Below are 880,743 nucleotides of genomic sequence, written 5' to 3'. Positions count from 1 at the left end.
GAATCTCGCTGAGGCCGGGATGGAAGGTCTTCAGTGCAGCCGCGCCGAAAACATCGAGCTGCTCGGAATGATGATGTCCAGGGGACGCGGGGCCAAGAATGCGTCGAAAGGCGGCCCGCCACGAGATCCCCGAACTGGGAACTATCTGCCCGATCCCCAAGCTGTCGGACCGCACACGACACTGGGTACTCGCCAAGGCAGAAATGGCGACTACACCCAAGGAGCTACCTTCGACAAGGATGGAAACTTCATGGGGCGTACAGACGTCACCAATCACGGGCGCGGAGATCACACGGATCCTCATTGGCATCCTGCCACCGGACCAAATTCAGTTGGTTCCGCTGTACCCCTTCCTTAGGAGTTGCGCATGGATTGGAAAGCAATCACCGAGTCTGAGTTGAACAAAGTCTTGCAGCACGCAAGGGAAGAGCTGGATTCGGACAGCAGGCGAACGTTTGATCAGGTGGCGGTAAAGCCATACCTTGTTGCGTGCCGCCGCCCTCGTGCAGAAAAGACGGAGGGTGTATTTGTTGTGGCTCGCTTAGGAGCCAAGGTGGTCGTCTTCGATGACGTCGAGGACGAATTTGGAGTTGCCTCGATGCAAGACGGCTCTGACGTGCTTGGTGCTTGGAACCTGTTTCCAGAGCTGGCTGCTGCACTGCGCGATCTTGTTGCGTAGCTAGCAGCATTGATCCATCTCTGAAGAGAAGACCAACCCCAACCCGCCCACGGCGGGTTAGCCGCTGAGTGTGGAGCGACGGCAAGCAAGGCACGATCGGCTACGACAGCTACGGGCACGTCTCAAGCTACACGCTGGGCGACCCGAATGGGGCGGGCACGGCCGCAGGGGTGCTCAGAGCGCTCGCGCGCGATGCGGCGGGGCGCATCACCGGCTACACGCACACCAACAACGCCGTGAGCCAAGCCGCGCTGGATCAGGGCTTCGCCTACGACAGCCTGGATCGCCTGACCAGCCACACGCTGAGCAGCACCAGCTATGCTTACAGCTACGATGCCACGGGCAACCGCACGAGCAAGATCGTGGGCGGCACGACCTACACCAATACCGTCGATCCCGCGAGCAACAAGCTCACGCAGGTGCAAGATGTGACCGGAACGGCCAGCGTCGCCTACGACAGCGCGGGCAACGTGACGGGCGACGGTGCCAACACTTACGGCTACAGCGACCGCGGGCGCATGACGAGTGCGACCACGCCCAGCGGCAGCGTCAGCTTCGCCTACAACGGGCTGGAGCAGCGCGCGAGCAAGACCAGCACCGCCGGAGCGAGCTATTACGTGTACGACGAGCAAGGGCAGCTGCTGGGCGAGTACGACGCGACCGGCAGCCCGGTGTACGAGACGATCTACCTGGGCAGCACGCCCGTCGGGGCGATCAAGCAAATCGGCACGGCCCAAAACGGCAACATCGCCGTCGCGATCTACAACGTGTATGCCGACCAGATCGACACGCCGCGCATCATCACCCAGCAGGATCACCAGATCGTGTGGAGGTGGGATACGGCGGAGGCCTTCGGCGCAACGGCGCCCGATCAGAACCCGAACAGCCTTGGAAGCTTCGCGTACAACCCGCGATTCCCAGGACAGGTGTTTGATCAGGAGACCGGGCTCAACCAGAACACGAACCGCGAATACGACGCGAGAACTGGTCGCTACAAACAAAGCGATCCCATCGGACTCGCTGGTGGGATCAACACCTTCGCCTATGTCGACGGCAATCCGCTGAGCCTAGTTGATCCCGAAGGACTCTCCGGACGAGGGGAGAGAGGAGCTACAGGCGGCGTAGGTGGCAAGAACACGGACAACCCATACAAGCACTGCCGTGAGCTGTCGCCGTCCGACCCTCGCTTTGTTGAGTGCAGACACCACCAGTCCGGAAAGTGGATACGCAAGCCGCGGCCGCCGGAGATGCCTTACCCGGGGGACAAGAAGGCTACTTCCTCGACCATTTGTGATCAGAGCTGTAAGGAGACGATCTTCGTGGTCGGAGTCGGTGCTGTGTGTGCAACGGTATGCTTGTTGCAACCTGAGCTTTGCATCCCCGCGATGGCGGCAGGCGCCGCTGCTGCAAGGTGAATCATGATGAAAGATATTCTCGATTTGGACGAGGTTTTCTTCGAGGCGAACCGGCTCATGGAAGCTGGCGACAACCGTCACGCCTTTCAGTTATTCCTACGTGCGGCCAAGCTTGGACATGCACACGCGCAGCACAACGTCGCTCTGATGTATGAGCTCGGGTCAGGGACAAAGAAGGACGTGGATGCCGCCCGAGATTGGTATCTCCGGTCGTGGCGTCGAAATCCCCAACGAGGGACGGCAGAAAACCTGGCTTCCTTGTACGAAGAGCTTGGGAACCGGCGGCGTGCCAACTTCTGGCTTGCTAGAGCCAAGTAAGCCAATGTGACTGCCTGTAGTGCTCCTGGCTGTCAGCGCCCCTGCTGTTGCGCGAGCATCACCTCGATCACTTCCATCACGGCGCGCTGCCTGGGCTCAGATAGCGCGCTGATTCTCTCCAGGTGCTGCGGGGTCTTGGGCGGCTGCCCGCGCTTGCGGGCAGCCGCTGAGGGCTACTCGCCGATCAATTCCTCAATGCTCACGCCCAAGGTGCACCACAAGTAAAGAGACTTTCTCGTCCGGAACCAGTCGCGAATTTTCGGCATCGGCAACTGAGTGCCAGGATGTGAAGTGCGATCTCTCATCAAGTCGTTCGAAAGGAAAGGTTCATCGGTATTCTGACGCTGGGTATCCATCTCGCCAAGAAGGTGTTTGCCTCGCGTGGCCGTCGACGCGGGCGGCAAAGGCTCAACTCCAGAAACGGCCAAGCATCTGGCGGAGCGCCGTGCCATGTGGTACTCCGTCCGTTCTGCCGTGTTTTTGGCCTTGAGATTCGGGGGCGGTTCAGGAGGCCCGATAGACGGGCCGCGGTCGGAAGGAAGATTGGATGTAGGCACCGGCCGTAGTAGGGCAGGGACTTTCAAGATATTTCAACAACTTAGCGTCACAGTACGGGATTCCTACGGACTTGCACTTCTGATTTTGCGGCGAGTTCCATGCCGTGCCCAAAATCCTGAGGCTCATAAGGCGTCTTTAGCGCTTCGGACGTCCAGTCGTCATTCACCAATTCAATCGGGACATTTGCTCCCTGCTTGAAGAACTTGCGAAGCAGCTTGCGTTGCCCATTGCAAATGCTTCTCAGCCGATTGATTTCGTCCTGATAAAAATTCGAGACTCGGTTCACGTAGGTCACCCGCTCGACCATCTGACGCATTTCCTTTCTGATCTCCGCAAGGTATTCGGCAGCCTCTTCTCGGTCCTCGGCAGTGATTTCGCCGCAACACATGGCCGTGTGGCGGTCCGTCAAGCGCTCGCACTCCTCCCGGAGCGTCGCAAGTGAATCCCGCAGTTTGAAGTTCTCCGTCTTGAGCGCCTCGTTCTCGGCAACTGTTTGAGCCAATTCCATATTGGCGGACGTGGGTGGGCTTTTTGCCCGTGCTGGTCGGTGAAGCTCACCATCCTTCGGGCGAGGACCGGCCTTCGGACCTGAGTTCGCGAGCAGCGCAGCGGCTTGTTGCATTTCGGGAAGCCGGGCGATGCGATCCGCTGCGGCCACGTCGATGGAAGCGTTTTCCATGGCTCGCTTGACTTCCGGTAAAGCGTTTCGCTCCACGCGCTTTATCCGGCTCACTGTTGAAGTGCTCACGCCTGCGACTGCGGCAATCTTGGCCGTCGTAAGTAAGTCTGTCTGCGAGACACCCTTACGCGGACGATGAGGCGGAGCGAGTTGGTCGCCCAAAAGGCGAACAATGATTGCCGCGCGCGCAGCGGGCGTCATGCTTCGCCTGGTGTGCTTTGCCACCGCAAAAGCTACTGCCTCGTCCCAAGTGCCGTGGAATGTGGTCGTCGGAATATCCATTCCCAACTCGCGGGCTGCACGCACGCGCTGCCATCCGTCCAGCACCTGGCCCTCATAAAGAACCGGAGCGTCGATGATCCCCTGGTCTTCAATTCGATTCTTAAGCTCCCGGAACTCCTCCGCCGTGCAGTCACCAAAGGCTTCCGAGATCCGATGACGTGTGAATTCGCTCACGACTTAACTCCTCTTATCAGTTCCGATTGACTCCTCCACTGATGCGGCTCGCCACTGCTTGCGCTTACCCGCGCGGCCTTCTGCAGGCGCCAGACTGCCTGCCCTTGGGAGGCGGCCCTCGCCAGAGGTCGCAAGCTGCTCGATCAAGGCAGCCATCCCATGAACCCCCGGCGGTTGCGCCGCCGGACCTTCACCTGGCCCCCACATCCCCAGATGGCGTCCGACGAGTTCCAGGGCTCGGAGTTGGTCCTTGATCAGCACTTCCGCCCCCCACCGGGTGACCCGCACACCATCGAAGAGAGCTGCTGCACCCGCGGAGAGCGTTGTGGTATCCGAGAACGCGGGAACCGGCTTGCCGGCGCCAAAGCATTCGCGACACGCCGGGTTCGGTGTGGGTGCCGGCGTAGCGCCCGAATAGCAGAAATCGCACGCGTGAATGTGCACCGTGACAAGCTCGCGCACGTCGGCCGTAGCGATCCGCCATAGGCGCACGAGGACATCGTCCGCAGTAATTCGAAGCCGCTGCGCGCGATCGTGCTGAAGCCGACGGATCAGGATCACGACCCGCCTTCTGCGCAGCAAGCGGCTTGCCTGCACCGCCGCGCTTTGCCGGGTGATGCCGGGTCGCACCTTCAGCATCGCTTCGGTGCCATTGAGCGTGGTGAGGTATTCAGCCGCGAATTCGGCCTCGTGCGCAGTCACCGTTTCGTCATTTGCCAGCATGGTTTGCTCCCGGACGTTGCCGCCTATACGTCAAGCGCCCACCTTGGATCGGAAGGCCGAGGTCGTTTTCGGTGAAGAACTTCTCGAGATACTCTTCGCGATCGAGGTCCTTGGAAAAGTACCAAGCCAGCCGCTGTGCTGACTCACTTGGGTTGTCTACGCGCCGGATGTGAACGGTGCCGCCAGGGCTCACCGAACTCCAGCGGGCCGCAATCACGCGAACATAGTTCGCGGCAGCAAGCGGATGCACCCAGACCAAGGTATGTGCGTGCGGGTGATGCGAATTGGGGCCGCGCTCAAAGACCCCCCTGATCCCAATGAGCTCTGAGGTTGGGCGACCTCGAAAGGTGCTGCCTTTGAAGATCCGCTGAAAGACGTGGAACATGGTCCGCTCGTACCGGCTTCGACATTCACGCGTGGAGATGACTAGGTGAGAATTGAAGGTGGTCCAAAACAGTGGCCGAGAGTCGATGGAAAGCATGTCGGCCACGTGTGAGGCGACGAACTGTTGATGAGGCTTGAATCGAAGCACGGTTGAATCCTTAGGGCAAAGCGTCGCCAAAAGGCCTTCCTGTCGGCCCAGTCCAAGGGCATGTCAACGGCAGCATCCCCAGCTACCGAACCCTCTAGCGAACGCTGTATTGACCGATCACTTGGGATTGCGGGTGGCGCGCTCCATCGCTAAGCGCCAGTCGCTGGCGGCTTCCGCGCTTATGAGTACTCGTCTACCGAGCTTCATCCGGCGCGGGCCGCGACCTGCCTTTTCGAGCTCGTACAGCAGGGTACGGCTGATGTGGTGCGCCTTACAAAATTGGGAGATGGAATAGGCGGCGTCGATGGGTGGAACGCTGCCGCTGGTTGTGGGCATAGAAATCTCCTGGGCTCAATCAGAACCGGCCAAAACGGGCCGGGGCTTGAGCGCCAGGTTTCGACGTCCTCCCGCGGGGTCGGGAGAGCTGCTGCTGCAGCGACGTCTACGTCAGGGCTGCGACACTAAGCTAGAGCCCCCGAGGGTCTAGCCAGAACCGCCACTTGTTCCTTGCGGTTCGCTGGGCGATGTCCAATTATGCGGTCACGCGCGCAGGTTCGGCGGTTGCTGCCCGCAAATGTTGCTCACCGCCCACGTTCACCTCATCATTAGCATTGATGCGACTCAAAAGCGCGATTCGGTCCAGTGCTGCGGCGGCAATTTCGCTTCGAAGATGACCGTAGTGCGCCTCGATCATTGCGACACTTGTCCCAGAAATTTGAGCGACGGTGAGCAGATCGAGTCCGTGGTGAACTAGATCCGTAATCACCGAGTGCCTTAGCGTGTACGCCGTGGTTCCCTCAGGCAGACCCGCGCGCCGCGCGGCATCCTTCACGGGCTGCTTCCAGGAGTCTTTGTCCCAAGGCCTACCGTTCTCACGAACGAACAGAGGCTCTTCGCGGCTGCGCTGCGCGCAGGCATCAGCGAAAAAGCGAGCTACTCGATCTCCGAGCTTCAGTTTGCGATCTTGGCCGTGTTTGTCCTTTCCAATTTTGAGAACGTTCAATTTGGCGTCGAAGGAGCCGACAGCCAGGGCGGCAAGCGCGCCAGGTCGGAGGGGGAGGGCGGCCAACCCGCGTAAGAAGGCGGCCAGATCAGGTTGAGAGTTCGAGACAAGCAACTGCCGCTGAATGCGGTCCAAATACAGCTCGCGCCGGCGGCCGGCATTCTGAAACGGCTTGAGCGTCTCTCGCCAAGCGGCATTGCTGCCTATTTGGCCTTCGGCAAGGGCAAAGTTGAGTGCCGCTTTCAGCGCAGCCATGTCTCTGTTGACCGTGTCTCTCGAGCGCTCAATTTGTTCACCTTCAGAATTCTTGCGAACGGGCGTTGCGGCCAGACGGTGACGAAACTCACGGCAGTCCTCGCGAGTCAACTTTGCCAACTCAATGTCTGCGATCGGCGAGCCGACTACCCATCGGCGATAACGGGCGGCGATGTCGGCAGCCGCTTTGGGCCCTTTCTCCGAATCAATGTGCAATTCATATTGGTGACAGGCAGCCGCAACTGTCATGCGTAGGGACTTGTTCGAAAGCCCCTGGAGTGACGACGCCCATGCATGCACTGAAGCGACCGCGCGATCAAAGCGCTCATGTGCTGGCCAATCTTCCTGCGTGCCCAAAGAACTGAAGAGCTGACCACGCACGGAGTCCCGTAGACGGGCAATCCATGTCCCGGGAGAGTCGACGGACATCTTGCGATATCCGACATACGTGCCTTTCGCTAGCCGATGCCAATACGGCTCCCGCCTCATCGGCAAGCGCGAACGGGAGGAGACGGTGTCGATCTTGTGAGCCATGATGTACGAACAGAGTACGGAAGATTCTGCCGTACTTTCGCGAGCATGTGCGGACAACATTTCGGATTTCTATAGGAGAACTGTGTTCGCCAAAGTTCGTGAAAATTCAGAATCCTGCCTTCACACGGCAGGGGTCACATGTTCGATCCATGTATCACCCACCAGACAACAGCGAAAGAAGCCGGCCCCGCGCCGGCTTCGTCGTTTCCGCATACGCGATTCCCGAGCCCCGTTGCCATGTGCGCTGGGCCACAATCACTGCATGGACCGAATGATCCGCGTCGTGCCCGGCTCGACGCCGCTCGTGCTCGACTCGCCGCACAGCGGCGTCGATTACCCGGAAGACTTCTGCCATGCCTGCGACATGCAGGCGCTGCGGCCTGCCGAGGACACGCACGTCGAGAAACTGTATGACTTCGCGCCCTCCGTGGGCATCGCCTGGATCGAGGCATTGTTCCCGCGCTCGTACCTCGACGCGAACCGCGACATCACGGAGATCGACGAGGCGATGCTCGACGCGCCCTGGCCCGGTGAGCTCGCGAGCGAGCCGAAGGTGCTCGCGAAGGTCCGCCTGGGCAAAGGCCTGATCTGGCGCTGCACCGACGACGGCGTGCCGATCTATTCGCGCTCGCTCACCGTGGATGAAGTGCGCTCGCGGATCGATCGATGCTGGCGGCCGTATCACGCGGCCGTGGCCCAGGCGATCGAGGACGCGCATCGCCGCCACGGTTACAGCATCCACATCAACTGCCATTCGATGCCCGCCATCGCCGGGCAGTATTCGACGGATTTCCCCGGGCTCGCGCACGCGGACTTCGTGATCGGCGACCGCGACGCGACCACCGCCTCGCCCGCCCTGTCGCGCAAGGTGTGCGCGCACCTCGAGAGCCTGGGCTACAAGGTTTCGTACAACCACCCGTACAAGGGGGTGGAACTGGTGCGACGCTACGGCGATCCGGCGCACGATCGCCACAGCATCCAGATCGAGATCAACCGCAAGCTGTACATGGACGAGGCGACGCTCGAACTCACGCCGGCCCACGTGCAGCTGAAAGCCAGCTTGCGCTCGCTCGCGCAAATGCTGCTGGCCACGGATCCGCGCCGGCTGTAGATGGAACGCGTCGAAGCCATCGTCATCGGTGCAGGCGCGGTGGGGCTCGCGGCCGCGCGGGCGCTGGCGCAGGCCGGACACGAGACGATCGTCTGCGAGGCGCAGACCGCCATAGGCCAGGGCGTCAGCTCGCGCAACAGCGAAGTGATCCACGCCGGCCTGTACTACACGCCCGGGTCGCTCAAGGCGCGGCTGTGCGTGCGCGGCAAGGAACTGCTGTATGCGCTCTGCGCGAGCCACGGCGTGCCGCATCGGCATTGCGGCAAGTTGGTCGTCGCGGGCAGCGAGACCGAGGCCGGTGCGCTGAAAGGACTCGCGGCACGCGCGGCGGCGAACGGCGTGCCGGTCGAATGGCTCGACGAAGCGCGGGCCACGGCCCTGGAACCGGCGCTGCGATGCGTCGCGGCGCTTTCGTCGCCGACCACCGGGATCGTGGACAGCCATTCCTTCATGCTCGCGCTGCAGGGAGATCTCGAGAAGGCCGGCGGCTTCGTCGCACTGGGCTCTGCTGTCGAGTCGGCCGTGGTCGGACGTGCCGGTGAGCCGCACGTCGTGTGCATGCGCGACGGCACCGAGATCGAGACCGCAATTCTCGTGAATTCCGCGTCACTGCATGCCTGCGCACTGGCGCGCCGCTTCGAAGGCCTCGATGCAGCGACGGTCCCGCGCGAGCATTTCGCCAAGGGCAATTACTACTCGCTTGCCGGCAAGGCGCCGTTCACGCGCCTGATCTATCCGGCACCGGCCGACGCCTGGCTGGGCGTGCATCTCACGCTCGATCTCGGCGGGCAGGCGAAGTTCGGGCCGGACCTCGAATGGCTGGATGTGCGTGATCCGGATGCCCTCGACTATGCGGTCGATCCCAGGCGCGCCGACGGCTTCTATGCCGAGGTGCGGCGGTATTGGCCAGGCTTGCCCGACGGCGCGCTGCAACCCAGCTACAGCGGCGTGCGGCCGAAGATTTATGGACCGGGGGAAGCCGCGCCGGACTTTCGCATCGACGGGCCTGCACTGCACGGCGTGCGCGGGCTGGTGAACCTGTTCGGGATCGAATCGCCGGGCCTGACGAGCGCGCTCGCGATCGGGGAAGAAGTCGTTCGCCTCACGGGCGGCGTTCGCGCTTGAGAGCGCGCGCGGCCTCGTTCACGAGGTCCGGTCCGCGATAGATCAGACCCGTGTAGATCTGCACCAGGTCCGCACCGGCCTGCAGCTTGGACACCGCGTCGGCGCCGCTCATCACGCCGCCGACCCCGATGATGGGAAAGCCCGCGCCAAGCTGCACGCGCAGCAGGCGGATCACGCGGTTGCTGGCCTCCAGCACCGGCGCGCCGCTCAGGCCACCGGCTTCCTCCGCGTGCGGCAGCCCCTTCACGGCCTCGCGGCTGATCGTCGTGTTGGTCGCGATCACGCCGTCCATGCCGTGGCGCTTCAGCGTCGCGGCAATGACGCCGACCTGGGCCTCGTCGAGATCAGGCGCGATCTTCACGAAGATGGGCACGCGCCGGCCGTGCTGCTGCGCGAGTTGCTCGCGCTTCGCCGCGATGGCACCCAGCAGCCCATCGAGCGCCTCGTCCGATTGAAGCGACCGCAGGTTCGCCGTGTTGGGGCTGGAGATGTTCACCGTCACGTAGTCGGCGTGCGGATAGACACCTTCGAGGCCGGTCAGGTAGTCGCTCGTCGCGTTCTCGATCGGCGTGGCCGCGTTCTTGCCGATATTGAGGCCCAGGATGCGTCCCTTGCTGCGGAACGTGGAGCGTTTGACGTTCGCGATGAAGGCATCGAGCCCGTCGTTGTTGAAGCCGAGCCGGTTGATCAGCGCATTCGCCTGCGGCAGGCGGAACATGCGCGGCTTCGGGTTGCCGGGTTGCGGCCTGGGCGTGACGGTGCCGACCTCGACGAAGCCGAAGCCCATGGCGCCCAGGCCGTCGATGCAACGTGCGTTCTTGTCGAGGCCCGCGGCCAGCCCCACGCGATTCGGGAAGGTGATGCCCGCGAGCGTCACCGCATCGTCGACGAACGAATTGCAGTACGCCCACTTGAGCGGCGTGGCCTGCACGAGCGCCAGCGATTCCATCGTGAGCTCGTGGGCTGTTTCGGGATCGAGGCCGAAGAGGAAGGGGCGGGCGAGCGAGTAGGGGAGCAGTGACATGGATAATTGATCATATGACACAGGACGAACTCAAAGCGCTGGTCGGCCAGGCCGCCTTGCAATACGTCGTGCCCGGCGAGATCGTCGGCGTGGGCACGGGCTCGACGGTCAACAAGTTCATCGACGCGCTGGCCACGATGAAGGACCGCATCAAGGGTGCCGTGTCCAGTTCCGTCGCATCCACGGAGCGCCTGCGCGCGATCGGTGTGCCGGTGTTCGATGCGAACGAGGTCGGTGAGCTGGCCGTCTACATCGACGGCGCCGACGAGATCGACCACCGCGGTCACATGATCAAGGGCGGCGGCGCTGCGCTCACGCGCGAGAAGATCGTCGCCGCGCAATCGAAGCGCTTCGTGTGCATCGCCGACGAAAGCAAGCTGGTCGACGTGCTGGGAAATTTCCCGGTGCCGGTCGAGGTGATCCCGATGGCGGCGCAACGCATCGCACGCCAGTTCGCGGCCATGGGCGGATCGGCCAGATTGCGCGTGAAGGACGGCGCGCCGCTCGTCACCGACAACGGCCAGCAGATCCTGGACGTGAGCGGCCTCGCGATCGGCGATCCGCTCGCTTTCGAATCCGAGGTGAACCAGTGGCCGGGCGTGGTCACGGTGGGCGTGTTCGCGCACCAGAAGGCCGCCGTCTGCCTGCTCGGCACGGCAGACGGCGTGAAGACGCTGGCGTTCTGAGCGTTAGAACTGGATGCCGGCGGGGTTCTGGGCCGCGGCCTCGGCGGGCGGCGCGGTGCGAGCTGCCGGTTGGCGGGCCTGCTGCGCGGGCGCGGCGGTAGCGGGACCGGGCTGATCCAGCGCCACCAGAGGCGTAGCCGGTGCGGGCACGTAGGAGGCGGGCAGCCGCGACGTCTTCGGATATCCCGCCGCATCGAGGAACTGCGACCACTCGGCGTCGGAAAATCCCTTGAGTTGCTGCGCGCCGATCGTGAGCACCGGCACGTTGGGGGCGCCTGTCAAACGCACCAGGGCCTCACCGTCTTCCTTGCTCGCCACGGACTTCTCCGAGAACGGGATGCCGCGCGTGACCAGCAAGCTGCGACCCTGGGCGCACGTGGTGCAACCGGGCGACGTGTAGATCGTCACGGGATAACGCGCGGCGGCCTGGCGCAGTTCGAATGGCAGGCCCGCGAGCCCCGAGCCGCCCGTCGACACCGGCGCCACCTGCGCGGCGCTGGCCTTGGTGCCCGCATCCAGCGGCGGCTTGTCCGAAAACGTCACGCGCCCGTCCGGGCCGACGGTCTTGTAAATCTGTTGCGCGCTCGCATCGCCTGAGGCGAAAACGGCCGCAGCCACGAGGGCAAAGGCGCCAGTGGCGGCGAATGGGCGGGCCAGCAACATCGGTGTCGTCCTCTCCAGTTCTGCAGTGTCGGTGTCAGGCCATTCCCTGGTGTCGCAAGAGCGCGTCCAGTGTGGGCTCGCGTCCGCGGAAGGCCTTGAACGATTCCATCGCGGGCCGGCTGCCGCCGGATTCGAGGATCGCCTGCCGGTATTTTCTCCCGGTCGCGACACTTGGCAAGCCATTTTCATCGGCGGTCTCTTCGAAAGCCGCATACGCATCGGCGCTCAGGACCTCGGCCCACTTGTAGCTGTAATACCCGGCGGCGTATCCGCCCGCGAAGATGTGACTGAATGTGTGCGCGGTGCGGCTGAAAGGCGGCGGCTGGATCACCGCGACTTCCGCGCGAACCTTCGCGAGGAGCTCCATGAAGTCGCCCTGCGGATCGTGCTCGGTGTGCAGCAGCATGTCGAACAGCGCGAACTCGATCTGGCGCAGCGTCGACAGGCCGCTCTGGAAGTTCTTGGCCGCGAGCATCTTGTCGAACAGCTCGCGCGGCAGCGGCTCCCCGGTGTCCACGTGCGCGGTCATGTGACGCAGCACGCTCCACTCCCAGCAGAAGTTCTCCATGAACTGGCTGGGGAGTTCCACCGCATCCCACTCGACGCCGCTGATGCCGGACACGTCGCGTTCGTTGACGCGCGTGAGCATGTGGTGCAGGCCGTGGCCCGATTCGTGGAACAGCGTGATCACGTCGTCGTGCGTGAGCAGCGGAGGCCTGCCTCCCGCACCTTCGGCGAAGTTGCACACGAGGTGCGCGACGGGTGTCTGGACCCTGCCGGTGTCGGGCCGCAGCCAGCGTGCGCGCACGTCGTCCATCCACGCGCCACCGCGCTTGCCGGTGCGCGCAGCCGGGTCGAGATAGAACTGGCCGACCAGCTCGCCGCCGCGTTCGATCCGGTAGAACTCGACGTTCGGGTCCCAGGCCGGCGCGGAGTCGCGACGGATCGTCACCTCGAACAGCGTCTCGATGATCTTGAACAGGCCCGCCAGCACCTTGGGCGCGGTGAAGTACTGCTTCACCTCCTGCTCGCTGAATGCGTAACGGTCCTCCTTCAGCTTCTCGCCGATGTACGTCCAGTCCCAGGCTTGCGGGTCGTTCAGGCCCAGCTTCTGCGCGGCGAACGAGCGCATGTCGGCGATGTCCTTTTCACCGAAGGGACGCGCACGCTTGGCCAGGTCACGCAGGAACGCGATCACCTGCGCGGGCGAATCGGCCATCTTCGGCACCAGCGAGACCTCGCCGAAGTTGCGGTAGCCCAGGAGCTTCGCCTCCTCCTGGCGCAGCGCGAGGATCTCGCGGATCAGCGCCGTGTTGTCGAACCTGGGGTCGCCCTGGTCGCTGGCACGCGTGACGTAGGCGCGGTACATGCGCTCGCGCAAGGCGCGGTCGTGCGCGAACTGCATGACCGGGAAGTAGCAGGGCATCTTCAGCGTGAGCTTGCAACCTTCCTTGCCCTCGGCCTGCGCCGCGGCGCGAGCGGTCTGCACCACGTCGTCGGGTACGCCGGCCAATTCCTTCTCGCTCGCGTAATACGCGAAGGCGTCGGTCGCGTCGAGGGCGTTCTCGCTGAACTTCTGCTGCAGCTCGGCCTGGCGTTCCTGGATCCTGGCGAAGCGTTCCTTGGCCTGCCCCTGCAGCTCCGCGCCACCCAGCACGAAGTTGCGGATCGCGTTCTTCAGGGCCTGCTGCTGCTCCGCGTTCAGGGCGCGTGCATCGATCGCCTTGTACTTCGCATAGAGACGCTCGTCCGAGCCCAGTCGCGTCCAGAAATCGGTGACCTTGGGCAGCGCCTCGTTGTACGCGGCACGCAGCTCGGGCGTGTCGGCAACGGCATTCAGGTGGCTCACCACGCCCCAGGCCCGGCCCAGCCTTTCCGTGGCCACGTCGAGCACGCGCGCGATCTCGTTCCAGGAGTTGGGGAAGTCCGTTGCCGTGACGGTCTCGAGCGCGGTCTCCGCCCGCGCCAGCAGCTCGTCAACGGCCGGGGAAACGTGCTCGGGACGGACCTGGTCCCAGTGCGGGAGGTCGTTGAAATCGAGGAGGGGATTGGTCATGGGCGAAATTCTCGCCCAGGCATCAAGCCAGCGTGCGCTCTGCGGCTTCGATGGTGTTGACGAGCAGCATGGCGCGCGTCATGGGGCCGACGCCCCCCGGCACGGGCGTGATCCACCCCGCGACCTCCTTCACGCCGTCGAAATCGACATCGCCGCAGAGCTTGCCTTCGTCGTTGCGGTTCATGCCGACGTCGATCACCACCGCGCCGGGCCTGACCATGTCGGCCGTGAGCACGTTGCGCTTGCCGACGGCTGCGACGATCACGTCGGCCATCAGCGTGTGGGCTTTCAGGTCCTTCGTGCGGCTGTGGCAGACCGTGACGGTGGCGTCCTGCGCCAGCAGCATCAGCGCGATGGGCTTGCCGACGATATTGCTGCGCCCGATCACGACGGCGTTCCTGCCCTTGAGGTCATAGCCGATCGATTCGAGCATCTTCATGCAGCCGTAAGGCGTGCACGGGCGGAAACCGGGCCGGCCGACCATCAGTGCGCCGGCGCTCGCGACGTGGAAGCCGTCGACATCCTTGGCGGGCGAGATGGCTTCGATGACCTTCTGGGCGTCCATGTGCTTGGGGATCGGCAGCTGCACCAGGATGCCGTGCACCTTCGGGTCCTCGTTGAGCGCGTGGATGCGCGCGAGCAGGGCCGCTTCCGTCATCGTGGCGGGATAACGCTCCAGCGTCGCCGACAGGCCCGTGTCGGTACTGTCGTTGACCTTGTGCTTCGTGTAGACCTGGCTCGCCGGGTCCTCCCCGACCAGGATGATCGAGAGGTGCGGCTGCACGCCCCGGGCCTTCAGGGCCTGCGTGCGGCCGGCGACCTCGGCGCGGATCTTCCTGGCAAGCGCGTTGCCGTCTATGAGTTGCGCCGTCATCGTCAGGAGGTCTTGGGCGCGTTCTGCCCGAGCGCGATCTTCAGCAGGTCGGCCACGGTGTTCGCGTTGAGCTTTTCCATGATGTTGGCGCGGTGCGCCTCCACCGTCTTGATGCTGATGCCCAGGTCGTCGGCGATCTGCTTGTTCAGCCGGCCCGCGACGATGCGCTCGAGCACCTGCGCTTCACGGCTCGTGAGCTTGGACAGCAGCGCGTCGCGGCTGGCGGCGCTCTGGTATTCGGCGAAAGCGCCCCGCGCGTGTTCGAGCATGCGCTCGACCAGGCTCACCAGCTCTTCTTCCTTGAAGGGCTTCTGGATGAAATCCATGGCGCCCTTCTTCATCGTGTTCACGGCCATCGGCACGTCGCCATGGCCGGTGATGAAGACGATGGGCAGCGGCGACTTGCGCTCGATCAGGCGGTCCTGCAGCTCCAGGCCCGTCATGCCGCCCATGCGGATATCGACGATCAGGCACGCGACCTCGCGCGGGTCGTAGCGGGCGAGGAAGGATTCGGCGGAGTCGAAGCAGCGAACGCGGTAGTCCTTGCCCTCCAGCAGCCACTGCAGCGAGTCGCGGACGGCCTCGTCGTCGTCGACCACGTACACCGTGCCCTTCTTGGGAATCAAGCTCATACCGTCACCCCGGCGTCCTTCTTGGCTATCGTATTTGTAGCGCCGGACACAGGAATCCAGAAGGAGAAACGGCACCCGGCGACTTCGGTGCCATTGTAGATGTTCTCCGCCTGCATCCTGCCCTGGTGCGACTCCACGATGGTGCGGCACAGGTTCAGGCCGATGCCCATGCCCTCGGCCTTGGTGGAGAAGAAGGCTTCGTACAGGCGGTCCATGACCTCGGGCGCGAGGCCCTGGCCCGAATCGACCACCGAGAACTCGACCACCGGCTGGTCGTCGACCTGCCTGGGGATCACGCGAACTTCCACGCTGCGGCGCGACACCGGGCGCTTGGCGTTGTCGATCGATTCCGCGGCGTTCTTCATCAGGTTCACCAGCACCTGCTCGATCAGGATCGGGTCCACCATCAGCTGCGGCAGGCGCGCGGCGACGTAGTGCGACAGGCGCACGTTGCGGCGGCGCAGCTCGATCTCCGCGAGTTCCACCGCTTCGCTGACCATCTGTGCGACGTCGGAGATGGAGCGGTTCGGCTCGCTGCGTTTCACGAACGAGCGGATGCGCTGGATGATCTGGCCCGCGCGCTGCGCCTGGCGGGCCGTCTTCTCCAGTGCGGCCAGCAGGTCGTCCTGGTTGATCTGCCCGCCCTTGATGCGCGAGACGAGGCCATTGCAGTAGTTGTTGATCGCCGTGAGCGGCTGGTTCAACTCGTGCGCGACGCTCGAGGCCATCTCGCCCATCGTGATCAGGCGGCTCGAGGCCTGCGCGCGCTCGGCCTGCGCCGCGGCCTGTTCCTCGGCGTGGCGGCGCGGCGTGATGTCGGTGGCGATCACCATCTGCGCGAGGCGCCCGTCCACCCAGTTCAGGTAGCGCGAACGGACCTCGATCCACTTGCCCAGTTCGCTCACGAAGATCTCGGCATTCTCGGAGCGCGCGGTCGTCAGCGCGCCCGTGGGCAGGCCGACGAAGGAATCGACCTCGTCCTGCGCTTCGCCGCGCGGATGCTCGGGCACGCCGGCCTGGGCGACCATCTGCAGGTGGCCGCCCGTATGCGTGCCGAACCACTGCCGGTACAGCTTGTTCGCGAACAGCAGCTCCTCGCTGCCCAGCGGCGCGACCGAGACCGAGGCGTCGAGCGCTTCCAGCACCGTGGTGAACCGCTCGTACGACGCCGACAGCTGTTCGCGGATGCGGTTCGGCTCGGTGATGTCGGTCATCGACGTCATCCAGCCGCTCTGGTGGCCCTTGGCGTCCACCAGCGGCGAGACGTACAGGCGCGCGTCGAAGAGGCTGCCTTCCTTGCGCTTCACGCGCACCTGGATGCCCCCCGGGCCGGCGCGGCCGTGGATCTCGTCGTCCAGCCGGGCGGCCAGCAACTCACGGTCCTCTTCGGGCCAGTACGGGAAGGGCGGCGTGCGGCCGACGAGCTCGCCTTCGCTCCAGCCTGTCATCTGGCAGAACGCGGCGTTGACGTAGGTGATGCGGCCTTGCATGTCGAGCGCCCGCATGCCCGTGAGCATCGAGTTCTCCATCGCGCGGCGGAAGTTGGTTTCCGCGATCAGCGCCTGCTGCGCCTGCATGCGCCGGCGCGTGTGGCGCCAGTTCGCGATCAGCATCCAGGCAGTCATCGCCGAGAGCACGCCCACCAGCCAGAAGAGCCCACTGCCGATCACGCCCAGCGACGCGCGATAGGCCTGGGCCCGGATGACCAGGCCATTGCCCACCGGCGAGACCGGCACCTCGTATTCGATGTTGTGCGGCGCCCAGGGCAACCATTGCGTGGCGGGATGGCGCGGCGGCACGGAGGTTCCGGCAATCAGGCGGCCTTTGCCATCGAGCAGGGCGACGGCGTACTTGGCGGAAATCTCGGTCGGCGCGCCATGGCGCAGCAACCCGTCGATCGAGTATTCGGCCAGGATCACGCCGGTAAATCGCGCCTTGCCCGAAAGTGGGATATGGAGCTGCAGCATCCCGTAGCTGTCGTTGCCGACGGCCGGTTGCGAATACACCGGCTGCTGCAGGTCACGCGCGAGGCCGTACATGCTCTCGGTTTCGCCGGCCTTGAGCACATCGCCGGCGATTCGCAACTGCGCCTGCGAGACGCTGGGCGCGGCGTAGCTGGCGATGATGCGGCGCCGGTCGTCGATCCAGGTGACCGCCTGCAGCTCGGGGTGCTGCACCACCAGCGATTCGGCGCGGCTCATGAATTCCTCGGGGTCGACCTCCTTGTTGGAGATGTCGCGCGCGAGGCGCATCAGCTGCTCCTGCCGCTCGAGCAGTCGCAGGCGCACGCCTTGCTGCGCGTATTCGACATCGCGCTTGACGGCTTCCTGTTCGCGGTCCACTTCCTCGAGCCGCAGGTACCAGAAGGCGACGATGATGGCCGCGAGGAACAGGAGCACGGCCGCAACGGGCGCGAGCATCGCGAAGCGGTCCTGGCGCGCGGGGGTCTGGCGCCGCCACCAGTGGCGCCACCACTTTGGCGCTGCCGCCTCGGGCGGCTCGGCGACGGTAACGGGGTCTTGCATGCAGCTCCGAGTGTAGGCGCTCGGCCCTTCCTGCTCCTAACGCGCGGATGATGCTGCGGCGGACCTGCATCGATGCCAGTTCACATCGTGAAACGCGCACGCATGATTTGAAATGTCCCGACATCTGTGCGACACTCGCGTCGCGACGGGACAGCGCCCGCGTACTAAATTGCACGAATCAGACAAGGAGACAAGCCCATGTCAGCCCAGCCCGAGAACGTCTTCGGTCCCGCCGCCAACGACGAGGATTCACAGGAAACACGGGAGTGGCTCGATGCGCTCTCGGCCGTCATCCAGGCCGAAGGCCGCGAGCGAGGGCACTTCCTGATCGAGCAATTGCTGGAAGAGGCGCGCCAGCACGGCATCGACATGCCGTTCTCCGCGACCACGGGTTACGTCAACACGATCGAGCCGCAGGACGAGGAGCGCTGCCCGGGCAACCTCGAGATCGAGGAGCGCCTGCGCGCCTACATGCGCTGGAACGCGATGGCGATGGTGGTCCGCTCCAACCGCCTGCATCCCGAGGACGGCGGCGACCTCGGCGGCCACATCAGCTCGTTCGCGTCCCTGGCCACCATGCTGGGCTCGGGCTTCAACCATTTCTGGCACGCCGAGAGCGAGAACCACGGCGGCGACTGCATCTACTTCCAGGGCCACAGCGCGCCCGGCATCTACGCCCGTGCCTTCCTCGAAGGCCGCCTCACGGAAGAACAGCTGCTCAACTTCCGCCAGGAAGTGGACGGCAAGGGCCTGCCGAGCTACCCGCACCCGAAGCTCATGCCCGAGTTCTGGCAGTTTCCGACCGTGTCGATGGGCCTGGGCCCGCTGATGGGCATCTACCAGGCGCGGTTCCTGAAGTACCTGCACGCGCGCGGCATCGCCAACACCGAGAACCGCAAAGTGTGGGTGTTCTGCGGCGACGGCGAGATGGACGAAGTGGAATCGCTCGGCGCGATCGGTGTCGCTGCCCGCGAGAAGCTGGACAACCTGATCTTCGTCATCAACTGCAACCTGCAGCGCCTGGACGGCCCGGTGCGCGGCAACGGCAAGATCATCCAGGAGCTCGAAGGCGAATTCCGCGGCGCCGGCTGGAACGTCATCAAGCTGATCTGGGGCAGCTACTGGGACCCGCTGCTCGCGCGCGACAAGGAAGGGATCCTGCGCAAGGTGATGATGGACGTCGTCGACGGCGACTACCAGGCCATGAAGGCCAACGACGGCGCCTACGTCCGCCAGCATTTCTTCGGCCGCCACCCGAAGTTGCTGGAGATGGTCGCGAAGATGGGCGACGAGGACATCTGGCGCCTGCAGCGCGGCGGCCACGACCCGCAGAAGGTCTACGCGGCCTATTACAAGGCGGTGAACACCAAGGGGCAGCCGACGGTGCTGCTGGTGAAGACCGTGAAGGGCTTCGGCATGGGCAAGGCGGGCGAGGGCAGGAACATCGCCCACCAGGCCAAGAAGCTGACCGACGACGACATCCGCACCTTCCGGGACCGCTTCAACATCCCGATCCCGGACGAGAAGCTGGCGGAGTTGCCGTACTACAAGCCGGAAGAGCACACGCCGGAAATGAAGTACCTGCACGAGCGGCGCCAGGCGCTGGGCGGGTACCTGCCGCATCGCCGCACGAAGGCCGACGAGCAGCTGAAGGTGCCGGGCCTCGACGCCTTCAAGGCCGTCACCGACCCGACCGCGGAAGGCCGCGAGATCTCGACGACGCAGGCTTACGTGCGCTTCCTCACGCAACTGCTGCGCGACAAGGAAGTCGGCCCGCGCGTGGTGCCCATCCTCGTCGACGAGGCGCGCACCTTCGGCATGGAGGGCCTGTTCCGCCAGATCGGCATCTACAACCCCGAAGGCCAGAAGTACACGCCGCAGGACCGCGACCAGGTCTCCTACTACAAGGAAGATGTGTCGGGCCAGATCCTGCAGGAAGGCATCAACGAAGCGGGCGGCATGTCGAGCTGGATCGCCGCGGCCACGTCGTACTCGACGAGCAACCGCATCATGATCCCGTTCTACATCTACTACTCGATGTTCGGCCTGCAGCGCGTGGGCGACCTGTGCTGGGCCGCGGGCGACATGCAGGCGCGCGGCTTCCTGCTGGGCGGCACCTCGGGCCGCACGACGCTGAACGGCGAAGGCCTGCAGCACGAGGACGGCCACAGCCAGATCCTCGCGGGCACGATCCCCAATTGCGTGAGCTACGACCCAACCTTTGCCCACGAGGTCGCGGTGATCATGCAGCGCGGCCTGTACCGCATGGTCGAGAAGCAGGACAACGTCTTCTACTACCTCACGCTGCTGAACGAGAACTACCCGATGCCGGGCCTGATCCCCGGCACCGAGGAGCAGATCATCAAGGGCATGTACCTGTGCAAGGAGGGGCCGAAGCTCACACCGCGCGTCCAGCTGCTCGGCAGCGGCTCGATCCTGCGCGAATCGCTGGCTGCGCAGGTGCTGCTCGAGAAGGACTGGGGCGTCGCTGCCAACGTGTGGAGCTGCCCGAGCTTCAACGAACTCGCGCGCGACGGGCTCGATGCCGAGCGTTGGAACATGTTGCACCCGGGCGAGAAGGCGCGCGTGCCGTTCGTCGCGCAGCAGCTGGAGAAGCACACCGGCCCGGTCGTTGCGTCGACCGACTACATCAAGGCCTTCGCCGAGCAGATCCGCGCCTTCATCCCGAAGGGCCGCAGCTACAAGGTGCTGGGCACGGACGGCTTCGGTCGCAGCGACTTCCGCACCAAGCTGCGCGAGCACTTCGAGGTGAACCGCCACTACATCGTCGTTGCCGCGCTCAAGGCGCTGAGCGAAGAGGGCACCGTGCCCGCAGCCAAGGTCGTCGAAGCCATCAAGAAGTACGGCGTGAAGACGGACAAGATCAATCCGCTGTACGCTTGACGGCCCACTGACCGGAGAACAACAACATGGCACTGGTTGAGGTGAAAGTCCCCGACATCGGGGACTTCAAGGACGTGGCCGTCATCGAACTGCTCGTCAAGCCCGGGGACACCGTCAAGCCCGAGCAATCGCTCGTCACGGTGGAAAGCGACAAGGCATCGATGGAGATTCCTTCCACTGCCGGCGGCGTGGTGAAGGAGATGAAGATCAAGCTGGGGGACAAGGTTTCCCAAGGCAGCGTGCTGCTGACACTGGAGAGCGAAGGGGCGGCTGCGCCGGCTCCCGCGCCCGCAGCGAAAGCGCTGGCACCGGCACCGGCACCGCAAGCGGCGGCCCCTGCACCTGCTCCTGCCGCCACTGGTCGTATCGAGATCAAGGTGCCGGACATCGGCGACTTCAAGGATGTCGCGGTGATCGAAGTGCTCGTGAAGCCTGGCGACACGGTGAAGAACGAGCAGTCGCTGATCACCGTGGAAAGCGACAAGGCGTCGATGGAGATTCCTTCGTCCGCCGCGGGCGTTCTGAAGGAACTGAAGGTCAAGGTCGGCGACAAGGTGAACCAGGGGGATGTCATCGCGCTGCTCGAAGGCAGCGCGACGACCTCACCTGCGGTGGCAATGGGCCCCCCCCCACCCCAACCCTCCCCCGCCAGGGGGGAGGGCTCCGCGCCCGGATCAACGCATACGGAGCGCACGCTGCCCACCGCCGCATTGCCCCCTCACGAACCCACTGCGCCGACCGGCAGCCTGCCGCACGCCTCGCCGTCCGTGCGCAAGTTCGCGCGCGAACTCGGGGTGCCGCTGGAGGAAGTGAAGGGCACGGGACCCAAGGGCCGCATCACGCAGGAAGACGTCCAGAATTTCACCAAGGCCGTGATGAAGGGCGAGGTCACGCCCAAAGCCGCCGCGGGAAAGGGCGGCGCTGCCGGTGGCGAGGCGCTCGGCCTGCTGCCGTGGCCGAAGGTCGATTTCGCGAAGTTCGGGCCGATCGAGCGCCGCGACCTGCTGCGCATCAAGAAGATCTCGGGCGCGAACATCCATCGCAACTGGGTGATGATCCCGCACGTCACGAACCATGACGACGCCGACATCACCGACCTCGAGGCGTTCCGCGTCCAGTTGAACAAGGAGAACGAGAAGTCCGGCATCAAGATCACGATGCTCGGCTTCCTGATCAAGGCCTGCGTGGCGGCGCTGAAGAAGTTCCCCGATTTCAATTCGTCGCTCGACGGCGACCAGCTGGTCCTCAAGAACTACTGGAACATCGGCTTCGCGGCCGACACGCCCAACGGCCTCGTCGTCCCGGTGCTCAAGGACGCCGACAAGAAGGGCATCCTCGCCATCAGCCAGGAGATGGGCGAACTCGCGAAGAAGGCACGCGACGGCAAGCTCAGCCCGTCCGACATGCAGGGGGCGACCTTCACGATCTCATCCTTGGGCGGCATCGGCGGGACGTACTTCACGCCGATCATCAACGCGCCCGAGGTCGCGATCCTCGGCGTCTCCAAGAGCCAGATGCGGCCCGTGTGGGATGGCAAGCAGTTCGTGCCGCGACTCATCCTTCCGCTGTCGCTCGCGTGGGATCACCGCGTCATCGACGGCGCGGCCGCTGCGCGGTTCAACAGTTACCTGGGCGCTATATTGGCGGATTTCCGCCGCACGATGCTCTGAGGAACGCGCCGCGTTCCCACGCGCGGCGAACCGGAGACACAAGAAGAATGACAACCGTTGTGGTGGTGAGAAAAGCCGGGCAGATCGCGATCGCAGCCGACACGCTCGTCACTTTCGGCGACACGCGTCTGGCGAACCGCTTCGAGGACAACACCAAGATCTTCAAGGTCGACACGGATTGCGGCCCGACCTACCTGGGCATGGCCGGCACCGTCGCGCACTTCCCGGTGCTGCGCAAGGCGATCGGGTCGATGCCGCGCGAGATCCTCAAGCTCGGGAACAAGGACGACGTGTTCGACACGTTCACCAAGCTGCATCCGTACCTGAAGGACAACTTCTTCCTGCAGACGAAGGAAGAGGACAGCGACCCGTACGAGTCCAGCCAGTTCAGCGTCGTCATCGCCAACTGCACCGGCATCTACGGCCTGTACAGCTACCGCGAAGTGTTCGAGTTCAAGGAGTTCTGGGGCATCGGTTCCGGGCGCAGCTTTGCGCTCGGCGCGATGCACGCCGCCTACGGCAAGGCGAAGACGGCGCGCGAAGTGGCGGAAGCAGGGATTGCCGCCGGCTGCGAGTTCGACCGCAATTCGGCCGGCCCGGCCGATGTCTTCACGGTCAAGATGAGGGAAACCAACAAATGAGCCTGGTCGAAGCGAAGGTGCCGGACATCGGCGATTTCAAGGATGTCGCGGTCATCGAGTTGCTGGTCAAGCCGGGCGACACCGTGAAGGTGGACCAGTCGCTGGTCACGGTGGAAAGCGACAAGGCATCGATGGAGATTCCCTCGACCGTCGCCGGGGTCGTGAAGGACCTGAAGGTCAAGCTCGGGGACAAGGTGAGCGAGGGATCGGTCCTCGCGGTTCTCGAAAGCGCCGGGGCCGCGGCTTCCGCGCCTGCAGCGCCGGCTGCGGCAGCTGTCGCGCCGGCACCGAAAGCCGCGCCGGCTCCCGCGCCCGTCGTTTCCGCGCCGTCCGGCGAATACGACTGCGACGTGCTGGTCCTGGGCGCCGGCCCCGGCGGCTACTCCGCCGCCTTCCGTTCCGCCGACCTCGGCATGAAGACCGTCCTCGTCGAGCGCTACGCGACCCTGGGCGGCGTGTGCCTGAACGTCGGGTGCATCCCCTCGAAGGCGCTGCTGCACGTGGCGGCGGTGATGGACGAAGTGAGCCACTTCGAATCGCTCGGCGTTTCGTTCGGCAAGCCCCAGGTCGACCTCGACAAGCTGCGCGCGCACAAGAACAAGGTCGTGGGCAAGTTGACCGGCGGCCTGAGCGCGATGGCGAAGATGCGCAAGGTCACCACGGTGCGCGGCGTCGGCAAGTTCCTCGATCCGCATCGCATCGAAGTCGAGGAGACGAGCGGCGACGGCAAGGACACCACCGGCAAGAAGCAGGTGATCTCCTTCCGCAACTGCATCATTGCCGCCGGCTCGCAGTCGGTGCAACTGCCTTTCATGCCGAAGGACGAGCGCATCGTCGATTCCACCGGCGCGCTGGACCTCAAGAAGGTTCCCAAGCGCATGCTGATCCTCGGCGGCGGCATCATCGGCCTGGAAATGGGCACCGTGTATTCGACGCTTGGCGCGCGGCTCGATGTCGTCGAGATGCTCGACGGGCTCATGCAGGGCGCGGACCGCGACCTCGTGCGCGTGTGGCAGAAGATGAACACGCCGCGCTTCGACAACGTCATGCTCAAGACGAAGACCGTCGGCGCCGAAGCGACGAAGGACGGCATCCTCGTCAAGTTCGAGGGCGAACAGGCCCCGAAAGAGCCGCAGGTCTACGACCTCGTGCTGCAGGCCGTGGGCCGCAGCCCGAACGGCAGGAAGATCGGCGCCGAGAACGCCGGCGTGAACGTCACGGATCGCGGCTTCATCCCGGTGGACATCCAGATGCGCACGAACGTGCCGCACATCTTCGCGATCGGCGACATCGTCGGCCAGCCCATGCTGGCGCACAAGGCGGTGCACGAGGCGCATGTCGCGGCGGAAGCGGCATTCGGCGAGAAGTCCACGTTCGATGCCCGCGTGATCCCGAGCGTCGCCTTCACCGATCCCGAGATCGCGTGGGTGGGCCTGACCGAAGACCAGGCCAAGGCGCAGAACATCGCGATCAAGAAGGGCCACTTCCCGTGGACCGCTTCGGGCCGTGCCATCGCGAACGCGCGCGACGAAGGCTTCACCAAGCTGCTGTTCGACGCGCAGACGCACCGCATCCTCGGCGGCGGCATCGTCGGCACGCACGCGGGCGACATGATCGGCGAGATCGCGCTGGCGGTGGAGATGGGGGCCGACGAGGTCGACATCGGCAAGACGATCCATCCGCACCCGACGCTGGGCGAAAGCATCGGCATGGCCGCGGAGATCGCGCACGGCACGTGCACCGACGTGCCGCCGCAGCGGAAATAGCGCTTATTGCTGCTGCAGCTCTGCCGCGACGGGCTGCGACGTGACCACGCGCCGTGCACCGTCGAAGCGGCGAGCCCAATAGCTCTTCTGCATGTCCTCGACGCGCACCTGCGCGCCGGGCTTGGGCGAGTGGATGAACTTGCCGTCGCCGACATAGATGCCCACATGGCTGAACGCGCGCCTCATCGTGTTGAAGAACACGAGATCGCCGGGCTGCAGCTCCTGCTTGTCGATGGGCAGGGTCGCGGCCGCCTGGTCCTTGGCCAGGCGCGGCAGCACCAGGCCGATGGTGCGCTCGTACATGGAGCGGACGAACCCGCTACAGTCGAAACCCGTGTCAGCGTCGTTGCCGCCGCGGCGGTACGGCACCCCGAGAAAGCCCATGGCAGTCATCACGAGCTCAGACGTGCGGTCCGCGACCGAAACGCGCACCTGCTCGATGTGTCCGAGCAGGCCCTTGTCCGAGATCAAGCGGCTCATGTCGTCCTCGGGCGGCGCCGGGGGCGGCGCCGCACAGGCCGCCGTGCAGGCGACCAGGAGAGCGCAGCCGAGCCATTTGAACATGGGGCGGAGAATAGTCGGGCTCGAGCTTAGGAGTCAAGTGAAGTGTCGCTTGTAAGCCAATGATTCCACTAGTGAAGATCCAATCAGGCATGGGCTTCGTTGGGCTGCGGCTCGCCGTGTTCGCCTTGGGACTGGCAAGCGCCGCTTCCGTCGCTGCCCAGGCCTTGCACGCGCAACAGGTGGCGGCGGGCCTGAACCACCCCTGGGCCGTGGCCTTCTTGCCGGGCGGCAACTTCCTCGTGACCGAGCGCGTCGGGCGCATGCGTGTGATCGATGCCGGCGGCAAGGTCGGCGAGCCGATCGCAGGCGTGCCCGAGGTCGTCACGGGTGGACAGGCGGGCCTGTTCGATGTCGTCACCGATTCCGGATTCGCCGGCAACCGCACCATCTACTTCTGCTTTGCCGAGGCCGGCCAGGGCGGCAACGGCACGGCGCTGGCGAAGGCCAGGTTGTCCGAAGACGCGAAGCGGCTCGAAGACCTGAAGGTGATCTTTCGCCAGAAGCCGAAAGTCGCAAGCCAGTTGCACTTCGGCTGCCGCATCGTCGAGGCGCGCGACGGCAACCTGTTCCTCACGCTGGGCGAACGTTTCTGGCGGCGCAACCAGGCGCAGCAACTGGACAACCACCTCGGCAAGATCGTGCGCCTGACGAAAGATGGTGCACCCGCGCCCGGCAATCCGTTCGCCGGCAAGGCCGGCGCGTTGCCGGAGATCTGGTCGTATGGCCATCGCAACCCGCAGGGCCTGGCGCTGGCGCCGGACGGCACGCTGTGGGAAAACGAGCACGGCCCGCAAGGCGGCGACGAAGTCAACGTGCCGCAAGCGGGACGCAATTACGGCTGGCCCGTGATCACCTACGGCGAGGAATACGGCGGCGGGCCCGTCGGCGAAGGCCTGAAGCAGAAGGAAGGCATGGAGCAGCCGCTGCATCACTGGACGCCTTCGATCGCGCCCTCGGGCATGGCCTTCGTGACGAGCGACCGCTACGGCGCGGCGATGAAGGGCAACCTGTTCGTCGGCTCGCTGAAGTTCAACTACCTCAGCCGTCTGGAGATCGCCGAGGGCAAGGTGACGCGCGAGTCGCGCGCGCTCGACATGGGCGAGCGCGTGCGCGACGTGCGGCAGGGGCCGGACGGCTTCCTTTACCTGCTCACCGACGAGTCGAACGGCAAGCTGGTTCGCGTCGTTCCCTGAGGCTGGTGGGGAGCACAATCCGGCCATGCTGCTCGATGCCGACGATTGCCAGCTGGTGCTGGTCGACTACCAGGTGCGGCTGATGCCCGCCATTCACGAAGGCGGCGAGGTGCTGCGCAACGCGGTGCGCCTGGGGAAGATGGCGAGGATGTTCGAAGTGCCTGCCTGGGGCACTGAGCACAACCCCGATGGCCTGGGGCCGAACGTTCCCGAGGTGCGCGAGCTGTGCAGCAAGACCCTTCAGAAGATGTACTTCAGCGGCTGCGCCGAAAGCCTCCTCGATCTTCTGCGGCCGCCCGTGAAGCAGGGCGGCAATGCCCGCAGCCTGCCCAAGCACCTGCAGAAGCCGCAGTCCCAGGCAGCGCCCGGCCGCGGCAGTGTCGTGATCGCGGGCTGCGAGACCCATGTGTGCCTGATGCAGACCGCGCTCGACCTGCTGGACGAGGAGTTCGAGGTGTACGTGGTGACGGACGCCTGTGGTTCGCGTACCGAGCGCAATCGCGATGCCGCCTTCGACCGGCTGGCCGGTGCGGGCTGCGAGCTCGTGACAACCGAAATGGTGGCTTTCGAATGGCTGCGGACGGCCGAGCATCCGGCGTTCCAGGACGTGCTGCACCTGATCAAGTGATCGCATGCCGGGAGGAGACGACATGACGCGCTACGAGGACTTCCACCGGCGTTCGATCGAGCGCCCCGACGAGTTCTGGGCCGAGCAGGCGGGCCTCGTCGACTGGCACGTGCCGCCTCAACGCATCTGCGACGACAGCCGGCCGCCCTTCACGCGCTGGTTCGTGGGTGGGAAGACCAACCTCTGCCACAACGCGGTCGACCGGCACCTGAAGGACCGCGCCGACCAGACCGCGCTGATTTACGTCTCGACCGAAACGGACACCGAGCGCACCTACACCTTCCGTGAACTGCATGCGAATGTGCAGCGCGCGGCGGCGGCCTTGAAGGCGCTGGGCGTGGGCAAGGGCGACCGCGTGCTGATCTACATGCCGATGGTCGCCGAGGCCGCGTTCGCGATGCTGGCCTGCGCGCGCATCGGCGCGATCCACTCCGTGGTGTTCGGTGGGTTCGCGTCGGTGTCGCTGGCGTCACGCATCGAGGACGCCACGCCCAGAGTCATCGTCAGCGCCGACGGCGGCTCGCGCGCCGGCAAGGCGATGGCGTACAAGCCGCTGCTCGATGAAGCCATCCGCCTTTCGAAGCACAAGCCGCAAGCGGTGCTGCTCGTGGACCGTGGGCTCGCGCCGATGGAACGGGTGACCGGCCGCGACCACGACTGGGCCGACGCGATGAAGCGGGCGGAGGGCAAGAACGTGGAATGCGAGTGGCTGGATGCGACCGACACCAGCTACATCCTTTACACGAGCGGCACGACGGGACGGCCGAAAGGCGTGCAGCGCGATGTCGGCGGCTATGCGGTGGCGCTCGCGGCGAGCATGAAGCACATCTTCCTCGGCGAGCCGGGCGAGACCTATTTCTCCACCAGCGACATCGGCTGGGTGGTGGGCCACAGCTACATCATCTACGGGCCGCTGATCGCCGGGATGGCGACCATCATGTACGAAGGCCTGCCGATCCGGCCCGACGCGGGCATCTGGTGGAGCCTGGTCGAGAAGTACAAGGTGACGGGCATGTTCAGCGCGCCGACGGCCGTGCGCGTGCTGAAGAAGCAGGACCCTGCGTGGTTGAAGAAATGCGATCTTTCGAGCCTGAAGGCGCTGTTCCTCGCGGGCGAGCCGCTGGACGAGCCGACCGCGAAATGGATCGCCGACGGGCTCGGGCGGCCCGTCATCGACAACTACTGGCAGACCGAAAGCGGCTGGCCGATCCTCACCATCGCGAACGGCGTGGAGAAGCGGCCGAGCAAGTTCGGCAGCCCCGGCCTGGCGGTGTACGGCTACGACGTGAAGCTGGTGCACGAGCAGACTGGCGAGGAACTGCAGGGCCCCGACCAGAAAGGTGTGGTCGTGATCGAAGGGCCGACGCCGCCCGGCTTCATGCAGACCGTGTGGGGCGACGACCACCGCTACGTCGAGACCTACTGGAAGACCATCCCCGGCAAGCTCCTGTACAGCACCTTCGACTGGGGCATCCGCGACGAGGACGGCTACTACTACATCCTGGGCCGCACGGACGACGTCATCAACGTGGCCGGCCACCGGCTCGGCACTCGCGAGATCGAGGAAAGCATCTCCAGCCACCCCAACGTCGCCGAGGTGGCGGTGGTCGGCGTCGCGGACGCGCTCAAAGGCCAGGTCGCGATGGCTTTCGCCGTCCCGCGCGACGCCTCGGCCATTGTCGACATGGCCGGGCGAATGAAGCTGGAAGGGGAGATCATGAAGGTGGTCGACGGGCAACTGGGTGCCGTCGCCCGGCCTGCCCGCGTGCATTTCGTCAACCTGCTGCCCAAGACCCGCAGCGGGAAGCTCCTGCGCCGCGCCATCCAGGCCGTGGCCGAAGGGCGCGATCCGGGCGACCTCACGACCATCGAGGACCCGACGGCGCTCCAGCAGATCAAGGCACTCGTCGCCGCCAGGTAAGTAGTTCGCGCAAAGCACCCGTCAGGTTTCGGTGGCACAATCGCCCGGCAACCTCGGCCCTTCCTGCCACAGTCGCATCCGCCAACCGGTTCAGCCGTGACGCGGAAGGTTTTCCCAACCAGCTCGAGCTCCCTGCAGGGGAGCGGAAAGTAGCGAAACATGAGTGAGACGAGCTCCGTCTATACGGCGTTCCAAGGCAACTCCTATCTCTTCGGCGGCAATGCGCCCTATGTCGAGGAGATGTACGAAAACTACCTGGCCAACCCGACCAGTGTCCCCGACACCTGGCGCCAGTATTTCGACGCTCTCCAGCACGTCCCCGCTGTCGACGGCAGCAATGCGAAGGACGTGCCGCACATGCCGGTCATCAACGCGTTCGCGGAGCGCGCGAAGGCAGGCGGGACCCAGGTCGTCGTCGCCGCCGGGGCGGATCCGGAACTGGCCCGCAAGCGCACGGCCGTCCAGCAGCTGATCGCGGCCTACCGCAACGTCGGCTGCCGCTGGGCCGACCTGGACCCGCTCAAGCGCACCGAGCGCGAGAACATCCCGGAACTCGAAGCCTCGTTCTACGGCTTCTCCGATGCCGACCAGGAAGCGGTGTTCAACACCAGCAACACCTTCTTCGGCAAGGACAGCATGTCGCTGCGCGAGCTGATCAATGCCCTGCGCGAGACGTACTGCGGCACGATCGGCGCCGAGTACATGTACATCAGCGACCAGACGCGCAAGCGCTGGTGGCAGCAGAAGCTCGAAGCGATCCGCAGCAAACCGAACTTCACGGTCGAGAAGAAGAAGCACATCCTCGACCGTCTCACGGCCGCCGAGGGCCTCGAGCGATTCCTGCACACCAAGTACGTCGGCCAGAAGCGCTTCTCGCTGGAAGGCGGCGAGAGCTTCATCGCCTCGATGGACGAACTGATCCAGGACGCCGGCAAGCAGGGCGTGCAGGAGATCGTGATCGGCATGGCCCACCGTGGGCGCCTGAACGTGCTCGTGAACACGCTGGGCAAGATGCCGGCCGACCTGTTCGCCGAGTTCGAACACACGGCGAAGGAAGACCTGCCGGCCGGCGACGTCAAGTACCACCAGGGCTTCAGCTCGGACGTGACCACGCCCGGCGGCCCGGTCCACCTGTCGCTGGCCTTCAACCCCTCGCACCTCGAGATCGTGAACCCGGTGGTCGAAGGCTCGGTGCGCGCCCGCATGGACCGCCGTGCCGACCCCAAGGGCAAACAGGTGCTGCCCGTGCTGGTGCACGGCGACGCCGCCTTCGCCGGCCAGGGTGTCGTGATGGAGACGCTGGCCCTGGCCGAAACGCGCGGCTACTTCACCGGCGGCACGGTGCACATCGTGATCAACAACCAGATCGGTTTCACGACCTCGGACCCGCGCGACAGCCGCTCGACGCTGTACTGCACCGACGTCGTCAAGATGATCGAGGCACCGGTGCTGCACGTGAACGGTGACGATCCGGAAGCCGTGGTGCTGGCGACGCAGCTCGCTCTCGAGTACCGCATGGAGTTCGCGAAGGATGTCGTTGTCGACATCATCTGCTTCCGCAAGCTGGGCCACAACGAGCAGGACACGCCGGCGCTCACCCAGCCGCTGATGTACAAGAAGATCGCCCAGCACCCGGGCACGCGCAAGCTGTACGCCGACAAGCTCGCGGCGCAAGGCATGGGCGAGTCGCTGGGCGACGACATGGTCAAGGCCTACCGTGCCGCCATGGACGCGGGCAAGCACACGGTCGACCCGGTGCTGACCAACTTCAAGAGCAAGTACGCGGTGGACTGGAGCCCGTACCTGAACAAGAAGTGGACCGACAACGCCGACACGGCGATCCCGCTGGCCGAATGGAAGCGCCTCGCGGAGCGCATCACGACGGTCCCGGCGAACTTCACGGTGCACCCGCTGGTGAAGAAGGTGCTGGACGACCGCGCCGCCATGGGACGGGGCGAAATCAACGTGGACTGGGGCATGGGCGAGCACATGGCGTTCGCCTCGCTGGTGGCCAGCGGCTACCCCGTGCGCCTGTCGGGCGAGGACGTCGGTCGCGGCACGTTCACGCACCGCCATTCGGTGCTGCACGACCAGAACCGCGAGAAGTGGGACGTCGGCACGTACATCCCGCTGCAGAACGTCGCCGAGAACCAGGCGCCGTACACGGTCATCGATTCCATCCTGTCCGAAGAGGCGGTGCTCGGCTTCGAGTACGGCTACGCATCGAACGACCCGCACACGCTGGTGATCTGGGAGGCGCAGTTCGGCGATTTCGCCAACGGCGCACAGGTGGTGATCGACCAGTTCATCGCCTCGGGCGAGGTGAAGTGGGGCCGCGTCAACGGCATCACGCTGATGCTGCCGCACGGCTACGAAGGCCAGGGCCCGGAGCACAGCTCGGCGCGCCTGGAGCGCTTCATGCAGCTGTCGGCCGACACCAACATGCAGGTCGTGCAGCCGACGACGGCCAGCCAGATCTTCCATGTGCTGCGCCGCCAGATGGTCCGCTCGCTCAGGAAGCCCCTGGTCATCATGACGCCCAAGTCGCTGCTGCGCCACAAGGACGCGACCTCGCCGCTGTCCGAGTTCACCAAGGGTGGGTTCCAGACCGTCATTCCCGAGCACAAGGACCTCAAGGCCGACAAGGTCAAGCGCATCCTCGTGTGCTCGGGCAAGGTGTATTACGACCTCGCGAAGAAGCGCGACGAGAAGGGGGACGACAGCGTCGCGATCCTGCGCGTCGAGCAGCTCTATCCGTTCCCGCACAAGGTGTTCGCCGCCGAGCTGAAGAAGTACCCGAACGCGAACGAGGTCGTGTGGTGCCAGGACGAGCCGCAGAACCAGGGCGCCTGGTTCTTCATCCAGCACAACATCCACGAGAACCTGGCGGAGGGGCAGAAGCTCGGTTATGCGGGCCGTCCCGCATCGGCTTCGCCGGCCGTCGGCTATGCACACCTGCATCAGGACCAGCAGAAGGCCCTGGTGGATGCCGCGTTCGGCAAGCTCAAAGGCTTCGTGCTGACCAAGTGAACCAACAAGAATCCAGGAAAAACAAATGTCTCTCGTCGATGTGAAAGTGCCGCAGCTGTCGGAGTCTGTGGCGGAAGCAACGCTGCTCCAGTGGAAGAAGAAACCGGGCGAAGCGGTCGCCCAGGATGAAATCCTGATCGAGATCGAGACCGACAAGGTCGTGCTCGAAGTGCCCGCGCCGGCCGCCGGCGTGCTGGCCGAGATCGTGGCGGGCGACGGCGCGACCGTCACCGCCGACCAGCTGATCGCGAAGATCGACACCGAAGGCAAGGCCACGACGGCCGCGCCCGCGGCGAAACCTGCGGCGGCCGCACCCGTTGCCCCGCCTGCGCAAGCCGCCGCTCCCGCCGGTGCCGCCAAGGGCGACATCGCCATGCCGGCCGCCGCGAAAATGATGGCCGACAACCAGATGGCACCGGGTTCCGTGCCGGGCACCGGCCGCGACGGCCGCGTGACCAAGGGCGATGTGATCGGTGCGCTGGGCGGCGGCGCGAAGCCGGCAGTGGCGCCCGTTGCCGCGCCCACCGGCGCGCCGAAGGCGGCTCTGCCGCAAGTGTCCGCACCCGTGCCTGCGCCGGACCTGGGCAGCCGCCCCGAGCAGCGCGTGCCGATGACGCGCCTGCGTGCGCGCGTGGCCGAGCGCCTGTTGCAGTCGCAGGCCACCAACGCCATCCTCACGACGTTCAACGAAGTGAACATGGCGCCGGTGATGGAGATGCGCAAGAAGTTCCAGGAGAAGTTCGAGAAGGAGCACGGCGTCAAGCTCGGTTTCATGTCGTTCTTCGTGAAGGCCGCCGTGCACGCGCTCAAGAAGTACCCGGTGATCAACGCGAGCGTGGACGGCAACGACATCGTCTATCACGGCTACTTCGACATCGGCATCGCGGTGGGCTCGCCGCGCGGCCTGGTGGTGCCCATCCTGCGCAATGCCGACCAGATGTCCTTCGCCGACATCGAGAAGAAGATCGCCGAGTTCGGCGCGAAGGCCAGGGACGGCAAGCTGGGCATCGAGGAGATGACCGGCGGCACGTTCTCGATTTCCAACGGCGGCGTGTTCGGCTCGATGCTGTCCACGCCGATCATCAACCCGCCGCAGTCGGCGATCCTGGGCGTGCACGCGACCAAGGACCGCGCGGTGGTGGAGAACGGCCAGATCGTGATCCGTCCGATGAACTACCTGGCCATGAGCTACGACCACCGCATCATCGACGGTCGCGAAGCCGTGCTGGGTCTGGTGGCGATGAAGGAAGCGCTGGAAGACCCGGCGCGCCTGCTCTTCGACATCTGAGGAGCGGCACATGGCAAAGCAATTTGACGTCGTCGTCATCGGCGGCGGTCCCGGCGGCTACGTCGCCGCGATCCGCGCGGCGCAGCTCGGTTTCAGCACCGCCTGCATCGACGAGTGGAAGAACAAGGACGGCAAGCCGGCCCTGGGCGGCACCTGCACGAACGTGGGCTGCATCCCGTCCAAGGCGCTGCTGCAGTCGTCGGAGCACTTCGAGCATGCGGGCAGGCATTTCGCCGACCATGGCATCGAGGTGAAAGGCCTGGGGCTGGATCTCGCGAAGATGCTCGGCCGCAAGGACACCGTCGTGAAGCAGAACAACGACGGCATCCAGTTCCTCTTCAAGAAGAACAAGGTCACCTTCTTCCATGGTCGCGGCTCGTTCGTGAAGGCGGGCGAGGGCGGCTACGAGATCAAGGCGGGCGACGAGACCATCACCGCGAAGCACGTGATCGTCGCCACGGGCTCGAACCCGCGCGCGCTGCCGGGTGCACCGTTCGACGAGGACAAGATCCTCTCCAACGACGGCGCGCTGCGCATCCCGTCGGTGCCGAAGAAGCTGGGCCTGATCGGCTCGGGCGTGATCGGCCTGGAGATGGGCTCGGTGTGGCGCCGCCTCGGTGCCGAAGTCACCGTGCTCGAAGCGCTGCCGACGTTCCTCGGCGCCGTCGACGAACAGATCGCCAAGGAAGCGAAGAAGGCCTTCGACAAGCAGGGCCTGAAGATCGAGCTGGGCGTGAAGGTGGTCGAGGTCAAGCACAACGCGCAGGGCGTGGCGGTGTCCTACACGTCGGCAACCGGCGAATCGAAGATCCTCGAAGTGGACCGGCTGATCGTCTCAATCGGTCGCGTGCCGAACACGACGGGTCTGAGCCCCGAAGCCGTGGGCTTGAAGCTCGACGAGCGTGGCGCCATCCTCGTGGACGACGAGTGCCGCACGAACCTGCCGAACGTCTGGGCGATCGGCGACGTGGTGCGCGGCCCGATGCTCGCGCACAAGGCGGAGGAAGAAGGTGTGGCCGTGGCCGAGCGCATCGCCGGCCAGCAGGGGCACGTGAACTTCAACACCATCCCGTGGGTGATCTACACCAGCCCCGAGATCGCGTGGGTGGGACAGACCGAACAGCAGCTCAAGGCTGCGGGCGTGAAGTACCGCGCCGGCACGTTCCCGTTCATGGCGAACGGCCGCGCGCGCGCGCTGGGCGACACGACCGGCATGGTGAAGTTCCTCGCAGACGCTGCGACGGACGAGATCCTGGGCGTTCACATCGTCGGCCCGATGGCCAGCGAGCTGATTTCCGAAGCCGTCGTCGCGATGGAATTCCGCGCCTCGAGCGAGGACATCGCCCGGATCTGCCACGCGCACCCGTCGCTGTCGGAAGCCACGAAGGAAGCGGCGCTGGCGGTCGACAAGCGCACCTTGAACTTCTAAGCCGGTGCGAGAGCACGTGCCCTCGGTTCGTGAAGTCTACGAAGCCGAGCTGGCCGCGCGCGGCTACGCCAGCGACGCGGCGCAGCTGCGCGCGATCGATGCGCTGGACCGCTGCGCCCGCGAATGGGGCGAGTTCAAGGAGCAGCGCTCCAACGTCTTCAAGAAGCTGATCAACCGGCCCGAGATCCCGCGCGGGGTGTACATGTACGGCGGCGTGGGGCGGGGCAAGAGCTTTCTGATGGACTGCTTCTTCATCGCCGTGCCCATAGTGCGCAAGACGCGATTGCACTTCCACGAGTTCATGCGCGAGGTGCACCGGCAGCTGGCGGAACTGCAGGGCACCGTGAACCCGCTGGACGAACTGGGCGAGCGCATCGCCAAGCGCTACCGGCTGGTCTGCTTCGACGAATTCCACGTCGCCGACATCACCGACGCGATGATCCTGCATCGCCTGCTGGACGCGTTGTTCGACAACGGCGTGGGGTTCGTCACCACGTCGAATTTCAGGCCGGACGACTTGTACCCCAACGGCCTGCACCGGGACCGCATCCTGCCCGCCATCGCGCTCCTCAACGAGAAGCTCGAGGTGGTCAATGTGGACAACGGCGTCGACTACCGCGCGCGCACGATGGAGCACGTGAAGCTGTATCACACGCCGCTGGGGCCGCAAGCCGATGCCGAGATGAACGAGGCTTTCACGCGCCTGGCGGAATCGCACGACGAGGATCCGGTGCTGCACATCGAGGCCCGGGAGATCCGTGCGCGCCGCATGGCGGGCGGTGTCGTGTGGTTCGACTTCCAGACGCTGTGCGGCGGCCCGCGCTCGCAGAACGATTACCTGGAGATCGCGACGCAATTCCACACGGTGCTGCTGTCGGACGTGCCGCAGATGCCCCCGCGCATGGCGTCCGAAGCGCGGCGCTTCACCTGGCTGGTCGATGTGCTCTACGATCGTCGGGTGAAACTGATCATGTCGGCTGCCGTGCCGCCCGAGGCGTTGTATGCGGAAGGGCCGCTGGCCCATGAATTCCCGCGCACGGTCTCGCGCCTGAACGAAATGCAGTCGGCCGAGTTCCTGGCGCTGCCACACCGGATGGTGGATACGTCCCTCACATGAAACGCTTGCCGGCTCTACTTGCCCTGCTCGCGTGCATCGCGCACGCGCAGCAGCCACCCGATGACGCGACGGTGGAGGCCGAGCGCATGCGGCTGCGCGCCGAGCGCGAAAAGGCCGAGGCGGTCTACAAGGCCGAGGAAAAGGCCTGCTACGGAAAATTCGCCGTGAACGATTGCATCGCCAAGGCACGGTCCAAGCGCCGGGAGGTGGTGAGCGACTTGCGGCGTCAGGAGGTCGCGCTCAATGACGCCGAGCGCAAGCGCAAGGCGGCGGAGCGCCAGCGCTCGATCGAGGAGCGGAACAGCGCGCCGCGCTCGGCGGCGAGCCAGCCGTCCGAGGCGGACAGGCAACTGCGCGCGAACGAGCGTGCCGCGGCGCGGGCGGCGCAGGCCGCGAGCGCGCCTGCCAAGGCGGCCGAGCGCGAGCAGCACGTGAAGCAGCGGCAGGCCGAGATCAAGGCATCCGCGCAGCGCCGGGCCGATGATGCGGCGAAGGCCGCGAAGGAGCGCGAGAAGCGCGAGGCCGACGCGAAGGAGCGCGAGCAGAAGATGAATCAGCGCCAGGCCGACCGCAAGAAGGCGCCGGCGAGTTCGCTGGCGGACCCGCCCTGAGCGGAGCCCGCCCGCCTTAATCCTCGAGCGGCTCGAGCTTGACGATCGCGAGCGACATGTTGTCGCCGCCGCCGTGCCCGCGCGAGCGGGCCTTCTCGATCAGGAACTCGCTGGCTTCGCGCGGCGACAGCGACGAGAGCACGGAACCCAGCTCGTTCGGGCTGAAGTAGTGCCAGATGCCGTCGCTGCAGGCGATCAGCACGTCGCCGGGGCGAAGCTGCGGCACGAAATGGTGGTCGGCCGGCGGATCTTCCTCGGCGCCGAGGCACCCCATCAGAATGTTCGATTGCGGGTGCACGTTGGCTTCTTCCTCGGTCAGCTCGCCGCGGTCGACCAGGGTCTGCACGTAGGAATGGTCCATCGTTCGCTTGACCAGCTTGCCGCTGTGGAAGTGGTAGATCCGCGAGTCGCCGGCGTGGATCCAGTGGCAGTCGCCCCCCGGGTTGATGATGAAGGCCGCGATCGTGCTGTGCGGCTCCTGCTCGGAGGAGATCGCCGTGAGCTTGATGACGATGTGGGCCTCCTGCACCATCTGTTTGAGCACCGCGCCCGCATCGTCGTGGTCGGGCGAGTAGCGCTCGAACAGCTGCCTGGCCGTGAGCATCACCTGGTCCGACGCCTTGCGCCCGCCGCTGCGGCCGCCCATGCCGTCCGCGACGACGGCGAGCACGCAGCCCGGCACGCGCGGATGGGACACGATCGCGACCTGGTCCTGCTGGTACTCCCGGTCTCCCTTGTGGATTCCTGTCGAGGCGGTGAGGCGGTAACCCTTGGTGGCCATGCTGCTGCTGGTTGATGGCGCTCCCGGAAGGGAAAGCGCTCGTACAAGACAATCGAACGAAGTATTATGAGCTTAGCCGATGAGGCCCCACATTGGAATCGAACCTGCATTCGCCCGAGAGGCGGCTGATCGAGTTGCGCATGGAGCACGCCGACCTCGACGCGCTCATCGACCGGGCGAGCCTCGATTCGCCGGTCGACGAGCTGATGATGCGGCGGCTGAAGAAGCGCCGGCTTGCATTGCGCGACGAGATCGCCAAGCTCGAACTCGAACTGGACCCGAAGGAACCCGCCTGAAATGAGCCTGGACAACCCGGTGCGCGAAGCCTTCGCGCCGGGCGGGGTGCTTTCGCGCGCCGCCGAGCATTTCCGCCCCCGTGCCGGCCAGACCGAGATGGCGCTCGCGGTCGCGCGGGCGATCGACAGCGGCGGTGCGCTGGTGGTCGAGGCGGGGACGGGCGTGGGAAAGACTTTCTCGTACCTCGTGCCGGCGTTGCTTTCCGGCGAACGGGTGCTGCTCTCCACGGCCACCAAGACCCTGCAGGACCAGTTGTATGGCCGCGACCTGCCGCGGCTGGTCGAAGCGCTGGGCCTGCCGGTCCGTACTGCGCTGCTCAAGGGTCGCGCCAGCTACCTGTGCCTGCACCGCATGGAAATCGCGCGCCGGGATGGCAGCACCGTGGACCGTGCGGCCATGCGTTCGCTCGCGAAGATCGAGGAGTGGGCCAGGTTCACGCGCACGGGCGACCTTGCGGAGCTGCCGGGCCTGGACGAACGCTCGCCACTGATTCCCCTGGTCACGTCCACGCGCGAGAACTGCCTGGGCGCGCAATGCCCCAAATTCCGCCAGTGCCACGTGAACCAGGCCCGCAAGGAGGCGCTGGCGGCCGACGTCGTCGTCATCAACCACCACTTGTTCTTCGCTGACCTGGCGGTGCGCGAATCGGGCATGGCCGAACTGCTGCCGACGGTGCGAGTGGCCATCTTCGACGAGGCGCACCAGTTGAACGAGACGGGCGTGCAGTTCCTGGGCGCCCAGCTCACGACGGGGCAGCTGCTCGATTTCGCCCGCGACATCCTCGCGGCGGGCCTGCAGTTCGCACGCGGACTCGTGGATTGGCAAGCCGTGGTCTCGGGTCTGGAGCGCGCCGCGCGCGATTTGAGGCTGACGGTGGGCCGCACGGCGCCGGGCGCGCGGCTTCGCTGGGTCGGTGAGGCGCCGGAGGGCGTTCGCCCCGCCGCCTGGGCCGAGTCGCTATTGCAGGTGCGCGACGCGCTGGCGCAGGCGTTCGAGTCGCTGTCCACCGTCTCGGAGATCGCTCCCGATTTCGAGCGCCTGATCGAGCGCGCCGGGGAGCTGTCGCGACGCATCGAGCGGTTCACGGCGCCCTGCGACGCGGATGCCGTGCGCTGGGTGGACGCCGGCACGCAGCTGCGGCTGGTGCAATCGCCGCTGGACATCGCGCAGGCGGTGCGCGACAAGTTGCTGCGTGAAGGCCAGGCGGATGCGTCCACGCGCACCTGGGTGTTCACGTCGGCGACGCTGGGCGACGACGAGCGCCTCACGTGGTTCACCGAACCCTGCGGCCTCTCGCAAGCCGAGGTGCTGCGCGTGGGCAGCCCGTTCGACTATGCCGCGCAGGCTGCGCTGTACGTGCCGCGCGAGCTGCCCCGGCCCAACGATCCGGCGCACAGCGCCGCGGTCGCGAAGCTCGCGGCGGAAGGCGCCCTGCGCCTGGGCGGCCGCACCATGGTGCTGACCACCACGTTGCGTGCGCTGCGCGCGATCGGGGACGAGCTGCAGGCGCGCTTCGGGCCGTCGGGCGAACTGGAAATCCTCGTGCAGGGGCAGTGGCCCAAGCGCCGCCTGATCGAGCGCTTTCGCGAAGGCAACGCGCAGGGTCGGCCCGGCTGCGTGCTGGTCGCCTCCGCCTCCTTCTGGGAAGGTGTCGACGTGCCCGGCGAGGCGCTGCAACTCGTCGTGATCGACAAGCTGCCGTTCCCGCCGCCCAACGATCCGCTGGTCGAAGCGCGCTCCCAACGGCTCGAGGCCCAGGGCCGCAACGCGTTCAACGAATACTTCGTGGCCGAAGCCGCGGTGGCGCTCAAGCAGGGCGCAGGGCGCCTGATCCGGCGCGAGTCCGACCAGGGCGTGCTCGCGGTGTGCGATACCCGGCTGGCGACGATGGGCTACGGGCGGAGGCTGCTTGCGGCGCTACCGCCGATGCGAAAACTGGATTCGCGCGAGGACTGGCTGGAGGCGCTGGAGGCGCTGGAGGCGCTCACCAGAACTTCCACCACGGCTCCTGCGCGCCCTTGAAGCCACGCGTGAGGTACTCGCTCTGGGGATAGGTCTTCTCCAGGATCCGGCGGGAGTCGGCCGCGAGCTGCGGCATGCCCAGCTGCTCGTAGGAACGCATGAGGATGAACAGGGCCTCCTCGACCGCGGGCACTTCCTGGTAATCGGTGACCGCGCTCTGCGCGCGGTTGATTGCCGCCACATAGGCGCCCCGGTTGTAGTAGTAGCGCGCCACGTGCACCTCGTAGGCGGCCAGCGAATTCACGATGTAGCGCATGCGCAGGCGCGCATCGGCCGAGTATTTGGAATCCGGGAACCGGGTGACCAGTTCCTTGAAGGATTCGAACGACTCCTTGGCGGCCTTCTGGTCGCGCTCGGACAGGTCCTGGCGCGTGATGAACGAGAGCGGCCCCAGGTTGTCGTTGAAGTTCACGAGGCCCTTCAGGTACAGCGCGTAATCGAGCGCCGGGCTGGCAGGGTGCTGCTTGACGAAGCGGTCGAGGGTGACCAGTGCCGCGGCCTGCTCGCCCGTCTTGTATTGCGCGTAGGCCTTCTCCAGCTGCGCCTGCTGGGCCAGCGGCGTGCCGGCCGCCCGGCCTTCGAGCTTCTCCAGCAGCGGGATCGCCCGCTCGTAGCTGCCCGAGGAGATCTCTTCGCGGGCATCGGCGTAGATCTTGTTCGGGCTGGCGTTCGCGTCCTTGTCCTCGCTCGAGAACAGCGAAGAGCAGCCCGCGAGGGCCAGTGCGAGCACGAGCAGGGGGACCGCCGATAATTTGGCACGGGACATTCGCTGGCAACTTTCTTGAATCAGGGCGAAATCATTATATTGGCCGACCCTCTCGAGGACGCGGAAGGGGACGCGCGCGAGGCCGAACAGCGCGCGTTCACCATCGAGGCGCGTCACCACGGCGCTCGCCTCGACCGGGCCCTGGCTGCTCTAGTGCCCGAGTTCTCGCGCAGCTACCTGCAGCAGCTGGTCGAGGCCGGCGCCGTGACGATCGGCGGCGTGGCCGTGATGCGTCCCTCGCACAAGGTCAAGGCGGGCGACAGCGGTTCGGTCGAACTGCGGCCCACGCCGCAAAGCCAGGCGTTCAAGGCCGAGCCGGTGCCGCTGGACGTGGTGCACGAGGACGAAGACATCCTCGTCGTCAACAAGCCCGCCGGGCTCGTCGTGCATCCGGCCGCCGGGAACTGGAGCGGCACGCTGCTCAATGGCCTGCTTGCGCGCGATGCGAAGGCTGCCGCGCTGCCGCGTGCGGGCATCGTGCACCGCCTGGACAAGGACACCAGCGGCCTGATGGTGGTCGCCCGCACGCGGGTGGCCATGGAGGCCCTGGTGCGGGCCATCGCCGCGCGCGAGGTCTCGCGCCAGTACCTGGCGCTCGCGCACCGCGAATGGCAAGGCGCGGCCACGCGCCACGTGGATGCGCCGATCGGCCGCGACCCGCGCAACCGCCTGCGCATGGGCGTGGTGGAAGGCGGCAAGCCTGCCTCGACCACGTTCGACCTGCTGGAGAACGGCGACAACGGATGCTGGGTGCGCGCGACGCTGCACACCGGGCGCACGCACCAGATCCGGGTGCACATGGCGCACATCGGCCATCCGCTGGTGGCGGACACGCTGTATGGCGGTGCGCCCGCGGCCGGCCTCGAGCGGCAGGCCCTGCACGCGTACCGGCTCGCGTTCGAACACCCGGTCACTGCCGTGCCGCTGGAATTCCGCGCACCGCTTCCTGCTGACCTGCGCGGCGCCTTGCAGGCCTGGGGCCTGCGTTACAATGAATCCGAAGGCTGGAAAGCCACGCCCCCTCCCGTGCGGGGCAAGCGCCGCGGAACGTGATGTTCACGCGAGGCGCGAAGAACCAAAGAGAACCTACGACAGCCCCTGTTCAGCCGCCCGAAAAGGCGTCTTTTCCTGGAACGGCAACAAGCATGAATACGACGGATGCCAAGCGCGTCCTCGAAACCGCGTTGATCTGCTCGCAGCAGCCGCTGGCGCTGCGCGAGATGCGCGTCCTGTTCAACGACGAGCTCGGCGCCGACACGCTCAAGGCGCTGCTCGCCCAATTGCAGGACGACTGGGCCCAGCGCGGGGTCGAGCTGGTGCAGGTCGCGAGCGGCTGGCGCTTCCAGAGCCGGCCGCAGATGCGCGAATACCTCGACCGCCTCCACCCGGAGAAGCCGCCGAAGTACACGCGCGCGGTGCTCGAGACACTCGCGATCATCGCGTACCGACAGCCGGTCACGCGCGGCGACATGGAAGAGATTCGCGGCGTGACCATCAACACGCAGATCCTCAAGCAGCTCGAGGACCGCGGCTGGATCGAGGCGATCGGCCACCGCGAGGCACCGGGCCGCCCGGCCCTCTACGCGACCACGAAGCAGTTCCTCGACGACCTCGGCATCGAATCGCTCGACCAGCTGCCGATGCTCGAAAGCCCCGCGCAGCAGGCCGAGCTGATGGCCTCGCTCGCGCCCTCCGATGAATCGGTGCAACCGGAGCTCGCGATCGAGGGCCCGGCGGATGCCGAACCCAGCAACGGTCCTGAAACGGCGCTCACCTCCGATGAATGAATCCCTGCCCAGCGCGGCCTCCGTGCCCGTGAGCGACGAAGACCCGTCGAAGGACGTGTCGAGCGAGGCGCCCATGCCCGAGGAAGCGGCGTTTGCCGCTGCCGAAGCCGAGGAGGGCGGCGAGAGCGACGACGAACGCGAGGAGGATGGCGAGGAGGATGGCGAGGAGGATCGCGAAGACGGCGACGGGGACCGCCCGCGCCAGCGAGGTCCCAGGCCCGCTGCCGAACCGGCGCCGCCGCCCGTGAGCTTCGAGGATGTCGTTTCCGGCGAATTCGACCAGCAGGCCGATGCAGCCGAAGCGGCGCCGCCGAAGCGCGTGCTGGCGCCGCAGCCCGAAACGCCGAAGTTGCACAAGGTGCTGGCCCAGGCTGGCCTGGGCTCGCGGCTGGAGATGGAGCAGCTGATCATGGAAGGGCGCATCTCGGTCAACAACGAGCCCGCCCACATCGGCCAGCGCATCCAGTTCGGCGACCAGATCAAGGTCAACGGCAAGCCGATCCGCGTGCGCATCGCGCCGCCGCCGGCCCGCGTGATCGCCTACCACAAGCCCACCGGCGAGGTCGTCACGCACGACGACCCGCAGAACCGCCCCACGGTGTTCCGCAAGCTGCCCAAGCTGCCGCAAGGCAAGTGGCAATCGGTCGGGCGCCTGGACCTGAACACCGAGGGCCTGTTGCTCTTCACGAACTCGGGCGAGCTCGCGAACAAGCTCATGCACCCGCGCTTCGGCCTGGAGCGTGAGTACGCGGTGCGCGTGCTGGGTGCGCTTTCCAACGAAGAGAAACAGCGCCTGCTCGATGGCATCGAACTGGACGACGGCAAGGCCCAGTTCAACACGATCGAGGACGGCGGCGGCGAAGGTGCGAACACCTGGTACCGCGTGACGATCTCCGAGGGCCGCAACCGCGAGGTGCGGCGCCTGTTCGAGGCGCTCGGCCATGCCGTGAGCCGCCTCATCCGCATCCGGTACGGCCGCGTCATGCTGCCGCGCGGCCTGAAGCGCGGCGCGTGGATGGAACTCGATGAGCGCGACATCCGCGCACTGATGCAGGCCGTCGGCGGCGACAACGGCCCGCGCGGCGAAAGGCCATCCGAGGGCGAAGGCGGCGGATCGCGCCGGCGGCGCCGCGGTGGCGGTGGGCGTGGCGGCAATAACAACGGCCAGATGCGCGGCCAGGGCCAGCCGGGCCCAGGGCAGGGCCAGCAGCGCCGCAAAGGCGGCGGCGATCGCGGCGACCGGCCCGCAGGCGGGCAGCCCGATCCGATGAAGACCTCCTTCGGCTACATCGGCGCGGACAGCTTCACCCGCCAGCGGCAAGGGCAGGGCGGCGGCGGGCAAGGGCCCGGCCGTGGCCGGGGCGGCAAGCGCGGTGGCGGCGGCCGCAGCCGCTGAGCCACGCCCGCTGAAGCAAAGTCACGCCCGCAGGCTAAAATTGCGGGCTTTGCCGAACTTTTGCGCTCGGCGATACCCTAAAAACTTCAGCTCAGGAAAACCAGAAATGGCTCTCGAACGCACCCTCTCCATCATCAAGCCCGACGCCGTGGCCAAGAACGTGATCGGCCAGATCTACGCGCGCTTCGAAGCCGCCGGGCTGAAGGTCATCGCCGCGAAGATGGCCCACCTGTCGCGCCGCGAGGCCGAGCAGTTCTACGCCGTGCACAAGGAGCGTCCCTTCTTCAAGGACCTCGTGGAGTTCATGATCTCCGGCCCGGTGATGATCCAGGTGCTCGAGGGCGAGGGCGCCATCCTGAAGAACCGCGACCTGATGGGCGCGACGGACCCGAAGAAGGCCGCCGCCGGCACCATCCGCGCCGATTTCGCCGACAGCATCGATGCCAACGCGGTGCACGGCTCCGACGCGCCCGAAACCGCCGCCGTGGAAGTCTCGTTCTTCTTCCCGGGCATGAGCATCTACTCGCGCTAAGCGCCTTCCCATGAAATGACGGCCAACCTCCTCGACTTCGACCTCGAAGGTCTGGCCGCGTTCTGCGAACGCCTGGGCGAAAAGCGTTTCCGGGCGACGCAGCTCTTTCGCTGGATCCACCAGCGTGGCGCGAAGGACTTCGGCGAGATGACGGATCTCGCGAAGTCCCTGCGCGAAAAGCTCTCCACCACGGCGCGCATCGAAGGCCTGCCCGTCATCACGCAGCAGGAATCGGCGGACGGCACGATCAAGTGGCTGTTCGACGTCGGCGCCGGCGACGCCGTCGAGGCAGTGTTCATTCCCGAGGACGACCGCGGCACGCTGTGCGTGTCGTCGCAGGCGGGCTGCGCCGTCGGCTGCCGATTCTGCTCGACCGGCCACCAGGGCTTCTCGCGCAACCTCACCACCGGCGAGATCGTGGCGCAGCTGTGGTTCGCCGAGCATTTCCTGCGCAAGCGCCTGGGAACGTCCGAGCGCGTGATCTCCAATGTCGTGATGATGGGCATGGGCGAGCCGCTCCAGAACTACGCGGCGCTGGTGCCGGCGCTGCGCACGATGCTCGACGACCACGGCTACGGCCTGTCGCGGCGCCGCGTGACGGTGTCGACCTCCGGCATGACCCGCATCATGGACCGCCTGGGCGAGGATTGCCCGGTGGCGCTCGCCGTCTCGCTGCACGCGCCGAACGACGCGCTGCGCGACGAACTGGTGCCGCTCAATCGCAAGCACCCGCTGGACGACCTGATGGAGACGTGCAAGCGTTACCTGAAGGTCGCCCCGCGCGACTTCATCACCTTCGAATACTGCATGCTCGATGGCGTGAACGACCAGCCGGAACACGCGCGCGAGCTGGTGGAGCTGGTGCGGCGCTGGGACGTGAGCTGCAAGTTCAACCTGATCCCCTTCAACCCTTTCCCGCAATCGGGGCTGACGCGTTCTCCCCACAGACAGGTGCTCGCGTTCGCGAAAATCCTGGGCGATGCTGGTATCGTCACCACTGTGCGCAAGACGAGGGGCGACGACATCGACGCGGCGTGCGGACAGCTCGCCGGCGACGTGAAGGACCGCACCAACGTGGGCGAACGCATCGCCCGCCAGCGCACCGTGATGCTGAAACCGGTGCCGGCTGCGGCGGCCGCGAAGGAGACATGAGCATGGCTTGGAGGGTCGCTGGGCACGCTCTCGCGTTGCGCGGGCTGGCGTTGGGGGCGGTTGCGGGCGCATTGGCGCTGGCACTGGGCGGATGCGCGTCGCCGCCATCATCGGAGACGAACGCCAGCGCGGGCATCGTCACGCCTTCGGACGAATCGGGGACGCGCCGCCGCGCGCGCATCCGGCTCGAGCTCGCCTCGGGCTATTTCGAGGAGGGCAAGACCGAGGTCGCCCTGGACGAGGTCAAGCAGGCGATCGCGATCGACCCGTCCTCCCCGGACGGCTACGATTTGCGCGGCCTGATCTACATGCGCCTGAACGACGACCGTGCGGCCGAAGAGAGCTTTCGCCGCGCGATCGCGCTCAGCCCGCGCGATGCGAACCCGCACCACAACCTGGGCTGGCTGTTGTGCCAGGAGGCGCGCTATCCCGACGCCCAGGCGGAGTTCGACGCCGCCATGGCAAACCCGGCTTACAGCGGGCGCGCGAAGACGTTCCTCGCCCAGGGCGTGTGCCAGGCCCGCGCCGGCAACACGGCGGAAGCGGAAAAGAGCCTCGCGCGTGCCTACGAGCTCGACCCTTCCAACCCCATTACGGGCTACAACCTCGCGAACCTGTTGTACCGCCGCGGTGACAACACGCGCGCGCAGTTCTACATCCGCCGCATCAACAACAGCGAACTCGCGAACGCCGAATCGCTGTGGCTCGGCATCAAGGTGGAACGGCGCCTGAACGACATGGTGGCGTTGCGCCAGCTCGGCGACGTGCTGAGGAAGCGCTTCTCCGGCACGCGCCAGGCCACCGCGTACGAGCGGGGAGCCTTCGATGAGTGAGGTGGCGGAGACCGCGGCCCCGGTGGTGGGCGCCAGCCCGGGGACGCTGCTGCGGCGGGCCCGTGAAGCAGCCGGCCTGCACGTGGCCGCGCTCGCCGTGTCGCTGAAGGTGCCGGTACGGAAGCTCGAGGCCCTGGAGGAAGATCGCCACGAGGAGATGGGCGACGCCGTCTTCATTCGCGCCCTGGCATCCAGCGTGTGCCGCACGCTCAATATGGATCCGCAGCCGGTGCTGGATGGCCTGCCGCAATCGGCAGTGCCGCGCCTGCTCACCGGCAACGAAGGGCTCAATGCCCCGTTCCGCGCGTCCAGCGACAGCTCGCCGCCGGCCTGGCGGGAGGCATTGCGCCAGCCGGTGCCGCTCACCGTCATCGCGCTGCTGCTCGGTGCCTTGGTGATCTACCTGCTGCCGAACCTGCCCAGCCTGCAGGGCCAGCAGGACAAGGTGGCGGCCGTCGCGGCTGCGCCCGTCCCGGCTCCCGTTGCGGCGGCCGTCGCGCCCGCGCCCGAACCAGCGGCGCCGGCGGCAAGCGAGCCCGCGCCGGCACCCCTTGCGGTCGCGCCGTCGGCAGCGGCGCCCGCCCAGGCGCCCGAGGCGGCACCTGCCATCGCGGCAGCCCCGGCGAACGGCATCGTCGTGATCCGCACGAAAGGGGAGTCCTGGATCGAGGTGGTCGACGCCAAGGGCGCCGCCGCCTTGCGCAAGCTGATGGCGCCGGGCGAGAGCGCCGGCGCTTCCGGTGCGCTGCCGCTCACGGTCACCATCGGCCGCGTCGACATGACCGAAGTGGAAGTGCGCGGCAAGAAGTTCGACATGCGCCCCGTGTCCAAGGACAACGTGGCGCGCTTTCAGGTGAAGTAAAGAAAGACATGGAACCCTGCCTGCCCATCGCGGCGGCATCCCCGCTGCCCCGCAAGTCCCGCCAGGCCCGTGCCGTCTGGGGCTCGCGCGTCGTCACCATCGGCGGCGACGCGCCCGTGCGCGTGCAGTCGATGACCAACACCGACACGCAGGACGCCATCGCCACGGCCATCCAGTGCAAGGAACTCGCCGTCGCCGGATCGGAGCTCGTGCGCATCACGGTGAACACGCCCGAAGCCGCGCAGCAGGTGCCCTACATCCGCGAGCAGCTCGATCGCATGGGGATCGACGTGCCGCTGGTCGGCGATTTCCACTACAACGGCCACCGGCTGCTGACCGAGTTTCCCGATTGCGCGCAGGCGCTCTCGAAGTACCGCATCAATCCCGGCAACGTCGGCAAGGGCGACAAGCGCGACCGGCAGTTCGGCCAGATGATCGAGGCGGCGATGAAGTACGGCAAATGCGTGCGCATCGGCGTCAACTGGGGCAGCCTGGACCAGGAACTGCTCGCATCGCTGATGGACGAGAACGCCAGGCGCGCCGAGCCGTGGGATGCGAAGCAGGTGATGTACGAGGCGCTCGTCACGTCCGCCATCGAATCGGCCAGGCGCGCCGAGGCAATGGGCATGAATGGCGACCAGATCATCCTGTCGTGCAAGGTGAGCGGGGTGCAGGACCTGATCTCCGTCTACCGCGAGCTCGCGAAGCGCTGCGATTACGCGCTGCACCTGGGCCTGACCGAAGCCGGCATGGGCACCAAGGGCACCGTCGCGTCCAGCGTGGCGCTCGGCATCCTGCTGCAGGAAGGGATCGGTGACACGATCCGTGTCTCGCTCACGCCCCAGCCGGGCGAGGCGCGTACGCAGGAGGTGGTGATCGCCTCGGAAATCCTGCAGGCGCTGGGCCTGCGCAGCTTCGTGCCCAGCGTCACGGCATGCCCCGGCTGCGGCCGGACGACCAGCACCACGTTCCAGGAACTCGCCAAGCAGATCGACGACTTCCTGCGGGCGCAGATGCCGGTGTGGCGCGCGAAGTACCCGGGGGTCGAGAAGATGAAGGTCGCCGTCATGGGCTGCATCGTCAACGGCCCCGGCGAAAGCAAGCATGCGGACATCGGCATCAGCCTGCCGGGGACCGGCGAGGCGCCGGCCGCACCGGTCTTCATCGACGGCCAGAAGGCGATGACCTTGCGCGGCGAGAACATCGCACGCGAATTCCACGAGATCGTCGAGAACTACATCGAGAAGCGGTTCGGCTCGAAGATCGCCGAACACGCCTGATCCAGAAGAACAACATGGCCGAGAAACTGAGTGCCGTCAAAGGCATGAACGACATCCTGCCCGCGAGCGTGCCGCGCAAGGAAGTCCTGCCGCGCAACACGACGTGGCTCTGGTTCGAGGAAGTGGTGTGCCGCGTGATGGCGCGCTACGGCTACCAGTACATCGTCACGCCGGTGGTCGAGCCCACGCAATTGTTCGTGCGCGGGCTGGGCGAGGTCACGGACATCGTCGAGAAGGAGATGTATTCCTTCACCGATTCGATGAACGGCGACAAGCTCACGCTGCGGCCGGAAGCGACCGCGGGCATCGTGCGCGCCGTGGTCGAGCACAACGCCCTGTACAACGGCCCGCTGCGCATCTGGACGACGGGCCCGATGTTCCGCCATGAGCGCCCGCAGAAGGGACGCTACCGGCAATTCCACCAGCTCGATGTCGAGGCGCTGGGTTTCGCGGGCGCCGAGGTCGATGCGGAACTGATCCTCATGGGCCGGGCGATGTGGCGCGAACTGGGCCTCGTCGCCGGTGAGCACTACCGGCTCGAGATCAACACGCTGGGTGAACCCGAGGAGCGGCGCGCGCACCGCGAGGCGCTCATCGCGTATTTCGAGAAGAACGCCGCGCTGCTCGATGCCGAGGCGAAGAACCGCCTGCATACCAATCCCCTGCGCATTCTCGATACCAAGAACCCGGCGATGCAGGAGCTGGTGGAGTCGGCGCCGAAGCTGATCGACTTCCTCGGCCAGGAATCGCGAGCGCACTTCGACGCCGTGTGCCGGATGCTGGACGCGGCGGGCCAACCCTACCGCGTGAACGCGCGTCTCGTGCGCGGGATGGACTATTACACCCGCACCGTGTTCGAGTGGGTGACGGACCAGCTCGGCTCGCAAGGCACGATCTGCGCGGGCGGACGGTACGACGGGCTCATCGGGGAGATGGGCGGCAAGCCGGCGCCGGCGATCGGCTTCGGCCTGGGCATCGAGAGGTTGCTGCTGCTGCTCGAAGGCCTGGGCCTGAACGGCCCCGATCCCGCGCCGGCTGCGTACTGCGTGCTCGGCTCGGACGAAGCCGCCATCCAGGCGCTGCCGGTGGTCGAGGCGCTGCGTGCCCAAGGCGTGGCCGTCGTGATGCACGGCGGCGGCGGCTCGTTCAAGTCCCAGCTGAAGAAGGCCGACGCGAGCGGCGCCCGCTACGCGCTGATCTTCGGCGACAACGAACTGGCGCAGGGGCAGGTCACGCTCAAGGCCCTGCGTGACGGCACCGGCGCCCAGGTGCAGCGGCCGCTGGCGGCCGTGGCGGACTGGGCGGCCGAGCTCGCGCGCTAAGTCAATACAATCCCGCTTTGGCCGCCGACCGCGCGGCCCACAAGAAGATCACACGATGGCCAATCATCTCGACCTCGAGGAACAGGAACAGCTTGCCGAGCTCAAGCACTTCTGGAACGAGTGGGGCAACCTCATCACCTGGGTGCTGATCGCCGTTTTCGGCGCGATCGCGGCGTTCAACGGCTGGAACTACTGGCAGCGCACGCAGGCGGCGCAGGCCGCGGCGCTCTTCGAGGAGATCGATCGTGCGGCCGCCGCCAACGAGGGCGCGCGGGTCGAACGCGCGTTCGCCGACATCAAGGAGAAGTTCCCGCGCACCGCGTTCGCGCACCAGGCCGGACTGCTGATGGCGCGTGTCATGGAAGACAAGGGCAACAAGGACGCGGCGAAGGCGGCGCTCTCCTGGGTGGCGGAACAGGCCTCCGACGAGGGCTACCAGGCCGTCGCGCGGCTGCGGCTAGCGGCATTGTTCGTGGACGCGAAGCAATACGACGAGGCGCTCAAGCAGCTGGCCGCCGGTTACCCGCCCGAATTCGAGGCGCTCGCCGCCGACCGGCGCGGCGACATCTACAACCTGCAGGGCAAGAAGCCCGAGGCCCGGGCCGAATACCTCAAGGCGTGGAAAGGCCTGGGCGAGGACAGCGACTACCGCCAGCTCGTGGCAGTGAAGCTGACCTCGCTGGGCGTCGACGTGCGCGAGCTCGCGCCTGCACCGGCCAACGCCGCTTCCGGAGCCGCCAAGTCATGACGTTCGCCGTCCTCCGGGCTGCGGCCCGTCCCCTCGTCCTTGGGCTCGCGGCGCTTGCGCTCACGGGTTGTTCCATCCTCCCGAGCTGGTTGGGCGGCACGGAGAAGGTGAAGCCGGCCGAACTCACGCCGAACCCCGCCACCATGGCCGTGCGCCAGGCCTGGAGCGCGCGTGTCGGCCGGGTGGACCTGCCGTTGTCCGTCAACGTGCAGGGCGGGGCCGTGACGCTCGCCAGCAGCGACGGCACCGTCGTTTCGCTCGATGCGGCCAGCGGCCGCGAGCTGTGGCGCGCGAGTGCCGGCGGGCCCGTTGCGGCTGGCGTCGGCAGCGACGGCAAGGTCAGCGCCGTGGTCACGCGCGACAACGACCTGGTCGCGTTCGAAGGCGCGAAGGAGATCTGGCGCCAGCGCCTGACGGTGGGCAGCTACACGGCGCCTTTCGTCGCGGGCGCACGCGTCTTCGTGCTGCATGCGGACCGCTCGGTCGCGGCATTCGACGGCAGTACCGGCCGCAAGCTGTGGACCTACACGCGGCCGTCCTCGAGCGACGCGCTGGTGCTGCGCCACCCGGGCGTCATGCTCGCCGTCGGCGATACCCTGGTCGTCGGGCAGGCGGGCCGCCTGGCCGGTCTGAATCCGCTGACCGGCTCGCCCCGCTGGGAAGCACCGATCGCGACCGCCCGGGGCATCAACGACGTCGAGCGGCTGGTGGATCTCGTCGGCACGGTGAGCCGCGTGGGCAGCGTGATCTGCGCGCGTGCGTTCCAGGCCGCGGTGGGCTGCGTCGACGCGGGCCGCGCCGCCGTGCTGTGGACGAAAACAGCCAATGGCGCCGAAGGCGTCAGTGGCGACGACGCGCTGGTGTTCGGCAGCGAAGCCAACGGTAACATGGTGGCCTGGAAGCGCGACAGCGGCGATCGCGCCTGGACCACGGACCTGCTGTTGCATCGCCGCTTGACGGCGCCGCTCGCCCTCGGGCGCGCCGTGGTGGTGGGCGACGGTTTCGGCTACGTGCACCTGCTCGCGCGCGAGGACGGCAAGCTCCTCAACCGCCTCGCCACGGACGGCTCCGCCATCGCGGCCGCGCCGGTGCTGGCCGCCAACACCCTCGTGGTCGTGACGAAGGACGGCGGCGTCTTCGGGTTCGTTCCGCAATAAGCGTCACGAGGCAGCCATGAAGCCGGTCATGGCCCTCGTCGGCCGCCCCAACGTCGGCAAGTCGACGCTCTTCAACCGGCTCACGAAGTCGCGCGACGCGATCGTCGCGGATTTCGCCGGCCTCACGCGCGACCGCCATTACGGCAACGCGAAGCAGGGCCGCTACGAGTTCATCGTGATCGACACCGGCGGCTTCGAGCCGACGGCCGAGAGCGGCATCTACATGGAGATGGCCAAGCAGACGCGGCAGGCCGTCGCCGAGGCGGATGTCGTCGTCTTCGTGGTCGACGCGCGAGAGGGCCTCTCGGCGCAGGACCACGACATCGCCAAGTACCTGCGCAAGCTGGGCAAGCCCACGGTGCTCGCGGCCAACAAGGCCGAGGGCATGACCGAAGGCGTGCAGCTCACCGAGTTCTACGAGCTGGGCCTGGGCGAAGTGAATCCGGTCTCGGCGGCGCACGGGCAGGGCATCCGCAGCCTGGTCGAGACCGCGTTCGAACCGCTGAACCTCCCCGAGGAGGGCGAAGAGGAAGAAGCGCGCGAGCCTGGCGTCATCAAGCTCGCAGTCGCCGGCCGGCCGAACGTCGGCAAGTCGACGCTGATCAACACGTGGCTCGGCGAGGAGCGCCTCGTCGCCTTCGACCTGCCGGGCACGACGCGCGACGCGATCTCGGTGCCCTTCGAGCGCAACGGCCAGAAGTTCGAGCTGATCGACACGGCGGGCCTGCGCCGCAAGGGCAAGGTGTTCGAGGCCATCGAGAAGTTCTCGGTCGTGAAGACCTTGCAGGCGATCGAGTCGGCCAACGTCGTGCTGCTGCTGCTCGATGCGACGCAGGGCGTCACCGACCAGGACGCGCACATCGCCGGCTACATCCTCGAGAGCGGCCGCGCCGTGGTGCTGGCCGTCAACAAGTGGGACGCGGTGGACGACTACCAGCGCGAGCAGGTGCAGCGCCAGATCGAGACGCGCCTGGCTTTCCTGAAGTTCGCGCCGCTGCATTTCATCTCGGCCATCAAGCGCCAGGGCCTGGGGCCGGTGTGGAAGGCCATCGCCGACGCCTACCGCTCGGCCATGGTGAAGATGCCCACCCCGGTGCTCACGCGCCTGCTGCTGGAAGCCGTGCAGTTCCAGCAGCCCAAGCGCTCGGGCATGTTCCGCCCCAAGCTGCGCTACGCGCACCAGGGCGGGATGAACCCGCCCGTGATCGTGATCCACGGCAACTCGCTCGAGCACGTGACCGATGCGTACAAGCGCTTCCTGGAAGGGCGCTTCCGCAAGGAATTCAACCTGACCGGCACGCCGCTGCGCGTCGAGATGAAGACCTCGAAGAACCCGTACGCGGAAAAGGAAGGCTCCTGAGCCTTGAAATGGCCCGGTGCAGCGCCAGATAAGCCCGGAGCCTACTTGCGGCGCCCTGTTGCTGTGGTAAGGTGCAGTTTCCAACAACCAGATTCCCACTGCGGAACACGGAGAATATCGTGAGCAACAAAGGGCAGCTTCTACAAGACCCCTTCCTGAACACATTGCGCCGCGAGCATGTGCCCGTCTCGATCTACCTGGTCAACGGCATCAAGCTTCAGGGACAGATCGAATCCTTCGACCAGTACGTCGTGCTCCTGCGCAATACCGTGACGCAGATGGTCTACAAGCACGCCATTTCCACCATCGTCCCCGGCCGGGCCGTCAACTTCCAGGCGGCCGAGAACCAGGAAGCCGGGGCAAGCTGAAGCAGCCCGCTGACTGCGGGCTCACCCGTATTGCCCGTTGAGTTCCCCTACACCTGACCGCCCCTCCGCGCCCGCGATCCTCGTGGGCGTGGATTTGGGCTTGCCCCATTTCGACGCCGAGCTCGACGAGCTCGGCCAGCTCGCGCTCACGGCCGGCCTGGAGCCGGTGGCGCGCGTCACCTGCAAACGCAAGGCCCCGGACGCCAAGCTGTTCATCGGGAGCGGCAAGGCCGACGAGATCAAGCAACTCGCCGAAGAACTCGGCGCGTCGGAGATCCTGTTCGACCAGTCCCTGAGTCCCGGCCAGCAGCGCAATCTCGAGCGGCACCTGGACCGGCCGGTGAACGACCGCACCTTGCTCATCCTGGAAATCTTCGGCCAGCGCGCGCGCAGCCACGAGGGCAAGTTGCAGGTCGAGCTGGCGCGGTTGCAGTATGTCAGCACCCGGCTGGTCCGCCGCTGGTCCCACCTGGAGCGCCAGACGGGCGGTGCGGGTGTGCGCGGCGGCCCGGGCGAAAAGCAGATCGAACTGGACCGGCGGATGATCGGCGACGCCATCAAGCGCACGCGCGAGCGGCTGGAGAAGGTGAAGAAGCAGCGCAACACCCAGCGCCGCCAGCGCGAGCGGCGGGGTGCGTTCGGCATCTCGCTCGTGGGCTACACCAACGCGGGCAAGTCGACGCTGTTCAATGCGCTCGTGAAAGCCCGCGCGTATGCGGCCAACCAGCTGTTCGCCACCCTCGACACGACCACGCGCCAGCTCTTCCTCGCCGATGAGGACTACGAAGCCGGCGTCGCCCCGGGCCGCACCGTGTCGCTGTCCGATACGGTGGGCTTCATCCGCGACCTGCCGCACGGCCTGATCGACGCCTTCCAGGCCACGTTGCACGAGGCCGCGGATGCGGACCTGCTCTTGCACGTGGTGGACGCGGCCAACCCGAACTACCCGGAGCAGATGGACGAAGTGCAGCGCGTGCTGCACGAGATCGGCGCCGCGGACGTGCGGCAGGTCGTCGTCTTCAACAAGGTCGACGCGCTCGAGAGCGGGCAGCGGCCGCGCGTCGCAAGCGACCTGTTCGAGGTCGAAGGACAGCGCATGCCGCGCGTCTTCGTGAGCGCCCAGACCGGGGAGGGGCTGGCCGAATTGCGGCGCGTGCTCGCCCGCGAGGTGTTGCGCCGCGATGCCGCCGAAAGCAGCGAAAGCCCGGAATTGCACGAAACGGCGGCCTGATTGGGCACAATCCCGTTCGGAACAAGAAGAGAACGCACCGAATGAACCTCCATCTTCCCCGCCTGCTCGGGTCGCGGATCAAACGCCGGGCGGCGGGCATGTTCAACCTGAACGACCCGCGATGGGGACGTGGCGAGGACGGCAACAACAAGGACGGCGGAAAGCGCCCGGACGACAACCGCGGGCCGAACCAGGGCCCGCCGGACCTCGACGAACTCTGGCGCGATTTCAATCGCAAGCTGGGGGGGCTGTTCGGCGGCCGCCGTCGCGGAGGCGGCGATTTCGGCGGGGGCGGCGGCAACTTCCAGCCCGACATGAAGAGCGCCGGCATCGGCGCCGGGCTCATTCTGGCGGTGATCGTGCTGATCTGGCTCGGCACGGGCTTCTTCATCGTGCAGGAGGGCCAGCAGGCCGTGATCACGCAGTTCGGCCGCTACAAGGCCACGGTCGGCGCGGGCTTCAACTGGCGCCTGCCGTACCCGATCCAGCGTCACGAGACGGTGTACGTCTCGCAGATCCGCTCGGTCGACATCGGCCGCGACAGCGTGGTCAAGGCCACGGGCCTGAAGGACTCGGCGATGCTCACGATGGACGAGAACATCGTCGAGATCAAGTTCGCCGTGCAGTACCGCCTGAAGGATGCGCGCGCCTGGCTGTTCGAGAGCAGGAAGCCTGAAGAAGCCGTGGTGCAGGCGGCGGAGTCGGCAGCGCGCGAGGTCATGGGCAAGATGAAGATGGACTCGGCCCTGGCGGAGGAGCGCGACCAGATCGCGCCGCGCATCCGCACGCTGATGCAGTCCATCCTCGACCGCTACAACATCGGCGTCGAGGTCGTGGGCATCAACCTGCAGCAGGGCGGCGTGCGCCCGCCCGAGCAGGTGCAGGCCGCCTTCGACGACGTGCTCAAGGCCGGCCAGGAGCGCGAGCGCGCCAAGAACGAGGCGCAGGCCTACGCGAACGACGTGATCCCGCGCGCGGTCGGCGCGGCATCGCGCCTCACGCAGGAATCCGAAGGCTACAAGGCGCGCATCACCGCGCAGGCGCAAGGCGATGCACAACGCTTCAAGTCGCTGCTGGCCGAATACCAGCGCGCTCCGCAGGTGACGCGGGACCGCCTCTACATCGATGCGATGCGCGAGATCTACGGGAACGTGACCAAGGTGCTGGTCGAATCGCGCCAGGGCTCGAACCTGCTTTACCTGCCGCTGGACAAGATCATGCAGCAGGTCGCGCAGGGCGGCGCCGCGGCGGTGCCGTCGGCCGAATCCGCCGCGTCGTCCTCGCCGCCGTCCGCGGCCACGCCGTCGTCGGCGGATGCGCGCAGCCGCGACAACTCCCGCACGCGCGAGCGCGAAAGCCGCTGAAGGGAGAACAAGAACATGAACAGGATCGGATTCATCGTTTCCTCCGCGCTGGTGCTGCTGGCGCTCCTGAGCTCCATGCTCTTCGTGGTGGACCAGCGCCAGTTCGGCGTGGTGTACGCGCTCGGCGAAATCAAGGAAGTCATCACAGAACCGGGGCTCAACTTCAAGCTGCCGCCGCCGTTCCAGAACGTCACCTACATCGACAAGCGCCTGCTGACGCTGGAAAGCCCCGACACCGAGCCCATGCTCACGCTGGAGAAGCAGCGCATGGTGATCGACTGGTTCGTGCGCTGGCGCATCACCGACCCGCGCGCCTACATCCGCAACGTGGGCCTGGACGAAGCGACCGGCGCGAACCAGCTCAATCGCGTGATCCGCAACGCCTTCCAGGAAGAGATCAACCGCTACACCGTGCGCGAGCTGCTCTCGTCCAAGCGCGAACAACTGATGGCCGACGTGAAAAAGGAAGTGCTCGAGCAGGTGAAGGGCGCGAGGCCCTGGGGCATCGACGTGGTGGACGTGCGCATCACGCGCGCCGACTACGTCGAGGCGATCACCGAATCGGTCTACCGCCGCATGGAAGCCGAGCGCAAGCGCGTGGCCAACGAGCTGCGCTCCACCGGCGCCGCCGAGGGCGAGAAGATCCGCGCCGACGCCGACCGCCAGCGCGAGGTGACGGTGGCCAACGCCTATCGCGACGCGCAGAAGATCAAGGGCGAGGGCGACGCGCAGGCCGCGTCCATCTACGCCGAGGCCTTCGGCCGCGACCCGCAGTTCGCGCAGTTCTACCGCAGCCTCGAGGCCTACAAGGCGAGCTTCAACAAGAAGGGCGACCTCGTGGTCGTCGATCCTTCGAGTTCGGAGTTCTTCAAAGCCTTTCGCGGCAGCGGCGCCGCGGCGCCCGCGCCCACCCGGAAGTAAGCGGCCTTGAACTGGGACGCGCTCTGGGCGGCGCTCGCGCTCGTGCTGGTGATCGAGGGTCTGTTCCCCTTCATGTCACCCGGTGCCTGGCGGCGCACATTCATGCGCCTGCTGGAGATGCAGGACGGCCAGTTGCGCTTCTTCGGCCTGTGCAGCATGCTCCTCGGGCTCATCCTTTTCTGGGCCGTCTCCTGAGGGGCCGCGCCGGGCACGGCGCGTACAATACGTTTTTTAACAGCGCCCGCAAACCATGTCCGCCTGGGTCCTGCCGGATCACATCGCCGATGTCCTTCCGTCCGAGGCGCGGCACATCGAGGAGCTGAGGCGGCAGCTGCTCGATACGGCGCGCGGCTACGGCTACGAGCTCGTGATGCCGCCGCTGCTGGAGCACCTCGAATCGCTCCTCACCGGTACGGGCGAGGCGCTCGATCTCCAGACCTTCAAGCTCGTCGACCAGCTCTCCGGCCGCATGATGGGCCTGCGCGCGGACACGACGCCGCAGGTGGCCCGCATCGATGCGCACCTGCTCAATCGCCAGGGCGTCGCGCGCCTGTGTTATTGCGGCCCCGTGCTGCACACGCGGCCCGACCGGCCGCACGCCACGCGCGAGCCGCTGCAGTTCGGCGCCGAGATCTACGGCCACGCGGGCCTCGAGGCGGACCTCGAGGCGCTGTTGCTTGCATTGGACTGCCTGCGGGCCACGCGCGTGAGCGACCTCACGGTGGACATGGCCGACGTGCGCATCGTGCGCTCGCTGCTGGCCGGCGTGCCGGTCGATGCGGGCGTGATCGCGCGCGTGCACGCGGCGCTCGCGGCCAAGGACGCGAGCGAGCTGGCGTCGCTCACGAAGAATTTCCCGGCTCCTGCGCGCGAGGGCCTTGCAGCACTGCTGTCGCTGTACGGCGATGTGAAGGTGCTGGAGGAAGCGCGCACCGCGCTTCCCATCTCGACGATGCTGAACGAGGCGCTGGACCAGCTCAAGTGGCTCGCGCGTCACGTCGACGGCGCCAGAGTCGCGTTCGACCTGGCCGACCTGCGCGGCTACGCCTACTACAGCGGCGCGCGGTTCTTCATCTACACGCCCGGCGTGAGCGATGCGCTGGTGCGCGGCGGCCGCTACGACGAGGTCGGAGCGGTGTTCGGGCGCAACCGCCCGGCCGTCGGCTTCAGCCTCGACGTGAAGGAGCTCGCGGGCGTCGCGAGGAAGCCGCCGCTCAAGGCCGCGATCCGCGCGCACTGGCTCGACGACAGCGCGGATGCCGCGCCGCTGCGCGAAGCCATCGCCGTCCTGCGCGCGCAGGGCGAGACCGTGGTCTGCGTGCTGCCCGGCCACGAAAGCGAAGTCGACGAATTCCAATGCGATCGCGAACTGGTGCGCGAAGGCGGCCAGTGGCGCGTCAAACCCACCTGATTTCAATCTTTTCCGGACAAGCCTCAGATGACGAAGACGAGTGGCCGCAACGTGGTCGTGGTCGGCACCCAGTGGGGTGACGAAGGCAAGGGCAAGCTGGTCGACTGGCTGACCGAGATGGCGCAGGGCGTGGTGCGTTTCCACGGCGGCCACAATGCCGGTCACACGCTGGTGATCAACGGCGTGAAGACGGCGCTGCACCTGATCCCCAGCGGCATCATGCGCCCGGGCGTGAAGTGCTACATCGGCAACGGCGTCGTGCTGTCGCCGTCCAAGCTGCTCGAGGAAATGGAAGGCCTTGAGAAGATCGGCGTCGAGGTGCGCGGGCGCCTGCGCATCAGCGAGGCCTGCCCGCTCATCCTGCCGTTCCATTCGGCGCTCGACCTCGCGCGCGAAGCGCGCCGCGAGCAGGGCGGCACCGAGAAGATCGGCACCACCGGCCGCGGCATCGGCCCCGCGTACGAAGACAAGATCGCCCGCCGTGCCCTGCGCGTTCAGGACCTGAAGTACCCGCAGCGCTTCGCCGACAAGCTGAAGGAACTGCTCGACCTGCAGAACTTCATGCTCACGAAGTACCTCAATGCGCAGGCCGTCGATTACCGGCAGGTGCTCGACGAGGCGCTGCGCCAGGGCGAGGAGATCAAGCCGATGATGGCCGACGTCTCGCGCGAGCTGAACGAGGCCCACCGCCACGGCGACAACCTGCTGTTCGAAGGAGCGCAAGGCACGCTGCTGGACGTGGACCACGGCACCTACCCCTACGTCACGTCGAGCAACTGCGTCGCGGGCAACGCGGCGGCCGGCGCGGGCGTCGGCCCCGGCATGCTGCACTACATCCTGGGCATCACCAAGGCGTATTGCACGCGCGTCGGCGGCGGTCCGTTCCCCACGGAACTCGATTGGGAGACGCCCGGCACCGTGGGCTACCACCTCTCGACGGTCGGCGCGGAGAAGGGCGTGACGACCGGGCGCTCGCGCCGCTGCGGCTGGTTCGACGCGGCCCTGCTCAAGCGCAGCGCGCAGGTGAACGGCCTGTCGGGCCTGTGCATCACCAAGCTGGACGTGCTCGACGGGCTCAAGGAGCTGCAGCTGTGCACCGGCTACGAGCTCGATGGCGAGCACACCGACATCCTGCCGCTGGGGGCCGACGAGATCGCGCGCTGCAAGCCGGTCTACGAGACGATGGAAGGCTGGAGCGAAAGCACCGTGGGCGTGACGCAGTACGACAAGCTGCCCGTCAATGCGCGTTTGTACCTGCAGCGCATCGAGCAGGTGACGGGCGTGCCTGTCGATATCATCTCGACCAGCCCCGACCGCGACCACACGATCATGATGCGCCACCCCTACCTGGCCGACTGAGGAGACGAGCATGTTGACCGAGGACGGCAAGCACCTCTACGTGAGCTACGACGAGTACCACAACCTGATCGAGAAGCTCGCGATCAAGGTGTACCAGTCGGGCTGGCAATTCGACACCATCCTGTGCCTCGCGCGCGGCGGCATGCGCCCCGGCGACATCCTCTCGCGCATCTTCGACAAGCCGCTCGCGATCATGTCGACGAGCTCCTACCGCGCCGAGGCCGGCAAGGTCCAGGGCCACCTGGACATCGCGCGCTACATCACCACGCCCAAGGGCGAGATCGCGGGCAAGGTGCTGCTGGTGGACGACCTCGCCGATTCCGGCGTGACGCTGCACGCGGTGGTCGAGATGCTGCGCAGCAACTACAAGCCGATCACCGAGCTGCGCAGCGCCGTGATCTGGACCAAGGGCCTGAGCAAGTTCCAGCCCGATTACTCCGTTGAACTGCTGCCCACGAACCCGTGGATCCACCAGCCGTTCGAGGCGTACGACGCCATGCGGCCGCAGCAGCTGCTCGAAAAATGGAAAGTGTGATTGGGTGACAGAATCGGGGAATGGCCAAGTCCATCACCGATCTCATTCATCATCCCTACCAGCCGCCCGCGGGCTTCTCCGCGCCGCAGCCGGCGGTCCATAAAGCGTCGACGGTCATCTTCAAGGACGTGGCCGCGTTGCGGGCGCGGGACTGGCGCAGCAAGTCCGGCTACACCTACGGCCTGCATGGCACGCCCACGACGTTCACGCTCGAGGAGCGCATCGCGACGCTCGAAGGGGGCAAGCACTGCGTCCTGTTCCCGAGCGGCCTCGCGGCCCTGGCGAACGTCGGCCTGGCGCTGCTGTCCTCGGGAGACGAGGTCCTGATCCCGTCCAATGTGTACGGGCCGAACAGGGCCTTGTGCGAAGGCGACTTCACCCGTTGGGGCATCACCCACCAGGTCTACGACGCGATGGACGCCAAGGACCTCGAGCGGCGCATCGGCCCGAAGACCAGACTGGTCTGGCTCGAAGCGCCCGGGTCCGTTTCGATGGAATTCCCGCCCATCGACGAGCAGGCGCGCATCTGCCGCGCTCGTGGCGTCGTCGCCGCGTTGGACAACACGTGGGCCGGCGGCGTCGCGCTGAACGGGTTCGAGCTCGGTTGCGACATCGTGGTCCACGCGCTCACGAAATACCCGAGCGGCGGCGGCGACGTGCTGATGGGGGCGGTGGTCACGCGCGACGACGCCCTGCACGAGAAGATGATGCTCGAGCACATGCGCATGGGGTTCGGCGTCGGCGCCAACGACGCCGAAGCGATCCTGCGGTCCCTTCCAAGCCTGCCCGTGCGCTACGCGGCACACGACAAGGCGGCGCGCGAACTGGCGGGCTGGTTGCAGGGGCGCGGCGAGATCGCGCGGCTGCTCCATCCGGCGTTTGCCGGCTCGCCGGGCCACGAGCACTGGCGGCGCCTGGCGGGCGGCCATGCGGCGGGCCTGTTTTCGGTCGTCTTTCACGAGCGCTACCTGGCCCCGCAGGTCGACCGGTTCTGCGACGCGCTGAAGCTGTTCAAGCTGGGCTATTCCTGGGGCGGGCCGGTGAGCCTGGTCGTGCCGTACGACATGAACCTGATCCGCATCCCGGGCGCCTGGCCGCACAAGGGCGTGCTGGTGCGCTTCTCGATCGGGCTGGAAGACGTGGAGGACCTGCGCGCGGATCTCGGGCAGGCCTTGCGTGCGATGACGTGACGGGGGGAAAGGGATGAACAAGCGCGACTTCCTCGCGGCCGCTGCGGCCGGCGTGACACTGCCGATGGGTGCAAGCGCACAACCCGGCAAGGTCCTGCACGGGCCGGCCCTGCTCACGGTGACGGGGGAGATCACGAAAACCAACCGTGGCCCCCTGGACCGCGTGCTCGACCAGATGATGGCCAAGCAGAAGCTCGCGTTCGACAAGGCGCATGCGTTCGATTTCGCGGCGCTGGCCGGGATGCCCACGGTGGCGATCCGGCCCACGCTCGAATACGACAGCAAGCATCACGTGCTGCGCGGCCCTCTGCTTTCGACGGTGCTCGACGCCTGCGGCGCCACGGGCTCGAAGCTGGCGATGCGCGCCGTCGACGGCTACGCGCCCGCGATCCCGATCGAGGACGCGCACAAGTACCGCTTCATCGTGGCGACGCACCTCGACGGCCGGCCCATGCCGCTGGGCGGGCTGGGCCCCTTGTGGGCGATCTACGACGCCGACAAGTTCCCGGAGATGGCCGCCAAGCCCGTGGACCAGCGCTTCGGGAACTGCCCCTGGGGGCTGTACCACATCGAGGTGCAGGTCTAGCCGAGCAACTCGCGCGCCGCGCGCGCCATCGATTCGGGCGAGCGGTCCGCCAGCACGACGGGCCGCGCCATGCCGAAGTGCTTGAAGTTGCGGCGGATCGATGCGGCATAGCCCGGGTCGTAGTGCTTGACCAGCAGCTCGCGCACCACCGGCTCGATCTCGCCGGCCCGCACCTTCGCCTGCCATTCATCGATGACGGCCTTGCCGCGCAATTCGGTGAGCGCGGCCAGGCGCTCGCAGAACAGCCCGGGGTCGCGCACGAAGAACTCGTAGTCCTCCATCAGCAGCGCGACGCGCTCGTCCTCGGGCAGCTGCAGGTCGATGCACTTGCCCGCACGCATGCGCTCGATCAGGGCCTCGGGCACCGCCACGTTGCCGACCTTCTTGCTCTCGCTCTCGACGAACACCGGATGGGCGGGACTGAAGCGGCGCAGCTGGTCCCAGACCAGCGTGTCGAACCCCTTCTGCGAAGGCTGCGGCACGCCGGGAATGATGCCGAGTACCGAGCTGCGATGGTTCGCCAGGCCTTCCAGGTCCAGCACCTGCGCGCCGGCCTCGCGCAGCGCGTGCAGCAGGCGCGTCTTGCCCGAGCCGGTCGGGCCGCACACGACATGCCAGTCGAACCTTGCGGCCAGCTTGGGCATCTGCGCCACCACGGCGGCGCGAAAGGCCTTGTAGCCGCCTTCGATGACATGGGTGCGGAAGCCGATCTGGTCCAGCACCAGGGCGAGGGAGCCGCTGCGTTTGCCGCCGCGCCAGCAGTAGGCGAGCGGCTTCCAGTCGCGCGGCTTGTCCAGCACGTTCATCTCCACATGGCGCGCGATGTTCGCGGCCACCAGCGCCGCGCCGCGCTTCTTCGCCTCGAACGGGCTCACCTGCTTGTAGCTCGTGCCGATGGCCTTGCGCTGCTCGTTGTCCAGCGACGGCCAGTTCACCGCGCCCGGCAGGTGGTCCTCCGCATATTCGTCCTCGCTGCGCGCGTCGATCACGGCATCGAACGAATCGAGCCGCGCAATGGCGTCTTCGGCGCTGATCGACTGCACACTCATTTCAGCAGCTTCCGCAGTTCGGGCCAGACGTTGTCGAGCATGCGAGGATGCGCCTCGGCTTTGGGGTGGATGCGATCGGCCTGGAAGATCCGATCGTCGGAACCGTCGCCCAGGCCCGCGAAGATCGTCGGCACGTACGGCACCTTGTGCGCCTTCGCCACCTTCGGGTAGAGCGCCATGAAGCGCTTCGTGTAATCCGCGCCGTAATTCGCCGGCATCTCCACGCCCACCAGCAGCACACGGGACCCGGCCTTCTGCGCGTCTTCGACCATGCGTGCGAGGTTTGCCTCGGTCATCGCCAAAGGCAGGCCGCGCAGCGCGTCGTTGCCCCCGAGCTCGATGACGACGACGTCGGGCTTGTGACGGGCCAGCAGGGCGGGCAGGCGCGATCGCCCGCCCGAGGTCGTGTCGCCGCTGATGCTGGCGTTGACGACCTGGGCCGGGAGCTCCTGCGCCGCGAGGCGCTTTTCGAGCAGGGCCACCCAGCCCTCGCCGCGTTTCAGGCCATACTCGGCGCTGAGCGAGTCGCCGATCACGAGGATCTTGCGGGCCGGCGCAGCCCAGGACAGTGCATAACTGCCGGCTAACACCCCGGCGATAAAGTGGCGGCGCCGCCAAGAACCATACGACATGTCCGATCCCATCATTTCAGTCGAGCACGTGCACAAGTCCGTCACGGACTCGACCGGCACACTGGCTATTTTGCGCGATATCCATTTCAGCCTGGCCGCGCGCGAGACGGTGGCGATCGTGGGCGCTTCCGGCTCGGGCAAGAGCACGCTGCTGTCCATCGTCGCCGGCCTGGACACGCCCACGCAGGGGTCCGTGCGGCTGGCGGGTGCGGAACTCTTCGCGCTCGACGAAGACGAACGGGCCGCGCTGCGTGCACGTGAGATCGGCTTCGTCTTCCAGAGTTTCCAGCTGCTGGGCAACCTCACGGCCCTGGAGAACGTGATGCTTCCGCTGGAACTGGCGGGCCGGCGCGATGCGCGCAAGGCCGCGGGCGAGATGATGAAGCGCGTGGGATTGGGCGAGCGGCTTGGCCACTATCCGAAGACGCTCTCGGGCGGCGAGCAGCAGCGCGTGGCGCTGGCGCGGGCCTTCGTGGTCGAGCCGGCGGTGCTGCTCGCCGACGAGCCCACCGGCAGCCTCGATTTCGCGACCGGCGAGACGGTGATGCAGCTGATGTTCGACCTCAATCGGGAACACGGCACGACGCTGGTACTGGTCACGCACGACCGGGCCATCGCCGACCGTTGCGAGCGGCGCCTCACGATCGAAGCGGGCAGCATCGCCGGCGACGACCGCGCAACGGGATAATCCGCCATGGCTTCACAAAGGGTGCTGTTCGGGTTCCATGCGGTCGGGGTGCGCCTGAGGACAGCGCCGGGCTCGGTGATCGAGGTCTACGCCGACCCGGCGCGCAAGGACGCGCGGATGCGCCAGTTCCTCGCGCGTGCGCGGGAGGCCGGCGTGCGCATCATCGAGGCGGACTCCCTGCGCATCGCGAAGCTGGCGGGCAGCCACGGCCACCAGGGCGTCGCCGCGCGTGTGGAGCCGCTGAAGCAGACGCATTCGCTCGACGACCTGCTGGACGGCCTCCCGGGACCGGCGTTGCTGCTGGTGCTGGACGGCGTCACCGATCCGCACAACCTCGGCGCCTGCCTGCGCGTGGCCGACGGGGCGGGCGCGCACGCAGTGATCGCGCCCAAGGACCACGCGGTGGGCATCAATGCCACGGTCGCGAAGGTCGCCAGCGGTGCGGCCGAGACGATGCCGTACTTCATGGTGACCAACCTCGCGCGAACGCTCGGCGAGCTGAAGGAGCGCAACATCTGGTGCGTCGGCACGAGCGACGACGCGCCGAAGACGCTCTACCAGGCGGACCTCAAGGGCCCTGTCGCCCTCGTGCTCGGCGCGGAAGGCGCGGGGATGCGGCAGTTGACCCGCAAGACCTGCGACGAGCTCGTGAGCATCCCGATGCACGGTGCGGTGGAGAGCCTGAACGTGTCGGTGGCCAGCGGTGTCTGTCTTTACGAGGCGTCGAGGCAGCGGTCGTGACCGACGCGGCTACAGCCATCCCATCCACCCGATGACGGCGCCCGCCCCGAGCAGCCACAGCAGGTGGATCTTCGTGCGCCATACGAGGAGCGCGGAGACGATGGCGATCGCCCAGACCGGCCAGTCGCGCCGGGCGTCGTAGCCGCTGCCGGTCGCGAGGATCCAGCCGGTCGCCACGAGCAGCGCGACGACGATGGGCGCCATGCCTTGCTTGAAGGCGCGCACGGCCCGCAGGTCGCGGTTCTCGTGGCCCCAGCGTGCCGCAAGGTAGGTGAGGGTGGTGCTGGGAATGAGCGAGCCCAGCATCGTGACGGCGAGGCCCAGGAAGGCCAGCGGGATGCCGCCGGCGTTCAGACCCACGTTCCATCCGAGCAGCGCGATGAACAGCACGTTGGGGCCGGGCGCGGCCTGCGCGATGGCGATGGAGGCGCTGAACTGCGGGTCCGTGAGCCAGGCCTTCTCGTCGACGATGAAGCGGTGCATGTCGGGCGCCGTGGTGATCGCGCCACCCACGGCGAGCAGCGACAGCTCGAGGTAATGGACGAACAGCGACAACCAGTCACCCGCCGTCATCGTGATGCTCATGCCTTCACTCCGATGCGCTGCCAGGTGATCACGCACGAGAGGCCGCCCAGCCCCACCAGCACCCACAGCAGCGGCCAGCGCAGCACGGCGATGCCGATGAAGGTGGCGATGCCGAACGCGCCGACCAGCGCGATGCCCAAGGGATGGCGGCGCAGGGCGCCCATCAGCTTCAGCCCGGTCGCCGTGATCAGGCCGGCCGCGACCGCGCCCATGCCGCGCAGCGCGCTCGCGACGTGGGGGTTGGCGCCGACGTGCGCGTAAACGAGCGCGAGGGCAAGAACGACGAGCAGCGGCAGGGTCAGCATGGCCGCCACCGCGACCAGCGCGCCGCGCAGCCCGAACCAGCGGTCGCCGATCATCATCGACAGGTTCACGACGTTGGGCCCCGGCATGATCTGCGCCACCGCCCAGTCTTCGACGAACTCCTCGGGCGTCATCCACTTGCGCCGCTCCACCATCTCGCGCTGCACGATCGCCAGCACGCCCCCGAACCCTTGCAGGGCGATGGAGGTGAGCGCGATGAAGAGTTCGGTGAGCGAGGCGGGCCGGCGGCGGCCCGCCGTTTCGGCCGCTACGGATGGCGCCGCGGACAGGTCGGTCATGTGCCGATTATCGGTGCGCCCCGTGTTCGCCGCGTGTGGCTAACCACAATCCCGCAGCGATCAGCGCGAGGTCGATAGTTTCAGCTCCCAGGTCTCGCTGGTGAGGTGCTGTCCGAAAGCGTCGTTCGGCTCGGCCCTGATCATGCGGAAGCCCCGCGATTCGTAGATGCCCCGCGCGGCGAGCAGGTGGCTTTGCGTCCACAGCACCATCTTGCGATACCCCTTGGCGCGAGCGAAGGCGATGCATTCGTCGGTGAGGCGCGCTCCCAGGCCGAGCCCGCGCGCTTGCGGCGCGAGGAGCAAGAGGCGCAGTTTCGCGACGGTCGCCGACTGGCGCACGAGGAAGATCGAGCCGGCGCGCTCGCCATCCACCTCGGCGATCCAGGCTCGTTCCCATCGCGGATCGAAATCCTCGACGAACTTCGCGACGATGCCGGCGACCAGGCCCTCGAATTCCACCGTGTAGCCCCATTCGCGCGCGTAGAGCTCGCCGTGCTGCTGCACGACCCAGCCGAAGTCGCCCGGTTGCGGGTCGCGCAGGATCACCGTGCGCCGGTCCTTGGCGGGCGGGTCCAGCAGGCCGTGCGCCGTACCCAGGGCGGCGATCAGCCGGTCGCGCGCGGCCGGCGAGAGCGGGGCGAGCAGGGCGGCCGCCTCGTCGCGCGACTTCTGCTGCAGCGGGGCGAACACGTCGTGGCCGGCTGGCGTGAGCTTGAGCAGGCTCTGGCGCGCGTCGGCCGGCGACGGAACGCGGGCGAGCCAGCCCTGGCTCTCGAACCGACGCAGGATGCGGCTGAGATAGCCGGCGTCGAGCTGGAGGTCGCGCGCCAGTTCGGAAGCGGTGGGCTGGTCGCGGTGCGCGAGCTCGTACAGCACGCGCACTTCGGTCAGCGAGAACTCGCTGCCCAGGTAGGGGTCCAGCACCCCGACGCGGCTGGTGTAGAAGCGGTTGAAGCCGCGCAGCGCCTCGACGTGCGCGGGGGAGACGGCAGTGCTCATGCCTGACATCGTCAGGCAATTACTTGCCGGAGTCAAGAATCAGGCGCTAGACGGTCATGCCGCCCGAAACCTCCAGCACCGCGCCGTTGACGTAGCTGGCCTCGTCGCTGGCCAGGAAGCAGTACGCGTTGGCGATTTCCTCGGGCGTGCCCAGGCGGTGCAGCGGCACGCGGTGCTTCATGTCGTCGAGCACCTTCTCGGGAATGGTGTCGAGGATGTGCGTCATCACGAAACCCGGCGCGATGGCGTTGACCCGCACGCCCTTGGGGCCGAGCTCGCGGCTCCATGTCTTGGTGAAGCCGATGACGCCGAACTTGGTCGCGGCGTAGTTCGTCTGGCCGAAGTTGCCGTACAGGCCAACGACGGAGCTGGCGTTGAGGATGACGCCGCAGCCGCGTTCGACCATAGGGCGGCTCACGGCCTGCGCGCAATGGAACACGCCGCGCAGGTTGACGTCGATGACGGCATCGAACTGCTCGATCGACATCTTCTGCAGGCGCGCGTCCTTCGTGATGCCGGCGTTGTTCACCAGCACGTCGATGCGCCCGAAGCGCTCCAGCGTGCCGTGCGTCGCGGCATCGACCATCGTGCGGTTCGTGACGTCCACGACCCAGCCTTCGGCCCGCGCGCCGGCTTCGCGGCACTGGCGCACGGCTTCCTCGATGCCCGACGGCATGAGGTCCCAGACGGCGACGATCGCGCCTTCGCGAGCGAACTTGATGGCGGTCGCGAGGCCGATGCCTTGCGCGCCGCCCGTGACGATGCAGACCTTGTCCTTCAGGCGATGGTTTGTCATGGGGAGATCACGGCTGAGCTGGAAAGCCGGAACCTTACCAGAGCTCAGCCGTCGAGCGCCCGCCAGTCCGTCTCGCGTTGCGAGAGGCGCTGCGTGATCGTCTCGAGGGTCTTCGGGTGCAGCGCCAGCTCGTGGTGGCCCGCCGCGGGCACGACCACGTTTTCCGAGGTGAGCGACTCGGCATCCTGCGCAAGTTCCCAGTGCACGGCCTCGTCGCTGGTGGTGTAGATGGACGTGCAGGGCACGGGCGGCCGCTGGCGCATGCGGCTGATCGCGGCTTGGTCCACACCCGCGCCGGGCTGGACCAGTGCGCGCAGCATGGCGCAGCTGCCGGCCGGGTCGACGATGCGCACCGGGGTGCCGATCGTGATCACGCGCCGCACGAGTGGCGAGGTGCGCTTGGCGACTTCGCGCGCATAAATGCCCGACAGCCCGCAGCCCAGCAGCGTCACGCCGCGACACTCCGTCTCGAAGACGTCGATCACCCGCTCCTCGATGCGGCCCAGCAGCGGCGACAGGCCGTGGTGAGGGCCGTGGTCGGTCCCGAGGCCCCAGTCGTGCGGTGCGAAACCCACCTCGCGCAGCAGGCGGCGCAGGGCGGATGTCGTTTCGGGCCCGCCGCCGAACTCCGGCATGACCAGCACCGGTTGCCCGTCTCCCAGGTAGATGCGGTGCGAGCCGTAGCGGCGGCTCGGCTGCGCACCGCGCAGCAGCGGCAACCACGAATCCAGCGCGACGGCCGGCGAAAAGAAGGACGGTCGGCCGGCGTGCGGCATCGGGCATTCCATGCGTGACAGCAATGCACGGATGCTAGGGAGCCGCGCGTGGCCCAGCCGTAGGAAAAAGCCGAGTCAGTGTTACGGCTCAGTAACGTGGCTGATGAGCAATGATCGCTTCCTTCGCGCGCGGCGTGATGGCGAAACCCGGGCCGTACCGGTCGGCGAGCTGCGAGGCACGCTCGCAGAACTTGTCGATCCCGGTGCCGTAGATGAACTGCATCGCGCCGCCCGTCCATCCCGGGAAGCCGATCCCGAAGATCGAACCGATGTTCGCGTCGTGCACCGTGGTGAGCACGCCTTCGGCGAGGCAGCGCGCCGTTTCCACCGATTGGCGATAGAGCAGGCGGTCCCTGAGGTCCTGCATGTCCCAGGCCGCGCCGGGCTTCTCGAACAAGGTCTTGAGGTCGGGCCAAAGGAACTTCTTTTCGCCCTTTTCCTGCGGGTACTCGTAGAAGCCGGCGCCGGCCGCCCGGCCGTTGCGGTCGAACTCCTTGACCATGCGTTCGACCAGCAGCTCACCGGGCGTGGCGATGTAGGTCCGGCCCTCGGCCCGGTAGTCGGCGCGCGTCTGGTCCAGCACGTGCACGGACAGGGACAGCGCCGTCTCGTCGAGCACCGCGAGCGGTCCGACCGGCATGCCGGCGAGGATGCCCGCGCGTTCCACCACCGCGGCCGGGATGCCTTCGCCGACCATCGCCGCACCTTCCATCACGAAGGTGCCGAACACGCGCGATGTGAAGAAGCCGCGCGAGTCGTTCACGACGATCGGGATCTTGCCGATCGCCTGCACGTAATCGAAGGCACGCGCCACGGTCTCGTCATCCGTCTCCTTGCCGCGGATGATCTCGACGAGCTTCATCTTGTCCACGGGGCTGAAGAAATGGATGCCGACGAACTTCCTAGGGTCGCGGCTCGCCCTGGCGAGGCCCGAGATCGGCAGCGTCGACGTGTTGCTGGCGAAGAACCCGCCGGGAGCGAGCTGCGGTTCCGCTTCGCGCGTCACCTGCGCCTTGAGCTCGCGGTTCTCGAACACGGCCTCGATCACGAGGTCGCAGCCCTGCAGGTCGGAAGCCGATGCGGTCGGCGTGATGCGCGCGAGCAGTTCGGCCTGCTCGTGCGGGCTCATGCGGCCCTTCTCGACGCGCGGCTGCGTGACCTTGACGCTGTAGGCCTTGCCGTGCTCCGCCTTGTCCAGGCTCACGTCCTTCAGCACCGTAGCGACGCCGCGGCTCGCCTGCGCGTAAGCGATGCCCGCTCCCATCATTCCCGCGCCGAGAATGCCGACCTTCCTCGGTGTGTAGCGCGGCACATCCTTCGGCCTCGAGCGCTTCGCCTTGATCGCGTTCATGTCGAAGAAGAACGTGTTGATCATGTTCTTCGCGACCGGGCTCACCATCAACCGCGCGAGGTAGCGCGATTCGATGCGCGTGGCCGTGTCGTAATCGACCTGCGCGCCTTCGACCATCGCCGCCAGCGCGTACTCGGGTGCCGGGTACAGGCCCCGCGTCTTCTGCCGCAGCATCGCGGGCGCGACGCTCAACATGCCAGCGACCTCCGGGCTGGACGGCGTGCCGCCGGGCATGCGGTAGTTCTTGTCGTCCCAGGGATGGTGCGCCGGCGCGGCGCCGCCGGCGTGCTTCTCGATCCACGCGAGTCCCGCAGCCCGCAGCGAGGCCGCATCGGGCACGAGTTCATGGACCAGCTCGAGCTCCAGTCCCTCGCGCGGCGAGAACAGCTTGCTCTCGACGATGTACGGGTTCGCGCCCATGAGGCCGAGCAGTCGCGTCATCTTCGTGATGCCGGTGCCGCCGGGAATCAGCCCCAGCGTCACCTCGGGCAAGCCGAACTGGGTCTTCGCGTCGTCGACCGCCACGCGGTAATGGCCGACGAGCGCGACTTCCCAGCCGCCACCGAGCGCCGAACCATTGAGCAGGCTCACCACGGGCTTGCCCAGCGTCTCCAGCGTGCGGAAGTTCTTCTTGATGCGTTCGATCTCCTGGAACACGCGCGGCGCGTCTTCCGGTGTCATGCGCATCACGCCCTTGAGGTCGGCGCCGGCGAAGAACGTGCTCTTGGCTGAAGCCAGCAGGATGCCGCGGATCGCCTCCTTGTCCTTGACCACTTGCGCGGTGACCTCGGCCAGGTCGTCCTGCCATGGCAGGCACATGGTGTTGACCGGCGAGCCTTCCTCGTCGAAGGTGATCGTGGCGATGCCGTTTTCGAGTGCGTACTGGATCGTCTTCACGCGTCAGGTCCTCTCGACGATCGTCGCGATGCCCATGCCGCCGCCGACGCACAGCGTCGCCATGCCCCAGCGCAGCTTGCGGCGGTGCAGTTCGTCGACCAGGGTGTTCAGGATCATGGCGCCGGTCGCTCCGAGCGGGTGGCCCATCGCGATCGCGCCGCCGTTGACGTTCACCTTCTCGTGCGGCACGCCCATCTCCTTCATGAACCGCATGGGCACGGCGGCAAAGGCCTCGTTGACTTCGAAGAGGTCGATCTGGTCGATCGTCATGCCGGCTTTCGCGAGCGCCTTGCGTGCCGCGGGCATCGGGCCCGTGAGCATGATGGTCGGGTCCGCACCCGAAAGCGCCGCCGCGACGATGCGCGCCCGCGGCTTGAAACCGTGCGCCTTGCCGGCTTCCTCGCTGCCGATCAGCACGGCGGCCGCGCCGTCGACGATGCCCGACGAGTTGCCGGCGTGATGCACGTGGTGGATGCGCTCGACCTGCGGATAGCGGCTGATCGCAACGTCGTCGAACCCCATCGCGCCGAGCTGCTCGAAGGCGGGCTTGAGCGAGGCGAGGCCTTCCATCGTCGTGTGCGGCTTGATGAATTCATCCTGCGCCAGGATGGACTGGCCGAGGAAGTCCTTCACCGGCACGACCGAGCCGGCGAAGAAGCCGCCCTCACGCGCTTTCGCCGCGCGCTTCTGCGACTCCAGCGCGAACGCATCGACCTCCTCGCGCGTGAAACCCTCCAGCGTGGCGATCAGGTCGGCGCCTATGCCTTGCGGCACGAAGGCCGTCGCGGTGTTCGTCTCCGGGTCCTGCGACCAGGCGCCGCCGTCCGAGCCGATCGGCACGCGGCTCATGCTTTCCACGCCACCGGCGACGACCAGGTCTTCCCAGCCCGAGCGCACCTTCTGCGCCGCGATGTTCACGGCCTCCAGCCCCGAAGCGCAGAAGCGATTGAGCTGCACGCCGGCGCAGCGCCAGTCCCAGCCGGCCTTCAGCGCCGCGACCTTCGCGATCACCGAGCCCTGTTCGCCGACGGGCGAGACGACGCCCATCACGACATCGTCGACCTGCGCCGTGTCGAAATCGTTGCGGCGCTGCAGCTCGCCCAGCACGCCGGCGAGCAGGTCGACCGGCTTGACCTCGTGCAGGCTGCCGTCCTTCTTGCCCTTGCCCCGCGGTGTGCGGATGGCGTCGTAGACGAAAGCTTCCATGCGATTCTCCTGAAAGGCTGCTGGCAGTATATTCATTCAACCAAGCACGCGCTTTGTGAAAATCATCATGATCGAACGCACCCTGTTTTCGCCCGACCACGAGACCTTCCGCGACGCCTTCCGGCGCTTCGTGGAGAAGGAGATCGCCCCGCACCACGAGGCCTGGGAAGAGCAGGGCTACGTGGATCGCGACCTGTGGCGCAAGGCCGGCGCGAACGGGTTCCTGTGCATGACCATGCCCGAGGAATGGGGCGGGTCGGGCGCGGACAAGCTGTACTCCGTCGCGCAAATGGAGGAGCTCGCGCGGGGCAATTACACCGGGGTCGGCTTCGGCCTGCACAGCGAGATCGTCGCGCCCTATATCCTGCATTACGGCAGCGAGGAGCAGAAGAAGCGCTGGTTGCCGAAGCTCGCCAGCGGCGAGATGGTCGGCGCGATCGCGATGAGCGAGCCCGCGGCGGGCAGCGACCTGCAAGGCGTGAAGACCACGGCCGTGAAGCAGCCCGACGGCAGCTATGTCGTCAATGGCAGCAAGACCTTCATCACCAACGGCTGGCATGCCGACCTGGTGATCGTCGTTGCGAAGACCGACCCGGCCGCGGGCGCGAAGGGAACCAGCCTGATCGTCGTCGAGCGCGGCATGAAGGGCTTCGAGAAGGGCAAGCGGCTGAAGAAGGTGGGCCTGAAGGCGCAGGATACGTCCGAGCTGTTCTTCGACGACGTGCGCGTGCCCGCGGAGAACCTGCTGGGCGGCGAGAACCGCGGCTTCATCTGCCTGATGGAGCAGCTGCCGTGGGAGCGCATGCAGATCGCCGTCACGGCCGTCGCGAGCGCGCAAGCGGCGATCGAGTGGACCCTGCAATACACGAAGGACCGCAAGGTGTTCGGCCAGGCGGTCGCTTCGTTCCAGAACACGCGCTACACGCTCGCCGAGCTGCAGACCGAGGTGCAGATCGGCCGCGTGTTCGTCGACAAATGCCTGGAGCTGGTCTGCGCGGGGAAGCTGGACACGGCCACGGCCAGCATGGCGAAGTACTGGACCACCGACCTGCAATGCAAGGTGATGGACGAGTGCGTGCAGCTGCACGGCGGCTACGGATACATGTGGGAGTACCCGGTCGCCCGCGCCTATGCCGATGCGCGCGTGCAGCGCATCTACGGCGGCACGAACGAGATCATGAAAGAGGTGATCACCCGCGCGATGGGCATCGGCGGGCGGTGATCAGCCCCGATAGCCTTCCGGCGGCCGGCTGGAGGTCGGGAACGGCGTGCGCCGCTGGTTGCGCTGGTCGTACAGCTTCTTCGCGAGGCCGGAGGCCAGGGCGAGCAGGATGAGCTTCTTCCACATGGGGTGCTCCTGTCTCCATTTCGATCCACTGCACACAACATAGGTCGCGGTCGCACCCGGCTCTGGCGGTCGCGCGCGCTTGCGGGCGTCGGCGTCTGCTTACGCGCCGCGCACTTGACAGAGGGAGGCGCGTCGATATACTGAACCGACGGGTTAACTGATAGGAGGGCCCCGATGAGGTATCGCGGCAGTTGCCACTGCGGCAGGATGGCGTTCGAAGTGGACGGCGAGATCGATTCGGTGATGGCCTGCAACTGCAGCATGTGCCAGCGCAAGGGTTCGCTGCTGTGGTTCGTGCCGAAGACGCAGTTCGAGCTGAAGACGCCGGACGATGCCGCGTCCACCTACCTGTTCAACAAGCACTTCATCAGGCATCGCTTCTGCGCGAACTGCGGCATCCATCCCTTCGCCGAGGCGATCCATCCGAAGACCGACGTGCCCATGGCGGCGATCAATGTCCGCTGCCTCGAGGACATCGATCTCGACAAATTGCAGGTCACGCATTTCGATGGCCGAGCCCTTTGACCCAAGGAGAACCACGATGGACCCCGTAGTGCATTTCGAGTTTCCCTATGACGACCGCGAGCGCATCGCGAAGTTCTACAGCACCGTTTTCGGGTGGGAGCTGAAGGTGCTGGGCGAGGACATGGGCAATTACGTGCTCGCCACCACGGCCCGGCCCGGCGAGCGCGTCGGCCACGAGGCGGCCTATGGCGCGATCGGCGGCGGCTTCTACCCGCGCAACAAGGACTGGCCGGCGCAGTACCCGTCCGTCGTCATCGCCGTGCAGGACATCAAGGCCTCGATGAAGAAGGTCAAGGACGCCGGCGGCGAGGTGCTCGGCGAGCCGATGACCATCCCCGGGGTCGGCGACTACGTCTCCTTCTTCGACACGGAAAAGAACCGCGTGAGCCTGCTGCAGCCCTTGCCGATGGGCCAGGGGTGAACGGGACGCTCGACCGCGTCTTCGGGGCGCTGTCGGACGCCACCCGGCGCGGCATCGTCGAGCGGCTGCTGCACGGGCCGGCCAGCGTATCGGAGCTCGCGCAGCCGCACGGCATGTCGCTGCCCGGCTTCATGAAGCACCTGCGCGTGCTGGAAGAAGCGGGACTGGTGCTGCGGCAGAAGGAAGGCCGCGTGGTGCAGTGCGAACTCGCGGCCGAACCCATGCAGGAGGCCGCCATGTGGCTCGCGCACTACGAAAGGTTCTGGAACAAGCGTCTCGACGCCCTCGGGCGTTTCCTCTATCACCAGGAGCAGGTCGATCCATGGCCCGAACCGGCGACACGCCCGTCCTCGAAATCGAACGTAGCTACGACGCGCCGCCCGAAAGGGTCTGGCAAGCCTGGACCGACCCGCGGGCGCTGAGCCGCTGGTTCGGACCGGGCGACGAAGGCTCCGTCACGCAGGCCGACCTGGACGTGCGTCCCGGCGGGCGCTACACGATCGCCTTCCGCACGCCGGACGGCGAGGAGCACCGCGTTTCGGGCACCTACGAGGAGGTCGCCGAGCCGGCGAAGCTTTCGTTCTCGTGGGCGTGGCAGTCCACGCCGCACCGCGTTTCGCTCGTCTGCCTGCGCTTCGAAGCCGAAGGCGCCGGCACGCTGATGTCGTTGCGGCACGAGCGCTTCTTCGACCCGGCCGCGCGCGACAACCACATGCGCGGCTGGACGGCGACACTGCTGAAGCTCGATGCCTTCATGGCGAATGGCTGAGCTGACACCGTTGGCAACCATTGATGCGCTTGTAATCGAGGTGGCAACAACTGCCTGTGGCACCCTTCCGGTGTCCTTCCTGAGCAGTTGTACCCATGAATCTCATCGTCGCCTCCCGGCATGAAGCTCCCCTGATGCGGTTCGTGGTGGAAGGTCCCTGGGGCAGTGGCGACGCGCTCAAGCTGGCGTACTACATCAAGGCGGCGATCTCGCGCGCCCGGGAAGACCATGTTCTGGTCGACCTGAGGAACGTGAAGACGCCGCCCGATGCCCACGGCAAGTTCCTCATTTGCGACCGCCTGCGCCGCGCCATGTACCCGCACGTGCGCATCGGGCTGGTGAGCCCGCCCGAACTCCTCGAACCCGAAGCGTTGCCCGAGGGCCTGCATTGCGCCCACGTGGCTGTGTTCCGCGCGGAACACGAGGCGCTGCACTGGCTGCAGCTCGCCTGACGAAATCGGCTGGCTAGACCGCCCGGTTCAGGTCGACGGGCAGGCCCGCCTTCCTCATCTCGCGCGCGAGCAGCAGGCGCCACAAGCCCTCGTCGTCGAGCGGCACGTGCACGCAGCCGGCCAGCGCGGCGGGCGGCTCGCCGCCCAGCAGGACGATGCGCGAGCGCCCCATCAGTGCCAGCATGAAGCCGATCGCCAGCAGCATCGATTCGTCGAGGTCTTTCGGCGCGACGACGATCGCATAACCTGCATTGCGCGCCGCGTCGAGCCGCTCGATCGACGGCGTATCGATGACCGCGGGTTGCATGCCGAGCTGATCCAGGAGTTCGGCCGCATGACCGCCGGCATCCCCGCTGCCGAGGACGAGCACCGTCCGGTTTGCGGCGGCGGCAGGGGTGGGGGCGAGGGCGGGGGCAGTCGCGTTCATCGGCGTGGGCGTGGGTGTAGGTGTGGGTTTGGGCGTGGACTTGGGAGCCGACGTCGGTGCGGGCGTCGGCGCAGGCGTGGGTGTTGCAGTTGGCTTCGGTGCCGATGTTGGTTTCGGCGTCGGGGCGGGCGTGGGCGCCGGGGTCGGCTTGGGCGTCGGGGCCGCAGTAGGCGCCGGGGTCGCACTAGGCGCCGGGGTCGGAGCCGGTGTGGATACGGGAGTGGGGGCTGGGGTTGCAGCGGGCGCGGCCGAAGCCCCCTTCATCGCAGCCCTCATCGCGCCGATCGCCGCGTCGAGTGCATGGGTGGCATTCGCAAGTCCCGTCTTCACCCCCTCGCGGAACTCGTCGATGGAGTAGTGGTCGCCGAAGGTCGTGTCCAGCCCGCCGTCGAGTCGCCCCAGCGCGTATTCCTTGTAGTCGGGGCTGCCCGTGCCGACCATTTCCGAAAGCAATGTATTGACGCGTCGCTGGAAGATATCCAGGCGCTCATCCGAGCGGCTCGTGAGGCTCTGCAGGTCGAAGCCGCGCATTTCCTTGACGGTGCGCTCGAGCCGGGAGATTCCGGACTCCAGCGTCGCGCGGTCGAGGCTGGCGAAGGTGTTTTTCGGGTTGGATTTGCCGTTGGACATGCGGTGCCGAGTATGCCCGCACAGCCACGAGCTGAACAAGGAGCCCGGCAGGACAAAAAGAAACCCCCGGTGTTTGAAGCCGGGGGTGAAGAGCCGGGGGAAGAAACTTGAAGAAAACCCGGCCACCTGATTGGAGCGCATTGTGCGCGCGCGGTTCCACACTGTGAATCAGGCGTTTTCCCATGATTGGGCGTTGTCCTACACGGGCGCGCAATCACGGTCCGGATACTTCGCCGACGGCGTAGCAGAGCAGTAGCGGCCGATCGAGGAGACACCATGGAACGCATCAGCGGCCCGTACAACGGGTTCTACATCGCGAGCTACGCGGGCGAATCCGGCGGCCCCGACCCGAGCTTCTTCGCCTACGCGAAGATCTGCCGGGGCAAGCCCGAGAACTACTGGGACGCGCACTGCTGCGCGAAGATCCCGGGCGAAACCCTGCATCCCACTGCCCAGGCCGCGATCGCCGAGGCCGAGAAGCGGGCGCGCGAACACACGGGGCGCCTGGCACCCTTCACGTTCGCCAACCCGCCGCGAAACCAGCATTACGGCTGAGCTTGCTGCGCCGCATGGCGTGAATATCTCACGCGAGCCGCGTACAGATGACTTGCGCAAAGCCTTGCACTAGCCGGAACTTCCGGCCCTCTGTAGGATTCAACTGACAAGAGGCCATCAGGCCCGGCGCGTTGTTTCCGTCGGCACCAGCAGAACAACACACGGCCGCGGCCACGCCGGACCTCGAGCTTCCCCTTTTTTCGATTTGTTCGCGCACCTGTGCCGGGTGCGTGCCATGCGTTCGCGCCAGGAAAAGAAACGACCATGTCGGATTTGTCCGCGACACCCCAATCTCCCACCGAAGCCGCGCCCGCGGCCGAAGAAACCCGCACGCTCTGGATGACCGTGAAGAAGAAGGCCGCGCGCCTCGCGGACTGGTTCGCGATCCAGCCCGTTGCCGTGAAGAGTCTCGTGATCGCCGCCTTGATGCTCATCCCGGTCACGGCGACGTACTCGCTTTCGCTGATGCAAAAGCAGGCCGCCATCGCCGAACAGGTGAAGGTGATGGGCGCGGAGACGATGACCGATGCCGCCGCCGCGATCAACCCGAAGTTGCCGATCGTGTTCGGCACGGGCTCGGTGCTGGGCTTCCTCGATGCGAATCCCGCCGAGCGCATCACGGTGATCTACAAGCCGCTGATGTGGAACGTGTCCGAGCGCATCGTGATCGTCGAATCGAACGGCAAGCAGTACGCCTACTACCCGAGCGACATGGAGACGAAGATCTTCGCCGACCGCGCCGTGAACGCGAAGTGGGGCTCGAAGCTCGCCTTCGTGCCGCGCGCGGACCTCGACAAGCAAAGCCTCGACGTGCTCGAGCGCCTCGACCAGCGCTTCGGCGGCGCGCGCCCGCAATCGGAGAAGGACGGCTGGAAGGCCGGCGTTTCCGGCGTGCTCTCGGCCACGCTCACGCTGGGCCTGATCGGCTTCCTGTTCTTCCAGCTGAAGGGACAGTTCAAGTCGCTCAAGTTCCTCGAGCCGCACCAGGTGCAAGGCTCGATCGAGGACCTCGTGGGCATGGACGACATCAAGTCCGAAGTGGCGCAGATCAAGGACCAGTACCAGCGCCGCGGCACCTACGCGGAGTACGGCATCAACAAGCCGTTCAACGTGATGTTCAGCGGCCCGGCCGGCACCGGCAAGACCAAGCTCGCGAGCTATCTCGCCAAGGAGCTGGGCCTGCCGATCCTGTTCCACTCGGCCGCGAACCTGGAGACGGGTTACGTCGCCGGCGGCTCGAACACCCTCTCGCGCATCGTGAACATGGCCAAGCGCCGCAAGCGCTGCATCGTGTTCCTCGACGAGGCGCAGGACCTGTTCATGAAGCGCGGCGGCCACCGCAAGTTCGACGACGACACGCAGAACATGCTGCTCGCCATCCTGGACGGCGTGCGCACGAAGAACGACGCCGAGATCATCTGGATCGTCGCGTCCAACTTCAACAGCGAGCAGATCCAGATGGACGAGGCCATGCTGCGCCGCTTCCAGATGAAGGTGGATTTCCGCCTGCCGAACAAGGAAGAGCGCCTGGCGATCATCGAGCACTACCTCGCGCAACGCGCCGACAAGGTCGCCGCCGACCTCGACCTGCGCCACCTCGTGGAAGTGACCGAGGGCCGCAGCCCGGCGGACCTGGAGACCATCGTCAACCAGGCCGGCATCAGCGCCGTGCAGGTCGGCGACATGATCGGCACCGAGACGCTGATGAAGGCCGCCGAGCGCGTGCTGGTGGGCAACGTCAACGAAAACACCACGAAGGAGCGTGAGCGCGACCGCCGCATCATCGCGATCCACGAGTGGGGCCACTTCCTGGTGGACTTCGAGACCGAGCGCAAGGCGGCGGGCGGCGACTGGGAGGCGATCCAGGCGAGCATGAAGACCATCAAGATCTCGCTCAAGGCGAATCCGCGCAACAACGCGCTGGGCTTCGTGTTCCACAAGCAGGGCGCGAACCTGCTCAAGACCAAGGCCGACATCGAGCACGACGTGCGCGTGCTGCTGGGGGGCATGGCCAACGAGGAGCTGTTCTTCGGCGAGGAAGGCACGACCAACGGCGCGCACAACGACATCACGCGCGTCACGAAGCTGCTGCACCATGCCGTCGCGGAGATGGGCATGTACCGCAAGACGCGCCTGAACTTCGGCGCGCTGTCCGACAGCGGCAACGGCAAGAGCCTGGACGAGGAGACGCGCAGCATCATGGAGATGCAGAGCGAGCGCCTCTACGGCGAGACGAAGGCCGTGCTGGCGCGCCTGAAGCCGCTCACCGAGCACCTGGCCGGCAAGCTCATGGACAAGGGTGAGATGAGCCTGAAGGAAGCGCTCTTCGAGATCCGCAGTTTCGAGGCCGCCTGCTACGAGTTCTCCAATCGCGCCGGTCTGGCGAGCGCCAGCAGCTGACGCCTACACGGCGGCCCCCGCTTGTCGGACGGCTGATCCGTCGCTTGTCCTGCCGATCCATGGATGGCCCCAGCCCTAAGCTGGGGCCATCTTCATCTGGAGAGTGGGATGTTCGATGACCCAGCGGTGCTCCAGGGCACCGGCAACGAGCCCCAGGTCAGCCTGGAACACGATTGGCAACGGCGCAACTGGGCGAGGTGGCTCGGCTGCAGCGAGGAAGAACTGAGGCTCGCTGTCGAGACCATGGGCCCGGACCCGGACAACGTGCGCCGGTTCCTGCGCCAGCTGCACTGAGGCCTTTACTTCTTCTTCGCCGGCGCGGCGGGCGCCGCGGCACCGCTGCCCTGGGCAGGCAGGCCCAGGCGCTTGCTGACCTGCTGTTCGAGCGCATTCACCTTGGGTTCGACCTGCGGCCGCGTGTCGGCAACCAGCTTCTCGCCCAGCGCCTGCTGCATCGCCGGCACCGTGGCCTGGTACTTCACCAGGGCCGGGTTCTCGAGTGACGCGGCGATCTGCTTGAGCTCGTCCTCGGAGAATTTCTCCTCCAGCACGGCGCCGATCGTCGACGGCGAGAGGTCGACGGCCCGCTTCTGGACGATCGGCGAGGCGTCGTCGAAGTACTTCTGCGCATCGGACTGGATGTCCCGGGCCATGGCTTCCTGCTTGTCCTTGGGCACGCGCGCAAGGACGATCTGCATGGCGCTGTTCATGATCTCGACCGCCGGCCGTTCGACCATGCCGCGCGCCAGCGCTTCGATGGCCGGCTGCTGCGCCTTCAGGATGCGCGCCACGAGCTCCTTCTTCGCAGGCGAAGAAGCGGGCGCGGGCGCGGCCGAGGTCTGGGCCTGGGCAGCGAAAGCCGCCAGGAGCGAAAGGGAGATGAGGGATTTTCTGATCATGAGGCATCTTAACTGCCCGGAAGACCTCCCTCGGCGGGGGCTGCCCTCAGCCCGAGTGCGGTCGCTTGCCCGGGCGCTTCTTGCTGCGCGTGTGCGAGCCGCGCTCCAGGCTTTTCTTCTGCCCGCCGCCCTGGCGTTTCACGGCCAGGCCGTTGCTGGTCTTGGGGGCCGGAGTCCGCTTGCGGTCGGCTTCGGTGACGATCTTGTTGCCCATGTGGCTGGTCCTTGGCTGATTGGAAAACCCCGCATTGTCTCATCATGGGCACTGCGCGGCCCCGGCCTGCATCGTGCACGCGCCGTGCGGGCCCACGAGCAGCGGTCCCACCTGGTTCAATCGCCGCCCCTCGCTGTCCCAGCAGCCGCCCGGATCGCATGTCGTCACCACGGCCGGACGGGGAATGGCCACGGGCGGGCGGGGCGGTTCGGCGACGATCGCAGGCGCCCCGTCGATCACCGGCGGCGGAACGACGATCACGGACGGCGCAACGACGTGCACCGGCACGGGCTGCGCCTGTACGCAGCCCGCAACGGCAAGGAGCAGGACGGCCAGTGATCGTTGCATGCGGTTTGGAGTGCGCTCGGCAGGCAGGGGTTCTCGCGCCATCGTCCGACAGCCCTCATCCGTGCCGGCGCTTACGCTGCCTTCATGTCCCGTCGCCAAGACACCAGCCCGACGCGCGCCAAGCGCGGTGAGGCGCCGACGTCCTCCGTGCCGGCACGCAGCGACATCGGCGAGAACAGCGCGAGCGAATTGATCGAGGCGCCGCAGCGCAAGAACCGTGACCCGCTGGACGCGCATGATTTCGCGGACGGTGGGGGCAGCGGCGGCGCCGAGCGGTTCAGCCGCACGCGCACCAAATCCCGCCGGGTGCGCTGATCAGCCCTTGTCGCCGTCCCGGTCGCCGTCCTTCTCGCGCTTGGGCTCGTCCGACCGCGGCTCGTTGGTGCTGCGATCCCTCCGCACTCGACTGTCGTCGGCGCGCCCGCGATCCGTATCGTCCTCGCCCGTCGACTCGGGCAGGCCGTTGAGCTTCCCGTCGGGATCATTGGCGGCTTCGGTGGGAAAGCGGATGGGCATCATGGGCGACCTCCCTGACTCGGCCCACCATACGACGTGCCCGCCTCCTCTGCTGTAGGACGGAGCCTCCAATCCTGCGCATGATCGCTGGGTGCGCGGGAGAATCGCTGCCATGAAGATCGCGACCTTCAACGTCAACGGCATCAAGACGCGCCTGCCGAACCTGCTGGCGTGGCTCGAGCGCGAGCAGCCCGACGTCGCGTGCCTGCAGGAGCTCAAGGCGCTGGACGATTCGTTCCCACGCAAGGAGCTGCTGGATGCGGGCTACCACGCCCTGTGGCGCGGCCAGCGCTCGTGGAACGGCGTCGCGATCCTCACGCGCGGCGACCCGGCGATGGAGATCCGGCGCGAACTGCCCGGCGACCCCGGCGACGACCACAGCCGCTACATCGAGGCGGCGGTGAACGGCATCGTGATCGTGTCGCTGTACCTGCCGAACGGAAACCCGCAGCCCGGCCCCAAGTTCGACTACAAGCTCGCGTGGTTCGAGCGGCTGATCCAGCACGCGAAGCAGCTGTACGAATCGAGCCATCCGGTGGTGATGGCGGGCGACTACAACGTCGTGCCCACGGATTTCGACATCTACAACCCCCGCTCGTGGCGCAAGGACGCCCTGCTGCAGCCGCAAACCCGCGAATGCTGGCAGCGCCTGCTCGCGCAAGGCTGGACCGACGCGATCCGCCAGCTCAATCCGGACAAGCCGGTCTTCACGTTCTGGGACTACTTTCGCGATCACTGGCAACGCGATGCGGGCCTGCGCATCGACCACCTGCTGCTGTCGCGCGAGCTCGCACCGTGCCTGGTCGATGCAGGCGTGGATCGCTGGGTGCGCGGCGAGGCGAAGGCCAGCGACCACGCGCCGACCTGGGTGACGCTCGACGTCTCGAAGCTTGCGGCAAGGAAGAGATAGAGTCCCGCGCCATGGGATACGAACTGCACTACTGGCCCACCATCCAGGGCCGCGGCGAATTCGTGCGGCTGGCGCTCGAGGCGGCAGCCGCCGATTACGTCGACGTCGCGCGCGAGCCGGGCGGCATGCGCGAGATGAACGCGTACCTCGACGGCAAGGACGTGCAGCGGCCGCCGTTCGCTTGTCCTTTCCTCGTGGACGGCAGGCGGGTGATCGGCCAGACCGCGCTGATCCTGCACTACCTCGGGCCGAAGCTGGGACTGGTGGGCGCGAGCGAAGCGGATCGCCTCTGGACGCACCAGATCCAGCTCACGATGTCCGACTTCATCCTCGAAGTGCACGACGTGCACCATCCCGTGGGCACCAGCCTGTATTACGAGGACCAGAAGGCCGAATCGCTGCGGCGCGCGAGGGAGTTCCGCAGCGAACGGCTGCCGAAGTTCATGCGCTGGTTCGAGGCGATCCTCGAGCGCAACCCGAAGAACGGGGGCGCGAAGATGCCGCACCTGGTCGGCGCCAAACTGAGTTACGCGGACCTGTCGCTGTTCCAGATCGTCGAAGGCTTGCGCTACGCGTTCCCCAAGGCGAGCGCGAAGGCCCTGAAGAAGGCGCCGCTCGTCGTCGCGGTGCGCGACGGCGTTGCCGCGAACAAGCGCGTCGCGGCGTATCTTGCGAGCGGGCGCCGCATCGCCTTCAACACGCAGGGAATCTTCCGGTTCTATCCCGAGCTGGATGGATGATGCGGCCGGCCCGGGTCAGTAGCCGACCGTGAACCGCTCGCGGCCGTGCGCCGGTTTCTCCAGCTCGTCGACGAAGGCGACCGCGTAGTCCTGCACGGAGATGCGGCTGTTGCCCTGGGCGTCCTTGAGCAACTGGTCGCCACCGAGACGGAATTTGCCCGTGCGCTCGCCAGGGGCGATCACGGCGCTGGGACTGAGCATGACCCAGTTGAGGCCGCGTTCCTCGCGCAGCAGCTTCAGCGCCTGTCGCGCGCCCTCGGCCGAGCCCTTGTAGGCGGCCGGGAACGTGGGCGTGTCGAGCAACTGCACGCCAGGCGCCACCTCCAGGCTGCCGGCGCCGCCGACCACGAGCAGGCGCGGCACGCCGGCCTGCTTGGTGGCCTCGATGACCGATCGGATGCCCTTGAGGTAATAGCCCTCGACATCCGCCTGCGCATGGCCGCTGAAGGCGCTCATGACGGCTTCGTGGCCGCGCAGCTTCGCAGCCAGGGCGGCGGTGTCCAGCACGTCGGCGGCCAGCGGAGTGAGATTCGCCGCGGCGGGCAGTTTCTCGGGACGCGAAACGAGGGCCGTGACGCGGTGGCCGCGCGCCAGCAGTTCCTCGCGCAGCGCCGAGCCGATGAAGCCGCTGGCGCCGATCAGGGCGATGTTCATGGGGTGTCCTTTCGTTACTGCCGCCACTGTGCCCGGCGCGCTTGCCGCGATCAACGCCAACAATCACAATTCATTGTTTCGAATTCAGGGACAATCATGGCGACCGGCTCCGCCGACCTCAATGCCTTGCTCGTCTTCGCGGCCGTCGCGGAGCAGGGCGGCTTCACCGCCGCGGCCGAGCAGCTCGGCATGGCCAAGGCGAAAGTGAGTCTCGTCATCGCTCGCCTGGAGGCGCAGATCGGGCACACGCTGTTCGCCCGCACCACGCGACGTGTCGCGCTCACGTCGACGGGCCGGGCGCTGTACGACGAGTGCGTGCCCTCCTTGCGGTCTGTGCAGGAAGTGCTCTCGCAGTTCGCCGGCGCGCAGGCGCTGGCCGGCACGCTGCGCATCGCCGCACCGCTGGAGTACGCGGCACAGACCGCATCCGCCGTGGTCGCGGCGTTCGCGGCCGCCCATCCTGCCGTGCAGGTGGACCTGCGCACCAGCGACCGGGTCGTGGACATGCTGCAGGAGGGCATCGACGTGTCGCTGCGACTCGGCTGGCTGCGCGATTCGAGCCTGCGCGCAGTGCGCCTGGGGGAGTTCGAGCAGTACCTCGTCGCATCGCCCGCGTACCTCGCGCGCACCCCTCGCATCGCGCGGCCGGAGGACCTCGCGGCCCACGACTGGATCGCGCTCTCGCTGCTGCAGACGCCGCTCACCTGGAAATTCACGTCGGCGTGCGGGCAGGCCCGCACCGTGCGCATGACGGCGCGGCTGCGCACGGACTCCGCCGCGGCCCTGCGCGGCCTGCTCGAGGCGGGTGCCGGTGTCTCGGCGCTGGACGAATTCAGCGCTGCCCCGGCGCTGCGAAGCGGCTCGCTCGTGCGCTTGCTGCCGCAGTGGCAGCTGCGGCGCGGCGGCATCCACGCGGTGTTCCCGCCGGGGCGCTTCGTGCCGGCGAAGTCGCGCGCCTTCGTCGATTTTTGCAAGGGCTGGATCACTAGCCGCTGAAGCCGCCCTGGTCGAGGAACGCCTGTTCCTCGGACGTCGTGGTCCGGCCGAGGAGGGGGTTGCGGTGCGGGAAGCGCCCGAAGCGGGCGATGATGTCGCGGTGGAGCACGGCCCAGCGCTGCGAGTCGGGTCCGATGCGGCCCGCGAGTTCGACGCCCCGGTCCTGGTCGGCGAGGCTTTCCGAATGCATGAAGGGCAAATAGAAGAACTGCCTCAGGCCGGGATCGACCTGCTCGTCGAAACCTGAATCCACGGCGGCGCGCGCCACCTCGCGCGCCTTCGGATCGGTCGCGAACATGCGCGCCGTTCCGCGGAAAGCGTTGCGCGGAAACTGGTCGAGCAGGATGCACAAGGCGAGCGCGCCTTCGGCGCTTGCAGCCCAGCCGTCGAGGTCATCTCGCGACGCGGCTTCGTGCGCGCCGAGGAAGCGGTCGCCGAACGCGCGATCGAACGCGTCGTCCTTGCGGAACCAGCGCGACGGCCCGGCCTCCTTCCAGAAGGCCAGGACGTCGTGGGGATGGATGTCGGGGAAGGCGGGCACGCGCGGATTGTGCATGCCCGCGCATCAACCCGTCAGCGGTTGCGGCTCTGATCCGTGCTGGAGCTGCCCGACCCTGACCCTTGCTGCTGCTGGTCCTGGCGCTGCTGCTGGTTGCCCTGTTCCTGCTGCCTTTGCTGGCTGTCCTGTTCCTGCTGGCGCTGGCCTTGGCCGCCCTGCTGGTTGCTGCCCGGCTGGTTGCCGGCCTGCGGGTTGTGGCCCTGCTGGCTGCTGTCCTGCCGGCGCATCGCGTTGTCCTGTTCCTGCTGCTTGCGCTGTTGTTCGCGGTTCATGTCGTCTTGCTGGGCCATGGTGATCTCCTTACGACGACCCGCGAACTGCCGCGGGCCTTCAGCCACTTTGGGGTGGGGCGCGCGGACGTGCTGTAGTCCCGTGCCGCGTTTCATGGTTCACCCTGAGCGGGTTCCGGCTTTCGCGCAGGGTTATCCCAGTCGTCCGATCACACTCATCGTGCCCTGGGGTGCGGGCGGCGGCACGGACGCGACGGCGCGCATCATCGGCACGCTGCTCGAGAAGGAACTGGGTCAGCCGGTGAACGTCGTGAACCGCACGGGCGGCAGCGGCGTCGTGGGTCATGCGGCGATCGCCTCCGCGCCGCCCGACGGCTACACGATCGGCATGGCGACGGTGGAAATCTCGATGATGCACTGGCAGGGCCTCACCGAGCTCAACGGCGCGTCGTACACGCCGATCGGCCTGGTGAACGCGGACCCCGCCGGCATCCAGGTGCGCGCGGATGCGCCGTACAAGACGGTGCAGGACCTGCTCGCGGCGATCAAGGCGAACCCCGGCAAGTTCAAGGCCTCCGGCACGGGCCAGGGCGGCATCTGGCATCTCGCGATCGCAGGCCTGCTGCGTGACCAGAAGATCGACCCGGCCTCCGTGCCCTGGGTGCCGAGCAACGGCGCCGCGCCCGGCCTGCAGGACATGGTGGCCGGCGGTGTCGAGATCGTCCCGTGCTCGCTGCCGGAAGCGCGTTCGCTGATCGACGCGGGCAAGGTGAAGAGCCTGGCGATCATGGCGGACAAGCGTGCCACGCTGTACCCGCAGGTGCCGACGCTGAAGGCGGCGATCGGAAGCGACTGGACCATGGCGGCATGGCGCGGCATCGTCGCGCCCAAGGGCATCCCGAACGATGCGCGCGACAAGCTCGTCGCCGCCATCCGCAAGATCGCCGGGAGCAAGGAGTACACCGATTTCATGGCCAGCCGCGGCTTCGGCGTGATCTACGCCGGACCCGACGACTTCGCGAAATTCATGGCGAAGTCCGACGCCGATCTCGGCGCGACGATGAAGGCCGTGGGCATCGCGAAGTGAAACTCAACGACGCAGTATTCGGGCTGCTGCTGGCGGCCCTCGGCGGCCTCGTGCTGTTCGCGGTGCAGGGCTTCCCCAGGATCCCGGGCCAGCCGGTGGGGCCGGCCCTGTTTCCGGGCCTCATCGCTTGCGGGCTGTGCCTCAGCGGTGTCATCCTCATCGTGCGCGGCTGGCGCGAACGCGCCGAGCAGCCCTGGCTGCAGTGGGACGACTGGGTGAACTCGCCGCGGCACATCGCGGCGTTCGCCATCCTGGCGGGCGGCGTGGTGCTGTACATCGCCGCCTCCGACAGGATCGGCTTCATCCCGACGGCGGTGATCATCCTCTCGTCGCTGTTCGTCGTGCTGCGCGTCCCGCCGACGCGTGCGGTCGTCATCGCGGTGATCGCCGCGCTGGCCGTGCATTTCGCGTTCTACAAGCTGTTGCGCGTGCCCTTGCCCTGGGGCCTGCTCACGCCGATCGCCTGGTGAGAAAGGACTGACCATGTGGCATGCAGTCGGCCAGGCGTTCGCCATGGTCTTCGAGCCGTACACGGTGATGGTGATGATCTTCGCCTCGCTGTTCGGCCTCTTCGTCGGCGCGGTGCCGGGCCTCACGGCCACGATGGCCACCGCGCTGCTGGTTCCGGTGACCTTCTTCATGGCGCCCATCCCGGCCATCGCAGCCATCGTCACGGCGACGGCGATGGCGATCTTCTCGGGCGACATCCCCGGTTGCCTGCTGCGCATCCCGGGCACACCGGCGTCGGCCGCATACACCGACGAAGCCTTCGCGATGACGCGCAAAGGGCAGGCGGAGCTGGCGCTCGGCGCGGGCCTGGTGTTCTCCGCGGTCGGCGGCCTGTTCGGCACGGCGGTGCTGATCGTAGCCGCGCCGGTGCTGGCGGAGTTCGCGCTGAACTTCAGCTCGTTCGAGTACTTCTGGCTCGTTCTGCTGGGACTCACCTGCGCCGTGTTCATCACATCGAACGAGCCGCTCAAGGGCGTGGTCACGCTGCTGCTGGGCCTGCTGGTCGCCTGCGTCGGCCTCGGCAACCCGGCGGGTTACCCGCGCTTCACCTTCGGCAACGCGGAGATGACGGGCGGCATCGGCATGATCGCGATGATGATCGGGATGTTCGCGATCTCGGAGATCATCCGCTTCGTCGTCGACACGAGCCCGCCGGCGGAACTGGTCGTCGAGAAGGTCGGCAACGTCTTCAAGGGCCAGTGGGAGCTCGCCAAGAAGTACCCGAAGCAGATCATTCGTGGCAGCGCGCTCGGGACGCTGGTGGGCGCCTTGCCCGGCGCAGGTGCGGACATCGCGGCCTGGATGTCCTATGCGATGAGCAAGAAGTTCTCGAAGGAGCCGCAGAAATTCGGCACCGGGCACGTCGAAGGCATCGTGGAATCGGGCAGCGCCAACAACAGCGCGCTTGCGGGCGCGTGGATTCCTGCGCTGGTGTTCGGCATCCCGGGCGATTCGATCACGGCCATCGTGATCGGCGTGCTGTACATGAAGAACATGAACCCGGGGCCGACGCTCTTCACGACCAACCCGCAGAACATCTATGCGGTGTTCCTGCTGTTCATCGTCGCCAACCTCATCATGTTGCCTCTGGGCGTGCTGTGCATCAAGGTCGCCAAGCGCATCCTGCACGTGCCGCGCGAGATCCTGATGCCGATCATCCTGCTGTTCTGCATCGTCGGCACCTTCGCGATCAACAACACGGTGTTCGAGGTGGGCGTGATGCTGGTCGCGGGCCTGGTGGCCTATGTGCTGGAAGCGAACCGCTTCCCGATCGCGCCTGCCATCCTCGGCGTGGGGCTGGGCGGCATGCTGGAGGAGAACTTCATCACCTCGATGATCAAGAGCAACGGCAGCCTGGGCGCGTTCTTCTCGCGGCCGATCGCCCTGGGGCTGGCCGCGCTCACGATCGTCGTGTGGTTCGCGCCTGTCGTCATGCGGGCCGTGCGCGGGCCGCGCGCAGGAGCGGCGGCGGCGTGACTTCGCGATTCGATGCTTCGCGACTGCAGGCTTTCGCGCAGCAGCTGCTCGAGGCGGCGCAACTGCCGCACGACAAGGCGGGCGACGTGGCCGCGATCCTGGTCGAAGGCGACCTCATGGGCCACACCACGCATGGCCTGCAGCTGCTTGCGCCCTACCTGAACGAACTCGAAGCCGGGACCATGACGCGCGAGGGCGACCCGCGGGTGATCGCCGACAGGCCGGCCGCGCTCACCTGGGACGGCCGGCGCCTGCCCGGGCCGTGGCTCGTGCTGCGAGCGATGGAAGAGGGCGCGAAGCGTGCGCGCCGGTACGGCACCGGCACGGTGGTGATCCGCCGCAGCCATCACATCGCGTGCCTGGCGGCCTACCTCGAACGCGCAGCCCGCGACGGCTTCGTGATGCTGCTCGCGTGCTCGGACCCGAACTCCGCGAGCGTCGCACCCTTCGGCGGGCTCGATCCGGTGTTCACGCCGAATCCGCTCGCCGCTGGCATTCCGACCGGCGCCGATCCGGTGCTGGTGGACATCTCGACTTCCGCCACGACCAACGGCCTCACGGCGCGCCTGCACCGCGAAGGCGGCAAATTGCCGGCGCCGTGGCTGATCGATGGCAAAGGGCGGCCGAGCGACGACCCGGCGGTGCTGTTCAAGGAGCCGAAAGGCACGATCCTGCCGCTGGGCGGGATGGATTCCGGGCACAAAGGCTACGGGCTGTCGCTGCTGGTCGAGGCGCTCACCGGTGGCCTGGCGGGCCACGGCCGCGCGGATGCGAGGGAGGGCTGGGGCGCGACCGTGTTCATCCAGATGATGGCCACGAGCGCGTTTGCAGGGTCGGATGCTTTCGAGCGGCAGATCGGCGAGGTCGCCCGGCGTTGCCATGCCTCGCGTCCGGCGCGAGCGGGTGAGGCCGTGCGCCTGCCGGGCGAGCGCGGCATGGCGCTGGCCCGCGAGCAACGCGAGCGCGGCGTGGTGCTGCACGCGTCGATCATGCCGGCGCTGGAGCCTTGGGCGAAGAAGCTGGGCGTCGAATTGCCGCCGATTGTCACCCCGGCGTAGGCCGGGGTCGTTGGCATCATCACCCGCGCGACCGATCTATCGCCAGCGACCCCGGCCTGCGCCGGGGTGACAAGTCAAGGGCGCCTGGCGTTCATTTCCCGGATCATCGCTCGCGCCTCGTCGCCTTCCGGGATCGGCTTCCCGCTGTCGCGCCACTGCACCGCGGCCTTGAAGCCTTCGGCCTGCGCATACCGGCGAAACCACAGGCCTTCCGGGTTGTGCCGGGTGATGCCGTCGAACACGGTGGCCATCTGCTGGCTCTGCTCGAGGCCCATCGCGAGCATCACCTGGTTGACGACCAGCTTGTGCATCGCGAGCTGCCCACGCGGCACGCCGGCGATGCGGGACGCCAGCTTCATCGTCGCCTCCTCGAGCTGCGCGAGCGGCACCGCTTCGTTGGCCAGGCCCCATTCGGCGGCCGTGCGGCCGTCGATCGTGTCGCCGGTGAACATCAGCTGCTTCGCGCGCGTGGGCCCGAGCCGATAGGTCCACATCGCGGTGGTCGGGCAGCCCCACACGCGCGTGGGCATGTAGCCGATGCGCGCGTCCTCGGCCATCACGAGCAGGTCGCAGCACAGCGCGATGTCGCTGCCGCCGGCGACCGCGTGGCCGTGCACCTTCGCGATCGTCGGCTTGCCGCTTCGCCACAGGCTCATGAAGTCCTCCGTGTTGCGCTTCATGAAGGCGTAGTCCTCCATCGGGTCCCACGGGTGGCGCTCCTGCTGGCAGGGATGGTCGATTTCGCCTTCCCCGAACTGGGTGAGGTCGTAACCACCGCAAAAGCCCTTGCCCGCGCCTTCGACGAGGATGACATGCACTTCCGGGTCGGCATTGGCCCATTCGACGGCCGCGCGCAGTTCGCGCGGCGTGTCGTCGTTGATCGCGTTGAGCAGCTCGGGCCGGTCCAGCAGCAGGCGGGCGATGCGCGGATTGGAAGCGTCCTTGTCGATGCGCAAGGTGGTGTAGCCGGGCATGGAAATCTCCTGATGAGGCGATGACGGAGCAAGACTACACCGCCGCGCTGCGGCTGCCTGCATCCGCCTGCCAGGGCGCGCTCCACCATGGATCCGCGATCATCGAAAAAGGGGCACGCATGAGCAGCACCAGCATCGGCCGCGGACCCGGCAGCGGCGGCAACGAGAACCACGACGGCGATCCCACGAAGACGACGCTGGGCGAGACCGTGGGCCAGGAGCGGCCCTCGGGCAACGACATCCTGGACGACGCCGCGCTCGACGTTCCTGCTGGGGTGCCGGGTGCTCCGCCGAAACCCGGCATCGAGAAGGGCAAGGAGGCCTATCCCGACGGGCCGAATGTCGAAGCCAGCCCGTGGGAGCTCGACGCTGCGCGCGGCAACACCCGCAAGCCCTGATTTATTCCGGCGCCGCGCTGGGGATTGCCCCCTTGCACTCGCGTTCGTGGCGGTGGCCACAATGGCACTCCCATGGTCACCAACAAGGAGAACCTGCCATGAATCGCCAGACATTCGTTCGTTCCACGCTCGCGACCATCGCCATCTTCGGCATCGCGGGCTGTGCGCACCAGGGCGGCGGCATGGGCGGCATGATGATGGGCACGCCTTCGAACGTGCAGGTCTACACCGCCACGCTGTCGTCCGCCGAGGAGGTGCCGCCCGCCGCCAATAGCCAGGGCAAGGGCACGGCCGAAGTTCGCGTCGACCCCAGCACCAACGAGCTGACGTGGAAGGTCTCGTACAGCGGGCTCACGGGACCGGCGACGATGGGCCATATCCACGGCCCGGCCGCCAAGGGCCAGAACGCGGGTGTGGTGGTGCCGTTCGCGGGCGTGGCCAACGCCAATGCGGCCGAAGGCAAGGCGAAGCTCACGCAGGCGCAGTACGGCGACCTCGCCGCGGGCCTGTACTACGTGAACATCCACACGGCCCAGTACCCCGGCGGCGAGATCCGCGGGCAGCTGATGCGCAAGCCCTGAGGCAATACCCCTGCGAGGGGCTCTCGGGGAGGCGCAAACGTAGAATGCGCGGTTCCCCCGAGAGTCCATGAACGCCCCCGTCGACGTTTCCCTTTTCGCCCGCGCAGCGAAGCCGCTCACCAGCTACCGCAAGTACTGGGCGAGCCGCTTCGGCACGGCCGGTTTCCTGCCGATGAGCCGGCGGGAAATGGACAAGCTCGGCTGGGACAGCTGCGACGTCATCATCGTCACGGGCGACGCCTACGTGGACCACCCGAGCTTCGGCATGGCCGTGATCGGCCGCACGCTCGAGGCGCAGGGTTTCCGGGTGGGGATCATCGCGCAGCCCGATTGGCAGAGTGCCGACCCGTTCAAGGCGCTCGGCAAACCGAACCTGTTCTTCGGCGTCACGGCCGGCAACATGGATTCGATGATCAACCGCTACACGGCCGACCGCAAGATCCGCAGCGACGACGCGTACACGCCCGGCGACGCCGGCGGCAAGCGGCCCGATCGCGCGTCCATCGTGTATTCGCAGCGCTGCCGCGAGGCTTACCCGGAGGTGCCGATCGTGCTGGGCGGGATCGAGCCGAGCCTGCGCCGCATCGCGCACTACGACTACTGGTCGGACAAGGTGCGCCGCTCGCTGCTGGTCGATGCCAAGGGCGACATCCTGCTGTATGGCAATGCCGAACGTGCGATCGTGGAGATCGCCCACCGGCTCGGCGCGAAGCAGAAGGTCCATGAGATCACCGACGTGCGCGGCACGGCCTTCATCCGTCGCGAGACGCCCGAAGGCTGGATGGAGATCGACTCCACCGAGGTCGACCAGCCCGGACGCGTCGAGGATCACGTCAATCCCTACGTGACGATCTCCGACAGGAGCTGCGCGACGGGTGAAGGCGCGCAGCCGGTCCAGCTGATCGACAACCGCAAGCGCCTCAATCGCGACCGCACCGTCATCCGCCTGCCGTCGTACGAGCAGGTGAAGTCCGATGCCGTGCTCTATGCGCACGCCAACCGCGTGCTGCACCTGGAGACCAACCCCGGCAATGCGCGCGCGCTGGTGCAGGCGCATGGCGATCGCGACGTGTGGCTCACGCCGCCGCCGATTCCGCTGACGACGGCGGAGATGGACCATGTGTTCGGGCTGCCGTATGCGCGCGCGCCGCACCCGAGCTATGGCGACGCGAAGATCCCCGCGTGGGAGATGATCCGCTTCTCGGTCAACATCATGCGCGGCTGCTTCGGCGGCTGCACCTTCTGCTCGATCACCGAGCACGAAGGCCGCATCATCCAGAGCCGCAGCGAAGACTCGGTCATCCACGAGATCGAGGAGATCCGCGACAAGGTGCCGGGGTTCACCGGCGTCATCTCCGACCTGGGCGGCCCGACCGCCAACATGTACCGCATCGGCTGCAAGTCGCCCGAGATCGAGGCGGCGTGCCGCAAGCCGTCCTGCGTGTACCCGGGCATCTGCCCGAACCTGAACACCGATCATTCGGCGCTGGTGAAGATGTACCGCCGAGCGCGGGAGCTCAAGGGCATCAAGAAGATCCTGATCGGCTCGGGCCTGCGCTACGACCTCGCCGTGGAGTCGCCCGAGTACGTGAAGGAGCTCGTGCAGCACCACGTCGGCGGGTACCTCAAGATCGCGCCCGAGCACACGGAGCAGGGGCCGTTGTCGAAGATGATGAAGCCGGGCATCGGCACCTACGACCGGTTCAAGGCGATGTTCGAGAAGTACAGCGCCGAGGCGGGCAAGAAGCAGTATCTGGTCCCGTACTTCATCGCCGCGCACCCGGGCACGAGCGACGAGGACATGATGAACCTGGCGCTGTGGCTGAAGAAGAACGGCTTCCGCGCCGACCAGGTGCAGACCTTCTACCCCAGCCCGATGGCCACGGCAACAGCGATGTACCACACGGGCCGCAACACGCTGCGCAAGGTGCATCGCCAGCTGAACCCGGAAGACGGTGTCGACATCGTGCGCGGCGAGCGCCGGCGTCGCCTGCACAAGGCCTTCCTGCGCTACCACGACCCGAACAACTGGCCGGTGCTGCGCGAAGCGTTGAAGGCCATGGGCCGGGCCGACCTGATCGGCAACGGCAAGCACCACCTGGTGCCGTCTTTCCAGCCGGTCACCGGCGGAGGCTACGCCAGCCCCCGGCGCAAGAACTCCACGCCCAGGAAGGGCACGTTGCTCACGCAGCACACGGGCCTGCCGCCGCGCAAGTTGCGCTGACGCAGGGACGCGCGTAGGCTCACGCGCATGCTCAAACGGCTGCTGGTCTTCGTCTTCGGCCTCGCGTCGTACGTGTTCTTTGCCGCGGTCGTCCTGTGGGGCGTGGTTTTCGTCGGCGACCTGGGGTTCCTGAAGTCGATCAACTCCGGCGCGATGCCCGAGCCCTGGCCGCGGGCCGCTCTCTTCGATGCCGGCCTGATCCTCCTTTTCGGACTGCAGCACAGCGTGATGGCACGCGCGCCGTTCAAGGCCCGGCTCACACGCTGGCTGCCGGTAGCGGCCGAGCGCAGCTTCTACGTGCTCGCATCGAGCATCGCGCTCGCGGCCGTCTTCTCCCTGTGGCAGCCGGTGCCGATTGCGCTCTGGAATTTCAACGGCGGCTGGCAGCGATCGGTCCTGGTCGGCCTGTTCTGGCTCGGCTGGGCGATGGTGCTGGCATCGACGTTCCTCATCGACCACTTCGACCTGTTCGGCCTCAGGCAAGTCTGGTTGTTCCTGCGCGGCCGGCCGTACGAGCCGGTGCCTTTCAGGGAAGCCTGGGTGTACCGCCACGTGCGCCATCCGCTGATGGCCAGCTTCCTGGTGGCCTTCTGGGCGACGCCATTGATGACCATCGGCCACTTGGTCTTCGCGATCGGCATGACGGCGTACATCCTCGCCGGAATCCGGTTCGAGGAGCGCGATCTCACGAATGCCTACGGCTTGCCATACGCCGACTACCGCAAGCGCGTGTCCATGCTGCTGCCGTGGCGCACGCGCGCGCGACACTGACGTATGCTGGTGGGGACTGGGGGTTTCCTCATGCGCAGACTTCTCGTTGCCGCCGCACTGGCCTTGTCCCTCGTGCCCGCCGCGCAAGCCCAGGTGAGCGTCAGCATCGGCATCAACGTGCCCGCCTATCCGCAGCTGGTGCCCATCCCGGGCTACCCCGTCTACTGGGACCCGCGCGCGCCGGCCAACTACTTCTTCTACGACGGCCTGTACTGGGTTTTCATCGACGACAACTGGTATGCCAGCGAGTGGTACGACGGCCCGTGGCGGCTGGTGCTGCCCGAATACGTGCCCGTGTACGTGCTGCGCATCCCGGTGCGGTACTACCGGCATCCGCCGCCTTATTTCCGCCAGTGGGCCGGCAACGCGCCTCCGCATTGGGGCGAGCACTGGGGTCCGCAATGGGAACGCCAGCGCGGTGGATGGAACCACTGGGACCGCCATGCGGTGCCCGCACCGGCGCCGCTGCCGCAGTACCAGCGGCAGTACCGGGGTGATCGCTACCCGCGCGCGATCGAGCAGCAGCAGTCGATCCGCCAGAACCACTACGGCTACCAGCCGCGCGAACCGGTGGGTCGCCCGCAGCATCCACCCCCGCCCGCGACCGGACAGGCTGAGCCGCACGGGCGCGGGCCGGAGCACAGGGAAGGGCGCCGCGGCGGTGAACGCGAGGAGCGCGGCGAGCGCGGCGAACACGACAGGGGCCGCTAGCGGCTTCAGGCCGCGCTGCCTTCCTGTTCGGCATCGCTGCTGCGCCCGGCAATCTGCGCGAGCAGCGCTTCGACGGACTCCAGGCCTGCGGGCTTGGTGAGGTGGTGGTCGAAGCCGGCGTTGCGCGATCGCGCGCGGTCTTCCTGGGCGCCCCAGCCGGTGAGCGCGACCAGCACGGCGTTGCGCGTGGCGGCATGGCCGCGCATTTCGCGGGCAACCTCGTAGCCGTCCTTGCCGGGCATGCCGATGTCGAGGAAGACGACATTGGGCTGGAACTCCGCGGCCACGCGCATGGCGGTGCCGCCGTCGTGCGCGATGCGGACGTGGTGGCCTTCGATCTCGAGCAGCGCCGCCAGGCTCTCGGCCGCGTCCACGTTGTCGTCCACCACGAGCACACGGAACGGGCAGGGCTTGTCGCCCTCGAGGGAACGCGGAGGGGCCTCGTCGGCCGCAGGCCAGGGCATCTGCGCGAGCGGCAGCCTCACGGCAAAGGTGCTGCCCCGGCCCACGCCTTCGCTGCGTGCCTCGACGGTGCCGCCATGCAGCTCCACCAGTCGCTTCACGAGGGCCAGGCCGATGCCGAGCCCGCCTTGCGCCCGATGCACGTTGCGCCCCACCTGCGTGAACATCTCGAACACCTTGGACAGTTCCTCCTGCGGGATGCCCATCCCGCTGTCCCTGACGCGGATCACGGCCTGGCCATCCTCCTCGACGGCGGACAGTTCGATGCGCCCGCCGTGGGGTGTGTACTTGGCGGCGTTGTTGAGGAGGTTGCTCACGATCTGCGCGAGCCGCGTGGCGTCCCCGAACACCACCAGCGGGTGATCGGGCAGGCGCACGTCCAGGGTGTGGTTGGCGGCGCTGATCTGCGGTGCGCTGGTTTCCACCGCGCCGGCCAGCACGGGCGAGAGCTCGAGGCGCTCGCGCCGCAATTCCACCTTGTTGCTGGAAATGCGCGCGATGTCCAGCAGGTCGTCGACCAGGTGCACCAGGTGACGCAGCTGACGATCCATCATTTCGCGCGCCTTCTCGCGCGTGTGGTCGTCGCCCGCCAGGCGCAACAGATGCAGGCCGTTGCTGATCGGGGCGAGCGGGTTGCGCAGCTCGTGCGCCAGGGTCGCGAGGAACTCGGTCTTGCGACGGTCGCTCTCGCGCAGATCTTCCTCCGCACGCTTGCGGTCCGTCACGTCGGCGATCGTGCCCAGCACGCGCCCCGGCCCGTCGTCCGTCCCCTGCACGCGCATGCCGGTGAATTCGATCCAGCGCTCCGCGCCATCGCTCACACGGCGCACGCGTCCCTCGATGCGCAGGCGGCCATCGCCCGGCGGCTTCTCGTACATCGCGTCGATGAACCGTGGCGCATCGTCGGGGTGGATGTGGGTGTTGACGAAGGCGCCGGCCTTGATCGGCGCGGTTTCGTGCGGCAGGCCGAAGATCTCGTACACGCGTTCGCTCTCGAACGTCACGCTGTCGTCCGACAGGTCCCACACCCAGATGCCCAGGCCCGCGGCATCGGTCGCGATCCGCACGCGCTGTTCGCTCTCGCGCAGGCGCTCACGGCTTTCGCGCAGCAGCGCCGCCTCGTGCGACGCCGACATGTCGTGCAGCGACACTACCGCGCCCAGCATGCCGCCGGTCTCGTCGCGCAGGGCCTGGCCGCTCGCGGTCACGGGGCGGGGCTGCGCACCGGCCACGCGGATCACAAGGTCCGCCTGGTCCACGTGTTCGCCATTGAGCGCACGCTGCAGCGGCATCTCGTGCCGCTCCATGCGGCGCCCGTCGGCATGGTCGAACACGGCGACTTCCGGCCAGTTCTCGGTCGGCAGCCCGGTGGCGGCCAGGCCGAAGAAATCGCGCGCGGCCCGGTTCACCAGCGTGAGCCGGCCCTCGGCATCGCAGGCGACGATCGCGTCCTCCACGGCCTCCAGCACGGCGGAGAGGAACACGCGGTCCTGCACGGCCTGCCGCTCGGCATCGTGCAGCTCGCACCGGCTGCGGTGCAGCTCGATGAAGAAGCGCAGCTTCGACAGCAGCGGCGCCGTGCGGAACGGCTTGACCAGGAAGTCCACGGCGCCCAGCGAGTACGCCTCGGTGGCCCACAGCTCCGAGGCGTCGGCGGTGATGAACAGGATCGGCGTCTCGCGCGATCGCTTTTGCGCGCGGATCAGCCGCGCGGTCTCGATGCCGTCCATGCCCGGCATGTGCAGGTCCAGCAGCACCGCGGCGAAATCGCGGTCGCGCAACTGCCGCATCGCTTCCTCGCCGGAGCTGGCGCGCGCGACCGGTTCGCCCAATCCCTGCAGGACGGCCTCCATCGCCAGCAGGTTCGCGGGCTCATCGTCCACCAGCAGGATCGGCGCCTCGGGGCAGTTGTCCACGCCCGAAAGCTAGTCTCGTCGGGCGCATCCGTGCGTCGGAAAAGGCCGCGACACAACATAATCGGACCATGACCCGACTCAGCCATGGATGAGGCCGCCGCGCGGCGCGTCCTGCTCGCGCGGGCGATCGAGGCCACCGACAGCGAAGGGCGGCTGATCGCGCCGGCGGAAAGCGACCAGGTCGACCTGCGCGTGCGGCAGGACGCGCTGCATGCGCCCGCCGGCGCGAGCCTCGGTGCGGAAGAGTTCATCCACCTGCGGGCGCAACGGGTACTCGCCGCGGTGGGAGTGCACCACCCGTGGCTGGCCGCGCTGCAGGAGCCGCGCCCCTGGCAGTCCTGGCTCGAATGGCTGGTCCCGCTGGCTGCCCTGGTGACGGGCGTGGCCACGGACGCGATCGGCAACCCGCATCGCGTGGACCTGGTGTCCTTGCCGCTGCTGGGCATCGTCGCCTGGAACCTCGCGATGTACCTCATCCTGTTCGCCAGCGCGGTCTGGCCGCGCCGCAAGGGAGGACGCAGCTGGGTGGCGCACGTCGGCCGCTGGAGCGCCGGCGTGCCGGGTTTGCGCCGCCGCGAAGGCGACGCCGCGATGCAGGCGGCCGTGCGCTTCCACCTGGACTGGTTCAAGGCTTCGCAGTCCCTGCACATCGAGCGCGTCAAGCGCGTGCTGCACCTGTCGGCCGCGGGCTGGGCGTTGGGCGTCATCCTCTCCCTGGTCGTGCGCGGGCTCGTGGTCGAGTACCGCGTCGGCTGGGAGAGCACGTTCCTGGGGCCGGCACAGGTCTACGCGATCCTGAACGTGCTGCGCCTGCCCGCGTTGCTGGTCCTGCCGGTCGACACCTTCACCGTGGTCGACGTGGCCCAGATGCGCTTCAGCGACGGAGGCGGCGCGCCGGTGGGTGCGCCGTGGGTATGGATGTACGTGGGCCTGCTCGTCTCCGTGGTGATCCTGCCGCGGCTCCTTCTCGCGACGTTTGCGGCATGGCGCGAGTCGCGCCTGGCGCGCGCCTTCCGGATCGACCTGCACGAGCCGTATTTCGCACGCGTGGTGGCCATGCTGTCGTCCACGCGTGTCCAGCTCGGGCTGCTCGCCCACCGGGCTGACGACCGCCAACGGCTGTTGCGAGCGATCGCGCCCGATCGCGACATCCTGCCCGTGCTGGTGAGCTCGCCGGCCGGCGACGTGATGACGCTGGTCGATGTGCCGCTGGTCGAAGCGCCGGCCCAGGACGCGCCGCCACCGCAAGAACGCGGCTGGCTGATGCGCGTGCGTTCGGCTTTGCGTCTCGCCGGCCGCGACGACGGGCCTGCCGTTCACCCGGCCCTGGCACGGGCACGCGAGGAGTGCGATGTCATCGTGCACCTGGCGGGCCAGCCGGGCGACGACGAACGCGCGCGTGCGCTCCTGCGCTGGCTGGGCAAGCCCGCCGTCGAGATCGACATGGGCGCGGGCAGCGGCCTCGCCTTCGAGAAGTTCGGGCGCTGCTGGGCGCAGGACCGCGTGTTCCTCGCAGCCATCGCCGATGCCCTGCCGGCCGAGCGGCGCAGCGGCTTCGAGCACGTCGTGCGTGCATGGAACGCGGTGAACGACGAGCGGCTGCACCGATCCATGGTGGCGATTGCCGATCACCTGCTGTTCGCCGCGCGCCAGACGGAGGAGGTGCTGGCGGGCACGCTGTCCGTGAGGAGCCTGATGCCCGCCGAACGCGAATCGCAAGCCAACGCGCGGCAGGCGGCCATGGAGCGGCTCGTCAGGCAGCTGGAGCAATCCGCATCGTCGACGGCCGCGCAGCTGCGGCGCATCCACGTCATGGACGAAGTGACCGCCGATGCGCTCGAGCACCGGCTGGAGGAGCGCTTCGTCGTGCAGCAACCGGTCGATGCGCCGCAGGCCGGCATGGCGGGCGCGGCCACCGGTGCAGCCATGGGTGCCTCGGTGGACTTGCTCGCCGGCGGGCTCACGCTTGGCGCTGCCGCCGCATTGGGCGCGCTCGTCGGCGGCGGCGCCGCTTTCATCGCGGCGGCGTGGCGCAATCGCGCTTCGCCCACCGGCGCCACCATCGTGCAACTGAGCGACGACATGCTCGAAGCCCTGCTGGAGGCCGCGCTGCTGCGCTACATCGCCGTGGCGCACTGGGCACGCGGGCAGCCGGAGGTCGATGCGCGCTGGAAGCCGGAGGTGACGTCCCGCGTGCAGGCGGAGCGCCCGATTCTGGGCGGCTACTGGAATGCCGCGCGCACGCAAGGCCCCGAACGCCTCGTGCAGCCGCTGGCTCGCGAACTGGAACGGATGGCCAGGGCTGTACTCATGCACATGTACCCCGAAAGGTAGCTGTGCAACGGGGCTGTACGCCGACAGCAGAGCAGGGCCTTGTCCTACAGGGAACAAGGCAGAGCATGGGCCAGCATGGCGGCTCGTTCAACAGGAGCCTCGACCATGCAGGACAACAGCCTCAACGCCGCCACGACCACCGAATCGACGACCTCTTCCGTCACCCCGACCGAGCGCCGCCTGCGCGGCTTCGCGGCCATGTCGCCCGAGAAGAAGCGCGAGATCGCCAGCATGGGTGGCCGGGCCGCGCACGCATGCGGTCGGGCCCACCAGTTCAGCAGCGAAGAAGCGCGCGCCGCGGGCAAGAAGCGCCATCAGCGCAGCAGCGACCGCCCGACGAGCTGAGCGGGTCAGGGCTGCGCGCGGGCTGCCATCGCCCGCGCGAGCCAGGTTCCCGCGACGGCAAGCACGAACGCGGGTACCGCGAGCAGCGGTGCGAATCCCAGCCTGTCGAGCGCGAAGCCCGACAGGCTGACGCCCAGCGCCTGGCCGACGAACAGGCAGAAGGCGAACAGCGCCACGGCGGTGCCGCGCGCCGGTGCCGGCGCCATCTGCGTCGCGTGCGTCTGCAAGGTGTTGTGGTACAGGTAGGTGCCGAAGCCGAGCAGCAACGCGAGCGGCCCGGCCGTGATCCACCACGGTGACAGCCACAGGCCCAGGAAAGCGATCCCCATCAGCACGCCGCCCGCGAGCACCATGCGGCGCTCCCCGAAGCCGCGCACGATCTGCCTGGCGGTCATCGCATACACCAGCCCGCCCACCGCGTAAAGCGCGATCAGCGCCGAGGCGGCCGAGAGCGACAGTGAATGCCGGACGTGCAGGAAGGCGGGCAGGTAGGTCATCGGCCCGAGCAGGAATGCGCCTTCGAGCGCCACCGACACCAGCACCACCCGCGCCCAAGGCACCGCGAGGACGGAGCGCAATTGCGAAACGAAGGCCAGGCGTGCCGTCGGATTCATCGCGGCCCTGGTCGTGGGCACGTTCGCCGCGAACAGGACGGCAACGATCGCATACCCGGCGGCCAGCGTGCCGAATGCACCGCGCCAGCCCCAGGCCGAATCCGCGAAGAGGCCGCCCGCCAGCTGGCCGGCCATCATTCCCGACAGCAGCCCCGTGAGCAGGCGCGCGAGGGTGGCCTGGCGCTCCTCGTAGGGCACCATGTCCCCGATCAGCGCCATCGAGAGCGGAATGACGCCGGCGGCCGCCATGCCCCACAGGATGCGCAAGGCGACCAGCGCGTCGAACCCCGGCGCGAGCAGGCAGGCCAGCGCGCCCGCGGCGCAACCGGCCAGGGCGAGGTTCACCAGCCGCGCCTTGCCGTAACGATCGCCCAGCGGCCCGAACACGAGCTGCATGAGGCCGTAGGCGATGGAAAAACTGATGATGACGCGGCCGGCCATGCCGGCAGTGATGTCGAAGTCGCGCGCGAGCCGCGGCAGCAGCGAATCGCAGATGCGCAGCGCGGCGCCGCTGAAGAACGCGCCGCAGGACAGCAGCAGGACGGTGCGCCCCGGCCGGGGCGTGGCAGCGGTGTCGGAGATCAAGCACCGGATTGTGAACGCACATGAAAAAGGGCCGCACGGCGCGGCCCTTTCACGGCGCGGCGATGGAGCTCAAGGCTTCTTCGTGACGTCCTTGGCGGCTTCCTCGAGGTCGCCCGCCTTCTTCTGCACCTTGCCTTCCATCTCGCGCGCGCTGCCCTTGGCTTCCTGTTCGGCGCTGTCCACGGCGCGGCCGGTGCGCTTTTGCACCTCGCCCGCGGCTTCCTTCAGTTTGCCTTTCACCTGGTCCTTGTTCATGGTCATTCTCCTTTCACATGGTATGGGGCTCAGCGGCTCGGCGTCGTCGTGCTGCTCGAAGGCGGCGGGGTGCCGTACGAGGAGCTGCCGGTCGTGCCGGTCGTGCCCGTGGTGGATGAAGTCGCGCCCTGCGTGGATCCCGAGACGCTCCCCGAGGTTCCGGTGGCGGAGCCGCTCGCACCCATCCCGGTGCTGCTGGTGCTGCTGCCCGGTGTGGTCGTCGTGGTGGCGCTCGCGCTGGGCGTCGTCACCGTCGTCGTGTTGGCGCGGCCCGAGGTGCGGGTCGTGGAGGTCGACTCGCAGCCTGCGGCGAGCGCGGCCGCGGCGGCCAGGGCGAGGAGGGAGAGTGCGCGTGGTGTCATGGGACTTCCTTGTTCAAATGCGTGAGAACCCATGATGGGTCGTGCCGGCAGCGCCAGTTGTAGGAACGCGCGGATGCGAGCCACGCGGCAGCGTCCGACGAACCGGCCGAGGCTCAAGGGCCGGCCGGGCCCAGGGCGTTGCGCAGCTTCACGACCCCGGGCATGTACAGCAGCTGCGTGAGCAGTGCATCGCGCTCTTCGGGCGGCAGCTGCCCCGCCAGGCGAACGACCCCGTTCTCGACGGACACCTGCACCGCATCCGGCTGGCTCACCAGTTCCCCGATGCGCGCCTGCACGCGCCTGAGCACGATGTCGTCACTGATCGGCCCCGGCCCGGGACGCAGGCGCTCGATCGCCCAGGCAGCCAGGCACGTCATCGCGGCCCCGAGCGCGAATGCACCCGCCACGCCGAGCCACGGAAGCGCGGCCGTTCGCTGCTGCAGCATCATGGTCATGCGGCTTTCTTGCGTGTGCGGGTCGGCTTGACGGCGCTGCTGGTCGAAGCACGCGCCCCCGTCTTGTGTGCGGCCGCCTTGCGCGGCTTCGCTTCCTCGTCGTTCGCCGCCCTGCGACGGACTGGCTTCGCGGGCGCTTCCTCTTCGGCCGCCGCGGCGCCCTTGCGCAGGCTCTTTCGCAGCAGCTCGGTGAGGTCGATGATGTCCGCGCTGGGCCGGGTCTCTTCGCCTTCCAGCGGCTTCACCACGTATTCGCCCTGGCCGGCCTTCACCTTCTCGTCGACCAGCTGCTGCAGCTTGTCGCGGAACTCGTCGTGGAACTGCTCGGGCCTGAAGTCGTCCTCCAGTTCCGTGACGAGCTGTTCGGCCATCTTCAGTTCCCTGTCTGTGACCTTGGTGTCGGCCTCGGGCAGCGGCAGGCCCGCGGTGTCGCGCACTTCATCCGCCCAGCGCAGGAGTTCGAGCACGAGCCCGTCCTCGCCGGGAATCAGGGCCGCCAGGTGCTGGCGCGTGGAGATCACTACCTTCGCGATGCCGATGCGGCCGGTGCGCTTCATCGTCTCCAGCAACAGCCTGTACGGCTTGCCGCCCTTGGCCGCGGGCGCGACGTAGTACGGCTTGTTGTAGTAGGGCGTGGGGATCTGCGCGCCGTCGACGAACGCCTCGATCTCGATGGTCTGCGTCGATTTCGGCAGTGCCGCCTTGATCTCGTCCGGCGAGATCACCACGAACTGGTCCTTCTCGTACTCGAAGCCCTTGACGATCTCCTCCTTCTGCATCGACTCGCCGGTGGATTTGTTCACCTGCTTGTTGCCGACGGGGTTCATCGTGCGCTTGTCCAGCAGGTTGAACTTCATGCGGTGTTCGGCCGTGGCCGAATGCAGCGTGACGGGAATGTGGACCAGGCCGAAACTGATCGCGCCTTTCCACAGCGTGCGGGAGCTGGTGGGTGCCATGGCCCGAATGGTTCACCCTCGCAGGGCGCGCTGGTGTAGGACATGGCTGCATGCCGCTGTGCGCGCCCGATCACGGCATGAAGCGGCTGCGCTGATCCGTGGGATCGCTTGGCCGGACGCGGCTTTCGGGGATCGTCGTCGTTGGCCGACAGGGCCGGCTCGCGGCGCGCGCAAACTGTCCCCATGAGGAGAGCCGCCCCATGACGACCGATCCCGACAAGCAACCACCCGATTACGTCATGGTTCCCGTGGCGACCCGCGATTTCATCCTGCAGGCGCTGCGCTCGACGACGCAGGAGCTGTCGAAGACGCACCGGCTGCGCGCGACATCCGCCATCCTGGTGGAAGAAGGCGTGAAGCTCACGAAGTCGAACTCGTTCCAGATCGACCACCGCGATCACCTGCTGATCATGCAGCTCGCGCAGGAGATGCTGCGCGACCGCTAGCGCTGGTCAATCGATCAGCTTGTTCTTGAGCGCGTAGTAGGTCAGGTCGCTGTTGGACTGCAGCCCCATCTTCTCCATGAGGCGCGTGCGATAGGTGCTCACGGTCTTCACGGACAGCGACAGCGCCTGCGCGATCTCGCCGGCCGTCTCGCCCTTGGCGAGCTTGAGGAACACCTGGAACTCGCGTTCGGACAGCAGGTCGTGGGCGGCCGTGCCCTCCTTGCGATTGAGCTGCTGCGCGATAAGTTCAGCCACCGAGGGCGAGATGTACCGGCGCCCGAGTGCGATGGTGCGGATCGCGTTGACGATCTCCATCGGTTCGCATTCCTTGTTCAGGTAGCCGCTCGCGCCCTGGCGTATGAGGTTGACGGCGTATTGCTCCTCCGGATAACCGGACAGGATGAGGATGCCGACGTCCGGCGCCTTCGCGCGGATCATGGCGAGTGCGTCGATGCCGCTCTGGCCGGGCATCGACAGGTCCATGATGAGGACGTCGATCTCGGTGTTGCGCACGAGGTCGATCGCCTCGCGCCCGCTGGCCGCCTCCCCGACGACGCGCAGGTCGACCATCTCGGACAGGAACTGCTTGAGTCCGGCGCGGACGATGGCGTGGTCGTCGACGATCGCTACCTTGACAATGGAATCGTTCATGGTGATGAAGTGCAAACCTCAGCAAACATGAAGTTTGCGCTGCAATCCATCACATGAGGGCGCCGCCGGCGTTTTCCAGCCCAAGTTTCGGCTTTGTCCTACAGGATGGGGACCGGTCGAACCTGTCCTTCGGCTGAAGTTCAGTGCGTCGGCGCGGCGGCGGTGGCCGCGCCATTGAGCGTCGCCTCGAATGCGCGTTGCAGCGATTCGAGCGTCGGTTCGGACGCGCCTTCGATCACCGCCTCGCCGGCGCTGCTCACCATGTCGGCCTGCAGTTTCATCGCGGCACTCGCGAGCTGGTTCCAGTAGGTCGTGGCTTCCTGCAGGTTGAAGCGCACCAGGTCCGCCTGCAGCGCGACGAGGTCGCTGAAGTCGCAGGGCTCGCGCAACCTTTCGGCCGCTTCCTCGTGATGTTGCGTCGCACGCTGCGCTGCTTCCTGCTGCAGGCGCCGCAGCTCCTGCGAGCCGCGGAACAGCGCCGTGGCCGAATGCGTCATGAGCGCGAGCTGGCGGCGGGGCAGGTCGGCCCAGGCGGCCAGCGGGTTGAGCGGGGTCGAAGAGGAGGAGCTGCGAGCGGCGCCTGTGCGCGGGGAGGATCGGGTCGACATCGTTGGGGTCTCCTTCAGTGGTGCGAACGACCTTACCAGTGCCGCCGGCGCGTTCGACCTCAGCCGATGAACGTTGAGCGCCTTACTTCCGGCTACGTGCCCGCACGCATCGTGTGCAACGGGATGTCGTGCTGTTTCGCGATCGCGTCGAGGCCGTCGCACGTCTGCGATGCGAAATAGCGTGCGACCGCATCGTGCGTCGCCGGCTCGAACATCACGTGGCGGCTGGATCCGGCCACTCCAGCCTGCGCGCACAGCGCTGTGGCGAAGTGGGGTTCGAGCGCGGCAACCGCCACGCGCCCATCCTTGCAGGCATACACGCGATAGCCCGCGTGGCCACCTCCCACCGCGCCGGACGGACTCGTCAGTCCCCAGCGGCGCGGCAAGCCGATGTAGGCCGCCGCCTCGGAGAGCGCGACCTCGAAATACAGGCCGCGTGGCGTTTCGCCCGCGCCTGCGTAGCGCGCATTCAGGTGCAGCGCGGCCTGCAGCACGGCTTCGCTGGCCATGAGCGAGCCGCCCATGTCGGCATACAGCGTGGCGGGCAACTCGAGGCCCGGCACCAGGCCATTCTGGGCGAGATAGGTGAGGTCGTGACCCGGCTCCTCCGCGCCTTCGCCTGGCGCACCGACGATCGCCACCTGGCAGAGCATCGGGTGTCGCGAGTGCAGCTCCTTCCAGGTCGACCCGAGTTTCGCGAGCGCGGAAGGGCGGAAGGACGTGAGCAGCACGTCGGTCTTCTCCAGCTCCTTGTGGAGCAGCGCCTGTCCGGCTTCGGACTTCAGGTCCGCCGCCAGGACCTTCACGCCTTCATGAAGGTTGGCGTAAGTCGTGGGGTTGTATTGCCCCATCGGATCGCCCGCCGGCGGTTCGATCTTCACGCAGGTCGCGCCCATGCGTCGGCAGCGCATCAGGGCCGCAGGGCCGGGCAGGTTGAGCGCGAGGCTGAGGATGCGAAAGCCCGCCAGGGGCTGGTGCGGCGTCGTCATGCGCCAAGACTAGCAGAGCTGAAGCGTCCGCGTCCTACAGTCCCGAGAGCCGAAGCTCAACAGAATCGGTGCCCATGAGGAAGCTCCTCGTGACTTGGGTGCTCGCATTCGCAACGGCGGGCGCGGCGGCCGATGAAGACCCGAAGGACTATCGCCTGCCGGCCCTCGAAATCGTCGGGTTCGACCTCCTCGTCAACCGCGTGAACCGTTGCTGCGGCAGCCAGCGCGAGGACTACGCCGTGACGCTGGAGTCGATCCGTCGCAACCTGCGCAGCAAGTGGGTGGTGGACGACGACCCGTTCCGGACCAACCAGTTGGGCCATCCGTACCAAGGCTCGATGTATCACGGATTCGCGCGCTCGGCCGGATTGAGCTACTGGGAAGCGGCTGGCTATACCTTCGCGGGCAGCGCGGCGTGGGAGATCGCGGGCGAGCGCACGCCGCCGTCGCGCAACGACCAGGTGTCGACCGGCGTCGGTGGGACATTCCTGGGCGAAGCGCTCTTTCGCATGGCCAACCTGCTGCTCGAAACGGGCGGTGGCCTGCCGCCGTTCTGGCGCGAAACCGTGGCAACCTTCGTCTCGCCTTCCCAGGCGTTCAACCGGCACGTGATGCACGTGCCGAACAGCATCTTCTCGAGCAATGGCGCAGCCTATTACGGCCAGCTGCAAGTCGGATTCATGGGCGCGACTCAAAACGCGCCGGGGACATCCGCCGCCGCGACGCGCAACGAGCTGCAAGCCGATTTTTCGCTCGACTACGGCATGCCCGGCAAGAAGGACTATGAATACCGACGGCCATTCGATCATTTCGCGTTCCGCGCCACGTTCTCGAGCGCGAACGGTTTCGAGAATGTGCTCACGCGCGGGCTGTTGGCCGGCCGCAGCTACGGCATCGGCAGGGATTACCGGGGCGTCTGGGGACTGTACGGCAGCTACGACTACATCTCGCCGCAGACGTTCCGCATCTCCAGCACGGCGCTGTCGCTCGGCACGACCGGGGAATGGCACGTGGGCAAACACGTCGAAGTGCAGGGCAGCGTGCTGGCCGGGTTCGGCTACGCCGCAGTCAGCACGTTGCGTGGTCCCGCCAGCGATCGCGATTACCGCTACGGGGTCGCACCACAGGCGCTCGCGTCGTTCCACGTCATCTTCGACGACCGGTCCGCGCTCGACCTCACGCTACGCGAGTATTACGTGAGCCGTGTCGGTGGCTTGGCGCGCGGCGGTCACGACAACATCGTGCGCGCAGACCTCTCATACACCTGGCGCATCGAGAAGCACCACGCCGTCACCGTGAAATATCTGTGGAACCATCGCGAGGCGCGCTACCCGGACCTGGGCGATCGCCCGCAGACGCGCGGCACGATCGGGATCTTCTATACGCGCCTGGGTGGTGACCACTTTGGCCGGGTGGACTGGAAGTGAGCCGCTACAGCGGCAGGCCCACGTAGTTCTCCGCCAGCGCCGTGGACGCCGCGCGCGAGTGCACCAGGTAATCCAGCTCCGCTTCCTGCACGCGCTGGTCGAAGCCGCTCTGGTCGGGGAAGCGGTGGAGCAGGTTCGTCATCGACCAGGAGAAGCGCTCGGCCTTCCATATGCGGCGCAACGCGCGCCCGGAGTAATGGTCGATGCCGGCGTTGCTGCGCTCGCGGAAATGCTCGATGAAGGCGCTGGAGAGGTATTTCACGTCCGAGGCGGCGAGGTTCAGGCCTTTCGCACCCGTCGGCGGCACGATATGGCCGGCATCGCCGGCGAGGAACAGGCGGCCGAAGCGCAGCGGCTCGGCGACGAAGCTGCGCAAGGGCGCGATGCTCTTTTCGATCGACGGGCCCGTTTCGATCCTGGCCGCGAGTTCCGGGTCGATGCGGCGACGCAGTTCGTCCCAGAAGCGCTCGTCGCTCCATTCCTCCACCTTGTCGGTGAGCGGGCATTGCACGTAGTAGCGGCTGCGCGTGAGGCTGCGCATGGAACACAGGGCGAAGCCGCGGTCGCTGTTGGCGTAGACGATGGCATGCGGCGAGACCGGCGGCACGTCCGCCAGCAGCCCGAGCCAGCCGAAGGGATAGACCTTCTCGTATTCGTGGATGGCCGAGCGCGGGACGCTGGCGCGGCACACGCCATGGAAGCCGTCGCAGCCGGCGATGAAATCGCAATCGATGGTGTGCAGCTGGCCGTCCTTGCGGTACTGGACCTGCGGGCGATCGGTATCGAACCCCGACACGGTCACGTCGTGCGCCTCGTAGACCGTCGGCAGGCCTTCGCCGCGGCGCGCGTCCATCAGGTCGTGCGTGAGCTCGGTCTGCCCGTACGCGGTCACCACCTTGCCGCCGGTGAGGCCGTGCACGTCTATCGGGTGGCGCAGGCCGTCGAACGCGAGCTCGATCGCGTGGTGCACGACGCCTTCGCGGTGCATGCGGGCGCCCACGCCCGCTTCGTCCATCAGGTCCACGGTGACCTGCTCGAGGATGCCGGCGCGGATGCGGGCGAGCACGTAGTCGGCGCTCTGGCGTTCCACGATGACGTTGGCGATGCCGGCCTTGTGCAGCAGCTGGCCGAGAAGAAGGCCGGCCGGGCCGGCGCCGACGATGGCGACTTGCGTGCGCATGGTTTGTCTCCTGATCGGCCCAGCATAAGTGCGCGCGGACGCGTCGGCGAGGACCCGGCCCGGCCTTTGTGCGATCATTGCGCAAGGCGCGCGATGATCGCGCAAGCATGCACATGATCGCGAAGGCGGATTTCATCGAGGGTATGGCCAAGGGCCTGGCCGTGCTGGAGAGCTTCGACACCGAGCGGCAACGGCTGAACGCGACGCTGGCGGCCCAGCGCGCCGGGATCACGCGGGCCGCGGCGCGGCGGCACCTGCTGACGCTGGCGCACCTGGGCTACCTGGAGACCGACGGCAGCTACTTCTGGCTCGCCCCGAAGGTGCTGCGCCTGTCCGGCAGCTATCTCGCTTCCGCGCGGCTGCCACGCGTCGTGCAGCCCACGCTCAACAGGCTCACCGCCCAGACCGGCGAGTCGTTCTCGGTGGTCGTTCTGGAGGGGGAGTGGGTCGTGATCGTCGCGCGCAGCGGCATCACGCGCATGCTCGCGTACGGCCTGCACCTGGGCGCGCGCCTGCCGGCCCACGCGACCTCGACCGGCCGTGTGCTGCTGGCCGCGAAGTCGCGCGCGGAGTTCAACGCCTGGATGAAGGGCCGGGAGCTGCCGAGGCTGACGGGCCATACCGTGGTCGATCCGAAGAAGTTCCGCGCCGTGGTCGACGAGGTGCGCAGCCGCGACTGGGCCTATGCCTGCGAGGAGCATGAACTGGGCGTGCACGCACTGGCCGTGCCGCTGCGCAACATGCAGGGGCAGACCGTGGCGGCGCTCAACGTGGTCGCGCCGCCGCAGCGGCTCGGCGCCAAGGCCATGGAATCGGCGCTGCTGCCGGCCCTGCTCGACGCCGCGCGGGAACTGCGGCCTCTGCTTTAGGCAGGCAGGAGCTCTTCTATATGCGCGTGGCGCATGAACTTACAAGAACACGGTCGTTGGGTTTCCGCGCACCCATCGCCACAATCACGCTTTCTGCAGAATGGGGAGCCGCGCGTGCCTGAAAGCGCAGCCGTTTCCCAAGGACATTCCATGAACCTCCGCATCAAGACCCTCATCGCCGGAGTCGCGCTGGCTGCCAGCGGGCTCGCTTCGGCGCAGCAGACGCTGTTGAACGTTTCGTACGACGTCGCGCGCGAGTTCTACAAGGACATCAACGCCGCGTTCGTGCCGTACTACAAGAAGCAGACCGGCAAGGACGTGAAGGTCGAGCAGTCGCACGCCGGCTCGAGCGCGCAGGCGCGTGCCGTGGCCGACGGCCTGGACGCCGACGTCGTGACGATGAACACGACCACCGACATCGAGTTCCTCGCGGACCGCGGCGTCGTCGCCAAGGACTGGGCCAAGCGCTTCCCGGACAACGCCGCGCCGACCACCTCGACGATGTTGTTCCTGGTGCGCAACGGCAACCCGAAGGGCATCAAGGACTGGGACGACCTGGTCAAGCCGGGCGTGCAGGTCGTGGTGGTGAACCCCAAGACCGGCGGCAACGGCCGCTACGCCTACCTCGCCGCCTGGGGCTACATCCGCAAGAAGGGCGGCACCGACGCGCAGGCGGCGGAGTTCGTGCAGAAGCTTTACAAGAACGTGCCGGTGCTCGCGCGCGGCGGGCGCGATGCCACCACGGCGTTCCTGCAGCGGAACATCGGCGACGTGCTGATCACGTTCGAATCGGAAGTCGAATCGGTCAACCGCGAATTCGGCAGCGACAAGGTCGACGTCGTGTATCCCTCGATCAGCATCGTCGCCGAGAATCCGGTGGCGGTGGTCGAGCGCACCGTCGCCAAAAAGGGCACGGCGGACCTCGCGAAGGCCTACCTGAACTTCCTCTACACGCCGGAAGCGCAGGAGATCGCCGCCAGGCACTACATCCGCCCGCGCAACGAGGCGGTCCTCAAGAAGTACAGCGACAAGTTCAAGCCGATCAAGCTGTTCACCGTTCACGAGCTGTTCGGCTCGCTGAGCGAGGCGCAGAAGGTGCACTTCAACGACGGCGGACAGTTCGACAAGCTGTACACCGTCAAATAATGGCAGGCGCCGCGCTTTCCGCGCCGATGCCGGCGTTGCCGGCGCCTTCGCGCGGCGGCAGCAAGAAGGTCCTGCCGGGCTTCAACCTCACGCTTGGGTACACGCTGCTGTACCTGAGCCTGATCGTGCTCATCCCGCTCTCGGCGCTGGTTTTCAGGTCGCTGTCCCTCACGGCCGACCAGTTCTGGGCAGCCATCAGCTCGCCGCGTGTGCTGGCGTCCTACCGGCTGACCTTCGGCGCGTCGTTCATCGCCGCGATCGTCAACGTGTTCTTCGGCCTGCTGGTGGCCTGGGTGCTGGTGCGCTACGACTTTTTCGGCAAGCGCATCGTCGACGCGCTGGTCGACCTGCCGTTCGCGCTGCCCACGGCGGTGGCAGGCATCTCGCTCACGGCGCTGCTGGCCGGCAACGGCTGGGTCGGGCAGTACCTGGAGCCGCTGGGCATCAAGCTGGCGTTCAATCCCAAGGGCGTGGTGATCGCGCTGATCTTCATCGGCATGCCCTTCGTCGTGCGCACGGTGCAGCCGGTGCTGGAAGATACCGAGCGCGAGCTGGAAGAGGCCGCGATGTCTCTGGGCGCGACGCGCTGGCAGACCTTCTACAAGGTGATCTTTCCCTCGATCGCGCCCGCGCTGCTGACGGGTTTCGCGATGGCGTTCGCCCGTGCGATCGGCGAGTACGGGTCCGTGATCTTCATCGCCGGCAACATGCCGATGGTCTCGGAGATCACGCCGCTGATCATCATCGGCAAGCTGGAGCAGTACGACTACGCGGGCGCCACGGCCGTGGCCGTGGTGATGCTGGTGCTGTCCTTCGTGCTGCTGCTGGTCATCAACGCGTTGCAGGTCTGGCAGCGCAAGCGTTCGGGAGCGCTGTGATGGACGTGACGAAGAAGCGCGTCGTCGCGACCGAATCGCCTTGGGTGCGCTGGACGCTCACGGGCATCGCCCTCGCTTTCCTGCTGCTGTTCCTGGTGCTGCCGCTGGCGGCCGTGTTCACGGAGGCGCTGCGCAAAGGCGTGAGCGCGTACCTGGACGCGCTGAAGGAGCCCGACGCCTGGTCGGCCATCCGCCTCACGCTGATCACGGCCGCCATCGCGGTGCCGCTCAACCTGGTCTTCGGCATCGCGGCGGCGTGGTGCATCGCCAAGTACGACTTCCGCGGCAAGGCTTTCCTCACCACGCTGGTGGACCTGCCGTTCTCGGTGTCGCCGGTGGTCGCCGGCCTGATCTACGTGCTGATCTTCGGCGCGCAAGGCTGGCTCGGGCCGTGGCTGGGGGCGCACGACGTCAAGATCATCTTCGCCGTGCCGGGCATCGTGCTGGCGACGATCTTCGTCACGTTCCCGTTCATCGCCCGCGAGCTGATCCCGCTGATGCAGGCGCAGGGCAACGAGGAGGAGCAAGCCGCGATCGTGCTGGGCGCGAACGGCTGGCAGACCTTCTGGCACGTGACGCTGCCCAACATCAAGTGGGGCCTGATCTACGGCGTGATCCTGTGCAACGCGCGCGCCATGGGCGAGTTCGGCGCCGTGTCGGTCGTTTCGGGCCACATCCGCGGCCAGACCAACACCATGCCGCTGCACGTGGAGATCCTCTATAACGAATACCAGTCGGTGGCCGCGTTCTCGGTCGCCTCGCTGCTCGCGCTGCTGGCGCTGGTGACGCTGGTGATCAAGTCGGTCGCCGAATGGCGGCATGAGCGCGAGATGCGGGCGGCGGCGGAACTGCCGCCGGAGCGTCCCGCGCTGAAGGAAGCCCTATGAGCATCGAAATCCGCAACGTCAGCAAGCGCTTCGGCGAGTTCCACGCGCTGCGCGACGTCTCGCTCGACATCGAATCCGGCGAGCTGATCGCGCTGCTCGGTCCCTCGGGCTGCGGCAAGACCACGCTGCTGCGCATCATCGCGGGCCTGGAAGCGGCCGACGCCGGCACCATCCTCTTTTCCGGCGAGGACACGACCGACGTGCACGTGCGCGAGCGCGGCGTGGGCTTCGTGTTCCAGCATTACGCGCTGTTCCGCCACATGACGGTGTTCGAGAACGTCGCCTTCGGCCTGCGCGTGAAGCCGCGCAAGGAGCGCCCGAGCGAGGCGCAGGTCAGGCAGAAGGTGATGGACCTGCTCAAACTGGTGCAGCTCGACTGGCTGGCCGACCGCTTCCCGGCGCAGCTGTCGGGCGGGCAGCGCCAGCGGATCGCGCTCGCCCGGGCACTGGCGGTGGAGCCGAAGGTGCTGCTGCTGGACGAGCCCTTCGGGGCGCTCGACGCCAAGGTGCGCAAGGAACTGCGCCGCTGGCTGCGCCGCCTGCACGACGAGCTGCACGTCACCAGCATCTTCGTCACGCACGACCAGGAGGAGGCGCTCGAAGTCGCCGACCGCGTGGTGCTGATGAACGCCGGCAAGATCGAGCAGATCGGCTCGCCCCAGGAGGTCTGGGACCATCCGGCCAGCCCCTTCGTCTACGGGTTCCTGGGCGACGTGAACCTGTTCCACGGCCGCGCGCACGAAGGCGAGGTGCACCTCGAAGGCCTGCAGATCGAATCGCCCGAGCACGCGAACGCGCAGAACGCCAAGGCGCGCGCCTATGTGCGGCCGCACGACTTCGACGTCCAGCGCTATTCGCCGGGCGAGGGCGTCGATGCGGAAGGCCGCCCGCGCGGGATCGTGGTCCAATTGACCCGCGCGATCGTCGTCGGGCCCATCGCCCGGATGGAACTTGTGCCCGCCGACGAGACCCAAGCGGGAGGCGATAACATCATCGAAGCGCAGATTCCCGCGCAGCAATTCCGGGACATGGGGTTCCGGGAAGGCGAGACGCTCGTCGTGACGCCCCGGCGCGCACGCGTGTTCGTCGAGAGCAACGGTTGACGGGAAGCGCGGGCAGGAGGCTTTTCGTGGTCCAGTGGTTCGACAATGCGCCGCGGCGCGTGCTGGCGTTGATCGCGGCGATTTGCGTAGGCATGCTGGCCTTCGGCCTGTACCTGCAGCACGTGGTCGGCCTGGAGCCGTGCCCGATGTGCATCGTGCAGCGCTACGCGATGATCATCGTGGCCGTGATCGCCGCCGTGACGGCGTTCATCAGGAGCCGGGCCGCGACGGTGGCCGGCAGCGCGCTGGTGCTGCTGTTCGCGGGCTTCGGCGCCTTCGTCGCCGCCCGGCAAAGCTGGCTGCAGTGGAACCCGCCGGAGGTCGCCTCCTGCGGGCGCGACTTCTACGGGATGATCGAGAACTTCCCGCTGCGCCGTGCGATTCCCATGATCTTCAAGGGCAGCGGCGACTGCACGAAGGTCGACTGGACGTTCCTGGGCCTGTCGATCGCGAACTGGTCGTTCGTGTGGTTCGTGATCTTCGCGCTCGTGGCGCTGGCGCTGATCGTGCGGCAGCTGCGCCAGCCGGTGGCGCGCCCTTCATACGCCTGAGGGATAGGTTTCCGCTTCCTTCGCGTGCCGCTCGTCGCGATCGAGCGGCTGCAAGGCATGGGTCTCGTCGATGTGGATCAGCGCGTCGAACTGCTCGGCGAGCGTGGTGTGGAAGTAGTGGCTCAGGCGCTCGGTTTCGGGCCGGTAGATGACGCCGATCGCCCGCTGGATGCGCCGCTGCATCGCGAGCGGCCGCAGCGTGTCGTTGCCGCGCAGCACGAGCAGGGCGCGCTCGGCGTCGCAGCGGTGGAAGATGTCCTCCCAGCTCTCGTCCAAGCCTTCGCGCACGCGCTTGCGGCGGTGCGGCCCGTCCCAGTCGTCGGCCGCAGTCACCCAGCCGCGGTGCGTCGAGAAGCCCACCAGCACCGCATCCGCGCCATAGCGTTCGCGGGCGAGCTGGCCGACGTTCCATTCGCCCATGTCGCCCATCTCGGTGGCGCTCGCGTCGCCCAGGTGGGAGTTGTGCGCCCACACGGCCATCCGCGGCGGCGTGCCGCCATCCGCGGTGAGGTGCCGGTCGAGTGCCTGCAGTGTCTCGGCCATGTGGCTGTCGCGCAAATTCCATGAGGACACGCGCCCGCGGAACATCGTCCGGTAGTACTCCTCGGCATTGCGCACGAGCCGCGCGTTCTGCTGCGCGTAGAACATCTCGTCGCGCTCCAGGCCCTGGGTGGTGGACATCTGCGCGGACCGGTGGTTCATCTCGCGCAATTGCTGTACCACCTCGTCCTCGCAGGAGGGGCTGACGCCGTAGGACGCGCCGTAGCCGTAGGCCTGGCTGTCGCCGCGCGCGTGGTCGAAACAGGCGTAGCGCGCGCGGGCGCGGCGCGCCTCTTCCGGGTCGTGCTCGTCGAGGTACTTGAGCACGGCCTCGATCGAGGTGAACAGGCTGTACAGGTCCAGGCCGTAGAAGCCGGCCTGCCGCTGGCGGGGGCGGCCTGCGTTGAATTCGCGCAGCCACTCGATGAAATCGCGAACTTCGGTGTTGCGCCACATCCAGGAAGGGAAACGCTGGAAGCCGGCCAGGGCTTCGCTCGCGTCGCGGTCCTGGGAGACGCCGCGCACATAGCGGTTGACGCGCCAGGCATCCGGCCAGTCGGCCTCCACCGCCACGGCCGTGAAGCCTTCCTCGGCGATGAGGCGCTGCGTGATGCGGATGCGCTCGCGGTAGAACTCCTGCGTGCCGTGCGACGCTTCCCCGAGCAGGGCGAAGCGCAACTTGCCGATCAGCTGCAGGACGAGGTCGTGGTCGTGCTCGTTGCCGGGCAGGTGATGCAGGTGCGGCCGCAGCTCGTGCACGAACCGCTCGCTGTCGTCTATCTTGGTCTGCCAGATCGCCATACTGCTTGCTCCTGGCCGTGCATGCGTCAATGCGCGGGATGCTCGTGTTCGAGCCGTGCAGCTTCGAGCAGCTGCTTCACTTCGTCGTCCGTGGATTGCGGGAAGTCGCGGTACCAGAGGCCCACCGCGTGGAAGGGCACGGGCATTTCAGCGCAGACCACCTCGTCGGCTTCGGACTGCAGCTGGTCGCAGGTTTCCGGCGCGCCCACCGGCACGGCGACGATCAGCCGCCCGGGTCCCCGCTTGCGGATCGCCGCCACGGCCGCGCGCATCGTCGCGCCGGTGGCCAGGCCGTCATCGACGACGATCACGGTGCGCCCCGCGATCGCCACCGGCGGGCGCGATCCGCGGTACAGGCGCTCGCGCCGTCCCAGTTCCGCCTGCTCGCGCGCGACCGCCGCATCGACCTCGCGCTGGGTCACGCCGCTGCCCGGCAGGATGTTCATGACGCGCACGCCGCCGCTGGCGATCGCGCCCATCGCGTATTCCTCGTGGCCCGGGTAACCGAGCTTGCGCACGATGAAGACGTCGAGTTCGGCGTGCAAGGCGCGCGCCACCTCGAAGCCCACGGCCACGCCACCGCGCGGCAGTGCCAGCACCAGCAGGTCCTCATGGCCTTGCAGGTGCGCCAGGTGCTCGGCCAGCACCCGGCCGGCTTCCTGCCGGTCGGCGAAACGCCGGTCGCCCCAGATCATGACGCACCCTCGTGCAAGGTGGCGAAATGCGCCGAGAACCATTGCGCGGCCGCCTCGGAGACCTGTTCGAGCGCGCCGCGCTCCTCGAACAGGTGCGTGGCACCCGGCACGACGAGGAACTCCTTCTCGCACTGCAGGCGTTCGTAGGAATCCTGGTTCAGCTCGATCACGCCGTAATCTGCGCCGCCGACGATCAGCAGTGTCGGTGCCTTCACCGCGGCGAGCGCCGCCGCGCCGGCGAGGTCGGGCCGGCCACCGCGCGAGACGACCGCCGCGATGCGCTCGCCCAGGCGCGCGGCGGCGATCAGCGCCGCGGCGCTGCCGGTGCTCGCGCCGAAATACCCGATCGGCGCACGGCGCAGATCATCGCGCGACTGGAGCCACATCGTCGCGTCCTGCATGCGGCGCGTGAGCAGCGGGATGTCGAAGCGGTGCTCGCGGGTGTGGATGTCGCGCTGCTCTTCTTCGGCCGTGAGCAGGTCGAACAACAAGGTCGCCATGCCGGCACGCTGCAGGTGCTGCGCGACGCGGCGGTTGCGCGAGCTGTGCCGCCCGCTGCCGCTGCCGTGGGCGAACAGCACGATGCCGCTGCTGTCGGCTGGAATGGCGAGGTCGCCGTACAGCCACGCATCACCCGAAGGGATGCGCACTTCGCGAGGGATGGGTGCAGCGCTTTCCATGACGCCTCCAACGTAGGGCGCATCGTCCAAACCGTATGTCGGACGGCGCGCCTTTTGTTGTAGGAGCCTTCGGGGCGGGTTTCAAGCCCCGGCTGGCGGGCCCTTGAGCTCGATCATGTTCCCCTCGGGATCGCGCAGGTACAGCGATGGGCCTTCGCCTTCGGCACCGACGCGCGAGCCGGATTCGCCGGGCGTGATGCCATGGGTGATCAGGTGGGCTCGCAGGGCCGCCTCGTCATAAGGATCGATGCGCAGGCACAAGTGATCGAGGTTGCGGCCCTCCGTGCCAGGTGCCGCGCCGCCGGCCCGGCCGAGCTTGCCGGCTATCGTGACCAGGTCGATCAGCGACGAACCCGCACGCAGCTGGTACAGCCCCAGCTCTTCCTGGCGACGCTCCATCGTGCAGCCCAGCACGTCCTGGTAGAAGCCCAGCATCTTCTGCAGGTCGGTGACGCGCAGGACGATGTGGTCGAGGTCCAGGATGCGAAACGGTGCGGTCATGCCGTCAGCTTAGCTTCTTGACGAAGACCATGCTGCGGCGATCCCAGTTGTATTTGCGCTTGCGCGCCTCCGGCAGCCACTCGGGGTCGACCTGCACGAAACCGCGCTTGAGGAACCAGTGCATCGTGCGCGTGGTGAGCACGAAGATGCTGTCCAGGCCCATGGCCCTGGCGCGCTGCTCGACGCGCTTGAGGATCTTCTCGCCGTCACCCTGGCCCTGGCTTTGCGGTGACACGGTGAGTGCGGCCATCTCGCCCGTCTTCGCCTCGGGGTAGGGGTAGAGCGCCGCGCAGGCGAAGATCACGCCGTCGTGCTCGATGATCGTGTAGTTGGAGATGTCGCGCTCGATCTCGGTGCGCCCGCGCTTGACCAGCGTGCCGTCCTTCTCGAAAGGTTCGATCAGCTGCAGGATGCCGCCCACGTCGTCGGCCGTGGCCTCGCGCAGGCTTTCGAGCTTCTCGTCCACCACCATCGTGCCGATGCCGTCGTGCACATACACCTCGAGCAGGATCGAGCCGTCCACCGCGAACGGGATGATGTGGCTGCGGTCCACGCCGGCCTTGCACGCCTTCACGCAATGCTGCAGGTAGAAGGCGGTGTCGGTCGGCTGCTGGGCGCCGGGCAGCGAGGCGAGCAGTTGTTCCGCGGCCGCGAGGGGCAGCTCGGTGTCGATCGGGTTGTCGTCCGATTCCGGCTCCAGCGGCTTCACCCGGATGCCGGGGACCTCGGTCAGGAACACCAATTTGTCCGCCTGAAGCGCGATGGCTACGCTGGTGGCGACTTCCTCCATCGTGAGGTTGAAGGCCTCGCCGGTCGGGGAAAAACCGAAGGGGGAGATCAGCACCATCGCGCCGAAGTCGAGCGTGCGGGTGATGCCGCCCACGTCCACCTTGCGCACCAGGCCCGAGTGCTGGAAATCGACGCCGTCGACGATGCCGACCGGCCGCGCCGTGAGGAAGTTGCCGGAGATCACGCGGACGGTGGACCCGGCCATGGGCGTGTTCGGCAGGCCCATGCTGAAGGCCGCTTCGATCTCGTAGCGCAGCTGGCCGGCGGCTTCCTGCGCCGAGTCGAGCGCCACTTCGTCGGTGATGCGCATGCCGTGCGAATACTTCGCCGCGTGGCCCTTGGCCTTGAGCTGCTCGTTCACCTGCGGGCGGAAGCCGTGCACCAGCACCACCTTCACGCCCATGCTCTGGATCAGCGCGAGGTCCTGCGCGATGTTCTGCAGCTTTCCGGCGGCGACCGCCTCGCCGGCGACACCGACCACGAAGGTCTTGCCGCGGTGCATGTGGATGTAGGGCGCGACCGAGCGGAACCACGGCACGAAGGTGAAATTGAAGACGGCGGACATCGGGCGTGGTGTCGGTGTGGATGGCTGGCGGGAAAGTGTACGGTATGAGTGACAAAATCGAGGGTTTTCGCGCCATCCCCTTGCCCGACTTTCGCATCACCTTTCCCGAGCAGCTTCCCGTCAGCGCGAAACGCGACGAGATCCAGGCGGCCATCGCGGCCCACCAGGTCGTCATCGTCTGCGGCGAAACCGGCTCGGGCAAGACCACGCAACTGCCCAAGATCGCGCTCGCGATGGGCCGCGGCACGGCGAATGACCCGCAGGGCCGCGGCAAGCTGATCGGCCACACGCAGCCGCGACGGATCGCGGCTTCCAGCGTCGCCAAGCGCATCGCCGAAGAATTGCAGACGCCCCTGGGCGAGGTGGTCGGGTACAAGGTGCGCTTCCAGGACCGCCTCTCGCGCGGAGCCTCGGTGAAACTGATGACGGACGGCATCCTGCTCGCGGAAACGCAGACCGATCCGCTGCTGCAGGCGTACGACACGATCATCATCGACGAGGCCCACGAGCGCAGCCTCAACATCGATTTCCTGCTTGGCTACCTGCGCGAGATCCTGGCGCGCCGGCCGGACCTGAAGGTCATCGTGACGTCGGCGACGATCGATGCCGAGCGCTTCGCCCAGCATTTCGCATCCGCCAAGGGGCCGGCGCCGGTGATCTACGTCTCGGGCCGCATGTTCCCGGTGGAGCAGCGCTGGCGGCCCTTCGAGGAATCGCGCGAGTACGGCCTGAACGAGGCGATCGCCGACGGCGTCGATGAACTCTGGCAGGGAAGGGAAGGGGGCGACATCCTCGTCTTCCTGCCCGGCGAGCGCGAGATCCGAGAGACGGCGGACCACCTGCGCAAGCACCTGTCGCACAGCCCGATCACGCGCGACACCGAGGTGATCCCGCTGTTCGCGCGCCTGTCGCAGCAGGAGCAGGACCGCGTATTCGAACCCCATGGCGGGCGCCGCATCGTGCTCGCCACCAACGTCGCCGAGACCTCGCTCACCGTGCCGGGCATCCGCTTCGTGATCGACGCCGGCACGGCCCGTGTGAAGCGCTACAGTTTCAGGAGCAAGGTCGAACAGCTGCTGGTCGAGCCGGTCAGCCAGGCGGCGGCCAACCAGCGAGCCGGCCGCTGCGGGCGGGTGGCCAACGGCATCTGCATCCGGCTGTACGACGAAAAGGACTTCGCGGGCCGCCCGCGGTTCACCGATCCGGAAATCCTGCGCTCGTCCCTCGCGGGCGTGATCCTGCGGATGAAGTCGTTGCACCTGGGTGGGGTGGAAGACTTCCCGTTCATCGATCCGCCCTCGCGCCGCGCGATCGCCGACGGCTACCAGCTGCTGAACGAGCTGGGCGCGGTCGACGATGCGAACGAGCTGACGGCGATGGGCGCCGAGCTGGCGAAGCTGCCGCTCGACCCGCGCGTCGCCCGCATGATCGTGGAGGCGCGCGAACTCGGGGCGCTCGACGAGGTGCTGGTGATCGCCTCGGCCCTGTCGGTGCAGGACGTGCGCGACCGACCGATGGAGCTTCAGACCCAGGCCGACCAGCAGCACGCGAAGTTCGACGACGAGAAGAGCGAGTTCTCCGGCTACCTGAAGCTGTGGCAGTGGCTCGACGAAGCGCGGGGAGGCCACGGGAAGGACCACAAGCTGTCGAATCGGCAATTCGAGCAGCTGCTGCGCCAGAACTTCATCAACGTGCGGCGCCTGCGCGAATGGCGCGACATCCATTCGCAGCTGCACACCGTCGTGGCGGAGCACAAGTGGCGGATCAACACCACGCCGGCGAGCTACGAGAACCTGCACAAGGCGATGCTCGCCGGCCTGCTGGGCAACATCGGCTACAAGCTGGACGAGGAGCCGGGCACGCGTCCCGGCGACACGCCTTACCTGGGCGCGCGCGGCATCAAGTTCTTCCCGCACCCCGGCGCGCACCTGAAGAAGCGGCCCGGCCGCTGGATCGTCTGCGCGGAACTGGTGGAGACCACGCGCCTGTTCGGCCGCGGCATCGCCAACATCGAGCCCGCGTGGATCGAGCAGGTCGCGGGCCACCTGCTGAAGAAGCAGCTGCTCGACCCGCACTGGGAAAAGAAGGCCGCGGAGGTGATGTCCTTCGAGCGCGCGACCCTGTACGGCCTCGTCATCTACTCGGGACGGCGCGTGCCGTTCGCGCGGGTCGACATGCAGGGCGCGCGCGAGATCTTCATCCGCGAAGGGCTGGTCGCGGGCCAGTGGGAAACGAAATTGCCGTTTCTCGTCGCCAACCAGAAACTGGTGAAGCAGGTCGAGGAGCTGGAACACAAGTCGCGGCGGCAGGACGTGCTGGTCGACGAGGAACTGATCTACGCGTTCTACGACCAGTTCATTCCTCACGACGTCTACAGCGGCGCGAGCTTCGAGCGCTGGTACCGCGAGGCGAGCCGCGGCAACCCGCAACTGCTGAGGCTCACGCGCGAGGAGCTGATGCGGCACGAGGCTGCGGGCATCACGACCGACGCGTTCCCGCGCACGGTGAAACTGGGCGGCGTCGACTGCGCGGCGGCGTACCTGCACGAACCGGGCGATCCGCGCGATGGGTTGACCGTCACGGTGCCCTTGTTCGTGCTGAACCAGGTCAGCGAAGAGCGCGCCGAATGGCTGGTGCCGGGCATGCTGAAGGACAAGGTGCAGGCGCTGCTGAAAAGCCTGCCGCAGAAACCGCGTTCACGCTTCGTGCCGCTGCCCGAGTCCGCGACGCGCATCGCGGCCCGTCTGTCGCAGCCCGAGGAGTTCGGCGACGGCTCGCTCACCGATGCGCTGCTGAAAGTCGTGCGCGCCGAAACGAGCCTGGACGTGAAGCGCGCCGACTTCAAGCTGGACATGCTCCCGCCGCACCTGTTCATGAATTTCCGCGTGGTGGACGAGCATGGTCGCCAGCTGGGGATCGGGCGCAACCTCGGGGCATTGAAGGCGGAATTGGGGGCGAAGGCGCGGGGGGCGTTCCAGGCGCTGGCGGGGATGAAGGTCGTCGTCGCAAAAGATGAGCCCGCCACGCAGCAGAACAAGGCGGTGAGCCAGCGAAGCGAACCGCGCTCGCAGGCCGCCGACCAGCGCTTCACCTCGTGGTCTTTCGGCGAGCTCCCCGAGCTCATGGAAATCCGCAAGGGCGGAACCAGCCTCGTCGGCTTTCCCGCCCTGGTCGACCAGAAGGACGCCGTCACGATCGAAGTCTTCGACGAGCCCGAAGTCGCGGCGGCGAAGCACCGCGCGGGCCTGCGGCGCCTGTTCGCGCTGCAGCTGAAGGACGCGCTCAAATACCTAGAGAAGAACATTCCCGACCTGCAGCGCATGGCCGTGGCCTTCATGCCGCTGGGCACGCAGGAGGAACTGCGCGAGCAGATCATCGATGTTGCACTCGACCGCGCGTTCATGCTCGAGCCGCTGCCCGCCAACGATGCCGGCTTCAAACGGAGGCTGGAAGAAGGGCGGGCGCGGCTGACGCTGATTGCCAATGAAGTGGCGCGGCTTGCGGCCACGATCCTCGTGGAATACCAGACGGCCTTGCGCAAGGTGAAGGACACCAAGGGCCACCCGGATGCGACGGCCGACGTCACGCAGCAACTGCAGCGCCTCATGCCCAAGCGATTCCTGGCCCTGACGCCGTGGACGCAGTTGCAGCACTTCCCGCGCTACCTGAGGGCGACGGTGCTGCGATTGGACAAGGCGCGCAGCGACCCGGCGCGCGACGCTTCACGGATGGCGGAGGCGAGGGCCGAGGAGCAGCGCTACTGGCGTCTCGTCGCTGAACGAAAGGGCGCCGTCGATGGGCGGATGCAGGAGTTCCGCTGGATGCTCGAGGAGTTGCGGGTGAGCCTGTTCGCCCAGGAATTGCGCACGCCCCAGCCCGTCAGCGCCAAGCGCCTCCAGAAGGCGTGGGGCCAGCTGACAAGCTGACGCGCCGCGGCCTTCAGAGCCGTCCCATCAGCAGCAGGATCAGCACGATCAGCAGCACCAGGCCCAGCCCGCCTGATGGTGCGTAACCCCAGTTGCGGCTGTAGCCCCACGTGGGCAGGGCTCCGAGCAGCAGCAGGACGAGGACGATCAGCAGCAGCATCGACATGGACATGGTTTTCTCCTTCCGCGGCGCGGTGGAGCCCATCGTGGCACTTGCCCCTGCCCGGGCACGACAGCGCACGCCTGAGTTCGCGGTCAGGCCGCTCCTACCGGCCTGTGGGAGAACCCAAGTTTGCGCACGGCAACTTTGTTCTTCGGTACAAGCCTGAACGCGGCAAGGCGAGCGTCGTGCTCTACTGATTTCATGGACCGCCGCAGTTTCATCGAGTGCACTGCGGGTGCGGCCTGCCTGTCCTGGACGACTGTTGCGATCGCGGCGGATGCGAAAGCGCGCGAATACCAGCCCGCACTGCTGGTGGACGAGCGTGGAGATCCGCTCAAGGCCTCAACGCTGCAGCCGCTGACCAACTACGTCTTCCATTACCCGTATCAGGCGACCCCGGTGTTCCTGCTCGACCTGGGCAGGCCCGCCGCGCCGCGGATGCTCAGCACCCGGGATCGTGATCCGTACGAATGGCCGGGCGGCGTGGGCCCGCGGCGCAGCGTCGTCGCGTACTCCGCGATCTGCGCGCACAAACTGGTCTATCCCACGAAGGATGTGAGCTTCATCAGCTTCCGCAAGACGCGCGCGCAAAAGGGCGTGCAGGACGAATTGATCCACTGCTGCGCCGAGCACAGCCAGTACGACCCGGCGCGCGGCGCCCAGGTGATGTCGGGCCCGGCGCCGCAACCGCTCGCGGCGATCCTGCTGGCCTATGACGTGATGCAGGACACGCTGACCGCGCACGGAACCGTGGGCGGCGAGCTGTTCGACGAGTTTTTCCGCAAATACGACTTCAGGCTCGGGCTCGACGTGGGCCCGAAGGCGCACGAGCCGGTGCGGCAGGCCGTGGTGACCGAGCTCACGCGCTTCTGCAAGAACCCGATCAATTGCTGACCGGCGTCAGAGCTTCGCCAGCCGGTCCAACGCCGTGTGCAGGGTGTCTTCCTTCTTGGCGTAGCAGAAGCGCACCACGCGCTGGTCGAAGCCGTTGCCGTAGAACGCCGACAGCGGGATCGCCGCGACGCCGATCTCGCTCGTGAGCCATTTGCAGAATTCCTCTTCGCGCAGGTCGCTCACGGCGGAGATGTCGACGCACTGGAAATAGCTGCCTTCGCTGGGCAGCAACGTGAATCGGGTGCGCCTGAGGCCCTCGCGGAACAGGTCGCGCTTGCGCTGGTAGAACGCGGGCAACTGCAGGTACGGTTGCGGGTCCGCCATGTAGGCGGCCAGCCCGTGCTGCACCGGCGTGTTCACCGTGAACACGTTGAACTGGTGGACCTTGCGGAATTCGGCGGTGAGCGGTGCGGGCGCGGCGACGTAGCCGACCTTCCACCCCGTCACGTGGTAGGTCTTGCCGAAGCTCGAGACGATGAATGCGCGCGCCGCCAGGCCCGGGAAGCGCGCCGCGCTCTGGTGCTCCTGGCCGTCGTAGACCATGTGCTCGTACACCTCGTCGCTGATCAGGAGCACGTCGGTCGGCGCGAGGATCTCCTCCAGTTGGCGCATCTCGTCCGCCGTCCACACCGTGGCGCTCGGGTTGTGCGGGCTGTTCACCAGGATGGCGCGTGTGCGCCGCGTGATGGCGCCCGCGATCTTGCCGAAGTCCGGCCGGAAGGTGCCCGGCGTGAGCGGCACGCGCACCACCGTGCCGCCGGCCAGCTCGATGTTCGGCACGTAGCTGTCGTAACAGGGCTCCAGCACGATCACCTCGTCACCCGGACGCACCACGGCGAGGATCGCCGTGATGATCGCCTGCGTCGCACCGGCCGTGATCGTGACCTCGTCGACCGGGTCGTAGCTGTGGCCGTACATCGACTCGATCTTGGCGGCCACCGCCGCACGCAAGGCCGGGATGCCGGCCATCGGCGGGTACTGGTTCAGGCCCTTCGTCATCGCTTCCGTCACGGCCTGCACCAGGCGCGGGTCGCAATCGAAGTCGGGGAAGCCTTGCCCGAGGTTCACCGCGCCTTTTTCGGCGGCGAGCGCGGACATGACGGTGAAGATCGTCGTGCCCACTGCGGGCAACTTGGTTTCCACGGAAGGCGTGCGGACGGCTTGCACGGTGTTAGAGCTCATAGTCCTGGTGCTGGCCGCTCATGGCCTTGGCGATGAGGTTGCGGTCGAGCCGATCGGAGATGAGCTCGGCGAACTTGAAGACGAAGTTGCGCAGGTACGCGCCCCGCTTGAAGGCGACCCGCGAGACGTTCTGCCCGAATATGGCACCCAGCGGTCGCGTGGCCAGGTCGGTGTTGTTGTCCTGGTCGCGCACGGACATTTCGGCCACGATGCCGATGCCCAGGCCCAGGCGCACGTAGGTCTTGATCACGTCCGAGTCGATCGCTTCCAGCGCGATGCGCGGCTCGAGCTTCTTATGCGCGAACGCGTTGTCGATCCGGGTGCGGCCGGTGAACGAAGGATGGTAGGTGATGATCGGCTCGGCCGCGATGTCCTCGATGGTGATGCGTTCCTTTTTCGCCAGCGGGTGCGTGTGCGGCATCACGAGCACGTGCTGCCACTCGTAGCAGGGCAGCGTGATGAGCTCCTGGTAATCCGACAGCGACTCGGTCGCGATGCCGATCTCGGCGACTTCATCGATCAGGTAGCGCGCCACCTGGTCGGGCGAGCCCTGGTGCAGCGTGACGTTCACCTTGGGATAGGCCTCGCGCAGCTTGGCGACCGGCACCGGAAGCACGTAGCGCGCCTGCGTGTGCGTGGTGGCAATCGACAGCGTTCCGCTGTCCTGGGCGCTGAACTGTTCGCCGATGCGCTTGAGGTTGCCGACCTCGCGCATGATGAGTTCGATGCTGCGGATGACGTGCTGCCCCGGCTCGGTGACGCGCTTCAGGCGCTTGCCATGCCGCGCGAAGATTTCCACGCCCAGCTCTTCCTCCAGCTCGATGATGGCCTTCGAGACGCCCGGCTGGGAGGTGTGCAGGGCTTTGGCCGCTTCCGTGAGATTGAGATTGCGCCGGACCGCCTCCTGCACGAATCGGAACTGGTGAAGGTTCATGCCGAATTTCTTCTAAGGAAGAGATTCATTATGCACGAGCAAACCCGGCCCGCCGCCGAAGAAGGGCTTATTCCAGGGCGATCGCCGCGATCAGATCCAGCACGCGTGGGTTTTCGCCCACGGTGGGCGCCAGCTCGAACTGGACCGTGGGATGCGTGTGCCGGCAGGCCTCCACGAGGCGCGGCAGGTCTTCGCGTGCATGGCGTCCCGCGCCGAGGAACATGGGCACGATACGGATCGCATCCGCGCCCGCCTCCACCAGCTCGCGCGCGGCGTCCGGCAGGTCGGGCGCTTCGAGTTCGAGGAAGGCGCAGCGCACTTGCACCGGTGCCACTCGCGCCCGGATGCGCTGGGCCACCGCTTCCATCGGCTCGCGCCATTGCGGGTCGCGCGAGCCATGGCCGAAGAGGATGACGGCCTTCATCTTCGCAACACGAGCCAGCCGAACGCACCCAGCGAGAAGCAGGTGTAGATCAGCCCCGGCGCGGCCGCCGTGAGCCAGGGCCGCCAGTTCTGGATGTTGCCGATGTAGCCGAACACGTTGTTCAGCAGGAAGAAGCTGATGCCGATCAGCACGCCGAGGAACACGAAGGTGGTGATGCTGCCCGAGCGGAAATGCAGGTAGGCGAAGGGCAGCGCGAGCACCACCATCACCATGCAGGACAGGGGATAGAACACCTTGCGCCAGAACTCGATTTCGTAGCGCTGCGAGGTCTGGCCGTTCGCCTCCAGGTGCTGGATGTACTGGAACAGGTCCAGCGTGCCCATGCGGTCGGGTTTGAGCAGCGCGACGGACACCATCTCCTGCGTGATCTCGGTCGGCCAGCGGTAGGTGGCGAACTTCACCGTGTCCACCTTGGTCTCCGCGCCCTGTGTCGCGATCTCGCTGCGCTCGGCGTCCTGCAGCAGCCACGCGCTGTCGTCTTCGAAGCGGCCGCGCCGCGCCTGGGTGATCGACACCATGTAGCCGCGCGCATCCGATTCGAAGATGCGGATGGACTGCATGTCGCCCTCGGGCGTGAGCGCGCCGACGTTGACGTTGTACGTGTGGAACGACTGCCGCTCCTTCAGCCACGCGCCGGTCTGGCCGACGCTGATGCGGCCTTCGAGCCGTGCCTTGAGCAGTGTGCCCGCACGGTCGGCCATCGGCGAGAGGTAATCGCCGGCGGCGAACGTGAGCACGGTGAAGACCGAGCCCAGGATCAACAGCGTCCGCATGGCCCGCCAGGGCCCGAGTCCGCTCGTGCGCAGGATGGTGTATTCGGAGCTTTGCGCGAGGCGGGCCATGACGAAGATCGTGCCGATCAGCACCGCGATCGGCAGCAGCTCGTACAGGTGGCTGGGCACCATCAGCGCCACGTACGCGAGCGCCTGCGTGAGCCGGTACGTGCTGGAGCCGCGGCCCACGTTGGGCAGTTCGTCGACGAAATCGAAGAAGAAGAACAGGGCGAGGAAGCCGACGGTCACGAAAACGACCGCGGCGAGCACCTCGCGGTAGATCAGGCGGCGGATCGTCCTCACGGGGCGGCTTTCCCGTTCAGGCGGGCGAAGCTCCAGTTGTTGTGCTGCTTCGCGAGCCAGAAGCCGGCCAGCAGCAGCACGCCGCCGTGCAGCGCCACGATGAACGCGGCGAGGCCCACGCGCCCGGTGGTCACCCAGCTCTGCCCGATATTCAACAGGTTGTAGTACACGACGAACGCGAAGAGCGCGAAGACGAGGTGCCCGCTGCGTCCTGCGCGCGGGTTCACGTTGGAGACGATCACGGCGATCACGATGAAGTTGAACGCCGCAAGCGCCAGGCCCAGGCGCCAGCCGAGTTCACCCAGGTTCACCCGGGTCGGGTCGGCAATCAATGCGAAGGTCGATTTCGCCTTGGCCGGCGCGTTGTCGCGCGACGCGAGCTCGCTGCCGCCGATGCGGGCCGCGTACTCGTCGAATTCGCTGATGCGCACCTCCTTCGGCCCGGTCGTGGGCCTCTCGACGCGCTGCCCGGTGCCCAGCACCAGGAACTGGTTGGGGCCGATCGGGACCACGTTGCCGGTTTTGGCCGCCGTGACGGTCTCGCGGCCGTGCTCGTTGGTCGCGATGAAGATGTTCTTGCCCGACTTGTTGTCGGGCGTGTCCTTGTCGAGGAAGAACACGCGTGTGCCGCTCGCCGATTCCTGGAACTGGCCCGGCGCGACGCGTTCGAGGTCGCCGCGCGCGCCATAACGATCCTTCAGGTCCTGCGTCTGGGCGTTGGCCCAGGGCCAGACCACGAGGGCGAGCAGGGCAACGACCAGCAGGATCGGCCACGCGAACCGGAAGAGCGGCCCGAGGAAGGACGACAGGCCGCGGCCCGCGCTGAACCAGATGACTGTCTCGCTGTCGCGGTACATGCGCGAGAGCGTGCCGACGATCGCGATGAAGAGGGACAGCGTGAGCAGCAGCGGCATGTAGCCGATCACGGCGTACCCCATGACCATCAGGATGTCCTCGGGATTCACGGTGCCCTTGGACGCGAGGCTGAGCGTGCGCACCAGCGTCATCGTCATCACGATGGTCACCAGCACCACGAGCGTCGCGCCGAAACTGCGGGCGAGTTCGCGGCGCAAAGACGAATGGAATAACATCGCGCGGTCGAGACAAACCGAAAAAGAGAAGCGAGGATTATGGACTTCCAGCTCAAGACCCTGGATGCGGCAGGCGCGGCGCGCGAGAAGTGCGACGCACTGGTGCTCGTGGTGACCGAAGCATTCCAGCCCGGCAAGGACCCGCTGTCCAGGCTCGCCGCCGACGCGCTCAAGGCCGGCGACTTCGAGGCCAAGCCCGGCAAGAGCCTGCAGGCCTACAAGCCGGCGGGCATCGGCGCCGCGCGGGTGATCCTCGCCGGCGCCGGCGACGGCAGCGCCCGCCGCGTGCACTCGGCGGTGGCCGGCGCCGTGGGCTCTCTGCGCTCGTCGCCCGCGGTCAAGCGGCTCGTGGTGGTCCTGCCGCAGGATGCGAGCGAGGACATGGTGCGGGCGGCGGTGGCAGGCACGGCGGAGTCCAGCTACGTGTATGTCGCCACGAAGACCAAGCCCGAGGGCCGCGAGATCGAGCGCGTGACCGTCGGCGTCGCGGATGCCGGCCGGCTGCAAGGCGCTTTCAACGCGGCCAAGGCCGCGGCAGCCGGTATCGAGTTCACTCGCGAGCTGGCGAACCTGCCGCCGAACCACGCAACGCCCACGCGCCTGGGCGAAGAGGCGAAGAAGCTCGCCAAGACCCACGGCTTCGGCTGCGAGGTGCTCGGCCCGAAGGAGATCGCGAAGCTCGGCATGGGGGCTTTCATGGCGGTGGCGCAGGGCTCGGAGCAGCCCGCGCGCTTCATCGTGCTCGAACACAAGGGCGGCGCCTCGGGTGAAGCGCCCATCGTGCTGGTCGGCAAGGGCATCACCTTCGACAGCGGCGGCATCTCTATCAAGCCTTCGCAGGACATGGACGAGATGAAGTTCGACATGGGCGGCGCGGCCAGCGTGCTCGGCACCTTCCGCGCGATCGGCGAGCTCAAGCCCCGCATGAACGTGGTCGGGCTCATCGCCGCGTGCGAGAACCTGCCCGACGGCCGCGCGGTGAAACCGGGCGACGTCGTGAAGACGATGAACGGCCAGACCGTGGAAATCCTCAACACCGATGCGGAAGGGCGCCTGGTGCTGTGCGATGCGCTGGCTTACGCCGAGCGCTACAAGCCGGGTGCGGTCGTCGACATCGCCACGCTCACGGGCGCATGCGTGGTGGCGCTCGGCAATTTCCGCAGCGGCCTGTTCGCGACGGACGAGGGCCTGGCGCAGGAGCTGCAGGCCGCCGGCGACGCCGCGCTGGACCTGTGCTGGCGCATGCCGCTGGACGACGAATACGCCGAGGGCCTGAAGACCCACTTCGCGGATGTCGCGAACGTCGGGGGCCGCGCCGGTGGCGCGATCACCGCAGCGAAGTTCCTGCAGCGCTTCGCGTCCAAGTACCCCTGGGCGCACCTGGACATCGCCGGCACCGCCTGGAAGAGCGGGCCGCAGAAGGGCGCGACGGGACGGCCCGTCGGCCTGCTGTACCAGTTCCTGCTCTCGCGGCAGGGCGAAAGTGCGCCGGCGAAGAAGAAGGCCGCGCCCAGGCGCGCGAAGGCCTGAGAGGAGCGCGTGACCGGCGTCGAGTTCCACTTCAACGCGCCCGACAAGATGGGCTATGCCTGCCGCTTGCTGCGCAAGGCGGCGCTCAAGGGCGCGAAAGTGGCGGTGACGGGCGAGCACGGCTTCCTGCGCGAGCTCGATGCCGTGCTCTGGACCTTCGAGGCGCTGGAATTCGTGCCGCATTGCTTCGCCTCCGCTTCGGCTGCCATGCTCGCGGCCACACCGATCGTGCTTTGTCCCGCGCTTCGCGAGGCGCCGCATCACGAGGTCGCCGTCAATCTCGGTGCACAGGTGCCGGAAGGCTTCGAGCGGTTCGAGCGCCTGATCGAGGTGGTGACGGTGCACGAGGAAGACCGCGCGCACGCGCGCCAGCGCTGGCAGCACTACAAGAGCCGCGGCTATGAGCTCAAGCGTATCGACCTCGAATTGAAGGAGGCCTGATGTCCCCCGCCCGCACCCCACCCAGGTTCGTCCCCACCCTCACCGAAGTGGTCCGCAGCGGTGCCGCGGCGCGCGGCGAGCCCGGCGCCGACCAGGAACAGCTCGTGATGCGCGTGATGCAGCGCGTGGACATGACACTGGAGCGGCGCTTGCGCGAGACGATCGCGGCCACGGTGCTGGAACACACGCGCACGCTCGGCCCCGTGCTGCGCGAGGAAATCGAACTGGTGGTGCGCGAAGCCGTGTCCCAGGCCATCGTCGACGAAATTGCCGCAAATCAAAAGACGCGCAAGTGACGGGTGCGGGTATTCCCGCTCATCGCAAGGCGGCGCCTAGACGTTTCCCTATCGCCCGGGTGCGGAATTTGCGTTATCGTTCGCGCCCGTTGAATCCACCAGATTCTTCAACCTTATTCCCTACCTGGAGGTTCTCCCCATGAAACTGAAATACAAGCTGACCGTCGCAGCGGCGATCGCCGCGGTTGCAGGCTTCGCGTCCGCGCAGGAAGTCGTCAAGATCGGCCATGTCGCTCCCATGTCGGGCCCGCAGGCCCACTACGGCAAGGACAACGACAACGGCGTTCGCATGGCCATCGAGGACCTCAATGCCAAGGGCGTCACCATCGGGGGCAAGAAGGTCAAGCTCGAAGTGCAGACCGAAGACGATGCCGCCGACCCGAAGCAGGGAACGGCCGCGGCCCAGAAGCTGTGCGATGCGAAGGTCGCCGGCGTGGTCGGCCACCTCAACTCCGGCACGACGATCCCCGCGTCCAAGGTCTACCACGATTGCGGCATCCCCCACATCACCGGCGCGGCAACCAACCCGGCGCTGACCAAGCCCGGCTACGACACCACGTACCGCATCATCGCGAACGACAACGCGCTGGGCGCCGCGCTCGCGCTCTACGCCGCCGACAAGCTGAAGCTGAAGAAAGTCGCCGTCATCGACGACCGTACGGCCTATGGCCAGGGCGTTGCCGAGATCTTCGCGAAGACGGCCAAGTCCAAGGGCATGGAGGTCGTGGACCAGCAGTTCACGAACGACAAGGCCACCGACTTCATGGCGATCCTCACCGCCATCAAGTCGAAGAACCCCGATGCGATCTTCTACGGCGGCATGGACGCGCAGGGCGGCCCCATGCTGCGCCAGATGGAGCAGCTGGGCATGACGAAGGTCAAGTTCTTCGGCGGCGACGGCATCTGCACGAACGAGATCATCAAGCTCGCGGGCGGTGCGAAGACGCTGGAAAACACGATCTGCGCGGAAGGCGGCGCCTCGCTCGCGAAAATGCCTGGCGGCACCGAGTGGAAGAAGCGCTACGACGCCAAGTTCCCCGGCCAGTTCCAGATCTACAGCCCCTACACCTACGACGCGACGTTCGTGCTGGTGGACGCGATGCAGCGCGCCGGCTCCACGGACCCGAAGAAGTACATCCCCGAGCTGAAGAAGGCCAACTTCAAGGGCGTGACGTCGACGATCCAGTTCGAGCCGAACGGCGAGCTGAAGAACGCCGCCACGACGCTCTACACATACAAGGACGGCAAGAAGGCCCCCCTGGAGTGATCTCCAGCTCCTATCAAAAAGCCGCCTTCGGGCGGCTTTTTGTTTGCATCGCTCACATTGCGTTTCCGTAGCGGAGCGATATGCGGCGTAGGCACCCCGCTGCTGTTCTCGTAGGTGCCGTCCTACAGCCCGCGCCAGTACTGGCTTTGCGGACCATGGCATTTTTTCCGCAGTTGTAGCTAGCCTGTGATGCCGGTAATCTGGCGCAGTTTGTTGCCGAGTTCAGGCAGGCTCATCTATTGGGAGAAAGCATGGAAGTACTGGCGAAGCTACCGACGGTGGACCAGCAAAGCGCGGAGCTCAGGCAGGTGCTGAAGGCACTTGGCGCGTTCCGGCGGGGCGAAACCGGCGTGACGCTGCCGTCGGAGTGGGACGGGATCTACGGAAAGATCGCGGGCGAATTCAATGAACTGGTCGCGCAGACGGCGCGCACCTCGAACCGGCTGCAAGGGCTCGACCCGGCCAGCCGCAGCGTGGCCAAGGCGACCAAACGCGTGCCGGACGACAAGCTCACGGGATTCTGGCAGGAAGACGTCGCGGCGGTGAACAACATCCTCGACCACTGCGAGACGCTCGCGTCCAACACCCGCACCTTGCTGGGCGGGCTCACCGACCTGAAGAAGGGCCGGCCCGACGCGCAACTGCCGCAGGACTGGACGGGCGTGTTCGGCAAGGTCGCCGACGCCTTCAACGACGTGGTCGCCGAAAACCTTCGCATGTCGCACGAACTGGCCCGCCTGTCGCGCGTCGTGGGCAAGGAGGGCAAGCTGAAGGAACGCGCCGTCGTGCCGAACGCGACGGGGTTCTGGCGCGACAGCGCCGACTCGATCAACTCGCTGATCTCCGACCTGGTGCATCCGACCTCGGAAGTGGCGCGCGTGATCGGTGCCGTGGCACAGGGTGACCTGACCAAGTCGATGGCGCTCGAGGCCGACGGCCGGCCGCTGGAAGGCGAGTTCCTGCGCACCGCCATGATCATCAACAAGATGGTGCAGCAGCTGGGCACCTTCTCCGCCGAAGTGACGCGGGTGGCGCGCGAGGTGGGCACCGAGGGCAAGCTCGGCGGCCAGGCGGACGTTCAAGGCGTGGCCGGCACGTGGAAAGACCTGACGGACTCCGTGAACTTCATGGCGTCCAACCTCACGGCGCAGGTGCGCAACATCGCGGACGTGACCAAGGCCGTGGCGGCGGGTGACCTCTCCAAGAAGATCACGGTGGACGTGAAGGGCGAGATCCTGGAGCTGAAGAACACCATCAACACCATGGTGGACCAGCTCTCCTCGTTCGCCTCGGAAGTGACGCGGGTGGCGCGCGAAGTGGGTACCGAAGGCAAGCTGGGTGGCCAGGCCGACGTGCAGGGCGTGGCCGGCACGTGGAAGGACCTGACGGACAACGTGAACTTCATGGCCGGCAACCTGACGGCCCAGGTGCGCAACATCGCGGACGTGACGACGGCCGTGGCCGCCGGTGACCTCTCCAAGAAGATCACGGTGAACGTGAAGGGCGAGATCCTGGAGCTGAAGAACACCATCAACACCATGGTGGACCAGCTGCGATCGTTCGCCTCGGAAGTGACGCGGGTGGCGCGCGAGGTGGGCACCGAAGGCAAGCTGGGCGGCCAGGCCGACGTGCAGGGTGTGGCCGGCACGTGGAAGGACCTCACCGACTCGGTGAATTCGATGGCCGGCAACCTCACCTCGCAGGTGCGGAACATCGCGGACGTGACGAAGGCCGTGGCCACGGGTGACCTCTCCAAGAAGATCACGGTGGACGTGAAGGGCGAGATCCTGGAGCTGAAGAACACCATCAACACCATGGTGGACCAGCTGCGGTCGTTCGCCTCGGAAGTGACGCGGGTGGCGCGCGAAGTGGGTACCGAAGGCAAGCTGGGCGGCCAGGCCGAGGTGCAGGGCGTGGCCGGCACGTGGAAGGACCTGACGGACAACGTGAACTTCATGGCCGGCAACCTGACGGGCCAGGTGCGCGGCATTGCCAAGGTGGTGACCGCGGTGGCCAACGGCGACCTGAAGCAGAAGCTGACGGTGGAAGCCAAGGGCGAGATCGCCGCGCTGGCGGAAACGATCAACTCGATGACCGACACGCTCGCGACCTTCGCCGACCAGGTGACGACGGTGGCGCGGGAAGTGGGCGTCGAAGGCAAATTGGGCGGCCAGGCCAAGGTGCCGGGCGCGGCGGGTACGTGGAAGGGCCTCACGGAAAACGTGAACCAGCTCGCGGCGAACCTCACGACGCAGGTGCGCGCGATTGCCGAAGTGGCGACGGCCGTGACGCAGGGTGACCTGACGCGGTCGATCACGGTGGAAGCGCTGGGCGAAGTGGCCGCGCTGAAGGACACCATCAACGAGATGATCCGCAACCTGCGCGACACCACGCATGTGAACACCGAGCAGGACTGGCTGAAGACCAACCTCGCGAAGTTCTCGCGGATGCTGCAGGGCCAGAAGGACCTCGTGGCGGTGGGTCACCTGATCCTGTCGGAACTCGCCCCCGTAGTCGGCGCGCAGCAGGCGGAGTTCTACGTGCTGCGCTACACGCACGACGAGCCGAAGCTGCGCCTGATGGCGAGCTACGCCTCCGACGGACATCGCGCCTACGGCAAGGAGCTCGACATGGGGCAGGGGCTCGTGGGCCAATGCGCCTTCGACAAGAAGAAGATCGTGCTGACCTCCAGCATCCCCGACGCGCTCAAGATCGCGTCCGGGTTGACGGAAGTGCCGCCGCTCAACGTGCTGGTGATGCCCATCATCTTCGAGGGCCAGGTGCGCGGCGTGGTGGAACTCGCCTCCGTGCAGATCTTCAACCCGACGCACCAGGCGTTCCTCGACCAGCTGATGGAATCGATCGGCATCGTGATCAACACGATCGAGGCCAACATGCGGACCGAGGACCTGCTGGCGCAGTCGCAGTCGCTGGCGCAGGAACTCCAGAGCCGCCAGCAGGAGCTGCAGCAGACCAACCTGGAGCTGCAGGAGAAGGCGCGCCTGCTGGTCCACCAGAACCAGGAGGTGGAGCGCAAGAACCAGGAAGTCGAACAGGCCCGCCAGGAACTCGAGAACAAGGCCAAGCAGCTGGCCCTCACGTCCAAGTACAAGTCCGAGTTCCTCGCGAACATGTCGCACGAGCTGCGCACGCCGCTGAACTCGCTGTTGATCCTGTCCGACCAGCTGTCGAAGAACCCGGAAGGCAACCTCACGAGCAAGCAGGTGGAGTTCGCCAAGACGATCCACTCGTCGGGCAACGACCTGCTGATGCTGATCAACGACATCCTGGACCTGTCGAAGATCGAGTCGGGCACCGTGGTCGTGGACGTGAACGAGCTGCGCCTGTCGGACCTGCAGCTGTACGTGGAGCGCACGTTCCGCCACGTCGCCGAAGCGAAGGGCGTGGACTTCATGGTCCACACCGGCCTGAACCTGCCGACCTCGATGGTCACGGACGTGAAGCGCCTGCAGCAGATCCTGAAGAACCTGCTGTCCAACGCCTTCAAGTTCACGCACCAGGGCCGCGTGACGCTCACGATCGAGGAGGTGTTCTCGGGGTGGTCGCAGGACAATGAGGAACTGGGCCGGGCCCAGCAGGTGATCGCGTTCTCGGTCGAGGACACCGGCATCGGCATCTCGAGCGACAAGCAGCAGATCATCTTCGAGGCCTTCCAGCAGGCCGACGGCTCGACCAGCCGAAAGTACGGCGGCACGGGCCTGGGCCTGGCGATCTCGCGCGAGCTCTCGAAGCTGCTCGGCGGCGAGATCCGGCTGTCGTCGGCGCCCGGGCAGGGGTCGATCTTCACGCTGTACCTGCCGCTGGTCTACACGGGCACCCGTGGCCAGCGCCGCGGGACGGTATCGATGGACGCCACCATCCCCGGCACCCCGAAGCGCATCCCGCCGCGGCCCGAACCCCAGCCGCAGGTGCAGGATGCCGTCGTCGTCGCCGAGGAGAGCGTGATCCTCAAGAACGAGGCCGGCGACGACCGCGATGTCATCGCCCAGGGCGACCTCGTGCTGCTGATCGTCGAAAACGACCTGGCCTTCGCGAAGTTCCTGCTGGATTCGGCGCGGGCCAAGGGTTTCAAGGGCCTGGTGACGCCCGTCGGCGCCGGTGCCCTGACGCTGGCCACGCAGTACAAGCCGGCGGCGATCACGCTCGACATGTACCTGCCGGACATGGAAGGCTGGCGTGTGCTGGATCGCCTCAAGCAGGACATGACCGCACGGCATGTGCCCGTGTGCGTGATTTCCACCGACGACTCCAGGGACCGGGCCTTCCGCTCCGGTGCGGTCGCGTTCGTCGAAAAGCCCATCCAGAGCAAGGAAGTGCTGGACACGATGCTCGACAAGCTGCACGCCTACATCGCGCGCGGCCAGAAGAAGGTGCTTGTCGCGCTCAAGGACACGGCGGCGCGGCGCGAGTTCATGTCACAGATCGAGGACGAGCAGTTCTCGATCGTGGTGGCCAGGAGCGCGGAGAAGCTCAACGAGGCGCTCGAGGAGGGCCGGTTCGACGCCGTCGTGCTCGAGGGCGGCTTCCCGGGCGTGGAGCCGCGCGAGTTGCGCAAGCTCGTGGCGGCCCAGGGGGAGCTCGGGCCCGTGCCCCTGATGCTCTACCACGGCGGCAAGGACACCGGCAAGGTCGCCTGGCACTCCGACGAGACGATCACCGTGCACGAATCGCACTCCGTCGCGAAGCTGTTCGACGACACGCTGCTCGCGCTGCACCACAACCTCGCCAGGCTGCCCGAAGCGAAGCGCGCCGTGATCAACGGGCTGCACGAGTCGACCAAGCCGCTGCACGGCAAGCGGGTGCTCATCGTGGACGACGACATGCGTAACATCTTCGCACTGGCCACGGTGCTGGAAGAGCACGGCATGGACATCGTCTGGTCCGACAATGGCCGTGACGCGATCCAGCGCGTCGCCACCGACCCGCAGATCAGGGTGGTCCTGATGGACATCATGATGCCGGAGATGGACGGCATGGCCACGATGAAGGAAATCCGCAAGTTGCCACAAGGCAAGAACCTGCCGATGATCGCCGTCACGGCCAAGGCCATGAAGGGCGACCGCGAGAAATGCATCGAGGCGGGCGCCTGGGATTACCTGTCCAAACCGGTGAACACGCCGGACCTGCTCACGGTGCTGCGTGCATGGTTGCATCAATGACCAAGTCGCCAGCGGCCAACGCGCCGCCTCCGTCGCCCACGCACGACCGGGTCAGCATCCTGGTCGTCGACGACTTGCCGGAGAAGCATTTCGTCTTCCGCACGATCCTGGAGGACCTCGGGCTGGACATCGTCAGCGCCAGCTCGGGCAAGGAGGCGCTCGCGCGCGTGCTCGAGCAGGAGTTCGCGGTCATCCTGCTGGACGTCAACATGCCGGACATCGACGGCCTGGAGACCGCCAGCCTGATCCGCCAGTACAAGAAGTCGGCGCAGACGCCGATCGTGTTCATCACGGCCTACGTCGACGAGGAGCAGGCCGCGCGCGGCTACGCGCTGGGCGCCGTCGACTACATTCCGTCGCCCGTGGTGCCGGACGTGCTGCGTTCCAAGGTGCGCGTGTTCGTCGAGCTTTACCGCATGAACCGCCAGCTGCAGCTGCAGGCGGCGGCGCGCGAGCAGCTCGCCCGGTCCGAGGCGGCGCGCGCCGCCGCCGAAGAGGCGATCCATCGTGCCGACTACCTCTCCGAGGCGGGCCAGCAGCTGTCGCGATCGCTGAACATCGAAGACACGATCGCGGCCCTGTTCGATGTCGCCGTGCCGATGCTCGGCGACCGCGCGGTGCTGGTTCTGACCGGCCCCGACGGCAGCGTTGGCCGTACGGAGTCGTATCCCAGGCAGAGCGGCAAGGGCTATGAAGACTTGCCGGAGAGCCTGCGCCATGCGCTCCGGCGCGTCATGAGCGGGCGCCACTTCGAGCTGTGGCGGCACCGGGACGAAGCCGCGGCGCTGTGCCCCCTGCTGGGCGGGGGACAGTTGCGCGGCGTGCTGCTGCTGTTCACCGATTCCGACCGCATGGATCCATCGCGGCAGGCGCTCGCGAAGGAGGTGGTGAGCCGCGCCTCCATCGCCATGGAGAACGCCCGCCTGTACACGGCCGTGCAGGAGGCCGACCGGCGCAAGAACGAGTTCCTCGCGATGCTCGCGCACGAACTGCGCAACCCGCTCGCGCCGATCCGCAATGCGGTGCACATCATGCAGGGCGAAGATGTGGCGGCGAACACGATGACCTGGGCGCGCGACGTGATCGGGCGCCAGGCCGACCACATGGCGCGCCTGATCGACGACCTGCTGGACGTCTCGCGCATCGTGCAGGGCAAGGTCACGGTCAAGCCGGAGAAGCTGAGCCTGGCCGCGATCGTCGAGCGCTCGGTCGAGGCCAGTGCGCCGCGCACGCAGGCCCGCGAGCAGAAGATCGTGGTCCAGCTGCCGCCGGAGCCGGTCGAGGTGCAAGGCGACGTGGTGCGCCTCGCGCAGGTGCTGTCGAACGTGATCAACAACGCGTCGAAGTTCTCCGGCCCGAACACGACGATCCGCATCGCGGCCGCGTACGCCAACGGCGAAGTTCGCATTGCGGTGCAGGACGAAGGCGCCGGCATCTCGGCGGACTTCCTGCCCCACATCTTCGACCTGTTCGCGCAAGGCGACCAGTCGCTGGACCGTTCGCAGGGCGGCCTGGGCATCGGGCTCACGCTCGTCAAGCACCTCGTCGAACTGCACGGCGGCCGGGTGACGGCCTTCAGCGAGGGCCCGGGCAAGGGCACCGAGATCGTCGTGCACCTGCCGGCGCAGCTGGCCTCGCGCACTCCTGCTGCGCCGCCCGCACCCGCGGCGGCTCGAGCCGCCGCGCCCGCGCGAGCGAACGCACCGGCCCGCATCCTCGTGGTGGACGACCTCGCGGCGTCGGCCGAAACGCTCATGATGCTGCTGGAGATGGAGGGCTTCGACGTCAAGACGGCGCACGACGGCATGTCGGCGCTGAAGATCGCGGAGGACTTCCAGCCCGATGTCGTCCTGCTCGACATCGGACTGCCGGGCATGAACGGGTTCGAGGTCGCGAACCGCCTGCGCAGCCAGCCGCAATCCCGCGACGCCTTGCTGATCGCGTTGACCGGCTACGGTGAAGCGGAGAGCCGCTCCAAGTCCGTGCAGGCCGGCTTCGATTTCCACATGGTCAAGCCGGCGGACGTGAACCAGCTGCTTGCGATGCTGGCCGACCCGCGCAATGCGCGCCGGGTCGAGGCGGCCTGAAGCAAAAGCCCGCCATGAGGCGGGCTTCGTGCAAACAGTGGCGGAGAGGGCGGGATTCGAACCCGCGGTGGGCTATTAACCCACACACGCTTTCCAGGCGTGCGACTTAAACCGCTCATCCACCTCTCCGCGAGCCTGCCATTGTAGCAGCCGGGTCCTCGAGGACACTGCTCATGCGCACCGGCTCCACGCCTGCGGCGCGCGCGAGTCCACCGAAGCCGTCCCCCTCGAACACCGCGTATTCGTCCACCCGTGCCTGCGCGATCTCGTCGCCGGGCACAATGCCGGTCGCAACATGGCACATCAGCAAGTCACCGTCGCGCGCTTCATGGAGCCACTGCGCGAGCAGGGCGCGGAAACGCTCCGGTCCACCGCGGAAATCGTAGACGCCGAGCAGGCTGCGGTTCTGCGGGATCCCGTGTTCGCGCGCCAGCCGCTCCAGCGCGCGATTGCCCATCGCCTCGATGACGCGGCCCTTGAAACGCCAGCGCCCCGCGCCGCGCGTGCGGCGCAGCCACGGCAGGCTCGTGCCGCCGTAGCGGCGAACGAGCTCATCGACCAGCAGGTCGCGCACGACCGGGAACTGGTGGACATGCTGGTGGCCGTCGACGTGCGAGGGTGCGCGGCCCATCGTGGCTTCGAAGGCATCGAGCTGCGCCCGGATTTCGGACTGCACGGCGCTCCGATCGACACGGCGAAGCAGGCTGTCGCGCATCCAGGCGCCCACCGGCTGCCGCAGGCTGCCCTGGATGGGATATTCGACGAGGTCCAGGTGCAATCCAGCATCGACGCGCCCGGCGTCGAACTGTTCCTTCAGCCGCACCGCGTCGTATTGCCACGCGGGTGCGCCGACCATGCAGCTCGTCGCGGTGACCCGGCCCTTGGCGACGAGCGAGAGGATCGCTTCGTCCACCGCGGGGTGCAGGCCGTAGTCGTCGATGCAGATCGCGATGCGCTTCATGTCAACGCTGGGGCGGCGCGATGATCCGCCGCATCGCCTGGTTCGTGATCGTGGGCTGCATGGCGGCCGCCGTGCACCTCGGGACAGTGGTGGCCATGGTGTCGGGCTTCGGCTGGCAGCCGCTGGTCGCGAACGTCGTCGCATGGCTGGCCGCCTTCTGCGTGTCCTTCAGCGGCCACTGGCACCTGACGTTTCCGCGCTCGGGCGCGCCGCTCGCGCGCGCGGCGACGCGCTTCTTCCTCATCTCGCTGGCCGGCTTCATCGTCAATGAAACGATGTATGCGGTCCTGCTGCACCTGACCGGCACGCGGTGGTACGCGGTCGTGCTGTTCTTCGTGCTGCTCGCGGTCGCCGCCATCACTTACGTCCTGAGCTCGCGCTGGGCGTTCCGCGGCACAGGTCCGCTCTGACGGGCGACGCGCCGTCGACGCGCCAGAGGGCCAGCTTGCGGTTGGACGCGACCCGCTCGGCCTGCGCGAGCCAGCCATACTTGGCGGGTGCCTCGAGGTCGCCGACCAGCCAGCTCGTGCCGGAAGCGCAAACGCGCGCAGGCAGCTGTCCGGCGGAGATCAGCCAGTCCTGCGACGGCGCGAACACGGCGGCATCGGCGAGTTCCTTGCGCCAGTTGTCGCGCTTGGCGACCTCCTGGGGCGACCAGTCGGCCACGACGAGCACGGGCCGGCGCAGGCGGGCCTCGAAGGGGATCGCGAAGCGGTACTCCTCGAGCGCGATCACGGTATCGGACGGCTGCATCCGTTCGCGCAGCACCTGGCCGAGTTCGGCCTGCGAGCGGTCGGCCTTGATGTCGATCGCGGCCGCGCCGATCAGGCAGATCGCGACCGCGCCGATCGCGGATGCGCGCCACAGCTTGGGGCGGCGGCCACCGTGCGCTTCCGCCGCCAGGAAAAGCATGGGCGTCACGGCGGGGAAGATGTAGCCGACCAGCTTCGAGTGCGGCAGGGAGAAGAACAGCGTGATCGCGGCGATCCAGACGAGCATCAGCCGTCGCAGGACCGCTTCCCGGGAGGGACCCCGCCAGCAGGACTTGCGCGCTTCGACCATCCACGGGGACCACGGGAGCGTCAGCAGGACCAGCACGGCCGGGTAGAACCAGAACGGCTGCGGATTGTTGAACGTCGTCTGCGAAAAGCGCTGGAAGTGCTGCACGACGAAGAAGTAGTGCGCGAAGCCTTCGAAGCGGCCCTGCATCGCGACGAACCACGGCGCGGCGATGGCGGCGAACAGCACGATGCCCGGCAGCCAGAGCAGCCGCAGCATCGCCATCCAGCGCCGCTCCCATGCGAGCCAGAGGAACAGCACCATGCCGGGCAGCACGAGGCCGATCAGTCCCTTGGCGAGCACGCCCAGTGCGCACAGCGCGTAGGCGAGCAGCAGGGCCGGCTTTCGGCCGGCGCCATCCGGGTCGAGCAAGGCCGCATGCGCGAAGGCCAGGATCGTGGCCGTGATGCAGCCGCCCACGAGCATGTCCAGGTTCGCATACTGCGCGCCGAAGTAGAACAGCGGCGCCGTGACCAGCACGAGCAGCGATGAGCGCGCGAGCTCGCTGCTCGACCACCGTCGCACGAACAGGAACAGCGAGCCCGCGGCGAGGCACGCGCCGGTCAAGGGGGCGATGCGGGCGGCCAGCAGGGTGGAGTCGGTGACCGAAAGCGCCGCGGCTGTCAGCCAGTAGAAGAGGGGCGGCTTGTGGAAGTACGGCAGCCCGTCCAGCGTGGGCACCAGCCAGTCGCCCGAGCGGATCATTTCCCAGGCGACGCCCACGTAGCGGCCTTCGTCCGGCAAGGCGAGAGGCCGCAGCCAGGCGGTGGCCGCCAGCCACACGAACGCCAGCAGGAGCAGGGCGCGGTCGCGTCCGGCGGTGGAGGCGCGATCGCTCACGAGGCCGCGTCGTCCCGCAGGCCGCGGCCGAGTTCGCGCCGGACCACGTACACGGGACGCTGCTTCACTTCCTCGAAGATGCGGCCGATGTATTCGCCGATGATCCCGGTGAACAGCATCTGCATGCCGAAGAAGAACATCATGGTGACGACGATGGTGGTCCAGCCGGAGACCTTGTTGCCGTTCAGGAGGTAGTCGACGACGATGTAGGCGCCGTACGCGAAACCCAGGAGCGCCATCAGCCCGCCGACCACGCTCACGATGCGCAGTGGCCAGGTGGTGAAGGAGGTCAGGCCGTCGAGCGACAGGCTCACGAGGCGGCGCATGCTGAAATGGGTGCGTCCGTGTACGCGCGCCTCGGGCACATAGGGCAGCGCGACGGCCTTGAAGCCGATCCACGCATAGAGCCCTTTCATGAAGCGCCGCCGTTCGGGCAACATCAGCAAGGCATCCACGGCCGAGCGATCCATCAGCCGGAAGTCGCCGGCGCCCGCGGGCACCTGGAAGCGGTCGACCGCATTGATCAACCGGTAGAACAGGTTGGTGCCGGTGCGCTTGACGAACGATTCGTCCGACCGGTCCTCGCGCACGGCATACACGACGTCGGCGCCCTCGCGCCAGCAGGCGAGCATCTTGCCGATCAGCTCCGGCGGGTGCTGCAGGTCGGCATCGAGGATCGCCACGATCCCGCCGCGTGCCGCCTCGAGGCCGGCCGTGATCGCTGCTTCCTTGCCGAAGTTGCGCGACAGCTGCAGCAGCCGGAAGCCCTCCTGGCGTGCCCACGCGGCCCCGATGGCCGGGGTGGCATCGGTGCTGCCGTCATCGACCAGCAGGACTTCCCAGTCGACCCCCAATGCCGGCAGCAGGTCGCGCAGGCGGGGCAGCAGCAGCTCGAGGTTCTTCGCCTCGTTCTTGCAGGGAATGATGCACGACAGCCCGGCGCCCGCGGAGCGCACAGGCGCGGCGGCCACTTCGCGGGGCGGTACGACACGGGTATCCATCACCGGATTTTCGGTCATGCGGACGGCGACTGGGTCATTGGCGGAATCGGCATGGCTGAGGCACAAGTGGATGCCATTGGCCCGGCATCGCCTGAGGCGATCCGCCGGAGCGTGGAATCCGCCATGCACCCCTCCTTGGGTTTGTCACGCGCGACAGCATACACTTCGCGCCTGTTTCGCCGTTCCCCGAAAGGCCCCCACCGATGAAGTTCCGTTTCCCCATCGTCATCATCGACGAGGACTACCGCTCCGAGAACACCTCGGGCCTGGGGATCCGCGCGCTGGCGCAGGCGATCGAGGCCGAGGGCATGGAGGTGCTCGGCGTCACCAGCTACGGCGACCTGGCGCAGTTCGCGCAGCAGCAAAGCCGCGCCAGCGCCTTCATCCTGTCGATCGACGACGAGGAGTTCACGCCGGGGCCGGACCTGGACCCCGCCGTGCTGAACCTGCGCAACTTCATCGACGAGGTCCGCCGCAAGAACGCCGAAGTGCCGATCTACGTGTACGGCGAGACCAAGACCAGCCGCCACCTGCCCAACGAGGTGCTGCGCGAGCTGCACGGCTTCATCCACATGTACGAGGACACGCCGGAGTTCATGGCGCGCCACATCATCCGGGAGGCGAAGTCGTACCTGGAAAGCATCCAGCCGCCGTTCTTCAAGGCGCTGCTCGACTACGCGGAAGACGGCTCGTACTCCTGGCACTGCCCGGGCCACTCGGGCGGGGTCGCGTTCCTCAAGAGCCCGATCGGCCAGATGTTCCACCAGTTCTTCGGCGAGAACATGTTGCGCGCGGACGTGTGCAACGCCGTCGATGAACTCGGGCAACTGCTCGATCACACCGGGCCGGTGGCGGCGAGCGAGCGCAACGCGGCACGCATCTTCAACGCCGACCATTGCTTCTTCGTCACCAACGGCACGTCGACGTCGAACAAGATGGTGTGGCACCACGAGGTGGCGCCGGGCGACGTGGTGGTGGTCGACCGCAACTGCCACAAGTCCATCCTGCACTCGATCATCATGACAGGGGCCATCCCCGTGTTCCTGAAGCCGACGCGCAACCACTTCGGCATCATCGGGCCGATCCCGCAGTCGGAGTTCTCGCCCGAATCGATCAAGGCCAAGATGCGGGCCAACCCGCTGCTCAAGGGCGTCGACCCCGACAGCGTCAAGCCGCGCATCCTGACGCTCACGCAGTCCACTTACGACGGTGTGCTGTACAACACCGAGCAGATCAAGGGCATGCTCGACGGCTATGTCGAGGCGCTGCACTTCGACGAGGCCTGGCTGCCGCACGCGGCCTTCCACCCGTTCTACGGCAACTTCCACGCGATGGGCCGCAAGCGCGCGCGCCCGCAGAAGTCGCTGGTCTATGCCACGCAGTCGATCCACAAGCTGCTGGCCGGCATCAGCCAAGCGAGCCACGTGCTCGTGCAGGACGCCGCCGAGAACAAGCTGGACCGCCACCTGTTCAACGAGGCGTTCATGATGCACACCTCGACCAGCCCGCAGTACTCGATCATCGCGAGCTGCGACGTGGCCGCGTCGATGATGGAGCCGCCCGGCGGCACGGCGCTGGTGGAAGAGAGCATCCTGGAAGCGCTGGACTTCCGCCGGGCCATGCGCAAGGTGGACGAGGACTACGGCAAGGACTGGTGGTTCAAGGTCTGGGGCCCGGACAAGCTGGCGGACGAGGGCATAGGCCGCGCCGACGACTGGATCATCAAGGGCGAGGCGCGCACGGCCAAGTGGCACGGTTTCGGCAACCTGGCCGAGGGCTTCAACATGCTGGACCCGATCAAGTCCACCATCGTCACGCCCGGCCTGGACCTGAACGGCAAGTTCGCCAAGACCGGCATCCCGGCGTCGATCGTCACGCGCTTCCTGGCCGAGCACGGGATCATCGTGGAGAAGACGGGCCTGTACTCGTTCTTCATCATGTTCACCATCGGCATCACCAAGGGCCGGTGGAACACGCTGCTGACGGCGCTGCAGCAGTTCAAGGACGACTACGCGCGCAACCAGCCGATGTGGCGGATCCTGCCGGAGTTCTGCCAGCAGTTCCCGCGCTACGAGCGCATGGGCCTCGCCGACCTGTGCCAGCATGTGCACGAGATGTACGCCAAGTACGACATCGCGCGCCTGACGACCGACATGTACCTGTCGGACCTGACGCCGGCGATGAAGCCCAGCGACGCGTTCGCCCGCATCGCGCACCGGGAAACCGAGCGCGTGGAAATCGACGAGCTCGAAGGCCGCATCACCACGTCGCTGGTCACGCCGTATCCGCCGGGCATCCCGCTGCTGATCCCGGGCGAGGTCTTCAACAGGAAGATCGTGGACTACCTGAAGTTCTCGCGCGAGTTCAACTCGAACTGCCCGGGTTTCGAGACCGACATCCATGGGCTGGTCGAGGAGACCGGCGAGGACGGCCGAACCCGCTACTTCGCGGACTGCGTGAAGGGCTGACCGGCGCGGTTCATCCGGCGATCCCGCATTTCGTCGCACGTTCCTGCGGTTCGTCGCATCCCGCTCGCGGCGGCCGCGGGCGGTCCCTACAGTCCGTCTCCAGCAGGCCAACCCCTGGCCTGAAACGGAGAAACGACATGAAGACGACCGACGCCCCCTCCCTGCTGTCCACCGGGACGCGCGTGGCTGCGGCCCTGGCGGTCGTCGGCTTCGTGGCCGCCGCATGGGTTGGCTCGGAGCACGAAAGCCGGCACGCGGTGCAGGCCGCTTCGGTGGCCCTGTCCACGACCTATGTCACGCTGCCGAGCGTCGTGATCGTCGCCAAGCGCGAACGCGCGGATGCGACGCCCCTGGCGGCGTCGGCCTCGGCGCGTGCCGCGCGCATGGCACTCTGAGGCGGAGCAGGGGCGGGCAGGGGCAGGAATAATCGCGCATGGACAAGGACAACCACGTCGCCTCCTCCCCGCCGAAGCGCGCCTTCATCGACTGGCTGCTGCGCGTGAACGCCCAAGTGAGCGCCTGGGCGGCATCGATGACATGGTGGCGCCTGACCTTGCTGTTCATCCTCCTGATCGCTGCGGGCAGCATCCTGTCCGACCAGCTGCACCTGCATCACGACAAGGTCAAGATCGTCCGCAAGGCCTCGGGCGACGGCGTGGATGTGACGATCGGCGGCGCCGAGGGCGTTCGAATCCACCGCCGTCGGTCCACGCCGACCGTTCCAGCCCTTCCCGGCGCTTCCGAAGCCGCACGCGGCGCCGAGGTTGCGCCGGCGCCGCCGGGAACCCCCGATCAGGACGAGGACGACGAGGACGTGCCGCAGGTCGTCACGCGGACGGCCTTCACGCTGCCGGGCTTCATCGGCGACCTCGGTTCGGCCCTGATGGTGATCGTCATCGCCTACCTGGTGGCGGCGAAGATCATCGTGCGCAAGGTCGCGCAGGCCGACGCGAAGGTGAAGACCGCCCAGCACGCGGCCGAGCATGAGGCGATGGAGCGCCAGCTGGTGCAGGCCCGGCTGCAGGTGCTGCAGGCGCAGGTGGAGCCGCACTTCCTCTTCAACACGCTGGCGGCAATCGACTACCTGATCGAGACCGACCCCCAGCGCGCGAGCCAGATGCAGAAGGCCCTGATCACCTACCTGCGCGGCGCGCTGCCGCAGATGCGCCAGGAATCATCCACGCTCGGCCGCGAGCTGCGCCTGATCCGCTCCTTCCTCGACCTGATCAAGATGCGCATGGAGGACCGGCTCGACGTGGAGTTCAACGTGCCCGAAGGCGCGGAAACGGCCGAATTCCCGCCCATGATGCTGCAGTCGGTCGTCGAGAACGCGATCAAGCACGGCATCGAGCCCAAGCCGGAAGGCGGCAAGGTGTCGGTCGCGGCCCGGATCCAGAACGGGCAGCTCTGGGTCGAGGTGAAGGACACGGGCGTCGGCATCCGCAATACCGAAACGCTCGAGAGCCCGACTTCCGGCACGGGCCTGGGCCTGCAGAACATCCGCGAGCGGCTGGCGATGCTCTATCCCGGCAAGAGCCGCCTCATCCTCCGGTCCGACGACACCGAGGGCACGACCGTCAAGATCGTCGTGCCGTACCAGGTGGGCCCGGAGACGGCCGCGAACTTCGACGGCCTGCAGGAGAAGGCCGCATGAACACGGTTGCACGTCCCCTCAAGGCGGTGATCGCCGACGACGAGCGCCTGCTGCGCGAGCAGCTCAAGGCGCGCCTGGCCACGGTCTGGCCCGAACTGGAGGTCGTGGGCGAGGCTCGCGACGGCAACGACGCGCTGGCGATCGCGGAGGACCTGCGGCCGGACGTGATGTTCCTCGACATCCGCATGCCGGGCATGACCGGCATCGAGGCCGCGCGCGAGATCCTGGCGCTGCCCGACTGGTGCGGCGAGATCGTGTTCGTCACGGCCTATGACGAGTACGCGATCGAGGCTTTCGAGCAGGGCGCGATCGACTACCTGCTCAAGCCGGTCGAGCCGGAGCGCCTGGCGCAGACGGCTCAGCGCGTGAAGGCGCGGCTGGCGGCGCGCTCGACGCCACCACCGCCGCAGGACGAAGCGGCGCTCGATGCGCTGATGGCCCGGCTCGCGAAGCTCCAGCAGGGACTGACGACGCCCAAGGGCGTTCAGCCGCTGCGCTGGATCCAGGCGGCCACGGGCAACACGACGAAACTGATCGACGTGAAGGACGTGCTGTTCTTCAAGTCGGACGAAAAGTACACGCGGGTGCAGACCCGCGACCAGGAGGCGTTCATCCGCACCCCGATCCGCGAACTGCTGCCGCAACTCGATGCGCAGCAGTTCTGGCAGATCCACCGGTCGGCGATCGTCAACCTGGCAGCGATTGCGGCAGTGACGCGTGACGACACCGGTCGCCAGCGCGTTCACATCCAAGGGCACGCCGAGGTGCTGGAGGTCAGCCGCAGCTTCGCCCACCTGTTCCGTGCGTCCTGACCGGGGGCTGGAACAGGTGGGCCTCTTTTTGCCTTAGCTGCTTTCCGCGAGCGCCACGGCGGACTGGCTGAAGCCGCCGTCGACGTACGTGATTTCCGAGGTCACGCCCGCCGCCAGGTCGCTCAGCAGGAATGCCGCCACATTCCCGACGTCCTCGATCGTGACATTGCGGCGCAGCGGCGCGGCATTAGCGACGACGCCCAGCAGCTTGCCGAAATCCTTGATGCCGCTGGCGGCCAGCGTCTTGATCGGCCCGGCGCTGATGCCGTTGACGCGCATCGAGCGGCCGTCGGGCAATTTGCCCACCGCCTCGGCGAGGTAGCGCACCGAAGCTTCGAGCGACGCCTTGGCCAGGCCCATGGTGTTGTAGTTGGGCACCGAGCGGATCGCGCCCAGGTACGTGAGCGTGAGCAGGGCCGACTTGTCGTTGAGGAAGGGCAGCGCGGCCTTCGCCATCGCGGGGAAGCTGTAGGCGCTGATGTCGTGCGCGATGCGGAAGTTCTCGCGCGAGAGCCCGTCGAGGAAGCTTCCCGCGATCGCCTCGCGGGGCGCGAAGCCGATGCTGTGCACGAAGCCGTCGAACCTGGGCCATGTTGCCGACAGATCCTTGAACAGCTTCTCGATCTGCGCGTCGTCGCCGACGTCGCAGTCGAACACGAGCTTCGATCCGAACTCGGCAGCGAATTCGGTGATGCGGTCCTTGAAGCGCTCGCCGACATAGCTGAACGCGAGTTCCGCTCCTTGTTCGCGGCAGCACTTGGCGATGCCGTAGGCGATGGAACGGTTGGAGAGCACGCCCGTGATGAGCAATTTTTTTCCGGCGAGGAATCCCATGGAAAGTCCGGTTGAGTTGCAAAACTGCCCAGAATTCTAAGCATGCGAGGTTTGGCCATCGTTCTCGCTGCATCGATAGGCGCGGCGGCATGGGCCGCACCCGGCTATTCGGTGTGGGGCACGTTCAAGTATGCGCCTGGTTTCGACCACTTCGACTACGTGAACCCGAACGCGCCCAAGGGCGGCGAATTGCGGCTGGTGCCCAGCTCGCGCGTCAGTAATTTCGACAAGTACAACCCGTTCACGCTGAAGGGCCGCGAGCCTTCCTTCCTGGGCGACCTGCTGTTCGAGTCGCTGCTGACGGGGGCCATGGACGAAGTCGGCGTGGCGTACGGCCTGCTGGCGGACGACGTCGAGGTCGCGCCCGACCGCCTGTCAGCCACGTTCCGCATCCGGCGCGAAGCGCGCTTCCACAACGGCGACCCGGTGCTCGCGGCCGACGTGAAGCACAGCTACGAGACGCTCATCTCGAAATACGCGGCGCCCAGCTACGCGACGCTGCTGGTGGACGTGGCGGGCTGCGATGTCATCGACGACCGCACCGTGCGCTTTCGCTTCAAGAAGCCTGATCGCCAGCTGCCGCTCACCGTCGGCGGCCTGCCGGTGTTCAGCCGCAAATGGGGCGCCGGCAAGCCCTTCGACCAGGTGGTGCTCGATGTCCCGATCGCGAGCGGCCCGTACCGGATCGGCCCGATGAACTTCGGCCGCGACATCACCTACCTGCGCGACCCGAACTACTGGGCGCGCGACCTGCCGGTGCGTCGCGGGCAGAACAACTTCGATCGCATCACGGTGAAGATCTATCGCGACAACACGGCGCAGCTCGAAGCCCTGAAAGCAGGCGAGTTCGACGTGATGCAGTTCTTTTCCGCGGGCGACTGGTCGCGGCGTCTCACGGGCCCGCGCTTCGATCGCGGCGAGCTGGTCAAGCGCGTCTTCCTGCATCGCCGCCCCGACGGCTACCAGAGCTACTTCGTGAACCTGCGCCTGCCGAAATTCCAGGACCGGCGCGTGCGCATGGCGCTGGAGCTCGCGCTGGACTACGAGTGGATGAACCGCATGCTGTTCCGCGGCGCGTACACCCGCATCAAGGGCGTGTTCGGCAACACGGACTGCGAGGCGAACGGCATGCCCTCGCGCGAGGAGCTGGCCCTGCTCGAGCCGCATCGCGGCCAGTTGCCGGCCGAAGTCTTCGGGCCGATGGCGGTGCCGCCGCGCACCGACGACGGCCAGTCGTTGCGCGACAACCTGAGGAAGGCGCGCGACCTGTTGGCCCAGGCGGGCTGGACCTATCGCGACGGCGCCCTGCGCAACGCCAGGGGCGAGCCTTTCACCATCGAGCTGCTGGACACCACCGAAGGCCGGACCGAAACGATCACCGCGGCGTGGGCACGGGCGCTCGAAAAACTCGGTATCGGGCTGCACTACCGGGTCGTGGACTGGGCGCTGTACCAGGAGCGGCTGGACACGCACCAGTTCGAGATGGTGCAGATCGCGTACCCCGGCACTCACTTTCCGGGCACGGAGTACCTGGACCTGTTCGGCAGCAAGGCGGCCGACGTGGAGGGCTCGGGCAATGTGCCCGGCTTCAAGAACCCGGCGATCGACGACCTGCTCGTGCGGATGACGACAGCCGAGAGCCGCGACGAGTTCCTCACGGCCTGCCGGGCGCTGGACCGCGTCATCGCCCACGAGCACTACATGATCCCGGGCTGGGCCAGCCGGCAGACGCGCATGGTCTACAACGCCTGGCGCGTCGTCGTGCCGCCGGTGATCCCGCAGTACCCGCCCGAAGGCGTGGCCTACATGGATTGGCCGATCACGGTGTGGTGGGCGCGCCTGCCGCCGGTGACCGCCAAGTGACGTGACATGACCGCGTACATCCTCAAGCGCATCCTCCTCATGCTGCCGACGCTGTTCGGCGTGATCCTGATCACGTTCATCGTCACGCAGTTCGTGCCCGGCGGGCCCGTCGAGCAGTTCATCGCTGAAGCGCGGCGCGCGCAGCGGGGCGGCGAGGGCGGCGCCTATCGGGGCGGCCAGGGCGTGGACCCGAAGAAGATCGAGGAGATCAAGAAGCTCTATGGCTTCGACAAGCCGCCCACCGAGCGCTTCGCCAGGATGCTCGGCCAGTTCGCGCGTTTCGACCTCGGCCGCAGCTTCTTCCAGAACAAGGATGTGTGGGAGCTGATCAGGGAAAAGCTGCCGGTCTCGATCAGCCTGGGCCTGTGGACCTTCTTCATCAGCTATCTGATAGCGGTGCCGCTCGGGGTCGCCAAGGCGGTGCGGGCGGGCTCGCGGTTCGACCTCGTCACCACGCTGGCGATCCTCGTCGGCTACGCGATCCCCGGTTTCGTGCTCGGCATCGCGCTGCTCGTGATCTTCGGCGGGCAATTGCAGTGGTTCCCGCTGCGCGGACTCATCTCGAGCAACTGGGAAGAATTGAGCTGGCCGGCGCGCATCACGGACTACCTGTGGCACATCACGCTGCCCGTCACCGCGATGGTGCTGGGCAGCTTCGCCGTGACGGCGATGCTCACCAAGAACTCGATGCTCGAGGAGATCCGCAAGCAATATGTGCTGACGGCTCGCGCGAAGGGCCTACCCGAGCGCCGCGTGCTGTGGAAGCACGTGTTCCGCAACGCGCTGATCCCGATCGTGACGGGCTTTCCGGCCGCATTCATCGGCGCGTTCTTCACCGGCTCGCTCCTGATCGAAACGCTGTTTTCGCTGGACGGACTCGGCCTGCTCAGTTACGAAAGCGTGATCCGGCGCGACTACCCCGTGGTGATGGGCACGCTGTTCTTCTTCACCTTGATCGGCCTGGTCACCAAGCTGATCAGCGACCTCTGCTACGTCTGGGTGGACCCGCGTGTCAAGTTCGATTGAAGCCAGCCAGAGCCCGGGTGCGCGAGCGTGGCGGCGCTTTCGCCGGCACAGGCTCGGGTACTGGAGCCTGGTCGTCTTCTGCGCGCTGGTGTTCCTGAGCCTCTTTGCCGAAGTGCTGTCCAACGACCGGCCGCTGCTCGTGCGCTTCAACGGCCAGCTCTATTTCCCGATGGTGCGCGACTACCCGGAGAAGACGTTCGGCGGCGATTTCGAAACGGCGACCGACTACCTCGACCCGTTCATCCGCGGGAAGCTCTACGCCGGCGGCAACTGGGCGCTCTACGCGCCGAACCCCTACGGCCCCAACACGCTCAATTATTTTGCGACGCTGCCGAACCCCGCGCCGCCCTCGGCCGACAACCTGCTGGGCACCGACGAGCGCGGGCGCGACATGCTCGCCGTGCTGCTCTACGCCTTCCGACTCAACGTGCTTTTCGGCCTGGTGCTGATGGCGATAGGCGTGGTCATCGGCGTGATCACGGGCGCGATCCAGGGCTATTTCGGCGGCAAGACCGACCTGGCGTTCCAGCGCTTCATCGAGATCTGGTCCTCGATGCCGGAGCTGTACCTGCTCATCATCTTCAGTGCGATCTTCGCGCCCAGCGTCGCGCTGCTGGTCATCCTGCTGAGCCTGTTCGGCTGGATGGGCCTGTCGGACTACGTGCGGGCCGAGTTCCTGCGCAACCGGCAGATGGATTACGTGCGCGCCGCGCGTGCGCTGGGCGTGGGCAACCGCCGGATCATGTGGCGGCACATCCTGCCGAACAGCATGACCCCCGTGGTGACCTTCCTGCCGTTTCGCATGAGCGCGGCCATCCTGGCGTTGACCTCGCTCGATTTCCTCGGGCTGGGGGTGCCGCCGGGCACGCCGTCACTGGGAGAACTGCTGAGCCAAGGCAAAGGCAACATCGACGCCTGGTGGATTTCGATCGAGACCTTCGCCGTGCTCGTGATCACCTTGCTGCTGCTCACGTTCATGGGCGACGCGCTGCGCGACGCGCTCGATCCGCGAAAGGCGGACGAATGAGGCCCTTGCTCGACGTCACCGGCCTGCGCGTCACCTTCGGCGACAAGGAAGTCGTGCACGGCATCGACTTCCATCTCGGGCGTGGCGAGAAGCTGGCGCTGGTCGGCGAGTCCGGTTCGGGCAAGACCGTGAGCGCGCTGAGCTTGCTGGGGCTGGTGCCCGACGCGCAGGTGAACGGCAGCGCCCTCCTGGCAGGTGGAGACGGCCAGCCCGGGCGCGACCTGCTGCAACTGCCCGAGCGCGAGCTGCTGGCCGTGCGTGGCCGTGAGATCGCGATGATCTTCCAGGAGCCGATGACGGCGCTCAATCCGCTCTACACCGTGGGCGACCAGGTGGCCGAGGTCTTGCGGTTCAAGCAGGGCCTCACGACACGCGAGGCCTGGCAGTCGGCGATCGAGGCATTGCGCGCGACGGGCATTCCCGAGCCGGAGCGCCGCGCCAACGCCTATCCGCACCAGCTGTCGGGGGGCCAGCGGCAACGCGCCATGATCGCCATGGCGCTCGCCGGCCGGCCGCGCCTGTTGCTGGCCGACGAACCCACCACGGCGCTGGACGTCACCTTGCGTGGCCAGATCCTGGAATTGCTCGCGCACGTGCAGCGGCAGAACGGCATGTCGGTGCTGGTCATCACCCACGACCTGAACCTCGTGCGCAAGTTCGCCGACCGCGTCGCCGTGATGGAGAACGGCTACATCGTGGAACACGGCGCCGTGGCCGACATCTTCTCCAGGCCGCAGCATCCGTACACGCGCAAGCTCATCGACAGCCGCCCGGAGCGCGATGTGGTCGAAGGTTCGTCCGCTGCGCCGCCGGTCATGCAGGCGCAAGGCCTGCAGGTGAGTTACCCCGTGGCCCTGCCGGGCATCCGCGGCTGGTTCAAGCGCGGGCGATTCGCCGCAGTCAGGGACGCGCGTTTCTCGATCGCGCCGGGCCGCACGCTCGGTGTCGTGGGCGAATCGGGCTCGGGCAAGTCGACGCTGGCACTGGCCGCCCTGGGCTTGCTGCCACACGCCGGTGAACTCGACGTGGTGGGCAGCCGCTGGGGGCCGGATGCAGCCGCCAACCAGGCGATCCGGCGCGTCGTGCAGGTCGTGTTCCAGGACCCGTTCTCGTCGCTGTCGCCTCGCATGACCGTGGAGGAGATCGTCGGCGAGGGGCTCCTCGTCCACGAGCCGTCGCTCGATGCGGTGGGGCGGCGCCAACGGGTGATCCAGGCCCTGGCCGATGTGGGCTTGGCCGAAGCGCAGTTCCCGGGCCTGTTGTACCGCTATCCCCACGAATTCTCCGGCGGGCAGCGGCAGCGGATTGCGGTCGCGCGGGCGCTGATCGTGCATCCCCGGTTGCTCGTGCTCGACGAGCCCACCAGCGCGCTGGACGTGACCATCCAGAAGCAGGTCTTGAAATTGCTTCAGCGGCTCCAACGTGAAAAGGGCCTGAGCTTCCTGCTCATCACACATGACGTCGAAGTCATCCGTGCCATGGCGCACGATGTGGTCGTCATGAAGGACGGCCAGATCGTGGAATCGGGGACGGTGAAAGCTGTGCTGGATTCCCCTCGCGCCGAGTACACGCGGACCCTGGTCGCCGCAGCGAGCTGAAGAGGCGCCCAGGAGGGTTTCGCCGCCCAAGCCCGTTGCAAATCAATGGGTTGCGGGGTACAATACTTGCTTCACGACCAGGACGGGCGGAACCAACCGCCCGTTTTTTATGGCCGATCGGTTTTAGGGAATTGAAGAAGCAGTGGCTCTGCACCAAGTCGTCGAGCAGACCGTGACCGGGCTCGGTTACGAGCTTGTGGAGATCGAAAGATCCTCCGGCGGGCTGCTGCGCGTGACGATCGACCTGCCGTGGCGCAAAGATGCGACGGCCGGGCAGTTCGTGACGGTCGAGGATTGCGAGAAAGTCACGCGCCAGCTGCAGTATGTGCTGGAAGTGGAGGGCATCGAGTACCAGCGGCTGGAAGTGTCCTCGCCCGGCATCGACCGGCCGCTGCGCAACGAAAGCGACTTCGAGCGCTTTGCCGGCGAGATGGTGGACATCACGCTGAAGGCGCCCGTCGGTGCGGCGGCGAACGGCCAGGTGGCTGCGAACCGCAAGAAGTTTCGCGGCACGCTGGAGCGAGCCGGCGACCGGTGGCAGGTGGTGTGGAGCGACGCGCCGGCGGAAAAGCCGGGCCGCAAGGTCTCGAAGAAGAGGGAGCCTGCCCCGCTGCAGGCATTGGGTTTTACGCTGGACGAGCTGAAGGAAGCGCGACTGGCGTCGATAGTCGATTTCAAGGGCCGCAAGCCCCGTGCGCAAGGAGAGTAGTGACATGAACCGCGAACTGTTGATGCTGGTGGAAGCCATTTCGCGCGAGAAGAACGTCGAACGCGACGTCGTGTTCGGCGCGGTGGAGTCCGCTCTCGCGCAGGCCACCAAGAAGCTGTACCCCGGCGAGGTGGACATCCGCGTCGCGATCGACCGCGACACCGGCAACTACGAGACCTTCCGCCGCTGGCTGGTCGTGCCCGACGAGCAGGGCCTGGAGAATCCCGACGCCGAGGAGCTCCTGATGGACGCCCGCGAACGCGTGGATGAAGTCGACGTCGGCGACCACATCGAGGAGCCGGTCGATTCCGTGCCGATCGGGCGCATCGGCGCGATGGCCGCCAAGCAGGTGATCCTGCAGAAGATCCGCGACGCCGAGCGCGAGATGCTGCTGAACGACTTCATGTCGCGCGGCGACAAGATCTTCGTCGGCACCGTCAAGCGCATGGACAAGGGCGACATCATCGTCGAGAGCGGCCGCGTCGAAGGGCGCCTGCGCCGCAGCGAGATGATCCCCAAGGAGAACCTGCGCAACGGCGACCGCGTCCGCGCCATGATCATGGAAGTGGACCTGACGCTGCGCGGCGCGCCCATCATCCTCTCGCGCGCGGCGCCGGAGTTCATGATCGAGCTGTTCCGCCAGGAAGTCCCCGAGATCGAGCAGGGCCTGCTCGAGATCAAGAGCTGCGCCCGCGACCCCGGCTCGCGCGCCAAGATCGCCGTGCTGTCGCACGACAAGCGGGTTGATCCGATCGGCACCTGTGTCGGCGTGCGCGGCTCGCGCGTGAACGCGGTGACCAACGAGCTCGCCGGCGAGCGCGTGGACATCGTCCTGTGGTCCGAGGACCCGGCCCAGTTCGTGATCGGTGCGCTGGCGCCGGCGAACGTCTCGTCGATCGTGGTCGATGAAGAAAAGCACGCGATGGACGTGGTGGTCGACGAAGAGAACCTCGCGATCGCCATCGGCCGCGGCGGCCAGAACGTGCGCCTCGCCTCCGAGCTCACGGGCTGGAAGATCAACATCATGGACGCGAACGAATCGGCGCAGAAGCAGGCCGAGGAGACCTCGACCACGCGCCAGCTGTTCATGGAGAAGCTCGACGTGGACGAGGAGATCGCCGACATCCTGATCTCCGAAGGCTTCACCAACCTCGAGGAAGTCGCCTACGTTCCGATCCAGGAGATGCTGGAGATCGAGTCCTTCGACGAGGACACGGTGAACGAGCTGCGCTCGCGCGCCAAGGATGCGCTCCTCACGATGGAGATCGCCCGCGAAGAGAGCGTCGAGGAAGTCTCGCAGGACCTGCGCGACCTCGAGGGCCTCACGCCGCAACTCATTGCCAAGCTCGCCGACGCCGGCGTGCACACCCGCGACGACCTGGCCGACCTGGCCGTCGATGAATTGACCGATATCACGGGCCAGTCCGCGGACGAGGCCCGAGCCCTGATCATGAAGGCGCGCGAGCACTGGTTCTCCGGTGCGGCGGCGACCCATGAGTGATGGGAGGCAACAGAACACATGTCCAGTACCACCGTCGCTGAGTTCGCTGCAGAACTCAAGAAATCACCCGACACGCTGCTCGAGCAGCTGAAAAGCGCGGGCGTGACCAAATCGGCCCCGTCCGACTCGCTCTCGGAAACCGACAAGCAGAAGCTGCTCGGCTACCTGAAGGCGAGCCACGGCACCGCGGGCGGCGCGGAACGCAAGAAGATCACGCTCACCAAGAAGTCCACGAGCGAGATCAAGCAGGCGGATTCCAGCGGCAAGGCCCGCACCATCCAGGTCGAAGTGCGCAAGAAGCGAACCTTCGTCAAGCGCGAAGAGGGTGGCGACACCGCCGTGATCGAGGCGCCCGAGCAGGAAGCGGCGGCGCCTGCCGCGCCGCGCGTGGACGAGGCCGAACTGGCCCGCCGCGAGGAAGAAGCGCGTCGGCAGGCCGAGCTGATCCGCCGCCAGGAAGAAGATCTCGCGGAAAAGCGCCGCCAGCGCGAAGAGCAGGAAAAGCGCGAGCGCGAAGCGGCCGAACAGGCAGCGGCCGCCGAGCGGGCGAGCGCCGCGGCGAAGAAGGCGCAGGAAGCGCCGAGCGAGCGGGCAGCCGCGACCAAGGAAGCCGATGAAGCGGCGGCGACGGCGCGAGCGAGTGCCGCAGCCGAGGCGCGCTCGAAGGCGGACACCGAATCCAAGGCGCGCGCCGCGGAGGAAGCCGCGCGCGCGAACGATCTGGCCGAGCGCCGCAAGAAGGCCGAAGCCGAAGCGGCAGCGATCCGCTCGATGATGTCCACGCCCAAGAAGGTGCTCGTGGCGAAGAAGCCCGAGGAACCGAAGCCGGCGGCCAAGCCGGGCGAGATCGTGGCCAAACCGGCAGCCAAGGGCACGCTTCACAAGCCCGCCGTGACGACCAGGCCGGGCGCCGGCGCGCCCGCGGCGCCCGGCACGGGCAAGGAAGTCAAGTCGGCCAAGCTGTCGTCCAGCTGGGCGGGCGATCCGGCCAAGAAGAAGGCGATCCCCACGCGTGGCGACACGAGTGGCGGCGTCGGCCGCAATTCCTGGCGGGGCGGCCCGCGTGGCCGTCGCGGCGATCGCGGCGACCATCGCGAAGAGCAGGTGTCCACGCCGGTCGAGGCGCGCGTGATCGAGGTGCACGTGCCGGAGACGATCACGGTCGCCGAGCTCGCGCACAAGATGGCCGTCAAGGCGTCCGAGGTCATCAAGCAGTTGATGAAGCTCGGCCAGATGGTGACCATCAACCAGCCGCTGGACCAGGACACGGCCATGATCGTGGTCGAGGAAATGGGCCACAAGGCCGTCACGGCGGCCCTGGACGACCCGGAAGCGTTCACGCAGGAAGAGACCGGCGCCGAAGCCGAGGCCCTGCCGCGCGCCCCGGTGGTCACCGTCATGGGCCACGTCGACCACGGCAAGACCTCGCTGCTGGACTACATCCGTCGCACGAAGGTGGCGGCGGGCGAGGCCGGCGGCATCACGCAGCATATCGGCGCCTACCACGTCGACACGCCCAAGGGCTCGATCACGTTCCTCGACACTCCGGGTCACGAAGCCTTCACGGCGATGCGTGCCCGCGGCGCGCAGGCCACGGACATCGTTATCCTGGTGGTCGCGGCCGACGACGGCGTCATGCCGCAGACGAAGGAAGCCGTGAAGCACGCGAAGGCGGCGGGCGTTCCCATCGTCGTCGCCGTGAACAAGATCGACAAGCCCGATGCCAACCCGGAGCGCGTGAAGCAGGAGCTGGTGGCCGAGGAAGTCGTGCCCGAGGAATACGGCGGTGAATCGCCTTTCGTGAGCGTTTCGGCGCGCACGGGCCAGGGCGTCGAGGACCTGCTCGAGCAGGTGCTGCTGCAAGCCGAAGTGCTGGAACTCAAGGCGCCGCAGGACGCGATGGCCAAGGGCCTCGTGATCGAAGCGCAGCTGGACAAGGGCCGCGGCCCGGTCGCGACGGTGCTGGTGCAGTCCGGCACGCTGAAGACCGGCGACGTGGTGCTCGCGGGCCAGACCTATGGCCGCGTGCGCGCCATGCTGGACGAGGACGGCAAGACCATCAAGGATGCGGGTCCGTCGATGCCGGTGGAGATCCAGGGTCTCACGGAAGTGCCGCAAGCGGGCGACGAGTTCATGGTCCTCTCCGACGAGCGCCGGGCGCGCGAGATCGCGACCTACCGCGCCGGCAAGTTCCGCAACACGAAGCTCGCCAAGCAGCAGGCCGCCAAGCTGGAGAACATGTTCACGGACATGACCGCCGGCGAAGTGAAGATGCTGCCGATCATCGTGAAGGCGGACGTGCAGGGCTCGCAGGAGGCGCTGGCGCAGTCGCTGCTCAAGCTGTCGACCGACGAGGTCAAGGTGCAGCTGGTGTACGCGGCCGTGGGCGGCATTTCCGAGTCGGACATCAACCTCGCGATCGCGTCCAAGGCCGTCGTGATCGGCTTCAACGTGCGCGCCGACGCCGGCGCCCGCAAGCTGGCCGAGAACAACGGCATCGACCTGCGCTACTACAACATCATCTACGACGCCGTGGATGAACTGAAAGCGGCGATGTCGGGCATGCTCGCGCCCGAAAAGCGCGAGGAAGTCATCGGCGCCGCCGAGATCCGCACGGTGTTCGTCGCGTCGAAGATCGGCACGGTCGCCGGCTGCATGGTCACGTCGGGCCTGGTCACGCGCAGCGCGCATTTCCGCCTGTTGCGCAACAACGTGGTGATCTACACCGGCGAGCTCGAGTCGCTCAAGCGCATGAAGGACGACGTACGCGAAGTCAAGGAAGGCTTCGAGTGCGGTATCAAGCTCAAGGGCTACAACGACATCAAGGAAGGCGACCAGCTCGAATTCTTCGAGGTCAAGGAAGTGGCCCGCACGCTCTGAGCCATGCCGAAGAAGTCCACCAAGCCGAATCGAGCCTTCCAGGTCGCGGACCAGATCCAGCGCGACCTGGCGGAGCTCATTCGCGAGGTGAAGGACCCGCGGCTCGGCATGGTGACGATCAACTCCGTCGAGGTGACGCCCGACTATGCGCATGCGAAGATCTTCTTCAGCGTGCTCGTGGGCGACCCGCTGGAATGCGACGAGGCGCTGAACCACGCCGCCGGCTTCCTGCGCAACGGCCTTTTCAAGCGCCTGCACATCCACACCGTGCCGACGCTGCATTTCGTCTTCGACCGCACGACCGAGCGCGCCGCCGACATGAACGCGCTGATCGCGCGTGCCGTCGCTTCCCGTTCCAAGGACGAAGAGAAGTAGCGATGAGCGCACCACGAGCACGGGTCGTGAGGCGCCCCGTGCATGGGGTGCTTCTCCTCGACAAACCCCTCGGCCTCTCGAGCAACCAGGCGTTGCAGAAGGCCAAGTGGCTGCTGCGCGCCGAGAAGGCGGGCCACACGGGCACGCTCGATCCGCTGGCTACGGGCGTCCTGCCGTTGTGCTTCGGTGCCGCGACCAAGTTCGGGCAATTGCAGCTCGAGGCGGACAAGACGTACGAGGCGAGCCTGCGACTGGGCGTGACGACGGCGACCGGCGACGCGGAAGGCGAAGTGATCGCCACGCGGCCGGTTCCGGCGATCGCGCCGGCGATGCTCGAGGAAGTCGCGCGCCGCTTCACGGGCCCGATCCGCCAGGTGCCGCCCATGCACAGTGCGCTGAAGAAGGACGGCAAGGCCCTCTACGAATACGCGCGGGCCGGCGAGGAAGTGCAGCGCGAGGCACGCGACGTGACGATCCGCTCCCTGGCGCTCACGCCGGTGGATGCCGACACGCTCAAGCTCGTGGCTACCGTGAGCAAAGGCACTTACATCCGCACGCTCGGCGAAGATATCGGGGAGGCGCTCGGTTGTGGCGCCCATCTGGCATCGCTGCGACGCACGGCGTCGGGCAGCATCACGGTCGACCAGTGCCTGGGCTTGCCGGCGCTCGAGGCGATGAGCGAAGACGAGCGGCTGAAACAGGTGAAGCCGGTGGCCTCGCTGCTCGACGGCCACACGCCCGTCACGCTCGACGAAGAGAATGCCGGCCGGTTCCTGTCCGGCCTGCGCCGGCGCGGTGACTGGGCCGACGACGAACGCGTCGCGGTGTACGCGGCGCAGGCCCATTCATTGCTCGGCACGGCCCATGTCAAGGCCGGCGAACTGATCCCGGGGCGGCTGCTGAGCCCCATCGAAATCCAGCAGATCCTGCAAGACGCATCATGAATCCTCACCAAATCCGAAACATCGCGATCATCGCGCACGTCGACCACGGCAAGACCACCATGGTCGACCAGCTGCTTCGCCAGTCCGGCACCTTCGCCGACCACGAAAAGGTCGTCGACACCGTGATGGACAACAACGCCATCGAGCGCGAGCGCGGCATCACCATCCTGGCCAAGAACTGCGCCGTGAGCTGGAAGGGCACGCACATCAACATCGTCGACACGCCCGGCCACGCCGACTTCGGTGGCGAGGTGGAGCGGGCGCTGTCCATGGTGGACGGCGTGCTGCTGCTGATCGACGCGCAGGAAGGCCCGATGCCGCAGACGCGCTTCGTCACCAAGAAGGCGCTGGCCCTGGGCCTGCGGCCGATCGTGGTGGTGAACAAGGTCGACAAGCCGGGCGCGAACCCGGACAAGGTGATCAACGAAGCCTTCGACCTGTTCGACAAGCTGGGCGCGACCGACGAACAGCTCGATTTCCCGGTGGTGTACGCCTCCGGCATCAACGGCTGGTCGTCTCTTGAAGAAGGCGCCGCGGGCGAGCAGTGGGGCCCGGACATGTCGGCCCTGTTCGACACGATCCTGAAGCACGTGCCGGAGCACCAGGGCGATCCCGGGGCGCCGCTGCAGCTGCAGATCTCCGCGCTGGACTATTCCAGCTTCGTCGGCCGCATCGGCGTCGGCCGCATCAACCAGGGCACGATCCGCCCGGCGATGGACGTGCTGGTGATGGAAGGACCGGATGGCAAGCAGGTGAAGGGGCGCGTCAACCAGGTCCTGACCTTCGAAGGCCTGGACCGCGTGCAGGTCAAGGAAGCCGGTCCCGGCGACATCGTGCTGATCAACGGCATCGAGGAAGTCGGCATCGGCGTGACGGTGACCGACCCGGCCAACCCGTCGCCGCTGCCGATGCTGAAGGTGGACGAGCCGACGCTCACGATGAATTTCTGCGTCAACACGTCGCCGCTCGCCGGCCGCGAGGGCAAGTACGTCACCAGCCGGCAGATCTGGGACCGCCTGCAGAAGGAGCTGCAGTCGAACGTTGCGCTGCGGGTGCGCGACACCGACGAAGAGGGCGTGTTCGAAGTGATGGGGCGCGGCGAACTGCACCTCACCATCCTGGTCGAGAACATGCGCCGTGAAGGCTACGAGCTCGCGGTGTCCAAGCCGCGCGTCGTGTTCAAGGAGATCGACGGCGTGAAGTGCGAGCCGATCGAGCTCGTGACGGCCGACGTCGAGGAGCAGCACCAGGGTGGCGTGATGCAGGCGCTGGGCGAGCGCAAGGGCGAACTGGTGAACATGGAGCCGGACGGCCGCGGACGCGTGCGCCTCGAGTACCGCATCCCGGCGCGCGGCCTGATCGGCTTCTCGAACGAGTTCCTGAACCTCACCCGCGGCTCGGGCCTGATCTCGAACATCTTCGACGGCTGGGAGCCGCACAAGGGCGACATCGCCGGCCGCAAGAACGGCGTGCTGATCTCCATGGACGACGGCGAGATCTTCACCTACGCCCTCGGCAAGCTGGACGACCGGGGCCGCATGTTCGTGAAGCCGAACGACCCGGTGTACGAAGGCATGATCGTCGGCATCCACAACCGCGACAACGACCTGGTGGTCAACGCCACGCGCACGAAGCAGCTGACCAACTTCCGCGTGTCCGGCAAGGAGGACGCGATCAAGGTGACGCCGCCGATCGAGCTGACGCTGGAATACGGCGTGGAGTTCATCGAGGACGACGAGCTCGTGGAGATCACGCCCAAGTCGATCCGGCTGCGCAAGCGCTTCCTGAAGGAGCACGAGCGCAAGCGCGCGTCCCGCGAGATGGCCACGGCATGAGGCTCAGGCACGGCCAGGCGGTCGTGCTGATGGTCGCGGTGACCCTGATGTGGTCGATCGCGGGGGTGATCACGCGCCACCTGGAGCACGCGCGCAGCTTCGAGGTCACGTTCTGGCGCAGCTTCTTCACGGTGCTGTCGCTGCTCGTGATCCTGCCGTTCTTCCAGGGCCGCGATGTCTTCGCGAAGATCCGCCGTGGTGGCTGGCCGCTATGGCTGTCCGGCCTCTGCTGGAGCGTGATGTTCACCGCGTTCATGGTGGCGCTCACGCTGACCAGCGTGGCGAACGTGCTGGTCACGATGGCCGCCGGCCCGTTTCTCACGGCCGTGATCGCGCGAGTCTTCATCGGCCATCGCATCCCGCGGCGGACGGCGTTCGCGATCCTGCTCGCCGCAGGCGGCATCGGCTACATGTATGGCACGCAAGTCGGCGGCGGCGGATTCGCGGGGACGTTGGTGGCGATGTTCGTCCCGATCGCGGCGGGCGTGAACTGGACCATCTCGCAACGCTCCCACGCGCAAGGCCATGACGTGGACCTCGTCCCGGCGGTGCTGGTGGGTGCGGCGATCTCTTCCATCGCGACGCTGCCGCTCGCGATGCCGTTCCACGCTTCGGGGCACGACATCGCCCTGCTGGCGCTGCTGGGCCTCGTGCAGCTCGCGATCCCCTGCGCACTGTCGGTCATCTGTGCGCGCGTGCTGAAGGCGCCCGAGATTTCCCTGCTGGGCCTGCTCGAAGTGATTTTCGGCATCATGCTGGCATGGTGGGGCGCGGGCGAAGTGCCCACGCCGACCGTACTGACCGGCGGCGCCCTGGTGGTAGGCGCGCTGATGTTCAACGAACTGGTGGGATGGAGGCAGCGCGCATGAGCGACGATGTCATCGTGGAAATAGAAGGCCGCGCGGCCCTGATCACGCTCAACCGGCCGAAGTCGCTCAACGCACTGACACTCGAGATGATCCGCCAGGTCACGGCCGTCCTGCTGGCCTGTCGCGATGCCGAGGCGATCGAGTTCGTCGCCGTGCGCGGCATGGGCAAGGATGGCCCGTTCGGCACGCTCTCGGCAGGCGGTGATATCCGCTTTTTCCACGAGGCGGCTCTCGCCGGCCGGCCCGAGCTCGAGGACTTCTTCACCGAGGAATACGCGCTCAACCACCTGGTGAACACTTTCCCGAAGCCTTATGCCGTGTTCATGGACGGCGTGGTCATGGGGGGCGGCATGGGCATCTCGGGGCACGCCCGCAGTGGCGCCACGATGCGCATCGCGACCGAGCGCACGAAGATGGCGATGCCGGAGACGAACATCGGCCTGTTCCCCGATGTCGGTGGCGGCTATTTCCTGTCCCGCACGCCGGGGCACATCGGCGAATATCTCGCGCTGACCGGGCGCGCCTTCAACGGCGCCGACGCGCTCTATGCGGGCCTGGCCGATGCCGTCGTGCCGTCCAGCGGGCTCGCTTTGCTGTGGGATTCGATTTCGGGGCAGGGCGCGCTGGCGTCGGCCTCGGGAACCGTGTCGCAGGAATCCAGCCTGGCCCGGGACGAGGACGCGATCGAGCGCTTCTTCGGCCTGGCTGGCGTCCCGGAGATCATCCATGCGCTCGAAGCGGACAGCTCGCCGTTCGCGCAGGAGAACGCGGCGCTCCTGCGCCAGCGCTCGCCTTTGATGCTGCACGTGACCTTCGAGCAGTTGCGCCGCGCGCGGTCGATGTCGCTGGCGGACGAATTGCGCATGGAGCGGGGGATCATGCGCCACTGCTTCCACCGGCGACCGGGCGCCGCGAGCGAAGTCGTGGAGGGCATCCGCGCGCTCGCGATCGACAAGGACCAGCGCCCGCGCTGGAACCCGCAGCGCATCGAGGACGTGACGCCCGAGATGGTGCAGGTCTTCTTCGAGCCGCCCTGGCCGCCCCACGCGCACCCGCTCAGGGATCTCGCCTAGGACTCGAGCTGCTTGTAGACGGCCTGGGCGAGTTCCAGCAGCGCCGCACGCGGCAGTTGGCCGGACAGCGCGCAGCCGAACCCCTGGTCGACCCAGTAGAAGCCGGGCACGGGGCCATCGTCGAGGAAGTGGAACGCCGTTTCCTTCGTGTTGAACTTGCCGCCTTCCTTCACGGCGCCGAAGTACAGCGTCAGGCGCTGGCCGGCGGCGTTCTGGTACATGAACTGCGCGCGGGCGCCGTCCTCACCGGGCAGAAGGCGCCCGCCCAACAGCTCGTAGCCCTGCGCGCGAAGGTCCGGGACCTTCAACGGACGGCCCAGGCGCTTGGACAGCCATTGCACCAGGTGCTCCTGTTGCGCGGCGGTGACTTCGACCGGATGCCGCACTTCGGGCTGGTAGACGGCGTAAGCCATGGCGGCCTGCCTGGCGAACTGGTGCGCGCTCGCCCCCGGGAGCCCGGCAGCGAACTGGATGTTGGCCAGCCAGCCGGCGCCGAAAGCGAGCAGCACCGAAGCGGCCATGCCGGCCCAACGCGTCCACTGCATCGCCGAATCCCGCAGCGCCTGCGCGCGCTCGGCTGCACCAGCCAGCGTGGCGGGCGTCTCGGGGTCGGTCGCCGCGAAGGTGCGGCGCAGGGCGTCACGTTGCGCGGTCCAGGCGTCGACCGTCGCCTGCAGTTGCGGGTCCGCCGCCACCCGGGCGCGCAGTTCCGCGGCTTCCGGGGCAGGCAGGCGACCGTCGACGAGCGCGTGCAGATCGTCCTCGCCGATCCTGCCCGGTCCGCTTTGTCGGGTGTTCATCCGGTTCTCCATCACTTCATCCGGCGCAGCTGCGGCTGCCCGGGCACGGCGCGGCTCATGCCTTCCGCGCCGTCCATCAGCTCGCGCAGCCGCGAACGCGCGCGCGACAGCCGCGACATCACGGTGCCGAGCGGAATGCCCAGGACTTTCGCAGCCTCGCCGTAGCTCATGTCCTCCAGCGTGACCAGCAGCAGGACGGCGCGCTGGTCTTCGGGAAGGCGCTGCAGGCAGCGGGTGAGGTCCAGCGCCACGTCCCTGCCGCCGTCCGGTGCGGGCAACTCGGACTGGATGTCGTCCAGCGGCATCGCGCCCGAAGTGGGTTGTACCCGGCGCCGCTGGTTGAGGTACAGGTTGTGCATCAGCGTGAACAGCCAGGCGCGCAGGTCCGTGCCCGCGAGCCAGAGCTGCCATTTCACGCAGGCGCGCTCCAGCGTGTCCTGCACGAGGTCGTCGGCCGCCCAGGCGTCGCCCGTGAGGGCGCGCGCGTAGCGCCGCAGGCCGGGCAACTGTTCGACGACGAGGCTGCGGTCCATGGGTGCCATTCCAGTCCTTACCTTGACGAACACCGCGGGCCGGCGGTTTATTCCGTCAGCGGTGGCGGTTCTTCATGGCGCGCTCCACTTCGCGCCTGCCTTCGCGGTCGCGGATCGTGTCGCGCTTGTCGTGTTCGGCCTTGCCCTTGGCCAGGGCGACCTCGCACTTCACCTTGCCGCCCTTCCAGTGCAGGTTCAGGGGAACCAGCGTATAGCCCTTTTGCTCGACTTTGCCGATCAGGCGGCGGATCTCGTCCTTGTGCATCAGGAGCTTGCGGATGCGGGTCGCGTCGGGATTGACGTGGGTCGAGGCGGTCTTCAGCGGGTTGATCTGCAGCCCGATCACATACAGCTCGCCGTCCTTGATCACGACGTAGCCGTCGGTCAGCTGGGCCTTGCCCTCGCGCAGGGCCTTGACTTCCCAGCCCTGCAGCACCACGCCCGCCTCGTACCGCTCCTCGAAGAAGTAGTTGTAGGCCGCCTTCTTGTTCTCGGCGATGCGGGCGGGGCTCTCGTTCTTGTTCGACATGGGCTGACAAATGGGGACGCGACAGCGTCACTACAATGCCGCCGGGATTCTCCATGAAAACCGTCCACAAGTCCGTCCTGATCTGGTACAGCGCGGAGGAAATGTTCAGCCTGGTCACCGACGTGGCGAGCTATCCCGAGTTCCTGCCCTGGTGCGACCGTGCGCGCGTCCTCTCGGTCGACGAGCAGGGCATGGACGCCGAGGTCGGCATCGCCTTCGGCGGCATCCACCAGAAATTCCGCACCCGCAACGAGCACGTGCCGGGCCGCGAAGTGCGTATCAAGCTGGTCGAAGGCCCGTTCTCGCACCTGGAAGGCGACTGGAAATTCATCCCGCTGGGCGGGCCCGACCAGCGCGCCTGCAAGGTCGAACTGGACATGCAGTACGGGTTCGAAAGCGTGGCACTCGCCACGCTGGTCGGCCCCGTGTTCGACAAGATCGCCGGCAGCCTGGTCGACGCCTTCGTCAAGCGTGCCGAGGAAGTCTATGGCTGACGGCACCGTGCGCGTGAGCGTGCTGTTCTCGCCGGCGTCGCGCGAGGTGCGCGAATGGCAGCTCGAAATGCCTGGAGGCAGCACGGTCGCCGATGCGATCGCCGCCAGCCCGCTGCGCACGGAGTTCCCGGCGCTCGACCCCGGTGCGCTGACGTTCGGTGTCTGGGGAAAGAAGGCCCAGCCCGGGCAGCTGCTGCGCGAACGCGACCGGGTGGAGGTCTATCGCCCGCTGCTGGTGGACCCGAAAGTCGCGCGCCGCGAGAGGTTTCGCCGGCAGGGCGCGCGGGCTGCGGGCCTGTTCGCGCGCAAAAGATAAAGGCTCAGGCCTTGCAGTCGCGGGCGATCACCGCGTCGAGGCGCTTCGTTTCCGCTGCACGCGCGTTGTCGTCCATGATCTCGCGCTCGCCCTTGTCGTTGACGGTGGACAGGCGGATGCCCGAGTCGATCGTCGCCTTCGAACGCTTGGCACGATCGCAGTTCTCGGCGCGGGCCCTGGCCATTTCATCTTCCTGGGCCTTCTTCTTCGCGGCTTCGGCGTCGGCGACCTGCTTCTTCTTTTCCTCGAGTTCCTTGTCCTTGCCACTCACCTTGGGCACCGGTGCAGCCGCGGCAGCGGCTGGGGCGGCCGGTTCCGGGTTCGCGACGAAGGTGCCCGCCGGGCGCTTGACGATCTTGTTCGCGGGCACGTCGGCCGGAGGCGGCTGGTCGCTGAACACCTTGTGGCCGGACTTGTCGATCCATTGCCATTGCGCGAACGCGGCCGGTGCGGCCAGGCATGCGAGAACGAGCAGGCTGGTGCGAAGCGTCTTCATGCGGCCAGTGTAGCTCTGCGCTTTGCGCCGGCAGCGTCCGCGTGGCGAAACTGTGCCAAGTACGCCACGGTGCAGGGCTTTCGGGCCGCGCGCGCGGGCGGCCAAAAGGCCACGAGTACAATCCGTTTTTTGGAGCTTTGACATGCGCCTTCTCGGAAAAGCGCTCACCTTCGACGACGTGTTGCTGGTGCCGGCGTTCTCCCAGGTCCTGCCCAAGGACACGTCCCTCGCGACCCGCCTCTCCAGAAACATCACCCTGAACCTGCCGCTGGTGTCCGCTGCCATGGACACCGTGACGGAGGCGCGGCTGGCGATCGCGATCGCACAGGAAGGTGGCATCGGCATCGTCCACAAGAACCTCACGCCCAAGCAGCAGGCGGCCGAGGTCGCCCGCGTGAAGCGCTACGAGTCGGGCGTCCTGCGCGACCCGGTGGTGATCACCCCGACGCACACGGTTCGCCAGGTCCTGGACCTGTCCGAGCAGCTGGGGATTTCCGGGTTCCCGGTCGTGGACGGCGGCAGGGTGGCCGGAATCGTGACCGGGCGCGACCTGCGCTTCGAGACGCGTTACGACGTGCCGGTCTCGCAGATCATGACGCCGCGCGAGAAGCTCGTGACGGTGCGCGAAGGCACCAGTCCCGCCGAGGCGAAGGCGCTGTTGAACAAGCACAAGCTGGAACGCCTGCTCGTGATCAACGACGAGTTCGAGCTCAAGGGCCTGATCACCGTCAAGGACATCACCAAGCAGACCAGTTTCCCGAACGCCGCGCGCGATGGGTCCGGCCGCTTGCGTGTCGGCGCCGCGGTCGGCGTCGGCGAAGGCACCGAGGAGCGGGTCGAGGCGCTGGTGAAAGCCGGCGTCGACGCGATCGTGGTCGATACCGCCCATGGCCACAGCAAGGGCGTGATCGAGCGCGTGCGCTGGGTCAAGCAGAACTACCCGCACGTGGACGTGATCGGCGGCAACATCGCGACCGGCGGGGCGGCGCGCGCGCTGGTCGAGGCGGGCGCGGATGCCGTGAAGGTCGGCATCGGCCCCGGCTCGATCTGCACGACCCGCATCGTCGCCGGCGTCGGCGTGCCGCAGATCACGGCCATCGACAACGTCGCCACGGCGCTGCAAGGCAGCGGCGTGCCGCTCATCGCCGACGGGGGCGTGCGCTTCTCCGGCGATATCGCCAAGGCCATTGCAGCCGGCGCCAGCACCGTGATGATGGGCGGCATGTTCGCCGGCACCGAGGAAGCGCCCGGCGAGATCGTCCTGTACCAGGGCCGCAGCTACAAGAGCTACCGCGGCATGGGTTCGATCGGTGCGATGCAGCAGGGCAGCGCCGACCGCTATTTCCAGGAAGCGACCACCGGCAACCCCAACGCCGACAAGCTCGTGCCGGAAGGCATCGAAGGCCGGGTGCCCTACAAGGGCTCGCTGGTGACGATCGTCTACCAGCTCGCGGGCGGCGTGCGCGCGGCCATGGGCTACTGCGGCTGCGCTTCGATCGAGGAGATGCGCAGCAAGGCGGAATTCGTGGAGATCACGGCCGCGGGCATGCGCGAAAGCCACGTTCACGACGTGCAGATCACCAAGGAAGCGCCCAACTACCGGGCCGACTGATGTTTACCCCCACGCTTCTCACTTCGTGTAGTGCGCTGCCCCCCGAGGGGGCCTCAGCCTCCTTCGGGCGGCCGTGCGGAGGCTGACATGCAACACGACAAGATCCTGATCCTGGACTTCGGGTCGCAGGTCACGCAGCTCATTGCGAGGCGCGTGCGCGAGGCGCATGTCTATTGCGAAGTGCATCCCTGCGACGTGGGCGACGACTGGGTGCGCAGCTTCGCGGCGGACGGGCACCTGAAGGGCGTGATCCTCTCGGGCAGCCACGCCAGCGTCTACGAGGAGACGACCGACAAGGCGCCTGAGGCCGTCTTCGGGCTGGGCGTGCCTGTGCTGGGCATCTGCTACGGCATGCAGACCATGGCGCACCAGCTGGGCGGCAAGGTCGAGGGCGGGCACAAGCGCGAGTTCGGCTTCGCCGCCGTGCGCGCCCGTGGCCACACGAAACTGTTCGACGGCATCCAGGACTACGCCACGCCGGAAGGCCACGGCATGCTCAACGTGTGGATGTCGCATGGCGACAAGGTCGTCGAAATGCCGCCCGGCTTCAAGCTGATGGCATCCACCGAGAGCTGCCCGATCGCCGGCATGGCGGACGAGGAACGCAATTTCTACGCCGTGCAGTTCCACCCGGAGGTCACGCACACCCAGCAGGGCCGGGCGATCCTCGAGCGCTTCGTGCTGCGCATCAGCGGTGCGAAGCCGGATTGGGTCATGCGCGACCACATCGGGGAAGCCGTTGCAAGGATTCGCGAGCAGGTCGGCAGCGAGGAAGTGATCCTCGGCCTGTCAGGCGGCGTGGATTCGTCCGTCGCCGCTGCCTTGATCCATCGCGCCATCGGCGACCAGCTCACCTGCGTGTTCGTCGATCATGGCCTGCTGCGCCTGAACGAAGGCGATATGGTGATGGACATGTTCGCCGGCAAGCTGCACGCCAAGGTCGTGCGCGTCGATGCGAGCGAGCTGTTCCTGGGCAAGCTGGCCGGCGTGTCCGACCCCGAAGCCAAACGCAAGATCATCGGCCGCGAGTTCGTCGAGGTGTTCAAGGCCGAGGCGGCGAAGATCAAGCAGACGCATTCGCGCACGGTCGCGTGGCTGGCGCAGGGCACGATCTATCCGGACGTGATCGAATCGGGCGGCGCCAAGAGCAAGAAGGCCGTCACGATCAAGAGCCACCACAACGTCGGCGGCTTGCCGGAAGAACTCGGGCTCAAATTGCTCGAACCGCTGCGCGACCTGTTCAAGGACGAAGTCCGCGAGCTCGGCGTCGCACTCGGCCTGCCGCCCGAGATGGTGTACCGCCATCCGTTCCCCGGCCCTGGCCTGGGGGTGCGCATCCTGGGCGAAGTGAAGAAGGAGTACGCGGACCTGCTGCGGCGGGCCGACGCGATCTTCATCGAGGAGCTTCGCAACTTCATCGACCCCACCACCGGCAAGAGCTGGTACGACCTCACGAGCCAGGCCTTCACGGTGTTCCTGCCGGTCAAGAGCGTGGGCGTGATGGGCGACGGCCGCACCTACGATTACGTCGTCGCGCTGCGGGCCGTGCAGACCAGCGACTTCATGACGGCCGACTGGGCCGAGCTGCCGTATTCGCTGCTGAAGAAGGTCTCGAGCCGCATCATCAACGAAGTGCGCGGCATCAATCGCGTCACCTACGACGTGAGCAGCAAGCCGCCGGCCACGATCGAGTGGGAATAAGCCCGGGATGTACCTGCCGCCGCACTTCAGATCCGAAGATCCCGCGATCGCGGCGGAGCTGATGCGGCAGTACCCGCTGGCCACGCTGATCTCGACAGACGACGAAGGCTTTCCCTTCGTCACGCACCTGCCGCTGCATCTGGAAAGCAAGGGCGAGCAGTTCGTGCTCTGGGGGCATTGCGCCAGGCCGAACGCGCATTGGCGCTACCTGCAGGCCCGGCCGAAGGCGCTGGCCGTGTTCAACGGGCCGCATGGCTACCAGACGCCGAAGATCTATCCGGATCTGCAGCGCGTTCCGAGCTGGAATTACCTCGCGGTCCATTGCATCGTCGAAGCGCGCCTGGTCGAAGACAACGCCGGCAAGGACGCCCTGCTCAAAAGTCTGATCGGCGACCACGAACCGGCTTACGCGCAGCAGTGGAACGGGCTCGGCGAGGACTACCAGCACAAGATGATGGCCGGTATCGTCGGCTTCGAATTGCGCGTGACCTCGTGGCAGTGCAAACTCAAGTTGAACCAGCACCGCAAGGAATCGCATGCCGCCATGCGGCAGGTGTACGCCTCGGGAAACGAAGGCGAACGCGAGCTGGCGCAATGGATGGACCGGCTCGGTCTCGGAGGATGACATGCGGATGGTGTTCAGCGTTCTGGGCCTGCTGGTCGTCGTGGCGATCGTGGGAGTCCTGGCGAAGAAGCAACTGACCTCGGCGCCCCGGGTTGCGGGTGAGTCGAGCGCCGGCGTCATCGAGCCGACCGGCACGCCGAAGCAGCAGGTCGATCAGGTGAAGCAGTCGGTGGACGCCTTGATGCAGCAGCCGCGACCGAGCACCGACGACGCCAAGTGAACGACGCTGCCTTCATGGCGCTCGCGCTGGAACAGGCGCGGGAAGCCGCGGCGGCGGGCGAGGTGCCCGTGGGCGCCGTGATCGTCCGGGACGGCGAGGTGATCGCGACGGGGCGCAATTCGCCCGTGGGTGACAGCGACCCGACGTCGCACGCCGAGATCGTCGCCTTGCGCGCGGCGGCCCGGGCCGTCGGCAACTACCGCCTCGATGGCTGCACGCTCTATGTCACGCTCGAGCCCTGCGCGATGTGCGTCGGTGCGATGCTGCATGCGCGCATAGCCCGTGTCGTCTTCGGCGCGCGCGACCCGAAGACCGGCGCAGCCGGGTCCATCGTCGATCTTTTCTCGCAGCGGCAGCTCAATCACCGCACGACGGTGGAAAGCGGTGTGCTGCAAGAGGAATGCGGCGCGCTGCTGGCCGGCTTTTTCAAGGATCGGCGCATGGAAGACCGCGCCCGGGGCCAGCCGCTTCGCGACGACGCCGTCCGCACGCCCGAAGACCGCTTCGCGAACCTGCCCGGTTACCCGTGGGCACCGCGCTACATCAGCGACTTGCCGGCGCTCGCGGGCTTGCGCATGCACTACCTGGACGAAGGCCCGGTGGACGCTCCGCTCACCTGGCTGTGCCTGCACGGCAACCCCGGGTGGAGTTACCTCTATCGCAAGATGATCCCGGTGTTCGTGGGGGCAGGGCACCGCGTGGTCGCGCCCGACCTGGTCGGCTTCGGCAAGAGCGACAAGCCGAAGAAGGACAGCTTCCACACGTTCAGCTGGCACCGGCAGGTGCTGCTGGAATTCGTCGACCGGCTCGACCTGCGCCGCATCGTGCTCGTCGTGCAGGATTGGGGGGGCCTGCTCGGGCTGACGCTGCCGATGGCCGCGCCGGATCGTTACCGCGGATTGCTCGTGATGAACACCGTGCTCGGCACAGGCGACGCGCCGCTGCCGCCGGGTTTTCTCGCCTGGCGCGAGATGTGCCGCACGAAGCCGGACTTCGATGTCGCACGACTGTTCGCGCGCGGCAACCCGCACATGAGCGCCGTGGAATGCGAGGCCTACAACGCGCCTTTTCCCGATCGCGGGCACCGCGCCGCCTTGCGGGCCTTCCCGCCCATGGTGCCGGACCGGCCGGATGCCGACGGCGCCGCGATCTCGCGCGAGGCCCGCGAGTTCTGGCGCACCCGCTGGAACAGCCGCACGTTCATGGCGATCGGCGCACAGGACCCGGTGCTCGGCGAGCCCGTGATGCGCGCGTTGCGTGCGGACATCCGCCATTGCCCGGAGCCGATGGTGCTGCCGAACGCCGGCCACTTCGTGCAGGAGCACGGCGAAGGGATCGCCCGTGCCGCGGTGGGATACTTCCTGCCGTGAAGAAACGCATCTACATCTTTTCCCCTTCCAGCGCCGTTCCCGACAAGGCCGTGATCCGCCGCGGTGCCAAGCGCCTCGCCTCACTCGGCTACGAGGTGGAACTCGACGAGGCGGTGTTCGCGCGCGACATGCGCTTCGCCGGCGACGACGACACGCGGCTGGCCGCGATCCATCGAGCCGCGGACAGCGGCGCCGACATCGCGCTCATCTCGCGCGGCGGCTACGGCCTCACGCGCCTCTTGCCGCGCGTGCGCTACAAGCAGGTCGCGAAGGCCATCGACCGCGGCATGAAGTTCGTCGGCCACAGCGACTTCACGGCTTTCCAGCTCGCCGTCCTCGCGCAGACCGGTCGTGTCACCTGGCAAGGGCCCGCGCTGGGCGAGGATTTCGGCTGCGACGGCGAACCGGACGAGATCATGCAGGCCTGCTTCGACGACCTGGCGAGCGGGCAGGGCGAGGGCACCGGCTGGCAGCTGCCGCGCGCCGAAGCGCGCGAGCGTGCCTTCGAGACGAAGGGCGAGTTGTGGGGCGGCAATCTCGCCATGATCGCGGCGCTGGCGGGCACGCCCTGGCTGCCGCAGGCCAAGGGCGGCATCCTGTACCTCGAGGACATCGGCGAGCATCCGTATCGCGTCGAGCGCATGCTCACGCAGCTGGCCTACGCCGGTGTCCTGCAGCGCCAGAAGGCCATCCTGTTCGGCCAGTTCACCAACTACCGGCTGGCGCCGAACGACCGGGGCTTCAAGCTGCAGACCGTGATCGAGTGGATGCGCACGCAGGTCAAGGCGCCGGTGTTCACGGGCCTGCCCTTCGGCCATGTGCCGACGAAGGTTGCGCTTCCGGTCGGCGCGCAGGTTCACCTGGCCGTGGAAGGCCGCGATGCATTCGTGTTGTGGGGGCACCGGCACTGAAAGCCGGCGCGAGCCATGCGCGATTCAGCCGATCAGCGGGCTTGGGCGCGAAGTCATGGCGCCGGGCAGCAGGCCGCGGAACTGCGCCGTAATGGCCGCGATCTTCTGGCGCGCCATCACTTCACCATGCATGGACGCCAGCGCGGCCATCAGGTCACCGCGCAGGTACCACAAGGCCTGGACGTCGCCCGCGTAGCGGACACGGCGCGTGACGTGCGGAAAATGGCGCGAACCCGGGTCACCGAGGGCGTCCAGCATGGCTTCACGGATGTCTTCCGTGCCTTCTTCCAGCACGGATTCGGACGGGTTCGCGTTGCCGAGCAGGCCGTAAATGCTCCGTAGATTCGGTTTGAGCCAACGCATGGCTGAAGGCACTCGGGATGCGTGATGGGGATGCAAAGTTATTCGGAGTCTGTGAAAACCGCAAGGCGAAAACGTGACAAAGTTGACGGAAAACGACAGTTAGGTCGACCCTTTCGTAACCATCCGCAAATCCCATGAGCCGAACCCTTTACCACTGCCGGCAGGCCCGGTCGTTTCGCGTGCTCTGGATGCTCGAGGAACTCGGGCTCGCCTACGAATTGCACATGCTGCCGTTTCCGCCGCGCGAATTCGCGCGCGAGTACCTCGCCATCAATCCGCTGGGGACGATCCCGTTCTACGTCGAAGGGGATGCGCGCATGACCGAGTCGAGCATGATCTGCCATTACCTCGCCTCGCGGCAGCAAAGCCCGAAGATGTGGATCGCGCCGGATGAACCCGGGCACGCCGCGTACCTGAATTTCGTGAGCTACGGCGAGGCGACACTGACCTTTCCGCTGGCGATCCATTTGCGCTACACGCGGCTGGAGCCCCAAGAGCGGCGGCAGGCGCAGGCGGCCGAGGACTACAAGCGATTCTTCGTGGGCCGGCTGAAACTCATCGAGCCGGTGCTGGAGTCGAACGAGTGGCTGTGCGGCGATCGCTTTACCGCAGCCGACATCTCCGTCGGTTACGCTTTGCGGCTCGCCAGCACGCTGCGCCTGGCCGACGCGTTCAAGCCGCAGGTGAAAGCGTACCTGGGCCGGCTCGAGCGACGCGCAGGTTTCGTGCGCGCACTGGCGGCCGAGGGCAGCACCCAGGACGACGGCCCCGTGCCGATGAATTGACGAAAGAGCCGATGAACGACGAACGGGCAGGGCGCTACCAGGAGCCCAACGAGGATTTTCCGCACGCCACGCGGCTGGACGACGTCCGCATCCGCGAGGTCCGGCCGCTGATCTCGGCGGCGCTGCTGCAGTACGAGCTGCCGGCCGACGAGGCGACCCAGGCTTTCGTCGAGGAAATGCGCCGCGAGGTGGCTGCGGTCGTGCACGGCACGGACCCGCGGTTGCTCGTCGTGGTCGGTCCGTGCTCGATCCACGACCGCGAGCAGGCGCTGGAATACGCCCGTCGGTTGCGGGCGCTGGCGAATGAACTCGAGCAGGACCTGCTGCTCGTCATGCGCGTGTATTTCGAGAAGCCGCGCACCACCGTGGGCTGGAAAGGCTACATCAACGACCCGCGCCTGGACGGAAGCTTCCGCATCAACGAAGGGCTGCGCCGCGCGCGCGAGGTGCTGCTCGAGATCGCGAAGCTGCGCCTGCCGGCCGGCACCGAATTCCTCGACCTGCTCAGCCCGCAGTACATCGCGGACCTGGTGAGCTGGGGCGCCATCGGCGCGCGCACGACCGAAAGTCCCAGCCACCGTCAGCTCGCGTCCGGCCTGAGCTGCCCGATCGGCTTCAAGAACGGCACGGACGGCAGCGTGCAGGTTGCCGCCGACGCGCTGGTCGCCTGCCGCTCGCCGCATGCCTTCATGGGCATGACGAAGATGGGGCAGGTGGCCATTTTCGAGACGGCTGGCAACGACGACTGCCACGTGATCCTGCGCGGCGGCACGCGCGGACCCAATTACTCGCCCGCGGACATCGAGGCCGCGTGCGGCGCCCTGGCGAAATCGGGCGTGCTGCAGCGCGTGATGGTCGACTGCTCCCACGCGAACTCGCGCAAGGACTACACGAGGCAGGTCGAGGTGGCCCGTTCGCTCTCCGGCGAGATTGCAGCGGGCGACAAGCGAATCCTCGGCATCATGATCGAGAGCCACCTGCGCGCGGGACGGCAGGAGCTGAAGCCGGGCGTGCCGCTGGAACCGGGGGTGTCGATCACCGACGGGTGCATCGGCTGGGAGCAGACCGAGGCCGTGCTGCGGGACCTGGCGAAAGCGGCGAGGGCGCGTCGCACCTGAAGAATCAATGGCCGTGGTTCAAGGGGCTGGGCCGGGAGCGAAGTCCCGCCGGCAGCGCCTCCCGCACGGATGCCGAGATGGTTTCGAGCCGGTGGCGTGCATCGGCTTCGCCGTACATCGGCGCGAGCAGGGCCATCATGTCGCTGCGCATGAACCAGAGCGATTGCAACGTGGCCGCGCAGCGGATCCGCAAGGCGAGGCGGGCGGCCCGCTCGCCCGGCAGGCCTTGGGCGATGTCCAGCATCTGGCGGCGAAACCGTTCCGTGACCGCCGCGTCCGGCTCGTCGTGGTCGAGCTTCTGCGGTGAGCTCGTGATGGACGTGACCCTTTCGAACATCTTCGAGAGCAGCGTCATTCGGATTCCTTCCATGCCGCCGGCGCCGCGGTCGCGCGGAGTTCGACGATTTCGGTGACGGGGAGTCCGGCCAGTCGCCGGGGCAGGTTGCCGGGCCGCGCGAAGTCGCGCAGCCGCGTGAAAGTCATCAGGCGTGCAGGAACACCGTCAGGCTGACCGGCGCCGGGGACCCCATGGACGACGCGCCGGCGGATGTCTTCCGGCAGGCGGCCGATCAGGCTGCGGGTCACCAGCAGTGAACCGCGCCGGGCGTAGCGCGCCATTTCCTGCGCGTCGTCCAGCGTTTCGCCCACCACCTGTACATCGTCCTGGGGTGACGTGCTGACCCAGGACTCCCCCTCGCACAGCCCGGCGTTGGCCAGGACGTCCAGGTCCCAATTGCGGCGCAACTTCCAGCGGGCGCTGACCTCGCGCACGGCTTCCCGGACGGCCTCGGCGGCCTCGAGCGCGCTCCACAGGTGATGGCCTTGCGGCCGGGGCAGGAAGCGGCAGACGAACCGGTGCGGCGCCACGCGCATGACCTGGCCGTTTCGGCCGGCCACGATGCGCCGGATCTCGCCGGACACCTCGTTCGTGAGCGCGAAATAGTCGTGGACAGACAGCGCGACCCACAGCGTGTCCGCGTCGTGGAGGGACACGGCCAGCACGGCGACGACCATCATCTGCGGCGAGTCGACCCGCACGCTCGCGAGCTGCGGGGCGGGCGCGCCGGGCACCGCGATCACGGCCGCCGGCGGCTCGATGCTCTCCGCCGCGGCGGGTTCGACGGGCGGCTTTTCTCCGAAGAACTGCAGGATCCGGCCCAGGCTCCAACCCTCCCGCTTCAGCCGCTGGATGGTCTCGATCCGCTCGATCGTGTCGTCCGGGAAATAGCCGATGCGCGGCGCGCCGCCATCCTGCGGCCCGGGCGGCAACACCTCCGGCCGGGCGACCAGGCCCGCCGAGATGTAGTTGTTGAGCGTTGCCCGCGAGATGCCGGTGCGCTCGAGGATTTCCTTGCTGCTGAGCATTGTCCAACCAACTGTCCAAATAAGGTGGACAGTGAATTGGACAGATAGTTAGACAGTTTGGACAGACTGTCAAGCTTGGACGGGTCCAGCGTCTCGGGCCGGCAACACTCTTGGCGGCGTAACAGGTCCGACAAGGTATGCGCATCACGCCCGCAGTGCGCCGCACGGGGCGATGCTGGGGGACGGGCTGAGATCCGAAAAAAGGAGCTCCAGATGGTCAAGACGGAACTGACGCTGCCCCAACTCGCGCTGCTGGTGGGCACGCGCGGAATGCTCGGGCTGGGAATTGGTCTGCTGGTTGGCCAGAAGCTCAGCGCCGAAAGACGCAGGGGCGTGGGATGGGCGTTGGCGACGGTCGGCGTGCTCAGCACGATCCCGCTGGCGTGGATGGTCTACAAGGGGCACCAGCGCGCCGAGGCTGGAACGGGCGTGGAGCAGTCCTGAGTGTTGTTCAGGCCTGGCGGCAGCAGCGGCTGCTTGATGTGGTCGATTTTATATTTGACATAATATACATCGTATAAAGTCATGAACCGACCGAGATCCGACCCAGGTTACATGAAGAAGCCCCGACAAGCTGTTGTCAACGCTTGGATTTCTCCTGCCACGCCTTCATGCCGGCCGTCAGCAGCTCGGCCGCATCTCGCCGGCTTCCGCGGTACGCAAAGTCCAGTGCCGTGAGGCCCAGCTGGTTCTTCAGCGTCGGATCGGCGCCGGACTCGAGCAGCAGTTTCACGGCCGCCGGCGTGCCGTACATGGCCGCCATCATCAGCGGCGTCGATCCGTTCGGCGACTCGGCATCGATATAGGCGTTCTCGTCCAGCAGCATCTGGATGATGGTGACCTGGCCTGTCGTGGCCGCGTAATGCAGCGGCGTCCATCCGGTCTTGTTCACGTCGGCACCGCGCGCCACAAGCTTGCGTGCGATTTCCGCATGACCGCGCAGACACGCCATCATCAATGGGCTCTCGTCCTGCGGCGTGCGCGTTTCGACGTTCGTCTTCGGCCAGTCGACCAGCGCCTGCGCGGCCTTCAGGGATCCTTGCCGCAACGCCAGGTAGAGCCCATCGAGCTTTTCCGGGCTGGGCGTGTTGGGGTCGAAACCGCGTTGGAGCAGCGCGCGTATGGTGGCCGGATCGTCACGCTCGATCGCGGTAAAAAAGTCGTCGTAGGAGCCCGCCTGGACGGAGGAAAATCCAATGGCGACAAAGCACAAGACGAGATACTTGAACCAGTTTCTCATCATGCGCCGACCCTGAAAAGTCGCTCGAAATTGCGGCTCGTGACCTCTCCAATCTCCTCGAGGGACACCTTCTTGATCTCGGCGACCTGCCTGGCGACGTACGGAACGTACGAGGGATTGTTGGTCTTGCCCCGGAATGGCACCGGCGCGAGGTAAGGGCTGTCGGTCTCGATCAGCAGGCGGTCCATCGGGACGAAGGCGGCGACGTCGCGCAGGTCCTGGGCATTCTTGAAGGTCAGGATGCCCGAAAAGGAAATGTGGAACCCGAGGTCCAGCGCCGCCCGTGCGACTTCGGCCGTCTCGGTGAAGCAATGAAAGACGCCGCCCGCCGCCTGACTGGAGCCCTCTTCGCCCTCTTCCTTCAGGATCGCGATCGTGTCGGCCGAAGCCGCGCGGGTGTGGATCACCAGGGGCTTGCGAACCTGCTGCGCGGCGCGGATGTGCGTGCGGAAGCGGTTGCGCTGCCACTCCATGTCGGCGATGGTCCGGCCGCCCTTGCGTTCGTCCATCTGGTAGTAATCCAGGCCTGTTTCGCCAATGGCGATCACGCGCGGCAATTGCGACCGGCGCACCAGGTCGTCAATAGAGGGTTCGGTGACGCCTTCGTTGTCCGGGTGGACGCCTACGCTGGCCCAGAAGTTGTCGTAGGCCATCGCCAGCGCGTGGACCGCGTCGAATTCCTCCAGTGTGGTGCAGATGCACAGGGCGCGGTCGACCTGCGCCTGCGCCATGGCTTGCCGGATTTGCGGCAGCTCCTCGAGCAGTTCGGGGAAAGAGAGGTGGCAATGCGAATCGACGAACATCCGTCGATGCTAACGCCAGCTCCTAGATGGTCTGCGTCGGCCGTTCCGAAGCGAGGTGCCCGCCCAGGATCTCCTCGATCTTGATCTTGAGGAGCTTGGACTTCTCGTCGGCCGGGAAGCGCACGCCGACGCCCTGGGTCCGGTTGGCGGCCGCCCGTGCCGGCGTGACCCACGCGACCTTTCCCGCGACCGGGTAGCGCTGCGGATCGTCGGGCAGCGACAACAGGACGTAGACGTCGTCGCCGAGCTTGTAGTCGCGCGTGGTCGGGATGAACACGCCGCCGTCCGCGAACAGCGGGACGTAGGCGGCATACAGCGCGGCCTTTTCCTTGATGGCCAGCTGGATGACGCTCGGACGGGCTGCGGAATGAGGAGGGGCGGTGCTCATGCGTGGGCTTTCTGGCGCGAGTGTAGGGCCGACCTGCCCTGGCTCACAAGCGCTTCCAGCAACAGGCCCGCGTTATAGGGGTGCTCGACCGTGCGGAATGTCCGCGCAAGGTCGCGTGACCACGCGGCGAGCGCCTCGTAGCCGGGCGGCTGCGGCAAGTCTGCCGGACTGAAGAAGCGCGGCGCGGCCCCGGCCTGCACGGCCATGAGGTCGTGGCAGAGCTTGAGCAGGCCATCGACCAGGCGCGCGGGCGTCCAGTCGGCGACGACGCCGACATCGCCCCGAGCCACGGCCCTCGGCAGCGCGGCCCAATTCCCGGCAGCCACGCCAGCCCGCGAAAGCGAGAGTGCGTCTTCGGGCCGCCCGCCCGCCGCTCGCAGCAACGCATTCACGTCCGCCGCGGGCACCCCTTGCTGCGCAAGCCACGCCGCGGCCTCCGATTCCTTGGGCCAAGCCATCGTGTGGCCCAGGCAGCGGCTGCGGATCGTGGGCAGCAGCTGGTGCGCGGCCTCCGTCGCCAGCACGAAACGGACATCACCCGGCGGCTCCTCGAGTGTCTTGAGCAGGGCGTTGGCCGTGATCGGGTTCATCCGCTCGGCCGGGTAGACCAGTACCGCCTTGCCTCGCCCTCGCCCGCTGGTGCGCTGCGCGAACTCGATCGCATCGCGCATCGCGTCCACGCGGATCTCGCGGCTGGGCTTGCGCTTCTTGTCGTCGATGTCCGACTGCGCCTTTTCGCCCAGCGGCCATCCGAGCTCGATCATGTCCGTCTCGGGCATCAGCACGAACAGGTCGGCATGCGTGCGCACGTCGATCGCATGGCAGCTTTCGCACTGACCGCAGGCACCATCGGGCGTCGGCGATCCGCACAGCCATGTCCGCACCAGTTCGAGGGCGAGCGGGTATTGGCCCAGGCCGGAAGGCCCTTGCAACAGCCAGGCGTGGCCGCGCTGCTGCAGCAGCTGGCGCAATTGCGCCGCGAGCCAGGGCGCGATGCCGCTCATGCGAGCCAGCCCTTCGCTCGCACGGCGGCCAGCACATCGCGCCAGACGCCCGCGCGCGGCTGGTCGCCGGCTATGCGCGCAAAGCGCTTCGCGTCGCCTCGGGCGCGCCGGTCGTAACCCGCCGCCACCCGCGCGAAGAACTCCGCGGGCTGCGATTCGAACTTGTCGGGCACGCGCGCTCCGGCCAGGCGCTGCGCGGCTATGTGAGGATCGAGTTCGAAAAGCAAGGTCAGGTCCGGTTCGCGCAGTTGCCCATCCGGCCCTGCCTGCACCCAGATTTCGAGTTGGCGCAGCACGTCCCAATCGAAGCCGCGTCCGCCGCCCTGGTAAGCGAAGGTCGCGTCGGTGAAGCGGTCGCACAGGACGACCTCGCCGCGGGCCAGCGCGGGCTCGATCACCTGCTTCAGGTGATCGCGGCGCGCGGCGAACATGACGAGCGCCTCGGTCAACGGGTCCATCGGGTCGTTGAGCGCCAGCGAGCGCAGCTTCTCGGCCAGCGGCGTGCCGCCCGGCTCGCGCGTGACGGTGACCGCCCTGCCCTGCGCCCGGAAAGCGTCGGCCAGCGCCTGCACATGGCTCGACTTGCCGGCGCCGTCGATCCCTTCGAAGCTGATGAAAAGACCCGCCGTCATTGGATCTTGCGCTGGTACTTGTTGACGGCGCGATTGTGCTCGCCCAGGCTGCCGCTGAAATGGCTGCTGCCGTCCCCGCGCGCGACGAAATAGAGTGCGTCGCTCTCGGCCGGCTGCACCGCCGCGAGCAGCGAAGCCTTGCCCGGCATCGCGATCGGCGTCGGCGGCAGGCCGACACGCGTGTAGGTGTTCCAGGGCGTGTCGGCCTGCAGGTCGCGCTTGTGGAGGTTGCCGTCGAACGCCGTGCCCATGCCGTAGATCACCGTCGGGTCCGTCTGCAGCAGCATGCCGGCCCGCAGGCGGTTGTTGAAGACGGCCGACACCAGCGGCCGGTCAGCGGCCTTGCCGGTTTCCTTCTCGACGATGCTCGCCAGGATCAGCGCCTCTTCGGGTGTCTTGACCGCCGCGCGCGCCGTGCGCTGTTCCCACGCGGCCGCAAGCCGCTTGTCCATCGCGCGCAATGCACGGCGCAGCACGGCCACGTCGCTGGAGCCTTTGGCGTAGGTGTACGTATCCGGGAAAAAGCGCCCTTCCGGGTGCTGGCCGGCGCGACCGAGCAGGCTCATGAGCGCCTCGTCGCTCAGGTCCTTGGTGTCGGGCTTGAGGGTTTCCTCCTTGGCCAGTGCGGCGCGCACCTGCCGGAAGTTCCAGCCTTCGACCAGCGTGACGGCGCGCAGGGATTCCTCGCCGCGCGCGAGTTTGGACAGCAGGCGCAGCGGCGTGATGCCCCCCTCGAGCTCGTAACTGCCGGCCTTGATCGCACGGCCTTGCCCCGACAGGCGGAACCAGGCATAGAGCAGGTGCGGATTCACGTCCACGCCGGCGTCGTGCACGGCCTGCGCCACGCCGCGCGGCAAGGTACCGGGCTCGATCGAGAGGTCCAGCGGCGCCGAGGGCAGCCGCAGTGGCTGGTGAACCCACCAATAGCCCCATGCCGCCGCGGCCCCGGCAGCCAGTACGAACAAGAACAAGACTGTCGAGAAAAATCGGCGCACCAGCTGGCCCCACGAACCCTGATGGATTGATCGGGTGATGATAATTCAGCGATGACCATTGCCTTGAACGGAGCGGCGGCGCTTGCGCACCTGGGCGTGATCGCCGTCGAAGGAGAAGACGCGGCGAGCTTCCTGCAGGGCCAGCTCACGCAGGATTTCGCATTGCTGGGCCAGGACGAGGCGCGCCTGGCCGCCTATTGCACGGCCAAGGGCCGCGTGCTGGCGAGTTTCGTCGGCATCAAGCCCACGTCCACGCAAATCCTGCTCGTCACGAGCCGCGACGTCCTGGCGCCCACGCTCAAGCGCCTGTCGATGTACGTGCTGCGGGCCAAGGCCAAATTGCGCGATGCCTCGACGGAGTTCGATCTCTGGGGGCTCGTGGGTGAGGCGGCGCACGATGCGGCGACGGAACCCTGGAAAGTTGTGAGACAAGGTGGATCGGCACTGGTCACGCTCTATTCCGCGGACGGCAGCCCGCGCGCGCTGCGTATCGCACCTGCGGGCGCCGACCGACCGGCGGGTCCCACGCTCGACCCTGAGCTGTGGCAGTGGAGTGAGGTGCGCAGCGGCGTCGCCACCGTCACGGCGCCCATCGTTGAAGCGCTCGTGCCGCAGATGCTCAATTACGAGTCGGTCGGCGGCGTGAATTTCAAGAAGGGCTGCTACCCCGGCCAGGAAGTCGTCGCGCGCAGCCAGTTCCGCGGCACGCTCAAGCGCCGCGCGTACCTTGCACATTGCGATCAGGCCTTGAGTGCGGGACAGGAGCTGTTCCACGAGTCCGACGCCGAACAGCCCTGCGGCATCGTCGCGCAGGCGGCACGCGCCCCGGGCGGCGGCTGGGACGCGATCGTGTCGATACAGATCGTGTCGGCGCAAGGCGGGAAGATCACGGCGTCGTCGGCACAAGGCGCGCCGGTCACCGTGTCGCCGGCTCCCTACCCCTTGCTGGCGGACGTCTGATCGGGCGCCGAAGTCGGCTCGATGAGGGAACGCAGGGAAGGCGGCACGCGTTCCCATACCGCGGCGCGCTGCGCGGGCGGGACCAGCGCCAGTGCTCGCGCATACGCTCCCGCTGCCCTGGCCGGCTCATGCATGTCGCGATCGAGCATCTCCGCCAGCTGGAACCAGCCTGGCGCGCGTTGCACGTCCCAGTTCGCCAGCCGCGTGCGCATCGCCTGTTCCGCCGTGGCGTAGTCGCCGTTGCGACGGGCCAGCACGAACACCGCATTGGCCATGTCGAAGTCGATCACGCCTTGCGCCATCGCCTGCCGGCCGACCTCCAGTGCCTTCGCTTCCTGGCCCGTACGGGCGTAAAGCAACACTTGCGCCGAGAGCACCGAGCGCCCGTTCGGCTGCAGGCGCTTGGCGCGCTCGAGGTACTCGGCCGCCTTCCTGGGCTCCCCGATCGCCAGGTAACCGCGCGTCACGTTCGTCAGGATCGCGACGATATTCGGCCGCGAGGACAGGACGCTTTCCCAGATCCAGATCGCATCGGGCCAGTCGCCCCAGCGCGCGAGCTCGTCGGCCGCGGTGGGCGTGATCTTGCGGTAATGCGGATTGATGCGGATGCCTTCGCGCAACAGCGCGAGCATTTCGGACTTGGCGGCGTCCCAGCGCGGGTTCTGCGGATCGCCCGTCCCGGCAATCGTGATGGCGATGCGCGATGCGCGCACGAGTCTGGACTCGGCCCGCACGGCCAGCACGCTGATGTGCCAGGCGAGCCCGATCGCCGCGATCACCGCGGCCGATGCCGCCAGCGACCACGCAGGCTGCCAGCCGAATTCGCCTGCGACCCGCCGCTGCACCGGTGAGAGCCGCAGGTCCGAGGCTGCCAGGGCGCCGAGACAGAGGGCGAACATCGCGCCCGTCGTGGCCAGCCGCCACGCGAAGCCCACGTTGCTCACGATCAGCAGCGCGAGCAGGCTGGTGAGCAGGATCGCGCGCCAGGCCGCTTCGTCTGCATCGTCCTGCTTCCACGTGCGCCACGCCGCCTGCACGAGCCAGGCGAACAGGCCGGCGAGGAACGCCCAGCCGACGAACCCGTATTCGGCCACGAGCTGCAGGAACTCGTTGTGGGCGTAGAAATCGTTTTCGAGCAGCGCGCCTTCCGCCTGGTACCGCGGGATCTCGCTTTCCCACGCGCCGGCACCGACGCCGGCCACCGGATGGGCGGCGATCATGCGCCCGGTCGCACCCCACATCACCTTTCGCATGGAGAGCGACGCATCGCCGGGCGTGATCGCCGCCGTGCGCTTGAACGCGCGTTCCAGCGCCGTCAAGCCATGCGCCTCGGCGGCGAGCTCGGCGTCACCGGTCGGCACCATGCCCAGGCCCCCAACCGTGCCCACGAGGATCGCGACGCTCAGCGCCGTGGTCGCCGCCGGCCAGCCGAACACTGCGAGCCGCGAGCGGCAGCGCCAGGCAATGAGCGGGAACAGCACCAGCAACTGCAGCCACAAAGCGGCCAGGGCACCGCGCGTACCCGTCATGCAGAGCGCGAGGATCACCAGTCCGCCGATGAAGGACAGCAGCGCGACCGCGCCGACCTTGCGGGCGCGCGCGAGCAACCACGCGATGAAGGGCACGGCGCACACCGCGAACTCGGCGAAGAAGTTGCGGTTGACGAAGGTCGAGGCCGGATGGGGCCCTTGGGGAAAGAGGCTGAATGCGAAGAAGAACTGCAGCACGGCCCACAGGGACGCCACCGCGGCGCCGCCTGCGATGCCCCATGCCAGCAGCGGCAGGCGCTCGCGATCGAGCGTGTTCAGCCCCAGTCCCATCAGGAGCGCGAAAAGGAACCAGCGGATCGCCTCGACGCCGGCCAGGTAGGTGTGCGACCAGGCCATGCTGCCGAGCGCGTATGCCATCAGCAGCAGCGGCAACGCCAATCCGGCGTGCCAGCGCAGCGTCACGGTTTCCCGCCGCCGCGACCAGAAAAACACCAGGGCCGCCGACAGCGCGAAGAACGCGACGAGCGCGGATTTCAGCGTGTCCTGCAGCACCTCCTCGACCGGCACGCCCGCGGCCGGAACGAGGAACATCATCAGCGCGAGGATGGCGGCAACCACGCTCATCCGTTCACGAGCGATCGGGTCATCTCGATGTGCGCAATGCCGGCTTCCTCGAACTCGTCGCCGCGCGCGGTGAAGCCCAGGCCCCGGTAGAACGCTTCGGCCGTGCGCTGCGCGTGCAGCACGATCTCGCGGTCGCCGCGCCGTCGCGCAGCCTCCATCAGCGCCTCCATCACGCGCCGGCCCACGCCGGACCCGCGCAGCACCTTGTTCACGGCGACCCGGCCGATCTTCGCGCTGCCGTCGTGCGAGGGAAGCAGCCGCCCCGTTGCGATGCCCTGCCCGATGCGGTTGAACACCACCGCGTGCACGGCGGTCCCGTCCGCCTCGTCCCACTCCATCTCGAGCGGGACGCGCTGTTCATCGACGAACACCTCGGTGCGGATGCGCTGCGCCGCGTCGCGCAGCTCCTTCCACGAGCCCACGCGGGTTTCGAGCACGTCCTCGCCCGCTTCGTAGCTCGTGAGCAGCTCGCGCAGCGGCCCCGGCACCGGTTGGGACTTCTGTGTCGCCGGATCGGCGAAGACGTACACCAGCTCGCAGGTGATCAGCAGTTCGCCATCGCGGAAGATCGCGCCGGTGAACGCCATCGAGGAATTGCCAATGCGCCCGCACTTCAGGGCGATCTCGAGCCGGTCGTCCATGCGCGCCGACGCGTTGAACTCCACCGTCGCCTTCTTCACGTACAGGTCACCGCCCAACTGGTGCATCGCTTCCTCGTACGGCAGGCCGATCGCGCGCCAGTAATCGGCGACCGCGGTATCGAAATACATCAGGTAGTGGGCATTGAAGACGATCTTCTGCATGTCCACTTCCGCCCAGCGCACGCGCAGGCGATGGAAGAACCGGAAATCGCTACGTTTCATGGGATGTGTCGAATGCGTGGGCGAGCGCGCGGGCCGCGTCCTCGTGGGCCTGCCGCGCCTCGCGCAGTGCCCGGCCCATCTTGATGAATTCGTGCGTCACGCCGCGATAGATCTCCAGATCCACCGGCACGCCCGCCAGCCGCAGTTTATCCGCGTAGGCGATGCCGTCGTCGACCAGCGGGTCCATCTCCGCCAGGCCGAACCAGGCGGGCGCCACACCTTCGACATCCGGCGCGTTGAGCGGGGCGAATCGCCAGTCGCCGCGCTGCTCGCGCGGAATGAACTGCTCGAAGAACCAGTCGATGTGCGCCTTCTCCAGCACGAGTCCTTCGCCGAACTTCCTGTGCGACGGCGCCTCGTCGTCCTGCGCGACCCCCGGATAGAACAGCAGTTGCAATGCGATTGGAATCCGCTCGTCGCGCGCCATGATCGCGCCGGCGGCCGCCAGCGTGCCGCCGGCGCTGTCGCCGCCCAGGGCCAGCCGCTTCGTGTCGACACCCAATTCGTCGCCATGACCTGCGACCCAGCGCACCGCGTCCCAGGCGTCGTCGAACGCGACGGGAAACCTGTGTTCGGGCGCCATCCGGTAATCGACGGAGATCACGGCACAGGGCGACAGGCGGCTGAGCTCGCGGCACAGGATGTCGTGCGAGGCGATGCTGCCGATCGTGAAGCCGCCGCCGTGGAAATAGACCAGCAGCGGATACCGCTCGTGGCTGGGCGCGTACAGGCGCGCCGCAATAGCGTGCCCGTCACGAGCGGGGATCGTGAAATCCTCGACCCGCGCCAGCTCGGCCTTGGGCACCTCCAGCACGCCCGCGCCTTTCTCGTAAGCGGCCTTCGCATCCGCGGCCGACAACGTGTACATGGGCGCATACGCGGCCCGGTGCATGCGCTCGAGCACCGATCGCATCGCGGGCGTGAGTTGGGGGTACTGCGGAAGAAAATCGGAAGCCATCGCGCTACAGTGGTGCATCGTAAACGAGTGCACGCCATGGCCTTCATCTACTACGTCACCCAGATCCAGTTGGACTTCGGCGCCGTCAAGCTGCTCAAGCAGGAATGCGAGCGCATCGGCATCACGCGGCCGCTGATCGTCACCGATCCGGGCGTGAAAGCGGCGGGCGTGCTGCAGAAGGCGATCGATGCCCTGCCCGGCCTGCCCGTGGCGGTGTTCGACCAGACGCCGTCGAACCCGACCGAAGCGGCTGTCCGAGCGGCCGTGGAGGTCTACCAGGCGAACAAATGCGACGGCCTGATCGCGGTGGGCGGCGGCTCGGCGATCGATTGCGCGAAAGGCGTGGCGATCGCGGCCACGCACGAAGGCCCGCTGACGCGCTACGCCACGATCGAAGGCGGCTCCGGCCTGATCACCGACAGGGCCGCACCCGTCATCGCGGTGCCGACCACCAGCGGCACGGGCAGCGAGGTGGCGCGCGGCGCGATCATCATCGTCGACGACCACCGCAAGCTCGGTTTCCATTCGTGGAACATCGTTCCCAAGGCGGCGATCTGCGACCCGGAGCTCACCTTCGGTCTGCCGCCCAAGCTCACGGCCGCCACCGGCATGGACGCCATCGCGCACTGCATGGAGACCTTCATGTCGGCCGCGATCAACCCGCCCGCCGACGGCATCGGCCTCGACGGGCTGGAGCGCGGCTGGGCCAACATCGAGCGCGCGACGAAGAACGGCCAGGATCGTGAGGCGCGCTTCAACCTGATGAGCGCCTCGATGGAAGGCGCGATGGCCTTCCAGAAAGGCCTGGGCTGCGTGCACTCCCTGAGCCACAGCCTGGGCGGCGTCGATCCGCGCCTGCACCACGGCACGCTGAACGCGATGTTCCTGCCGGCCGTGGTGCGCTTCAACGCACAGGCCGAATCCGTGAAGAAGGATCGCCGCCTGGAGCGCATGGCCCACGCGATGGGCCTGAAGTCAGGGGGCGAGATTCCCGAGGCGATCAGGGACATGAACGCCCGCCTGGACCTTCCGTCGGGCCTGGCGGCGATGGGCGTGCAGCGCGAGTGGTTCGACAAGATCATCGACGGCGCCATGGCCGACCACTGCCACAAGACCAACCCGCGCCTGGCGACGCGCGAGGACTACCGGCAGATGCTCGAGGAGTCGATGTAAGTCAGAGCGGCTCGACCCGCGACAGGTCGGGTTTCTCGAGCCATTGCGCGAATTCGTCCGCAAGCTGCGCGCTGGCGGACACGGCCGTCGTCCATGCCGTCATGCGTGCCTTGTGGTCCGTGCCGTAGTGCGGGAAGTCGGCGCGATCCGGCAGTTTGGCATTGGGCAGCCGGCTCACCCAGTCGCGATCCGGCGCCAGCACGATGGTGTTGTCCAGGAAATGCGTCGCGCCATGCCGCCACTTCAAACCCTTGTCCAGCCAGCCGGGCACCACGCTCCGCTGGAAATGCGGATAGAGCACGATCGGTCCTGATCCCGCCCGGTCGTAGTTCAGGTGAAGGTGGTAATCCGTGATGCCGCCGTCCCAGTACGCGCCCGGTGGTGCACCCGGGATGTCGTGGATCGCCTTGAGCACGAACGGGATGGAGCAGCTTGCCTGCAGCGCCGGCTGGAAATTCGCTTCGGTGAGCGCCACCTGGCGCGTGCGGTAGTCGCTGGTCGCGAACGGCAGTCCGGGTGACGTCGAGAAGACGACGCGTTCGAGCCAGGCACCCATCACGCGCCGATGCACGGCGTTGGAAAGGAAGGCGCCGAAGTAGCCGAGCGGCGTCGCCACTTTGTGTTCGCGACCGAGCACGTGACGCCCGCGCGACGTGACGACATGCAAGGTGAAGCGCGGGTTCGTCAGCACCTCGTGCACGCGCCCGCCGTAGAACGACTGAAGGCTCTCACCGAACCGCTCGCTCACGTGCTGCGGCAGCGGCGACTTGCGCCCCGGTGGCAGCTCGTAGTCCTGCACGATGTAGTCGCGCTCGAGCCGGCTGAAGGCCGCGATCGGCTCCTTCAGGCACGCGGTGGCCATGCGCCACGCGCCGATCGACGCGCCCACGAGGTGCACGCGTTGCGTCGAACGCGCCAGCCACTCGCCGAAGATGAAGCGGTCCAGCGGGCCGAGGATCAGGCCCTTGGGCCCACCCGCGGCGCCGGGGATGATGCCGACGTCGGCTGGACCGAGGCCGTGTTGCTCGATGTGCCGCCGCACCCGCGGTCCTGCATAGATGCACAAAGCTCGCATTCGCCCGGGCTTATCTGAAGGCGATCACCAACGCGCCCAGGGCCGCCGCAAGGTACGCCAGTGCCCAACCCAGCGCACGCAGGTTGCGACGCCGCGGCTTGCGCGCGGCAGGCTCGCCCCTGCGGTCGGCCAGCAAGCGCCGCAAGCCGGCGGACGAGTCGAACTGCAGCGCGGGCGCCAACCCCCCGGGCTCCGCGGACGCCTCGGAGGCTTGCGCCTCAACCGCAGCCATGGGCGCAGTCGCCGCGTAGGGATCGGCCGGCGCTCGGCTTCGCGCGGCGGCCGGCGCCCGCGCCACTGCCACGCGGCACTGCGCGAGGTCGCGCGCCATCTCGGCCGCGTCCTGGTAGCGGGCGTCCGCGTCCTTGTGCATGGCGCGCGCCACCACCTGCTCCAGCGGCACGGGGACACCCGGGCGCAAGCGGCCGGGCGGAGGTGGCGCCGAATGCACGATCGCATTGAGGATCTGGCCCAGGTCGGCGCCGCCGAAAGCCGGTGCGCCCGCGAGCATTTCGTACAGCACCGAACCCAGCGAGAAGATGTCGCTGCGGTGGTCCACCGGCTTACCGCCCACCTGCTCGGGCGACATGTACTTGGGCGAGCCCATCATGGTGCCGCTTTGCGTGCGCACCTCGGAGGACTTCATGCGCGCGATGCCGAAGTCCATGATCTTCGCCTGGCTCTGGCCCACCAGCATGATGTTGCCCGGCTTGATGTCGCGGTGGACCACGCCGCTCGCATGCGCCACGGCCAGCGCCGATGCGACCTGGTGCGCGATCTCCACGGCCTCGTCCAGCGGCAGCGCCCCCTGCTGCAGGCGGTCGCGCAGCTCGGCGCCTTGCAGCAGCTCCATGGCGATGTACAGCCAGTCGCCTTCGCGGCCGATGTCGTGGACGGTGATGATGCCGGGATGACTCAGCCCCGCGGCGGCCTTGGCCTCCTGGCGAAAGCGCGCCTCCAGGTGCTGCCGCTCCTGCTCGTCGTCCGGCAGCAGCAGGGTCTTCACCGCCACCTGGCGTTGCAGCGACTCGTCATCGCACAGGTACACCACGCCCATGGCGCCACGGCCCAGTTCGCTGAGCACGCGGTAGCGTCCGAGGTGACTGAAGGGGGGCGGGCGGACGGCCATGCGGGTCACCAGAACTTGAAGCGATCGAGCAAGCCGGGCCGGCGCCGCACGGGCTGCGGCGCGGTGAACACGTGCCGCAACTGCATTTCCTCGCCGGGCTCCAGCTGCACGTCCATCAGCAGCGGCTTGAAGCGGCCGTTGCGCACCTCGATCGTGTGTGGTCCCGCCGGCACCGACAGGCGCACAAGCGGTGGGGCGCTGCCCTTGGGCTCGCCATCCACGAACACTTCTCCCGTGGGCCGGACGTCCAGCACGATCACCGCCGGACGGCGCGCCTGCGCGAAATGCTCACGCCCGATGCGTCCGGCCCAGCCCGCGCCCAGCAGCGCGAGCACGCCCCCGGCGGCCAGCAGGTTGCGCCGGCCAGCGCGGCGGCGTGCGGGCTCGGGATCGAACACATAGAGGGCATGCGGCCGCAGGCGTTCGTCCACCTGCTCGCCCGCGGGCTGGAGCTGCTGCGCCAGCTGCGCCGCCTGCAGTGCCAGCGCCTCGCGAAATGCCTGCGACGCGACGATGGGACGACCGGCCGTGAATCCCGCGAGCGCCGCCGCGGTCTCGATGCCGTCGCCCATGACCCGCACGCCCGTTTCGTCCTGCAGGGCGCGCACCGGTCCGTGGTGCAGGGCGATCCCCAACTGCCCGTCGGCCCCGCGCGCGGCAAGTTCGGCACCGGCCAGGGCCACCGCCGGCTCCACCTCACCCACAATGGCCAAGCCGTCGGGCGCTTCGAGCACCACGCGGTGCTCCTCGTCCCAGGCGGGAAGCAGCGCCTCCACCGCGGCGGCCAGGCTCTCGCGACGGGTCTTCTGCGTGCTCGGAAGGTCGTCGGCGAACCCGCGCATCCGCAGGAACAGCACACTGGCCGACACCGGCTGCAAATCGGCGCCGGCCGTCATCCGCGCGAAAGGGTCACCACCATGGCCGTATTGTGCGGCCTGTGCGCCGCTACTTGCGCAGGCCCTGCAATTTGGCGAAAGCTCCCTGCATCGCAGTGCCCATCGCGGGGTTGGCTGTTGCGCGCTGGCCGCGTCCCGCGCCTTCGTACCGGTTCTCGCGCGGGCCGCCCTGCCGTGGCGCGTCGCCCAGCTTCATCGTGAGCGAGATGCGCTTGCGCGTGGCGTCGACCTCGAGCACCTTCACCTTCACGATGTCGCCGGTCTTCACGATCTCGCGCGCGTCGTTGACGAACTTGTGCGCGAGCTGGCTCACGTGCACGAGGCCGTCCTGGTGCACGCCGATGTCCACGAACGCGCCGAACGCCGCGACGTTGCTCACCGTGCCTTCCAGCACCATGCCTTCGCGCAGGTCGGCGATGTCTTCCACGCCCTCGTTGAAACGCGCCACCTTGAAGTCGGGCCGCGGATCGCGCCCGGGCTTCTCCAGTTCGGTGAGGATGTCCTTCACCGTGATCACGCCGAACTTCTCGTTGGCGTACAGCTCGGGCTTGAGCGTCTTGAGCATCTCGGCGCGGCCCATCAGCTCGTTCACCGGCTTGCCCGTGGCCGCGAGCATCTTCTCGACCACGGGGTAGGTTTCCGGGTGCACGCCCGTCATGTCCAGCGGATTCTCGCCGCCGCGGATGCGCAGGAAGCCGGCGCTCTGCTCGAAGGTCTTCGCGCCCAGCCCGCTCACGTCCAGCAGCTGCTGGCGGCTGCGGAAAGCACCGTTCGCCTCACGCCAGCGCACCACCGCCTTGGCCACGCTGGATGAAAGGCCCGACACGCGCGCCAGCAGCGGCACGCTCGCCGTGTTGAGGTCCACGCCGACGGAGTTCACGCAATCTTCGACCACCGCGTCGAGCATGCGCGCGAGCTCGCTCTGGTTCACGTCATGCTGATACTGCCCGACGCCGATGGCCTTCGGTTCGATTTTCACGAGTTCGGCCAGCGGGTCCTGCAGGCGGCGCGCGATGCTGGCCGCGCCACGCAGGCTCACGTCCACATCCGGCAACTCCTGCGTCGCGTACTCGCTCGCCGAATAGACCGACGCGCCCGCCTCGCTGACGACCACGCGCTGGAGCTGGGGCAAATCGTTCGCGAGCCGCTTCATCAGGTCGGCCGCCAGCTTGTCGGTCTCGCGGCTGGCGGTGCCGTTGCCGATCGCGATCAGCGATACGCCGTGCTTGCGGCACAGCAAGCCCAGCTGGTGCAATGAGCCTTCCCAGTCGCGGCGCGGCTCGTGCGGGTAGACGGTGGCCGTGTCGACGAGTTTGCCGGTCGCGTCGACCACGGCCACTTTCACGCCCGTGCGGATGCCGGGATCGAGGCCCATCACGACGCGCGGCCCCGCCGGCGCGGCGAGCAGCAGGTCGCGCAGGTTGTCGGCAAAGACCTTGATCGCGACCTTCTCGGCGTCCTCGCGCAGGCGGGCGAACAGGTCGCGCTCGGTCGACAGCGACAGCTTCACGCGCCAGGTCCAGGCGACGCACTTGCGGATCAGGTCGTCGGCGGGGCGGCCTTGATGGCTCCAGCCCAGGTGGAGCGCAATCCTGCCCTCGGCGATCGACGGCTTGCCCGGCTCCGGCTCGACCGGCAATGCGAGCTTCGCGTCGAGCATTTCCAGCTGGCGGCCGCGGAACACCGCGAGCGCGCGGTGCGAGGGCACGCGCCCGATCGGCTCGTCGTAGTCGAAGTAGTCGCGGAACTTGGCAACGTCGGGGTTGTTCTCGTCCTTGCCCGGCGCCAGCTTCGAGCGCAAGAGGCCTTCGGCCCACAGCCACTCGCGCAGCTGCTGCACCAGCACCGGGTCTTCGGCCCAGCGCTCGGACAGGATGTCTCGCACGCCGTCGAGCACCGCGGCCACGGTGGTGAAGTCCTCGCCGCCCTCGCCCTTCTCCGCTTTGACGAAGGCCTGGGCCTCCTGCGCGGGGTCGAGCCCCGGGTCGGCAAAGAGCTTGTCCGCGAGCGGCTCGAGGCCCGCTTCCCGCGCGATCTGTCCCTTGGTGCGCCGCTTGGGCTTGTACGGCAGGTACAAGTCCTCGAGCTCCTGCTTGGTCGGCGCCGCCTCGATCGCGGCGCGCAGTTCGGGGGTGAGCTTGCCTTGCTCCTCGATGCTCTTGAGGATGGCCTCGCGCCGGTCCTCAAGTTCGCGCAGGTAGGAAAGCCGCGTCTCCAGCTCGCGCAGCTGCGCGTCGTCGAGGCCGCCGGTCGCCTCCTTGCGGTAGCGGGCGACGAAAGGCACCGTGGCGCCCCCGTCGAGTAGATCCACCGCGGCGCGCACCTGCTCTTCGCGCACGCGCAGTTCGGCAGCGATCTGCCGGATGATTTTCTGCATGTCGTATTCGGTTACTGCTGGGCCTCTCGGGGCCGGGGACGCGCGAGTTTGCCACAGGCGCCCACAGCGGGATTCGCCACTCGCTGACACCTGCGCTTGACAACGATGCCAACATTCGGGAACCAACCGATGCAGGAGAAATCCATGCGTGGACGAATCGTTTTCATCGTGGTTGCGGCACTCGTCGTCGCAGCCATCGCGGCGCTCAACTGGCCGGAATTCACGCGCGCCGAGCCGCTGAGTTTCGGGATCATGACGGCCACGCTGCCGCTGGGCCTCGTCATGCTCACCTTGATGGCCATCGTGCTGGCCGTTTTCCTGGTCAGCAGCGCGATCCAGGAGTCACGCTACCTGCTGGACCATCGCCGTCATTCGCGGGCCTTGCAGCAGCAACGCGAATTGGCGGAGAAGGCCGAATCGTCGCGCTTCACCGATCTGCGACAGCACCTGGATTCGCATTTGCGCGACGTGCGCCAGCGCGACCAGGTCGTGTCGACGGAACTGGAGAAGCGGCTGATGCAGAACCAGGGCGAGATGCGCGCCCACCTGGACCGGATGCACCAGGCCGTGTTGGCCCGCCTGTCGGAGATCGAAGCGCGCTTGCCGGCGACACGCGTCGTCGAGCAGGCCGAGCCCGCCCGGGAGAACATCCCGCCGCGCGACCGCGTGCCGCTGTAAGGCGCGCTCCAGTGGCGCGACCAACGGCGAGAACACGCCGAAGGAGCGCCCCATGCGACCCACCCTCATCACCGCCGCCTGCGCGGCCCTGGCCAGCGCAGGCGCCCTCGCGGCGCCGGACGCCGTGTGCCAAGCGCGCTCGCCCGCCACGCTGACGCCCGTGGTCGAGTTGTACACGTCCGAAGGTTGCAGTTCGTGCCCGCCCGCGGACAAGTGGCTATCGACCCTGAAGGAGGAAGCGGCCCAGGGCCGTCTCGTCGCGCAGGCGTTCCATGTCGGCTACTGGGACTACATCGGCTGGGTCGATCGCTTCGCGAACCCGGCGTACACACAGCGCCAGAAACAGGTGGCAGCCTGGAACCGCCAGAGCGGCATCTACACGCCGCAGATCGTGCGCAACGGGCAGGACTGGCACGGCGAGACAGCGACGGGTGCGGCCGAGCCCGCGCGGGCCACGATCGAGTTGCGCAGGACGGCGGGTGACGCGTTCACCGCGACCGTCACGCCGGCTGACGGCGTCGCCAACTGGGCGGCATACTGGACGGTCACGGAGCACGGCCACAGCAGCAAGGTCAGGACAGGCGAGAACGCAGGCGAGTTCCTCCGGCACGACTTCGTGGTGCGCCAGTACGTGCCCGCGGGCGACTATCGCGGCGTGTCATCGCTCTCGCTGCGTGCCATCGCCGCCCAGCCCGATCATCCGCGCCAGGTGAACCTGGTCGTGTTCGATCCGAAGAACGGACGCACGCTGCAGTCGCTCAGCTTAAGTTGCACTTAAGAACTCGGCCGCTACACTGCCGCGCATGAACGCATTACGTGCGCTCGCGCGCCGCGTTTTCATCGCGATCTTCGCGCTGCTCCTGCTGTTCGAGGAATGGGGATGGGAGCCGCTGGCCGCCTTGCTGGCGCGGCTTGCGAAGCTGCCCTTGTTCGCGTGGCTCGAACGACAGATCGGCGCGTTACCGCCTTATGCGGCACTGGCGACGTTCCTGGTGCCGGCGCTGATGCTGCTGCCGGTGAAGGTCGCGGCCTTGTACCTGGTCGCGCACGGGCAAGGCTGGTTGGGCTTGGCCGTGTTGCTGGCCGCGAAAGTTGCCGGCACGGCCGTCCTCGCCCGCCTCTTCACGCTGACGCAGCCGACCCTGATGCGGTTGGCGTGGTTCGCCCTCTGGTACCCGCGCTGGAAGGCATGGAAGGACCGCATCATGGAAGAAGTGCGCCGCACGCCCGCATGGCAGGCCGCGCGCCGCGTCAAGGCCTCGGTCGCCGAGCAGTGGGCGCAGTTCATGCGCGGGTCGAACTAGTCGAACAGCCCCGGCTGCCCACCCAGCTGCGCGCGTTCGATCTCCAGCATCTTCAGTTTGGTCGCGACGCCCCCGTTCGCCGAGAACCCTGTGCCGCTGTTGCCGGCGCCCAGCACGCGATGGCACGGCACGATGGGCGCGAACGGGTTGTGGCCGAGTGCTTGTCCGACGGCGCGCGCGGCGCCGGGCTCCCCGAGGCGCTGCGCGATGTCGCCATATGTCAGCGTGCGGCCCGGCGGGATCGCGCGGGTGATTTCGTAGACGCGCTGATTGAACTGTGGCTCGCCCTCCCAGGCCAGCGGCACATCGGCGAGGTCATCGTGCGCACCTTCGAGCAGCGCCTGCACGCGCCCGATCACGCGCGCGACCCACTCGGGCGGCGCCGCCTCTTCGGCCGTGGGATGGCGATGGCGCAAACGACCCAGCGTGCCGACCCGATCGCCTTCGGGCAGTTGCGCGCTGGCGACCGCATCGGCCGTCCACGCGATGCCGCACGGCCCGATCGCCGTGTCGAAGACGCAGAAGCCGACGGCGTCCATCGCGATGTCAGGCCGCTTCGGCCTTTCGCAGCACGTAGCCGATACGCGGGAAGTGCACGTGCAGGCGGCCGACGCGTGCGTCCTCGCGCTCCAGCGTGTAATGCGTGCGCGTGGCGGCGAGCAGCGTTCCCTCGGTCGGCTCGGTGCCGAAGGTTTCGGGCGTGATCGTCACGCGCGTGCCGAGTGGTATGCCGTGGTCGTCCTGGAACGCGCTGTCCACCAGCAGCTTCTCGGCCACCGGCGCGGGTTCGGCCAGTTCGGCGACCTTGATCGCGTCCGCCGCATCGAACTTCTCCATCACGCCATGGCCAATAGCCTCCATGCGGTCCATCCATTCGCCCACGGCCGGCGTCGCGGCCAGGATGTCGGCCAGCGGCGGCACCTGGTGGCGCGTGTACCAGAGCGAGTGATAGGTCGAGAAATCCGCGATGCAGGGATCCAGGCCGAACAGGTAATCGTGCTCTTCGACCATGTGCGCGATACGGCGCAGGTACGAGCGGTAGGCCGAGGTCGCGTCGCCCGGCCGCAGCCGCACCATGTTCGACGACATCGCCTTGCGGTCCTCGCCGAAAGCCTTCAGCGCCTCGGGCGATGCCTTGGCGAACACGTGCTGCGCGCCGCGCGGCTGCAGGCTGTACGCCATCGCTGCCCAGAACAGTGAGCTGTCGGCCCATTGCGCGAAGATGCGCGACACGCCTTTCAGGTGCGGTGGGTACAGCGCGGGCTCGGGCTGGATGTGCTCGAGTACATCGGCAATCAGTGCCGTGTCGCAATAGATGTCGGCACCGACCTGCAGGAACGGCGTGCGCCGGTAGCCCCCCGTGAGCGCGACGACGTCGGGCTTGGGCATGATCGCCGGCACGATGACCGAATGCCAGACGAGCTTCTTGTAGCCCATCACGAGGCGGATCTTTTCCGAGAACGGGGAGCTGGCGTAGTGATGCAGGATGAGTTGGTGCTGCATGGGGTCCCTTTGGCTGGCCTCAGCGGGGTCGGGCACGCTCGATGATCGCATCGAAATCGGTCTTGCCGGCGAGCGTACCGAAAGCGTGGCCCCAATTGCCGGCCAGCCGTGAATCGCAGAAAGCCGCGAACACGGGTGAGGGCGCAGACTGGTACAGCAGCGCTGATTCGAGGACGAGCGCGACATCCTGCGCCAGCCGCCGTGCTTCCATCTCCGTGGCCATCTCCTCCACGCGTGTCGGCAGCGCAGCCGTCATGCGGTCGAGCGCCGGGTGCGCGCCTTTCGCCGGCGCGAGCTCCTGGGCCAGCGCGGCGGCGGCATCGCTCTTGCGCAGCGCTCGCAGCAGGTCCAGCGCCATGATGTTGCCGGCGCCTTCCCAGATCGAGTTCAGCGGCATCTCGCGGTAGATGCGCGCCATCACGCCTTCGCCGCCCTCTTCCACATAGCCGTTGCCGCCCAGGCACTCCATCGCTTCCTGCGCGAAATGGCTGCCACGCTTGCAGATCCAGAACTTGGCCACGGGGGTGAGCAGGCGCGCCATGGCCGCTTCGTGCGGATCGTCCCGATGATCGAAGGCGCGGGCGAGCCGGATCGCGAGCGCGGTGGACGCTTCGGATTCCAGCGCCAGGTCGGCCAGCACGTTGCGCATCAGGGGCTGGTCGACCAGCTTCTTGCCGAAGGCGGCGCGCTGCGCCGTGTGGTCGAGCGCGATAGCCAGCGCCTGCCGCATCAGCCCGCTGGTGCCCAGGGCGCAATCCAGCCGCGTCATGGTGCCCATCTCGAGGATCTGCGGCACGCCGCGGCCCTCATCGCCGACCAGCCAGGCCGTCGCTTCGTCGAACTCGACTTCGGAGCTCGCATTGGCCTTGTTGCCCAATTTGTCCTTGAGGCGCTGGATGCGGATGGCGTTGACGGATCCGTCGGGCAGCACGCGCGGCAGGAAGAAGCACGAGAGACCCGCCGGCGCCTGTGCGAGCACCAGGAAGGCGTCGCACATCGGCGCCGACATGAACCACTTGTGCCCGGTGATGCGGAAGCGCTGTCCCCAATCGTCGCTGCCATCGGGCTCGGCCCGGGTCGTGTTCGCGCGCACGTCGGAGCCGCCCTGCTTCTCCGTCATACCCATGCCCATGGTGACACCGGCCTTGTCGCGCCACGGCTTCAATGCCGGGTCGTAGCTGCGGCTCGCGAGCTTGGGCGCCCAGTCCTTGAAGATCGCGGGGTTTCCACGCAGCGCGGGCGTGACGGCGTAGGTCATCGAGATCGGGCACAGCACCGACGGCTCGAGTTCGGTGAACAGCATGAAACCCGCTGCTCGCAGCACGTGCGAATCGCCGGCATCGTGCAAGCCCGCCCCGATCGCTGCCGACATCAGCGCGTGGTAGCCCGGATGGAACTCGACCGAGTCGAGGCGCCGGCCGTAGCGGTCGTGCGAATGCAGTTGTGGCGTGGAGACGTTCGCCAGGCGCGCATGCGTTTGCATCTCGCGCGTGCCGAGGAGTCGGCCGAGTTGCCCAAGCGGCGTCGTATCGAGCTCAGGCGCGTTGAACTTCAGCGCATCCTGCAGCGCGCGGTTGCTCTCGAACAAGTTGTAGTCCACCAGCGGCTGCGGCTGGTTGAAGACCTCGTGCGTCGCGTGCATGGCAAAACTCCTTGCGCCGCGGCCTGGCGCCTAGACCAGTTTGACGAGCTGCTTGCCGAAGTTGCGGCCCTTGAGCAAGCCGAGGAACGCCTCCGGCGCCGATTCGATGCCCTGCGCGATCGATTCGCGTGGGCGGAACTTGCCGCTGCCCACCAGCTGGCCCAGCTCCGTCAACGCCTGCGGCCAGACGTCCATGTGTTCGCTGACGATGAAGCCTTCGAGCCGCATGCGGTTCGTCAGCAGCATCTGCGGGTACGACATGGGCACGGGCTTGCCGTCGTAGCCGGCGATCAGGCCGCACAGCGCGATGCGGCTGAACGCATTCATGCGCAGCATCACGGCATCCATGGTGATGCCGCCGACGTTCTCGAAATACCCGTCGATCCCGTCGGGCGCGGCTTCCTTGATCGCCGCCGACATGGCACCAGCGTCCTTGTACTGCTTGTAATCGATGCAGGCGTCGAAGCCGATGTCATGGGTCGCGTACTTGCACTTGTCCGCGCCGCCCGCGATGCCGATCACCCGGCAGCCGCGTGACTTGGCGAGCGCGCCGAACGCACTGCCCACCGCGCCCGCCGCTGCGCTCACCGCGAGCGTCTGGCCGGCTTTGGGCTCGATGATCTTCACCAGGCCGTACCACGCCGTCACGCCCGGCATCCCCACGGCGCCGAGGTAGTGCGAGAGCGGCACGTGCGTCGTGTCGACCTTGCGCAGCGCGCCGGGCTGCTCGGCGCTGGCCACGCTCCATTCCTGCCAGCCGCCCATGCCCACGACCTTGTCGCCGGGCTGGTACTTGGGCGAGCGGCTCTCGACCACTTCGCCCACGGTGCCGCCCTGCATCACCTGCCCGAGCGGCTGCGGCGCCGCGTAGCTCTTCGCGTCGTTCATGCGGCCGCGCATGTACGGGTCGAGGCTGAGGTAGTGGTTGCGCACGAGCACCTGGCCGTCCTGCAGCGCGGGGGTTTCCGTGGTCACGAGCTTGAAATTCGATGCGCTGGCTTCGCCCTGCGGGCGGTTGTCCAGGAGGATCTGCTTGTTCTGCGGCATGGCGAACCTCAGTCGGTGGAGACGGTGTTGAGGGCGTTGGTGCTCTTCGCGCCGGTGGGCAGGCGCTTGACGTACTTGAAGGTGCCGGTGGCATGCGCGCACGGCTTGCCTTCGGCGTCGTAGAGGGTGGCCTCGGTGAAAGCCATGGTCGCCGTCCGGTGCATCAGCCGTCCCTTGCCCGACAGCTTGCCGCGCGAGGCCTGCATGAAGGTGGTCTTCATCTCGATCGTCACCACGCCCATGTCGCTGTCCACGCTGCGCGCCGCGGCGGCCATGGTCACGTCCAGCAGCGTCATGCAGACGCCGCCGTGCACGACGCTGAAGGAGTTCAGGTGCTCGGGTTTCGGATCGAGGTCGATCTGCGAATTGCCGTCCTCGAACTTCTTCAGCTCGAAGCCGAGGTGTTCGACGAAGGGGATCCTGACGCCGAAATTCATGTATCTAGCCTCCCGTGATGACGCTCACGCCGCCGTCCACGGCGAGCCATTGTCCTGTGATGTGCTTGCCGGCATCGGACGCGTACAGCAGCGCGATGCCCTTCAGGTCCTCGTCGTCGCCCAGGCGCCTGAGCGGCGCGTGTTCGGCCAGCTTGTCCTCGCCCAGTCGCTCCAGGGTGCCCTTGGTCATCTTGCTCGGGAAGAACCCGGGGCAGATCGCGTTGACGTTGATGTTGTACCTGCCCCATTCGCCCGCGAGGGCCTGCGTGAACGTGATCACGGCGCCTTTCGACGTGTTGTAGGCCAGCGTCTGCATCTCGGGCGGGTTGCCGCCCAGGCCCGCGATGGACGCGACGTTGATGATGCGTCCCTTCCTGCGCGGGATCATCGAGCGCTTGGCCAGGTGCTGCGACAGGATGAAATAGCCGCGCACGTTGAGGTTCATCACCTTGTCCCAGGCCTCCACGGGATGGTCTTCGGCCGGCGCACCCCAGGCCGCGCCCGCGTTGTTCACGAGGATGTCCACGTCGCCCATGCGCTCGAGCGTCTCGTCGGCCAGGCGCCGGATGTCTTCCTCCTTCGCGCAGTCCGCCGCGATCCAGCGTGCATCGATGCCCGCCGACTGCAGTTCGGCCACCGCTTCCTCGAGCTCGCCTTCCTTGCGGGCCGACAGCATGACCTTCGCGCCCGCTTCGCCGAGCGCATGCGCGATCTGCAGGCCGAGGCCGCGCGAGCCGCCGGTGACGAGCGCCGTACGGCCCTTCAGGTCGAACAGTTGCTGGATGGTGCGAACGGTCATGGCTCTTCTCGGGAAGCGTTCGGCGATTGTGCGCCGGATGGTGGAGTTTCGGTGAGGCGCGAGCGAACGATGATCAGCACGATGCCCGCGGCCACAGCGATGCCGCCGAGGACGCCCAGCGACCAGCCGGCGATGACGTGCACTTCGCCCGAGACGATGCCCAGCACGACGGCCAGCAGGCCCGCATAGATCGCGATCCAGGCGAGGCGCTCGACCCAGGCCAGGGTCCTCGCGGAGGCCATCAGAACGCCTCCTCCGGGACCTGGGCGCATGTCGGGTCGCGCGAAGCGACGACCTTGAGCCACGCGTCGATCTTCGGCAGCTCGTAGTGGAAGAAGTAGCGCGTCGCGGCCAGGCGGCCGATGCGCGCCACTTCAGAGGTGTTCGCGGGAATGGCCAGCGCCACATCGAGCCAGGTCCACGCGATGACCGTGTGGCCGAACGCCTGCATGTACGGCACGGCATTCGCGAGCGCGTCGGCCGGATCGCCGGTCGCCCATGCGGCCTTCGTCGCGGCGCCGACCTGCTGCAAGGCCTTGCCCAGCGCATTGCCGTACTCGGCGAGATCCGGACGCTGCATCGCCCGTTCGATGGTGGCGTTGATGCGCTGGGCCACGAGCTGCAGCCCGCGCCCGCCTTCCATCGTCACCTTGCGGCCCAGCAGGTCCGTGGCCTGGATGCCGTGCGTGCCCTCGTGGATCATGTTGAGGCGCTGGTCGCGCCAGTACTGCTCCACCGGAAAATCGCGCGTGTAGCCGTAGCCACCGTGGATCTGGATGGCCAGCGAGTTCGCTTCGAGGCAGAACTCCGACGGCCAGCTCTTGGCGATCGGCGTCAACACCTCGAGCAGCAGCCGCGCCTCGTCCGCCCCTTCCGGCGTGCCGGTGTGCTGTTCGTCGACGAGGCGCGCGCAGTACAGCATCAGCGCGAGCGCGCCTTCGCCATACGACTTCTGCGCGAGCAGCATGCGCTTGACGTCGGCGTGCTCGATGATGCGCACCTGCGGCTGCGCGGCATCCTTGCCTGCCGGTCCCACGGGCCGGCCCTGAGGCCGGTTCTTCGCGTAGTCGAGCGAGGCGTAATAGCCCGCGAGGCCCAGCGCCGTCGCCGCCATACCGATGGCGATCCGCGCCTCGTTCATCATGTGGAACATGCAGCGCAGGCCTTCGCCCGGACGTCCCACCAGGTAACCGATCGCACCGGCCTGGCCGCGCACCGGGAACTTGCCCTCGCCGAAATTGAGTAGCGTGTTGGTCGTGCCGCGCCAGCCGAGCTTGTGGTTCAGGCCCGCGAGTGCGATGTCGTTGCGCTCGCCGGTGAGCTGCCCTTCGGTGTCGACCAGCTTCTTCGGCACGATGAAGAGCGAAATGCCCCTCGTGCCAGGCACCAATTTGCCGTCCGGCCCGGGTATCTTCGCCAGCACCAGATGGACGATGTTCTCGGTGAGCTCGTGTTCGCCCGCCGAGATCCACATCTTGTTGCCCTTGAGCCGGTAGCGCGGACCCAGCGGATCGCCCTCGAAATCATCGCCGTCGGGCACGGCACGGGTGGCGATGTCGGACAGCGAGGAGCCGGCCTGCGGCTCGGACAGGCACATGGTGCCCGCCCAGCGGCCGCTGAACTCGTTGAGCGCGAAGACCCGCTTCTGCAGCTCGGTGCCGTGCGCCAGCAGCAGGTTCGCATTGCCGCTGGTGAGCATGCCCCCGGAGATGCTGGCGGAAGCCACCGTGAACAGCGCATTGGCCGGCGCCTCGATCGTGTACGGCAGCTGCATGCCGCCGATCTCGTAGTCCTGCGCCGCGCCCAGCATGCCCGAGCCGACGTACGCCTCCCACGCCTCGTGCGAGGCGCGCGGCAGGATCACCTTGTCGCCGTCGAAGCGCGGCTCGTCGGTATCCACCAGCCGATTGAACGGTGCGAACTTCGCGCGCGCGATGCGCTCGCAGGTGTCGAGCACCGCGTCGAAGGTCTCGCGCGAATGGTCCGCAAACCGCGCGCGCGAGTTCAGCTCGTCGGCATGCAGCCAGTCGTAGAGGAGGAAGTCGAGCGTGGAGCGAAGGCTCATCAGAGGACTTCGAAGACCCCCGCCGCACCCATGCCGCCCCCGATGCACATCGTGACGACCACCTTCTTCGCGCCACGGCGCTTGCCCTCGATCAGCGCATGGCCCGTGAGGCGCTGGCCCGACACACCGTAGGGGTGGCCCACGGCGATCGCGCCGCCGTTGACGTTCAGGCGATCGCCCGGAATGCCCAGGCGATCGCGGCAGTAGATCACCTGCACGGCGAAGGCTTCGTTCAGCTCCCACAGGTCGATGTCGCTGACCTTCAGGCCGAGCTTGTTCAGCACCTTCGGCACGGCGAAGACGGGGCCGATGCCCATCTCGTCGGGCTCGCAGCCCGCGACGGCAAAGCCGAGGAAGCGGCCCAGGGGCTTCAGGCCCTTGCGGCTCGCGTACTCCTCGCTGACGACCACGCAGGCACCCGCACCGTCGGAAAACTGGCTGGCATTGCCGGCCGAGATCACGCCGCCGGGCAGCGCCGGCTTGATGCCGCTGATGCCTTCCTTGGTCGTGCCCTCGCGCAGGCCCTCGTCCTTGGTCGCCGTCACTTCCTTGGTGATCAGGCCCATCACCGCGTCGGCCACGCCGGCCTTGACGGTGATCGGGACGATCTCGTCGTTGAACTTGCCTTCGGCCTGCGCCTTGCACGCCTTCTGCTGGCTCGCGGCGCCGTATTCGTCCATCGCGTCGCGGCTGATGTTGTAGCGCTTGGCCACCTGCTCCGCCGTCTGCAGCATCGACCAGTAGATCTCGGGCTTCTTCGCGACCAGCGACGGATCCTGCAGCATGTGGTGGTTCATCTCCTGCTGCACGCACGAGATGCTCTCCACGCCGCCGGCCACGTACACGTCGCCCTCACCCGCGATCACGCGCTGCGAGGCCATCGCGATGGTCTGCAGGCCCGAGGAGCAGAAGCGGTTCACCGTGGCGCCCGAGACGGTGATCGGCAGGTCGGCCATCAGCGCGATCTGGCGCGCGATGTTGGCGCCCGTCGCGCCCTCGGGGTTCGCGCAGCCCATGAGCACGTCCTCGATCTCGGCCGGATCCACGCCGGCACGCTGCACGGCGTGCTTGACGACGTGGCCGCCCAGCGTCGCGCCGTGCGTCATGTTGAAGGCGCCCTTCCAGCTCTTGGCGAGCGGCGTGCGGGCGGTGGAAACGATCACAGCTTTGGTCATGTCGGGCTCCGTGTTCAGTTAAAGGTCTTGCCTTCGGCCGCGAGGCGCGCCAGCAGCGGCGCGGGCTCCCAGAACTGCGCGTCGTCGCGCGGGTTCTTCTGGAAGCGCTTCATCGCCTGCGCGACGTTGAAGAGGCCCACCTGGTCGGCGTAGAGCATCGGGCCGCCCCGGAAGATCGGGAAGCCGTAGCCGGTGATGTAGACGATGTCGATGTCGCTCGCCTTCGACGCGATGCCATCCTCGAGGATGTGCGCGCCTTCGTTGACCAGCGCGAACACCAGGCGCTGCACGATCTCCTCGTCGCTGATCTTGCGCGGTGCTATGCCGAGTTCCTTGCGGTGCGCGGCGATCATGTCCTCGACCAGCTTCGACGGAATCGCGTCGCGCTTGCCTTCCTGGTAGTCGTACCAGCCCGCGCCGGTCTTCTGGCCGAAGCGGCCCAGCTCGCAGAGCTTGTCGGCGGTCTTGCTGTACTTCATGTCCGGCCGTTCGGCGGCGCGGCGCTTGCGGATCGCCCAGCCGATGTCGTTGCCCGCCAGGTCGCCCATGCGGAACGGCCCCATGGCGAAGCCGAACTTCTCGATCGCCTTGTCCACCTGCTGCGGCGTCGCGCCTTCATCCAGCAGGAAGCCGGCCTGGCGGCTGTACTGCTCGATCATGCGGTTGCCGATGAAGCCGTCGCACACGCCGGACACCACAGCGGTCTTCTTGATCTTCTTGGCGATCGCCATCACGGTCGCCAGCACGTCCTTGGCGGTCTTCTCGCCGCGCACGACTTCCAGCAGCTTCATCACGTTGGCCGGGCTGAAGAAGTGCATGCCGACCACGTCCTGCGGGCGCTTGGTGAACGCGGCGATCTTGTTCACGTCCAGCGTCGAGGTGTTCGATGCGAGGATCGCGCCGGGCTTGGCAACGGAGTCCAGCGTCTCGAACACCTTCTGCTTGACGCCCATTTCCTCGAACACGGCCTCGATGATGAGGTCCGCGCTGGCCAGGTCCTTGTAGTCGAGCGTGGTCTTCAGCAAGGCCATGCGCTGCTCGTACTTGTCCTGCTTGAGCTTGCCCTTCTTGACCTGGCCTTCGTAGTTCTTGCGGATCGTCGCGATGCCGCGGTCCAGCGCCTCCTGCTTCGTCTCGAGGATGGTCACCGGGATGCCGGCGTTCAGGAAGTTCATCGTGATGCCGCCACCCATGGTGCCCGCGCCGATCACGCCCACCGTCTTGATCTCGCGCTTGGGCGTGTCTTCCGGCACGTCGGGGATCTTGCTGGCGGCGCGCTCGGCCATGAACAGGTGGCGCAGCGCCCGCGACTCGGGCGTGAACATCAGGTTGGTGAAGATCTCGCGCTCGGCCGCCATGCCTTGGTCGAACTTCATCTTCGTGGCGTTCTCGACGGCATCCACGCACTTGGCGGGTGCGGGCAGGTTCTTCGCCATGCCCTTGACCATGTTCCGAGCGAACTGGAAATACGCGTCGCCCATCGGGTGCTTGCACGGCAGGTTGCGCACCAGCGGGAACGGGCCCGGCCCCGCGACGGAGCGCGCGAACGCGAGCGCTTCTTCGGCCAGCGTCTCGGCCGACTGCGCCATCTTGTCGAACAGCTTCTGGCCGGGCAGCTTGGCCAGCATCTCGCTGGGCACCGGCTCGCCACTGACGATCATGTTGAGCGCCGGCTCGACACCGAGCACCCGGGGCAGGCGCTGCGTGCCGCCCGCGCCGGGAATCAGGCCCAGTTTCACTTCGGGCAGCGCCACATTGCAGCCGGGCGCGGCGATGCGGTAGTGGGCACCGAGCGCGAGCTCGAGGCCACCACCCATGCAGACCGAGTGCACGGCCGCCACCACCGGCTTGGCCGAGTTCTCGACGGCGAGGATCACCGACAGCAGGTTGGGCTCCATCGTCGCCTTGGGCGAGCCGAACTCCTTGATGTCCGCGCCGCCGGAGAACGCCTTGCCGGCGCCGGTGATGACGATCGCCTTCACCGCGGGGTCGGCGTTGGCCTTGTCGAGCCCTTGCGTGATGCCGATGCGTGTCGCGTGCCCCAGCCCGTTCACGGGCGGGTTGTTCATCGTGATGACGGCGACGTCGCCCTGGACTTTGTATTCAGCGGTCATACCGGGTTCCTTGGTGGAAGAGAAGAAAAGTACGGTCGTTCGATTTTGATTTTAGAGGGGAGATATTGCGCCTCGAAGCGCACCTTGTCACGACAGGGACAAGTCAGACTTCCAGCCACTCCTTGCGGATGTAGGCGTCGGCGCGCAGCGAATCGGGCGTGCCCTCGAACACGATGCTGCCGTGGCCCATGACCAGCGCGCGGTCCGAAATGTGCATGGCGATCGTGAGCTTCTGCTCGATGAGCAGCACCGAGATGCCGCGCTCCTTGAGCTTCATCAGGTACTCGCCCACCAGCTCGACGATCTTCGGCGCGAGGCCTTCGGTCGGCTCGTCGATGATGATGAGCTCCGGATCGCCCATCAAGGTGCGGCACAGCGTGAGCATCTGCTGCTCGCCGCCGGAGAGCACGCCGGCCTCCGTGTGCTGGCGCTCCTTCAGGCGCGGGAACATCTCGTACATGTCGTCGAAGGACCAGCGACCCTTCTGCCGGGCGCTCTTCTGGCCGAGCATCAGGTTCTGGTGCACCGTGAGCTTCGGGAAGATGTCGCGGTTCTCGGGCACATACCCCAGGCCCAGGTGGGCGATCTCGTACGGCTTGCGTCCCAGCGTGTGCTGGCCCTTCCAGTCGATGATGCCGGTGCATTCGACCATGCCCATGATCGCCTTGGCCGTCGTCGAGCGGCCCGAACCGTTGCGACCGAGCAGCGCGACGATCTCACCCTGCCCCACATGGAAGTGCACGCCATGCAGCACGTGGCTCTTGCCGTAGAAGGCGTGGAGGTTTTCGATCTTCAGCATCAGTGCGCTCCCGCCTGGGCTTCGGCGACCGAGGAGCCCAGGTAGGCCTCTTGCACCTTCTGGTTCGCGCGCACCTTCTCGGGCGTGTCGAAGGCGATGATCTCGCCGTACACGACCACCGCGATCTTGTCGGCCAGCCCGAACACCACGCCCATGTCGTGCTCCACCGTCAACAGCGTCTTGCCGACCGTGACTTCCTTGATCAATTCGATGAAGCGCCGGGTTTCGCTCTTGCTCATGCCCGCCGTCGGTTCGTCCAGCAGGATCACGTTGGCGCCGCCGGCGATGGTGACGCCGACCTCCAGCGCGCGCTGCTCGGCATACGTGAGGTTCACGGCCATCACGTCGCGCTTGCGATCGAGATGGATCATCTCCAGCAGCTGCTCCGCGCGCTCGTTGGCGTCATCCAGGTCCGCGAGGAACTTCAGGAACGTGTACTTGTAGCCCAGGCTCCAGAGCACGCCGCAGCGCAGGTTCTCGAACACCGTCAGCCGCGGGAAGATGTTGGTGATCTGGAAGCTGCGCGACAGGCCCAGCCGGTTGATCTCGAACGGCTTCTTGCCGTCGATGCGGTGGCCGTTCAGCAGCACCTCGCCGCTCGTGGGCGCGAAACGCCCGGAAATCAGGTTGAACAGCGTGGATTTGCCGGCGCCGTTCGGCCCGATCACCGCGACGCGTTCACCCTGCTTCACCGCGAGGTTGCAGCCGCGGATGATTTCCGTGCGGCCGAAGCTCTTGCGCAGGTCCTTGAGTTCGAGTGCGTATTGGGAGCTCACAGGCTTTCCCTCCGCTTCATCTCTTTCTCGATGAACTCCTGGATCTCGCCCCACTGCCGCTTGAAATGGCGGCGCACGACCTCGAACAGCCCGAGGCCGGTGAGCATCACGAAGGCGCAGCCGAACCAGCTGCCCGCGCTGTGCGCGTCGAGCCTGGTGCCGAGGTACGTGAGCTCGGGCCCGAGCGCCGCGTTCAGCTTCAAGTGGTACACCATCTCGATCATCCCCGCCGCGCCGAGCAGCACGATGAGCGCCGTTACGCCGAGCGCGAGGTAGCTCACCGCGAGCTCCTTCAGGCGCCCGAACGAGGCGACGCGCAGGTTCATCATGATCAGGCTGGCGATGCCGCCGGGCGCGTACATCACCATGAAAAGGAACACGAGGCCCAGGTACAGCAGCCACGCCTTCGTCAACTCGGACAGCAGCACGAAGGCCAGCACCATCAGGATGCCGCCGATGATCGGGCCGAAGAAGAAGGTCGCGCCGCCGAGGAACGTGAACAGCAGGTACGCGCCGGACCGGTAGCCGCTCACGACTTCCGACGTGACGATCTCGAAGTTCAGCGCCGCCAGCCCGCCCGAGATGCCGGCGAAGAAGGCCGCGATGATGAACGCGATGTAGCGCACCTTGCGCGTGTCGTAGCCCACGAACTCCACCCGCTCGGGGTTGTCGCGCACCGCGTTGAGCATGCGTCCGAGCGGCGTGCGCGTGAACGCGAACATGAGGCCGGTGCAGACGAAGGTGTAGACCGCGATCAGGTAATAGAGCTGGATCTGCGGCCCGAACGTGATGCCGAAGGGCTTGGGCCCGACGACGCGGTTGCTCGAGATGCCGCCCTCGCCGCCGAAGAACTCGGGGAACATCAGCGACATCGCGAACACCAGCTCGCCGATGCCCAGCGTGATCATGGCGAACGGCGTCGCCGCCTTCTTGGTCGTCACGTAGCCGAACAGCACCGCGAAGAATGCACCGGCGACACCGCCGATCAGCGGGATCAGGCTGACGGGGATCGGCCACTGGCCCTTGCCCACGAGGTTCAGGATGTGGATCGCGATGAACGCGCCCATGCCCGAATAGACGGCGTGGCCGAAGGAGAGCATGCCGCCCTGCCCGAGCAGCATGTTGTACGAGAGGCAGACGATGATGGCGATGCCCATCTGCGACAGCATGGTGTGCGACAGGCTGCTGGTGAAGACCATGGGCGCGATCGCGAGGATCAGCGCGAAGCCGCCCCACACCAGCCAGCGCCCGATGTTGATCGGCTTGAATTCGTAGTACGGCGTGTGGGCCGCGTGCCGGGCGCGCATGGCGGGCTTCACGGGTTGGGGAACGGCACTCATCGGGTCAGCCCTCCCGCGTGCCGAGCAGGCCCTTGGGCCGGAACACGAGCATCAGCACGAGGAACACGAAAGGCAGGATGGGTGCGACCTGGCTGATCTTCAGCTTCCACAGTGCATAGCCGAAGGTGTCGGGCGTGACGTTCAGGCCGATGCTGGAGAGCGCGCCCATGATCGATGCGTCGACACCCACCGCGAAGGTCTGCACCACGCCGATCAGGAGCGACGCGACGAATGCGCCCGCCAGCGAACCCATCCCGCCGACCACCACCACCACGAAGATCACCGGCCCCACGGCGCCGGCCATGCCGGGCTCGGTGACGAAGGCGTTGCCGCCGATTACTCCCGCCAGGCCGGCGAGCGCCGCGCCGCCGCCGAACACCAGCATGAACACGCGCGGCACGTTGTGGCCGAGCGCCTCCACCGTCTCCGGATGCGTGAGCGCCGCCTGGATCACGAGCCCGATGCGCGTGCGCGTGAGCAGCAGCCAGATCGCGACCAGCATCAGCAGCGCGACGAACATCATGAAGCCGCGGTAGATCGGGAACTGCGTGCCGTACAGCGTGAAGAGCGGCCCGGAGAGTTCGGCCGGCACGCGGTAGTCGACCGAGCTCGTGCCCCAGATCAATTGCACCATCTCCAGGATGATGAACGACAGGCCGAAGGTGATCAGCAGTTCGGCGACGTGGCCGAACTTGTGCACGCGGCGCAGGCAGTAGCGCTCGAACAGCGCGCCCAGCACGCCCACGAGCAGCGGCGCGATCACCAGCGCTGTCCAGTAGCCGGCCAGCTGCGACACCGTGTACGCGAAGAACGCGCCGAGCATGTAGAAGCTCGCATGCGCGAAATTGAGGACGCCCATCATGCTGAAGATCAGCGTGAGGCCGGAACTCAGCATGAACAGCAGCAGCCCGTAGCTGATGCCGTTCAAAAGCGAGATGGTGAAGAACTCCATGCGGTCAAACGTTATCGGTGGAATCCATTAGACGACTGCGAATGGGCAAAGAAAAGCCGGGCGGCTCTCGCGGCCCGGCTCTTCTTGAGGATCAGCTCGATGCGCCGGGCCGCTTCATCTGGCAGCTGGTCGGCGTGCTCGACACATACGGGTCGAGCTGCTTGATCGGCGCGAAGGTGTACGCGGTGTGTTCCACCTTGTACTCGCCCGGCTTCGCCTTCTGCCACTTCGTGATGAACATCGACTGCTGCAGCTGGTGGTCGGACGCGCGCATCGTCGCGTCGCCGGCGAAGCTCTTGACCGACAGGCCTTCCATGGCCTTCGCGACCTTCACGGGGTCGGTGGTCTTCGCCTTGGCCATCGCGGCGCCCAGCAGCTTGATGCCGTTGTAGGTCGCAAAGGTGTAGTAATCGTCATTGAACTTCTTGTTGAAGTCCGCGGCGATCTGGCCCAGCTCGCCCGTGTGCAGGGAATGGCCGTACGCGACGACATACACCTCGCTGTCGCCGCCCGCGGCCAGCGCCGTCGGCGTGCCGGTGACGCCCGCATAGTAGGTGTACATCGGGATCTTCAGGCCCGCGTCGTTCAGCGCCTTCACCAGCAGCGTGAGGTCCTGGCCCCAGTTGCCGGTGACGATGGTGTCGGCACCCGAAGCCTTGATCTTGGCGACATAGGGCGCGAAGTCCTTCACCTGGCCGATCGGGTGCAGTTCGTCGCCGACGATCTGGATGTCCGGGCGCTTGCGCTGGATGTCTTCCTTGAAGTACTTGGCGACCTGCTGCCCGTGCGAGTAGTTCTGGCCGATGATGTAGACCTTCTTGATCTTCGGCTGGTCCTTCATGAAGGAGGTCAGCGCCTCCATCTTCATCGTCGTGTCGGCATCGAGCCGGAAGTGCCAGAAGTTGCACTTCTCGTTCGTGAGCGCCGGGTCCACCGCCGCGTAATTGAGGTACACGATCTCCTTGCCCGGGTTGCGCTCGTTGTACTTGTCCACGGCGTCGGAAATGGCCAGGGCGGCGCCCGAACCGTTGCCCTGCGTGACGTAGCGGAAGCCCTGGTCGATCGCGGCCTTCAGCGTGTTCAGGCTTTCCTGCGGCGAACCCTTGTTGTCGAAGCCCACCACCTCGAACTTCACGCCGGCCGGGTTGTTCTTGCCCGAGAAGCGGTCGGCGACGAACTGCCAACTCTTGAGCTGGTTCTGCCCCACGTTGGCGAACGGGCCGGAGAGCGGGTCCATGAACGCGATCTTCACCGTCTGGCCGGCCGTTTCTTTCGGCGGCGCGGCCTGCTGCGCGTGGGCGCTGACGGCGCAGGAGAGGAGGACGGCAAACGTGACTTGGCTGATCGCTGTTTTCATGATGTCTCCATGTGAATCCGACAGGCGCAGGGTACTTGTTTTGTGCAGTGCAGCGGTCAGGGAATGCCCGTAAGAACGGGCGTCCCTATCACGCAGGCGACATCAGGTGCCCGGCAGCTTGTAGTCCTTCAGCATCTCGCGCAGTTTCGTCTTGAGCATCTTTCCCGTCGCGCCGAGCGGGATCGCATCGACGAACACCACGTCATCGGGGATCTGCCACTTCGCCGTCTTGCCTTCGTAGAAGCGCAGGAGCTCTTCCTTGCTCACTTCCGCGCCGGGCTTCTTCACCACCACGACGATCGGGCGCTCGTCCCACTTCGGGTGCTTCACGCCGATGCAGGCGGCCATCGCGACGGCCGGATGGGCCACGGCGATGTTCTCGACGTCGATCGAGCTGATCCATTCGCCGCCGGACTTGATGACGTCCTTGCTGCGGTCGGTGATCTGCATGTAGCCGTCGGCGTCGATGGTGGCGACGTCGCCCGTGGGGAACCAGCCCTTGACGAGCGGATCGCCCCCTTCGCCCTTGAAGTACTCGCGGATGACCCACGGGCCCTTGACGTACAGGTCGCCCGAAGTCCGGCCGTCCCACGGCAGCTCCTCGCCGTCGCCGTTCACGATCTTCATGTCGATCGCGTAGATCGCGCGGCCCTGCTTGAGCCGGATGTTCATCTGCTCATCCGGCGACATCGTCAGGTGCTTGTTCTTCAGCGTGCACAGCGTGCCGAGCGGGCTCATCTCCGTCATGCCCCAGGCGTGCAGCACCTCGACGCCGTAGTCCTCGCGGAACGCGTCGATCATGGCCGGCGGGCAGGCCGAGCCGCCGATCACCGTGCGCTTCAAGGTGGAGAACCGCAGGCCGTTCTGCTTCATGTGCGTGAGCAGCATCTGCCACACGGTCGGCACGCCCGCCGAATACGTGACGCGCTCCGATTCCATCAGCTCGTAAACCGACTTGCCGTCGAGCTGCGCTCCCGGGAACACCAGCTTGGCGCCGGCGAGCGCCGCGGAATACGGGATGCCCCAGGCATTGACGTGGAACATGGGCACGACCGGCAGGATGGCGTCGCGCGCCGAGATGCACATCACGTCGGGCAAAGCGGCGGCGTAGGCGTGCAGGATCGTGGAGCGGTGGCTGTACAGCGCCGCCTTCGGGTTGCCGGTGGTGCCGCTGGTGTAGCACATGCTCGAGGCCGAGTTCTCGTCGAACGAGGGCCACTCGTACGTGGTGGGCTGGCCGCCGATCCAGTCCTCGTACGCGACCAGGTTCGCGATGCCCGTCTCCTTCGGCAGCCGGGCGCCGTCGCACAGCGCGACGAACTTCCTGATGGTCGAGGTCTTCGCGTGGATCGCCTGGACGATCGGCAGGAACGTGAGGTCGAAGCACAGCACCTGGTCCTCCGCGTGATTCGCGATCCACGCGATCTGCTCCGGGTGCAACCTCGGGTTGATCGTGTGCAGGACGCGTCCGGAGCCGCTCACGCCGAAGTACAGCTCCAGGTGGCGGTAGCCGTTCCAGGCCAGCGTGGCGACGCGGTCGGAAAAGAGCAGGTTCGACGCATCCAGCGCGTTCGCCACCTGCCTGGCGCGCAGCGCGACGTCGCGCCAGGTGTAGCGGTGGATGTCGCCCTCGATGCGGCGCGACACGATCTCGGCGTCGCCGTGGTGGCGGCTCGCGAAATCGATCAGCGAGGAAATCAGGAGCGGTTGTTGTTGCATCAGGCCCAGCATGGCTTTGTCTCCGGTTTCGTATCTGGCGAATCGTAATGCTGCGAGTCTGCGCGAAGCGCGCCCCTGGGGGCAAGACTTGTCGGTCAGCGGACAATGGCGGCCATGAACATCGCAGACGTCTCGCGGCCCGCCGTGCGCTTCATGCTTGCCCAGCCGTGGATGGCCGGGCTGCCCGAAGACATGCGGCGGCGCGTGGTCGAAAGCGCCTACACCCTGGCGGGCGGCAAAGGCGATTCGATCCTGCGCGCCGGCGAACCGGTCAAGGGCTGGTACGCCGTGCTGCATGGCCTCGTGAAGCTCCAGACCCAATCGGCCGAGGGGCGCCGGCAGGCCTTCCTCGGGATCCCTGCGGGCGAGTGGTTCGGCGAGGGTTCGGTCCTGAAGGACGAGCCGCGGCGCTACGACGTGATCGCCCTGCGCGAGAGCGAACTGCTTTGCCTGCCGCGCGCGGAGTTCGGGCAGTTGCGCGCGAGCAGCATCGGCTTCTGCAATGCGCTGATCGAGCACTTGAACCTTCGCCTGGGCCAGGCGATGGCCATCATCGAGACCGCGCGGCTGCGTTCGCCCCACCAGCGCATCGCCATGTACCTCGGCCCGCAGCTGTGGCGCGGCTCGCGCCGAATGAGCCTGTCGCAGGAAGAACTGGGCATCCTCGCCGGGCTTTCGCGCCAGACCGTCAACGCCGTCTTGAAGGACTTCGAGCGCCGCAAACTGGTGTCGGTGGAATTCGGCCGCGTGGACATCGTCGACGAGGCCGGCCTGCAGGCCGTGCTGGCAGACTAGCCGCGTACGGCGCGGGGTCGCTCCCGAAGCACGCTTGCGCCGAGCCCACGAAAGGAATTGAATCTCTTCATGGCCGATGTCCCCAGCCATTCGTCCGCCTTCATCCGGAGCGTGGTGTCGCTGTTTGCCTCGCAGGCCGTGGATGCCGGGGACCTGCTGCGCGAAGCCGGCATCGATGCCGATCGCCTGACGCACGTGCACGAACGTTTCGCGCTGCCCGAGGTGAACCGCCTGTGGGCCCTGGCCGTGGCCCGCACGGGCCAGCCCACGCTGGGCCTGGACCGCGCGCTGGTCCGCCGCCACATCCACTTCAACATCGCGGAGCAGGCGATGTGGTCCAGCCCCGACCTCGCCTCGGGCCTGACGGTGCTCTCGCAATACCTGCGCCTGATTGCCGATGCATCCACTTTCTCGCTGGTGTCCGAGCGCGGCGACCGCTGGCTGGTGCTCGAATACGGCGCGGACGGCACCGGTCCGCGCCAGAGCGTGGAGTTCGCGATGTTCGCGACGCTGTTGCTGTGCCAGCGCGTCACTCGGCATGAATTGCGGCCGCTGGTGGTGGAGTTCGTCTTCCCCGAGCCAGCCGACCTGCACCCGTACCGGATGGCTTTCCATTGCCCGCTTCGCTTCGGGCAGGCGGCCAACCGCATGCGCCTGTCGCGCGAGGACCTCGCCCTGCCGGTGATGGCCGAAGGTGAGTCGCTCTTCGCGATCCAGGACCAGGTGATCGAGGCGCGGCTGGCGCGCTCGGCCCGCGGGGTCACGGGCTACCGGGCAGCCGAGGAGATCATCCGCCACCTGCACCTGGGCGAGCCCCGGCGCGAGGACCTTGCCCGCCGCCTGGGCCTCACGGACCAGGCCTTCGACAAGCGCCTGCGCTCGGAGAGCAACCTGACGTTCGAGCAGTTGCTCGACGGCGTGCGGCGTGAACTCGCGGAGCGGTACCTCAGGCAGCCGGGCTACACGCCGGCCCAGGTCACCAGCCTGCTCGGATGGGAAGCGCCCGCGCAGCTGACCGCGGCGTGCAAGCGCTGGTTCGGCCTGAACGCGGCCGACTTCAAGCAGGCCGGAAATAGAGCGTGACGCGGGCGCCCTCGCCCGGCGCCGAATCGATCGCGATCGCACCGCCGATCGACTGCATCACGCGGTGGCAGAACATCAGCCCCATGCCGCTGCCCCCGGACGGGCCCTTGGTCGTGACGGGCTCGCGCGTGAGCCTGGCCAGCACCTCGGGCGCAATGCCCGGTCCGTTGTCGGTGAAGCGCACCCACGGCCGCTTCGTCGCCTCCTGCTCGCGGCCGACTTCGACCAGCAGGCGCGATTCGGGCCGGCCGCGCATCGCCTGCATCGCGTTCTTCGCGAGCGTGCACAGCACGAGGTAGAGCAGGTCGCGCCGCCCAGGCAAGCTGAAATCCTCGTGGACCTGGCTCGCGACCTGCGAGCGCTCGTGGTCCTCGAAGGGGAATTCGTCGAGCAGCGCGGACACGAGCGACGCCGCGCTGACCGATTGAGGCATCGAGCCCGGATAGGCGTCGCGCGCCGACTGCACGAAGGTGGAGACGAGCGACTGGCAGTAGAGGGCGCGGCGCTCGGCACGCTCCAGCGCGGCGAGCAGCTCGCCGGTGCTGTCCTCGCTGAAACGCGCGGCGCCGGCCGGCTCGCCCGGCGCCGGCGGCTGGTAGCGGGACGCGACGAGGCTCACGCAGCCGCGCACGGTGGCCAGCGGCGTGTTCAGCTCGTGCGCGAGGAAGCCGAGCGTCTCGCGCAGTGCTGCGACGCGGTTCTCGTTCACCGCCCGCTCGATCGCCTGGGCGCGGTGCAAGGACGTCGCTTCGCGCAGCGCCTCGCGCACCACTTGTTCGTCCAGCGGCTTTTCGAGGATGCGCAGCACCCTGCCCTGGTTCACCGCAGCGATCGCGACGTCCTTCTCGGCATAGGCCGTCGCGAGCAGCCGCACGATGTGGCGATGGTCGCGCTGCACGGCGCGCAGCAGTTTCATGCCGTCGCGCTCGGGCATGCGGTAATCGGTGACCAGCACCGCGAACTCCTGGCCCCGCCCGGCCAGCAGCTCGAGCGCCTCGGCGGCGCTGGCGGCTGTGACCACCTTGAATTCCTCGCCGAAAACGCGCGCGAACCATTTGCGCGACGGCACCTCGTCGTCCACGAACAGCACGGCCTCGGCGGCCGGGGAAGGCAGGAACATCGGCATCAGGGGTTGTCTTGCGCGATGCTCGCCGATGCGGCGTAGGCTTTCAAGGCCTTGTCGGTGTCGGCCGCGAGCGCCGCGATCTGCCCGGTCCAGCCGCCCTGCGGTGGCCAGGAGCGGCTTTCGACCATGGGCACGTAGATGCGCCGCACGGCCTGGTACAGCGCCTGCGCCCCCGCCTCGCCGCTCATGCCGAGCAGCGAATGCAAGGCGTCCAGACATCCCTGGATGTCCTGCTGCGCGGCGTGCCGCTGGAGCTTGCCCACCAGCCCGGCGATCTCGGGCAGGTAGTCGTCCAGCAGTTCATCCAGCATGCCGATCCGCCGATAGCTTTCGAGCCGGTCGGTATTGAGCAGCAGGTCGGCCGGACCGGCGGCGACCGGGCTGAAGGTGGGCTTGAGCGGGCCGCCCGGGGCCTTCGCGCCCAGCACCAGGTCGTGCAGACGCTGGTACAGCACCGTGGCCTCGACCGGCTTGGTGATGAAATCCATCATCCCCGCCGCCTGCGCGGCCCTCACGGTGGTCTCGTCGGAATGCGCCGTGAGCGCCACGATGGGCACGGCACCATTGGGCGGGCCGAGCGCACGGATGGCGCGGGTCGTCTCGAGACCGTCCATGCCCGGCATGGCGATGTCCATCAGGACGGCATCCCAGCGTCCGCCATCGTTCAGGTGCTCGAGGACCGACCGGCCGTTGTCGGCTTCGACGACCACCGCGCCCGCATGCCGCAGGTAGGCCGCCACGGCCCGGCGATTCTGCGGGCTGTCGTCGGCCAGGAGCACGCGCCGACCGGCCAGCAAGGCCGGGCGGGCTCGCTCGCCCGCGCGACGCAGGGCCTCGACGATCGCGTGCATCAGCTGGGCCTGCGTGCACGGCTTCGACACGAAGGCATCCATGCCGGCCTTGCGCGTCTTCACGGCCGCCACGTGTGCCGGCTCGCTCGTGTAGGCGACCACCGCGACGTCGCGGTTCAGGCCGATCTCCTTCGCGCGCAACTGTTCGGCTACGGCATAGCCATCGATCACGGGCATGTGCAGGTCCAGCAACACGACGTCGTAACGCTGGCGCGCGAGCGCATCCAGCGCGCGCCGGCCATCGGCGGCCTGGTCGGTTTCGATCCCCATGGCCTGCAGCTTGTGACGTGTGGTCAACCGCAAGGCCGCATCGTCGTCGACGATGAGGACACGCTTGCCGGCCAAGGCGGCCCGGGCGCCCACCAGGGTTTCCTCGCGCAATCGGCGGCTGTCTTCGGGTGTCGCGGCCGGGAAGCGGAGCGTGAATCGCGTGTACTGCCCGACGACGGACTGGCATTCGATGTCGCCACCGAAAGCCCGCATGACGCGGCGGCAGTACGACAGCCCCAGCCCCGTGCCGCCCGATTTGCCCGTCGAAACGAAGGGCTGGAACAGGCGCCGCAGCACGTCCGGCGCAATCCCCGGGCCGTTGTCGCCCACGATCACTTCGCCATTCGCGACCGTGATCGTGACCGACGACTGCGGATAGGCCGGCAGGTAGTACAGCGCGTTCTTCAGCAGGTTGAAGACCACGAACAGGTAGGCCGTCTCGTCGCCGAGGAAGGCGAAATCCTCCACCACGTCCAGGTGCACCCTGTGGGCCTCCTCCGTGGACTGGAACGCGTATTCCTGCAGCGCCTTGCGTGTCGCGTCCGCGGCGGACAGCATGGAAAAACCGGTCGTGTCCATCGGCTTCGCGCCGACTTCGTCCAGCGTCATCGCGATCACCTGCAACCCGCGTTTGACGGCGAGCTCGCTTTCGGCGAGCTCGCGATAAAGGGCCTCTGTTTGCGCCGGTCCCACCACTTGCGCACTGCCCAGGGTCGTCGGCGCAGGCAGGGCGCCGTGCATCTTCTCCAGCGCGTGCTTGATCCGGGCGAGCGGATTGCGCATCTCGTGGGCAATCGAGCCGGCCAGGGCATTGGCCAGCCGCTGCTTTTCACGGTCGATCTGCTTGTCGGACAGCTTGGACACGGTCCCGACGATGACGATCACCAGGTAGGCGGGGGTCTGCAGCAGCAGGTCGCGCGGCCAGGACGAGCCTGGGTGCAGCGAGAAATGCAGCAGCGACGCTGCGCCTATGCCGATCACGAGCATCGCGATCAGGTTGCGCCAGTCCGCGAGCAGCAGGACGAACGTGAGGGCGAGGAAGCAGTTCGATATCGAGGCCATGCCGCCATGCCGCTCCAGGGACATGAAGACGTTGAAGAACGGCAGGCTGAAGATGAGGACCCCGTACGAGTACGGCAGGTAGTATTTGCGAACGGGCTCGGGCCAGCGCTTGCGCAGCGCCAGCATGACCATCATGGCGATGATGGCCAGGCGCATGCCGAGGTCGTCGAACACGTCGGGATTGGGCTTCGTGAACCGGATCACGTAGAACGCGGCGTAGATCACCGCGCCGATCGCGCCGAAATACTGGAGCAGCGGGCGCTCGTGGTCGTGGTACGCCGCGTAGGACCGGAACAGGTTCTTGATGGCCGTTCGCATTCGCAACACCGCTCGTCAGTTGCTCGTGGCCTGCGGCTGCGGCGCAGAAGTCCGAAGCATGTCGGGCACCGTCCCGTGCATCAGGCAATAGGTTTCAGCGCCGTCGTCGGCGCGTCCGCCCGAAGCCGTCCGGGACAGCACGGTGGCCCCGAATCGGCGATACAGCCGGGCCAGCATCGGTGTACAGCACGCGAAGACGTTCTCGGCGGCCGTGTGTCGCGACAGCTGCTGCACACCGAGAAAGACGCACTGCCTGACCAGCTCGGGGCTGCTGCGGTACCCGGGATCGAGGACGAGGCGCCCGAACTCCCAGGCCCGGTACGTCAGATTCGGATCGGTCTCGGCCATCAATCCATCCAGCGGGCTGACACCTTGGCCGAGAGGCAGCAGCCTCAATGTCCCGACCGTGCGGCCGCGCCAATCGATGGCTGCGACGATGCCGGTCTCATCCCTTTTTTTTCGAGCGATGCAAATCCGGGATCGGCCAGCACTTCGGCCGGCAGTGGGATCTGCTTGCGCAAGGTCATGATTTCCGCGATTTCCGTGGCAGTCCTCAACGGGCGGAGCCAGAGCTCCTGCACCGGGACTTCCTGGCGGACGGGCGACAGTCCCAACGAGCCGGCGTCCACACGGACGGACGGCAATGCCTCTCCGATCTGCATGATCTTCTCCCTGAACCACTTCCATTCCCTGCGGCGGCTGGTGCGCCGCTCGAGCGGCGATTATGTGCCTGAGCCGCCGGCCCAGCAATAGCGGTCATCGGAAGTGCAGCGATGCCCCCTCGCAACGCCCGGCGGCACGCCGGGCGGACAATAGGGACATGAGTGCAGTCCTCGACACACCCGCCCTCGAGCTCGGGCTCGCCTGGCGCCACAGCTTCGCGGTGCTGGGGCCGGCGTTCCATACCGAACTGCCTCCGCAGCCCTTGCCCGATGCGTACCTGGTCGCCCTGAACACCCCGCTCGCGCGCGAGCTGGGCCTGGACCCGGCGCTGCTGGTCTCGCCCGCAGGCGTGGACGCCTTCACCGGCAACCTGCCGATCGCCGGCAGCAAGCCCCTGGCCAGCGTCTACAGCGGCCACCAGTTCGGGGTCTGGGCCGGGCAGCTGGGTGACGGGCGGGCGATCCTGCTGGGCGAAGTGATCGCGCCGGCCGGCGCGCAGGAGCTGCAGCTGAAGGGTTCCGGGCGGACGCCCTACTCCCGCATGGGCGACGGCCGCGCCGTGTTGCGATCCAGCATCCGGGAATTCCTCGGGTCCGAGGCGATGCACGGCCTGGGCATCCCGACGACGCGCGCGCTGATGGTCACCGGCTCCGATGCCCCCGTGCGCCGGGAGGAAATCGAGACCGCTGCAGTGGTCACGCGGGTGTCGCCGTCGTTCGTGCGCTTCGGCCATTTCGAGCACTTCTCGGCGCGCGGCCAGCTCGACGAATTGCGCAAGCTGGCCGACTACGTCATCGACCGCTTCTACCCGGAGAGCCGCACGACGGAGAAATTCGCGGGCAACGCCTATGCCGCCTTCCTCGAGCAGGTGAGCGAGCGCACGGCCGCCATGGTGGCGCACTGGCAGGCCGTCGGCTTCTGCCACGGCGTGATGAACACCGACAACATGAGCATCCTGGGCCTGACCATCGACTACGGACCGTTCCAGTTCCTCGATGCGTTCGAACCGGGGCACATCTGCAACCACAGCGACGAACAGGGGCGCTATGCGTACAACCGCCAGCCGAACGTCGCCTACTGGAACCTGTTCTGCCTCGGCCAGGCGCTCTTGCCGCTGATCGAAGACCAGGAACTCGCCCTGGCGGCGCTCGAGTCGTACAAGACCGTGTTCCCGCGCGAGCTGGAAGCGCGCATGCGCGCCAAGCTCGGGCTGGCCGGGGCGCGCGACGGGGACCGCGAGTTGATCGAAGGCATCCTTCAGCTCATGGCCGCGGACAAGGTGGATTACACGATCTTCTGGCGGCGCCTGTCGCGCCATGTCGCTGGCGAGCCGGGCGAGATCGTGCGCGACCTCTTTCTCGACCGTGAAAGATTCGACGCATGGCTCCGACAATATGAAGCACGCCTCGGAAACGACCGCGAGGCGGCTGGCCTGGCAATGCCGCGAACCAACCCCAAGTACGTGCTGCGCAACCACCTGGGCGAGCTCGCCATCCGGCAGGCGAAACTGAAGGACTTTTCCGAGGTCGAAGCGCTGCTGGCCCTGGTCCGCTCCCCGTTCGACGAGCATCCGGCGCACGAGGGCAAGGCCGGCTTCCCGCCCGACTGGGCGCAACACATCGAGATCAGCTGCTCCTCATGAAAGACGATTTCCCGATCAAGAAAAGTGCCGAGGAATGGAAGGCCATCCTCGCCGCCAAGGGCGCCGAGCCCGGCGCCTTCCAGGTCACCCGGCAGGCCGCGACCGAACGCCCGTTCACCGGGAAATACGAGCGCGTGTGGGCGGACGGCAGCTACCACTGCATCAGCTGCGGGAACAAACTGTTCGATTCGAGCACCAAGTTCGATGCGCACTGCGGCTGGCCGAGCTTCGACAAGGCGGTGCCGGGCGCGATCAAGGAGATCCGCGACACCAGCCACGGCATGGTCCGCACCGAGACCGTATGTGCACAATGCGGAGCGCACCTCGGCCACGTGTTCGACGACGGCCCGACCGACACCGGCCTGCGCTACTGCATGAACTCCGCCTCGCTGGACTTCCATCCGGACAAATGATCCCGCCTCGATGAAACTGCTGCTCGACTTCTTTCCCATCATCCTGTTCTTCGCGGCGTTCAAGTTCGCGGGCATCTATGTGGCCACCGGCGTCGCGATCGGGGCGACCATCCTGCAGATCGCGTGGTTGCGGCACTCGACCGGCAAGGTCGAGCCCATGCAATGGGTGAGCCTGGCCGTGATCGTCCTTTTCGGCGGCGCGACGATCGCGCTGCACAACGACACCTTCATCAAGTGGAAGCCCACGGTGCTCTACTGGCTGATGGGCGGCGCGCTCGCCGCGGGACAGCTGTTCTTCCGCAGGAACCTGCTGAAGTCGCTGATGGGCTCCCAGATGGAGCTGCCGGACGACGTCTGGCGCGTGACCAACTGGAGCTGGGTCGTGTTCTTCGCCGCCATGGGCGTGGCCAACCTGTGGGTGGCGTTCAACTTCGAGACGGACACCTGGGTGAACTTCAAGCTGTTCGGCGGCATGGGGCTCATGCTCCTGTTCATCCTCGGCCAGGCCGTGTACCTCGGCCGTCACATGAAAGCCGACGAAGTGGAAGCACGCGACTGACATGGCCACCGGCATCACCGCCGACGCGCTGCGCGCGCGGCTGCAGCAATCGCTGGCACCCAGCGAGCTCGAAGTGCTGGACGAAAGCTGGCAGCACGAGGGCCACGCCGGCGCGGACGGCACGGGCTTCGGCACCCATTTCCGCGTGCGGATCGCCTCGCCGAAATTCGCCGGCCTGAGCAAGGTGGCCCAGCATCGCCTTGTGTATGATGCGCTGCGCGATTTCACCGCGCGCGGCCTGCACGCGCTGGCGATCGAGACCATTTGACCTTCCCCGTGATCCTGTAGGGACCTCCTCATGAAGCACTTCCTCCTGTCCGCCGTTGCGGCAGCCACGCTGGCCGTCGCCCTGCCCGTGTCGGCGCAGAACCTCGCGATCGTCAACGGCAAGCCCGTTCCCAAGTCCCGCATGGACGCCCTGACGACGCAGCTCGCGCGCTCCGGCCGGCCGGTCAGCCCCGAGATGGAAGACCAGCTGAAGCAGGAAGTGATCGCGCGCGAGATCTTCATGCAGGAAGCGCAGAAGCGCGGCCTCGACGGCACCGACGATTACAAGGCGCAGCTGGAGCTCGCGCGCCAGACCATCCTGATCCGGGAACTGTTCGCGGACTACCAGAAGAAGAACCCGGTGAGCGACGCCGAAGTGCAAGCCGAGTACGACAAGTTCGTCGCGGCCAACGGCGGCAAGGAATACCACGCGCGCCACATCCTGGTGGAGAACGAGGCCGACGCGAAGCAGATCATCGCCGATGTGAAGAAGGGCAAGAAGTTCGAGGACATCGCCAAGGCGAAGTCCAAGGACCCGGGATCGGCCCCGAACGGCGGCGACCTCGAATGGGCGACGGCGGCGAGCTACGTCCCCGAGTTCTCGCAAGCCATGGTCAAGCTCGGCAAGGGCCAGATGACGCAGGAGCCGGTCAAGTCGCAGTTCGGCTGGCACGTGATCCGCGTCGACGACATCCGCGAGGCGCAGCTGCCCAAGCTCGAGGAAGTGAAGCCGCAGATCGCGCAGCAGCTGCAGCAGCAGAAGCTCGGCAAGTTCCAGGAAGAACTGCGCGGCAAGGCGAAGGTCGAATAACCTTCAGAGCGCCTTCAGCGCCGTGAGGGCACCGATCATCACCGGTTGGTGCACCATGTACCAGGTCAGGCTCCAGCGCCCCATCCACGCGAGGGGCGCTGTTGCTTTGGGCATTCGCATGGCAATGCGTTCGCGGTGTTTCGCCAGCAGCCACTGGCCTGCCGCCATGCCCCACCACATCACCCCCAGCCACGGAATCAGCGGCACGTAGTCCTCCGTGATCGGCTTGCGGCTCACGAGGCCGAGCCAGTTCCACGTACGGTCATTGAGGACGTCCAGCGCGGGCCATTGGCTGATGGCCGCCGCCGCGCCCCACTTCGCCGCGATCGCCAACGCGCCGGCGATCCACAGCCAGCGTCCCCAGCCGGCCGTCGCGCGCGTCACGATCAGCATCACGGCAATGCCGTGCAGCACACCGAAGTAGATGAAGCTGCGCGGGAACATCCAGTACGAGCCGATCGTCACCAGCAGCGCGCAGCCGGCGACCTGCGCCCATCGTTTCCAGAATCGCGTCCAGCTCTGCGCCTGCGCGACAGCCACGGCCTGGCCCAGCCCGGCGCAGAAGAGGAACAGGCTCACGATCGCCGTCCTCTGGCCGGTCCAGAACGGGTCGTCGTAGAAGTTCTGCCGGATCCAGCCGAAGTGGTTGAGGTCGAACGAAAAATGGAAGACCGTCATCCACACGATCGCGACGCCCCGCAGGACGTCGATCGAATCGTGGCGCTCGCGGGTCAACCGATCCACTTGCGCGCGTTGCGCCACAGGCGCATCCACGGGCTGAACTCGCTCCTGTCGCCGCTGGTCCACGACATCTGGACGTTGCGGAACACGCGCTCGGGGTGCGGCATGATCGCCGTGAAGCGGCCATCGGCCGTCGTTACGCTGCACAGGCCGCCCGGGCTGCCGTTCGGGTTGAACGGGTACACCTCCGTCGGCTGGCCATGGTTGTCGACGAAACGCGCGGACGCGATGACCTTGGCCTTGTCGCCGCGGTGGGCGAAGTTCGCGTAGCCCTCGCCGTGCGCCACCGCGATCGGCATCCGGCTGCCGGCCATGCCCTTGAAGAAGAGGCTCGGCGAATCGAGCACTTCCACCATCGCCAGCCGCGCCTCGTAGCGCTCGCTGCGGTTGGTCGTGAAGCGCGGCCAGGCTTGCGCGCCGGGGATGATGTCCGCGAGCTCCGCGAGCATCTGGCAGCCGTTGCACACGCCGAGCGCGAAGGTGTCCCGCCGGTCGAAGAAGGCCTGGAACTGCCCGGCGAGCTGCGGGTTGAACGTGATGCTGCGCGCCCAGCCGATGCCTGCGCCCAGCGTGTCGCCGTAACTGAAGCCTCCGCACGCGACGAAGCCCTTGAAGTCCGCGAGCCTGGCGCGACCCGATTGCAGGTCCGTCATGTGGACGTCGTACGCGTCGAAGCCGGCCTCGGTGAACGTGTACGCCATCTCCACGTGCGAGTTCACGCCCTGCTCGCGCAGGATCGCGACCTTCGGGCGCGCGAGGTTGAGGAACGGCGCGGCGACGTTCTCCTTCGGGTCGAACGTGAGCGACACGTGCAGGCCGGGGTCGGCCGGATCGCCCGCTGCCGCGTGCTCGCTGTCCGCGCCCGCGGGGTTGTCGCGCTCGCGGCAGATCTTCCAGCTCACGCTGTCCCACACCTGCTGGAGGTCGACCAGCTTCGCGCTGAAGACAGCCTTGGTGTCGCGCCAGACGGCGATCTCGCCTTTGCCCAGGTCGATCGGCGAGGACGCGGGCCGCGTCTTGCCGACGAAGTGGCTCCACTTCGCCAGGCCATGGTCGCGCAGCACCTGCATGACCTCATTGCGGACGTCGGTCGGCACCTGCAGCACGACCCCGAGCTCCTCGTCGAAGAGCGCCTTGAGCGTCAGCTCCTCGCGCCGCGCGCTGACCTGCGAGGCCCAGTTCTTCGCGTCGCCGTATTCGGCACGGCTGTCGTTGATGCCGTCGCCCTCGGTGACCAGCAGGTCCACATTCAGCGCGACGCCGACATGGCCGGCGAAAGCCATCTCGCATGCCGCGGCAAAGAGGCCGCCGTCGCTGCGGTCGTGGTAGGCGAGGATGCGGCCCTGCGAACGCAGCTGGTTCACCGCCTTCACCAGGTTCACGAGATCCTGCGGATCGTCGAGATCGGGCACCTCGTCCCCGGTCTGGCCCAGGGACTGCGCCAGGATGCTGCCGGCCATGCGGTGCTTGCCCTTGCCGAGATCGACCAGCACCAGTGTCGTGTCGCCTTCGGCCTGAAGCTGGGGCGTCAGCGTGCCGCGCACGTCCTGAAGCGTCGCGAAGGCCGACACGATCAGGCTCACCGGCGAGGTGACCTTCTGGCCGTCCCACTGCGTCCGCATCGACAAGCTGTCCTTGCCGACGGGAATCGAGATGCCCAGGGCCGGGCACAGCTCCATGCCGACCGCGCGCACGGTCTCGTACAGCGCCGCGTCCTCGCCCGCCTCGCCGCAGGCGGCCATCCAATTCGCGGACAGCTTCACGCGCGACAGCTCGATGGGAGCAGCCAGCAGGTTCGTGATCGCCTCCGCCACCGCCATGCGGCCGGACGCGGGTGCGTCGATCGCGGCGATCGGCGTGCGCTCGCCCATGCTCATCGCCTCGCCGGCGAAGCCCTTGTAGTCGGCCAGGGTCACGGCGCAATCGGCCACCGGCACCTGCCAGGGCCCGACCATCTGGTCGCGGTGCGTGAGGCCGCCCACGGTGCGGTCGCCGATGGTCACGAGAAAGCGCTTGGACGCGACGGTCGGGTGCGAGAGCACCTTGATCGCAGCATCCTGCAGGCTCACGCCCGTCAAATCCAGCGGCTTGAATTCACGCTTGACCGACTCCACGTCGCGATGCATCTTGGGCGGTTTGCCAAGCAGCACGTCCATCGGCATGTCGACGGGCGCCTTGCTGCCCTCGTCAGCGACGACGAGCCGCCGCTCCTGCGTCGCGACGCCCACCACGGCGAACGGGCAGCGCTCGCGCTCGCAGAAAGCGCGGAATTGCTCCAGCGATTCGGGCGCGATCGCCAGCACGTAACGTTCCTGGCTTTCGTTGCACCAGATTTCCTTGGGCGCGAGGCCGGACTCCTCGACGGGAACCTTGCGCAGGTCGAAGCGCGCACCGCGCCCGGCGTCGTTCGTGATTTCGGGGAACGCGTTGGACAGGCCGCCTGCGCCGACGTCGTGGATCGCGAGGATGGGGTTCTGCTCGCCCAGCGCCCAGCAATGGTTGATGACTTCCTGCGCGCGCCGCTCGATCTCGGGGTTGCCCCGCTGCACGGAGTCGAAATCCAGGTCGGCCGCATTGACGCCCGTGGCCATCGAGCTGGCCGCGCCACCGCCCATGCCGATGCGCATGCCGGGGCCGCCGAGCTGGATCAGGAGCGTGCCGGCCGGGAACTCGATCTTCTTCGCGAGCTTCGCGTCGATGGAACCCAGGCCGCCCGCGATCATGATCGGCTTGTGGTAGCCGCGTTTCACGCCGCCGGCTTCCTGCTCGTATTCGCGGAAGTAGCCCAGCAGGTTGGGCCGGCCGAATTCGTTGTTGAAGGCCGCGCCGCCGAGCGGCCCTTCGATCATGATCTGCAAGGGCGAAGCGATGTGCTCGGGCTTGCCGCCCTTCTCGTCCGACCAGCCGCCCCACAGTTTCGATACCGTGAAGCCCGTCAGGCCCGCCTTGGGCCTGGAGCCGCGGCCGGTTGCGCCCTCGTCGCGGATCTCGCCGCCGGCGCCGGTCGACGCGCCCGGGAAAGGCGAGATCGCCGTCGGGTGGTTGTGCGTCTCCACCTTCATCAGCATGTGGTGCAGCGCATCCTGCTTGCCATACAGCGCATCGCCCGGCGCCGGCACGAAGTGCTCGACGCGCGTGCCCTCGACGATGGAGGCGTTGTCCGAGTATGCGACTACCGTGTATTGCGGCGCCTGCTGGTGCGTGTAGCGGATCATCGAGAACATGCTGCGTTCCTGCGGCACGCCGTCGATGGAGAAGCTGGCGTTGAAGATCTTGTGGCGGCAATGCTCGCTGTTGGCCTGCGCGAACATCATCAGCTCGACGTCGGTCGGGTTGCGGCCCAGGCCCTTGAACGCCTCCACCAGGTAGTCGATCTCGTCGTCGGCCAGCGCCAGGCCGAACTGCACGTTCGCTTTCTCCAGCGCCGCGCGGCCGCCCGCGATGACGTCGACGTATTGCATCGGTGCCGGCGGCAGCTCGGTGAACAGTGCATGCGCCTTGTCGCGCGACAGCATCGCGCTTTCGGTCATGCGGTCGTGCAGCGGCGCCGCCATCGCGCGCAGCTGCGCGGGCTCGATCGCCCCCTTGGCGCCGATCCGGAATTCCGTGATCCGCTCGATGCGCCGCACGGGCAGGCCGCAGTTGTGCGCGATGTCGGTTGCCTTGGAAGCCCAGGGCGACACCGTGCCGAAGCGGGGCGTGACGACGATCAATGCCCCATTCGCGGGCGCGGCCGGCTCGCCGTAGGTCAGCAGCGCGCCGATGCGCTCGCGCTCGGCGCCGTCCAGCGGATGGTCGGTCGCCACCAGGTGCACGAAGCGCGCCGACAGCTCTGTCACTTTCGGGTGCAGGGCCTGCAGGCGCGGCAGGAGCTGCTGGATACGGAAGCCGCTGAGGGCATTGCCGCCCTCGAATTCGGTGATGTGCAGGGTCACGGGTGATGCCTGATTCGTCTCGGGGGCCTGGGCGCGGCCGGGTCGCTGACTGGGGCCCGTGCGCAAGTTGACATTGTACCTGCGCAGCCATTTCGCCTCTGGGATAATCCACAGCATGGGAATCACGTACAAGGACGCCGAGGGCATCCAGGGCATGCGCACGGCGGGGCGCCTCGCCGCCGAGGTGCTGGACTACCTCACGCCCCACATCAAGCCGGGCATCACCACCCAGGAGATCGACCGGCTGGCGGCGGAGTGCATGAAGAAGCAGGGCACGACCTCGGCCACGCTGGGCTACCAGCCCTCGGGCTACCCGCCCTACCCGGCGTCGCTGTGCACGTCCGTGAACCACGTCGTCTGCCACGGCATTCCCAACGGCAAGCCGCTCAAGAAGGGCGACATCGTCAACGTCGACGTCACCGTGATCAAGGACGGCTGGTTCGGCGACACCAGCCGCATGTTCATGGTCGGCGAGGTCTCAATCGCGGCCAAGCGCCTGGTGAACGTCACCTACGAGGCGATGTGGCACGGCATCGCGATGGTCAAGCCCGGCATCCGCCTGGGCGATATCGGCTGGGCCATCCAGAAATTCGCCGAAGGCCAGGGCTTCTCGGTCGTGCGCGAGTTCTGCGGTCATGGCATCGGTCGCAACTTCCACGAAGAGCCGCAGGTGCTGCACTACGGCAAGCCCGGCACGCTGGAAGAACTCAAGCCCGGGATGACTTTCACGATCGAGCCCATGATCAACGCGGGCCGCAAGGAAGTGAAGGAGCTCGGCAACGACGGCTGGACCATCGTCACCAAGGACCATTCGCTGTCCGCACAGTGGGAGCACACGGTGCTCGTCACCGAAACCGGCTACGAGGTCATGACGCTCTCGGCGGGCAGTCCGCCCCCGCCGGCGTTCGTCAAGGCATGATGCCTCTGGGGCTTGCCCCGGATCCGGCTGCGCACGACGTGCAGGCCTTGCGCGACGATTACCGCGCGCGCAAGGCGGCGGTGCTGGAAACACTGCAGGCCCAGGGCTCGTCCACCCGCGGGATCGCCAAGCTGTTGCACAGGCTGGCGCGCGAAGCCGACGTCACACTGCAAAAGCTCTGGGCGGCAGCGTCGTTCCCCGATGCTTTCGCGCTGGTCGCCGTGGGCGGCTACGGTCGCGGCGAGCTGTTCCCGCATTCGGACGTCGACGTGCTCGTGCTCATGCCCGACGGCACGTCGGCCGACCACAACGAGGCGCTCAGGCAGCGGGTCGAGAGTTTCATCGGCAACTGCTGGGACGCGGGCCTGGAAATCGGTTCCAGCGTTCGCACGGTGGCCGAATGCGTGGCGCAGGCCGAAGCCGACGTCACGGTGCAGACCTCGCTGCTGGAGTCGCGCGCGATCGCCGGCGACCCGCAGCTCCACGCGGAGTTCGTCGAGCGCTTCGAAGCCACGATCGACCCCAAGGCTTTCTTCGTCGCCAAGACGCTGGAGATGCGCCAGCGACACACGAAGTTCGAGAACACGCCGTACTCGCTCGAGCCGAACTGCAAGGAATCCCCCGGCGGGCTGCGCGATTTGCAGGTGATTCTGTGGGTCGCCAAGGCGGCCGGCCTGGGTTGCAGCTGGGACGAGCTTGCGCGCAACGGCATCGCCACCCGTTTCGAGGCGCAGCAGATCAAGCGCAACGAGGCGCTGCTGGGCCTCATACGCGCGCGCCTGCACGTGATCTCGAAGCGCCGCGAGGACCGGTTGGTGTTCGACCTGCAGACCGCCGTCGCGGAATCGTTCGGCTACCGCAACGAGGTCGCGGACAACGGCCGCATCGTCGCGCGCGCGAGCGAGATGCTGATGAAGCGCTTCTACTGGGCGGCAAAGGCGGTGACCCAGCTGAACCAGATCCTGCTGCTGAACATCGAGGAGCGCATCAGCCCGAGCGGCCAGGAGCCGCAGCCGATCAACGAGCGCTTCTTCAACAAGGCCGGGATGATCGAGGTCGCGGCGGACGACCTGTACCTGAAACAGCCGCACGCGATTCTCGAGACCTTCCTGCTGTACCAGACGACGGTCGGCGCCAAAGGCTTGTCGGCCCGCACGCTGCGCGCGCTCTACAACGCGCGCAACGTGATGGACGCGAAATTCCGCAACGACCCGGCGAACCACGCGACCTTCCGCGCGATGCTGATGCAGCCGGAAGGCATCACGCATGCCATGCGGCTGATGAACCAGACGTCGGTGCTCGGGCGCTACCTCTGGGTGTTCCGCCGCATCGTGGGCCAGATGCAGCACGACCTGTTCCATGTCTATACGGTGGACCAGCACATCCTGATGGTGCTGCGGAACATGCGGCGCTTCTTCATCCCCGAGCATGCGCACGAGTACCCGTTCTGCTCGCAGCTCGCCGCCGGTTGGGACAAGCCCTACATCCTGTACATCGCCGCCCTCTTCCACGACATCGCCAAGGGGCGCGGTGGCGACCACTCGCAGCTGGGGGCGCGCGAGGTCCGCACCTTCTGCCGCCAGCACCAGATCGACAAGGAAGACGCCAGGCTGGTGGAGTTCCTGGTGCGCGAGCACCTGACGATGAGCCATGTGGCGCAGAAGGAGGACCTGGGCAACCCGGAGGTGATCAAGGCCTTCGCCAAGCGCGTGAAGAACGAGCGCAACGTGACGGCCTTGTACCTGCTCACCGTGGCGGACATCCGCGGCACCAGCCCGCGCGTGTGGAACGCATGGAAAGGCAAATTGCTCGAGGACCTGTACCGCTACACGGTGCGGGCGCTGGGCGGCCGCGCACCGGACGCGCATGCCGACGTGGAGGCGCGCAAGCGCGAGGCGCTGGTGCAGCTGCAGCTGTACGCGCTGCCTTTCGAGGGCCACAAGAAATTGTGGGAGACGCTGGACGTCGGCTACTTCATGCGCCATGACGCGAGCGACATCGTGTGGCACACGCGGCACCTGGCGCGCCACGTCGGCCAGGCCAAGGCCATCGTGCGCGCGCGCATGTCGCCGGTGGGCGAAGGCCTGCAGGTGCTCGTGTACACGCCCGACCAGCCGGACCTGTTCGCGCGAATCTGCGGCTACTTCGACCAGGCGGGCTTCTCGATCCTGGACGCGAAGATCCACACGGCCAACAACGGCTACGCGCTCGACACCTTCCAGGTCGTGAGTTCGCTGCTGCCGGAACACAACCGGGAGCTGATCAGCATGGTGGAGTCCGAGCTGCAGCACACGATCGAGAACGCGGGCCCGTTGCCGTCGCCCAGCCGGGGACGGGTGTCGCGCCGCGTGAAGAGTTTCCCGATCGCGCCGCGCGTGCAGCTCGCGCCGGACGAGAAGGCGCAGAAGTGGCTGCTGTCGGTCTCGGCCAGCGACCGCGCCGGGCTGCTCTATTCGATCGCGCGCGTGCTGGCCAGGCACCACATCAACCTGCAGCTCGCGAAGATCTCCACACTGGGCGAGCGCGTGGAAGACACCTTCCTGGTCGACGGGCCCGAGCTGCAGCACAACCGCAAGCAGATCGAGATCGAGACCGAGCTGCTGGAAGCGCTGGGCGAGAGCTAGCTCATTCGTCCTGCGAAGCGTCGAGGCCCGGAAACAGCACGTCGGTGAAACCGAACCTGGTGAAGTCGCGCACGCGCATCGGGTAGAGCTTGCCGACCAGGTGGTCGCACTCGTGCTGCACGACGCGCGCGTGGAAGCCTTCGGCCCTGCGGTCGATCGGCTTGCCGCAGGGATCGAAGCCCGTGTAGCGGATCGCCTTCCAGCGCGGCACCACAGCGCGCAGGCCGGGCACCGAGAGGCAGCCTTCCCAGCCCTCTTCTTCCTCGTCGGACAAGGGCGTGATCTGCGGGTTGAGCAGCACCGTGCGCGGCACGATCGGCGCATCGGGGTAGCGCGGGTTCGGCGCGTCGGAGCCAAAGATCACGAGCTGCAGGTCCACACCGATCTGCGGCGCGGCCAGCCCCGCGCCGTTGGCGGCGGCCATCGTCTCGAACATGTCGGCCACGAGCCGGTGGAGTTCCGGTGTGTCGAACCGGGCGACGGGCTGGGCGATGCGCAGCAGGCGCTCATCGCCCATCTTGAGGATCGGGTGTACGGCCATGGGTGAATCGTACAGGGCTGATCGCGCGGATGGCCTAGGAAAGCAGCGCCCTCAGGCCCGCCTCGTCGAGCACCGGCACACCGAGTTCCTGCGCCTTGTCGAGCTTGCTGCCGGCTTCCGCGCCGGCGATGACGTAGTCGGTCTTCCTGCTCACCGAGCCCGCGACCTTCGCGCCCGCCGCTTCGAGCATGTCTTTCGCCTCGTCGCGCGAGAGCGTCGGCAGCGTGCCCGTCAGGACGATGGTCTTGCCCGCCAACGGCTTCGGTTCGCGCGCCGCCGGCTCGCCCTCTTCCCATGTGACGCCGCAGGCGCGCAACTGCTCGACGACCTCGCGGTTGTGCGGCTGCTGGAAGAACTTGTGGATGCTCTCGGCCACCACCGGGCCGACGTCCGGCACCTCGAGCAGCTGCTCGACGCTGGCGTCCATGATGGAATCCAGCTGGCCGAAATGGCGCGCCAGGTCCTTCGCCGTCGCTTCACCGACGTGCCGGATGCCCAGCCCGTAGAGGAATCGCGGCAGCGTCGTGTGCTTGGACCTCTCCAGGTTCGCGAGCAGGTTCTGCGCGGACTTCTCGCCCATGCGCTCGAGCTCCACCAGGCCGCGCAGGCCGAGCCGGTACAGGTCGGGCAAGGTCTTGATCACGTCGGCTTCGACCATCTGGTCCACGAGCTTTTCGCCCAGGCCCTCGATGTCCATCGCCCGGCGCTGCGCGAAATGCAGGATCGCCTGCTTGCGCTGCGCGCCACAGAACAGGCCGCCGGTGCACCGGTAGTCCGCCTCGCCCTCTTCCCGCACGGCTTCCGAGCCGCATACCGGGCAACGCCTGGGCATGGTGAACTGCTTGGCCTCGTGCTGGCGCTTGTCCGGAACGACGGCCACGACCTCCGGGATGACGTCGCCCGCGCGGCGGACGATCACCGTGTCGCCCACGCGCACGTCCTTGCGACGCGCTTCATCCTCGTTGTGCAATGTCGCATTGGTCACCGTCACGCCGCCGACGAACACCGGCTCCAGGCGCGCAACCGGCGTGAGCTTGCCGGTGCGGCCGACGTAGACGTCGATGGCGACCACCTTCGTCACCTGCTCCTGCGCCGGGAACTTGTGCGCCACCGCCCAGCGCGGCTCGCGGCTGACGAATCCCAGGCGACGCTGCAGCTCGATGCTGTTGACCTTGTAGACCACGCCGTCGATGTCGAAGGGCAGGCCGTCACGCTCGTTGCCCACGCCTTGATGGTAGGCCACGAGTTCCTCGGGGCCGGTGCACACCTGCGTTCGGTCATTGACCGGGAAGCCCCACGCCCGCATGGCGAGCAGGGATTCGAACTGCGTCCCGAATCCGGGGGATGGCGTGACCTCGCCGAAGCCATACGCAAAAAAGCTCAGGGGACGCTGGCGCGCGATGCCCGGGTCGAGCTGGCGCACGGCGCCCGCCGCGGCGTTGCGCGGATTCACGAAGGTCTTCTCGTTCTTCGCGCCCCTGGCAATCTTCTCGCGCTGCGCCTCGTTCATGCGCTCGAAGTCGTCGCGCCGCATGTAGACCTCGCCGCGCACCTCGAGCACCGGCGGCGCATCGGACGGCAGCCGCAAGGGGATCTGCCCGATCGTGCGGATGTTGTGCGTCACGTCCTCGCCCACCTCGCCGTCGCCGCGCGTGGCCGCCTGCACCAGCACCCCGTGCTCGTAACGCAGGTTGATGGCGAGACCGTCGAATTTCAGCTCGGCGACGTATTCGATGGGCGGATCGTCGTCCTCCAGGCCCAGCTCGCGCCGCACCCGGCCATCGAAGTTGCGGGCACCGCTGGCTTCGATGTCGGTCTCGGTGCGGATCGACAGCATCGGCAACTTGTGCCGCACCTTGGCGAAGCCCTCCAGCGCCTTGCCGCCCACGCGCTGCGTCGGCGAATCGGGCGTGCGCAGTTCGGGGTACTGCTCCTCGATCTCCTGCAGCTCGCGGAACAGCCTGTCGTACTCGGCGTCCGGGATCTCCGGCTCGTCGAGCACGTAGTAGCGGTGGGCGTGGTGATGCAGCAGCTCGCGCAAGGCGGCGGCGCGCTCCTCGATCTTCGGCGTGGCCATGGCTAGGAGAATAGCCGCCGCGCCTGCGGGGAACCGGCAGCAAGGTCGCGCGCCTCGAGCACGTCGTAGAGCTGCTCGAGGTGCGAGCCGATCACGTCCAGCCCTTCCGCGCGGATCACGTCGCCCTTGTCATCGGTGATCACGCCTTCCATGCCCGCGGCGAGCGCGATCGCCGCGTCGCGCATGCGCACGAACGGCTGCTCGCCGCGATGCACCTGCGGCACGTCCAGGCTCAATGCCAGTTCGCGCAGCGCGGATTGCGCGGGGTCCTCGGCCAGCGCCGCCTGCGTGTCGAACGAGAGGACGAGCACGGGGGGCGTGCCCGGCGTGCTGGCGGGCAGCACGAGCCGGCCGGGAATCACGCCGGGCACGAAGCCGAGCCGGGCCGCGCTTTGCTGCACATAGCCCGGGCTCCAGGCGGCGTTCTTGGCACGCAAGGTGAAGCCGAGCTGGGCGTCGTGTTCGCCCGCAAACTGGTCAAGCTCCTTGGCCCGGGTGACTTCGGCGCGCATGTCCGGGAAGTCCGGCGAGCCGTTCACGGCATCGGCGAACTGCTGGGCCTTCATCACGAATTCGGAGAACTCGATCTCGTTGAGGTGTCCGGTGCGGTTGGCGAGCTGCACGCCGGCCTGGAACGCGACGTAGCGCTGGCCGGCGCGCGGCGGCTCCCATTGCTGCGTGGACTCGTTCAGGCCTTCGATGGCGAACGGCTTGCTGCCGGCGCGGCGCGTCGGTGGCATCGCGGCGATGGCCGCCTCGCCGGAAACGAGGCCGTCCACGGCGATCGGCGCGATCGCATCGATCAGCGCGTCGAGCGGCGGCTTGCGCTCCACCGGCGGCAATACCGGCTCCGTATCGGAAAACACCGGCTCGCGGGGCATCGTCGGTTCGATCGGCTGCGTGGCGACGGTCGGTGCATCGGGCTGGCGCGGCGAGTTGCGGCGCGATACCCAGGTGTTGTAGGCCACGAGCGAGGCGAGCACGAGGCCGCCGAGTACCGCGACACCAAGGGTGAAACCGCTCATGCCGCTTCGGCCATGGAAACGGCGGATTCCATGTCCACCGCCACGATCCGCGAGACGCCCTGCTCCTGCATCGTGACACCGATGAGCTGCTCGGCCATCTCCATGGCGATCTTGTTGTGCGAGATGAAGAGGAACTGCGTTTCCTTCGCCATGCTGCTCACGAGCTTCGCGTAACGCTCCGTGTTGGCGTCATCCAGCGGCGCGTCGACCTCGTCCAGCAGGCAGAACGGCGCCGGGTTCAGCTGGAAAATCGCGAACACCAGCGCGATGGCCGTCAGCGCCTTCTCGCCGCCCGAGAGCAGGTGGATGGTCTGGTTCTTCTTGCCGGGCGGCTGGGCCATGACCTGCACGCCCGAGTCGAGGATCTCGTCGCCCGTCATCACGAGCTTGGCGTCGCCGCCGCCGAAGAGCTCCGGGAACATGCGGCCGAAGTGCTCGTTGACGGTGTTGAAGGTGGCGCCCAGCAGCTCGCGCGTCTCGCCGTCGATCTTCCTGATCGCGTCTTCCAGCGTCGTGATCGCCTCGTTCAGGTCCGCCGACTGCGCATCGAGGAACTGCTTGCGTTCGCGCGAGGTCGTGAGCTCGTCCAGCGCGGCGAGGTTCACCGCACCCAGCGCCGCGATGTCGCGGTGCAGCCGGTCGATGTCGCCCTGCAGTCCCGCAAGGCGCACCTTGCCTTCTTCGATCGACTTCGCGACGGCTTCGAGATCCGCCTGCGCATCGGTGAGCAGCTGCGAGTACTGCTCGAAGCCCAGGCGGGCGGCCTGTTCCTTCAGCTGGAAATCGGTGATGCGCTGGCGCAGTGGATCGAGCTCGCGCTCCAGCTGCAGGCGGCGCTCGTCGCTCGCGCGCAGTTTGGTCGTGAGGTCGTCGTACTCGCTGCGCTTGGCGCCCAGCGCCTGTTCGCGTTCCAGTTTCAGGGCCAGTGCGGTCTGCAGCCCTGCCTGCGCCGCGGCATCGGTCAGGCGCAGGAGCTCTTCCTTCGCCCGCGATTCTTCGTCGGCGATCGAGCGCACCTGCTGGTCCGCCGTCTCGATGGCGCGCTGCAATTCGGCCTTTCGCGCCTCGACCGAGCGCTGCGCGAACTGCGCTTCCTGCGCCTCGCGCTCCAGGCTGCGGTGCTTCTCCCGCGCCTCGGCCAGCTTGCGCTCGGCCTCGATCACCCGCTCGTCGAGTTGCGCATGCCGCTCCTGGCTGTCGGCCAGCTGCATGTCGAGTTCTTCGAATTTCGCTTCGGCGGTGACGCGGCGTTCCTGCAGCTGTTCGAGCTGCGCATCGACTTCGGCGAGGTCGCCGGCGATCTGCTCGCTGCGCGCGCGCGTCTGTTCGGCGAGTTGCGTCAGGCGCACCACCTCGACCTGCAGCTCGTGCGATTTCGCCTGTGTCTCCGCGGCATCGCGGCGCGCCGTGACGAGACGCTGCGATGCATCGCTGTACGCCGCCTCGGCGCGGACCAGCGCTCCGCGCGCCTCTTCCGCGATCAGCGCCTGGGCCCGCAGTTGCTTCTCCAGGTTCTCGATCTCCTGCGCGCGCGCGAGCAGGCCGGCCTGCTCGGAGTCCTGCGCATAGAAGCTGACGCTGTGGCGCGTGACGGCATGGCCGCTCTTGACGTAGATGACTTCGCCGGCGCCGAGCTTGTCGCGCGCGACGAGCGCATCTTCGAACGAAGGCGCCGTGTAGCAACCGTGCAGCCAATCCGTGAGCAACGCCTTCTGCCCCGCGTCGTTCAGGCGCAGCAGGTCCGAAAGGCGCGGCAAGGCCGACGAGCCTTCCGGCGCCCCGGCCTGCGGCGGCGAATAGAACGCGAGCTTGGCGGGCGGCGCGTCGTTGCCGAAGGCGCGCACCATGTCCAATCGTGACACTTCGAGCGCGCCAAGCCGCTCTCTCAGAGCGGCTTCCAGTGCATTCTCCCAGCCCTGCTCGATGTGGATGCGGCTCCACAGGCCTTGCAGGTTTTCGAGGCCATGCTTGGCGAGCCAGGGACGCAGCTTGCCGTCGGTCCTGACTTTTTCCTGCAGCGCCTTGAGCGCTTCCATGCGGGCGGACAGGTCGGCCTGCTTGTGGCTTTCGCTGTTGACGGCCGACTGCTTCCCGCGCCGGTCTTCGTCCAGTTGCGGCACCTGCTCCTGCAATTCGTGCAGGCGCGCATCGGCTGTCTCCGCCGATTCCTTGGCCGCGGCCAGCTGCTGTTGCAGGTTCGCGAGGCGCACCTCGTCGGGCGCCGCCAGCGCGTTCCTGTCCGCGACCAGCCGCTCGCGCCGCTGCGTGAGCTGGCGCGACTGCTCCTCGATATTGCGCTGGTCGGCGGCCAGCACCTGGATCTGCTGCTGGACCTGGGCGACGTTGCCGCGCTGTTCGCTGGCCTTCGCCTGCGCCTGGCGCAGCGCGTCCTCGAGCTCCGGCAGGTGCTGGTCGTGCTCCTCCAGCTGCGCGGCCAGCAGTGCCGCCTTTTCCTCGGCGTCGACCTGCTGCGCGGCAAGCGTTTCGATCTCGCCGGCGGCTTCTTCCTTGCGCGAGCCCCACTGCGTGGTCTGTTCCTTCAGCTGCACCAGGCGCTGTTCGACGCGCTGGCGGCCTTCCACCACGAAGCGGATCTCCGCCTCCAGCCGGCCGACTTCGGCGCTCGCCTCGTACAGTGCGCCCTGCGCCTGGTTCACCTGGTCGCCGGCGGCGTAATGCGCCTGGCGGATCGTCTCGAGGTCGCTTTCGATCCGGCGCAGGTCGGCGACGCGCGATTCGAGGTCGTTCACGGCCTTCTCGGCGTCGGCCTTGATCCTGGCCTGGTCGGTCTCGCTCTCGGCGCGCTTGAGGAACCAGAGCTGGTGCTGCTTGAGCGTGGCGTCGGCCTGCAGCGCGTTGTACTGCTGCGCGACTTCGGCCTGCTTCTCCAGCTTGTCGAGGTTGGAATTCAGCTCCCGCAGGATGTCCTCGACGCGCGTCAGGTTCTCGCGCGTGTCCTGCAGCCGGTTCTCGGTTTCGCGGCGACGCTCCTTGTACTTGGAAACGCCCGCGGCTTCCTCGAGGAACAGGCGCAGCTCCTCGGGTTTGGATTCGATGATCCGGCTGATCGTCCCCTGGCCGATGATGGCGTAGGCGCGCGGGCCCAGGCCGGTGCCGAGGAACACGTCCTGCACGTCGCGGCGGCGCACCGGCTGGTTGTTGATGTAATAGCTGGACGTGCCGTCGCGCGTCAGCACGCGCTTGACGGCGATCTCGGTGAACTGCGACCACTGGCCGCCCGCGCGGTGGTCGGCGTTGTCGAACACCAGCTCCACGGACGAGCGCGAGGCGGGCTTGCGCGTGGTCGTGCCGTTGAAGATCACGTCCTGCATCGATTCGCCGCGCAATTCGCTCGCGCGCGATTCGCCCAGCACCCAGCGCACGGCGTCCATGATGTTGGACTTGCCGCAGCCATTGGGCCCCACCACACCGACCAGCTGGCCGGGCAACAGGAAGTTGGTGGGTTCGGCGAAGGACTTGAATCCGGAAAGCTTGATCGAGGTAAGACGCATCGCCCTTGAAATCTCTTCTGCCGGACCCCTCGTCCGGGTTGCCGGTGATGATAGCGCCCTGCGGCAGGGCTTCCGCCTACAGAAACGTTCGGAAATGCTGCATTCCGGGGGCCGGCCGGTCGGGTCAAAACTGCCCTCATGGGCGGGAAGATACGGATTGGCGTCTCCGGCTGGCGATACCCGCCCTGGCGCGGGAATTTCTACCCGAAGGGGCTTGCGCAGTCACGCGAGTTGCATTACGCAGCGCGCGTCTTCAGCACGATCGAGCTCAATGGCTCGTTCTATTCGCTGCAATGGCCTTCCAGCTACGCGCAATGGGCCGAGGAAACGCCCGAGGGCTTCGTCTTCGCCATCAAGGGCAGCCGCTACATCACGCACATGCTGAAGCTGCGCGGCATCGAGGCGGCGCTGGCGAACTTCTTCGCCTCGGGTCTCTTCGAGCTGGGCGACAAGCTCGGCCCGATCCTGTGGCAGTTCCCGCCCACGATGCGCTTCGATCCGGAAACGTTCGAGAATTTCCTGTCGATCCTGCCGCGCACGACGGGAGAGGCGCTGTGGATTGCCTGCGCCCACGACGAGCGCCCGAAGGGCCGCGTGTGCCTGCAGCCGCTGGACGACTTTCCCATGCGGCATGCCGTCGAAGTGCGGCACGCGAGTTTCGAGACGCCCGGCTTCGCGGCGATGCTGCGACGTCACAACGTCGCTTTCGTCGTCGCCGACACCCCGAACCCCTGGCCCCGCTTCGAGGGCATCACGGCCGATTTCAGCTACATGCGCCTGCACGGCTCGACCGAGCTCTACAACAGCCGCTATACGCCGGAAGAACTCGCCCGCTGGGCCGCGCTGATGCGCAGCTGGGCCCGATCGGGTGACGTCTATTGCTACTTCGACAACACCGACAAGTTGCACGCGCCCGACAATGCGCAGGAGCTCATGGAGATGCTGGGATTGCCCGTGCCGTGGCAGCCAGCCGGGGGTGCATCAGCCGGAACCAGAGCGGCGGGATCGCCGCAAGAAGCAGGCAGCCTGCATAGCCCGTAGGCAGTTGCGGCCCCGGCAGCGGCGCGAGCTGGGCGCCGGGCTTCCACGCGTGGACATGGTGGTCGGAATGGCGCTGCAAATTGGCCAGCAGGGAATTGGACATCACGTGGTCCGCGTTCCACGCATGCTCGACCCCGAAGGGCTCGCGCTGGCCGTTGAACAGTTTGCGCCGCTCCAGGCCGTAATGCTCGATGTAGTTCACCGTTTCCAGAAGCCAGACGGCGAAGGCGGACTGGCCGATCCAGAACACCAGCGCCTTCCACTGGCCGAACGCCGCCAACGCCGCGACGAACGACAGGTTGAAGGCCCAGGCCCAGAGCAGGCGGCGTCGGCCGAGCTGCCACGCATGCACCGTGCTGCCGATCACGGTGCGCGGCAGGAAGCGCCACAGGCTCTCGCCGAAGCGCGCGGTGGCCGGATCGTCGTGCGTGGCCGCGCGCACGTGGTGGCCGCGGTAATGCTCGATCATGAACTGCGGATAGTTCACGCTCGTCATCAGGACCCAGGCGAGCACCCGGTCGGCCTTGGCGCGGCTGTGGCCCAGTTCGTGCGCGAAGGTGATGCCTTGCGCGCCGGTCAGGAAGCCCGCGCCGTAGGCGAAACCGAGCACGATCGCCCAGTCGCTGTGTGCAGTGATGGACAGCCCGACGACCAGCATCAGAAGCTGCAAGGGCACGTACAGGCGCAGGATCCATGCGAGGAAGGTGGCCGACCCGCCCGGCGGCGGCGACCGGTCGGCGCCCGGCCAGAAGCCGTCCACCAGAGCGACGGCGAGCCAGATGAGGAATGCGCCCGCCGCCGCCTGCTGCGGATGGACCACCATGTTGAAAACCAGTCCCGCCGGCAGCAGCCAGCCGGCGAGGAAGCGCAGGTCGGAAGCCCGGAAACCGTTGTCCATGCCCCATTGAACGCAGCCAGGCAGGCCCCGTCAATGGGCGGCCCGATAATCGGTGCATGAATCCCCTGCTCGACAGACTGCAGCCCTATCCTTTCGAGCGGCTGCGGCAGCTTTTCGCGGGCACCACGCCCAATGCCAAGTACCGGCCGATCAGCCTGGGCATCGGCGAGCCCAGGCATCCCACGCCCCAGTTCATCAGGGACGCCCTCATCGCCGGCCTGGACGGCCTGGCGCATTACCCGATCACGGCCGGCGAGTCGCATCTGCGCGATGCCTTCCGCCGCTGGCTGATGACGCGTTACGGCCTGGCGGTGGACGCCAACACGCAGATGCTGCCCGTGAACGGCTCGCGCGAGGCGCTGTTCGCGTTCGCGCAGACGGTGCTCGATGCCGGCAGGAAGGGGGTCGTGGTCGTGCCCAACCCGTTCTACCAGATCTACGAAGGCGCGGCGCTCCTGGGCGGCGCCGAGGCGTTCTACGCCCCCGCCGATCCGCAACGCAACTACGCGGTGAACTGGGACGCGGTGCCGGCCGAGGTCTGGGTGCGCACGCAACTGATCTTCGTCTGCTCGCCCGGCAACCCGACGGGTGCGGTGATGCCGCTGTCCGAATGGAAGAAGCTGTTCGAGTTGTCCGACCGCTACGGTTTCGTGATCGCCTCGGACGAGTGTTACAGCGAGATCTACTTCGGCGACGAGGCGCCCCTCGGGGGCCTGGAGGCGGCACACAAGCTGGGCCGCAGCGACTTCCGCCGGCTCGTGTCCTTCACGAGCCTCTCGAAGCGCAGCAACGTGCCCGGCATGCGCAGCGGCTTCGTGGCGGGCGATTCCGCCTACATCAGGAAATTCCTGCTGTATCGCACCTACCACGGCAGCGCGATGAGCCCGGCGATCCAGCGCGCCAGCACCGCGGCGTGGGAAGACGAGAAGCACGTCGCCGAGAACCGGCAGCTTTATCGTGCCAAGTTCGCGCAAGTCACGCCGATGCTGGCCGAAGTGCTCGATGTCAAATTGCCCGATGCCGGGTTCTATCTGTGGGCCGGTGTGCCGGGAAGCGACACCGAATTCGCCCGCGAGCTGTACGCCCAATACAATGTGACGGTCCTGCCGGGCAGCTATCTCGCCCGCGAAACGGAAGGCATCAATCCCGGTGCCGGCCGCGTGCGCATGGCCCTCGTCGCCGACACGGCGGAATGCGTGGAAGCCGCGCAGCGCATCGTCGAATTCGTGAAGTCCAAGAAATGACCCAGCAACTCCAGCAAATCATCGATACCGCGTGGGAAAACCGCGCCCAGATCTCCACCGCCTCCGCCCCCAAGGAAGTGGTCGACGCCGTGGAGCACGTCATCGCGGAGTTGAACAAGGGCAAGCTGCGCGTCGCCACCCGTCAAGGCGTGGGCCAGTGGACGGTGCACCAGTGGATCAAGAAGGCCGTGCTGCTGTCGTTCCGCCTGCGCGACAACGAAGTGGTGCGCGCCGGTGACCTGGGCTTCTACGACAAGGTGCCGACCAAGTTCGCCCACCTTTCGCCCGAAGAGATGGCCGCCACCGGGGTGCGCGTGGTGCCGCCCGCTGTCGCGCGCCGCGGCAGCTACATCGCCCGGGGCGCGATCCTGATGCCCTCCTACGTCAACATCGGCGCCTACGTGGACGAAGGCACGATGGTCGACACCTGGGCCACCGTCGGCTCCTGCGCGCAGATCGGCAAGGGCGTGCACCTGTCGGGCGGCGTGGGCATCGGCGGCGTGCTGGAGCCGGTGCAGGCCGGCCCGACGATCATCGAGGACAACTGTTTCATCGGCGCCCGCTCGGAGATCGTCGAGGGCGTGATCGTCGAGGAGAACTCGGTGATCTCGATGGGCGTGTACATCGGCCAGAGCACCAAGATCTACGACCGTGCCACCGGCACCGTGACCTATGGCCGCGTCCCGGCCGGCTCGGTGGTGGTCTCCGGGAACCTCCCGAGCGCGGACGGCAAGTACAGCCTGTACTGTGCGGTGATCGTCAAACGCGTGGATGCGGGAACGCGTGCGAAGACCAGCCTGAACGATTTGCTGCGGGACTGAAACGAGCTGGGGACGGAAGGAGCGGTATGAGCACGATGGAGAAGATCCTCCGGCTGATGGGGGAAAAGAAGGCGTCGGACGTGTACCTGTCGGCGCACGCGCCGGCGCTGATCAAGATCAACGGGCAGTGCCTGCCGATCAACAACCAGCTCCTGCCGCCCGATGCGCCCAAGGCGCTGCTCGCGGAGGTGCTGCCGCCCCGGCGCATCCAGGAACTCGAGGACACGGGCGAGCTGAACATGGCCCAGGCGATCGACGGCGTGGGCAACTTCCGCTTCTCGGCGATGCGCCAGCGCGGCACCTATGCCGCGGTGATCCGCTTCATCACCACCGAGATCCCGCCGCTGGAAAGCCTGGCGGTGCCCATGATCCTGGGTGACCTGATCATGGAAAAGCGCGGCCTGCTGCTGATGGTGGGCGCCACCGGCGCCGGCAAGAGCACCACGCTCGCGTCCATGATGGATTTCCGCAACGAGCGCGTCTCCGGCCACATCCTGACGATCGAGGACCCGGTCGAATTCCTGTTCAAGAACAAGAAGTCGGTCGTCAACCAGCGCGAGGTCGGCACCGACACGCAGTCCATGCAGATGGCGCTGAAGAACGCCCTGCGCCAGGCGCCCGACGTGATCCTGGTCGGCGAAATCCGCGACCGCGAGACCATGTCCGCCGCGATCGCCTATGCGCAGTCAGGTCACCTGTGCCTGGCGACCATGCACGCCAACAACAGCTACCAGGCGCTGAACCGGATCCTGTCGTTCTACCCCGTGGAAGTGCGCTCGACCATGCTGGGCGACCTGGCGGCCGCGATGAAGGCGATCGTCTCGCAGCGCCTGCTGCGCACGGTGCACGGCGGCCGCGCGCCGGCGGTGGAGGTCATGCTCAACACGAAGCTCGTCGCCGAGCTGATCGAAAAGGGCGACTTCTCGGGCGTCAAGGAAGCGATGGAAAAGTCGATGGCCGAAGGCTCGCAGACCTTCGAGCAGGACATCGCGCGCCTGATCATCGAAGGTATCGTGGACAGGAAGGAAGGCCTGGCCTACGCCGACTCACCGACCAACCTGCAATGGCGCCTGCAGAACGACTTCGCGGGCAAGGATGCCGAGCGGGTCGAGGAAGGCGCGTCCGAGGAAGACCTGCAGGACGAGCCCTCCTTCACCGAAATCACGTTGGACATCAAACATTGACGCGTGCGCTGCACCTCACCGAACAGCTCATCTCGCGGCGTTCCGTCACGCCGCAGGATGACGGCTGCCAGGAGATCCTCGCCGCGCGCCTGAGGCCGCTGGGCTTCGCCTGCGAAACCATCGCGAGCGGCCCGCCGGAATTCCGAGTCACGAACCTGTGGGCCAGGCGCCCCGGCAAGTCACCCCGTACCCTGGTGTTCGCCGGCCACACGGATGTCGTGCCCACGGGCCCGCTCGAGCAGTGGACCAGCGACCCGTTCACACCCTCCCACCGCGATGGCCTGCTCTACGGGCGCGGCGCGGCCGACATGAAGACCTCGATCGCGGCTTTCGTCGTCGCGGTCGAGGAGTTCCTGGCGGCCCATCCCGATCCGCAGGTCTCGCTGGCCCTGCTCATCACCAGCGACGAGGAAGGCCCGAGCGTCGACGGCACCGTCGTCGTTTGCGAGAAGCTGAAGGAACGCAAGGAGCGGCTCGACTGGTGCATCGTCGGCGAGCCGACTTCGGTGGAAAAGCTCGGCGACATGATCAAGAACGGCCGCCGCGGCTCGCTTTCCGCCAGGCTCACCGTCAAGGGCGTGCAAGGCCACATCGCCTACCCGCAGCTCGCGAAGAACCCGGTCCACCTGGCGGTGCCGGCCTTGACCGAGCTGGCAGCGATCGAATGGGACCGCGGCAACGAGTTTTTCCCGCCCACCAGCTGGCAGATGAGCAACATCCACGGCGGTACGGGCGCAACGAACGTGATTCCGGGCAGCGTGGTGATCGACTTCAACTTCCGCTATTCGACGCAGTCCACCCCCGAGGGCCTGCAGAAGCGCGTCCATGAAGTGCTGGACAAGCACGGCCTCGATTACGACATCGCCTGGGTACTGGGCGGCCTGCCCTTCCTTACCACCCCGGGCGAGCTGGTCGGGGCGATCCAGCGGGGCATTCGCGCGGAAACGGGCGTGGAGACCGAGCTCTCGACCACGGGGGGCACCAGCGACGGCCGCTTCATCTCGCGCATCTGCCCGCAGGTGATCGAGTTCGGCCCGGTCAACGCGAGCATCCACAAGATCGACGAACACGTGCGCGTGGCGGACATCGAGCCGCTGAAGAACATCTACCGGCGGACGATCGAAAACCTCGACTCCCAGGCGACATGACGGTGATCGAACTGGTCGAGGCGAGCGCCGCCCGGCTCGCCGGCGCTGGCGTGGCATTCGGCCACGGCACGACGAACGCGTTCGACGAGGCGGCCTGGTTGGTGCTGTGGCAGCTCGGCATGCCCCTGGACGACCTCGACGGCGTCGCCGCGATGGCCGTTTCGCCGCAACAGCAGGCCACGGTGGAAGAGCTCGTCACGGAGCGGATCGCCACCCGCAAGCCTGCGGCCTATCTCACGCGCGAAGCCTGGCTGCAAGGCGTGCCTTTCTATGTCGACGAGCGTGCGATCGTGCCGCGCAGCTTCATCGCCGAGCTGATCGCCGATGGGACCATCGATGCGTGGTTGTCCGACGAGACGAAGCGCGTGCTCGACCTGTGCACCGGCAACGGCAGCCTGGCGGTGCTCGCGGCCATGGCGTATCCGGACATCGACGTGGACGCGGCGGACATTTCGCGCGATGCGCTGGAGGTCGCGAAGGTCAACGTCGACAGGCGCCAGCTGGCCGGCCGCGTGCGGCTGGTCGAATCCGATGGACTGAGGTCCGTCGCGGGACCGTACGACCTGATCCTGTGCAACCCGCCGTACGTCAACGCGCAGAGCATGGCGCAGCTGCCCGATGAGTTTCGGGCCGAGCCGCGGCTCGCCTTGGCCGGTGGCGCGGACGGCATGGATTTCATCCGCCAGCTCCTGCGCGACGCGCCCGCGCACCTGAGCGAGCACGGCGTGCTGGTGCTGGAGATCGGCAACGAGCGCGAAAATTTCGAGCGCGCATTCCCGAAGCTGGAATGTGTCTGGCTGGAGACGAGCGCGGGCGAGGACCAGGTCCTGCTGCTGACGCGCGACAAACTGTGATCACCCTCAAGAACCTGACCTTGCGCCGCGGCGTCAAGGTCCTCCTGGACAACGTCTCGCTCGTGATCAACCCGGGCGAGAAAGTCGGCCTGGTCGGCCGCAACGGCGCGGGCAAGTCCAGCCTGTTCCGCCTGGTCGACGGCACGCTGCACGAGGACAGCGGGGACTTCTCGATGCCATCCCAGTGGCGCCTGGCGCAGGTCGCCCAGGACATGCCCGACACGCAGGAGTCGGCCACCGATTTCGTGCTGGCAGGCGACACGCGCCTGATGGAACTGCGCGCGGCACTCGCCCGGGCCGAGGAGAGCGGCGACGGCATGGCCATCGCGCACGCGCATTCGGACCTCGCCGATGCGGGCGAACACGACGCGGCGCCGCGCGCCCAATCGCTGATCCTGGGCCTGGGCTTCAAGGTGGCGGAACTCGACAACCCGGTGAACAGCTTCTCGGGCGGCTGGCGCATGCGGCTGCAGCTGGCGCGGGCCCTGATGTGCCCCTCGGACCTGCTGCTGCTGGACGAGCCGACCAACCACCTGGACCTCGATGCACTGGTGTGGCTGGAGTCGTGGCTGAAGAAATACGCGGGCACGCTGATCGTCATCAGCCACGACCGCGAATTCCTCGATGCCGTCACCGGCGTCACGGTGCACATCGAGCGCCAGCAGCTCACGCGTTACGGCGGCAACTACAGCGCGTTCGAAACGCTGCGCGCGCAGCAGATCGCCCTGCAGCAGGCCTCGTTCGAAAAGCAGCAGGAAAAGATCGCGCACCTGCAGAAGTTCATCGACCGCTTCAAGGCCAAGGCGACCAAGGCCAAGCAGGCGCAGAGCCGCGTGAAGGCGCTCGAGCGCATGGAGAAGATCGCGCCGGTGCTGGCCGACGCGGAATTCACCTTCGAGTTCAAGGAGCCGGCCAACCTGCCGAACCCGATGCTCGCGATCGCCGACGGCGAGTTCGGCTACGCGGACAGGGTGGTGCTGCGCAACGTCAACCGCAGCGTGCTCGCCGGCCAGCGCATCGGCATCCTCGGCGCGAACGGCCAGGGCAAGTCGACGCTGGTGAAGTCGATCGCGCGCGACATTTCGGCGCTGGGCGGCACGATCACGGAAGGCAAGGGCCTGACCATCGGCTACTTCGCCCAGCAGGAGCTCGACGTGCTGCGTCCGCAGGACACGCCGCTCGAGCACATGACGCAGCTCGCGCGCGAGCTCGCCGACGGCGGCAATGCGGCGCGCGAGCAGGAGTTGCGCAATTTCCTCGGCACCTTCAATTTCACGGGTGACATGGTGAAGCAGGCCGTCGGCACCATGAGCGGCGGCGAGAAGGCCCGCCTGGTGCTGGCGATGATGGTGTGGCAGCGCCCCAACCTGCTGCTGCTCGATGAGCCGACCAACCACCTGGACCTGGCCACGCGCGAGGCGCTGGCCATGGCCCTGAACGAGTTCGAAGGCACGGTGATGCTGGTCAGCCATGATCGCGCGTTGCTTCGCGCGGTGTGCGACGAGTTCTGGCTGGTGGCGCGCGGCGCCGTGCAGCCCTTCGATGGCGACCTGGACGACTACCAGCAGTTCCTGCTCGACGAAGCGAAGCGCCAGCGCGAACAGGCGAAGCAGGCAGCCGCCCCGGCCCCCACGCCGGTGCCGCCGCGCAAACCCGACCTGTCGCGCGCGAAACCGCTCAAGCGCGAGCTCGAGCAGTCGGAAAGGCGCATGGCCGAGCTGAACACCCAGCGCGAGAACCTCGAGGCCCGCCTCGTGACCCTCAGCGCACCGGCCGAGCTGGCCGAAGCCGGCCGCCTGCTGAAGGGCGTGAACGACGAGTTGCACACGCTGGAAGAACGCTGGCTCGAACTGCACGAAGAGCTCGATAAGATGGCGTGAAGCCGTCATGCCCACCGCCCTGCAACTCGCCGAAGGCGACACCGCGCTGCTCGAGGCGGTGCGCCGCTGCCGCAGGCTGTTGAACCGGCGGGCGCTCGTCGCCGCGGCCGCGAGCACGGTGCCGGTGCCGGGCCTGGACTGGGCCATCGACGCGGCGCTGATGTCGCGCCTGATCCCGGCGATCAACCAGGAGTTCGGGTTGACGCCGCAGCAGATCGAGCAACTGCCGCAGGTCCAGCGTGAACAGGTGCAGAAGGCGCTGGCCGTGGTCGGCTCGCTGGTCGTCGGGCGCTTCGTCACGCGCGACCTGGTCGTGCGCATGGCGCAGGCAGTGGGCAAACGCCTGACGGTCCAGCAAGCCGCGAAGTACGTGCCGATCGCAGGCCAGGCGGTGTCGGCAGTGCTGGGCTACAGCGCCGTGCGCTACCTCGGTGAGGAACACATCAAGGATTGCGTGCGCGTGGCGCGCGAGGCGCAGCTCACGGTGCCTCGGCCGCGGAGGGCACTTCTTCCGGATAGAACATCTGCCCGTCGGCGGACATGAACGCCTGCAGCACGCGCGCGTTTGCACCGCGCGCCGCCGGCAACTGACCGACCCGCAGCCAGCGACGCACCTGCCAGGCCGGCACGCGCGCCTGGGAGCGCGTGAGCAGCGTGCGCTGCCCGCCGGTCTCCACCAGCTCGATCACGGCATCGGCATCCTGCCAGGCCCGGCGATCGACCAGGGCTTCTCGCGGATCCGTCTTCTTCACGGTCATGCGCGCGATGATTCCATGCACGCGCGCGAGATCGCCGGAGCGAGCTTCGACTCTTCGTGTGGGGGGCGCGCTAACGCGAAAGTCAGACTGGGCGCAGCGCCCCTACGCGGTTGTTCTGCGCCGTCCTACGGCGGCGGCTTACCAGCCGCGATCAAAGCGCGTGCGCCAGACGCCCCGCTGCGGCACCTGCATGGCAACCGTGGGCTCGGGAGCATCGAAAGCGTTCGCGCCCCCGTCGGCGCCGGGCAGCTCCCAGGCGCCGATCACCGAGCCGTCCGTGCGCATCAGGAGGCCGCCCCCGAGCTCGGTGAACTCCGTGTTGGGGCGCGTCCATGTCCAGGAAACCAGCAGCAAGCCCGCCAAGACCAGTGCGGTCCAACGGATGTCCATGGTGTTCCTCCCTCCCCCCGCTTGGTGCGAGTAGTTGGGCGATTGTCCGCCCGGCCCCACCCGACGCAAGAGGCTGGACGCTATCGCGCTGCGCGTGTCCATATCAATGCCGGAGGCAGCTGGCGTAGGAACGCGTCCACTGGCGCCTGCAGCGCTTGTCCTACATTGGATCGGGGCATGGAAGGTGTTCGTCCTTGCACATTCCAAGGAGAGCACGATGTCGAGACTGCATCTGTTATCCAGCCTGTTCGCGAGCGCCCTCGCGCTCCTCACGCCGGCCTGCGGCGGAGGCGGCGACGGAGGCTCCATGAGCAGTGCTCCGGCGCCCGGGCCCGCGACACCCGCTGAGAACCCCGCTTCCGCTCCAGCTCCAGCTCCGGCTCCAGCGCCTACTCCGGCTCCGGCCCCAGCGCCCGCTCCCGCCTACTGATGTGCGCCAAAAACGAAGGCCCGCTCTCTTGTCGATGGCGGGCCCATGGGTGAACGCGGAAGGACTGGTAGGACGTACAAGATTCGAACTTGTGACCAACGGATTAAAAGTCCGCTGCTCTACCAACTGAGCTAACGTCCCGCCTTCTGCCGCTGCTGCACGCATTGCGCGTGCAGCAAAGCCCGCAATTATATCGTCTTGCTGAACCGTTTTCGGGACGCGATGCGGTCGAGCAGCCAACCGGCCGCGCATTGGCCGAAAGTCGCCGTCACGCTCACGACGGACCCGTAGCCGTGGCAATTGAGCGAACCGTCCCCCTCGATGTTGCACGACGGGTCCGGCGGCGCCACGGCCTCGCGGCTGAAAACACAGTCGACGCCGATGCGTTTGCCCTCGCGTGGCGCGCCATGGAACTTGCGCAGGCGCTGGCGCACCTGGGCGAGCAGCGGGTCGTGCGTGGTGCTCGCGAGGTCATCCACCTCCACCTGGTGCGCGAGCCGCTTGCCGCCGGCCGCCCCGCAGGCGATGAACAGCGTCTTCGTGTGCAGCGCCCAGGCGGCCATCGCCAGCTTGGCTTTCACCTGGTCGCAGGCATCGATCACCGCCGTGACGCCCGCGGGCAGCAGCTGCGGCCAGTTGTCGGGGCCGGCGAACTCGTCCACGGCGTGCACGACGCAGCCCGGGTTGATGCGGGCGATGCGCTCGCGCATGGCCTCGACCTTGGCTTGCCCGAGCGTGATGTCCAGCGCGTGGACTTGCCGGTTGATGTTCGATTCGGCCACATGGTCGAGGTCGACCAGCGTGATTTCGCCGACGGCGCTGCGCGCCAGCGCTTCCGCCGCCCAGGAGCCCACGCCGCCGACGCCGACCACCGCGACGTGCGCCGCGCGGATGGCCGCTGCCCCGTCGATGCCGTACAGGCGCTCGAGCCCGCCGAAGCGGCGTTTCAGGTCGGCGGATTCGTCGAGGTGGGTCACCCCGCGATTGTCACTGCAGTCGTCACCGCAGCCGCTGCAGCCTTTCCTTCGCCGCCACCGCCGCCTCGGACTGCGGATAAGTCTTCGCGAGCTGGTCCAGCGTGCGGCGCGCGCCGGCGTTGTCCTTGAGCTCGATCTGGCAATTGGCGATCGACAGCAGCGCCTCGGGCGCGCGTGCGTGGTCGGGGGCGGAGTTCAGCAGCTCGCGGAAATTCGCGATCGCCCCGCGGTAGTCGCGGTTGGCGTACTGCGCATTGCCCAGCCAGAACAGCGCCGTCGGCCGGAAGCCGCTTTGCGGGTAGCGCTTGATGAAATCGGCGAACTGGGCCTGCGCGCCCGGGAAGTCGCCCTTGCGGAAGGTGGCGAGCGCCGCCTCGTAGGTGTTCGATTCCTGCGGATCGGCGATGAACTCCTTGCCGTCCACCGTGACCTTGGACGGCTCGAACTTGCGCAGCCGTTCGTCCACCCCCTGCGCGATGTCCTTCTGGCGCCGCTGCAGGTCCGCCACATCGCGCGTGAGCTGCTCGTTGGCGCCGTTCAGGCGTGCGATCTCCTGGCGCAGCGCCTCGATCTGCTGCTGCAGTTCGAGCAGGCTGCGGCGGATGTCCGCCGTCGACTGGTCGAGCTGCCGCTGCTGGTCTTGCCGCTGCATTTCCAGCCGCTGGCGCAGGTCGAGGATGGCCTTGCGCGCGTCTTCGTCCTCGAACAGCGCGGCCGATGCGCCGCCGGACGCCGCGAGTGCCAACGCCGCGAACGCGGCCGCGGCCAGGGCGCGGGCGGAAAGGAAGCGGGGCATGCGCGCTTCCATCAGCGGTACACGATCTCGGCGCGGCGGTTCTTGGCCCACGCTTCCTCGTTGCTGGCGGGATCGACCGGCTTTTCCTTGCCGAAGCTCACGGCTTCGACCTGGTTGTCCTGCACGCCCAGCAGCTTGAGGGCGTTGCGCACGGCCTCGGCACGGCGCTGGCCGAGCGCCAGGTTGTATTCGCGGCTGCCGCGCTCGTCGGTGTGGCCCTCGATGAAGATGTGGCGGCCCGGATTGGACTTCAGGAAGCGCGCATGGCCGTCGATGATGGACTGGTACTCCGGCTTGATCGCGTTGCTGTCGAAGTCGAAGTAGATGATGCGCGCCACGTTGCGCGGGCCCTGCGCGGTGGCCTGGTCCGCACCCGCGGTCACGGGCGCCACCTGGCTCTGCGGAGCCGGCTGCTGCCCGGTGGGCTGGGCGGCCTTGTTTTCCACCGGCACGTCGTTCAGCGGGGTGCTGGAACAACCCGCGAGCGCGGCGGCGGCCACCAGCAGGGCGGCGAGACTGTTCTTGATCATTCGGAAACTCCTTGTGGGACGATACATTTGTGCAATTCTATTTCTGGAACGGGCCCCAGTCCGGCTCGCGGATGTCGCCACCCTGCCCGGCCAGTCGCGCCTTGATCTTGCCATCCAGCGTGGTGGTCATGAGCGCCTCGCGCCCCCCCTGCCGCGTGGCGTAGACGATCATGCGGCTGTTGGGCGCGAACGACGGGCTCTCGTCGGCCGTGGTGTCGGTGATGGACGTGGCCGTCCCGCCGGCCAGGTCCATCACGTGGAGCTTGAACTGCCCGTTGATGCGCGACACGAAAGCGAGCCAGCGCCCGTCGTGGCTCACGGCCGGCGACACGTTGTAAGTGCCGGTAAACGTCACCCGCTCGGGGCTGCCGCCGCCGGCGGGCATGCGATAGATCTGCGGCGCGCCGCCCCGGTCGCTGGTGAAGTAGATGTACTTGCCGTCCGGCGAGTAGGCCGGCTCGGTGTCGATGCCCTGGGACTGCGTCAGGCGCCGCGGCTCGCCGCCATCGGCGGAGATCGTGTAGAGCTGCGAGCCGCCATCACGGCTGAGCGTCACCGCAAGCGACCTTCCGTCCGGCGACCACGCCGGCGCGCTGTTGCTGCCGCGGAAGTTGGCGATCAGCCGGCGCCGGCCGCTGGCGACGTCGTGCACGTACACGACCGGCTTGCGCGATTCGAACGAGACGTACGCGACCTGCCCGCCGTTGGGCGACCAAGCCGGCGAAATGATGGGCTCGTTGCTGGCCAGCGCCGACTGCGCGTTCTCGCCGTCGGAATCGGCGATCCACAGGTTGTAGCGGTTGCCGGCCTTCGTGACGTACGCGATGCGCGTGGCGAAGACGCCCTTGTCGCCCGTGAGTTTCTCGTAGATGTAGTCCGCGATGCGGTGCGCCGCCAGGCGCAGGTCGCCGGCGGCGACCGCATGGCTTTGTCCGCCGAGGTCCTGGCCCTTCACCACGTCCCACAGGCGGAAGCGCACGTCCCAGCGGCCGTCCGCCAGGCGGGAGATGCTGCCGACGGCCAGCGAATCGGCGCTGCGCTGGCGCCACGGTGCCAGGTCCGGGCGGCTGGTTTCGTCGAGGTTCGCACCGCTGCCGTCCACCACGCGGAACTGCCCACTGCGCTCGAGGTCCGCCTGCACGATGGCGGCGATCTTCTGCGGCGCCTGGTCCTGGCCGCGGAACGGGGCGATCGCGATGGGAACCTGGGTGAGGCCGACCCCGGTGACTTCGACACGGAACTGAGCGATTGCAGGTGCGACCGCGAGGCCGCCGACCAGCGCCGCGAACGATCGTCGGCGCCACAGCTGAGTTTCTTGCATAGGGCTTAGTCTTTGTGGATGTGAAAAAGTTGCGCGAAGCTACAATGCCGCACCTCCCAGCGGGGACATTGGCGCCTCCTCGCGCACACTGATGAGCAAGCTCTCCGTCTACATTATTGCGTACAACGAAGTCGAGAAAGTCGCCGCCACGATCGAGGGCGTGCGAGGCTGGGCGGACGAGATTGTGCTGGTCGATTCCTGGAGCACGGATGGCACGCAGGAGGTCGCCGCGAAGCTCGGCGCGCGTGTCGTCCAGGTGAAGTTCGAAGGCTTCGGCAAGCTGCGCAACGCCGCCATCGAGGCCTGCAGCCACAAGTGGATCTTCAGCCTCGATGCCGACGAGCGCTGCACGCCCGAGGTCCAGCGCGAGATCAGTGCGATCATCGCCGACCCGAACAGCGCGGACGCCTATCTCGTGCCGCGACGCAACTGGTTCATGGGCCGCTGGGTGCGCCACTCGGGGTGGTATCCCAACTACCGCCAGCCGCAGCTCTTCCGTGCGGGCCGCATGCACTACGACGACAAGCCGGTGCACGAGGGCTACGTGCTCGCGGACCCGTCGCGTCCGCTCGGCAAGCTGAAATCGGCGATCTGGCAGTTCCCGTTCAAGGACATGGGCGAGGTCATGCACAAGGCCAATCGCTATTCCACGCTGAGCGCGCAGCGGGTGCTGGACCGCGGGCGCACGTCGATGGGCGCGGCGTTCGCCCACGGCTGGTGGGCGTTCGTGAAGCACTACGTCTTCAAGCTGGGCGTCCTGGACGGGTGGGCGGGTTTCGTGATCGCCTTCGCCTATTTCGAGCAGACCTTCTACCGGTACGTGAAGGCCGTCGAAATCCAGAATGCCGCCCAATGGAAGGTACCGCCCGGCTCCTAGGCCCAGGCGATGCTTCCTTCCTGCGTGCGGCCGTGCATGCTCATGCCGTACTTCGCGAGTTCCCCATCGCGCCACGCCCGCAGCTGCCGGTTTCGCGCCGCCTTGTCCAGCTTGCGCTGCAGCCACGATTTGCGCAGCAGCCGGTAGTTGTAGCGATAGCCCAGACCGTCCTTCGCGGCAAGTCCCCGCTCCTGCTTCATCGCGGTCTGCGTGATCGATCCGAAGTGATGCAGCCACGAGGCACCCGTCGTGCCCCCGGTGATGCGGCTTTTCTCCATCTCGTGGAAGAACAGCGTGTCCTCGTAGCCCAGCAGCTTCGGCACGGGCTGGAAGTAGCCGATATCGAGCCACACCGACTTGTGCACGGCGAGGCACACGGCATGGCACCAGCCCACGCGCACCGCATCGCGCATCGTGCGGCTCGCGCGATCGGCCAAGGCATCGAAGTCGTAATCGAGCGGTCCTTCCACCAGCGACGGCGAGATGACGCGCAGTCCGTGCCGCTGCGCCGCGCCGATGAGGTTCTCGACCCAGTTCGCGCTGACCAGCACATCGTTGTTCATGATGATGGTCCACTCCGCCTGCAGCGCGAGTGCGCCCTGGTTCCATGCGACGCCGCAGCCCAGGTTCTCCTGGTTGTAGATGCGCCCGCCCAGCGGCAGCGTGTAGAGGTATTCGCGCGTGGCGTCCTTCGAGCCGTTGTCGACGACCACCACCCGGTCCAAGGGCGTCCCATGCCGCACCATGCTCTCGACGCATTGCCGCGTGTAATCGAGCTGGCCGTAGCAGGCGAAGGTGATGGCGTAGTCGGTCTTGTTCATGACGTGCGAGCGAGTGCGGCTCCGCAAAAAATGGCGGTCATCACCGCGTAGAAGCTGGCGGCGAACTTCAGGTCCACCACCTCCGTGGAAAGGCTGCTCACCACGAGACAGGTGCAGTACGCCAGGCCCATCAGGGCGTCCTTTCCCTCACCGGCCCGACTGCGCCGGACGCTGCGTGCGCACACCAGTAGCGGCACCAGCATCAGCGCCGCCGTCGCAAGCAACCCGCCAGCTCCGGTACGCACCGCATTGCTCACCACCTGGTTGTGGAAGCCGGACTTGAACGCCATCGCCGCGGCGTGCGGGGTCGCGTAGGGGAATGCATCGATCGGCACGGATGACATGTGGGACGTGTCTCCAAGGCCGGCCCAGGGATGCAGGACGAACAGGTCGGCCGCCATGCGCAGGAAAGTGATGCGGTACCCCACCGACGTCTCGTGCGTCAGGACACCGTTCCACGGGTAGTGCGCAAACTCGTTCACCGCCAGGTCGACGCGTTCGGCCACCACCGGGCTGAACTTGTACGCAAGCACCGGCAGCAGCACTGCGGCCACGATCGCCGCGGCAGTCCCGAGGCGATGGCTCCTGCCCCAGTGGTGGTACGCCCAGATGCCGATCACGATGGGCACGGCGGCCCAGCCCGTGCGCGATCCGGATTCGACCGAGAGGTAGAACCCCAGCGCGACGCCGAGCAGCTTCAGCAGCACGCCCCAACGTCCAGCCCCGCGCCAGTCGCGCGGTGAAATGGACGTCAGGCACATCAGGGCGAAGGCGATGCTGAAATACCCGAACACCAGCGGATCGACCTGATGGGTCGTGACCCGGGTGACATCGGGCGTGTACCACTTGCGGTCATAGCCGACCAGCTGGATGTCGGCGAACACGAGGATCAGCGCGGCCGGCAGCACCCACTGCATCACCCGCGCCACCGGCCAGCCGGAACGCAGCACGAGCAGGAAGATCGGGATGGCGATCAGGAAGCGCGATGGCGCATCGAACTGGCCGGCATAGCCGTCGCCCCGCAAGGCCGCGGCAATCGCCACGGACACGATCGGGGCAATGTAAGCGAGCAGCAGCGCCTGTACCCAACGACGATCCGAGCGTCCCGGCGTCGTGGCCGGCAGGTCGCTTCGGGCCAGGGCCAGAACGCTCAGCACTCCCCCCAGGAACAGCACGGCGTTGGCCCAACCGTGAAAGGTCAGCACCAGCAGCGGGGCGCTGCACACCAGCAGGCCCGTGACCGAAACAAGGGGCACGCTGCGTGTTTTCGTGGCGACGCCACCGTCCGTTTCGCACTCTTCGTTCAGAGACGACATCGATATATGTGTGAGCGGCGCGGACGCCGGGCCCCGGCGGCGGGCGCCCGGCCGATTCATTGGATAATAGGCTGCTGCATGCAGACCGCCTCGCCTATTGTGCCTGACGCCTCCGGTGCCACTGCGAACGCCCCGGCACCCGAGGCTCCCGCGGGGCTCGTCGAGCGCCTCAAGCGTTTCTTTCCTTACATCAGCCACGTCCACCGCTACTGGATCGTGGTGCTGCTGGCGACCGCCGTCGCCGCCGCCACCGAGCCCGTGGCGCCGGGGCTGCTCAAGCCCCTGCTCGATCAGGGCTTCCAGTCCCGCGACCTGGACCTGTGGACGATCCCCGCAGCGCTGCTGCTGCTGTTCACGGTGCGCGGCGCGGCCGGCTTCATCGCGGACATCACGCTCGCGAAGATCGCCAACGAGGGCATGCTCAGGCTGCGCCGGGCGCTCTTCGCGCGCATGCTCGACGTGCGGCTGGATGTCCTGCGCAAGGAGTCCGCGAGTTCGCTGGCCAACAGCATCGTGCACGACGTGCAGAACGCGATCACGCAGCTCGTGAACGCGCTCACCGGCGTCGTGAAGGACGGCCTGGCGCTGGTCGCCCTGCTCGCGTACCTGCTGTACATCAACTGGGCGCTCACGCTGATCGTCGGCTTTCTCGCGCCCGCCGTGGCCTGGGTGATGCGCACGGCGTCGCGCCGCCTGCACCGCCTCGCCAAGAGCAGCCAGTCGGCGACGGTGGAGCTCGCGTACGCCGTCGAAGAGAACATGCTGGCCAACCGGGTGGTGCGCCTGCACGGTGCACAGGAGGCGCAGGCCAGCCGCTTCGAGAAGCTGAGCGTGGGGCTGCGGCGGCTCGCCATGAAGTCGGCCGTCGCCCAGGCCGCCATCACGCCGCTGATGCACCTCGTCGCGGCCCTGGCGCTGTCGACCGTGATCTGCATCGCGCTCTGGCAAAGCGGCAGCGGCATGACCGTGGGTACCTTCGCGTCGTTCGTCAGCGCGCTGCTGATGCTGATCGCGCCCGTGAAGCGGTTGTCGGAAGCCACCAGCCCGATCACGCGCTCGCTCGCGCTGCTGGAGCGCTCGTTCGACCTGGTCGAGAACACGCCGCCCGAGCGCGGCGGCGACTATGACGCCGGCCGTGCGACGGGCCGCATCGAATTCCGACGGGTCGAAGTGCGCTATCCCGAAGCCCGCGCGCTCGCGCTCGACGACTTGTCCCTCGATGTGCGGGCCGGGGAAACCGTGGCGCTGGTCGGCCCTTCGGGCTCGGGCAAGACGACGCTCGTCAACCTGCTTCCGCGATTCGTCGAACCCACCGGCGGCCAGGTGCTGCTCGAAGGGCATGCCCTCGCCGAATGGTCCCTGCCCGCGCTGCGCCGGCAGATCGCGATGGTGAGCCAGGAGGTCGTGATGTTCAACGACAGCCTCGCCGTCAACATCGCGCTGGGCGAGGACGTCGACCGCGAACGCGTGCTGCGCGCCCTGGAGGCGGCCAACCTCGGCGACCTGGTCGCATCGCTGCCGCAGGGCATCGACACCAACGTGGGCCACAACGCGGCCGCCCTGTCCGGCGGCCAGCGCCAGCGCCTGGCCATCGCGCGTGCGCTGTACAAGGACGCGCCGGTGCTGATCCTCGACGAGGCGACATCGGCCCTGGACAACGAATCCGAACGGCTCGTGCAGGACGCACTGCGCAAGCTGATGACAGGCCGCACGACGCTGGTCATCGCGCACCGGCTCTCCACCATCGAACACGCGGACCGCATCGCCGTGCTCGACCAGGGCCGGCTCGCGGAATGCGGATCGCACGCCGAGCTCATCGCCCGCGGCGGGCTTTATGCGCGCCTGCACGCGCTGGGCACGGCGGGCGGGGTCGTGCCGTGACACCGGATGCCGTCCGCTCGGTCCTGGTGGTCGTCACTCGCCAGATCGGCGACGTGCTGCTCACCACACCGCTGATCCGCGCCGCGAGGCAGCGCTGGCCGCAAGCGACGATCGATGTGCTCGGCTTCGCGGGCACGTTGGGCATGTTGCGCGGCAACCCGGACGTTCATGAGCTGATCGAGACGCCGCCACGCCTGGGATGGGCCGGCGGATGGCGGCTGGCCAGGAAACTGTGGCGCCGTTATGACCTCGCGCTGGTCGCCGACGTGGGCGACCGGGGGCACATCATCGGCACCGTGGCCGCGCGCCAGCGGGCGGGCATCGTCCCCCAGCGCAACGGCAGCAACTGGTGGAAGAAGTCGCTGCTGTCGCATGTGGTCACGGCCGCCGGCGACCTCGGGGACGTGCACGTGGTCCGGGAAAAGCTCATGCTGCTCGATCCGTGGCTCACGCAGTCGCCCGTGCCACTCGCGCAGGTCGTGCCGCCCCCGGCTGCGCCGCTGCCCGAAGTGCTTCGCTCGCGCATCGAGGACGGTTACGTCGTCGTGCACGCACCGTCGATGTGGCGCTACAAGGAATGGCCGGCCGCGCATTTCCGCGCGCTCATCTCCCACTTGGCCGAAGCCGGTCGGCAGGTCGTCCTCACCGGCGGCCCGTCGCAGCAGGATCGCGAGCTGGTCGCTTCACTCGTGGATGCCGCGGCGCCGGGTCGCGCCATCGATGCCGGCGTGCTGGACTTCCGGCAGCTGGTCACGCTGATCCGCGAAGCGGCGCTCTACATCGGGCCCGACACCTCGATCTCGCACCTGGCCGCGGCCGTCGGCGTGCCCATGATCGCGATCTTCGGGCCGACCAATCCGCAGCGCTGGGCGCCGTGGTCCGCGCCCGCGGCGGGGGAAGCGCCCGTGCGCTTCGTGCGCCGCAGCCTGCAGCAGACCACCGGCACGGTCACCTTGATGCAGGACGACCGGGCCTGTGTGCCCTGCGGAAGGGCCGGGTGCGAGGACCATCGCATGAGCCGCACCGATTGCCTGCCCTCGATCACGCCGGAGCGCGTCGCGGCGCGCGCCCTCGAGATGCTCCGGCAATCCCGGGCCTAGAGCAGCACGATGTCGTACTGCTCCTGAGCCATCGCGCTTTCGCTTTGCAGCGAAATGGGCTTGCCGATGAAGTCCGACAGTCCGGCCAGGTGCGCGCTCTCCTCGTCGAGGTACAGCTCGATCACCTTGGGATTCGCAACGATGCGATATTCGCGCGGGTCGAACTGGCGCGCTTCGCGCAGGATCTCACGCAGGATGTCGTAGGCCACGGTGCGGGCGGTCTTCACGATGCCTTTGCCCTGGCACGCCGCGCAGGGCTCGCAGAGCATGTGGGCCAGCGATTCGCGGGTGCGCTTGCGCGTCATCTCGACGAGGCCGAGGTTCGAGAACCCGCCGGCCATGGTCTTCACCCGGTCGCGCGCGAGCTGCTTGCGGAATTCGGCGAGCACGGCGCCGCGATGATCCTCGCGCTGCATGTCGATGAAGTCGACGATGATGATGCCGCCCAGGTTGCGCAGGCGCAGCTGCCGCGCGATCGCCTGCGCCGCCTCCAGGTTGGTCTTGAAGATCGTGTCGTCGAAGTTGCGCGCACCCACGAAGCCGCCCGTGTTGACGTCGATGGTCGTGAGCGCCTCGGTCTGGTCGACGATCAGGTAGCCGCCGGACTTCAGCTCCACGCGCCGGCCCAGCGCCTTCGCGATCTCGTCGTCGATCGAATACAGGTCGAAGATCGGCCGCTCGCCCTTGTACAGCTGCAGCTTCTCGGCGGCCTTGGGCATGAACTCGCGACCGAAAGCCTGCAGCATCGCGAACTGCTCGCGCGAATCGATGCGGATGGTCTGCGTCTCGTCGGTGACCAGGTCGCGCAGCACGCGCTGCAACAGGTTCAGGTCCTGGTGCAACAGCGACGCCGGCGGCAATTTGGTCGCCGCCTCGCGGATGCGCGCCCAGGTCTTGCGCAGGTAGGCGATGTCGTCGGCGAGCTCGGCGTCCGACGCGTCCTCCGCGTTCGTGCGCAGGATGAAGCCGCCGCCCTCCTTGCCCACCAGCGCCTGCAAGCGCGAACGCAGCGCGTCACGCTGCTCCGGCGGGATCTTCTGCGAGACGCCCACATGGTCGTCCTGCGGCAGGAACACGAGCAGGCGGCCGGCGATGCTGATCTGCGTGGACAGGCGCGCGCCCTTGGTGCCGATCGGGTCCTTGATCACCTGCACCATGATCGCCTGGCCCTCGAACACCTGGCGCTCGATCGGCACCTGCGGCTGGTTGCGCACGAACCCGGGCGGCTCGCCCTCGGCCTGGCGATGCCACACGTCCGCCACGTGCAGGAAGGCCGCACGCTCCAGGCCGATGTCGATGAACGCCGACTGCATGCCGGGCAGCACGCGCGCAACCTTGCCGAGGTAGACGTTCCCGACCAGCCCGCGCTCGAGCGTGCGCTCGACGTGCAGCTCCTGAACCGCGCCGCTTTCGATGACGGCCACGCGCGTTTCCTGCGGCGACCAGTTGATCAGGATGTCCTGCTGCATCTACGCAATCACCTTCAGTTGGCGCAGCAGGTTGGCGGTTTCGAACATCGGAAGCCCCATGATGCCCGAATAGCTGCCGCTGATGTGCGAAATATACGCCGCGGCCTGCCCTTGCACCGCATAGGCGCCGGCCTTTCCCAACGGCTCGCCACTGGCCACGTAGGCGCGGATCTGCGCCGGTGTCATCGCAGCGAAGGTCACGCGAGAGTCGCTCACCGCCGCGATGCGCCTGCGACCCGAGTGAATCGCGACCGCCGTCAGCACGCGATGTGTGGCGCCCGCCAGCTCGCGCAGCATGCGCGCCGCGTCGCGCTCGTGGGCAGGCTTGCCATAGATCTTGCGGCCGAGGGCGACGGTGGTGTCGGAGCACAGCACCGGCGCCGGCGCAAGGCCTCGGCGCTTCATGCGTGCGATGGCGGCATCGAGCTTCAAAGCGGTCACACGCTGAACGTAGCGCATAGGGGCTTCGCCAGGCAGCACCGCTTCCAGCGCTTCGGTGTCTTCACCTGGATCGGGAAGGAGCAATTCGTGTTCGACGCCGAGCATGTCGAGGAGTTGCCGACGGCGTGGAGATTGGGATGCGAGATAGATCACGCGCCGCATTGTCACCCCAGCCATGAGCGGCTTGCGGGCGGGTCCACGGACCCACCAACGGTGCGGCCGCGCTATTCGCGGTGGTACGGATGGTTCGCATTGATCGACCACGCCCGGTACAACTGCTCCACCAGCAATACGCGCACCATCGCATGCGGCAGCGTGAGGTCGGACAGGCGAATGCGTTCGTGCGCCGCGCGCTTGAAATCGGGGTCGAGCCCGTCGGGACCGCCGATCACCAGCGCCACATCGCGGCTTTCGAGCTGCCAGCCCTTGAGCCTTTGCGCGAGAGCCACCGTGGTGAGCGCCGTCCCGCGCTCGTCCAGTGCGACGATGTGCGCGCCCTTGGGAATGGCCGCCTCGATCCGCTGGCGCTCGGCCGCGTAGATCGCTTCCACCGTCTTCGAGGCACGCGGCTCGGTCTTCACCGCCTTGAGCTCGACGCGCAGCTCGGGCGGGAACCGCTTGGCGTAATCGTCCCACGCCACCTGCGCCCAGTCCGGCACGCGCTGGCCGACTGCGACGACGACGACCTTCATCCGCGCCGCTTGGGCGCTGCCGTGCTCTTCTTCGCCGCCGCCTTCCTGGCGGGCGCCTTCTTCGCAGTTGCCGATTTCGCAGTGGCCGATTTCGCAGTGGCCTTGGCGGGAGCCTTCTTCGCCGGCGCCTTCTTGGCCGCGGTCTTCAGGGCCGCCTTCTTCGCCGCCGTGTTCGCACGCTTGGCCGGCGCAGGCTTCGTCGCCGGGCCGTTACCTTGCGGCATGGCGGGCTTGGGCGCGCCGAACTTCAGCCCCACCGGCTTCTCGCCCCAGATCTCTTCGAGGTGGTAATACTGCCGGATCGCGGGCTGCATGATGTGCGCGACGGCCGCTCCGCAGTCCACGATGATCCATTCCCCGTTGTCTTCGCCCTCGACGCGCGGCTTGGGAAAACCCGCTTCACGCACCGAATCGCGCACGCTCGCGGCCAGCGCCTTGGTCTGGCGATTGGAGGTGCCCGAGGCCACGATCACCCGCTCGAACAGCGGCGACAGATGCTCCGTGTTGAAAACCGCGATGTCCTGCGCCTTCACGTCCTCCAGGCCATCGACGATGGCACGCTGCAGGCGTTGGGTATCTTTCTTGACGGCGGCGGTTTCCTGGGTCATCAGTGGCTTCGGTAAAGATGGTGGGAGGCAATATAGCCTGCAACGGCGCGGGGAACCAGCGAGGATACGTCCTCGCCGCGCGAGACCCGCTGGCGGATTTCGGTCGCGCTCTCGGGCATATGGGGCAGCTGGAGCATGACGACAGTGGCTTGCGGCAATTGCGGCTGGGCGGGGGCGGATCCACGGTGCGCGACGCACAGCGTGGCCAGGCGAACGATCTCCGCCCACTCGTGCCAGGTGGTGAACGCACGCGCCTGGTCTTCGCCCATCACGAGGAACAGTTGCGCATCGCGGTGTTCGCGCCGCAGCTCGCGCAGCGTGTCGATCGTGTACGTGGGGCCGGCGCGGCGGATCTCGCGGTCGTCGACGACAGCCTTGGGCAGTGCTTCGAAAGCGAGCCTGGCCATCGCCAGCCGGTGTTCGGGCGCAGTGAGGGTTTCGCTGCGATGCCACGCATGCCCTGTGGGCAGGACATGCAGCTCATCAAGACCCAATTGCCCGACCGCCGCGCGGGCCAGCGCCACGTGTGCATTGTGCGGCGGGTCGAACGCGCCGCCGTAGATGCCCAGCTTCAAATCCAGTCCCTTCGCACCAGGTACTTCGCAGTCAGCTCGGCTTCGCGCGAGCCGGCCTGCGGCTGCGCGTCGTAGGCCCAGCTCGCCAGCGGCGGCATCGACAGCAGGATCGATTCGGTGCGGCCGCCCGATTGCAGGCCGAAATGCGTGCCGCGGTCCCACACCAGGTTGAACTCGACGTAGCGCCCGCGCCGATAGAGCTGGAAACCGCGCTCACGCTCGCCATACGGCGTGTCCTTGCGGCGACGCAGGATCGGCAGGTAGGCGTCGAGGAAGGCGTCGCCCACCGATCGCATCAGCGCGAAGCCGTTCTTGAAGCCGCCCTCCGCGAAATCGTCGAAGAAGATGCCGCCGACACCGCGCTGCTCGTTGCGGTGCTTCAGGAAGAAATACTCGTCGCACCAGGTCTTGAAGCGCGGGTACTTGTCGGCGCCGAACGGCTCGACCGCGCGCTTGCACACCGAGTGGAAATGCACCGCGTCTTCCTCGAAGCCGTAGCAAGGCGTCAGGTCCATGCCGCCGCCGAACCAGTACACGGCCTCGCCCTCTTTCGGCTGCGCGCGCAGGGACCGCACATTCATGTGCACCGTCGGCGCGTAGGGGTTGCGCGGATGGAAGACCAGCGACACGCCCATCGCTTCGAACGAGGAACCTGCGAGTTCGGGCCGATGCTGCGTGGCCGAGGCCGGCAGGCGCGGACCGGTGACGTGCGAGAAGCCGCAACCCGCACGCTCGAACACCGGCCCGCCTTCGGCGATCATGGTGATGCCGTCGCCTTGCAGCAGCTCGCCCGGGTCCTTTCGCCAGGCGTCCTCCGTGAAGGGGTGCCCGTCGATCTCCGCGCAGGCATCGACGATGCGGCGCTGCAGGCCGACCAGGTACTCGCGGACTTGCTCGGCCGGTTCCATCGCGATCAGCTGCGCACCGCCCGGTGGCCGATGTCGCGGCGGTACTGCGCGCCGTCGAAGTGGATGCCTTGCGCGATCCGGTAGGCGTGCTGCTGCGCCGCCTTCACCGTGTCGGCAAGCACCGTGACGCACAGCACGCGCCCGCCGCTCGTCACGGTGTCGGCGCCCTGTTGCGCCGTCCCCGCGTGGAACACCATCGCCTCTTCGCTGGCCTTGGGCAGTCCGGTGATCCTGTCGCCCTTGCGCGGATTCAGCGGATAGCCCGCCGCTGCCATCACGACGCCGAGCGCCGTGCGGTGGTCCCACTGCAGCTCCACCTTGTCGAGCCCGCCCGAGGTCGCCGCCATCATCACGTCGTAGAAGTCGGACTTCAGCCGCATCATGATCGGCTGCGTCTCGGGATCGCCCATGCGGCAGTTGAATTCCAGCGTCTTCGGGTGCCCGTCGCGGCCGATCATCAAGCCCGCGTAGAGGAAGCCCGTGTACGGGATGCCGTCCTTTTCCATGCCGCGGATGGTCGGCATGATGATCTCGCGCATCGCGCGCGCATGGATCGCGGGCGTGACCACCGGCGCGGGCGAATACGCGCCCATGCCACCGGTGTTCGGCCCCTGGTCGTTGTCGAGCAGCCGCTTGTGGTCCTGCGAGGTCGCCATCGCCACGACGTTCCTGCCGTCGCACATCACGATGAAGCTGGCTTCCTCGCCCTGCAGGAACTCCTCGATCACCACACGGGCCCCGCCCTCGTTGTGCGACACGCCCAGCTTGTTGTCCAGCAGCATGAAGTCGATCGCCTCATGCGCTTCGGCCGTGGTCATGGCGACCACGACGCCCTTGCCCGCCGCGAGGCCGTCGGCCTTGATCACGATCGGCGCACCCTTGCGATCGACGTATTGGTGCGCCTGCGCCGGGTCGGAGAAGGTCTCGTATTCGGCCGTCGGGATGCCATGGCGCTTCATGAAGGCCTTGCTGAAGGCCTTCGAGCTTTCGAGCTGCGCCGCGGCCTGGGTCGGCCCGAACACGCGCAAGCCGTGCGCGCGGAATTCGTCCACCACGCCCGCCGCCAACGGCCCCTCGGGACCGACGACGGTCAGCGCGATCTTGTTCTTCAGCGCCCAGTCGCGCAGGGCCGGGATGTCGCTGATCGGCACGTTCTCCAGCCGCGGATCGAGCGCCGTGCCGCCGTTGCCCGGCGCGACGTACACCGCCTGCACCTTGGGCGACTGCGCGAGTTTCCATGCGAGCGCGTGTTCGCGCCCGCCACCGCCGATGACGAGGACTTTCATTCGTTGATTTCGGCGTTGTGGTAGACCTCTTGCACGTCGTCGAGGTCTTCGATCACGTCCAGCAGCTTCTGCATGCGTTGCGCGTCTTCGCCGGAGAGTTCCACCGTGTTCTCGGCGCGCATGGTGACTTCCGCGATCTCGGGCTTCAGCCCCGCGGTTTCGAGCGCGCCCTTCACCTTCTCGAAATCGGCCGGCGCGGTGATGACCTCGATCGAGCCGTCCTCGCCGGCGATCACGTCTTCCGCGCCCGCATCCAGCGCGATCTCCATGACCATGTCCTCGCTGGTGCCGGGCGCGAGGATCAACTGGCCGACGTTCTTGAACTGGAAGGCCACCGAGCCTTCCGTGCCGAGATTGCCGCCGTGCTTGGAGAAAGCATGGCGCACTTCGGCCACCGTGCGGACCTTGTTGTCCGTCATCGTGTCCACCAGGATGGCCGCACCCCCGATGCCGTAGCCCTCGTAGCGGATCTCCTCGTAGTTCACGCCCTCGAGGTTGCCGGTTGCCTTGTCGATGTTGCGCTTGATCGTGTCGGCGGGCATGTTGGCCGCCTTGGCCTTGTCCACCGCCAGCCTCAGCCGGGGGTTGGCCGACAGGTCGCCCCCGCCCTGGCGGGCCGCGACCATGATCTCGCGAATGCAACGCGTCCAGATCTTCCCGCGCTTCTCATCCTGGCGCCCCTTGCGGTGCTGGATGTTCGCCCATTTGCTGTGTCCGGCCACTTGTGCCCTCTTGTTCTCTTGCGTTGGTATATTGGATCACCCGATTCTACGTTTCAGCCATGGCCGACCCGATCCTCATTGCCAAGAACGAGCACACGCAGTGCGAGCTGCTGCCCGCGCTGGCCAACCGGCACGGGCTGATCACCGGCGCCACCGGTACCGGCAAGACCGTGACGCTGCAGTCGATGGCCGAGAACTTCTCGAAGATCGGTGTGCCGGTCTTCATGGCCGACGTCAAAGGCGACCTGACCGGCATCAGCCAGACCGGCAGGATCGGCGAGAAGCTCGCCGGGCTGCTGAAAGAGCGCCAGCTGCCCCCACCGGAACCCTTCGCGGCCCCGGCGACGCTATGGGACGTCTTCGGCGAGCAGGGCCACCCCGTGCGCGCGACGGTGTCCGACATGGGCCCGCTGCTGCTGGGCCGCATGCTATCGCTCAACGAGACACAGGCCGGCGTGCTGAACCTGGTCTTCAAGATCGCCGACGACAACGGCCTGCTGCTGCTCGACCTGAAGGACCTGCGCGCGATGCTGCAGTACGCCGGCGACAACGCGGCGAATTTCCGGACGCAGTACGGCAACATCAGCGCCGCCAGCATCGGCATCATCCAGCGCGGCCTGCTGCAGATCGAATCGCAGGGCGGCGACAAGTTCTTCGGCGAGCCCATGCTCAACATCGAGGACTTCCTGCAGACCGACGAGAAGGGCCGCGGCGTCGTCAACATCCTCACGGCCGACAAGCTGCTGGACTCGCCGCGCCTGTACGCGACCTTCCTGCTGTGGATGCTTTCGGAGCTGTTCGAGCAACTGCCCGAGATCGGCGACCCGGACAAGCCCAAGCTGGTGTTCTTCTTCGACGAGGCGCACCTGCTCTTCGACGAGGCGCCCAAGGTGCTCATCGAGCGTATCGAGCTGGTCGTGCGGCTGGTGCGCTCCAAGGGCGTCGGCGTGTACTTCGTGACGCAGAACCCGCTGGACATTCCCGATTCGGTGCTCGCCCAGCTGGGCAACCGTGTGCAGCATGCGCTGCGGGCCTACACCCCGCGCGACCAGAAGGCGGTGAAGGCCACGGCCGAGACGATGCGGCAAAAGCCCGGGCTCGATATCGAGAAGGCGATCACCGAACTGGCCGTCGGTGAAGCGCTCGTGAGCCTGCTGGACGAGAAAGGCCGGCCCAGCATCACGGAGCGTGCCTTCGTCATCCCGCCGGGCAGCCAGATCGGGCCGATCACGCCCGATCAGCGCCAGGCCCTGATCGCGAATTCGCCGGTCGCGGGCGTGTACGAGAAAACCGTGGATCGCGAATCGGCCTACGAGAAGCTCAAGGGCCGCGCCGAAACGGCCACGCCGACGACCAGCGCGCCGGTGCCGCCCCTGCCGACGCCGGCCGGCGCACCCGCGGCTTCCGGCGGCGGTGGCCTGCTCGACGGGCTGGGCAAGGCGATCTTCGGCAACACCGGGCCACGCGGCGGGCACCACGAAGGCCTGGCCGAATCGATGGCCCGCTCGGCCGTGCGTACCGTCGGCAGCGCCGTCGGGCGCGAGATCATCCGAGGCGTGCTGGGCGGGATCCTGGGCAGCAAGAGCCGGTAGCGATCCAGTGACTTTTTGCGAACTGGGCACGACAACGGACGTGCCGCGCCAGGCGTTCTGCTGGCATGGACTATCACGTCTACATGATGGCCGGTGGCCGCAACGCCAGCCTGTACGTCGGAGTGACCGGCGACCTGGTCCGGCGTGTGTGGCTGCACAAGCACCACGGCGTGCCCGGGTTCACCTGCCCGCATGCGGTGAATCGCCTGGTCTGGTTCGAATCGTCCTCGGACATCCACGCGGCGGTGGCGCGCGACAAGCAGTTGAAGCACTGGAAGCGCGAGTTGAAGATCGTCCTCATCGAGAGGATGAACCCCTACTGGCGCGACCTGTACGAAGACCTGCTGGAACCCTCGTTCCCCGGACGCACGCCGTCCTCGATCCAGCGCGTGTAGAAATCGATCTTCGCGTCGATCAGCAGCAGCGCGCGTTGCCATAGCGCGATCGAGTCCTCGACGCGCCGGCGATGCGCCCGCAGGATGTCACGGGTCTGTTCGAGCGAGGCGGCCCCGCGCTGCGCAGACGCCGTGTAACGGCGCAGCTCGGCGACCGACATGCCCGAGGCACGCAGGCGCTCCATCAGCTCCAGCCACTCGACATGCCGGTTGCTGTAGATGCGGTGCGTGCCCATGCGCGGCACGGGTGGCAGCAGCCCCTGCCGCTCGTACCAGCGGATCGTGTGCACGCTGCGCCCGGTGCGCGCCGCGAGCTCGCCGATGCGGATCTTCAGGGGTGCCTTGGCTGCCATGTCGATCAGCGCGTGTACCAGACGGCCTGGACGTGCTGCGTGTCCATGTACTCGCGCGCCGCGGCGATCCTGCCATCCCGCACGGTCATCAGCACATGGTATTCCTGCTCGTACACGCGGCCGCTGCGCAGCTCGCCGCGGGATGTCGCCTCGACGGCGACCCGGTCGCCCTCGGCCACCGTGCCCTTGACCTGCATGCGCAAAGGCCCGGTCATCGCCTCGCCCATCCTGCGGAAGATGTCGGCCATCTCGGCCTTGCTGTGCGCTCGGCCCGCAGTGGCGTTGCTGCCGGGCTTGCCGGCCAGCCAGTAGCGGCAGTCGTCGGCCATGAGGTCCAGGGCACCCTGGGTGTCGCCCATGTCATGGCGGCGGAAGAACTCGATCGCCACGCGGCGATTCTCTTCGATGCTCATTCGGATGCTTTCTCGATGCACGGGGACGGCCCCCGCATGCCGGATTCAAAACCCTCGAGTGAACTCTAGGTCAAGCCCCGGGCCCGGATCATGCCGCGTTGGCGCTTTGAACACAGCTGAGCGGCCCTGCGATAAAGTGAACCTCATGTCCTCCACTTCGCCGCCGCCGCGCCACATCCGCCTGACGTCGCACGACGCTTCCTTCGGTGCGCCGCTCATCCGTTGGGGCGCGGCGACGCCGCTCGAGCGTGGGCCGGTCGTGGGCACGACCACCAACCGCGCGCACCGCAACGTCATCGGCACGCACAGCGGGTCGTACAGCGTGTACCGGGCGCTGGCCGTCGCGGCGGGCGCGCTCAAGCGCGACCACAAGGCGGACCTGACCAACACCGCGCCGACCGACGTGATCGGTCCGTACCCGCAGTGGACGGACCCCGGCCGCATCGTGAGTCTCGACCCCTGGGGCGCGATGGTGGCCGACGCTTTCGCCGATCAGATCGCCGCCGGCTACGACATCCGCCCGACCATCGCCGTGACCAAGGCGCACGTGATCCTGCCCGAGGTGATCGAGGCCGTGCAGAAGGGCCGCCTGAAGGCCGACAACAGGTTCCTGCTGCCGCAAGGCGCCGCCCTCGTCACGAAGGCGGCGATCGAGCCGGTGTGGTGGCTGCCCGGCGTGGCCGAGCGTTTCGGCTGCAGCGAATCGGACCTGCGCCGCGTGCTGTTCGAGGAAACCGGCGGCATGTACCCCGAACTGGTCACGCGCAGCGACCTCGAGGTGTTCCTGCCGCCGATCGGCGGGCAGACGATCTACATCTTCGGCAACCCGCGCGACCTGGCCAACCCCGATGTCGAACTCACCGCCCGCGTGCACGACGAGTGCAACGGCTCGGACGTCTTCGGCTCGGACATCTGCACCTGCCGGCCTTACCTCACGCACGCGATCGAGGAGTGCATCCGCGGTGCCCAGCGCGGCGGCGTGGGCCTGATCGCCTATTCGCGCAAGGAAGGACGCGCGCTCGGCGAAGTCACCAAGTTCCTGGTCTACAACGCGCGCAAGCGCCAGGTGGGTGGCGACACGGCCGACCAGTACTTCGCGCGGACCGAATGCGTCGCGGGCGTCCAGGACATGCGCTTCCAGGAGCTGATGCCCGACGTGCTGCACTGGCTGGGCGTGAAGAAGATCCACCGCCTCGTCTCGATGAGCAACATGAAGTTCGACGCGATCGTCAAGTCCGGCATCGAGATCGGCGAACGGGTGAACATCCCCGACGAGCTGATCCCGGCGGACGCGCAGGTGGAGATCGACGCCAAGATCGCCGCGGGCTATTTCACGCGCGGGGCCGTTCCCGCGGCGGACGAACTGAAAAAGGCCAAGGGCCGGGGACTCTGAACCGTCAACAACGAAGCGGGAGAGCACATGGGTACACACCTCGGCTCGGACCAGGAAGCGGCCGCAGCCGCAGCCGCCGAACTGCGCACCACCGTCGCGATCCGCGAGCGCGCGAACCAGCTGCTGCAGCGCGCCCGCAGTGGCGAATCGGCATGGTTCATCGTCGACGAGGGATTCAAGCAGACCGCGGCCGACGAGGTCGTGAAGGCCACGCGCCAGCGCTACCCCCGCGGCCACATCCCTATCCACAGCCGATGGCGCCACTTCGAGGCGGGCGGTGTCGACCGGCATGCGCTGCTCGACAAGCAGATCGGCAACGTCAAGCCCGCGGAGAAGGCGCACATCCTGATCGACCTGGCGATCGTCAGCGTGCTGCTCGACGCTGGTGCCGGCCCCGACTGGAAATACACCGAAGCGTCCACCGGCAAGACCTTCACGCGGTCGGAAGGCCTGGCGCTGGCGAGCTATCACGCATTCACGGGCGGGCTGTTCTCCAGCGACGGGAACCACCTGCTGCAAGCCGATTCGGAAGGCCTGCGCGCGCTCGTCACCGAAGACCTTGCCGAAGCCTTCCAGGTGACCGACGCCAATCCGCTGGTCGGCCTGGAAGACCGCGCCATCCTGCTGCGGCGCCTGGGCGAAGTCATCGCCGAGCAACCCGAAGTCTTTGGCGACGAGGTCCAGCGACCGGGCGGGATGTTCGACATGCTGGTCTCGCCATTGGGTCCGGAGGCGCCGCCGCACACGGCGGACATCGCGGCGCACGACATCCTGTCGCAGCTGCTGATCTCGCTGTCGGCGATCTGGCCGGCCAGCAACTACATCGGATCAGTGCCGCTGGGCGACTGCTGGCGCCATCGCGCCGTGCGCGGCGAAGGCCTGACGGATGGCTGGGTGCCCTTCCACAAACTGTCGCAGTGGATGACGTACTCGCTGCTCGAGCCTTTCGAGTGGTGCGGCGTGAAGGTGCGCGACGCGCACCTGCTCACCGCCCTGCCCGAGTACCGCAACGGCGGCCTCCTGCTCGATTCCGGATTACTGCGGCTGCGTGACGAGGCGGCCGCGCGCCAGCCGTGGCAGGTCGGCGACGAGATCATCGTCGAGTGGCGGGCTTTGACCGTGGCGCTGATGGACGAAGTCGCCGATGCCGTGCGCCGGCAGCTGGACATGGACGAGCGCCGGCTGCCGCTGGCCAAAGTGCTCGAAGGCGGTTCGTGGGCCGCGGGGCGCACCCTGGCGCAGCGCCATCGCGGCGGGTTGCCGCCGCTGACGGTGATTTCGGACGGGACGGTGTTTTAATTCGCGCATGAACAACGTCCACGTCATCGACCATCCGCTGGTGCAGCACAAGCTGACGCTGATGCGGAACAAGGAAGCGTCGACCAACAGCTTCCGGCGCCTGTTGAACGAGCTGGCGTCGCTGATGACGTACGAGGTCACGCGCGACATGCCGATGCAGGAGGTGGAGGTCGAGACGCCGCTCGAGAAGATGAAGTCCAAGGTGATCGACGGCAAGAAGCTGGTCTTCGTCTCGATCCTGCGCGCCGGCACCGGCATCCTGGACGGCATGCTCTCCGTCGTGCCGGGCGCGCGCGTCGGCCACATCGGCCTGTACCGCGACCCGAAGACCCTCATGGCGGTGGAGTACTACTTCAAGATGCCGCAAGCCATGCACGACCGCGACGTGATCGTGGTGGACCCGATGCTCGCCACGGGCAATTCCGCCATCGCCGCCGTGGACCGCCTGAAGGAACTCAACCCGAAGTCGATCAAGTTCGTGTGCCTGCTCACCTGCCCCGAGGGCATCGCCGCGATGCAGGGCGCGCACCCGGACGTGCCGATCTACACGGCGGCGATCGACCGCCAGCTCAATGACCACGGCTACATCCTGCCGGGCCTGGGCGACGCGGGCGACCGGATCTTCGGGACGAAGTGAAGCCTTGTTGAGCTGCGGTGCTTGCTAGCATCGCCCGATGACCGACGCCCAGCAGCTGTTCGATGCGGCGATCCTCTTCACCGACCTGCGCCGCTCCGCCGAGCTGATCACGAGCACGAGCGCGCAGGACTACTTCCGCATCCTCAACGTGTCGCTGTCCGCGCAGAGCAAGGTCGTGCGCGACCGGCGCGGGCGTGTGCTGAAGTACGTCGGCGACGGGCTGATGGCCGTCTTCCGCGGGCCGGATCGCGCGCAGCGTGCCCTGGCCTGCGCATGCGAGCTGGCGCACCCGGCCATGCACGCGGCCGCTTCGTTCGGCATCGGCCTGGCCGACGGCCCGGTGCTGGGCGGCATGGTGGGCGACGCGCTGGACGACGTCGAACTGCGCCAGTACGAAGTGATCGGGGTGCCGGTGCACCTGGCCGCTCGCCTGTGTGCGCGCGCCGCCGCGGGCGAAGCCCTGGCCACGCGTCGCATCGCGCAGGCGTCCGGCCTCGCGCTGCCGATGCGTGATGTGGGCGCGGTGAAAGTGCGAGGCTTCACCGACACAGTAGACTGCGTCTCGATATGCGGCGCACCTTCCTCGGCCTGATCTTCGCCTTCCAGATCCTGCTTGCCGGTTGTGCGGGCGTTCCCGGCGGCGACACGCCGCGCATCGCGGTGATCTCCGCCTTCCCGGCCGAACTCGCGCTGCTCGAGGCGAAGGTGGCCGGCGCGCGCAGGCAATCGGTCAACGGTGTCGAGTTCACCACCGGCACGCTGGAGGGCAGGCCGGTCGTGCTGTTCCTCTCCGGCATCAGCATGGTGAACGCGTCCATGAGCACACAGCTCGCGCTCGACCGCTTCCGCGTGACCCACATCGTGTTCACCGGCATCGCGGGCGGCGTCAATCCGCAACTGCAGATCGGCGATGTCGTCGTCGCGCAGCGCTGGGCCGAGTACCTGGAGGCGCTGTTCGCCCGCGAAGTCGCACCGGGCAAGTACCAGCCGCCCGGCCATCAAGGCGATGTCAGCCTACCGAACTTCGGGATGATCCACCCGCGCCCCGTGGGCGTGCGCTCGGCCGGGCACACGCAGGAAGAAAAGAAGATGTGGTTCGAGGCCGACGCGGCACTCCTGGACATTGCACGGCGGGCCGCCACGAAGGTGCAACTGGAGCGCTGCGACAAGGACAACGTGTGCCTGGTGCGCCAGCCACGCATCATCGTGGGCGGCAATGGCGTGTCGGGCCAGGCCTTCGTCGACAACGCCGCCTTCCGCGAGTACACCTTCAAGACCTTCGACGCCAGCGTGCTCGACATGGAGACCGCGGCCGTCGCGCACGTGGCCTATGCCAACGGCGTGCCGTTCATCGCCTTCCGCTCGCTCAGCGACCTCGCCGGCGGCGGCGAGGGCGAGAACCAGATCAAGACCTTCTTCAAGGTCGCGGCCGACAACTCGGCCCGGGTGGTGCTGGCGTTTCTCGCGGGCTGGAGGTAATCAGCCCTTTGCCTGCGACACCAGCACCGGCTTGTCCCGGTACAGCTGCGGCATCGTCGCCTTGAGGTTCGCGATCTTCGGCAAATCGAACGCCGAGATGTACGGCGAATCGGGGTGGAGCGTCGCGTAGTCCTGGTGATACGCCTCGGCGGGGTAGAAGCCCTTCAGCGGCGCGACTTGCGTGACGATCTTCCGGGGGTACACCTTCGCGGCCTCGAGCTGCGCGATGTACTTCTCGGTCACATCCTTCTGCTGGGGCGTCGAATAGAAGACCGCCGAGCGGTACTGCGGGCCGGAATCGGGCCCCTGGCGGTTGTACTGCGTCGGATCGTGCGCGACGGAGAAGAAGACCTGCAGCAGCTTGCCGTACGACACCTGCCTGGGATCGTAGGTCACCTGCACCGATTCCGCGTGGCCCGTCAGGCCCGAGCCGACCACTTCGTATTGCGCCGTGGCCTTGTCACCGCCGGCATAACCGGAGACGGCGTTGATCACGCCCTTGGTGTGCTGGAAAACGCCCTGGACGCCCCAGAAGCAGCCGCCCGCGAAGACCGCCGTTTCGGTCGGTGCTGTGCTCGTGATGTCCTGCGCGGGCGCCGGCAGCGGCACGGCCTTTTCGGCGGCGAAGGCGGCGCCGCAAGCGGCGATCGCGACGAGGGCTGCGGCGAAATGGCTTTTCTTCATGTCTTGGCTCCGTCGGGGATGAACTTGAGGGCCAGCCCGTTCATGCAGTAGCGCAGGCCGGTCGGCTTGGGACCGTCGTCGAACACATGCCCCAGGTGGCCGCCGCAGCGGTGGCACAGCACTTCCACCCGCCGCATGCCGAAGCTGGTGTCGGCCACCTCGTCGACCGCGTCCTTGGCGAGCGGCTCGTAGAAACTGGGCCAGCCCGTGCCGCTCTCGAACTTGGCCTTCGCGGAGAACAGCGGCAGCCCGCAGCCGGCGCAGACGAAGGTGCCCGCGCGTTTTTCGTTGTTCAGGGGGCTGCTGAACGGACGTTCGGTGCCGGCCTGGCGAAGCACGTTGAACTGCTCCGGCGTGAGCAGCTTCCTCCAGTCGGCCTCGCTGTGACTGACCTCGTAAGTGCGTGCGGCTTGCGCGGGCGCACTCGTGAACAGCGCCCGCAGCCCCGCCAGCGCGGCAGCGCCAGCACCCAGGCGGAAGAAGGCATTCCTGCGGCTCATCATGGTGTTTCCAGTTCCTTTGGCGTGTTGGTGGGTCGCAGGTCGTCCATGGTTCCTTACATCGTATGCTCGCACCCATGCAAGGTCGCGCCACTTCTTCACCCGCCGTCGCATACGTCTCCAATGCAGACAGCCGCGACATCACCGTCCTGAAGCTCGACCGTGATGCGGGCACGGTCCAGGCCATACAGACCGTCGAAGTGGGCGGGGCCGTGATGCCGCTGGCGCTCAGCCCGGACCAGCGCTTTCTCTACGCTTCATTGCGCTCCGAGCCCTTCAGCGTCGCCGGCTTCTCGATCGATGCCAAGACCGGCGCGTTGACGCGCATCGGCACGGCTCCTTTGCCCGACAGCATGGCCTACGTCATGACGGACCGCACCGGGCGCTGGCTGTTCGCAGCTTCATACGGCGGCAACAAGATCAGCGTGAGCCCGATCGGAACCGACGGTGTCGTCGGCGACGCTGCGGCGATCCTGCCCACGGGCAAGAACGCACACGCGGCGGTCATCGACCCAGCCAATCGCAACCTGTACGTCACCAACCTGGGCAGCGACCAGGTGCTGCAGTACCGCTTCGATGCGGCGAGCGGCCAGCTCACGCCGAACGATCCGCCGGCCCTGAAGACCCGCGCCGGCGCCGGTCCACGGCACATCGTGCTGCATCCGGACGGCAAGCACGCGTACCTGTTGCACGAGTTGGATGCGACGGTGGACCTGCTGGCCATCGATCCCCGGCGCGGCACGCTGGGCTTCGTGAGAACCTGGTCCACCCTGCCCGCCGGCTTCAGCGGCAAGGCCTGGGGCGCGGACCTGCACCTCACGCCTGACGGGCGGCATCTGTACACGAGCGAGCGCAACTCGAACACCCTGGCGATCTGGAAGGTGGAGGCCCCGACGGGCGAGCTCACGCTGGTCGGCCACCAGCCGACGGAAACGCAGCCGCGCGGCTTCCAGGTCGATTCGACCGGCACCTGGCTGCTCGCCGTCGGACAAACGTCGCATCGACTCACGGCGTACAGGATCGACCCGGCCAGCGGCAAGCTCACGCCGCAAGCGACATTGCCCATGGGCAGGAACCCGAACTGGGTCGAGGTCGTCGATTTGAAGTGACGCCTCAGCAAGGCGCTGCGCGCCAGGCCCCGGGCGCCACGCCGGTCTCGCGCTTGAAGGCCTTGCTGAAGGCGGCCTCCGACTCGTAGCCGACCTGCGCGGCGACCTGGCCGAGCGAGAGGCGCTGCTGCCGGAGCAACTGCGCCGCCTTCACCATCCGCCAGCGCGTGAGGTATTCCAGTGGCGCCTGGCCCACGCGCTGGCGGAAACGCAAGGCGAAGGCCGAACGCGAGAGCTTCGCGGCCGACGCCAGCGCATCGACCGTCCACGGCCTGGCCATGTCCTGGTGCATGGCACGCAAGGCGGCGCCCAGTCGCGCATCCGCCAAGGCGCCGAGCCAGCCGGCTTCGTCCTGGCCCGAGGCGGCGACATGCGCGCGCACCGCCTGCACGAAGAGAATGTCCGCGAGCCGGCTCACGACCAGGCCCGATCCCAGGCCGGGCTGCAAGGTTTCCATCGCAAGCAGTTGCAGCGTTCCCTGCAAGGCCGCAGAACGCGGTGCGTCCATCCTCGCGTGCAACAGCGGCGGCAACAGGTCGACCAGCGGCCGCGCCGCCGCGGGATCGAACTGGAACCAGCCGCACAGGATGATGGCGGGCTCGCCCGTGCCGCCGAGTTCCACCACGCCGCCGATCCTGTCGCGCACCACGGCCCAGCAGCTCACCGTGGGCGTGAGGGGCGCATCGCGCAGCACGTAGGGTGTGCCGTGGGCCAGGACGAAACAATCGCCTTCGGCGAGCTCGGTCCGGCCGCCTTCCATTTCGAGCAGGCAGCGGCCGTGCACGACGAGCCCGAACCGCGCCGCCTGCCCCGCCGCCAACGACAGTCCCCATGGCGCGCGCGCCTCGATGCGCGCATACAGCGCATCGCGCACGCGCATGGCAGCGAACACATCGTCGAGCGGATCCATGGCATTCCTTGCAGTCGTGGACGAACGGACATGAATCGTGGCGCAGCGCGCATTCACCGTGCTGTCAGCAGGCCGAAGAATCGTACGCATGAACCACCCCGTCCTCACTCCCACGCATTACCTGCGACGTCATTGCCGCACGTCACCTTCCCTTCGAGACTTCACGCCATGAGATCCGCGCCTTTGACCTCCGCTTCGTTGTCCGCGGCGGCTGCCCCGCCTGCCCACGGACACTGGACCCTGCTCGTGATGCTCAGCGGCACCTTCATGGTGGTGCTGGACTTCTTCATCGTGAACGTGGCCCTGCCTTCGCTGCAGCACGACCTGCACGCGAGTGCAGGCACCTTGCAGCTCGTAGTCGCCGCCTACGGCATCGCGACGGCCGCGGGGCTGGTCACGGGTGGGCGCCTGGGCGACATCTTCGGACGCCGGCGCATGTTCATGCTGGGCATGCTGCTGTTCGCCATCGCCTCGCTCCTGTGCGGCATCGCGCCCGGCGGCGAAGTGCTGGTGGCGGCACGCGTACTGCAGGGCCTGGCCGGGGCTCTGATGCAGCCGCAGGTGCTCGCGATGCTCGGGCTGGTGTACACGGGCGAGCGCCGCGCCCGGGCCTTCGCTGCCTACGGACTCGCCTTGGGCCTGGGTGCCGCCCTCGGACAACTCATCGGCGGCGTGCTGATCCACATCGACCTCGCGGGCCTCGGCTGGCGTTCGTGCTTCCTGATCAACTTGCCCGTCGCCGCAATCGCGCTGCTGGCCGCGCCGCGAGTGATCCCGCCGCTGGCCGGCACCGGCCACAGCCGGCTCGACCCGCTGGGCATGCTGCTGGTGGCGCTGGCGTGCGTCGCAGTCGTCCTGCCGCTGGTGTACGGACGCGAGCAAGGCTGGCCGGCCTGGAGCATCGCGGTGCTCGTCGCCGCACCGCTGCTGTTCGCGACCTTCGCCGCGCAGCAGAAACGCCTCGCGGCCCGCGGCGGCGACCCGCTGGTCGCACCGTCGCTGCTCGCGCATGGCCGCTTCGTCGCGGGCCTGGCCGTGTCGCTGGTCTTCTATGCCGGCAATGCGTCACTGTACTTCGTGCTGGCCTTGTACCTGCAGCAGCACCTGGGCCTGGCCGCGCTGCCCTCCGGCCTCGTGTTCACGGCCATGGCCGCGGGGTTCTTCATCTCGTCGATGGCCGCGCCGCGGCTGGCGAAACGATTCAGGGGTGCTCCAATCGCGCGTGGCGCCCTGTTGCTCGCCCTCGGCCACGCGCTGCAGCTCGCGAACGTCATGTGGGTCGAGGAACGGCATGTCCTCGTGGCGATGGTCCCGCTGCTGTTCATGCAAGGGCTCGGCCTGGGCGTGGTCATGGCGCCGCTGGTGTCCGCGGTCCTGGAAGGCCTGCCGCCGCAGCACGCGGGCGTCGCGGCGGGCGTGGTGGCGACGGTGCAGCAGGCCTCCAACGCGATCGGCGTGGCGCTGATCGGGCTGGTGTTCTACTCGCACGGGTTCGCGGGGGCGCTGGTGTACCTCGCGGGGTCGGCGCTGCTCGTGGCGGTGCTGTGGCGTCAGCGACCCCGGCCTGTGCCGCCCGGGTGACAATGCGCTGATGCTCGACCTCCTCATCAAGAACTGCGTCCTGCCCGATGGCCGCACCGACATGTCGGTTGCCGTGCAGGCCGGCAGGATCGTCGAAGTGGCGCTCGGCCTGGTCGCGCCGGCGGCGCAGGTGGTCGACGCAGGCGGCTATCTGCTGTCGCCGCCCTTCTGCGATCCGCACTTCCACATGGATTCGGTGCTCACGTACGGCACGCCGCGCGTGAACGAAAGCGGCACGCTGCTCGAGGGCATCCGGCTGTGGGGCGAACTCAAGCCTTCGCTGACGCAGGAGAACGTCATCGAACGCGCGATGCGGTATTGCGAGATGGCCGTCGCCAAAGGGCTGCTGGCGATCCGCAGCCACGTCGATACGAGCGATGCGCGCCTGCTCGCCGTCGAAGCGCTGCTGGAGGTGAAGCGCCGCGTCGCGCCCTACATCGACCTGCAACTGGTCGCCTTCCCGCAGGACGGCGCGCTGCGCTCGCCCGGCGGCGTCGACAACCTCAGGCGCGCCCTCGCGATGGGCGTGGACGTCGTCGGCGGCATCCCGCATTTCGAGCGGACGATGGCTGAAGGCGCGGCCAGCGTGAAGCTGCTGTGCGAGATCGCGGCGCAGCAAGGCAAGCTGGTCGACATGCATTGCGACGAATCGGATGACCCCATGTCGCGCCATATCGAGGCGCTGGCCTTCGAGGCCCGGCGCCTCGGCCTGCAAGGCCGCGTGACGGGCAGCCACGTCACCTCCATGCACAGCATGGACAACTACTACGTGAGCAAATTGATCCCGCTGATCGCGGAAAGCGGTGTGTCCGTCATTGCCAATCCGCTGATCAACATCACGCTGCAAGGCCGCCACGACACCTACCCGAAGCGCCGCGGCATGACGCGCGTGCCGGAGCTGATGCAAGCCGGCGTGACGGTCGCCTTCGGCCACGACTGCGTGATGGACCCGTGGTACGCCATGGGCTCGGGCGACATGCTCGACGTCGCTCACATGGGGCTGCACGTGGCGCAGATGACCAGCCAGCCCGGCATCCGTGCGTGCTTCGACGCGGTGACGGCCAACGCGGCGGCGATCATGCACCTGTCCGGCTGGGGCCTCGAGCCCGGGTGCGACGCCAGCTTCGTGCTGCTGCAGGCGCGCGACGTGGTCGAGGCGATCCGCCTCCGCGCGAACCGGCTGCGGGTCTACAAACGCGGAGCGCTGCTGGCCGAGACGGCGCCCGTCGAGCCGCGGCTCCATCTCACTCGCCCGTGACCTTGCGTCCGGGCAACAAGCTTGGCGAGCCCAACCGTCGCACTGACGCCAAAGTGACAGGGGTTTCCACTCTTGGCCCCGGGGTCGCCCGCGCGACATAACGCAGGCCATGCCTGCAGCGTTGCTCGAAGTCTCCGACGTCACGGTCCGGTTCGGCGGCATCACGGCGCTCGACCGCGTGTCCTTCGCCGTCATGCCCAGCACGATCGCCGGCCTGATCGGTCCCAACGGCGCCGGCAAGACCACCCTCTTCAACTGCCTCTCGCGCCTGTACCAGTTCAGCGACGGGCGCATCCTGTTCGAGGGCCAGCCGCTCACCAAATTCGCCCCGCATCGCATCGCGGCGCTCGGCATAGGCCGAACGTTCCAGAACCTCGCGCTCTTCCGCACGATGAGCGTGCTGGACAACGTGATGATCGGCGGCCACTGCCGCACGAAAAGCGGGTTCCTGTCCAATGCCTTGCGGCTGCCCTGGGTGCGGCGCGAAGAGAACGAGCTGCGTCAGCGGGCGGCCGAAGCCATCCGCCTGCTCGACCTGGAAGAGGTCGCGCACCGGCCCGTGTCGGACCTGCCCTTCGGCACGCAGAAGCGGGTCGAACTGGCGCGGGCGCTGATGAGCCAGCCGAAGTTGCTGCTGCTCGATGAGCCGGCGGCGGGCCTCAACCATGAAGAGGTCGACGCGCTGCGCCAGTTGCTGCGCCGCATCCAGTCGGAACTGAAGCTCACCATCCTGCTGGTCGAGCACCACATGAACCTCGTGATGCGCGTGTCGGACCAGGTGGTCGCTCTGGACTTCGGCCGCAAGATCGCCGACGGCACGCCGGCGCAGGTGCAGGTCAATCCGGAAGTGGTGAAGGCCTACCTGGGGGTGGAGGCATGACCCCGATCCTGCAGGTGCGCGGCCTGCACGCGCAGTACGGCCCGACGCGCGTGCTGCACGGCATCGAGTTCGAGGTGCAGCAAGGTGGCATCACCACCATCCTCGGCGCCAACGGCGCCGGCAAGACCACCACCTTGCGCGCGATGTGCAACATGGTCCGCACGCAAGGCGAGATCCTGCTGGCCGGCGAGCGCATCGACGGCAAGGCGACCGAGGACATCGTGCGGCGCGGGGTCGCGCACGTGCCCGACGGGCGCGGCACCTTCATGCACCTCAGCGTCGAAGAGAACCTGCGCATGGGCGCCTACACGCGCCGCGACAAGGCGCAGGTGCAGCAGGACTACGAGCGCATCTACACCTATTTCCCGCGCCTGCGCGAGCGGCGCAAGCAGCAGGCCGGCACCTTGTCGGGCGGCGAGCAGCAGATGCTGGCCGTTTCGCGCGCGCTGATGCTGCGCCCGCGCCTGCTGCTGCTGGACGAGCCCTCGTTCGGCCTCGCACCGCTGATCGTGCGCGAGCTGTTCGACATCCTGGGCGAGATCAACAAGGCCGAAGGCACGAGCGTGCTGCTGGTGGAGCAGAACGCCGCGCTTGCGCTGCGCCTGGCCGACCACGCCTACCTGCTCGAAACCGGCCGCGTCGTCATTTCGGGCAAGGCCGACGACATCGCCAACGACGAAGCGGTGCGCCGCTCCTACCTGGGCTACTGAGAACCACGATGGACCTGCTGCTCCACCAGATCCTCTCCGGCCTTGCTACCGGCGGCATCTACGCGAGCGTCGCGCTGGCGCTCGTGATGATCTACCAGGCCACGCACCTCGTGAACTTCGCGCAGGGCGAGATCGCGATGTTCGCCACCTACATCTGCTGGTCGCTGATCGAAGCGGGCGTGCCGTACTGGGGTGCGTTCTTCCTCACCATCGTCATCGCTTTCGTGGGCGGCGTATTGATCCAGCGCGTGATCATGCGGCCCGTGCAGAACGCGCCGGTGCTCTCGGTGGTGATCGTCTTCATCGGCCTTCTGGTCATCTTCAACAGCGTCGCGGGCTGGATCTACAGCTACACGATCAAGCCCTTCCCCAGTCCCTTCCCCGACAAGGCGCTGTTCGACAACACCTACATCGGCCCGCACGAGCTCGGCTCGATCTGCGTGACGCTCGTGGTGCTGGGACTGGTGTTCGCGTTCTTCCGGTTCACGCCGCTCGGGCTGGCCATGCGCGCGGCAGCGCAGAACCCGGTGTCGAGCCGGCTGGTGGGCGTGCGCGTGGGCTGGATGCTCGCGCTCGGCTGGGGCCTCGCGGCGGCCATCGGCGCCGTGGCCGGCATGATGGTCGCCCCCATCGTGTTCCTCGAGCCGAACATGATGGGCGGCATCCTGCTCTACGCCTTCGCCGGCGCCCTGCTGGGCGGCATCGACAGTCCCGGCGGCGCGGTGGTCGGCGGCTTCCTGGTCGGCGTGATCGAGAACGTGGTCGGCGTGTACCTCGGCACGGAACTGAAACTGAGCGTCGCACTGGTGATCATCGTGACGGTGCTGGTGCTCAAACCCTCGGGCCTGTTCGGCCGCATGCAGGTGGCGCGCGTATGAGGAGCATGGACGTCAGGCGCAAACTCAGCGCGCAGCAGGTCGCCGGGCTGCTGGTGCTGTTCGCCATCGCCTGCATCCTGCCGTTCGTGCTGGGCAACTACACGGTGTTCCAGCTCACGATGGCGATGGCGTACGCGATCGCCCTGCTCGGGCTGAACATGCTCACCGGCTACAACGGGCAGATCTCGCTGGGCCACGGCGCCTTCTTCGCCATCGGCGCGTACACCGCGGCGATCCTGATGGACAAGGCCAACTGGCCGTACTGGGCGACGATCCCCGTCGCGGGCGTCGTGTGCCTCGTGGCGGGCTTCCTCTTCGGCCTGCCGGCACTGCGGCTCGAAGGTCTGTACCTCGCGCTCGCCACCTTCGCGCTGGGCGTGGCCATGCCGCAGATCCTGAAGTACAAGGGCTTCGAGCACTGGACCGGCGGATCGATGGGCGTGGTGATCGTCAAGCCCGACCCGCCCGAAGGCATTCCGCTCAACCAGGACCAGTGGCTCTATTTCTTCACGCTGTTCTGGGTGATCGTGCTGTTCGTCGCCGGCTGGAACCTGCTGCGCGGACGCGTGGGCCGCGCGCTCGTGGCGATCCGCGACCAGCCGATCGCCGCGCAAGCGATGGGCGTGAACACTGCCCTATACAAGTCGCTGACCTTCGGCGTCTCGGCGCTCTATACGGGCATCGCCGGCGCGCTGGCCGCCATCGGCGTGCAGTTCGCCTCGCCCGATTCGTTCAGCGTGTTCCTGTCGCTCACGCTGCTGGTGGGCGTCGTCGTGGGCGGGCTCGCTTCGATCTCGGGCGCGTTCTACGGCGCCCTCTTCATCCAGTTCATCCCGAACGTCGCCGACCAGATCTCCAAGGCCGCGCCCTGGGCGATCTATGGCGTGTTCCTCATCGGATTCATGTACCTGATGCCCTCGGGCGTGGCCGGCCTCATCGCCATGCTGCGCCGGCGCTTCGCCGCGGGGACAACGAGGACGGCCGCGCCCGCACAAGAAGGACGCGACGATGTGCAACTGCCACTGACTGGAAAGGAAGCAGGATGAAAACGACTCGACGCAAGACCCTGGCGATCGGCGCAGCGGCCGTGGCCGCGCCTTACCTGAACACGGTGTTCGCGCAGGCGAAGAAGGAAGTGAAGCTCGGGCAGACCATGCCCTATAGCGGGCCCGCCTCCGCCTACGGCACGATCGGCAAGTTGCACCAGGCGTTCTTCAAGAAGGTCAACGCCGAGGGCGGCGTGAACGGCGCGATGGTGAACCTGATCTCGCTGGACGACGGCTACAGCCCGCCCAAGACGGTGGAGCAGGTGCGCCGCCTGGTCGAGCAGGACAACGTGGACGCCCTCTTCCAGACGCTGGGCACGCCCAGCAACACGGCCATCCACAAGTACGTGAACGCGAAGAAGGTGCCGCACCTGTTCGTGGCGACCGGTGCGACGAAGTGGAACGACCCGAAGAATTACCCCTGGACCTTCGGCTTCAACCTGAGCTACCAGACCGAAGGCGAGATCTACGCCAAGTACATCCTGAAGAACCGGCCGAACGCCAAGATTGCGATCCTCTACCAGAACGACGACTACGGCAAGGACGTGCTCGCCGGCGTGGAGAACGTGATCAAGGGCGACAAGGCGAAGATGATCGTCGCCAAGGCCACCTACGAGGTGACGGATCCGACGGTGGATTCGCAGATCCTCACGCTCAAGGCCAGCGGCGCCGACACCTTCATCAACATCACCACGCCCAAGTTCGCCGCGCAGGCGATCCGCCGCGTGTACGACTCGGGCTGGAAGCCGCCGCTGAACATCGTGAACAACGTCGGTGCCTCCGTCGGCAGCGTGCTCACGCCCGCCGGCCTGGACAAGAGCGTGGACCTGATCACGGTGCAGTACTACAAGGATGAATCCGACCCGACGTGGAAGGACGACCCGGCCATGCTCGAATGGCGCGCGTTCATGGGCAAGCACTACACCGAAGGCAATCCGCTCGATGCGAGCAACATCTACGGCTACATCACCGCCAACCTGATGCTGCAGACGCTGAAGCAGTGCAACGGCAACTACAGCCGCGACAACATCAGGAAGCAGGCCGAGAGCATCAAGAACTGGAAGCACGGCCTGCTGCTGCCCGGCATCGTGGTCAACACCTCGCCCACCGACCACGCACCGATCGAGCAGGCGCAGCTGTCGAAGTTCGACGGCAAGAAATGGGTGCTGTTCGGCGAGGTGCTGGGCGGCGGAGCCGGCTAGTCACTTCTGGGGGCGCAGCCGGGGTGGGCGAGGCGTACGATCGCCTCGCCCGCGTGACTGCACGCACCCCCAGGAGATCGTCATGAGCCTGCCCACCCGCCGTACCCTCCTTCGCGCTTCGGCGCTCCTCCCGCTCGCGGGATTGGCCTGGGCCGGCACCACCCGCGCGCAGGGCCAGCGCAACCGGCTCGTCATCCAGGTCACCGACAACGACCCGGCGCGCTGGAACCTGGTGCTGAACAACACGAGGAACGCGCAGGCCGACGTGGGCGGCGCGGCCAACATCGACCTCGAGATCGTCGCCTATGGCCCGGGCATCAACATGCTCAAGCACGATTCCCCCGTCGGCCCGCAGGTCGCCGAACTGGTGAAGTCCGGCGTGAAGGTGGTGGGCTGCGAGAACACCATGAAGGCGTTCAAGCTGTCGAAGGACGAGATGCTGCCGACGATCGGCTACGTGCCGGCCGGCATCACCGAGCTGATGAAGAAGCAGCAGGAAGGCTGGTCGTACGTGCGCCCGTGAGGACCGACGTCACCCCGGCGCAGGCCGGGGTCGCTGGCCTCAACGGCCCTTCAGCCTCTCGTTCGCCTTCTGCGCCCACACTTCCAGCGCCTCCAGCAAATCAGCCTGGCTGAACGAGCAACTATCGCCGTCGAACAGCGCACTGGATTCCATCCGATCCGCGATGTTGGCGAGGACCTCTCCGAATTTCGGCGGCAGTGCGGCGGGCAGGATGAGCCCTCGCAAGCGCCGTGCGAGCGTGCCCATGTCGAGCGTGCCCGCCCGCGCGGCCTGTAGGTCGCGCTGCAGCGTTTCGAACTTCATGGGGGCGAATGGTGCATGAAAAAGCAGCTTCCTCGGCTCGCACGCACTCGGGGAATTCCCCACCTAGCATTTCGCAGACAATCGCCCGTTCACCACGCCAAGGCTTCTCATGTTCATCGGTCACTTCGGCCTCGGCTTCGCTGCCAGGCGTGTCGCGCCGAAAGTCTCGCTAGGCACCGCCTTCCTCGCCGCGCAATGGGTGGACCTGGTGTGGCCCACCATGCTCCTGCTCGGATGGGAGACGGTGCGCATCCAGCCCGGGGCCACGGCCGTGACGCCGCTGGTGTTCGAGCGTTACCCGCTCACGCACAGCCTGGTCGCGGCGGCGCTCTGGGGCGTGCTGCTGGCCGTGTTCTACGGATTCACCCGCAAGAACCTGCGCGGCGCGATCGTCGTCGGCGCACTGGTGGTGAGCCATTGGTTGCTCGACGCGATCGTGCATGTGCCCGACCTGCCGATCACGCCCGGCGGCTCGACCCTGGTCGGACTGGGACTGTGGCAATCGAGGGATGCGACACTGGCGGTGGAGGTGCCGATCTTCGCGATCGGCGTGTGGCTCTATGCGCAGGCCACGTGGGCGATGCTGGACAAGGTCGGGCGATGGGCGCTGGTCGGCCTCGTGGCGTTTCTCGCGATCGTCCACATCGCCAACCTGTTCGGCGAGCCGCCGCCGAACGTGACGGCACTGGCCTGGATAGGGCAGGCGCAGTGGCTGCTCGTACTGTGGGCTTACTGGGTGGATTCGCGCCGTTCGCGCCAGACCTGCTGATCTTCGGCGCGCAACTTGGAAAACACGCCGCGGCGACCATAATCCGCTTCGCGGCCGGACCGGCCGACGGGAGGCGCATATGGGCGGGTTCCGGCTTTTCCTCAGTGCAATCGCGGTCGCGCTCACGGCCTGCGCCTCCTCGCCCGGTCCCGCATCTTCCGCCGCCGTGCAGCGCCTGTACGCGATCGACTGCGGCGAAAACCGCACGCAGGACCTGTCGATCTGGACCACGCCCCAGGACAAGGGCAAGCCGTACGCCTTCTCGAATAACTGCTACCTGGTGCGGCATGCCCAGGGCTGGTTCCTGTGGGACAGCGGGCACCCGGATGCTTACGCCAGCATCCCGGAGGGCGTGCCCAACCAGCGGCGCACGTCGGTGGCGGTGTTGCGCAAGCCGCTCACCCAATCGCTGCGCGAGATCGGCGTCGCGCCCGCCGACATTCGCTACTTCGCCATGTCGCACATGCACGCCGACCACACCGGCAATGCGAACCTGTTTGCGCACGCGACCATCTACATGCAGTCGGCCGAGTACGACGCGGCCTTCGGCCCGGAGCCGCAGAAGTACGCGTTCAATCCCCGAACGTACGATCAGCTTCGCAACGCCGAGGTGGTGAAGCTGAAGGGCGACCACGACGTGTTCGGCGACGGCTCCGTGGTCATCAAGTCCACGCCCGGCCATACGCCGGGCCACCAGTCGCTCTTCGTGCGCCTGCCCAGGAGCGCGCCCGTCCTGCTCGGCGGCGATTTCGTGCACCTGGAAGCCAACTGGGAGGCCATGCGCGCGCCGCCGATCAACTTCGACCGCGAACAGAGCGTTCGCACGATGAAGGAGATGGAGGCTTTCCTGAAGCAGACCGGCGCGCGGCTATGGATCAACCACGACGCGGAACAGTCGCGCACGATCGCCAAGGAGCCGCAGTACATCGAGTAAGGACGGCCTAGCGCGCCGCCGCTTGCCGCAGCGCCAGCACCGCGCACCCCGGGCTCGTCAACACCGGGCAAGCCAGCTCCTGCTGCACGAGCGGCGCCGCGGCAGCCATCGAGAACTGCGCCAGCATGACGCCGTCGCAGTCCTTCAGCCGGGCGGCGGCCTGCGCGATCTTGAGGTCGTGGTCTTCGCTGCGCCCGGCCGCCAGGTCGGCCATGGCGCCGGGAACGAAGACGGTGCGCAGTTCCACCTCCTTGTCGCGCGCGTGGGCCATGGCCTCGATCTCCTCGGACATGGAGACCAGCGACGGCCGGAATGTCGCGAGCAGCGCGAGCCTGCGGCCCAGGCCCAGCCCCTGCTCGAACATCGCCTCGTTCGGCTTGAGCGTCGGGATCTCCACCGCCCGGCCCGCCGCCTCGATCGCCGGGCCGAAGGCGGAACAGGTGAACAGGATCGCCTCCGCGCCGGTGCCCTTCGCATAGGTCGCGAGGGCGATGAAGCGATCGATCATCGCCTCGGTCAGCTCGCCATCGCGCTCCCGGTCGCGCGAGAGGGAATCATCCAGCAGGTGCATCCGTTCCGCCTCGGGCCAATGCCGCTCGAACGCGGCATCGATCGGGTCGATGGACAGGCGGGTGGCGTGGATCAGGGCAATGCGCATCGAGCTATTCTCTCTCTGGCACTGGACTTGCATCCCTCCCCGCCATGAAAATCGGCCACAACATGACCATCGCCCCTCGCCGCTCCTTCGTGCAGTCGCTGGCCGCTCTCGCCCTGGCCGGCGCCCTGCTCCCCGCCTCCGCCCAGTCGCCCACGCCGATCAAGTTCCAGCTGGACTGGCGCTTCGAAGGCCCCGCGGCGCTGTTCCTCACGCCGGCCGCCAAGGGCTACTTCAAGGCCGCGGGCCTGGACGTGACGATCGACGCCGGTAGTGGCTCGGGCACCGCCGTGACGCGCGTGGCTTCGGGCAGCTACGACATCGGCTTTGCGGACATGGCAGCACTGATGGAGTTCCACGCGAACAACCCCGACGCGCCGAACAAGCCCGTGGCCGTGATGATGGTCTACAACAACACGCCGGCCTCGGTGATGGCGCTGAAGAAATCCGGCATCGCCAGGCCCGCGGACCTGGCGGGCAGGAAAATGGGTGCGCCGGTGTTCGACGCCGGCCGCCGCGCGTTCCCGATCTTCCAGAAGGCCAACGGCATCGGGGCGGTCAACTGGACGACGATGGACCCGCCGCTGCGCGAGACCATGCTCGCCCGTGGCGACGTCGACGCGATCACGGGCTTCACCTTCACTTCGCTGCTCAACCTCGAAGCACGCGGCGTGAAGTCTTCGGACATCGTCGTGCTGCCCTATGCCGACAACGGCGTGAAGCTGTACGGCAATGCCGTGATCGTCTCGCCGAAGTTGATTCGCGAGAACCCGGCCGCCATCAGGGCGTTCCTGGCGGCCTTCACCAAGGGCATGCGCGACGTGCTCGCCAATCCGGCCGCCGCGATCGAGGACGTGAAGGCGCGCGACGGCATCATCAACACGCAGCTGGAAACGCGGCGCCTGAAGCTCGCGATCGACACCGTGATCAACAGCCCCGACGCGCGCGCCGAAGGCTTCGGGCAGGTCAACCCCGGGCGCCTGTCGCTGATGGCGTCGCAGGTGTCGGACGCCTTCGGCACCAGGACGCGCGTCAACCCCGACCTGGTCTGGAACGGCTCGTTCCTGCCCCCGAAGGCCGAACTCGCCTCCGTGCTGCCGAAGAAGTGATGGCGCAGGCGGAAAGCGCCTTCGTCGAGTTTCGCGACGTCTGGCTGGCCTACGACGAGGAACTGCGGGCCCAAGGCCGCTTCGCCGTTGAAGCGATCGGACTCACACTGGCGCGCGGCGAGTTCGCGGCCATCGTCGGGCCCTCCGGCTGCGGCAAGTCCACTTTCATGAAGCTCGCGACGGGCCTCAAGCCCGCGACGCGCGGCGAGGTGCTGGTGGACGGCCGCGCGGTGAACGGGCCGCTCAAGATCTCGGGCATGGCGTTCCAGGCACCGTCGCTGCTGCCGTGGCGCACGACATTGGACAACGTGCTGCTGCCGCTGGAGATCGTCGAGCCCTACCGCAGCGACTTCAAGCGCAAGCGGGCCGAGTACGTGCAGCGCGCGCTGGACCTGCTGGCGAAGGTCGGCCTGGCCGGCCATGCGGACAGCTATCCCTGGCAGCTCTCCGGCGGCATGCAGCAGCGCGCCAGCATCTGCCGCGCGCTGATCCACGAGCCGCAGCTGTTGCTGCTCGACGAGCCCTTCGGCGCGCTGGACGCGTTCACGCGCGAGGAGCTGTGGTGCATCCTGCGCGACCTGCACGCCGAGAAGCGCTTCAACGTGATCCTGGTGACGCACGACCTGCGCGAATCGGTGTTCCTCGCCGACACGGTTTACACGATGAGCCGCGGGCCCGGCCGCATCGTCGCGCGCAAGTCCATCGACCTGCCGCGTCCGCGCGACCTGGAGATCGCCTACACGCGCGAGTTCACCGACGTCGTGCACGAGCTGCGCGCGCAGATCGGCGCGCAGCGCGGCGAGCGGGTGCCGGCATGAAGGCGCGCGGTCTCGAACGTTGGTCGCCCTGGTTGCTGCTCGCCGGCGTGCTCGTCATCTGGCAGGTGCTGTGCTGGGCGCTGCAGGTGTCGGAGTTCATCCTGCCCTCGCCGCTGCGCATCGCGCAGCAACTGGTGGAATTCCGCGGGCCCATCGCGATGCACGCCTGGCGCACATGGTGGGTCACGATGGCGGGCTTCGGCCTCGCGATCGTCGTGGGCGTGCTGCTCGGCATGTTCATCGGCAGCTCGCGCCTGGCCTATGCGGCGGTGTACCCGGCGATGACGGCGTTCAACGCACTGCCCAAGGCGGCCTTCGTGCCGCTGCTGGTGGTGTGGTTCGGCATCGGCGCGGGCCCGGCGATCCTCACCGCCTTCCTCATCTCGTTCTTCCCGATCATGGTGAACATCGCGACCGGCCTCGCGACGCTGGAGCCCGAGCTGGAAGACGTGCTGCGCGTTCTGGGCGCCACGCGCTGGGACGTGCTGCGCAAGATCGGCTTCCCGCGCGCGCTGCCGTATTTCCACGCATCGCTGAAGGTCGCGATCACGCTGGCCTTCGTCGGCACCACCGTGTCGGAGATGACGGCGTCGAACGAAGGCATCGGCTACCTGCTCGTTTCGGCCGGCTCCGCCATGCAGATGGGCCTGGCCTTCGCCGGCCTGGTGGTGGTCGGCGCGATGGCCATGGCGATGTACGAGCTGTTCAGCGTGCTCGAGCGTCACACGACGGCCTGGGCCCATCGCACCTCGCCGCCCGCCTGACAGTCAGTACGCCACGCGCTGCCGTTGGGATCCGGCTGGCTGAGCGCTGCGGCTGCCAGCTCGGCCGCGGGGTCTGCTCCTTCGTTGCAGTCTTCCACGACCAACGAAGCGGCCCCATATCGACATGCGTCAGGCACAGGCGTACGCTGCGTCCCTCAACACACCCGAGGAGCTCATCCATGAATGCTGTCGTCAATCCGAACAAGGCGCTCTGGGAAAAGGGCGACTTCACCCGCATCGCGGCATCGATGCGCGAGAGCGGTGAAGCGCTCGTGCGGGACATCGGCATCCGCGCGGGCCTGTCCGTGCTGGACCTCGGTTGCGGCGACGGCACCACCGCCCTGCCCGCCGCGCGCCTGGGTGCGCAGGTGCTCGGCGTGGACATCGCCAGCAACCTCGTGGCCGCCGGCAACCGGCGCGCGAAGGAGGCGAACCTGCCGAACCTCAAGTTCCAGGAGGGCGACGCCTGCAACCTGGGCATGATCGAGAACAAGACGTTCGACCGCGTCGTGAGCATCTTCGGCGCGATGTTCGCGCCCAAGCCGGTCGAGGTGGCGAAGGAGATGGTGCGAGTGACCAAGCGCGGCGGGGCGATCACGATGGGCAACTGGATCCCGGGCGACCCGACGCTGGTCGCGCAGATCCTGAAGATCAGCGCGGCGTACACGCCGCCTCCTCCCGAGGGATTCGTCAGCCCGATGACTTGGGGCGTGGAAGCGAACGTCGTCGAGCGCTTCGGTGCCGCGGGCGTCGCGCCGCAGGATGTCGCGTGCCGCAAGGACGTCTATACCTTCCGCTTCGACGGCACGCCGGCGGAGTACGTCGAGACCTTCCGCCGCTTCTACGGCCCGACGATGAACGCCTTCGACGCCGCCGCGAAGAACGGCAAGGAAGACGGCCTGCGTCGTGAACTGGAGGCGCTGTTCACTGCGCAGAACCAGAGCACGACGGCCGGCAAGACGGTGATCCCCGCGAACTTCCTGCGGGTGACGGTGACGGTGCGCTAGCTCAGAGGAACGTGCCGCCGCTGGCTTCGAGGCGCTGCGCAGTGATCCAATGCGCAGCCTCCGAGCAGAGGAAGGCGACCACCGGGCCGATGTCGTCCGCCTGGCCGACGCGGCCCAGTGCCGTGTTGCTCGCGATCAGCTGAACCATCTGCGGGTTCTGGGCGAAGCGCTCCTTGTTGAAGTCGGTGTCGATCGCGCCGGGCGCGACGGCGTTCACGCGGATGCGGCGCTCACCGAGCTCCTTGGCCCAGTACTTGGCGAGCTGTTCGATCGCGCCTTTCATCGCCGCGTACGGACCGTAGCCGGGAATCGCGAAGCGCGTGAGGCCGGTGGACACCAGCACGATGCCGCCGCCGTCCGCGATCTGCGGCAGCAGCGCCTGCGTCAGGAAATAGACGCCCTTGAAGTGGATGTTCGCGAGCTCGTCGAAGAACTGCTCGCTCGTCGCTCCCAGCGTCGCGTGGCCACCGATGCCGGCGTTGTTGACGAGGAAGTCGATCTGCTTGCGCTTCCACTTCCCTTCCAGCACGTCGGCCACGCGCAGCGCGAAGGCCGCGAACGATGCCACGTCGCCGACGTCCAGCTGAAGCGCTGCAGCCTGGCGGCCGAGCGCCTCGATCTCCTGACGCACCGCCGCGGCCTCGTCCGCGCGGCTCTTGTACGTGAGGATCACGTCGTGGCCGGCGCGTGCCAGCTGCAGCGCCATGTTGCGGCCCAGCCCGCGGCTGCCGCCGGTGACGAGGGCGATCCTGTGCGTTTCCATCTGCATTCCTTTCGTGTGTGAGTCCACGAATGGTCGGCGGAATCGCTCGCCGGATAAATGCTCGCCAATTGGTAGGATTGTTCAAATACGGACAACAAAGCGCAAAAATGGATCGCATCGACGCCATGCGCCTCTTCACGCGCATCGTGGACCTGGGCAGCTTCACCGCGGCGGCCGAGGACATGAACCTGCCCCGCGCCACCGCGACCTACACGCTGCAGCAGCTCGAGCGGCGGCTCGGCGTGCGCCTGCTGCACCGCACGACGCGCCACGTGAGCCCGACGCTCGACGGGCAGGCGTATTACGAACGATGCCAGCGCGTGATCGCGGAAGTGGAAGAGGCCGAATCCTTCCTTGGCGAAGCAGCCGCCAGCCCGAAAGGCAAGTTACGCGTGGACCTGCAATCGACCGTGGCGTCGATGTACCTGTTCCCGCACCTGGGGGAATTCTGCCGGCGCTACCCCGGCATCGAATTCGAGATCGGCACGGGCGATCGCCTGGTCGATCTCGTGCGCGAGGGCGTCGATTGCGTGGTGCGTGGCGGCGAACCGCGCGACTCGGGGCTCGTGGCCCGCCGCATTGCGGCCGTGGCGCAGGTGACTTGCGCGAGCCGCGAATACATCGAGGAACGCGGCCGGCCGCGCAACCTCGAGCAGTTCCGCCAGCACGACGCGGTGAACTTCTTTTCCACGGCCACCGGCAAGCGCGCGCCTTTCGAGTTCGTCGTCGGCGGCAAGGTGCAGGCGATGCAGCTCAAGGGCCGGGTTTCAGTGACGAGCGTCGAGGCCTACACCGCCTGCTGCCTGCAGGGCCTGGGGTTCATCCAGGCGCCGCGCTATCACCTGCAAAAGCACCTCGACGCCGGCAAGCTGGTCGAAGTGCTGCCCCGGTCCGCACCCCCGCCGATGCCGATTTCGGTGATGTACCCGCACCACCGGCAGCTTGCGCCGCGGGTGCGGGTGTTCCTCGACTGGGTCGTCGAGCGGCTTGCACCCCTGTCAGTCGACCTTCGCGCCTGACACCTGGACGACCTTCGCCCATTTCTCGGTTTCCATGCGATGCATCGCCCAGAACTGCTCGGGCGTGCCCGGAATGGGCACGCCGCCCAGGTCGGCCAGGCGCGCCTTCAACGCGGGATCGGCAAGACCAGCGTTGATTTCCTTGTTCAGGCGCGCGATCGCGTAGGCGGGCGTGCCCTTGGGCGCGGACACGCCGAACCATGCGCTGGCTTCGTAGCCGGGAACGACTTCGGCGATCGCGGGCACATCCGGCAGCGCGGGCGAGCGCTGCGCGCTGGTCACGCCCAGCGGCTTCACGCTCTTCGCCTTGATGTGGCCCATCATCGACGGCATGTTGTCGAAGATCACGTCCACCTGGCCGCCCAGCAGGTCCTGCGTGGCGGGGCCCGCGCCCTTGTACGGGATGTGCTTCATGTCCACGCCGGCCATGGTCTTGAACAGCTCGCCGGAAAGATGCACCGACGTGCCCGTGCCGGACGAAGCCATGTTCACCTTGCCCGGGTTCTTCTTCGCATACTCGATGAATTCCTGGACCGTGTTCGCCGGGAAGTCCTTGCGCACGGTCATCACGTTCGGCACGCGGATGATGCCGCCCACGGGCGCCATGTCGTTCAGGAAGTTGAACGTGAGGTTCGTGTACAGCGACGCGTTGATCGCGTTGGCCGGGTTCACGAGGAAGATCGTGTAGCCATCTGGCGGCGACTTGATCGCGTAGTCGGTTCCGATGTTGTTGCCGCCACCGGCCTTGTTCTCGACGATCACCTGCTGGCCCAGGCGCTGGGTGAGCCACTGCGCCATCAGCCGCGCGAGCAGGTCCGTGGTGCCGCCCGGCGGGTACGGCACGACCCACTTGATGGGCCTGTTGGGATACTCCGCCTCGCCCTGCGCGAAAGCGAGGAAGGTACTGCACAGCAGCGCGATGCCCAGTACCACTTTTTGCAGCAGCCGCATGGTGTCTCCTTGGAAGTGACGCCGCAGGCTACCGACGCGTGCTGGACGGCGTCAACGGGTGTGCGCCCTAGGTAAAAACCACATGACCGCACTCAGGGCTCTCTCTGATGACGCTCGCCGCTGCTGCGTGATTGAATGGCTGTCGTTGCAACAACAAGTCGTCAAGGAGACCTGCCCCATGAAACGTCGCTCCCTCATCACCGCCGGCGCGGCCGCCGCCGCATTGGGCGTTGCCGGCGTGAAGGCCCAACAGCCGATCGTGGTCAAGTTCAGCCACGTGGTCGCCGAGCACACCCCCAAGGGCAAGGGCTCGCTCAAGTTCAAGGAGCTCGCCGAAGAGAGGACCAAGGGCCGCGTCAAGGTCGAGGTCTATCCCAACAGCTCGCTGTTCAAGGACGGCGAGGAGATGGACGCACTGCAGCTCGGCTCCGTGCAGCTGCTCGCTCCTTCGCTCGCGAAGTTCGGGCCCCTGGGCGTGCGCGAGTTCGAGGTGTTCGACCTGCCGTACATCTTCGACAACTACGCGGAGCTGCACAAGGTGACCGAGGGCCCCGTCGGCGCCAAGCTGTTCAGCAAGCTCGAAAGCAAGGGCGTGCAAGGCCTGGCGTACTGGGACAACGGCCTGAAGGTGATGAGCGCCAACAAGTCGATCCGCGTGCCGGCCGACTACAAGGGCCTGAAGATGCGCATCCAGTCGTCCAAGGTGCTGGGCGACCAGATGAAGGCGCTGGGCGCGATCCCGCAGGTGATGGCGTTCTCCGAGGTGTACCAGGCGCTGCAGACCGGCGTGGTGGACGGCACGGAGAACACGCCTTCCAACGTCTACACGCAGAAGATGCACGAGGTGCAGAAGTTCATCGCGCTCACCGACCACGGCTACATCGGCTACGCGGTGATCGCCAACAAGAAGTTCTGGGACGGCCTGCCCGCCGATGTGCGCAAGACGCTCGACGGCGCGATGAAGGACGCGACGAAGTACGCGAACGACATCGCCGCCAAGGAGAACGAGGATGCGCTCGAAGCGATCAAGAAGAGCGGCAGGAGCCAGATGCTCACACTGACGGCCGACGAGAAGGCGCAGCTGAAAAAGGCGCTGCTCGTGGTGCACAAGGAGAACGAGTCGCGCATCGGCAAGGAAACGATCCAGGCCGTGTACCAGGCCACCGGCTTCAAGGCCTGACGCGCGATGGGCCGCTTGCTCGATCATCTGGAGGAGTGGCTCATCGCAGCCCTGATGGGTGCGGCCACGCTGCTGATCTTCTTCGCCGTCGTCCACCGCTACTCGGCCGGGATTCCGGTTCCGGCCGTGCAGGACGTGCTGCTGAAGATCGACCTGTCGTGGGCGCAGGAGCTGTGCATCTACATGTTCGTGTGGATGGCGAAGTTCGGCGCCGCCTACGGCGTGCGCACGGGCATCCACGTGGGCGTGGACGTGTTGATCAACCGCCTGCCGCCCGGCCTGCACAAGGCCTATGTCCTGGTCGGCATGGCCGCGGGCGCGCTCTTCACGGGCATCGTGGGCACGCTGGGTGCCACCTTCACCTGGGACATGGCCCACACCAGCAACACGACGCCGGACCTCGAATTGCCCAAGTGGATCGTCTACCTGTGCATCCCGCTGGGGTCGTACCTGATGTGCTTCCGCTTCCTGCAGGTCGCGTGGTATTTCGCGCGTACTGGCGAGCTGCCGCGCCATGACGTGACTCACGTCGAAGGCGTCCCGCCTGCCGATGTGGTCGAAGGCATGCCGGACAACCTGCATCCGCTGCCCGCGTCGCCGGGAGCGCGGACATGAGCACGGCAGCCGTTCCCCTGCGCGCCGATGCGCCGCGCTGGCCCTCGCTGATTCCGCCGGTCATCCTGCTCGCGCCGTTCCTGCTGCGGCTGGCGGGCGCGCCCGTGAACAACGCGTGGATCATCTTCGCGCTGCTGATCGGGCTGATGCTCACCGGCATGCCGATCTCGATCTCGCTCGGCCTTACCGTGCTCACGTACCTGTTCACGATGACGACGGTACCGATCGAATCGGTGGCCCTGAAGCTGTTCACCGGCATCGAGAAGTTCGAGATCATGGCGATCCCGTTCTTCATCCTCGCCGGCAACTTCCTCACGCACGGCGGCGTCGCGCGAAGGATGATCAACTTCGCCTCCTCCATGGTCGGGCACTGGCATGGCGGGCTCGCGCTCGCCGGCGTGATGGCGTGCGCGCTCTTCGCGGCGGTGTCGGGCTCGTCGCCCGCAACCGTGGTCGCCATCGGCTCGATCATCCTGCCCGCGATGGTCAAGCAGGGATTCCCCAAGCGCTTCGGCGCCGGCGTGATCACCACGTCGGGCGCGCTGGGGATCCTGATCCCGCCGTCGATCGTGATGGTGATGTACGCGGTGGCGACCAACACCTCGGTCGGCGCCCTCTTCATCGCCGGCATCATTCCCGGCCTCGTGCTGGCCGTCATGCTGGGCGTGGTGACGTGGTGGCGCGCGCGCCGCTTCAACTACCCGCGCCAGCCGGTGGCCTCGTGGGACGAGCGCTTCACCGCCTTTCGCAAGGCGATCTGGGGTTTGCTGCTGATCGTGGTCGTGATCGGCGGCATCTACACCGGCATCTTCACGCCGACCGAAGCGGCGGCGATGAGCGCGGTGTACGCCTTCTTCATCGCCGTGTTCGTGTACCGGGACCTGGGCTTGAAACAGGTGCCCAAGGTGCTGCTCGACAGCGCGAACATGTCGGCGATGCTGCTGTACATCATCACCAATGCGGTGATGTTCAGCTACCTGATGACGTCGGAGAACATCCCGCAGGCCCTGGCCGCATGGATGATCGACAAGCACCTGGGTGCCGTGGGCTTCCTGCTGTTCGTCAACATCATCCTGCTGCTCGCGGGCAACGTGATGGAGCCGTCGTCGATCGTGCTGATCATGGCGCCCATCCTGTTCCCCGTCGCGATGAAGCTGGGCATCGACCCGGTGCACTTCGGCATCATGATGACGGTGAACATGGAGGTCGGCATGTGCCACCCGCCGGTGGGGCTGAATCTCTACGTCGCCTCGGGGATAGCGAAGATGGGCATCACCGACCTGACCATCGCCGTGTGGCCGTGGCTCGCGACGATGCTGGTGTTCCTGCTGATGGTGACCTACTGGCCGGACCTGTCGATCTGGCTGCCGAAGGTGCTGGGGATGATGTAGGGCGCGGCTAGCGGCCCTTCCGCCAGGCCTCGTAGCGCTTGCGGTTCTCCTCGTTGGGCGGGTACAGCCCCGGCAGCTTCGCGCCCTGCTCCACCTCGGACATGATCCAGTTCTCGAGATGTTCCTGCTCGGTGGCGGCGGCGATCACGTCGTCGAGCAGCGCGGCCGGGATCAGCACGGCGCCGTCCTGGTCGACCACGACGACATCGTTCGGGAATACCGCGACGCCGCCGCAATCGATCGGCTCCTGCCAGCCGACGAAAGTGAGGCCCGCCACCGAGGGCGGCGCGGCCGTGCCCTGGCACCACACGTTCAGGCCCGTGCCGAGCACGCCCTGCACGTCGCGCACGACACCGTCCGTCACCAGCGCGGCGACGCCCTTCTTCACCATGCGCGCGCACAGGATGTCGCCGAAGATGCCGGCGTCGGTCGTGCGCATCGCGCCGACCACCGCGACGCAGCCGGCCGGCATGGCCTCGATCGCGGCGCGCGTGGAAATCGGCGAGCCCCACGACGCCGGCGTGGCGAGATCCTCGCGCGCGGGCACGAAGCGCAGCGTGAAGGCGCGGCCCGCCACCCGCGGCTGGCCGGGCTTGAGCGGCATCGTGCCGCGCATCCAGACGTTGCGCAGGCCCTTCTTGAGGAGCACGGTGGTGATGGTGCCGGTGGAGACAGCGAGCAATGCGTCGATCCTGGCTTGCTCGAGCGGGAGCGGTTCGGTGTTCGTCATGGGTGGTGCAACTCCTGAGCGGCCAGTATAGGCAGGCGTGCACAATGCGCAGCCATGCGAACCTTTCTCTATCTTCTGTCCCTCGCCGCCCTCCTCGCCGGCTGCGCCACGGCGCCGCGCGCACCCGTCACCACGCCGAGCGGCCTCGTGTACCAGTCACTCAGGGAAGGAACGGGCACGCCGCCCAGCGCCACCGACGTCGTGCGGGTGCATTACCGCGGCACCTTGCTGGACGGTCGCGAGTTCGACAGTTCGTACGCGCACAAGGAGCCGGCCGAGTTCCCTCTCAATCGCGTGATCAGGTGCTGGACCGAAGGCCTGCAGATGATGAAGCCAGGCGGCAAGGCCAGGCTCACCTGCCCGCCGCAGATCGCTTACGGCGAGAAGGGCGCGGGCGGCGTGATCCCGCCCAATGCCACCTTGAACTTCGAAGTCGAGCTGCTCGACGTCACGCGCTGACCGTCCGGCACCCACGCGGGCGCTGCCCTGCGGCGGGCCTCACCGCGGCTTGAACAATCGCTCAGGCCGGCTATTCTTCTCTGCGCATCGCGTGAGGAGACCGCCATGTCCTGGCAAATTTCCGGTCAGTACGCCGAAACCTGCAACTGCACGCAGCTCTGCCCCTGCATCACCAGCAATCTCGCGGCGACGCCCACCGAAGGCGACTGCAAGGCGGCGCTGGGCCTGCGCATCGACAAGGGCAGCAAGGACGGTGTGCCGCTCGACGGAATCAGCTTCCTGGTGCTGCTGCAATCGAAAGGACCGATGGGCTCGGGCGACATGACCGTGGGCCTGGTCGTGGACTCGTCGGCATCGCAGGAGCAAGTCGATGCGATCACGGCGATCGCGAGCGGCGCGGCGGGCGGGCCCATGGCCATGATGGCGCCGCTGGTCGGCAAGTTCGCGGGCGTGGAGCGCGCCAAGGTCTCCATCACGCAGGATGGCAACCAGTGGTTCGTGCGCGGCGGCGATTTCGTCGACCAGGTGTGCGACGCGATGCTCAACATGGACGGGCGGCCGATCGCTATCGACGATGTCTCGCACCCGGTCAATTCACGGCTGTCGCTGGCGAAGGCGAAACGCAGCCACATGCACGCGTTCGGCATCGACTGGGACGACGACACCGGCACGCGCAACGGCCATTTCGCGCCGTTCGCCTGGTCGGGCTGATTCCGGCTACTTCTTCGGTTCGATCAGCTTCACCAGCGCCCACAGCGCCTGGTTGGCGGGCGTCTTGATGCCCAGCGCCTTGCCGCGCTGGACGATGTAGCCGTTCAGGTAATCGATCTCGGTCGGCTTGCCGCGCATGATGTCCTGCGCGGTCGAGGCGTATTGCTGCGGGATCGTCTCGTAGATGCGGCGCACGGCGGCATCGACGTCGCCCGGAATCGTCACTCCCTCCGCCTCCGCGATCGCGAGGCACCCGTCGATGACGTCGCGCATCACGTCCTGGATGCCGACGCCGGGCACGGTTTCGCCGTACGGCTTGCGCGCGATCGCGGAGATCGCGTTGTACGCGCAGTTCAGGATCAGCTTGAGCCACAACGCGCCGCGCACGTTCGGCGAAACCTCGGTCGGCACGCCCGCTTCGACGAAGGTCCGGGCCAAGCCCGGGATCTTGCGCACGGGATCGATCACCAGCTCGCCCCGGCCGTGGTGCTTGAGATGACCGGGGCCTGCAACCTCGGCACCGACATAGACGACCGCCGCGGCGACCTCGGGCTGGGCCAGGATACGCCGCAGCCGCACGTCGTTGTCCACGCCGTTCTGCAGGCACAGCACCACGCTTTCCTTTCCGACGAAGGCTTTGATCTGCTCGCCGGCGCTTTCCGTGTCGGTGGACTTCACGCAGAAGAGCACGAGCTGTGCGCCCATTACGGCGGCCGGGTCGCTGCTCGCCCGCACGCGCACCCGCTCGTCGAAGGTCTTCGTATCCATGCGCAGGCCGTCGCGCCCGATCGCCTCGACGTGCTGGGGTCGCGCAACGAGCGTCACGTCATGGCCGGCGCGCGCGAGCATGCCGCCGAAATACATGCCGACGGCGCCGGCGCCCATGACCGCGACCTTGATCACACTGGCGTCCACACGCCGTCGTCGCGACGGCAAGCGGTTTCGTTCACCCGCCTCCAGCCCTGCGGCGTTTGCTCCTCGAAGGTGTAGTTGCGGCATTGACGACCGCCCCGCCCGGCGCTCACCTGCCCCGGAACCACCGCATATTGCTGCGGGCCGGAAGCCCATTGCACGCGCTGGCCGGCCGGGGCGAACTCCAGCACCTGGCCCACGCAGGCCTGGTCGCCGGCGTCGATGCGGCGGCCGATCTCGCCGCCGATCAGCACCCCACCCACCGCGCCGCCGACGGTCGCCAGCGCGCGGCCATTGCCATGGCCGATCTGGTTGCCCAGCAGGCCCCCCAGCAGGCCGCCGAGCACGCGCCCGACGGTCTGGCTCTCGCAGCGCATCACTCCCGTGCTGGGGACGGCCGGAGCGGCCTGGTACACGGGCGCCCCCTGCTGGACGACCATCCACGGCGGGTACACCACGGCCGGTGCAGGCTGCACGACCACCGGCGCGGGCTGCACCACCACGGGTTGCGCCCGGCACTTGCGCTTTTCCTCGTATTCGCCGTGCTTCCACTTGCGCTCGACCTTGCAGTTGCCCTCGTAGAACGTCTCCTTGTGCTTGTGGTGATGCCGAGGACCGTCGTCGTCATCATCGTCATCGGCGCGCGCGGGATGGATCGCGACGACGGCCAGCAGGAGGGCGAGCAGGTAGATCGACGGGTGTTTCTTCATGGGCGGCAAAGGTGGCTTCGAAGTTTCGACAACGTCGATCATCCACGCGGTTCACTGCTCAGCCAAGTGCCGGACGATCTGTTACATCCAGGGCGCGCCCGGTGTGTACGTCACAATGCGCCGTCATGAACTACTGGCTGATGAAATCCGAGCCCGACGAAGTGTCGGTGGACGACGCAATAGCGGCGCCCAAGTCGACGGTCGCCTGGACCGGTGTGCGCAACTACCAGGCGCGCAACTACATGCGCGACCAGATGCGCGTGGGCGACGGCGTGCTGTTCTATCACTCGAGCTGTCCCGAGCCGGGCATCGTCGGCATCGGCCGCGTGGCATCGGCGCCCTACCCCGACCCGACGCAGTTCGACAAGAAGTCCGATTACTACGACCCCAAGTCGAAGAAGGAAGAACCGCGCTGGATGCTGGTGGACGTGCAGGTGACGAAGAAGATCCCGTTGATCTCGCTGGCCGAGCTGCGCGAGCGGCCCGAGCTGGCGGACATGATCGTGCTCAAACGCGGCAACCGCCTGTCGATCACGCCGGTCGAGCCGAAGCACTGGAGGGCCATCGTCGGCAAGGCATGACTGTTGCTTGGACGGGGTGCATCCATCTGCGCCAAGGAGCAACGCATGAACCGCAACGACGTCACCGAAAAGATCATCGCCGCGAAGGTCTCGCGCGGCCTGACGTGGGCCGGCGTGGCCGGGAAGATCGGCCGGTCCAAGGAGTGGACGACAGCGCTGTGCCTGGGCCAGATGACGGCCACCGACGAGCAGGCCCAGGCGCTCGGCGAGATCTTCGGCCTGAGCGGCGAGGAAACGAAGTGGCTCAAGGTGGTGCCGTACAAGGGGTCGCTGCCGACGGTCGTGCCGGCCGACCCTCTGATCTACCGCTGGTACGAGATCGTCAGCGTGTACGGCACGACCATCAAGGAGCTGATCCACGAGGAGTTCGGCGACGGCATCATGAGCGCGATCGACTTCTCGATGGACATCACGCGCGAGCCCGACCCGAAGGGCGACCGCGTGAACGTCGTGCTCTCGGGCAAGTTCCTGCCCTACAAAACGTACTGACGGCTACGACTTCGCGATCACGCCGCACGCCACACGCGCGCCGGAATTGCCCGCGGGCTGCGTCTTGAAATCGTCCGGGTCGCGGTGCACGACCAGGCCGCGGCCCACCACGTCGTTCGCGCCGCCGCTGCCCACCGAAATCGAATCGGCTTCGTAGCTGATCTTCGCCACGCCCGATGCATCCGCGGCGAGCGGCGGCAGGTCGCCAGCGTGGTGCGGCTGCCGGTGCGCGTCGCCGTGCGGTTTGCCGTCCGGATTGAAGTGCCCGCCGGCACTGGCCGCATCGGGTGCGGAGCAGTCGCCCTTGTCGTGGACGTGGAAGCCGTGCTGCGCACCCGGCTTCAGCCCGCGCACTTCGCCGCTGACCAGCACCTTGCCGCCATGCTGCACGAATTGCACGGAGCCGCTGGCCGTGTTGCCGGCGGTGGGCTGCAGCGTCGCGATGGCACGCGGTCCCGGAGGCTGCATCGAGGCACATCCCGTGAGGGCGAGGAAGGCAGCGAGTGCGGCGAGTCGGTGCATGACAGTCTCCTTTTCGGGGACTGTAACGCGCCCAAAGAAAAGCCGCCCGAAGGCGGCTCTCGTGGATCGCGACAGGCTCACTGGCCGTCGGTCGAGATCTCTTCCGGCTCCGGCCTGGATTTGCCTTCCTTCTTCGGCAAGGGCTGGATATCCAGCAGCACCTCGTCCTTGTCGTCCAGGTCGACCGTGAGGCGTCCGCCTTCGGTCAGCTTGCCGAACAGCAGCTCGTCGGCCAAGGCACGGCGGATCGTGTCCTGGATCAGGCGCTGCATCGGGCGCGCGCCCATCAGCGGATCGAAGCCCTTCTTCGCCAGGTACTTGCGCAGCTTGTCGGTGAAGGTGACTTCCACCTTCTTCTCGGCCAGCTGCTGCTCGAGCTGGAGCAGGAACTTGTCGACCACGCGCAGGATGACCTGCTCGTCCAGCGCCTTGAAGCTCACGATCGCGTCCAGGCGGTTGCGGAACTCCGGCGTGAACAGGCGCTTGATGTCGGCCATCTCGTCGCCCGACTCGCGGGCGTTCGTGAAGCCGATCGTGGCCTTGTTCAGCGACTCGGCCCCCGCGTTCGTCGTCATGATGATGATGACGTTGCGGAAGTCCGCCTTGCGGCCGTTGTTGTCCGTCAGCGTGCCGTGATCCATCACCTGCAGCAGCACGTTGAAGATGTCCGGGTGCGCCTTCTCGATCTCGTCGAGCAGCAGCACGCAGTGCGGCTTTTTCGTGATGGCTTCGGTGAGCAGGCCCCCCTGGTCGAACCCGACGTAGCCCGGAGGCGCGCCGATCAGGCGCGACACCGCATGGCGCTCCATGTACTCGGACATGTCGAAGCGGATCAGGTCCACGCCCATGATGTAGGCGAGCTGCTTGGCCGCCTCGGTCTTGCCCACGCCCGTGGGGCCCGAGAACAGGAAGGAGCCGATCGGCTTGTCGCCCTTGCCCAGGCCCGAGCGCGCCATCTTCACGGAAGCGGCGAGCACTTCGAGCGCCTTGTCCTGGCCGAACACGACGGACTTGAGGTCGCGCTCGAGGTTGGCCAGCTTGCCGCGGTCGTCGTTCGAGACGTTGGCTGGCGGGATGCGCGCGATCTTCGCCACGATCTCCTCGACCTCGGTCTTGGAAATCGTCTTCTTGCGCTTGTTCACCGGCAGGATGCGCTGCGCCGCGCCGGCCTCGTCGATCACGTCGATCGCCTTGTCGGGCAGGTGCCTGTCGTTGATGTACTTCGCGCTCAGCTCGGCAGCCGCCTGCAACGCATTGGCGGCGTACTTGACGCTGTGGTGCTCCTCGAAGCGGCTCTTCAGGCCCTTGAGGATCTCGATCGTCTCGGCCACGCTGGGCTCGACCACGTCCACCTTCTGGAAGCGGCGGGACAGGGCCGCGTCCTTCTCGAAGATGCCGCGGTACTCGGTGAAGGTCGTCGCGCCGATGCACTTCAGCGAACCCTGGGACAGCGCCGGCTTGAGCAGGTTGCTCGCGTCCAGCGTGCCACCCGACGCCGCGCCGGCGCCGATCAGCGTGTGGATCTCGTCGATGAACAGCACCGCGTTGGGCTTGTCCTTCAGCGACTTGAGCACGCCCTTCAGGCGCTGTTCGAAATCGCCGCGGTACTTGGTGCCCGCCAGCAGCGCGCCCATGTCGAGGGAGTACACGGTGGATTCCGCGAGGATCTCCGGCACTTCCTTCTGCACGATGCGCCAGGCCAGGCCTTCGGCGATCGCCGTCTTGCCCACGCCGGCTTCGCCCACCAGCAGCGGGTTGTTCTTGCGGCGGCGGCACAGGATCTGGATCACGCGCTCGACCTCGTACTCGCGGCCGATCAGCGGGTCGATCTTGCCGTCCTTCGCGGCCTGGTTCAGGTTCTGCGTGAATTGCTCCAGGGGCGAGGCCTTCTCGCTCTTCTCGCCGCCCTCGCCTTCCTCGCCACTGGAGGATTCGCCGCTCTTGGCGGGCTCGGGCGGATCGCTCTTCTTGATGCCGTGCGCGATGAAGTTCACCACGTCCAGGCGGGTGACGCCCTGCTGGTGCAGGTAGTAGACAGCGTGCGAGTCCTTCTCGCCGAAGATGGCCACGAGCACGTTGGCGCCCGTCACTTCCTTCTTGCCGTTGCCCGTGCTCTGCACGTGCATGATCGCGCGCTGGATCACGCGCTGGAACCCCAGCGTGGGTTGCGTGTCGACGTCGTCGGTGCCGGCGACCTGCGGCGTGTTGTCCTTGATGAAGTTGGACAGCGACTTGCGCAGATCGTCGATGTTGGCCGAGCATGCGCGCAGCACTTCCGCCGCGCTGGGATTGTCCAGCAGCGCCAGCAGCAGATGCTCCACGGTGATGAATTCGTGGCGCTGTTGCCGCGCTTCCACGAACGCCATGTGGAGGCTGACTTCCAATTCCTGGGCAATCATCTCAATTCCTTTTGCCTTGCTGCTTCAATGAATACTGTAGATCGGTTCGACTGCCGTTTATTCAACCGGTTCACTCACACATTGCAGGGGATGCCCGGCTTGACGCGCGGCTTCCTGCACCTGCTCCACCTTCGTCGAGGCGATGTCACGTGAATACACGCCGCAAATCCCCTTTCCGTCGAGGTGGATCTTCAGCATGATCTGCGTGGCCGTCTCCCTGTCCTTGTTGAAGAACTCCTGGATCACCACCACGACGAATTCCATGGGGGTGTAGTCGTCATTGAGCATGACGACCTGGTACATCTGCGGGGGTTTGGTTCGCTGCAGCTGGCGCTCGACCACCACCGAGTCGCCGTCGTCCTGCTTCGGCCGGGTGACCGGCGCGACAGGCGCGGGGGAAGGGGGTTTCGTTGCCATGAAATTCATTCTAGCCAGCGCCGTTTCGCACCGCAGCCTGCAAGTGAATTGGTGGCGCCACCGCGACATTCAAGCGAGCAGCCCGGCCTGCTCGAGGCCAGGCACGGCCCCGTGCCCGCCATCCGGGAAAAAGCCGTGAATCCTGCCGCACACGAAGAAACTTTAGTTTGTGAAAACATTGACAGAAGTGCCACAAGGCGTGACACTTCGCACGGTAAGAGGGTCTGCTCGAGGAAGAAGAAGATGGCGACTGGCACCGTGAAATGGTTCAACGACGCGAAGGGGTTCGGCTTCATCGAGCCGGACGGCGGCGGCGCGGACGTTTTCGCACACTTTTCCGCCATCGCCATGGAAGGTTTCAAGACGCTCAAGCAGGGCTCGCGCGTCACCTTCGACATCACGGAAGGCCCCAAGGGCCAGCTCGCGCAGAACATCCATGCCGAGCCCGGCAGCGCCGACATCAAGCCCATCTCCACCCAGCCCGGCGGCCATGACCGCCAGCCGCGCCACTCCAAGGTCCGCGCGCCCCAGTTCCACGCCTCGGGACATGGGGACCTGATCCAGAAGTAGGCTGCCCCGCGCCATAGAAAAAGCCGCCCGAAGGCGGCTTTTTTGTGCTCCGGCGCAGCCGGCGATCACATGTTGTCGATCATCACCTGGCCGAAGCCCGAGCAGCTGACCTGGGTCGCGCCGTCCATCAGGCGCGCGAAGTCGTAGGTGACCTTCTTGGAGAGGATCGCCTTCTCGAGCGAGCTGATGATCAGGTCCGCCGCCTTCGTCCAGCCCATGTGGCGCAGCATCATCTCGGCCGAAAGGATTTCGGAACCGGGGTTCACATAGTCCTTGCCGGCGTACTTGGGCGCGGTGCCGTGCGTGGCCTCGAACATCGCGACCGAGTCGCTCATGTTCGCGCCGGGGGCGATGCCGATGCCGCCCACCTGCGCCGCCAAGGCGTCGGAGATGTAGTCGCCGTTCAGGTTCAGCGTGGCGACCACGCTGTACTCGGCGGGACGCAGAAGGATCTGCTGCAGGAAGGCGTCGGCGATCGAGTCCTTCACCACGATGTCCTTGCCGGTCTTCGGGTTCTTGAACTTGCACCACGGGCCGCCGTCGATCAGCTGCGCGCCGAACTCCTTCTGCGCCAGGCCGTAGGCCCAGTCACGGAAGCCGCCTTCCGTGTATTTCATGATGTTGCCCTTGTGCACGATGGTGACGCTGGGCTTGTCGTTGTCGATCGCGTACTGGATCGCCTTGCGCACCAGGCGCTCGGTGCCTTCGCGCGACACGGGCTTGATGCCGATGCCCGACGTGCCCGGGAAGCGGATCTTCTTGACGCCCATCTCGTCGATCAGGAACTTGATGACCTTCTTCGCCTTGTCGCTCTCGGCTTCCCACTCGATGCCGGCGTAGATGTCTTCCGAGTTCTCGCGGAAGATCACCATGTTGGTCTTCTCCGGCTCCTTCAGCGGCGAGGGCACGCCGGCGAAGTACTGGATCGGGCGCAGGCAGACGTAGAGGTCCAGCTCCTGGCGCAGCGCGACGTTCAGCGAGCGGATGCCGCCGCCGACCGGCGTCGTGAGCGGGCCCTTGATCGAGACGACGTAGTCGCGCACGGCGTGCAGCGTCTCCTCGGGCAGCCACACGTCGGGGCCGTACACCTTGGTCGACTTCTCGCCGGCGTAGACCTCCATCCAGTGGATCTTCTTCTTGCCGCCATAGGCCTTGGCCACCGCGGCATCGACCACTTTCAGCATCACCGGGGTGATGTCCACGCCGGTGCCGTCGCCCTCGATGAAGGGGATGATCGGCTGGTCAGGCACGTTGCAGGAAAAGTCGGCGTTGACGGTGATCTTCTGGCCCTGCGAAGGGACCTTGATGTGCTGGTACATGGGGGAAACGTCTCCGGGGAGTGGCTGCATGCGGGTAAACCAGAGGATTCTAGCGCGTGTCAACCAATGGGCTGGCTTGTGCGTTGGCGGGAGGTTGCCCGGAGCCGGGCAACGATTTTCGAAAAACCAAACCTTTCCTGAAGGACAAGAAACATGAACAAGCTCCTCGCCGCCCTCTTCGCCACGCTGTTCGCCGGCGCCGTGTTCGCGCAAGCCGCCGCCCCGGCCCCCGCCGCCTCTGGCGCGAAGGCCGAAGCGAAGACGGAAGCCAAGGCCGAGAAGAAGGCCGCCAAGGCCGACGCGAAAGCCGAGAAGAAGGAAGCCAAGGCCGACAAGAAGGAAGCCAAGGCCAAGGCCGAAGTGAAGGCCGTGAAGGCCGACGCGAAGGCCGACGCGAAGGCCGAGAAGAAGGAAGCCAAGGCCGAAGCCAAGGCCGACGCCGCTTCCGCCAAGAAGTAATCGGGTCCGCCCGAACCGGAACGCCGCGCCGTGTGCGCGGCGTTTTTGTTTCGGGGCGGCTCGTGCGTGTCAACCGCCGCGCCGGGCTTGCCGTTGTGGTTTCACCTTCGGAAAAGCCGGAGGGGTTTTTCGAAAAATCATCTGCCACCTGAAAGGACTCAGAAATGAACAAGCTGCTCGCGACCCTCATCGCTTCCGTCTTCGCCGTGTCCACGGCCTTCGCCGCTGACGCGCCGGCCGCCGCCGCCTCCGCCGCCAAGCCCGCCGCCACCGCCGACGCCGGCATGAAGAGCGAAGCCAAGGCCGAGAAGAAGACCACCAAGAAGACCAAGAAGGCCTCCAAGAAGAAGGCTGACAAGGCCGCCGCGGCCGCTGCCCCCGCTTCCGCCGCCAAGTAATCGGCTCCTGCCGAAAGCTTCGATGCCCGCCTCGCGCGGGCATTTTCGTTTGCGTCCTCAGGTGACAATCAGCGCATGAAGTCCCTCGCCTCCGCCCTCGCTTCGCTGGCATTCGTCGCCAGCTTCGCGGCCGCCGCCCAGGAGCAGCCGCAACTCGACCTGCCGCGCGTGCAGCTCGCCGCCGGCATGCACCGTATCGATGCACAGGTCGCCGCCACGTACGACCAGCGCATGACCGGGCTCATGTTCCGCAAGGAAATGCCGCAGCACGAAGGCATGCTGTTCGTCTTCGAGCAGCCTTCGGTGCAGTGCTTCTGGATGAAGAACACGCTGCTGCCGCTCACGGCCGCCTTCGTCGCGGAGGACGGCACGATCGTGAACCTCGCCGACATGAAGCCGCAGACCGAGGATTCACACTGCTCGGCGCAGCCCGTGCGCTTCGTGCTGGAGATGAACCAGGGCTGGTTCGCCAAGAAGGGGATCAAGGCCGGCGCCAAACTCTCCGGCGCGCCGTTCCAGAAATGAGAAAAGCCGCCCGCAGGCGGCTTTTCGGTCAGGCGCTGTCGCTCAACCGAAATTCTTCTGCGCGAAGTCCCAGTTCGCGAGCTTGTCGAGGAAGGTCTCGACGAACTTCTGGCGCAGGTTGCGGTAATCGATGTAGTACGCGTGCTCCCACACGTCCACGGTGAGGATCGCCTTGTCGGCGGTGGTGAGCGGCGTGCCGGCGGCGCCCGTGTTCACGATGTCGACGCTGCCGTCCGGCTTCTTCACCAGCCAGGTCCAGCCCGAGCCGAAGTTGCCCACCGCGGACTTCACGAAGGCGTCGCGGAAGCCCGAGTAGCTGCCCCACTTCTTGTTGATCGCCTCGGCCAGCGCGCCCTTGGGCTCGCCGCCGCCCTGCGGCTTCATGCAGTTCCAGAAGAAGGTGTGGTTCCAGATCTGCGCGGAGTTGTTGTAGATGCCGCCGGAGGATTTCTTGATGATCTCCTCGAGCGCCATGTTCTCGAATTCGGTGCCCACCTGCAGCTTGTTCAGGTTGTCCACGTAGGCCTTGTGATGCTTGCCGTGGTGATACTCCAGCGTCTCGCGCGAGTAATGCGGCGCCAGCGCGTCGATCGGGTACGGCAGCGGCGGCAGGGTGTGTTCCATGGTGTTCCTCTTCGGTTGTTGGTCTATGGATTTGCCGATTCTATGAGCTGTATGTTCCGGGCGCGCGCACGGTGAGAGCAACCTCGCCGTCGGCGAGGGTGGCGGTGAGCGGCTGGCCCGGATGAGTTCGCGCGGCGCTGGTCACGGGTGCGCCCTGCTCGTCGCGCAGCAACGCGTACCCGCGCTGGAGCACCAGTTTCGGGTCGAGCAGCTCCAGCCGCATGCCGGCTCGCTCGAGCGCATGCGTGCCCTTGTCGAGGCGGGCGCGCAGTGCATCCGACACCTGCTGCTGGGTGAGCGCGAAGCCGCCCCGCTCGCGCTCGAGCCGTGCATGCATCGCGTAATGCAGCCGGTGCGCCGCGCGGCCGAGCCGCACCTGCTGAGACCCGAGGCGCGCCAGCGGGCGACCGATCCGCGCGGCCGCCTGGTCGAGCCGCTGCTGTGCGAAATCGAGCCGCCGCTGCACCGTCCGATGCAATCTCTCGCGCTCGCCGAGCAGCTCGTCGAGCCAGTCCCGGCGCGAACGGGCGGCGAGTTCGGCCGCGGCCGTCGGCGTCGGCGCGCGCACGTCGGCGCAGAAGTCGGCGATGGTGAAATCGGTTTCGTGGCCGACACCGCAAACGAGGGGCACGGGGCTGCGGGCGATCGTGCGGGCGAGGCGTTCGTCGTTGAATGCCCACAGGTCCTCGATCGAGCCGCCGCCGCGCACGAGCAGGATGACGTCGATCTCGCCCCTGGCTGCGCGCGCATAGAGCCGCTCGAGCGCTTCGATGAGCTCGCCGGGTGCCCCGCTGCCCTGCACCGCCGCCGGCGCAAACACGACCGGCACGTGGCAGGCGCGGCGCCGCAGTGCGGTCACCACGTCGTGAAGCGCCGCGGCCTGGGGCGACGTGACCAGGCCGATGCCGTGCGGCATGGCCGGCACATCCCGCTTGCGCGCTTCGTCGAACAGGCCTTCGGCTTCGAGCTTCGCCTTGAGCCGCATGAACTGTTCGAACAGGGTCCCCTGCCCGGCGCGCCGCATGGTCTCGACGACCAGTTGCAGGTCGCCGCGCGCCTCGTACACGCCCAGCCGACCCCAGGCTTCGACCATCTCGCCTTCACGCGGCATGAAATCCATCAGGCCCGCCGCGCGGCGGAACATCGCGCAGCGGATCTGGCCCTGCGCGTCTTTCAGGCAGAAGTACAGGTGCCCGCTGGCCGGCCGCGACAGGCCCGAAATCTCGCCGCGGACCGCGACAGGATTGAATCTCGCCTCCAGGGCATCGGCAACGGCGCGGCATAGCGCGCCCACCGGCCAGATTCGCGGCGCCAGGGCTGGCGGTGTGGTGTCGGACATCAGGAAACGGGGGGCTGGACGCCCGATCGGGCGTCTCGTTTAGTCCACAGATGCGGGGACAGGAAGCAAAGGATACAAAGTGCCTCGGAAAACGCTGATTTTGTCGAGCAAGGCCTTGATTTCATTCAGGATTTTCCTGCTCAATTTGTCATCGATCTGTCACCGTGAAGCAATGGCGCGGGTTTGCGCGTGGGGCAGGCCGGCTTCTCAACAAAGTTGTCCACAACTTCTGTGGGCCAACTCCTACGATGTGTGCTTTGCCTTCCTACAGTGCGCCGTTCGTACACGATAATCGGCCCGCACTTCAGCAGTACTCGTCAGGCGGAGACCCCTTGCTTTCGATCATACAAGCCGCAGGCTGGCCGATCTGGCCGCTCGTTGCCTGCTCCATCCTTGCACTTGCGCTCATCGTCGAGCGCTTCCTCAGCCTCAAGACCGCCAAGATCGTCCCGCCGAAATTGCTGGACGAAGCCCTCGCCGCGTCGCGCAGTTCCGTGCCCACACCGGACGTGGTCAAGCAGCTCGAGCGGAACTCGGCGCTGGGCGAGGTGCTGGCCAGCGGTTTTCGCGCGCTCAACACCGACCCGCGCTGCACCGAGGTGGACCTGCGCGCCAGCATGGAGGCCACCGGCCGGGCGGTGGCGCACCGGCTCGAGCGTTACCTGAGCTCGCTCGCCACGATCGCCTCGGCCGCGCCGCTGCTCGGCCTGCTGGGCACCGTGATCGGCATGATCGAGATCTTCGGCTCCCAGGCGCCCGGCGGCGCCACGGGCGGCAACCCGGCGCAGCTCGCGCACGGCATCTCGGTGGCGCTCTACAACACCGCCTTCGGCCTGATCGTCGCGATTCCGTCGCTGATCTTCTGGCGCTATTTCCGCGTCCGGGTGGACGACTACCTGCTCACGCTGGAACTCGCGGCCGAGCGCTTCGCGCGCCACCTCGCGACATTGAGGGGCCGATGAACTTCCGTCCGCGTCCGAAGGAAGAACCGGAGATCAACCTGATCCCGTTCATCGACGTGCTGCTGGTGATCCTCATCTTCCTGATGCTCACCACGACCTACAGCAAGTTCACCGAGCTGCAACTGAAGCTGCCGGTCGCGGATACCGACGCGCAACGCGACTACCCGAAGGAGATCATCGTTTCGGTGACGAGCGATGGCCGCTACACGATCAAGGGCATGCCGGTGGCCGGTCGCAATGTGGACGCGGTCGCGCAGGCATTCGGCAGCTTGCAGCCGCAAAAGGACAGCGTGGTCATCATCACGGCCGACGCCGCAGCGCCCCACCAGTCCGTGATCACGGTGATGGAGGCCGCGCGCCGCGTGGGCCTGAACCAGATCACCTTCGCCACGCAGAACTCGGCGGCCGCCGGGGCGCACTGAATGGGTCAGGCGCTGCAGCGCGCCTGGCTGGAACGCGGCGCATTGGCTTGCGCGCTCTGGCCGCTCTCGTTGGCCTTCGGGCTCGTCGTCGCACTGCGGCGCGCCGCTTACCGCCTGGGCCTCTTCAGGAGCGAACGCGCCGGTGTGCCCGTGATCGTCGTCGGCAACGTCATCGCCGGCGGGTCGGGCAAGACGCCCATCGTGCGCGCGGTCGTCGAGCACCTGAAGTCGCAAGGCCTGCATGTGGGCATCGTCTCGCGCGGCCATGGCAGGCGCACGAGCGATTGCCGCGAGGTCCGACCGGAGAGCGACGCCGCCGACGTGGGTGATGAGCCGCTGCTGCTCGCGCGCGCCTGCGGCGTGCCGGCGTTCGTGGCGCGCAAGCGCATCGAGGCCGCGCGTGCGTTGCTGCGCGCGTACCCCGACACCCAGGTCATCGTGAGCGACGACGGCCTGCAGCACTACGCGATGGCGCGCGACATCGAGGTCTGCGTGTTCGACGAGCGTGGCGTGGGCAATGGCTGGCTGCTGCCCGCGGGCCCGCTGCGGGAGCCGTGGCCGCGCGCCGTCGACTTCGTGCTGCCGCCGGAGAAGGTGGAACGAAGCCTCGCGTCCGAGGCGATCCGGGCCGACGGCACGCGCGTGCCGCTCGCCGGATTGAAAGGCCGCCCGCTGACGGCCATCGCCGCGATTGCCAAGCCACAGGCCTTCTTCGACATGCTGCGGCAGCGGGGTCTGGTGCCGGCCCTGACGATGGCCCTTCCCGATCACGACAGCTTCGCCTCGCTCCCGGCGATCGAGGGCGAGATCGTCTGCACCGAGAAGGACGCGGTGAAGCTGTGGCGAACGCGCCCCGATGCCTGGGCCGTGCCGCTGCAGGTCGGCATCGACCCGGCGTTCTGGACAGCGTTCGACGCAAAGCTATCATCGCCCGATGGACCACAAACTGCTTGAGCTGCTCGTGTGCCCGGTGACGAAGGGGCACCTCGATTTCAATCGTGAGCGGCAGGAGCTGATCTCGCGCAGCGCGCGCCTGGCCTACCCGATCCGCGACGGCATCCCGATCCTGTTGGAGCAGGAAGCGCGCACGCTCAGCGACGATGAGCTCGAGCGGCTGCCCCCGCGCACGCCGCTGGTCTGATGGGCTTCACCGTCCTCATCCCCGCGCGGCTGGCGTCCACGCGGCTGCCCAACAAGCCGCTCGCGGACATCGCCGGGCGGCCGATGATCGTGCGTGTCGCGCAAAGGGCGGCGCAGTCACGGGCGCAGCGCGTCGTGGTCGCGGCGGACGATGCATCGATCGTCGACGCCTGCCGCGCGCACGGCATCGAATCCGTGCTCACGCGCACCGACCATGTCTCCGGCAGCGACCGGCTGGCCGAAGCCTGCGAGATCACCGGGCTCGACGGCGATGACGCCGTGGTCAACGTGCAAGGCGACGAGCCGCTGATCGACCCGGGCTTGATCGACTCCGTTGCCACGCTGCTCGACGCGAAGCGCGAAGCCGCCATGAGCACGGCGGCCCACGCGATCGACAACGTCGCTGACCTCACGAACACCAATGTCGTGAAGGTCGTGCTCGATGCGAACGGGCTCGCGCTGTACTTCAGCCGCGCGACGATTCCCTGGTCGCGCGACGCGTTCGCCGGCGGCATCAGCGCGCTGCCCCCACAGCCTCTGCTGCGCCATATCGGCATCTACGGCTACCGCGCGGCGTTCCTGCGCGGCTTTCCCCGGATGCCGCAAGCGCCGATCGAATCGGCCGAGGCGCTGGAGCAGTTGCGCGCGCTCTGGCATGGCCACCGGATCGCGGTGCATGTGACCGAATCCGCACCGGGAGTTGGCGTCGACACCCCCGAAGATCTGGAGCGGGTGCGTCACCTCTTTGGAGCGCACCAAACGTAAGCGCGCGCCAAGGCACGCGTGCTATCCTCGGGCGCGAAAGAGGGAACCATGAGACTGATCTTGTTGGGCGCACCGGGCGCCGGCAAAGGCACGCAGGCCACGTTCATCTGCCAGAAATTCGGCATCCCGCAAATCTCGACGGGTGACATGCTGCGCGCGGCCGTGAAGGCCGGCACCCCGCTCGGCCTCGCGGCGAAGAAGGTCATGGACTCGGGCGCGCTGGTCAGCGACGACATCATCATCGGCCTGGTGAAGGAGCGCATCGCCCAGCCCGATTGCGCCAAGGGTTTCCTCTTCGACGGTTTCCCGCGCACCATTCCGCAGGCCGAGGCCATGAAGCAGGCCGGCGTGAAGCTCGATTACGTGCTCGAGATCGACGTGCCGTTCGAGGCGATCATCGAGCGCATGAGTGGCCGCCGTTCGCACCCGGGCTCGGGCCGCACCTACCACGTCAAGTTCAACCCGCCGAAGGTCGCCGGCGTGGACGACGTGACCGGCGAGCCGCTGGTGCAGCGCGAGGACGACAAGGAAGAGACCGTGCGCAAGCGCCTGCAGGTGTATGCCGACCAGACGCGCCCGCTCGTCGACTACTACGCCAACTGGGCCAAGGCCGACCCGGCCAACGCGCCCAAGTACCGCGCCATCAGCGGCATGGGCACGGTGGAAGAGATCACGCAGCGCGTGTTCCGCGCGCTCTCCGCCTAAAGCAGTTCCAGGATCAGCCGGATCCTCGCCTTCACCGGCGGGAGATTCGTCGACGGCAACTCGTCGCCCGCCTGAGGGATGATCCCGCCCTCGGCGCAGCGGCTCGCGCGCAGCACCTTCACGCCTTTCGCCCGGGCGTCGAGCAATGCAGGCATCAGTTCGCGATGGACCGTGCCGTTGCCGGTCGCGGCGACCACGAGGCCCTTCACGCCCGCGGCGACCAGCGCGTTCACGGTATCGGCCGATGCACCAGCGTGGCTGGTGACGATCTCGACGCGCGGCCATTGCTTCGCGGCGGCGACGCGGGCGAGCCGTGACGCATCGCCGCCCGCAGGCCAGGCACGCGCGAGCCGAAGCGTCCCCTCTTCCACGTAGCCCACGGCACCCGCATCGCCCGAGCTGAACGGATCGAGCCGGAAGTGGTGCACCTTCGCGATGTCGCGCGCATCGTGGATGCGGCCGGCGCACACCGCGACGACCCCGCGTGCACCCGGGTGCGACGCCACCGCGACCGCGTCGACGATGTTCTGCGGGCCGTCCGGCGACAGCGCCGTGGCCGGCCGCATCGCGCAGGTGATCACGACCGGCTTGTCCGGGTGCAGCACTTCCTGCAGGAAGAAGGCGGTCTCCTCTAGCGTGTCGGTGCCGTGCGTGACGACGATCCCGGCGACCTCCCCCTGCGCCAGCCAATGGGCGCAGCGCAGCGCGAGTTCGCGCCAGATGGCAAAGGTCATGTCCTTGCTGTCGACCTGCGCCACCTGCTCGCTCTCGATCGGCGCTCCGGCCAGGGACGGAATCGCCGCGACCAACTGCGCCACACCGATCTGCGCGGCGGTGTAGCCGACGTTGTCAGCGGGTGACGAGGAGGTACCGGCGAGCGTGCCGCCGGTGCCCAGTACCACGATTTTTGTTTGCCGCACTTGCACTTTTCACGAAAGCTGGTTAAAAATACAGTTACTGGATATCGAAACAGGAGCACCCTGTGATTGACCAACCCAAGCTCACTGCCCGCCAGCAGCAGATTCTGGACCTGATCCAGAGCACCATCGCACGCACCGGTGCGCCGCCCACGCGCGCCGAGATCGCGTCGGAACTCGGCTTCAAGTCGGCCAACGCGGCGGAGGAGCACCTGCAGGCGCTCGCTCGCAAGGGTGTCATCGAGCTCGTATCCGGCACCTCGCGCGGCATCCGGTTGCAAAGCGACGCACTCAAGGCGATCAACGAAAGCCGCACCAAACAGTGGGCGCTGCCCGGGCTTTCCCAGCTGTCGCTTCCGCTCGTGGGCCGCGTCGCCGCCGGGTCGCCCATCCTCGCGCAGGAACATATCGACCAGACCTACTACGTCGAGAGCACGCTGTTCCAGCGCCGGCCGGATTACCTGCTCAAGGTGCGCGGCATGTCCATGCGCGACGCCGGCATCATGGACGGCGATCTGCTCGCCGTTCAGGCCACCAAGGATGCGAAGAACGGGCAGATCGTGGTGGCGCGCCTGGGCGATGAAGTCACCGTCAAGCGCTTCCGTCGCAACAAACACCTGATCGAGCTGCACGCGGAGAACCCGGACTATCCGACCATCGTGGTGGAGCCGGGCGAGCCGTTCGAGATCGAGGGCCTGGCCGTGGGCCTGATCCGCAACACCATGCTGATGTAACACGTTTCGCCCGGCGCGCCGCAGGTGGCAGGCGTATCGTCCCGCGAGCGGGACTACCCTGCGGCAGCGCCGGTCCCCACCCAATCCTGCCGTGTCAGTGCTCCAAGGAGTCTCACATGGCCATCGCAGTGCTTTCCTTTTTCCGTTCGCTGTTGCCCCGCAAGGCGGGCGTGCCCACGATGCAGTCGCTGCGCCCCGGCGCAACGGCGCATCCGGGCCGTCCGTCTTGCGGCTCCTTTTCGAGGAGGCCGCTGCGGGTCGTGCGCTCGACCAACCGGATCGTGATCAGCGGCCGCATGGCCGACGTGTGCGCGGAGCTGGACCGGCTTGCGGCCCTGGAAGCAGCGGCGAGCTGAATCAGCCCTTGCGCGCGCCGGCCAGGTAATCGGTCTTGCCCAGGTCCACACCGTTGTGACGCAGGATCGCGTACGCCGTCGTCACATGGAAGAACAGGTTGGGCAGCGCGTGAAAGCGCAGGTAGTCCTGGGCCTTCATCTGGCGCGAGGTCTCGCGGCCGGTGGGGATGGTGAGTTCCTTGTCTTCCGTGCCATCGAGCTTCTCCGGCGCAATGGTGGCGAGGAAATCCAGCGTCTTCTGGATGCGAGCCTTGAGGTCCGCGAAGCTCGCCTCGTTGTCCTCGAACTTGGGCCATTCCACGCCGGCAATGCGCGCCGCACAGATCTTGGCAGAGTCGCAGGCAATCTGCACCTGCTTCGTGAAGGGCAGCATGTCCGGTGCCAGCCGGTAGGTCAGGAGGTTGGCCGGGTCGAACTTCTTCGCCTCGGCGTGCGCCGCCGCCTTGTCCAGGATGTGGGACAGGTTCGCCAGCATGTGCTTGAAAACCGGCAGGCTGGCTGCGGACATCGACATCGTCATTTTGTGAACCTCTTGTTACTGATGAGAAAGCGCGAACTTTAAGTCGGCCGCAGATTTCCTGCTCCGGACGGCCTTTGGCCACAAGGCACAATCCGGGGCATGAATATCGTGATCCTCGACGATTACCAGGACGCGGTGCGCAAGCTGAAGTGCGCCTCCAAGCTCGAAGAGTACCCGGCCAAGGTCTACACCAACACGGTGAAGGGCATCGGCCAGCTGTCGGTGAGGCTGCGCGATGCCGACGTGATCGTACTCATTCGCGAGCGCACCCACATCTCGCGCCAGCTGCTCGACAAGCTCCCGCGCCTGCGCCTGATCGCGCAGACCGGGCGCGTCGGTGCGCACATCGACGTGCAAGCCTGTACCGAGAAGGGGATTGCCGTGGCCGAGGGCGTGGGTTCGCCGGTCGCGCCGGCCGAACTGACCTGGGCACTCATCATGGCGGCGATGCGGCGCCTGCCCCAGTACATCGGCAACCTGAAGCACGGCGCGTGGCAGCAGTCGGGCTTGAAGTCCGCGTCGATGCCGCCCAACTTCGGCCTGGGCCTGGTGCTGCGCGGGCGCACGCTGGGCATCTGGGGCTACGGCAAGATCGGTCAGCTGGTCGCCGGCTACGGCAAGGCCTTCGGCATGCGCGTGCTGGTGTGGGGCAGCCAGGCTTCGCGCGCCCGGGCCGAGAGTGACGGCCTGCAGGCGGCCACGTCGCGCGAAGAGCTGTTCCAGGAAAGCGACGTGCTGTCGCTGCACCTGCGCATGTCCGACGAGACCGCCGGCATCGTCACGCTCGAGGACCTCGGGCGCATGAAGCCGACCTCGCTCATCGTGAACACCTCGCGCGCCGAACTGATCGAGCCCGAAGCGCTGATCGCCGGCCTGAACCGTGGGCGTCCCGGCATGGCGGCGATCGACGTGTTCGAGAGCGAACCGATCCTGCAGGGCCACGCGCTGCTGCGCCTGGAGAACTGCATCTGCACGCCGCACATCGGCTATGTCGAGCTGGACAGCTATGAGCTTTACTTCGGTGCTGCTTTCGACAATGTGGTCAACTTCATTCGCGGTACCCCCACGAACATCGTGAACCCCGGCGCACTGCAAGTGCGCCGATAGCGTGGCGCGGGCGGTCCGCTGACCGGAGGAACGCCCTTGTCATCTGCCAATCCCGCGGCCGCCGCCGCAGCGCCGGCCCGCCTGCCCGCCGTCCTGTGGCCGCTCCTGTTCGGCAACTTCGTCATCGGCAGCGGCGTGATGGTCGTGCCCGGCACGCTCAACGAGATCAGCGGAGGCCTGGGGATTTCGGTCGCGAGCGCCGGCCAGCTCATCTCCGCCGCGGCCTTGCTCATGTGCCTGGGTGCGCCGCTCTTCGCGGCCGTGGTCGCGGGCTGGGACCGACGTCGCCTGCTCGCCCTGTCGATGGTGTGGTTCGCCCTGCTTCACTTCGCGTGCGCGGCGGCGCCGAGTTTCGCGATGCTGATGGTGTTGCGCGTACTCGCCGTGATCTCGCCCGCCATCTTCACTCCCCAGGCGGCCGCCTGCGTCGGCCTGCTCGTCCCCGCGGAACAACGCGGCCGCGCCATCACCTTCGTCTTCCTCGGCTGGTCCGTCGCCTCGGTGCTGGGCATGCCGATCGGCGCGTTCGTCGGCGGCACGATGGGCTGGCGCAGCGCGTTCGCCATGATCGGCATGGCCAGCCTCGCGAGCGCGCTGTGGGTATGGCGCAGCATGCCCGACGGCGTGAAGCCGCCGGCCCTGTCGCGTGCAGCCTGGGCGGAAACATTCCGCTCGCCCGCGCTGATGCTGTGCATCCTGGTCACCGTGCTGTACGCCGCCGGGCAGTTCGTGCTGTTCTCGTACCTGGCGCCTTACTACAAGCAGAAGATCGGCATCACCCCGACCGAACTGAGCCTGCTCTTCATGTGGTTCGGCGTGTTCGGTTTCATCGGCAACATGCTGATGTCGCGCTACATCGACCGCCTCGGTGCATCGCGTGCGGTCATGATCGGCATCGCCGCGATGGCGTCGAGCCTGCTGGTGTGGCCGCTCGGCACGACGATGGCGCTCGCCGGCGTGGTCGTGATCCCGTGGGCGCTGGGCTGCTTCTCCTCGAACTCGGCGCAGCAGGCGCGGCTCGTCGGCATAGCGCCGGCCCTGGCTTCCGCATCCGTCGCGCTCAACAGCTCGGCGATGTACGCCGGCCAGGCGATAGGCGCAGCCACCGGCGGCTGGCTGATCGCGCGCGACAGCATGGACTGGCTGCATTGGGCCGGCTTCGCGGGCCTGGTGCTCGCGATGGGCGTGAGCGCCTGGGCGACGACCTTCTCACGCGGCCGATAATGGCCGCATGAACGACCGTCTTTCGCGTCGCAGCCTGCTCGCCCTGCCCGCGCTCGCAGGGCTCGCTGCTTTCGCGCAGCCGGCCGTCGTGCGCACGCGTGTCGAGACGCCTCTGGGCGACTTCGTCATCCAGGTCGATCCGCGCGTCGCGCCGGTGACCGTGGCCAACTACCTGCGCTACGTGGACGCCGGCCATCTGGACAAGGCGCGGGTCTACCGCATCGTCACGCTGGCGAACCAGTCGCCCGAGACGGTTCACAAGATCGAGGTCGTGCAATGGGGCCTGGACATCCAGGACGATGCCGACGCGGTCTTCCCGCCCATCGCGCACGAGACCACGCAGCAGACGGGGCTGCGCCATCGCGACGGCACGGTGTCGATGGCGCGCGGCGCGCCGGGCACGGCGAGCAGCGAATTCTTCATCTGCATCGGCGACCAGCCCGAGCTCGACTTCGGCGGCCACCGCAATCCTGACGGCCAGGGCTTCGCCGCGTTCGGGCAGGTGGTGCAAGGCATGGACGTCGTGCGCGCCCTCCATGGGAAGGCGCAGGCCCAGCAGCGCATCGAGCCGCCGGTGCCGATCCGGCGCGTGCGGCGCGTGGCCTCGCCATAATCGCCGCATGACCCCCGTATTCCCGACAGTCGGCGTCGTCGGCGCCGGAGCCATGGGCCGCGGCATCGCCCAGATCGCCGCGCAGGCCGGCAGCACCGTGCGCCTGTACGACACCCAGCCCCAGGCCGTGGAGAAGGCCCGCGCGGACGTCTCTTCCCAATGGGCGCGCCTGCAGGAAAAGGGCCGCATGGACGAAGCTGCCGGGCGCGCCTGCAACGAGCGGCTGCGGCCCGCGTCGTCGCTTTCCGAACTCGCCGATTGCGACCTCGTGGTCGAAGCCGTCGTCGAACGGCTCGACGTGAAGAAGTCGCTGTTCGCGGAACTCGAAGGCATCGTCCGCGATTCCGCCGTGCTGGCGACCAACACCTCGTCCCTTTCGGTGACGGCGATTGCGGCCGGCGCGAAGCGGCCGCAGCGCATTGCCGGCTATCACTTCTTCAACCCCGTACCGCTGATGAAGGTGGTCGAGGTGATCGCGGGCCTGAAGACGGATGGCGACACCTGTTCGCGCCTCACGGCCTATGCGCGCGAGATGGGCCACACGCCCGTGCAGGCGCAGGACACGCCCGGCTTCATCGTGAACCACGCGGGACGCGGCTACGGCACCGAAGCGCTGCGCCTCGTCAGCGAAGGCGTCGCCGATTTCGCGACGGTGGACCGCATCCTGCGGGACCAGGTCGGCTTCAAGCTCGGGCCTTTCGAGCTGTTCGACCTCACGGCGCTGGACGTCTCGCACCCCGTCATGGAGTCGATCTACCACCAGTATTACGAGGAGGCGCGCTACCGCCCCAGCGTGATCACGGCGCAGCGCGTCGCAGGCGGCGTGGTCGGCCGCAAGTCCGGCGAAGGCTTCTACCGGTATGTCGAGGGCAAGGCGCAGATGCCGCCCGAGCCGCCGGTACCGAAAGTGGACGAGATCCCGCCGGTGTGGGTGTCGACGCGCGCCGCCCGCCGCGCCGAGCTGTACCAATTGCTCAAGGACCTGGGCGCGAAGATCGAGACAGGCCAGTCGCCGTCGATGAACGCGCTGACGCTCGTCGCGCCGCTGGGTTTCGATGTCACCACCGTCGCCGTCGTCGAGCGGCTCGACCCCGCGCGCACCGTCGGCATCGACATGCTGGTCGAGGACACCGCGACGAAGCGGCGCGTGCTCGCGACCAACCCCGCCACGCGCGCGGACATGCGCGACGCGGCGCATGCCCTGTTCGCGCGCGACGGCAAGGCCGTCAGCGTAATCCGCGATTCGGGCGGCTTCGTGACGCAGCGCGTCGTCGCGAACATCGTCAACATCGCCTCGGACATCTGCCAGCAGCGCATCTGCAGCCCGAAGGACCTCGAGACCGCCGTCACGCTCGGGCTGGGCTACCCGCTCGGGCCGCTCGCCATGGGCGACCGCTGGGGCCCGACCAACATCCTCGAGGTGCTGTTCAACATGCAGACGGTGTACGGCGATCCACGCTATCGCCCCAGCCCCTGGCTGCGCCGCCGCGGCGCGATCGGGCTGTCGCTGTTGCACGAGGAAGAATGACCATGCCGGCCGAACTCAAGAGCACCAGCCAGGGCCGCACCATGGTCCTCACGATCTCGAATCCCGAGCACCGCAACGCGCTCGGGCCCGAGATGTACGCCGCGGGCGTGGAGGCCCTGAACGTCGCCGAGACCAATCCGGACGTGCGCAGCGTCGTGATCACCGGCGAAGGCTCGATCTTCTGCGCGGGCGGCAACCTGCAGCGCCTGCAGGCCAATCGCCAGCAACCGGCCCAGGTGCAGGCGGACAGCATCGAGGCGCTGCACAGCTGGATCGAGGCGATCCGCACCTTTCCCAAGCCGGTGATCGCCGCGGTGGAAGGTCCGGCCGCAGGTGCGGGCTTCTCGCTCTGCCTGGCCTGCGATTTCATCGTCGCGGCCGACAACGCCGTGTTCGTGATGGCGTACAGCAATGTGGGCCTCTCTCCCGACGGTGGCGGCACCTGGCAGCTGTCGCGGATGCTGCCGCAGCAGCTCGCGAGCGAGTTGCTGATGGCCGGCGAGCGCATTGGCGCCCAGCGCCTGCATGAGCTGGGAATCGTCAACAGCGTCACGCCCGCGGGCGGCGCGCTCGCGCAAGCCCTTGCTCTGGCCGGGAAGCTGAACGAGCGCGCCCCCAACGTGCTCGCCAGCATCAAGGAACTGGTGAGCGAAGCGGGCGAGACCAGCCTCAACCGCCAGCTCGCCGCCGAGCGCGACCATTTCGTGCGCAACCTGCACCACCCGAACGGCGGCATCGGGATCGCGGCCTTCCTCGCGAAGCAGCGGCCCGAGTTCGAATAGCGCTGTCGCTGTTACGCAGGGGACATCCCCTGTTGTTTCGCGCGCGTCGCTGACGCGACAATGGGGCGAGCCACAGTCACCGAGCAGACAGACCATGGACGAGCCCATTCTTACCATCGAGGAACGAGAGGCGATCAACAACGGTCGCTGGTTCTCCTCCCTTTCACCATCGCTGCGTCACGACATCCTGAGATGCGCCTACGTCAAACGCTACAAGGACGGCGAGCTGATCACGGCGCGCGGCGACGCGGCCGACGCGTGGAGCGCCGTGGCCAAGGGCGCGGCGCGGGTGAGCTCCACGTCGATCACCGGCAAGCAGGTGACGCTGACCTACGTCGAACCGGGAGTGTGGTTCGGGGATATCGCGATCTTCGACGGGGACCGCCGGACGCACGACGCCTTCGCGCATGGCGACACGACCTTGCTGAGCGTCTCGCGCGCGGATTTCAAGAAAATCCTGTCGCAGCATGTGGAACTGTACGAAGCGCTGCTGCGGCTGCAGGCGCGGCGCCTGCGCCAGATGTTCGGCCTGATCGAGGACCTGAACACGTTGCCATTGCGTGCGCGCCTGGCCAAGCAGCTCGTGCACCTGGTGCGCAGCTACGGCGTGCCATCGCTCGCGGACGGCAGCGAGATGCGCATCGGGCTGCAGCTCGCACAGGAGGAGCTGGCGCAGCTGCTGGGTGCCTCGCGCCAGCGCGTGAACCAGGAATTAAAGCAGATGGAGCGCGAGGATGTGATCCGCATCGAGCCGGGCGGGCTCGTCGTGCGCAACCGCGACGCGCTGATGCGCATCATCGAAGCCGACAACAACTAGAACAACAAGACATGAGCCAATTCGACCATTTCGTCGGCACGCGCCCGGTGTCCGACAAGCACAGTTTCGACGCCGCCGCCCTCTCCGCCTGGCTGGAGAAGAACCTCGACGGCTTTCAGGGCCCGCTCACGGTGTCCATGTTCAAGGGCGGCCAATCGAACCCGACCTACAAGCTCGACACGCCCGCGCGCAGCTACGTGATGCGCGCCAAGCCGGGCCCGGTCGCGAAGCTGCTGCCGTCCGCGCACGCGATCGAGCGCGAGTTCGCCGTCATGCGTGGCCTCGCCGGCACCGACGTTCCCGTGCCGCACATGTACTGCCTGTGCGAGGACGAATCGGTGATCGGCCGCGCGTTCTACGTGATGGAGTTCATGCAGGGCCGCGTGCTGTGGGACCAGTCGCTGCCGGACATGACGAAGGCGCAGCGCGGCGAGATCTACGACGAGATGAACCGCGTCATTGCCGCGCTGCACACCGTGAAGTTCGCCGAGCGGGGCTTGGCGAACTACGGCAAGCCGGGCAATTACTTCGATCGCCAGATCGGCCGCTGGAGCAAGCAGTACAAGATGTCCGCCGATGGCGCGGGGCCGATGTCGCAGCCGATTCCCGAGATGGAACAGCTCGTCGAGTGGTTGCCCGCGCACATCCCGGCGGCCGCGCGCGACGAGAGCAAGGTCTCCATCGTGCACGGCGACTATCGCCTGGACAACCTGATGTTCCACCCCACCGAGCCGCGCATCATCGCGGTGCTCGACTGGGAGCTGTCCACGCTCGGGCACCCGCTGGCGGACTTCAGCTACCACTGCATGGCCTGGCACATCCCGCACGGCTCGTTCCGCGGCATCGGCGGCCTGGACCATGCGGCGCTGGGCATCCCCGGCGAGGACGAGTACATCCGCCGCTACTGCGAGCGCACGGGCCTCACGACACCCGAGGCACTGGCTGCGGACTGGAATTTCTACATGGCCTACAACCTGTTCCGCATCGCCGCGATCCTGCAGGGCATCGCGAAGCGGGTGGAGGCCGGCACGGCGTCGAGCGCACAAGCGGCGGATTCGGGCGCCAGCGCGCGCCCGATGGCGCAACTCGCATGGCAGTTCGCCCAAAAGGCGGACTGAAGGCAAACATCATCCGAAGAAGGAAACACGATGGACTTCGACTACTCCCCCAAGACCAAGGAACTCCAGGCGAGGCTGCTGAAGTTCATGGACGACCACATCTACCCCGCCGAGGCGGAGTACGAAGCCGAGCTCGCGGCCAACACGGCGGCGGGCAAGCGCTGGTCGGCCCTTCAGACGATCGAGAAGCTCAAGCCGAAGGCGCGCGACGCGGGCCTGTGGAACCTGTTCCTGCCGGTCGACACGGCCGAAGCCTCGGGCTACAAGGGTGCGGGCCTCACGAACTCCGAGTACGCGCCGCTGGCCGAGATCATGGGCCGCGTGCAATGGGCCAGCGAGGTCTTCAACTGCTCGGCGCCCGACACCGGCAACATGGAGACGATCGCCCGTTACGGCTCCGACGAGATCAAGGCGAAGTGGCTCAAGCCCCTGTTGAACGGCGAGATCCGCTCGGCCTTCGCGATGACGGAGCCCGAAGTCGCCTCGTCGGACGCGACCAACATCTGCACGCGTATCGAGCGCCAGGGCAACGAGTACGTCATCAACGGCCACAAGTGGTGGATCTCCGGCGCGGCCGATCCGCGCTGCAAGGTGTTCATCACGATGGGCAAGACCGATCCGGAGGCGCCCAGGCATTCGCAGCAGAGCATGGTCGTCGTGCCCGCCGACGCTCCCGGCATCCGCATCGTGCGTCCGCTCACGGTATTCGGCTATGACGACGCGCCGCACGGCCACGTCGAGATGTACTTCGAGAACGTGCGCGTGCCGGTCAACAACATCCTGCTCGGCGAGGGCCGCGGCTTCGAGATCGCCCAGGGGCGGCTCGGCCCCGGACGCATCCACCACTGCATGCGCCTGATCGGCCTCGCGGAGCGTGCCCTCGAGCTGATGTGCAGGCGGGCGCTGTCGCGCGTGGCGTTCGGCAAGACGATCGCGCAGCAGACGGTGACGCAGGAACGCATCGCCGAGGCCCGCTGCCGCATCGACATGGCGCGCCTGCTCACGCTGAAGGCCGCCTGGATGATGGACGTCGCCGGCAACAAGGTCGCCAAGACCGAGATCGCGATGATCAAGGTGGTCGCCCCCAACATGGCGCTGCAGGTGATCGACTGGGCGATGCAGGTCCATGGCGGCGGCGGTGTGAGCGGCGATTTCCCGCTGGCCTCGTCGTGGGCAGGCGCGCGCACGCTGCGCTTCGCCGACGGCCCCGACGAAGTGCACCGCAATGCGATCGCCAAGTGGGAGATGGGCAAGTACGGCGCTTACGGCCGGGACGCCGCCGTGCCGGTCACGCGCGGCGCCTGATCTTCAGTTCTTCCTGAACGCGGAGAGCGCACTCTCCGCGGCGATCTTGAAGATGTGGGCCGCGTGCTGCAGCGTCGCCAGGTCGGCCGGCGTGTATTCCATGCGCAGGTAGGCCTTGCCATTGAGCAGCAGCACCATGAAAGGCACTTGCGGCGAGGGGCCGGGCGCGGGCCAATCCATCATGAGGCGGGCGAACTGCGGGTCGAGCCAGGCCAGCGCCGACGCGCGGTTGTCGGTGAGCACGGAAAGCCGTTGCCAGAAAGGGGCCGGCAGGCTGTCCCAGCCCACTTCGTCGAACATGGCGAGCCAGCGCATCTCTTCCGGCATCCTCGAATCGACCGAGGTCTGCAGCTCGTTCGTGTACATCTCGTAGGCACGCGTTTCCAGCGCTTCCTTCAGCGGCCGGTTCATCACCAGCACGGCCACCGATTCGTCGATGCCCAGCTCGGCCCGGGCGCGCACTTCCTCGCCGAAGATGTAGTTGCGCGACGGCCGCCCGAGCTGCAGGCGCCAGGGCCGGCCACCCACCTTGCCTTCGAGCGCGATGTTCTGGCCGGCGTCGTCGACCGAGAAGCCGAAGCCCTGCGTGGCAGCCCATTCCGACATCGGGCCATGCGCGATCTGCGAAGGCGGCGCCTCCGATTTGGCTTCCTTCCCCAAGGCCCTTTTGATGCGCTCGAACATGTCTCCCGCCCGATTCGCCTAAAGTGCGCATTATCTGCCCGAATACCAGGAAGGTCATCCATGATCGACGTCTACACCTGGGCCACCCCCAATGGCCACAAGGTCCACATCATGCTGGAGGAATGCGGCCTGCCGTACGCCGTTCACCCGGTGAACATCGGCGCGGGCGACCAGTTCAGGCCCGAGTTCCTCGCGATCAGCCCGAACAACAAGATCCCGGCCATCGTCGATTCCGACGGCCCCGAGGGCCGGGCGATCTCGCTGTTCGAATCCGGGGCGATCCTGGTGTATCTCGCCTCCAAGACCGGCAAATTCCTGCCGAAGCCGGATCGCAAGAAATTCGAGGTGCTCGAGTGGCTGATGTTCCAGATGGGCGGCGTCGGGCCGATGCTCGGGCAGACGCACCATTTCCGCCTCTACGCGCCCGAGAAACTCCCCTACGCGATCGACCGCTACACCAACGAGGCGAAGCGCCTGTACGGCGTGATCGACAAGCGCCTGTCGCGCAGCGAGTGGCTCGGATGCGACGAATATTCGATCGCCGACATCGCCACCTTCCCGTGGCTGCGCAACTGGAGGAACCAGGGCATCGTGCTGGAGGACTACCCGCACCTGAAGGCGTGGTTCGAGCGGATCGAGGCACGCCCCGCCGTGCAGCGCGGCGTGCAGGTGCTGGCCGACCAGCGCCGCCAGCTCACCGACGACAAGGCCCGCGACATCCTGTTCGGCAAGACGCAGTACGAGCGGCGTTGATCGGGCCCTCCGACAGGCCCTAGAATTTTGGCGGTGACGAAGGGGACCGCCGCCGTGAGCAAATCCGAGATCGAGGCACGTTCGGCGTTCCGCCAGCGGCTGCGCCAGTTCGAGCGTTTCGGCGAGGACGTCGCGCGCGACCACGGCATCACCTTCTCGCAATACCTGATCCTGCTGCACGTCAAGGGCATGCCCGAACGCGCCTGGGCACTGGTCGGCGAGCTCGCCGAGAAGATGCTGCTGGAACACCACAGCGTGGTCGGGCTGGTCTCGCGCTGCGAGGTCGCGGGCCTGGTCAAGCGAAAGCGCAGCAAGGAGGACGGCCGCCAGGTCGAGGTCCACCTGACGGCCAAGGGCGAGCGGGCGCTTCAGGCGATCGTCCGCGCCCAGTCCGATGAGCTCAAGGGGCTGCTCACGTATCTCACGGCCGCAGCGCGCCACGCCGCACGCGCCTAGTGGCAACATCGGCCATTCCATGGCCGAATCCCGCGCAGCCGTCTACGGCGCGATCGCCGCGAACGTCGCCATCGCCACGACGAAGTTCGTCGTCGCAGGACTGACGGGCAGTTCCGCGATGCTCTCCGAAGCGATCCACTCCGTGGTCGATACCGGCAACGACGTCCTGCTGCTGGTCGGCATGGCGCGCAGCCAGCTGCCGGCGACGGCGGAACATCCCTTCGGCCACGGCAAGGAGCTGTACTTCTGGAGCCTCATCGTCGGCGTCCTGATCTTCGGCGTCGGCGGCGGGATCTCCTTCTACGAAGGTGTGCTGCACGTGCTGGATGGACCGCCGCTCTCGGACCCGTTCTGGAATTACGTCGTGCTTGCCGCCGCCGCGGTGTTCGAGGGCGCGAGCCTGCTGGTGGGCTGGCGCCAGTTCGCGCGCGAGCGCGGCAGGACACCGTTCTGGCGTGCGCTGCGCACCAGCAAGGACCCGACGACGTTCACCGTCGTCGCGGAGGACTCGGCGGCGCTCGCGGGTCTGGCCATTGCCGCGTTCGGGATCTTCTTCAGCCACGAGCTGGACCTGCCGGAGCTCGATGGCGTCGCGTCCATGCTGATCGGCGTCTTGCTCGCCTCCGTCGCCACACTCCTGATCCGGGAATCGCGCGGCCTGCTGGTGGGCGAAGGCATCAAGCCCGAGACGGCGAAGGCGATCCAAGGGTTGCTCCAGCGCGAAGCCGGTGTGACCGAAGTGGGACCGGTGCTCTCCATGTACATCGGGCCCGAGGAGGCGCTGGTGGCGGTGGAAGTGCGCTTCGCGCCCGAAACGCCGACGGCGGATGCCGCCGAAGCCGTGCGCCGCGCCCAGAACGCCATCCGCGGACGCTTCCCGAAGCTGAAACGGATCTACATCGACGTCCCGCAGGAGCCTGCCCAGTAGAATGGCAGCATGTCGGAGCGTAGCGCAGTCTGGTAGCGCATCTGGTTTGGGACCAGAGGGTCGTAGGTTCGAATCCTATCGCTCCGACCAATGGCCTTTCCTTTCGACCTGCCCGTAGCTCAGTTGGATAGAGCAACAGCCTTCTAAGCTGTGGGTCGGGGGTTCGATTCCCTCCGGGCAGGCCAATGCCCAGCGGCCCTACACTCGCGGGCATGGTGCGCCTCCTCATCCTTGCCGCCAGCGCGCTGGTTCTTCCGCTTTCGCTCCTGCTCTTTGCCCAATGGCCGCTGCGCGACCTCGTACAGGCCGGATCGCGGGAAGCGAACGACGCGGCGCAGGTGATCTTCGCGATCTACATGGCCGTGGCCGTCACGGCCGCCAGCGCCGGCGGGATGCACCTGGCCGCGTATCACGCACCGGACGAACACGCCCAGCCGCGCGGCTGGCGGGCCTGGGCGGTGTTCGCCTGCACGGCGCCATGGGCCGCGTATGTGCTGTGGACGTCCGCGGGCAGCGTCTGGCAGTCGATGATGCAACTGGAACGCTTCGGCGAAACACTCTCGCCCGGCTATTTCCTCATTCGCATGGCGCTGTGGCTGCTGGCCGCCCTCGTGCTGGTGCACGCCATTGCGTCCGTGACGCGCCGGCGCGCATGAACGCGTTCGGCCTTTGGATGCTGGTGGGCCTGGCCGTGCTGGTCGTGGCCACTGGCCTGCCGGTCTGGGCGCTCCTGATCGGTGTCGCCTGGGTCAGCGCGCTTGCCGGATGGTTCACAGGCTTCGTGGACGCGTCGGTGCTCACGGCCGTCGGCCCGCGCATCATCAACCTGCTCGAACACGACCTGCTGCAGGCGTTGCCGCTCTATGTGTTCGTCGGCGTGTTGCTCGAACGTCTGGCGGTCGCCGATGCGCTGTTCGCCTCGGGCGAGCGGCTGTTCCGGGCCAGCGGCGCCGGAGCGCCGCTCAGCGCACTTGCGGTGGGCACGCTGGTCGCGCCGATGAACGGTTCGGTCGCCTCCAGTTCATCGCTGCTCTCGCGCCTGGTCGCGCCGCGGCTGAAGCACCGCCCCGCGCCGGGCGCGATGGCGCTGATCAGCGTGGCGGCGACGATCGGCGTGGTGGTGCCGCCGTCGCTGGTGCTGATCCTGCTGGGCGACGCGATGATGCGCGCGCACACGGAAGCAAGCCACCTGCCCGGCTTCGTGCTGACGGGCCGGATCGTCAACACACAGGACGTGCTGCATGCGGCGCTGCCGCCGGCAGCCGTCGTGCTGGGGCTTTGGGCCTTCGCCGCATGGCTGCAGAGCCGTGGGGCGCCACGGGAACCGCAGCGACCGCTGAAGGCCCGCGAACTCATGTTGGCGATCGCGACGACGGGGGCGATCCTGTTCCTGCTCGGAGGCGTGTTCCTCGGCCGCCTGTTCGCCGTCGAAGCGGCTGCGGCGGGTGGCTGCGTGCTCGCGGCGGGCGCGGTCATCACGCGCTCGCTCGATGCGAAGCAATGGAAGGCGGTGCTGGAAGACACCCTGGCACTCAGTGGCGCGCTCTTCGCGCTGCTGGTCGGGGCGACCACTTTCAGCCTGGTGTTCCGGCTGTTCGGCACGGACCGCTGGCTCGCCGACACCGTGCTGGCGTCGCCCTTTCCCGCCGACGTGACGGCCGCGCTCGTCCTGCTGCTGGTCGCCCTGTGCGCCTGCGCGCTCGATGCCTTCGAGATGATCTTCGTGGTGATCCCCATCGTCGCGCCGCCATTGATCCTGCAGTTGGGCGACGCGCAGCAGGTCGCGGTCCTGCTGCTGTTCGTGCTTCAACTGGGGTTCCTGATCCCGCCGCTGGGCTATGCGGTGCTGATGACGCGCGCGCGGTCGGGCCTGGGCCGGGTCGGCAACACGGCGCTGCTCAAGGCGCTCGCCCCCTTCCTGGCCGCACAGCTCGCGGTCGGCGCGATGGTTTTTGCCTGGCCACGCCTCACCCACCTGCTCGATGCGGACGTGCCCGTCAGCAGCACGCCTGGGGCATCCGACGCGGATATCGTGAAGCAGATGGAGGACATGGCGCGCCAGCCGGACGAAGCCGCCAGCGCGCCCGAAAACAAGCCCTGATCAGAGCTTCACGTATTCGTATTCGACCGGCTGGGCATTGATGCCGCGATCCGGCGGTGCGATCCAGCCGGCGATCTTGCCGGGTTCGGTCACACGCTGCATCAGGCTCTTGACGAAGCGGATGTCCGCCTCGCTCGGGATCCACTCGTGCTTCTTCGCGTCGAATTCGGCCTGCGGGATCGGCTGGCCCTCGGGCGTCGTCGGGATGCCGGCCCAGACGCCGACCTCGCGGCGGAAACGCGTGGAGGGCAGCTTCAGCTCGAAGTTCACGCCGGCGCGCTTGATCATCATGTTCCAGCGCGTCACGCCGACGTTGCAGTCCTTGACGTATTCCAGGCGCGTGACCTCGTTCATGCCGTTGCGCACGCTGACCGTCTCGTCCTTCACGCCGCCCCGGCCGTCCGGCACCTGGATCGTCATCTGCGAGTCGGCCTCGACGTGGTCCGCGAACTTCGCCTCGTCGGGCCGGCCCTTGATGCCGTTGCTGAAGTAGTTCGCCGCGTTCGACGACGCTTCGGAGCCGAACAGGTCGAGCGAGTCGGTGAACCAGTAGTTGAGGAACCGCTGGATCGTCGGCAGGTCGATCGCGCCGGCGTTGCGGATCGCCGTCACGTCGTCGGTGTCGAGCTCCTTCATCACTTCCAGCGTGCGCCTGATGACGCGGCCCACGCCCGTCTCGCCGACGAACATGTGGTGCGCTTCTTCCGTCAGCATGAAGCGCGTGGTGCGCGCCAGCGGGTCGAACGCGCTCTCGGCGAAGGACTTGAGCTGGAACTTGCCGTCGCGGTCCGTGAAGTACGTGAACATGAAGAACGACAGCCAGTTGTCCATGGGCTCGTTGAACGTGCCCAGGATGCGCGGCTTGTTGGGGTCGCCCGAATGGCGCTCGAGCAGTTCTTCCGCCTCCTCGCGGCCATCGCGGCCGAAATGCGCGTGCAAGAGGTACACCATCGCCCAGAGGTGACGGCCCTCTTCCACGTTCACCTGGAACAGGTTGCGTAGGTCGTACAGCGACGGCGCGGTATGGCCGAGCAGCCGTTGCTGCTCCACCGACGCGGGCTCGGTATCGCCCTGCGTGACGATCAGGCGGCGGAAGGTCGAGCGGAACTCGCCCGGCACCTCCTGCCACACGTCCTGGCCCATGAAGTCACCGAAGCCGATTTTGCGGCCTTCGTCCTTGTCGGCCAGGAAGATGCCCCAGCGGTACTCGGGCATCGGCGTGTAGCCGTAGCTCGCCCAGCCCTGCGCATCGACGCCCACGGCCGTGCGCAGGTACACCTGGTTCGCCTTGAAGTCGCTCGGGCCCATTTCGTCCCACCAGTTCAGGAACGCGGGCTGCCACTTTTCGAGCGCGCGCTGCAGCTGGCGGTTGTCCGCCAGGTCGACGTTGTTGGGGATGAGGGCTTGCAGATCGATCGTTGACATGATTCAGACTCGCTTCCAGTCGAACCTGGCCTTCTTGCCGGTTCCGAACAGTTTGAGTGCGCCCTCCTCGCCGACGGCGTTGGGGCGGATGAAGATCCAGTTCTGCCATGCGGACAGGCGGCCGAAGACGCGCGTCTCCATGGTTTCACGGCCCGGGAAGCGCAGCGACGCTTCCATGCCGGTGAGCGCATCGGGCGAGAGCGAGGCGCGCTCTTCCAGCATGATGCGGATCTCCTCGTCCCAGTCGAGGTCGTCGGGCGTGAGCGTCACGAGGCCCAGCGCCAGCGCCTGGTCGGCACGCAGCGGGCTGTCCTTCAGGCCATGCAGTTGCTCGACGGTCTGGGCGTCCTCGTTGAAGCGCGTCGCAAGGCGCGTGAGGCCGTTCACCTCGGGGTAGCGGCCGAAGTTCGCGGGCGACAGGCGCAGCGCCGGCGCGGCGTCGGGCGAATCGGGCAGGTCCAGCATGTAGATGCGGTCGCAAGCCAGGGCCAGTTCGTAGAACGTGCCGGCGAAGCACGAGCCTTCATCGACCAGCGCGATGAGCGAGCGGCTCGTCACGTCCAGGCGCGCCAGCGTGCGGCGCAGCAGGGCTATGGTTTCGCGCACCAGCCAGTGGCCCTTGTGCAGGTCGAGCACGGCGTCCATCTGCATGACGCGGTTGGCATCGCCGCGGGTCTTGATCACCCAGGTGCCGATCTCGAGTTCGTTGGTGCGCAGGTTCAGGATCAGGTCGTCCAGCTCGCGCGCGAAACGCAGCGGCCACCAGAACGCGCCGGCTTTCTCGATCGCCTCGGGCGCCCCCTCGACGGGCGAGCCCGGCGCATTGACGGTGATGGTGGCGACGCGGGCCTCGCGATCGATCTGCGCGTCCACCGTGCTGTAGTGGTAGCCCTCGTCGTCGATCGCGGCCCGTACGGGCGTGAGCTCGATGCCCTTGCCCGGGCCGTTGCGCCGGGACTGCGTACGCAGCGCGGCGATCTCCGATTCCACCAGCTGCGCGAACTGCTGCGGCTTGGCGCAGGCGTCGATCAGCTTCCAGTCCTTCGCCCGGTCGGCCCGCACGCCTTCGCTGGTCGTGCAGAAGATGTCGGCGAGGTCGCGGCGAACCTTGCGCTTGTCGGTCACGCGCGTGAGGCCACCGGTGCCGGGCAGCACGCCGAGCAGCGGCACCTCGGGCAGGCTCACCGTGGACGATCGGTCGTCGACCATCGCGACGCGGTCGCACGCGAGCGCCAGCTCGTAACCACCGCCGGCGCAGGCGCCCGTCACGGCCGCGAGCGACTTGAGGCCTTCGTGGCGCGAGGAGTCTTCGAGGCCATTGCGCGTCTCGTTGGTGAATTTGCAGAAATTCACCTTCCACGCGTGCGAGGACAGGCCCAGCATGTAGATGTTCGCGCCCGAACACCAGATGCGCTCCTTCGCGCTCTCGAACACCACCACCTTCACGGCCGGATGCTCGAAACGGATGCGGTTGAGCGCGTCGTGCAGCTCGATGTCGACGCCGAGGTCGTAGGAGTTCAGCTTGAGCTTGTAGCCGGGCTTGATGCCGCCGTCCTCGTCGATGTCCAGCTTGAGCCGCGCGACGTCGCCGTCGACCGCCAGCTTCCAGTGCCGGTAGGTGGAGGGATGGGTGGAGAAGTTCACCAGCTCGCGGTCGCCCTGCTTGAACAGCAGGGGTTCGGTCACGGCGTTCATTTCAATGGGCTCCTTTCGCGGCGGGCACGGCCCGCTCGAGGTCTTTCAGCGATTGCTTGACGGTGCGCGACGCCGTGTCCACCACGGCGTCGGCGCGCGCATACAGGGCTTCGCGGCTGGCGAGGATGCGGCGCAGGTCCTCCAGCGCTTCCTTCGTCGCGCCGCGCGTGGAGTCGAACGGCCGCATGTCGCCTTGCGCGACCACGCGGCTCATGTGCTCCTCGGGGCTCGCCTTGATCCATACGCAGTAGAAGCGGCTTTGCAGCAGGTCGAAGGTCTCGCGCTCGCTCACGATGCTGCCGCCAGTGGTCATCACCACGCCGTCGGCATGATCCTCGGCGATGCGGAACAGCGCACGCCGCTCGTAACGGCGATAGCCCGCCTGCCCGTGCAGCAGCAGGATCTCGTTCATGCTGGTGCCGGCCTCGCGTTCGATTTCGCGGTCGAGTTCGACGAAGGGCACGCCGCGCTCCTGCGCGAGCTGCGCGCCCAGCGTCGATTTGCCCGCGCCGCGCAAGCCGATCAGCGCGATGCGCTTCTCGCGCCCATGGTCGGTGCCCAGGCCGAACTGGTTCGCCACCAGCTCGTAGGCCGAATCGAGCTGGGCGTCGTCCAGGTGCGAGAGCAGCCCTTGCACGCGTGCCAGCGCCGGCCGCGGTGCGTCCTGCAGCAATTCGATGATGGTGATATTCAGCGCGCGGGCGGCGGCTTCCAGCGAATTGATGGAAACGTTGCCCTTGCCGCTCTCGACGTCGGCCAGGAAGCGCTCCGACAAGCCCGAGTCGGCGGCCAGCTGCTTGCGGGTCATACCGCGCCGGGCCCGCCAAGCCCGCACCCGGGCACCCAGCTCGGCGAGCGTGGCCCGGTTCTCCTGTTCAGTCATGACTTGCATGGGAGCAACTGTTTTCTGAAGAAAATTTGCGCTGGATCAAGATTGCAGTATACTGCCTGTTATCGGAACGTCAAGCAGTTTAGTGCATCTGGAGAAATTTGATGAAGCTCAAGATCCTCGTCGGCACGATGACCAACACGGCCGAGTACGTGGCGCAGGCGATCCAGATGGATTGCGCCGACCTGGTGGAGGACATCGAGATCACCATGATGGACGGCCTGGACATCAACGTGTTCGATGAAGATGCGCTATACCTCATCTGCACGTCCACCTACGGATCGGGCGACGTCCCTGACAACGCGCGGGCCCTGTACGACTCCCTGGACGCCAATCCCAAGTACCTCGGCAACGTGAAGTACGGTGTGATCGCGCTGGGCGACCGGACCTACCAGCAGACCTTCGCCTTCGGTGGCCGCAAGTTCGACGAGCGCCTGCAGGGCCTGGGCGCGCAGCGCATCGGCGACCTGTTCATCCACGACGCGAGCGCCGGCACCATGCCGGAAGAGCTGGGCACCGCGTGGTGCCGCGAATGGCTACCGGTGGCGATCGCTGCGATGGCGAAGCAGCCGGCATAAAAGAAGAGAAGCGCCACCTTCGGCAACGCGCGAAACGAGGAGACAGACATGCATTTGAGCCGCGCCGATCACAGCACCCGCCCGCCGCGCGTGGAGATCCCGCGCGACTACAACGCCGCCCATGACCTGCTCGCGCGCAACGCCGCACGCCCCGACAAGGTGGCCTTCATCGACGGCGCGACCGGCGCCCCGCTCACCTATGGCGAGCTGACCGAGCGGGTGCACCGCTTCGCCAACGCGCTGCGCGCGCGCGGCGTCGCGCCCGAGTCGCGCGTGATGATGGCGATGCTCGACACGCTCGAGTGGCCCGTGGTCTTCCTCGGATGCATCCTCGCCGGCGTCGTGCCGGTCGCGGTCAACACACTGCTCACGACGAAGGACTTCGAGTTCATGCTGCGCGATTCGCGGGCGCGGGTGCTCTTCGTTTCCAAGCCGCTGGTGCCCGCGTTCGAGCCGCTGGTCGGCGAGGTCGGCACGCTGCGCTCCATGGTGATCGCCGGTGAGACGGGGCCCAATTCCGTCGAAGCGATGGTGCAGTCCGGCAGCCGCGAATGGAATGTCGCGGGCACGAGTTGCGACGACCCGTGCTTCTGGCTGTATTCCAGCGGCTCGACCGGCACGCCCAAAGGCACGGTGCACCTGCACTCGCACTTGATCCAGACGGCGGAGCTCTATGGCCGCGGCGTGCTGGGCATCCGCGAGAACGACGTCGTGTACTCGGCGGCCAAGTTGTTCTTCGCCTATGGCCTGGGCAACGCCCTTACCTTTCCCATGAGCGTCGGGGCGACCGCCGTGCTGCTGCCCGCGCGGCCGACACCGGGCGATGTGTTCAACGTCCTCAGGAAATACCAGCCGACGATCTTCTACGGCGTGCCCACGCTCTACGCCGCCTTGCTCGGCGATGCGAGCCGTCCGAAGAAAAGCGAATTGAAGCTGCGCGTGTGCACCAGCGCCGGCGAGGCGCTGCCCGCGGAAATCGGCAAGCGCTGGACGGCCGAGTACGGCTGCGAAATCCTCGACGGCATCGGCTCGACCGAGATGCTGCACATCTTCCTGTCGAACCGGCCCGGTGAAGTGCGCTATGGCACCACCGGCAAGCCCGTGCCGGGGTACGAGCTGCGCATCGTGGGGGACGACGGCCGCGAGTGCGGGCCGGGCGAGATCGGCGAACTGCAGATCAACGGCCCGAGCGCCGCGATCATGTACTGGAACAACCGCGCGAAGACCAAGGCCACCTTCGCCGGGGAATGGACGCGCAGCGGCGACAAGTACACCGTGGACCCGGACGGCTACTACACCTACGGCGGGCGCAGCGACGACATGCTCAAGGTCGGCGGCATCTACGTCTCGCCGTTCGAGGTTGAAGCGTGCCTCATGACGCACCCCGCGGTCTTCGAAGCGGCGGTGATCGGCGCGAAGGACACGGACGACCTGGTGAAGCCCAAGGCCTTCGTCGTGCTCAAGCCCGGCCAGGCCGCCTCCGCCCAGGACCTGCAGCTGCACGTGAAGAACGCGCTCGCGCCGTACAAGTACCCGCGCTGGGTGGAGTTCGTGCCGGAGCTGCCCAAGACAGCGACGGGAAAGATCCAGCGCTTCAAGCTGCGCGCCGCGAACGCGTGAGCGGCGTAGGGAAAGTCATGTAGCGCGAACAGCGCGCTTCGGCTAAAAATGCTTTAAGCCTAAACAATCTGAAAAAGGAGACTCCATGACCACCCGCCGCCTCGTCCTCACCCGCAGCGCCGCCGTCGTCGGGGCCGCGTCCGCGGGCCTGCTCCTTCCCGGGATCGTCCGCGCGCAATCGAACAAGGTGCGCGTCGGCTTCATGCTCCCCTACACGGGCACGTATGCGCAGCTGGGCGTCGCGATCGAGAACGGCGTGCGCATGGCGATCGCCGAAAAGGGCGGCAAGCTCGGCGGCCGCGAGATCGAGTGGTTCAAGGTGGACGACCAGTCCGAACCCGCCAAGGGCGTGGAAAACGCCAACGTGCTCGTGCAGCGCGACAAGGTGGACGTGCTGATCGGCACCGTCCACTCGGGCGTGCAGATGGGCATCCAGAAGGTCGTGCGCGACAGCGGCACGCTGTGCATCATCCCCAACGCCGGTGTGCACGCGGCTACCCGTGCCCTGTGCGCACCGAATGTGTTCCGCACCTCGTTCACCAACTCGCAGCCGACGCTGGCCCTGGGCAAGCCCATGATGGACAAGGGCCTGAAGAAGGCCGTGTGGATCACGTGGAAGTACGCGGCCGGCGACGAGGCCTTCGAGGGTTTCCGCGACAGCTACACCAAGGCCGGTGGCACCATCGTCAAGGAGCTGGGCCTGCCCTTCCCCAACGTGGAGTTCCAGGCGCTGCTCACCGAGATCGCGTCGCTCAAGCCCGATGCCGTGGCCTGCTTCTTCGCCGGCGGCGGTGCGGCCAAGTTCATCCGCGATTACGCCGCGGCTGGCCTGAAGGACAAGATCCCGTTGTGGGGCTCGGGCTTCCTCACCGAAGGGGTGCTCGATGCGGCCGGCCCTGCCGCCGAAGGCATCATGACCACGATGCACTACAGCGATTCGCTGGACACGCCGCGCAACAGGCAGTTCCGCCTCGATTACGCCAAGGCTTTCAAGCTGCAGCCCGACGTCTACGCCGTGCAGGGCTACGACAGCGGCCAGCTCCTGGTGCAAGGCGCGGCCGCCGTGAAGGGCGACCTGGCGAACAAGCAGGCACTGTACAAGGCGATGGAATCGGCCGTGATCGACAGCCCGCGCGGCAAGTGGACCATGAGCAAGGCCCACAACCCGGTGCAGGACATCTACCTGCGCCGCGTCGAGAAGGGCGAGAACAAGGTGGTCGGCGTCGCCGCCAAGGCGCTGGCCGATTCCGGCGCGGGCTGCAAGATGGCCTGATTCGACTGCCGCGATGACAATGGGAGGTGACGGCCTCCCATTTTTTTGCCCGATGACGCTCTCGACCTACCTGCTCTACCTGCTCGCCGTGACGCTGTTGATCGTCACGCCCGGTCCCACCATGCTCATGACGCTCACCAACTCGGTGAACCATGGGCCGTGGCGCGCGCTCGCCTCGCTCGCCGGCGCTCTCGCCGCGAACTTCGCGATCATGATGCTGTCCGCGCTCGGCCTGGGCGCTGTGCTGGCCGCGTCCGAAGCGGCGTTCACCGCGCTCAAGGTGATAGGCGCGGCCTACCTGACCTGGCTGGGCGTGCGCACGTTCCGCAACGGCGGCGGGCTGCAGCTCGGCGCCGATGCCGCGCCGCGCGGGCGGTCGCTCTTCATGCAGGGCGTGCTGGTGGGCGCGAGCAACCCGAAGTCGCTCCTTTTCTTCACGGCGTTCTTCCCGCAGTTCATCGACCCGGCCGCGGCCTTCGCGCCGCAGTTCGCCGCGCTGTCGCTCACGTTCGCATTCGGTGATTTCCTGATCCTGGGCCTGGCCGCGTTCGGTGTCGGGCGCGTGGCGCCCTGGCTGCGGCGGGCGCATGTCGTGCGCTGGATCAATCGCGTGTGCGGCGGCCTGTTCGCGACGCTCGGCGGCCTGCTGCTCCTCGCCCGCCGCCACGCGTGATGGACGTCGCCAACTTCCTGATCCAGCTGCTCAACAGCGTGCAGTATGGGCTGCTGCTGTTCATGCTCGCGGCCGGCCTGACGCTGATCTTCGGCATCATGGGCGTCGTCAACCTCGCGCACGGCAGCTTCTACATGCTGGGCGCGTACCTCGCGTGGTCGCTGGCGAGCCTGTCGGGCAGCTTCACCGTCGCGGTGATCGGCGGTGCGATCCTGTCGGTGATCTTCGGCCTGGTGCTCGAACGCATCCTGTTCCGCCATTTCTACGACCGTGACCACCTCGACCAGGTGCTGCTCACGTTCGGCCTGATCTACATCTTCGAGGAGGTGCGCTCGCTCCTGTGGGGCGACGACGTGCACGGCGTGACCATTCCCTCGCTGCTGTCCGCGTCGGTGCCGCTCACGGAAAACCTCTCCTACCCCGTTTACCGGCTGTTCATGTCGGGCGTGTGCATCGCGCTCGCGCTGGGCCTGTATTTCCTCATCTCGAAGACGCGCCTGGGCATGAAGATCCGCGCCGGCGCGTTCAATCGCGACATGGCCGAGGCGCTGGGCGTGAACATCAGGTTGATCCACGCCTTCGTGTTCGCGATGGGCGTGGCGCTCGCGACCGTCGCCGGCATGATCGCCTCGCCCATTTCCAGCGTCTACCCGAACATGGGCTCGCAGGTGCTGATCATGTGCTTCGTCGTGGTCGTGATCGGCGGCATCGGCTCGGTGCGCGGGGCGCTGATCTCCGCGCTGCTGGTGGGCTTCGTCGACACCTTCGGCAAGGTGCTGCTGCCGCAGGTGGCGGGCATGCTGGTCTACATGCTGATGGCGGCCGTGCTGCTGTGGCGACCCGAGGGCCTCTTCAAGCAATGAGCACGAAGGCCAATCTCGAGAGCTTGCCGCGCACGTTGCAGGTCGTGCTGGCCGTGGGCTTCCTCGCGCTGGCGGTATTCCCATTGGTCGGCAGCGACTTCTACGCGCAGATGGTCGCCCGCATGATGATCCTGGGCATCTTCGCGATGAGCCTGGACCTGCTGCTCGGCGTCACCGGCCTGGTCTCGCTGGGGCATGCCGCCTTCTTCGGCCTGGCCGGCTACGCCCTCGCCTTTCTCACCCCCCAAGGCGAGCCCGTGAGCCTGTGGTGGACGCTGCCCGCAGCCGTCGGTGCATCGGCGCTGGCGGCGCTGGTGATCGGCTTCTTCGTCGTGCGCACCAGGGGGATCTACTTCATCATGGTGACGATGGCCTTCGCGCAGATGGTCTATTACCTGTTCTTCGACAACAAGGTGCTGGGCGGCTCGGACGGCATCTACGTGAACTTCAAGCCCGACGCGAAGCTGTTCGACCTGGAGAACAAGCGGGTCTTCTACTACTTCACGCTGTCCATGCTGCTGGCGGTGTACGTGTTCCTGCGGCGATTGCTGTTCAGCCCGTTCGGCCGCACGCTCGCGGGCATCCGCGTGAACGAGCACCGCATGCGCGCGATCGGCTACGGCACTTTCGGCTACAAGCTGGCCGCCTTCACGCTCGCCGGGGCGCTGGCGGGCCTGGCCGGTTACCTGTGGGCCGCGCAGACCGGCTACGTGAACCCGGAGCTGATGGGTTTCCACACCAGCGCGCACGCGATCATGATGGTCATCCTCGGCGGCATGGGCAATTTCGCCGGCGCGATCGTCGGCGCGTTCGCCTTCGAATGGCTGCTGCACGTCTTCCAGGACCTCCCCGCCATCGGCGGCTTCCAGACGGGCAAGCACTGGCAATTGTGGATGGGCCTGTTCATCGTGCTGGTCGTGACTTTCGCGTCGCGCGGGTTGATGGGCGCGGCCGCGCGCGTCATCGCGGGCAAGGACAGGCGCCATGAGTGACGCGCTTCTTGCCGCGACGAAACTGACCAAGCGCTTCGGGGGCCTGGCCGCGGTGAACGACGTCTCGCTCGAGCTGCACCAGGGGCGCCTGCACGCGGTGATCGGGCCCAACGGCGCGGGCAAGTCGACGCTGACCAACCTGCTCGCGGGCGACCTGCCGCCCACGAGCGGGCGCGTGCTGCTCGCGGGCCAGGACGTCACCTCGTGGAGCCCGGAGCGTATCGCGCGTGCGGGTCTCGGCCGCAGCTACCAGAAGACCAACATCTTCCTGCCCTTCACCGTCTGGGAAAACGTGCGGCTCGCCGCGCAGTCGCGCAAGCCCCACGCGGCGCGGTGGTTGAACCTCGCGACGGCTTTCGGCGAGACGAACGAGCGGGCCGAGCGCGCCCTGGAGCTCGCCGGCCTCGCCGAGCGGCGCGGCGCCATCGCGGGCGCGATCAGCCACGGCGAACAACGGCAACTGGAAATCGCGATGACGCTCGCCACCGGGCCGCGCGTGCTGCTGCTCGACGAGCCGCTCGCGGGCATGGGCACGATGGAAGCCGAACGCATGGTGCAATTGCTGCTGAAGATCAAGCCCGACCACGCCATGATGCTGGTGGAGCACGACATGGATGCCGTCTTTGCGCTCGCGGACCAGCTCACGGTGATGGTCAACGGTCAAGTGATCGCCACCGGCACGCCGCCGCAGATCCGCGCCGATGCGAACGTGCAGGCGGCGTATCTGGGGGAGGAGCACGCATGAACGAGCTTCTCATCGACGCCACGGGCCTGAACACCTACTACGGCCAGAGCCATATCCTGCGCGGCATCGACTTCCGCGTCGCGCGCGGCGAGACGGTCGGCCTCATGGGGCGCAACGGCATGGGCAAGAGCACATTGCTCAAGACCCTCATGGGTCTCGTGAAGCCGCGCGCGGGCACCGTGCGCATCGCCGGCCGTGACATGACTTCGCGCGCGCCCTACGAGATCGCGCAACTGGGCATTGCCTACGTGCCCGAGGGCCGCGGCATTTTCGGCAACCTCTCCGTCGAGGAGAACCTCAGGATGGCGGCGCGCCCGGGCACGCGCGGACAGCGCGACTGGACCTACGAGCGCGTGCTGACCACCTTCCCGCGCCTGAAGGAGCGCCTCGGTCACGGCGGCCAGCAGCTCTCGGGCGGCGAACAGCAGATGCTCACGATCGGCCGCGCGCTGATGACGAACCCCGACGTGCTCATCCTCGATGAAGCCACGGAAGGCCTGGCGCCCCTGATTGCGCGCGAGATCTGGCGCATCTGCGCGCTCATCCGTGAAAGCGGCATCTCGAGCGTGATCGTCGACAAGAACTGGAAGCACGTCACCGAGGTCACCGACCGCAACGTGATCCTCGTCAAGGGCGAAGTCGTGTTCGCCGGAACGTCCAGCGAGCTGCGCGCCCAGCCGCGGCTGCTCGAGCAGTACCTGGGCGTCTAGTGCCCTGCGCTGACGCGCGCGTCGGCGCACTCTCTTTCCGTCTGTAGGCGGCGGACTACGTCGCATCGCCATCGCTTCCTGCATGGCCGCGCAGGAGCGCCAACCAGAATTCGTCGCTCGGGCTCGGGCGGCATGATCAACTCCAATTCCAACACGACCACGACAACCCACGGCGGCGCCGGGACCTGGCGCGGTGCGCACCACCACCGCCAGTTCGAGGTGATGGGCGCGCACGCGGTCGACCGCGGCACCCACTTCACCGTCTGGGCGCCCAACGCCCGCTTCGTCGGCGTGATCGGCACCTTCAACGGCTGGAACTGCCAGCCGTTGCACCGCCTCGACGACGGCAGCGGCCGCTGGATGGGCTTCTTCGAGAACGCGCGCCACGGCGACTACTACAAGTTCCGCATCCAGGGCATCGAGGGCGACTGGTTCGACAAGGCGGACCCGTACGCCTTCCGCGCCGAGCACCCGCCTGGCACGGCCTCGCAGATCTGGGACCTGTCGCACCACTGGGGCGACCGCGAATGGATGGCCCGGCGCGGCCGGCTGCAATCGCATCGCGCGCCGATCTCGATCTACGAAGTCCACCTCGGCTCGTGGCAGCGCCAGGAGGACGGGCGGTTCCTGAACTACCGCGACATCGCGGTGCGCCTCGCGACGCACTGCCACAACATGGGCTTCACGCATGTGGAACTGCTGCCCGTGTCCGAGCATCCGTTCTACGGGTCGTGGGGCTACCAGACCACCGGCTACTACGCGCCTACGGCACGCTATGGCACGCCGCAGGACCTGATGACGCTGGTGGACACATTGCACCAGGGCGGCATCGGGGTGATCTTCGACTGGGTCGGCTCGCACTTCCCCTCGGACCCGCATGCGCTGGCGCGCTTCGACGGCACGGCCCTGTACGAGCACGAGGATCCGCGCCAGGGCTTCCATCCGCAGTGGAACAGCCTGATCTTCAACTACGGCCGCTACGAGGTGCGCGATTTCCTCATCAGCAACGCGCTCTTCTGGCTGGAGAAGTACCACTTCGACGGCCTGCGCGTCGATGCGGTCGCCTCGATGCTGTACCTCGATTTCGCGCGCGGCCCGGGCGAATGGATCCCCAACCAGTACGGCGGCAACCAGAACCTCGAAGCAGTGAGCTTCCTGCAGGACCTGAACGCGGCCGTGTACGCGCAGTTCCCCGACATCCACATGATCGCCGAGGAGTCCACGGCATGGCCCGGCGTGTCGCGGCCCGTCCACCACGGGGGGCTGGGCTTCGGCATGAAGTGGAACATGGGCTGGATGAACGACACGCTGCGCTACGTATCCCGCCCGCACTTCTTCCGCCGCTGGCACGGCGACGACGTGCGCTTCTCGGCCGTGTACGCGTTCTCCGAGAACTACGTGCTGCCGCTGTCGCACGACGAAGTGGTTCACGGAAAGGGCAGCCTGCTGGCACGCCAGCCCGGCGACGAGTGGCAGCGGTTCGCGGGCCTGCGCAACCTGTACGGGTACATGTGGACGCACCCGGGCAAGAAGCTGCTTTTCATGGGCAGCGAGTTCGCGCAGCCCGACGAGTGGCATCACGAGCGCACGCTCGACTGGCACCTGTGGGCGCGGCCTTATCACGCGGGCACCGCGCGCTGGGTGGCCGATCTCAACGCGGCCTACCGCCGCATCGCGGCGCTTCACGTGCACGACTTCGAAGGCGTCGGGTTCGATTGGCTGCCGCTGGAGCATTACGACCCGACGATCCTGTGCTTCGTGCGCCGGGCCGAGGTGAATCAGCCGCTTGCCATTGCCATCGTCAACATGACGCCACAGCCACGCTACGGCCTGCGGCTGGGCGTGCCGCACCCCGGCCACTGGTACGAGGTCCTGAACAGCGACGCAGCCGTCTACGGCGGCAGCGGTGTCGGCAACCTCGGCCGCGCCGTCGCGTCGAACGCTCCCCTGCACGGCCAGGCGGCAACGCTGGAGTTCACCTTGCCGCCGCTGGCCATGGTCCTCTTTTCCGACGAACCCTACGACCTGAACTCACCTCTTACCGGAGTCGCCGATGCCCGCCACTAGAAACGTCCTGGCTTTCGTCATGGCCGGCGGTGAAGGCTCGCGCCTGCATCCCCTCACCGCCAACCGATGCAAGCCGGCCGTTCCCTTCAACGGCAAGCATCGCATCGTCGATTTCGTGCTTTCCAACCTGGTGAACTCCGAGATCTATTCGACCTACCTGCTGGTGCAGTACAAGTCGCAGTCGCTGATCGAGCACATCAGGCACACCTGGGCGATGGCGCGCTTCATGCCGCAGCACTTCATCACGGTGGTGCCGCCGCAGATGCGCAACGGCCGGGAGTGGTTCCAGGGCACGGCCGACGCTGTCTACCAGAACATCCACCTGATCGAGAGTTTCAAGCCCGACATCGTGGCGGTGTTCGGCGCCGACCACATCTACCGCATGGACGTCCGGCAGATGCTCGACTTCCACGAGAAGTGCGGTGCACACGCCACGGTGGCGACACTGCCCGTGCCGATCGAACAATGCGACCAGTTCGGCATCGTCGAGACCGACGACCGGCACCGCATCGTGGATTTCAAGGAGAAGCCGCGCAGCGCCCGGCCCATGCCGGGCCGCCCGTCGCACGCGCTGGCCTCGATGGGCAATTACATCTTCGACGCCGACGTGCTGCTCGAGCAGCTGCATCGCATGCATGAGCAGCACACCAGTGACTTCGGCAAGCACATCCTGCCGGGCATGGTGAAGTCGCACAAGCTGGTCGCCTACGATTTCCACAGGAACGTGATCCCCGGCGTGCAGCCTCATGAAGAGCCGGGCTACTGGCGCGACGTCGGGACCATCGATGCCTACTTCGAGGCGCATTTCGACACGCTGGGCGCCGCGCCCCGCTTCCGGATCACGAACCGCCAGTGGCCCATCTATGCCAGTCCGGACGAGGCCGAATCGGCCCAGATCGAGAACGGCGTGATCCACCGCTCCGTGGTCGGCAGCGGTAGCATCGTGGACGGGGCGACGCTCGACCACGCGATGCTCAGGCGCTCGGTGACGGTCGAGAGCGCGGCCCGGCTGGAGCACTGCATCATCATGGAACGTTCCCGCATAGGCACCGGCGCGCAGGTCCGCCGCGCCATCATCGACCAGGACAACGACGTGCCGCCCGGTGTGCGCATCGGCTTCGAGGAGGATGAGGACCGGCGACGCTTCCACGTGACCGAAAGCGGCATCGTCGTCGTACCCGCCGGCTACTTCCCGCCGCGCAGCGGGTTGTCGCGCCCGACGAGGCCCGCGGCCTCCGGCAAGGAACCGAATCCCGGCCCCCTGGAGGTGCTTGCATGACGGCACGCGCCGTCGCCAAGCATCACGCTGTCCGCCGCAAGACTCCCGCCGACTCCGCGGCACCGCACCGCTGCGAACGCGGCCGTCCCTGGCCGCTCGGTGCGACGCTCGAACCCGGTGGGGTGAATTTCGCGATCCACTCGAGCGCCGCCGACCAGGTCGAACTGTGCCTGTTCGATGCGGGCGGTGCACGCGAGATCGAACGCATTCCCCTGCCCTGCCGCACCGACGACGTGTGGCACGGCTTCGTGCCGGGGGTCGCAGCCGGTACGAAGTACGGCTTGCGTGTGCACGGCCGCTACGAGCCCGACCTGGGCATGCGCTGCAACCCGAACAAGCTGCTGCTCGATCCGTACGCGCGAGCCATCGACCGGCCGCTGCACGGCGCACCCTGGCAGTACGCCTACAGGCTCGGCGGGCCGGACCGCGACCTGAAGATCGACACGGTCGACAACGCGCCGCTCGCGGCCAAGTGCGTGGTGTTCGACCCGGCGTTCGACTGGGAGGGCGACACGCCGCCGGGCGTTGCGCTCGAGGACACCGTCATCTACGAAACGCACGTGCGCGGATTCACGATGCAGATGCGCGAGCTGCCGCAGGAGCAGCGCGGCACCTTCGCGGGCATCGGGTCCGGAGCGGCGATCGCACATTTCCGCAGGCTCGGCGTGACGGCGATCGAGCTGTTGCCGGTCCACGCGTTCAACGACGAGCGGCGCCTGATGGACATGGGCCTGGCGAACTACTGGGGCTACAACACCGTCGCCTACTTCGCGCCCGAGCCGCGCTATTGCCTGGGCGGCGATGTCAACGACTTCCGCCGCATGGTCAAGGCGCTGCACGCCGCCGGGCTGGAAGTCATCATCGACGTGGTCTACAACCACACCTGCGAAGGCAACCACCTCGGCCCGACGCTGTGCTTCAAGGGCATCGACAACGCCTCGTATTACCGCCTCGCGCCGGACCGCCGCCACATGATGGACTACACGGGGACGGGCAACACGCTGGACGCGAGCCACCCGGCGACGCTGCGCCTCGTCATGGACAGCCTGCGCTACTGGGTGGAAGAGATGCACGTGGACGGCTTCCGGTTCGACCTCGCCCCCGCGATCGCACGCAACGGCGCCGGCGCGTTCGACCACCGATCGCCGCTTCTCTCGGCCGTGGCGCAGGACCCGGTGCTCAAGCGCGTGAAGCTGATCGCGGAGCCCTGGGACGTCGGGCCGGGCGGCTACCAGGTCGGGGGCTTTCCGCCCGGCTGGTCGGAGTGGAACGGCCGCTACCGCGACACGGTGCGCGACTTCTGGCGCGGCGCCGACGGCTCGGTGCCCGACTTCGCCGCGCGCCTGTGCGGATCGGCCGACATCTACGGGCCGAGCCGCCGGTCGCCCTCGGCCAGCATCAACCTCGTGACCGTGCACGACGGCTTCACGCTGCACGACCTCGTCTCCTACAACGAGAAGCACAACGAATCGAACGCCGAGGACAACCAGGACGGCGAAAGCCACAATCGCAGCTGGAACTGCGGGTTCGAAGGGCCGACCGAGAAGATCGACATCGTCCAGCTGCGCGAAAGGCAGAAGCGCAACTTCCTCGCGACGCTGTTCGTCTCGCGCGGCGTGCCGCTGCTGCTGGGCGGTGACGAGATGAGCCGCACGCAATGCGGCAACAACAATGCCTACTGCCAGGACAACCCGATCAGCTGGTTCGACTGGCGGCCCGAGCGCGCGTCCGACCCGCTGATCCGGTTCGTCCGCGCGCTCGTCGACCTGCGGCGCGAACTGCCCGTGTTGCGCGCGAACCGCTGGTTCACCGGCGAGGAGGACGAGGAAGGCCGGCGCGACATCGGCTGGTTCAGCGTATGGGGCCTGCCCATGACGCCCGAGGAGTGGACCGACCCGAAGGTGCGCGTGATCGCGGCGCTGATCGATGGCCGGTTCGTGCCCGAGGGCAAGCCGTGCGACAGCGTGCTGCTGCTCTTCAACGCGTCCGGCGAGCCGGTGTCGTTCACGCTGCCGCAGACGCCCGTCGCCGCGGGCCGATGGCGCGTGCGCGTCGATACCGCGGAAGACGCGTCGCTCGGGGATTCGCGCACCGTCGAGGGAGAACAAAAGTACGAGCTCGCGGCGCACGCGATGGCCATACTCACGCAACGAGTGGAAGGTGCAGGCGATGCGATGCCGGCATGACATGCCTGTCGGCGCGGTGCTGAACGCGCAGGGTGGCGTCGACTTCCGCCTGTGGGGGCCCGCCGCGCAGCAGGCCGAGGTCGCGACGTATGCCGGGCCCGGCGCGAAGCCGCAGTTCCATCCCGCCGAGTGCGACGCGCAAGGGTGGTGGGAATGCCATGTGGACGAAGCGGCGGCCGGCACGCTGTACCACTGGCGTATCGACGGCGAGCTGCTGGTGCCGGATCCGGCGTCGCGCCAGAACCCGCACGGCGTGCACGAGCCGAGCGCGGTGGTCGATCCGCTGCAATTCGACTGGGACGACTGGCGCGGCCGGCCGTGGAACGAGGTGGTGCTGTACGAGCTGCATGTCGGCGCCTTCACGCGCGAAGGCACGTTCATGGCGGCCTGCGACAAGCTCGAGTCGCTGGCCAAGCTGGGCATCACCGCGATCGAGCTCATGCCCGTGGCGGACTTCCCCGGTCGCTTCGGTTGGGGCTACGACGGCGTCCTGCCGTTCGCGCCGCACGCGGCCTACGGCACACCCGACGAGCTCAAGCACTTGGTCAAGGAAGCGCATCGCCACGGCCTCATGGTGTTCCTCGACGTGGTCTACAACCACTTCGGCCCCTCGGGCAATTACCTCGGCCGCTACGCACCTCAATTCTTTTCGGAAACGCACGCGAGCCCGTGGGGCGCGGCCATCAATTTCGATGGACCGGGCAGCCGCACGGTGCGCGACTTCTTCGTCCACAACGCGGTGTACTGGGTGCAGGAGTACCGCATGGACGGCCTGCGGCTCGATGCCGTGCACGCGATCGTCGACAAGGGCCGGCCGCACGTGCTCGAGGAGATTTCGCGCGCGGTGCGCGAGGCCGCCGCCGGCCGGCACGTGCACCTGGTGCTCGAGAACGAGAACAACGACTACCCGCGCCTGGCTGCCGCACCCGAGCCGGGCCGCTACGACGCGCAGTGGAACGACGATTTCCACCATGTCCTGCACGTGGCGCTCACGGGCGAGACGCAACGCTACTACCGCGACTACGGCAAGGAGCCGCTCAACCTGCTCGCGCGCTGTCTTTCGCATGGCATGTTGTTCGAGCCGTCGCCACGGGGCGAAGGCGGTGCGCGCAAGCACCCGAAGGAAGCGCCGGCGCAGCCGCTGGGCGCGCTCGTGAATTTCGCGCAGAACCACGACCAGACCGGCAACCGGCCATTCGGCGAGCGGCTGCGCGAACTGGTGCCGCCGGGCGCGGCACCGCTCGCGACGCTGCTGGCGCTGCTCACGCCCGCGGTCCCGATGCTGTTCTTCGGCGAAGAGTTCGGCGCGACCACGCCGTGGCTTTATTTCGCGGACTGGGAGGGCGACCTGCGCGATGCCGTGCGCGAGGGGCGCAAGCGCGAATTCGGCGAAGCGGTGCAGGCGCCGGACCCTTGCGATGAGAAGACGTTCGAGGCCAGCCGGCCCGACGATGCGCAACGCGAGAGCGAGGAAGGCCGGCGCTGGCTCGAGCTGGTGGAACGCGCGCTGCACGTGCGGCGCACGCATCTTGCACCGAGGCACGACCTGCTCGCGCACGGCCGGCACACCGCGCACCGCGTGGGCGACACCGGCATACAGGTGTGCTGGCGTTACGAGGATGGGCAAGCCATCGTCCTGCAACTGAATCTCGGACCGCAGCCCCTGCCCCTGCCGACGCGCATCGACGAGCTCACGGCGGGCGAGCAAATCTTCGCCCACGACTGGCCGGCCGACCTGACCGAATGGCCGGCCTGGGCCGCCCGCTGGACGATGGGCCCTCTCGCATGAGCGCCGTCTCGCGCGAGCTCGCCGAACTCGCCGAGCGCTGCGGCGTCGCGCTGCAGTACAGCAGCTTCTGGGGCGAGGACAAGCCGGTCGGCGAGGGCGTGATCCGGCGCGCGCTCGCGGCGATGGGCGTGTCGCCCGAGCAGCCGCTTCTCGCGCCCGCCAACGGATTTCCACCGGTGCGCGTGGCCGCCGAAGGTGCGCCACTGCGCATCGAGTGGCGCGGCACGCCCGCGGCCCGCACATGGCAGCTCACGCCCGCGGATGGTGCCCGGGGGGCGCGCCCGCACCATGGCGAAGTTTCGTCGCTGGGCGACGACCACACCATCGAGTTGCCTGCGGGACTGGAGCGTGGGTATTGGCACCTCACCGTGGGCGAGGCGAACGACCCGCACTGCCTCGTCATCGTCGCACCCGCCCGCTGCTGGATCCCGCCCGCCCTCGAAGCGGGCGAACGCTGGTGGGGTTGCACCGTGCAGCTCTACGCACTGCGCTCGTCGCACGACTGGGGTATCGGCGATTTCGGCGACCTGCGCCGGCTGGTGGAAATCGCCTCGCGACAGGGTGCGTCGTTCGTCGGGCTGAGCCCGTTGCACGCCCTCTTCCCGCACCGGCCCGAGGTGGCGAGTCCCTACAGCCCGTCGAGCCGCAACGCGCTGAACCCGATCTACCTGGACGTGCAACTGCTTGTCGACCAAAGCGGCTCGCGGGAAGCGGCCGCGCACGTGAACTCGGACGCATTCCAGGAAAGGCTTCTTTCGCTTCGCGGCACCGAGCTGGTCGATTACCCGGGCGTGGCGGCCGCGAAGGAAGAAGTGCTGCAGATGCTGTGGCGACACTTCGAACGGCAGGAGATCGCCCACAAGACGGCGCGCGCGGCGCACTTCGAGGCGTTCACGAAGGAGCGCGAGCAGACGCTGGGGCGCCACGCGCTCTTCGAAGCCTTGCAAGCCCACTTCTTCGAGCAGGACGCGAACACCTGGGGCTGGCCTGCGTGGCCGCGACAGTACCGCGACATCGACGCCGAGTGCGTCCAGGACTTCGCGCGCGAGCACGCCTCCGAAGTGCGATTCCGCTTCTGGCTGCAATGGCTTGCCGAATCTCAGCTCGAGAACGTGCAGCGCTACGCTCGCACGCGCGGCATGGGGCTGGGGCTGTATTGCGATCTCGCCGTGGGCGCGAACGAAGGTGGCGCCGAAACCTGGGTGCAGCCGCATCTGTACGCGCTCGGCATGCACGTCGGCGCGCCGCCCGACCCGCTCAACGCGCTCGGACAGGACTGGGGCCTGCCGCCGGTCAACCCGGTCGCGCTCCAGCGCGCGCGCTTCGGCCCCTGGATCGAGACGCTGCGCGCGAACATGCGGCACGCGGGCGCTCTGCGGCTCGACCACGTGATGGCGCTGATGCGGCTGTTCTGGACCGAAGGCGGCGAAGGCACCTACGTGCGCTACCCGCTCGACGAGCTGCTCGCGATCCTCGCGCTGGAAAGCCACCGCCACCAATGCATGGTGATCGGCGAGGACCTCGGGAACGTCGCACCCCGGATGCGCGAGGCGATGGCGCAGCAATCGCTGCTGTCGTACCGCCCGCTGCTGTTCGAGCGCAACGAGGACGGCGCGTTCAAGCAGCCTTCTCGATGGCACGCCCAGGCGCTGGCCGTCGTCAGCACACACGACCTGCCGACCCTGCGCGGCTTCTGGCTGGGCGAGGACATGCAGGTGCTGGCCCGATTGAACCTCTACCCGAACGAGGGGGCGCGCGAACAGCATGTCGTCGAGCGCGCACAGGACCGTGCCCGCCTGCTGCTCGCACTGGAACGCGAGGGCCTGTTGCCCCCCGGCGCTTCGGTGCAGCCGAGCTCAGTGCCCGACGCGACGCCCGCGTTCGTCGATGCGGTCTATGCGTACCTCGCGCGCACGCCCTGCTGGCTGGTCGGCGTGCAACTGGAGGACGTCACGGGACAACTGCTGCAGGTGAACGTGCCCGGCACGACCGAGGACCGCTTTCCCAACTGGCGGCGCAAGCTCACGATGACGGTGGACGAGCTGGCCAGCGACACGCGCTTCGCTTCGCTGGCTTCGGTGCTGCGCGCGCAGCGCAGCGGCCCGGCGCCGACCGAATCGGCCAGCGTGGAATTGCCGCCCCTCTCGACGGCGCGCATCCCGGTCGCGAGCTACCGCGTGCAGTTCCACAAGGACTGCAACTTCGACGACGTCACGCGCGCGATTCCCTACCTGCACGCGCTGGGCATCAGCCACCTCTACAGCAGCCCTTACCTGCGCGCGCGCCCGGGCAGCACGCACGGGTACGACATCGTCGACCACAACGCGCTCAACCCAGAGGTGGGCGACGCGCGCGCGTATGACCGGATGTGCGAGCAGTTGCGCAGCCACGGCATGAGCCAGATCCTGGACGTGGTGCCCAACCACATGGGCGTGCTCGAAGCCGACAACGCCTGGTGGCTCGACGTGCTGGAGAACGGGCCCGCGTCCGCGCACGCGCAGACCTTCGACATCGAATGGCACCCACTTTCGCCCGAGACCACGGGGCGCGTGCTGCTGCCGGTGCTGGGCGACCATTACGGCCGCATCCTGGAAGCGGGCGAGCTGCAACTGAAGTTCGACGCCCATGCCGGCGAGTTCTCGCTGCATTACTGGGAGCAGCGCTTCCCGATCGACCCGGCTCATTACCCCGACATCTTCGACGTGCTGCCACCGCCCGCCGCACGCACCGAGGCCGAGGCCGACAGCCATGCCGTCGTCGCGTCGGTCCTCGCCTCCTTCGGCCGCCTGCCGGGCCGCGATGCGCACGACGAGAGCGAGAAGCGCGCACGCTCGCGCGACGCCGCCGTCTTCAAGCAGACGCTCGCGCGCCTGGCGCGGCGGCACGAGTGGCTTCCCGAATGGATCCATGCCTGCCTGAAGCAGCTCAATGGGCAGGTCGGCGACGCCGCGAGCTTCGACAGGCTCGACGGCCTGGTTTCACGGCAGGCGTGGCGCCTGACGAACTGGCGCGTGGCGAGCGACGACGTGAATTACCGGCGCTTCTTCGACGTCAACACGCTCGCCGGGCTGCGCATGGAGCAGCTGTCCGTGTTCGAGGCGACGCACCGGCTCGTTTTGCGCTGGCTGCGCAACGGCCAGCTCGCGGGCCTGCGCATCGACCACCCGGACGGCCTCTCGGACCCGCAGCAATACTTCGAGCGCCTGCAATGCCATTACGCACGCGAAGCCACCGCGATCGGCCACGAGCCGCGCGCGCTGTACCTCGTCGTGGAGAAGATCCTGGCCGAGCACGAAATGCTGCCCGATGCGTGGCCCGTCCATGGCGACACGGGCTATCGCTTCTCGGGACTGGTGAATGGGCTCTTCGTCGATTCGCGGCGCGAGGGGGAAGTCGATCGGCTCTATCGCTCGTTCACCGGCGAGGCGCAAAGCTTCGACGAGATCGTCTACCGCTGCAAGAAGATCATCATCTACACGGCGCTGTTCTCCGAGCTGCGCTGGCTGGCGACGGCCATCCACCAGATCACGCGCGCCAACCGCCGCACCTGCGACTTCACCCGGCCGCGCCTGCGCGTCGCGCTGGCGGAAACGGCGGCGGCCTTCCCGGTGTACCGAACCTATTTGCGCGCGGGCGAGCCGCCGAGTGCCAACGACCGGCAACACATCGACTGGGCGGTGGCTGCCGCCAAGCGACGCCTGGGCGGCGCCGAGGCCGCGGTGCTCGATCACTTGCGCGACGTGCTGCTCGGCGAGGGCGAAGCCGTGCATGCTGATCCACGACTGCGCTCGCGCTTCATCGCCCGCTGGCAGCAGTTCACCGCGCCCGTGATGGCCAAGGCGGTGGAGGACACGGCCTTCTATCGTTACGTGCGGCTGCTCTCGCTCAACGAGGTGGGCAGCGACCCGCGCACCTTCGGGATCTCGCCCGCCGCTTTCCATGCGGCCAACCAGGTTCGCCTGCGGTTTCGCCCGCACTCGATGCTCGCGACATCCACGCACGACAGCAAACGCGCCGAGGACTTGCGCGCGCGCTTGAACGTTCTCGCCGAGGACCCGGACCTGTGGGACGAAAGCCTGCAGCGCTTCCATCACCGGGCCGAGCGCTACGTCACGCAGACCGACGCCGGACCGGCGCCGACGCGCACCGACATGTGGCTGCTGTTCCAGACGCTCGTCGGCGTGTGGCCCGCGCAACCGCCGACCGACGGTGAGCGAGACGCGCTGCGTCATCGCGTGCAGGCCTACATGCTCAAGGCGATCCGCGAAGCCAAGCTGAACACGAGCTGGACCAGCCCCGTGCCCGCCTATGAGGACGCGATGGAGCGCTTCGTCGATGCGCTGCTTCGGCCCGGCCAGCCCAATCCCTTCGTCGACGAGCTCGACCGCATGACGGCGCGGCTCGCTCCCTTCGGCTTTGGCAACAGCCTCGCGCAGGTCGCGCTCAAGTTCACCGTGCCGGGCGTGCCCGACCTGTACCAGGGCAGCGAGCAGTGGACGTTCAGCCTGGTCGACCCGGACAACCGCCGGCCGGTCGATTTCGGCCAGCTCGCGGCGCAGCTCGAAGGATTGCGCAGGCTGGCCGAGGACGGCGTGCCGAGCGCAGCGCAGTGGCACGAGCTGTGGCGCGGCGCCGCCGACGGACGCATCAAGCAGCTCGTCACCTGGCGGCTGCTCCAGTTGCGCGGCGCCCTGCACAAGCTGTTCCAGCACGGCGGTTACCTGCCGCTCGCGCCACGCGGGGAAGCAGCCGACCATGCGATTGCCTTCGCGCGGCACCATGAAGGCGACGTCATCGCCGTGATCGCCGCGCGATGCACCTACACGCTGTGCGGCGGCGACGAGGCGTGCTGGTCACCGTCCCTGTGGCGCGACACGCAAGTCGACCTCGAGGCCGAGGCGGTGTCGCGCATCCCGCGCTGGCGCAACTGGCTCACGGGCGAGGAGATCGAGGTGCCGCGCACGGGCGAAGCCTCGCTTTCCCTGGAGCGCGTGTTCGCGCAGGCACACGGCCTGCCCTTCGCCGTGCTGCACGGGAGAGCGCCATGAAGATCCTGTTCGTCACCCCCGAATGCGCACCTTGGGTGAAGACTGGCGGGCTCGGCGACGTGAGCGGCGCATTGCCACCCGCGCTGTCGCGCCTGGGCCATTCGGTGCGCGTGCTGATGCCCGCGTACACCGGGATGAAAGTGGAAGGCGATGTCACCGAAACCGTGGACCTGCCGGCGGACGGCCGCTGGCCCGCGGCGCAATTGATGACCGTGGAGACCCCTGCGATCACGCTGGTGCTGCTCGCCTGCCCGGCGCTGTACGACCGGCCGGGCGGCCCGTACGTCACGCCGGAAGGCCACGACCACCACGACAACGCGTTCCGTTTCGGCTTCCTCGCGCACGTGGCGGCCCGCGTCGGCATGCCGATGTCCCCGCTGCACGGCTGGCAGGCCGATGTCGTGCACGCCAACGACTGGCCCTGCGGCCTCGCACCCCTGTATCTCGCCGATTGGCGCGTGTCGCTGCCGCAGCACCAGCGCGCCGCCAGCGTCATCACGATCCACAATATCGCCTTCCAGGGCATCTTTCCGATGCAGTTCGCGGACGTGCTCGGTGTGCCATGGCATTGGCGCGGCATCGACGGCGTGGAGTTCTGGGGCCAGCTGTCGATGTTGAAGGCCGCGCTGCAGTTCGCGGACGCGATCACCACCGTCAGCCCGAGCTACGCCCGGGAGATTCGTACCGAGGCGTTCGGCGCAGGTCTCGAAGGTGTGCTGCAGGCCCAGGCGCACAAGCTCACGGGCATCCTCAATGGAATCGACACGCAGGCGTGGAACCCGCAGGCCGACGCGCACCTCGAGCATCCCTACGGCGCCCCCGACCTGTGGAACAAGCACGCGAACAAGCTCGCCTTGCAGGACCGCTGCGGGGTGGCCGTGGGCGAACGCGCGATGCTGTTCGGCGTGGTGAGCCGCCTCACTTCGCAGAAAGGGATCGATCTCGTGCTCGGCGCCATCGAGACGATCGTCGCGCGCGGCGGGCAGCTCGTCGTGCTCGGGCAAGGCGAGCCGGCCTTGCACGACCGCTTGCGCGCCGCCGCGCAACGGCACCCACAGGCCGTGGCGGTGCGCTTCGGCTTCGACGAGGCGCTGGCGCATCGCATCGAAGCGGGCATCGACTGCTTCCTGATGCCGTCGCGCTTCGAGCCTTGCGGCCTGAACCAGATGTACAGCCAGGCCTACGGCACGCCGCCGATCGTCGCGCCGGTCGGTGGGCTCAGGGACTCCGTGATCGATGTCGACGCCGACCCGGTGAACGGCAGCGGGTTCGTCATGGACTCCTGCGACGCCGCGGGACTGGCCAACGCGCTGGACCGCGCATTCGACGCGTACTCCGATCCCGCGATCTGGGAACGCATCCAGCGCAACGGGATGGCGCGCAAGTTCGGCTGGGAGGAAAGCGCGGCGCGATATGTCGAAGTGTACGAACGCGCATTGGCCACAGCGCGTCGCTGACGCGTCACGTCGGGCAGCCGATCCCCTCGCCCGTCACGTTCTCGCCGAGGAAGTCGAGGAAGCGCCGGATCGCCGGCACCAGGCCGCGCCGCGACGGGAACACGGCGTGGATGATCGCGGTCGGCGGCGCCCAGCCGGGCAACACTTCCTCCATGCGCCCTTCCCGGATGTCGCGGTGGCACAGGTAGTCCGGCAGCACGCACATGCCGGTGCCCTCGATGACGAGATGCCGCAGCGTGACCAGGTCGTCGGCCGTGACGCAGGGCTTGTGCTGCACCGTGAACTCGCGGCCGTGCGGACCTTTCAGCTGCCAGCTGGCGCGCCCGTCGGCGGCCGACATCGCCACGCTCGGGAGCCGCCCGATGTCCTCGGGATGCTGCGGCCGGCCTTCGCGGGCCAGCAGCTGCGGGTTCGCCACGAGCAGCGCGTTGGTCGGCGAGAGCTTCTTCACGATCAGGCTGCCGCTGTCGTCCACCGTGGCCCGCACGCGCAGCGCGACGTCGACGCCTTCCTGCACGAGGTCGATCACGCGGTTGGTCACGATCATGTCGAGGCGCACGTGCGGATGGTCGGCCAGGAACTTCGGCAGGATCGGCCCCACCGTCGTCTGGGCCAGCGTCGTCGGGCAGGTGACGCGGATGGTCCCGCGCGGCTCGTTCTGCACGAGTGCCACCGCCTCTTCCCCCGCCTCGGCCTCTTCGCGCATCGCCACGGCATGGCGGTGGTACAGCTCGCCCGCTTCGGTCAGCGACAGCTTGCGCGTGGTCCGCTGCAATAGCCGCACGCCCAGGCGCTGCTCCAGCTCGGCCACGCGGCGCGACAGCTTCGACTTCGGGATGCCGAGTTCACGCCCGGCAGCGGCGAAGCCGCCGCGGTCCACCACCTCGGCGAAGTAGTACATATCGTTGAGATCTTGCATGGATTGTCCTGCCAGTCGGGACAATGTATTGCGAAATCGCCGTCTTATCAATTCATCGGCCCATGCCCACAATCATTACCAAGCCAATCGGCTCCTGAACACTGATTGAAAGGTCTGAAATGAAACTGCTCCACATCGATTCCAGCCCGCTCGGCGGCAGCTCCGTCTCCCGTGAACTCACGCAGCGCATCGTCGCGCAGTGGCGTGCGACCCACCCCCACACCAAGGTCGAGCACCTCGACCTGGCCCTGGAGGCGCCCACCCACCTGAACGCCGACTCGCTGGGATTCCGGATGGGCGTGAACGCCGAGGGCCTGTCGGACGTGCAGCGCAAGGAGAACGAGCTCTCCGAGAAGCTGGTGAGCCAGTTCCTCGCCGCCGACGTGGTCGTCGTGGGCGCGCCCATGTACAACTTCTCGGTCCCGAGCCAGCTCAAGGCCTGGATCGACCGTGTGGCGCAAGCGGGCCGCACCTTCAAGTACACCGAGAAGGGCCCGGTGGGCCTCGCGGGCGGCAAGGTCGTGATCGTCGCGTCGACGCGCGGCGGCATGTACTCGACCAACCCCGCGTTGGCGGCGCTGGACCACCAGGAGAGCTACCTGAAGACGGTGTTCGGCTTCTTCGGCGTCACCGACGTCCGCTTCGTGCGCGCCGAAGGCGTGGCTATGGGCGAGGAAGCGAAGAAGAAGGCCTTCGACCTCGCGGACGTGGAGATCAAGATCGCCGTGAACGAAGCGGCGAACCAAGGGGAAGCGGCGCTGGCCGCGTAAGAGAAAGGACGCCCTGCGGCGCCCTTTTTTTTCGTCACTTGCGCGAGTAGATCTGGTCGAAGCTGCCGCCGTCCGCGAAGTGCTCCTTGTCGGCCTTCGTCCAGCCGCCGAAAGCTTCGTCGATCGTGAACAGCCTGATCTTCGGGAACTGCTTCGCGTACTTCGCCTGCGCCTTCTGTGAAACGGCGGGCCGGTAGAAGTTCTTGCCGATGATGTCCTGGCCTTCCTCGCTGTAGAGGTACTTCAGGTACTCCTCGGCGACCTGGCGCGTGCCCTTGCGGTCCACGTTCTTGTCGACGACCGCCACGGCCGGCTCGGCGAGGATCGACAGCGACGGCGCGACGACGTCGAACTTGCCGCCGAACTCCTTCTCGAGCAGGAAGGCCTCGTTCTCCCAGGCGATCAGCACGTCGCCCTGCCCGCGCTGCGCGAACGTGATCGTCGAGCCGCGCGCCCCCGTGTCCAGCACCGGCACGTTGCCGTACAGTTTCGCGACGAACTCCCTGGCCTTGGCGTCGCCGCCGTACTTGCGCTTCGCGAACTCCCAGGCGGCCAAGTAGTTCCAGCGGGCGCCACCCGAGGTCTTCGGGTTCGGGGTGATCACGCCGATGCCGGGCTTGACGAGGTCGTCCCAGTCCTTGATTCCCTTCGGGTTGCCCTGGCGCACCACCAGCACGATGGTCGACTGGTAAGGCGAGGAGTTGTGCGGCAGGCGCTTCTGCCAGTCCGGGGCGACCCAGCCGCCGTGCTGCACCAGCGCATCGGTGTCGCCCGCGAGGCCCAGCGTCGCGACGTCGGCATCGAGTCCGTCGATGATCGAGCGCGCCTGCTTGCCCGAGCCGCCGTGCGACTGGCGCACCGCGACGTCCTGCCCGGTCTTGCCCTTCCAGTACCTGGCGAACGCCTGGTTGAACTCGACGTACAGCTCGCGCGTCGGGTCGTAGGAGACGTTGAGCAGCGTGACGGGCGCCTTCTGCGCGAAGGCGGATGAGGCGCACAGGGTCAACGCGCCGAGCGCGGCGGCAACCAGTGGAATCTTGATAAAGTCTCGGCGAGTGCTCACGGCACGGCTCCTTCGTTGGGATGGGCCGCATTCTTGGGCGAGAGATCCGGAACTGGAACGACAGAGTTTTCAGTTGTTTATCTGCATAAGCTAATCAGACCAGGCAACACATGGCCCGCACCGTCCACTGCATCAAGCTCGGCCGAGACGCCGAAGGACTCGATTTCCCGCCCTACCCGGGCGAGCTGGGCAAGCGCATCTACGAGAACGTCAGCAAGGAGGCGTGGCAGGGATGGATCCGCCACCAGACCATGCTGGTGAACGAGAACCGCCTCAACCTCGCGGACCAGCGCGCACGGGACTACCTGCGCCGCCAGATGGAGCAGCACTTCTTCGGCACCGGCGCGGACGTCGCGGCCGGTTACGTGCCACCCAAAGAGTGAAGACCCGTGGCGGAGCCGGTGGAGTGGCAGCCTGACGGCACGCCGCGCAGCGCCCGCTTCGACGACATCTACCGATCGCGTGCGGGCGGGCTCGAGCAGGCCCGCCACGTCTTCCTGCGCGGTTGCGGCTTGCCCGACGCGTGGGCCGGCCACGCGCAGTGGCGAATCCTGGAGACGGGCTTCGGGCTCGGGCTGAATTTCCTCGCGACGTGGCGCGCGTGGAAGGACGACCCGCGGCGCCCGCGCATCCTGCATTTCGTCTCGGTCGAGGCCTGGCCGGTGTCGGCCGAGGACATCGTGCGCAGCGCGGCGGCGCACGAAGGGCTCGCCCCGCTCGCGCGCGAACTCGCGGCCCGGTGGTCCGGCCTCGCGCGGGGCGCACACCGCCTTGCGTTCGACGGCGGTCGCGTGCTGCTCACGCTGCACGTGCGCGATGCGCGCGAGATGCTCCAGCGCGAACCGTTCACGGCCGATTCGGTGTTCCTCGACGGGTTCGATCCGCAGCGCAATCCGCAGATGTGGGATGCGGCACCGCTCAAGGCCATGGCCCGCCATTGCCGGCGCGGCACGCAGCTCGCGACGTGGACGGTGGCCGGCGAGGTGCGGCGCACGCTCGGGGAGTGCGGCTTCCAGGTCCGCAAGGTCGACGGGCTGCCGCCCAAGCGCCATTGCACGCATGCGGTGTTCGATCCGCATTGGGAGCCGAAGGGGCTGCGACCGGCCGGATCCGTCGAGCCGGCCGATGCCGTCGTGATTGGCGCAGGGCTCGCCGGTGCCGCGGCCGCCGCGAGCCTGGCGCGGCGCGGCTGGTCCGTCACCGTGATGGACGCCGCCAATGCGCCGGCAGCGGGTGCATCCGGCCTGCCCGTCGGCCTGCTCGCGCCGCACACCTCGCCCGACGACAACCTGCTCTCGCGCCTGTCGCGCGCCGGCGTGCGCATGACCTTGCAGCAGGCGCGCGAGCTGCTGCGCGAGGGCGAGGATTGGCGCCTCACCGGCGTGCTGCGCCGGGACGGCGAGAGCGCAACATGGCAAGAGCACGCCGGCTGGATCAAGCCTGCCGCGCTGGTGCGGGCCTGGCTCGCCCAGCCCGGCATCGAATGGCGCGGCGCCACGCGCGTGAGTTCAGTCGAACCGCGGGCCGCGACGCTGGTCGTCGTCGCCGCCGCGCAGGCTTCGCAGGCTCTGCTTGCCGATCGCGTGGCGCTGCATCCGGTCCGCGGGCAGATCGCCTGGGGGATGCAGGACGAGAACCTGCAACTGCCGGCGTCCCCGGTCAACGGCAACGGCCACTTCATCCCCTTCGTGCCCGTGAACGGCGGGCTCGCCTGGTTCTGCGGATCGACCTATGTCCGCGGCGATGCCGACGCGTCCATTCGCGCGCAGGACACGCGGGCGAATCTCGAGCGGCTGCATTCACTGCTGCCCGACGTCGCGGCACAGCTGGAACATCGACCGATCCAAGCCTGGGCCGGCGTGCGTTGCGCATCCACCGACCGCCGCCCGCTCGTGGGCGAAATCGGACCGGGCCTGTGGGTGAGCACCGCAATGGGCTCGCGCGGCCTCACGTTCAGCGCCCTGGCCGGGGAACTGCTGGCTGCGCAGGTGCACGACGAACCGCTGCCGCTGGATGCGCGCCTCGTGCAGGCGCTCGATCCGCTGCGCGCCCTCGTCCGCTAGATCTTCGCGAGCAGCGCGTGCAACCTGCCGGGGTGCGGCGGCTTGTCGAACAAGCCCACGACGCCGGCGAAGCGGGCGTGCACGCGCTCGGCGAGCGACGGCTGGTCCTTGATGGCGATGACCTTGGCGATCGGCCGCTGGCCCTGGCCCAGCTCCCTGAGCAGCTTCCAGCCCTGCGCGTCGGGCAGGTCGAAATCGACGACCGCCAGCACGTACTGGTTGTCGCGCGCGAGCTCCAGCGCCTGGGCGCCCGTCTCCGCCTCGTCCGCCTCGCACAACTGCACCAGGGCAAGCTTGGCGCGCAGGTACAGGCGCTGGTCGCGGTTCGCGTTGACGATCAGCGCGCGCCGACGCGGAGGAACGTCGGGCGGCAGGGTGTCGGGGGGCTGGGTCGCCGGTCCTTCGGCGGGCGGTTGGGTATCGACGTCGTCGAAATCGAAATCGATGGCTCCGCTCATGGTTCGATTATGGCCTCACCGCCGTGCCGCACCGCTTATCCGGGCAAGCCGGCCCATGGCCCGGAAACCCGCGCCAGTACTGGCCCATAAGCTTATCCGCATATGCCGTGAACGAAAAAATAGTTTGGATCCATAAGGGTCGCCCGTAAATTCGCAGCTCCCGTGGACGACCACGGCCACCTGACATGTACCAGTATTCAGAATTCGACCGACAGTTCGTCCGCAACCGTGCGGCGCAGTACCGCGACCAGCTCGAACGCTATTACGCCGGCAAGTTGAGCGACGACGAGTTCCGGCCCCTGCGCCTGCAGAACGGCTGGTACATCCAGCGCTACGCGCCGATGGCGCGCATCTCCGTGCCGTACGGCGAGCTGTCGACCGCGCAGCTGAAGGTGCTCGCGAAGATCGCGCGCGAGTACGACCGGCCCGATCCCGGGCTGCTGCGCGAAGCTCAGGACAAGCAGACGGCGCTTGGCACCGTTCCGGTGCCCGGCACGAATCGCCAGGTCGCCACGCACCTGAAGTACGGCTACGGCCACTTCACGACGCGCACCAACGTGCAGTTCAACTGGATCCCGCTGAAGAAGAGCGCCGAAGTCATGGAGCTGCTGGCCTCGGTCAACATGCACGGCATCCAGACCAGCGGCAACGCGATCCGCAACATCACCGTCGAGGAACTCGCCGGCATCGCGGTGGACGAGGTCGCCGATCCGCGTCCCTTCGCCGAGATCCTGCGCCAGTGGGCGGCCCTGCACCCGGAGTTCGCCTTCCTGCCGCGCAAGTTCAAGATCGCCATCAACGGCGCCAAGGAAGACCGCGCCGCGATCGGCTGGTACGACATCGGCCTGCAGCTGGTGAAGAACGATGCCGGCGAAGTGGGCTTCCGCGTGCAGGTCGGCGGCGGCATGGGCCGCACGCCCATCATCGGCACCGTCGTGAGCGAATTCGTGCGCTGGGACCAGATCCTCAACTACATCGAGGCCTGCATCCGCGTCTACAACCAGTACGGCCGCCGCGACAACATCTGGAAGGCGCGGATCAAGATCCTCGTGAAGTCCGAGGGCCAGGCGTACATCGACAAGGTGGAAGAGGAATTCCGCCAGATCGTCGAACTGGACGGCGCGCCGCACACGATCACGCAGGCCGAGTACGAGCGCGTGGTCGCGCAGTTCGCGCCGCCGGTCATCACGGGCAGGCCGCGCGATGCAGCCGACCAGCGTGTGCACGAGATCATCCGGAGCGACGCCGAGGCCGATCCGCTCTACGACCGCTGGCTGCAGCGCAACGTGCTGCCGCACCGCAACCCCGAGCTGCGCGCCGTGATCCTCTCGTTCAAGCGCCTGGGCCAGGCCCCCGGCGACGCGACGGCCGACCAGCTCGATGCCGCGGCCGACCTCGCCGAGCGCTTCTCGGCCGGCGAAGCGCGCGTCACGCACGAACAAAACCTGCTCTTGCCCTGGGTGCACCAGGACGACCTGCCCGAGCTGTGGGCCGCGGCGCGCAAGCTCGGCCTCGCGCGCCCGAACATCGGCCTGCTCACGGACATGATCGCCTGCCCCGGCGGCGATTTCTGCTCGCTCGCCAATGCACGTTCGCTGCCGATCGCCGAAGCGATCACCGAGCGCTTCCAGGACCTCGACGAGGAATGGGACATCGGCGAGATCGACCTGAACTTCTCCGGCTGCATCAACAGCTGCGGCCACCACCATGCCGGCCACATCGGCATCCTGGGCGTCGACAAGGACGGCAAGGAGTGGTACCAGATCACGCTCGGCGGCTCCGACGGCTCCCAGCTTTCCGGCCCCGCGACGCCCGGCAAGATCGTCGGCCCGTCCTTCGCGAAGGAGGAAGTGCCCGGTGTGATCGAGGCGCTGATCGACACCTATCGCCGGCTGCGCCAGGGCGCCACGGATGGCCGGTGGGAGACCTTCATCGCCACGTTGCGCCGCGTCGGTCACGAGCCCTTCAAGGCCGCGGCCAATGGCGCGCGCTTCGTCCAGAAGGAGGTGGCGTGATGCAACGGACATTGAACATCCTCAGCGCGCAGGAGCATGAGGGGCAGGGCGCGGTGCGCGTGCTGCAGCTGGCCAACGACGCGGACCCGCTCACGGTTGCGCTCGAGGGCGTCGACCGCATCGAACTGAACTTCCCGAAGTTCACCGACGGCCGTGCGTTCAGCCAGGCCTGGCTGATCCGCAAGCGCCGCGGCTTCGCGGGCGACATCCGCGCCACCGGCGACGTGCTGATCGACCAGCTGGTGCAGATGCAGCGCACGGGCTTCTCCAGCGCCGTGCTGAAGGACGGCAAGGACGCCGCCGATGCGCAGCGCCAGTTCGAGCGCTACGCCGCTTATTACCAGGGTGACGCCAGCGAGCCGCGCCCGTTGTTCGCGAGGTTCGCCTGATGGGTGCGATCGACCTGCACGCCAGGCCCTCGAAGGATTTCGAGGCGAAGCTGGCCGAAACGAAGGCGCTGCTGCAGCGCGCGGCCGCCGAATTCAAGCCGCTCAAGCAGGCATCCAGCCTGGGCGCCGAGGACGTGGTCATCACGCACCTGATCGAAACGCTGGGCCTGGACGTTCCGGTGTTCGTGCTGGAGACCGGCATGCTGCACAAGGAGACGCTGGAACTGCTCGAGCGCACCAAGGCGAATGTGCGCCTGCGCGTCGAGGTCTACCAGCCGCAGCACGAGGCCGTGGTGCAGTTCGTCAAGCGCGAGGGCAAGGACCCGATGTACCGCAGCGTGGAGCTGCGCAAGGCCTGCTGCCACATCCGCAAGGTGGAGCCGCTCGAGCGTGCGCTCGCCGGCCAGCGCGCCTGGATCACCGGCCTGCGGCGCGAGCAGTCCGCGGCGCGCGCCGAAGTGCCGCTGGTGGACGACAGCGAGGCTCGCACCAAGATCAACCCGCTCGCCAACTGGACCTGGGGCGACGTGTGGCACTACATCAACCTGAACCAGGTGGACTACAACCCGCTGCACGACGAGTTCTATCCCAGCATCGGCTGCGCGCCTTGCACGCGGGCCATCTCGCTCGGTGAGGATTTCCGTGCCGGACGCTGGTGGTGGGAACAGGAATCCGCCAAGGAATGCGGACTGCACGTCAAGGAAACTGCATGAACGCGCGCGTCGAACCCCAATTGCTCACGCCGCTGTCGAACCGGCACCTCGATGCACTCGAGGAAGAGACCGTCTTCATCCTGCGCGAGGTCGCGGGTGCCTTCGAGCGCCCCGCCCTGCTGTTCTCCGGGGGCAAGGATTCGCTGGTCATGCTGAAATGCGCCGAGAAGGCCTTCGGCGTCGGCCGCATCCCCTACCCGCTGCTGATGATCGACACCGGGCACAACTTCCCCGAGGTCACGGACTTCCGCGACTACCGCGCGAAGCAGCTCGGTGCGGAACTCATCGTGCGCAGCGTCGAGGATTCGATGAAGCGCGGCACGGTGCGCCTTGCGCGCCCCGACGAATCGCGCAACGTCCACCAGTCGGTGACGCTGCTCGAAGCCATCGAGGAATTCCGCTTCGACGCGCTGATCGGCGGTGCCCGCCGCGACGAGGAAAAGGCCCGCGCGAAGGAGCGCATCTTCTCGCACCGCGACAGCTTCGGCCAGTGGCAGCCCAAGGCGCAGCGGCCGGAACTCTGGACGCTGTTCAACACGCGCCTGCAGCCCGGCGAGCATTTCCGCGTCTTCCCCATCTCCAACTGGACCGAGCTGGACGTGTGGCAATACATCGAGCGCGAGAAGATCGAGCTGCCCTCGATCTACTACGCGCACCAGCGCCAGGTGGTCGAGCGCCGCGGCCTGCTCGTGCCGGTGACCGAGCTGACGCCCCCCAAGCACGACGAAACGATCGAGACCCGCACCGTGCGCTTCCGGACCGTGGGTGACATCACCTGCACCTGCCCGGTGGAGAGCGATGCGGCGAATGCCGCGGATGTCGTGGTGGAAACGCTCACGGTGGAAGTGAGCGAGCGTGGCGCGACGCGCATGGACGACAAGACCTCGGACGCGTCGATGGAAAAGCGCAAGAAGGACGGTTATTTCTGATGTCGGTGATCGATTTTCCCGCCAAGCCCGCCCCGGCCACGGAGCACGACCATGTCTCCGCGCTGCGCTTCATCACGTGCGGTTCGGTCGACGACGGCAAGAGCACGCTGATCGGCCGCCTGCTGGTGGACAGCAAGTCCGTGCTGCAGGACCAGCTGGCCGGCGTGCAGCGATCCGGCGAGACGGACCTGGCGTTGCTCACCGACGGCCTCACCGCCGAGCGCGAGCAAGGCATCACCATCGATGTCGCGTACCGCTATTTCGCGACGCCCACGCGCAAGTTCATCATCGGTGACGCGCCGGGCCATGAGCAGTACACGCGCAACATGGTCACCGCCGCTTCGAGCGCCGACGCCGCTGTCGTTCTGGTCGATGCGACGAAATTGCAGTGGCAGAACCCCGGCCTGGAGCTGCTGCCGCAGACCCGGCGCCATTCGCTGCTGGTGAACCTGCTGCGCGTGCCCTCGATCGTGTTCGCGGTGAACAAGCTCGATGCCGTCGAGGATGCGACGGTGGCCTTCAACAACATCAGCGGCGCTCTCTCCGCGTTCGCCCGCGCAGCCGGCATCGAAGTGCGCGCCACCGTTCCGATCTCGGCGCTGAAGGGCCACAACGTCGTCGAACCCGCGCCGGGATGGTGCGGCTACGAGGGCCTGTCGCTGCTGGAAGTACTCGAACAGCTCGACGTCACGGCGGCCGAAGCCAGCGAAGCTTTCGCTTTCCCGGTGCAGTGGGTCGAGAAGTTCTCGTCCTCGTCCGACACCCGCCAGGGCCGCCGGGTGTTCTGGGGCCGCATCGCGACCGGCGACGTGCAGGTGGGACAGACGGTGCAGGTCATGCCCAGCGGCCAGACGGCCACCATCGCCCAGGTGCTGAACCACGCGCGCCAGCCGGGCCACGTGCAGGCGGGCCACAGTGCGGGCCTCGTGCTCGATCGCGAAGTGGACGTCTCGCGCGGCGACTGGCTGCTGGCCCTGGGCACGCACGATGCCGTGCGCGAGGTCTCGGCCACCGTTGCCTGGCTCGACGACGAGCCGTTGGTGGCCGGGCGCGTGTACTGGGCGCTGCATGGCCATCGCTGGGTCAAGGCGCGCATCAAGCGCATCGTGCATAAGCTGGACGTCAACACGCTGGCCGAGAGCGAGACCGATCACCTGGAGCCGAACGGCATCGGGCACGTCGACCTGGCGCTGCAGGAACCGATTCCCGTCGAGTCCTACGCGCGCTCCCGCCTGCTGGGGTCGCTGGTGCTGGTGGACACGGCCACGCACAAGACCTCGGGGGCCGTGCTGGTTCGTTGAGCTGCCGCAAGGCCGCCCCGGTGCGGCGCCCTAGAATCGAGGGTCGTTTTCCCTCGCCTGACAGAACAACATGACTCACGTCGTCACCGAATCCTGCATCCGCTGCAAGTACACGGATTGCGTGGATGTCTGCCCCGTGGACTGCTTCCGCGAAGGGCCGAACTTCCTCGTCATCGACCCGGACGAGTGCATCGATTGCGCGGTGTGCATCCCCGAGTGCCCGGTCAACGCGATCTACGCCGAGGAAGACACGCCGCCGGACCAGTTGCAGTTCATCCAGATCAACGCCGACCTGGCGAAGGCCCCCGGCTGGAAGAGCATCACCAAGCGCAAGCCGGCGCTGCCCGACGCCGAGGAATGGAAGGACAAGACCGGCAAGCTCCCCGAGCTGATCCGGGACGCACAAGGCTGAAGTGAGCAACCCCGCCGCACCGATCGAGACCGACGCCCTGATCATCGGTGCCGGGCCGGTGGGCCTGTTCCAGGTCTTCGAACTGGGCCTGCTCGAGATCAAGGCGCACGTGATCGACTCGCTCGCCTATGCCGGCGGGCAGTGCATCGAGCTCTATCCCGACAAGCCGATCTACGACATCCCCGCCGTGCCGGTGTGCACGGGACAGGAACTCACGGACAACCTGCTCAAGCAGATCGAGCCGTTCGGCGCGACGTTCCACCTGGGCCAGACCGTCATGACCTTGCAGCGGCGGGACGATGGCCGCTTCTTCGTCGTGACCGACAAGGCGAAAGAGTTCATCGCGACGACCGTGTTCATCGCAGGTGGCATGGGCGCGTTCGAGCCGCGCGCCCTCGCACTCGAGGGCATCGCGAAGTTCCGGGACTCGCAGCTGTTCTACAGCGTGAAGAAGCCCGCCGAACTGGCCGGCAAGCACCTGGTCGTGCTCGGCGGGGGAGACTCCGCGCTCGACTGGGCGCTGAACTTCGCGCAGGACGGCCCGAACAAGGCAGCGAGCGTGACGCTTGTCCATCGCCGCGACGCCTTCAAGGCGGCGCCCGCTTCGGTCGCCAGGATGCGGGCCTTGTGCGAGGAACAGCGCATGCGCTTCATCGTCGGGCAGGTCACGAGCTACGACGAGCAGGACGGCAAGCTGTCCGCCGTGAAGGTGACGGGTCCGGACATGGCTGTGCACGAGCTGCGTGCGGACGCGTTGCTGGTGTTCTTCGGACTGTCGCCCAAGCTCGGCCCGATCGCGGATTGGGGCCTGGACATCGAGCGTCGGCAGCTCAAGGTGGACACCGAGAAGTTCTCGACGAGCGAGCCGGGCATCTTCGCGGTCGGCGACGTCAACACCTATCCCGGCAAGAAGAAGCTGATCCTGTCGGGGTTCCACGAATGCGCGCTGGCCGCCTTCGGTGCCGCGAAGATCGTCTACCCCGGCCAGACGATCATGCTGCAGTACACGACCACGTCGCCGAGGCTGCACAAGGTGCTCGGCGTGGAGACACCCGTCTTCGATTAACATTCGCGCACTCGCTAGGGGTGTTGCCGCGTGCCGCGGCGACTGAGAGAGTCCCTTTGAACCTGACTGAGGTAATCCTCGCGCAGGGAAAGCCATGACAGAAGCACACACCTTCCCTTTGCGCGCCATCGCGCGCGTCGCCCTCCTTGCCGCCGTCGCCGGCAGCGCCCATTCGCAGACCACGACGCTCTCGCCTGTCACCGTGACGGAAAAGGCCTGGCCGCCGGCCGCCGACGTGACCGGCTTCGGCGACCTGCCGCTCAAGGACGTGCCGATGTCCGCGAGCATCATCGATCGCAAGCAGATCGAGCAATCCGGTGCGCGGCGCCTGGCGGACCTCACGCGTTTCGACCCTTCGCTGGTCGACGCGTACGACGCGCCAGGCTACTGGGACATGTTGTCGATCCGCGGCTTCCTGCTCGACCAGGACTACAACTACCGCCGCGAAGGCCTGCCGATCAGCGCCGAGACCACCATCCCGCTGGACAACAAGGAACGTGTCGAGCTCCTCAAGGGCACGAGCGGGATCCAGGCGGGCACGAGCGCGCCGGGCGGGCTGGTGAACTACGTCGTGAAGCGACCGACCGAGACCGACCTGCGCGAAGTGCGCCTGGAATGGACGCGGCGCGCGAGCGTGCTCGCGGCCGTCGACCTGGGCGGGCGCTTCGGCACCGACGGCGCCTTCGGCTATCGCCTCAACGTCGCGCAGGAACGCCTGCGCCCCTTGATTCACAACCTCGATGGCGATCGCAGCCTGGTCGCGTTCGCGGGCGACTGGCGCATCACGCGCGACTCGCTGCTCGAAGGGGAGTTCGAATGGAGCAGCAAGAAGCAGGCAAGCCAGGTGGGCTTCAGCCTCCTGGGCGACGTGCTGCCCGCGCCTGTCGATCCGCGCCTGAACCTGAACAACCAGCCCTGGGCGCAGCCCTCGAAGTTCGACGCGCTGACCGGCACCTTCCGCTACACGCACACGCTCGGCAGCGACTGGCGCGTCGTCGGCCAGCTCGGATCGCAGCGGCTGAAGAACGATGACTTCACGGCGTTCCCGTTCGGCTGCAGCGCGGAGGGCCGCTTCGACCGCTTCTGCTCCGACGGCACGTTCGACTACTACGACTACCGCAGCATCGGCGAGAAGCGCCGCGAGAACGCGGCTTCGCTGGAATTGAAAGGAAAGGTCGCCACCGGCGGCATCACGCACGACCTCGGGCTGGGCATCCTGCGCAGCACGATCCACGACCGGCTTCCCGACAACGCCTACAACTTCGTCGGCACGGGCAACGTGCAGGGCACGGCGATCGTGCCGCCCGATCCCACGCCCGTATTCCCCGGCCAGAACCAGGACGAGCGCTCCACCGAACTGTCGCTGCGCGACGCGATCCACTGGAACGCGAAGTTCACCACCTGGCTGGGCATGCGCCACACGCGCCTGAACCGCTCGTTCGCCGCGAGCGACGGCAGCGAGGCCACGAGCTACTCCCAATCCCTCACGACGCCGTGGCTCGCCGGCAGCTACAAGCTGGCCGACGCGACGACGGCGTACGCGAGCTGGGGACAAGGCCTGGAGTCGCAGGTGGTTCCCAACAACCCGAGCGTCTACGCCAATCCCGGCGCGGTGCTGCCGGCGCTGAAGTCCCGCCAGTGGGAAGTGGGCGTGAAGGGATCACGCGATGCGTGGGCCTGGGAGCTCGCGTGGTTCGACATCCGCCGGCCGGTGTCGAACATCGCCTTCTGCGACATCACCTTCAGCCTGTGCACGGGCCAGTTCGACGGGACGGCCGTGCATCGCGGCATCGAAGGCGCGCTGCAGTGGACGTCCGGCCCATGGCGCGCAGGCGCGACGGCGATGCTGCTGCATGCGCGCCGCGAAGGCAGCGCGATCGATCCGGCGAGCAACGGCCATCGTCCGATCAACGTGCCCGCGGTGGTCGCGCGCGCGTTCGCGGCGTGGAAGATGCCGGGCATCGCCGGCCTGGAGCTGCAGGGCTCGCTGTCGCACGAAGGCAATCGCGCCGTTCTCGCGGATGAATCCATCAAGTTGCCGGCCTGGACGCGCGTCGACGCGGCGCTGCGCTATGAGAAGCAGATCGGCCGAACCGCGACGACGTGGACACTGGGCATCGACAACGTGGCCAACAAACGGTATTGGCGCGAATCGCCCTACCAGTTCGGCCACGTGTACCTGTACCCGGGCGCTCCGCGCACCGTGCGCCTAGCCGTCACGGCGGCGATGTAATTGACGCTATAATTGAAGGCTGTTCCCCGATAGCTCAGTCGGTAGAGCGCCGGACTGTTAATCCGTAGGTCCCTGGTTCGAGCCCAGGTCGGGGAGCCAAATACCGGAAGGCCAGCACGCGAAAGCGCGCTGGCCTTTGTTTTTTCGCTGGGATCGACACGAAGGCGGCCTGCCCGCCTACAGCACGCACTGCTGAGGCTCCTACAGCCGAGCCTCGGCGCGACGCCTAAGCTTCAGTTGCCATAGGTGTCTTCAACTCTTTGAAGGTTCGGGCCGGACAGCGATGTCCGGCCCCTTTTTCATTGCTGCAGGATCTTCTTGCGGAACGACGCAAGCTGCGGATCCGGCTGCGTGAGTTCGTCCAGCGCCTTCAGCTCCGCGTTGGCGAGTTTCTGGTCGCCGGTGCGCGCATACGCAAGCGCCAGGTAGCGCCGGATTTCCACGAAGCCGGGCGCAATGTCGCGCGCGCGCTCCAGGGCACTCACCGCGCGTGACGATTCGCCGCTCTGCAGGTGCCTGATGCCCACCCCCGTCCAGTAGTACGGATCGCGCGAGCGGCGCGATTCGAGCTCTCGCGCCAGCGCCTGGGCCTCGCCCGCGCGGCCCTCGTCGACGAGCAATTGGTGCAAGGAGCGCAAGGGAAGGTCCGAGCGCGAATCGATCGCAAGCGCCGCACGCAGCAGCTGCTCGGCCTCGCGCTCGTAGCCCTTTGTCCGGTACAGGACCGCGAGGTTGCCGTAAGCGGCGCCGTATTTCGGGTCCGCCCGCAGCGCGGCGCGGAAGTGCGCGTAGGCCAGGGCGAAACGCTCGTGTGCAAGGTGCTCCACGGCGATGTTGTTGTAGTAGCGCGCGAGGATCGCCTGTTCGCCCATCGGCTTGCCGCGGCGCCCGGGGTTGAAGTCTGGATCGAAGTCGATCACCACGTCGCGCGACTCCGCGTACTCGGAATTGGCGTGGTAGGCGCGCGGGAAATAGACGTTGACGTGCTCGTTCAGCACGTCGAAGCGGCCCATACGGTCGAACGTCATGGGACTTTGCACTTCCTGCATCTCGCCGTGCAGGCCCATCTCACGCGCGATGGCGTACGTCAGCACCGTGAGCGACAGGCAATCGCCGCTGCGACGCGCCCAGGTTTCCGCGGCCACCGTCGAATGCCCTGATGAATAGCCGAAGGCCTTCTTGTCGGGGCCGAAGATCAGGTCGGCGAGCTGGCGCAACTTGGTCTTCGCGCCGGCGCGGTTCGCCGGGTCCTCGACCACCGCCTTGAGCTCGGGCGGCAGGCGGAACAGCTCGCCGGCATCCACCGTCACCAGGCCCGGTTGCCAGTCGAACTGCTGGTCCAGCCACGGCATGGAGCCCAGTGTTCGCTCGGGACTTGTTGTCGTCGAGCACCCCGCCAGCCCGATCAGCAGGAGCAACGTGACGATAGCGCGCCGCATGAGGCCTCCACCAATCCGATGTTCAACTACACAATAGCAGTGTCGCAGCAAAGTGGCGACCTCCGTGACCCGAATGAACCTGCCCTGGCTCGACCCCGGCGACCCCTTTCCCGATCCGGCCCGCGCCTGGGATGCCCGCCAGCCCGCGCCGGGCCTGCTGGCTGCCGGCGGCGCCCTGGACGTCGACAGCCTGCACCGCGCCTACTCGGCCGGGATCTTTCCCTGGTTCAGCGAGGGCCAGCCAATCCTCTGGTGGAGCACCGACCCCCGCATGGTGCTGTTCCCGGCCGAGTTCCGGCTGCATCGCTCGCTGCGCAAGACGATCGATCGATGGCGCGCCGGCGGGAGCCTGGAGGTGCGCTTCGATTCGGCGTTCGAGGAAGTAATCCACGCATGTTCGAACAGCCCGCGGCCCGGCCAGTCGGGCACCTGGATCGTCCCGCAGATGGTTCAGGCGTACGGCGCATTCCATCGCGCCGGCTTCGCACACAGCGTGGAAACCTGGATCGACGGGCGGCTCGCCGGGGGCCTCTATTGCGTCGCGATCGGGCGGGCGGTGTTCGGCGAATCGATGTTCACGCGGGTGCCGGATGCATCGAAGGTCGCGCTGGCGGCGCTGGTCGCCTTCTGCCTGCATCACGGCATCGGCATGATCGACTGCCAGCAGAACACGCAGCACCTGGCTTCGCTCGGCGCCCGCGAAATCCCGCGCGCGGCGTTTGTGGCGCAACTGGCACAGGGTGCGAAAAAACCTTCGCCACCGTGGCGGTTCGACCCCCTATACTGGAACGCACTCCTGCCGCGAAAGCCGTGACGCACCTCAAGGACCTTCCGCTCCAGACCCTGCAGTTCTACGCGACGGCTCCCTACCCGTGCAGCTACCTGCCGGGCAAGCAGGCGCGGTCGCAGGTGGCCACCCCCAGCCACTTGATCCACAACGACGCGTACTCGGACCTCGTGACCAGCGGGTTCCGGCGCAGCGGCATGTTCACCTACCGGCCGTATTGCGACGGCTGCCGCGCCTGCGTGCCCTTGCGCGTGCTCAGCGAGCAGTTCAAGCCGGACCGCAGCCAGCGCCGCGCGTGGGCGAAGCACGGCAACCTGCAGGCGCGCGTGCTCAAGCTGTGCTTCGTGCCGGAGCACTACCACCTCTACCTGCGTTACCAGACCGGCCGCCACGCGGGCGGTGGCATGGACCACGACAGCATCGACCAGTACACGCAGTTCCTGTTGCAAAGCCGCGTGAACTCGCGCCTGGTCGAATTCCGTGAGCCGCGCGGGGACGGTTCGCCGGGCCCGCTTCGCATGGTGTCGATCCTGGACGTCCTCAACGATGGCCTCTCGGCCGTCTATACCTTCTACGAGCCGGATGCGGCCGCCAGCTACGGCACCTACAGCGTGCTCTGGCAGATCGACCAGGCCAAACGCCTGCGCTTGCCCCATGTCTACCTCGGCTACTGGATCGGCGAGAGCCCGAAGATGAACTACAAGTCGCGCTTCACCCCCCACGAGGTGCTGCTCGACGGGCAATGGGTCCCGGGCGATACCGGGCAGACCTGATCAAGAAGGCGGCTGTGCCGCCGCCTTTTCACAAGATAAAATGACGGCCTGTTCACCGAACCGGCCGTCATGAAGAACAAGGACCCCGGCGCCACCGCCAAGCCCACCATCCAGGTCATCGAGCGCATGTTCGCGCTGATCGACGTGCTCGCCTCGCGCGAGGAAGCCGTGTCGCTGAAAGAGATCAGCGAGCGGACCGGCCTGCACCCTTCCACCACGCACCGCATCCTGAATGACCTCGCGACGGGGCGTTTCGTCGACCGTCCCGAGGCGGGCAGCTATCGCCTGGGTATGCGCCTGCTGGAGCTGGGCAACCTGGTGAAAGCGCGCCTGAATGTGCGCGACGCCGCGCTCACGCCCATGCGCGAGCTGCACAAGCAGATCCAGCAGCCCGTCAACCTCGCCATGCGGCAGGGCGACGAAATCGTGTACATCGAGCGCGCCTACAGCGAACGCTCGGGCATGCAGGTCGTGCGCGCCATCGGCGGGCGCGCGCCCCTGCACCTGACGTCGACGGGCAAACTGTTCCTTGCGGCCGATGATGCGCAGCGCGTGCGCCAGTACGCGACGCGCACGGGACTGGCAGGCCACACGAAGAACAGCATCACCCAGTTGCCCGTGCTCGAGCGCGAACTCGCAAAGGCGCGCCAGTACGGGATTGCGCGCGACAACGAGGAGCTAGAACTCGGGGTGCGCTGCATGGCAGCGGGCATCTACGACGACCAGAACCGGCTGGTGGCGGGCCTGTCGATCTCCGCACCCGCGGACCGGCTTGACGAAGGCTGGCTGACGAAATTGCAGTCCACGGCCAGCCAGATCTCCTCGGCGCTGGGCTACCGGCCGCCCACGGCGCGCGCGGCTTAGCTGCTGATCTGCGGGGCGGCCGCCGAGGTCGCCGGCGTGCTTGCCTGAGGCTGGCGCTCCAGCCAGTGGCGCACGCGCTCGGCATCGGCGATGCGACTGAGCTTTCCGGCCGAGTCGAGGAACACCATGATCAGCTTGCGGCCGGCGATCTTCGCCTGCATCACGAGGCACTGGCCCGCCTCGGTGATGTAGCCGGTTTTCTGCAGGCCGATGTCCCAGTCGGAACGCTTGACCAGCCGGTTCGTGTTGTTGAACTGGAGCGTGCGGTTGCCGATGGCGACCATCTTCTCGGGCGTCGTCGTGTATTCGCGCAGCAGCGGGTCCCCATAGGCCGTGTTCACCAGGGTGGCGAGGTCATGGGCACTCGACTGGTTCTGGCTGGACAGGCCCGTGGGCTCGACGTAATGCGTGTCCTTCATGCCGAGCAACTGGGCTTTGGCGTTCATCTTTGCGACGAACTGGTCCATGCCGCCGGGATAGGTGCGGCCGAGGGCGTGGGCCGCGCGGTTCTCGCTCGACATCAGCGCCAGGTGCAGGAGCTCGCCACGCGAGAGCGTCGTGCCGACACGCAGGCGCGAGCGCGAATGCTTTTCGGTGTCGACGTCTTCCTGCGTGATGGTGATCATCTCGTCCATCGGCAGCTTGGCTTCGCTCACCAGCAGCCCGGTCATCAGCTTGGTGATCGAGGCAATCGGCAGCACGGCGGAATCGTTCTTGCGGAACAGGACTTCCTGTGTGTCCTGGTCCATCACCAGTGCGACGCTGGACTTCAGCGACAGGTCATCGCCCGTGAGGTGCAGGCCGGCCAGCTGGCCATAGGACGGTTTCGCGGGGATGACGGCGCGCACCACGGACGGGTGCTTCGTCATCGCATAGACGCGGTGAACCCGCCGCTTCTTGGTGGCGGCGTCGGCCGCCGTGGGGACGAGCGCCATGGCCACGGCCACGAGCACGACCGCCTGTGCAAACTGCTTCAACGACATCGCCGACAAGGCTTTCCGGAACATTCGAGACTCCCACAACGCCACAGCAGTGGGTGCAGTTTACGCGCCACCCGAAAAAGTTACATAGCCACAACGAGTTATGTAACGTTTCTCAGCCGTTGTGTCAATTATAGGCAGCCGCCTCAGCCCTGTGCAGCCACTCGATCAGCTTTACTCTGTAACTTGTTGAGAGCGCTGAGATAAGCCTTGGCCGACGCCACGATGATGTCCGGGTCCGCGCCCACCCCGTTGACCACCCGGCCCGAGTTCTGCAGGCGCACGGTGACCTCGCCCTGGCTCTCGGTGGAACCGCTGATCGCGTTCACCGAGTACAGGACCATTTCCGCACCGCTCTTCACGTGCGACTCGATGGCCTTCAGCGACGCGTCCACCGGGCCGTTGCCGTCGCTTTCGGCCTTCACTTCCTTCCCGTCCACCTTGAAGACGACGCTGGCGTGCGGCTTCCCGCCCGTCTCACTGTGTTGCGCCAGCGAGACGAAGTGGTAGCGATCGGTCTCATGATCATGCGCAACGCTGTCGTCGCTCACGAGCGCCAGGATGTCCTCGTCGAAGATTTCGCTCTTGCGGTCGGCCAGCTCCTTGAACTTCGCGAAGGCCGTGTTGACGTCGGCCTCGCTCTCGAGCTGCACCCCCAGCTCCTGCAGGCGCTGCTTGAAGGCATTGCGCCCGGAGAGCTTGCCCAGCACGATCTTGTTCGCGCTCCAGCCCACGTCCTCGGCGCGCATGATCTCGTAAGTGTCGCGCGCCTTGAGCACGCCGTCCTGATGGATGCCGCTGGCGTGCGCGAATGCATTGGCGCCGACGACGGCCTTGTTCGGCTGGACGACGAAGCCGGTCGTCTGGCTCACCATGCGGCTGGCCGCCACGATGTGGCGCGTGTCGATGTTGAGGTCGAGGCCGAAGTAGTCCTTGCGCGTCTTCACGGCCATCACGACTTCCTCGAGCGAGCAGTTGCCGGCGCGCTCGCCCAGGCCGTTGATCGTGCATTCGACCTGCCGCGCGCCGCCGATCTTCACGCCGGCGAGCGAATTGGCCACGGCCATGCCCAGGTCGTTGTGGCAATGCACGGACCACACGGCCTTGTCGGAGTTCGGGACGCGCTCGCGCAAGGTCCTGATGAAACTGCCGTACAGCTCGGGGATCGCATAGCCGACCGTGTCGGGCACGTTGATCGTCGTCGCGCCCTCCTCGATCACGGCCTCCAGCACCCGACAGAGGAAATCCACGTCGCTGCGATAGCCATCCTCGGGGGAGAACTCGATGTCCCCGCACAGGTTGCGCGCGAAGCGCACGGAAAGTCTCGCCTGCTCGAGCACCTGCTCGGGCGTCATGCGCAGCTTCTTCTCCATGTGCAGCGGCGACGTCGCGATGAACGTGTGGATGCGCGCGCGGCTCGCGCCCTTCAGCGCCTCGGCCGCGCGCGAGATGTCGCGGTCGTTGGCGCGCGAGAGGCCGCACACCGTGGACTCCTTGATCGCGCTCGCGATGGCCTGGACCGCATCGAAATCGCCGTTCGAGCTCGCCGGGAAGCCGGCTTCGATGACGTCGACCTTGAGGCGCTCGAGCTGGCGCGCGATGCGCAGCTTCTCGTCCTTGGTCATGGAGGCGCCCGGGGACTGCTCGCCGTCGCGCAAGGTGGTGTCGAAGATGATCAGCTGGTCTGCCATGCCACGTTCCTCAATCGGTCGAGGACAGAGCTGAAGATCTGTCCCCGAAGACGTTAGTTTTGGTCGCGCGCTGCACGCCCGAGACGATCGCCTTGAGCGACGCCGACACGATGTTGGAATCCATGCCGACGCCGAACAGCGTTTTCTCGCCGATGCGCAGCTCGAGGTAGGCGACCGCCTGCGCGTTCGCGCCCGCGCCGATCGCATGCTCATGGTAGTCGAGCACGCGGATCGACCGGCCACAGGCGGCGGACAGGCCTTCGACGAACGCATCGATCGGGCCGTTGCCGGCGCCGGTGACCGAGACGCGCTCGCCATTCACGAACGCCTCGCCGGCCAGCCGCACGAGCTTGCCTTCCGCGCCCTGCCCCTCCTCCAGCACCTGGTGCCTGGGCGCGGCGATGCTGTGCACACCGTACTCGCGCTCGAACAGGTCGAAGATGTCGTGGGCCGTGAACTCCTTGCCGCTCGCATCCATCGCCTGCTGCACGACCTGGCTGAACTCGATCTGCAGGCGCCGTGGCAGCTCGAGCCCGTATTCCGCCTCGAGCAGGTACGAGATGCCGCCCTTGCCCGACTGGCTGTTGACGCGGATCACCGCCTCGTAGCTGCGGCCCAGGTCCTTCGGGTCGAGCGGCAGGTACGGCATGTCCCAGGCATCTCCCTCCTTGCGCGCCGCAAACGCCTTCTTGATCGCGTCCTGGTGCGAGCCGGAAAACGAGGTGTAGACGAGGTCGCCCGCGTAAGGGTGGCGCGGATGCACCGGCAGCTGGTTGCAGTGTTCGACCGTGCGGCGGATCTCGTCGATGTCGGAGAAATCGAGGCCCGGGTCCACGCCTTGCGAGTACATGTTGAGCGCCACGTTCACCAGGTCGAGGTTGCCGGTGCGCTCGCCGTTGCCGAAGAGGCACCCTTCCAGCCGGTCGGCGCCGGCCATGATCGCGAATTCGCCGGCCGCCGTGCCGGTGCCGCGGTCGTTGTGCGGATGGATCGACAGCACGATGGAATCGCGGCGCGCGAGGTGGCGGTGCATCCACTCGATCATGTCGGCGAAGATGTTCGGCGTGGAATGCTCCACCGTCGAGGGCAGGTTGATGACGCACTTGTGCTGCGGCGTCGGCTCCCACACTTCCGTCACCGCATCGACCACGCGCTTGGCGAAGGGCAGCTCGGTCCCGGAGAACATCTCGGGCGAGTACTGGAAGGTCCACTGCGTGTCGGGCTGCTGCGCCGCGAGTTCCCTGAACAGGCGCGCCTGCGATGTCGCGAGCTGCACGATGCCGTCCTCATCCAGGCCCAGCACGACCCGTCGCATGACCGGCGCCGTCGCGTTGTACAGGTGCACGATCACGCGCCTGGCGCCCCGCAGCGACTCGAAGGTCTTGCGAATGAGCTCCTCGCGCGCCTGCGTGAGGACCTGGATCGTGACGTCCTGGGGAATCAGGTCCTCGTCGATCAGCTTGCGCACGAAGTCGAATTCCACCTGCGACGCGGAGGGAAAGCCGACCTCGATCTCCTTGAAGCCGATCTGCACCAGCGCCTTGAACATGCGCAGTTTGCGCGGGATGTCCATCGGCTCGATCAGCGCCTGGTTGCCGTCGCGCAGGTCCACGCTGCACCACACGGGCGGCTTGGTGATGACGGCGTCGGGCCACGTGCGGTCGGCGAGCCGCACCGCCGGGAACGATCGGTACTTGCTGGCGGGGTTCTTCAACATCGGCATGTCAGTGGTTCCAGGTGGTTGCCAGCAGCCCCAAAATGCAAACGGCCCGCTGCTGGTGCATACGGGCCGTGATCCGGGTAAGGCTATTTACGCGCGCGTTACCGTCTCCGCCCGTGGGGGGATAGAAGCAGTAGCGCCAGCGAAATCATGTGCATGCGGATCAATGTACCACAATTCTTCACTTGTGCAGACCGCGCTCGTCGGGCTCGTCGGTCGACGTGCTGATGACACTGGTCGGCTGGCCCTTGGCCCGGCGCAGCGCATACAGCACGTAGCCCGACAGGCCATAGACGACGAACAGGGAGAACAGCACGACCGGCGGCCGGATCGTGATCACCGCGATGCCGAGGGCGATCGCCACGATCACGACGAAGGGCACGGTCTGCTTCATCCGCACGTCCTTGAAGCTGTAGAACGGCACGTTGGTCACCATCGTCAGGCCCGCATACACGGCCACCGCGAACATCAGCCAGGAGAGCTCGTAGCCCTTGAAGCCCACGTCGTTCATCAGCCAGATGAAGCCCGCCACCAGCGCCGCCGCCGCCGGCGACGGCAGGCCCTGGAAATAGCGCTTGTCGACGACGCCGGTGTTCACGTTGAAACGTGCGAGGCGCAGCGCGGCGCAGGCGCAATACACGAAGGCGGCGAACCAGCCCCAGCGGCCCAGGCTCTTCAGTGCCCATTCGTAGGCGACGAGGGCCGGCGCGGCGCCGAACGACACCATGTCCGACAGCGAATCCATCTGCTCGCCGAAGGCGCTTTGCGTGTTGGTCATGCGCGCCACCCGCCCGTCGAGGCTGTCCAGCACCATCGCGCAGAAAATGCCGATGCCCGCGAGGTCGAAGCGATCGTCCATCGCCATCACGATGGCGTAGAACCCGCCGAACAGGGCGCCCAGCGTAAACAGGTTGGGCAGAATGTAGATGCCCTTGCGGCGCTTGCGCACCACGACCGCTCCCTCGGAGGGATGGTGTTCGATTTCGTCGCCGTCGTGCATGGGTCGGGAGTGTAATGCGCCCAAAAGAAAAGCCGCCCGAAGGCGGCTTCCGTCGTGCGGGAGCGCGTCAATTCTTCGACTGGTCGACCAGCCGGTTGGCCTTGATCCACGGCATCATCGCCCGCAGCTTCTCGCCGACCACCTCGATCTGGTGTTCGGCCATCAGGCGGCGACGCGACTGCAGCGTCGGCGCGCCGGCTCGGTTCTCGAGGATGAAGCTCTTGGCGTACTCGCCCGTCTGGATGTCCTTCAGGGCCTGGCGCATGATCTCCTTGGTCTGCGCATTCACCACCCTCGGGCCCGTGACGTACTCGCCGTACTCCGCGTTGTTGGAGATCGAGTAGTTCATGTTCGCGATGCCGCCCTCGTAGATCAGGTCGACGATCAGCTTGAGCTCGTGCAGGCACTCGAAGTACGCCATCTCGGGCGCGTAGCCGGCTTCCACCAGCACCTCGAAGCCGCACTTGATCAGCTCCACGGTGCCGCCGCACAGCACGGCCTGCTCGCCGAACAGGTCGGTCTCGGTCTCTTCGCGGAAGTTCGTCTCGATGATGCCGGCCTTGCCTCCGCCGTTGGCCATCGCGTACGACAGAGCGAGGTCACGTGCCTTGCCGCTCTTGTCCTGGTGCACCGCCACCAGGTGCGGCACGCCGCCGCCTTGCGTGTACGTGGAGCGCACGGTGTGGCCCGGCGCCTTGGGCGCGACCATCCACACGTCGAGGTCGGCGCGCGGCACGACCTGGCCGTAGTGCACGTTGAAGCCGTGCGCGAACGCGAGCGACGCACCCTGCTTGATGTTCGGCTCGACGTCCTTGCGATAGACCTCGGCGATCTGCTCGTCGGGCAGCAGGATCATGACCACGTCGGCCATCTTCACCGCCTCGTTCACCGCGGCGACCTTCAGGCCCGCCTTCTCGACCTTCGGCCAGGACGCGCCGCCCGGGCGCAGGCCGACGATGACCTTCACGCCGCTGTCGTTCAGGTTTTGCGCGTGCGCGTGGCCCTGCGAGCCGTAGCCGATGATCGCCACCGTCTTGCCCTTGATCAGGCTCAGGTCGCAGTCCTTGTCGTAATAAACCTTCATTGCTCTCTCCAAAAATCAAAAGAAACTAGACGCGCAGGATCCGTTCGCCGCGGCCGATGCCCGAGGAGCCCGTGCGGACGGTCTCCAGGATGGCGGTGCGGTCGATGGCTTCCAGGAACGCGTCGTTCTTGGCCTGGTCGCCGGTGAGTTCGATGGTGTAGCTCTTCTCGGTCACGTCGATGATGCGGCCGCGGAAGATGTCGGCCATGCGCTTCATCTCCTCGCGTTCCTTGCCGACGGCGCGCACCTTCACCATCATGAGCTCGCGCTCGGTGTAGCTGCCTTCGGTGAGGTCCACGACCTTCACGACCTCGATGAGGCGGTTCAGGTGCTTGGTGATCTGCTCGATGATGTCGTCCGAGCCGGTGGTCTGGATCGTCATGCGCGACAGCGAGGGGTCCTCCGTCGGCGCCACCGTGAGCGATTCGATGTTGTAGCCGCGGGCCGAGAACAGGCCCACCACGCGGGAGAGAGCGCCCGGCTCGTTCTCCAGCAGCACTGCGATGATGTGTTTCATGTGTCCTCCGGCTCCTCATTTCGGTGCCCTCCCCCGCTGCCGGTAAGCAGCGGGCTCGGCACGCGATGGATTCGCCGCCTTACGGTTGCGTGGTTACAGGTCCTCGGAGCCGAGCAGCATCTCGGTGATGCCCTTGCCGGCCTTCACCATCGGAAAGACGTTTTCGGTCGGGTCGGTGCGGAAATCCAGGAAGACCGTGCGGTCCTTGAGCTTGCGCGCTTCCTTCAATGCCGGCTCGATGTCGCGCGGATGCTCGACCAGGATGCCGACGTGCCCGTAGGCCTCGGCGAGCTTCACGAAATTCGGCAGCGCGTCCATGTAGCTGTGGCTGTAGCGGCCCTCGTAATCGAGCTCCTGCCACTGCCGCACCATGCCCAGGTAGCGGTTGTTCAGCGAGACGATCTTGATCGGCGTGTTGTACTGCAGGCAGGTCGACAGCTCCTGGATGCACATCTGCACCGAGCCCTCGCCGGTGATGCAGAACACCTCGCTCTTGGGCTTGGCCAGCTTGATGCCCATCGCGTACGGGATCCCCACGCCCATCGTGCCCAGGCCGCCCGAGTTGATCCAGCGGCGCGGCTCGTCGAAACGGTAGTACTGTGCGGCCCACATCTGGTGCTGGCCGACGTCCGACGTGATGTACACGTCGTCGTTCTTCGTCATGTTCCACAGCGTCTCGACCACCGCCTGCGGCTTGATGACCTCGGTGTTCTTGCGGTCGTACTTGAGGCAATCGCGCTTGCGCCACTCGTTGATCTGCGACCACCATTCGGCCAGGGCCGCGGCATCAGGCTTCGTGCCCGCTTCCTTCACCATCGAGATCAGCTCGGAGAGCACGTCCTTCACGTCGCCGACGATCGGGATGTCGACCTTCACGCGCTTGGAGATCGACGACGGGTCGATGTCGATGTGGATGATCTTGCGCTCGTTCTGCGAGAAGTGCTTGGGGTTGCCGATCACGCGATCGTCGAAGCGTGCACCGACGGCGAGCAGCACGTCGCAGTTCTGCATCGTGTTGTTCGCTTCGAGCGTGCCGTGCATGCCCAGCATGCCGAGGAACTTCGGGTCGCTCGCCGGGTAGGCACCCAGCCCCATCAACGTGTTCGTCACCGGGTAGCCGAGCAGGTTGACCAGCGTGCGCAGCTCCTGCGTCGCGTTGCCCAGCACAACGCCGCCACCGGTGTAGATATAGGGCCGCTTGGCGGCCAGCAGCAGCTGCAGGGCCTTGCGGATCTGTCCGCCATGGCCCTTGCGCACCGGGTTGTACGAGCGCATCTCGACCTTGTCGGGATAGCCCGTGTACGGCGTCTTGTTGAACGACACGTCCTTCGGGATGTCCACCACCACCGGGCCCGGACGGCCGCTGCGGGCGATGTGGAAGGCCTTCTTCAGCACCTCGGCCATCTGGCGCACGTCCTTGACCAGGAAGTTGTGCTTGACGATGGGGCGCGTGATGCCGACCGTGTCGCATTCCTGGAAGGCGTCGAGGCCGATGGCGGGCACCGGCACCTGGCCGGTGATGATGACCATCGGGATGGAATCCATGTAGGCGGTGGCGATGCCCGTCACGGCATTCGTGACGCCGGGACCCGATGTGACCAGCGCCACGCCGACGTCGCCCGTTGCCCGGGCGTAGCCGTCGGCCGCATGCACCGCCGCCTGCTCGTGGCGCACCAGGATGTGCTGGATCGTGTCCTGCTTGTAGAACGCGTCGTAGATGTGCAGCACCGCGCCGCCGGGATAGCCCCAGACGTACTTGACGCCTTCGGCCTGGAGCGCCTTGACGAGGATTTCCGAGCCGCGCAGTTCGGGGGAATTGGCGTGCTGGGCGGCCGATGCGGCCGCCGCGGAGGCGACCTCCGCTTTCGAGATTTCCATGTTGAACCTTTGCGAATTTCTCAAAGAGAAAACCTTGGGTGCCCCTCGCGGACCCTTGTGAGGCCGGTATGGGACTTAGAACCAGTGGCCATGGGCGGGCCGATTGCGCCGCCGGACCAAGGCTCGTTTGCCTTTTGACTTGCCCGCGCATTATCGCACTGCAGCACGGTTGTCCGCAAACCTTCGCTTACGCGATGCGATAATCGCGCCCGCCGCAGCTGTGCCGCGTGCATACGAAGGCCCGATAGCCGCATTTCCCCGAGGGCGCGCAACAGCCCGGAATTCCTTGGCAACAGAACGAGAACTTTCCGACTTCCTCAAGAGCGTCGAGAAACGGGCCTTCAAGCGCTCGATCTACCACGTGCGCGACGAGGAAGCGGCGCTGGACATCGTGCAGGACGCGATGATGAAGCTCGCCGAGCACTACGGCGACAAGCCGGCGGGCGAGCTGCCGATGCTGTTCCAGCGGATCCTCTCCAACTGCACGCTCGATTTCTTCCGCCGCCAGAAGACGCGCAACGCCCTGTTTTCGAACATGAGCGACTTCGAGGGAGCCGACGACGACGGGAATTTCGACCTGCTTGAAACTTTCTCCTTCGAGGAGGGCTCACAACAGGCGGAGAGCGCCGAAGACAGCACCCGGCGGGCGCAGATCTTGCGGGAGATCGAAACGGAGATCCAGCAGTTGCCGGCACGTCAACGCGAAGCCTTCCTGATGCGTTACTGGGAGGACATGGACGTGGCCGAAACGGCAGCGGCCATGGGCTGCTCGGAAGGCAGTGTCAAAACCCACTGCTCCCGTGCCGTCCAGGCCCTCAGTAAAGCGCTGAAGGCAAAGGGAATTCAACTATGAACAGCTACCAGCTCACCCAGCCCCAGGACCGGTTCGGCCGCCAGGTCGCCGTGCGGCTGGCCGCCGGCGCCCAGGAGCTGCCCTACGAGGTTACTGAACGCCTGCGCGCCGCCCGCATGCAGGCCGTCGCCAAACGCAAACGCGTGGCCGGGCTGCGCACCGCCGCGGTCGTGGCCGCGTCGGGCAGCGCCGCCACGCTCACGGCGGACGAGCAGATGCCCTGGTGGAACCGCATCGCATCGGTGCTGCCGCTGGTCGCCCTCGTCGGCGGGCTGGTCCTCATCCACTCGATCCAGAACGAGCGCCGCGCCAACGAAGTCGCGGAAGTCGACGCCGCCCTGCTCACGGACGACCTGCCGCCTTCCGCTTACGCCGATTCCGGCTTCGTCCAGTTCCTGAAACAGTCCAGCGCGGAATAGGCGGCGGGCCAGCGCATGACACCGCCTGAAGCTCCCGCTCGCAGGATTCTCTGGGCATTGCCCGCCGCAGCCTTGTTGGCCGCGGTGGCATACCCATTCCTGTCGCTTTCGCAACCGGCCGCGCCGGCGCCCCAGGCCCAGGCTTCCGCTTCTGGACAGCCGCGTCCCGCAGCCGCGCACCCCGCCGCCTCCGCCGGCAAGTCCGGCAGCAAGGGCGTCGCCATGGCCAGGCCGGCCACGCATCCGCTGTGGCGCGAACTGGCGCCCGGCCAGCAGCAGGCGCTCGCGCCGCTGGCAGCGCAATGGGACACGCTCAACGAGCCGCAGAAGCGCAAGTGGATCGCGCTCTCGGCCAATTTCCCGAAAATGTCCGGCGAGGAACAGGCGAAGCTGCACAGCCGCATGACGGAGTGGGTGACGCTCAGTCCGCAGCAGCGCTCCATCGCGCGGCTGAACTACGGCGCGACGCAGAAGATTTCGCCCGACGACAAGAAGGCGAAGTGGGAGGCGTACCAGGCCTTGCCGCCCGAGGAAAAGAAAAAGCTCGCGGCCAAGGCAGCCAAGCCGCCCGCTACGGCCGCGGCCGTGAGGCCGGTGCCCGCCGAGAAGCTCGCCACCGTGCCGCGGACGCACCAGCCGCCTGCGACCAAGGCGCCGCGCATCGCGGCGAACCAGGTCGACCACAACACGCTGCTGCCCCAGCGCACGCCCGCCATCTCACCGGCACCGCAGCCCGCGCCCGCCCCGGCTCCAGCGGTGCAGCCGCAGCAGCCCGTCCAGCCGCAGCCGCCGTCGTCCTTGCCGCCGCACGCCGGAACGGACTAGTGGGCACGCCCCCCTTGTCCCGCAGGCTGGGCAGCCTGCTTTACGATGGGCTCGTGGTCGCCGCCGTGACGCTTCTCGTCGTCGCCCTTTTCTCCCTTGTGACGAGCGCCGCGCCGGGCCTGCCGCACCAGCGGCCCGTCCTGCTGGCCCTGTGTTTCCTCGCGATCGGCGGCTATTTCATCTACTGCTGGCGCAACGGCCAGACGCTCGCGATGCGTGCCTGGCGCATCCGCATCGTCACCGCCGCAGGCCAGCCGCTGTCCTGGGGGCGCGCCTGCGTGCGCTATGTCCTCGCCTGGGTGTGGGTCGCGCCGCCGCTCGCGATCGTGGCCGCGCTCAAACCCTACTCGCACTCGATCTCGTCGGCACTGTCGGTGAGCAGCGGGGCCGTCCTGGCGTGGGTGCTGCTGTGGGCGCTGTCCAGCCGCCTCCATCCGCAACGCCAGTTCTGGCATGACGCGGTCGCAGGCACCCGGCTCGTTCCGGCCTGAACCGTCACGCGCGTGCGCGACAATCCGCGCATGTCGTCATCACCCCCGAAGTACGTTTCCCCCGCCGAACAGCAGAAGCTGCGCACCGGCCTCGATCGTGTCTGGCATGCGGCGGGTTTTTCCCTGGCGGGCCTGCGCGCAGGCTGGGGCGAAACCGCATTCCGGCAGGAGGCGATCGCCGCGATCGTGCTGGTCCCGGCCGCGTTCTGGCTCGGGCGCAGCTGGGTCGAGGTTGCGCTGCTCGCCGGCTCGGTCCTGCTCGTCATGATCGTCGAGCTCCTGAACACGGGGATCGAAACGGCGATCGACCGCATCGGTCCCGAATGGCACGACCTCTCCAAGCGCGCCAAGGACATGGGCAGCGCCGCCGTGCTGCTGGCACTGCTCCTGTGCGCAGGCACCTGGATCGCCGCGATCTGCCAGAGGTTCTGGGCATGACGGTGCCCGCCTTTTCCCTCTGCGTCTACTGCGGCTCGCGGCTGGGCGCGGACGAGCAATTCCAGCGCATCGCCGTGGACGTCGGGGCGTGGATCGGGCAGCACCGCGGGCAGCTCGTCTACGGCGGCGGCAACGCGGGGCTGATGGGCATCGTCGCCGACGCCACGCTGCGCGCGGGCGGCACCGTGGTCGGCGTCATCCCCCAGGCGCTGGTCGAGCGCGAACTGGCCAAGCGCGATTGCACCGAGCTGCACATCGTCCCGAACATGCACGAGCGCAAGCGCCTGATGGCCGAGCGCGCCGACTGCTTCGTGGCCTTGCCCGGCGGCATCGGCACGATGGAGGAGTTCTTCGAGGTGTGGACCTGGCGCCAGCTCGGCTACCACGACAAGCCGGTCGGGTTGCTCAATGCCGCCGGCTACTACGACGCGCTGTTGGCGTTCCTCTCGGCCACGGTGAAGCACGAGTTCATGAACGACTGGCAGATGGACCTGGTGCACGTGGGCACCGGGGTGGACACCTTGCTGCCGGAACTGGTCGGCGCCCGCAAGCCGGGCCCGGCTCATTCCGACCTGTCGGAAATCTAGATCGCCGACTCGTCGATCTCGCCCGTGCGGATGCGTACGATGCGCTCGACGCTGGTGATGAAGATCTTGCCGTCACCGATCTTGCCGGTGCGCGCGGCCTTCACGATCGCGTCGACGCAGCGGTCGACGTCGCCGTCCTTCACCACCACCTCCACCTTGACCTTCGGCAGGAAGTCGACGACGTATTCGGCGCCGCGATAGAGCTCGGTGTGGCCCTTCTGCCGGCCGAAGCCCTTCACTTCGGTCACGGTGAGGCCGGTGACGCCGCATTCGGCCAGGCCCTCGCGCACTTCCTCGAGCTTGAACGGTTTGACGATGGCGGTGATCTGCTTCATGTTCTCTTCCGGAGGTCAGGCATTGAATTTACCAGTAATGGGATAGCGCCAGTCCTTGCCGAAGCTGCGGTGCGTGACGCGGATGCCCACCGGCGCCTGCCGGCGCTTGTATTCGTTGATGCGGATCAGGCGCGCGACACGCTCCACCACCGCGCGATCGAAACCCGCCGCGATCACCTCCTCGATCCCCTGGTCGTCCTCCATGTAGCGCTCCAGGACCGCATCGAGGATCTCGTAGGGCGGCAGGCTGTCCTGGTCGACCTGGCCGGGGCGCAGTTCGGCGCTGGGCGGGCGCGTGATGATGCGCTCGGGGATCGGGCTGATCCCGGTGCCGTACGGATCGTGCACGTTGCGCCAGCGCGCCAGGCGGAACACCGTCGTCTTCAGCACGTCCTTGATCACCGCGAAGCCGCCGGCCATGTCGCCGTACAGCGTGCAGTAGCCGGTGGCCATCTCGCTCTTGTTGCCGGTGGTCAGGACGATGCTGCCGAACTTGTTCGACAGCGCCATCAGGAACACGCCGCGGATGCGCGCCTGGATGTTCTCCTCGGTCGTATCCTCCGGCAGGCCCTCGAACTCCTTCGAGAGCGAGCGCCTGAACGCCTCGAACTCGGGAGCGATGGAAATCTCGTCGTAGCGCACGCCCAGGCGCGCCGCCATGTCGCGCGCGTCGATCCACGAGATGTCGGCCGTGTAGGGCGAGGGCATCATCACGGCGCGAACCTTGTCGCGACCGAGCGCGTCGACGGCGATCGCCAGGACCAGCGCCGAATCGATGCCGCCCGACAGCCCCAGCAGCACGCCGGGAAACCCGTTCTTGCGCACGTAGTCGCGCACGCCCAGCACCAGTGCGTCCCACAGCTCCGCCTCCGCACTGCGGTCGTGCGCCATCGGGCCGGAGACGACGACCCGGTCCTGCACGCGCTCCAGTTGCAGCATGTACAGGTCTTCCTGGAAGCTCGGTGCCCGCGTCGCGAGCGTGCCGTCTGCGGCGACGGCGAAAGAGGCGCCGTCGAACACGATCTCGTCCTGCGCGCCAACGTGGTGCGCATAGACCACCGGCACGTCGAGCGCGAGCGCGCGTTCGGCCATGCGCGCGATCCGCTCGCCTGTCTTGCCGACATGGAACGGCGACGCGTTCGGCACGATCAGCACTTCCGCGCCGGCCTCCTTCGCGAGCAGGCCCGGCTCCTCGAACCAGGCGTCCTCGCAGATGATGAGGCCGACGCTGATGCCCTCGACCTGGAACACGCAGCTGCCCTGCCCCGGCGTGAAATAGCGCCGCTCGTCGAACACCTGGTAGTTCGGCAGTTCGCGCTTGGCATACGTTTCGATGACGCGGCCTTCGCTCACCACGCTGGCCGCGTTGAAGCGCCGCTGCACGGCCACGGATTTGGTGCGGACGTCGCCACCCATGGGATGGCCGACCACGACGTGCAGGCCTTTCAACCCCGCAAGCTCGCGGGCCACCGCCTTCACGGCATCATCGCAGGCGGCGATGAAGGCGGGACGCAGCAGCAGGTCCTCGGCGGGATAGCCGCAGATCGACAGCTCCGGCGTGAGCACGAGGCGCGCGCCCTGCGCGTATGCTGCCTTCGCCGCGGCAATGATCTTCTGCGCGTTGCCCGCCGTGTCGCCGACGAGGAAATTGAGCTGGGCAATGCAGAGTTTGAGGGACATGGGCGAGTGAGGAACGACTCGAACGATTATGTCATCCGGGTGACGGGCACACCGGGCGAGGTCGATGCCGCCTCATGGAACGCGCTGCTCGAACGACAGCACGAGCCCACGCCCTTCATGCGCCACGAGTACCTGGCCGCGATGAACGACAGCCGCAGCGCCGTCCCGCGCACGGGCTGGACGCCGCGCTGGCTCACGTTGTGGCGCGGCGACGAACTGCACGCGGCCTGCGCGCTCTACCTCAAGTCCCACTCGTACGGCGAGTACGTCTTCGACTGGGCCTGGGCCAGCGCCTACGAGCAGCACGGGCTCGAGTACTACCCGAAGGCGCTGGTCGCCAGCCCCTTCACGCCCGTGCCGGGCACGCGCCTCATCGCGCGCGACCCGGCCGCGCGGCGCGCACTCGTGGATTCATTGGTCGAGTGGTGCCGCAAGGAGAAGCTCTCTTCCCTGCACCTGCTCTTCTGCAGCGACGAGGATGCCGCGGCCTGCGCGCAGGCGGGGCTCATGCTCCGCCACAACGTGCAGTTCCATTGGACCAGCAGCACCTGGGCGGATTTCGATGCGTTCCTCGCAAGCCTCGCGCACGACAAACGCAAGAAGATCCGGCAGGAGCAGCGCAAGGTTGCCGATGCCGGCGTGACCTTCCGCTGGTCGCGCGGCCGCGGGATCAGCGCGAAGGACTGGGATTTCTTCTACCGCTGTTACGAGCGTACGTACTACGAGCACGGCAACGCCCCCTACCTGACACGCGACTTCTTCCGGCGCATGGCGCACGAGATGGCGGAGAACTGGCTGCTCTTCATCGCCGAGCGCGGCGGCCAGCCCATCGCGTCCAGCCTGATCGCCATCGACCCCGACACCCGGGCCGCCTACGGCCGTTACTGGGGCGCGCTCGAACGCGTGGACTGCCTGCACTTCGACGCCTGCTACTACCAGCCCATCGCCTGGTGCATCGCGCATTGCTTCGAGCGGTTCGAGGGCGGCGCCCAGGGCGAGCACAAGATGGCGCGGGCGCTGATGCCGGTGAAGACGACCAGCGCGCACTGGCTCGCCCACCCGGCTTTCGCCGACGCGGTGGAGCGCTTCCTCGAGCGCGAGGGCCGCGGCATCGACGACTACCTGGAGCACCTGGAGCACCGAACGCCGTTCCGGCGCGTCCAGGCGTGAGCCGCGTCAGCCGTGCTGCTTGCGGTAGCTCTCGATGCCGTCCAGCACTTCCTTCTTGGCCGACTCGGGGCCTTCCCAGCCGATCACCTTGACCCACTTGCCCGGCTCGAGGTCCTTGTAGTGCTCGAAGAAGTGCGCGATGGTCTTCAGGCGCAGCGGGTTCAGGTCCTCGGGCTTCTGCCACTGGGTGTAGATGGCGAGCACCTTGTCGATCGGCACCGCGAGCACCTTGCCGTCCTCGCCGGCCTCGTCTTCCATCTTCAGGATGCCGATCGGCCGGCAGGGAACGACCACGCCCGGGATCAGCGGCACGGGCGTGATGACCAGCACGTCCACCGGGTCGCCGTCGCCCGCGATCGTCTTGGGCACGTAGCCGTAGTTGGTCGGGTAGTGCATCGACGTGCTCATGAAGCGGTCGACGAAGATGGCACCCGTTTCCTTGTCGACCTCGTACTTCACGGGGTCCGCGTTCATCGGGATCTCGATGATCACGTTGAACGCGTCGGGAACATGCTTGCCGGGGGTGACTTGGTCGAGGGACATGGGATTTTCTTGTGGTGAGTCAGTGAGATCGGAGATCGGGATTAACCCTGATTTTACTTTCGTGGTCCTTGCATCCCCGCCACAGACGTGAATCCGTCACTTTTTCGCCTGTATAGTCCGCCCGTTGGCCAATCTGGGTTTCCCGGTGTGGAAAGCCAAGAGGAAGCAACGCAGCGGTGGTGCCGCTAGCGTGGCACCTCTTCGCAACGTACACATACTCGACAGGAGAAACTTGTATGACTGGCAACTCGGCGCTCGTGCTGGCGCTCGTCTGCGGCCTCATCGCCGTCGCATACGGCATCTGGGCACGCAGCTGGATCCTCTCTCGTGACGCGGGCAACGCCCGGATGCAGGAAATCTCGGCCGCCGTCCAGGCGGGCGCAGCGGCTTACCTCGCACGGCAGTACAAGACGATCGGCCTCGTGGGCGTCGTGCTCGCCATCCTCATCGGCGTCTTCCTCGACGGCACCACGGCCGTGGGCTTCATCATCGGCGCCGTGCTCTCCGGCGCGTGCGGCTTCATCGGCATGAACGTGTCGGTGCGCGCCAACGTGCGCACGGCCCAGGCCGCGACGCGCGGCATCGGCCCGGCGCTGGACGTCGCGTTCCGCGGCGGCGCGATCACCGGAATGCTGGTGGTGGGCCTGGGCCTGCTGGGCGTGACGAGCTTCTACTGGTTCTTGGCCGGCAATGGCAACCTCAAGCCCGACTCGAACCTCGCCTCGCTGCTCAACCCGCTGATCGGCCTGGCCTTCGGCGCCTCGCTGATCTCCATCTTCGCGCGCCTGGGCGGGGGTATCTTCACCAAGGGCGCCGACGTGGGTGCCGACCTGGTCGGCAAGGTCGAGGCCGGCATCCCCGAGGACGATCCGCGCAACCCGGCCGTGATCGCCGACAACGTGGGCGACAACGTCGGCGATTGCGCCGGCATGGCGGCCGACCTGTTCGAGACCTACGCCGTGACGCTCATCGCGACCATGGTGCTGGGCGCCCTGCTCGTCACGAACGCGGGCACCAGCGCGGTGATGTACCCGCTCGCGCTGGGCGCCGTCTCGATCGTCGCTTCGGTGATCGGCTGCTTCTTCGTGAAGGCTTCGCCCGGCATGCGCAACGTGATGCCGGCGCTGTACAAGGGCCTGGCCATCGCCGGCGTGCTGTCGCTGGTCGCCTTCTACTTCGTGACCACCTGGCTGATGCCCGACAACTCGATCACGGCCACGGGCACGCAATTGCGCCTGTTCGGCTGCTGCGTCGTGGGCCTGGCGCTCACCGGCCTGCTCGTGTGGATCACCGAGTTCTACACCGGCACGCAGTACTCGCCCGTGCGCCACATCGCGCAGGCCTCCACCACCGGCCACGGCACCAACATCATCGCGGGCCTGGGCGTGTCGATGCGTTCCACGGCATGGCCGGTGCTCTTCGTGTGCGCGTCCATCATGGTGTCGTACACGCTCGGCGGCCTCTACGGCGTCGCGATCGCGGCGACCTCGATGCTGAGCATGGCGGGCATCGTCGTGGCGCTCGACGCCTACGGACCGATCACCGACAACGCCGGCGGCATCGCCGAAATGGCCGACCTGCCGCATGAGGTGCGCGACATCACCGACCCGCTCGACGCCGTGGGCAACACGACCAAGGCCGTGACCAAGGGCTACGCGATCGGTTCCGCCGGCCTGGCCGCGCTGGTGCTCTTCGCCGACTACACGCACAAGCTCGAGAGCTTCGGCCGCTCGATCTCGTTCGACCTGTCGGACCCGATGGTGATCATCGGCCTGTTCATCGGCGGCCTGATTCCCTACCTGTTCGGCGCGATGGCGATGGAAGCCGTCGGCCGGGCCGCGGGTTCCGTGGTGGTCGAAGTGCGCCGCCAGTTCCACGAGATCAAGGGCATCATGGAAGGCACGGCCAAGCCCGAGTACGGCGTGGCGGTGGACATGCTCACGCGCGCGGCGATCAAGGAAATGATCGTCCCGTCGCTGCTGCCGGTGGCCGTGCCGATCGTCGTCGGCCTCGTGCTCGGCCCGAAGGCGCTCGGCGGCCTGCTGATGGGCACGATCGTCACGGGCCTGTTCGTCGCGATCTCCATGTGCACGGGCGGCGGCGCCTGGGACAACGCCAAGAAGTACATCGAGGACGGCAACCATGGCGGCAAGGGCAGCGAAGCCCACAAGGCCGCAGTGACCGGCGACACGGTGGGCGATCCCTACAAGGACACGGCTGGCCCGGCCGTCAACCCGCTGATCAAGATCATCAACATCGTCGCGCTGCTGATCGTGCCGCTGGTGGTGAAATTCCACGGTGCGGACGCCGCGGCGGCACCGCACGTCGCGACGCCGCCCGCGGTCGTCGCCCCCGCGGGTTCGCCGACGGCGAAATAGGGCGCCTGCGCGCAACTTTCAGGGCCCGCTCACGCGGGCCTTCTTCATTGGCGCGTGACCAGGTGGACCAGCCGGCTCGCCGGCTCGACCAGCTCCCCGAGCCGCGTCACCTTGTCCTGCTCGATGTATTCGAGCACCAGCTCGTTGATGCCGCCGACGATGGCCATCGCCATGTCGCGCGTGATGGTCTCTTCGCCCCCGCGGCGGTTCACCACCTGCAGGATCAGGCCGGCGATCTCGTCGTTGACGCGCCGGCGGGCGGCCAGGCCCTCGGGTCCGAGGTGCAGGATCTCGATGAACAGCGTGCGCACGAGCACCGGGTTCGACGCCATGCCCTCCAGGTAGGCGCGCAAGGCCCTCTCAACCTGTGTCTGCCATTCGTGCGAGGGATCGATCGCGCCGCGCAGCACCTTGAGCGCGTTGTGGCTGGCCGCCTCGTACAGCGCGATCAGGCATTCGGTCTTGGAGGTGAAGTGCTCGTAGAACGTGCGGCGCGATACGCTCGCTTCGCCGACGATGTCGGCGATGGTCGTCTCGGCGTACCCCTTGCGGGACACGGCATGTGCCATGCCCTCGAGCACTCGGGTGCGGTGTTCACGGTTCGCGGTCTGCACTTCAGCCATGGCGCGATTGTCATTCCCTTCTTGACCGGCATGGTACTACGTCGTACCATATCATTCCATGACCGATCTCGTCGTCCGCCGCCTGCTCGTCGACATGGAAGCCCCCATTCCCCGCCACTGGTGTGCGGGCGACGCGTTCCGCACGGCCCTGCTGAATGCGCTCTCGATGAGTTTCCCCGTCGGCGAGCAGTTCTTCATCGATGCCGTCCGCAACGGATTCAAGTCGCTGTCGGCCGACCAGCAGGAACCGCTGCGCGCCGAAGTGCAAGGCTTCATCGGCCAGGAGGCGACGCACCGGCGGCTGCACTCGCTCTACAACGCCCATCTCGAAAGATCGGGACTGGAGAACCGTTGGGAGGCGCGCGCCCTCGAGCGCCTGAAACAGCTGGAGGGGCTCGATGCACGTCACGCGGTGGCGATCACCGCGGCGAACGAGCACTTCACGGCGATCCTGGCCGACTGGCTGCTGAAGAATGCCGACCTGCTCGGGGACCAGGACCCGCGCCTGAAGACACTGTGGCTGTGGCACAGCGCCGAGGAGTCGGAGCACAAGAGCACCGCGTTCGACATCTACGTGGCGATGGGCGGCAGCCACGAATGGCGCGTCACTTGGTTCCGGCGCGTCACCTCCATCTTCCTCGGCGACACGATCCGCCAGACGATCCACAACCTGCGTCGTGATGGAACGCTCTGGCAATGGAGCACCTGGAAATCCGCAGCCTCGTTCCTGTTCGGCCGGCGCGGGCTGGTGCGCCAGTTGTACAAGCCCTGGCGCGAATACTTCCGTGCTGGTTTCCATCCGCGCCAGCAGGACAGCGCCGCATCCGAGCGCTGGTTGAAGGAACACAGCGACCTGTTCGCCCCTGTCGGCGCATAACCCCACGCTCGTGCATGGCGCAAAATCGCGCCATGCAATTCCACTTCATCGCCAACCAGACGCAGGCCTCGACCAGCGGTCGCACGATCCCGGTCATCGACCCGTCCGACGGGCAGGCTTACGACGAGATCCAGCGCGGCACCAGCGAGGACATCGACGTCGCGGTGCGCGCCGCGCGCAGCTGCTACGAGTCGGTCTGGAGCAAGTTGAGCGCGGCCGAACGTGGGCGGCTGCTGATGCGCCTGTCGAACAAGATCGCGGATCACGCCGAGGAGCTCGCGGCGATCGAGCAGCGCGATTGCGGCAAGCCGACCAAGCAGGCCAAGGCCGATGCGCTGGCACTGGTGCGCTACTTCGAGTTTTACGCAGGTGCGTGCGACAAGTTGCATGGGGAGACCCTGCCCTACCAGGACGGCTACACCGTGCTCACCTGGCGCGAGCCGCACGGCGTCACGGGCCACGTCATTCCGTGGAACTACCCGATGCAGATCTTCGGCCGCAGCGTGGGCGGTGCGCTTGCCGCCGGCAATGTGTGCGTGGTCAAGCCCTCGGAAGATGCCTGCCTGTCGCTGATCCGCGTGGCGCAGCTCGCCGCCGAGATCGGCTTTCCCGCCGGCGCGATCAACATCGTGACGGGCTACGGCCATGAAGTCGGCGACGCGCTCGCACGCCACGAGGGCATCGACCACATCAGCTTCACGGGCAGCCCGCGCGTGGGCACGCTGATCCAGCAGGTCGCAGCCGAACGCCATTGCCCCGTGACGCTGGAGCTGGGCGGCAAGAGCCCGCAGATCGTCTTCGACGATGCGGACCTCGATGCCGCGTTGCCGGTCGTCATCAACGCGATCGTGCAGAACGCCGGCCAGACCTGCTCTGCGGGTTCGCGCCTGCTCGTTCAGAAGTCGATCTACGAGCCGCTGCTCGACCGGCTGGGCAAGATTTTCGAGAACCTGAGAGTCGGCCCCGCCGCGATGGACCTGGACGTCGGCCCGCTGATCCGCCAGACCCAGCAGCAGCGCGTGTGGGACTTCCTGTCCGATGCGCAGCACGCGGAGATTCCGATGGTGGCGCAGGGCCAGATCGTCGACGAGGCGCCCGAGAGCGGCTACTACCAGGCGCCGACGCTGCTGCGCGACGTGCCGGTCACGCACCGCCTCGCGCAGGAGGAAGTGTTCGGCCCGGTGCTCGCGGCCATGAGCTTCCGGGACGAGGATGAGGCCGTGCAGCTCGCCAACGCGACGAAGTTCGGCCTGGTCGCCGGCATCTGGACGCGCGACGGCGGCCGGCAGTTGCGCATGGCCAGGCGCGTGAAGAGCGGCCAGGTCTTCATCAACAACTACGGCGCTGGCGGCGGCGTCGAACTTCCCTTCGGCGGCGTGAAGTCCTCGGGCTACGGCCGCGAGAAAGGTTTCGAAGCCCTCTACGGCTTCACCACGTTGAAAACCGTCGCCATCAAGCACGGCTGATCCAGGAGTACACACATGCGAGTCAAAGGCAAATCCGTCATCGTCACCGGCGCGGGCGGCGGCATCGGCGAAGGCATCGCGAAGCGGCTGGCGCAGGAAGGCGCGCAAGTGGTCGTGAACGACATCAACCGCGACGCGGGCGAGCGCGTGGTCGCGCAGATCGAGGTCGGGGGTGGCGAAGCCATGTTCGTCGCCGGTGACGTCACCAAATCGGCCGACGTGAAGGCCCTGGTCGACGCCGCCGTCAAGCAGTACGGCAAGCTCGACGTGATGGTGAACAACGCGGGCTGGACGCACCGCAACCGCCCCGCGCTCGAAGTGAGCGAAGTCGAGTTCGACCGGGTCTATGCCGTGAACGTCAAGAGCATCTATCTCGCGACGATCCACGCGGTGCCGGCCTTCCGCGCGAACAAGGGCGGCTCGTTCATCAACATCGCGTCGACGGCCGGGGTCCGCCCGCGCCCGGGCCTGACCTGGTACAACGGCTCCAAGGGGGCCGTGATCACGACCAGCAAGTCGCTCGCGGCCGAGTTCGGCCCCGACAACATCCGGGTCAATTGCATCAACCCCGTCTTCAACCCGGATACCGGGCTTTCCGCGGAATTCGCGGGCGGTCCCGTGGACGAGGCGCGACGTGCGAAATTCCTCGCGACCATCCCGCTCGGGCGGTTTTCCACCGCCCTGGACGTGGCGAACGCCGCCCTCTACCTGGCGAGCGACGAGGCCGCGTTCATCTCCGGCGTGTGTATCGAAGTGGACGGAGCCCGCTGCGTCTGATTGCGGGACAATAGGCACATGGCCGAACGCGTGATCCCCCTGGTGGACCAGCGCATCGCTGCCCGTGCGGCGGCGCTGCCCGAGCGCGCCATCGCGCCGAACGGCCTCTTGTCCGACCAGCTCGGCCGTCCCTTGCGCGACCTGCGCATCAGCGTGACGGACCGCTGCAACTTCCGCTGCAGCTACTGCATGCCCAAGGAAGTCTTCGACAAGGACTACCCGTACCTGCCGCACGCCGCGCTGCTGACATTCGAGGAGATCACGCGGCTCGCCCGCCTGTTCGCGCTGCACGGCGTGCACAAATTGCGCCTCACCGGCGGCGAGCCGCTGCTGCGCAAGAACATCGAGGTCCTCATCGGGCAGCTCTCGCAGCTGCGCACGGTGGATGGCGAGCCGCTGGACCTCACGCTGACCACCAACGGTTCGCTGCTCGCGCGCAAGGCGAAGGCCTTGAAGGCCGCGGGCCTGAATCGTGTCACCGTCAGCCTCGACGGGCTGGACGACACCGTGTTCCGCCGCATGAACGACGTCGATTTCCCGGTGGCCGAAGTGCTCGAGGGGATCGCCGCCGCGCGCGAAGCGGGGCTCGGCCCGATCAAGGTCAACATGGTGGTCAAGCGCGGCACCAACGAGCACGAGATCCTGCCGATGGCGCGCCACTTCAAGGGCACCGGCATGGTGCTGCGCTTCATCGAATACATGGACGTCGGCGCGACGAACGGCTGGCGCATGGACGAAGTCGTGCCCTCGGCCGAAGTGATCGCAATGATCCAGCGCGAGATGCCGCTCGTCCCGATCGAAGCGGCCGCACCGGGCGAGACGGCGCAGCGCTGGGCTTATGCGGACGGCAGCGGGGAGGTCGGCGTGATCAGCAGCGTGACTCAGGCGTTCTGCGGCGACTGCAACCGCGCGCGCCTGTCGACCGAGGGCCAGGTGTACCTGTGCCTCTTCGCGACCCAGGGCCACGACCTGCGCTCGCTGTTGCGCGGCGGTGTCAGCGACGAGCAGATCGCCTCGGCCATCGGCCACATCTGGCAGCAGCGCGAGGACCGCTATTCGCAACTGCGCGCGAGCTTGCCGCCGGACGCACGCGCCGGCCGGCGCCGTGTCGAGATGAGCTACATCGGCGGATGATCGAGCGGAACGACATCACGGGCGTGATCCTCGCCGGCGGCCGCGGCTCGCGCATGGGCGGCGTGGACAAAGGCCTGCAGAATTTCAACGGCATGCCGCTTGCGCTCGCCGCCCTGATGCGCCTCTCGCCGCAGGTCGGGCAGGTGCTGATCAACGCGAACCGCAATCTCGGCGCTTACGAGTCCTTCGGGGTGCCGGTGTGGCCCGACGTGCTGCCCGATTACGCCGGCCCGCTCGCGGGCTTCCTCACCGCGCTGGAACACTGCGAAACGCCGTGGCTGGTCACGGTGCCGTGCGACACGCCTCTCTTCCCTCATGACATGGTCGAGCGGCTCGCGCAAGCGGCGCACGACCAGGACGCGGAGATCGCCATGGCCGCCGCGCGTGAAGATGACGGGCAATTGCGCACGCAGCCCGTGTTCTGCCTCATGCGCCTCGAGCTCCTGGAAAGCCTGGTGGCCTTCACGCACGCCGGCGGGCGCAAGATCGACCAATGGACGGCGCAGCACCGCGTCGCCGTCGTGCCTTTCGATGCGCCCGGCGATTCCCCCCGCGCCTTCGCCAACGCCAACACGCTCGCCGAGCTGCATGAGCTCGAAAAGCCATGAGCCGCACGGCCGCTCCGAAGGCTCATAGCACCGCAGCCCGCAGGGCGGAGGTTACTCAATGCTGAGCCTCGCCGAGATCGCGGCGCAGTTGCAGGGCTACGACCCGAAGGCGCTGAGCGCCGATGCCGTGAACGAATTCCTCGCGCACCTCGTCGAGCCCGTTCGCGAGGTCGAATCCGTTTCGGTCTTCGATGCGCTCGGCCGCGTGCTGGCGCAGGACATCGTCTCGCCGCTTTCGGTCCCGCCGCACGACAACTCGGCGATGGACGGCTTCGCCTTCGACGGCTCGCAGCTCGCCGCCGGCGCCACGCTGTCGCTCGAGGTCGTCGGAACTGCGCTCGCGGGCAAAGCATGGCAAGGCGCCGTGGGGGCGACCCAATGCGTGAAGATCATGACCGGCGCCATCATGCCGGCGGGCCTGGACACCGTCGTGCCCCAGGAGTTCACGCAGGTCGCCGCCGATGGCCGCGTGACCTTTGCCGCCGCAGCCGTGCGGCCCGGCGACAACCGCCGCCTGAAGGGCGAGGACCTGATGCAAGGCCGCCCCGCCCTGCTCGCCGGCACGCGCATCGGACCCGCGGCCTGCGGGCTCGTCGCGAGCCTCGGCATTGCGCAGGTTCCGGTGCGCCGCCGACTGCGCGTCGCGTACTTCTCCACCGGCGACGAGATCCTCAGCCTGGGCGAGCCGCCGCGCGAAGGCGCGGTGTACGACAGCAACCGCTACACCGTGTCCGGCATGCTCACGCGGCTCGGCTGCGAGGTGATCGACTTCGGGGTCGTGCGCGACGACCCGGCGCGGCTGGAGGAAGCTTTCCGTGCAGCCGCGGAAAAGGCCGACGCGATCATCACAAGCGGCGGGGTCAGCGTCGGTGAAGCCGACTTCACGAAGGCGATGATGGCCAAGCTCGGCGACGTCGCGTTCTGGCGCATCGCGATGCGGCCGGGCCGGCCCATGGCGGTGGGACGCATCGGCTCTTCCGTGCTGTTCGGGCTGCCCGGCAATCCGGTCGCGGTGATGGTCACCTTTCTTGCCTTCGTGCGCCCCGCACTGCTGAAGATGATGGGGGCGAACGCGCCGGCCCAGCCGTACCTCAGGGCCCGCAGCCTCGAGCGCATGCGCAAGAAGCCCGGTCGCACCGAATACCAGCGCGGCAGGGTCACCACCTCATCCGAGGGCAAGCCCGAAGTGCGCACGACGGGCAACCAGGGCTCGGGTGTGCTCAGCTCGATGGTGCAGGCCAACGGCCTCATCGTGCTGCATCACGGGCAAGGCACGGTCGAGCCGGGCGACGAGGTCGACGTGCTCATGTTCGAAGGGCCGCTCTAGCGTCAGTCGCGAGAAATCGGTGTCGTCCTACAAACGCGTTCCTGCGCAAATGCGTTGATGAAGAGGGCCGGGATCTCCGGCTCTCATTCACAGGAAACAGGAACCATGAAAAACGTCATCGCCATCGCCGCCGCCCTGTGCCTCGGCCTGAGCGCCTCGGCCTTCGCCCAAAAGGCTCCCAGCACCAGCAGCGCTGCATCCGCGCCTTCCGCCTCGACCACGGCGCCGTCCACCACTGCACCGATGGCCTCGACCGAGTCCAAGGACGACATCAAGGCCATGAAGAAGACGGCCAAGGCCGACTACAAGGCGGCCAAGGACAAGTGCAAGCCCATGAAGGGCGACGAGAAGAAGGCCTGCGAGAAGGACGCCAAGTCCGCCTATGACAAGGCCCAGGCCGACATCAAGCGCGCCGAAGCCGACCAGAAGGCCGCGAAGAAGAGCGCGAAATCCTGAGCGACTTCGGCTGACCCTGCTAGCCCACGCGCACGACCGCGATGGGCGGCAGGTCGCGCGACAGGCATTGCCATGTCGCGCCCGCATCCTCGCTGACCCACAGCCCGCCGGTGGTGGACCCCATCGCCAGCGTGGCGCCGTCGTCGCCCACCGCGAGTGCGTGGCGATACACGAGGTGGTAGGCGTCGTGCGAAGGCAGGCCTGACCCGCATGCCTCGAAGGACGCGCCGCCGTCGCGGGTGCGCGTCGCGACCATCCGGCCGTCCACCGGCATGCGCTGCGCATCCGAATGCGCGGGGACGAACCACGCGGCCTGCGGATCGCGCGGATCCACGGCCACCGCGAAGCCGAAGTCGCTGGGCTGCGGCGTCTTCATGCGCAGCCACTGCATGCCGCCATCGGCGGAACGGTAGATGCCGAAATGGTTCTGCGCCCACAGCACGTCGGGGTTCGCGGCGCATTGCACCAGGCGGTGCACATCCTGGATGTTGCCGTCCTCCTGGCGCTCGGGCGGCATGAAGTCCGCGACCATGCCCTTCGACGAGTTGGCCCAGGTCTCGCCGCCATCGCGCGTCTGCCACACGCCGCCGCAGGAGATCGCGATCGTCAGGTGACGGGGATCGCGCGGATCGATCGCGATCGAGTGGATGCCGGCATGGTCGTAGCCGCCGCCCATCCATTCGCGCCGCTCGGGCCGCAGCCACAGGCTCTCGACCAGTTGCCAGCTCGCGCCGCCGTCGCCGGACTTGAACAGGCCCGCCGGCAGGCAACCGGCCCACAAGGTGCCCGGCCCCGCTTCCAGTCCCCACACCATGTCCACGGTCCACGGCGTCGCGTCGTCCTTCCATTCGCCTTCCGCGGGCTTGGGCGGGAACGCCGGCGCGGCGATTTCCTTCCATTCGCCCTCGCCGTTTTCGCTCTTCGAGAGCTTCACGCCGAAATGGCCCAGGCGCAGCGCCGCGTAGCACGCGCCGGTGTGCGGATCGCGCAGGAACTGCGACACGGGCTCACCCGGAAAGCGCGGCGCCCCGAGCTTCCAGCCGGCAGCCGTGCGCCTGGCGGCGAACAGGCCCTTGCGCGTACCCACCCAGATCGTCGATGTACCCATGGCTCACCCTCCAGGCTAACCGCCCGTCAGCGCCTGGATCACCATCACCTTGTCGGTGCCCGCGAGCGGGACGTCGAGGTTCACGCGGTCGGCGACCAGGCGCGCGTTGACGAAAACCGCCACATGCTTGCGTACCGCGCCCTGCTCGTCAAGGACGTAGTGACGCATCGCCGGCGCGGCGTCGAATGCATGGCTGAGTGCCTCGCGCAGCGTGCGCGCTTCCACGTCCTGGGGCGGGCACGGAACGTGGCGCGTGAGCGCGGGAGCGAACTCGACGTACGGCATCGGCGCGATTATTGCGCCGGCAGCTTCATTTGGCGACCAGCTCGTCGCCGTGCGAGGCGTGCGGATCGAAGCGCACGGCCGCCTTGTTGGCGCCGGGCACTTCCTTGCGCGCGAACAGCAGGTACATGGTCGGCACCACGAAGATCGTGAGCAGCGTGCCCAGCGACATGCCGCCGACGATGACCCAGCCGATCTGGATCCGGCTCTCGGCGCCCGCGCCGGTCGCGGTCGCCAGCGGGACGGCCCCCAGCACCATCGCACCCGTGGTCATCAGGATGGGGCGCAAGCGCTGCGACGCGGCCTTCACCACCGCATCGACCGTGTCCATCCCCTGCTCGCGCAGCTGGTTCGCGAATTCCACGATCAGGATGCCGTGCTTGGTGATCAGGCCCACCAGCGTGATCAGGCCGATCTGCGAATAGACGTTGAGCGAGCCGCCCGTCACCTTCAGCGCGGTCAGCGCACCGATCATAGACAGCGGCACCGACAGCATGATCACGAACGGATCGACGAAGCTTTCGAACTGCGCGGCCAGCACCAGGAAGATGAACAGCAAGGCCAGCACGAACACGATGGCGAGTGCGCCCTGCGAGTTGCGGAACTCGCGCGAGGTGCCGTTCAGGTCCGTCGTGTAGCCGGGCTTGAGCACACGGGCCGCGGTTTCGTCCACGAACTTCAAGGCCTGGCCCAGCGAGTAGTCCGGCGCGAGGTTCGCCGTGATGGAGGCCGAGCGGCGCTGGCCGAAGTGGTTCAGCTCGCGCGGGCTCACGCTTTCGCGCACCTTCACCAGCGACGACAGCGGAATCATCGTGTCGTTGCGGCCGCGCACGTACAGGCTGTCGATGTCCTCCGGCGTCGTGCGGCCGCTCGCTCGGTTCTGGATGATCACGTCGTACTGCTCGGCGTCGCGCTTGTAGCGAGTCACCTGCCGGCCGCCCAGCGCCGTCTCCAGCGCACGCGCGACCACGTCGACGCCCACGCCCACGTCCGCCGCCTTCGCGCGGTCGACGTCGATGCGCAGCTGCGGCTTGTTCAGCCGCAGGTCCACGTCCACGCCCTGGATGCCGGGGTTCTTCGAGATTTCGGCGACCAGCTCCTGCGTGACCCGGCTGAGGTTCTCGTAGCTGTCGGAGGTCTGGATGACGTAATTCAGCGGCCGGTCGCGAAAGCCCTGGCCGAGCGATGGCGGCGTGATCACGAAGGCGTTCACACCGGGCAGCGAGTTCACCTTGGGCGCGATCTCGCGCGCCATCTCGAGCGTGCTGCGGTGGCGCTTCTCCCATTCGATGGTGCGGTAGATCACGCTCGCCTGCGACACCGTCGGGTTGCCCAGGCTGACGAAGATGCGGTCGAACTCGGGGTATTGCTGCCCCATCTTCTCGAGCTCGCGCGCGTACCGGTCGGTGTAGTCGAGCGTCGCGCCGTCCGGGGCGTTGATGTTCGCGAGGATGGTGCCACGATCCTCCAGCGGCGAGAGCTCGGACTTCATCGTCGGCCAGATCGCGGCGATGGCGATCGCGCACACGGCCATCACGCCGAGGACGAGCCAGCGCGCCTGCAGCAGCCGTGCGCGCAGCTGGCCCGGCTGCGCCGGCGCACGAGCGAGCAGCACCCAGCGCAGCGCCCGTGCATAGCGCGTGGACAAGGCCGTGAGCCATTTCTCCATGTGCGCGTCGAACCAGGTCGGGTTCGGGTTGTGGCGCAGGAGCTTGGAGCTCATCATGGGCGTGAGCGTCAGCGCGACGAAACCCGACACCAGCACCGACCCGGCGAGCGCGAGCGCGAATTCCACGAACAGGCGTCCGGTGCGCCCCGGCGTGAAAGCGAGCGGCGCATACACCGCCACCAGCGTGAGCGTCATCGAGACGACCGCGAAGCCGATCTCGCGTGCGCCGGTCACCGCCGCCGAGAACGGGTCCAGCCCCTCCTCGATATGGCGGAAGATGTTCTCCAGCATCACGATCGCATCGTCGACCACCAGGCCGATCGCCAGCACCAGCGCGAGCAGCGTCAGCGTGTTGATGGAGAACCCGAAGAGGGCCATCATCCCGAAGGCCCCGATGAGGCTGACGGGAATAGTCACGATCGGGATGATCGAGGCGCGCACCGTGCGCAGGAAGACGAAGATCACCAGCGCCACCAGCAGGATCGCCTCGGCGATGGTGTGGTACACGTTCTGCACGGAACGGTCGATGAACAGCGAGTTGTCGTTCGCGACGTCGATGTTGATGTCGGGCGGCAGGTCCTGCTTGAGCTTCGGGATCATGTCCCGCACGCCCTGCGACACCGTGAGCGGGTTCGCCGTCGCCTGCCGGATGACACCCGTGCCGATGGCCGAGCGGCCGTTCAGCCGCACGCCGCTGCGCTCGTCGGCCGGGGCCTCCTCGACGCGCGCGATGTCGCGCATCTTCACCGGGAAGCCGTTCACCGTCCTGATCACGATGTCTGCGAACTGCGAGGGCCGCACCAGGTCCGTCTGCGAGGTGACGCCGAATTCGCGCTGCTGCGACTCGATGCGTCCGGCCGGGATCTCGAGGTTGTTGCGGCGCACGGCATCTTCCACGTCCTGCGTCGTGAGGCGATAGCCCGCCAGCTTGTCCGGGTCGAGCCACACGCGCATCGCGTACTTGCGCTCGCCGAAGATGCGCACGTCGGCCACGCCGGTGATCGTCTGCAGCCGCGGCTTGACGATGCGGTTGACGAGGTCGTTGATCTGCAGCGGCGTGAGCGTGTCGCTCGTGTAGGCGAGCCACAGGATCGGGAACGCGTCGGCCTCGACCTTGGCGATCACCGGCTCGTCGATCGTGTCGGGCAGCTTGTTGCGAACGCGGGCCGTGCGGTCGCGCACCTCCGCGGCGGCCGCGTCGGCGTCCTTCTCGAGCCGGAAGCGCACCGAGATCTGGCTTTGCTCCTCGCGGCTGATGGACGTGATGACATCCACCGCGTCGATGCCGGCGATCGAATCCTCCAGCGGCTTGCTCACTTGCGATTCGACCACCTCGGCCGACGCGCCGGGATAGCGCACCGACACGGTCACCACCGGCTCGTCGATCTTCGGGTACTCGCGTACCGACAGGCGCGTGAAGCTCACCGCGCCGATCAACAGGACCAGCAGCGACAGCACCGTCGCGAAGACGGGCCGCCGGATGGATATCTCGGGCAGTTGCATGTCAGCTCCGACGCGCGAGCTCGACCACCCGCACGGCCGTGCCGTCCTTCGGGATGCGCTGCTGGCCGGCCGTCACGACCATGTCGCCGGGACGCAGGCCCTCGGTCACTTCCACCCGGCCGGGACTGCGCAGGCCGACCTTCACCTCGACGCGCTGCGCGATCTTGGTGTCCTGGTCCGGCCCGTCCACCAGGCGATACACGTACTGCTTGCCCGCGAGCGGGACGATCGCTTCCTCGGGGATGACGCTCGCGTTGTCGCGCGCGCCGAACAAGGCCGTCACGCGCGCGAACATGCCGGGGCGCAGCTGCAGCTGCCGGTTGTCGATGAGGCCGCGGATGGCGAGCGAGCGGCCGTTGGCATCCACCGCCGGATCGATGGCCTGCACGGTGGCGGTGAATTTCCGTCCCGGCACCGAATCGACCTCCACCAGCGCCTGCTGGCCGCGCTGCACCTTGCCCTGGTAGCGCTCGGGCAGGCGGAAGTCGACGAAGATCGCATCGATGTCCTCTATGTTGACGATGTCGGCGCCATCCTTGAGGTAGTCGCCGACGCTGATTGCACGGATGCCCGCGATGCCGTCGAACGGCGCCACGATGCGCATGCGCGCGGCGGTGGCCTGCGCCAGCGCGAGTTTCGCTTCGGCCACCTTGAGGTTGGCCGCGCTTTCGTCCACCGAACGCTGGCTGATGAAGTTCTGGGCGACCAGTTCCTGGTTTCGCTTGTGGTTGGCGCGCGCGATCGAGAGCTCGGCCTGCGCCTGCTGCACCTGGGCCTGCGCGAGCTGGTCATCCAGTTGCACCAGCACCTGCCCGCGCCGCACCCGGTCGCCGTCGCGGAAGTTGATGCGCGTGACGCGCCCGCTCACCTCGGGGCGCAGCACCACGCTCTGGCGCGATTTCAGGTTGCCGACGGACTGGGCGTCATCCGTGATGCGCACCTGCTCCACGCGCGCGGTTTCGACCGCCGGGGCCTTGGCCGGTCCGTTGCCGTTGCCGGCCCGGGCGGTGACGCCGGCCTCCGCCGGTTCATGCGCGCCCGAAGGCCGGTGTTGCAACCACCAGGCGGCGGCCGATGCGATGGCGATGCCGACGACGGCGACAACGGGATAGATGGCTTTGGGCGGCATGGACAAGCAGCATGCTAACCCGACATTGTCGCGCTGGCGGGCCTTCGCCCGCGGGCGCGCGGACGGGCAACGCTGCGTTTTACCGGCGCTTTACATTGCCGGCGGCGGCCTGCGGCCCATCGCGACTTCGACGCCCATGTTGGCCAGCTCGTCGGCGCGCTCGTTGCCGGGATTGCCGTTGTGCCCCCGAACCCAGCGCCAGTCGATCACGTGGCCCTTGTGCGTGACGAGGTCGTCGAGCTGCTGCCACAGCTCGACGTTCTTCACCGGCTTCTTGTCGGCCGTGCGCCAGCCCTTGGCCTTCCAGCCCGGCAGCCACTCGGTCATGCCCTTGAGCACGTAGAGGCTGTCCAGGTGCAGCGTGACGGCGCAGGCGCGCTTGAGTGCCTGCAGCGCCTGGATCACGGCCATCAGCTCCATGCGGTTGTTGGTGGTCTCGCGCTCGCCGCCGTACAGCTCCTTCACCGTGGTGCCCGACTGCAGCACCACACCCCATCCGCCCGGCCCGGGGTTGCCCTTGCAGGCACCGTCCGTATAAATCACGACTTCGTTCACGAGACTTCTTCTTCCACTTCCATGTAGGTGGGCTGCCGCCCGCGGTTGGCCAGCGGCACCGGTGCGGTGGCGATCGCCGGTTTGCTGCGCCAGGCCTTGCCGATCAACTTGATGCCGCGCACGCGCTTGACGGCGACCATGAAATACACGGCCCCGAAGATCGGCCACCAGCGCTCGCCCGCGTGGTCCATCCAGTCGAAGCGCTCGAGCCAGCGGTCGGTGCGGAACGACGGGCGCCAGCAGCCGAAGTGGCTCGCCTCCACTTCGAAACTCAGGAGGCGCAGCCAGTCGCGCAGGCGCCAGTAGCCGATGAAATCGCCCTCGGACGGCAGGAACAGCTCGCCGAAACCGAGCTTGCGATAGACATGGGCGCGCCGCTGGCGCAGGCCCCACAGGCTTGCCGGGTTCAGGCCGCAGATCACGACCTTGCCCTCGGGCACCAGCACGCGCTCGACCTCGCGCAGCGTCGCGTGCGGGTCGATGTTGAGTTCCAGGGCGTGCGGCAGCACCACCAGGTCCAGGCTGTTCTCCTCGAAAGGCAGCGCCGCGAAATCGGTGATGAGGGCGGGCTTCACGGCCGATCCCTCGCGCGGAGGCTCCTGCAGGGCAAGCCAGCGGTGCGGCATGCGGTTGGCCTGCAGCGCGTCGATCTCCGGCAGCCCGAGCTGGATCGCGTGGAAGCCGAAGATGTCGGCGACGGCGCGGTCGAACTCCGCCTTCTCCCAGGCCACCAGGTAGCGGCCGGGCGGGGTCTCGAACCACTCGTGCATTCCTATAATCGCGTCACTCATGAAGTTGATCCCGCTGCCGGCGTTCCAGGACAATTACCTGTGGTTCTTGCACGACGGGCACCGAGCCCTCGTGGTGGACCCGGGCGATGCGCAACCCGTCATGGCCTCGCTGCAGCGTGAAGGCCTGAAGCTGGAGGCCATTCTAGTCACGCACCACCATCCGGATCACATCGGCGGCCTCGACGCGCTGCGCGATGCGACCGGGGCGCAGGTCTATGGTCCCGCGCGCGAACGCATCCCCGGGCCGCTCACGCGCCTCGCGGAAGGCGACCGCATCACGGCCCTCGGCCTGCAGTTCCGGGTACTGGACGTCCCGGGGCACACCGCCGGACACATCGCCTACTACTGCGACAACGTCGACGGCGCGCCCCTGCTCTTTTGCGGCGACACGCTGTTCTCCGCCGGCTGCGGGCGCCTGTTCGAGGGCACGCCGCAGCAGATGGCCGATTCGCTGGACAAGCTGGCAGCGCTCCCCGGGGAAACCCGCGTTTGCTGCACACATGAATACACATTGAGCAACCTGAAATTCGCATTGGGCGTGGAACCGGGTAATCTCGAGCTGATCCATTACGCGAAGCGCTGCGAAGACCTGCGCTCGCGCGATCTGCCGACCTTGCCTTCGACCATCGGGCAGGAACGGCAGGTCAACCCGTTCCTGCGCACGCGCGTCCCCGCTGTCGTGCAGGCCGCCCGGGGGCACGATGCCTCCACCCCGCCGGACCCCGTGGCCGTGTTCGCCACCCTCCGGCAATGGAAAAACGAATTCAGATGAAGCTCTCGCTCCTGGCCGCCTCCATCTTCGCGTTGACCCTCGCGGGCTGCGCCACCACCGGCAACCAGCAGGACTCCGCACCCGCCAGCACCGTCCAGCCGTCCACGAGTTCCACCGCGGCGCCCCTGCCCGCGGGCCCGTCCGTCATCCCCGGCGGCGACCTGAAGCCGATCACGCGGGTGGAAACGACGCAGGCGCGCAGCGTCACGCTGCTGCTGCCGCCCACCGACCTGTGGGAGCGCATCCGCCGGGGCTTCCGCATGCCCGACCTGCAAAGCAGCCTCGTGCGCCAGCAGGAGCAGTGGTACCTCGGCCGCCCCGATTACATCCAGCGCATGACCGAGCGCTCGCGCAAGTACCTGTTCCACATCGTCGAGGAACTCGAGCGCCGCGACATGCCGACGGAGCTCGCGCTGCTGCCCTTCATCGAGAGCGCATTCAACCCGCAGGCCGTCTCGAGCGCCCGTGCGGCCGGCATGTGGCAGTTCATGCCCGCCACCGGCCAGGTGTTCGACCTGAAGCAGAACGTCTTCCGCGACGACCGGCGCGACGTGCTCGCGTCCACCCGTGCCGCGCTCGACTACATGCAGAAGCTGTACGGCATGTTCGGCGACTGGCACCTGGCCCTGGCCGCGTACAACTGGGGCGAAGGCAGCGTGCAGCGCGCCATCGCGCGCAACCAGAAGATGGGCCTGCCCACGACCTATGCCGACCTGAGCATGCCCAACGAGACGCGCAACTACGTCCCCAAGCTGCAGGCCATCAAGAACATCATCAGCAACCCCGAGGCCTACAACGCCGACCTGCCTGAAATCGGCAACCACCCGTACTTCCAGAGCGTGGAAGTCACGCGCGACATCGACGTGCAGCTGGCCGCCCGGCTTGCCGACATTTCGCTGGAAGACTTCAAGGCGCTGAACCCGTCGATGAACCGGCCCGTGATCCTGGCGGCCGGCACGCCGGAGATCCTGCTGCCCTGGGACAACGCGACGATCTTCCGCCGCAACTTCGAGGCCTACACCGCGGGCCAGTATGCGAGCTGGACGGCGTGGAAGGTGCCCTCGAACATGAGCGCGGCCGAGGCCGCCAAGCGCACCGGCATGAGCGAGACGGACCTGCGTGCCGTCAACACCATCCCGCCGCGCATGCTGATCAAGGCCGGCTCGGTGCTGATCGTGCCGCGCTCCGCGAAGATGCAGGCCGACGTCGACGACGAGATCGCCGACAACGCGCAGCTGAAGCTCCAGCCCGAGGCCGTGACGCGCCGGATGATGATCAAGGCCGGCAAGAAGGACACCGTGGCCAGCATCGCGCGCCGCTACAAGGTGAACCCGAAGCAACTGGCCGACTGGAACGACATCGCACCCACTGCCGCGTTCAAGGCCGGCCAGCAGGTCGTGGTCTACGTGCCGGTCAAGACCGGCGTGCGCAAGTCGCACGGCAAAGGCAAGGCAAGCGCGAAGAAGACGGCGCACAAGCGCTAGGCCGTCACATCTGCTCCGTTTCGCTCTGGCGCGGCTGCCACTTCATCAGCCGCCGCTCGATGCCGCCCACCAGGCCATCGAGCAGGAGGGCGAAGGCGGTGAGCACCACGATGCCGGCGAACACCGTGTTCACGTCGAACGTGCCCTCGGCCTGCAGGATCAGGTAGCCGACGCCGCGCGCGGAGCCGAGGTATTCGCCGACCACCGCACCGACGAACGCGAGGCCGACCGAGTTGTGCAGGCTGGCGAAGACCCAGCTCGTGGCGCTGGGCAGGTACACCGTGCGCAGCAACTGCTTGTGGTTCGCCCCCAGCATGCGCGCATTGGCCAGCACGACCGGGCTGACCTCGCGCACGCCCTGGTACACGTTGAAGAAGACGATGAAGAACACCAGCGTGACGGCCAGCGCCACCTTGCTCCAGATGCCCAGCCCGAACCAGAGCGCGAAGATCGGCGCGAGGATCACGCGCGGCATCGAGTTGAGCGCCTTGATGTAGGGATCGAAGATCGCGCTGGCCATCGGCGCGAGTGCGAGCCACAAGCCGAACCCCAGCCCGAGCACGGTGCCGATCGCGAAGGCCAGCACGGTCTCCAGCAGCGTCACGCCCAGGTGCTGGTAGATGTCCGCATGCCCGGCCAGTCCTTCCGGGAAGAGCGAATTGGGCGCGACGTCCACCGGCAGGAACCACGACCAGATCCGGCCCGCCACCTTGACCGGTTCGCCCAGGAAGAAGGCGGTCTGCTCGTTGCGCGAGACGAGGTGCCACGCGACGAGCAGCACGAAAAACACGGCGATCTGCCAGGCGCGCAGGTTGCTCGCCTTCATCAGGCCGCCTTCCTCAACTGCTGCGCGTAGCCCTTGAGGACCTCGTCGCGCAGCACGCCCCAGATCTGCGAGTGCAGCTCGACGAAGCGCGGATCCGAGCGCACCTCGGCGACGTCGCGCGGACGCGGCAGGTCGATCGTGAATTCGCCGATCGGGTGGGTCGCCGGGCCCGCCGAGAGCACCACCACCCGGTCGCTCATGGCAATGGCCTCGTCGAGGTCGTGCGTGATGAAGAGCACCGCCTTCTTCTTCGCCGCCCAGAGGTCGAGCACCTCGTTTTCCATCAGCTGGCGCGTCTGGATGTCCAGTGCCGAGAACGGCTCGTCCATCAGGATGATGTCCGGGTCCAGCGCCAGCGTCTGCGCGAGCGAGGTGCGCTTGCGCATGCCGCCCGAAAGCTGGTGCGGGTAGCGGTCCGCGAACTCGCGCAGGCCCACGCGTTCGAGCCAGCCGAGCGCCTGCGCGCGCGCTTCACCCGCAGCCACCCCGCGGTATTGCAGGCCGACCATCACGTTGTCGAGCGCGCTGCGCCAGGGCATCAGCGCCTCGGACTGGAACATGTAGCCCGCGCGGCGGTTGATGCCGGCCAGCGGCTCGCCGAAGGCGCGCACTTCGCCGGCCGACGGCGCGAGCAGCCCGGCGGCGATGTTCAGGAGCGTGGACTTGCCGCAGCCCGTGGGCCCGACGACCGAGACGAACTCGCCCGCTCCGACCCGCATCGTGGTGTTCGCGACGGCGGTGTAGCGCTCCGCGCCCGCTTCCCGCGAGCGGAAGGTCACGGTGATGTCGCGGAACTCGAGGGCGAATGACGTCATGGCCGGCGCAGCGGCCGTCATTCTGTCATGCCTTGAACTTGTCCTTGGCGCGCCGCGCGAACTCGTTCGTCCAGGTCTTCGCCAGGTCGATCTTGTCGGGATGCACTTCGGGCTCGAAGCTCGAAAGCGCGCGCAGCGCCGTGCGCGGGCCGTCCTCGGGCATCACGCCGTCCAGCGCGATCGCCTCGCGCACCTTGTTGAAGGACGCGAGGTACAGCGCGCGGTCGCCGAGCAGGTAACTCTCGGGCACGGTCTTGATGATGTCGCTGGGCCCGGCGGTCTGCAGCCACTTCAGGCCCCGCACCACGGCGTTGGCCAGGGCCTGGCAGGTGTTGGGGTTGGCCTTGATGAAATCCAGTCGCGTGTAGAAGCACGCGGCCGGCATCGGCCCGCCGAACACGTCTTGCGTGCCCTTGAGCGTGCGCGTGTCGCTGATGATCTTCACCTCGCCCTTTTGCTCGAGCATGGTCATGATCGGGTCGGTGTTCGAGATCGCGTCGATCTGGCCGGCGCGCATCGCGGCGATCGCGCCGGAAGACGTGCCCACGCCGACGTAGCTCACTTCATTGCCCTTCACGCCCGCGCGCGACAGCAGCAGGTTGGCCACCATGTTGGTGGACGAGCCCGGCGCCGACACGCCGATCTTCTTGCCGCGCAGGTCCGTCGGCGTGCGATAGCCGGGCATGGTCTTGGTCGAGACGCCCATCGAGATCTGCGGTGCGCGACCCATCAGGACGAATTCCTGGATGAACTGGTTGCGCGCCTGCATGTTGATGGTGTGTTCGTACGCGCCGTTCACGACGTCGGCCGAGCCGCCCATCAGCGCCTGCAGTGCCTTCGCGCCGCCCGCGAAATCGGAGATCTCGACGTCCAGGCCCTCGGCCTTGAAATAGCCGAGCTGCTCGGAGATGGTGAGCGGCAGGTAGTAGAACGCGGACTTGCCGCCCACCGCGAGGGCGAGCCTGGATTTTTCCAGGCGCGGTTGCGCGCGCAGCGCCGGTGCGGCAACGGCGGCCGCGGCAACTGCAGCCCCGGCGGCGAACGTGCGCCGCGTGATCATGTTTTCTTGCATGGCGGATGACCCCTGACGTGTGTTGCCGAGCGTACTCAGCACCCGTGAAAACCGCATCGGGAACATCCCCTGCGGGTTTCCACGTAACGGCGACGCGTCAAGAAAACGTCAGCGATATCCCGCGAAGAAGATGCCCACGTTGACGAGCAGTGCCAGCGCCCAGATGCCCGAGCGCACCGCGGGCAGCCCGGCCACGTCCATGGCGATGTAGATGATCCGCAGCGTGACGAAGATGACCGCGAGGATGTCGACCACGCCCTGCGCGGCGCCCAGTTGATGGGCGATGATCACCGCGCCGATGAAGAACGGCAGCGCCTCGAAGCTGTTGGCCTGTGCCGCGTTGGCCCGTGCCCTCAAGTCGTCCTGCTTCGCCAGGAACACGCATGCGAAAGGCAGCATCGCGGCAGCGAACACACACCAGTAAGCAATTGTGAAATGCGGATACGCCACCGTCTCTGCTCCTCGTCTTCTTGTCGGTCGATTTCTTGTTCTACCTGCGGTCCACCAGCGCGTGCGCGATGGTGCCCAGGTCCACGTATTCCAGTTCGCTGCCCGCCGGCACGCCGCGCGCCAGCCGCGTCACCCGCAAGCCCTTGGCCTTCAGCGCTTCGCCGATCACGTGCGCGGTGGCCTCGCCTTCGGCCGTGAAGTTCGTGGCGAGGATCACCTCCTGCACGAGGCCGTCCCCCGCGCGCTCGAACAGTTTGGCCAGGCCGATGTCCTTCGGGCCGACGCCATCGAGCGGGCTCAACTTGCCCATGAGGACGAAGTACAGGCCCCGGTAGGCCGACGTGCGCTCCACCGCCGCCTGGTCGGCCGGCGTTTCCACCACGCACAGCTTGCTGGCGTCACGCTGCGGATCGCGGCAGGTCGCACAGACCTCGCCTTCGGTGAACGTGTGGCAGCGGTTGCAATGCCGGATCTGCGTCGCCGCCCGCTCGAGCGACTGCGCCAGCACCTGCATGCCGCCGCGGTCGTGCTGCAGCAGGTGATAGGCCATGCGCGACGCCGACTTCACGCCGACCCCGGGCAGGCGGCGCAAGCTTTCGATGAGGGCGTCGAGCGCGCCGGCCATCAGAAGGGGAGCTTCATTCCCGGCGGCAGCCCGGCGGTGATCTTGCCGAGCTTTTCCTGCGAGGTTTCCTCGGCCTTGCGCACGGCCGCATTGAAGGCGGCGGCGACGAGATCCTCGAGCATGTCCTTGTCGTCCGCGAGCAGGCTCGGGTCGATCGCGACGCGCTTGACATCGTGCTTGCAGGTCATGGTGACCTTCACCAGGCCCGCGCCCGATTCACCCGTCACTTCGATCGTGGCGAGCTCGTCCTGCGCCTTCTTGAGGTTGTCCTGCATGGCCTGCGCCTGCTTCATGAGGCCGGCGAGCTGTCCCTTGTTGAACATGGTGCTTCCTTGAAATGAATGGGTCGAGCCGCGTCACACGGGCTTGATGCTGCCCGGCACGATTTTCGCGCCAAAGTCCCGCATCATGTCCTGCACGAAGGGGTCCTTCAGGATGATCTCCTCGGCCGCCTTCTGGCGCGCGTAGGCGGCCGCGGCGTTGCGCCGCGCGGGGCTGTCCGTGACGACGCCGACCTCGACGCTGAGTTTCACATCGTGCCCCGCCGCGCCAAGCGCAGCCTGCAGGCGGTCGCGGCTTGCCGGCTGGTTGAGCGATTCGCGCTCGACCCGCAGCATCCAGTGGCCTTCGTCGCGGGCCACCAGTTGCGACTGCAGCGCGAGTTCGCGGACCAGGGCCGTCACGGCTTCGCGCGCCACCAGCTCCTTGACGACTTGCTGCCAGAAATCGCCTTCGGGCGTGGCCGTGTATTCGGTCGCCGGCGCAGGCGCGGCATCGCGCGAGGATTCGGACTGCACGCGCACCGGCACGCCGACGACTTCGTTCTGCGGGCGGCCGTTGGGGGGCATCGGGCGCGGCGTCGGCTGCACTTGCTGCGGCCGGGGTTCGACGACGGGCAGGACGCGACCCGGCGGCGCGGCGACGGGCCTGACGGGCGGCGGGACGGGAGCGACAGCCCGCGCCGGCGCCGCCGCGGCTTCATTCAGAGTTTTTTTTTGACCCGTGCCCGGCGACTTGAACGCCAGCAGCCGCAGCAACACCATCGTGAGCGCCGCGTATTCGTCGGCCGCGAGGCCCAGCTCGGCGCGCCCATTCAGGCACATGCTGTAGAGCAATTGCGTCTCATCGGCCGGCATCGCCGCGGCCAGGCGCACGATCTGTCCGGTTTCTTCGTCACTGTCGTCGGCCGAGCCCGGCACCGCCTGGATCACGGCCATGCGCTGCAGCACGGCGCACATTTCCTCGAGCGTGGAGCCCGCCGAAAAGCCGTGCTCGCGCAACTGGTCGGAGACATCGACCACCGTCTTGCCGTCGCCCTGTGCGAGCGCTTCGATCAGGCGGAACACATGGCTGCGATCGACGCTGCCCAGCATCTGCCGCACGCCCGCTTCCTCGATGCGGCCGCCGCCGTAGGCGATCGCCTGGTCGGTGAGCGAGAGCGCGTCGCGCATCGAGCCGCGGGCCGCGCGTGCGATGAGGCGCAGCGCATGCGCATCGGCGGGGACCCCCTCGGCCGCGAGCACGTGCGTGAGGTGGCCGTGCACCGTCTCGGGCGCCATCGGCCGCAGGTTGAACTGCAGGCACCGCGACAGCACCGTGACCGGCACCTTCTGCGGATCGGTGGTCGCCAGCACGAACTTCAGGTACTCGGGCGGCTCTTCCAGCGTCTTGAGCATCGCGTTGAAGGCGTGGCCCGTGAGCATGTGCACTTCGTCGATCATGAAGACCTTGAAGCGGCCCTGCACCGGCTTGTACACGGCCTGCTCCAGCAGTGCCTGGACTTCCTCGACACCACGGTTCGACGCGGCATCCAGCTCGGTGTAGTCGACGAAACGGCCCGCATCGATCTCGCGGCACGGCTGGCACACACCGCAAGGCGTGGGCGTGATGCCGCCGTTGCCGTCGGGCCCGACGCAATTGAGCGCCTTCGCGAGGATGCGCGAGACCGTCGTCTTGCCGATGCCGCGCGTTCCGGTGAAGAGGTACGCGTGGTGCAACCGCTGCTGAGCCAGCGCATTGGTCAGCGCCTGCACGACGTGCTCCTGGCCGACCATCTCGGAGAAGGTCCGCGACCGGTACTTGCGGGCGAGCACGACGTACGACATCGCGGCGATTCTACGGGCATGCGCTCGCGCCGCTTCGACAGCAGCTGCGTCAACGCGCCTACAATACGCGCTGGCGGGCCTCCCCGCATGGCAAAGCGGCCAACCGGGTCAGGTGGGGAACCAAGCAGCCCTAACCGTGGAGCCAGTGCCGGGGGTAAGGCTCGTCAACTCCCCTTCTCTCCCGCAGGACGACCGCGCTATCCGGCAACGTCCGACAAACCTCCCCTCGACCCACCCGTAACCTGCTTTGCAGCGTTTGGGAGTGCTTGGGCCATGAAGGCGGTTGCCGGTTTCGCGCTTGTCGCTTGCGCCAGCCATGTCATTGCCGCTGGCTCGATGGTCACCCCCGACTGGCCGGGGCGGCCCCAGGTGGAGGTCTCCACCACGACCTTGCCGTACCTGGACGGCTTCGACCAGGCCACGCACTCTTCGCGCATGGGCGTCACGCTGCTGCCCCAACGTCGTTCCGCGGTGGGCGTCGCGTTCGGCCTGAGCAACCTCACGGGCGCGAACCCCGCCTACGGGCCCGCCGCCTACACGTCGGCGCCCTCGATGGATTTCGGCGTGCACTGGCGCTACAGGCTCGACGGCAACCACCGCTTCGACGTGACGGCCTACCGGCGCGTGCCCCCCACCACCGACGCGATCAGCATGATCGAAAGCCGCGACCCGAGCTACGGCGCCCGCGTGGAACTGGGCCTGGGCTCCATGCGCGGCAAGGGCAAGGGCTTCGTCGCCGACCGCGGCTTCGTCGGCTTCCAGCTCGAAAGCGGCGCGCGCGTGACCGTCAAGCGCAAGAACGGCGGGCCGATGTTCTACTACCGCAACGCGTTCTAGGAGCCTGGGCTCAGGGAACGAGCACCACGCGTCCCTGCGCGGTGAGGAAGGCCGCCTGCACGGCCGCACCCGGATGGATCGCCTGCAGCGCGGCGCGATAGCGCTGCATCTGCGCGACGAGCTCCGGCTTCAACTCGGGGCGGGCCGCGCTCTTGTAATCGAGCACCCACCACTCGCCGGTGGCCGCGCGGCGCACCAGACGGTCCACGCGCAGGAGTTCGCCCTCGTGGTGAAGCGGCACCTCGTTGGCGTGCCAGTCCACCACGCCCAGGTCCCAGACCCATGCGCCTTCGCCACAGGCCACACGCTGCGCCATCTCCGCGGCCTTCTGCGCTTCGCGCTCGTCGAGCGCGAACTCGCGCGCCACGCGCTTCAGTTGCGCGGAGGTGAACGACGCGGAACCGGTTGCCATCGTCTCCAGCAAACGGTGCATCGCCTGGCCCAGGCGCGATTCGGGCGAATCCTGCACGGGCACGAACCCCGCGGTCGCCCGGCTGGGGAGCGACGGCACGTGCCGCAGCACGAACCGCCGGTCGTGCGCAGCAGGCCGGGTCGGCGCGGGCGCGACTTCCGCCGGGATCGCCCACGGCTCGAGCCGCTGCCACCAGCTGCCCTCGCTGCCGTTGCGCGGCGCGACCGACGAGATCACGAGCCGCTCGCGCGCCCGCGTCATGGCCACGTACAGGCCGTTGAGTTCCTCCCGCAGGCGCAGGCCGCGTTCGACGTCGAGCGCTTCCGCGTTGCACGGCGGCGGATTCGATTCGCTCGCGATGAACGAGAAGCGCCACGGCGCCGGCGCCTCCCCTGGCCATTCGACCACCACGCCCATCGTTTCCGCGCGCGGCGGTGGTGCGTCGGTGTCGAGCAGGATCACGATGCGCGCTTCCAGGCCCTTCGCGCCGTGCACGGTCAGCAGGTTCACCACGCCCGCTCCCTGCGCTGCCGGCGCCTCGATGCCGCCCGCCTTCAGCGCACGCACGAAGGCATAGGGCGTGGGGTACCGACCGCCATTCCAGTCGAGCGCGGCGCCGAGCAGCGCGCGCAGGCGTGCGAGCACCAGGGGACGCATGGCTGCGGGTGCGGCGGCGCCGAAACGCGCGAGCACGTCGGCGTCCGCGTAGATGGCCGCCAGCGCATCGTGCGGCGGCAGGCGATCCACGAGCTGCTTCCAGCGCGCGAGCTGCGTACCCGCTTCGCGCAAGGGCGCAGGCATCGCGTCCTGCTGCAGCAGCTCGTACCACGAGGGAAACCGCTGCTCCTGGTCGCGCGCCCGGCGGGCGGCGAGCGCGATCGCGACCAGCGCCTCGTCGTCCATGCCGAACAGCGGCGACTTCAGCACGCGCGCGAGCGACAGGTCGTGCGTCGTCGAGACCAGCACGTCCAGCAACGCGGCGACGTCCTTCACTTCCGGCACTTCGCACAGGTCGGTCTTTTCCGGCTGCTGCGCGGGCACGTGGATGGCGCGCAATTCTTCTTCCATCACCGCGAGCCGGTCGCGGCGGCGCGCCAGCACCATGATGTCGCCGGCCGGCGTGCCTTGCGCGATGCGCCCGGCGATCCAGGCTGCGGCCTGGCGGCACTCGAGCGCCACCAGCCGCTCCTCGGGCAACTCGCGCGGCGTGGTCAGGCTGTCGCGCCACTCGATGCCGGGCTGCGCCTGCGGCCTGGCGATCGCGTCACGTTCGATGCGCGGCAGCCGCAGCACGCATCCCGCAGCGTTCGCCTCGGTCGTGTGGGCGCGAAAGCCGTCATAGAGGTTCTCGTCCTGCGCGGCCGACATCACGCGATTGACGACCGCCAGCACCTCGGGTGCATTGCGGTGGGTGTGGTCGCAGCTGAGGACGTCGCCCTCGAACGCCTGAGCGATGAACTCCTTGGCCGCGCGGAACACCTGGGGCTCGGCGCGGCGGAAGCGGTAGATGCTCTGCTTCGGGTCGCCGACGATGAACACGCTGGGCGCATCCGCACCGGCCCCCGCATAACCGGAAAGCCACGAGTTCAGCGCCTGCCACTGCAAGGGGTTCGTGTCCTGGAACTCGTCGATGAGCAGGTGGCGCGTGCGCGCGTCGAGCCGCTCCTGCACCCAGCCCGAAATCACCGGGTCCGACAGCATGGCCAGCGCCGCGCGCTCCACGTCGTTCATGTCGATCCAGCCGCGCTCGCGCTTGAGCGCGGCGAACTCCCCGATCACGATGCGCGCGAGCCGCGCCATGCGCTGCTGGTGCAGCCACGCTTCGTGCTGCAGCACCGCGGCGGCGAGGCGCAGGACGAGCTCCTGCGCAACCCGGACGTCGGCGATGCCCTCCAGCTTGTCGTTGAACCTGCGCGGCTCGCCTCCCTTGGTGAGCAGCGCGTCGAACACGTCTTCCAGATTCCCCCCGGAGACCGCGCGCTCGAGTTGGACGGCCTTCGCGGCGACACTGGGCGTGCCGCGGCCGAGAGCGCGGGACGCGGCGAACAGCGGCTCCCGCAGGGCGGGGGCGGCCAGCGCCTCGCGCGGCTCGCCCCAACCCGCGAACTCGGGGAACTGCGCGCCGAAGGGCTGGACGGATTCCTCCACCACCCGCAGCCTGTCCGCGAACTCGAACTCCACCCGTTTGGCGAGCAGCGCGGCCAGCGCCTTCTGCGTCTGCGAGCGGCCGTGCGCCGCCACGCTCGCCTCGTAGTCCGTTCGTGAGGCGTCGTTGCGCCACACGGCGGCGTAGAAGCGGCGCCACACGAGATCGATCGCCTCGTCGTCGCGTTCGAGCAATTCGTAGTTCGCCGGCAGCCCCAGGCGTTCCAGCACTGCCAGGGGTGCGTTGCGCAGCAGCGCCGCGAACCAGCTGTGGAAGGTGCGGATCTGCACGGGGCGCCCGCTGGCGAGCAGCTTCGCGTACAGGCCTTGCAGCGCGTCGATGTCCTCGGGACGCGGTTGGGCGATGCCGCGCGCGACCAGGGCCTCCCGCAGCTTGTCCTTGGGACAGGACGCGAACTCGGCCAGCCATTCGTGCAGGCGCTTGCGCATCTCGCCCGCGGCCTTCTTGGTGAACGTGATCGCGAGGATCTCGTGCGGCTGCGCGCCCGCAAGCAGCGCCCGCAGGATGCGCGACACCAGCATCCAGGTCTTGCCCGCACCCGCACAGGCCTCGACGGCGACGCTGCGGCGCGGGTCGCACGCGATCTCGTAGAAGCGCTCGCGCGTGACGCGCACGCCATCGTGCTCGTAGGCGAAATCGGGGGTTCGTGCGCTCATTCCCGGAAGTCCTTGCGGCACAGGCCCCGCGCGGCGCAGTACTCGCACGCCCTGCCTTCGCCGAGCGCGGGCAGCGGTGCGCCCTGCATGATGCGCTCCATGTCCTGCGTGATGCCGGCCAGCAGCAGATCGCGCGCCTCGCCCACGTCGGGCTGTTCGACGGTGCGCGTCTCTCCGCGTTCACCGACGTTGATGTAGGCGGCCCGCAATTCCGCGTCGCCAAGAAGGGCGGCGTAAAACGCGAGCTGCGTGTCCTCGCCGGGGTTCTTCACGCGCTCCTGCGAGACCGGGTAAGCCTCGGTCTTGTAGTCCATCACCATGCGACCGCCGCCACGCAGGCGGTCGACGCGGTCGATACGGCCGTAGAGCTTCAACGCGCCGAGGAGGCGCTCGTGTTCGCCCTCCGCTTCCTGGAATACCGCGCCTTCCGACGCCTCGTGTTGGTCCAACCAGGCCAGGTAGCCTTCGCGCACCCGCGGCCACGCCGCGCTGAAGGGCAGGAACTCGCCGTCGTCCAGCCGCATCTCCCGCTGGGTCGCGGCCGCGGCTTCGTCGAGCAACTGCACGCGCGCGGCGCCGGTCTCCCCGCTTTCCGCGAGTCGCGCATGGAAGGTGCTGAGCACCTTGTGCAGCCAGTTGCCGAAGTCGCGCTTGTCCAGATCCACGTCGATCTCGTCGGGCTCCTGCAGCCCGAGCTGACGCAAGGCGAAGAAGCGGTAGGGGCAGCGGCGCAGGTCCTCGTACGCACTCGCCGAGAGCCGGTCGACCGGCAACAGCCGTGCGACGGGTTTCGGCGGCAACGTCGCACGAACCTCGACGTCGCGCTGCTCGCGCGCATCGTCACCTTGCTCCGCCAGTCCCTGGAGCTGCAACTGCTGCACCAACGGGCTGGCCAGCACGGGCTCGCCGCTCTCGTCGGCACTGCGCCACAGGATGTCGCACACGGGCGCCCGCAGGGCCTGTTGCCAGGCACTGCGCGTTTCCTCTTCCAGCGCCTCGCGCGAAGGCAGGCCGAGCGCGCGGCGCTGTGCGGGCGTCCACGCGCCCGGCGGCTCGGACGATGCGGGCAGACGCGCCTCGTCGCAGCCGGGCAGCACGAGCGCGGCGAAGGGACGCCCGACCAGCAGGTGCAGCGGCAGGATCACGACTTGCGCCTCGTTCGCCGACGGCGGCATGAAACTCTGCGCTTCCAGCACGTCGTTGGCCCAGGCGGTGAATTCGGCGAAGCTGAATCGCTGGCGCGCGGGCATGAAGGATGCGAGCTCGGTGCGATCGATTTCGGACAGGCGCAGCGCCTGCAGGACCTGCACGCCGGCCGCGTCGCGTTCCAGCCACTGCCACTGGCCAGTCGCCTGCAGCATGACTCGCAAGTCCGTCAGCCACTGCGGCAACGGTCGCGCGGCCTGCATGCCTTCGCGCCATGTATTCACGCGTTCGAGCAAGGCTTGCTGCCCGTCGCCGAGGTCGCCCGGCCGCAGCGAGCGCCATTCGCGGATGCCCGCGCGCCGCACGCGCCGCTCGAGCGCCAGCACCGAGCCCGGCGCATGCGCCGGCGAATTCTTCAACCAGTCGATCACCGCGTCCGCGCCCGCGCTCCAGTGGCAGGCTCGCAAGGCGAGCATCACGTGCGCCGCAGACCGCGTCGTCGACAGGGTCCAGCCCGTCTCGTCGCGGATCGCCGCGCCCGCGTGCTCCAGCATTGCGCGGATGCGGCGCGTGAGCACACGGTCGACCGCGGCCAGCGCCACCGGCGCGCGTCCCTCGCGCACGTGGCGCAGCACGCAGGCCGCAGCGCGCTCGGCCTCGTCGGAGGGATCGAGCGCGGCGTGGAGCACCACGCGTCCCGGTGGTCCTTCGGCAATGAGCGGCAGCGCCTCCGACTTGGCCCGCAGCCGCCCGGCGACGGCGCCAGCCAGCGGCTCCTCGCGCAGGCCCCTCACGATGACGAGCAGGTCGACCTCACCCGCGACCTCGGGTTCGAGCAGGCGGTCGGTCGCAAACGAGGAAGCCGCGAGCCACTCGATGGCGATGGTGGCGACCGCGCCCTCGTGCGACAGCATGGGCGTGTCGAACGCAGGCGCGACCGATTCGCGCACACGCCCCGCCCAGGCCCGGCGCGAGCCCGGTTCGATCGCAGCCACGACGCCCGCGAGCTGCGCCGCCGCGTCGACAAGGCGTGGTGCCAGCAGGTCGACGTGCGCACCGAATCCCGCGCGGTCCAGCAGCGAACGCGCGGCGAGCAGGTCGCGCGCCATCTCGCCCGCGAAGTCCCCGGGGGCCGGGGCGAAGCCGGCGGCGGCACTCCAGGTGCCGGTGGTCTCGAAGCGCGGCAGGAATCCCGGCGCGGCGCCGACCGCCCACGCTTCGCGCGCCAGGGGCAGCAATTGCGTGAACGGCAGCAGGACGACCGTGCGTGCAGGATGTGCCGCGTGCGCCGCGATGAGTTCGCGCAAACGGCTCATCAGGCTGCGAACCGCCGCTTGCGCGTGATGGGTTTCCGCTATCGCATCCATAGCGGCCTGCAGTGCGTCCTTACGCCTTGTGCGGACTTGGTTTCTGTCACAATGACCCGACTGTACCGGCTAGGCGCCGCCACTCGCGAGCGGTGCACCCACAGAAAGGTGAATTCGTCATGGCCAGCGACCTGATCAAGCACATCTCCGACTCCACGTTCGAGGCCGACGTCCTGAAAGCGGACAAGCCGGTGCTGGTGGACTACTGGGCGGAATGGTGCGGACCGTGCAAGATGATCGCGCCGATCCTGGACGAAGTCGCGGGGACCTACGGCGACAAGCTGCAGATCGCGAAAATGAACGTCGACGAGAACCGCGACATTCCCGCGAAGTTCGGCATCCGCGGCATCCCCACGCTGATGTTGTTCAAGAACGGCGAGCTCGCCGCCACCAAGGTGGGCGCCATGAGCAAGGCGCAACTCACCGCCTTCCTCGACCAGCAGTTGAGCTAACGGAAAGATCAAGGGGCCACGCGGCCCCTTTTTGTTGACTATAATTTGTCCAGTTTCACCGGAAGGCCACCAGCCGACCGGTTCGAGTTTCCCGGTTCGAGAGGCACCCTCGCCTCGCCTTGAACCCTCCCCCAGATCCAAAAGAAAAACTCCGACACGGAGTCTTCCATGCACCTCAACGAACTCAAGGCCCTGCACGTCTCGGAAGTCCTCAAGCAGGCCGAGGAACTGGAGATCGAGAACACCGGCCGCATGCGCAAGCAGGAGCTGATGTTCGCCATCATCAAGAAGCGCGCGCGCGCCGGCGAACAGGTCTTCGCCGACGGCGTGCTCGAGATCCTGCCCGACGGCTTCGGCTTCCTGCGCAGCCCGGACACGAGCTACACCGCCAGCACCGACGACATCTACATTTCGCCCTCGCAGGTGCGCCGCTTCAACCTGCACACGGGCGACATGATCGAAGGCGAAGTGCGCACGCCCAAGGACGGCGAGCGCTATTTCGCTCTGACCAAGCTGGACAAGGTCAACGGCGGCGCGCCGGAGGACAACAAGCACAAGATCATGTTCGAGAACCTGACGCCGCTGTTCCCGCGGGAACAGATGCGCCTCGAACGTGACGGCTTCAAGGGCGAAGAGAACATCACCGGCCGCATCATCGACATCATCGCGCCCATCGGCAAGGGCCAGCGCGCGCTGATCGTGGCGCCGCCCAAGAGCGGCAAGACGGTGATGATGCAGCACATGGCGCATGCCATCGCGGCCAACTACCCGGACAGCTACATGATGGTGCTGCTGGTGGACGAGCGTCCCGAGGAAGTGACCGACATGCAGCGCTCGGTGAAGGCCGAAGTGATCGCGTCCACCTTCGACGAGCCGGCCGCCCGCCACGTGCACGTCGCCGAAATGGTGATCGAACGCGCCAAGCGCCTCGTCGAACTGAAGAAGGACGTGGTGATCCTGCTGGACTCGATCACCCGCCTGGCCCGCGCCTACAACAACGTCGTGCCCTCGTCGGGCAAGGTGCTCACCGGCGGTGTCGATGCGAACGCGCTGCAGCGGCCGAAGCGCTTCCTCGGTGCGGCCCGCAACGTGGAAGAAGGCGGCTCGCTCACCATCATCGCCACTGCCCTCATCGACACCGGCTCGCGCATGGACGAAGTGATCTTCGAGGAGTTCAAGGGCACCGGCAACAGCGAACTGCACCTGGACCGCCGCCTGTACGAAAAGCGCGTGTTCCCCTCGATCCAGCTCAATCGCTCCGGCACCCGCCGCGAGGAGCTGCTGCTGGCCCCCGAGGTGCTGCAGAAGACCCGCATCCTGCGCCAGTTCATGTACAACATGGACGAGATCGAGGCGATGGAGATGGTGCTCAAGTCCATGAAGGCGACCAAGAGCAACGTCGAGTTCTTCGACATGATGCGCCGCGGCGGCTGAGTACACTCCGGGCGCATGCGGATCCGCCGGCGCCCCCTCCTCCTCCTTCTTCCCCTCATGGCCGCGCTCCCGGGCGCGGCTTTCGCGCGTCCGCTCGACGCGATCCGCAAGAGCGGCAAGCTCGTGGCCGCCACGGAGGGCGCGTTCACGCCCTTCAACTACTTCGACGGCCCGAAACTCACGGGGTTCGAGGTCGAACTCGCCGAGCTGCTCGCGAAGAAGATGGGCCTGGCGATCGAGTGGAAGGCCGTCGGCTTCGACGCGCTCCTCACCGGCCTTGCGCAGGACCGCTGGGACCTCGCGATCGCCTCGCACGGCATCACCGACGAGCGCGCCAGGGCGGTGACCTTCATGGCACCGCACTACTGCTCGGGCGGCATGATCGTGGCGCGCGATGCATCGATCGCCACCGCGAAGTCGCTGGCCGGCAAGACCGTCGCCGTGCAGACCGGCACCACGTACCTAGAGCACGTCACGCGGCTCGGGACGGCGCGGGACGTCAAGAATTTCCCGTCGGATGCCGATGCGCGCTCCGCGCTGGCGGCCGGACGGGTCGATGCGTGGGTGACGGACCGGTTCACGGCCATCGAATCCGCACGCAAGAACCCGGCGCTGAAGCTGCACCTGGGCGACCTGTTGTTCACCGAGCGCATCGCGGCCGCGGCGGCGAAGGGCAATGCCTCGCTTGCAAGCGCGTGGAACGAGGCGCTGGCCGCCGCCATGGCCGACGGCAGCTACGCCGCGCTGTCGAAGAAGTATTTCGGCGAAGACGTGCGCTGCCGATGAGCGCGGCTCGCGCGGCGCGCAGCAACGCCCTCCTCGCCGCGACGGCCGTGCTGCTCGTCGCCGTGCTCGCGGGCCTGGGCGAGGTGCTGTCGTGGCTGCCCGACCCCATCGGCAACAACGCACAGCAGTTCGCGTCGGGCGCGCGCACGACGCTCGCCCTGACCGTGGTTTCCGGCGCGATCGGCCTCGTGCTCGGTCTCGTGGCGGCGCTGGCACGCACCTCCGGAAACCCGCTCGCGGCCGGCCTTGCCGGCTCCTACATCTGGCTCATCCGGGGCACGCCGCTGCTGGTGCAGATCCTCTTCGTGTACTTCGCGCTGCCGGTGCTGCTGCCGGCCGTGACGCTGCCGGACTTCGCGGCGGCCGTGATCGCGCTGGCCGTCAACGTCGGCGCCTACAACGCCGAGGCCGTGCGGGGCGCGCTGCTCGCGGTGCCCCAGGGCCAGCGCGACGCGGCCGTGGCGCTCGGGATGCGCCCGCGCGCGGTCCTGGCGCACGTGGTGCTCCCGCAGGCCGCCCGCGTGGCCCTGCCGCCGCTGGCGAGCAACGTCGTGGCGCTGCTGAAGGACTCGTCGCTGGCCTTCGCGATCGGGGTCGTGGAACTCACCAACGTCGGCAATCGCGTGCAGGCGGTGACTTTCCAGCCGGTAGCCACGCTGGCCACGACCGCCTGCATCTACCTGTTGCTGACCACGGTCCTCACCCGCTTCGCCGCGGCCCTGGAGCTCCGGCTGGACCACGACCGGCTATAATTCCCGGTTTCCCGCGGAAAGTACTCCAGAAGGGCTGGAGCGGCTGCCGCAGACGACCCAGGAAAGATCATGAAAGAAGGCATCCACCCCAACTACCGCGAAGTGCTCTTCGTGGACCTCTCCAACGGCTTCAAGTTCGTGACGCGCTCGTGCGTCACGACCAAGGAAACGGGCAAGGCCGACGACGGCCGCGAGCTGCCGCTCTTCAAGCTCGACACCTCGAGCGAGTCGCACCCCTTCTACACGGGCACGCAGAAGTCCGTGGACAACATGGGCGGCCGCGTCGAGAAGTTCCGCAACCGCTTCGGCACGAAGAAGTAATCCTTCCTCGCGCAAGCAAAGGGCAGCCCAGGCTGCCCTTTGTTTTTGCAGCCCCATAATCGCGGGTCACGTGAACCAGCCCACTCCCGCCATCGTCGCCCAGGACGCGGTGCGCCGCCTTCCGCGCGCGGTGCTCTTCCTGTTCTGCCTTGCGTACGTCGTGCCAGGCTTCGTCGGCCGCGGGCCGTGGAAGAGCGCGGATATCACGAGCTTCGGCCACATGTTCGAACTGGCGCGCGGCCATGCGTCCTGGTTCGCCCCTACGCTGCTCGGGCGGCCGCCGGAGTTCGATGCGCTGCTGCCCTACTGGCTCGGCGCCTGGGCCATCGAAGTCGCCCCCGCGTGGGTCACGCCCGACTTCGCGGCGCGCGTGCCCTTCATCGCGCTGCTCGCGCTCACGCTGTCGGCCACCTGGTACGGCGTGTACTACCTGGCGCGCAGCCCGCAGGCGCAGCCGGTGCCCTTCGCGTTCGGCGGCGAGGCCAAACCCACGGATTACGCGCGCGCGATGGCCGACGGCGGCCTGCTCGCGCTCGTCGCGTGCCTCGGTCTCGCCCAGTTCTCGCACGAGACCACGCCTTCGCTCGCGCAGCTCGCCTTCACCGCCACGGCCTTCTACGGCATCGCCGCGCTGCCCTACCGCCCGTGGGCCGCGGGCATCGGGCTTTTTGCCGGACTGCTCGCACTGACGCTTTCCGGCGGGCCCTCGATGGCCGCGCTCTTCGGCGCCGGCGGCATGCTCGTCGCCTTCTTGCGTCGCGGCGACGCGCCGGAAAGCGGGCAGCCGCATCCGGGCGTCCAGGCCCTCGTGATCGCTGCAGCGGTGGCGGTTGGCGCGGCGCTCGCCACCGCGCTGGACCTGTGGCACTGGCGGGTGGACCTGCCGGCATCGTCGCACGAGTGGCGTCCCGAGCTGCGGCTGTTCCTGTGGTTCGCCTGGCCCGCCTGGCCGCTGGCGATGTGGACGCTGTGGCGTTGGCGGCGGCAGGTGGCCAGCCAGCACGTGGCGCTGCCGCTGTGGTTCGTCGCGGTGGCGATCGGGACCATGCTGTCGACCCCGACCTCCGACCGTTCGCTGCTCCTGGCACTCCCGGCCCTTGCGACCCTGGCCGCCTTCGCCCTGCCCACGTTCAGCCGCAGCGCCGCCGCATTGATCGACTGGTTCACGCTGCTGTTCTTCACGGCCTGCGCGATCGCCATCTGGGTGGTGTGGCTGTCGCTGCAGACGGGCATCCCTGCCAAGCCCGCCGCCAACATCGCGCGGCTCGCGCCGGGCTTCGTTCCCAGCTTCTCGCTCATCGCGCTCGCCGTCGCACTCGCCGGAACGCTGGCCTGGGGCTGGCTCGTGCGCTGGCGCACGGGGCGCCACCGCCAGGTGATCTGGAAAAGCCTCGTGCTGCCCGCATCGGGCACGGCCTTGTGCTGGCTGCTGCTCATGACGCTGGGCCTGCCGGTGCTGGATTACGCGCGCAGCTACAGCCCGCTGGTGCACAACGTCGCGAGGTACGTCGACACACCGGGTTGCGTGGAGGAGCTGGGCCTGAGCCGCGCGCAGCTCGCCGCCTTCACCTATCACGGCGCCATGGACCTGCGCCCGGCCGCGCAGTCGCAGAGCTGCCCCTGGCTGCTGGTTTCGGCGACCGTGCAAGCGGCCGCGCACGTGGCGCTCGACATGCGGCAATGGCAGCTCGTCGCCAGCGTGCGCCGGCCGTCCGACAGCGACGAAAACGTCCTCGTCTACCGCAGGGCACCCGCGACACGGTGAGCGACTTCCGCCAGAGCGAGTTCGGGATCATCGCCCGCCACGCGTCCACGGTCCTGGTGGGCCAGCTGGCCGTGATGGCGTTCGGCATCTGCGACACCATCGTGGCCGGCCGCTATTCCGAACAGGCGCTCGCCGCGCTGTCGGTCGGTGCGGCGGTCTACATCACCGTGTTCGTCGCGCTGATGGGCGTGCTGCAGGCCCTGCTGCCCACCTGGGCCGAGCTGCATGGCGCGCAACGCCACCATGAACTGGGCCGCTCGGTGCGGCAGGCGCTGTATCTCGCGCTGCTGGGCATGTCGGTCGGCGCCGTGGCGCTGCTCTTTCCGGGACAGCTGCTGCGCCTGACCGAAGTGCCGGCCGCACTCGAGGGCGACGTGGGCCGGTACCTCGGCGTGCTGGTCTTCGCGCTGCCCGCCGCCCTGCTCTTTCGCATGTACAGCACCTTGAACCAGAGCCTGGGCCACCCGAAGCTCGTGACCTGGCTGCAGGCGATGTCGCTGCTGGTGAAGGTGCCGCTGACGATCTGGTTCGTATTCGGCGGGCTGGGGATCGAGCCGCAGGGCGCCGTGGGATGCGCGTGGGCCACCGTGTGCGTGAACTGGCTGATGATCGCCGTCGCCGCATGGACCTTGCGCACGCAGCACCTGTACCGGCCTTACGCGATCTGGCAGGCGCTCGAGCGGCCGCACTGGCCGACCATCGCGGAGTTCGCGCGCCTGGGCGTTCCGGGCGGGCTGGCGGTGATGGTCGAAGTCACCTCCTTCACCCTGATGTCGCTGTTCATCGCGCGGCAAGGCACGGTGGCTTCGGCGGCCCACCAGATCGCCGCCAACCTCGCGGCCGTGATGTACATGGTGCCGCTGTCGCTGTCCATCGCGACCAGCGCGCGCGTGAGCTTCTGGCTCGGCAGCGGCGACACCCGGCGCGCCCGCCACGTGATCCGCACCGGCTTCAAGATGGGCCTGGCGATGGCACTGCTCATGTCGGGCACGATGTTCCTGGGTCGCACGCAGATTGCCGCCGTCTATTCGCCCAACGCCGATGTGGTGGCCGTGGCTTCGGGCCTGCTGGCCTGGCTGGCGGTCTACCACCTCGGCGACGCGTCGCAGGCCATGTGCGTGTTCGTGCTGCGCTGCTACCGCGTGGTCATCGCGCCTTTCGTCGCCTATGCCGTGCTGCTGTGGGGCGTGGGCCTGGCGGGCGGTTACGCGCTGGCCTATGTCGGGCTCGGCCCGGTGTCCGCGCGACACTCGCCGGCCGCGTTCTGGACCGGGGGCGCCATCGCGCTGCTGCTGCTCGCGCCTAGCCTGGCTGCGATTCTGTGGCGGGCCGTGCGGCGGTCCCGGGGCTGACCGCCGGTCGCACGCGCGAAGCCGGCAGCACGATCGCGAACGTCGACCCCGCGCCGGGCCGGCTCTCGATCTTCAGTTCGCCGCCGTGCCGCTGCACGACGTGCTTCACGATCGCCAGGCCCAGTCCCGTGCCGCCGGTCTCGCGCGAGCGGCTGCGGTCGACGCGGTAGAAGCGCTCCGTCAGGCGCGGCAGGTGCTCGGACGCGACGCCCGGCCCCGTGTCGGTCACCGAGAACTCCGCGCGGCCATCGGGCAGGCGCTGCCAGCGCACGTCGATGCGCCCGCCGCTCGGCGTGTAGCGGATGGCGTTGCTCACCAGGTTCGACATCGCGCTCTGCAGCTCGCTCGTCGCGCCCGCGACCTCCAGCGGTGGTGCAGGCGCGACGTTGATCTGGTGCGCCTTGCCGAGCACGTCGGCCAGCGCACGCGCTTCCTCGTCGCACTGCGCGGTGAAGAGGGCCAGCGGCGTCCATTCGGCGAGCCCTGGCGGCGGGCTGCCCTCGAGCCGCGACAACGTCAGCAGGTCATTGACCAGCGTCTGCATGCGGTGCGCCTGCTGCGCCATCATCGCCAGGTAGCGGGATCGCTCCTCTTCGGGAAGCGGCAGGCTTTGCAATGTTTCGACGAAGCCCGTGAGCACCGTCAGCGGCGTGCGGATCTCGTGCGACACGTTCGCGACGAAGTCGCGCCGCATCACTTCGGCCTGCTCCACGCCGGTGATGTCGCGCGAGAGCAGCAGCTTGCGGCCGTGCCCGTAGGGATGCAGGTGCACCGACAGCTTCATCGGCCGCGCCGGCGTGCTGTCGCGCCCGACGATCGCCACCTCGTGCGAGAAATCGCGCGAAGCGTAGTACGCCGTGAAGACCGGGTCGCGCAGCAGGTTGCCGATCAGCTGCTCGCGGTCGCGCTCGGGATCGATGCCCAGGTGCTGCTGCGCCGTCTGGTTGCTCCACTCGATCCGGCCTTCGGTGTCGAGCAGCACGACGCCATTGGGCGACGCCTGGATCGCCGAGAGGAAATGCTGCAGGCGCTCGCCGACCTCCTCGGCCTGCTGTTCGCGCGCGCGCAGGCCGCGCCGCATGCGGTCCGCCACTTCGCCCCACAGGCCGCGCACCTGCGGCGCCTGCGCCGGCGAGCCCGAACGCAGCCAGTGCAGGACGCGCACGCCGCGCATCAGGTCGACGAGGAACCAGCCGATCGCGCCGCCCGCGAGGCCGATGAACGCGCCGCCCTCGCCCGCCGCGATCCAGCCCGCGATCGCGGGCACAAGGAGCGTCGTGAGGAACGTCGCGATGCGAAAGAACATGGGATCGAGCCGCGCGGGCTCAGGCCGCCGACCTGTCGCCGATGGGGACCTGCCCCGAGATCCGGTAGCCGGCGCCGCGCACGGTTTCGATCATCGCGCCGGCCGCGCCCAGCGACTCGCGCAGGCGCTTCACGTGCACGTCGACCGTGCGTTCCTCGATGAACACGTGGTCGCCCCACACCTTGTCCAGCAGCTGCGAGCGGCTGTGCACACGCTCGGGGTGCTTCATCAGGTAGTGCAACAGCTTGAATTCGGTCGGGCCCACCTTGATGGACCGGTCGTTCCAGGTGACACGATGGGTGGACGCGTCGAGCACCAGGCCGCCGAGCGACACGGTGTCGTTCACCTGTTCGGGCGCGCGCCGGCGCAGCACCGCGCGGATGCGGGCGAGCAGCTCCTGCGTGGAGAACGGCTTGGTGACGTAATCGTCGGCGCCGGCGTCCAGGCCCGCGACCTTGTCGGGCTCGTCGCCGCGCGCGGTGAGCATCAGGATGGGAATGGGCTTGGTGCGCGCGTCCGCGCGCCACTTGCGCGCCAGCGTCAGCCCGCTCTGGCCCGGCAGCATCCAGTCGAGCAGGATCACGTCGGGCATGACCGCATCCAGTTCGCGCTGGGCGGCCGCGCCGTCCTCGGCCCACACCGGCTGGAAGCCGTTGTGGCGCAGGTTGACGGCGATCAGCTCCGCGATGGACGGCTCGTCTTCGACGATGAGCACGCGGGGTTGGTTCTTCATTCGATCAGCGGATGGCGGATTCGATGTGTTCCATCGAAGTATGGCGCACGTCGGCGCCCTTGACGATGTAGATGATGAACTCGGCGATGTTCTTCGCGTGATCGCCGATGCGCTCGATCGCCTTCGCGAGGAACAGCAGGTCCAGGCTCGCGGAAATCGTGCGCGGGTCTTCCATCATGTACGTGATGAGCTTGCGCACGAACCCGTCGAACTCCTGGTCGATCAGGTTGTCCTCCTTCATGATCGACACCGCCGCCGTCGTGTCCAGGCGCGCCAGCGCATCCAGCGCCTTGCGCAGCAGGCCCGCGGCCATGTCGGCCGCCACGCGCAGGTCCGACGACGGCAGCGCGCGCACGGCGCCACTTTTCTCGATGATCGACTGCACCATGCGGGCGATCTTCTCGGTCTCGTCGCCCACGCGCTCCAGGTTGGCCGTGGTCTTGGAGATCGCCATCAGCAGGCGCAGGTCGCGCGCCGTCGGCTGGCGCCGCGCGATGATGGACGACAGCTCGCGGTCGATCTCGACCTCCATCGCATTGACCTGGTCCTCGATCTCGATCACCTTGGCCGCCGCCGCGGCGTCGTACTGCGCCAGCGCGTACATCGCGTGCCGCAGCTGCGATTCCACCAGCCCGCCCATTTCGAGGACGCGCGAGGAAACGCCATTGAGTTCGGTATCGAACTGCGTGGAAAGATGCTTGTCCGCCATCGCGTACTCCTTAGCCGAAACGGCCCGTGATGTAGTCCTCGGTCTCGCGCCGCTTGGGCTTGAAGAAGATCTGCTCGGTCTCGCCCACTTCGACGAGATCGCCCAGGTACATGTAGGCGGTGTAGTCGCTGACGCGCGCGGCCTGCTGCATGTTGTGCGTCACGATGACGACCGTGTAGTCCGACTTCAGTTCGGCGATCAGCTCCTCGATCTTCGCGGTGGAGATCGGGTCGAGCGCCGAGCACGGCTCGTCCAGCAGCAGCACCTCGGGCTTGATCGCGATGCCGCGCGCGATGCACAGGCGCTGCTGCTGGCCGCCGGACAGGCCCGCGCCGCTCTGGCCCAGCTTGTCCTTCACCTCGTTCCACAGCGCCGCCTTGCGCAGCGCCCATTCGACCCGCTCGTCCATGTCGGCCGCGCTCAGGCTCTCGAACAGGCGCACGCCGAAGGCGATGTTGTCGTAGATCGACATGGGGAACGGCGTGGGCTTCTGGAACACCATGCCGACCTTCGCGCGGATCAGCGCGACGTCCTGCTTCGAGGTGAGCAGGTCCTCGCCGTCGATGACGATCTGCCCTTCGGCCCGCTGCTCAGGGTACAGCTCGAACATGCGGTTGAAGGTGCGCAGCAGCGTGGACTTGCCGCAGCCCGACGGCCCGATGAAGGCCGTCACCTTCTTCTCGGGGATGTCGAGGTTGATGCTCTTGAGCGCGTGGAACCTGCCGTAGAAGAAGTTCAGGTCCTTGACCGAGATCTTCGGGATTTCCGGCGCTTTGGTCGTGAGATTCATGGCGTTCAGGTGCGGGCCCGCGTGAGCACGCGGGCGAGGATGTTCAGGCCCAGCACGGCCAGGGTGATGATGAAGACGCCGGCCCACGCCAGCTGTTGCCAGTTCTCGTACGGGCTCATCGCGAACTTGAAGATGGTCACGGGCAGGCTGGAAATCGGCTGCGACAGGTCGCTGGTCCAGAACTGGTTGTTCAGGGCGGTGAAGAGCAGCGGCGCCGTCTCGCCCGCGATCCGCGCGAGCGCCAGCAGCACGCCCGTCACCACCCCCGCGCGGGCAGCGCGCAGCGTGATGCTCATGATCACGCGCCACTTCGGCGCGCCGAGCGCGTAGGCCGCTTCGCGCAGGCCCGACGGCACGAGTGCCAGCATGTTCTCGGTCGTGCGGATCACGACCGGGATCACGATCAGCGCCAGCGCGATGATGCCGGCCCAGCCCGAAAAGCTCTTGTAGCGCGCGACCACGACCGAATACACGAACAGGCCGATCACGATCGACGGCGCCGACAACAGGATGTCGTTGACGAAGCGCGTGGTCGAACCCAGCCAGCCCTTCGGGTCGTATTCGACGAGGTAGATGCCGGCCATGATGCCGACCGGCGCGCCGATGAAGGTCGCCAGCATCACCATCACGAACGAACCCCAGAGCGCGTTCGCCAGCCCCCCTGCCTCGTTCGGTGGCGGGGTCATCTGGGTGATCGTCGACCAGGTGAGCCCGCCGATGCCGAGCACCACGGTCTCCCACAGGATCCATACCAGCCAGAAGATGCCGAACACCATCGCGGCGAGCGACAGGCCCAGCGCGATCCTGTTGATGCGCTTGCGGGCGGCGAACATGCGCTCGCGCGCCTGGCTCGCGTCGGCGCGTTCGAGCAGCTGGGCGCCGGTACCCCTCATGCGCGCGCTCCTTCGGCCTTGCGCAGGCGCGCCAGCAGCAGCTTGGACAGCGACAGCACGACGAAAGTGATGAAGAAGAGCACGAGGCCGAGGTAGATCAGCGCCGCCTGGTGCATGCCGCTGGCCGCTTCCGCGAATTCGTTGGCCAGTGCCGAGGTGATGCTGTTGGCCGCCTGGAACAGCGACAGCGATTCGAGCTGGTTGAAGTTGCCGATCACGAACGTGACGGCCATCGTCTCGCCGAGCGCGCGGCCCAGGCCCAGCATGATGCCGCCGATGACCCCGGCCTTGGTGTAGGGCAGCACGACCTTGGAGACGACTTCCCAGGTCGTCGAGCCCAGTGCGTAGGCCGACTCCTTGAGCATGGGAGGCGTCACCTCGAACACGTCGCGCATGACCGCCGAGATGAACGGGATGATCATGATGGCCAGGATGATCCCGGCCGAGAGGATGCCGATGCCCACCGGGGGGCCGGCGAACAGCGCGCCCAGCACGGGGACATTGCCGAACAGGGCCTGCAGCGGCTGCTGCACGAACTGCGCGAGGATGGGCCCGAACACCAGCAGGCCCCACATGCCGTAGACGATGGACGGCACGGCGGCGAGCAGCTCGATGGCGGTGCCGAGCGGACGCTTGAGCCACGCCGGCGACAGCTCGGTGAGGAACAGCGCGATGCCGAAGCTCACCGGCACGGCGATGACGAGCGCGATGGCCGAGGTGGCCAGCGTGCCGTAGATCATCACCAGCCCGCCGAATTCGCCGCTGACGGGGTCCCAGACGTTGCTGGTGAGGAAACCCAGCCCGTACTTGTCGATCGCCGGCCACGCGCCGACGACCAGCGAGGCCAGGATGCCCGCGAGCAGCGCGAGCGTGAGCAGGGCCGCCCCTTTGGCGGCCCAGGCGAACAGCGTGTCCGCGATCTGCGCGAAGCGGCGCGGGGCCGCCGGGGGCGGCGTCATCTCGCGCTCGCGCGAACCAGCGAGCCTCCTCGGCAGGGTGGCCTCATGGGCCGGCAGTGTAGAGGACAAGCCCGCTCCTTCCGTCCGGTCAGCCGGCGGTCTTGTACGCGATCGGCTTGCCGGCCGCGTCCTTGACCTGCGTATCCCACAGCTTCTCGATCTGCTGCTTCACGCTGGCGGGCATGGGCACGTAGTCCAGGCTCTCGGCCGTCTTGTCGCCGTTCTTGTAGGCCCAGCTGAAGAACTTCAGCACGGCGGCGGCCTGGGCCGGCTTGTCCTGCACCTTGTGCATCAGGATGAAGGTGGCACCGGTGATCGGCCACGATTGCGGGCCCGGCTGGTTCGTGAGGATCTGGTAGAAGCTCTTGCTCCAGTCGGCGCCGGCCGCGGCGGCCTTGAACGCGGTGTCGTCCGGCGCGACGAAGTTGCCGGCCGCGTTCTGCATCATCGCGTACGTCATCTTGTTCTGCTTGACATAGGCGTACTCGACGTAGCCGATCGAGTTCGGCAGGCGGCCGACGAACGCGGCGACGCCTTCGTTGCCCTTGCCGCCCGCGCCCGTGGGCCAGTTGACGGCCGTGCCTTCGCCGACCTTGGACTTCCAGTCGGCGTTCACCTTCGACAGGTAGTTCGTGAAGATGAAGGTCGTGCCCGAGCCGTCGGCGCGGCGCACGGGGGCGATGGCGGCGTCAGGCAGGTTCAGCGACGGGTTGAGCGCCTTGATCGCCGGGTCGTTCCACTTCGTGATCTTGCCGAGATAGATGTCGCCGAGCACCTGGCCGTTGAGCTTCATCTGGCCGGGGGCGATGCCCTTGATGTTGATCACGGGGATCACGCCGCCGATCACCGTCGGGAACTGCACCTGGCCCTTCTTGGCCAGGTCCTCGTCCTTCTGCGGCATGTCCGACGCGCCGAAGTCCACGGTCTTCGCGTCGATCTGCTTGATGCCGGCACCGGAGCCCACGGACTGGTAGTTCACCTTGACGCTGGTCGCCTTGTTGTAATCGGCGGCCCACTTGGCGTACAGGGGCGCGGGGAAGCTGGCGCCGGCGCCGGTCACGTCCTGCGCCTGCGCGTAGCCCGCGAATGCGAGCGCGGCCGCGCCGATCAGCGCGATCTGGGGGATTCGGGTCATGTCATTCACCTCTCGTTGGGCTGATGGAATGCGGCCACTCTAGGAAGATTTTGTGACATCTCCATGACACAGCCTCCGGGCCGGGGCTGAGGCGGGGTTTTCGTCACCGATCTGTCATGCATCGGTCACTCGTATGTCACGGATGTTTCCTACGCTCGGCCCGACCCTTACAACCGGAGGAATCCATGATCCATCGCCGCATCCTGCTGCTCGCGCCCGTCGTTGCCCTCGTCGCCGCCTGCGCGACCCAGCCCGCCGCCTCGCCGGTGTCCGTGGCCGACACCATCGCGCAAGATCCCGAGCTTTCCACGCTCAACACGCTCGTGGCGCAAGCCGGCCTGGCGGAGACGTTCAAGGCCCCCGGCCCGATCACCGTCTTCGCGCCGACCAACGAGGCCTTCAAGTCGGTGCCGGCCAAGACCATGGACGAACTCGCGCACGACCCGGCCAAGCTCAAGGCCGTCCTGAGCTACCACGTCGTGCCGGCCCGGCTGACGGCGGCCGACGTGAAGAACGGCAACGTGAAGACGGCCCAGGGCGCCAACGTGGCGCTCGCCAAGGCCGGCGAGTACGTCACCATCGAAGAAGCGATGGTCCAGCACGCCGACATCGTCGCCACCAACGGCGTGGTCCACACCGTGGACCGGGTGCTGATGCCCCCCAAGAGCCACTGAGCGGTGAGCCCCCACCGTTTCAGCCGCCGGCAGTTGCTGCTGGCCGGCGGCGCCAGCGTGATGGCAGGCGCCGTGCGCGCCCAGCCCGGCAAGGCCGCAGGTGGGCCGCTCACGATCGCACAGGTGTTCGATGCGTCCCCCGGCCAGCAGGATGTCTCGAAGGACTTCCTGATCGGCAGCCGCGCCGCCTGGCAGGACATCAACACGCGCGGCGGCATCCGCGGCCGGCACGTTCAGCACCTGAACCTGGAAGTCGACGGTTCCGCGGCCTCCGTGCGCGCGGCCATCGCGTCCATCAGGGACAACGCCACGTGCATCGCACTGTGCGGCACGGCCGGCGACCTCGCGGCCAACCGCGTGGTCGAGGTGCTGCGCAGCGAGCAGCTTGCGATCGCGCACGCGGCGCCGTGGCTGCAGAACTCCGCAACCGACGTCGACGAGCGCACCTTCCCGATCTTCGCGGCGCGGCAGGAACAGGTGGCGCATGCGCTGAAGTCGCTGTCGGTCATGAGCATCACCGAGATCGGCGTGGTGTACGCATCCGACCCCGAACAGGCCGCCTACAAGGACGACATCGCTCGCGTGGCGGCGGAACTCAAGGTGAAGCTGCAGGCGTTCGGCGCGGGCGGCAACCTGCAGCGCCTGGGCGCGCAGCTCGGGCAGAACAGCCCGGCCGTCCTGCTGTTCGTCGGCGGCACGCCGGAGCTGGTGCAGTTCACGCAGGGGCTGGAGAAGCAATCCCGCCAGCGCTACGTGGTCGCGCTCGCCGACGTGAACCTGCAGACGATGATCCAGATGGGCGCCGCGCGCACCACGCCGGTCATCGCCACGCAGGCCGTGCCGGTGGTGAACGCGGCGCTGCCGATCGTGCGCATGTACCGCGATGTGCTCGGGCGCCTGTTCGACGAGCCGCCCACGCCTCTGAGCCTGGCCGGGTTCATCGCTGCGCGCTACACCTACGAAGTGCTGGCCGACATCGATGGGCCGGTCACGCGCCACAGCGCGCTTGCCGCGTTCCAGCGTCGCAGCGCGCTGGATGTCGGCGGCTACCGCATCGTGTTCGACGCGCGCCGGCGCGGCGGTGCCTACGTCACCCAGTCGATGCTTGCGCAGGACGGCCGCGTCATTGGTTGAGCCCCCGCCCCGCGGGGCCGGTGTATCCTGAGCCATGCAGAACGGCACCCTGCTCGCCGCGGTCGACCTCGGCTCCAACAGCTACCGGCTCGAGATCGGCCGCTACGAACACGGACAGGTCCGGCGCACGGAGTACATCAAGGAAACCGTGCGCCAGGGCAATGGCCTGGATCCGGCACGCAATCTCACGCGCGAGGCCATGCAGCGCGGCTGGGAGTGCCTGGCGCGCTTCGGCGAGCGGCTCGCGGGCATGCGCAAATCGCAGGTGCGCGCCGTGGCCACGCAGACCTTGCGCGAAGCGCGCAACCGCGAGGAGTTCCTGGCCCGCGCGCACGAGGTGCTCGGATTTCCCATCGACGTCATCTCCGGCAAGGAGGAAGCACGCCTGATCTACCAGGGGGTCGCGCACCTGCTGCCGCAATCCGACGAGCAGCGGCTGGTGGTCGACATCGGCGGCCGTTCGACCGAGTTGATCCTGGGCCACGGCTACGACGCACGCGTGATGGAAAGCTATCGCGTGGGCAGCGTCGCCTGGTCGATGCGCTATTTCCCGCAAGGCGTGCTGGCCGACGATGCGTTCGACGCGGCCGAGGTGGCGGCGCAGGCCGTGCTGGAAGAAGCGATCGGCTCGTACGCGCCGGACCAGTGGCAGGTGAGCTACGGGTCCTCGGGGACGATAGGCGCGGTGGCGGACATCCTCCAGGCGTCCGGTGGTGCTCCCGGCGAAATCACGCGCGAAGACCTCGACTGGTTGCGCGAGGTGCTCGTGTCGGCCGGCCATGCCGACAAGGTCAAGCTGCCGGGACTGAAGGACGACCGGCGCCCGGTGATCGGCGGCGGGCTGGCCGTCCTGCGGGCGGTGTTCGAGACACTCGGGATCCACGAGATGCAGGCCGCGCAGGGTGCGCTGCGCCATGGCGTGCTCTACGACATGCTCGATCGCGAGAAGGCCGACACCGACGTGCGCTCCGCCACCGTCAGCCGGCTGTGCGCGAAGTTCGACGCGGACACGGCCCACGCCACGCGCGTGGCGCGAACCGCCTGCACGCTGCTGCGGCGCCTGCGCAGCAATGACGAGCCGCAGGTGCTCGCGCGCCACGAGCGCAAGCTCGCCTGGGCCGCGCAGCTGCACGAGATCGGCAGCGCCGTCTCGCACAGCGACTACCACAAGCACGGCGCCTACATCCTGGACAACACCGATGCCCCGGGCTTCGCGGTGCCGGAACTGCACCGCCTCGGCCTGCTCGTGCTCGGCCACCGCGGCAAGCTGCGCAAGCTCGAGGCCGACTTCGACGACGAGCTGTTCGTGCACCAGCTGATCTGCCTGCGGCTCGCCGTGATCCTGTGCCACGCGCGGCGCGACCCGGACGTCGCGGGCCTGCAGCTGGCCGGCACGGGCCGCAAGCTGACGCTCAAGATGCCCTCGGCATGGTCGAAGAACTACCCGCAGTCGGCGTACCTGCTGCGCCAGGAAGTCGAGGCCTGGCAGAAGATGCCCTGGGCCTTCGCGCTGGCCTAGCCCCGATCGAAGTGTGACGCGGCCCAGGTGCCGACCGCCCCGCCGGCGAACTGCGCGGCAATGAAGGCTGCGGCACTGGCAGGCGCGATGCCGGCGAAGGTGTCGCTCAGCATGCGGCCGACCACCGCGGCGGGATTCGCGAACGACGTGCTCGCGGTGAACCAGTAGGCGGCGCCTATGTAGGCGGCGACCAGCCCGGCGATCTTCTCGCGCGGGCCGCGCAGGATCACGAACATCAGGCCGGCGGCCGCGACCGCCTCCGCGAGCCATTGGCCAGCGCTCGCGCGCGGTTTGGCGCTGATCTGCACGACGGCTTCATCGAACATCGCGTTCGCCAGGAATGCGCCGAGCACGGCGCCCGCCAGCTGGGCGACGATGTACAGCGGCGGCAGCGACAGCCGGTCGTGCGCGCTCATCTTGCCGCGCCAGGCGAGCATCAGCGTGACGACGGGATTGAAATGCGCCCCGCTCGCGGGACCCAGGACCTCGATCAGTACGTAAAGCGCGAACACGGTGGCCAACGTGTTCGCGAGCAACGCGACACCGTCGTTGCCGGCACTGAGGCGCTCGGCCATGATGCCCGAGCCGATCACCGCGCACAGCAGCATCGCCGTGCCGAGGAATTCGGCGAGCAATGCCTTGCGGATGTCGGGCGCGGCCGGGCTCATGACTCGCCCAGCAGCTCGGTTTGCAGGCGTGCGTGGATCGCGTCCAGGGTGCGGCGGAAGGCTTCGCGCCGGTCCTCTTCGCTGCCCTGCACTTCCGATGGGTCCGCATAGCCCCAGTGAGCCCGGGCCGGATGTCCCGGCCAGACGGGGCAGACCTCGCCGGCGGCGTTGTCGCACACCGTGATGACCAGGTCCATCTGCGGCGCGCCGGGCCGCGCGAACTCGTCCCAGCTCTTGCTGCGAAGCCCCTCGGTCGAAATCCCGGCCTGTCGCAGCACCTCGAGGGCGAGCGGATTCGGCTGCTGGTTCTGGCGCGGGCTGCTGCCCGCCGAGTAAGCCTGGAAGCGCCCGCGCCCGATGTGGTTCAGCATCGCTTCGGCGAGGATGCTGCGCGCCGAATTGTGCGTGCAGAGGAAGAGGACGTTGAGCGGCTTGCCCATTCAGCAGCAGGCCTTCCCGGTGTCCTTCGCGGCGCAGCAGCCGGCGGCGGGAGCCCGCGTCTCGCTGAACGTGGGGATCGACTCCAGCGTGTGGAACTGCTCCCAGGCCACGCCTTGCGGATCGGTCACCCAGTACTTGTCGCTGCGGGCGTAGCAGCAGCTGGTCCTGCCTTCATCGAGCAAGGCCATGTCCGCCTGCGAAGCGCGTGCCTTCAGCGCGGCGAGATCCTCGTCGCTTTCGACCTGGATGCCCAGGTGATCGACACCGGTGGCGCGCCCGCGGGCCGAGATCGCGAAGTTCACCGGCGGATCGTCCAGCATCCACTTCGCGTAGTCCGATTCGGTGCGGGCGGGTTGCTGGCCGAACATGGCGTTGTAGAAGGCGATGTTCTTGGCCAGGTCATCGACATGTACGTGCACGTGGAAGCGTTTCATGGAAGTCCTTTCAGCAGTTTCTGCACGACGAAGCGGGCTGCTTCACTTCGCACGCCGCGCCCTCGCAGCAATGCTCGGTGAGGTAGCCCAGCACGGAATTCATGGCCTTGAAGTTCGCGCGGTAGATCAGGTTGCGGCCGTTCTGTTCCACGGTCACGAGCTTCGCTTGCGCGAGCGTCTTGAGGTGGAACGAGAGCGCGTTCGGCGCAATGCCCAGCATGCCGGCGAGCACCGAAGGCGTGATGCCCTCCGGGCCCGCCACCACCAATGCGCGGAAGGCACGCAGGCGCTGCGGCTGCGCGAGCGCGGCGAGCGAATCGACGACGGCGGCCTCTTTCATGATTCAACCATACAAGAATAATTGAATCATTGCAAGCGACGGTCCGGCCCGCGGCTTCCCTGCCGGTCAGACCATGTCCGGCGACTGCACGGCCACCAGCACGACCTGGTCCTCCCCGGCCCGCTCGCGCGAGCGGAACCACCACACGGCGCCCTTGCGGATCGTGAGTTCGCGCGGCTTCATGCCGAGCAGCTTCGAGGCGGTCTCGCCGAGCGTCGGCTGGTGACCGACGATCAGCACCGGCTGCTTGGCATCGGGCCACTGCGCGGCTGCGAGGACCGCGTCGGGCGACGCATTGGGCGCGAGCTCCTCGCGAACCTTGTACTTGCGCCCGAGCGGCAGCACGGTCTGCTCGCAGCGCAGTGCGGGGCTGCACAGGATCTTCACGCCATCCGCGAGCTGCCGGTCCAGCCAGGCCGCCATGCGTGCGGCCTGCTTCTCGCCGCGCGGCGTCAGCGCGCGCTGCAGGTCGTCGCCGCCCGGCGGCGCGTCTTCGGCTTCGGCATGGCGCCACAAGATCAAATCCATCGCATCAGCTCCTTTCCTCGCCTGCCGGCGCCGAGTAGCGTGCCATCAGCGCGGATTGCGCGCCATGGCCCTTGGGCTCACCCGCGCCCTTGACGCGCTTGTAATGGCCGTCGGGCATCAGGTCCCAGGCATCGCGATTGTCGTGCAGGCAAGCCACCAGGCATTCGTCGATGATGCGCTGGCGCAGCTTCGGGTCGTTGACCGGCCACGCCAGTTCGATGCGCCGGAGCATGTTCCGGTTCATCCAGTCGGCGCTGGACAGCAGCAGCTGCTCCTCGTCGTCGAGCCGGAAATAGAACACCCGCGAATGCTCGAGGAAGCGGCCGATGATCGAGCGAACCCGGACGTTGTCGGTCACGCCGGGCAGCCGGGCCGGCAGCATGCAGGCGCCGCGCACGATGAGGTCGATCTGCACGCCCAACTGTCCCGCCCGCACCAGCGCCTGGATGAGCGGGATGTCGGTCAACGCGTTGAGCTTCAGGACGATGCGCGCCTTCCTGCCGGCGGCCGCGCCTTCGGCCAGCGCCTCGATGCGGTCGATCAGCTTGCGATGCAGGTGGAAGGGCGCGAGCCACACCTGCGACAGGCGCGGCAGGCGGCTGTGGCTGGCCAGGTGCACGAAGACGCTGTCGACGTCCGCCGTGAGCGCCGCATCGGCCGTGAACAAGCCCACATCGGTGTACTGGCGCGCCGTGCGCGGGTTGTAGTTGCCGGTGGACAGGTGCGCGTAGCGTGCCAGGTGGCGGCCTTCCCGGCGCGTCACGAGCAGCATCTTCGCGTGCGTCTTCAGGCCCACCACGCCGTACACCACCTGGGCGCCGATCGCCTCCAGGCTTTCGGCCCAGTTGATGTTGGCCTCCTCGTCGAAGCGCGCCTTCAGCTCCACGACGGCGGTGACTTCCTTGCCGCGGCGCACGCCTTCACGCAACAGCTCCATCAACTCCGAGTCGTTGCCGGTGCGGTAGATGGTCTGCTTGATCGCGAGCACCTTCGGGTCCTCGACGGCTTCGCGCAGGAAGGCGACCACGCCGTCGAAGCTCTCGAAGGGGTGATGCACCAGCACGTCGCGCTTTCGAAGCTGCTCGAAGATCGGACGGCCCGGCTGCAGCTGCGTCGGATAGCACGGCTTGTAAACCGGGAACAGCAGGTTCGGCGCGTCCACGATGTCGATCAATTGCGCCAGCCGCACCAGGTTCACCGGCCCGTGCACGCGATAGAGCGACTGCCCGGGCAGGCCGAACTGCTGCAGCAGGAAACTCGCCAGGTAGTCGGAGCAGCCGGCGGAGACCTCCAGCCGCACGGCCTGGCCGTAATGGCGCTGCTGCAAGCCCAGGCGCAGCGCCGTGCGCAGGTCCTTCACATCGTCCTCGTCCACCGCGAGGTCCGAATGGCGCGTCACGCGGAACTGCGAGAACTGCCCGACGTCGCGGCCCGGGAAGAGTTCGCCCAGGTGCGCGCGGATCACGCTGGAGAGCGAAACGAACAGCGTCTTGCGGCCCGACACCCCGGGCGGCATCCTGATCAGGCGCGGCAGCACGCGCGGCACCTTGACGATGGCGATCTCGTTCTCGCGCCCGAACGCGTCCTTGCCGCCCAGGCGCACGATGAAGTTGAGCGACTTGTTGGCGACCTGCGGGAATGGATGGGCAGGATCGAGCCCCACCGGGATCAGCAGCGGCCGCACTTCGCTTTCGAAATGCTCCCGCACCCAGGCGCGCTGCGCGGCCGTGCGCTCGCCATGCGCCACGATCTCGATGCCCTGCTTCGCGAAAGCGGGCATCAGCTCGTCGTTGTAGAGCGCGTATTGCTTGTCCACCAGCGTGTGTGCGGCGCGCGCGAGCGCCTCGAAGCTCTGGACCGTGTACTCGCCCTTGTGGTCGCCCGACTTGAACGCGTCGAGGTGCGGCGCCGCGCGCACCTCGAAGAACTCGTCCAGGTTCGACGAAACGATGCACAGGTAGCGCAGCCGCTCGAGCAGCGGCACGTCGGCGCGCTGGGCCCAGTCGAGCACCCGCTCGTTGAAAGCGAGGATGCTGTGGTCGCGGTCGAGAAAGGGAATGGCCTCGGCCAGGGCCGCAGGCACTGGAACGGCCGACATGCGCGCTCGGGTGACAGGGTTATGACAGTGTCGAGGAGTCCGATGACAGTTTCGTGACACCGGCCAGCGCCCAGGCGCGGCGGTCTTCGGCCCGCGCCGGCACCAGGTGGCCCTCGAAAACCCGCGAGGCGTGCTCCCAGCTGAAATCCAGCGCTCGCGCCCTCGCCTCCTCGCGCGGCACCGCCAGGGCTTCATGGCAGGCCTGGCGCAGATCGCCATTCATCGCCCCGCCGACCGGGCGCCCGTCGGGATGCGCGCGGCCGAGCACTTCCAGCGGGCCATCGACCGGGAATGCCGCCACCGGCGTGCCGCTGGCCATCGCCTCGACCATCACCAGCCCGAACGTGTCCGCATGGCTGGGAAAGACGAACACATCCGCGGACGCGTACAGCTGCGCGAGCTTGTCGCGCGGCAGCAGGCCCACCCAATGCACATGCGGATACTTCTGCTTGAGCTGTGCCTCGACCGGACCTACACCGCACACGATCTTGCTGCCCGGGAACTCCATGTCGAGGAAGGCCGCGATGTTCTTCTCGTAGGAGACTCGGCCGACGAACAGGGACACCGGCCGCGGCAGTTCGCCCAGCAGCTCCCAGGTGCCCGCTTGCGCCTGGAACTTGAACAGGGTCGTGTCCACGCCGTGCGTCCAGGGCCGCAGGTGGCGCAGGCCGCGCTGCTCGAGCATCCGCAGCACGCTCTGCGTCGGCACCATGACGCCGGACGACGGCCGGTGGAAGTGGCGCATCACGGCATAGCCCCAGGACACCGGTACGATCTTCGTGGCCGCGTTCACGATCTCCGGGAACTTCGTATGGAACGCGGTCGTGAAATTCAGCTTGCGCTTGAGGCAGTATCCGCGTGCCGCCCAGCCGAGCGGCCCCTCGGTGGCGACATGGATCGCGTCCGGCTGGAACGCATCGAGCAGCTCCGCGACGCGCTTCTTCGGGCGCACGGCGAGGTCGATGCCGGCGTAGCCGGGACAGGGACGCGTGGCGAACTGGTTCGGCTCGACCACTTTCACGTCGTGGCCGAAGCCGCGCAGCTCGCGCACGAGCTCGACCAGTGTCGTGACGACTCCGTTCACCTGCGGTTGCCAGGCATCCGTGACCAGTGCGATCTTCATACCGTCTCCTCCAATCTGGATCTCGCGACGGCGGGCACCTCGTGCGTCGGCGCCCAGTGGAGCAGCTCCAGCGTGCCGTCCAGGTGTTCGACCAGGGCGCTGCGGCTTTCCACCCAGTCGCCGTCGTTGCAATAGAGGACGCCGGCTATGGTCCGCATCTCCGCCCGGTGGATGTGGCCGCAGACCACGCCCTGGTAGCCGCGCCGGCTCGCCTCGTGCGCCACCGCCTGCTCGAAATCCGTGACGTAGTTCAGTGCCTTCTTCACCTTGTGCTTCAGGTAGGCGGACAGCGACCAGTACGGCAGGCCGAAGCGGCCGCGCAGGCGGTTGAGATGGCGATTGAGCTTGAGCGTGAACTCGTACAGCGTGTCGCCCAGGTACGCGAGCCATTTCGCGCATTGCACCACCGCGTCGAAGTCATCGCCGTGGATCACCCACAGCTTGCGGCCGTCGGCCGTCGCGTGCACGGCCTCGCGCAGGACTTCGACGCCACCGAAGTGGTGACCCGTGAAATCGCGCGCGAACTCGTCGTGGTTGCCCGGCACGTAGATCACGCGGCAGCCCTTGCGCGCCGCACGCAGGAGTTTCTGCACGACGTCGTTGTGCGGCTGCGGCCAGTACCAGCGCTTGCGCAATTGCCACCCGTCGACGATGTCGCCGACCAGGTACAGGTATTCGCAGGGATGGTGCTTCAGGAAATCGAGCAGCGCGAGCGCCTGGCAGCCCGGGGTGCCCAGGTGGATGTCGGAGATGAAGACCGCGCGCACATGACGCTCGATCGGCAGCTCCATGTCGCGTTTCACGCTGCGAAGTGCTTGCGGTAGCGCGGCGGCAGGTCCGCGATGCGCATCAGCATCGGCAGGTCGGCCGAGTTGAAGTCGGGGTCCCATGCCGGCGGGCCGAGCACCTTGGCGCCCAGCCGCAGGTAGCCCTTGATCAGCGCGGGCGGCTCCACCTCGAGCGAGCCGTCCAGGCGGTCGATCGGCAGCGGCAGGCGGGGGCGGACGTGGTATTCGATCGGCGCAAGGTGCGTCTGGCTCACCTGCTTCCAGATGCTCGCCGCCGCATCCCCGGAGAGCACGCCGTTGTGCAGCATGGGGATGCTCGCGCAACCGATCATCGTGTCGAGCTGGTTGCGGTTCATGAACTCCGCGAGTGCCCCCCACAGCGCGAGGATCACCCCACCGTGGCGGTGGTCGGGGTGCACGCAGCTGCGGCCCAGCTCCACCATGCGGTCACGCAGGTGCCGCAGTCGCGTCAGGTCGAATTCCGTGTCGCTGTAGAAGCTGCCCGCGCGCACCGCCTGGGCCGGCGTGAGCACGCGGTACGTGCCGATCACTTCGTTCGTTTCGCCGTCCCGCACCAGCAGGTGCTCGCAAAAATCGTCGAACAGGTCGACGTCGTGTCCGGGCAGCGGCGTGTCCAGGCGCGCGCCCATCTCCTTGGCGAAGACGTCGTAACGCAGGCGCTGCGCCTGCCTCACTTCGTCCTGGTGCTGCGCCCAGGCCACCAGCGCAGGACGGCGTTCGACGCGATCAGGCGAATCGCTTCGATGAAGCGACCCCCGTGGCAGCGAGACCGGCGAGAGCGGCAGGGTCGGGGTGGGCAATTCGTTCATGGTTCACCTCGGAGCGTTGCCGCAGTGTCCGAGGCGCAGGTGACGCGCTCGTGGCAGTTCCGCGTCGCTTCGATGACAACCATGACGGTTGCGTGAAATCACACGTCCTGCCATCGTGCGCACTGCCGCGCGAGCCAGCCCGGATCGTCGAGCGCGATCTCGTGGCCCGCCGCCGGATGCAGCAGCAGCGGCCAGCTCCAGCGACGGGCGATTTCGATCGAGCACTCGACCGAGACGAGGCGATCGGCCGTGGACGCGATCACCAGCCCCGCAACTTCGGGGCGTGAGCCGGGCCAGCGATAGCGCATCGCAGCCAGCAATTGCCGCGCCGCATTGGCGGGCGAGCTCGGCGCCTCGCGCGCGTAGTGCGCCCACCGCGCGACCACGGCTTCCTTGCTCGCCAGGTTGCTGCAGATGCCGACGATGCGGCGTTCGCGGTCCTCGGGCGTGCGCCCCGGCAGGGCTGCGCGAGCCAGGGCCCAGGCCGCCGCGGGCCGCAGCCGCCGCCAGGGCGGGGAAATTCCGCCTGCGCTGCCGTTGACCAGCACCAGGGACGCGACCTCGCCCGGGTAGCGCCGCGCCCACTCGATGGCCACCATCGCCCCGAGCGACAGGCCCACCAGGTGAGCGCGCGAGCCCGCGGGCAGACCTTGTCGGTAGGCCTCGACCATGTCCGGCACGCTCGCGGGGCTGCGCAGGTGGCGCAACTCGCCGTTGCCCGGGAGGTCGGGCGTGATCACCGGCGCCCCGTCGCCCAAGGCGGCCGCGAGCCGCTCCGGAAAGGACTCCCAGTGCCGGCTGTTTCGCGCCAGTCCGCGCAGCAACACCCAGGTCGCGCTCATGCCGAATACCAGCGCGCCCGCGCGAGCCGCCGGTGCCGCTCCCTGTCTTCCTGCGTGGCGGGAAGCCAGCGCGGCGCGGATATCGCCGCCCGCACGATGAAATCGAGCAGCGGCCAATGGCGGCGCAGCACGCGCTGCTCGCGATGCCCGACGAGCGGATTGAACAGGCCGCGCAGCGAAAAGAACTGGCGCGGATTCTTCTTCACCCACAGCCACGAACCCATTTCCAGCGTGAGCGGCAGGAAGACGCGCGAAGGATCGGCACGCAGCACCAGGTGATCCCACAGGTCGCCGTGCGCCAGGTACTGCCGGCTCTGCGGCTCGATCAGGTACACGTGATGCGTGTGCGTCTCTTCGAAGATCGCGTGCATGGCGTGGAGCTGAGCGAGCGCGGCGAACGGCGCGCGCCGTCCCGCGAACGGGAACCACAGGCGGTCGCGCATGCCGAAACCCGAATGGCAATCGAGCGCGATGGCGAAGGGCCGCGGCAGCAGCTCGCGTTCGACCGTGTCGCACAGTGCCCGGCTTTCCGGCTGCATCGGCTCGCCCAGCCGGCCCCGGTACCAGGGCAGGCCCGGCGAAATCCGCTGGCCGCCGACCAGGAAGGGCACGGGATCGGCGGCCTCCACGGGCGAATTGCGCATCAGGTCCACGCCCGCGGGATTGGCGCGCGTGCCGCGCCACATGCCTCCGGGATTCACCAGGGGCATGAAGACGAAACGCATCGTCTCGAGCTGGCGATGCAGCGTCTCGTCCCACGCGAGGCGCGCGACGATGCTGCGCAGGAACGAGAGGACCACCTGCGTCCCGATGCGTTCCAGCCCGTGCACGCCGGCGAAGAAGCCGGCCGCGGGCGCCTGGGCGCTTTCGCTGCCCAGCGCGATCGCATAGACCGGCAGCGCCGCCATGCCGGGCGCGCCCGCGCTCTCGTGGCGCGTGACGCGCAGTGCGCTGCCCCCGGCAGCGATGATCTCCTCGAGCGCTTCGAGTTCGGGTGGGCCTAGCGCGCGATCCATGCGCGCAGCCGCCAGCGCTGCAGCGTCAGGAATTCGGCGAGACCCTGCGCCAGTGCGAAGAGCAGCGCGGCAATGCGAATCGCGGATGGTTGCGGCTGGAACATCAGCCGCGATGGTGGGCCCGGTTTATGGCAAGGGTGTGACGGCTAGAAGCGGATCCCGGCCGAGAAGCGCAGGCGCTCCTGCGGCACGAGGTTCACGGGCGGCTCGTACGAGAAGCGGACGAAATAGCGCGGCCAGTCGTAGTTGACGGCCAGGCCCAGCCGTTGGTTGGGACCCCGGCTGAGCTGCAGGGACAGCGACCGGCCGCTGGCCCAGCGGTAGCCGCCCGCCAGATTCACGCTTGCCGGGCCGGGCGCCAGGTCGACCTGCCCGAACCAGTGGGGGCCAGCCCGCAACGAGAGGCCTGCACCGGACGTATCGCCCCCCAGCGCCAGCGCAGGCGCCAGTTCGTAATCGGCCGTGAACCCCTGCGCATGGGCAAGCCCTGGCGGCACAGCCATCAGGGCCGCAGCGATCATGAGGCGAAGCGGGCTCACGATACCCATGAGCTTCAATGTAGTCCTGCCGCGCGCTTTGCGCACGCGTGCCATGCGGGCCTGTCGCGCCCGCGCGACGCCTGCTCAGCCGGCCCGAACGGCGTCCGCGATGCGCTCCGCCGTCTTGCGCGCGACGCGGGCGTCGCGCGCCTCCACCATGACGCGCAGCAGCGGCTCCGTGCCGCTGGGACGGATGAGCACGCGTCCGTGGTCTCCGAGCTCCGCCTCGGCCTTGCGTGTTTCGGTGGCGAGGGCCTCGTTCTTCTTCCAGTCCTGGCCGGCTTGCAACTTCACGTTGATCAGCGTCTGCGGGAACAGCGCGATGCCTTCGAGCAGCTGGTCGAGCGACTTGCCGCTGCGTGCGATTGCCTTCAGCACCTGCAGCGCACTGATCAGGCCGTCGCCGGTGGTGTGCTTGTCGAGCGCCAGCAGGTGCCCCGAGCCCTCGCCGCCCAGCAGCCAGCCGCGCCGCTCCAGCTCCTCGAGCACGTAACGGTCGCCGACCTTGGCGCGCACGACTTCGATACCGCGGGCCTTGAGCGCCAGCTCGATCGCCATGTTCGTCATCAGCGTGCCGACGACACCCGGCACCTTTTCGCCGTGCTCGATGCGGTCGAGCGCCATCACGTAGAGCAGCTCGTCGCCGTTGTACAGGCGCCCGGCGGAGTCGACCAGCTGCAGGCGGTCGGCGTCGCCATCGAGCGCGATGCCGAAGTCCGCGCCCTGCTCCTTCACCGCCGCGACCACCGACTCGGGGTGCGTCGCGCCAACCCTGTCGTTGATGTTCAGGCCGTCGGGCGCGCAGCCGATCATCGACACCTCGGCCCCGAGCTCGTGGAAGACCTTGGGCGCGATGTGGTACGCGGCGCCGTGCGCGCCGTCGACCACGATGGTGAGGCCGCGCAGCGTGAGGTCGTTCGCGAACGTGCTCTTGCAGAACTCGATGTAGCGGCCCGCCGCATCGTCCAGGCGCCTTGCCTTGCCGAGGTTGGCGGAGTCGACCCAGGCGGGCGGCTCCTCGAGCGCGGCCTCGACGGCGGATTCCCATTCGTCGGGCAGCTTGGTGCCCTGCGCGCTGAAGAACTTGATCCCGTTGTCGGGGTAGGCGTTGTGGCTCGCGCTGATCACCACGCCCAGGCTCGCGCGCTGCGCCCGCGTGAGGTAGGCGACGCCGGGCGTGGGCAGAGGGCCGAGCAGCACGACGTCGACGCCGGCCGAATTGAAGCCGGATTCGAGCGCGCTCTCCAGCATGTAGCCGGAAATCCGCGTGTCCTTGCCGATCAGCACCGTGGGACGGTGTTCGCGCCGTTTGAGCACGCGGCCGACCGCATGCGCGAGGCGCAGCACGAAATCCGGTGTGATCGGCGGTTGGCCGACGGTTCCGCGGATGCCGTCCGTGCCGAAATAGCTCCTGCTCATTCCTGTGTCTCCATCGCATCCCGCACCTTCAGCGCGGCGATCGTTTCCTTGACGTCGTGCACGCGCACGACGTGGGCCCCACGCTCGACCGCCAGCAGCGCTGCCGCGACGCTCGGTACGAGGCGTTCATTGACAGCGAGGCCCGTGACATTGCCAAGCGATGACTTGCGCGACCAGCCGACCAGCAGCGGATACCCGCCGTCGAGCAGCTGGACTTGCCGCGCGAGCAATGCGAAATTCTGCTCCACGGTTTTGCCGAAACCTATGCCCGGGTCCCACGCCATGCGTTCCGCATCGACCCCGCGCGAACGCAGCAGCCCGCTTTGCCGCGCCAGGAACTCGCGCACCTGCGGCACCGCGTCGCCTTCCATCGGCGAGCGTTGCATCGTGCGCGGCTCGCCATGCATGTGCATGATGCACACGCCGCAGCTCGGGTGCGCGGCGATCGCGTCCATCGCACCTTCGCGCCGCAGGCCCCAGATGTCGTTGATGATGTCGGCGCCGGCGTCCAGCGCCTCGCGCATGATCTCCGGTTTGTAGGTATCGACCGAGACCGGCACGCCGAGCGTCACTGCGTCGCGCAGCACGGGCATGATGCGCGCCCGCTCCTCCTCCAGCGTCACCGGCGGTGTGCCGGGCCGGCTGGATTCGCCGCCGATGTCGAGGATGTGCGCGCCCTGCACGAGCAGCTCCTCGCAGTGGGCCAGCGCCTGCCGCGTGCTCGCGTAGCGGCCACCGTCCGAAAACGAATCCGGCGTGACGTTCACGATGCCCATCACTCTGGGCTGCGCGAGGTCGATGCGGAAACGCGTTGTCTGCCAATGCATGAGCGAATTGTGCCTCGGTGGCAAAACCAAAAAGGGGCCCGAAGGCCCCTTCTTACGCTGCGCTGGGTGCGGGGTTGTCCGCCCCCACCGCGCTGCCGCCCCCGGGCGAGCCGGGCGTGCGCGGCGTGAAGTCCTTCGGCGGGCGCGGCTCGCGGCCGGCCATGATGTCGTCCAGCTGCTCGCCGTCGATGGTTTCCCACTCGAGCAGCGCCTTGGCCATCGCGTGCATCTTGGCGCTGTTGTCCTCGATGAGCTTGCGCGCGAGCGCGTATTGCTCGTCGATGATGCGGCGCACTTCCAGATCGACCTTCTGCATGGTCGATTCGGAAATGTTGGTCGTCTTGGTGACGGAACGGCCGAGGAAGACCTCGCCCTCGTTCTCGGCGTACACCATCGGGCCGAGCGCGTCGCTCATGCCATAGCGCATCACCATGTCGCGGGCCAGGTGCGTCGCGCGCTCGAAGTCGTTCGAAGCGCCGGTCGTCATCTGATTCATGAAGACTTCTTCGGCGATGCGGCCACCGAACAGCATGGCGATCTGGTTGAGCATGTACTCGCGGTCGTAGCTGTAGCGGTCCTTTTCGGGCAGGCTCATCGTCACGCCCAGCGCGCGCCCGCGCGGGATGATCGTCACCTTGTGGACCGGGTCGCACTTGGGCAGGAGCTTGCCGATGAGCGCGTGGCCGGACTCATGGTAGGCCGTGTTGCGCCGCTCTTCCTCGGGCATGACCATGGACTTGCGCTCCGGGCCCATGATGATCTTGTCCTTGGCCTTCTCGAAGTCCTGCATCTCGACGACGCGCGCGTTGCGGCGGGCGGCCATCAGGGCAGCCTCGTTGCAGAGGTTCGCGAGATCGGCGCCCGACATGCCAGGCGTGCCGCGCGCGATGACGCTCGCCTGCACGTCCTGCCCGATCGGCACCTTGCGCATGTGCACGTTCAGGATCTGCTCGCGGCCGCGGATGTCGGGCAGCGTCACGTAGACCTGGCGGTCGAAACGGCCGGGGCGCAGCAGCGCCGCATCGAGGATGTCAGGCCGGTTGGTGGCCGCCACGACGATCACGCCGAGGTTCGTCTCGAAGCCGTCCATTTCGACGAGCATCTGGTTCAGCGTCTGCTCGCGCTCGTCGTTGCCGCCGCCCAGGCCGGCGCCACGCTGGCGGCCCACGGCGTCGATTTCGTCGATGAAGATGATGCAGGGCGCGTTCTTCTTCGCGTTCTCGAACATGTCGCGCACGCGGGCTGCACCCACGCCGACGAACATCTCGACGAAGTCCGAACCGGAGATCGAGAAGAACGGCACCTTCGCCTCGCCGGCGATGCCCTTGGCCAGCAGCGTCTTGCCGGTGCCGGGCGGGCCGACCAGCAGCAGGCCACGCGGGATGCGCCCACCGAGCTTCTGGAACTTCTGCGGGTCCTTCAGGAAATCGACGACTTCCTTCACCTCTTCTTTCGCTTCGTCACAGCCTGCGACGTCGGCGAAGGTGATGGTGTTGTTGTTCTCGTCGAGCATGCGGGCCTTGCTCTTGCCGAAGGAGAAGGCCCCGCCTTTGCCACCCCCTTGCATCTGCCTCATGAAGTAGATCCAGACGCCGATCAACAGGAGCATCGGCCCCCAGCTGACGAGCAACGTCATGAGCAATGACCCCTCCTCGCGCGGCTTGACGTCGAACTTGACGTTGTTGTTGATCAAGTCGCCGACGAGGCCCTTGTCGAGGTAGGTGGCGGTGGTGCGCACCTTGCGGTCGTCGGTGGTGACGGCCACGATCTCGGTGCTGCCGGCCTGGCCTTCCTGGATGACGGCCTGCTTGATCTGCTTGTTGCGGACCTGTTCGAGGAAGTCGGAGTACCCGACCACGGATGCGCCGGCTGCGCCGCGCGTGTCGAATTGCTTGAAGACGGTGAAGAGCACGAGCGCGATCACCAGCCATACGGCAATTTTCGAAAACCACTGATTGTTCAACTCGTGTCTCCGGGAACGGGGTAATGCCTGCTACAGGCCTACTTGACACCCATTCTAGGGCTTTCAAGTGGGCGACTGATGCATTTTCGCTACGGCTGCGATTGGACGCCGTAAGAGGCTGAAAAAGGCTGCTTCAGCCCGATGCCCACGAGGAAAGTCTCCGAGGACTTGTCGCGGGACGCCTTGGGTTTGAGAGGCTTCACGACCCTGAAAGTTTCCTTGAACAGCTTGACAAGCTGGCTGTAGCCGCTGCCATGGAACAATTTCGCGACCAGCGCGCCTTCAGGCTTGAGGTGCGACTGGGCGAATTCCACGGCCAGCTCGACCAGGTGCGCGATGCGGGCGGCATCGGCCGACTCGATTCCCGAGAGATTGGGGGCCATGTCCGAGATCACCACGTCCACCGGCCGGCCGGCGAGCGCCTCGTGCAACTGCTGCAGCACCTCGGGCTCGCGGAAGTCGCCGAGCAGGAATTTCACGCCTTCGATCGGCTCCATCGGCAGGATGTCGAGGCCGATGATGGTGCCGCGCAATTCGCCCGTCGCCGCGCCTTCTGGCGCGAACTTGCGGCGTACGTACTGGCTCCAGGCGCCGGGGGTGGAGCCCAGGTCGACGATCACCTGCCCCGGCTTGATCAGGCTCAGGCTTTCGTCGATTTCCTTCAGCTTGTAGGCGGCGCGGGCGCGATAGCCCTCCTTCTGCGCGAGCTTCACGTACGGGTCGTTCACATGGTCGTTCAACCATGCCTTGTTGACCTTCTTGCTCTTGGTCTTGATCTTCATGAATGTGCGTCAAACGATAATACCGGCATGCCCCGCATCGAACTCTCCATCCAGGACCGCAAGGCCCATCGCGCCGAAGCGCACCACCTCGACCCCGTGGTCCTCGTGGGCAGCGAGGGCCTGACCGCGGCCGTCAAGAAGGAAGTCGACGCGGCGCTCTCCGCGCACGGCCTCATCAAGGTCCGCGTCTTCGGCGACGACCGCCTGCAGCGCGAACAGGTCTTCGACACCCTGGCCGACGACCTCGGCGCCGCGCAGATCCAGCACATCGGCAAGCTCCTGGTCCTGTGGCGGCCCAAGCCGAAGAAGGAACGCGCGCTGGACGAGGAGCGCAAGCCCGGCCCGCGCGAATACAAGGTGCTCGAGTACGACAAGCGCGGCGGCCAGCGGCCCCAGGTCAAGACCCTGCGCGTGCTGGGGAACCAGCGCCTCACCTCCGGCGGCAAAGTGAAGAAGGCCAAGCCGAAGCAGCGGTCGGTCAAGAAGACCGCGCGCTGACCTTCCAGAGCACCACCAGCGCGCACGCCCACTGCAGGGCGTAGAACACCGTCCCGGCCGAATGCCAGAACGCCAGGTCCTGGCGCGCGGTGATGCGCGGCGCCACGGCGAACTCCAGCAGGATCGCGAGCAGCATCCCCGCGAGCACGAAGGCCAGCGCGCCACCGCCCCAGTCCATGCGCGCCGGCTCGGTGCTCCGCGCGGCGATGAGCACCAGCAGGCCGCAGGCGATGGACATCCAGGCCTGCGCGGTGAACAGCTTCGCGGCCATCTGGCCCGCCGTCGCCGGCGTGGCGAGATGGGCGAAGAGCAGCGGCACGGCCACGAAGCCGATCGCCGTGAGGCTGCCCCACCACAACGCTGCGGCGAGGACCGGGACGCGGGCCTTCCAGCTCAAAGGTAGTGGACGGCGACGATCTCGTAGCGCTTGATGCCGCCCGGCGCCTGCACTTCGGCCGTGTCGCCCTCCTCCTTGCCGATCAGCGCACGCGCGATCGGGCTGGAGACGTTGATCAGGCCCTGCTTCAGGTCGGCTTCGTCCTCGCCGACGATCTGGTATTTCACCTGTTCGCCGGAGTCTTCCTCCTCGAGCTGGACGGTCGCGCCGAAGACGACCTTGCCGTTGGCATCCACGCTGGACGGGTCGATGATCTGCGCCGCCGCCAGCTTGCCTTCGAGCTCGCGGATGCGGCCTTCGATGAAGCCCTGGCGGTCCTTGGCGGCGTCGTACTCCGCGTTCTCCGACAGGTCGCCCTGCGCGCGCGCTTCGGAGATCGCGTTGATCACGCCGGGGCGGTCCACCGTCTTCAGGCGGTGGAGCTCGGCTTTCAGCAGGTCGGCGCCGCGCTTGGTGATGGGGATGGTGGCCATGGGGTATTCGGGAATTCTCAAAAGAAACGCCGGAGCTCGTCCGGCGCACGTCTTGGGGTTGCGGCGCCCGCTAGGTCAGCGGGTGCCCGACCAGCCGGCCGAGGATGGCCAGCGGGCTTGCATCCGGATTGTATTGCTTTGCCGCCGGTAAGTGGAACGTTTGCTCCATCATGTACTGCCCGGTCATGGCGGCGTGCACGGTCTGGTCGGAAAAGCAGACCCAGGCCGAACCCGGCGGGAACGGCATGGTGACCTGCGGCGAATTGCGCTGGTAATCCTCGTCCGCCTTCATGCGGTCGTGGATCTGCAGCATCAGGTGGTCGTACTCGCTGCGCAGCGACTTGGTGATGTGCAGTCCGTTCAGCACCTTCGCCTGCCAGCGCGAATACGGCCTGGCCTGCGGCAGGTACCGCCGAGCCACGTCCTCGAACGGCTCACCCACGCGCCAGACGCGCGGCTCGCCTTTCGGATTCACGTTGGCGAACACCCGCAGGATGCGCTCGCCGTAGTTCGGCCGTGAGGGGAAAGCATCGACGTGCAGGCGCCGGTCGTCCGCCCGCACGGACTGTTTGCGGTTCGACACGGACCTCGGCCGCAAGCTTGCCGGGGCCGCCCGCAGGTGCGGCGCGTAAGCCGGGAACAGCTGGTGGACGAGCTCGGTCGCCTGGGCGGCGAAGCGCGAGACCAGCTCCGTCACCTCGGCCTGCACCTTCCCGTCACCCGCCGCGCCCTTGAGCCCGCGCTGGGCGTCCCAGCTGATGTTGCGCACGCCCTCGGCCAGCAGCTCGGGCTTGAGCAGCCCACGTTCAGCGGCCGACAGCTCGAACGCGAGCTTCGGGAAGTACAGGACCTTGCCGTCCTCCACGGCCGCGATCCATCCCGGATCGCTGCCGCAGTCGCGCCAGTCGGTTACGCCGAGTTCGACGATGCGGTCCCGCATGCCTTCAAGCCAGCTGCGCGTGCAGCTCCTGCACCGAGTACACGTCCAGGTTGTCCATGTACTTCATGCCTTCGACGGCGGCTTCCGCCCCGGCGATGGTCGTGAAGGTCGTCACGCGGGCCAGCAGCGCGGAGGTGCGGATCGCGCGCGAGTCGGCGATCGCGTTGCGGCGCTCTTCCACGGTGTTGATCACGAGGCAGATCTCGTTGTTCTTGATCATGTCGACGACGTGCGGCCGGCCTTCGGCGACCTTGTTCACCGGCTGGCAGGCGATTCCTGCCGCGCTGATCGCAGCGGCCGTGCCCTTGGTGGCGACGATCTCAAAGCCTTGGCCCGCGAGCTGGCGCGCGACTTCCACGGCCCGCGGCTTGTCGCTGTTCTTCACCGTGAGGAAGACCTTCTTCACGGCATCGCTCGGGCGCGGCAGCTTGGTGCCCGCGCCGAGCTGGCTCTTCACGAACGCCTCCCCGAAGGACTTGCCGACCCCCATCACTTCGCCGGTCGATTTCATCTCCGGGCCGAGGATGGTGTCCACGCCCGGGAACTTGACGAACGGGAACACCGCTTCCTTGACGCTGAAATACGGCGGCGTGACTTCGGCCGCGATGCCTTGCTGCTCGAGCGTCTGGCCGACCATGCAGCGGGCCGCCACTTTCGCCAGCTGGATGCCCGTCGCCTTGCTCACGAACGGCACGGTGCGCGAGGCGCGCGGATTGACTTCCAGCACGTAGATCACGTCCTGGCCACCGTCGTCCTGCTGGATCGCGAACTGCACGTTCATCAGCCCGACCACATTCAGCGCCTTGGCCATCGCGGCGGTCTGCTTCTTCAGCTCGTCGACGGTTTCCTTCGACAGCGAATAGGGCGGCAGCGAACAGGCCGAGTCGCCCGAGTGCACGCCGGCCTGCTCGATGTGCTCCATCACGCCGCCGATGAAGGTGACCTGGCCATCCGACAGGCAGTCCACGTCGCACTCGATCGCGTCGTTCAGGAAGCGGTCGAGCAGCACGGGCGAATCGTTGGAGACCTTGACGGCCTCGCGCATGTAGCGCTCGAGGTCGCGCTGCTCGTGCACGATTTCCATCGCGCGGCCACCCAGCACGTAGCTCGGACGCACGACCAGCGGATAGCCCAGGGCCGCCGCCTTCTCCAGCGCTTCTTCCTCGGTGCGCGCCGTCGCGTTCGGCGGCTGCTTCAGCTGCAGCTCGTGCAGCAGCTTCTGGAAGCGCTCGCGGTCCTCGGCGGCATCGATCATGTCGGGCGAGGTGCCGATGATCGGCACGCCTTCGGCCTCGAGGCCGAGTGCGAGCTTCAGCGGCGTCTGGCCGCCGTACTGCACGATCACCCCCAGCGGCTTTTCCTTGTCCACGATCTCGAGCACGTCCTCGAGCGTCAGCGGCTCGAAGTACAGGCGGTCGCTCGTGTCGTAGTCGGTCGACACGGTCTCGGGGTTGCAGTTGACCATGATGGTCTCGTAGCCGTCCTCGCGCATGGCCAGCGCTGCGTGCACGCAGCAGTAGTCGAACTCGATGCCCTGGCCGATGCGGTTCGGCCCGCCGCCCAGCACCATGATCTTCTTGCGCGTGGTCGGGTCGGCCTCGCACTCGTCCTCGTAGGTCGAGTACATGTAGGCGGTGTTGGTGGCGAACTCCGCCGCGCAGGTGTCCACGCGTTTGTAGACCGGTCGCACGTCGAGCTTCTTGCGCAGTTCGCGCACGGCCTTGTCGGTGGTCTTGAGCAGCTTGGCCAGGCGCCGGTCCGAGAAACCCTTGCGCTTGAGTAAGCGCAGCGTGGGCTCGCCGATGGAGGCCAAGGCCTTGTCGCCCTTCTCTGCGGCGAGCTTGTCCAGCTCGAGCTCGATTTTCACGATCTCCTCGATCTGCACGAGGAACCAGCGGTCGATCTTCGTCAGCTCGTACACCTCGTCGACCGACATGCCTTGCGCGAACGCGTCGCCCACGTACCAGATGCGCTCGGGACCGGGCTCGCCCAGCTCCTTCTCGAGCACCTCGCGGTCCTGCGTCTTCTCGTTCATGCCGTCGACGCCGACCTCCAGCCCGCGCAGCGCCTTCTGGAACGATTCCTGGAAGGTGCGGCCGATCGCCATCACCTCACCCACGGACTTCATCTGGGTGGTCAGGCGCGAATCGGCCTGCGGAAACTTCTCGAACGCGAAGCGCGGCACCTTCGTCACGACGTAATCGATCGTCGGCTCGAACGATGCGGGCGTCGCGCCGCCGGTGATCTCGTTGCGCAGCTCGTCGAGCGTGTAGCCCACGGCCAGCTTGGCGGCGACCTTCGCAATCGGGAAGCCCGTAGCCTTCGACGCGAGCGCCGAGGAACGCGACACGCGCGGGTTCATCTCGATCACGATCATGCGCCCGTCCTGCGGGTTGATCGCGAACTGCACGTTCGATCCGCCGGTGTCCACGCCGATCTCGCGCAGCACCGCGATCGACGCGTCGCGCATGATCTGGTATTCCTTGTCCGTGAGCGTCTGCGCCGGCGCGACGGTGATCGAGTCGCCCGTGTGCACGCCCATCGGGTCGAGGTTCTCGATCGAGCAGATGATGATGCAGTTGTCCGCCTTGTCGCGCACAACTTCCATCTCGAACTCCTTCCAGCCGAGCAGCGACTCCTCGATCAGCAGCTCGCTCGTCGGCGATGCCTCGAGTCCGCGCTTGCAGATCGTCTCGAATTCCTCGGGGTTATAGGCGATGCCGCCGCCCGTGCCGCCCAGCGTGAAGCTCGGGCGGATCACTGCGGGGAAACCGACCTGCTTCTGCACGGCCCAGGCTTCGTCCAGCGTGTGCGCGATGCCGGAGCGGGCCGAACCCAGCCCGATCTTCGTCATCGCTTCCTTGAATTTCTGGCGATCTTCGGCCTTGTCGATCGCGGCGGGCGATGCGCCGATCAATTCGACCTTGTACTTCTCGAGCACGCCGTGATGCCACAGGTCGAGCGCGCAGTTGAGCGCCGTCTGGCCGCCCATGGTCGGCAGGATCGCGTCGGGCTTTTCCTTGGCGATGATCTTCTCGACCGTCTGCCAGGTGATCGGCTCGATGTAGGTGACGTCGGCCGTGGCCGGGTCCGTCATGATCGTCGCGGGATTGCTGTTGATCAGGATGACCTTGTAGCCCTCCTCGCGCAGCGCCTTGCAGGCCTGCACGCCGGAGTAGTCGAACTCGCAGGCCTGGCCGATGATGATCGGGCCGGCGCCGATGATGAGGACGCTCTGGATGTCGGTGCGCTTCGCCATGTCTTACTTTTTCTCCATCAGGTCGACGAAACGATCGAACAGGTAGCCGATGTCGTGCGGGCCGGGCGATGCTTCCGGATGGCCCTGGAAGCAGAACGCGGGCTTGTCGGTGCGCGCGAGCCCCTGCAGCGTGCCGTCGAAGAGCGACACGTGCGTGGCGCGCAGGTTGGCAGGCAGCGTCTTCTCGTCCACTGCGAAGCCGTGGTTCTGGCTGGTGATCGAGACGCGGCCGGAGTCGAGATCCTTCACCGGGTGGTTCGCGCCGTGATGGCCGAACTTCATCTTGAAGGTCTTCGCGCCCGAAGCGAGCGCCATGATCTGGTGGCCCAGGCAGATGCCGAAGGTGGGATAGCCGGCTTCGATCAGCTCGCGCGTGGATTCGATCGCATAGTCGCAAGGCTCGGGGTCGCCCGGACCGTTCGAGAGGAACACGCCGTCGGGATCGAGCTTCTTCACCTCGGAGGCGGGCGTTTGCGCCGGCACGACGGTGACGTGGCAGCCGCGCTCGGTCAGCATGCGCAGGATGTTCTTCTTCACGCCGTAGTCGAAGGCCACGACGTGGCACTTGCCCGTGGGCTTCTCGCCGTAGCCGGAACCCAGGTGCCATTCGGCCTGGGTCCAGTCATACGGCTTCTTCACGGAAACGACTTTCGCGAGGTCCAGCCCGCTCATGTCCGGCGCGGCCCTGGCCGCGGCGATCGCCTCGTCGATGGCCGCCGGCGTCACCTGCTCGCCCGCCGCCAGGCCGACGATGCAGCCGTTCTGCGCGCCCTTGGTGCGCAACAGACGCGTGAGCTTGCGCGTGTCGATGTTCGCGATGGCGACGGTGTTCTGCTTGCGCAGGTAGTCCGACAGCGTCTGTTGCGTGCGGAAGTTCGACGCGACCAGCGGCAGGTCGCGGATGATCAGGCCCGCGGCATGGACCTTCTCGGCTTCGACGTCCTCCTCGTTGACCCCGTAGTTGCCGATGTGCGGATACGTCAGCGTGACGATCTGCTGGCAGTAGCTGGGGTCGGTGAGGATTTCCTGGTAACCGGTGATGGCCGTGTTGAACACGACTTCGCCGGTCGTGGAGCCGGTGGCTCCGATCGAGATGCCTTGAAAGACCGTGCCGTCTGCAAGAGCCAAGATGGCGGCAGGGTGGGCTCCCTGTTGAGACAAAAGCACTGGGTTCTCCGATGTTCGGGTACGCCCAACCGCACTCAGGACGCCTGTGGTCTTGGTGCTTGTTTTGTCAGGGAGGAGCTCGAATGCGCTAGGCGTACGGGGGGTTTGCGGGAAAGCCCCTGATTATAGTCCGAAGGACCTTATCCCTTGCCCGTGATCGCGCTTGCGTGCAGGCAGATCGCGGCGGCGGCGGCGACGTTCAGCGACTCCTCGCCGCCCGGCTGCGCGATACGCACCGAAAACGCAGCGCGTTGCGCCAGCCGGGGGGCCAGCCCCTGCCCCTCATGCCCCAGCATCCAGGCGCAAGGCCAGGGCAGCCGCGCCTCGTGCAGGAACTCACCCCCGTGCGAGCTGGTCGCGACGAGCGGCACCTCGAGCGCCTCCACCTGCGCCTCGTCCGCCGACTCCACCAGCGACAGCGCGAAGTGCGCGCCCATGCCGGCGCGCAGCACCTTGGGGCTCCACAGCGCGGCCGTGCCCTTGAGGGCGATCACCTGCGTGAAGCCGAAGGCAGCGGCGCTGCGCAGGACGGAGCCCACATTGCCGGCATCCTGCAGGCGATCGAGGATGACGGTCGGAGCGCTCGCGGCGACTTCCTGCGCGGCAGGAGCGTCCATCACGAAGCCAACGTGTGCGGGCGATTCGAGCGAACTCAGCGACGCGAACAAGGCATCGGACAGGATCACCTCGCGCGGTGCGTGGCCGAACCAGCGCTGCTCGTGGGACAGCGATTCAGAAATGACCAGCACCTGCGGCCTGAGGCCCCGCTTGAGCGCGGCGTCGCACAGGTGGTCGCCTTCGAGCCAGACGCGGCCCAGCTTGCGGTAGGCGCTGCCGTCCTGCGAGAGCCGGCGCAGCTCCTTGAGCAGCGGGTTGGCCGCGGAGGTGACGAGCTGGGGACCGGAGGTCACTCGGACTCGGTCTCGCGCAGCTCGATCACCTCGCCTTCCGGCGTGGTGAAGGTCGCGGCGACCGGGCTGAAGCCCCGGCGGTGGTACTTGCAGGCGCCGTGCATCCGCAGCGCCTCCAGGTGCTCGGGCGTGCTGTAGCCCTTGTGCGCGGCGAAGCCGTACTGCGGGAACTCGTCGTGCAGTTGCACGAGGATGCGATCGCGATGCACCTTGGCGATGATCGATGCCGCCGAGATCGACTTGATCTTGGCATCGCCGTCCACGATGGCCTCGCAATACACCTCCAGCCGCGGCAGGCGGTTGCCGTCCACCAGCACGCGCGCGGGCTTCAGGCGCAGGCCTTCGACGGCGCGTTTCATCGCGAGCATGGTCGCGTGGAAGATGTTGAGCTCGTCGATCTCCTCGACCGATGCCTCGCCGACCGAGCAGCACAGCGCCTTGTCGCGGATCTGGTCGTAGAGCTTCTCGCGTGCCATCGGCGTGAGCACCTTGGAATCCGCCAGGCCCCGGATGCGCTTGGCATCGTCGAGGATCACGGCAGCAGCGACGACCGGGCCGGCGAGGGGCCCCCGGCCGGCTTCGTCGACGCCTGCAGTCAGCCCGACCGGCTCCCAGCCCGCGAGCCGGGCCTGTTCACCTTTGGAGAGTCTTTTCGATCGCATCGGTCGCAAGTTGGGCGGAATCCCTGAGCAGGAGCTCGTGCAACGCGACGAATTTCTCCCGGACGGCCGTCATTCTGTCAGGAGCTTCCAGCCAATCCAAGAGCGCGCGAGCAAGCGAGTCGGGATTCGCCTCGCGCTGGATCAACTCGGGTACGACGAATTCACCGCTCAGGATGTTGGGCAGCCCGATCCACGGCTGCAGCTTCATCGGCTTCATCATGAAGTAGGAGATCCAGTTCACGCGGTAGGCGATCACCATCGGCAGCTTGAAGAGCGCCGCCTCCAGCGTGGCGGTGCCGCTCGCGATCAGCGTGAGGTCGCACGCAGCCAGCGCCGTGTGCGACTGCCCGCTGAGGACGTGAACGTCCTTGTGCAGCCCTGCACGCCGCGCCGCCTCCTCGACCTTCGCCTTCAGCACGGGCATGGAGGGAACGACGACATGCAGCCCGGGCCGTGCGCGTTGCACGATGGCGGCAGCGGCGAGAAAAATCTCCGCGTGGTATTCGATTTCGGAGGCGCGGCTGCCGGGCAGCACCGCGAGCACCTGCGCGCCCTCGGGAATCCCCAGCCGCGCCCGCGCCGCCGCCTTGTCCGGCTCCATCGGGATGACATTGGCGAGCGGGTGGCCGACATAGGTCGCAGCGATCCCTTCACGCGCGAGGATCTCCGGCTCGAACGGGAACAGGCACAGCACGTGGTCGGCCGCGCGCTTGATCTTGTGCACGCGGTCCGCGCGCCATGCCCAGATCGACGGGCAGACGTAGTGGACGGTCTTGATGCCGCGGGCCTTCAGCGACTCCTCGAGCCCGAGGTTGAAATCGGGGGCGTCGACGCCGATGAAGCAGTCGGGCGGATTCGCGAGCAGCTTCTCGCGCAGCTCGTCGCGGATGCGGACGATACCGCGGTAATGCCGCAGCACCTCGACATAACCGCGCACGGCCAGCTTCTCGTAGGGCCACCACGGCTGGAACCCATGCTGCGCCATCTGCGGGCCGCCGATACCGTCGGTCGCGAGATCGGGCCAGCGCTGCTTGAGGCCGCCGAGGAGCTGGCCGCCCAGCAGGTCGCCGGAGGCTTCGCCGGCCACCAGGGAGAAGCGCACGCAGCGACCCCCGTTCAGCGCGCGATGCCGCGCTCGGCCTTCGCGAGGAAGCCGCTCATGAGCGCGACGTCGTCGGCGGCTGCGGGCACCTGCTGCGCCAGCGCGTCGATGGCCGCGCGCGCATCGGCCAAGGTCCGGCCTTCGCGGTAGAGCAGCTTGTGCATCTGGCGGATCCCGTCGATACGCTGGCTGCTGAAGCCCCGGCGCTTCAGGCCGATGACGTTCACGCCGACGACCTTCAGCGGGTTGCCGTCGACGAGCAGGAACGGCGGCACATCCTGCGAAATGGCACTTTGGAATCCGAGCATCGCGTGCGCGCCGATCTTCACGAACTGGTGGATGCCGGTGAGGCCGCCGACCGTGACCCAGTCGCCGATCTCGACGTGGCCGCCCAGCGTGGCGTTGTTGGCCATCGTCACGTTGCTGCCCACCACGCAGTCGTGCGCGATGTGCGAGTAGGCCATGATCCAGTTGTCGTTGCCGATTCGCGTCACGGCCTTGTCCTGCACGGTGCCGATGTGCAGCGTGACGAACTCGCGGATCGTGTTGCGGTCCCCGATCACCAGCTCGGTAGGCTCCCCCTTGTACTTCTTGTCCTGGTTGGCCGCGCCGATGGAGCCGAACTGGAAGAAGCGGTTGTCACGGCCGATGGTGGTGTGGCCTTCGACCACGCAATGCGGACCGATCACGGTGCCCGCGCCGATCTTCACGTGCGCGCCGATCACCGTGTACGGCCCGACGGTGACGGACGAGTCGAGCTGCGCGCCCTCCTCGACGATCGCGGTGGGATGGATTTTCGTCATTCGGAGGCCTCCGCGCAGCGCGCTGCGGCGCTATGAGGCTTGGGAGCGGCCCGGCGCCTCATGCCACCTTGCGCATGGTGCACATGAGGTGCGCCTCGCACGCGAGCTCCTCGCCGACGCGCGCTTCGGCGTGGAACTTGTAGATGCCGGCCTTCGCCCGGTCGGTGAAGACGTCCATCACCAGCTGGTCGCCCGGCTCCACCGGCCGCTTGAAGCGCGCGCCGTCGATGCCCGCGAAATAGAACACATGGTCGTCGTCGAGCTTCTCGATGCCGACGGTGGCGAATGCGAGCAGTGCGGCGCTCTGCGCCATGGCCTCGATCATCAGCACGCCCGGCATCACCGGCCGGTTCGGGAAATGCCCGGTGAAGAACGGCTCATTCATCGTGACGTTCTTCAGCGTGCGGATCGTCTTGCCCGCCTCCAGCGAGAGCACGCGGTCCACCAGCAGGAATGGGTATCGGTGGGGCAGTTTCTTCAGGATCGCGTGGATGTCCATCATGGTTTTTCGCTTTTTTTCTCGAGGGCCCGCACGCGATCGCGCAGCTGGGACAGCTGCCTCACGGCCGCGGCGTTCTTCAGCCAGGCCGCATTGTCGTCGATGGGGAACGCGCCGGCGTAGTGGCCCGGCTTGTGGATGGACCCGGAGACGAGCGTGAAGCCTGCGACCGTGACATGGTCGGCGATCGTGAGGTGCCCGGCGATGCCGACGCCGCCGCCGATCATGCAGTGCGCGCCTATCTTCGCGCTGCCCGACACGCCGACGCAGCCCGCGATGACGGTGTGCCTGCCGACGTGCACGTTGTGCGCGATCTGCACCAGGTTGTCGATCTTCACGCCGTCCTCGATCACCGTGTCGGCCAGCGCGCCGCGGTCCACGCAGCTGTTGGCGCCGATCTCCACGTCGTCGCCGATGCGCACGGCGCCGAGCTGCTCGATCTTGACCCACTCGCCCTGGTGCTGCGCGAAGCCGAAGCCGTCGGCGCCGATCACCACGCCCGGCTGCAGGATGCAACGCGCGCCGATCGCGCAGTCCTCGGCGACGGTGACGCGCGACTTGAGCACCGTGTCCGCGCCTATGCGCACGCCGCGCTCGACCACGCACAGCGGGCCGATGCGGGCCGTCGGATCGATCACGGCTTCCGGATGGACGACCGCCGTCGGGTGGATGCCGGCCGGCTCCTCGCCACTCTGGTTCCTCTTCCACCACTGCGTGACGCGGGCGAAATAGAGGTAGGGGTCGGGTGTGACGATGCAGTCGCCGCGGGCACGCGCCGCGTCGCGCATCGCGGGCGAAACGATCACGCAGCCCGCTTTCGAGGCGGCCAGCTGCGGCTGGTACTTGGGGTTGGAGAGGAAACTGAGCGAGCTGGGCGTCGCGGCTTCGAGCGGCGCGAGGTTGGCGATGGGCCGCTCGCGGTCGCCGTGCAGTTCGCCGCCGAGCGCGTCGACGATCAGGCCGAGGGCATGCGCCACATTGCGCCTACTTCGTGGTTGACGCGTTGAGGGCCTTGATCACCTTGTCGGTGATGTCCAGCTTGGGGTTGATGTAGACCGCCTCCTGCAGGATCACGTCGAAGTGCTCCTGCTCGGCGACCTGCTTGACCACGCGGTTGGCGCGATCGAGGACCTGCTGCAGTTCCTCGTTCTTGCGCGCGTTCAGGTCTTCCTGGAATTCGCGGCGCTTGCGCTGGAAATCGCGGTCCATGTCGATCAGCGACTTCTGGCGCTGGGCGCGCTGGCTCTCGGGCAGCGTCGGTGCCTCGCGCTCGAACTTCTCGGACGAACTCTTCAGCGAGTTCCCCATGTCGTTGAGTTCCTTCTCGCGCTTGGAGAATTCCTGCTCCAGCTTGGCCTGCGCGGCCTTGGCCGTGTTGGCTTCGCGGAAGATGCGGTCGGTGTTCACGAACCCGATGCGGAAGTCCTCCGCCTGCACCGTCGCGTGGGCGAACACCGCGGCGGCGGCGACAACGAGGGGCAGGCAGTGGCGGGCGAGGGACTTCATTAGAACGAGGATCCGATCTGGAATTGCAGGGTTTGGATTCTATCGCCGGCAAATTTGCGCAGCGGCTTGGCCAGGGCGATGCGCAGCGGGCCCACGGGCGACAGCCAGGAAATGCCCACACCGACGGAGGTGCGTAAGTTCGAGAAGGACATCTTCTCCTGCTCGGCCCAGACGTTGCCGGCGTCGGCGAAGCCGAACAAGCGCAGGGAACGATCGTTGCCGGCCCCCGGAAGCGGCGCGCTGAGCTCGAGGTTCAAGGTCAGCTTCTTTGCGCCGCCGATGACCGAACCCGTCACGTCCCTCGGACCGAGAGTGCCCTGCTCGAAGCCACGCACCGAGCCGAGACCACCGCCGTAGAAGTTCTTGAACACCGGGAAGGGCTGGTTACCCAGTCCCTTGCCGTAACCCACCTCGCCATTGAAGCCCAGGGTGAACTTCTTGGTGAGCGGGAAGAACTGCTGGAACTGGTAGTCACCCCGGAAGTAGTGCGCGTCGCCGATCAGGCCGAGCTCGCCCGCCGCGCGCTGGTAGCGACCCGCGGTGGGCGCAATCACGCTGTCGCGGCTATCGCGCCCCCAGCCCACGGTGAGCGGCAGGGAGGTCGAGGTGTCGCCGAACCGTTCCGTGTACGCCAGGTACGCCGCCGGGATGTTGGTTCCCGGGACGATCCTCACGCGTTCGGCGTTCGCGCCGAAGTACACGGTATCGACTTCACTGAACGGCACGCCGAAGCGCAGGCCGCCGCCGCTGGTATCGATCCGGTAGTTGCCGCCCTGGTCTGCGTAGGGCTTGGATGCCCGGTGGTAGAGGTCGATCGTGCGGGAAACGCCGTCCTGCGTGAAGTACGGGTCTACCGATGTGAACGCGATGGTGCGGTTGTACTTGCTGGTGTTGACGTCCACGCCCAGGTAGTTACCACTGCCAAACGCGTTCTCCTGCTTGATCGAGAACGATAGCGAGAGCTTCTCAGCTTGCGAGAAGCCGGCGCCCAGCTGCAGGCTGCCGGTGGGCCTTTCCTCCACCTTGATGTTGAGGTCGACCTGGTCGGCAGCGCCCGGGACGTCGGTCGTGTCGACGTCCACACTCTTGAAGAAGCCCAGGCGGTCCACGCGGTCGCGCGATCGCTTGATCTTGTCGCCGTCGTACCAGGACGACTCGAACTGGCGGAACTCCCGGCGGATCACTTCGTCGCGCGTGCGGTTGTTGCCCACCACGTTGACGCGGCGCACGTAGGCGCGGCGCTGCGGATCGGCGACGAGGACGAAGGACACGCGGCTGTTCTCGCGATCGATCACTGGGTGCGCGTCGACATTCGCGAAGGCAAAACCGAAGTTGCCGAAGTAGTCGGTGAAGGCCTTGATCGTCGCCGCCACGTCATTGGCGTTGTACGGCTCGCCGGGCTTGATCTGGACCAGCGACTTGAACTCCTCGTCCTTGCCGAGGTAGTTGCCCTCCAGCTTGACGCTCGACACCGCATAGCGCTGGCCTTCGGTGATGTTGATGGTGATGCTGATGCCCTGCTTGTCGGGCGAGATGGCGACCTGGGTGGAGTCGACCTTGAACTCGAGGAAGCCGCGCGACAGGTAGTAGTTCTTGAGCGCCTCGATGTCGGCGGTGAGCTTGGTGCGCGAATAGCGGTCCGACTTCGTGTACCACGACAGCCAGTTGCCCGTGTCCAGGTCGAACTGGTCCCTGAGCGTGCCTTCGCTGAACGCGTGGTTGCCCACGATCCGGATTTCGCGCACCCGCGCCGGTGCGCCTTCGGTCACGGTGAAGGTGAGGTTCACGCGGTTGCGCTCCACCGGCGTCAGCGTCGTCACGACCTCCGCGCCATAGAGGCTGCGGTCGATGTACTGGCGCTTCAGTTCCTGCTCGGCGCGATCGGCCAGGCTCTGGTCGAAGGGGCGTCCTTCGGTCAGGCCCACCTCGCGCAGTGCCTTGCGCAAGGCTTCTTTATCGAATTCCTTGATGCCGGCGAAATCGATCTCGGCGACCGTCGGGCGCTCCTCGACGACCACGACCACCACGTCGTTCTGCACCTCGATGCGCACGTCCTTGAACAGGCCCAGGCCGAACAGGGCGCGGATCGCCGCGGTGCCCTTCTCGTCGTTGTACTGCTCGCCGATGCGGAACGGCAGCGATGCGAAGATCGTGCCGGGCTCGACACGCTGCAGGCCCTCGACCCGGATGTCCTTCACCGTGAACGGATCGACGGCCCAGGCGTTCGCGGCGAAAGCCATGGCCGCGATGGCCGAAACGGTACGCACGCGAAAGCGCTTGATGTGTTTCTTCATGAATCAGGGTTGGGCCCGCGTCGCTCCGGGGCGACGCATTTCTCGGCACTTCAAGGTTTATCCAAACAGGCGCGTGACGTCGTTGAACAGCGCGATCGACATCATGAGCAACAGCACCGCGACCCCGCCACGTTGCAGACGCTCCATCCAGGCTTCGGAGATGCTCCGGCCCGTGACGGCCTCCCAAAGATAATACATCAGGTGCCCTCCATCCAGCACCGGGAGAGGCAGCAGGTTCAGCACCCCGAGGCTCACGCTGATCAAGGCGAGGAACACGAGGTATTGGGTCAGGCCCAGGCTCGCGGACTTGCCCGCGTAATCGGCGATGGTGAGCGGGCCCGAGAGGTTCTTGATCGACGCTTGGCCGATGACCATGCGCCCCATCATGCGCAGCGTCAGCAGCGAGACCTCCCATGTGCGCAACGCGCCCTTCTCGAGACCTTCGAGCGGTCCGTAGCGCACGGTGGTGAATTGCGGCGGCGCGCCGACGTAGGCGCCGATGCGGCCCACGGTCCTGTCGCCCTCCTGCACCGCTTCGGGTTGCGCTTCGAGTTCGATGACGGCGCCGTCACGCCGCACGCGCCAGGTTTCGCGCAGCCCCTGGCCGCCTTTGACGCCGGTGCGGATGCGCTCGCGCAGCTGCTGGCCGTCGACGATGGCGGTGGACCCGATGGCGATCACGACATCGCCCTTGTGCAGTCCCGCGCGCTGCGCGGCGCTCTTGTCGATCACCTCGCCCACGACCGGCGGTGTCCACGGGCCCAGGATGCCGATGCGGCGGAACAACTGGGCGTCGGCCTCGCGCGTGGAAAGCTGGGACAGGCGCAGCACCGGCTGGCGCGAGCCGCCCGCCACCTGCAGGCGCACGTCGCGGCCGTCGAGCGCGCCGCGCGTGACGAGCCAGCGCAGGTCTTCGAACGAGCGCAGGGGCTGCAGCTCTTCGCCGTCGAAGCCGCCCGCCTCGACGACTTCACCGCCGGCCAGCCCCGCGCTTTCGGCGATCGAGCCGGCCACCGGGCTGGCCAGGATGGCCTTCGGCTCCTCCACCCCGTACCAGTTGACGCACGAATAGAGAAGAACGGCGAGCAGCAGGTTGGCCACCGGCCCGGCCACGACGACCAGCGCGCGTGACCGCAGCGGCTGCGTGTTGAACGTGAGGTGCCGCTCCTCGGGCCTCACCTCCCCTTCGCGCTCGTCGAGCATCTTCACGTAGCCGCCCAGCGGAAACGCGCCGATGACGAACTCGGTGTCCTGGTTCGGCCGTTGCCGCTTCGGGCGCCAGCGGAAGATGGTGTGGCCGAAGCCGATCGAGAAGCGCAGCACCTTGACGCCGCAGGCCACGGCCACGCGGTAGTGGCCGTATTCGTGAACCGCGATCAGCACGCCCAGTGCGACGACGAAGGCGACGATGGTGAGCATCAGGTGGCGATCCGTTCGATCTCGGCGCCGGCCGCGGCGCGCGCGCGCGCGTCCAGGGCCAGCAAGTCATCCAGTGATTCCGGGTTGGATGCCGCCACCGCGGACAAAGTTGCAAGGTTCACGCGATGGATCTGGTCGAAGCGGATGCCGCGCTCCAGGAAGGCGGCCACGGCCACCTCGTTGGCGGCGTTCAGCACAGCCGTGGTGCCGGCCGGCGCGCGCAGCGCCTCCCACGCGAGCGCCAGGCCCGGGAAGCGCTCCGGGTGGCCGCGGCTGTCCATCGCCTCGAACGTCATGTCGGCCAAGGCATGGAAATCGAGTGCCTGCGCGCCGGACACGACACGGTCGGGCCACGCGAGGCCGTAGGCGATCGGCACGCGCATGTCGGGCGTACCCAGCTGCGCCACCACTGACTTGTCGTGGTACTGCACCATCGAATGGATGACGCTTTGCGGATGGATCACCACCTCCAGCCGCCCGGGCGCGAGGCCGAACAGGTAGCGGGCCTCGATCACCTCCAGCGCCTTGTTCATCATCGTCGCGGAGTCGACCGAGATCTTGCGGCCCATCACCCAGTTCGGGTGCGCGCAGGCCTCTTCCGGCGTCACGTCCCGCAGCGACTTCGGGTCGCGCGTGCGGAACGGCCCGCCCGATGCAGTGAGGATGATCTTCTCGACGCGCGAGTCCCAGGTCGACGCGTCCTCGGGCAGCGACTGGAAGATCGCCGAGTGCTCGCTGTCGATCGGCAGCAGCTTGGCGCCGCCCTGGCGCACGGCGGCGAGGAACAGCTCGCCGCCCACGACCAGCGCCTCCTTGTTCGCCAGCAGCAGGCGCTTGCCGGCGCGCGCGGCGGCCAGGCATGACGCGAGCCCCGCCGCGCCGACGATCGCCGCCATCACGCTGTCGACCGACTCGTGCGAGGCAACCTCCTCGAGCGCCTTCGTGCCCCACAGCACGTGGGTGGCGAGCCCGCTGCCCTCGAGCCGGCGCGCCAGCTCGCGCCCCGCCGCCTCGCCGGCCATGACGGCGAAAGCCGGCTGGAACTCCGCACATTGCTGCAGCATGAGGTCCACCTGGGTGGACGCCGTCAATGCGAAGACGTCGAAGCGATCGGGATGCCGGCGGATCACGTCCAGCGTGTTGGCCCCGATCGAGCCGGTCGAGCCGAGGACCGCAACGCGTTGCCGGGTCGGCGGCCGGGCGGCGCTCATCACGACACCATCCCCGCGATGAACATGGCCAGCGGCAGCGTGGGCAGCAGCGCGTCGACCCGGTCGAGCACGCCGCCGTGGCCGGGCAGCAGGTTGCTGGAATCCTTCATGCCGGCACTGCGCTTGACGAGCGACTCGGTCAGGTCACCCACGATGCTCATGGCCGTGAGGAAGACCGCGGCGATCGGCAACAGCCACCAGCCCGCGCCGGCCAGGCGCGAGTAGAGGCTGGCGACGTCCGCGCCCTGGAAGCGGTCGGCCACCACCCAGGCAACACCGAGGACCAGCACGCCCAGCATGCCGCCCCAGGCGCCCTCCCAGCTCTTGCCGGGACTGATGGTGGGCGCCAGTTTGCTCCTGGTGAACTTGAGGCCGAAGGTGCGGCCCGCCGCATAGGCCGCGACGTCGGCGACCCACACCAGCACCAGGATCGAGAGCAGGAAGTTGATGCCGATCGCGCGGGCCTGCGCCACGGCCAGCCACGCCACCCACAGCGCGAGCACGCCCACGGCGAGCCGGATCCAGCGCGGGACATGCGGCCAGCCCGCCACGCCGACGCGCAGCAGGAAGGCACCGCCCAGCACCCACAAGGCGCCCGCTATCGCCCAGATCACGCCGAGCGGCTGGTCGATCAGGCCCGCGTACCAGGATCCGGCGCACAGCACGAGGCAGGCGGCCGCGATCACGAGGGACAGCCCGAAGCCCAGGCCATTCAGCCGGCCCCATTCCCAGCCCGCCGCCGCGATGAGCACCAGCACTACGCCGGTGAACGGAACGGGCGACGGCCAGAACAATGCGGGCAGCAGGATGGCCAGCAGCACGACGGCCGTGATGACGCGCTGCTTCAGCATTTACGCCGCCTTCTGTGCCGGTGGCGCAACCTGCTCCGAAGTCTTGCCGAAGCGGCGTTCGCGCGCCGCGTAATCGGCGAAGGCAGCGTCGAGGGCAGCCTCGTCGAAGTCGGGCCAGAGCTTGTCGCTGAAATACAGCTCCGAATACGCCGCCTGCCACAGCAGGAAGTTGGAGATGCGCTGCTCGCCCCCGGTGCGGATGATCAGGTCCGGGTCGGGCACGTGCGCGAGCGCCATGGCGGCATGCATGCTTTCCTGCGTGATCGGCTCGCCACGGGTCGCCAGCTTGGCCGCGGCCTGCGCGATGTCCCAGCGGCCACCGTAATTGAAGCAGATGTTGAAGGTCAGGCGCGTGTTGCCCGCCGTCGCCGCTTCGGCGTGATCGAGCCCCTGGCGCACCTTCTCGGACAGCGCGGCGCGGTCGCCGATGAAATGCACCCGCACGCCCTCGGCCTTCAGCTGCGGGATCTCGCGCGACAACGCCATGGCCAGCAATTCCATCAGGCCGTTCACCTCGTCGGCCGGCCTCTTCCAGTTCTCGGAGGAAAACGCGAAGACGGTGAGCACCTTCACGCCGCGCTCACCGCAATGGCGCACGCACGCGCGCAGGGCGTCCATGCCCTTCTTGTGGCCCGCGACGCGCGGCAGGAACCGGCGGGTCGCCCAGCGGCCGTTGCCGTCCATGACGATCGCGACGTGATGCGGGATGCGCTGATGCGTCATGTCGGGCGACCGCGGCCTCAGACCGCCATGATCTCCTGCTCCTTGGCGTGCATGAGCGTGTCGATGTCGGCGATGTGCTTGTCGGTGGTCTTCTGGATGTCGCCTTCGGCGCGTTTCTGGTCGTCCTCGGAGACGTGCTTGTCCTTCACGAGCTTCTTGATGTGCTCGTTGGCGTCGCGGCGCAGGTTGCGGATCGCGATCTTGGCCTGCTCGCCCTCGTGGCGCACGATCTTGGTCATCTCCTTGCGGCGCTCCTCGCTCATCGGCGGCATCGGCACGCGGATGAGGTCGCCCATGGAAGCCGGATTGACACCCAGGTCGCTGTCGCGGATGGCCTTCTCGATCTTGGCGGCCATGCCCTTTTCCCAGGGCTGCACGCTGATCGTGCGGGCGTCCAGCAGGGAGACGTTCGCGACCTGGCTGATCGGCAGCGTCGAGCCGTAGTACTCGACGTGCACGGTGTCGAGGATGCCGGGGTTGGCGCGGCCCGTGCGGATCTTCGTGAGGTTGGTCTTGAAGGCGGCGATGGTCTGGTCCATCTTGCCTTCGGCGTGCTTCTTGATTTCGGGGATGGTGTTCATGCAGCTCTCCTCTTTTTCTCAGGCGTAGACCAGCGTGCCTTCGTCCTCGCCCATCACCACGCGGCGCAGCGCCCCGTGCTTCACGATGGAGAAGACCTTGATCGGCAGTTTCTGGTCGCGGCACAGCGCGAACGCGGTGGCATCCATGATCCCGAGATTCTGCGCCATGGCGTCGTCGAAGGAGATCTTCGAGTAGCGCGTGGCAGAGCTGTCCTTGTTCGGGTCCGCCGAGTACACGCCGTCCACCTTGGTGGCCTTGAGCACGAGCTCGGCGCCGATCTCGGCACCGCGCAATGCGGCGGCGGTGTCGGTGGTGAAGAACGGGTTGCCGGTGCCGGCCGCGAAGACGACGACCTTGCCTTCCTCGAGGTACTGCAGCGCCTTCGGGCGCACGTAAGGCTCGACCACCTGTTCGATCCCGATGGCGGACATCACGCGCGCCGTCAGGCCCGCCTTGTTCATGGCGTCGGCCAGCGCGAGGGAATTCATCACCGTCGCCAGCATGCCCATGTAGTCGGCCGTCGCGCGGTCCATGCCCACCGCGCCGCCCGCGACGCCGCGGAAGATGTTGCCGCCGCCGATGACGATGGCGACCTCGACACCCATCTTCACGACTTCGGCCACCTCGTCCACCATGCGGACGATGGTGGAGCGGTTGATGCCGAAGGGGTCATCCCCCATGAGGGCCTCGCCGGACAGCTTCAACAAGATTCGCTTGTGGGCCGGCTTGGCGTCGGTCATGGAAGGAGGCTCCTTTCGAATACGGGGTCGAGTGTAATGGGGTTGCCCCCTTCTTTACGCGGCTTGCTTGGCGGCAGCGACCTGCGCGGCCACTTCGGCGGCGAAATCGTCGACCTTCTTCTCGATGCCCTCGCCCACCACGTAAAGCGTGAAGCCCTTCAGGGTGGTGCCCTTTTCCTTGAGCATCTGCTCCACGGTCTGCTTGTCGTTCTTCACGAACGGCTGGTTGAGCAGCGAGACTTCCTTCAGGAACTTCTGCACCGAGCCTTCCACCATCTTGGCGACGATGTCGGCGGGCTTGCCCGATTCGGCGGCCTTCTGCGTGGCGATCGAGCGCTCCTTCTCGACCAGGTCGGCGGAGACGTCCTTGCTGGACAGGGCGACCGGTTTCATGGCGGCCACGTGCATGGCGACGTCCTTGGCGGCCACGTCGTCGCCTTCGTACTCCACGACGACGCCGATACGCGTGCCGTGCAGGTAGGAGGCCAGCTTGCCGCCGCCGGCGAAGCGCTTGAAGCGGCGGAACGTCATGTTCTCGCCGATCTTGCCGATCAGGCCCTTGCGCACGTCCTCGAGCGTCGGGCCGAACCCGTCCTGCGAGTACGCGAGCGCCGACAGCGCAGCCACGTCGGCCGGGTTGTGCTTGGCGACCAGCTGCGCGGCGGCCTGAGCCATGGCGAGGAAGCTGTCGTTCTTGGCGACGAAGTCGGTTTCGCTGTTGGTCTCGAGGATCGCGCCGGTGGAGCCCTCGATGAACGCAGTGACCACGCCTTCGGCCGTGATGCGCGCGGCAGCCTTGCCGGCCTTGTTGCCCAGCTTCACGCGCAGGATTTCCTCGGCCTTGTCCATGTTGCCTTCGGCCTCGGTGAGTGCCTTCTTGCACTCCATCATCGGCGCGTCGGTCTTGCCACGCAGTTCGGCGACCATGCTTGCGGTGATTGCAGCCATTTCTCTTTCCTAGCCTTTCTGAAATTTTCGGATGTGAAAGGGGGCCCGAAAGCCCCCTTCATATCGCCTTGCGGGAGCCGGCGCTTTAAGCGGCGGCGCCTTCCTGCACTTCGACGAACTCGTCGCCGCCTTCGGACACGGCGCGCACCACGTCGGCGGCGGCGTTGGCCCGGCCTTCGAGCACGGCGTCGGCGATGCCGCGCGCGTACAGCGTGACGGCCTTGGAGGAGTCGTCGTTACCGGGGATCACGTAATCGATGCCCTCGGGCGAGTGGTTGGAGTCCACCACGCCGACGATCGGGATGCCCAGCTTCTTGGCTTCGGCCACGGCGATCTTGTGGAAGCCCACGTCGATCACGAACAGGGCGTCCGGCAGGTTGTTCATCTCCTGGATGCCGCCGATGTCCTTCTCGAGCTTGGCCATCTCGCGGGTGAACATGAGCTGTTCCTTCTTGCTCATGGACTCGAGGCCGGCTTCCTGTTGCGCCTTCATTTCCTTCAGACGCTTGAGGGAGGTCTTCACCGTCTTGAAGTTGGTCAGCATGCCGCCCAGCCAGCGCTGGTCGACGAAAGGCATGCCGCAGCGCTTGGCTTCGGCCGAGACGATCTCGCGGGCCTGGCGCTTGGTGCCGACCATGAGGATGGTGCCGCGGTTGGCCGCGAGCTGGCGCACGAACTTGGTCGCGTCCTGGAAAAGCGGGAGCGATTTCTCCAGGTTGATGATGTGGATCTTGTTGCGATGGCCGAAGATATACGGGGCCATCTTGGGGTTCCAGAAGCGCGTCTGGTGGCCAAAATGGACACCGGCTTCCAGCATTTGACGCATGGTCACGGACATGATGATTTCCTGAGGTTGGGTCTAAAATCCGGCCCGAAATCGCTGCAGTTCGCAGAACCGCCGCGACACCTTGGAGGGCTGGATTCGCGATTTGTCTTGCACTCGAGGCAACGCTCGAAGAGCACCACCCGGCAAAACCCAAAAATTATAGCAGCTTGCGCCTTGCCGACCTCCCGCCCCGACCTCCACCACATCCGTGAAGCGCTGACGCGCCGCAGGACCACCGCGACTGCCGAACTCGAGCAATCGATCGCCATCGCCCAGTCGCCCGCCTGCGACCGGGCTTTCCTGAAAACGACCTTCGACGAAGCGCGGGCCTGTGCATCCGCTTCGGCTTCGGCCGGGCATCCGCTGATGGGCTTGGCGGTCTCGGTCAAGGACCTGTTCGGCGTACGGGACCAGGTCACGGCCGCCGGCTCCGTGGCCCTGGGCGACGCTGCGCCCGCCGCCGACGATTGCCCAGCCGTGGCCCGCCTTCGCGCCGCCGGCGCGGCCCTGCTCGGCCGCACCAACATGACCGAATTCGCCTTCTCCGGCGTAGGCACGAACCCGCATTTCGGCACGCCGGCGAACCCGGCCGACCCGAAGGTCGCCCGCATCCCCGGCGGCTCCTCGTCCGGCGCGGCGGTGTCGGTCGCCACCGGCGCGGCGTTCATCGGGCTGGGTTCCGACACCGGCGGCTCGATCCGGATCCCGGCGGCGCTGACCGGGATCGTCGGGTTCAAGAACACGGCGCGGCTGGTGCCGACCGAGGGCGCGGTGCCCCTGTCGACCACACTCGACACGGTCTGCGCCATGACCCGCTCGGTGCGCGACGCCATCCTCGCGCACGAGGTCCTCGCCCACCGCTCGGTCAGGCTGGCCGACGTCCCGCTTTCGGGCTTTCGCTTCGCGGTCGCGCGCACGGGCATGCTCGAGTCGCTCGATGCGACCGTCGCCCGCGCTTTCGACCGCGCGCTGAAGGCACTGCGCGACGCCGGTGCGGCCGTGGTGGAGATCGAGCTCGGCGCGATTCGCGACCTGGGCACCATCCAGGCCACCGGCGGCTTCTCCGCTGCGGAGAGCTACGCCTGGCACCGGCAGCTGCTGGCCCGGGCGGGCGAGCGCTACGACCCGCGCGTGCGCGCCCGCATCGAACGCGGCGCCGGCATGAAGGCCTTCGAATACATCGAGCTCGTCACCGCGCGGCGCGAATGGATCGCACGGGTCGTCGATTCGCTGCGCGGCTTCGACGCCGTGCTCTCGCCCACCGTGCCCATCGTCGCGCCGCCGATCGCGCAGGTCGCTCCGGGAGCCGAGCGCGACGAGGAGTTCTTCCGCGTCAACGCGCTGTTGCTGCGGAACACCAGCATCGTGAACATGCTGGATGGTTGCGCGATCTCGATCCCCTGCCACGCGCCCGACGAACTTCCGGTGGGCCTCATGATCTGGCAAAGTGCCATGCACGACGACACGGTGCTGAACATCGCGCGGCTAGCGGAAGCCGCGCTCGCGAACGCAATCACTTCATGAATCGAATTGGGCAGGGACGGCGATGAGGATCGCCGTCATCGGCGCCGGCATCATCGGCATCACTACGGCTTTCGAACTGGCGGTGGACGGCCACGACGTCACCGTCTTCGAGCGGCGCTCGTCCGCGGCGGAAGAAACCAGCTTCGCCAATGCGGGCGTGATCGCGCCCGGCTACGTCACGCCCTGGGCGGCGCCCGGCATGCCGCGGAAGGTCGCGCGCTACCTGCTGTCCGACCATGCGCCGGTGCGCGTGAGCTGGCCGCTGACGGCCGCGGACATCGGCTGGATGTGGAAGTGGTACCACTCGTGCGAGCTCCAGGCCTACACGGCGAACCGGGCCCGCATGCAGCGGCTCGCGTTCTACAGCCGCACGCGGCTGCACGACATCACCGAGCACTTCGGCCTGGACTACGACCGCAGCACCGGCTACATGGTCATGCTGCGCACGGACAAGGACCGCCAGCTCGTGGAGCCGGGCCTGCAGGTGATGCGCGACGCGGGCGTCGCCTTCAAGGAGATCGCGCCGCAGGAAGCGCGCGTACTGGAGCCGGCGCTCAATACGGACACGGAGTTCGCCGGCGCCATCCACCTGCCGCAGGACGAAGTCGGCAACTGTCGCCAGTTCGCGCTGCAGCTCAAGGCCGAGTGCCAGACGCGCGGCGTCGGCTTCGAGTTCAACAGCACGGTGGCGCCGCTCAATCCCGCGACGCCGGGCTCGCTGCAGGTGACGAACGCGGACGGCGCGACGTCGCAGTGGAACTTCAACGCTGTCGTGGTGTGCGGCGGGGTCGACTCCGCCCGGCTGCTGCGCCCGCTCGGGCTCGAGGTGCCGCTCGCGCCGGTGTACGGTTACTCGATCAGCGCGCCGATCCGCGAGCCGCTCAACGCGCCGCGCAGCGGCATCATGGACGAGCGCTACAAGGTCGCGATCTCGCGCATGGGCAACCGCGTGCGCGTGGCCGGCAGTGCCGAGATCGGCGGCTCGCCGACGAAGAAACGCGCCAACTCGATCCAGACGCTCTACAAGGTGCTGCACGACTGGTTCCCGGGCGCGGCCCAGCTCGCGAACACCGGCGGCGCCACGGTGCAGGAGTGGAAAGGCGCGCGGCCGATGCTGCCCGACGGCCCGCCGATGCTCGGCGCCACAGGCATCCCCGGCGTGTGGATCAACCTCGGGCACGGATCGAGCGGCTGGGCGCTGTCGTGCGGCAGCGCGCGTGTGGTCGCCGACCTGATGTCCGGCCGCGAGCCCGATGTCGACGTCGAGGGACTCGGCGTGGAGCGCCTCGCCGCCTAACGCTACGATGCGCTGATGCGCCGCGTCACCCCCGATCGACCCTGGCCGCTGCACGACGTTGCGGGCACGCGCGCGATCGAGCAGGTCGCGGCAGCAGCACTTGCCCCGCACACCCTGATGCAGCGGGCCGGCCTGGCGGTGGCGCGACTGGCTCTGGCCATCGCGCCGCACGCGAGGCGGGTCTGGATCGCCTGCGGGCCGGGCAATAACGGGGGTGACGGCTTCGAGGCGGCGACACACCTGCATCTCTGGGGAAAGGCCGTGACGGTCACCTGGGCCGGCGACCCAGCCAAGGCGCCTGCCGATGCCCGCGCTTCATTGCAACGGGCGCGCGAGGCCGGCGTTGCGGTCGCGAGCGAGGCACCGGCGCAGTTCGACCTGGCCATCGACGCCCTGCTCGGCATCGGCTCTGCACGGCCGCTGGGCGCGACGATGGGCACCTGGGCCGACCGCATGAACACGGCGGGCGTGCCTGTTCTTGCGATCGACATGCCTTCCGGCCTGGCGAGCGACACCGGCACGGGCCACGGTGTCAGGGCGACCCACACGCTCAGCCTGCTCACACTGAAGCCGGGCCTATTCACCGCCGAGGGGCGCGACGCATCGGGCGAAGTGTGGTTCGACGATCTGGGCATCGACAGCAGCGATCACGCACCTTCCGCGTGGCTCGCCGGACCCGCGCCTGCCGGCCCGCGACCGCATGCCTCGCACAAGGGCACGTGGGGCGACGTCGCGGTGATCGGCGGGGGGCCGGGGATGACGGGCGCCGCCCTGCTCGCGGCCTCGGGCGCCTTGCACGCCGGCGCGGGGCGGGTCTTCGTCGGCCTGCTCGGCGACCCGATGCCGGTGGACGTCGCCCAACCCGAGCTGATGCTGCGCGCCTGGGACTCGCTGGATCTCGCGGCCATGACCGTCGCCTGCGGCTGCGGCGGTGGCGACGCCGTGCGTGCGCCGTTGCCGAAAGTCCTCTCCACTTCGCGCGCGCTGGTGCTCGACGCCGACGCCCTCAATGCCATCGCCGCCGACCCGCAATTGCAGGCACAGCTGCAGGCGCGCGGACGGCGGGGTCGGCCGACGGTGCTGACGCCGCATCCGCTCGAAGCGGCGCGGCTGCTGGGCCGCTTCGCGAAGGACGTGCAGTCCGACCGGATCGCCTCTGCCCGCGAACTCGCCTTTCGCTTCGGGTGCGTCGTGGTGCTGAAGGGATCGGGCTCGATCGTGTGCGCCCCCGATCGCGTGCCGCAGATCAACCCGACCGGCAATGCGCGCCTGGCGACAGCGGGAACCGGCGATGTGCTCGCCGGCCTGGTCGCGGCGAGGCTCGCCGCGAACACCGACGCCTTGCAGGCCGCGTCAGGCGCGGTGTTCGACCACGGGGGCATCGCCGACGAGTGGCCCGCCGGCCGCACGCTCACCGCATCACTGCTCGCGAAGGCGCTGCGGCCCTAGCCTCGACCGACGAAGGGCATCTTCGTCGCCATCACGGTGTGGAACAGCACGTTGGCTTCCAGCGGCAGGTTGGCCATGTACAGGATGGACTGGCCGACGATCCCCGCGTCCATCAGCGGCTCGACGGCGATCGTGCCGTTCGCCTGCGGCACGCCCTTGGCCATGCGCGCGGCCAGGTCCGTCATCGCGTTGCCGATGTCGATCTGGCCGACGGCGATGTCGTACTTGCGCCCGTCCAGCGACGCCGTCTTGGTCAGGCCCGTGACCGCATGCTTGGTCGCGGTGTAGGCGATCGAGTTCGGCCGCGGCGCGTGCGCCGAGATCGAGCCGTTGTTGATGATGCGCCCGCCCATGGGCTGCTGCGACTTCATCACCCGGAACGCCTCGCGGATGCCGTAGAACATGCCGTTGAGGTTGGTGTCGACGACTTTCTTCCAGTCGTCGTCGCTGATGTCCTCCAGCAGCGTCTGGCCCAGGCCCATGCCGGCGTTGTTGAACAGCAGGTCGACGCGCCCCCAGGCCTTCACCGTCGCGTCGAACAGCGCGCGGACCTGCGCCGGGTCCGTCACGTCGGTGGGAATCGCCAAGCCGCGATCGCCCGCACCGGATTCGGAGATCGTCTCCTGCAGCGGCTCCTTGCGGCGGCCCGCCACCGCGACCCGCCAGCCGTCGCGCAGCAGCGCCAGCGCCGCCGCCTTGCCGACGCCGGAGCCGCCGCCCGTGACGATCGCCACCCTTGCCTTGTCGTTTGCCATGTGTGTGTACTCCTCGTTGTGGTGTTCAGCGCCGCGCGCGCCCTTTGGGCTTCGCGGCGGATTTCTTCGCTGCGGTCTTGGCGGCCTTCTCCCCGCCCTTGTTTCCGGCCTTCTTGGCCGAGGCCTTGGACGTGCCGCCCTTGCCCGCACGGGCCGGCGGCGGCACGCCCTTGTCGCGCAAGGCACGCGCAACGAGCTCCTCGCCCTCGCGCACCAGGCGGAAATCGATCTTGCGGCCGTCCAGGTCCACGCGGCTGACCTGCACGCGCACCCGCGAGCCGATCGCATACCGGATGCCGGTGCGCTCGCCGCGCAGTTCCTGCCGCGCTTCGTCGAACTTGAAGTATTCGCCGCCCAGCTCGGTGATGTGCACCAGCCCCTCGACGTACATCTGGTCCAGCGTGACGAAGATCCCGAAGCTGGTGGCCGCCGTGACGACGCCGCCGTATTCCTCGCCCAGGTGCTCGCGCATGTACTTGCACTTCAGCCACGCTTCGACGTCGCGGCTCGCCTCGTCGGCGCGCCGCTCGTTGGCGCTGCAGTGGATGCCCGCCGCTTCCCACGCCAGCATCTCGCGGCTGGGCGGCGCGGCCGGCTTCTCCTTCTTGGCCTTGTGCGGCGCCGACTTCGCCGCCTGCGTCGCCAGCCGGCGCACCAGCTTCTCGTGCTGCTCGCCGGGCGTGGGCAGCGCGGGCAGTTCGTAGCGCTCGCCGTTCAGGATCGCCTTGATCACGCGATGGACCAGCAGGTCCGGGTAGCGGCGGATCGGCGATGTGAAGTGCGTATAGGCGTCGTACGCCAGGCCGAAGTGCCCGCTGTTGAACGGCGTGTAGATCGCCTGCTGCATCGAGCGCAGCAGCATGGTGTGGATCTGCTGCGCGTCCGGCCGGTCCTTGACCGCCTCGGCGATGCGCTGGAATTCGGAGGGCTGCGGGTCGTCGCTGATCGTGAGCGACACGCCCATGGCCTTCAGGTACTGGCGCAGGATTTCCTTCTTCTCCGGGGTCGGCCCCTCGTGTACGCGGTACAGCCCCGGGTGCTTGCTTTGCTGGATGAAATCGGCGGCGCAGACGTTGGCCGCGAGCATCGCCTCCTCGATCAGGCGGTGAGCGTCGGTGCGCACGCGCGGCACGATCTGCTCGATGCGGCCGTTCTCGTCGCAGATGATCTGGGTTTCGGTCGTCTCGAAGTCGACCGCGCCACGCACCTCGCGTGCCTTGAGCAGCACGCGGTAGACGTCGTGCAGGTTCAACAGGTCCTGTACGCGGTCCTTGCGCCGCGCCGCCTCGGGACCACGCGTGTTCGCCAGGATGGCCGCCACCTCGGTGTAGGTGAAGCGCGCATGGCTCCACATCACGCCCGGGTAGAACTGGTAGGCGAAGATCTCGCCGCTGGCGGTGATCAGCATGTCCGCGACCATGCACAGGCGCTCGACCTCCGGATTCAGCGAGCACAGCCCGTTCGAGAGCTTTTCCGGCAGCATCGGGATCACGCGCCGGGGGAAATAGACGCTGGTGGCACGGTCGTAGGCGTCGACGTCGATCGGGCTGCCCGTCTCGACATAGTGGCTGACGTCCGCGATCGCCACGAGCAGGCGCCAGCCCTTGCTGCGTCCGACCTTCGCCGGCTCGCAGTACACCGCGTCGTCGAAGTCGCGCGCGTCCTCGCCGTCGATGGTGACGAGCGGCACGTCGGTCAGATCGACGCGGTGCCGCTTGTCCTCGCGCCTCACCTTGTCCGGCAGCGCGCGCGCGAGCCCGATGCAGCCATCGGAGAACTCGTGCGGCACGCCGTACTTGCGCACGGCGATCTCGATCTCCATGCCGGGATCGTCGATCTCGCCCAGCACTTCCTTCACGCGGCCCACCGGCTGGCCATAGAGGCTGGGCGGCTCGGTCAATTCGACCACCACCACCTGCCCGGCCTTCGCCGAGCCGGTCGCGCCCTTGGGGATCAGCACGTCCTGGCCGTAGCGCTTGTCTTCCGGCGCGACCAGCCATACGCCGCTTTCGTGCAGCAGGCGCCCGATGATCGGTTGCGGCGGGCGCTCGATGATCTCGACCACGCGTCCTTCCGGGCGGCCCTTGCGGTCGTGCCGCACGACGCGCACCTTCACGCGATCCTTGTGCAGCACCGCGCGCATCTCGTTGGGCGGCAGGTAGATGTCGGCTTCGGCGTCGTCGCGGACGACGTAGCCGTGGCCGTCGCGATGGCCCTGGATCACGCCCTCGAATTCGTCGAGAAGGCCGATGGTGTGCGGGGGTGTGAGATGACTGACGTTTTTGATGTTAGAATCCTTGGTTCCTGAAAGCCCAGGTGGCGGAATTGGTAGACGCACTAGTTTCAGGTACTAGCGAGTAACATCGTGGGGGTTCGAGTCCCTTCCTGGGCACCATACTTGTACACAGAGAGCCTTGCAAGTCTTTGACTCGCAAGGCTTTTTTGTTTCTGGGGACAGCCCTTGGGGACGGCTTGGGGACAGCCCGACTCCCAGGTGTAGTCCTTCTCTCAATTGGCGGGCGCCGCTCAAACAGGTTGCTCACTTCGCTATTGTCGTCCACACGAGTTCGTTGCTTGTGATCACAACGTGTTGGATATGATGACTCAAGCAGCATTCAGTTGAGGAGTGTGACGACATGAAGGTTGGGGAGCAAATCAAGCGCCAGATGGACAAGGTCAAGATCTCCGTGCGCGAATTGTCGGAGCGCCTGGACGTTTCGGACCAGACCGTGCGCTACTGGATCAACAACCGCAACCTGCCGGGCAAGCAGTTAGCCAGGAAGCTCCAGACCATCCTGTCATTTCGTATCGATTGGACGGAAGGCGACTCGACCCCACCGGAGCCGTTGATTACCACTGCACCCGCGACGTCCGAGGACCAAGAAGGAATCAAGGCAATTCTGAACTTGCCCCTCGCAGTCAGACGATCGTTGTTCCAAGCCGCGATAGCAATGCACGCGTTCGCACGGAAAGAGTAGCAATCGTCATTTGGGGACATTGCCGTCCCCAAATCCCCGGCAAATCGCACCAGCTCTAGCTCAAGGTGCACTTCCTGGGCACCAGACAATCATAAAGCCGGCGCAAGCCGGCTTTATTCATTTGGGGCGGCGCAGAGATTGCAGCCTTTCAGACCGGTACCGCGACGAGGTCGTGCCCCTGCGCGCCCACGATGCGCGCCTTCGTGAATTCCCCCACCTTCAGCTGCTTGCTCAACTTTTCCGGCGGCAGCAGCTGCACGGTTCCGTCGATCTCCGGTGCATCGGCGTAGCTGCGGCCCACGCCGCCCCTGCGGCCAAGTGCCGGGGCGGAGTCGACGAGCACTTGCATGGTCGCGCCGATGCGCTCGCGCAGCTTGGCCGCCGAGACATCCTCGGCCACGGCCATGAAGCGGGCGCGACGTTCCTCGCGCACCTCCTGCGGCAGCATGCCGGGAATGTCGTTCGCCGCCGCTCCTTCCACAGGGCTGTACGCGAAGCAACCCGCGCGATCGATGCGCGCTTCGCGCATGAAGTCCAGCAGGTGCCGGAACTCCTCTTCCGTTTCGCCGGGGAAGCCCGCGATGAACGTACTGCGAACGACCAGCTCGGGACACATCTCGCGCCAGCGGGCGATGCGCTCCAGGTTCTTCTCGCCGTTGGCGGGCCGCTTCATCCGCTTGAGCACGTCGGGGTGGCTGTGCTGGAAAGGCACGTCGAGGTAAGGCAACACCTTGCCTTCCGCCATCAGTGGGATCACTTCGTCCACGGATGGGTAGGGATACACATAGTGCAGGCGCACCCATGCGCCATACGGCTGGGCCAGTTCACCCAGCGACTGCACCAGCTCCAGCATGCGCGTCTTCACCGGCCGGCCTTCCCAGAAGCCCGTGCGGTACTTGACGTCCACGCCGTAGGCCGAGGTGTCCTGGCTGATCACCAGCAGCTCCTTCACGCCGCCTTCGAAGAGCGCCTTCGCCTCCTTCAGCACGTCGCCGATCGGGCGGCTCACCAGGTCGCCGCGCATCGACGGGATGATGCAGAAGGTGCAGCGGTGGTTGCACCCTTCGCTGATCTTCAGGTAGGCGTAGTGCTTCGGCGTCAGCTTGATGCCGGCCGCGGGCACGAGGTCGACGAACGGGTCGTGCGGCTTGGGCAGGTTGGCATGGACCGCGTCCATCACCTCCTGCGTCGCATGCGGGCCGGTGACCGCGAGCACCGACGGATGGATCTGCTTGACCAGGTTGCCACCGCCTTCGCCCGGCTTGGCACCGAGGCAGCCGGTGACGATCACCTTGCCGTTCTCCGCCAGTGCCTCGCCGATCGTGTCCAGGCTTTCCTTGACGGCATCGTCGATGAAACCGCAGGTGTTGACGATCACGAGGTCCGCGCCCTCGAAGGTCTTGGCGGTCCGGTAGCCCTCGGCGCTCAACTGCGTGAGGATCAGCTCGGAATCGGTCAGCGCCTTCGGACAGCCGAGGCTGACGAAACCGACCCTGGGGGCCTTGTTCTCGGGGGAAACGACTTCACTCATTCCCCGTATTGTCCCAGAGGGACGGGGAACTTACCGTTTAATGCCGAATGCCCCGAGCATCTGCTCGGTCTGCTTGGCCATCTGCTCCTGCATGGTGTCGAACATCTTCTTCGACTGCTCGACGTAATTCCCCATCATTCCCTGCGTGAGGGGGTTCTGCATGTTCATGAACTGGGCCCACATCTCGGGCGTGAGCGACTTCGACTGCTCGGCCAGCTTGTTGTTGATTTCCATGAAGGCCTGCACGTTCTTCTCGAGGTACGTGCCCATGAAGGCCTGCGCGGCATGCCCGTAGATACGGATGAGGTTGGCGAGCGCGACCTCGCTGAACATGGGCTGCCCGCCCGCCTCTTCTTCCAGGATGATCTGCAGCAGGATGGCGCGCGTGAGGTCCTCGTTGGTCTTGGCGTCGCGTACCACGAAAGGCTCGTTGTCCATCACGAGCTGCTTGACCTCGGCCAGGGTGATGTACGAGGAAGTGTCGGTGTCGTACAGCCGCCGGTTGGGGTATTTCTTGATCACCCGCTGCGCCGGCTTCACTCCGCCCGTTCTCTTGCTTTGCACTGGCTGCTCCTCGCCCCGCTTATTGCATCGCAACAGATTCTAGGGGAGCGGCGCCAGCACCGCTCCGCCGTGAGCATCCGTGTAAACCCTCTCACCCCGCCGTGGGCCGCGCCGAAAGATTGGCTTGCTAACGATCCTCGTCAACCAGGAGAAAGCCATGACCGAGCTGAAAACGCCTCGTCGCCGCACCCTGCTGAAGGGCGCGGCCGTTGCCGCCGGAGCGATGAGCGCACCGATGGCCGCCGTCGCGCAAGCGGGGCCGGTTTCGTTTCGGTTCCAGAGTACCTGGCCCTCGAAGGACATCTTCCACGAGTTCGCGCTGGACTTCGCGCAGAAGGTGAACGACATGGCCGGCGGCGAGATCAAGGTCGACGTGCTGCCCGCGGGCGCCGTGGTCAAGGCGTTCGACCTGCTGGACGCCGTCAGCAAAGGGACGCTCGATGGGGGCCACGGCGTGCTGGTGTACTGGTACGGCAAGAACCCGGCGCTGGCCTTGTGGGGATCGGGCCCCGCGTTCGGCATGGATTCGAACATGCTGCTGGCGTGGCACAAGTACGGCGGCGGCAAGGAGCTGCTGGCCGACATCTACAAGAGTCTCAACATGGATGTGGTGTCTTTCCCGTACGGGCCGATGCCCACCGAGCCGCTCGGCTGGTACAAGAAGCCGATCGCCAGCGCCAGCGACTTCAAGGGACTGAAGTTCCGCACGGTCGGCCTGGGCATCGAACTCTTCACCGGCATGGGCGCCGCGGTGAACGCGCTGGCCGGCGGCGACATCGTGCCCGCGCTCGACCGCGGCCTCATCGAGGCGGCCGAGTTCAACAACCCGTCGTCCGATCGAGCGCTCGGCTTTCCCGACGTCGCGAAGGTGTACATGATGCAAAGTTTCCACCAGTCGGCCGAGACGTTCGAGATCCTCTTCAACAAGCCGAAGTACGACGCGCTCCCGGCAAAACTCAAGGCAGTCATCGCCAACGCGGTGGAAGCCTCGTCGGCCGACATGTCGTGGAAGGCCATCGACCGCTACTCCCGGGATTACATCGAGATCCAGGTCAAGGACAAGGTACGGGTCTACCGCACACCGAACAGCGTGCTGCAGGAGCAGCTGAAGATCTGGGACCAGGTGACCGAGAAGAAATCGGCCGAGAACCCGTGGTTCAAGAAGGTCCTCGATTCGCAGAAGGCCTTCGCGCAGCGTGTGACGAAGTGGAGCAACGACCAGCAGGTCGACTTCAGGATGGCGGCCAACCACTACTTCGGTCGCAAGTAGCCGATGCGCATCCAGCGGGCCTTGCTGATGGCCGACAGCATCAGCACGTGGTGCGGCAAGGCCTTCTCGTGGCTGATCATCCTGCTCACGGCCGGTGTGTGCGTCGAGGTCTTCAAGCGCTATCTCCTCAACGCGCCGACCGCCTGGAGCTTCGACGCCGACTACATGACGTACGGCGTGCTGTTCATGATGTGCGGCGCCTACACGCTGGCGCAGGACGCGCATGTGCGTGGCGACTTCCTCTACAGCTCCATGAAGCCGCGCACGCAGGCCTGGTTCGACCTGGTGCTGTACTTCGTGTTCTTCCTGCCCGGCATCGCGGCGCTGGTCTACGCGGGCGCGGACTTCGCGTGGGCTTCGTGGCTGATCCGCGAACACGTGAACGACACTGCCGACGGCCCGCCGGTGTACCCGTTCAAGATGATCATCCCGCTGGCCGGCACGATGGTGATGCTGCAAGGCGTCGCCGAGATGGCGCGCTCTATCGTGTGCATCCGCACCGGCGCGTGGCCGCCTCGCCTGAAGGATGCCGAAGAGATCGACGTGGTCGGTGAACAGCTTGCGCACAGTGAGTACGTCGACGAGGAATCGCGGCAGCGCGCCATCGAGCAGGCCGCCGCGATCGATGAAGCCGCGCGCCAGCGGTCGCGGGAGGACAGGATTACATGAGCGATCCCGCGCTGGGACTCACGATGCTTGCGCTCATCGTGGTCGTGATCATGATGGGCTTCCCGACGGCGTTCACCCTCATGGGGCTGGGCATCGTGTTCGGCTTCGTCGCGCTGTACCAGCCGGGGCAGCCCTGGACGCAAAACCACGTCTTCGACCTGATGGTCCAGCGCACCTATGGCGCGATGACGAACGACACGCTCATCTCCATCCCGCTGTTCGTGCTGATGGGCTACGTCATGGAGCGCGGCGCGCTGGTTGACAAGATGTTCTACAGCGTACAGCTCGCGTTCCGCCGCGTGCCCGCTTCGCTCGCCGTGGCCACGCTGATCATCTGCACGTTCTGGGGCATCGCGTCGGGCCTGGTCGGGGCCGTCGTCGTGCTGATGGGCGTGATCGCGTTCAACCCGATGCTCAAGGCCGGTTACGACGTGCGCCTCGCCTCCGGCGTGATCACCGCGGGCGGCACGCTCGGCATCCTGATCCCGCCTTCCGTCATGATCATCGTGTACGCCGCCGTCGCTGGGCAGTCGGTGGTCAAGCTCTACGCCTCGGCGATGTTCCCGGGCTTCTTTCTCTCGTTCCTCTATCTCGTCTACATCGTCGGCTGGGCACTGATCAACCCGAAGATCGCGCCGAAGCTCCCTGAAAACGCGGTGCGCGTGCCGGTGCCAGCCTGGGTTCCCGCACTGCAGCAGGCCTATTCGCGCAACATGCTGGTGACGCTGGCCCGGGCCCTCGTCTCCCCCGCGAACGCGCTGCGCATCCAGGCCGGGGATGTACGCATCACCTACCGCAGGCTCGCGAGAAACTTCATCGCAGCGCTCGTGCCCTTGCTGCTTTGCGCGCTGACGTTCTACGGTGTGTGGTGGTATGTCGTTATCCACCAGCGCGCCGAGCCCGGGCCCGCCGTCGTGTCCGCGAAGGCGACGGCCTCGCCGCCGCAGGAGATCACCCTCCCCGCCGACGAGAAGCCGCAGGAGCTGGGCGCAACGGCGATCGAGTCCGCGCCGGGCGTATCGCCATCCGACCATTCGGACACCGTCGAGCAACTGGGCACGCCGGAGCTGCTGAAAGAAGGTCCGGCCGCGCCGGCGGAAGCCGGTCCCGCCCCGGAGTTCTATACGTGGTTCTGGATGTCGGTGGGCGCGACGGCGCTGGTGCTCGCGTTCTACTACTGGCGGCTCGGCGCGGAGCAGTTCGAAGTGCTGAAGCTGCTCACGACGTCGGTGATGCCCTTGGGCATCCTCACCGTTGTGGTCCTCGCGGTGATCCTGCTCGGGATCACCACTGCGACCGAGTCGGCGGCCGTCGGGGCGGCCGGCGCCTTCCTGCTCGCAGTGCAGGCCCGCACGCTCACGTGGCAGCGCGTGAAGGAATCGGTGTTCCTGACCGCCAAGACCACGGCCATGGTGTGCTGGCTGTTCGTGGGCTCGGCGCTCTTCTCGGCCGTTTTCGCGTTGCTGGGCGGCCAGCAGCTGATCGAGCGATGGGTCCTGTCGCTGAACATGACGCCGGTTGAATTCATGATCCTGTCGCAGGCCATCATCTTCGTGCTCGGATGGCCGCTCGAATGGACCGAGATCATCGTGATCTTCGTGCCGATCTTCCTGCCGCTGTTGAAGCACTTCGGGATCGACCCGATCCTGTGGGGCACGCTGGTGTTCGTGAACCTGCAGGCCGCCTTCCTCTCGCCGCCCGTCGCGATGTCGGCGTTCTACCTGAAGGGCGTTTCCCCGCCGCACGTGACGCTCAACCAGATCTTCGCGGGCATGATGCCCTACATGATCATCGTGATCGTCTGCATGGTGTTCATGTACATCTGGCCGGGCATGACGCTATGGCTGCCCAGCTACCTGTACGGAGGGTAGAAAAGGAACGGCACCCGCAGGTGCCGTTCATGGTGTTGGTAGGCGCGATTGGACTCGAACCAACGACCCCCACCATGTCAAGGTGGTGCTCTAACCAGCTGAGCTACGCGCCTGTGATCGTTCGAGCCCGCGATTGTAGCAGGCCCGCGGTCACCGCCTCCGCGCGCGGCGCACGCCCGGCACTTCGCCGACCACCCCCAGCACCTTGGCCAGCCGGCTCGCGTCGGCCACCTCCACCGTGAACGTCATCCACGCCGTGCCTTTCACGCTGGAGGTCTGCACGCCGATCACGTTCATCTTCTCCTTGGCGAACACCTCCGTGATGTCGCGCAGCAGGCCCTGGCGGTCGGTCGCCTCCACCGTGACGTCGACCGGGTAGACGGCGCCCTCGGCCCCGCCCCACTCCACCTCGATCACCCGCTCGGGCGCCTTGGCCTGCAGCTCGTGGAAGCTCGGACAGTCGCGCCGGTGGATGCTCACGCCCTTGCCGCGCGTCACGAACCCGGCGATCGCATCCGGCGGGGCGGGCTTGCAGCAGCGCGCGAGCTGCGTCATCAGCGAATCGATGCCAACCACCAGCACGCCGCCCTTGGAGGTGCGCGGTGCGGGGCGGGGCTTTTTCAGCAGGAACTCGTCTTGCGGCAGCGGGGGCTCGGGCGGCTTGAGCAGCGTCTCGATGTTGCGCAGCGAGTATTCGTCCTTGCCGACGACGGCGAACAGGTCCTCGGCCGACTTGAAGCCGAGCTGCGCGGCCAGGTCCTCGAGCTTGACGGCCGTCCTGCCCTCGCGCTGCAGGAGCTTTTCGACCAGCTCGCGGCCGCGGGCGACGGTTTCGTGCCGCAACTGCTCGTTGAACCACGCGCGCACCTTGGCTTTCGCCCGGTGGCTGGCGAGGAAGCCGAGCTCGGGATTCAGCCAGTCGCGCGAGGGGCCGCCCTCCTTCGCCGCGACGATTTCCACGGTCTGCCCGTTCGCCAGCGGCGTGTTGAGCGGCACCATCGCGCCATCGACCTTGGCGCCGCGGCAGCGGTGCCCCAGGCTGGTGTGCACGGTGTAGGCGAAATCGACCGGCGTCGCGCCCTGGGGCAGCTCCACGATCGCCGCCTCGGGCGTGAGCACGTAGATGCGGTCGTCGAACAGGCCCTTGGCCGCGCCGGCGAGGTCGCGCTCCCATGCCAGCAGTTGCCGCAAGACCGCGATCTTGGCGTCGTACTCGCCGCTGGCGGAGACACCCGCATAGCCCTTCTGCCCGGCCTCCTTGTACGCCCAATGGGCCGCCACGCCGTGCTCGGCGTGCTCGTGCATCGCCTGCGTGCGGATCTGGATCTCGATCGGGCGGCCCTGCGCATCGCGCACGATGGTGTGCAGCGACTGGTAGCCATTGGGCTTGGGCTTGGCGATGTAGTCGTCGAACTCCTCGACGATGGGCGCGAACTGCTGGTGCACCCACGACAGCGCCGCGTAGCAGTCCTTCACCTCGGGCACGATCACGCGCAGCGCACGCACGTCGAACACCTGGTCGAAGTCCAGCCCCTTGCCGCGCATCTTCTTGACAATGCTGTAGATGTGCTTCGGTCGGCCGTGCACCGTGGCGCGGATGCCTTGCGCGTTCAATTCACGCTCCAGGCGCGAACGCAGTTCCTCGACGTACTGCTCCCGCTCGACGCGCTTTTCGTCGAGCATCTTCGCGATGCGCTTGTAGGTCTGCGGCTCGAGGAAGCGGAAGGCCAGGTCCTCCATCTCCCACTTCACCTGCCAGATGCCCAGGCGGTTGGCCAGGGGCGCGAAGACGTTCAGCGCCTCGCGCGCGACGCTGGCCGGGGCCACCGTCTTGCGGGCGGCGTGCCAGCGCAGCGTCTGCAGGCGAGAGGCCAGCCGCAGCAGCACCACGCGCAGGTCGCGCGAGAACGCCAGCAGCATCTTGCGCACGGTCTCGGTCTGCGCCTTGGTGTCCTCGACGCCCCCTTCGGCTTCGCGCGTCTGCTGCTGGATGCGCACCAGCTTGTTGGTCTCGATCGCGAGCTTGGCGTAACTCTCGCCGAACGCCTTCGCGATCACCTCTTCCGGCTTGTTCAGGTACGCGCAGGCGTACACGAGGTAGCTCGCGGCCTGCATGGCCTCGGAGCCGCCCATCTGCTTGAGGACAGCCGCCACCGCATCGGCGTGCGCCAGCGTGTTCTCGCCGGTGTCCAGCGTCTCGCCCGCGATCAGCGGCTCGGCGAAGGCACGCGCCCGCGCGAGCGCGTTCGCCTGCTGCGGCAGCGCCTGCTCGGTCGCAGCGATCAGCTCCGGGACCTGCTGCTCAGCCTGTTCCGCTGCGAGGCTTTTCATCGGCGGAATCCAGCAGGAACAAGGCCACGGCCTCGACCTGGTTGTCGGGAACGAAGGTGGGTGCGTGGCCCACACCGGGGAATTCGACCAGGCTCGCGCGTGGGCCGCGCTGCGTCATCGCCAGCGCCGTCTCCTTCGCGAACAGGTCCGATTCGGCGCCGCGCGTCACCAGCACGCGCGCCTCGATGTTGTCGTACAGGCGCCAGAGCGCGGCCTCGCCTTGCGCGGCGGACTCCCGCGTGATCGCCTGCGCCGGCACGGCGATCGCCGGATCGTAGTGCAGCGTCACGCCGCCTTCCGGGAGCTCGCGCACCATGGGCCCCGACAGCGCAAGCCATTGCCCGGGCGTGTGGGGACCGAAGCCGGTGGAGATGGCCCACATCGCGTCGGCCGCCTGCTGCACGCTCTGGAAGCGGCCGGTCTTGCCCAGGTAGCCCTTGATGCGCTCGATGGCCTTCCACTCGATCGTCGGCCCCACGTCGTTGAACACCATGCGGCGCACCGGCGCGGGCAAGGGCAGCTTCGGGGTTCCGGCGATGCCCAGGCCGATCAGCCCGCCCATGCTGGTGCCTACCCAGTCGATCGTGGAAACCGGTGCCTGCTTGTGCATCTGCCCCAGCATCGCGAGCATGTCGCCGACATAGGTCGGCAGCTGGTAGCCCATCGGGTCCTTCAACCAGTCGCTGCGGCCGCGGCCGACGACGTCGGGGCAGACGACGCGCAGATGTCCCCCGGCGCGCTGCACCAGCGACCGGGCGAGCACGTCGAAATCGCGGCCTTGGCGCGACAGCCCGTGCACGCACACGACGACGTGATCCGCGGCCGCGTCACCCCACTGCCAGTAAGCCATGCGGTGCCCGCCCGAGGCATCGGGGCAGGATACGTAGTTCAGCGTAGGGTCTGGCATGGTGAACAAAAAACCGCATACTGTGCGGCGGACCTTTTCCTATCCTAGTTCAAGTACGGAGACCATCATGCTGAAGGGCAAAACAGCGCTCGTCACGGGTTCGACCAGTGGCATCGGGCTGGGCATCGCCAAGGCGCTCGCCAGGCAAGGCGCGAACATCGTGCTCAACGGCTTCGGGGGCGTCGAAGGACCGAAGGCGCAAGTCGAGGCGTTCGGCGTGAAGGTCGCCTACCACGGCGCGGACATGAGCAAGCCCGCCGAGATCGAGGCCATGATGAAGTTCGCGGCCGATACCTTCGGGCGCGTCGACATCCTCGTGAACAACGCCGGCATCCAGCATGTCGCGCCGGTGGAGGATTTTCCGCCCGAGAAGTGGGACCAGATCATCGCGATCAACCTGTCGAGCGCGTTCCACACCACGCGCCTGGCGTTGCCCGCAATGAAGAAGGCGAACTGGGGCCGCGTCATCAACGTGGCCTCCGTGCACGGCCTCGTGGCTTCGGCGCAGAAGTCGGCCTACGTCGCCTCCAAGCACGCGATCGTCGGTCTCACCAAGACCGTCGCGCTCGAGAACGCCACCACCGGCGTCACGTGCAACGCGATCTGCCCCGGCTGGGTGCTGACGCCGCTGGTGCAGAAGCAGGTCGATGCGATCGCGTCCAACAACAAGCTGTCGAACGACGCGGCCACGCAGCAATTGCTGCGCGAGAAGGAGCCGTCGATGCAGTTCACCACGCCCGAGGAACTGGGCGAGCTCGCCGTGTTCTTCTGTTCCGACGCCGCGAAGAACGTGCGCGGCGTCGCATGGAACATGGACGGCGGCTGGGCCGCGCAGTAAACCTCAGCCGCCGAGCGTCAGCTCATACGGGTGCGTGAGCTCGAAGCGATCGTCCGCCAGGTCGTAATCCCAGCGCTCGAGCCGGCACACCCGCGGACCGTCAGGCCCGGGTGACGTCCAGCGCACCACGTTGACCGAATTCGGCGTGTTGTGCCGCACGCGCAGCGAAAGCGCCGTGCCCGCCTGCACGCAATACATCGGCCGCTGCACGCCTTTGACCAGCGCACACACATCGCTCACGTAAGGCAGGTGGATGTGGCCGCCCAGCACGAGGTCGGCCCCGGCCTCGGACCAGGCCTTCACGGCTTCCTCTCCACCGTGCAACCGGTTCTTCTCGTCCTCGGGCCGCATCACGCAGGCTGGCTGGTGGGTCACCACGACACGCAGCTTCGCGCGCGGGATCTGCCGCAGCATCTCGACCACCCGCCGGATCTGCTGCGGCGAGACTTCACCGTCCTTGTGGCGCTCGGGTCTCGTCGTGTTCACGCCGATGATGAGCGCATCCGGCAGCTCCAGCACCGGTTCGAGATCGTGCCCGAACGCGCGCCGCCAGCCGTGCCACGGCGCGATCACGCGTGCGAACACGTTGTAGAGCGGAATGTCGTGGTTGCCGGGCAGCGCCAGCATCTTCGGGATACGCAGCGAATCGCAGAACTGCCGTGCCGCCGTGAATTGCGCCGGACGTGCGCGCTGCGTGACGTCGCCGGACAGGACCAGCGCATCGGCCTCGAGGTCGTGCGCGAGGGTCTGCAGCGCGGTGACGACCGGCGCATCCTCCGTGCCGAAATGCGTGTCCGAGATGTGCAGCAGGACCGCCATGCGGCGATTGTCCGCCGCCCGTCAGCGCAACTGGACGGATCCCGATACGGTGACCGTGACCGAGGCTTTGCCCGCCTCGACCGGAACGGGCGACGATTCGGACATCGCGGACGCCTGCGCCGTCATGCGCATGCGCGGCACCGGGCCGATGTCGTTCGACGCCACCGAGACCTCGCGCAGCGTGTAGCCCGAGAACCCGAAGCCGCGGGCCAGTTCGGAAGCCTTTGCCTTGAAGCGCTCGATCGCCATCGCCTGGGCATCCGTTTCCACTTTCGCGCGCTGCTCGCGGCTGAGGCCGAACCCCACGTTGCCGATGGTCATCGTGGACACGCGCGCAGCCGCCTGCGTGATGCGCGCGAAGTCGCGGCCTTCCAGCACCAGCTCCGCCGTGCCGCGCCAGCCCGTGATGCGGCCCGGACCCGAATAGCGCGGGTACACGGAGAACACGCCGGTGCGCACGTCCAGCTGTCCCGGCTCGGCGGTCTTGCGCGCTTCGGCCAGCGCGGCGTCGAGCGCCGCCTTGAGCTGCGACTGCACACCGGCGGCATCGCTGCCTTCGCGCGTGGTCGTGAGGCTCAGGCTCAGCAGGTCCTGCTGGACTTCCATGGTGCCGCTGGCCGCGAGCTGCAGCACGTTCTGCGGGGGTGGCAGGGTCTGGGCGGAAATGGCTGAGGCTGCCAGCAGCAAACCGGCAACAGCGAGTGTCTTCTTCATTGTTTTCAGGAACGCTTGCCGTAATTACGATTGAATTGCTCGAGCTGCCGGCGCAGCTCGGCGCGCTCGGCCTGCGACAGGTGACGCGGCGGCGGCGCGTCCTGCTTCACTTCGGAGACGCGCCGCACCGGCGCGGCGGCCCAGGTCGCCAGCCCCGCGAAGCCGAAGACCGCGACTGCGCATGTCCAAAGGATGAGGTAGCGCTGCATGGCTGCCGATTACAACGCGCGCGGGCCTCGCGAGTTCACGGACATCCGGTGAAGGGTTGCGTGGCGCCGCAACATTTGTAACACTGTGTCAGGCTCCTCTGAAAACACCGCACCAGCCGTGTTTAGCCCTTCAAAATCGGCTCTGTTACAAATCCATCTTCTGGAGCAACATGACACAAGCCGCAGCCCGAACCGACAAGATCCTGGTCGTCGACGATGACGCCCGGATCCGCGACCTGCTGCGCCGCTACCTGACGCAGGAAGGCTTCGAGGTCATCCTTGCTGAAGACGGCAAGGCGCTCAACCGCCTGATGCTGCGCGAAACCGCCGACCTCATCGTGCTGGACCTGATGATGCCGGGCGAAGACGGGTTGTCGATCTGCCGTCGCCTGCGCGCGGCCAACGACCGCACGCCGATCATCATGCTCACCGCCAAGGGCGAGGACGTGGACCGTATCGTCGGCCTCGAAGTCGGCGCCGACGATTACCTGGGCAAGCCGTTCAACCCGCGCGAACTGCTGGCCCGCGTGCACGCCGTACTGCGCCGCCGCCCCGCGCAGGAAGCCCCGGGCGCTCCCTCCAGCGACAACGAAGTGGTGACCTTCGGCCCCTTCCAGTTCGACCTGGGCGCGCGTACGCTACGCAAGAACGGCGAGGAACTGCCGCTCACCACCGGCGAATTCGCCATGCTCAAGGCCCTGGTGCGCCACCCGCGCCAGCCGCTGTCGCGCGAGAAGCTGGCCCAGCTGGCGCGCGGCCGCGAGTTCGAGCCCTTCGACCGCAGCCTCGACGTGCAGGTCTCGCGCCTGCGCAAGCTCGTCGAGGCCGACCCGGCGTCTCCCCGCTACATCCAGACCGTGTGGGGCGTGGGCTACGTTTTCGTGCCGGACGGAGCGGGCTGATCGCCCTGGTCGCCGCCCCCGCCGGAAACAACAATAATCGGGGAGCAGCAGTAGCGATACAGGGGACACAAGCTTGATCCACGGAGTCACCACCAGCATCGACGTCACCGGTCCGGCTCCGCTCGAGACGGCACCGGCGCCGATCGATATGCGTCCGCGGCTGGGCCTGTCCCTTTTCTGGCGCACCTTCTTCCTGCTCTCGCTCCTGCTGGTCGGCTCCATCGTCGCCTGGCTGCAGACCTTCCGCGCCCTCGAGTTCGAACCGCGCGCCGTGCAGACGGCCCAGCAGATCGCGTCGCTGGTGAACCTGAGCCGCGCGGCGCTGGTCCATTCCGATGCGATCGCGCGCGTTTCGCTGATCAAGACCCTGGCCGACCAGGAAGGCGTGCGCATCGTGCCGCGCGAGCCCACCGATCGTTACGCCACGTTCATGACGGGTGAGCTCGACGCGCGCGTGATGGAAGAGCTCATGTCGCGCCTCGGGCCCGGCACGGTGATGGCCTCCAGCGTCAATGCCGAACAGGGGCTGTGGATCGGCTTCAGGATCGAGCAGGACCAGTACTGGATGCTGCTGGACCGCTCGCGCCTCACGGCGGTGGGCGGGCGCACCTGGCTCATCTGGCTGATCACCGCGGCGGGCCTGTCGCTCGCCGGCGCGGCCGTCATCGCGCGGCTGATCAACCGGCCGCTCAAGCAGCTGTCATTCGCCGCCAGCCGCGTGCGCGACGGAGACTTCGACGCCAGCCGGCTCGACGAGAAGGCCGTGACCAGCGAGATCCGCGAGGTCAACATCGGTTTCAACCGCATGGCGCAGCAGCTCGCGAAGATCGAGCAGGACCGCGCCGTGATGCTCGCCGGCATTTCGCACGACCTGCGCACGCCGCTCGCGCGTTTGCGGCTCGAGACCGAAATGAGCGTGGTGGACCCGGACGCGCGCAACCACATGGCGGCGGACATCGACCAGCTCGACGCGATCATCGACAAGTTCCTCGATTACGCGCGGCCCGACCATGCCGAGCTCAAGCCCGTGCTGCTCAACGACGTGATCGAGGCCTGCCTGTACGCCGTGCAGGACCAGGGCGACATGAAGATCAACCTCGATGTCGCCAAGGGCCTGTACGTGATGGCCGACGAGGTCGAACTCGCGCGCGTGATCTCCAACCTGCTGGAAAACGCACGGCGCTACGGCAAGACACCCGAGACGGGCATCGCGGTCGTCGACATCGCCGGGAAGGCGCGCCAGGAGTGGGTGCTGCTCAAGGTGCGCGATCACGGCATGGGCGTCGCCCCCGAGGCGCTGCCCAACCTGGTCAAGCCCTTCTTCCGGGGCGACGCGGCCCGCACCGCGGCCACGGGCGCGGGCCTGGGACTGGCCATCGTGGACAAGACGGTGCAACGCATGGGCGGCATCTTCGCCCTGTCGAACACCACGTCGGGAGGCCTGGCCGCGCACATCAAGCTGCAGCGGGCCAAGCCCCTGCCGCCGCTGCCGCCGAAGCAAGAGACTCCGCGCGACGAGCCCGCTTTCGAGTCCTGACCTAGGCGGCCAGCAGGGCGATCGCGCGCGCCTCGATCGAGAGGCCCTGCCCCACGGGCCCGAGCTTTTCCGCCGTCTTCGCCTTCACGTTCACCTGCGCGGGCGCAAGCCGCAGTGCCTGCGCCAGGCGCTCGCGCATGGCTGCGATGTGCGGCGCGAGCTTCGGCGCCTGCGCGATCACGGTGCTGTCGATGTTCGCGATCTCCCAGCCCGCCTCGCGCACGCGGCGCGCGCACTCGGTGAGCAGCAGGATCGAGTTCGCGCCCTTGAAGCGCTCGTCGTTGTCGGGGAAGTGGCGGCCGATGTCCCCCAGCCCCGCGGCGCCGAACAGCGCGTCGGTGATGGCGTGCGCCAGCACGTCCGCATCGGAGTGGCCGAGGAGCCCGCGCTCGTAGGGAACCTCGATCCCGCCGATCACGAGCTTGCGCCCCGGCACGAGCGCGTGCGTGTCCCAGCCTTCGCCGATGCGCAGCTTCATGTGGGCCCCCACGGCGCGATGCGCCTGCCCCCCGAGGGGGCGCGAACTTGCTTGAGGCGGCTCTGCGCTGCGTTCATCTAGCGCGCGCCTTGAGCACCGCCTCGGCGATGGCAAAGTCGTCGTGCCAGGTCACCTTGAAGTTGTGCGCGCCGCCCGTCACCAGCTTCGGCTTCAGGCCCAGCGCCTCGATCGCCGTGGCTTCATCGGTGACGCCGTTGCCCACCTTCTCCAGGGCGTGCATCAGCATGCCGATGCGGAACATCTGCGGCGTCTGCGCGAGCCACTTGTCGTCGCGCGGGAGCGTTTCGGCCACGCGCCCGCCCTCCTCGCGCTTGATCGTGTCGGGCACCTTGATCGCGAGCAGCCCGCCGACCTCGTCGCCCTGGCATTCGTCGATCAGCGAATCGACCAGCTCCGGCGTGACGAGGCAACGCGCGGCGTCGTGCACCAGCACCCAGTCGTTCTCGGTCGCGCCGACGCGGCGCAGCTCGTAGAGGCCATTGGCCACCGTCTGCGCGCGCGTCGCGCCGCCACTGGAGACGACCAGCGCCGATGTCGGGTTGCGTTCGAAGAAGCCGTCGCCGGGTGCGACGACGACCAGCGTGCGCGAGATGCGCTTGACCGCGGCGAGCGCGGCCAGTGTGTGCCAGACCAGGGGTTGTCCGACGATGCGTTCGTACTGCTTGGGGCCGGCTGTGCCGGCACGGCTGCCCGTTCCCGCACAGGGCACGAGCGCATAGAAGCGGGGATTGAGTTTGCTGTCACTCGTTGCCATATCGTCCATTCTAGAATCGCACGATACACCCCACCCTTTCGAGGCGCGGGGTGTTTCCCATTTTTTGCACTTGATGGAACTTCCCAAGCTCATTGCGGGCAAGCGCTACACGCTGCCCCGCCCTCCCGGCTCAGCAGACGCGCTGTGGCTGGCCCGCCTTGCGCATCAGCAGAAAGCCGGCCGCAAGCTCACGGCCATCGTCACGGCGAATGCCACGGATGCGCAGCGCCTGATGGCCGAACTTGCATTCTTCGTGCCCGACCTGCGCTGCGCGCTCTTTCCGGACTGGGAGACGCTGCCTTACGACAGTTTTTCGCCCCACCAGGACCTGATCAGCGAGCGGCTGGCCACGCTGTGGCGCATCTCGCAGTCGGATGTGGACGTGGTGCTCGTCCCCGCGACGACGGCGCTCTACCGCCTGGCCCCCCCGGCCTTCCTGGCAGGCTACACCTTCGAGTTCGCGGTCAAGCAGAAGCTGGAGGAAGCGAAACTCAAAGCGCAGCTCACGCTGGCCGGCTACAGCCACGTCACGCAGGTCGTCAGCCCCGGCGAATACGCCGTGCGCGGCGGCCTGATCGACCTGTTCCCGATGGGCTCCAGCGTGCCCTACCGGGTCGACCTGTTCGACGACGAGATCGATTCGATCCGCACGTTCGACCCGGACACGCAACGCAGCCTGTACCCCGTGCCCGAGGTGCGCCTGCTGCCCGGCCGCGAGTTCCCGATGGACGAGGATGCGCGCGCGCGTTTCCGCCGCCGCTGGCGCGAGCTGCTGGAGGGCGACCCGACCAAGAGCCGCATCTACAAGGACATCGGCAACGGCGTCGCCACCTCGGGCATCGAGTACTACCTGCCGCTCTTCTTCGACGAGACGGCGACGGTGTTCGACTACCTCGGTGCCGCATCGACACTCGTCCTGCATGGCGAGATCGAGCCCGCGTTCCAGCGCTTCTGGCAGGACACGCGCGAGCGCTACCGCCTCGTGCAGGGCGACCCGGACCGGCCGGCGCTGCCGCCCGAGGCGCTGTTCCTCACCAGCGAGCAGTTCTATGCCCGCGCCAACGAGCACGCGCAGCTCGCGATGCGCCCGAGCGACGACCCGCACGTCCACCCCGAGTTCGACGCGCTGCCCAACATCGCCGTCGTGCGCGGCGCCGAGGACCCGCTGGCGAAGTTCAAGGAGCACCTGCGCAACACGCAGCATCGAGCGCTGGTGCTCGCCGAAAGCGAAGGCCGGCGCGAAAGCCTGCTCGACTTCCTGCGCGCGAGCCATGTCTCGCCGCCCGCCTTCGATTCGCTGGCGGAGTTCCAGCAAAGCGACGAGAAGATCGGCATCGCCACCTCGGAGCTGAACGTCGGCTTCGCCTGGCTCGAGGAAGGCATCGACCTCGTCACCGAGACCGAGCTCTTCGCCGCCGCGCCCAGCGCGCGCCGCCGCAAGAAACAGGAGCAGGTCAGCGACGTCGAGGCGCTGATCAAGGACCTGTCGGAGCTGAACGTGGGCGATCCGGTCGTGCACGCGCAGCACGGCATCGGGCGATACCGGGGCCTCGTGAACATGGACCTCGGGCAAGGCAACACCGAGTTCCTGCATCTCGAATACGCGGACAAGGCGGCGCTCTACGTCCCCGTGAGCCAGCTGCATTTGATCAGCCGCTACACGGGCGTGTCGGCGGAAGAAGCGCCGCTGCACAAGCTCGGCTCCGGCCAGTGGGAGAAAGCCAAGCGCAAGGCGGCCGAGCAGGTGCGCGACACCGCCGCGGAGCTGCTCAACATCTATGCCCGCCGGGCCGCGCGCGAAGGCCACGCCTTCCGCTTCTCGGCGCAGGACTACGAGGCGTTCGCCAACGACTTCGGCTTCGAGGAAACTGCCGACCAGAACGCAGCGATCCACGCCGTGATCCAGGACATGGTGTCGCCCCGCCCGATGGACCGCCTGGTGTGCGGCGACGTCGGCTTCGGCAAGACCGAGGTCGCGCTGCGCGCCGCCTTCATCGCGGTCACCGGCGGCCGGCAGGTCGCGTTCCTCGCGCCGACCACGCTGCTCGCGGAGCAGCACTACCAGACGCTGGTCGACCGCTTCTCGAAATGGCCGGTGAAGGTGGCCGAGGTCTCGCGCTTCCGCTCCACCAAGGAGGTGAACGCCACGCTCAAGGGCTTGGCCGACGGCAGTGTCGACATCGTGGTCGGCACGCACAAGCTGCTCTCGGAAACGACGAAGTTCAAGAACCTGGGCCTGCTCATCATCGACGAGGAGCATCGCTTCGGCGTGCGCCACAAGGAGCAGATCAAGGCGATGCGCGCCGAGGTCGACGTGCTCACGCTCACCGCCACGCCGATCCCGCGCACGCTGGGCATGGCGCTGGAAGGCCTGCGCGACCTGTCGGTGATCGCCACCGCGCCGCAGCGGCGGCTCGCGATCAAGACCTTCGTGCGCAATGAGAGCAACGGCGTGGTCCGAGAGGCGGTGCTGCGTGAACTGAAGCGCGGCGGCCAGGTGTACTTCCTGCACAACGAGGTCGAAACCATCCAGAACCGGCGCGAGCGGCTTGAGCAACTCTTGCCCGAGGCGCGCATCGCGGTCGCGCACGGCCAGATGCCCGAGCGCGAGCTCGAGCGCGTGATGCGCGATTTCGTGGCGCAGCGCTACAACCTCTTGCTGTGCTCGACCATCATCGAGACCGGCATCGACGTGCCCACGGCCAACACGATCGTGATCACGCGCGCCGACAAGTTCGGCCTCGCGCAGTTGCACCAGCTGCGCGGACGGGTCGGCCGCAGCCACCACCAGGCCTATGCCTACCTGATGGTGCCGGACAAGGAGAGCCTGACGAAACAGGCGGAGCAGCGGCTGGACGCGATCCAGCAGATGGAGGAATTGGGCTCGGGCTTCTACCTCGCGATGCACGACCTCGAGATCCGCGGCGCGGGTGAGGTGCTGGGCGAAAACCAGAGCGGCAACATGCTGGAGGTCGGCTTCCAGCTCTACAACGAGATGCTCGGCGAGGCCGTGCGATCGCTCAAGGCCGGCCGGGAGCCCGACCTGCTCGCCCCGCTGTCGGTCACGACCGAGATCAACCTGCACGCGCCGGCCCTGCTGCCCGACGACTACTGCGGCGACGTGCACCTGCGGCTGTCGTTCTACAAGCGCCTGGCCACGGCGAAGACCACGGACCAGATCGACACGCTGCTGGAGGAGATCGTCGACCGCTTCGGCAAGTTGCCGCCGCAGGCGCAGACGCTGATCGACGTGCACCGCCTGCGCGTGCTGGCGCGGCCCTACGGCGTGGTGAAGGTCGATGCGGCGCCGGGCGTCATCCACGTCACCTTCAAGCCGAACCCGCCGGTCGACCCGATGCGCATCATCGAGCTCGTGCAGAAGAACAAGCACATCAAGCTGGCCGGCAACGAGAAGCTGCGCATCGAAAAATCGCTGGTCGATGTGAAGGACCGGGCGCAGATGGTGCGCGACGTGCTTCGCTCATTGGGGCAGCCCAAGGTGGCGCAACCCGCGTGAGAAAATCCGGCGCATGACCGACGCCAAGGAAATCGCTCCCGGCCTGGTGGTGCGGGGCTTCATGCCGCCGCTGCCGATCTCGCAGTTCAGGCTGATCGCGTTCGACATGGATTCGACGCTGATCAACATCGAGTGCGTCGACGAGGTCGCCGACATGGTCGGCGTGAAGGACGAGGTCGCGGCGATCACCGAGGCCGCCATGCGCGGCGAGATCGCGGATTTCAAGGACAGCCTGCGTCGGCGCGTGAGGCTTCTGCGCGGGGCGACCGTGGCGGACCTGGAGCGCGTGTTCGTCGAGCGGCTGCAGCTCAATCCCGGCGCGGACACGCTCGTGCGCGCCTGCAAGGCCGCCGGGATGAAGGTGCTGCTCGTCTCGGGCGGCTTCACCTTCTTCACCGACCGCGTACGCGACAAGCTGGGCATCGACTTCACCCGCTCGAACGTGCTGGAGATCGAATCCGGGCCCAACTGCGGCCAGCTCACCGGCCGCATGGTCGACCAGGACTGGGGCGACATCTGCGATGGCGCGGAAAAGCGCAAGATGCTCCTGCAGACCTGCGCGCAACTCGGCATCTCGCCCAGGCAGGCCATCGCGATGGGCGACGGCGCCAACGACCTGCCCATGATGGGCGAAGCCGGCCTGTCGGTCGCCTACCACGCCAAGCCGAAGGTGCGCGAGCAGGCGATGGTGCAGATCAACGAGGGCGGGCTGGACCGGTTGCTCGAAGTCTTGAAGTGATGTCATGCGGATCCGGGACACGCTCGCGACAACCATCGCGTCGTTTGAAGGTGCCCGGCTGGCCGATTTTTGGATGAGGACTGACGGGCACCGCCTGACGCGAGCCCCCGGTGGCATATCCACCAGCAAAGACACTGGATTCCGGCCTTCGCCGGAATGACAAACAGCTACGACGGCAGGCTCACCCGGAACGTCGTCCCCTCGCCCAGTTTGCTCTTCACCTCGATCGCGCCGCCGTGCATCTCGACGGCGTTCTTGACGATCGCAAGGCCGAGACCGGTGCCCTGGATCGTGCCGACATTGCTCGCGCGGTGGAAGGATTCGAACAGGTGTCCAAGCTCCTCGGGCGGAATGCCTATGCCCTTGTCGGCGACCTCGAACACGGTGGCTGATTGCTCGCGGCGCACCTCGAAGCGCACATCCCCGCCTTCGGGCGAATACTTCAGCGCGTTGGACAGGAGATTGCTGAAGATGTGCCGCAGCAGCTTCTCGTCGTAATCGCCTTCGTGGGCGTCTTCGGCGATCGAGAGCTTCACCTCGCTCGGGTCCTGCGGCTGCTGCGCGCGCGCTTCATTGACGAACTGCTCGCACAAGGGCGCGAGCTCGATGCGCTGCGGCTGGAAGTCGAGCATGCCGGCATCCGCTTTGCCGAGCAGCAGCACCCGATCCATCATGCGGGACATGCGCTGCACGCCGCCGGCGATGCTGTCCAGGATCTCGTTGCGCTCGGCCGGCGCGATCCGGTCGCCGTAATGGCGCAGCAGCTCCTCGGCCGACATGATCGCCGCCAGCGGCGTGCGGAACTCGTGGCTGGTCATGGCGACGAAGCGGCTGCGCAGTTCGTTCAGCGCCTTCTGCTGCTCCAGCGCCTCGCGGACCTCGCTCTCCGACTTCCTGCGTTCGGTGATGTCGAGGAAGGTCCAGATCACGCCCGAATCCGGATCGTTCGGGCGGATGCAGCTGCCGCCCATCTCCACCCAGAACGTCTCCCCGTTGCGGCGGCGCAGTTGCAGCTCGCAGCTGTACGAGCCGGTCGCCGTGAGCGCCGTGCGCGCCACCTCGCCAAAGCGCTCCCAGGCGTCGATGTCCGCGTGCAGGTACATGGAAGACTGGCCGATCAGGATCTGCTTCGGGTAGCCGAGCATCTGCGCGAACCGGTCGTTCACCCATTCGTGGCGGCGGTTCACCGAAAGCACGATGCCCACCGGCGCGCTGTTCAGGATCGCCTCGCGCTCCGAGCTGGTCTTGTGCAGCTGCGCCTCGAGCTCCTTGCGCGGCGTGATGTTCATGATCACCCAGACCGTGCCCTGCGTGATGTCGTCGCGGTTCACGGCCTTGCCCGAGAGCATCACCCAGATGGGCGTGCCGTCGACGCGGCGCATCTGCATCTCGCCTTCGTACACCTCGCCGCGGGACACCGCCGCCGTGGCCACCTGCCCGATGCTCAGGTACTGCTCGCGCGACATGTACAGGCGCTCCATGGAAGCGCCCGGCCGGCCCTCGATGCCGAAGATGTCCAGCATCGCGCGGTTGGCCCAGCGCAGGCGCCCGGCGTGCGTGAGGAACGCGATGCCGACGATCGAGTTCTGCAGGATGGTCTCGCGCTCTTCGAGCACGCTGCGCAGGTGGCCTTGCGAGTGGCTGAGCGCCTGCACCATGGCGTGGCCGGCAGCGATGCGCGCCTGCGCCGCCTCCTTGAAGCGGCGCGCGACGTTGATGCGGTCGCCCAGCGCGAACGACAGCAGCACCATCTCCAGCGCCGACCCGATCAGCAGGCCGTTGGACGTCGCGGCGTTCGACGGCAGGAGACCCGTGTTGTGCAGCGCAAGGGTGACCACGCCGACCAGCAGCACCGTCCACGCGAGGAAGAAGTAGCGGGCGCCGGCGAATTCGCGCTTGACGCTGATCACGCCGATCACCACCAGCGTCACGACGCTCACGACCGCGAGCACGGTCGCCATGTAGGTCGAGACCCGGTACGGCAGTGCGACCGCCGCAAGCACCTCCAGCGCCCATCCGGCCAGCAGCGTCAGCAGCCACTTGTCGATGGCGCGCAAGCGCTGCGCGCTCGAGAGGAAGTCGCGTGCGAACAGCGTGCCGAAGATCGCCGAGAACCCGAGCCCGACCGGGGACGAGACACTGTTCCACCAGGTCCATTCGGGCCACAGGAATTGCGCCCCCAGGCCGGTGAGTGCCGCCTGCCCGATGCCCATCCAGCCGACGAAGATCACGTACAGCGCGTAAGCGGCCTCGCGCACCGAGACGAACAGCAGCAGGTTGTACAGGAACAGCCCGACGAGCACGCCGAAATAAAGGCTCAGCGCCGCATAGTTCGCCATGTCGTGCTGCCATAGCGCTTCCGGTTGCCACAGCGTCGCGGGCGCGGCCACGGTGCCTTCCGATTCGATGCGCAGGTACAGCACGTTGTCGCGCCCGGGCTCCAGGTGCAGCGGCACGACGTGGTTGCGATGCGGGACGGCGCGCTGGTCGAACGGGTACAGGTCGCCGCCCACGTGCTTCTGGAAACCCGCGCCGCCGGGCGAATACAACTCGAAGCGGTCGAGCGGCGGGTAGGCGATCTCGAACAGCCAGTCCGGGCGCGCGCTGCCCGCGTTGCGCAGCACCACCTTCAGCCAGATCGCGGAGCGCGTGATGCCGAAATTCGCGCCCGGCCCGTCGGCCGACACCGGCCGAAACCGGGACTGCAGTTGCGGCTTCAGCACGTCGTCGAGCGTGAGCTTGCCGCTCTCGTCCTCGAGGAACAGGAAAGCCTTCGCGAGGGGGTAGCTTTGCGCCCCGCGCACGTCCACCACGCCCGGCTGCGCGAGTGCGGCGCCGCCCGCCAGCGCGAACAGGAGCAGCAGCCACGCGCGGAGCATCAGGTCCTTTCGATGCGCGGCCGGCCGGCCTCGGCCGCGAAGCTCGCGAGCGTCTCGATCTTCGTGTCGCGCCGGGTCACGTCGTCGACCACGCGCAGCTTCACGTTCATCCGCGCGGGCGTGAGCTCGACGACGCCGTAGCCCTTGCGCTCCGAATCGGCGAAGATGAAATGCGGGTTCTCGGGCAGCACCCCGGCGATGCGCTGGTTGCCCGCGGAGCGCGACGTGATGCTGGTGCCGCACAGCTCGATGCCGACAGATGCGCTGTCGGGCCTGGTGTAGTCCGCCTTGACGTGGCCGACCCAGTTCTCGTGCACGTCACCGCCCAGCAGCAGCGGGTTCGCGACGCTGCGCCGCTGCAGCGTCGCGGTGAAGCGCTGGCGCGCGGCGGGATAGCCGTCCCAGCCGTCATTCCAGAGCATGCGCCCTTCACCCGCCTTGAAGTCGCGCTGGCCGAAGAGCGTCTGCTGCCCGAAGATCGTCCACGTCGCCCCCGCTTGCGCCAGCGTGCCGTCGAGCCACTGCTCCTGCGCCGCGCCGAGCAAGGTGCGCTTCGGGTCCTCCCAGATCGCGCAGGTTCGCGGGTCGATCGTGCTCGAGCCGAGCTTGCCGTTGACGTTGCAGGCGTGGTCGTCGCGGTACTGCCGGTCGTCGAGCAGCACGATGTTCGCCAGGCGCCCGAAGCGCTGCTGGGAGTACAGGCGAGTCTCGGCGCCGGAGATGAGGCCCGTGATGCCGCGCGTGAGCGCCGAGGCGCGCACCGGCATGTGTTCGTAGAAGGCCTGGTAGGCGGCCGCGCGGCGCGCCGCGAAATCCGCAACGCCCGGGCCGCTGTCGCCCGCGACCAGGCCTGCATAGTCGTTCTGCACCTCGTGGTCGTCCCAGGTGACGAGCCACGGGCAGGCCGCGTGCATGGCCTGCAGCTCGGGCTCGCTGCGATGCAGGGCGTGGCGCGCGCGGTAATCCTCGAGTGTGACCACCCAGCCGCCCGTGGGCATGCGCACCGCGTTCGACGCACCCGGGTATTCGTAGATGTAGTCGCCGAGGAACAGGACCAGGTCCAGGTCCTCCTTCACCATGTGCCGGTAGGCGCTGAAGTAGCCGTGCTCCCAGCGCTGGCACGACGCGTACGCCAGGCGCAGGCGCGACGCCGCGCTATCCGGTGCAGGCATCGTGCGGGTGCGCCCCACGGCGCTCACGGCATCACCGGCGATGAACCGGTAGAAGTACCAGCGGTCCGCAGCCAGCCCGCCGACTTCCGCGTGCACCGAATGCGCGAGCTCCGGCAGCGCCTGCTGCTCGCCGCGCTGCACGACGCGCGTGAAGGCCTCGTCGTCGGCGATCTCCCAGCGCACCGTGACGGGCTGCGCCGGCAGTTCGCCCACCAGGCGCGTCCAGAGCACGACCGAATCCTGCAGCGGCGAGCCGCTGGCGATACCCAGCGCGAACGGGTTGGACGTGAAGCGGGCCTGCGCCCAGCTGCTGCGCGGCAGCCAGGCGGCGCCTGCGGTGGCCAGCGCGAGCTGGAGGATCGCGCGGCGATCGAGCGTGTCACGGTTCGGCATAGGCCGGGCCACTATAGCGCCTGGCGCGCGGATTCCGCCTCGGCGCGCAGCCAGCCTGCGAAGGCCTGCGCATCGGGGTTGCGCCGTCCCGACTCGCTGAACACGATGTAGTAACCGCGCTGCGACGCCGCACCGCCGCCGAAGGGTGCCACCAGCCGCTTGTCGCGCAGCAGCTCCGCCAGCAGAGGCAGCCGGCCGATCGCGACACCCTGCCCGGCGACGGCGGCACCGATAGCATCGGCGTACTGCGTGAAGCGCACGCTGTTCTTCATGCGCAGTTCGGCCAGCCCCATCACGCGGATCCACGGCTCCCAGTCCACGGTGAGCGCCTCGCCGCCCGGCATGTCCACGGCCAGCAGCGTGTGATGCGCCAGGTCGGCGGGCTTCTTCAGGGGGTGCCGCCGGTCCGTCGCCAGCTTCGGCGAGCAGACCGGCTGCACCGATTCCTCGAACAGCGGAGCGCCCTCGCCCTGCTGGGTCGGCACGAAGCGCACCGCCACGTCGATCTGCTGGCGTTGCAGGTCGAGGATCTCCGACGTGGCCGAGATGCGCACGTCCACCGCGGGATGCTGCTCGGTGAAACGCGCCAGCCGCGGGATCAGCCAGAGGGAGGCGAACCCCGGCGTGCAGGTGATCGCCACATGACGGGTGGCCGACTGCGCGCGCACGCGGGTGGTCGCGTCGCGCAGGCGCTCGAGGCAATCGACCACGGCGCGCTGCATGATGCGGCCGGCCTCGGTCAGCTCGAGCGAGCGGTGGCGGCGCTCGAAGAGCGGCACCCCCAGGCTCGCCTCGACCTGCTGGATCTGGCGGCTCACGGCCGACTGCGTGAGGTACAGCTCGCTGGCGGCGCGCGTGAAGCTCAGGTGGCGGGCCGCCGCCTCGAAGCTGCGCAGCAGGTCGAGCGCGGGCAGCTCCTGGCGCGGGATGGCCGCGGTGGCGGGCGGCTTCGCATTCCTTGGGTGCATGCGACGGATTCCGAATCAGCGTTTGTGCCGAGGGGCGCCGGCCAATATAGTGATTCCACGCGCGAATACCAGCGGAGAAACACCATGCCGGCTTCCCTCACCCTCTCGCTCTGCCCCCGCCAGGTCCACACGATCGACGATGCCGCCGGCTGGCACATCGCCTGCCGCTCGGGCGCGGTCTGGATCACGCTCGACGGCGACCTGACCGATTACGTGGTGGAAGCGGGCGAGACCTTCGAGACGCCGCGTCACGCACGCGCGCTCGTGTACGCGCTTGGCGCTGCACGCATCGACCTCGAGGCGCTCCACAGCAGGAACGACACGATCGCCATGTTCAGCAGGTTCCAGCCGATGCCGTTGATGAAGGCAGCGCGGTAGGAGCCTGTGAGATCGAACACGGCGCCGGACATCCAGCCGCCCAGCGCCATGCCGAACAGCGTCGCCATCAGCACCGTGCCCATGCGCGCACCCGCCTCGGCCGGCGAGAAGTGCTGGCGGATGATGAGCGCGTACGCCGGCACGATCCCGCCCTGGAACAAGCCGAACAGGCCCGAGACGACGTAGAGGGACACCAGGCCGTCGTACGGCAGGAACAGCAGCAGCGCGATGCCCTGCAGGATCGAGCCGAGCAGCAGCGTGCGCAGGCCGCCGATGCGGTCCGAGACCCAGCCCGACGCCAGCCGGCTGACGACGCCCAGCCCGAGCATCAACGAAAGCATCTCCGCGCCGCGCGCCGCGCCGAAGCCCAGGTCGCTGCAGTACGCGACGATGTGGACCTGCGGCATCGACATCGCCACGCAGCAGGACACGCCGGCAACGCACAGCAGGACCTGCACGAGTCCTGGGTTCAGTCCCATCGGTCGCGACGGCGAGGCCGAATGCACCGCCGCGCTGTGGGGCACGGCATCGGGCTGCGGCGGCGGCCGTCGGCGCAGCACCAGCGCGAGCGGCAGCATCGCGAGCGTGCAGAACACACCCATGCCCACATAGGTCGCGCGCCAGCCGGATGCGTCGATGAAGAACTGCATCACCGGCGGCCACAGCGCTCCCGCCGCGTAGTTGCCGCTCATGCAAATCGCGAGCGCGATGCCGCGGCGGCGGTCGAACCATTTCGAGGTGTCGGCCACGAGCGGCGCGAACGTCGCCGACGTGCCGAGCAGCCCGACCAGCAATCCTTGCGCAATGTCGAAGACCAGGAGGTTCGGCGCCAGCCCCGCCGCGATGAAACCGGCGCCCAGCCCGGTCGCCCCCAGCATCACCGGCACCAGCACGCCGAAGCGATCGGCCAGCCGCCCCATCATCACCCCGCCCAGCCCGAAGCCGATCATCGTCAGCGTGTACGGCAGCGAGGTCGAGCCGCGGTCCACCGCGAACTCCTGCTGGATGCGCGGCAGCACCACCGTCACCGAATACATCCCGCTGCCGCCGATCGTCATCAGCGCGAGCGAGACGACCAGCCGCCACCAGGCGTAACGCGATTCGATGCCCGTCATGCCTGCCATACCCCCCAGCCTTTCGCACGCAAGGCGATGCCCAGCTCGACTTCCATGGTGCGCGCTTCCTCGTAGCGCATCGGGTTGAACCGATCGTACACATCGGGCAGCAGGCGCACGCCGTAGTCGCGCACGAAGCCGTTCGACTGGATGCCGGCCTTGTGCTTGTCGAAGCGCAGGTCGGGGTCGAGCCCGGTCATGCCGACATAGACGAAGGGCTTGCCGAGCTGCCAGCCGGGGTTCGCGCGGCGAAAGCGCGCCACGTTCCATACGCGGTCGGACAGCTCGATCACGTACACGTGGTAATGCGCGCCTTTCGTCTTCACTCGCTGCGGCTCCTGCCGGGCCGACTATAGCGGCGGGTCGGACGCTGCCGACAGTCCCGGGCGCGCGGCTCCGACGGCCGCGCTGTGGCTGCCCGCCTAAGGTGGACCGTATGGATCGCGCCGCGCCTCGCCACTTCTCCATGTTGCGAGGCTTCCACCTCGCCGACTTCTTCACCCTCGGCAATGCCGCCTGCGGCGTGGGCGCGGTGCTGTTCGCGATGTTGTTCATGGCCAGCGGCGCGCCGGTCCATTTCTTCGCAGCCGCCGCGCTCGCCCCGGCGGCCTTCGTCCTCGACGTGCTCGACGGCCGCATTGCACGCGCGCGACACCAGCATTCGCCGCTGGGTCGCGAGCTGGATTCGCTCTCGGACGTGATCTCGTTCGGGGTGGCGCCCGCCGCGCTCGGGTTCGCCGCCGGAATGCAGGGCGGCTGGGATGCGGCAGCGCTGGTCTACTTCGTGTGCTGCGGCGTGAGCCGCCTCGCACGCTACAACGTCACGGCCGAAGAACTCGCGGGCGATTCGGGCAAGGTCAAGTATTTCGAGGGCACCCCCATCCCCACCAGCGTCGTGCTCACGGCGATCCTTGCCGTGGCCGCCTGGCGGGAGCGCATCGGCGACGCGCTGTGGGGCGGCAGCCTTGCACTGGGCCCCTGGGAGCTGCATCCGCTGGCGCTGCTCTATGTGCTCTCGGGCAGCCTCATGATCAGCAAGACGCTGCGAATCCCGAAGTTCTAATTTCGGGACCGAAAGATCACAATGGGTGAATGCATTCGCCCACACTGCGCCTGTTCATCGCGCTCTGGCCGCCTGATCCGGTCCGGGCGCAGATCGCGCAGTGGCAATCGCAATGGGAGTGGCCGCCGCGCGCGGCCGTGGTGGCGCCGCAGCGGCTGCACGTGACGCTTCATTTCCTGGGCGACGTTCCGGCCCAGCGGGTGCTGGACCTGAAGTACGTGCTCAAGCCGATTCCCTCGCCCCGGTTTGCGCTGCATTTCAGCCGCGTGGACATGTGGCCGCAGGGCATCGCGGTGCTGCGGCCGGACAACGTGCCGACCGCCGTGCGGGGTTTGCATGCGCGCATCGGGCTCGCGCTGGCGAACATCGACATGCCGCCCGAGGAGCGCGCCTGGCGCCCGCACGTCACGCTGGCGCGCCGCGCCTACGGCGCGAAACCGCCCGCGCAGGTGGCGAACGTGCAGTGGGAATCGAAGGACGGGTTCGTGCTCGTGCAGACCGTGGGCGGCGGCCGCGGCTACGAGATCGTCGAACGTTTCGGCGCCTGAGCTAGGCGCCGCGCGGCAGCGCCGCACGCACCCAGCGCACGATGTCGGCGGTGCCCATCGCGCCGGGCTGGCGCGCCACTTCGCGACCGTTCACGAACAGCGCAAGAGTCGGGATGCTGCGGATCGACAGGCGCGCACCGAGAGCCTGCGCCTCATCGGTGTTGACCTTGGCGAGTCGCACCTGCGGCTCGAGCTGCGCGGCGGCCTGCTCGAAAGCCGGGGCCATCTGGCGGCACGGTCCGCACCACGGCGCCCAGAAATCCACCAGCACCGGCAGCTCGCTGCGCGTGGTGTGGCGCTCGAACGCGGCCTCGTCCAGTTGCGCCGGCTTGCCGGTGAAAAGCGCCTGGTGGCACTGGCCACAGTCGGGCGACTTGGCCAGGTCTTCGCGTCGCACACGGTTGGTCGTGTGGCAATGCGGGCAGACGACGTGCAGCGTGGCGGCGGCCGGCATCTTCAGGCTGCCTTGGGCTCGCTGCGCGCCGCTTCGATCGCACTGCGCGCAGCCACCTCGGCCTTCGTGGCGAGGTCCAGCGGCGAGCGGCACAGCCCCGCGTGCTCGTACTGCATGTTCTCGTACACCTCGGCGGTGGACGGGAAAGTGGCGAGCACGGCTTCGAGCGTCGCGTCGCGCGGCGCGCTCTCCAGTGCGGCCTTGACGTGGTCGACCACAAAGCGGAACTGGTCCGCGTCGACGGCCTGCGGGCTGCGTTCCAGCCGCTCCAGCATCTTGGCCAGGGCGACCAGGTTCTTGGAAATGACGGGCGAGTTGTCCATGCCACGCAACTGGGGACAGGCCCCGGAAAAGCAAGAAGCCGCGTATCGCCGTGCCGGTCAGCCCGTCTTCCTGGGTTCGCGCGGCCGGGCTTCGACCAGCCCCCCCGGATCCGTGGGGCCGGACATGAGCGCCTGCAGCGCCAGAAGGTCGCTCGCCACGTCGTCGTCGATCTCGGGCGACTGCGCGCTGCCCTCCTGCAATCGGGAATTGCCGTCCCAGGATTGCGCGCCCGGCATCGGCGAGAAGCCCCGCGCGGCCGGGCCATAGAACTCCCAGCCGATGCTGAAGAGCCACTCGCGTGCCGTCCGGTCCATTCCCAGCAGCTGCTCGCGGAAGCTTTGCTGGAATGCGTGCACATAGGGCAGCAGCTCCTGATCCGCCTTGCGAACCAGGATCTGCACGTGCATGCCCGACTTCTGCTCGCGCGTGAGCGCCGACAGGGCACGGCAGTCCAGCCAGTCCGAGGGAATGCCGTGCCTGGCCATGGTTTCGCGCAGCACCAGCCGCACCAGGTCGCGGCGCGCCGAATTGAGCGACTTCGACTTTTCTTCCGGGGAAGGCGCCTCGTTGCTGCCGAACTGGGTCGAACCGGCGGGGCGGGTATCTCCGCCGCCCTTCGCGAAGAGCTTCTTCATCAGGCCCATGGGCGATCAGTCCCTGAGCTGGAAAAGCATGCGGGTGCCGGCGATCTCCACCACGTCATGGTTGGAGAGCATCACGGGGCTGGGGCCGATCGGGTCGCCATTGAGCGTGGGCCTGGTCTCGCCGTCCAGGTGGCCGATGAAGAATCCTTCACGCCGGTGCGACACCGACACCACGGCCACGCCGGGCTTGCCGAAAGTCGTCACCGCCTTGACCACGGGCACCTCCAGGCCGCTCGATGAGCCGTTGAGCACCTGGAACACCGCATGGACCATGCGCGGCATCCCGTCCGCGCCGAGCTTCAGCGACGCGGTCTCGCCGAAGGTGCTGGGGTGTTCGGTCGCCTCGCGGTACTGGATGCGGAAGTGGCCGATCGCGATCACGTCGCCGTCGCGCAGACGCTGGCGCTTGACCATCTTGCCGTTGATGTAGGTGCCGTTCGTGCTGCGCAGGTCCTCGATGTAGACATCGGCCAGGCCCTTGAGGTCGAAGAAGCAGTGATGCCCGCTGACCACCAGGTTCTCCAGGACGATGTCGTTGTCGGAGGCGCGGCCGAGGGTCGTACGGTCCTTCTGCAGGTACACGTGCTTGATCTCGACGCCTTCGACGGATGCGATGAGCTGGGGCATCCGGCCATGGTAGTGCGGGCCGGACAGCCCGGCAATGGGGCTGCCGCCACGGCGCAACGCGCGCAAACCTTCGTTAACGCGCCGGCGCCGCGCGCCAGATGGTGTTGCCGACGTCGTCGGCCACCAGCACGCCGCCGCGTGCATCGAGCGCCACGCCGACCGGCCGGCCGAACGCCTTGTCGCCGGACAGGAATCCCGTGAGGAAGTCGACGGGCTGGCCGCGCGGCTTGCCACCCTCGAACGGAACGAACACCACCTTGTAGCCGGAAAAGGGTTTGCGGTTCCACGAGCCGTGCTCGCCGACGAAGGCGCCGTTCGCGAACGGGCCCGGCAATTTGCCGTCCGAGAACGCGAGGCCGAGCGGCGCGACGTGGTTGCCCAGGCCGTAGTCGGGTACCCGCGCGCTGGCGACCCTCTGCGGGTTGGACGGAACGCGCGTATCGACATGCTGGCCCCAGTAGCTCCACGGCCAGCCGTAGAACGCGCCCTCCTGCACCGACGTCAGGTAGTCGGGCACCAGATCGCTGCCCAGCTCGTCGCGCTCGTTCACCACGGTCCAGAGGGCAGTGGTCGTCGGCTCCCAAGCCAGGCCATTCGCGTTGCGCATGCCGGATGCGAACAGCCGCTTGCTGCCGCTGGCGAGATCCACCTCCCAGATCGCGGCCCGGCCCTCTTCGGCTTCCAGGCCGTTCTCGCCGGCGTTGCTGTTGGACCCCACGGTCGCATACAGCTTGCTGCCGTCGCGGCTGGCAAGGATGTTCTTGGTCCAGTGGTGGTTGAAGCCGGCCGGCAGGTCCGTGACCTTCTGCGGCGTCGCGCTGATCTTCGTTTCGCCGGGACGGAACGGCACCTTCACGATCGCGTCCGCGTTCGCGATGTACAGCTGGTCGCCCACCAGGGCCATGCCGAACGGGCCATGCAGGTGATCGATGAGGACGGTCTTCGTCTCGGCCACGCCGTCGCCATCACTGTCGCGCAACAGCGTGATCCGGTCGGCACTGGGAGCCCCTGCGCCGGCCTTCTTCGAGAGCAGCTTGAACATGTAGCCGCGGAACTTCTGCGGCTCGGCCGGGCTGTCCGCCGGCTTGTTGGTTTCGGCGACCAGCACGTCGCCATTGGGGAGCACGTAGAGCCAGCGCGGATGCGCGAGATCCTTCGCGAATGCCGTCACGCGCCAGCCCGGCGCCGGCTGGGGTTGCTTGCCCTGCGGCCAGCGGTCGATCTCGGCGATATGGATCGTCGGCACCAGCCGGTGCTCCGGCTCGCCCAGCCTCGGGGCCGGCCCGACAGCCGCCTCCTCGGGCAGGCGCGCCGTGCCGCCGCATCCGGCCAGCAGCACCAACGCCAGCACGGGGAAGACCTTCGAGTTCATGTTGTGACCTCAGCTAGCGCATAGTTAGACCAATGATCCCTTTTTCCGTTCTCGACCTTTCGCCCATCGTCGAAGGCGGCGACGCGTCGCTATCGTTCCGCAACACGCTCGATCTCGCCGGCCACGCCGAACGCTGGGGCTACCAGCGCTTCTGGCTGGCCGAACACCACGGCATGCCCGGCATCGCGAGTGCGGCCACGGCGGTCCTGATCGGCCATGTCGCGAATGGCACGAAGAGCATCCGCGTCGGCGCAGGCGGAATCATGCTGCCGAACCATTCGCCGCTCGTGATCGCCGAGCAGTTCGGCACCCTGGAGGCGCTGTACCCCGGCCGCATCGACCTCGGCCTGGGCCGCGCGCCCGGCTCCGATCCCGCCACCGCGCGCGCATTGCGGCGCAATCTGGCCAGCGACGCCGACGAATTTCCGCGCGATGTGCTCGAACTCATCGACTTCATGTCCGACGAGCCGCAGCAAAGGATTCGCGCGGTTCCCGGCACCGGCGCGAAAGTGCCCGTGTGGATCCTGGGCTCCAGCCTCTACGGTGCGCGGCTCGCGGCGATGCTGGGCCTGCCCTATGCCTTCGCCTCGCACTTCGCGCCGCAGCAGCTGATGGAAGCGATCAACGTGTACCGCAGCCTGTTCAAGCCGTCCCAGTTCCTCTACAAGCCTTACCTGATGCTCGGCTTCAACGTGTTCGCCGCCGACACGGACGAGGAGGCCCGCGTGCTGGCGACTTCGATGCAGCAGTCCTTCGTCAACCTGCGCAGCGGCCGCCCGGGCCGGCTGCCGCTGCCTCGGCCCGGTTATTACGAGCAGACCCGCGGCGCGGAACGCGCGCTGCTCGACATGGTGCTGTCGTGCACGGCGATCGGGTCACCGGCCACCGTACGCGAGAAACTGCGCGAGTTCATCGCCGAAACGCGCGCCGACGAGCTGATGATCGCCGGCGCGATGCACGACCATGGCGCGCGGTTGCGCTCCTACGAGATCGCCGCCCAGGTGCGCGACGAGCTCGGGCGCTGAGGTTCAGCGGCGATACGGGTCGTTCGGGTGCGCGTCGTAGCGGTTCGGCACGCCGTCGCGGTCGCGGTCACCCATGCCGGGGCCGCCCATGGCATGTGTGGCATGCCTGCCGTGCTCCCAGTGGCCCGCCACCATCTCCCAACGGCCGTTGCGCTCGACCCAGCGGTCCGCCACCCAGTGCATGCCGTGGCGTTCATGCATCCAGTGGCCGTTCACCCAGACGTACTGTCCATGGCGCCAGGCCCAGTGGCCCGGGGCCCACTCCATGCCGCGGCGCGGCGCGGGGATGCGCTCTTCGCGCACCGGCGGCGGCGCTTCCGTGACCACGATGGTCCTCTGCACAGCAGAGGACGTGACCGGAATCGCGCCGAAGGCGGTGGCGGCAACGCTGGCGATGAGGATGTGCTTGAGCATTCGTGTCTCCCTATGCTTCGATGAAGACAGGGTCGCCCGCCCACGGCCGCGCAGCCGTAGGACACCGGCGCATGTAGCCGCGCTGGCGCTTCGACTGACGACTAGCGTGAACGCCGCGGCAGCGGGTAGGCCGGATCGGTGAAGCCCGGCGTGGACGGATGGCCCGGCGGCACGAGGGAATCGATGAGCGTTTCGTCCTCGGTCGTGATCGTGCAGTCGAGCGTCGGCAGGTAGCCCTGCCATTGCTCCAGAGTGCGCGGCCCGGCGATCACGGAACTGACGGCGCGATGCGCCAGCACCCAGGCGGTGGCGAACTGCGCGAGCGTCACGCCCCTGCCCTTCGCGTGCGCCTGCAGCTTCTGTGCGATCACCAGCGACTCCTCGCGGAACTCCGTTTCGGCCATGCGTTTGTCGCCGCGCGCCGCCCGCGTGCCTTCGGCCGGCTTCTGTCCCGGCAGGTACTTGCCGGTGAGCACCCCGCGCGCAATGGGGCTGTACGGCGTCACGCCGATGCCGAAGTCCTCGCAGGCCGGCAGGATCTCCACCTCGGGCATGCGATTGAGCAGGTTGTAGTACGGCTGGCACACCGCGGGCCCCGGCATGCCGATCTCCTTGGCGATGCGCACGCATTCGGCAATGCGCCAGCCGCGGAAATTCGACAGGCCCCAATAGCGCAACTTGCCCGCGCGCTGCATCACGTCGATGGCACGCAGCGGCTCTTCGAGATCCATGCCGTTGTAGTCGCGGTGCAGGTACAGGATGTCGATGTGGCCGGTCTGCAGCCGTGCAAGGCTTGCATCCACTTCGCGCAACATCCACGAGCGCGAGTAATGGCCTTCGTTCGGCCGCTCGGACATCTTGTTGCCCAGCTTCGTCGCGAGCACCCAGTGGTGACGACGGCCCTTGAGGAGCTCGCCGACCATGCTCTCCGATGCCCCCTTCGTGTACACGTCGGCCGTGTCGATGTAATTGATGCCGTGGTCCTGCGCGTCGTCGACGATGGCGCGCGCCTCGCCGATCTCCGTCTGGTCGCCGAACATCATCGTGCCCAGGCACAGCGCGGACACCTGCAGGTTGCTCCTGCCGAGATTTCGAAACTGCATGGCTTTCGACCCGCGCCTAGGCGAGTTCTTCGAGTCGGCGCTGCGCCTCGCGCCGGCCCATGTGGCGCAGCGCCGCGATCGCCTCGATCTGCTTCTGCCGCGGCCGGGTGTTGCCGCTTTCCCATTTGTAGACCGACAGGGCCGACACGCCGAGCAGCTTCGCGAGCGATGCGGCCGACAGGCCCAGCCGCCGGCGCTGCGAGGCGAGGCTCTTCGCGCTGTAGCGGATCTGCGTCTGCGGCTCTGCCTCGGAAGCCGCTGCGGGGCCCGCGCCACGCGCCGCCGTCTTGCCCAGGCGCTTGATCTGCTGCTCGATCGCCTGCAGGCGGCGCTTGAGCTGCGCGATCTCGCTGCGGTAGTGCGCGTTGGCCTTCTTCAGTTGCTCGGTCTCGCTGCGCGACTGCTTGCGCGAGATTCGCGCGATTTCTTCTTTAAGGATCGTTCCGATGTTGGGCATGGATCATGCATCGTGGCGCCCGCATCCCTCTGGCCTGCTTGGGGATTGCACGGGCGGGGCCCCTCCTGAACGGCCATCTTAGCCCAACATCGAAGTTGAAAGTTCGCCTATTTTCGCCAGCCCGCGAATTGTGGATAGATTTTCGCGACGACGGGCCCGTTGTAATCCCAGGCGATGCAGCGGCCCAGGTGATACGGCGGCTTGTCCACCGCCGCCGCGGGCGTGCCTGCGCGCTCGCGCTCGCGTTCGCGATAGGGGAACACCGTCTGGTACGCGGCGGTGGCCAGGTTGAACAGCAATTCGCGCAGGTGCGTGCAGCCCTTGATGCCGCCCAGCTCACGCTCGATCGTCTGACGCCAGCCCGGGCCCATGGACTGCCCCACCATGCGCTGCATCGGGTCTTCGCCGCGCGAGCATTCGCCGTAGGGCGTGAAGTCCATCGACGCGGCGATCGCCTGGATCTTCATCTGTTCGTCCACCGTCACGCGGATGGTCATCCCGTGAACGGGTGTGCCGGGCGCCATCGCACCGCGCTCGATCATGTCGAAGGCGTAGGTCTTCACATCCTCCATGTGGCCTTCGATATCCCACAGGCCGTCCTCGCGCAGGTAGCCTCGGTAAGTGACGTTGCGGGTGTGCAGGTGCTGGCGGGGTGCGGGATCGGGCAGTGGCATGCCAACGATTTTCCCAGAGACGCGACATCCCGGCTGTCACGTCGGTCATCTCACGCCGGTGTCGCGAGCACCTTGTAGTAATAAACGGTGTCGCAAGGCCCGCCTCCGGGCAACAAGGCGTAGTTCGGGATGACACCCACGCGGTGCCAGCCGCAGCGCTCGTACAGGCGCATGGCCGCGTCACTCGCCGTGTCGAGCACCAGCAGGGTCTTGCGGCTCTGCTGTGCGGCCGCCTCGGCCGCACGCATCAGCGCCTCGCCCACGCCTCGCCCGCGGGCCGACCGCAGCACCAGCATCTTGGCCACATCGCCGCGATGCGGCTGGTTCTCCGGCTGCTCGAGCACGACCTGCACGGTGCCCACGATGCGGCCTTCGTCTTCGGCGACCAGCAGCACGCGCTCCTCGCGCGCCGCGGACTGCGCCACGCCGCGCCAGAAGCGCAGCGCCTTCTCGCGGGTCATCGGCTGCATGAAGCTGACCGAAGCGCCGCCCTCGACGCAATCCACCAGCACGCCGACCAGGCCTTCGAGATCGGCCTCGCTCGCGTCGATGATCCTGCGTATCTGCATCTCACCTCCTGGCGTGCGGCGTCGTCAGGACCACCGCGTAGCGCGCCGTCCTGCGATGCGGGTTGTGAAAGGCCACCGGGCGGTCGAGAGCCATCGCGAGGCAATCGCCCGTGTCGAGTTCGAAGCGCTCGCGGCCCCACGTGATCTCGATCGCGCCGTCCAGCACCCACACCTGCTGGTGCGTGAGCGGCTCGCGCGGGCCGGTCTCGTAGGCCACACGCGCGCGCGGCGGGAAGCTCACCTCCACGATCTGGATCGGCGAGCCCGCCCCGCTGGGCGAGACGTTGCGGCGCACGTAACCCGAATGCGGGTCCTTCCATTGGGGCTGGTCCTTCGCGCGCGACACCGGCTCGTGCGAGGGCGCCGGCGCGTCGAACAGCGACGCGAGCGGCACACCGAGCCCGGCGGCGAGCTTTTCCAGCAGCACGGCCGTCGGGCTGCTCTCGCCGCGCTCGATGACCGAAATCATCGAGCGGCTGATCCCGCTGGCGGCGGAGAGCGCCTCGAGCGACCAACCGCGCGCCGCGCGCAGGTCACGCACGCGCTGGGCGATGCGTTCGTTGACCGGGTGGGCCTCCGTCATGGTGGACGGAGTTTCCAATATTTTGGACGGCGCGTCAAGCCACGGCGCGCAGCGGCGGCCGCACCCGCTTGGCGCCGGCGTCGATCATGCCGGTGGGCAGCTGGTAGGCGCGGTCGTCGAACAGGTCCACGCCGCACATCAGGGTCTCGACCCAGTCGTAGAACCGCCGGATGGCATGCCGGCCCTGGATCGGCGCGCCGTGCTGCGGCACGATCGTCTCGACCGGCAGCTCGCGCGCCATCCTCACCCACATGCGCAGGATCTTGTTGGACACCATGTAGCGGCGATGGAAGCCTTCCATCTTCGCGATGTGGTCCGTCAGGTCCGTGACGGGCGTGCGCGCATCGGCACCGCTCATGAGCGAGACGCCCAGGTCGCCCGTGAACAGGATGCGGCTGATGGGGTCCCAGAAATGGAAATTTCCTTCCGAGTGCATGAAGTGCGCGGGCAGCAGCCACAGCTCGCTCTCGCCGATCGGCAGGCAGCCGCCGGCATCGGGCACGCCGACGATGCGGCCGTCCGTCTTGCCCACCTTCGTGAAGTGCGGCACGAAGCGCTCCCAGATCCTGGAGATCACGAGCTTGGCGCGCGTGGCGGTCATCCAGCGATCCAGCGAGGCGATGATGTCGGGGTCCGCATGCGAGGCGAGCACGTAGCTCAGGCTCTGCGGCGGGAAGAAGCGCGACACCGTGAGGAACAGCTCGTTGTACGCGTTGTTGCCCCCGGGGTCGATGATGGCGCCCTGCCCGTGGTCGACGATCAGGAACTGGTTGGCCTGCACGGCCTGCCCGTCCTCCTCGGCGAGGTCGGTGAACATCAGGCAGGCGTGGTGCTCGTTGCGGAATAGCTCGATGGACATGCCGGCATCCTGTCGGATGCCCGCGTGCATGTCTTTGCGCGGCGTCAACCCGCGCCGATCAGACCCGCTTGCGTCGCGTCACCACGGAAAGGTTCACGGTGGTCTTCGCCGGTGCCGCCGTGAGCGTCATCTGCTGCGGCGGCAGGTCGATCAGCTGGTCGGCCTGCCACACGCGCACGAACACCGGGCCCTCGGGCACGGCTTCGAACGACGCCGTGCCGTCATCGGCGGTGAGCGCGGCCCACGGCGTGTCGCTCACGTAGACGTGTCCGCGCATCGATGCGTGAAGGTGGCAGCCGAGCAGCACCGGGCCGGGCCTGTCGAAGGTCGCCTCCGCGCGCCTGGCCGGCTTGCCATCGGGCTTGCCGTCCAGGCGCAGCTCGAAGCCGCCCGCGCCGCTGTCGTCGAAGCTGCGGACGCCCGCCGCCGTCGCGCGCACGTGGTGCTCCCACGGGTCGTTGTTCACGAAAAGGCCTTTCGCGCCGACGGCGACCAGCGATACCGCGGGCGTGAAGCGCATCTTTTCCTGGTTGATCGTGACCTGCGTGGGCAACATCTGCTTCGGTGCGCCGTGGCCCGAGGGGGTCAGCACGACGACCGCGTCCGGAACGGGCTTGCCGTCCTTGTCCCGCACGGTGACCTGCAGCGCGCCCGCATGGGCGGCTGCCGCAGCCATCGCGGCCCATGCCGCGCCCAGGATGAAGCGCTTCATGGCCGCCTCACTCGGTGACGATGTGCCAGATGTTCAGCTTCTTGTCGCCGTACTTGTCGCCCGGCTCCTGGTCCTCGGGCCACGTGTAGACCGGCTTGCCCTTGTACGCCCACTGGCGGCGGCCGTCGTCGCGCACGACGACGGTGTAAGGCCCTTGCGACTGGTCGCCGGCGGTGGCCAGCACCGGCGGCCAGTTCACCGCGCACTTGTCGTTGCAGGCCGATTTGCCGCTGTTGGCCACGTCCTTGTCGAACGTGTAGACCGTCATGCCCTTGTCGTTGACCAGCAGGCCGTCCTTCATCGCGAGCGGTGCGCTCGACAGCGAGACCGTGGAACAGGCAGATATCAGGACCGCCGTGGCGGCGGCAAATACATACTTCCTCATGCACTTCTCCTTCGTGGTGTGAACAGGCTCCTGTCCGCATGAACACATGCCCTGGCCCATCTATTCCATCCATTCAAATGTTTGGAACGTTGCCGTCAGTCCTGCTGGGTCCGGCCAGTCGGCGAGGCGGCCAGAATCGAGAGGAAGGAGTTCACCATGGACCGCATGCCCTCGCTTTTCGTCTCCCACGGCTCGCCCACGTTCGCGATCGATCCGGGCCGCGCCGGCCCGTTGCTGACGCAACTGGGCCGAAGCCTGCCGAAGCCGGAGGCGGTGCTGGTCCTGTCGCCGCACTGGATCACGCGGGGCGTGCGCGTCGCGACCACGCAGGCTCCCGAGACGATCCATGACTTCGGCGGCTTCCCCGAGGCGCTGTACCGCATCCAGTACCCCGCGCCCGGCAGCACGCAAATCGCGATGCGCGCGCTGGAACTGCTCAACGCCGACGGCTGGCAGGCCACGCCCGACAACCAGCGCGGGCTGGATCACGGGGCCTGGGTGCCGGTGCGCCACCTCTACCCGGAAGCCGACGTGCCGGTGTTCCAGGTCTCGATGCCCCACACGCTCGACGGCGCCGGCGCGGTGAAACTGGGCCGCTCGCTGGCGCCGCTCGCGGCTGAAGGGGTGCTGATCGTCGGCTCGGGCAGCATCACGCACAACCTGTACGAGGTGCAGTGGAATGCGGGCGCCGACGACAAGGGCCCGAACTATGCGACCGAGTTCGTCGACTGGGCGCGCCAGGCGGTGAAGACGCACGACGAGAACGCGCTCGCGAACTACCTGCAGTCGGCCCCGCATGCGCAGCGCGCGCACCCGACGCCCGACCACTACCTGCCCCTGCCCTTCGCCTTCGGTGCGGCCGACAAGACGGCGCCGGTGCAAGTCATCGACGGCGGCATGACCTTCGGCGTACTGGCGATGGATGCCTATCTCTTCGGCCAGCCGGTCACGGTGCCGGCATGAGCCGCCCGATCGTGATGCACGAGCCCGAGACCGGGGCGCCCGACCAGCTGTTCCTGTTGTTCCACGGCGTCGGCTCGACCGCGGAGAACCTCGCGCCGCTCGGCGAGTTCATCGCGGCGGGCTTTCCGCAAGCGGCGGTCGTCTCCGTGCCGGGCGCGTTCGAGAGCGACCTGGGCATGGGACGCCAGTGGTTCTCGGTGCGCGGCGTGACCGAGGAGAACCGCCCCGCCCGCATTACCGAAGCGATGCCGCTGTTCGCGCAGGCCGTGCGCGACCTGCAGCAGCACTACGGCGTGGGGCCGGACGCAACGACGCTGGTCGGCTTCTCGCAAGGCGCGATCATGTCGCTCGAATCGGCGCGAGCCGGCCAGGGCCTGGCCGCACGCGTCGTTTCGATCGCCGGGCGGTTTGCGGAGCTGCCGGACCAGGCGCCGCAGGCCACGATCCATTTCGTGCACGGCCGCAACGACGTCGTGGTGCCGGCGGCCTATTCGTCGGCCGCGGCGGAGAAGCTGAAAACGCTCGGCGCGAAGGTCACTCAGGACGTCGACCCCGCAGCCGGCCACGAGATCACGCAACGGATGGCGCAGGCGATGCTCGCGCGACTGCGCGACTAGGCGCGGTCCTTCAGGACCAGCTGTCCCTTCACCAGCCAGGCGGCCGCGAAGGACATGACCGCGATCGCTTCGGGCAGGAAGATCGAGTGCTTCGAGTCCAGCCCCCACAGCACGGCGATCCAGGCAAAGCCGATCGCCATCAGCACGCCGAACAGGACATAGAGTTTGTTGCGAACGAGCTTCTGCGGCGTCGGCATCTCGGGCGTGTTGGCGCGGAAGCGGAATGCCACGAGATAGAAGGTGAGCAGGAAAAAGGCGCTCACGAAATAGAAGTGATAGCCGATCGGCCCGTGCGGGCCGTGGCGCAATGCGTCGATCATCTTCGCTTCCTCCTCGGGGCTCGGCGAACCGGCCCAGGTGACGACCCCTTGCGAGATGTCCATCGGGAACAGGCCGATCCCGACGCCGGCGATGCCTGCCACGATGGCGATCCAGCGATCCCGCCGGGCATCGGTGCGGAAGAACGCGAGGAACAGGCCGCCCACCACCAGCGAGCCGACGAACACGTCGCGCAAGGCGGTGTAGTAGTACGCACTGATGGAATTCGTGGCCGAGATGCCGTCGAACGCCCACGCCAGGAAGCGGACCACGACCGGCATCAGCAACGCGATCCAGCCGACCATCTGCTGCATCTTGTGGTACGAGACCACGACCTGCTTGTTGTTGCCCATGAATCAGCCCAGGGCGAATGAAGCGCCTCCTCCTTGGGCGGACTGTAGCCCACCGCCGACAAGCCGCGCAGCCGGCGCTTTCCATAATGCCCGGCATGGGCCTGAAATGGTGGAGCGCCATCTCGGTCGCGATCATCGCGATCCTGGTCGTCGTGATCTGGTCGATCCGCCGCCATCGCGATCCCAAACTCAACCTCGACACCGAGGCCCCCGTGCAGGAGCTGGTCACGTCCCTGGCGGGGATCACGCTCGGCACGGCCGTGCCCGGCAACTCGGTCGAACTGCTCGCGAACGGCCGCTTCTTCGACGTGATCGCGGCGCGCATCCGCGCCGCGCGCAGGACGGTGCACTTCGAGACCTTCCTGTGGAAGGACGGCGAGCTGGGCCGGCGCATGGCCGCCGCCTTCATGGACCGTGCTCGGGCCGGCGTGAAGGTGCGGATGATGCTGGACGCCACGGGCTGCCGCAACATGGGCAAGGACGTGATCCGCGAACTGCGCCACGCGGGCTGCCACGTGCGCTTCTTCCACAAGCGGTCGCTGCGCAACCTGGGCGTGATCAACGACCGCGACCACCGCAAGATCCTCATCGTCGATGGCCAGGAGGCCTTCGTCGGCGGGCACTGCATCGTGGACGAGTGGCTGGGGAATGCGGAGGACGGCAAGCATGTCGCGGACCTGAGCGTGTGGCTGCACGGCCCGATCGTGAATGCGATCCAGGGCGCGTTCAGCGAGAACTGGGTGGGGGAAACCGGCGAGCTCTTCGTCGGCGACGACGTTTTCCCGCGCCTGGAGCCGGCGGGCGGCGTGACCATGCACGCCGTCTTCGCGAAGCCGGAGAACTCCGCGCCGACGATCAAGATCCTGCACCACACCGTCATCTGCCTGGCGCGCCGGCGGATCTGGATCCAGAACCCCTATTTCATCCCCGAGCCCGCGGCCATCGATGCCTTCGGCGACGCCGTGAAGCGCGGCGTGGATGTGCGCGTGCTGATGCCTTCCACCTCGGGATCGGACAACCCCATCGTGCAGCACGCGGGCCACCGCAATTTCGAGAAGCTGCTGAAGTGCGGCGTGAAGCTGTTCGAGTACCCGTACACGCTGTTGCACCAGAAGGTGATGACGGTGGACGGCATCTGGAGCGCGATCGGTTCCACCAACTTCGACGACCGCAGCTTCGAGACCAACGACGAGATCACGCTCGCCGTGCTGGACGAGAAGCTCACCGGCGAGCTCGACGCCGTGTTCGAGAACTACGTGAAACGCGCGGAGCGGATCGACCTGGACCGCTGGCGCCGCCGCCCCGCCCTTCACAAGGCCGTGGACAACGCGTTCTATTTGTTCAAGAGCTTCTTCTGACAACGCCCACATCCGCCGCGATATGCGCCGGCAGGCGATTCAACAGCCACCGGATGGCCAGCGGCACCAGCACGATGTCGTCCATGACGCCGAAGAACGGGATGACGTCCGGGATGAGGTCGATCGGCGAGAGCACGTACAGCACGATCAGTGCGACGCCGGCCTTGAGCCACGCCGGCGCTTGCGGATGACGCAGCGCGCGCCAGAGCAGCCGCGCATCGCTGCGCAGCAAGGCCCACAGGACCGTGAGACGTTTGAACATGTCTTGCTCTCCTTTGCCGGACCGCCATCAGATACGACCTGCCCGGTCCTGTGCAAGAGCCTTTGCACCACTGTTACACGCACGCCGCGGCCGGCGCGCTAACTTGGGCGAGGACACGAAAGGAAAACACCATGGCCCAACAGGATGCGATCGCCTTGCTCGACGCCGACCACATGCACGTGGAGCAGCTCTTCGCCGAATACCAGACCGCCGGCGGCAACATCGAGCACAAGAAGCACCTCGCGCACGCGATCTGCCACGAGATCACCATCCATGCGCAGATCGAGGAAGAGATCTTCTACCCCGCAGTACGCCGCGCCACCGGCGACAACCAGATGGTGGACGACGCGAAGAAGGAGCACGACAACGCCCGCGAACTGATCAACGTGATCGAGGCCGGCCCGTACGACGATGCGACCATGACGAAATTGCAGAGCGTGATCGAGCAGCACGTGACGGAAGAACGCGAAGAGATGTTCGACCACGCCCGCCGCACCCCGGGCCTGGACCTGGTGCAGCTCGGGCAGCAGCTCGAACAGCGCAAGTCGGAGCTGATGGCGAGCCAGCCCGCATGAAAGAGCTGTCCAAGCAATCGCTGCGCGAAGGCGCGGTCGCCGGTACGTTCGCCGGCTTGCTCTCGACGGCCGCACTCGCGCTGTGCGGCCTGCGTGCGAACGGCAGCGCCGTCGCGCCGATCAACGCCGTGAGCCACTGGGTGTGGGGCGACGAAGCGGTGGTGCAGGACCGACCCACTTGGCGCCACACCGCCACGGGCCTGGCCACGCAGACCGCCGCGGCGATCTTCTGGGCGGTGCTCTATTCGCGTGTGTTCGGCCACCGGCCGGAAGCCAAGGACCCGGTGAACGCCCTCGCCGGCGGTATCGCGACCAGCGCGGCAGCCTACGTCATCGACTACACCATCACGCCCAGGCGCTTGCGGCCGGGTTACGAGTACCGGCTGGATGGCAAAGGGATGTTCGCCGTGTATGCGGCGCTGGCGCTGGGCCTGGCTGCGGGAGCCCTGGTGCAGCGCGACTAGCGCGCCTTAGCGTTTTTCGTGGTGGTGGCCGCCGGGCCGCTCGGGTTTCAGCTCGGCATTGCGCGCGTGTTCGTGGAACTCGCGTTCCGTCATCGAATAGACCGCCACCCGCGGGTAGCTGCCCTTCAGCTCGGCTTCGACGACGAGTTGCCCTTCGTTACCGGGGCGGAGGCCGCGCACCCACCAGCGCCGACCGTCGTGGTCGCGGAAGGCTTGGCCGGTGAGGGCGGAGGAAACTGCTTTGTCGGTCATAGGCCCGCCATCGTGCGGCTGAGCACCGCAGGCGTCTGTCAGACTGCGGCGGTGCCCTCAGGTGCGTGATGTCCTACAAGACCGACCGGCCGGAAGGTCAGCGGCGGTACGGGTTGTTGGGGAAGCGGTCGTAGCGGTTCGGCACGCCGTCGCCGTCCCAGTCGCCCCACGGGCCGCGGCGCTCCCAGTAACGGTGGTGATGGTGGTAGTAGCCGCCGTAGTACTCCACCCGCGGCTGGACATACACCGGCTCAGGCTGCACGTACACCGGTTCAGGCTGCACGTACACGGGGGCCGGCTGCACGTACACCGGGGTCGGGGCCACGTAGGCACCCGGGAAGCCGATGCTGAACATCACGTCCGTGCGGGCGTGGGCGGCGGTGGCCGCCCCGACGGCGCCGAGCGCCACCGCAGCAGCAACGAAGGACTTGGCGGAGAAGAGGCGGTTCATGGTTCGCTCCTGGGTTGGATGGACGTATGTTGCAGCCGGGCGGATGAACGGAAGCTGAATGGAATCCAGATTCAGCGGCGGTACGGGTTGCCCGGCGCGCGGTCGTAGATGTTCGGCACGCCGTCGCGGTCCCAGTCGCCCCAGGCGCCGGTGCGCCGCATGTAGCGGCGCTGGCCGTGGTAACCGTAGGCCGGCTCCACGTACACCGGGCGCGGCTCCATATAGACCGGACGCGGCTCCACATAGACCGGGCGCGGCTGCACATACACGGGGCGCGGCTGCACGTACACGGGGGCCGGCTCCACATAGGCGGGCGTGCCCAGGTCGATGTTGACCGACACGTCGGTACGGGCGTGGGCGGCGGAGGCGGCCCCGACTGCGCCGATCGCCACGGCGGCAACGAGGAAGGACTTGGCGGAGAAGAGGCGGTTCATGGTTCGCTCCCGGTTGGTTGATGGAACGTATGCTGCGGCCGAGGCAATGAACGGAACCTGAACGAAACGCAGATCGCCCCCGGGCACAAATGGCATGACAAATAACGTTTCTCATAGTTGACATTTCAGCCGATTTGTCTACTATGAGAAACAAATGCCTGCCACTGCCCCGACTGTCGCGCCTGCCGACCTGAAGCGCCTCGCGCTCCTGGGCGAGCGCATTCGCGCCGCGCGCAAACGCCAGCGCGTGACGTCCGTCGCGGCGGCGGAAGCCGCGGGCATCTCGCGCGTCACGCTGCATCGCATCGAGCGCGGCGAGCCCACGGTGGCCGTGGGCGCCTGGGTGGCCGTGGCGGGCGCGCTGGGGCTCACGCTCGACCTGCTGGATGCGAACGCTGCGCGCGAGCCGAGGAAGCTGCCGAAGAAGATCCGGCTGCGCGACTACCCGCAGCTGAAGAAGCTCGCCTGGCAGTTGCATGGCGTGGACGACATGGAGCCACGCGACGCGCTGGAACTCTACGAGCGCAATTGGCGGCACGTCGATCGCGCGGCCCTCTCCGAGGACGAGGCCGCGCTGATCGACGCCTTGGCGCGCGAAATCGGTGGAGGGCGCCTGCTTGTTTGAACGCCCGCATCACCGCGACGTCGCGCTCGTGCTGCAGGCGCTCGATCCGCAAGCCTTGTCGCAGCGACACTGCTGGTTCGGCGGCGGCACGGCCATGGCGCTGCGCTACGGCGAATACCGCGAATCCGTGGACATCGATTTCGTCGTGTCGGACCTGGCGGGCTATCGCGAACTTCGCCAGGTGCTGCGCGGCGGCGACGGCCTGCAGCCCATCGTGCGCGAAGGCATGAAGGTGGACCTGGCGCGCGAGATCCGGGCGGACCAGTACGGCATCCGCACGCAGGTGCGCTCGGGCACGTCGTCGATCAAGTTCGAGATCGTGCTGGAGGCGCGGATCGAGCTTACACAGCCAACCGACGAGGACCGCATCTGCGGCGTGCAGACGCTCGCCCCCCTCGACATGGCGGCGGAGAAGCTGCTCGCCAATGCCGATCGCTGGAACGACGCCGCGGTGTACAGCCGCGACCTGATCGACCTGGCGATGATGCGGGCACATCGCAAGCTGCTCGAAGCCGCCTGCGCGAAGGCGGAAGCGGCCTATGGCGAATCGGTCCGCAGATCGCTCGCGCAAGCCGTGGACGCGCTGCAATCGCGGCGCGGGCGGCTGGAAGAGTGCATGGCCGCGCTGAGCGTCGAGGCCGTGACCAAGGCACAGTTGTGGCAAGCGATCCGGCGGGTCGGCCGGCTGCTGCTGGGATAACGAGCAAGGAGATGACGATGGCGTTCCGGTACGTGAGCGTGGACGAGGCGAAGCAGGCCGAGGGCCTGCGCATGGTCGTCGTGGGCGGCGTGCCCAGCCCCTGGGGCGAAGCGGCCAAGGGCATCTTCCATGTGAAGAAGCTGCAATGGCTGGCGGTGCGGCTCGACTACGAAAGCGATGCCCTCAAAGCCTGGGCAGGCCAGCGCAGCGGGCCCATCGCGTTCTGGAACGCCGAGCCGCCGCGCGACCGCTGGATCGACATCCTGCTGCTGGCAGAACGGCTCGCACCCGCACCGGCGCTGCTGCCGGCCGATGCCGAGCAGCGCGCGCTCGCGATCGGCCTGTCGCACGAGATCGTCGGCGAGCAAGGGCTGTGCTGGTCGCGCCGGCTACGGCTGGCGCATACGGGCCTGGATGGTGCCGGCGGCTTCGTGCCGCCCGTGGCCAAGTACATCGCCCGCAAGTACGGCCACAGCCCGCAAGCCGCCGAGGATGCGACGCAGCGCATCGCGAGTCTGCTGGCCATGTTCTCCGCCCGGCTGAAAGCGCAGCACGCGAACGGCAGCCCCTACTTCGTCGGCCACGCGCTCACCGCGGTCGATATCTACATGGCCGCGGCGATGGCACTCTTCCGCCCGCTGGCGCAGGACGTGTGCAAGATGGATGCCGCGACCCGCGCCGCCTTCGAGCTGCGCGAGCCCGCCACCGAGGCGGCGCTCGACGAAGTGCTGCTGGCGCACCGCGACATGATGTACCGCGAGCACCTGCCCTTGCCGCTGTCCCTCTGAGCGGCGGCGGCTGGCTCATCCATGTCGGCCTCCTGTGCCCAGTGCACCGTAGATTTCCCGATGCAGTCGGTCGGCCCGCTCACGCAGCGCCTGGGCCTCGCGCTGCCGTGCCTTCGCTTGCATCCCGCTCTGTCCTTCAGCCGCCCGCGCAGCATCGCGCGCCGCCGCGTGCGTCGCGCCCCAAAGCGAGAGTTTCTCGGTCAGGTTCATGGTGTAGATGATCGCTGCGGCGCGCCGTCTGCGATGTAGGAAGAGCAGCCATGAGTGCTGCAACCCGGCCATACCGTATCAGCCGAGCCGTGCGCAAAAGCACCAGTTCCGTCCCCTAAAGGAATTTGTTAGTGTCATCGCGCACATATGGGGAGGAAAAATGAAGAAAAACATCAAGCTGCTGATCGCAGCGGTCATCTTGTTCGTCGTCTCTTGTGCGACTGTTCCACGCGCATCGGTGACGCAGCTGGTTCCGGACCCAGCTGTCTTCATGGTTTCCTATCCCATGAAGTTTTCAGCCAACAATGGTCTGGGCGACATCATCGTTCCGGTCGGCTTCGTCAGTGACCTCGCCAGCATCCCTCGTCCCCTGTGGTGGTGGCAAGGTCCGCACGAAGCGACCATGGCGCCGGCCATCCTGCACGACTACCTCTATTGGGAGCAGTCCTGCACCAAGGAGGAGGCAGACGCGGCAATCTACTTGGCAATGCTCGATGTTGGCATGAGCCGCTTCAGCGCCGGCGCGGTATATGAAGGCGTCGTAAAGGGCGGAGGGGGGCCATGGAAGGAAAATGCGAAGCGGCGTGCGCAAGGCGAGTCGAGGTTCTTCACGGAGGCCTATGCGCGCCTGCTGCAGGCTAGTGCCGTCGATCCCAAGGCGACCCTCGCCAGCATTCAGGCGGAGGCCGACAAGAATCACGGCATGGTCCGCCCGACGCATCCCAATCTGCGGCTGCGCGCGGCGTGCGCCGCGTGGCTACAGGAATTCAACGCGCGTACTGGAGCTTGAGCCAAGGCGCGCAGAGACGCTACCCAACGCACTCGCGGGCTTCGCCGGGCCTATCTCAGCTCCCGCCGATCCCCTTCAGGATCGTCATCACCTGCGCATGCGCACCGGCCAGGTCCGGCGAATTGTCGAAGTGCGCGATGTAGCGTGTCGTGAACGCGTCGGTGCTGGCGCGGTCCACCCGCAGAAGGTCGCGAACGCGAGCGGCAACCACCTCCACGGTCGGCGCGGCTTCGGCGCCGTCCAGCGCCTCGTCCAGCATCACGATCACGCGACTCAGCGGCTCGAGCCAGCGCATCTGCTCGGAAAACGCGACGTATTGAAGGAACGCGCCGGCCGACTGCGCGCCATGCAGCGTCTCGTACATGCGGCGCTCCTGATCGAGAAGCGTGCGGTGCAGTTGGAGCAGCGCCGTGCGCAGGCTGCGGCAGCGCTCGCTGCCCTGTCCGGCTGTTGTGGTGGCCATGGGTGGATTCTGCTCCTAGTCCGTCGGCGAGATCTCGTACATCGCATCGCCCATGTAGCGATGCGTGCCGAAGGCAGCGGCCAGCGCTGCGGCCTCGGCGCCGTGCCATTGCTCGAAAACCAGGCGCTCGGCGTCGGTCAGCGCCGCGAGGTCCGGCTGTTCACCGTACGCGGCCACGATGCGCCGGTAGGCCGCATGCATGGGCAGCACCAGGCTCTCGTCACCCAGCGCCTGGTCGATCGCCTTGCGGAAGCGCTGCTCGGCCCCGCGGCGCTGCTCGGGCGTGGCGTCGTCGGAATCGAAAATGCGAAGGGAATAGCTCATTTGCATTGGGATTATCGCGACGGCGCACAGCGTGAGCGCTAGACGTCCAGGATCACCTGGAACCCGCCGTAGATCAGCCGCTTGCCGTCGAAGGGCATGGGGTTCTTGCCGGGCTGCATGGCCGGGTCGGCCATCACCTTCTTCATGCCTTCGTCGCGGACGGCCTTGGACGGCCACGTGATCCACGAGAAGACCACCGTTTCGTCGGGCTTGCGCTGCACGGCCATCGTGAACGACGTGACCTTGCCTTCGGGAACATCGTCGCCCCAGCACTCGGTCACGCGCACGGCGCCGTTGGCCTTGAAGACCTCGGCCATCTGCTTCGCGAAGCTCAGGTACTTCTCGCGATCCGCCGTCGGAACCGCGGCCACGTATCCATCGATGTAGTTCATGCGAAAACTCCTGGAGGATGAGGCGGCGACATGCCGCCTTCCACCTTACGACGAATGGGCGGGGCCGTTTTCGACAGGCTGTTTCAGTCCCTCAGCAGCCGGGCCTTGAAGCTGCGGCCCTTGATGCGGCCTTCGTTCAGCCGCGCGGCCACCTGCCCCGCAATGCCGCGCTCGACGGCCACATAGGTCGCGAACTCGTTGATATCGATCTTGCCGACCTGCTCGCGGGTGTAGCCCAGGTCGGACGTCAGCGCGCCCAGCACGTCACCGGGGCGGATCTTCTCCTTGCGTCCGGCCTGGATGTGCACGGTGGCCATGGCCGGCAGCAGGCGTCCGCCGTCGGCAGGCGTCAGTTCGGCCAGGGGATGCCAGACCGATTCGCGCCCCTGCAACTGGTCGATGCGGCCCACCGCGCCCATCTCGTCCAGGCTCGCAAGGCTGAGCGCCAGACCGCTTTCGCCGGCGCGGCCCGTGCGGCCGATGCGGTGCACATAAGTTTCGGCATCGGGCGTCACATCGACGTTGATGACGGCGGCCAGCCCGGTGACGTCCAGGCCGCGCGCCGCCACGTCGGTGGCGACCAGCACCGTGCAACTGCCGTTCGCGAAACGAATCAGCACCTGGTCACGGTCCTTCTGCTCCAGGTCGCCGTGCAGCGTGAGCGCGCTGTAGCCCTGCGCCTGCAGCAGCTCGACCAGCTCGCGGCAACGCGCGCGCGTGTTGCAGAAGGCGAGTGCGCTCGCCGGGCGGAAGTGATCGAGCAGGCGCGCCACCGCCGGCAGGCGCTCGCCCTCCTTCACCTCGTACCAGCGCTGGTCGATCTGCTGGCTGCCGTGCTGCGCCTCGACCTTCACGGTGACCGGATCGCGCATGAACTGCGCCGCCAGCTTCGCGATGCCTTCGGGATACGTCGCCGAAAAGAGCAGCGTCTGCCTTTGCGCGGGGCATTGGCGCGCGACCTTGGCGATGTCGTCGACGAAGCCCATGTCGAGCATGCGGTCCGCCTCGTCGAGCACCAGCGTGTTGAGCGCGGCCAGGTCGAGGTTGCCGCGATCGAGGTGGTCGATCACCCGCCCCGGCGTGCCGACGACGATGTGCGCGCCGTGTTCGAGGCTGGCGGTCTGCCCGCGCAGCGGCACGCCGCCCGAGAGCGTGACCACCTTGACGTTGTCTTCGGATCGCGCCAGCCGCCGGATCTCGGCCGTGACCTGGTCCGCCAGCTCGCGCGTGGGACACAGCACCAGCGACTGCACGGCGAAGCGGCGCGCGTTCAGGTTCGCGAGCAGCGCGAGCGCGAACGCGGCCGTCTTGCCGCTGCCCGTCTTGGCCTGGGCGATGATGTCCTTGCCCAGCAGCGCGGGCGGCAGGCTCGCGGCCTGGATCGCCGTCATCTCGGTGTAGCCGAGGCGGGCGAGGTTGGCCAGCGTGGCGGGGGAAAGCGGGAGGGAATCGAAACCGGTGGGGGACGCTTGGGGCATCAGCGATTATCAGCCGCCGGCCCGCTTGACTTTGTAGCCCTGCGCCTGCAGCAAGGCCATCACCTTGTCGCAGTGATCGCCCTGGACTTCGATCACGCCATCCTTGACGGTGCCGCCGGAGCCGCAGGCGGATTTGAGTTGTTTGCCGAGGGTGTCGAGGTCAGGTGGGGGGAGAGGCAAGCCGCGGATGATCGTGACGAGCTTGCCGCCGCGGCCCTTGCTCTCGCGGGAGATTCGGACTATGCCGTCGGAGGGCGGCAATGCGGGAGCCGCGCGTTTGCAGATGCACTGCGCGACGGGCTTCCGGCATGCGGGGCACATGCGGCCGGCGTCGGTGGAATAGACGAGGCCTCCGGCCGAAGAGCGAATCTTCATGGATGGATTTCAGAGACCTGATTGCGTAGCAATCCCATTCCAATAGCGCCCCACACAGGACCCCAGCCAGCGCATGGGCCGGCTCCTATCGCAGGAAATTGAGAGCTTTACGGGCTAGCTGCATTTGCCTCTTGATCTTCGCCTTGTCCGATGGCGTGTCGAGAAACCGATTAGCCTCATCTAGAGACGTGAAGAAGGCCGCGTTTCGAACGTAGAACCATACGAGTTGCTCAAAGTAACCTTGGAGCTGAAAGCAGAAAGTCCTGGCGCGATCTGAGAACTCACCAGCGTGAACGCTTTCATTGCGGTACTCCCTCAGATGCTCAAGCATCTGGCGATGAAAAGCGCCATCGGCGAAAAGAAAGGCACACCTCCGGATAACCTTGTCATAGTCAGCAACCCCGGGACTTACAAGTGATTCGACAGCGGACCACAAACGTATAAAAGCCGTGCTGGCGTCCGCTTCGTCGAAAGCGCGGACATACCGAACCATCGCGGAAATAAGCTGTTCCTTATAGGTAGCCATTGCCAAGCGACGAAATGCCCACAGGCAGTTCTTTCTTACAACAGCTGGCTTCGAGAAGCGAAAGACCGAGGACTCGACATAGCCAGGTTCAAACCAAATGCCGTCACTAGCAGGACTGCCATCTTGACGATGCAACGTGTGATGCCCGCCCAATCGTATGACGTTTATAGGTATCAAGGACGACGAGCCGAAGGTGATCTGCATCGCTGGATTGGCCATGAGGCACCACATTGCCCGCTGGAGATCAAGAGCTCGCATGGCCTTGCTAAATGCCGCCGCGGGCGATTTTGCGCGGAGTGAGACGACTACCCGGCAGTATGTCGGTGGCGCCGGTGGTACACGTGTCGGGTGCTGTTGAATCAGCGTCTCGCGAGACTTGAATTTCGCAGGGAACCCCTGCTTAAGGAAACGAATGCTGGCGCCGAGTGACGACAAGGTTGCCGGCAAATCACGAGGACCAATCGAGATCGTTGTGAGCAAGCGATATTGTTCTTCCCGGGTCGCCAATAGCTCTGACAGCTCGGAGTTGGCTGCCGTTAAAAAATCATGCGGAGTTAACGGTCCCCTCACGCGCGTTAGCGCGCGCCACACAATGCGCGAGAGATCAATCTCGCCGGCTACCGGAGGGAATTCCAGCATTGAGTGCAATGCCGGTTCGCATTCGTGCAGGTCGAAGCCGCTGAACGATGCGCCGCCTTCGGAATTGACAGTTCGAACCGAGTCGATTCGCTTGAGAATGACAGCCGGATCAAAACGCGACGAGGGTTTCCACTTTATCGGCATGTCCACCCAGGATCTTGCATCGAGAGTACGTTCCTTCTAAACGCGCTAGCCAACCTTCTCTCAAATTAGCGCGGCGTCCAGCCTCGCCACCCCTTCCAAAATCCTCTCCACTCCTACGGTCGCAAACGACAACCTAAGCGTCGACGCATCCGGATTCTTCGCAAAAAACGGCGCCCCCGGCACAAATGCCACCCCCTTCTCGATCGCCCTTTTCGCCAGCTCCCCCGCATCCTTCACCTTCCCACCGGCCCCGGTCAACTTCGCCCAGAAGAACAACCCCCCATTCGGCCGCGTGAACTCGATCGCATCCCCCAGCTCGCGCTGCAGCGCATCCCCCATCGCCTGCGCCCGCTCCGCATAGACCTTGCGCACGCGCGCCAGCGTGTCGGGCATCCGTCCCGACTTCAGGTACTGCGCCGCCGTCGCCTGCGCGAAGGTGCTGGTGTGCGCGTCGCTGAACTGCTTGCACATCGTCGCCTTCGCCAGCAGCTCGGGCGGCGCGATCATCCAGCCCACGCGCAGGCCGGGGCTCAGCACCTTGCTCATGCTGCCGCAGTGCGCGATCCACTCGCGGCTACCGGGCACTTCGCTGCTCAGGGCCAGGATGCTCGGGGGCGGCGCTTCGCCGAAATACAAGTCGCCGTATGGGTCGTCCTCGACGATCAGCGTCTTGTACTTGGCCGCGAGCTCCAGCACCTTCAGGCGCCGCTCGCGGCTCAAGGTGGCGCCGCTCGGGTTGCCGAAGGTCGGGATCAGGTACACCAGCTTCGGCTTGTGCTGCTTGATCAAGGCTTCGAGCTTGTCGGTCTGCACGCCGCGCGCGTCTATCGGCGCGGTGACCAGGTCGGCGCCATAGAGACGGAAGCACTGGATGGTGGCGAGGAAGGTGGGCGCCTCGACGATCACCTTGTCGCCCGGGCCAATCATGGTCTTGCCGATCAGGTCCAGCGCCTGCTGGCTGCCGGTGGTGACGATCAGGCCCTGCGGCTCGATCTCCTTCACGCCCTTCGTCTTCATGAAGTGCGCGAGCTGCGTGCGCAGCGGCTCGTAGCCTTCGGTGGCGCCGTACTGCAGCGCGCCGCCGGGTTCTTCGCTCAAGGCCTTGTTGACGGATTCCTGGATGCCGGCGACGTCGAACATCGCGCTGTCCGGAAAGCCCCCGGCGAAGCTGATGATGCCCGGCTTGCCCAGGAGCTTGAACAGCTCGCGGATGGCGGACGTTTCGACGTTATTGAGGCGGTCGGCGAAGGGAAGGGACATGGGTCAATGCGCGCAGTGGAGGGAACTGCACGCATTGTGCGACAACTGACGCCACCGACCCCGGCCTGCGCCGGGGTGACACTGCGGGCTCAGTGCGTGGGCGCGATCTCGCCGCGCCAGGCGCCGGTCTCCACGCCGCGGGCTTCGACCAGGTTCTTGAACCGCATCAGGTTGCCCTTGGCCGTGAGCTTCACGGCGCCCAGCGTGCTGGCCAGCCGCTCGGCGCGCGTCTGCGGGTCGTACCACATCTGCAGGTTCACGCGCGTCTTGTTCTCGCCGACCTTCTCGAAGGTGACCAGGCCCGCGTTGCCGGGGCCACTGGTGCTGCGCCACGCGATCATCTGGTCGGGGATCTGTTCGGTGATCTCCGAATCCCACTCTTCCAGCTTGCCGGCCACGTTGGCACGCCAGTGCAGGTGGCGGTCATCGAGCTGCTTGACTTCCTGCACCGTCGGCATGAAGCGCGGGAAGTCCTCGAACTGTGTCCACTGGTTGTAGGCGGTGCTCACCGGCACGTTCAGCACGATCGATTCTTCGACCCTGCGCGTGGAGACGCCACCGCTGCGCCTTTGCCAGGCCCACACGCCCAGGCCTGCCAGCACCACCGCCGCGGTGATGCCCGCGCCGGCCGCGGCCCGGTCGGCGGAGATGCGTGCGATCTCGCGGTCGACGGCCAGGCTCCTGTCCGGCGTCATGCGCAGGCGGATGTCGTTGCGGGCCACCAGGTACACGGCGCCACCGACCAGCGCCGCCGCGCCTGCGATCCAGCCGAGCGAACTCTTCTCGAATTGCATTTGAGGTCCTTCAGAAACAGTGACGATGCAAACCAGTCATTTTTCGCGCGCCGGCCGCGGCCGATGTATGAATGCGTAGCGCGTCGGCGTAGGACACGGAGGCTCAGGCACAGCCACGCTCTTTTCTGACAGCCTTTTTCCGGTGCGCGAGCTACAACGGTTTCATGATCAGTCCCAAGCACCTCCTGCAACTCGCGGTAAAGGCCGTGAAAGCCTGGTCGGCGGACTACGCGCCGAGCATGGGCGCGGCCATTTCCTACTACACGGTGTTCTCGCTCGCGCCGCTGCTCGTCATCGTGATCGCGATTGCCGGCGCCTTCTTCGGGCGCGATGCGGTCTCCGGCGCCATCGTGGCGCAGCTCGGCGGGCTCATCGGCGAGCAAGGCGCGGGGCTCATCCAGAACGTCGTCGCCTCGGCCACGAAGTCGGGCAGCGGCGCCGCCGCCAGTGCCATCAGCGCCGTCGTGCTGATCATGGGTGCGACCACCGTCTTCGCCGAGCTGCAGAACGCCCTCGACCGCATCTGGCACATCCCGCCCTCGGAGAAGCCGCAAGGCGTCTGGGCCATGCTGCGCTCGCGCATCCTGTCGATCGGCCTGATCCTCGGGCTGGTCTTCCTGCTGATGGTGTCGCTGGCCGTGAGCGCCGCGATCGCCGCTTTCGCGAAGCTCACATCGGGCCTGTTGCCCGGCTACGAGGTGCTGCTGCATGCGATCAACATGGTCGTGTCGCTCGGCATCACCACCGTCCTGTTCGGGATGATCTACAAGCTCATGCCTTCCACGCGCATCGCCTGGCGCGACGTGTGGGTCGGCGGTTTCACCACGGCGCTGCTGTTCGAGATCGGCAAGCTGCTCATCGGGCTGTACCTCGGCAAGAGCAGCACGGCCGACGCCTTCGCGGCCGCCGGCTCGGTGGTGGTGCTGCTGGCGTGGGTGTACTACGCCGCGCAGATCTTCCTGCTGGGCGCGGAGTTCACGAAGGTCTATGCGGAGGACCACGGCTCGCATGCGGCGAAGAAGGCCGTGACGCTGACGGCCGCGACGGCGGCCCTGGGCATCCCGACCGAGGGACCAGCCGGCAACGAACAAGTGCCTGCGCATGTCGCGGCGAAGCTGGCCGAGACGCAGAAGAGCATCCGGCGCAACGAGCCGGCGCGCGACCCGTCGATGGAAGCTCCGGCGTTCAAGGCGACGGAGCTGGGGTTGAAGACGGCGCTGGCCGGCCTGTTCACCGAAGTCGCCGCGCTCGTCGTGGTGACGATCGCCGGGAGCATCGTGCACAAGAAGCGGCAGGCCGCGCAGAAGCGCCTGGGGTGGCGCTAGTTCACTTCGGCCGATCGCGGTCCACGTGCGTCATCGCCGACGCGTACGCACGCTCCTCGCGATCCTGCTTCATCTCCTGGCTCACCTCGCCCGCCCGGTCGGCGAGCAGGCTGTCCTCGCGCATCTGGCGCTGCTTCGCCAGGTCGCCCAGCGTCGGGCCCTCATTGCGCTGGTACGCGCGCACGCCGGGCTTGGCGGGCGTGCCGTTCGCCTCGTGGTCGTCCACGTCGATGGCACCCTGCTCGTGCAGGATCACGGCGGCCGTCTCGGCCTCGTGGTCGTCGTGCGCGTCGACCAGCACGACGGAATGGCCGTCGCGGATCGAGCGGCCGTACTTCCTGGCCGTGACCTCGCCCCGGTCCTCGCCGAACAGGCTCACGAAGAAGTGGCCCAGCGCATCGAGCACGCCGCGGTCCACGGCCACCTCGCGCTCGGCCGTGTGCATCGCGCGTTCGCCGACGTCGCGGTTCACCGCCTCGTCGGCGACGGCTTCCTTCGCTGCTTGCGCGTCGGCCCCTTCCTTCAGGTGCACGTTGTCGTGCTCGAAGCCGGCCTGAACCAGCCGGTCCGCCGCCTTGCGCGCGTTGGCGCGGTCGTCGAAGACGCTGATGAGTGTCTGCATGCGTGTCCTCCAGTGCCTTTCCATTCTTCGCGGTGAGCGGCGCGGCCGTGTAGTCGCCGCCCGGCACAGCGGGTCAGCCGGGGACTACCGGCGCATCAGCTACAGGAACAGGAAGGCCGAGATCGCCACCGCGGTGGGCAGCAGTGCACCCGCCAGCAAGCCGGCGACGCCGATGGATTCGTCCTCGAAGCCGCGCCGCAGCAGCGCCGCACCGGCGGGATTGGGCGCGTTCGCGATCACCGTCAGGCCGCCGCCCGCCACGGCGCCGGCGACGAGGTAGTACTTCGCTTCGGCCGACAGGCCGTCGACCAGCGAGCCGAGGTAAGTGAGCGCCGCGTTGTCGGTGATCGCGGTGAGCGCCGTGGAAGCGGCGAAGAGCGCGTGCGGCGACAGGGAGGTGACGATCGGCTGCAGCCACCAGCTTTGCAGGCCGCCCAGCACCACGAGGCCGGCGAGGAAGAACGCCACCAGCAGCGCGTCGCGCATGATCAAGCTGTCCTGGTGCGACTCGTAGGCCTGCGCGATGCCGAGGAACAGCAGGAACACGCCGAGGAAGGCGACCGGGTGGTGCGCGAGCACGACGACGAGTGCCAGGAAGAGGAAGTGCAACGCCGTGAGTGCGAGGGGTGGCGCCGGGCGGTCGTCATCGTGCGCTTCCGGCGCGCCTTGCGCGAGCTGGCGCCGGATCGCGAGCGTCGCGAGCGTGGCGTTGACCAGCACGGCCAGTGCGGCCTTCCAGCCGAAGGTCGCGGCCATGAAGGCGGAGCTCCAGTCCCAGGTCTGCGCGACCATCAACACCGGCGGCGCGGCGAAGGACGTGAGCGTGCCGCCGATCGAGACATTGACGAACAGGACGCCGAGCACGAAGTACTTGCGCGGCTCCGGCATGCCCGCATGGAACACCTGCGGCGCGAGCAGCAGCGCGGCGATCGTCATCGCCGCCGGCTCCGTGATGAAGGAGCCGAACAGCGGGATGGCCGCCAGCGCCAGCCACACGCGCGCCGGCGCCGTCGGCACGGGAACGATCGCCGCCGTGCGCTCGATCGTCCGGCGCACCGCGACCAGCACGGGCCGCGTGCCCGCGATCACCATCACGACGAAGACGAACAGCGGCTCGGTGAACTCGCGCGATTCGGCGTAGCGCAGCGCCTCGGCGCCGCCGGAATGCAGCGCGATCGCGACCACCAGCACGATGGCCCAGAACCCGAAGACGACCTCGATCTCGCCGAGCAGGTGAAAGAGCCCCGCATGACGCGGGAATCGCTCGCCCAGGTGGTGCAGCTGCTTGGCCAGGAATGTGTGGAGAACCGCCGCGGCGAACAGGGCCGTGGCGATCAGTTCCAGGGAATGATCCATACCCGCGATCTTGACTAGAGTATCGCTCTGGAGTAACACTCTACTCCATGGATCCGATCCCCACCCGCGAGAGGCTGCTCGATGCCGCCGCGCGCGTCTTCCTCGAGCACGGCTATGTCGGCGCGTCGATGGAGCAGGTGCGCCAGGCCGCCGGCGTGAGCAACGGCAGCCTGTATCACCACTTCCCGACCAAGGCGCAGCTGGCCGACGCGCTGTACGTGGACACCTTGCACGATTTCCACGCCGCGTTGCTCGCCCCCATCTCGCGCGACGTGGACGCCGAGGCCGGCATCAAGGGCCTGGTGCGCGCGCACGTCCAGTGGGTGACGAAGCACCCGGACCGCGCCGCGCTGCTGCACAAGCTCAAGCGCGACGGCGAGGTGACCGATGCGTCCGAAGGCATCAGCACCGCCAACGCGCAGGCCTTCGGCGCCTTGAAGGCCTGGGTGGACCGCATGACCGAGGCGGGCGAGATGCGCGCGCTGCCCTTCCACCTCTGGATGGCCGTCGTGTTCGCGCCGGCCATGTCGCTCACCGGGCGCTGGGTGAACGAGAAGGCCGCCGTGCCGCCGAAGACGCGCGCCGCGCTGGAACACGCGGCCTGGATGGCCGTCGCGCCCTGAATCCAAGGAGAGTGCCGAGATGAAGATCGTCAACGTCCATCAAAGATTGCTGCGTGCCAGCCCCGAGCGGGTCGCGGCGCTGATCGCCACGCTGGGCTCGCCGGACGACCAGCTGTGGCCCCGCAACGGCTGGCCACGCATGGTGCTCGACCGGCCGCTCGCTGTCGGCGCCGCGGGCGGCCATGGGCCGATCCGCTACTCGGTCGAGGCCTACGAGCCCACTTCGTTCGTGCGCTTCCGCTTCCGCCACGTCGACGGCTGGCACACCTTCGAGATCCTCGATGCCACCTCGCAGCACTGCGTGCTGGAACACCGCATGGAGATCGATGCGAAGGGCCGCACGCTGTTGAACTGGCTGTTCATCATCCGGCCGCTGCACGACGCCTGCCTGGAGGACCTGCTCTCGCAGGCGCAGGCCTCGCTGGGCGGGCAGCCGCGCGTCGTGCCCTGGTCGCCTTACGTGCGCCTGCTGATGCGCTGGCTGGCGCGGCGGCGTGCCCGCTCGACCCGGAGGGCCCATGCCGCCTGACCTGCTCGCCTGGGGCCGCGAGGTGCTGGCCCAACAGCCCTTCAGCGTGCTGCTCGGCGCCGAGCTCGACGTGTTCGAGGCGGGCCGCGCGCAGCTGGCCGTGCCGATGGCGCCCAAGCTGCTGCAGCAGAACGGGTTCGCGCACGGCGGCGTGATCTCCTACCTCGCCGACAACGCGCTCACGTACGCGGGCGGGTCGGTGCTGGGGGCGAAGGTGCTGACCTCGGAATTCAAGATCAACTACCTGCGACCGGCCACCGATGCGGACCGGCTGGTCGCGCTGGCGACGGTGGTCGGCAGCGGCCGGACCCAGGCCGTGTGCCGCTGCGACGTGTTCCTGGAACGCGGTGGCGAACGCAAGCTGTGCGCCGCCGCCCAGGGGACGATTCGCAAGGCCGAGTGATTCGCGCAAAATGCGCGAATGATCGAAAAGCACCTCGACATCCCCACCGCCGACGGCGCGATGAACACCTTCGTGGTGTACCCGGAGGAGAACGGGCCGCACCCCGTGGTGCTGTTCTACATGGACGCGCCGGGCAAGCGCGAGGAGCTGCACGACATGGCGCGGCGCCTGGCCACCGTGGGCTATTACGTCGTGCTGCCCAACCTGTATTACCGCCGCACGCGCGACTACTGGCTGCGCGAGCGCACCGAGGCGGCGATGGCGGTGATGTTCGAGCACATGCACGCCACCACGATCGCCCTGAACCTGCGCGACACGGCCGCGATGCTGAAGTTCGTCGATGCGCAGCCCGAAGCGGACAGCAAGCGGATCGGCGCTGTGGGCTACTGCATGAGCGGTCCGTTCGTGATGGCGGCGGCGGCGGAGTTCCCGGATCGCATCGCCTGCATCGCGTCGATCCACGGCGCGGGCATGGCGACGGACCAGCCCGATTCGCCGCACCGGCTGGCGGCCAAGGTCAGGTGCGAGAGCTATTTCGCCTGCGCTGAGATCGACAAGTGGGCCCCGAAGAGCGACATCGACGTGCTCGAGGCGGCCCTCAAGGAAGCCAAGGTGCCGCACCGCATCGAGTGGTACCCCAAGGCGGAACACGGCTTCGTGTTTCCCCAGCGCGCCGTGTACGACAAGCCCAGCGCCGAGCGGCACTGGGAGCGCTTGTTCGACCTGTTCCGGCGCAGGCTCTAGTCGCTCACCGCCGGCTCCGTCCACTGCGCATCCGTCTTGCGGCGGAAGATCGCGAACGTGCCGCTGGCCTTGGAGACCAGCTGCTCGCCGTTGTGGATGGTCGCCTCCAGGCTCGCCACGCTCTTGCCCTTGTTCACCAGCGTGGCGTGGCAGACCAGCGTGCCCTCGAACACCGGCTTGAAGTAGCCGATCTTGATCTCGATGGTCGCGCAGATCTCGCCCTTGTCCAGCGAGGAGAACAGCGCCGCGCCCATCGCGGTGTCGGCCAGCGTGAACAGCACGCCGCCGTGCGCGACGCCCGTGCCGTTGCGATGATGGTCCTCGATCGCGAGCGAGCAGCGCGAATGGCCGGGCCCCGCCTCGTCGACCGTCATGCCGACGTGCTGGATGAAGCGGGGCTTCTTCCTGCCGTCCATCAGAACCCTGCGGCCAGGCCGTCGCGGCGCGGGTCGGAGGCGGCGACGTAGCCTTCCTTGCCCGGGTCGCCGGCGCGCCAGATGAACTGGCCGGCGCCGAAGTCCTGGTAGTTGTCGTTGATCACTTCGACGCGATGTCCGCGCGAGCGCAGCTCGGCGACCACGTCGGGATTCATCTGGTGTTCGACGTTGATCTCCAGGCCCGCATTGAAGCGCCAGCGCGGCGCGTCGCAGGCGGCCTGCACGCTCTGCTTGTAATCGAGCATGCGCACCAGCGTCTGCATGTGGCCCTGCGGCTGCATGTTGCCCCCCATGACACCGTAGGACATGACGGGCTGGCCGTCCTTGGTGAGGAACGCCGGAATGATGGTGTGGAACGGCCGCTTGCCCGGCGCGACCTGGTTGGCACCGGGCTTGAGGCTGAAGCCGTGCCCGCGGTTCTGCAGGCTGATGCCGAAGGTCGGCTCCACGCAGCCGGAGCCGAAACCCATGTAGTTGCTCTGGATGAAGCTCACCATCATGCCGTTCTCGTCGGCGGCGGTGAGGTAGATGGTGCCGCCCTGGACCGGGTTGCCCGGCGCGAACTCCTGCGCTCGTCGCATGTCGATCAGGCGGGCGCGGCTGGCGAGGTAGGCGTCGTCCAGCATCTGCTCGGTCGTCACCTCCATGGACTTGCGCTCGGCGACGTAGCGGTACACGTCGGCGAAGGCGAGCTTCATCGCCTCGATCTGCAGGTGCTGCGAATCGGCGGAATCGACCTTCATGCCGGCGAGGTTGAACTTCTCGAGGATGCCCAGCGCGATCAGCGCGGCGATGCCCTGCCCGTTCGGCGGGATCTCGTGCAGTTCCCACCCGTGGTACTTGCGCGAGATCGTGTTGACCCATTCGGGCTGGAACGACGCGAAGTCCTGCACCGTGTGCGCGCCGCCGTGCTCCTTCGAGAATTTCGCGATCGCCTGCGCGATCTCGCCGCCGTAGAAGGCCTGGCCCTTGGTTTCGGCGATGGCGCGCAACGCCCGCGCTGCCGCCTTGAACTGGAACAGCTCGCCGACCTCGGGCGTTCGGCCCTTCGGCAGGAAGGCCTGCGCCCAGCCCGGTTGCGACTTGAGCTCGGACGTGGCCGCGGCCCACTTCTGCTGCACGATGACCGGCACGAGGTAGCCGCGCTCGGCGATGTCGATCGCGGGCTCCAGCAGGTCGGCGAAGGGCAGCTTGCCGAATTTCTGCGACAGCGCCACCCAGCCGGCCACCGCGCCGGGGATCGTGGCCGAATCGATGCCGCGCTTGGGCGGCGTGGCCGCATCGCCGTATTTCTTCCTGAAGTACTCCGGCGTCCACGCCGCCGGCGCGGGGCCGGAGGCGTTCAGGCCGTGCAGCTGCTTGCCGTCCCACAGGATCGCGAAGGCGTCGCTGCCCAGGCCGTTGCTGCAGGGTTCGCACAGCGTCATCACGGCCGCCGCGGCGATGGCGGCGTCCACCGCATTGCCGCCCTTCCACATCATGCGCAGGCCCGCCTGGGCGGCGAGCGGGTGCGAGGTGGAGACGACGTTGCGCGCGAAGACCGGCACGCGCACGGTCGGGTATGGGTTGTTGAAGTTGAACTGCATGGTCCGGCCCGTCACTCGCTGACGATCTTTCTCTCGACGATGATCTTCTTCCACTTCGCGCGATCGGCGTCGGTCATCTTCGCGAAGGCCTGCGGCGTGCCGCCGACGGGTTCGATGCCCAGCTTCGCGAGGCGCTCTTTCACGTCGGCGTCCTGCAAGGCCTGGTTCACGCCCGCGTTGATCTTCGCGACCAGGTCGGCCGGCAGGCCCTTGGGCCCGTACAGGCCAAACCAGGTGTTGGATTCGAAGCCGGGCACCGTTTCCGCGATCGCGGGCACGTCGGGCAGCAGCGGCGAGCGCTTCGGCGACGAGATCGCCAGCGCCTTCACCCGCCCGTCCTTGACGTGCGGGAGCGCGCTGGCGATGTTGTCGAACAGCAGGTCGACCTTGCCGCTGATCAGGTCCGGCATCGCGAGGGCCGTGCCCTTGTACGGGATGTGCACGAGGAACGTGCCGGTCTGCGCCTTGAAGTACTCGGCCGTGAGGTGGACGATGGTGCCGTTGCCGCTGCTCGCGTAATTGAGCTTGCCGGGGTTCTTGCGCGCGTACTCGATCCACTCCTTCACGTTCTTCGCCGGCGCGCTGTTGGGCACGACCATCAAGTTCGGCGCATTGCCCACGTGGATGATCGGCGTGAAATCCGCGACGGCGTCGTACGGCAGCTTCTGCAGGCTGGGCCCGATCGAATGCGTGCTGGTGGTGGCGAGCAGCAGCGTGTAACCGTCGGCCGGCGCCTTGGCGACGATGTCCGAGCCGATCGCGCCGCCGGCCCCCGGCTTGTTGTCGACGACGACCGCCTGGCCCAGCCTTTCGCCGAGCTTTTGCGAGACGGCCCGCGCGAAGATGTCCGTGGCGCCGCCCGCCGGGAACGGAACGACCAGGCGGATGGGATGGGCGGGATAAGCGCCTTGCGCGGAGGCGGCAGCCGCGCACAAGGCCAGGACCGCGGCCAGGAAAGGACGAATGAGCTTCATGCCGTGCATTGTCATGCGGGTGACGTGAAAGCGAAAGCGAATATTGCTTTACTTCGCCTAAAGCAATTGTTTAGCATGGCAGGCATGGGCAGCCTGCGCCTCTTCCGCACTTTCCTCGCCGTCGCCGAGGAGGGCTCTTTCGCCGCGGCGGCCCAGCGCGTCGCACTGACGCAGGCCGCCGTGGGCCAGCAGATGCGCGCGATGGAGGCCGACCTGGGCCGGTCGCTGTTCGAGCGGCAAGGCAAGACCGTCGCGCTCAATGCCGCGGGCCGCGAGCTGCTGCCCGCCGCGCGCAAGCTGGTGGCCGCCTACGAGCAGATGCGCGCCGCGCCGCCGACGAAGGAAGCCATGGCGGGCACGGTGCACCTGGGCTCGGTCGTGTCTGCGGTGCGGTTGCTGATCCAGGCGACGCTGGGGTTGAAGGAGAAGCACCCGGCGCTGGACCTGCACGTGTCGGCAGCCAAGTCGATGGAGCTCATCGAACGCGTGGAAGCCGGCACACTGGATGCCGCCGTCGTCGTGCGCGAGCCGCGCGTCGCGCGGGGCTCGGTGGAACTGGCGTGGACTCCCCTGTATTCGGAGCCGATGGTGCTGCTGGTGCCGCGCAACCTGCCGGATGCGGGCCTGCGCGAACTGCTGCAGCGCGAGCGCTTCATCCGCTTCGACCGCACACAGCACACCGGCCGGCTCGTCGAGCGCGCGCTCAAGCGGCTGCGCGTGCGGCCGCAGGAGTTCCTGGAGCTCAATGCGATCGAGAGTATCGCGGAGCTGGTGCGCTCAGGGCTCGGCGTCGCGGTCGTGCCGCTGCTGCGCGACGCGCGATGGCATGCGGACACCCGGCTGCGCGTGATCGAGATCCCGAAGGCGGAGGAGCGCCGCATGGCACTGGTGCGGCAACGCGAGTCGCGCAAGACCGCCCTGGTCGCGGCGGTGGTGCGCGAGTTCCAGTCGCGCCTGCCGCGGCCGCTAGACTCGCCGCCATGAAAAGCCGGGACGTCGAACCATTCTTCGCCACTTTGCGCGCGGCGAACCCCCTGCCCGCCAGCGAGCTGGAGTTCACCACGCCGTTCGAGCTGCTGGTGGCCGTGCTGCTTTCGGCGCAGGCCACGGATGCGGGCGTGAACAAGGCCACCCGCAAGCTTTTTCCCGTCGCGAACACGCCGCAGGCGATCCTGGACCTCGGGCTGGAGCGGCTGGAGGGCTACATCAAGACCATCGGCCTGTACCGCACCAAGGCGAAGAACCTGATGGAGACCTGCCGCATCCTCGTGGAGAAGCACGGCGGCCAGGTGCCCCGCTCGCGCGAGGAGCTGGAGGCCTTGCCCGGCGTCGGCCGCAAGACCGCGAACGTGGTGCTCAACGTCGCGTTCGGCGAGGAGACGATGGCGGTGGACACGCACATCTTCCGCGTCGCCAATCGCACCGGCCTGGCACCGGGCAAGGACGTGGTCGAGGTCGAGCAGAAGCTGCTCCAGCGCGTGCCGAAGGAGTACATGAGGGACGCGCACCACTGGCTGATCCTGCACGGCCGCTACGTCTGCGTCGCGCGCACGCCCAAGTGCTGGGAGTGCGCGGTGATCCAGTATTGCGATTACCAGCCGAAGACGCCGCCGCCGAAATCCTGATCAGGCCTTGAACGACTGCGCCATCTGGACGATCGCCTTGCGGTCGAACGCGTTCACCTCGTCGATCAGCTCGTTCGTGAACACCTTGTTCGCATCGACCTGCTTCGCCAGGTCCGGCATCTTCGCGGTTTCGCTGGCGACGTCGATATGGGCCTTCCACTCGGCCAGGCTCGATGCACCGAAGCGCTGGTCGGGATCGTCCGGCCGGCGCATCCAGTTCTCCTTGCGGTCCTTCAGGATGAACTTCATCTCCTTGCGCGCTTCGTCCTCGCTCTTGCCCTTGGGCTTGCTTTCGGGGTAGACGCCCCAGTGCGCGTCGATCGCGGCGTCGAGGTTGCTGTGGGCGAAGAGCGTCGATTTCGCCATCGCCCGGAACAGGCCCACATAAGCCTTGCGGTCCTGCTGGAGCGCCTTGCGCGGCACGCAGATCCAGCTGGAGCCCACCTTGTCGAACTTGGGCGTCAGCGGCACGTAGCGCAGCTTCGTGCCCACCAGCTCGACGCGCGCGGCGGCGGTGTCGAAAGTGACCATCGCGTCGACCCGGTCGTTGTCGATCGCGGCACCCGCCGGCGCGCCGTCGCCGATCGCGATGTACTCGCACTTGTCGTCCTTCAGGCCCAGCTCGGCGAGCATCGTCTTCGTCACGACGATGCCGGGGTCGCCCTGGTTGCGCACGCCGATCTTCCTGCCCGCCAGGTCGGCCACGCGCCTGATCGGGCTGCCGGGCTTGACGACGACGACGTTCGCGTTACGCGGCAGCCATTCGTACACCGCGACGAGGTCGAGCGAGGGCTCCTTCGCGAGCGCGGGCAGCAGGATGCCCGGCGCCATGGGACCGAACTGCACCTGCGAGGTCATCAGCGATTGCAGCGCCTGCGTGATGCTGGTCATGTTCACGTATTCGACGTCCACGCCCTCGCTCTTGTAGAAGTTCAGCTTGGGATGCTGGCCCGCCGTGATGAAGCACTGCTGCGCATCCATCACCCCGGCCGTGTTCGCGACCTTCAGCACCTTCACCCCTTGCGCGAGGACCATCGAGGGCAGGCCCAGCGCGACTGCGCCCAGCCCGAATTCACGTCTCGTCAACATCGCTCGTCTCCTTGGTCAAACGTTGATGGTTCGCTGGCGGCTCGGGTCCTGCGGCATCCAGTGCAGCACGCGCTGCTGCACGCGGCGCAGGATCGCCGTGAGCACGATGCCGATGACCGACAGCACGATGAACACGGCGAAGCTGCCGCCGGTGTCCATCTGCGCCTCCATCTGCAGGATCAGCACGCCCAGGCCCGCCTGCGCGCCGACGAACTCGCCGACGATCGCGCCGACCACGGCGAAGGCCGCGGCCATGTTCAGGCCCGCGAAGACATAGGGCAGCGCGCTCGGGAACTTCGCCTTGCGGAAGATCTGCCACGGTGTCGCCGAAAGCGATCGCAGCAGGTCGACGCGGTCCGGGTCCACGGCCTTGAAGCCCGCGATGCTGGTGACCAGCACCGGAAAGAAGGTGAGCAGGCAGATGATCGCCACCTTCGAGCCGATGCCGAAACCGAGCCACACGACGATGATGGGTGCGACGGCGACCTTCGGCAGGCTTTGCAGCGCGGCGACATAAGGCTCGATCAACGCTTCGAGCTTCGGCATCTGCGAGACCAGCACGCCCAGCGCGAGGCCGACCGCGCTGCCGATGAAGAAGCCGAGCAGGATCTCGGCCATCGTGATCGCGCTGTGGTACCACAGGCCGTCCTTCGCCAGGGGCGACGTCGCGAAGCCGCGCCACAGCGCGACGGCGATGTCGCTCACCGGCGGGATCAGGAACTTCGGCACGTGGAACACGCGCACGGCGGCTTCCCACGCGCCGAGCAGGACCACGAGCAGCAGGAAGGACGCGGTCCGCATGCCCGGCTTCCACCGCCTGCGCGGCTGGGGTCGGTGGGAGGTGGCGGCCGGCATGGAGACCCTGGCGGGAAAGGTGGAGGACATCAGTCGAACGAGCCGGTGTGGGAAAAGAGTTCGCGGATTTCGTCGGCGATACGGCCGAAAGCCGGGTCGGACATCGCATGCATGCTGCGCGGACGCGGCAGGTCCACGCGGATCGTGCGTTCGATCGCGCCGGGCCGCGGCGTCATCACGAAGACGGTGTCGCCCAGGAAGATCGCCTCGGGGATCGAGTGCGTGATCAGGATGACGGTCTTGCCGCTCTCGGCCCAGATGCGCTGCAGCTCCAGGTTCATGCGCTCGCGTGTCAGCGCGTCCAGCGCGCCGAACGGCTCGTCCATCAGCAGGATCTTCGGGTCGTGCAGCAGCGCACGCGCGATCGACGCGCGCTGCTGCATGCCGCCGGACAGCTGGCGCGGCAGCTTGTCCTCGAAGCCGTCCAGCCGGACCATGTGCAACAGGCGCTTGGCGCGTTCGCGCGCGGCCTTCATGTCCAGGCCCAGCACCTCGGCGGGAAGCAGAACGTTCTCGAGGATCGTGCGCCACGGCAGCAGGATCGAGTTCTGGAAGACGAAGCCGATGTCGCGGCGCGTGCCGCGGATCGGCTCGCCGTCGAGCATCACGCGCCCGTCGTTGTAGTCGAGCAGGCCCGCGACGATGCGCAGGAGCGTGCTCTTGCCGCAGCCGCTCGGGCCGACGATGGAGACGAAGCTGCCCTGCGCGATCGAACAATCGATCTCGCGCAGCGCGAGCACGTCGCCGAAGGACTTCGACAGCCCCTGGATCCGGATGTAATCAGCCTCGGCTTGCATGCGCCGCCTCCTTGAGTTTCAGGAATGCGATGAGCGCCTCGGCGACCCGCTGCGGCGCCTGGATCACGGTCACGTGGCCGACGTCATCGAGCAGCAGGCGCTTGCAACCCGGGATGGCGTCGGCCAGTTGCATCGTGAGGCGCGCGGGGACGACGCGGTCGAGCATGCCGGCCAGCACGAGGGTCGGCGCTTCGATCGCACCGGGCGAGAGGTTCAGCGTGCTCGCGACCGTTTGCGCGCGCCGCTGCGAGCGCTCGGTCTGCGGCCGCGCATGGGCGAAGATGCGGCGCAGGTCGGGTCGCGCCTGGAGGAAAGGCTCCGGGAAGAACCAGGTCGCAAGCTCCTCCGCCGAATCGGGCAAACGGGCACGCAATCCATCGATGCGCGACGCCCCTTCGCGGTACAGGACCTCGTAGGTGTGCGGCAGCGGCCAGGTACTGCCGAGCACGAGACGATCGACGGCTTCGGGATGCAGCAGGGCCAGCGCCTGCGCGACGCGCCCACCGAACGACGAGCCGAACACATGAGCCCGGTCATAACCCAGGCCACGGATCAGCCCAGCGGCATCGCGCGCGAGGTCGGCGAGATTGCCGGCGTGCGACGGGCCTTCGGTGTCGCCGCAGTCGCGCTGGTCGTAGGCGATCACCGTGAAGTCGCGCGCGAGCAGCGGAGTGAGCGCGGCGAACATCTGGCGATTCGCCTCGGCGCCGTGCATCAGCACGAGCGGCGGTCCCTGCCCTGTGCGCTCGTACGCGATGCGCACGTCGCCGGCTTGCACGAACTCAGGCATCGCCCTGCTCCTCGTCGAGAAAGAACGTCAGCTCGATCTTCAAACCCTTCGGGTCGCGCAGGAACACCTGGTCGATCGGCCAGCCGGGGATCGGCGCCTCCGTGTACTGGACGCCTTGCGCGCGCAAGTGCGCCTTCGTCTTCTCGAGGCCGCGTGCGCGGAACGAGATGTGGTCGAGCGGCCCCGTCACCGGCTGCGGCGCGGCCTCGGGCGTGTCCAGGTACGCGTACAGGTGCACGATCGGCTGGCCGCCCGCGTAGAGCCACGTGCCGGGTGCGGGGATGTCGGGCCGGCGGCCCTTCTCGAGCCCCATCACGCGCGTGTAGAAATCGTCGAGCGCGGGCAGCTCGCTCGCCGCGCAGCGGATCGTGTAGTGGTGCAGGCCGGAGACGGATGAGGGCATGGCTGTCACGCCGCTTCCGCGGCGGCCTCGCTGTCGAAGCTGTACATCAGGTCGGGAGCAGGCGCCACCCAGCGCGCCGCGGCGAGGGCCAGCAGCCGCAGGCCCAGCACCTGGTGCGGCCGCCAAGGCCCGCCCGTGGCGAACACGTTGAAGGTGGCGTAGCAGAGGTTGTCCCGCAGGAGCGGCACGTTCACGACGGCATTGATCCCGAGAGCCTTCATCTGGTCGTAGTCGTCGAAAGCGCGGGCCATCGCGTCGTCGCCCGCGGCCACGAAGGGCTGGCCGCGCACGAACAGCGTTTCGGTCCAGGGCGTGAACGTCTTGCGCTTCACGCCGTTCACCGGCCAGCGCGATGCGGCGGACGGCGAGGCGTAGAAGCGCTGCAGGCGCAGCTCGTTGTGCGGGTCGCGCGCGGTCGTCACGTTCAGCTGGATGCTGAAAATGCCCGGCCCCGCGATCACGCGGCGGACCTGGTCGATCTGGGCCAGCGCCGCGTCGGCGCTGCGCGCTTCGCCGAGCGCATCCAGCAGGTTGGAAGCCAGTGTCGTCATCACCATGTTTCTAGATCTGGGCGACCGCGAACCGCTCCGCGTACGCCCGGAACATCGCGTTGCGCTCGTCGAGCGCCTGCTGTGTCGGCGGCACCATGATGGGCGCGCCTTCGTGCGCGAATGCCTGGCATTGCTGGACATAGGGGCGCACGCGCTCGTGATAGGCCGGGGATGCGGCCTGGGCGTCGCCGCCATGCTCCGTCCAGGTGTTCGCGAGGGCTTCCGCCGCCACCATCGCCAGCGTCGTCCCCATGCCCGACAACAACGCGGCGCAGTGGCCCGCGTCGCCGATGACCGCGACGTTGCCCTTGATCCAGCCCGGCATGTGCGTCTGGCTGACCGAGTCGAAGTAGAAACCCGTGGCGGCGGGATCGACGAACGCCGCGCGGATCGCGGGCACCTGCCATGCGTCGACGCGCGAGAGGAAGCCGCCGATCATCTTGCGTTGCACCTCGAGGTCCCGGTAGTCATAGTCGATCTCGGGGCTGGCGGCGAGCATCATCGCCTGCGGGCCATCGCCGGCGTCGCGGACGGCGATCGTCAGGCCCGGGATGTTGAGCATGGCCCGGTCCCACTTCCTGTCGTTCGGCAGGTCGACGAGCGCGACGTAGTAGCCGAAGTGCCGCACGTAGTCCTTCTCGGGTCCGAACACCAGCTTGCGCACATTCGAGTGCAGGCCGTCCGCACCGACCACGAGGTCGTAGCGGTCCTGCCGGCCATCGGTGAACGCGACCTCCGCTCCGTTCGCACCATCGGCGATCGCCGCGATGGACACCTTGAAGCGGAACTCGACCTCGGCAGGGATGACGCTCAGCAGGATCCGGTTGAGCCGGTCGCGCGTGATCTCGATGTCCTGGTCGGTCTCGTTGGCGAACCACCGCAGGTCGAGGGTCGCCACTTGCGTTCCCGTGGCGTCGAGGACCGGCATCGGCTCGACGATCGTGACCTTCTCGTCGGCGATCCTTTCCAGGATTCCCATCCGCTGCGCGGTCCCGAGCGCCCGTCCGCGGACATCGATGGGCGCACCGCCGGGACGCAGGCCGTCGGCACGCTCGACGACGGTTACCTGGTGACCGAGGCGGTCGAACCAGTAAGCCGCCGAGAGGCCGGCCATGCTGGCTCCGGAGACGAGGACTTTCTTCATGGAATCAAGTCTAGGCGCTCGAATTCACCCGGATGCAGAGATTTCTGATGCGGGTATAACCGTGGGGTTATGGCCTCGAGGAACGCCGCCGCCCTGATCCATCACGCCGTGCTGTCGCGGCTGAAGATGCGCCAGCTCTCCCTGCTGCAGGCCATCGACAGGCATCGCACGCTGAACCGCGTGGCCGCCGAGATGAACCTGAGCCAGCCCGCGATCACCAAGGCGCTGCACGAGGTGGAAGACATCTTCGGCACGCGCCTGTTCGAGCGATCGAGCCGCGGGCTGGCGCCGACCGCCGCCGGCGTCGCGGTGCTGCGGTACGCACAGCGCTGGCTCGCCGACCTGGAGTCGACCACGCAGGTGCTGGCGGCGATCGACGCGGGCCACGGCGGCCGCGTGCGCCTGGGCATCACCACGCAGGTCCCGCAGGCGCTGTTGTCGGCGGCGATCCAGCACCTCACGGGGCAAGCGCCGCGCGTGTCGGTCTCCATCGCCGAAGGCACGACCGACCAGCTCGTCGGCCGCATGAACGAGCGCGAACTCGATTGCGCGATCGGCCGCTCGTACGAAGGCGACGCGCAGGACATCGTGCAGGAGGTGATCTACGAGCAGGAGCCCTGCCTCGTCGTGGGCGCGCGCAGCGCCAGGCGCCTGTCGCGCGGGCCGCTCGACTGGGCCAGGCTCGCGCAGCTCGACTGGATCCTGCCGCCGCCCAATACGCCGATGCGCCGCCTCTACAACACGATCTTCGTGACGGCGGGCGTGCAGCCGCCGATCCCGATCATGGAGACGATCTCGATCCGCAGCATGGAGACGGTGCTGGACCTGGAGCCGAACGCGATCGCGATCCTGCCGCGCGACGTGGTCGACGAGTTGTTCAAGGGCGGCGTGGTCGCGCCGTTGCACCACCGCCTGTCGTGGACCTTGCCGCCCGTCACCTTCTTCTGCCTGCGCGCCCTCGCGGACCAGCCGCAGATGCGCGCGCTGGCCGCCGTGCTGCGCGATGCAGCGACGGCCCGGGCGCGAGCCGCGCGTTGACCGCGGACTTCAGAGTCCCTTCCAGCCGCCCCCCAGCGCGCTGATCAGGCCCACCGCCGCCACCTCGCGGTCCGACATCGCCTGCGCGACGGCGCGGCGCGCGTTGGCGGCCGTGACCTGCGCGGTGACGACTTCGGTGAAGCTCACCTGCCCGGCCTGGTAGCGATTGAGCACCTGCTGCTCGACCAGGTTCGCGGCCTGCGACGCTTCCTGGCGCAGCAGCAGCTGGTCCTGCAGGATGCGCGAGGCGACGAGGCGATCCTCGACGTCCTGGAAACCTTCGAGCACGGCCTGCCGGTATTGCGCGGACGCCGCATCGAGCCCGGCGCGCGCGCTCGCCACCTGCGCGCCGGTGAGGCCGCCGTTGAAGATGGTCTGCGCTAGTGCAACGCCGAGCGACCAGCTGAGCGCCGACGCCTTGAACAGGTCGCCGATCGCCGCCGCGCCCAGGCCGCCGTCGGCCGAGAGGCGCAGGCTCGGGAAGTAGCCCGCCCGCGCGACGCCGATCGCCTCGTTGGCCGCTTCCACCTTGCGCTCCGCGGCCGCGATGTCGGGCCGCCGCTGCAACAGCGTCGAAGGCACGCTGATCGGCACGTCGGGCACCGTCGCGTTCCACACCGGCCGGGCGGCCAGCGCGAAGTTCGCGGGCGCCTTGCCGACCAGCACGGCGATCGCATGTTCGAGGGCGGCGCGCTGCTGCTCGAGCCCCAGCTGCTCGGCCTTCGCGTTGGCCAGCTGCGTCTGCGCCTGCAGCACGTCGGTCTTCGCGGCGATGCCGGCGGTGTAGCGGTTCTGCGTGATCTTCAGCGTGCGCTCGTAGCCGGCGATGGTCTCGGCCTGGATCGCCCGCGCGACGTCCAGCTCGCGCAGGTTGAAGTAGTCGGTGGCGAGCTCGCTTTGCGCCGACAGCTTGGCCGCCTGCAGGTCCGCCGCGCTGGCCTGCTCGCTCGCGCGCGCCTGGGCCACGCCGGCTCCCAGCCGGCCCCACACATCCGGCTCCCACGAGCCGCCGATCGCGAGCGTGTAGCTGTTGCGGGTGCCGCTTGCCGCCGTGGTGGTCGACCTGCGCGAGCCGCTGCGCGTTGCGTCGGCGGTCAAGTCCACGGTCGGAAACAGCGATGCCCGCTGCTGCGCGACCAGAGCCCGCGCCTGCGCGTAACGCGCGACGGCGAGCGCCACGTTCTGGTTGTTCACCTCGACCTGCGACGCGAGGGCCGTGAGGTCCGGGTCGGCGAACAGCTCCCACCACGGCCCGCGCTCCAGCGTGTCGGCGGGCATGGCCTTGATCCACTCGCCCGCACCTTCCTTGAACGCGACGGGCGTGTCGACCTCGGGCCGCTGGTACGCGGGCGTGAGCGCGCAGCCGGCGAGCGCGAAAGTCAGGAGGATGGCGCTGGTTGTCTTCATGTCGTCTGCGTGGCGTGGCGCCCGAGCTCGCGCTCACGCGGGCTGCGGCGCCTGAATTTGTCGAGGAACAGGTACACGACAGGCGTGGTCAGCAGCGTGATCACCTGGCTCGCGAGCAGGCCGCCGATGATGGCGATGCCGAGCGGTCGGCGCAGTTCGGCGCCTTCGCCGAAGCCGATGGCCAGCGGCAACGCGCCCAGGCCCGCCGCCAGCGTCGTCATCAGGATCGGCCGGAAGCGCAGCAGGCTCGCCTCGCGCACGGCGGCATAGGCCGAGAGGCCGCGCGAGCGCTCCGCGTCGAGGGCGAAGTCGATGATCATGATCGCGTTCTTCTTCACGATGCCGATCAGCAGGAACAGGCCGATCAGGGCGATGATCGACAGGTCGAGCTTGAACAGCAGCAGCGCGAGCACCGCGCCCACACCGGCGGATGGCAACGTCGAGAGCACGGTGAGCGGATGGACCAGGCTCTCGTACAGGATGCCCAGCAGGATGTAGATCACGACCAGCGCCGCCAGGATCAGCATCGGCTGCTGGCCCTGCGATTCCTGCGCTGCGCGCGCCGTGCCCTGGAAGCTGCCGCGCACGTTGATCGGCAGGCCGATCTCGGCCTCGGCCGCGCGCACGGCCGCCTGCCCCTGCGAGAGGTTGTAGCCGTCGGCAAGGTTGAACGAGACCGTCGTCGCGAGCTCCGAATCCTGGTGGTTCACCGCGGCCGCGGCGGGCCGCTCGGAGATGCGCGCGATGAGCGACAGCGGCACCATGTTCGTCGACGTGGAACTCACGGCCTGCCCCGTCGACTGGTCGCGCAGCGACGGGTTGATCGTCGCCTTGGCGGCGGTCGTCGTCGCCGTCGTGTCTTTCGCCGGCACGTAGATGTCCTTCAGCGCCTCGGGGCTGAGCGCATAGCGCTGCGCCGCGCCGAGGATCACGTGGTACTGGTTGCGCTCGTCGTAGATCGTGCTCACCTGCCGCTGGCCGAAGGCGTCGTACAGCGCGTTGTCGATGTCGCGCGAGGAGATGCCCAGGCGCGAGGCCGTGTCCTTGTCGATCTGCACGTACACCTCCACCGCCGTGTCGTTCTGGTCGGTATCGACGTCCGTCAGCGCGGGCTGGCGCTTCATCGCTTCCGACAGGCGGTTGGCCCACATCCGCAGGTCGCTCACGTTGTCGCTCTTGAGCGTGTACTGGTAGGTGCTGTTGGCCTGGCGCCCACCCATGCGCACGTCCTGCACCGGGCTCAGGAACAGGCTGATGCCGGTGACCTGCGCGAGCTGCGGCCGCAGGCGGGCGATCACGGCCTGGCCGGCCACGCCCTTGCGCTCGGACGGGTCCTTGAGGTTGATGAACATGAAGCCGCCGCCGGCGCGGCTGCCGCCGGTGAAACCGACCACCGTGTCCACCGCCGGGTCGTTGCGGATGATGTTGACGATGGTGCGCAGCTTCTCCTGCATCGCCTGGAACGAGATGCTCTGGTCGGCGCGCATGCCGCCGGAGATCTGGCCGGTGTCCTGCTGCGGAAAGAAGCCCTTGGGCACCATGACGAACAGGTAGGCGTTCAGGCCGATCACGAGCAGCAGGATCAGGAGAACCAGCCACCGCGCACTCAAGGCCCAGTCCAGGCTGTGCTCGTACCAGCGATGCACCACCTCGAAGGCCCGCTCGAACGCGCGCGAGAGGCGGTTCGGCTTCGTCTCGTGCGCCGTCGGGCTGAGCAGCCAGGCGCACATCATCGGCGTGGTGGTGAGCGAGATGACCAGCGAGATCATCACGGCGGCCGAGAGCGTCACCGCGAACTCGCGGAACAGGCGGCCCACCTGCCCGCCCATGAACAGGAGCGGGATGAAGACGGCCACCAGCGACAGGCTGATCGACAGCACCGTGAAGCCCACCTCGCGCGCGCCCTCCAGTGCCGCCGCGAAGCGCGACATGCCGGCCTCGATGTGGCGGCTGGTGTTCTCCAGCACGACGATCGCATCGTCGACCACGAAGCCGGTGGCCACCGTCAGCGCCATCAGGCTCAGGTTGTTCAGCGAAAAACCCAGCAGCCACATCACGCCGAAGGTGCCGAGCAGCGAGACGAGCGTCGCCACCGCAGGGATGAAGGTCGCGCGCGTGCTGCGCAGGAAGGCGCTGACCACCAGCACCACCAGCACGATGGCGATCATCAGCGTGATCTCCACCTCGTGCAGCGACGCGCGGATGGAATGCGTCCGGTCGCTCGCCACCTGCAGCTTGATGTCGTGCGGCAGCTGGTCCTGCAGCTCGGGCAGCATGGCGCGTACGCTGTCCACCGTCTTGATGGCGTTGGCGCCGGGCTGGAGCGTGACGAGCACGATCACCGAGGGCTCGCCGTTGAACAGGCCCAGCGTGTTGATGTTCTCCACGCCGTCCGTGACGGTGCCGACGTCCGCGAGGCGGATCGGCGCGCCGTTGCGCCACGCGACGACGAGGTTGCGGTAGTCCGCCGCCGTCGGGCGGCCCAGGCCGATGTGGCCCGTCGCGTCCGTGTAGATCTGCAGCGAACGGCCCGACGCCTCGAGGGTGCCCTTCGGGCGGTTGGCGTAGCTTGCCTGCACGGCCGCGCGCACGTCTTCCATCGCGACGCCGTACTTGTTCAGCGCGAACGGGATCAGGTCCACCCGCACGGCGGGCAGCGAGCCGCCGCCGATCTCGACGTCGCCCACGCCTTCGACCTGCGACACCTTCTGCTGCACGATGTTCGACACCGCGTCGTAGATCTGCCCCGGCGTGCGCGACGGCGACGTGAGCGCGAGGATGATCACCGGCGCGGCCGAAGGATTGGCCTTGCGGTAGGTCGGGTTGCTGCGCAAGGTCGAGGGCAGGTCGGCGCGCGCCGCGTTGATCGCCGCCTGCACTTCACGCGCCGCGGAGTCGATCTGCCGGTTCAGGTCGAACTGCAGCGTGATGCGGGTCGAGCCGTTGCTGCTGCTGGAGGTGATCTCGTTCACGCCGGCGATCACGCCCAGCCGTCGTTCCAGCGGCGTCGCGACGCTGGTCGCCATGGTGTCGGGCGAGGCGCCGGGCAAGCTCGCGCTGACCGAGATCACCGGGTAGTCCACCTGCGGCAGCGGCGCCACGGCCAGCAGGAAGAAGGCACCGATGCCCGCCAGCGCAATGCCCACGGTCAGCAGCACCGTGGCGACCGGGCGCTGGATGAAAGGGCGCGAGAGGTTCATTCCGCGCTCCGCAGCTCCGCGTGACGGCCGATCTTGCGGCCCCACTTGCGCGCCAGCTGGTCGAAGCCGAGGTAGATCACGGGCGTCGTGAACAGGGTGAGCATCTGGCTCACGATCAGGCCGCCGAAGATCGCCAGGCCCAGCGGATGGCGCAGCTCCGCGCCCTCGCCCCAGCCGAACATCAGCGGGATCGACGAGCCGATCGCCGCCAGCGTGGTCATGATGATCGGCCGGAAGCGCAGCATCGCGGCCTGGTGGATCGCCTCGCGCGGGGGCTTGCCCTCGCCGCGCTCGGCCTCGATCGCGAAGTCGATCATCATGATCGCGTTCTTCTTCACGATGCCGATCAGCAGGATGATGCCGATGATGCCGATCACGCCGAGGTCATGGCCCGTGATCCACAGCGCCAGCAGCGCGCCCACGCCGGCTGAAGGCAGCGTGGACAGGATCGTGAGCGGATGCACATAGCTTTCGTACAGCACGCCCAGCACGATGTAGACGCACACCACGGCCGCGAGGATCAGCCACAGCTCGTTGGCCAGCGACGACTCGTACGCGCCCGACGCGCCGAGGAAGGTCATCGTCACGGCGGACGGCATCTGGAGTTCCCTGGCGGCGGCGCGGATGATGCCCACGGCCGAGCCGAGCGCTTCCCCCGGCACCACGTCGAAGTTCACCGTCGTCGCCGGGTACTGCGCGACGTGCGTCACCTGCAGGGGCGATTGCCGCTCGACGATGCGGGCGATCGCCGACAGCGGGATGGCGCCGCCGTTGGCCGCCTTCAGTTGCACCATGCCCAGCGAGGTGGGCGACGCCGACGGGTCGGGGCTCGACTCCAGGATGACGCGGTACTGGTCGGTGTCGGTGAAGATGGTGGAGACGATGCGCTGGCCGAAAGCGCTGTAGAGCGCGTCGTCGATCGTGGACGCCGAGATGTTCAGCCGCGCGGCCGTATCGCGGTCGATGTCGACATAGACCGCCGCGCCGGTCGACCCCGCGTCGGTGGAGACGTTGCGCAGCTTCGGCTCCTGCCGCAGGCGCTCCACGAGCCTGCCGGCCCACTGGTTCACCGTGTTGCTGTCCGCGCCTTCGAGCGAGAAGCGGTACTGGGTCGGGCCCGTCTCCGAATCGATCGTCAGGTCCTGGGTCGGCTGCAGGAAGATCTGCGCGCCCGGGATCTGCTGCACCTTCCGGCGCAGCTCGTCCATGATCTTCTGCTGGTCGCGGTGGCCCTTCTTCAGGTTGATCAGCATGCTGCCGGTGTGCAGCATGGTGTTGTTCACGCCGTCCACGCCGACGAAGCTGGAGAGGGTCGCAACGTCCGGGTCCTCCATGATCGTGCGCGCGGCTTCCTGCTGCAGCAGCGCCATGTCGCGGTACGAGATCGACTGAGGCGCCTGCACGCGTGCCTGCAGCTGGCCCGTGTCCTGCGTCGGGAACAGGCCCTTGGGGATGAAGACGTACAGCAGCACCGTGAGCACCAGCGTGCCGAGCGCCACCAGCAGCGTGAGCCGCTCGCGCTCCAGCACCCAGGCGAGCCACCGGTCGTAATGCGCCACCACCGAATCGAAGCGGCGCTGGATCGCACCGCCGATGCCCTTTTCGGGCCCGGCATGCGCCTTGATCCAGCGGCCCGACATCATGGGCACCAGCGTCAGGGACACCACGGCGGAGATCAGGATCGTGATCGCCAGCGTCACCGCGAACTCGCGGAACAGGCGCCCGACGACGTCGCCCATGAACAGCAGCGGGATCAGCACCGCGATCAGCGACACCGTCAGCGAAATGATGGTGAAGCCGATCTCGGTGGCGCCCTTGAGTGCCGCATCGAGCGGTTTCTCGCCGTTCTCGATGTGGCGGCTGATGTTCTCGATCATCACGATCGCGTCGTCCACCACGAAGCCGGTGGCGATCGTGAGCGACATCAGCGACAGGTTGTTCAGGCTGTAGCCCAGCAGGTACATCGCCCCGCAGGTGCCGATCAGCGAGATCGGCACCGCCAGGCTCGCGATCACCGTCGCGCGCGGGCTGTGCAGGAAGGCGAAGATCACCAGCACCACCAGCACCACGGCCAGCACCAGTTCGATCTGCACGTGTTCGACCGAGGCGCGGATGCCGGTCGTGCGGTCGCTCAGCACGTCGACGCGGATGTTGGGCGGCAGGCCCGCGGTGAGCTCCGGCAGGCGCGACTTGATCGCGTCCACTGTCTGGATCACGTTCGCGCCGGGCTGGCGCTGCACGTTCAGGATGACCGCGGGCATGAGCTCGTTGTTGATCACCGCCCAGGCGCCGAGCTTGACGTTCTCGGCGCTCTGCACGGCCTTCGCGATGTCCTTCAGCCGCACCGGTGCGTTGTTGCGGTACGCGATCACCATGTTCTGGTAGTCGTCCGCGGCCATCAGCTGGTCGTTGGCGTTGATCGTGTACGAGCGCGTCGGCCCGTCGATGCTGCCCTTCGCGGCGTTGGCGTTCGCCGCCGTGATCGCCGTGCGGATGTCGGAAAGCGCGAGGCCGTACGAAGCGAGCTGCCGCTGGTCCACCTGGATGCGCACGGCCGGGCGCTGCCCGCCCGACAGCGTGACGAGGCCGACGCCGTTCACCTGGCTGATCTTGAGCGCCAGCCGCGTGTTCGCGATGTTCTGCACCTCGGTGAGCGGCAGCGCATCGGAGGTGATCGCCAGCGTCAGCACCGGCGCGTCGGCGGGGTTCACCTTGGCGTAGGTCGGCGGCGCCGGGAGATCGGCGGGCAGCAGCGTCGCACCGGCGTTGATCGCGGCCTGCACCTGCTGCTCGGCGACATCGAGCGCCAGGCCCAGCCCGAACTGCAAGGTGATGGTCGACACACCCGCGGCGCTGGTCGAACTCATGCGCGACAGGCCCGGCATCTGCCCGAACTGCCGCTCCAGCGGCGCCGTCACGGTCTGCGCCATGACCTCGGGACTGCCGCCGGGGTACAGGGTCTGGACCTGGATGGTCGGGTAATCGACCTGCGGCAGCGCCGATAACGGCAGGAAGCGGAAGCCGACGATGCCCGCCAGCACGATGGCGAGCATCAGCAGCGATGTCGCCACCGGCCGCAGGATGAAGGGGCGGGACGGGCTCACTGGCCTCCCGAGCCCTGGCTGCGCCGCTGCTGCATCGAGCGCCAGCGCTCCAGCGCCTGCGGATCGCCCTTGTCGATCGCGTCGAGGAAGCGTTTGCGGCGCTCGAGCTGTTCGGGATCGTCCTTCACCGAATCGAGCATGCGCTGGCGCTGTTCGGCCGTGGGCTTGTCGGTGGTCGCGGCGCCGGCGTTGCTCGCGATACGCGGCGCACTCGAGGGCGCCGCCTGGGCCGCCGAGCCTTCGGCGGGCGCCGAGGCGCCGTCGCGGCGGCGTCCACCGGCGGGCGGCTGGTCGCCCGGCAGGATCACGCGCGAGCCGTCGCGCAGGCGGTCCGCGCCTTCGGTGATCACGCGTTCGCCCGGCTCGAGGCCGGTCACGATCTGCACCTTGTCCACGGTGGCCTGCCCTGCTTTCACCGGCCGCATGGCCACCGTGCGCTCGGCCGCGTTGAGCACGAAAACGTAGTCGCCGTTGTTGCCGTGGCGCAGGGCCGACACGGGCACGACCGTCGCGCCCTTGATCGTCTGCACGTTCAGGCGCACGTTCACGAACTGGCTGGGAAACAGCGCGAGCTTCGTGTTGTCGAAGCGCGCCTTCGCCTTCACCGTGCCGGTCTGGGTATCGACCACGTTGTCGAGCGACGAGAAGCGGCCCGTGTCGATCACGGTGGAGCGCGTGCGGTCCAGCGCCTGCGCCTGCATCGTCGCATCGGCGTTCTGCTGCAGCGCCGGCGCCTGGTCCTGCGGGACCGAGAACTGCACGTCGATCGGCGAGAGCTGCGTGATCACGGCGACGCCGTTGGTGTCGGACGTGCTCACGTAATTGCCGACGTCCACGGGCCGCAGGCCCACGCGCCCCGACAGCGGTGACGTAATGCGCGTGTAGCCCAGGTTCAATCGTGCCGTGCCTTCGTTCGCCCTGTCGACGACCAGCGTGGCCTCGAGCTGCTTGACCAGCGCTTCCTGCGTGTCCACTTCCTGGCGCGCGATCGAATCCTGCTTGAGCAGCGTGCGGTAACGCTCCAGCGTCACGCGCGCGGCCTGCAGCTGCGCCTCGTCCTTCATCCGCGTGCCGGTCGCCTGCTGCAAGGCCATCTCGAACTGGCGCGGGTCGATCACCGCCAGCACGTCGCCCTTGCGCACCATCTGGCCTTCCTTGTAGAGCACCTGCTGCAACGTGCCGTTCACCTGCGAGCGCACCTTCACCGTGGCCAGCGGCGTGACGGTGCCCAGGGCCTCGACGACGACGGGCACGTCGGCCTTCTCGGCGATCGCGACACCGACCGTGACCGCCGGGCCGCGGGCACCAGCGCCGCCACCGGCGCGACCTCCGCCTGCACCGCCCGGCCCGCCGAACGATCCCGCGCTCTGGCTGCCCGTGCGGCTCTTGTCATGCGTGAGGTCCCATGCGAGCCAGCCCAGGGCCGCCACGACCACCAGCGCGATCACGCCGCCGAGGACCTGCGCGCGGCGGCTCAAGGTACGTTGCGGGGGTTCGGAAGGGTTCGCGGCAAGCGGATCGTTCGCATCAGGCGGCACACTCATGACTGTCCTTGTTCTTCACCGGGCGTGGCGTTCCCGGCAAGGCGCGCGCCCGTTCACTAGATTGGACCGGCAATGATGCCTCAGCGATCGGCCTTGCACCCATGCGTACGTAGGCCAAGTCCTGCTGTGCGGCAGGAACTTTACTGATGATTTACGGGGGGTTTACGCCTTGGCGACGTCGTTGCGCCGGTGGACGCGCGGCATGGGGCATTCGGCCAGTCCTCATCTAAAAATCGGCCCGTCCGAATGCCCCATGCCGCGAGGACAGATCACGCGTGCTCGAAGAGACCCCGAGGTGCCGGAGCATCGCTCGCGTCAGGCGGTGCCCGGCTGGCCGATTTCCAGATGAGGCCTGACGGGCACCGCCTGACGCGAGCCCCCCGCAACGTCACTCCAGCGCAGCGCTGAAATCCCCCATCTTCGGCCGCACACCAGGCAGCTGCTGCAGGCCCCAGCGCTTGGAGATGAACTGCAGGATCGATGTGGTGTCGTAGGTCGTGTGGTCGACGAAGCCCTTCTTCACGTGCGGGCCGATCAAGAGCGTCGGGATGCGCGAGCCGGGGCCGAAACGGTCGCCCCAGCCGGGGCCGGTGGGCGGCGGCACGTGGTCCCAGTAGCCGCCGTTCTCGTCGTACGTGACGACCACGAGCATGTCCTTCCACTGCGGGCTGGCTCGCAGTTTCTGCAGCAGCGCATCGATGTGCCGGTCGCCGGTGACGATGTCGGTGTACGAGGGATGCTGCGTGTCGCGCCCGGCGGGCTTGTAGAAGCTCACCGCCGGCAGCGTGCCGCTGTCTATCGCCGTCACGAAGTCCTCGCCGTCCAGCAGGTGCTGCGCGCGTTCGGCGGTGCCGGGCGCGTAGCGCGCGAAGTAGTTGAACGGCTGGTGATGCGGCTGGAAGTTCGGCGAGTTGTCCTCGCGCGTGTAGATGATCCTGCGCTTGACCCCCGCGGGCTGCTGGCCATCCTCGAGCGCCTGCCTGTAGGCGCCGGCGTACCAGGCCCACGAGACGCCCTTCGCGGAGAGCAGGTCGCCGATCGTGGTCGCGGTCTGCGGCGGCAGCGGCAGGCCGCTGCGCGCGTCACCCGCCGGATCGGCCATTTCCTTCGGCCCGTTCGCGGCCGGCGCGATGCCGCTCGGCTGGTACGGCGGCTGCGTGGTGTTGAGCGAGTAGCCGTCGGGCGACACCTGCCCGCCACCGCTGCTCACCACCCGCACGGCGCCCTCCTTCGCCGGCGGCGAGTCGGGGCGCTTCTCCAGCTTGCCGTTCGCATCGAGCCGCACGCGCATCGAGGCCGGTGCGTTCTCGTGCTTCGGCGCGCAGGCGCAAACGAGGTACTGGTGATTGAGGTAGGAGCCGCCGAACGCGCCCATGAAGAAGTTGTCGGCCAGCGTGTAGTCCTGGGCCCATTGCCACAACTTGAACTGGCTGCCGTCGTAGTGGCCCATCACCCAGCCGCCGACGTTCGACATCGCGGCGAACATGTTGTTCCTGCCGCCGTTGATCTGCTCGATGTTGTGCCAGAACACGTGGATCGGGCTCGGCACGATGGTCGTCGGCGGGCGGTTCACCGGCGGCGCGTCGATGCGGAACGGCCGGTTCGGCATCCGCGGGAACGCCGGGTTCGGCTTGCCGTCCGGTCCGAACACGACGAGCTCGGGCAGCGGCTGGCCATCGTGATCGAGCTGCGTGTACTGCTCGGGCGTGGCGTTGGCGACGCCGTTCGCGCCCGGGAACAGCCCGTACATGTTGTCGAAGCTGTGGTTCTCGGCGTAGATCACCACCAGGTTCCTGACCTTGTCCGTGCGGGCGGCGAAGTCGGACGCGGGCGGGGTGACGCAGCCGGCGAGCAGCGCGGCCGCCGAGAACGCGACGAGGTGCGCGATGAGGTTCTTCTTCATGCGCGCGAGGCTAGCACGCATGCGCGGGCCAGGGCTCAGTGTTTGGCCGGATCGAAGACGCCCGAAGCGATGTAGATGCCGCCCAGCGCCGTGTGCTGCACATGCAAGTCCTTGAGCCGCGACGCCAGCCGGCTGAACGGGTGGCCCAGTCCCTCGAGCGACGTCGTCGAATACAGCGCGGCCAGCATCACGAAGCCGTTGGTCGGCCACAGCCACGGCGGCGCCCATTGCAGGCCGGCGGCCACCACGCGTGCGCCGGGTCGAAGATGGTCGAAGATGTTCGCCACCGCCGCCGCGTCGCGCAGGATGTCGTGCGTGAAGTGAAAGAGCGCCGCATCGCCCACGCGATCGAACTGCGCCGTGGCCGCAGGCGCGAGCACGAGATCCACGTTGTGCCAGCGGTTCGCCGCAACGCGCTCGGCCGCCTGCGCCATCATCTCGGAGCACTGCTCGATGCCCACGATGCGCCCGGTGCGGCCGACGCGGTCGTGCAATTTGTCGAAGCTCAGGCCCGTGCCGCAGCCCACGTCGAGCACGCAGTCACCGACGTGCGGCTGCAGTTGCGCGATCGCCTCGTCGCGGACGGGCTCGAACAGGCGCAGCTCGGTGTCGTAACGCCGGGCGCGACTGCGGTATTGCGCCAGGGCGACGGCCTGCCGGTCGGGCCGGCGGCCCGATGGCGGACTCGGGCGCATGGGACTCAGCGGGTAATGACGACCAGCACGCTGCAGGGCGAATGCTCGATCAGCGCTCCGGAGATCGAGCCGCGCCACCAGCGCGCAGCCCAGCTGTCCAGGTGTTTGTGGCCGACGATGATCAGGTTGGCGTCGATCCTGCGCGCGTACTTGGTGATCTCGTCCACCGCCTCGCCGACGACCACCTCGCCCTTGGCGCTGGTGCCGATGTCGGCCAGGCGCCGCACGCCGTCCTGCAGCACGGCCTGGTGCTTCTTCTTCTCGCGCTCCTCCAGCTCGATGTCGTAGACACCGCCTTCCAGGCCGACGAAACTCATCGCCGAAGGCATCACGGCGATGAGGTGGAGCTCGGACTGGCTCCACTGCGCGAGCTCGCACGTGTCGAGCAAGGCCTTCTGCCCGGCGTCGGAGCCGTCGTAAGCCAGCAGGATCCGCTTGTACATGGCGCTCTCCAACGATTTGGGATGCCCCAAGCATAGACGCGGCGACTGGGCTTGTCACTCAGGCCCAGCCGCAGCGTCTCCAGCTCGTCAATGCGCGACGCCGTCGCCGCGCATCCAGCCGTAGTCCCGGTCGGTCATCAGCACCCACAGCGCGAGGCCAAGGATGACGAGGCCGACGAGGAAGGCACTGGTCGTCGCGGACTGCAGCGTGCTGTACCGCAACAGCCAGGGCGACGCCGCCATCCACAGGCCCAGCACCAGTTCGGTCCACTCTTCCCACGCCCGCGGGACGAAGATCGCCCCCAGGGACGCGGCGACGAGGGCCGCCCCGATGATCACCGCGTTGGCCATGGCCGTCGTCTCGCCCGAAAAACCGAGAATCCAGGGTGAGAGCACCAGCCATGCACCGAGCACCGCATTGACGGGATCCTGCCAATGCTTCATTTGCTTCATGGCGATACCTCCTTTGACGCGGCTCGTTGGCTCTGCCGCGCAGGGTGTTGGACCCGTTATCGCGATGCAGGTTCCGGCAGCGCCACCCACTGCCCCTGCACTTCGCGCACCGAGATGCGGCCCTCGAACACCTCTTCCAGCGCGCGATGCGTTGCGCCGTCGTCGCACCCGCCCTGGTGCAGGACGCGGCCGGCGCGCATCACGACCATCTCGTCGGCATGCAGCGCCATCGTGATCTCGTGCAGCACCGAGATGGCCGCGCCGCCGGCCTGCACGTGCGCGCGCACGATGCGCAGCCAGTCGGCCTGGTGCGGCGGGTCGAGGTTGGCCAGCGGCTCGTCCATCATGAGCACGGGGGCGCCCACGGCCAGCGCGCGCGCGAGCAACACGCGCTGGCGCTCGCCGCCCGAGAGCTGGCCGAGCGGCCGGTCGCGCCAGTCCCAGCATTGCGTCCGTTCCATCGCCGCCTGCACCGCCTCGCGATCGCGCCCGGTCGCCGGTCCGAGCCAGGCCTGGTACGGCAGGCGCCCGAGCATCACCACATCCCGTGCCAGCAGGTCCTCGGCGCCCCCCTCGTTCTGCCCGAGCCAGGCGATGGACTGCGCCCGCTCGCGTGCCGACAAGGTGCGCGCATCGCGGCCGAGGATCTCGACCTGGCCGCTGTGCGGCGTGAGCTGCGCCAGCGCCTTGAGCAGGGTCGTCTTGCCCGCGCCGTTCGGCCCGACGATCGCCGTCCAGCGCCCGGCCGGCAAGGCGAGGTCGATCCCGCGCAACACCTCGACCCCGCCCAGCGACGCGTGCAGGCTCCCGGCGCACAGCGCACGCGTCACGTCGGCCTCCGGTGCATCAGCCAGATCAGGTAGCCCCCGCCGAGCACCGCCGTGAGCACGCCCACCGGCACCTCGCGCGGCGCCAGCAGCCAGCGCGCGAGCACGTCGGCGGCCAGCAGCAGCACGCCGCCCGCGAGCATCGACAAGGGCAACAGCCAGCGATGCGTGGGCTTGGCCAGGCCGCGCACCAGGTGCGGGGCCACGAGACCGATGAACGCGATCAGGCCGACCTGCGCGACGGCGGCGCCGGTCGCCAGCGCGATCGCGATCACCAGCACGATGCGCACCGGCGTGAGCGCGACGCCCAGGCTCGCGGCCGCCGTCTCGCCGAGCGCGAGCGCATCGAGCGCGCGGCTGAAGGCCAGTGCGGCGATCAGCGACGCTGCCAACGCCACGGCGAGCAGCAGGACGGCGTCCCAGCCGAGGAACCCGGTCGTGCCCAGCAGGAAGGCCTGCATCGCCCGCATGATTTCGGGCCGCCAGAACATCACCAGCGCCGACAGCGCGCCGAACACCATGCCCACGACGACGCCCGACAGCAGCAGGCGCAACGTGTGCTGCACGCCTTGCGCGAGGACCAGCGTGACGAACACCGCGCAGACCGCGCCGACGAAGCCGCTGATCGTGAGCACCCAGTGCGACAGCCAGTCCGATGGCTCGATCGGCGAAATGCCGAGGAACACCAGGCACAGTGCGACCCCGAACGCCGCACCGGTGGCACTGCCCAGCAGGTAAGGATCAGCCAGAGGATTGCGGAACAGCCCTTGCGCGACGGCCCCCGCGAGCCCGAGCAGCGCACCGGCGATCCATGCGCCCACCGTCCGCGGCACGCGGATGCCCCACAGGATGGCTGCTTGCGCATCGTCGGCCCGCACCCACAGCGGCTCCCAGCCCTGGCTGCCGACGGCGCTGCCCGCGACCAGCAGCGCGCCGCTGATCGCCAGCAGCGCGAGCAACAGCGAGGGCGCATGCGTCCTTTTCATCGTGCGAGGCACCGCGCCAGCACGCGCGCCGCTTCCGCCAGGCGCGGGCCGGGCCGCATCACGACTGCAGCGTCGGCGCCTTCGAGCGCGCAGATGCGGCCTTCGCGCACCGCGCGGATGCGGCTCCACCCCGGGCGAAGCCGAAGCTGGGCGACGTCACGCGCGGAGACGATGATCACGTCCGGATCGGCCCGCACCACGAATTCGGGGTTGAGCTTGGGCACGCTGCCCAGGCTGCCCGGCACGACGTTGGCGGCACCGAGCCGCGTGAGCAACTCGCCGATGTGCGAGATCTCGCTCGCGGCATAGGGGCCGCTGCCGACTTCGAAATACACGCGCGCACCGCGCCGCGACGGGGGCACCGAACGCGCCTGCGCATCGATGCCTTCATTGAGCTCCTTCCACACGCGCCGGGCTGCGTCGTGTTCCCCGAGCATCGCGCCGATCATGTCCAGGCTGGTGTGCACGTCCTCCATCGTCCTGGGCTCGAAGGCCACGGCTCGAACGCCGAGCGCCTTCAGCCGCCCCGCGGCACGCGAGGATGCGGTGAGCAGCACGAGGTCGGGCTTGAGCGCGACGATCTGCTCGATGTGCGTGTCCTCCAGCCCACCGACGCGCGGCAGGCGCTGCACCTGCTCGGGCCAGTCGGAGAAATCGTCCACCGCCACGAGCTTGTCGCAGTGACCGAGCACGCACACCGTTTCGGTCAGCGACGGCAGCAGGGTGACGATGCGCTGCGGTGCCGCGTGCGCCGCCAGCGCGAAGGCCCAAAGGAGCGCGATGCACCAGCGCCTCATGAAGCGTCCTTCAGGGTGAGCGCGATGCCAGCCGACATCAGCGTGACGCGTTCGCACGCCGCGGCGGCCTCCTGGTTCAATGTGCCGAGTGCATCGACGAAATTGCGGCTGTCGGCGCTTGAGGGCACCACGCCCTGCCCGGGCTCGTTGCTGATCAGGATGATCGGGCCGGCACAGCGCGCGATCGCGTCGGCCAGTTGCGCTCCCTGCGCCTCGCTCGCGGCCGGCAGCAGCCGCGCCGTCAGCCAGAACGTGAGGCAATCCACCACGATCAGCGTGTCGGCCCGGCTGTGCGCACCGATCGCGCGAGCGAGTTCGTGCGGCTCCTCCACCGTTTCCATGCGCGGCACGCGCTGCGCCCGGGCCTGGCGGTGGCGCTCGATGCGCTCGCGCATTTCGCCGTCCCAGGCCTGCGCCGTCGCGATGTAGGTCGCGCGATGCGCCGCGTCCTGCGCGAGCCACACGGCCGCGAGGTCCTCGGCACGGCGCGTCTTGCCGCTCTTCTGGGCGCCCAGGATCAATTCGCTGCGCGCGACGCGAAGCTCAGGCATGTGCCCTCGCCCAGTCCATGACGATGCGATGCAGCTGCTCGACGCCGTCGGTGAGCGCCGCCGGCCCCGGCTGCAGGATGTCGGCGGACTTGATCTCGAACAGCTGTTTGCCTTTCACCGCGGCCACGGCATCCCAGCCCGGCCGCGCGGCGACCTTCTCGGGCCGGAACTTCTTGCCGCACCACGAGCCGATCAGGACGTCCGGGTCGCGGCGGATGATTTCCGCATCATCCGCAATGATGCGGTCCTTGCCCAAGGGCTGCTGCGCGAGTTCGGGAAAGCAATCCTCGCCCCCGGCGATGCCGACCAATTCCGACACCCAGCGAATGCCGCTGATGCGCGGCTCGTCCCATTCCTCGAAGTACACGCGCGGCCGGCGCGGCAAGGCACCCGCCGCACGTGCGATTCCGTCGAGGCGCGCACGCATCTGCGCGAGCAGCTCCAGCCCGCGCTCCGCGCGCCCCACCATCGCCGCGACCTGGTACAGCATCGAGAAGATCTCGTCGACGCTGCGCTGGTTGAAGACGGTGACCTGCACGCCGCGCCGCACCAGTTCCGCCGCGATGTCGGCCTGCAGGTCGGAGAAGCCGAACACGCAATCGGGCTTCAGCTCGAGGATCTTGTCGATCTTCGCGGACAGGAAGGCGCTGACCTTCGGCTTCTCGTCGCGGGCGCGGCGCGGGCGCACCGTGTACCCGGAGATGCCGACGATGCGCGCCTCCTCGCCCAGCAGGTACAACCACTCCGTCGTCTCCTCGGTGAGGCAGACGATGCGCCGGGGCGCGAAAGAATCGGACGGAGCGGTCATGCGGCGGTCAGAGGCGCGGTTGCCAGTTGATGCCGACGAAGACGCCCCGGCTGGCCTGGCGGTAGCCGTAGATCGTCTCGTAGCGGCGGTCCCCCGCATTTTCAATCCGTCCGAACACGCGCGTCTCGGGCGTGACCCGGTAGCTTGCGGTGAGATCCATCACGGTGTAGCTGCCCAGCGTCCTGCCTGCATCGAGGCGGTCGCCCTCGTAGCGCAGGTTCGCGCCCCATTGCCATGGGCCCATGTCACGCGAAACGCCGAGCTTCGCCAGCGTCCTCGCGCGACGCACCAGGCGTTGGCCGGTGTCCTCGTTCTTCGGGTCCTGGCTGGTGAAGCCTGCACTGATGCCGGTATCGCCGAAGCGGCCGTTCCAGGTCAGCTCCAGTCCTCGGTTGCGCGCATGGCCGACGTTGATGCGGTTGAAGAAGGCGTCGAAGCCGAACAGGTCCTTGTACCGGTTGTCGAACAGCGTCGCGCGCACGACCTGGCCGGCGGCCGCGTACTGCACCGCGACTTCGCGCGCGCGCAGGCGCTCGGGCCGCAGCGCGGGATTGCCGCCGAACGGGTAGTACAGGTCGTTGAACGTCGGCGCGTTGAAGCCGGTCGACGCCGACGCGCTGACGCGCCACGCATCCGTGAGCTGGTAGCCGTACGCCGCGAGCCACGTGTTGGCGGTGCCGAAGCTGGTGTAGCGATCCTGGCGCAGGTTCAGTTGCGCCTGGTGCGGCCCCGCCGCCAGCGTGTACCCCAGGCGCGCGCTGTCCTGGGTGCGCGAGGAGCGGTCGTACACGGTGTCGCTGGTGATGCGCTGGCGCGTGTGCTCCAGGCCCGCCGTGATGCGCTGGCCGGGCGCGGCCTGCCATTGCAGGCTGGCCTGCGCGCCGTCGTTGCGCGAATGAACGAAGTACGGAAACGCGGTCACGCTCGCGTCGAGCTTGTCGGCGGCTTGCGTCAGCGCGACCGCGAGGCCCAGCGAATCCGAGAGCTTCACGTTGGCGTCCAGCACCGCGCTCTGCTCCACGGCCTTCGAGACGTCCGCTTGCGTGGCGGGCCCGAACTGGCTGTCGTACTCGGTGCGGCCATGGGCTTCGCGCACGCGCAAGCCCACGCTGTGCCCGCCCGCGATGTCCTGCGTGATCGCGAAGCCCGCGGCGCTGCGGCGATAGCCGTCGCGATCCGGATTCGTGCCGGGCAACTGGTCGTGGTTGGTGGCGTCGAAGCCGCGGTCGCGCAGCGACTCGACATCGGCGCGCAGGCCGGTGCCGGACGCCAGCTTCACGGCGCCCGACGCGCTCGCCTGGACCAGGCCGCGCGAGCCGGCCTGCATCGTGATGCTCGCGGTGGGCTTCGCACCGGGGTTGCGCGTGAAGACCTGGATGACGCCGCCGAGCGCGGCGCTGCCGTAGAGGCTGGACACGTTGCCCCGCACGACTTCGATGCGCTCGACGTCCGCCAGCGACAGGTTCTCGATGCTGGCCAGGCCGAAGTTCAGGTTGTTGATCGGCACGCCGTCGACGAGCACCAGCGTGTGACGCGTCTCCGCGCCGCGCAGGGAAGCGCCGGCGACGGTGCCGGCACCGCCGGATTGCGTGATCTCGAGGCCAGCGACGCGCTGCAGCAGCGTGGGCAGGTCCGGCGTCTGCGCGGCCTCGATGTCGGCGCGCGTGAGCACGGTGGTGGATGGCAGCGCGTCCTGGACGCGCTGCTCGGTGCGGCTCGCGGTGATGACGACGCCGGGCAGGCTGGCCTGCGCGAACGCAGCGGTGGAAACGACGGACAGCGCGAGAGGCAGGCACCCGCGGTGGAAGAAGGTCTTGTGAACCATTGGAAGATAAACTCGAACAAGCAACCCGCACCGGCTTCCCCGCCGGCGATTGGGCGACAAGGCGCGCCCGTTACGCGCGGCGCGCCACCTTCGTTGGCCGGTATCCGGGCTGGCGGGTGCGCTTCGTCGCCTTCCCAGGTGCGCTGTTGCGGCGCGCGGCCCAGTGGCTGGCTATGGACGAAGCGGGATTCGCACGTGCTTGTGCGGAATCCGACCGCTTACCGTTGCGGGGGCAGCGCAGGTTGGCTCGGTGAGGGTGTCACCTCGCTTCCTGCTTCCCGTTGAACTGCGGCATGCGAACCACACCGCGAGCACCAACGCTTTGGATTTTAGATCGGAATCTGTCACAAAACCCTACAATGCCCCGTATGAGTGCCGCCCAGATCGAACAGATTGCGGAACGAGTCGAGCGCCTGCTGGTGCGCTACGAGGAGCTCCAGCGCACCAACGCGCTGCTCGCGCAACAGGTCGAGGTGCTCACCAACGAACGCGATTCGCTGAAGTCGCGCCTGTCCGCCGCCCGCACGCGCGTCGACGCGCTGCTGGAGCGGTTGCCCGACATCCAGAAAGCCGCATGAGCGTGCAAAAGCAGGTTGAAGTCCAGATCATGGGCCAGAGTTACCTGCTCGCCTGCCCGGAAGGCGGCGAGCAGCGCTTGCTCGAGGCCGTGGAAAAGGTCGACACCGCCATGTGCCGCATCCGCGATGCGGGCAAGGTGAAGGCGCGCGACCGCATCGCGGTGCTGGCCGCGCTCAATCTCGCTTTCGACGTGGCCGACAAGACGCCGACCATCCAGGCCACGAACCTCGCGCACGCGCCGGCAGCCAACGGCCATGCCGGCCCGGATCCGCGCCTGGCCAACCTGCTGCAACGCCTCGATCGCGCGCTCGGCGACGACGGCCGCCTGATCTGACGCCCGGCGAACCGAACAGTTCGGCTTCGTTCGTAGATGTCAAGCCGGAAATTTTTTTCGGTCGACCGTCAGGGGATTCGCCGCGAAATGGCCCCCTTCGCGCACCCGAAGTCCTAGAATTCATTCCGTCTGCAGTGTGTGCCGGACTTTATATTTCCTTGAACCAATGCTCTTTGAGCAAGGGCTTGGAACATCGCCTGGTGAGCGTGAGCGTCTCGCGTCAGATGAACCCAACGCCAGGTTGACCTCGCCCACCTGAACTCCGGTTCAGGATGCGGTTCGGCGCCACGGCAGACACCTATTCCCCCAAGGGCCGCCCCGTGCGGCCCTTGTCCTTCCGGCTGCGACAATCGTTCTTTCGCGCGAAGAACAAGATGTCGCTGTCGATTCCCCTCGTCCTCGAGCTCGCCGTCCTGGGCATGGCCACCGGGTTCCTCGCGGGCCTGCTGGGCATCGGCGGCGGGATGATCATGGTGCCCTTCGTCAGCATCATCCTGTCGCACCGCGGCGTCGCGCCGGACCTCTCGGTGAAGATGGCGATCGCAACCTCGATGGCCACCATCATCTTCACCTCGATCTCGAGCGTGCGGGCCCATCATGCGCGGCGCGCAGTGCGCTGGGACATCGCGAAACTGCTCGCGCCGGGCATCGTCATCGGCAGCATGATCGGCAGCCTGGGTGTGTTCTCGCTGCTCAAGGGCTCCTGGCTGGCGGTGTTCTTCGCCCTGTTCGTCGGCTTTTCGGCGACGCAGATGTTCATGAACCGCAAACCCGAGCCGACGCGCGGGTTGCCCGGCAAGCCGGCCCAACTGGGCGTGGGCGGCCTGATCGGCTTCCTGTCGGGCCTGGTCGGCGCGGGCGGCGCCTTCATCAGCGTGCCGTTCATGACATGGTGCAACGTGCCGATCCACAACGCGGTCGCGACGTCCGCGGCGCTGGGATTCCCGATCGCCGCCGCCAACGTCGCGGGGTACGTCATCTCGGGACAGTCCGTGCCCGGCTTGCCGCCGGCTTCCCTGGGCTATGTCTGGCTGCCCGGCCTGGCGGCGATCGCGGGCTTCAGCGTGCTCACCGCGCCGCTCGGCGCACGGGCGGCGCACGCGCTGCCCATCGCTCGCCTCAAGCGCGTGTTCGCGAGCATCCTGTACCTGCTCGCGGCGTACATGGTGTACAAGGGGCTGAACACCTAGCCGTGCGCGCCGGCGATCACGCGACGAGCTCCGTGAAGCGCCTTTCCTCGCGCAGGATGAAGCGCTCGCGCTGGGCGAATTCGAAATTCGCCACCGCTTCGGGGTCGCGCTTCAGGCGTTGACGGTATGCCTCGTACTCGGCCAGGCTGGGGAACGCGATCAGGCCCCAGGCCTCGTAGTTGCTGCCTTCCCAGGGCAGGAAGTAGCCCAGCAGGTCGCCGCCCAGGCGCGGGATGATCCCCGCCCACGCCAGCGCATAGCGGCGGAACGCCTCGCGCTGGAACGGGTCGATCTCGTAGCGGATGAAGCAGGTGATGGTCATGCGCCAGTGTTGTCCCGCCCCACCTGCTTGTCCAGCCGCAATTGTTTGATTAGCATCGAAGCATGGATGCAGAACCGGACCTGGCCCGCATCGCGGGCGCCGTGGGAGATGCGAGCCGTATCCGCATGCTTGCGCTGTTGATGGAAGGCCGGGCGCTCACGGCCAAGGAGCTCGCGCTGGGCGCAGGCATCGAGCCGGCCACGGCGACGTCGCACCTCAGGCGCCTGCAGGACGACGGCCTCCTCGCCGCGGCGGCACAAGGCCGCCACAAGTACTTCCGCTTCGCCTCGGACGATGTCGCCCAGCTCGTGGAGGCCCTGATGCGCGTCGCGCCGCGCCGGCCGTCGGCGAAAGAGCGCTCGCACGAGCCGATTCGTGCTGCGCGTTTCTGCTACGACCATCTGGCGGGCGCGCTCGGCACGGGGCTGCTGGCCAGCATGCTGCGCAAAGGCTGGCTCGAACCCGATGCGGGCGATCCGCGCCAGTTGCAGGTGACGCGCAAGGGCGGGAAGGCCCTCGCGCAACTCGGTGTCGATCTCGATGCCGCCCGTGCGCGGCGGCGGCAGTTCGCGTGCCGCTGCCTCGATTGGTCGGAGCGACAGGACCACTTGGGTGGCGCGCTCGGTGCGGCGATGGCCGAGCGCTTTCGCGCGGCGCGCTGGATCGAGCGGCAAAAGCACAGCCGCGTCGTGCGCGTCACGAGTGCGGGCGGCGACGCGTTCAGGAAGCTGGGCGTGGCCCTGTGATGCGGCTCAGCCGCCGCCGACCCCCGCGGTGATCTTTCCCGTGCCGCCGCAGGTCGGGCACGTACGGCCCGCGCGCTGGCCCGAGCCGCCGCAATCGGGGCACACCTTCTCGCCCGTGCCGGGCGTCCCCGCGGGTGCTTCGTCGCCCGGCGACATCGGGCGCTCCATGGCCGAACCGATCTCGTTCGATGCGCCCGGGTCTTCTTCGCCGGCGACCGACGAATCGAGGTCGACCGGTGTCGTGGAACTCATCATGTGGCCTCCTGGTTCTGGCCACCCGTTATCGCCCGGATGGGCACGGGGCGCGATCAGCGTTTGGCGACGGGCCTTGTCGGCGACCTTCGCGTGCCGCCCGGCTTGCGCATGAGCGCGGCGAGCTGCAGCGCGATCACCTGCTCGACGCATTCGACAGCCTCGTCGGGCGTGAGCCGCAGGACGAAGCGCAGGTAATGCCAGGTGGACGCAGTCAGGTGATAGCGGATCGACGCCGTGGCGAGCTTGCGCAGCGAAGTCGGCGCGTCCGGGGCGAACGCCTCGATGAGCTTGCCGATCGCGACCCATCGGTCGCCGGAGATGCGGGCGATCAGGTGCGACCTCAGCTCGCTGTGCCATGAGGCGCGCACGAGCTCGCGGTGCGATTCGAACGCGGTGAAGAGCGCACGCGGGAAGGCACGAAGCTCATCGAGCGTTGACGGTGGCGGCGGGATGCGGACGTGCTGCGCGAAGTGCGCCGCGCAGGCGGAAAGCAGGTCGTCGCGCGAGGGGAAATGGCGGAACACGGTGCGCTCCGAGATGCGGGCCTGTGCCGCGGCGCCGCGCGCGGTGATCTCGCCGCCGCGCACGAGCGACTCGAACGCCGCCTCGAGGATCAGCTGCTGCGTCACCTCGCTGTGCATCGCGGCGATCGGGCGCATCGCCCCTTTGCTTGACATGGTGTCTGCCACGATGTCAGACTGTATGACATCCGCTGTCACCGGTCAAGGAGATGATCCATGGACAAGGAAGCACTCGTGGTCGAACGCGGTCGGGCCGAAACGCTGGATGTCATGGGCGCGCAGGTGAGCTTCCTCTGCTCCGCCGCGCGCACCGGACAGGCCTGGTCGCTCATGGAAGTGAAGCTGCCGCAGGATGCGGGTCCCCCGCCGCACCACCATCCGTGGGACGAGGCCTATTACATCGTCGAGGGGTCTGCCCGATTCAGCGTGGACGGCCGCGAACTGCTCGCGCGCGCCGGCGACTTCATCTACGCGCCTGCGGGCATCGTGCACGCCTTCAAGGGCGCGGGCGAGCAGCCTGCGCGCGTTCTGGTGTTCGACGCGCCGGCGGCGGCGGAAGGGTTCTTCCGTGATGCGGCGGCGGAAGTGCGCGAGATGCCGCAAGACCTGCGCAAGGTGCCCGCCATCGGCGAGCGGCACCGCATCCGCTTCCTCGTGCCTTGATCAGCGCCCGCGCCAGCTTGGCGCGCGCTTCTGCGTGAAAGCGGTGACCCCTTCGTGGAAATCGTCGCTTCCGTAAGCGCGGCGGATCAGGTCCTGCGCGTCGGGAAGGTCATGCACGGTGAGGCGCCGCAGCGCTTCCTTGCTGACCGCCTGCGTGACGGGCGCGAGCGACGCGAGCTTGCCGGCGCGCTCCTTCGCCGCGCGATCCACGTCGCCTTGCACGATGTCCGCGAGGAAGCCGCAGGCACGGGCTTCGGCGGCATCGATCAACTCGGCGGCGACGAGCATGCGCTGAACGCGCGACTTGCCCCAGGCACCGACGAGGCGGGCGATGTTGGCCATCGACAGGCAATTGCCCAGCGTGCGCGCGATCGGCACGCCGAACTTCGCGGATTCCGTCGCGATGCGGATGTCACAGGCCGTCGCGATCGCGAGGCCGCCGCCGACGCACCAGCCTTCGACCACGGCGAGCGTGGCCATCGGCAGGGCCTCGATGCGCGCGATGCCTGCATCGATGCGCTCCTCGTAGACGACGCCGTCATCGCCCGACTGGAACGCGCGGAACTGCTCGATGTCCGTGCCGGCGACGAAGGCCTCGCCGCCCGCGCCACGGAAGACGGCGCAGCGCACGCTGTCGCTGCCCGCGAGCTCGTCGCAGATCGCACCGAGCTGCTCGTACATCGCCCAGGTCATCGCGTTGCGCGCCTGCGGGCGGTCGAACGTCACCTGTGCGATCGCGCCGGCGATCTCCAGCCGGACGGTGCCCTCGCTCATGCCGTGAACGCGCCTTGCGCTTCGAGCGCGGCCCGCTCCTCGGCGCCGATGCCCAGTTCCGCCAGCACCTCGGCCGTGTGCTCGCCCAGCAGCGGCGGATGGCGGCGCACCTGCTGCGGCGTTTCCGACAGCTTCACCGCGAAACCGATGTTGGGCACCTTGCCTTCGATCGGATGATCGATCTCCATCTTCATGCGGCGGGCCTGCGCGTGCTCGCTGCCGAAGGCCTCGGGGTACGAGAGGATCGGCCCGGCGGGAATGCCGGCCTCCAGCAGCGTCTCGACCCAGTAGTCCTTCGTGCGGGTGCGGAAAGTCTTCTCGAGCTCCTGCTCCAGCGCGGCACGGTGGTTCAAGCGCAGCGAGATGGTCGAGAAGCGCTCGTCGGCCAGCAACTCCTCGCGACCCATCAGCTTGCAGAGCTTTTCCCACAGCTTCTGGTTGTTGGCGCCCATCACGAAGTGCCCGTCCGAGCACGCCATCGCCTGGTAGGGGGCCGTCATCTTGTTCGACGTGCCCAGCGGCTGCGGCGGCTTGCCCGTGCCCCAGTAATCGCAGATGTCCCACACCGAGAACGCGAGTGCCGTGTCGAACAGCGATGCATCGACGTACTGCCCCTGCCCGGTGTTCTTCGCACCCACGTAGGCCGCCAGCGTTCCGTAGATCGCGAACAGCGCGCAGCCGATGTCGGCCACCGGCACGCCGCACTTCACCGGCGGGGAATCCGGATAGCCCGTCACGCTCATCACGCCCGACATCGCCTGCGCCATCAAATCGAACCCGGGACGGTCGGCCCACGGCCCGTTCTGGCCGAAGCCCGAGATGCTGGTGTAGACGAGTCGCGGATTGACCTCCCTCAGGACCTCGTAGCCCAGACCGAGCCGCTTCAGCGCGCCCGGGCGGTAGTTCTCGATCAGGATGTCCGCGTCCTTCGCGAGCTTCTTCACCAGCTCGCGTCCCGCCTCGGTCTTGAGGTTCACCGCGAGGCTGCGCTTGTTGCGGTTCATGTTGAGGAACCCCATCGAGTCGGGTCCCTTCATCTTGAAGCCCATGGAGCCGCGCGTCTGGTCGCCCGAGCCGGGCGGCTCGATCTTGATCACGTCGGCGCCCAGGTCGCCGAGCAGCATGCATGCATACGGCCCGGCCATGACCTGGCTGATGTCGAGGACGCGGACGCCGGCGAGCGGCAGCCGCTTAGGAGTCGAGCTTGACATTCGCCTCCTTGCAGATCTTCGCCCACTTCTTCTGTTCCGCGGCGATGAACTGCGCGAACTTCTCGGGCGTGCCGCCACCGTCCTCGGCACCGAACTGGTCGAACTTCGATTGCACGTCGGGCATGGCCAGGACCTTGTTCATGTCCTCGTTCATCCGCCTGGTGATCGCCGCAGGCATCTTCGCGGGGCCGGCCAGGCCGTACCAGGTCGTCGCCTCGTAGCCCTCGAAGCCGGCGTCCTGCATGGTGGGCACGTTGGGGTACGGCTTGGCGCGCTTGCCGCGCGTCTGGGCGATCGGCACCAGCTTGCCGCTCTGGACGTGCGGCGTGGCGGCCGTCATGGTGTCGAAGCTGTACTGGATCTGGCCGCCGATCAGGTCGGTGAGCATCGGGCCCGAGCCCTTGTACGGCACGTGGATGGCCGACACGCCCGCCTGAAGCTTGAACATTTCGAGCGCGAGGTGCTGCGCCGAGCCCGTGCCGGCCGAGCCGAACGTGACCTTGCCCGGATTCGCCTTGCACAGCGCGACGATGTCCTTCACCGTCTGCGCGGGCTGGCTGTGGTTGCACACCAGCAGGTTGGGCGTGACGCCCACCAGCATGATCGGCTGGAAATCGGTCTCGGCGTTGTAGTTCAGCTTCATCAGCGCGGGCGCGATGGCCTGGCTGTTGATGTGCGCCATGAGCAGCGTGTTGCCGTCGGCCGGCTGGTGCGCGACGTAGTCCGCGGCGATCGTGCCGGTGGCGCCCGCCTTGTTCTCGACCAGCACCGTGGTCTTCCACATCTCCTGCAGCTTCTGCGCCATCACGCGCGCGAGGATGTCGGTGCCGCCACCGGGCGCGAAGCCGACGATGATGCGGATGGGGCCGGAAGGAAGCGTCTGCGCGCGCAGCGTGGGTGCGGCAAGGGTGGCCGCCGTCGCGGCGACGAAGGTTCTGCGTTTCACTGCTTGTCTCCTTTTGTGTGTACTACGGGGAAACGGTCACGCTGCCTTCGCAAGCGATGCAGGCGCCGGGTGGGAAGCGAAGAAATCCATCGCGGCCGCGACGCCCGAGCCCGCGAGCTTCACGCCCGAGAGCTTCAGGCCCATTTCGCAGCCGGCCAGTGCGGCCATCAGCGTGAGGTCGTTGCAGTCGCCCAGGTGCCCGATGCGGAACATGCGGCCTTTCACCTTGCCCAGGCCCGTGCCGAGCGACAGGTCGAAGCGCTGGTAGATCAGGCGGCGCACCGCGTCCGCATCGATGCCCTCGGGCATCATCACGCCCGTGAGCACCGGCGAATACACGGCCGGGTCCACGCACTGGATCTCCAGGCCCCAGGCCCTCACGCCGGCACGCACGCCCTCGCCCCAGCGCCTGTGCCGCTCGAACACCGCGGGCAGGCCGCCGTGTTGCGGATCGAGCAGCATCTCGCAAGCCTCATTGAGCCCGTAGAGCAGGTTCGTGTTGGGCGTGTACGGCCAGTAACCGCCCTTGTTCATCTCGATGATCTCGTCCCAGGCCCAGAACGACTTCGGCAGCTTCGCCCGCCGGCCCACCTCGATCGCCTTGGGCGAGACCGCGTTGAAGCTGATGCCCGGCGGCAGCATCAGGCCTTTCTGCGAGCCGCTGATCGTGACGTCCACGCCCCACTCGTCGTGGCGGTAGTCGGCGCAGGCCAGGCCCGAGATCGTGTCGACCATCAGCAGCGCCGGGTGTTTCGCGTTATCGATGGCGCGGCGCACGGCGGGGATGTCGCTCGTCACGCCGGTGGAAGTCTCGTTGTGCACCACGCACACGGCCTTGATCTCGTGCTTCGCGTCGGCCTTCAGGCGCTCCTCGATCATGTGCGCCTGCACGCCGCGGCGCCAGCCTTCGATGCCGGGCAGCCCGAGGAACTCGGTCTTCAGGCCCAGGCGCGTCGCCATCTTCTGCCACAGCGAGGCGAAGTGGCCGGTCTCGTACATCAGCACGTGGTCGCCGGGACTCATGGTGTTCGCCAGCGCCGCCTCCCACGCGCCGGTGCCGGACGCGGGATAGATCACGACCGGGTGCTTCGTCTGGAAGATGCGCTGCAGGCCCTGGATCACGCGCAGGCCCAGCTCGCCGAACTCGGGACCGCGGTGGTCGATGGTCGGCAGGCTCATGGCCCGCAGGATGCGGTCGGGCACCGGCGAGGGCCCCGGAATCTGCAGGAAATGGCGGCCGGTCGGGTGGTAGTCGAGCGTGAGCATGGTGCTTGGAAGTTTTCGCGATTTTTGCATACAAAATTCGCTTGTCAACCTCCCCCGCCTTTCGACATAGGGTTTGACCCAGTCCACTTTTGAATACAAAATCGCCGCATGTCTGCAGAAATCATTGCGATCCCGCGCGCCAACCTGCATGAGCACGTCGCGCAGCGATTGCGCCAGATGCTGGTCGAAGGCCGCATCGCCCCGGGCGCCAAGCTCAACGAGCGCGAACTGAGCGAAGTGCTCGAGGTCTCGCGAACGCCGCTGCGCGAAGCGATCAAGATGCTCGCCGCCGAAGGGCTGGTGGAGCTGGTGCCCAACCGCGGCGCGATCGCGGTGTCGCTGACCGAAGCGGACGTGCGCCACACGTTCGAGGTGATGGGTGGGCTGGAAGCGCTCTCCGGCGAGCTCGCGGCGCAGCGCATCACCGACCAGGAACTCGCCGAACTGCGGGCCATGCATTTCGAGATGCTGGCCGCCTACACCCGGCGCGACCTCTCCAGCTACTACCGCCTGAACGCGCTGATCCACCGGGGAATCAACGAGGCGGCGAAGAACCCGGTGCTGTCGGCCACCTACGACCGGGTGAATGCGCGGCTGCATGCGCTGCGCTTCCGCTCCAACCAGGACGGCGAAAAGTGGAAGACCGCGGTGAAGGAACATGACCAGATGATCGAGGCGCTCGCCGCGCATGACGCGAAGGCGATGCGCGCGGTTCTCTCGACCCACCTGAAGAACAAGCTCGACGTCGTGCTGGAACAGTTGCGTGAGGCGAACGCGCCCACGCGGCCGCGGAAGAAGGGAACGCGATGAACGCGCGCGTTCCCTTGAACACGGCGGCCTTCGATGTCGCCGCTACCTACGACGCCGTCGCGAAGGCCACGAACGAAGTCGCCGGCAGGCTCGCCCAGCGCCTGAGGCAGGACACCCAGGGCGAGGTGCTCTTCTCGCCCGCCGACCGCGGCCGTTACGCGACCGACGCGTCGATCTACCAGGCGATGCCCATCGGCGTGTTCGTGCCGACCACACATGACGACGTCAAGCTCGCGATCGACATCTGCCGCGACCTGAAGGTGCCCATCGTCGCGCGCGGCGGCGGCACCAGCCAATGCGGGCAGACCGTGGGCGCGGGCCTGGTCATCGACCACTCCAAGCGCCTGCGCAGCATCATTGGCTTCGATGCCGAAGCGCGCACGGCGGAAGTCGAGCCCGGCATGGTGCTGGACCACCTGAACCTCGCGCTGAAGAAGCTCGGGCTGTGGTACCCCGTGGATGTCTCCACCAGCGCGCAGGCGACGCTGGGCGGCATGGCGGGCAACAACTCCTGCGGCAGCCGCAGCATCGCCTACGGCAACATGGTCCACAACGTGCTCGGCATCGACGCCTGGACGGCCGACGGCGCCCTGCACCGCTTCACGCGCTACGAGGACTGCACCGGCTTCGCGCGCCAGGTCGGGGACCGGGTGAAGGGGCTCGCGCAGGCGCTGGCGCCGGAGATCGATGCGAACTGGCCGAAGGTGCTGCGGCGCGTGGCCGGCTACAACCTGGACATCTTCCGCAACCAGAACCAACGCCCGTACACCGCCGACGGCTCCGTCAATCTCGCCCACCTGCTGGTGGGCAGCGAAGGCACGCTCGCCCTCACGAAATCGCTCAAGCTGCAGCTCACCGAACTGCCGAAAGCGAAGGTGCTGGGCGTCGTGAACTTCCCGACCTTCTACAAGGCAATGAATTCGGCGCAGCACATCGTCAGGCTGGGTGGCGACGGCACGCTGACCGCGGTCGAACTCGTGGATCGCACGATGATCGAGCTGTCGCTCGCCAATCCCGCCTTCGCGCCGGTGATCCGCACAGCCGTGATCGGCAAGCCCGACGCCGTGCTGCTCGTGGAGTTCTCCGGCGGCGAGAAGGCGCCGCTCATGCGCAAGCTCGACGAACTCGTCCAGTTGATGGGCGACCTCGGCCTGCCGGGTTCGGTCGTCCGCATGGAAGACGAAGCGCCGCAGAAAGCGCTGTGGGAAGTGCGCAAGGCGGGCCTGAACATCATGATGAGCCTCAAGGGCGACGGCAAGCCCGTGAGCTTCATCGAGGACTGCGCCGTGCCGCTGGAGCACCTGGCCGAATACACCGACGAGCTCACGCGGGTCTTCCGCAAGCACGGCACGCGCGGCACCTGGTATGCGCACGCCTCGGTCGGCACGCTGCACGTGCGGCCGATCCTGGACATGCGCACCGACGGCGCGAAGAAGATGCGGGAGATCGCGGAGGAAGCGTCCGAGCTCGTGCGCAAGTACCGCGGCGCGTACAGCGGCGAGCATGGCGACGGCCTGTGCCGCGGCGAATGGATCCAGTGGCAGTTCGGCCCGAAGATCGACGAGGCGTTCCGCAGCATCAAGCAGGTGTTCGATCCGCAACGCCTGCTCGCGCCCAACCGCATCATCGATCCGCCGCGCATGGACGACACGCGCCTGATGCGCTTTCCGCCCTCTTACCGCGTGATCCCCCTGCAGCCGGCGCTCGACTGGAGCGCCTGGGATGTGCAGAACAACCCGGCGACCGAGCGCGTGACGGCGCCCGGCACCGGGGGCGACCCGGCGCACGGCTACGCGAAGGCCGTCGAGATGTGCAACAACAACGGACACTGCCGCAAGTTCGACGCCGGCACGATGTGTCCGAGCTACCGGGTGACGCGCGACGAGCAGCACCTGACGCGCGGACGCGCCAACACCTTGCGGCTGGCGCTGTCGGGCCAGCTCGGCCCCGAAGGCATCGCCAGCGAGGACGTGCGCGAAGCGCTGGACCTGTGCGTGAGCTGCAAGGGCTGCAAGCGCGACTGCCCGACCGGCGTGGACATGGCGCGCATGAAGGTGGAGTTCCTGCATCACTACAAGGCGAAGCACGGCCACACGCTCCGGGACAAGCTCATTGCGCGCCTGCCCGATTACGCCAATGCGGCCAGCCGTATCGCCGGCCTGATGAACCTGCGCAACCGCAGCCCGCTGCTGGCGAAGATCGGCGAGAAGCTGCTCGGCCTCTCCGCGCGGCGCAGCCTGCCGGCCTGGCAGCGTGAACATTTCTTCAACGACATCCCGGTGACCGTCTCGCGGGGGGAAGTGCTGATGGCCGCCAGGCCGGTCGTGCTGTTCGTGGACACCTTCAACGGCTTCTTCGAATCGCTCAACGCACGCTGCGCGGTGAAGGTGCTGCAGGCCGCGGGCTACACCGTGCACGTCGCGACGAAACTCAAGGACGACGGCAGGCACCTGTGCTGCGGGCGCACCTACCTGGCCAGCGGCATGGTCGATGAAGCGAGGGCGAAAGCTCGCGAGGTGATGGAATCGCTCGCCCCCTTTGCCGAACGCAGTATCCCGGTCGTCGGCCTCGAGCCCTCGTGCCTGCTCACGCTGCGCGACGAGATGCTCGCGATGGGCCTCGGCGACAAGGCACACGCGGTGGCCGACAACGCCCTGCTCTTCGAGGAGTTCCTCGCACGCGAAGCTCAAGCCGGCGCGCTCGACGCGTTCAAGGCAACGCTGAGACCGCTCGACAAACGCGTGCTGCTGCATGGCCATTGCCACCAGAAGGCCTTCGCCGCCGTCGCACCGGTCGTCAGCGTGCTGAAGCTGATCCCGGGTGTCGAACCCGAATTGATCGAGAGCAGTTGCTGCGGCATGGCCGGCAGCTTCGGCTACGAGGCGAGCCACTACGACGTCTCGATGCAGATGGCCGAACTGAGCCTCTTGCCCGCCGTGCGCAAGTACCCCGGAGCCATCGTCGTGGCCGACGGCACCAGCTGCCGCCACCAGATCGCCGACGGCGCGCAGCGCGAGGCCGTGCACGCGGCGGTGCTGCTCGCGGCGCAGTTGCCTTGACTTTGTCATTGCGGTCCTGAGCCGCGATCCAGTGCCTTGTCCTGCGTTAACCGTCACCCGGGCTGACGGCCGGGGAGGTTTTTCTCCGGGACACGCTCGCGACAACCATCGCGTCGTCTTGAAATCGCGCCCTCCCGCCCCTGTTGCGCCAGAACTGTCCGCTGGGGTACGCGAATGGCCTGACGGGCACTGCCTGACGCGAGTCACCCCACCACGCAATACACATAAACTGTCACACATGGCCGCGCCAACGATCCGCTCCGCCCTCCCCTCCGACGAAGCCGCATGGCGCAAACTGTGGCAGGGCTACCTGGACTTCTACGCCGCCTCGATCGACGACGACGTCACGAACCGCACGTGGACGCGCATCCTCGATCCGGATTCGGCAGTGATGTGCATCGTCGCGGAGGTCGATGGGCAGGTGTACGGCTTCGCCAACTGCGTGGTGCACGAGAACACCTGGGAGACGCAGCCCGTGTGCTACCTCGAGGACCTGTACGTCACGCCCGGTGCGCGCGGCCACGGCATCGCCACGGCCCTGATCGAATGGCTGCGCAATGCGATGCGTGCCGAAGGCTGGGCGCGGCTGTACTGGGTCACGCGCGAGGACAACGTGCAGGCGCGGCGCCTGTATGACCGGTTCACGCAGGCGGACGGCTTCGTGCGCTACGTGATCCGCCAGAAATGAATCAGGGAGACCCGATGTATCGGCTTCACGGCTTCTGCCAGTCCGGCAACTCGTTCAAGGTGGCTTTCGCGCTGAACGCGATGCGCCAGCCCTGGCAGGCGGTGTTCGTCGACTACATGCACGGCGCCACGCGCGAGGCCGGCTGGCGCGAGAAGGTCAACGAGATGGGCGAGGCACCGGTGCTCGAAGCGGACGGGAGGCTGCTCACGCAATCGGGCGCGATCCTCACGCTGCTGGCGAAGAAGCATGGGATGTTCGGCGGGCGCAACGACGACGAGCAGTACGACGTGCTGCGCTGGCTGTTCTTCGACAACCACAAGTTCACGAGCTACTTCGCGACCTGGCGCTTCATGAAGTCCTTCGGCGCGCAGCCGCCCGGCGCCGAGGTGACGCAGTTCCTCAAGGGCCGCATCGACGGCAATCTCGCGATCGTCGAGAAGCACCTGGCGTCGCGTCCTTACATCGTCGGCGATGCGCCGACGATCGCGGACATCTCGATGTGCGCGTACCTCGTGTACCCGAAGGAAGAGCACGGCTACGACTTCAGGGCCACGCACCCGAACATCGCGTCGTGGCTGGACCGCGTGCGGGCGATCGACGGCTACGCGGACCCGTACGCCGTGCTGCCGGGCGAGCGCATCATGCCCAAATGGTGATCACGCCACCCTGAAATTGACGAATTGCCAGGGGTCGCCCGCGTCGGTGTCTTCGGAATAGAGGGCGCTGCGTTCCTTGAGCGGCGTCCAGTCGCCCCACACGCCGACCATGTCGCCCAGGTAAGGACGCGCGACCTCGAGGACGACTTCATGGTCGATCTCGTCGGGCTCCACGATCCCCGCGTCGGGATTGCGCAGAGCCCAGACCATGCCGCCGAGGATGCCTGCGACCACCTGGAGGCTGGTCGCGCTGTTGTACGGCGCGAGCTCGCGCGCCTGCTGGATCGACAGCCGCGAGCCGTACCAGTACACGCCGCGCTCGTTGCCCATCAGCAGCACGCCGAGTTCGTCGATGCCCGAGGTGATCTCGTCGCGCAGGATGCGGTGCCTGCGCTGCAGCTGCCAGTTGGCGCCCGCGAGTTCATGCACGGACAGCACCGCGTCGTCGCATGGGTGATAGGCGTAGTGCACGGTCGGGCGATAGATCGTCTCGCCTCTTTCGCGCACCGTCAGGTGATCGGCGATCGAAATCGACTCCGCGTGCGTGACGAGGAAACCGTGGTGGGCCTCCTGCAGGGGCGTCCAGCTGCGCACGCGCGTCGCGAGACCGGGACGATCCAGGTAGATGGCCGCGTCGCAGCCGAACCCGTGGTGTGCGCCGTCCGCCGGCAAGCGCTTCTCGTGCGTGCCCCAGCCGAGCTCCGAAGGCTGCAGCCCTTCGTCCACGAAGGCCTCGACCGACCATGTGTTCACGAATTCGCCCACCCGCTTGCGCCTGGGCGAGGACTGCGTATCGCGCTCGGCGATGTGGATCACCTGGATGCCCAGCGCCTGCGCGAGCCGGCCCCAGTCACCTGTCGGGGTCACGCCGGCTTCCCGCGCCATGTCCAGCAGCGCCTGCTTCGTGAATTGCGACACCAGCCCCGGATTCGCACCTTGCGTCAGCAGTGCCGTCGGGCCGCGCGGGTGACCGCGCCGCAACGCAAGCGCCTCCTCGCGCAACGCGTAGTTCGAGCGTTGCGACAGCGTGAGCTGCGCGTTGTCGTAATGATTGAGCCAGGGCTCCGTGCAGGTGTCTATATAGAACGAGCCGCGCCGGCGGCACAGCCGGATGAGGTCCACGCTGGACACGTGCACGGATGCATTGATGAGGAAATCGCCCTCGGCGAGGTGCGGTGCGAGCACCGATTCGAAGTTGTCGGGGAACAGCGCCGTCGCGATCACGCGCGCGTCGAATTCCGACGCAGGCCCGGCAGGTTGTGCGTCCGGCGAGACGATGGTGATGTTGCCGGGCCTGACGCCGAGCACGGGGGCGAGGAGCGGAAGCACGCCGTGGCCGACGCTGCCGAATCCGACGAGGACGACACGGCCCTCGAAGCTTGCCTTCTGCGCGGCCGACATGGATTGGCGCAATGACATGATCGCTCCGACGTCACCCAGGTGCGTGTAGCGTATCAAGATTGCGCCCGCCTGAGGGGCGGCGCTGCCCGTCAATGCGGGCGCGGGGTGGCGGCTAGCGGCGTGCCTTCTTGGCCACCGTCGGGGTGTACTTCACGCCGTTGGCGTTCAGGTAGTCGCGGATGAGACGACGCATGACCTGTGAAGGGGTCATGTCCTGCGAGTGGCAGAGTTTCTCGAAAGCTTCCTTCCGGGCGGGGTCGATAAGAACCGTCAGCCTGGCTGTCTTGTTCTCCATGAGCGGCCTCGATGTTAATCAAATTATAATTGCTTTCTTGATCAACATGCGCCGCGGCGGTCCGCCCGCGTCCGCAGGGTTTTTCCTAGGGTGCGCGCGCCCTCATCTCTGGGCACTCCTTTTCCTCGCGGCGGGTTCGTAGGTGACGCCGTGCTTTTCGAGGTACTGGCGGATCAATTGACGCACCATCTGGGACGACGTCATGTCCTGCGAGGAGCAAAGTTCTTCGAACGCCTTCTTCTTGGCGGGATCGATCAGGATCGTCAAACGCGCTTTGTCTTCCATGCTCTTTTGCCAGCGGCCGGTGAATAACATGATAATACTCTGCGCCTAACGTGATGTGGACGTGGTAGTTCTTTTGCCCCGCTCCCGCTAGGACCGCTTCGCGCGAAGTTCGTCGTTGGGTCGCACGCCGGTGTCCGCCGCGTTCCATCGCCCCAACGGAAATTCCGACGCTGTTGCCCGAATCCGCTTGCGCCGACGACGGCGTTGTAGGACAACGCCGCAACCGGTGCCCCACAACTGCACATCAGTTGCCGCCCACCCATAATCGGCGTGTGCCGACCGTTGTACCTAACACCCTTTCGCCGGCGCAGCAACTGGACGACTCGCTGGAAGGCCGGTTCCAGCTGCTCGTCGAAGCTGTCATCGACTACGGCATCTTCAGTCTCGACACGCAAGGACGTGTCGTGACCTGGCACACGGGCGCGCAGAACATCCTGGGCTACACGGCCGGCGAAATCGTCGGCCGTCACTTCTCGGCCTTTTATCCGCCCGACGCCGTCGCCGGCGGACGGCCGCAGGAAGAGCTGCGCCGCGCGATGGAGCACGGGCGGCTGGAGGAAGAAGGCTGGCGCGTCCGCAAGGACGGCAGCCGCTTCTGGGCCGGCGTCGCGATCACGCCGATCCACGACAAGGCCGGGAGGCTGACGGGGTTCGCGAAGGTGACGCGCGACCTGTCCGGGCGGCGCGCGCACGAGGAGCAGTTGCGCGCCAGCGAGGAGCGCGGGCGACTGCTGGTCGAGAACGTGCACGATTACGCGATCTTCATGCTCGACGAGCGGGGCATCGTGCGCAGCTGGAACTCGGGCGCACGCGCGATCAACGGCTACGAAGCCGCCGAGATCATCGGCAAGCCTCTGTCCGTCTTCTATACCCCGCAGGACCGTGCCCATGGCAAGCCTGAGGCCGAGCTGGAGGCTGCACGCATGTTCGGCCGCGTCGAGAACGAAGGCTGGCGCGTGCGCAAGGACGGGACCGTGTTCTGGGTCAACGCGATCGTCACGGCGATTCGCGCGGAAAACGGCCAATTGCTCGGCTATGCCAAGGTCACGCGCGACATGACCGAGCGGCGGCGCCTGGAGGAGCTGGAGCGCTCCAGCCGCCGCATGAACGAATTCATCGCCATGCTCGCGCACGAGCTGCGCAACCCGCTGGCGCCCATCCGCAATGCGGTGACGGTGATGCAGCTCGAGGACCTGCCGACCCCGGCGCTGCGCAACTGCCGCGACATCATCGACCGCCAGCTCGCCCACGTCACGCGCCTGGTGGACGACCTGCTCGATATCGGGCGCCTGTCCACGGGCAAGGTCAAGCTGCGGATGGAGACCGTGCGCGTATCCGAAGTGGTCTCGCGCAGTGTCGAAGCCGCGAGGCCGCTGATCGAGGCGCGCCGGCACCAGCTGGTACTGGACGTGCCGCAACAGCCGATCCACCTGAATGCGGACCCCACCCGCCTCGCGCAGATCCTGCAGAACCTGCTCGTCAATGCGGCGAAGTACACGCCCGACGGCGGGCGCATCGTGCTGAAGGTCGAGTCCAGCGGCGGCTTCGTGTCGATGTCGGTGTCCGACACCGGCCGCGGCATCGCCAAGGAAGACCTCGAAGCGATTTTCGAGCTGTTTCGGCAAGCGCATGGCGATCCGGTGGCCGAAAGCGGGTTGGGCATCGGCCTCACGCTGGCGCGCTCGCTCGCCGAAATGCACGGGGGCACGCTCGAAGCGCAAAGCGGCGGCCCGGGCCAGGGCAGCACGTTCACCGTACGCCTGCCGGCCGTCGAGGTCGCCGGCACCGAGCCGACTCCCGCCGAGATCAGGGAAGCCCAGAGCCGGCGTGTGCTGATCGTCGACGACAACCGCGATTCGGCGGATACCGCGACGGCGATCCTGCGGCTGCTGGGCAACGAGGTGGAGTGCGCCTACTCGGGCTCGGCCGCGATCGATCTCGCGGCGCATTTCCGTCCCAGCGTCGTGCTGCTGGACCTGGCGATGCCCGACATGGACGGCTTCGAGACGCTGCGGCGCATGCGCGCGGTCCCCGGGCTGCCGAAGATGTTCGCGATCGCGATGACCGGCTACGGCACGCAGGAGGACAAGAAGCGCACGCTGGGGGCGGGCTTCGACGCGCACCTGACCAAGCCGGTGGAGCTCGATGCGCTGGTGAAGCTTCTCAACGGCGCACGCGAACGCACAGGCGCGGCCGGCGCACCTGCGTAGCGCCTTCCCGGAGTTCGTCAACCAGGCAACTGCTCGTCCGTCGGTGACCCCAGCCGCTCGCTGCAGTGCAGCTTGTCCGCGGCCCCTGCGAAGTCTATGTTCCGACTACCGCACGGTGCGGCAAGGAGACATGACATGAAGCGAGGGATGTTCTTCGCGGTCACGGGCGCGGTGGGCATGCTGTTCGGCATCGTGTTCCTGCTGTTGCCCGGGATGTCGCTGACGCAGTACGGCGTGCCTGCGGGACCGCACAATGTCATGCAGGCGCGCTACTTCGGCTCCGCGCTGCTCGCGGTGGGCCTGGTCTCGTTCCTCGCACGCGACACGCAGGACGCGATCGCCATTCGCGCCATCCTGGTCGCCGGCCTGGTGATGGACATCGCCGGCACGCTCATCAGCGCATCGGCGGCCGGCAGCCTCCAGAACGGCCTGGCCTGGCTGTCGGTGACGATCTATGGCGTGTTCGGCCTGGGCAGCGCCTACTACCTGTTCCTCGCGAAGCCGCAGGTGCGGGCGCAGTCCGCCTGACGGCCCCGCTCAGGACGCGAAGAGCTGCTTGTGCTCTTCGCGCAGCAGGTTCTTCTGCACCTTGCCCATGGTGTTGCGCGGCAGGGCCTCGGCGACGAAGCAGCGCTTGGGAATCTTGAAGTTCGCCAGCTGCGACTTGAGCTTCGCGATCACCGCCTCGCCTTCCACCCGCGCGCCCGGCTTGGGGATCACCACGGCCACGCCGACTTCGCCGAAGTCCGGGTGCGGCACGCCGACCACCGCGCTTTCGGCGATGCCAGGCATCTCGTTGATGTAGCCTTCGATCTCGGCCGGGTAGACGTTGTAGCCACCGCTGATGATCAGGTCCTTGCTGCGGCCCACGATGATGACGTAGCCGTCCTTGTCGATCCTGCCGACGTCGCCGGTCTTGAACCAGCCGTCCCCCGTGAACTCCTCTTTCGTCTTCTCGGGCATGCGCCAGTAGCCCTTGAAGATGTTCGGCCCCTTCACCTGGATGCCGCCGATCTCGCCGCGCGGCAGGTCGCGCCCCTGGTCATCGCGCACGCGCACGCCGACGCCAGGGAGCGGGAAGCCCACCGTGCCGCCGCGGCGCTCGCCGTCGTAGGGATTCGACGTGAGCATGACGGTTTCGCTCATGCCGTAGCGCTCGAGGATGGTGTGGCCGGTGCGCTCGGTCCATTCGCTGAAGGTTTCGACGAGCAGCGGCGCCGAGCCCGAGATGAACAGGCGCATGTGCTTCGCCGCCTCCCGCGTGAGCGCGGGTTCGGCCAGCATGCGCACGTAGAGCGTCGGCACGCCCATGAAGACCGTGGCGCGCGGCATGTTGGCGATGACCACCCTGGGGTCGAACTTCGCCAGCCAGATCATCTTGCTGCCGTTCAGCAGCGCGCCGTGGATCGCGACGAACAGGCCGTGCACGTGGAAGATCGGCAGTGCGTGGATCAGCACGTCGCCGGGTTGCCAGTGCCAGTAGTCCTTGAGCACCAGCGCGTTGGACAGCAGGTTGCCGTGCGTGAGCATCGCGCCCTTGCTGCGCCCCGTGGTCCCGCTCGTATAGAGGATCGCGGCGAGGTCGTCCTCGCCGCTTTCCGCCATCGCGTGCACGTCGCTGTGGTGCGCCGCGCGTTCCAGCAGCGAGCCGGTGCGGTCGTCGTTGAGCGTGAAGACGTGCTGCGTGCCCGCCTTGAACGCGATGCGGCTCACCCAGCCGAAGTTCTTGCCGGTGCAGACCACCACTGCCGGCTCGGCGTTGCCGATGAAGTACTCGATCTCGGCGCTCTGGTAGGCGGTGTTGAGCGGCAGGAAGACGTAGCCCGCGCGCAGCGTCGCGAGGTACAACATCATCGCCTCGACGGACTTGTCCACCTGCACGGCGATGCGCGACCCCGCGGGGATGTTCAGTGCGCGCAGCAGGTTGGCGATCATCGCCGTGGCGCGGTCGAGGTCGCGCCAGGAGTACACCAGGCCGCCGTCGGTTTCGACGGCGGTGGAATCCAGGTCGGCGGGAAAGGCGGCACGCAGGGCCGAGAACAGGTTGCGGTTCGTCATGTGTTCAGAAACGGGGCTGGCGCTTGGCGATGAAGGCGGCGATGCCTTCGCGGTGTTCCGGGCTGTCCGCGTAGGCGTAGGCGCCGGCTGCATCGAGTTCGGAGACGGCGATGCCCAGGGCGCGCAGCGACTGCTTGTTGAGGCGCGCCGCCTGCGGCGCGAGCGAAGCGATGCGCTGGGCGCCGGCCTCGGCCTGGGCCGCGACCTCGGCATCGGCGACGACGCGCTGCAGGAAACCACGCGCCTTCATCTCGCCGGCGGGCAGCACCGCGGCTTCGAGCAGGATCTCGCGCGCCGTCGCATCGCCCACCGCGCGCGCGACCACGGCTGCCTCGCGCAGCGCCATCGGGAAGCCGAGCCTGGCGATCGGGGCGCCGAACTTCGCGGATTCGCCGGCGATGCGGATGTCGCAGCAACTGGCGATCTCCAGGCCCGCGCCCATGCAGGCACCTCCAACGGCCGCGACGATGGGCACGTCGCATTCGAGCATCGCGCGCAATCCGCCCCACACCTCGTTCTCGTGGAAGTGCGCGAGCGACTTCTCGTCGAAGCGGAAGTGCGGGTACTCGGAGATGTCGCCGCCGGCGCAGAAATCGCCGCCCTCGCCCGCGACGACCACGGCGCGGCATTCGCCCATCGCGTGCACGCGCTCGAAGATCGCTCTCAGCTCAAGCCACATCGCACGCGACATCGCATTGAGCTTGCCGGGGTGCGAGAGCGTCACCCGGGCGAGCGGCCCTTGCAGTTCGAGGCGAACCTGGCCAGACATGTCAGTCTCCGCACGGCCGCCCGAAGGAGGCTGAAGCCCCCTCGGGGGGCAGCGCACTACACGAAGTGAGAAGCGTGGGGGCCGACATGTCAGCGGCGCACGACGGCGCCCATGACGGCGTCCGGCAAGGCGGTGGAGATGCCCGGGAAGACGCAGATCAGCAGCACGGCGACGAACATCAGCAGGACGAAAGGCAGCACGCCCCAGATGATGTCCGACAGCGAAATGTCGGGCGCGATGTTCTTGATCACGAAGATGTTCAGTCCCACGGGCGGGTGGATCAGCCCCGCTTCCATCACGATCGTCATCAGCACGCCGAACCAGATCAGGTCGAACCCCGCGGCCTTGAGCGGCGGCAGGATGATGGGCGCGGTCATCAGGATGATGCTGACCGGCGGCAGGAAGAAGCCGAGCACGATCACCATGACCAGGATCGCCGCGAGCAGGACCCAGCGCGAAAGCTGCAGGCCGACGATCCATTCGGCCGTCGACTGGCTGATGTGCAGGTAGCTCATCACGTACGAGAACAGCAGCGACATGCCGACGATCATCATCAGCATGGTCGATTCCTTCAGCGTCGCCGCGAGGATGGGCGCGACATCGCGTGGCTTCCAGACGCGATAGATGATCGCGATCAGCACCAGCGCCAGCAGCGCGCCCAGGCCCGCCGTCTCGCTCGGCGTGGCGAAGCCGCCGTAGAGCGCCACCATCACGCCGATCAGCAGGATCACGAAGGGCAGCACGCGCGGCAGCATCTCCATCTTCTGGCGCAGCGTGAAGTGGTCGACGTCGAGCAAGGCGGAAGCCGCGCCGTGCGACTGGTAGGCCGCGAGCGCGCGCTTGTGTTCCGAGCGGTAGCGCAGCGACGCATATGCCGCGAACAGCACGACCAGCAGCACGCCGGGCATGATGCCCGCGAGGAACAGCCGGCCGAGCGACTGCTCGGCGGCCACGGCATACAGGATCATCGTGATCGACGGCGGCAGCAGGATGCCCAGCGTGCCGCCCGCGGCGATGATGCCCGCCGCGAAGCCGGGCGAGTAGCCGCGCTTGCGCATCTCGGGAATGCCGGCGCTGCCGATCGCCGAACAGGTCGCGGGGCTCGAGCCGGCCATGGCCGCGAACAGGCCGCAGGCGAACACGTTGGCGATGCCGAGGCCGCCGGGAATACGGCCCATCCAGACGTGCATCGCCGCATAGAGGTCCTTGCCCGCGGGTGATCGCCCGATCGCCGCACCCTTGAGGATGAACAGCGGGATGGACAGCAGCGTGATGCTGGCCATCTCCTCGTAGACGTTCTGCGTGATCGTGTCCAGCGAAGACGCCGGCATGAAGAAGGCCATGAACAGGACCGCGACACTGCCCAGGGCGAACGCGATCGGCGCGCCCGAGAACATGATCAACAGCGTCACGACCCCGAACAAGAGGCCCAGAGCCAGCATGCTCATTGCAGGGCCTCCACCGGCTGGCCTTGCGTTGCGCGCCGCTTGCCGAAGCCGTTGATGCGCGCGGACAGCTGGACCGCGAGCTGCAGCGTGAGCAGGATCATCCCCGCCGCCATCAGGCTGTAGGGGATCCACAGCGGCGGCGCCCACGACGATGACGTCGTCTGCTTGTCGATCCACGCTTCGCGCAACAGCGTGCACGACTTCCACGCGAAGAGCGCGCAGAACGCGACGCACAGCACGTCGACGAACAGCAGCCGCACCTTGTTGGCCGCCGGCGGCAGCCACGACGCAACGGCTTCGATGCCGATGTGGCCGCGCAACTGCTGCACGAAGGCGCTGCACAGGAACGTGGCGCCGACCAGGCAGAACACCGCGGCCTCGTCCTGCCAGTCCGTCGAGGCCTGCAGGAAGTAGCGCGAGAGCACGCTGTACGTCAGCACGAACGAGGCCACGAGCAGCGCGACCATGCCGACGAACAGCATGACGCGATTGGCCCAGGACAGCAGGCGCGCCAGCGGCATGAGCGCGCGCGGCGTGTCCGGGTCGACCGCTGGCACGAACGCCGACGGCGATTCGAGAACCGCGTCGTTCATTTGGAAACCTCCGTGCTGCGCACTGCGGTGCTATGAGTCTTGGGAGCGGCCCGGCGACTCATGTCAGCTTCTGGGCGGCCTTCAGCAGCGCAGCACAGGTTTCGCTCTTGGCGGCGTAGTCCTTCCAGGCCGTGTCGCGCGCGATGGCCTGCCACTGCTTGAGGACGGAATCGTTGACGTCATAGACCTTCGCGCCCGCCTTCTGGTAGACCTCGGCGACCAGCTTGTCGTCGGCCTTGGCGGCTTCGGTGCCGAACTTCTCCATGTCGGCGCCGACTTCCATGATCGCGTCGCGCTGCGGCTTGGGCAGCGAATCGAAGATTTCCTTGGAGATCATCAGCGGCTCCAGCATGAACCAGTAGGTCTTGTCGCGGCCGGTGGTGAGGTGCTTGGCGATCTCTTCGAGCTTGAACGAGATGAAGCTGGTGCTCGAGGTCATCGCGGCATCCATCGCGCCGGTCTGCATGGCGGCGTAGATCTCGTTGGACGGCAACGAGATCACCGAGGCGCCCGCCTGCTTGAGCATCATGTCCATCTCGCGGCTGCCGCCGCGCACCTTCAGGCCCTTCGCGTCGGCGGGCGTGACCAGCGGCTTGTTGCGGCTCGCGACGCCGCCGGCCTGCCACACCCAGCTCACGATCACGACGCCCTTCTCCTCGAGCACCTTGGTCAGCAGCTTGCCGGCCTCGGCGTTCTTCCACTGCGCGCCCGCTTCGTAGCTGGGGACCAGCGCGGGCATCAAGCCGATGTTCAGCTCGGGCACTTCGCCGCCCGAGTACGAGATCGGCACGAGGCTCATGTCGAGCGCGCCCTTGCGCATCGACGAGAACTGCGCGTTCACCTTCATGAGCGAAGAGCCCGGATACACCGCCGCCTTCAGGGCGCCGTTGGTGCGCTTCTCGACGCCTTCCGCGAACTTGCGGCACAGGCGGTCGCGGAAATCGGTGTCGCTGCCTTGCCCGCCGGGGAACTGGTGCGAGATCTTAAGCGTGCGGCTTTGCGCATGCGCATGGCCGGCGACGCCTGCCAGGGCGGCCGCGCTGGCCGTCGCGACGAATTCGCGTCGTGTGAGAGTCATGTCTGTCTCCTTCTTTGTGATCTAACCATCCATCACGGTCCAGCTGGAATTATCTGGATGGGCGCCGTGCCGCCCATGGGTGAACTACGTATCGGACAGCAGTCCCGTGACGGAGGACGACGCGGCCATCCTGCCCTGCGCCAGCATCTCGCGATGCTTGTCCAGCCGTCTGACGTCATACAAATAGTTCACCATGAGGCCATACGATTGCTTGATGCCCTTGGCCGACGGATCGGCCGCCCAGTTGATCCGTTCGATGCGCGCGCCGTTGCCCAAGTGGAAGCGCGCGACCCCGTCGAGCGGCTTGCCGTCCGCCATCTCGCGCGCGAGGTAGCGTGCGGCCCACGCGAGCAGCTGGGCCCGCACGGGGGACTTCGGCCCGAGCGTCAACGGATCGTCCAGCTGGGCCAGCAGTTCGGCGGGCGCGTTGGCCTGCATCCACGCGCGCAGTCCGGGAATCGGCGACAGCGTCGCGAAGGTCTTCAGGCGCGGAAACTCCGCCTTCAGCGTTTCGACCACGCGCTTGATCAGCGAATCGCCGAAGCTCACGCCGCGCAGGCCGGCTTGCGTGTTGCTGATCGAATAGAAAATCGCCGTCGTCGCCTTCTCGAGGTCGGCGGGCGCGGCCCCTTCGTCGAGCAGCGGCGTGATCGAGTCCGCCATCTCGTCCATCAGCGCGACCTCGACGAAGATCAACGGCTCGCCGTCGAGGCGCGGATGGAAGAAGCCGTAGCAGCGCCGGTCGCTGTCCAGCCGGTTCTTCACGTCGGCCCAGCTGCGGATGTCATGCACCGCTTCGTACTTGATCAGCTTTTCGACCAGCGACGCGGGCGAATCCCAGCTGATGCGGCGCAGTTCGAGGAAGGCGACGTCGAACCAGGTGGAGAAGAGGCTCTCGAGTTCCGAATCGAGCGCGAGCAGGCGCTTGTCGCTCTTGAGATGGGGCAACAGCTCGGCCCGCAGGTCCACGAGGAAGCGCATGCCCTCGGGAAACACCGCGAAGCGCTGCAGCAGCCGGGTGCGCGGCGAGATGAACGCCTTGCGCAGGCGGATCTCGGCCTGCGCTTCGTCCGGCGTGCCGTGCGCCGCCTCGTACTGTTCGCGCACGGCCCGGATCTTCTTCGGGTCGGGCGCGAACTGCTCGCTCATCAGCAGCCAGCAGTCGCGGCGCTCCTCGGGCGTGGCCTTCGCGTACCAGGCCGCCACGCCTTTCGCGCGGCGCCCGCCTTCCACTTCGCTCACCTGCGGGTCCACGATGGCCCGCAGTTCGGTGAGCGTGCGCCGCAGGACACGCGGCGACAACGCCTCCTGGTGGCGGCGCAGCGTCGCTTTCAGCCGCTCCTTGATCGGCCGGATCGTGGGCACGGGCGCGCTCAGTGGCCCGGCCGTGCCGATGGCGGCGACGGCGTGCACGTTGCGGGTGGTGAACCAGTCGGTGGCCTTCATGCGGTTCCCTTGATCGACGCGAGTTTCGAGCGGCCGTTGCGCGACAGTTCGCGCAGGGCGTCGCGCTGGCGTGTGAGGTGCGTGCGCATCGCGGCCTCGGCGCCGTCCGGATCGCGCGCCTTCAGCGCGGCGAACACGGCCAGGTGCTCCGACAGGCTCTGGTCCAGGCGCCCCGGCGCGTGCAGCTGCTGCAACCGCGCGAGCTTGACGATCTTGCGCAGGTCGCCGATCACCTGCGCGAGCCAGCGGTTGCTGGCCAGCGAAATGATCGCCTCGTGGATCGCGAAGTTCGCGGCGTAGTAGTCGTTGATGCGGCGCGCCTTCGCGTGGCGCTGCAACTTGTCGTGCAGTTCCTCGAGCGCCTGCAGGTCGGCGTCGCTCGCGTGCACGGCCGCCTCGCGCGCGCACTGGCCTTCCAGCAAGGCGATCACGGGAAAGATCTCGTCCAGGTCCTGCTCCGTCACCTCGTTCACGAAGCAGCCGCGGCGCGGCTCGTGCCGCACCAGCCCTTCGGCCGTGAGGACCTTCAGCGCCTCGCGCAAGGGCGTGCGCGAGATGCGCATCTGCGCGGCCAGGCGCGCCTCGTCGAGGAACGTGCCCGGCAGCAACTCACCCGCGAAGATCCGCTCGCGCAATTGCGTGGCGACTTCGTCGTGCAGCGAGTTGGGGACCAGGCGCATCCGTAATTACCGGTAATTACGCAAAATTATGGCAGCTCCGACCGCGCTGTAAACCCCCACGTCAACCCCACTTGTGTTCGCCCGGTGCGTCTGTTACCGCCACTTTCCTCCGCTTCAGGACTTCCGCACCGCCGAGGCCGATTCTTCGGGTGCACGGAGGGAATCATGAACAAGCGACACATCGCATTGATCGCGACGGCCTGCTGCGCCTTGTGCGAGCAAGCGACAGCGCAAGCCGACCTGGAGATCCTGGGCAACCGTGAGCAGCTGCTGGCGGCCTACGAGGGCTTGCCCCGCCCCGACCTGGAACAGCTTTTCCTGCTCTGCGATGCCGCGTCGTCGCAGCGCGCCCTGGAGTTCGGGGACGGTGTGATGTGCGGCATGGCGTGGGACACACTGCTGCGCCACGGCTTCGGCGGCGACATCGGGTCGCTGCTGGCGTGGTGGCGCGAGCACCGCGAGCCGCGCCCCGCTCGGGAGGCCGCTAGCCGGCCCTGACGGCAGCGGACGCCGCCACCTGCCGGCGAACCGACCAGACCCACAGCAGGATGCCCGCCAGGATCATGGGAATGCACAGCCATTGGCCCATGGACAGCCCGGTCGCGTCCTTCAACCATTCGAGGTGCGCGTCGGGCTCGCGGAAGAACTCGGCGACGAAGCGCAGGATGCCGTAGCCGATGAGGAAAGCCGCGGAGACCTGCGCTTCAGGCCGCGGCTTGCGGGCGAACAGCCACAGCACCACGAAGAGCAACAGGCCCTCGAGCAGGAACTGGTAGACCTGCGACGGATGGCGCGGCACCATCGAGCCGCTCTGCGGGAAGATCATGGCCCACGGCAGGTCCGGCGGCGCCGCGCGACCCCACAGTTCGCCGTTGATGAAGTTGCCCACGCGCCCGGCGGCCAGGCCCGGCGGAACACAAGGCGCGATGAAATCCATCACCTGCCAGAAGGGCTTGCCGCGCGAGCGCGCGTACCACCATTGCGAGGCGATCACGCCGAGCATGCCGCCGTGGAAGCTCATGCCGCCGAGCCAGACATAGAAGACCTCGAGCGGGTGCGCCGCGTAATACGCGGGCTTGTAGAATAGGCAATAGCCCAATCGACCGCCGACCACCACGCCCAGAACGCCGAGGAACAGCATGTCCTCGATGTCCTTGCGCGACCAGCCGGGCGAGGACGCGTAGGGCTCGTGCTTCAGCCGGCGCGACGCCAGAAACATGAACAGCGCGAACGCCGCCAGGTACGTGATGCCGTACCAGTGGATGGCGATCGGGCCGAGGCGGACCGCGACCGGATCGATGTGCGGGTACATCAAGGGCATGGGGCCTATTGTGAAGCAACCCTGCTGCTCTTCAGACGTCACTGGATGAATTCCATGAACCTCTCCAACACGGGCGAGCCCGCGGCCCACACCAGGCTCGTTTCGCAAACGGGCACAAGCGCCCCCTTCCTGCCGCCCAATTGGCGGTAGACGACGCCCGGCCGCTGGAACTGGCGCACGCTCTGCGGCACCCACGCGATGCCGAGCCCCGCGGAGACGAGGTTCACGATGGTCTGCATCTGGATCGCCTCCTGTGCGATCCGCGGCTCGCGGCCATGCGCGTGGTACAGGCCGAACACGGCGTCGTGCAGCGACGGGACGATGCGGCGGGGGAACATCACGATGGGCTCGGCGAGGATCGCGTCGAGCGAAGGCCGTGCCGCCCGCGCGAGCTCGTGATGCTGCGGCAGCGCGAGTACGAGCGGCTCGCGCGCGATCGTGTGGTGACGCAGCCCCTCGGGAGCGAAGCCGGGCGAGTGGATCATGAATCCGGCGTCGACATTGCCGTGCGCAAACGCCTCGAGCTGCACGTCGCCCGTGGCTTCGATCAGCTCGAGGTGCACCCGCGGATGTTTCGCGCGAAAGGCGCGGACCCAACCCGGAAGTTGCGAGAAGCCCACCGTCGAAACGAATGCGAGCCGCAGGCGCCCGACCTCGCCGTTCGCGGCGGCACGCGCCTGCGCAGGCAATGCGGCCGCACGCGCCAGCAGCTCGCGCGCTTCCGGCACCAGCGCGGCGCCGGCCGGCGTGGGCCGCACGCTGCGCTTGGTGCGATCGAAAAGACGGACCTGCAGCCGCTCCTCGAGCAGCGCGATGGCCTGCGTCAGCGGCGGCTGCGTCATGTGCAGGCGCTGCGCCGCGCGGCCGAAATGGAGTTCCTCGGCCACGGCGAGGAACTGGCGCCACAGTCGCAGCTCGATGGCCGGATCACTCATACTCATTGCATATTAATCGATGCTCCAGATCGGATTGGCAGGAATGAGCGGGGCAGCGCATACTTTGCGCATGGCCACGAAACCCATCCCCATCCACCTCCGCTCGGACAACATCACGCAGGGCAAGTCGCGCGCGCCCAACCGGTCCATGTACTACGGCATGGGCTACAAGGAAACCGACTTCGGCAAGCCGATGGTCGGCGTGGCCAACGGCCACAGCACCATCACGCCCTGCAACAGCGGGCTGCAGAAGCTGGCCGACGCCGCCGTGCAAGGCATCATCGAAGCCGGCGGCAACCCGCAGGTGTTCGGCACGCCGACGATTTCCGACGGCATGGCGATGGGCACCGAAGGCATGAAGTACTCGCTGGTCAGCCGCGAGGTGATCTCCGACTGCATCGAGACCTGCGTGCAGGGCCAGTGGATGGACGGCGTGGTGGTCGTGGGCGGCTGCGACAAGAACATGCCCGGCGGCCTGATGGGCATGTTGCGCGCCAACGTCCCGGCGATCTACGTGTACGGCGGCACCATCCTGCCCGGCAAGTGGAAGGGCGAGGACCTCAACATCGTCAGCGTGTTCGAGGCGGTGGGCCAGAACGCCGCGGGCAAGATCAGCGACCAGGAACTGAAGGACATCGAGCAGCACGCGATTCCCGGCACGGGCTCCTGCGGCGGCATGTACACCGCGAACACGATGTCCTCGGCCTTCGAGGCGCTGGGCATCTCCCTGCCCTACTCGTCCACGATGGCCAACCCGCACGACGAGAAGATGAACTCGGCCCGGGAATCGGCCAAGGTGCTGCTGGAAGCGATCAAGAAGGACATCAAGCCGCGCGACATCGTCACCCGCAAGGCCATCGAGAACGCGGTGGCGGTGATCATGGCCACGGGCGGTTCGACCAATGCGGTGCTGCACTTCCTCGCGATCGCGCATGCGGCGGGCGTGGAATGGACGATCGACGATTTCGAACGCATCCGCCAGCGCACGCCCGTCATCTGCGACCTGAAGCCGAGCGGCAAGTACCTCGCCGTGGACCTGCACCGCGCGGGCGGCATTCCCCAGGTGATGAAGCTCCTGCTGAACGCCGGCCTGCTGCACGGCGACTGCATCACCATCACCGGCCAGACGATCGCGGAAGTGCTCAAGGACATTCCCGATGCGCCGCCCGCGAACCAGGACGTGATCCGCACGATCGCCAGGCCGATGTACGAACACGGCCATCTCGCGATCCTCAAGGGCAACCTCTCGCCCGAAGGCGCGGTGGCGAAGATCACGGGCCTGAAGAACCCGGTGATCACCGGCCCGGCTCGCGTCTTCGACGACGAGCAATCGGCGTTGCAGGCGATCCTGGACGGCAAGATCAAGGCCGGCGACGTGATGGTCCTGCGCTACCTCGGCCCCAAGGGCGGCCCGGGCATGCCGGAGATGCTGGCGCCCACGGGCGCGCTGATCGGCGCGGGCCTGGGCGAAAGCGTGGGCCTGATCACCGACGGGCGGTTTTCCGGCGGAACCTGGGGCATGGTGGTCGGCCACGTCGCACCCGAGGCGGCCGCGGGCGGCACGATCGCCTTCGTCAACGAGGGCGACTCGGTCACCATCGACGCGCACAAACTGCTGCTGCAGCTGAACGTGCCCGACGAGGAAATCGCCCGGCGCCGCGCCGGGTGGAAGGCCCCCGCCCCGCGCTACACCCGGGGCGTGCAGGCCAAGTTCGCCTTCAACGCGGCGAGCGCCAGCAAGGGCGCCGTGCTGGACAACTACTGATCCCCTTGCGCATCCCTCGTCTCGTCACCTTCGCCGTGTTCCTCGCGGCGCTGTGGGCCTGGCTGCCCGCGCACTCGGCGGAAGGCAACGTCGCCGTGATCGAGCAGGCCCGGGTGGCCGTCACCGTCGCGGGCCGCGAGAAACCGGCAGCCGCCGCGACCCTGCCGTTCGCCTGGGACGAGCGCGAAGGTGCGGTCGAAGGACAGGCGCGCTTCACGATGCCGTTGCCCGCCGCGGCGCCCGGGCCGCCGCAGTCGCTCTACATCCCGCGCATGGGCAACACGTACCGCGTCGTGTTCAACGGCAGGGAACTCGCGCGCTTCGGGGAGCTTCCCGCCGATCCCCACGTCGACACGACCCAGCAGCCCCAGTTGATCGACGTGCCCGATGCACTGCTGCAGCCATCGAACGTGCTGGAGATCACCGTGGGCGCGTCGATCGCGCGACGCGCCGGCTTGTCGCCCGTGGTGTTCGGCCCGCGCGACGAGCTCCACCGGCGGTATGCGGCCAACCGCCTGTGGCAGGTGAGCGGCTCGCGCGTGGTTGCCGCCGTGAGCGGCGTGCTGGGTGTGCTCGCACTGGTGGTGTGGCTGCGCCGGCGCGATCGGATGTTCCTCTATTACGGCCTCGGGGAGGTCGCGTGGTCCCTGCAGACGATGCGGGTGCTGACGGAAACCACGCCGGTGCCGTGGCCGTGGTCCGGCATCGTCGTGACGTCCGCGTTCCATGCCGCGCCCGCGCTGCTCTGCAAGTTCGCGCTGGCCGTCGTCGGCCGCGAGAAGGGGTTCGTGGGACGCGCGATGGACGTGCTCGTGGTCCTCGCCGTGCCCGCCGCCGTGGCGTGGCTGGCGTTCGGCGTGCTGTGGATCGGGCCCGCGTTCCAGCTGGCCTCGCTGCTCGCCGGGCTTGCGATGGCGGTGATCGTCGTCCGCGCGACCTGGGGCAGCAAGCTGCTGGAGGAACGCGTGCTTTGCGGGGCGGTGCTGCTCATCATCGCGTGCGCGATCCGCGACAACGCCGTGCTTCGGCTGTCCCGTCACGCCTTCGACGTGGTGCCGTGGGTGCGCTTCGCCTGGGTCGGGTTCGCGATGAGCATGGCCTGGGTGATCGCCGAGCGCATGCGCAAGGACGGTCTCGCGGTCGCCCAGCTCAACGACAGCCTGCTGGCCGAGCGCCAGCGCCTCGTGCGCGACCTGCACGACGGCCTCGGCAGCCACCTGGTCACGGCGCTGATCTCCGCGCAGAAAGGCCGCGCGACGGCCCAGGATCTCACCCGCGAGCTGAGCGAAGCGGTGGACCGTCTGCGGATCACGGTGGATGCGATGCACGAAGCCGAGGGCGACATCACGGCCGCGCTCGCCGCGGTGCGCCACCGGCTGGGGCCGCGCCTGCAGGTGGCGGGCGTCGAACTGCACTGGGAGGTCGAGCCGTTGCCGGCGGCGCCCGGCTGGGGTGTGCGCGAGGCCCACCACCTGCAGATGCTGCTTTACGAAGCGTTCGGCAACGTGGTCGCCCATTCGCGGGCGAGCCACGCGCGGCTTGCAGCGCGCCCGCACGGCGCCGACGGGAAGCACGTGCACATCGAACTGAGCGATGACGGAACGGGATTCGACGCGGATTCCGCTCGCCAGCGCGGCGGCAAGGGCCTGGCCAACATGCAGGCACGCGCGGCTGCGCTGCGGGGCCGGCTCGAGCTGGATTCGAAGCCGGGTGGCACCCGGCTCGCGCTGGTGATACCGCTCGGGTGACTCAGCGCCTGCGCGTCTTGATCCCCAGCTGTTCCTTGCTCTTGTCGATGCGGGCCTGGCGCTTCTCGTTCTCCCGCTCGACCACCTTGCGCTTGGTGTAGCCGGACATGTCCGCCCAGGTCCACCAGGCCACGGCCAGCCCGAACGGGGCGAGGACGACCCACCAGCTCCAGGTGGCCACGGGGCCGAACTCCAGGTACTTCATGGCCAAGAGGATGATCCCGAGTCCCAGCAGATACATGATCCTTGCGTCAACCGCACTCACTAGAATGGCGTTGTGAAGACTGTACCGCAACTGATCCATCCCACGACCAGAGGAACCCCGATGAAACGCGCACTTCTCGCCTTGGCTGTTGCCGCCGCCGCCACGTCGCCGGCGTTCGCGCAGCTGGACCTCGCGCAGTCGAAAAACTGCCTGACCTGCCATGCCGTCGACAAGAAGCTCGTCGGTCCCGCCTACAAGGATGTCGCCGCCAAGTACGCCGGCGACAAGACCGCGGCCGACAAGCTGGCGCAGAAGATCATGAAGGGCGGCTCCGGCGTGTGGGGCCCCGTGCCGATGCCCGCGAACCCGCAGGTGAACGAAGCCGAGGCGAAGAAGCTCGCCGCCTGGGTGCTGTCGCTGAAGTAATCCCGACGCCAGGAAAGCAAAAGCCCGCTTCGGCGGGCTTTGTCGTTTCCGGCGTCGCGCGGATCAAACGGTCTGGGCGAGCTGCTCCAGGATCGCGGGGTTTTCCAGCGTCGAGGTGTCCTGCGTGATCGCCTCGCCCTTGGCGATGGAACGCAGCAGGCGGCGCATGATCTTGCCGCTGCGCGTCTTGGGCAGGTTGTCGCCGAAGCGGATGTCCTTCGGCTTGGCGATGGGACCGATCTCCTTGCCGACCCAGTTGCGCAGCTCGTTGGCGATCTGCCTGGCCTCATCGCCCGTCGGACGCGGGCGCTTCAGCACCACGAAGGCCACAACGGCTTCGCCCGTCAGCTCGTCGGGACGCCCCACCACCGCGGCCTCGGCCACCATGTCGGTCTTGGCGACCAGCGCCGACTCGATCTCCATCGTGCCCAGGCGGTGGCCCGAGACGTTCAGCACGTCGTCGATGCGCCCCGTGATGCGGAAGTACCCGGTCTTCGCGTCGCGCACGGCGCCATCGCCCGCGAGGTACACCTTGCCACCCAGTTCCTCGGGGAAGTAGCTCTTCCTGTAGCGTTCCGGATCGCCCCAGATCGTGCGGATCATCGACGGCCACGGGCGCTTGACCACCAGCAGGCCGCCCGCCCCGTTCGGGATGTCCTTGCCGGTCTCGTCGACGATGGCGGCCATGATGCCCGGCAGCGGCAGCGTGCACGAGCCCGGTACCGTGGGCGTTGCGCCCGGCAGCGGCGTGATCATGTGGCCGCCGGTTTCGGTCTGCCAGAAGGTGTCGACGATGGGGCAGCGCTCGCCGCCGACGTTCTTGTGGTACCACATCCACGCTTCGGGATTGATCGGCTCGCCCACCGTGCCGAGGATGCGCAGGGACGACAGGTCCCAGTTCTTCGGGTGCACCTTGTCGTCGGTCTCCGCCGCCTTGATGAGCGAGCGGATCGCTGTCGGGGCCGTGTAGAACACCGTGGTCTTGTGTTTCTCGATCATCTGCCAGAAGCGGCCGGCGTGCGGAAAGGTCGGGATGCCTTCGAAGATGATCTCCGTCGCACCGGCCGCGAGCGGGCCGTAAGCGACGTAGGTGTGGCCCGTCACCCAGCCGATGTCGGCCGTGCACCAGAACACATCCTGCGGCTTGATGTCGAACACCCAGTCCATCGTCAGCTTGGCCCACAGGAGGTAGCCGCCGGTGGAATGCTGCACGCCTTTCGGCTTGCCGGTGGAACCGGAGGTGTAGAGGATGAAGAGCGGATGCTCCGCGCCCACGGGCACCGGCGCGCATTCCGTGCCCTGCCCTTGCAGCACCTCGGCGAAGGTGTTGTCGCGGCCGGCCACCATGTTGCAGGGCGTCGCGGTGCGCATGTAGACGAGCACGGACTTGAGCGTGTCGCAGCCGCCCATGGCGATCGCCTCGTCGACGATGGCCTTCAGCGGCATCTCCTTGCCGCCGCGCATCTGGTAGTTGGACGTGACCACCGCGACGGCTCCGGCATCGATGATCCGCTCGTTCAGCGCCTTGGCCGAGAAGCCGCCGAACACCACACTGTGCGTCGCGCCGATGCGCGCGCAGGCCTGCATCGCCACCACGCCCTCGATGCCCATCGGCATGTAGACGATGACGCGATCGCCCTTCCTGATGCCTTGTGCCTTCAGCGCGTTGGCGAACTGGCCCACCTTTGCGAGCAGTTCCTTGTACGTGACCTTGGTGACCGCGCCGTCGTCGGCCTCGAAGATGATGGCCGTCTTGTTCTCGACAGCCGTGCCCATGTGCTTGTCCAGGCAGTTGGCGGACGCGTTCAGCTCGCCGTCGTCGAACCACTTGTAGAACGGGGCGTTCGATTCGTCCAGGGTCCTGGTGAACGGCTTGGTCCACTGCACGTTGTCGCGGGCCAGCCGCGCCCAGAAGCCTTCGAAATCCTTGTCGGCTTCCTTGCACAGCGCGTCGTACGCCGGCATGCCGGAAATTCGCGCCGCCTTGACCGCCTGCTCGCTCGGGGGAAAGACGCGGTTTTCGACCAGGACCGATTCGATGTTGCTCATGAGGCTTGTCTCCGTTGCAATGGAATTGGCCGTAATGTCAGTCTTGCCACTTACAGGCGACTGACGCGAATCGACAGGGGAAATCTACACCATCTTCTCCGGCCGGACCCACTCGTCGAACTGCTCCGGCGTGACGAAGCCGGTGGCGATGGCGGCCTCGCGCAGGCTGGTGCCTTCCTTGTGCGCCTTCTTCGCGATCTGCGCCGCCTTGTCGTAGCCGATGTGCGGGTTCAGCGCCGTGACCAGCATCAAGGAACGATCGACCAGCTCCTGGATGCGCTCGCGGTTGGGCGTGATGCCCACGGCGCAGTGGTCGTTGAAGCTCGCCATGCCGTCGGCCAGCAGCCGCACGCTTTGCAGGAAGTTGTGCGCGATCATCGGCCGGAACACGTTCAGCTCGAAGTTGCCGGAGGCGCCGCCGAAGTTGATCGCGACGTCGTTGCCGAACACCTGGCAGCACAGCATGGTCACCGCCTCGCTCTGCGTCGGGTTCACCTTGCCCGGCATGATCGACGAGCCCGGCTCGTTCTCCGGGATGCTGATCTCGCCCAGGCCGCTGCGCGGCCCGCTCGCGAGCCAGCGGATGTCGTTGGCGATCTTCATCATGCTGGCCGCGAGCGTCTTGAGCGCGCCGTGCGCGTGCACCAGCGCATCGGCCGCGGCCATCACCTCGAACTTGTTGGGCGCGCTGACGAACGGCAGGCCGGTGAGGCGCGCGAGTTCGGCCGCGACTTTCTCCGCGTAACCGGGCGGCGCATTGAGCCCGGTGCCCACGGCCGTGCCGCCCAGGGCGAGCTCGCACAGGTGCGGCAGCGTGCCATGCAGGTGGCGGTCGCACTGCTCCAGCTGCGCCACGTAGCCCGAGAACTCCTGGCCGAGTGTCAGCGGCGTGGCGTCCTGCAGGTGCGTGCGGCCGATCTTGACGATGTCCCTGAACTCCGCGGACTTGGCGGCGAGCGTGGACTTGAGCTTCATCAGCGAGGGCATCAAGCGGTCGCGGATGCTCTCGACGGCGGCCACGTGCATCGCCGTGGGGAAGACGTCGTTGGACGACTGGCTCTTGTTCACGTCGTCGTTCGGGTGGATCAGGCGCCCTTCACCGCGCGGGCCGCCGAGGATCTCGCTGGCCCGGTTGGCCAGCACCTCGTTGACGTTCATGTTGGTCTGGGTGCCCGAGCCGGTCTGCCACACGACCAGCGGGAACTCGTCATCGTGCTCGCCGGCCAGCACTTCGTCGCAGGCCGCGATGATCGCCCCGGCCTTGTCCTGCGACAGTAGGCCCATCAGGTGATTGACCACGGCCGACGACCGCTTGACCTGTACCAGCGCCCGGATGATTTCCTTCGGCTGGCGCTCGCCCGAGATCGCGAAGTTCTGCAGGGAGCGCTGCGTCTGCGCGCCCCACAGGTGCTGGGCGGGCACCTCGATCGGCCCGAAGGTGTCCTTCTCGATCCGCATCCTCATGTGTTGCGCCCTGTTGACAGTGGGACAGGCCCAGACCGTAGCAGTTTTCACGGTCCCTGTGCCCCGGCGGTATCAAGCCTCGGCAGATCGCCCCACGGATGAGCTATCCGGGGCTTAATGCGAAACCATGCAGCCCTTTCACGAGTTCCTGGTGCGCTGGTCGCAGGCGGACGTCTCCGCCACCGCCTACGCCGTCTTCCACGCGGGAAGCGACCGCCCGGAACACGCCTTCCTCGCCGAGCAACTGCGGGCCGTAGCGCATCGCTGGCACCGCGGGCTGCACCTGGAGATCCGCCACATGCAGCAGCGGATGCCGGGCGTCGAGCGCTGAAGCCCGGGGCTGGATGTCGAGACGGCGCAGGAATGGGACCGTCTCAACACGATCCAGTTCGGCTTCCGCGCGCGTCCCATGCGCTAGCGCATCGCCTCAGCGCAAGGGAGCGTGCGCTCGGCGGTCCCCTCGGTGTCCGCACGGCGCAGTTCGACGCAGATGCGAACGCGCATGCCGTCCTGCCGCTCCGCCCAGATGCGGCCCCCGTGCGTGTCGACGATCGATCGGCAGATCGACAGCCCGAGGCCGGTGCCCCGGCGGTCGTCCTGCGCCTGCCAGAACACCTGGAACATGCGGTCCATGATCTCGGCCGGCAGGGGCGGCCCGCTGTTCGCGACGAAGAAGCGGACGCAGGCGGGATGGGCCTGCGCGCCCACGACCACGCGCCCCGGTCGCATCGTGAATTTCAAGGCGTTGTCCAGGAGGTTGCGGAACACGCGCACGATCCGCTGCGGATCCGCCTGGACCTGCGGCAGATCCTCCGGTGCCTGCACTTCGAGAGCGATGCCGGCGCGCTCGAAGCGCGGGCGAGCTTCCCTCACCGCCCTTGCCAGCACGTCGCCGGCGCGAACCGGTGCCATCTGGAGCATCGATTGCCCGCGCTGCGCCACGGTGACGGCCAGCAGGTCATCGACGAGTCCGGACATGTCGCGCGCGACGTCTCCGATCAGCACGGCGGAATCGCGCAAGCCGTCGCCCTGGGGCAGCTTCTGCGCCTGCAGTTCGGCCACCTTCGCCATCGTGACGATCCCGCTCAAGGGGCTGCGCAGGTCGTGCGTCACGACGGCCAGGATTTCTTCGCGGTCGCGCACGATGCGTGACGCGCGCACCAGTGCCTGCGCAACCTCGTCGGCTTCAGCCAGGTTCAGCTGCGGCACCTGCACTTCCTCGCCCCGCGCGAGCGCGGCGGCCGGGGGAATCAAACCACGGATGTCGCGGCTGACCCGGTTCGCGAGCAGCCTCGCCAGCACGATGCCCAATACGAGGAGCAACGCGGTACCGGAAGCGAGCCACAGCATCGAGAAGCGAAGTTGCGCGGCGAACATCGCGCGCGGGATGCCGATGGCGACCGACCAGCTCGACACGGCCGACCGGCTGAAGACGCTCTGGACCGGGATGCCCTCGAGCGTGGTCGTCTCCACGTGCCCCTCGTCTTCTTCGGCGATCCTGCGCACCAGGGCCGGCGCGCCCTTCTTCCCGACGTACTCGTCCGCGCGATGCGTGCGCGCGACCACCGTCCCCTGGCTGTCGAAGATCGCGCCGACCCAGCCTTCGGGCAGGTGTTGTCCCCTCAGGATTTCGCCGAGCTGGTCCGTGAGGAAGCCGAGCGACAGCACGTAGGCGACCCGGCCGTCGCGCCGCACGGGCACGTCGATCGCGATCAGCGGCCGGCCGGCGACGGGCCCCTCGAACAGGTCGGAAACCATGGGACGGCCCGTTTCGATCACGCGGTGCAACTGCGGGAGGTTGCCGTGCATCGGCAGCGGGCTTCCGTAGTCGCGCAAGGTATTGAGCAACTGCTGCCCGGCGGGGTCGCTCAGGACGATGTTGTTGCCCGGCAGGCCGCCCAGGGCCTGGCGCGCCTGCCGGTGGAACGCGTCCAGATCGGCGGACGCCAGGTATGGGGAGGTCGCGAGCACCTGCAGCGAGTACGTCGCGCCGTCGAGCTGGCGGTCGACCGCCTGCACGAGGGCGCGCGCCGTCGCCAGCGTGTTCTCCTCCACCAGCTTCTTCTGGTGCTGGTAGGAATACCCGAGGAGGAACGCTGCCGCCAACGCCGCCGGGGCGAGGGCGGCGATCACGAGACGGGTCAGGTGTCCTTGCATCTTCACGCGCTGGAACTCCTCGTTGGCGGAATGCATGCGGTCACTGTGCGTCAGCCGCCGGGCGCCGAGTTGAGCTTGCTCAAGACCGGTCGGGCTGCACCCGGCGAACGGACGCCTTTCGCGTGAGCGCCTGTAAATGCGCTGCGTCAAAGTTCGTGATTCCGTGACCGGGAACATCCGGGCCGCCCTGCGCCGCGGTCCCGGGTACTCAGCAGCGGGTGGGATAATTGGCCCGAAGCCTTCCCTACCGCCTGCAAGACCATGACGACGACCTTCCGAGCCGACGACCTGATCGAATCGATCGCCGGCGCCCTCCAGTACATCTCCTACTACCACCCCGCCGACTACATCGCGCACCTGGCCCGGGCCTACGAGCGGGAGCAAAGCCCCGCGGCCAAGGACGCGATCGCGCAGATCCTCACCAACAGCCGCATGAGCGCGACGGGCCACCGCCCGATCTGCCAGGACACCGGCATCGTGAACGTGTTCCTCAAGATCGGCATGGACGTGCGCTTCGAGGGCTTCACCGGCAGCCTGGAAGACGCGATCAACGAAGGCGTGCGCCGCGGCTACAACCACCCGGACAACACGCTGCGCGCCTCGGTCGTGGCCGATCCGCAGTTCGAGCGCAAGAACACGAAGGACAACACGCCGGCGGTGATCTTCACCGAGCTCGTGCCGGGGAACACGGTCGACATCACCGTCGCCGCCAAAGGCGGCGGCAGCGAGAACAAGAGCAAGTTCGTGATGCTCAACCCGAGCGACTCGGTGGTGGACTGGGTGCTCAAGACGGTGCCGACCATGGGCGCGGGCTGGTGCCCGCCCGGCATGCTGGGCATCGGCATCGGCGGCACCGCGGAGAAGGCGATGCTCATGGCGAAGGAGTCGCTCATGGACGACATCGACATGTACGAGCTGCTGCAGCGCGGACCGAAGAACAAGACCGAGGAACTGCGACTGGAACTGTACGAGAAGGTCAACGCGCTGGGCATCGGCGCGCAGGGCCTGGGCGGCCTCACCACCGTGCTGGACATCAAGATCAAGATGTACCCGACCCACGCGGCCAGCAAGCCGGTGGCCATGATCCCGAACTGCGCCGCGACGCGCCACGCGCATTTCGTGATGGACGGCTCGGGCCCGGTGTACCTCGACGCACCGAGCCTGGACCTGTGGCCGAAGGTCGAATGGGCGCCCGACTACGACAAGAGCAAGCGCGTCAACCTTGACACGCTGACGAAGGAAGAAGTCGCGAGCTGGAAGCCGGGCGACACGCTGCTGCTGAACGGCAAGATGCTCACGGGCCGCGACGCCGCGCACAAGCGCATCCAGGACATGCTGGCCAGGGGCGAGAAGCTGCCGGTGGACTTCACCAACCGCGTCATCTACTACGTCGGCCCGGTCGATCCGGTCAAGGGCGAAGCCGTCGGCCCCGCGGGTCCCACCACCGCGACCCGCATGGACAAGTTCACCGAGATGATGCTCAGCTCCACGGGCCTGATCGCAATGATCGGCAAGGCCGAGCGCGGACCGGTGGCCATCGAGGCGATCCGCAGGCACAAGAGCGCGTACCTGATGGCCGTCGGCGGCGCCGCCTACCTCGTCTCGAAGGCGATCAAGAAAGCCAAGGTCGTCGGCTTCGCGGACCTGGGCATGGAAGCGATCTACGAATTCGACGTGGTCGACATGCCGGTGACGGTCGCGGTCGATGCCGGCGGTACCAGCGCGCACATCACCGGTCCCGCCGAGTGGCAGCAGCGCATCGCGACCGGCGAGTTCAAGGGCATCGCCGTCGCGGCCTCTTGATCGGCGTCTTCGATTCCGGCGTCGGCGGCCTGAGCGTGCTGCGCGCCCTGCGCGCGCAGCTGCCGGGCGAGCCCTTCACGTACTTCTCCGACGGCGAGCACGCGCCCTACGGCGAACGCGACGAAGCGTTCGTCGCGCAGCGCTCGCTGTCGATCACGCGCGAACTGGTCGAGCGGCACGATGCGCGGCTGGTCGTCGTCGCCTGCAACACCGCCACCGCGGCGGCGATCCACCTGCTTCGCGAGGAATTCCCCGCCATCCCCTTCGTCGGCATCGAGCCGGCCCTCAAGCCCGCCGCGCTGGTGACGAAGAGCGGCCGTGTCGGCGTGATGGCCACGCGCGCGACGCTCGCCAGCAGCAAGTTCGCGGCATTGCTGCACAGCGTGGAAGGCCAGGCGGAATTCATCCTGCAGCCCTGCGACGGCCTGGCGCATGCGATCGAACGCGGTGATGCGACGCGCATCCGTTCGCTGTGCGAGCAGTACTGGCAAGCCATCCGCGCGCGCGCCGAAGTGGACACGCTCGTACTCGGATGCACGCATTACGCGCTGGAGGAGGATCTCCTGCGCGCGGTGGTCGGGCCGGACGTGACGCTCATCGAACCCGGCCCCGCCGTGGCCCGGCGCGTCGCGCAGCTTCTCGCCGGCTAGTGAAGATGCCGCGGCCGGCGACCGCCGCCATGGCCGCCGCCCGGCCCGCCGCTGCCGCGCGGCGGCTTGCCGATTTCGAGTGAACTCACCAGCGCGTCGAAGCGCTGCGAGAACAGGCGATCGACCTCCGCGACCACGCCGCCCAGCTCCGACGCGTCGAAGTGGCGCTCCATCAGGGCCACCACGTCCTCGACCAGCAGGTCGCGTTGCACCTGCATGATGGCCGCGGGCGTCGGGCCGACGAACAGCATCAGGAAATCGTCGCGCGCCTCGCCTTCGGGCGGCTCTTCCTCCTCGTCGAACTCGGCGTCGTAGAACGTCACCTCGATGGCGGCGCCCTGCTCCGACAGCTCGTTGAGGCTCATGCACATCTCGTCGAGGCTCTGGCGGAAATCCTCGTCGCCGTCCACCGTCCAGCACATGCGCAGGACGTGTTCGGGCGCGTCGAACTTGATGCCGGGCTCCTCCTCGTACGCGCTCGTGGCGGCATCGGCGAGCGATTTCGCGCCGGCGTATTTCCACAGCGGCTTGAGCGCCTCCTGCAGCTGGGCATACGTCACGTCAGGACGCAGCTGCACGTCGCCGTGCACGTGGATTTCGAAGGGGGCGTTGTCGTAGCTAGGCATGGAGAGGGTCGCCCTTTCTGGTACCTCGGGCCGGAATCGAACCGGCACGCCGCCCAAGGGCTAAGCGGCGGATTTTAAGTCCGCTGTGTCTACCTATTTCACCACCGAGGCTCCGGCCTCATTGTGGCGCATCGGTGAGGGGAAGACCTGGAGGCGCGTCCCGGAGTCGAACCGAGCTAAACGGATTTGCAATCCGCTGCATAACCGCTTTGCTAACGCGCCGGTATGCCGATAACAAAACGGGAAGCCAAGCTTCCCGTTTTGAAGATTTGGAGCGGGCAAAGAGTCTCGAACTCTCGACCTCAACCTTGGCAAGGTTGCGCTCTACCAACTGAGCTATGCCCGCATCTGAGCCTCGAATTATAGCGTAGTTTTTTGCCGTTCCCGCGCGGCTCAGTGTTTGACCGACAGAGGCTTCGCCACATCCGGGGACGGCGCGATGGGCGCCGCCGCGGTTGCGGCTTCGTCGTCGGCCAGCGGCGTCGGCACGCGCTCGAGTGCCACCTCGAGCACCTTGTCGATCCACTTCACCGGCACGATCTCGAGCCCGTTCTTCACGTTCTCGGGAATCTCCTGCAGGTCCTTGGCGTTTTCCTCGGGGATCAGCACCGTCTTGATGCCGCCGCGCAGGGCCGCCAGCAGCTTTTCCTTCAGGCCGCCGATCGCGGTGACTTCGCCGCGCAATGTGATCTCACCGGTCATCGCCACGTCCGCCCGCACCGGGATGCCCGTCAGCGCCGACACCAGGGCCGTCGTCATGGCAGCGCCGGCGCTGGGGCCGTCCTTCGGCGTTGCGCCATCGGGCACGTGGATGTGGATGTCGTTCTTGTCGAACATCTCGTTCTTGATGCCGAGCACCCGCGAGCGGCTGCGCACCACCGTGCGCGCGGCCTCCACCGACTCCTTCATCACGTCGCCGAGCGAGCCCGTGCGCAGGATGTTGCCCTTGCCCGGCATCAGCGCCGCCTCGATCGTGAGCAGGTCGCCGCCGACTTCCGTCCACGCGAGGCCCACCACCTGGCCGACCTGGTTCTGCTGCTCCGCGCGGCCGTAATTGAACTTGCGCACGCCGAGGAAGTCGTTGAGGTTCTCCGCGTTCACGACGACCTGGGGCTGCATCTTCTTCAGCTGCAGGCCCTTGACCACCTTGCGGCAGATCTTCGACAGGTCGCGCTCCAGCGAACGCACGCCCGCTTCGCGCGTGTAGTAGCGGATGATGTCGCGGATGGCGTCCTCGGTGACCTCGAGTTCGTTTTCCTTCACGCCGTTGTTCTTCATCTGCTTGGGCAGCAGGTACTTGCGCGCGATGTTGGCCTTCTCGTCCTCGGTATAACCGGACAGGCGGATCACTTCCATCCGGTCCAGCAGGGCCGGCGGGATGTTCATCGAGTTCGACGTGGCCACGAACATCACGTCCGACAGGTCGAAATCGACCTCGACGTAGTGATCGCTGAAGGTGTGGTTCTGCTCGGGGTCCAGCACTTCCAGCAGGGCCGACGACGGATCGCCGCGGAAGTCGGTCCCGAGCTTGTCGATCTCGTCCAGCAGGAACAGCGGATTGCGCGTGCCGACCTTCGACAGCGACTGCAGCACCTTGCCCGGCAGCGCGCCGATGTAAGTGCGGCGGTGGCCGCGGATCTCGGCCTCGTCGCGCATGCCACCCAGCGCCATCCGCACGTACTTGCGGCCCGTGGCCTTCGCGATCGACTGGCCGAGCGACGTCTTGCCCACGCCGGGCGGGCCGACCAGGCACAGGATGGGCGCCTTCACCTTGTCCACGCGCTGCTGCACCGCGAGGTACTCGAGGATGCGGTCCTTGACCTTCTCGAGGCCGTGGTGGTCTTCGTTCAGCACGTCCTCGGCATGCGAGAGGTCGTGCTTGATCTTGGTCCGCTTGCTCCAGGGCAGCGAGGTGAGCACCTCGATGTAGTTGCGCACCACGGTCGCCTCGGCGGACATGGGCGACATCAGCTTGAGCTTCTTGAGTTCCGCGTCGGCCTTCTTCTTGGCCTCCTTGGGCATCTTGGCGGCCTTGATCTTCTTCTCGATCTCCTCGATGTCGGCGCCTTCCTCGCCTTCGCCGAGTTCCTTCTGGATCGCCTTGACCTGCTCGTTCAGGTAGAAGTCGCGCTGGTTCTTCTCCATCTGGCGCTTCACGCGCCCGCGGATCTTCTTGTCGACGTTGAGGATGTCGACCTCGCGCTCGATCTGCTCGAACAGGTTCTCCAGGCGCTCCTTCACTCCCGCGAGGTCGAGCACGACCTGCTTGTTATCGAGCTTGAGCGGCAGGTGGGCGGCGATGGTGTCCGCCAGGCGCCCCGGGTCGTCGATGCTGGAGATCGACGTGAGGATCTCCGGCGGGATCTTCTTGTTGAGCTTGACGTACTGGTCGAACTGCTGCATCACCGCGCGGCGCAGCGCCTCGATCTCCGCCGACTTGGCATCCTCGGCCGAGGCATCCAGCGGCGTGACGGTGGCGACGAAGTGCGACTCGCCCTCGGCGATCTTGGTGACGCGGGCCCGCTGCTGGCCTTCGACGAGCACCTTCACCGTGCCGTCGGGCAGCTTCAGCATCTGCAGGATGGTGGAGACGCAGCCGACCTCGAACATGTCGCTGGTCGACGGCTCGTCCTTCGCCGCGGTCTTCTGGGCGACGAGCATGATGCGCCGCTCGGCTTCCATCGCCGCCTCGAGCGCCTTGATGCTCTTGGGCCGTCCCACGAACAGCGGGATGACCATATGGGGGAAGACCACCACGTCACGCAGCGGCAACAGGGGCAGCTGGATGGGATCGGTGGGCAGGGGGGTATGTCCGGACATGGGACTCCTTGTGTTCTATCAGCCCAATATGGACTGCGCCGGGTCGATTTCAACCCGGGATGGCGTCATGCCTTCTTGGCTGCCTCGCGGTAGACCAGCAGCGGGGGCTTGCTCTCCTCGATCGTGGACTCGTCCACGACGACCTTGTCCACGTTGGCGGTGTTCGGAAGCTCGAACATCGTGTCGATGAGCGCCTGCTCCAGGATCGAGCGCAGGCCGCGCGCGCCGGTCTTGCGGGCGAGCGCCTTGCGGGCGATGGCGCGCAGCGCGTTCGGGCGGATCTCGAGGTCCACGCCTTCCATCGACAGCAGCTTGCCGTACTGCTTGACCAGCGCGTTCTTCGGCTCGGTCAGGATCTGCACCAGCGCGTCCTCGGACAGCTCGGAGAGCGTCGCGACCACGGGCATGCGGCCGACGAGTTCGGGGATGAGGCCGAACTTGATCAGGTCTTCCGGCTCGACCTCGCGGAACACGTCCGTGAGGCTGCGTTCCTTCTTCGTGCGCACCGTGGCGCCGAAGCCGATGCCCGAGGACTCGGTGCGCTGCTCGATGACCTTCTCCAGGCCCGCGAACGCACCGCCGCAGATGAACAGGATGTTGGTCGTGTCGATCTGCAGGAAATCCTGGTTCGGGTGCTTGCGCCCGCCCTGCGGCGGCACGCTGGCCATCGTGCCTTCGATCAGCTTCAGCAGCGCCTGCTGCACGCCCTCGCCCGACACGTCGCGGGTGATCGAGGGGTTGTCGCTCTTGCGCGAGATCTTGTCGATCTCGTCGATGTAGACGATGCCGCGCTGCGCCCGCTCCACTTCGTAATTGCAGTTCTGCAGCAGCTTCTGGATGATGTTCTCGACGTCCTCGCCGACATAGCCGGCTTCCGTGAGCGTCGTCGCATCGGCCATGACGAAGGGCACGTCGAGCATGCGCGCGAGCGTTTGCGCCAGCAGCGTCTTGCCCGAGCCGGTGGGGCCGATCAGCAGGATGTTCGTCTTGGCGAGCTCGACGTCGTCCTTCTTGGCCTTGTCCTTGTGGCGCAGGCGCTTGTAGTGGTTGTAGACCGCGACGGCGAGGCTGCGCTTGGCGGCCTCCTGCCCGATCACGTAGTTGTCCAGGTTGGACTTGATCTCGGAAGGCGTCGGCAGGTCGCCGCGCGCTTCACGGTTCTCCTCGCCGGTGGGCAGTTCGTCGCGGATGATCTCGTTGCAAAGATCGATGCACTCGTCGCAGATGAAGACCGAAGGGCCGGCAATGAGCTTCTTCACCTCGTGCTGGCTCTTGCCGCAGAACGAGCAGTAAAGCGTTTTCTCGCTGGAAGAGCCTTTCTTGTCGGCCATGGGGTTCCCGGTTAGCTGTCGTCAATGATAGCGAAAAGCCTCAGGCACCACCCGCGGGGGCGGGAGGCGCCGTTGCTGCGCTGCAACCGCCCGCGGGCGGTCAAGGCTCTATGGTGTCAGGGACGGTGGGCGATGACGTTGTCGACGAGGCCGTAGGCCTTCGCTTCCTCGGCATCGAGGAAATAGTCACGCTCCGTGTCGCGCTCGACCTTCTCGATCGGCTGGCCGGTCTTCTCCGCGAGGATGCGGTTCATCACGGCCTTGGTCTTCAGGATGTCCTTGGCGTGGATCTCGATGTCCGTCGCCTGGCCCTGGGCGCCGCCCAGGACCTGGTGGATCATGATCTTCGAGTTGGGCAGCGCGACGCGCTTGCCCTTCGCACCCGCGGCCAGCAGGAACGCGCCCATGCTTGCCGCCATGCCGGTGCACAGCGTGGACACGTCGGGCTTGATGAAGTTCATCGTGTCGTAGATCGCCATGCCGGCGCTGACGCTGCCGCCCGGCGAGTTGATGTACAGGAACACGTCCTTGTCCGGGTTCTCGCTCTCGAGGAACAGCAGCTGCGCCACGACGAGGTTGGCCGTCTGGTCGTTCACCGGCCCGACCAGGAAGATGATGCGCTCGCGCAGCAGGCGCGAATAGATGTCGTAGGACCGCTCGCCGCGGCCGGATTGCTCGATGACGATCGGCACCAGCCCGAGGGCCTGGGTTTCGAGTGCGCTCATGGGGGAAGTGGCTCCGGAAATCTTTGGTGAGTACTGTATCGCCAAAAGCAGATGGGGCTTGCGGACCGAACCGCAAGCCCCCAAAGACGCTGGATGCCGGGTCCGGCCCGGCATGACATCCTTACGCCTGCTGCTGCATCAGCTCGTCGAACGAGACCTGCTTCTGGACGACCTTCGCCTTCGACAGCACGAAGTCCGTGACATTGTTCTCGATGACGATCGCCTCGACTTCGCCCAGGCGGCGCGGGTCGCTGTAATACCAGCGCACGACTTCGGCCGGCTTCTCGTAGCTGGCGGCAAGCTCTTCCACGTGCTGCTTGATCTGCTCGGGCTTGGCCTGCAAGTTGTTCGACCGCACGAGCTCGGCCACCACCAGGCCCAGGCGCACCCGGCGCTCGGCCTGCGGCCGGAACATGTCGCCGGGAATCGGCGCCTTGTCGGCGTCCTTGATGCCGCGCTGCTTCAGGTCGGCGCGGGCCTGCTCGATCATGCGGTCGATCTCGGCCTGCACGCTCGACTTCGGCAGGTCGAGTTCGGCCTTCGCGACCAGGGCATCCATCACGGCATTCTTGTTGCGCGCGAGCAAGCGGAATTTCACTTCGCGCTCGAGGTTCTTCTTGATGTCGGCGCGCAGCGCTTCCACCGTGCCGTCGGCGATGCCGAGCGACTTGGCGAACGCCTCGTTCACTTCGGGCAGGTTCGCCACCTCGATCTTCTTCACGGTGACCAGGAAGTCGGCCTGCTTGCCGGCCACGTCCTTGCCGTGGTAGTCCGCCGGGAAGGCGAGCGGGAAGGTCTTGCTCTCGCCGGTCTTCATGCCGCGCACGGCATCCTCGAACTCCTTGAGCATCTGGCCTTCGCCGACGATGAACTGGAAGTCCTCGGCCTTGCCGCCCTGGAAGGGCTCGCCGTCGATCTTGCCCTCGAAGTCCACGGTGACACGGTCGCCGTCCTGCGCAGGCGCATCGTGCGGACGCTGCGCGAACGTGCGGCGCTGCTTGCGCAGGATGTCCACGGTCTTGTCGATCGCGGAGTCGGTCACTTCCGCGTCGAGCTTCTCGACTTCCGCGGATTCGAGGTCCCCGATCTTCACTTCCGGGAACACCTCGAAGACCGCGTCGAACGCGAGCTGGCCCTCGGGGGCGCCCTCTTTCTCGGTGATGCGCGGCTGGCCCGCGACACGCAGCTTGGCTTCGTTCGCGGCTTGCGCGAATGCCTCGCCCACCTTGTCATTCATCACCTCGTACTGCACGGAGTAGCCGTAACGCTGGGCCACCACGTTCAGCGGCACCTTGCCGGGGCGGAAGCCGTCCATCTTCACGGTGCGCGCCAGGCGCTTCAGGCGGCTGTCGACTTCCGAACGGATCGCGTCCGCCGGCAGCGTCAGGGTGATCTTGCGCTCCAGCTTTTCGAGGGTTTCAACGGTCACGGCCATATGTCGTCCTTGGCTCTCTCTTCGAAGAATGTTGTCGTGGTGCGCGGGGTCGGACTCGAACCGACACGCCGGTGAAGGCGTCAGGACCTAAACCTGGTGCGTCTACCAATTTCGCCACCCGCGCTCACCTTCAATGGAAACGGGCCGCCGAGAATCAACCCGGCAGCCCGCTGGAATCCGGCGAACTTGCGATTTTAACCGGGGATCGGCGCGAGCTCCCGGGTCGCTTCACGCGCCTCTTCCTCGGGCCGCTTCACCCGGAACCAGGCCGCGTACATCGCGGGCAAGGCCAGCAGCGTGAGGACCGTCGCGACGATCAGCCCGCCCATGATGGCCACGGCCATCGGGCCCCAGAACACCGAACGCGAGAGCGGGATCATCGCGAGCACGGCGGCCGCCGCCGTCAGCACGATCGGGCGCAGCCGCCGCACTGCCGACTCGACGATCGCGTTCCAGGCCGGGATGCCCTTCGCGCGGTCCTGCTCGATCTGGTCGATCAGGATCACGGAGTTGCGCTGGATCATGCCCATCAGCGCGATCACGCCGAGCAGCGCCACGAAGCCGAACGGGCGGTCCAGCACCAGCAGCGCGCCGGCCACGCCGGCGATGCCCAGCGGTCCCGTGATGAACACCAGCATCGAGCGGCTGAAGCTGTGCAGCTGCAGCATCAGCAGCGTGAAGGTGATGAACAGCATGACCGGCACGCCGGCGTTGATCGAGCCCTGCCCTTTCGAGCTTTCCTCGACGGCGCCGGCGACCTGGATCGCATAGCCCAGCGGCCACTTCGCCTCGAGCGCCTTCAGCTTCGGCAGCAACTCGTTGGTCACGGTCGCGCCCTGCAAGCCTTCGACGATGTCGCTCTGCACGGTGATCGCGTAGTCGCGGTTCTCGCGCCACATCACGCCGGGCTCCCACGTGAAGGTGGGCTTGGCGATCTGCGTGAGCGGGATGGCCTTGCCCGACGCCGTCGGCAGGTAGGCATTGCCCAGGTCGGTGATCGCGTTGCGCTCGTCCAGCGGCTGGCGCAGCACGATGTCGATCAGCTTGTCGCCCTCGCGGTACTGCCCGACATTCGTCCCGGCGAGGATGGTGCGCGAAGCCTGCGCGATCGACTGGCTCGTCACGCCCAGCGCGCGCGCCTTCGACTGGTCGACCTCCAGCCGCAGCACCTTCACCGATTCGTTCCAGTTGTCGTTCACGCCCCGCGTGTTCGGGCTCGCGCGCATCACGTCCTTCACTTCATCGGCGCGCTCGCGCAGCACCAGCGGATCCGGGCCGACGACGCGGAACTGCACGGGATAAGGCACGGGCGGGCCGTTGGGCAGCAGCTTCACGCGTCCACGCACTTCCGGGAATTCGGTCGCGAGCAGCGCCGGGAACTGCACGCGCAGGCGCTCGCGCGCCTTCAGGTCCGTCGGCATCACGATGAACTGCGACACGTTGGTCTGGGGGAAGACCTGGTCCAGCGGCAGGTAGAAGCGCGGCACGCCCGAGCCCACCCAGGTGCTCACGCTCGTCACGCCCGGTTCGCTGCGCAGGCGCTGGTCGACGCGCTTCGTGACCTCTTCGTTCGCCGCGAAGGACGTGCCCTCGGGGAACCAGATGTCGACCATGATCTCGGGCCGGCTCGAGTCGGGGAAGAACTGCTGCTGCACCTGGCCCATGCCCACGATGCCCAGCGCGAAGATCGCGATGGTGGCGGCTATCGTCTTCCAGCGGTGCTCGACGCACCAGTCCACCGCCCGGCGGAAGTTCCGGTAGAACGGCGTGTCGAAATGCTCGTGGTGGTCGCCGCTCACCGGCTTCGGCTTGAGCAGCGCCGTGCCGAGGTAAGGCACGAAGTAGACGGAAACGAACCAGCTCAGGACGAGCGCGATCACCGTCACGGCGAAGATGGCGTAGGTGTATTCGCCCACGGTGGATTTGGCCAGGCCGATCGGCAGGAAGCCCGTCGCGGTGATCAGCGTGCCGGTCAGCATCGGCATCGCCGTGATCTCGTAGGCGAAGGTGGCGGCGCGGACCTTGTCGTAGCCCTCCTCCATCTTCCGCACCATCATCTCGACGGCGATGATCGCGTCGTCGACCAGCAGGCCCAGCGCGATGATCAGCGAGCCCAGCGAGATCTTGTGCAGGCCGATGCCCCAGTAATCCATCGCGAGGAAGGTGACGGCCAGCACGAGCGGGATCGTGATCGCCACCACCAGGCCGGGGCGCACGTCGATGTACCAGCGCTTCCACAGCGGCAGCGTCGCGGCTTCGGGCCGCTTGTGCAGCCCGAGCGCAACGAAGCTCACGGCCAGCACGATCGAGATCGCCTCGACCAGCGTGTGCACGAATTCGCCCACGGAATTCGACACGGCCTTGGGCTGGTCCTGCAATTGCACGAGCTTGATGCCCGCAGGCAGGCCGTCCTCGATGCGGTGCATGTTCGCCTTGAGCGAGTTGCCCAGGCGGATGACGTCGCCGCCCTTGGCCATCGATACGCCCAGCGCGATCACTTCCTTCCCGTCGTGGCGCACCTTGACCTGCGGCGGATCGACGAAGCCGCGCTTGACCTCGGCGATGTCGCCCAGCCGCAGCTGGTTGCCGGAGGTGCCGCGGATCGGCATCGCGCGCAGCTGCTCGACGGCCTCGAACTGGCCGCCCACGCGCACCTGCACGACGTCGAGCGGCGTCTGCACGGCACCGGCGGACTCCACCGCGTTCTGCTGCCCGAGCTGCGCGAGCACCTGGTTGAAGTCCAGGCCCAGTTGTGCGAGCCGCTTCTGCGAGATCTCGACGTACAGCTTCTCGTCCTGCACGCCGAACAGTTCGACCTTCGCGACATCCTGCACGCGCAGCAGCTGCTGGCGCACGTCATCGGCGAACTGCTTCAATTCGGCGTAGCTGTAGCCGTCGGATTCCAGCGCATAGATCACGCCGTACACGTCGCCGAAATCGTCGTTGAAGAAAGGACCCTGGATACCCGGCGGGAGCGTGTACTTCATGTCGCCGATGTTCTTGCGCACCGTGTACCAGACGTTGGCGACGTCGCCGGGCTTCGAGTTGTCCTTGATCTGGAAGATGATCTGCGACTCGCCGGGCTTCGAGTAGCTGCGGATCTTGTCGGCGTAAGGCGCCTGCTGCAGCGAGCGCTCGAGCTTGTCGGTGACCTGCTCCGCGACCTGCTGCGCCGTCGCGCCCGGCCAGTACGTGCGCACGACCATGGCGCGGAAGGTGAACGGCGGGTCCTCGTCCTGCCCGAGCTGGAAGTAGGCGGCGAAGCCCAGCAGCATCAGCACGACCATCAGGTAGCGCGTGAGCGCAGGATGATCGAGGGCCCACTTGGAGAGGTTGAACTTCTCCTTCGGTTCGGCGGCAACGCTCATGCTCGCCTCACTTCGCCGCGGTCTTCACGGCGTCCTGCGCCACGGTGGCGCCCGGCCCGGCCAGGCGCTCGCGATAGATCGCGACCTTCTGGCCCGGCGAGAGCACGTGCACGCCGGCCGTCACGACCAGCATGCCGGGCACCAGGCCCGACGCGATCACCGCCTCGTTGCCGTCGGCCGTGGCGATCTGCACGGGTTGTGACTTCAACGTCATCGTCTGCTTGTCGAGCACCCACACCGCCGTGCCCCTGCCTTCCTGGCGCAAAGCGCTGGTGGGCAGCTTGATGACGGGCGTGCCGGCGATGCTCAGGGCTTGCGGCTGGACGTACACCGTCGCACCGAGCGGCGGCGCGCCGGCCGCATCGAGCGACACCTTGACCGGATACGTGCGCGTGACCGGGTCGGCGGCGGCCGCGACTTCGCGCACCTTGCCTTCGAGCTGCTTGTTGTCGGACCAGTTGCGCACGTTCACGGCCGATCCGGCCTTGATGGCAGCCACCTTGTCTTCGGGCACCGAGAACACGACGTCGCGCGAGCCGTCCTGCGCGATGCGGACCACCGTGGTGCCGGCCTGCACCACCTGGCCCGGCTCGGCCTCGACGGCGGTGATGACGCCGGCGACATCGGCCACGAGGTTGGTGTATGCGGCCTGGTTGCCCTGGTTTGCGAACTGCGCCTGCGCCTGGTCGAGTTGCGCTTGCGCCGCCTTCAGCGTCGTCTCGCGCCGCTCGAGTTCCGCGCCGCTGATGAAGTTCTGGTCGCGCAGCGCCTTGTAGCGCTTGAAATCCGCCGCCGCGAGATCGCGGTTGGTCAGCGCCGCGGCCACTTGCGCACGCGCGGCGTCGGCAGCCAGCTGGTAATCGCGCGCGTCCAGCTGCGCGAGCACTTCGCCCGGCTTCACGCGCTGGCCCACCTCGGCCTGGCGCCGTACGATCTTGCCGGCGACGCGGAAGCCCAGGCGCGATTCGATGCGCGGCTTCACTTCGGCGGCGAACTCGTGCGTCGATACGAAGGTGTCGAGGCCTACGGTCATCACCTTGACCGAGCGGATCGGCTCGGGCGGCGCCTCGTGGCGCGAGCAACCGGCCAGGACCAACCCGGCGAAGACGACGGCAAGGGACAGGCGCGCCGGGGCGCGGGAGGCGGAAAAGGGCATGGCGGGGGCTCGCTACTGACTGACTGGTTAGTAATCTAGAGGATCACCCTGGCCTTGTCAAGCGACAATCCGCCCCCATGCCGCCCGCCCACCCCTCTCCTGACAAGGCCCTGCTGCCGTTGCTCAAGGGAGTCTCCCGCTCGTTCTACCTGTCCATCCGTCTGCTGCCGGGCGGCTTGCGGCAGCCGGTCGCGCTCGGGTACCTCCTCGCCCGAGCCAGCGACACCCTGGCCGATGCGCCGGGCCTTGCGACCCAGGAACGGTTGCGCGCGCTGGATGATTTCGCGGCCGCGGTACACGGCGGCGCGGCAGTGCCGGCGGTCCGATCGACCGAAGGCATGACGCCGCAGGAGCAACTGCTGTTGCGGGAGCTGCCGCGGTGCATCGACGCGCTGTCGAGACTGGCGCCCGCAGACCGGGACGACGTGCACACCGTGCTCGGTCACATCGTGCGCGGCCAGCGCCTGGACGTCGAGCGCTTCGGGGATGCATCGGCTGACGACCCGCGCACACTCGCGAGCGCCGGGGAGCTCGACGAGTACACCTATCTCGTTGCCGGCTGCGTCGGGGAGTTCTGGACACGCGTCGGGATCCGGCACGTGCCGCGGTTCGCATCGCTGGGCGAACCCGAGATGCTCGAACTCGGTCGCACGTACGGCCAGGCCTTGCAATTGATCAACGTGCTGCGCGATGCGAACCGCGACCTCGCGATCGGGCGGCGCTACCTGCCGGCCGGCAGCGACCCGCAGCGCTGGATGGACCGCGCGCAGTCCGGCCTGGAAAGCGGCATGCGCTATGTCGGCGCGCTGCAGAACGCGCGGGTACGCGTCGCCAGCGCACTGCCGGCGCTGATCGGCGCACGCACGCTGTCGCTGTTGCGGGTCGAGGGACCCGGAGCGAAGGTGCGGCGGTCCGAAGTGCGCGCGCTGCTCTGGCGCACGCTCGTCGCGCTCGGTCGCAACGAATCGCTGCAGCGCGAATTCCGCCGGGCGCAGGACTGAGGCGCGGGCGATGGGACAATCGGCCGCGATGACACCGCAGCAATACGTCCAGGACAAGGCCGCCGGTTCGGGCAGCAGCTTCTATTACGCGTTCCTCTTCCTGCCCAGGCCCCGGCGCGCGGCGATCACCGCCTTCTACGCCTTCTGCCGCGAAGTCGACGATGTCGTGGACGAAGTGAGCGATCCGGGCGTGGCGCGCACCAAGCTGGCGTGGTGGCGCAGCGAAGTGGCCAGGTCCTTTCGCGGCCAGCCCGAGCACCCGGTCATGCGGGCGCTGATGCCTTGCGTGCCCGAATTCGGCATCGAGGAGCGGCAGCTGCAAGCTGTGATCGAAGGCTGCGAGATGGACCTGCAGCAGACGCGTTATCTCGACTTCGCAGGGCTGGAGAGATACTGCCATTACGTCGCCGGCATCGTCGGCGAGGTGGCGGCGCGCATCTTCGGCCAGTCGCGGCCCGAGACCACCGCGTACGCGCACAAGCTCGGGCTGGCATTCCAGCTCACGAACATCATCCGCGACGTCGGCGAGGACGCCATGCGCGGTCGCATCTACCTGCCCGTGAACGAGCTGCAGCAGTTCGAGGTCAAGGCCAGCGAGATTCTCGAGCGCGAGTACTCCGACCGCTTCGCCGCGCTGATGCGGTTCCAGGCCGAGCGCGCGCGCCGCCATTACGACGAGGCGCTCGCCTCGCTGCCCGACGAGGACCGGCGGGCGCAGAAGCCCGGGCTGATGATGGCGAGCATCTACCGCACGCTGCTCGATGAAATCGAGCGCGACGGCTTCCAGGTGCTGCACCAGCGGGTGAGCCTCACGCCCGTGCGCAAGTTCTGGCTGGCGTGGAAGGTGCAGGCGCTCGGGCGCCTGTAGGCCCGCCGCTCACTTCAGCAGGTCACAGAGCTCCGTGAGGTTCGTCAGGGTGACGTGCGGCTCGAGTTCGTGCGGCCACAGGTGGTCCGCGCGATTGATCCAGCCCGCCTGCATGCCGGCATTGAGCGCCCCGAGCGTGTCGAGCGTGGCGTCGTCACCCACGTGCAGCACGTCTTCCGGCATGACATCCACCGCGCCGGCCGCGGCGTGGAAGATCCGGGGATCGGGCTTGCCGACGCCGAACTCGCGCGCGGAGATGGCCGCCCGGAAGTACGAGGCGATCCCGACGCGCTCGAGGTCCGCATTGCCGTTGGAGACGCTCACCAGCGGGAATCGCCGCGACAGGAATTCCAGCGCGGGCCGGGCGTCCTCGAACAGGTCCACGCGCTGGCGCTCGGCGAAGAACACCTCGAAGGCCCTGTCCGCCAGCAGCGGGTTCTCGCCCGCGCGATAAAGGGCCAGCCGGATCGACTCGCGCCGCACGGCGCTCAGGTCATGTTTCAGCTCGGGCCGGTTGCTCGCCATGTAGTCGCGGATCTCGCGCAGCGCCGACGGGCTCGAAAAGAGCGCCGCCGCCATCGGCGCGTTCTCGCCCAGCCAGTCGTGCAGCACTTTCTCGGCGCGCTCGATGGTCGGCCAGATCGGCCACAGCGTGTCATCGAGGTCGAGGCTGATCGCCTTGATCCGGGAGGTGTCGAGCATTCAGTGAGAATAACGCATGCCTGCCGGAATTCTCTATTGCAACCTGGGTACGCCCGAAGCGCCGACGGCGTCCGCGGTGCGGCCGTACCTGCGCGAATTCCTGTCGGACCGCCGGGTGGTCGAGATCCCGCGCGCCGCGTGGCTGCCGCTCCTGTACGGCGTCATCCTGCCGCTGCGCGCGCCCAAGTCGGCGGCCAAGTACGCGAGCATCTGGACACCGGACGGCTCGCCGCTGCAGGTCTGGACCGAGCGGCAGGCCAAGCGGCTGCAAGGCTGGTTGGGCGAGCGCGGTCACCGCATCGTCGTGCGCCACGCCATGCGCTACGGCAAGCCGTCGATCGCTTCGCAACTGGACGCACTCGTCAAGGCCGGCGCGACCCGCATCCTGGTCCTCACCGCGTACCCGCAGTATTCGGCCACGTCGACGGCCAGTGTCATCGATGCGGTGAACGCATGGAGCGCCGGCGTGCGCGCGTTGCCCGAGCTGCGCTTCGTGAACCGCTACCACGACGACGATGGCTATGTCGATTCGCTGGTGCGCCGCATCGAGCGGCACTGGCGCGAGCACGGCCGCCCCGACCACCTGGTCCTGAGCTTCCATGGCGTGCCCGAACGCACGGTCAAACTGGGCGATCCTTACCGCGACGAATGCGTGGAGACCGCAAGGCGCGTGAGCGGCCGCCTGGGACTGGCGCCCGAGCAATGCACCGTCAGCTTCCAGTCGCGCTTCGGGCGGGCCAAGTGGGTCGGGCCGGCCACCGATGCCACGTTGCGCGCGCTCGGAAAGCGCCGCCTCGCGCGGGTCGATGTCGCCTGTCCCGGCTTCGTGGCCGATTGCCTCGAGACGCTCGAGGAAATCGCCATCGAAGGGCGCCGGGCGTTCCTCACCGCCGGCGGGAAGGACTTCCACTACATCCCCTGCCTGAACGACGACACGCCGTGGATCGCGGCGCTCGGCGGGATCGCCGAACGCCACCTGGCCGGCTGGCCGACGCGCTGATCAGGACAGCGCCGCGGCCGGCTTCGGCGTGCCGGCCGCAACGTCGTTCTGGTCGATGAACGACTTCACCAGGTCCAGTTGCTCCGGCACGTTGAGCGCGGGCGCATGGCCGCAGCCCGGGATCTCGACGACGCGCGTGATGCCGCGCGCGCCCGGCCCGCGCCGCATCATCTCGTCGGTCGCATCGCGCAGCACCAGGTCGGACTCGACGCCGCGCAGGCACAGAACGGGAATCTCGATCGCGTCGTAGTGCGCCCAGATGTCGTAGTCGTTCGGGTGATCGGTGAACTGGCGCACCATCTGCGGGTCGTAGTGCGGCGTCCAGCGGCCGTCGGGCAGCCGGCGTGCGGACGTCTCGGTCAGGCGCCGCCACTGCGCATCGCTGAGCCAGCCGTAGGGCTTGTAGACCTGGCGGAAGAAGCCTTCGAGTTCCGCCATGCTCGCGAAGGCCGGCGGATGGCCCGCATAGGCGCGGATGCGCGCCAGGGCCGGCTCCGCCAGCCGCGGCGCGTTGTCGTTCAACACCAGGCTCCTGATACGGCCCTTCAGCTGCGGCTGGAAGAGCCCCGCCGCGCACACCGTGCCGATCGCGCCGCCCATCGACGTGCCGACCCAATGCGCCTCGTCGATGCCGAGGCGATCCATCAGCTCGGCGGCCAGGCGTGCGTAGAAGGCCAGCGTGTACTCCCTGGCCGGCTCGGGGCTCCATTGGCTGAAGCCCCGGCCCAGCGTGTCGGGACAGATCACGCGGTAGCGCGACGCGAGGTGCTGCGCGAGTTCGTCCATGTCGCGGCCGGTGCGCGCGAGACCGTGCCACGCGATCACGGTGCGCTCGTGCTGCGCGCCCCATTCGGTGTAGTGGATCTCGCGGCCCGCGCAGGTCGCGTAGCGTGAGCTGTAGCGCATCGAATTCTCCCTGGGAGCAGCCTTCAGTTGGGCACCGCGAGCGACGCGCCGATGAACGTGATCGCGTTGGCCGCCGCCGGCGATGCGCTGATCGCCGGAACGTTGGCCGCCGCGATCGGGGGGGCGGCGCCGGGCGTGCCGCCGCGCGGCGTGGTGCGCACGACCTGGCTGGCGGGCAGCGCGGTGCCGCTCCTGAGGTGCGCGTACATCGCGTCCATCGCCTGGTTGAAGTAGACGTGCAGCGGAATGAAACGCGTGTCGAACCCCGACAGCGGGATGAAGGTGTCGAAGTGCTGCCCGTTCGTGACCTCGATGTAGCGGGTCTTGGCGGTGGCGTCGGCCACGTGGTTGAACGCGACGTAGGCGCGCGAGTTGTTGTTGACAGGCACGAGGGCGTCGCTGCGGCCGGCGACGATGAGCGCGGGTTTGCCGCGCATGTTCCCGTTCACGACCACCTCGGCGATCCCCGCACGCACGGCGTCGCTCTGCGCCTTGGTCGGGTACGACATCGCGGTCAGTGCGGCGCCAGTGACCGGGTCCGTGCCGGTGACGAGCGCACGTTGGCACAGCGCGTTGTCGAGGCCGAAGTCCGCGACCCCGGTCGACGGCGACATGGCGAACTGCCACGCCTTCGCACCGCCGACGGAATCGTTGTAGATCACGCTGGCCGGCGTCCCGTTGGCCGTACCGTTCGCCAGCGCGAAGCTCTGCGCCTTTACCGTGGCATTCAGCGCGACCACATCGCCGGTCGCACTGGCCGGCGCGAAGCTGGTGTTGCAGATGTTGTCCGTCACCGGGAACCGGCCGTAGCTCCATGGATACATGGCCGCCAGGATCGGGCCGTTGCCCAGCCCGTAGTGCGCGTTGTGCATCTGGTCGTGCTCGGTCGTCCAACCGAAGGCGCGCAGCTTGTTGAGGGCATCGAGCGCCTGGCTGGCGGTGTCGGTGCCGGTCACGAGACCCTTCGCAGCAAGGCCGCTGCAGCGCGCGGTGGCACGCGTGTTCATGGCGGCGAACGTCATGAAGTTGAAGAAGTCGACTTCCGTCATGGCCGCCGGAGCCGCCAGCGCGGCGCAGGGCTGGTACAGGTTGCCGAACGTGACGAAGTCCGCCAGCGTCTTGCCGAAGCCCGTCATGGCCACCCCGCCGACCTCGATGCCATAGCCGCTCGTCGTGGGCATCTCGGTCACGGGCTCGCCCGCCACGACGCCGTCGATGATGCCGCCCGAATCCTGCTCCGCAGCGCGGATCACCGCGGCACCGCCGTTCGACACCGAGCCGGCAATGACGAGCGTGTTGCCCGCATCGAAGCGCACCGGCGCTCCGGCGGCCACCCCGGCTGCATCGTTGATGGCGAAGAACGCGTATTGCGCAGCCGCGAGCGTGTCGGTGCCCCAGTCCTTTTCGGGGTTCTTCTGTGAATGCACCTGCTTGAGGGCGACGCGGTTCGGGAACACCGCGTTGTAGGCAGCGCGCGCCGCATCGGTGACGGCGGCGGCGAAGTTGCTGAGCGCGCCGGCGGCCGCACGCGTGGCGCGCGTGCCGTCGATCCGGTTCACCGTGTCGTCCATCATGTCGTACAGGCCGACGCCCTTGCCGGTGTCGGTCAGCGCCACGGCGCACTTGTGCTTCAAGGCCCATTCGGCCGACGTCGCGATCGCTCCGTACACGCCGCGCGAGCCGGACGAAGGCCCGAGCACGAGGCAGGGACTGTTGACGTCGAAGCTGGCCGGCACCTGGACGGCGATCGTCGTCTTCTTGTTGTTCGAACCGTCATCGAGGTAGGCCAGGTATTCCTTGCCCGGGATCAGGCCCTCGCTGGTGGTCACGTTGCCGGAGGTGTCCACGTTCGGCCCGTACAGCGTGCCGTAGCCGCCGTTGGCCGTCGGGTCCACGATGGCGCGGTAGTTCGAGTGGATCGCATTGCGGCGCAGTTCCAGCGCGGTGGGGTTCAGCGGGTCCGCGTACGTCGGTGCGACGGCGTTGCCGAGGCCGGTCTTGCCCAGGCCGCCGGTCAACAGGTCCTGCGTGGCCGCACTCGTGCCGGCGCCTGGCGCGGTGGCCGAGTAGCTGGTGACGGACACCTGCGTGATGCCCGACGGGATGGTGTTCAGGACCCGGTCCGATCCGCCGCCGCAGCCGGCCAGCGCGATCGCCGCAAGCGCCGTGGCGCCCCATGTCGTCTTCATCATTTCAGCCTCCTGGTGGGTGGTGGACGCGAATCAGCGGGCGGCCCGCACCGCCCGCAGGCGGCCGACGATGCCGGTCGGGAAGTAATAGACGGACAGCACGAACAGCAGGCCGAGCCAGAGCAGCCACCGGTCCGGCGAGAGCAACGCGGCCAGCCACGGCAAGCCGGAAGCCGCATCGCTGCCCAGCTTGAGCAGGTCCTGCAGGTAGCTTTGCGCGACCAGGAAGATCGCCGCCCCGATCGCGGCGCCGTAGATCGTGCCCATGCCGCCGATCACGACGATCAACAGCACGTCGAGCATCACCTCGAAGGACAGCGACGTATCCGGGCCGTTGTAGCGCAGCCAGATGGCGAGCATCGCGCCGGCCACCGTGGCGAACAGCGCCGAGAGGATGCTCGACATCGTGCGGAAATAGACGACGCGGTAGCCGATCGCCTCGGCGCGGAACTCGTTCTCGCGGATGGCCTGCAGCACCCGGCCGAAGGGCGAGTTCACGATGCGCAGCATCGCCACGAACAACACCACGGCGACGGCGAACAGCAAGTAGTAGGCGACGATGCGGCCGTCGAGCGACTCCGTGAGCTGGAAGCTCGGCGACAGCACTTCCGGCATCCTGAACGTCAGGCCGTCCTCGCCGCCCGTGATGTCCGACAGTTGCGAAGCGAGCGTCTGGAATGCCGCGGCCACGGCCAGCGTGATCATCGAGAAGAAGATCGCGCGCACCCGCAGCGAGAACAGGCCCACCAGCAGCGCGAGCACGAACGAGAGGCCGAGCGCGACCATGAGGCCCACGACGATGGACGACCAGCCGGGACCCATGCGGGTCGAGGCGATCGCGATGCCGTAGGCGCCGATGCCGAAGAACATGGTGTGCGCGAAGCTCACGATGCCGGTGTAGCCCAGCAGCAGGTCGAAGCTCGCGACGAGCACGACGAAGACCATCACCTTGGCGGCGACGTTCAGGGCCTTCACCCCCGGCACGGCGAACGGCGTGACGGCCAGGGCAACGAGGATCACGAGCAGCAGCACGGCCAGCACACGGCTGCGCGGCCAGTCGTTGGAAAGAATGCGGTTCAGCATCGCGTCCTCACTTGCTCAGCGCATAGACGCCCTGCGGCCGCCACAGCAGGATAGCCATCATCAGCGCGATGTTGGAAAAGAGCGCCGCCTTGGGCACCAGGAAGCCGGTGTAATTGGCCATGAGCCCCACCAGCAGCGCGCCGATCAGCGCGCCGCTGGTGGAGCCCAGCCCTCCGATGATCAGCACGATGAAGATGAGCACGTTCACCTGCGCGCCCATCTGCGGGATCACGTTCTGCTGGTACAGGCCCCACATCACGCCGCCCAGGCCCGCGAGCGCGGAGCCGACGACGAAGACGCCGATGAAGAGGATCCTGATGCGGTAGCCCAGCGACTCGACCATCTCGCGGTCCTGCACGCCGGCGCGGATCAGCAGGCCGATCTTCGTGCGCGCCAGCACCCACCACAACACGGCGAAGACGAGCGCACCGACCACGACGGCGATCAGCCGGTACTTCTCGATGTTGGCGTCGCCGATGAAGACCGAGCCGCGCATCGCCTGCGGCAGCGGCAGCGGAATCTGCAGCGGCCCCCAGATCACCTTGATCAGCTCCTCGCCGATGATCATCCCGCCCATGGTGATCAGGATCTGCTTGAGGTGGTTGCCGTACACCGGCCGCACGATGAAACGCTCGAAAGCCAGGCCGAGCGCGCCGGCCACCAGCATCGCGACGACCATCGCCGGCAGCACCGCGAGCAGGTTCTGCCACAGGCTCTCGGAATTCGTGTAGTCGCCCATGGCGCCCAGCACGCTGGTAGCGACGAACGCGCCGAGCGCGATGAACACGCCGTGGCCGAAGTTCAGCACGTCCATCAGCCCGAACACGAGCGTCAGGCCCGAGGCGATCACGAAGATGATCATGCCCATCGCGAGGCCCGCGACCGTGAGCGTGAGCCAGGTCGAGCCCGAGCCCACGAACGGCAGCACCAGCAGCGCGAGCAACGGCACCAGTGCCAGCGGCTTCCAATCGAAATCGTTCTTCATATCGCAAGCCCCAGCAGCGAGTGCTGCAATTCCTCGTCCTCGGCGAGCTCCTTCATCGAGCCCGCATGCACCACCTGGCCGTTGTCCATCACGGCGACGGTGTCGCCCAGGCGCTTGGCGAAGTTGATGTTCTGCTCGACCAGCAGGATCGTCACGCCGCTCGCCTTCAGTTGCGCGAAGGCATCGATCATGTTGTTGATGATGGCGGGCGCGAGGCCCTTGCTCGGCTCGTCGACGATCAGCAGCTCGCGCGGCTCGATGATGGCGCGCGAGACCGCGAGCATCTGCTTCTGTCCGCCCGAAAGCTTGCCGGCCGGGTGGTTCCAGAACTTCTCCACGGCAGGAAACAGCGAGAAGATCCACTGCAGCCGCGACGGGTCCATCTGCCCGGCATGGCGTGCCCAGCGCGCGGCCAGCAGCATGTTCTCCTTCACCGTCAGGTCGGAGAAGATGCCCATGTTCTCGGGCACGTAGGCAATGTTCAGCGAGGAAATCTGCGGCGTGGACAACTGCGTGATGTCCTGCCCGTTGAAGGTGACCTGGCCGGCCGACGCGCGCCACAGGCCCATGATCGTGCGCAAGGTCGTCGTCTTGCCCGCACCGTTGCGGCCCAGCAGCATCGTCAGCTGCCCGCGCGGCACGACGAGATCGACACCATGGAGGATGTGGTACGCCCCGATGTGCGTGTGCACGCCCGACAGCGTGAGGATGTTCTCGTTCATCGGCCGCCTCCGTTGACCACGCGCAGCTCGGGACGCGGCGTTTCGCCGGTCTTCGTACTCACGCCCAAGTAGGCTTCCTGGACGATCGGCGAGGCGATTACTTCCGCCGGATGGCCGTCCGCCACCAGCGTCCCGTTGTGCAGGACGATGATGCGGTCGGCGAGTTCCCTGACGACATCCATCTTGTGTTCGACGAGCAGGATGGTCTTGCTCGCGTCCTCCTTGAGCTTGCGGATCAGGTTCAGGATCACGGGCGCTTCGGCGGCATTCATGCCCGCCGTCGGCTCATCGAACATGAAGACCTGCGCGTCCAGCGCCATCAACAGCGCGACTTCCAGCTTGCGCTGGTCGCCGTGCGGCAGGTTCGCCACCAGCTCGTCCTCCTTGTCGTTCATCGCCACGGCCGTGAGGATCTCGTCCGCGCGCTCCAGCAGTTGCCTGTGGTCGCTCCAGACGCTCCACAGGTTGAAGCCGCGGTGATGCTTGCCGTCGCGCGCGGCCTGCACGGCCAGGCGCACGTTCTCGAGCACCGTCAGCTTCGGGAACAGGTTGGTGAGCTGGAAGGCGCGGCCCAGGCCCGCGCGCGTGCGTTGCGATGCAGAGAGCCGGGACAGGTCGCGCCCGTTGAGCGTGACCTGGCCGGACGTGGCCCTGAGCTGGCCCGAGATCAGGTTGAAGTACGTCGTCTTCCCCGCCCCGTTCGGGCCCACGATGGCCGTGAGCGTGCCCGGCTGGAATGCGCAGGTGACGCCGTTCACGGCCACGTGGCCGCCGAAGCGGATGGTGAGGTCCTTGGTCGCGAGCAGGCTCATGTCTTCATGGTCTTGTTTACGGACAGGTTCCGATCACGTAGTAGTTTGTGCCGGTTTGCTTGAGGGTCGTCGTGACGAATGTGTTCCACAGGCCCATGTTCTGGTTGGACCCGTTCGCGTACGTGTAGCCGCCGCTCGTGTAGGCGCGGCCCGCGACCGTGTGGTTGTAGTTGTTGTCGGTGTAGCAGACGGCCGTGCTGCCGGTCGTCGTGCCGCTGACGGACGAGGACATCGCACCCTGCACGCCCGCGGAATCCACCGCCGCAACGGACCAGGAGTACGTGGTGGCCGCCGTGAGGCCGCTGTCGGTGTAGCTCGTGCCCGTGACCAGGCTGCCGTTGACTTTGCCGCCGTTGCGGAACACGTTGTAGCCCGAAGCGCCGCTCACCGCGCTCCAGCTGATGTTCATCGTCGTGTTCGTCGCACCGGAGACGGCAACGCCCGTGGGTGCGGGCAGCGAGCCACCGCCACCGCCGCCCGAGCCGGCGCCGGACGACACCTTGTCCACCATCGCCTTGATCGCCGCCATCTGCACGCCGGCCTTCTGCGCGAAGTTCGTGCCATACCAGCCGATCCAGTCCCAGCAGCCGTTCGAGTTCGCGAGCGAACCGCTGGCCGAGGTCTGGCGGCTCGTGCTGTCCACCTTGGTCTGCGGGAACAGCACGATGATGCTGTTCGTGTCGGCCCAGCGCGTGTAGCCCGTGTTCTTGATGAACTTGTCGCCTATCGTGTCGTAGTTCTGCTGGCAGCCGTGCAGTGCCACGTGCAATTTGCATTGCGCGCCGCTCGAGCAGTTGGCGGGTACGTAGATCCAGCCTGTCGTCTCCATGCCCGGGTTGCTGGCCGTGTATGGCGTCTGGTCGAACTGGATGTAGTTGCCGGCGGCCGGCGCATTGTTGCGGGCGTTCAGCGTGCCGTAGAACGTGGCGAACATCTGCCCCGCGCCGTCGTAGCCGCAATTGCTGATGTACGGAGAAGAGCTGGAGTTGCACGCGTTGTTGCCGGTCGAGTCGAAGTCCGTCGGAAACACGTGGGCCGTGCTGGCGCGCTGGACGTACGTGAGGTTCGCGCTGGCGACGCCGTTGTTGGTGTACTGCGTCTGCACGGCGTTCATGGGGTTCGGGCCGACCGTGAAGTCGCTCGTGCCCACGAACATGAAGATCTTCTGGTTGGCGACGTTGGACTTGGCGTCGATCTGCGTGCCGCTCCAGTTGTTGATGTCCGTCTGCATCGTGGCCAGCATCGCGCTGCTGATCGTCGCGTTGTACATGCAAGCGGTGTAATTATTGTGGCCCGCGCACATGAACGGCCCGCCCGCGAACACACCCACGCCCATGAAGGTCGCGGAATACGCATAGCCGAGCTGGTTGGCCATGAAGCCGCCGGAGGACAGGCCGGACACGCTGATCTTCGTCTTGTCCACATTGAGCGCGGGCAGCGTGACCGCGTGGGCCGAAAACGCGGCCAGCAAGACCGCACCGGCGAGGGCGCTGAAGAACTTCCTGAAAGTCATCGAGAGTCTCCTTGATGGTTGGGATGCAAGAACCCATCCCCCTGTTGGCCCGGGGGTTCTCGAACAACGAATCAAAAAGAGGCGCGGCCGCGCCTGTGGAACCGGACTACTTCCTGCCGTTGCGGATCGGCACGTCCATTTCGCTCGCCTTGATCTCCTTGACGAGCGAGAGGTCGGGCATCGCACCCGGGCGGGCGCCCGGCGACACGCGGAAGTGGTACATCGATTGCATGGCCTGGTGATCCTGCTTGCGGAAGGTCATCGGGCCCTTCGGCGTGTCGAAGGTCATGCCTTCCATCGCCGAAATCAGCTTCTCGGTGTTGGTGTCGCCGTTGGTCTTCTTCAGCGCTGCGACGATGGCCATCGCGGCCGACATGCCACCGGCCGTGAAGAAGTCAGGCGGCGACTTGAAGCGCTGGTAGTGGTTCGTGACGAGCCACAGGTTCGGCTGGCTCTTGGAGAAGCCGAAGTAGTAGTAGCTCGCACCCTCCATACCGGGGAAGTTGTTGTAGGGCACCATCGCGGGCAGGATGTTGCCGCCGGTGGCGACCTCGATGCCGTAGCGCTTCTTGAGGTCCAGGTCCGCCAGCTTCGCGAAAGGCGGGTTGGCGCCGGCCCAGATCACGAAGATCACCTTGCGGCCCGGCTTGTCCTTCATGCTGTCCACGATGCGCTGGAAGCCCGCCGTGAAATCCGTCGTGGTCGGCGGCAGGTATTCCTCGTGGATGATCTTCGCGTTCTTGAGTGCGCTCTTGAAGGCCTTCACGCCATCGCGGCCGAACGCGTAGTCCTGCGCCAGCGTGGCGATCTGCGTGCCGGGCTGGTCGACGGTGACGGCGTTGGAGATGGCGTCCTGCGAACTCGAGCGGCCCGTGCGGAAGATGTAGCGGTTCCACTTCTCGCCGGTGATCGAGTCGGCGACGGCCGGCTCCACCAGCAGGATCTTCTTGTATTCCTCGGCGACCGGCAGCATCGCGAGCGCCACGCCGGAAGACGTCGGTCCGATCGCGAGGTCCACCTTGTCGTCCGCATACGCTGCGGCGAGCAGGGACTTGCCGAGATCGGGCTTGCCCTGGTCGTCCTTCTCGATCAGGACGATCTTGCGGCCGTTCACCGTCATCGTGCCGTTGGTGGCGTACTCGAAGCCCATCATGAGGCCGGTCTGCGTCTGCTTGCCGTACGCCTCGAGCGGGCCGGTTCGGCTGTAGACGTGGGCAATCCGGATGTCCTTGGCCTGGCCGAATGCCAAGGGCGCCGTGACGGCGGAAGCGGCAAGCGCGCACAGCGCCAGCCAGTTGCGGCGTTTCATGATGTCTCCTTTGTAGTGACTGCGAACCGGACAGTGCGGCTCACGCACGCACCATGCCAGATTCAAGATCCTTGATTCAATTGAAGGTTTTCATATTCTCCAATTGAAATGCCTGATTTTCAGACACATCAGATTGCCTGATTTTCAGACACTTGACTGGGATTCAGACAGCGGCTCGAGCCGCTCATAGAGCTTGGCGCGTGAGATGCCGAGCAATTTCGCGGCCGCCAATTTGTTGCCCGCGGTGGCCGCGAGCGCCGCCTCGATGGCCGCACGCTCGACTTCGGCCACCTGCTCGGCGAGCGGCCGCAGCGGGTGTGTCACGGATTTCCTGGCCGCAGGCGGCGCCGGCATGGCGGGCGGTGCGATCTGCGCCACGCCCGCTTCGCGCAGCACCTGCTCCAGATCCGGGGCGTCGATGCAGGGCGAATCGCTGCGCATCGCGGCCTGCTCGAGCACGTTGCGCAGTTCGCGAATGTTGCCGCGCCACGCCTGCGCGGAAAGCAGCGCGATGGCGTCGGCGCTGATCTCCGGCGTCGGCGCGCCGCTGCGCAGGCCGATGTCCTCGGCCAGGACCTCGACGAGCGCGGGAATGTCCGCGCGGCGTTCGCGCAGCGGCGGCACGCGGATCGGCAGGACGTTGAGGCGATAGAACAGGTCCTCGCGGAACTTGCCTTCGCGCACCAGCTCGCCCAGGTCGCGCGACGTGGCGGCGATGACGCGGGCGTTGAACGGCACCAGCTTGTTGGAGCCGAGCGGCTCGATCTCGCCTTCCTGCAGCGCCCGCAGCAACTTGGGTTGCAGCGCGAGCGGCATGTCGCCGATCTCGTCGAGGAACAGCGTGCCGCCGTCGGCGAGCTTGAACTTGCCGTCGCGACCCTTGCGATCGGCGCCGGTGTACGCACCGGGCGCGACGCCGAAGAACTCCGCTTCCAGCAGCGTGTCGGGCACGGCCGCAATGTTCACGCTGACCAGCGGCCCGGATGCGCGCGCCGACGCGCCATGGATCGCGTGTGCGAGCAGTTCCTTGCCCGTGCCCGTTTCGCCGAGCAGCAGTACGGGGCTCGAGGACGTCGCCGCGCGGCGCGCCTGCCGTTTCACCTCCACGGCCGCGGGGCTGCTGCCGACGAAACTCGCCAGCGTGTACTTGTTCCTGCGCTGGGTGGCGAGCTCGCGCCGGGCGTCGTCCAAGTCGCGCTGCAAGGCAGCGAACTTGTGGATCAGCGGCTGCAGCGTGGTCTCGGGATGATCGAACAGCACGATGCCCAGCGCGCCGATCACCTCCCCGCTTTCGTCGCGCAAGGGGATGCGGCTGACGACGAACGTTCCCGCGCGGTTGGACAGCAGGTCGATCAGGATGGGCTTGCCGGTGCGGATCACACGGTGCATCTGCGTGTTCTGCACGACCTCGGACACGGAGTGGCCGACGAAATCCTCGACGCGATCGAAACCCAGCGCGGGCAGGAAACGCTTGTACTGCTCGTTGATCCAGACGACCCGCGCTTCCCGATCGACCAGCAGCATGCCCTCGCTCGCGTTCGCGAACAGGTCGAACATCGACCGGGCCGCGAGCTCCAGGATGCGCTGGCCATCCAGCGGCAGGCTGTCGTGCTTCTTCGGGGGCTCGGTCATCTCGTTGATCGTACCCCGCCCACCCGGACAGCCATCCGGATTTGCCCCCAGAAATCAGAAGATCCAGAGGTCCCGCGGCGCGAGCTGCAGCCAGCGTTCGCCCGGCGCCAGCGGCTCGCGGCCATGGGCGCGGATGCGCAGCGAGCCCCGGTTGAACAGGTACTCCCACTTGTCGCCCAGGAACATCGAGGTCACGCACGGCAGCTGCACGCGGTTGTCGCCCGGGCCGTCGACGAGCTGCACACGCTCCAGGCGGATCATCCCCGTGGCGCCGGAGCCCGCGGGCTTGCCGTCCGCGCGCAGCGATCCCCACAGGCTCCAGCCTTCGCCTTCGAGGCGCGCCGAATCGCCGCGCGTCTCGGCGAGCTTGCCTTCGATGCGGTTGTTGCTGCCCATGAACTCCGCGGCGAACAGCGTGCGCGGATGCGCGTACATGGCTTCGGGCGTTCCCTCCTGCTCGATCACGCCATTGTTCAGGAGCAGGATCCGGTCGGACATCGCCATCGCCTCGGCCTGGTCGTGGGTCACGACCAGCGCGGACAGGTGCATCTTGAGGATCAGCTCGCGCAGCCAGGCGCGGGCCTCCTCGCGCAGCTTCGCATCGAGGTTCGAGAGCGGCTCGTCCATGAGGATGACGGGCGGGTTGTAGACGAGCGCGCGCGCGATCGCGACGCGCTGCTGCTGCCCGCCCGAGAGCTGGTGCGGGAAGCGCTGGCCGAGCTGTCCCAGGCCGAGGTTCGCGAGCGCCGCGTCCACGCGCGTCTTGATCTCGCCCGCCGGTACGTCGCGCAGCTTCAGGCCATAGGCCACGTTGTCGAACACCGTGCGGTGCGGCCACAGGGCGTAGGACTGGAAGACCAGGCCGAGGTTGCGTCGCTCGGCGGGCACTTCGAGCCGCTGTGCGCCGTCGAACACCGGCTTGTCCTCGATGCGTATGGTGCCTTGCCTGGGCGCTTCCAGGCCCGCGACCGCACGCAGGAGCGTCGTCTTCCCGCTGCCGGAAGGGCCGAGCAACGAGACGACCTCGCCTTGGCGCAAGCCCATCGACACGCCCTTGAGAATGGCATTGTCGCCGTACGAAAGATGCAGGCCCTCGACGGCCAGCTTGGCCCTTCCGGTTTCAGTCATGCAGGTTCACCCCAAAGCGTAGCGCGACGGTCAGGCCGGCGGCGACGAGCACTACGTTGATCAGCGACAGCGCGGCAACCATGTCGGCGCCCCCCGTCCCCCACAGCGACACCAGCAGCGAGCCGATCACCTCGGTTCCCGGCCCGAGCAGGTACACGCCGGTGGAGTATTCGCGCTCGAAGATCATGAACACGAGCAGCCAGCTGGCGAGCAGCCCGTAGCGGATCAGCGGCAAGGTGACGTCGCGGCTCACGCGCGCGCGGCTCGCGCCGGCGCTGCGCCCCGCTTCCTCGAGTTCAGGCCCGACCTGCAGCAGCGAGGCCGACACGAGCCGGGTGCCATAGGCGATCCACACCACCGTATACGCGAGCCAGACGCTGAAGATGGTCGATCGCAGCGGCGACAGCGGTGGGAAGAACAGGAAGACCCAGAGGAACGCGAGGCCTGCGAGCAGGCCCGGCACCGCACGCGGCACCAGCACGAGGTAATCGATGAAACGCGACCAGCCGTCGGGCCGCCGGTGCGTGGCGAGCGCGACCGCCGCATAGCAGATCACCGAGATGCCGCCGCCGACCACTCCCACCAGCACCGTGTTCCAGACGCCGCGCACCAGCGTCGGCTGGCCGAACACCTCCCTGAAGTGGTCGAGCGTGAGCACCTCCAGGATGTTCACGCCTTCGCCCCAGTTCGTCACGAACGCGCGCAAGGCGATGCCGGACAGCGGGACGAACACGGTGACGAACAGCCAGATGAACAGGATCGCCGCGGCGACCCAGCGCCATTGACCCAGCGGCAGCGGACGCTGGCGGCCCGCCTTGCCCTTCACCGTGACGTACCGGTTCGCGTTCTTGAGGAGGTAGCGCTGCAGCATGACCAGCGGGAACGTCATCGCGACGATGCACACGGCGACCGCCGCCATCAGGTGGTAGGACGGCGTGCCCAGCTTGTTCGTGAGCTTGTACAGGTACGTGGCCAGCACGAGATGCCCTTCCGGGTCGCCCAGCACGAGCGGCAGGCCGAACAGCTCGAAGCCCAGGAAGAAGACGAGGACGCCCGAGAACAGCAGTGCGGGCATCACCATCGGCAGGCTCACGTCCCTGGCCACCTGGAACGGGCTCGAACCGGCCATGCGCGCCGCCTCCTCGACATCCGACCCCAGGCTCTTGAGTGCCGACGAGGAATACAGGTAGACGTGCGGGACGTGCGTGAGGCCCGCGATGATCGCGATGCCGGTGAGCGAATACACGTTCCACGGCACGAAGCCGAGCAGGTGATTGGCCGCGACCGAATAGAAACCCACCGGCCCCGCCGAGACGACGTAGCCGAAAGCCAGCACCATGGGCGACACGAACACCGGAACCAGCAGGAGGGGCTCGATCCAGCCGCGGCCCGGCAAATCGGTGCGCACGACCAGGAACGCCAGGATGCCGCCGAGCGGCACGGCGATGAGTGCCATCGCTCCGGCGATCACCACCGAATTCCTGAACGAGTCCCAGAAGTCGCTGTCGGCGAAGATGAACTCGAACGCGCCGGGCCCGTGCACACGTGGCGCGACGAAGAACGGCGCGTTGAGCGTGCTCTGGTAGAAGATCAGGCCGAGCGGCAGGAACACCGCCAGCGCCGCCAGGGCGATGACAGCGGCGCGCAGCGGTGAACCTTTCACGACGGCCGGTTCCTTACTTGCCGGCCTTCATCGCGGCCTGCCACTGCTTGATGAAGTTCAGGCGCTTGGACTGGTCCAGGAACGCGAGCAGGTCCGTGCTCACGGGGATCGGCTTGAGCGTTGCACCGAGCTGCTTCTGGAACGCGGCGGCCGTCATGTCGCCCTGCACGTCGTCGCGCGTCGAGCCCAGTTCGGCCTGGTTCGCGATCACGGTCTGGCCGCGCTTAGACAGCACGTAATCCAGCCACAGCTTGGCCGCGTTCGGGTTCTTCGCGGCCTTGGAGATGAACATCACGCGCGACATCACCAGCGTGTAGTCCTTGGGCAGCACGATGCCGATCGACGGGTCCTTCTTCGCGCGCAGGGCCGCGTACGAATAGAAGATGTTGAAGCCGAGCAGGTTCTCGCCGGAGCTGATGCGCTCCATCATCGTGCCCGCGCTGGACTGCACACGCGGTTGCACCGTGCCCAGCTCCTTCACGAAGTCCCAGAAGTTCGGCTGGTACTTGCTGTCCTGCGTGATCAGCATGAAGCCCACGCCCGATTTCTCGATGTCGTAAGTCGTGACCTTGCCCTTGAGCTTGGCGCTCTTGTCCTTGAACACGCGCATCAGGTCGGCATGGCTCTGCGGGATCTCGTCGCCCGAGAGCAGCCGCTTGTTGTAGACGATCGCGATCGGCTCATAGGTCGTGCCGTAGGCCTGGTTCTTCCAGACCGACCAGGCCGGCAGGTGCGGCACCTCGGGCGAGGCGTATTCGAGCGCGCCGCCTTCGCTGGCCAGCTTGATCTGCAGGTCCATCGACGAACTCCACACCACGTCGGCCGATGCGCCGCCCGAGGCCTTCTCCGCGATGAAGCGGTTGTAGACCTCGGTCGAGTTCATGTCGTTGTACTCGACGGAAATGCCGGGATAGAGCTGCTTGAAGTCATTGATCAGGGGGCCGGCCGATGCCGTGTCGGTCGTGCTGTAGACCACGACCTTGCCTTCCTTCTTCGCGGCGGCGATCGTATCGCCGTAGCTGGCCGGATAGCCGGTCGGCACTTGGGCCAACGCGACCAGGGGCATGAACGCAAGTGCGGCCAACACGCGCGATGCCGGAACCAGGACCTTCTTCATGGGGTTGTCTCCTTGACTGCGATGCGGGCCATTGTATGTACGTCACCCGGGATTGGAAGAGAATGCACCAGTACATGGATCGATTGCGGATCGACAAGTGGCTCTGGGCCGCGCGCTTCTACAAGACGCGCTCGCTGGCCGTGGAAGCGATCGTGCGCGGCCGGGTCGCGGTGAACGGGCAGGACGTGAAGCCTGCGCGCGAGGTGAAGCCCGGCGACCTGGTCTCGTTGCGCCAGGGGCAGGTGGAACGCGTGGTCGTGGTGAAGGGACTCTCCGGCGTGCGCGGTCCCGCGCCTGTAGCCCAACAGTTATACGAAGAAACCGCCGAAAGCCTGCATGCCCGCGAGCGAGCCGCCGAACAGCGCCGCCTCGCGCCCGAACCCGCGCACACCATCGAACATGGCCGGCCGACCAAGCGCGGGCGGCGCGATCTGGACCAGGCGCAACGGGGCTGGGGCGACCGCTGGAGCGCCTCGCTCGAAGACGACGAAGGCTAGCAGCCGCGCTTGGGGCTTGTCCTATGCGGGCCCGCCGCTTGCTTGTGGTGTACTGGTCCCCTTTTTCGAGGACCGGAGCAGTTTCCCCATGAACATCAAGCACCTTCTCGGCGCCGTCGCAGCCGCCGTGGCCCTGACCGGCGCCGCGCACGCGCAGCAGTTCTTCCGCATCGGCACGGGCGGCACCGCCGGCACCTACTATCCCGTGGGCGGCATGATCGCCAACGCCGTCTCGCAGCCGGGCAAGATCATCGCCACCGCGCAGGCCAGCAACGGATCGCTGGCGAACGTGAACGCGGTCGCCAGCGGCGCCCTGGAAGCGGGCTTCTCGCAATCCGACGTCGCGACCTGGGCCTACACCGGTAGCGGCGCTTTCGAAGGGAAGTCGAAGGTGGCCGACCTGCGCGCCATCGCCAACCTGTACCCCGAGAGCATTCACCTGGTAGTGAAAAAGGGATCGGGCATCAAGTCGGTCGCCGACCTGAAGGGCAAGCGCGTGGCGCTCGACGAACCCGGCTCCGGCACGCTGATCGATGCGCGCCTGGTGCTCGCTGCGTATGGAGTGAAGGAAGCGGACATCAAGCCCGAGTACATCAAGCCGAACCAGGCGGGCGACAAGCTCAAGGACGGCTCGCTCGACGCCTTCTTCTTCGTCGGCGGCGCGCCCGCCGGAGCGATCGCCGAACTCGCCTCCAGCGGCACCGGCATCGAGCTCGTGCCGCTCGCCGGCCCCGAGGCGCAGGCGCTGCTCAAGTCCAGCCCGTGGTTCGCCGTGGACAACATCGCGGCCGGCACCTACAAGGACGTTCCTGCGGTGCAGACGCTCGCCGTGGGCGCGCAGCTCGTGACGAGCGCGAAGATCGACGCCAACACCGTCTATGAAATCACCAAGGCCATGTACAGCGATGCGGCGCAGAAGGCGCTGCAGGCCGGGCACGCCAAGGGCAAGTTCATCACGAAGGAAAATGCGGTGAAGGGCGTGGGCATCCCATTCCACCCCGGCGCCGAACGCTTCTACAAGGAAGCGGGCCTGATCAAGTAAGACAACGGGACGGAGCGAGACGGGGGAGGCTCGCGCCTCCCCCTTTTTTTGCCATGACACAAAGCACACTCGACGAAGGCAAGCTGCAGGAGCTGGAAGAGAAGTTCGATCCGGAGATGCGGTTCCGGCCGACGGTGCCGCCCGCATCGACGGTGGTGAAGTGGCTGCTGATCGCCCTCTCCTGCTTCCACTACTACACGGCGGGCTTCGGCCTGTTGCGCGAGACCACGCACCGCGGCGTGCACCTCGCTTTCGTGCTGAGCCTGATCTTCCTCGTGTTCGCGGCCTCGAAGAAGGCGCATGACGCGCCGGCGCGATCGAGCTGGCTGCGGCCCGGCGGCGTGCCGCTGGTGGACTGGCTGCTCGGCATCGCGTGCGCGGCCAGCGTGCTCTACATCCCCTACGTCTTCGACGATCTCGCGTTCCGCGTCGGCAACCCGGACTTCGCCGATGTCCTGTTCGGCAGCATCCTGTTCATCACCCTGCTCGAAGCAACCCGGCGCTCGATGGGCTGGCCGCTGCCGCTGATCGCGATCGGCTTCACGATCTACGCCCTCGCCGGCCCGTACTTTCCCGGCCTGTTGAAGCACGCCGGTGCGACCTGGGGTCAGATGATCAACCACCAGTACCTCACGAGCCAGGGCATCTACGGCGTGGCGGTGGGCGTGGTGGCGACGTACGTCTTCCACTTCGTGCTGTTCGGCGTGATGGCGACGCGCATCGGCCTGGGGCAGCTGTTCCTCGACATCGCCGCGAGCATCGCGGGCCGCTACGCGGGCGGTCCCGCCAAGGTGAGCGTGTTCGGCTCCGCGATGTTCGGCATGCTGAGCGGTTCCTCGGTCGCCAACGCGGTGACGGTGGGCTCGCTCACGATCCCCGCGATGATCCGCGTGGGCTACCGCCGCGAATTCGCCGGCGCCGTGGAAGCCGCATCGTCCACCGGCGGCCAGATCACGCCGCCCGTGCTCGGCGCCGCGGCCTTCCTGATGATCGAGTTCCTGAACGTCTCCTACCAGACGATCATCGCGGCCGCGATCATTCCCGCCTTCATGCACTTCTTCGGCGTGTTCATGCAGGTGCACTTCGAGGCGAAACGCTACGGGCTGCGCGGCCTCACGCCCGAGGAGATGCCCAGGCTGCGCGAGTCGCTGCGCCAGCGCTGGCCCACGCTGATCCCGCTGTTCCTGCTGATCGGCATCCTGGTGACCGGGCGCACCCCTTACCTCGCCGCGTTCACCGGCATCACGTCGTGCGCGATCGTGGGGCTGACGACGCAGATGGAAGGCAACAAGCCGAGGAATTGGGCGCTGTTCGCGCTGCTGCACGCGATCCTCGGCGCGATCGCATTCGCCGAGCTCGGGCAGCACACGGACAAGATCAAGCTGGCGCTGTTCGCCGCGGGCGTAGCGATCGCGCTGGCAGGCTGGAAACTGGCCGGCATCACGGGCCGCATCCGGCATGGCGTGCTGCTGGAGGTGTTCGAGACCGGCGCGAAGTACGCGCTGGCCGTGGGCGCGGCCGCGGCCACGGTGGGCATCGTGATCGGCGTGGTGACGCTCACCGGCGTGGGCTTCAAGATCAGCTACATCATCACGAGCTGGGCGTCGATCATTGCGGGCGGCGTGGCGTCGGTGCTGCCGGCGGCCATCGCCGACCTCAAGTCGCTGACCCTCTTCGCGGCACTGGCGATGACCGGCATCGTCTGCATCCTGATGGGATGCGGCATCCCGACCACGGCCAACTACATCATCATGGTCACCGTCGCCGCGCCCACGCTCGTGCAACTGGGCGTGCAGCCGCTGGTCGCGCACTTCTTCGTGTTCTATTACGGCGTGCTGGCGGACATCACGCCACCCGTGGCGCTCGCCGCCTATGCCGCGGCCGGCATGGCCGGCAGCGACCCGTTCAAGACCGGCAACATGGCCTTCCGTCTCGGCCTCGCGAAGGCGCTCGTGCCTTTCGTCTTCGTGTTCTCGCCCTCGCTGCTGCTCGTCGCGAAAGGCTTCACGGTCTATGACTTCGTCGTGACCTTCGCCGGCTGCATTCTCGGCATCGTGGTCCTCGCCGCAGCCTTGAGCCGTTACCTGCTGGTCGAGATGAAGCGCTGGGAACAGCTCCTGTGCCTCGCCGCGGCGGCGCTCCTCATCGCACCCGGCCTCGTGGTGACGCTGATCGGGGCCGCGATGGTGGTGCCGGTGCTGCTGCGGCACGTGGCCGCGTGGAAGCTCGCGAACGCGGCACCCGCACCGGCCTGATCACCACTTTTCCATGTAGGGCCGCAAGTCGAGCTCGAAGGTCCACGCGTCCCGGGGCTGCTGGTGCAGGTACCAGTAGTTCTCGGCGATGTGCTCGGGGCTGAGGATGCCCTGCTGCTCCTTCAAGGCATAGCGCTCCGGGAAGTTGGTGCGAATGAACTCGGTATCGATCGCGCCGTCCACAACGACGTGCGCGACGTGGATGTTCTGAGGGCCGAGCTCGCGCGCCATGCTCTGCGCCAGGGCGCGCAAGGCCGCCTTCGCGCCCGCGAACGCCGCAAAATTTGCCGAGCCGCGCAGCGACGCGGTCGCACCGGTGAAGAGGATCGTGCCGCGCTGGCGCCCGACCATGCGCTTGGCGACCTCGCGTGCGTTGAGGAACCCGGCGAAGCACGCCATCTCCCAGATCTTGAAATAGCGCCGGGCCGTTTCTTCCAGCACGCTGGTTCGCACGTTCGCGCCGATGTTGAAGACCAGCACGTCGATGGGACCCACCTCCGCTTCGATGCGCTCGACCAACGCGATCACGTCTTCCTCCTTGCGCGCATCCGATGCGAAGCCATGTGCCTGCCCGCCCGCGGCGCGGATCGCATCGACGAGCGGCTGCAGCTTCTCCGCGTGTCGCCGCGTGACACAGGTCACGTAGCCGCCTGCGGCGAACCGGCGCGCGATCGCCCCGCCCGTGGCATCACCCGCACCGACCACGAGGGCCACGCGATTGTGGGCATTCGGTGTCATTCCAGCTTCCTTTCGTGACCGATTTACAGCTCGAGTGTCGGACACTTCCCACGCGCATTGCGGGGCACTGCTGTCACGCCCGTGCCATCGGAAAGGGCAATATTTCGGGCCTGGCAACAGACGGAGTCAATTCATGGACGAGAACAGGACCACAACCATCCTGCAACGCTTTGCCGTGATCCTCGCGGTGACCGCCGCCTCCTACGGCCTGCAGCCGCAGGCCGCACGCACGAACGGAAACGGCAACGGCCAGCATCAGCACGCGCAATCCGCCGGACAGCAACGCTGATCGCAGGTGCTGCGGAAGCAAGCCGCCTTCGGGCGGCTTTTGTTTTTTCGCCAAAAGAAAAGCCCGCGCAAGCGGGCTTGATATCCTGGCGGAGACGGAGGGATTCGAACCCTCGATGAGGCTCTACACCCCATACTCCCTTAGCAGGGGAGCACCTTCGGCCACTCGGTCACGTCTCCTGGCTCGAGAGGCGATTATGCCCCAAGAGTAGCTCTTCAGGCGGCCGCGGCCGGTTCCTGGTCGAGGTCGAAGGCGCGGTGCAGCGCGCGCACGGCGAGCTCCATGTACTTCTCGTCGATCACCACCGAGGTCTTGATCTCGCTGGTGGAGATCATCTGGATGTTGATGCCCTCTTCCGACAACGCGCGGAACATCTTCGCGGCGATGCCGACGTGGCTGCGCATGCCGATGCCGACGATCGACACCTTGCAGATGCGCGTGTCGCCCTCGATGCGGTCCGTGCCCAGCGACGGGGCGACCTTCGTCCTGAGCAGGTCCACCGTACGCGCGTAGTCGTTGCGGTGCACGGTGAAGCTGAAGTCGGTCTTGCCGTCCTTCGAGATGTTCTGGATGATGACGTCGACCTCGATGTTGGCTTCCGCCACCGCGCCGAGGATGTTGTAGGCGATGCCCGGCTTGTCCGGCACGCCCAGGATGGAGATCTTGGCTTCGTCGCGGTTGAACGCGATACCCGAAACAATGGCCTGTTCCATTTTCTCGTCTTCCTCAAAAGTGATCAGCGTGCCCGATTTCGATTCCTCGTCGATGGGGATGTCCCACGGCGTGAAGCTCGAGAGCACGCGCAGCGGCACTTTGTACTTGCCCGCGAATTCGACCGAGCGGATCTGCAGCACCTTCGATCCCATCGACGCCATCTCGAGCATTTCCTCGAAGCTGACGGTGTGCAGCCGGCGAGCCTCGGGAACGATGCGCGGGTCGGTCGTGTACACGCCGTCCACGTCGGTGTAGATCAGGCACTCGTCCGCCTTGAGCGCCGCGGCCACCGCGACCGCCGACGTGTCGCTGCCGCCGCGTCCCAGCGTGGTGATGTGACCGTTGTCGTCCACACCCTGGAAGCCGGTGATGATCACGACCTTGCCGGCGGCGAGGTCGGCGCGCACCTTCCTGTCCTCGATCGACTCGATGCGCGCCTTCGTGTAGGCGCTGTTCGTCCTGATCGGGACCTGCCAGCCCGCATAGCTCACCGCGTCCATGCCTTCGGCCTGCAGCGCGATGGCAAGCAGGCCCACCGACACCTGTTCGCCGGTCGAGGCGAGCATGTCGAGTTCACGTTGCAGGGCGTCGGTGGTTTTCGACGGGGACAGTTCCTTGGCCAGGCCCAGCAGGCGGTTCGTCTCGCCGCTCATCGCGCTCGGCACCACGACCATCTGGTGGCCCGCGCGATGCCACTTGGCCACGCGCTTGGCGACGTTGCGGATGCGCTCGACGGAGCCCATCGACGTGCCGCCGTATTTGTGAACGATCAATGCCATCGGAAATGACGGGAGGTATGAATGCGGGAAGCGCCAGGGAGCCCTGCGCCCGCGCGGGTGCCGCGCGAATACCTCGGGATTATACCTAGGGGGTGAAGGTGAGCCGGGGTCCGTCACGCCGCACGAACCCCGTCCCGGCGCGGATGTGGATCGAATGGCCGCGCGTCGAACAGGCGGCGACCTGGTCGAGCAGTTCTTCCAGTTGGGCCGTGCTCGGCTGCACGCCGTGGACCGACTTCAGCCAGTGGCGCAGCACATTCGCCTGGCGGGCGCGACCGAGCGCGCGAATGACTTCGATCGATGGCGAAGTCCCCGTGCGCGCGAGGTCTTCGGCCGCAATCTCCTCGAGCAGCGACTGGGCCTGCGCCGCATGGCGTGCGCTGCGGGCGAACGTGTCGCGGTACGGCGGGAACGCCTGCGCCAGCGCGGGCAGCAGCCGCGCGCGGATGCGGTTGCGCGTGAAGCGCTCGTCGGCATTGGTCGGATCGTCGATCCACCCGATGCCCTGCCCCCCCAGCCAGTCACGCACATCGCCGGCCGCGACCTCCAGCAGCGGCCGCCGGTACGCGATGCCGTCGCGCTCCCAGTGCGCGCGCATGCCCGCGAGTCCCGCCACGCCCGCACCGCGCGAGAGCGCGAGCAACAGCGTCTCGACCTGGTCGTCCGCGTGCTGCGCGAGCGCGACGCAACGGGCGCCGGCCGACGATGCCGCTTCATGGAGCGCCTGATAACGCGCGATGCGCGCGGCATCTTCCGGGCTGTCGCCACGCACGTGCCTGGCATCCACACGCTTTACGTGCAGCGGCACGCCCAGGCTGGTGCACGTCGCCTCGCAGTGGCGCTCGAAATCCATCGCAGCCGCCTGCAAGCCGTGATTGACGTGGATCGCGGCGACCGACCCCGGCCAGCGGCGCGCGCAGGCGGCGAGCAGCGCCGTGGAGTCCGCTCCGCCGCTGAACGCGATCGCGAGCGGCAAGGCCGGCTCGAAAGCCGCAATCGCCGCGTCGAATGTCAGCGTCATGACCGAAATTATCGGCGCACATGTAACGGTGCCGCCGGCTAGACATTTACCCTGAGTGGCGCACTTCGTGCATCACCCTAGAATCCGCGTCACAAAAGGTAACGCCATGGAAATACTCGGCTACGGCGTGCGGACCCACAAGGTCCGGCGCGCCTTGGGAGCAATGACGGGAGCCCTCGTTCTGGTCGCGGCCCACACGGCTGCCGCCCAGACGAATCCCGCGGGCGGTGCAACGGAGCAGGCCCCGAGCGAAGCCGCACGGCGCGCAGCGCTCAGCCCCTTTCGCTTCATCCTGCAGAACGCCAGCGCCCCGGCGCGCAAGCCGCAGGCCGCGCCGGCCCGGCCCGCGGAGGCCCCTGCAGTCGCCGAACCGAAGCGCTCCGCGCCGGCGCCCGTGCAGCAGGCCGCCGTGCAGCCCTCGCCCGCATCGCGGGCCCCGGCGCAGCCTGCTTCCGACGTCGCACTACCCGCGTCGGCCCCCGCGCCCGAGCCCGCTGTCGCCGCGTTGTCGCGACCGCCCGTCGAGCCGCCGCCCCCGAGGCGACACGAAATCATCCCGATCCGCACCGACGAGCCGCGCCTGCCGCCCTCGCTCATGCGCGATCCGCCCAGCGGAAGGGTGAAGGTGGAATTCGAGATCCAGCCGGATGGATCCGTCGCCGGCGCCAAGGTCGTCTCCAGCACGAACCGGGCCCTGAACCGGCCGACGCTCGACGCGGTGCAGAACTGGAAATTCGAGCCGGTCGACGATGTGCTGACGATCGAGACCGAGGTGGTCTACAAGCCGGATCTCTAGCGCGCTTCGGCCTTGGTGTCCGTGTAGCGGCCGTAGCTTTGCAGCCGCTCGTAGCGGCGCTCGAGCAGTTCGCGCGTCTTCAGGTCGGCGAGTTGCCGCCAGGCGTCGTTCAACGCCCGCTTGAGGAAGGCCGACATCTGCTTGTGGTCGCGGTGCGCGCCGCCCACGGGCTCGTTGACGATCTTGTCGATCAGGCCGAGCGCCTTCAGCCGGTGCGCCGTGATGCCCATCGCATCGGCCGCTTCCTGCGCCTTGTCCGCGGTCTTCCAGAGGATGGACGCGCAGCCTTCGGGGCTGATCACGGAATAGATCGAATACTGCAGCATCAGCACCTGGTCGGCCACGGAAATCGCGAGTGCGCCGCCGGAGCCGCCCTCGCCGATCACGGTGGTGATGATCGGCACTTCCAGCTGCGCCATCTCGTAGATGCTGCGGCCGATCGCCTCGGACTGGCCGCGCTCCTCGGCGTCGATGCCGGGGTAGGCGCCCGGCGTGTCGACGAAGGTGAAGACCGGCAACTTGAACTTCTCGGCCGTCTTCATCAGGCGCAACGCCTTGCGGTAGCCCTCGGGCCGGCTCATGCCGAAGTTGCGCAGCGCGCGCTCCTTCGTGTCGCGGCCCTTCTGGTGGCCGAGGACCATGCAGGCGTTGCCGTTGAAGCGCGCCAGTCCGCCGACGATCGAGAGGTCGTCCGCGAAATGCCGGTCACCGTGCAGCTCGATGAAGTCCGTGAAGATCTCGTTCACGTAGTCGAGCGTGTACGGCCGCTCGGGATGGCGCGCGATCTTCGTGATCTGCCAGGGCGACAGGTCGCTGTAGATGTCCTTGGTGAGCTGCAGGCTCTTCTTCGAGAGCTGCTCGATCTCCTCGGAAATGTCGACGGCCGATTCCGTCTGGACGTAGCGCAGTTCCTCGATCTTGGATTCGAGTTCCGCGATGGGCTGTTCGAAATCCAGGAATGTTCTCTTCGCCAAGGTGTTCTCCTCGCCCGCTCAATACTCGACGGGCAGCGGGTCCAACGAGCGCCAAATATACCAAGTCGCGACGCTGCAGAAAGGATCCCAGGCGGCACCCACCTCGCGCGCATCGCTGCGGCTGACCGGGTCGCCGGAAAAGTAGTTGCGGCTGATGCCGTTGATGAGGCCGATGTCGTCCAGCGGCAGCACGTTCGGGCGCATCAGGTGGAAGATGAGGAACATCTCCGCCGTCCAGCGGCCGATGCCGCGGATGCCCACGAGCTCGGCGATGATCTCCTCGTCGGCCATGTCCTTCCACGCGTGGACGTGGATCGCGCCGGAATCGAAGTGCAGCGCGAGGTCGACCAGGTATTCGATCTTGCGAGCCGACAGGCCCGCGGCCTGCATGTCGTCGACCTTGAGCTTCAGCACGTTGCCGGCCGTCATCTTGCGCGGCAGCTTCGCGAAGCGGTCCCACACGGTCTGCGCCGCCTTCACCGAGATCTGCTGGCCCACGATGCTGCGCGCGAGGGTCGTGAACGCATCGCCGCGTGACTGCAGGCACGCCTCGCCGAACTGCGGGATCAGCCGGCGCATCACGCGATCCTTCTTCGACAGGTAGCGGCAGGCCTCGTCCCAGTATTCGGGCCGGGCGAACACGACCAGCTTGGGATCGGCGCTCACGACGCCGCCTCCCATGTCGTGCCGGTGGGCGAATCCTTCAGGACGATGCCTTGCGCGAGCAGCCCGGTGCGGATGGCGTCGGCGCGCGCGAAGTCCCTGGCCTTCTTCGCGGCCGCGCGTTCGTCGATCAGGCGCTGGATGGTCGACTCGTCGAGCGTCGTGCCTGCGCGCAGGAAAGCCTTCGGCTCGCCCTGCAGGATGCCGAGCGTTCCGCCGAGCGCCTTGAGCAGGCCGGCGAGCTGCGCCGACTTCGTGCGATTGACTTCGGCCGCCAGGTCGAACAGCACCGCCACCGCCTCGGGCGTGGCGAAATCGTTGTCCATCGCCGCCTTGAAGCGTGCCGCGAACGGATCGTTCCAGTCGATGGCGCCGATGTCGGCCGGCGCGGCGAGGTCCAGCGCGGTGTACAGGCGCCTCAGTGCGCCGCGGGCATCCTCCAGCGTCGCATCGCTGTAGTTGATCGGGCTGCGGTAATGCGTGCGCAGCACGAAGAAGCGCAGCGTCTGCGCATCGACATGCTTCAGGACATCGCGTACCGTGAAGAAGTTGCCCAGCGACTTCGACATCTTCTCGTTGTCGATGTTCAGGAAGCCGTTGTGCATCCAGTACTTCGCGAGCGGCACGCCGAAAGCGCCTTCGCTCTGCGCGATCTCGTTCTCGTGGTGCGGGAACTGCAGGTCCATGCCGCCGGCGTGGATGTCCAGCGGCTGGCCCAGGAGCTCGCGCGCCATCGCCGAGCACTCGATGTGCCAGCCCGGGCGCCCGGCCCCGAAGGGGCTTTCCCACTTGGCATCCTGCGGCTCGGTGGGCTTGGCGCTCTTCCACAGCACGAAGTCCAGCGGGTCCTGCTTGCCTTCGAGCACCGCGACGCGCTCGCCGGCATGCAGCTCGTCGAGCGACTTGCCCGAGAGCTTGCCGTAACCGGGCAGCGCGCGCACGGCGAAATTCACGTCGCCGGTATCCGAACGGTAGGCGAGGCTGTTGCGCTCGAGGAGCTGCACGATCTCGACCATCTGCGGGATGAAGTCGGTCGCGCGCGGGTCGTGCGTGGGACGCTCGATGCCCAGCGCGTCGAAGTCCTTGTACATCTCGACGGTCATGCGCTCGGCCAGGCCGCGCACCGTCTCGCCGTTCTCCACCGCGCGGCGGATGATCTTGTCGTCGATGTCCGTGATGTTGCGCACGAACGTGACCTCGTATCCACTGGCCTTGAGCCAGCGCTGCACGACGTCGAACGCCACGTTGCAACGCGCGTGCCCCACATGGCAGTAGTCGTACACCGTGATCCCGCACAGGTACATGCGCACGTGCCCCGGCTCGATGGGAGAAAAGTCTTCCAGTGCACGCGTCAGCGTGTTGTAGATGCGAAGGCTCATGGGGATGGGGACAGGAAGCGCGCGATGACCCGCCGCTACAATCCGCCGCAGTATAAGCCTGAGCCGCTCCCATGAGACTTGCCCGCATTGCACGCGCCTGTTCGCTGGCTGCCATCCTGGTGGTGCCGCTGGCCGCACTGGCGGATGACTATGCGGACGTCAACCAGTTGCTCAGGCAGGGCAAGTACGACCAGGCCCTCGCGAAGGCCGACCGTTATATCGCGGCCAAGCCGACCGACCCGCAGATGCGTTTCCTCAAGGGCGTGATCCAGGCCGAATCGGGGCAGCGGGCGGAGGCGATCGCGACGTACACGCAGCTGACGCAGGAATTTCCCGAGCTGCCGGAGCCGTACAACAATCTGGCCGTGCTGTATGCGCAGCAGAACGAGTACGACAAGGCGCGGGAAGCCCTGGAAGGTGCAGTACGCGCCAACCCCAGCTACGCGACCGCGCACGAGAACCTCGGCGACGTGTACGCGAAACTCGCGGGCCAGTCCTACGCCAAGGCCCAGCAGATCGAACCCGCGAACACGAGTGCGGCGGCGAAGCTGGCGCTGATCCGGCAGTTGCTCTCGCCGCCGCCCAAGCGCTGAGCACGTGCGCCCCCGAGGGCGCTACCATTGCCCCTTTCCCATCGCAAGGAGTTCGCTTGAGCCTGCTCACCCGCCGCGCCGCGGCCATCGTCATCTCCGCCGGCATCAGCCTGGCTGCCTTCGCCGCCGACACGAACGCGCCGCGCGTCAAGTTCGCGACGAACGTGGGCGACATCGTGGTCGAGGTCTATCCCGACAAGGCGCCGAAGACCGTGGAGAATTTCCTGACGTACGTGAAGGCGAAGCACTACGACGGCCTGGTCTTCCATCGCGTGATCAACGGCTTCATGATCCAGGGTGGCGGCTACGACCAGAACTACAGGCAGCGCATCACGCGGCCGCCGATCCCGCACGAGGGTTCCGTGAGCGGCGTGAAGAACCAGGCCGGCACCATCGCGATGGCACGCACCGGCGACCCGAATTCCGCGACGTCGCAGTTCTTCATCAACGTCGTCGACAACTCTCGGCTGGACCCGACCGGCCCCAACACCGGCTACGTCGCGTTCGGCAAGGTGGTGAGCGGCATGGACGTCGTGAACAAGATCAAGGCCACGCCGACCGGCCCCGGCGGCCCCTTCCCCACCGACGTGCCGAAGACACCGGTCGTCATCCAGTCCGCAACGATTGTCCAGTAAAGGAGGCACGTCATGGCCAACCCGAAAGTCGAACTGCACGTGAAGAACTACGGCGTGATCACGCTCGAACTCGACGAGCAGAAGGCGCCGCAGAGCACGCAGAATTTCCTCGATTACGTGAAGAACGGCCACTACGACGGCACGATCTTCCATCGCGTGATCAACGGCTTCATGATCCAGGGCGGCGGCTTCCAGCCCGGCATGTCGCAAAAGCCCACCAACAAGCCGATCGCCAACGAGGCCAGCAACGGCTTGAAGAACGACAACTACACCGTCGCGATGGCGCGCACGTCGGACCCGCATTCGGCCACCGCGCAGTTCTTCATCAACGTCGCGAAGAACGATTTCCTCAACCACACCGCGCCGACGGCGCAGGGCTGGGGCTATGCGGTGTTCGGCAAGGTGGTGGGCGGCCAGGACGTGGTCGACCGCATCAAGGGCGTGAAGACCGGCCGCAAGGGCTTCCACGACGACGTGCCGACCGAGGACGTCGTGATCGAGAAGGCCGTCGCCGTCTGACCGTGCCAGTGACTGCGCAGCCGCGCTTCGCCGAGCTCAAGGCGCCGCCCGGCTGGCGCGCGGTGGAGTTCATCTCGGACCTGCACCTGCAGGCCGCGCAGGCGCCGACCTTCGACGCCTGGCGCAGCTACATGGTGGCGTGCAAAGCCGACGCGCTCTTCATCCTTGGCGACCTGTTCGAGGCGTGGGTGGGAGACGACGTTCTTCATGAGCCCGGCTTTGCGGCCGATTGCGCCGCGGTCCTGCAGGCGACCGTGCGCAGGTTGCCGGTGTTCCTGATGCACGGCAATCGCGACTTCCTCATGGGCGACGGCCTGATGCGCAGTTGCGGCGCGACGCTGGTCGACGACCCGACCGTGCTTACGTTCGCAGGCCAACGCTGGATGCTCACGCACGGCGACGCGCTGTGCATCTCGGACACGAAGTACATGCAGTTCCGCCATGTCGTGCGCCAGCCGGCATGGCAACAGGAGTTCCTCGCGAAGCCGCTTGCCGAGCGGCAGGCGATCGGCCGCCAGATGCGCGCCGAGAGCCAGGCACGCCAGCAGCAGGACCCGCGCGACGCGTATGGCCAGGTCGATGATGCGCTGGCGCGCGAATGGCTGGATGCAGCCGATGCGCAGGCCATGATCCACGGCCACACGCACCAGCCGCGCGAGCACGACCTCGGCGCGGGCAAGCAGCGCATCGTCCTGACGGACTGGGATCTCGCGGCGGACCCGCCGCGGCGCGAGGTGCTGCGGCTGGACGCCTCGGGTCCGAAGCGTATCGCGCTCGGCTGATGTTCGGCTGGTTGCGCCGCCGCGCGGCACCGCGCCCGATTCCGGATGCGCTGTGGAAAGCGGTGCTGGCGCGCCACCCCTTCCTTGCCCGGCGCGATGCTGCCGAAGTGGAACGCCTGCGCGAACTTGCCGCCCGCTTCCTCGCGCAAAAGGAATTCACGGGGGCGCATGGTTTCGTCATCACCGATGAGGTGGCGGTCTCGATCGCCGCGCAGGCCGTGCTGCCCGTGCTGTACCTCGGCCTCGCGTGGTACGACGATTTCGTCGGTATCGTCGTGCATGCGGACGAAGTCGTGGCCAGGCGCACCGCGATGGACGAAACCGGTGTCGTGCACGACTGGGAGGAAGTCATCTCGGGCGAGGCGATGGACCGCGGCCCGGTGATGCTCAGCTGGCAAGACGTCGCCGGCGTCCGCGACTCGGCGCACGAAGGCTACAACGTGGTGATCCACGAGTTCATCCACAAGATCGACATGCGCGACGGCCGCGCGGACGGTTGCCCGCCCCTGCCGACGGCTGCCGCGCGTCGGGCGTGGATGGAAGTGATGACGCGCGAGTACGAGGCGTTCCGCGAAAAGGTGATCGTCGCGGAACGCTTCGGCGGCGAAACGCCCTGGCTCGATCCGTACGGTGCGCAGTCCATCGACGAGTTCTTCGCGGTCGCCTGCGAAGCGTATTTCGTCGCACCCGGACGCTTCGTCGAAGAGCATCGCGCGCTCGCGCAGCTCTTCGACGGCTTTTTCCTCAGCGCATCAAGACCTTGAGCGCGTTCTGCAGGCGCCGCGCGTTGGCGGCGTCGTGGGCGGTCGCCAGCACGCGCGCGGTGTCCTCGGCCCAGGTCTGCGCAGGCGACGGATCGTTGCGGCGCGTGAGCAGCTGCAATTGCAAGGCGCGGCGCGCCGTGATGTGTTCGGCCGGCGTCGGTGTTTCGGCCGCGATTTCCAGCCGCAGCAGCGCCTCGCTCGCATCACCGGAGGGCGCGCTGCCCACAGCCTTCGTCCACGACGAGCGCACACCGGCGGGGACCGATTTGCCCAAATCGTGCTGGCTCGGCACGTCATCGGGCGCACGCTTCTCCCACGCCGCCATCAATTGCGCCAGGGCTTCGCCATGCGCTTGCGCCGCGAGCTTTCGCAATGCCGATTGCGCGTGTTCGAGCGCATCGCGTTGCGCGCGGAAGGCGACATCGCCCAGGCGCGGTCCACGGTCTTCCATCGGTCCGCGACGGGCGTCGCGCGCACCGCGATCGTCGCGGCGGTCGCCGAACCTCGGCGCCGGCGCGCCCCGGCGATCGCCGAACTTGCCGCCGCGGCCGATGGGCGCCGGCTCGGTTTTCTTCATGCCCGGTCGATCATCGCCGCGCATCGCGACCAGCGGCTTGGGCGAAGGCTTGGGCGGAGCAGCCGCTTCGGCCGGTGCGGCTTCCGCCGTCGTGCCTTCGCCCGCCGGTGCGGCGGCTTCCGCATTCGCCGCGGCCACGTCGGCACGCGCCTGCGCCTGCCCCTTGAGTGCGGCTTCCAGCGCGGACATCGCCGCCTTGATCTTCTGCGCGTCGCCCGTCGCGTTCGCGGCTTCGAGTGCCTTGGACGCGTCCAGGACCACGCGATCGCGCTCGCTCAGCGCCGCGGCGGCGCGCTCGCGCTCCTCGCCCTTGCGCTGGAACGCCTCGTCGATCGGCTTGCGGAATGCATCCCACAGCTTCTGTTCCTGCCTGCGGTCCAGCGGCACGGCCTGCGCTTCCGCCTGCCAGCGCTGCTGCAGCGACTTGACGGCGTCGATGCGCAGCGGGGGTTCGGCGCCGAGCACCTTGGCCTCCTCGATCATCGCGTGGCGGCGGTCGACGCTTTCCTTCTGCAGCGCCTCGAGCGGTGCGCGGGCCGCCTGCATGGCCTCCTTCCACTTGGCCTGCATCTCGGCGAAAGTCTTTTCGCTCAGGTGCCCGGCTTCGCGCCAGCGGTTGTCGAACTGCTGCAGCACGCGGGCGAAGCCCTTCCAGTCGCCATTGAGGGCCGTCGTGTTCGCCTGCGACCAGGCCTTGAGTTCGTCGATCAGCGCCAGGCGTTGGGTGCGGTGCTCGGCCGCCTCGGCCTTGACCTTGTCGAGCCACTCCTCGACGACCTTGTAGGCCGTGTTGCAGGCCTCGTCGAAGCGCTTCCACAAGGCGTGATTCGGCGGGCCACCCTGGTCCACCTGCTTCCATTGTTCCCGCAGCTGGCGCAACTGCTCCTGCATCTTGCGGCCGCCATACCGCGCCTTCGGCGGTGCGGGCTCCTGGCCTTCGACCGGCGCGGGCCGTTCGAACAGGTCCTCCGCCTTGGCGACGAGCTCCTGGCGCAGCTGGTCGGCACGCCAGCGCTGCCAGCCTTCGAGTTCGCCCGCCGCCGCGAGCGCGGCATGCGCCTGCGCCTCGAGCTTGTCGTCGACCAGCCGCCCGTGCTCCTTCAGCGCGTTGCGCAGCGCGCTGGCCGCGCCGGCGCTCGCCTTGCCGTGGCCCTGCGCGATCTCCTGCTCGAGCTTGCCCAGTACTTCGCGCACGGCATTGTTCGCGCGCTCCCGTGCTTCGGGATCGACCTTGGGCTTGGCGGCCTTGATCGGCACCTCGACGGGGACGCCACGTGCTGCGCGCAGCTCATCGGCCCACACGGGCACAGGCGGCAGCGGCGCCGACGGGTCCTGGGCCGCGGTGCGCGCCTGGGCGAGCGCGCTCTGGAAGGCATCCCACACCACCTGCAGCTGCTGGCGCGAAGACTCGAGCAGCGGCGGGAAGCGCGCGTCGACGCTGGTCCAGTTCGGGTCCTCGATCAGTGCCTGCGCTTGCGCCTGCCAATCCGGCACGTCCTTCGCCAGCGCGTCCGACGCCGCCTGCGCGTCCTGCCAGGACTTGGTCGACAGCACCTCGATGCGCTGCGCGAGCAGCACGGCGGCTTCGCGCTGGACCTGCACCCGATGCTGCAGGTCCTCGATGCCCCTGATGCGTTCGGCCAATTGGGCCTTCGCGCCGGCCAGCGGCTCGCGGCTGAGCGGCGCCCCCGCCTTGGCGGCGTCGCGCTGCCAGGCCAGCGCGTCGGCGATGTTCAATTTGGGCTGGGCCAGCAGCGCCGCGGCCTTCTCGCCCCATTCGGCCGCGATCGCCTCCTGGGTGCGCGCGCGCCGGATTTCGTCGAGCCGCTCGCGCAGCAGCCGCGCCGCGCCCTTGTCGCGGGCGCTCAATTCGCGGAAGACTTCCTGGATCTGTTCGACGGCGGGGTTGCCGGCGAGCCATTCGCGGACACGTGCGCTGCGTTCGCCGGAAGTGGGCGCCGAGAAGGCGCCGCCGGTCAGTTCGTCGAGTGCGCGCGTGTCGGTGGACTTGAGGGTGGCCTGGGTCACGAAGAATGCTGTTCTATATGAAGGGGCCCGCGGCGCGCGGGCAAACCGCTATTCTCGCCGCGATTGGGACTCAGCCGCGGACGCTGCGAGGAAGACGCTTCGACGACGCTCCAATGAAATGGCCCGGACGGCCGCCCTGAAGGCGTCCACCGGGCCGTGGCGGCAGACAAAAGTCCTGTGCCGCCTGGATTCGCGTGTCGGGAGAGTGACGTCCCTCCACGCGCCGGAAGCAAGAGATTGCTTCCAAGTGGGGCCGGGGCTACCACCTGACGATGGCCCTACCGGCTGGGTGCCCGATCCCTCGGGCAAGAACAAGTTAAGTCAGGACGCGTGCGAATTCAAGGCACGCTTTTCAATGGCGCGCGAGCGCGCGATTGCGCGCCCTGCATTGACAAGCGCCTGACACCTCAATAGCTTGGGCTACCCGGTCCGGGCGAATACTTAAGAGTCGATACAAGCTGTTCAGGTTGGGCGCTCCTATTTCGATAGCGAGTTTCCGAGGGCGATGGAGCCATCAGGCCGGACCGACAGGCGATTGGGGCGCTGCCCGACAGGCGAAATTCCCGCGTTTGCAGCAAAATGCGGTAGTTTCCTGTGCCATATGGCATAAAAACGTAACTCGATATTCTTGACCTGTTATTTGAGCGCCCCCTAGAATCCGCCCGTCCCTCGCAAACGTACTAGGGACAACCCGAACCCGCTGCCGAACCCGGCTAGGTCGGACGACCCGAAGGGACTCCAGGACGAGAGCTCCCCGGCATCCGACGGCGTACCAAATCAAACGAGGAGCCCGACGGTGTGATGCCCATCCCGGCATTGCCTAGAAGGCTCGCGCGAGAGAGGAAGTGCTATGACAGCGTTAGGAAAGACCGTCCAGGGCCTGAGGTGCTTCGCATCCGACGTCGCCCAGGGCTTCTTCGAAATCACGCACAACGGCCTGGCCCTGACGGGGCTGGCCACGGTGTGCTGCGCGCTCACGCTCGCCGCCCGCCCGGACCTGCGCCACACCGGCGAGGAAAGGCTGCGCGGCTGGCTGCAAGCCCGCCAGGAAGCCGCCATCGGCATGCCGATCCAGCTCGATGCGATCGAGCGGGCCACGGCCGCCGATCCGCACGGCCTGCCCAAGCAGCAGGCTGCGATCGCCTACTGGCTCAGCAAGAAGTACCGCGTCGCCCCCGAGCCGCTCAGCGCCCTCGTGTCCGAAGCCTTCGAGATCGGCGAGCGCAACAAGCTCGACCCGACGCTGATCCTGGCCGTCATGGCCGTCGAGTCCGGTTTCAACCCCTTCGCCCAGAGCCCGGTCGGCGCCCAGGGCCTGATGCAGGTGATGACGGGGGTCCACAAGGACAAATACGAGAACTTCGGCGGCAAGCTCGCCGCCTTCGACCCGGTGACCAACCTGCGCGTCGGCGTGAAGGTGCTGCAGGAATGCATCCAGCACGCCGGCTCCATCGAGGCCGGCCTGAAGTTCTATGTCGGCGCCGCGAACAGCGACGACGATGGTGGCTACGCCGCCAAGGTCATGGCCGAACATGCGCGCCTGAAGCTCGTGGCGTCGGGACGCAATGTCCCGCTGCAGCCGCCCGTGATCCGCACCGTCGCGCCGGGCGAGCCGGAGGCTTCCCCTGCGGCTGCCCCGGCCGAAGACAAGGTCGCCAGCGTTTCCTGAGCAAGGCGCGCTACACTCCACCTGTACGCGACTGGCGATAGGCGCGGCCACCCGGCGCGGTGGCCGGCGCTGACGTGGAGCCCCACCACTGGGAAGCGTACCGCGGGCGAATTCGACCTCCCCGCGTCTAGCCGTTCGCCTGGGCAGCCCTTGTTTGCAGAAACAGGGATCACCTCTTCAAAGGACTGCCGCCATGTTCCACCGCAACTTCCTCATCGAACAGACCGACCCCGACGTCTGGGCCGCCATCCAGGCCGAGAACAAGCGCCAGGAAGACCACATCGAGCTGATCGCGAGCGAGAACTACGCCTCGCCCGCGGTGATGGCCGCCCAAGGCACCCAGCTCACGAACAAGTACGCCGAGGGCTATCCCGGCAAGCGCTACTACGGCGGCTGCGAGAACGTCGACGTCGTCGAGCAGCTCGCGATCGACCGCGTCAAGCAGCTGTTCGGCGCGGATGCCGCCAACGTGCAGCCGCACTCGGGCGCGCAAGCCAACGAGGCCGTGTTCCTGGCGTTCCTCAAGCCCGGCGACACCATCATGGGCATGAGCCTGGCCGAAGGCGGCCACCTCACGCACGGCATGGCGCTGAACATGAGCGGCAAGTGGTTCAATGTCGTCTCCTACGGGCTGGATGCCAAGGAAGCGATCGACTACGACGCCATGGAGCGCAAGGCACGCGAGACGAAGCCCAAATTGATCATCGCGGGTGCCTCGGCCTATTCGCTGCGCATCGACTTCGCGCGCTTCGCCAAGGTGGCCAGGGAAATCGGCGCGATCTTCATGGTCGACATGGCGCACTACGCCGGCCTGATCGCCGCGGGCGTGTACCCGAATCCCGTGCCGCACGCGGACGTCGTCACCTCGACCACGCACAAGAGCCTGCGCGGCCCGCGCGGCGGCTTCATCCTGATGAAGTCCGAGCACGAGAAGGCGATCAACAGCGCGATCTTCCCCGGCCTGCAAGGCGGCCCGCTGATGCACGTCATCGCCGCGAAGGCCGTGGCGTTCAAGGAAGCGCAGCAGCCCGAATTCAAGGCCTACCAGCAGCAGGTCGCGAAGAACGCGCAAGTGGTGGCGCAGACGCTGACCGAGCGCGGCCTGCGCATCGTGAGCGGCGGCACCGAAAGCCACGTGATGCTGGTGGACCTGCGACCCAAGGGCATCACCGGCAAGGAAGCCGAAGCGGTGCTGGGCCAGGCGCACATGACGATCAACAAGAACGCGATCCCCAACGATCCGGAAAAGCCGATGGTCACCAGCGGCGTGCGTGTCGGCACGCCGGCCATGACCACGCGCGGCTTCAAGGAGAACGAGGCGCGCCTGACGGCCAACCTCGTGGCCGACGTGCTCGACAACCCGCGCGACGAGGCGAACATCGCCCGCGTGCGCGAGAAGGTCGCGGCGCTCACGCGCGAGTTCCCGGTCTACAAGTAAGGTAATGCGATGAAGTGCCCCTTCTGCGGCCACGCCGACACCCAGGTGGTGGAGACGCGTCTCGCCGAAGAGGGCGAATTCATCCGCCGCCGCCGCCAGTGCGCTTCCTGCGAGAAGCGCTTCACCACCTACGAGCGCCCCGACCTCACCTTCCCCGCCATCGTCAAGAAGGACGGCCGGCGCATCGAGTACGACCGCGGCAAGCTGCGCGCCTCGATGAACCTCGCCTTGCGCAAGCGCCCGGTCAGCACCGAGCAGATCGACGGCGCCGTCGAGCGCATCGAGGAGCGGCTCTTGAACCTGGGCGCGCGCGAGATCGGCTCGAACCGCATCGGCGAACTCGTCATGCGCGAGCTCAAGAAGCTCGACAAGGTGGCCTACGTGCGGTTCGCGAGCGTGTACCGCAGCTTCGAGGATATCGACGATTTCAAGACGGTCGTCGACGAAGTGCGGCGGTAGGACCTGGCCGCCACTTCAGCTGCGGTCGCTGGCTCCCCATAGACCCTGCATCAGCGGCACAGCCCCGCGAACCGGTCCTGCGGCTTGCACGCTTTGGGTGGGGGCGGGGGCGACGCCGCTTCCGCTTCCTGCGGTTCGCAACGGCTCAAGCGCTCCTTCACCCGTGTCGAGTACTGCCAGCCCGCGTTGAGGGCGGGCAGGGGCGAGCCCGGCTTCCAGGTCAGGGCTTTCCACTTCGGGTGACCCTTCGCCTGGAGCTCGTCGAATTTTTCGCAGAAGCGGTCCGCCAGGGTGGACACGAACCGGTTGCGGTCCGGGTCGATGAAGTTCGCGGTGATCAGGTACGAGTCCACGGACAGCGAGGGATGGCCGGCATCGGCGATGTTCAACAAGGGATAGCTCGCCTTCTGTATGTCCGCCTTCCGGTATTCCCGCAGGAGCCTCGCCGACGTGGCGTGGTTCGGGTCGAACTTGAGGAGCCTCAGGTTATCGGGGATGTTCGTTGCCAGCAGCTTGAGCGGCTGCCCGCCCACCAGCACGATCACATCGATCTGCGGGAAGTCCTTGTAGAAGTTGGGGTCGCTCAGCACCATCAAGGCCGAACGCCGCGTCTTCGTTCCTTCATCGTCACCCGTCACGGTGGGATTGACGAAAGGGGCCACGATCTGCGGCCGCTCGTTGAACATCTTGCTGTAGATGTTCAGTGCGGTGAGGTAGGTGCCGCTCTTTTCTGCATCCATCCAGATGCGGGCGCCGCGGATCTGGTGGATGTATTCGAGCGGGCTGTCCTTCCTGACGAGGAAGTGGATCTCCTCCCGGTACAGCGGCATGAACACGCGCAGGTTCGCGAGCAGGTTCGCATACTGGCGCCGCGTTTCGCGCGGCACCCGCGGGTTGTCGCGCAGGTAGACGAAGGCCGCATAGACATCGGACTGCACGATGGCCAAGCCCACGCCCTTTGTCTGGCTCAGGTCCTCCACGTTCGCCCACGACCCCTTGGAGTCCCGCACCTCCAGTGCCGGCGAGACGATGTCCTTGAGGTTGTTTCCGATCTGGTAGTAGGTGCCCGTCTTCCCGCCCGTGACGATGGTTTCCGCCGGGGCCGCGGCCGCGGCCGCGAGCAGACCCGCGAACAGCAGCAGTTGCCGCATCCAGCGCGGCCAGGTCCGGACCGCTCGTCTCATTGCATGCATGGCGTCTCCTTCCGTGCGTCAGCTCATTGCGGGTTGCACAGCCCCGCCGCCTCGTTCGCAGCGGAGCAGAGCGACCGATGGCGGGCGGGCGGCTGCGTCGGCGCCGTGTCGGCGTGGGGCATCACGGGCTCGGCCCGAGGCGCTTGTGCGGTGCTCGCGGACACGCCGCGGTCCGTCGCCACGGGCGCGGCCGCGCTCGCCTCGGACCTGCCGCTGGCTGCTCTGTCGCCGGTCGTGACCGCGACTTCCTTCACCGCGATCACGATCGCGACGAAGGCCACCGCCGTGGCCGCGGTGATCCACGGGAGCTTCCAGTGCATGCCCGGCTGGTCGGTCCGCGCCCGTACCGACGCAAAGAGCGGGCGCATCTTCGCGCCATATGAATGAACGTGTTCGATGAGGGCGTACGTCATACGCTTCTCGGCCGCTGGCATGGACGCGGCGCTGCCGCGGTCCTGCTTTCGAACGGCGGTGTGGGCTCGAGCACCCGCGTGACGGTCGGCGGAGGGCGGAGCATCGCGCCTCGTGTCCACTGACGCACTGGAGGATGGACGTCCGCAATACGGGCAATAAGCCACTTCGCCGAACCAGGCCTGGCTGCAGAAGCCGCACCTCGCTTTGCCTTGGCGCGTCCAGGGCGGCGTGGGCATCGCCGTGTCCATGGCCGTCTCCATGGCGGCGCGCGTGCCCGCCCGCGGGCGGGAAGGGACAGTCAACGGATAGTGCGCGGACATCTGACGTTCATCGGTTTGCGGGAGCCAGTTGCCAGCCGACCGCCTGCGGCAGGTCGGGATGGTCCACCCAGAGGTGTCCGTCGTAGACGAACAACTGCGCGGACCACGGCTTCTTCACGTCGAGAGTCCCGAACGGCACTGCGGCGCGGCCCGGCACCTCGAGCTGCAGCACAGCGCGGCGCGGCTCGTTATCCGCATGCAGGAGGGCGAGCACCCCGTGCGGTGCATCCATCCTGAGCCCGACCACGGCGCCGTCGCCCGCCAAGTCGAGCAAGGGCACCACGATGTCCGTGGACTTGTCGACCGGCCGCAACGGGTCGATGTCGATGCGCGACGTGCCGCGATAACAGGCCCGCCCCATGCACAGGCGCGGCCCGTCGATGGAGACAATCTCCGGCTCGGCCCTCGCCATCTCCACGTATTCGAAGCGTCCATCGACGTTGCTGCGGCACACCTGCCAGAAGGTGCCGGTGCCGGGGACGAAGAAGGAACCCATCGAGAACATCGGCTTGACCCGCTCGGGCCACGCGACCCACTCGCACTGCCTGCCGCCTTGCGCGTCGAGCCGCAACACCAGCTGTCCTTCGTCGCAAGGCCAGTTCACGTGCGCGTCATCGGATACCGGCGCTTCGAAGCCGTGTTGCGGCACGGGCGCGTGCGTCGGCAGGACGAGGTGCTCGGGTGCCCCGTGTGGCTTGCCGATCAGGTGGATCCTGTGTCCCTTCCCCAGCACGGGCGACCAGATCTCACCTTCCCATGCCACGGGGCCGCCGATCGCGGGCCCCTCCCCCGCGTGCTCGATCGCATAACACAGCCCGATCGCACTCGGCGTGACGGCCGCGAGCCCGGTGGCGGAAGGACAATAGCCGGTCGCATGGCCGCCGGCATGGACGAGTTCCATCCGCCAACCCCGCGGGTTCGCCAGTCTCCGCCCCCAGCTTGTGCCCGCCGTGCGCTTCAGCGGCATCCAGATCTCCGATTCGGGCAGGAGCGCGAGGAGCTTGCCTTGTTCCGGCTCGACAGCGACCAAGGTCGGCCAGGCCGCGTCGAACTTGTCGACGACGAACCGGTAGTGCCCGGGCGGCAGCGGCGGCAAGGTGCGGTCCGGCTGGCCGCTTGCCGAACGTTCGTGCGCGCGCGCCAGTGCCAAGGGCGAATCCAGTGCGGGGTTGGTGACGCGCAACGGTGCGCCGGTCTGCTGCGAGTAGTTGAACTCCGGGGGAAACCACTCGTCGCCGTCGGTCGCGCGGCGGGCGCCCGCCAGGCGCACGACGTCGAGCACCGGGAGCCTGGGGTCGACCACCGTTCCGTCCCATGTGGCGGCCAAGCACCACCTCTCGGACGCACGGTCGCGAACCCACGTCCCCGATCGGAGCTCCCACCGCTCGATCTGTTCTTCCACCGCTTGGCTCCTCGAGATCGGCCGGCCTCGACAGGCGCCGGTCCCGAAAAATCATCGACTGGCCGGATGCAAAACATGAATGGGACAAACATCCTGTCTTTGTCCCGGTTGTCGAGGATTCGTGGCCGCGGGTAACGAGCTGTTATCCGGCCGGGCGGGCGATCACAGGCCCCCCGCGGCGCCGATCCACCCATTCCCCCGCAACTCCCGCGTCAACCACGCGCTGTAGATCGGCGCGGCCACCAGCCCCGTCGCCCCGAACGCCGCTTCCAGCACCAGCATCGACGCGAGCAGCGCATAGATCGGGATCTCGACGCGGCTGCCGACGAAGTGCGCGTTGAGGAAGTACTCCAGCTTGTGGATCGCGATCAGGAAGACGAGCGACGCGACGCCGGTCCACAGCGACACGGTCAGCGCCGCGATCACGATGGCGGTGTTCGACATCAGATTGCCCACGATGGGCAGCAGGCTCGCGAAGAAGGTGAAGGCCACCAGCGTCATGGCCAGGGGCACATGGGCGTCGAATGCCGGCAGGACCAGGAGCAGGTAGACGCCGGTCAACGCGGCGTTGACCAGCGCGATGCGAAGCTGCGCCGCGAGCACGTCGCGGAACGCGAACGCGAGCTGGCGCCAGCGCTCGATCGCCAGTGCCGACAACGCCGCAGTCGCCGGACGGCGGTGGATCGAGATGTGGGCGGTGATGCCGATGATGAGCCCGATCACCAGGTGCACCAGGATGCGCAGCGCCTCGTGTCCCCAATGCTGCATGTCGTGCGCGTGCATGCGCAGCCATTCCGCCAGCGCGTGCTGCAGCGCCTCGGCCGAATCGGGCAGGCGCGCGGCGATCCAGTCGGGCGCCATGTTGCGGATGTGGTCCACGGTGTCGGCCAGCAACTGCATCAGCCGCGGCAGGCCGTCGGCCGACGCGTTGAGCAGCAGCCCGATGCCCTCGACGATCGCAAAGAGGCCGGCCACCACCAGCGCCGCGGCGAACAACGCGTTGGCAATCCGCCGCGGAGGCGGCGCCGGTGCCGCCGTCGGCCGGCGCGCCAGGCCGAACAGCACGTAGCCCGCCATGGCACCGAACAGCGCGGCGAAAAGCTTGAGCCACAGGATCAGCAGCAAGGCGGCGCCGGCGTACACGACGGCGCGCCGGCGCAGGTGCTGCGGCCAGCGCTCGCCTTGCCGTGACAGCGCGCTCTCGCTCGTGCTCATGGAATGTGCCGGGTGTTGGAAGCACGCTACCATCGCTCGCCCTGCGCCGTTGAAGGACGGCGCCGCATGAGTCCGTGGTGGGACAATCAGCCCAAGCGTGGACAAACACCCCGACACGGCTGATTCACTTTTCGGCGACGCCGCGGACGCCCCCGCCGCCATCGCCGCCGCGCTCGCGCCGCCCGCCGCATCGGGTCATTTCGATGAGCTTCGCGGCTCGAGCAGGTCGCAGCGCGAGCAGCTCGGCGCGCCCTGGAACCGCTTCTTCGAAACCCTCGGCCGCGAGGGCTTCGCGGACCTGAACCGCAGGACCGTGAACCTCGAGCGGCAGGTGCGCGACAACGGTGTCACGTACAACGTCTATGCCGACGCGCACGGCCCGCAGCGGCCCTGGTCGCTGGACCTGTTTCCCCTCGTCATCGACGCGCAGTCCTGGCAGCAGATCGAAGCGGGCGTGCTGCAACGCGTGAAGCTGCTCGATCGCATCATGGCGGACGTCTACGGCCCGCAGGACCTGCTGGCGCGCAACCTGCTGCCGCCGGCCCTCGTGCAAGGCCACCCCGGCTACCTGCGCTCGATGCACGGGGTGCGCCCGCCGGGCGGATCGCATTTGCACATCGCCGCGTTCGACATGGCGCGCGATGCCAACGGCGCCTGGTGGGTGGTGTCCCAGCGCACGCAGGCGCCCTCGGGCCTGGGCTACCTGCTGGAGAACCGGCTGATCATCTCGCGGCTGTTCCCCGAAGCATTCCGCGACCTGAAGGTGCAGCGGCTCGCGGGCACGTACCGCGCTTTCGCCGACGCGCTGCGCGCGATGTGCCCGCGCGGTCCATCGGGCGAGCCGAGGATCGTGCTGCTCACGCCCGGCCCGTACAACGAAACCTATTTCGAACACGCCTATCTCGCGCGCTACCTCGGCCTGACCCTGGTCGAAGGCGGTGACCTCACCGTGCGCGGTGACCGGCTGTTCCTCAAGACATTGCAGGGCCTGGAGCCGGTGCACGGCATCCTGAAGCGGCTGGACGACGAGTTCCTCGACCCGCTGGAGCTGCGCTCGGATTCGCACCTCGGCGTGCCGGGCCTGTTGCAGGCCGTGCGTGCGGGCAACGTGCTCGTCGCCAACGCGCCGGGCTCGGCCTTTCTCGAATCCCCGGCGATCCTCGGCTTCCTGCCGGCCTTGTCGCGTCACCTGCTCGGCGAGGACTTGCTGCTGCCCTCGCTCGCGACCTGGTGGTGCGGCGAGCGCGCAGCGATGGAAGCGGTGCTGCCGCAGCTCGCGAGCAGCGTGATCAAACCGACCTACGGCGGTGCCGGTGCCGGCGCCGTGCTGGGGCATTCGCTCTCGCGGCGCGAGATCGACGAATGGTCCGGCCGAATCGTGCGCGAGCCTGACGAGCACACGGTCCAGGCGTACCTGCCGCTCGCCCAGATGCCGACCTGGAAGCATGCGATGGACGGCGACCGCATCCTGCCGCGCTCCTACATGCTGCGCGTGATCGCCGTGGCGGACGGACCGCGATCGTGGCGCGTGCTGCCCGGCGGCCTCACGCGCATCGCCAGCGCCGCACTGGAGATCGCGTCGATGCAGCGCGGCGGCTCCAGTGCCGACACCTGGGTGCTCACCGAAGGCGAGGTCGACCCGACGACGCTGTTGCACCAAGGGCAGCCGGCCGCGGAACCGGCGCACCGCCGCCGCGCCGTCACCAGCCGCGCGGGCGAAAACCTGTTCTGGCTTGGGCGCTACACCGAGCGCACGGAAAACACGGCACGCCTCGTGCGGCTGGCGCTCGATGTGCTGAACGGTGAAGCGCAGACCTCGCCACCCGTGCTCGCCTGGCTGACGGAGGTGAGCCGCGCCAACGGCCTCGTGCTGCCTGCGGTGCCGCCGGCCACGCAGGCCCGGCGCGTGTTCGAACGCTCGCTCATCGCGGCGCTGGCGGACACCGACAATGCCACCAGCGTCGGCTTCAACCTGCGCGCGCTGCGCCAGGCCGCTTCCGCCGTGCGCGAACGGCTCTCGCTCGAGCAGTGGAACGTGATCGTGCGCGCGGAAAAGGACTTCCAGCGCGGCTGCGCGATCCTCGCTGAGGATGGCGACTTCTCGCCGGTGGAAACGCTGCGAGTGCTGGAGGCGCTGTCCAGCGCAACGGCGGCCATGACGGGTGCGCAGACCGACCGCATGACGCGCGACAACGGCTGGCGATTGCTCTCCACCGGCCGCCACATCGAGCGCCTGGGCTTCCTCGCATCGACGCTGGGCTGGGCTTTCGATACCGGCGCAGTTCACGAGGACGGCGGCTTCGAGGCGATCGTCGCGCTGTTCGACAGCACCATCACCTTCCATGCGCAGTACCAGCAGCGGCACGACATCCCGGCCCTCCTGGACCTGCTGGTGCTCGACCGGGACAACCCGCGCTCCCTGACGTGGGTGGCGCAGACCTTGCGCGGGCGGCTGGCGCGGCTCTCGGGCAGCGCGGCGGGCGAGCTGCCCGAGATCGCGCTCACGATTCCCGACCCGCAAGGCTGGTCGCTGGAAGCGATGTGCCGGCGCGACGAGCAGGGTCGTTACTCGAAGCTCGAGGCGCTGCTGCAGGAGCTCACCGACGCCGCGTACAAGCTGTCCGACGACGTCGGCACACGCTACTTCACCCATTCGGACGCGCGCCACAGCGTGGGCGCCTGAGGACGGGCGATGCTGCTGCAGGTCGTCCACGAAACGCACTACGCGTACGCGCCCGCCGTCAGGACCGCGCAGCACATGGCGCACCTGAAGCCCGCCCACGGCGCGCGCCAGCAATTGCTCTCGCACGAGCTGTCGATCGCCCCCGAGCCGCTTCAGTGCAGCGACACGGTCGATGCCTGGGGCAACACGCGCACGTTCTTCAGCTTGCAGGCGCAACACGAGGAACTGAAGGTCGTCGCGCGCAGCATCGTGGCGACTGCCGCACCGCAGCTCGCGCCGAACGACATGGCCTGGGAGCAGGCGCGCGAGCGCATGCGCTACCACCGCGGCGCTTCCTACGACCCGGCGACGGAATTCGTTTTCGCGTCGCCCCACGTGCCGCGCGATGCCGAGTTCGCGGCGTACGCGCTGCCCAGCTTCACTCGCGGGCGCGCTTTGGCGGACGCCGCGCGCGACCTGATGACGCGCATCCACGGCGATTTCGAGTATCAGGCGGAGGCCACCGACGTGAGCACGCCCGCGATCGAAGCGCTTCGCATGCGCCAGGGCGTGTGCCAGGACTTCGCGCATGTGATGCTCGCGTGCCTGCGCAGCCTTGGGCTTGCGGCACGCTACGTGAGCGGCTACCTCCTGACCGAGCCGCCGCCGGGGCAAGCGCGGCTCGTGGGCAGCGATGCATCGCACGCGTGGGTGTCCGTGTACCTGCCCGGGGACGGCACGCCCGGCCAGTGGCTGGACCTCGACCCGACCAATCGCCGCATGGCGGGCGAAGACTATGTCGTGCTCGCCATTGGCCGCGACTACTCCGACGTTTCACCGATCCGCGGCGTGATCCACGGCGGCGCGAATCACCAGCTCCACGTCGCGGTCACCGTCGCGCCGGCTTGACGCTCCTACAATCGCCGCCTGATTCCATCAGGAGATCGCGATGAGCGTTTACGACAAGCTGAAAGAACTCGGCATCACCCTGCCCCCGGTTGCCACGCCCGCTGCCGCGTACGTCCCGTTCGTGCAGACGGGCAACCTCGTCTTCATCTCGGGCCACGTCGCGAAGAAGGACGGCAAGGCCTGGGTCGGCCAGCTCGGCAAGACCATGCAGACCGAGGAAGGCAAGCAGGCCGCCCGCGCCATCGCCGTCGACCTGATGGGCACGCTTCACGCCGCCGTCGGCGATCTCGACAAGGTCAAGCGCATCGTGAAAGTCATGAGCCTCGTGAACTCCTCGCCCGACTTCACGGAACAGCACCTGGTGACCAACGGCTGCAGCGAACTGCTCGGCGAAGTGTTCGGCGACAGGGGCAAGCACGCCCGCAGCGCATTCGGCGTCGCGCAGATCCCGATGGGCGCGTGCGTCGAGATCGAGCTGATCGCGGAGGTCTGACGGAGCGAAGCTCGATTGACGCGGGCCGAATATCTGACTAGAGTCAGATATTCGATCTTCCCGGCTCCGCTCCACCGTGGACACCCGCGCGATCCAGCAGGTCCGCAGCTTCAACCGCACCGTTGCCGAAGGCATAGGCGCGCTCAATGCCGACTTCCTCGGCCGCGCCAGGCCGATGGCCGAATCCCGGATCCTGTGGGAAATCGGCCCCGGCGGCGCCGAGGTCCGCGCCTTGCGTGAACGCCTGGACCTCGACTCGGGATACCTCAGCCGCCTGTTGTCCTCGTTGGAGAAGCAGGGCCTCGTCGATCTCGACGCCCATCCGGAGGACCGCCGGGTGCGCCGTGTCCGCTTGAGGAAGGCCGGACTGGCGGAAAGGGCCGAGATCGACCGCCGCTCCGACGAGGTGGCGCAGCACGTCCTGGAACCACTCACCGCGGCGCAAAGGAAGAAGTTGCTCGATGCGATGGCGGAAGTCGAGCGGCTGCTTCAACCCGCGTTCGTGCGCCTGGACGTCGAGGACCCGGCCAGCGAGGACGCGCGCTGGTGCTTCGCGCAGTACTTTGTCGAACTGGACACGCGTTTCGAAACAGGCTTCGATCCTGCCCTGAGCCTTTCCGCCGACGCCCACGAACTCGCCGAGCCCTCGGGCGCACTGTTGATGGCGAGATGGCATGGACGACCGATCGGCTGCGTGGCGCTCAAGTTTCACGGACGCAAGCCCGCCGAATTGAAGCGCATGTGGGTGAGCCCCGATGCGCGCGGCCTCGGCATCGGTCGTCGATTGCTGGCGGAAGCGGAAAAGTGCGCGAAGGCGAAGCGGGTCCGCGCCATCCGCCTGGAGACGAACCGCGCGCTCTCCGAGGCCATTCGCCTCTACCGCCGCTCAGGCTATGCCGAGGTGCCGGCGTTCAGCGACGAGGCGTATGCCCACCACTGGTTCGAGAAGACGCTCGCCTGACTTGTCGGCCTAGCCATGGAAGACGTCGCGCCCGCCGATCGCCTTCCATTGCTGCTCGATCTCCCGGGCATCCTCGTCCGAGCGGGCCTCCACCATCATCAGGATCCCGCCGTGACGGATGCCGGCTTCATAGTGGTGGATGCGCCCTTGCGGAACGCCCCAGTGCGCCAGCGCCCCAGCAAGCCCGGACGCCAGGCCAGCGGCCCCTGCGGCCGTGAGAGCCGCGGCAATGGGGCCGGCCGCCACGAAGCCGAGAGCCGGCAGCGCAGCGCCAATGCGGTGCCCACCGCGGCGGCGGCGGCGATCAGGATTTCGAGTCGGCCCCCGGTGGATTCCCCCAGCTGGCCGCCCTCCGCCTTCCGGCGCGCCAGCAGCGTCGTGATCTCACCGCCTTCGGCGAAGCAGCGTTGACGCGTGTTCTCGGACATGACGGCGTTCACCTCGCCAATCTCATAGCCGCGCTCGACGCAAGCTTCATAAGCGCGCGCAGCGCTTTCGCCGTCGCCGAACAATCCCGTGATTGTTCGGCGCGTGCCGTTGGATGCTGCAGTCATTGCCACACCCTCCCTGCTGAGTTGCGCGCTCGCCGCGCGAAGTCAGCATACTCCTGGGCGCGGTGCGCCGCGGCAAGGGAATGAAACGAAGCTGCTACCAGCTCTCGCGCAGCTGCCGCTTGAGCACCTTGCCGATGTCGCTGCGCGGAAGCTCATTGACGTAGCGAATGCCGGACAGGCGCTGCGTCTTGCCTACTTGGCCATTCACCCAAGCGCGGAGTTCATCGACACGCGGCGCGCCCTCGCGCGCAACCACGAACGCGACGGGCGTCTCGCCCCATTCCTGCGACGGCACGCCCACCACGGCCGCATCCGCGACGTTCGGGTGCTGGCGCAGGATCGCCTCGATGTCGCTCGGATAGACGTTGAAGCCCCCCGAGATGATCATGTCCTTGCGGCGGTCCATCAGCGTGAGGAAGCCCTCGTCGTCGAAGCGGCCGGCGTCGCCGGTGCGGATGAAGCGCTGGCCCGCGGCGTCGTACCACTCGGCTTCGCGCGTCCTCTCCGGCTGGTGGTTGTACGCGGTCATCATGGCTGCCGAACGGCCGACGATTTCGCCGACGGAGCCTGGTGGGAGTTCCTTGCCGTCCTCGTCGATCACGCGGATGTCATGGCCTTCGGCGGGCTTGCCCACGGTATGCAATTTGTCGGGATGGCTGTGCGCCTCGAGGATGCAAGTGCCGCCGCCTTCGGTCATGCCGTAGAACTCGATGAGTCCGCCCGGCCAGCGGCGCAGGATGTCGGCCTTCAGCTCCGCATGGAAAGGCGCGCTGGTGCAGAACTTCATGCGGAAGGACGACAGGTCGTAGTTGTCGAAATCCGGCGACGCCATGATGCGCTGGTACTGCACGGGCACCAGCATCGCGTGCGTGGCACGCACCCTTTGCGCCAATGCGAGGTACGTGCGGGCATCGAATTTCGGCGGACCGAACACCACGCAGCCGCCTTTTGCGATTGTCGGGAAGAGGCACACCAGCGTCGTGTTCGAACACAGCGACGTCGCGATCATCGTGACGCTGTCCGGCCCGTAGCCGTAGCCCTCCGCGCGCGCGACGTGCAGCCAGCGCATGCCGTGCGGCTGCACGATGCCCTTGGGCGTGCCGGTCGTGCCCGAGGAGTAGATGATGTTGAACGGCCAGTCGGGTTGCGGATGCACCGGCTTCGGCTTCGCCCCATGCGGCAACAGCCATTGCTCGAGCGATGGCGAGGTCGAGCCATCCATGAAGATGCGCTGAGCCTTCGCTTCGAACGCGGGCACGCCGGCATCGACGAAGAAATGGCGCGCCCCGCTGTCTGCCAGCATGGTTGCAAGTTGTGCCGTGATGGCACCGGTCGGCAGCGGCGCGACGGCCACCCCGGCGCGCAACGCGCCGAGAAACACCGCCAGGTACTCGAGCGAATTCAGCCCGCCGATGGCGATCGTTTCCCGCGGTTTGACGCCGTCGCGTTGCAGAGAAGCGGCGACGCGGTCGGCCATCGCGTCGAGCTGTTCCCAGGTGACGCGGCGATCGCCCTGGATTGCAGCGGCCTGTTGCGGCCGCGCCTTTGCATGTTCGCGCACGAGGTCGAGGATGGCGCGAAACGGCGGCGCCGATGCCGGCAGCGGATGGTTCAGCAAGGCATTCATGAGGCGCTAGCCTACCGTAAGCCCTGATGCCGCACGGCCGCGCTTTGTCCTAAACTCGGCTCCAGCGTCCCAAGCGCGACAACCCGGCGATCCGCGGCTTACCCGCGGCGGATCGGCCGGTTCCATCCACCAGAGCCCGACACGATCGGACCGAGGAAGAGACAATGAGCCAGCGCGAGCCCCTGCGGCTTCACGTGCCGGAGCCCACCGGGCGTCCCGGCAGTCCCACCGATTTCTCCTATCTGCACGTTTCCAGGGCCGGCGAAGTGCGCCGCCCGGCGATCGACACGCGCCCCGTCGACACCCAGGACTTGGCCTTCGGCCTGGTGCGCGTGCTCGACCAGGAAGGCAATGCCGTCGGGCCCTGGAAGCCCGAAGACCTCGATGCGGTGCGCCTGCGCAAGGGCCTGCGCGCGATGATGAAGACGCGCATCTTCGACGCCCGCATGACCGTCGCGCAGCGCCAGAAGAAGATCTCGTTCTACATGCAGTGCCTGGGCGAGGAAGCAATCGCGGTGGCGCATTCGTTCGCGCTCGAAGACGGCGACATGAACTTCCCGACGTACCGCCAGCAAGGCCTGCTGCTCGCGCGGGACGACATCCCGATGTGGGAACTCATGTGCCAGCTGATGAGCAACGAGAAGGACCCGGTGAAGGGCCGCCAGCTGCCCGTCATGTACTCGTACAAGCGCGCCGGCTTCTTCACGATCTCGGGCAACCTCGCGACGCAGTACATCCAGGCTGTCGGCTGGGCAATGGCTTCGGCGATCAAGGGCGACACCAAGATCGCGTCGGCCTGGATCGGCGACGGCGCGACGGCCGAAGCGGACTTCCACACGGCGCTGACCTTCGCGCATGTGTACCGCGCACCGGTGATCCTGAACGTCGTCAACAACCAGTGGGCGATCTCGACCTTCCAGGCGATCGCGGGCGGTGACGGCGACCAGACGACGTTCGCGATGCGCGGTGTGGGCTGCGGCATCGCGTCGCTGCGCGTGGATGGCAACGACTTCCTCGCGGTGTACGCGGCCTCGAAATGGGCGGCGGAGCGTGCGCGCAGCAATCTCGGCCCGACGTTGCTCGAATGGGTCACCTATCGCGCTGGCGCCCACTCCACGTCGGACGACCCGACGAAGTACCGGCCGCAGGACGACTGGCAGCGCTTCCCGCTGGGCGACCCCATCGCCCGATTGAAGCAGCACCTCATCAGGATCGGCGAGTGGTCCGAGGAGCAGCACACGCAGGCGCAGAAGGAACTCGAAGCCGAAGTGGCCGCTGCGCAGAAGCAGGCCGAGAGCTACGGCACGCTGCTGGACGGCCACATTCCCTCGGCCGCCGGCATGTTCGAGGATGTCTACAAGGAGATGCCCGAGCACCTCCGCCGCCAACGCCAGGAACTGGGAGTCTGATGATGCTGACCGCGACCAAACCCGAGACCGCGGCGCAGGCCGAGGTGAAGACCGTGCCGATGACGATGATCAAGGCACTGAACTCCGCGATGGACGTGATGATGGAGCGCGACCCGAACGTGGTCGTGTTCGGCGAGGACGTCGGCTACTTCGGCGGCGTCTTCCGCGTCACCGAAGGGCTGCAGGCCAAGTACGGCAAGCACCGCTGCTTCGACGCGCCGATCTCCGAAGGCGGCCTCGTCGGCGCGGGCGTCGGCATGGCCGCGTACGGCCTGCGCCCGGTCGTCGAGATCCAGTTCGCCGACTACTTCTACCCGGCGTCGGACCAGATCGTGTCCGAAGCCGCGCGGCTGCGCTATCGCAGCGCCGGCGACTTCACCTGCCCCATGGTGATCCGCATGCCCTGCGGCGGCGGCATCTACGGCGGCCAGACGCACTCGCAATCGCCGGAAGCCCTGTTCACGCACGTGTGCGGCATCCGCACCGTGATGCCGAGCAACCCGTATGACGCCAAGGGCCTGCTCATCTCGTGCATCGAGAACGACGACCCGGTGATCTTCCTGGAGCCCAAGCGCCTGTACAACGGCCCGTTCGACGGCCACCATGACCGCCCGGTCGTGCCGTGGTCGAAGCACGAGATGGGCAACGTGCCCGAGGGCTACTACAGCATCCCGCTGGACAAGGCCGCGGTGTTCCGCGAAGGCAAGGACCTCACCGTGATCACCTACGGCACCATGGTGTGGGTGAGCGAATGCGCGGCGCGCGAACAAGGCATCGACGCCGAGATCATCGACCTGCGCTCGATCTGGCCGATGGACCTCGATACCGTGATCAACTCGGTCAAGAAGACAGGCCGCTGCGTGGTCGTGCATGAAGCCACGAGGACCAGTGGCTTCGGCGCGGAGCTGCTCTCGATCGTGCAGGAGAACTGCTTCTACCACCTCGAGGCGCCGATCGAGCGCGTCGCGGGCTGGGACACGCCTTACCCGCACGCGCAGGAATGGGCCTACTTCCCCGGCCCGAAGCGCGTGGGTGAAGCGATGAAACGTGCGATGGAGGGCTGAGCGATGGGCACCTATGTGATCCGCACGCCGGACATCGGCGAAGGCATTGCCGAAGTGGAGCTGGTCGCCTGGCACGTGAAGCCCGGCGACGAAGTGAAGGAAGACCAGGTCCTGGCGGACGTGATGACCGACAAGGCGACGGTGGAGATCCCCTCGCCGATCGCCGGCAAGGTCACGGAACTGATGGGCGACGTCGGCAAGACGATCGCCGTGGGGGCGGACCTCATTCGCCTGGAGGTCGAAGGCGCGGGGAATGAAAAACCCGGCGCGAAAAGGGCGGCAGCACCCGCACCCGCCGTTGTCGCCCCGGCGCAGGCCGGGGTCGTTGGCGGTGGAGACAATGACGATCCCGGCCTGCGCCGGGATGACAACACACCGCCCCCGCCGCAGCGCCCGCCCGTACAAGCCCCCGTCGCGATGCGCCCGGCCGGCGAGAAACCTATCGCTTCGCCCGCCGTGCGCCGCCGCGCGTGGGACCTGGGCATCGAGCTGCAGTTCGTGCACGGCAGCGGCCCGGCCGGCCGCATCACGCAGCAGGACCTGGACGTGTACCTCGCCTCGCGCGGCCAGCCCGCCCAGGCGCGCGCCGGTGGCACCGCCTACCTGCAGCGCGACGACGAGACCGAAGTGCCCGTCATCGGCCTGCGCCGCAAGATCGCGCAGAAGATGCAGGACGCCAAGCGCCGCATTCCGCACTTCAGCTATGTCGAGGAAATCGACGTCACCGAGCTCGAGGCGTTGCGCCAGCGCCTCAACGCGAAGTACGGCACCTCCCGCGGCAAGCTCACCGTGCTGCCGCTGCTCGCGCGCGCCGTCGTCCTCGCCGTGCGCGACTTCCCGCAGATGAACGCCCGCTTCGACGACGACAAAGGCGTCGTGACGCGCCATGGCGCGGTGCACCTGGGCATGGCGGCGCAGACGCCCAACGGCCTGATGGTGCCGGTGATCCGCCACGCGGAGACGATGGACCTGTGGACCTTTGCGAAGGAGGTCTCGCGCCTGGCGGACGCCGCGCGCTCCGGTAAGGCCGGACGCGACGAGCTGCAGGGCTCCACGATCACGATCTCCTCGCTCGGCCCGCTGGGTGGCATCGTGACGACCCCGGTGATCAACCACCCCGAGGTCGCCATCATCGGCGTGAACCGCATCGTCGAGCGGCCGGTGTTCCAGGACGGCCGCGTCGTCGCGCGCAAGCTGATGAACCTGTCGTCCTCCTTCGATCACCGTGTCGTGGACGGCATGGACGCGGCCGAATTCATCCAGGCCATCCGCGCCCTGCTCGAAGCGCCCGCCATGCTTTTCGTCGAATGAAGAACCTCACCACCACACTGCTCGTCATCGGCGGCGGGCCGGCGGGCTACGTCTGCGGCATCCGCGCGGCCCAGCTCGGCGTGCCCACGATCCTCGTCGAAGGCGCGAAACTTGGCGGCACCTGCCTGAACATCGGCTGCATTCCGTCGAAGGCGATGATCCACGCCGCCGAGGAATTCGAGAAGGCACGCCACTGGTCCAACACGTCGGCCCTGGGCATCAAGGTGGCCACGCCGTCCATCGACATCGGGCAGACGGTGAAGTGGAAGGACGGCATCGTGCAGCGCCTCACGGGCGGCGTCGGCGCGCTGCTGCGCAAGAACGGCGCGCAGGTGATCGACGGCTGGGCGACGGTCCTCGACGGCAAGACCGTCGAGGTGAAGACCGCGCAAGAGGCCTACCGCATCCAGTGCGAGCACCTCGTCATCGCGACCGGGTCCGTCCCGTCCGAACTTCCGTTCATGCCCTTCGGCGGCCCCGTGATCTCGTCCACCGAAGCCCTCTCGCCCGCGAAGCTGCCGAAGAAACTCGTCGTGGTCGGCGCGGGCTACATCGGACTCGAACTCGGGATCGCCTATCGCAAGCTCGGCTGCGAAGTCGCGGTGGTCGAAGCGACCGAGCGCGTGCTGCCCGCCTACGACGAGGAACTCACGCGCCCCGTGCTCGCGGCACTGAAGAAGCTGGGCGTCGTGCTGCACCTGGGTTGCAGCGTGCAAGGGATGTCGGAAACCGGCCAGGCGCTGCGGGTGCGCACGGCCAATGCCGACGAGTTCGCGCTGCCAGCCGACCAGGTGCTGGTCGCGGTCGGCCGCAAGCCGCGCACGGAAGGCTTCGGCCTGGAGAACCTGCGCCTGGACATGGCGGGCCGCGCGATCAAGGTCGACGACCAATGCCGCACCTCGATGCGCGACGTCTGGGCGATCGGCGACGTGAGCGGCGAGCCGATGCTCGCGCACCGCGGCATGGCGCAGGGCGAGATGGTCGCGGAGATCGTCGCCGGCAAGCGCCGCAAGCTCGCACCGGCATCGGTCCCCGCGGTGTGCTTCACCGATCCGGAAGTGGTCGTGTCCGGGCTCTCGCCCGCGCAGGCGAAGGAGGCCGGCCTGGACGTCATCACCGGCACCTTCCCCTTCAGCGCGAACGGCCGCGCGATGACGCTCGAATCGACCGACGGCTTCGTGCGCGTCGTCGCCCGCCGCGACAATCACCTGATCGTCGGCTGGCAATCCGTGGGCCGCGCCGTGTCGGAACTCGCAGCGGCGTTCTCGCAGTCCCTGGAGATGGGCGCGCGGCTGGAAGACGTGGGCGCGACCATCCACGCGCATCCCACACTGGGCGAGGCGGTGCAGGAGTCATGCCTGCGCGCGCTGGGGCACGCGCTGCACATCTGATTCCTGTCCGTCGCCCTTCACAAGAATGCGGAACATGAGGAAATGCGTCATCAGCAGCATCGGCACGATGAACGCGGGAATGAAGTAGGCCGCGCCGAACTGCCCGGGCGACAGGTGCGACGCATTGGCCTGATAGAACGCGTCGAACAGGTCGAAGGTCCCCCAGAGGTTGAAGATCCAGGCGAGGCCGATGCCAGGCCTGCCGCGCAGGGTGGCGAGCGCGAGCAAGGCCAGGATGCATGCGGCCAGGTCGCCGTAGGCAGCGGCACGCGCGAACAGGGCCGGCAGATCGGGCGCGACGACGCCGGGAACGAGGAAGGCCAGCCCGACGAAGCGGAAAGCGTGCACGACGAGCAGCGGTCGGAGCGCGTCGGCGCGCGATCGTGTTCGCAGCTGGGGCCACACATAGACGGCACCGAACACGCCCCACGCGACCAGACCCAGGGCGACACTGAAACCGAATGCGAGTTGCGCGTCCATGGAAATTCACCCGTTCGCGGAAGGATGCGGGATCAGCAGGCCCAGCGGCATCAGCGGGCCTACCGGGACGTACTCGTGATCCAGCAAATGGGCTCGGGCCAGCGGCAGGCCTTCCATGATGGACCGGGCTTCCTCGACGTCTTTCGCGTCGAGCAGGAAGACCCCTCCCCTGCCGTCTCCGCGCGAATACCATTCGCGGATCTTTCCTGCGAGATAGAGCCGCACCGTCGCGCGCATCTCGGCGGGCATCACGGCCATGACTTGCTCGCGCGTCACGCCGGGCCGGGCGGTCAGCAGGGCGAAGACACCGGTGGTCAGGTTGGCGCGGGCTTGAATGGGCGCCCGGGAGGGCTCGGTCATGGCGAAGACTCCGTGATGGGTTGAGGTTGAGGCAGGGGCGCGGGAGCGGCGATGCGCGACAGGCCGTGCTCGCATTGCCACACGGCCGATTCATCGGTGTACTCGGGCCGTGACGGCGCCGCGATTCGAAGTCCGCGCACGTGGCGCGCGATGCCGGATGTCGGCACAAAGGGCACCAGCATGAATCGCGCGAACTCGCGCACCGTGTTCGCGACGCTTCGCCGGTTCGAGGGCAGCGCCGCGAGCCGCCGCGCGACAGATTCGAACGGCTCGGCCGCGCGTCCGGTCACCCGCTGCACGTCATCGTTCGGTGCGCCTCGTGCGAACGCGCCGCGCTGGTGTTCCTCGACGTAGTGCGCCATCGAGTCCAGCAGCACCGGCGGATATCCGTCGAGGTGGGCGGCCTTCGTGAAGATGCGGATCGGCGTGGGCACCATCCGGACGCGCCGCTGGAACACGCGGCCCAGGATGCGCGCCATGTCTTCGCCCGACAGCAGCTGCGGCCCGGTCGGCCGATAGGTGCGGCCCGCGTGACGCGCCGGGTCCATCAGCGCCGCGGCTGCGACGCGGCCGATGTCATCGACCGACGGCGGCGCCGTCAAGGTGTCGCCGTACATCCAGGGCATCACACCCAGGTGCGCGACGAGGTTGATGGTCGCAAGATAAGGCGAGTCCGCGAAGAAACCGGGGTTCACGGTCGTCACGGCGATGCCCGGAAGCATCGCGAAGAGCTGGTCGGCGAGCCAGTGGTGGCGTGTCGGCGCCGCGGGATGCGAAGGACTCGCGAGCCACTGGCTCAGCACGACCACCGATTCGAGCTTCGCGTGCGTCGCGGCGATCGCGAACACGGCCGCCCCCGTCAGCATCGCGGGATCGTAAGGCGGCAGCCAATAGGCGCGCTGCACGCCTCGCATCGCTGCCGCGACTGCCGCGTAGTCGGTCATCTCGCCGACGGCGACCTCGACGCCGCGCGCGCGCAGCGCGGCACTGCGTTCGTCCTGCCGACGCACGAGCGCGCGGACGGGGTAGCCCGCTCCGAGCAGCTCGGAAACCACGGCTGCACCGGTCCGGCCGGTGGCGCCGGTCACCAGGATCCTGGGATGGACCATCACGACTCCTGTTGTTCGATGACCGCAATCTAGGGATCTGGCGCTGTTTGATAAACCGGTCTAATCTGCACGAACGATGAAGCAGGACTACACAATCCCGCGCGGCACGCTGGACGGCGTCGAAGCCTTCATGCGCGTGGCCGAGCGCCGCAGCTTTCGACAGGCTGCGGTCGACCTCGACGTGACGCCCTCCGCAGTGAGCCAGGCCGTTCGTGCGCTCGAGGCGCGCCTGGGCGTCGCGCTGTTCACGCGCACCACGCGCAGTGTGGGACTGACCGAAGCCGGCCAACGCTTCCTGGAGCGGGCGCGCCCTGCCTTCGACGAGATCGTCGCGGCGAGCGATGCGGCGCGGGGGCTGGGCACCCAACCCTCCGGCCTGCTGCGGCTCGCGGTCCCGCGCGCGGCGGTGCCGATCGTGTTGCAGCCCTTGCTCGCCTCGTTCAACGCCGCGCATCCCCAGGTCGTCGTCGAAGTCGTCGCCAGCGAGGAGCTCGTCGATCTCGTGAAGATGGGATTCGACGCGGGCATCCGCATGGGCGAGTTCATTGCTGCCGACATGGTGGCCGTGCGGCTCACCCCTCCGTTGCGCCTGATCATCGTCGGCAGCCCCGACTACTTCGCACGGTGCGGCCGGCCCCGCACGACCGCCGACCTGGCGAATCATTCCTGCGTGCGCACCCGGCGATCCAACGGCGCCGTCGCGAACTGGCGTGTGCGCGGCGCGCGCGATGAACCTCTGGAGCTCGCGGTGCCGGGTCCTCTGATCGTCAACGACGTTCCGACGATGCTCGCGGCAGCGCTCGGCGGTGTCGGCCTCGCGCAGGTGCCCGCGCCGACCGCATCGGAGCTGCTCGCATCGGGCCGGCTCGAGGAAGTTCTGGCCGACCACGCGCCTTCGTCGCCGGGACTGTTCCTCTATTTTCCCGGCCGCTCGCAAGTGATGCCGAAGTTGCGCGCCTTCATCGACCACGTGAAAGCGTACGCGGCAGCGGTCCTCCTGAACCCCGCGCCCGGCAGCGCCGCGCGCCGGCGCGTACCGGCCCGCAGACGATCAGGGAAGCAGGCCTGAGGCCCTACCGCGGCCCTTGAACACCGAAAACTTGCCCTGGATATCGACGAGCAAGCGGCTCGCGGCCGCAGAGAGCGGCCTGCCCTGGCGCGCCAGCAAGGTGACCTGGGCCGATCGGCAGAGCGGGTGCGCCAGGTCCAGCGCCACCAGTTGGCCGGCCTTGATTTCCGGCGCGGCGGCGAGGCCCGCGCCGATCAGCGTGATCCCGTCCGTCGCCCTGACGAAGCGCTTCAGGGCGGCAACCGAATTGCTCGTGAAGCTCGGGCGCAGCTTCACGTGCTCGGCGTACTCCAGAAGCTCCACGAGCCGTCCGACCCCGTAGCCCGGCGGCATCAGGCCGAAGGGGTACGCCAGGATCTGACGCAAGCGCAGCGGGCCGGCCACGCGGGTCAACGGGTGACCTTTGCGCACGAGCACCTTCGCGGGCGCCGCCGCGCTCGCGACGATCTCCAGCCGGGTGTCGGACGGAGCGTTGTACGCCAGCCCGATGTGCGCTGCGTCTTCCAGAAGCGCGCCGACGAGATCGCTCACGGGCAATGCATCGAGCACGACCGAAAGCCCCGGATGCGCGGCGCAGAAAGGCGCCACGATCTGCTCCAGCAGGCCGTCGACGAACCCTTCGCTCGCCACGATGCGCACGGTCCCGGCGTCCATCGACTGGACGGCGCGCAGCCGTTCCATCAGCTGTTCCTGGTGGGCCTGGCAGCCACGCCAGTATTCGAGCAGATGCGAGGCGGCTTCGGTCGGCGCCACCCCGCGTGCCTGCCGCTCGAACAGCACGAGTCCCAGCTCCTCTTCGAGCAGCGCGACCTGGCGCGTGATCACCGACGGCGCGGTGTTGAGCGCATCCGCCGCGCCGCGGATCGAACCGTGCCTCAGGACCTCGTGGAAATAGCGCAGCCGCTTCTGGTTGATTTCCCTCATCGTGGCGTCTGTTGCCAATCAGGCAACGACGTGCTCCATAAATTGCTCTTGCTCGAACGGATGCTAGCTCAAACAATGCGCCCACCTGCACTTCCTGCTGCTCCTCGCCATGAACCTCATCGAACCGTCTTCCATGAACCGGCGCGGCTTCATTCGCGCCGCCGCGTCCACCCTGGTCACCGCTCAAGCCGGCGTGCTGGCTTCGACGGCTGCGCACGCCGCCGCAGCCGAGGCTGCGCATTTCGGATCACTCAAGACGATCAGCGCCGGCGACCTGCTGGTCGAGTACGCCGAAGCCGGGCCCGCGGACGGTCCGGTGGCGATCCTGCTGCACGGCTGGCCCTATGACATCCACGCCTTCGTCGACGTCGCCCCGCGCCTGGCCGCCGCCGGCTACCGGGTGATCGTCCCTTCCCTGCGCGGCTACGGAGGCACCCGGTTCCTGTCGAGCCAGACCCCTCGCAACGGCCAGCAAGCGGCCGTCGCGCAGGACATCATCGCGTTGATGGATTCGCTGAAGATCCGCCAGGCCGTGCTCGGATCCTTCGATTGGGGCGCGCGGACCGCGTGCATCCTGGCGGCGATCTGGCCCGAGCGGGTGGCCGGCCTGGTCTCGGTGAGCGGCTACCTGATCGGGAACCCGAAGGCCAATGCCAAGCCGCTGCCCCCCGCCGCCGAGTACGCCTGGTGGTACCAGTCCTATTTCGCCACCGACCGCGGCCGGGACGGCTACGCGGCCAACACGGCGGCTTTCAACCGGTTCATCTGGCAGCAGGCCTCTCCCAAGTGGCGCTTCGACGACGCGACGTACCAGCGCAGTGCCCGGTCCTTCGAGAATCCGGATCACGTGGCCATCGTCGTCCACAACTACCGGTGGCGCATCGGACTGGCCGAAGGTGAATCGCGCTTCGATGCGCTGGAAGCCAGGCTCGCCTTGGCGCCCGACATCGCCGTGCCCTCGATCACCATGGAAGGAGACGCGAACGGCGCGCCGCATCTGGACCCGGCGAACTACTCGAAGAAGTTCACCGGCAAGTACCAACACCGGAACCTGGACGGTGGCATCGGGCACAACCTGCCGCAGGAAGCCCCGGCCGCTTTCGCCCAGGCCGTCATCGACGTCACGCGGCTCTGAACGCAAGGAGAAGGAACATGACACGCGTCTGGTTGGTGACCGGGTCGTCGCGAGGGATCGGCCGATCGTTGGCCCAGGCCGTCCTGGCCGCGGGCGATCGCCTCGTGGCGACCGCCCGCGACACGAGCAAGCTGGCGGAACTGGTTCGCGCTCATGGCGAGAACGTGCGCCCCGTGGCGGTCGACGTCACCGACGAACGGGCCGTGGACGCGGCGATGCAAACAGCCCTGGATGCGTTCGGCCGGATCGACGTCGTCGTGAACAACGCCGGCTACGGCGACCTGGCGCCGATCGAAAACACGCCACTGTCCGCCTTCCGCCGGCAGATCGAGACGAACCTGTTCGGAACCATCATCGTGACCAAAGCAGCGTTGCCGATCATGCGCGCGCAAGGGACGGGACACTTCATCGCTCGGCAGCGACGCCGTGCGCATCGTGGAGGCAGCCGAACAAGCGAAGGCCGCGGCCGACCTTCTGTGGCGCCCGCTCAGTGTGTCGACCGATTTCGACGTGGCGCAGTGAGAGGCGCGCACAGCGCCGTGCAACCCGCTTGACGGCCGTTCCCGAGCCGCCCTTCACTCGAGCGTGAAGCCCACCTTCAACGTCACCTGCCAGTGGGCGACCTTGCCGTCCTCGATATAGCCTCGCGTTTCCACGACTTCGAACCAATGCATGTTGCGGACGGTCTCGCTCGCCTTGGCCAGGGCCGTGTTGACGGCATCTTCGATGCCCGAGGGCGAGGACCCGGTGAGTTCCAGAATCTTGTACACGTGCTTGGACATGGCACCTCCTGACAATCGATGCTCGATCCAGCTCGGCCATGGCACGGGCGCGAGCCGACAGGACCAGTATGTCCGCTTCCGCGGGCCGCTGCCTGGGCTCGCGCACTCGACGCCAGGCAGCCGATGCATTAGTCTGGGGCCGTGCCCGCGAACCTGTCGCCCGAGTACAAGGCGGCGGAAGCCGCCTTTCGCAGGACGCGCGACCCGCACGAACGCCTGAACGCGCTGCGCGAGATGCTGCGCACGATTCCCAAGCACAAGGGCACCGAGCACCTGCAGGCCGACATCAAGGCCCGGATCAAGGGTCTGGCAGAGCAGCTCGAGGGCGGCATGCGCAGGGCCGGCGGGCACGGCGGGCCCGCGCTGGTCATCCGTCCCGAAGGGGCTGCCCAGCTGGCCCTCATCGGCCCGCCCAATGCGGGCAAGTCGTCGCTGCATGCGCGATTGACAGGATCCGGCGCGCATGTCGGGCCCTACCCCTTCACCACGCAGCATCCCGAGGCGGGAATGATGCCGTTCGAGGACATCCACTTCCAGCTGATCGACCTGCCGCCGGTCAGTGGGGAGCATCCGGTGCCGTGGCTGGTGAATGCATTGCAGACGGCCGATGCGGCCCTGCTCGTGGTGGACCTGGCCGACCCCTCGTGCCTCGACCAGATCCAGTCGGTGCAGTCGGTGCTCGCGCAGCAGCGCGTGACGCTGAGCGACCGATGGCCCGCCGGAGAAAGCGCGCCTGCGACTGTGTCCGTCCCCGACGACAACCCCTTCGCCCTTCAACTGCCTTCCCTGCTGCTGGCGAACAAGGTCGACGGCGTTGCGGATGCGGACGCGGAGCTGCAGGTACTGCGCGAGTTGAGCGGGGCGCAGTGGCCGATGCTCCCCGTCTCCGCAGCGACCGGTCACGGGCTGAGCGAGATCGGGCCGTGGCTGTTCCGGCACCTGGGCGTCGTGCGCGTGTACACGAAGGTGCCGGGGCACGACGTCGACAGGCAGCGTCCGTTCACGCTACGCCGCGGCGAGACCGTCGGGGACGTGGCCAGGCATGTTCATGGCGACGTCGCGCGGTCGCTGCGCTACGCGCGGGTGTGGGGCCACTCCGCGTTCGGCGGGCAGCACATGGGCCCGGAGCACGTCCTCGAGGACGGCGACGTGGTGGAGCTGCACGCCTGAATCGGGGGATGTCAACCCGTGCGATGAGCATCCACGCCCTGCTGCCTGGCTGTATCAACGCTTGGGCTTGGGCCGACCCGCCCGCAGCGGACCCACGGCGCGTCGCATCAGCGCAAGCGCGGCCAGTGCCGCGACCGAGCAGCCGACCGCGAGCGCCACGGTGCCGAACGAGAGTGCTGCTTCCGCGGGGCCCGCGCGAAACATCGCGGCGACGAATTCGCCACCAATGAACGAGCCGAATATGCCCACCACCATCGTCTCGACGAAGACGACGCGGTCGCCCGAGGGTTGGACGCGGGTGGAGAGCCAGGCCAAGGCTGCGCCGATGGCCAGCCATGCGGCGATGTTGCTGGATTCGATGATGCGCTCCGGTGCGCCGCGAGGCGCGACGTTGCGACCCATCATGCGCCTTGCGCGAGCCGCCCGGGAGTTTTGTTCGCGGCCCCCCGACAAAGTGCCGGCCCTTGCTCATGCATTGGCTTGCCAGCACGGTTTCCGGCAGTGAGGTATCATGCCTTCGCCGACGTTTCTCAAGAGTCTGCGTCCCTGGTTTCTCTTCCCCTGCTCCCGCCCAAGCGGCGAGTGTCGTTGAATCTCCCACCGATGATTTCTTGGCGTTCGCACGGCGCAGCTTCACGCTGCCCGCAACACTCCTCATCGAAAGATCGACATGACGACAAACCAGACTGGAACCGTGAAATGGTTCAACGAAGGCAAGGGCTACGGCTTCATCGCCCCTGACGGCGGCGGCAAGGACCTGTTCGCGCATTTCCGCGAGATCCAGGGGGCCGATGGCTTCAAGACGCTCGCCGAGAACGCACGCGTGCAGTTCGATGTCACGCAAGGCGCCAAGGGACCGCAGGCTTCCAACATCCGCGCGATCGCCTGACTTGAGTTCCCGCCCTATCGCGGCAACGCCGCGCAATGCCGCCGCACAGCGCGTCGGCAAGTATCTCGTAGCCCCTTTGATCAAGGTTCTCGAAGACGGATCGTTCGCCAGTTCGGTGTCGATCCGCTCGGGCTCGGGCTCGGGCTCCGCAACCACCGACCGCGTGTTGCGCTTGATGCGCACCTTCCGGTGCGCAGCCGAGGCGGCCGCCGGCGCGCACGCGGAAGCGCGCCGCTGGATCGACGATTCACGCGGATCCCGCTTGGCTTGCGCCACCTGAGGAGATCCGTTTGACCGAGCCGCTGCTCCTGACGACGACGCGCGTTTCGACGTTCCGCGGGCGCCAGCTGCTCACGGCCGCCACCGCGTTCTTCTTCTTGCGCGACGATCGTCTGTTCGCGGTCACGAGCCGCCACGTGCTGCACGACGAGCCGTCCGGGCATTTTCCCGACCGCATCGAACTCGTGCTTCACGTGGACCCAGCGGATCTCACGCGCACCGTGCTCCTTTCGATCCTGCTCTATAGCGAAGGGCGCGCCGTGTGGCGGCAGGGCACCGACTCGGGCGGGCCGGTCGATGTTGCGGTGATCGAGCTTGAAAGCGAGAACATGCCGCAAGGATCGGTGATGCGCGCCTTCGAGCCGCACCACATACAGTTGCCCTCGGCAGAGGTGGAGGTGGGCGCTTCGCTGCGCATCGTCGCCTTCCCGCTGGGCTTCTACGACACGAGGCACCACCTGCCGGTGGTGCGCCATGCGATCGTCGCCTCGTCCTTTGGCGTTCGTTTCGAGGGGCACGGCTATTTCCTGACCGACGGGCGGATGCACCGGGGCACGAGCGGTGCGCCTGTGGTGCTGCGCCGCGAGGGAGCCGATGGGCAGGGTCCGTGGGGGCTGCTGGGCATTCATTCGGCGAGCATGGACATGCGTGACCGCGACGCCGCGCAGGACGAGACGCTCGGCCTGAACTGCACCTGGTATGCCGACATCCTGATGACGCTGACGCAGATCGATGCCGGTTTCAGCGAAGCCGAAATGGGCCCACGTCCAGGCGCACGCGCTCGCCTGGCGTGCAAGCCAATCTCCTGAAGGAAGAATCGTGAGCGACTCCAACAAGCGGAATGAATGGGACCAGCACAATCGCGACGAAGCGAAAGAGCGCGCCGCGCAGCAGGAGTCCGCGGGCCCGGGGTACAGGCCCGTGCCGACCGAGTCCTATGCAAACGTGAGTGGATCGCCCGAGGCGACGGATGCCGACCTGGATGTGGCTGTTCTGATTGACGACTACGAGCGCTCCGCGGCAGCGGAGCGCCTGGCGTGGCTCGCGGTACGCGATCTCGTCGCATATGAGACCGGTACCGGAGCTTGGAACGCGTGGAGGGATGCCGTCGAGCGCACGCAGCGAGCGGCGCGGTCCCTCGTCAATTACGAGACCGGGCGCTCTGCCCGAAGCTGACCGGCCAGGAGAGATCGATGCCCTTCTACACTGACGACCCATCCACGAAGATTCGCCCCGGCGGCTTGCGGTACCAGAGCAAGCTGGCCGGGAGCAGCTTCACTGGAATGGCGTCCTCGAACATGAGTTGCCTCCTGTGTGGTCGACACCGCCCGCGCTCCCAACTGCGTGCGTTCAAGCTCGCGGGCGCGCCTCAGTACCGCTGCAAGGACGGTTGCTGATTCAAGCTGCCGCCTCGGCATGGCGGCGACGCGTTGAAGGCTGGCCCTGGCCGGAAGCGGCCATGGACGGCAGCAGCGACAGTGAGCCGTCAGCCGGGATTGGGCGCGGGGCAGGCTTCGTCAAGGCCCGCCAGACCGGCCAGCTTCTGCAGGCGCGAGCGCCGGTCCAGACAGGCTTGGCGCTGCGCCTCCGCCGCTTTCTGCTTCGCGAGGCGAGTGGCCTGATCGCGCGCCGCCTGCAGCTGCGCGATGCGCTCGCGGATCTGGGGCATCGCAGCCAGGGCCGCCTTTTCGCCCTCCAGGATGGCACTGGCACGCTGCGAGAAGTCGGCCCCGCCGATGTCGAGTACCTGCGGTCGCACGATGACATCGGCGCGAGACAGCTCGGCCTGACCGAGCTTCTGGCCCATGATGGCAACGGACTGGCCGATGGTGCCCAGCATGCCGGTGGGCGTCTGGCCGCGCGCCTTGTTCGAGATGTCCACCGCGACCACCACATCCGCGCCCAGTTCGCGCGCCGCATCCACCGGCACGGGGCTGACGACGCCTCCATCGACGAAATGGTTTTTGCCGATGGTGACGGGCTGGAACACGCCGGGCACACTGCTGGAGGCCCGCACGGCCTGGCCGGTGTTGCCCCGGACGAACACCGTGCGCTCGCCGTCCTCCAGCCGCGTCGCCACGGCCGCGAAGGGCTTGGCAAGCCGCTCCAGCGGTTGGCGGCGCACCTGCTCGTTCACGAAGTCTTCGAGCTTCTGTCCCAGCAACAGTCCGCCCGAGGACAGCTGCAGATCGCGGATCTTGGCTTCATCGAGCGCGACGGCCTTTTCCTGAAGCTCGAACGCGTTCATGCCACTGGCATAGAGCGCGCCCACCACGCTGCCCGCGCTGGTGCCGGCCACCACGGCCGGCGCGAGGCCGTTGGCCTCCAGCATCTTGATGACGCCGATGTGCGCAAAGCCCTTGGCTGCGCCGCCGCCCAGGGCGATGCCCACCTTGATGGCAGGCATGGGAGAGGACGGCGGCGCGACCTGTGCGGTCGCCGAGGCCGGCGGCCCTGCGGGGATGCTGGCCGGTGGCGTGCTGCTACAGGCGGCTATGGCAACAACGCCCACGAGGCCCAGTGGGCGACACAAGACGCCCAGGGCGGCGGATAAGCGGGTCGGGGTGTTCAGGCGCATGCCGGGAAAGAAAGGCGCTGATGGCAAACGCAGGAGTTTACCGGGCGCTTGAGAGCTAAAGGAAAGTCGACATGCGCCAACGAATGCTTTCGACCCGCAGCAGATGTTCGCCTCGCATCGTGCGCCTTGCACAGTTTCAGCCTTGTGCCCGCAAAGCGCCTTTGTTCATCTTCCGTTCAGCTTGTCGGTCGCAGGATGCGCACACCGTGCGGGCCACTTGCGCGCGCGTCTTTCAACCAAATGGGGGTTTTATGGATACGGAACGCCACGTCTTTCAGTCTGGCTCGAAGCGCACACCGACCCTTGTGGTCGTGTGCGCCTGCGCATTGCTCCTGAGTGCCTGCGGTGGTGGATCCGAAAGCGTGAGCTTGGGCGTCAGTGCCATCGTCGCCGGTCGGCCGCTTGGCACTGCGTTCGTGCCGGGGAGCGTTGGCACAATCGACCTGGCGGCAGGCCAGTCGATCGAGCTGGACGCCACCGAACCCGTGGATTGGGCATTCAGCGTGGGCGACAGCCCTCTGTTCGGAAACGGGGCCACCGTCTACTACGGCGGACTGGCGATCACGGAAACGGCCGTGAGCCCATCGCGCGTCGTGCTCGAAACAGCCGTGACCGGTGCCTATCTTTCGCCCATCACGATCACGATGACCGCGACTTCGAGAATCGATGCTGCTGAAGTCGCGAGGGTCGATCTGGTGGTGCATTGATCGGGCGGCTGTGCGCGCCTCGGCACCGGGTTCCGCCGGTCGGCGACTTCTGTCAGGTCCGCTTCGCGGTCGGAAGCGGACGACAGGCGTTCTGCTTCGGCGCCCCGAAGTCAGCCCACCAGCCCCTGCGCATCGAACAGCCTCGCCACCGGCCCGCCCGAGGTCGCCGCCTGGATCACGAACCCGCCCCAGGACAGCGGCACCACGACCGGCGCGGTCGCGTGCGAACCCACGATCACCTGCGCGGGCCCCAGAGGCGTGCCGTCGGCGGCGAAGCGGCGCGCCAGCACCTGTGCCGGCCCTTCGACCCACGCGACCACCGCGCTGCCATCGGCTAGGACCCCCACGGAGGGACTGGACTGCCCGGCCGCGACCTGCGGCGGCACCGGGTCGCCGGTGACGGCCTGCGGCCCGGCGACAGGCGCGCCGTCCGGCCCGAGCCGTTCGATGAACACCACGCCCGAGCCGACCTGACCTTCCCAGGCCACCGCGGCGCCGCCGCCCGGCGCGGGGCTGACGACCGGGATGCCGGAGAGGGACGCCGCGTCCAGCGCGATCGCCTGCTGCGGACCGGCCGTGCCGTTCGAAGCAAAGACGCGTGCGAAGAGCGCGCCCGTGCCCCACACGACCAGCACGTTGCCGTTGTCCAGGCCGGCCACGTTGGGCATGCCCTGCGCGGTGGTGACGTTCACCTGCTGCGGGCTGCCGGCGGGGCCCGTCGCCGAGAAGCGCTGCAGGAAGATGTTCAGGCTCCCGGATTGCAGCCGCACCCACACCAGTGCGGCGCCGCCATCCGGCAGCGCGGCAGCCCGGGGCAGCGAGCCCGGCACGATGCGCGACGTGAAAGGCGTGGTGATCGCCACCTGCACGGGCGCCGCGACCCGTGCGCCGGATGCATCCAGTAACTGCGCGAACAGCGGGAAGTCGTTGGCGAGCGGCTGCTGCGGATTCAGGTTGGGCCCGAGCCAGGTGCCGAGATAGCCGGATGCGAGCAGCGTCAGCGCAGGCGACGAACCGTCGGTGCCGATCGGCAGCGTGATCGTGACCGAGGCGCCCAGCGCATTCCCGAACGCATCGAAGCGCTGGACGACGAAGTCGCCGCTGCCGTTGGCCTGCACGATGGCGTAGCCGCCGCCCGGCAAGGGACGGAATGGGCCGGCCACGAGCTGCAGCATCGCGGTCGATAACGGAAGCGTGCGCAACTGCGCCGTGATATCGCCCGTGAGCAGCCACTGCCCGGAGTTGCCCGCGGCGTGCACCGCGGCGCACGGGTCGAACGCTGCCACGACCAGGTCCGCGAGCGTGCCGGCCGGCACCTGCGCGGCTGCTTCCACCGTGGTGCCACCCGGCACTTTCAGGGCGGCGGTGGCACCGGTCGAGAACTGCACGGTGCCGTCCGCCGTGGTGAGCCGCACCTGCGCGGCGTCACCGGACCCGAGCGGGGCGAGGCCCAGCATCTGCAGCACGCCCGATTGCGGTGCCAGGAGGTCGATCGTACGCGGCGACGGAAAATCCTGGACCTGCTGCTGGCTGCCGCGCGCGAGGCTCACGCCCGTGACGGCCATCAGCAGGTGCGTGATCGACGAGCAACTTGCGGATTGGGGGCCGTTCTGCTGGCGCGCATCGGCAGCCATGCCATCCCCGCCACTGCCGCCGCCGCAGGCGGCCAGCACCGCCATCGCGACCAGCGGCACGAGACGCCGCACGCGGCCGCCATTCGTTTGCGCCCAGGCCATGGCGCAGCTCCCTCCGGCAATCCGGATCGACGATCAGGTTACGCGCCGCAAGATGGCACTGCAAGCTCATACGCGGCCTGCCAGTGCCGCGTGCGAGTCGCAGGCGGAACCGAACGCTCGGCCTGGCGACTTAGCCATCAGATCCGTCACCGAGCTCCAAGGTTTCTTCGCGGGATTGCAGGGCGCGCGGCTTCAGCCCGGTGATCGGCATCGACACCATGTCCTGAGGGCAAACATCCCGCGTAGATACCTAGCGTCCCGTACTTTGAAGGATCGTTCGATTACTGCCTGCCATCCGCGTCCGGCGAGTGCCCGCGTCGTGCACCGCGGACATAGATGACGTGGTACACGAGCGCGACGAGTACGCTACCGCCCACGATGTTGCCCGCGATCACCGGAGCCAGATTGCGGAACAAGTCTCCCGGGCCCAGCGGAGCGCCGAGCAGCATGGCAAGCGGCATCAGGTACATGTTCGCGATCGAGTGCTCAAATCCCGCCGCGACGAACGCGGTGATCGGAAAGACGATAGCGACAACCTTGTCGGTGACGCTTCGCCCCGCGGACGCCATCCAGACTGCCATGCAGACGAGTACATTGCAAAGCACACCGCGAAGGAACGCCTCTCCAACGGAAAGTTGGGCCTTCGACATGGCGATGCGGATCGCCGCGCGCCCGACATTGCCATCGTTGAGTGACGCGTGTCCCGACAGCCAGACGAGAAGTGCCAGCCCGAAAGCGCCCAGGAAGTTCGCGCAACAAACGACGAACCAGTTGCGAAGCACCTGCCGCGTGGTAACACAGCCGTCCGCCCACGCCATTGCAAGCAGATTATTGCCGGTGAAGAGCTCGGCGCCGGCCACGCTCACCAGGACAAGGCCGAGACAGAACGCCATGCCCCCCAGGAGCCGCGTCGCGGCAAATCCCAATGTGGCGTCGCTTGCCACCAACGTGAACATCAAGGCACCCAACCCGATGAAGGCTCCGGCAAGCACACCCAACATCGCAAGCGGCAGAAACGCGAGTTTTGCCTTGGCGACACAGAATTCATCCACGCGTGCGGCAATCTGGGCCGGTGTGTATGCGTCAAAGCCGTCTTTACCGTCCATGGCGAATAATTCGGTGGCAGGAACAGCGTACGAGGTCGGCCTGCGCACAGGATGATGTAGGTCAATCACAGGCAACATGATCGGTCCGCGCCGCCACTTCGGGCGCCGGCGAGCCCGACCATGGATGAGCGCGCCGCTGGAATCCAGAGCAGGGTGTCGTTCACCCCCCACCCTGTCCGTACTTGTCGGAATCAGCGCGGTCCTTACGCGCGGGGCTACGTGGCGCGAGCACGCCGGGGCGTCATGTGCGCTTCCGATCCGTGGCAGCCATATTGCGGAATTTCCGCGCGGCGCCGTTCGGCGCACTTACTGCCGTATTCTTCCCGCGCGGCCGATCATCGACAGCTCCACATAGTTCGAACCCGTGTGCTGAATCGGGTCGAAGTCGACCATGTAGTCGCCGGCGTCGTACCCACGCATGCCATCAAGGGCGGCGATGAAGCCGCCGCGGGTGGGCGCGCGGCCGGACCGGCGCAGCGCCTCGACGATCACCTTCGCTGTGATGAAGCCTTCCATCATTGCGAAGCTGACCGGCAGCTGGAGTTTCTTCTGATTCGCCAGGTCGTTGAGTTCCTTGGCGGCACGCGTCGATATCGTGTAGGGGTTGGGTACGACCTGCGCGATCGCCAGGCTTTGCAACTGGGCTTCGGACAGCCGTCGCGACAGCTGCTCGATGTCGACACCCGAGTAGGTGAACAGCTGCGCAGTTCCCCCTGCCGACCGGTACTGCTCGATGAAGCTCATTGCCGCGCCATTGCTGGCGATGACGATGACCGCTTGCGCCGACGAACCCGCGAGCGTGCTCACCGCCGGCCCGACGCGCGTCGTGCCCCCGACGTAGGAAGCTTGCGAAACGATGGCGGCGTGCGCATTGCTCGCTGCCGCTTGCATTGCAGCCACCAGGCCCGATCCCCCGCTGCCCGCCTCGTATAGCAAGCCGATTCGAGTGATCCCTATGGTCGCCAGGTACTGCACGATGCGCTCGATTTCCTGCCGAAGACCGGCTCGCACGTTGTACAGCAGGTGCGCACCCGCCTGGATCTCCCATGAGCGGTAGCCTACCAGTGCGATCCCTTCCCGCTCCAGCGTCCCCGACGAGAGCAGTTGGCTTACGTTGGCGCTACCAAAATAGCCTGCGAGTACGAGCGGCTTGGTCTCGGCGAGCAACTGAGTGGTGACCCGCACGGTTTCCGCGGGGCTGCCGTGGTCATCCCGCCGGGCGAACACCATCGTCTTCCCGTTCACGCCGCCACTTGTGTTGACTCGGTCGAACACAAGCTGCATGCCGGCCGCGTAAGCGCGGGCTTCCGTCGAATCGAGCGGTGCGACCTGGCCGATCACGATGTCGTCCGCTGCGGATGCGGACGGCGCGATGACCAACCCAACGACGAGCACAGCCCCTATCGCGAGCAGACGTTGCACGTGCATCTCCTACACCGAACGGCTCTCGGCCAGGCACTCGAGTGCGCGGCGGTCCGTGACGACGAGGGTCCCTTGTTCGTAACGGATCATCGAGCGTCGTGCGAGCTCCCCGACAGCCTCGTTCGCCCGCTGCCGGGAACACCCGATCAGGGCAGCCAGATCCGATTGCACGAGCGGCAGCGCGATGCGCACTTCGCTGTCTCCTTGCTGCACGCCGTGGTCCTTGCTCAGCCGGTGCAGATGCCTGGCCATGCGCGCCGACAGGCTCAGTGTCGTCTGCTCCTCGAGCAACCGATATACCGAGGCCAAACGCATCGACTGCCAGGCCAGCAAGGCACCCTGGAAGTCGGCGTGCTTGTCCATCAGCGCGGACACGGCTTGCCGATCGACCTCCCCGACGCGGGTCCCACCGCAGGCCGAGGCCTCGTGCGAATGGCCCTGATCCCTTTGCACGGGCAAGTCACCGAACCACTGCCCCGAACGCAGGTACCGCAAGGTGAGCGAGCGGCCGCCCGACGAGAAGGAAGTGGCCACGCGCACCGATCCGGTCAGGCAGACCATCCACGCGCGCACGGGCGCTCCGGTGCGGAAGATCATCTCTGCCGGCTCGCACCATCGCACGCGGATGGCCCGCAGCAGATCGTGCCGCACGGCAGCAGGCAGTCCCGCGAACCACGAGTTGGCGGCCAACGCCAGCCGCTCGGTCGTCTTCAGGCGCCACCCTTCCTGGTCGCGCGACGCGGCTCCTTCCGCGCAAAGCTCCTCCAGCAGCTTGCGGCCGGTGGGGCGATCGCCGTTGCTCAGCTCGGCGCCGAGCATGGATCGGCGGCCGCTTCCGGCTTTTCGATGCGGACGGTGTCGCGGGAGCGTTCCAGCGCACGATAAGCGTAGTAGGTCTCGACCAGGGAAAACGCCCAGGTCGACAGCGCGAGGACATAGAAGATCGTGTGGTCCGCGTCGTCGCCGGGTATCTTGTAGAAGTCGTAGATCGAGGCGATCGCCTGCGACGTCAGCATGACCAGGAGCAGCCCGATCGCGTGCTTCTTCTGCCCCGCGCCAAGCAATCTCAGGGCGAAGTAGGTGAGATAGACCGAATAGGCGGTCCACATGGCCAGGTAGAACCAGGGCTTGGCCGGAGCGACCGCGTCGACGGCCACCAAGATGACCGCCCCTGCGAAACTGGCGACGAAGTAGCCGGCGTCCGCGAGGGTCGATGGTTTGTAGTCATGCGTGACGGCCATCAGGCCCGCCGTGGCGATGACCGGCAAGCCGAAACCCCGGGAGAACGCGTCGAAGAAGAACGCGATGTTGTAGAGGTCATGCGAGCCGGTGAGGAAAAAAAGGAAGAAGTTCGTCCCCGACAGCGCGACGATCAGCCACTCCAGCCCGAGCAGGTAGTTCCGCTTCCTGAAGAACTTGAAACCATAGAAGCATCCGGCCAGGACCATGAAGGTGTCGGCGAGGATGAACGCCAGAGATTTGATATCCATCATTTGCTTTCGGGGGTGAGGCTCGCCAGATAGGTGGCGATCGCTTTGAGGTCGTCCGCGGACGTGGCCGTGGAGATCGTCTTCATCATGCCGCTGGGTTCGATCCGGCTGCCGGAGGCGAACGCGTCGAACTGCGCGAGCATGTAGTCGTAGCCTTGCCCGGCCAGCCGGGGAAACCGGTCGTGGCCCATCAGCTTGTCACCGTGGCATGCGGCGCAATTCTGCGCAGCCACGAGTTGCCGACCCTTGTCGCGCAGTCCGGGATCGGGTTCGAACCACCGGTTCTCGCTCACCGCCTGTTTGGCGAAGTGGTCCGCCACGGTCTTGACTTCGCTGTCGCTGAGCGACATGGCCAGCGGCCCCATCGTCGGGTTGCTCCGGTGTCCGCTGGCGAAGTCGTGGAGCTGCGTCGCGATGTAGGCAGCCGGTTGGCCCGCCAGGCTCGGATAGCCCTGGTGCTGCGAGTTGCCGTTGGCGCCGTGGCAGCCGATGCAGGCATCGGCCAGTTGCGGCCAGGGCCCTCCGTTGGCCTCGTAGGCCGCAGCCGCTGTGTCGACATAACGCTGCAGGCGGTACAAGTCGAGCAGCTCGGGGCCGAAGATGGCCAGCAGCACGACAACGATGGCAACAACGGCGCCCGATATCCACTTTTTCATCCGAATCTCCTAGGCCCGGCGCAATGCGCTGAGGGCTTGCAGCGCGGCCTGGTGCCCCGAGCGCACCGCCCCGTCCATGTAGCCCGCCCAGATGTCGGCCGTCTCGGTGCCCGACCAGATCAGGTTGCCGCAGGGCAGATGAAGCGCTTCGCCATGTGCGGTCCAGAAGCCGGGCGGGATGGCCGAAACGCATGTGATCGACCAGGGGTCGGCGCGAGCCCAGTCGTGGTCGTGGTACGAGACGGGCGTCAGCGCCTCGCGGCCCAAGGCCTGTGCATAGATTTCCGCCAACACGCGCTGCGCCGCCGTGAGGTCGGAAGGCAACGCCGCGTTCAGCACGAAAGCGTTGATGACGCCGATCTCTCCTTTCGGTGGCGAGTTGTCCCAGGCCCAGATGACAGGGCCGCCCATCTGGAAGATGTGCCCGTTCAGCCCTTTGTCGCGCCAGAACGGGCGCGAATAGACCATCGCCGTCTTGCGCGCCGGTGAGTGAGCTGGCCACGCGCGTTGCAGCGCGGCCCGCTTCCCGGGCAGGGGCGGATCGAAAGTCACTTGATTGCACAAGGCCGGATGGATCGCCATCACGACCCGGCGCGCACGCACCTCGCCCTTGTCCGTGTGAAGCGTGACCACGTCGCGGTCCCAACCGGTGATCCTGCGCACCGGGCACGCAAGGCGCACCTTGTCGCCCAGTTGCTGCGCCATCTTGGTGCTGATGGCCTGCGAGCCGCCGACGAATCGCGTCTCCTGCGCGCTGTGCTTGATGGAGTCGAGCTGTTCGTAGTCGCTGTTGGCCGAATTGATCATCGACAGGAAATGCAGCAGCCCCATCTTGGCCGGGCCCGCGCCGCCGGAAAGCAGGACGCTGCCGTTCCAGCCCACCCGGTCCTCGGGCTTGATGTTCTGCGTCGCGAGCCAGTCGCCGACCGAACGCTTGTCGAACTCGGCGGCTTTCGGCGCCTTCCACGGCGCGCCCGAAGGGACGTCGCGGGAGAGTTCGCTCAGCTTCGCGCCGATGGTTTCGTCGGTGCCGAAGGTGCCGTGCAGGTCGATCGCCAACTTGCCATTGCCGCCCAGGAGCGTCGTCTTGCCTTCGTAATACGTCGGGAACGTGCCGATGTCGAGCTCACGCGCGAGATCGGCCACCGCGGTCTGGCCGGGCCCGATCCACTGGCCGCCGACTTCGGAGATATGGCCTCCGCCCACGTCGGCATTGAGCGTCCTGCCGCCCACGCGGCCTCGCGCCTCCAGGACCACGAAGGACTGGCAGCCTGCCAGTTGCAGGTCCCGCGCCGCGGTCAGACCGGCCAAGCCTGCGCCGACGATGGCGACATCGAGAACCTCGGGCGATGGGCCCGCGCTCGCAGGCGCGGCGTGCCACCCGATGCTGCCCACGGCGGCGGAAACCCCGGCCACCTGCAGCAGTTGCCTTCGCCTCAGCGTGAGCTTCATTCGCGCGCCCACCCGTTCTGATACAGCTTGCTCGCGAGCACGCCCAGGCGCGACGTGAGGATGTAGTTCTCGCCGTCCTCGATCAGCGCCGAGCGCGCGTCACGGAACAGCTTCTCGATCGGGTACTCGCGGGTGGTGCCGTTGCCGCCGAACAGTTGGAACGCCTCGTGCGTGATCTTCATCGCCTCCTCCGTCACGCTGACCTTCGACTGCGCGGTCGTGTACGGGTGGGTCTGCGGCGCCATCCGCGCGAAGGCGAGGCTGCGGCGGGCGCTGGCGCGCGCCATCTCCAGCCGGCGCAGCATCTCGCCGATCCGGAGCTGCGTCATCTGGTGATCGATGAGCAGCGCCCCACCCTGCTTGCGCTCGTGGCAATAGGCCAGCGCCAGCTCGAACGCAGCGCGGGCGACGCCGACGAACACCTGGGACATATGCGTTCCCGCGTAGGACCACGTGGACGTCAGGTTGCCGAGGTATTCGTCCTTCAGCGCGATCGCGAAGCGCTTGGGCACCTTGACGTTGTCGAAGAAGATCTCTCCCTGGGGCAGTGCGCGCTGGCCGATCTTGTCCAGCGGCTTGCCGCGCGAGATCCCCGGCAGGTCGAGCGGAATGATCATCCCGATCCCGTTCGTGAACGCGCCGTGCTCGCCGGTGCCATGGAAGCCGTCGCCGTAATCGGCCGCCATGTACGCGAGCGCGACCTGCGCGATCGAGCCGTTCGACACCCACGACGAGTACTGCCCGTTGATCACGATCTCGTCCTTGCCGACCTTGGCGGTGACGTTGCCCATCGGCTGCTTGCCGTGCGCACCGACTTCTTCGCGGTAGAGGATCGCGGCGTCGGAGCCGCGGTCGGGCTGCGTGTTCGCCCAGCAGCCGATCTTGCCGGTGCACAGGGCTATCAGTTCCTGGTTGCCGACCGACTGCGCCATCATCAACGGCATCCCCGCGACACCGATCGACACGGCCAGGCCGGAATCGCCCCAGCCGAGCTCTTCGCCGATCAGCGATTCGGTGCGGATCGCGATCTCGGGCGGCAGTTGCGCGAGCAAGGCCGGATCGAGCCCGAGCTTGGCGCTCTCCATCAAGACAGTCCAAAGCGGCGAGCCCGGCGCGATCACGTCCTGGGGCGTCATGCGATCGAGCTCGCGCCCGAGCGGCCGCATCACGTCGCGCGCGAAGCGGTGCACGGTCTTCTGGATCTCGCTTTCCTCGGGGCCGAGCGGCACCTCGAAGCCGGTCAGCCCGACCGTCGGCAGCTCCGTGGATTTCTTCAGGCGAATCATTGCGGGTTTCCTTGTCTTCGTCGGTAGAACACTTTACCAAACATAGGTCACTATACAAAACACGGGTCGAAAAAGAAGACAGGGTTTACCCCTGTCCTTTGGCGGCTCGCGGCGACAGCCGTGCCGGCGGCTAGACGACTCCCTCGATCAGCTGGTTGACCACGGCGCGGAACTTCGCATCGAGCCCGCGAATGTTCAGGCGCTTGTGCCGGCCCGCGCCCAGCTGAAGGGCCAGGCCGTCGGCCATGGCGATGATCAGCGAGGCGACTTGCATGCTCTCGGCCGGCTTGCACTGCGGATTGACCGCGCGAACGAGCTGCGCGATGCCGCCCGTCAGCGCCTCGTACCACTCGTCCAGCAGCCTGGAGCATTCGGGGTCGGTGGACGCCAGCGACACGAAGTGCCACCACAGCGCCGTCTCCTGCGATTCCCTGGCGTCGCTCAGCGCCCGCTCCAGGAGCTCGCGCAACGCGTCGCCGGGAGAGACCTTGTTGTCGGTGACGCTTTTCAGGTTTTCCATGTACGCGTCGATGATGGGCTGGATGACCGCCCGCACGACGTCCAGCCGCGTCGGGAAGTAGTACTGCAGGTTGCTGATGCTGATCCCGGCTTTGAGGGCTACCGCGCGCAGCGAAAAGTCCAGGCTGCCGCCTTCCAGCAGCAGCTTGCGGGCGACGCGAACGATGGTGTTGCGCGTGCGCACGCCCTGCGCGCGCAAGGTGTCGGGTGTCGCCCTCGCCGTCGCGGTCGTGGTGCGCCGTTTGCGGGGGGTACGCTGCTCAGTGGGTAGGGTCATCGGGCGGTCGTGTTTTGACGGTCAGACAAAAATCATACGACACACTGTCGTCACGGTATCGGCGATGCCCCCAGGGCGGCTGCGCGACGCGCCTTGCGGTTCACCTGTTCGTCGAGCAGGTTCATCAGGCCCAGCGTCCCGCGGACGGCGCACCACTGCAAAGGCTCGGGCAGCGTGGACGGCGTCTTGCGGCGCAGTGCCGCGAGACGCGGATGCTCGATGCCGCCAATGAGGTCGGCGAGCAACTGCCCCATCAGGGACTGTGTCGCGACGCCATGCCCCGAGCAGCCGGCCGTGTAGAGGATGTTCCCATGCGATCCGGTTTCGCCCACGACCGGCAGCGCGTCGTAGGCCATCGTGACGTAGCCGCTCCAGCACGACCGGATCGCCACGTCCCCCAGCATCGGGAACCGGTCGCGCAGCGCCACGGCCAATGCCCCGTACGCCGCATCGTCCGGCACGTTCGGCGTGCGCGAACCGTACGCATAACCCAGCCGCTTCGTCGTCAACACTAGCGAATTGCGAGCGGTCAGCCGGTGGCTTTCCATGGTCCAGTGGGCGGTGACCAGGCCTTCGCGGCGCGGCCAGCCCAGGAGCGCCAGCTGTGCGGCGGAAAGCGGCTCGGTCTCGATCGCGGAGACCCGCAGCGACATCACCTTGTCGCGCAGCAGGCCCAGCTGCGGTGTGTAGGCGTTCGTGGCGAACACCAGGAACGGGGCGCTCGCGCTACCCCTTGCGGTATGTGCCTTGACGATCGCGCCTTCTTCGTACGACAGCAGCGGCGAGTGCTCGCAGATCCTGACGCCGGCGGCCAGCGCCGCACGCCGCAGGCCTGACACGTACTTGCCGGGATCGAGCGTGCCGCCGCGCGGCATGTGGCAGCCGAACAGGAACGCCGGCGGGATTCCGCGCGCGCGCATCTGTTCATCGTCGAGGAACTGCGCAGGCGAACCCAGCTCGATGCCCGTCTGCATGCTCTCGCGCAGCTTCTTCTCCTGCGAGGGATGCACGCCGGCGCGGATCACGCCCGACGCGTTGTAGTCGCAATCGATCTCCAATTCGCGGAGTCTTCTTTCGACATAGTCGACGCCGTCGTCGTAGAAGCCGACGATCTTCTTCGCCTGCTCATGGCCCACCCGCTTGACGAACAGGTCGTACTCGAGCGCCTGGCCGCCCGCGAGGTAGCCGGCATTGCGGCCGCTGGCGCCGGAGCCGGCGAATTCGCGCTCGAGCACGACCACCTTCACTCCCCGCGCGGCAAGCTCCAGGGCAGTAGACAGGCCGGCGAAACCGGCACCGACCACGACCACGTCCGCGATCACGTGGTCCTCGAGCGGCGGCTGCGGATCGTGTGGTTTGTCCAGCCAACCGCCAAGCGGACGGAATTTCTCCATGTTCATCAATGCCTGCTCAGAATGTGAATGGCGAGCGCCGCCTCTTCGATGCCCTGCAACCCTCCGCCGTTTTCCTGGATCGCATGGCGTGCGCCGGGAACCTGGCGCACGCCGGCTTCCCCGCGCAGTTGCGTCACCAGTTCGTAGAGCTGCCCGATGCCCGTCGCGCCGAGCGGATGCCCCTTGGACTCGAGCCCGCCGGACGTGTTGATCGGGATACGCCCGCCGAGAGTGAACTCCCCACGCTCGGCGGCGGGCCCTCCATCGCCGAACGGCACCAGGCCCAGGTTTTCAGCCTGGATGATCTCGCCCATGGCCGACGCATCGTGGACTTCGGCGACATCGATGTCTTCAGGGCCGAACCCCGCCTGCTCGTAGGCCTGCAGCGCGGCGAGGCGCCCGATGCCCTTGTCCGGTTCGTCGATGGGGCGACGCGTGAAGCTTCGCATCACGCTCGCGGCAACGCCGATGCAGCGATGGCGGTGGGCGCCGATACGACGCAGGCCCTGATCGGTGCAGAGGATCGCCGCGGCCGCACCGTCCGTCACGGGCGCGCACATCGGCAAGGTGATCGGATACGTGATCGGCGGCGCGGCGAGGATTTCATCGACCGTGAACGCCTGCCGGAACTGCGAATACGGGTTGAACACGGAGTGCCCGTGGTTCTTCGCGGACACTGCCGCGATCTGGCGCTGTGTCGTGCCGTAAGTCTTCATGTGGTACCGGCACAGCGCGGCGTAGATCTTCATGAAACGGCTGTAGGGCCGATCCGATTCCGATCCGGGCGGGGGAACGATGCCTTCGCCCAGCTTTGCCAGCGTCGCCACGTTCTCGTCGACACGCGAGACGTCCCAGCCCGCGTCGAACAGCGCGAACGATTTCGCCTTGTCCGGCACGTTCATCTTTTCCGCGCCAAGGGCCAAGGCGACGTCGCAGGCACCGGCCTTGAGATGCTGGATGGCCAGGTGCACCGCAGTGCTTCCGGAAGCGCACGCGTTCTCGACGTTGAACACCGGGATGCCCTCGATCCCGATCTTGCCGAGCACGACCTGCCCCGGGATCGACAACTGTCCTTGCAAGGCCCCGTTGGTGATTCCCGAATAGAAGGCTGCACCGATGTCGCGGGCATCGCAGCCTGCATCGCCGAGTGCGCCGCGCAGCGCCTCGCCCGCGAGATCCTCGACACTGCGCTCGAAATGCCGCCCGAAGACGGTCATGGCGACGCCGGCGATGTAGATGTTTTCCATGTCCGTGTTCAGATCCTGCGTTGCACTCCGCGCCAGTACTGCTCGCGCAAGTCCTTCTTCAACACCTTGCCGACCGCGCTACGCGGCAGCGCCGCTACGAAGTCCACGCTCTTGGGCGCCTTCACGGAGCCGAGCCTGTCCTTGCACAGCGCGATGAGCTCCTCGGCCTTCACCTCGTGGCCGGCGTTGAGCTCCACCACCGCCTTCACGGCCTCGCCCCATTTCTCGTCGGGCACGCCGATCACCGCGCAGTCGCGCACCGCAGGGTGTGTCCACAACACCTGCTCCACTTCGCTCGGGTAGACGTTGAAGCCGCCGCTGATGATCATGTCCTTCTTGCGGTCGGTGATGTGCAGGTAGCCCTCGGCGTCGAGGTGGCCGATGTCGCCCGTGTGCAGCCAGCCGTCGACGATCGTCTCGGCCGTCTTGTCCGGCGCCTTGTGGTAGCCCTTCATGACGAGGTCACCGCGTACGCAGATCTCGCCGGTTTCGCCTTGCGGCAGCGGCTCGTCGCGCTCGTTCATGATCTCCACGCGTATCAGCGGGTTCGGGCGCCCCACCGACGAAAGCCTTTCGTCGGGCGCGAGTTGCCCGTCGACGAAATGCTCGGCGGGCGTGAGGTAGGAGATCGACGCCGGTGCCTCGGTCTGGCCGTACCCACCCGCCATGACCGGACCGAAGACTTCGATCGCGCGCTTCAGCTTGCCGACCGACATCGGGGCCGCACCGTAGATGAAGTACTTGAGTGAGCTGAAGTCCTGCTTCTCGATTCCGGGGATGTCGAGCAGCCGGTAGATCACCGTGGGCGGCAGGAAGAACTCGGTCACGCGATGCTTGGCGATCGCGCCGAGCAGGGTCGCCGGATCGGGCTTGGTCAGCACCACCACCGTTCCCCCACGCGCCGTGCAGGGCACCGAGAGCATGCCCGCGGTGTGCGTCATCGGCGCCGCCGCGAGGTTCACGGGACGCTGCGTCCCGTAGGGGAACGCCATCATGAACTGCGCGAAGTACGTTTGCAGCCCTCGATGCGTGTTCATCACGCCCTTGGGTATGCCTGTCGTCCCGCCTGTCGCCGAGATGGCGATGATGTCGTCCATGTCGTGGTCGACGTCCGGCGCCGTCGAGGGCTGGCTCGCGCTCCACCGCGCGAGCGATGGCGCCCAGGGCAGGTCTGCATCGATGCACACCCAGAGCTTGATCTTGGGCAGCTTCTCGCGCATCGCCTCGATTACGGGAGCGAATGCGTTCTGGAAGAACAAGGCTTCGCAGTCGAACGCGTCGAGCACGAAGCGGTTCTCCGCGGGTGCGTTGCGGCCGTTGACGGGAATCCACACCAGGCCGGCGCGCCACAGCCCCAGCGTACAGGTCCAGGCAGTGACGTCGTTGTCGGCCCAGACGGCGGATTTCGCCTCCTTTTCAAGGCCGGCGGCGATCAGGCCGTTGGCGACCCGGCACGACAGGTCCCGGACCTCCTGGAACGAGTAGCTGCGTTCGTCCTGGATGTACGCGACACCGCGCGGGTTGATGCGCCAACCGCGGTCGAAGAAATCAATGATGGCCATTGCGGATGGCCTTTGTCACAGCTGCGCTACCGTCGCGCGGGCAAGGCCACGCTGCTCGAGGAATCCCAGCAGGTAGCGATGCCCGAACGCCTTCGAGCCGGAAGCGAAGCCGACCTTCGCGGTCTCCCCATCGAGGAGCTTGACCACGCCGGCGGTCTGGATCGCGCCCGTCGAGATATAGGGCGTGGTGCCATGCACGGTGGCCCGCACCGCCCCGATCTGGCCGCGGCCGATGGCGAAGTCGACGGTGCGCTGCAGCGTCGTGCGCTCGCGCGGCGGCATCGCCGGCGTGGTCGAATCGACGATCTGCTTGAGCACGGCGTCTTGCTGCTCGCGCGGCAGGTGCTTGTACTCGGCCTCCCACTTCTTCCCGAGCGCGTGCACCATGTGCATGGCCTGGTTGTCGTAGAAGCCCACGCAGGAGATGCAGCTGCGCACGCGAGGGTCGTGCTCGAAGTGGACCGGCAGCGACGTGCCGCCCCAGGGCAGGCAGAACACGGGCTGCATGAAGTCGGGCGACACGATGTTGAACGACGCATCCGCGGCGTGCGGCACCAGCTGCTTCTCCCACAGGAAGCAGGCTTCCTGGCGATACCCTTCGAAGATGGTCGCCGTCGAGCCCACGCTCACCCCCGCGCCGCCACGCGGGCCGCGGCACAAGGCGGCGGTCTCGAGCGCATCGACACCGGGCGTTTCCAGCGCGAGCTCGGCGGCGATCTCGGAGAACGTGTACATGTAGGCGTTCGACGGCGACACGAGCAGGCCGGCCTGCCGGAACTGCTCGCCGAACTTGTCGCGCACCTGGCGGATGTAGGCCTGCTCGCCGGTGGTGTCGAGGTGATGGCAACCCGCCTTGAGCGCGGCCTCCACGCCGATCAGGCCGAAGTTGTGGAACGGACCGACGGTGTTGCACACCACCTTCGCGCCGCGGAAGACCTTGGCGAGCGCGTCGACCTCATGGGGCGCTTCGACGAGTTCGTAGTTCGCGGATTCGAGGCGCACGACCCGCTGCGCCATCATTTCCTTCGCGCGTCCGGCATTGCGCGCAACGGCAGTGAAGGGAATGTTCTGGTCGATCAGCCAGTCCATGATCAGCATGCCGGTGTAGCCGCTGGCGCCGTAGATGACGACGGGGTGTTTTGCCATTGTTGTCTCCTGAAACTTCCGGTGGATGAGGGGTGATGAAGGTGAGGCCCGGCGCGTCTACTTCGCTGGGCTCGCGTCGGGCAGCGGACCGGTCATGGACAGCAGGATCGGCCGGGCGTTCCCACCGAGCACGGCCGTCAAGGCTTCCTGCTGCGGCCGCGTCGTGGACTTGAAGGTCCTGCCGTGGTCGCTGCTTTCGAGGATGGTTCCGGCCATGCCGGCGACGATCACGCTGCCATCGGCAAGCTCCGCGATGCCGGTCAGCGATTGCGTTGTGCCGGATGCGACGGCCGTCCACGTCTTGCCGTCGTCGTCGCTGCGATACAGGTGCCCGCGCATGCCGCAGGCGAGGAGCGTGCCGTCGGCGAGCGACAGCCCGTACCACAGCGAACCCATGCCGCCCGTGTTCACGGCCTCCCACGACTTGCCCTTGTCCGTCGAACGGAAGAGGCTTCCGCCCTCCCCCGCGATCAAGAGCGATTCGCCTTTCGACGCGAACACGTGGAACAGGTGACGGTCGGCGTTCTCGCCGGTTTCGATAGCGAGCTTGGACCAGGTGCGGCCCGCGTCGTGCGTCTCGATCGCCCAGCCGTACAGCCCGATGGCGATACCGTGATCGACGCGGTCGAAATGCACGGAGAGGATCGGCCGCTCGACGCCCGGCTCGGCGCGCAGGAGCGTCCAGGTTTCTCCGGCATCCTGTGTGGCGAGCAGGACGCCGTCGTGACCCGCCGCGTAGCCGCGTTGCGCGTCCACGAACTGAACGGAAGTCAGCAGGGAGCGGACCGGGACGGCCTTCGCCTGCCGGAAAGTCGTGCCGTCATCGGACAGGAGGACGACGCCATGGTCGCCCACGGCGACGACGCGGTTGCCGGCCCGCGCGGACGCGAGCAGCGGCGCGGCAATGGCGTTCGGGACATGCGCAGCGGCCTGCAAGGTGGGCCAGCTCTTCGCCACAGGAGCATCAGCCGCGTTTGCGGCGCATGCAAGCGTACAGGCGATCGCCAGGGGCGGCAGGAATCGGAGCAGGTTCATGACTTCCTTCATGCGTCCTAGTGCTTCAGGATGGCCGGCATGTGGACCTGGCCACGCCGCGGGAAGAACACTTCCAGCATCGCGGCGAACGCGGGTAGCAGCGTGATCGCCATGACCATGTTCACGAGGAACATGAACGTGAGCAGCGCGCCCATGTCGGCCTGGAACTTGAGCGTGGAGAAGGTCCAGGTCGCGACGCCGATCGACAGCGTGATGGCGGTGAACACGGTGGCCAGGCCCGTCTCCTTCAGCGCGGCTTCCAGCGCCGGCGTGAACCCGAGCCCGTTCGCCAGCTGCACCTGCAGGCGGTTGTAGATGTAGAAGGCGTAGTCCACGCCGATGCCCACGGCGAGCACCATCACCGGCAGCGTCGCCACCGTGAGGCCGATCTCGAGCTTCTTCATGAACCAGTAGCCGATCCACGTGGCCACGGTCAGCGGCAGGCAACAGGCGATCATCGCCCGCCAGTCGCGGTACACCAGGAACACGAGCACGAGGATGGCGGCGTAGACGTACAGCATCATCGGCAGCTCGCTCGCCTCCAGCACTTCGTTCGTCGCGGCCTGCACGCCGGCGTTGCCGCTGGCGAGCTTCACGGCCACGCCATCGAGCGAATTCGAATCGCGGAACTGCTTGACCGCGCCGACCACGTTCCCGATGGTCGTCGCGCGGTGGTCGGGCAGGTACAGGTTGACGCCCTGCACGCGACAGTCGCTCGACGAGAGCCCGGCGATGCGGTTGTTCACGCCCTGGACCTGTCCGCCGAGCCCGCGCGGATCCCGCACCACGTTGAACATTTTCGGGCTGCCCTCGTTCATGCCGGCGTTGTAGAGCTTGAGCTGGCCGGCCAGCGAGTCGGTCGAGACCACGCCCGGGACGCCGCCCATGCGCCACGCGAATTCGTCGACGAACAGGAGCTCGTCGGCGCGCGAGCAGACCTCGCCCTGGCGGTCGGGCGTGGCCTCGAAGACGACGGTGAGCCAGTCCAGACCGACATCGAACCGATCGACGATCGCCGCGACGTCCTTGTTGTAGCGGGAGTCGGCGCGCAGCTCCGGTGCGCCGGCCTGCAGGCTGCCGACCTGGCGGCCCTGGCTTTGCCACACCGCGAGGGCAAAGATGGCGGCGCCGGCCAGCGTGACGATCAACGCGTTGCGCGGCTGCGCGATGCGCGCCACCACCCCCAGCCACGTGCTGCGCCGCTCGCGTTGCGCGAGCGCGCGGTTCGCGAACTGGGGCGTGAAGCGGAAGTACGACGCCGCGACCGGCAGCATCATCAGGTTGGTGACGATCTTGTAGCCCACGCCGATCGCCGCGGTGATCGCGAGTTCACGGATCATCGGGATCGGGATGAGGATCAGCGTGATGAAGCTCACCAGCGCGGTGATGAGTGCCAGGGAGCCGGGGATCAGCAGGCCCGTGAAGCTGTGGCGGGCGGCGATAGCGGAATCGGTGCCGTGCGCGACTTCGCGCAGGATGAAGTTGATCTGCTGGATGCCGTGCGAGACGCCGATCGCGAACACCAGGAATGGCACGAGGATCGCGAGCGGGTCCAGCCCGAAGCCGAGCAGGCGCAGCGTGCCGAATTGCCAGACCAGCGAGACGAGCGAGCAGACGAGCGGCAGGACCGTGAGGCGGATCGAGCGGCAATACCAGTAGACCGCCAGCGCGGTGAGCAGGAAAGCGATGCCGAAGAACAGCGCGACGTCCGATCCGCGATCGGCGATGTCGCCGATCTGCTTGGCGAAGCCGATGATCTCGATCTCGACCTGGTCGTTCTCGAACGGCTTGCGGATCTTCTCCTCGAGCAGGCGGTTGAACTGGATGTAATCCAGCTTCTGGCCCGTGCGCGGATCGACGTCGACGAGCTCCGCCGTGACCAGGGCGCTGGACTGGTCGCGCGCGACGAGGGTGCCGATGTGGCCGCCTGCGATCGTGCGTTGCCGCATCTTGTCGATCACCTCGGTCGACAGCTTCTCCGGCACGATGTCCCCACCGGCCACCGGTTCGGCCCGGAAGCCATCCTCGGTGATCTCGGTGAAGAACACGTTCGGGGTCCACAGCGAGGTCACGCTCGTGCGGTTCACGCCCGGGAGATAAGCGACGGCTTCCGTTGCCTTGAGCACCTGCGTCAGCGCGGCCGGATTCCAGATGTCACCCTTGCGGGCGTGAACCGCGATGGTCAGGCGGTTCGCGCCGAAGAGCTGCTCACGGTACTTCTGGAAAGTCTGGATGTACTCGTGGCCTTGCGGCAATTGCTTCTCGAAGCCGGCCTCCAGCCGCAGCTTCGATCCCTGCAGGCCCATGAGGACGGTGAATCCCCCGAGCAAGAGCAGGAAGAGAAGCCGATGCTTGAAGAGCAGCGCCTCGAGGCGGGTGATCAGGCGAGGCAACATTTAGAACGAGGTCGTGAAGCTGACGGACATGAAATTGCGATCGCGCATCAGGTTGCTGTCGCCGCCGCCCCAGTTGTGCGTGTAGTCCACGCGCATCTTGGTTTCGGGCTTTGTCTTGAAGTCGATGGTGGCGCCGACCACGGCGGCGCCCGCGCCACGCACGAAGCCCGGCAGCGGCGTCGCGGAGTAGCCTTTCACCCCTTGCGAGATGGCGATGTCCGGCGAGAGGGACGCACGCGTGCCGAAGACGTTGGGGTAGGTCACGCCCGCGGCGAACACGAGCCCCGCCGACAGCTTGGTCGGCTGCGTGTAGTCGGCCGTCACCGCGTACGGGATGCCGGCATTCAGTTTGAGGTTGGGGTAGTAGGCGGCCGCGGTTTCCGCGGTGATCGTGCCTTCGCTGGCGCCCAGCGCGCGCAGCAGCCATCCCAGCGACCCCGACGGCGAGAGGATGTGGATGCCGGTGAGGTGCAGCTGCCAGTGCTTGGCATCGACCGCACCGCGGCAGGTGGTGCCGACCGGCGCGACGGCAAAGTCGCCCAGGGCATTGCAGTAATACGGGTTGCTCGGGTCGATGACCGTGCTCGGGTCGATGCCGACGCTGTCCTTCGGGCGGTACGACAGCTCGGTGCCGATCGCCCATTCGCCCGCCTGGAAGTTGTACGAAGCCCCGAACAGGTTGCGCTTCTTCGCGTAGTCGCGGTAAACCTGCCAACCTAGGGGATTGGCCGTGGTGCCCACCACCTGGTAGGTGACGAACGGCACCTTGTCGCTGTAGCGGTAGTAATAGAAGCCCAGCTCGTCGCCGCTGTCCGGCAGCTTGTAGCGCAGGGCCATGCCCCATTGCCCGTCATGGTTCGGGCTGTTGTCCGGGGCGAGCGGCACGACGCTGCCGGTGCCGAATAAGGGACCGATCGGGTTGGCGTTGGGATCGGCAAGCTCATTGAAGCTCAGGCGGCGGTTGTAGGGCAGCCCTGTCGCGGGATTGGGCCCCGTGATGGTGGTGCCGGGGTCGCCGATGGTGCCGGGGGGCAGTGGAGGCACGCCGAAGCCAGCCAGCACCTGGTTGGCGGCCGACGTCGGGAACACGTAGCCCCGCGCGCCCTTGCCGAGGATGTCGCCGGTCGAGAAGAAGGTGCCCGGCGCATCGAACACGAACCCCTTCCACTTCCACTGGTAGAAGGCCTCGATGCCCAGGCCGGAGCCGAGCGACGAGTTGAGCGACACCATCGGCGAGGGGATGAACAGGTTTTTCAGCGGCGTGCCCGGCTGGTGCGCGGACGGCAGGTAGATCGGGTTGATCGAGTTCACGCCGCCCGGGATGAAGAGGTCTTCGCCCCAGCTGAGCACCTGGTTGCCCACCCGCACGCGCGCCTGCTGGCCGGCGAACTCGAATTCCTTGGTGACGTATGCATCGAGCAATCGCGGATTGCTGACCGCGAAATCCCGGGCATCCGGGTCGAGCCCGCGCTGCGTGTGACCGGCAGCGAAGTCGCGATTGACGACGCCGCGCAGCAAGCCGCTCCAGCCGTCGGTCCCCTTCACATACAGGTCGCCGGTCCATTGCAGGTTGGCGGAAGCCGGTCGGCCGCGCTTGTAGTTCAGGTTGCCGTCGTCCTCGTTGATGCGCAGGGTGTCCAGGCTCGACGAGAAGGCGGCGGGGTTGCTGTTCTGTAATGGCGTCGCCGCGTCGCCCACACAGCCGCCATTGTCGTTGCCGACGAACCTGCAGTTCGTCCTGGACGTGCGCATCACCACGCCGAACGAGACGGTCGAGTCCAGGTTCACCGACCAGTCGTTGTCCAGCGCCCATTTCGCCGCGTGTGCCATGCCGCCGTGCGCCGCGGCAATGACTCCCAGGGCTTTCGCGATCTTCCGCATGTTCATGTGGGTTTCTCCTCGGGGTGCTCGTGCTTATCTCGTGGTGATCCGGCGCAGGCCGTCCGGCTCGAAGGTCTTTTCTTTCACGCGTCCTTCACGCCCAGCGAGCCAGTCGGGCTCCCTGTAGCCGGCGAGGATGCGGTCGAACACGGCGCGGCGCGCCTGGTGGTCGTAGCTGGAATTGGCGGCCCAGACGCAAGCGGGAACTTCCCAGGCCATGTACGGGCCCATCTCGGTCGTGCGCCACACCTTGCCCTGCGCGTCGTACATGTCTTCCACGAGGACCGTCCAGCTATCCTCGTCGATGTAGAAGGTGCGCCTGGGGAAGGTGTGGCGCATCCCCTTCTTGAGGGTTGCCTCCACCACCCACATGCGGTGCAGCTCGTAGCGCGTGAGGTCGCGGCTGAGGAATTTCGGCTTCACCACATCGTCGGCCTTGGCCGCCGGCGTGTTGATCCTGTAGGTGTTGTAGGGGACGTAGACCTCCTTCTTGCCGACCAGCTCCCAGTCGTAGCGGTCCATCGGGCCGTTGAACTGCAGGTACTGGTCGACGACCTGCAGGTTTTCCGTGTTGAGGACGGGCGCGTCGTACTGGTAGGTCGGCGCCCGCCGCACGCGGCGCTGGCTCGCGAAGTACAGCCAAACGTCGTTGGCCTTGGAGAAGTTGTACTGCGCGAGCGTGGCGTCCCCCGCGATCGAGGGCGGGCTCGAGAAGACATTGAGGAGCTGGTACTCGATGTCGCGGGCGTCGGCGACACCCTTGTTCGCCGGCGACCACATCGGCGACATCTCCCACTCCTCCTGGGCGAGCGGCTCGCCGATGCTGTCGCTGCCCTTCGGCGGGATGTAGCCCGCATAGTTCATGTAGAACCCTTCGCCCTTCCAGTGCAGCTTGTGGTTCCACATCGCTTCGGCGCCGTTCTGCGGGATCGGGAACGGCACGGCGGCGCCGAGCGCTTCGGCCAGGTCATGGCCGTTCGAGGCGAGCTTGGCGGTCGTCGCGTTCTTCTTCGTGCGCTCGTAGAAGAACTCGGGGTAGCCGCAGGAGCGGTGGGTCGGGTAGACGTCCATCCGGTAGCCCGAGATGGTCTTGATCATCTCGACCTGGCCGACCGCCAGCTTGTCCTTGTACTTGTCGACGTTGGACGCGTCGATCGAGAACAGTCGCTTGTCGCTGGCGTAGGGGTCGGGGCGCGGCGTGCCGCGCTTCCAGCCGGCGGGCGCCTTCATGTCGCCGCCGGTCCATTCGGGGATGGTCCCTTCCTTGTTACCCGCCCGCTCGGCGCCCACCGGGGTCAGCCCCCTGCCGAGCCGCGCCGCGTCCTGGTCGGGAACCGCGCCAAAGGCCGCCGCACCGATCACCAGGGTGGCGCCGAAGAACAACGTCGTGTATCTCACCTGAGCCTCGCTTCCAGTCCCTCAATTGGACAAAATGACAAACGTAGTACGATTAGACAAACATAGCTCGCAAAAAAAAGGCGGCGCGCCGGCAGCGGCGACTCACGCCTTGCCGCAACCGGCCACGGCCACCGCCCGGATCTCGATGCACAGCCCCGGAAGGGCCAGCTCCGTCACCCCGACAGCGGTCCACGATGGGAAGCGGGCCGGGAAGTACTCGTCCTTGACCGCGGTGAAGGCCTGGATGTCACGCTGCAGGGCGGTGTGGAAGGTCGTCAGTTCGACGACGTCGGCCAGGCTCGCGCCTGCGGCCTCGAGGACTGCTTTCAGGGAGGCGAAGGCAAGCCGGGCCTGCTCCTGCATCCCGTTGCCGGGCTTCATCTGGGCGTCGATCCCGACCTGGCCCGAAACCCAGATCGTGCCTCCCACGCGGGTGGCGGGTGCGAAGTGGAAGGCGTCGTAAAGCGCCTGGAAGGGAGCGGGGACGATGGTTTGCCGTTGGGCGGTGGGGGACATGACGGGATCTCCTCGTGTGTAGGACAGATTACCAACGTTAGGTAATGATGACAAATAAATCCGGATAAACAAGACAGGGTATTCCCTGCCCCATCACCGGCTTGACATGTTTATCTATCTGTCCTATGTTGCTCTTACTGTCCTACTCAATTTCGATTTCTTCCCCATGAACGATCACGAAGCAAGCACACTCAGCCGGCGCCGGTTCATCAGTGCCGCCGCGGCGGCCGGTGTCGCGTCGCGCGCGCCCGCGGCCGTGCAGCGCGAGGTGCTGGATGTCGCGATCATCGGCGCGGGCCTGGCGGGATTGACCGCCGCGCGCGACCTCAAGCGCGCCGGGTGCGAATCGTTCGTCGTCCTGGAAGCGCGCGACCGCGTCGGCGGGCGGACCTACAACCACGACCTGGGGCGCGGCCTCGTTTCCGAAGCGGGTGGCCAGTGGATCGGCCCCGGGCAGACGGCCATTGCCGATCTGGCGCGCGAGTTGCGGATCGACACGTTCGATACCTGGTATCGCGGCAAGACCGTGTTCCTCGCGCCCGGCGCCAAGGCCGCCCAGGACCTCGAAGGTGGCGTGGGCGGCGGCGGGCCGATTGCCGACAAGCTCAGCGCGATGGCGCGTGGCGTGCCCTGCGGCGCGCCCTGGAGGACGCCGGATGCGGCGGAACTCGACAAGGTCTCGCTCGGCGAGTGGATCGCGCGGCAAGGCCCGTCCGAGGAAGACAAGTTCTCGTTCGGTCTCGCGGCGACCCTGTCGATCGGTGCGCCGCCGCGGCAGCTCAGCCTGCTGCACTACCTGTCGATGATCAACAGTGCCGACAGCAGCTACGCGAATCTCGAGTCCATCAAGGATGGCGCCCAGGAAAAGCGCTTCATCGGCGGCTCGCAGCTGCTCAGCCTGCGGATGGCGCAAGAGCTCGGTGGCAAGGTGAAGCTCTCCTGCCCCGTGCGCCGCATCTCCGGATGGGATCGCGAGAGCGTGGAGCTGCAGACGGACCGGGGCATCGTGCGGGCGCGCCGCGTCATCGCGGCTTTGAACCCGGCCCTGTGCAACCAGGTGGTCTTCGACCCCCCGCTGCCCACGGGCCGCGCGCAGTTGCAACGCCTCTGGCCGGCGCACGCACCCATGCGCAAGACCGCGCACGTGTACGCGCGGCCTTTCTGGCGGGACGACGGTCTCAACGGACAAGTCATGCCGATGGACGAGGGCCCCCTCCTGTGGTCGGTCGACAACTCGCCCCCGGATGGCTCGCTCGGCGTGATCAGCGCCTTCGTCAGGCCCGGCGCGCTGCCTTCCGACCCCAAGGCCGCCGAGCGGGAGCTTTCGGCGATCTATGCGCGCGCGCTGGGAAGCAAGGCGCTGCGACCGGTGCAGTACCACGACCTCGACTGGGGCAAGGCCGACCCGTGGTCGCTGACCTGCATCCATCCGCTGCCACCCGGCTTCTGGACGAAGTGGGGCGAGTTCCTCCATCCCCCGGTGGGTCGATTGATCTGGTCGGGGACCGAAACGGCTGACATCTGGGCGGGCGCGATGGACGGCGCGGTGCGCTCGGGACATCGGGCCGCGCTGCAGGCGCTGGCCGCAAGGAGTTGAAGATGGGTATTACGCAAGCAGTCAATCCACCATCGCGATTCGAAGTCCGGTTCGATTCGCTCTTCACCGCGGGCCGGGGCATGGTGTTCCCGTGCGACGAAGCGGGCCGCGTCGACCTCGACGCCTTGAGCGACCGCGGGCGGAACAGCTATCTCTATGCCCGCGCCATGATGGGCCGGCAGTACGCGGCGCCTCGCGTCGTTCCTTGCCGTCACGCGAGCGCCTGACCCCGTCAATGATGTTCGAAGAGTTCCTCCTGGCGTTGATGGTTGTCGCGCTGGCGCTCGGCTATGGCGCATGTGCCGCTCTGGTCGTCAGGAATTGCCGGGTGGCGGACGCGCTCTTCATCTGGGCTCTGGGCGCCGGCGGATCGATGCTGCTTGCCTCTCTGGGTTCGGCTTGCGCCTCCGTCTGTGACTCGGCACGCGCTCCGGACATCCACCCGCCATTCGTTTCCAAGGAGACCCGTCATGCTTGATGAAGACCTCGATGCCGATGGACTGAACATCCTGGTCGTCGACGATAACGCCGATGCAGCCTGGGCCTTGTCGACCCTGCTCGAAATGACGGGCCACCACACGCAGACAGCGTACGACGGGCTGGAGGCCGTCAGGGCGGCGACCCGCGAGCGCTATGACGCGGTGGTGCTGGACCTCGGCATGCCGGTCATGGACGGCTTCGAAGCCGGTGCGCTGCTCGCGCAGCTCGAACCTGCGCCCCTGCTCATTGCTTGTTCGGCGTGGGGCGATGCGGAAGCGCGCCGGAGGACGGCCGAGCTCGGCTTCGCCGCGCACCTGGCCAAACCCGTGCCGTTTTCCGTCCTGCAGGCCACGCTGAAACGCGCACGCCCGGCCGCGCACTCATCGATGCCCCATTCGTCGTAGCGGCAGTCCCGCTGCGTCAGCGTGGTCACCATTCCTGCCACTTACCGAACGGTCGGGAGTACGCACCGGTACCGGCGTGTCGCACTGCCACAATGCGCCGTCGTTGAAGGAGAAGGCTCGTGCTGCGCACCTTGCTGAAATCGAAGATCCATCGCGTCACCGTCACGCAGTGCGAACTGCACTACGAGGGCTCGTGCGCGATCGACGAGGACCTTCTCGACGCTGCGGACATCGTCGAGAACGAGCATATCCATATCTGGAACATGGCCAACGGCGAGCGCTTCATCACTTACGTGATCAAGGGCCAGCGTGAGGCCTGAGCCGGCGCCCATGACCTCCCAACTCGCCGAGCGCAGCGCGCGCGCCGTGTGGCATCCCTGCACGCAGATGAAACTGCATGAAAGCCGGCTGCCGGTCGCCATCGTGCGGGCGCAAGGTCCTTGGCTGCATGGTGCGGATGGCACCCGCTACCTGGATGGCATCAGCTCCTGGTGGGTGAACCTGTTCGGTCACTCGCACCCGTACATCAAGTCCGCCCTGGCGCAGCAGCTCGAACAACTGGATCACGTGATGCTGGCCGGCTTCACGCATGAGCCGGTGGTGGAGTTGTCCGAAAAGCTGGCGCAACTCACGGGCCTCGGCCACGCGTTCTACGGCAGCGACGGCGCATCGGCCACCGAGATCGCGCTGAAGATGAGCGCGCATTACTGGCGCAACATGGGACGCCCATCCAAGAACGGTTTCGTCGGCCTGGCGGGCGGATACCACGGCGAGACCGTCGGCGCGCTGGCAGTGACCGACATCCCCCTCTTTCGTGAGGCGTACGCGCCGCTGGTGCGGCTGGCCGCCGTGGCCCCGAGCCCGGATGCGAGAGTGCTCCATGCTGCGCGAACCGCCGCGAAGGCGCTGGAAGACTGGCTGCGGCACAACCACGAGACGACCGCCGCCCTCATCCTCGAACCCATGGTGCAGTGCGCGGCCGGCATGGTCATGCACGATGCCCAGTACCTGCGCCGTGCACGTGCACTGTGCGACGAATACGACGTGCACCTGATCGCCGACGAGATCGCCGTCGGCTTCGGCCGCACCGGCGCGATGTTCGGGCACCAGCACGCGGGCATCCGGCCGGACTTCATCTGCCTGTCCAAGGGATTGACCGGCGGGACACTGCCGCTGTCGGCGGTGCTGACGACCGACGCCGTGTATGACGCGTTCTACGACGATGATGTCGCGCGGGGGTTCCTGCACTCCCATTCCTACACGGGCAATCCGCTGGCCTGCCGCGCGGCGCTCGCCACGCTCGAACTGTTCGAACGCACCGACGCGCTCGCGCGCAACCGCACGCTGGCGCAGCAACTGGACCAGGCCTTCGAACCCTTGTCGCGCCATCCGCGCGTGAGGCATGCGCGTCAGCTCGGAATGATCTGGGCCTGGGACATCGAGGACGCGCCGCCGAACTTCGCGCGCGAATACTTCCGCCACGCGATCGCGCGCGGCCTGCTGCTGCGACCGATCGGCAATACGCTGTATGCCATGCCGCCGTACGTCCTGGACGACGAGGCGATCGAACACCTGGGGCGAGCGGCCCTGGCGGCACTCGATGCGACGCTCGCGATGGAGGCCGCATGAAGGGCTGTTTCGTCACGGGCACGGATACAGGTGTCGGCAAGACGCTCGCGGCCGCGGCACTGTTGCACACGCTTCAGCGTCATCATGCGCGTGTGGCCGGCATGAAGCCGATCGCCGCGGGCGCGACCCTCCACCGAGGCCGGTGGGAAAACGAAGACCTTGTCGCGCTGCGCGCCGCCTCGAGCTTCCGCGCGAACGTGGAGCTGGACAACCCCGTGTTGCTGCCGGAACCCTTGTCGCCGCACATCGCGGCGCGACGCGCGGGGACACACATCGATATCCGCGAATTGCGGCGCCGATACGAGCGCCTGGCCAATCAAGCCGACTTCGTCGTCGTCGAAGGGGCGGGCGGCTTCCATGTGCCGTTGACGGAGACCGAGACCGGCGCCGACCTGGCCGCGGTGTTGGCACTGCCGACGGTCCTCGTCGTGGGACTGCGCCTGGGCTGCCTGAACCATGCCCTGCTCACGTCCGAAGCGATCCGTGCGCGCGGTCTTGAACTCGCCGGCTGGATCGCGAACCGCATCGACCCGGCCATGCAGGTCCAGGAGGACAACATCGCCTACTTGAGCGCGCGGCTGCAAGCACCGCTTCTGGCCGACATCCCGCACTCCACGCGACCCGAGGCGAGCGAGGTCGCCATCGACCTGCCGCCTGCATGGAGGATTGCGCGATGAGCTCCTGGATCGACGCGTTCCCGTCGCGGATCGAGGAGATCGACGCTCGGCACCTTCTGCGCAAACGGCGCGAAGTGATTCCACAAGATGGCGCGTACGTGCTCGTCGATGGTGAGCGCATGCTCGCCTTCTGCAGCAACGACTATCTGGGCCTGGCGCAGCACCCGGCGCTGGTCCAGGCCGCCTGCAAGGGTGCGCGGGAATTCGGCATCGGCTCGGGCGCCTCGCCCCTGGTCAGCGGACACAGCGCCGCGAACGGCCAGCTCGAACGCGAACTGGCCGCCTTCGTCGGCCTCCCACGCGCCTTGTATTTCTACGGCGGGTACGCGACGAACATCGGGATCATCCCGGCGCTGGTCGGCGAAGGCGACGCGCTGTTCTCGGACGCGCTCAACCATGCGTGCCTGATCGATGGCGCGCGCCTGTCGCGTGCGCGGATTCACCGCTATGCGCATGCCGATCTCCAGGCGCTCGAGCGCGAACTGGCGGGCAGCACCGCCCGCCGCAAGCTGGTCATCAGCGACGCGGTGTTCAGCATGGACGGCGATCTGGCCGACATCCCCGGCCTGCTGGCGCTGTGCGAGCGGCACGACGCGTTGCTGCTGCTGGACGACGCGCACGGCTTCGGCGTGCTCGGGCCGCAAGGACGCGGCGCCCTCGCCCACTTCGACCTGACCGGCGCCACCGCCTCGCGCCGCATCGTCTACATGGCGACGCTGGGCAAGGCTGCCGGCGTGGCCGGCGCCTTCGTCGCGGGCCACGACGCCATCATCGAGTGGCTGCTGCAGAAGACCCGCAGCTACATCTTCGCGACGGCCGCGCCGCCTCTGCTCGCCTGTGCACTCAGCGCCAGCCTCGGGCTGATCGAGCGGGAAGACGACAGGCGCAAGCGCCTGCGCGACCACATCGATCAATTGCGTCGAGGCGTGGCGCCGCTCGTGGAGACGTCGGGCTGGCAGCTCGGCGTTTCCGCCACGGCCATCCAGCCGCTGGTCATCGGCGGAAACGCACAGGCGCTGCACGTGATGGAAGGCCTGCGTGCTCGCGGACTGTGGGTCCCGGCGATCCGGCCGCCGACGGTGCCCGAAGGAACGGCCCGCCTGCGCATTGCATTGTCCGCCGCCCACAGCAAGGCGGACATCCATCGGCTGATCGCGGCGCTGGGCGAACTGGCTTCGGCTGCGACCTGCTTTTCAAACGATCGCGGCTGAAGCCGAATGAGATCTTCACGTATGCATGACCGCCCATCCAAACCGCTTCGCCGGGAACCGTTCTCGCGCGACAGGGGCGCCCCGGCCGAAGGAAGATGGGAGCAAGCCATCCTTCGCTTGCTGCTGGCGCAGGATGGCTCGACGACACGACTGCTTGAAACGATGACCGGTGCCGCGATTTCCGTGCATGTCGTCGACCAACGCCTCGTTGGCGAGCTGCCCGGAGAGCTCGACGGCGTTCTGCCGGGCGATCGGTTCCTCAGGCGCGTCACATCCCTCCATGCGGTGGGGCATGTGCTGCTGGACAGCCTTGCGTACATCGCCATCGATGCGCTCCCCCCGCCCTTGGTGCAGGAACTGGAAAAAGGAATCCGCCCGATCGGCCACGTCCTTTCGGACGTGTGGACTCGACGCACGCAGCGCGAACAGGACAGGCGCTTGCTCGAGGAGCTGTGGAGCGCTGTGGGCGAGCCCGACCTGCTGGCGTCGCGCTCGCAGTGCATCCATACACTGCGGGCGCCCTGCATGCTCGTCGCCGAAACCTTTCGCCGCGGTGTCCTCGCGCACATCCGCTAATTCGTCCGCCCGCGCGCTGCAGGATGTGACGCGATCCGCAAACGCACCGAAGTTCAGAGCGCCGCATGCGCGCGCGGCCTGCGCTTCAGCGCGTGGGCGGGCGCCGAAGCTCTTGTGCCAGGCCGATCAGGATCTTCTCGGGACCACGGATGTAGCAAAGCCGATAGATGTCCTGGTACTGCACCACCTCGCCAACGAGCTCCGCACCCAATTTTCCCAATCGCGCAAGCGTGTCGTCGATATCCTCCACCGCGAACATGACGCGCAGGTACCCCAGTGCGTTCACGGGCGCGCTGCGGTGATCGGCGACCACGGGAGGCGACAGGAACCGGGACAACTCGAGCCGGCTGTGACCGTCCGGCGTGCGCATCATCGCGATTTCGACCTGTTGCGAGCCGAGGCCGGTCACGCGGCCCGCCCACTCTCCCTCGATGGTGGCGCGACCCTCGAGCTCGAGGCCGAGTTCAGTGAAGAACTCGATGGCTGCGGATAGATCTTCGACAACGATCCCGACGTTGTCCATTCGTTTCACGCTCATGATGTGTCCTTTCGCTTGGAGGCCGGGGGAGATGCAACCTAAGCCCGAGCCCGGCGCAGCACCCGATTGACCAGTGACCCGGCATAAAGATTCAGCGCCAGCCCGCCGATCACCAGCGCGGCGGCGAGCAGCTTCCAGCCCTGCAGCGGCTCGCCCAGCAGCCAGGCCGAGGCGCTCATGCCGAACACCGGCACGAGCAAGGCCGTGGGCGCGACGGTCGCCGCCGGATGGCGGGCGAGCAGCCAGTTCCACGCGGCGTAGCCGAACAGCGTGTTGCCCACGGCCTGCCACGCCACGGCGGCCCAGCCGGCCCAGGTGGAAGCCTGCAACGATGCGGCGATCGCATCGCCGCCGTGCACGAGGAACGCCAGCGCGAAGAGCGGCGGCAGCGCGAACGGGCTCGCCCACACGATGAAGGCGAGCGGGTTCACGCGGCGGGCGCTGCGCACGACGACATTCGCGCCGGACCACGACGCCGCGGCGCACAGCACCAGCACGAGTCCCAGCGGCGTGACCGACGCGCCGCCGCCCACGGCGTGCCAGCCGATGGTCGCGATGCCGCCGATCGCCAGCGACATCGCCAGCACCTGCGCCGGGCGCACGCGCTCGCCGTGCATCAGCATCACCATGCCGATCGTGAAGAACACCTGCGTCTGGATGATGAGGGAGGCCAGGCCCGGCGTGACGTCGTGCTGCATCGCGAGGAACAACAGGCCGAACTGGCCGGCGCCGAGCAGAATGCCGAAGGCCGCGAGCTTGGCCCAGGAGACCTGCGGCCGCGGAATGAAGAAGATCCACGGCACGACGCACAGCAGGAAGCGCAGCGCGGCGAACAGGAAGGCCGGAAACTCGGCCAGCCCCCACTTGATCACGACGAAATTCGTGCCCCAGACGAAAACGACGGCCAGGGCGAGGAGCAGGTGCGTGAAAGGCATGCTGCGATGGTCGCACGCGCGTTGCGGCAGTGCTGATGAAAAGGACGCGCGGGAATGATGCGCGCGCGGAATGAATCCGCGCTCACTCCACCCGTTCGATCCCCGTGGGTTTGAATCCCAGCTCCGTCGTCTTGCCCTTGCGGCCGCGGCCGGCCTTCGCGTTGTTCAGCGACCGGATCTCCAGCACCTCCTCGCGCTCCTTGTCGCGGCTCGTGCCCGTGATCTTCACGCTGCGCGTGTAGGCGGCAGCACCGACGAGTTCGTCCTTCTTCTCCAGGTCGATCAGCAGCAGGCCGCGCCCGCCATTGGGCATGGCCTTCAGCTCGGAGATGTCGAAGGTCAGGATGCGCTTCGCCGCCGAAATGCAGCAGACCTGCGTCGCGGGCGGCTGCGGCGCGACGTTCGCGGGGGAAGGACGGCACACCGATTCGCCCTCGCCCACGCTCATGAAGGCCTTGCCGGCTTTCAGGCGCGACATCATGTTCTCCACGGTCGCGATGAAACCGTAGCCGCCGGTGTTCGACAGCAACAGCCACGCGCCCGGCGCTCCGGCGAAGTAGTGCACGAGGTGCGTGCCGGGCTCGAGCTCGACCAGCGTCGTGACCGGCTGGCCGTCGCCGCGCGCACCGGGCAGCGTCGACACCGGCACGGTATAGACCCGGCCGTTGCTGCCGAAGGCGAGCAGCGTGTCCACCGTGCGGCATTCGAAGGTGGCATACAAGCCGTCGCCCGACTTGAACGCGAAGCTGGCCGCTTCGTGGCCATGACCCTGGCGTGCGCGCACCCAGCCCTTTTGCGAGACGACCACCGTCACCGGCTCGTCGACCACCTTGATCTCGGCGACGGCCTTCTTCTCGGCCTGGATCAGCGTGCGGCGCGCGTCGGCGAACTGCTTGGCGTCGGCCTCGATCTCCTTGACCATCAGGCGGCGCAGCGCGGCCGGGCTGCCGAGGATCTCTTCGAGCTTCTTCTGCTCCTCGCGCAGGTCCTTGAGTTCCTGCTCGATCTTGATCGCTTCCAGCCGTGCCAACTGGCGCAGGCGGATCTCGAGGATGTCTTCGGCCTGCCGGTCCGACAGCTTGAAGCGCGCAACGAGCGCGGGCTTCGGTTCATCCGAGTTGCGGATGATGTGGATCACTTCGTCGATGTTCAGCAGGACGATCTGCCGGCCTTCGAGGATGTGGATGCGGTCCAGCACCTTGTCCAGGCGATGGCGCGAGCGCCGCTCGATCGTCTGGTGGCGGAACTCGATCCACTCGGTCACCAGTTGCCGCATCGACTTCTGCACTGGCTTGCCGTCCAGGCCGATCGCCGTCAGGTTCACCGGCGCGGACGTTTCGAGGCTGGTGTGCGCCAGCAGCGTCGTGATCAGATCGCCCTGCTCGATGCGGCTGGTCTTCGGCTCGAACACGATGCGCACCGGCGCGTCCTTGCTCGATTCGTCGCGCACGGCGTCGAGCACCGCGAGCACGGTCTGCTTCAGCTGGATCTGCTCCTGCAGCAGCGCCTTCTTGCCCGCCTTCACCTTGGGGTTGGTGAGCTCCTCGATCTCCTCCAGCACCTTCTGTGCGCTCACGCCCGGCGGCAGTTCGGTGACCACGAGCTGCCATTGGCCGCGCGCGAGATCCTCGATCTTCCAGCGCGCGCGCACCTTCAGCGAACCGCGGCCCGTGCGGTAGGCCTCGGCGATGTCGGCGGCCGCGCTGATCACCTGCCCGCCGCCCGGAAAGTCGGGGCCGGGGACGATCTCGAACAGTTCGTCGTCGGTGAGCCTGGGGTTCTTCACCAGCGCGATGCACGCATCGGCGATCTCGCGCAGGTTGTGGCTGGGGATTTCGGTCGCCAGGCCGACGGCGATGCCGCTCGCGCCGTTGAGCAGCGTGAACGGCAGGCGCGCCGGCAGTTGCTGCGGCTCCTGCGTGCTGCCGTCGTAGTTGGGAATGAAAGCGACGGTGCCTTCGTCGATCTCGTCCAGCAGCAGGTTCGCGATGCGAGCCAGGCGCGCTTCGGTGTAGCGCATCGCCGCGGCGCCGTCGCCGTCGCGCGATCCGAAGTTGCCATGGCCGTCGATCAGCGGATAGCGCTGCGAGAAATCCTGCGCCATGCGCACCAGCGCGTCGTACGCCGCCTGGTCGCCGTGCGGATGGAAGCGGCCCAGCACGTCGCCGACCACGCGCGCGCTCTTGACCGGTCGCGCGCCGGCCGCGCCGTTATAGGAAAGGCCCATGCGGGCCATCGAATAGAGGATGCGCCGCTGCACCGGCTTCTGGCCGTCGGCCACATCGGGCAGTGCGCGACCCTTGACGACCGAGAGGGCGTATTCGAGGTAGGCGCGCTGCGCGTACGAAGCGAGGCCGAGGTCGTCGCCACCGCCGTTGCTGTCGAGGGAAATGAGTTCTTGTTCCACGTTCAGTAAAGGTCCTGCGTGTCTGGCATCTCTTTGGCGACACTTGCGTTCGGCATTTCTGCAGGCAGGTTGGCGCGACCCGGGATCTCCATACGGACCCGCGCCGGGCCGCGCAGCGACGACGGCGGCTTGAGCATCGCGTACAGCTGCATCACCGTCTTCACATAGTTCTGCGTTTCCCTGTAATTCGGCACCTGCCTGCCGGCACGCATCACGGCGCCCTCGCCCGCGTTGTAGGCGGCGAGCGCGAGGTCCAGGCGGCCGGGGAACAGGTCCAGCAGGTACCGCAGGTATCTTGTGCCGGCCTTGATATTGACGGCGGGGTCGGCCAGCTTGCCGGTCACGCCGTAACGCTGCGCGGTCTCGGGCATCACCTGCATCAGGCCCACTGCCCCCTTGGGCGACACGGCGTGGGCATCGAAGCCGGACTCGGTGGCGATCAGGGCCTTGAGCAACTCGAGATCGATGTCGTTGGCGCGAGAGGCGGCGCGCAGGTGATGCTGCACCTGCTTGTAGCTGGTCGAGATCTCGAAGAAGGCGATCAGCTTCGATGCGGCCGCGGAAGGCACGGCCACGGGACGCGGCGTGCCGACGCCGGCCGACGTGTCGAAGCTTTCGCCGCCACGGAAGAAAAGCTCGTACCGCTCGTCCACCTTCTCGGCCGCGAAATGCGCGACGCCGTTGGCGTCCACGTAGCCCCAGACTTCCGCCCGTGCAGGCGTCGCCAGCAGGAGCGCGAGGCCGGATGCGGCAAGGAGGGACGCGAACCGCCTCATGCCCGCAGCTCCAGCCCGAGCGAACGGCGCCCCATGAACTCCGAGTGCAGCATCGACATGACGATCAGCGACTCGTAACCTTCGGCCGTCTTCACCGCGTCGCGCAATTCGCCGTCGACGACGAAGCCTTCGCTGTCGTACAGGGCCTTGGCGCGCGAGTTGCGCCTCTTCACATCGAGCCAGAAACGATGCGCGCCGAGATCGTCGAAGGCGATCTTCTTGGCCATGCGCAGAGCGGCGCGTCCAAAGCCGGCGCCCTTGGCCTGGATCACCATGCGTTTCAGCTCGATCGCCTGGTTCGGGTTGCGGCAGCCGATCAGGATCACGAAGCCGACGGCCGACAAATCCTCGCCGCCTTCGACGACGAAGTGGCGGAAATCGGGGAAGCGGATCGCCGCCTCGTGCTGCGTGCGCTCCCACGGCGTGATGAAAGGGACGTTCTCTTCCGCCTGCTCCAGCGACACGATCCAGTCGAGGTCGCTCGACATCGTCGGGCGCAGCCGCACGCGGGCCGTGGTGCGGTCCGGCGAGCTGGCAGCGAAGTTGGCGGCGGTCACGAGTTTCGTCTCAGATGTCCACTTCCACGGCATCGCCGTGGAGTTCCATGAGCTCGCGGCGGGCGGCGGCCTCGCCCTTGCCCATGAGCTTGGTGATCAAGCTTTCGGTCTGCAGGAAGTCGAGTTCGCCGAGCTTCACCTGCAGCAGCCTGCGCGTGTCGGGATTCAGTGTCGTCTCCCACAGCTGCTCGGCGCTCATCTCGCCCAGGCCCTTGAAGCGGCTGATGGTCCAGGCTCCTTCGCGGACGCCCTCCTTGCGCAGCTTGTCGAGGATAGCGGTGAGCTCTCCTTCGTCAAGGGCGTAAGTCTTCGAAGCCGGCTTTTTCCCGCGCGCGGGCGCATCCACGCGGAAGAGCGGCGGCCGGGCGACGTACACGTTGCCCGCCTCGATGAGCTTGGGAAAGTGCCGGAAGAACAGCGTGAGCAGGAGCACCTGGATGTGCGAGCCGTCCACGTCGGCATCCGACAGGATGCAGATCTTGCCGTAGCGCAGGCCCGAGAGGTCCGGGCTGTCGTTGGGCCCGTGCGGATCCACCCCGACCGCCACCGCGATATCGTGGATTTCGGTATTGGCGAAGAGACGGTCGCGCTCGACCTCCCAGGTATTGAGCACCTTGCCGCGCAGGGGCAGGATGGCCTGCATCTCCTTGTCGCGGCCCATCTTCGCGCTGCCGCCGGCCGAATCGCCTTCGACCAGGAAGACCTCGTTGTGCGAAACGTCGCGGCTCTCGCAATCGGTGAGCTTGCCCGGCAGCACGGCCACGCCCGAGCCCTTGCGCTTTTCGACCTTCTGGCCGGCGCGCTGGCGCGACTGCGCGGCCTTGATCGCGAGTTCCGCGAGCTTGCGGCCGTATTCGACGTGCTGGTTCAGCCACAGCTCCAGCGCCGGGCGCACGAAGCTCGGCACGAGCCGCACCGCATCGCGCGAATTCAGGCGCTCCTTGATCTGGCCCTGGAACTGCGGGTCGAGCACCTTGGCCGACAGCACATAGGAGGCGCGCGCGAAGACGTCTTCCGGCAACAGCTTCACGCCCTTGGGCAGCAGCGAATGCAGGTCCACGAAGCTCTTCACCGCGTTGAACAGGCCGTCGCGCAGGCCGCTCTCGTGCGTGCCGCCGGCCGACGTCGGGATCAGGTTGACGTAGCTCTCGCGCACCGGCTGGCCTTCCTCGGTGAAGGCCACGCACCACTGGGCGCCCTCGCCCTCGGCGAACTGGTCGTTGTTCTGCGCGAAGCCCTCGCCCTCGAACAGCGGGATCACCGGGTCGGCCGTGAGCGTCTGCATCAGGTAATCGCGCAGGCCGCCCTTGTATTGCCAGCTTTGCGTGTCCTTCGTCTTCTCGTTGACGAGCGACACGGTGACGCCCGGCATCAGCACCGCCTTGCTGCGCAGGAGGTGCGCGAGCTCGGCCAGCGGCAGCTGCGCCGTCTCGAAGTACTTCGCGTCGGGCCACACGCGCACCGTCGTGCCCTGGCGGCGCTCGCCTTCCTGCAGTTTGCGGATATGGAGTTTCTCGATGACGTCGCCGCCCGAGAACACGACCTTCGCAACCTGCCCCTCGCGGTGCGTGGTGACTTCCAGGCGCCTGGCCAGCGCGTTGGTCACCGACACGCCCACGCCGTGCAGGCCGCCGGAGAAGCTGTAGGCACCGCCCTTGCCCTTGTCGAACTTGCCGCCCGCGTGCAACCGCGTGTAGACCAGCTCGATCACCGGCGCCTTTTCTTCCGGATGCAGGCCGAACGGGATGCCGCGGCCGTCGTCTTCAATCGAGACCGAGCCGTCGGAATGCAAGGTGGTCTTGATGCGCTTGCCGTGGCCGGCCAGCGCCTCGTCCGCCGCGTTGTCCAGCACTTCCTGGATCACGTGCAGCGGGTTGTCGGTGCGCGTGTACATGCCGGGCCGCTGCTTCACGGGCTCCAGGCCCTTGAGCACGCGGATCGAACCTTCGGAGTAGTCGCTCGGGGATTTGGTTGCCATGGGAGCCGGGATTGTAGTTGACTGTATGGAAATACAGTCACCCCGGCGCCGTGGGTTTATTCCCCGCCCGCTACATTCGCCGCATGCAGCAACAACGCCTTTCCATGACCCAGGTGCTCGTCTGCGGCGCCATGATCGTCACCCTCTCGATGGGCATCCGCCACGGCTTCGGGCTGTGGCTGCAGCCGATCACGCAGGCGCAGGGCTGGTCGCGCCAGACCTTCGCGTTCGCGCTGGCGCTGCAGAACCTGGCCTGGGGCTTCTTCGGCATCTTCGCGGGCATGGTGGCCGACCGCTTCGGCGCCTTCCGGGTGCTCGTCCTCGGCAGCGTGCTGTACGGCCTCGGGCTCGCGGGCATGGCGCTGTCCACCAATGCCCTGCTCTTCGCCGCGACCACGGGCTTGCTGATCGGCGCGGCCCAGGCCGGCACGACCTACGCCGTGGTCTATGGCGTGATCGGGCGGCAGGTGGATCCCGCCAGGCGTTCGTGGGCCATGGGTGTGGCGGCCGCGGCCGGCTCGTTCGGGCAGTTCCTGATGGTGCCCGTGGAAGGTTTCCTGATCCTGCATGCGGGCTGGCAGGAAGCCCTGCTGACCCTCGCCCTCTTCGTGCTGCTGGTCTCGCCGCTGGCCTTCGGCCTGCGCGAGCCCGGCTTTGCAGGCGGCGCGGCCCCGCATCGCGAGCAGACCGTGGGCCAGGCCTTGCGCGAGGCTTTCAAGTACCCCAGCTTTCAGCTGCTGATGGCCGGCTACTTCGTGTGCGGCTTCCAGGTCGTCTTTATCGGCGTGCACATGCCCAGCTACCTGAAGGACAAGGGCCTGTCGCCGCAGGTCGCAAGCTACGCGCTGGCGCTGATCGGCCTGTTCAACGTGTTCGGCACCTACATCGCCGGCACGCTCGGCCAGAAGCTCGCCAAGCGCAAGATCCTCGCGTTCATCTATCTCGGACGCGCGATCGCGATCGCGGTCTTCCTGTGGGCGCCGCTCACGCCGATCTCGGTCTACATCTTCTCGGCGGTGATGGGTTTCCTGTGGCTCTCGACGGTGCCGCCGACCAACGCCACGATCGCGCAGATCTTCGGTGTCGCGCACCTGTCCATGCTGGGCGGCTTCGTCTTCTTTTCCCACCAGATCGGCTCGTTCCTGGGCGTCTGGCTGGGCGGTTTCCTGTACGACCGTACCGGCAGCTACGACATCGTGTGGTACATCGCGATCGCGCTCGGCCTCTTCGCGGCGATCGTCAACCTGCCCGTGCGCGAGGCGCCGATCCCGCGCGCGCAGCCCCGGCCGGCATGAAAGCCCGGATCGCCCTCTACGCGGCCGCGGTCGCGGCGCTGCTGGCCGTGTTCGCGCTGTACGCGAAGCCGCAGATCATGGTTGCCGTGGCGGACATGGTCTGGGCCTGTTTCCAGTAAAGGCGCCGGCGGCGCGGGTTACAGTCCGCGCATGAAAGTCTTCGTGATCACCGGCGCCTCCGACGGCATCGGCGCCGAGATGGCGCGCCAGCTCGCACGCACGCATGGCGCCGAAGCGGCACTGGTGCTGGCCGCACGCAATCAGTCGAAGCTCGATGAAGTGGCGCAGCAATGCCGCGAACTCGGCGCGAAGGCCGAAGGCGTGATGACCGACGTGGCGCAGGAGGCGCAGTGCCGCGCGATGGTCGACAAGGCGGTGCAGTTGTTCGGCCGCATCGACGCACTGGTGAACAACGCCGGCATGTCGGCCCAGGCGCTCTTTTCCGACGTGCGCGCGCAGGACCTGCACTGGTACGAGGACCTGATGCGCGTGAACTTCTGGGGCGCGGTCTGGTGCACGCACGCGGCGCTGCCGCAGCTGAAGCAAAGCCGCGGCAGCATCGTCGCGGTCGCGTCGCTGGCCGGGCTGGTGGGCGTGCCGGGCCGCACGGCCTACAGCGCCACCAAGTTCGCGATGGCGGGCTTCTTCGAGAGCCTGCGCATCGAGCTCAAGCCTGCTGGCGTCAGCGTCACGACCGCTTATCCCGGCGTCGTGGCAACGGCAATCCGCTACCGCGGCTACAACGCCCGAGGCGAGGCCGCGGGCAGCAGCGGCCTGAAAGAGGACCAGGCGATGAGCGTCGAGGAATGCGCACGCCTCATCATCGACGGCATGAACCGGCGCCAGCGGGAGGTCGTCATGACCTCGCGCGGCAAGCTGGGCCGCCTCATGAAACTCCTCGCGCCCGGGCTGGTCGAAAACATGGCTTTGTCGGCGCTGAAGGATGAAGTCAAGCCGCATTGAGATGCACGGAATGGAAAGCGCTTCTCCCTGGGTCCACCGCTGGGCACACCTGGTGCCGTCCGGCAGCAGCGTGCTCGACGTGGCTTGCGGCCAGGGGCGCCACTCCCGCTTCTTCGCGCAGCGCGGCTGCCGCGTGACGGCCGTGGATCGCGACGCGCAAGCGGTCGAAGGCCTGGGCGGCATCGCCGAAGCCGTGGTCGCCGACATCGAAAACGGCCCCTGGCCCTTTGCCGGCCGCGTCTTCGACGGCGTCGTCGTGACGAATTACCTCTGGCGCGCGCTTTTGCCCACGCTCATCGCGAGCGTCGCGCCGGGCGGCGTGTTGATCTATGAAACCTTCGCGGCCGGCAACGAGGCGTTCGGCAAGCCTTCGCGGCCCGATTTCCTGCTGCAGCCGGGGGAATTGCTGCGCGTTTGCGCCGGACTCGACATCGTCGCGTACGAACATGGGCGCTTGGACAACCCGCCCCGGATCGTCCAGCGCATCGCGGCCCTGCGCTCCGGGAAAGCCCCTGCCTGCGCCTCGCTAGAATCCCACATCCCGGGCGAATTGAAATGACACCGATTACAGGCAGCATCGTGGCGCTGGCCACCCCGATGCACGAGGACGGCAGCGTCGACTACGACGCCTTGAAGCGCCTCATCGATTGGCACATCGAGCAAGGCACGGACTGCATCGGCGTCGTCGGCACCACCGGCGAATCGCCGACGGTGGACGTCGACGAACACCACGAGATCATCCGCGTGTCGGTGCAGCACGCGCGCGGGCGCGTGCCGATCATGGCGGGCACCGGCGCGAACTCCACGGCCGAGGCGATCGACCATGCGAAGTTCGCCAAGAGCGTCGGCGCCGACTGCCAGCTGCAGGTCGTGCCCTATTACAACAAGCCGACGCAGGAAGGCATTTACCAGCACTTCAAGGCCATCGCCGAGGCGGTGCCCGACCTGCCGACCATTCTCTACAACGTGCCCGGCCGCACCGTCGCCGATATGCAGCACGAGACGGTGCTGCGCCTCGCCCAGGTGCCGGGCATCGTCGGCATCAAGGAAGCGACCGGCAACATCGAGCGCGCGCAATGGCTGATCCGCGACGTGCCCGAAGGCTTCGCCGTGTATTCGGGCGACGACCCGACGGCCGTGGCGCTGATGCTGTGCGGCGGCCAGGGCAACGTCAGCGTGACGGCGAACATCGCGCCGCGCGCGATGGCGCAGCTTTGCAAGGCCGCCATCGCGGGCGATGCGAGGACGGCGATGGAGATCCAGCGCAAGCTGATGCCGGTGCACAAGTGGCTGTTCGTCGAGGCCAACCCGGTTCCGCTCAAGTGGGCGATGGCCCGCCTGGGCCTGTGCGGCCCGGCGATGCGCCTGCCGATGACGCCGCTGTCGGCCCAGCACCATGCGGGTGTCGAGGGCGCGCTGCGCTCGGCCGGCCTGTTGAAATGAATTCCAAGGGGATGATGTGAAGCTTTTCCAGGCCCATTACGGCGTGCTCGCACTGGCGGCGGCCATGGCGCTCTCCGCCTGCTCGATCGTCGAGGGCGAGAAGATCGATTACAAAAGCGCCGGCAAGGGGCCGTCGCTGGAGGTCCCGCCGGACCTCACGCAGCTCGCGCGCGATTCGCGCTACCAGCTGCCTGGCGGCACCGTGACGGCCAGCGCCTACCAGGTCGGCCAGGCCGTGCCCGGCACGCCCACCGCGGTATCGGCGCTGGGCGACGTGCGCATGGAGCGCGCCGGCAACGAGCGCTGGCTGGTGGTGAACCGCCCGGCCGACAAGCTCTGGGATCCGGTGCGCGAGTTCTGGCAGGAGAACGGTTTCCTGCTCACCATCGACCAGCCCACGCTGGGCATCATGGAAACCGATTGGGCCGAGAACCGCGCGAAGATCCCGCAGGACTTCGTGCGCAGCATGATCGGCAAGGTGCTCGATTCGTTCTACTCCACGCCCGAGCGCGACAAGTTCCGCACGCGCCTGGAGCGCGGCCCGAACGGCAGCACCGAGATCTACGTGAGCCACCGCGGCGTGGAAGAGGTCTACACCAGCGCGCAGCGCGACGCCACCGTATGGCAGCCGCGGTCGGCCGACCCGGGCCTCGAGACCGAATTCCTGCGCCGGCTGATGATCAAGCTCGGCACGCCGGCGGAACAAGCCAAGTCGATCATCGCCACGGCCGAGCCCGTGAAGGCGACCTCGCGCGTCACCAACGTCGGCGGCGCGCCCGCGCTGGAAGTCGATGACGGGTTCGACCGTGCCTGGCGCCGCGTCGGCCTCGCGCTCGATCGCACCGGCTTCACGGTCGAGGACCGCGACCGCAGCGCGGGCACGTATTTCGTGCGCTACGTCGAGCCGATCGACAAGAAGTCCGTCGGGCTGTTCGCGAGGATCTTCGGCAAGGACGACGCGGCCAACCCGGTCAAGTACCGCATCTCGCTGAAGCCCCAGGGCGACAAGACGGTGGTCTCGGTGCTGGACGCCAAGGGCGCCCCGGAGACCTCGCCCGCCGCGCAGAAGATCGTCGGCCTGCTCGCCGAGGACCTGAAGTAGTGGTGTGACGCTCCGGTTCAAGAGCCTGGGCAGTGGCAGTTCGGGGAACGCCACCGTCGTCCAGGCGCGCGACGGCACGCAGGTCACCCACCTCCTGGTCGATTGCGGGCTCGGCATCCGCGAGCTGCACAAGCGCCTCGGCCACGCCGGGATGCTCGCGGAACACGTCGACGCGATCTTCATCACGCACGAACACGCCGACCACATCGGCTGCGCACGTTCGCTCGCACTGCGCGAGCGCATCCCGGTCTACATGAGCCACGGCACTTACGCGGCGATCGGCGAGCCGGACCTCGACGGCCTCCTGCACATCGTGGCCGACGGGCATGACATCGCGATCGGCGCGCTGCACGTGCGCCCATTCACGGTGCCGCACGACGCACGCGAGCCGCTGCAGCTCACCTGCACCGACGGCGCGACGCGCCTGGGCGTGCTGACGGACCTGGGCCGCGCCAGCGACCACGTGCTGCAGGAGCTCGCCGGCTGCGCGACGATGCTGCTCGAGTGCAACCACGACCCGGTGATGCTCGAGACCGGCAGCTACCCGTGGCCGCTCAAGCGCCGCATCTCGGGCGGCTGGGGCCACCTCGCCAACGAAGCGGCCGCGGCGATCGCCCTCGCCCTGCGCGGGGCGGGACTGAAGCAGGTCGTCGCCGCGCACCTGTCGGAGCAGAACAACCGGCCCGACCTCGCGCGTGCGGCGCTGGCGGCGGCCATGGGTTGCGAGCCGCAGGACGTCTGCGTGGCCGACCCGCGCGGCTGCGACTGGATCGACGTTTGAGCTGAATCAAAGTGGCCGGTGGGGTCGCTGCCTACAGTAGGTGTATCCGCAATGCACCTTCAGGCGATTCCCATGAAAAACACCCACACCCTCTGGCGCTGGCTGGCGTTCGTGTTCGTGCTGTCGTTCGGCGCGCTCGGCTACCTCGGCTGGCAGATCTACCTGTCGGCCCCGCCGATCCCGGGCAGCGTGACCAGCGCGAGCGGCCAGGTCCTGTTCACCGGCGAGCAGATCCAGCGCGGGCAACAGGTCTGGCTCGCGGCCGGTGGCCAGCAGCAAGGCACCGTCTGGGGCCACGGCGCCTACGTCGCGCCGGACTGGTCCGCCGACTGGCTGCACCGCGAGGCCGTCGCGCTGCAGGACCTGCGCGCGAAGTCGATCGCGGGCGATCCCTCGGCGCCCAGGACCGCGGAGCGTGCGGCCATCGATGGCATCGTGAAGGACGAGATGCGCCGCAACACCTATGACGCGCAGAGCGGCAAGGTGACGGTGTCGGACCTGCGCGCCCAGGCGATCCGCTCGGTGGCCTCGCACTACGACGCGCTGTTCGGCGATTCCGCGTCACTGGCCAGGCTGCGCGAGCAGTACGCGATGCGCGAGGGCACGGTGCCCTCCGCCGGCGATCGCGCCGCGCTCACGGCGTTCTTCTTCTGGACCGCGTGGGCGGCCGCGACCGACCGCCCGGACGAGACCGGCGTCTCCTACACGAGCAACTGGCCGCACGAGCCGCTGGTGGGCAACACGATGACGACGTCGGCCGCGATGTGGTCGATGGCCTCGATCATCCTGCTGCTGGGCGGCATCGCGGCGATGCTGTGGTTGCACGGTTCCGGCAACCACGACGAAGAGGCGGTGCCGCCGAAGGCCGACCCGCTGCTCGGGGCACAGGCGACGCCCTCGATGAAGGCCACGCGCGAGTATTTCTTCGCCGTGATCGGGCTGCTGCTGCTGCAGATCGGCATGGGGGCGATCACCGCGCACTACGCCGTGGAAGGCGAGGCCTTCTTCGGCCTGCCGATCGCGCAACTGCTGCCTTACGTCGTGAGCCGCACGGTGCATACGCAGGTGGGCGTGTTCTGGATCGCCACGGCCTGGCTCGCCACGGGCCTGTACATCGCCCCGCTGCTCGGCGGGCGCGAGCCGAAGCTGCAGAAGCTCGGCGTCGATGTCCTTTTCTGGGCGCTGATCGCCATCGTCGTGGGCTCCACCGCCTGCGGCTGGCTCGGCACGCTGCAGCACGACGGCGTCGACTTCAGCTTCTGGTTCGGCAACCAGGGCCTCGAGTTCACGAGCATGGGCCGCTTCTGGCAACTGCTGCTGTTCGTCGGCCTGCTCTTCTGGGCCTTCCTGCTCGGACGCGCCCTGTGGCCGGCCCTCACCACGCCGTCGGAAAGCCGCGGCCTGATCGCGATGGTGTTCCTGTCGGCGACCTGCATCGGCGGCTTCTACGCCTCGTCGCTCGCCTGGGGACAGCACACGCACTACTCGCTGATCGAGTACTGGAGATGGTGGCTGGTGCACCTGTGGGTCGAAGGCTTCTTCGAAGTGTTCGCCACGGCCGTCGTCGCCCTGCTCTTCACCAGGCTCGGCCTCGTGCGCGCGGCCAGCGCCAACCGCGCGATCGTCGCGGAAACCATCGTGTTCCTGTTCGGCGGCATCCTGGGCACCTTGCACCACCTGTACTGGACCGGCACGCCGACTTCCGTGATCGCCGTGGGTGCCGTGTTCTCCGCGCTCGAAGTCGTGCCGCTGACGCTGATCGGCCTGGAAGCACTGCAGACCTGGAAGCGCTCGCAAGGCACGCCCTGGCTCGCCGCCTACAAGTGGCCGGTCCTGTGCTTCGTCGCCGTGGGCTTCTGGAACACCGTCGGTGCCGGCCTGCTCGGTTTCGCGATCAACCCGCCCGCGTCGCTGTACTACGTGCAAGGCCTGAACATGACGGCCGCGCACGGGCATGCCGCCCTCTTCGGCGTGTACGGGATGCTGGGCATCGGCCTCATGCTGTTCTGCCTGCGCGGCCTCTACGCGCGCGGCCTGCATGCCGACGGCCTGCTCAAGCCCGCGTACTGGTCGCTCAACATCGGCCTGGGCATGATGGTGTTCCTGTCGCTGCTGCCTGCGGGCATCTACCAGGCATGGGCGTCGATCACGAAGGGCATGTGGTACGCCCGCTCGCCGGAAATCGTGCACTCGAAGTTCATGGAGGCGCTGGTGTGGCTGCGCGTGCCGGGCGACATCGTGTTCGCCGGCGGCGCCCTGCTCCTCGCCCTCTATGCCATCAAGCTGCTGCGTCGCCCCACGCCGGCGAAGCAGCCGATCGCAACGGCCGCCGGCGCGGTGCGCGGATGAAGCTCACGACCTTCACGGACTACAGCCTGCGCGTGCTGATCTACCTTGGCAGCGCAGGCGGGCGGCGCGCCACGATCGCGCAGGTCGCGCAGTCGTTCGGCGTGTCGGAGAACCACCTCGTGAAGGTCGTGCACTTCCTGGGCAAGCAGGGCTGGCTGACCAACGTGCGCGGCAAGGGCGGCGGCCTGCAACTCGCGCGGGCCGCCGAGTGCATCCGCATCGGCGAGGTCGTGCGCGAAACCGAAGGCCAGTCGCTCGTCGCCGAGTGCTTTTCGGCTGAAGGCGGGGACTGCTGCATCTCGGCCTCTTGCCGCTTGCGCGGCGTGCTGCACGATGCCGTCGCCGCCTTCTATGCCGTGCTCGACCGCTACACGCTGGCCGACCTGGTCGCCAATGCCGACGAACTCGCGCCGCTGCTGTTCATTCCTCCGCCTGCACGGGCCGCCCCATGAACGATGCCCCCTTTCCCTACGACGGCCCGCCGGAATGGCTGCCGGCGATCACCCGGGCGCTCGAACGCGTGGTGGACCCGGAAGTCGCGCTCGACATCGTGAGCATCGGGCTCGTGTACGGCGTCACCGTCACGGGCCGTCGCGTCGACGTGAAAGCGACCATGACGACCGCGGCCTGCCCGGTCGCCGACGTCATCGTCGAGGACATCGGGCATGAACTCGAGCAGGCCCTGCCGGAACGGTTCCTGATCCACGTCGACCTCGTCTGGGAGCCGCCATGGACGCCGCAGCGCATGGGCGATCGCGCAAAACGGTTCATGGGCTGGTGAACGCGCGGCGCGTCGTCGGCGCGCTGCTCGGGGCCGCGGTGGCGCTGTCGCTCGCCTGCGGCATCGCGGGCGGGCTCGCACGCGCAGGCATCGCCCTGGGAGAATATCCGGCGCCGGGATACGCCGCCGTGTGGCACGCCGCGCTCATGATCTGCGGTTTCTTCGGCACGGTGATCGGCATCGAGCGGGCGGTCGCCGCGAAGCTGCGCATCGCGTGGCTCGCGCCCCTGGCTTCGGCATCGGCGTCCCTCGCGCTGCTCTCCGGCTCCGCCGATGTGGCCGGCGTCCTGCTGCTCGCCGCATCGGCCGTCTTCCTCGCCGTGAATGCCAGGCTCTGGTCGCGCGAGCGGGCCGCCCACACCTTCGTGCTGGCCATCGCGGCGGCGTGCTGGCTGCTGGGCAACGCCCTGTTCGCCGTGGGTTGCGCGAGCACGGCCGTCCTGCCGTGGTGGTTCGCTTTCCTGGTGGTCACCATCGCCGCCGAGCGGCTCGAGATGACTCGGCTCATGCCGCGCCGGCCCGGGGCGTCGCGCGCCTTCGCGGCGGTCTTGATCGCGCTCCTCGCGGGTGCCGCGCTCAGTGCGCTGGTCTTCGGCGCCGCCCTGTTCGCGCTCGCCGCCTGGCTCTTCGCCTTCGACGTCGCGCGCCGCACGATCCGAGCGCACGGCCTGGCCCGTTACATGGCCGTCTGCCTCGTCACGGGTTACCTGTGGCTGGCGATCGGCGGCTTGGCCTGGGCGGCCGAAAGCCGGGGCTGGCGCACGCACGACGCCGCCCTGCATGCGCTGGGCCTGGGCTTCATCGTGAGCATGGTGATGGCGCACGCGCCGGTGATCCTGCCGGCGGTCGCGCGGATCAAGCTCGCATTCGGCGCGGCGTTCTATCTGCCGCTCGCGCTCCTGCACGTATCGCTCGCGTGGCGACTGGCCGGGCCGTGGGTGGATGGCAGCGCGCGTTCGCAGGGCGCGGTGGCCAACGCCGCAGCCATTGGCGTCTTCGCAGCCACGGTCATCGCATCGGCCATGGCCCGGCGAAGAACCCGCCGCTGAAAAACAAAAGCCGCCCGAAGGCGGCTTTGTCGTTTCGCTCGAGGCGAAGCGCGATTACTTCGACGCGGCCGAAGCGGCGGCGGAAGCAGCACCGGCGGCAGCCGAAGCGGCGCCGGAGGCAGCAGCAGCAGCGGCGGAAGCGGCGTCGGCAGCCGGGGCGGCGGGCGCGGGGGCCGGCGCAGCAGCGGGGGCCGGGGCCGGCGCGGGAGCCGGTTCTTCCTTCTTGCCGCAGGCAGACAGGGCCGCAGCAGCAACCAGGGTCGCCAGGACGAGCGATTTCTTCATTTCAGGTTTCCTTGTGGGAGAAAAACGTTTTTCCGATTTGTCGTAAGCCGCCGGGATTGGCCGCGTAAGACCGAGGCAAGGACTCGAGCTCTTGCGCTCAGTCCGCGATTATATGCAGAAAAAATCACACGTACCGGCCACGGCGGCCGACCATTGTCACAGCCCGAGCGTGGTCGCCGGGAAGGCGGGCGTGCTCTTCGCGAGCCATTCATCGAGCCGCTCGCGCAGCGCGAGCCGCCGGGCCGCCTCGGCCCCGCTCCAGCCGCGGCTGCGCTCGATGTCCCGGCGCTCCATCACCCAGGCCGGTGTCCACACCGCGCTCGGCAGCTCCAGCGGGTCCGCCGACGGGCAGCCGCGTGCGTCGATGATGTGCGACCAGGTGCGGCGCCAGGTGACGAACCGGGCGTGCCGACGCACGACCTCGTCCCAGCGGCGCGCCAGCAGGATGCACTTGCGGCCGGATTGCGACCAGTCCTGAAGCGACTGCACCGTCGTCCGCTCGTACAGCGGCCACTCCCCGAAATCCGGGTCGCACAGGATGAGCTCGCGCCAGCCTTCACGCGCGGCGGCAGCGAGGGCATCGCGCACGAGCTGCTGGAAAGCCTCGCGCCCGTCGAACGGCCCGGAAGGAAGCTTCGCCTGCTCTTCTGTCGTCATGGTCAACCCTCCCGCGCATGGGCCCAGCCCGCCTCGATCCAGGACGCGAGCACCTCGCGCGCGTCCTCGCTGGCGCCCGCGAGCTGCTCGCGGGACAGGCGCCGCGTGTCGGCCAGCGCGCGCATGAGCTTCGCATCCCGGCCCGCCGCGCGCAAGCTCTCGCCATTGATGAACACGTGCCGGGTGTCGTACATCATGCGGGTGCGGCGGTCGAGCGCCACGCCCTCGGCGATGGCTGCGGGCGACGCGCCGGAGTCGAACCACACGTTCGCCTTGGGCTCGGTGAGGTATTCGCCGAGCGCGCGCTCGAACACGTCGCGCTCGTGCAGCGCGGCTTCCACCGCCTCCCGCGCGAAGGACTGCAGGGACGCCGGAACCTCGCCCGGCCCGGGCGTCGCGGGCTGGGCCGGGTCCCGGTAGATCGTGTCCGCCTCGGCCTCGCCCGCTTCTTCGGCGATCCGCTGCAGCAGCTCGCGCGCCAGTTCCGCCCGCCCGGGCGAGCGGAAACCGATCGAGTAGGTCTGGCACTCGCCCACGGCGATACCGTCGTGAGCCCAGCGCGGCGGCAGGTAGAGCATGTCGCCGGGCTCCAGCACGTGCTCTTCCTCGGGCCGGAAGTTGGCCAGGATCTTCAGCGGCACGTCATCGCGCAGCGTGAAGTCGCGCTGGCGACCGATGCGCCAGCGGCGCTGCCCTTGCACCTGCAGCAGGAACACGTCGTACGAATCGAAATGCGGCCCGACGCCGCCGCCGTCGGTGGCGAAGCTGATCATCAGGTCATCGAGCCGCGCCTGCGGCACGAAGGCAAAGCGCTGCATCAGCTCGTGCGCGCGGTCGTCGTGCAGGTCCACGCCTTGCACCAGCAGCGTCCAGTGCGGTTGCGACAGCGGCGGCAGGGCACGGCGCGCGAACGGCCCGCGGCGCAGCTGCCATTGCCCGCGCGCGCCGGAAACCAGGCGCGATTCCACCTCGTCGCGCGACGCGAGCTCGAAGAGCTGGGTTCGCGTCAGCAGCGGGCTGATGCCCGGGAAGGCGCCGCGCACGAGCAGCGGCTTCTTGTGCCAGTGGCGCTGCATGAATTGGCGCGGCGAGAGCCCGCCGAGCCAGGGAGTCTTCTGTTCGATGTCCATTCAGCCTCCGCACGGCCGCCCGAAGGAGGCTGGGGCCCCCCCGGGGGGCAGCGGATTACACGAAGTGAAGGAGCGTGGGGGCGCCATGAAGTGCGAGAATTCTCCCATGGCAAACATGCAGGTCACGCCGCAGTGCGTGGTGGCGCTCACGTGGACGCTCAAGGACACGCTGGGCGAAGTGCTGGACGAACTGGACGAGCCCGTCGATTTCCTCGTGGGCGGCGACGACCTGCTCGCGAAGATCGAGCAGGCGCTGCAGGGGCATGTGGCGGGCGACGAGCTCGACCTGCACCTGGAGCCCGAGGAAGCCTTCGGCGACTACGACGAGCAACTCGTGTTCCTCGAGGACCGCAAGCTGTTCCCGCCCGAGCTCGAAGAAGGCATGACGTTCGAGCAGTTGCCCCAGGGCGCAAAGGCCACGCCGGCCGAAGGCACGCTCTATACCGTCACGGACATCTATCCCGACCACGTGGTGATCGACGGCAACCATCCGCTGGCCGGCATCGCGATCCGGCTGCACGTCAAGGTCGAGGACGTGCGCGAAGCCACACAGGAAGAAGCCGGCCGCGGCAGCGCCGGGACCGGCTTCTTCCGGCTCCAGTGACTCAACCCATGTAGATCGCGCCGTTCTCGATCCGCACGCGGTCGCCCGCGTGCAGATTCGCATTCGCGGCCACGTCGTACGCGCGGATTGCCCCGGAGTCGGTCTGCACCCAGACGCGGTACACCGCGCCGGCGTAGTTGTTGTACGGACGGGTGGCCAGGTTGTTGCCCACCGCCGCCCCGGTCACCGCGCCGAGGATGGTGGCAGCCACGCGCCCCGCGCCGCCGCCGACCATGCTGCCGAGCGCGCCGCCCACCAGGCCGCCAGCGATCGTGCCGCCGGCAGCGTTCGCGCCGCTGGCGCTCGTGCCGGGGCTGACCAGCGCGACGTTGGTGACGCGGCCGTACTCGACCGACGGCACCGCATAGGTCTGCGCCTGCGCGACGGTGCTGCTGCCCGCGGGCACGACCACGGTCGTGCCCGGCGCGACATAGGTCGTCGTGCTGCCGGGCGGCACCACGTAGGTGGTGCCCGCTGCGCCATAGGTCGTGCCGGGCGGCACGTAGGTGGCAGGCGTGGGCTCGAACACCGACGTCCCGCCGGCGTTCGGATGCGAGTCGTTGACGCCGAGGATCGGGTAATCGGGAGAATAGGTCGTACAGGCCGCCAAGCCCACGGCAAGCGCCGCGGCTGCGGCCGACGACAGCACACGGGTGTAACGCATGGCTATCTCCTTCAGGCGCGGTAGATCACGCCGTTGTCGACGCGCACGCGGTCGCCCACGCGCAGGTCGCCCGTGGCCGGCACGTCGTAGTAACGCACCGCGCCGTTGTCGGCCTGCACCGTGACCCGGTACACCGCGTCGGCCACCTGGGTGCTGCGGCCGACCTGGCTGCCCACGGCCGCACCGCCGACGCCGCCCAGGACCGTGGCCGCATCGCGGCCCGCGCCGCCACCGATCTGGTGACCGAGCACGGCGCCCGCCACGGCACCGAGGATCGCGCCCGGCACGTTCGGGCCGCTGCGCGACACGCCGCCCGGGAAATATTCGATGTTGGTCACGCGGCCGTATTCCATCGCCACGGGCGCGGTGGCGTAGCCGGGCGCGGGCTGGACCGTGGTTGACGAATACACCGGCGCGGTGGATGGTGGCGGCACCGCGACCGACACGCTGCGGTCGGTCGTGCACGCAGAAACCAGGGCGGCGACCGCGACGCCGCCGGCAATCGAAGCAAGACGGGTGGTACGCATGGATGACTCCTTCGTTCGTTGACATGGCTCAGCCGAAACGCCGAGCCTCGTATATCGATTTAAGGAGCCCTGCAAGTGCCCGTGCGGCGCCGATGTCGCGCGTGAGCGTAGGATGCCGCTGGCGCGACGAATGCTCGAGGCTCAGGCTGGCGGCTCAGCCCTTGCCGGTCGAGCCGTAGCCGCCCTCCCCGCGCTCGGTGGGCGGGAATTCCTTCACGACATTGAACCGGGCCTGCACCACCGGGACGATCACCAGCTGGGCCAGGCGGTCCATCGGGTGCAGCGTGAATTCGACATCGCTTCGGTTCCAGGCACTGACCATCAGCTGGCCCTGGTAATCGCTGTCGATCAGCCCGACCAGGTTGCCCAGGACGATGCCGTGCTTGTGGCCCAGCCCCGAGCGCGGCAGGATCATCGCGGCATGGCCCGGGTCTCGGATGTAGATGGCGATGCCGGTGCCGACGAGCTTCCAGGCGTTGGGCGCGAGCGTGAGCGGCTCATCGATGCAGGCCCGCAGGTCGAGGCCGGCGCTGCCGGGCGTCGCGTACGCGGGAAGCTGGTCCGCCATGCGCGGATCGAGGATCTTGACGTCGATTTTCATTTCTTGAGGCGATGCCCGATCTGGGCGACCAGCTGGCGCGCGAGTTCGAGCTTGGAGGCACGCGGCATTTCGGTGGCGCCCTGCTCATCGACCAGCAGCAGCGCGTTGTCGTCGGCGCCGAACGTGGCCGGGCCGATGTTGCCCACCAGCAGCGGAACGCCTTTGCGCGCGCGCTTGGCCTGCGCGTTCGCGAGCAGGTCGTGGCTTTCGGCGGCGAAGCCGACGCAATAGAGCCGGCCCGATGTCGCGCGCGGCGACCGCGCGATGGTCGCGAGGATGTCCGGGTTCTCGGTGAATTCGAGCTGCGGAGGTTTGCCGCTGCCGTCCTTCTTGATCTTGTGGTCGCTGCAATTGGCGGGACGCCAGTCGGCAACTGCGGCCGTCGCGATGAAGACGTCGGCCCGTTGCGACTCGGGTTCGGTGGCCGCCAGCATTTCGCGCGCCGAGCGCACGTCGAGGCGCGTGACGCCACGCGGCGTCGGCTGGCTCACCGGACCGGCGACCAGCGTCACCTCCGCACCCGCCTCGCGCGCCGCCCGCGCGATGGCGAATCCCATCTTGCCGCTCGAGAGGTTCGTGATGCCACGTACCGGGTCGATGGCCTCGAAGGTGGGACCGGCCGTGACCAGCACGCGCCTGCCCGCGAGGTGCTTGGGCTGGAAGAACGCGACGATGTCCTCGAGCAGCTCCGGCGGCTCGAGCATGCGCCCGTCGCCGTATTCGCCGCAGGCCTGGAATCCCGAGCCCACGCCCAGGATGTGCGCGCCGTCGTCGGCCAGCTGCTTCATGTTGCGCTGGGTCGCGGGATGCGCCCACATCTCGCGGTTCATCGAGGGCGCGAGCAACAGGGGCACCTGCGCGACCGGGCGCGCCAGGCACATGAGCGAGAGCAGTTCGTCGGCGCGTCCATGCAACAGCTTCGCCATGAAATCCGCGCTGCATGGCGCGACGATGATGGCGTCGGCGCCGCGCGACAGGTTGATGTGCGGCATGTTGTTCGGCTCGCGCGCATCCCACTGCGAGCCGTAGACGGGCCGGTTCGACAAGGCCTGCATCGTCACCGGCGTGATGAATTGCTCGGCGGCCTGGGTCATCACCACCTGCACCGTCGCGCCCTGCTTGATGAAGGCGCGGCACAGTTCCGCCGCCTTGTAGCAGGCAATGCCGCCGGAGAGTCCGAGCACGAAGTGCTTGCCTGCGAGGTCTTGCATGGCCGCAATGTATCAAAGCCCGGCACGACACCCGTATAATCGCGTATTACCACCTAACCGGAAGCGCAACTTCCGGCATGACATGACCAAATTCGTCTTCGTCACAGGCGGTGTGGTGAGTTCCCTCGGCAAGGGGATCGCCTCAGCCTCCCTCGCCGCGATCCTCGAGTCGCGCGGCCTCAAAGTCACCCTCATCAAGCTCGATCCGTACATCAACGTCGATCCCGGCACGATGTCGCCGTTCCAGCATGGCGAGGTGTTCGTCACCGACGACGGCGCCGAGACGGACCTGGACCTGGGCCACTACGAACGCTTCGTGACCACCCGCATGGGCAAGGTCAACAACTTCACCACCGGCAAGATCTACCAGTCGGTGCTGGAGAAGGAGCGCCGCGGCGACTACCTGGGCAAGACCGTGCAGGTCATCCCTCACGTCACGAACGAGATCCAGGAATTCATCAAGCGCGGCGCGCGCGTCGGCACCGCGCAGGAGGCCGAAGTCGCGATCGTCGAGATCGGCGGCACGGTGGGCGACATCGAATCGCTGCCCTTCCTCGAAGCCGCCCGCCAGATGAGCCTGCGCCTGGGCGCGAACCAGACGGCCTTCGTGCACCTCACCTACCTGCCCTGGATCGCGGCGGCGGGCGAGCTCAAGACCAAGCCGACGCAGCACACCGTGCAGAAGCTGCGCGAGATCGGCATCTCCGCCGACGCGCTCCTGTGCCGCGCCGACCGCAAGATTCCCGAGGAAGAGCGCGCGAAGATCTCGCTCTTCACCAACGTGCCCGAATGGGGCGTGATCTCCATGTGGGACGTGGACACCATCTACAAGGTGCCGCGCATGCTCCACGAGCAGGGCCTGGACGGCCTCATCTGCGACAAGCTGCGCCTGAACACGCCGCCCGCCAACCTGAAGCGCTGGGACGACCTGGTGCACGAAGTCGAGCACCCGCAAGGCGAGGTGTCGATCGCGATGGTCGGCAAGTACGTGGACCTGTCGGACAGCTACAAGTCGCTGAACGAGGCGCTCAAGCACGCCGGCATGAAGAACCATGTGCGCGTGAAGGTCGAGTACGTCGACTCGGAAACCATCACGCCCGATTCGGTCGGCCAGCTCGCGAAGTTCGACGCCATCCTGGTGCCGGGCGGCTTCGGCAAGCGCGGCGTCGAAGGCAAGATCCTCGCCGCCCGCTTCGCCCGCGAGCACAAGCTCCCCTACCTGGGCATCTGCCTGGGCATGCAGGTCGCGACGATCGAGTACGCGCGCGACGTCGCGGGCCTGAAGGACGCGAACAGCACGGAGTTCGATCCGGACACGCCGAATCCGGTGATCGCCTTGATCACGGAATGGGAAGATCGCGACGGCACGGTCCAGAAGCGCCACGCGAATTCCGATCTCGGCGGCACGATGCGCCTGGGCGCGCAGAAGTCCGACGTCACCAAGGGCACGCTCGCGCACAGGATCTACGGCGACGTGGTGGACGAGCGCCACCGCCACCGCTACGAGGCGAACGTGAAGTACCTCGATCGCCTGCGCGAATCCGGCCTGGTGATCTCGGCGCTCACCCAGCGCGAGCAGCTCACGGAGATCGTCGAGCTGCCGCAGGACGTGCACCCGTGGTTCATGGGCGTGCAGTTCCACCCCGAATTCAAGTCCACGCCGTGGGACGGCCACCCGCTCTTCAACTCGTACATCCACGCCGCCGTGGAGCACCTCTCGCAGGGCAAGAGCTCCGGCAAGGCGCCCCTGAAGGCAGTCGCCTGAACATCATGAAACTCTGTGGTTTCGACATCGGCCTCACGAGGCCGTTTTTTCTGATTGCCGGCCCCTGCGTCGTCGAGTCCGAGCAATTGCAGATGGACACGGCGGGCGCCCTGAAGGAGATCACCTCGGCGCTGGGCATCCCCTTCATCTTCAAGAGCAGCTACGACAAGGCCAACCGCTCGTCGGGCGCGAGCTTTCGCGGCCCCGGCATGGAAAAGGGCCTCGAGATCCTCGCGAAGGTCAAGAAGGAGCTGGGCCTGCCCATCATCACCGACGTGCACGCCGAGGCGGAGATTCCGCAGGTGGCGAAAGTGGTCGACGTGCTGCAGACGCCCGCCTTCCTGTGCCGCCAGACCGACTTCATCCGCGCCGTCGCGCAGTCGGGCCGGCCGGTGAACATCAAGAAGGGCCAGTTCCTCGCGCCGCACGAGATGAAGAACGTGATCGACAAGGCCCGTGCGGCCGCGAAGGAAAAGGGCCTGCCCGAAGACAACTTCATGGCCTGCGAGCGCGGCGCGAGCTTCGGCTACAACAACCTCGTCTCGGACATGCGCTCTCTGGCGATCATGCGCGAGACCGGCGCGCCGGTGGTGTTCGATGCGACGCACTCCGTGCAACTGCCTGGCGGCCAGGGCACGAGCTCCGGCGGCCAGCGCGAGATGGTGCCGGTGCTGGCGCGTGCGGCGATCGCCGTCGGCGTGGCGGGCGTGTTCATGGAAACGCACCCCGATCCGGCCAAGGCCCTGAGCGACGGCCCGAACGCGGTACCGCTCAAGCACATGAAAGCCCTGCTGGAAACCCTCGTTGCGCTGGATGCCGTCACCAAGAAGAACGGCTTCCTCGAGAACAGCTTCAACGCCTGAGCCGAAGGAGAACCGCGATGGCTGCCGGTTACGTGATCGTGACGATGAACATCCAGGACGCGGAGCAGTACAAGAAGTACATGGCACTGGCGCCGGCCACGATCAAGGCGGCCGGCGGCGAATACCTGGCGCGCGCTCGTGGAAGGTGTCGCCGCACCGGTGATGTGAAGAACAGAATTCCAACCCCATCGAAGAGAACCCTGAATGAGTGCAATCGTTGACATCGTCGGCCGCGAGATCCTGGACTCGCGCGGCAACCCCACCGTGGAATGCGACGTCCTGCTGGAGTCCGGCACGATGGGCCGCGCGGCCGTGCCCTCGGGCGCGTCCACCGGCTCGCGCGAGGCGATCGAATTGCGCGACGGCGACAAGGGCCGCTACCTCGGCAAGGGCGTGCTGCGCGCGGTCGAGCACATCAATACCGAGATCTCCGAATCGGTGCTGGGCCTGGATTCGACGGAACAGGCTTTCCTCGACAAGACGCTGATCGACCTGGACGGCACCGAGAACAAGAGCCGCCTGGGCGCCAACGCGATGCTCGCCGTCTCGATGGCCGTGGCGCGCGCGGCGGCCGAGGAATCGGGCCTGCCCCTGTACCGTTACTTCGGCGGCATGAACGGCAACCTGCTGCCGGTGCCGATGATGAACGTGGTCAACGGCGGCGCGCACGCGAACAACAACCTCGACCTGCAGGAGCTGATGATCATCCCCGTGGGCGCGCCGACCTTCCGCGAGGCGATGCGTTACGGCGCCGAGGTGTTCCACGCGCTCAAGAAGATCATCCACGACAAGGGCATGAGCGTGGCCGTCGGCGACGAAGGCGGCTTCGCGCCGAACGTCGCGAACCACGAGGCCGCCATCGGCATGATCCTCGAAGCCATCGAGAAGGCCGGCTACCGCCCGGGCGAGCAGATCGCCCTGGGCCTCGATTGCGCCTCCAGCGAGTTCTACAAGGACGGCAGGTACCACGTCGAGGCCGAGGGCCTCACGCTCGATTCGGGCGAATGGACCGGCATCCTCGAGAGCTGGGTCGGCAAGTACCCGATCATCAGCATCGAGGACGGCATGGCCGAAGGCGACTGGGACGGCTGGAAGACGCTGACGGACCGCCTGGCCAAGCGCGTGCAGCTGGTGGGCGACGACCTGTTCGTCACCAACACCAGGATCCTGAAGGAAGGCATCGACAAGGGCATCGCCAACTCGATCCTGATCAAGATCAACCAGATCGGCACGCTCACCGAGACCTTCGCCGCGATCGAGATGGCCAAGCGCGCGGGCTACACCGCCGTGATCTCGCACCGCTCGGGCGAGACCGAGGACAGCACCATCGCCGACATCGCCGTGGGCACCAACGCCGGCCAGATCAAGACCGGCTCGCTGTCGCGCTCGGACCGCATGGCCAAGTACAACCAGCTGCTGCGCATCGAGGAAGACCTCGGCGATGTCGCGCAGTACCCGGGCCGCTCGGCCTTCTACAACCTCCGATAACTCCGCCAGGTGGGCAAACGCATCGTCCCGGCCATCCTGCTGCTGCTGCTCGTCATCGTGCACGCGCAGCTGTGGTTCGGCCGGGGCAGCGTGGGTGCGGTGTCCACCTTGCAGGGCAAGCTCGATGCGCAGAAGCTCGCCAACGTGCAGGCGCAGCAGGCCAACGAGCGTCTCGCCAACGAGGTGCATGACCTGAAGGAAGGCCTCGAGATGGTCGAGGAGAAGGCGCGTTCCGAGCTGGGCATGGTCAAGCCCAACGAAATCTTCGTGAACGTCTCGAAGTGAGCTCCTGGCTCGAGGCCGTCGCGGTCGTGCTCGCGCTGGCGATGGTGTTCTGCAACATCCGCGAGATCCACTGGGGCTGGCCGCTCGCCGCGGCCAGTTCGCTCCTCTACTTCTTCCTGTTCTGGGAGAGCAAGCTCTACGGCGACGCGTCGCTGCAGGTCTTCTTCGCGGTCATCGCGATGTGGGGCTGGTTCCAGTGGCTGCGCGGTCATCGCGCCGACGGCTCGTCGCTGCACGTCGCGCAACTGAAGCCGCGCGGCGCGGTGCTCGCGCTCCTCGCGAGCGCGGTGCTGTGGCCGGTGACCGGCTGGTTCCTCAAGACGTACACCGACACCGACGTGCCCTGGTGGGACGCCTTCCCCACCGCGCTGTCGCTGGTCGGCCAGTTCCTGCTCGGGCGCAAGTTCATCGAGAACTGGGCCGTATGGATCGTGGTGAACGTCGTGAGCGTCGCCCTCTTCGCCTACAAGGGCCTGTGGCTCACCGGGGGCTTGTACGCCGTGTTCATCGCCCTCAGCTTCGTGGGATGGCGGGAATGGAAACGACGGCTGGCCTGAAGATCGCATTGCTCGGCGCCGAGAGCACGGGCAAGAGCACGCTTGCGCGCGAGCTGGCCGCGCATTTCGGGGCACAGGGCCGCAGCGCGATCGCCGTGCCGGAAGCGCTGCGCGACTGGTGCGCACGCGAGCAGCGCACGCCGCGCCCGGAGGAGCAGATGGCGATCGCGCAGGAGCAGGAGCGGCGTGTGGACGAGGCCGCAGCGAGCGCCCTGGCCGTCATCGCCGACACGACGGCGCTGATGGTCGCGATCTACAGCGCGATCCTGTTCGAGGACCACAGCCTGGTCCGTTTCGCCCTCGAGCGGCAACGCCGCTACGACGTCACGCTGGTCACCGGCCTGGACCTGCCGTGGATCGCCGACGGCCTGCAGCGCGACGGCCCGCACGTGCAGGCCCCGGTGGACGCCCACGTGCGCGGGATGCTCGGCCAGGCCGGCATTCCCTATCGCGTGGTTTACGGCACCGGCACGGAGCGCCTGCGCAATGCCCTTGCGGCGATCGACGCCTCGCTCGCGCCGCGCGAGGTCCGCCGCAACTGGGTGTGGCAGTGCGACAAGTGCTCCGACCCGGAGTGCGAGCACCGGCTGTTCCGCGGGCTCGTGGGCTGAGTCAGTGCACCCCTGAACTCACCGGCGGCTGGTCGCCCGGCGGCGCGAAGAGCTGCGCGGCATCGACGGCATCGAAGCGGTACTGCTGCCCGCAGAAATCGCAGGCGACCTCGATCTCGCCTTGCTCCGCCACGATGCTCTCCGCCTCCTCGCGGCCAAGCCCGCGGATCATGCTCGAGACGCGCTCGCGGCTGCAGGTGCAGGCGAAGTGCGGCCGCTGCGGCGGGAACTGCATCAGCTTCTCTTCCCAGAAGAGGCGCCGCAGCACCGTGTCGACGTCGAGCTCCAGCAGTTCCTGCCGTGTCAGGCTGGCGGCCAGCATCGCGATGCGGTTGTAGTCCTCGTTGCGCCCGATCTGGTGCTCGTTGCTCTCGCCCGCCGGCGGCAGCCGCTGGATCAGCAAGCCCGCCGCGACCTTTTCGTCGGCCGCGAGCACGAGCTTGGTGTCGAGCTGCTCGGACTGCAGCATGTAATGGCCGATCACCTCGCTGAGGTCGTCGATCTTCTCCCTGTGGTCGCCGTGCAGCGGCACCATGCCCTGGTAGGCCTGCTGGCCGGGCAGCTTGTCGCGCGGGTCGAGCGTGATCGCGCACCGGCCCTTGTTGGCCACGTTCACCATCTGGGCGAGGCGCGCGTTCGCGGCCACCGGGCCCACGACTTTCGCCGTCGCGCGCAAGGTCAGGTCGTGCTGCACCTCCGCGACCGCGACCTTCACCGGCCCATCGCCGAAGATCTGCAGGATGAGCGCGCCGTTGAACTTGATGTTGGACTGCATCAGCACGCCGGCCGCCGCCATCTCGCCCACGAGTTCGATGACGGGGTGCGGCCATTCCCCGCCCGCGCTGCGGCGGCGCCGCTCGAGGATTTCGGTCCAGGCGTCGGTCAGGCGAACGATGCTGCCGCGCACGGGCAGGCCGTCGAAGAGGAATCGGTGGAGCTCGCTCAAGCGATCCTCTTGAAGCTTCGCTGGTACCGATGCGCGTTCTCGACGTAGTGATCGGCGATGCCGGCGAACTTCTTCGCCGCCTCGTCGTCCAGCGTGCGCACCACGCGCGCCGGCGAGCCGATGATGAGCGAGTTGTCCGGGAATTCCTTGCCTTCGGTGACGACGCTGCCCGCGCCCACCACGCAATTGCGGCCGATGCGCGCGTTGTTGAGGATCACGGCCTGGATGCCGATCAGCGAGCCGTCGCCGATCGTGCAGCCGTGCAGCATCACCATGTGGCCGACGCTCACGTTGTCGCCGAGGACCAGCGGCACGCCGAAATCGGCATGCAGCACGGACATGTCCTGGATGTTGGTGTTCGCGCCGATGCGGATGTTCTCCGTGTCGCCGCGGATGACGGTGCCGAACCACACGCTGGCGTTCGCCCCCAGCACGACGTCGCCGATCACCCTGGCGTCCTCGGCGACCCATGCGCCGTCGCCGAGTTGGGGGGCTTTACCGTCGAGTTCGTAGATCGCCATGGGTACACTCAAGTGAAAAGGGGATTGTAGGTATGGAGCTGCGGCGACGGGCGCTGGAGGTCTTGTGCACCGCCGAGCCGGCGGAGAAAGCAGCGCAAGCGCGTGCCCTGGCGGAGACGGCTGCTTCACTTTCGATAGCAAACGGTGCGCCCGCTGCGATGGCACCGCTGCCCGGCCGTCCCGCCCGCCCCGAACTCATCCACCCGGCGAAGGTGCCGCGCCGCTCGCCCGCCAGACCCGAAGGCCTGGCCGCGCTGCTGCATGCCATCGCGCACATCGAGTTCAATGCGATCAACCTCGCGCTCGATGCGGCCTGGCGCTTCGACGCGATGCCGCGCGAGTTCTACCTGGACTGGGTGCGCGTGGCCGGCGAGGAGGCGTATCACTTCACGCTGTTGCGCGAACACCTGGCCACACTGGGTCATGCCTACGGCGACTTCGCTGCGCACGACGGCCTGTGGTCCATGTGCGAGAAAACGAAGGACGACATCGTGGCACGCATGGCGCTGGTGCCGCGCACGCTGGAAGCGCGCGGGCTCGATGCCACGCCGCAGATCCAGGACAAGCTGCGCCGCGTCAAGACACCCGCCGCCCTGCGCGCCGTGGACATCCTGGACATCATCCTGCGCGACGAGATCGGGCACGTCGCGATCGGCAACCACTGGTACAAGTGGCTGTGCGCGCGCCAAGGGTTCGACCCGGTCACCCTCTACCCGCAGCTCGTCGAGCGCTATGCGGCGCCCAGGTTGTACCCGCCGTTCAACGAAGCAGCGCGCCAGCGAGCCGGCTTCAGCGAAGCCGAGCTCGCCTGGCTCGCGCAGGACGTCAGGTCCCCGCCCCCACGCAGCTGAAGTTGGCCGCGTCCTCGACGCTGCCCGACCCCTTGTAGCGCGCGACCAGCGGATAACTGCACAGCGGCCGCGTGCGCGAAGCCGACCAGGTGGCGGGCACGTCGGCGTTCACGCCGCCGGCATTGCCCGTGCCGCGCGCGCTTGCCGTCACGCTATCGGGCGCCGTGCCCTGCTCCACCCACTTCACCAGCGGCGTGAGCATGTCGAACTGGTCGGTCGCGGGACCGCCCGAGCAGTGGTTCATGCCCGGCACGCGGTAGAACCGCGCGAAGTTCGTCGCGTCGCCGCCATTGTTCGCGGCCAGCGCGTCGTACCAGGCGGTGGTGTCGTCGCTCGAGAAGATCGGATCGCTGGTGCCGTGATAGACCATGATCTTCGCGCCGCGCTGCTTCAGCGTCGCGAGGTTGCTGGCGTTCGGCGGCGTCATGAACGACATGGCGCTCTCCGTGTAGGTAGCGTTCGTCGCGTTCACTTTGGCGAGCATCGTGTCCACACTGCCGCCCAGCGCAAAGGCCGGCCCGTTGAACGTCGCGGGATCTTCCGGCGGCACCTCCCAGATCAAGCCGACGGCGCCGGAGTCCAGGATCATCGGCACCGTGAACTTCCAGAAGCTCCAGCCGTTCGTGGCCAGCCCCGCGTCCCAGGGCCAGGTCGAGTAGATCTTCGCGCCGGTGCTCGTCGTCGCGCCCGCGAAGAGGCCCGCGATGGTGTCCTTCTGGGCGGCGCTGAGGCAGGTGCCGTCGCGCGCGCCGGAGCAGGTCGGCACGTCGCGCGCGATGCCGAACGCGGCCTGGCACGCCTTCGTGTCCTGCACGAGGCCGTCGACCGCGCCGTCCAGCGCGTCGCACTTGGCGAGCACGGCGTTCGAGACCAGTTGCCGCTCGGCGACGGTGAACGCCGTCGAGAGGTCGGCCGGGTTGGTCGCGAGGGGCGCGTACTTCTGTGCGCCGGCGATATTCGCGACCGCGGCCAGCGGCAAGCGGAAACCGGGATCGCCCACGAGGAAACCGTCGTACTGGTCCGCGTAGCGCGCGGCCGCCACCATCGTGTGGCGCCCGCCGTTGGAGCAGCCGCCGATGTAGGAGCGGTCCGGGCCCTTGCCGTACGCGGTCTGGATCACCGCCTTCGCCATCGGCGTGAGCTTGGCCACGGCCTGGTAGCCGTAATCGAGCCGCGCCTGCGGATCGATGCCGAAGGTGGGCGGCGAACCCAAGGGACCGCCCACGTGGCCCGCATCGGAGCTGATCACCGCGAAGCCTTGCTTGAGCGCCCCGGTGAGCGGCCCGCCGCCCCCTGACGGCCCCGCGGCCGGGACCACGGCGCCATCGGTGCCGCCATTGGCCTGGTAGAAGAAGCGGCCGTTCCAGTCCAGCGGCAAGCGCATCTCGAACCCGATCGCGTAGGCCTGCCCATCGACCGGGCTCACGCGCTGGAACATCTTGCCGGTCACGAGGCAGTGCGCCGGCGCCGCGATGCCGCCGACGGTCGTGCCTGCGGCAACGGAGGTCACCGAACCGATGGTCGTGCTCGCATACGAGATCTTCGTCGCGAGATCGCTGCAACTGCCGACCAGCGGCGCCGATTGCGCGGCGGCAAGCTGCGGCAGCGGCGGGCTGCCGGACGAGCCGCCTCCGCAGGCGGTGGCGAGGGCCGCGAATGCCGCGGCAAGGATCGTGAAGGGGGGGCGACCCGGCGGGATGCGCATCGACATGTCTCCTGGGTGGTGGATCGAAAGCTCGTATATCGTTAACTTACTTAACTATTAGTCGTCAGCAGATCGGGACAAACCCTCGACGCCATCGATCAGCTCATGAATGACTGGTTCGCTGGATGAATCTTCTGGCGCTTGGCACAATGCGCGGATGAGTTCCAGACGCGGTGCGCGCGACCATCTCACGCCGGCCGGACGGCTCGAAGAAGCGCGCCTGAAGAAGGTGCTGGGCTATCAGCTCGCGCAGGCGGCGATCGTGACCGATGCGATCTTCCGCGGCGAAGTCGGCGAGCCGCTCGAGCTCAAGCCGGTCGAATACACCGTGCTCACCCTGGTCGCGGAGAACCCGGGCGGCTCGCTCGCCCGCATTGCTCGCGCCCTGGCGGTGACACCGCCGCACGTCACGGCCATCGTGGACCGGCTGGAGGCGCGCGGGCTCCTCGCACGCGGCGCCAGCGCCAGCGACAAGCGCAAGCAGGTGCTGAGCGTCACGCGGGCGGGCGCGGACCTGGTGCGCAAGGCGACCGAGCGCATCCTCGCGGCCGAACAGGCGACCCTGGCGTTGACGCCGGGCGAGCAGGCGATGCTCGCGGAACTGCTGCACAAGGTGGCCTGCGCCCGCGAGGACGCACCGCGCGGCTGACCCTCATCGCAGCTGCAACAGCGTCGCCGCGGCCCACACCAGCAGCAGCACGCCGGAGATGCGCGGGATGTTCCAGGCCGCCGGCAGTTGCTTCTCGGCGATCACGAGCAACGTGAGCAGCGCGATCCACACCAGGTTCATCACGCCGAACACGAGCAGCAGCGCCATCAGCAGCCAGCAGCAGCCCACGCAGAAGACGCCGTGCCTGAGCCCGAGCCGGAAGGCCCCGGCGGGACGCATCGAGCCGTATCGCATGAGGAAAGACAGCGGCGCGCGGCACTGCGACAGGCAGGCGTGCTTCAGCGGCGACAGCTGGTAGACGCCCGCCAGTGCGAGAACCGTCGCCGACAGGACGGCGCTGCGCGACCAGGCCATCATTCCGCCGGCGAACCCGGTCGGCTCGAGAACGAACTCCACGATCGCCGCGACCACCGAGAAAGCGAGCCAGGCGGCGAGATAGCCGAGCAGCAGCGACCAGGATGCAATGACCGTGCGCCCCCCATGGTGCGCGAGCACGCGTCCGTACAGCAGCACGAGCGGCAGCGCGGCCGGCGTCATCATCGCGACCATCATCACCCACCACATCACGATCAGCGTGGACAGGTCGGCGCCCATGCCTGCGACGGTGTCCGGCTGGCGGTGCGGGAAGAGCGCGAAGACGGTCATCTCGCGAGCCGACATGCCCATGCCTGCACCGGCCCAGACATACATCCAGGCCAGCGAGGCAACGACGACCATGCCGGCGGCCACCGAGAGGCGGGTGCCCGCGCGGCCCGCCAGGCCTGCGCTCACGCCACCGCGCGATGCCGCACGACGCCCTTGTTGCTCAGGTGCAAGCGTGATTTTTCCTCCGCGGCAAGGAAGATCAAGCTAGCACAGGGGCGGCGAAATTTCAAAGAGCCCGGGGCGCTCGCAGTTTCAGCTTGTTCGGCAGCGGCGCCGCGCGCCGCAGCACGTCCTCGGCGAGCCACAAGGCCGAGCGGCGCGCCCGTTCGGACACCATTTCCAGCGGCATCTGCTGGTAGTCGTCGTTGAACACCTCGAAGCTGTAATCGCCGGCGTAACCCAGCGCGTCGAGCCGCAGCACCATCTCCAGCAGCTGCTGCGTGTGCACGCCCTCGCCGGGGAACACGCGGAAGGTGCGCGCGGTTGCCATGCGTTCCTCGAACGTGCGCGTTTCCTGCCACATGAAGTCCGACAGCTGGACCAGGAAGATCTTGCGCGCGTCGAGATCGTCCAGGGCTTGAAGCGGCGTCTTCGCGGCGAGCACATGGTACGAGTCGAAGCAGATGCCCAGGTTGGGGCAATCGGCGCGGCACACGACGTCCCACGCGGTCGTGAACTCGTTGACGGTGCGGCCCCACGACAGGCCCTCGTACGCGATGCGGATCCCGTGCGGGACCGCGAGCATCGCCAGCTTGCGCAGGTCGCGCGCGATGGCATCCAGGTCCGACGTGGCGTGCGTCGACACCGACGAGCACGCCAGGAGCACGTCGCAGCCCAGCGCCGCGCACATCCGGAGCATCGACTTGGCGATGTCCACCTTGTACTGGTGCAGGTGGCCCGACAGGCCCTCGAAATCGCGCAGCACCTGGAAGCCGGTGCCGCGCAATCCGCTCTCGCGCACGGCGCGCACGGCAGCCCTCCATCCGCCCGCATGGCCCACCAGGTCGTTGGCCTTGAGCATCACCTGGTCGAAGCCGGCCGCGCCGATCGCCTCGAGCTTCGCCTCGAGCGGGCCGGCGAGCGTGATGGTGTCCATGCCGAAGTCCCGCAGGGACTGCTGGCGTCCGGCAGCGGATGTCGTCATTCGTCGTGCACGAGTTCGAAGACCACGCCGCCCAGCCAGGACTTGGTGAGCGCGCCGCGCGCCTCGGTGTGCGCCGCGGGCGATTCGACGAACTCCACCCCCCTCGCCCGAAGCGCCTGCGCCGCCTTCATCACGTCGGGAACGCCCAGGCCCACGCGCTGGAAGTACTCGCCGGGATCCTGCGCATCGGGCGGCGGCTCGACCAGCTGCAGCATGAAAGCGTTGCCCGGCTCCAGCGCCGGGAAGCGCATGAGGTGCCCGGCCGGCATGATGCCGTAGCGTTCGTCGTCGGGGATCGGCTGCGCGCGGAACAGCTCGCGGTAAAACTCGATCCAGTCCTCGCTGCGCCCGAAGCCGATGTACTGCACCACGCCGAAGAAGTGGATGCCTTCGACCGGCGGCGGGTCGCGGTCCACACCGGGAATGGGCACGAAGTCCACGTCGTAGATCGAGAACTCGCGCCAGCGGTCCACGAAGTAGATCCGGCTCTTGCCGACGCCGTGCACGGCGGGGATGTTCAACTCCATCACCTGCGGATGGGTCTGCACTTCCCAGGCGCCGCGCTCGATCACGTACCGGTACGCGGCCCGCGCGTCGCGCACCCGCAGGGCGATGGCGGCGATCTCGGGAGTTTCCGGCAACGCGGCCTCGCCCTCGCCCGCCGGTGGATGCGCATTGATCACGACGTTGAGCGCGCCCTGCCGATACAGGAGGACCTCGCGCGAGCGGTGCCGGGCCACCGGGCGGAACCCCATCATCTCGAGCACGTGCCCGAGGGCCTGGGGCCTGGCGGTCGTGTACTCGATGAACTCGATGCCGTCCAGGCCGAGCGGGTTCGATTCGTCCGCGTGCCAGGGCTGCAGCGGTTCGCGGTGTTCGGTGGACGGCTTGGCGAGCAGGTCGCTCATGGCGGCTCCTTGCGGATTCAGTACTGCAGCTGCGCCAGCGCACGCAGCTTGTCCGGCGTGGTGGTCGGCAGCCCGAAGAACTCCAGGTACGGCGGGATCATCTCGAAGAGCATGTCGGTGCCGACCTGCACCGGGCACCCCCTGGCCTGCGCGGCGCGCAGGAATGCGGTCATCTCGCTCTTCATCACCACCTCGCCGACGAAGGTGCCCGGCTGCAGGCGCGACACGTCCACCGGCAGGCGATCGCCCTCGTTCATGCCCAGCGGCGTCGCGTTCACCACCAGACCGAAGCCGTGCGGGTCGCTGCTGCCGGTCCGGACGGCCACGGCCGGGTAGTGTTCCTTCAGGCGTGCCGCGAGTGCCTGCGCCGACGCATCGTTCACGTCATGGAGCGCGAGCTGCGCGGCGCCCGCGGCGGCGAGCGAGGCGGCGATCGCGGAGCCCACGCCGCCGCTGCCCACGACGAGGCAGCGCGCGCCCTCGACCGTGAAGCCCTTGCGCCGGATGCCGCGCACGAAGCCTTCGCCATCGAACTGGTCGCCGACGAGTCGGCCGTCCGCAACGCGCTTAACCGCGTTGCACGCGCCCGCGACGCGGGCAGCGGGCGTGATGTCGTCCAGCAAGTCCAGCACGCTGACCTTGTGCGGCATCGTGATCAACGCCCCGCGCACGTTCCCCAGCCTGAACAGGGCGGGAAGCACGACCTCGAAGTCCTGCGCCTGGCACGCCATGGGCACCACCAGCGCATTGATCCCCTCCCGCTCGAAGAACGGGTTGTAGATCATCGGCGCCTTGAAGGTGTGCGTCGGGTAGCCGACGTGCGCAATGACCTCGGTGTGGCCGTCGACCCGCATCGCTTCGAACCTACTTGCGCACCCTGTCGATCTCGGCCATGACGGCCTTCACCGTGGCCTCGCCCACCGCGGCCGAGTGCTTGTCGATCACCGGCTTCATCTTCTCGCGAAACCTGGCGACCTCCGCCGGCGGCAGTTCGCTGACCTGCATGCCGGCCTTTTTCAGCTCGTCGAGGATGCCGGCCGCGGCGGTGCGGGCCTGCTCGCGCTGGTACTTCGCCGATTCGTGCGCGGCGTCGGCCACGACCTTCTTCTCGCCGGCCGACAGCGAGTCCCAGAACTTCTTGCTGATCACCACCGACTGCGGGTTGTACTGGTGGTTGGTGATCGTCATGTATTTCTGCACTTCGTACAGCTTCGCGCCCTTGATGGTCGCGACCGGGTTCTCCTGCCCATCGACGGCGCCCTGCTCCAGCGCCGCATACAGTTCGGGAAAAGGCAGCGGCGTCGGGTTCGCGCCGAGCGCCTTGACCCAGTCCACGTTGATCGGGTTCGGGATGACACGCAGCTTCAGGCCGACGATGTCGTCCACCTTGTTGATCGGGCGCTTGCTGTTGGTGAGCTGGCGGAACCCCAGCTCGTAATAGGCCAGGCCGACCAGGCCCTTGTCCTCGAGCTTCTTGTGCAGGTTCGTGCCGAACGGCCCGTCGACGACGGCGTCGGCTTCCTTCGCATTGCCGAACAGGAAGGGGAAATCGTAGATCTCGAAATCCTTGACGATGCTGCCGAAGATGCCCGAGTTCATCGCGGCCATTTCCAGCGTGCCGCCCTGCAGTGCGGAAAGGTTCGCCTGGTCGCTGCCCAGCGCGCCGCCGGGAAACACGTTCACCTTCAGCTTGCCGCCGGAGTTCTTCTCGACGAGTTCGGCGAACCGCTCCATGCCCATCACGATCGGATGGCCCTTCGCGTTCTGGTTGGCGAACTTGATCGTCTTCGTCTGCGCGTGCGCGACACCGATCGCAGCGACGGCGGCCAGCGCGACGACGGTCTTGAGGAACAGGCGTTTCATGGGTTGTTGTCTCCTGGAAGGTGGATGGCGGCGGTCAGCCGTAGAACCAGCGCGCGGGCACCGTGACGAGCTGCGGGAAGAAGACCATCAGGAACATCACCGCGAATTGCGCGACCATGAAAGGCCACACGCCCCGGGTGACGTCGTCCATGCTCACCTTTCCGACGCCGGCGACGGTGCTGAGCACGGTGCCCACGGGCGGCGTGATCAGGCCGATGGCATTGTTGATGATGAACAGGACCCCGAAGTAGACGGGGTCGATGCCGGCCGCCTTGACGAGGGGCATGAACACCGGGGTGAGGATCAGGATCGTCGGCGTCATGTCCATCGCGGTGCCCACGAGCATGGTCACGACCATGATGGTGAACATCAGCAGCATCGGCCGGTCGAGCATGGGCTGCAGCAGCGCGACCAGCTCGGCCGGCAGGTTGGCGACGGTGATCATCCAGGCCGAGACCATGGCCGCCGCCACGAGGAACATGATGATGGCGGTGGTCTGCGCCGCCGACTGGAACAGGCCGTACAGCTGGGACAGCTTGAGCTCGCGGTAGATCACCGTCGAGACGAACAGCGCATACACCGCCGCCACGACGGCGGCTTCGGTCGGTGTGAACACGCCGAATTTCAGGCCGACGACCACGATGATCGGCATGCCGAGCGCGAAGGTCGCATCCTTCAGCGCGGCGAACACCTCCTGGCGGCTCGCGCGCGGCGTCGCCTCGATCTTTTCCTTGCGCACCAGCCACCACCAGGTCACCCAGAGGGCAAGTCCGAGCAGCAGGCCCGGCACGATCCCGGCCATGAACAGCCTGGAGATCGACACGTTCGCCGCGACGCCGAACACCACGAAGCCGATCGACGGCGGGATGATCGGGGCGATGATGCTTGCCGACGAGAGCAGGCCCGCCGAGCGCGCCGTGTTGTCGTAGCCGGCCCGGTTCATCATCGGCAGGAGCAGCGCGGCGAGCGCGGCGGCGTCCGCCACGGCCGATCCGGACAATGACGCCATGATGATCGCGGCCATGATGCCGACATAACCCAGCCCGCCGCGCACGTGGCCGACCAGCGTCATCGCGAAATGCACGATGCGCTTCGAGAGGCCGCCGGCGTTCATGATCTCGCCGGCGAGCATGAAGAAGGGCACCGCGAGCAGCGGGAAGCTGTTCGCCCCCTCGATCGTGTTCTGGGCCAGGATCTGCGGATCGAAGGTGTTCATGTGCCACATCAGGGCGGCACCGCAGATCAGCAGGGAGAACGCGATCGGCACGCCGATCGCCATGGCGCCGAGCAGGGCCCCGAGGAAGATCGTGATCGTCATGCCTGTTCTCCCGCGGGCAGGTCTTCGCTTTCCGTCACCGCGACCAGCTCGTCGTCGGCCAGCTTGCCCGAAAGGAGCTTCACCAGCTCGTGCAGCAGGAGGAGCCCGGCCAGCACCGCGAAGAACACACCGCTCGCGTAGAACCAGGCCATCGACGCCTCCATGACGGCGCTGCTGGTCTCGTAGTTGATGACGGTCTGCTGCCAGGCCCCCTGCCCCATGAGCCAGCACATGTAGATCATCAGCAGGTGCGCCGCGATGAAGCAGGCCTTCTTGCCCGTGCGTGGAAGGCGCGCGATGAGCGAATCCGTCCCCAGATGCGCATGCGACCTGATGGCGACCACGGCGCCGAGGAAGGTCATCCACACGAACAGCCAGCGCGAAAGCTCCTCGGACACGGTGATGCCCGAATTCATGCCGTAGCGCAGAACGACGTTGCCGAACACCATCAGCACCATCAGGGCGAGGCAGACGACCATCAGCAAGCCGAACAATCTGCACAGGCCATCGACGATTTTCTCGACCATGCTGTCTCCTGGTGTCCGCATTTTGTACGGACTGGTTAGTTTCTTTATTGGGGAAAGCACCTACGGGATCCCGGCCCGCGCCGGGATGGCCCACGCGTCACTTGCGGCAGAAGCGCACGATCATCTCGACCACGTTGTCGCGGCGCTGGGCGATGTACGCGCGCGAGGTCATGTCGACCTTGAAGATCGTGCCGAACGTGTGCCGGTTGGACACGTTGAAGAAGGACAAGGCGGAGATCGACGCGTGGATGTCGACCGGGTCCAGCCCCTTGCGAAAGATCCCCGCCTTCAGGCCACGCTCGTAGAGCCGCTTGATGGCGGAAATCGCGGGGACGTTCAGCTCCTGCAGGCGGCGGCTTTGCGCCATGTACTGGCCGCGGTTGATGTTCTCCGCCATCACGAGGCGGATGTAGCTCTCGTGGTGCAGGTGGTGGTCGAACGTGAAGGCGACGAGCCGCCGCAGCGCCTCCTCCGGCTCCAGGTCTTCGAGGTGGAGCTTGGCCTCCACCTCGCGCACGCGCCGGTACGCTTCCTCCAGCACGGCAAGGTAGAGCCCTTCCTTGCTGCCGAAGTAGTAGTAGATCATGCGCTTGCTGGTCTTCGTCAGCTCCGCGATCTCGTCGATGCGCGCCCCGGCCAGGCCCTTCTCGCCGAACTCCGCTTCGGCGACCTCGAGGATGTCCGCCTTCGTCCGCTCGGGGTCGTTCGTGCGCGATGGTTCCTTCCGCGCCGGGGCTGCGGGATTCGCGCGGGCGGCTCGGCGCACACGGACCAGTTCGTTCATTCGGGCGAGTATAGGCCCCGCCGCCGCGCATGACCTTATGAGCCCAGGGTCAATCATCGCGCCGCGCAAAAGCGCTACATTCCGCGTTCGCTGAACACGGAGGATTCATGACCAGGCTCTCCATCAACGGCAAGGACATCAACGTCGACGCCGATCCCTCGACGCCCATCCTCTGGGCCCTGCGCGACACGCTGGGCATGACGGGCACCAAGTTCGGTTGCGGCCAGGCCCAGTGTGGTGCCTGCACGGTGCACATGAACGGGGCGGCGATCCGCTCCTGCGTGACACCGATCTCCGCCGCCGAAGGGCAGAAGATCACCACGATCGAAGCGATCGCCGACGACCGCATCGGCCAGGCCGTGCAGGCCGCGTGGGTGAAGCACGACGTCGCCCAGTGCGGCTATTGCCAGAGCGGCCAGGTGATGAGCGCCACCGCCCTGCTCAAGTCCAAGCGCAAGCCGACCGACGCCGACATCGACCAGGCCATGGCCGGCAACATCTGCCGCTGCGGCACCTACACGCGCATCCGCGCCGCGGTCAAGGACGCCGCGGCCCAACTGGCCTGAGGAGCACGCCATGCACTTCGATCCCGCGATCGCCCCCGATATCGCCCGCGACCTGCAGCGCGTCCTCTCGCACCGCCTGCCCTCCACCGCAGGCGCCGCGACCCTCGAGCGCCGCAGTTTCCTGAAACTCGGGGCCGCCACCGGCTTCGCGCTCGGCGTGTTCCCGCTCGTTGGCGCCGCTCAGGCCGACAAGGCCCTGAAGCCGACGGAACAACCCGCTGCCTTCGTGCACATCGACAAGGACGGCACGACGACCGTGACCGTGAACCGCCTGGAGTTCGGCCAGGGCGTGCAGACCGGCCTGCCGATGGTGCTGGCCGAAGAGCTCGACGCCGACTGGTCCAAGGTGCGCGCCCGCCTGGGCGACGCCAACCCCGCGTATGTCGATCCGCAGTTCGGCATGCACCTCACGGGCGGCTCCAACTCCATCCAGAACTCGTACGCGCAGTACCGCGAGCTCGGTGCGCGCACGCGGGCCATGCTGGTGGCGGCCGCGGCGCAGGCGTGGAAGGCCGATGCATCGACGCTGCGCACCGAGAACGGCGCCGTGATCGGCCCCGGTGGCAAGCGCGCGGGCTACGGCGAGCTGGCCGAGGCCGCGATGAAGCAGCCCGTGCCGCAGCAGGTCGCGCTGAAGGACCCCAGGCAGTTCCGCATCATCGGCAAGCCCACGCCGCGCCTGGATTCGCGCGACAAGTCCACCGGACGCCAGCAGTACGGCATCGACGTGCGCCTGCCCGGCATGCTCACGGCCGTCGTCGCCCACCCGCCGGTGTTCGGCGCGAAAGTGAAGGCTGTCGACGACAGCGCCGCCAAGGCGATCCGCGGCGTGAAGGCCGTGGTGCGTGTGCCGACCGACCGCGGCGGCCAGGGCGTGGCCGTCATCGCCGACGGCTACTGGCCCGCACGCCAGGCCCGCGAGGCGCTCAAGGTCGAGTGGGACACCAGCGGTGTCGAGCGCGTCGATTCGAAGCAGCTGCTGGCGAAGTACAAGGAGCTCGCGCGCCAGCCCGGCGCGAAGAAGTTCGATGCCGACATGTCGAAGCTCGCGAGCGCCCCGCACAGGATCAGCGCGGAGTTCGTCTTCCCCTACCTCGCGCACGCGCCGATGGAGCCGCTCAATTGCACCGTGGCTTTCGACGGAAAGAAGGCCGAGCTGTGGATGGGCACGCAGATGCCGGGGCTGGATGCCGCGGCCGCCGCGCAGGCGCTCGGCGTGGCGCCCGATGCGATCAAGGTGAACACGCAATCGGCCGGCGGCGGCTTCGGCCGCCGCGCGATCCCCACCAGCGACTACGTCGTCGAAGCCTGCCAGGTGGCCAAGGCCGCGCGCGCCGCCGGAATCGCAGCGCCCGTGCGCACGCTGTGGAGCCGCGAGGACGACATCAGGGGCGGCTACTACCGGCCCATGCACGTGCACCGCGCCGAGATCGGCTTCGACGACCAGGGCAACATCCTCGCGTGGGACCACGTCATCGTCGGCCAGTCCATCCTGAAGGGCTCGCCTTTCGAGGAATTCATGGTCAAGGACGGCGTGGACGCCACGATGGTCGAGGGCATGAAGGAGCCCTACGCCGTCCCGATGCGCCTGTCGGTGCACCACCCCCAGGTCAACGTGCCGGTGCTGTGGTGGCGCAGCGTGGGCTCCACGCACACGGCCTATGTGATGGAGACCCTGCTCGACGAGGTCGCCCGCGCGACCAAGCAGGACCCGGTCGCGATGCGCCTGAAGCTGATGGAAGGCAAGCACCCGCGTCACGAAGCGGCGCTGAAGCTGGCCGTGGCGAAGTCCGGCTACGGCACGCGCAAGCTGCCGGCCGGGCATGCCTGGGGCGTGGCGATGCACGAGTCGTTCAACACGGTGGTCGCGTACATCGCCGAAGCCTCGGTCGAGAAGGGCGTGCCGAAGCTGCACAACGTCACCGCCGGCGTGCACTGCAACCTGCCCGTCAACCCGCTCAGCATCGAGAACCAGATCCAGGGCGCCGCGCTCATGGGCCTGTCCACCTGCCTGCCGGGCAACGAGATCACGCTGAAGGACGGCGTGGTCGAGCAGAACAACTTCGGCGAGTACCGCGTCGCGCGCATGCCCGACATGCCGCGCGTCGCGGTGCACATCGTGCCGAGCGCCGACCCGCCGACCGGCATCGGCGAGCCCGGCCTGCCGCCGCTGGCGCCCGCGTTCGCCAACGCGATCGCCCGCGCGACCGGCAAGACCGCGCCCCGCCAGCTGCCGTTCGCTCAGGCCTGAATCGCGGCCATCCGCACGCACAGGTCGAACGCGTGCTGCAGCCCGTCGATGCGGGCGACGTTGCGGCCCGCGATGTCGAAGGCGCTGCCGCTGGCGGAGGTGGCCACGGGCACGGGCAGGCCGCCGTGCAGGGTGACGCCGCGTTCGAAGCCCATCAGCTTCATCGCGATCTGGCCCTGGTCGTGGTACATCGAGACCACGGCGTCGAAGTCGCCGCGGCGCGCCGCGATGAACACCGTGTCGGGCGACCAGGGGCCGCTTGCCTCCAGCCCTTCGCGCTTGAGCTGTTCGATGGCCGGCGCGATCACCTCGATCTCCTCGTGCCCGATCGAGCCGCCGTCGCCGGCGTGCGGGTTCAGGCCCGACACGGCGATGCGCGGTCGCGCGATGCCCGCGCGGCGCAGTGCCCGGTCGATGATGTGCACCGCATCGCGCACGGCCTGCGGCGTGATGAGGGAGGCCACTTCGCGCAGCGGCACGTGCGAGGTCACGCGCGAGGTCCACAGGCCCTCGGTGATGTTGAACTCGCACACGAAGCCGTCGACGCCGAAGCGCTTCTGCATGAAGCGCAGCTCGTCTTCCTCCTGCATGCCCGCCAGGCGCAGCGAGTGCTTGTTCATCGGCGCGAACAGGATGGCATCCACGCGGCCGGCCCTGGCCAGATCGGTCGCGGCTTCGAGCGCCTGCAGCACGGCGGCGCCGGCCGCGGCCGTGCATTCGGCCATGGTCGCTTCGCCCGTATCCCGCTGCACCAGGTGCGCGATGGGGCCCGGCCCGATGGGCAGCTTCAGCCCGGTGATCGCCTCGCCGCTCGCCAGTGCGGAAGGCGTTGCGATGAGCAGGATCTCGGCGGCATCGATGTTCGCGGGTCGGGCGAGCAGCTTCACCGCCATCTCCGGTCCGACGCCGGCGGCGTCGCCCAGCAACACTGCAATACGCGGGCGCACCGCCATCACATGCCCTCCGCCTTGATGTTCGCGTCGCGCAGCAGTTTGCGATAGCGAACGAACTCCTGCCGGTTCATCTCGGCAAACTGCTCGCCGCTGATCGCGCCGACCTCGCCGCCGAGGCCGCGGATGCGGGCCTGCACGTCGGGCAGGCGCAGCACCTTCGCGAGTTCCGCCACCAGCGCGTCGACCAGCGGCTTGGGCGTGCCGGCGGTGACGTACAGGCCGTACCAGGTCTGCACGTCCGCGCCCTTGATGCCCGCTTCCGCGAGCGTCGGGACGTCGGGCAGCTCGGGGCTGCGATGGTCGGCCGTGACGGCCAGGGCCCGCAGGTTGCCGCTCTTGATCTGGCCCATCGCGGACGAGGTCGAGTCGAACATCATCGTCACCTCGCCCGAGATGATGTCGATGTGGGCTTGCGAGCTGCCCTTGTACGGCACGTGGATCGCGCTGGTGCCGGTGGCCAGCGCGAAGGCCGCGCCGCCGACGTGCTGCGTGCTGCCGATGCCCGACGATGCGTACTTGAGCGCGCCGGGCTTCGCGGCCATCGCGGCGGCGACGTCCTGCACCGATTTGTAGGGCGACTGCGCGCCCACCACCAGCACGTTGGGCATCACGGCGACGAGCCCGACCGGCTGCAGGTCCTTGAGCGGATCGAATTTCAGTTTGAGCAGGTGCGGCGCGATGGCCTGCCCGGTGTTCGTGGCCAGCAGGAGCGTCGTGCCGTCGGGCACCGCATGCGCCGTGACATCGGCCGCGATCGTGTTGGAGGCGCCCGGCCGGTTCTCGACGACGACGGACTGGCGCAGGTCGGGCGCGAACTTGTCGGCGAGCAGGCGCGCGAGGATGTCGGTGCCCCCGCCGGGCGAGGCGCCGACCATGATGCGGATCGGCTTGTCCGGGAAGCCCGGGGCCTGCGCGGCGACGGGAAGCGCGACGGCGAACACTGCGGCGGCCGCGGCGAGGCGGCGGAAGGACAGGAACGGCATGGCTTGTCTCCTTTGTGGGCGCAGCCTAAGCGCCGCAGCCATTTCCCGCCAATGAATTCGTCTCAAGAAGCCATATCCGATTGGGTATATTGCGGCGTGGCCAAATCCCTCTCCGACGCCGCGCTGCTGATGCGGCTGCGCACCCGGCAACTGCTGCTGATCGACGCGCTCGGGCGCGAGCGCCACCTCGGGCGCGCCGCCACCGCGCTGGGCATGACGCAACCGGCGGCGACCAAGCAGCTCAAGCAGGCCGAGGAAGCGCTGGGCGTCGCGCTCTTCACGCGGCGCGCCCGCGGCATGGAGCCCACGCCCGCCGGCGAGGTGGTCATCCGGTTCGCGCAGCAGGCCCTGGTTGACTTCGGCTTCGCGCGGCAGCAGATGGCGGCGCTGCGGTCGGGCCTGCGCGGATCCCTGCGCATAGGCACCGTGCCGGGCGCGCTGCCGCAACTCGTCGCCCCCGCGCTGGCCGAATTCAGGCGGCGCCACTCGCGGGTCGCGGCCTCGGTTCTCGTCGAAACCAGCGACGTGATGCTCGGCCTGCTCGAACGCGGCGATGTCGACCTGGTGCTGGGCCGCCCGACCGAAGGCCATTTCGACGACGAACTGGAGATCGTGCCGCTGCTCGCCGAGGAACAGGTGGCCGTCGCGCGCCGCTCGCACCCCCTGCTGGCGGCGAAGAAGCCGCGTTTGCAGGACCTCACGCGCTGGCCGTGGATCCTGCAGCCGCCCGGCTCGCCGCAACGCGGCCGCTTCGAGGCGGCACTGCGCCATGCGGGCGTGCACGCGCGCCTGGACATCACCGAAACCGCATCGACCGTGGCGACGACGGTGCTGCTCGAAGCCGGCGACGCGATCGCGATCATGCCGGCCTCGCTCGCCGCGCACTATGCACGCCTGGGCGTGCTGGCTGTCGTGCCCGTGCCCTTGCGCCTGCAGGTACCCGCGATCCATCTCGTGCTGCTGCGGCGGCGTGCGCCCTCGCCTGCTGCGGCCGCGTTCGTCGCCGTCCTTCGTGAACTGGCGGGCGCTACGGAAGCGCAAATGGGCGTCATTGGCGCTTCGGCAGCTCGATCCCCGGAAAGATCTTGATCACGGCCGAGTCGTCCTCGCGGCCATGCCCGGCCGACGAGGCGTGCATGAACATCTGGTGCGCCGTGGCGGCCAGCGGCAGCGGAAATTTCGCGGCACGCGCGGTATCGAGCACCAGGCCGAGGTCCTTCACGAAGATGTCCACGGCGGACAGCGGCGTGTAGTCGCCCGCCAGCACGTGGGCCATGCGGTTCTCGAACATCCAGCTGTTGCCGGCGCTGTGGGTGATGACCTCGTACAGGTCGTTCGGGTCCACGCCTTCGCGCAGGCCCAGCGCCATCGCTTCCGCCGCGGCCGCGATGTGCACGCCGGCAAGCAGCTGGTTGATGATCTTCACCTTGCTGCCGTTGCCGGCGCGGTCGCCCAGCCGGTAGACCTTCGCGGCCATCGCGTCGAGGAGGTCGCCGGCCTTCGCGTAGGCCTCGGGGCGACCGGCCGTCATCATCGTCATCTCGCCCGAGGCCGCCTTGGCGGCGCCGCCGGAGATCGGCGCGTCCAGGTACAGCACGCCGCGCCGCCCGAGCCGGCTTTCCAGGTCCATGGACCAGTTGGGATCCACGGTCGAGCACATGATGAACAGGCTGCCGGGCTGCATGGCGTGGGCGGCGCCCTGCTCGCCGAACAGCACCTCCTCGGTCTGGGCCGCATTGACGACCACGCTCACGACCACCTCGCATTTCGCGGCCAGCTCCTGCGGACTCGCGCAGCCCACCCCGCCGTCGGCGACGAAGGTCTCCACGGCTTCCGGCCGCACGTCGTACACGTGCACCGCATGGCCGGCACGCCGCAGTGACCCGGCCATGCCCCGGCCCATCGCTCCCAGCCCGATCAATCCCACCGCTTGTGACATGGCGTTCTCCTCGTAAGAGGCCTCATTCTGCACCGGCACCACTTAATAAACATGCTTATAATCTACCCAGTTATGGACAAGCCTCTCACGCAACGCTTCGGCTTCCTCGTCAAGGAGCTGGCCGGCCTTTACTCGCAGCAGTTCGACCGCGAGGCGCGCGAGCGCCTGGGGCTGTCCCAGGCGCAGTGCCGGCTGCTGTTCGTGCTGGCCTCGCACGAGGAGGACGAGCCGCTGTCGCAAGCCGAGCTGGCGGAGAAAGTGGGCGTGAGCGCGATGGCCGTGACCACCATGTGCGACCGGCTCGCCGCCGGCGGCTGGATCGAACGCCGCCCTGCCCCGAATGACCGGCGCGTCAACCGGCTGCACATCCAGCCGAAGGCGCGCAAGGCGCTCGATCGCGCCCTGGCCCTGGGCGACGAACTCACGGACCGCGTCTTCGCCGGTTTCGGCGCTGCGGAGCGCAAGCAGCTGATCGCCCTGCTCGGACGGGCACGCGAAGGGCTGCTGGCCGCGGCGCAGGACAAGGCGGCCGCATGAACCCGACGGCCGAGGAAGTCCGCAAGCACAAGGGCATGATCACGCTGGCGATCATGCTGGCGACGATCATGCAGGCGCTGGATACCACCATCGCCAACGTCGCGCTGCCCCACATGCAGGGCAGCCTGCAAGCGTCGCAGGACCAGATCACCTGGGTCCTCACCTCCTACATCGTCGCCTCGGCCATCACGCTGCCGATCACCGGCTGGCTGTGCTCGCAATGGGGCCGGCGCAAGGTCTTCATCGTCTCCGTCATCGGCTTCACCGTCGCGTCCGCGCTGTGCGGCTTCGCGACTTCGCTGGGCATGATCGTCGCGGCACGCCTGCTGCAAGGCGTGTTCGGCGCGGCGCTGGTGCCCCTGTCGCAGGCCGTGCTGCTGGACATCAACCCGCCGCACAAGGTCGGCCAGGCCATGGCGATCTGGGGCGCCGGCATCATGGTCGGCCCGATCCTCGGCCCGCTGATGGGCGGCTGGCTCACCGAGAACTTCGACTGGCGCTGGGTGTTCTTCATCAACCTGCCGGTCGGCATCTTCGCGCTCTGGGGCATCGTGCGTTACCTGCCGGAGAACAAGCCCCGGAGCGGGCCGCTCGACGTGTTCGGCCTCGTCACGCTCAGCATCGCGATCGGCGCGCTGCAGATGTTCCTGGACCGCGGCGAGCTGGTGGACTGGTTCGATTCGTGGGAGATCCGCCTCGAGGTTGCCGTGACGCTCGTGGCGCTGGCGTTCTTCGTCGCCCACACGGCCACGGTGCAGGGCGTCTCGTTCCTGGATCGCGACCTGGTGAAGGACCGCAACTTCGTCACCGGCTCGCTCTTCGGCTTCGTCGTCGGCATGGTGCTGTACGGCACGATGGCGCTGCTGCCGCTCTTCCTGCAGGGCTTGATGGGCTACCCCGTCGTTTACACGGGCGCGATCACCGCGCCGCGCGGCATCGGCACCATGATCGCGATGATCGCCGTCGGCCGGCTCGTCACGCGCGTGGACCTGCGCCTGATCATGGCCACGGGCTTCGCGCTCACGGCCGTCGCGCTGTGGCAGATGACGCACATCACGCTGCAGATGGACAGCCAGTTGATCGTGCTCTCCGGCTTCATCCAGGGGCTGGGCATCGGCCTGACGTTCGTGCCGCTGTCGGCGGCGACCTTCGCGACGCTCGCTCCCCGCCTGCGCAACGAGGGCACGCCGGTCTACAGCCTGCTGCGCAACATCGGCGGCAGCGTCGGCATCTCGATCGTGCAGACGCTGCTCACGCGCGGCACGGCGCAGGCGCACGAGCAGCTCGCGGGCCTGGCCTCGCGCGGCAACCCCGGCCTGCAGGATCTGCCGCCCGGCTTGAGCCTCGACAATCCCGCGGGCCTCGCCGTACTCAATGCCGAAGTCACGCGGCAGGCCGCGCTCATCGCCTACGTGAACGACTTCCGGATCATGATGGCCGTCACGGTGCTGGTGATCCCGCTGCTGATGCTGATTCGCAAGCCGCGCGCGGCGAGCGCGTCAGGGTCGTCCGACGTGCCGCACTAGCCTCGGCGGGCGGTCTTCTCGCGGATCAATTGCGCCGCCGCGCAGCTGCCCTGCTCGCCCTGCACCTTGCGCAGGGCGTCCTCGCCGACATAGCCCGCCTCGACCCGGCTGCCGATCCGCGTGCCGGCGGTCTGGCGGATGTACTTCAGCGTCTCGAGGTACTCGCGCACCTCCTTGTCGCAGCGTGCGCCGGCGGTGGCGACCTGCTCCTTCGCGGCCTGCGCGTACGCAACCGCCGCAGCCAATGCGAACGACAGCGCGATGGCGATGTCCAGGTGGCGTGTCATCTTCCGTCCTCCTTGGGTGCGCAGTGTCGGCGCCGTGTGTGACAGGAAGATGTTTTGATTTCCCCGGGGGCTCGCGCCAGGCGGTGCCCGTCAGTCCTCATCTAAAAATCGGCCAGCCGGGCACTGCCTGACGCGAGTGATGCGTCACGCGTCATCATGTGAGTGCTGTCATCCCGGACTTGATCCGGGATCGTCAATGTTCGAGAGCCAACGGCCCCGGATCAAGTCGGGGTGACAGCCTGGTTGATCGAGCGCGATGCATCTTCGCGGCATGGGACATCCGGACTGGCCGATTTTTAGATGAGGCCTGGCCGGATGCCCCATGCCGCGACCCTCCGCGCGGTGACACCCTACTTCGGCGCCGGCCCCACGCTCACCCACTGCCACTCGAGCCAGTTGTCGGCACGGTGGACGGCGGTGACGTTGCTGCGCGCGGCCCACGGAATCACCTGCCGGTGCAGCGGGATGTGGTGCACCTGCTCGTTGTGCTCCTTCAGCGCCGCCTTGATCAGCTGCTCGCGCTTCTTCGCATCGGGCTCCTTCGACGACGCCTCGATCAGCTGGTCGAGCTTCGCATCCTTGTAGTTGCCCCAGTTGTAGTAGCCGACGCCGCCTTCGCCGCGCGAGTGCAGCACCGGCGTGAGCGTCGTCTCGGCATCGGTGATCGCGCCACCCCAGCCGAGCATGTACATCGAGACATCGAGCTTCTCGGCTTTCGGGAAATACGTGGCGCGCGGCTGCGCCAGCACGTTGACCTTCATCCCCAGCTTGGCCCACATGGCCGACAGGGCCTCGCAGATCGCCTGGTCGTTGATGTAGCGGTTGTTGGGGCAATCGAGCTGCACCTCGAACCCGTTCGGGTAGCCGGCCTCGGCCATCAACTGCTTCGCCTTGGCGAGGTCGTACGGCAGGCGCTTCTCGATCTCCGGATCGTTGAAGGCGCCCAGCGGCGACGGCGTGGGCGCGCCGGTGGGCAGCGCCTGGCCGCGCATGACGGTGCGCTTGAGCGTTTCGATGTCCACCGCGTGGTACAGGGCCTTGCGCACCCGGATGTCCTTGAACGGGTTCTTGCCCTTGACGTTGCTGTAGAGGAGCTCGTCGCGCGCCTGGTCCATGCCGATGAAGATGACGCGGTTCTCCAGGCCGTCGATGACCTTCACGCCCTGCGTGTTGCGCAGGCGGGCGATGTCCTGCGGCGCCGGGTCGAGCACGAAGTCGATCTCGCCGGAGATCAGCGCCGCCGTCCGGGTGGCGTCGTTCTTGATCGGCGAGTACACCACCTCCTGCACGTTGCCTTCGATCTTGCCCCAGTAGTTCGGGTTGCGCTTGAAGACCGTGCGGTTGTCGGGCTGGCGCGACACCACGATGTACGGGCCCGTGCCGTTGGTGTTCAGGTTGGTGTACTTGTCTTCCTTGTTCTTGAAGTCCAGCGGGGCCGCGGCGTTGTGTTTCTCGGTCCACGCCTTGTTCATGATGTAGATCGTGGTGGCGTGCTGCAGGAAGATCGGGTCGAACTCCTTGAGCTGGAATTCCACCGTGAGGTCGTCGATCTTCTTCGGGGTGCCCATCGCGGTGGCGTAGGCACGGAACGGCGACGCGGTGTGCGCCGCGCGCTGGAAGGAGAAGACCACGTCGTCGGCCGTGAAGGGCGAGCCGTCGTGGAACTTCACGTTCGGCCGCAACTTCATGCGCCATTGCGTCGGGCTCACCGCGGTCCATTCGGTCGCGAGGCCGGGCGCGAGCCCGAGCTTCTTGTCGCGCATCACGAGCGTGTCGTACACCTGCCCGTTGATGGCGTTGGTGAGCAGCTCGTTCTGCGAATGCGGGTCCAGCGTCTGCAGGTCGCCCTGGCTGCTCCAGCGCAAGGTCTGCGCCGGGGCGGCACAGGACAAGGCCGCCGCAAGGATGAGGAGCACGAGACGGAAGATCATGGCAACGCCTCCGGAGGAAAGGTGAGCCATTCTGGGGGCAGCCCCCCGCGCGCGCAACCGGCCTATCATGGGGTGTGCACGACGCCTACAACCTCAAGCGCTTCGTCGACGCACAGGATCCCGTGTTCGACGCGGCGCTGGGCGAGCTGGAACGCGGCCACAAGCGCACGCACTGGATGTGGTTCGTGTTCCCGCAACTCGCCGCGCTCGGCTCCAGTGCCACGGCGAAGCACTTCGGCATCCATTCGCTCGACGAGGCCCGCGCCTACCTGCGCCATCCCATCCTGGGCGAGCGCCTGCGGCGCTGCTGCGAGGTCGTCGCCGATGTCCAGGGCCGCACGGCCCACGAGATCTTCGGCTACCCCGACGAACTCAAATTCAAGTCCTGCCTGACGCTCTTCGAGCTCGCCGCGCCGCAAGAGGCGCTCTTCGCACGCTGCCTGGAAAAATACTACGGCGCCGAACGCGACGGCCGCACGCTCGTCCTCGTGCAGGAAGCCGCAACGCAAGGATCGACCGGGCCCTGATTCGCATGCTCCGTCGATGAGCTCGCGTCGTCGCGCGTGAGCGGGTCCAGCCCGCTGCGATGCCAGTCGGGCCCGAACAATTCCCCGGGATGCTGCGTGCGCTCGGACCCGTTGCCGCACGCCATCGAATTCGCTGCGCAATATTTATCGCAGTCCCAGCACGTGCGCTCGGGATGCGCCGGATGCAGCGGGAATTTCTTCGCGGTCGTCTGCGCCATGCACTGCATCGTGCCGCGATGCATGGCGATGCATGTTGATCCGGCGCAAGCACTTTGAAACGCGCTCGGCGTTGCGTCCTACAGGGCTACTGCTGGGGCGCCACCTAGCATGGCTCGACATTTGACGGAGACAGCAGTAATGGTCCACCGCATCCTGGCCGCGCTCGCCGTGGCAGCTTTATCGGCATGCGGGGGTGGCGGAGGCGGCGCGGACATCGCGACCACCCCCGCTGCTTCCGCGACTTCTTCCACCTCCACCCCGGCATCGTCCCCTTCATCGATGACCGCCTCATCGCCCCCCACCACCTCCTCGGCTGCCGCCGCGGTGCCCGGCACCCCGGCCGCCGTGTTCGCCGCCTCTGCGCCGGAAACCGTGAACGCGACCCTGGCGGGCCGGCAGGTCGTTCGGTCCGTCGATCCCCTGGCGAGCGGCGGCTATGCCGTCGCCTGGCGGTCCGACGATCCTTCAGGCGGCGCGGCCCTCCTCGTGCAGCGCTACGACGCGCAAGGCGCGAAAGCGGGCGGCGAAACGCGGCTCGCCTACACGGTCGGCGCGCAGGAGGACCCCGCGATGGCCGTGCTGCGCGACGGCACGGTGGTCGTCACGTCCGTGCAGGCGCGCGCCGACTGGACCGTGTTCGCGCGGCGATTCGATGCCGGCGGCGCCGCGCTCGGCGGCGAGACGGTCATCGCCACGTTGCCGCAGGACGCGGCCGGCGCGAGCGTGCAACACGCCCTCGCGCAACCGGTGGTGACGGCGCTTGCCGACGGCGGCTTCGTCGCGGGCTGGGCGTCGGTGACGCAGGACGCGGCCGGCCCGGTGTTCGCGCAGCACGCGCAGCGCTTCGACGCCGGCGCGCGCGCCGTCGGCACGCCGCTCGAGTTCGCCGCGGCGGGACCCGACCGCCAGCTGTCCCTGCGGCTGGTCGCGACGCCGGGTGGCGATTTCATCGCGGGCACGACGCACCGCGTCGGCGGCATCAGCTACGTGCAGTTCCGCGTCGGCACGACGGACGTGGGACCGTTGTTCGATGCCGATCGCGGCTTGCTCGACCTGAACACGACCTTGCTGCCCCTGGCCGATGGCCGGCTCGCGCTCTGGTCCACCGGCAGTGGCGGCGGCTACCTGCAGATGCTCGACGCGGCCGGTCGCGCATTGGGCGCGGCAACGGTTCTCGTGCCGATCCCGGAGACGGCCGCCAACCTGCCGGACGGGGGCTGGGCCACGGTCAGCCGCCAGATGCCGGGCCAGCCTTTCCTCGCGCAGCGCTTCGATGCGGCCGGCAACGCGGTCGGATCGCCGATCGAGCTCGCGACGGGCGTTGCGCGTCCGCTGGGCGTCGCGCGCACCGGGTCCGGGTTCGCCCTCGCCTGGAGCGCCGCGATCGCGAGCGGCGACACGGACGTGAAGACGCAGCGGGTGCGGGCGAACTAGCCGCGCGGATGGTGTTGCGCGTGAAGCTGCTTGAGCCGCTCGCGCGCGACGTGCGTGTAGATCGTCGTCGTCGAGATGTCCGCGTGCCCCAGCAGCATCTGCACGGCACGCAGGTCCGCCCCGTGATTGAGCAGGTGCGTCGCGAACGCATGGCGCAAAGTGTGCGGTGACAACGGCGAGGTGATGCCCGCGGTGCGCGCGTACTTCTTCACGATCACCCAGAACATCGCGCGCGTCATGCCCTCGCCGCGCGCGGTGACGAAGAAGTCCTCGGTCTGCTGGCCGGCCAGGATGGCCGGCCGCGCCTCGGCCAGGTAGCGCACGATCCAGTCGCGCGCGACCACGCCGAAAGGCACGAGCCGCTCCTTGTCGCCCTTGCCGGTGACGCGCAGCACCTGGTCGTTCATCGAGAGATGGAAAGCCTTCAGGCCCACGAGTTCGCTCACCCGCAGGCCGCTCGCGTAGATCAGCTCCAGCATCGTGCGGTCGCGCAGGCCCAGCGGCGTCGCGACATCGGGGCCGGCGAGCAGCGCCTCGACCTGCGCCTCCGTCAAGGTCTTGGGCACGCGCAGCGGCTGCTTCGCGGCCTCCAGGCGCAAGGTGGGATCGGCGGCGATGCGGCGCTCGCGCAGCGCCCAGCGGAAATACCGGCGCAGCACGGTGAGGCGCCGGTTGGCCGTGGTGGCCTTGCTGTCGGAATGGCGTGCGGCGAAGTAGCCGTTGATGTGGGCTTCGGTCGCCCGCTCGAGCGAGCCGCCGCTCCTGGCGAGCCAGTCGCCGAAGAGCGCGAGATCGCGCCGGTACGCCGCCAGCGTGTTCTTCGACAGGCCCTCTTCCAGCCAGAGGGCGTCGATGAACGCATCGATGCTCGGATCAAGGTCGGCGGCCACCATATGGCCGCCGACGATAACTCATTCGAGGCGCAGCTTCGCCTGCTCCACGACTTTCTTGTACACCGCGTATTCGGCCTTGATCTGCTCGGCGAACTGTTGCGGCGTGTTGCCGATGATGATCGAGCCCGTCTTCTCGATGCGCTCGCGCACGGCCGGGTCCTGCAGCGCCTTCACGACGCCGTCATGGATCTTGCTCACCACCTCCGGCGGCAGGCCCTTGGGCCCGTAGATGCCGTAGTACGCCATGCGGTTCACCGGCTCCAGGCCCACTTCCTTGAAGGTCGGCACATTGGGCAGCTCCTTCAGGCGCGTGGGCGCGGCCACGATGATGGGCACCAGCCGGTTCTCCTTGATGAAGGGCAGCGCCGACGGCAGGTTGTCGAAGATCATCGGCACCTGGCCGGCCACCGTGTCGTTCAGGGCCGGGCCCGCGCCGCGGTACGGGATGTGCGTGACGAAGGTGCCCGACATGGCCTTGAACAGCTCCATCTGCAGGTGGCCGATGCCGCCTGTGCCCGAGGACGAGTACGAGTACTTGCCCGGGTTCTTCTTCAGCTCGGCGAGGAAGGCCTTGTAATCCTTCGCCGGGAAGCCCGGGTTCACGGCGATCACGTTGGGGGTGGCCGCGATGTTGACGATGGGCGTGAAATCCGTGATCGGGTTGTACGGGATCTTCGGGTTGATCGCGGGATTCGCCGCGGTGGTGGACACCGTCGCGATGCCGAGCGCATAACCGTCGGGTACGGCCCGCGCGGTGTCGGCCGCGCCGACCACGCCGCCGCCGCCGGCCTTGTTCTCGACCACCACCGGCTGGCCCAGCGCCTTGCCCAGCGGCTCCGCGATCACGCGGGCGATGATGTCCGTGGTGCCGCCGGGTGCGAACGGCACGACGAGCCGCACGGGCTTGGTGGGGTAGTTCTGCGCGAAGGCGCTGGTGCTGGCGATGGCCGCGAGCGCAGCGCCCGCGAGCCAGGAACGGCGATTCATCGATGACTCCTGCATTGTTGGAAAGTGTCCGATGCGTGCAATCCTAAGCGCTCGCACGAGGTGAGTATTTGTGGATTACACATACGGGAAAGCCCGGGGTGCCCGCATGGCTCGGCTATTCTTGCGCGAGTGAACTTCGCGCAGCTGCTCTTTCCCGATTTCTCGTTGATCCTGTGCGGGTTCCTCGTCTGCCGCTTCACGGCGCTCGGCCGGCCGCTGTGGGAACAGGTCGAAAGCCTCGTCTACTACTTCCTCTTCCCGGTGCTGCTGTTCCAGTCGATCGTGAAGAGCCCGCTCGACGTGCGCGAAGCGTCCAGCCTGATCGGCGCGGGCCTCGCGATGGCCGTGAGCGGCATCGCGATGGCCTACGCACTGCCGCACCTGCCGGTGGTCGGTGAGCGCATCGACCGGCGCGACCATGCCGGCGCCGCGCAGGTCGCCTTCCGCTTCAATTCCTTCATCGCCCTGGCGATGGCCGAGCGCCTCGAAGGTGCGCGCGGGCTGCAGCTGATCGCCGTGTTGATCGGCTTTTGCGTGCCGCTGGTCAACATCGGCGCGGTGTGGCCGATGGCGCGGCATGCCGGCAGCGGCCTGGTACGCGCGCTCGTGCGCAACCCGCTGGTCATCGCGACCGTGGCGGGCCTCGTCGCCAACCTGGCGGGTTTGCGCATTCCCTCGTGGCTGGAGCCCGGCGTCACGCGCATCGGCGCCGCCTCGATCGCGCTGGGCCTGATGACCGCCGGCGCCGGCCTGCAGCTCGGCAGCCTCGCGGCGAACAAGGCGCTCACCGTGGGGCTGCTCTCGATCCGCCATTTCTTCACGCCGCTGGTCGCCTGGGCGCTAGCGCGCTTGTTCGGACTCGATGCCGTGCAGACCACCGTGCTGCTCACGTTCTCCGCCATGCCCACCGCCTCGAGCGCCTACGTGCTCGCGGTGCGCATGGGCTACAACGGCCCCTACGTGGCAGGCCTGATCACGCTGTCGACCCTGCTCGGCATGGCGAGCCTGCCGTTCGCGCTAGGCGTGCTGCGTTAGCGCCCACGCCACGTGCTCGCGCACCAGCGCGCTCGGATGCTCCGCCCGCGTGAGCAGCGCGGCGCGAAGGGCCGGATCGCCCGTCGCGCGCAGCGCGTTGCCCAAGGCGACGGCGATGTTGCGCAGCCAGCGCTCGTGGCCGATGCGGCGGATCGGGCTGCCTTCGGTGCGGGCGAGGAACTCCTCCTCGCTCCAGGCGAAGAGCTGCACCAGCTGCGCACCCGCCATGCCTTCGCGCTCGTCGAAATCCGGCAGCGGGCTGCGCTGGGCGAACTTGTTCCAGGGACAGGCGAGCTGGCAGTCGTCGCAGCCGTAGATGCGGTTGCCGATCAGCGGGCGCAAGTCCTCGGGGATGGCGCCCGGGTGCTCGATCGTCAGGTACGCGATGCAACGCCGCGCATCCAGCCGCTGCGGCGCGACGATGGCCTGCGTCGGGCAGACGTCGATGCAGGCCGAGCACGTGCCGCAATGTTCGGTCACCGGCGCGCTCTCGGGTAGCGCGACGTCGATGTAGATCTCGCCGAGGAAGAAGGTGGACCCGGCCTCGCGCGACAGCACCAGCGTGTGCTTGCCGCGCCAGCCGATGCCGCTGCGCACGGCCAGCTCGGCCTCGAGCACGGGCGCCGAATCGGTGAACACGCGATGCCCGAACGGGCCGATCGCCTCGCCGATGCGGTCCGAGAGCTTCTGCAGGCGCGCGCGCAGCACCTTGTGATAGTCGCGGCCGCGCGCGTACATCGAGACGATGCCCTCGCCGGGCCGCTTCAGGCGGTCGAATTCGATCGCCTGCCAGCCCTCGGGTTGGGTGCGCGGCAGGTAGTCCATGCGCGCGGTGATCACGCTGACGGTGCCCGGCACGAGTTCGGCGGGGCGGGCGCGTTTGAGCCCGTGCGCCGCCATGTAGTCCATTTCGCCGTGAAATCCGTTGGAGAGCCAGGCCAGCAGGCCGGATTCGGCGGAACTCAGGTCGACGCCGGCCACTCCGATGCTGGAGAATCCGAGCTCATCGGCCCAGCGACCGATGTCTGCCACCAATTGAGGACCGTCGATCTGACCGCTTCTGGACACCACCCGCCCATTGTAGGAACCGGGGTGCGCCTGCTCGCGTGGCCCGACGAAGAGGCCACACGCGCCTATGCGGCCGAACTGGCGGCGCACCCGGCCATAGTCAACGCCTTCATCGAGCTGCATGGCGACCTGGGCGCGGGCAAGACCACTTTCGTGCGCCACCTGCTGCGTGCGCTGGGCGTGCGCGAACGCATCAAGAGCCCGACCTACACGGTGATGGAGCCGCACGAGGCGGGCGGCGTGGCGATCTACCACTTCGACTTCTACCGCTTCAATGACCCGCGCGAGTGGGAAGACGCCGGCTTTCGCGACATCTTCGCGGGCCCGGGCCTGAAGGTCGCCGAATGGCCGGAGAAAGCGGCCGGCCTGCTGCCGCCGGCGGACCTGGCGATGCGCATCGAAGCCGATGCGGACGAGACCCGCCACGTGACGCTGAAGGCGCAGACGCCGCTGGGCGAGGAGCTGCTGCGATGAAAAGGCGCGATCTGGTCAAAGCCGGGCCCATCGTGCTGCTGCTCGGCGCCGCGCAGATCGCGCGCGGCGCCACCATCGTGGCGGTGCGCGTCTGGCCCGCGCCGGAGTACACACGCGTGACGATCGAATCGGATACGGCGCTCAGGTCGACGCAGACCCCATTGCACCTGCCGCCGGGCCTGGCCGTCGACATCCAGGGCATCGACCTCAGCCCGCAACTGAAGGAGCTGGTCGGCAAGGTGCGCGCCGACGACCCCTTCATCGCGGGCATCCGCATCGGCCAACATGCGCCGGGCGTCGTGCGACTGGTGGTGGACCTCAAGCAGGCGGCCGCGCCGCAGGTGTTCACGCTGCAGCCGGTCGCGGCATACCAGCATCGCCTGGTGTTCGATTTCTACCCGGTCAAGGAGGTCGACCCGCTCGAAGCCCTCATCAAGGAACGGATGAGGGACCGGCCGATGCCCGAGCCGCCGCCCACGCATGACCCGCTGGGCGAGCTGATCGCGCAGCGCGAACTCGATCGCAAGCCGCCGCCGCCCACGCCCTTCGAGCCCGCCCCCGACACCAAGCCGCACAAGACCGACCGCCTGATCATCATCGCGCTGGACCCCGGCCACGGCGGCGAAGATCCGGGCGCGGTCGGCCCGAGCGGCACGCGCGAGAAGGACGTGGTGCTGCAGATCGCGCATCGCCTGAAGGAGCGCATCAACGCCAGCGCGATCAACGGCAACCCGCTGCGCGCCTACCTCACGCGCGACGCCGATTTCTTCGTGCCCCTGCACGTGCGGGTGCAGAAGGCGCGCCGCGTGCAGGCCGACCTGTTCGTGAGCATCCATGCCGATGCCTTCCTCACGCCGACGGCGCGGGGCGCCAGCGTTTTCGCGTTGAGCCAGAGCGGCGCCTCCAGCAGTGCCGCGCGCTGGCTCGCGGACAAGGAAAACCGCGCGGACCTGATCGGCGGACTGAACATCAGGTCGCAGGACCAGCAGGTGGCGCACGCCCTGCTGGACATGAGCACCAGCGCGCAGATCAAGGACAGCATGAAGCTCGGCGGTGCGCTGCTCGGCGAGATCGGCGGCGTCGGCAAGCTGCACAAGGGGCAGGTCGAACAGGCGGGCTTCGCGGTGCTCAAGGCCCCCGACATCCCCAGCGTGCTGGTGGAGACCGCCTTCATCAGCAACCCCGACGAGGAACAGCGCCTGCGCAGCGACGCCTACCAGGAGCAGCTGGCCGACGCGATCATGCGCGGCATCCACCGCTACTTCTCGGCGAACCCGCCGCTGGCTCGCAGCCGCGCCGTCTGAGCGGACTCAGAGCGCTTGCGTCCGCGTGTCCAGCCACGCGAGCGCGTCGCCGCCGAGCAGCGGCGCGAGCCGCGCACGCACCATCGCATGGTAGCCATTGAGCCACGCGATCTCGTCGGGCCGCATCAGCGACACATCGATGCAGCGCGTGTCGATCGGGCACAGCGTGAGCGTCTCGAACCCGAGCATCTCGCCGAACTGGCCCTTCTCCGGCGTCTCGACGGGCACGTTCATCACGAGGTTCTCGATGCGCACGCCCCACTGCCCGGGGCGATAGAGACCCGGCTCGTTGGACGTGATCATCCCCGGCTCCATGGCCATGTGCGGCTCGACGACCGCCTTCGAGATCGTCTGCGGCCCTTCGTGCACGTTCATGAAGTACCCGACCCCGTGCCCGGTGCCGTGGCCGTAGTCGAGCCCGGCCTGCCACAGCGGCAGGCGCGCGAGCGCGTCCAGCATGGGGCCCGGCGTGCCGCGCGGGAACACCGCGACCGACAAGCCGATCATCGCCTTGAGGACGAGCGTGAAGTCGCGCTTCTGCGCGGCGGAGACCTGGCCGATGGGCCACACGCGCGTGATGTCGGTGGTGCCGCCCAGGTACTGGGCGCCCGAGTCGATCAGCAGCAGGCCGTCGCCTTCGATCCACGAGAACGCTTCGGGCGTCGCGCGGTAGTGCGGCAGCGCGCCGTTGGCATTGAAGCCGGCGATCGTGCTGAAGGAGCGGCCGATGAAGCCCTGGCGCTTCGCGCGCTCCTGCGTGATCCACTCGTCGACGGTCAGTTCGGACAGGCGCTCGCCCCGCGCCAGCGCGGCTTCGAAGCGCGCGTAGAACTCGCACATCGCCGCGCCGTCCTGGGCCATCGCCTCGCGCACGAAAGCGGCTTCCTGGGCGTTCTTGCGGCTCTTGGCAAAGGTGCTCGGGTTCACGGCTTCGACGACACGCACGTTCGCCGGCACGGCTTCGCGCAAGCCCAGCGTGACGCGGCGCGGATCGAGCAACAGCACGGCACTGGCCGGCAACGCGGCCAGCGCACGCGGCGCGTCGGCGTACGGCGCGAGCTTCACGCCGTCGGCGGCCAGCCGCGACTTCAGTGTGTCGTCGATCTTGCCTGGCGCGATGAAGAGCGTCGCCGATTGCGCGTCGAGCAGGACGTGGGCGACGAACACGGGGTTGTAGCTGACGTCGGCGCCGCGCAAATTGAGCAGCCATGCGACATCGTCGAGCGACGAGATGAAGTGATGCGTGGCGCCCGCGGCGCTCATCGCGGCGCGGATCTCGTCGAGCTTGGCCCGGCGCGTGACCGTTGCATGCGGGGCAAGATGTTCGTACACGGGCGCCGCCGGCAGTCCCGGACGCTCGGCCCAGGCGGGATCGAGGAGGTCCGCATCCGACTTGACCTGGATGCTCGCCGCAGCCATCGCGGCGCGGAACTGCTGCGCCGCTGCCAGACTGAGCACCTGGCCGTCGAAGGCGAGCGTCTCGCCGGCCTCGAGTTCGCCCGCGATCCAGTCGGTCACCGGCTTGATCGCACCTGTGCCGATCTTCACCAGCGACACACCGCTGCCGGAAAGCTCGCGCTCGGCCTGCGACCAGTAGCGGCTGTCGGCGAAGAGCGCGGCGTCGTCCCGGGTGACGACGAGCGTGCCCATCGAGCCGGTGAAGCCGCTGAACCAGGCACGGCCCTGCCAGCGTTCCGGCAGGTATTCGGACACGTGCGGGTCGGACGATGGCACGAGCACGGCCTGCACGTTCGCCTCGCGCATGGCGGCGCGCAGCTTTTCGATGCGGGAACGGATGGGGTTCAGGGGTGCGAGCATGGTCCCGCGATTGTCGCAAAGTCGCTCAGGCGGGCAAAGGCTGTGTCCGCGATGGCTGCCCGACGGTGCCGCCGGGGGCCGACTCGCCCCTCCTGAACCTTCCTACACCCCGCGACAGGGCCGCTGCCTAACCTCATTGCACAGGCCGAACAAGCATGGGCTTCGAAGCGCGTGCGCCTGCATAGACAGAAGAGGTGTGGATATGAAGACGATGTTTGCGGCCGCGGTTGCGGCCATGCTGCTGGCGCTGGGCGGCTGCGCCACCGATCGCCAGACCGCCTACACCGTCGGCGGCGCCGCCGTAGGCGGCCTCGTGGGCGATGCGGTGCTCGGCACGCCGGGCGCGATCGCCGGTGCGGCGGGCGGCGCGGTGCTGGGCAACAGCGCGGCGAAACGCTGACAGGCCTTAAATCGGGTAGATCAGCGAGTTGAGCACCATCTCGCTGTCGTAGACGCACGTGCGGCTGGCGAACTTCAGGCCGGCCGGCGTGCGCACGATCTCGTCGATGTAGCGGCCGACGTTGTACACCTCGCTCGAGTCGCCCGGACGGGTGCGGAACACGGCGTAGTTCGCCTGGGCCCTCACCAGGTCCCCTTCTGCGCCGATCACCCGTGCCGGAGCGACCAGGTGGCGCGTGTAGTACGGTGCGTGATAGATCGTCTGCGTCACGCCGTACACGCGGTCCTTCATCATCCCCTTGCTCTCCAGCGCGATCAGCGCCAGCGGCAGCTTCCTGTCGAAGTTCTCGCGCGCCTGGACCTTGTAGCGCCCCTCCTCCACGAAGAATTCCGGCCAGTCGTCGAAGCGCCGCTCGTCGAGCGCGGCGGCGTAGTCGGCGTTGAGGCGATCCACTTCGAGTTGCAGCATCAGTGGCTCGTTCATACACCCATCACCCGGCGCCAGTAGGCGTACATGCTGCGGATCAGCGTCTCGGTGACCATGTGCTCGGTGCCGCCGGTGCCGGTGCCGCCCAGCTCGCACAGCGTCTCGCCCGATTCGCCCCATTGGCGGAATCCGCGCTGCGACAGCTCGATCACCTCGCCGTCGTCGGCGGAGACGAACCCCGCCGGGCCGAACAGGTTCGCCTGGCGCAGGCGCCGCTGCGTCATCTCGGGCGTGTCGTCGGCAAAGCCGAAATGCGTCCAGACGAAGTCGAACTCGCCCTCCCCGCGCGGCACGATGTGGCGCGTGGAAAGCGAATTGACCTGCTGCTGGATGATCAGGCTGGGGAACAGCGTGATCATCGTGACCGTGGGCATGATCTCCTGCCCGGGGTGCGACGGGTCGTCCACCTTCCACCACGGCTCGGGCACGACGTCCAGCAGGCGGGCGTCGTTCAGCGCCATGTTGGCCTTGAACGAGGTCACGCCCTGGGTCACCGTCTTGTTCTCGCCGCCGTCCGCTACCGCAGGGGCATTCGAATTCCGGCGCGAAATCATCACGGCATGGCGGCCGTGGTCGTCCATCACCATGCGGCTTTTCTGGTCGGCTCTCCACAGGCCGAAGGTGACGAACCACGTGTGCAGCAGGCCGGGGTGGTACGGGTCCTTGATGTTCTCCATCATCAATTTCCAGTTGCCCGGGATGCGCTGGCGGTTGTAGCCGAGCAAAGTCAGCTCGCGCCCCTTGAAGATGCGATCGAGCCAGGGCATGACCTTGGGCCCGATGTACTCGTCGAACGACGGCGCGCTCTCGCTGAAGGTGGCGAACACCAGCCCGTGCAGGACCGCGACGCGCAGCTTGGCAAGCCCATGCTGCTTGATGTCGAAATCCGCCGGCATGCCGCCGTTGACGCACGCATGCCCCGCTTCGTCGGTCGCCGGCACACCGTCCTTGAACGGCAGGCCCGCCAGGTCGCCATTGAGCTTGTACGTCCACTGGTGGTAGGGGCACACGAAGCTGCGCGCGTTGCCGTGCGGCTGCTGGCAGAAGCGCACGCCGCGGTGGGCGCAGCGGTTCTCGACGACCCGGATGCCGGGATCGATGCCGCGGTCCCTCGGCGCCACACGGTCCCTCACCATGATCACCTGCCGCTCGCCGACCCAGCTGAGCTTGTAGTCACCCACGTTCGGGATCTCCACGGCCAGGCCCACGTAGCACCAGTGGTCGCCGTAGAAGACCCGCTCCAGCTCGCGCTGGTAGAGCTGCGCGTCGGTGTAGGCCCAGAAGGGCACGCGGCTGGATTCAGGCCGGGTCCAGCGCGACAGGGTTTCGGGAGCGTTCATGGCGGTGTCTCCTGGCGCCAATCATACGCATACTTATTAATTTCGCAACAGCTTGCCGAAGTCGGCGTCCAGGCGAGCGAGCGAATCGTCGATGTGCTTGCGACGCGCGGCGATCCATTCGTCCTGCTCCGCGATGCGGGCCCGCGCCGCCTTGAGCATGCGATCCATCTCGGCCGGCTGCGGCCCGCCGCTCGTGGCGCGGGCGTTGACGATCGCGACCGGGTCGAGCGCCGCGCGGAACTCGGCTTCCGTCAGCGGAAGCTCCTGCGGCACGCCGGGCTCATGCACCGCGTCCTGGTAGATGCGGCGCGCCTGCTCGTAGGGGAAGGTTGCCGGGCGCAGGTCGTGCGCGCGGGCGTAGGTCACGAGTTCGGACGCGAAGTGATGCCCGATGCGGAACGGTACCTTGTACTTGCGCATCAGAGCGTCCGCGAGTTCCTGCGATGCCGTCCAGTCGCTGTTCAGCTCCTCGAGCGCGCGCTTCGGGTCGACCACCAGCGCGCCGAGGATCTTCTGCCACTGCTGCAGCACGCCGATCGCGCTCTTCACCATCGCGCTGTTGTCGCGCACCTCTTTCGCGTCCGGCATGCCGGGCGGGACATTGTGCGCACGCAGGATCGGCCCCATCGCCAGCGAGATCGCCGTCGATGCGTCTCCCCGCGCCGAATTGAGCAGGCCCGGGTTGTGCTTCTGCGGCATCGCGCTCGACACATAGGTGTTGCCGCCGCCTTCCGCGAGCACGATCCACGGACGCGGGCTCGCGTACTGCACCATGATGTCCTCGACGAAGTTGCCGGCGTGCACGGCGATCGACGCCACGATCGCGCCGGCTTCGAGCGGCTCCTCGGCGGACGCGATCTGCGCCGCGTCGTAGGCGTTGTCCACCAGGGACGCGAAGCCGAGATAGTCCGCCATGCGCCTGCGGTCCAGCGGCCAGCTGGTCCCGTTGAGCACCGTCGTTCCCATCGGCGAGCGGTCGACGCGCGCGTAGGCCTCGCGGATGCGCTGCGCGTCGCGGTCCAGCCCTGCCGCATGACCCAGGAGCGCGTGCCCGAGCGAGTTGGGCTGCGCGGCCACACCGTTCGTGTAATTGGGCACGATGGTCGCGCGCTGGCGATCGGCCAGGTCCACGAGCGCCTGCGACGTGCGATCGAGCTGATCGGCCAGGCGCAGCAGGTCTTCGCGCAGGATCGCCGCGCGGTAGGTCGCGTGCATGTCCTGGCTCGAACGCCCCGCGTGCAGCAGCGTGACCTCGGGGCCCGCGGCCTGGATCAGCAGCGGCTCGAAGGTGATCACCGTGGAGGGCCGCTTGCCGCCGGGCTGGTTGCCGTCGGCGATCACCTTCGCGATGCCTGCGGCCAGCCGGGGCGCGAGCGCCTTGTCCAGCAGGCCCTGGTCGGTGTTGATCACGGCCGTGGCCTTGTTCATCATGCCGAGCCAGAAGAACTCGTCGCGCGATGCCTGCGCGTGGGCTGGGATGGCGGCGGCCGCAACGCACGCCAGGAGCGCGCAACGCAGGGTTCTTGTCATGAAAGCTCCTTGGTCAGGCGCCGGCGGCGGCCTTGCGCCGCGCCTTCCACGCCCCGAACAGGATGATGAAGCCGGGGACCAGGATCATCGCCCAGATGATCTTGTCGAGATGGGCCTTCACCCAGGGGATGTCGCCGAAGAGGTAGCCGGCCGTGACGATGCTCGCCACCCACAAGGCGCCGCCCGTCACGTCGTAGAACGTGAATTTCACGCGCGTCATCTGCGCCACGCCAGCGACGAAGGGCGCGAAGGTGCGCAGGAAAGGCATGAAGCGCGCCGCCACGATCGTGATGCCGCCGTACTTCTCGTAGAAGGCGTGGGCCTGGTCGAAGGCCCGCTTGTTGAAGAACCGCGAGTCTTCCCACTGGAAGACCTTCGGGCCGAAGAAGCGGCCTATCGTGTAGTTGCTCTGGTTGCCCAGCACCGCCGCCGCGATCAACAGGCCCACCGACAGCGGATAACTCATGAGCCCGATGCCGCACAGCGCGCCGACGACGAACAGCAGCGAATCGCCCGGCAGGAAAGGCATCACGACCACGCCGGTCTCCACGAAGATGATGGCGAAAAGCAGCACGTAGACCCAGGTGTCGTAGTTCTGCACGAACGTCGCCAGGTGCTTGTCGACGTGCATGACGAAGTCGACGAAAAATGCCAGGAGATCCATGGCGGGGCATTATCCCTGCCTGCGGCAAGGCCCCTACGTTCCTACAATGGCGACCGTGAGTGCCGTCCTGTCCCCCACCCCGCGCCGCGCGATCCGCGAGCTGCCCGACGAGCTCGTGAGCCAGATCGCCGCCGGCGAGGTGGTCGAGCGTCCCGCCTCCGTCGTGCGCGAACTGGTGGACAACGCACTCGACGCGGGCGCGAAGCAGGTCACCGTGCGCTTGCTCGCCGGCGGCGTGCGGCTGGTCTCGGTCGAGGACGACGGCGGCGGCATCGCGCGCGAGGAGCTGCCGATGGCGCTGCGCCGCCACGCCACCAGCAAGATCGCGTCGCTCGCGGACCTCGAATCCGTCGGCACCATGGGTTTCCGCGGCGAAGCCCTGGCCGCCATCGCGTCGGTGTCGGACATGAGCCTGCTCTCGCGCACCGCGGAGCAGTCCAGCGCCTTCCTGCTCGATGCGCGTACCGGCGAACTGCGGCCCGCGGCGCGCGCGACCGGCACCACCGTCGAAGTGAAGGAGCTGTTCTTTTCCACGCCGGCGCGCCGCAAGTTCCTCAAGACCGACGCCACCGAACTCGCGCATTGCATCGAGGCCGTGCGCCGCCACGCGCTGGCGCGGTCCGACGTCGGCTTCGCGATCTGGCACGAGGGGAAGCTGGTCGAACAATGGCGGCCGGCCACGCGCGACCAGCGCCTGGCCGACGTGCTGGGCGGCGACATCCTCGAGCAGAGCGTGGCAGTCGCCTATTCGGCGGGACCGATCCGCGTCTTCGGTCGCGCGGGCATTCCCGATGCGGCACGTTCCCGTGCGGACCAGCAGTTCGCCTACGTCAACGGCCGCTTCGTGCGCGACAAGGTGCTCACCCACGCCGCGCGCGCCGCCTATGAAGACGTGCTGCATGGCCAACGCCAGCCGGTGTATGCACTCTATGTGGAAATCGATCCGGCGCGCGTCGACGTGAACGTGCACCCGACCAAGATCGAAGTGCGCTTCCGCGACAGCCGCGAAGTGCACCAGGCGGTGCTGCACGCGGTCGAGAACGCGCTGGCGGCTCCGCGCGCGGGAACGGGTGTGGCGGCGCCGTTGGTTTCGTTGCCGCTCGTGGCGCCGACCCCGGCTTGGCAGCAGCCGACGATGGACCTCGCTCATCGCGCGAGCGAGCCGCTCTTTGTCACCCCGGCGCAGGCCGGGGTCGTCGAGGCTTCTCCGCCCACGGCGCAGGATTCCGCCGTCTGGCCCCTGGGCCGAGCGATCGCCCAACTGCACGGCATCTACATCCTCGCCGAGAACGCCCAGGGCCTCATCGTCGTCGACATGCACGCCGCCCACGAGCGCATCGTGTACGAACGCCTCAAGCGCCAGCTCGACACCGACCGTATCGCGAGCCAGCCGCTCCTGATCCCCGCGACCTTCGCCGCGACGCCGCAGGAAGTGGCCACGGCCGAAGGCTGCGCAGCGGCCCTCGAAACGCTGGGGCTGGAAATCACCCCCTTCTCCGCCAGGACGCTCGCGGTGCGTGCCGTGCCCACCTCGCTCGCGCAGGGCGACGCGGTGGAGCTCGCGCGCAGCGTGCTGGCCGAACTGGCGCAGCACGACGCCAGCACCGTCATCCAGCGCGCGCAGAACGAGCTGCTCGGCACGATGGCCTGCCACGGCGCCGTGCGTGCCAACCGCAAGCTCACCATCGACGAGATGAACGCGCTGCTGCGGCAGATGGAGGAGACCGAGCGCTCCGACCAGTGCAACCACGGCCGGCCCACGTGGCGGCAGCTCACCGTGCGCGAGCTCGACGCGCTGTTCCTGCGCGGACGCTGAATGAAGCGCCGGCTCGCTGGCGGAGATGTTCAGCCCTGCGCTGATCAGCGCGTGACGCTCACGACGAGCGCCTGGATCAGCCCTTCCACCGGGCCGTCGCCGAAGCGGCGGGCGATCTCCTGCTCCGCCACCTGCGTGGCACGCTCCAGCCCGCCCGGGTCGCGCGCCTCGATCTCGCCGCGCAGCGGCGTGCCCTGGCAGTACGCGACAGCCGGGACGCGCGGCGACACGGCGCGGCTGGTGAAGGCGATCTTCTCGATGTTCGGCTCGCGATCGAAACCGCCAGCCGCGAGGTCGGCGACGATCTTCCCTTGGTCGTGATGCCCGTGCGGCGTGCGGGCGAGGAAGCGCGGCGGGTCGTTCGGGAACAGCTGGCCGACCGCGAACGTGACCGCATCGGCGAATTCGTTCGTCTCGATCGAATCCCAGACATTGAAGACAAAGGTGCCGCCGGGCCGCAGCACGCGCCGCGCCTCGGCGTAGGCATGCGCCTTGTCCGGGAAGAACATCGCGCCGAACTGGCAGCACACCACGTCGAACGAATCCGGCTCGAAGGGCAATTGCATCGCGTCCGCCTGCTGCCATTTCACCGGCCGCGCGGTGCCGATGCGCGCCGCTTCGTCGATCATCGCGGTGTTCAGGTCGGTGGCGACGATCTCGCACGACGCATCCAGCATCACCGCGAGATTGCGTGTGACCACGCCCGTGCCGGCCGCGAGTTCCAGCACGCGGCGCGGGCCGCTCGCGGCGACGCGCCGGGCCATGTCGACCGCATACGGCTCGAAGATGAGCGGCACGAGATGGCTCTCGTAGAGCTGTGCCACCGAGCCGGTGAACGCCGTGTCGATGCTGGAAGCCATGGGCTGCTCCTGTCGGGAGCCGCCATTCTGCTACGCACCGAGCTCGCGCAGTCCGCGGCTGCACCAGCCCTGCTCTTCCTTGGGAACGCGCGCGTACTGCTCCAGCGCGGCGTGCCGGGCCGCGGCGAAGGCCTGCGCGTCACCCGCCGCCTGCTCGACGAGCGCGAGCACGGCGTAGCCGAAGAACTGCTCGAAGGGCGGCGCGTTGTTCGCCTCGCAGATGGCGATGCAATTCCTGATGCGCTCGCGGGCTCGATCGACATTGCCGGCGCGCAGCAGGCAGCGCGCAAGCCGGTATTCGGCGCGCTCTTCTTCGAGCCAGGTGCCGGCGAGCTTCCAATACGTCAGGCCCGTTTCTGCGGCGAGCACCATGGCGGCGCGTTCGCCATCGGTGAGCTCGGTCTTTTCTTCCAGCTCCGCCGCGAGATTGTTGCCTGCCACGGCCAGGGCCCGCGTCGCTGGGTGCTTCGGCGGCAAGCCCTGCGAGCGGGCGGCGCGCAGTGCCTGCTGCAGCGCCGCGATGGCCGCGTCAGTCTCGTGCCGCGCCACGTGCGTCGTGCAGATCACGCACATGACCTGCGCGAGGTCGGCCGGCGCCAGCCCTTCGATGGCAGAAGCGTCGCCGCCCGCGTACCGCAGGGCGGCGAGGCCGCGACGCACCGCCATCTGCGCTGCCTCATCCTGTGCCGCCGCCGGCAGCGCGCCGATCGCCTCGAGGAGCCTTGCGCCGCGCGCCCATTCGCCCAGGTGTTCGCCGAAAACATGCACGACGAAACTCGCATAGGGCAGGACATCCTCCGGCTGCGCGAGATGCGGCAAGCCGCCTTCCAGCCGCGCCGCCACGGCGTCCGGATGCTCCGTGTGATCGCGCCGCGCTTCGTCGAGGAATTGCTGGAAGGAGCTCATGGCATCAGGGCACACGCCTTGGGGTGCGGACATAGTAGTTGTCGAACTCCGTCTCTTCAACCAGCTCGAAGCCGTGCCGGCGGTAGAAGCTGTTGGACTCGCTCCCCCGAAGCGCACCCACGCGAACCGGCAGGCCGCGCGCATCCGCCTCGGCCAAGACGGACGAAAGAACCGCCGAGCCGATGCCCCGGTTCTGGTGGGAGGGCCGCACGTAGAGATGATCGAGCAGCAGTCCGCCCGGCTCGTTCCTGAGGACGAAGAAGCCGGCCCGTTCGCCCCCGACCCGGATCTCACGGGTGACCTCGGGCGCGAAGCCGGCAAGGAACCGCGACCTGGCGCGCTGCGGATCGAAGCGCCCGATGCGCTCGAGACTCTCCCGCATCGCTTCGACCCGCAGGTCGGCGAGGGCATCGGCGTCCGACGCGGAAACGAAATTGAAGGAAATCACGGCGGGGCTGAGACGATCCGGTTGACCTACGCCATGTGCTCGATGGCCGCCGGCATGGTCACCCAGCTGTGCATCCGGTGCTCGTACACCGAGATGACCGGGCCCGGAAACTCAGGATCGGCGAACGCACCCACCGGCACGGCGATGAAGCCGTCAAGACCATCGGCGGTGTAGTACACCGTGGCGCCGCACTCGGGGCAGAACCGGAAGGTGACTCGCCCGCCTTCGTCCCCGACGCGGACGAACTCCTTGCTGGCGCCCGTGATGGTGACGGCGCCGGCAGCGAAGCGGGCCTGCGCGCCGAAGACACTGTCCGTGCGGCGCTGGCAGGCGAGGCAGTGGCAGACCGAGACCCGGACCGGATCGGCCGTGACGTGGGCCCGGAGCTGGCCACAACTGCGGGAGGCGGTTCGATGAGTCATCGGAGTGGCGAAAGCTGCATGGTAGTTTGCAGGGTAGCTCGGGGCAATGCGGGCGTCCATGGCGAGCTGAGCAACGCTCACGGTCTCGAGACTGCTGTGCGCCGCGAGGCGGGCCAGGACTTCGTTAGGTTCGCGCGTCAACTAAAACGATGCAAGCTCCGTGTCCGCGTCGACCGACCTGTTAGGCCGGGTACGCAAACCTTGTCCCCTCTGCCTGTTCAAGGAAGTTTCCCCAGATAGCCCATTCTGAGTGAGTTGGATCGGTGCAGGCGAGAACCCATAGGGCTGCAATGGGGAGTTGCGGCGGGAGCACCAAGGACTCCGGCTTGAAATGGATACGCCTATTCAAGTGAATCAGTACGGTGAGGTCGTTGCGACCGCTGTACATGGACAGGCCTTGGACCAGCGTGTCGAGCGTTGCCCGGGCGTTTCTCTCTTCGGAAACCAGCTCCTTTATCTGAACTGGCGCGAAGTGCTGAACATCGTCATCGAACCACATACTGACGAAATCGGCGTCTTCAAACTCTCCTTTCGAGAGGAAGACCTTCCGGCCCATCCGTTCGCTCATTCCATGGCAGAACAGTGCTCCGAGCCGCGCCTCCCGCCATTCTTTGAGCCTGTTCGTCCGTAGGGACCTCACCTCGGCGTCCACCTGCTCGAGCAGGAGCCGATGCTCAATGAAGCGCAGGCGCCTCAGAAACGGCACGGGATCGCGATAGTCGCGTCTTGCTGCTTCACGCAAGCGAATTGCTTCCATGGACGCCCTAACGTAGAGGTAACCGGCGCGCAAGGATAGAAGCGCGCACTGCGCGCGGACGCGCCTGTGCGTCTGCGTTGACCGCCTTGTTATCCCTCATCGGCTCGAGTATCGGATGAAATACTGGAAGCGAGTTCCGCTGCAATTTTCGAACCATGCCACGGCTTGGTCGGGGAGCGTCCATTGGAAAGCTCTACCTGTTACTGGAATTGAACCATGGGCCTTGCCATGAAGGGCCTCTAAACGACTTAGAGATTCCTCGGCGCGCTGCTTACATGACAGCTCCGAGTCTTCCCCAAATAGGAATGCAATGGCGTTAACAGTTTGACTGGACCGGTCGAGATCCACCGACACTTCCGCAGCGCGCCCAAGGTACTGTGACCTGAAACGTTTCCGTTGGGTGAGAGTTCCCACAGGCATCCACCCGGCCTCCGGATGCAGCTGACCGGCATGATCAGGGGACATACCAAGGGAGAAGCCCTCAAACGAAAATGAAGTGCTGCGACGGTCAGTGGTACTTGGGCCCTGCTGTAGCGCTGCTTGCTGCTTCAAGACGATGGGTTCGAACAAACACCGATCACAGATTCCCCGCATGAAAAGGACGATCGCAGCTGAGGAGTTGGTGGGGACGCACAGCTGGAAGACGTCGCCCCATTGATCGGCGGCTGGATGGCATTGATCCAATGCAAGCCCACGCAGAACTGGAATATCTGACGCGGTCGGCTTAAAGGGAGATTGGCTATCCTCGGCCGCTTCAAGTCCTCGCTTCAATAGATGGACGTACTTAGTATGTTCAGTAGTAAAACGAACCTTGATTGCTCCCCCCACCGCATCTCGCGCGATCGTTTCGATCTTGCACGCTGTGTCAACTACCGCGCGCCCGTCGCAAGTCAGCGTGATACCTTCATTTCCCGAAGTCACTCCGAAAACCTCTGCATGCGCGGCGCCGACGCAGCTCAACGACACCGTCAGGAGAACCATTTTCGACAATCCGCGGAAGTGAATAGCCATGTTCTCGATCGCTCGCGCGCCTCGGCGCATCCATGAGGGATAACGTCGGAGTTGACCGGCGCACAAGAAACAGGAGCGCTGAAAGCGCGGACGCACTTGTGCGTCCGCGTCGAACAGCCTGTTAGGCAGCACGGTCATCTCCCTTCGCAAAATGTGAGCAGCCATTCTGCATGGCCGCGCAATGGTTCGCCCGATGACGCGACAAGCTGCTCCAGCACTGAACGGGTGCCCGAGGGATGCAGCGCCGGAATTTCTAACAGGGCTGCGGTGAAGCCGTCGTTGTCCAACCCTTCATCAAAACCGCGCTGATATGCGCCGAAGAGTTCCTTCAACACGGCCGGGCCTTCAAGTTCGGCGAGCGGCCAAGCGGCTGCTTCGCGCACGAAGAAGTCGGCACTCTCCAAAAGGGCGAGAAGCTTCGGAACGTCTTCCGCCGACGACTCGGCGTGCAAGCGCGCGGCCGCTGCTGCCGCCGCGCTCGGGTCGCTCGCGCGCAGCCCAGCGACGATCGTTGACCAAGCGGATTCGTCCATGCTGCCTAACGTAGAGGTAACCGGCACACAAGAATAGGAGCGCCGTGAGCGAAGCAACGGAGCGGACGCACTTGTGTGTCCGCGTTGACCGCCTTGTTAGGCCTCACCACGTTTCACCTCGAATCTTCTCGATTCGTTCCCATATATCGGGGGTGCTGCTTTGCCAGACGCCGCCCAAAAGCCGCCGAAACTTGGGATTGGTGCGAGCTTCAGTTTCGATCCGCTCAATGAAGTCGGGGCCGTGATACTCAATGAGGTCTTCCAAAGGACCAGCAGCAAGTGCGCCAAATGCGTTCGCAGGTAGTACTTGATCCAGAAGTTCAAGAATCAGCAACCACGCGGTCTCTGGGACATCCGACGCCATGTCGTCGAGTTCGGTCACAGCCCAAAACTCGGGCAAGTCACAGTTGTGCTTGGCTGGAGGTGGCGACTGCTTCTCATAGAACTGTCGCCACGCAGTCAACAACGCTTGATGTTCCACTGTCGTCACGTGAGGTCTAACGTAGAAGTGAGCGGCGACCAAGAGTAGGAGCGCTGCGGCGCGGACGCCCTTGGGCGTCCGTTTCGACTGCCTTGTTAGACCGCATGCTATTCGGCAACTATCGGTCCTCCCTCGAACTTCGCCACGAATGCCTCCGGACCAGAGTAGTCGGAGGCGCGCAAAGACACGACGACTCGTGTGCCGGTTTCGAATTCGATTGTGAGTTGCGCGCCTGGCAAGAACGTAACCGCAGATACTTGTGAACCGTGAAGCGCAGCGAGTGCGGCGGTTGAGTCAAACGGATTGAACGCTCGAAAGGTGCACCCGCTGAATTGGAGCCCTAGGGATTCGCCGCTCGAGTCGGAGCCCACAAGGCGCATACCAACAAGACGATCGAGAGGGGCGGTATTCATGCGGTCTAACGTCGGAGTTGACCGGCGCCAAAGGAGCCGGAGCGCGGAAAGCGCGGACACCTTTTGGTGTCCGTGTCGAACAACCTGTTAGCCTGCATGGCCGCCCCACTTCCCCGGAGGGCATAGTTCGCGTAGATGATCGAAATCTGCGGTCGCCCGCGCTGCGATCTCTGCCCAGGCACGCGCGAAACTTGGCCTACGCATGTTTGAAAGGATTCCATCCTTCCAATTCTCCCAAGTCGGTCCTGTGATGCGGCCACGCTTGACCAGGAATGCCTGTTCGTTACACAAATCGAAGTACCGATAGAAGTGCGGAAGAACAGCCGCCACCTCTGCCTCGCCCATCGGTTCGCCGAGAAGAGCATTCAGTGGGATCCGCTCAATGAGGGCCCGATACTGCGCCGTTAGTGAGTCTTCGAACGTCGTCACGGCTTGGCGACGTGTGATGAACAACTGACGGGCCGCGACAATCACGCCAACCGCCGTGGCGACATTGGAAACTGCGCTGAGTGCTTCTAAGGACGTCACTACGCCTCCCCCGTGCAGGCTAACGTGATATAGCCCGCAACACTGCGGCATAACATGGCCGGGCGATCATTTGATTTCCCCCGCTGTCTCTTCTAAGTGCCTGTTTTATATCAGCGTCTCTCCACTCGATCCAGCGCATTGCCTTCCGAAAATGCCGCAAAAACCCGCAACGCTGCGGAATAACATCGCCGCGTGATCGGCCGCAGTTGGCCGCTGGCCCGCATGGGTGCTCGAAAGCGCCGCCTACTGCCTTCCCTAAAAGGCCGAGGAAACCCGCAAGTCGCACCCGCAGTGACCGGCCGGGCCCCACGGGGCGGCTCTGCTAACCTCCCCCCCATGCCGCCGAGCGCCCCACCCCATGCCATCGCCCTCGCCGGCCCGACGGCCTCGGGCAAGACGGCGGCGGCGCTCGCGATCGCGCGCGCGCACGATGCGGAGATCGTGAGCGTCGATTCGGCGCTGGTCTATCGCGGCATGGACATCGGCACGGCCAAGCCCACGCGCGAGGAGCGCGCGCAGGTGCCGCATCACCTCATCGACGTCCGCGACCCCCGCGAGCCATACAGCGCCGCCGAGTTCGCGACGGACGCCGCGCGCCTCATCGATGACATCAATGCGCGCGGCCGCCTCGCGTTGCTCGTGGGCGGCACGATGCTCTACTTCAAGGCGCTGTTCGAAGGGCTCGATGCCATGCCGCCTGCGCAGCCGCAGGTTCGCGCGCAGATCGAGTCCGAAGCGGCGCGCCGGGGCTGGCCGGCCTTGCACGCGGAACTGGCGCAGGCCGATCCGGTGACGGCCGCGCGGCTGGCGCCCAACGATTCGCAGCGCATCCAGCGCGCGCTCGAGGTGCTGCGCACCACCGGTTTGCCGATCTCCAGCTTTCACGGCGGGCGGCGCGAAGGCGCGGCGCGCATGCCGCTCTTCTCGCTCGAGCCGCGGGACCGCGCGTGGCTGCACGAGCGCATCGCGCAACGGTTCGACGCGATGCTCGCGGCGGGCTTCATCGACGAGGTGAAGGCGTTGCGCGCACGCGGTGACCTCGATGCCGCGATGCCGAGCATGCGCTGCGTCGGCTACCGGCAGGCCTGGGAGGCCCTGGAGGGTGCGTTCCCCATGGGCGAGCTGCGCGACCGCGGCGTTGCCGCCACCCGCCAGCTCGCCAAGCGCCAATTGACCTGGCTGCGCAGCATGCCGGGTCGCACCGTGATTGCCTGCGACGCGCCCGACGCGCTCGAGCAGTTGCTGGCGAAGGTGCGCGAAGCCGTATGAGCCTCGTCCTGCGCGATGTCGCGAAGCGCTATGGCGAGGTGCCGGTATTCGCGAACGTGTCGCTGGAGGTGGCGCAAGGCGAGTTCGTGGCGATCGTCGGCGAATCGGGCGTGGGCAAGTCGACGCTGCTCAATTGCATGGCGGGCCTGGACACCTGGGACGCGGGCACGATCGCGCTGGACGGCGACGACATCGGCGCGATGCCGGACGACGCACGCGCCCTGCTGCGCCGTCGCAAGATCGGCTTCGTCTTCCAGGCCTTTCACGTGCTGCCGCACCTGGACGTCGCGCAGAACGTCGCGCTGCCGCTTCTCCTGCTCGGCACACCCGACGACGAGCGCGTGAACGCGATGCTCGATGCGGTCGGGCTACACGGCCTAGGCGAACGCCTGCCGCAGCAGTTGTCCGGCGGCCAATTGCAGCGCGTTGCCATCGCGCGTGCGCTGGTGCACCGGCCTTCCCTGCTGCTCGCCGACGAGCCGACCGGCAACCTCGACCCGGGCACCGCGGCGCGCGTGATGGACGTGCTGGTATCGCAGACGCGCGAACAAGGCGCGTCGCTGGTGCTCGTCACGCACTCGGAAGGGGCGGCGGCGCGGGCGGACAGGGTGATGCTGTTGACGGCCGATGGCCTGTCACTGCGCCCGCTTCAGGACCTCGATCGCTGACCGCACGTCGGCGATCGGCATCTGGCCCGGCGCGGAGCTGCTCGCACCGACGGCGAAGGTCATGGCCGAGCCGAAGAGCCAGCCGCTCGTGCGCGTGATGGCACCGAGCGGTCCCATGGCCATGCTGATCACCGGGATGCGCAGCAGGCGGCTCGCGCGCGATGTCGCTTCCAGCAGCGCAAGCACGTCCCCATCGGACCGCGGCATGACGGCGACCTTCGCGACGTCCGCGCCCAGGGACCGCGCGCGCTCGAAGCGCTCGACGATCGCATCCACCGTCGGTGTGGCCTGGAAGTTGTGGAAGGACAGCACCAGCGGCAGGCCGGCATCGCGCGACGCTTCGCGCACGGCCGCGACGTGGGCCGCGTCGTTGTCGATCTCGAAATCGACGAGGTCCACGAAGCCGCTCGCGCACATCCGGCGGTAAAGCTCGACCACCTGTTCCTCGCCGATCGCGATCTTCTCGCCGCCTTCGCGCGCATGGCGCCGCGTGAAGAGGATGGGGATGCTGCCGGCAGCGCGCTTCAACTGCCGGGCCGTATCGAGCACCTGGGCCGCATCACCGATGCCGGCAAAGAAGTCGACCCGCCACTCGATCAGGTCCGGCTGCTTCGCGGCGACCACCGCGCATTCCGCGAGCAACGCTTCGGCCGTGCGGGCGACGAGCGGCGCGCACACGGCCGGATAAGGCAGCGCCTGCCCGCGAATGGAAATCGGCTGGCCTTGCATCAAACCACCAGCTGCGCGAAGCGCGCAAGGTCGACGTTGCCGCCGCTGATGACGATGCCCACGCGCTTGCCGGCGATGTCGACCCCACCGTGCAGCGCGCCGGCGAAGCCGAGGCAGCCCGTGGGCTCCACGACCATCTTCATGCGCTCGGCGAAAAAGCGCATGCCCTGCACCAGCTGGTCGTCGGTGGCGGTGAGGATGTCCGTCACGTCGCGCCGGATGATGCCGAAGGTGAGCTGACCCAGATGCTGCGTCTGCGCGCCATCGGCCAGTGTCTTCGGCACCGGGATGTTCACGATCTCGCCGCGACGCAAGGACTGCTGGCCGTCGTTGCCCGCCTCGGGCTCGACCCCGTACACCTGGCAGTTCGGCGCGAGCGCGCGCGCCGCGAGCGCGCTGCCCGAAAGCAGGCCGCCGCCGCCCAGGGGCGTGAAGAGGACATCGAGCTCGCCCACCTCCTCGATCAATTCCTTCGCCGCCGTGCCCTGCCCCGCGATCACGTCCGCATGGTCGTACGGCGGGATCAGCGTCATGCCGCGCTGCGCGGCGATCTGCTTCGTCAGCACCTCGCGGTCCTGCGTGTAGCGGTCGTAGGTGATCACCTCCGCGCCGTAGCCGCGCGTGGCTTCCATCTTGGCGGCAGGCGCGTCCAGCGGCATCACGATCACGGCGGGGATGCCGAGCAGCTTCGCCGCCAGCGCGATCGCCTGCGCGTGGTTGCCGGAGGAGAACGCGATCACGCCCCCGCGCTTCTGCCCGGGCGTGAACTTCGCGAGTGAGTTGAAGGCGCCGCGAAACTTGAAGGCACCCATGCGCTGGAAGTTCTCGCACTTGAAGAAGAAGCGTGCGCCGACCATCGCGTCGGCGGTGGCCGAGCGCAGCACCGGTGTGCGGTGCGCGTGGCCTTCGATGCGCCGCGCGGCTGCGGCGACATCGTCGTAGGTCGGGAGTGCGGTCATGGGCGGGAGCTTAGCTCAACGGAGGGAGTTGCCGACGTTTTCCTACATCCTTGCTGGGGCCTCGCCGGGATGATCGAACGCATTGCAACCCAAGGAGTCATGCCATGGCAACCCGTTCCGCCAAGGACGCGTGCGACCTTCTCGATACCGACCACAAGAACGTCATGAAGATGTTCAAGGAGTACGAGGAGCTCACGAACTCCCGCGCCCGCAGCGCCGGCCAGAAGAAGATGGACCTGGCTCGGCAGATCTGCAGCGAGCTCACGGTGCACACGCAGATCGAGGAGGAGATTTTCTACCCGGCCGTGCGCGCGGCGATCAAGGACACCGACCTGCTGGACGAAGCGGCCGTGGAGCACCAGAGCGCCAGGGAGCTGATCGCACAGCTCGAGGCCGCCGGCGAAGCCGACGAGATGTACGACGCCAAGGTGAAGGTGCTGGGCGAATACGTCAACCACCACATCAAGGAAGAACGCGGCGAGATCTTCCCGAAGGCACGCGCCGCCCGCAAGCTCGACCTGATGGCCCTGCGCGAGGAGCTCGAGACGCGCAAGGAGGAACTGATCGCCGAAATGGAAGCGACCGCCTAGGCATGACAATGCAGGGGTGCTCCAGCTCCTGCGCACCTTCTCCTGGCAGGCGTTGCGCCACCAGCCGTGGCGCAACGCCGCGGCCGTGCTCGCGGTCACGCTGGGCGTGGCGCTGGCGTTCTCCGTTCACCTGATCAACCAGTCGGCGCTTTCCGAGTTCTCGAGCGCCGTGCGCGCCACGGGCGGCCAGCCCGACCTGGAGCTGCGCGGCGTCGCCGGCCGCCTGGACGAAGACCTCTTCGGCCGGATCGCCACGCACGCGCAGGTCGAGGTCGCGAGCCCGCTGCTCGAACTGTCGACCTTCGCGGTCACGCCCGATGGCGAACGCAAGCCGCTGCGCATCGTCGGGCTCGATCCGCTGGTCGCCGCCTCGCTCACGCCCGCGCTGATGCCGGTGCCGGGTGAGCCGGCCGACCGGTTCGCGCTGTTCGCGCCCGGCCGCGTGTTCCTCAACCCCGCGGCGCGGCAGCTTCTCGCGCAGGCGACCCTCCTGCGATTGCAGAGCGGGCTGCAGCTCGTGGAAGCGCGCGTGGCCGGCACGGTGAGCGCGGGCGGGCCGCCGCTGGCGGTGATGGACATCGGCGCGGCGCAGGACCTGTTCGGGCGCGCCGGCGAGCTGACGCGCATCGACGTGCGGCTCGCCCCCGGTGTCGATCGGCAGGCGTGGGTGAAGTCGCTGCAACTCCCCGCCGATGTCGTTGTGTCCGAGCCGGGGGACGCCGCGCAGCGGGTGGGCAATCTCTCGCGCGCGTACCGCGTCAACCTCACCGTGCTCGCGCTGGTGGCCCTCTTCACCGGGTCGTTCCTGGTCTATTCGGTGCTGGCACTGAGCGTCGCGCGCCGGGCCCAGCAGTTCGCCTTGCTGGGGGTGCTGGGGCTCACGGCGCGCGAGCGACGCACGCTGGTGATCGCCGAGGCGCTCGTGCTGGGCATCGTCGGCAGCGCCCTCGGTATCGCGCTCGGTGCGGCCTTGGCCGATGTCGGCCTGCGCGTGCTCGGCGGCGACCTGGGCGGCGGCTACTTCCCGGGCGTCGCACCACAGCTGCAATGGAGCACGGCGGCCGCGCTGCTGTACGCGGCACTGGGCTGCGTCGCGGCGGCCGCAGGCGGGTGGCTGCCGGCACGCACCGCCGAAGAACTGCCGCTTGCCCAGACGCTGAAAGGACTCGGCACGGCACCGGCGCATGCACGGCGGCGCGCCTTCAGCCTGGTCCTGCTGGTGGCAGGCGCCTTGTGCGCGTTGCTGCCGCCGATCGTCGGCATTCCGCTGGGCGCGTACCTCTCGGTGGCGCTGCTGCTGATCGGCGGGATCGGCGCGTTGCCCGGGGCCGTGGCACTGGTCTATGACCGGCTGGCCCCGCGGGTGCGGACCCAGCCCCTGCCCCTGCTCGCCATCGAGCGGGCACGGCGCGTGCGCGAAACGGCCGCGGTCGCGGTGAGCGGCGTCGTCGCATCGCTGAGCCTTGCCGTCGCGTTGACGGTGATGGTCGCGAGCTTCCGCGATTCGGTGGCCCGCTGGCTCGACGTCGTGCTGCCGGCGGACCTGTACGTGCGCACCTCCGTGTCGTCGTCCACCGCCGAGAGCGCCTGGTTCTCGCCGGAGTTCGTGCAGGCCGTCGGACGCATCGAAGGCGTGCGACGCGTCACGGCCCAGCGCATGCGCGCCCTGCTGCTCGACCCCGCGCTGCCGGCCGTGACGCTGCTCGCGCGTGACATGGACGATCCGGCGCAGTCCTTGCCGATGGTCGCGGGCCCGGCGGCGGCGCCCGCCGGTGCCATCCCGATCTACGTGAGCGAAGCGATGGTGGACCTGTACGGCGCGCGTGTGGGCACGGCCTTCGTGCCGCTCGCCTCCGCTTTCGGCGGCCGGCAGCCGTTCTTCGTTGCCGGCGTCTGGCGCGATTACGTGCGGCAAAGCGGCGCGATCGCCATGCGGCGCGCGGACTTCGAGCGGATCACCGGCGACCAGCGCGCCAACGACCTGCAGCTGTGGCTGGCCACGGATGCCGATGCCACGCGCGTGCAGGAGGCGATCCGCGAACTCGCGCGACGCGAGGGCGCTGCGGGCGACGCGCTCGACTTCGCATCGGCGCGCGAGCTGCGCAATGCGTCGCTGCGCATCTTCGACCGCAGCTTCGCGGTGACCTACTGGCTGCAGGCCGTCGCGATCGGCATCGGCCTTTTCGGCGTGGCGGCGAGCTTCAGCGCCCAGGTGCTCGCGCGGCGCAAGGAATTCGGCTTGCTCGCCCACCTCGGGCTCACGCGCCGGCAGGTGCTGCGCGTGGTGGCGGGCGAAGGCGCGGCGTGGACTGTGATCGGCTCTTTCGCAGGTCTGGTGCTGGGGCTGGCAGTGGCCGTGGTGCTGGTGCACGTCGTCAATCCGCAGAGCTTCCACTGGACCATGGACCTGCTCGTGCCTTGGGAACGCCTGGTGATCCTGTGTGTCGCGGTGGTCCTCGCGGGAACGCTCACGGCGCGGCTGGCGGGCGGTGCGGCGGCGGGACGCGATGCCGTGCTGGCGGTGAAGGAAGACTGGTGATTGCACGCCGCGCGCTGCTGCGGTCGATTCCTGCGCTGGCACTGGCCTCGCGTGCGCAGGCCTTGTCGCCTGCCCACATCGCCTTCCCGCGCGACCATGGGGCGCATCCGCCGTTTCGCACCGAGTGGTGGTACATGACCGGCCGCCTCGCCTCGGGCGGGCGCGAGTTCGGGTTCCAGGTGACCTTCTTCCGCAGCCGCCTGGACTTGACCCAGGGCATGCGATCGCGCTTCGCCGCGAAGCAGCTTCTCTTCGCGCACGCCGCGATCACCGACGTCGAGGGCAGGAAGCTGTGGCACGACCAGCGCATCGCGCGCGAAGGCTTCGAAGTCGCCGCGGCCGCCGAGGACGATATGCGCTTGCGACTGCGCGACTGGTCATTCGTCCGATCGCCGCAAGGCCGTTACGACGCGAGCGTCACCGCGGGCGACTTCCGCTTCGAGCTGCAATGCGCGCCCACGGAGGACTTGCTGCTGCAAGGCGACCACGGACTCTCGCGCAAGGGGCCCCGCCCGGAGCAGGCGAGCTACTACTACAGCCATCCGCAACTGGCGGTGACAGGCTCGATCGCCCTGCAGGGCCGGCGCTTCGATGTCACGGGACGCGCGTGGCTCGATCACGAGTGGAGCGAGGAGCTGCTCGATCCTTCGGCCGTGGGCTGGGACTGGATCGGCATGAACCTGGAGGACGGCAGCGCGCTCACGGCCTTCCGCCTGCGCCAGCCCGACGGGTCCACGCTGTGGGACGGCGGCTCGTTTCGGCCACGCGGCGGCAATCCCTACGTGTTTTCGCGCGGCGAGGTGCTTTTCAACGCGCGGCGTCGCTGGACCAGCCCGCTGTCGCGGGCGAGCTACCCGGTCGAATGGGTCGTCCGCACGCCCGCGGACTTCTACACGGTGAAGGCCGTGATCGACAACCAGGAGCTCGACAGTCGCGTGTCCACCGGCGCGATCTACTGGGAGGGGCTCGCGCACCTCGCGGACAGCAAGGGGCGGCCGGTCGGCGCCGGCTACCTCGAGATGACGGGCTACGCGTCCCGCTTGCGCATCTGATGCGCGTCGCGTAGTGCGTCCTCAATACATGAGTTACGCGCCGCCACAGTCGGCGACGCGGCCGATGCGTTATTTTTGTCTTCGATGAAACCCAAGACGCCCGCCCCCGCCATCACGCCGCAAGCACTGGCCGTCACGGCCGGGCGCAGGACGCGCCGCGTGCAGAAGAAACTGCACGAGGCCGAAGCCGAGATCCATTCGGCCAACGAGATGCTCACGCGCATCCACCAGAAGGAAGCCGACCAGGCCGCCCAGCGCAGTGCGGCGGCGGAGCGCAAGGTGCACGAGGCGGTGGAGGAGCTCGAGGTGGTCAAGGAGATGCTCGAACACTCCGACGGGAAGACCCCGGAAGCGCCGCCTGCGGCGGGCAAGACGGGCCACGGGGTCAAGAGCCTGCTCGAGCACATGAAGCCCAAGCAGTGAGCCTTTAGTGGGCTCCTGCGGCGGCGTCCTTGCCGGCCCCGCCCCTTTGCGGGTGACTGAGCCACACCAGCGGGATCAGCAGGATGAATGCCAGGGCCGAGGCGTAGAAGATGTCGTCGGCCGCCATGGTGAAGGCCTGCTGGTTCACGAGGTTGTTGATCGTCCCGAGCACCTGGTCGGGCGAGAAGCCCGAAGCGCCGAGGCCGCTCATTGCCGACTGCGTGGCGGCGCTGCCGTTGTTCACGGCTTCGGCCAGGTGCGCGTGGTGCATCGTCGCGCGGTTCTCCCACAGCGTCGTCGCGATCGAGGTGCCGAATGCACCCGCGGTGATTCGCGCGAAGTTCGTCAGGCCCGACGCGGCGGGGATCTTCTCGGGCGGCAGTCCCGACAGCGTGATCGTGATCAGCGGGATGAAGAAGAACGCCATCGCGACACCCTGGATGATCGTCGGGACCATGATCGTCCAGAAATCGGCCTGCGTCGAAAACCGCGAACGCATCCACAGCACCAGGCCGAACACGATGAACGCGAAGGTCACGTACTTGCGCGGGTCGACCTTCGCGACCGTGTTGCCCACGACGGGCGAGAGAAGGATCGCCATCAGCCCCACCGGCGCCATGATCATGCCGGCGTCGGTCGCCGTGTAGCCCATGAATTGCTGCAGCCACAGCGGCAGCAGCACCACGTTGCCGAAGAACAGGCCGTAGCCGATCGCGGTGGACACGGTGCCCGTCCAGAAATTGCGCCGCGCGAACAGGCGCAGTTCCACGACCGGGTGTTCGTCCGTGAGCTCCCACGCGAGGAAGAAGGCGAAGCCGACGGCGGCGACGATCGCGAGCGTCACGATCAGCGGCGAGGCGAACCAGTCCTTCTCCTTGCCCAGGTCCAGCATGATCTGCATCGCCGCGATCCACGTGACCAGCAGCGCCAGGCCCACCTTGTCGATCGGCACCTTGCGCGTCGCGCTCTCGCGCTTGCGGTACAGGCCCCAGGACACGGTGGCCGCGAGGATGCCCACCGGGATGTTGATGTAGAAGATCCACGGCCAGCTGATGTTGTCGGTGATCCAGCCGCCCAGCAGGGGCCCCATCACCGGCGCGACCAGCGTCGTGATCGCCCACATCGCCATCGCCAGGCCCGCCTTTTCGCGCGGATAGCTCGACAGCAGCAGGGATTGCGACAGCGGGATCATCGGGCCGGCGACGAAGCCCTGCAGCACGCGGAACGCGATCAGCATCGTCATGTTCGGCGCCAGGCCGCACAGCCACGACGCGATCACGAACAGGACCACGCTGGAGACGAACAGCCTCACCTGGCCGAAGCGCTGCGACAGCCAGCCGGTGAGCGGCACGGCGATGGCGTTGGCGACGGCGAAGCTGGTGATGACCCAGGTGCCCTGGTTCGGGCTCACGCCCAGGTCGCCGGCGATGGCCGGCAGCGACACGTTGGCGATCGACGTGTCGAGCACGTTCATGAAGGTCGCGGCGGACAGGGCGATGGTGCCCCAGACGCGCGCGGAGCCTTCCAGCGGCGGCAGCGGTTGCTGCGCAGGCGTCGGGCCGGCCATCTCAGTTGGCGGTGGAAGCGCCGTTGGCCTTGGCGATGGCGGGGACCACCGGCAGCGCGGTGCCCTTCGGCGACTTCGCGACGTTGCTCGGGGTGCCGCGGCCGATGTTGGCGGCGATCACGCGCTGCACCTCGGCGTCCGCCCCTTTGTCGAGCACGTTGAACACCGTGGTCTGCGCGACCGGCGCCGCACGCGGGGCCTCGGCCAGGGCCTTGCCGTCCTGCTTACTCACGTCCACTTCGGCGTCCATCGACAGGCCCACGCGCAGCGGGTTCTGCGAGATCTCCTTCGGATCGAGCGCGACGCGCACGGGCACGCGCTGCACGACCTTGATCCAGTTGCCCGTCGCGTTCTGCGCGGGCAGCAGCGCGAAGGCCGAGCCGGTACCGGCACCCAGGCCCGCGACGCTGCCGTGGTATTCGATCTTCTTGCCGTACACGTCGGCCGTCAGGGTCACCGGCTGGCCGATGCGGATCTTGCGCAGCTGGCCCTCCTTGAAGTTGGCATCGACCCACACCTGCTGCAGCGGGATGATGGACATCAGCGGCGCGCCAGGCGCCACGCGCTGGCCCACCTGCACCGTACGCTTGGCGACATAGCCTTCGACCGGCGCGGGCAGCGCGGCACGTTGCGAGGCGAGCCAGGCTTCACGCACCTTGGCGGCGGCGGCCAGCACGCTCGGGTGCTGCTCGACGCTGGTGCCTTCGGTCTGGGCCTGGTTGCTCGCGAGCTGCTCGCGCGCGGCGACCACGCCGGCTTCGGCCGCGGCCAGCGCGCTCTTGGCGTTCTGCAGCGCCGTCTGTGCGTGATTCAGTTCTTCCTTCGACACGGCGCCATTGCCCACCAGCGAGTTGCGGCGGTTCAGGTCGTCGTTGGCACGCTCGACGTCCGAGCGCGCCTTCACCACGTCCGCTTCGCGCAGGTTCACCTGCGCGGCGAGCGAGCCGTTGTTGGCGTAGAGCGTGCGCACCTGGCGCACGGTCTGCGCGAGATTGGCTTCGGCCTGGTCGAGCGCGACCTTCGCATCGGCGGGGTCGAGCTGCACCAGCGGCTGGCCGGCCTTCACGTAGTCAGTGTCGTCGGCGTACACCGAGACCACGGTGCCGCCGATCTGCGGCGTGATCTGCACCACGTTGCCTTGCACATACGCGTTGTCGGTCGATTCGTAGTGGCTCGCGACCAGCCACTCGTAGCCGCCCCAGCCGAGGCCGGCGACGATGACGACGGCGGCAATTGCGGTCAGGGCCTTCTTGCGGCGCTGGTTGCCCGATTGCATGGGCGCGGCGGCGGGCTGCTGGGAATTGGTGTTCTCGTTGCTCATGTTCGTTTCCTTCGATTACTTGGCGGCGACGGCCTGGTCGTTGCGAAAGCCGCCCCCCAGTGCACGGATCAGGACGACTTGCGTGTCGAGCGCGCGCGCGGCGAGGTCCACCCCGAGGCGGCGCTGGTTGAGGACGGCCGTCTCGGCGGACAGCACGTTGAGGTAGGTGCCCAGGCCGGCCTTGTAGCGCTGCGTGGCGATCTCGTAGGCCGCTTCGGCGGCGGCCTGCGCTTCGCGCTGGTCGGCCTGCTGGCGCGCGATCGACTGCAGCGACGTCACCTGGTCGGCCGTCTCGCGGATTGCTTCCAGCACCGCGGCGTTGTAGCTTTCGATGGCGGCGTCGAGGTCGGCGTTCTTGCCGCGCAGGTTGGCGCGCAGCTTGCCGCCTTCGAGGATCGGCAGGTGGATCGCCGGGCCGATGCCCCATTGCTGGCTGCCGGTGTGCAGCAGGTTGGCGAAGCCGATACTGGAGAGGCCGGCGAACGCGATCAGGTTGACGTTCGGGTAGAACTGCGCCTTCGCGTTCCTGACGTCATAGCCGGCCGCCTCGACACGCAGGCGCGCGGCGACGATGTCGGGCCGCTGGCCGAGGATGTCGGCGGGCAGCTGCGAGGGCAGCGTGACGGCCTTGACTTGCGCCGCCGACGGTGCGGCGTCGATCGCCTGGTTGCCCTGCCCGGTGAGTGCCGCCAGCGCATGGCGGGCGATCTCGGCCTGCTCGTTGAGCGCTTCGACCTGCTGGCGGGCCTCGGGCAGGGAGCCTTCGCTTTGCTTCAGCTCGAGATTCGTGTCCAGGCCGGCATGCACGCGGTCCTGCACCAGCTTGAGGGATTCTTCGCGCTGCGCCAGCGTGCGCCTGGCCACCTCCAGCTGGTCGTCGATGCGGGCGAGCTGGAAATAGGCCCGCGCGACATTGGTGGAAAGCAGCACGCGCGCGGCTTCCGCGTCGACTTGCGCGGCCTGCGCGCTCGTCAGCGCCGCGTCCAGCGCCGCCTGGTTCTTGCCGAAGAAATCGATCTCCCAGCTGCCGTTCAGCTGCAGCGTGTTGAGGGTGCGGGTCGAGCCCCCGATCGGCGGCGGGTAGATGTTGTTCGCGCTGAACTTCTGGCGCTGCGAATCGAACTCGGCACCCACCTGCGGCAGCAGCGGGGAACGCGCGCCTTCGCTGGCGGCCTGGGCCTTGGCCAGGCGCGCCTGCGCGAGTTTCAGGTTGGGGTTGCCCTGCAGCGCCTGCGCGACGAGGGCGTTGAGCTTCTCGTCACCGAAATCGCGCCACCACTCGGGCGCGGGCACGAAGGCCGGTGCGGACCGGGCCAGGCCCACCGATTCGCCGGTGCGCATCGTCGCGTGCGATTCGATGCCCTTCATGTCGGCACAGCCGGCAAGCGCGACGGCGGCGGCCAGCGCGCCCATCTTCATCTTCTTCATCATGGCCTGGATTTCCCTTCTTCGCGTTCTTTTTGCAGTTCGAGGGCAGTGTCGAGGACGCGGCGCAGCATTCCTTTCAGGAGGAGCCATTCGTCCTTCGTAAAGCCGCGCAGGTGCGCGTTCTGCACGCGGCACAACACGGCGGGGATCTGCTTGGCGGTCGCGCGGCCCTCGTCAGTGAGCTCGAGGTTGACGACGCGCCGGTCTTCGCTGGAGCGCACGCGCCTGAGCAGGCCTTTCGCCTCCAGCCGGTCGAGCGTGCGCGTCATGGCGCCGACGTCGTGCTGGCACTCGCGCGCGACTTCGGCGACCGTGGTGGCATGGCCGAGGTACAGCTTGAGCAGCGGCACCCATTGAGCGGATGTCAGGCCCGTCGGCTCGAGCTCCTGGTCGACCGCCTCGGCCACCGTGGCCATGATGCGCTTCATCAGGTAGCCCATGCTCTCTTCCGGAGTCCAGGTCTCGGGGCGATAGAAGTCTGCCGGGGCCGCCGGGCGGGCTTTGGGTGAAATTGCTGCCATGGCAACGATATTAGTTGCCTAGGCAGATATTGTCAAGGCTTCCTTTGCCCCGGCAATTGAAGACTCAGTCCAGGCGCTTCAGTACGGCGAGCCCGCCACCCTTGAAGTCCTCCGCCGTCAGGCTCGGCTTGAGGGACTGGCACTCGCCCGGCGCGTAGAAGACCGGCGGCTGCCCGAACCGGTCGTACACGCGCTGGTGGCAGCCCTCGCCGGTCACGACGACATAGATCGGCTTGTGCTTCAGGTCTTCGTCGCTCAAGGACAGGCCCGCCGTGAACGGGATCCGCCAGCTGTGGCTGAACTCGTTGCGCCAGTCCGCCTGCGTGCCGAGGAAAGCGCCGTAGCTGCTCCAGCGCGCGAAGCGATAACGCATCAGGCCCAGCCGCTTGAGCTTGTCGCCGTCGGCGACATAGGCGGCAACGCCGAAGAGCTGCGGGTCCCGCGCCTTCGAGCTGATGGTCAGGCGTGCGACGAGCAGCTTTTTGTCCTTTTCCGCATCGAGGAAGCGCCAGCCGTCGCCCCAGGAATCGAAGTACCAGCGCTTCACCACGGCCAGCGACGCGATCGACAGGACGGTGCTGTCGCGGGAGATCGAGGGCGTGATGGGCAGCGCCTTGAAGCCGAGCGCGGCGATGCGCTTCTCGGCTTCCTCCAGCGCACGCCGCTGCGCCAGGAACGCTTCGAGGCGCTTGCGCATCTCCATCGTCTCGGCGGCGATCGGGAATGTATCCGCGAGCTGCTTGAACGCGGCGGCCGCCTTCTCTTCATTGCCCGTGCGGATGGCGTTGTCCACTTCGGCGGCCAAGGTGCTGGGCGACAGGCGCAGCTGCGCGTTCTCCTCGCGCAGGCGCGCCACTTCGGCGCGCAAGGACGCCAGCTCGGGATCGGGCGCGAAGACTTCGTTACGTAGCGACGACGGCTTGCAGCCGGCCAGCGCGAGCAGCGCCAGCATCGCGGCCACGGTCGCACGAAACGTTGGGCACAGCATCGGCGTGTCCTCCCAGACAGCGGATCGATTATTCCTCCGCGCCTGCGCAGGCGGGGCTCGCTACACTGGCCCGAAATGGCTACGCTCGTCCTCCCCGCCGCGCCCACCAGAGCGTCTCCCCGCGCGTTGTCGGGACTGCTTCCCTTCCTGCGCCCCTACCGCGGGCGCATCCTGCTCGCCGTCCTCTTCCTCGTGCTCGCCGCGGCCGCGACGCTGCTCTTTCCCGTCGCGCTGCGCAGCCTGATCGACGGCGGCATTTCCGCCGCCGACAAGGGCGGGCGCGTCGTCGCCCTGCGCGAGCATTTCCTCGAACTGTTCGGGGTTGCCGTAGCACTTGGCCTGTTTTCCGCCGCGCGCTTCTACATCGTCAGCTGGCTGGGCGAGCGCGTCACGGCCGACCTGCGCAATGCCGTCTACGCGCACGTGCTGGAACAGAGCCCCGAGTTCTTCGAGACGACGCAAACGGGCGAAGTGCTCTCGCGCCTGACCACCGACACCACGCTCGTGCAGACGGTCGTCGGCTCGCAACTGAGCCTGGGCCTGCGCAACACCGTCATGGGCATCGGCGCGCTCGGGATGCTGGTGTGGACCAATCCCTATGTGATGACGCAGGTGCTGCTCATCATCGTGCTCGTCGTGCTGCCGGCCATGTGGTTCGGCCGGCGCGTGCGCAAGCTCTCGCGCGCCAGCCAGGACCGCGTCGCCGATTCGAGCGCGATCGCGGCGGAAGTGCTGAACGCGGTGCCGGTGGTGCAAAGCTACACGGCGCAGCAGCGCGAGGCCAGGCGCTTCGACCATGCGACGGAGACCGCATTCGTCACTGGCATCCGGCGCACCAGGGCACGCGCCTTCATGGTCGCCTTCATCATCATCGCGACGGCGGCCCTGCTGCTATGGGGCCTGTACCAGGGCACGCAGGCGGTGATCGCAGGCCGCATCACGGCCGGGCAGCTGGGCGAGACCGTGGTGTACGTGATCATCCTCGCGGGCGCGGTCGGCGTGCTCGGCGAGGTGTACGGCGACTTGTTGCGCGCCGCGGGGGCGACCGAGCGCCTGATGGAACTGCTCGATGCGCGCTCGCCGGTCGCCTCGCCCGCGAACCCCTCGCGCTTCGACGCACCGCAGGGCGGCAGCACGCTCGGCTTCGAAGACGTGACCTTCCACTATCCTTCCCGACCGCAGACCGCGGCGCTCGCGCACTTCAATTTGCGCGTCGATGCGGGCGAAACCGTGGCGCTGGTCGGCCCGAGCGGTGCCGGCAAGAGCACGGTGTTCCAGCTGCTACTGCGCTTCTACGACCCCCAGGCCGGCCGCATCGTCATCGATGCCGCCGCGACCCGCGACGTCGCGCTGCAGGACCTGCGCGCGCGCATGGCGATCGTGCCGCAGGAGCCGGTGATCTTCTCGGCCAGCGCCTTCGAGAACATCCGCTACGGCAACCCGCAGGCCGGCAACGACGAAGTGATCGCCGCCGCGAAGGCGGCTTTCGCGCACGACTTCCTCACGGCCCTGCCGGAGGGTTACGACACGTTCCTCGGCGAGCGCGGGGTGCGCCTCTCGGGCGGCCAGCGCCAGCGCATCGCCATCGCCAGGGCGATCCTCAAGAATCCGCCGCTCTTGCTCCTGGACGAAGCCACGAGTGCGCTCGACGCGGAGAGCGAGCGCATGGTGCAGGCGGCGCTGGATTCCGCCATGCGGGGCCGCACGACGCTGGTCATCGCACATCGGCTGGCGACCGTGCAAAAAGCGGATCGCATCGTCGTGCTGGACCACGGGCGGGTCGTGGAGCAAGGCACGCACGAGCAGCTGATTGCCGCGGGCGGCGTGTACGCGCGCCTGGCGGCGCTGCAGTTCCTGGATTGACCTGGCGGGTCGCACGAGCGCGCCCTCGCGCCATGGGGCATCGGCCTGTCCTCATCCAAAAATCGGCCAGTCCGGATACCCCATGCCGCGACGATGCATCGCCGGTGTTCGACGAGGGTTGACCGACCACGGCGCGTCACTCGCGTCAGGCGGTGCCCGGCTGGCCGATTTTTAGATGAGGACTGACGGGCACCGCCTGATGCGAGCCCCGTGAACCGAAATCGATCCCGTTACTGGATCGGCCCCTTGAGGGCCTTGGGAATCGGCAGCGGCAGCACGCCGATCCCCTCCTCCAGCAGCGCTTCGGTCTCTTCGGCCGAAGCCTGCCCGCGGATGTTGCGCTCTTCCGATTCGCCGTAATGGATGCGGCGGGCTTCCTCCGCGAAGCGCTCGCCGACGTCCTCGGTGTTCGCGAGGACATGGCGAACCATCCTGAGCCATTGCGCCTGCAGCGCCGGGTCGCCGGCCGTCATCACGTCGCGCTTGGGCTGCGCCGGCGCGGGCTGGGGCTCGGACGCGCCGAGGTTCAGGCGCGGCGCGCTGGGCAGCTTGGCAACCTGCGTATCGCCGCAGATCGGGCATTCGACCAGGCCGCGCGCGAGCTGCCCCTGGAAATCATCCTCGGAGCCGAACCAGCCTTCGAAACCATGCTGGTGCGTGCACTGGAGGTTCAGGACCTTCATGGGCGCGTCGCCGGGCCGCCCCAAGACGCGCCAGCCCCCTCGGGGGGCAGCGGATATACGGAGTGAGGAGCGTGGGGGCTCATGACCCCGATTATCTCTTCCAGTCCAGATGCCAGCTGCCGTTGAGGACATTCTGCAGCCAGAATGCGCCGATCAAGGTCTTGGAATCGGTGATCGTGCCGTCGCGGCAGCCGTCGATCACTTCCTGCGGCGTGGCGGTGAAGACCTCGAGGAACTCCTCGTCGTCGAGCTTGGCCTGGGTGAGTTCCAGGCCGCGGCAGAACCAGATGTCGATGAACTCGGTGGAGTACGAGATCACGGGGTGCAGCTGGCCGGCGCGCGCCCACTCGCGGGCGGTGTAACCCGTTTCTTCCAGCAGCTCGCGCTTGGCGCAGGCCAGCACGTCCTCGGGACCGTCGAGCTTGCCGGCGGGGAACTCGATCATCACCCGGCCCATCGGGTAGCGGTACTGCCGCTCCATCACGAGCCGGCCGTCCTCCAGCATCGGGATCATCATCACCGCGCCCGGATGCACGATGTACTCGCGCGTGGCCGATCCGCCATCGGGCAGGCGCACCGTGTCGCGGAAGGCGTGCAGGAAATTGCCCCTCAGGATTTCCTCGCTGCCGGTCTTTTCTTCGATGAGGTGGCGGTCTTTCGTCATGGTCAGCGCGAGTTCTTGCGCACGAGATAGCGCCAGATGAACCCGGGGAACGCGAACGTCAGGAAAAGCGCGCCGGTCACGGCGTAGAACTCCCAGCCCTGCGAGGCCACCTGCCCGGCGCGCCTTTCCAGCAGCACGCCCACCAAGCCTACCGCGAAATACAGCACGACAAGTTCGGCGAGGCGCAGCCCGATGGATTTCGGGGCGCGCAGCGGGAGGACGGCGAACAGCCGCTCGTTGACGAAAGGCAGGTTCGCCGCGACGAGCGCGGCGACGATCACGAACCAGATGGAAGCCGTCTGCGACATGCGGGCCCGAGCCCGTTCAGGTCGCCAGCGTCTTGATGATCGCCTGCGCGCACAGCGTCATCAGCCCGCCGGGCAGGATGCCCAGGATGAGCACGAGCGCGCCGTTGAGCGTCAGCACCACGCGCACATCGGTCGGCGCCGACACCGTCGTCGCGGTGATCGGCTCGTCGAAGTACATCACCTTCACCACGCGCAGGTAGTAGAAGGAGCCGATCAGCGACATGATGACCGCGTACACCGCCAGGCCGATGTAGAACGCCTGGCCGGACGCGACCAGCGCCTGCAGGACCGACAGCTTCGCGTAGAAGCCGACCAGCGGCGGCACGCCGGCGAGCGAGAACATGCAGATCGCCATCACGCCGGCGTAGAGCGGGCTGCGCTGGTTCAGGCCGGCCAGGTCGGAGATCTCCTCGCTCTCGAAGCCTTCGCGGGCAAGCAGCAGGATGATGCCGAAGCTGGCGAGGGTCGTGAGCACGTAGGTCACGATGTAGAACATCGCCGAGCTGTACGCGTTGGCGGCCGGACGCGTATCGCCCAGCACCACGCCGCACAGCAGGCCGAGCACGACGAAGCCCATCTGGCCGATCGTCGAATAGGCCAGCATGCGCTTCAGGTTGGTCTGCGCGATGGCGGCGAGGTTGCCGATGGCCAGCGACGCGATCGCGAGGATCATCAGCATCTGCTGCCAGTCCTTCGCGATCGGCAGCAGCCCCTCGACCAGCAGGCGGATGGCGATGCCGAAGGCGGCGAGTTCGGGCGCGCTGCCGATCATCACGGTGATGGCCGTCGGCGCGCCTTGATACACGTCCGGGATCCACATGTGGAACGGCGCGGCGCCCAGCTTGAACGCGAGGCCGGCGACGATGAACACCAGGCCGAACACCAGCACCTGATGCTTCACCTGGCCCGAGCCCACGATCTTGAAGACGGTGCCGATGTCCAGCGACCCGGTGGCGCCATAGAGCATCGACAGGCCGTAGAGCAGGAAGCCGCTGGCCATCGCGCCGAGCACGAAGTACTTCATCGCCGCTTCGGTCGCGACCCCGTTGTCGCGGCGCAGGGCGACCAGCGCGTAGCTGCTGAGCGTCAGCAGTTCCAGGCCCAGGTAGATCACGAGGAAGTTGCTGCCCGAGACCATGACGAACATGCCCAGCAGCGCGAACATCGCGAGCGTGAACAGCTCGCCGCCGCCCATCATCCCCCGGTCCGCCGCGTACGGCCGGCCGTACACCAGGCAGACCATCATCGCGAGCGACGAGAAGCACTTGAGCCAGTTGCTCATCGGGTCGCTGACGACCATGTTGCCGAAGGCGTAGAACGTCGACGCTTCGGCGGCGCGGACGCCCGTCCACAGGGCCAGGGCCGCCAGCGTGAGCATGGTCAGCACGTACGTGAGCTGGCGCAGTCGATGCGTGACCCCCAGGTCCACCAGCGCGATGACACTCGCCATCACGAGCAGCAGGATCTCGGGCGCGACGACGGTGAGGCTTTGCGTTTCCATCATTGTTCTTGTCTTCCCGTCAGAGCTTGCTGGTGGCCACGTGCTTGAGGAAGTCGGCGACCGAGGCGTTCATCACATCGGTGAAGGGCTTCGGGTACAGGCCCATCCACAGCACGGCGATCGCGAGCAGGCCCAGCATCAGGAACTCGCGGCTGTTGATGTCGGTGAGCTCCTTGACATGGTCGTTGCCGACCGGGCCGAGGTAGACGCGCTTGAACATCCACAAGGTGTAGGCCGCGCCCCAGATCAGCGCCGAGGCGGCCATCAGGCCCAGCCAGAAATTCGCCTTGACGGTGCCGAGGATCACCATCCACTCGCCGACGAAGCCGGCGGTGGCGGGCAGGCCGCAGTTGGCCATGCAGAACAGCAGCGCGAAGGCGGTGAAGTTGGGCATGGTGTTGACGACGCCGCCGTAGCTCGCGATCTCGCGCGAGTGCACGCGGTCGTACAGCACGCCCACGCACAGGAACATGGCGCCCGACACGAAGCCGTGCGCGATCATCTGGATCAAGCCGCCTTCGACGCCCAGCTCGTTGAAGATGAAGAAGCCGAGCGTGACGAAGCCCATGTGCGCCACCGACGAATAGGCGATCAGCTTCTTCATGTCGGTCTGCACCATCGCGACCAGCCCGACGTAGATCACCGCGATGATCGACAGCGCGATGATGAACCACGCGTATTCGTGCGCGGCGTCGGGCGCGATCGGCATCGAGAAGCGCAGGAAACCGTAGGCCCCGAGCTTCAGCATGATGGCCGCCAGCACTGCGGAGCCGCCCGTGGGCGCCTCGACGTGCACGTCGGGCAGCCAGGTGTGCACCGGCCACATCGGCACCTTCACGGCGAAGGCGGCGAAGAACGCGAAGAACAGGATCGTCTGCGCGGGCAGCGCTAGCGGCAGCTTATGCCAGGTGAGGATGTCGAAGCTGCCGCCGGACTTGGTGTACAGGAACACCAGCGCGACCAGCATCAGCAGGGAGCCGAGCAGCGTGTACAGGAAGAACTTGAACGCCGCGTAGATCTTGTTCGGGCCGCCCCAGACGCCGATGATCAGGTACATCGGGATCAGCGTCGCCTCGAAGAACACGTAGAACAGGATGCCGTCCAGCGCGCAGAACACGCCGATCATCAGGCCCGACAGGATCAGGAACGCGCCCATGTACTGGTTCACGCGCTCCTGGATCACTTCCCACGCGGAGATCACCACCACGAGCGTGATGAAGGCCGTGAGCAGGATGAACCAGATCGCGATGCCGTCGATGCCCAGCTGGTACCAGACGTTGAAGCGCTCGATCCACGGCTGCTTCTCGACGAACTGCATCGCCGACGTGGTGGTGTCGAAGCGCGTGTAGAGCGGAATCGTGACGAGGAAGCTCACCAGCGAGCCGATCAGCGCCAGCCAGCGCACGGTGCGCGCCTGATCGTCCCGTCCCAGCGCGAGCAGCACGACGCCGAAGAAGATCGGCGTCCAGATGGCGAGGCTCAGCAGTCCCATTGTTCTTCTCTTGGTCTTATCGGTTGAGCCATACGAACCACGTCATCAGCACGAAGACGCCGATGATCATCGCGAAGGCGTAGTGATAGATGTAGCCGGTCTGCACCCAGCGGATCACGCCGGCGAACCAGCCGACGATGCGCGCGCTGCCATTCACCGCGGCGCCGTCGATCACGCCCTGGTCCCCGCCCTTCCACAGGCCGATGCCCACGCCGCGCGCCGCCTTGGCCAGCACGTGCTCGTTGAACCAGTCGAAGAAGTACTTGTTTTCCAGGATCGTGTAGAGCAAGGAGAAGCGCTTCTTGATCGCCGCCGGCAGCGCCGGGTTCTTCAGGTACATGTACCAGGCCGCCACGACGCCCGCGAGCGACAGCCAGAACGGCGCCGCGGTGAAGCCGTGCAGCGCCATGGCGAGCGGGCCGTGGAACTCCTCCTTGAGGAACTCCATCGCGTGGTGCTGTTCGCCGTTCACGCTGATGGCGTCCTTCAGGAAATCGGAGAACAGCATCGGGTCGATAAACAGGTAGCCGGCCAGCACCGACGGGATCGCCAGCAGGATCAGCGGTGCGGTGACGACCCAGGGCGTCTCGTGCGGCTCGTGGACCTCGTGGCCGTGCGCGTCCGGCTCCTCGGCGGGATCGTGTTCGTGCTTGGGCGCCTCGTCGTAGCGCTCCTTGCCGTGGAACACCAGGAAATACATGCGGAACGAATAGAACGCCGTGACGAACACGCCGAGGGTGACGGCGAAGTACGCGAACTTCGCACCGTAGATGTGGCTCGCGTGCACCGCCTCGATGATCGAGTCCTTCGAGTAGAAGCCGGCGAAGAACGGCGTGCCGATCAGCGCGACGGAGCCCACCAGCGACGTGATCCAGGTGATCGGCATGTACTTGCGCACATTGCCCATCCAGCGGATGTCCTGGTTGTGGTGCATGCCGATGATCACGGAGCCGGCCGCGAGGAACAGCAGCGCCTTGAAGAACGCGTGCGTCATCAGGTGGAAGACGGCGACCGAGTACGCGGAAGCGCCGAGCGCCACCGTCATGTACCCGAGCTGCGACAGCGTCGAATACGCGACCACGCGCTTGATGTCGTTCTGGACGATGCCCAGGAAGCCCATGAACAGCGCCGTGATCGCGCCGATGATGATGATGAAGGACAGCGCCGTCTCGGACAGCTCGAACAGCGGCGACATGCGCGCCACCATGAAGATGCCGGCCGTCACCATCGTCGCGGCGTGGATCAGCGCGGAAATCGGCGTCGGGCCTTCCATCGAGTCGGGCAGCCAGACGTGCAGCGGGAACTGCGCGCTCTTGCCCATCGCGCCGATGAAGAGGCAAATGCAGATCACCGTGATCAGCATCCAGTCGGTGCCGGGGAACGTGAGCTTGGCGATCTCGCCGGCTTTGGCGAACGCGTCGGCATACGTCAGCGTGCCGGCGTAGGCGGCGATCAGGCCGATGCCCAGGATGAAGCCGAAGTCGCCGACCCGGTTGACCAGGAAGGCCTTCAGGTTGGCGAAGATGGCCGTCGGGCGCGTGTACCAGAAACCGATCAGCAGGTACGACACCAGGCCCACCGCTTCCCAGCCGAAGAACAGCTGCAGGAAGTTGTTGCTCATCACGAGCATCAGCATCGAGAACGTGAAGAGCGAGATGTAGGCGAAGAAGCGGTTGTAGCCCTCGTCCTCGGCCATGTAGCCGATGGTGTAGATGTGCACCATCAGCGACACGAAGGTCACGACGCACATCATCATCGCGGTGAGGCCGTCGATGAGGAAGCCGACTTCCATCTTCAGGCCGCCCACCACCATCCATTCGTAGACGGTCTGGTTCAGGCGCGCGCCGTCCAGGGCCACGGCCTTGAGCGTCATCGCGGAGATCGCGAAGGCGATGGCCACGCCCAGGATCGTGAAAGTGTGCGACAGGCCGCGGCCGATCTTGTTGCCGCCGAAGGTCGTGCCCAGGATGCCGGCGAGCAGCGCGCCGGCCAGCGGCGCGAGCGGGACGACCAGCAGCGTCGAGGCGTTCAGGGTCGAATTCATTGTTGTTCTAGCCCTTGAGTGCGTTCAGGTCGTCGACGCTGATGCCTTCCTTGTTGCGGAACAGCAGCACCAGGATCGCGAGGCCGATCGCGCTCTCGGCGGCGGCCACGGTGAGGATGAAGAACACGAACACCTGGCCGTGCATGTCGCCCAGGTAGTAGGAGAACGCGACGAAGTTCATGTTGACCGCCAGCAGCATCAGCTCGATGCACATCAGCAGCACGATGAGGTTGCGGCGGTTCAGGAAGATGCCGATCACCGACAGCGCGAACAGCATCGCGCCCAGCGAGAGGAAGTGGCCCAGGGTGATCGTCATGCCTTGTTCTCCACGGCGGCGGTGGCCTCGGGCTGCGGCGGCGCGGCCACCGTCGGGGCGATCTTCACGATCTGCAGGCGGTCGCGCGCCTTCACGCGCACCTGCAGCGAGGGATCGAGGTGGCGGCTGTCCTTGCGGGTGCGCAGCGTCAGTGCGATGGCAGCGACGATCGCCACCAGCAGGATCACGGCCGCGATCTCCAGCGGGAACAGGTAGCCGCTGTACAGCAGCTTGCCCAGTTCCTTGGTGTTGGAGAACTGCACGCCCTGCGCCGCGGCCTGCGCCACGGCCGGCATCGCGCGCGGCTCCTCGGGACGGAAGCCGCCCATCAGCACGGCGGCCATTTCGAGCGCGATGATGGCGCCGACCGTCGCTGCGAGCGGGAAGTGCTTCCAGAAGCCGGCCCGCAGGTGCGCCACGTCGATGTCCAGCATCATCACGACGAAGAGGAACAGCACCATCACGGCGCCGACATAGACCAGCACCAGCGAGATCGCGAGGAATTCGGCCTTGAGCAGCAGCCACACGGCCGCGGCCTGGAAGAAGGCGAGCACGAGGTACAGCGCCGCGTACACGGGGTTGCGCGCGGTGATCACGCGGAACGCCGAGAACAGCAGGATCGCCGAGAAGAGGTAGAAGAAACCGGTGCGGATGTCCATATAGCTCTAGCGGTGCATCAACGGTATGGCGCGTCCGCCGCCTTGGCCGCCGCGATTTCCTTCTCGTAGCGATCGCCCACGGCCAGCAGCATGTCCTTGGTGAAGTACAGGTCGCCGCGCTTTTCGCCGTGGTACTCGAGGATGTGGGTCTCGACGATCGAATCCACCGGGCAGCTTTCCTCGCAGAAGCCGCAGAAGATGCACTTCGTGAGGTCGATGTCGTAGCGCGTCGTGCGGCGCGTGCCGTCGGCGCGCTGGTCCGACTCGATCGTGATCGCCAGCGCCGGGCACACGGCCTCGCATAACTTGCAGGCGATGCAGCGCTCCTCGCCGTTCTCGTAACGGCGCAGCGCGTGCAGGCCGCGGAAGCGCGGGGACAGCGGTGTCTTTTCTTCCGGGAACTGGATGGTGATCTTGCGGGAGAACATGTACTTCCCGGTGATCCTCATGCCCTTGAGCAGCTCCCACAGCGCGAAGCTGCGGAAGAAGTCGCCCAGCGAAAAATTGGATGTGGCAGTGGCGCTCATGGTCACTTCCAGATGTTGTACGAGGTCTGCATCCAGGCGCCGACCACCACCAGCCACACGAGCGTGACGGGGATGAAGATCTTCCAGCCCAGGCGCATGATCTGGTCGTAGCGGTAGCGCGGGAACGTCGAGCGCACCCACAGGAACACCGTCACGACCGCGAAGGTCTTGATTCCGAGCCAGATCCAGCCCGGGATGAAATCGAGCGCGGCAATGGGCGAGAGCCAGCCGCCGAGGAACATGGTCACGCACAGGATCGAGACCAGCCACATGTTGGCGTACTCCGCGAGGAAGAACATCGCGAAGCTCATGCCCGAGTACTCGATCATGTGGCCGGCCACGATCTCCGATTCGCCTTCCACAACGTCGAAAGGATGGCGGTTGGTTTCGGCCAGGCCCGAGATGAAGTACACGAGGAAGATCGGCAGCAGCGGCAGCCAGTTCCACGAGAACAGGCTCCAGCCGTGCGAGGCGGCAAAGCCCCTGCCCTGGCTCATGACGACGTCGCTCAGGTTCAGCGAGCCGGTGACCATCAGCACGACGACCAGCGCGAAGCCCATGGCGATCTCGTAGCTGACCATCTGCGCGGAAGCGCGCAGCGCGCCGAGGAAGGCGTACTTCGAGTTCGAGGCCCAGCCCGCGATGATGACGCCGTACACCTCCATCGAGGTGATCGCCATCAGGAACAGCAGGCCCGCGTTGATGTTCGACAGGGCGACGTCCGGCCCGAACGGGATGACGGCCCATGCGGCCAGCGCCGGCATGATGGTCATGATCGGGCCGAGGTAGAAGAGGCCCTTGTTCGCGACCGTGGGAAGGATGATTTCCTTCGTGAGGAGCTTGAGCGCGTCGGCGATCGGCTGCAGCAGCCCGAGCGGGCCGATGCGGTTGGGGCCGATGCGGATCTGCGTGAAGCCGATGGCCTTGCGCTCCCAGAGCGTCAGGTACGCCACGGCGCCCATCAGCGGGACCACCACGACGATGATCTTGATCAGTGCCCAGACCACCGGCCAGCCGGCGGCCGTCCACCAGGGCGCGCCGATCAGGCCGTTGCCGAAACCGTAGATCGAATCGATCATGCCGGCACCCCTTCCTGCGGCGCGCGCGTGACTTGCGCATCGGCCGTCAGCTGCAACGCCGGCGCGCGGCGCACGATGGAATCGAGCTGGTAGATCGCGGCGGTCACGGGCTTGCCCGCCTTCGCGTTGAGGTCGACCGCGGCCTTCGTCGCGTTGCTCAGAAGGCCGCCCTGCACGATGGGCTGGTTCGCGTCCTGCGCACCGCGCGCGGCCACGAGCACTTCCTGGGCCGACTCGTAGTCGAAGCCCGGCAGGCCCAGCATGTTCCCCAGGACGCGCAGCACCTTCCAGCCCGGGCGCGTGTCGGCCAGCGGCTTCACCACGGCGTGGAACGACTGCACGCGGCCTTCGGCATTGACGAAGGTGCCGGGCGTCTCGGTCCACGGCGCGATCGGGAGCAGCACGTCGCTGAACTCCATGTTCGCCTTGAACGGGCTCAGGGTGATGACCATCTCGGCCTGCTCGAGCGCGGCACGGGCGTTGCGGCCGGCGGCGGAATCGAACTCGGGCTCGTTGTTCAGGAGCACCACGGCCTTGAGCGCGCCGGAGAGCATCTGCCCGGCGTTCAGGCCGCCCTCCCCGGGCATCGCGTTCACGAGCTGCGCGCCCACGGTATTCGCGGCCTCGGTGAGATAGCCCACCGTCGCGCCGGTGCGCTCGCCGATCCAGTTGGCCAGCGCCAGCAGGGACGCGGCGTTGGCGTGGTGCGCGGCGGCGTTGCCCAGCAGGATGGCGTTGCGCTCGCCGCCCCAGGTGAGCGACTTCGCGATGGCCTTGGCCTTGTCGGTGACGTTGCCTTTCACCGGAGGCGTGCCGCCCTTGATCTCGCCGACCGCCGCGGCCACGTCCGCGAGCGCCTGCGCCCAGTCGGAAGCCGGAGCGATCTGCGAAGCGGCGACGCTCATCGCCCAGTCGTTGTCCTTGTCGTGGATCACCGCGACCTTCGCGCCCTTGCGCACCGCCGCGCGCACGCGCAGCGCGAACAGCGGATGGTCCTTGCGCAGGTTCGAGCCGACGACCAGCGCGCCCTGCAGGTTCGACAGCGAGGCGATGCTCGTGCCGAGCCAGCGCACACCTTCGTGTGTCGTGAACTGGGCGTTGCGCAGGCGGTAGTCGATGTTCTGGCTGCCCAACGCGCGCACGAGCTTCTGCGCGAGGAACAGCTCCTCCACTGTGCTGTGCGGGCTGGCCAGCGCGCCGATGCTCTTCGCACCGTGCTCGGCCTGGATGTTCTTCAGCCCGTGCGCGACGTACTCGAGCGCGGTCTGCCAGTCCACGGCCTTCCACTCGCCGCCCTGCTTGATCATGGGCGCGGCGAGGCGCGAATCCTCGTTCAGCGCTTCATACGAGAAACGGTCGCGGTCGGCCAGCCAGCACTCGTTCACGTCCTCGTTCTCGAGCGGCAGCACGCGCAAGACCTTGTTGTTCTTGACCTGCACGATCAGGTTGGCGCCGGTCGAATCGTGGGGGCTGACCGACTTGCGGCGCGACAACTCCCAGGGGCGGGCCTGGTAGCGGAAAGGCTTGCTGGTGAGCGCGCCGACCGGGCACAGGTCGATCATGTTGCCGGACACTTCCGAGTCGACCGTGTCGCCCAGCACCGTCGTGATCTCGCTGTGCTCGCCGCGATGGATCATGCCCAGCTCCATCACGCCGGCCACCTCCTGGCCGAAGCGCACGCAGCGGGTGCAGTGGATGCAACGGCTCATCTCCTCCATGGAGATCAGCGGGCCGACGTCCTTGTGCAGCACCACGCGCTTCTCTTCCTCGTAGCGCGAGGCGGAGCCGCCGTAGCCCACGGCCAGGTCCTGCAACTGGCACTCGCCGCCCTGGTCGCAGATCGGGCAGTCCAGCGGGTGGTTGATCAGCAGGAACTCCATCACCGACTGCTGCGCCTTGATCGCCTTGTCGCTCTTGGTGCGGACGATCATCCCGTTGGTCACGGGCGTGGCACACGCCGGCATGGGCTTGGGCGCCTTCTCGACGTCCACCAGGCACATGCGGCAATTGGCCGCGATGGAAAGCTTCTTGTGATAGCAGAAGTGCGGGATGTAGATGTCCGCCTTGTCGGCCGCATGCATGACCATGCTGCCTTCGGCCACCTCGACCTTCTTGCCGTCGATATTGACTTCGATCATTTGGCGAGACTCACGGAAGGCGCGGGGGACGCAGCTTGCGCCTTCGCGATCTTGGCTTCGAATTCGTGCCGGAAGTGCTTGAGCATCGCGCGCACCGGCATGGCGGCGGCGTCGCCCAGCGCGCAGATCGTGCGGCCCTGGATGTTGTCGGCCACGTTGTCCAGCAACGCCAGGTCGCCCGGCTTGCCGTACCCGTTCTGGATGCGGTCGATCACGCGCCACATCCAGCCCGTGCCCTCGCGGCAGGGCGTGCACTGGCCGCAGGACTCGTGCATGTAGAAGTAGGACAGGCGCAGCAGGCTTTCGACCATGTCACGCGTCTCGTCCATCACGATCACGGCACCCGAGCCGAGCATGGAGCCCGCCTTCGCGATGGAGTCGTAGTCCATCGTGCAGTTCATCATGATGTCGGCCGGCAGCACCGGCGCGGACGAGCCGCCCGGAATCACCGCCTTCAGCTTCTTGCCGCCGCGCACGCCACCGGCGAGTTCGAGCAGTTTCGAGAAAGGCGTGCCCAGCGGGATCTCGTAGTTGCCGGGCAGCTCCACGTCGCCGGAGATCGAGAAGATCTTCGTGCCGCCGTTGTTCGGCTTGCCGCAGTCGAGGTAAGCCTGGCCGCCGTTGCGGATGATCCAGGGCACCGCCGCGAAGGTCTCGGTGTTGTTGATCGTGGTGGGCTTGCCGTACACGCCGAAGCTCGCCGGGAACGGCGGCTTGAAGCGCGGCTGGCCCTTCTTGCCTTCGAGCGACTCCAGCAGCGCCGTCTCTTCGCCGCAGATGTAGGCGCCGAAGCCGTGGAACGCGTGCAGCTGGAACGAGAAGCTCGAGCCGAGGATGTTGTTGCCCAGCAACCCGGCCGCCCTCGCCTCTTCCAGCGCCTCTTCGAAGCGCTCGTACACCTGGAAGATCTCGCCGTGGATGTAGTTGTAGCCCACGGTGATGCCCATCGCGTAGGCCGCGATGATCATGCCCTCGATGACGATGTGCGGGTTGTACGCGAGGATGTCGCGGTCCTTGCAGGTGCCCGGCTCGCCCTCGTCGGAGTTGCACACCAGGTACTTCTGGCCCGGGAACTGGCGCGGCATGAACGACCACTTCAGGCCCGTCGGGAAGCCCGCGCCGCCGCGGCCGCGCAGCGCCGATTCCTTCACCGTGGCGATCACCTGGTCCTGCGTCAGGCCTTCGGACAGGATCTTCTTCAGCGCCTTGTAGCCGTCGCGCGCCTCGTAGTCCTTCAGGCGCCAGTTGGTGCCGTCCAGGCCCGCGTAGATCTGCGGGCTGATGTGGCGGTCGTGAAAGCAGGTCTGGACGCCCGTGGCCTGGAACTGCGAAAGCACTTGCTGCGGGGTCATGCCTTGCCCTCCGCAGCGCGCAAGCCATCCACCAGCTGGTCGAGCTTGTCCTTGGACATGAAGCTGCACATGGTGCGGTCGTTGACCAGCATCACCGGCGAATCGGCGCAGGCGCCCAGGCATTCGCTTTGCTGCAGCGTGAACAGGCCGTCGGGCGTCGTTTCGCCCATCGCGATGCCCAGCTTCTTCTCGAGGTGGTGCAGCGCCACGGCGCCGTCACGCAGCTGGCACGGCAGGTTGGTGCAGACGTTCAGCTTGTACTTGCCGACCGGCTGCTGGTTGTACATGTTGTAGAAGGTCGTCACCTCGTGCACCGCGATCGCCGGCATGCCCAGGTAATCGGCGATTTCCTTTTCGGCGTCCAGGCTCACGTAGCCTTGTTCCTTCTGCACGATGGCGAGGCACGCCATCACCGCGGACTGCTTCTGGTCCGCCGGGTACTTCGCGACTTCCTTGTCGAAAGCCGCACGCACTTGCTCCGTCACGATCATCGATCGATCTCCCCGAACACGATGTCCATCGTGCCGATCACGGCCACCGCGTCGGCGATCATGTGCCCGCGCGACATCTCGTCCATCGCCGCCAGGTGCGGGAAGCCCGGCGCGCGGATCTTCATGCGGTACGGCTTGTTGGCGCCGTCGCTCACGATGTAGATGCCGAACTCGCCCTTCGGGTGTTCCACGGCCGCGTACGACTCGCCTGCCGGAACGCGCATGCCTTCCGAGAACAGCTTGAAGTGGTGGATCAGCTCCTCCATGTTGGTCTTCATGGATTCGCGGTCCGGCGGCGCCACCTTGTGGTTGTCGGTGATCACCGGGCCCGGGTTCGCGCGCAGCCACGCGACGCACTGCTGGATGATCTTGTTGGACTCGCGCATCTCCTGCACGCGGACCAGGTAGCGGTCGTAGCAGTCGCCGGTCCTGCCGATCGGCACGTCGAAGTCCATCCTGTCGTAGACCTCGTAGGGCTGCTTCTTGCGCAGGTCCCAGGCGATGCCCGAGCCGCGCAGCATCGGGCCGGTGAAGCCCATGTTCAGCGCGCGCTCCGGCGTGACGACGCCGATGCCCACGGTGCGCTGCTTCCAGATGCGGTTGTCGGTGAGCAGCGTCTCGTACTCGTCCACGTAGTGCGGGAAGCGCCTGGTGAAGTCCTCGATGAAATCGAGCAGCGAGCCGCTGCGGTTCTCGTTCAGCTTGTCGACGGCGCGCTGGTTGCGAACCTTGCTCGCCTTGTACTGCGGCATGGAATCCGGCAGGTCGCGGTACACGCCGCCCGGGCGGTAGTACGCCGCGTGCATGCGCGCGCCCGACACGGCCTCGTACATGTCGAAGAGATCTTCCCGCTCGCGGAAGCAGTAGATCAGCATGTTCATCGCGCCGCAGTCCAGGCCGTGCGCACCCAGCCACAGCAGGTGGTTCAGCAGGCGCGTGATCTCGTCGAACATCACGCGGATGTACTGGGCGCGGATCGGCACGTCGATTTCCAGCAGCTTCTCGATCGCGAGGCAGTACGCATGCTCGTTGGACATCATCGACACGTAGTCGAGGCGGTCCATGTAGGGCAGCGTCTGGATGAACGTGCGCGTCTCGGCGAGCTTCTCGGTCGCGCGGTGCAACAGGCCGATGTGCGGGTCGGCGCGCTGGATCACCTCGCCGTCGAGTTCCAGCACCAGGCGCAGCACGCCGTGCGCGGCCGGGTGCTGGGGGCCGAAGTTCAGGGTGTAGTTCTTGATCTCGGCCATTTAATGCAGGCCCCCGTAGTTCTCTTCGCGGATGATGCGCGGCGTGATTTCGCGCGGCTCGATCGTCACCGGCTGGTAGATCACCCGGCCGCGCTCGGCGTCGTAGCGCATCTCCGTGTAGCCGGAGACCGGGAAGTCCTTGCGGAACGGGTGGCCGATGAAGCCGTAGTCGGTCAGGATCCGGCGCAGGTCGGCGTGACCTTCGAAGACGATGCCGTACAGGTCGAACGCCTCGCGCTCGAACCAGTTCGCGGAGTTCCACAGGCCGGTCACCGAATCGATCACCGGCAGCTCGTCGTCGGGGCAGAACACCTTCAGGCGCACGCGCTGGTTCAGGCTGACCGACAGCAGGTGCGACACGACACAGAAGCGCGGGCCGTCCCATTCGCCGTTGCCCCAGCCGGAGTAATCGACGCCGCACAGGTCGATCAATTGCTCGAACTTGCAGCCGGGCGCATCGCGCAGCAGCTTGGCCGCGGCCAGGTAGTTCGCGGGCGTGACGGTGACCGTCACTTCATCGAGCTTGAGTTCGACGCTCTTGGCCAGCTCGCCCAGTGCAGCCGCGAGCGCGTCTTTCAGCGCCGCCGGATCGACGGCGAAAGGAGTGATCGCAGTCATCAGGCCCTCGCGATCGTCTGGGTGCGGCGGATCTTCTGCTGCAGCTGGATGATCCCGTAGAGCAGCGCTTCGGCCGTCGGCGGGCAACCGGGCACGTACACGTCGACCGGCACGATGCGGTCGCAGCCGCGCACCACCGAGTACGAGTAGTGGTAGTAGCCGCCGCCGTTCGCGCACGAGCCCATCGAGATCACCCAGCGCGGCTCGGGCATCTGGTCGTACACCTTGCGCAGGGCCGGCGCCATCTTGTTGCACAGCGTGCCGGCGACGATCATCAGGTCCGATTGGCGGGGGCTCGGGCGGAACAGCATGCCGAAGCGGTCGATGTCGTAACGGGCCGCGCCCGCATGCATCATCTCCACCGCGCAGCACGCGAGGCCGAACGTCATGGGCCACAGCGAGCCCGTCTTCGCCCAGTTGATCACCGAGTCCACGGTGGTCGTGACCAGGCCCTTGTCCAGAATGCCTTCAGTAGCAGCCATAAGCTTGTGTAGCGGGTCGCAGGGATCACTCCCAGTCGAGCGCGCCCTTCTTCCATTCGTACACGAACCCCACCACGAGGATGGCGAGGAAGATCATCATCGACCAGAAGCCCACGGCGCCGATCTCCTTCAGGGCCACGGCCCACGGAAAGAGGAAGGCGATTTCCAGGTCGAACAGGATGAAGAGGATGGCGACGAGGTAGTAGCGCACGTCGAACTTCATGCGCGCGTCCTCGAACGCTTCGAAGCCGCACTCGTAAGGCGAGTTCTTCGCGGCGTCGGGCTTCTGGAAACCCAGGCCCTTGGAGAAGACCCAGCCCAGCACCTGCGGTGCGACCCCGACGCCTATGCCCACCAGGATGAACAGGAGGACGGGCAGGTACTGGTCAAGGCTCATTTGGGCTCTCGTCACCGCTGTGTCCGCGGGCCCGGTATCCCCGTGCGCGCGGGCCAGCTTTCTTGTTTGGTGCCGTCGGCGAGACTCGAACTCGCACAGCTTTCGCCACTACCCCCTCAAGATAGCGTGTCTACCAATTTCACCACGACGGCAGGTTGCTTCACGTGCCCGGACAGCCTCAGGGCTGCTTTCAATCCACGAGGTTTTTTGTGAATTGTTGCTTTCCGGACAGCCTTGGAGTTTACCCTGAAACCAGTGCCGTGCTCCGCTAGTGGCACGGCAATGACCAAGGTCACTTGGCCGGAATCTGCGCCGCGCCCGACGCGGCGGGTGCGGGCGCAGGAGACGACGCGGTAGAGGCGGCCGCGGGCGCCGAAGTTCCCGGGATCAGCGCCGCACCCGAAGCCGGCGCCGCAGGCGCCGGCGCGACCTGGGCACGCTCGAGCACGCTGCTCGATTCCGGCGTGCGCAGGTTGCCGAAGTAGGCCAGCGCCAGCGTGCAAACGAAGAACACGGAAGCCAGCACAGCCGTCGTGCGCGAGAGGAAGTTCGCGCTGCCCGACGCGCCGAACAGGCTGCCCGAGGAGCCGCTGCCGAAGGCCGCGCCCATGTCGGCACCCTTGCCATGCTGGATGAGGATGAGCCCGATCATCCCGATCGCGGTGAGCATCTGCACCGCCAGCAGCACCGTCAACAAAACGTTCATTTCCGTCTACTCCTGTTGTTCTTGCCCTGCCCGGCCTCAGCGCGAGGCAGCGGCGATGATTTGTAGGAAATCGGGGGCCTTCAGTGACGCCCCGCCGATGAGCCCGCCGTCCACGTCGGGTTGCGCGAGCAGCGACGCGGCGTTGCCCGCGTTCATGCTCCCGCCGTAAAGGATCTGCACGCGCTCGGAGTGTTCCGTCGCGGCCTTCAGCTGCGCGCGCAGCAGCGCGTGCACTTCCTGCGCCTGCTGCGGGGTTGCCGTGCGGCCCGTGCCGATGGCCCACACCGGCTCGTACGCGACCACGATCTCGCTGATGCAATGGCCGTTGGTGTGGATCACGGCCGCCATCTGGCGCTTGACCACGTCCTGCGTGCGGCCGGCTTCGCGCTCGGCCAGCGTCTCGCCCACGCACACGATGGGCGTGATGCCGTGCGCGAGCGCGGCCTTGGCCTTCTCGGCCACCGCTTCGTCGCTTTCGCCGTGGTACTGGCGGCGCTCCGAATGGCCGACGATCGCATAGCGCACCCCGAACTCGCGCAGCATGGGAGCCGACACTTCGCCCGTGTACGCCCCCTGCTCGTGGCGCGACACATCCTGCGCACCCAGCTCGATCTTCGTGCCGCTGCGCAACTGGTTCACCTGCTCGAGGTAGGGCGCGGGCACGCACACGGCGACCGTGCACTGCGCCCCGTCCATGCCCGCCGCGACGGCGCGCACCAGCTGCTCGTTCGCCACGAGGCTGCCGTTCATCTTCCAGTTGCCGGCGATGAGCTTGTTCTTCTTCATGACCAGGTGAGGACGATCTTGCCGACGTGCTGGTTCGACTCCATCAGCTCGTGCGCCTTGGCGGCGTCGGCTGCGGCGAATGTGCTGTGGATGACCGGCTGCACGGCTTTCCTCTCGATCAGGGGCCACACGCGCTGCTGCAGCGACTGCGCGATGGCCGCCTTGAAGGCGACCGGGCGCGGGCGCAGCGTCGAACCGGTGATCGTGAGGCGCCGGCGCAGCACGAGCCCGGCGTTGAATTCGCTCTTGGTGCCGCCCTGGATCGCGATGATCACGATGCGGCCGTCTTCGGCCAGGCAGTCGACCTCGCGCGCGACGTAGCCGCCCGCCACCATGTCGAGGATCACGTCGACGCCGGCGCCGTTGGTGAGCTTCTTCGCCTCGGCCGCGAAATCCTGCGTCTTGTAGTTGATCGCGTGGTCGGCGCCGAGCTTGAGGCATGCCTGGCACTTGTCGTCGCTGCCCGCCGTCGCCAGCACCTGCGCGCCGAACGCCTTGGCCAGCTGGATCGCCGTGACGCCGATGCCGCTGGTGCCGCCCTGCACGAGGAAGGTCTCGCCGGCCCGCAGGCGTCCGCGATCGAACACGTTGCTCCACACGGTGAAGAACGTCTCCGGCAGCGAAGCCGCCTCGATGTCGCTCAGGCCCTTCGGGACCGGCAGGCACTGGCCGATCGGCGCGACGCACAGCTCGGCGTAGCCGCCGCCGGCGACGAGCGCGCAGACGCGATCGCCCTTCTTGAATCCGGCCGCCGCGAGTTCCCTGTCGTCGCCGCCGGCGATCTCACCCGCGACTTCGAGGCCGGGAATGTCCGACGCGCCCGGCGGCACGGGGTAATGACCCATGCGCTGGAGCACGTCGGGGCGGTTCACGCCGCTCGCACGGACGCGAATGAGCAGCTCGCCCGGCCCCGCGACGGGGTCGGGCCGCTCGCCCAGCACCAGGACGCCCGGCGGGCCGTACGACGTGATCTCGACCGCTTTCACGGGCGTGTCACTGGTGCGGCGGCGTATCGACCGCGTCGACCTGCGGCAGCGGCTCGCGCGGCGCCTGTTCCTGGCGGCCTTCGCCCTGCGGCTCACGCGGCGGGCGCGGCTCACGGTGCTCACGCGGCGGGCGATCACCACGATCGCCGCGCTCGCCGCGGTCACCGCGCTCACCCCGCGGGCCACGCGGCTGCTCTTCGGGCATGCCGGCCGGACGCTCGAGCAGCGCCTTCATGGACAGCTTCACGCGGCCCTTGTCGTCGGTCTCGAGCACCTTCACGCGCACCACCTGGCCTTCGCTCAGGTAGTCGCTGACCTTCTCGACGCGCTCATGAGCGATCTGGGAGATGTGCAGCAGGCCGTCCTTGCCGGGCAGCAGGTTGATGAGCGCGCCGAAATCCAGCAGCTTGGTGACCGGGCCTTCGTAGACCTTGCCCACTTCCACTTCCGCCGTGATCTCCTCGATGCGCTTCTTCGCGTGTTCGGCCTTCTCGGCTTCGGTCGAGGCGATGGTGATGGTGCCGTCTTCGGCGATGTCGATCGTCGTGCCGGTTTCCTCGGTCAGCGCGCGGATGGTGGCGCCGCCCTTGCCGATCACGTCGCGGATCTTCTCCGGGTTGATCTTCATCGTGTACAGGCGCGGCGCGAAGTTCGAGACGTCCGCCTTGGCCTCGCCGAGCGCTTCCTGCATCTTGCCCAGGATGTGCATGCGCGCTTCCTTGGCCTGCGCCAGCGCGACCTGCATGATCTCCTTCGTGATGCCCTGGATCTTGATGTCCATCTGCAGGGCCGTGATGCCGGTCGCCGTGCCGGCCACCTTGAAGTCCATGTCGCCGAGGTGGTCCTCGTCGCCCAGGATGTCCGTGAGCACCGCGAAGCGGTTGCCTTCCTTGATCAGGCCCATGGCGATGCCCGCCACGTGCGCCTTCACCGGCACGCCGGCGTCCATCAGCGACAGGCAGCCGCCGCAGACCGAAGCCATCGACGACGAGCCGTTCGACTCGAGGATTTCCGACACCACGCGCATGGTGTAGGGGAACTCGTCCTTGCTCGGAAGCACGGCGACCAGCGCGCGCTTGGCAAGGCGGCCATGGCCGATCTCGCGTCGCTTGGTCGAGCCCATGCGGCCCACTTCGCCGGTCGCGAAGGGAGGCATGTTGTAGTGGAACAGGAAGCGGTCTTCGTATTCGCCCATCAGCGCGTCGATGCGCTGCGCATCGCGCTCCGTGCCCAGCGTGGTCACGACCAGCGCCTGCGTCTCGCCGCGCGTGAAGAGGGCCGAGCCGTGGGTGCGGGGCAGCACGCCGGTGCGGATCTCGATCTGGCGGACGGTGCGCGTGTCGCGGCCGTCGATGCGCGGCTCGCCGGCCAGGATCTGGCTGCGGACGATGCCGGCTTCGACGTTGAACAGCAGTTCGTCGACCTTGACGGCGTCGAACTCGACGCCTTCGGCCTTGAGCGCCGCGTGCACGGACGCGTTCGCCTCGCGCAGGGCCTGCGTGCGGGCCTGCTTGCTGCGGATCTGGTAGGCGGCGCGCAGCTTCTCGTCGGCGAGCTGGTTCACCTTGGCGATGAAGGCCTCGTCCTTGGCGGGCGGCTGCCAGTCCCACACCGGCTTGCCGCCTTCGCGGACCAGCTCGTGGATGGCGTTGATCGCGACCTTGGCCTGCTCATGGCCGAACACCACGGCGCCCAGCATCACCTCTTCGGACAGCTGCAGGGCTTCCGATTCGACCATCAGCACCGCGGCTTCCGTGCCGGCGACGACGAGGTCCATGTCGGACATCTTGCGGGCCGTCTGGCCGGGGTTCAGCACGTACTCGCCGTTGACGTAGCCCACGCGCGCGGCGCCTATCGGGCCGGCGAACGGGATGCCGGAGACGGCCAGCGCGGCGCTGGTGCCGATCATGGCGGCGATGTCGGCGTCTACCTCGGGGTTCAGCGACAGCGTGTGGATCACCACGTGCACTTCGTTGAAGAAGCCTTCGGGGAACAGCGGGCGGATCGGGCGGTCGATCAGGCGCGAGGTGAGCGTCTCGTGCTCGCTCGGCTTGGCTTCACGCTTGAAGAAGCTGCCGGGGATCTTGCCGGCGGCATAGGTCTTCTCGATGTAGTCGACGGTGAGCGGGAAGAAATCCTGGCCGGGCTTGGCGCTCTTGGAGGCGGCCACGGTGGCGAGGATCACGGTGCCCTCGATGTCGACGATGACGGCGCCCGAGGCCTGGCGGGCGATCTCGCCCGTTTCCAGCGTGACGGTGTGGGATCCCCACTGGAAGGTCTTGGTGACTTTGTTGAACATGGTCATGTTCGGCTCCTGGTTATGGTTGGAGTGGGAGGCTGGAAGCGGCGAACACGATGCCATTCCAGGAGGGGCCTGCCGCAGGCCCCTGTTGGAATGACACAGCGCGTGGTCGTCTTCGTTGCCTTCCGATGTGCAAACGCCTGAGCCAGCGAACCTGCCGAGCTCAGGCGTCCTGCATGGGTGCGGCCTTACTTGCGCAGGCCGAGCTTGCCGATCAGCGCCGTGTAACGCTCCGCGTCCTTGTCCTTCAGGTACGCGAGCAGGCTCTTGCGGCGGTTCACCAGGCGCAGCAAGCCGCGGCGGCCGTGGTGGTCCTTGGCGTGCGTCTTGAAGTGCGGGGTGAGTTCGTTGATGCGGGCGGTGAGCAGGGCGACCTGGACTTCGGGGCTGCCCGTGTCGCTGGCGCCGCGCGCGTTGGCCTTGACGATCTCGGCCTTGTTGATGGCGGTCATCGGTGTTTCCTTGTTTGAAGATTGACTTGCGTAGGAGGCTGGAACGGCCCTCTACGTGCGCTCCGCGGGATGCAGAACCTGTGGATCATAGCAGACGGGCGGATAACCAGCGGGAGAGCCGGCCCACGCCCTCTTGCAGCCGCCCGATGTCCTTCGACGCGAAGCACCAGCGCAGCCAGCCTTGCGCCTCGGGCGCAAAGGCGTTGCCCGGCGCCAGGCCCAGCCCCGCCTCCTTGACCAGCCGCTTCGCGACCTCCAGCGAATCGGCGTAGCCGCTGAGCTTGAAGAAGGCGTACATGCCGCCCTGGGCCGGTTGCACCTCCACCTGCGGCAGCGCCTGCAGCTGCGGCACGAGCACGTCGCGGCAGGACTTCAGGTGCGCGACCACGCGCGGCGTGACTTCGTCCGTGCGCTCCATCGCGACCTGGGCCGCGCGCTGGGTGAACACGCTGGCGCAGGAGGTGTTGAACTCGATCAGCTTGCCCATGTGCTGCGTCATGGACGCGGGCATCACCAGCCAGCCGAGCCGCCAGCCGGTCATGAGGAAGCTCTTGGAGAAGCTGTGCGCCACGACCAGCCGGTCATCGGCAGAGGCGGCATCCAGGAAACTCGGCGCGCAGGAATTCGCAGTCGCTTCGTAGTAGAGGCGCTCGTACACCTCGTCCGCAAGGATCCAGGTCCCGGTCTTGCGGCAGTGGTCCAGGATCGCCTGCTGCTCGGCGCGCGACAGCGTCCAGCCGGTCGGGTTGTTCGGGGCGTTGACGATCAGCAGCTTCGTGGCCGGCGTGATCGCGTCCAGCAGTCGCTGCAGGTCCAGCGTCCACGCGCCCGCCTTCGGCACCAGCGACACCCGCTTGAGCTTCGCGCCCATGATCAGCGGCTGCGCCGTGAGGTTGGGCCACACCGGCGTGACGGCGACCACTTCATCGCCCGCATCCACCAGCGACTGCACCGCCAGCATCAGCGCGTTGACACCGCCGGACGTCACGGCGATGCGCTCGCCCTTCACACTGCCATGCAGCCGCGTCGTGTACGTCGCGATGGCGTGCCGCAGTTCCGGCAGGCCCAGGTTGTGGGCGTAGAACGTCTCACCCTTGCGCAGCGACTCGATCGCCGCCTCGCGAATGAACTCGGGCGTGGCCTCGTCGCTCTCCCCGAACCAGAACGCCAGCACGTCGCTGCGTCCCATGCCGGCGTTGGCGACTTCGCGGATCTTGGATTCTTCGAGGTTCAGGATGGCGCTGCGCATGCGCCGATTGTCAGTCCTGGCGAACCATCCTGCAGCCGTGGGGCATCTCGGCCTGCGCGGGCGTGAGCTGCCGGATCACGCGAAAGCCGTAGCCCGAGCCCTCGACGTCGAACTTCACCCCCGGCGTGCCGGCCCTGTCCATGATGCCCACGGCGAGCGGCTGCTGGAACTGGTGATCGGCCGCGCGCATCGTGCCGGTCTGGCCGGCCATGGTCACGGAAACCCGTTCGAGCGCGAGCGCCACCGGCACTGCCTGCACGGCGCCCGCCTTCTCGATCGCCTGGGCCAGCGCTTCCACGAGGAGCTGCATGCGCAGGTGCACGTAATCGTCGGCGGGCTTCGGGTAGCGCTGGTGGAAAGCCTGGTAGAAGGCCTCGCTCTGCGCGCCGGGCACGTTGGGCAGCCAGTCGGCCACGGCGATCACCCTGCCGATGCCCGCCTCCCCCATCGCCGCCGGCGCGCCGAGCGCGTTGCCGTAGAACGTGTAGAACTTGCCTTCGTAGCCGGCTTCCTTCGCCGCCTTCACGAGCAGCGTGAGGTCGTTGGAGAAGTTGCCCGTGATCACCGCCTGCGCGCCGCTGGCCTTGATCTTGGCCGCATAGGGCGCGAAGTCCTTGATGCGCAGCAGCGGGTGCAGCTCCTGCGCGACCACCTGCACGTCGGGCCGCTGCGCTGCCAGCTGGCGATTGGCTTCGCGCTGGACGGCATGGCCGAAGCTGTAGTCGGGGTTGATGAGGTACACCGATTTCACCGACCGGTCGTCGCGCAGCACCGACATCAGTGCCGCCATGCGCATGTCGGCATGCGCGTCGAACCGGAAATGCCAGAAGCTGCACTTCTCGTTCGTGAGGATCGGGTCCACGGCCGAGTAGTTCAGCAGCAGCACGCGGCGATCCGGCTCGCGCTCGTTGTGCTTGTTGACGGCGTCGATCAATGCCGCCGTTACCGCCGACGAATTGCCCTGCAGGATGAAACGCGCACCGTCGTCGATGGCCGAACGCATCGCGGCGAGCGCTTCCTCGATCTGGCCCTTGCTGTCGTAGCGGACCAGTTCCAGCAGGCGCGGGCCTTGCGCGGTGCGCACGCCCCCACGCTGGTTGACGCGCTCCACCGCCCACACCAGGTTGCGGAACACGGCTTCGCCGCCGTTCGCGTTGCCGCCGGAGAGACCCTCGACCAGCGCCAGCCTCACCGGGGGCAAGGGCGCCTGCGCGTGAGCGAAGGCCGGCACACATAGCGTCGCGGCCAGCGATTTCAAGACGTTGCGTCGAAGGATTTTCCTCATGGGATCTGCGGTGGTGGACTCTTGAAATAGTGAAGCGCGTGCGCAACTTCCTAAGCAAGCGGCGATCACGGTGAAAGCCGCGCAGTGTAAGGGCCGGTCGGTACGCACCTGTGCCGGGCCCGTTGCAAATCAGGACATCAAGGAGTTCGCCATGTTTTTCGCACCGGTTCTTCGCACCCGCGCCGCTGCCCCGTCGTTCCGTTCGTTCGACCGCAGCTTCGAACGCTTCTTCAGCACCCTCGGCTTCGACGTCAAGGAAGACGAGAAGGCATGGACGCTGTCGCTGGATCTGCCCGGCGTCGTGCGTGAAGACCTGAACATCAGCGTCGAAGGCCCCGTCGTGACGATCGCCACCAGGGCGGAAGCCAAGCGCCAGTACAAGGCCGCTTACGAACTGCCGGCCGAAATCGACGCCGAAGCGACCACCGCCGCACTCGAGAACGGGGTGCTGACCCTCGCGCTCGCGAAGAAGCAGCCGGTCGACAAGTCGCGCAAGATCGAAGTCAAGTAAGGCTCAGGCCCCGGCCGGCCCGGCCAGCGGCAGGGCCACGGTGAACGTGCTGCCGCGCCCCGGGCCTTCGCTGGCGACGCTCACCGTGCCGCCGTGAAGTTCCACGATGCGCCTGACCACGGCCAGTCCGATGCCGAAGCCTTCGGGCGACAGGGCGCGGCTGGACCGCTGCTGGTGGAACATCGTGAAAACCGAATGGAGTTCGCCCGGCTCGATCCCGACGCCGCTGTCCGCCACGGTAATCACCGCATGCCCGCCTTGCTGGCAAAGCCCGATGCGGATCCAGCCGCCCGGCGGCGTGAACTTGCACGAGTTGCCCAGCAGGTTCGCCATCACCTGGTCGAGGCGGACCTCGTCCGCGCACAACCGGAGCGGCTCTTCGGGCATTTCCACCGTGACCGTCACGTGCCTGCGCGCGGCTTCCGCCTCGCAGTCGGCCGCCGAGTCGCCGACGATGTCCTGCGCGACCGCTTGAGCCAGGTTCAGCTGGAGGCGATCACCCAGGGGCCTGGCCGCATCCATCAGCTCGCTGACCGAACGGCTCATGTTGCGAAGCTGGCGCCGGGCGACCGCCAGCGCCTTGGCCTTGGCAAATGAATGGCCGACGCCCGCGCCCAGGACATCCACCGCATAGCGCAGCGGCGCAAGGCCGTTGCGCAACTCGTGGCCCAGTGTCGTGAGGAAGACGCCCTGCGCCTCCGATGCGTTCGGCGCCTTCGAGCCTGAGTCGTCCGGCGGCTCGCACAGGACCATGATGCGCATGGCGCCCCCTGCGGCCGGAGGGCAGGCCCACGCCCGGAACGCGAGCCCGTTGTCGCCGAGCACTCGCGCCGGTGCCGCGGCGGGATCCGCGTGCCTCACGCCCCGGATCAGTTCCCCGGTTCTCGAGCCCACCAGCGCAGGCAGGCCGCCGAACCGGCGGAATGCTTCATTCTCGAAGACGACACGGAACTGGCCACCGTCCACGACATCGGCGAGGCACACCCCTTGCGCGAGATGGCGCGACAACAACTCGCATGCCTGCATGGCATTGCGGCCGTCGATGCTGCTGGCCCGCACCGGTACGTACCCTCCCTTGCCGGCGGAGGACTGGAAGTTCCCCTGCGACTTCAGGCGGGCGGCGGCCAGAAGATCCGAAAAATGGAGATGCATGTAAGAACGCGCGAGCTTGCCTGTAGGATGCGTCGCACGTCGCCTGGCGTCGGTCCGTTACCGCACATTCGGCCCGGGCCCTGTGAAAAAATGTACATCAATTCCCGCCCTTCGTTGTGCATGCTCTTCCGCGAGGCCAGAATAGGCAGAGCTGGAAAGGGTCGAAAGCTGGTGTTCATCCGGATGCGATTGTTTCTGCGGTCTAACCGCATGTGGCCGGCGCCCCGCAGCAAATGAGTTGCAACCGCTGACGCAGAGGTACACCATCCGGCTGGAATGCAGGAGGGATGATGGAGGCGATCGAACCGCCCGTGGCGAACCAGCTGCTGGCAGGATTGCCACCCGCGGACCTGGCTGCGATCGAGCCGCACCTCGCTCGTTGCGAGCTTGCGCTCGGTGAAGTGGTGCATGCGCCGGGCAGTCGCATCACGCACCTGTACTTCCCCACGACCTGCATCGTCTCGCTCATGTACACGCTGAAGGACGGCGCGTCGACGGAAATCGCGATGATCGGCCGGGAAGGCGTCGTGGGAACCCACTCTCTCATGGGCGGCCAGACCGCGCCGACCCACGCGCTCGTGCAAACCGCCGGCCGCGCCTGGCGCGCCCCCGCCGACGTCCTCCAGCGGCATTTCGAGGCCGGTGGCCAGTTCGCGCACCACCTCTTGCGCTATGCCCTGGCGCTGATCACCCAGGCGGGGCAAACGGCCGTCTGCAATCGCCACCACACCGTCCTGCAGCAACTGTGCCGCTGGCTGCTCATGAGCCTGGATCGCCTGCCGGGCCAGGACCTGGTGATGACGCAGGACATGATCGCCGACAGGCTCGGCGTGCGCCGGGGTGGCATCACGGAAGCCGCGCTTCGCCTGCAGCACGAGGGCATCATCCGCTATTCGCGCGGGCACATCACGGTGCTGGACCGTCCATTGCTGGAGAAGCGCTGCTGCGAGTGCTACGCCGTGGTCAAGGGCGAGTACGACCGCCTGCTCAAGTGAGCTTCGCTGCGCGGGCGGGCGGAACGACTTCGCTCAATGGCCATCGCGGCCGGACGTCGAAGGCGTAAACCTCGGTGGCTTTTTCCACGCCCGCCTGCAGGCGCAGTGCCGCAGCCATCGCGATCATCGCGCCGTTGTCGGTGCACAGGTGCAGCTCGGGGTAGTGCACGCGCACGCCGCGGCGCCGGGCCATCGCATCGAGTTCGCTCCGCAGCAGCTTGTTCGCGCCCACCCCGCCGGCCACGACCAGCCGGTTCATCGCGCTGCGTTCCAGCGCGTCGATGGATTTCCTCACCAGCACTTCGACGATCGCCGCCTGCGTCGATGCCGCGAGATCCGCCTTGCGTGCCTCCAGGCCGTCGCCCAGTTTCTTCACTTGCGTGAGCACCGCCGTCTTCAGGCCGGCGAAGGAAAAATCGAGATCGCCGCTGTGCATCAGCGGCCTCGGCAGCTTGAACGCCTTGGGGTCGCCCTGCTGCGCCAGCTTCGACAGCGCCGGCCCGCCCGGATAGCCCAGTCCCAGCAGTTTGGCCGTCTTGTCGAAGGCCTCGCCCGCGGCATCGTCGATGGTTTCTCCCAGCAGCTCGTAGCGCCCCACGCCGTCCACGCGCATCAACTGCGTATGGCCGCCGGACACCAGCAGCGCGACGAAAGGAAACTCCGGCGGGTCCGCCGAGAGGAACGGCGACAGCAGGTGCCCTTCGAGGTGATGCACGCCCAGCACCGGCTTGCCGAGCGCCGCACCCAATGCGCAAGCGACGCCCGCGCCCACCAGCAGCGCGCCCGCGAGGCCGGGACCCCGCGTGTAGGCGACCACGTCCACATCCTCCACCTGCGCATGCGCCTTCTCGAGCACGGCCTCAGCCAGCGGCAGCACCCGCCGGATGTGATCGCGGCTCGCGAGTTCCGGCACCACTCCGCCGTAGGCCCGGTGCATCTCGACCTGGCTGTGCAGTGCGTCCGCGAGCAGCTTCGGAACACCCGACGCGGTCGCCTCCACCAGCGCCACGCCGGTCTCGTCGCAGGAGGATTCGATGCCCAGGACTTTCATCTGCGACGAGTTTAAGGCACGGTTGTTGCTGCAAGCCCTGGGTGACATCCGCGTTGAGTTTCCTGTTGGCCGCCCGGCAGTGCGAGATCGGCGAGCTCGAGCGGCTGGCCTCCACGAGCGAGCTCGTGAGCACGATCGGCCGGTTCGTCCACGGCATCCAGCGCGAGCGCGGCACCTCCAACATCTATCTCGCCTCGCATGGAGAACGCTTCGCCGCGATGCGCATGGAGCAGGTCCCCCAATGCGACGCGCTGCAGGCCGAAGTGCTGGCGAGCTTCGAAGCGCTCGCCGCCGACCCGGCGACGGTGCGCCACGGCGCGCGCCTGTTCAACCGCATCGCGGTGACGCTCGACGCGCTGGAGGGCCTGCCGGCGCTGCGCGCGCGCATCGAGGCGCGCGCGATCGCCGCGCCGGAAGCTTCCGCGCCCTTCAGCCGCCTGATCGCCAGCCTGCTGGCCGTCGTGTTCGAAGCCGCCGACAGCGCCGGCGACCCGGAGATCTCGCGCGCGCTGGTGGCGATGTTCCACTTCATGCAGGGCAAGGAGTATTCCGGGCAGGAGCGCGCGCATGGCGCGGCCGTGTTCGCGCGCGGCCGCATCGACGCGGCCGGGCAGCAGCAGTGGCGCCACCTGATCGAGCAGCAGCACCATTGCTTCGACGTGTTCAACGAGTTCGCGGACCCGCAGCTCGCGGCCGCCGAACACCGCAGCCAGGACCATGGCGTGGTCGTGCGGGTCGAGCGCCTGCGCCGCATCGGCCACTCGCTGGGCGTCGTGGCGGTGGACGAATCGCTGGTCGACGCCTGGTACGAGTGCTGCACCGCGCGGCTGGACGCGATGCGGCGCGTGGAAGACCTGCTCGCCGGGCACCTCAAGGCGCTGTGCGAACGCAAGATCGACCAGGCGCGCGAGGCGCTGCGCGACCAGGAAGCGACGCTGCAGCGCCTGCACCGCGAATCGAGCAGCAGCGCCGACGCGCCGTCGCTGATCGGGCCGCAGCTGGAACGCTCGGTGCTGGACCTGGTCAACGACCAGGCGCGGCGGCTGCAGGCGATGGGCGACGAACTCGAAACGGTGCGCTCGGCCCTCAACGAACGCAAGCTCATCGAGCGCGCCAAGGGTGTGCTGATGGCCCACCGGCACCTCAGCGAAGAAGAGGCCTACCGCAGCCTGCGCCAGATGGCGATGAACCAGAAGCGGCGCATCGCGGACGTCGCCGAAGCGGTGCTCGCGATGGCCGATGTGCTGCCCGGGCGCTAGCGGCAGGACGCCACGCACAAAATGCGTGCCCACCGCACGTGCGCGGGGCGAAGCGCAGGGTCGTGAAGCGTCTTCTCCCTGAAACGTGCTGGCACGGTCCCTGCATTGGGGTTCCCATCGACCCGGACGGCAATGGCGCTGCCCGGGCCCCAGGACAACGGCGTCCATCCCGAGCCGCGCCTGCAACGCGCGGCCGCCAGGGTGGGCGCCTTTTGTTTTTGCACTCGAGGAGTTCGACATGGAACGTGAAGACATGCAGGCCGCGAAGCTCTCGCGCAGACAGGTGATCCAGGGTGCGGCCGCGCTCGGCGCCGCCGGCGCGGTCGGCGCGCTGACGCCGGTGCGCGCACGCGCGCAGACCGCGCTGGAGACCAGGGCCGCCAAGCTCGGCTTCATCGCGCTCACCGACGCCGCGCCGCTCTTCGTCGCCGACGAGAAGGGCTTCTTCAAGAAGCACGGCATGACGGAAGTCGAGGTGCTGAAGCAATCGTCCTGGGGTGCGACACGCGACAACCTCGTGCTCGGCTCGAAGGCGGGCGGCATCGACGGCGCGCACATCCTCACGCCGATGCCCTACCTGATCGCGACGGGCGCGGTGACCGCGAACAAGGTGCAGGTGCCGATGAACATCGTCGCCCGCCTGAACCTCGGGGGCCAGGGGATCTCGGTGGCGAAGGAGTACCAGGACATGAAGATCGGCCTGGACAACAAGGCCTTCGGCAAGGCACTGCTCGCCAAACGCCTGAAGACCGGCAAGCCCGTGAACGCGGCGATGACCTTCCCGGGCGGCACGCACGACCTCTGGATGCGCTACTGGATGGCCGCCGGCGGGGTCGATCCCAACCGCGACATCAACACCATCGTGGTGCCACCGCCCCAGATGGTGGCGAACATGAAGGTGGGCAGCATGGACACCTTCTGCGTGTGCGAGCCCTGGAACCTGCAGCTCATCCACCAGAAGCTGGGCTACACGGCGCTCACCACCAGCGAGCTGTGGATGAACCACCCGGAAAAGTCGCTCGCCCTGCGCGGCGACTACGTGCAGGCGAACCCGAATGCGACGAAGGCGCTCGTCAAGGCCGTGATGGAAGCGCAGATGTGGTGCGAGGACCCGAAGAACCGGGCCGAAGTCGCCGAGATCTGCTCGCGCCGCCGCTGGATCAACGCGCCGCTGGAGGACATCGTCGATCGCATCAAGGGCGACTTCGACTACGGCACCGGCCGCGTCGAATCCAACAGCAAGTTCCAGATGCGCTACTGGAAGGACCAGGCTTCCTATCCCTTCCAGTCGCACGACCTGTGGTTCCTCACCGAGAACATCCGCTGGGGCTACCTGCCGCCCAACCTCGACACCAAGGCGCTGATCGTCAAGGTGAACCGCGAGGACATCTGGCGCGCCGCCGCCGCGGAACTCGGCGTGGACAAGAAGGACATCCCCACGTCCACGTCGCGCGGCATCGAGAAATTCTTCGACGGCAAGGTGTTCGACCCCGCGAACCCGAAGAAGTACCTCGACAGCCAGCCGATCAAGTACATCAAGAGCGCCTGAAGGGAGCCCGAGCATGAACCACGCGGAAATCATCGAGGCCCTGCCCCTGCCCGCGCCCGCCGGTCCGGGAGCGCTGGCGCGGGCGATCGCGAAAACCGGGCGCGGCTTCGTGGAACACGTGCTGCCGCCGCTGGTCATCATCGGCGTGCTGCTGGTGGTCTGGCAGGCACTCGGCTCGCGCCCCGGCGCCGCGCTGCCGCCGCCCAGCAAGGTGGTGCAGGACACGTGGGAGCTGATCGCGCACCCGCTTTACGACCATGGCGGCAACGACGTCGGCATCGCCTGGCAGCTGCTGGCGAGCCTGAAGCGCGTCGCCTACGGCTACTCGCTCGCCGTGCTGGCCGGCGTGAGCCTCGGCGTGCTGGTGGGCCAGTCGACCTGGGCGCTGCGCGGGCTCGACCCGATCTTCCAGGTGCTGCGCACGGTTCCGCCGCTCGCGTGGCTGCCGATCTCGCTTGCCGGTTTCCGTGACGGCCACCCTTCCGCGATCTTCGTCATCTTCATCACGTCGATCTGGCCGATCATCATCAACACCTCGATCGGCGTCCGCAACATCCCCGAGGACTACCGCAACGTCGCGAAAGTGGTCCGCCTGAACGGCCTCGAGTACTTCGGCAAGATCATGCTGCCGGCCGCCGCGCCCTTCATCTTCTCGGGGCTGCGCATCGGCGTGGGCCTGTCGTGGCTCGCGATCATCGCCGCCGAGATGCTGATCGGCGGCGTGGGCATCGGCTTCTTCATCTGGGATGCGTGGAACAGCTCGCGCATCAGCGACATCATCCTCGCGCTCGTCTACGTGGGCCTGGTCGGCTTCACGCTCGACCGCATCGTCGCGTGGATCGGCCGCAAGGTCACGCGCGGCACCGCCGCCAACTGAGGAGAACACGATGGGCTATCTCACCCTCTCGCATGTCGACATGGTCTTCGGCACGGGTGCCACGGCGAACCCGGTGCTCAAGGGCATAGACCTCTCGGTCGCGCGCGGCGAGTTCATCTCGCTGATCGGGCATTCGGGCTGCGGCAAGTCCACCGTGCTCAACATCGTCGCCGGATTGCTGAAGGCGACGAACGGCGGCGTGATCCTGGAAGGCCGCGAAGTGAACGAGCCGGGGCCGGATCGCGCCGTGGTGTTCCAGAACCACTCGCTGCTGCCCTGGCTCACCGTGTACCAGAACGTCGAGCTTGCGGTGGACAAGATCTTCCGCGAGAGCAAGACAAAAGCGCAGCGGCGCGACTGGATCCTGCACAACCTCGAGATGGTGCACATGGAGCACGCGCTCGACCGCCTGCCCTCGCAGATCTCCGGCGGCATGAAGCAGCGGGTGGGCATCGCGCGCGCGCTGGCGATGGAGCCCAAGGTGCTGCTGCTGGACGAGCCGTTCGGCGCGCTGGACGCGCTCACGCGCGCGCACCTGCAGGACGAGGTGATCCGCATCCAGGCGGAACTGGGCAACACCGTGCTGATGATCACGCACGACGTGGACGAAGCCGTGCTGCTGTCCGATCGCGTGGTGATGATGACCAACGGCCCGTCGGCGACGATCGGGCAGATCCTGGACATCGACCTGCCGCGCCCGCGCAACCGCATCGCGCTGGCCGGGGATCCCACCTACAACCACTGCCGCCAGGAGATCCTGTCGTTCCTGTACGAGAAGCAGCGCAAGGTCGAGCCGATCGCGGCGCGCGCTGCTGCGCGCCCGGCACCCCAGGCGGGGGTCGCGCTGCGCGCGTAACACCATGGCCGCCGTCCTGCCGCTCGCCGGCGCCGAAGCGCCACCCCACGACAGCGCGTCCGTGCGCCGCAGCGCGCGATCGCGCTTCGCGTTCGGAAAGTACCGCGAGATCATCATCGCGGTCGCGTTCTTCCTGCTGTTCGACATCGGCGTGCTGGTGCTGAACTTCTATACGTCGTTCAAGATCGACCAGGACACGGTGGCCATCAACCTCGCCGGCCGGCAGCGCTACGTTTCGCAGCGCATCGCGCGCACGCTGCTGGAGCTCGACGCGGCGCGCCTGTCGGGGAAATCGTTCAAGCCCGAAACGCTGGCCGAACTGCGCGCCGGCACGAAGATCTGGCAGACCTCGCATCTCGCCTTCAAGGAGGGCGGGACGCTTCCGGGCGGCGACGGCAAGCCGGTGTACCTCGAAGCCGTGACTTCGCCGCGCGGACGCGAGCTGGAAGCGGCGCTCGACAAGGTCTGGGGTCCGTACTACCGGACGCTGCAGCCGCTGATGACGGACGGCTTCAGCCTCGACGACCTGGCAGCGGCACTCGCCTACAGCCAGGCGAACAACATCCGGCTGCTCAACACCGCCAACGACTTCGTGACCGAGACGCAGGCCCTGGGCGCCTCTCGCGCCAGCACGCTGCGCATGGTGCAGACCGCGGGCGTGCTCCTGGCGCTCCTGAACTTCGTCTTCATCCTCTTCAAGTTCCTGCGCCGGCTGCGGACCTCGGACGCGGCGATCGACGCCGCCAACGAGGAGAACCGCGAAATCCTGACCAGCGTGCGCGAAGGCCTGTTCCTCATCACGCCCGACTTCAGGCTCGGCTCGCAGCTGTCGCAGTCCTCGCACCAGCTCTTCGGCCGCCGCCTCGCGCGCGGCGACAACTTCTTCAGCCTGCTGGCGCCGCTGGTGTCCGAGAAGGCGCTGAACGACGCGCGCGATTACGTGCAGTTGCTGTTCTCGCCGCATGTGAAGGAATCGCTGGTGCAGGACATCAACCCGCTGTCCGAGGTGGAGGCGGTGGTGAAGAACCGACGTGGGCAGGAGACGAAACGGCACCTGTCGTTCCATTTCAACCGCGTGCAGGAAGGCGATGCCGTTCGCCACCTGCTGGTGACGGTGCAGGACATCTCCGAGCGCATCGAGCTCGAGGCGAAACTGAACGGCGAGCGCCAGCGGTCGCAAAAGGAATTCGCGATGCTGCTGCACGCCGTGGACGCCGACCCGGCGTTGCTGCGGCAGTTCGTCGCCCGCGCCGAGGCCAGCCTGCTCGAGGTCAACGACATCATGCGCAGCACGTCGTCCGCGCATGGCGAAGCCGCCGTGCTGTCGCGTATCGACGGGATCGCGCGCCGCATGCACGCGCTCAAGGGCGACGCGTCCACGCTCGGCCTCGAGCTGCTGGCGATGCAGGCGCATGCATTCGAATCCGAGATCCGGCGCATCCGCCAGTCCGGCGGCGATGTGGGCGCGGCGCTGCTCGCCCTGCCCCTGCCGCTGGAAGAGCTGCTCGGCCGCGTCGCGGCACTCAGGACGATCACCGGCATGCACAAGGCGGCACCCGCCGCACCGGAGGCGATCAACGCCGCGCTCGTGCGCCTGGCCGGGACGGTTGCCGCCGAGGAACGCAAGAAGGCCGCGGCCACCGTTCGTGTGGGCAGCATCGCCGACCTGGAGCCCGAGGCGGCCGACCTGGTGCGCGAGATCGCCGTGCAGCTGGTGCGCAACGCGGTCGTGCACGGGATCGAAAAGCCGGGGGACCGCGTGGCGGCAGGCAAGCCCGAATCGGGCCAGGTCGACGTGCAGCTGCTGCGCGGCGAAGACGAATGGACCTTGTGCGTGCGCGACGACGGCGCGGGCCTCGTGGCCGAGCGCGTGCGCGCGAAGCTGCTGGAGCTGGGCTGGTACACGTCCGAGCAGCTCGCGAGCTTCGACGACCGCCAGATCGTCGCGCACATCTTCAAGCCGGGCTTCTCGACGGCCGGCGGCGTCTCGATGCACGCGGGCCGCGGCGTGGGGCTCGACGTCGTGCACGCCAACGTGCAGAAGCTCGGCGCGCGGATGCTGCTCAGTTCCACGCCCGGCCAGTTCACCGAGCTGCGCATCAAGTTCGCCTGAATGGTGAGGCCATGCGACTCATGATCGTCGACGACTCCAACATGATCCGCTCGCGCATCTCGCGGGTGGTGCAAGGCGGCGGCATGCCGGGCGTGACCCTGGTGGGCCTGGCGCGCAACGGCGCGGAGGCCGTGCGCATCGCCAGGTCCACCCGGCCCGATGTGGTGACGATGGATCTCACCATGCCCGAAATGGACGGCGTGCAGTGCATCACGCAGCTGCTGCGCAACGAGCCGAAACTGAAGATCCTGGTGGTCAGTGCCCTGTCCGACAAGTCCACGGCCATCGCCGCGCTCAAGCTGGGCGCGCGCGGCTTCGTCTCCAAACCGTTCAGCGACGACGAACTGCGGCTCGCGCTGCTCGAAGTCGCGGACCTGCGTTGAGGGCGGCGCCATGGACGACCCGCAGGACATCGAACTGAAGCTTTTCGTGGATTCGGTGCGCCGCTACTTCCAGGTCACCACGAAGGAGGAGCCGCAGATCACGTCGGCGTTCCTGGACACGGGCAACGTCGAAGCCTTCGACTTCAACGGCATCGTCAGCTTCTCGGGCTCGCACCATGGGCACGTGATGGTCTCGATGCCCCAGCAACTCCTGCGCGAGCTGCTGATCCTGCAGGGCGAGACCGACCTGTCGGACGGCAACCTGCTGGACGCAGCCGGCGAAATCGCCAACACGCTCGGCGGCAACGCGCGCAACGCGCTCGGCCCGGCGCTGCAGATCTCGGTGCCCATGAAGCTGCACGGCACCTCCGGCATCAGGGCGCGCGTGCGCGAGCGCCCCTGCGTCATCACGCTGCGCTGGAACCGCCAGCCCGCGCTGGTGGTGATCGACATGGAGAAGCGCACCTGAGCGCCCGCTGCGGGGGGCCCGGGCTCATCCCAACAGGACTTGCAGGCTGTGCTCGTAAGCGTCCGTCAGGTGGTCGAACAATGCGAGCAGCTCTTCGCTGGCCGAGGCGATCGCCAGCTGCCCGGCCGGGTTCCCCGCCCTGCGCACGCCGTCCTGCAGGCGCGTCCAGCCATCGCGCGCGTCGCCCAGGCCCTGACGGATCTGCGTGCTCGTGAGGGGAGCCTCCGACAGCGCCGCCATGCCCTGCTCGAACGCCGCGGCGGTCGATCGCAGGCCTTCATCCAGGTCGCTGGCGGGTGCCACGGCGCGCAGCATGGCGAGCTTGGCGTAGCGCTGCGAGAGCATGCGCTGCCGCCCCGAAACGTTGATCACGCCCACGGTCGCCGCCAGGCCCGAGCCCTCCAGCGCGGCCACCAGCGCGTCGGCCTGCACGAGCATCCCTTCGGCCAGCCGATCCAGCTGCGGGAGATCCTCGGGTCGCGGCGGCGCCGACAGCAGTTGCCTGAACGGCTGCCAGCCGACGCGCGCATTGGCCAGCAGGTCGCCGTAGGTCGCCGCGGAGAGCACCTTCTCGAGGCCCGCGAGGTTGTCGTCGACGCGCGCGACGGACTGGCGCATCAGCAGCGTCGCGGACGCGGCTTCGGTGCCGCTGCACGCGAGCGCGTACAGCTTGACCAGTCGCTGCGACAGCATGCGCTGCTGGCCCGCACGATTCATCACCCCGGCGACCAGGGCCGCGTCGATCACGTGACGCGACACCTCGCCCACGCGCTGGTTGCCCTGCATCGAAGCGGTGCGCAGCAGCTGGAACGCTTCGTCCTCGGACATCTGCCGCGAGCGCATCAGGATCCCCTTGGCCTTGTCGACGAGCTTGCGCTCTTCCAGGCGCGCGGTCACGTCCGCCAGCTCGCCCCGCAGCTTGCGCTCGCGCGCGTGGCGCGCCTGGGCCAGGCGCACCAGGGGACGCAGGCGAGCAGGCGCGTAGCCCTGCACCACCCAGGCGTCGGCGCCGGCATCGAGTCCCTGACTCATCCATTCGGCGTCCGTGTCCTGCGTGAAAACGATCACGGCGAGCGGACGTTGCACCTGCAGCATGCGCATCGCCTCTATGAGGCTGGGGTCGGCGCGCGGCTGCCAGCAGGCCACGACCTCGGGGTGGTTGCGCAGCGCATCGCGCACCATGTCGGCGCAAGGGGTCGGTCCGTGCACGGTAAACCCGGCCGCGGCGAAGTCGGCAGCGAGAGTGGGCGCCGGCGCGTCGGGCGGCTGGATCAGGAGAACGGTCGTCACGTGCGACAGCATAGGGCAAGGCAGAACAGCAATCGCTGGCACGTTCCGTGCATCACTCGGATCGACGGGTGCGACGCTGCACCCGGACCGTGCATCGAAGTGCCGGTCTTGCGCACGACGGTGTGTGCTGACAAGTCCCCGCAAGGGGTTCGGGCGTCTGTCGCCCGGACATTGGACCAGACACACACCATGGGCACGTTCAGACATTTTCTTCGCTCCGGCCACGCACCCACGCTCTTCGCGGCGTTCCTGTACTTCGGCTTCTCGTGCGGGATCTGGGTACTCAACGGTGCGATGGCGCCTTTCATCAGCGAGACCTACGGCCTCACGCCCGCGCAGAAGGGGCTGATGCTGTCGATCCCGATCTTCGCCGGCGCCCTCATGCGCTTTCCGCTGGGCGTGCTCGCCCAGTACATCGGCCGCAAGCGGGCCACGCTGGTCGAGATGGCGATGATCTGCGTGGCGATGCTGTTCGGCCTGCTGTTCGTCCACAGCTTCAACGACCTGCTGGCGATGGGCGTGCTGCTGGGCATCGCGGGCGCGAGCTTCGGCGTGGCGCTCTCGCTGGGCGCGGGCTCGTTCCAGCCGCAACACAAGGGCCTCGCGATGGGCATCGTCGGGGCGGGCAACGTCGGCACGGCGGTGTCGGTGCTCATCGCGCCGCCGCTCGCGCAATGGCTGGGCTGGCAGACGGTCTACGGCGTCGCGGCCTTCGCCATCCTGATCCCCATGGCCGTGATGATCGTCTTCGCGCGCGAGCCTCAGGACCTGGACCAGCATGCATCCCTGCGCGAGCACGTTGCCTGCCTGTTCGAGCGCGACGGCTGGGCGTTCAGCCTGATCTACGCCGTCACCTTCGGCGGATTCATCGGCCTCACGAGCTTTCTGCCCTCCTATTACTTCGACCAGTTCGGCGTGAGCAAGGTGCAGGCGGGACAGCTCACGATGCTCGCCGCCTTCATGGGCGCGGCGCTGCGCGTGGCCGGCGGCTGGATTTCCGACCGCTGGGGCGGCGTGAACACGCTGACGGTGGTGCTGCTCGTCGTCGCGGGTTCGCTCTTCGGCGCGGCCTTCCTCGATCGCTCGCTCGCGGCGACCACGCTGCTGTTGATGCTGTGCTTCGCGGCCCTGGGCGCGGGCAACGGCGCCGTGTTCCAGCTGGTGCCGCTGCGCTGGCCGACGACGACGGCCGTGGCCGGCTCGATGATCGGCGAGATCGGCGCGCTGGGCGGCGGGCTGGTCCCGAACATCATGGGCACCTCCAGGCAGAACCTGGGGGCCTACAGCTGGGGCTTCGCGACCTTCGCGATCGCCGCGCTGGTGGTGCTCGTCGTGATGCGGATGATGCAGATCCGCTGGACCCGCACCTGGGCCGAGAAGGGCGGCCGGGCCCGCGCGGTGCCTGCGCCCTCGTCCACACCGCTGGGCCGGGAACGGAGCGCCTGAATGAATTCAGCGCGGCAGGAACAGCAGCCAGTACACGAGCAGGAGGTTGAGCGCCGCCGAAACGGCGAGCGCCACCTTCCAGACGGCCGCGGGATCGCGCGCGACGAGCGGCGTGGCCGGCGCGGCATCGAGCGGGCGGGACGCGCCGCGCTCGAGGGCCAGCACGAATTCCTCCGCCGTTTCGAAGCGCTGCCTCGGATCGAGCGCGACGGCCTTCAGCACGACATGGTCCAGCCAGATCGGCACGTCAGGCCGCAGGCGCGAGGGCGCGCGCGGGTCGCGCCTGAAGCGTGCGCGCTGGTAGGGCTCGATCTCGCCGTACGGCAGGCGGCCGGTGAGCCACTGGTACAGCGTGACACCCAGCGCGTAGAGATCGCTCTGCGCGCCGGCGCCGGCCGAGCCGCCCTCCTCGTCCCACTGTTCGGGGTTCATGTAGCTGGGGGTGCCGGCATGCAGACGGCGCTGTTCGGCGCTCTCGCGTCCGGAGATGGCGACGCCCAGATCGAGGATGCGCCACGCGCCGTCGTCGCCCAGATGCAGGTTGGCGGGCTTGATGTCGCGATGGACCACGCCGAGCCGATGCAACCGGCCGAGCGCACGTGCGATGGCCGTCGCGCCGTCGACCACCTGCGCGATCGTGAACGCCTGGCGCTGATCGAGCGCCTGCTGCAGCGTGATGCCGCCGTGCCAGTCGAAGACGATGTACAGCGCGCCGGGTTCGGGCCGTTCGCGCACCGCGACGAAACCGCCGACACCACCGGAGACGACGTGCTGCGCGAGCCGCTGGCCCAGCCAGGCTTCGTGCGCGAGCATGGCCCGCTCCTCGGGATCGTTCGCGCGGGACTCGTGCAAGGTCTTGATCGCCACCAGCTCGCCCGATGCGGCACGCGCCTGGTACAGGCGATGCACACCGGTATCGCGCAGCAGCGCGGTGATCACGAATCCATCGAGCTCGTCGCCGACCTTCAGGCGCGGTGCGGCAGGCAGGCTGCGCGCGCGCAGCACGGCGTCGGGCAGGTCGGCGCTGGCAAGCTCGCGCACCTTGATCACGAGGGCGCTCGCGTTGTCGCGGGTGCCGGCATCGACGGCCGCGCGCACCAGGGCTTCGCTCGCCGCCTGCGCTTCGCCGCTGCCCGCGCGCAGCAGCACCGCCAGCTGCGCGCTGCGCAGCGCGCCGTGCACGCCGTCGCTGGTCAGCACGAACACATCACCGGGCCGCAGCTCGCCCGAGGCGTAGTCCGGATGCACATGCTCGTCGAGGCCCACGGCGCGCGTCACGCGGCTGCGCATGTCGGGATGGTCGAAGACATGGTCCTGCGTCATGGGCTCGCACCGGCCGTCGCGCAGCAGCCAGGCGCGGCTGTCGCCGACATGGGCGAGCGTCCAGCTGTGGCCGCGCAGCACGATCGCCGTGAGCGTCGTCATCGCCGCCTGGTCCGGACGGCGCCGATTGCGCGCCGCCAGCCACGCGTTCTGCGCGCCGATCAGGCGGTCCAGCGCCACGCTGGTGTCCCAGGTTTCCGGCGTGCCGAAGTAATCCTGCAGCAGCGTCATCACGGTGGTCTGGGCTGCTTCGCGCCCGCCGCCGCCGCCGGAAACGCCGTCGGCGACCGCCGCGATCAGTCCGCGGGCCTCGTCCTGCGCGGCCGGCCGCAGCGCGGCGACGAAATCCTCGTTGTGTTCGCGAGGGCCGCGCGCGCTGTACCAGCCGATGTCCACGTCCAGAGCCATGCCGCGATCGTAGCGGTGGAAATGGATCGCGAAGGCACGGAAATTCGTATCGAAGGAGTCCAGCCATGAAGAAGGCAAAACTGGTCATGATCGGCAACGGCATGGCGGGCGTGCGAACGCTCGAGGAGCTGCTGAAGATCGCACCCGACCTGCACGAGATCACCGTGTTCGGCGCGGAGCCGCACCCGAACTACAACCGCATCCTGCTGTCGCCCGTGCTGGCGGGCGAGCAGACGCTAGCCGAGATCGTGCTGAACTCGTGGGAGTGGTACGAACAGAACCAGATCAAGCTGCACACCGGCAAGAAAGTGGTCGAGATCGACCGCGTCCGCCGCGTCGTGCGCGCGGAAGACGGGACCGAGGAGACATACGACCGGCTGCTGCTGGCCACCGGGTCCAACCCCTTCATCCTGCCGGTCCCCGGCAAGGACTTGAAGGGCGTGATCGCGTACCGCGACATCGCGGACACGAACACGATGATCGAAGCCGCCACGCAGTACAAGAAGGCGGTGGTGATCGGCGGCGGCCTGCTCGGCCTGGAGGCCGCCAACGGCCTGATGAAGCGCGGCATGGACGTCACCGTGGTCCACGTCATGCCCTGGCTGATGGAACGACAGCTCGACGACGTGGCGGGCAGGCTGCTGCAGAAGTCGCTGGAGGAGCGCGGCCTGAAGTTCATGATCGGGGCGCACACGCAGGAGCTCGTCGGCGGTGCGGACGGCCGCGTCACGCAGGTGAAGTTCAAGGACGGCTCGGTGGTCGATGCCGACCTGGTCGTGATGGCCGTCGGCATCCGCCCCAGCACGGAGCTGGCCGAGAAGGCGCGCCTGCACTGCAACCGCGGCATCGTCGTCAACGACACGATGCAGACGGTGACCGACGCGCGCATCTACGCCGTCGGCGAATGCGTGAGCCACCGCGGCATCGCGTACGGCCTGGTCGCGCCGCTGTTCGAGCAGGCCAAGGTCGCGGCCAACCATCTCGCGCAGTTCGGCATCGGCCGCTACACCGGCTCGCTCACGTCGACCAAGCTCAAGGTCACCGGTATCGACCTGTTCTCCGCGGGCGACTTCATGGGCGGTGAAGGCTGCGAGGAGATCGTGATGAGCGATCCCTTCGGGGGCGTCTACAAGAAGCTGGTGATCAAGGACGACAAGCTGGTCGGGGCGTGCCTGTACGGCGACACGGTCGACGGCAGCTGGTATTTCAAGCTGCTGCGCGAGGGCCGCAACGTCAGCGAGCTGCGCGACAAGCTGATGTTCGGCGAATCGAACATCGGCGACGCCGGCCACCAGGGCCAGAACAAGGCCGCCGCCATGGCCGACGCCGACGAGGTCTGCGGCTGCAACGGCGTGAGCAAGGGAGCGATCTGCAAGGCGATCAAGGACAAGGGCCTGTTCACGCTGGACGAGGTGCGCAAGCACACGAAGGCCAGCGCCTCCTGCGGCTCGTGCACGGGCCTGGTCGAGCAGATCATCATGTTCACGGCCGGTGGCGACTTTTCCGCGGCGCCCAAGAAGAAGGCGCTGTGCGGCTGCACCGACCACAGCCACCAGGAGGTGCGCGACGCGATCAGGGCCAACAAGCTGCTCACGATCGCCGACGCCATGAAGTTCATGGAATGGCGCACGCCCAATGGCTGCTCCACCTGCCGCCCGGCGCTCAACTACTACCTGATCTCCACCTGGCCGAAGGAGGCCAAGGACGATCCGCAATCGCGCTACATCAACGAGCGCAGCCACGCCAACATCCAGAAGGACGGCACCTATTCCGTCATCCCGCGCATGTGGGGCGGCGAGACGACGGCCGACGAGTTGCGCCGCATCGCCAACGTCGTCGACAAGTACCAGATCCCGACGGTGAAGGTGACGGGCGGCCAGCGCATCGACCTGCTCGGCGTGAAGAAGGAAGACCTGCAAGGCGTGTGGCAGGACCTCGGCATGCCCTCGGGCCATGCGTACGCGAAGGCCCTGCGCACCGTGAAGACCTGCGTGGGCAGCGAATGGTGCCGCTTCGGCACGCAGGACTCCACGCAGATGGGCAAGGACCTCGAGCGCGCGCTGTGGCGCATGTACGCGCCGCACAAGGTCAAGCTCGCGGTCTCGGGCTGCCCGCGCAACTGCGCCGAGTCGGGCATCAAGGACGTCGGCGTGATCGGCGTCGATTCCGGCTGGGAGATCCAGGTGGCCGGCAACGGCGGCATCAAGACCGAGGCCGCGCAGTTCCTCGTGAAGGTGAAGACCGCGGAAGAAGTGCTGGAGTACAGCGGCGCGTTCCTGCAGCTCTATCGCGAGGAAGGCTGGTACCTGGAGCGCACGGTGCATTACGTGCACCGCGTGGGCCTCGATTACGTGAAACAACGGATCCTCGACGACCACGAGGGCCGCAAGGCTCTCTGGGAGCGGCTGCAGTTCAGCCTCGACGGCGAGCCCGATCCCTGGTTCGAACACGACAAGGCGGCGGTGGACACGCGCCAGTTCATTCCGATCAAGCCGGTGGAGGAGACAGCGTGAAGATGAACGAATGGACCGTGATTTGCCGGGTGGAAGACATCCCGGTGCTGGGCGCCCGGCGCGTCGCGCGCCCGCGTGGCATGGCCGTGGCGGTGTTCCGCAACGACCAGGACCAGGTCTTCGCGCTGCTGGACCGCTGCCCGCACAAAGGCGGGCCGCTGTCGCAGGGCATCGTGTTCGGCACCAGCGTGGCGTGCCCGCTGCACAACTGGACGATCGGCCTCGACGACGGCTGCGCGAAAGCGCCCGACGAAGGCTGCGCGACGAAGTTCGCCTGCCGCGTCGAGGGCGGCCAGGTGATGCTGGATCCGATGGAGCTCGCGTCCCTGGCCATCGATGTCGAGCCGCCCAAGGCCGGCCCGCAGAGGTGACATGAAAGAGACAAGGTCCACCTGCCCGTATTGCGGGGTGGGCTGCGGCGTGGTCATCCAGTCGCAGGGCGACCAGATCGTGGGCGTGCGCGGCGATCCGGAGCACCCCGCGAACTTCGGGCGCCTGTGCACGAAGGGATCGACGCTGCACCTCACGGCCGCCGCTTCGGTGACGAAGCAGGTCCGCTTGCGGCATCCCATGATGCGCGAGCAGCGCGGCAGCGGTCCCGTGCGCATCGCCTGGGACAGCGCACTCGGCCTGGCGACGGAGCGCTTCGCGCGCATCATCCGCGAGCACGGCCCGGACGCGGTCGGCTTCTACATCTCGGGCCAGCTGCTCACCGAGGACTACTACGTCTTCAACAAGCTGGCCAAGGGCCTGATCGGCACGAACAACGTCGACACCAATTCGCGCCTGTGCATGAGCAGCGCGGTGGCGGGCTACAAGCAGACGCTGGGGGCCGACGCGCCGCCCAATTGCTACGACGACGTGATGCACGCCGATTGCATCTTCATCGCGGGCAGCAACACGGCCTGGGCGCATCCCATCCTGTTCCGCCGGATCGAAGATGCCAGGAAGGCGAATCCTTCGCTGAAGATCGTCGTGGCCGACCCGCGTCGCACGGAGACGGCCAACGTGGCCGACCTGCACCTCGCGATCCAGCCCGGCACCGACGTGATGCTGTTCCACGGCATGTTGCACGTGATGCTGTGGGAGGGCTGGACCACACCCGACTGGATCGCCGACCACACGAACGGCTTCGACGAACTCAAGACCACCGTGCGCGAATGCACGCCCGAGCTCGTCTCGCAGGTGTGCGGCATCAGCAAGGACGCGCTCTTCGAGGCGGCGAAATTGTTCGCACGCTCGCCCGCGACGCTCAGCCTGTATTGCCAGGGCCTGAACCAGTCCACCAGCGGCACGGCGAAGAACGCGGCGCTGGTGAACCTGCACCTCGCCACCGCGCAGATCGGCCGACCCGGCGCCGGGCCCTTCTCGCTCACCGGCCAGCCGAACGCCATGGGCGGGCGCGAAGTCGGCGGGCTGGCCAACCTGCTCTCGGCCCACCGCGACCTCGCGAACCCGCAGCATCGCGCCGAAGTCGCGGCGCTGTGGGGCGTGCCTTCCGTTCCCGACAAGCCCGGCAAGACGGCCGTGGAGATGTTCCAGGCCGCGGCCGACGGCGAGATCAAGGCGCTGTGGATCGCCTGCACGAACCCCACCCAATCGATGCCCGACCAGGCGACGGTGCGGCGCGCGCTGGAACGCGCCGAGTTCGTCGTCGTGCAGGAGACCTTCTCCACCACGGCGACCTGCGATTACGCCGACCTGCTGCTGCCCGCCACGACCTGGGGCGAGAAGGACGGCACCGTCACGAACAGCGAGCGCCGCATCAGCCGCGTGCGTCCCGCGATCGACAAGCCGGGCAGCGCGCGCCACGACTGGGAGATCGCCGTGGATTTCGCGCGTCGGCTGGAGCGCAAACTCGGCACCGGCACCAGGCTCTTTCCGTACGAGACGCCTGAATCGATCTGGAACGAGCACCGCGAATCCACCCGTGGACGTGACCTCGACATCACCGGCATGAGCTATGCGCTGATCGACGCGAGCCCACAGCAGTGGCCGATGCCCGAGGGGACGACGCACGGCAAAGCGCGCCTGTACGAAGACGGCGTCTTCCCCACGTCCGACGGGCGCGCACGCTTCGCCAACGTGCGGTATCAGCCCGTCGCCGAGCCGCGCGACGCGCGCTATCCGTTCGCGCTCACCACCGGACGCTTGCGCGACCACTGGCATGGCATGAGCCGCACCGGCACGCTGGGACGCCTGTTCGGCCATGTGCCCGAACCCGTGGTGGAGCTCCACCCGCTGGACATGGACCGGCGCGGCGTCCAGGCCGGCGACCTGGTGCATGTCACCAGCCGCCGCGGCTCGCTGATCCTGCCGGTGCAAGCGAGCGAGCAGGTCGCGCTCACGCAGGCATTCATCGCGATGCACTGGGGCGCGGAGTTCCTCTCCGGCTGCTCCAGCACGGGCGACCGCGTCGCGGGCGTGAATGCGTTGACCACCGGTGCGTTCTGTCCCTCCTCGAAGCAGCCCGAGCTCAAGCACGCCGCCGTGAAAGTGCTGAAGGCCGAACTGCCGTGGACCCTGCTCGCCATCGGCTGGCTCCCCGAGGACCGGGCCCTGGCCGCGCGCGAGGAGCTGCGGCACGCGATGGCCGTGTTCCCCTTCGCGTCCTGCGTGCCCTTCGGTCACGAACGCACCGGCCTGCTGCTGCGCGCGGCCGCGTACGAGGCGCCGCCCGACGAAATCGTCGCCCGGGTCGAGTCGCTGTTCGGGCTCGACGTCTCCGACGCGCTGCGCTACGCGGACAAGCGCAAGGGCCAGCGCCGTACGGTGCGCCTGGTGCGCCGCGGCGCCGAAGCGCGGCTCGAAGCCTTCCTGCTGGCGGGCGACACCAGCGCGCAGGCGTGGATGAAGACGCTGCTGGAAGACGAGCTGCCCGCGCAGTCGTACGGGCGTGCGCTGCTGGCGCCCGGCGCCAAGCCGCCATCCGGAGTGGCTTCGCGAGGCCGCGCGATCTGCACCTGCTTCAACGTCACCGACACGCAGATCCGCACATGCCTGGCGGAGAGCACGGGCGACGACGAGCAGCGCCTGGCGCGCCTGCAGGCGCGGCTGCAGTGCGGCACCAACTGCGGCTCCTGCGTGCCCGAGCTCAAGCGCATGGTCCGGGCTGGGCAGCCTCAATTGAGCATATAGCTCGAAGTCATCATCGCTCTGGGACAATGGCGGCTTCCCATGGGCATCGCCAGATACATTCGCGAAATCGGCCGCGGCAAGGATGGCGCGCGGTCACTCGCGCGCGACCAGGCCGCGGACCTGTTCGGCCAGGTGCTCGACGGCTCGGTGAGCGATCTCGAAGTCGGCGCGTTCTGCATCGCGATGCGCGTCAAGGGCGAGACGCCGCAAGAGATGGCCGGCTTTCTCGATGCGACCTATGCACGCATGCACCGCGTCCCTGCAGGTGCCCTGCCTTTGGTCGTCCTGCCGAGCTACAACGGTGCGCGCAAATTGCCGTTGCTGACGCCGCTGCTCGCGCTGCTGCTCGCGCGCGAAGGCTTGCCCGTGCTGATCCATGGGTCCCACACGGAGATTTCGATTTCGCGAGTGACCGTGGCCCAGGTGCTGGAGGCGCTGGACATCGCGCCATGGAGCGAGGTCGGCCCCATCGCACCCGGCCACGTGGCGTATCTTTCCACCGAGCTGCTCAGTCCGGACCTCGCGCGCTTGCTCAAGGTTCGGCAATCCATTGGCCTGCGCAACTCCTCGCACAGCCTGGTCAAGCTCATGAACCCTTCGGCCGGCGAGGCCGTGATCGTCGGCAGCTACACGCATCCCGAATACGCCGTTTCCATGGGCGCGGTATTCGAGCTCATGGGTGCGACGGCCATGCTCCTGCGCGGCACCGAAGGCGAGCCGGTCGCCGATCCGCGCCGCACACCGCAGCTCGAGGGCTTCGTGCGCGGCCGGCGCGTGACGCTGGAAGCCGGCCAGAAGGGATCGCTCTTCGACATACCGGAGTTGCCGAAGGACTTGTCGCCCGAAACGACGGCTGCGTATGTCCGCGCCGTCCTGTCGGGCAAGCAGCCCGTCCCGACACCGATCGGGCTGCAGATGGAACATATCTTGCGTTTGGTTCGGGCAACGAATTCACAGGAGACAGCGCGGTGAATCCCCATCAATTCCAACCGGGCAAGTGCACCCTCGTCGGCGCCGGCCCGGGCGATCCCGAACTGCTGACCATCAAGGCCGTGAAGGCCATCCAGGCCGCGACGGTGCTGCTGGTGGACGACCTCGTCAGCCCGGAGATCGTGGCGCTGGCACCCAGCGCCGCACGTATCGTCCACGTCGGCAAGCGCGGCGGCTGCAAGAGCACGCCCCAGGCCTTCATCGAGAAGCTGATGGTCATGGCCGCGCGCGAAGGCGAGAACGTCGTGCGCCTCAAAGGGGGCGACCCCTTCATCTTCGGCCGCGGCGGCGAAGAGGTGGAGCACCTGCGCGAAGCCGGTATCGCAGTGGAAGTCGTCAACGGCATCACGTCGGGCCTGGCCGCCGCGACGTCGCTCGGCGTGCCGCTCACGCATCGCGACCACGCGCACGGCGTCGTGTTCGTCACCGGCCACGCGCATCCGGGCTCCGAAGGCGCGGACTGGCGATCGCTCGCCGCGGCGGCGCGCGACGCGAAGTTGACGCTCGTGATCTACATGGGCGTGAGCGGCGCCGCGCGCATCCGCGAGGAGCTGCTCACGGGCCTGCCCGCCGCCACGCCGGTCGCCGTGGTGCAGAACGCCACGCGTCCCGACCAGCGCGGGACGGTCACCACCCTCGCCGAACTCGAAACGACTATGGCCCGCGAGGGCCTCGGGAGCCCGGCGGTGATCGTCGTCGGCGACGTGATCAAGGGCGTGGCCGCCGTCGCGGAAGCCCCCCGGCGGGCCGCCGTGGCGCGCTGAAACCCGCTCACGAAGGCGGTTGCAAGGGCCGCGAACGGTCCTCTTCCGCCATCTCGAGCAGCCATTGCCGGAACACGCGCAGGGCGGGCAGGTTCGCGCTGCGCGGCGGAGCGCACAGGAAGAACCCGCGGGCCGACTCGATCGGAAGGTCGAAGGGGATGACGAGCCGCCCCGACTCGACGGCCTCGCGGGCAAGGCAGCGGGACACGAGGACGACGCCCATGTCCGCGATCGCCGCGCGCAACAGGATCGACACCTGATCGAACGAGCCCGCCAGATTGGGCCGCGGATTCGTGACGCCGGCGGCGACCAACCACTCGGACCAGCGCTCGGGCGAGGTCGTGTGGGACAGCAGCGGCTCCCCGGCCAGGTCCGCAGGCCGCTTCCAGCGGCGCGCCTGCATCCGGCCCGGGTGGCACAAGGGGACCACTTCGCGGCCGATCACGTAGGTGCAATCGAGTCCCGGCCACTGGTCGCCCGTGCCGGTCAGCAGCCCCGCGTCCGGCTCGCTGCCCGTGAAGTCCTCGCCCTTGCGGTAGGGCACGAACCGGATACTCGTTTCCGGATGCCTCCGATGGAAATCGGGCAGGCGCGGCACCAGCCATGCCCCCGCCAGGGTCGGCACCGCCGACAAGACCAGCTCGCCGGTGGGCACGCGGCGGCGGGCGCTCGCGTTCTCGATCGCGGCCAGCGGCGCCTCGATGTCGCGACACAACTCCTTGCCCGCCGGCGTCAGCTCCATCTTCCGTGCGTTGCGCCGGACCAGCTGCACGCCGAAGTGCTCCTCCAGCCGCGCCACGGCACGGCTGATCGCTCCCTGGGTGACGCTCAATTCGCGGGCTGCCAGGGTGAAGCTTCCCAGGCGCGCGGCCATCACGAACGCGTGGAGCTCCGGCATCGAAGGGGAATGCAACTTCATGGCGGCGCCGATTATGACCAGCCGTCATGGAAGGATGCCTGCCTGTCGTTTGTGTCCCCGCTCGTTGCTGGGCAGACTAGGCGCTGTTCTTCGACAGCCCGGACCATGCAGATCTCCCATAGCCTCCGCCCCCTCCTGTTCACGGCCCTGGCCCTTGCCGGCCTGGCGGCGAATGCCGCGCCCGACGAACGCATCGCGGCCCTCGCGGCCGCGCAGAAGGAGCCGTTCCTCCAATCGCTGTCGCAGTTCGTGGGCATCGAATCCGGCAGCCGCGACCGCGAAGGCCTGGACCGGCTGGCGGCCCTGGTCGCGGACAAGTTGCGGGCGCTCGGCGGGGACATCGAGATCATCGAGCCGGGCAGCGCGGCGTCTCCGACCATCTACCGCATGGAAGACACGCCCGAGAAGATCGGCCCGATGGTCAAGGCGACCTTCAGGGGAACCGGGCGCAAGAAGATCCTGCTGATCGCCCACATGGACACCGTCTACCTGAGGGGCATGCTGGCGAAACAGCCGTTCCGCATCGACGGCGACAAGGCCTGGGGGCTCGGCATCTCCGACGACAAGCAGGGCATCGCGGTGATCGTGCATTCGATCGCGATGCTGCGGGAACTCGGTTTCAAGGAATACGGCACGCTCACGGTGCTGATCAACGGCGACGAGGAGATCAGCTCCCCCGGCTCGCGCGCGCTGCTCACCAAGCTGGGTGCCGAGCACGACTTCGTCCTGTCGCACGAGGCCGCCTCTGCCGGCAACGACAAGCTGTCGCTGGCCACGGCGGGCATCGGCTCGATGTATCTGAAGGTCGAAGGGCGCGCGTCGCACGCGGGCTCGGCCCCCGAAAAGGGAGCCAACGCCCTGTACGAGATGGCCCACCAGGTGCTGCAGATGCGGGACCTGTCCGACCCCGCCACCGGCCTGAAGATGAACTGGACGGTGGCCCAGGCGGGCACGAACCGCAACGTCATCCCGGCCATCGCCAGCGCCCAGGCCGACGTGCGCGTCACCCGGGTCGCGGACTATGACCGGGTCGAAGCGCGGGCCAAGGAACGGGTCAAACAGCAACTCGTGCCCGATGCCAAGGTCGACCTCCACTTCGAACGCCGGCGCCCGCCCCTGCAATCCAATGCCATGGGGCTCGCGCTGGCCAAGCATGCGCAAGACATCTACGCCGAACTCGGCCTGAACCTCGGCGCCGACGACAAGGTCGCGGGCGGCGGGACCGACGCCGCTTTCGCCGGGCTGCAGACCCAAGGCGGGGTCGTCGAGCGCTTCGGGCTGCAAGGCTACGGCGCGCACTCGGCCGACGCGGAATACGTGCTGCTCGACTCGATCCAGCCGCGCCTGTACCTGGTCACGCGCCTCGTGATGGACATCTCGCGGGGCCGGCTGGACCGCCCGTAGGCGACTCCTCAGTCGACGTGACCACGCTGGCGTTCAATCGCCAGCGATCCCTGCCTTCGCAGGGATGACCTCCCCTCTACACTTCGCCGCATGCAATTCGATGCGGTGATCGTCGGCGCGGGCGCGGCCGGGCTTTTCTGCGCGGGCGTCGCCGGCCAGCGCGGCCTGAAGGTGCTGCTCGTCGACCACAGCGAGAAGATCGCGGAGAAGATCCGCATCTCCGGCGGCGGGCGCTGCAACTTCACCAACCGCGACCTCGACCCGCGCGCGCCGCACAAGCATTTCCTCGGGGACAACCCGCAGTTCTGCCGCTCGGCGCTGGCGCGCTACACGCCATCGGACTTCATCGCGCTCGCGCAGCGGCACGGCATCCCGTTCCACGAGAAGCACAAGGGCCAGCTGTTCGGCGACCGCTCCTCGGAGGACTTCATCCGCCTGCTCGTGGCCGAGTGCGATGCCGGTGGCGTCGTGCGCTGGCAACCCTGCACGGTGCGCGACATCGCAACGGCCGGTTCGCGCTACCGCGTCGACACCGATCGCGGCAGCGTCGAAGCGAGCAAGGTCGTGATCGCCACCGGCGGCTTGTCGATCCCGAAGATCGGCGCGACCGACTTCGGCTACCGCATCGCCAGACAATTCGGGGTGCGCGTTGTCGAGCCGCGGCCGGCGCTCGTGCCCCTCACCTTCGAAGGGGCGGACTGGAGCCCGTATTCGGGCCTCGCGGGGCTCGCCCTACCCGTCGTGGTCGAGACCGGGGACAGGAAGAACCGCGCCACCTTCCACGAGGACCTGCTCTTCACGCATCGCGGCCTGAGCGGCCCGGCGGTGCTGCAGATCTCCAGCTACTGGCGTGAGGGCGACGCGATCCGCATCGACCTCACGACCGGCGCGCAGATCGAGGAAGAGCTCAAGCGCGCCAAGGCGGCCGGCTCCCGCAAGCTGCTGGCCAATGTGCTCGCCGAGTTCGTCCCGTCACGGCTCGCGGACGCCTGGACCGCCCAGGACACGGCCTGGCAACGGCCCGTGAACGAATGCAGCGACAAGGCATTGGCCGCACTGGCGCAGCGCCTCGCGCGCTGGGAGCTGGTGCCTTCGGGCTCGGAGGGCTACCGCAAGGCCGAAGTGACCGCCGGCGGCGTGGACACGCGCGACCTGTCGCAACAGACCCTCGAGTCGAAGCAGCCCGGCCTGTACTTCATCGGCGAAGTGGTGGACGTCACCGGCTGGCTGGGCGGCTACAACTTCCAGTGGGCCTGGGCGAGCGCGTTCGCCTGCGCCCAAGGCTTGACGGCCTGAAACCCGGCGGTCTTGCCGCTTCCGGGCCTGAGGCTATAATCTCTGGCTTTGCTGGCAAACCCCCACCGGCCTGATCGAACTTACAGGTGGGGACCCCGGTGGATGTCTTCGATCTTCATCCGCCACATTGATCAAGATTCATGACGACGATTCGAGTCAAGGAAAACGAGCCGTTTGACGTGGCGCTGCGCCGCTTCAAGCGCACCATCGAGAAGCTGGGCCTGCTGACGGAACTGCGCGCCCGCGAGTTCTACGAAAAGCCCACGGCTGAGCGCAAGCGCAAGAAGGCGGCCGCTGTGAAGCGCCACTACAAGCGCGTGCGCAGCATGCAGCTGCCCAAGAAGCTGTACTGACCACCGCCTGCCCCCTCGGGGCGCAGACCCAAAGCCTGCCCGGGGACGCTCTGGCAGGCTTTTTGACTTCTGGAGAACACCATGAGCCTCAAGGACCGCATCAATGACGACATGAAGGCCGCCATGCGCGCGAAAGACGCCGAGCGGCTGGGCACCATCCGCCTGCTGACGGCCGCGATGAAGCAGAAGGAAGTCGACGAGCGCATCGAGCTGGACGACGCGGCCGTCGTCGGCATCGTCGACAAGATGCTCAAGCAGCGCAGGGACAGCATCGAGGCCTTCGAGAAGGCCGGCCGCACGGACCTCGCCGACAAGGAGAAGGCCGAAGTCGCCGTGCTGCAGGCCTACCTGCCCGCGCGCCTGTCGGCCGAGGAGGTCGCGGCCGAAGTGAAGGCCATCGTGGCCGAAGTGGGCGCCAAGGGCCCCGGCGACATGGGCAAGGTGATGGGCGCCGCCAAGCAGCGCCTGGCGGGCAAGGCCGACATGGGACAGGTGTCGGCGGCGGTGAAGGCGGCCCTGGCTGGCTAGGAGCCGGCCACCTTCATCTTCCCGACCAGCACGGAGCCGACGCTCTTCGCCCCGTAGTTGTACACGTCGGCGCCGATCGCCTCGATGCCGGCGAACATCTCCTTGAGGTTGCCGGCGATCGTGATCTCGTGGACCGGGTATGCGATCTTCCCGTTCTCGACCCAGAAGCCGCTCGCGCCGCGCGAGTAGTCGCCGGTCACGTAGTTCACGCCCTGTCCCATCAGTTCGATCACGAACAGGCCGCGGCCGAGCTTGCGCAGCATCGCGTCCAGGTCGTCCTCCGGCTGCGTCAGCCGCGAGGTAAGCGTCAGGTTGTGCGAGCCGCCCGCGTTGCCGGTGGTCTTCATGCCCAGCTTGCGTGCCGAATAGCTCGACAGGAAATAGCCGCCGACCTGGCCCGCATCGACCACCTTGCGCGCCTTGGTGCGCACGCCTTCCTCGTCGAAGGCTGAGCTGCCCTTGCCGCGTCTCACGTGCGGGTCCTCGAGCACGTCGATGTGGTCCGGAAAGACCTTCTTGCCCAGCGAATCGACCAGGAAGGTGCTGCGCCGGTAGAGCGCGCCGCCGCTGGTGGCCTGGACGTACGCACCGAGCAGCCCCGCGGCCAGCGGAGACTCGAACAGCACCGGGCATTCGCGCGTGGCGATCTTGCGCGAATGCAGCCGCGACAGCGCGCGCTCGGCGGCGTACCGGCCGACGGCCTTCGGCTCGGCCAGTTCGCGGGCGTCGCGCATCGAGCTGTACCAGGCGTCGCGCTGCATGTCGTCGCCCTTGCCCGCGATCGGCGCGACCGACACCGAATGGCGCGAACTGGCATAACCGCCGCGAAAGCCCCGCGTGTGCGCGGAAAAGAAATGCGACTGCTGCGCCGAAACGCCCGCGCCTTCGCTGTTGGTGATGCGCCTGTCGGTGGCGAAGGCCGCGCCTTCGCATTCGAGCGCGATGCGTGCGGCTTCCTCGCTCGTGATGTCCCACGGATGGAACAGGTCCAGGTCCGGCTGTTCGTCGGGCCGGGCAATGTCCGACGGGTCCGGCAGGCCCGCGAACGGGTCTTCGGCCGTGAAGCGCGCGATGTCGTAGGCGGCCTGCACCGTCTGTTCGATCGCCGCTTTCGAGAAGTCCGACGTGCTCGCATTGCCGCGGCGATTGCCCACATACACCGTCACGCCCAGCGACTTGTCGCGGTTGCGCTCGACGTTCTCCAGCTCGCCCTTGCGCACCGACACCGACAGCCCGCTGCCCTCGGACGCCTCGGCCCCGGCATCGGTCGCGCCCAGTTTCCTGGCGTGGGCGAGTGCGGTGTCGACGAGTTCCTCGAATTGCGCGCGGCTGTAGCTGAAGCCGCGGGCGGGCTGGTCTGTTCTTGTCATGGTGGCGGCTATGATACTTGCCGCCTATGTCACGCAAACCGAAGAAGGGCTACTGGGTCCGCGGCACCTTCGTCGCCGAAGGCAGCGAACTCGACCTGGAGCTCAAGGCTGAGCTCAAGGGCACCGAGACCAGCAAGACCGACCTGAAACGCGAAAGCGAGCAGCTGCAAAAGCTGGGCGAAGCGCTGCTGACCCTTCGCGAGGACCTGCGCGAAGGCCTGGCCCTGCCCGACAAGTTGCTCGAAGCGCTAGACGAACTCAAGCGAATCACCAATTTCGAAGGCCGCCGGCGCCAGTCGCAATACGTCGGCAAGTTGATGCGCGCACTGGACGAGGAGCAGCTGGCGGCGATCCGCGACGCGCTCGACGTGCAGAACAAGGGATCGGCGAAGGAAGCGCTGGCGCTGCACGAAGCCGAGAAGTGGCGCGACGACCTCATCGGGAAAGACGACGCGCTGCAGCTCTGGCTCACACGCTTTCCCGGCACCGACACGCAGCAGCTGCGCGCGCTGGTGCGCCAGGCGCGCAAGGACACGCCGCACGACGCGGACGCGGTCTCCCGGGGCCTCGCGCCGCGCCACGGCCGCGCGTACCGCGAGATCTTCCAGCTCGTGAAGGAACAGCTCTCCGCCGAGGACAGTGATGACGACGAATGAATTCGACCCCGTGAAGATCGGCATCGTGTCGGTGAGCGACCGTGCATCGACCGGCGTCTACGAGGACAAGGGCCTGCCGGCGCTGAAGGACTGGCTCACGAAGGCGTTGAAAAACCCCGTCACGTTCGAGGCGCGCCTGATCCCCGACGAGAAAGACGTGATCAGCCGGGCCCTGGTCGAACTCGTGGATGCGGGCTGCTCGCTCGTGCTCACCACGGGCGGAACCGGCCCGGCGCCGCGCGATGTGACGCCCGAAGCGACTCTCGCCATCGCCGACAAGGAGATGCCCGGATTCGGCGAGCAGATGCGGCAGATCAGCCTGCGCTTCGTGCCGACGGCGATCCTGTCGCGGCAGGTCGCCGTGATTCGCGGCAGGAGCCTGGTCATCAACCTGCCGGGTCAGCCGAAATCGATCCAGGAGACGCTCGAGGGGCTCAAGGCCGAGGGCGCACAAGTCGTGCCCGGCATCTTCGCCGCGGTGCCCTATTGCGTGGACCTGATCGGCGGGCCCTACCTCGAGACCCACGAGGACGTGTGCAAGGCGTTCAGGCCCAAATCGGCCATCCGCCCGGCGCGCAGCACGTAGCCGGAGGCGATAGTCCAGATTTTGAGGCCACGCCCTGCCGCCACCATCGCGCCAGAACTGCCCGCTGGGGTACGCGAATGGCCCTGCGAAAAGCCCTCCCCGACCGCCAACCCTGCATCGCGGGTATTCGGGGAGGTTCGATCGACTGCGGCGCGTCGCTCGCGTCAGGCGGTGCCCGGCTGGCCGATTTCTAGATGAGGACTGACGGGCACCGCCTGATGCGAGCACCCCGCACCGAAAACTTACTTGCCCACCAGTTGCGTCAGCTTGTCCGCCTCGAAGTGCTCCTTCAGGGCGGCCTCGTCGGGCACGCATTCGCCTTGCCTGCCCATCGACGAGAGTTTCTCGATCGCCTGCCAGAGCAGCGCGATCTGGTGCTCCTGCGAGGCGGCGTTGTCGATCAGGCCCTTCATCGCCTGCGACAGCGGGTCGTCGCTTTCCGTGATGCCGTAGGCGGAGAAACCCATTTTCGCGGCCACGGCCTCGCGGCGCTTGCCGTCCTCGGCCTGGATGATCCGCGCCGGGATGCCGACGGCCGTCGCGCCGGCAGGCACCGGCTTGATCACCACGGCATTGCTGCCGATCTTCGCGTTGTCGCCCACCAGGAAGCCGCCCAGCACCTTGGCGCCGGCGCTCACGACGACGTTCCTGCCGAGCGTGGGATGCCGCTTCTCGCCCTTGTAGAGCGAGGTGCCGCCCAGCGTCACGCCCTGGTAGATCGTGCAGTTGTCGCCGACTTCCGCCGTCTCGCCGATCACGACGCCCATGCCGTGGTCGATGAACACGCCCTGCCCGATCACCGCGCCCGGGTGGATCTCGATCCCCGTGAGCCAGCGCGAGATGTGCGACGTGAAGCGGCCCAGCCAGCGCAGCCCATGCCTCCAGAACCAGTGCGCCATCCGGTGCATGACGAGCGCGTGCAGCCCCGGGTAACACGTGACCACCTCCCACGTGCTGCGCGCGGCAGGATCGCGGTCGAGGATGCACTGGACGTCGGAACGCAAGCTCTGGAACATGACCTTGGACTATTTGCTTATGGGCCCAGTCTATCGTCTTGCCCGGCCGGACGCCTGGGACATGGCCTTGGCGACACCACGAAGGATGTGGATTTCCTCCGGGGTCAGCTGCGCGCGATTGAACAGCTGGTTCAGCCGCGGCATGAGCTTTTTCGGCGCGGCCGGGTCGAGAAAGCCGATGTCGACCAGCGCCTGCTCCCAGTGATCGAGCATGCCTTGCACGGCCTTCGCATCGACGAACGGTGTCGGCGGCTCCTCGCGCAGCGCGAACCCGCCCAGCGCCATCCGCCATTCGTAGGCGATCACCTGGATCGCCGCCGCCAGGTTCAGCGACCCGTACTCCGGGTTCGTCGGAATCGAGAGCGCCGCGTGGCAACGGTACACGTCCTCGTTGGCCATGCCGTAGCGCTCGGAGCCGAAGACGAATGCGACGCGGTGCTCGCTCCGGGCCAGGCCGGCCAGGTGCTCGCGCGGCGATACCGTCGGCGGGCCGAAATCGCGCGGCGTCATCGCGGTGGCGCACAGGTAAGTGACGCCGTCCAGCGCTTCGTCGAGTGTCGCGACGATGCGCGCCTTCTCCAGCACGTCGGTCGCGCCACTCGCGCGCTCGATCGCCTCCTGCTTGGTCAGCACATCCGGCCAGCGCGGGGCCACGAGCACCAGGTCGTCGAAGCCCATCACCTTCAGCGCGCGCGCCGCCGCGCCGACATTGCCGGCGTGGCTGGTGTTCATGAGGATGAAGCGCGTCGTCATGGGCGAGCGTAAAATGGGCCCATTGTCGCCGCCCCGCATCGCCGGGGCGTTTTGTTCGCGCTCTTCCCACAATCCGCCATGTCGTCTCCCAACCTGCATCCCATGCTCAACGTGGCCGTCAAGGCCGCCCGCGCCGCCGGCGCCATCATCAATCGCGCCGCGCTCGATGTCGAAGCGGTGCGCATCTCGCAGAAGCAGGTCAACGATTTCGTGACCGAGATCGACCACGCCAGCGAAAACGCCGTGATCGAAACGCTGCTCGGCGCCTACCCGCAGCACGCGATCTGGGCGGAGGAATCGGGCAAGACGCATGGCAACCAGGGTTCTGACCACGTCTGGGTCATCGACCCGCTGGACGGCACCACCAACTTCATCCACGGCTTCCCGGTCTACTGCGTGAGCATCGCGCTCATGGTGAGGGGCCGCGTCGAGCAGGCCGTGATCTACGACCCCACGCGCAACGACCTCTTCACGGCGACCAAGGGGCGCGGTGCCTACATGAACGAGCGCCGCATCCGCGTCTCCAAGCGCACGGACCTGCGCCACAGCCTGATCTCGACGGGCTTCCCGTTCCGTCCGGGCGACAACTTCAACAACTACCTGCGCATGATGGCCGAGGTGATGCAGCGCACGGCCGGCATGCGCCGCCCCGGTGCGGCGGCGCTCGACCTGGCCTACGTCGCGGCGGGATTCACCGACGGCTTCTTCGAAACGGGCCTGTCGCCGTGGGACGTGGCCGCGGGATCGCTGCTCGTGACCGAAGCGGGCGGGCTGATCGGCAACTTCACCGGCGAGGCGGAATTCATCGAGCAGAAGGAATGCGTCGCGGGCAACCCGAAGATCTACGGCCAGCTCGTGTCGATCCTGCACAAGTACAGCAAGTTCGCCAGTGCCGGCGAGAAGGCGGCGCTGCGCAACGCGCCCGATCTCGTCGACCCCAAGACCCCGCCGAGCGCGCAGGTCGAAGGCCCCGAGGCCGACGGGGACGAGTAAGGGCTGCCCATGCTCGAGTGGCTGCACGACCAGGACCCCTGGACGATCGCGGTGCTGGTCGCCGTCGGGGCGGTGATCGGCAGCCTCGTCGTGCATCGCATCGGCCGGGCGATCATGAGCCGGGCGACGCGCAATGCGCCGCTTCTGCGCGCCGTCTCCGTCGCCATCGAATCGCCGGCAAGCGTCGCACTGCCCCTCTTCGCGCTGCAGGCCGTGTGGCAGGCCGCGCCCGACGAGATGGCGCGGATCGCGGCCGTGCGCCACGTCAATGGCGTGCTGCTGATCCTCGCGGTGACCTGGCTGGCAATGGCCGCGGTCTCCGGCCTGGCGCAAGGCGTGATCGCCCGCCATCCGACCAACGTCCCGGACAACCTGCAGGCGCGCCGCATCGAGACGCAGGCCCGCATCCTGTCGCGCACGGGGATGACGCTGATCCTCATCGCCGGCAGCGCCATCGCCCTGCTGACCTTTCCCGGCGCGCGGCATGTCGGCGCCAGCCTGCTCGCGTCCGCCGGCTTGATAGGCATCGTGGGTGGCCTCGCGGCGCGGCCGGTGTTCAGCAACCTGGTCGCGGGCCTGCAGCTCGCCATCGCGCAGCCGATCCGCATCGGCGACGTGCTGAAGGTGAAGGAGGACTGGGGCACGGTCGAGGAAATCACCGGCACCTACGTCGTGCTGCGCCTGTGGGACGACCGCCGGCAGATCGTCCCGCTGAACTGGTTCATCGAGAACCCGTTCGAGAACTGGACGCGCACGACGTCCGACCTGCTCGGCACGGTGGTGCTGCGCCTGAACTACGCCACGCCCATCGCGCCCCTGCGCGAGCATGCCGAGCGGATCGTGAAGGCCGCACCCGAATGGGACGGGCGCATCTTCAAGGTGCAGGTCGAAGACACGACCGAAGCGGCGATCTCCGTGCGCATCCTCGTGTCGGCTCTGCACCCGAACCAGCTGTGGGACCTGCGCTGCCGCGTGAGGGAAGACATGCTGGCGTGGCTGGCGCGCGAATACCCGCAGTACATCCCGCCGATGCGGGCGGTGGAGCCGCAGGCCTAGGCCTGGCCAATGCGAGCACCGCCGACGAGGTAAGCTCGGCGCCCATGCATGAGCATCGGCTTTCTACGCTCGACCACCGCATCCCGGCCTGGAACTTGTCGCGCCTGCAGGATCGGACCTGCCCTGTGTGTATGCGACCCGGCCACGAGAAGTACCAGCGGCCGGATCGTCTCAAGGTACGACATTGCGACGGGTGCGGCTTGTGGTTCATCTCCCCAAGCCCCACGCCCGAGCAACTCGACACGTTCTACAGCACGTATTCGATCTCGCACCAGCGCAACGAGGACACTCCCGACGAGACTGCGGCGGCCATCCTGCAAAGCGACGGGGCCGACAGCATCGTCATCCAGGAGCTGTCGGCGCTGGACGCCATTCGCGGCAAGCGCTGCCTCGATGTAGGTAGCGGCCCGGGCCGCTACCTGCACTGGCTGCGAAAGGGTGGCGCTGCGTCAGTGACGGGCATCGAGCTCGACCCGGCCGCGGTCCAGTTCTGTCGCTCCCGACTCGGGCTGTCGGACGTGCGGCAAGGAACCATCTTCGACCTTCCGCCCGGTGAACAGGTCGACACGATTCTGATGATGGACTTCATCGAACACCCGCTCGAGATCCTGCCGACGCTGCGGAAGGCCGCCGAGATCCTGAAGCCGGGCGGCGTGCTGGCTGCACTCACGCCTCACGGTCACCCGGTCGGCGATGACCCGGTCGTGTTTCGCGTGGATCTGGAACACATGCAGTATTTCAACGCGCGCTCGTGCTGGTTCGTCGCGAAGTCGCTGGGTCTCGAGATCGTTCATCTGGAGACCTACGGCTATCCCGACCTGAGCGGCCTCGGACAGGCGAGCGCAGGCGGTGCGAAGCGCGCGCTGAAAGCAGCGACGAAGAGGCTGAAAGCCGTGGTGAGGAAAATGCCCGGTTTCTCGGCGGCGCGTTCCCTGCGCTCGTGCCTGTCACCGTCGAAGGATCGACTTGGCAGCTACCACCTGCTGTGCATCTGGCAGAAGCCCGCCACGTAGTCGGGTAGGCCATGCGCTGCCAGAAGTAGACCGCGAACGGTGGCAGCACGTTGGTCGGGCTCCTGGTCCTCGGCCCGCAGCGCTCGCCGCGGAGCAGGCCGGGGGCTCCTGTAAAGTGATGTGCTGGCCGGGCTATGACTGGCGCGCGAATACTCCCAGTACATTCCGCCGATGCGGGCGGCGCAGCCGCAGGGGTAAGTCTCGCCGGCTAGGGCAACGGGACCGTTTCGCCCAGGCCCGCGTAGACGTATCGGGGGCCGAACACTTCCTGAAGCGCGGCGAATCCGGGCTCGCCGGTGCAGTGCCCGGGTGCCATCCACTGGACCTGCCAGTCGTCGCGCAATGCCCGGGCGACCCGTTCGATCTCCGCCTGCGGCGTCACCACGAGATGCAAGCCGCCGTAAACGCACGACACGCGGCCGTCGATGACGCGAGACGCTTCGAGGATGCGCTCGATCCCCGGGTGTGAACAGCCCGCGACCAGCACGAGCCCCTTCGCCGTTCGAAGCGCCAGCGTGAGCTCGCGCATCTCGCGAGTACCAGGCATGTCGGAAACGACCGCGACGAGGAACACATCCGCATCGATCTCCTTCGTTTCCTTGACCCACACGAACTCGGCGTCGGCCCACGGGCTGCCGTGGCGGATGGCGTCGGGTGGCTTGCCTTCGTAGTAGCGCATATAGGCCGGCAGCGTATGGCACCGCGGGAAGAACGTGCCGGGAAGGGACGAGCCGAACACGCCATAGGTCTCGTCGGGCGTGTAGATCCGCAGTCGGGGGTTGACCTGCAGCAGGTGGTTGAGCCCGCTCGTGTGGTCGCCGTGGCGGTGGGAGATCACCGCGTAATCCAGTCCGGAAAGGTCTGTGCCCAAGGTCGCCGTGTTGTGGGCGAAGACACGCGAGTTGTTGCCCGTGTCGAACAGGATTCGCCGGCCTTCGAACTCGACGAGCGCCGCGAAACCCCAATCCTGCCGCAGCGCGGAGGGCCGGCCGAACGAATCGTGGAGGATGGTGATGCGGTTCGCGCCCATGAAAGACCTCACACCCGTTGCCTCGGGCTTTATAGCACCGCCTGCGCCGACCGTATGATCGGCGCTGCATGAGCAGCACGCCGAACCCCATCGAGGCCGACCTCAGTCGGCACACTCCCATGATGGCCCAGTATCTCCGCGTGAAAGCGGAGCATCCGGACACGCTCGTGTTCTACCGGATGGGCGATTTCTACGAGCTGTTCTACAGCGACGCCGAGAAGGCCGCGCGCCTGCTGGACATCACGCTCACGCGGCGCGGCAACTCCGCGGGCGAGCCGGTGGTGATGGCCGGCGTGCCGTTCCATTCGGTCGAGGGCTACCTCGCGCGGCTGATCAAGCAGGGCGAATCGGTCGCGATCTGCGAGCAGGTCGGCGACGTCGCCACCGCCAAGGGACCGGTGGAGCGCAAGGTGGTGCGCGTCGTCACGCCCGGCACGCTCACCGACACCGAGCTGATGAACGACAAGGCCGAGGCGATCCTCCTGGCCGTGCACCAGGGCTCGCGCCACAAGCTGGGGCTCGCCTGGCTGTCGGTCACGCAAGGCGCGCTGCAGCTCGCCGAGTGCGCGGGCGACGAGCTCGAATCGTGGATCGCGCGCGTCGGGCCCAGCGAACTGCTGTTCGCGGGCAATGTGACGCCCGCCTTCGAGCAGCGGCTGAAGGCCGCGCGGTCCAACGGCGCCTTCTCGCTCACGCAGCGGCCCGAATGGCAGTTCGACGAAGGCCTCGGCCTGCGCAAGCTGCTCGAGCAGCTCAACAGCGCGACGCTCGCCGCCTGGCGCGCCGACGAGATGTTCTGCGCGCACGCCGCCGCCGCGGCGCTGCTCACGTACGCGGAGCACACGCAGGGACGGCAGCTCTCGCACGTGCAGAGCCTGCAGGTGCAGCGCGACGACGAGCTGATCGACCTGCCGGTGACGACGCGGCGCAACCTGGAGCTCGTCCAGACCCTGCGCGGCGAAGATTCGCCCACGCTGTTCTCGCTGCTCGACACCTGCATGACCGGCATGGGCAGCCGCGCGCTCAAGGGCTGGTTGCTGGAGCCGCGCCGCGAGCGGACGCAGGCCACGCAGCGCCACGATGCGATCGCGCTGCTGCGTGACGGGCTCTGGCAAACGCTGCGCCACGACCTGAAGGGCTGCAGCGACGTGGAACGCATCACGGCACGCATCGCCCTGCGGCAGGTGCGCCCGCGCGAGCTGGTCGGCCTGCGCTACTCGATCGAGAAGGCGACGACGCTCGCCCAGCGGCTTGATGCCGGTGGCGGCCTGCTCGCCGAGATTCGCGCGCACCTGAACCCGCCCGCCGAATGCGCGCAGCGCCTGCAACGCACGCTGATGGAAGAACCCGCGGCATTGGTGCGCGATGGTGGGGTGATCGCGGTCGGCCATGACACCGAGCTCGACGAGCTGCGCGCGATCCAGGACAACTGCGACGGCTTCCTGCTCGAGCTGGAGACGCGCGAGAAGGCCCGCACCGGCATCGCCAACCTGCGCGTGCAGTACAACAAGGTGCACGGCTTCTACATCGAGGTCACGCAGGGGCAGCTGGACAAAGTGCCCCCCGATTACCGCCGCCGCCAGACGCTCAAGAACGCCGAGCGTTTCATCACGCCCGAACTCAAGGCCTTCGAGGACAAGGCGCTGTCGGCCCAGGACCGCGCCCTCGCCCGCGAGAAGTTCCTCTACGACCAGTTGCTCGACGAGTTGCAGGCCTTCGTGCCCGCGCTCTCGCGCCTGGCGCGGGCGCTGGCCTCGCTCGATGCGCTCTGCGCGCTGGCCGAACGCTCGCTCACCTTGAACTGGTCGCGCCCCCAGTTCACGAAGGAGCCGGGCATCGAGATCGTCAGGGGCCGCCATCCGGTGGTCGAGGCGCGCCTGGCGGAAACCAGCGGCGGCAGCTTCATCGCCAACGACACGCGCCTGGGCCCCAAGCAGCGCATGCAGGTCATCACGGGCCCCAACATGGGCGGCAAGTCGACCTACATGCGGCAGGTCGCGATCGTCTGCCTGCTGGCATCGATGGGCTCTTACGTGCCGGCCGAATCCTGCCGGCTCGGGCCGATGGACGCGATCCACACCCGCATCGGCGCGGCCGACGACCTGGCCAACGCGCAATCGACCTTCATGCTGGAGATGACCGAGGCGGCGCAGATCCTGCACTCGGCCACGCCGCAGTCGCTGGTGCTGATGGACGAGATCGGGCGCGGCACCTCCACCTTCGATGGCCTGGCTCTTGCATCAGGCATTGCGGCGCACTTGCACGACAAGACCCAGGCCTACACCTTGTTCGCGACGCACTATTTCGAGCTGACGGAGTTCCCCGCCAGGCACCACGCCGCGGTGAACGTGCACGTGAGCGCCGTGGAGTCGGGCACCGAGATCGTGTTCCTGCACGAGATCCAGCCGGGGCCGGCCAGCCGCAGCTACGGCATCCAGGTCGCGCGGCTCGCGGGCATGCCGAACGGCGTCGTCCACCACGCCCGGCACGCGCTGGCTGCGCTGGAGCAGCACCAGGAAGCAAGCCGCGAGCAGGTAGACTTGTTCGCACCGCCGCCCGCGGCCGAAGCAGCGGCGCCCAGCGCCGTCGAGGCCGCCCTTTCGGCGCTGGACCCGGACACCTTGAGCCCGCGCGAGGCGCTCGATGCGCTCTATGCACTCAAGAAGAAACTAGGAGTCACGGCAGCATGACTTATTGCGTCGGCATCAAACTCAACGCGGGGCTGGTGTTCCTCTCCGATTCGCGCACCAACGCGGGCGTGGACAACATCAGCACCTACCGCAAGATGATCGTCTACGAGCGCACCGGCGACCGCTTCATGGTCCTGCTGTCGGCCGGCAATCTCAGCATCTCGCAATCGGTGCGCGAGATCCTGCAGGTCGAGCAGCTCAAGGAAGGCGACGAGACGATCACGATCTGGAACGCCAGGAGCATGTTCGACGCGGCGCGCGTGCTCGGCAACGCGGTGCGTCACGTGTACCACCGCGACGCGGAATCGCTGCAGCGGGCCGGCGTCGAGTTCAACGTGAACCTGATCTTCGGCGGCCAGATCCGCGGCGAGAACATGCGCCTGTTCCAGGTGTATTCGGCCGGCAACTTCATCGAAGCCACGGCCGAGACGCCCTACTTCCAGGTGGGCGAGTACAAGTACGGCAAGCCCGTGCTCGATCGCGTGCTCACGCCCGAAACCGCGCTGGACGAAGCCGCCAAGTGCGCGCTGGTCTCGATGGATTCGACGATGAAATCGAACCTGTCGGTCGGCCCGCCCCTGGACCTCGTGGTCTACCAGGCCGACGCCTTCCAGACCGACCAGATGGTCTGCATCGACATGCAGAACCCGTATTACCGCATGCTGCACACGAGCTGGGGACAGAAGCTGCGCGAGGTGTTCGACAGCCTGGAGGACCCGGTCTGGGACCAGTCCCACACCGAGGTCCCGCTCATGTGCCCCGGCGGGCGCCACCCGCCGCTCAAGAAGATCACGCGGCCGGATGAGCGGCTGATCTGAGCTGGTGGCGTTTGCGGCCCGCGGCCCGCGCCTCCTCGGAGGTGAATTCATGATCCCGCGCTGCCGCGCTGGGACTGCATACGAACAGCGAACTGACGCATTACGCACTGGTCCACGGTTTGATCGATTGACTCACTCGCGCGGCCGCTGGCGGCGTGGTCCTACACATCCGTGCCGCCGATGCCCACACCCGCGGGCACGGCCCGCACGCGACAGTGCGCGCATGACTTCGATCCAGGCACTCGATGTGCGCGCGCCCACCTTCGGCCTGCTGGCCACGGAACCGCTGCGCGCCCTGTTCGACTACTGCGCCGCGCGCGTCGCGGTCCTGCCCGAGCCCGTTGGCGATGGGCATCCCGTGGTGGTGTACCCGGGCCTCGGCGGCGGCTCGATCGCGACTTCGCACCTGCGCAGCTACCTGAAGGGTTCCGGGTTCGCCGTGCACGACTGGGAAGGCGGCGTCAATACCGGGCCCGACGGCGTGTTCGACGACTGGCTGCAGCCGCTGGCGGCCCGCGTGCGCGAGCTGCACGCGTCGCACGGCCGCAAGGTGAGCCTGATCGGCTGGAGCCTGGGCGGCGTGTATGCGCGCGAGATCGCCAAGTGCTGCCCGGACTGCGTGCGGCAAGTGATCACGCTCGGCACGCCCTTCGCCGCGCTTGCGCACGGCAATCACGCGGGCACGGTGTTCAAGCTGCTCAATCGCGACAAGGCGCACCTGTCGCCGGACATCGAGGCGCGCATCCGCGAATGCCCGCCCGTGCCGACGACCTCGGTTTACAGCAAGAGCGACGGCATCGTCGCCTGGCGCGGTTGCATCGAGCGGCGAGGCGCGACCTCGGAGAGCATCGAGGTGCATGCCAGCCACCTGGGCATGGTGACGCAGCCCCAGGTGCTGCGCATCCTCGCCGACCGCCTCGCGCAACCCGAAGGCCGCTGGCGCCCTTTCGCTAGTCGGCCCAGTGCACGACGCCCGTGAGCGCCGTGGCCAGCACGACGAAACCGAAGACGATGCGGTACCAGGCGAAGGGCGTGAAGCTGTGGGTGGAGATGTAGCGCAGCAGCCAGCGCACGCACAGCCACGCGAACAGGAACGAGAAGAACAGCCCGACGAGGAACAGCGGCAGGTCCGCCGCCGAGAGCATCGCGCGTTCCTTGTACAGGCTGTACGCACCGGCCCCGATCAGCGTCGGGATCGACAGGAAGAACGAGAACTCGGTCGCCGCCTTGCGCGACAGGCCGAACAGCATGCCGCCGATGATGGTCGCGCCGCTGCGGCTGGTGCCGGGGATCAGCGCGAAGCACTGGGCGAGCCCCACCTTCAGCGCGTCGGGCCAGCGCATGTCGTCCACGGTTTCGATGCGCACCGCGACGCGCTGGCGCCGCTCGGCCCACAGGATGACGAAGGCGCCGATGATGAAGGTGGTCGCGACCACCCAGGCATTGAACAGGTGTTCCTTGATCGCCTTGCCGAACAGCAGCCCCAGGATCACCGCCGGCACGAAGGCGACCAGCACGTTGACGGCGAAGCGCTGCGCCCGCTCCTGCGTCGGCAAGTGGACGACGGTGTCGCGGATGCGCTGCCAGTAGACCAGGATCACCGCGAGGATCGCGCCGGTCTGGATCGCGATGTCGAAGACCTTGGCCTTCTCGTCATCGAAGCCGATCAGGGCTCCCGTCAGGATGAGATGTCCGGTACTCGAGATCGGAAGGAATTCGGTCAGCCCCTCCACGATTCCCATCACCGCGGCCTTGGCCAGCAGGACGACGTCCACATGCGCTCCTTGTGCAAAAGAGCGCGAATTATGACTGGGCATCCACCGGCTCCCGTCGGCAGCCCAAGACATCGGCGTGCGGGTGAAGCCCGCACGGACATGGGAAGCGTGCCGACAGGGCAGCCCTTCCATCGGGCGCACAGTGGCCGCACGCACACGAAAGGACGGAACATGGCCAGCCAGACGCTCATCATCGGAATCGACTTCGCGGACGCAGACGAGCCCCGCGCAGTCGAGCAGCTCAATGGGGATCTCCTGCTGCCCGCCGCCGCTCGCCCGCTGCTGGAGCAGGCCCTGCTGATGGCCGAGGAGGCGCTGCCGGAGGAATGCCAGGTCGAACTGAAAGCCCTCGAGGAAGCGCGCCGCCTGCTGGGTGTCGTGAAGCCCGACCCCGAGCGTGAGCGCGAGTTCGAGCAGCTGTTGACCATGCGGCCGATCTGACGGCCTTGCATCCCACTCCGCGCCGCCTGCATTTCACGGCGCTTTCGCTGCATTTCGTCCCGGCGCGCTTCTGAGCGCGCGTGTCCTCCGGCACAGTGAATCCAGTTCACCTGGAGGACACCATGCACATTCCCGTACTTCTCTCGCAACCGCAGATCATCGGCCCCGTGCTGCGCGGCACGCCCGGCTGGGTGTGGGCCCTGCTCGCCGGCCTCGTGTGGCTCGGCGCGACGCAGCTGCGCGACCGCACCGCCAGCCTCGCCCGTGTCACCGTGATGCCGCTCGTGATGGTGGCGCTGTCGGTCTGGGGCATAGCGGGCGCCTTCGGCAGCTCACCGATGTTCGGCTACACGATGCTGATGTGGATGCTCGCCGCCGCCGTCGCCTTTGCCCTGGTCGGGGCCATGCGCCCGCCCGTCGGCACCGGGTACGACCCGGCCGGCCGCATGTTCTTCCTGCCGGGCAGCGCGGTGCCGCTGCTGCTGATCGCGGGCATCTTCGTCACGCGCTACGTGGTGAACGTCGATGTCGCGATCCATCCCGCAGTCGCCCGCGACGGCGGCTACACGCTGGTGGTCGGCGGTCTCTATGGCCTGTTCAGCGGCGTGTTCCTGGGGCGGGCCGCGCGCCTGTGGCGGCTGGCTGCCGAACACGGCGGCTTCGGCCTCATGCTCCAGCGCGATCCGTGGTGAGGCCCGGCATGACAGCTCCTACAATGGCCGCCACCATGACTGCCCCGCTGACCCCGGAAGAGATCGAGCGCCTCGCGCACAAGCGCGCCTCGGCGAAGATGGGGTGGTACCTGCACGCTTGCGTATACGTCCTGGTCAACGCTTTCCTGTTCGGCAGCTCGTACCTGGGCTATCGCGAGCGCCACTGGAACATCTACCCGGCGATGGGCTGGGGCGTGGGGCTGGCGCTGCACTTCGTCAGCGTGTTCGTGATGGGCAAGGGTTCGGGCCTGCGCGAGCAGATGGTGCGGCGCGAACGCGAACGCATCGAGCGCGAACAGAACCGCACGTGAACCGCCTCGATTGGGAAGCGACGCTGCGGCACTTCGTGCAGGTGCTCGCGTTCTGCCTGGTCATCGCCACCGTCCAGTACGGCTTCCAGCCCGACAAGCCGTACGGCCCGCCGGTCGTCTACTCGCTGTTCATCGGCACCAGCATCTGGGCGATCATCGACATCGGCCGCGTGTTCTTCCCGTCGAGCGAGGAGACCGGCTGGCCGCGTGGCTACGCCGGTGTTGCGCTGGTGGCCGGCGGCATCGTGGGCGGCTGGTTCCTCGGCAACCACCTCGGCGACTACCTGTGCAAGGCCTACGGCCTCTACCCGCCCGGCTGGACGCCGAACGACCCGCAGGCCGACCTGCGTAACTCGATCCTGATCACGCTGCTCTCGGGGATCGCCGGCAGCTACTATTTCTATAGCATGAACCGCGGCGCCTACCTCGAGCGCAAGATGGCCGAGGCGCACAAGCACGTGGACGAGGCGCGCCTGAAGCTGCTGGAGACGCAGCTCGAGCCGCACATGCTGTTCAACACCCTGGCCAACCTGCGCGCGCTGATCGGCGTGGATCCGGACCGCGCGCAGGCCATGCTCGATCACATCATCGCGTACCTGCGCGCCACGCTGAACGCCTCGCGTGCGACGTCGCACAGCCTGCAGGCGGAGTTCGACCGGCTGCAGGATTACCTCGAACTGATGGCGATCCGCATGGGACCGCGCCTGAAGTTCACGCTGGACCTGCCGGGTGCGCTCGCACAGGCGAAGGTGCCTTCGCTGCTGCTGCAGCCGCTGGTGGAGAACGCGATCCAGCATGGCCTCGAGCCGAAGGTGGGCGGCGGCGAGATCCGCGTTCGTGCCCGGCGCGAGGGTGAAGAGATGGTGATCGAAGTGTGCGATACGGGCGTCGGGCTCGCGGGCGATGCGCTGGCCGCCGCCAAGGGCTTCGGCACCAGCCAGGTGCGCGACCGGCTCGCCACCCTCTACGGCTCCCGCGCGGGCATCGAATTCGGCAACATCGAGGCGGGCGGCTGCCGCGTCACCATCCACTACCCGTACGAAGCATGACCACCGCATTGATCGCCGAAGACGAGCCGCTGCTGGCGCAGGCGCTGCAGGCCGAGCTGGCGCGCGCGTGGCCCGAGCTGCAGGTGCTCGCGATCGCGGGCGACGGCGAATCGGCCGTCACGCAGGCTCTGGCCCTGAAGCCCGACGTGCTGTTCTTCGACATCCGCATGCCGGGGCAAAGCGGCATCGACGCCGCCGCGCAGCTGGCCGAGGAATGGCCCGCGGACAAGACCTTCCCGGCGCTGGTCTTCATCACGGCCTACGAGCAGTACGCGGTCCAGGCGTTCGAGACGCAAGCCGTCGACTACGTGCTCAAGCCGGTGCAGCAAGGCCGCTTGCAGAAGACGATCGCGAAGGTCAGGGAAGCGCTCGCCCGCAAGGGTGCGGATTTCGAGGCGACGCTCAGCCAGCTTCGATCGCTGATCGGCAAGGTGCCCGAACCCGTCGCGCAGCCCCAGCTCAAGGTGCTGCAGGTCAGCGTCGGCTCGAACATCCGCATGGTGCCGATCGACGAAGTGCTCTACTTCGAAGCCGCCGACAAGTATGTGCGCGTGCTGACCGCGGCGCACGAATACCTGATCCGCACACCGCTGAAGGAGCTGCTGCCCCAGCTCGATGCGAACCGCTTCTGGCAGGTCCACCGCGCCACCGTCGTGCGCGCCGACGCGATCGACACCGTCTCACGCGACGAGGCGGGAAAGATGCACGTCACGCTTCGCGGCCGCAAGGACAAGCTGGCTGTCAGCCGGTTGTACGCGCACCTGTTCAAAGCGATGTGACGCTGAGCGGGTCAGCGCCGCACCCCCGCCCACCACTCCTTCGCCGCGGCTTTCACGATCTCCACGGATTGCGGGTCCCGCTTGACCAGCGCGGAGAAATAGTGCTTCAGCTGCTTGGCCGTGACGTGCGGCGGAACGGGCGGCATGCTCGGGTCGGTGACCATCTCCACCACCACGGGGCGATCCGCACTGAAGGCTTCGTCCCATGCGGCGCGGACCTTCCTCGGGTCGTCGCAGCGGATGCCGTGCAGGCCGAGCAACCTGGCGTATTCGGCGTACGCGAACGCGGGCAGGTCCTGCGAGCCTTGGAACTTCGGCTCGCCCTCGGTGCCGCGCTGCTCCCAGGTGACCAGGTTCAGGTCCGCGTTGTTCAGCACCAGAACCACGAAGCGCTTGTCCTTCCATTCGCGCCAGTAGCGCGTGAGCGTGATCAGGCCGTTCATGCCGATCATCTGCATCGCGCCGTCGCCCAGGGCGGCGATCACGGGCCTGGTCGGATGCGCCATCTTCGCGGCGAGAGCATACGGCACGGCGCAACCCATCGTCGCAAGACCGCCCGAGACGGAGCCCATCATGCCTTCGCGGAAGACGAGGTCGCGCGCGTACCACACAGCCGAAGTCCCCGAATCGCAGACGACGATGGAGTTGTCGGGTAATTGCGGCGACAGCTCGCGGAAGACGTGCTGCGGGTTGATCGGCGTCGCTTCGACGAGCGACCGCGCGTTCATCGCGCGCCACCATTGCGCGACGTTGTCCTCGATCTCCTGGCGCCAGCTGCGGTCCTTCTTGTAGTCCAGCATCGGCAGCAGCGCGCGCAGCGTGAGCCGGCTGTCGCCCACCAGGTTCACCTCCATCGGGTAGCGCAGCGACAGGCGCCGGCCGTCCAGGTCGATCTGCACACCGCGCGCCGTGCCTTCCTTGGGCAGGAACTCCGAATACGGGAAGCTGGAGCCGACCATCAACAGCGTGTCGCAGCGCTCCATCATTTCCCAGCTGGGCTGGGTGCCCAGCATGCCGATCGAACCGGTGACGTACGGCAGGTCGTCCGGGACCGCCGCCTTGCCCAGGAGCGCCTTCGCGATGCCCGCGCCGAGCCGCTCGGCCACTTCCCTGATCTCCGTGGTTGCGTGCAGCGCGCCTGCGCCGACGAGGATCGCGACACGCTTGCCATCGTTGAGCACCGACGCCGCGAACCGCAGGTCGTCGTCGCTGGGCACGGGATGCCGCAGCGTCATGCCGATGCCCGAATGCACGGTGCCGTGTTCGCGCGGCGGCGCCTCCACCGCCTTTTCGGTCTGCAGGTCGTTGGGCAGGATGACGCAGGTGACCGTGCGCTGGTCGCGGGGGGGGGGGGGGGGGGGGGGGGGG

The 880,743-nt window shown here is 67.5% G+C and carries 872 protein-coding genes, 13 tRNA genes, 1 other RNA gene, 2 pseudogenes and 3 riboswitches (1 of these 891 cut by a window edge); of the genes and pseudogenes, 420 read left to right on the top strand and 468 right to left on the bottom strand.

The window, feature by feature from the left end; all coding sequences use genetic code 11:
* The 4 genes from AC3EF3_RS10485 to AC3EF3_RS10470 all read left to right on the top strand — a co-directional run.
* Positions 1-358, top strand: the 3' portion of a protein-coding gene (locus AC3EF3_RS10485; protein WP_488532099.1) for an RHS repeat-associated core domain-containing protein. It extends 245 nt beyond the left edge of the window; 358 of the gene's 603 nt are visible here — the last part of the coding sequence; its start codon lies beyond the left edge, outside the window; it ends in the stop codon at positions 356-358.
* Positions 359-367: 9 nt separating this feature from the next.
* On the top strand, positions 368-679 hold the full coding sequence (locus AC3EF3_RS10480; RefSeq protein ID WP_488532098.1) for a hypothetical protein: 312 nt from the start codon (positions 368-370) through the stop codon (positions 677-679).
* 68 nt (positions 680-747) lie between these two features.
* A complete protein-coding gene (locus tag AC3EF3_RS10475; protein WP_488532097.1) occupies positions 748-2,094 on the top strand; it encodes an RHS repeat-associated core domain-containing protein in 1,347 nt (448 codons plus the stop codon).
* 3 nt (positions 2,095-2,097) lie between these two features.
* On the top strand, positions 2,098-2,412 hold the full coding sequence (locus AC3EF3_RS10470) for a hypothetical protein (RefSeq protein ID WP_488532096.1): 315 nt from the start codon (positions 2,098-2,100) through the stop codon (positions 2,410-2,412).
* A gap of 604 nt (positions 2,413-3,016) precedes the next feature.
* Here the strand turns inward: AC3EF3_RS10470 and AC3EF3_RS10465 are convergent.
* From AC3EF3_RS10465 to AC3EF3_RS10445, 5 genes are all read right to left on the bottom strand, one after another.
* Positions 3,017-4,105: a ParB/RepB/Spo0J family partition protein gene (locus AC3EF3_RS10465; protein ID WP_488532095.1), complete on the bottom strand. Its 1,089-nt coding sequence runs from the start codon at positions 4,103-4,105 to the stop codon at positions 3,017-3,019.
* A gap of 3 nt (positions 4,106-4,108) precedes the next feature.
* Positions 4,109-4,828 carry a terminase small subunit gene (locus tag AC3EF3_RS10460; protein WP_488532094.1) on the bottom strand — a complete coding sequence of 240 codons (720 nt, stop codon included), beginning with the start codon at positions 4,826-4,828 and terminating at the stop codon, positions 4,109-4,111.
* Positions 4,815-5,360, bottom strand: coding sequence for a hypothetical protein (locus tag AC3EF3_RS10455; protein ID WP_488532093.1), 546 nt, complete (start codon positions 5,358-5,360; stop codon positions 4,815-4,817). Before AC3EF3_RS10455 ends, AC3EF3_RS10460 begins: the two co-directional genes overlap by 14 nt.
* A 117-nt stretch (positions 5,361-5,477) precedes the next feature.
* Positions 5,478-5,696, bottom strand: a complete 219-nt coding sequence (locus AC3EF3_RS10450) for a hypothetical protein (protein WP_488532092.1) — start codon at positions 5,694-5,696, stop codon at positions 5,478-5,480.
* 196 nt (positions 5,697-5,892) lie between these two features.
* Positions 5,893-7,152 (bottom strand): tyrosine-type recombinase/integrase, encoded by a 1,260-nt coding sequence (locus tag AC3EF3_RS10445; protein ID WP_488532091.1) that lies wholly within the window; start codon positions 7,150-7,152, stop codon positions 5,893-5,895.
* Positions 7,153-7,414: 262 nt separating this feature from the next.
* Here AC3EF3_RS10445 and AC3EF3_RS10440 point away from each other — a divergent pair, with 262 nt between their 5' ends.
* Both AC3EF3_RS10440 and AC3EF3_RS10435 read left to right on the top strand, forming a co-directional pair.
* The gene (locus AC3EF3_RS10440; RefSeq protein ID WP_488532090.1) at positions 7,415-8,263 is read left to right on the top strand and encodes an N-formylglutamate amidohydrolase; all 849 of its coding nucleotides are present in this window, start codon (positions 7,415-7,417) and stop codon (positions 8,261-8,263) included.
* Entirely contained in the window at positions 8,264-9,388 is a 1,125-nt protein-coding gene (locus AC3EF3_RS10435) for an NAD(P)/FAD-dependent oxidoreductase (RefSeq protein ID WP_488532089.1), read from the top strand.
* Here AC3EF3_RS10435 and AC3EF3_RS10430 read toward each other — a convergent pair.
* Positions 9,366-10,412: a quinone-dependent dihydroorotate dehydrogenase gene (locus AC3EF3_RS10430; RefSeq protein ID WP_488532088.1), complete on the bottom strand. Its 1,047-nt coding sequence runs from the start codon at positions 10,410-10,412 to the stop codon at positions 9,366-9,368. The genes AC3EF3_RS10435 and AC3EF3_RS10430 overlap by 23 nt on opposite strands.
* 14 nt (positions 10,413-10,426) lie before the next feature.
* Between AC3EF3_RS10430 and rpiA the strand changes: the two genes are divergently transcribed.
* Positions 10,427-11,098 (top strand): ribose-5-phosphate isomerase RpiA, encoded by a 672-nt coding sequence (gene rpiA / locus AC3EF3_RS10425; RefSeq protein ID WP_488532087.1) that lies wholly within the window; start codon positions 10,427-10,429, stop codon positions 11,096-11,098.
* Positions 11,099-11,101: 3 nt separating this feature from the next.
* Here rpiA and AC3EF3_RS10420 read toward each other — a convergent pair whose 3' ends face one another.
* The 5 genes from AC3EF3_RS10420 to AC3EF3_RS10400 are packed head-to-tail and all read right to left on the bottom strand — an operon-like array spanning position 11,102 to position 17,848.
* A complete protein-coding gene (locus AC3EF3_RS10420) occupies positions 11,102-11,761 on the bottom strand; it encodes a glutaredoxin family protein (protein WP_488532086.1) in 660 nt (219 codons plus the stop codon).
* A gap of 34 nt (positions 11,762-11,795) precedes the next feature.
* Complete coding sequence (locus AC3EF3_RS10415; protein WP_488532085.1) at positions 11,796-13,817, bottom strand: M3 family metallopeptidase; 2,022 nt, start codon at positions 13,815-13,817, stop codon at positions 11,796-11,798.
* Positions 13,818-13,839: 22 nt separating this feature from the next.
* Entirely contained in the window at positions 13,840-14,691 is an 852-nt protein-coding gene (gene folD, locus AC3EF3_RS10410) for a bifunctional methylenetetrahydrofolate dehydrogenase/methenyltetrahydrofolate cyclohydrolase FolD (RefSeq protein WP_488532084.1), read from the bottom strand.
* 2 nt (positions 14,692-14,693) lie between these two features.
* On the bottom strand, positions 14,694-15,323 hold the full coding sequence (locus AC3EF3_RS10405) for a response regulator transcription factor (protein WP_488532083.1): 630 nt from the start codon (positions 15,321-15,323) through the stop codon (positions 14,694-14,696).
* A complete protein-coding gene (locus AC3EF3_RS10400) occupies positions 15,320-17,848 on the bottom strand; it encodes a PAS domain S-box protein (RefSeq protein WP_488532082.1) in 2,529 nt (842 codons plus the stop codon). Before AC3EF3_RS10400 ends, AC3EF3_RS10405 begins: the two co-directional genes overlap by 4 nt.
* Positions 17,849-18,046: 198 nt before the next feature.
* Here AC3EF3_RS10400 and aceE point away from each other — a divergent pair, with 198 nt between their 5' ends.
* The 4 genes from aceE to lpdA (AC3EF3_RS10380) are packed head-to-tail and all read left to right on the top strand — an operon-like array spanning position 18,047 to position 24,829.
* The gene (aceE, locus tag AC3EF3_RS10395) at positions 18,047-20,752 is read left to right on the top strand and encodes a pyruvate dehydrogenase (acetyl-transferring), homodimeric type (RefSeq protein WP_488532081.1); all 2,706 of its coding nucleotides are present in this window, start codon (positions 18,047-18,049) and stop codon (positions 20,750-20,752) included.
* A 26-nt stretch (positions 20,753-20,778) separates the two neighbouring features.
* Entirely contained in the window at positions 20,779-22,422 is a 1,644-nt protein-coding gene (gene aceF, locus AC3EF3_RS10390) for a dihydrolipoyllysine-residue acetyltransferase (RefSeq protein ID WP_488532080.1), read from the top strand.
* A 47-nt stretch (positions 22,423-22,469) separates the two neighbouring features.
* Positions 22,470-23,063, top strand: coding sequence for an MFS transporter (locus AC3EF3_RS10385; RefSeq protein WP_488532079.1), 594 nt, complete (start codon positions 22,470-22,472; stop codon positions 23,061-23,063).
* Positions 23,060-24,829, top strand: a complete 1,770-nt coding sequence (gene lpdA / locus AC3EF3_RS10380) for a dihydrolipoyl dehydrogenase (protein ID WP_488532078.1) — start codon at positions 23,060-23,062, stop codon at positions 24,827-24,829. Before AC3EF3_RS10385 ends, lpdA (AC3EF3_RS10380) begins: the two co-directional genes overlap by 4 nt.
* 3 nt (positions 24,830-24,832) lie before the next feature.
* Here lpdA (AC3EF3_RS10380) and AC3EF3_RS10375 read toward each other — a convergent pair whose 3' ends face one another.
* Positions 24,833-25,393 carry a C40 family peptidase gene (locus AC3EF3_RS10375; protein ID WP_488532077.1) on the bottom strand — a complete coding sequence of 187 codons (561 nt, stop codon included), beginning with the start codon at positions 25,391-25,393 and terminating at the stop codon, positions 24,833-24,835.
* Positions 25,394-25,482: 89 nt separating this feature from the next.
* Between AC3EF3_RS10375 and AC3EF3_RS10370 the strand changes: the two genes are divergently transcribed.
* The 8 genes from AC3EF3_RS10370 to AC3EF3_RS10335 all read left to right on the top strand — a co-directional run bounded on the left by AC3EF3_RS10370 (position 25,483) and on the right by AC3EF3_RS10335 (position 36,610).
* Positions 25,483-26,586, top strand: a complete 1,104-nt coding sequence (locus AC3EF3_RS10370; RefSeq protein ID WP_488532076.1) for a PQQ-dependent sugar dehydrogenase — start codon at positions 25,483-25,485, stop codon at positions 26,584-26,586.
* 25 nt (positions 26,587-26,611) lie between these two features.
* Positions 26,612-27,214, top strand: a complete 603-nt coding sequence (locus tag AC3EF3_RS10365) for an isochorismatase family protein (protein ID WP_488532075.1) — start codon at positions 26,612-26,614, stop codon at positions 27,212-27,214.
* A gap of 22 nt (positions 27,215-27,236) precedes the next feature.
* Positions 27,237-29,135 (top strand): propionate--CoA ligase, encoded by a 1,899-nt coding sequence (locus AC3EF3_RS10360; protein ID WP_488532074.1) that lies wholly within the window; start codon positions 27,237-27,239, stop codon positions 29,133-29,135.
* A 159-nt stretch (positions 29,136-29,294) separates the two neighbouring features.
* The gene (locus tag AC3EF3_RS10355) at positions 29,295-32,165 is read left to right on the top strand and encodes a 2-oxoglutarate dehydrogenase E1 component (protein ID WP_488532073.1); all 2,871 of its coding nucleotides are present in this window, start codon (positions 29,295-29,297) and stop codon (positions 32,163-32,165) included.
* Between the two features lie 25 nt (positions 32,166-32,190).
* Positions 32,191-33,453 carry a 2-oxoglutarate dehydrogenase complex dihydrolipoyllysine-residue succinyltransferase gene (odhB, locus tag AC3EF3_RS10350; protein WP_488532072.1) on the top strand — a complete coding sequence of 421 codons (1,263 nt, stop codon included), beginning with the start codon at positions 32,191-32,193 and terminating at the stop codon, positions 33,451-33,453.
* Between the two features lie 10 nt (positions 33,454-33,463).
* Positions 33,464-34,882 (top strand): dihydrolipoyl dehydrogenase, encoded by a 1,419-nt coding sequence (gene lpdA, locus AC3EF3_RS10345; RefSeq protein WP_488532071.1) that lies wholly within the window; start codon positions 33,464-33,466, stop codon positions 34,880-34,882.
* Positions 34,883-34,898: 16 nt separating this feature from the next.
* The gene (gene zapE / locus AC3EF3_RS10340; RefSeq protein WP_488532070.1) at positions 34,899-35,999 is read left to right on the top strand and encodes a cell division protein ZapE; all 1,101 of its coding nucleotides are present in this window, start codon (positions 34,899-34,901) and stop codon (positions 35,997-35,999) included.
* Complete coding sequence (locus tag AC3EF3_RS10335; protein ID WP_488532069.1) at positions 35,996-36,610, top strand: hypothetical protein; 615 nt, start codon at positions 35,996-35,998, stop codon at positions 36,608-36,610. Before zapE ends, AC3EF3_RS10335 begins: the two co-directional genes overlap by 4 nt.
* 16 nt (positions 36,611-36,626) lie before the next feature.
* Here AC3EF3_RS10335 and AC3EF3_RS10330 read toward each other — a convergent pair whose 3' ends face one another.
* Positions 36,627-37,391, bottom strand: a complete 765-nt coding sequence (locus AC3EF3_RS10330) for a PP2C family protein-serine/threonine phosphatase (RefSeq protein WP_488532068.1) — start codon at positions 37,389-37,391, stop codon at positions 36,627-36,629.
* A gap of 92 nt (positions 37,392-37,483) precedes the next feature.
* On the opposite strand from AC3EF3_RS10330, the gene AC3EF3_RS10325 reads away from it, so the two are divergent.
* Both AC3EF3_RS10325 and yoaA read left to right on the top strand, forming a co-directional pair.
* Positions 37,484-37,687, top strand: a complete 204-nt coding sequence (locus AC3EF3_RS10325) for a YdcH family protein (protein WP_488532067.1) — start codon at positions 37,484-37,486, stop codon at positions 37,685-37,687.
* 1 nt (position 37,688) lies between these two features.
* Positions 37,689-39,710, top strand: a complete 2,022-nt coding sequence (gene yoaA, locus AC3EF3_RS10320; protein WP_488532066.1) for a DNA repair helicase YoaA — start codon at positions 37,689-37,691, stop codon at positions 39,708-39,710.
* Here the strand turns inward: yoaA and AC3EF3_RS10315 are convergent.
* Positions 39,673-40,476: an outer membrane protein assembly factor BamD gene (locus AC3EF3_RS10315; protein ID WP_488532065.1), complete on the bottom strand. Its 804-nt coding sequence runs from the start codon at positions 40,474-40,476 to the stop codon at positions 39,673-39,675. The genes yoaA and AC3EF3_RS10315 overlap by 38 nt on opposite strands.
* Positions 40,477-40,491: 15 nt before the next feature.
* On the opposite strand from AC3EF3_RS10315, the gene AC3EF3_RS10310 reads away from it, so the two are divergent.
* From AC3EF3_RS10310 to AC3EF3_RS10205, 22 genes are all read left to right on the top strand, one after another.
* Positions 40,492-41,529, top strand: coding sequence for an RluA family pseudouridine synthase (locus AC3EF3_RS10310; RefSeq protein WP_488532064.1), 1,038 nt, complete (start codon positions 40,492-40,494; stop codon positions 41,527-41,529).
* 92 nt (positions 41,530-41,621) lie between these two features.
* Positions 41,622-42,263 (top strand): SMC-Scp complex subunit ScpB, encoded by a 642-nt coding sequence (gene scpB / locus AC3EF3_RS10305; protein WP_488532063.1) that lies wholly within the window; start codon positions 41,622-41,624, stop codon positions 42,261-42,263.
* Positions 42,214-43,659 carry a pseudouridine synthase gene (locus AC3EF3_RS10300; RefSeq protein ID WP_488532062.1) on the top strand — a complete coding sequence of 482 codons (1,446 nt, stop codon included), beginning with the start codon at positions 42,214-42,216 and terminating at the stop codon, positions 43,657-43,659. The genes scpB and AC3EF3_RS10300 overlap by 50 nt, the downstream gene beginning before the upstream one ends.
* 106 nt (positions 43,660-43,765) lie before the next feature.
* Positions 43,766-44,191 (top strand): nucleoside-diphosphate kinase, encoded by a 426-nt coding sequence (ndk, locus tag AC3EF3_RS10295; RefSeq protein ID WP_488532061.1) that lies wholly within the window; start codon positions 43,766-43,768, stop codon positions 44,189-44,191.
* A 15-nt stretch (positions 44,192-44,206) separates the two neighbouring features.
* On the top strand, positions 44,207-45,343 hold the full coding sequence (gene rlmN, locus AC3EF3_RS10290) for a dual-specificity RNA methyltransferase RlmN (protein ID WP_488532060.1): 1,137 nt from the start codon (positions 44,207-44,209) through the stop codon (positions 45,341-45,343).
* 2 nt (positions 45,344-45,345) lie between these two features.
* A complete protein-coding gene (pilW, locus tag AC3EF3_RS10285) occupies positions 45,346-46,176 on the top strand; it encodes a type IV pilus biogenesis/stability protein PilW (RefSeq protein WP_488532059.1) in 831 nt (276 codons plus the stop codon).
* Positions 46,169-47,038, top strand: coding sequence for a helix-turn-helix domain-containing protein (locus AC3EF3_RS10280; protein ID WP_488532058.1), 870 nt, complete (start codon positions 46,169-46,171; stop codon positions 47,036-47,038). Before pilW ends, AC3EF3_RS10280 begins: the two co-directional genes overlap by 8 nt.
* A gap of 8 nt (positions 47,039-47,046) precedes the next feature.
* Positions 47,047-48,318 carry a flavodoxin-dependent (E)-4-hydroxy-3-methylbut-2-enyl-diphosphate synthase gene (gene ispG, locus AC3EF3_RS10275; protein WP_488532057.1) on the top strand — a complete coding sequence of 424 codons (1,272 nt, stop codon included), beginning with the start codon at positions 47,047-47,049 and terminating at the stop codon, positions 48,316-48,318.
* 14 nt (positions 48,319-48,332) lie between these two features.
* Entirely contained in the window at positions 48,333-49,640 is a 1,308-nt protein-coding gene (gene hisS / locus AC3EF3_RS10270) for a histidine--tRNA ligase (RefSeq protein WP_488532056.1), read from the top strand.
* A 55-nt stretch (positions 49,641-49,695) separates the two neighbouring features.
* Positions 49,696-50,388: a YfgM family protein gene (locus AC3EF3_RS10265; RefSeq protein ID WP_488532055.1), complete on the top strand. Its 693-nt coding sequence runs from the start codon at positions 49,696-49,698 to the stop codon at positions 50,386-50,388.
* Positions 50,385-51,545 carry an outer membrane protein assembly factor BamB gene (bamB, locus tag AC3EF3_RS10260; RefSeq protein ID WP_488532054.1) on the top strand — a complete coding sequence of 387 codons (1,161 nt, stop codon included), beginning with the start codon at positions 50,385-50,387 and terminating at the stop codon, positions 51,543-51,545. Before AC3EF3_RS10265 ends, bamB begins: the two co-directional genes overlap by 4 nt.
* 16 nt (positions 51,546-51,561) lie before the next feature.
* Positions 51,562-52,905, top strand: coding sequence for a ribosome biogenesis GTPase Der (der, locus tag AC3EF3_RS10255; RefSeq protein ID WP_488532053.1), 1,344 nt, complete (start codon positions 51,562-51,564; stop codon positions 52,903-52,905).
* Positions 52,906-53,024: 119 nt separating this feature from the next.
* On the top strand, positions 53,025-53,273 hold the full coding sequence (hfq, locus tag AC3EF3_RS10250) for an RNA chaperone Hfq (RefSeq protein ID WP_488532052.1): 249 nt from the start codon (positions 53,025-53,027) through the stop codon (positions 53,271-53,273).
* Between the two features lie 37 nt (positions 53,274-53,310).
* Positions 53,311-54,504, top strand: a complete 1,194-nt coding sequence (hflX, locus tag AC3EF3_RS10245; protein ID WP_488532051.1) for a GTPase HflX — start codon at positions 53,311-53,313, stop codon at positions 54,502-54,504.
* A gap of 41 nt (positions 54,505-54,545) precedes the next feature.
* Positions 54,546-55,868, top strand: coding sequence for an FtsH protease activity modulator HflK (gene hflK / locus AC3EF3_RS10240; RefSeq protein WP_488532050.1), 1,323 nt, complete (start codon positions 54,546-54,548; stop codon positions 55,866-55,868).
* Between the two features lie 15 nt (positions 55,869-55,883).
* Positions 55,884-56,789, top strand: a complete 906-nt coding sequence (hflC, locus tag AC3EF3_RS10235) for a protease modulator HflC (protein ID WP_488532049.1) — start codon at positions 55,884-55,886, stop codon at positions 56,787-56,789.
* 6 nt (positions 56,790-56,795) lie between these two features.
* Positions 56,796-56,984, top strand: a complete 189-nt coding sequence (locus AC3EF3_RS10230) for a DUF2065 domain-containing protein (RefSeq protein WP_488532048.1) — start codon at positions 56,796-56,798, stop codon at positions 56,982-56,984.
* 55 nt (positions 56,985-57,039) lie between these two features.
* Positions 57,040-58,200, top strand: coding sequence for an ATP phosphoribosyltransferase regulatory subunit (locus AC3EF3_RS10225; protein ID WP_488532047.1), 1,161 nt, complete (start codon positions 57,040-57,042; stop codon positions 58,198-58,200).
* A gap of 27 nt (positions 58,201-58,227) precedes the next feature.
* Entirely contained in the window at positions 58,228-59,559 is a 1,332-nt protein-coding gene (locus AC3EF3_RS10220; RefSeq protein ID WP_488532046.1) for an adenylosuccinate synthase, read from the top strand.
* A gap of 10 nt (positions 59,560-59,569) precedes the next feature.
* Positions 59,570-60,094, top strand: coding sequence for a phosphoribosyltransferase (locus tag AC3EF3_RS10215; protein WP_488532045.1), 525 nt, complete (start codon positions 59,570-59,572; stop codon positions 60,092-60,094).
* 20 nt (positions 60,095-60,114) lie between these two features.
* Positions 60,115-61,284: a PLP-dependent transferase gene (locus AC3EF3_RS10210; protein WP_488532044.1), complete on the top strand. Its 1,170-nt coding sequence runs from the start codon at positions 60,115-60,117 to the stop codon at positions 61,282-61,284.
* A gap of 13 nt (positions 61,285-61,297) precedes the next feature.
* A complete protein-coding gene (locus tag AC3EF3_RS10205) occupies positions 61,298-61,870 on the top strand; it encodes a putative pterin-binding protein (RefSeq protein ID WP_488532043.1) in 573 nt (190 codons plus the stop codon).
* Here the strand turns inward: AC3EF3_RS10205 and mnmH are convergent.
* Together mnmH and AC3EF3_RS10195 are read right to left on the bottom strand one after the other, a co-directional pair.
* Positions 61,867-62,919 (bottom strand): tRNA 2-selenouridine(34) synthase MnmH, encoded by a 1,053-nt coding sequence (mnmH, locus tag AC3EF3_RS10200; protein WP_488532042.1) that lies wholly within the window; start codon positions 62,917-62,919, stop codon positions 61,867-61,869. The genes AC3EF3_RS10205 and mnmH overlap by 4 nt on opposite strands.
* A complete protein-coding gene (locus tag AC3EF3_RS10195) occupies positions 62,916-63,551 on the bottom strand; it encodes an arylesterase (RefSeq protein ID WP_488533767.1) in 636 nt (211 codons plus the stop codon). Before AC3EF3_RS10195 ends, mnmH begins: the two co-directional genes overlap by 4 nt.
* Here AC3EF3_RS10195 and AC3EF3_RS10190 point away from each other — a divergent pair.
* A complete protein-coding gene (locus tag AC3EF3_RS10190) occupies positions 63,550-64,239 on the top strand; it encodes an ABC transporter ATP-binding protein (protein WP_488532041.1) in 690 nt (229 codons plus the stop codon). The two genes, AC3EF3_RS10195 and AC3EF3_RS10190, sit on opposite strands and share 2 nt — an antisense overlap.
* Before the next feature lie 6 nt (positions 64,240-64,245).
* Positions 64,246-64,980 carry a 23S rRNA (guanosine(2251)-2'-O)-methyltransferase RlmB gene (gene rlmB / locus AC3EF3_RS10185; RefSeq protein ID WP_488532040.1) on the top strand — a complete coding sequence of 245 codons (735 nt, stop codon included), beginning with the start codon at positions 64,246-64,248 and terminating at the stop codon, positions 64,978-64,980.
* A gap of 9 nt (positions 64,981-64,989) precedes the next feature.
* On the opposite strand, the gene AC3EF3_RS10180 is transcribed toward rlmB, so the two are convergent.
* The 7 genes from AC3EF3_RS10180 to AC3EF3_RS10150 form a co-directional block, all read right to left on the bottom strand.
* Positions 64,990-65,565, bottom strand: coding sequence for a chromate transporter (locus tag AC3EF3_RS10180; RefSeq protein WP_488532039.1), 576 nt, complete (start codon positions 65,563-65,565; stop codon positions 64,990-64,992).
* Entirely contained in the window at positions 65,562-66,167 is a 606-nt protein-coding gene (locus tag AC3EF3_RS10175; protein ID WP_488532038.1) for a chromate transporter, read from the bottom strand. Before AC3EF3_RS10175 ends, AC3EF3_RS10180 begins: the two co-directional genes overlap by 4 nt.
* Positions 66,168-66,227: 60 nt before the next feature.
* The gene (locus tag AC3EF3_RS10170; RefSeq protein WP_488532037.1) at positions 66,228-67,175 is read right to left on the bottom strand and encodes a bifunctional helix-turn-helix transcriptional regulator/GNAT family N-acetyltransferase; all 948 of its coding nucleotides are present in this window, start codon (positions 67,173-67,175) and stop codon (positions 66,228-66,230) included.
* Positions 67,176-67,212: 37 nt separating this feature from the next.
* Positions 67,213-67,962, bottom strand: a complete 750-nt coding sequence (fabG, locus tag AC3EF3_RS10165; RefSeq protein WP_488532036.1) for a 3-oxoacyl-ACP reductase FabG — start codon at positions 67,960-67,962, stop codon at positions 67,213-67,215.
* Between the two features lie 44 nt (positions 67,963-68,006).
* The gene (locus AC3EF3_RS10160; RefSeq protein ID WP_488532035.1) at positions 68,007-68,738 is read right to left on the bottom strand and encodes a lipase family protein; all 732 of its coding nucleotides are present in this window, start codon (positions 68,736-68,738) and stop codon (positions 68,007-68,009) included.
* 88 nt (positions 68,739-68,826) lie between these two features.
* On the bottom strand, positions 68,827-70,986 hold the full coding sequence (locus AC3EF3_RS10155; protein ID WP_488532034.1) for a 3-hydroxyacyl-CoA dehydrogenase NAD-binding domain-containing protein: 2,160 nt from the start codon (positions 70,984-70,986) through the stop codon (positions 68,827-68,829).
* Between the two features lie 3 nt (positions 70,987-70,989).
* Positions 70,990-72,192: an acetyl-CoA C-acetyltransferase gene (locus AC3EF3_RS10150; RefSeq protein WP_488532033.1), complete on the bottom strand. Its 1,203-nt coding sequence runs from the start codon at positions 72,190-72,192 to the stop codon at positions 70,990-70,992.
* A 67-nt stretch (positions 72,193-72,259) separates the two neighbouring features.
* Here AC3EF3_RS10150 and AC3EF3_RS10145 point away from each other — a divergent pair, with 67 nt between their 5' ends.
* On the top strand, positions 72,260-73,414 hold the full coding sequence (locus tag AC3EF3_RS10145) for an acyl-CoA dehydrogenase family protein (RefSeq protein ID WP_488532032.1): 1,155 nt from the start codon (positions 72,260-72,262) through the stop codon (positions 73,412-73,414).
* Here AC3EF3_RS10145 and AC3EF3_RS10140 read toward each other — a convergent pair whose 3' ends face one another.
* Complete coding sequence (locus AC3EF3_RS10140; RefSeq protein ID WP_488532031.1) at positions 73,415-73,540, bottom strand: hypothetical protein; 126 nt, start codon at positions 73,538-73,540, stop codon at positions 73,415-73,417.
* A gap of 174 nt (positions 73,541-73,714) precedes the next feature.
* Between AC3EF3_RS10140 and AC3EF3_RS10135 the strand changes: the two genes are divergently transcribed.
* The 5 genes from AC3EF3_RS10135 (at position 73,715) to AC3EF3_RS10115 (ending at position 75,707) form a co-directional block, all read left to right on the top strand.
* On the top strand, positions 73,715-74,065 hold the full coding sequence (locus AC3EF3_RS10135) for a GFA family protein (protein ID WP_488532030.1): 351 nt from the start codon (positions 73,715-73,717) through the stop codon (positions 74,063-74,065).
* A gap of 16 nt (positions 74,066-74,081) precedes the next feature.
* Positions 74,082-74,486, top strand: a complete 405-nt coding sequence (locus AC3EF3_RS10130; protein WP_488532029.1) for a VOC family protein — start codon at positions 74,082-74,084, stop codon at positions 74,484-74,486.
* Positions 74,483-74,908, top strand: a complete 426-nt coding sequence (locus AC3EF3_RS10125) for an ArsR/SmtB family transcription factor (RefSeq protein ID WP_488532028.1) — start codon at positions 74,483-74,485, stop codon at positions 74,906-74,908. Before AC3EF3_RS10130 ends, AC3EF3_RS10125 begins: the two co-directional genes overlap by 4 nt.
* Positions 74,809-75,255, top strand: coding sequence for an SRPBCC family protein (locus tag AC3EF3_RS10120; RefSeq protein WP_488532027.1), 447 nt, complete (start codon positions 74,809-74,811; stop codon positions 75,253-75,255). Before AC3EF3_RS10125 ends, AC3EF3_RS10120 begins: the two co-directional genes overlap by 100 nt.
* A 95-nt stretch (positions 75,256-75,350) precedes the next feature.
* The gene (locus AC3EF3_RS10115; protein ID WP_488532026.1) at positions 75,351-75,707 is read left to right on the top strand and encodes a hypothetical protein; all 357 of its coding nucleotides are present in this window, start codon (positions 75,351-75,353) and stop codon (positions 75,705-75,707) included.
* A gap of 13 nt (positions 75,708-75,720) precedes the next feature.
* Here the strand turns inward: AC3EF3_RS10115 and AC3EF3_RS10110 are convergent, their stop codons facing one another.
* A complete protein-coding gene (locus AC3EF3_RS10110) occupies positions 75,721-76,764 on the bottom strand; it encodes a hypothetical protein (protein ID WP_488532025.1) in 1,044 nt (347 codons plus the stop codon).
* 276 nt (positions 76,765-77,040) lie between these two features.
* Here AC3EF3_RS10110 and AC3EF3_RS10105 point away from each other — a divergent pair, with 276 nt between their 5' ends.
* The 3 genes from AC3EF3_RS10105 (at position 77,041) to AC3EF3_RS10095 (ending at position 80,013) form a co-directional block, all read left to right on the top strand.
* Positions 77,041-77,319 (top strand): hypothetical protein, encoded by a 279-nt coding sequence (locus tag AC3EF3_RS10105; protein WP_488532024.1) that lies wholly within the window; start codon positions 77,041-77,043, stop codon positions 77,317-77,319.
* A gap of 264 nt (positions 77,320-77,583) precedes the next feature.
* Positions 77,584-79,719, top strand: a complete 2,136-nt coding sequence (locus tag AC3EF3_RS10100; RefSeq protein ID WP_488532023.1) for an AAA family ATPase — start codon at positions 77,584-77,586, stop codon at positions 79,717-79,719.
* 108 nt (positions 79,720-79,827) lie between these two features.
* Positions 79,828-80,013 (top strand): DUF3606 domain-containing protein, encoded by a 186-nt coding sequence (locus AC3EF3_RS10095; RefSeq protein ID WP_488532022.1) that lies wholly within the window; start codon positions 79,828-79,830, stop codon positions 80,011-80,013.
* Positions 80,014-80,018: 5 nt separating this feature from the next.
* Here AC3EF3_RS10095 and AC3EF3_RS10090 read toward each other — a convergent pair whose 3' ends face one another.
* Genes AC3EF3_RS10090 through AC3EF3_RS10080 form a run of 3 tightly spaced genes read right to left on the bottom strand, consistent with a single transcriptional unit; the run spans position 80,019 to position 81,180 of the window.
* Entirely contained in the window at positions 80,019-80,618 is a 600-nt protein-coding gene (locus AC3EF3_RS10090; RefSeq protein WP_488532021.1) for a hypothetical protein, read from the bottom strand.
* A 46-nt stretch (positions 80,619-80,664) separates the two neighbouring features.
* On the bottom strand, positions 80,665-80,832 hold the full coding sequence (locus AC3EF3_RS10085; protein WP_488532020.1) for a hypothetical protein: 168 nt from the start codon (positions 80,830-80,832) through the stop codon (positions 80,665-80,667).
* Between the two features lie 42 nt (positions 80,833-80,874).
* Entirely contained in the window at positions 80,875-81,180 is a 306-nt protein-coding gene (locus AC3EF3_RS10080) for a hypothetical protein (protein ID WP_488532019.1), read from the bottom strand.
* Positions 81,181-81,264: 84 nt separating this feature from the next.
* Between AC3EF3_RS10080 and AC3EF3_RS10075 the strand changes: the two genes are divergently transcribed.
* Positions 81,265-81,495: a hypothetical protein gene (locus AC3EF3_RS10075; protein WP_488532018.1), complete on the top strand. Its 231-nt coding sequence runs from the start codon at positions 81,265-81,267 to the stop codon at positions 81,493-81,495.
* Here AC3EF3_RS10075 and AC3EF3_RS10070 read toward each other — a convergent pair whose 3' ends face one another.
* The gene (locus AC3EF3_RS10070; protein ID WP_488532017.1) at positions 81,496-81,699 is read right to left on the bottom strand and encodes a hypothetical protein; all 204 of its coding nucleotides are present in this window, start codon (positions 81,697-81,699) and stop codon (positions 81,496-81,498) included. It lies immediately after the preceding gene.
* Between the two features lie 109 nt (positions 81,700-81,808).
* Here AC3EF3_RS10070 and xth point away from each other — a divergent pair, with 109 nt between their 5' ends.
* Positions 81,809-82,606: an exodeoxyribonuclease III gene (xth, locus tag AC3EF3_RS10065; protein ID WP_488532016.1), complete on the top strand. Its 798-nt coding sequence runs from the start codon at positions 81,809-81,811 to the stop codon at positions 82,604-82,606.
* A gap of 11 nt (positions 82,607-82,617) precedes the next feature.
* Positions 82,618-83,346, top strand: a complete 729-nt coding sequence (locus AC3EF3_RS10060; RefSeq protein ID WP_488532015.1) for a glutathione S-transferase — start codon at positions 82,618-82,620, stop codon at positions 83,344-83,346.
* Positions 83,347-83,361: 15 nt separating this feature from the next.
* On the opposite strand, the gene AC3EF3_RS10055 is transcribed toward AC3EF3_RS10060, so the two are convergent.
* Positions 83,362-84,000, bottom strand: a complete 639-nt coding sequence (locus AC3EF3_RS10055; RefSeq protein WP_488532014.1) for an NAD(P)-dependent oxidoreductase — start codon at positions 83,998-84,000, stop codon at positions 83,362-83,364.
* A 96-nt stretch (positions 84,001-84,096) separates the two neighbouring features.
* Here AC3EF3_RS10055 and AC3EF3_RS10050 point away from each other — a divergent pair, with 96 nt between their 5' ends.
* Entirely contained in the window at positions 84,097-84,996 is a 900-nt protein-coding gene (locus AC3EF3_RS10050) for a LysR family transcriptional regulator (RefSeq protein WP_488532013.1), read from the top strand.
* Here AC3EF3_RS10050 and AC3EF3_RS10045 read toward each other — a convergent pair.
* Together AC3EF3_RS10045 and AC3EF3_RS10040 are read right to left on the bottom strand one after the other, a co-directional pair.
* A complete protein-coding gene (locus tag AC3EF3_RS10045) occupies positions 84,986-85,537 on the bottom strand; it encodes a DUF924 family protein (RefSeq protein ID WP_488532012.1) in 552 nt (183 codons plus the stop codon). The genes AC3EF3_RS10050 and AC3EF3_RS10045 overlap by 11 nt on opposite strands.
* A gap of 32 nt (positions 85,538-85,569) precedes the next feature.
* Positions 85,570-85,845: a hypothetical protein gene (locus tag AC3EF3_RS10040; protein WP_488532011.1), complete on the bottom strand. Its 276-nt coding sequence runs from the start codon at positions 85,843-85,845 to the stop codon at positions 85,570-85,572.
* Between the two features lie 94 nt (positions 85,846-85,939).
* On the opposite strand from AC3EF3_RS10040, the gene AC3EF3_RS10035 reads away from it, so the two are divergent.
* From AC3EF3_RS10035 to AC3EF3_RS10020, 4 genes are read left to right on the top strand one after another with little or no spacing between them, the layout of a single operon-like run.
* Positions 85,940-86,872, top strand: coding sequence for a tripartite tricarboxylate transporter substrate binding protein (locus AC3EF3_RS10035; RefSeq protein ID WP_488532010.1), 933 nt, complete (start codon positions 85,940-85,942; stop codon positions 86,870-86,872).
* Entirely contained in the window at positions 86,869-87,342 is a 474-nt protein-coding gene (locus AC3EF3_RS10030; protein ID WP_488532009.1) for a tripartite tricarboxylate transporter TctB family protein, read from the top strand. Before AC3EF3_RS10035 ends, AC3EF3_RS10030 begins: the two co-directional genes overlap by 4 nt.
* A 13-nt stretch (positions 87,343-87,355) precedes the next feature.
* The gene (locus AC3EF3_RS10025; RefSeq protein WP_488532008.1) at positions 87,356-88,858 is read left to right on the top strand and encodes a tripartite tricarboxylate transporter permease; all 1,503 of its coding nucleotides are present in this window, start codon (positions 87,356-87,358) and stop codon (positions 88,856-88,858) included.
* The gene (locus tag AC3EF3_RS10020; protein ID WP_488532007.1) at positions 88,855-89,916 is read left to right on the top strand and encodes an Ldh family oxidoreductase; all 1,062 of its coding nucleotides are present in this window, start codon (positions 88,855-88,857) and stop codon (positions 89,914-89,916) included. Before AC3EF3_RS10025 ends, AC3EF3_RS10020 begins: the two co-directional genes overlap by 4 nt.
* A gap of 74 nt (positions 89,917-89,990) precedes the next feature.
* Here the strand turns inward: AC3EF3_RS10020 and AC3EF3_RS10015 are convergent, their stop codons facing one another.
* Complete coding sequence (locus AC3EF3_RS10015) at positions 89,991-90,890, bottom strand: crotonase/enoyl-CoA hydratase family protein (RefSeq protein WP_488532006.1); 900 nt, start codon at positions 90,888-90,890, stop codon at positions 89,991-89,993.
* A gap of 20 nt (positions 90,891-90,910) precedes the next feature.
* Here AC3EF3_RS10015 and AC3EF3_RS10010 point away from each other — a divergent pair, with 20 nt between their 5' ends.
* From AC3EF3_RS10010 to AC3EF3_RS09990, 5 genes are all read left to right on the top strand, one after another.
* A complete protein-coding gene (locus AC3EF3_RS10010) occupies positions 90,911-91,288 on the top strand; it encodes a hypothetical protein (RefSeq protein ID WP_488532005.1) in 378 nt (125 codons plus the stop codon).
* A gap of 98 nt (positions 91,289-91,386) precedes the next feature.
* Positions 91,387-91,869 (top strand): CHRD domain-containing protein, encoded by a 483-nt coding sequence (locus tag AC3EF3_RS10005; RefSeq protein WP_488532004.1) that lies wholly within the window; start codon positions 91,387-91,389, stop codon positions 91,867-91,869.
* Positions 91,870-91,936: 67 nt separating this feature from the next.
* Positions 91,937-94,093, top strand: coding sequence for a YgiQ family radical SAM protein (locus AC3EF3_RS10000; RefSeq protein ID WP_488532003.1), 2,157 nt, complete (start codon positions 91,937-91,939; stop codon positions 94,091-94,093).
* A gap of 27 nt (positions 94,094-94,120) precedes the next feature.
* On the top strand, positions 94,121-94,864 hold the full coding sequence (mddA, locus tag AC3EF3_RS09995) for a methanethiol S-methyltransferase (RefSeq protein ID WP_488532002.1): 744 nt from the start codon (positions 94,121-94,123) through the stop codon (positions 94,862-94,864).
* A gap of 30 nt (positions 94,865-94,894) precedes the next feature.
* Positions 94,895-95,575 (top strand): hypothetical protein, encoded by a 681-nt coding sequence (locus AC3EF3_RS09990; RefSeq protein WP_488532001.1) that lies wholly within the window; start codon positions 94,895-94,897, stop codon positions 95,573-95,575.
* 5 nt (positions 95,576-95,580) lie between these two features.
* Here AC3EF3_RS09990 and AC3EF3_RS09985 read toward each other — a convergent pair whose 3' ends face one another.
* Positions 95,581-97,953, bottom strand: coding sequence for a hybrid sensor histidine kinase/response regulator (locus AC3EF3_RS09985; protein WP_488532000.1), 2,373 nt, complete (start codon positions 97,951-97,953; stop codon positions 95,581-95,583).
* Positions 97,954-98,037: 84 nt separating this feature from the next.
* Between AC3EF3_RS09985 and AC3EF3_RS09980 the strand changes: the two genes are divergently transcribed.
* The gene (locus tag AC3EF3_RS09980; RefSeq protein ID WP_488531999.1) at positions 98,038-100,287 is read left to right on the top strand and encodes a DUF3482 domain-containing protein; all 2,250 of its coding nucleotides are present in this window, start codon (positions 98,038-98,040) and stop codon (positions 100,285-100,287) included.
* 105 nt (positions 100,288-100,392) lie between these two features.
* Complete coding sequence (locus AC3EF3_RS09975) at positions 100,393-100,632, top strand: KGG domain-containing protein (RefSeq protein WP_488531998.1); 240 nt, start codon at positions 100,393-100,395, stop codon at positions 100,630-100,632.
* Between the two features lie 5 nt (positions 100,633-100,637).
* Here the strand turns inward: AC3EF3_RS09975 and AC3EF3_RS09970 are convergent, their stop codons facing one another.
* From AC3EF3_RS09970 to ku, 5 genes are all read right to left on the bottom strand, one after another.
* Entirely contained in the window at positions 100,638-101,831 is a 1,194-nt protein-coding gene (locus AC3EF3_RS09970; protein ID WP_488531997.1) for an MFS transporter, read from the bottom strand.
* 69 nt (positions 101,832-101,900) lie between these two features.
* Positions 101,901-102,086, bottom strand: coding sequence for a CsbD family protein (locus AC3EF3_RS09965; RefSeq protein WP_488531996.1), 186 nt, complete (start codon positions 102,084-102,086; stop codon positions 101,901-101,903).
* 29 nt (positions 102,087-102,115) lie between these two features.
* Entirely contained in the window at positions 102,116-102,448 is a 333-nt protein-coding gene (locus AC3EF3_RS09960) for a hypothetical protein (protein WP_488531995.1), read from the bottom strand.
* Between the two features lie 113 nt (positions 102,449-102,561).
* Positions 102,562-102,903, bottom strand: a complete 342-nt coding sequence (locus AC3EF3_RS09955) for a BON domain-containing protein (RefSeq protein ID WP_488531994.1) — start codon at positions 102,901-102,903, stop codon at positions 102,562-102,564.
* Positions 102,900-103,859, bottom strand: a complete 960-nt coding sequence (ku, locus tag AC3EF3_RS09950; RefSeq protein ID WP_488531993.1) for a non-homologous end joining protein Ku — start codon at positions 103,857-103,859, stop codon at positions 102,900-102,902. The genes AC3EF3_RS09955 and ku overlap by 4 nt, the downstream gene beginning before the upstream one ends.
* Positions 103,860-104,059: 200 nt before the next feature.
* On the opposite strand from ku, the gene AC3EF3_RS09945 reads away from it, so the two are divergent.
* Entirely contained in the window at positions 104,060-104,305 is a 246-nt protein-coding gene (locus tag AC3EF3_RS09945; RefSeq protein WP_488531992.1) for a hypothetical protein, read from the top strand.
* A gap of 6 nt (positions 104,306-104,311) precedes the next feature.
* On the opposite strand, the gene AC3EF3_RS09940 is transcribed toward AC3EF3_RS09945, so the two are convergent.
* The 3 genes from AC3EF3_RS09940 to AC3EF3_RS09930 all read right to left on the bottom strand — a co-directional run bounded on the left by AC3EF3_RS09940 (position 104,312) and on the right by AC3EF3_RS09930 (position 106,553).
* Complete coding sequence (locus tag AC3EF3_RS09940) at positions 104,312-104,944, bottom strand: response regulator (RefSeq protein ID WP_488533766.1); 633 nt, start codon at positions 104,942-104,944, stop codon at positions 104,312-104,314.
* Positions 104,945-105,096: 152 nt separating this feature from the next.
* Positions 105,097-105,564, bottom strand: a complete 468-nt coding sequence (locus AC3EF3_RS09935; protein WP_488531991.1) for a phasin family protein — start codon at positions 105,562-105,564, stop codon at positions 105,097-105,099.
* Positions 105,565-105,656: 92 nt separating this feature from the next.
* The gene (locus AC3EF3_RS09930; RefSeq protein WP_488531990.1) at positions 105,657-106,553 is read right to left on the bottom strand and encodes a CoA transferase; all 897 of its coding nucleotides are present in this window, start codon (positions 106,551-106,553) and stop codon (positions 105,657-105,659) included.
* A 74-nt stretch (positions 106,554-106,627) separates the two neighbouring features.
* Here AC3EF3_RS09930 and AC3EF3_RS09925 point away from each other — a divergent pair, with 74 nt between their 5' ends.
* A complete protein-coding gene (locus tag AC3EF3_RS09925; protein WP_488531989.1) occupies positions 106,628-107,980 on the top strand; it encodes a DUF3943 domain-containing protein in 1,353 nt (450 codons plus the stop codon).
* 4 nt (positions 107,981-107,984) lie between these two features.
* Here AC3EF3_RS09925 and pobA read toward each other — a convergent pair whose 3' ends face one another.
* Positions 107,985-109,160: a 4-hydroxybenzoate 3-monooxygenase gene (gene pobA, locus AC3EF3_RS09920; RefSeq protein WP_488531988.1), complete on the bottom strand. Its 1,176-nt coding sequence runs from the start codon at positions 109,158-109,160 to the stop codon at positions 107,985-107,987.
* A gap of 113 nt (positions 109,161-109,273) precedes the next feature.
* Between pobA and AC3EF3_RS09915 the strand changes: the two genes are divergently transcribed.
* The 6 genes from AC3EF3_RS09915 to AC3EF3_RS09890 all read left to right on the top strand — a co-directional run bounded on the left by AC3EF3_RS09915 (position 109,274) and on the right by AC3EF3_RS09890 (position 114,594).
* Complete coding sequence (locus AC3EF3_RS09915; protein WP_488533765.1) at positions 109,274-110,029, top strand: IclR family transcriptional regulator domain-containing protein; 756 nt, start codon at positions 109,274-109,276, stop codon at positions 110,027-110,029.
* A gap of 150 nt (positions 110,030-110,179) precedes the next feature.
* Complete coding sequence (locus tag AC3EF3_RS09910) at positions 110,180-111,175, top strand: sulfate ABC transporter substrate-binding protein (protein ID WP_488531987.1); 996 nt, start codon at positions 110,180-110,182, stop codon at positions 111,173-111,175.
* Positions 111,175-112,053, top strand: a complete 879-nt coding sequence (gene cysT, locus AC3EF3_RS09905) for a sulfate ABC transporter permease subunit CysT (RefSeq protein WP_488531986.1) — start codon at positions 111,175-111,177, stop codon at positions 112,051-112,053. Before AC3EF3_RS09910 ends, cysT begins: the two co-directional genes overlap by 1 nt.
* Complete coding sequence (gene cysW / locus AC3EF3_RS09900) at positions 112,053-112,940, top strand: sulfate ABC transporter permease subunit CysW (RefSeq protein WP_488531985.1); 888 nt, start codon at positions 112,053-112,055, stop codon at positions 112,938-112,940. Before cysT ends, cysW begins: the two co-directional genes overlap by 1 nt.
* Complete coding sequence (locus tag AC3EF3_RS09895) at positions 112,937-114,043, top strand: sulfate/molybdate ABC transporter ATP-binding protein (protein ID WP_488531984.1); 1,107 nt, start codon at positions 112,937-112,939, stop codon at positions 114,041-114,043. The genes cysW and AC3EF3_RS09895 overlap by 4 nt, the downstream gene beginning before the upstream one ends.
* A 26-nt stretch (positions 114,044-114,069) precedes the next feature.
* Positions 114,070-114,594 (top strand): disulfide bond formation protein B, encoded by a 525-nt coding sequence (locus AC3EF3_RS09890; RefSeq protein WP_488531983.1) that lies wholly within the window; start codon positions 114,070-114,072, stop codon positions 114,592-114,594.
* Here AC3EF3_RS09890 and AC3EF3_RS09885 read toward each other — a convergent pair.
* From AC3EF3_RS09885 to argA, 5 genes are all read right to left on the bottom strand, one after another.
* Positions 114,583-115,935, bottom strand: coding sequence for an erythromycin esterase family protein (locus tag AC3EF3_RS09885; RefSeq protein ID WP_488531982.1), 1,353 nt, complete (start codon positions 115,933-115,935; stop codon positions 114,583-114,585). The genes AC3EF3_RS09890 and AC3EF3_RS09885 overlap by 12 nt on opposite strands.
* Positions 115,936-115,961: 26 nt before the next feature.
* Positions 115,962-116,630: a phosphoribosyltransferase gene (locus tag AC3EF3_RS09880; protein WP_488531981.1), complete on the bottom strand. Its 669-nt coding sequence runs from the start codon at positions 116,628-116,630 to the stop codon at positions 115,962-115,964.
* The gene (locus AC3EF3_RS09875) at positions 116,627-117,310 is read right to left on the bottom strand and encodes a dienelactone hydrolase family protein (RefSeq protein WP_488531980.1); all 684 of its coding nucleotides are present in this window, start codon (positions 117,308-117,310) and stop codon (positions 116,627-116,629) included. The genes AC3EF3_RS09880 and AC3EF3_RS09875 overlap by 4 nt, the downstream gene beginning before the upstream one ends.
* 81 nt (positions 117,311-117,391) lie before the next feature.
* Positions 117,392-117,811, bottom strand: coding sequence for a VOC family protein (locus tag AC3EF3_RS09870; RefSeq protein ID WP_488531979.1), 420 nt, complete (start codon positions 117,809-117,811; stop codon positions 117,392-117,394).
* 4 nt (positions 117,812-117,815) lie between these two features.
* Positions 117,816-119,165, bottom strand: a complete 1,350-nt coding sequence (argA, locus tag AC3EF3_RS09865) for an amino-acid N-acetyltransferase (RefSeq protein WP_488531978.1) — start codon at positions 119,163-119,165, stop codon at positions 117,816-117,818.
* A gap of 44 nt (positions 119,166-119,209) precedes the next feature.
* Between argA and hrpA the strand changes: the two genes are divergently transcribed.
* The gene (gene hrpA / locus AC3EF3_RS09860) at positions 119,210-123,091 is read left to right on the top strand and encodes an ATP-dependent RNA helicase HrpA (protein WP_488531977.1); all 3,882 of its coding nucleotides are present in this window, start codon (positions 119,210-119,212) and stop codon (positions 123,089-123,091) included.
* A 13-nt stretch (positions 123,092-123,104) separates the two neighbouring features.
* Here the strand turns inward: hrpA and AC3EF3_RS09855 are convergent, their stop codons facing one another.
* Positions 123,105-123,263 (bottom strand): DUF3309 family protein, encoded by a 159-nt coding sequence (locus AC3EF3_RS09855; RefSeq protein ID WP_488531976.1) that lies wholly within the window; start codon positions 123,261-123,263, stop codon positions 123,105-123,107.
* Positions 123,264-123,455: 192 nt separating this feature from the next.
* On the opposite strand from AC3EF3_RS09855, the gene AC3EF3_RS09850 reads away from it, so the two are divergent.
* A complete protein-coding gene (locus AC3EF3_RS09850) occupies positions 123,456-124,148 on the top strand; it encodes a Rieske (2Fe-2S) protein (protein ID WP_488531975.1) in 693 nt (230 codons plus the stop codon).
* Between the two features lie 6 nt (positions 124,149-124,154).
* On the opposite strand, the gene AC3EF3_RS09845 is transcribed toward AC3EF3_RS09850, so the two are convergent.
* The 5 genes from AC3EF3_RS09845 to lptF all read right to left on the bottom strand — a co-directional run bounded on the left by AC3EF3_RS09845 (position 124,155) and on the right by lptF (position 128,858).
* Positions 124,155-125,330, bottom strand: coding sequence for a pyridoxal phosphate-dependent aminotransferase (locus tag AC3EF3_RS09845; RefSeq protein ID WP_488531974.1), 1,176 nt, complete (start codon positions 125,328-125,330; stop codon positions 124,155-124,157).
* Positions 125,320-126,264 carry a CysB family HTH-type transcriptional regulator gene (locus AC3EF3_RS09840; protein WP_488531973.1) on the bottom strand — a complete coding sequence of 315 codons (945 nt, stop codon included), beginning with the start codon at positions 126,262-126,264 and terminating at the stop codon, positions 125,320-125,322. Before AC3EF3_RS09840 ends, AC3EF3_RS09845 begins: the two co-directional genes overlap by 11 nt.
* Before the next feature lie 67 nt (positions 126,265-126,331).
* On the bottom strand, positions 126,332-126,688 hold the full coding sequence (locus AC3EF3_RS09835) for a sirohydrochlorin chelatase (protein WP_488531972.1): 357 nt from the start codon (positions 126,686-126,688) through the stop codon (positions 126,332-126,334).
* Positions 126,685-127,785: an LPS export ABC transporter permease LptG gene (gene lptG / locus AC3EF3_RS09830; protein ID WP_488531971.1), complete on the bottom strand. Its 1,101-nt coding sequence runs from the start codon at positions 127,783-127,785 to the stop codon at positions 126,685-126,687. Before lptG ends, AC3EF3_RS09835 begins: the two co-directional genes overlap by 4 nt.
* Positions 127,782-128,858, bottom strand: coding sequence for an LPS export ABC transporter permease LptF (gene lptF / locus AC3EF3_RS09825; protein ID WP_488531970.1), 1,077 nt, complete (start codon positions 128,856-128,858; stop codon positions 127,782-127,784). The genes lptG and lptF overlap by 4 nt, the downstream gene beginning before the upstream one ends.
* Before the next feature lie 57 nt (positions 128,859-128,915).
* Here lptF and AC3EF3_RS09820 point away from each other — a divergent pair, with 57 nt between their 5' ends.
* The 6 genes from AC3EF3_RS09820 (at position 128,916) to AC3EF3_RS09795 (ending at position 139,677) form a co-directional block, all read left to right on the top strand.
* Positions 128,916-130,406: a leucyl aminopeptidase gene (locus AC3EF3_RS09820; RefSeq protein WP_488531969.1), complete on the top strand. Its 1,491-nt coding sequence runs from the start codon at positions 128,916-128,918 to the stop codon at positions 130,404-130,406.
* Positions 130,407-130,415: 9 nt separating this feature from the next.
* Entirely contained in the window at positions 130,416-130,847 is a 432-nt protein-coding gene (locus tag AC3EF3_RS09815; protein WP_488531968.1) for a DNA polymerase III subunit chi, read from the top strand.
* Positions 130,847-131,143: a hypothetical protein gene (locus AC3EF3_RS09810; protein WP_488531967.1), complete on the top strand. Its 297-nt coding sequence runs from the start codon at positions 130,847-130,849 to the stop codon at positions 131,141-131,143. Before AC3EF3_RS09815 ends, AC3EF3_RS09810 begins: the two co-directional genes overlap by 1 nt.
* Before the next feature lie 139 nt (positions 131,144-131,282).
* Positions 131,283-132,410, top strand: coding sequence for a branched-chain amino acid ABC transporter substrate-binding protein (locus AC3EF3_RS09805; RefSeq protein ID WP_488531966.1), 1,128 nt, complete (start codon positions 131,283-131,285; stop codon positions 132,408-132,410).
* 251 nt (positions 132,411-132,661) lie between these two features.
* Positions 132,662-137,590 (top strand): HAMP domain-containing protein, encoded by a 4,929-nt coding sequence (locus AC3EF3_RS09800; protein WP_488531965.1) that lies wholly within the window; start codon positions 132,662-132,664, stop codon positions 137,588-137,590.
* Entirely contained in the window at positions 137,587-139,677 is a 2,091-nt protein-coding gene (locus AC3EF3_RS09795; protein ID WP_488531964.1) for a hybrid sensor histidine kinase/response regulator, read from the top strand. Before AC3EF3_RS09800 ends, AC3EF3_RS09795 begins: the two co-directional genes overlap by 4 nt.
* A 38-nt stretch (positions 139,678-139,715) precedes the next feature.
* Here AC3EF3_RS09795 and AC3EF3_RS09790 read toward each other — a convergent pair.
* A tRNA-Ser gene (locus AC3EF3_RS09790) sits at positions 139,716-139,806 on the bottom strand.
* A complete protein-coding gene (locus AC3EF3_RS09785) occupies positions 139,793-140,638 on the bottom strand; it encodes a ChbG/HpnK family deacetylase (protein ID WP_488531963.1) in 846 nt (281 codons plus the stop codon). The genes AC3EF3_RS09790 and AC3EF3_RS09785 overlap by 14 nt, the downstream gene beginning before the upstream one ends.
* A 20-nt stretch (positions 140,639-140,658) precedes the next feature.
* On the opposite strand from AC3EF3_RS09785, the gene AC3EF3_RS09780 reads away from it, so the two are divergent.
* Complete coding sequence (locus AC3EF3_RS09780) at positions 140,659-141,048, top strand: GtrA family protein (protein WP_488531962.1); 390 nt, start codon at positions 140,659-140,661, stop codon at positions 141,046-141,048.
* Here the strand turns inward: AC3EF3_RS09780 and AC3EF3_RS09775 are convergent.
* Entirely contained in the window at positions 140,996-142,537 is a 1,542-nt protein-coding gene (locus tag AC3EF3_RS09775) for an ArnT family glycosyltransferase (protein WP_488531961.1), read from the bottom strand. The genes AC3EF3_RS09780 and AC3EF3_RS09775 overlap by 53 nt on opposite strands.
* Complete coding sequence (locus AC3EF3_RS09770) at positions 142,534-143,538, bottom strand: glycosyltransferase family 2 protein (RefSeq protein WP_488531960.1); 1,005 nt, start codon at positions 143,536-143,538, stop codon at positions 142,534-142,536. The genes AC3EF3_RS09775 and AC3EF3_RS09770 overlap by 4 nt, the downstream gene beginning before the upstream one ends.
* A 203-nt stretch (positions 143,539-143,741) precedes the next feature.
* Between AC3EF3_RS09770 and AC3EF3_RS09765 the strand changes: the two genes are divergently transcribed.
* From AC3EF3_RS09765 to AC3EF3_RS09750, 4 genes are all read left to right on the top strand, one after another.
* The gene (locus AC3EF3_RS09765) at positions 143,742-146,006 is read left to right on the top strand and encodes an Orn/Lys/Arg family decarboxylase (protein WP_488531959.1); all 2,265 of its coding nucleotides are present in this window, start codon (positions 143,742-143,744) and stop codon (positions 146,004-146,006) included.
* A 137-nt stretch (positions 146,007-146,143) separates the two neighbouring features.
* Positions 146,144-146,401: a hypothetical protein gene (locus AC3EF3_RS09760; protein ID WP_488531958.1), complete on the top strand. Its 258-nt coding sequence runs from the start codon at positions 146,144-146,146 to the stop codon at positions 146,399-146,401.
* A gap of 38 nt (positions 146,402-146,439) precedes the next feature.
* Positions 146,440-147,660, top strand: a complete 1,221-nt coding sequence (locus AC3EF3_RS09755) for a sensor histidine kinase (RefSeq protein WP_488531957.1) — start codon at positions 146,440-146,442, stop codon at positions 147,658-147,660.
* Positions 147,657-148,472 carry a LytR/AlgR family response regulator transcription factor gene (locus tag AC3EF3_RS09750; protein ID WP_488531956.1) on the top strand — a complete coding sequence of 272 codons (816 nt, stop codon included), beginning with the start codon at positions 147,657-147,659 and terminating at the stop codon, positions 148,470-148,472. The genes AC3EF3_RS09755 and AC3EF3_RS09750 overlap by 4 nt, the downstream gene beginning before the upstream one ends.
* 33 nt (positions 148,473-148,505) lie before the next feature.
* On the opposite strand, the gene fabI is transcribed toward AC3EF3_RS09750, so the two are convergent.
* Positions 148,506-149,306: an enoyl-ACP reductase FabI gene (gene fabI / locus AC3EF3_RS09745; RefSeq protein WP_488531955.1), complete on the bottom strand. Its 801-nt coding sequence runs from the start codon at positions 149,304-149,306 to the stop codon at positions 148,506-148,508.
* A gap of 42 nt (positions 149,307-149,348) precedes the next feature.
* Between fabI and AC3EF3_RS09740 the strand changes: the two genes are divergently transcribed.
* From AC3EF3_RS09740 to AC3EF3_RS09685, 12 genes are all read left to right on the top strand, one after another.
* A complete protein-coding gene (locus AC3EF3_RS09740) occupies positions 149,349-151,169 on the top strand; it encodes an extracellular solute-binding protein (protein ID WP_488531954.1) in 1,821 nt (606 codons plus the stop codon).
* 6 nt (positions 151,170-151,175) lie between these two features.
* Positions 151,176-152,195 (top strand): microcin C ABC transporter permease YejB, encoded by a 1,020-nt coding sequence (locus tag AC3EF3_RS09735; RefSeq protein ID WP_488531953.1) that lies wholly within the window; start codon positions 151,176-151,178, stop codon positions 152,193-152,195.
* Positions 152,179-153,222, top strand: a complete 1,044-nt coding sequence (locus AC3EF3_RS09730; RefSeq protein WP_488531952.1) for an ABC transporter permease — start codon at positions 152,179-152,181, stop codon at positions 153,220-153,222. Before AC3EF3_RS09735 ends, AC3EF3_RS09730 begins: the two co-directional genes overlap by 17 nt.
* Positions 153,219-154,820 (top strand): ABC transporter ATP-binding protein, encoded by a 1,602-nt coding sequence (locus AC3EF3_RS09725; RefSeq protein ID WP_488531951.1) that lies wholly within the window; start codon positions 153,219-153,221, stop codon positions 154,818-154,820. The genes AC3EF3_RS09730 and AC3EF3_RS09725 overlap by 4 nt, the downstream gene beginning before the upstream one ends.
* Positions 154,821-154,962: 142 nt before the next feature.
* Complete coding sequence (gene rimP, locus AC3EF3_RS09720; RefSeq protein WP_488531950.1) at positions 154,963-155,529, top strand: ribosome maturation factor RimP; 567 nt, start codon at positions 154,963-154,965, stop codon at positions 155,527-155,529.
* A 4-nt stretch (positions 155,530-155,533) separates the two neighbouring features.
* A complete protein-coding gene (gene nusA, locus AC3EF3_RS09715) occupies positions 155,534-157,030 on the top strand; it encodes a transcription termination factor NusA (RefSeq protein WP_488531949.1) in 1,497 nt (498 codons plus the stop codon).
* 18 nt (positions 157,031-157,048) lie between these two features.
* Positions 157,049-159,910, top strand: a complete 2,862-nt coding sequence (infB, locus tag AC3EF3_RS09710) for a translation initiation factor IF-2 (protein WP_488531948.1) — start codon at positions 157,049-157,051, stop codon at positions 159,908-159,910.
* A 3-nt stretch (positions 159,911-159,913) separates the two neighbouring features.
* Positions 159,914-160,285 (top strand): 30S ribosome-binding factor RbfA, encoded by a 372-nt coding sequence (rbfA, locus tag AC3EF3_RS09705; RefSeq protein WP_488531947.1) that lies wholly within the window; start codon positions 159,914-159,916, stop codon positions 160,283-160,285.
* A 2-nt stretch (positions 160,286-160,287) separates the two neighbouring features.
* Positions 160,288-161,229: a tRNA pseudouridine(55) synthase TruB gene (gene truB, locus AC3EF3_RS09700; RefSeq protein ID WP_488531946.1), complete on the top strand. Its 942-nt coding sequence runs from the start codon at positions 160,288-160,290 to the stop codon at positions 161,227-161,229.
* Complete coding sequence (gene typA, locus AC3EF3_RS09695) at positions 161,226-163,064, top strand: translational GTPase TypA (protein WP_488531945.1); 1,839 nt, start codon at positions 161,226-161,228, stop codon at positions 163,062-163,064. The genes truB and typA overlap by 4 nt, the downstream gene beginning before the upstream one ends.
* Positions 163,061-163,933 carry a DMT family transporter gene (locus AC3EF3_RS09690; protein WP_488531944.1) on the top strand — a complete coding sequence of 291 codons (873 nt, stop codon included), beginning with the start codon at positions 163,061-163,063 and terminating at the stop codon, positions 163,931-163,933. Before typA ends, AC3EF3_RS09690 begins: the two co-directional genes overlap by 4 nt.
* Complete coding sequence (locus tag AC3EF3_RS09685; protein ID WP_488531943.1) at positions 163,930-165,006, top strand: enoyl-CoA hydratase/isomerase family protein; 1,077 nt, start codon at positions 163,930-163,932, stop codon at positions 165,004-165,006. Before AC3EF3_RS09690 ends, AC3EF3_RS09685 begins: the two co-directional genes overlap by 4 nt.
* On the opposite strand, the gene AC3EF3_RS09680 is transcribed toward AC3EF3_RS09685, so the two are convergent.
* From AC3EF3_RS09680 to smpB, 3 genes are read right to left on the bottom strand one after another with little or no spacing between them, the layout of a single operon-like run.
* Complete coding sequence (locus AC3EF3_RS09680) at positions 165,003-165,806, bottom strand: anti-sigma factor family protein (RefSeq protein WP_488531942.1); 804 nt, start codon at positions 165,804-165,806, stop codon at positions 165,003-165,005. The two genes, AC3EF3_RS09685 and AC3EF3_RS09680, sit on opposite strands and share 4 nt — an antisense overlap.
* Positions 165,807-165,817: 11 nt before the next feature.
* Positions 165,818-166,339: a sigma-70 family RNA polymerase sigma factor gene (locus AC3EF3_RS09675; protein ID WP_488531941.1), complete on the bottom strand. Its 522-nt coding sequence runs from the start codon at positions 166,337-166,339 to the stop codon at positions 165,818-165,820.
* A gap of 55 nt (positions 166,340-166,394) precedes the next feature.
* Positions 166,395-166,868 (bottom strand): SsrA-binding protein SmpB, encoded by a 474-nt coding sequence (gene smpB, locus AC3EF3_RS09670; protein ID WP_488531940.1) that lies wholly within the window; start codon positions 166,866-166,868, stop codon positions 166,395-166,397.
* A 53-nt stretch (positions 166,869-166,921) separates the two neighbouring features.
* On the opposite strand from smpB, the gene AC3EF3_RS09665 reads away from it, so the two are divergent.
* Together AC3EF3_RS09665 and AC3EF3_RS09660 are read left to right on the top strand one after the other, a co-directional pair.
* Complete coding sequence (locus AC3EF3_RS09665; RefSeq protein ID WP_488531939.1) at positions 166,922-167,362, top strand: type II toxin-antitoxin system RatA family toxin; 441 nt, start codon at positions 166,922-166,924, stop codon at positions 167,360-167,362.
* Entirely contained in the window at positions 167,355-167,678 is a 324-nt protein-coding gene (locus tag AC3EF3_RS09660; RefSeq protein WP_488531938.1) for an RnfH family protein, read from the top strand. The genes AC3EF3_RS09665 and AC3EF3_RS09660 overlap by 8 nt, the downstream gene beginning before the upstream one ends.
* A gap of 4 nt (positions 167,679-167,682) precedes the next feature.
* On the opposite strand, the gene AC3EF3_RS09655 is transcribed toward AC3EF3_RS09660, so the two are convergent.
* Entirely contained in the window at positions 167,683-168,174 is a 492-nt protein-coding gene (locus tag AC3EF3_RS09655; RefSeq protein ID WP_488531937.1) for a DUF4124 domain-containing protein, read from the bottom strand.
* A 142-nt stretch (positions 168,175-168,316) separates the two neighbouring features.
* Between AC3EF3_RS09655 and guaB the strand changes: the two genes are divergently transcribed.
* From guaB to AC3EF3_RS09625, 6 genes are all read left to right on the top strand, one after another.
* Positions 168,317-169,786: an IMP dehydrogenase gene (gene guaB / locus AC3EF3_RS09650; RefSeq protein ID WP_488531936.1), complete on the top strand. Its 1,470-nt coding sequence runs from the start codon at positions 168,317-168,319 to the stop codon at positions 169,784-169,786.
* A gap of 87 nt (positions 169,787-169,873) precedes the next feature.
* The gene (gene guaA, locus AC3EF3_RS09645; RefSeq protein ID WP_488531935.1) at positions 169,874-171,487 is read left to right on the top strand and encodes a glutamine-hydrolyzing GMP synthase; all 1,614 of its coding nucleotides are present in this window, start codon (positions 169,874-169,876) and stop codon (positions 171,485-171,487) included.
* 7 nt (positions 171,488-171,494) lie between these two features.
* Positions 171,495-172,112, top strand: coding sequence for an FMN-binding negative transcriptional regulator (locus AC3EF3_RS09640; protein ID WP_488531934.1), 618 nt, complete (start codon positions 171,495-171,497; stop codon positions 172,110-172,112).
* Between the two features lies 1 nt (position 172,113).
* The gene (locus AC3EF3_RS09635; protein WP_488531933.1) at positions 172,114-172,332 is read left to right on the top strand and encodes a hypothetical protein; all 219 of its coding nucleotides are present in this window, start codon (positions 172,114-172,116) and stop codon (positions 172,330-172,332) included.
* A 14-nt stretch (positions 172,333-172,346) separates the two neighbouring features.
* On the top strand, positions 172,347-173,702 hold the full coding sequence (gene tadA / locus AC3EF3_RS09630; protein ID WP_488533764.1) for a tRNA adenosine(34) deaminase TadA: 1,356 nt from the start codon (positions 172,347-172,349) through the stop codon (positions 173,700-173,702).
* Positions 173,699-174,613, top strand: a complete 915-nt coding sequence (locus AC3EF3_RS09625) for an LD-carboxypeptidase (protein ID WP_488531932.1) — start codon at positions 173,699-173,701, stop codon at positions 174,611-174,613. Before tadA ends, AC3EF3_RS09625 begins: the two co-directional genes overlap by 4 nt.
* Before the next feature lie 24 nt (positions 174,614-174,637).
* On the opposite strand, the gene AC3EF3_RS09620 is transcribed toward AC3EF3_RS09625, so the two are convergent.
* Positions 174,638-174,976, bottom strand: coding sequence for a hypothetical protein (locus tag AC3EF3_RS09620; RefSeq protein ID WP_488531931.1), 339 nt, complete (start codon positions 174,974-174,976; stop codon positions 174,638-174,640).
* Positions 174,977-175,110: 134 nt separating this feature from the next.
* Here AC3EF3_RS09620 and AC3EF3_RS09615 point away from each other — a divergent pair, with 134 nt between their 5' ends.
* Both AC3EF3_RS09615 and AC3EF3_RS09610 read left to right on the top strand, forming a co-directional pair.
* The gene (locus AC3EF3_RS09615) at positions 175,111-175,761 is read left to right on the top strand and encodes a glutathione S-transferase family protein (protein ID WP_488531930.1); all 651 of its coding nucleotides are present in this window, start codon (positions 175,111-175,113) and stop codon (positions 175,759-175,761) included.
* 11 nt (positions 175,762-175,772) lie between these two features.
* Entirely contained in the window at positions 175,773-176,879 is a 1,107-nt protein-coding gene (locus tag AC3EF3_RS09610) for a 3-deoxy-7-phosphoheptulonate synthase (protein ID WP_488531929.1), read from the top strand.
* Positions 176,880-176,883: 4 nt separating this feature from the next.
* Here the strand turns inward: AC3EF3_RS09610 and AC3EF3_RS09605 are convergent, their stop codons facing one another.
* Entirely contained in the window at positions 176,884-177,234 is a 351-nt protein-coding gene (locus AC3EF3_RS09605; protein WP_488531928.1) for a hypothetical protein, read from the bottom strand.
* Positions 177,231-178,244, bottom strand: coding sequence for a MerR family transcriptional regulator (locus AC3EF3_RS09600; RefSeq protein WP_488531927.1), 1,014 nt, complete (start codon positions 178,242-178,244; stop codon positions 177,231-177,233). Before AC3EF3_RS09600 ends, AC3EF3_RS09605 begins: the two co-directional genes overlap by 4 nt.
* A 213-nt stretch (positions 178,245-178,457) precedes the next feature.
* On the opposite strand from AC3EF3_RS09600, the gene AC3EF3_RS09595 reads away from it, so the two are divergent.
* Complete coding sequence (locus tag AC3EF3_RS09595) at positions 178,458-178,688, top strand: hypothetical protein (protein ID WP_488531926.1); 231 nt, start codon at positions 178,458-178,460, stop codon at positions 178,686-178,688.
* A gap of 136 nt (positions 178,689-178,824) precedes the next feature.
* On the opposite strand, the gene AC3EF3_RS09590 is transcribed toward AC3EF3_RS09595, so the two are convergent.
* Genes AC3EF3_RS09590 through mltG form a run of 6 tightly spaced genes read right to left on the bottom strand, consistent with a single transcriptional unit; the run spans position 178,825 to position 183,306 of the window.
* Positions 178,825-179,487, bottom strand: a complete 663-nt coding sequence (locus AC3EF3_RS09590) for an ankyrin repeat domain-containing protein (protein WP_488531925.1) — start codon at positions 179,485-179,487, stop codon at positions 178,825-178,827.
* Complete coding sequence (locus tag AC3EF3_RS09585; protein ID WP_488531924.1) at positions 179,484-180,287, bottom strand: TatD family hydrolase; 804 nt, start codon at positions 180,285-180,287, stop codon at positions 179,484-179,486. The genes AC3EF3_RS09590 and AC3EF3_RS09585 overlap by 4 nt, the downstream gene beginning before the upstream one ends.
* A gap of 22 nt (positions 180,288-180,309) precedes the next feature.
* A complete protein-coding gene (locus tag AC3EF3_RS09580; protein WP_488531923.1) occupies positions 180,310-180,675 on the bottom strand; it encodes a PilZ domain-containing protein in 366 nt (121 codons plus the stop codon).
* On the bottom strand, positions 180,672-181,679 hold the full coding sequence (locus AC3EF3_RS09575; RefSeq protein WP_488531922.1) for a DNA polymerase III subunit delta': 1,008 nt from the start codon (positions 181,677-181,679) through the stop codon (positions 180,672-180,674). Before AC3EF3_RS09575 ends, AC3EF3_RS09580 begins: the two co-directional genes overlap by 4 nt.
* Positions 181,676-182,311 carry a dTMP kinase gene (tmk, locus tag AC3EF3_RS09570; protein ID WP_488531921.1) on the bottom strand — a complete coding sequence of 212 codons (636 nt, stop codon included), beginning with the start codon at positions 182,309-182,311 and terminating at the stop codon, positions 181,676-181,678. Before tmk ends, AC3EF3_RS09575 begins: the two co-directional genes overlap by 4 nt.
* Positions 182,308-183,306, bottom strand: coding sequence for an endolytic transglycosylase MltG (mltG, locus tag AC3EF3_RS09565; protein WP_488531920.1), 999 nt, complete (start codon positions 183,304-183,306; stop codon positions 182,308-182,310). Before mltG ends, tmk begins: the two co-directional genes overlap by 4 nt.
* Before the next feature lie 51 nt (positions 183,307-183,357).
* Here mltG and ygfZ point away from each other — a divergent pair, with 51 nt between their 5' ends.
* Complete coding sequence (gene ygfZ / locus AC3EF3_RS09560; protein WP_488531919.1) at positions 183,358-184,266, top strand: CAF17-like 4Fe-4S cluster assembly/insertion protein YgfZ; 909 nt, start codon at positions 183,358-183,360, stop codon at positions 184,264-184,266.
* Here ygfZ and AC3EF3_RS09555 read toward each other — a convergent pair.
* The 3 genes from AC3EF3_RS09555 to AC3EF3_RS09545 are packed head-to-tail and all read right to left on the bottom strand — an operon-like array spanning position 184,242 to position 188,201.
* The gene (locus AC3EF3_RS09555; RefSeq protein WP_488531918.1) at positions 184,242-186,380 is read right to left on the bottom strand and encodes an O-antigen ligase family protein; all 2,139 of its coding nucleotides are present in this window, start codon (positions 186,378-186,380) and stop codon (positions 184,242-184,244) included. The genes ygfZ and AC3EF3_RS09555 overlap by 25 nt on opposite strands.
* Positions 186,377-187,243: a YbgC/FadM family acyl-CoA thioesterase gene (locus AC3EF3_RS09550; protein ID WP_488531917.1), complete on the bottom strand. Its 867-nt coding sequence runs from the start codon at positions 187,241-187,243 to the stop codon at positions 186,377-186,379. The genes AC3EF3_RS09555 and AC3EF3_RS09550 overlap by 4 nt, the downstream gene beginning before the upstream one ends.
* Positions 187,233-188,201 (bottom strand): alpha/beta hydrolase, encoded by a 969-nt coding sequence (locus tag AC3EF3_RS09545; protein WP_488531916.1) that lies wholly within the window; start codon positions 188,199-188,201, stop codon positions 187,233-187,235. The genes AC3EF3_RS09550 and AC3EF3_RS09545 overlap by 11 nt, the downstream gene beginning before the upstream one ends.
* Positions 188,202-188,237: 36 nt before the next feature.
* Here AC3EF3_RS09545 and AC3EF3_RS09540 point away from each other — a divergent pair, with 36 nt between their 5' ends.
* A complete protein-coding gene (locus tag AC3EF3_RS09540; RefSeq protein ID WP_488531915.1) occupies positions 188,238-189,374 on the top strand; it encodes an iron-containing alcohol dehydrogenase in 1,137 nt (378 codons plus the stop codon).
* Between the two features lies 1 nt (position 189,375).
* Here the strand turns inward: AC3EF3_RS09540 and AC3EF3_RS09535 are convergent, their stop codons facing one another.
* The 4 genes from AC3EF3_RS09535 to AC3EF3_RS09520 are packed head-to-tail and all read right to left on the bottom strand — an operon-like array spanning position 189,376 to position 194,851.
* Positions 189,376-190,449: a phospholipase gene (locus AC3EF3_RS09535; protein ID WP_488531914.1), complete on the bottom strand. Its 1,074-nt coding sequence runs from the start codon at positions 190,447-190,449 to the stop codon at positions 189,376-189,378.
* Between the two features lie 10 nt (positions 190,450-190,459).
* A complete protein-coding gene (locus tag AC3EF3_RS09530; protein ID WP_488531913.1) occupies positions 190,460-191,578 on the bottom strand; it encodes a serine/threonine-protein kinase in 1,119 nt (372 codons plus the stop codon).
* Between the two features lie 5 nt (positions 191,579-191,583).
* Positions 191,584-192,474, bottom strand: coding sequence for a PEGA domain-containing protein (locus tag AC3EF3_RS09525; RefSeq protein WP_488531912.1), 891 nt, complete (start codon positions 192,472-192,474; stop codon positions 191,584-191,586).
* A gap of 49 nt (positions 192,475-192,523) precedes the next feature.
* Positions 192,524-194,851, bottom strand: coding sequence for a Tex family protein (locus tag AC3EF3_RS09520; RefSeq protein WP_488531911.1), 2,328 nt, complete (start codon positions 194,849-194,851; stop codon positions 192,524-192,526).
* Positions 194,852-194,995: 144 nt separating this feature from the next.
* Here AC3EF3_RS09520 and AC3EF3_RS09515 point away from each other — a divergent pair, with 144 nt between their 5' ends.
* The 3 genes from AC3EF3_RS09515 to AC3EF3_RS09505 are packed head-to-tail and all read left to right on the top strand — an operon-like array spanning position 194,996 to position 196,833.
* On the top strand, positions 194,996-195,529 hold the full coding sequence (locus AC3EF3_RS09515) for a hypothetical protein (RefSeq protein ID WP_488531910.1): 534 nt from the start codon (positions 194,996-194,998) through the stop codon (positions 195,527-195,529).
* Positions 195,530-195,581: 52 nt separating this feature from the next.
* Positions 195,582-196,307: a DUF1223 domain-containing protein gene (locus AC3EF3_RS09510; protein WP_488531909.1), complete on the top strand. Its 726-nt coding sequence runs from the start codon at positions 195,582-195,584 to the stop codon at positions 196,305-196,307.
* 25 nt (positions 196,308-196,332) lie between these two features.
* Entirely contained in the window at positions 196,333-196,833 is a 501-nt protein-coding gene (locus AC3EF3_RS09505) for a hypothetical protein (protein WP_488531908.1), read from the top strand.
* Here the strand turns inward: AC3EF3_RS09505 and AC3EF3_RS09500 are convergent.
* The 16 genes from AC3EF3_RS09500 to AC3EF3_RS09425 form a co-directional block, all read right to left on the bottom strand.
* Positions 196,830-197,372 (bottom strand): methylated-DNA--[protein]-cysteine S-methyltransferase, encoded by a 543-nt coding sequence (locus tag AC3EF3_RS09500; RefSeq protein WP_488531907.1) that lies wholly within the window; start codon positions 197,370-197,372, stop codon positions 196,830-196,832. The genes AC3EF3_RS09505 and AC3EF3_RS09500 overlap by 4 nt on opposite strands.
* Before the next feature lie 7 nt (positions 197,373-197,379).
* On the bottom strand, positions 197,380-198,336 hold the full coding sequence (locus AC3EF3_RS09495; protein ID WP_488531906.1) for a glutathione S-transferase family protein: 957 nt from the start codon (positions 198,334-198,336) through the stop codon (positions 197,380-197,382).
* A gap of 19 nt (positions 198,337-198,355) precedes the next feature.
* Positions 198,356-199,978 carry an isovaleryl-CoA dehydrogenase gene (locus AC3EF3_RS09490; RefSeq protein ID WP_488531905.1) on the bottom strand — a complete coding sequence of 541 codons (1,623 nt, stop codon included), beginning with the start codon at positions 199,976-199,978 and terminating at the stop codon, positions 198,356-198,358.
* 30 nt (positions 199,979-200,008) lie between these two features.
* Entirely contained in the window at positions 200,009-201,025 is a 1,017-nt protein-coding gene (locus tag AC3EF3_RS09485) for an NADP-dependent oxidoreductase (RefSeq protein WP_488531904.1), read from the bottom strand.
* An 8-nt stretch (positions 201,026-201,033) separates the two neighbouring features.
* Complete coding sequence (locus AC3EF3_RS09480; protein ID WP_488531903.1) at positions 201,034-201,462, bottom strand: PaaI family thioesterase; 429 nt, start codon at positions 201,460-201,462, stop codon at positions 201,034-201,036.
* A gap of 4 nt (positions 201,463-201,466) precedes the next feature.
* Entirely contained in the window at positions 201,467-202,261 is a 795-nt protein-coding gene (locus AC3EF3_RS09475) for an SDR family oxidoreductase (protein ID WP_488531902.1), read from the bottom strand.
* Positions 202,258-202,503 carry a hypothetical protein gene (locus tag AC3EF3_RS09470; RefSeq protein WP_488531901.1) on the bottom strand — a complete coding sequence of 82 codons (246 nt, stop codon included), beginning with the start codon at positions 202,501-202,503 and terminating at the stop codon, positions 202,258-202,260. Before AC3EF3_RS09470 ends, AC3EF3_RS09475 begins: the two co-directional genes overlap by 4 nt.
* Positions 202,503-204,326 carry an acyl-CoA dehydrogenase gene (locus AC3EF3_RS09465; RefSeq protein WP_488531900.1) on the bottom strand — a complete coding sequence of 608 codons (1,824 nt, stop codon included), beginning with the start codon at positions 204,324-204,326 and terminating at the stop codon, positions 202,503-202,505. The genes AC3EF3_RS09470 and AC3EF3_RS09465 overlap by 1 nt, the downstream gene beginning before the upstream one ends.
* Positions 204,326-205,501, bottom strand: coding sequence for an acetyl-CoA C-acyltransferase (locus AC3EF3_RS09460; protein ID WP_488531899.1), 1,176 nt, complete (start codon positions 205,499-205,501; stop codon positions 204,326-204,328). The genes AC3EF3_RS09465 and AC3EF3_RS09460 overlap by 1 nt, the downstream gene beginning before the upstream one ends.
* A 14-nt stretch (positions 205,502-205,515) precedes the next feature.
* Positions 205,516-207,615 (bottom strand): 3-hydroxyacyl-CoA dehydrogenase NAD-binding domain-containing protein, encoded by a 2,100-nt coding sequence (locus tag AC3EF3_RS09455; protein ID WP_488531898.1) that lies wholly within the window; start codon positions 207,613-207,615, stop codon positions 205,516-205,518.
* A gap of 103 nt (positions 207,616-207,718) precedes the next feature.
* A complete protein-coding gene (locus tag AC3EF3_RS09450; RefSeq protein ID WP_488531897.1) occupies positions 207,719-208,414 on the bottom strand; it encodes an ABC transporter ATP-binding protein in 696 nt (231 codons plus the stop codon).
* The gene (locus tag AC3EF3_RS09445) at positions 208,414-209,190 is read right to left on the bottom strand and encodes an ABC transporter ATP-binding protein (RefSeq protein ID WP_488531896.1); all 777 of its coding nucleotides are present in this window, start codon (positions 209,188-209,190) and stop codon (positions 208,414-208,416) included. Before AC3EF3_RS09445 ends, AC3EF3_RS09450 begins: the two co-directional genes overlap by 1 nt.
* The gene (locus AC3EF3_RS09440; RefSeq protein ID WP_488531895.1) at positions 209,187-210,530 is read right to left on the bottom strand and encodes a branched-chain amino acid ABC transporter permease; all 1,344 of its coding nucleotides are present in this window, start codon (positions 210,528-210,530) and stop codon (positions 209,187-209,189) included. The genes AC3EF3_RS09445 and AC3EF3_RS09440 overlap by 4 nt, the downstream gene beginning before the upstream one ends.
* 4 nt (positions 210,531-210,534) lie before the next feature.
* The gene (locus AC3EF3_RS09435; RefSeq protein WP_488531894.1) at positions 210,535-211,482 is read right to left on the bottom strand and encodes a branched-chain amino acid ABC transporter permease; all 948 of its coding nucleotides are present in this window, start codon (positions 211,480-211,482) and stop codon (positions 210,535-210,537) included.
* Between the two features lie 91 nt (positions 211,483-211,573).
* On the bottom strand, positions 211,574-212,839 hold the full coding sequence (locus AC3EF3_RS09430; protein ID WP_488531893.1) for a branched-chain amino acid ABC transporter substrate-binding protein: 1,266 nt from the start codon (positions 212,837-212,839) through the stop codon (positions 211,574-211,576).
* A 102-nt stretch (positions 212,840-212,941) separates the two neighbouring features.
* Positions 212,942-214,570: a 3-(methylthio)propionyl-CoA ligase gene (locus tag AC3EF3_RS09425; protein ID WP_488531892.1), complete on the bottom strand. Its 1,629-nt coding sequence runs from the start codon at positions 214,568-214,570 to the stop codon at positions 212,942-212,944.
* A 102-nt stretch (positions 214,571-214,672) separates the two neighbouring features.
* Here AC3EF3_RS09425 and AC3EF3_RS09420 point away from each other — a divergent pair, with 102 nt between their 5' ends.
* Together AC3EF3_RS09420 and AC3EF3_RS09415 are read left to right on the top strand one after the other, a co-directional pair.
* The gene (locus AC3EF3_RS09420) at positions 214,673-215,353 is read left to right on the top strand and encodes a Crp/Fnr family transcriptional regulator (RefSeq protein WP_488531891.1); all 681 of its coding nucleotides are present in this window, start codon (positions 214,673-214,675) and stop codon (positions 215,351-215,353) included.
* Positions 215,354-215,422: 69 nt separating this feature from the next.
* On the top strand, positions 215,423-216,436 hold the full coding sequence (locus AC3EF3_RS09415) for an AraC family transcriptional regulator (RefSeq protein ID WP_488531890.1): 1,014 nt from the start codon (positions 215,423-215,425) through the stop codon (positions 216,434-216,436).
* On the opposite strand, the gene AC3EF3_RS09410 is transcribed toward AC3EF3_RS09415, so the two are convergent.
* Genes AC3EF3_RS09410 through AC3EF3_RS09395 form a run of 4 tightly spaced genes read right to left on the bottom strand, consistent with a single transcriptional unit; the run spans position 216,411 to position 220,725 of the window.
* Positions 216,411-217,562 carry a hybrid sensor histidine kinase/response regulator gene (locus AC3EF3_RS09410; protein WP_488531889.1) on the bottom strand — a complete coding sequence of 384 codons (1,152 nt, stop codon included), beginning with the start codon at positions 217,560-217,562 and terminating at the stop codon, positions 216,411-216,413. The two genes, AC3EF3_RS09415 and AC3EF3_RS09410, sit on opposite strands and share 26 nt — an antisense overlap.
* Positions 217,562-220,063, bottom strand: a complete 2,502-nt coding sequence (locus AC3EF3_RS09405) for a hybrid sensor histidine kinase/response regulator (protein ID WP_488531888.1) — start codon at positions 220,061-220,063, stop codon at positions 217,562-217,564. The genes AC3EF3_RS09410 and AC3EF3_RS09405 overlap by 1 nt, the downstream gene beginning before the upstream one ends.
* Before the next feature lie 15 nt (positions 220,064-220,078).
* Complete coding sequence (locus AC3EF3_RS09400) at positions 220,079-220,489, bottom strand: N-acyl amino acid synthase FeeM domain-containing protein (RefSeq protein WP_488533763.1); 411 nt, start codon at positions 220,487-220,489, stop codon at positions 220,079-220,081.
* The gene (locus AC3EF3_RS09395; RefSeq protein WP_488533830.1) at positions 220,456-220,725 is read right to left on the bottom strand and encodes a hypothetical protein; all 270 of its coding nucleotides are present in this window, start codon (positions 220,723-220,725) and stop codon (positions 220,456-220,458) included. Before AC3EF3_RS09395 ends, AC3EF3_RS09400 begins: the two co-directional genes overlap by 34 nt.
* 158 nt (positions 220,726-220,883) lie before the next feature.
* On the opposite strand from AC3EF3_RS09395, the gene AC3EF3_RS09390 reads away from it, so the two are divergent.
* From AC3EF3_RS09390 to AC3EF3_RS09370, 5 genes are read left to right on the top strand one after another with little or no spacing between them, the layout of a single operon-like run.
* Complete coding sequence (locus AC3EF3_RS09390; protein ID WP_488531887.1) at positions 220,884-222,368, top strand: protein adenylyltransferase SelO; 1,485 nt, start codon at positions 220,884-220,886, stop codon at positions 222,366-222,368.
* The gene (msrB, locus tag AC3EF3_RS09385; protein WP_488531886.1) at positions 222,365-222,781 is read left to right on the top strand and encodes a peptide-methionine (R)-S-oxide reductase MsrB; all 417 of its coding nucleotides are present in this window, start codon (positions 222,365-222,367) and stop codon (positions 222,779-222,781) included. Before AC3EF3_RS09390 ends, msrB (AC3EF3_RS09385) begins: the two co-directional genes overlap by 4 nt.
* Positions 222,782-222,791: 10 nt before the next feature.
* Positions 222,792-223,340 (top strand): septation protein A, encoded by a 549-nt coding sequence (locus tag AC3EF3_RS09380; RefSeq protein WP_488531885.1) that lies wholly within the window; start codon positions 222,792-222,794, stop codon positions 223,338-223,340.
* Position 223,341: 1 nt separating this feature from the next.
* Positions 223,342-223,608, top strand: a complete 267-nt coding sequence (locus AC3EF3_RS09375) for a BolA family protein (RefSeq protein WP_488531884.1) — start codon at positions 223,342-223,344, stop codon at positions 223,606-223,608.
* 30 nt (positions 223,609-223,638) lie between these two features.
* Positions 223,639-224,418, top strand: coding sequence for a peptidylprolyl isomerase (locus AC3EF3_RS09370; RefSeq protein ID WP_488531883.1), 780 nt, complete (start codon positions 223,639-223,641; stop codon positions 224,416-224,418).
* A gap of 3 nt (positions 224,419-224,421) precedes the next feature.
* Here the strand turns inward: AC3EF3_RS09370 and AC3EF3_RS09365 are convergent, their stop codons facing one another.
* Complete coding sequence (locus AC3EF3_RS09365) at positions 224,422-225,153, bottom strand: acetyltransferase domain-containing protein (RefSeq protein ID WP_488533762.1); 732 nt, start codon at positions 225,151-225,153, stop codon at positions 224,422-224,424.
* The gene (purL, locus tag AC3EF3_RS09360) at positions 225,150-229,094 is read right to left on the bottom strand and encodes a phosphoribosylformylglycinamidine synthase (protein WP_488531882.1); all 3,945 of its coding nucleotides are present in this window, start codon (positions 229,092-229,094) and stop codon (positions 225,150-225,152) included. The genes AC3EF3_RS09365 and purL overlap by 4 nt, the downstream gene beginning before the upstream one ends.
* 115 nt (positions 229,095-229,209) lie before the next feature.
* On the opposite strand from purL, the gene map reads away from it, so the two are divergent.
* Positions 229,210-230,013 carry a type I methionyl aminopeptidase gene (gene map / locus AC3EF3_RS09355; RefSeq protein WP_488531881.1) on the top strand — a complete coding sequence of 268 codons (804 nt, stop codon included), beginning with the start codon at positions 229,210-229,212 and terminating at the stop codon, positions 230,011-230,013.
* The gene (locus tag AC3EF3_RS09350) at positions 230,010-232,637 is read left to right on the top strand and encodes a [protein-PII] uridylyltransferase (protein WP_488531880.1); all 2,628 of its coding nucleotides are present in this window, start codon (positions 230,010-230,012) and stop codon (positions 232,635-232,637) included. The genes map and AC3EF3_RS09350 overlap by 4 nt, the downstream gene beginning before the upstream one ends.
* A gap of 1 nt (position 232,638) precedes the next feature.
* On the opposite strand, the gene def is transcribed toward AC3EF3_RS09350, so the two are convergent.
* From def to smc, 4 genes are read right to left on the bottom strand one after another with little or no spacing between them, the layout of a single operon-like run.
* Positions 232,639-233,178, bottom strand: coding sequence for a peptide deformylase (gene def / locus AC3EF3_RS09345; RefSeq protein WP_488531879.1), 540 nt, complete (start codon positions 233,176-233,178; stop codon positions 232,639-232,641).
* 34 nt (positions 233,179-233,212) lie between these two features.
* Complete coding sequence (ligA, locus tag AC3EF3_RS09340) at positions 233,213-235,255, bottom strand: NAD-dependent DNA ligase LigA (protein ID WP_488531878.1); 2,043 nt, start codon at positions 235,253-235,255, stop codon at positions 233,213-233,215.
* A gap of 2 nt (positions 235,256-235,257) precedes the next feature.
* Entirely contained in the window at positions 235,258-236,280 is a 1,023-nt protein-coding gene (locus tag AC3EF3_RS09335) for a cell division protein FtsZ (RefSeq protein WP_488531877.1), read from the bottom strand.
* Complete coding sequence (gene smc / locus AC3EF3_RS09330) at positions 236,277-239,792, bottom strand: chromosome segregation protein SMC (protein WP_488531876.1); 3,516 nt, start codon at positions 239,790-239,792, stop codon at positions 236,277-236,279. Before smc ends, AC3EF3_RS09335 begins: the two co-directional genes overlap by 4 nt.
* A gap of 138 nt (positions 239,793-239,930) precedes the next feature.
* On the opposite strand from smc, the gene AC3EF3_RS09325 reads away from it, so the two are divergent.
* Entirely contained in the window at positions 239,931-240,833 is a 903-nt protein-coding gene (locus AC3EF3_RS09325) for a DUF72 domain-containing protein (protein ID WP_488531875.1), read from the top strand.
* Here the strand turns inward: AC3EF3_RS09325 and AC3EF3_RS09320 are convergent.
* Positions 240,724-241,731 (bottom strand): alkane 1-monooxygenase, encoded by a 1,008-nt coding sequence (locus AC3EF3_RS09320; RefSeq protein WP_488531874.1) that lies wholly within the window; start codon positions 241,729-241,731, stop codon positions 240,724-240,726. The genes AC3EF3_RS09325 and AC3EF3_RS09320 overlap by 110 nt on opposite strands.
* 56 nt (positions 241,732-241,787) lie before the next feature.
* Here AC3EF3_RS09320 and dapC point away from each other — a divergent pair, with 56 nt between their 5' ends.
* Genes dapC through AC3EF3_RS09285 form a run of 7 tightly spaced genes read left to right on the top strand, consistent with a single transcriptional unit; the run spans position 241,788 to position 249,406 of the window.
* On the top strand, positions 241,788-242,975 hold the full coding sequence (dapC, locus tag AC3EF3_RS09315) for a succinyldiaminopimelate transaminase (protein WP_488531873.1): 1,188 nt from the start codon (positions 241,788-241,790) through the stop codon (positions 242,973-242,975).
* A complete protein-coding gene (gene dapD, locus AC3EF3_RS09310; RefSeq protein ID WP_488531872.1) occupies positions 242,972-243,796 on the top strand; it encodes a 2,3,4,5-tetrahydropyridine-2,6-dicarboxylate N-succinyltransferase in 825 nt (274 codons plus the stop codon). Before dapC ends, dapD begins: the two co-directional genes overlap by 4 nt.
* A 26-nt stretch (positions 243,797-243,822) precedes the next feature.
* On the top strand, positions 243,823-244,980 hold the full coding sequence (locus tag AC3EF3_RS09305) for a PilT/PilU family type 4a pilus ATPase (protein ID WP_488531871.1): 1,158 nt from the start codon (positions 243,823-243,825) through the stop codon (positions 244,978-244,980).
* A complete protein-coding gene (gene dapE, locus AC3EF3_RS09300) occupies positions 244,977-246,128 on the top strand; it encodes a succinyl-diaminopimelate desuccinylase (RefSeq protein ID WP_488531870.1) in 1,152 nt (383 codons plus the stop codon). Before AC3EF3_RS09305 ends, dapE begins: the two co-directional genes overlap by 4 nt.
* Complete coding sequence (gene prmB, locus AC3EF3_RS09295) at positions 246,125-246,982, top strand: 50S ribosomal protein L3 N(5)-glutamine methyltransferase (protein WP_488531869.1); 858 nt, start codon at positions 246,125-246,127, stop codon at positions 246,980-246,982. The genes dapE and prmB overlap by 4 nt, the downstream gene beginning before the upstream one ends.
* Positions 246,979-248,862, top strand: coding sequence for an ABC-F family ATP-binding cassette domain-containing protein (locus AC3EF3_RS09290; RefSeq protein WP_488531868.1), 1,884 nt, complete (start codon positions 246,979-246,981; stop codon positions 248,860-248,862). The genes prmB and AC3EF3_RS09290 overlap by 4 nt, the downstream gene beginning before the upstream one ends.
* 7 nt (positions 248,863-248,869) lie before the next feature.
* Positions 248,870-249,406 (top strand): hypothetical protein, encoded by a 537-nt coding sequence (locus AC3EF3_RS09285; protein WP_488531867.1) that lies wholly within the window; start codon positions 248,870-248,872, stop codon positions 249,404-249,406.
* Here the strand turns inward: AC3EF3_RS09285 and AC3EF3_RS09280 are convergent.
* The 7 genes from AC3EF3_RS09280 to tolB all read right to left on the bottom strand — a co-directional run bounded on the left by AC3EF3_RS09280 (position 249,342) and on the right by tolB (position 254,064).
* Positions 249,342-249,620, bottom strand: coding sequence for a hypothetical protein (locus AC3EF3_RS09280; RefSeq protein ID WP_488531866.1), 279 nt, complete (start codon positions 249,618-249,620; stop codon positions 249,342-249,344). The genes AC3EF3_RS09285 and AC3EF3_RS09280 overlap by 65 nt on opposite strands.
* 138 nt (positions 249,621-249,758) lie before the next feature.
* Positions 249,759-250,010 (bottom strand): hypothetical protein, encoded by a 252-nt coding sequence (locus AC3EF3_RS09275; protein WP_488531865.1) that lies wholly within the window; start codon positions 250,008-250,010, stop codon positions 249,759-249,761.
* A gap of 495 nt (positions 250,011-250,505) precedes the next feature.
* A tRNA-Lys gene (locus AC3EF3_RS09270) sits at positions 250,506-250,581 on the bottom strand.
* 47 nt (positions 250,582-250,628) lie between these two features.
* Positions 250,629-251,417 (bottom strand): tRNA threonylcarbamoyladenosine dehydratase, encoded by a 789-nt coding sequence (locus AC3EF3_RS09265; protein ID WP_488531864.1) that lies wholly within the window; start codon positions 251,415-251,417, stop codon positions 250,629-250,631.
* A gap of 22 nt (positions 251,418-251,439) precedes the next feature.
* Entirely contained in the window at positions 251,440-252,213 is a 774-nt protein-coding gene (gene ybgF, locus AC3EF3_RS09260; protein ID WP_488531863.1) for a tol-pal system protein YbgF, read from the bottom strand.
* A gap of 11 nt (positions 252,214-252,224) precedes the next feature.
* The gene (pal, locus tag AC3EF3_RS09255; protein WP_488531862.1) at positions 252,225-252,743 is read right to left on the bottom strand and encodes a peptidoglycan-associated lipoprotein Pal; all 519 of its coding nucleotides are present in this window, start codon (positions 252,741-252,743) and stop codon (positions 252,225-252,227) included.
* A 37-nt stretch (positions 252,744-252,780) separates the two neighbouring features.
* On the bottom strand, positions 252,781-254,064 hold the full coding sequence (gene tolB / locus AC3EF3_RS09250) for a Tol-Pal system beta propeller repeat protein TolB (protein ID WP_488531861.1): 1,284 nt from the start codon (positions 254,062-254,064) through the stop codon (positions 252,781-252,783).
* A 91-nt stretch (positions 254,065-254,155) separates the two neighbouring features.
* On the opposite strand from tolB, the gene AC3EF3_RS09245 reads away from it, so the two are divergent.
* Positions 254,156-254,941, top strand: coding sequence for a glycosyltransferase family 2 protein (locus AC3EF3_RS09245; protein ID WP_488531860.1), 786 nt, complete (start codon positions 254,156-254,158; stop codon positions 254,939-254,941).
* Here AC3EF3_RS09245 and AC3EF3_RS09240 read toward each other — a convergent pair.
* Together AC3EF3_RS09240 and AC3EF3_RS09235 are read right to left on the bottom strand one after the other, a co-directional pair.
* Entirely contained in the window at positions 254,938-255,762 is an 825-nt protein-coding gene (locus AC3EF3_RS09240; protein ID WP_488531859.1) for a glycosyltransferase family 2 protein, read from the bottom strand. The two genes, AC3EF3_RS09245 and AC3EF3_RS09240, sit on opposite strands and share 4 nt — an antisense overlap.
* Complete coding sequence (locus AC3EF3_RS09235) at positions 255,759-257,078, bottom strand: O-antigen ligase family protein (RefSeq protein WP_488531858.1); 1,320 nt, start codon at positions 257,076-257,078, stop codon at positions 255,759-255,761. The genes AC3EF3_RS09240 and AC3EF3_RS09235 overlap by 4 nt, the downstream gene beginning before the upstream one ends.
* A gap of 78 nt (positions 257,079-257,156) precedes the next feature.
* On the opposite strand from AC3EF3_RS09235, the gene msbA reads away from it, so the two are divergent.
* A complete protein-coding gene (gene msbA, locus AC3EF3_RS09230) occupies positions 257,157-258,959 on the top strand; it encodes a lipid A export permease/ATP-binding protein MsbA (protein WP_488531857.1) in 1,803 nt (600 codons plus the stop codon).
* On the top strand, positions 258,956-260,059 hold the full coding sequence (locus tag AC3EF3_RS09225; RefSeq protein WP_488531856.1) for a glycosyltransferase family 9 protein: 1,104 nt from the start codon (positions 258,956-258,958) through the stop codon (positions 260,057-260,059). The genes msbA and AC3EF3_RS09225 overlap by 4 nt, the downstream gene beginning before the upstream one ends.
* Here the strand turns inward: AC3EF3_RS09225 and rng are convergent.
* From rng to AC3EF3_RS09185, 8 genes are all read right to left on the bottom strand, one after another.
* A complete protein-coding gene (gene rng, locus AC3EF3_RS09220; protein ID WP_488531855.1) occupies positions 260,056-261,528 on the bottom strand; it encodes a ribonuclease G in 1,473 nt (490 codons plus the stop codon). The genes AC3EF3_RS09225 and rng overlap by 4 nt on opposite strands.
* Positions 261,529-262,131, bottom strand: coding sequence for a Maf family protein (locus AC3EF3_RS09215; protein ID WP_488531854.1), 603 nt, complete (start codon positions 262,129-262,131; stop codon positions 261,529-261,531). It abuts the gene before it with no gap.
* Between the two features lie 62 nt (positions 262,132-262,193).
* Positions 262,194-262,661 carry a 23S rRNA (pseudouridine(1915)-N(3))-methyltransferase RlmH gene (gene rlmH / locus AC3EF3_RS09210; RefSeq protein ID WP_488531853.1) on the bottom strand — a complete coding sequence of 156 codons (468 nt, stop codon included), beginning with the start codon at positions 262,659-262,661 and terminating at the stop codon, positions 262,194-262,196.
* A complete protein-coding gene (gene rsfS / locus AC3EF3_RS09205; RefSeq protein WP_488531852.1) occupies positions 262,658-263,269 on the bottom strand; it encodes a ribosome silencing factor in 612 nt (203 codons plus the stop codon). The genes rlmH and rsfS overlap by 4 nt, the downstream gene beginning before the upstream one ends.
* Positions 263,269-263,844 carry a nicotinate (nicotinamide) nucleotide adenylyltransferase gene (gene nadD / locus AC3EF3_RS09200; protein ID WP_488531851.1) on the bottom strand — a complete coding sequence of 192 codons (576 nt, stop codon included), beginning with the start codon at positions 263,842-263,844 and terminating at the stop codon, positions 263,269-263,271. The genes rsfS and nadD overlap by 1 nt, the downstream gene beginning before the upstream one ends.
* On the bottom strand, positions 263,841-264,752 hold the full coding sequence (hemF, locus tag AC3EF3_RS09195) for an oxygen-dependent coproporphyrinogen oxidase (protein ID WP_488531850.1): 912 nt from the start codon (positions 264,750-264,752) through the stop codon (positions 263,841-263,843). Before hemF ends, nadD begins: the two co-directional genes overlap by 4 nt.
* A 5-nt stretch (positions 264,753-264,757) precedes the next feature.
* Entirely contained in the window at positions 264,758-266,038 is a 1,281-nt protein-coding gene (gene purD / locus AC3EF3_RS09190) for a phosphoribosylamine--glycine ligase (RefSeq protein ID WP_488531849.1), read from the bottom strand.
* Complete coding sequence (locus AC3EF3_RS09185; RefSeq protein WP_488531848.1) at positions 266,035-266,760, bottom strand: YebC/PmpR family DNA-binding transcriptional regulator; 726 nt, start codon at positions 266,758-266,760, stop codon at positions 266,035-266,037. Before AC3EF3_RS09185 ends, purD begins: the two co-directional genes overlap by 4 nt.
* A gap of 59 nt (positions 266,761-266,819) precedes the next feature.
* Here AC3EF3_RS09185 and AC3EF3_RS09180 point away from each other — a divergent pair, with 59 nt between their 5' ends.
* Both AC3EF3_RS09180 and AC3EF3_RS09175 read left to right on the top strand, forming a co-directional pair.
* On the top strand, positions 266,820-268,352 hold the full coding sequence (locus AC3EF3_RS09180) for a helicase HerA-like domain-containing protein (protein WP_488531847.1): 1,533 nt from the start codon (positions 266,820-266,822) through the stop codon (positions 268,350-268,352).
* Positions 268,353-268,417: 65 nt separating this feature from the next.
* Positions 268,418-268,747, top strand: coding sequence for a GIY-YIG nuclease family protein (locus tag AC3EF3_RS09175; RefSeq protein ID WP_488531846.1), 330 nt, complete (start codon positions 268,418-268,420; stop codon positions 268,745-268,747).
* Here AC3EF3_RS09175 and AC3EF3_RS09170 read toward each other — a convergent pair.
* Both AC3EF3_RS09170 and AC3EF3_RS09165 read right to left on the bottom strand, forming a co-directional pair.
* On the bottom strand, positions 268,669-269,100 hold the full coding sequence (locus AC3EF3_RS09170) for a MerR family transcriptional regulator (protein ID WP_488531845.1): 432 nt from the start codon (positions 269,098-269,100) through the stop codon (positions 268,669-268,671). The two genes, AC3EF3_RS09175 and AC3EF3_RS09170, sit on opposite strands and share 79 nt — an antisense overlap.
* A gap of 5 nt (positions 269,101-269,105) precedes the next feature.
* Positions 269,106-269,513, bottom strand: coding sequence for a nuclear transport factor 2 family protein (locus AC3EF3_RS09165; protein ID WP_488531844.1), 408 nt, complete (start codon positions 269,511-269,513; stop codon positions 269,106-269,108).
* Positions 269,514-269,658: 145 nt separating this feature from the next.
* Between AC3EF3_RS09165 and AC3EF3_RS09160 the strand changes: the two genes are divergently transcribed.
* Genes AC3EF3_RS09160 through AC3EF3_RS09140 form a run of 5 tightly spaced genes read left to right on the top strand, consistent with a single transcriptional unit; the run spans position 269,659 to position 274,321 of the window.
* Complete coding sequence (locus AC3EF3_RS09160; protein ID WP_488531843.1) at positions 269,659-270,906, top strand: GTP cyclohydrolase II; 1,248 nt, start codon at positions 269,659-269,661, stop codon at positions 270,904-270,906.
* Between the two features lie 27 nt (positions 270,907-270,933).
* On the top strand, positions 270,934-272,205 hold the full coding sequence (locus AC3EF3_RS09155; RefSeq protein WP_488531842.1) for a URC4/urg3 family protein: 1,272 nt from the start codon (positions 270,934-270,936) through the stop codon (positions 272,203-272,205).
* Positions 272,206-272,212: 7 nt separating this feature from the next.
* Positions 272,213-272,842: a uracil phosphoribosyltransferase gene (upp, locus tag AC3EF3_RS09150; protein WP_488531841.1), complete on the top strand. Its 630-nt coding sequence runs from the start codon at positions 272,213-272,215 to the stop codon at positions 272,840-272,842.
* A 37-nt stretch (positions 272,843-272,879) separates the two neighbouring features.
* Positions 272,880-273,434, top strand: coding sequence for an adenylate/guanylate cyclase domain-containing protein (locus AC3EF3_RS09145; protein ID WP_488531840.1), 555 nt, complete (start codon positions 272,880-272,882; stop codon positions 273,432-273,434).
* Positions 273,410-274,321 (top strand): 5'-methylthioadenosine/S-adenosylhomocysteine nucleosidase, encoded by a 912-nt coding sequence (locus AC3EF3_RS09140; protein ID WP_488531839.1) that lies wholly within the window; start codon positions 273,410-273,412, stop codon positions 274,319-274,321. Before AC3EF3_RS09145 ends, AC3EF3_RS09140 begins: the two co-directional genes overlap by 25 nt.
* On the opposite strand, the gene msrA is transcribed toward AC3EF3_RS09140, so the two are convergent.
* On the bottom strand, positions 274,322-275,005 hold the full coding sequence (gene msrA, locus AC3EF3_RS09135) for a peptide-methionine (S)-S-oxide reductase MsrA (protein WP_488531838.1): 684 nt from the start codon (positions 275,003-275,005) through the stop codon (positions 274,322-274,324). It lies immediately after the preceding gene.
* Positions 275,002-275,508, bottom strand: a complete 507-nt coding sequence (gene msrB / locus AC3EF3_RS09130) for a peptide-methionine (R)-S-oxide reductase MsrB (RefSeq protein ID WP_488531837.1) — start codon at positions 275,506-275,508, stop codon at positions 275,002-275,004. Before msrB (AC3EF3_RS09130) ends, msrA begins: the two co-directional genes overlap by 4 nt.
* A gap of 74 nt (positions 275,509-275,582) precedes the next feature.
* Here msrB (AC3EF3_RS09130) and AC3EF3_RS09125 point away from each other — a divergent pair, with 74 nt between their 5' ends.
* Positions 275,583-276,614: a lactonase family protein gene (locus tag AC3EF3_RS09125; RefSeq protein WP_488531836.1), complete on the top strand. Its 1,032-nt coding sequence runs from the start codon at positions 275,583-275,585 to the stop codon at positions 276,612-276,614.
* 4 nt (positions 276,615-276,618) lie between these two features.
* On the opposite strand, the gene AC3EF3_RS09120 is transcribed toward AC3EF3_RS09125, so the two are convergent.
* Positions 276,619-277,524: an AraC family transcriptional regulator gene (locus AC3EF3_RS09120; RefSeq protein WP_488531835.1), complete on the bottom strand. Its 906-nt coding sequence runs from the start codon at positions 277,522-277,524 to the stop codon at positions 276,619-276,621.
* 168 nt (positions 277,525-277,692) lie between these two features.
* Here AC3EF3_RS09120 and AC3EF3_RS09115 point away from each other — a divergent pair, with 168 nt between their 5' ends.
* The 8 genes from AC3EF3_RS09115 (at position 277,693) to AC3EF3_RS09080 (ending at position 285,602) form a co-directional block, all read left to right on the top strand.
* Positions 277,693-279,105: an MFS transporter gene (locus AC3EF3_RS09115; RefSeq protein ID WP_488531834.1), complete on the top strand. Its 1,413-nt coding sequence runs from the start codon at positions 277,693-277,695 to the stop codon at positions 279,103-279,105.
* Between the two features lie 10 nt (positions 279,106-279,115).
* Positions 279,116-280,363 (top strand): amidohydrolase family protein, encoded by a 1,248-nt coding sequence (locus AC3EF3_RS09110; RefSeq protein ID WP_488531833.1) that lies wholly within the window; start codon positions 279,116-279,118, stop codon positions 280,361-280,363.
* A gap of 109 nt (positions 280,364-280,472) precedes the next feature.
* Entirely contained in the window at positions 280,473-281,243 is a 771-nt protein-coding gene (locus AC3EF3_RS09105; RefSeq protein ID WP_488531832.1) for an ABC transporter ATP-binding protein, read from the top strand.
* Positions 281,240-281,953 (top strand): ABC transporter ATP-binding protein, encoded by a 714-nt coding sequence (locus tag AC3EF3_RS09100; RefSeq protein ID WP_488531831.1) that lies wholly within the window; start codon positions 281,240-281,242, stop codon positions 281,951-281,953. The genes AC3EF3_RS09105 and AC3EF3_RS09100 overlap by 4 nt, the downstream gene beginning before the upstream one ends.
* An 8-nt stretch (positions 281,954-281,961) precedes the next feature.
* Complete coding sequence (locus AC3EF3_RS09095) at positions 281,962-282,831, top strand: branched-chain amino acid ABC transporter permease (RefSeq protein WP_488531830.1); 870 nt, start codon at positions 281,962-281,964, stop codon at positions 282,829-282,831.
* A gap of 5 nt (positions 282,832-282,836) precedes the next feature.
* The gene (locus tag AC3EF3_RS09090; RefSeq protein ID WP_488531829.1) at positions 282,837-283,877 is read left to right on the top strand and encodes a branched-chain amino acid ABC transporter permease; all 1,041 of its coding nucleotides are present in this window, start codon (positions 282,837-282,839) and stop codon (positions 283,875-283,877) included.
* Complete coding sequence (locus tag AC3EF3_RS09085; RefSeq protein ID WP_488531828.1) at positions 283,874-285,079, top strand: ABC transporter substrate-binding protein; 1,206 nt, start codon at positions 283,874-283,876, stop codon at positions 285,077-285,079. Before AC3EF3_RS09090 ends, AC3EF3_RS09085 begins: the two co-directional genes overlap by 4 nt.
* Positions 285,080-285,161: 82 nt before the next feature.
* A complete protein-coding gene (locus tag AC3EF3_RS09080) occupies positions 285,162-285,602 on the top strand; it encodes a DsrE family protein (RefSeq protein ID WP_488531827.1) in 441 nt (146 codons plus the stop codon).
* A 39-nt stretch (positions 285,603-285,641) separates the two neighbouring features.
* On the opposite strand, the gene AC3EF3_RS09075 is transcribed toward AC3EF3_RS09080, so the two are convergent.
* Complete coding sequence (locus AC3EF3_RS09075) at positions 285,642-285,905, bottom strand: hypothetical protein (RefSeq protein ID WP_488531826.1); 264 nt, start codon at positions 285,903-285,905, stop codon at positions 285,642-285,644.
* Between the two features lie 109 nt (positions 285,906-286,014).
* Here AC3EF3_RS09075 and AC3EF3_RS09070 point away from each other — a divergent pair, with 109 nt between their 5' ends.
* Together AC3EF3_RS09070 and AC3EF3_RS09065 are read left to right on the top strand one after the other, a co-directional pair.
* Positions 286,015-286,674, top strand: a complete 660-nt coding sequence (locus AC3EF3_RS09070; RefSeq protein WP_488531825.1) for a hypothetical protein — start codon at positions 286,015-286,017, stop codon at positions 286,672-286,674.
* Between the two features lie 79 nt (positions 286,675-286,753).
* Positions 286,754-287,608 carry an N-acyl homoserine lactonase family protein gene (locus AC3EF3_RS09065; protein ID WP_488531824.1) on the top strand — a complete coding sequence of 285 codons (855 nt, stop codon included), beginning with the start codon at positions 286,754-286,756 and terminating at the stop codon, positions 287,606-287,608.
* 7 nt (positions 287,609-287,615) lie between these two features.
* Here AC3EF3_RS09065 and AC3EF3_RS09060 read toward each other — a convergent pair whose 3' ends face one another.
* Positions 287,616-288,266, bottom strand: coding sequence for an aspartate/glutamate racemase family protein (locus tag AC3EF3_RS09060; RefSeq protein ID WP_488531823.1), 651 nt, complete (start codon positions 288,264-288,266; stop codon positions 287,616-287,618).
* A 62-nt stretch (positions 288,267-288,328) separates the two neighbouring features.
* Between AC3EF3_RS09060 and AC3EF3_RS09055 the strand changes: the two genes are divergently transcribed.
* The 4 genes from AC3EF3_RS09055 (at position 288,329) to AC3EF3_RS09040 (ending at position 291,961) form a co-directional block, all read left to right on the top strand.
* Entirely contained in the window at positions 288,329-289,372 is a 1,044-nt protein-coding gene (locus AC3EF3_RS09055) for an ABC transporter substrate-binding protein (RefSeq protein ID WP_488531822.1), read from the top strand.
* A complete protein-coding gene (locus AC3EF3_RS09050) occupies positions 289,372-290,190 on the top strand; it encodes an ABC transporter ATP-binding protein (RefSeq protein WP_488531821.1) in 819 nt (272 codons plus the stop codon). Before AC3EF3_RS09055 ends, AC3EF3_RS09050 begins: the two co-directional genes overlap by 1 nt.
* The gene (locus AC3EF3_RS09045) at positions 290,187-290,954 is read left to right on the top strand and encodes an ABC transporter permease (RefSeq protein WP_488531820.1); all 768 of its coding nucleotides are present in this window, start codon (positions 290,187-290,189) and stop codon (positions 290,952-290,954) included. Before AC3EF3_RS09050 ends, AC3EF3_RS09045 begins: the two co-directional genes overlap by 4 nt.
* Before the next feature lie 179 nt (positions 290,955-291,133).
* On the top strand, positions 291,134-291,961 hold the full coding sequence (locus AC3EF3_RS09040; RefSeq protein WP_488531819.1) for a class I SAM-dependent methyltransferase: 828 nt from the start codon (positions 291,134-291,136) through the stop codon (positions 291,959-291,961).
* 1 nt (position 291,962) lies between these two features.
* On the opposite strand, the gene AC3EF3_RS09035 is transcribed toward AC3EF3_RS09040, so the two are convergent.
* Positions 291,963-292,724: an SDR family NAD(P)-dependent oxidoreductase gene (locus AC3EF3_RS09035; RefSeq protein WP_488531818.1), complete on the bottom strand. Its 762-nt coding sequence runs from the start codon at positions 292,722-292,724 to the stop codon at positions 291,963-291,965.
* 107 nt (positions 292,725-292,831) lie between these two features.
* Between AC3EF3_RS09035 and AC3EF3_RS09030 the strand changes: the two genes are divergently transcribed.
* Entirely contained in the window at positions 292,832-293,743 is a 912-nt protein-coding gene (locus AC3EF3_RS09030) for a LysR family transcriptional regulator (protein WP_488531817.1), read from the top strand.
* Here AC3EF3_RS09030 and AC3EF3_RS09025 read toward each other — a convergent pair.
* Entirely contained in the window at positions 293,723-294,694 is a 972-nt protein-coding gene (locus AC3EF3_RS09025; protein WP_488531816.1) for a Bug family tripartite tricarboxylate transporter substrate binding protein, read from the bottom strand. The two genes, AC3EF3_RS09030 and AC3EF3_RS09025, sit on opposite strands and share 21 nt — an antisense overlap.
* Before the next feature lie 178 nt (positions 294,695-294,872).
* Between AC3EF3_RS09025 and AC3EF3_RS09020 the strand changes: the two genes are divergently transcribed.
* From AC3EF3_RS09020 to AC3EF3_RS09010, 3 genes are read left to right on the top strand one after another with little or no spacing between them, the layout of a single operon-like run.
* Positions 294,873-295,874, top strand: a complete 1,002-nt coding sequence (locus tag AC3EF3_RS09020; RefSeq protein WP_488531815.1) for a TRAP transporter substrate-binding protein — start codon at positions 294,873-294,875, stop codon at positions 295,872-295,874.
* A gap of 6 nt (positions 295,875-295,880) precedes the next feature.
* Complete coding sequence (locus AC3EF3_RS09015) at positions 295,881-296,489, top strand: TRAP transporter small permease (protein ID WP_488531814.1); 609 nt, start codon at positions 295,881-295,883, stop codon at positions 296,487-296,489.
* The gene (locus AC3EF3_RS09010) at positions 296,486-297,880 is read left to right on the top strand and encodes a TRAP transporter large permease (RefSeq protein ID WP_488531813.1); all 1,395 of its coding nucleotides are present in this window, start codon (positions 296,486-296,488) and stop codon (positions 297,878-297,880) included. Before AC3EF3_RS09015 ends, AC3EF3_RS09010 begins: the two co-directional genes overlap by 4 nt.
* 7 nt (positions 297,881-297,887) lie before the next feature.
* Here AC3EF3_RS09010 and AC3EF3_RS09005 read toward each other — a convergent pair whose 3' ends face one another.
* Positions 297,888-298,610, bottom strand: coding sequence for a ribonuclease activity regulator RraA (locus tag AC3EF3_RS09005; protein WP_488531812.1), 723 nt, complete (start codon positions 298,608-298,610; stop codon positions 297,888-297,890).
* 54 nt (positions 298,611-298,664) lie between these two features.
* Here AC3EF3_RS09005 and AC3EF3_RS09000 point away from each other — a divergent pair, with 54 nt between their 5' ends.
* Positions 298,665-299,069 carry an FKBP-type peptidyl-prolyl cis-trans isomerase gene (locus tag AC3EF3_RS09000; RefSeq protein ID WP_488531811.1) on the top strand — a complete coding sequence of 135 codons (405 nt, stop codon included), beginning with the start codon at positions 298,665-298,667 and terminating at the stop codon, positions 299,067-299,069.
* Between the two features lie 105 nt (positions 299,070-299,174).
* The gene (locus AC3EF3_RS08995; RefSeq protein ID WP_488531810.1) at positions 299,175-299,780 is read left to right on the top strand and encodes a DUF1326 domain-containing protein; all 606 of its coding nucleotides are present in this window, start codon (positions 299,175-299,177) and stop codon (positions 299,778-299,780) included.
* A 6-nt stretch (positions 299,781-299,786) separates the two neighbouring features.
* Here AC3EF3_RS08995 and AC3EF3_RS08990 read toward each other — a convergent pair whose 3' ends face one another.
* Positions 299,787-300,680, bottom strand: a complete 894-nt coding sequence (locus AC3EF3_RS08990; RefSeq protein WP_488533761.1) for a ketopantoate reductase family protein — start codon at positions 300,678-300,680, stop codon at positions 299,787-299,789.
* The gene (locus AC3EF3_RS08985; protein WP_488531809.1) at positions 300,680-301,402 is read right to left on the bottom strand and encodes a glycine zipper 2TM domain-containing protein; all 723 of its coding nucleotides are present in this window, start codon (positions 301,400-301,402) and stop codon (positions 300,680-300,682) included. The genes AC3EF3_RS08990 and AC3EF3_RS08985 overlap by 1 nt, the downstream gene beginning before the upstream one ends.
* Before the next feature lie 125 nt (positions 301,403-301,527).
* Between AC3EF3_RS08985 and AC3EF3_RS08980 the strand changes: the two genes are divergently transcribed.
* Positions 301,528-301,983 carry an EVE domain-containing protein gene (locus AC3EF3_RS08980; RefSeq protein WP_488531808.1) on the top strand — a complete coding sequence of 152 codons (456 nt, stop codon included), beginning with the start codon at positions 301,528-301,530 and terminating at the stop codon, positions 301,981-301,983.
* 45 nt (positions 301,984-302,028) lie between these two features.
* Complete coding sequence (gene cynS, locus AC3EF3_RS08975) at positions 302,029-302,472, top strand: cyanase (protein ID WP_488531807.1); 444 nt, start codon at positions 302,029-302,031, stop codon at positions 302,470-302,472.
* A 3-nt stretch (positions 302,473-302,475) separates the two neighbouring features.
* On the opposite strand, the gene AC3EF3_RS08970 is transcribed toward cynS, so the two are convergent.
* The 3 genes from AC3EF3_RS08970 to clpS all read right to left on the bottom strand — a co-directional run bounded on the left by AC3EF3_RS08970 (position 302,476) and on the right by clpS (position 305,819).
* Positions 302,476-302,994, bottom strand: a complete 519-nt coding sequence (locus AC3EF3_RS08970) for a superoxide dismutase family protein (RefSeq protein ID WP_488531806.1) — start codon at positions 302,992-302,994, stop codon at positions 302,476-302,478.
* A 77-nt stretch (positions 302,995-303,071) separates the two neighbouring features.
* Positions 303,072-305,393, bottom strand: a complete 2,322-nt coding sequence (gene clpA, locus AC3EF3_RS08965; protein ID WP_488531805.1) for an ATP-dependent Clp protease ATP-binding subunit ClpA — start codon at positions 305,391-305,393, stop codon at positions 303,072-303,074.
* Between the two features lie 57 nt (positions 305,394-305,450).
* Entirely contained in the window at positions 305,451-305,819 is a 369-nt protein-coding gene (gene clpS / locus AC3EF3_RS08960) for an ATP-dependent Clp protease adapter ClpS (protein ID WP_488531804.1), read from the bottom strand.
* 234 nt (positions 305,820-306,053) lie between these two features.
* Here clpS and AC3EF3_RS08955 point away from each other — a divergent pair, with 234 nt between their 5' ends.
* Positions 306,054-306,380 carry a cold-shock protein gene (locus AC3EF3_RS08955; protein WP_488531803.1) on the top strand — a complete coding sequence of 109 codons (327 nt, stop codon included), beginning with the start codon at positions 306,054-306,056 and terminating at the stop codon, positions 306,378-306,380.
* Between the two features lie 65 nt (positions 306,381-306,445).
* Here the strand turns inward: AC3EF3_RS08955 and icd are convergent, their stop codons facing one another.
* On the bottom strand, positions 306,446-307,699 hold the full coding sequence (icd, locus tag AC3EF3_RS08950; RefSeq protein WP_488531802.1) for an NADP-dependent isocitrate dehydrogenase: 1,254 nt from the start codon (positions 307,697-307,699) through the stop codon (positions 306,446-306,448).
* Positions 307,700-307,852: 153 nt separating this feature from the next.
* Here icd and AC3EF3_RS08945 point away from each other — a divergent pair, with 153 nt between their 5' ends.
* The 3 genes from AC3EF3_RS08945 (at position 307,853) to AC3EF3_RS08935 (ending at position 309,081) form a co-directional block, all read left to right on the top strand.
* Complete coding sequence (locus AC3EF3_RS08945) at positions 307,853-308,158, top strand: hypothetical protein (protein ID WP_488531801.1); 306 nt, start codon at positions 307,853-307,855, stop codon at positions 308,156-308,158.
* A gap of 164 nt (positions 308,159-308,322) precedes the next feature.
* Positions 308,323-308,556 (top strand): hypothetical protein, encoded by a 234-nt coding sequence (locus AC3EF3_RS08940; RefSeq protein ID WP_488531800.1) that lies wholly within the window; start codon positions 308,323-308,325, stop codon positions 308,554-308,556.
* Between the two features lie 75 nt (positions 308,557-308,631).
* Positions 308,632-309,081 carry a DUF192 domain-containing protein gene (locus tag AC3EF3_RS08935; protein ID WP_488531799.1) on the top strand — a complete coding sequence of 150 codons (450 nt, stop codon included), beginning with the start codon at positions 308,632-308,634 and terminating at the stop codon, positions 309,079-309,081.
* Positions 309,082-309,123: 42 nt separating this feature from the next.
* On the opposite strand, the gene AC3EF3_RS08930 is transcribed toward AC3EF3_RS08935, so the two are convergent.
* Complete coding sequence (locus tag AC3EF3_RS08930; RefSeq protein ID WP_488531798.1) at positions 309,124-309,705, bottom strand: superoxide dismutase; 582 nt, start codon at positions 309,703-309,705, stop codon at positions 309,124-309,126.
* 40 nt (positions 309,706-309,745) lie between these two features.
* Positions 309,746-311,044: an exodeoxyribonuclease VII large subunit gene (gene xseA / locus AC3EF3_RS08925; RefSeq protein ID WP_488531797.1), complete on the bottom strand. Its 1,299-nt coding sequence runs from the start codon at positions 311,042-311,044 to the stop codon at positions 309,746-309,748.
* A 332-nt stretch (positions 311,045-311,376) separates the two neighbouring features.
* Between xseA and AC3EF3_RS08920 the strand changes: the two genes are divergently transcribed.
* The 6 genes from AC3EF3_RS08920 to adk are packed head-to-tail and all read left to right on the top strand — an operon-like array spanning position 311,377 to position 315,038.
* Entirely contained in the window at positions 311,377-312,006 is a 630-nt protein-coding gene (locus AC3EF3_RS08920) for a MotA/TolQ/ExbB proton channel family protein (protein ID WP_488531796.1), read from the top strand.
* Entirely contained in the window at positions 312,003-312,428 is a 426-nt protein-coding gene (locus AC3EF3_RS08915) for an ExbD/TolR family protein (protein WP_488531795.1), read from the top strand. The genes AC3EF3_RS08920 and AC3EF3_RS08915 overlap by 4 nt, the downstream gene beginning before the upstream one ends.
* The gene (lpxK, locus tag AC3EF3_RS08910; protein WP_488531794.1) at positions 312,429-313,382 is read left to right on the top strand and encodes a tetraacyldisaccharide 4'-kinase; all 954 of its coding nucleotides are present in this window, start codon (positions 312,429-312,431) and stop codon (positions 313,380-313,382) included.
* Positions 313,363-313,569 carry a Trm112 family protein gene (locus AC3EF3_RS08905; RefSeq protein WP_488531793.1) on the top strand — a complete coding sequence of 69 codons (207 nt, stop codon included), beginning with the start codon at positions 313,363-313,365 and terminating at the stop codon, positions 313,567-313,569. The genes lpxK and AC3EF3_RS08905 overlap by 20 nt, the downstream gene beginning before the upstream one ends.
* Complete coding sequence (gene kdsB, locus AC3EF3_RS08900) at positions 313,569-314,333, top strand: 3-deoxy-manno-octulosonate cytidylyltransferase (RefSeq protein ID WP_488531792.1); 765 nt, start codon at positions 313,569-313,571, stop codon at positions 314,331-314,333. Before AC3EF3_RS08905 ends, kdsB begins: the two co-directional genes overlap by 1 nt.
* A 48-nt stretch (positions 314,334-314,381) precedes the next feature.
* A complete protein-coding gene (gene adk / locus AC3EF3_RS08895; protein WP_488531791.1) occupies positions 314,382-315,038 on the top strand; it encodes an adenylate kinase in 657 nt (218 codons plus the stop codon).
* Here adk and AC3EF3_RS08890 read toward each other — a convergent pair.
* Positions 315,035-315,940, bottom strand: a complete 906-nt coding sequence (locus tag AC3EF3_RS08890; RefSeq protein WP_488531790.1) for an asparaginase — start codon at positions 315,938-315,940, stop codon at positions 315,035-315,037. The two genes, adk and AC3EF3_RS08890, sit on opposite strands and share 4 nt — an antisense overlap.
* Before the next feature lie 80 nt (positions 315,941-316,020).
* On the opposite strand from AC3EF3_RS08890, the gene lexA reads away from it, so the two are divergent.
* Together lexA and AC3EF3_RS08880 are read left to right on the top strand one after the other, a co-directional pair.
* Positions 316,021-316,689, top strand: a complete 669-nt coding sequence (lexA, locus tag AC3EF3_RS08885; RefSeq protein WP_488531789.1) for a transcriptional repressor LexA — start codon at positions 316,021-316,023, stop codon at positions 316,687-316,689.
* A gap of 116 nt (positions 316,690-316,805) precedes the next feature.
* Positions 316,806-317,045 carry a hypothetical protein gene (locus AC3EF3_RS08880; protein ID WP_488531788.1) on the top strand — a complete coding sequence of 80 codons (240 nt, stop codon included), beginning with the start codon at positions 316,806-316,808 and terminating at the stop codon, positions 317,043-317,045.
* Between the two features lies 1 nt (position 317,046).
* On the opposite strand, the gene AC3EF3_RS08875 is transcribed toward AC3EF3_RS08880, so the two are convergent.
* Complete coding sequence (locus AC3EF3_RS08875) at positions 317,047-317,565, bottom strand: DUF1993 domain-containing protein (RefSeq protein ID WP_488531787.1); 519 nt, start codon at positions 317,563-317,565, stop codon at positions 317,047-317,049.
* Between the two features lie 99 nt (positions 317,566-317,664).
* On the opposite strand from AC3EF3_RS08875, the gene AC3EF3_RS08870 reads away from it, so the two are divergent.
* From AC3EF3_RS08870 to AC3EF3_RS08835, 8 genes are all read left to right on the top strand, one after another.
* Positions 317,665-318,672, top strand: coding sequence for a D-2-hydroxyacid dehydrogenase family protein (locus tag AC3EF3_RS08870; protein ID WP_488531786.1), 1,008 nt, complete (start codon positions 317,665-317,667; stop codon positions 318,670-318,672).
* A gap of 36 nt (positions 318,673-318,708) precedes the next feature.
* On the top strand, positions 318,709-319,896 hold the full coding sequence (locus AC3EF3_RS08865) for an MFS transporter (RefSeq protein ID WP_488531785.1): 1,188 nt from the start codon (positions 318,709-318,711) through the stop codon (positions 319,894-319,896).
* A 7-nt stretch (positions 319,897-319,903) separates the two neighbouring features.
* Positions 319,904-320,509: a peptidylprolyl isomerase gene (locus AC3EF3_RS08860; RefSeq protein ID WP_488531784.1), complete on the top strand. Its 606-nt coding sequence runs from the start codon at positions 319,904-319,906 to the stop codon at positions 320,507-320,509.
* Positions 320,510-320,516: 7 nt separating this feature from the next.
* Entirely contained in the window at positions 320,517-322,037 is a 1,521-nt protein-coding gene (locus AC3EF3_RS08855; protein WP_488531783.1) for a 3-hydroxyacyl-CoA dehydrogenase, read from the top strand.
* A gap of 2 nt (positions 322,038-322,039) precedes the next feature.
* Entirely contained in the window at positions 322,040-322,819 is a 780-nt protein-coding gene (locus AC3EF3_RS08850; RefSeq protein ID WP_488531782.1) for an oxepin-CoA hydrolase, alternative type, read from the top strand.
* 94 nt (positions 322,820-322,913) lie between these two features.
* Positions 322,914-323,636, top strand: coding sequence for a Crp/Fnr family transcriptional regulator (locus tag AC3EF3_RS08845; protein ID WP_488531781.1), 723 nt, complete (start codon positions 322,914-322,916; stop codon positions 323,634-323,636).
* Between the two features lie 11 nt (positions 323,637-323,647).
* Positions 323,648-324,754 (top strand): phosphotransferase, encoded by a 1,107-nt coding sequence (locus AC3EF3_RS08840; RefSeq protein ID WP_488531780.1) that lies wholly within the window; start codon positions 323,648-323,650, stop codon positions 324,752-324,754.
* Between the two features lie 30 nt (positions 324,755-324,784).
* A complete protein-coding gene (locus AC3EF3_RS08835) occupies positions 324,785-326,059 on the top strand; it encodes an acyl-CoA dehydrogenase family protein (protein ID WP_488531779.1) in 1,275 nt (424 codons plus the stop codon).
* 3 nt (positions 326,060-326,062) lie between these two features.
* On the opposite strand, the gene AC3EF3_RS08830 is transcribed toward AC3EF3_RS08835, so the two are convergent.
* Positions 326,063-326,743 (bottom strand): hypothetical protein, encoded by a 681-nt coding sequence (locus tag AC3EF3_RS08830; RefSeq protein ID WP_488531778.1) that lies wholly within the window; start codon positions 326,741-326,743, stop codon positions 326,063-326,065.
* A 60-nt stretch (positions 326,744-326,803) separates the two neighbouring features.
* Between AC3EF3_RS08830 and AC3EF3_RS08825 the strand changes: the two genes are divergently transcribed.
* The 7 genes from AC3EF3_RS08825 (at position 326,804) to AC3EF3_RS08795 (ending at position 330,981) form a co-directional block, all read left to right on the top strand.
* Complete coding sequence (locus tag AC3EF3_RS08825) at positions 326,804-327,496, top strand: glutathione binding-like protein (RefSeq protein WP_488531777.1); 693 nt, start codon at positions 326,804-326,806, stop codon at positions 327,494-327,496.
* A gap of 33 nt (positions 327,497-327,529) precedes the next feature.
* Positions 327,530-327,952, top strand: a complete 423-nt coding sequence (locus AC3EF3_RS08820; RefSeq protein ID WP_488531776.1) for a MarR family winged helix-turn-helix transcriptional regulator — start codon at positions 327,530-327,532, stop codon at positions 327,950-327,952.
* A 19-nt stretch (positions 327,953-327,971) separates the two neighbouring features.
* The gene (locus AC3EF3_RS08815) at positions 327,972-328,880 is read left to right on the top strand and encodes a cation diffusion facilitator family transporter (protein WP_488531775.1); all 909 of its coding nucleotides are present in this window, start codon (positions 327,972-327,974) and stop codon (positions 328,878-328,880) included.
* Between the two features lie 13 nt (positions 328,881-328,893).
* A tRNA-Pro gene (locus tag AC3EF3_RS08810) sits at positions 328,894-328,970 on the top strand.
* A gap of 18 nt (positions 328,971-328,988) precedes the next feature.
* Positions 328,989-329,065: transfer RNA gene (locus tag AC3EF3_RS08805), tRNA-Arg, on the top strand.
* 27 nt (positions 329,066-329,092) lie between these two features.
* On the top strand, positions 329,093-329,536 hold the full coding sequence (locus AC3EF3_RS08800) for a C4-dicarboxylate ABC transporter substrate-binding protein (protein WP_488531774.1): 444 nt from the start codon (positions 329,093-329,095) through the stop codon (positions 329,534-329,536).
* The gene (locus tag AC3EF3_RS08795) at positions 329,533-330,981 is read left to right on the top strand and encodes a TRAP transporter large permease subunit (protein WP_488531773.1); all 1,449 of its coding nucleotides are present in this window, start codon (positions 329,533-329,535) and stop codon (positions 330,979-330,981) included. Before AC3EF3_RS08800 ends, AC3EF3_RS08795 begins: the two co-directional genes overlap by 4 nt.
* Here AC3EF3_RS08795 and boxB read toward each other — a convergent pair whose 3' ends face one another.
* The 3 genes from boxB to AC3EF3_RS08780 are packed head-to-tail and all read right to left on the bottom strand — an operon-like array spanning position 330,982 to position 334,984.
* Positions 330,982-332,406 (bottom strand): benzoyl-CoA 2,3-epoxidase subunit BoxB, encoded by a 1,425-nt coding sequence (boxB, locus tag AC3EF3_RS08790; RefSeq protein ID WP_488531772.1) that lies wholly within the window; start codon positions 332,404-332,406, stop codon positions 330,982-330,984.
* 3 nt (positions 332,407-332,409) lie between these two features.
* Entirely contained in the window at positions 332,410-334,101 is a 1,692-nt protein-coding gene (boxC, locus tag AC3EF3_RS08785; protein WP_488531771.1) for a 2,3-epoxybenzoyl-CoA dihydrolase, read from the bottom strand.
* 1 nt (position 334,102) lies between these two features.
* Positions 334,103-334,984: a helix-turn-helix transcriptional regulator gene (locus AC3EF3_RS08780; protein WP_488531770.1), complete on the bottom strand. Its 882-nt coding sequence runs from the start codon at positions 334,982-334,984 to the stop codon at positions 334,103-334,105.
* Between the two features lie 110 nt (positions 334,985-335,094).
* On the opposite strand from AC3EF3_RS08780, the gene AC3EF3_RS08775 reads away from it, so the two are divergent.
* The 14 genes from AC3EF3_RS08775 (at position 335,095) to glgA (ending at position 356,270) form a co-directional block, all read left to right on the top strand.
* The gene (locus AC3EF3_RS08775; protein ID WP_488531769.1) at positions 335,095-335,568 is read left to right on the top strand and encodes a flavodoxin domain-containing protein; all 474 of its coding nucleotides are present in this window, start codon (positions 335,095-335,097) and stop codon (positions 335,566-335,568) included.
* Between the two features lie 48 nt (positions 335,569-335,616).
* Positions 335,617-337,188: a benzoate-CoA ligase family protein gene (locus AC3EF3_RS08770; protein ID WP_488531768.1), complete on the top strand. Its 1,572-nt coding sequence runs from the start codon at positions 335,617-335,619 to the stop codon at positions 337,186-337,188.
* Between the two features lie 85 nt (positions 337,189-337,273).
* Positions 337,274-338,461 (top strand): ABC transporter substrate-binding protein, encoded by a 1,188-nt coding sequence (locus tag AC3EF3_RS08765; protein WP_488531767.1) that lies wholly within the window; start codon positions 337,274-337,276, stop codon positions 338,459-338,461.
* A gap of 52 nt (positions 338,462-338,513) precedes the next feature.
* Complete coding sequence (locus AC3EF3_RS08760) at positions 338,514-339,134, top strand: LysE family translocator (protein ID WP_488531766.1); 621 nt, start codon at positions 338,514-338,516, stop codon at positions 339,132-339,134.
* The gene (locus AC3EF3_RS08755) at positions 339,134-339,997 is read left to right on the top strand and encodes a branched-chain amino acid ABC transporter permease (RefSeq protein WP_488531765.1); all 864 of its coding nucleotides are present in this window, start codon (positions 339,134-339,136) and stop codon (positions 339,995-339,997) included. The genes AC3EF3_RS08760 and AC3EF3_RS08755 overlap by 1 nt, the downstream gene beginning before the upstream one ends.
* Entirely contained in the window at positions 339,994-340,989 is a 996-nt protein-coding gene (locus tag AC3EF3_RS08750; RefSeq protein WP_488531764.1) for a branched-chain amino acid ABC transporter permease, read from the top strand. Before AC3EF3_RS08755 ends, AC3EF3_RS08750 begins: the two co-directional genes overlap by 4 nt.
* Positions 340,982-341,734, top strand: coding sequence for an ABC transporter ATP-binding protein (locus tag AC3EF3_RS08745; RefSeq protein WP_488531763.1), 753 nt, complete (start codon positions 340,982-340,984; stop codon positions 341,732-341,734). The genes AC3EF3_RS08750 and AC3EF3_RS08745 overlap by 8 nt, the downstream gene beginning before the upstream one ends.
* Positions 341,731-342,444: an ABC transporter ATP-binding protein gene (locus AC3EF3_RS08740; RefSeq protein WP_488531762.1), complete on the top strand. Its 714-nt coding sequence runs from the start codon at positions 341,731-341,733 to the stop codon at positions 342,442-342,444. The genes AC3EF3_RS08745 and AC3EF3_RS08740 overlap by 4 nt, the downstream gene beginning before the upstream one ends.
* A 132-nt stretch (positions 342,445-342,576) precedes the next feature.
* On the top strand, positions 342,577-344,511 hold the full coding sequence (gene glgB / locus AC3EF3_RS08735) for a 1,4-alpha-glucan branching protein GlgB (RefSeq protein WP_488531761.1): 1,935 nt from the start codon (positions 342,577-342,579) through the stop codon (positions 344,509-344,511).
* Entirely contained in the window at positions 344,498-345,790 is a 1,293-nt protein-coding gene (locus AC3EF3_RS08730) for a glucose-1-phosphate adenylyltransferase (protein WP_488531760.1), read from the top strand. The genes glgB and AC3EF3_RS08730 overlap by 14 nt, the downstream gene beginning before the upstream one ends.
* Positions 345,787-347,976 (top strand): glycogen debranching protein GlgX, encoded by a 2,190-nt coding sequence (gene glgX, locus AC3EF3_RS08725; protein ID WP_488531759.1) that lies wholly within the window; start codon positions 345,787-345,789, stop codon positions 347,974-347,976. Before AC3EF3_RS08730 ends, glgX begins: the two co-directional genes overlap by 4 nt.
* The gene (gene treZ, locus AC3EF3_RS08720; RefSeq protein WP_488531758.1) at positions 347,960-349,765 is read left to right on the top strand and encodes a malto-oligosyltrehalose trehalohydrolase; all 1,806 of its coding nucleotides are present in this window, start codon (positions 347,960-347,962) and stop codon (positions 349,763-349,765) included. The genes glgX and treZ overlap by 17 nt, the downstream gene beginning before the upstream one ends.
* A complete protein-coding gene (locus AC3EF3_RS08715) occupies positions 349,762-354,813 on the top strand; it encodes a malto-oligosyltrehalose synthase (RefSeq protein WP_488531757.1) in 5,052 nt (1,683 codons plus the stop codon). The genes treZ and AC3EF3_RS08715 overlap by 4 nt, the downstream gene beginning before the upstream one ends.
* Positions 354,810-356,270, top strand: a complete 1,461-nt coding sequence (gene glgA / locus AC3EF3_RS08710) for a glycogen synthase GlgA (protein WP_488531756.1) — start codon at positions 354,810-354,812, stop codon at positions 356,268-356,270. The genes AC3EF3_RS08715 and glgA overlap by 4 nt, the downstream gene beginning before the upstream one ends.
* A gap of 4 nt (positions 356,271-356,274) precedes the next feature.
* Here glgA and AC3EF3_RS08705 read toward each other — a convergent pair whose 3' ends face one another.
* Complete coding sequence (locus AC3EF3_RS08705; protein ID WP_488531755.1) at positions 356,275-357,189, bottom strand: LysR family transcriptional regulator; 915 nt, start codon at positions 357,187-357,189, stop codon at positions 356,275-356,277.
* 119 nt (positions 357,190-357,308) lie between these two features.
* Here AC3EF3_RS08705 and AC3EF3_RS08700 point away from each other — a divergent pair, with 119 nt between their 5' ends.
* Positions 357,309-357,959 (top strand): FMN-dependent NADH-azoreductase, encoded by a 651-nt coding sequence (locus tag AC3EF3_RS08700; protein WP_488531754.1) that lies wholly within the window; start codon positions 357,309-357,311, stop codon positions 357,957-357,959.
* Between the two features lie 34 nt (positions 357,960-357,993).
* Here AC3EF3_RS08700 and AC3EF3_RS08695 read toward each other — a convergent pair whose 3' ends face one another.
* The gene (locus AC3EF3_RS08695; protein WP_488531753.1) at positions 357,994-359,022 is read right to left on the bottom strand and encodes a sulfate ABC transporter substrate-binding protein; all 1,029 of its coding nucleotides are present in this window, start codon (positions 359,020-359,022) and stop codon (positions 357,994-357,996) included.
* Positions 359,023-359,132: 110 nt separating this feature from the next.
* On the opposite strand from AC3EF3_RS08695, the gene AC3EF3_RS08690 reads away from it, so the two are divergent.
* Together AC3EF3_RS08690 and mnmC2 are read left to right on the top strand one after the other, a co-directional pair.
* Positions 359,133-359,405 carry an oxidative damage protection protein gene (locus AC3EF3_RS08690; RefSeq protein ID WP_488531752.1) on the top strand — a complete coding sequence of 91 codons (273 nt, stop codon included), beginning with the start codon at positions 359,133-359,135 and terminating at the stop codon, positions 359,403-359,405.
* A gap of 6 nt (positions 359,406-359,411) precedes the next feature.
* The gene (gene mnmC2, locus AC3EF3_RS08685) at positions 359,412-361,085 is read left to right on the top strand and encodes a tRNA (5-methylaminomethyl-2-thiouridine)(34)-methyltransferase MnmC2 (protein WP_488531751.1); all 1,674 of its coding nucleotides are present in this window, start codon (positions 359,412-359,414) and stop codon (positions 361,083-361,085) included.
* On the opposite strand, the gene AC3EF3_RS08680 is transcribed toward mnmC2, so the two are convergent.
* The gene (locus AC3EF3_RS08680) at positions 361,082-361,543 is read right to left on the bottom strand and encodes a response regulator (protein WP_488531750.1); all 462 of its coding nucleotides are present in this window, start codon (positions 361,541-361,543) and stop codon (positions 361,082-361,084) included. The genes mnmC2 and AC3EF3_RS08680 overlap by 4 nt on opposite strands.
* A 185-nt stretch (positions 361,544-361,728) precedes the next feature.
* Here AC3EF3_RS08680 and AC3EF3_RS08675 point away from each other — a divergent pair, with 185 nt between their 5' ends.
* From AC3EF3_RS08675 to AC3EF3_RS08635, 9 genes are all read left to right on the top strand, one after another.
* Positions 361,729-363,558 carry a nitrite/sulfite reductase gene (locus tag AC3EF3_RS08675; RefSeq protein ID WP_488531749.1) on the top strand — a complete coding sequence of 610 codons (1,830 nt, stop codon included), beginning with the start codon at positions 361,729-361,731 and terminating at the stop codon, positions 363,556-363,558.
* Positions 363,558-363,947, top strand: a complete 390-nt coding sequence (locus tag AC3EF3_RS08670) for a DUF934 domain-containing protein (protein WP_488531748.1) — start codon at positions 363,558-363,560, stop codon at positions 363,945-363,947. Before AC3EF3_RS08675 ends, AC3EF3_RS08670 begins: the two co-directional genes overlap by 1 nt.
* A complete protein-coding gene (locus tag AC3EF3_RS08665; protein WP_488531747.1) occupies positions 363,947-364,660 on the top strand; it encodes a phosphoadenylyl-sulfate reductase in 714 nt (237 codons plus the stop codon). The genes AC3EF3_RS08670 and AC3EF3_RS08665 overlap by 1 nt, the downstream gene beginning before the upstream one ends.
* Positions 364,657-365,589 (top strand): sulfate adenylyltransferase subunit CysD, encoded by a 933-nt coding sequence (gene cysD, locus AC3EF3_RS08660; RefSeq protein WP_488531746.1) that lies wholly within the window; start codon positions 364,657-364,659, stop codon positions 365,587-365,589. The genes AC3EF3_RS08665 and cysD overlap by 4 nt, the downstream gene beginning before the upstream one ends.
* Entirely contained in the window at positions 365,589-366,890 is a 1,302-nt protein-coding gene (locus AC3EF3_RS08655) for a sulfate adenylyltransferase subunit 1 (protein WP_488531745.1), read from the top strand. The genes cysD and AC3EF3_RS08655 overlap by 1 nt, the downstream gene beginning before the upstream one ends.
* 70 nt (positions 366,891-366,960) lie before the next feature.
* A complete protein-coding gene (gene fdxA / locus AC3EF3_RS08650) occupies positions 366,961-367,302 on the top strand; it encodes a ferredoxin FdxA (protein ID WP_488531744.1) in 342 nt (113 codons plus the stop codon).
* A gap of 1 nt (position 367,303) precedes the next feature.
* Positions 367,304-368,368, top strand: a complete 1,065-nt coding sequence (locus AC3EF3_RS08645; RefSeq protein WP_488531743.1) for an NAD(P)/FAD-dependent oxidoreductase — start codon at positions 367,304-367,306, stop codon at positions 368,366-368,368.
* 6 nt (positions 368,369-368,374) lie between these two features.
* Positions 368,375-368,475: riboswitch (TPP riboswitch) on the top strand.
* Positions 368,463-370,601, top strand: a complete 2,139-nt coding sequence (locus AC3EF3_RS08640; protein ID WP_488531742.1) for a TonB-dependent siderophore receptor — start codon at positions 368,463-368,465, stop codon at positions 370,599-370,601. It overlaps the preceding riboswitch by 13 nt.
* Positions 370,602-370,624: 23 nt before the next feature.
* Positions 370,625-370,700, top strand: a tRNA-Asn gene (locus AC3EF3_RS08635).
* A 200-nt stretch (positions 370,701-370,900) separates the two neighbouring features.
* Here the strand turns inward: AC3EF3_RS08635 and AC3EF3_RS08630 are convergent.
* The gene (locus tag AC3EF3_RS08630; RefSeq protein WP_488531741.1) at positions 370,901-372,040 is read right to left on the bottom strand and encodes a tetratricopeptide repeat protein; all 1,140 of its coding nucleotides are present in this window, start codon (positions 372,038-372,040) and stop codon (positions 370,901-370,903) included.
* A gap of 73 nt (positions 372,041-372,113) precedes the next feature.
* Here AC3EF3_RS08630 and aat point away from each other — a divergent pair, with 73 nt between their 5' ends.
* The 3 genes from aat (at position 372,114) to AC3EF3_RS08615 (ending at position 374,464) form a co-directional block, all read left to right on the top strand.
* Positions 372,114-372,854: a leucyl/phenylalanyl-tRNA--protein transferase gene (gene aat, locus AC3EF3_RS08625; RefSeq protein ID WP_488533760.1), complete on the top strand. Its 741-nt coding sequence runs from the start codon at positions 372,114-372,116 to the stop codon at positions 372,852-372,854.
* Positions 372,851-373,600 (top strand): arginyltransferase, encoded by a 750-nt coding sequence (locus AC3EF3_RS08620; protein WP_488531740.1) that lies wholly within the window; start codon positions 372,851-372,853, stop codon positions 373,598-373,600. Before aat ends, AC3EF3_RS08620 begins: the two co-directional genes overlap by 4 nt.
* 69 nt (positions 373,601-373,669) lie before the next feature.
* Positions 373,670-374,464 carry an IclR family transcriptional regulator gene (locus AC3EF3_RS08615; RefSeq protein ID WP_488531739.1) on the top strand — a complete coding sequence of 265 codons (795 nt, stop codon included), beginning with the start codon at positions 373,670-373,672 and terminating at the stop codon, positions 374,462-374,464.
* Here AC3EF3_RS08615 and pbpG read toward each other — a convergent pair.
* The 7 genes from pbpG to AC3EF3_RS08580 all read right to left on the bottom strand — a co-directional run bounded on the left by pbpG (position 374,461) and on the right by AC3EF3_RS08580 (position 383,334).
* On the bottom strand, positions 374,461-375,471 hold the full coding sequence (gene pbpG, locus AC3EF3_RS08610; RefSeq protein WP_488531738.1) for a D-alanyl-D-alanine endopeptidase: 1,011 nt from the start codon (positions 375,469-375,471) through the stop codon (positions 374,461-374,463). The two genes, AC3EF3_RS08615 and pbpG, sit on opposite strands and share 4 nt — an antisense overlap.
* Positions 375,472-375,590: 119 nt before the next feature.
* Entirely contained in the window at positions 375,591-377,135 is a 1,545-nt protein-coding gene (locus tag AC3EF3_RS08605; protein WP_488531737.1) for a 2-isopropylmalate synthase, read from the bottom strand.
* A 10-nt stretch (positions 377,136-377,145) separates the two neighbouring features.
* A complete protein-coding gene (leuA, locus tag AC3EF3_RS08600; RefSeq protein WP_488533759.1) occupies positions 377,146-378,852 on the bottom strand; it encodes a 2-isopropylmalate synthase in 1,707 nt (568 codons plus the stop codon).
* A gap of 184 nt (positions 378,853-379,036) precedes the next feature.
* Positions 379,037-379,855, bottom strand: coding sequence for a CDP-diacylglycerol--serine O-phosphatidyltransferase (pssA, locus tag AC3EF3_RS08595; protein WP_488531736.1), 819 nt, complete (start codon positions 379,853-379,855; stop codon positions 379,037-379,039).
* Positions 379,856-379,922: 67 nt separating this feature from the next.
* Positions 379,923-380,939 carry a ketol-acid reductoisomerase gene (gene ilvC / locus AC3EF3_RS08590; RefSeq protein ID WP_488531735.1) on the bottom strand — a complete coding sequence of 339 codons (1,017 nt, stop codon included), beginning with the start codon at positions 380,937-380,939 and terminating at the stop codon, positions 379,923-379,925.
* Between the two features lie 25 nt (positions 380,940-380,964).
* Positions 380,965-381,456, bottom strand: a complete 492-nt coding sequence (ilvN, locus tag AC3EF3_RS08585) for an acetolactate synthase small subunit (protein WP_488531734.1) — start codon at positions 381,454-381,456, stop codon at positions 380,965-380,967.
* 93 nt (positions 381,457-381,549) lie between these two features.
* Positions 381,550-383,334, bottom strand: coding sequence for an acetolactate synthase 3 catalytic subunit (locus tag AC3EF3_RS08580; RefSeq protein ID WP_488531733.1), 1,785 nt, complete (start codon positions 383,332-383,334; stop codon positions 381,550-381,552).
* Positions 383,335-383,620: 286 nt separating this feature from the next.
* Between AC3EF3_RS08580 and AC3EF3_RS08575 the strand changes: the two genes are divergently transcribed.
* The 6 genes from AC3EF3_RS08575 (at position 383,621) to AC3EF3_RS08550 (ending at position 386,947) form a co-directional block, all read left to right on the top strand.
* Entirely contained in the window at positions 383,621-384,187 is a 567-nt protein-coding gene (locus tag AC3EF3_RS08575; protein WP_488531732.1) for an RNA polymerase sigma factor, read from the top strand.
* Positions 384,184-384,606 (top strand): DUF3619 family protein, encoded by a 423-nt coding sequence (locus AC3EF3_RS08570; protein ID WP_488531731.1) that lies wholly within the window; start codon positions 384,184-384,186, stop codon positions 384,604-384,606. Before AC3EF3_RS08575 ends, AC3EF3_RS08570 begins: the two co-directional genes overlap by 4 nt.
* Positions 384,607-384,690: 84 nt before the next feature.
* Positions 384,691-385,431, top strand: a complete 741-nt coding sequence (locus tag AC3EF3_RS08565; protein ID WP_488531730.1) for a DUF3106 domain-containing protein — start codon at positions 384,691-384,693, stop codon at positions 385,429-385,431.
* 53 nt (positions 385,432-385,484) lie between these two features.
* Positions 385,485-385,922: an RDD family protein gene (locus tag AC3EF3_RS08560; protein WP_488531729.1), complete on the top strand. Its 438-nt coding sequence runs from the start codon at positions 385,485-385,487 to the stop codon at positions 385,920-385,922.
* Between the two features lie 30 nt (positions 385,923-385,952).
* A complete protein-coding gene (locus tag AC3EF3_RS08555) occupies positions 385,953-386,360 on the top strand; it encodes a diacylglycerol kinase (RefSeq protein WP_488531728.1) in 408 nt (135 codons plus the stop codon).
* A complete protein-coding gene (locus AC3EF3_RS08550) occupies positions 386,357-386,947 on the top strand; it encodes an LOG family protein (protein WP_488531727.1) in 591 nt (196 codons plus the stop codon). Before AC3EF3_RS08555 ends, AC3EF3_RS08550 begins: the two co-directional genes overlap by 4 nt.
* On the opposite strand, the gene AC3EF3_RS08545 is transcribed toward AC3EF3_RS08550, so the two are convergent.
* A complete protein-coding gene (locus AC3EF3_RS08545) occupies positions 386,944-387,282 on the bottom strand; it encodes a P-II family nitrogen regulator (protein WP_488531726.1) in 339 nt (112 codons plus the stop codon). The genes AC3EF3_RS08550 and AC3EF3_RS08545 overlap by 4 nt on opposite strands.
* Before the next feature lie 15 nt (positions 387,283-387,297).
* Positions 387,298-388,962, bottom strand: a complete 1,665-nt coding sequence (locus AC3EF3_RS08540; protein WP_488531725.1) for an NAD+ synthase — start codon at positions 388,960-388,962, stop codon at positions 387,298-387,300.
* Positions 388,963-388,968: 6 nt separating this feature from the next.
* Here AC3EF3_RS08540 and AC3EF3_RS08535 point away from each other — a divergent pair, with 6 nt between their 5' ends.
* A complete protein-coding gene (locus tag AC3EF3_RS08535) occupies positions 388,969-390,132 on the top strand; it encodes a GNAT family N-acetyltransferase (protein ID WP_488531724.1) in 1,164 nt (387 codons plus the stop codon).
* A 6-nt stretch (positions 390,133-390,138) separates the two neighbouring features.
* Here the strand turns inward: AC3EF3_RS08535 and ppa are convergent, their stop codons facing one another.
* Positions 390,139-390,675: an inorganic diphosphatase gene (ppa, locus tag AC3EF3_RS08530; protein ID WP_488531723.1), complete on the bottom strand. Its 537-nt coding sequence runs from the start codon at positions 390,673-390,675 to the stop codon at positions 390,139-390,141.
* A 236-nt stretch (positions 390,676-390,911) separates the two neighbouring features.
* Between ppa and AC3EF3_RS08525 the strand changes: the two genes are divergently transcribed.
* Positions 390,912-393,053, top strand: coding sequence for a sodium-translocating pyrophosphatase (locus AC3EF3_RS08525; RefSeq protein ID WP_488531722.1), 2,142 nt, complete (start codon positions 390,912-390,914; stop codon positions 393,051-393,053).
* A gap of 44 nt (positions 393,054-393,097) precedes the next feature.
* On the opposite strand, the gene AC3EF3_RS08520 is transcribed toward AC3EF3_RS08525, so the two are convergent.
* Positions 393,098-393,676, bottom strand: a complete 579-nt coding sequence (locus AC3EF3_RS08520) for a TetR/AcrR family transcriptional regulator (RefSeq protein WP_488531721.1) — start codon at positions 393,674-393,676, stop codon at positions 393,098-393,100.
* A 58-nt stretch (positions 393,677-393,734) separates the two neighbouring features.
* Between AC3EF3_RS08520 and AC3EF3_RS08515 the strand changes: the two genes are divergently transcribed.
* The 7 genes from AC3EF3_RS08515 to AC3EF3_RS08485 all read left to right on the top strand — a co-directional run bounded on the left by AC3EF3_RS08515 (position 393,735) and on the right by AC3EF3_RS08485 (position 400,321).
* Entirely contained in the window at positions 393,735-394,553 is an 819-nt protein-coding gene (locus AC3EF3_RS08515) for a metal-dependent hydrolase (protein WP_488531720.1), read from the top strand.
* A 32-nt stretch (positions 394,554-394,585) separates the two neighbouring features.
* Positions 394,586-396,019 (top strand): aldehyde dehydrogenase family protein, encoded by a 1,434-nt coding sequence (locus AC3EF3_RS08510; protein ID WP_488531719.1) that lies wholly within the window; start codon positions 394,586-394,588, stop codon positions 396,017-396,019.
* 15 nt (positions 396,020-396,034) lie between these two features.
* The gene (locus AC3EF3_RS08505; RefSeq protein WP_488531718.1) at positions 396,035-396,796 is read left to right on the top strand and encodes an SDR family oxidoreductase; all 762 of its coding nucleotides are present in this window, start codon (positions 396,035-396,037) and stop codon (positions 396,794-396,796) included.
* Between the two features lie 18 nt (positions 396,797-396,814).
* Entirely contained in the window at positions 396,815-397,930 is a 1,116-nt protein-coding gene (gene moaA / locus AC3EF3_RS08500) for a GTP 3',8-cyclase MoaA (protein ID WP_488531717.1), read from the top strand.
* Positions 397,927-398,538, top strand: coding sequence for a molybdenum cofactor guanylyltransferase MobA (mobA, locus tag AC3EF3_RS08495; RefSeq protein WP_488531716.1), 612 nt, complete (start codon positions 397,927-397,929; stop codon positions 398,536-398,538). The genes moaA and mobA overlap by 4 nt, the downstream gene beginning before the upstream one ends.
* Positions 398,539-398,596: 58 nt before the next feature.
* Complete coding sequence (gene moeA, locus AC3EF3_RS08490) at positions 398,597-399,865, top strand: molybdopterin molybdotransferase MoeA (protein ID WP_488531715.1); 1,269 nt, start codon at positions 398,597-398,599, stop codon at positions 399,863-399,865.
* Positions 399,866-399,970: 105 nt separating this feature from the next.
* Positions 399,971-400,321, top strand: coding sequence for a hypothetical protein (locus AC3EF3_RS08485; protein ID WP_488531714.1), 351 nt, complete (start codon positions 399,971-399,973; stop codon positions 400,319-400,321).
* A gap of 19 nt (positions 400,322-400,340) precedes the next feature.
* On the opposite strand, the gene AC3EF3_RS08480 is transcribed toward AC3EF3_RS08485, so the two are convergent.
* The 6 genes from AC3EF3_RS08480 to AC3EF3_RS08455 all read right to left on the bottom strand — a co-directional run bounded on the left by AC3EF3_RS08480 (position 400,341) and on the right by AC3EF3_RS08455 (position 407,358).
* Positions 400,341-401,429 carry a WD40/YVTN/BNR-like repeat-containing protein gene (locus AC3EF3_RS08480; RefSeq protein WP_488531713.1) on the bottom strand — a complete coding sequence of 363 codons (1,089 nt, stop codon included), beginning with the start codon at positions 401,427-401,429 and terminating at the stop codon, positions 400,341-400,343.
* Positions 401,430-401,444: 15 nt separating this feature from the next.
* Positions 401,445-401,714 (bottom strand): MoaD/ThiS family protein, encoded by a 270-nt coding sequence (locus AC3EF3_RS08475; protein ID WP_488531712.1) that lies wholly within the window; start codon positions 401,712-401,714, stop codon positions 401,445-401,447.
* A 25-nt stretch (positions 401,715-401,739) separates the two neighbouring features.
* The gene (locus AC3EF3_RS08470) at positions 401,740-404,883 is read right to left on the bottom strand and encodes an efflux RND transporter permease subunit (RefSeq protein WP_488531711.1); all 3,144 of its coding nucleotides are present in this window, start codon (positions 404,881-404,883) and stop codon (positions 401,740-401,742) included.
* Position 404,884: 1 nt separating this feature from the next.
* On the bottom strand, positions 404,885-406,012 hold the full coding sequence (locus tag AC3EF3_RS08465; protein ID WP_488531710.1) for an efflux RND transporter periplasmic adaptor subunit: 1,128 nt from the start codon (positions 406,010-406,012) through the stop codon (positions 404,885-404,887).
* Positions 406,013-406,102: 90 nt separating this feature from the next.
* Positions 406,103-406,567 carry a ribonuclease HI gene (rnhA, locus tag AC3EF3_RS08460; protein WP_488531709.1) on the bottom strand — a complete coding sequence of 155 codons (465 nt, stop codon included), beginning with the start codon at positions 406,565-406,567 and terminating at the stop codon, positions 406,103-406,105.
* Complete coding sequence (locus AC3EF3_RS08455; protein ID WP_488531708.1) at positions 406,564-407,358, bottom strand: class I SAM-dependent methyltransferase; 795 nt, start codon at positions 407,356-407,358, stop codon at positions 406,564-406,566. The genes rnhA and AC3EF3_RS08455 overlap by 4 nt, the downstream gene beginning before the upstream one ends.
* Between AC3EF3_RS08455 and gloB the strand changes: the two genes are divergently transcribed.
* Both gloB and AC3EF3_RS08445 read left to right on the top strand, forming a co-directional pair.
* On the top strand, positions 407,357-408,130 hold the full coding sequence (gloB, locus tag AC3EF3_RS08450) for a hydroxyacylglutathione hydrolase (protein WP_488531707.1): 774 nt from the start codon (positions 407,357-407,359) through the stop codon (positions 408,128-408,130). The two genes, AC3EF3_RS08455 and gloB, sit on opposite strands and share 2 nt — an antisense overlap.
* Positions 408,127-409,614, top strand: coding sequence for a transglycosylase SLT domain-containing protein (locus AC3EF3_RS08445; protein ID WP_488531706.1), 1,488 nt, complete (start codon positions 408,127-408,129; stop codon positions 409,612-409,614). The genes gloB and AC3EF3_RS08445 overlap by 4 nt, the downstream gene beginning before the upstream one ends.
* A gap of 4 nt (positions 409,615-409,618) precedes the next feature.
* Here AC3EF3_RS08445 and AC3EF3_RS08440 read toward each other — a convergent pair whose 3' ends face one another.
* The 7 genes from AC3EF3_RS08440 to dnaX form a co-directional block, all read right to left on the bottom strand.
* The gene (locus AC3EF3_RS08440) at positions 409,619-410,440 is read right to left on the bottom strand and encodes an ABC transporter permease (RefSeq protein WP_488531705.1); all 822 of its coding nucleotides are present in this window, start codon (positions 410,438-410,440) and stop codon (positions 409,619-409,621) included.
* Complete coding sequence (locus tag AC3EF3_RS08435) at positions 410,440-411,255, bottom strand: ABC transporter ATP-binding protein (RefSeq protein WP_488531704.1); 816 nt, start codon at positions 411,253-411,255, stop codon at positions 410,440-410,442. The genes AC3EF3_RS08440 and AC3EF3_RS08435 overlap by 1 nt, the downstream gene beginning before the upstream one ends.
* Before the next feature lie 25 nt (positions 411,256-411,280).
* Positions 411,281-412,327: an ABC transporter substrate-binding protein gene (locus AC3EF3_RS08430; protein WP_488531703.1), complete on the bottom strand. Its 1,047-nt coding sequence runs from the start codon at positions 412,325-412,327 to the stop codon at positions 411,281-411,283.
* Positions 412,328-412,435: 108 nt separating this feature from the next.
* Entirely contained in the window at positions 412,436-412,726 is a 291-nt protein-coding gene (locus AC3EF3_RS08425; RefSeq protein WP_488533758.1) for an MAPEG family protein, read from the bottom strand.
* A gap of 91 nt (positions 412,727-412,817) precedes the next feature.
* Entirely contained in the window at positions 412,818-413,402 is a 585-nt protein-coding gene (recR, locus tag AC3EF3_RS08420) for a recombination mediator RecR (RefSeq protein ID WP_488531702.1), read from the bottom strand.
* Positions 413,402-413,725 (bottom strand): YbaB/EbfC family nucleoid-associated protein, encoded by a 324-nt coding sequence (locus AC3EF3_RS08415; RefSeq protein ID WP_488531701.1) that lies wholly within the window; start codon positions 413,723-413,725, stop codon positions 413,402-413,404. Before AC3EF3_RS08415 ends, recR begins: the two co-directional genes overlap by 1 nt.
* Before the next feature lie 33 nt (positions 413,726-413,758).
* A complete protein-coding gene (gene dnaX, locus AC3EF3_RS08410) occupies positions 413,759-415,507 on the bottom strand; it encodes a DNA polymerase III subunit gamma/tau (protein WP_488531700.1) in 1,749 nt (582 codons plus the stop codon).
* A gap of 72 nt (positions 415,508-415,579) precedes the next feature.
* Here dnaX and ffs point away from each other — a divergent pair.
* Both ffs and AC3EF3_RS08400 read left to right on the top strand, forming a co-directional pair.
* Positions 415,580-415,676: signal recognition particle sRNA small type (ffs, locus tag AC3EF3_RS08405), an RNA gene on the top strand.
* 104 nt (positions 415,677-415,780) lie between these two features.
* Positions 415,781-416,344, top strand: coding sequence for a hypothetical protein (locus AC3EF3_RS08400; RefSeq protein WP_488531699.1), 564 nt, complete (start codon positions 415,781-415,783; stop codon positions 416,342-416,344).
* Between the two features lie 10 nt (positions 416,345-416,354).
* Here the strand turns inward: AC3EF3_RS08400 and AC3EF3_RS08395 are convergent, their stop codons facing one another.
* Both AC3EF3_RS08395 and AC3EF3_RS08390 read right to left on the bottom strand, forming a co-directional pair.
* The gene (locus tag AC3EF3_RS08395) at positions 416,355-419,579 is read right to left on the bottom strand and encodes a UvrD-helicase domain-containing protein (protein ID WP_488531698.1); all 3,225 of its coding nucleotides are present in this window, start codon (positions 419,577-419,579) and stop codon (positions 416,355-416,357) included.
* Positions 419,576-422,041: a PD-(D/E)XK nuclease family protein gene (locus tag AC3EF3_RS08390; protein ID WP_488531697.1), complete on the bottom strand. Its 2,466-nt coding sequence runs from the start codon at positions 422,039-422,041 to the stop codon at positions 419,576-419,578. The genes AC3EF3_RS08395 and AC3EF3_RS08390 overlap by 4 nt, the downstream gene beginning before the upstream one ends.
* 170 nt (positions 422,042-422,211) lie before the next feature.
* Between AC3EF3_RS08390 and trxA the strand changes: the two genes are divergently transcribed.
* From trxA to AC3EF3_RS08355, 7 genes are all read left to right on the top strand, one after another.
* Positions 422,212-422,544 (top strand): thioredoxin TrxA, encoded by a 333-nt coding sequence (gene trxA / locus AC3EF3_RS08385; protein ID WP_488531696.1) that lies wholly within the window; start codon positions 422,212-422,214, stop codon positions 422,542-422,544.
* Between the two features lie 168 nt (positions 422,545-422,712).
* Positions 422,713-423,978, top strand: coding sequence for a transcription termination factor Rho (gene rho / locus AC3EF3_RS08380; RefSeq protein WP_488531695.1), 1,266 nt, complete (start codon positions 422,713-422,715; stop codon positions 423,976-423,978).
* A 57-nt stretch (positions 423,979-424,035) separates the two neighbouring features.
* Positions 424,036-424,764 carry an ABC transporter substrate-binding protein gene (locus tag AC3EF3_RS08375; RefSeq protein WP_488531694.1) on the top strand — a complete coding sequence of 243 codons (729 nt, stop codon included), beginning with the start codon at positions 424,036-424,038 and terminating at the stop codon, positions 424,762-424,764.
* Positions 424,761-425,516: an amino acid ABC transporter permease gene (locus tag AC3EF3_RS08370; RefSeq protein ID WP_488531693.1), complete on the top strand. Its 756-nt coding sequence runs from the start codon at positions 424,761-424,763 to the stop codon at positions 425,514-425,516. The genes AC3EF3_RS08375 and AC3EF3_RS08370 overlap by 4 nt, the downstream gene beginning before the upstream one ends.
* A 69-nt stretch (positions 425,517-425,585) precedes the next feature.
* Positions 425,586-425,837 (top strand): type B 50S ribosomal protein L31, encoded by a 252-nt coding sequence (locus AC3EF3_RS08365; RefSeq protein ID WP_488531692.1) that lies wholly within the window; start codon positions 425,586-425,588, stop codon positions 425,835-425,837.
* Between the two features lie 70 nt (positions 425,838-425,907).
* Positions 425,908-427,602 (top strand): hypothetical protein, encoded by a 1,695-nt coding sequence (locus AC3EF3_RS08360; protein WP_488531691.1) that lies wholly within the window; start codon positions 425,908-425,910, stop codon positions 427,600-427,602.
* Entirely contained in the window at positions 427,599-428,954 is a 1,356-nt protein-coding gene (locus AC3EF3_RS08355) for an MATE family efflux transporter (RefSeq protein WP_488531690.1), read from the top strand. The genes AC3EF3_RS08360 and AC3EF3_RS08355 overlap by 4 nt, the downstream gene beginning before the upstream one ends.
* Here AC3EF3_RS08355 and phoR read toward each other — a convergent pair.
* The 7 genes from phoR to pstS form a co-directional block, all read right to left on the bottom strand.
* Positions 428,905-430,260: a phosphate regulon sensor histidine kinase PhoR gene (gene phoR / locus AC3EF3_RS08350; RefSeq protein WP_488531689.1), complete on the bottom strand. Its 1,356-nt coding sequence runs from the start codon at positions 430,258-430,260 to the stop codon at positions 428,905-428,907. The genes AC3EF3_RS08355 and phoR overlap by 50 nt on opposite strands.
* Positions 430,261-430,279: 19 nt before the next feature.
* Positions 430,280-430,993, bottom strand: coding sequence for a phosphate regulon transcriptional regulator PhoB (gene phoB, locus AC3EF3_RS08345; RefSeq protein WP_488531688.1), 714 nt, complete (start codon positions 430,991-430,993; stop codon positions 430,280-430,282).
* Positions 430,994-430,997: 4 nt separating this feature from the next.
* Entirely contained in the window at positions 430,998-431,702 is a 705-nt protein-coding gene (gene phoU, locus AC3EF3_RS08340; protein WP_488531687.1) for a phosphate signaling complex protein PhoU, read from the bottom strand.
* A 10-nt stretch (positions 431,703-431,712) separates the two neighbouring features.
* Positions 431,713-432,492: a phosphate ABC transporter ATP-binding protein PstB gene (gene pstB, locus AC3EF3_RS08335; RefSeq protein WP_488531686.1), complete on the bottom strand. Its 780-nt coding sequence runs from the start codon at positions 432,490-432,492 to the stop codon at positions 431,713-431,715.
* A 5-nt stretch (positions 432,493-432,497) separates the two neighbouring features.
* Positions 432,498-433,385 (bottom strand): phosphate ABC transporter permease PstA, encoded by an 888-nt coding sequence (gene pstA, locus AC3EF3_RS08330; protein WP_488531685.1) that lies wholly within the window; start codon positions 433,383-433,385, stop codon positions 432,498-432,500.
* The gene (gene pstC / locus AC3EF3_RS08325; protein WP_488533757.1) at positions 433,382-434,344 is read right to left on the bottom strand and encodes a phosphate ABC transporter permease subunit PstC; all 963 of its coding nucleotides are present in this window, start codon (positions 434,342-434,344) and stop codon (positions 433,382-433,384) included. Before pstC ends, pstA begins: the two co-directional genes overlap by 4 nt.
* Positions 434,345-434,432: 88 nt before the next feature.
* Positions 434,433-435,479, bottom strand: coding sequence for a phosphate ABC transporter substrate-binding protein PstS (gene pstS, locus AC3EF3_RS08320; RefSeq protein ID WP_488531684.1), 1,047 nt, complete (start codon positions 435,477-435,479; stop codon positions 434,433-434,435).
* Between the two features lie 185 nt (positions 435,480-435,664).
* Here pstS and AC3EF3_RS08315 point away from each other — a divergent pair, with 185 nt between their 5' ends.
* The 3 genes from AC3EF3_RS08315 to ppx are packed head-to-tail and all read left to right on the top strand — an operon-like array spanning position 435,665 to position 438,806.
* A complete protein-coding gene (locus AC3EF3_RS08315; RefSeq protein WP_488531683.1) occupies positions 435,665-436,153 on the top strand; it encodes a fasciclin domain-containing protein in 489 nt (162 codons plus the stop codon).
* A gap of 3 nt (positions 436,154-436,156) precedes the next feature.
* Positions 436,157-437,287, top strand: coding sequence for an ABC transporter substrate-binding protein (locus AC3EF3_RS08310; protein WP_488531682.1), 1,131 nt, complete (start codon positions 436,157-436,159; stop codon positions 437,285-437,287).
* 34 nt (positions 437,288-437,321) lie between these two features.
* The gene (ppx, locus tag AC3EF3_RS08305; RefSeq protein ID WP_488531681.1) at positions 437,322-438,806 is read left to right on the top strand and encodes an exopolyphosphatase; all 1,485 of its coding nucleotides are present in this window, start codon (positions 437,322-437,324) and stop codon (positions 438,804-438,806) included.
* Here the strand turns inward: ppx and AC3EF3_RS08300 are convergent.
* From AC3EF3_RS08300 to AC3EF3_RS08225, 16 genes are all read right to left on the bottom strand, one after another.
* Positions 438,803-439,474, bottom strand: coding sequence for an aquaporin (locus AC3EF3_RS08300; RefSeq protein WP_488531680.1), 672 nt, complete (start codon positions 439,472-439,474; stop codon positions 438,803-438,805). The genes ppx and AC3EF3_RS08300 overlap by 4 nt on opposite strands.
* A complete protein-coding gene (locus AC3EF3_RS08295) occupies positions 439,471-439,914 on the bottom strand; it encodes an arsenate reductase ArsC (RefSeq protein ID WP_488531679.1) in 444 nt (147 codons plus the stop codon). Before AC3EF3_RS08295 ends, AC3EF3_RS08300 begins: the two co-directional genes overlap by 4 nt.
* Positions 439,915-440,349, bottom strand: a complete 435-nt coding sequence (locus tag AC3EF3_RS08290; protein WP_488531678.1) for an ArsI/CadI family heavy metal resistance metalloenzyme — start codon at positions 440,347-440,349, stop codon at positions 439,915-439,917. It lies immediately after the preceding gene.
* A 10-nt stretch (positions 440,350-440,359) separates the two neighbouring features.
* Positions 440,360-440,689 carry an ArsR/SmtB family transcription factor gene (locus tag AC3EF3_RS08285; protein ID WP_488531677.1) on the bottom strand — a complete coding sequence of 110 codons (330 nt, stop codon included), beginning with the start codon at positions 440,687-440,689 and terminating at the stop codon, positions 440,360-440,362.
* Positions 440,690-440,755: 66 nt separating this feature from the next.
* Positions 440,756-441,217 (bottom strand): SixA phosphatase family protein, encoded by a 462-nt coding sequence (locus AC3EF3_RS08280; protein WP_488531676.1) that lies wholly within the window; start codon positions 441,215-441,217, stop codon positions 440,756-440,758.
* Between the two features lie 4 nt (positions 441,218-441,221).
* A complete protein-coding gene (ppk1, locus tag AC3EF3_RS08275) occupies positions 441,222-443,315 on the bottom strand; it encodes a polyphosphate kinase 1 (RefSeq protein WP_488531675.1) in 2,094 nt (697 codons plus the stop codon).
* 19 nt (positions 443,316-443,334) lie between these two features.
* Positions 443,335-444,438 (bottom strand): glycosyltransferase family 4 protein, encoded by a 1,104-nt coding sequence (locus AC3EF3_RS08270; RefSeq protein WP_488531674.1) that lies wholly within the window; start codon positions 444,436-444,438, stop codon positions 443,335-443,337.
* Positions 444,435-445,328, bottom strand: a complete 894-nt coding sequence (locus AC3EF3_RS08265) for a UDP-2,3-diacylglucosamine diphosphatase (RefSeq protein WP_488531673.1) — start codon at positions 445,326-445,328, stop codon at positions 444,435-444,437. The genes AC3EF3_RS08270 and AC3EF3_RS08265 overlap by 4 nt, the downstream gene beginning before the upstream one ends.
* Positions 445,238-446,056, bottom strand: coding sequence for a GNAT family N-acetyltransferase (locus AC3EF3_RS08260; RefSeq protein WP_488531672.1), 819 nt, complete (start codon positions 446,054-446,056; stop codon positions 445,238-445,240). Before AC3EF3_RS08260 ends, AC3EF3_RS08265 begins: the two co-directional genes overlap by 91 nt.
* A gap of 98 nt (positions 446,057-446,154) precedes the next feature.
* The gene (locus AC3EF3_RS08255; protein WP_488531671.1) at positions 446,155-446,898 is read right to left on the bottom strand and encodes an alpha/beta fold hydrolase; all 744 of its coding nucleotides are present in this window, start codon (positions 446,896-446,898) and stop codon (positions 446,155-446,157) included.
* Entirely contained in the window at positions 446,895-447,914 is a 1,020-nt protein-coding gene (locus tag AC3EF3_RS08250; RefSeq protein ID WP_488531670.1) for a M14 family zinc carboxypeptidase, read from the bottom strand. Before AC3EF3_RS08250 ends, AC3EF3_RS08255 begins: the two co-directional genes overlap by 4 nt.
* Positions 447,915-448,060: 146 nt before the next feature.
* Positions 448,061-448,462, bottom strand: coding sequence for a hypothetical protein (locus AC3EF3_RS08245; RefSeq protein ID WP_488531669.1), 402 nt, complete (start codon positions 448,460-448,462; stop codon positions 448,061-448,063).
* 75 nt (positions 448,463-448,537) lie between these two features.
* Positions 448,538-449,872, bottom strand: a complete 1,335-nt coding sequence (glmM, locus tag AC3EF3_RS08240) for a phosphoglucosamine mutase (RefSeq protein WP_488531668.1) — start codon at positions 449,870-449,872, stop codon at positions 448,538-448,540.
* Positions 449,869-450,699, bottom strand: coding sequence for a dihydropteroate synthase (gene folP, locus AC3EF3_RS08235; protein ID WP_488531667.1), 831 nt, complete (start codon positions 450,697-450,699; stop codon positions 449,869-449,871). Before folP ends, glmM begins: the two co-directional genes overlap by 4 nt.
* Before the next feature lie 52 nt (positions 450,700-450,751).
* Positions 450,752-452,662, bottom strand: a complete 1,911-nt coding sequence (gene ftsH / locus AC3EF3_RS08230) for an ATP-dependent zinc metalloprotease FtsH (RefSeq protein WP_488531666.1) — start codon at positions 452,660-452,662, stop codon at positions 450,752-450,754.
* Positions 452,663-452,751: 89 nt separating this feature from the next.
* Positions 452,752-453,444, bottom strand: coding sequence for an RlmE family RNA methyltransferase (locus AC3EF3_RS08225; protein WP_488531665.1), 693 nt, complete (start codon positions 453,442-453,444; stop codon positions 452,752-452,754).
* Positions 453,445-453,471: 27 nt separating this feature from the next.
* Between AC3EF3_RS08225 and AC3EF3_RS08220 the strand changes: the two genes are divergently transcribed.
* A complete protein-coding gene (locus tag AC3EF3_RS08220) occupies positions 453,472-453,942 on the top strand; it encodes a YhbY family RNA-binding protein (protein WP_488531664.1) in 471 nt (156 codons plus the stop codon).
* Here the strand turns inward: AC3EF3_RS08220 and AC3EF3_RS08215 are convergent.
* From AC3EF3_RS08215 to rpsB, 21 genes are all read right to left on the bottom strand, one after another.
* Positions 453,923-454,339, bottom strand: a complete 417-nt coding sequence (locus AC3EF3_RS08215) for a DUF4149 domain-containing protein (RefSeq protein WP_488531663.1) — start codon at positions 454,337-454,339, stop codon at positions 453,923-453,925. The two genes, AC3EF3_RS08220 and AC3EF3_RS08215, sit on opposite strands and share 20 nt — an antisense overlap.
* Positions 454,336-454,812 (bottom strand): transcription elongation factor GreA, encoded by a 477-nt coding sequence (greA, locus tag AC3EF3_RS08210; RefSeq protein ID WP_488531662.1) that lies wholly within the window; start codon positions 454,810-454,812, stop codon positions 454,336-454,338. Before greA ends, AC3EF3_RS08215 begins: the two co-directional genes overlap by 4 nt.
* Before the next feature lie 70 nt (positions 454,813-454,882).
* Entirely contained in the window at positions 454,883-455,752 is an 870-nt protein-coding gene (gene kdoO / locus AC3EF3_RS08205; protein ID WP_488531661.1) for a Kdo hydroxylase KdoO, read from the bottom strand.
* Between the two features lie 4 nt (positions 455,753-455,756).
* The gene (carB, locus tag AC3EF3_RS08200) at positions 455,757-459,011 is read right to left on the bottom strand and encodes a carbamoyl-phosphate synthase large subunit (protein ID WP_488531660.1); all 3,255 of its coding nucleotides are present in this window, start codon (positions 459,009-459,011) and stop codon (positions 455,757-455,759) included.
* Positions 459,012-459,014: 3 nt separating this feature from the next.
* On the bottom strand, positions 459,015-460,178 hold the full coding sequence (carA, locus tag AC3EF3_RS08195) for a glutamine-hydrolyzing carbamoyl-phosphate synthase small subunit (RefSeq protein WP_488531659.1): 1,164 nt from the start codon (positions 460,176-460,178) through the stop codon (positions 459,015-459,017).
* A 140-nt stretch (positions 460,179-460,318) separates the two neighbouring features.
* A complete protein-coding gene (locus AC3EF3_RS08190; RefSeq protein ID WP_488531658.1) occupies positions 460,319-461,089 on the bottom strand; it encodes a TrmH family RNA methyltransferase in 771 nt (256 codons plus the stop codon).
* The gene (gene rnhB / locus AC3EF3_RS08185) at positions 461,086-461,751 is read right to left on the bottom strand and encodes a ribonuclease HII (RefSeq protein ID WP_488531657.1); all 666 of its coding nucleotides are present in this window, start codon (positions 461,749-461,751) and stop codon (positions 461,086-461,088) included. Before rnhB ends, AC3EF3_RS08190 begins: the two co-directional genes overlap by 4 nt.
* Entirely contained in the window at positions 461,723-462,853 is a 1,131-nt protein-coding gene (gene lpxB / locus AC3EF3_RS08180; RefSeq protein ID WP_488531656.1) for a lipid-A-disaccharide synthase, read from the bottom strand. Before lpxB ends, rnhB begins: the two co-directional genes overlap by 29 nt.
* Before the next feature lie 14 nt (positions 462,854-462,867).
* A complete protein-coding gene (lpxA, locus tag AC3EF3_RS08175) occupies positions 462,868-463,656 on the bottom strand; it encodes an acyl-ACP--UDP-N-acetylglucosamine O-acyltransferase (protein ID WP_488531655.1) in 789 nt (262 codons plus the stop codon).
* Between the two features lie 58 nt (positions 463,657-463,714).
* A complete protein-coding gene (gene fabZ, locus AC3EF3_RS08170) occupies positions 463,715-464,158 on the bottom strand; it encodes a 3-hydroxyacyl-ACP dehydratase FabZ (RefSeq protein ID WP_488531654.1) in 444 nt (147 codons plus the stop codon).
* Positions 464,155-465,132: a UDP-3-O-(3-hydroxymyristoyl)glucosamine N-acyltransferase gene (gene lpxD, locus AC3EF3_RS08165; protein ID WP_488531653.1), complete on the bottom strand. Its 978-nt coding sequence runs from the start codon at positions 465,130-465,132 to the stop codon at positions 464,155-464,157. Before lpxD ends, fabZ begins: the two co-directional genes overlap by 4 nt.
* Before the next feature lie 7 nt (positions 465,133-465,139).
* The gene (locus AC3EF3_RS08160; protein ID WP_488531652.1) at positions 465,140-465,661 is read right to left on the bottom strand and encodes an OmpH/Skp family outer membrane protein; all 522 of its coding nucleotides are present in this window, start codon (positions 465,659-465,661) and stop codon (positions 465,140-465,142) included.
* On the bottom strand, positions 465,661-467,955 hold the full coding sequence (bamA, locus tag AC3EF3_RS08155) for an outer membrane protein assembly factor BamA (RefSeq protein WP_488531651.1): 2,295 nt from the start codon (positions 467,953-467,955) through the stop codon (positions 465,661-465,663). The genes AC3EF3_RS08160 and bamA overlap by 1 nt, the downstream gene beginning before the upstream one ends.
* Positions 467,956-468,012: 57 nt before the next feature.
* Positions 468,013-469,377 (bottom strand): RIP metalloprotease RseP, encoded by a 1,365-nt coding sequence (gene rseP / locus AC3EF3_RS08150; protein WP_488533756.1) that lies wholly within the window; start codon positions 469,375-469,377, stop codon positions 468,013-468,015.
* Entirely contained in the window at positions 469,374-470,585 is a 1,212-nt protein-coding gene (ispC, locus tag AC3EF3_RS08145; RefSeq protein WP_488531650.1) for a 1-deoxy-D-xylulose-5-phosphate reductoisomerase, read from the bottom strand. The genes rseP and ispC overlap by 4 nt, the downstream gene beginning before the upstream one ends.
* Positions 470,585-471,436: a phosphatidate cytidylyltransferase gene (locus AC3EF3_RS08140; RefSeq protein ID WP_488531649.1), complete on the bottom strand. Its 852-nt coding sequence runs from the start codon at positions 471,434-471,436 to the stop codon at positions 470,585-470,587. Before AC3EF3_RS08140 ends, ispC begins: the two co-directional genes overlap by 1 nt.
* Positions 471,437-472,159 (bottom strand): polyprenyl diphosphate synthase, encoded by a 723-nt coding sequence (gene uppS / locus AC3EF3_RS08135; RefSeq protein ID WP_488531648.1) that lies wholly within the window; start codon positions 472,157-472,159, stop codon positions 471,437-471,439.
* A gap of 17 nt (positions 472,160-472,176) precedes the next feature.
* Positions 472,177-472,740 carry a ribosome recycling factor gene (gene frr, locus AC3EF3_RS08130; protein WP_488531647.1) on the bottom strand — a complete coding sequence of 188 codons (564 nt, stop codon included), beginning with the start codon at positions 472,738-472,740 and terminating at the stop codon, positions 472,177-472,179.
* Between the two features lie 18 nt (positions 472,741-472,758).
* Positions 472,759-473,481 carry a UMP kinase gene (gene pyrH / locus AC3EF3_RS08125; RefSeq protein WP_488531646.1) on the bottom strand — a complete coding sequence of 241 codons (723 nt, stop codon included), beginning with the start codon at positions 473,479-473,481 and terminating at the stop codon, positions 472,759-472,761.
* 54 nt (positions 473,482-473,535) lie between these two features.
* A complete protein-coding gene (gene tsf, locus AC3EF3_RS08120; RefSeq protein WP_488531645.1) occupies positions 473,536-474,429 on the bottom strand; it encodes a translation elongation factor Ts in 894 nt (297 codons plus the stop codon).
* An 85-nt stretch (positions 474,430-474,514) separates the two neighbouring features.
* Positions 474,515-475,267, bottom strand: a complete 753-nt coding sequence (gene rpsB, locus AC3EF3_RS08115) for a 30S ribosomal protein S2 (protein WP_488531644.1) — start codon at positions 475,265-475,267, stop codon at positions 474,515-474,517.
* A gap of 162 nt (positions 475,268-475,429) precedes the next feature.
* Between rpsB and AC3EF3_RS08110 the strand changes: the two genes are divergently transcribed.
* The 3 genes from AC3EF3_RS08110 to AC3EF3_RS08100 are packed head-to-tail and all read left to right on the top strand — an operon-like array spanning position 475,430 to position 479,525.
* A complete protein-coding gene (locus AC3EF3_RS08110) occupies positions 475,430-476,779 on the top strand; it encodes an amidase (protein ID WP_488531643.1) in 1,350 nt (449 codons plus the stop codon).
* A gap of 22 nt (positions 476,780-476,801) precedes the next feature.
* On the top strand, positions 476,802-478,076 hold the full coding sequence (locus AC3EF3_RS08105; protein ID WP_488531642.1) for a D-amino acid dehydrogenase: 1,275 nt from the start codon (positions 476,802-476,804) through the stop codon (positions 478,074-478,076).
* 15 nt (positions 478,077-478,091) lie between these two features.
* A complete protein-coding gene (locus tag AC3EF3_RS08100; protein ID WP_488531641.1) occupies positions 478,092-479,525 on the top strand; it encodes an NAD(P)H-hydrate dehydratase in 1,434 nt (477 codons plus the stop codon).
* Here AC3EF3_RS08100 and AC3EF3_RS08095 read toward each other — a convergent pair.
* Complete coding sequence (locus AC3EF3_RS08095; RefSeq protein WP_488531640.1) at positions 479,522-480,280, bottom strand: SDR family oxidoreductase; 759 nt, start codon at positions 480,278-480,280, stop codon at positions 479,522-479,524. The two genes, AC3EF3_RS08100 and AC3EF3_RS08095, sit on opposite strands and share 4 nt — an antisense overlap.
* A 25-nt stretch (positions 480,281-480,305) precedes the next feature.
* Positions 480,306-482,504, bottom strand: a complete 2,199-nt coding sequence (gene rnr / locus AC3EF3_RS08090; protein ID WP_488531639.1) for a ribonuclease R — start codon at positions 482,502-482,504, stop codon at positions 480,306-480,308.
* A gap of 86 nt (positions 482,505-482,590) precedes the next feature.
* On the opposite strand from rnr, the gene AC3EF3_RS08085 reads away from it, so the two are divergent.
* Together AC3EF3_RS08085 and AC3EF3_RS08080 are read left to right on the top strand one after the other, a co-directional pair.
* Positions 482,591-482,675 (top strand) — tRNA-Leu (locus tag AC3EF3_RS08085).
* Between the two features lie 241 nt (positions 482,676-482,916).
* Complete coding sequence (locus AC3EF3_RS08080; RefSeq protein ID WP_488531638.1) at positions 482,917-483,258, top strand: helix-turn-helix domain-containing protein; 342 nt, start codon at positions 482,917-482,919, stop codon at positions 483,256-483,258.
* 148 nt (positions 483,259-483,406) lie between these two features.
* Here the strand turns inward: AC3EF3_RS08080 and rimO are convergent, their stop codons facing one another.
* The gene (rimO, locus tag AC3EF3_RS08075; protein WP_488531637.1) at positions 483,407-484,789 is read right to left on the bottom strand and encodes a 30S ribosomal protein S12 methylthiotransferase RimO; all 1,383 of its coding nucleotides are present in this window, start codon (positions 484,787-484,789) and stop codon (positions 483,407-483,409) included.
* A gap of 30 nt (positions 484,790-484,819) precedes the next feature.
* Positions 484,820-485,353 carry a polyhydroxyalkanoate synthesis repressor PhaR gene (gene phaR, locus AC3EF3_RS08070; protein ID WP_488531636.1) on the bottom strand — a complete coding sequence of 178 codons (534 nt, stop codon included), beginning with the start codon at positions 485,351-485,353 and terminating at the stop codon, positions 484,820-484,822.
* A gap of 157 nt (positions 485,354-485,510) precedes the next feature.
* Between phaR and AC3EF3_RS08065 the strand changes: the two genes are divergently transcribed.
* Genes AC3EF3_RS08065 through AC3EF3_RS08055 form a run of 3 tightly spaced genes read left to right on the top strand, consistent with a single transcriptional unit; the run spans position 485,511 to position 489,163 of the window.
* A complete protein-coding gene (locus tag AC3EF3_RS08065) occupies positions 485,511-486,623 on the top strand; it encodes a TRAP transporter substrate-binding protein (protein WP_488531635.1) in 1,113 nt (370 codons plus the stop codon).
* Positions 486,624-486,626: 3 nt separating this feature from the next.
* Positions 486,627-487,292, top strand: coding sequence for a TRAP transporter small permease subunit (locus tag AC3EF3_RS08060; protein ID WP_488531634.1), 666 nt, complete (start codon positions 486,627-486,629; stop codon positions 487,290-487,292).
* Positions 487,289-489,163, top strand: a complete 1,875-nt coding sequence (locus AC3EF3_RS08055; RefSeq protein ID WP_488531633.1) for a TRAP transporter large permease — start codon at positions 487,289-487,291, stop codon at positions 489,161-489,163. The genes AC3EF3_RS08060 and AC3EF3_RS08055 overlap by 4 nt, the downstream gene beginning before the upstream one ends.
* Positions 489,164-489,199: 36 nt before the next feature.
* Here the strand turns inward: AC3EF3_RS08055 and AC3EF3_RS08050 are convergent.
* From AC3EF3_RS08050 to AC3EF3_RS08040, 3 genes are all read right to left on the bottom strand, one after another.
* Positions 489,200-489,276, bottom strand: a tRNA-Val gene (locus AC3EF3_RS08050).
* A 37-nt stretch (positions 489,277-489,313) separates the two neighbouring features.
* Positions 489,314-491,494 carry a RelA/SpoT family protein gene (locus tag AC3EF3_RS08045; protein WP_488531632.1) on the bottom strand — a complete coding sequence of 727 codons (2,181 nt, stop codon included), beginning with the start codon at positions 491,492-491,494 and terminating at the stop codon, positions 489,314-489,316.
* Positions 491,466-492,401, bottom strand: coding sequence for an alpha/beta fold hydrolase (locus AC3EF3_RS08040; RefSeq protein ID WP_488531631.1), 936 nt, complete (start codon positions 492,399-492,401; stop codon positions 491,466-491,468). Before AC3EF3_RS08040 ends, AC3EF3_RS08045 begins: the two co-directional genes overlap by 29 nt.
* Before the next feature lie 67 nt (positions 492,402-492,468).
* Here AC3EF3_RS08040 and AC3EF3_RS08035 point away from each other — a divergent pair, with 67 nt between their 5' ends.
* Positions 492,469-493,239: a 3-hydroxybutyrate dehydrogenase gene (locus AC3EF3_RS08035; RefSeq protein ID WP_488531630.1), complete on the top strand. Its 771-nt coding sequence runs from the start codon at positions 492,469-492,471 to the stop codon at positions 493,237-493,239.
* Positions 493,240-493,242: 3 nt separating this feature from the next.
* On the opposite strand, the gene AC3EF3_RS08030 is transcribed toward AC3EF3_RS08035, so the two are convergent.
* From AC3EF3_RS08030 to AC3EF3_RS08020, 3 genes are read right to left on the bottom strand one after another with little or no spacing between them, the layout of a single operon-like run.
* The gene (locus AC3EF3_RS08030; RefSeq protein WP_488531629.1) at positions 493,243-494,058 is read right to left on the bottom strand and encodes a metallophosphoesterase family protein; all 816 of its coding nucleotides are present in this window, start codon (positions 494,056-494,058) and stop codon (positions 493,243-493,245) included.
* A gap of 21 nt (positions 494,059-494,079) precedes the next feature.
* The gene (locus AC3EF3_RS08025) at positions 494,080-494,772 is read right to left on the bottom strand and encodes an SIMPL domain-containing protein (protein WP_488531628.1); all 693 of its coding nucleotides are present in this window, start codon (positions 494,770-494,772) and stop codon (positions 494,080-494,082) included.
* A 5-nt stretch (positions 494,773-494,777) separates the two neighbouring features.
* Positions 494,778-494,981, bottom strand: a complete 204-nt coding sequence (locus tag AC3EF3_RS08020) for a hypothetical protein (RefSeq protein ID WP_488531627.1) — start codon at positions 494,979-494,981, stop codon at positions 494,778-494,780.
* A gap of 170 nt (positions 494,982-495,151) precedes the next feature.
* Between AC3EF3_RS08020 and ompR the strand changes: the two genes are divergently transcribed.
* A complete protein-coding gene (gene ompR / locus AC3EF3_RS08015; protein ID WP_488531626.1) occupies positions 495,152-495,883 on the top strand; it encodes an osmolarity response regulator transcription factor OmpR in 732 nt (243 codons plus the stop codon).
* A gap of 73 nt (positions 495,884-495,956) precedes the next feature.
* Positions 495,957-497,420: a sensor histidine kinase gene (locus tag AC3EF3_RS08010; protein ID WP_488531625.1), complete on the top strand. Its 1,464-nt coding sequence runs from the start codon at positions 495,957-495,959 to the stop codon at positions 497,418-497,420.
* A 1-nt stretch (position 497,421) separates the two neighbouring features.
* Here AC3EF3_RS08010 and ispF read toward each other — a convergent pair whose 3' ends face one another.
* Entirely contained in the window at positions 497,422-497,898 is a 477-nt protein-coding gene (ispF, locus tag AC3EF3_RS08005; RefSeq protein WP_488531624.1) for a 2-C-methyl-D-erythritol 2,4-cyclodiphosphate synthase, read from the bottom strand.
* 73 nt (positions 497,899-497,971) lie between these two features.
* Positions 497,972-498,673, bottom strand: coding sequence for a 2-C-methyl-D-erythritol 4-phosphate cytidylyltransferase (gene ispD, locus AC3EF3_RS08000; protein ID WP_488531623.1), 702 nt, complete (start codon positions 498,671-498,673; stop codon positions 497,972-497,974).
* A gap of 73 nt (positions 498,674-498,746) precedes the next feature.
* Here ispD and mfd point away from each other — a divergent pair, with 73 nt between their 5' ends.
* Complete coding sequence (mfd, locus tag AC3EF3_RS07995; protein WP_488531622.1) at positions 498,747-502,190, top strand: transcription-repair coupling factor; 3,444 nt, start codon at positions 498,747-498,749, stop codon at positions 502,188-502,190.
* A gap of 13 nt (positions 502,191-502,203) precedes the next feature.
* Positions 502,204-502,929: a phosphoserine phosphatase SerB gene (gene serB / locus AC3EF3_RS07990; protein ID WP_488531621.1), complete on the top strand. Its 726-nt coding sequence runs from the start codon at positions 502,204-502,206 to the stop codon at positions 502,927-502,929.
* Positions 502,930-503,096: 167 nt separating this feature from the next.
* On the opposite strand, the gene AC3EF3_RS07985 is transcribed toward serB, so the two are convergent.
* Genes AC3EF3_RS07985 through gcvA form a run of 3 tightly spaced genes read right to left on the bottom strand, consistent with a single transcriptional unit; the run spans position 503,097 to position 508,341 of the window.
* Positions 503,097-505,808: a 7TM diverse intracellular signaling domain-containing protein gene (locus AC3EF3_RS07985; RefSeq protein ID WP_488531620.1), complete on the bottom strand. Its 2,712-nt coding sequence runs from the start codon at positions 505,806-505,808 to the stop codon at positions 503,097-503,099.
* Entirely contained in the window at positions 505,808-507,373 is a 1,566-nt protein-coding gene (locus AC3EF3_RS07980; RefSeq protein WP_488531619.1) for an alkaline phosphatase D family protein, read from the bottom strand. Before AC3EF3_RS07980 ends, AC3EF3_RS07985 begins: the two co-directional genes overlap by 1 nt.
* An 11-nt stretch (positions 507,374-507,384) precedes the next feature.
* The gene (gene gcvA, locus AC3EF3_RS07975; RefSeq protein WP_488531618.1) at positions 507,385-508,341 is read right to left on the bottom strand and encodes a transcriptional regulator GcvA; all 957 of its coding nucleotides are present in this window, start codon (positions 508,339-508,341) and stop codon (positions 507,385-507,387) included.
* Positions 508,342-508,425: 84 nt separating this feature from the next.
* Here gcvA and AC3EF3_RS07970 point away from each other — a divergent pair.
* A pseudogene (locus tag AC3EF3_RS07970) lies at positions 508,426-508,557 on the top strand (DUF2917 domain-containing protein); the annotation flags it as partial.
* 32 nt (positions 508,558-508,589) lie between these two features.
* On the opposite strand, the gene AC3EF3_RS07965 reads toward AC3EF3_RS07970, so the two are convergent.
* Both AC3EF3_RS07965 and AC3EF3_RS07960 read right to left on the bottom strand, forming a co-directional pair.
* A complete protein-coding gene (locus AC3EF3_RS07965) occupies positions 508,590-509,843 on the bottom strand; it encodes an MFS transporter (RefSeq protein ID WP_488531617.1) in 1,254 nt (417 codons plus the stop codon).
* The gene (locus AC3EF3_RS07960; protein ID WP_488531616.1) at positions 509,831-510,160 is read right to left on the bottom strand and encodes a hypothetical protein; all 330 of its coding nucleotides are present in this window, start codon (positions 510,158-510,160) and stop codon (positions 509,831-509,833) included. Before AC3EF3_RS07960 ends, AC3EF3_RS07965 begins: the two co-directional genes overlap by 13 nt.
* A gap of 140 nt (positions 510,161-510,300) precedes the next feature.
* Between AC3EF3_RS07960 and AC3EF3_RS07955 the strand changes: the two genes are divergently transcribed.
* Together AC3EF3_RS07955 and thpR are read left to right on the top strand one after the other, a co-directional pair.
* Positions 510,301-510,897 (top strand): CDP-alcohol phosphatidyltransferase family protein, encoded by a 597-nt coding sequence (locus AC3EF3_RS07955; protein WP_488531615.1) that lies wholly within the window; start codon positions 510,301-510,303, stop codon positions 510,895-510,897.
* A 29-nt stretch (positions 510,898-510,926) separates the two neighbouring features.
* Complete coding sequence (gene thpR, locus AC3EF3_RS07950; protein WP_488531614.1) at positions 510,927-511,445, top strand: RNA 2',3'-cyclic phosphodiesterase; 519 nt, start codon at positions 510,927-510,929, stop codon at positions 511,443-511,445.
* A 1-nt stretch (position 511,446) separates the two neighbouring features.
* Here thpR and trxC read toward each other — a convergent pair whose 3' ends face one another.
* The 5 genes from trxC to AC3EF3_RS07925 form a co-directional block, all read right to left on the bottom strand.
* Positions 511,447-511,899 (bottom strand): thioredoxin TrxC, encoded by a 453-nt coding sequence (trxC, locus tag AC3EF3_RS07945; protein ID WP_488531613.1) that lies wholly within the window; start codon positions 511,897-511,899, stop codon positions 511,447-511,449.
* 2 nt (positions 511,900-511,901) lie between these two features.
* The gene (locus tag AC3EF3_RS07940; protein ID WP_488531612.1) at positions 511,902-512,222 is read right to left on the bottom strand and encodes a hypothetical protein; all 321 of its coding nucleotides are present in this window, start codon (positions 512,220-512,222) and stop codon (positions 511,902-511,904) included.
* A gap of 57 nt (positions 512,223-512,279) precedes the next feature.
* A complete protein-coding gene (locus tag AC3EF3_RS07935; protein ID WP_488531611.1) occupies positions 512,280-512,858 on the bottom strand; it encodes a hypothetical protein in 579 nt (192 codons plus the stop codon).
* Positions 512,859-512,873: 15 nt separating this feature from the next.
* Entirely contained in the window at positions 512,874-513,494 is a 621-nt protein-coding gene (locus AC3EF3_RS07930) for an FHA domain-containing protein (RefSeq protein ID WP_488531610.1), read from the bottom strand.
* Between the two features lie 73 nt (positions 513,495-513,567).
* The gene (locus tag AC3EF3_RS07925; RefSeq protein WP_488531609.1) at positions 513,568-514,866 is read right to left on the bottom strand and encodes a PQQ-dependent sugar dehydrogenase; all 1,299 of its coding nucleotides are present in this window, start codon (positions 514,864-514,866) and stop codon (positions 513,568-513,570) included.
* Between the two features lie 32 nt (positions 514,867-514,898).
* Here AC3EF3_RS07925 and AC3EF3_RS07920 point away from each other — a divergent pair, with 32 nt between their 5' ends.
* Positions 514,899-515,891, top strand: a complete 993-nt coding sequence (locus tag AC3EF3_RS07920; RefSeq protein WP_488531608.1) for an LLM class flavin-dependent oxidoreductase — start codon at positions 514,899-514,901, stop codon at positions 515,889-515,891.
* Between the two features lie 3 nt (positions 515,892-515,894).
* Here AC3EF3_RS07920 and AC3EF3_RS07915 read toward each other — a convergent pair whose 3' ends face one another.
* The 9 genes from AC3EF3_RS07915 to AC3EF3_RS07875 form a co-directional block, all read right to left on the bottom strand.
* Positions 515,895-516,305 carry a YXWGXW repeat-containing protein gene (locus tag AC3EF3_RS07915; RefSeq protein WP_488531607.1) on the bottom strand — a complete coding sequence of 137 codons (411 nt, stop codon included), beginning with the start codon at positions 516,303-516,305 and terminating at the stop codon, positions 515,895-515,897.
* Positions 516,306-516,406: 101 nt separating this feature from the next.
* Positions 516,407-517,408: an aldo/keto reductase gene (locus AC3EF3_RS07910; RefSeq protein ID WP_488531606.1), complete on the bottom strand. Its 1,002-nt coding sequence runs from the start codon at positions 517,406-517,408 to the stop codon at positions 516,407-516,409.
* 16 nt (positions 517,409-517,424) lie between these two features.
* Positions 517,425-517,865 (bottom strand): helix-turn-helix domain-containing protein, encoded by a 441-nt coding sequence (locus tag AC3EF3_RS07905; RefSeq protein WP_488531605.1) that lies wholly within the window; start codon positions 517,863-517,865, stop codon positions 517,425-517,427.
* Between the two features lie 107 nt (positions 517,866-517,972).
* The gene (locus AC3EF3_RS07900; protein WP_488531604.1) at positions 517,973-518,539 is read right to left on the bottom strand and encodes a DUF2889 domain-containing protein; all 567 of its coding nucleotides are present in this window, start codon (positions 518,537-518,539) and stop codon (positions 517,973-517,975) included.
* A gap of 50 nt (positions 518,540-518,589) precedes the next feature.
* Positions 518,590-519,108, bottom strand: coding sequence for a GNAT family N-acetyltransferase (locus tag AC3EF3_RS07895; RefSeq protein ID WP_488531603.1), 519 nt, complete (start codon positions 519,106-519,108; stop codon positions 518,590-518,592).
* Position 519,109: 1 nt separating this feature from the next.
* Positions 519,110-519,691, bottom strand: a complete 582-nt coding sequence (locus AC3EF3_RS07890; protein WP_488531602.1) for a helix-turn-helix domain-containing protein — start codon at positions 519,689-519,691, stop codon at positions 519,110-519,112.
* 34 nt (positions 519,692-519,725) lie between these two features.
* Positions 519,726-520,550: an oxygen-binding di-iron domain-containing protein gene (locus AC3EF3_RS07885; RefSeq protein ID WP_488531601.1), complete on the bottom strand. Its 825-nt coding sequence runs from the start codon at positions 520,548-520,550 to the stop codon at positions 519,726-519,728.
* 58 nt (positions 520,551-520,608) lie between these two features.
* On the bottom strand, positions 520,609-521,262 hold the full coding sequence (locus AC3EF3_RS07880) for a cupredoxin domain-containing protein (protein WP_488531600.1): 654 nt from the start codon (positions 521,260-521,262) through the stop codon (positions 520,609-520,611).
* Between the two features lie 7 nt (positions 521,263-521,269).
* Positions 521,270-521,647: a COG4315 family predicted lipoprotein gene (locus tag AC3EF3_RS07875; RefSeq protein ID WP_488531599.1), complete on the bottom strand. Its 378-nt coding sequence runs from the start codon at positions 521,645-521,647 to the stop codon at positions 521,270-521,272.
* 156 nt (positions 521,648-521,803) lie between these two features.
* Here AC3EF3_RS07875 and AC3EF3_RS07870 point away from each other — a divergent pair, with 156 nt between their 5' ends.
* Positions 521,804-522,610: a dioxygenase family protein gene (locus AC3EF3_RS07870; protein ID WP_488531598.1), complete on the top strand. Its 807-nt coding sequence runs from the start codon at positions 521,804-521,806 to the stop codon at positions 522,608-522,610.
* Positions 522,607-523,227: an esterase gene (gene ypfH / locus AC3EF3_RS07865; RefSeq protein WP_488531597.1), complete on the top strand. Its 621-nt coding sequence runs from the start codon at positions 522,607-522,609 to the stop codon at positions 523,225-523,227. The genes AC3EF3_RS07870 and ypfH overlap by 4 nt, the downstream gene beginning before the upstream one ends.
* Here the strand turns inward: ypfH and AC3EF3_RS07860 are convergent.
* On the bottom strand, positions 523,224-523,898 hold the full coding sequence (locus tag AC3EF3_RS07860) for a hypothetical protein (RefSeq protein ID WP_488531596.1): 675 nt from the start codon (positions 523,896-523,898) through the stop codon (positions 523,224-523,226). The two genes, ypfH and AC3EF3_RS07860, sit on opposite strands and share 4 nt — an antisense overlap.
* Before the next feature lie 95 nt (positions 523,899-523,993).
* Between AC3EF3_RS07860 and AC3EF3_RS07855 the strand changes: the two genes are divergently transcribed.
* Positions 523,994-525,256 (top strand): phospholipase D-like domain-containing protein, encoded by a 1,263-nt coding sequence (locus AC3EF3_RS07855; RefSeq protein WP_488531595.1) that lies wholly within the window; start codon positions 523,994-523,996, stop codon positions 525,254-525,256.
* Here AC3EF3_RS07855 and AC3EF3_RS07850 read toward each other — a convergent pair.
* Positions 525,240-525,518, bottom strand: a complete 279-nt coding sequence (locus AC3EF3_RS07850; RefSeq protein WP_488531594.1) for a YkvA family protein — start codon at positions 525,516-525,518, stop codon at positions 525,240-525,242. The two genes, AC3EF3_RS07855 and AC3EF3_RS07850, sit on opposite strands and share 17 nt — an antisense overlap.
* Positions 525,519-525,649: 131 nt before the next feature.
* Between AC3EF3_RS07850 and AC3EF3_RS07845 the strand changes: the two genes are divergently transcribed.
* Together AC3EF3_RS07845 and AC3EF3_RS07840 are read left to right on the top strand one after the other, a co-directional pair.
* Positions 525,650-526,093: a hemerythrin domain-containing protein gene (locus AC3EF3_RS07845; protein ID WP_488531593.1), complete on the top strand. Its 444-nt coding sequence runs from the start codon at positions 525,650-525,652 to the stop codon at positions 526,091-526,093.
* Complete coding sequence (locus AC3EF3_RS07840) at positions 526,090-526,557, top strand: hypothetical protein (protein ID WP_488531592.1); 468 nt, start codon at positions 526,090-526,092, stop codon at positions 526,555-526,557. The genes AC3EF3_RS07845 and AC3EF3_RS07840 overlap by 4 nt, the downstream gene beginning before the upstream one ends.
* A 6-nt stretch (positions 526,558-526,563) precedes the next feature.
* On the opposite strand, the gene AC3EF3_RS07835 is transcribed toward AC3EF3_RS07840, so the two are convergent.
* The 3 genes from AC3EF3_RS07835 to AC3EF3_RS07825 form a co-directional block, all read right to left on the bottom strand.
* Entirely contained in the window at positions 526,564-526,809 is a 246-nt protein-coding gene (locus AC3EF3_RS07835; protein ID WP_488531591.1) for a hypothetical protein, read from the bottom strand.
* A gap of 97 nt (positions 526,810-526,906) precedes the next feature.
* Positions 526,907-527,260, bottom strand: a complete 354-nt coding sequence (locus AC3EF3_RS07830) for a hypothetical protein (protein ID WP_488531590.1) — start codon at positions 527,258-527,260, stop codon at positions 526,907-526,909.
* 71 nt (positions 527,261-527,331) lie between these two features.
* Positions 527,332-527,694, bottom strand: coding sequence for a hypothetical protein (locus tag AC3EF3_RS07825; protein ID WP_488531589.1), 363 nt, complete (start codon positions 527,692-527,694; stop codon positions 527,332-527,334).
* A gap of 154 nt (positions 527,695-527,848) precedes the next feature.
* Here AC3EF3_RS07825 and AC3EF3_RS07820 point away from each other — a divergent pair, with 154 nt between their 5' ends.
* The 3 genes from AC3EF3_RS07820 to AC3EF3_RS07810 are packed head-to-tail and all read left to right on the top strand — an operon-like array spanning position 527,849 to position 529,807.
* A complete protein-coding gene (locus AC3EF3_RS07820; protein ID WP_488531588.1) occupies positions 527,849-528,319 on the top strand; it encodes a helix-turn-helix transcriptional regulator in 471 nt (156 codons plus the stop codon).
* Entirely contained in the window at positions 528,312-529,019 is a 708-nt protein-coding gene (locus AC3EF3_RS07815) for a nucleotidyl transferase AbiEii/AbiGii toxin family protein (protein ID WP_488531587.1), read from the top strand. Before AC3EF3_RS07820 ends, AC3EF3_RS07815 begins: the two co-directional genes overlap by 8 nt.
* 17 nt (positions 529,020-529,036) lie before the next feature.
* On the top strand, positions 529,037-529,807 hold the full coding sequence (locus tag AC3EF3_RS07810; protein ID WP_488531586.1) for a glutathione binding-like protein: 771 nt from the start codon (positions 529,037-529,039) through the stop codon (positions 529,805-529,807).
* A gap of 15 nt (positions 529,808-529,822) precedes the next feature.
* Here the strand turns inward: AC3EF3_RS07810 and AC3EF3_RS07805 are convergent, their stop codons facing one another.
* A complete protein-coding gene (locus tag AC3EF3_RS07805) occupies positions 529,823-530,017 on the bottom strand; it encodes a hypothetical protein (RefSeq protein ID WP_488531585.1) in 195 nt (64 codons plus the stop codon).
* Between the two features lie 160 nt (positions 530,018-530,177).
* Between AC3EF3_RS07805 and AC3EF3_RS07800 the strand changes: the two genes are divergently transcribed.
* Positions 530,178-530,807: a DUF1353 domain-containing protein gene (locus AC3EF3_RS07800; RefSeq protein ID WP_488531584.1), complete on the top strand. Its 630-nt coding sequence runs from the start codon at positions 530,178-530,180 to the stop codon at positions 530,805-530,807.
* Between the two features lie 55 nt (positions 530,808-530,862).
* Here AC3EF3_RS07800 and AC3EF3_RS07795 read toward each other — a convergent pair whose 3' ends face one another.
* The 8 genes from AC3EF3_RS07795 to AC3EF3_RS07760 form a co-directional block, all read right to left on the bottom strand.
* Complete coding sequence (locus tag AC3EF3_RS07795) at positions 530,863-531,270, bottom strand: hypothetical protein (protein WP_488531583.1); 408 nt, start codon at positions 531,268-531,270, stop codon at positions 530,863-530,865.
* A gap of 15 nt (positions 531,271-531,285) precedes the next feature.
* The gene (locus tag AC3EF3_RS07790; RefSeq protein ID WP_488531582.1) at positions 531,286-531,594 is read right to left on the bottom strand and encodes a hypothetical protein; all 309 of its coding nucleotides are present in this window, start codon (positions 531,592-531,594) and stop codon (positions 531,286-531,288) included.
* Positions 531,595-531,632: 38 nt separating this feature from the next.
* Positions 531,633-531,986, bottom strand: a complete 354-nt coding sequence (locus AC3EF3_RS07785; RefSeq protein WP_488531581.1) for a DUF1428 domain-containing protein — start codon at positions 531,984-531,986, stop codon at positions 531,633-531,635.
* An 83-nt stretch (positions 531,987-532,069) separates the two neighbouring features.
* Positions 532,070-533,464, bottom strand: a complete 1,395-nt coding sequence (gene dbpA, locus AC3EF3_RS07780) for an ATP-dependent RNA helicase DbpA (RefSeq protein WP_488531580.1) — start codon at positions 533,462-533,464, stop codon at positions 532,070-532,072.
* 9 nt (positions 533,465-533,473) lie between these two features.
* The gene (locus AC3EF3_RS07775) at positions 533,474-533,839 is read right to left on the bottom strand and encodes a translation initiation factor Sui1 (RefSeq protein WP_488531579.1); all 366 of its coding nucleotides are present in this window, start codon (positions 533,837-533,839) and stop codon (positions 533,474-533,476) included.
* Between the two features lie 85 nt (positions 533,840-533,924).
* Entirely contained in the window at positions 533,925-535,154 is a 1,230-nt protein-coding gene (locus AC3EF3_RS07770; protein ID WP_488531578.1) for a hypothetical protein, read from the bottom strand.
* 54 nt (positions 535,155-535,208) lie between these two features.
* Positions 535,209-536,408: an aminotransferase-like domain-containing protein gene (locus AC3EF3_RS07765; RefSeq protein WP_488531577.1), complete on the bottom strand. Its 1,200-nt coding sequence runs from the start codon at positions 536,406-536,408 to the stop codon at positions 535,209-535,211.
* 89 nt (positions 536,409-536,497) lie between these two features.
* Positions 536,498-537,202, bottom strand: coding sequence for an SRPBCC family protein (locus AC3EF3_RS07760; protein WP_488531576.1), 705 nt, complete (start codon positions 537,200-537,202; stop codon positions 536,498-536,500).
* A 164-nt stretch (positions 537,203-537,366) separates the two neighbouring features.
* Here AC3EF3_RS07760 and AC3EF3_RS07755 point away from each other — a divergent pair, with 164 nt between their 5' ends.
* Positions 537,367-538,527 carry a YihY/virulence factor BrkB family protein gene (locus AC3EF3_RS07755; RefSeq protein ID WP_488531575.1) on the top strand — a complete coding sequence of 387 codons (1,161 nt, stop codon included), beginning with the start codon at positions 537,367-537,369 and terminating at the stop codon, positions 538,525-538,527.
* A gap of 1 nt (position 538,528) precedes the next feature.
* Here AC3EF3_RS07755 and AC3EF3_RS07750 read toward each other — a convergent pair whose 3' ends face one another.
* Together AC3EF3_RS07750 and AC3EF3_RS07745 are read right to left on the bottom strand one after the other, a co-directional pair.
* Positions 538,529-539,149: a hypothetical protein gene (locus AC3EF3_RS07750; RefSeq protein ID WP_488531574.1), complete on the bottom strand. Its 621-nt coding sequence runs from the start codon at positions 539,147-539,149 to the stop codon at positions 538,529-538,531.
* Positions 539,150-539,248: 99 nt separating this feature from the next.
* A complete protein-coding gene (locus AC3EF3_RS07745; RefSeq protein ID WP_488531573.1) occupies positions 539,249-540,505 on the bottom strand; it encodes a putative Na+/H+ antiporter in 1,257 nt (418 codons plus the stop codon).
* Between the two features lie 47 nt (positions 540,506-540,552).
* Between AC3EF3_RS07745 and AC3EF3_RS07740 the strand changes: the two genes are divergently transcribed.
* From AC3EF3_RS07740 to AC3EF3_RS07725, 4 genes are read left to right on the top strand one after another with little or no spacing between them, the layout of a single operon-like run.
* Positions 540,553-541,128 carry a TetR/AcrR family transcriptional regulator gene (locus AC3EF3_RS07740; RefSeq protein ID WP_488531572.1) on the top strand — a complete coding sequence of 192 codons (576 nt, stop codon included), beginning with the start codon at positions 540,553-540,555 and terminating at the stop codon, positions 541,126-541,128.
* Between the two features lie 19 nt (positions 541,129-541,147).
* Positions 541,148-541,657: a pepsin/retropepsin-like aspartic protease family protein gene (locus tag AC3EF3_RS07735; RefSeq protein WP_488531571.1), complete on the top strand. Its 510-nt coding sequence runs from the start codon at positions 541,148-541,150 to the stop codon at positions 541,655-541,657.
* Positions 541,647-542,060, top strand: coding sequence for a PaaI family thioesterase (locus tag AC3EF3_RS07730; protein WP_488531570.1), 414 nt, complete (start codon positions 541,647-541,649; stop codon positions 542,058-542,060). The genes AC3EF3_RS07735 and AC3EF3_RS07730 overlap by 11 nt, the downstream gene beginning before the upstream one ends.
* Positions 542,061-542,078: 18 nt before the next feature.
* Positions 542,079-542,804 carry a dienelactone hydrolase family protein gene (locus AC3EF3_RS07725; protein WP_488531569.1) on the top strand — a complete coding sequence of 242 codons (726 nt, stop codon included), beginning with the start codon at positions 542,079-542,081 and terminating at the stop codon, positions 542,802-542,804.
* Here AC3EF3_RS07725 and AC3EF3_RS07720 read toward each other — a convergent pair.
* Genes AC3EF3_RS07720 through AC3EF3_RS07710 form a run of 3 tightly spaced genes read right to left on the bottom strand, consistent with a single transcriptional unit; the run spans position 542,801 to position 545,801 of the window.
* Complete coding sequence (locus tag AC3EF3_RS07720; protein ID WP_488531568.1) at positions 542,801-543,220, bottom strand: PaaI family thioesterase; 420 nt, start codon at positions 543,218-543,220, stop codon at positions 542,801-542,803. The genes AC3EF3_RS07725 and AC3EF3_RS07720 overlap by 4 nt on opposite strands.
* Positions 543,220-544,827, bottom strand: a complete 1,608-nt coding sequence (locus tag AC3EF3_RS07715; RefSeq protein WP_488533755.1) for a gamma-glutamyltransferase family protein — start codon at positions 544,825-544,827, stop codon at positions 543,220-543,222. Before AC3EF3_RS07715 ends, AC3EF3_RS07720 begins: the two co-directional genes overlap by 1 nt.
* An 11-nt stretch (positions 544,828-544,838) precedes the next feature.
* A complete protein-coding gene (locus AC3EF3_RS07710; RefSeq protein WP_488531567.1) occupies positions 544,839-545,801 on the bottom strand; it encodes a tripartite tricarboxylate transporter substrate binding protein in 963 nt (320 codons plus the stop codon).
* Positions 545,802-545,885: 84 nt separating this feature from the next.
* Here AC3EF3_RS07710 and AC3EF3_RS07705 point away from each other — a divergent pair, with 84 nt between their 5' ends.
* Together AC3EF3_RS07705 and nth are read left to right on the top strand one after the other, a co-directional pair.
* Complete coding sequence (locus AC3EF3_RS07705) at positions 545,886-546,785, top strand: LysR family transcriptional regulator (protein WP_488531566.1); 900 nt, start codon at positions 545,886-545,888, stop codon at positions 546,783-546,785.
* The gene (nth, locus tag AC3EF3_RS07700; RefSeq protein WP_488531565.1) at positions 546,782-547,426 is read left to right on the top strand and encodes an endonuclease III; all 645 of its coding nucleotides are present in this window, start codon (positions 546,782-546,784) and stop codon (positions 547,424-547,426) included. Before AC3EF3_RS07705 ends, nth begins: the two co-directional genes overlap by 4 nt.
* On the opposite strand, the gene AC3EF3_RS07695 is transcribed toward nth, so the two are convergent.
* The 7 genes from AC3EF3_RS07695 to AC3EF3_RS07665 all read right to left on the bottom strand — a co-directional run bounded on the left by AC3EF3_RS07695 (position 547,427) and on the right by AC3EF3_RS07665 (position 553,055).
* Positions 547,427-548,515 (bottom strand): ABC transporter substrate-binding protein, encoded by a 1,089-nt coding sequence (locus AC3EF3_RS07695; RefSeq protein ID WP_488531564.1) that lies wholly within the window; start codon positions 548,513-548,515, stop codon positions 547,427-547,429.
* Between the two features lie 15 nt (positions 548,516-548,530).
* Complete coding sequence (locus tag AC3EF3_RS07690) at positions 548,531-549,316, bottom strand: ABC transporter permease (RefSeq protein ID WP_488531563.1); 786 nt, start codon at positions 549,314-549,316, stop codon at positions 548,531-548,533.
* A gap of 83 nt (positions 549,317-549,399) precedes the next feature.
* A complete protein-coding gene (locus tag AC3EF3_RS07685) occupies positions 549,400-550,167 on the bottom strand; it encodes an ABC transporter ATP-binding protein (RefSeq protein WP_488531562.1) in 768 nt (255 codons plus the stop codon).
* Entirely contained in the window at positions 550,151-550,957 is an 807-nt protein-coding gene (locus AC3EF3_RS07680; protein ID WP_488531561.1) for an alpha/beta fold hydrolase, read from the bottom strand. The genes AC3EF3_RS07685 and AC3EF3_RS07680 overlap by 17 nt, the downstream gene beginning before the upstream one ends.
* The gene (locus tag AC3EF3_RS07675; protein WP_488531560.1) at positions 550,950-551,360 is read right to left on the bottom strand and encodes a VOC family protein; all 411 of its coding nucleotides are present in this window, start codon (positions 551,358-551,360) and stop codon (positions 550,950-550,952) included. The genes AC3EF3_RS07680 and AC3EF3_RS07675 overlap by 8 nt, the downstream gene beginning before the upstream one ends.
* 5 nt (positions 551,361-551,365) lie before the next feature.
* Positions 551,366-551,911 (bottom strand): GAF domain-containing protein, encoded by a 546-nt coding sequence (locus AC3EF3_RS07670; protein WP_488531559.1) that lies wholly within the window; start codon positions 551,909-551,911, stop codon positions 551,366-551,368.
* Positions 551,912-551,921: 10 nt separating this feature from the next.
* Positions 551,922-553,055, bottom strand: a complete 1,134-nt coding sequence (locus tag AC3EF3_RS07665; RefSeq protein ID WP_488531558.1) for an FAD-dependent monooxygenase — start codon at positions 553,053-553,055, stop codon at positions 551,922-551,924.
* Between the two features lie 69 nt (positions 553,056-553,124).
* Between AC3EF3_RS07665 and AC3EF3_RS07660 the strand changes: the two genes are divergently transcribed.
* Complete coding sequence (locus AC3EF3_RS07660) at positions 553,125-554,093, top strand: LysR family transcriptional regulator (RefSeq protein WP_488531557.1); 969 nt, start codon at positions 553,125-553,127, stop codon at positions 554,091-554,093.
* A gap of 9 nt (positions 554,094-554,102) precedes the next feature.
* Here the strand turns inward: AC3EF3_RS07660 and AC3EF3_RS07655 are convergent, their stop codons facing one another.
* The 14 genes from AC3EF3_RS07655 to AC3EF3_RS07590 form a co-directional block, all read right to left on the bottom strand.
* Positions 554,103-555,500 carry an efflux transporter outer membrane subunit gene (locus AC3EF3_RS07655; RefSeq protein ID WP_488531556.1) on the bottom strand — a complete coding sequence of 466 codons (1,398 nt, stop codon included), beginning with the start codon at positions 555,498-555,500 and terminating at the stop codon, positions 554,103-554,105.
* Positions 555,497-558,700: an efflux RND transporter permease subunit gene (locus AC3EF3_RS07650; protein ID WP_488531555.1), complete on the bottom strand. Its 3,204-nt coding sequence runs from the start codon at positions 558,698-558,700 to the stop codon at positions 555,497-555,499. The genes AC3EF3_RS07655 and AC3EF3_RS07650 overlap by 4 nt, the downstream gene beginning before the upstream one ends.
* Complete coding sequence (locus AC3EF3_RS07645) at positions 558,697-561,804, bottom strand: efflux RND transporter permease subunit (RefSeq protein WP_488531554.1); 3,108 nt, start codon at positions 561,802-561,804, stop codon at positions 558,697-558,699. The genes AC3EF3_RS07650 and AC3EF3_RS07645 overlap by 4 nt, the downstream gene beginning before the upstream one ends.
* Positions 561,801-563,348 (bottom strand): efflux RND transporter periplasmic adaptor subunit, encoded by a 1,548-nt coding sequence (locus AC3EF3_RS07640; RefSeq protein ID WP_488531553.1) that lies wholly within the window; start codon positions 563,346-563,348, stop codon positions 561,801-561,803. The genes AC3EF3_RS07645 and AC3EF3_RS07640 overlap by 4 nt, the downstream gene beginning before the upstream one ends.
* Positions 563,349-563,736: 388 nt before the next feature.
* A complete protein-coding gene (acpA, locus tag AC3EF3_RS07635; RefSeq protein WP_488531552.1) occupies positions 563,737-565,251 on the bottom strand; it encodes an acid phosphatase in 1,515 nt (504 codons plus the stop codon).
* A 35-nt stretch (positions 565,252-565,286) separates the two neighbouring features.
* Positions 565,287-565,946, bottom strand: a complete 660-nt coding sequence (locus tag AC3EF3_RS07630; protein WP_488531551.1) for a class I SAM-dependent DNA methyltransferase — start codon at positions 565,944-565,946, stop codon at positions 565,287-565,289.
* Positions 565,947-565,951: 5 nt separating this feature from the next.
* On the bottom strand, positions 565,952-566,389 hold the full coding sequence (locus AC3EF3_RS07625; protein WP_488531550.1) for a universal stress protein: 438 nt from the start codon (positions 566,387-566,389) through the stop codon (positions 565,952-565,954).
* A gap of 87 nt (positions 566,390-566,476) precedes the next feature.
* Entirely contained in the window at positions 566,477-566,842 is a 366-nt protein-coding gene (locus AC3EF3_RS07620) for an SPW repeat protein (protein ID WP_488531549.1), read from the bottom strand.
* A gap of 56 nt (positions 566,843-566,898) precedes the next feature.
* Positions 566,899-567,672, bottom strand: coding sequence for an ABC transporter ATP-binding protein (locus AC3EF3_RS07615; RefSeq protein WP_488531548.1), 774 nt, complete (start codon positions 567,670-567,672; stop codon positions 566,899-566,901).
* On the bottom strand, positions 567,669-568,655 hold the full coding sequence (locus tag AC3EF3_RS07610) for a FecCD family ABC transporter permease (protein WP_488531547.1): 987 nt from the start codon (positions 568,653-568,655) through the stop codon (positions 567,669-567,671). Before AC3EF3_RS07610 ends, AC3EF3_RS07615 begins: the two co-directional genes overlap by 4 nt.
* Positions 568,652-569,452, bottom strand: coding sequence for an ABC transporter substrate-binding protein (locus AC3EF3_RS07605; RefSeq protein ID WP_488531546.1), 801 nt, complete (start codon positions 569,450-569,452; stop codon positions 568,652-568,654). Before AC3EF3_RS07605 ends, AC3EF3_RS07610 begins: the two co-directional genes overlap by 4 nt.
* On the bottom strand, positions 569,449-570,003 hold the full coding sequence (locus AC3EF3_RS07600) for a bifunctional adenosylcobinamide kinase/adenosylcobinamide-phosphate guanylyltransferase (protein ID WP_488531545.1): 555 nt from the start codon (positions 570,001-570,003) through the stop codon (positions 569,449-569,451). Before AC3EF3_RS07600 ends, AC3EF3_RS07605 begins: the two co-directional genes overlap by 4 nt.
* Positions 569,996-570,811 carry a cobalamin-binding protein gene (locus AC3EF3_RS07595; protein WP_488531544.1) on the bottom strand — a complete coding sequence of 272 codons (816 nt, stop codon included), beginning with the start codon at positions 570,809-570,811 and terminating at the stop codon, positions 569,996-569,998. Before AC3EF3_RS07595 ends, AC3EF3_RS07600 begins: the two co-directional genes overlap by 8 nt.
* 7 nt (positions 570,812-570,818) lie before the next feature.
* Positions 570,819-572,636: a TonB-dependent receptor domain-containing protein gene (locus AC3EF3_RS07590; protein WP_488531543.1), complete on the bottom strand. Its 1,818-nt coding sequence runs from the start codon at positions 572,634-572,636 to the stop codon at positions 570,819-570,821.
* Positions 572,637-572,714: 78 nt separating this feature from the next.
* Positions 572,715-572,970: riboswitch (cobalamin riboswitch) on the bottom strand.
* A 34-nt stretch (positions 572,971-573,004) separates the two neighbouring features.
* Between AC3EF3_RS07590 and AC3EF3_RS07585 the strand changes: the two genes are divergently transcribed.
* The 3 genes from AC3EF3_RS07585 (at position 573,005) to AC3EF3_RS07575 (ending at position 574,739) form a co-directional block, all read left to right on the top strand.
* A complete protein-coding gene (locus AC3EF3_RS07585; RefSeq protein ID WP_488531542.1) occupies positions 573,005-573,214 on the top strand; it encodes a DUF904 domain-containing protein in 210 nt (69 codons plus the stop codon).
* Positions 573,211-573,549, top strand: coding sequence for a cell division protein ZapA (locus AC3EF3_RS07580; RefSeq protein ID WP_488531541.1), 339 nt, complete (start codon positions 573,211-573,213; stop codon positions 573,547-573,549). The genes AC3EF3_RS07585 and AC3EF3_RS07580 overlap by 4 nt, the downstream gene beginning before the upstream one ends.
* A 374-nt stretch (positions 573,550-573,923) precedes the next feature.
* Entirely contained in the window at positions 573,924-574,739 is an 816-nt protein-coding gene (locus AC3EF3_RS07575; protein ID WP_488533754.1) for a sulfite exporter TauE/SafE family protein, read from the top strand.
* A gap of 16 nt (positions 574,740-574,755) precedes the next feature.
* On the opposite strand, the gene AC3EF3_RS07570 is transcribed toward AC3EF3_RS07575, so the two are convergent.
* Positions 574,756-575,061 (bottom strand): NIPSNAP family protein, encoded by a 306-nt coding sequence (locus AC3EF3_RS07570; protein WP_488531540.1) that lies wholly within the window; start codon positions 575,059-575,061, stop codon positions 574,756-574,758.
* 62 nt (positions 575,062-575,123) lie between these two features.
* On the opposite strand from AC3EF3_RS07570, the gene AC3EF3_RS07565 reads away from it, so the two are divergent.
* A complete protein-coding gene (locus AC3EF3_RS07565; RefSeq protein WP_488531539.1) occupies positions 575,124-575,807 on the top strand; it encodes an ArsR/SmtB family transcription factor in 684 nt (227 codons plus the stop codon).
* A gap of 6 nt (positions 575,808-575,813) precedes the next feature.
* Here AC3EF3_RS07565 and AC3EF3_RS07560 read toward each other — a convergent pair whose 3' ends face one another.
* Positions 575,814-576,062 carry a hypothetical protein gene (locus AC3EF3_RS07560; protein ID WP_488531538.1) on the bottom strand — a complete coding sequence of 83 codons (249 nt, stop codon included), beginning with the start codon at positions 576,060-576,062 and terminating at the stop codon, positions 575,814-575,816.
* 53 nt (positions 576,063-576,115) lie between these two features.
* Positions 576,116-576,739, bottom strand: coding sequence for a TetR/AcrR family transcriptional regulator (locus tag AC3EF3_RS07555; protein WP_488531537.1), 624 nt, complete (start codon positions 576,737-576,739; stop codon positions 576,116-576,118).
* Between the two features lie 60 nt (positions 576,740-576,799).
* Between AC3EF3_RS07555 and AC3EF3_RS07550 the strand changes: the two genes are divergently transcribed.
* A complete protein-coding gene (locus tag AC3EF3_RS07550; protein WP_488531536.1) occupies positions 576,800-577,246 on the top strand; it encodes a cupin domain-containing protein in 447 nt (148 codons plus the stop codon).
* Here AC3EF3_RS07550 and AC3EF3_RS07545 read toward each other — a convergent pair whose 3' ends face one another.
* Genes AC3EF3_RS07545 through AC3EF3_RS07530 form a run of 4 tightly spaced genes read right to left on the bottom strand, consistent with a single transcriptional unit; the run spans position 577,247 to position 581,443 of the window.
* On the bottom strand, positions 577,247-578,020 hold the full coding sequence (locus AC3EF3_RS07545; protein WP_488531535.1) for an enoyl-CoA hydratase/isomerase family protein: 774 nt from the start codon (positions 578,018-578,020) through the stop codon (positions 577,247-577,249).
* Positions 578,017-579,231 (bottom strand): CaiB/BaiF CoA transferase family protein, encoded by a 1,215-nt coding sequence (locus AC3EF3_RS07540; RefSeq protein WP_488531534.1) that lies wholly within the window; start codon positions 579,229-579,231, stop codon positions 578,017-578,019. Before AC3EF3_RS07540 ends, AC3EF3_RS07545 begins: the two co-directional genes overlap by 4 nt.
* Positions 579,212-580,177 (bottom strand): Bug family tripartite tricarboxylate transporter substrate binding protein, encoded by a 966-nt coding sequence (locus AC3EF3_RS07535; protein ID WP_488531533.1) that lies wholly within the window; start codon positions 580,175-580,177, stop codon positions 579,212-579,214. Before AC3EF3_RS07535 ends, AC3EF3_RS07540 begins: the two co-directional genes overlap by 20 nt.
* A gap of 36 nt (positions 580,178-580,213) precedes the next feature.
* Positions 580,214-581,443: a pyridoxal-phosphate-dependent aminotransferase family protein gene (locus AC3EF3_RS07530; protein ID WP_488531532.1), complete on the bottom strand. Its 1,230-nt coding sequence runs from the start codon at positions 581,441-581,443 to the stop codon at positions 580,214-580,216.
* Between the two features lie 108 nt (positions 581,444-581,551).
* Between AC3EF3_RS07530 and AC3EF3_RS07525 the strand changes: the two genes are divergently transcribed.
* The 4 genes from AC3EF3_RS07525 (at position 581,552) to AC3EF3_RS07510 (ending at position 586,656) form a co-directional block, all read left to right on the top strand.
* Positions 581,552-582,253, top strand: coding sequence for a GntR family transcriptional regulator (locus AC3EF3_RS07525; RefSeq protein ID WP_488531531.1), 702 nt, complete (start codon positions 581,552-581,554; stop codon positions 582,251-582,253).
* Positions 582,250-585,312: an FAD-binding and (Fe-S)-binding domain-containing protein gene (locus AC3EF3_RS07520; RefSeq protein WP_488531530.1), complete on the top strand. Its 3,063-nt coding sequence runs from the start codon at positions 582,250-582,252 to the stop codon at positions 585,310-585,312. Before AC3EF3_RS07525 ends, AC3EF3_RS07520 begins: the two co-directional genes overlap by 4 nt.
* Before the next feature lie 238 nt (positions 585,313-585,550).
* Entirely contained in the window at positions 585,551-586,000 is a 450-nt protein-coding gene (locus AC3EF3_RS07515) for a GNAT family N-acetyltransferase (RefSeq protein ID WP_488531529.1), read from the top strand.
* Positions 586,001-586,014: 14 nt separating this feature from the next.
* A complete protein-coding gene (locus AC3EF3_RS07510) occupies positions 586,015-586,656 on the top strand; it encodes a glutathione S-transferase family protein (protein WP_488531528.1) in 642 nt (213 codons plus the stop codon).
* On the opposite strand, the gene AC3EF3_RS07505 is transcribed toward AC3EF3_RS07510, so the two are convergent.
* The 3 genes from AC3EF3_RS07505 to AC3EF3_RS07495 form a co-directional block, all read right to left on the bottom strand.
* Entirely contained in the window at positions 586,657-588,075 is a 1,419-nt protein-coding gene (locus tag AC3EF3_RS07505) for a homospermidine synthase (RefSeq protein ID WP_488531527.1), read from the bottom strand.
* Positions 588,076-588,169: 94 nt separating this feature from the next.
* Positions 588,170-588,352 carry a CopG family transcriptional regulator gene (locus AC3EF3_RS07500; protein WP_488531526.1) on the bottom strand — a complete coding sequence of 61 codons (183 nt, stop codon included), beginning with the start codon at positions 588,350-588,352 and terminating at the stop codon, positions 588,170-588,172.
* Between the two features lie 102 nt (positions 588,353-588,454).
* Positions 588,455-588,637: a ribbon-helix-helix protein, CopG family gene (locus tag AC3EF3_RS07495; RefSeq protein WP_488533753.1), complete on the bottom strand. Its 183-nt coding sequence runs from the start codon at positions 588,635-588,637 to the stop codon at positions 588,455-588,457.
* 314 nt (positions 588,638-588,951) lie between these two features.
* Between AC3EF3_RS07495 and AC3EF3_RS07490 the strand changes: the two genes are divergently transcribed.
* Complete coding sequence (locus AC3EF3_RS07490) at positions 588,952-590,847, top strand: PAS domain-containing hybrid sensor histidine kinase/response regulator (RefSeq protein ID WP_488533752.1); 1,896 nt, start codon at positions 588,952-588,954, stop codon at positions 590,845-590,847.
* 135 nt (positions 590,848-590,982) lie between these two features.
* Complete coding sequence (locus tag AC3EF3_RS07485) at positions 590,983-591,375, top strand: hypothetical protein (RefSeq protein WP_488531525.1); 393 nt, start codon at positions 590,983-590,985, stop codon at positions 591,373-591,375.
* Positions 591,376-591,384: 9 nt separating this feature from the next.
* On the opposite strand, the gene AC3EF3_RS07480 is transcribed toward AC3EF3_RS07485, so the two are convergent.
* The 7 genes from AC3EF3_RS07480 to AC3EF3_RS07450 all read right to left on the bottom strand — a co-directional run bounded on the left by AC3EF3_RS07480 (position 591,385) and on the right by AC3EF3_RS07450 (position 598,919).
* The gene (locus AC3EF3_RS07480; RefSeq protein WP_488531524.1) at positions 591,385-592,905 is read right to left on the bottom strand and encodes a malonate--CoA ligase; all 1,521 of its coding nucleotides are present in this window, start codon (positions 592,903-592,905) and stop codon (positions 591,385-591,387) included.
* Positions 592,906-592,909: 4 nt separating this feature from the next.
* A complete protein-coding gene (locus AC3EF3_RS07475) occupies positions 592,910-593,674 on the bottom strand; it encodes an enoyl-CoA hydratase/isomerase family protein (RefSeq protein WP_488531523.1) in 765 nt (254 codons plus the stop codon).
* 89 nt (positions 593,675-593,763) lie between these two features.
* Positions 593,764-595,122, bottom strand: coding sequence for a TRAP transporter large permease (locus AC3EF3_RS07470; protein WP_488531522.1), 1,359 nt, complete (start codon positions 595,120-595,122; stop codon positions 593,764-593,766).
* Positions 595,119-595,715, bottom strand: a complete 597-nt coding sequence (locus tag AC3EF3_RS07465) for a TRAP transporter small permease (protein WP_488531521.1) — start codon at positions 595,713-595,715, stop codon at positions 595,119-595,121. Before AC3EF3_RS07465 ends, AC3EF3_RS07470 begins: the two co-directional genes overlap by 4 nt.
* Before the next feature lie 58 nt (positions 595,716-595,773).
* Entirely contained in the window at positions 595,774-596,793 is a 1,020-nt protein-coding gene (gene dctP, locus AC3EF3_RS07460) for a TRAP transporter substrate-binding protein DctP (RefSeq protein WP_488531520.1), read from the bottom strand.
* A gap of 84 nt (positions 596,794-596,877) precedes the next feature.
* Complete coding sequence (locus AC3EF3_RS07455; RefSeq protein ID WP_488531519.1) at positions 596,878-598,239, bottom strand: malonyl-CoA decarboxylase; 1,362 nt, start codon at positions 598,237-598,239, stop codon at positions 596,878-596,880.
* Positions 598,236-598,919 (bottom strand): GntR family transcriptional regulator, encoded by a 684-nt coding sequence (locus AC3EF3_RS07450; protein ID WP_488531518.1) that lies wholly within the window; start codon positions 598,917-598,919, stop codon positions 598,236-598,238. Before AC3EF3_RS07450 ends, AC3EF3_RS07455 begins: the two co-directional genes overlap by 4 nt.
* A gap of 165 nt (positions 598,920-599,084) precedes the next feature.
* Here AC3EF3_RS07450 and AC3EF3_RS07445 point away from each other — a divergent pair, with 165 nt between their 5' ends.
* Positions 599,085-599,417 (top strand): hypothetical protein, encoded by a 333-nt coding sequence (locus AC3EF3_RS07445; RefSeq protein WP_488531517.1) that lies wholly within the window; start codon positions 599,085-599,087, stop codon positions 599,415-599,417.
* On the opposite strand, the gene lgt is transcribed toward AC3EF3_RS07445, so the two are convergent.
* Together lgt and AC3EF3_RS07435 are read right to left on the bottom strand one after the other, a co-directional pair.
* Entirely contained in the window at positions 599,404-600,240 is an 837-nt protein-coding gene (gene lgt / locus AC3EF3_RS07440; protein WP_488531516.1) for a prolipoprotein diacylglyceryl transferase, read from the bottom strand. The two genes, AC3EF3_RS07445 and lgt, sit on opposite strands and share 14 nt — an antisense overlap.
* 38 nt (positions 600,241-600,278) lie before the next feature.
* On the bottom strand, positions 600,279-601,175 hold the full coding sequence (locus tag AC3EF3_RS07435) for a LysR family transcriptional regulator (protein WP_488531515.1): 897 nt from the start codon (positions 601,173-601,175) through the stop codon (positions 600,279-600,281).
* 70 nt (positions 601,176-601,245) lie between these two features.
* Here AC3EF3_RS07435 and ilvD point away from each other — a divergent pair, with 70 nt between their 5' ends.
* Both ilvD and AC3EF3_RS07425 read left to right on the top strand, forming a co-directional pair.
* Positions 601,246-602,940, top strand: a complete 1,695-nt coding sequence (gene ilvD / locus AC3EF3_RS07430) for a dihydroxy-acid dehydratase (protein WP_488531514.1) — start codon at positions 601,246-601,248, stop codon at positions 602,938-602,940.
* 5 nt (positions 602,941-602,945) lie between these two features.
* Positions 602,946-604,688, top strand: coding sequence for a sensor histidine kinase (locus AC3EF3_RS07425; RefSeq protein ID WP_488531513.1), 1,743 nt, complete (start codon positions 602,946-602,948; stop codon positions 604,686-604,688).
* Between the two features lies 1 nt (position 604,689).
* Here AC3EF3_RS07425 and AC3EF3_RS07420 read toward each other — a convergent pair whose 3' ends face one another.
* Complete coding sequence (locus tag AC3EF3_RS07420; protein WP_488531512.1) at positions 604,690-604,929, bottom strand: TIGR04438 family Trp-rich protein; 240 nt, start codon at positions 604,927-604,929, stop codon at positions 604,690-604,692.
* 84 nt (positions 604,930-605,013) lie between these two features.
* Between AC3EF3_RS07420 and AC3EF3_RS07415 the strand changes: the two genes are divergently transcribed.
* Positions 605,014-605,319, top strand: a complete 306-nt coding sequence (locus AC3EF3_RS07415; RefSeq protein WP_488531511.1) for a c-type cytochrome — start codon at positions 605,014-605,016, stop codon at positions 605,317-605,319.
* A 63-nt stretch (positions 605,320-605,382) separates the two neighbouring features.
* Here the strand turns inward: AC3EF3_RS07415 and acs are convergent, their stop codons facing one another.
* Both acs and fumC read right to left on the bottom strand, forming a co-directional pair.
* Complete coding sequence (gene acs / locus AC3EF3_RS07410) at positions 605,383-607,368, bottom strand: acetate--CoA ligase (protein WP_488531510.1); 1,986 nt, start codon at positions 607,366-607,368, stop codon at positions 605,383-605,385.
* A gap of 84 nt (positions 607,369-607,452) precedes the next feature.
* Positions 607,453-608,832: a class II fumarate hydratase gene (gene fumC / locus AC3EF3_RS07405; RefSeq protein WP_488531509.1), complete on the bottom strand. Its 1,380-nt coding sequence runs from the start codon at positions 608,830-608,832 to the stop codon at positions 607,453-607,455.
* 127 nt (positions 608,833-608,959) lie between these two features.
* Between fumC and AC3EF3_RS07400 the strand changes: the two genes are divergently transcribed.
* Complete coding sequence (locus AC3EF3_RS07400; protein WP_488531508.1) at positions 608,960-609,163, top strand: hypothetical protein; 204 nt, start codon at positions 608,960-608,962, stop codon at positions 609,161-609,163.
* An 83-nt stretch (positions 609,164-609,246) separates the two neighbouring features.
* Here AC3EF3_RS07400 and AC3EF3_RS07395 read toward each other — a convergent pair whose 3' ends face one another.
* Positions 609,247-611,025 (bottom strand): sensor histidine kinase, encoded by a 1,779-nt coding sequence (locus tag AC3EF3_RS07395; protein WP_488531507.1) that lies wholly within the window; start codon positions 611,023-611,025, stop codon positions 609,247-609,249.
* Between the two features lie 225 nt (positions 611,026-611,250).
* Between AC3EF3_RS07395 and AC3EF3_RS07390 the strand changes: the two genes are divergently transcribed.
* The gene (locus AC3EF3_RS07390) at positions 611,251-612,792 is read left to right on the top strand and encodes a fumarate hydratase (protein WP_488531506.1); all 1,542 of its coding nucleotides are present in this window, start codon (positions 611,251-611,253) and stop codon (positions 612,790-612,792) included.
* A complete protein-coding gene (gene murI, locus AC3EF3_RS07385; protein WP_488531505.1) occupies positions 612,789-613,442 on the top strand; it encodes a glutamate racemase in 654 nt (217 codons plus the stop codon). The genes AC3EF3_RS07390 and murI overlap by 4 nt, the downstream gene beginning before the upstream one ends.
* Here the strand turns inward: murI and AC3EF3_RS07380 are convergent.
* From AC3EF3_RS07380 to AC3EF3_RS07330, 11 genes are all read right to left on the bottom strand, one after another.
* Complete coding sequence (locus tag AC3EF3_RS07380; protein WP_488531504.1) at positions 613,439-614,068, bottom strand: DUF6806 family protein; 630 nt, start codon at positions 614,066-614,068, stop codon at positions 613,439-613,441. The two genes, murI and AC3EF3_RS07380, sit on opposite strands and share 4 nt — an antisense overlap.
* Positions 614,069-614,086: 18 nt before the next feature.
* Positions 614,087-614,179 (bottom strand) — tRNA-Leu (locus tag AC3EF3_RS07375).
* Positions 614,180-614,216: 37 nt separating this feature from the next.
* Positions 614,217-614,290: transfer RNA gene (locus tag AC3EF3_RS07370), tRNA-Cys, on the bottom strand.
* 48 nt (positions 614,291-614,338) lie between these two features.
* Positions 614,339-614,414: transfer RNA gene (locus AC3EF3_RS07365), tRNA-Gly, on the bottom strand.
* 47 nt (positions 614,415-614,461) lie between these two features.
* A complete protein-coding gene (gene lon / locus AC3EF3_RS07360; protein ID WP_488531503.1) occupies positions 614,462-616,888 on the bottom strand; it encodes an endopeptidase La in 2,427 nt (808 codons plus the stop codon).
* 65 nt (positions 616,889-616,953) lie between these two features.
* Positions 616,954-618,219 carry an ATP-dependent Clp protease ATP-binding subunit ClpX gene (gene clpX / locus AC3EF3_RS07355; protein WP_488531502.1) on the bottom strand — a complete coding sequence of 422 codons (1,266 nt, stop codon included), beginning with the start codon at positions 618,217-618,219 and terminating at the stop codon, positions 616,954-616,956.
* A gap of 116 nt (positions 618,220-618,335) precedes the next feature.
* Complete coding sequence (gene clpP, locus AC3EF3_RS07350) at positions 618,336-618,944, bottom strand: ATP-dependent Clp endopeptidase proteolytic subunit ClpP (RefSeq protein ID WP_488531501.1); 609 nt, start codon at positions 618,942-618,944, stop codon at positions 618,336-618,338.
* 121 nt (positions 618,945-619,065) lie between these two features.
* Complete coding sequence (tig, locus tag AC3EF3_RS07345; protein WP_488531500.1) at positions 619,066-620,379, bottom strand: trigger factor; 1,314 nt, start codon at positions 620,377-620,379, stop codon at positions 619,066-619,068.
* A 37-nt stretch (positions 620,380-620,416) separates the two neighbouring features.
* Positions 620,417-620,503 (bottom strand) — tRNA-Leu (locus AC3EF3_RS07340).
* 70 nt (positions 620,504-620,573) lie between these two features.
* Positions 620,574-623,747: an efflux RND transporter permease subunit gene (locus tag AC3EF3_RS07335; protein WP_488531499.1), complete on the bottom strand. Its 3,174-nt coding sequence runs from the start codon at positions 623,745-623,747 to the stop codon at positions 620,574-620,576.
* Positions 623,748-623,754: 7 nt separating this feature from the next.
* The gene (locus AC3EF3_RS07330; protein ID WP_488531498.1) at positions 623,755-624,903 is read right to left on the bottom strand and encodes an efflux RND transporter periplasmic adaptor subunit; all 1,149 of its coding nucleotides are present in this window, start codon (positions 624,901-624,903) and stop codon (positions 623,755-623,757) included.
* 77 nt (positions 624,904-624,980) lie between these two features.
* Here AC3EF3_RS07330 and AC3EF3_RS07325 point away from each other — a divergent pair, with 77 nt between their 5' ends.
* Positions 624,981-625,904, top strand: coding sequence for a squalene/phytoene synthase family protein (locus AC3EF3_RS07325; RefSeq protein ID WP_488531497.1), 924 nt, complete (start codon positions 624,981-624,983; stop codon positions 625,902-625,904).
* 28 nt (positions 625,905-625,932) lie between these two features.
* Positions 625,933-626,772 (top strand): presqualene diphosphate synthase HpnD, encoded by an 840-nt coding sequence (gene hpnD, locus AC3EF3_RS07320; protein WP_488531496.1) that lies wholly within the window; start codon positions 625,933-625,935, stop codon positions 626,770-626,772.
* Between the two features lie 9 nt (positions 626,773-626,781).
* Here hpnD and AC3EF3_RS07315 read toward each other — a convergent pair whose 3' ends face one another.
* Complete coding sequence (locus AC3EF3_RS07315) at positions 626,782-627,474, bottom strand: HAD family hydrolase (RefSeq protein ID WP_488531495.1); 693 nt, start codon at positions 627,472-627,474, stop codon at positions 626,782-626,784.
* A 16-nt stretch (positions 627,475-627,490) separates the two neighbouring features.
* On the opposite strand from AC3EF3_RS07315, the gene hemH reads away from it, so the two are divergent.
* Complete coding sequence (gene hemH, locus AC3EF3_RS07310) at positions 627,491-628,474, top strand: ferrochelatase (RefSeq protein WP_488531494.1); 984 nt, start codon at positions 627,491-627,493, stop codon at positions 628,472-628,474.
* Here the strand turns inward: hemH and AC3EF3_RS07305 are convergent, their stop codons facing one another.
* The 12 genes from AC3EF3_RS07305 to AC3EF3_RS07250 form a co-directional block, all read right to left on the bottom strand.
* The gene (locus AC3EF3_RS07305) at positions 628,475-629,380 is read right to left on the bottom strand and encodes an alpha/beta fold hydrolase (protein ID WP_488531493.1); all 906 of its coding nucleotides are present in this window, start codon (positions 629,378-629,380) and stop codon (positions 628,475-628,477) included.
* Positions 629,381-629,403: 23 nt separating this feature from the next.
* Positions 629,404-631,569: a 3-hydroxybutyrate oligomer hydrolase family protein gene (locus AC3EF3_RS07300; RefSeq protein WP_488533751.1), complete on the bottom strand. Its 2,166-nt coding sequence runs from the start codon at positions 631,567-631,569 to the stop codon at positions 629,404-629,406.
* Positions 631,570-631,602: 33 nt separating this feature from the next.
* Complete coding sequence (locus AC3EF3_RS07295; RefSeq protein ID WP_488531492.1) at positions 631,603-632,652, bottom strand: branched-chain amino acid ABC transporter permease; 1,050 nt, start codon at positions 632,650-632,652, stop codon at positions 631,603-631,605.
* A gap of 7 nt (positions 632,653-632,659) precedes the next feature.
* Positions 632,660-633,637 (bottom strand): branched-chain amino acid ABC transporter permease, encoded by a 978-nt coding sequence (locus AC3EF3_RS07290; protein WP_488531491.1) that lies wholly within the window; start codon positions 633,635-633,637, stop codon positions 632,660-632,662.
* The gene (locus AC3EF3_RS07285; protein ID WP_488531490.1) at positions 633,634-634,359 is read right to left on the bottom strand and encodes an ABC transporter ATP-binding protein; all 726 of its coding nucleotides are present in this window, start codon (positions 634,357-634,359) and stop codon (positions 633,634-633,636) included. The genes AC3EF3_RS07290 and AC3EF3_RS07285 overlap by 4 nt, the downstream gene beginning before the upstream one ends.
* Positions 634,356-635,171 carry an ABC transporter ATP-binding protein gene (locus AC3EF3_RS07280; protein WP_488531489.1) on the bottom strand — a complete coding sequence of 272 codons (816 nt, stop codon included), beginning with the start codon at positions 635,169-635,171 and terminating at the stop codon, positions 634,356-634,358. The genes AC3EF3_RS07285 and AC3EF3_RS07280 overlap by 4 nt, the downstream gene beginning before the upstream one ends.
* A 16-nt stretch (positions 635,172-635,187) precedes the next feature.
* Positions 635,188-636,684 (bottom strand): extracellular catalytic domain type 2 short-chain-length polyhydroxyalkanoate depolymerase, encoded by a 1,497-nt coding sequence (locus AC3EF3_RS07275; RefSeq protein ID WP_488531488.1) that lies wholly within the window; start codon positions 636,682-636,684, stop codon positions 635,188-635,190.
* Between the two features lie 106 nt (positions 636,685-636,790).
* Positions 636,791-637,993, bottom strand: coding sequence for a substrate-binding domain-containing protein (locus AC3EF3_RS07270; RefSeq protein ID WP_488531487.1), 1,203 nt, complete (start codon positions 637,991-637,993; stop codon positions 636,791-636,793).
* A 144-nt stretch (positions 637,994-638,137) separates the two neighbouring features.
* Entirely contained in the window at positions 638,138-639,625 is a 1,488-nt protein-coding gene (locus tag AC3EF3_RS07265; RefSeq protein WP_488531486.1) for a sigma-54 interaction domain-containing protein, read from the bottom strand.
* Positions 639,626-639,679: 54 nt separating this feature from the next.
* Positions 639,680-640,753: an ABC transporter ATP-binding protein gene (locus tag AC3EF3_RS07260; RefSeq protein ID WP_488531485.1), complete on the bottom strand. Its 1,074-nt coding sequence runs from the start codon at positions 640,751-640,753 to the stop codon at positions 639,680-639,682.
* The gene (locus AC3EF3_RS07255) at positions 640,746-642,416 is read right to left on the bottom strand and encodes an ABC transporter permease (RefSeq protein WP_488531484.1); all 1,671 of its coding nucleotides are present in this window, start codon (positions 642,414-642,416) and stop codon (positions 640,746-640,748) included. The genes AC3EF3_RS07260 and AC3EF3_RS07255 overlap by 8 nt, the downstream gene beginning before the upstream one ends.
* A gap of 13 nt (positions 642,417-642,429) precedes the next feature.
* Complete coding sequence (locus AC3EF3_RS07250) at positions 642,430-643,533, bottom strand: ABC transporter substrate-binding protein (protein ID WP_488531483.1); 1,104 nt, start codon at positions 643,531-643,533, stop codon at positions 642,430-642,432.
* A gap of 74 nt (positions 643,534-643,607) precedes the next feature.
* Between AC3EF3_RS07250 and AC3EF3_RS07245 the strand changes: the two genes are divergently transcribed.
* From AC3EF3_RS07245 to AC3EF3_RS07235, 3 genes are all read left to right on the top strand, one after another.
* Positions 643,608-644,030, top strand: coding sequence for an RNA-binding S4 domain-containing protein (locus tag AC3EF3_RS07245; protein WP_488531482.1), 423 nt, complete (start codon positions 643,608-643,610; stop codon positions 644,028-644,030).
* A gap of 88 nt (positions 644,031-644,118) precedes the next feature.
* Positions 644,119-645,072, top strand: a complete 954-nt coding sequence (locus tag AC3EF3_RS07240; RefSeq protein WP_488531481.1) for a TAXI family TRAP transporter solute-binding subunit — start codon at positions 644,119-644,121, stop codon at positions 645,070-645,072.
* A 53-nt stretch (positions 645,073-645,125) separates the two neighbouring features.
* Positions 645,126-647,327 (top strand): TRAP transporter permease, encoded by a 2,202-nt coding sequence (locus AC3EF3_RS07235; protein WP_488531480.1) that lies wholly within the window; start codon positions 645,126-645,128, stop codon positions 647,325-647,327.
* On the opposite strand, the gene AC3EF3_RS07230 is transcribed toward AC3EF3_RS07235, so the two are convergent.
* Entirely contained in the window at positions 647,328-648,065 is a 738-nt protein-coding gene (locus tag AC3EF3_RS07230) for an SDR family oxidoreductase (RefSeq protein ID WP_488531479.1), read from the bottom strand.
* Positions 648,066-648,198: 133 nt separating this feature from the next.
* Here AC3EF3_RS07230 and AC3EF3_RS07225 point away from each other — a divergent pair, with 133 nt between their 5' ends.
* On the top strand, positions 648,199-648,354 hold the full coding sequence (locus AC3EF3_RS07225) for a hypothetical protein (RefSeq protein ID WP_488531478.1): 156 nt from the start codon (positions 648,199-648,201) through the stop codon (positions 648,352-648,354).
* 86 nt (positions 648,355-648,440) lie between these two features.
* On the opposite strand, the gene AC3EF3_RS07220 is transcribed toward AC3EF3_RS07225, so the two are convergent.
* The 3 genes from AC3EF3_RS07220 to tilS all read right to left on the bottom strand — a co-directional run bounded on the left by AC3EF3_RS07220 (position 648,441) and on the right by tilS (position 650,868).
* Positions 648,441-648,533: transfer RNA gene (locus AC3EF3_RS07220), tRNA-Ser, on the bottom strand.
* Between the two features lie 36 nt (positions 648,534-648,569).
* Positions 648,570-649,847, bottom strand: a complete 1,278-nt coding sequence (locus tag AC3EF3_RS07215) for an aspartate kinase (protein WP_488531477.1) — start codon at positions 649,845-649,847, stop codon at positions 648,570-648,572.
* Positions 649,848-649,932: 85 nt separating this feature from the next.
* Positions 649,933-650,868, bottom strand: a complete 936-nt coding sequence (tilS, locus tag AC3EF3_RS07210; protein ID WP_488531476.1) for a tRNA lysidine(34) synthetase TilS — start codon at positions 650,866-650,868, stop codon at positions 649,933-649,935.
* A gap of 106 nt (positions 650,869-650,974) precedes the next feature.
* Here tilS and AC3EF3_RS07205 point away from each other — a divergent pair, with 106 nt between their 5' ends.
* On the top strand, positions 650,975-651,664 hold the full coding sequence (locus AC3EF3_RS07205; protein ID WP_488531475.1) for a TonB family protein: 690 nt from the start codon (positions 650,975-650,977) through the stop codon (positions 651,662-651,664).
* Here the strand turns inward: AC3EF3_RS07205 and AC3EF3_RS07200 are convergent.
* From AC3EF3_RS07200 to cysS, 3 genes are read right to left on the bottom strand one after another with little or no spacing between them, the layout of a single operon-like run.
* Complete coding sequence (locus AC3EF3_RS07200; RefSeq protein ID WP_488531474.1) at positions 651,661-652,638, bottom strand: acetyl-CoA carboxylase carboxyltransferase subunit alpha; 978 nt, start codon at positions 652,636-652,638, stop codon at positions 651,661-651,663. The genes AC3EF3_RS07205 and AC3EF3_RS07200 overlap by 4 nt on opposite strands.
* A gap of 18 nt (positions 652,639-652,656) precedes the next feature.
* Positions 652,657-653,319 carry a DNA-3-methyladenine glycosylase family protein gene (locus tag AC3EF3_RS07195; protein WP_488531473.1) on the bottom strand — a complete coding sequence of 221 codons (663 nt, stop codon included), beginning with the start codon at positions 653,317-653,319 and terminating at the stop codon, positions 652,657-652,659.
* On the bottom strand, positions 653,301-654,680 hold the full coding sequence (cysS, locus tag AC3EF3_RS07190; protein ID WP_488531472.1) for a cysteine--tRNA ligase: 1,380 nt from the start codon (positions 654,678-654,680) through the stop codon (positions 653,301-653,303). Before cysS ends, AC3EF3_RS07195 begins: the two co-directional genes overlap by 19 nt.
* Positions 654,681-654,751: 71 nt before the next feature.
* Here cysS and AC3EF3_RS07185 point away from each other — a divergent pair, with 71 nt between their 5' ends.
* From AC3EF3_RS07185 to AC3EF3_RS07165, 5 genes are read left to right on the top strand one after another with little or no spacing between them, the layout of a single operon-like run.
* Positions 654,752-655,273, top strand: coding sequence for a tetratricopeptide repeat protein (locus AC3EF3_RS07185; RefSeq protein ID WP_488531471.1), 522 nt, complete (start codon positions 654,752-654,754; stop codon positions 655,271-655,273).
* Positions 655,274-655,329: 56 nt separating this feature from the next.
* Positions 655,330-655,908, top strand: a complete 579-nt coding sequence (locus tag AC3EF3_RS07180) for a peptidylprolyl isomerase (protein WP_488531470.1) — start codon at positions 655,330-655,332, stop codon at positions 655,906-655,908.
* A 12-nt stretch (positions 655,909-655,920) separates the two neighbouring features.
* Positions 655,921-656,427 (top strand): peptidylprolyl isomerase, encoded by a 507-nt coding sequence (locus tag AC3EF3_RS07175; protein ID WP_488531468.1) that lies wholly within the window; start codon positions 655,921-655,923, stop codon positions 656,425-656,427.
* 2 nt (positions 656,428-656,429) lie between these two features.
* Positions 656,430-657,209: a UDP-2,3-diacylglucosamine diphosphatase gene (locus AC3EF3_RS07170; RefSeq protein ID WP_488531467.1), complete on the top strand. Its 780-nt coding sequence runs from the start codon at positions 656,430-656,432 to the stop codon at positions 657,207-657,209.
* Positions 657,209-657,973 carry a M90 family metallopeptidase gene (locus AC3EF3_RS07165; RefSeq protein WP_488531466.1) on the top strand — a complete coding sequence of 255 codons (765 nt, stop codon included), beginning with the start codon at positions 657,209-657,211 and terminating at the stop codon, positions 657,971-657,973. The genes AC3EF3_RS07170 and AC3EF3_RS07165 overlap by 1 nt, the downstream gene beginning before the upstream one ends.
* Here the strand turns inward: AC3EF3_RS07165 and AC3EF3_RS07160 are convergent.
* The gene (locus AC3EF3_RS07160; protein WP_488531465.1) at positions 657,954-660,578 is read right to left on the bottom strand and encodes a DUF349 domain-containing protein; all 2,625 of its coding nucleotides are present in this window, start codon (positions 660,576-660,578) and stop codon (positions 657,954-657,956) included. The genes AC3EF3_RS07165 and AC3EF3_RS07160 overlap by 20 nt on opposite strands.
* Before the next feature lie 850 nt (positions 660,579-661,428).
* On the opposite strand from AC3EF3_RS07160, the gene AC3EF3_RS07155 reads away from it, so the two are divergent.
* The 3 genes from AC3EF3_RS07155 to nrdR all read left to right on the top strand — a co-directional run bounded on the left by AC3EF3_RS07155 (position 661,429) and on the right by nrdR (position 664,144).
* A complete protein-coding gene (locus tag AC3EF3_RS07155; RefSeq protein WP_488531464.1) occupies positions 661,429-662,247 on the top strand; it encodes a lytic transglycosylase domain-containing protein in 819 nt (272 codons plus the stop codon).
* Positions 662,248-662,264: 17 nt separating this feature from the next.
* A riboswitch (ZMP/ZTP riboswitch) is annotated at positions 662,265-662,399 on the top strand.
* Positions 662,400-662,440: 41 nt separating this feature from the next.
* The gene (gene glyA / locus AC3EF3_RS07150; protein ID WP_488531463.1) at positions 662,441-663,685 is read left to right on the top strand and encodes a serine hydroxymethyltransferase; all 1,245 of its coding nucleotides are present in this window, start codon (positions 662,441-662,443) and stop codon (positions 663,683-663,685) included.
* 9 nt (positions 663,686-663,694) lie between these two features.
* Positions 663,695-664,144, top strand: a complete 450-nt coding sequence (nrdR, locus tag AC3EF3_RS07145; RefSeq protein ID WP_488531462.1) for a transcriptional regulator NrdR — start codon at positions 663,695-663,697, stop codon at positions 664,142-664,144.
* Between the two features lie 50 nt (positions 664,145-664,194).
* Here nrdR and AC3EF3_RS07140 read toward each other — a convergent pair whose 3' ends face one another.
* From AC3EF3_RS07140 to AC3EF3_RS07125, 4 genes are all read right to left on the bottom strand, one after another.
* Entirely contained in the window at positions 664,195-665,328 is a 1,134-nt protein-coding gene (locus AC3EF3_RS07140; RefSeq protein WP_488531461.1) for a TAXI family TRAP transporter solute-binding subunit, read from the bottom strand.
* A 32-nt stretch (positions 665,329-665,360) separates the two neighbouring features.
* Positions 665,361-665,750 (bottom strand): hypothetical protein, encoded by a 390-nt coding sequence (locus AC3EF3_RS07135; protein ID WP_488531460.1) that lies wholly within the window; start codon positions 665,748-665,750, stop codon positions 665,361-665,363.
* A 328-nt stretch (positions 665,751-666,078) separates the two neighbouring features.
* Positions 666,079-667,398: a hypothetical protein gene (locus AC3EF3_RS07130; RefSeq protein WP_488531459.1), complete on the bottom strand. Its 1,320-nt coding sequence runs from the start codon at positions 667,396-667,398 to the stop codon at positions 666,079-666,081.
* A 237-nt stretch (positions 667,399-667,635) separates the two neighbouring features.
* The gene (locus AC3EF3_RS07125; protein WP_488531458.1) at positions 667,636-668,688 is read right to left on the bottom strand and encodes an AI-2E family transporter; all 1,053 of its coding nucleotides are present in this window, start codon (positions 668,686-668,688) and stop codon (positions 667,636-667,638) included.
* A 97-nt stretch (positions 668,689-668,785) separates the two neighbouring features.
* On the opposite strand from AC3EF3_RS07125, the gene AC3EF3_RS07120 reads away from it, so the two are divergent.
* From AC3EF3_RS07120 to AC3EF3_RS07105, 4 genes are all read left to right on the top strand, one after another.
* Entirely contained in the window at positions 668,786-671,371 is a 2,586-nt protein-coding gene (locus AC3EF3_RS07120) for a circularly permuted type 2 ATP-grasp protein (protein WP_488531457.1), read from the top strand.
* A gap of 9 nt (positions 671,372-671,380) precedes the next feature.
* Positions 671,381-672,259 carry a transglutaminase family protein gene (locus AC3EF3_RS07115; RefSeq protein ID WP_488531456.1) on the top strand — a complete coding sequence of 293 codons (879 nt, stop codon included), beginning with the start codon at positions 671,381-671,383 and terminating at the stop codon, positions 672,257-672,259.
* Positions 672,260-672,299: 40 nt separating this feature from the next.
* Entirely contained in the window at positions 672,300-672,752 is a 453-nt protein-coding gene (locus AC3EF3_RS07110) for a RidA family protein (RefSeq protein ID WP_488531455.1), read from the top strand.
* A gap of 76 nt (positions 672,753-672,828) precedes the next feature.
* Positions 672,829-673,713 (top strand): bifunctional helix-turn-helix transcriptional regulator/GNAT family N-acetyltransferase, encoded by an 885-nt coding sequence (locus tag AC3EF3_RS07105; protein ID WP_488531454.1) that lies wholly within the window; start codon positions 672,829-672,831, stop codon positions 673,711-673,713.
* A gap of 98 nt (positions 673,714-673,811) precedes the next feature.
* Here the strand turns inward: AC3EF3_RS07105 and AC3EF3_RS07100 are convergent, their stop codons facing one another.
* Both AC3EF3_RS07100 and AC3EF3_RS07095 read right to left on the bottom strand, forming a co-directional pair.
* Positions 673,812-674,267: a hypothetical protein gene (locus AC3EF3_RS07100; RefSeq protein WP_488531453.1), complete on the bottom strand. Its 456-nt coding sequence runs from the start codon at positions 674,265-674,267 to the stop codon at positions 673,812-673,814.
* A gap of 94 nt (positions 674,268-674,361) precedes the next feature.
* Positions 674,362-675,894, bottom strand: coding sequence for a class I adenylate-forming enzyme family protein (locus tag AC3EF3_RS07095; RefSeq protein ID WP_488531452.1), 1,533 nt, complete (start codon positions 675,892-675,894; stop codon positions 674,362-674,364).
* Positions 675,895-676,058: 164 nt separating this feature from the next.
* Between AC3EF3_RS07095 and AC3EF3_RS07090 the strand changes: the two genes are divergently transcribed.
* Genes AC3EF3_RS07090 through lpdA (AC3EF3_RS07075) form a run of 4 tightly spaced genes read left to right on the top strand, consistent with a single transcriptional unit; the run spans position 676,059 to position 681,069 of the window.
* On the top strand, positions 676,059-677,303 hold the full coding sequence (locus tag AC3EF3_RS07090) for a thiamine pyrophosphate-dependent enzyme (RefSeq protein WP_488531451.1): 1,245 nt from the start codon (positions 676,059-676,061) through the stop codon (positions 677,301-677,303).
* 2 nt (positions 677,304-677,305) lie between these two features.
* Positions 677,306-678,367 carry an alpha-ketoacid dehydrogenase subunit beta gene (locus AC3EF3_RS07085; RefSeq protein WP_488533750.1) on the top strand — a complete coding sequence of 354 codons (1,062 nt, stop codon included), beginning with the start codon at positions 677,306-677,308 and terminating at the stop codon, positions 678,365-678,367.
* Positions 678,368-678,370: 3 nt separating this feature from the next.
* Positions 678,371-679,678, top strand: a complete 1,308-nt coding sequence (locus AC3EF3_RS07080; protein WP_488531450.1) for a dihydrolipoamide acetyltransferase family protein — start codon at positions 678,371-678,373, stop codon at positions 679,676-679,678.
* A complete protein-coding gene (lpdA, locus tag AC3EF3_RS07075; protein WP_488531449.1) occupies positions 679,675-681,069 on the top strand; it encodes a dihydrolipoyl dehydrogenase in 1,395 nt (464 codons plus the stop codon). The genes AC3EF3_RS07080 and lpdA (AC3EF3_RS07075) overlap by 4 nt, the downstream gene beginning before the upstream one ends.
* On the opposite strand, the gene AC3EF3_RS07070 is transcribed toward lpdA (AC3EF3_RS07075), so the two are convergent.
* The 3 genes from AC3EF3_RS07070 to AC3EF3_RS07060 are packed head-to-tail and all read right to left on the bottom strand — an operon-like array spanning position 681,031 to position 683,018.
* Positions 681,031-681,549 (bottom strand): hypothetical protein, encoded by a 519-nt coding sequence (locus AC3EF3_RS07070; protein WP_488531448.1) that lies wholly within the window; start codon positions 681,547-681,549, stop codon positions 681,031-681,033. The two genes, lpdA (AC3EF3_RS07075) and AC3EF3_RS07070, sit on opposite strands and share 39 nt — an antisense overlap.
* 6 nt (positions 681,550-681,555) lie before the next feature.
* Positions 681,556-681,909, bottom strand: a complete 354-nt coding sequence (locus tag AC3EF3_RS07065) for a hypothetical protein (RefSeq protein WP_488531447.1) — start codon at positions 681,907-681,909, stop codon at positions 681,556-681,558.
* Positions 681,906-683,018, bottom strand: a complete 1,113-nt coding sequence (locus tag AC3EF3_RS07060) for an NmrA family NAD(P)-binding protein (RefSeq protein WP_488531446.1) — start codon at positions 683,016-683,018, stop codon at positions 681,906-681,908. Before AC3EF3_RS07060 ends, AC3EF3_RS07065 begins: the two co-directional genes overlap by 4 nt.
* Before the next feature lie 76 nt (positions 683,019-683,094).
* Here AC3EF3_RS07060 and AC3EF3_RS07055 point away from each other — a divergent pair, with 76 nt between their 5' ends.
* Complete coding sequence (locus tag AC3EF3_RS07055; protein WP_488531445.1) at positions 683,095-684,087, top strand: LysR family transcriptional regulator; 993 nt, start codon at positions 683,095-683,097, stop codon at positions 684,085-684,087.
* Here the strand turns inward: AC3EF3_RS07055 and AC3EF3_RS07050 are convergent.
* Positions 684,070-685,011, bottom strand: a complete 942-nt coding sequence (locus AC3EF3_RS07050; RefSeq protein ID WP_488531444.1) for a LysR substrate-binding domain-containing protein — start codon at positions 685,009-685,011, stop codon at positions 684,070-684,072. The genes AC3EF3_RS07055 and AC3EF3_RS07050 overlap by 18 nt on opposite strands.
* 109 nt (positions 685,012-685,120) lie before the next feature.
* Here AC3EF3_RS07050 and AC3EF3_RS07045 point away from each other — a divergent pair, with 109 nt between their 5' ends.
* Both AC3EF3_RS07045 and AC3EF3_RS07040 read left to right on the top strand, forming a co-directional pair.
* Positions 685,121-686,146 (top strand): alpha/beta fold hydrolase, encoded by a 1,026-nt coding sequence (locus tag AC3EF3_RS07045; RefSeq protein WP_488531443.1) that lies wholly within the window; start codon positions 685,121-685,123, stop codon positions 686,144-686,146.
* A gap of 17 nt (positions 686,147-686,163) precedes the next feature.
* Entirely contained in the window at positions 686,164-686,700 is a 537-nt protein-coding gene (locus AC3EF3_RS07040) for an SDR family NAD(P)-dependent oxidoreductase (RefSeq protein WP_488531442.1), read from the top strand.
* 21 nt (positions 686,701-686,721) lie between these two features.
* Here the strand turns inward: AC3EF3_RS07040 and AC3EF3_RS07035 are convergent, their stop codons facing one another.
* Entirely contained in the window at positions 686,722-686,928 is a 207-nt protein-coding gene (locus tag AC3EF3_RS07035; protein WP_488531441.1) for a dodecin, read from the bottom strand.
* A gap of 141 nt (positions 686,929-687,069) precedes the next feature.
* On the opposite strand from AC3EF3_RS07035, the gene AC3EF3_RS07030 reads away from it, so the two are divergent.
* Positions 687,070-688,098 (top strand): TGS domain-containing protein, encoded by a 1,029-nt coding sequence (locus AC3EF3_RS07030; protein ID WP_488531440.1) that lies wholly within the window; start codon positions 687,070-687,072, stop codon positions 688,096-688,098.
* A gap of 54 nt (positions 688,099-688,152) precedes the next feature.
* Here the strand turns inward: AC3EF3_RS07030 and AC3EF3_RS07025 are convergent, their stop codons facing one another.
* Positions 688,153-688,503 carry a hypothetical protein gene (locus AC3EF3_RS07025; RefSeq protein ID WP_488531439.1) on the bottom strand — a complete coding sequence of 117 codons (351 nt, stop codon included), beginning with the start codon at positions 688,501-688,503 and terminating at the stop codon, positions 688,153-688,155.
* A gap of 265 nt (positions 688,504-688,768) precedes the next feature.
* On the opposite strand from AC3EF3_RS07025, the gene AC3EF3_RS07020 reads away from it, so the two are divergent.
* Genes AC3EF3_RS07020 through AC3EF3_RS07005 form a run of 4 tightly spaced genes read left to right on the top strand, consistent with a single transcriptional unit; the run spans position 688,769 to position 690,442 of the window.
* Positions 688,769-688,987: a cold-shock protein gene (locus AC3EF3_RS07020; RefSeq protein WP_488531438.1), complete on the top strand. Its 219-nt coding sequence runs from the start codon at positions 688,769-688,771 to the stop codon at positions 688,985-688,987.
* 1 nt (position 688,988) lies between these two features.
* The gene (locus tag AC3EF3_RS07015; RefSeq protein WP_488531437.1) at positions 688,989-689,267 is read left to right on the top strand and encodes a hypothetical protein; all 279 of its coding nucleotides are present in this window, start codon (positions 688,989-688,991) and stop codon (positions 689,265-689,267) included.
* Positions 689,268-689,277: 10 nt separating this feature from the next.
* Positions 689,278-690,075 (top strand): trypsin-like peptidase domain-containing protein, encoded by a 798-nt coding sequence (locus tag AC3EF3_RS07010; protein WP_488531436.1) that lies wholly within the window; start codon positions 689,278-689,280, stop codon positions 690,073-690,075.
* Positions 690,076-690,085: 10 nt separating this feature from the next.
* On the top strand, positions 690,086-690,442 hold the full coding sequence (locus AC3EF3_RS07005) for a hypothetical protein (protein ID WP_488531435.1): 357 nt from the start codon (positions 690,086-690,088) through the stop codon (positions 690,440-690,442).
* Positions 690,443-690,752: 310 nt separating this feature from the next.
* On the opposite strand, the gene AC3EF3_RS07000 is transcribed toward AC3EF3_RS07005, so the two are convergent.
* Positions 690,753-691,844 (bottom strand): patatin-like phospholipase family protein, encoded by a 1,092-nt coding sequence (locus AC3EF3_RS07000; RefSeq protein ID WP_488531434.1) that lies wholly within the window; start codon positions 691,842-691,844, stop codon positions 690,753-690,755.
* A 362-nt stretch (positions 691,845-692,206) separates the two neighbouring features.
* Between AC3EF3_RS07000 and AC3EF3_RS06995 the strand changes: the two genes are divergently transcribed.
* Positions 692,207-692,551 carry a hypothetical protein gene (locus tag AC3EF3_RS06995; RefSeq protein ID WP_488531433.1) on the top strand — a complete coding sequence of 115 codons (345 nt, stop codon included), beginning with the start codon at positions 692,207-692,209 and terminating at the stop codon, positions 692,549-692,551.
* A gap of 110 nt (positions 692,552-692,661) precedes the next feature.
* Here AC3EF3_RS06995 and AC3EF3_RS06990 read toward each other — a convergent pair whose 3' ends face one another.
* The 18 genes from AC3EF3_RS06990 to AC3EF3_RS06905 form a co-directional block, all read right to left on the bottom strand.
* Positions 692,662-694,287: a DUF4382 domain-containing protein gene (locus tag AC3EF3_RS06990; protein ID WP_488531432.1), complete on the bottom strand. Its 1,626-nt coding sequence runs from the start codon at positions 694,285-694,287 to the stop codon at positions 692,662-692,664.
* 281 nt (positions 694,288-694,568) lie between these two features.
* Entirely contained in the window at positions 694,569-695,393 is an 825-nt protein-coding gene (locus tag AC3EF3_RS06985) for a formate/nitrite transporter family protein (RefSeq protein ID WP_488531431.1), read from the bottom strand.
* Positions 695,394-695,699: 306 nt separating this feature from the next.
* Positions 695,700-696,821, bottom strand: coding sequence for an ABC transporter substrate-binding protein (locus tag AC3EF3_RS06980; protein WP_488531430.1), 1,122 nt, complete (start codon positions 696,819-696,821; stop codon positions 695,700-695,702).
* Positions 696,822-696,824: 3 nt separating this feature from the next.
* Positions 696,825-697,634: a Crp/Fnr family transcriptional regulator gene (locus AC3EF3_RS06975; RefSeq protein ID WP_488531429.1), complete on the bottom strand. Its 810-nt coding sequence runs from the start codon at positions 697,632-697,634 to the stop codon at positions 696,825-696,827.
* On the bottom strand, positions 697,616-698,305 hold the full coding sequence (locus AC3EF3_RS06970; protein ID WP_488531428.1) for a hypothetical protein: 690 nt from the start codon (positions 698,303-698,305) through the stop codon (positions 697,616-697,618). Before AC3EF3_RS06970 ends, AC3EF3_RS06975 begins: the two co-directional genes overlap by 19 nt.
* Positions 698,305-698,961 carry a c-type cytochrome gene (locus AC3EF3_RS06965; RefSeq protein ID WP_488531427.1) on the bottom strand — a complete coding sequence of 219 codons (657 nt, stop codon included), beginning with the start codon at positions 698,959-698,961 and terminating at the stop codon, positions 698,305-698,307. Before AC3EF3_RS06965 ends, AC3EF3_RS06970 begins: the two co-directional genes overlap by 1 nt.
* Before the next feature lie 9 nt (positions 698,962-698,970).
* Positions 698,971-700,413 (bottom strand): flavin monoamine oxidase family protein, encoded by a 1,443-nt coding sequence (locus tag AC3EF3_RS06960; RefSeq protein ID WP_488531426.1) that lies wholly within the window; start codon positions 700,411-700,413, stop codon positions 698,971-698,973.
* On the bottom strand, positions 700,410-701,699 hold the full coding sequence (locus tag AC3EF3_RS06955) for an acyl-CoA dehydrogenase family protein (RefSeq protein ID WP_488531425.1): 1,290 nt from the start codon (positions 701,697-701,699) through the stop codon (positions 700,410-700,412). The genes AC3EF3_RS06960 and AC3EF3_RS06955 overlap by 4 nt, the downstream gene beginning before the upstream one ends.
* A gap of 130 nt (positions 701,700-701,829) precedes the next feature.
* On the bottom strand, positions 701,830-702,495 hold the full coding sequence (locus AC3EF3_RS06950; RefSeq protein WP_488531424.1) for a TetR/AcrR family transcriptional regulator: 666 nt from the start codon (positions 702,493-702,495) through the stop codon (positions 701,830-701,832).
* A gap of 50 nt (positions 702,496-702,545) precedes the next feature.
* Positions 702,546-703,895 (bottom strand): NAD(P)/FAD-dependent oxidoreductase, encoded by a 1,350-nt coding sequence (locus AC3EF3_RS06945; RefSeq protein ID WP_488531423.1) that lies wholly within the window; start codon positions 703,893-703,895, stop codon positions 702,546-702,548.
* Positions 703,895-705,136, bottom strand: coding sequence for a thiolase family protein (locus AC3EF3_RS06940; protein WP_488531422.1), 1,242 nt, complete (start codon positions 705,134-705,136; stop codon positions 703,895-703,897). The genes AC3EF3_RS06945 and AC3EF3_RS06940 overlap by 1 nt, the downstream gene beginning before the upstream one ends.
* 8 nt (positions 705,137-705,144) lie before the next feature.
* On the bottom strand, positions 705,145-706,698 hold the full coding sequence (locus AC3EF3_RS06935) for an AMP-binding protein (protein WP_488531421.1): 1,554 nt from the start codon (positions 706,696-706,698) through the stop codon (positions 705,145-705,147).
* A 15-nt stretch (positions 706,699-706,713) separates the two neighbouring features.
* Positions 706,714-707,844: a saccharopine dehydrogenase family protein gene (locus AC3EF3_RS06930; protein ID WP_488531420.1), complete on the bottom strand. Its 1,131-nt coding sequence runs from the start codon at positions 707,842-707,844 to the stop codon at positions 706,714-706,716.
* Between the two features lie 57 nt (positions 707,845-707,901).
* Positions 707,902-708,879, bottom strand: coding sequence for a WD40/YVTN/BNR-like repeat-containing protein (locus AC3EF3_RS06925; RefSeq protein ID WP_488531419.1), 978 nt, complete (start codon positions 708,877-708,879; stop codon positions 707,902-707,904).
* 17 nt (positions 708,880-708,896) lie between these two features.
* Positions 708,897-711,275: an efflux RND transporter permease subunit gene (locus AC3EF3_RS06920; RefSeq protein WP_488531418.1), complete on the bottom strand. Its 2,379-nt coding sequence runs from the start codon at positions 711,273-711,275 to the stop codon at positions 708,897-708,899.
* Positions 711,276-713,162: a DUF1302 domain-containing protein gene (locus tag AC3EF3_RS06915; protein ID WP_488531417.1), complete on the bottom strand. Its 1,887-nt coding sequence runs from the start codon at positions 713,160-713,162 to the stop codon at positions 711,276-711,278. It lies immediately after the preceding gene.
* Positions 713,163-713,189: 27 nt separating this feature from the next.
* On the bottom strand, positions 713,190-714,554 hold the full coding sequence (locus AC3EF3_RS06910) for a DUF1329 domain-containing protein (RefSeq protein WP_488531416.1): 1,365 nt from the start codon (positions 714,552-714,554) through the stop codon (positions 713,190-713,192).
* Between the two features lie 102 nt (positions 714,555-714,656).
* Positions 714,657-715,070 (bottom strand): RidA family protein, encoded by a 414-nt coding sequence (locus AC3EF3_RS06905; RefSeq protein ID WP_488531415.1) that lies wholly within the window; start codon positions 715,068-715,070, stop codon positions 714,657-714,659.
* Between the two features lie 166 nt (positions 715,071-715,236).
* Here AC3EF3_RS06905 and AC3EF3_RS06900 point away from each other — a divergent pair, with 166 nt between their 5' ends.
* From AC3EF3_RS06900 to AC3EF3_RS06860, 9 genes and pseudogenes are all read left to right on the top strand, one after another.
* Positions 715,237-716,667, top strand: coding sequence for a flavin monoamine oxidase family protein (locus AC3EF3_RS06900; RefSeq protein ID WP_488531414.1), 1,431 nt, complete (start codon positions 715,237-715,239; stop codon positions 716,665-716,667).
* Positions 716,668-716,669: 2 nt separating this feature from the next.
* Positions 716,670-716,894 (top strand): hypothetical protein, encoded by a 225-nt coding sequence (locus AC3EF3_RS06895; RefSeq protein ID WP_488531413.1) that lies wholly within the window; start codon positions 716,670-716,672, stop codon positions 716,892-716,894.
* A gap of 8 nt (positions 716,895-716,902) precedes the next feature.
* The gene (locus AC3EF3_RS06890; protein WP_488531412.1) at positions 716,903-717,145 is read left to right on the top strand and encodes a hypothetical protein; all 243 of its coding nucleotides are present in this window, start codon (positions 716,903-716,905) and stop codon (positions 717,143-717,145) included.
* Positions 717,138-717,551 (top strand): response regulator, encoded by a 414-nt coding sequence (locus tag AC3EF3_RS06885; protein WP_488531411.1) that lies wholly within the window; start codon positions 717,138-717,140, stop codon positions 717,549-717,551. The genes AC3EF3_RS06890 and AC3EF3_RS06885 overlap by 8 nt, the downstream gene beginning before the upstream one ends.
* 119 nt (positions 717,552-717,670) lie before the next feature.
* A pseudogene (locus AC3EF3_RS06880) lies at positions 717,671-717,862 on the top strand (aspartate 1-decarboxylase); the annotation flags it as partial.
* A gap of 19 nt (positions 717,863-717,881) precedes the next feature.
* Positions 717,882-719,180 (top strand): adenosylmethionine--8-amino-7-oxononanoate transaminase, encoded by a 1,299-nt coding sequence (locus AC3EF3_RS06875; RefSeq protein ID WP_488531410.1) that lies wholly within the window; start codon positions 717,882-717,884, stop codon positions 719,178-719,180.
* Positions 719,177-719,857: a dethiobiotin synthase gene (gene bioD / locus AC3EF3_RS06870; protein WP_488531409.1), complete on the top strand. Its 681-nt coding sequence runs from the start codon at positions 719,177-719,179 to the stop codon at positions 719,855-719,857. The genes AC3EF3_RS06875 and bioD overlap by 4 nt, the downstream gene beginning before the upstream one ends.
* Positions 719,854-721,068, top strand: a complete 1,215-nt coding sequence (bioF, locus tag AC3EF3_RS06865) for an 8-amino-7-oxononanoate synthase (protein ID WP_488531408.1) — start codon at positions 719,854-719,856, stop codon at positions 721,066-721,068. Before bioD ends, bioF begins: the two co-directional genes overlap by 4 nt.
* A 117-nt stretch (positions 721,069-721,185) precedes the next feature.
* Positions 721,186-721,644 (top strand): chorismate--pyruvate lyase family protein, encoded by a 459-nt coding sequence (locus AC3EF3_RS06860; RefSeq protein WP_488531407.1) that lies wholly within the window; start codon positions 721,186-721,188, stop codon positions 721,642-721,644.
* An 85-nt stretch (positions 721,645-721,729) separates the two neighbouring features.
* On the opposite strand, the gene AC3EF3_RS06855 is transcribed toward AC3EF3_RS06860, so the two are convergent.
* The 6 genes from AC3EF3_RS06855 to AC3EF3_RS06830 form a co-directional block, all read right to left on the bottom strand.
* Positions 721,730-722,182 carry a VOC family protein gene (locus AC3EF3_RS06855; RefSeq protein WP_488531406.1) on the bottom strand — a complete coding sequence of 151 codons (453 nt, stop codon included), beginning with the start codon at positions 722,180-722,182 and terminating at the stop codon, positions 721,730-721,732.
* A gap of 38 nt (positions 722,183-722,220) precedes the next feature.
* Positions 722,221-723,117 carry an EamA family transporter gene (locus AC3EF3_RS06850; RefSeq protein WP_488531405.1) on the bottom strand — a complete coding sequence of 299 codons (897 nt, stop codon included), beginning with the start codon at positions 723,115-723,117 and terminating at the stop codon, positions 722,221-722,223.
* 82 nt (positions 723,118-723,199) lie between these two features.
* The gene (parC, locus tag AC3EF3_RS06845; RefSeq protein WP_488531404.1) at positions 723,200-725,524 is read right to left on the bottom strand and encodes a DNA topoisomerase IV subunit A; all 2,325 of its coding nucleotides are present in this window, start codon (positions 725,522-725,524) and stop codon (positions 723,200-723,202) included.
* A 2-nt stretch (positions 725,525-725,526) separates the two neighbouring features.
* Complete coding sequence (locus AC3EF3_RS06840; protein WP_488531403.1) at positions 725,527-726,300, bottom strand: lytic transglycosylase domain-containing protein; 774 nt, start codon at positions 726,298-726,300, stop codon at positions 725,527-725,529.
* Positions 726,297-726,857, bottom strand: a complete 561-nt coding sequence (locus AC3EF3_RS06835; protein ID WP_488531402.1) for a GNAT family N-acetyltransferase — start codon at positions 726,855-726,857, stop codon at positions 726,297-726,299. The genes AC3EF3_RS06840 and AC3EF3_RS06835 overlap by 4 nt, the downstream gene beginning before the upstream one ends.
* 10 nt (positions 726,858-726,867) lie before the next feature.
* Positions 726,868-728,835 (bottom strand): DNA topoisomerase IV subunit B, encoded by a 1,968-nt coding sequence (locus tag AC3EF3_RS06830; RefSeq protein ID WP_488531401.1) that lies wholly within the window; start codon positions 728,833-728,835, stop codon positions 726,868-726,870.
* Between the two features lie 83 nt (positions 728,836-728,918).
* Between AC3EF3_RS06830 and AC3EF3_RS06825 the strand changes: the two genes are divergently transcribed.
* From AC3EF3_RS06825 to AC3EF3_RS06775, 11 genes are all read left to right on the top strand, one after another.
* Positions 728,919-730,130, top strand: a complete 1,212-nt coding sequence (locus tag AC3EF3_RS06825; RefSeq protein WP_488531400.1) for an MFS transporter — start codon at positions 728,919-728,921, stop codon at positions 730,128-730,130.
* Complete coding sequence (locus AC3EF3_RS06820) at positions 730,127-730,249, top strand: hypothetical protein (RefSeq protein ID WP_488531399.1); 123 nt, start codon at positions 730,127-730,129, stop codon at positions 730,247-730,249. The genes AC3EF3_RS06825 and AC3EF3_RS06820 overlap by 4 nt, the downstream gene beginning before the upstream one ends.
* 31 nt (positions 730,250-730,280) lie before the next feature.
* On the top strand, positions 730,281-731,093 hold the full coding sequence (locus AC3EF3_RS06815) for an SDR family oxidoreductase (RefSeq protein ID WP_488531398.1): 813 nt from the start codon (positions 730,281-730,283) through the stop codon (positions 731,091-731,093).
* Position 731,094: 1 nt separating this feature from the next.
* Positions 731,095-731,652: a class I SAM-dependent methyltransferase gene (locus tag AC3EF3_RS06810; protein ID WP_488531397.1), complete on the top strand. Its 558-nt coding sequence runs from the start codon at positions 731,095-731,097 to the stop codon at positions 731,650-731,652.
* Positions 731,649-732,536, top strand: a complete 888-nt coding sequence (dapA, locus tag AC3EF3_RS06805) for a 4-hydroxy-tetrahydrodipicolinate synthase (RefSeq protein WP_488531396.1) — start codon at positions 731,649-731,651, stop codon at positions 732,534-732,536. The genes AC3EF3_RS06810 and dapA overlap by 4 nt, the downstream gene beginning before the upstream one ends.
* Positions 732,537-732,600: 64 nt before the next feature.
* Entirely contained in the window at positions 732,601-733,638 is a 1,038-nt protein-coding gene (gene bamC, locus AC3EF3_RS06800) for an NlpB/DapX family lipoprotein (RefSeq protein ID WP_488533749.1), read from the top strand.
* A gap of 4 nt (positions 733,639-733,642) precedes the next feature.
* Positions 733,643-734,419, top strand: coding sequence for an MBL fold metallo-hydrolase (locus AC3EF3_RS06795; RefSeq protein ID WP_488531395.1), 777 nt, complete (start codon positions 733,643-733,645; stop codon positions 734,417-734,419).
* A 72-nt stretch (positions 734,420-734,491) separates the two neighbouring features.
* The gene (locus AC3EF3_RS06790) at positions 734,492-736,768 is read left to right on the top strand and encodes a nitric-oxide reductase large subunit (protein WP_488531394.1); all 2,277 of its coding nucleotides are present in this window, start codon (positions 734,492-734,494) and stop codon (positions 736,766-736,768) included.
* Positions 736,765-737,220: an Rrf2 family transcriptional regulator gene (locus AC3EF3_RS06785; protein ID WP_488531393.1), complete on the top strand. Its 456-nt coding sequence runs from the start codon at positions 736,765-736,767 to the stop codon at positions 737,218-737,220. Before AC3EF3_RS06790 ends, AC3EF3_RS06785 begins: the two co-directional genes overlap by 4 nt.
* On the top strand, positions 737,217-737,549 hold the full coding sequence (locus AC3EF3_RS06780; RefSeq protein WP_488531392.1) for a metal-sulfur cluster assembly factor: 333 nt from the start codon (positions 737,217-737,219) through the stop codon (positions 737,547-737,549). Before AC3EF3_RS06785 ends, AC3EF3_RS06780 begins: the two co-directional genes overlap by 4 nt.
* Entirely contained in the window at positions 737,498-738,598 is a 1,101-nt protein-coding gene (locus AC3EF3_RS06775; RefSeq protein ID WP_488531391.1) for a hypothetical protein, read from the top strand. The genes AC3EF3_RS06780 and AC3EF3_RS06775 overlap by 52 nt, the downstream gene beginning before the upstream one ends.
* Before the next feature lie 54 nt (positions 738,599-738,652).
* Here AC3EF3_RS06775 and AC3EF3_RS06770 read toward each other — a convergent pair whose 3' ends face one another.
* The 3 genes from AC3EF3_RS06770 to AC3EF3_RS06760 all read right to left on the bottom strand — a co-directional run bounded on the left by AC3EF3_RS06770 (position 738,653) and on the right by AC3EF3_RS06760 (position 740,670).
* Positions 738,653-738,883 (bottom strand): hypothetical protein, encoded by a 231-nt coding sequence (locus AC3EF3_RS06770; RefSeq protein ID WP_488531390.1) that lies wholly within the window; start codon positions 738,881-738,883, stop codon positions 738,653-738,655.
* Positions 738,884-739,039: 156 nt separating this feature from the next.
* The gene (locus tag AC3EF3_RS06765) at positions 739,040-739,540 is read right to left on the bottom strand and encodes a hypothetical protein (protein ID WP_488531389.1); all 501 of its coding nucleotides are present in this window, start codon (positions 739,538-739,540) and stop codon (positions 739,040-739,042) included.
* 2 nt (positions 739,541-739,542) lie between these two features.
* Positions 739,543-740,670, bottom strand: coding sequence for a JmjC domain-containing protein (locus AC3EF3_RS06760; RefSeq protein ID WP_488531388.1), 1,128 nt, complete (start codon positions 740,668-740,670; stop codon positions 739,543-739,545).
* A gap of 115 nt (positions 740,671-740,785) precedes the next feature.
* Here AC3EF3_RS06760 and AC3EF3_RS06755 point away from each other — a divergent pair, with 115 nt between their 5' ends.
* The gene (locus tag AC3EF3_RS06755; protein ID WP_488533748.1) at positions 740,786-741,274 is read left to right on the top strand and encodes an FKBP-type peptidyl-prolyl cis-trans isomerase; all 489 of its coding nucleotides are present in this window, start codon (positions 740,786-740,788) and stop codon (positions 741,272-741,274) included.
* 1 nt (position 741,275) lies between these two features.
* On the opposite strand, the gene AC3EF3_RS06750 is transcribed toward AC3EF3_RS06755, so the two are convergent.
* From AC3EF3_RS06750 to coaBC, 4 genes are all read right to left on the bottom strand, one after another.
* Positions 741,276-741,938: a glycine zipper 2TM domain-containing protein gene (locus tag AC3EF3_RS06750; RefSeq protein WP_488531387.1), complete on the bottom strand. Its 663-nt coding sequence runs from the start codon at positions 741,936-741,938 to the stop codon at positions 741,276-741,278.
* A gap of 11 nt (positions 741,939-741,949) precedes the next feature.
* On the bottom strand, positions 741,950-742,465 hold the full coding sequence (locus AC3EF3_RS06745; protein ID WP_488531386.1) for an outer membrane lipoprotein: 516 nt from the start codon (positions 742,463-742,465) through the stop codon (positions 741,950-741,952).
* A 154-nt stretch (positions 742,466-742,619) separates the two neighbouring features.
* The gene (dut, locus tag AC3EF3_RS06740) at positions 742,620-743,066 is read right to left on the bottom strand and encodes a dUTP diphosphatase (RefSeq protein WP_488531385.1); all 447 of its coding nucleotides are present in this window, start codon (positions 743,064-743,066) and stop codon (positions 742,620-742,622) included.
* The gene (coaBC, locus tag AC3EF3_RS06735) at positions 743,063-744,277 is read right to left on the bottom strand and encodes a bifunctional phosphopantothenoylcysteine decarboxylase/phosphopantothenate--cysteine ligase CoaBC (RefSeq protein ID WP_488531384.1); all 1,215 of its coding nucleotides are present in this window, start codon (positions 744,275-744,277) and stop codon (positions 743,063-743,065) included. The genes dut and coaBC overlap by 4 nt, the downstream gene beginning before the upstream one ends.
* An 82-nt stretch (positions 744,278-744,359) precedes the next feature.
* Here coaBC and pyrG point away from each other — a divergent pair, with 82 nt between their 5' ends.
* From pyrG to AC3EF3_RS06700, 7 genes are read left to right on the top strand one after another with little or no spacing between them, the layout of a single operon-like run.
* Positions 744,360-746,042, top strand: a complete 1,683-nt coding sequence (gene pyrG / locus AC3EF3_RS06730; RefSeq protein WP_488531383.1) for a CTP synthase — start codon at positions 744,360-744,362, stop codon at positions 746,040-746,042.
* Positions 746,043-746,047: 5 nt separating this feature from the next.
* A complete protein-coding gene (gene kdsA, locus AC3EF3_RS06725) occupies positions 746,048-746,905 on the top strand; it encodes a 3-deoxy-8-phosphooctulonate synthase (RefSeq protein WP_488531382.1) in 858 nt (285 codons plus the stop codon).
* A 17-nt stretch (positions 746,906-746,922) separates the two neighbouring features.
* Positions 746,923-747,126, top strand: a complete 204-nt coding sequence (locus tag AC3EF3_RS06720; protein ID WP_488531381.1) for a DUF1330 domain-containing protein — start codon at positions 746,923-746,925, stop codon at positions 747,124-747,126.
* Positions 747,110-748,393 carry a phosphopyruvate hydratase gene (gene eno / locus AC3EF3_RS06715; RefSeq protein ID WP_488531380.1) on the top strand — a complete coding sequence of 428 codons (1,284 nt, stop codon included), beginning with the start codon at positions 747,110-747,112 and terminating at the stop codon, positions 748,391-748,393. Before AC3EF3_RS06720 ends, eno begins: the two co-directional genes overlap by 17 nt.
* Before the next feature lie 9 nt (positions 748,394-748,402).
* Complete coding sequence (locus AC3EF3_RS06710; protein ID WP_488531379.1) at positions 748,403-748,678, top strand: septum formation initiator family protein; 276 nt, start codon at positions 748,403-748,405, stop codon at positions 748,676-748,678.
* Positions 748,679-748,719: 41 nt separating this feature from the next.
* Positions 748,720-749,235: a nicotinamide riboside transporter PnuC gene (pnuC, locus tag AC3EF3_RS06705; protein WP_488533747.1), complete on the top strand. Its 516-nt coding sequence runs from the start codon at positions 748,720-748,722 to the stop codon at positions 749,233-749,235.
* Entirely contained in the window at positions 749,214-749,846 is a 633-nt protein-coding gene (locus AC3EF3_RS06700) for an AAA family ATPase (RefSeq protein WP_488531378.1), read from the top strand. Before pnuC ends, AC3EF3_RS06700 begins: the two co-directional genes overlap by 22 nt.
* A 1-nt stretch (position 749,847) precedes the next feature.
* On the opposite strand, the gene hslO is transcribed toward AC3EF3_RS06700, so the two are convergent.
* Together hslO and AC3EF3_RS06690 are read right to left on the bottom strand one after the other, a co-directional pair.
* Entirely contained in the window at positions 749,848-750,792 is a 945-nt protein-coding gene (hslO, locus tag AC3EF3_RS06695; protein WP_488531377.1) for an Hsp33 family molecular chaperone HslO, read from the bottom strand.
* Positions 750,789-751,313 carry a gamma carbonic anhydrase family protein gene (locus tag AC3EF3_RS06690; protein WP_488533746.1) on the bottom strand — a complete coding sequence of 175 codons (525 nt, stop codon included), beginning with the start codon at positions 751,311-751,313 and terminating at the stop codon, positions 750,789-750,791. The genes hslO and AC3EF3_RS06690 overlap by 4 nt, the downstream gene beginning before the upstream one ends.
* A gap of 32 nt (positions 751,314-751,345) precedes the next feature.
* Between AC3EF3_RS06690 and AC3EF3_RS06685 the strand changes: the two genes are divergently transcribed.
* Positions 751,346-752,164 (top strand): ferritin-like domain-containing protein, encoded by an 819-nt coding sequence (locus AC3EF3_RS06685; RefSeq protein ID WP_488531376.1) that lies wholly within the window; start codon positions 751,346-751,348, stop codon positions 752,162-752,164.
* On the opposite strand, the gene AC3EF3_RS06680 is transcribed toward AC3EF3_RS06685, so the two are convergent.
* Positions 752,139-753,869 (bottom strand): tannase/feruloyl esterase family alpha/beta hydrolase, encoded by a 1,731-nt coding sequence (locus AC3EF3_RS06680; RefSeq protein WP_488533745.1) that lies wholly within the window; start codon positions 753,867-753,869, stop codon positions 752,139-752,141. The genes AC3EF3_RS06685 and AC3EF3_RS06680 overlap by 26 nt on opposite strands.
* 157 nt (positions 753,870-754,026) lie before the next feature.
* On the opposite strand from AC3EF3_RS06680, the gene AC3EF3_RS06675 reads away from it, so the two are divergent.
* Entirely contained in the window at positions 754,027-754,518 is a 492-nt protein-coding gene (locus AC3EF3_RS06675; RefSeq protein WP_488531375.1) for a MarR family winged helix-turn-helix transcriptional regulator, read from the top strand.
* 3 nt (positions 754,519-754,521) lie between these two features.
* Here the strand turns inward: AC3EF3_RS06675 and AC3EF3_RS06670 are convergent, their stop codons facing one another.
* The 8 genes from AC3EF3_RS06670 to AC3EF3_RS06635 all read right to left on the bottom strand — a co-directional run bounded on the left by AC3EF3_RS06670 (position 754,522) and on the right by AC3EF3_RS06635 (position 761,728).
* Positions 754,522-755,256, bottom strand: a complete 735-nt coding sequence (locus AC3EF3_RS06670) for a DUF2182 domain-containing protein (protein WP_488533744.1) — start codon at positions 755,254-755,256, stop codon at positions 754,522-754,524.
* Positions 755,257-755,410: 154 nt separating this feature from the next.
* Complete coding sequence (locus tag AC3EF3_RS06665; protein ID WP_488531374.1) at positions 755,411-756,328, bottom strand: sugar phosphate isomerase/epimerase family protein; 918 nt, start codon at positions 756,326-756,328, stop codon at positions 755,411-755,413.
* A complete protein-coding gene (locus AC3EF3_RS06660) occupies positions 756,325-757,236 on the bottom strand; it encodes a VOC family protein (RefSeq protein WP_488531373.1) in 912 nt (303 codons plus the stop codon). The genes AC3EF3_RS06665 and AC3EF3_RS06660 overlap by 4 nt, the downstream gene beginning before the upstream one ends.
* Positions 757,237-757,253: 17 nt before the next feature.
* A complete protein-coding gene (locus AC3EF3_RS06655; RefSeq protein WP_488531372.1) occupies positions 757,254-758,090 on the bottom strand; it encodes a shikimate dehydrogenase family protein in 837 nt (278 codons plus the stop codon).
* 10 nt (positions 758,091-758,100) lie between these two features.
* Positions 758,101-759,099, bottom strand: coding sequence for a TRAP transporter substrate-binding protein (locus AC3EF3_RS06650; RefSeq protein WP_488531371.1), 999 nt, complete (start codon positions 759,097-759,099; stop codon positions 758,101-758,103).
* Between the two features lie 34 nt (positions 759,100-759,133).
* Positions 759,134-760,417, bottom strand: coding sequence for a TRAP transporter large permease subunit (locus tag AC3EF3_RS06645; RefSeq protein ID WP_488531370.1), 1,284 nt, complete (start codon positions 760,415-760,417; stop codon positions 759,134-759,136).
* Positions 760,414-760,944, bottom strand: coding sequence for a TRAP transporter small permease (locus AC3EF3_RS06640; protein WP_488531369.1), 531 nt, complete (start codon positions 760,942-760,944; stop codon positions 760,414-760,416). Before AC3EF3_RS06640 ends, AC3EF3_RS06645 begins: the two co-directional genes overlap by 4 nt.
* Before the next feature lie 97 nt (positions 760,945-761,041).
* Complete coding sequence (locus AC3EF3_RS06635; protein WP_488531368.1) at positions 761,042-761,728, bottom strand: TetR/AcrR family transcriptional regulator; 687 nt, start codon at positions 761,726-761,728, stop codon at positions 761,042-761,044.
* 107 nt (positions 761,729-761,835) lie between these two features.
* Between AC3EF3_RS06635 and AC3EF3_RS06630 the strand changes: the two genes are divergently transcribed.
* Positions 761,836-762,294 carry a (2Fe-2S)-binding protein gene (locus tag AC3EF3_RS06630; protein ID WP_488531367.1) on the top strand — a complete coding sequence of 153 codons (459 nt, stop codon included), beginning with the start codon at positions 761,836-761,838 and terminating at the stop codon, positions 762,292-762,294.
* A 10-nt stretch (positions 762,295-762,304) separates the two neighbouring features.
* On the top strand, positions 762,305-764,545 hold the full coding sequence (locus AC3EF3_RS06625) for a xanthine dehydrogenase family protein molybdopterin-binding subunit (protein ID WP_488531366.1): 2,241 nt from the start codon (positions 762,305-762,307) through the stop codon (positions 764,543-764,545).
* On the opposite strand, the gene AC3EF3_RS06620 is transcribed toward AC3EF3_RS06625, so the two are convergent.
* Positions 764,536-765,498, bottom strand: a complete 963-nt coding sequence (locus tag AC3EF3_RS06620; RefSeq protein ID WP_488531365.1) for a 4-hydroxythreonine-4-phosphate dehydrogenase PdxA — start codon at positions 765,496-765,498, stop codon at positions 764,536-764,538. The two genes, AC3EF3_RS06625 and AC3EF3_RS06620, sit on opposite strands and share 10 nt — an antisense overlap.
* The gene (locus AC3EF3_RS06615; RefSeq protein WP_488531364.1) at positions 765,498-766,481 is read right to left on the bottom strand and encodes a Bug family tripartite tricarboxylate transporter substrate binding protein; all 984 of its coding nucleotides are present in this window, start codon (positions 766,479-766,481) and stop codon (positions 765,498-765,500) included. The genes AC3EF3_RS06620 and AC3EF3_RS06615 overlap by 1 nt, the downstream gene beginning before the upstream one ends.
* A gap of 96 nt (positions 766,482-766,577) precedes the next feature.
* Between AC3EF3_RS06615 and AC3EF3_RS06610 the strand changes: the two genes are divergently transcribed.
* On the top strand, positions 766,578-767,570 hold the full coding sequence (locus AC3EF3_RS06610) for a LysR family transcriptional regulator (RefSeq protein ID WP_488531363.1): 993 nt from the start codon (positions 766,578-766,580) through the stop codon (positions 767,568-767,570).
* Here AC3EF3_RS06610 and ltnD read toward each other — a convergent pair.
* Positions 767,530-768,420: an L-threonate dehydrogenase gene (gene ltnD, locus AC3EF3_RS06605; RefSeq protein WP_488531362.1), complete on the bottom strand. Its 891-nt coding sequence runs from the start codon at positions 768,418-768,420 to the stop codon at positions 767,530-767,532. The genes AC3EF3_RS06610 and ltnD overlap by 41 nt on opposite strands.
* Before the next feature lie 72 nt (positions 768,421-768,492).
* Between ltnD and AC3EF3_RS06600 the strand changes: the two genes are divergently transcribed.
* Positions 768,493-768,957 (top strand): MarR family winged helix-turn-helix transcriptional regulator, encoded by a 465-nt coding sequence (locus tag AC3EF3_RS06600; protein WP_488531361.1) that lies wholly within the window; start codon positions 768,493-768,495, stop codon positions 768,955-768,957.
* Complete coding sequence (locus AC3EF3_RS06595; RefSeq protein WP_488531360.1) at positions 768,954-770,483, top strand: DHA2 family efflux MFS transporter permease subunit; 1,530 nt, start codon at positions 768,954-768,956, stop codon at positions 770,481-770,483. The genes AC3EF3_RS06600 and AC3EF3_RS06595 overlap by 4 nt, the downstream gene beginning before the upstream one ends.
* Here AC3EF3_RS06595 and AC3EF3_RS06590 read toward each other — a convergent pair.
* Positions 770,480-770,770: a hypothetical protein gene (locus AC3EF3_RS06590; RefSeq protein WP_488531359.1), complete on the bottom strand. Its 291-nt coding sequence runs from the start codon at positions 770,768-770,770 to the stop codon at positions 770,480-770,482. The genes AC3EF3_RS06595 and AC3EF3_RS06590 overlap by 4 nt on opposite strands.
* Positions 770,771-771,120: 350 nt before the next feature.
* Entirely contained in the window at positions 771,121-772,701 is a 1,581-nt protein-coding gene (locus AC3EF3_RS06585) for an ABC transporter substrate-binding protein (protein ID WP_488531358.1), read from the bottom strand.
* A 74-nt stretch (positions 772,702-772,775) separates the two neighbouring features.
* On the opposite strand from AC3EF3_RS06585, the gene AC3EF3_RS06580 reads away from it, so the two are divergent.
* Positions 772,776-773,228 carry a DUF1810 domain-containing protein gene (locus tag AC3EF3_RS06580; protein ID WP_488531357.1) on the top strand — a complete coding sequence of 151 codons (453 nt, stop codon included), beginning with the start codon at positions 772,776-772,778 and terminating at the stop codon, positions 773,226-773,228.
* On the opposite strand, the gene AC3EF3_RS06575 is transcribed toward AC3EF3_RS06580, so the two are convergent.
* Positions 773,153-773,446, bottom strand: coding sequence for a DUF3079 domain-containing protein (locus tag AC3EF3_RS06575; RefSeq protein WP_488531356.1), 294 nt, complete (start codon positions 773,444-773,446; stop codon positions 773,153-773,155). The genes AC3EF3_RS06580 and AC3EF3_RS06575 overlap by 76 nt on opposite strands.
* Positions 773,447-773,726: 280 nt before the next feature.
* Here AC3EF3_RS06575 and AC3EF3_RS06570 point away from each other — a divergent pair, with 280 nt between their 5' ends.
* Positions 773,727-774,881 (top strand): hypothetical protein, encoded by a 1,155-nt coding sequence (locus tag AC3EF3_RS06570; protein WP_488531355.1) that lies wholly within the window; start codon positions 773,727-773,729, stop codon positions 774,879-774,881.
* On the opposite strand, the gene xerD is transcribed toward AC3EF3_RS06570, so the two are convergent.
* Positions 774,878-775,774, bottom strand: coding sequence for a site-specific tyrosine recombinase XerD (gene xerD / locus AC3EF3_RS06565; RefSeq protein ID WP_488531354.1), 897 nt, complete (start codon positions 775,772-775,774; stop codon positions 774,878-774,880). The two genes, AC3EF3_RS06570 and xerD, sit on opposite strands and share 4 nt — an antisense overlap.
* 18 nt (positions 775,775-775,792) lie before the next feature.
* Positions 775,793-776,761: a tripartite tricarboxylate transporter substrate binding protein BugE gene (locus AC3EF3_RS06560; RefSeq protein ID WP_488531353.1), complete on the bottom strand. Its 969-nt coding sequence runs from the start codon at positions 776,759-776,761 to the stop codon at positions 775,793-775,795.
* A gap of 129 nt (positions 776,762-776,890) precedes the next feature.
* Here AC3EF3_RS06560 and AC3EF3_RS06555 point away from each other — a divergent pair, with 129 nt between their 5' ends.
* The gene (locus tag AC3EF3_RS06555) at positions 776,891-777,796 is read left to right on the top strand and encodes an AEC family transporter (protein WP_488531352.1); all 906 of its coding nucleotides are present in this window, start codon (positions 776,891-776,893) and stop codon (positions 777,794-777,796) included.
* Here the strand turns inward: AC3EF3_RS06555 and queG are convergent.
* Complete coding sequence (gene queG, locus AC3EF3_RS06550; RefSeq protein WP_488531351.1) at positions 777,779-778,828, bottom strand: tRNA epoxyqueuosine(34) reductase QueG; 1,050 nt, start codon at positions 778,826-778,828, stop codon at positions 777,779-777,781. The genes AC3EF3_RS06555 and queG overlap by 18 nt on opposite strands.
* An 18-nt stretch (positions 778,829-778,846) precedes the next feature.
* On the opposite strand from queG, the gene tsaE reads away from it, so the two are divergent.
* Positions 778,847-779,338 (top strand): tRNA (adenosine(37)-N6)-threonylcarbamoyltransferase complex ATPase subunit type 1 TsaE, encoded by a 492-nt coding sequence (gene tsaE, locus AC3EF3_RS06545; RefSeq protein WP_488533743.1) that lies wholly within the window; start codon positions 778,847-778,849, stop codon positions 779,336-779,338.
* The gene (locus tag AC3EF3_RS06540; RefSeq protein ID WP_488531350.1) at positions 779,335-780,642 is read left to right on the top strand and encodes an N-acetylmuramoyl-L-alanine amidase; all 1,308 of its coding nucleotides are present in this window, start codon (positions 779,335-779,337) and stop codon (positions 780,640-780,642) included. The genes tsaE and AC3EF3_RS06540 overlap by 4 nt, the downstream gene beginning before the upstream one ends.
* A 6-nt stretch (positions 780,643-780,648) precedes the next feature.
* Here the strand turns inward: AC3EF3_RS06540 and AC3EF3_RS06535 are convergent, their stop codons facing one another.
* Positions 780,649-782,460, bottom strand: coding sequence for an aminopeptidase P family protein (locus AC3EF3_RS06535; protein ID WP_488531349.1), 1,812 nt, complete (start codon positions 782,458-782,460; stop codon positions 780,649-780,651).
* Positions 782,461-782,662: 202 nt separating this feature from the next.
* Here AC3EF3_RS06535 and AC3EF3_RS06530 point away from each other — a divergent pair, with 202 nt between their 5' ends.
* Positions 782,663-782,860, top strand: a complete 198-nt coding sequence (locus AC3EF3_RS06530; RefSeq protein ID WP_488531348.1) for an osmotically inducible lipoprotein OsmB — start codon at positions 782,663-782,665, stop codon at positions 782,858-782,860.
* 6 nt (positions 782,861-782,866) lie between these two features.
* Here the strand turns inward: AC3EF3_RS06530 and AC3EF3_RS06525 are convergent, their stop codons facing one another.
* Genes AC3EF3_RS06525 through AC3EF3_RS06510 form a run of 4 tightly spaced genes read right to left on the bottom strand, consistent with a single transcriptional unit; the run spans position 782,867 to position 786,880 of the window.
* Positions 782,867-783,328 (bottom strand): aromatic-ring-hydroxylating dioxygenase subunit beta, encoded by a 462-nt coding sequence (locus AC3EF3_RS06525; RefSeq protein ID WP_488531347.1) that lies wholly within the window; start codon positions 783,326-783,328, stop codon positions 782,867-782,869.
* Between the two features lie 11 nt (positions 783,329-783,339).
* Complete coding sequence (locus AC3EF3_RS06520) at positions 783,340-784,686, bottom strand: SRPBCC family protein (RefSeq protein ID WP_488531346.1); 1,347 nt, start codon at positions 784,684-784,686, stop codon at positions 783,340-783,342.
* Between the two features lie 36 nt (positions 784,687-784,722).
* Positions 784,723-786,216 (bottom strand): lyase family protein, encoded by a 1,494-nt coding sequence (locus AC3EF3_RS06515; RefSeq protein WP_488531345.1) that lies wholly within the window; start codon positions 786,214-786,216, stop codon positions 784,723-784,725.
* 13 nt (positions 786,217-786,229) lie between these two features.
* Positions 786,230-786,880, bottom strand: a complete 651-nt coding sequence (locus AC3EF3_RS06510; protein WP_488531344.1) for a VTT domain-containing protein — start codon at positions 786,878-786,880, stop codon at positions 786,230-786,232.
* Between the two features lie 46 nt (positions 786,881-786,926).
* Here AC3EF3_RS06510 and mutL point away from each other — a divergent pair, with 46 nt between their 5' ends.
* Positions 786,927-788,696, top strand: coding sequence for a DNA mismatch repair endonuclease MutL (gene mutL / locus AC3EF3_RS06505; protein ID WP_488531343.1), 1,770 nt, complete (start codon positions 786,927-786,929; stop codon positions 788,694-788,696).
* A gap of 44 nt (positions 788,697-788,740) precedes the next feature.
* Here the strand turns inward: mutL and AC3EF3_RS06500 are convergent, their stop codons facing one another.
* The 9 genes from AC3EF3_RS06500 to AC3EF3_RS06460 form a co-directional block, all read right to left on the bottom strand.
* On the bottom strand, positions 788,741-789,556 hold the full coding sequence (locus AC3EF3_RS06500) for a class I SAM-dependent methyltransferase (RefSeq protein WP_488531342.1): 816 nt from the start codon (positions 789,554-789,556) through the stop codon (positions 788,741-788,743).
* A 30-nt stretch (positions 789,557-789,586) separates the two neighbouring features.
* The gene (locus tag AC3EF3_RS06495; RefSeq protein WP_488531341.1) at positions 789,587-790,462 is read right to left on the bottom strand and encodes a hypothetical protein; all 876 of its coding nucleotides are present in this window, start codon (positions 790,460-790,462) and stop codon (positions 789,587-789,589) included.
* A gap of 4 nt (positions 790,463-790,466) precedes the next feature.
* Positions 790,467-790,910, bottom strand: coding sequence for a GNAT family N-acetyltransferase (locus tag AC3EF3_RS06490; RefSeq protein ID WP_488531340.1), 444 nt, complete (start codon positions 790,908-790,910; stop codon positions 790,467-790,469).
* A gap of 26 nt (positions 790,911-790,936) precedes the next feature.
* The gene (locus AC3EF3_RS06485) at positions 790,937-791,332 is read right to left on the bottom strand and encodes a GFA family protein (RefSeq protein ID WP_488531339.1); all 396 of its coding nucleotides are present in this window, start codon (positions 791,330-791,332) and stop codon (positions 790,937-790,939) included.
* Between the two features lie 181 nt (positions 791,333-791,513).
* A complete protein-coding gene (locus AC3EF3_RS06480) occupies positions 791,514-792,089 on the bottom strand; it encodes a hypothetical protein (protein WP_488531338.1) in 576 nt (191 codons plus the stop codon).
* A 96-nt stretch (positions 792,090-792,185) separates the two neighbouring features.
* Complete coding sequence (locus tag AC3EF3_RS06475) at positions 792,186-793,238, bottom strand: hypothetical protein (protein WP_488531337.1); 1,053 nt, start codon at positions 793,236-793,238, stop codon at positions 792,186-792,188.
* Entirely contained in the window at positions 793,235-793,633 is a 399-nt protein-coding gene (locus AC3EF3_RS06470; RefSeq protein WP_488531336.1) for a HEAT repeat domain-containing protein, read from the bottom strand. Before AC3EF3_RS06470 ends, AC3EF3_RS06475 begins: the two co-directional genes overlap by 4 nt.
* Positions 793,634-793,736: 103 nt before the next feature.
* The gene (locus tag AC3EF3_RS06465) at positions 793,737-794,123 is read right to left on the bottom strand and encodes a DUF6869 domain-containing protein (protein ID WP_488531335.1); all 387 of its coding nucleotides are present in this window, start codon (positions 794,121-794,123) and stop codon (positions 793,737-793,739) included.
* Positions 794,124-794,614: 491 nt separating this feature from the next.
* On the bottom strand, positions 794,615-795,055 hold the full coding sequence (locus tag AC3EF3_RS06460) for a hypothetical protein (RefSeq protein WP_488531334.1): 441 nt from the start codon (positions 795,053-795,055) through the stop codon (positions 794,615-794,617).
* Between the two features lie 336 nt (positions 795,056-795,391).
* Between AC3EF3_RS06460 and miaA the strand changes: the two genes are divergently transcribed.
* Positions 795,392-796,324, top strand: a complete 933-nt coding sequence (gene miaA / locus AC3EF3_RS06455) for a tRNA (adenosine(37)-N6)-dimethylallyltransferase MiaA (RefSeq protein ID WP_488531333.1) — start codon at positions 795,392-795,394, stop codon at positions 796,322-796,324.
* On the top strand, positions 796,321-796,992 hold the full coding sequence (locus AC3EF3_RS06450) for an ABC transporter ATP-binding protein (protein ID WP_488531332.1): 672 nt from the start codon (positions 796,321-796,323) through the stop codon (positions 796,990-796,992). The genes miaA and AC3EF3_RS06450 overlap by 4 nt, the downstream gene beginning before the upstream one ends.
* Here AC3EF3_RS06450 and aroD read toward each other — a convergent pair.
* Positions 796,960-797,721: a type I 3-dehydroquinate dehydratase gene (gene aroD, locus AC3EF3_RS06445; protein ID WP_488531331.1), complete on the bottom strand. Its 762-nt coding sequence runs from the start codon at positions 797,719-797,721 to the stop codon at positions 796,960-796,962. The genes AC3EF3_RS06450 and aroD overlap by 33 nt on opposite strands.
* Positions 797,721-798,680, bottom strand: coding sequence for a threo-3-hydroxy-L-aspartate ammonia-lyase (locus tag AC3EF3_RS06440; RefSeq protein ID WP_488531330.1), 960 nt, complete (start codon positions 798,678-798,680; stop codon positions 797,721-797,723). Before AC3EF3_RS06440 ends, aroD begins: the two co-directional genes overlap by 1 nt.
* 104 nt (positions 798,681-798,784) lie before the next feature.
* Here AC3EF3_RS06440 and AC3EF3_RS06435 point away from each other — a divergent pair, with 104 nt between their 5' ends.
* The 4 genes from AC3EF3_RS06435 to AC3EF3_RS06420 all read left to right on the top strand — a co-directional run bounded on the left by AC3EF3_RS06435 (position 798,785) and on the right by AC3EF3_RS06420 (position 803,284).
* On the top strand, positions 798,785-799,270 hold the full coding sequence (locus AC3EF3_RS06435) for a hemerythrin domain-containing protein (RefSeq protein WP_488531329.1): 486 nt from the start codon (positions 798,785-798,787) through the stop codon (positions 799,268-799,270).
* A gap of 16 nt (positions 799,271-799,286) precedes the next feature.
* Positions 799,287-801,809: an FtsX-like permease family protein gene (locus tag AC3EF3_RS06430; RefSeq protein WP_488531328.1), complete on the top strand. Its 2,523-nt coding sequence runs from the start codon at positions 799,287-799,289 to the stop codon at positions 801,807-801,809.
* The gene (locus AC3EF3_RS06425; RefSeq protein ID WP_488531327.1) at positions 801,806-802,861 is read left to right on the top strand and encodes a lipocalin-like domain-containing protein; all 1,056 of its coding nucleotides are present in this window, start codon (positions 801,806-801,808) and stop codon (positions 802,859-802,861) included. The genes AC3EF3_RS06430 and AC3EF3_RS06425 overlap by 4 nt, the downstream gene beginning before the upstream one ends.
* 84 nt (positions 802,862-802,945) lie before the next feature.
* On the top strand, positions 802,946-803,284 hold the full coding sequence (locus tag AC3EF3_RS06420; RefSeq protein ID WP_488531326.1) for a hypothetical protein: 339 nt from the start codon (positions 802,946-802,948) through the stop codon (positions 803,282-803,284).
* 4 nt (positions 803,285-803,288) lie between these two features.
* Here AC3EF3_RS06420 and AC3EF3_RS06415 read toward each other — a convergent pair whose 3' ends face one another.
* The 5 genes from AC3EF3_RS06415 to AC3EF3_RS06395 all read right to left on the bottom strand — a co-directional run bounded on the left by AC3EF3_RS06415 (position 803,289) and on the right by AC3EF3_RS06395 (position 809,109).
* The gene (locus AC3EF3_RS06415; protein ID WP_488531325.1) at positions 803,289-804,851 is read right to left on the bottom strand and encodes a DHA2 family efflux MFS transporter permease subunit; all 1,563 of its coding nucleotides are present in this window, start codon (positions 804,849-804,851) and stop codon (positions 803,289-803,291) included.
* A 1-nt stretch (position 804,852) separates the two neighbouring features.
* A complete protein-coding gene (locus AC3EF3_RS06410; RefSeq protein ID WP_488531324.1) occupies positions 804,853-806,172 on the bottom strand; it encodes an EmrA/EmrK family multidrug efflux transporter periplasmic adaptor subunit in 1,320 nt (439 codons plus the stop codon).
* Between the two features lie 15 nt (positions 806,173-806,187).
* On the bottom strand, positions 806,188-807,603 hold the full coding sequence (locus tag AC3EF3_RS06405; RefSeq protein ID WP_488531323.1) for an efflux transporter outer membrane subunit: 1,416 nt from the start codon (positions 807,601-807,603) through the stop codon (positions 806,188-806,190).
* Positions 807,600-808,016: a MarR family winged helix-turn-helix transcriptional regulator gene (locus AC3EF3_RS06400; RefSeq protein WP_488531322.1), complete on the bottom strand. Its 417-nt coding sequence runs from the start codon at positions 808,014-808,016 to the stop codon at positions 807,600-807,602. The genes AC3EF3_RS06405 and AC3EF3_RS06400 overlap by 4 nt, the downstream gene beginning before the upstream one ends.
* A gap of 169 nt (positions 808,017-808,185) precedes the next feature.
* The gene (locus tag AC3EF3_RS06395) at positions 808,186-809,109 is read right to left on the bottom strand and encodes an ATP synthase subunit B family protein (protein WP_488531321.1); all 924 of its coding nucleotides are present in this window, start codon (positions 809,107-809,109) and stop codon (positions 808,186-808,188) included.
* A 75-nt stretch (positions 809,110-809,184) separates the two neighbouring features.
* Here AC3EF3_RS06395 and AC3EF3_RS06390 point away from each other — a divergent pair, with 75 nt between their 5' ends.
* Positions 809,185-810,972 carry an ABC transporter transmembrane domain-containing protein gene (locus tag AC3EF3_RS06390; RefSeq protein ID WP_488531320.1) on the top strand — a complete coding sequence of 596 codons (1,788 nt, stop codon included), beginning with the start codon at positions 809,185-809,187 and terminating at the stop codon, positions 810,970-810,972.
* Between the two features lie 230 nt (positions 810,973-811,202).
* On the opposite strand, the gene AC3EF3_RS06385 is transcribed toward AC3EF3_RS06390, so the two are convergent.
* The 25 genes from AC3EF3_RS06385 to AC3EF3_RS06265 all read right to left on the bottom strand — a co-directional run bounded on the left by AC3EF3_RS06385 (position 811,203) and on the right by AC3EF3_RS06265 (position 834,739).
* Positions 811,203-811,655 (bottom strand): DUF1178 family protein, encoded by a 453-nt coding sequence (locus AC3EF3_RS06385; RefSeq protein WP_488531319.1) that lies wholly within the window; start codon positions 811,653-811,655, stop codon positions 811,203-811,205.
* 91 nt (positions 811,656-811,746) lie between these two features.
* Positions 811,747-812,319 (bottom strand): NUDIX domain-containing protein, encoded by a 573-nt coding sequence (locus AC3EF3_RS06380; RefSeq protein ID WP_488531318.1) that lies wholly within the window; start codon positions 812,317-812,319, stop codon positions 811,747-811,749.
* A gap of 2 nt (positions 812,320-812,321) precedes the next feature.
* A complete protein-coding gene (locus AC3EF3_RS06375) occupies positions 812,322-812,627 on the bottom strand; it encodes a DUF2818 family protein (protein WP_488531317.1) in 306 nt (101 codons plus the stop codon).
* Between the two features lie 16 nt (positions 812,628-812,643).
* Entirely contained in the window at positions 812,644-814,131 is a 1,488-nt protein-coding gene (gene nuoN / locus AC3EF3_RS06370) for an NADH-quinone oxidoreductase subunit NuoN (RefSeq protein ID WP_488531316.1), read from the bottom strand.
* A 16-nt stretch (positions 814,132-814,147) separates the two neighbouring features.
* Positions 814,148-815,620, bottom strand: a complete 1,473-nt coding sequence (locus tag AC3EF3_RS06365; RefSeq protein ID WP_488531315.1) for an NADH-quinone oxidoreductase subunit M — start codon at positions 815,618-815,620, stop codon at positions 814,148-814,150.
* A 16-nt stretch (positions 815,621-815,636) separates the two neighbouring features.
* Positions 815,637-817,664, bottom strand: a complete 2,028-nt coding sequence (gene nuoL, locus AC3EF3_RS06360; protein ID WP_488531314.1) for an NADH-quinone oxidoreductase subunit L — start codon at positions 817,662-817,664, stop codon at positions 815,637-815,639.
* 7 nt (positions 817,665-817,671) lie between these two features.
* Positions 817,672-817,980, bottom strand: coding sequence for an NADH-quinone oxidoreductase subunit NuoK (gene nuoK, locus AC3EF3_RS06355; protein WP_488531313.1), 309 nt, complete (start codon positions 817,978-817,980; stop codon positions 817,672-817,674).
* Entirely contained in the window at positions 817,977-818,639 is a 663-nt protein-coding gene (locus AC3EF3_RS06350; RefSeq protein WP_488531312.1) for an NADH-quinone oxidoreductase subunit J, read from the bottom strand. Before AC3EF3_RS06350 ends, nuoK begins: the two co-directional genes overlap by 4 nt.
* Positions 818,640-818,656: 17 nt before the next feature.
* Positions 818,657-819,166 carry an NADH-quinone oxidoreductase subunit NuoI gene (nuoI, locus tag AC3EF3_RS06345; protein WP_488531311.1) on the bottom strand — a complete coding sequence of 170 codons (510 nt, stop codon included), beginning with the start codon at positions 819,164-819,166 and terminating at the stop codon, positions 818,657-818,659.
* A gap of 2 nt (positions 819,167-819,168) precedes the next feature.
* Entirely contained in the window at positions 819,169-820,245 is a 1,077-nt protein-coding gene (gene nuoH / locus AC3EF3_RS06340) for an NADH-quinone oxidoreductase subunit NuoH (RefSeq protein ID WP_488531310.1), read from the bottom strand.
* Entirely contained in the window at positions 820,242-822,383 is a 2,142-nt protein-coding gene (gene nuoG / locus AC3EF3_RS06335) for an NADH-quinone oxidoreductase subunit NuoG (protein WP_488531309.1), read from the bottom strand. The genes nuoH and nuoG overlap by 4 nt, the downstream gene beginning before the upstream one ends.
* Entirely contained in the window at positions 822,380-823,735 is a 1,356-nt protein-coding gene (nuoF, locus tag AC3EF3_RS06330; RefSeq protein WP_488531308.1) for an NADH-quinone oxidoreductase subunit NuoF, read from the bottom strand. The genes nuoG and nuoF overlap by 4 nt, the downstream gene beginning before the upstream one ends.
* On the bottom strand, positions 823,732-824,226 hold the full coding sequence (gene nuoE, locus AC3EF3_RS06325; protein WP_488531307.1) for an NADH-quinone oxidoreductase subunit NuoE: 495 nt from the start codon (positions 824,224-824,226) through the stop codon (positions 823,732-823,734). Before nuoE ends, nuoF begins: the two co-directional genes overlap by 4 nt.
* Positions 824,223-825,476 (bottom strand): NADH-quinone oxidoreductase subunit D, encoded by a 1,254-nt coding sequence (locus tag AC3EF3_RS06320; protein ID WP_488531306.1) that lies wholly within the window; start codon positions 825,474-825,476, stop codon positions 824,223-824,225. Before AC3EF3_RS06320 ends, nuoE begins: the two co-directional genes overlap by 4 nt.
* A complete protein-coding gene (locus tag AC3EF3_RS06315) occupies positions 825,477-826,094 on the bottom strand; it encodes an NADH-quinone oxidoreductase subunit C (RefSeq protein ID WP_488531305.1) in 618 nt (205 codons plus the stop codon). It abuts the gene before it with no gap.
* On the bottom strand, positions 826,094-826,576 hold the full coding sequence (locus AC3EF3_RS06310) for a NuoB/complex I 20 kDa subunit family protein (protein WP_488531304.1): 483 nt from the start codon (positions 826,574-826,576) through the stop codon (positions 826,094-826,096). Before AC3EF3_RS06310 ends, AC3EF3_RS06315 begins: the two co-directional genes overlap by 1 nt.
* A 25-nt stretch (positions 826,577-826,601) precedes the next feature.
* Complete coding sequence (locus AC3EF3_RS06305; protein ID WP_488531303.1) at positions 826,602-826,973, bottom strand: NADH-quinone oxidoreductase subunit A; 372 nt, start codon at positions 826,971-826,973, stop codon at positions 826,602-826,604.
* Positions 826,974-827,040: 67 nt separating this feature from the next.
* Positions 827,041-827,125: transfer RNA gene (locus AC3EF3_RS06300), tRNA-Leu, on the bottom strand.
* A gap of 140 nt (positions 827,126-827,265) precedes the next feature.
* Positions 827,266-827,679 carry a preprotein translocase subunit SecG gene (gene secG / locus AC3EF3_RS06295; protein ID WP_488531302.1) on the bottom strand — a complete coding sequence of 138 codons (414 nt, stop codon included), beginning with the start codon at positions 827,677-827,679 and terminating at the stop codon, positions 827,266-827,268.
* 36 nt (positions 827,680-827,715) lie between these two features.
* Positions 827,716-828,465 carry a triose-phosphate isomerase gene (gene tpiA, locus AC3EF3_RS06290; RefSeq protein ID WP_488531301.1) on the bottom strand — a complete coding sequence of 250 codons (750 nt, stop codon included), beginning with the start codon at positions 828,463-828,465 and terminating at the stop codon, positions 827,716-827,718.
* Positions 828,462-829,451 carry an NAD(P)H-quinone oxidoreductase gene (locus AC3EF3_RS06285; RefSeq protein WP_488531300.1) on the bottom strand — a complete coding sequence of 330 codons (990 nt, stop codon included), beginning with the start codon at positions 829,449-829,451 and terminating at the stop codon, positions 828,462-828,464. The genes tpiA and AC3EF3_RS06285 overlap by 4 nt, the downstream gene beginning before the upstream one ends.
* A 7-nt stretch (positions 829,452-829,458) precedes the next feature.
* Entirely contained in the window at positions 829,459-831,756 is a 2,298-nt protein-coding gene (gene pnp / locus AC3EF3_RS06280) for a polyribonucleotide nucleotidyltransferase (protein ID WP_488531299.1), read from the bottom strand.
* 185 nt (positions 831,757-831,941) lie between these two features.
* Entirely contained in the window at positions 831,942-832,205 is a 264-nt protein-coding gene (gene rpsO, locus AC3EF3_RS06275; protein ID WP_488531298.1) for a 30S ribosomal protein S15, read from the bottom strand.
* Positions 832,206-832,290: 85 nt separating this feature from the next.
* The gene (locus AC3EF3_RS06270) at positions 832,291-833,454 is read right to left on the bottom strand and encodes a pyridoxal phosphate-dependent aminotransferase (protein WP_488531297.1); all 1,164 of its coding nucleotides are present in this window, start codon (positions 833,452-833,454) and stop codon (positions 832,291-832,293) included.
* Positions 833,455-833,464: 10 nt separating this feature from the next.
* Positions 833,465-834,739, bottom strand: coding sequence for a branched-chain amino acid ABC transporter substrate-binding protein (locus AC3EF3_RS06265; protein WP_488531296.1), 1,275 nt, complete (start codon positions 834,737-834,739; stop codon positions 833,465-833,467).
* Between the two features lie 151 nt (positions 834,740-834,890).
* Between AC3EF3_RS06265 and AC3EF3_RS06260 the strand changes: the two genes are divergently transcribed.
* Positions 834,891-835,250, top strand: a complete 360-nt coding sequence (locus AC3EF3_RS06260; RefSeq protein WP_488531295.1) for an Hsp20/alpha crystallin family protein — start codon at positions 834,891-834,893, stop codon at positions 835,248-835,250.
* A gap of 3 nt (positions 835,251-835,253) precedes the next feature.
* Here AC3EF3_RS06260 and AC3EF3_RS06255 read toward each other — a convergent pair whose 3' ends face one another.
* The gene (locus AC3EF3_RS06255; protein WP_488531294.1) at positions 835,254-836,402 is read right to left on the bottom strand and encodes a sensor histidine kinase; all 1,149 of its coding nucleotides are present in this window, start codon (positions 836,400-836,402) and stop codon (positions 835,254-835,256) included.
* Between the two features lie 290 nt (positions 836,403-836,692).
* On the opposite strand from AC3EF3_RS06255, the gene AC3EF3_RS06250 reads away from it, so the two are divergent.
* Positions 836,693-837,397, top strand: a complete 705-nt coding sequence (locus AC3EF3_RS06250) for a Crp/Fnr family transcriptional regulator (protein WP_488531293.1) — start codon at positions 836,693-836,695, stop codon at positions 837,395-837,397.
* Here AC3EF3_RS06250 and tsaD read toward each other — a convergent pair.
* Positions 837,390-838,448, bottom strand: a complete 1,059-nt coding sequence (gene tsaD / locus AC3EF3_RS06245; protein ID WP_488531292.1) for a tRNA (adenosine(37)-N6)-threonylcarbamoyltransferase complex transferase subunit TsaD — start codon at positions 838,446-838,448, stop codon at positions 837,390-837,392. The genes AC3EF3_RS06250 and tsaD overlap by 8 nt on opposite strands.
* Before the next feature lie 65 nt (positions 838,449-838,513).
* Between tsaD and AC3EF3_RS06240 the strand changes: the two genes are divergently transcribed.
* From AC3EF3_RS06240 to AC3EF3_RS06210, 7 genes are all read left to right on the top strand, one after another.
* A complete protein-coding gene (locus AC3EF3_RS06240) occupies positions 838,514-839,707 on the top strand; it encodes a nitrate- and nitrite sensing domain-containing protein (protein ID WP_488531291.1) in 1,194 nt (397 codons plus the stop codon).
* A gap of 238 nt (positions 839,708-839,945) precedes the next feature.
* The gene (locus tag AC3EF3_RS06235; RefSeq protein ID WP_488531290.1) at positions 839,946-841,256 is read left to right on the top strand and encodes a CmpA/NrtA family ABC transporter substrate-binding protein; all 1,311 of its coding nucleotides are present in this window, start codon (positions 839,946-839,948) and stop codon (positions 841,254-841,256) included.
* Between the two features lie 13 nt (positions 841,257-841,269).
* Positions 841,270-842,133, top strand: a complete 864-nt coding sequence (ntrB, locus tag AC3EF3_RS06230; protein WP_488531289.1) for a nitrate ABC transporter permease — start codon at positions 841,270-841,272, stop codon at positions 842,131-842,133.
* A 10-nt stretch (positions 842,134-842,143) separates the two neighbouring features.
* Positions 842,144-842,989 (top strand): ABC transporter ATP-binding protein, encoded by an 846-nt coding sequence (locus AC3EF3_RS06225; RefSeq protein WP_488531288.1) that lies wholly within the window; start codon positions 842,144-842,146, stop codon positions 842,987-842,989.
* Between the two features lie 4 nt (positions 842,990-842,993).
* Positions 842,994-845,102 (top strand): ATP-binding protein, encoded by a 2,109-nt coding sequence (locus AC3EF3_RS06220; protein WP_488531287.1) that lies wholly within the window; start codon positions 842,994-842,996, stop codon positions 845,100-845,102.
* A gap of 11 nt (positions 845,103-845,113) precedes the next feature.
* On the top strand, positions 845,114-845,485 hold the full coding sequence (locus tag AC3EF3_RS06215) for a response regulator transcription factor (RefSeq protein ID WP_488531286.1): 372 nt from the start codon (positions 845,114-845,116) through the stop codon (positions 845,483-845,485).
* Between the two features lie 10 nt (positions 845,486-845,495).
* A complete protein-coding gene (locus AC3EF3_RS06210) occupies positions 845,496-845,954 on the top strand; it encodes a chemotaxis protein CheX (RefSeq protein WP_488531285.1) in 459 nt (152 codons plus the stop codon).
* Positions 845,955-845,978: 24 nt separating this feature from the next.
* Here the strand turns inward: AC3EF3_RS06210 and AC3EF3_RS06205 are convergent, their stop codons facing one another.
* Positions 845,979-847,244, bottom strand: a complete 1,266-nt coding sequence (locus AC3EF3_RS06205; protein WP_488531284.1) for a type IV pili methyl-accepting chemotaxis transducer N-terminal domain-containing protein — start codon at positions 847,242-847,244, stop codon at positions 845,979-845,981.
* A gap of 189 nt (positions 847,245-847,433) precedes the next feature.
* On the opposite strand from AC3EF3_RS06205, the gene AC3EF3_RS06200 reads away from it, so the two are divergent.
* The gene (locus tag AC3EF3_RS06200) at positions 847,434-848,690 is read left to right on the top strand and encodes an MFS transporter (protein WP_488531283.1); all 1,257 of its coding nucleotides are present in this window, start codon (positions 847,434-847,436) and stop codon (positions 848,688-848,690) included.
* A 6-nt stretch (positions 848,691-848,696) separates the two neighbouring features.
* Here the strand turns inward: AC3EF3_RS06200 and AC3EF3_RS06195 are convergent, their stop codons facing one another.
* Positions 848,697-850,421 (bottom strand): bifunctional protein-serine/threonine kinase/phosphatase, encoded by a 1,725-nt coding sequence (locus AC3EF3_RS06195; RefSeq protein ID WP_488531282.1) that lies wholly within the window; start codon positions 850,419-850,421, stop codon positions 848,697-848,699.
* A gap of 65 nt (positions 850,422-850,486) precedes the next feature.
* Here AC3EF3_RS06195 and nirB point away from each other — a divergent pair, with 65 nt between their 5' ends.
* Genes nirB through cobA form a run of 5 tightly spaced genes read left to right on the top strand, consistent with a single transcriptional unit; the run spans position 850,487 to position 857,826 of the window.
* On the top strand, positions 850,487-852,934 hold the full coding sequence (nirB, locus tag AC3EF3_RS06190; RefSeq protein ID WP_488531281.1) for a nitrite reductase large subunit NirB: 2,448 nt from the start codon (positions 850,487-850,489) through the stop codon (positions 852,932-852,934).
* A gap of 2 nt (positions 852,935-852,936) precedes the next feature.
* Complete coding sequence (gene nirD, locus AC3EF3_RS06185) at positions 852,937-853,305, top strand: nitrite reductase small subunit NirD (RefSeq protein ID WP_488533742.1); 369 nt, start codon at positions 852,937-852,939, stop codon at positions 853,303-853,305.
* Position 853,306: 1 nt separating this feature from the next.
* Positions 853,307-856,072, top strand: a complete 2,766-nt coding sequence (locus AC3EF3_RS06180; protein WP_488531280.1) for a nitrate reductase — start codon at positions 853,307-853,309, stop codon at positions 856,070-856,072.
* A gap of 39 nt (positions 856,073-856,111) precedes the next feature.
* Positions 856,112-857,044, top strand: a complete 933-nt coding sequence (ybiB, locus tag AC3EF3_RS06175) for a DNA-binding protein YbiB (RefSeq protein ID WP_488531279.1) — start codon at positions 856,112-856,114, stop codon at positions 857,042-857,044.
* Entirely contained in the window at positions 857,041-857,826 is a 786-nt protein-coding gene (gene cobA, locus AC3EF3_RS06170; protein WP_488531278.1) for a uroporphyrinogen-III C-methyltransferase, read from the top strand. Before ybiB ends, cobA begins: the two co-directional genes overlap by 4 nt.
* A gap of 7 nt (positions 857,827-857,833) precedes the next feature.
* Here cobA and AC3EF3_RS06165 read toward each other — a convergent pair whose 3' ends face one another.
* Complete coding sequence (locus tag AC3EF3_RS06165) at positions 857,834-858,745, bottom strand: LysR substrate-binding domain-containing protein (RefSeq protein ID WP_488531277.1); 912 nt, start codon at positions 858,743-858,745, stop codon at positions 857,834-857,836.
* Positions 858,746-858,850: 105 nt separating this feature from the next.
* On the opposite strand from AC3EF3_RS06165, the gene AC3EF3_RS06160 reads away from it, so the two are divergent.
* The 4 genes from AC3EF3_RS06160 to AC3EF3_RS06145 all read left to right on the top strand — a co-directional run bounded on the left by AC3EF3_RS06160 (position 858,851) and on the right by AC3EF3_RS06145 (position 862,326).
* Positions 858,851-860,149: a M20/M25/M40 family metallo-hydrolase gene (locus tag AC3EF3_RS06160; protein WP_488531276.1), complete on the top strand. Its 1,299-nt coding sequence runs from the start codon at positions 858,851-858,853 to the stop codon at positions 860,147-860,149.
* Positions 860,150-860,239: 90 nt separating this feature from the next.
* Positions 860,240-861,445, top strand: coding sequence for a BaiN/RdsA family NAD(P)/FAD-dependent oxidoreductase (locus AC3EF3_RS06155; RefSeq protein WP_488531275.1), 1,206 nt, complete (start codon positions 860,240-860,242; stop codon positions 861,443-861,445).
* Between the two features lie 140 nt (positions 861,446-861,585).
* The gene (gene rpsU / locus AC3EF3_RS06150) at positions 861,586-861,798 is read left to right on the top strand and encodes a 30S ribosomal protein S21 (protein ID WP_012346814.1); all 213 of its coding nucleotides are present in this window, start codon (positions 861,586-861,588) and stop codon (positions 861,796-861,798) included.
* 81 nt (positions 861,799-861,879) lie between these two features.
* Positions 861,880-862,326 (top strand): GatB/YqeY domain-containing protein, encoded by a 447-nt coding sequence (locus AC3EF3_RS06145; RefSeq protein ID WP_488531274.1) that lies wholly within the window; start codon positions 861,880-861,882, stop codon positions 862,324-862,326.
* Here AC3EF3_RS06145 and pmbA read toward each other — a convergent pair.
* On the bottom strand, positions 862,323-863,696 hold the full coding sequence (gene pmbA / locus AC3EF3_RS06140) for a metalloprotease PmbA (RefSeq protein ID WP_488531273.1): 1,374 nt from the start codon (positions 863,694-863,696) through the stop codon (positions 862,323-862,325). The two genes, AC3EF3_RS06145 and pmbA, sit on opposite strands and share 4 nt — an antisense overlap.
* 26 nt (positions 863,697-863,722) lie before the next feature.
* Here pmbA and yjgA point away from each other — a divergent pair, with 26 nt between their 5' ends.
* Both yjgA and mog read left to right on the top strand, forming a co-directional pair.
* On the top strand, positions 863,723-864,352 hold the full coding sequence (gene yjgA, locus AC3EF3_RS06135; RefSeq protein WP_488531272.1) for a ribosome biogenesis factor YjgA: 630 nt from the start codon (positions 863,723-863,725) through the stop codon (positions 864,350-864,352).
* Complete coding sequence (mog, locus tag AC3EF3_RS06130) at positions 864,339-864,938, top strand: molybdopterin adenylyltransferase (RefSeq protein WP_488531271.1); 600 nt, start codon at positions 864,339-864,341, stop codon at positions 864,936-864,938. The genes yjgA and mog overlap by 14 nt, the downstream gene beginning before the upstream one ends.
* A 242-nt stretch (positions 864,939-865,180) precedes the next feature.
* Here mog and cysE read toward each other — a convergent pair whose 3' ends face one another.
* Positions 865,181-865,954: a serine O-acetyltransferase gene (cysE, locus tag AC3EF3_RS06125; RefSeq protein ID WP_488531270.1), complete on the bottom strand. Its 774-nt coding sequence runs from the start codon at positions 865,952-865,954 to the stop codon at positions 865,181-865,183.
* Between the two features lie 30 nt (positions 865,955-865,984).
* On the bottom strand, positions 865,985-866,707 hold the full coding sequence (locus AC3EF3_RS06120; RefSeq protein ID WP_488531269.1) for an RNA methyltransferase: 723 nt from the start codon (positions 866,705-866,707) through the stop codon (positions 865,985-865,987).
* A 78-nt stretch (positions 866,708-866,785) separates the two neighbouring features.
* Between AC3EF3_RS06120 and AC3EF3_RS06115 the strand changes: the two genes are divergently transcribed.
* From AC3EF3_RS06115 to AC3EF3_RS06105, 3 genes are read left to right on the top strand one after another with little or no spacing between them, the layout of a single operon-like run.
* Positions 866,786-867,700 carry an inositol monophosphatase family protein gene (locus tag AC3EF3_RS06115; protein ID WP_488531268.1) on the top strand — a complete coding sequence of 305 codons (915 nt, stop codon included), beginning with the start codon at positions 866,786-866,788 and terminating at the stop codon, positions 867,698-867,700.
* Between the two features lie 9 nt (positions 867,701-867,709).
* The gene (locus AC3EF3_RS06110; RefSeq protein WP_488531267.1) at positions 867,710-868,756 is read left to right on the top strand and encodes a mechanosensitive ion channel family protein; all 1,047 of its coding nucleotides are present in this window, start codon (positions 867,710-867,712) and stop codon (positions 868,754-868,756) included.
* A 44-nt stretch (positions 868,757-868,800) separates the two neighbouring features.
* Positions 868,801-869,769: a class I SAM-dependent methyltransferase gene (locus AC3EF3_RS06105; protein ID WP_488531266.1), complete on the top strand. Its 969-nt coding sequence runs from the start codon at positions 868,801-868,803 to the stop codon at positions 869,767-869,769.
* Positions 869,770-869,977: 208 nt separating this feature from the next.
* Here the strand turns inward: AC3EF3_RS06105 and AC3EF3_RS06100 are convergent, their stop codons facing one another.
* Complete coding sequence (locus AC3EF3_RS06100; protein ID WP_488531265.1) at positions 869,978-870,799, bottom strand: MBL fold metallo-hydrolase; 822 nt, start codon at positions 870,797-870,799, stop codon at positions 869,978-869,980.
* 122 nt (positions 870,800-870,921) lie between these two features.
* Here AC3EF3_RS06100 and mutS point away from each other — a divergent pair, with 122 nt between their 5' ends.
* From mutS to AC3EF3_RS06085, 3 genes are all read left to right on the top strand, one after another.
* Positions 870,922-873,489 (top strand): DNA mismatch repair protein MutS, encoded by a 2,568-nt coding sequence (gene mutS, locus AC3EF3_RS06095; RefSeq protein WP_488531264.1) that lies wholly within the window; start codon positions 870,922-870,924, stop codon positions 873,487-873,489.
* Positions 873,486-874,307 (top strand): proteasome-type protease, encoded by an 822-nt coding sequence (locus AC3EF3_RS06090; RefSeq protein ID WP_488531263.1) that lies wholly within the window; start codon positions 873,486-873,488, stop codon positions 874,305-874,307. The genes mutS and AC3EF3_RS06090 overlap by 4 nt, the downstream gene beginning before the upstream one ends.
* A 223-nt stretch (positions 874,308-874,530) precedes the next feature.
* Entirely contained in the window at positions 874,531-875,286 is a 756-nt protein-coding gene (locus AC3EF3_RS06085; protein ID WP_488531262.1) for an esterase/lipase family protein, read from the top strand.
* Here AC3EF3_RS06085 and AC3EF3_RS06080 read toward each other — a convergent pair.
* Positions 875,258-876,082 carry an undecaprenyl-diphosphate phosphatase gene (locus AC3EF3_RS06080; protein WP_488531261.1) on the bottom strand — a complete coding sequence of 275 codons (825 nt, stop codon included), beginning with the start codon at positions 876,080-876,082 and terminating at the stop codon, positions 875,258-875,260. The genes AC3EF3_RS06085 and AC3EF3_RS06080 overlap by 29 nt on opposite strands.
* Positions 876,083-876,253: 171 nt before the next feature.
* Between AC3EF3_RS06080 and AC3EF3_RS06075 the strand changes: the two genes are divergently transcribed.
* The 5 genes from AC3EF3_RS06075 to AC3EF3_RS06055 all read left to right on the top strand — a co-directional run bounded on the left by AC3EF3_RS06075 (position 876,254) and on the right by AC3EF3_RS06055 (position 879,375).
* On the top strand, positions 876,254-876,523 hold the full coding sequence (locus tag AC3EF3_RS06075) for a hypothetical protein (RefSeq protein ID WP_488531260.1): 270 nt from the start codon (positions 876,254-876,256) through the stop codon (positions 876,521-876,523).
* A 122-nt stretch (positions 876,524-876,645) separates the two neighbouring features.
* The gene (locus AC3EF3_RS06070) at positions 876,646-877,215 is read left to right on the top strand and encodes a DUF6622 family protein (RefSeq protein ID WP_488531259.1); all 570 of its coding nucleotides are present in this window, start codon (positions 876,646-876,648) and stop codon (positions 877,213-877,215) included.
* A gap of 35 nt (positions 877,216-877,250) precedes the next feature.
* Complete coding sequence (locus tag AC3EF3_RS06065; RefSeq protein ID WP_488531258.1) at positions 877,251-877,547, top strand: 2TM domain-containing protein; 297 nt, start codon at positions 877,251-877,253, stop codon at positions 877,545-877,547.
* Positions 877,544-878,596, top strand: coding sequence for a sensor histidine kinase (locus AC3EF3_RS06060; protein ID WP_488531257.1), 1,053 nt, complete (start codon positions 877,544-877,546; stop codon positions 878,594-878,596). The genes AC3EF3_RS06065 and AC3EF3_RS06060 overlap by 4 nt, the downstream gene beginning before the upstream one ends.
* Entirely contained in the window at positions 878,593-879,375 is a 783-nt protein-coding gene (locus AC3EF3_RS06055) for a LytR/AlgR family response regulator transcription factor (protein WP_488531256.1), read from the top strand. The genes AC3EF3_RS06060 and AC3EF3_RS06055 overlap by 4 nt, the downstream gene beginning before the upstream one ends.
* Positions 879,376-879,386: 11 nt before the next feature.
* Here AC3EF3_RS06055 and AC3EF3_RS06050 read toward each other — a convergent pair.
* On the bottom strand, positions 879,387-880,743 hold a 1,357-nt coding region (locus AC3EF3_RS06050), incomplete at its 5' end, for a thiamine pyrophosphate-dependent enzyme (protein ID WP_488531255.1).

Source organism: Ramlibacter sp. GS1-15 (assembly GCF_057785015.1).
Note: the sequence above shows the minus strand (reverse complement) of the source record. Positions and strands in the feature narration are given on the sequence as shown.

Excerpts from the sequence above, each read along its gene's own strand:
- recR (WP_488531702.1), bottom strand. The coding sequence starts at position 413,402 with ATGGCCGGCGCGCTCGACGCCCTCATCGAAAGCTTGCGCCGCCTGCCC.
- AC3EF3_RS07475 (WP_488531523.1), bottom strand. The coding sequence starts at position 593,674 with ATGTCTGGCCAGGTTCGCCTCGAACTGCAAGGGCCGCTCGCCCGGGTG.
- AC3EF3_RS07125 (WP_488531458.1), bottom strand. The coding sequence starts at position 668,688 with ATGAGCACGAGCGAGAGCGCGCTGTCACGGCAAGGCGAGCGCTGGCCG.
- AC3EF3_RS08750 (WP_488531764.1), top strand. The coding sequence starts at position 339,994 with ATGAGCACGAAGGCCAATCTCGAGAGCTTGCCGCGCACGTTGCAGGTC.
- AC3EF3_RS08255 (WP_488531671.1), bottom strand. The coding sequence starts at position 446,898 with ATGAGCGCGACCTGGGTGTTGCTGCGCGGACTGGCGCGAAACAGCCGG.
- lpxA (WP_488531655.1), bottom strand. The coding sequence starts at position 463,656 with ATGACGAAAATCCATCCCACCGCGATCGTCGAGGAGGGCGCGCAGCTC.
- AC3EF3_RS07275 (WP_488531488.1), bottom strand. The coding sequence starts at position 636,684 with ATGACTTTCAGGAAGTTCTTCAGCGCCCTCGCCGGTGCGGTCTTGCTG.
- AC3EF3_RS06615 (WP_488531364.1), bottom strand. The coding sequence starts at position 766,481 with ATGCCGTTCCTGTCCTTCCGCCGCCTCGCCGCGGCCGCCGCAGTGTTC.
- AC3EF3_RS06530 (WP_488531348.1), top strand. The coding sequence starts at position 782,663 with ATGAAGACGATGTTTGCGGCCGCGGTTGCGGCCATGCTGCTGGCGCTG.
- AC3EF3_RS08270 (WP_488531674.1), bottom strand. The coding sequence starts at position 444,438 with ATGAAGATCGCACTGGTCACGGATGCCTGGCAACCGCAGGTGAACGGA.
- AC3EF3_RS08285 (WP_488531677.1), bottom strand. The coding sequence starts at position 440,689 with ATGAAAGAGGCCGCCGTCGTCGATTCGCTCGCCGCGCTCGCGCAGCCG.
- AC3EF3_RS08815 (WP_488531775.1), top strand. The coding sequence starts at position 327,972 with ATGGCCGAATCCCGCGCAGCCGTCTACGGCGCGATCGCCGCGAACGTC.
- AC3EF3_RS07605 (WP_488531546.1), bottom strand. The coding sequence starts at position 569,452 with ATGAGGCGCTGGTGCATCGCGCTCCTTTGGGCCTTCGCGCTGGCGGCG.
- AC3EF3_RS10370 (WP_488532076.1), top strand. The coding sequence starts at position 25,483 with ATGGGCTTCGTTGGGCTGCGGCTCGCCGTGTTCGCCTTGGGACTGGCA.
- AC3EF3_RS08525 (WP_488531722.1), top strand. The coding sequence starts at position 390,912 with ATGACTGGCAACTCGGCGCTCGTGCTGGCGCTCGTCTGCGGCCTCATC.
- AC3EF3_RS06970 (WP_488531428.1), bottom strand. The coding sequence starts at position 698,305 with ATGGATATCAAATCTCTGGCGTTCATCCTCGCCGACACCTTCATGGTC.
- AC3EF3_RS10160 (WP_488532035.1), bottom strand. The coding sequence starts at position 68,738 with ATGCCGCACGCCGGCCGACCGTCCTTCTTTTCGCCGGCCGTCGCGCTG.
- nuoH (WP_488531310.1), bottom strand. The coding sequence starts at position 820,245 with ATGATCGATTCGATCTACGGTTTCGGCAACGGCCTGATCGGCGCGCCC.
- AC3EF3_RS06440 (WP_488531330.1), bottom strand. The coding sequence starts at position 798,680 with ATGACCGCACTCCCGACCTACGACGATGTCGCCGCAGCCGCGCGGCGC.
- rpiA (WP_488532087.1), top strand. The coding sequence starts at position 10,427 with ATGACACAGGACGAACTCAAAGCGCTGGTCGGCCAGGCCGCCTTGCAA.
- AC3EF3_RS09430 (WP_488531893.1), bottom strand. The coding sequence starts at position 212,839 with ATGAAAACAGCGATCAGCCAAGTCACGTTTGCCGTCCTCCTCTCCTGC.
- AC3EF3_RS08445 (WP_488531706.1), top strand. The coding sequence starts at position 408,127 with ATGAAGCTCTCGCTCCTGGCCGCCTCCATCTTCGCGTTGACCCTCGCG.
- dctP (WP_488531520.1), bottom strand. The coding sequence starts at position 596,793 with ATGACTCTCACACGACGCGAATTCGTCGCGACGGCCAGCGCGGCCGCC.
- nuoK (WP_488531313.1), bottom strand. The coding sequence starts at position 817,980 with ATGACGATCACCCTGGGCCACTTCCTCTCGCTGGGCGCGATGCTGTTC.
- msbA (WP_488531857.1), top strand. The coding sequence starts at position 257,157 with ATGCAGACCGCCTCGCCTATTGTGCCTGACGCCTCCGGTGCCACTGCG.
- AC3EF3_RS06105 (WP_488531266.1), top strand. The coding sequence starts at position 868,801 with ATGCATGAGCATCGGCTTTCTACGCTCGACCACCGCATCCCGGCCTGG.
- AC3EF3_RS10140 (WP_488532031.1), bottom strand. The coding sequence starts at position 73,540 with ATGTGGAAGAAGCTCATCCTGCTCGCCCTGGCCTCCGGCCTCGCGAAG.
- AC3EF3_RS08740 (WP_488531762.1), top strand. The coding sequence starts at position 341,731 with ATGAACGAGCTTCTCATCGACGCCACGGGCCTGAACACCTACTACGGC.
- AC3EF3_RS07550 (WP_488531536.1), top strand. The coding sequence starts at position 576,800 with ATGGACAAGGAAGCACTCGTGGTCGAACGCGGTCGGGCCGAAACGCTG.
- AC3EF3_RS06450 (WP_488531332.1), top strand. The coding sequence starts at position 796,321 with ATGAGCCTCGTCCTGCGCGATGTCGCGAAGCGCTATGGCGAGGTGCCG.
- AC3EF3_RS08800 (WP_488531774.1), top strand. The coding sequence starts at position 329,093 with ATGGTGCGCCTCCTCATCCTTGCCGCCAGCGCGCTGGTTCTTCCGCTT.
- AC3EF3_RS07265 (WP_488531486.1), bottom strand. The coding sequence starts at position 639,625 with ATGACCGAGCCCCCGAAGAAGCACGACAGCCTGCCGCTGGATGGCCAG.
- AC3EF3_RS07085 (WP_488533750.1), top strand. The coding sequence starts at position 677,306 with ATGCTGACCGCGACCAAACCCGAGACCGCGGCGCAGGCCGAGGTGAAG.
- AC3EF3_RS06750 (WP_488531387.1), bottom strand. The coding sequence starts at position 741,938 with ATGCGTTACACCCGTGTGCTGTCGTCGGCCGCAGCCGCGGCGCTTGCC.
- AC3EF3_RS06680 (WP_488533745.1), bottom strand. The coding sequence starts at position 753,869 with ATGCGCATCCCGCCGGGTCGCCCCCCCTTCACGATCCTTGCCGCGGCA.
- nirD (WP_488533742.1), top strand. The coding sequence starts at position 852,937 with ATGAACGAATGGACCGTGATTTGCCGGGTGGAAGACATCCCGGTGCTG.
- AC3EF3_RS06475 (WP_488531337.1), bottom strand. The coding sequence starts at position 793,238 with ATGACCGTGCTGCCTAACAGGCTGTTCGACGCGGACGCACAAGTGCGT.
- ilvC (WP_488531735.1), bottom strand. The coding sequence starts at position 380,939 with ATGAAGGTTTATTACGACAAGGACTGCGACCTGAGCCTGATCAAGGGC.
- AC3EF3_RS09395 (WP_488533830.1), bottom strand. The coding sequence starts at position 220,725 with ATGCAGATCGGAGAGGCATTGCCGTCCGTCCGTGTGGACGCCGGCTCG.
- AC3EF3_RS07595 (WP_488531544.1), bottom strand. The coding sequence starts at position 570,811 with ATGACCGCTCCGTCCGATTCTTTCGCGCCCCGGCGCATCGTCTGCCTC.
- AC3EF3_RS06600 (WP_488531361.1), top strand. The coding sequence starts at position 768,493 with ATGGACAAGCCTCTCACGCAACGCTTCGGCTTCCTCGTCAAGGAGCTG.
- phoU (WP_488531687.1), bottom strand. The coding sequence starts at position 431,702 with ATGGCGGACAAGCATCTTTCCACGCAGTTCGATACCGAACTCAATGGC.
- AC3EF3_RS06055 (WP_488531256.1), top strand. The coding sequence starts at position 878,593 with ATGACCACCGCATTGATCGCCGAAGACGAGCCGCTGCTGGCGCAGGCG.
- AC3EF3_RS08870 (WP_488531786.1), top strand. The coding sequence starts at position 317,665 with ATGAATATCGTGATCCTCGACGATTACCAGGACGCGGTGCGCAAGCTG.
- AC3EF3_RS08250 (WP_488531670.1), bottom strand. The coding sequence starts at position 447,914 with ATGGATCGCGCGCTAGGCCCACCCGAACTCGAAGCGCTCGAGGAGATC.
- AC3EF3_RS07840 (WP_488531592.1), top strand. The coding sequence starts at position 526,090 with ATGAAAGAGCTGTCCAAGCAATCGCTGCGCGAAGGCGCGGTCGCCGGT.
- AC3EF3_RS07505 (WP_488531527.1), bottom strand. The coding sequence starts at position 588,075 with ATGTCATTGCGCCAATCCATGTCGGCCGCGCAGAAGGCAAGCTTCGAG.
- AC3EF3_RS06925 (WP_488531419.1), bottom strand. The coding sequence starts at position 708,879 with ATGAACCTGCTCCGATTCCTGCCGCCCCTGGCGATCGCCTGTACGCTT.
- AC3EF3_RS06825 (WP_488531400.1), top strand. The coding sequence starts at position 728,919 with ATGCAGCAACAACGCCTTTCCATGACCCAGGTGCTCGTCTGCGGCGCC.
- AC3EF3_RS09735 (WP_488531953.1), top strand. The coding sequence starts at position 151,176 with ATGACCGCGTACATCCTCAAGCGCATCCTCCTCATGCTGCCGACGCTG.
- AC3EF3_RS08845 (WP_488531781.1), top strand. The coding sequence starts at position 322,914 with ATGGACGAGCCCATTCTTACCATCGAGGAACGAGAGGCGATCAACAAC.
- AC3EF3_RS10460 (WP_488532094.1), bottom strand. The coding sequence starts at position 4,828 with ATGCTGGCAAATGACGAAACGGTGACTGCGCACGAGGCCGAATTCGCG.
- AC3EF3_RS10445 (WP_488532091.1), bottom strand. The coding sequence starts at position 7,152 with ATGGCTCACAAGATCGACACCGTCTCCTCCCGTTCGCGCTTGCCGATG.
- AC3EF3_RS08440 (WP_488531705.1), bottom strand. The coding sequence starts at position 410,440 with ATGAAGGCGAGCAACCTGCGCGCCTGGCAGATCGCCGTGTTTTTCGTG.
- AC3EF3_RS08665 (WP_488531747.1), top strand. The coding sequence starts at position 363,947 with ATGGGTGCGATCGACCTGCACGCCAGGCCCTCGAAGGATTTCGAGGCG.
- AC3EF3_RS06915 (WP_488531417.1), bottom strand. The coding sequence starts at position 713,162 with ATGAACATGCGGAAGATCGCGAAAGCCCTGGGAGTCATTGCCGCGGCG.
- cysD (WP_488531746.1), top strand. The coding sequence starts at position 364,657 with ATGAACGCGCGCGTCGAACCCCAATTGCTCACGCCGCTGTCGAACCGG.
- scpB (WP_488532063.1), top strand. The coding sequence starts at position 41,622 with ATGAATACGACGGATGCCAAGCGCGTCCTCGAAACCGCGTTGATCTGC.
- AC3EF3_RS10145 (WP_488532032.1), top strand. The coding sequence starts at position 72,260 with ATGATCGAACGCACCCTGTTTTCGCCCGACCACGAGACCTTCCGCGAC.
- AC3EF3_RS09610 (WP_488531929.1), top strand. The coding sequence starts at position 175,773 with ATGAACGACGAACGGGCAGGGCGCTACCAGGAGCCCAACGAGGATTTT.
- AC3EF3_RS06320 (WP_488531306.1), bottom strand. The coding sequence starts at position 825,476 with ATGGCCGAGATCAAGAACTACACCCTGAACTTCGGCCCCCAGCACCCG.
- AC3EF3_RS07115 (WP_488531456.1), top strand. The coding sequence starts at position 671,381 with ATGCTGCTGCAGGTCGTCCACGAAACGCACTACGCGTACGCGCCCGCC.
- AC3EF3_RS07315 (WP_488531495.1), bottom strand. The coding sequence starts at position 627,474 with ATGCTCGACACCTCCCGGATCAAGGCGATCAGCCTCGACCTCGATGAC.
- AC3EF3_RS10205 (WP_488532043.1), top strand. The coding sequence starts at position 61,298 with ATGAACAAGCGCGACTTCCTCGCGGCCGCTGCGGCCGGCGTGACACTG.
- AC3EF3_RS06410 (WP_488531324.1), bottom strand. The coding sequence starts at position 806,172 with ATGAGCAACGAGAACACCAATTCCCAGCAGCCCGCCGCCGCGCCCATG.
- AC3EF3_RS08060 (WP_488531634.1), top strand. The coding sequence starts at position 486,627 with ATGCGCATCCAGCGGGCCTTGCTGATGGCCGACAGCATCAGCACGTGG.
- AC3EF3_RS06625 (WP_488531366.1), top strand. The coding sequence starts at position 762,305 with ATGCACTTCGATCCCGCGATCGCCCCCGATATCGCCCGCGACCTGCAG.
- AC3EF3_RS06165 (WP_488531277.1), bottom strand. The coding sequence starts at position 858,745 with ATGAAGTTGCATTCCCCTTCGATGCCGGAGCTCCACGCGTTCGTGATG.
- AC3EF3_RS07525 (WP_488531531.1), top strand. The coding sequence starts at position 581,552 with ATGTCTGCAGAAATCATTGCGATCCCGCGCGCCAACCTGCATGAGCAC.
- kdsB (WP_488531792.1), top strand. The coding sequence starts at position 313,569 with ATGGGCTTCACCGTCCTCATCCCCGCGCGGCTGGCGTCCACGCGGCTG.
- AC3EF3_RS08770 (WP_488531768.1), top strand. The coding sequence starts at position 335,617 with ATGCATTTGAGCCGCGCCGATCACAGCACCCGCCCGCCGCGCGTGGAG.
- AC3EF3_RS07035 (WP_488531441.1), bottom strand. The coding sequence starts at position 686,928 with ATGTCCAAGCACGTGTACAAGATTCTGGAACTCACCGGGTCCTCGCCC.
- AC3EF3_RS07470 (WP_488531522.1), bottom strand. The coding sequence starts at position 595,122 with ATGAGCATGCTGGCTCTGGGCCTCTTGTTCGGGGTCGTGACGCTGTTG.
- AC3EF3_RS06590 (WP_488531359.1), bottom strand. The coding sequence starts at position 770,770 with ATGACACGCCACCTGGACATCGCCATCGCGCTGTCGTTCGCATTGGCT.
- AC3EF3_RS07455 (WP_488531519.1), bottom strand. The coding sequence starts at position 598,239 with ATGAAGGCCACCGACTGGTTCACCACCCGCAACGTGCACGCCGTCGCC.
- fdxA (WP_488531744.1), top strand. The coding sequence starts at position 366,961 with ATGACTCACGTCGTCACCGAATCCTGCATCCGCTGCAAGTACACGGAT.
- AC3EF3_RS09925 (WP_488531989.1), top strand. The coding sequence starts at position 106,628 with ATGAGGAAGCTCCTCGTGACTTGGGTGCTCGCATTCGCAACGGCGGGC.
- AC3EF3_RS10035 (WP_488532010.1), top strand. The coding sequence starts at position 85,940 with ATGGTTCACCCTGAGCGGGTTCCGGCTTTCGCGCAGGGTTATCCCAGT.
- AC3EF3_RS06220 (WP_488531287.1), top strand. The coding sequence starts at position 842,994 with ATGGCCGCCGTCCTGCCGCTCGCCGGCGCCGAAGCGCCACCCCACGAC.
- AC3EF3_RS07585 (WP_488531542.1), top strand. The coding sequence starts at position 573,005 with ATGAGTGCCGCCCAGATCGAACAGATTGCGGAACGAGTCGAGCGCCTG.
- AC3EF3_RS08365 (WP_488531692.1), top strand. The coding sequence starts at position 425,586 with ATGAAAGAAGGCATCCACCCCAACTACCGCGAAGTGCTCTTCGTGGAC.
- AC3EF3_RS10110 (WP_488532025.1), bottom strand. The coding sequence starts at position 76,764 with ATGTCCAACGGCAAATCCAACCCGAAAAACACCTTCGCCAGCCTCGAC.
- AC3EF3_RS09820 (WP_488531969.1), top strand. The coding sequence starts at position 128,916 with ATGGACTTCCAGCTCAAGACCCTGGATGCGGCAGGCGCGGCGCGCGAG.
- AC3EF3_RS07870 (WP_488531598.1), top strand. The coding sequence starts at position 521,804 with ATGGACCGCATGCCCTCGCTTTTCGTCTCCCACGGCTCGCCCACGTTC.
- AC3EF3_RS07685 (WP_488531562.1), bottom strand. The coding sequence starts at position 550,167 with ATGCAAGCCGAGGCTGATTACATCCGGATCCAGGGGCTGTCGAAGTCC.
- ku (WP_488531993.1), bottom strand. The coding sequence starts at position 103,859 with ATGGCACCCACCAGCTCCCGCACGCTGTGGAAAGGCGCGATCAGTTTC.
- AC3EF3_RS07625 (WP_488531550.1), bottom strand. The coding sequence starts at position 566,389 with ATGTACAAGCGGATCCTGCTGGCTTACGACGGCTCCGACGCCGGGCAG.
- ispC (WP_488531650.1), bottom strand. The coding sequence starts at position 470,585 with ATGAGCGCCGCCCGGCCGCCGACCCGGCAACGCGTTGCGGTCCTCGGC.
- glgA (WP_488531756.1), top strand. The coding sequence starts at position 354,810 with ATGAAGATCCTGTTCGTCACCCCCGAATGCGCACCTTGGGTGAAGACT.
- rpsO (WP_488531298.1), bottom strand. The coding sequence starts at position 832,205 with ATGACCGCCATCAACAAGGCCGAGATCGTCAAGGCCAACGCGCGCGGC.
- dapA (WP_488531396.1), top strand. The coding sequence starts at position 731,649 with ATGACACCGATTACAGGCAGCATCGTGGCGCTGGCCACCCCGATGCAC.
- AC3EF3_RS07095 (WP_488531452.1), bottom strand. The coding sequence starts at position 675,894 with ATGAATGCCTTGCTGAACCATCCGCTGCCGGCATCGGCGCCGCCGTTT.
- cysS (WP_488531472.1), bottom strand. The coding sequence starts at position 654,680 with ATGAGCCTTCGCATCTACAACACGCTGACGCGTGCACTGGAAGACTTT.
- smpB (WP_488531940.1), bottom strand. The coding sequence starts at position 166,868 with ATGTCGAACAAGAACGAGAGCCCCGCCCGCATCGCCGAGAACAAGAAG.
- AC3EF3_RS09425 (WP_488531892.1), bottom strand. The coding sequence starts at position 214,570 with ATGCTGGGCCTGATGCAACAACAACCGCTCCTGATTTCCTCGCTGATC.
- AC3EF3_RS07905 (WP_488531605.1), bottom strand. The coding sequence starts at position 517,865 with ATGCCCAACATCGGAACGATCCTTAAAGAAGAAATCGCGCGAATCTCG.
- AC3EF3_RS08105 (WP_488531642.1), top strand. The coding sequence starts at position 476,802 with ATGAGGATCGCCGTCATCGGCGCCGGCATCATCGGCATCACTACGGCT.
- AC3EF3_RS09320 (WP_488531874.1), bottom strand. The coding sequence starts at position 241,731 with ATGGACAACGGTTTCCGGGCTTCCGACCTGCGCTTCCTCGCCGGCTGG.
- AC3EF3_RS10015 (WP_488532006.1), bottom strand. The coding sequence starts at position 90,890 with ATGCCCGGCTACACCACCTTGCGCATCGACAAGGACGCTTCCAATCCG.
- AC3EF3_RS07000 (WP_488531434.1), bottom strand. The coding sequence starts at position 691,844 with ATGCGCCTGAACACCCCGACCCGCTTATCCGCCGCCCTGGGCGTCTTG.
- AC3EF3_RS06525 (WP_488531347.1), bottom strand. The coding sequence starts at position 783,328 with ATGCTGCAACTCGAAGTGGATCGCCTCAACGCCGACTACGCCGCCGCG.
- boxC (WP_488531771.1), bottom strand. The coding sequence starts at position 334,101 with ATGAACGCCGTGACCGAACCCCTGCTGTTCAAGCAGGGCGACCGCGAG.
- AC3EF3_RS10440 (WP_488532090.1), top strand. The coding sequence starts at position 7,415 with ATGGACCGAATGATCCGCGTCGTGCCCGGCTCGACGCCGCTCGTGCTC.
- AC3EF3_RS08670 (WP_488531748.1), top strand. The coding sequence starts at position 363,558 with ATGCAACGGACATTGAACATCCTCAGCGCGCAGGAGCATGAGGGGCAG.
- AC3EF3_RS07800 (WP_488531584.1), top strand. The coding sequence starts at position 530,178 with ATGAAGAAAAACATCAAGCTGCTGATCGCAGCGGTCATCTTGTTCGTC.
- AC3EF3_RS07675 (WP_488531560.1), bottom strand. The coding sequence starts at position 551,360 with ATGCCCTCATCCGTCTCCGGCCTGCACCACTACACGATCCGCTGCGCG.
- ompR (WP_488531626.1), top strand. The coding sequence starts at position 495,152 with ATGACACAAGCCGCAGCCCGAACCGACAAGATCCTGGTCGTCGACGAT.
- AC3EF3_RS08765 (WP_488531767.1), top strand. The coding sequence starts at position 337,274 with ATGACCACCCGCCGCCTCGTCCTCACCCGCAGCGCCGCCGTCGTCGGG.
- AC3EF3_RS09180 (WP_488531847.1), top strand. The coding sequence starts at position 266,820 with ATGGCCGACCCGATCCTCATTGCCAAGAACGAGCACACGCAGTGCGAG.
- AC3EF3_RS09215 (WP_488531854.1), bottom strand. The coding sequence starts at position 262,131 with ATGCGGCGCGTGATCTATCTCGCATCCCAATCTCCACGCCGTCGGCAA.
- AC3EF3_RS06470 (WP_488531336.1), bottom strand. The coding sequence starts at position 793,633 with ATGGACGAATCCGCTTGGTCAACGATCGTCGCTGGGCTGCGCGCGAGC.
- AC3EF3_RS08680 (WP_488531750.1), bottom strand. The coding sequence starts at position 361,543 with ATGAGCGGAGCCATCGATTTCGATTTCGACGACGTCGATACCCAACCG.
- AC3EF3_RS10265 (WP_488532055.1), top strand. The coding sequence starts at position 49,696 with ATGGCCAATCATCTCGACCTCGAGGAACAGGAACAGCTTGCCGAGCTC.
- AC3EF3_RS07230 (WP_488531479.1), bottom strand. The coding sequence starts at position 648,065 with ATGACACCGAATGCCCACAATCGCGTGGCCCTCGTGGTCGGTGCGGGT.
- AC3EF3_RS10050 (WP_488532013.1), top strand. The coding sequence starts at position 84,097 with ATGGCGACCGGCTCCGCCGACCTCAATGCCTTGCTCGTCTTCGCGGCC.
- nth (WP_488531565.1), top strand. The coding sequence starts at position 546,782 with ATGAAAAGCCGGGACGTCGAACCATTCTTCGCCACTTTGCGCGCGGCG.
- AC3EF3_RS07720 (WP_488531568.1), bottom strand. The coding sequence starts at position 543,220 with ATGGACGGCAGGAAGAAGCCCCGCTTCATCCAGCACGTCGGCATGACG.
- AC3EF3_RS07680 (WP_488531561.1), bottom strand. The coding sequence starts at position 550,957 with ATGCCTGAGTTCGTGCAAGCCGGCGACGTGCGCATCGCGTACGAGCGC.
- AC3EF3_RS06635 (WP_488531368.1), bottom strand. The coding sequence starts at position 761,728 with ATGAACGAACTGGTCCGTGTGCGCCGAGCCGCCCGCGCGAATCCCGCA.
- AC3EF3_RS09370 (WP_488531883.1), top strand. The coding sequence starts at position 223,639 with ATGAAGCACTTCCTCCTGTCCGCCGTTGCGGCAGCCACGCTGGCCGTC.
- AC3EF3_RS10195 (WP_488533767.1), bottom strand. The coding sequence starts at position 63,551 with ATGTCGTATGGTTCTTGGCGGCGCCGCCACTTTATCGCCGGGGTGTTA.
- AC3EF3_RS10060 (WP_488532015.1), top strand. The coding sequence starts at position 82,618 with ATGGGATACGAACTGCACTACTGGCCCACCATCCAGGGCCGCGGCGAA.
- AC3EF3_RS09530 (WP_488531913.1), bottom strand. The coding sequence starts at position 191,578 with ATGGCCGTCCGCCCGCCCCCCTTCAGTCACCTCGGACGCTACCGCGTG.
- pal (WP_488531862.1), bottom strand. The coding sequence starts at position 252,743 with ATGATCAAGAACAGTCTCGCCGCCCTGCTGGTGGCCGCCGCCGCGCTC.
- AC3EF3_RS06145 (WP_488531274.1), top strand. The coding sequence starts at position 861,880 with ATGAGCCTCAAGGACCGCATCAATGACGACATGAAGGCCGCCATGCGC.
- AC3EF3_RS07745 (WP_488531573.1), bottom strand. The coding sequence starts at position 540,505 with ATGGATCATTCCCTGGAACTGATCGCCACGGCCCTGTTCGCCGCGGCG.
- AC3EF3_RS06665 (WP_488531374.1), bottom strand. The coding sequence starts at position 756,328 with ATGACGACATCCGCTGCCGGACGCCAGCAGTCCCTGCGGGACTTCGGC.
- mutS (WP_488531264.1), top strand. The coding sequence starts at position 870,922 with ATGGCCCAGTATCTCCGCGTGAAAGCGGAGCATCCGGACACGCTCGTG.
- tpiA (WP_488531301.1), bottom strand. The coding sequence starts at position 828,465 with ATGAAGAAGAACAAGCTCATCGCCGGCAACTGGAAGATGAACGGCAGC.
- mnmH (WP_488532042.1), bottom strand. The coding sequence starts at position 62,919 with ATGAGTGTGCAGTCGATCAGCGCCGAAGACGCCATTGCGCGGCTCGAT.
- AC3EF3_RS09375 (WP_488531884.1), top strand. The coding sequence starts at position 223,342 with ATGGCCACCGGCATCACCGCCGACGCGCTGCGCGCGCGGCTGCAGCAA.
- kdsA (WP_488531382.1), top strand. The coding sequence starts at position 746,048 with ATGAAACTCTGTGGTTTCGACATCGGCCTCACGAGGCCGTTTTTTCTG.
- AC3EF3_RS09975 (WP_488531998.1), top strand. The coding sequence starts at position 100,393 with ATGCAGGACAACAGCCTCAACGCCGCCACGACCACCGAATCGACGACC.
- AC3EF3_RS07755 (WP_488531575.1), top strand. The coding sequence starts at position 537,367 with ATGATCAGTCCCAAGCACCTCCTGCAACTCGCGGTAAAGGCCGTGAAA.
- coaBC (WP_488531384.1), bottom strand. The coding sequence starts at position 744,277 with ATGCAAGACCTCGCAGGCAAGCACTTCGTGCTCGGACTCTCCGGCGGC.
- AC3EF3_RS07325 (WP_488531497.1), top strand. The coding sequence starts at position 624,981 with ATGCCGCCCGCCCACCCCTCTCCTGACAAGGCCCTGCTGCCGTTGCTC.
- AC3EF3_RS09095 (WP_488531830.1), top strand. The coding sequence starts at position 281,962 with ATGGACCTGCTGCTCCACCAGATCCTCTCCGGCCTTGCTACCGGCGGC.
- AC3EF3_RS07060 (WP_488531446.1), bottom strand. The coding sequence starts at position 683,018 with ATGGTCCATCCCAGGATCCTGGTGACCGGCGCCACCGGCCGGACCGGT.
- AC3EF3_RS08930 (WP_488531798.1), bottom strand. The coding sequence starts at position 309,705 with ATGGAACACACCCTGCCGCCGCTGCCGTACCCGATCGACGCGCTGGCG.
- AC3EF3_RS07495 (WP_488533753.1), bottom strand. The coding sequence starts at position 588,637 with ATGGAAGACAAAGCGCGTTTGACGATCCTGATCGATCCCGCCAAGAAG.
- AC3EF3_RS07025 (WP_488531439.1), bottom strand. The coding sequence starts at position 688,503 with ATGATGGGTCGCAACGTCGCGCCTCGCGGCGCACCGGAGCGCATCATC.
- xseA (WP_488531797.1), bottom strand. The coding sequence starts at position 311,044 with ATGTCCGACACCACACCGCCAGCCCTGGCGCCGCGAATCTGGCCGGTG.
- AC3EF3_RS09175 (WP_488531846.1), top strand. The coding sequence starts at position 268,418 with ATGGACTATCACGTCTACATGATGGCCGGTGGCCGCAACGCCAGCCTG.
- guaB (WP_488531936.1), top strand. The coding sequence starts at position 168,317 with ATGCGCCTTCTCGGAAAAGCGCTCACCTTCGACGACGTGTTGCTGGTG.
- AC3EF3_RS09540 (WP_488531915.1), top strand. The coding sequence starts at position 188,238 with ATGGCCTTCATCTACTACGTCACCCAGATCCAGTTGGACTTCGGCGCC.
- AC3EF3_RS10170 (WP_488532037.1), bottom strand. The coding sequence starts at position 67,175 with ATGTCAGGCATGAGCACTGCCGTCTCCCCCGCGCACGTCGAGGCGCTG.
- ispF (WP_488531624.1), bottom strand. The coding sequence starts at position 497,898 with ATGAAGCTGCGCATCGGCGAAGGCTGGGACACGCACGCGCTCGTGCCG.
- AC3EF3_RS10010 (WP_488532005.1), top strand. The coding sequence starts at position 90,911 with ATGACGGAGCAAGACTACACCGCCGCGCTGCGGCTGCCTGCATCCGCC.
- AC3EF3_RS07845 (WP_488531593.1), top strand. The coding sequence starts at position 525,650 with ATGGCCCAACAGGATGCGATCGCCTTGCTCGACGCCGACCACATGCAC.
- AC3EF3_RS06850 (WP_488531405.1), bottom strand. The coding sequence starts at position 723,117 with ATGCCTTTCACGCACCTGCTCCTCGCCCTGGCCGTCGTTTTCGTCTGG.
- lpdA (WP_488531449.1), top strand. The coding sequence starts at position 679,675 with ATGAAGAACCTCACCACCACACTGCTCGTCATCGGCGGCGGGCCGGCG.
- rimO (WP_488531637.1), bottom strand. The coding sequence starts at position 484,789 with ATGAGTGAAGTCGTTTCCCCCGAGAACAAGGCCCCCAGGGTCGGTTTC.
- AC3EF3_RS07270 (WP_488531487.1), bottom strand. The coding sequence starts at position 637,993 with ATGAAACGCCGCAACTGGCTGGCGCTGTGCGCGCTTGCCGCTTCCGCC.
- AC3EF3_RS07055 (WP_488531445.1), top strand. The coding sequence starts at position 683,095 with ATGAAGCAGGACTACACAATCCCGCGCGGCACGCTGGACGGCGTCGAA.
- AC3EF3_RS07465 (WP_488531521.1), bottom strand. The coding sequence starts at position 595,715 with ATGAACGACGCGGTTCTCGAATCGCCGTCGGCGTTCGTGCCAGCGGTC.
- AC3EF3_RS08505 (WP_488531718.1), top strand. The coding sequence starts at position 396,035 with ATGCGAGTCAAAGGCAAATCCGTCATCGTCACCGGCGCGGGCGGCGGC.
- AC3EF3_RS07690 (WP_488531563.1), bottom strand. The coding sequence starts at position 549,316 with ATGCGGACCGCGTCCTTCCTGCTGCTCGTGGTCCTGCTCGGCGCGTGG.
- AC3EF3_RS06195 (WP_488531282.1), bottom strand. The coding sequence starts at position 850,421 with ATGGCTCTGGACGTGGACATCGGCTGGTACAGCGCGCGCGGCCCTCGC.
- AC3EF3_RS08315 (WP_488531683.1), top strand. The coding sequence starts at position 435,665 with ATGATCCATCGCCGCATCCTGCTGCTCGCGCCCGTCGTTGCCCTCGTC.
- AC3EF3_RS09895 (WP_488531984.1), top strand. The coding sequence starts at position 112,937 with ATGAGCATCGAAATCCGCAACGTCAGCAAGCGCTTCGGCGAGTTCCAC.
- dapD (WP_488531872.1), top strand. The coding sequence starts at position 242,972 with ATGACCCAGCAACTCCAGCAAATCATCGATACCGCGTGGGAAAACCGC.
- AC3EF3_RS07790 (WP_488531582.1), bottom strand. The coding sequence starts at position 531,594 with ATGAGCTATTCCCTTCGCATTTTCGATTCCGACGACGCCACGCCCGAG.
- AC3EF3_RS09660 (WP_488531938.1), top strand. The coding sequence starts at position 167,355 with ATGGCTGACGGCACCGTGCGCGTGAGCGTGCTGTTCTCGCCGGCGTCG.
- AC3EF3_RS07630 (WP_488531551.1), bottom strand. The coding sequence starts at position 565,946 with ATGCGCCCGAGTCCGCCATCGGGCCGCCGGCCCGACCGGCAGGCCGTC.
- AC3EF3_RS09100 (WP_488531831.1), top strand. The coding sequence starts at position 281,240 with ATGACCCCGATCCTGCAGGTGCGCGGCCTGCACGCGCAGTACGGCCCG.
- AC3EF3_RS08080 (WP_488531638.1), top strand. The coding sequence starts at position 482,917 with ATGAAGGTTGGGGAGCAAATCAAGCGCCAGATGGACAAGGTCAAGATC.
- AC3EF3_RS09390 (WP_488531887.1), top strand. The coding sequence starts at position 220,884 with ATGAGTGCAGTCCTCGACACACCCGCCCTCGAGCTCGGGCTCGCCTGG.
- AC3EF3_RS08515 (WP_488531720.1), top strand. The coding sequence starts at position 393,735 with ATGACCGATCTCGTCGTCCGCCGCCTGCTCGTCGACATGGAAGCCCCC.
- AC3EF3_RS10090 (WP_488532021.1), bottom strand. The coding sequence starts at position 80,618 with ATGATCAGAAAATCCCTCATCTCCCTTTCGCTCCTGGCGGCTTTCGCT.
- nuoL (WP_488531314.1), bottom strand. The coding sequence starts at position 817,664 with ATGAATTCGACCCTGAACGCCTCGACGCTGCTGGTCGTCCCGCTCGCG.
- AC3EF3_RS07140 (WP_488531461.1), bottom strand. The coding sequence starts at position 665,328 with ATGAGACGAGCGGTCCGGACCTGGCCGCGCTGGATGCGGCAACTGCTG.
- AC3EF3_RS07380 (WP_488531504.1), bottom strand. The coding sequence starts at position 614,068 with ATGCCTAGCTACGACAACGCCCCCTTCGAAATCCACGTGCACGGCGAC.
- AC3EF3_RS08020 (WP_488531627.1), bottom strand. The coding sequence starts at position 494,981 with ATGCAGCGCTACCTCATCCTTTGGACATGCGCAGTCGCGGTCTTCGGC.
- AC3EF3_RS06885 (WP_488531411.1), top strand. The coding sequence starts at position 717,138 with ATGCTTGATGAAGACCTCGATGCCGATGGACTGAACATCCTGGTCGTC.
- AC3EF3_RS09800 (WP_488531965.1), top strand. The coding sequence starts at position 132,662 with ATGGAAGTACTGGCGAAGCTACCGACGGTGGACCAGCAAAGCGCGGAG.
- AC3EF3_RS10080 (WP_488532019.1), bottom strand. The coding sequence starts at position 81,180 with ATGCAACGATCACTGGCCGTCCTGCTCCTTGCCGTTGCGGGCTGCGTA.
- AC3EF3_RS08055 (WP_488531633.1), top strand. The coding sequence starts at position 487,289 with ATGAGCGATCCCGCGCTGGGACTCACGATGCTTGCGCTCATCGTGGTC.
- AC3EF3_RS06155 (WP_488531275.1), top strand. The coding sequence starts at position 860,240 with ATGCAATTCGATGCGGTGATCGTCGGCGCGGGCGCGGCCGGGCTTTTC.
- AC3EF3_RS10415 (WP_488532085.1), bottom strand. The coding sequence starts at position 13,817 with ATGACCAATCCCCTCCTCGATTTCAACGACCTCCCGCACTGGGACCAG.
- AC3EF3_RS06350 (WP_488531312.1), bottom strand. The coding sequence starts at position 818,639 with ATGGACATCCGCACCGGTTTCTTCTACCTCTTCTCGGCGATCCTGCTG.
- AC3EF3_RS07415 (WP_488531511.1), top strand. The coding sequence starts at position 605,014 with ATGAAACGCGCACTTCTCGCCTTGGCTGTTGCCGCCGCCGCCACGTCG.
- AC3EF3_RS06390 (WP_488531320.1), top strand. The coding sequence starts at position 809,185 with ATGGCTACGCTCGTCCTCCCCGCCGCGCCCACCAGAGCGTCTCCCCGC.
- AC3EF3_RS07450 (WP_488531518.1), bottom strand. The coding sequence starts at position 598,919 with ATGCGCCTGGTCCCCAACTCGCTGCACGACGAAGTCGCCACGCAATTG.
- AC3EF3_RS09480 (WP_488531903.1), bottom strand. The coding sequence starts at position 201,462 with ATGAATTTCGGCGTCAGGATCCCCTTCGTCGAACACCTCGGCTTCGAG.
- AC3EF3_RS10360 (WP_488532074.1), top strand. The coding sequence starts at position 27,237 with ATGACGCGCTACGAGGACTTCCACCGGCGTTCGATCGAGCGCCCCGAC.
- AC3EF3_RS09845 (WP_488531974.1), bottom strand. The coding sequence starts at position 125,330 with ATGAGCTCTAACACCGTGCAAGCCGTCCGCACGCCTTCCGTGGAAACC.
- AC3EF3_RS08465 (WP_488531710.1), bottom strand. The coding sequence starts at position 406,012 with ATGCCGCCCAAAGCCATCTATCCCGTTGTCGCCGTCGTCGGCATCGCC.
- gloB (WP_488531707.1), top strand. The coding sequence starts at position 407,357 with ATGAAGTTGATCCCGCTGCCGGCGTTCCAGGACAATTACCTGTGGTTC.
- AC3EF3_RS10070 (WP_488532017.1), bottom strand. The coding sequence starts at position 81,699 with ATGATGCCCATCCGCTTTCCCACCGAAGCCGCCAATGATCCCGACGGG.
- dut (WP_488531385.1), bottom strand. The coding sequence starts at position 743,066 with ATGAAAATCGACGTCAAGATCCTCGATCCGCGCATGGCGGACCAGCTT.
- AC3EF3_RS10130 (WP_488532029.1), top strand. The coding sequence starts at position 74,082 with ATGGACCCCGTAGTGCATTTCGAGTTTCCCTATGACGACCGCGAGCGC.
- tilS (WP_488531476.1), bottom strand. The coding sequence starts at position 650,868 with ATGACGCTGACATTCGACGCGGCGATTGCGGCTTTCGAGCCGGCCTTG.
- AC3EF3_RS06540 (WP_488531350.1), top strand. The coding sequence starts at position 779,335 with ATGAAAAGGCGCGATCTGGTCAAAGCCGGGCCCATCGTGCTGCTGCTC.
- AC3EF3_RS06775 (WP_488531391.1), top strand. The coding sequence starts at position 737,498 with ATGGACGCCGCAGCGCATGGGCGATCGCGCAAAACGGTTCATGGGCTG.
- AC3EF3_RS06785 (WP_488531393.1), top strand. The coding sequence starts at position 736,765 with ATGAAGCTCACGACCTTCACGGACTACAGCCTGCGCGTGCTGATCTAC.
- rpsB (WP_488531644.1), bottom strand. The coding sequence starts at position 475,267 with ATGTCCGTGACCATGCGTCAAATGCTGGAAGCCGGTGTCCATTTTGGC.
- AC3EF3_RS06305 (WP_488531303.1), bottom strand. The coding sequence starts at position 826,973 with ATGAGCCTTGACCAGTACCTGCCCGTCCTCCTGTTCATCCTGGTGGGC.
- AC3EF3_RS09805 (WP_488531966.1), top strand. The coding sequence starts at position 131,283 with ATGAAACTGAAATACAAGCTGACCGTCGCAGCGGCGATCGCCGCGGTT.
- AC3EF3_RS10300 (WP_488532062.1), top strand. The coding sequence starts at position 42,214 with ATGCCGAACCCAGCAACGGTCCTGAAACGGCGCTCACCTCCGATGAAT.
- AC3EF3_RS09420 (WP_488531891.1), top strand. The coding sequence starts at position 214,673 with ATGAACATCGCAGACGTCTCGCGGCCCGCCGTGCGCTTCATGCTTGCC.
- rng (WP_488531855.1), bottom strand. The coding sequence starts at position 261,528 with ATGCAGCAGGACATCCTGATCAACTGGTCGCCGCAGGAAACGCGCGTG.
- ndk (WP_488532061.1), top strand. The coding sequence starts at position 43,766 with ATGGCTCTCGAACGCACCCTCTCCATCATCAAGCCCGACGCCGTGGCC.
- AC3EF3_RS06255 (WP_488531294.1), bottom strand. The coding sequence starts at position 836,402 with ATGCATCTCCATTTTTCGGATCTTCTGGCCGCCGCCCGCCTGAAGTCG.
- AC3EF3_RS09460 (WP_488531899.1), bottom strand. The coding sequence starts at position 205,501 with ATGACCAAAGCTGTGATCGTTTCCACCGCCCGCACGCCGCTCGCCAAG.
- AC3EF3_RS08630 (WP_488531741.1), bottom strand. The coding sequence starts at position 372,040 with ATGCGGCGCGCTATCGTCACGTTGCTCCTGCTGATCGGGCTGGCGGGG.
- nuoG (WP_488531309.1), bottom strand. The coding sequence starts at position 822,383 with ATGATCGAAGTCAATATCGACGGCAAGAAGGTCGAGGTGGCCGAAGGC.
- aceF (WP_488532080.1), top strand. The coding sequence starts at position 20,779 with ATGGCACTGGTTGAGGTGAAAGTCCCCGACATCGGGGACTTCAAGGAC.
- AC3EF3_RS07640 (WP_488531553.1), bottom strand. The coding sequence starts at position 563,348 with ATGAGTGTGCCGCCTGATGCGAACGATCCGCTTGCCGCGAACCCTTCC.
- AC3EF3_RS07750 (WP_488531574.1), bottom strand. The coding sequence starts at position 539,149 with ATGCAGACACTCATCAGCGTCTTCGACGACCGCGCCAACGCGCGCAAG.
- nirB (WP_488531281.1), top strand. The coding sequence starts at position 850,487 with ATGAAGAAGGCAAAACTGGTCATGATCGGCAACGGCATGGCGGGCGTG.
- AC3EF3_RS07215 (WP_488531477.1), bottom strand. The coding sequence starts at position 649,847 with ATGGCATTGATCGTTCACAAATACGGCGGCACGTCGATGGGCTCCGTC.
- AC3EF3_RS09500 (WP_488531907.1), bottom strand. The coding sequence starts at position 197,372 with ATGGACGCCGTCGGCTTCTGCGTCTTCGACACGGCGATCGGGCCGTGC.
- hrpA (WP_488531977.1), top strand. The coding sequence starts at position 119,210 with ATGAGTGACAAAATCGAGGGTTTTCGCGCCATCCCCTTGCCCGACTTT.
- AC3EF3_RS09580 (WP_488531923.1), bottom strand. The coding sequence starts at position 180,675 with ATGAGCACCGCCCCTCCTCATTCCGCAGCCCGTCCGAGCGTCATCCAG.
- AC3EF3_RS07610 (WP_488531547.1), bottom strand. The coding sequence starts at position 568,655 with ATGAAAAGGACGCATGCGCCCTCGCTGTTGCTCGCGCTGCTGGCGATC.
- AC3EF3_RS08605 (WP_488531737.1), bottom strand. The coding sequence starts at position 377,135 with ATGGCAGACCAGCTGATCATCTTCGACACCACCTTGCGCGACGGCGAG.
- AC3EF3_RS06070 (WP_488531259.1), top strand. The coding sequence starts at position 876,646 with ATGCACATTCCCGTACTTCTCTCGCAACCGCAGATCATCGGCCCCGTG.
- moeA (WP_488531715.1), top strand. The coding sequence starts at position 398,597 with ATGCTGAGCCTCGCCGAGATCGCGGCGCAGTTGCAGGGCTACGACCCG.
- AC3EF3_RS07185 (WP_488531471.1), top strand. The coding sequence starts at position 654,752 with ATGAGACTTGCCCGCATTGCACGCGCCTGTTCGCTGGCTGCCATCCTG.
- eno (WP_488531380.1), top strand. The coding sequence starts at position 747,110 with ATGAGTGCAATCGTTGACATCGTCGGCCGCGAGATCCTGGACTCGCGC.
- AC3EF3_RS08280 (WP_488531676.1), bottom strand. The coding sequence starts at position 441,217 with ATGGATTTGATCTTGTGGCGCCATGCCGAAGCCGAAGACGCGCCGCCG.
- phoR (WP_488531689.1), bottom strand. The coding sequence starts at position 430,260 with ATGTTCTTTCGCATCGCGACGTTCCTCACGACGCTCCTTGTGCCCGCG.
- AC3EF3_RS07785 (WP_488531581.1), bottom strand. The coding sequence starts at position 531,986 with ATGAACTACATCGATGGATACGTGGCCGCGGTTCCGACGGCGGATCGC.
- AC3EF3_RS09795 (WP_488531964.1), top strand. The coding sequence starts at position 137,587 with ATGACCAAGTCGCCAGCGGCCAACGCGCCGCCTCCGTCGCCCACGCAC.
- AC3EF3_RS08970 (WP_488531806.1), bottom strand. The coding sequence starts at position 302,994 with ATGCACCGACTCGCCGCACTCGCTGCCTTCCTCGCCCTCACGGGATGT.
- der (WP_488532053.1), top strand. The coding sequence starts at position 51,562 with ATGAAGCCGGTCATGGCCCTCGTCGGCCGCCCCAACGTCGGCAAGTCG.
- AC3EF3_RS07810 (WP_488531586.1), top strand. The coding sequence starts at position 529,037 with ATGGCGTTCCGGTACGTGAGCGTGGACGAGGCGAAGCAGGCCGAGGGC.
- AC3EF3_RS08955 (WP_488531803.1), top strand. The coding sequence starts at position 306,054 with ATGGCGACTGGCACCGTGAAATGGTTCAACGACGCGAAGGGGTTCGGC.
- AC3EF3_RS07445 (WP_488531517.1), top strand. The coding sequence starts at position 599,085 with ATGAACAAGCGACACATCGCATTGATCGCGACGGCCTGCTGCGCCTTG.
- AC3EF3_RS06760 (WP_488531388.1), bottom strand. The coding sequence starts at position 740,670 with ATGGACATCGAACAGAAGACTCCCTGGCTCGGCGGGCTCTCGCCGCGC.
- AC3EF3_RS09285 (WP_488531867.1), top strand. The coding sequence starts at position 248,870 with ATGCCCACCGCCCTGCAACTCGCCGAAGGCGACACCGCGCTGCTCGAG.
- adk (WP_488531791.1), top strand. The coding sequence starts at position 314,382 with ATGAGACTGATCTTGTTGGGCGCACCGGGCGCCGGCAAAGGCACGCAG.
- AC3EF3_RS06200 (WP_488531283.1), top strand. The coding sequence starts at position 847,434 with ATGGGCACGTTCAGACATTTTCTTCGCTCCGGCCACGCACCCACGCTC.
- ybgF (WP_488531863.1), bottom strand. The coding sequence starts at position 252,213 with ATGCCCCGCTTCCTTTCCGCCCGCGCCCTGGCCGCGGCCGCGTTCGCG.
- AC3EF3_RS09835 (WP_488531972.1), bottom strand. The coding sequence starts at position 126,688 with ATGAAGGCCGTCATCCTCTTCGGCCATGGCTCGCGCGACCCGCAATGG.
- mobA (WP_488531716.1), top strand. The coding sequence starts at position 397,927 with ATGATCGAGCGGAACGACATCACGGGCGTGATCCTCGCCGGCGGCCGC.
- AC3EF3_RS09640 (WP_488531934.1), top strand. The coding sequence starts at position 171,495 with ATGTACCTGCCGCCGCACTTCAGATCCGAAGATCCCGCGATCGCGGCG.
- pstA (WP_488531685.1), bottom strand. The coding sequence starts at position 433,385 with ATGAGGGGTACCGGCGCCCAGCTGCTCGAACGCGCCGACGCGAGCCAG.
- greA (WP_488531662.1), bottom strand. The coding sequence starts at position 454,812 with ATGGCCACCATCCCCATCACCAAGCGCGGCGCCGACCTGCTGAAAGCC.
- AC3EF3_RS08100 (WP_488531641.1), top strand. The coding sequence starts at position 478,092 with ATGCGCCGCGTCACCCCCGATCGACCCTGGCCGCTGCACGACGTTGCG.
- AC3EF3_RS07920 (WP_488531608.1), top strand. The coding sequence starts at position 514,899 with ATGATCCCTTTTTCCGTTCTCGACCTTTCGCCCATCGTCGAAGGCGGC.
- AC3EF3_RS09040 (WP_488531819.1), top strand. The coding sequence starts at position 291,134 with ATGAATGCTGTCGTCAATCCGAACAAGGCGCTCTGGGAAAAGGGCGAC.
- AC3EF3_RS09160 (WP_488531843.1), top strand. The coding sequence starts at position 269,659 with ATGTCCTCCACTTCGCCGCCGCCGCGCCACATCCGCCTGACGTCGCAC.
- AC3EF3_RS10180 (WP_488532039.1), bottom strand. The coding sequence starts at position 65,565 with ATGAGCATCACGATGACGGCGGGTGACTGGTTGTCGCTGTTCGTCCAT.
- AC3EF3_RS08260 (WP_488531672.1), bottom strand. The coding sequence starts at position 446,056 with ATGAACGAATTGCCCACCCCGACCCTGCCGCTCTCGCCGGTCTCGCTG.
- AC3EF3_RS06160 (WP_488531276.1), top strand. The coding sequence starts at position 858,851 with ATGCAGATCTCCCATAGCCTCCGCCCCCTCCTGTTCACGGCCCTGGCC.
- AC3EF3_RS07820 (WP_488531588.1), top strand. The coding sequence starts at position 527,849 with ATGCCTGCCACTGCCCCGACTGTCGCGCCTGCCGACCTGAAGCGCCTC.
- AC3EF3_RS10480 (WP_488532098.1), top strand. The coding sequence starts at position 368 with ATGGATTGGAAAGCAATCACCGAGTCTGAGTTGAACAAAGTCTTGCAG.
- AC3EF3_RS09025 (WP_488531816.1), bottom strand. The coding sequence starts at position 294,694 with ATGCGGCTGCTGCAAAAAGTGGTACTGGGCATCGCGCTGCTGTGCAGT.
- AC3EF3_RS09055 (WP_488531822.1), top strand. The coding sequence starts at position 288,329 with ATGACCATCGCCCCTCGCCGCTCCTTCGTGCAGTCGCTGGCCGCTCTC.
- AC3EF3_RS08220 (WP_488531664.1), top strand. The coding sequence starts at position 453,472 with ATGCCCCGCATCGAACTCTCCATCCAGGACCGCAAGGCCCATCGCGCC.
- AC3EF3_RS09070 (WP_488531825.1), top strand. The coding sequence starts at position 286,015 with ATGTTCATCGGTCACTTCGGCCTCGGCTTCGCTGCCAGGCGTGTCGCG.
- AC3EF3_RS07860 (WP_488531596.1), bottom strand. The coding sequence starts at position 523,898 with ATGGGCAACAACAAGCAGGTCGTGGTCTCGTACCACAAGATGCAGCAG.
- AC3EF3_RS09240 (WP_488531859.1), bottom strand. The coding sequence starts at position 255,762 with ATGAACAAGACCGACTACGCCATCACCTTCGCCTGCTACGGCCAGCTC.
- AC3EF3_RS10400 (WP_488532082.1), bottom strand. The coding sequence starts at position 17,848 with ATGCAAGACCCCGTTACCGTCGCCGAGCCGCCCGAGGCGGCAGCGCCA.
- AC3EF3_RS07835 (WP_488531591.1), bottom strand. The coding sequence starts at position 526,809 with ATGACCGACAAAGCAGTTTCCTCCGCCCTCACCGGCCAAGCCTTCCGC.
- AC3EF3_RS07260 (WP_488531485.1), bottom strand. The coding sequence starts at position 640,753 with ATGACTGAAACCGGAAGGGCCAAGCTGGCCGTCGAGGGCCTGCATCTT.
- AC3EF3_RS07935 (WP_488531611.1), bottom strand. The coding sequence starts at position 512,858 with ATGAAGAAGCTCTTCGCGAAGGGCGGCGGAGATACCCGCCCCGCCGGT.
- AC3EF3_RS06405 (WP_488531323.1), bottom strand. The coding sequence starts at position 807,603 with ATGATGAAGAAGATGAAGATGGGCGCGCTGGCCGCCGCCGTCGCGCTT.
- AC3EF3_RS07435 (WP_488531515.1), bottom strand. The coding sequence starts at position 601,175 with ATGAGTGATCCGGCCATCGAGCTGCGACTGTGGCGCCAGTTCCTCGCC.
- AC3EF3_RS09915 (WP_488533765.1), top strand. The coding sequence starts at position 109,274 with ATGATCGCGAAGGCGGATTTCATCGAGGGTATGGCCAAGGGCCTGGCC.
- ispD (WP_488531623.1), bottom strand. The coding sequence starts at position 498,673 with ATGGCAACGAGTGACAGCAAACTCAATCCCCGCTTCTATGCGCTCGTG.
- AC3EF3_RS06235 (WP_488531290.1), top strand. The coding sequence starts at position 839,946 with ATGGAACGTGAAGACATGCAGGCCGCGAAGCTCTCGCGCAGACAGGTG.
- AC3EF3_RS07515 (WP_488531529.1), top strand. The coding sequence starts at position 585,551 with ATGGCCGCGCCAACGATCCGCTCCGCCCTCCCCTCCGACGAAGCCGCA.
- AC3EF3_RS07875 (WP_488531599.1), bottom strand. The coding sequence starts at position 521,647 with ATGAGGAAGTATGTATTTGCCGCCGCCACGGCGGTCCTGATATCTGCC.
- pyrH (WP_488531646.1), bottom strand. The coding sequence starts at position 473,481 with ATGACCGACGCCAAGCCGGCCCACAAGCGAATCTTGTTGAAGCTGTCC.
- nuoF (WP_488531308.1), bottom strand. The coding sequence starts at position 823,735 with ATGACCCCGCAGCAAGTGCTTTCGCAGTTCCAGGCCACGGGCGTCCAG.
- AC3EF3_RS06655 (WP_488531372.1), bottom strand. The coding sequence starts at position 758,090 with ATGCGGGTCGACGGCCACACCGAGGTCATTGCGCACGTCGGCTACCCG.
- AC3EF3_RS06115 (WP_488531268.1), top strand. The coding sequence starts at position 866,786 with ATGTCGTCTCCCAACCTGCATCCCATGCTCAACGTGGCCGTCAAGGCC.
- AC3EF3_RS07290 (WP_488531491.1), bottom strand. The coding sequence starts at position 633,637 with ATGAAGAACGATTTCGATTGGAAGCCGCTGGCACTGGTGCCGTTGCTC.
- AC3EF3_RS06700 (WP_488531378.1), top strand. The coding sequence starts at position 749,214 with ATGGAAACGACGGCTGGCCTGAAGATCGCATTGCTCGGCGCCGAGAGC.
- AC3EF3_RS06100 (WP_488531265.1), bottom strand. The coding sequence starts at position 870,799 with ATGGGCGCGAACCGCATCACCATCCTCCACGATTCGTTCGGCCGGCCC.
- AC3EF3_RS06905 (WP_488531415.1), bottom strand. The coding sequence starts at position 715,070 with ATGTCCCCCACCGCCCAACGGCAAACCATCGTCCCCGCTCCCTTCCAG.
- ppa (WP_488531723.1), bottom strand. The coding sequence starts at position 390,675 with ATGTCCCTCGACCAAGTCACCCCCGGCAAGCATGTTCCCGACGCGTTC.
- AC3EF3_RS09505 (WP_488531908.1), top strand. The coding sequence starts at position 196,333 with ATGAACGCATTACGTGCGCTCGCGCGCCGCGTTTTCATCGCGATCTTC.
- AC3EF3_RS10330 (WP_488532068.1), bottom strand. The coding sequence starts at position 37,391 with ATGGCCACCAAGGGTTACCGCCTCACCGCCTCGACAGGAATCCACAAG.
- AC3EF3_RS10100 (WP_488532023.1), top strand. The coding sequence starts at position 77,584 with ATGTCGGATTTGTCCGCGACACCCCAATCTCCCACCGAAGCCGCGCCC.
- pbpG (WP_488531738.1), bottom strand. The coding sequence starts at position 375,471 with ATGTTCCGGAAAGCCTTGTCGGCGATGTCGTTGAAGCAGTTTGCACAG.
- leuA (WP_488533759.1), bottom strand. The coding sequence starts at position 378,852 with ATGTTGAAGAACCCCGCCAGCAAGTACCGATCGTTCCCGGCGGTGCGG.
- AC3EF3_RS07880 (WP_488531600.1), bottom strand. The coding sequence starts at position 521,262 with ATGAAGCGCTTCATCCTGGGCGCGGCATGGGCCGCGATGGCTGCGGCA.
- AC3EF3_RS09020 (WP_488531815.1), top strand. The coding sequence starts at position 294,873 with ATGAAACGTCGCTCCCTCATCACCGCCGGCGCGGCCGCCGCCGCATTG.
- AC3EF3_RS10175 (WP_488532038.1), bottom strand. The coding sequence starts at position 66,167 with ATGACCGACCTGTCCGCGGCGCCATCCGTAGCGGCCGAAACGGCGGGC.
- treZ (WP_488531758.1), top strand. The coding sequence starts at position 347,960 with ATGCGATGCCGGCATGACATGCCTGTCGGCGCGGTGCTGAACGCGCAG.
- dnaX (WP_488531700.1), bottom strand. The coding sequence starts at position 415,507 with ATGTCGTACGTCGTGCTCGCCCGCAAGTACCGGTCGCGGACCTTCTCC.
- AC3EF3_RS09470 (WP_488531901.1), bottom strand. The coding sequence starts at position 202,503 with ATGGCCTCCGCGAGGACCCTGGCCTGGGTCGAGCGCCTCGCCTGGATC.
- AC3EF3_RS06520 (WP_488531346.1), bottom strand. The coding sequence starts at position 784,686 with ATGAACGCTCCCGAAACCCTGTCGCGCTGGACCCGGCCTGAATCCAGC.
- AC3EF3_RS09525 (WP_488531912.1), bottom strand. The coding sequence starts at position 192,474 with ATGACGGCCGGCGCCGATTTGCAGCCGGTGTCGGCCAGTGTGCTGTTC.
- AC3EF3_RS06110 (WP_488531267.1), top strand. The coding sequence starts at position 867,710 with ATGCTCGAGTGGCTGCACGACCAGGACCCCTGGACGATCGCGGTGCTG.
- AC3EF3_RS10450 (WP_488532092.1), bottom strand. The coding sequence starts at position 5,696 with ATGCCCACAACCAGCGGCAGCGTTCCACCCATCGACGCCGCCTATTCC.
- AC3EF3_RS09685 (WP_488531943.1), top strand. The coding sequence starts at position 163,930 with ATGAGCGACGATGTCATCGTGGAAATAGAAGGCCGCGCGGCCCTGATC.
- glgB (WP_488531761.1), top strand. The coding sequence starts at position 342,577 with ATGATCAACTCCAATTCCAACACGACCACGACAACCCACGGCGGCGCC.
- AC3EF3_RS06810 (WP_488531397.1), top strand. The coding sequence starts at position 731,095 with ATGCACGGAATGGAAAGCGCTTCTCCCTGGGTCCACCGCTGGGCACAC.
- AC3EF3_RS06935 (WP_488531421.1), bottom strand. The coding sequence starts at position 706,698 with ATGGCCATCATTGATTTCTTCGACCGCGGTTGGCGCATCAACCCGCGC.
- thpR (WP_488531614.1), top strand. The coding sequence starts at position 510,927 with ATGCATTCGCCCACACTGCGCCTGTTCATCGCGCTCTGGCCGCCTGAT.
- AC3EF3_RS07555 (WP_488531537.1), bottom strand. The coding sequence starts at position 576,739 with ATGTCAAGCAAAGGGGCGATGCGCCCGATCGCCGCGATGCACAGCGAG.
- AC3EF3_RS09960 (WP_488531995.1), bottom strand. The coding sequence starts at position 102,448 with ATGACACCACGCGCACTCTCCCTCCTCGCCCTGGCCGCCGCGGCCGCG.
- AC3EF3_RS07295 (WP_488531492.1), bottom strand. The coding sequence starts at position 632,652 with ATGCTGAACCGCATTCTTTCCAACGACTGGCCGCGCAGCCGTGTGCTG.
- AC3EF3_RS08390 (WP_488531697.1), bottom strand. The coding sequence starts at position 422,041 with ATGAGCCGTTTGCGCGAACTCATCGCGGCGCACGCGGCACATCCTGCA.
- AC3EF3_RS10040 (WP_488532011.1), bottom strand. The coding sequence starts at position 85,845 with ATGGCCCAGCAAGACGACATGAACCGCGAACAACAGCGCAAGCAGCAG.
- AC3EF3_RS09380 (WP_488531885.1), top strand. The coding sequence starts at position 222,792 with ATGAAACTGCTGCTCGACTTCTTTCCCATCATCCTGTTCTTCGCGGCG.
- hemH (WP_488531494.1), top strand. The coding sequence starts at position 627,491 with ATGCCTGCCGGAATTCTCTATTGCAACCTGGGTACGCCCGAAGCGCCG.
- pobA (WP_488531988.1), bottom strand. The coding sequence starts at position 109,160 with ATGCGCACGCAAGTCGCCATCGTCGGCGCCGGCCCGGCCGGCCTTCTT.
- AC3EF3_RS06955 (WP_488531425.1), bottom strand. The coding sequence starts at position 701,699 with ATGATTCGCCTGAAGAAATCCACGGAGCTGCCGACGGTCGGGCTGACC.
- AC3EF3_RS08295 (WP_488531679.1), bottom strand. The coding sequence starts at position 439,914 with ATGGGCAAGCCGCTCAACGTCCTCTTCCTCTGCACGCACAATTCGGCG.
- acs (WP_488531510.1), bottom strand. The coding sequence starts at position 607,368 with ATGAGCAACATCGAATCGGTCCTGGTCGAAAACCGCGTCTTTCCCCCG.
- AC3EF3_RS07710 (WP_488531567.1), bottom strand. The coding sequence starts at position 545,801 with ATGAAGCTCATTCGTCCTTTCCTGGCCGCGGTCCTGGCCTTGTGCGCG.
- AC3EF3_RS07930 (WP_488531610.1), bottom strand. The coding sequence starts at position 513,494 with ATGCCCCAGCTCATCGCATCCGTCGAAGGCGTCGAGATCAAGCACGTG.
- AC3EF3_RS06980 (WP_488531430.1), bottom strand. The coding sequence starts at position 696,821 with ATGCACGTGCAACGTCTGCTCGCGATAGGGGCTGTGCTCGTCGTTGGG.
- AC3EF3_RS10105 (WP_488532024.1), top strand. The coding sequence starts at position 77,041 with ATGGAACGCATCAGCGGCCCGTACAACGGGTTCTACATCGCGAGCTAC.
- AC3EF3_RS07965 (WP_488531617.1), bottom strand. The coding sequence starts at position 509,843 with ATGGCAGGCATGACGGGCATCGAATCGCGTTACGCCTGGTGGCGGCTG.
- AC3EF3_RS10135 (WP_488532030.1), top strand. The coding sequence starts at position 73,715 with ATGAGGTATCGCGGCAGTTGCCACTGCGGCAGGATGGCGTTCGAAGTG.
- AC3EF3_RS08395 (WP_488531698.1), bottom strand. The coding sequence starts at position 419,579 with ATGAGCGCACGAACCCCCGATTTCGCCTACGAGCACGATGGCGTGCGC.
- glgX (WP_488531759.1), top strand. The coding sequence starts at position 345,787 with ATGACGGCACGCGCCGTCGCCAAGCATCACGCTGTCCGCCGCAAGACT.
- AC3EF3_RS09955 (WP_488531994.1), bottom strand. The coding sequence starts at position 102,903 with ATGACCATGATGCTGCAGCAGCGAACGGCCGCGCTTCCGTGGCTCGGC.
- AC3EF3_RS08655 (WP_488531745.1), top strand. The coding sequence starts at position 365,589 with ATGTCGGTGATCGATTTTCCCGCCAAGCCCGCCCCGGCCACGGAGCAC.
- prmB (WP_488531869.1), top strand. The coding sequence starts at position 246,125 with ATGACGGTGATCGAACTGGTCGAGGCGAGCGCCGCCCGGCTCGCCGGC.
- AC3EF3_RS06890 (WP_488531412.1), top strand. The coding sequence starts at position 716,903 with ATGATGTTCGAAGAGTTCCTCCTGGCGTTGATGGTTGTCGCGCTGGCG.
- AC3EF3_RS07600 (WP_488531545.1), bottom strand. The coding sequence starts at position 570,003 with ATGCCTGAGCTTCGCGTCGCGCGCAGCGAATTGATCCTGGGCGCCCAG.
- AC3EF3_RS08915 (WP_488531795.1), top strand. The coding sequence starts at position 312,003 with ATGAACTTCCGTCCGCGTCCGAAGGAAGAACCGGAGATCAACCTGATC.
- AC3EF3_RS09350 (WP_488531880.1), top strand. The coding sequence starts at position 230,010 with ATGATGCCTCTGGGGCTTGCCCCGGATCCGGCTGCGCACGACGTGCAG.
- AC3EF3_RS09105 (WP_488531832.1), top strand. The coding sequence starts at position 280,473 with ATGCCTGCAGCGTTGCTCGAAGTCTCCGACGTCACGGTCCGGTTCGGC.
- mutL (WP_488531343.1), top strand. The coding sequence starts at position 786,927 with ATGGCGACCGTGAGTGCCGTCCTGTCCCCCACCCCGCGCCGCGCGATC.
- AC3EF3_RS10420 (WP_488532086.1), bottom strand. The coding sequence starts at position 11,761 with ATGTTGCTGGCCCGCCCATTCGCCGCCACTGGCGCCTTTGCCCTCGTG.
- dapC (WP_488531873.1), top strand. The coding sequence starts at position 241,788 with ATGAATCCCCTGCTCGACAGACTGCAGCCCTATCCTTTCGAGCGGCTG.
- AC3EF3_RS07235 (WP_488531480.1), top strand. The coding sequence starts at position 645,126 with ATGACACAAAGCACACTCGACGAAGGCAAGCTGCAGGAGCTGGAAGAG.
- AC3EF3_RS09620 (WP_488531931.1), bottom strand. The coding sequence starts at position 174,976 with ATGCGTTGGCTCAAACCGAATCTACGGAGCATTTACGGCCTGCTCGGC.
- AC3EF3_RS06755 (WP_488533748.1), top strand. The coding sequence starts at position 740,786 with ATGCAGGTCACGCCGCAGTGCGTGGTGGCGCTCACGTGGACGCTCAAG.
- AC3EF3_RS07850 (WP_488531594.1), bottom strand. The coding sequence starts at position 525,518 with ATGTTCAAACGTCTCACGGTCCTGTGGGCCTTGCTGCGCAGCGATGCG.
- AC3EF3_RS07540 (WP_488531534.1), bottom strand. The coding sequence starts at position 579,231 with ATGTCAAGCTCGACTCCTAAGCGGCTGCCGCTCGCCGGCGTCCGCGTC.
- AC3EF3_RS09110 (WP_488531833.1), top strand. The coding sequence starts at position 279,116 with ATGCTCGACCTCCTCATCAAGAACTGCGTCCTGCCCGATGGCCGCACC.
- AC3EF3_RS10190 (WP_488532041.1), top strand. The coding sequence starts at position 63,550 with ATGTCCGATCCCATCATTTCAGTCGAGCACGTGCACAAGTCCGTCACG.
- AC3EF3_RS06765 (WP_488531389.1), bottom strand. The coding sequence starts at position 739,540 with ATGACGACAGAAGAGCAGGCGAAGCTTCCTTCCGGGCCGTTCGACGGG.
- AC3EF3_RS06640 (WP_488531369.1), bottom strand. The coding sequence starts at position 760,944 with ATGGTCGAGAAAATCGTCGATGGCCTGTGCAGATTGTTCGGCTTGCTG.
- AC3EF3_RS06315 (WP_488531305.1), bottom strand. The coding sequence starts at position 826,094 with ATGACTGCGATCACTCCTTTCGCCGTCGATCCGGCGGCGCTGAAAGAC.
- AC3EF3_RS06830 (WP_488531401.1), bottom strand. The coding sequence starts at position 728,835 with ATGGCAACCAAATCCCCGAGCGACTACTCCGAAGGTTCGATCCGCGTG.
- purD (WP_488531849.1), bottom strand. The coding sequence starts at position 266,038 with ATGAAAGTCCTCGTCATCGGCGGTGGCGGGCGCGAACACGCGCTCGCA.
- AC3EF3_RS09675 (WP_488531941.1), bottom strand. The coding sequence starts at position 166,339 with ATGGACCGCAGCCTCGTCGTCGAACAGTTGCCCGGCCTGCGGCGCTAC.
- rpsU (WP_012346814.1), top strand. The coding sequence starts at position 861,586 with ATGACGACGATTCGAGTCAAGGAAAACGAGCCGTTTGACGTGGCGCTG.
- carB (WP_488531660.1), bottom strand. The coding sequence starts at position 459,011 with ATGGCGAAGCGCACCGACATCCAGAGCGTCCTCATCATCGGCGCCGGC.
- AC3EF3_RS06515 (WP_488531345.1), bottom strand. The coding sequence starts at position 786,216 with ATGACAAGAACCCTGCGTTGCGCGCTCCTGGCGTGCGTTGCGGCCGCC.
- dbpA (WP_488531580.1), bottom strand. The coding sequence starts at position 533,464 with ATGCCCCAAGCGTCCCCCACCGGTTTCGATTCCCTCCCGCTTTCCCCC.
- AC3EF3_RS09760 (WP_488531958.1), top strand. The coding sequence starts at position 146,144 with ATGAAGACGACCGACGCCCCCTCCCTGCTGTCCACCGGGACGCGCGTG.
- rnhB (WP_488531657.1), bottom strand. The coding sequence starts at position 461,751 with ATGCGATCGAAAAGACTCTCCAAAGGTGAACAGGCCCGGCTCGCGGGC.
- pssA (WP_488531736.1), bottom strand. The coding sequence starts at position 379,855 with ATGCACGACGGCGACGAAATCGAACACCATCCCTCCGAGGGAGCGGTC.
- AC3EF3_RS09405 (WP_488531888.1), bottom strand. The coding sequence starts at position 220,063 with ATGCGAACGGCCATCAAGAACCTGTTCCGGTCCTACGCGGCGTACCAC.
- AC3EF3_RS08705 (WP_488531755.1), bottom strand. The coding sequence starts at position 357,189 with ATGCAAGATCTCAACGATATGTACTACTTCGCCGAGGTGGTGGACCGC.
- AC3EF3_RS07175 (WP_488531468.1), top strand. The coding sequence starts at position 655,921 with ATGGCCAACCCGAAAGTCGAACTGCACGTGAAGAACTACGGCGTGATC.
- AC3EF3_RS08265 (WP_488531673.1), bottom strand. The coding sequence starts at position 445,328 with ATGGGACCCCGACTTCAACTCGGCCGACCTGCCGATGCTGATGCGCAT.
- AC3EF3_RS10210 (WP_488532044.1), top strand. The coding sequence starts at position 60,115 with ATGGCCAAGTCCATCACCGATCTCATTCATCATCCCTACCAGCCGCCC.
- AC3EF3_RS08065 (WP_488531635.1), top strand. The coding sequence starts at position 485,511 with ATGACCGAGCTGAAAACGCCTCGTCGCCGCACCCTGCTGAAGGGCGCG.
- AC3EF3_RS07250 (WP_488531483.1), bottom strand. The coding sequence starts at position 643,533 with ATGAAGAAGGTCCTGGTTCCGGCATCGCGCGTGTTGGCCGCACTTGCG.
- AC3EF3_RS06075 (WP_488531260.1), top strand. The coding sequence starts at position 876,254 with ATGGCCAGCCAGACGCTCATCATCGGAATCGACTTCGCGGACGCAGAC.
- AC3EF3_RS09125 (WP_488531836.1), top strand. The coding sequence starts at position 275,583 with ATGCAAGGTCGCGCCACTTCTTCACCCGCCGTCGCATACGTCTCCAAT.
- tsaD (WP_488531292.1), bottom strand. The coding sequence starts at position 838,448 with ATGAAAGTCCTGGGCATCGAATCCTCCTGCGACGAGACCGGCGTGGCG.
- AC3EF3_RS08940 (WP_488531800.1), top strand. The coding sequence starts at position 308,323 with ATGAACAAGCTGCTCGCGACCCTCATCGCTTCCGTCTTCGCCGTGTCC.
- AC3EF3_RS07300 (WP_488533751.1), bottom strand. The coding sequence starts at position 631,569 with ATGAAGACGACATGGGGCGCCACGGCGCTTGCGGCGATCGCGCTGGCC.
- AC3EF3_RS06875 (WP_488531410.1), top strand. The coding sequence starts at position 717,882 with ATGACCTCCCAACTCGCCGAGCGCAGCGCGCGCGCCGTGTGGCATCCC.
- AC3EF3_RS08860 (WP_488531784.1), top strand. The coding sequence starts at position 319,904 with ATGAACGACCGTCTTTCGCGTCGCAGCCTGCTCGCCCTGCCCGCGCTC.
- AC3EF3_RS09325 (WP_488531875.1), top strand. The coding sequence starts at position 239,931 with ATGGGCGGGAAGATACGGATTGGCGTCTCCGGCTGGCGATACCCGCCC.
- AC3EF3_RS09485 (WP_488531904.1), bottom strand. The coding sequence starts at position 201,025 with ATGCCGCAGAACAAGCAGATCCTCCTGGACAACCGCCCGCAGGGCGAA.
- AC3EF3_RS10470 (WP_488532096.1), top strand. The coding sequence starts at position 2,098 with ATGATGAAAGATATTCTCGATTTGGACGAGGTTTTCTTCGAGGCGAAC.
- AC3EF3_RS07090 (WP_488531451.1), top strand. The coding sequence starts at position 676,059 with ATGAGCCAGCGCGAGCCCCTGCGGCTTCACGTGCCGGAGCCCACCGGG.
- AC3EF3_RS07245 (WP_488531482.1), top strand. The coding sequence starts at position 643,608 with ATGGATCGATTGCGGATCGACAAGTGGCTCTGGGCCGCGCGCTTCTAC.
- ybiB (WP_488531279.1), top strand. The coding sequence starts at position 856,112 with ATGGGCATCGCCAGATACATTCGCGAAATCGGCCGCGGCAAGGATGGC.
- pmbA (WP_488531273.1), bottom strand. The coding sequence starts at position 863,696 with ATGACAAGAACAGACCAGCCCGCCCGCGGCTTCAGCTACAGCCGCGCG.
- AC3EF3_RS07955 (WP_488531615.1), top strand. The coding sequence starts at position 510,301 with ATGTTGCGAGGCTTCCACCTCGCCGACTTCTTCACCCTCGGCAATGCC.
- AC3EF3_RS09615 (WP_488531930.1), top strand. The coding sequence starts at position 175,111 with ATGAGCCGAACCCTTTACCACTGCCGGCAGGCCCGGTCGTTTCGCGTG.
- AC3EF3_RS08745 (WP_488531763.1), top strand. The coding sequence starts at position 340,982 with ATGAGTGACGCGCTTCTTGCCGCGACGAAACTGACCAAGCGCTTCGGG.
- AC3EF3_RS09450 (WP_488531897.1), bottom strand. The coding sequence starts at position 208,414 with ATGCTGAAGATCGAAAACCTCCACGCCTTCTACGGCAAGAGCCACGTG.
- AC3EF3_RS08030 (WP_488531629.1), bottom strand. The coding sequence starts at position 494,058 with ATGGCGGTCCTGCTGCACATCTCGGACACGCATTTCGGCACGGAGGAT.
- AC3EF3_RS09665 (WP_488531939.1), top strand. The coding sequence starts at position 166,922 with ATGAAAACCGTCCACAAGTCCGTCCTGATCTGGTACAGCGCGGAGGAA.
- AC3EF3_RS06535 (WP_488531349.1), bottom strand. The coding sequence starts at position 782,460 with ATGCTCGCACCCCTGAACCCCATCCGTTCCCGCATCGAAAAGCTGCGC.
- AC3EF3_RS10335 (WP_488532069.1), top strand. The coding sequence starts at position 35,996 with ATGAAACGCTTGCCGGCTCTACTTGCCCTGCTCGCGTGCATCGCGCAC.
- smc (WP_488531876.1), bottom strand. The coding sequence starts at position 239,792 with ATGCGTCTTACCTCGATCAAGCTTTCCGGATTCAAGTCCTTCGCCGAA.
- kdoO (WP_488531661.1), bottom strand. The coding sequence starts at position 455,752 with ATGCGGGACCGCATCGTCGAACTCGGCGTAACCGACTGGCGCGACTGC.
- AC3EF3_RS10225 (WP_488532047.1), top strand. The coding sequence starts at position 57,040 with ATGTCCGCCTGGGTCCTGCCGGATCACATCGCCGATGTCCTTCCGTCC.
- AC3EF3_RS08715 (WP_488531757.1), top strand. The coding sequence starts at position 349,762 with ATGAGCGCCGTCTCGCGCGAGCTCGCCGAACTCGCCGAGCGCTGCGGC.
- AC3EF3_RS07895 (WP_488531603.1), bottom strand. The coding sequence starts at position 519,108 with ATGCAGATACGCAGGATCATCGACGCGAGCGAGGCCGATCTCGAAGGC.
- AC3EF3_RS09770 (WP_488531960.1), bottom strand. The coding sequence starts at position 143,538 with ATGGATACCCGTGTCGTACCGCCCCGCGAAGTGGCCGCCGCGCCTGTG.
- AC3EF3_RS08830 (WP_488531778.1), bottom strand. The coding sequence starts at position 326,743 with ATGTTCGAGCGCATCAAAAGGGCCTTGGGGAAGGAAGCCAAATCGGAG.
- AC3EF3_RS07395 (WP_488531507.1), bottom strand. The coding sequence starts at position 611,025 with ATGCATTCCGCCAACGAGGAGTTCCAGCGCGTGAAGATGCAAGGACAC.
- AC3EF3_RS08540 (WP_488531725.1), bottom strand. The coding sequence starts at position 388,962 with ATGTCCCTCAAACTCTGCATTGCCCAGCTCAATTTCCTCGTCGGCGAC.
- AC3EF3_RS06975 (WP_488531429.1), bottom strand. The coding sequence starts at position 697,634 with ATGCTCGGCGCCGAGCTGAGCAACGGCGATCGCCCCACCGGCCGCAAG.
- AC3EF3_RS08615 (WP_488531739.1), top strand. The coding sequence starts at position 373,670 with ATGAAGAACAAGGACCCCGGCGCCACCGCCAAGCCCACCATCCAGGTC.
- AC3EF3_RS10085 (WP_488532020.1), bottom strand. The coding sequence starts at position 80,832 with ATGGGCAACAAGATCGTCACCGAAGCCGACCGCAAGCGGACTCCGGCC.
- AC3EF3_RS09490 (WP_488531905.1), bottom strand. The coding sequence starts at position 199,978 with ATGCACGCGACGCACGAGGTCTTCAACCAGCCGCAGCCGCTGGTGGAC.
- AC3EF3_RS07335 (WP_488531499.1), bottom strand. The coding sequence starts at position 623,747 with ATGAGCGTTGCCGCCGAACCGAAGGAGAAGTTCAACCTCTCCAAGTGG.
- AC3EF3_RS06930 (WP_488531420.1), bottom strand. The coding sequence starts at position 707,844 with ATGGCAAAACACCCCGTCGTCATCTACGGCGCCAGCGGCTACACCGGC.
- AC3EF3_RS06990 (WP_488531432.1), bottom strand. The coding sequence starts at position 694,287 with ATGGCCTGGGCGCAAACGAATGGCGGCCGCGTGCGGCGTCTCGTGCCG.
- AC3EF3_RS07520 (WP_488531530.1), top strand. The coding sequence starts at position 582,250 with ATGAACGCGCGCGTTCCCTTGAACACGGCGGCCTTCGATGTCGCCGCT.
- AC3EF3_RS10055 (WP_488532014.1), bottom strand. The coding sequence starts at position 84,000 with ATGAACATCGCCCTGATCGGCGCCAGCGGCTTCATCGGCTCGGCGCTG.
- AC3EF3_RS08225 (WP_488531665.1), bottom strand. The coding sequence starts at position 453,444 with ATGAAGATCAAGACCAAGAGCAAGAAGGTCAACAAGGCATGGTTGAAC.
- AC3EF3_RS07020 (WP_488531438.1), top strand. The coding sequence starts at position 688,769 with ATGACGACAAACCAGACTGGAACCGTGAAATGGTTCAACGAAGGCAAG.
- lpdA (WP_488532071.1), top strand. The coding sequence starts at position 33,464 with ATGGCAAAGCAATTTGACGTCGTCGTCATCGGCGGCGGTCCCGGCGGC.
- AC3EF3_RS08850 (WP_488531782.1), top strand. The coding sequence starts at position 322,040 with ATGCCGGCCGAACTCAAGAGCACCAGCCAGGGCCGCACCATGGTCCTC.
- AC3EF3_RS09600 (WP_488531927.1), bottom strand. The coding sequence starts at position 178,244 with ATGCTCAGCAGCAAGGAAATCCTCGAGCGCACCGGCATCTCGCGGGCA.
- AC3EF3_RS10005 (WP_488532004.1), top strand. The coding sequence starts at position 91,387 with ATGAATCGCCAGACATTCGTTCGTTCCACGCTCGCGACCATCGCCATC.
- AC3EF3_RS09740 (WP_488531954.1), top strand. The coding sequence starts at position 149,349 with ATGCGAGGTTTGGCCATCGTTCTCGCTGCATCGATAGGCGCGGCGGCA.
- rho (WP_488531695.1), top strand. The coding sequence starts at position 422,713 with ATGCACCTCAACGAACTCAAGGCCCTGCACGTCTCGGAAGTCCTCAAG.
- AC3EF3_RS09030 (WP_488531817.1), top strand. The coding sequence starts at position 292,832 with ATGGATCGCATCGACGCCATGCGCCTCTTCACGCGCATCGTGGACCTG.
- AC3EF3_RS06510 (WP_488531344.1), bottom strand. The coding sequence starts at position 786,880 with ATGGATCTCCTGGCATTTTTCGTCGACTTCGTCATGCACGTCGACAAG.
- AC3EF3_RS07080 (WP_488531450.1), top strand. The coding sequence starts at position 678,371 with ATGGGCACCTATGTGATCCGCACGCCGGACATCGGCGAAGGCATTGCC.
- AC3EF3_RS09840 (WP_488531973.1), bottom strand. The coding sequence starts at position 126,264 with ATGAACCTTCACCAGTTCCGATTCGTGCAGGAGGCGGTCCGGCGCAAT.
- AC3EF3_RS06940 (WP_488531422.1), bottom strand. The coding sequence starts at position 705,136 with ATGGAAAACATCTACATCGCCGGCGTCGCCATGACCGTCTTCGGGCGG.
- AC3EF3_RS08095 (WP_488531640.1), bottom strand. The coding sequence starts at position 480,280 with ATGGCAAACGACAAGGCAAGGGTGGCGATCGTCACGGGCGGCGGCTCC.
- AC3EF3_RS10365 (WP_488532075.1), top strand. The coding sequence starts at position 26,612 with ATGCTGCTCGATGCCGACGATTGCCAGCTGGTGCTGGTCGACTACCAG.
- uppS (WP_488531648.1), bottom strand. The coding sequence starts at position 472,159 with ATGACGCATCAGCGCATCCCGCATCACGTCGCGATCGTCATGGACGGC.
- msrA (WP_488531838.1), bottom strand. The coding sequence starts at position 275,005 with ATGAAGAAAAGCCATTTCGCCGCAGCCCTCGTCGCGATCGCCGCTTGC.
- mog (WP_488531271.1), top strand. The coding sequence starts at position 864,339 with ATGACGACGAATGAATTCGACCCCGTGAAGATCGGCATCGTGTCGGTG.
- guaA (WP_488531935.1), top strand. The coding sequence starts at position 169,874 with ATGCAACACGACAAGATCCTGATCCTGGACTTCGGGTCGCAGGTCACG.
- AC3EF3_RS09875 (WP_488531980.1), bottom strand. The coding sequence starts at position 117,310 with ATGGAAAGCGCTGCACCCATCCCTCGCGAAGTGCGCATCCCTTCGGGT.
- AC3EF3_RS10405 (WP_488532083.1), bottom strand. The coding sequence starts at position 15,323 with ATGAGCTTGATTCCCAAGAAGGGCACGGTGTACGTGGTCGACGACGAC.
- AC3EF3_RS09010 (WP_488531813.1), top strand. The coding sequence starts at position 296,486 with ATGAGCACGGCAGCCGTTCCCCTGCGCGCCGATGCGCCGCGCTGGCCC.
- hemF (WP_488531850.1), bottom strand. The coding sequence starts at position 264,752 with ATGGAACCGGCCGAGCAAGTCCGCGAGTACCTGGTCGGCCTGCAGCGC.
- AC3EF3_RS08025 (WP_488531628.1), bottom strand. The coding sequence starts at position 494,772 with ATGAAGAAGACACTCGCTGTTGCCGGTTTGCTGCTGGCAGCCTCAGCC.
- AC3EF3_RS09045 (WP_488531820.1), top strand. The coding sequence starts at position 290,187 with ATGAAGGCGCGCGGTCTCGAACGTTGGTCGCCCTGGTTGCTGCTCGCC.
- AC3EF3_RS07195 (WP_488531473.1), bottom strand. The coding sequence starts at position 653,319 with ATGGGAGGCGGCGTCGTGAGCGCCGATCCCAAGCTGGTCGTGTTCGCC.
- AC3EF3_RS06945 (WP_488531423.1), bottom strand. The coding sequence starts at position 703,895 with ATGAACATGGAGAAATTCCGTCCGCTTGGCGGTTGGCTGGACAAACCA.
- rsfS (WP_488531852.1), bottom strand. The coding sequence starts at position 263,269 with ATGACCCAGGAAACCGCCGCCGTCAAGAAAGATACCCAACGCCTGCAG.
- upp (WP_488531841.1), top strand. The coding sequence starts at position 272,213 with ATGAACAACGTCCACGTCATCGACCATCCGCTGGTGCAGCACAAGCTG.
- AC3EF3_RS06180 (WP_488531280.1), top strand. The coding sequence starts at position 853,307 with ATGAAAGAGACAAGGTCCACCTGCCCGTATTGCGGGGTGGGCTGCGGC.
- bamA (WP_488531651.1), bottom strand. The coding sequence starts at position 467,955 with ATGAAGAAACACATCAAGCGCTTTCGCGTGCGTACCGTTTCGGCCATC.
- AC3EF3_RS06950 (WP_488531424.1), bottom strand. The coding sequence starts at position 702,495 with ATGACCCTACCCACTGAGCAGCGTACCCCCCGCAAACGGCGCACCACG.
- AC3EF3_RS09850 (WP_488531975.1), top strand. The coding sequence starts at position 123,456 with ATGGACCGCCGCAGTTTCATCGAGTGCACTGCGGGTGCGGCCTGCCTG.
- AC3EF3_RS07855 (WP_488531595.1), top strand. The coding sequence starts at position 523,994 with ATGGGCCTGAAATGGTGGAGCGCCATCTCGGTCGCGATCATCGCGATC.
- AC3EF3_RS08455 (WP_488531708.1), bottom strand. The coding sequence starts at position 407,358 with ATGAGTGACGCGATTATAGGAATGCACGAGTGGTTCGAGACCCCGCCC.
- AC3EF3_RS07045 (WP_488531443.1), top strand. The coding sequence starts at position 685,121 with ATGAACCTCATCGAACCGTCTTCCATGAACCGGCGCGGCTTCATTCGC.
- AC3EF3_RS06840 (WP_488531403.1), bottom strand. The coding sequence starts at position 726,300 with ATGAGGCGGTTCGCGTCCCTCCTTGCCGCATCCGGCCTCGCGCTCCTG.
- cysW (WP_488531985.1), top strand. The coding sequence starts at position 112,053 with ATGGACGTGACGAAGAAGCGCGTCGTCGCGACCGAATCGCCTTGGGTG.
- AC3EF3_RS09115 (WP_488531834.1), top strand. The coding sequence starts at position 277,693 with ATGAGATCCGCGCCTTTGACCTCCGCTTCGTTGTCCGCGGCGGCTGCC.
- hflC (WP_488532049.1), top strand. The coding sequence starts at position 55,884 with ATGAACAGGATCGGATTCATCGTTTCCTCCGCGCTGGTGCTGCTGGCG.
- AC3EF3_RS09930 (WP_488531990.1), bottom strand. The coding sequence starts at position 106,553 with ATGACGACGCCGCACCAGCCCCTGGCGGGCTTTCGCATCCTCAGCCTC.
- AC3EF3_RS07510 (WP_488531528.1), top strand. The coding sequence starts at position 586,015 with ATGTATCGGCTTCACGGCTTCTGCCAGTCCGGCAACTCGTTCAAGGTG.
- AC3EF3_RS08570 (WP_488531731.1), top strand. The coding sequence starts at position 384,184 with ATGAACAGCTACCAGCTCACCCAGCCCCAGGACCGGTTCGGCCGCCAG.
- AC3EF3_RS10315 (WP_488532065.1), bottom strand. The coding sequence starts at position 40,476 with ATGTCCCGTGCCAAATTATCGGCGGTCCCCCTGCTCGTGCTCGCACTG.
- AC3EF3_RS07420 (WP_488531512.1), bottom strand. The coding sequence starts at position 604,929 with ATGTATCTGCTGGGACTCGGGATCATCCTCTTGGCCATGAAGTACCTG.
- aceE (WP_488532081.1), top strand. The coding sequence starts at position 18,047 with ATGTCAGCCCAGCCCGAGAACGTCTTCGGTCCCGCCGCCAACGACGAG.
- AC3EF3_RS06685 (WP_488531376.1), top strand. The coding sequence starts at position 751,346 with ATGGAGCTGCGGCGACGGGCGCTGGAGGTCTTGTGCACCGCCGAGCCG.
- AC3EF3_RS06395 (WP_488531321.1), bottom strand. The coding sequence starts at position 809,109 with ATGCTGTGCCCAACGTTTCGTGCGACCGTGGCCGCGATGCTGGCGCTG.
- AC3EF3_RS09725 (WP_488531951.1), top strand. The coding sequence starts at position 153,219 with ATGAGGCCCTTGCTCGACGTCACCGGCCTGCGCGTCACCTTCGGCGAC.
- serB (WP_488531621.1), top strand. The coding sequence starts at position 502,204 with ATGACCGACGCCAAGGAAATCGCTCCCGGCCTGGTGGTGCGGGGCTTC.
- hflK (WP_488532050.1), top strand. The coding sequence starts at position 54,546 with ATGAACCTCCATCTTCCCCGCCTGCTCGGGTCGCGGATCAAACGCCGG.
- bamB (WP_488532054.1), top strand. The coding sequence starts at position 50,385 with ATGACGTTCGCCGTCCTCCGGGCTGCGGCCCGTCCCCTCGTCCTTGGG.
- acpA (WP_488531552.1), bottom strand. The coding sequence starts at position 565,251 with ATGAAGAAGAACCTCATCGCGCACCTCGTCGCGTTCTCGGCGGCCGCG.
- AC3EF3_RS09415 (WP_488531890.1), top strand. The coding sequence starts at position 215,423 with ATGGCCGATGTCCCCAGCCATTCGTCCGCCTTCATCCGGAGCGTGGTG.
- AC3EF3_RS07620 (WP_488531549.1), bottom strand. The coding sequence starts at position 566,842 with ATGAAGCAAATGAAGCATTGGCAGGATCCCGTCAATGCGGTGCTCGGT.
- AC3EF3_RS07765 (WP_488531577.1), bottom strand. The coding sequence starts at position 536,408 with ATGTCCCTTCCCTTCGCCGACCGCCTCAATAACGTCGAAACGTCCGCC.
- AC3EF3_RS06400 (WP_488531322.1), bottom strand. The coding sequence starts at position 808,016 with ATGGCCACGGTGGCCGAGGCGGTCGACCAGGAGCTCGAGCCGACGGGC.
- lon (WP_488531503.1), bottom strand. The coding sequence starts at position 616,888 with ATGTCCGGACATACCCCCCTGCCCACCGATCCCATCCAGCTGCCCCTG.
- AC3EF3_RS07400 (WP_488531508.1), top strand. The coding sequence starts at position 608,960 with ATGCAGCCCTTTCACGAGTTCCTGGTGCGCTGGTCGCAGGCGGACGTC.
- ppx (WP_488531681.1), top strand. The coding sequence starts at position 437,322 with ATGCAGAACGGCACCCTGCTCGCCGCGGTCGACCTCGGCTCCAACAGC.
- trxC (WP_488531613.1), bottom strand. The coding sequence starts at position 511,899 with ATGCCGGCCGCCGCCACGCTGCACGTCGTCTGCCCGCATTGCCACACG.
- AC3EF3_RS09755 (WP_488531957.1), top strand. The coding sequence starts at position 146,440 with ATGGACAAGGACAACCACGTCGCCTCCTCCCCGCCGAAGCGCGCCTTC.
- moaA (WP_488531717.1), top strand. The coding sequence starts at position 396,815 with ATGGCCGAACGCGTGATCCCCCTGGTGGACCAGCGCATCGCTGCCCGT.
- AC3EF3_RS09120 (WP_488531835.1), bottom strand. The coding sequence starts at position 277,524 with ATGGATCCGCTCGACGATGTGTTCGCTGCCATGCGCGTGCGCGATGCG.
- AC3EF3_RS09165 (WP_488531844.1), bottom strand. The coding sequence starts at position 269,513 with ATGAGCATCGAAGAGAATCGCCGCGTGGCGATCGAGTTCTTCCGCCGC.
- AC3EF3_RS09520 (WP_488531911.1), bottom strand. The coding sequence starts at position 194,851 with ATGCAGAAAATCATCCGGCAGATCGCTGCCGAACTGCGCGTGCGCGAA.
- AC3EF3_RS08835 (WP_488531779.1), top strand. The coding sequence starts at position 324,785 with ATGGACTTCGACTACTCCCCCAAGACCAAGGAACTCCAGGCGAGGCTG.
- AC3EF3_RS09235 (WP_488531858.1), bottom strand. The coding sequence starts at position 257,078 with ATGTCGTCTCTGAACGAAGAGTGCGAAACGGACGGTGGCGTCGCCACG.
- AC3EF3_RS09990 (WP_488532001.1), top strand. The coding sequence starts at position 94,895 with ATGCGCAGACTTCTCGTTGCCGCCGCACTGGCCTTGTCCCTCGTGCCC.
- AC3EF3_RS07485 (WP_488531525.1), top strand. The coding sequence starts at position 590,983 with ATGAAGCGAGGGATGTTCTTCGCGGTCACGGGCGCGGTGGGCATGCTG.
- AC3EF3_RS09585 (WP_488531924.1), bottom strand. The coding sequence starts at position 180,287 with ATGTTCGTCGATTCGCATTGCCACCTCTCTTTCCCCGAACTGCTCGAG.
- frr (WP_488531647.1), bottom strand. The coding sequence starts at position 472,740 with ATGAACACCATCCCCGAAATCAAGAAGCACGCCGAAGGCAAGATGGAC.
- AC3EF3_RS07225 (WP_488531478.1), top strand. The coding sequence starts at position 648,199 with ATGGACGAGAACAGGACCACAACCATCCTGCAACGCTTTGCCGTGATC.
- tig (WP_488531500.1), bottom strand. The coding sequence starts at position 620,379 with ATGGCCGTGACCGTTGAAACCCTCGAAAAGCTGGAGCGCAAGATCACC.
- AC3EF3_RS07795 (WP_488531583.1), bottom strand. The coding sequence starts at position 531,270 with ATGGCCACCACAACAGCCGGACAGGGCAGCGAGCGCTGCCGCAGCCTG.
- lpdA (WP_488532078.1), top strand. The coding sequence starts at position 23,060 with ATGAGCCTGGTCGAAGCGAAGGTGCCGGACATCGGCGATTTCAAGGAT.
- AC3EF3_RS09595 (WP_488531926.1), top strand. The coding sequence starts at position 178,458 with ATGGTCAAGACGGAACTGACGCTGCCCCAACTCGCGCTGCTGGTGGGC.
- AC3EF3_RS06085 (WP_488531262.1), top strand. The coding sequence starts at position 874,531 with ATGACTTCGATCCAGGCACTCGATGTGCGCGCGCCCACCTTCGGCCTG.
- AC3EF3_RS06790 (WP_488531394.1), top strand. The coding sequence starts at position 734,492 with ATGAAAAACACCCACACCCTCTGGCGCTGGCTGGCGTTCGTGTTCGTG.
- AC3EF3_RS09170 (WP_488531845.1), bottom strand. The coding sequence starts at position 269,100 with ATGGCAGCCAAGGCACCCCTGAAGATCCGCATCGGCGAGCTCGCGGCG.
- AC3EF3_RS07825 (WP_488531589.1), bottom strand. The coding sequence starts at position 527,694 with ATGAACCGCCTCTTCTCCGCCAAGTCCTTCCTCGTTGCCGCCGTGGCG.
- AC3EF3_RS06585 (WP_488531358.1), bottom strand. The coding sequence starts at position 772,701 with ATGATCTTCCGTCTCGTGCTCCTCATCCTTGCGGCGGCCTTGTCCTGT.
- def (WP_488531879.1), bottom strand. The coding sequence starts at position 233,178 with ATGGCCGTACACCCGATCCTCAAGATGGGCGATGAGCGCCTGCTGCGC.
- ypfH (WP_488531597.1), top strand. The coding sequence starts at position 522,607 with ATGAGCCGCCCGATCGTGATGCACGAGCCCGAGACCGGGGCGCCCGAC.
- AC3EF3_RS07565 (WP_488531539.1), top strand. The coding sequence starts at position 575,124 with ATGGATGCAGAACCGGACCTGGCCCGCATCGCGGGCGCCGTGGGAGAT.
- AC3EF3_RS07705 (WP_488531566.1), top strand. The coding sequence starts at position 545,886 with ATGGGCAGCCTGCGCCTCTTCCGCACTTTCCTCGCCGTCGCCGAGGAG.
- AC3EF3_RS07040 (WP_488531442.1), top strand. The coding sequence starts at position 686,164 with ATGACACGCGTCTGGTTGGTGACCGGGTCGTCGCGAGGGATCGGCCGA.
- AC3EF3_RS07560 (WP_488531538.1), bottom strand. The coding sequence starts at position 576,062 with ATGATGAGTTCCACGACACCGGTCGACCTCGATTCGTCGGTCGCCGGC.
- AC3EF3_RS09880 (WP_488531981.1), bottom strand. The coding sequence starts at position 116,630 with ATGATCTGGGGCGACCGGCGTTTCGCCGACCGGCAGGAAGCCGGCCGG.
- AC3EF3_RS07925 (WP_488531609.1), bottom strand. The coding sequence starts at position 514,866 with ATGAACTCGAAGGTCTTCCCCGTGCTGGCGTTGGTGCTGCTGGCCGGA.
- AC3EF3_RS09655 (WP_488531937.1), bottom strand. The coding sequence starts at position 168,174 with ATGAAGACGCTTCGCACCAGCCTGCTCGTTCTCGCATGCCTGGCCGCA.
- AC3EF3_RS06310 (WP_488531304.1), bottom strand. The coding sequence starts at position 826,576 with ATGGCTGCTACTGAAGGCATTCTGGACAAGGGCCTGGTCACGACCACC.
- AC3EF3_RS08980 (WP_488531808.1), top strand. The coding sequence starts at position 301,528 with ATGAACTACTGGCTGATGAAATCCGAGCCCGACGAAGTGTCGGTGGAC.
- AC3EF3_RS07915 (WP_488531607.1), bottom strand. The coding sequence starts at position 516,305 with ATGCTCAAGCACATCCTCATCGCCAGCGTTGCCGCCACCGCCTTCGGC.
- AC3EF3_RS10115 (WP_488532026.1), top strand. The coding sequence starts at position 75,351 with ATGAATCTCATCGTCGCCTCCCGGCATGAAGCTCCCCTGATGCGGTTC.
- AC3EF3_RS09455 (WP_488531898.1), bottom strand. The coding sequence starts at position 207,615 with ATGACCGCTGAATACAAAGTCCAGGGCGACGTCGCCGTCATCACGATG.
- AC3EF3_RS08755 (WP_488531765.1), top strand. The coding sequence starts at position 339,134 with ATGGACGTCGCCAACTTCCTGATCCAGCTGCTCAACAGCGTGCAGTAT.
- AC3EF3_RS06650 (WP_488531371.1), bottom strand. The coding sequence starts at position 759,099 with ATGAAACGCCTGTTCCTCAAGACCGTCGTCGCGCTGGCCGCCGTCGCT.
- miaA (WP_488531333.1), top strand. The coding sequence starts at position 795,392 with ATGCCGCCGAGCGCCCCACCCCATGCCATCGCCCTCGCCGGCCCGACG.
- AC3EF3_RS06960 (WP_488531426.1), bottom strand. The coding sequence starts at position 700,413 with ATGAAGCTCACGCTGAGGCGAAGGCAACTGCTGCAGGTGGCCGGGGTT.
- phoB (WP_488531688.1), bottom strand. The coding sequence starts at position 430,993 with ATGAAGAACCAACCCCGCGTGCTCATCGTCGAAGACGAGCCGTCCATC.
- AC3EF3_RS09465 (WP_488531900.1), bottom strand. The coding sequence starts at position 204,326 with ATGAGCCTTCGCTCCACGCTCGACTTCCTCCTCTACGACTGGCTGCAT.
- AC3EF3_RS09140 (WP_488531839.1), top strand. The coding sequence starts at position 273,410 with ATGCGGCGCACCTTCCTCGGCCTGATCTTCGCCTTCCAGATCCTGCTT.
- AC3EF3_RS06770 (WP_488531390.1), bottom strand. The coding sequence starts at position 738,883 with ATGAAGAAATCGCTCGTCCTGGCGACCCTGGTTGCTGCTGCGGCCCTG.
- fabZ (WP_488531654.1), bottom strand. The coding sequence starts at position 464,158 with ATGATGGACATCCACGCGATCCTGAAGAAACTGCCCCACCGATACCCA.
- AC3EF3_RS07575 (WP_488533754.1), top strand. The coding sequence starts at position 573,924 with ATGTCGCTGTCGATTCCCCTCGTCCTCGAGCTCGCCGTCCTGGGCATG.
- AC3EF3_RS10220 (WP_488532046.1), top strand. The coding sequence starts at position 58,228 with ATGACGAAGACGAGTGGCCGCAACGTGGTCGTGGTCGGCACCCAGTGG.
- AC3EF3_RS10385 (WP_488532079.1), top strand. The coding sequence starts at position 22,470 with ATGACAACCGTTGTGGTGGTGAGAAAAGCCGGGCAGATCGCGATCGCA.
- nuoI (WP_488531311.1), bottom strand. The coding sequence starts at position 819,166 with ATGAGCGCCACTGCCACATCCAATTTTTCGCTGGGCGACTTCTTCCGC.
- AC3EF3_RS10280 (WP_488532058.1), top strand. The coding sequence starts at position 46,169 with ATGAGTGAGGTGGCGGAGACCGCGGCCCCGGTGGTGGGCGCCAGCCCG.
- AC3EF3_RS08780 (WP_488531770.1), bottom strand. The coding sequence starts at position 334,984 with ATGACTGAACAGGAGAACCGGGCCACGCTCGCCGAGCTGGGTGCCCGG.
- AC3EF3_RS08140 (WP_488531649.1), bottom strand. The coding sequence starts at position 471,436 with ATGCTGAAGCAGCGCGTCATCACGGCCGTCGTGCTGCTGGCCATCCTG.
- AC3EF3_RS09605 (WP_488531928.1), bottom strand. The coding sequence starts at position 177,234 with ATGACGCTGCTCTCGAAGATGTTCGAAAGGGTCACGTCCATCACGAGC.
- AC3EF3_RS07910 (WP_488531606.1), bottom strand. The coding sequence starts at position 517,408 with ATGCAGTTTCGAAATCTCGGCAGGAGCAACCTGCAGGTGTCCGCGCTG.
- AC3EF3_RS09075 (WP_488531826.1), bottom strand. The coding sequence starts at position 285,905 with ATGAAGTTCGAAACGCTGCAGCGCGACCTACAGGCCGCGCGGGCGGGC.
- cysT (WP_488531986.1), top strand. The coding sequence starts at position 111,175 with ATGGCAGGCGCCGCGCTTTCCGCGCCGATGCCGGCGTTGCCGGCGCCT.
- nrdR (WP_488531462.1), top strand. The coding sequence starts at position 663,695 with ATGAAGTGCCCCTTCTGCGGCCACGCCGACACCCAGGTGGTGGAGACG.
- AC3EF3_RS09155 (WP_488531842.1), top strand. The coding sequence starts at position 270,934 with ATGGGTACACACCTCGGCTCGGACCAGGAAGCGGCCGCAGCCGCAGCC.
- nuoN (WP_488531316.1), bottom strand. The coding sequence starts at position 814,131 with ATGATGGAAACGCAAAGCCTCACCGTCGTCGCGCCCGAGATCCTGCTG.
- AC3EF3_RS08045 (WP_488531632.1), bottom strand. The coding sequence starts at position 491,494 with ATGAAAAGCCTCGCAGCGGAACAGGCTGAGCAGCAGGTCCCGGAGCTG.
- AC3EF3_RS07390 (WP_488531506.1), top strand. The coding sequence starts at position 611,251 with ATGACGACGACCTTCCGAGCCGACGACCTGATCGAATCGATCGCCGGC.
- AC3EF3_RS09515 (WP_488531910.1), top strand. The coding sequence starts at position 194,996 with ATGCGTGGACGAATCGTTTTCATCGTGGTTGCGGCACTCGTCGTCGCA.
- AC3EF3_RS09145 (WP_488531840.1), top strand. The coding sequence starts at position 272,880 with ATGACCGACGCCCAGCAGCTGTTCGATGCGGCGATCCTCTTCACCGAC.
- AC3EF3_RS06820 (WP_488531399.1), top strand. The coding sequence starts at position 730,127 with ATGAAAGCCCGGATCGCCCTCTACGCGGCCGCGGTCGCGGCGCTGCTG.
- pstS (WP_488531684.1), bottom strand. The coding sequence starts at position 435,479 with ATGACCCGAATCCCCCAGATCGCGCTGATCGGCGCGGCCGCGCTCGCA.
- ilvD (WP_488531514.1), top strand. The coding sequence starts at position 601,246 with ATGGCCACGAAACCCATCCCCATCCACCTCCGCTCGGACAACATCACG.
- AC3EF3_RS07155 (WP_488531464.1), top strand. The coding sequence starts at position 661,429 with ATGACAGCGTTAGGAAAGACCGTCCAGGGCCTGAGGTGCTTCGCATCC.
- AC3EF3_RS09575 (WP_488531922.1), bottom strand. The coding sequence starts at position 181,679 with ATGAGCGGCATCGCGCCCTGGCTCGCGGCGCAATTGCGCCAGCTGCTG.
- AC3EF3_RS06570 (WP_488531355.1), top strand. The coding sequence starts at position 773,727 with ATGACCGCCTCATCGCCCCCCACCACCTCCTCGGCTGCCGCCGCGGTG.
- gcvA (WP_488531618.1), bottom strand. The coding sequence starts at position 508,341 with ATGCACCCAAGGAATGCGAAGCCGCCCGCCACCGCGGCCATCCCGCGC.
- AC3EF3_RS07530 (WP_488531532.1), bottom strand. The coding sequence starts at position 581,443 with ATGCTCACGCTCGACTACCACCCGACCGGCCGCCATTTCCTGCAGATT.
- nusA (WP_488531949.1), top strand. The coding sequence starts at position 155,534 with ATGAACCGCGAACTGTTGATGCTGGTGGAAGCCATTTCGCGCGAGAAG.
- AC3EF3_RS06270 (WP_488531297.1), bottom strand. The coding sequence starts at position 833,454 with ATGCGCAGCGCCATCCTGAACCTCGAAGAATCCAAGATCCGCGAAGTC.
- AC3EF3_RS06065 (WP_488531258.1), top strand. The coding sequence starts at position 877,251 with ATGACTGCCCCGCTGACCCCGGAAGAGATCGAGCGCCTCGCGCACAAG.
- AC3EF3_RS07205 (WP_488531475.1), top strand. The coding sequence starts at position 650,975 with ATGGAAATACTCGGCTACGGCGTGCGGACCCACAAGGTCCGGCGCGCC.
- AC3EF3_RS08300 (WP_488531680.1), bottom strand. The coding sequence starts at position 439,474 with ATGAGCCCGGCCGCGCCCGACATCCGCAAGGCATTGCTCGCCGAATTC.
- ntrB (WP_488531289.1), top strand. The coding sequence starts at position 841,270 with ATGAACCACGCGGAAATCATCGAGGCCCTGCCCCTGCCCGCGCCCGCC.
- AC3EF3_RS08040 (WP_488531631.1), bottom strand. The coding sequence starts at position 492,401 with ATGCCAGACCCTACGCTGAACTACGTATCCTGCCCCGATGCCTCGGGC.
- clpA (WP_488531805.1), bottom strand. The coding sequence starts at position 305,393 with ATGATTGCCCAGGAATTGGAAGTCAGCCTCCACATGGCGTTCGTGGAA.
- AC3EF3_RS07590 (WP_488531543.1), bottom strand. The coding sequence starts at position 572,636 with ATGGTTCACAAGACCTTCTTCCACCGCGGGTGCCTGCCTCTCGCGCTG.
- AC3EF3_RS06780 (WP_488531392.1), top strand. The coding sequence starts at position 737,217 with ATGAACGATGCCCCCTTTCCCTACGACGGCCCGCCGGAATGGCTGCCG.
- odhB (WP_488532072.1), top strand. The coding sequence starts at position 32,191 with ATGTCTCTCGTCGATGTGAAAGTGCCGCAGCTGTCGGAGTCTGTGGCG.
- AC3EF3_RS09280 (WP_488531866.1), bottom strand. The coding sequence starts at position 249,620 with ATGACCGTGAAGAAGACGGATCCGCGAGAAGCCCTGGTCGATCGCCGG.
- fumC (WP_488531509.1), bottom strand. The coding sequence starts at position 608,832 with ATGAGGATGCGGATCGAGAAGGACACCTTCGGGCCGATCGAGGTGCCC.
- AC3EF3_RS07715 (WP_488533755.1), bottom strand. The coding sequence starts at position 544,827 with ATGCAGTTCAACTTCAACAACCCATACCCGACCGTGCGCGTGCCGGTC.
- pstC (WP_488533757.1), bottom strand. The coding sequence starts at position 434,344 with ATGACGCCGCCCCCGGCGGCCCCGCGCCGCTTCGCGCAGATCGCGGAC.
- AC3EF3_RS09015 (WP_488531814.1), top strand. The coding sequence starts at position 295,881 with ATGGGCCGCTTGCTCGATCATCTGGAGGAGTGGCTCATCGCAGCCCTG.
- AC3EF3_RS06265 (WP_488531296.1), bottom strand. The coding sequence starts at position 834,739 with ATGAGGAAAATCCTTCGACGCAACGTCTTGAAATCGCTGGCCGCGACG.
- AC3EF3_RS08905 (WP_488531793.1), top strand. The coding sequence starts at position 313,363 with ATGGACCACAAACTGCTTGAGCTGCTCGTGTGCCCGGTGACGAAGGGG.
- AC3EF3_RS08550 (WP_488531727.1), top strand. The coding sequence starts at position 386,357 with ATGACGGTGCCCGCCTTTTCCCTCTGCGTCTACTGCGGCTCGCGGCTG.
- AC3EF3_RS08675 (WP_488531749.1), top strand. The coding sequence starts at position 361,729 with ATGTACCAGTATTCAGAATTCGACCGACAGTTCGTCCGCAACCGTGCG.
- AC3EF3_RS08510 (WP_488531719.1), top strand. The coding sequence starts at position 394,586 with ATGCAATTCCACTTCATCGCCAACCAGACGCAGGCCTCGACCAGCGGT.
- AC3EF3_RS06965 (WP_488531427.1), bottom strand. The coding sequence starts at position 698,961 with ATGAAAAAGTGGATATCGGGCGCCGTTGTTGCCATCGTTGTCGTGCTG.
- AC3EF3_RS08430 (WP_488531703.1), bottom strand. The coding sequence starts at position 412,327 with ATGCAAGAAAACATGATCACGCGGCGCACGTTCGCCGCCGGGGCTGCA.
- ltnD (WP_488531362.1), bottom strand. The coding sequence starts at position 768,420 with ATGTCACAAGCGGTGGGATTGATCGGGCTGGGAGCGATGGGCCGGGGC.
- pnp (WP_488531299.1), bottom strand. The coding sequence starts at position 831,756 with ATGACCATGTTCAACAAAGTCACCAAGACCTTCCAGTGGGGATCCCAC.
- AC3EF3_RS07065 (WP_488531447.1), bottom strand. The coding sequence starts at position 681,909 with ATGACCGAGCCCTCCCGGGCGCCCATTCAAGCCCGCGCCAACCTGACC.
- AC3EF3_RS07890 (WP_488531602.1), bottom strand. The coding sequence starts at position 519,691 with ATGACGGAGGCCCACCCGGTCAACGAACGCATCGCCCAGCGCGTGCGT.
- AC3EF3_RS09935 (WP_488531991.1), bottom strand. The coding sequence starts at position 105,564 with ATGTCGACCCGATCCTCCCCGCGCACAGGCGCCGCTCGCAGCTCCTCC.
- AC3EF3_RS06660 (WP_488531373.1), bottom strand. The coding sequence starts at position 757,236 with ATGAGCGACCTGCTCGCCAAGCCGTCCACCGAACACCGCGAACCGCTG.
- AC3EF3_RS07775 (WP_488531579.1), bottom strand. The coding sequence starts at position 533,839 with ATGAAGATTCGCTCTTCGGCCGGAGGCCTCGTCTATTCCACCGACGCC.
- folD (WP_488532084.1), bottom strand. The coding sequence starts at position 14,691 with ATGACGGCGCAACTCATAGACGGCAACGCGCTTGCCAGGAAGATCCGC.
- AC3EF3_RS10435 (WP_488532089.1), top strand. The coding sequence starts at position 8,264 with ATGGAACGCGTCGAAGCCATCGTCATCGGTGCAGGCGCGGTGGGGCTC.
- AC3EF3_RS10120 (WP_488532027.1), top strand. The coding sequence starts at position 74,809 with ATGGCCCGAACCGGCGACACGCCCGTCCTCGAAATCGAACGTAGCTAC.
- AC3EF3_RS09885 (WP_488531982.1), bottom strand. The coding sequence starts at position 115,935 with ATGGCGATCTGGCAGACCAAGATAGACGACAGCGAGCGGTTCGTGCAC.
- AC3EF3_RS06380 (WP_488531318.1), bottom strand. The coding sequence starts at position 812,319 with ATGACGAAAGACCGCCACCTCATCGAAGAAAAGACCGGCAGCGAGGAA.
- folP (WP_488531667.1), bottom strand. The coding sequence starts at position 450,699 with ATGCATTGGCAGACAACGCGTTTCCGCATCGACCTCGCGCAGCCCAGA.
- AC3EF3_RS07500 (WP_488531526.1), bottom strand. The coding sequence starts at position 588,352 with ATGGAGAACAAGACAGCCAGGCTGACGGTTCTTATCGACCCCGCCCGG.
- AC3EF3_RS08795 (WP_488531773.1), top strand. The coding sequence starts at position 329,533 with ATGAACGCGTTCGGCCTTTGGATGCTGGTGGGCCTGGCCGTGCTGGTC.
- AC3EF3_RS07730 (WP_488531570.1), top strand. The coding sequence starts at position 541,647 with ATGCCGCCTGACCTGCTCGCCTGGGGCCGCGAGGTGCTGGCCCAACAG.
- AC3EF3_RS06415 (WP_488531325.1), bottom strand. The coding sequence starts at position 804,851 with ATGGCCGGCCCGACGCCTGCGCAGCAACCGCTGCCGCCGCTGGAAGGC.
- AC3EF3_RS08690 (WP_488531752.1), top strand. The coding sequence starts at position 359,133 with ATGGCCCGCACCGTCCACTGCATCAAGCTCGGCCGAGACGCCGAAGGA.
- AC3EF3_RS09090 (WP_488531829.1), top strand. The coding sequence starts at position 282,837 with ATGGACGTCAGGCGCAAACTCAGCGCGCAGCAGGTCGCCGGGCTGCTG.
- AC3EF3_RS07135 (WP_488531460.1), bottom strand. The coding sequence starts at position 665,750 with ATGACGTACGCCCTCATCGAACACGTTCATTCATATGGCGCGAAGATG.
- AC3EF3_RS06575 (WP_488531356.1), bottom strand. The coding sequence starts at position 773,446 with ATGGCGCAGACGACCGCGAAGAAATTCCCGCTGCATCCGGCGCATCCC.
- mfd (WP_488531622.1), top strand. The coding sequence starts at position 498,747 with ATGGAACTTCCCAAGCTCATTGCGGGCAAGCGCTACACGCTGCCCCGC.
- rlmN (WP_488532060.1), top strand. The coding sequence starts at position 44,207 with ATGACGGCCAACCTCCTCGACTTCGACCTCGAAGGTCTGGCCGCGTTC.
- ilvN (WP_488531734.1), bottom strand. The coding sequence starts at position 381,456 with ATGAAACACATCATCGCAGTGCTGCTGGAGAACGAGCCGGGCGCTCTC.
- AC3EF3_RS06090 (WP_488531263.1), top strand. The coding sequence starts at position 873,486 with ATGACTTATTGCGTCGGCATCAAACTCAACGCGGGGCTGGTGTTCCTC.
- AC3EF3_RS08375 (WP_488531694.1), top strand. The coding sequence starts at position 424,036 with ATGGCCGCGCTCCCGGGCGCGGCTTTCGCGCGTCCGCTCGACGCGATC.
- ispG (WP_488532057.1), top strand. The coding sequence starts at position 47,047 with ATGGAACCCTGCCTGCCCATCGCGGCGGCATCCCCGCTGCCCCGCAAG.
- yoaA (WP_488532066.1), top strand. The coding sequence starts at position 37,689 with ATGAGCCTGGACAACCCGGTGCGCGAAGCCTTCGCGCCGGGCGGGGTG.
- fabG (WP_488532036.1), bottom strand. The coding sequence starts at position 67,962 with ATGACAAACCATCGCCTGAAGGACAAGGTCTGCATCGTCACGGGCGGC.
- xerD (WP_488531354.1), bottom strand. The coding sequence starts at position 775,774 with ATGGTGGCCGCCGACCTTGATCCGAGCATCGATGCGTTCATCGACGCC.
- clpX (WP_488531502.1), bottom strand. The coding sequence starts at position 618,219 with ATGGCCGACAAGAAAGGCTCTTCCAGCGAGAAAACGCTTTACTGCTCG.
- AC3EF3_RS09440 (WP_488531895.1), bottom strand. The coding sequence starts at position 210,530 with ATGAGTGCCGTTCCCCAACCCGTGAAGCCCGCCATGCGCGCCCGGCAC.
- hpnD (WP_488531496.1), top strand. The coding sequence starts at position 625,933 with ATGACACCGCAGCAATACGTCCAGGACAAGGCCGCCGGTTCGGGCAGC.
- AC3EF3_RS08425 (WP_488533758.1), bottom strand. The coding sequence starts at position 412,726 with ATGCTGCCTTTCGCATGCGTGTTCCTGGCGAAGCAGGACGACTTGAGG.
- tolB (WP_488531861.1), bottom strand. The coding sequence starts at position 254,064 with ATGCAAGAAACTCAGCTGTGGCGCCGACGATCGTTCGCGGCGCTGGTC.
- AC3EF3_RS09510 (WP_488531909.1), top strand. The coding sequence starts at position 195,582 with ATGCGACCCACCCTCATCACCGCCGCCTGCGCGGCCCTGGCCAGCGCA.
- AC3EF3_RS07725 (WP_488531569.1), top strand. The coding sequence starts at position 542,079 with ATGATCGAAAAGCACCTCGACATCCCCACCGCCGACGGCGCGATGAAC.
- AC3EF3_RS06495 (WP_488531341.1), bottom strand. The coding sequence starts at position 790,462 with ATGAGCTCCTTCCAGCAATTCCTCGACGAAGCGCGGCGCGATCACACG.
- AC3EF3_RS08640 (WP_488531742.1), top strand. The coding sequence starts at position 368,463 with ATGACAGAAGCACACACCTTCCCTTTGCGCGCCATCGCGCGCGTCGCC.
- AC3EF3_RS06250 (WP_488531293.1), top strand. The coding sequence starts at position 836,693 with ATGGAGGCGATCGAACCGCCCGTGGCGAACCAGCTGCTGGCAGGATTG.
- AC3EF3_RS08370 (WP_488531693.1), top strand. The coding sequence starts at position 424,761 with ATGAGCGCGGCTCGCGCGGCGCGCAGCAACGCCCTCCTCGCCGCGACG.
- AC3EF3_RS09765 (WP_488531959.1), top strand. The coding sequence starts at position 143,742 with ATGAAGTTCCGTTTCCCCATCGTCATCATCGACGAGGACTACCGCTCC.
- AC3EF3_RS06500 (WP_488531342.1), bottom strand. The coding sequence starts at position 789,556 with ATGGCTTCCAGCATCGACACGGCGTTCACCGGCTCGGTGGCACAGCTC.
- AC3EF3_RS09005 (WP_488531812.1), bottom strand. The coding sequence starts at position 298,610 with ATGACGAACACCGAACCGCTCCCGCTCGAGCAAGCCAGGATCGACGCA.
- AC3EF3_RS07650 (WP_488531555.1), bottom strand. The coding sequence starts at position 558,700 with ATGAACCTCTCGCGCCCTTTCATCCAGCGCCCGGTCGCCACGGTGCTG.
- secG (WP_488531302.1), bottom strand. The coding sequence starts at position 827,679 with ATGAACGTTTTGTTGACGGTGCTGCTGGCGGTGCAGATGCTCACCGCG.
- AC3EF3_RS08555 (WP_488531728.1), top strand. The coding sequence starts at position 385,953 with ATGTCGTCATCACCCCCGAAGTACGTTTCCCCCGCCGAACAGCAGAAG.
- AC3EF3_RS09245 (WP_488531860.1), top strand. The coding sequence starts at position 254,156 with ATGAGCAAGCTCTCCGTCTACATTATTGCGTACAACGAAGTCGAGAAA.
- cynS (WP_488531807.1), top strand. The coding sequence starts at position 302,029 with ATGAACCGCAACGACGTCACCGAAAAGATCATCGCCGCGAAGGTCTCG.
- AC3EF3_RS07580 (WP_488531541.1), top strand. The coding sequence starts at position 573,211 with ATGAGCGTGCAAAAGCAGGTTGAAGTCCAGATCATGGGCCAGAGTTAC.
- AC3EF3_RS09785 (WP_488531963.1), bottom strand. The coding sequence starts at position 140,638 with ATGAAGCGCATCGCGATCTGCATCGACGACTACGGCCTGCACCCCGCG.
- AC3EF3_RS09810 (WP_488531967.1), top strand. The coding sequence starts at position 130,847 with ATGTCCCCCGCCCGCACCCCACCCAGGTTCGTCCCCACCCTCACCGAA.
- ligA (WP_488531878.1), bottom strand. The coding sequence starts at position 235,255 with ATGGCCACGCCGAAGATCGAGGAGCGCGCCGCCGCCTTGCGCGAGCTG.
- pnuC (WP_488533747.1), top strand. The coding sequence starts at position 748,720 with ATGGTGTTCTGCAACATCCGCGAGATCCACTGGGGCTGGCCGCTCGCC.
- bioF (WP_488531408.1), top strand. The coding sequence starts at position 719,854 with ATGAGCTCCTGGATCGACGCGTTCCCGTCGCGGATCGAGGAGATCGAC.
- glmM (WP_488531668.1), bottom strand. The coding sequence starts at position 449,872 with ATGAGCAGGAGCTATTTCGGCACGGACGGCATCCGCGGAACCGTCGGC.
- AC3EF3_RS06720 (WP_488531381.1), top strand. The coding sequence starts at position 746,923 with ATGGCTGCCGGTTACGTGATCGTGACGATGAACATCCAGGACGCGGAG.
- AC3EF3_RS08545 (WP_488531726.1), bottom strand. The coding sequence starts at position 387,282 with ATGAAGCAGATCACCGCCATCGTCAAACCGTTCAAGCTCGAGGAAGTG.
- AC3EF3_RS07655 (WP_488531556.1), bottom strand. The coding sequence starts at position 555,500 with ATGAAGACAACCAGCGCCATCCTCCTGACTTTCGCGCTCGCCGGCTGC.
- infB (WP_488531948.1), top strand. The coding sequence starts at position 157,049 with ATGTCCAGTACCACCGTCGCTGAGTTCGCTGCAGAACTCAAGAAATCA.
- AC3EF3_RS06385 (WP_488531319.1), bottom strand. The coding sequence starts at position 811,655 with ATGAAGGTCCTGAACCTCCAGTGCACGCACCAGCATGGTTTCGAAGGC.
- AC3EF3_RS10095 (WP_488532022.1), top strand. The coding sequence starts at position 79,828 with ATGTTCGATGACCCAGCGGTGCTCCAGGGCACCGGCAACGAGCCCCAG.
- AC3EF3_RS06900 (WP_488531414.1), top strand. The coding sequence starts at position 715,237 with ATGAACGATCACGAAGCAAGCACACTCAGCCGGCGCCGGTTCATCAGT.
- aat (WP_488533760.1), top strand. The coding sequence starts at position 372,114 with ATGAACCTGCCCTGGCTCGACCCCGGCGACCCCTTTCCCGATCCGGCC.
- boxB (WP_488531772.1), bottom strand. The coding sequence starts at position 332,406 with ATGTCAACGATCGATCTGCAAGCCCTCATCCCCAACAACGTCGACCTG.
- AC3EF3_RS06745 (WP_488531386.1), bottom strand. The coding sequence starts at position 742,465 with ATGCGTACCACCCGTCTTGCTTCGATTGCCGGCGGCGTCGCGGTCGCC.
- AC3EF3_RS06675 (WP_488531375.1), top strand. The coding sequence starts at position 754,027 with ATGAGTTCCAGACGCGGTGCGCGCGACCATCTCACGCCGGCCGGACGG.
- AC3EF3_RS08485 (WP_488531714.1), top strand. The coding sequence starts at position 399,971 with ATGAAAAACGTCATCGCCATCGCCGCCGCCCTGTGCCTCGGCCTGAGC.
- AC3EF3_RS06985 (WP_488531431.1), bottom strand. The coding sequence starts at position 695,393 with ATGGACGGTAAAGACGGCTTTGACGCATACACACCGGCCCAGATTGCC.
- AC3EF3_RS06365 (WP_488531315.1), bottom strand. The coding sequence starts at position 815,620 with ATGGGACTGCTGAGCCTCGCCATCTGGACGCCGATCTTCTTCGGCGTC.
- AC3EF3_RS06630 (WP_488531367.1), top strand. The coding sequence starts at position 761,836 with ATGACCAGGCTCTCCATCAACGGCAAGGACATCAACGTCGACGCCGAT.
- AC3EF3_RS09980 (WP_488531999.1), top strand. The coding sequence starts at position 98,038 with ATGGATGAGGCCGCCGCGCGGCGCGTCCTGCTCGCGCGGGCGATCGAG.
- rlmH (WP_488531853.1), bottom strand. The coding sequence starts at position 262,661 with ATGAAGGTCGTCGTCGTCGCAGTCGGCCAGCGCGTGCCGGACTGGGCG.
- AC3EF3_RS09855 (WP_488531976.1), bottom strand. The coding sequence starts at position 123,263 with ATGTCCATGTCGATGCTGCTGCTGATCGTCCTCGTCCTGCTGCTGCTC.
- AC3EF3_RS07660 (WP_488531557.1), top strand. The coding sequence starts at position 553,125 with ATGGCCTCGAGGAACGCCGCCGCCCTGATCCATCACGCCGTGCTGTCG.
- AC3EF3_RS07330 (WP_488531498.1), bottom strand. The coding sequence starts at position 624,903 with ATGCCCTTTTCCGCCTCCCGCGCCCCGGCGCGCCTGTCCCTTGCCGTC.
- AC3EF3_RS06595 (WP_488531360.1), top strand. The coding sequence starts at position 768,954 with ATGAACCCGACGGCCGAGGAAGTCCGCAAGCACAAGGGCATGATCACG.
- truB (WP_488531946.1), top strand. The coding sequence starts at position 160,288 with ATGAGCGCACCACGAGCACGGGTCGTGAGGCGCCCCGTGCATGGGGTG.
- AC3EF3_RS07570 (WP_488531540.1), bottom strand. The coding sequence starts at position 575,061 with ATGACCATCACCTGCTTCATCCGCTACGAGATCGACCCGTTCCAGCGC.
- AC3EF3_RS07740 (WP_488531572.1), top strand. The coding sequence starts at position 540,553 with ATGGATCCGATCCCCACCCGCGAGAGGCTGCTCGATGCCGCCGCGCGC.
- tmk (WP_488531921.1), bottom strand. The coding sequence starts at position 182,311 with ATGACGGCGGGTCTTTTCATCAGCTTCGAAGGGATCGACGGCGCCGGC.
- AC3EF3_RS09050 (WP_488531821.1), top strand. The coding sequence starts at position 289,372 with ATGGCGCAGGCGGAAAGCGCCTTCGTCGAGTTTCGCGACGTCTGGCTG.
- AC3EF3_RS10075 (WP_488532018.1), top strand. The coding sequence starts at position 81,265 with ATGTCCCGTCGCCAAGACACCAGCCCGACGCGCGCCAAGCGCGGTGAG.
- AC3EF3_RS07670 (WP_488531559.1), bottom strand. The coding sequence starts at position 551,911 with ATGACGACACTGGCTTCCAACCTGCTGGATGCGCTCGGCGAAGCGCGC.
- AC3EF3_RS06815 (WP_488531398.1), top strand. The coding sequence starts at position 730,281 with ATGAAAGTCTTCGTGATCACCGGCGCCTCCGACGGCATCGGCGCCGAG.
- hisS (WP_488532056.1), top strand. The coding sequence starts at position 48,333 with ATGGCCGAGAAACTGAGTGCCGTCAAAGGCATGAACGACATCCTGCCC.
- AC3EF3_RS07070 (WP_488531448.1), bottom strand. The coding sequence starts at position 681,549 with ATGGACGCGCAACTCGCATTCGGTTTCAGTGTCGCCCTGGGTCTGGTC.
- AC3EF3_RS08935 (WP_488531799.1), top strand. The coding sequence starts at position 308,632 with ATGAAGTCCCTCGCCTCCGCCCTCGCTTCGCTGGCATTCGTCGCCAGC.
- xth (WP_488532016.1), top strand. The coding sequence starts at position 81,809 with ATGAAGATCGCGACCTTCAACGTCAACGGCATCAAGACGCGCCTGCCG.
- AC3EF3_RS06855 (WP_488531406.1), bottom strand. The coding sequence starts at position 722,182 with ATGAGCGTGAAACGAATGGACAACGTCGGGATCGTTGTCGAAGATCTA.
- AC3EF3_RS10150 (WP_488532033.1), bottom strand. The coding sequence starts at position 72,192 with ATGGAAGCTTTCGTCTACGACGCCATCCGCACACCGCGGGGCAAGGGC.
- glyA (WP_488531463.1), top strand. The coding sequence starts at position 662,441 with ATGTTCCACCGCAACTTCCTCATCGAACAGACCGACCCCGACGTCTGG.
- AC3EF3_RS08580 (WP_488531733.1), bottom strand. The coding sequence starts at position 383,334 with ATGGAAATCTCGAAAGCGGAGGTCGCCTCCGCGGCGGCCGCATCGGCC.
- AC3EF3_RS07980 (WP_488531619.1), bottom strand. The coding sequence starts at position 507,373 with ATGCCGAACCGTGACACGCTCGATCGCCGCGCGATCCTCCAGCTCGCG.
- AC3EF3_RS10215 (WP_488532045.1), top strand. The coding sequence starts at position 59,570 with ATGTTGACCGAGGACGGCAAGCACCTCTACGTGAGCTACGACGAGTAC.
- AC3EF3_RS08875 (WP_488531787.1), bottom strand. The coding sequence starts at position 317,565 with ATGACGATGTCGATGTCCGCAGCCAGCCTGCCGGTTTTCAAGCACATG.
- lpxK (WP_488531794.1), top strand. The coding sequence starts at position 312,429 with ATGGGTCAGGCGCTGCAGCGCGCCTGGCTGGAACGCGGCGCATTGGCT.
- AC3EF3_RS09545 (WP_488531916.1), bottom strand. The coding sequence starts at position 188,201 with ATGGCTTCCGATTTTCTTCCGCAGTACCCCCAACTCACGCCCGCGATG.
- AC3EF3_RS06225 (WP_488531288.1), top strand. The coding sequence starts at position 842,144 with ATGGGCTATCTCACCCTCTCGCATGTCGACATGGTCTTCGGCACGGGT.
- AC3EF3_RS09965 (WP_488531996.1), bottom strand. The coding sequence starts at position 102,086 with ATGAACAAGGACCAGGTGAAAGGCAAACTGAAGGAAGCCGCGGGCGAG.
- rlmB (WP_488532040.1), top strand. The coding sequence starts at position 64,246 with ATGGCTTCACAAAGGGTGCTGTTCGGGTTCCATGCGGTCGGGGTGCGC.
- typA (WP_488531945.1), top strand. The coding sequence starts at position 161,226 with ATGAATCCTCACCAAATCCGAAACATCGCGATCATCGCGCACGTCGAC.
- AC3EF3_RS06435 (WP_488531329.1), top strand. The coding sequence starts at position 798,785 with ATGGCAACCCGTTCCGCCAAGGACGCGTGCGACCTTCTCGATACCGAC.
- AC3EF3_RS08945 (WP_488531801.1), top strand. The coding sequence starts at position 307,853 with ATGAACAAGCTCCTCGCCGCCCTCTTCGCCACGCTGTTCGCCGGCGCC.
- pyrG (WP_488531383.1), top strand. The coding sequence starts at position 744,360 with ATGACCAAATTCGTCTTCGTCACAGGCGGTGTGGTGAGTTCCCTCGGC.
- AC3EF3_RS06690 (WP_488533746.1), bottom strand. The coding sequence starts at position 751,313 with ATGGCGATCTACGAACTCGACGGTAAAGCCCCCCAACTCGGCGACGGC.
- AC3EF3_RS08160 (WP_488531652.1), bottom strand. The coding sequence starts at position 465,661 with ATGAAGTCCCTCGCCCGCCACTGCCTGCCCCTCGTTGTCGCCGCCGCC.
- AC3EF3_RS07545 (WP_488531535.1), bottom strand. The coding sequence starts at position 578,020 with ATGAGCGAGGGCACCGTCCGGCTGGAGATCGCCGGCGCGATCGCACAG.
- AC3EF3_RS07110 (WP_488531455.1), top strand. The coding sequence starts at position 672,300 with ATGAGCGTTTACGACAAGCTGAAAGAACTCGGCATCACCCTGCCCCCG.
- pilW (WP_488532059.1), top strand. The coding sequence starts at position 45,346 with ATGGCTTGGAGGGTCGCTGGGCACGCTCTCGCGTTGCGCGGGCTGGCG.
- bioD (WP_488531409.1), top strand. The coding sequence starts at position 719,177 with ATGAAGGGCTGTTTCGTCACGGGCACGGATACAGGTGTCGGCAAGACG.
- yjgA (WP_488531272.1), top strand. The coding sequence starts at position 863,723 with ATGTCACGCAAACCGAAGAAGGGCTACTGGGTCCGCGGCACCTTCGTC.
- AC3EF3_RS09305 (WP_488531871.1), top strand. The coding sequence starts at position 243,823 with ATGAGCACGATGGAGAAGATCCTCCGGCTGATGGGGGAAAAGAAGGCG.
- AC3EF3_RS06670 (WP_488533744.1), bottom strand. The coding sequence starts at position 755,256 with ATGGTCGTCGTTGCCTCGCTGGCCTGGATGTATGTCTGGGCCGGTGCA.
- bamC (WP_488533749.1), top strand. The coding sequence starts at position 732,601 with ATGGCGCTCTCCGCCTGCTCGATCGTCGAGGGCGAGAAGATCGATTAC.
- AC3EF3_RS07285 (WP_488531490.1), bottom strand. The coding sequence starts at position 634,359 with ATGAACGAGAACATCCTCACGCTGTCGGGCGTGCACACGCACATCGGG.
- AC3EF3_RS08760 (WP_488531766.1), top strand. The coding sequence starts at position 338,514 with ATGACGCTCTCGACCTACCTGCTCTACCTGCTCGCCGTGACGCTGTTG.
- AC3EF3_RS10000 (WP_488532003.1), top strand. The coding sequence starts at position 91,937 with ATGAACGCCCCCGTCGACGTTTCCCTTTTCGCCCGCGCAGCGAAGCCG.
- AC3EF3_RS08290 (WP_488531678.1), bottom strand. The coding sequence starts at position 440,349 with ATGAAACGCTTCCACGTGCACGTACATGTCGATGACCTGGCCAAGAAC.
- AC3EF3_RS08730 (WP_488531760.1), top strand. The coding sequence starts at position 344,498 with ATGCCCGCCACTAGAAACGTCCTGGCTTTCGTCATGGCCGGCGGTGAA.
- AC3EF3_RS07480 (WP_488531524.1), bottom strand. The coding sequence starts at position 592,905 with ATGACGAACCGCAACCTGTTCTCGGCCCTGCGTGCCGCCTTTCCCGCC.
- AC3EF3_RS06120 (WP_488531269.1), bottom strand. The coding sequence starts at position 866,707 with ATGACGACGCGCTTCATCCTCATGAACACCAGCCACGCCGGCAATGTC.
- clpS (WP_488531804.1), bottom strand. The coding sequence starts at position 305,819 with ATGAATTTCATGGCAACGAAACCCCCTTCCCCCGCGCCTGTCGCGCCG.
- AC3EF3_RS06620 (WP_488531365.1), bottom strand. The coding sequence starts at position 765,498 with ATGGCGGTGCGCCCGCGTATTGCAGTGTTGCTGGGCGACGCCGCCGGC.
- AC3EF3_RS08985 (WP_488531809.1), bottom strand. The coding sequence starts at position 301,402 with ATGAAGAAACACCCGTCGATCTACCTGCTCGCCCTCCTGCTGGCCGTC.
- nuoE (WP_488531307.1), bottom strand. The coding sequence starts at position 824,226 with ATGATCGTGACGGAGCAAGTGCGTGCGGCTTTCGACAAGGAAGTCGCG.
- AC3EF3_RS10375 (WP_488532077.1), bottom strand. The coding sequence starts at position 25,393 with ATGTTCAAATGGCTCGGCTGCGCTCTCCTGGTCGCCTGCACGGCGGCC.
- AC3EF3_RS09495 (WP_488531906.1), bottom strand. The coding sequence starts at position 198,336 with ATGCAGCACCAACTCATCCTGCATCACTACGCCAGCTCCCCGTTCTCG.
- AC3EF3_RS06420 (WP_488531326.1), top strand. The coding sequence starts at position 802,946 with ATGAAACCCAAGACGCCCGCCCCCGCCATCACGCCGCAAGCACTGGCC.
- icd (WP_488531802.1), bottom strand. The coding sequence starts at position 307,699 with ATGTACCAGCACATCAAGGTCCCTTCGCAGGGCCAGAAGATCACCGTC.
- AC3EF3_RS09410 (WP_488531889.1), bottom strand. The coding sequence starts at position 217,562 with ATGCCGATGTTCCTGCCTTCCCCGGCCGCCGAGGCCGTGCTGTTCGTG.
- AC3EF3_RS08475 (WP_488531712.1), bottom strand. The coding sequence starts at position 401,714 with ATGCCGTACGTCGAGTTCGCTCCCGCGCTCACGCGCCACGTTCCGTGC.
- AC3EF3_RS06485 (WP_488531339.1), bottom strand. The coding sequence starts at position 791,332 with ATGACTCATCGAACCGCCTCCCGCAGTTGTGGCCAGCTCCGGGCCCAC.
- AC3EF3_RS06560 (WP_488531353.1), bottom strand. The coding sequence starts at position 776,761 with ATGAATCGCCGTTCCTGGCTCGCGGGCGCTGCGCTCGCGGCCATCGCC.
- AC3EF3_RS08400 (WP_488531699.1), top strand. The coding sequence starts at position 415,781 with ATGAAGGCGGTTGCCGGTTTCGCGCTTGTCGCTTGCGCCAGCCATGTC.
- AC3EF3_RS07885 (WP_488531601.1), bottom strand. The coding sequence starts at position 520,550 with ATGTCCATCGAGCTATTCCGCAACGAGCACCACGCCTGCCTGATGTTC.
- AC3EF3_RS09535 (WP_488531914.1), bottom strand. The coding sequence starts at position 190,449 with ATGCGAGCTTTGTGCATCTATGCAGGACCGCGGGTGCGGCGGCACATC.
- AC3EF3_RS07305 (WP_488531493.1), bottom strand. The coding sequence starts at position 629,380 with ATGCGCTACAGCTCACGCTACGCGACCTGCGCGGGCCGCGAGATCCAC.
- AC3EF3_RS08880 (WP_488531788.1), top strand. The coding sequence starts at position 316,806 with ATGGCCATCGCAGTGCTTTCCTTTTTCCGTTCGCTGTTGCCCCGCAAG.
- AC3EF3_RS09080 (WP_488531827.1), top strand. The coding sequence starts at position 285,162 with ATGAGCCTGCCCACCCGCCGTACCCTCCTTCGCGCTTCGGCGCTCCTC.
- aroD (WP_488531331.1), bottom strand. The coding sequence starts at position 797,721 with ATGCAAGGCCAGCCGATTTCCATTCGCGGGCAGGCGCTGCCTTATCCG.
- AC3EF3_RS09555 (WP_488531918.1), bottom strand. The coding sequence starts at position 186,380 with ATGAGCGTGGTTGCCGCCATCCTCGCGCTGATGATGTTCCTCGTTCCG.
- AC3EF3_RS09910 (WP_488531987.1), top strand. The coding sequence starts at position 110,180 with ATGAACCTCCGCATCAAGACCCTCATCGCCGGAGTCGCGCTGGCTGCC.
- cysE (WP_488531270.1), bottom strand. The coding sequence starts at position 865,954 with ATGTTCCAGAGCTTGCGTTCCGACGTCCAGTGCATCCTCGACCGCGAT.
- AC3EF3_RS10025 (WP_488532008.1), top strand. The coding sequence starts at position 87,356 with ATGTGGCATGCAGTCGGCCAGGCGTTCGCCATGGTCTTCGAGCCGTAC.
- AC3EF3_RS08415 (WP_488531701.1), bottom strand. The coding sequence starts at position 413,725 with ATGTTCAACAAGGGACAGCTCGCCGGCCTCATGAAGCAGGCGCAGGCC.
- AC3EF3_RS08840 (WP_488531780.1), top strand. The coding sequence starts at position 323,648 with ATGAGCCAATTCGACCATTTCGTCGGCACGCGCCCGGTGTCCGACAAG.
- AC3EF3_RS09690 (WP_488531944.1), top strand. The coding sequence starts at position 163,061 with ATGAGGCTCAGGCACGGCCAGGCGGTCGTGCTGATGGTCGCGGTGACC.
- AC3EF3_RS07900 (WP_488531604.1), bottom strand. The coding sequence starts at position 518,539 with ATGCCACTGCCCGATCCCGCACCCCGCCAGCACCTGCACACCCGCAAC.
- AC3EF3_RS06215 (WP_488531286.1), top strand. The coding sequence starts at position 845,114 with ATGCGACTCATGATCGTCGACGACTCCAACATGATCCGCTCGCGCATC.
- AC3EF3_RS09085 (WP_488531828.1), top strand. The coding sequence starts at position 283,874 with ATGAAAACGACTCGACGCAAGACCCTGGCGATCGGCGCAGCGGCCGTG.
- ygfZ (WP_488531919.1), top strand. The coding sequence starts at position 183,358 with ATGACCATTGCCTTGAACGGAGCGGCGGCGCTTGCGCACCTGGGCGTG.
- argA (WP_488531978.1), bottom strand. The coding sequence starts at position 119,165 with ATGTCCGCCGTCTTCAATTTCACCTTCGTGCCGTGGTTCCGCTCGGTC.
- AC3EF3_RS07760 (WP_488531576.1), bottom strand. The coding sequence starts at position 537,202 with ATGCAATTCGAGAAGAGTTCGCTCGGCTGGATCGCAGGCGCGGCGGCG.
- trxA (WP_488531696.1), top strand. The coding sequence starts at position 422,212 with ATGGCCAGCGACCTGATCAAGCACATCTCCGACTCCACGTTCGAGGCC.
- msrB (WP_488531837.1), bottom strand. The coding sequence starts at position 275,508 with ATGATGAGCCGCAGGAATGCCTTCTTCCGCCTGGGTGCTGGCGCTGCC.
- clpP (WP_488531501.1), bottom strand. The coding sequence starts at position 618,944 with ATGAGCGCACTCGAAACCCAGGCCCTCGGGCTGGTGCCGATCGTCATC.
- AC3EF3_RS07665 (WP_488531558.1), bottom strand. The coding sequence starts at position 553,055 with ATGAAGAAAGTCCTCGTCTCCGGAGCCAGCATGGCCGGCCTCTCGGCG.
- AC3EF3_RS07695 (WP_488531564.1), bottom strand. The coding sequence starts at position 548,515 with ATGTTGACGAGACGTGAATTCGGGCTGGGCGCAGTCGCGCTGGGCCTG.
- AC3EF3_RS09275 (WP_488531865.1), bottom strand. The coding sequence starts at position 250,010 with ATGGACATCCGTTGGACCGCACTGGTCTTGGCGGGCTTGCTGCTGGTT.
- AC3EF3_RS08775 (WP_488531769.1), top strand. The coding sequence starts at position 335,095 with ATGAAGCTCAAGATCCTCGTCGGCACGATGACCAACACGGCCGAGTAC.
- AC3EF3_RS08700 (WP_488531754.1), top strand. The coding sequence starts at position 357,309 with ATGAAACTGCTCCACATCGATTCCAGCCCGCTCGGCGGCAGCTCCGTC.
- AC3EF3_RS08825 (WP_488531777.1), top strand. The coding sequence starts at position 326,804 with ATGATCGACGTCTACACCTGGGCCACCCCCAATGGCCACAAGGTCCAC.
- AC3EF3_RS09780 (WP_488531962.1), top strand. The coding sequence starts at position 140,659 with ATGATCCGCCGCATCGCCTGGTTCGTGATCGTGGGCTGCATGGCGGCC.
- msrB (WP_488531886.1), top strand. The coding sequence starts at position 222,365 with ATGAAAGACGATTTCCCGATCAAGAAAAGTGCCGAGGAATGGAAGGCC.
- tsf (WP_488531645.1), bottom strand. The coding sequence starts at position 474,429 with ATGGCTGCAATCACCGCAAGCATGGTCGCCGAACTGCGTGGCAAGACC.
- AC3EF3_RS08470 (WP_488531711.1), bottom strand. The coding sequence starts at position 404,883 with ATGCAACTGCCCGAGATATCCATCCGGCGGCCCGTCTTCGCGACGGTG.
- lgt (WP_488531516.1), bottom strand. The coding sequence starts at position 600,240 with ATGCCCTTGATGTACCCGCACATCGATCCGGTCGCGGTCCGCCTCGGC.
- rbfA (WP_488531947.1), top strand. The coding sequence starts at position 159,914 with ATGCCGAAGAAGTCCACCAAGCCGAATCGAGCCTTCCAGGTCGCGGAC.
- AC3EF3_RS07240 (WP_488531481.1), top strand. The coding sequence starts at position 644,119 with ATGAACATCAAGCACCTTCTCGGCGCCGTCGCAGCCGCCGTGGCCCTG.
- AC3EF3_RS06480 (WP_488531338.1), bottom strand. The coding sequence starts at position 792,089 with ATGGAAGCAATTCGCTTGCGTGAAGCAGCAAGACGCGACTATCGCGAT.
- AC3EF3_RS06895 (WP_488531413.1), top strand. The coding sequence starts at position 716,670 with ATGGGTATTACGCAAGCAGTCAATCCACCATCGCGATTCGAAGTCCGG.
- AC3EF3_RS06260 (WP_488531295.1), top strand. The coding sequence starts at position 834,891 with ATGTTTTTCGCACCGGTTCTTCGCACCCGCGCCGCTGCCCCGTCGTTC.
- AC3EF3_RS08855 (WP_488531783.1), top strand. The coding sequence starts at position 320,517 with ATGACCCCCGTATTCCCGACAGTCGGCGTCGTCGGCGCCGGAGCCATG.
- pstB (WP_488531686.1), bottom strand. The coding sequence starts at position 432,492 with ATGAATCTCACGACCAAAGCGCCGGAAATCCCGAAGATCTCGGTCAAG.
- AC3EF3_RS10355 (WP_488532073.1), top strand. The coding sequence starts at position 29,295 with ATGAGTGAGACGAGCTCCGTCTATACGGCGTTCCAAGGCAACTCCTAT.
- AC3EF3_RS07050 (WP_488531444.1), bottom strand. The coding sequence starts at position 685,011 with ATGAGGGAAATCAACCAGAAGCGGCTGCGCTATTTCCACGAGGTCCTG.
- AC3EF3_RS08520 (WP_488531721.1), bottom strand. The coding sequence starts at position 393,676 with ATGGCTGAAGTGCAGACCGCGAACCGTGAACACCGCACCCGAGTGCTC.
- mddA (WP_488532002.1), top strand. The coding sequence starts at position 94,121 with ATGCTCAAACGGCTGCTGGTCTTCGTCTTCGGCCTCGCGTCGTACGTG.
- AC3EF3_RS09550 (WP_488531917.1), bottom strand. The coding sequence starts at position 187,243 with ATGAAACGTAGCGATTTCCGGTTCTTCCATCGCCTGCGCGTGCGCTGG.
- AC3EF3_RS07735 (WP_488531571.1), top strand. The coding sequence starts at position 541,148 with ATGAAGATCGTCAACGTCCATCAAAGATTGCTGCGTGCCAGCCCCGAG.
- AC3EF3_RS09435 (WP_488531894.1), bottom strand. The coding sequence starts at position 211,482 with ATGGAGTTCTTCACCATCTCGCTTTTGAACGGCATCAGCTACGGGCTG.
- AC3EF3_RS09590 (WP_488531925.1), bottom strand. The coding sequence starts at position 179,487 with ATGATGAGAAACTGGTTCAAGTATCTCGTCTTGTGCTTTGTCGCCATT.
- AC3EF3_RS09870 (WP_488531979.1), bottom strand. The coding sequence starts at position 117,811 with ATGACCGCACCGTTTCGCATCCTGGACCTCGACCACATCGTCCTGCGC.
- AC3EF3_RS09065 (WP_488531824.1), top strand. The coding sequence starts at position 286,754 with ATGGGCGGGTTCCGGCTTTTCCTCAGTGCAATCGCGGTCGCGCTCACG.
- AC3EF3_RS09635 (WP_488531933.1), top strand. The coding sequence starts at position 172,114 with ATGCGGATGGTGTTCAGCGTTCTGGGCCTGCTGGTCGTCGTGGCGATC.
- AC3EF3_RS07940 (WP_488531612.1), bottom strand. The coding sequence starts at position 512,222 with ATGGACAACTCGCCCGTCATTTCCAAGAACCTGGTCGCCCTGGCCAAG.
- AC3EF3_RS09475 (WP_488531902.1), bottom strand. The coding sequence starts at position 202,261 with ATGACCGTTCGCACCATCCAGCAACTGTTCGACCTGAAGGGCCGTACG.
- AC3EF3_RS07805 (WP_488531585.1), bottom strand. The coding sequence starts at position 530,017 with ATGAACCTGACCGAGAAACTCTCGCTTTGGGGCGCGACGCACGCGGCG.
- AC3EF3_RS10430 (WP_488532088.1), bottom strand. The coding sequence starts at position 10,412 with ATGTCACTGCTCCCCTACTCGCTCGCCCGCCCCTTCCTCTTCGGCCTC.
- AC3EF3_RS09945 (WP_488531992.1), top strand. The coding sequence starts at position 104,060 with ATGACGACCGATCCCGACAAGCAACCACCCGATTACGTCATGGTTCCC.
- AC3EF3_RS09060 (WP_488531823.1), bottom strand. The coding sequence starts at position 288,266 with ATGCGCATTGCCCTGATCCACGCCACCCGCCTGTCCATCGACCCGATC.
- tadA (WP_488533764.1), top strand. The coding sequence starts at position 172,347 with ATGGCGCTCGCGCTGGAACAGGCGCGGGAAGCCGCGGCGGCGGGCGAG.
- AC3EF3_RS06375 (WP_488531317.1), bottom strand. The coding sequence starts at position 812,627 with ATGTCGCAGACGGCTTCCATCTGGTTCGTGATCGTCGCCGCGCTCGTC.
- map (WP_488531881.1), top strand. The coding sequence starts at position 229,210 with ATGGGAATCACGTACAAGGACGCCGAGGGCATCCAGGGCATGCGCACG.
- AC3EF3_RS07830 (WP_488531590.1), bottom strand. The coding sequence starts at position 527,260 with ATGAACCGCCTCTTCTCCGCCAAGTCCTTCGTTGCTGCTGCGGTGGCG.
- AC3EF3_RS09000 (WP_488531811.1), top strand. The coding sequence starts at position 298,665 with ATGCGAACCTTTCTCTATCTTCTGTCCCTCGCCGCCCTCCTCGCCGGC.
- ppk1 (WP_488531675.1), bottom strand. The coding sequence starts at position 443,315 with ATGTCGGCCGTTCCAGTGCCTGCGGCCCTGGCCGAGGCCATTCCCTTT.
- AC3EF3_RS08435 (WP_488531704.1), bottom strand. The coding sequence starts at position 411,255 with ATGACGTCATTCGCCCTCGAGTTCCGCGACATCACCGTGACCTTCCGC.
- AC3EF3_RS09680 (WP_488531942.1), bottom strand. The coding sequence starts at position 165,806 with ATGAACACCCGACAAAGCGGACCGGGCAGGATCGGCGAGGACGATCTG.
- AC3EF3_RS09750 (WP_488531956.1), top strand. The coding sequence starts at position 147,657 with ATGAACACGGTTGCACGTCCCCTCAAGGCGGTGATCGCCGACGACGAG.
- AC3EF3_RS07985 (WP_488531620.1), bottom strand. The coding sequence starts at position 505,808 with ATGCTCCGCGCGTGGCTGCTGCTCCTGTTCGCGCTGGCGGGCGGCGCC.
- AC3EF3_RS08480 (WP_488531713.1), bottom strand. The coding sequence starts at position 401,429 with ATGGGTACATCGACGATCTGGGTGGGTACGCGCAAGGGCCTGTTCGCC.
- AC3EF3_RS08035 (WP_488531630.1), top strand. The coding sequence starts at position 492,469 with ATGCTGAAGGGCAAAACAGCGCTCGTCACGGGTTCGACCAGTGGCATC.
- AC3EF3_RS09335 (WP_488531877.1), bottom strand. The coding sequence starts at position 236,280 with ATGAGCGGTTTCACCCTTGGTGTCGCGGTACTCGGCGGCCTCGTGCTC.
- AC3EF3_RS07100 (WP_488531453.1), bottom strand. The coding sequence starts at position 674,267 with ATGACTGCAGCATCCAACGGCACGCGCCGAACAATCACGGGATTGTTC.
- fabI (WP_488531955.1), bottom strand. The coding sequence starts at position 149,306 with ATGGGATTCCTCGCCGGAAAAAAATTGCTCATCACGGGCGTGCTCTCC.
- AC3EF3_RS06210 (WP_488531285.1), top strand. The coding sequence starts at position 845,496 with ATGGACGACCCGCAGGACATCGAACTGAAGCTTTTCGTGGATTCGGTG.
- AC3EF3_RS06920 (WP_488531418.1), bottom strand. The coding sequence starts at position 711,275 with ATGTTGCCTCGCCTGATCACCCGCCTCGAGGCGCTGCTCTTCAAGCAT.
- AC3EF3_RS09035 (WP_488531818.1), bottom strand. The coding sequence starts at position 292,724 with ATGGAAACGCACAGGATCGCCCTCGTCACCGGCGGCAGCCGCGGGCTG.
- AC3EF3_RS08245 (WP_488531669.1), bottom strand. The coding sequence starts at position 448,462 with ATGGGTATCGTGAGCCCGCTTCGCCTCATGATCGCTGCGGCCCTGATG.
- AC3EF3_RS08995 (WP_488531810.1), top strand. The coding sequence starts at position 299,175 with ATGTCCTGGCAAATTTCCGGTCAGTACGCCGAAACCTGCAACTGCACG.
- AC3EF3_RS06645 (WP_488531370.1), bottom strand. The coding sequence starts at position 760,417 with ATGACGATCACGATCTTCCTCGGGGCCCTGCTCGGCGCCATGGCGATC.
- AC3EF3_RS07280 (WP_488531489.1), bottom strand. The coding sequence starts at position 635,171 with ATGAGCCTGCTCGCGACCAAGGACCTCACCATCCGCTTCGGCGGCCAC.
- AC3EF3_RS07165 (WP_488531466.1), top strand. The coding sequence starts at position 657,209 with ATGTTCGGCTGGTTGCGCCGCCGCGCGGCACCGCGCCCGATTCCGGAT.